The organism is Exiguobacterium acetylicum, assembly GCF_019890935.1.
GTDB lineage: Bacteria > Bacillota > Bacilli > Exiguobacteriales > Exiguobacteriaceae > Exiguobacterium_A > Exiguobacterium_A abrahamii.
The window spans coordinates 380,686-1,303,431 of the sequence record NZ_CP082333.1; the positions used below are offsets into that span (position 1 = coordinate 380,686).

At 47.5% G+C, this 922,746-nt stretch carries 892 protein-coding genes, 20 tRNA genes, 6 rRNA genes, 2 pseudogenes, 10 riboswitches and 4 other annotated features (2 of these 934 cut by a window edge); of the genes and pseudogenes, 662 read left to right on the forward strand and 258 right to left on the reverse strand.

The genetic code is table 11. From position 1 onward, the window contains the following. The 7 genes in view from K7G97_RS02065 to K7G97_RS02095 are tightly spaced (at most 51 nt apart) and all read left to right on the forward strand, a layout consistent with a single transcriptional unit that may run on beyond the window. Window positions 1-302: the 3' portion of a DsrE/DsrF/DrsH-like family protein gene (locus K7G97_RS02065; RefSeq protein WP_023466937.1), read on the forward strand. 178 nt of this gene lie to the left of the window's left edge; the window shows 302 of its 480 coding nt (coding positions 179-480); its start codon lies off the left edge, out of view; its stop codon occupies window positions 300-302. A gap of 22 nt (window positions 303-324) precedes the next feature. After that, entirely contained in the window at window positions 325-684 is a 360-nt protein-coding gene (locus tag K7G97_RS02070) for a rhodanese-like domain-containing protein (protein WP_047391640.1), read from the forward strand. 25 nt (window positions 685-709) lie between these two features. Continuing rightward, entirely contained in the window at window positions 710-1,006 is a 297-nt protein-coding gene (locus K7G97_RS02075) for a rhodanese-like domain-containing protein (protein WP_223041254.1), read from the forward strand. A gap of 28 nt (window positions 1,007-1,034) precedes the next feature. Further along, entirely contained in the window at window positions 1,035-1,610 is a 576-nt protein-coding gene (locus K7G97_RS02080) for a sulfurtransferase TusA family protein (RefSeq protein ID WP_064300579.1), read from the forward strand. Between the two features lie 35 nt (window positions 1,611-1,645). Further along, window positions 1,646-2,782 carry an MBL fold metallo-hydrolase gene (locus tag K7G97_RS02085; RefSeq protein WP_064300580.1) on the forward strand — a complete coding sequence of 379 codons (1,137 nt, stop codon included), beginning with the start codon at window positions 1,646-1,648 and terminating at the stop codon, window positions 2,780-2,782. Between the two features lie 43 nt (window positions 2,783-2,825). Next, window positions 2,826-3,053 carry a sulfurtransferase TusA family protein gene (locus tag K7G97_RS02090; RefSeq protein ID WP_029343316.1) on the forward strand — a complete coding sequence of 76 codons (228 nt, stop codon included), beginning with the start codon at window positions 2,826-2,828 and terminating at the stop codon, window positions 3,051-3,053. A 51-nt stretch (window positions 3,054-3,104) separates the two neighbouring features. After that, complete coding sequence (locus K7G97_RS02095; RefSeq protein WP_214772119.1) at window positions 3,105-3,881, forward strand: sulfite exporter TauE/SafE family protein; 777 nt, start codon at window positions 3,105-3,107, stop codon at window positions 3,879-3,881. A gap of 64 nt (window positions 3,882-3,945) precedes the next feature. On the opposite strand, the gene K7G97_RS02100 is transcribed toward K7G97_RS02095, so the two are convergent. Then, window positions 3,946-4,332: a DUF302 domain-containing protein gene (locus K7G97_RS02100; protein WP_223041255.1), complete on the reverse strand. Its 387-nt coding sequence runs from the start codon at window positions 4,330-4,332 to the stop codon at window positions 3,946-3,948. A 186-nt stretch (window positions 4,333-4,518) separates the two neighbouring features. On the opposite strand from K7G97_RS02100, the gene msrB reads away from it, so the two are divergent. The 4 genes from msrB to K7G97_RS02120 all read left to right on the forward strand — a co-directional run bounded on the left by msrB (window position 4,519) and on the right by K7G97_RS02120 (window position 13,114). Continuing rightward, window positions 4,519-5,619, forward strand: coding sequence for a peptide-methionine (R)-S-oxide reductase MsrB (msrB, locus tag K7G97_RS02105; RefSeq protein ID WP_223041256.1), 1,101 nt, complete (start codon window positions 4,519-4,521; stop codon window positions 5,617-5,619). Window positions 5,620-5,761: 142 nt separating this feature from the next. Beyond that, the gene (locus K7G97_RS02110) at window positions 5,762-8,659 is read left to right on the forward strand and encodes a S8 family peptidase (protein ID WP_223041257.1); all 2,898 of its coding nucleotides are present in this window, start codon (window positions 5,762-5,764) and stop codon (window positions 8,657-8,659) included. A gap of 150 nt (window positions 8,660-8,809) precedes the next feature. Beyond that, on the forward strand, window positions 8,810-11,380 hold the full coding sequence (locus K7G97_RS02115; protein WP_223041258.1) for a HAMP domain-containing sensor histidine kinase: 2,571 nt from the start codon (window positions 8,810-8,812) through the stop codon (window positions 11,378-11,380). A 195-nt stretch (window positions 11,381-11,575) separates the two neighbouring features. Further along, window positions 11,576-13,114, forward strand: a complete 1,539-nt coding sequence (locus tag K7G97_RS02120; protein ID WP_223041259.1) for a GGDEF domain-containing protein — start codon at window positions 11,576-11,578, stop codon at window positions 13,112-13,114. Between the two features lie 77 nt (window positions 13,115-13,191). Here the strand turns inward: K7G97_RS02120 and K7G97_RS02125 are convergent, their stop codons facing one another. Continuing rightward, window positions 13,192-13,830: a FusB/FusC family EF-G-binding protein gene (locus K7G97_RS02125; protein ID WP_223041260.1), complete on the reverse strand. Its 639-nt coding sequence runs from the start codon at window positions 13,828-13,830 to the stop codon at window positions 13,192-13,194. Between the two features lie 123 nt (window positions 13,831-13,953). Here K7G97_RS02125 and K7G97_RS02130 point away from each other — a divergent pair, with 123 nt between their 5' ends. The 3 genes from K7G97_RS02130 to K7G97_RS02140 all read left to right on the forward strand — a co-directional run bounded on the left by K7G97_RS02130 (window position 13,954) and on the right by K7G97_RS02140 (window position 15,680). Beyond that, complete coding sequence (locus tag K7G97_RS02130) at window positions 13,954-14,688, forward strand: hypothetical protein (protein ID WP_223041261.1); 735 nt, start codon at window positions 13,954-13,956, stop codon at window positions 14,686-14,688. A gap of 64 nt (window positions 14,689-14,752) precedes the next feature. Beyond that, entirely contained in the window at window positions 14,753-15,202 is a 450-nt protein-coding gene (locus K7G97_RS02135; protein ID WP_223041262.1) for a general stress protein, read from the forward strand. Between the two features lie 28 nt (window positions 15,203-15,230). Beyond that, window positions 15,231-15,680 (forward strand): universal stress protein, encoded by a 450-nt coding sequence (locus K7G97_RS02140; RefSeq protein WP_223041263.1) that lies wholly within the window; start codon window positions 15,231-15,233, stop codon window positions 15,678-15,680. A 40-nt stretch (window positions 15,681-15,720) separates the two neighbouring features. Here K7G97_RS02140 and K7G97_RS02145 read toward each other — a convergent pair whose 3' ends face one another. Continuing rightward, window positions 15,721-15,918, reverse strand: a complete 198-nt coding sequence (locus tag K7G97_RS02145) for a hypothetical protein (protein ID WP_023466956.1) — start codon at window positions 15,916-15,918, stop codon at window positions 15,721-15,723. Between the two features lie 128 nt (window positions 15,919-16,046). Here K7G97_RS02145 and K7G97_RS02150 point away from each other — a divergent pair, with 128 nt between their 5' ends. From K7G97_RS02150 to K7G97_RS02225, 17 genes are all read left to right on the forward strand, one after another. Next, the gene (locus K7G97_RS02150) at window positions 16,047-16,490 is read left to right on the forward strand and encodes a MarR family transcriptional regulator (protein ID WP_223041264.1); all 444 of its coding nucleotides are present in this window, start codon (window positions 16,047-16,049) and stop codon (window positions 16,488-16,490) included. Window positions 16,491-16,521: 31 nt separating this feature from the next. Next, on the forward strand, window positions 16,522-19,188 hold the full coding sequence (locus K7G97_RS02155) for an MMPL family transporter (protein ID WP_223041265.1): 2,667 nt from the start codon (window positions 16,522-16,524) through the stop codon (window positions 19,186-19,188). A gap of 84 nt (window positions 19,189-19,272) precedes the next feature. Then, entirely contained in the window at window positions 19,273-20,121 is an 849-nt protein-coding gene (locus K7G97_RS02160) for an MBL fold metallo-hydrolase (protein WP_223041266.1), read from the forward strand. Between the two features lie 78 nt (window positions 20,122-20,199). Beyond that, complete coding sequence (locus K7G97_RS17440) at window positions 20,200-20,328, forward strand: hypothetical protein (RefSeq protein ID WP_262415782.1); 129 nt, start codon at window positions 20,200-20,202, stop codon at window positions 20,326-20,328. Between the two features lie 108 nt (window positions 20,329-20,436). After that, window positions 20,437-21,141 carry a hypothetical protein gene (locus K7G97_RS02165; protein ID WP_023466965.1) on the forward strand — a complete coding sequence of 235 codons (705 nt, stop codon included), beginning with the start codon at window positions 20,437-20,439 and terminating at the stop codon, window positions 21,139-21,141. 110 nt (window positions 21,142-21,251) lie between these two features. Then, the gene (locus K7G97_RS02170; protein WP_223041267.1) at window positions 21,252-22,412 is read left to right on the forward strand and encodes an ROK family transcriptional regulator; all 1,161 of its coding nucleotides are present in this window, start codon (window positions 21,252-21,254) and stop codon (window positions 22,410-22,412) included. 221 nt (window positions 22,413-22,633) lie between these two features. Then, a complete protein-coding gene (locus K7G97_RS02175; protein WP_055970124.1) occupies window positions 22,634-23,116 on the forward strand; it encodes a hypothetical protein in 483 nt (160 codons plus the stop codon). Between the two features lie 29 nt (window positions 23,117-23,145). Beyond that, entirely contained in the window at window positions 23,146-24,456 is a 1,311-nt protein-coding gene (locus K7G97_RS02180) for an ABC transporter substrate-binding protein (RefSeq protein WP_050678942.1), read from the forward strand. 72 nt (window positions 24,457-24,528) lie between these two features. Beyond that, window positions 24,529-25,491 (forward strand): carbohydrate ABC transporter permease, encoded by a 963-nt coding sequence (locus K7G97_RS02185; protein WP_023466969.1) that lies wholly within the window; start codon window positions 24,529-24,531, stop codon window positions 25,489-25,491. A gap of 13 nt (window positions 25,492-25,504) precedes the next feature. Further along, window positions 25,505-26,290, forward strand: a complete 786-nt coding sequence (locus tag K7G97_RS02190; protein WP_023466970.1) for a carbohydrate ABC transporter permease — start codon at window positions 25,505-25,507, stop codon at window positions 26,288-26,290. A 25-nt stretch (window positions 26,291-26,315) separates the two neighbouring features. Continuing rightward, window positions 26,316-28,310, forward strand: coding sequence for a beta-galactosidase (locus K7G97_RS02195; RefSeq protein ID WP_223041268.1), 1,995 nt, complete (start codon window positions 26,316-26,318; stop codon window positions 28,308-28,310). Between the two features lie 14 nt (window positions 28,311-28,324). Further along, on the forward strand, window positions 28,325-30,448 hold the full coding sequence (locus K7G97_RS02200) for an alpha-galactosidase (RefSeq protein ID WP_223041269.1): 2,124 nt from the start codon (window positions 28,325-28,327) through the stop codon (window positions 30,446-30,448). After that, window positions 30,445-31,617 (forward strand): galactokinase, encoded by a 1,173-nt coding sequence (locus K7G97_RS02205; protein WP_223041270.1) that lies wholly within the window; start codon window positions 30,445-30,447, stop codon window positions 31,615-31,617. The genes K7G97_RS02200 and K7G97_RS02205 overlap by 4 nt, the downstream gene beginning before the upstream one ends. Further along, on the forward strand, window positions 31,618-32,616 hold the full coding sequence (gene galE / locus K7G97_RS02210; RefSeq protein WP_223041271.1) for a UDP-glucose 4-epimerase GalE: 999 nt from the start codon (window positions 31,618-31,620) through the stop codon (window positions 32,614-32,616). Window positions 32,617-32,645: 29 nt separating this feature from the next. Continuing rightward, window positions 32,646-34,142, forward strand: coding sequence for a UDP-glucose--hexose-1-phosphate uridylyltransferase (locus tag K7G97_RS02215; protein WP_223041272.1), 1,497 nt, complete (start codon window positions 32,646-32,648; stop codon window positions 34,140-34,142). Beyond that, entirely contained in the window at window positions 34,139-35,143 is a 1,005-nt protein-coding gene (locus K7G97_RS02220; protein ID WP_223041273.1) for an aldose epimerase family protein, read from the forward strand. Before K7G97_RS02215 ends, K7G97_RS02220 begins: the two co-directional genes overlap by 4 nt. A 119-nt stretch (window positions 35,144-35,262) precedes the next feature. Continuing rightward, on the forward strand, window positions 35,263-35,673 hold the full coding sequence (locus tag K7G97_RS02225) for a VOC family protein (RefSeq protein WP_223041274.1): 411 nt from the start codon (window positions 35,263-35,265) through the stop codon (window positions 35,671-35,673). Here the strand turns inward: K7G97_RS02225 and K7G97_RS02230 are convergent. The 7 genes from K7G97_RS02230 to K7G97_RS02260 form a co-directional block, all read right to left on the reverse strand. After that, a complete protein-coding gene (locus K7G97_RS02230; RefSeq protein WP_195865751.1) occupies window positions 35,647-36,147 on the reverse strand; it encodes a methylated-DNA--[protein]-cysteine S-methyltransferase in 501 nt (166 codons plus the stop codon). The two genes, K7G97_RS02225 and K7G97_RS02230, sit on opposite strands and share 27 nt — an antisense overlap. Window positions 36,148-36,225: 78 nt before the next feature. Next, window positions 36,226-37,623, reverse strand: a complete 1,398-nt coding sequence (locus K7G97_RS02235) for a dihydrolipoyl dehydrogenase family protein (RefSeq protein ID WP_223041275.1) — start codon at window positions 37,621-37,623, stop codon at window positions 36,226-36,228. Window position 37,624: 1 nt separating this feature from the next. Further along, entirely contained in the window at window positions 37,625-38,842 is a 1,218-nt protein-coding gene (locus K7G97_RS02240) for a dihydrolipoamide acetyltransferase family protein (protein ID WP_223041276.1), read from the reverse strand. Between the two features lie 13 nt (window positions 38,843-38,855). Beyond that, complete coding sequence (locus tag K7G97_RS02245; protein WP_058265564.1) at window positions 38,856-39,854, reverse strand: alpha-ketoacid dehydrogenase subunit beta; 999 nt, start codon at window positions 39,852-39,854, stop codon at window positions 38,856-38,858. Between the two features lies 1 nt (window position 39,855). Continuing rightward, window positions 39,856-40,905, reverse strand: a complete 1,050-nt coding sequence (gene pdhA / locus K7G97_RS02250; protein ID WP_223041277.1) for a pyruvate dehydrogenase (acetyl-transferring) E1 component subunit alpha — start codon at window positions 40,903-40,905, stop codon at window positions 39,856-39,858. Window positions 40,906-40,918: 13 nt separating this feature from the next. Then, on the reverse strand, window positions 40,919-42,061 hold the full coding sequence (locus K7G97_RS02255; RefSeq protein ID WP_133208336.1) for a Glu/Leu/Phe/Val family dehydrogenase: 1,143 nt from the start codon (window positions 42,059-42,061) through the stop codon (window positions 40,919-40,921). Window positions 42,062-42,098: 37 nt separating this feature from the next. Continuing rightward, complete coding sequence (locus tag K7G97_RS02260) at window positions 42,099-42,500, reverse strand: thioesterase family protein (protein ID WP_223041278.1); 402 nt, start codon at window positions 42,498-42,500, stop codon at window positions 42,099-42,101. Window positions 42,501-42,831: 331 nt separating this feature from the next. Between K7G97_RS02260 and K7G97_RS02265 the strand changes: the two genes are divergently transcribed. The 12 genes from K7G97_RS02265 to paaX all read left to right on the forward strand — a co-directional run bounded on the left by K7G97_RS02265 (window position 42,832) and on the right by paaX (window position 53,227). Continuing rightward, window positions 42,832-44,109: a phenylacetate--CoA ligase family protein gene (locus K7G97_RS02265; protein WP_223041279.1), complete on the forward strand. Its 1,278-nt coding sequence runs from the start codon at window positions 42,832-42,834 to the stop codon at window positions 44,107-44,109. 18 nt (window positions 44,110-44,127) lie between these two features. Next, a complete protein-coding gene (gene paaA / locus K7G97_RS02270) occupies window positions 44,128-45,099 on the forward strand; it encodes a 1,2-phenylacetyl-CoA epoxidase subunit PaaA (protein ID WP_023466990.1) in 972 nt (323 codons plus the stop codon). Window positions 45,100-45,113: 14 nt separating this feature from the next. After that, window positions 45,114-45,458, forward strand: coding sequence for a 1,2-phenylacetyl-CoA epoxidase subunit PaaB (gene paaB, locus K7G97_RS02275; protein WP_023466991.1), 345 nt, complete (start codon window positions 45,114-45,116; stop codon window positions 45,456-45,458). Further along, the gene (paaC, locus tag K7G97_RS02280; RefSeq protein WP_223041280.1) at window positions 45,455-46,240 is read left to right on the forward strand and encodes a 1,2-phenylacetyl-CoA epoxidase subunit PaaC; all 786 of its coding nucleotides are present in this window, start codon (window positions 45,455-45,457) and stop codon (window positions 46,238-46,240) included. Before paaB ends, paaC begins: the two co-directional genes overlap by 4 nt. 14 nt (window positions 46,241-46,254) lie before the next feature. After that, window positions 46,255-46,749 carry a 1,2-phenylacetyl-CoA epoxidase subunit PaaD gene (gene paaD, locus K7G97_RS02285; RefSeq protein ID WP_149426766.1) on the forward strand — a complete coding sequence of 165 codons (495 nt, stop codon included), beginning with the start codon at window positions 46,255-46,257 and terminating at the stop codon, window positions 46,747-46,749. 15 nt (window positions 46,750-46,764) lie between these two features. Then, window positions 46,765-47,088, forward strand: a complete 324-nt coding sequence (locus tag K7G97_RS02290; RefSeq protein WP_023466996.1) for an EthD family reductase — start codon at window positions 46,765-46,767, stop codon at window positions 47,086-47,088. Then, window positions 47,066-47,845, forward strand: a complete 780-nt coding sequence (locus K7G97_RS02295) for an enoyl-CoA hydratase/isomerase family protein (protein WP_223041281.1) — start codon at window positions 47,066-47,068, stop codon at window positions 47,843-47,845. The genes K7G97_RS02290 and K7G97_RS02295 overlap by 23 nt, the downstream gene beginning before the upstream one ends. Window positions 47,846-47,850: 5 nt before the next feature. After that, window positions 47,851-49,359, forward strand: a complete 1,509-nt coding sequence (locus tag K7G97_RS02300) for an aldehyde dehydrogenase family protein (RefSeq protein ID WP_214861391.1) — start codon at window positions 47,851-47,853, stop codon at window positions 49,357-49,359. Between the two features lie 74 nt (window positions 49,360-49,433). Next, window positions 49,434-50,300: a 3-hydroxyacyl-CoA dehydrogenase gene (locus K7G97_RS02305; protein ID WP_223041282.1), complete on the forward strand. Its 867-nt coding sequence runs from the start codon at window positions 49,434-49,436 to the stop codon at window positions 50,298-50,300. Further along, window positions 50,297-51,505, forward strand: a complete 1,209-nt coding sequence (locus K7G97_RS02310; RefSeq protein WP_223041283.1) for an acetyl-CoA C-acyltransferase — start codon at window positions 50,297-50,299, stop codon at window positions 51,503-51,505. Before K7G97_RS02305 ends, K7G97_RS02310 begins: the two co-directional genes overlap by 4 nt. Beyond that, entirely contained in the window at window positions 51,502-52,269 is a 768-nt protein-coding gene (locus tag K7G97_RS02315; RefSeq protein WP_223041284.1) for an enoyl-CoA hydratase-related protein, read from the forward strand. Before K7G97_RS02310 ends, K7G97_RS02315 begins: the two co-directional genes overlap by 4 nt. Before the next feature lie 73 nt (window positions 52,270-52,342). Then, window positions 52,343-53,227, forward strand: coding sequence for a phenylacetic acid degradation operon negative regulatory protein PaaX (gene paaX, locus K7G97_RS02320; protein ID WP_023467002.1), 885 nt, complete (start codon window positions 52,343-52,345; stop codon window positions 53,225-53,227). 56 nt (window positions 53,228-53,283) lie between these two features. Here the strand turns inward: paaX and K7G97_RS02325 are convergent, their stop codons facing one another. Further along, entirely contained in the window at window positions 53,284-53,823 is a 540-nt protein-coding gene (locus K7G97_RS02325; RefSeq protein WP_029343369.1) for a gamma carbonic anhydrase family protein, read from the reverse strand. A 91-nt stretch (window positions 53,824-53,914) separates the two neighbouring features. Here K7G97_RS02325 and K7G97_RS02330 point away from each other — a divergent pair, with 91 nt between their 5' ends. The 4 genes from K7G97_RS02330 (at window position 53,915) to K7G97_RS02345 (ending at window position 56,598) form a co-directional block, all read left to right on the forward strand. Beyond that, window positions 53,915-54,853, forward strand: coding sequence for an NAD(P)H-dependent flavin oxidoreductase (locus K7G97_RS02330; protein ID WP_223041285.1), 939 nt, complete (start codon window positions 53,915-53,917; stop codon window positions 54,851-54,853). A 137-nt stretch (window positions 54,854-54,990) separates the two neighbouring features. Beyond that, window positions 54,991-55,419: a DMT family transporter gene (locus tag K7G97_RS02335; RefSeq protein WP_223041286.1), complete on the forward strand. Its 429-nt coding sequence runs from the start codon at window positions 54,991-54,993 to the stop codon at window positions 55,417-55,419. A 15-nt stretch (window positions 55,420-55,434) separates the two neighbouring features. After that, the gene (locus tag K7G97_RS02340; RefSeq protein WP_223041287.1) at window positions 55,435-56,103 is read left to right on the forward strand and encodes a Crp/Fnr family transcriptional regulator; all 669 of its coding nucleotides are present in this window, start codon (window positions 55,435-55,437) and stop codon (window positions 56,101-56,103) included. A 12-nt stretch (window positions 56,104-56,115) separates the two neighbouring features. Then, window positions 56,116-56,598, forward strand: a complete 483-nt coding sequence (locus K7G97_RS02345; RefSeq protein ID WP_223041288.1) for a DMT family transporter — start codon at window positions 56,116-56,118, stop codon at window positions 56,596-56,598. A gap of 260 nt (window positions 56,599-56,858) precedes the next feature. Here K7G97_RS02345 and K7G97_RS02350 read toward each other — a convergent pair whose 3' ends face one another. The 4 genes from K7G97_RS02350 to K7G97_RS02365 form a co-directional block, all read right to left on the reverse strand. After that, window positions 56,859-58,079, reverse strand: a complete 1,221-nt coding sequence (locus tag K7G97_RS02350; protein WP_223041289.1) for an MFS transporter — start codon at window positions 58,077-58,079, stop codon at window positions 56,859-56,861. Window positions 58,080-58,093: 14 nt separating this feature from the next. Then, window positions 58,094-58,693 carry a winged helix-turn-helix domain-containing protein gene (locus tag K7G97_RS02355; RefSeq protein ID WP_223041290.1) on the reverse strand — a complete coding sequence of 200 codons (600 nt, stop codon included), beginning with the start codon at window positions 58,691-58,693 and terminating at the stop codon, window positions 58,094-58,096. Between the two features lie 227 nt (window positions 58,694-58,920). After that, a complete protein-coding gene (gene msrA / locus K7G97_RS02360) occupies window positions 58,921-59,451 on the reverse strand; it encodes a peptide-methionine (S)-S-oxide reductase MsrA (protein WP_023467010.1) in 531 nt (176 codons plus the stop codon). A gap of 94 nt (window positions 59,452-59,545) precedes the next feature. Continuing rightward, a riboswitch (SAM riboswitch) is annotated at window positions 59,546-59,649 on the reverse strand. 62 nt (window positions 59,650-59,711) lie between these two features. After that, on the reverse strand, window positions 59,712-60,890 hold the full coding sequence (locus K7G97_RS02365; RefSeq protein WP_223041291.1) for a M20 metallopeptidase family protein: 1,179 nt from the start codon (window positions 60,888-60,890) through the stop codon (window positions 59,712-59,714). 77 nt (window positions 60,891-60,967) lie between these two features. Between K7G97_RS02365 and K7G97_RS02370 the strand changes: the two genes are divergently transcribed. Then, window positions 60,968-61,261 (forward strand): putative quinol monooxygenase, encoded by a 294-nt coding sequence (locus K7G97_RS02370; RefSeq protein ID WP_055970186.1) that lies wholly within the window; start codon window positions 60,968-60,970, stop codon window positions 61,259-61,261. 57 nt (window positions 61,262-61,318) lie between these two features. Here K7G97_RS02370 and K7G97_RS02375 read toward each other — a convergent pair whose 3' ends face one another. After that, the gene (locus tag K7G97_RS02375) at window positions 61,319-63,676 is read right to left on the reverse strand and encodes an SH3 domain-containing C40 family peptidase (protein ID WP_262415783.1); all 2,358 of its coding nucleotides are present in this window, start codon (window positions 63,674-63,676) and stop codon (window positions 61,319-61,321) included. 141 nt (window positions 63,677-63,817) lie between these two features. Further along, the gene (locus K7G97_RS02380; RefSeq protein ID WP_023467014.1) at window positions 63,818-64,372 is read right to left on the reverse strand and encodes a GNAT family N-acetyltransferase; all 555 of its coding nucleotides are present in this window, start codon (window positions 64,370-64,372) and stop codon (window positions 63,818-63,820) included. Between the two features lie 269 nt (window positions 64,373-64,641). Here K7G97_RS02380 and K7G97_RS02385 point away from each other — a divergent pair, with 269 nt between their 5' ends. From K7G97_RS02385 to K7G97_RS02395, 3 genes are all read left to right on the forward strand, one after another. Further along, window positions 64,642-64,971, forward strand: coding sequence for a DMT family transporter (locus tag K7G97_RS02385; protein ID WP_035399004.1), 330 nt, complete (start codon window positions 64,642-64,644; stop codon window positions 64,969-64,971). Beyond that, window positions 64,968-65,285 (forward strand): DMT family transporter, encoded by a 318-nt coding sequence (locus tag K7G97_RS02390; protein WP_023467016.1) that lies wholly within the window; start codon window positions 64,968-64,970, stop codon window positions 65,283-65,285. The genes K7G97_RS02385 and K7G97_RS02390 overlap by 4 nt, the downstream gene beginning before the upstream one ends. Before the next feature lie 128 nt (window positions 65,286-65,413). Then, window positions 65,414-66,157: a general stress protein gene (locus K7G97_RS02395; RefSeq protein ID WP_223041292.1), complete on the forward strand. Its 744-nt coding sequence runs from the start codon at window positions 65,414-65,416 to the stop codon at window positions 66,155-66,157. Between the two features lie 111 nt (window positions 66,158-66,268). On the opposite strand, the gene K7G97_RS02400 is transcribed toward K7G97_RS02395, so the two are convergent. Then, window positions 66,269-67,084: an aldo/keto reductase gene (locus tag K7G97_RS02400; protein ID WP_214856053.1), complete on the reverse strand. Its 816-nt coding sequence runs from the start codon at window positions 67,082-67,084 to the stop codon at window positions 66,269-66,271. A 132-nt stretch (window positions 67,085-67,216) separates the two neighbouring features. Here K7G97_RS02400 and K7G97_RS02405 point away from each other — a divergent pair, with 132 nt between their 5' ends. Next, window positions 67,217-68,242: an iron-containing alcohol dehydrogenase gene (locus tag K7G97_RS02405; protein ID WP_223041293.1), complete on the forward strand. Its 1,026-nt coding sequence runs from the start codon at window positions 67,217-67,219 to the stop codon at window positions 68,240-68,242. 54 nt (window positions 68,243-68,296) lie between these two features. Here K7G97_RS02405 and K7G97_RS02410 read toward each other — a convergent pair whose 3' ends face one another. The 8 genes from K7G97_RS02410 to K7G97_RS02445 form a co-directional block, all read right to left on the reverse strand. Then, on the reverse strand, window positions 68,297-69,259 hold the full coding sequence (locus K7G97_RS02410; protein ID WP_195865730.1) for an EAL domain-containing protein: 963 nt from the start codon (window positions 69,257-69,259) through the stop codon (window positions 68,297-68,299). Window positions 69,260-69,442: 183 nt separating this feature from the next. After that, window positions 69,443-69,703: a DUF1294 domain-containing protein gene (locus tag K7G97_RS02415; RefSeq protein WP_396133866.1), complete on the reverse strand. Its 261-nt coding sequence runs from the start codon at window positions 69,701-69,703 to the stop codon at window positions 69,443-69,445. Window positions 69,704-69,721: 18 nt separating this feature from the next. Continuing rightward, window positions 69,722-70,459, reverse strand: coding sequence for a TPM domain-containing protein (locus K7G97_RS02420; protein ID WP_223041294.1), 738 nt, complete (start codon window positions 70,457-70,459; stop codon window positions 69,722-69,724). After that, a complete protein-coding gene (locus K7G97_RS02425) occupies window positions 70,456-71,049 on the reverse strand; it encodes a LemA family protein (RefSeq protein ID WP_214772187.1) in 594 nt (197 codons plus the stop codon). The genes K7G97_RS02420 and K7G97_RS02425 overlap by 4 nt, the downstream gene beginning before the upstream one ends. Window positions 71,050-71,156: 107 nt before the next feature. Continuing rightward, a complete protein-coding gene (locus K7G97_RS02430; RefSeq protein ID WP_133208356.1) occupies window positions 71,157-71,993 on the reverse strand; it encodes an undecaprenyl-diphosphate phosphatase in 837 nt (278 codons plus the stop codon). A gap of 357 nt (window positions 71,994-72,350) precedes the next feature. Next, on the reverse strand, window positions 72,351-73,163 hold the full coding sequence (locus tag K7G97_RS02435; RefSeq protein WP_023467025.1) for a ZIP family metal transporter: 813 nt from the start codon (window positions 73,161-73,163) through the stop codon (window positions 72,351-72,353). Window positions 73,164-73,214: 51 nt separating this feature from the next. Then, window positions 73,215-73,544 (reverse strand): YolD-like family protein, encoded by a 330-nt coding sequence (locus tag K7G97_RS02440; RefSeq protein ID WP_023467027.1) that lies wholly within the window; start codon window positions 73,542-73,544, stop codon window positions 73,215-73,217. Continuing rightward, window positions 73,528-74,850 (reverse strand): Y-family DNA polymerase, encoded by a 1,323-nt coding sequence (locus tag K7G97_RS02445; RefSeq protein ID WP_223041295.1) that lies wholly within the window; start codon window positions 74,848-74,850, stop codon window positions 73,528-73,530. The genes K7G97_RS02440 and K7G97_RS02445 overlap by 17 nt, the downstream gene beginning before the upstream one ends. A gap of 175 nt (window positions 74,851-75,025) precedes the next feature. Here K7G97_RS02445 and K7G97_RS02450 point away from each other — a divergent pair, with 175 nt between their 5' ends. Beyond that, the gene (locus K7G97_RS02450) at window positions 75,026-75,664 is read left to right on the forward strand and encodes a pentapeptide repeat-containing protein (protein ID WP_223041296.1); all 639 of its coding nucleotides are present in this window, start codon (window positions 75,026-75,028) and stop codon (window positions 75,662-75,664) included. A 68-nt stretch (window positions 75,665-75,732) separates the two neighbouring features. Here K7G97_RS02450 and K7G97_RS02455 read toward each other — a convergent pair whose 3' ends face one another. The 6 genes from K7G97_RS02455 to K7G97_RS02480 all read right to left on the reverse strand — a co-directional run bounded on the left by K7G97_RS02455 (window position 75,733) and on the right by K7G97_RS02480 (window position 80,178). After that, entirely contained in the window at window positions 75,733-76,488 is a 756-nt protein-coding gene (locus tag K7G97_RS02455) for an MBL fold metallo-hydrolase (protein ID WP_223041297.1), read from the reverse strand. Between the two features lie 60 nt (window positions 76,489-76,548). Beyond that, window positions 76,549-77,037: an arsinothricin resistance N-acetyltransferase ArsN1 family A gene (locus K7G97_RS02460; protein ID WP_029340721.1), complete on the reverse strand. Its 489-nt coding sequence runs from the start codon at window positions 77,035-77,037 to the stop codon at window positions 76,549-76,551. Window positions 77,038-77,161: 124 nt separating this feature from the next. After that, the gene (locus K7G97_RS02465) at window positions 77,162-77,698 is read right to left on the reverse strand and encodes a 1,2-dihydroxy-3-keto-5-methylthiopentene dioxygenase (protein WP_023467032.1); all 537 of its coding nucleotides are present in this window, start codon (window positions 77,696-77,698) and stop codon (window positions 77,162-77,164) included. Between the two features lie 16 nt (window positions 77,699-77,714). Then, on the reverse strand, window positions 77,715-78,335 hold the full coding sequence (locus K7G97_RS02470) for a methylthioribulose 1-phosphate dehydratase (RefSeq protein WP_023467033.1): 621 nt from the start codon (window positions 78,333-78,335) through the stop codon (window positions 77,715-77,717). Further along, window positions 78,332-78,991: a 2-hydroxy-3-keto-5-methylthiopentenyl-1-phosphate phosphatase gene (locus tag K7G97_RS02475; protein WP_223041298.1), complete on the reverse strand. Its 660-nt coding sequence runs from the start codon at window positions 78,989-78,991 to the stop codon at window positions 78,332-78,334. The genes K7G97_RS02470 and K7G97_RS02475 overlap by 4 nt, the downstream gene beginning before the upstream one ends. Then, a complete protein-coding gene (locus tag K7G97_RS02480) occupies window positions 78,988-80,178 on the reverse strand; it encodes a 2,3-diketo-5-methylthiopentyl-1-phosphate enolase (protein ID WP_058714038.1) in 1,191 nt (396 codons plus the stop codon). The genes K7G97_RS02475 and K7G97_RS02480 overlap by 4 nt, the downstream gene beginning before the upstream one ends. A 70-nt stretch (window positions 80,179-80,248) precedes the next feature. Next, a riboswitch (SAM riboswitch) is annotated at window positions 80,249-80,350 on the reverse strand. A 205-nt stretch (window positions 80,351-80,555) separates the two neighbouring features. Beyond that, window positions 80,556-80,659: riboswitch (SAM riboswitch) on the forward strand. A 78-nt stretch (window positions 80,660-80,737) separates the two neighbouring features. Here K7G97_RS02480 and mtnK point away from each other — a divergent pair. The 35 genes from mtnK (at window position 80,738) to ligA (ending at window position 123,986) form a co-directional block, all read left to right on the forward strand. Then, window positions 80,738-81,904 (forward strand): S-methyl-5-thioribose kinase, encoded by a 1,167-nt coding sequence (gene mtnK / locus K7G97_RS02485; RefSeq protein ID WP_223041299.1) that lies wholly within the window; start codon window positions 80,738-80,740, stop codon window positions 81,902-81,904. After that, window positions 81,901-82,950, forward strand: a complete 1,050-nt coding sequence (gene mtnA, locus K7G97_RS02490) for an S-methyl-5-thioribose-1-phosphate isomerase (RefSeq protein WP_223041300.1) — start codon at window positions 81,901-81,903, stop codon at window positions 82,948-82,950. Before mtnK ends, mtnA begins: the two co-directional genes overlap by 4 nt. A gap of 11 nt (window positions 82,951-82,961) precedes the next feature. Further along, on the forward strand, window positions 82,962-84,044 hold the full coding sequence (locus tag K7G97_RS02495; protein ID WP_223041301.1) for a sugar ABC transporter substrate-binding protein: 1,083 nt from the start codon (window positions 82,962-82,964) through the stop codon (window positions 84,042-84,044). After that, window positions 84,041-85,549 carry a sugar ABC transporter ATP-binding protein gene (locus tag K7G97_RS02500; protein ID WP_223041302.1) on the forward strand — a complete coding sequence of 503 codons (1,509 nt, stop codon included), beginning with the start codon at window positions 84,041-84,043 and terminating at the stop codon, window positions 85,547-85,549. Before K7G97_RS02495 ends, K7G97_RS02500 begins: the two co-directional genes overlap by 4 nt. Beyond that, a complete protein-coding gene (locus K7G97_RS02505) occupies window positions 85,546-86,550 on the forward strand; it encodes an ABC transporter permease (RefSeq protein ID WP_029340729.1) in 1,005 nt (334 codons plus the stop codon). The genes K7G97_RS02500 and K7G97_RS02505 overlap by 4 nt, the downstream gene beginning before the upstream one ends. A gap of 365 nt (window positions 86,551-86,915) precedes the next feature. Then, window positions 86,916-87,872 carry an AAA family ATPase gene (locus tag K7G97_RS02510; protein WP_023467045.1) on the forward strand — a complete coding sequence of 319 codons (957 nt, stop codon included), beginning with the start codon at window positions 86,916-86,918 and terminating at the stop codon, window positions 87,870-87,872. Further along, entirely contained in the window at window positions 87,869-88,951 is a 1,083-nt protein-coding gene (locus tag K7G97_RS02515) for a DUF58 domain-containing protein (RefSeq protein ID WP_055970223.1), read from the forward strand. Before K7G97_RS02510 ends, K7G97_RS02515 begins: the two co-directional genes overlap by 4 nt. Then, the gene (locus tag K7G97_RS02520; RefSeq protein ID WP_223041303.1) at window positions 88,948-91,020 is read left to right on the forward strand and encodes a transglutaminase TgpA family protein; all 2,073 of its coding nucleotides are present in this window, start codon (window positions 88,948-88,950) and stop codon (window positions 91,018-91,020) included. The genes K7G97_RS02515 and K7G97_RS02520 overlap by 4 nt, the downstream gene beginning before the upstream one ends. Before the next feature lie 40 nt (window positions 91,021-91,060). Next, a riboswitch (purine riboswitch) is annotated at window positions 91,061-91,162 on the forward strand. Window positions 91,163-91,291: 129 nt separating this feature from the next. Then, window positions 91,292-92,812 carry a glutamine-hydrolyzing GMP synthase gene (gene guaA / locus K7G97_RS02525; protein ID WP_223041971.1) on the forward strand — a complete coding sequence of 507 codons (1,521 nt, stop codon included), beginning with the start codon at window positions 91,292-91,294 and terminating at the stop codon, window positions 92,810-92,812. A 112-nt stretch (window positions 92,813-92,924) separates the two neighbouring features. Then, the gene (locus K7G97_RS02530) at window positions 92,925-93,956 is read left to right on the forward strand and encodes an acyltransferase family protein (RefSeq protein WP_223041304.1); all 1,032 of its coding nucleotides are present in this window, start codon (window positions 92,925-92,927) and stop codon (window positions 93,954-93,956) included. Between the two features lie 68 nt (window positions 93,957-94,024). Next, window positions 94,025-94,126: riboswitch (purine riboswitch) on the forward strand. Between the two features lie 135 nt (window positions 94,127-94,261). Then, window positions 94,262-95,566: an NCS2 family permease gene (locus K7G97_RS02535; protein ID WP_195865827.1), complete on the forward strand. Its 1,305-nt coding sequence runs from the start codon at window positions 94,262-94,264 to the stop codon at window positions 95,564-95,566. Window positions 95,567-95,641: 75 nt separating this feature from the next. Beyond that, window positions 95,642-96,562: a proline dehydrogenase family protein gene (locus K7G97_RS02540; RefSeq protein WP_262415784.1), complete on the forward strand. Its 921-nt coding sequence runs from the start codon at window positions 95,642-95,644 to the stop codon at window positions 96,560-96,562. A gap of 318 nt (window positions 96,563-96,880) precedes the next feature. Next, a 16S ribosomal RNA gene (locus K7G97_RS02545) occupies window positions 96,881-98,442 on the forward strand. 167 nt (window positions 98,443-98,609) lie between these two features. Next, window positions 98,610-101,523: ribosomal RNA gene (locus tag K7G97_RS02550) — 23S ribosomal RNA — on the forward strand. Window positions 101,524-101,570: 47 nt separating this feature from the next. After that, window positions 101,571-101,686: ribosomal RNA gene (gene rrf / locus K7G97_RS02555) — 5S ribosomal RNA — on the forward strand. The 16S, 23S and 5S rRNA genes sit together here, the layout of an rRNA operon. Window positions 101,687-101,785: 99 nt before the next feature. Beyond that, on the forward strand, window positions 101,786-101,983 hold the full coding sequence (locus tag K7G97_RS02560; RefSeq protein ID WP_223041305.1) for an NETI motif-containing protein: 198 nt from the start codon (window positions 101,786-101,788) through the stop codon (window positions 101,981-101,983). 208 nt (window positions 101,984-102,191) lie between these two features. Further along, window positions 102,192-102,293, forward strand: a riboswitch (purine riboswitch). Window positions 102,294-102,382: 89 nt separating this feature from the next. Then, entirely contained in the window at window positions 102,383-102,874 is a 492-nt protein-coding gene (gene purE / locus K7G97_RS02565) for a 5-(carboxyamino)imidazole ribonucleotide mutase (RefSeq protein ID WP_058704939.1), read from the forward strand. Continuing rightward, window positions 102,871-103,974, forward strand: a complete 1,104-nt coding sequence (purK, locus tag K7G97_RS02570) for a 5-(carboxyamino)imidazole ribonucleotide synthase (RefSeq protein WP_223041306.1) — start codon at window positions 102,871-102,873, stop codon at window positions 103,972-103,974. Before purE ends, purK begins: the two co-directional genes overlap by 4 nt. Beyond that, on the forward strand, window positions 103,971-105,266 hold the full coding sequence (gene purB / locus K7G97_RS02575) for an adenylosuccinate lyase (protein ID WP_029340741.1): 1,296 nt from the start codon (window positions 103,971-103,973) through the stop codon (window positions 105,264-105,266). Before purK ends, purB begins: the two co-directional genes overlap by 4 nt. A 59-nt stretch (window positions 105,267-105,325) precedes the next feature. Then, window positions 105,326-106,033 carry a phosphoribosylaminoimidazolesuccinocarboxamide synthase gene (purC, locus tag K7G97_RS02580; RefSeq protein ID WP_223041307.1) on the forward strand — a complete coding sequence of 236 codons (708 nt, stop codon included), beginning with the start codon at window positions 105,326-105,328 and terminating at the stop codon, window positions 106,031-106,033. Next, the gene (purS, locus tag K7G97_RS02585) at window positions 106,030-106,278 is read left to right on the forward strand and encodes a phosphoribosylformylglycinamidine synthase subunit PurS (RefSeq protein ID WP_023467069.1); all 249 of its coding nucleotides are present in this window, start codon (window positions 106,030-106,032) and stop codon (window positions 106,276-106,278) included. Before purC ends, purS begins: the two co-directional genes overlap by 4 nt. After that, window positions 106,275-106,958, forward strand: a complete 684-nt coding sequence (gene purQ / locus K7G97_RS02590) for a phosphoribosylformylglycinamidine synthase subunit PurQ (RefSeq protein WP_050678983.1) — start codon at window positions 106,275-106,277, stop codon at window positions 106,956-106,958. Before purS ends, purQ begins: the two co-directional genes overlap by 4 nt. Continuing rightward, a complete protein-coding gene (gene purL, locus K7G97_RS02595; protein WP_023467071.1) occupies window positions 106,939-109,158 on the forward strand; it encodes a phosphoribosylformylglycinamidine synthase subunit PurL in 2,220 nt (739 codons plus the stop codon). Before purQ ends, purL begins: the two co-directional genes overlap by 20 nt. Then, window positions 109,134-110,543 carry an amidophosphoribosyltransferase gene (purF, locus tag K7G97_RS02600; protein ID WP_035398966.1) on the forward strand — a complete coding sequence of 470 codons (1,410 nt, stop codon included), beginning with the start codon at window positions 109,134-109,136 and terminating at the stop codon, window positions 110,541-110,543. The genes purL and purF overlap by 25 nt, the downstream gene beginning before the upstream one ends. A gap of 16 nt (window positions 110,544-110,559) precedes the next feature. After that, on the forward strand, window positions 110,560-111,594 hold the full coding sequence (gene purM, locus K7G97_RS02605; protein WP_029340745.1) for a phosphoribosylformylglycinamidine cyclo-ligase: 1,035 nt from the start codon (window positions 110,560-110,562) through the stop codon (window positions 111,592-111,594). Further along, on the forward strand, window positions 111,591-112,166 hold the full coding sequence (gene purN / locus K7G97_RS02610; protein ID WP_223041308.1) for a phosphoribosylglycinamide formyltransferase: 576 nt from the start codon (window positions 111,591-111,593) through the stop codon (window positions 112,164-112,166). The genes purM and purN overlap by 4 nt, the downstream gene beginning before the upstream one ends. Next, entirely contained in the window at window positions 112,163-113,683 is a 1,521-nt protein-coding gene (gene purH / locus K7G97_RS02615; RefSeq protein ID WP_223041309.1) for a bifunctional phosphoribosylaminoimidazolecarboxamide formyltransferase/IMP cyclohydrolase, read from the forward strand. The genes purN and purH overlap by 4 nt, the downstream gene beginning before the upstream one ends. Window positions 113,684-113,698: 15 nt before the next feature. Beyond that, window positions 113,699-114,961 carry a phosphoribosylamine--glycine ligase gene (gene purD / locus K7G97_RS02620; RefSeq protein WP_223041310.1) on the forward strand — a complete coding sequence of 421 codons (1,263 nt, stop codon included), beginning with the start codon at window positions 113,699-113,701 and terminating at the stop codon, window positions 114,959-114,961. 210 nt (window positions 114,962-115,171) lie between these two features. After that, window positions 115,172-116,911, forward strand: coding sequence for an adenine deaminase C-terminal domain-containing protein (locus K7G97_RS02625; protein WP_064300875.1), 1,740 nt, complete (start codon window positions 115,172-115,174; stop codon window positions 116,909-116,911). A 68-nt stretch (window positions 116,912-116,979) separates the two neighbouring features. Then, window positions 116,980-117,294 (forward strand): YerC/YecD family TrpR-related protein, encoded by a 315-nt coding sequence (locus K7G97_RS02630; RefSeq protein WP_023467078.1) that lies wholly within the window; start codon window positions 116,980-116,982, stop codon window positions 117,292-117,294. 37 nt (window positions 117,295-117,331) lie between these two features. Then, window positions 117,332-118,711, forward strand: a complete 1,380-nt coding sequence (locus K7G97_RS02635) for a TrkH family potassium uptake protein (protein WP_223041311.1) — start codon at window positions 117,332-117,334, stop codon at window positions 118,709-118,711. A gap of 12 nt (window positions 118,712-118,723) precedes the next feature. Next, on the forward strand, window positions 118,724-118,948 hold the full coding sequence (locus K7G97_RS02640) for a hypothetical protein (protein ID WP_035398958.1): 225 nt from the start codon (window positions 118,724-118,726) through the stop codon (window positions 118,946-118,948). A gap of 62 nt (window positions 118,949-119,010) precedes the next feature. Continuing rightward, window positions 119,011-119,706: a heptaprenylglyceryl phosphate synthase gene (locus K7G97_RS02645; RefSeq protein ID WP_023467081.1), complete on the forward strand. Its 696-nt coding sequence runs from the start codon at window positions 119,011-119,013 to the stop codon at window positions 119,704-119,706. 45 nt (window positions 119,707-119,751) lie between these two features. Continuing rightward, window positions 119,752-121,977: a DNA helicase PcrA gene (gene pcrA / locus K7G97_RS02650; protein WP_035412308.1), complete on the forward strand. Its 2,226-nt coding sequence runs from the start codon at window positions 119,752-119,754 to the stop codon at window positions 121,975-121,977. A gap of 14 nt (window positions 121,978-121,991) precedes the next feature. Then, window positions 121,992-123,986: an NAD-dependent DNA ligase LigA gene (ligA, locus tag K7G97_RS02655; RefSeq protein ID WP_058704951.1), complete on the forward strand. Its 1,995-nt coding sequence runs from the start codon at window positions 121,992-121,994 to the stop codon at window positions 123,984-123,986. A 72-nt stretch (window positions 123,987-124,058) separates the two neighbouring features. Here the strand turns inward: ligA and K7G97_RS02660 are convergent, their stop codons facing one another. Further along, window positions 124,059-124,640, reverse strand: a complete 582-nt coding sequence (locus tag K7G97_RS02660) for a class D sortase (protein WP_223041312.1) — start codon at window positions 124,638-124,640, stop codon at window positions 124,059-124,061. Window positions 124,641-124,775: 135 nt separating this feature from the next. On the opposite strand from K7G97_RS02660, the gene K7G97_RS02665 reads away from it, so the two are divergent. The 3 genes from K7G97_RS02665 to K7G97_RS02675 all read left to right on the forward strand — a co-directional run bounded on the left by K7G97_RS02665 (window position 124,776) and on the right by K7G97_RS02675 (window position 128,269). Next, entirely contained in the window at window positions 124,776-125,954 is a 1,179-nt protein-coding gene (locus K7G97_RS02665) for a CamS family sex pheromone protein (RefSeq protein WP_087682081.1), read from the forward strand. A 271-nt stretch (window positions 125,955-126,225) separates the two neighbouring features. Then, complete coding sequence (locus K7G97_RS02670) at window positions 126,226-127,080, forward strand: MurR/RpiR family transcriptional regulator (protein ID WP_223041313.1); 855 nt, start codon at window positions 126,226-126,228, stop codon at window positions 127,078-127,080. A 13-nt stretch (window positions 127,081-127,093) separates the two neighbouring features. After that, the gene (locus K7G97_RS02675; protein ID WP_223041314.1) at window positions 127,094-128,269 is read left to right on the forward strand and encodes a M20 metallopeptidase family protein; all 1,176 of its coding nucleotides are present in this window, start codon (window positions 127,094-127,096) and stop codon (window positions 128,267-128,269) included. A gap of 55 nt (window positions 128,270-128,324) precedes the next feature. Here K7G97_RS02675 and K7G97_RS02680 read toward each other — a convergent pair whose 3' ends face one another. Then, window positions 128,325-128,519 carry a YwbE family protein gene (locus K7G97_RS02680; protein ID WP_023467094.1) on the reverse strand — a complete coding sequence of 65 codons (195 nt, stop codon included), beginning with the start codon at window positions 128,517-128,519 and terminating at the stop codon, window positions 128,325-128,327. Between the two features lie 195 nt (window positions 128,520-128,714). Here K7G97_RS02680 and K7G97_RS02685 point away from each other — a divergent pair, with 195 nt between their 5' ends. The 3 genes from K7G97_RS02685 (at window position 128,715) to glsA (ending at window position 133,216) form a co-directional block, all read left to right on the forward strand. Then, window positions 128,715-129,572, forward strand: coding sequence for a DnaJ C-terminal domain-containing protein (locus K7G97_RS02685; protein WP_223041315.1), 858 nt, complete (start codon window positions 128,715-128,717; stop codon window positions 129,570-129,572). A gap of 6 nt (window positions 129,573-129,578) precedes the next feature. Next, a complete protein-coding gene (gene clpB / locus K7G97_RS02690; RefSeq protein ID WP_223041316.1) occupies window positions 129,579-132,155 on the forward strand; it encodes an ATP-dependent chaperone ClpB in 2,577 nt (858 codons plus the stop codon). Between the two features lie 128 nt (window positions 132,156-132,283). After that, the gene (gene glsA, locus K7G97_RS02695; RefSeq protein ID WP_023467099.1) at window positions 132,284-133,216 is read left to right on the forward strand and encodes a glutaminase A; all 933 of its coding nucleotides are present in this window, start codon (window positions 132,284-132,286) and stop codon (window positions 133,214-133,216) included. On the opposite strand, the gene K7G97_RS02700 is transcribed toward glsA, so the two are convergent. Continuing rightward, a complete protein-coding gene (locus K7G97_RS02700; protein ID WP_023467100.1) occupies window positions 133,207-133,995 on the reverse strand; it encodes a CHAD domain-containing protein in 789 nt (262 codons plus the stop codon). The two genes, glsA and K7G97_RS02700, sit on opposite strands and share 10 nt — an antisense overlap. Window positions 133,996-134,087: 92 nt before the next feature. On the opposite strand from K7G97_RS02700, the gene K7G97_RS02705 reads away from it, so the two are divergent. The 5 genes from K7G97_RS02705 (at window position 134,088) to K7G97_RS02725 (ending at window position 141,508) form a co-directional block, all read left to right on the forward strand. After that, window positions 134,088-135,443 (forward strand): MATE family efflux transporter, encoded by a 1,356-nt coding sequence (locus tag K7G97_RS02705; protein WP_223041317.1) that lies wholly within the window; start codon window positions 134,088-134,090, stop codon window positions 135,441-135,443. Then, window positions 135,440-137,998: a bifunctional lysylphosphatidylglycerol flippase/synthetase MprF gene (gene mprF / locus K7G97_RS02710; protein WP_223041318.1), complete on the forward strand. Its 2,559-nt coding sequence runs from the start codon at window positions 135,440-135,442 to the stop codon at window positions 137,996-137,998. The genes K7G97_RS02705 and mprF overlap by 4 nt, the downstream gene beginning before the upstream one ends. A gap of 182 nt (window positions 137,999-138,180) precedes the next feature. Continuing rightward, window positions 138,181-139,338 (forward strand): N-acetylglucosamine-6-phosphate deacetylase, encoded by a 1,158-nt coding sequence (nagA, locus tag K7G97_RS02715; protein WP_223041319.1) that lies wholly within the window; start codon window positions 138,181-138,183, stop codon window positions 139,336-139,338. Continuing rightward, window positions 139,335-140,096: a glucosamine-6-phosphate deaminase gene (gene nagB / locus K7G97_RS02720; protein ID WP_223041320.1), complete on the forward strand. Its 762-nt coding sequence runs from the start codon at window positions 139,335-139,337 to the stop codon at window positions 140,094-140,096. The genes nagA and nagB overlap by 4 nt, the downstream gene beginning before the upstream one ends. 299 nt (window positions 140,097-140,395) lie before the next feature. Further along, window positions 140,396-141,508, forward strand: a complete 1,113-nt coding sequence (locus K7G97_RS02725; RefSeq protein WP_262415785.1) for an LCP family protein — start codon at window positions 140,396-140,398, stop codon at window positions 141,506-141,508. Between the two features lie 56 nt (window positions 141,509-141,564). Here the strand turns inward: K7G97_RS02725 and phnF are convergent, their stop codons facing one another. Further along, a complete protein-coding gene (phnF, locus tag K7G97_RS02730; protein WP_029340766.1) occupies window positions 141,565-142,299 on the reverse strand; it encodes a phosphonate metabolism transcriptional regulator PhnF in 735 nt (244 codons plus the stop codon). A gap of 128 nt (window positions 142,300-142,427) precedes the next feature. Here phnF and K7G97_RS02735 point away from each other — a divergent pair, with 128 nt between their 5' ends. From K7G97_RS02735 to lysA, 12 genes are all read left to right on the forward strand, one after another. Next, window positions 142,428-143,576 carry an alanyl-tRNA editing protein gene (locus tag K7G97_RS02735; RefSeq protein WP_223041321.1) on the forward strand — a complete coding sequence of 383 codons (1,149 nt, stop codon included), beginning with the start codon at window positions 142,428-142,430 and terminating at the stop codon, window positions 143,574-143,576. Then, entirely contained in the window at window positions 143,573-144,001 is a 429-nt protein-coding gene (locus K7G97_RS02740; protein WP_023467111.1) for a GNAT family N-acetyltransferase, read from the forward strand. The genes K7G97_RS02735 and K7G97_RS02740 overlap by 4 nt, the downstream gene beginning before the upstream one ends. A 118-nt stretch (window positions 144,002-144,119) precedes the next feature. Further along, a complete protein-coding gene (locus tag K7G97_RS02745) occupies window positions 144,120-145,325 on the forward strand; it encodes an argininosuccinate synthase (RefSeq protein ID WP_050678063.1) in 1,206 nt (401 codons plus the stop codon). Next, on the forward strand, window positions 145,322-146,692 hold the full coding sequence (gene argH, locus K7G97_RS02750) for an argininosuccinate lyase (protein WP_058704096.1): 1,371 nt from the start codon (window positions 145,322-145,324) through the stop codon (window positions 146,690-146,692). The genes K7G97_RS02745 and argH overlap by 4 nt, the downstream gene beginning before the upstream one ends. A gap of 70 nt (window positions 146,693-146,762) precedes the next feature. After that, window positions 146,763-146,940: riboswitch (Lysine riboswitch) on the forward strand. A 112-nt stretch (window positions 146,941-147,052) separates the two neighbouring features. Beyond that, window positions 147,053-148,252 carry an aspartate kinase gene (locus K7G97_RS02755; protein ID WP_023467116.1) on the forward strand — a complete coding sequence of 400 codons (1,200 nt, stop codon included), beginning with the start codon at window positions 147,053-147,055 and terminating at the stop codon, window positions 148,250-148,252. A gap of 13 nt (window positions 148,253-148,265) precedes the next feature. Next, a complete protein-coding gene (locus K7G97_RS02760) occupies window positions 148,266-149,258 on the forward strand; it encodes an aspartate-semialdehyde dehydrogenase (protein ID WP_149426808.1) in 993 nt (330 codons plus the stop codon). A 17-nt stretch (window positions 149,259-149,275) separates the two neighbouring features. Beyond that, complete coding sequence (dapA, locus tag K7G97_RS02765; protein WP_223041322.1) at window positions 149,276-150,157, forward strand: 4-hydroxy-tetrahydrodipicolinate synthase; 882 nt, start codon at window positions 149,276-149,278, stop codon at window positions 150,155-150,157. Beyond that, window positions 150,154-150,900 (forward strand): 4-hydroxy-tetrahydrodipicolinate reductase, encoded by a 747-nt coding sequence (gene dapB / locus K7G97_RS02770; protein WP_223041323.1) that lies wholly within the window; start codon window positions 150,154-150,156, stop codon window positions 150,898-150,900. The genes dapA and dapB overlap by 4 nt, the downstream gene beginning before the upstream one ends. After that, window positions 150,887-151,594 (forward strand): 2,3,4,5-tetrahydropyridine-2,6-dicarboxylate N-acetyltransferase, encoded by a 708-nt coding sequence (gene dapD, locus K7G97_RS02775; protein ID WP_029340774.1) that lies wholly within the window; start codon window positions 150,887-150,889, stop codon window positions 151,592-151,594. Before dapB ends, dapD begins: the two co-directional genes overlap by 14 nt. 25 nt (window positions 151,595-151,619) lie before the next feature. Then, the gene (locus K7G97_RS02780; RefSeq protein ID WP_023467124.1) at window positions 151,620-152,552 is read left to right on the forward strand and encodes a branched-chain amino acid transaminase; all 933 of its coding nucleotides are present in this window, start codon (window positions 151,620-151,622) and stop codon (window positions 152,550-152,552) included. Then, window positions 152,549-153,607 (forward strand): alanine racemase, encoded by a 1,059-nt coding sequence (gene alr, locus K7G97_RS02785; RefSeq protein ID WP_223041324.1) that lies wholly within the window; start codon window positions 152,549-152,551, stop codon window positions 153,605-153,607. The genes K7G97_RS02780 and alr overlap by 4 nt, the downstream gene beginning before the upstream one ends. A 13-nt stretch (window positions 153,608-153,620) precedes the next feature. Continuing rightward, window positions 153,621-154,937 carry a diaminopimelate decarboxylase gene (gene lysA / locus K7G97_RS02790; protein WP_223041325.1) on the forward strand — a complete coding sequence of 439 codons (1,317 nt, stop codon included), beginning with the start codon at window positions 153,621-153,623 and terminating at the stop codon, window positions 154,935-154,937. Between the two features lie 124 nt (window positions 154,938-155,061). Here lysA and K7G97_RS02795 read toward each other — a convergent pair whose 3' ends face one another. Continuing rightward, window positions 155,062-156,057, reverse strand: coding sequence for a LysM peptidoglycan-binding domain-containing protein (locus K7G97_RS02795; RefSeq protein ID WP_223041326.1), 996 nt, complete (start codon window positions 156,055-156,057; stop codon window positions 155,062-155,064). Window positions 156,058-156,250: 193 nt separating this feature from the next. Between K7G97_RS02795 and K7G97_RS02800 the strand changes: the two genes are divergently transcribed. After that, entirely contained in the window at window positions 156,251-157,378 is a 1,128-nt protein-coding gene (locus tag K7G97_RS02800) for an ABC transporter ATP-binding protein (protein ID WP_195865861.1), read from the forward strand. Beyond that, the gene (locus K7G97_RS02805) at window positions 157,375-158,958 is read left to right on the forward strand and encodes an ABC transporter permease/substrate-binding protein (protein WP_029340779.1); all 1,584 of its coding nucleotides are present in this window, start codon (window positions 157,375-157,377) and stop codon (window positions 158,956-158,958) included. Before K7G97_RS02800 ends, K7G97_RS02805 begins: the two co-directional genes overlap by 4 nt. Window positions 158,959-159,103: 145 nt before the next feature. Here K7G97_RS02805 and K7G97_RS02810 read toward each other — a convergent pair whose 3' ends face one another. Together K7G97_RS02810 and K7G97_RS02815 are read right to left on the reverse strand one after the other, a co-directional pair. After that, window positions 159,104-159,289: a hypothetical protein gene (locus K7G97_RS02810; protein ID WP_050678068.1), complete on the reverse strand. Its 186-nt coding sequence runs from the start codon at window positions 159,287-159,289 to the stop codon at window positions 159,104-159,106. A gap of 111 nt (window positions 159,290-159,400) precedes the next feature. Beyond that, window positions 159,401-159,940, reverse strand: a complete 540-nt coding sequence (locus K7G97_RS02815) for a gamma carbonic anhydrase family protein (protein ID WP_195865863.1) — start codon at window positions 159,938-159,940, stop codon at window positions 159,401-159,403. 124 nt (window positions 159,941-160,064) lie between these two features. On the opposite strand from K7G97_RS02815, the gene ade reads away from it, so the two are divergent. Together ade and K7G97_RS02825 are read left to right on the forward strand one after the other, a co-directional pair. After that, window positions 160,065-161,798 carry an adenine deaminase gene (ade, locus tag K7G97_RS02820; protein WP_223041327.1) on the forward strand — a complete coding sequence of 578 codons (1,734 nt, stop codon included), beginning with the start codon at window positions 160,065-160,067 and terminating at the stop codon, window positions 161,796-161,798. Between the two features lie 262 nt (window positions 161,799-162,060). Continuing rightward, the gene (locus tag K7G97_RS02825; protein WP_023467133.1) at window positions 162,061-162,318 is read left to right on the forward strand and encodes a hypothetical protein; all 258 of its coding nucleotides are present in this window, start codon (window positions 162,061-162,063) and stop codon (window positions 162,316-162,318) included. 117 nt (window positions 162,319-162,435) lie between these two features. Here the strand turns inward: K7G97_RS02825 and K7G97_RS02830 are convergent, their stop codons facing one another. Together K7G97_RS02830 and K7G97_RS02835 are read right to left on the reverse strand one after the other, a co-directional pair. Then, entirely contained in the window at window positions 162,436-164,070 is a 1,635-nt protein-coding gene (locus K7G97_RS02830) for a peptide ABC transporter substrate-binding protein (RefSeq protein WP_223041328.1), read from the reverse strand. Window positions 164,071-164,179: 109 nt separating this feature from the next. Beyond that, window positions 164,180-164,863: an MgtC/SapB family protein gene (locus tag K7G97_RS02835; RefSeq protein ID WP_223041329.1), complete on the reverse strand. Its 684-nt coding sequence runs from the start codon at window positions 164,861-164,863 to the stop codon at window positions 164,180-164,182. 110 nt (window positions 164,864-164,973) lie between these two features. Here K7G97_RS02835 and K7G97_RS02840 point away from each other — a divergent pair, with 110 nt between their 5' ends. Beyond that, window positions 164,974-166,371, forward strand: a complete 1,398-nt coding sequence (locus K7G97_RS02840; protein ID WP_223041973.1) for a basic amino acid/polyamine antiporter — start codon at window positions 164,974-164,976, stop codon at window positions 166,369-166,371. 58 nt (window positions 166,372-166,429) lie between these two features. On the opposite strand, the gene K7G97_RS02845 is transcribed toward K7G97_RS02840, so the two are convergent. Further along, window positions 166,430-168,457 carry a putative bifunctional diguanylate cyclase/phosphodiesterase gene (locus K7G97_RS02845; protein ID WP_223041330.1) on the reverse strand — a complete coding sequence of 676 codons (2,028 nt, stop codon included), beginning with the start codon at window positions 168,455-168,457 and terminating at the stop codon, window positions 166,430-166,432. Window positions 168,458-168,643: 186 nt separating this feature from the next. Between K7G97_RS02845 and K7G97_RS02850 the strand changes: the two genes are divergently transcribed. The 3 genes from K7G97_RS02850 (at window position 168,644) to nagE (ending at window position 171,920) form a co-directional block, all read left to right on the forward strand. Then, window positions 168,644-169,846 carry an ornithine--oxo-acid transaminase gene (locus K7G97_RS02850; RefSeq protein WP_223041331.1) on the forward strand — a complete coding sequence of 401 codons (1,203 nt, stop codon included), beginning with the start codon at window positions 168,644-168,646 and terminating at the stop codon, window positions 169,844-169,846. 154 nt (window positions 169,847-170,000) lie between these two features. Then, entirely contained in the window at window positions 170,001-170,198 is a 198-nt protein-coding gene (locus K7G97_RS02855) for a CsbD family protein (RefSeq protein WP_023467139.1), read from the forward strand. Window positions 170,199-170,411: 213 nt separating this feature from the next. Continuing rightward, complete coding sequence (gene nagE, locus K7G97_RS02860) at window positions 170,412-171,920, forward strand: N-acetylglucosamine-specific PTS transporter subunit IIBC (RefSeq protein ID WP_195865870.1); 1,509 nt, start codon at window positions 170,412-170,414, stop codon at window positions 171,918-171,920. Between the two features lie 21 nt (window positions 171,921-171,941). Here the strand turns inward: nagE and K7G97_RS02865 are convergent, their stop codons facing one another. The 4 genes from K7G97_RS02865 to yhfH form a co-directional block, all read right to left on the reverse strand. Then, on the reverse strand, window positions 171,942-172,844 hold the full coding sequence (locus K7G97_RS02865; RefSeq protein ID WP_223041332.1) for an EamA family transporter: 903 nt from the start codon (window positions 172,842-172,844) through the stop codon (window positions 171,942-171,944). Window positions 172,845-172,944: 100 nt separating this feature from the next. Then, a complete protein-coding gene (locus tag K7G97_RS02870; protein WP_223041333.1) occupies window positions 172,945-173,586 on the reverse strand; it encodes a YkyA family protein in 642 nt (213 codons plus the stop codon). A 15-nt stretch (window positions 173,587-173,601) separates the two neighbouring features. Further along, the gene (locus K7G97_RS02875) at window positions 173,602-174,228 is read right to left on the reverse strand and encodes a polysaccharide deacetylase family protein (protein WP_235515858.1); all 627 of its coding nucleotides are present in this window, start codon (window positions 174,226-174,228) and stop codon (window positions 173,602-173,604) included. A gap of 411 nt (window positions 174,229-174,639) precedes the next feature. Then, complete coding sequence (gene yhfH, locus K7G97_RS02880; RefSeq protein ID WP_064505459.1) at window positions 174,640-174,786, reverse strand: protein YhfH; 147 nt, start codon at window positions 174,784-174,786, stop codon at window positions 174,640-174,642. Between the two features lie 185 nt (window positions 174,787-174,971). On the opposite strand from yhfH, the gene K7G97_RS02885 reads away from it, so the two are divergent. Both K7G97_RS02885 and K7G97_RS02890 read left to right on the forward strand, forming a co-directional pair. Further along, window positions 174,972-175,598 (forward strand): nitroreductase family protein, encoded by a 627-nt coding sequence (locus K7G97_RS02885; protein ID WP_035398905.1) that lies wholly within the window; start codon window positions 174,972-174,974, stop codon window positions 175,596-175,598. 141 nt (window positions 175,599-175,739) lie between these two features. Next, window positions 175,740-175,812 (forward strand) — tRNA-Val (locus K7G97_RS02890). Between the two features lie 46 nt (window positions 175,813-175,858). Here K7G97_RS02890 and K7G97_RS02895 read toward each other — a convergent pair. Next, a complete protein-coding gene (locus K7G97_RS02895) occupies window positions 175,859-176,413 on the reverse strand; it encodes a YdhK family protein (protein WP_223041335.1) in 555 nt (184 codons plus the stop codon). 146 nt (window positions 176,414-176,559) lie between these two features. Between K7G97_RS02895 and K7G97_RS02900 the strand changes: the two genes are divergently transcribed. The 3 genes from K7G97_RS02900 to K7G97_RS02910 are packed head-to-tail and all read left to right on the forward strand — an operon-like array spanning window position 176,560 to window position 179,144. Beyond that, window positions 176,560-177,909, forward strand: coding sequence for a HAMP domain-containing sensor histidine kinase (locus K7G97_RS02900; RefSeq protein WP_223041336.1), 1,350 nt, complete (start codon window positions 176,560-176,562; stop codon window positions 177,907-177,909). 1 nt (window position 177,910) lies between these two features. Continuing rightward, window positions 177,911-178,561 carry a response regulator transcription factor gene (locus tag K7G97_RS02905; RefSeq protein ID WP_195865876.1) on the forward strand — a complete coding sequence of 217 codons (651 nt, stop codon included), beginning with the start codon at window positions 177,911-177,913 and terminating at the stop codon, window positions 178,559-178,561. Window positions 178,562-178,577: 16 nt separating this feature from the next. Continuing rightward, window positions 178,578-179,144, forward strand: coding sequence for a histidine phosphatase family protein (locus K7G97_RS02910; protein ID WP_223041337.1), 567 nt, complete (start codon window positions 178,578-178,580; stop codon window positions 179,142-179,144). Window positions 179,145-179,202: 58 nt separating this feature from the next. Here the strand turns inward: K7G97_RS02910 and K7G97_RS02915 are convergent, their stop codons facing one another. Both K7G97_RS02915 and K7G97_RS02920 read right to left on the reverse strand, forming a co-directional pair. Next, window positions 179,203-180,690, reverse strand: coding sequence for a phytoene desaturase family protein (locus tag K7G97_RS02915; RefSeq protein ID WP_023467150.1), 1,488 nt, complete (start codon window positions 180,688-180,690; stop codon window positions 179,203-179,205). 16 nt (window positions 180,691-180,706) lie between these two features. Further along, window positions 180,707-181,252 carry a methyltransferase family protein gene (locus K7G97_RS02920; RefSeq protein WP_058703732.1) on the reverse strand — a complete coding sequence of 182 codons (546 nt, stop codon included), beginning with the start codon at window positions 181,250-181,252 and terminating at the stop codon, window positions 180,707-180,709. A gap of 216 nt (window positions 181,253-181,468) precedes the next feature. On the opposite strand from K7G97_RS02920, the gene K7G97_RS02925 reads away from it, so the two are divergent. Both K7G97_RS02925 and K7G97_RS02930 read left to right on the forward strand, forming a co-directional pair. After that, window positions 181,469-182,296 (forward strand): M15 family metallopeptidase, encoded by an 828-nt coding sequence (locus K7G97_RS02925; RefSeq protein WP_223041338.1) that lies wholly within the window; start codon window positions 181,469-181,471, stop codon window positions 182,294-182,296. Window positions 182,297-182,361: 65 nt separating this feature from the next. After that, a complete protein-coding gene (locus K7G97_RS02930; protein WP_023467153.1) occupies window positions 182,362-182,838 on the forward strand; it encodes a hypothetical protein in 477 nt (158 codons plus the stop codon). Between the two features lie 60 nt (window positions 182,839-182,898). Here the strand turns inward: K7G97_RS02930 and K7G97_RS02935 are convergent, their stop codons facing one another. Further along, a complete protein-coding gene (locus K7G97_RS02935; RefSeq protein ID WP_223041339.1) occupies window positions 182,899-186,039 on the reverse strand; it encodes an efflux RND transporter permease subunit in 3,141 nt (1,046 codons plus the stop codon). 186 nt (window positions 186,040-186,225) lie between these two features. Between K7G97_RS02935 and K7G97_RS02940 the strand changes: the two genes are divergently transcribed. Then, window positions 186,226-186,298: transfer RNA gene (locus K7G97_RS02940), tRNA-Val, on the forward strand. 96 nt (window positions 186,299-186,394) lie between these two features. Here the strand turns inward: K7G97_RS02940 and K7G97_RS02945 are convergent. Beyond that, complete coding sequence (locus K7G97_RS02945) at window positions 186,395-187,417, reverse strand: PTS sugar transporter subunit IIC (RefSeq protein WP_029340800.1); 1,023 nt, start codon at window positions 187,415-187,417, stop codon at window positions 186,395-186,397. A 362-nt stretch (window positions 187,418-187,779) separates the two neighbouring features. On the opposite strand from K7G97_RS02945, the gene K7G97_RS02950 reads away from it, so the two are divergent. Further along, window positions 187,780-188,514, forward strand: a complete 735-nt coding sequence (locus tag K7G97_RS02950; protein WP_223041340.1) for a metallophosphoesterase family protein — start codon at window positions 187,780-187,782, stop codon at window positions 188,512-188,514. Between the two features lie 35 nt (window positions 188,515-188,549). On the opposite strand, the gene K7G97_RS02955 is transcribed toward K7G97_RS02950, so the two are convergent. Continuing rightward, window positions 188,550-188,828, reverse strand: coding sequence for a hypothetical protein (locus tag K7G97_RS02955; protein ID WP_023467158.1), 279 nt, complete (start codon window positions 188,826-188,828; stop codon window positions 188,550-188,552). Window positions 188,829-188,953: 125 nt separating this feature from the next. Here K7G97_RS02955 and K7G97_RS02960 point away from each other — a divergent pair, with 125 nt between their 5' ends. Further along, the gene (locus K7G97_RS02960) at window positions 188,954-189,589 is read left to right on the forward strand and encodes a sterol desaturase family protein (RefSeq protein ID WP_223041341.1); all 636 of its coding nucleotides are present in this window, start codon (window positions 188,954-188,956) and stop codon (window positions 189,587-189,589) included. A gap of 16 nt (window positions 189,590-189,605) precedes the next feature. Here the strand turns inward: K7G97_RS02960 and K7G97_RS02965 are convergent, their stop codons facing one another. From K7G97_RS02965 to K7G97_RS02975, 3 genes are all read right to left on the reverse strand, one after another. Then, window positions 189,606-190,160, reverse strand: a complete 555-nt coding sequence (locus K7G97_RS02965) for a TetR/AcrR family transcriptional regulator (protein WP_029340803.1) — start codon at window positions 190,158-190,160, stop codon at window positions 189,606-189,608. Then, a complete protein-coding gene (locus K7G97_RS02970) occupies window positions 190,147-192,465 on the reverse strand; it encodes a YhgE/Pip domain-containing protein (protein ID WP_223041342.1) in 2,319 nt (772 codons plus the stop codon). The genes K7G97_RS02965 and K7G97_RS02970 overlap by 14 nt, the downstream gene beginning before the upstream one ends. 152 nt (window positions 192,466-192,617) lie before the next feature. Further along, window positions 192,618-193,583 carry a quinone oxidoreductase family protein gene (locus K7G97_RS02975; RefSeq protein WP_214806238.1) on the reverse strand — a complete coding sequence of 322 codons (966 nt, stop codon included), beginning with the start codon at window positions 193,581-193,583 and terminating at the stop codon, window positions 192,618-192,620. Window positions 193,584-193,687: 104 nt separating this feature from the next. Here K7G97_RS02975 and yidD point away from each other — a divergent pair, with 104 nt between their 5' ends. Beyond that, window positions 193,688-193,972: a membrane protein insertion efficiency factor YidD gene (gene yidD / locus K7G97_RS02980; protein WP_023467166.1), complete on the forward strand. Its 285-nt coding sequence runs from the start codon at window positions 193,688-193,690 to the stop codon at window positions 193,970-193,972. A 108-nt stretch (window positions 193,973-194,080) separates the two neighbouring features. Here yidD and K7G97_RS02985 read toward each other — a convergent pair whose 3' ends face one another. Both K7G97_RS02985 and K7G97_RS02990 read right to left on the reverse strand, forming a co-directional pair. Then, window positions 194,081-194,470, reverse strand: a complete 390-nt coding sequence (locus tag K7G97_RS02985) for a tautomerase family protein (RefSeq protein WP_223041343.1) — start codon at window positions 194,468-194,470, stop codon at window positions 194,081-194,083. Window positions 194,471-194,525: 55 nt separating this feature from the next. After that, window positions 194,526-196,010 (reverse strand): aldehyde dehydrogenase family protein, encoded by a 1,485-nt coding sequence (locus K7G97_RS02990; RefSeq protein WP_223041344.1) that lies wholly within the window; start codon window positions 196,008-196,010, stop codon window positions 194,526-194,528. Window positions 196,011-196,191: 181 nt separating this feature from the next. Between K7G97_RS02990 and K7G97_RS02995 the strand changes: the two genes are divergently transcribed. From K7G97_RS02995 to K7G97_RS03020, 6 genes are all read left to right on the forward strand, one after another. Then, the gene (locus K7G97_RS02995) at window positions 196,192-197,421 is read left to right on the forward strand and encodes a DUF2254 domain-containing protein (RefSeq protein ID WP_223041345.1); all 1,230 of its coding nucleotides are present in this window, start codon (window positions 196,192-196,194) and stop codon (window positions 197,419-197,421) included. Between the two features lie 37 nt (window positions 197,422-197,458). Further along, on the forward strand, window positions 197,459-197,941 hold the full coding sequence (locus K7G97_RS03000) for a DUF456 domain-containing protein (RefSeq protein ID WP_023467174.1): 483 nt from the start codon (window positions 197,459-197,461) through the stop codon (window positions 197,939-197,941). Window positions 197,942-198,133: 192 nt separating this feature from the next. Beyond that, complete coding sequence (locus K7G97_RS03005) at window positions 198,134-199,471, forward strand: hemolysin family protein (protein WP_223041346.1); 1,338 nt, start codon at window positions 198,134-198,136, stop codon at window positions 199,469-199,471. Window positions 199,472-199,646: 175 nt separating this feature from the next. Continuing rightward, the gene (locus K7G97_RS03010; RefSeq protein WP_023467178.1) at window positions 199,647-200,081 is read left to right on the forward strand and encodes an organic hydroperoxide resistance protein; all 435 of its coding nucleotides are present in this window, start codon (window positions 199,647-199,649) and stop codon (window positions 200,079-200,081) included. A 32-nt stretch (window positions 200,082-200,113) separates the two neighbouring features. Further along, entirely contained in the window at window positions 200,114-200,287 is a 174-nt protein-coding gene (locus K7G97_RS03015) for a hypothetical protein (protein ID WP_023467179.1), read from the forward strand. A gap of 26 nt (window positions 200,288-200,313) precedes the next feature. After that, window positions 200,314-200,826, forward strand: coding sequence for a type 1 glutamine amidotransferase domain-containing protein (locus K7G97_RS03020; protein WP_029340809.1), 513 nt, complete (start codon window positions 200,314-200,316; stop codon window positions 200,824-200,826). 48 nt (window positions 200,827-200,874) lie between these two features. Here the strand turns inward: K7G97_RS03020 and K7G97_RS03025 are convergent, their stop codons facing one another. Beyond that, the gene (locus K7G97_RS03025; protein WP_223041347.1) at window positions 200,875-201,285 is read right to left on the reverse strand and encodes a VOC family protein; all 411 of its coding nucleotides are present in this window, start codon (window positions 201,283-201,285) and stop codon (window positions 200,875-200,877) included. 263 nt (window positions 201,286-201,548) lie between these two features. Between K7G97_RS03025 and K7G97_RS03030 the strand changes: the two genes are divergently transcribed. The 7 genes from K7G97_RS03030 to K7G97_RS03060 all read left to right on the forward strand — a co-directional run bounded on the left by K7G97_RS03030 (window position 201,549) and on the right by K7G97_RS03060 (window position 207,812). Next, window positions 201,549-202,985 (forward strand): murein hydrolase activator EnvC family protein, encoded by a 1,437-nt coding sequence (locus K7G97_RS03030; protein ID WP_223041348.1) that lies wholly within the window; start codon window positions 201,549-201,551, stop codon window positions 202,983-202,985. Between the two features lie 201 nt (window positions 202,986-203,186). Beyond that, window positions 203,187-204,464 (forward strand): murein hydrolase activator EnvC family protein, encoded by a 1,278-nt coding sequence (locus tag K7G97_RS03035; protein ID WP_195865892.1) that lies wholly within the window; start codon window positions 203,187-203,189, stop codon window positions 204,462-204,464. A 63-nt stretch (window positions 204,465-204,527) separates the two neighbouring features. Continuing rightward, window positions 204,528-204,638, forward strand: a riboswitch (TPP riboswitch). Window positions 204,639-204,753: 115 nt separating this feature from the next. Continuing rightward, window positions 204,754-205,557 carry a bifunctional hydroxymethylpyrimidine kinase/phosphomethylpyrimidine kinase gene (gene thiD / locus K7G97_RS03040; RefSeq protein WP_223041349.1) on the forward strand — a complete coding sequence of 268 codons (804 nt, stop codon included), beginning with the start codon at window positions 204,754-204,756 and terminating at the stop codon, window positions 205,555-205,557. After that, on the forward strand, window positions 205,538-206,305 hold the full coding sequence (gene thiM / locus K7G97_RS03045) for a hydroxyethylthiazole kinase (protein ID WP_223041350.1): 768 nt from the start codon (window positions 205,538-205,540) through the stop codon (window positions 206,303-206,305). The genes thiD and thiM overlap by 20 nt, the downstream gene beginning before the upstream one ends. Then, window positions 206,295-206,933: a thiamine phosphate synthase gene (thiE, locus tag K7G97_RS03050; RefSeq protein WP_223041351.1), complete on the forward strand. Its 639-nt coding sequence runs from the start codon at window positions 206,295-206,297 to the stop codon at window positions 206,931-206,933. Before thiM ends, thiE begins: the two co-directional genes overlap by 11 nt. A gap of 11 nt (window positions 206,934-206,944) precedes the next feature. Next, a complete protein-coding gene (locus K7G97_RS03055) occupies window positions 206,945-207,388 on the forward strand; it encodes a hypothetical protein (RefSeq protein WP_262415786.1) in 444 nt (147 codons plus the stop codon). A 55-nt stretch (window positions 207,389-207,443) separates the two neighbouring features. Then, the gene (locus K7G97_RS03060) at window positions 207,444-207,812 is read left to right on the forward strand and encodes an ArsR/SmtB family transcription factor (protein ID WP_050678101.1); all 369 of its coding nucleotides are present in this window, start codon (window positions 207,444-207,446) and stop codon (window positions 207,810-207,812) included. A 45-nt stretch (window positions 207,813-207,857) separates the two neighbouring features. Here K7G97_RS03060 and K7G97_RS03065 read toward each other — a convergent pair whose 3' ends face one another. Both K7G97_RS03065 and K7G97_RS03070 read right to left on the reverse strand, forming a co-directional pair. Continuing rightward, window positions 207,858-208,496, reverse strand: a complete 639-nt coding sequence (locus K7G97_RS03065; RefSeq protein WP_223041352.1) for a CHASE3 domain-containing protein — start codon at window positions 208,494-208,496, stop codon at window positions 207,858-207,860. A 193-nt stretch (window positions 208,497-208,689) separates the two neighbouring features. Continuing rightward, window positions 208,690-209,556, reverse strand: a complete 867-nt coding sequence (locus tag K7G97_RS03070) for a YitT family protein (protein ID WP_029340819.1) — start codon at window positions 209,554-209,556, stop codon at window positions 208,690-208,692. A 136-nt stretch (window positions 209,557-209,692) separates the two neighbouring features. Here K7G97_RS03070 and K7G97_RS03075 point away from each other — a divergent pair, with 136 nt between their 5' ends. Together K7G97_RS03075 and K7G97_RS03080 are read left to right on the forward strand one after the other, a co-directional pair. Next, window positions 209,693-210,295, forward strand: coding sequence for a hypothetical protein (locus K7G97_RS03075; protein WP_223041353.1), 603 nt, complete (start codon window positions 209,693-209,695; stop codon window positions 210,293-210,295). Window positions 210,296-210,478: 183 nt separating this feature from the next. After that, window positions 210,479-211,315, forward strand: a complete 837-nt coding sequence (locus tag K7G97_RS03080; RefSeq protein WP_023467197.1) for a formate/nitrite transporter family protein — start codon at window positions 210,479-210,481, stop codon at window positions 211,313-211,315. Window positions 211,316-211,351: 36 nt separating this feature from the next. On the opposite strand, the gene K7G97_RS03085 is transcribed toward K7G97_RS03080, so the two are convergent. Further along, window positions 211,352-211,771 carry a YkvA family protein gene (locus K7G97_RS03085; protein WP_023467198.1) on the reverse strand — a complete coding sequence of 140 codons (420 nt, stop codon included), beginning with the start codon at window positions 211,769-211,771 and terminating at the stop codon, window positions 211,352-211,354. Between the two features lie 98 nt (window positions 211,772-211,869). Between K7G97_RS03085 and K7G97_RS03090 the strand changes: the two genes are divergently transcribed. Beyond that, window positions 211,870-213,093 carry an aminopeptidase gene (locus K7G97_RS03090; RefSeq protein ID WP_035398837.1) on the forward strand — a complete coding sequence of 408 codons (1,224 nt, stop codon included), beginning with the start codon at window positions 211,870-211,872 and terminating at the stop codon, window positions 213,091-213,093. A gap of 55 nt (window positions 213,094-213,148) precedes the next feature. Here the strand turns inward: K7G97_RS03090 and murB are convergent, their stop codons facing one another. Then, window positions 213,149-214,060, reverse strand: coding sequence for a UDP-N-acetylmuramate dehydrogenase (murB, locus tag K7G97_RS03095; RefSeq protein WP_035398835.1), 912 nt, complete (start codon window positions 214,058-214,060; stop codon window positions 213,149-213,151). A gap of 248 nt (window positions 214,061-214,308) precedes the next feature. Here murB and K7G97_RS03100 point away from each other — a divergent pair, with 248 nt between their 5' ends. The 4 genes from K7G97_RS03100 (at window position 214,309) to K7G97_RS03115 (ending at window position 216,761) form a co-directional block, all read left to right on the forward strand. Next, window positions 214,309-214,824 (forward strand): GNAT family N-acetyltransferase, encoded by a 516-nt coding sequence (locus K7G97_RS03100; protein WP_058703640.1) that lies wholly within the window; start codon window positions 214,309-214,311, stop codon window positions 214,822-214,824. A 47-nt stretch (window positions 214,825-214,871) separates the two neighbouring features. Then, window positions 214,872-215,324: a GNAT family N-acetyltransferase gene (locus K7G97_RS03105; protein WP_262415787.1), complete on the forward strand. Its 453-nt coding sequence runs from the start codon at window positions 214,872-214,874 to the stop codon at window positions 215,322-215,324. 29 nt (window positions 215,325-215,353) lie between these two features. After that, window positions 215,354-215,713 carry a hypothetical protein gene (locus tag K7G97_RS03110; protein WP_223041355.1) on the forward strand — a complete coding sequence of 120 codons (360 nt, stop codon included), beginning with the start codon at window positions 215,354-215,356 and terminating at the stop codon, window positions 215,711-215,713. 112 nt (window positions 215,714-215,825) lie between these two features. Continuing rightward, window positions 215,826-216,761, forward strand: coding sequence for a hypothetical protein (locus K7G97_RS03115; protein ID WP_223041356.1), 936 nt, complete (start codon window positions 215,826-215,828; stop codon window positions 216,759-216,761). Here the strand turns inward: K7G97_RS03115 and K7G97_RS03120 are convergent. After that, window positions 216,750-217,580, reverse strand: coding sequence for a GNAT family N-acetyltransferase (locus tag K7G97_RS03120; RefSeq protein WP_396133874.1), 831 nt, complete (start codon window positions 217,578-217,580; stop codon window positions 216,750-216,752). The two genes, K7G97_RS03115 and K7G97_RS03120, sit on opposite strands and share 12 nt — an antisense overlap. A 149-nt stretch (window positions 217,581-217,729) precedes the next feature. Between K7G97_RS03120 and K7G97_RS03125 the strand changes: the two genes are divergently transcribed. After that, window positions 217,730-217,993, forward strand: coding sequence for a hypothetical protein (locus K7G97_RS03125; RefSeq protein ID WP_223041358.1), 264 nt, complete (start codon window positions 217,730-217,732; stop codon window positions 217,991-217,993). An 88-nt stretch (window positions 217,994-218,081) separates the two neighbouring features. Here K7G97_RS03125 and K7G97_RS03130 read toward each other — a convergent pair whose 3' ends face one another. Then, complete coding sequence (locus K7G97_RS03130; protein ID WP_029340830.1) at window positions 218,082-218,993, reverse strand: hypothetical protein; 912 nt, start codon at window positions 218,991-218,993, stop codon at window positions 218,082-218,084. A 144-nt stretch (window positions 218,994-219,137) separates the two neighbouring features. Here K7G97_RS03130 and nfsA point away from each other — a divergent pair, with 144 nt between their 5' ends. From nfsA to K7G97_RS03155, 5 genes are all read left to right on the forward strand, one after another. Next, entirely contained in the window at window positions 219,138-219,884 is a 747-nt protein-coding gene (nfsA, locus tag K7G97_RS03135; RefSeq protein WP_223041359.1) for an oxygen-insensitive NADPH nitroreductase, read from the forward strand. A gap of 15 nt (window positions 219,885-219,899) precedes the next feature. Further along, the gene (locus tag K7G97_RS03140) at window positions 219,900-221,141 is read left to right on the forward strand and encodes an LCP family protein (protein ID WP_262415788.1); all 1,242 of its coding nucleotides are present in this window, start codon (window positions 219,900-219,902) and stop codon (window positions 221,139-221,141) included. 156 nt (window positions 221,142-221,297) lie between these two features. Continuing rightward, window positions 221,298-222,008, forward strand: coding sequence for an NAD(P)H-binding protein (locus tag K7G97_RS03145; protein ID WP_058703648.1), 711 nt, complete (start codon window positions 221,298-221,300; stop codon window positions 222,006-222,008). Between the two features lie 148 nt (window positions 222,009-222,156). Further along, the gene (locus K7G97_RS03150; protein WP_064300827.1) at window positions 222,157-222,702 is read left to right on the forward strand and encodes a TlpA family protein disulfide reductase; all 546 of its coding nucleotides are present in this window, start codon (window positions 222,157-222,159) and stop codon (window positions 222,700-222,702) included. A 2-nt stretch (window positions 222,703-222,704) separates the two neighbouring features. Beyond that, on the forward strand, window positions 222,705-223,157 hold the full coding sequence (locus K7G97_RS03155; protein WP_223041360.1) for a hypothetical protein: 453 nt from the start codon (window positions 222,705-222,707) through the stop codon (window positions 223,155-223,157). 91 nt (window positions 223,158-223,248) lie between these two features. On the opposite strand, the gene K7G97_RS03160 is transcribed toward K7G97_RS03155, so the two are convergent. Together K7G97_RS03160 and nhaC are read right to left on the reverse strand one after the other, a co-directional pair. Beyond that, window positions 223,249-223,458, reverse strand: a complete 210-nt coding sequence (locus tag K7G97_RS03160) for a DUF3006 domain-containing protein (protein WP_023467214.1) — start codon at window positions 223,456-223,458, stop codon at window positions 223,249-223,251. Window positions 223,459-223,716: 258 nt separating this feature from the next. Next, window positions 223,717-225,093: a Na+/H+ antiporter NhaC gene (gene nhaC / locus K7G97_RS03165; protein WP_223041361.1), complete on the reverse strand. Its 1,377-nt coding sequence runs from the start codon at window positions 225,091-225,093 to the stop codon at window positions 223,717-223,719. 506 nt (window positions 225,094-225,599) lie between these two features. Between nhaC and argC the strand changes: the two genes are divergently transcribed. From argC to argF, 7 genes are read left to right on the forward strand one after another with little or no spacing between them, the layout of a single operon-like run. Beyond that, the gene (gene argC / locus K7G97_RS03170; RefSeq protein ID WP_223041362.1) at window positions 225,600-226,631 is read left to right on the forward strand and encodes an N-acetyl-gamma-glutamyl-phosphate reductase; all 1,032 of its coding nucleotides are present in this window, start codon (window positions 225,600-225,602) and stop codon (window positions 226,629-226,631) included. A gap of 30 nt (window positions 226,632-226,661) precedes the next feature. Further along, complete coding sequence (argJ, locus tag K7G97_RS03175) at window positions 226,662-227,879, forward strand: bifunctional glutamate N-acetyltransferase/amino-acid acetyltransferase ArgJ (protein ID WP_223041363.1); 1,218 nt, start codon at window positions 226,662-226,664, stop codon at window positions 227,877-227,879. Next, entirely contained in the window at window positions 227,876-228,649 is a 774-nt protein-coding gene (argB, locus tag K7G97_RS03180; RefSeq protein ID WP_223041364.1) for an acetylglutamate kinase, read from the forward strand. The genes argJ and argB overlap by 4 nt, the downstream gene beginning before the upstream one ends. Then, the gene (locus K7G97_RS03185) at window positions 228,615-229,760 is read left to right on the forward strand and encodes an acetylornithine transaminase (RefSeq protein ID WP_223041365.1); all 1,146 of its coding nucleotides are present in this window, start codon (window positions 228,615-228,617) and stop codon (window positions 229,758-229,760) included. Before argB ends, K7G97_RS03185 begins: the two co-directional genes overlap by 35 nt. Next, on the forward strand, window positions 229,757-230,815 hold the full coding sequence (locus K7G97_RS03190; protein ID WP_223041366.1) for a carbamoyl phosphate synthase small subunit: 1,059 nt from the start codon (window positions 229,757-229,759) through the stop codon (window positions 230,813-230,815). The genes K7G97_RS03185 and K7G97_RS03190 overlap by 4 nt, the downstream gene beginning before the upstream one ends. After that, window positions 230,805-233,837, forward strand: a complete 3,033-nt coding sequence (carB, locus tag K7G97_RS03195) for a carbamoyl-phosphate synthase (glutamine-hydrolyzing) large subunit (RefSeq protein WP_223041367.1) — start codon at window positions 230,805-230,807, stop codon at window positions 233,835-233,837. The genes K7G97_RS03190 and carB overlap by 11 nt, the downstream gene beginning before the upstream one ends. Next, entirely contained in the window at window positions 233,834-234,763 is a 930-nt protein-coding gene (gene argF, locus K7G97_RS03200) for an ornithine carbamoyltransferase (RefSeq protein ID WP_223041368.1), read from the forward strand. Before carB ends, argF begins: the two co-directional genes overlap by 4 nt. 53 nt (window positions 234,764-234,816) lie before the next feature. On the opposite strand, the gene K7G97_RS03205 is transcribed toward argF, so the two are convergent. After that, window positions 234,817-235,626 (reverse strand): MBL fold metallo-hydrolase, encoded by an 810-nt coding sequence (locus K7G97_RS03205; RefSeq protein ID WP_223041369.1) that lies wholly within the window; start codon window positions 235,624-235,626, stop codon window positions 234,817-234,819. 153 nt (window positions 235,627-235,779) lie between these two features. Then, window positions 235,780-235,853, reverse strand: a tRNA-Gly gene (locus K7G97_RS03210). 169 nt (window positions 235,854-236,022) lie between these two features. Between K7G97_RS03210 and K7G97_RS03215 the strand changes: the two genes are divergently transcribed. Next, on the forward strand, window positions 236,023-236,568 hold the full coding sequence (locus K7G97_RS03215; RefSeq protein ID WP_244290094.1) for an imm11 family protein: 546 nt from the start codon (window positions 236,023-236,025) through the stop codon (window positions 236,566-236,568). Continuing rightward, entirely contained in the window at window positions 236,565-236,984 is a 420-nt protein-coding gene (locus K7G97_RS03220; RefSeq protein ID WP_023467229.1) for a hypothetical protein, read from the forward strand. The genes K7G97_RS03215 and K7G97_RS03220 overlap by 4 nt, the downstream gene beginning before the upstream one ends. A gap of 74 nt (window positions 236,985-237,058) precedes the next feature. On the opposite strand, the gene K7G97_RS03225 is transcribed toward K7G97_RS03220, so the two are convergent. Both K7G97_RS03225 and K7G97_RS03230 read right to left on the reverse strand, forming a co-directional pair. After that, window positions 237,059-238,015: an alpha/beta fold hydrolase gene (locus tag K7G97_RS03225; RefSeq protein WP_082202576.1), complete on the reverse strand. Its 957-nt coding sequence runs from the start codon at window positions 238,013-238,015 to the stop codon at window positions 237,059-237,061. Window positions 238,016-238,031: 16 nt separating this feature from the next. After that, window positions 238,032-239,711: a formate--tetrahydrofolate ligase gene (locus tag K7G97_RS03230; protein WP_223041370.1), complete on the reverse strand. Its 1,680-nt coding sequence runs from the start codon at window positions 239,709-239,711 to the stop codon at window positions 238,032-238,034. Window positions 239,712-239,877: 166 nt separating this feature from the next. Between K7G97_RS03230 and K7G97_RS03235 the strand changes: the two genes are divergently transcribed. From K7G97_RS03235 to K7G97_RS03255, 5 genes are all read left to right on the forward strand, one after another. Further along, window positions 239,878-240,765: a carbohydrate ABC transporter permease gene (locus K7G97_RS03235; RefSeq protein WP_023467232.1), complete on the forward strand. Its 888-nt coding sequence runs from the start codon at window positions 239,878-239,880 to the stop codon at window positions 240,763-240,765. Beyond that, on the forward strand, window positions 240,762-241,649 hold the full coding sequence (locus tag K7G97_RS03240) for a carbohydrate ABC transporter permease (protein ID WP_087682156.1): 888 nt from the start codon (window positions 240,762-240,764) through the stop codon (window positions 241,647-241,649). The genes K7G97_RS03235 and K7G97_RS03240 overlap by 4 nt, the downstream gene beginning before the upstream one ends. 144 nt (window positions 241,650-241,793) lie before the next feature. Further along, window positions 241,794-242,041: a binding site (T-box leader), on the forward strand. Between the two features lie 66 nt (window positions 242,042-242,107). Next, a complete protein-coding gene (gene asnA, locus K7G97_RS03245) occupies window positions 242,108-243,082 on the forward strand; it encodes an aspartate--ammonia ligase (RefSeq protein ID WP_035398809.1) in 975 nt (324 codons plus the stop codon). Between the two features lie 167 nt (window positions 243,083-243,249). Then, complete coding sequence (locus K7G97_RS03250; RefSeq protein WP_053452239.1) at window positions 243,250-243,471, forward strand: hypothetical protein; 222 nt, start codon at window positions 243,250-243,252, stop codon at window positions 243,469-243,471. A gap of 16 nt (window positions 243,472-243,487) precedes the next feature. Next, window positions 243,488-244,123 (forward strand): DedA family protein, encoded by a 636-nt coding sequence (locus K7G97_RS03255; RefSeq protein ID WP_223041371.1) that lies wholly within the window; start codon window positions 243,488-243,490, stop codon window positions 244,121-244,123. 59 nt (window positions 244,124-244,182) lie between these two features. On the opposite strand, the gene K7G97_RS03260 is transcribed toward K7G97_RS03255, so the two are convergent. After that, window positions 244,183-245,643: a potassium/proton antiporter gene (locus K7G97_RS03260; protein ID WP_023467237.1), complete on the reverse strand. Its 1,461-nt coding sequence runs from the start codon at window positions 245,641-245,643 to the stop codon at window positions 244,183-244,185. A gap of 188 nt (window positions 245,644-245,831) precedes the next feature. Here K7G97_RS03260 and K7G97_RS03265 point away from each other — a divergent pair, with 188 nt between their 5' ends. After that, window positions 245,832-247,112: an ABC transporter substrate-binding protein gene (locus tag K7G97_RS03265; RefSeq protein ID WP_223041372.1), complete on the forward strand. Its 1,281-nt coding sequence runs from the start codon at window positions 245,832-245,834 to the stop codon at window positions 247,110-247,112. 60 nt (window positions 247,113-247,172) lie between these two features. Here the strand turns inward: K7G97_RS03265 and K7G97_RS03270 are convergent, their stop codons facing one another. Further along, window positions 247,173-248,462, reverse strand: coding sequence for an NCS2 family permease (locus tag K7G97_RS03270; RefSeq protein WP_029340854.1), 1,290 nt, complete (start codon window positions 248,460-248,462; stop codon window positions 247,173-247,175). A 197-nt stretch (window positions 248,463-248,659) separates the two neighbouring features. Between K7G97_RS03270 and K7G97_RS03275 the strand changes: the two genes are divergently transcribed. From K7G97_RS03275 to K7G97_RS03325, 11 genes are all read left to right on the forward strand, one after another. Further along, on the forward strand, window positions 248,660-250,423 hold the full coding sequence (locus K7G97_RS03275; protein WP_215085329.1) for a sensor histidine kinase: 1,764 nt from the start codon (window positions 248,660-248,662) through the stop codon (window positions 250,421-250,423). Then, a complete protein-coding gene (locus K7G97_RS03280; protein ID WP_023467243.1) occupies window positions 250,420-251,124 on the forward strand; it encodes a response regulator transcription factor in 705 nt (234 codons plus the stop codon). The genes K7G97_RS03275 and K7G97_RS03280 overlap by 4 nt, the downstream gene beginning before the upstream one ends. A 24-nt stretch (window positions 251,125-251,148) precedes the next feature. After that, the gene (gene deoD / locus K7G97_RS03285; RefSeq protein ID WP_023467244.1) at window positions 251,149-251,856 is read left to right on the forward strand and encodes a purine-nucleoside phosphorylase; all 708 of its coding nucleotides are present in this window, start codon (window positions 251,149-251,151) and stop codon (window positions 251,854-251,856) included. A 100-nt stretch (window positions 251,857-251,956) separates the two neighbouring features. After that, window positions 251,957-253,339, forward strand: coding sequence for an aldehyde dehydrogenase (locus K7G97_RS03290; RefSeq protein WP_214728510.1), 1,383 nt, complete (start codon window positions 251,957-251,959; stop codon window positions 253,337-253,339). Between the two features lie 62 nt (window positions 253,340-253,401). Beyond that, complete coding sequence (locus K7G97_RS03295) at window positions 253,402-254,571, forward strand: CDP-glycerol glycerophosphotransferase family protein (RefSeq protein ID WP_223041976.1); 1,170 nt, start codon at window positions 253,402-253,404, stop codon at window positions 254,569-254,571. A 16-nt stretch (window positions 254,572-254,587) separates the two neighbouring features. Beyond that, the gene (gene tagD, locus K7G97_RS03300; protein WP_050678243.1) at window positions 254,588-254,977 is read left to right on the forward strand and encodes a glycerol-3-phosphate cytidylyltransferase; all 390 of its coding nucleotides are present in this window, start codon (window positions 254,588-254,590) and stop codon (window positions 254,975-254,977) included. Window positions 254,978-255,030: 53 nt separating this feature from the next. Beyond that, complete coding sequence (locus K7G97_RS03305) at window positions 255,031-256,185, forward strand: CDP-glycerol glycerophosphotransferase family protein (protein ID WP_223041373.1); 1,155 nt, start codon at window positions 255,031-255,033, stop codon at window positions 256,183-256,185. 160 nt (window positions 256,186-256,345) lie between these two features. Next, window positions 256,346-257,059 carry a Crp/Fnr family transcriptional regulator gene (locus tag K7G97_RS03310; protein ID WP_231884726.1) on the forward strand — a complete coding sequence of 238 codons (714 nt, stop codon included), beginning with the start codon at window positions 256,346-256,348 and terminating at the stop codon, window positions 257,057-257,059. Between the two features lie 221 nt (window positions 257,060-257,280). Further along, complete coding sequence (locus tag K7G97_RS03315) at window positions 257,281-257,394, forward strand: hypothetical protein (protein ID WP_023467253.1); 114 nt, start codon at window positions 257,281-257,283, stop codon at window positions 257,392-257,394. Between the two features lie 12 nt (window positions 257,395-257,406). Beyond that, window positions 257,407-257,877: a cytochrome c oxidase subunit II gene (locus K7G97_RS03320; protein WP_223041374.1), complete on the forward strand. Its 471-nt coding sequence runs from the start codon at window positions 257,407-257,409 to the stop codon at window positions 257,875-257,877. Between the two features lies 1 nt (window position 257,878). Then, a complete protein-coding gene (locus K7G97_RS03325; RefSeq protein WP_223041375.1) occupies window positions 257,879-259,570 on the forward strand; it encodes a b(o/a)3-type cytochrome-c oxidase subunit 1 in 1,692 nt (563 codons plus the stop codon). 290 nt (window positions 259,571-259,860) lie between these two features. On the opposite strand, the gene K7G97_RS03330 is transcribed toward K7G97_RS03325, so the two are convergent. From K7G97_RS03330 to K7G97_RS03350, 5 genes are read right to left on the reverse strand one after another with little or no spacing between them, the layout of a single operon-like run. After that, window positions 259,861-260,490, reverse strand: coding sequence for a response regulator (locus K7G97_RS03330; protein WP_023467256.1), 630 nt, complete (start codon window positions 260,488-260,490; stop codon window positions 259,861-259,863). After that, complete coding sequence (locus K7G97_RS03335) at window positions 260,487-261,512, reverse strand: sensor histidine kinase (protein WP_034785901.1); 1,026 nt, start codon at window positions 261,510-261,512, stop codon at window positions 260,487-260,489. The genes K7G97_RS03330 and K7G97_RS03335 overlap by 4 nt, the downstream gene beginning before the upstream one ends. After that, the gene (gene liaF / locus K7G97_RS03340; protein WP_029340864.1) at window positions 261,509-262,228 is read right to left on the reverse strand and encodes a cell wall-active antibiotics response protein LiaF; all 720 of its coding nucleotides are present in this window, start codon (window positions 262,226-262,228) and stop codon (window positions 261,509-261,511) included. The genes K7G97_RS03335 and liaF overlap by 4 nt, the downstream gene beginning before the upstream one ends. A 59-nt stretch (window positions 262,229-262,287) precedes the next feature. Then, window positions 262,288-262,905 (reverse strand): PspA/IM30 family protein, encoded by a 618-nt coding sequence (locus tag K7G97_RS03345; RefSeq protein WP_029340865.1) that lies wholly within the window; start codon window positions 262,903-262,905, stop codon window positions 262,288-262,290. A gap of 51 nt (window positions 262,906-262,956) precedes the next feature. Then, a complete protein-coding gene (locus tag K7G97_RS03350; RefSeq protein WP_223041376.1) occupies window positions 262,957-263,334 on the reverse strand; it encodes a lmo0954 family membrane protein in 378 nt (125 codons plus the stop codon). A gap of 274 nt (window positions 263,335-263,608) precedes the next feature. Here K7G97_RS03350 and rsgA point away from each other — a divergent pair, with 274 nt between their 5' ends. Continuing rightward, window positions 263,609-264,658, forward strand: coding sequence for a ribosome small subunit-dependent GTPase A (rsgA, locus tag K7G97_RS03355; protein WP_262415789.1), 1,050 nt, complete (start codon window positions 263,609-263,611; stop codon window positions 264,656-264,658). A gap of 72 nt (window positions 264,659-264,730) precedes the next feature. Here the strand turns inward: rsgA and abc-f (K7G97_RS03360) are convergent, their stop codons facing one another. From abc-f (K7G97_RS03360) to pflB, 4 genes are all read right to left on the reverse strand, one after another. Then, a complete protein-coding gene (abc-f, locus tag K7G97_RS03360) occupies window positions 264,731-266,431 on the reverse strand; it encodes a ribosomal protection-like ABC-F family protein (RefSeq protein ID WP_223041377.1) in 1,701 nt (566 codons plus the stop codon). Window positions 266,432-266,451: 20 nt separating this feature from the next. Then, entirely contained in the window at window positions 266,452-266,619 is a 168-nt protein-coding gene (locus K7G97_RS03365; protein ID WP_158408684.1) for a hypothetical protein, read from the reverse strand. Window positions 266,620-266,705: 86 nt separating this feature from the next. Next, window positions 266,706-267,425, reverse strand: coding sequence for a pyruvate formate-lyase-activating protein (gene pflA, locus K7G97_RS03370; protein WP_223041378.1), 720 nt, complete (start codon window positions 267,423-267,425; stop codon window positions 266,706-266,708). A 34-nt stretch (window positions 267,426-267,459) separates the two neighbouring features. Continuing rightward, a complete protein-coding gene (gene pflB, locus K7G97_RS03375) occupies window positions 267,460-269,709 on the reverse strand; it encodes a formate C-acetyltransferase (protein WP_223041379.1) in 2,250 nt (749 codons plus the stop codon). Between the two features lie 339 nt (window positions 269,710-270,048). Between pflB and K7G97_RS03380 the strand changes: the two genes are divergently transcribed. The 3 genes from K7G97_RS03380 to K7G97_RS03390 are packed head-to-tail and all read left to right on the forward strand — an operon-like array spanning window position 270,049 to window position 272,319. Beyond that, window positions 270,049-270,477 (forward strand): hypothetical protein, encoded by a 429-nt coding sequence (locus K7G97_RS03380; RefSeq protein ID WP_058704982.1) that lies wholly within the window; start codon window positions 270,049-270,051, stop codon window positions 270,475-270,477. A 28-nt stretch (window positions 270,478-270,505) separates the two neighbouring features. After that, window positions 270,506-271,678, forward strand: coding sequence for a DEAD/DEAH box helicase (locus tag K7G97_RS03385; protein WP_023467266.1), 1,173 nt, complete (start codon window positions 270,506-270,508; stop codon window positions 271,676-271,678). Continuing rightward, window positions 271,675-272,319 (forward strand): hypothetical protein, encoded by a 645-nt coding sequence (locus K7G97_RS03390; RefSeq protein WP_023467267.1) that lies wholly within the window; start codon window positions 271,675-271,677, stop codon window positions 272,317-272,319. The genes K7G97_RS03385 and K7G97_RS03390 overlap by 4 nt, the downstream gene beginning before the upstream one ends. 56 nt (window positions 272,320-272,375) lie before the next feature. Here the strand turns inward: K7G97_RS03390 and K7G97_RS03395 are convergent, their stop codons facing one another. From K7G97_RS03395 to K7G97_RS03425, 7 genes are all read right to left on the reverse strand, one after another. After that, complete coding sequence (locus tag K7G97_RS03395; RefSeq protein WP_223041380.1) at window positions 272,376-274,163, reverse strand: GGDEF domain-containing protein; 1,788 nt, start codon at window positions 274,161-274,163, stop codon at window positions 272,376-272,378. Window positions 274,164-274,173: 10 nt separating this feature from the next. Beyond that, entirely contained in the window at window positions 274,174-276,015 is a 1,842-nt protein-coding gene (locus K7G97_RS03400; RefSeq protein WP_223041381.1) for a GGDEF domain-containing protein, read from the reverse strand. Window positions 276,016-276,184: 169 nt separating this feature from the next. Continuing rightward, the gene (locus K7G97_RS03405) at window positions 276,185-278,086 is read right to left on the reverse strand and encodes an ABC-F family ATP-binding cassette domain-containing protein (protein ID WP_223041382.1); all 1,902 of its coding nucleotides are present in this window, start codon (window positions 278,084-278,086) and stop codon (window positions 276,185-276,187) included. Between the two features lies 1 nt (window position 278,087). After that, window positions 278,088-278,786, reverse strand: a complete 699-nt coding sequence (locus K7G97_RS03410; RefSeq protein ID WP_058713981.1) for a lysophospholipid acyltransferase family protein — start codon at window positions 278,784-278,786, stop codon at window positions 278,088-278,090. Window positions 278,787-278,864: 78 nt separating this feature from the next. Continuing rightward, window positions 278,865-279,122, reverse strand: coding sequence for a hypothetical protein (locus K7G97_RS03415; protein ID WP_023467272.1), 258 nt, complete (start codon window positions 279,120-279,122; stop codon window positions 278,865-278,867). 38 nt (window positions 279,123-279,160) lie between these two features. Beyond that, the gene (locus K7G97_RS03420; RefSeq protein WP_050678231.1) at window positions 279,161-279,466 is read right to left on the reverse strand and encodes a hypothetical protein; all 306 of its coding nucleotides are present in this window, start codon (window positions 279,464-279,466) and stop codon (window positions 279,161-279,163) included. A gap of 126 nt (window positions 279,467-279,592) precedes the next feature. Further along, window positions 279,593-279,760 (reverse strand): hypothetical protein, encoded by a 168-nt coding sequence (locus K7G97_RS03425; RefSeq protein ID WP_023467274.1) that lies wholly within the window; start codon window positions 279,758-279,760, stop codon window positions 279,593-279,595. Window positions 279,761-279,993: 233 nt separating this feature from the next. Between K7G97_RS03425 and K7G97_RS03430 the strand changes: the two genes are divergently transcribed. The 5 genes from K7G97_RS03430 (at window position 279,994) to map (ending at window position 285,151) form a co-directional block, all read left to right on the forward strand. Next, complete coding sequence (locus K7G97_RS03430; protein WP_023467275.1) at window positions 279,994-280,848, forward strand: CvfB family protein; 855 nt, start codon at window positions 279,994-279,996, stop codon at window positions 280,846-280,848. Window positions 280,849-281,180: 332 nt separating this feature from the next. Continuing rightward, entirely contained in the window at window positions 281,181-282,740 is a 1,560-nt protein-coding gene (locus K7G97_RS03435) for a degradosome RNA helicase CshA (protein WP_035398788.1), read from the forward strand. 106 nt (window positions 282,741-282,846) lie between these two features. After that, window positions 282,847-283,113 carry a hypothetical protein gene (locus K7G97_RS03440; protein ID WP_023467277.1) on the forward strand — a complete coding sequence of 89 codons (267 nt, stop codon included), beginning with the start codon at window positions 282,847-282,849 and terminating at the stop codon, window positions 283,111-283,113. A gap of 72 nt (window positions 283,114-283,185) precedes the next feature. Beyond that, a complete protein-coding gene (locus K7G97_RS03445) occupies window positions 283,186-284,376 on the forward strand; it encodes an EAL-associated domain-containing protein (RefSeq protein WP_023467278.1) in 1,191 nt (396 codons plus the stop codon). Window positions 284,377-284,389: 13 nt separating this feature from the next. Then, complete coding sequence (map, locus tag K7G97_RS03450; protein ID WP_023467279.1) at window positions 284,390-285,151, forward strand: type I methionyl aminopeptidase; 762 nt, start codon at window positions 284,390-284,392, stop codon at window positions 285,149-285,151. A 293-nt stretch (window positions 285,152-285,444) separates the two neighbouring features. On the opposite strand, the gene menC is transcribed toward map, so the two are convergent. The 6 genes from menC to K7G97_RS03480 all read right to left on the reverse strand — a co-directional run bounded on the left by menC (window position 285,445) and on the right by K7G97_RS03480 (window position 292,598). Next, the gene (gene menC / locus K7G97_RS03455; protein ID WP_223041383.1) at window positions 285,445-286,515 is read right to left on the reverse strand and encodes an o-succinylbenzoate synthase; all 1,071 of its coding nucleotides are present in this window, start codon (window positions 286,513-286,515) and stop codon (window positions 285,445-285,447) included. Beyond that, window positions 286,512-287,885: an o-succinylbenzoate--CoA ligase gene (menE, locus tag K7G97_RS03460; protein ID WP_223041384.1), complete on the reverse strand. Its 1,374-nt coding sequence runs from the start codon at window positions 287,883-287,885 to the stop codon at window positions 286,512-286,514. The genes menC and menE overlap by 4 nt, the downstream gene beginning before the upstream one ends. A 72-nt stretch (window positions 287,886-287,957) precedes the next feature. Beyond that, window positions 287,958-288,782, reverse strand: coding sequence for a 1,4-dihydroxy-2-naphthoyl-CoA synthase (gene menB, locus K7G97_RS03465; RefSeq protein WP_023469886.1), 825 nt, complete (start codon window positions 288,780-288,782; stop codon window positions 287,958-287,960). 18 nt (window positions 288,783-288,800) lie between these two features. Continuing rightward, complete coding sequence (menH, locus tag K7G97_RS03470; RefSeq protein WP_223041385.1) at window positions 288,801-289,577, reverse strand: 2-succinyl-6-hydroxy-2,4-cyclohexadiene-1-carboxylate synthase; 777 nt, start codon at window positions 289,575-289,577, stop codon at window positions 288,801-288,803. After that, entirely contained in the window at window positions 289,574-291,217 is a 1,644-nt protein-coding gene (gene menD / locus K7G97_RS03475; protein ID WP_223041386.1) for a 2-succinyl-5-enolpyruvyl-6-hydroxy-3-cyclohexene-1-carboxylic-acid synthase, read from the reverse strand. The genes menH and menD overlap by 4 nt, the downstream gene beginning before the upstream one ends. Continuing rightward, window positions 291,207-292,598, reverse strand: coding sequence for an isochorismate synthase (locus K7G97_RS03480; protein ID WP_223041387.1), 1,392 nt, complete (start codon window positions 292,596-292,598; stop codon window positions 291,207-291,209). Before K7G97_RS03480 ends, menD begins: the two co-directional genes overlap by 11 nt. Before the next feature lie 159 nt (window positions 292,599-292,757). Here K7G97_RS03480 and K7G97_RS03485 point away from each other — a divergent pair, with 159 nt between their 5' ends. The 4 genes from K7G97_RS03485 to K7G97_RS03500 all read left to right on the forward strand — a co-directional run bounded on the left by K7G97_RS03485 (window position 292,758) and on the right by K7G97_RS03500 (window position 296,194). Continuing rightward, the gene (locus K7G97_RS03485; protein ID WP_029340886.1) at window positions 292,758-293,651 is read left to right on the forward strand and encodes a 1,4-dihydroxy-2-naphthoate polyprenyltransferase; all 894 of its coding nucleotides are present in this window, start codon (window positions 292,758-292,760) and stop codon (window positions 293,649-293,651) included. A gap of 178 nt (window positions 293,652-293,829) precedes the next feature. After that, complete coding sequence (locus K7G97_RS03490; RefSeq protein ID WP_223041388.1) at window positions 293,830-294,741, forward strand: guanosine-inosine kinase; 912 nt, start codon at window positions 293,830-293,832, stop codon at window positions 294,739-294,741. A gap of 29 nt (window positions 294,742-294,770) precedes the next feature. Further along, a complete protein-coding gene (locus K7G97_RS03495) occupies window positions 294,771-295,199 on the forward strand; it encodes an NUDIX hydrolase (protein WP_223041389.1) in 429 nt (142 codons plus the stop codon). An 86-nt stretch (window positions 295,200-295,285) separates the two neighbouring features. After that, complete coding sequence (locus K7G97_RS03500; protein WP_023467287.1) at window positions 295,286-296,194, forward strand: YihY/virulence factor BrkB family protein; 909 nt, start codon at window positions 295,286-295,288, stop codon at window positions 296,192-296,194. 51 nt (window positions 296,195-296,245) lie between these two features. Here the strand turns inward: K7G97_RS03500 and K7G97_RS03505 are convergent, their stop codons facing one another. Next, window positions 296,246-298,195 carry a heavy metal translocating P-type ATPase gene (locus K7G97_RS03505; protein WP_223041390.1) on the reverse strand — a complete coding sequence of 650 codons (1,950 nt, stop codon included), beginning with the start codon at window positions 298,193-298,195 and terminating at the stop codon, window positions 296,246-296,248. A gap of 185 nt (window positions 298,196-298,380) precedes the next feature. Between K7G97_RS03505 and K7G97_RS03510 the strand changes: the two genes are divergently transcribed. Continuing rightward, window positions 298,381-299,310: a DMT family transporter gene (locus K7G97_RS03510; protein ID WP_023467289.1), complete on the forward strand. Its 930-nt coding sequence runs from the start codon at window positions 298,381-298,383 to the stop codon at window positions 299,308-299,310. 163 nt (window positions 299,311-299,473) lie between these two features. After that, the gene (locus K7G97_RS03515; protein ID WP_023467290.1) at window positions 299,474-299,761 is read left to right on the forward strand and encodes a hypothetical protein; all 288 of its coding nucleotides are present in this window, start codon (window positions 299,474-299,476) and stop codon (window positions 299,759-299,761) included. Window positions 299,762-300,011: 250 nt separating this feature from the next. Here the strand turns inward: K7G97_RS03515 and K7G97_RS03520 are convergent. From K7G97_RS03520 to yfkAB, 3 genes and pseudogenes are all read right to left on the reverse strand, one after another. Continuing rightward, window positions 300,012-301,163: pseudogene (locus K7G97_RS03520) on the reverse strand (MFS transporter); the annotation flags it as partial. Between the two features lie 71 nt (window positions 301,164-301,234). Next, the gene (locus K7G97_RS03525) at window positions 301,235-301,417 is read right to left on the reverse strand and encodes a hypothetical protein (RefSeq protein WP_023467292.1); all 183 of its coding nucleotides are present in this window, start codon (window positions 301,415-301,417) and stop codon (window positions 301,235-301,237) included. Window positions 301,418-301,504: 87 nt separating this feature from the next. Further along, window positions 301,505-302,617 carry a radical SAM/CxCxxxxC motif protein YfkAB gene (gene yfkAB / locus K7G97_RS03530; RefSeq protein WP_035398770.1) on the reverse strand — a complete coding sequence of 371 codons (1,113 nt, stop codon included), beginning with the start codon at window positions 302,615-302,617 and terminating at the stop codon, window positions 301,505-301,507. Between the two features lie 84 nt (window positions 302,618-302,701). On the opposite strand from yfkAB, the gene K7G97_RS03535 reads away from it, so the two are divergent. Both K7G97_RS03535 and rlmD read left to right on the forward strand, forming a co-directional pair. Further along, window positions 302,702-302,914: an SE1561 family protein gene (locus K7G97_RS03535; protein ID WP_023467294.1), complete on the forward strand. Its 213-nt coding sequence runs from the start codon at window positions 302,702-302,704 to the stop codon at window positions 302,912-302,914. 40 nt (window positions 302,915-302,954) lie between these two features. Then, on the forward strand, window positions 302,955-304,340 hold the full coding sequence (rlmD, locus tag K7G97_RS03540; RefSeq protein WP_058265782.1) for a 23S rRNA (uracil(1939)-C(5))-methyltransferase RlmD: 1,386 nt from the start codon (window positions 302,955-302,957) through the stop codon (window positions 304,338-304,340). A gap of 51 nt (window positions 304,341-304,391) precedes the next feature. Here the strand turns inward: rlmD and K7G97_RS03545 are convergent, their stop codons facing one another. The 7 genes from K7G97_RS03545 to K7G97_RS03575 all read right to left on the reverse strand — a co-directional run bounded on the left by K7G97_RS03545 (window position 304,392) and on the right by K7G97_RS03575 (window position 310,924). Next, on the reverse strand, window positions 304,392-305,270 hold the full coding sequence (locus K7G97_RS03545; RefSeq protein ID WP_195865942.1) for an aldo/keto reductase: 879 nt from the start codon (window positions 305,268-305,270) through the stop codon (window positions 304,392-304,394). Between the two features lie 31 nt (window positions 305,271-305,301). Then, window positions 305,302-305,868, reverse strand: a complete 567-nt coding sequence (locus tag K7G97_RS03550; RefSeq protein WP_223041391.1) for a TVP38/TMEM64 family protein — start codon at window positions 305,866-305,868, stop codon at window positions 305,302-305,304. Beyond that, window positions 305,865-307,259 carry a sensor histidine kinase gene (locus K7G97_RS03555; protein WP_023467298.1) on the reverse strand — a complete coding sequence of 465 codons (1,395 nt, stop codon included), beginning with the start codon at window positions 307,257-307,259 and terminating at the stop codon, window positions 305,865-305,867. The genes K7G97_RS03550 and K7G97_RS03555 overlap by 4 nt, the downstream gene beginning before the upstream one ends. Continuing rightward, window positions 307,256-307,939 carry a response regulator transcription factor gene (locus tag K7G97_RS03560; RefSeq protein WP_223041392.1) on the reverse strand — a complete coding sequence of 228 codons (684 nt, stop codon included), beginning with the start codon at window positions 307,937-307,939 and terminating at the stop codon, window positions 307,256-307,258. Before K7G97_RS03560 ends, K7G97_RS03555 begins: the two co-directional genes overlap by 4 nt. A 127-nt stretch (window positions 307,940-308,066) precedes the next feature. Beyond that, the gene (locus K7G97_RS03565) at window positions 308,067-308,627 is read right to left on the reverse strand and encodes a GNAT family N-acetyltransferase (RefSeq protein WP_023467300.1); all 561 of its coding nucleotides are present in this window, start codon (window positions 308,625-308,627) and stop codon (window positions 308,067-308,069) included. Window positions 308,628-308,857: 230 nt separating this feature from the next. Next, on the reverse strand, window positions 308,858-309,997 hold the full coding sequence (locus K7G97_RS03570; RefSeq protein WP_195865944.1) for an amidohydrolase: 1,140 nt from the start codon (window positions 309,995-309,997) through the stop codon (window positions 308,858-308,860). An 18-nt stretch (window positions 309,998-310,015) separates the two neighbouring features. After that, window positions 310,016-310,924 (reverse strand): TIGR01777 family oxidoreductase, encoded by a 909-nt coding sequence (locus K7G97_RS03575; protein WP_214861216.1) that lies wholly within the window; start codon window positions 310,922-310,924, stop codon window positions 310,016-310,018. 133 nt (window positions 310,925-311,057) lie between these two features. Here K7G97_RS03575 and K7G97_RS03580 point away from each other — a divergent pair, with 133 nt between their 5' ends. From K7G97_RS03580 to K7G97_RS03600, 5 genes are all read left to right on the forward strand, one after another. Then, on the forward strand, window positions 311,058-311,873 hold the full coding sequence (locus tag K7G97_RS03580) for a RecX family transcriptional regulator (protein WP_058265788.1): 816 nt from the start codon (window positions 311,058-311,060) through the stop codon (window positions 311,871-311,873). Between the two features lie 321 nt (window positions 311,874-312,194). Continuing rightward, the gene (locus K7G97_RS03585) at window positions 312,195-313,922 is read left to right on the forward strand and encodes an ABC transporter ATP-binding protein (protein ID WP_223041393.1); all 1,728 of its coding nucleotides are present in this window, start codon (window positions 312,195-312,197) and stop codon (window positions 313,920-313,922) included. Between the two features lie 14 nt (window positions 313,923-313,936). Then, a complete protein-coding gene (locus K7G97_RS03590) occupies window positions 313,937-315,997 on the forward strand; it encodes an ABC transporter ATP-binding protein (protein WP_223041394.1) in 2,061 nt (686 codons plus the stop codon). Window positions 315,998-316,057: 60 nt separating this feature from the next. Then, complete coding sequence (locus tag K7G97_RS03595; RefSeq protein WP_023467306.1) at window positions 316,058-316,378, forward strand: DUF1811 family protein; 321 nt, start codon at window positions 316,058-316,060, stop codon at window positions 316,376-316,378. Continuing rightward, window positions 316,375-316,647: a YfhJ family protein gene (locus K7G97_RS03600; RefSeq protein ID WP_223041395.1), complete on the forward strand. Its 273-nt coding sequence runs from the start codon at window positions 316,375-316,377 to the stop codon at window positions 316,645-316,647. Before K7G97_RS03595 ends, K7G97_RS03600 begins: the two co-directional genes overlap by 4 nt. 45 nt (window positions 316,648-316,692) lie before the next feature. Here K7G97_RS03600 and K7G97_RS03605 read toward each other — a convergent pair whose 3' ends face one another. Beyond that, on the reverse strand, window positions 316,693-317,676 hold the full coding sequence (locus K7G97_RS03605; protein ID WP_223041396.1) for a metal-dependent hydrolase: 984 nt from the start codon (window positions 317,674-317,676) through the stop codon (window positions 316,693-316,695). A gap of 103 nt (window positions 317,677-317,779) precedes the next feature. Between K7G97_RS03605 and mutY the strand changes: the two genes are divergently transcribed. The 4 genes from mutY (at window position 317,780) to K7G97_RS03625 (ending at window position 321,704) form a co-directional block, all read left to right on the forward strand. After that, window positions 317,780-318,796: an A/G-specific adenine glycosylase gene (mutY, locus tag K7G97_RS03610; protein WP_195865949.1), complete on the forward strand. Its 1,017-nt coding sequence runs from the start codon at window positions 317,780-317,782 to the stop codon at window positions 318,794-318,796. Next, on the forward strand, window positions 318,796-319,221 hold the full coding sequence (locus K7G97_RS03615; RefSeq protein ID WP_023467310.1) for an SRPBCC family protein: 426 nt from the start codon (window positions 318,796-318,798) through the stop codon (window positions 319,219-319,221). The genes mutY and K7G97_RS03615 overlap by 1 nt, the downstream gene beginning before the upstream one ends. Window positions 319,222-319,337: 116 nt before the next feature. Further along, window positions 319,338-319,880 (forward strand): nucleoside tri-diphosphate phosphatase, encoded by a 543-nt coding sequence (gene ntdP / locus K7G97_RS03620; RefSeq protein ID WP_223041397.1) that lies wholly within the window; start codon window positions 319,338-319,340, stop codon window positions 319,878-319,880. Between the two features lie 90 nt (window positions 319,881-319,970). Beyond that, on the forward strand, window positions 319,971-321,704 hold the full coding sequence (locus K7G97_RS03625) for an ABC transporter ATP-binding protein (RefSeq protein WP_223041978.1): 1,734 nt from the start codon (window positions 319,971-319,973) through the stop codon (window positions 321,702-321,704). Between the two features lie 50 nt (window positions 321,705-321,754). Here K7G97_RS03625 and K7G97_RS03630 read toward each other — a convergent pair whose 3' ends face one another. After that, entirely contained in the window at window positions 321,755-323,053 is a 1,299-nt protein-coding gene (locus tag K7G97_RS03630) for a glutamate-1-semialdehyde 2,1-aminomutase (protein ID WP_023467313.1), read from the reverse strand. Window positions 323,054-323,228: 175 nt separating this feature from the next. On the opposite strand from K7G97_RS03630, the gene perR reads away from it, so the two are divergent. Continuing rightward, the gene (gene perR / locus K7G97_RS03635; protein WP_369792039.1) at window positions 323,229-323,651 is read left to right on the forward strand and encodes a peroxide-responsive transcriptional repressor PerR; all 423 of its coding nucleotides are present in this window, start codon (window positions 323,229-323,231) and stop codon (window positions 323,649-323,651) included. Window positions 323,652-323,665: 14 nt separating this feature from the next. On the opposite strand, the gene K7G97_RS03640 is transcribed toward perR, so the two are convergent. Then, window positions 323,666-324,028, reverse strand: a complete 363-nt coding sequence (locus K7G97_RS03640) for a DUF2614 family zinc ribbon-containing protein (protein ID WP_029340912.1) — start codon at window positions 324,026-324,028, stop codon at window positions 323,666-323,668. Window positions 324,029-324,142: 114 nt separating this feature from the next. Between K7G97_RS03640 and K7G97_RS03645 the strand changes: the two genes are divergently transcribed. From K7G97_RS03645 to K7G97_RS03755, 23 genes are all read left to right on the forward strand, one after another. Then, window positions 324,143-325,012 carry a nucleotidyltransferase-like protein gene (locus K7G97_RS03645; protein ID WP_035398755.1) on the forward strand — a complete coding sequence of 290 codons (870 nt, stop codon included), beginning with the start codon at window positions 324,143-324,145 and terminating at the stop codon, window positions 325,010-325,012. Between the two features lie 347 nt (window positions 325,013-325,359). Continuing rightward, window positions 325,360-326,921, forward strand: a 16S ribosomal RNA gene (locus K7G97_RS03650). Between the two features lie 167 nt (window positions 326,922-327,088). Continuing rightward, a 23S ribosomal RNA gene (locus K7G97_RS03655) occupies window positions 327,089-330,002 on the forward strand. 101 nt (window positions 330,003-330,103) lie between these two features. Continuing rightward, a 5S ribosomal RNA gene (gene rrf / locus K7G97_RS03660) occupies window positions 330,104-330,219 on the forward strand. A gap of 6 nt (window positions 330,220-330,225) precedes the next feature. Then, a tRNA-Asn gene (locus K7G97_RS03665) sits at window positions 330,226-330,300 on the forward strand. A gap of 26 nt (window positions 330,301-330,326) precedes the next feature. Continuing rightward, window positions 330,327-330,417 (forward strand) — tRNA-Ser (locus K7G97_RS03670). Between the two features lie 21 nt (window positions 330,418-330,438). Next, a tRNA-Glu gene (locus K7G97_RS03675) sits at window positions 330,439-330,513 on the forward strand. Between the two features lie 10 nt (window positions 330,514-330,523). Beyond that, window positions 330,524-330,597, forward strand: a tRNA-Met gene (locus K7G97_RS03680). Window positions 330,598-330,605: 8 nt separating this feature from the next. Then, window positions 330,606-330,681, forward strand: a tRNA-Asp gene (locus K7G97_RS03685). 7 nt (window positions 330,682-330,688) lie between these two features. Continuing rightward, window positions 330,689-330,764: transfer RNA gene (locus K7G97_RS03690), tRNA-Phe, on the forward strand. A 31-nt stretch (window positions 330,765-330,795) separates the two neighbouring features. Next, window positions 330,796-330,879 (forward strand) — tRNA-Tyr (locus K7G97_RS03695). Window positions 330,880-330,883: 4 nt separating this feature from the next. Continuing rightward, a tRNA-Trp gene (locus K7G97_RS03700) sits at window positions 330,884-330,954 on the forward strand. A gap of 9 nt (window positions 330,955-330,963) precedes the next feature. Then, window positions 330,964-331,036 (forward strand) — tRNA-His (locus tag K7G97_RS03705). A gap of 10 nt (window positions 331,037-331,046) precedes the next feature. Continuing rightward, window positions 331,047-331,118, forward strand: a tRNA-Gln gene (locus K7G97_RS03710). 8 nt (window positions 331,119-331,126) lie between these two features. Continuing rightward, window positions 331,127-331,201, forward strand: a tRNA-Gly gene (locus tag K7G97_RS03715). 6 nt (window positions 331,202-331,207) lie between these two features. After that, a tRNA-Cys gene (locus K7G97_RS03720) sits at window positions 331,208-331,281 on the forward strand. A gap of 36 nt (window positions 331,282-331,317) precedes the next feature. Further along, window positions 331,318-331,398 (forward strand) — tRNA-Leu (locus tag K7G97_RS03725). Between the two features lie 4 nt (window positions 331,399-331,402). Next, a tRNA-Gly gene (locus K7G97_RS03730) sits at window positions 331,403-331,473 on the forward strand. A gap of 38 nt (window positions 331,474-331,511) precedes the next feature. Further along, window positions 331,512-331,582 (forward strand) — tRNA-Gly (locus K7G97_RS03735). Between the two features lie 89 nt (window positions 331,583-331,671). Next, on the forward strand, window positions 331,672-332,832 hold the full coding sequence (gene queG, locus K7G97_RS03740) for a tRNA epoxyqueuosine(34) reductase QueG (RefSeq protein ID WP_223041398.1): 1,161 nt from the start codon (window positions 331,672-331,674) through the stop codon (window positions 332,830-332,832). Next, window positions 332,807-333,286 carry a methylated-DNA--[protein]-cysteine S-methyltransferase gene (locus K7G97_RS17570; RefSeq protein WP_223041399.1) on the forward strand — a complete coding sequence of 160 codons (480 nt, stop codon included), beginning with the start codon at window positions 332,807-332,809 and terminating at the stop codon, window positions 333,284-333,286. Before queG ends, K7G97_RS17570 begins: the two co-directional genes overlap by 26 nt. Before the next feature lie 3 nt (window positions 333,287-333,289). Beyond that, a complete protein-coding gene (gene trmL, locus K7G97_RS03750) occupies window positions 333,290-333,763 on the forward strand; it encodes a tRNA (uridine(34)/cytosine(34)/5-carboxymethylaminomethyluridine(34)-2'-O)-methyltransferase TrmL (protein ID WP_023467320.1) in 474 nt (157 codons plus the stop codon). Between the two features lie 238 nt (window positions 333,764-334,001). Then, a complete protein-coding gene (locus K7G97_RS03755) occupies window positions 334,002-334,568 on the forward strand; it encodes a DUF5366 family protein (protein WP_029340917.1) in 567 nt (188 codons plus the stop codon). A 1-nt stretch (window position 334,569) separates the two neighbouring features. Here the strand turns inward: K7G97_RS03755 and K7G97_RS03760 are convergent, their stop codons facing one another. Further along, complete coding sequence (locus tag K7G97_RS03760; protein ID WP_223041400.1) at window positions 334,570-336,345, reverse strand: transglycosylase domain-containing protein; 1,776 nt, start codon at window positions 336,343-336,345, stop codon at window positions 334,570-334,572. 206 nt (window positions 336,346-336,551) lie between these two features. On the opposite strand from K7G97_RS03760, the gene K7G97_RS03765 reads away from it, so the two are divergent. From K7G97_RS03765 to K7G97_RS03780, 4 genes are read left to right on the forward strand one after another with little or no spacing between them, the layout of a single operon-like run. Beyond that, window positions 336,552-337,712 (forward strand): glucose-1-phosphate adenylyltransferase, encoded by a 1,161-nt coding sequence (locus K7G97_RS03765; RefSeq protein WP_223041401.1) that lies wholly within the window; start codon window positions 336,552-336,554, stop codon window positions 337,710-337,712. Between the two features lie 13 nt (window positions 337,713-337,725). Further along, the gene (gene glgD, locus K7G97_RS03770; protein WP_035409446.1) at window positions 337,726-338,826 is read left to right on the forward strand and encodes a glucose-1-phosphate adenylyltransferase subunit GlgD; all 1,101 of its coding nucleotides are present in this window, start codon (window positions 337,726-337,728) and stop codon (window positions 338,824-338,826) included. A 14-nt stretch (window positions 338,827-338,840) separates the two neighbouring features. Beyond that, a complete protein-coding gene (glgA, locus tag K7G97_RS03775; RefSeq protein WP_223041402.1) occupies window positions 338,841-340,292 on the forward strand; it encodes a glycogen synthase GlgA in 1,452 nt (483 codons plus the stop codon). 28 nt (window positions 340,293-340,320) lie between these two features. Further along, complete coding sequence (locus tag K7G97_RS03780) at window positions 340,321-342,744, forward strand: glycogen/starch/alpha-glucan phosphorylase (RefSeq protein ID WP_223041403.1); 2,424 nt, start codon at window positions 340,321-340,323, stop codon at window positions 342,742-342,744. Between the two features lie 41 nt (window positions 342,745-342,785). On the opposite strand, the gene K7G97_RS03785 is transcribed toward K7G97_RS03780, so the two are convergent. After that, window positions 342,786-343,604: a sulfurtransferase gene (locus K7G97_RS03785; protein ID WP_223041404.1), complete on the reverse strand. Its 819-nt coding sequence runs from the start codon at window positions 343,602-343,604 to the stop codon at window positions 342,786-342,788. A gap of 92 nt (window positions 343,605-343,696) precedes the next feature. Between K7G97_RS03785 and K7G97_RS03790 the strand changes: the two genes are divergently transcribed. After that, window positions 343,697-345,433 (forward strand): phospho-sugar mutase, encoded by a 1,737-nt coding sequence (locus tag K7G97_RS03790; protein WP_223041405.1) that lies wholly within the window; start codon window positions 343,697-343,699, stop codon window positions 345,431-345,433. A 138-nt stretch (window positions 345,434-345,571) separates the two neighbouring features. After that, window positions 345,572-346,468, forward strand: coding sequence for an aldo/keto reductase (locus K7G97_RS03795; protein ID WP_058265034.1), 897 nt, complete (start codon window positions 345,572-345,574; stop codon window positions 346,466-346,468). Between the two features lie 188 nt (window positions 346,469-346,656). On the opposite strand, the gene K7G97_RS03800 is transcribed toward K7G97_RS03795, so the two are convergent. From K7G97_RS03800 to K7G97_RS03820, 5 genes are all read right to left on the reverse strand, one after another. Further along, window positions 346,657-346,845 (reverse strand): hypothetical protein, encoded by a 189-nt coding sequence (locus K7G97_RS03800; RefSeq protein ID WP_023467331.1) that lies wholly within the window; start codon window positions 346,843-346,845, stop codon window positions 346,657-346,659. Window positions 346,846-346,986: 141 nt separating this feature from the next. Beyond that, a complete protein-coding gene (locus K7G97_RS03805) occupies window positions 346,987-347,637 on the reverse strand; it encodes an amino acid ABC transporter permease (protein ID WP_023467332.1) in 651 nt (216 codons plus the stop codon). Beyond that, on the reverse strand, window positions 347,634-348,401 hold the full coding sequence (locus K7G97_RS03810) for a transporter substrate-binding domain-containing protein (protein ID WP_047396216.1): 768 nt from the start codon (window positions 348,399-348,401) through the stop codon (window positions 347,634-347,636). Before K7G97_RS03810 ends, K7G97_RS03805 begins: the two co-directional genes overlap by 4 nt. A gap of 163 nt (window positions 348,402-348,564) precedes the next feature. Next, window positions 348,565-349,671, reverse strand: coding sequence for an ABC transporter ATP-binding protein (locus K7G97_RS03815; protein ID WP_035409428.1), 1,107 nt, complete (start codon window positions 349,669-349,671; stop codon window positions 348,565-348,567). A 118-nt stretch (window positions 349,672-349,789) separates the two neighbouring features. Further along, window positions 349,790-350,623, reverse strand: coding sequence for a PucR family transcriptional regulator (locus K7G97_RS03820; RefSeq protein ID WP_058265035.1), 834 nt, complete (start codon window positions 350,621-350,623; stop codon window positions 349,790-349,792). 74 nt (window positions 350,624-350,697) lie between these two features. Between K7G97_RS03820 and K7G97_RS03825 the strand changes: the two genes are divergently transcribed. Together K7G97_RS03825 and K7G97_RS03830 are read left to right on the forward strand one after the other, a co-directional pair. Continuing rightward, the gene (locus K7G97_RS03825) at window positions 350,698-351,834 is read left to right on the forward strand and encodes a DUF445 family protein (RefSeq protein WP_223041406.1); all 1,137 of its coding nucleotides are present in this window, start codon (window positions 350,698-350,700) and stop codon (window positions 351,832-351,834) included. A 20-nt stretch (window positions 351,835-351,854) separates the two neighbouring features. Continuing rightward, complete coding sequence (locus K7G97_RS03830; protein WP_223041407.1) at window positions 351,855-352,229, forward strand: YlbF/YmcA family competence regulator; 375 nt, start codon at window positions 351,855-351,857, stop codon at window positions 352,227-352,229. A 54-nt stretch (window positions 352,230-352,283) separates the two neighbouring features. Here the strand turns inward: K7G97_RS03830 and K7G97_RS03835 are convergent, their stop codons facing one another. The 3 genes from K7G97_RS03835 to K7G97_RS03845 all read right to left on the reverse strand — a co-directional run bounded on the left by K7G97_RS03835 (window position 352,284) and on the right by K7G97_RS03845 (window position 354,603). Beyond that, complete coding sequence (locus K7G97_RS03835; protein WP_056059948.1) at window positions 352,284-352,496, reverse strand: YhzD family protein; 213 nt, start codon at window positions 352,494-352,496, stop codon at window positions 352,284-352,286. Between the two features lie 58 nt (window positions 352,497-352,554). Then, window positions 352,555-353,634, reverse strand: a complete 1,080-nt coding sequence (gene dinB / locus K7G97_RS03840) for a DNA polymerase IV (protein ID WP_029340930.1) — start codon at window positions 353,632-353,634, stop codon at window positions 352,555-352,557. 63 nt (window positions 353,635-353,697) lie between these two features. Continuing rightward, entirely contained in the window at window positions 353,698-354,603 is a 906-nt protein-coding gene (locus K7G97_RS03845; protein WP_023467340.1) for a magnesium transporter CorA family protein, read from the reverse strand. Window positions 354,604-354,707: 104 nt separating this feature from the next. Between K7G97_RS03845 and K7G97_RS03850 the strand changes: the two genes are divergently transcribed. Together K7G97_RS03850 and namA are read left to right on the forward strand one after the other, a co-directional pair. Next, the gene (locus tag K7G97_RS03850; RefSeq protein WP_029340932.1) at window positions 354,708-355,628 is read left to right on the forward strand and encodes an HD domain-containing protein; all 921 of its coding nucleotides are present in this window, start codon (window positions 354,708-354,710) and stop codon (window positions 355,626-355,628) included. Between the two features lie 12 nt (window positions 355,629-355,640). Then, window positions 355,641-356,672, forward strand: a complete 1,032-nt coding sequence (namA, locus tag K7G97_RS03855) for an NADPH dehydrogenase NamA (protein WP_223041408.1) — start codon at window positions 355,641-355,643, stop codon at window positions 356,670-356,672. 62 nt (window positions 356,673-356,734) lie between these two features. Here namA and K7G97_RS03860 read toward each other — a convergent pair whose 3' ends face one another. The 4 genes from K7G97_RS03860 to K7G97_RS03875 all read right to left on the reverse strand — a co-directional run bounded on the left by K7G97_RS03860 (window position 356,735) and on the right by K7G97_RS03875 (window position 359,446). Next, window positions 356,735-357,652 carry a peptidylprolyl isomerase gene (locus K7G97_RS03860; RefSeq protein WP_133207902.1) on the reverse strand — a complete coding sequence of 306 codons (918 nt, stop codon included), beginning with the start codon at window positions 357,650-357,652 and terminating at the stop codon, window positions 356,735-356,737. Between the two features lie 259 nt (window positions 357,653-357,911). After that, entirely contained in the window at window positions 357,912-358,481 is a 570-nt protein-coding gene (locus tag K7G97_RS03865) for an HTH-type transcriptional regulator Hpr (protein WP_023467344.1), read from the reverse strand. A gap of 83 nt (window positions 358,482-358,564) precedes the next feature. Continuing rightward, window positions 358,565-358,906 (reverse strand): hypothetical protein, encoded by a 342-nt coding sequence (locus K7G97_RS03870; protein WP_023467345.1) that lies wholly within the window; start codon window positions 358,904-358,906, stop codon window positions 358,565-358,567. Window positions 358,907-359,020: 114 nt separating this feature from the next. Further along, complete coding sequence (locus tag K7G97_RS03875; RefSeq protein ID WP_023467346.1) at window positions 359,021-359,446, reverse strand: HIT family protein; 426 nt, start codon at window positions 359,444-359,446, stop codon at window positions 359,021-359,023. 128 nt (window positions 359,447-359,574) lie between these two features. Here K7G97_RS03875 and K7G97_RS03880 point away from each other — a divergent pair, with 128 nt between their 5' ends. Further along, window positions 359,575-360,627, forward strand: coding sequence for a TcaA second domain-containing protein (locus K7G97_RS03880; RefSeq protein ID WP_223041409.1), 1,053 nt, complete (start codon window positions 359,575-359,577; stop codon window positions 360,625-360,627). 35 nt (window positions 360,628-360,662) lie between these two features. Here the strand turns inward: K7G97_RS03880 and K7G97_RS03885 are convergent, their stop codons facing one another. After that, the gene (locus tag K7G97_RS03885; protein ID WP_195865567.1) at window positions 360,663-360,914 is read right to left on the reverse strand and encodes a GlsB/YeaQ/YmgE family stress response membrane protein; all 252 of its coding nucleotides are present in this window, start codon (window positions 360,912-360,914) and stop codon (window positions 360,663-360,665) included. 33 nt (window positions 360,915-360,947) lie between these two features. Next, window positions 360,948-361,196 (reverse strand): GlsB/YeaQ/YmgE family stress response membrane protein, encoded by a 249-nt coding sequence (locus K7G97_RS03890; protein WP_023467349.1) that lies wholly within the window; start codon window positions 361,194-361,196, stop codon window positions 360,948-360,950. Between the two features lie 316 nt (window positions 361,197-361,512). Here K7G97_RS03890 and K7G97_RS03895 point away from each other — a divergent pair, with 316 nt between their 5' ends. Together K7G97_RS03895 and K7G97_RS03900 are read left to right on the forward strand one after the other, a co-directional pair. Beyond that, entirely contained in the window at window positions 361,513-362,247 is a 735-nt protein-coding gene (locus tag K7G97_RS03895; protein WP_223041410.1) for an ABC transporter ATP-binding protein, read from the forward strand. Continuing rightward, entirely contained in the window at window positions 362,244-363,380 is a 1,137-nt protein-coding gene (locus K7G97_RS03900; protein ID WP_223041411.1) for an ABC transporter permease, read from the forward strand. The genes K7G97_RS03895 and K7G97_RS03900 overlap by 4 nt, the downstream gene beginning before the upstream one ends. Window positions 363,381-363,440: 60 nt before the next feature. Here K7G97_RS03900 and K7G97_RS03905 read toward each other — a convergent pair whose 3' ends face one another. Then, entirely contained in the window at window positions 363,441-364,739 is a 1,299-nt protein-coding gene (locus K7G97_RS03905; protein ID WP_023467352.1) for an ammonium transporter, read from the reverse strand. 117 nt (window positions 364,740-364,856) lie between these two features. Between K7G97_RS03905 and K7G97_RS03910 the strand changes: the two genes are divergently transcribed. The 7 genes from K7G97_RS03910 to mscL all read left to right on the forward strand — a co-directional run bounded on the left by K7G97_RS03910 (window position 364,857) and on the right by mscL (window position 371,627). After that, window positions 364,857-365,159 carry a MerR family transcriptional regulator gene (locus K7G97_RS03910; RefSeq protein WP_023467353.1) on the forward strand — a complete coding sequence of 101 codons (303 nt, stop codon included), beginning with the start codon at window positions 364,857-364,859 and terminating at the stop codon, window positions 365,157-365,159. A gap of 143 nt (window positions 365,160-365,302) precedes the next feature. Continuing rightward, on the forward strand, window positions 365,303-366,349 hold the full coding sequence (gene hemE / locus K7G97_RS03915) for a uroporphyrinogen decarboxylase (protein ID WP_023467354.1): 1,047 nt from the start codon (window positions 365,303-365,305) through the stop codon (window positions 366,347-366,349). After that, window positions 366,346-367,278 (forward strand): ferrochelatase, encoded by a 933-nt coding sequence (gene hemH / locus K7G97_RS03920; protein WP_050677707.1) that lies wholly within the window; start codon window positions 366,346-366,348, stop codon window positions 367,276-367,278. The genes hemE and hemH overlap by 4 nt, the downstream gene beginning before the upstream one ends. After that, complete coding sequence (hemG, locus tag K7G97_RS03925) at window positions 367,268-368,677, forward strand: protoporphyrinogen oxidase (RefSeq protein WP_223041412.1); 1,410 nt, start codon at window positions 367,268-367,270, stop codon at window positions 368,675-368,677. Before hemH ends, hemG begins: the two co-directional genes overlap by 11 nt. 136 nt (window positions 368,678-368,813) lie before the next feature. Then, window positions 368,814-370,265, forward strand: coding sequence for a cardiolipin synthase (cls, locus tag K7G97_RS03930; protein WP_223041413.1), 1,452 nt, complete (start codon window positions 368,814-368,816; stop codon window positions 370,263-370,265). A 75-nt stretch (window positions 370,266-370,340) separates the two neighbouring features. Further along, a complete protein-coding gene (locus K7G97_RS03935; RefSeq protein WP_087679759.1) occupies window positions 370,341-371,222 on the forward strand; it encodes a Cof-type HAD-IIB family hydrolase in 882 nt (293 codons plus the stop codon). A gap of 12 nt (window positions 371,223-371,234) precedes the next feature. Further along, complete coding sequence (gene mscL / locus K7G97_RS03940) at window positions 371,235-371,627, forward strand: large-conductance mechanosensitive channel protein MscL (protein ID WP_023467359.1); 393 nt, start codon at window positions 371,235-371,237, stop codon at window positions 371,625-371,627. Between the two features lie 255 nt (window positions 371,628-371,882). Here mscL and K7G97_RS03945 read toward each other — a convergent pair whose 3' ends face one another. Further along, window positions 371,883-374,045 (reverse strand): ATP-dependent helicase, encoded by a 2,163-nt coding sequence (locus tag K7G97_RS03945; protein ID WP_223041414.1) that lies wholly within the window; start codon window positions 374,043-374,045, stop codon window positions 371,883-371,885. 267 nt (window positions 374,046-374,312) lie between these two features. Between K7G97_RS03945 and K7G97_RS03950 the strand changes: the two genes are divergently transcribed. Beyond that, on the forward strand, window positions 374,313-374,789 hold the full coding sequence (locus K7G97_RS03950) for a GNAT family N-acetyltransferase (protein WP_230088800.1): 477 nt from the start codon (window positions 374,313-374,315) through the stop codon (window positions 374,787-374,789). Between the two features lie 47 nt (window positions 374,790-374,836). On the opposite strand, the gene K7G97_RS03955 is transcribed toward K7G97_RS03950, so the two are convergent. The 3 genes from K7G97_RS03955 to K7G97_RS03965 all read right to left on the reverse strand — a co-directional run bounded on the left by K7G97_RS03955 (window position 374,837) and on the right by K7G97_RS03965 (window position 378,469). Then, window positions 374,837-376,303, reverse strand: a complete 1,467-nt coding sequence (locus K7G97_RS03955; RefSeq protein WP_223041415.1) for a glycoside hydrolase family 32 protein — start codon at window positions 376,301-376,303, stop codon at window positions 374,837-374,839. An 86-nt stretch (window positions 376,304-376,389) separates the two neighbouring features. Beyond that, window positions 376,390-377,907, reverse strand: coding sequence for a sensor domain-containing diguanylate cyclase (locus K7G97_RS03960; protein WP_262415790.1), 1,518 nt, complete (start codon window positions 377,905-377,907; stop codon window positions 376,390-376,392). A gap of 91 nt (window positions 377,908-377,998) precedes the next feature. Then, a complete protein-coding gene (locus tag K7G97_RS03965) occupies window positions 377,999-378,469 on the reverse strand; it encodes a GNAT family N-acetyltransferase (RefSeq protein WP_223041417.1) in 471 nt (156 codons plus the stop codon). Between the two features lie 152 nt (window positions 378,470-378,621). Between K7G97_RS03965 and K7G97_RS03970 the strand changes: the two genes are divergently transcribed. Continuing rightward, on the forward strand, window positions 378,622-379,539 hold the full coding sequence (locus tag K7G97_RS03970; RefSeq protein WP_029340951.1) for an ABC transporter ATP-binding protein: 918 nt from the start codon (window positions 378,622-378,624) through the stop codon (window positions 379,537-379,539). Next, a complete protein-coding gene (locus K7G97_RS03975; RefSeq protein WP_215084767.1) occupies window positions 379,517-380,260 on the forward strand; it encodes an ABC transporter permease in 744 nt (247 codons plus the stop codon). The genes K7G97_RS03970 and K7G97_RS03975 overlap by 23 nt, the downstream gene beginning before the upstream one ends. A gap of 52 nt (window positions 380,261-380,312) precedes the next feature. Here K7G97_RS03975 and K7G97_RS03980 read toward each other — a convergent pair whose 3' ends face one another. Continuing rightward, the gene (locus K7G97_RS03980; RefSeq protein WP_064300371.1) at window positions 380,313-380,954 is read right to left on the reverse strand and encodes a YczE/YyaS/YitT family protein; all 642 of its coding nucleotides are present in this window, start codon (window positions 380,952-380,954) and stop codon (window positions 380,313-380,315) included. A 170-nt stretch (window positions 380,955-381,124) separates the two neighbouring features. Between K7G97_RS03980 and K7G97_RS03985 the strand changes: the two genes are divergently transcribed. The 14 genes from K7G97_RS03985 (at window position 381,125) to K7G97_RS04050 (ending at window position 394,502) form a co-directional block, all read left to right on the forward strand. Then, window positions 381,125-381,688, forward strand: coding sequence for a glycerol-3-phosphate responsive antiterminator (locus tag K7G97_RS03985; RefSeq protein ID WP_023467370.1), 564 nt, complete (start codon window positions 381,125-381,127; stop codon window positions 381,686-381,688). 195 nt (window positions 381,689-381,883) lie between these two features. Beyond that, window positions 381,884-382,708, forward strand: coding sequence for an MIP/aquaporin family protein (locus K7G97_RS03990; RefSeq protein ID WP_087679766.1), 825 nt, complete (start codon window positions 381,884-381,886; stop codon window positions 382,706-382,708). A 30-nt stretch (window positions 382,709-382,738) separates the two neighbouring features. Then, the gene (glpK, locus tag K7G97_RS03995) at window positions 382,739-384,229 is read left to right on the forward strand and encodes a glycerol kinase GlpK (protein ID WP_195865581.1); all 1,491 of its coding nucleotides are present in this window, start codon (window positions 382,739-382,741) and stop codon (window positions 384,227-384,229) included. A gap of 134 nt (window positions 384,230-384,363) precedes the next feature. Next, window positions 384,364-386,019, forward strand: a complete 1,656-nt coding sequence (locus tag K7G97_RS04000; RefSeq protein ID WP_087679768.1) for a glycerol-3-phosphate dehydrogenase/oxidase — start codon at window positions 384,364-384,366, stop codon at window positions 386,017-386,019. A 145-nt stretch (window positions 386,020-386,164) separates the two neighbouring features. Then, on the forward strand, window positions 386,165-386,845 hold the full coding sequence (locus K7G97_RS04005; protein ID WP_223041418.1) for a DsbA family oxidoreductase: 681 nt from the start codon (window positions 386,165-386,167) through the stop codon (window positions 386,843-386,845). A gap of 39 nt (window positions 386,846-386,884) precedes the next feature. Next, the gene (locus K7G97_RS04010; protein WP_023467375.1) at window positions 386,885-387,874 is read left to right on the forward strand and encodes a lipoate--protein ligase; all 990 of its coding nucleotides are present in this window, start codon (window positions 386,885-386,887) and stop codon (window positions 387,872-387,874) included. Between the two features lie 50 nt (window positions 387,875-387,924). Then, window positions 387,925-388,812: an SDR family oxidoreductase gene (locus K7G97_RS04015; protein ID WP_023467377.1), complete on the forward strand. Its 888-nt coding sequence runs from the start codon at window positions 387,925-387,927 to the stop codon at window positions 388,810-388,812. A 124-nt stretch (window positions 388,813-388,936) separates the two neighbouring features. After that, a complete protein-coding gene (locus K7G97_RS04020) occupies window positions 388,937-390,484 on the forward strand; it encodes a fatty acid--CoA ligase family protein (protein WP_223041419.1) in 1,548 nt (515 codons plus the stop codon). Between the two features lie 66 nt (window positions 390,485-390,550). Then, window positions 390,551-390,985: a methylglyoxal synthase gene (mgsA, locus tag K7G97_RS04025; RefSeq protein WP_023467379.1), complete on the forward strand. Its 435-nt coding sequence runs from the start codon at window positions 390,551-390,553 to the stop codon at window positions 390,983-390,985. Between the two features lie 96 nt (window positions 390,986-391,081). Next, the gene (locus K7G97_RS04030; RefSeq protein WP_023467380.1) at window positions 391,082-391,237 is read left to right on the forward strand and encodes a hypothetical protein; all 156 of its coding nucleotides are present in this window, start codon (window positions 391,082-391,084) and stop codon (window positions 391,235-391,237) included. 134 nt (window positions 391,238-391,371) lie between these two features. Further along, on the forward strand, window positions 391,372-392,034 hold the full coding sequence (locus K7G97_RS04035; RefSeq protein WP_023467381.1) for a response regulator transcription factor: 663 nt from the start codon (window positions 391,372-391,374) through the stop codon (window positions 392,032-392,034). Continuing rightward, window positions 392,031-393,413, forward strand: a complete 1,383-nt coding sequence (locus tag K7G97_RS04040; RefSeq protein ID WP_223041420.1) for a sensor histidine kinase — start codon at window positions 392,031-392,033, stop codon at window positions 393,411-393,413. The genes K7G97_RS04035 and K7G97_RS04040 overlap by 4 nt, the downstream gene beginning before the upstream one ends. 110 nt (window positions 393,414-393,523) lie before the next feature. After that, entirely contained in the window at window positions 393,524-393,997 is a 474-nt protein-coding gene (locus K7G97_RS04045) for a competence protein ComK (RefSeq protein WP_029340962.1), read from the forward strand. 97 nt (window positions 393,998-394,094) lie between these two features. Further along, complete coding sequence (locus K7G97_RS04050) at window positions 394,095-394,502, forward strand: hypothetical protein (protein ID WP_023467385.1); 408 nt, start codon at window positions 394,095-394,097, stop codon at window positions 394,500-394,502. Between the two features lie 43 nt (window positions 394,503-394,545). On the opposite strand, the gene K7G97_RS04055 is transcribed toward K7G97_RS04050, so the two are convergent. Both K7G97_RS04055 and K7G97_RS04060 read right to left on the reverse strand, forming a co-directional pair. Next, window positions 394,546-394,887 carry a hypothetical protein gene (locus K7G97_RS04055; protein ID WP_023467386.1) on the reverse strand — a complete coding sequence of 114 codons (342 nt, stop codon included), beginning with the start codon at window positions 394,885-394,887 and terminating at the stop codon, window positions 394,546-394,548. Window positions 394,888-394,947: 60 nt separating this feature from the next. Next, on the reverse strand, window positions 394,948-395,331 hold the full coding sequence (locus tag K7G97_RS04060) for a truncated hemoglobin (protein ID WP_223041421.1): 384 nt from the start codon (window positions 395,329-395,331) through the stop codon (window positions 394,948-394,950). A gap of 130 nt (window positions 395,332-395,461) precedes the next feature. Between K7G97_RS04060 and addB the strand changes: the two genes are divergently transcribed. The 9 genes from addB (at window position 395,462) to K7G97_RS04105 (ending at window position 411,021) form a co-directional block, all read left to right on the forward strand. Further along, window positions 395,462-398,893 carry a helicase-exonuclease AddAB subunit AddB gene (gene addB / locus K7G97_RS04065; RefSeq protein ID WP_223041422.1) on the forward strand — a complete coding sequence of 1,144 codons (3,432 nt, stop codon included), beginning with the start codon at window positions 395,462-395,464 and terminating at the stop codon, window positions 398,891-398,893. Then, the gene (addA, locus tag K7G97_RS04070) at window positions 398,890-402,441 is read left to right on the forward strand and encodes a helicase-exonuclease AddAB subunit AddA (RefSeq protein ID WP_223041423.1); all 3,552 of its coding nucleotides are present in this window, start codon (window positions 398,890-398,892) and stop codon (window positions 402,439-402,441) included. The genes addB and addA overlap by 4 nt, the downstream gene beginning before the upstream one ends. Before the next feature lie 206 nt (window positions 402,442-402,647). Beyond that, complete coding sequence (locus K7G97_RS04075) at window positions 402,648-403,025, forward strand: response regulator (protein WP_023467390.1); 378 nt, start codon at window positions 402,648-402,650, stop codon at window positions 403,023-403,025. Further along, window positions 403,006-405,549 carry a HAMP domain-containing sensor histidine kinase gene (locus tag K7G97_RS04080; protein WP_223041424.1) on the forward strand — a complete coding sequence of 848 codons (2,544 nt, stop codon included), beginning with the start codon at window positions 403,006-403,008 and terminating at the stop codon, window positions 405,547-405,549. The genes K7G97_RS04075 and K7G97_RS04080 overlap by 20 nt, the downstream gene beginning before the upstream one ends. 84 nt (window positions 405,550-405,633) lie before the next feature. Continuing rightward, window positions 405,634-406,014, forward strand: a complete 381-nt coding sequence (locus K7G97_RS04085) for a DUF1516 family protein (protein ID WP_035409357.1) — start codon at window positions 405,634-405,636, stop codon at window positions 406,012-406,014. Window positions 406,015-406,202: 188 nt separating this feature from the next. Continuing rightward, the gene (locus tag K7G97_RS04090) at window positions 406,203-407,153 is read left to right on the forward strand and encodes a class I SAM-dependent methyltransferase (protein ID WP_241492324.1); all 951 of its coding nucleotides are present in this window, start codon (window positions 406,203-406,205) and stop codon (window positions 407,151-407,153) included. A gap of 106 nt (window positions 407,154-407,259) precedes the next feature. After that, a complete protein-coding gene (locus K7G97_RS04095; protein WP_087679781.1) occupies window positions 407,260-408,750 on the forward strand; it encodes a phytoene desaturase family protein in 1,491 nt (496 codons plus the stop codon). Then, a complete protein-coding gene (locus tag K7G97_RS04100; protein ID WP_223041425.1) occupies window positions 408,747-410,228 on the forward strand; it encodes a phytoene desaturase family protein in 1,482 nt (493 codons plus the stop codon). Before K7G97_RS04095 ends, K7G97_RS04100 begins: the two co-directional genes overlap by 4 nt. Then, on the forward strand, window positions 410,188-411,021 hold the full coding sequence (locus K7G97_RS04105) for a phytoene/squalene synthase family protein (RefSeq protein ID WP_223041426.1): 834 nt from the start codon (window positions 410,188-410,190) through the stop codon (window positions 411,019-411,021). Before K7G97_RS04100 ends, K7G97_RS04105 begins: the two co-directional genes overlap by 41 nt. Window positions 411,022-411,442: 421 nt before the next feature. Here K7G97_RS04105 and K7G97_RS04110 read toward each other — a convergent pair whose 3' ends face one another. From K7G97_RS04110 to K7G97_RS04140, 7 genes are all read right to left on the reverse strand, one after another. Then, a complete protein-coding gene (locus K7G97_RS04110) occupies window positions 411,443-412,915 on the reverse strand; it encodes a phytoene desaturase family protein (RefSeq protein ID WP_223041427.1) in 1,473 nt (490 codons plus the stop codon). 15 nt (window positions 412,916-412,930) lie between these two features. Further along, complete coding sequence (locus K7G97_RS04115) at window positions 412,931-414,007, reverse strand: glycosyltransferase family 2 protein (RefSeq protein ID WP_223041428.1); 1,077 nt, start codon at window positions 414,005-414,007, stop codon at window positions 412,931-412,933. After that, the gene (locus K7G97_RS04120) at window positions 414,004-414,705 is read right to left on the reverse strand and encodes a lysophospholipid acyltransferase family protein (RefSeq protein ID WP_262415791.1); all 702 of its coding nucleotides are present in this window, start codon (window positions 414,703-414,705) and stop codon (window positions 414,004-414,006) included. Before K7G97_RS04120 ends, K7G97_RS04115 begins: the two co-directional genes overlap by 4 nt. Beyond that, complete coding sequence (locus K7G97_RS04125) at window positions 414,674-415,429, reverse strand: carotenoid biosynthesis protein (RefSeq protein ID WP_223041429.1); 756 nt, start codon at window positions 415,427-415,429, stop codon at window positions 414,674-414,676. The genes K7G97_RS04120 and K7G97_RS04125 overlap by 32 nt, the downstream gene beginning before the upstream one ends. Before the next feature lie 136 nt (window positions 415,430-415,565). Continuing rightward, a complete protein-coding gene (gene pssA, locus K7G97_RS04130) occupies window positions 415,566-416,312 on the reverse strand; it encodes a CDP-diacylglycerol--serine O-phosphatidyltransferase (protein ID WP_174316042.1) in 747 nt (248 codons plus the stop codon). A gap of 21 nt (window positions 416,313-416,333) precedes the next feature. Beyond that, window positions 416,334-416,801 carry an aminoacyl-tRNA deacylase gene (locus K7G97_RS04135; RefSeq protein WP_223041430.1) on the reverse strand — a complete coding sequence of 156 codons (468 nt, stop codon included), beginning with the start codon at window positions 416,799-416,801 and terminating at the stop codon, window positions 416,334-416,336. Then, a complete protein-coding gene (locus K7G97_RS04140) occupies window positions 416,761-418,143 on the reverse strand; it encodes an MATE family efflux transporter (protein WP_035398439.1) in 1,383 nt (460 codons plus the stop codon). The genes K7G97_RS04135 and K7G97_RS04140 overlap by 41 nt, the downstream gene beginning before the upstream one ends. A gap of 193 nt (window positions 418,144-418,336) precedes the next feature. Between K7G97_RS04140 and K7G97_RS04145 the strand changes: the two genes are divergently transcribed. Continuing rightward, entirely contained in the window at window positions 418,337-419,110 is a 774-nt protein-coding gene (locus K7G97_RS04145; protein WP_064300354.1) for an enoyl-CoA hydratase/isomerase family protein, read from the forward strand. 57 nt (window positions 419,111-419,167) lie between these two features. On the opposite strand, the gene K7G97_RS04150 is transcribed toward K7G97_RS04145, so the two are convergent. Continuing rightward, entirely contained in the window at window positions 419,168-420,319 is a 1,152-nt protein-coding gene (locus K7G97_RS04150) for a cation:proton antiporter (protein WP_223041431.1), read from the reverse strand. Between the two features lie 140 nt (window positions 420,320-420,459). After that, window positions 420,460-422,247, reverse strand: a complete 1,788-nt coding sequence (locus K7G97_RS04155; protein WP_223041432.1) for a glycoside hydrolase family 13 protein — start codon at window positions 422,245-422,247, stop codon at window positions 420,460-420,462. Window positions 422,248-422,702: 455 nt separating this feature from the next. Here K7G97_RS04155 and K7G97_RS04160 point away from each other — a divergent pair, with 455 nt between their 5' ends. The 7 genes from K7G97_RS04160 to K7G97_RS04190 all read left to right on the forward strand — a co-directional run bounded on the left by K7G97_RS04160 (window position 422,703) and on the right by K7G97_RS04190 (window position 432,454). Next, complete coding sequence (locus K7G97_RS04160; protein WP_174316741.1) at window positions 422,703-423,959, forward strand: extracellular solute-binding protein; 1,257 nt, start codon at window positions 422,703-422,705, stop codon at window positions 423,957-423,959. A gap of 126 nt (window positions 423,960-424,085) precedes the next feature. Beyond that, window positions 424,086-425,441 carry a carbohydrate ABC transporter permease gene (locus K7G97_RS04165; RefSeq protein WP_195865600.1) on the forward strand — a complete coding sequence of 452 codons (1,356 nt, stop codon included), beginning with the start codon at window positions 424,086-424,088 and terminating at the stop codon, window positions 425,439-425,441. A gap of 1 nt (window position 425,442) precedes the next feature. After that, on the forward strand, window positions 425,443-426,276 hold the full coding sequence (locus K7G97_RS04170) for a sugar ABC transporter permease (protein WP_023467409.1): 834 nt from the start codon (window positions 425,443-425,445) through the stop codon (window positions 426,274-426,276). 22 nt (window positions 426,277-426,298) lie between these two features. Continuing rightward, window positions 426,299-427,822, forward strand: a complete 1,524-nt coding sequence (locus K7G97_RS04175) for an alpha-amylase family glycosyl hydrolase (protein WP_195865601.1) — start codon at window positions 426,299-426,301, stop codon at window positions 427,820-427,822. 34 nt (window positions 427,823-427,856) lie between these two features. Continuing rightward, window positions 427,857-428,888: a LacI family DNA-binding transcriptional regulator gene (locus K7G97_RS04180; RefSeq protein WP_035398727.1), complete on the forward strand. Its 1,032-nt coding sequence runs from the start codon at window positions 427,857-427,859 to the stop codon at window positions 428,886-428,888. A gap of 227 nt (window positions 428,889-429,115) precedes the next feature. Continuing rightward, the gene (locus K7G97_RS04185) at window positions 429,116-431,416 is read left to right on the forward strand and encodes a glycoside hydrolase family 65 protein (RefSeq protein ID WP_223041433.1); all 2,301 of its coding nucleotides are present in this window, start codon (window positions 429,116-429,118) and stop codon (window positions 431,414-431,416) included. Between the two features lie 186 nt (window positions 431,417-431,602). Then, the gene (locus K7G97_RS04190; RefSeq protein WP_023467413.1) at window positions 431,603-432,454 is read left to right on the forward strand and encodes a YitT family protein; all 852 of its coding nucleotides are present in this window, start codon (window positions 431,603-431,605) and stop codon (window positions 432,452-432,454) included. 46 nt (window positions 432,455-432,500) lie between these two features. Here the strand turns inward: K7G97_RS04190 and K7G97_RS04195 are convergent, their stop codons facing one another. Then, window positions 432,501-433,310, reverse strand: a complete 810-nt coding sequence (locus K7G97_RS04195) for a Cof-type HAD-IIB family hydrolase (RefSeq protein WP_223041434.1) — start codon at window positions 433,308-433,310, stop codon at window positions 432,501-432,503. Between the two features lie 198 nt (window positions 433,311-433,508). Here K7G97_RS04195 and K7G97_RS04200 point away from each other — a divergent pair, with 198 nt between their 5' ends. The 15 genes from K7G97_RS04200 (at window position 433,509) to K7G97_RS04270 (ending at window position 445,833) form a co-directional block, all read left to right on the forward strand. After that, window positions 433,509-433,703 carry a YjzD family protein gene (locus tag K7G97_RS04200; protein ID WP_023467415.1) on the forward strand — a complete coding sequence of 65 codons (195 nt, stop codon included), beginning with the start codon at window positions 433,509-433,511 and terminating at the stop codon, window positions 433,701-433,703. Window positions 433,704-433,766: 63 nt separating this feature from the next. Continuing rightward, on the forward strand, window positions 433,767-434,900 hold the full coding sequence (iadA, locus tag K7G97_RS04205) for a beta-aspartyl-peptidase (protein ID WP_223041435.1): 1,134 nt from the start codon (window positions 433,767-433,769) through the stop codon (window positions 434,898-434,900). A 13-nt stretch (window positions 434,901-434,913) separates the two neighbouring features. Continuing rightward, the gene (locus tag K7G97_RS04210; RefSeq protein WP_050677692.1) at window positions 434,914-435,402 is read left to right on the forward strand and encodes a thioredoxin family protein; all 489 of its coding nucleotides are present in this window, start codon (window positions 434,914-434,916) and stop codon (window positions 435,400-435,402) included. Then, window positions 435,395-436,174, forward strand: coding sequence for a phosphatidylserine decarboxylase (locus K7G97_RS04215; protein WP_223041436.1), 780 nt, complete (start codon window positions 435,395-435,397; stop codon window positions 436,172-436,174). The genes K7G97_RS04210 and K7G97_RS04215 overlap by 8 nt, the downstream gene beginning before the upstream one ends. Before the next feature lie 50 nt (window positions 436,175-436,224). Further along, window positions 436,225-437,574, forward strand: coding sequence for an ArsB/NhaD family transporter (locus K7G97_RS04220; RefSeq protein WP_223041437.1), 1,350 nt, complete (start codon window positions 436,225-436,227; stop codon window positions 437,572-437,574). A 136-nt stretch (window positions 437,575-437,710) separates the two neighbouring features. Beyond that, on the forward strand, window positions 437,711-438,295 hold the full coding sequence (locus K7G97_RS04225; RefSeq protein ID WP_023467420.1) for a YqeG family HAD IIIA-type phosphatase: 585 nt from the start codon (window positions 437,711-437,713) through the stop codon (window positions 438,293-438,295). A gap of 143 nt (window positions 438,296-438,438) precedes the next feature. Continuing rightward, entirely contained in the window at window positions 438,439-439,548 is a 1,110-nt protein-coding gene (yqeH, locus tag K7G97_RS04230) for a ribosome biogenesis GTPase YqeH (RefSeq protein WP_023467421.1), read from the forward strand. After that, a complete protein-coding gene (aroE, locus tag K7G97_RS04235) occupies window positions 439,548-440,336 on the forward strand; it encodes a shikimate dehydrogenase (RefSeq protein WP_058265063.1) in 789 nt (262 codons plus the stop codon). The genes yqeH and aroE overlap by 1 nt, the downstream gene beginning before the upstream one ends. 2 nt (window positions 440,337-440,338) lie before the next feature. Next, on the forward strand, window positions 440,339-440,632 hold the full coding sequence (yhbY, locus tag K7G97_RS04240) for a ribosome assembly RNA-binding protein YhbY (protein WP_023467424.1): 294 nt from the start codon (window positions 440,339-440,341) through the stop codon (window positions 440,630-440,632). Beyond that, window positions 440,629-441,198 (forward strand): nicotinate-nucleotide adenylyltransferase, encoded by a 570-nt coding sequence (gene nadD, locus K7G97_RS04245; protein ID WP_223041438.1) that lies wholly within the window; start codon window positions 440,629-440,631, stop codon window positions 441,196-441,198. Before yhbY ends, nadD begins: the two co-directional genes overlap by 4 nt. Beyond that, the gene (gene yqeK, locus K7G97_RS04250; protein WP_223041439.1) at window positions 441,188-441,763 is read left to right on the forward strand and encodes a bis(5'-nucleosyl)-tetraphosphatase (symmetrical) YqeK; all 576 of its coding nucleotides are present in this window, start codon (window positions 441,188-441,190) and stop codon (window positions 441,761-441,763) included. The genes nadD and yqeK overlap by 11 nt, the downstream gene beginning before the upstream one ends. Next, window positions 441,760-442,107, forward strand: coding sequence for a ribosome silencing factor (rsfS, locus tag K7G97_RS04255; RefSeq protein WP_023467427.1), 348 nt, complete (start codon window positions 441,760-441,762; stop codon window positions 442,105-442,107). The genes yqeK and rsfS overlap by 4 nt, the downstream gene beginning before the upstream one ends. Continuing rightward, window positions 442,107-442,835 carry a class I SAM-dependent DNA methyltransferase gene (locus K7G97_RS04260; RefSeq protein WP_058704798.1) on the forward strand — a complete coding sequence of 243 codons (729 nt, stop codon included), beginning with the start codon at window positions 442,107-442,109 and terminating at the stop codon, window positions 442,833-442,835. Before rsfS ends, K7G97_RS04260 begins: the two co-directional genes overlap by 1 nt. A 227-nt stretch (window positions 442,836-443,062) precedes the next feature. Continuing rightward, window positions 443,063-443,671 carry a helix-hairpin-helix domain-containing protein gene (locus K7G97_RS04265; RefSeq protein ID WP_223041440.1) on the forward strand — a complete coding sequence of 203 codons (609 nt, stop codon included), beginning with the start codon at window positions 443,063-443,065 and terminating at the stop codon, window positions 443,669-443,671. Further along, window positions 443,671-445,833 (forward strand): DNA internalization-related competence protein ComEC/Rec2, encoded by a 2,163-nt coding sequence (locus K7G97_RS04270; protein WP_223041441.1) that lies wholly within the window; start codon window positions 443,671-443,673, stop codon window positions 445,831-445,833. The genes K7G97_RS04265 and K7G97_RS04270 overlap by 1 nt, the downstream gene beginning before the upstream one ends. A 36-nt stretch (window positions 445,834-445,869) precedes the next feature. Here K7G97_RS04270 and K7G97_RS04275 read toward each other — a convergent pair whose 3' ends face one another. Beyond that, window positions 445,870-446,031, reverse strand: coding sequence for a YqzM family protein (locus tag K7G97_RS04275; protein WP_023467431.1), 162 nt, complete (start codon window positions 446,029-446,031; stop codon window positions 445,870-445,872). A gap of 97 nt (window positions 446,032-446,128) precedes the next feature. On the opposite strand from K7G97_RS04275, the gene holA reads away from it, so the two are divergent. Next, window positions 446,129-447,133 (forward strand): DNA polymerase III subunit delta, encoded by a 1,005-nt coding sequence (gene holA / locus K7G97_RS04280; RefSeq protein ID WP_231681748.1) that lies wholly within the window; start codon window positions 446,129-446,131, stop codon window positions 447,131-447,133. A gap of 13 nt (window positions 447,134-447,146) precedes the next feature. After that, a complete protein-coding gene (locus K7G97_RS04285; protein ID WP_262415792.1) occupies window positions 447,147-447,590 on the forward strand; it encodes a GNAT family N-acetyltransferase in 444 nt (147 codons plus the stop codon). 126 nt (window positions 447,591-447,716) lie between these two features. On the opposite strand, the gene rpsT is transcribed toward K7G97_RS04285, so the two are convergent. After that, window positions 447,717-447,977 carry a 30S ribosomal protein S20 gene (rpsT, locus tag K7G97_RS04290; protein ID WP_023467434.1) on the reverse strand — a complete coding sequence of 87 codons (261 nt, stop codon included), beginning with the start codon at window positions 447,975-447,977 and terminating at the stop codon, window positions 447,717-447,719. 232 nt (window positions 447,978-448,209) lie between these two features. Here rpsT and lepA point away from each other — a divergent pair, with 232 nt between their 5' ends. The 15 genes from lepA (at window position 448,210) to K7G97_RS04365 (ending at window position 465,479) form a co-directional block, all read left to right on the forward strand. Continuing rightward, the gene (gene lepA, locus K7G97_RS04295) at window positions 448,210-450,033 is read left to right on the forward strand and encodes a translation elongation factor 4 (protein ID WP_023467435.1); all 1,824 of its coding nucleotides are present in this window, start codon (window positions 448,210-448,212) and stop codon (window positions 450,031-450,033) included. 58 nt (window positions 450,034-450,091) lie between these two features. Next, window positions 450,092-451,237: a radical SAM family heme chaperone HemW gene (hemW, locus tag K7G97_RS04300; protein WP_223041442.1), complete on the forward strand. Its 1,146-nt coding sequence runs from the start codon at window positions 450,092-450,094 to the stop codon at window positions 451,235-451,237. 304 nt (window positions 451,238-451,541) lie between these two features. Beyond that, window positions 451,542-452,588, forward strand: a complete 1,047-nt coding sequence (hrcA, locus tag K7G97_RS04305; RefSeq protein ID WP_262415793.1) for a heat-inducible transcriptional repressor HrcA — start codon at window positions 451,542-451,544, stop codon at window positions 452,586-452,588. A gap of 24 nt (window positions 452,589-452,612) precedes the next feature. Further along, a complete protein-coding gene (gene grpE / locus K7G97_RS04310; protein WP_223041443.1) occupies window positions 452,613-453,170 on the forward strand; it encodes a nucleotide exchange factor GrpE in 558 nt (185 codons plus the stop codon). A gap of 48 nt (window positions 453,171-453,218) precedes the next feature. Next, complete coding sequence (gene dnaK, locus K7G97_RS04315; RefSeq protein ID WP_035398411.1) at window positions 453,219-455,045, forward strand: molecular chaperone DnaK; 1,827 nt, start codon at window positions 453,219-453,221, stop codon at window positions 455,043-455,045. A gap of 132 nt (window positions 455,046-455,177) precedes the next feature. Then, the gene (gene dnaJ, locus K7G97_RS04320) at window positions 455,178-456,284 is read left to right on the forward strand and encodes a molecular chaperone DnaJ (RefSeq protein ID WP_223041444.1); all 1,107 of its coding nucleotides are present in this window, start codon (window positions 455,178-455,180) and stop codon (window positions 456,282-456,284) included. A 25-nt stretch (window positions 456,285-456,309) separates the two neighbouring features. Further along, window positions 456,310-457,257, forward strand: a complete 948-nt coding sequence (prmA, locus tag K7G97_RS04325) for a 50S ribosomal protein L11 methyltransferase (RefSeq protein ID WP_029341002.1) — start codon at window positions 456,310-456,312, stop codon at window positions 457,255-457,257. Between the two features lie 4 nt (window positions 457,258-457,261). Next, the gene (locus K7G97_RS04330; protein WP_223041445.1) at window positions 457,262-458,008 is read left to right on the forward strand and encodes a 16S rRNA (uracil(1498)-N(3))-methyltransferase; all 747 of its coding nucleotides are present in this window, start codon (window positions 457,262-457,264) and stop codon (window positions 458,006-458,008) included. Between the two features lie 5 nt (window positions 458,009-458,013). Then, window positions 458,014-459,348 (forward strand): tRNA (N(6)-L-threonylcarbamoyladenosine(37)-C(2))-methylthiotransferase MtaB, encoded by a 1,335-nt coding sequence (gene mtaB, locus K7G97_RS04335; RefSeq protein ID WP_023467445.1) that lies wholly within the window; start codon window positions 458,014-458,016, stop codon window positions 459,346-459,348. A 107-nt stretch (window positions 459,349-459,455) separates the two neighbouring features. Then, the gene (rluF, locus tag K7G97_RS04340) at window positions 459,456-460,151 is read left to right on the forward strand and encodes a 23S rRNA pseudouridine(2604) synthase RluF (RefSeq protein ID WP_223041446.1); all 696 of its coding nucleotides are present in this window, start codon (window positions 459,456-459,458) and stop codon (window positions 460,149-460,151) included. Window positions 460,152-460,198: 47 nt separating this feature from the next. Next, window positions 460,199-461,080, forward strand: coding sequence for an EamA family transporter RarD (gene rarD, locus K7G97_RS04345; RefSeq protein WP_238239084.1), 882 nt, complete (start codon window positions 460,199-460,201; stop codon window positions 461,078-461,080). Between the two features lie 16 nt (window positions 461,081-461,096). Then, window positions 461,097-461,981 carry an EamA family transporter RarD gene (gene rarD, locus K7G97_RS04350; protein WP_223041447.1) on the forward strand — a complete coding sequence of 295 codons (885 nt, stop codon included), beginning with the start codon at window positions 461,097-461,099 and terminating at the stop codon, window positions 461,979-461,981. Between the two features lie 76 nt (window positions 461,982-462,057). Further along, window positions 462,058-462,723: a deoxyribose-phosphate aldolase gene (deoC, locus tag K7G97_RS04355; protein ID WP_023467449.1), complete on the forward strand. Its 666-nt coding sequence runs from the start codon at window positions 462,058-462,060 to the stop codon at window positions 462,721-462,723. A 135-nt stretch (window positions 462,724-462,858) separates the two neighbouring features. Further along, window positions 462,859-463,833, forward strand: a complete 975-nt coding sequence (locus K7G97_RS04360; protein WP_029341009.1) for a BMP family lipoprotein — start codon at window positions 462,859-462,861, stop codon at window positions 463,831-463,833. Further along, window positions 463,830-465,479: a methyl-accepting chemotaxis protein gene (locus K7G97_RS04365; protein WP_223041448.1), complete on the forward strand. Its 1,650-nt coding sequence runs from the start codon at window positions 463,830-463,832 to the stop codon at window positions 465,477-465,479. Before K7G97_RS04360 ends, K7G97_RS04365 begins: the two co-directional genes overlap by 4 nt. A 64-nt stretch (window positions 465,480-465,543) precedes the next feature. Here K7G97_RS04365 and K7G97_RS04370 read toward each other — a convergent pair whose 3' ends face one another. Then, window positions 465,544-466,791 (reverse strand): murein hydrolase activator EnvC family protein, encoded by a 1,248-nt coding sequence (locus K7G97_RS04370; RefSeq protein WP_223041449.1) that lies wholly within the window; start codon window positions 466,789-466,791, stop codon window positions 465,544-465,546. A gap of 334 nt (window positions 466,792-467,125) precedes the next feature. After that, on the reverse strand, window positions 467,126-467,875 hold the full coding sequence (locus tag K7G97_RS04375; RefSeq protein WP_035409264.1) for an SDR family NAD(P)-dependent oxidoreductase: 750 nt from the start codon (window positions 467,873-467,875) through the stop codon (window positions 467,126-467,128). A 136-nt stretch (window positions 467,876-468,011) separates the two neighbouring features. On the opposite strand from K7G97_RS04375, the gene K7G97_RS04380 reads away from it, so the two are divergent. The 3 genes from K7G97_RS04380 (at window position 468,012) to K7G97_RS04390 (ending at window position 469,787) form a co-directional block, all read left to right on the forward strand. Next, the gene (locus K7G97_RS04380) at window positions 468,012-468,446 is read left to right on the forward strand and encodes a YkvA family protein (RefSeq protein WP_029341012.1); all 435 of its coding nucleotides are present in this window, start codon (window positions 468,012-468,014) and stop codon (window positions 468,444-468,446) included. Window positions 468,447-468,580: 134 nt separating this feature from the next. Further along, on the forward strand, window positions 468,581-469,144 hold the full coding sequence (locus K7G97_RS04385; RefSeq protein WP_035398399.1) for a DedA family protein: 564 nt from the start codon (window positions 468,581-468,583) through the stop codon (window positions 469,142-469,144). A 13-nt stretch (window positions 469,145-469,157) separates the two neighbouring features. Then, window positions 469,158-469,787 (forward strand): HAD family hydrolase, encoded by a 630-nt coding sequence (locus tag K7G97_RS04390; protein ID WP_223041450.1) that lies wholly within the window; start codon window positions 469,158-469,160, stop codon window positions 469,785-469,787. Window positions 469,788-469,873: 86 nt separating this feature from the next. On the opposite strand, the gene K7G97_RS04395 is transcribed toward K7G97_RS04390, so the two are convergent. Beyond that, window positions 469,874-470,932 carry a PTS sugar transporter subunit IIC gene (locus tag K7G97_RS04395; protein WP_223041451.1) on the reverse strand — a complete coding sequence of 353 codons (1,059 nt, stop codon included), beginning with the start codon at window positions 470,930-470,932 and terminating at the stop codon, window positions 469,874-469,876. 188 nt (window positions 470,933-471,120) lie between these two features. On the opposite strand from K7G97_RS04395, the gene K7G97_RS04400 reads away from it, so the two are divergent. Next, window positions 471,121-472,116, forward strand: coding sequence for an NADP-dependent oxidoreductase (locus tag K7G97_RS04400; protein ID WP_223041452.1), 996 nt, complete (start codon window positions 471,121-471,123; stop codon window positions 472,114-472,116). Window positions 472,117-472,174: 58 nt separating this feature from the next. Here K7G97_RS04400 and K7G97_RS04405 read toward each other — a convergent pair whose 3' ends face one another. Continuing rightward, window positions 472,175-472,339, reverse strand: coding sequence for a hypothetical protein (locus K7G97_RS04405; protein WP_023467459.1), 165 nt, complete (start codon window positions 472,337-472,339; stop codon window positions 472,175-472,177). Between the two features lie 287 nt (window positions 472,340-472,626). Between K7G97_RS04405 and K7G97_RS04410 the strand changes: the two genes are divergently transcribed. The 13 genes and pseudogenes from K7G97_RS04410 (at window position 472,627) to pulA (ending at window position 490,175) form a co-directional block, all read left to right on the forward strand. Further along, on the forward strand, window positions 472,627-475,251 hold the full coding sequence (locus tag K7G97_RS04410; RefSeq protein WP_223041453.1) for a glycosyltransferase: 2,625 nt from the start codon (window positions 472,627-472,629) through the stop codon (window positions 475,249-475,251). Beyond that, a complete protein-coding gene (locus K7G97_RS04415; RefSeq protein ID WP_262415794.1) occupies window positions 475,248-476,252 on the forward strand; it encodes a class I SAM-dependent methyltransferase in 1,005 nt (334 codons plus the stop codon). The genes K7G97_RS04410 and K7G97_RS04415 overlap by 4 nt, the downstream gene beginning before the upstream one ends. Next, window positions 476,147-477,463, forward strand: coding sequence for a glycosyltransferase family 4 protein (locus K7G97_RS04420; RefSeq protein WP_262415795.1), 1,317 nt, complete (start codon window positions 476,147-476,149; stop codon window positions 477,461-477,463). The genes K7G97_RS04415 and K7G97_RS04420 overlap by 106 nt, the downstream gene beginning before the upstream one ends. Continuing rightward, a complete protein-coding gene (locus tag K7G97_RS04425; RefSeq protein WP_223041454.1) occupies window positions 477,460-478,713 on the forward strand; it encodes a glycosyltransferase in 1,254 nt (417 codons plus the stop codon). The genes K7G97_RS04420 and K7G97_RS04425 overlap by 4 nt, the downstream gene beginning before the upstream one ends. Before the next feature lie 278 nt (window positions 478,714-478,991). Then, window positions 478,992-480,284 carry a nucleotide sugar dehydrogenase gene (locus K7G97_RS04430; RefSeq protein ID WP_223041455.1) on the forward strand — a complete coding sequence of 431 codons (1,293 nt, stop codon included), beginning with the start codon at window positions 478,992-478,994 and terminating at the stop codon, window positions 480,282-480,284. Further along, window positions 480,281-481,081 carry an ABC transporter permease gene (locus K7G97_RS04435; protein ID WP_023467468.1) on the forward strand — a complete coding sequence of 267 codons (801 nt, stop codon included), beginning with the start codon at window positions 480,281-480,283 and terminating at the stop codon, window positions 481,079-481,081. Before K7G97_RS04430 ends, K7G97_RS04435 begins: the two co-directional genes overlap by 4 nt. Before the next feature lie 11 nt (window positions 481,082-481,092). Next, window positions 481,093-481,833: pseudogene (gene tagH / locus K7G97_RS04440) on the forward strand (teichoic acids export ABC transporter ATP-binding subunit TagH); the annotation flags it as partial. A 112-nt stretch (window positions 481,834-481,945) separates the two neighbouring features. Continuing rightward, a complete protein-coding gene (gene wecB, locus K7G97_RS04445) occupies window positions 481,946-483,046 on the forward strand; it encodes a non-hydrolyzing UDP-N-acetylglucosamine 2-epimerase (RefSeq protein ID WP_223041457.1) in 1,101 nt (366 codons plus the stop codon). Continuing rightward, a complete protein-coding gene (locus tag K7G97_RS04450; protein ID WP_064300327.1) occupies window positions 483,043-483,528 on the forward strand; it encodes a hypothetical protein in 486 nt (161 codons plus the stop codon). Before wecB ends, K7G97_RS04450 begins: the two co-directional genes overlap by 4 nt. Further along, window positions 483,518-484,906, forward strand: coding sequence for an MBOAT family O-acyltransferase (locus K7G97_RS04455; protein WP_223041458.1), 1,389 nt, complete (start codon window positions 483,518-483,520; stop codon window positions 484,904-484,906). Before K7G97_RS04450 ends, K7G97_RS04455 begins: the two co-directional genes overlap by 11 nt. Window positions 484,907-484,921: 15 nt before the next feature. Next, window positions 484,922-486,097, forward strand: coding sequence for a DHHW family protein (locus K7G97_RS04460; RefSeq protein WP_223041459.1), 1,176 nt, complete (start codon window positions 484,922-484,924; stop codon window positions 486,095-486,097). Window positions 486,098-486,122: 25 nt separating this feature from the next. Continuing rightward, on the forward strand, window positions 486,123-487,037 hold the full coding sequence (locus K7G97_RS04465) for an LCP family protein (RefSeq protein ID WP_262415796.1): 915 nt from the start codon (window positions 486,123-486,125) through the stop codon (window positions 487,035-487,037). Window positions 487,038-487,262: 225 nt separating this feature from the next. Beyond that, window positions 487,263-490,175: a type I pullulanase gene (pulA, locus tag K7G97_RS04470; RefSeq protein WP_223041460.1), complete on the forward strand. Its 2,913-nt coding sequence runs from the start codon at window positions 487,263-487,265 to the stop codon at window positions 490,173-490,175. 68 nt (window positions 490,176-490,243) lie between these two features. On the opposite strand, the gene K7G97_RS04475 is transcribed toward pulA, so the two are convergent. Next, window positions 490,244-491,503 (reverse strand): dicarboxylate/amino acid:cation symporter, encoded by a 1,260-nt coding sequence (locus K7G97_RS04475; protein ID WP_223041461.1) that lies wholly within the window; start codon window positions 491,501-491,503, stop codon window positions 490,244-490,246. 313 nt (window positions 491,504-491,816) lie between these two features. Here K7G97_RS04475 and rpsU point away from each other — a divergent pair, with 313 nt between their 5' ends. From rpsU to K7G97_RS04580, 21 genes are all read left to right on the forward strand, one after another. Beyond that, window positions 491,817-491,990: a 30S ribosomal protein S21 gene (rpsU, locus tag K7G97_RS04480; protein WP_012369719.1), complete on the forward strand. Its 174-nt coding sequence runs from the start codon at window positions 491,817-491,819 to the stop codon at window positions 491,988-491,990. A gap of 21 nt (window positions 491,991-492,011) precedes the next feature. Then, a complete protein-coding gene (locus K7G97_RS04485) occupies window positions 492,012-492,458 on the forward strand; it encodes a GatB/YqeY domain-containing protein (protein WP_023467485.1) in 447 nt (148 codons plus the stop codon). A 181-nt stretch (window positions 492,459-492,639) separates the two neighbouring features. Then, window positions 492,640-493,149 carry an NfeD family protein gene (locus tag K7G97_RS04490; RefSeq protein WP_047396392.1) on the forward strand — a complete coding sequence of 170 codons (510 nt, stop codon included), beginning with the start codon at window positions 492,640-492,642 and terminating at the stop codon, window positions 493,147-493,149. Next, on the forward strand, window positions 493,146-494,129 hold the full coding sequence (gene floA / locus K7G97_RS04495; RefSeq protein ID WP_023467489.1) for a flotillin-like protein FloA: 984 nt from the start codon (window positions 493,146-493,148) through the stop codon (window positions 494,127-494,129). The genes K7G97_RS04490 and floA overlap by 4 nt, the downstream gene beginning before the upstream one ends. A gap of 13 nt (window positions 494,130-494,142) precedes the next feature. Beyond that, window positions 494,143-494,613, forward strand: coding sequence for an MSCRAMM family adhesin SdrC (locus K7G97_RS04500; protein WP_223041462.1), 471 nt, complete (start codon window positions 494,143-494,145; stop codon window positions 494,611-494,613). Window positions 494,614-494,784: 171 nt separating this feature from the next. After that, entirely contained in the window at window positions 494,785-495,747 is a 963-nt protein-coding gene (locus K7G97_RS04505; RefSeq protein ID WP_023467492.1) for a PhoH family protein, read from the forward strand. Between the two features lie 36 nt (window positions 495,748-495,783). Next, window positions 495,784-497,841: an HD family phosphohydrolase gene (locus tag K7G97_RS04510; RefSeq protein WP_223041463.1), complete on the forward strand. Its 2,058-nt coding sequence runs from the start codon at window positions 495,784-495,786 to the stop codon at window positions 497,839-497,841. After that, on the forward strand, window positions 497,838-498,314 hold the full coding sequence (gene ybeY, locus K7G97_RS04515; RefSeq protein WP_029341033.1) for an rRNA maturation RNase YbeY: 477 nt from the start codon (window positions 497,838-497,840) through the stop codon (window positions 498,312-498,314). The genes K7G97_RS04510 and ybeY overlap by 4 nt, the downstream gene beginning before the upstream one ends. Before the next feature lie 29 nt (window positions 498,315-498,343). After that, a complete protein-coding gene (locus tag K7G97_RS04520) occupies window positions 498,344-498,661 on the forward strand; it encodes a diacylglycerol kinase (protein ID WP_241492327.1) in 318 nt (105 codons plus the stop codon). 48 nt (window positions 498,662-498,709) lie between these two features. Continuing rightward, window positions 498,710-499,108, forward strand: a complete 399-nt coding sequence (locus K7G97_RS04525) for a cytidine deaminase (protein ID WP_023467498.1) — start codon at window positions 498,710-498,712, stop codon at window positions 499,106-499,108. Next, the gene (era, locus tag K7G97_RS04530; protein WP_023467500.1) at window positions 499,101-500,009 is read left to right on the forward strand and encodes a GTPase Era; all 909 of its coding nucleotides are present in this window, start codon (window positions 499,101-499,103) and stop codon (window positions 500,007-500,009) included. The genes K7G97_RS04525 and era overlap by 8 nt, the downstream gene beginning before the upstream one ends. Window positions 500,010-500,012: 3 nt before the next feature. Continuing rightward, entirely contained in the window at window positions 500,013-500,762 is a 750-nt protein-coding gene (gene recO / locus K7G97_RS04535; RefSeq protein WP_023467502.1) for a DNA repair protein RecO, read from the forward strand. Between the two features lie 288 nt (window positions 500,763-501,050). Further along, entirely contained in the window at window positions 501,051-501,941 is an 891-nt protein-coding gene (glyQ, locus tag K7G97_RS04540) for a glycine--tRNA ligase subunit alpha (protein WP_029341034.1), read from the forward strand. Then, window positions 501,934-503,994 carry a glycine--tRNA ligase subunit beta gene (gene glyS, locus K7G97_RS04545; RefSeq protein ID WP_223041464.1) on the forward strand — a complete coding sequence of 687 codons (2,061 nt, stop codon included), beginning with the start codon at window positions 501,934-501,936 and terminating at the stop codon, window positions 503,992-503,994. The genes glyQ and glyS overlap by 8 nt, the downstream gene beginning before the upstream one ends. A gap of 21 nt (window positions 503,995-504,015) precedes the next feature. Next, a complete protein-coding gene (locus tag K7G97_RS04550; RefSeq protein ID WP_035398363.1) occupies window positions 504,016-504,645 on the forward strand; it encodes a transcriptional regulator CcpN in 630 nt (209 codons plus the stop codon). A 12-nt stretch (window positions 504,646-504,657) separates the two neighbouring features. Further along, complete coding sequence (locus K7G97_RS04555) at window positions 504,658-505,467, forward strand: pyruvate, water dikinase regulatory protein (protein ID WP_047396410.1); 810 nt, start codon at window positions 504,658-504,660, stop codon at window positions 505,465-505,467. Window positions 505,468-505,613: 146 nt separating this feature from the next. Further along, window positions 505,614-507,410 (forward strand): DNA primase, encoded by a 1,797-nt coding sequence (dnaG, locus tag K7G97_RS04560; RefSeq protein WP_023467510.1) that lies wholly within the window; start codon window positions 505,614-505,616, stop codon window positions 507,408-507,410. A gap of 34 nt (window positions 507,411-507,444) precedes the next feature. Beyond that, window positions 507,445-508,530 (forward strand): RNA polymerase sigma factor RpoD, encoded by a 1,086-nt coding sequence (rpoD, locus tag K7G97_RS04565; RefSeq protein WP_023467512.1) that lies wholly within the window; start codon window positions 507,445-507,447, stop codon window positions 508,528-508,530. Between the two features lie 153 nt (window positions 508,531-508,683). Beyond that, on the forward strand, window positions 508,684-509,025 hold the full coding sequence (gene cccA / locus K7G97_RS04570) for a cytochrome c550 (protein WP_035398358.1): 342 nt from the start codon (window positions 508,684-508,686) through the stop codon (window positions 509,023-509,025). 117 nt (window positions 509,026-509,142) lie between these two features. Continuing rightward, window positions 509,143-509,862, forward strand: a complete 720-nt coding sequence (locus tag K7G97_RS04575; protein ID WP_316499681.1) for a tRNA (adenine(22)-N(1))-methyltransferase — start codon at window positions 509,143-509,145, stop codon at window positions 509,860-509,862. Next, complete coding sequence (locus tag K7G97_RS04580; protein WP_223041465.1) at window positions 509,862-510,974, forward strand: Nif3-like dinuclear metal center hexameric protein; 1,113 nt, start codon at window positions 509,862-509,864, stop codon at window positions 510,972-510,974. The genes K7G97_RS04575 and K7G97_RS04580 overlap by 1 nt, the downstream gene beginning before the upstream one ends. Before the next feature lie 103 nt (window positions 510,975-511,077). Here the strand turns inward: K7G97_RS04580 and K7G97_RS04585 are convergent, their stop codons facing one another. Continuing rightward, complete coding sequence (locus tag K7G97_RS04585; protein WP_029341043.1) at window positions 511,078-512,025, reverse strand: 4-hydroxy-3-methylbut-2-enyl diphosphate reductase; 948 nt, start codon at window positions 512,023-512,025, stop codon at window positions 511,078-511,080. A 145-nt stretch (window positions 512,026-512,170) separates the two neighbouring features. On the opposite strand from K7G97_RS04585, the gene K7G97_RS04590 reads away from it, so the two are divergent. The 8 genes from K7G97_RS04590 (at window position 512,171) to K7G97_RS04625 (ending at window position 520,501) form a co-directional block, all read left to right on the forward strand. Further along, on the forward strand, window positions 512,171-513,934 hold the full coding sequence (locus K7G97_RS04590; protein ID WP_223041466.1) for a two-component system sensor histidine kinase NtrB: 1,764 nt from the start codon (window positions 512,171-512,173) through the stop codon (window positions 513,932-513,934). Further along, window positions 513,931-514,884, forward strand: coding sequence for a sugar ABC transporter substrate-binding protein (locus K7G97_RS04595; protein ID WP_223041467.1), 954 nt, complete (start codon window positions 513,931-513,933; stop codon window positions 514,882-514,884). The genes K7G97_RS04590 and K7G97_RS04595 overlap by 4 nt, the downstream gene beginning before the upstream one ends. A gap of 47 nt (window positions 514,885-514,931) precedes the next feature. Beyond that, on the forward strand, window positions 514,932-516,284 hold the full coding sequence (locus K7G97_RS04600) for a DEAD/DEAH box helicase (RefSeq protein ID WP_064300313.1): 1,353 nt from the start codon (window positions 514,932-514,934) through the stop codon (window positions 516,282-516,284). Between the two features lie 98 nt (window positions 516,285-516,382). Then, window positions 516,383-517,285, forward strand: coding sequence for a deoxyribonuclease IV (locus K7G97_RS04605; protein ID WP_050678376.1), 903 nt, complete (start codon window positions 516,383-516,385; stop codon window positions 517,283-517,285). Between the two features lie 20 nt (window positions 517,286-517,305). Beyond that, window positions 517,306-517,923 carry a hypothetical protein gene (locus K7G97_RS04610; protein WP_223041468.1) on the forward strand — a complete coding sequence of 206 codons (618 nt, stop codon included), beginning with the start codon at window positions 517,306-517,308 and terminating at the stop codon, window positions 517,921-517,923. Window positions 517,924-518,093: 170 nt separating this feature from the next. After that, window positions 518,094-518,330 carry a FeoA family protein gene (locus K7G97_RS04615; protein ID WP_223041469.1) on the forward strand — a complete coding sequence of 79 codons (237 nt, stop codon included), beginning with the start codon at window positions 518,094-518,096 and terminating at the stop codon, window positions 518,328-518,330. Then, window positions 518,327-520,306 carry a ferrous iron transport protein B gene (feoB, locus tag K7G97_RS04620; protein ID WP_223041470.1) on the forward strand — a complete coding sequence of 660 codons (1,980 nt, stop codon included), beginning with the start codon at window positions 518,327-518,329 and terminating at the stop codon, window positions 520,304-520,306. Before K7G97_RS04615 ends, feoB begins: the two co-directional genes overlap by 4 nt. Before the next feature lie 12 nt (window positions 520,307-520,318). After that, complete coding sequence (locus K7G97_RS04625; RefSeq protein WP_087679837.1) at window positions 520,319-520,501, forward strand: FeoB-associated Cys-rich membrane protein; 183 nt, start codon at window positions 520,319-520,321, stop codon at window positions 520,499-520,501. A 55-nt stretch (window positions 520,502-520,556) separates the two neighbouring features. Here K7G97_RS04625 and K7G97_RS04630 read toward each other — a convergent pair whose 3' ends face one another. The 3 genes from K7G97_RS04630 to K7G97_RS04640 all read right to left on the reverse strand — a co-directional run bounded on the left by K7G97_RS04630 (window position 520,557) and on the right by K7G97_RS04640 (window position 524,481). Continuing rightward, window positions 520,557-520,727, reverse strand: a complete 171-nt coding sequence (locus K7G97_RS04630; RefSeq protein WP_087679838.1) for a XapX domain-containing protein — start codon at window positions 520,725-520,727, stop codon at window positions 520,557-520,559. Between the two features lie 65 nt (window positions 520,728-520,792). Further along, window positions 520,793-522,946, reverse strand: a complete 2,154-nt coding sequence (locus K7G97_RS04635) for an RNA degradosome polyphosphate kinase (protein ID WP_223041471.1) — start codon at window positions 522,944-522,946, stop codon at window positions 520,793-520,795. Continuing rightward, a complete protein-coding gene (locus K7G97_RS04640; RefSeq protein WP_223041472.1) occupies window positions 522,943-524,481 on the reverse strand; it encodes a Ppx/GppA family phosphatase in 1,539 nt (512 codons plus the stop codon). The genes K7G97_RS04635 and K7G97_RS04640 overlap by 4 nt, the downstream gene beginning before the upstream one ends. A 215-nt stretch (window positions 524,482-524,696) precedes the next feature. Here K7G97_RS04640 and K7G97_RS04645 point away from each other — a divergent pair, with 215 nt between their 5' ends. The 5 genes from K7G97_RS04645 (at window position 524,697) to K7G97_RS04665 (ending at window position 530,238) form a co-directional block, all read left to right on the forward strand. Beyond that, a complete protein-coding gene (locus K7G97_RS04645) occupies window positions 524,697-525,464 on the forward strand; it encodes a metal ABC transporter ATP-binding protein (RefSeq protein ID WP_023467526.1) in 768 nt (255 codons plus the stop codon). Continuing rightward, window positions 525,461-526,330 carry a metal ABC transporter permease gene (locus K7G97_RS04650; RefSeq protein WP_064300309.1) on the forward strand — a complete coding sequence of 290 codons (870 nt, stop codon included), beginning with the start codon at window positions 525,461-525,463 and terminating at the stop codon, window positions 526,328-526,330. The genes K7G97_RS04645 and K7G97_RS04650 overlap by 4 nt, the downstream gene beginning before the upstream one ends. Further along, the gene (locus K7G97_RS04655) at window positions 526,302-526,733 is read left to right on the forward strand and encodes a Fur family transcriptional regulator (RefSeq protein WP_023467528.1); all 432 of its coding nucleotides are present in this window, start codon (window positions 526,302-526,304) and stop codon (window positions 526,731-526,733) included. The genes K7G97_RS04650 and K7G97_RS04655 overlap by 29 nt, the downstream gene beginning before the upstream one ends. A gap of 92 nt (window positions 526,734-526,825) precedes the next feature. Further along, window positions 526,826-528,256, forward strand: coding sequence for an NAD(P)H-hydrate dehydratase (locus tag K7G97_RS04660; RefSeq protein WP_223041473.1), 1,431 nt, complete (start codon window positions 526,826-526,828; stop codon window positions 528,254-528,256). Window positions 528,257-528,408: 152 nt separating this feature from the next. Continuing rightward, the gene (locus tag K7G97_RS04665; RefSeq protein ID WP_223041474.1) at window positions 528,409-530,238 is read left to right on the forward strand and encodes a GGDEF domain-containing phosphodiesterase; all 1,830 of its coding nucleotides are present in this window, start codon (window positions 528,409-528,411) and stop codon (window positions 530,236-530,238) included. A 55-nt stretch (window positions 530,239-530,293) separates the two neighbouring features. On the opposite strand, the gene K7G97_RS04670 is transcribed toward K7G97_RS04665, so the two are convergent. The 4 genes from K7G97_RS04670 to K7G97_RS04685 form a co-directional block, all read right to left on the reverse strand. Further along, a complete protein-coding gene (locus tag K7G97_RS04670) occupies window positions 530,294-531,376 on the reverse strand; it encodes a GGDEF domain-containing protein (RefSeq protein WP_223041475.1) in 1,083 nt (360 codons plus the stop codon). Between the two features lie 97 nt (window positions 531,377-531,473). Next, entirely contained in the window at window positions 531,474-532,043 is a 570-nt protein-coding gene (locus tag K7G97_RS04675; RefSeq protein WP_023467532.1) for a 5' nucleotidase, NT5C type, read from the reverse strand. Window positions 532,044-532,142: 99 nt separating this feature from the next. After that, the gene (ispG, locus tag K7G97_RS04680; protein ID WP_023467533.1) at window positions 532,143-533,252 is read right to left on the reverse strand and encodes a flavodoxin-dependent (E)-4-hydroxy-3-methylbut-2-enyl-diphosphate synthase; all 1,110 of its coding nucleotides are present in this window, start codon (window positions 533,250-533,252) and stop codon (window positions 532,143-532,145) included. A 167-nt stretch (window positions 533,253-533,419) separates the two neighbouring features. After that, window positions 533,420-533,905, reverse strand: a complete 486-nt coding sequence (locus K7G97_RS04685; protein WP_223041476.1) for a hypothetical protein — start codon at window positions 533,903-533,905, stop codon at window positions 533,420-533,422. Window positions 533,906-534,112: 207 nt separating this feature from the next. Here K7G97_RS04685 and K7G97_RS04690 point away from each other — a divergent pair, with 207 nt between their 5' ends. From K7G97_RS04690 to K7G97_RS04795, 22 genes are all read left to right on the forward strand, one after another. Continuing rightward, window positions 534,113-535,756 carry a Na/Pi cotransporter family protein gene (locus K7G97_RS04690; protein ID WP_223041477.1) on the forward strand — a complete coding sequence of 548 codons (1,644 nt, stop codon included), beginning with the start codon at window positions 534,113-534,115 and terminating at the stop codon, window positions 535,754-535,756. A gap of 127 nt (window positions 535,757-535,883) precedes the next feature. Continuing rightward, window positions 535,884-535,957 (forward strand) — tRNA-Met (locus K7G97_RS04695). Between the two features lie 11 nt (window positions 535,958-535,968). Then, window positions 535,969-536,042, forward strand: a tRNA-Ile gene (locus K7G97_RS04700). Between the two features lie 116 nt (window positions 536,043-536,158). Beyond that, window positions 536,159-537,619 carry an alpha-amylase gene (locus K7G97_RS04705; RefSeq protein WP_023467536.1) on the forward strand — a complete coding sequence of 487 codons (1,461 nt, stop codon included), beginning with the start codon at window positions 536,159-536,161 and terminating at the stop codon, window positions 537,617-537,619. 93 nt (window positions 537,620-537,712) lie between these two features. Next, window positions 537,713-538,321 (forward strand): superoxide dismutase, encoded by a 609-nt coding sequence (locus tag K7G97_RS04710; RefSeq protein ID WP_064300301.1) that lies wholly within the window; start codon window positions 537,713-537,715, stop codon window positions 538,319-538,321. A 135-nt stretch (window positions 538,322-538,456) separates the two neighbouring features. Further along, on the forward strand, window positions 538,457-540,529 hold the full coding sequence (locus K7G97_RS04715; protein ID WP_223041478.1) for a peptidoglycan D,D-transpeptidase FtsI family protein: 2,073 nt from the start codon (window positions 538,457-538,459) through the stop codon (window positions 540,527-540,529). A gap of 225 nt (window positions 540,530-540,754) precedes the next feature. Then, a complete protein-coding gene (locus tag K7G97_RS04720) occupies window positions 540,755-541,699 on the forward strand; it encodes a PstS family phosphate ABC transporter substrate-binding protein (RefSeq protein ID WP_023467538.1) in 945 nt (314 codons plus the stop codon). Between the two features lie 90 nt (window positions 541,700-541,789). After that, window positions 541,790-542,731, forward strand: coding sequence for a phosphate ABC transporter permease subunit PstC (gene pstC, locus K7G97_RS04725; protein ID WP_047396437.1), 942 nt, complete (start codon window positions 541,790-541,792; stop codon window positions 542,729-542,731). A gap of 1 nt (window position 542,732) precedes the next feature. Continuing rightward, entirely contained in the window at window positions 542,733-543,641 is a 909-nt protein-coding gene (gene pstA / locus K7G97_RS04730) for a phosphate ABC transporter permease PstA (RefSeq protein ID WP_029341063.1), read from the forward strand. Window positions 543,642-543,740: 99 nt separating this feature from the next. Next, window positions 543,741-544,517, forward strand: a complete 777-nt coding sequence (pstB, locus tag K7G97_RS04735) for a phosphate ABC transporter ATP-binding protein PstB (RefSeq protein ID WP_053454494.1) — start codon at window positions 543,741-543,743, stop codon at window positions 544,515-544,517. A gap of 18 nt (window positions 544,518-544,535) precedes the next feature. Further along, window positions 544,536-545,198 carry a phosphate signaling complex protein PhoU gene (gene phoU, locus K7G97_RS04740; RefSeq protein ID WP_050678392.1) on the forward strand — a complete coding sequence of 221 codons (663 nt, stop codon included), beginning with the start codon at window positions 544,536-544,538 and terminating at the stop codon, window positions 545,196-545,198. A 107-nt stretch (window positions 545,199-545,305) separates the two neighbouring features. Then, window positions 545,306-546,031, forward strand: coding sequence for a DUF4912 domain-containing protein (locus tag K7G97_RS04745; protein ID WP_050678393.1), 726 nt, complete (start codon window positions 545,306-545,308; stop codon window positions 546,029-546,031). Window positions 546,032-546,063: 32 nt separating this feature from the next. Continuing rightward, a complete protein-coding gene (locus K7G97_RS04750; protein ID WP_223041479.1) occupies window positions 546,064-548,247 on the forward strand; it encodes a 1,4-alpha-glucan branching protein domain-containing protein in 2,184 nt (727 codons plus the stop codon). Window positions 548,248-548,351: 104 nt separating this feature from the next. Beyond that, complete coding sequence (gene rpmG / locus K7G97_RS04755; RefSeq protein ID WP_012369771.1) at window positions 548,352-548,501, forward strand: 50S ribosomal protein L33; 150 nt, start codon at window positions 548,352-548,354, stop codon at window positions 548,499-548,501. Window positions 548,502-548,558: 57 nt separating this feature from the next. Further along, window positions 548,559-549,104: a 5-formyltetrahydrofolate cyclo-ligase gene (locus tag K7G97_RS04760; protein ID WP_223041480.1), complete on the forward strand. Its 546-nt coding sequence runs from the start codon at window positions 548,559-548,561 to the stop codon at window positions 549,102-549,104. Continuing rightward, window positions 549,098-549,877 (forward strand): DUF92 domain-containing protein, encoded by a 780-nt coding sequence (locus K7G97_RS04765; RefSeq protein ID WP_223041481.1) that lies wholly within the window; start codon window positions 549,098-549,100, stop codon window positions 549,875-549,877. The genes K7G97_RS04760 and K7G97_RS04765 overlap by 7 nt, the downstream gene beginning before the upstream one ends. Window positions 549,878-550,042: 165 nt before the next feature. Continuing rightward, complete coding sequence (locus tag K7G97_RS04770) at window positions 550,043-550,999, forward strand: L-lactate dehydrogenase (RefSeq protein ID WP_023467547.1); 957 nt, start codon at window positions 550,043-550,045, stop codon at window positions 550,997-550,999. 256 nt (window positions 551,000-551,255) lie between these two features. After that, entirely contained in the window at window positions 551,256-551,765 is a 510-nt protein-coding gene (locus K7G97_RS04775) for a GNAT family N-acetyltransferase (protein WP_023467548.1), read from the forward strand. Window positions 551,766-551,926: 161 nt separating this feature from the next. After that, window positions 551,927-552,964 carry a M42 family metallopeptidase gene (locus K7G97_RS04780; RefSeq protein WP_195865654.1) on the forward strand — a complete coding sequence of 346 codons (1,038 nt, stop codon included), beginning with the start codon at window positions 551,927-551,929 and terminating at the stop codon, window positions 552,962-552,964. Beyond that, the gene (locus K7G97_RS04785; RefSeq protein ID WP_023467550.1) at window positions 552,948-553,151 is read left to right on the forward strand and encodes a YqgQ family protein; all 204 of its coding nucleotides are present in this window, start codon (window positions 552,948-552,950) and stop codon (window positions 553,149-553,151) included. Before K7G97_RS04780 ends, K7G97_RS04785 begins: the two co-directional genes overlap by 17 nt. A gap of 83 nt (window positions 553,152-553,234) precedes the next feature. Continuing rightward, on the forward strand, window positions 553,235-554,185 hold the full coding sequence (locus K7G97_RS04790; protein ID WP_223041482.1) for an ROK family glucokinase: 951 nt from the start codon (window positions 553,235-553,237) through the stop codon (window positions 554,183-554,185). Between the two features lie 216 nt (window positions 554,186-554,401). Beyond that, complete coding sequence (locus K7G97_RS04795; protein WP_223041483.1) at window positions 554,402-556,327, forward strand: LTA synthase family protein; 1,926 nt, start codon at window positions 554,402-554,404, stop codon at window positions 556,325-556,327. Window positions 556,328-556,692: 365 nt separating this feature from the next. Here the strand turns inward: K7G97_RS04795 and K7G97_RS04800 are convergent, their stop codons facing one another. Next, a complete protein-coding gene (locus K7G97_RS04800) occupies window positions 556,693-556,872 on the reverse strand; it encodes a DUF2759 domain-containing protein (protein ID WP_023467553.1) in 180 nt (59 codons plus the stop codon). 168 nt (window positions 556,873-557,040) lie between these two features. Here K7G97_RS04800 and K7G97_RS04805 point away from each other — a divergent pair, with 168 nt between their 5' ends. Then, window positions 557,041-557,658, forward strand: coding sequence for an MBL fold metallo-hydrolase (locus K7G97_RS04805; protein WP_223041484.1), 618 nt, complete (start codon window positions 557,041-557,043; stop codon window positions 557,656-557,658). Between the two features lie 42 nt (window positions 557,659-557,700). Here the strand turns inward: K7G97_RS04805 and K7G97_RS04810 are convergent, their stop codons facing one another. Next, window positions 557,701-557,964 (reverse strand): DUF2626 family protein, encoded by a 264-nt coding sequence (locus tag K7G97_RS04810; RefSeq protein ID WP_023467555.1) that lies wholly within the window; start codon window positions 557,962-557,964, stop codon window positions 557,701-557,703. A gap of 224 nt (window positions 557,965-558,188) precedes the next feature. Here K7G97_RS04810 and K7G97_RS04815 point away from each other — a divergent pair, with 224 nt between their 5' ends. The 13 genes from K7G97_RS04815 (at window position 558,189) to gcvPB (ending at window position 566,992) form a co-directional block, all read left to right on the forward strand. After that, window positions 558,189-558,575: a Spx/MgsR family RNA polymerase-binding regulatory protein gene (locus K7G97_RS04815; RefSeq protein ID WP_023467556.1), complete on the forward strand. Its 387-nt coding sequence runs from the start codon at window positions 558,189-558,191 to the stop codon at window positions 558,573-558,575. A 62-nt stretch (window positions 558,576-558,637) separates the two neighbouring features. Further along, complete coding sequence (locus tag K7G97_RS04820) at window positions 558,638-559,480, forward strand: ATPase, T2SS/T4P/T4SS family (protein WP_223041485.1); 843 nt, start codon at window positions 558,638-558,640, stop codon at window positions 559,478-559,480. 14 nt (window positions 559,481-559,494) lie between these two features. Further along, window positions 559,495-560,436: a type II secretion system F family protein gene (locus K7G97_RS04825; RefSeq protein ID WP_058265105.1), complete on the forward strand. Its 942-nt coding sequence runs from the start codon at window positions 559,495-559,497 to the stop codon at window positions 560,434-560,436. A gap of 17 nt (window positions 560,437-560,453) precedes the next feature. Next, a complete protein-coding gene (locus tag K7G97_RS04830; protein WP_223041486.1) occupies window positions 560,454-560,765 on the forward strand; it encodes a competence type IV pilus major pilin ComGC in 312 nt (103 codons plus the stop codon). After that, window positions 560,734-561,195 carry a type II secretion system protein gene (locus K7G97_RS04835; protein WP_058704325.1) on the forward strand — a complete coding sequence of 154 codons (462 nt, stop codon included), beginning with the start codon at window positions 560,734-560,736 and terminating at the stop codon, window positions 561,193-561,195. Before K7G97_RS04830 ends, K7G97_RS04835 begins: the two co-directional genes overlap by 32 nt. 5 nt (window positions 561,196-561,200) lie before the next feature. Beyond that, window positions 561,201-561,560, forward strand: a complete 360-nt coding sequence (locus tag K7G97_RS04840; RefSeq protein WP_223041487.1) for a type II secretion system protein — start codon at window positions 561,201-561,203, stop codon at window positions 561,558-561,560. Beyond that, entirely contained in the window at window positions 561,553-561,846 is a 294-nt protein-coding gene (locus K7G97_RS04845) for a hypothetical protein (RefSeq protein WP_223041488.1), read from the forward strand. The genes K7G97_RS04840 and K7G97_RS04845 overlap by 8 nt, the downstream gene beginning before the upstream one ends. Then, the gene (locus K7G97_RS04850; RefSeq protein ID WP_223041489.1) at window positions 561,822-562,115 is read left to right on the forward strand and encodes a hypothetical protein; all 294 of its coding nucleotides are present in this window, start codon (window positions 561,822-561,824) and stop codon (window positions 562,113-562,115) included. Before K7G97_RS04845 ends, K7G97_RS04850 begins: the two co-directional genes overlap by 25 nt. Next, window positions 562,108-562,593, forward strand: coding sequence for a shikimate kinase (locus K7G97_RS04855; RefSeq protein ID WP_223041490.1), 486 nt, complete (start codon window positions 562,108-562,110; stop codon window positions 562,591-562,593). Before K7G97_RS04850 ends, K7G97_RS04855 begins: the two co-directional genes overlap by 8 nt. After that, window positions 562,590-562,904, forward strand: a complete 315-nt coding sequence (locus K7G97_RS04860) for a hypothetical protein (RefSeq protein WP_223041491.1) — start codon at window positions 562,590-562,592, stop codon at window positions 562,902-562,904. Before K7G97_RS04855 ends, K7G97_RS04860 begins: the two co-directional genes overlap by 4 nt. A gap of 183 nt (window positions 562,905-563,087) precedes the next feature. After that, a complete protein-coding gene (gene gcvT, locus K7G97_RS04865) occupies window positions 563,088-564,170 on the forward strand; it encodes a glycine cleavage system aminomethyltransferase GcvT (protein WP_214724467.1) in 1,083 nt (360 codons plus the stop codon). 13 nt (window positions 564,171-564,183) lie between these two features. After that, the gene (gene gcvPA, locus K7G97_RS04870) at window positions 564,184-565,530 is read left to right on the forward strand and encodes an aminomethyl-transferring glycine dehydrogenase subunit GcvPA (RefSeq protein ID WP_023467567.1); all 1,347 of its coding nucleotides are present in this window, start codon (window positions 564,184-564,186) and stop codon (window positions 565,528-565,530) included. After that, the gene (gene gcvPB, locus K7G97_RS04875; RefSeq protein ID WP_223041492.1) at window positions 565,523-566,992 is read left to right on the forward strand and encodes an aminomethyl-transferring glycine dehydrogenase subunit GcvPB; all 1,470 of its coding nucleotides are present in this window, start codon (window positions 565,523-565,525) and stop codon (window positions 566,990-566,992) included. Before gcvPA ends, gcvPB begins: the two co-directional genes overlap by 8 nt. A gap of 66 nt (window positions 566,993-567,058) precedes the next feature. Here gcvPB and K7G97_RS04880 read toward each other — a convergent pair whose 3' ends face one another. Then, a complete protein-coding gene (locus tag K7G97_RS04880) occupies window positions 567,059-567,439 on the reverse strand; it encodes a rhodanese-like domain-containing protein (protein WP_023467569.1) in 381 nt (126 codons plus the stop codon). A gap of 138 nt (window positions 567,440-567,577) precedes the next feature. Here K7G97_RS04880 and K7G97_RS04885 point away from each other — a divergent pair, with 138 nt between their 5' ends. From K7G97_RS04885 to hpt, 3 genes are all read left to right on the forward strand, one after another. Continuing rightward, window positions 567,578-568,408 carry a lipoate--protein ligase family protein gene (locus tag K7G97_RS04885; RefSeq protein ID WP_087679870.1) on the forward strand — a complete coding sequence of 277 codons (831 nt, stop codon included), beginning with the start codon at window positions 567,578-567,580 and terminating at the stop codon, window positions 568,406-568,408. 24 nt (window positions 568,409-568,432) lie between these two features. Continuing rightward, the gene (gene mntR / locus K7G97_RS04890) at window positions 568,433-568,855 is read left to right on the forward strand and encodes a transcriptional regulator MntR (protein ID WP_035398709.1); all 423 of its coding nucleotides are present in this window, start codon (window positions 568,433-568,435) and stop codon (window positions 568,853-568,855) included. A gap of 150 nt (window positions 568,856-569,005) precedes the next feature. Further along, complete coding sequence (gene hpt, locus K7G97_RS04895) at window positions 569,006-569,533, forward strand: hypoxanthine phosphoribosyltransferase (RefSeq protein WP_223041493.1); 528 nt, start codon at window positions 569,006-569,008, stop codon at window positions 569,531-569,533. A gap of 57 nt (window positions 569,534-569,590) precedes the next feature. Here the strand turns inward: hpt and K7G97_RS04900 are convergent, their stop codons facing one another. Both K7G97_RS04900 and K7G97_RS04905 read right to left on the reverse strand, forming a co-directional pair. Further along, window positions 569,591-569,992 carry an SA1362 family protein gene (locus tag K7G97_RS04900; RefSeq protein ID WP_223041494.1) on the reverse strand — a complete coding sequence of 134 codons (402 nt, stop codon included), beginning with the start codon at window positions 569,990-569,992 and terminating at the stop codon, window positions 569,591-569,593. A 20-nt stretch (window positions 569,993-570,012) separates the two neighbouring features. Beyond that, the gene (locus tag K7G97_RS04905) at window positions 570,013-570,945 is read right to left on the reverse strand and encodes a DUF1385 domain-containing protein (RefSeq protein ID WP_223041495.1); all 933 of its coding nucleotides are present in this window, start codon (window positions 570,943-570,945) and stop codon (window positions 570,013-570,015) included. Window positions 570,946-571,101: 156 nt separating this feature from the next. Here K7G97_RS04905 and aroQ point away from each other — a divergent pair, with 156 nt between their 5' ends. The 15 genes from aroQ (at window position 571,102) to spo0A (ending at window position 584,898) form a co-directional block, all read left to right on the forward strand. Further along, window positions 571,102-571,548 (forward strand): type II 3-dehydroquinate dehydratase, encoded by a 447-nt coding sequence (gene aroQ, locus K7G97_RS04910; protein WP_023467575.1) that lies wholly within the window; start codon window positions 571,102-571,104, stop codon window positions 571,546-571,548. Next, window positions 571,545-572,609: a M24 family metallopeptidase gene (locus tag K7G97_RS04915; RefSeq protein WP_023467576.1), complete on the forward strand. Its 1,065-nt coding sequence runs from the start codon at window positions 571,545-571,547 to the stop codon at window positions 572,607-572,609. The genes aroQ and K7G97_RS04915 overlap by 4 nt, the downstream gene beginning before the upstream one ends. A gap of 35 nt (window positions 572,610-572,644) precedes the next feature. Next, on the forward strand, window positions 572,645-573,211 hold the full coding sequence (gene efp, locus K7G97_RS04920; protein ID WP_023467577.1) for an elongation factor P: 567 nt from the start codon (window positions 572,645-572,647) through the stop codon (window positions 573,209-573,211). Between the two features lie 168 nt (window positions 573,212-573,379). Further along, a complete protein-coding gene (gene accB / locus K7G97_RS04925) occupies window positions 573,380-573,829 on the forward strand; it encodes an acetyl-CoA carboxylase biotin carboxyl carrier protein (RefSeq protein WP_223041496.1) in 450 nt (149 codons plus the stop codon). Between the two features lie 15 nt (window positions 573,830-573,844). Further along, window positions 573,845-575,197, forward strand: coding sequence for an acetyl-CoA carboxylase biotin carboxylase subunit (gene accC, locus K7G97_RS04930; RefSeq protein WP_035409099.1), 1,353 nt, complete (start codon window positions 573,845-573,847; stop codon window positions 575,195-575,197). A gap of 120 nt (window positions 575,198-575,317) precedes the next feature. Next, window positions 575,318-575,722 (forward strand): transcription antitermination factor NusB, encoded by a 405-nt coding sequence (gene nusB / locus K7G97_RS04935; protein ID WP_023467580.1) that lies wholly within the window; start codon window positions 575,318-575,320, stop codon window positions 575,720-575,722. A gap of 69 nt (window positions 575,723-575,791) precedes the next feature. Beyond that, window positions 575,792-576,625, forward strand: coding sequence for a bifunctional methylenetetrahydrofolate dehydrogenase/methenyltetrahydrofolate cyclohydrolase FolD (gene folD / locus K7G97_RS04940; protein ID WP_223041497.1), 834 nt, complete (start codon window positions 575,792-575,794; stop codon window positions 576,623-576,625). Continuing rightward, window positions 576,622-577,944 carry an exodeoxyribonuclease VII large subunit gene (xseA, locus tag K7G97_RS04945; protein WP_223041498.1) on the forward strand — a complete coding sequence of 441 codons (1,323 nt, stop codon included), beginning with the start codon at window positions 576,622-576,624 and terminating at the stop codon, window positions 577,942-577,944. The genes folD and xseA overlap by 4 nt, the downstream gene beginning before the upstream one ends. Before the next feature lie 2 nt (window positions 577,945-577,946). Next, window positions 577,947-578,168 (forward strand): exodeoxyribonuclease VII small subunit, encoded by a 222-nt coding sequence (gene xseB, locus K7G97_RS04950; RefSeq protein ID WP_023467583.1) that lies wholly within the window; start codon window positions 577,947-577,949, stop codon window positions 578,166-578,168. After that, on the forward strand, window positions 578,165-579,034 hold the full coding sequence (locus K7G97_RS04955; RefSeq protein WP_223041499.1) for a polyprenyl synthetase family protein: 870 nt from the start codon (window positions 578,165-578,167) through the stop codon (window positions 579,032-579,034). The genes xseB and K7G97_RS04955 overlap by 4 nt, the downstream gene beginning before the upstream one ends. A gap of 117 nt (window positions 579,035-579,151) precedes the next feature. Further along, window positions 579,152-581,038, forward strand: a complete 1,887-nt coding sequence (dxs, locus tag K7G97_RS04960) for a 1-deoxy-D-xylulose-5-phosphate synthase (protein ID WP_223041500.1) — start codon at window positions 579,152-579,154, stop codon at window positions 581,036-581,038. A 6-nt stretch (window positions 581,039-581,044) separates the two neighbouring features. Beyond that, a complete protein-coding gene (locus K7G97_RS04965; protein ID WP_223041501.1) occupies window positions 581,045-581,851 on the forward strand; it encodes a TlyA family RNA methyltransferase in 807 nt (268 codons plus the stop codon). A 152-nt stretch (window positions 581,852-582,003) separates the two neighbouring features. Next, a complete protein-coding gene (ahrC, locus tag K7G97_RS04970) occupies window positions 582,004-582,453 on the forward strand; it encodes a transcriptional regulator AhrC/ArgR (RefSeq protein WP_023467586.1) in 450 nt (149 codons plus the stop codon). Window positions 582,454-582,465: 12 nt separating this feature from the next. Then, a complete protein-coding gene (recN, locus tag K7G97_RS04975) occupies window positions 582,466-584,172 on the forward strand; it encodes a DNA repair protein RecN (RefSeq protein WP_023467587.1) in 1,707 nt (568 codons plus the stop codon). A 3-nt stretch (window positions 584,173-584,175) separates the two neighbouring features. Beyond that, window positions 584,176-584,898, forward strand: coding sequence for a sporulation transcription factor Spo0A (gene spo0A / locus K7G97_RS04980; protein ID WP_074668437.1), 723 nt, complete (start codon window positions 584,176-584,178; stop codon window positions 584,896-584,898). A gap of 36 nt (window positions 584,899-584,934) precedes the next feature. Here the strand turns inward: spo0A and K7G97_RS04985 are convergent, their stop codons facing one another. Both K7G97_RS04985 and K7G97_RS04990 read right to left on the reverse strand, forming a co-directional pair. Beyond that, window positions 584,935-585,513 (reverse strand): dihydrofolate reductase family protein, encoded by a 579-nt coding sequence (locus tag K7G97_RS04985; RefSeq protein WP_223041502.1) that lies wholly within the window; start codon window positions 585,511-585,513, stop codon window positions 584,935-584,937. Between the two features lie 675 nt (window positions 585,514-586,188). Then, window positions 586,189-586,443 carry a DUF2627 family protein gene (locus K7G97_RS04990; RefSeq protein ID WP_058265115.1) on the reverse strand — a complete coding sequence of 85 codons (255 nt, stop codon included), beginning with the start codon at window positions 586,441-586,443 and terminating at the stop codon, window positions 586,189-586,191. 122 nt (window positions 586,444-586,565) lie between these two features. On the opposite strand from K7G97_RS04990, the gene K7G97_RS04995 reads away from it, so the two are divergent. The 15 genes from K7G97_RS04995 (at window position 586,566) to trpA (ending at window position 603,167) form a co-directional block, all read left to right on the forward strand. Continuing rightward, window positions 586,566-588,221, forward strand: coding sequence for a sigma 54-interacting transcriptional regulator (locus tag K7G97_RS04995; RefSeq protein ID WP_223041503.1), 1,656 nt, complete (start codon window positions 586,566-586,568; stop codon window positions 588,219-588,221). A gap of 144 nt (window positions 588,222-588,365) precedes the next feature. Next, complete coding sequence (gene yqiS / locus K7G97_RS05000; RefSeq protein WP_041255026.1) at window positions 588,366-589,286, forward strand: phosphate butyryltransferase; 921 nt, start codon at window positions 588,366-588,368, stop codon at window positions 589,284-589,286. Between the two features lie 13 nt (window positions 589,287-589,299). Continuing rightward, window positions 589,300-590,424 carry a Leu/Phe/Val dehydrogenase gene (locus tag K7G97_RS05005; RefSeq protein ID WP_023467593.1) on the forward strand — a complete coding sequence of 375 codons (1,125 nt, stop codon included), beginning with the start codon at window positions 589,300-589,302 and terminating at the stop codon, window positions 590,422-590,424. Window positions 590,425-590,440: 16 nt separating this feature from the next. After that, window positions 590,441-591,544 carry a butyrate kinase gene (buk, locus tag K7G97_RS05010; protein ID WP_223041504.1) on the forward strand — a complete coding sequence of 368 codons (1,104 nt, stop codon included), beginning with the start codon at window positions 590,441-590,443 and terminating at the stop codon, window positions 591,542-591,544. Then, on the forward strand, window positions 591,514-592,935 hold the full coding sequence (gene lpdA, locus K7G97_RS05015) for a dihydrolipoyl dehydrogenase (RefSeq protein ID WP_223041505.1): 1,422 nt from the start codon (window positions 591,514-591,516) through the stop codon (window positions 592,933-592,935). The genes buk and lpdA overlap by 31 nt, the downstream gene beginning before the upstream one ends. Before the next feature lie 13 nt (window positions 592,936-592,948). Next, window positions 592,949-593,962, forward strand: coding sequence for a thiamine pyrophosphate-dependent dehydrogenase E1 component subunit alpha (locus tag K7G97_RS05020; protein ID WP_023467595.1), 1,014 nt, complete (start codon window positions 592,949-592,951; stop codon window positions 593,960-593,962). After that, window positions 593,959-594,942 (forward strand): alpha-ketoacid dehydrogenase subunit beta, encoded by a 984-nt coding sequence (locus K7G97_RS05025; RefSeq protein WP_023467596.1) that lies wholly within the window; start codon window positions 593,959-593,961, stop codon window positions 594,940-594,942. The genes K7G97_RS05020 and K7G97_RS05025 overlap by 4 nt, the downstream gene beginning before the upstream one ends. A gap of 14 nt (window positions 594,943-594,956) precedes the next feature. After that, complete coding sequence (locus K7G97_RS05030) at window positions 594,957-596,225, forward strand: dihydrolipoamide acetyltransferase family protein (RefSeq protein ID WP_223041506.1); 1,269 nt, start codon at window positions 594,957-594,959, stop codon at window positions 596,223-596,225. Window positions 596,226-596,281: 56 nt separating this feature from the next. Further along, window positions 596,282-596,533 (forward strand) — a binding site (T-box leader). Between the two features lie 48 nt (window positions 596,534-596,581). Next, window positions 596,582-596,830, forward strand: a binding site (T-box leader). 51 nt (window positions 596,831-596,881) lie between these two features. Then, the gene (trpE, locus tag K7G97_RS05035) at window positions 596,882-598,276 is read left to right on the forward strand and encodes an anthranilate synthase component I (RefSeq protein WP_223041507.1); all 1,395 of its coding nucleotides are present in this window, start codon (window positions 596,882-596,884) and stop codon (window positions 598,274-598,276) included. Beyond that, on the forward strand, window positions 598,273-598,839 hold the full coding sequence (locus K7G97_RS05040) for an anthranilate synthase component II (RefSeq protein WP_087679882.1): 567 nt from the start codon (window positions 598,273-598,275) through the stop codon (window positions 598,837-598,839). Before trpE ends, K7G97_RS05040 begins: the two co-directional genes overlap by 4 nt. Window positions 598,840-598,845: 6 nt before the next feature. Beyond that, a complete protein-coding gene (gene trpD, locus K7G97_RS05045; RefSeq protein WP_195865680.1) occupies window positions 598,846-599,862 on the forward strand; it encodes an anthranilate phosphoribosyltransferase in 1,017 nt (338 codons plus the stop codon). Next, window positions 599,859-600,626 carry an indole-3-glycerol phosphate synthase TrpC gene (trpC, locus tag K7G97_RS05050; RefSeq protein ID WP_223041508.1) on the forward strand — a complete coding sequence of 256 codons (768 nt, stop codon included), beginning with the start codon at window positions 599,859-599,861 and terminating at the stop codon, window positions 600,624-600,626. Before trpD ends, trpC begins: the two co-directional genes overlap by 4 nt. Further along, window positions 600,623-601,192 (forward strand): phosphoribosylanthranilate isomerase, encoded by a 570-nt coding sequence (locus K7G97_RS05055; protein ID WP_223041509.1) that lies wholly within the window; start codon window positions 600,623-600,625, stop codon window positions 601,190-601,192. The genes trpC and K7G97_RS05055 overlap by 4 nt, the downstream gene beginning before the upstream one ends. After that, on the forward strand, window positions 601,189-602,385 hold the full coding sequence (gene trpB, locus K7G97_RS05060; RefSeq protein ID WP_023467602.1) for a tryptophan synthase subunit beta: 1,197 nt from the start codon (window positions 601,189-601,191) through the stop codon (window positions 602,383-602,385). Before K7G97_RS05055 ends, trpB begins: the two co-directional genes overlap by 4 nt. Next, complete coding sequence (trpA, locus tag K7G97_RS05065; RefSeq protein ID WP_223041510.1) at window positions 602,385-603,167, forward strand: tryptophan synthase subunit alpha; 783 nt, start codon at window positions 602,385-602,387, stop codon at window positions 603,165-603,167. Before trpB ends, trpA begins: the two co-directional genes overlap by 1 nt. Window positions 603,168-603,430: 263 nt before the next feature. Here trpA and K7G97_RS05070 read toward each other — a convergent pair whose 3' ends face one another. The 7 genes from K7G97_RS05070 to K7G97_RS05100 form a co-directional block, all read right to left on the reverse strand. After that, window positions 603,431-603,901, reverse strand: a complete 471-nt coding sequence (locus K7G97_RS05070) for a GNAT family N-acetyltransferase (protein ID WP_223041511.1) — start codon at window positions 603,899-603,901, stop codon at window positions 603,431-603,433. 16 nt (window positions 603,902-603,917) lie between these two features. Then, the gene (locus K7G97_RS05075; RefSeq protein ID WP_223041512.1) at window positions 603,918-605,891 is read right to left on the reverse strand and encodes a penicillin-binding transpeptidase domain-containing protein; all 1,974 of its coding nucleotides are present in this window, start codon (window positions 605,889-605,891) and stop codon (window positions 603,918-603,920) included. 116 nt (window positions 605,892-606,007) lie between these two features. Beyond that, window positions 606,008-606,724 (reverse strand): M23 family metallopeptidase, encoded by a 717-nt coding sequence (locus K7G97_RS05080; RefSeq protein WP_149426982.1) that lies wholly within the window; start codon window positions 606,722-606,724, stop codon window positions 606,008-606,010. A gap of 245 nt (window positions 606,725-606,969) precedes the next feature. Next, window positions 606,970-607,863, reverse strand: a complete 894-nt coding sequence (locus K7G97_RS05085; protein ID WP_223041513.1) for a diacylglycerol/lipid kinase family protein — start codon at window positions 607,861-607,863, stop codon at window positions 606,970-606,972. A gap of 137 nt (window positions 607,864-608,000) precedes the next feature. Next, on the reverse strand, window positions 608,001-609,464 hold the full coding sequence (locus tag K7G97_RS05090) for an alanine/glycine:cation symporter family protein (protein WP_223041514.1): 1,464 nt from the start codon (window positions 609,462-609,464) through the stop codon (window positions 608,001-608,003). Between the two features lie 196 nt (window positions 609,465-609,660). Next, window positions 609,661-611,460, reverse strand: a complete 1,800-nt coding sequence (gene abc-f, locus K7G97_RS05095) for a ribosomal protection-like ABC-F family protein (RefSeq protein WP_223041515.1) — start codon at window positions 611,458-611,460, stop codon at window positions 609,661-609,663. Between the two features lie 276 nt (window positions 611,461-611,736). Beyond that, complete coding sequence (locus tag K7G97_RS05100; RefSeq protein ID WP_023467610.1) at window positions 611,737-612,618, reverse strand: DUF1002 domain-containing protein; 882 nt, start codon at window positions 612,616-612,618, stop codon at window positions 611,737-611,739. Window positions 612,619-612,811: 193 nt separating this feature from the next. After that, window positions 612,812-612,918, forward strand: a riboswitch (TPP riboswitch). A gap of 73 nt (window positions 612,919-612,991) precedes the next feature. Here K7G97_RS05100 and tenA point away from each other — a divergent pair. Together tenA and K7G97_RS05110 are read left to right on the forward strand one after the other, a co-directional pair. Then, complete coding sequence (gene tenA / locus K7G97_RS05105) at window positions 612,992-613,687, forward strand: thiaminase II (protein WP_223041516.1); 696 nt, start codon at window positions 612,992-612,994, stop codon at window positions 613,685-613,687. Window positions 613,688-613,738: 51 nt separating this feature from the next. After that, window positions 613,739-614,035: a hypothetical protein gene (locus K7G97_RS05110; RefSeq protein ID WP_223041517.1), complete on the forward strand. Its 297-nt coding sequence runs from the start codon at window positions 613,739-613,741 to the stop codon at window positions 614,033-614,035. A gap of 30 nt (window positions 614,036-614,065) precedes the next feature. Here K7G97_RS05110 and K7G97_RS05115 read toward each other — a convergent pair whose 3' ends face one another. Together K7G97_RS05115 and K7G97_RS05120 are read right to left on the reverse strand one after the other, a co-directional pair. Further along, window positions 614,066-615,982, reverse strand: coding sequence for a glycoside hydrolase family 3 protein (locus K7G97_RS05115; RefSeq protein WP_223041518.1), 1,917 nt, complete (start codon window positions 615,980-615,982; stop codon window positions 614,066-614,068). 179 nt (window positions 615,983-616,161) lie between these two features. Further along, on the reverse strand, window positions 616,162-616,935 hold the full coding sequence (locus tag K7G97_RS05120) for a sporulation protein (protein WP_058705388.1): 774 nt from the start codon (window positions 616,933-616,935) through the stop codon (window positions 616,162-616,164). A 110-nt stretch (window positions 616,936-617,045) separates the two neighbouring features. On the opposite strand from K7G97_RS05120, the gene K7G97_RS05125 reads away from it, so the two are divergent. The 7 genes from K7G97_RS05125 to K7G97_RS05155 all read left to right on the forward strand — a co-directional run bounded on the left by K7G97_RS05125 (window position 617,046) and on the right by K7G97_RS05155 (window position 622,423). After that, window positions 617,046-618,230 (forward strand): class I SAM-dependent methyltransferase, encoded by a 1,185-nt coding sequence (locus K7G97_RS05125; RefSeq protein ID WP_223041519.1) that lies wholly within the window; start codon window positions 617,046-617,048, stop codon window positions 618,228-618,230. Window positions 618,231-618,260: 30 nt separating this feature from the next. Beyond that, entirely contained in the window at window positions 618,261-618,686 is a 426-nt protein-coding gene (locus K7G97_RS05130; RefSeq protein WP_064300267.1) for a BrxA/BrxB family bacilliredoxin, read from the forward strand. A gap of 289 nt (window positions 618,687-618,975) precedes the next feature. Beyond that, on the forward strand, window positions 618,976-619,749 hold the full coding sequence (locus K7G97_RS05135; RefSeq protein ID WP_023467617.1) for a transporter substrate-binding domain-containing protein: 774 nt from the start codon (window positions 618,976-618,978) through the stop codon (window positions 619,747-619,749). A gap of 57 nt (window positions 619,750-619,806) precedes the next feature. Next, a complete protein-coding gene (locus K7G97_RS05140) occupies window positions 619,807-620,466 on the forward strand; it encodes an amino acid ABC transporter permease (RefSeq protein WP_058705392.1) in 660 nt (219 codons plus the stop codon). 13 nt (window positions 620,467-620,479) lie between these two features. Next, on the forward strand, window positions 620,480-621,202 hold the full coding sequence (locus K7G97_RS05145) for an amino acid ABC transporter ATP-binding protein (protein WP_041255311.1): 723 nt from the start codon (window positions 620,480-620,482) through the stop codon (window positions 621,200-621,202). A gap of 64 nt (window positions 621,203-621,266) precedes the next feature. Next, entirely contained in the window at window positions 621,267-621,803 is a 537-nt protein-coding gene (locus K7G97_RS05150; protein WP_195865695.1) for a GNAT family N-acetyltransferase, read from the forward strand. Continuing rightward, on the forward strand, window positions 621,785-622,423 hold the full coding sequence (locus K7G97_RS05155) for an HD domain-containing protein (protein WP_223041520.1): 639 nt from the start codon (window positions 621,785-621,787) through the stop codon (window positions 622,421-622,423). Before K7G97_RS05150 ends, K7G97_RS05155 begins: the two co-directional genes overlap by 19 nt. Before the next feature lie 65 nt (window positions 622,424-622,488). On the opposite strand, the gene K7G97_RS05160 is transcribed toward K7G97_RS05155, so the two are convergent. From K7G97_RS05160 to K7G97_RS05175, 4 genes are all read right to left on the reverse strand, one after another. Then, complete coding sequence (locus K7G97_RS05160; protein ID WP_047390876.1) at window positions 622,489-623,202, reverse strand: ZIP family metal transporter; 714 nt, start codon at window positions 623,200-623,202, stop codon at window positions 622,489-622,491. A 226-nt stretch (window positions 623,203-623,428) separates the two neighbouring features. Further along, window positions 623,429-624,193 (reverse strand): 2,4-dienoyl-CoA reductase, encoded by a 765-nt coding sequence (fadH, locus tag K7G97_RS05165; protein WP_214724501.1) that lies wholly within the window; start codon window positions 624,191-624,193, stop codon window positions 623,429-623,431. A gap of 85 nt (window positions 624,194-624,278) precedes the next feature. Then, window positions 624,279-625,214: a manganese-dependent inorganic pyrophosphatase gene (locus K7G97_RS05170; RefSeq protein ID WP_023467624.1), complete on the reverse strand. Its 936-nt coding sequence runs from the start codon at window positions 625,212-625,214 to the stop codon at window positions 624,279-624,281. A gap of 57 nt (window positions 625,215-625,271) precedes the next feature. Then, window positions 625,272-626,348: an N-acetylglucosaminidase gene (locus K7G97_RS05175; RefSeq protein WP_223041521.1), complete on the reverse strand. Its 1,077-nt coding sequence runs from the start codon at window positions 626,346-626,348 to the stop codon at window positions 625,272-625,274. 76 nt (window positions 626,349-626,424) lie between these two features. On the opposite strand from K7G97_RS05175, the gene K7G97_RS05180 reads away from it, so the two are divergent. Together K7G97_RS05180 and K7G97_RS05185 are read left to right on the forward strand one after the other, a co-directional pair. Further along, entirely contained in the window at window positions 626,425-627,387 is a 963-nt protein-coding gene (locus K7G97_RS05180; RefSeq protein ID WP_262415798.1) for an aromatic acid exporter family protein, read from the forward strand. A gap of 229 nt (window positions 627,388-627,616) precedes the next feature. Then, window positions 627,617-628,741 carry a M20/M25/M40 family metallo-hydrolase gene (locus K7G97_RS05185; RefSeq protein ID WP_023467628.1) on the forward strand — a complete coding sequence of 375 codons (1,125 nt, stop codon included), beginning with the start codon at window positions 627,617-627,619 and terminating at the stop codon, window positions 628,739-628,741. Window positions 628,742-628,803: 62 nt separating this feature from the next. On the opposite strand, the gene K7G97_RS05190 is transcribed toward K7G97_RS05185, so the two are convergent. After that, window positions 628,804-628,983: a hypothetical protein gene (locus K7G97_RS05190; RefSeq protein ID WP_023467629.1), complete on the reverse strand. Its 180-nt coding sequence runs from the start codon at window positions 628,981-628,983 to the stop codon at window positions 628,804-628,806. A gap of 108 nt (window positions 628,984-629,091) precedes the next feature. On the opposite strand from K7G97_RS05190, the gene rnz reads away from it, so the two are divergent. From rnz to K7G97_RS05225, 7 genes are read left to right on the forward strand one after another with little or no spacing between them, the layout of a single operon-like run. Further along, window positions 629,092-629,997 carry a ribonuclease Z gene (gene rnz, locus K7G97_RS05195; protein ID WP_223041523.1) on the forward strand — a complete coding sequence of 302 codons (906 nt, stop codon included), beginning with the start codon at window positions 629,092-629,094 and terminating at the stop codon, window positions 629,995-629,997. Window positions 629,998-630,000: 3 nt separating this feature from the next. Next, window positions 630,001-630,897: a hypothetical protein gene (locus tag K7G97_RS05200; protein ID WP_223041524.1), complete on the forward strand. Its 897-nt coding sequence runs from the start codon at window positions 630,001-630,003 to the stop codon at window positions 630,895-630,897. Then, on the forward strand, window positions 630,894-631,298 hold the full coding sequence (locus tag K7G97_RS05205; RefSeq protein ID WP_223041525.1) for a DUF4430 domain-containing protein: 405 nt from the start codon (window positions 630,894-630,896) through the stop codon (window positions 631,296-631,298). Before K7G97_RS05200 ends, K7G97_RS05205 begins: the two co-directional genes overlap by 4 nt. Continuing rightward, window positions 631,276-631,995 (forward strand): hypothetical protein, encoded by a 720-nt coding sequence (locus K7G97_RS05210; RefSeq protein ID WP_223041526.1) that lies wholly within the window; start codon window positions 631,276-631,278, stop codon window positions 631,993-631,995. Before K7G97_RS05205 ends, K7G97_RS05210 begins: the two co-directional genes overlap by 23 nt. Continuing rightward, a complete protein-coding gene (locus K7G97_RS05215; protein ID WP_223041527.1) occupies window positions 631,931-632,884 on the forward strand; it encodes an ATP-binding cassette domain-containing protein in 954 nt (317 codons plus the stop codon). Before K7G97_RS05210 ends, K7G97_RS05215 begins: the two co-directional genes overlap by 65 nt. Before the next feature lie 38 nt (window positions 632,885-632,922). Beyond that, window positions 632,923-633,444: an ECF transporter S component gene (locus tag K7G97_RS05220; protein ID WP_262415799.1), complete on the forward strand. Its 522-nt coding sequence runs from the start codon at window positions 632,923-632,925 to the stop codon at window positions 633,442-633,444. A 27-nt stretch (window positions 633,445-633,471) separates the two neighbouring features. Further along, the gene (locus K7G97_RS05225) at window positions 633,472-633,843 is read left to right on the forward strand and encodes a hypothetical protein (protein ID WP_223041529.1); all 372 of its coding nucleotides are present in this window, start codon (window positions 633,472-633,474) and stop codon (window positions 633,841-633,843) included. 43 nt (window positions 633,844-633,886) lie between these two features. On the opposite strand, the gene K7G97_RS05230 is transcribed toward K7G97_RS05225, so the two are convergent. The 3 genes from K7G97_RS05230 to tnpA all read right to left on the reverse strand — a co-directional run bounded on the left by K7G97_RS05230 (window position 633,887) and on the right by tnpA (window position 636,411). Then, the gene (locus K7G97_RS05230; RefSeq protein ID WP_023467637.1) at window positions 633,887-634,702 is read right to left on the reverse strand and encodes an SDR family NAD(P)-dependent oxidoreductase; all 816 of its coding nucleotides are present in this window, start codon (window positions 634,700-634,702) and stop codon (window positions 633,887-633,889) included. Between the two features lie 226 nt (window positions 634,703-634,928). Then, window positions 634,929-636,005, reverse strand: a complete 1,077-nt coding sequence (locus K7G97_RS05235) for an RNA-guided endonuclease TnpB family protein (protein ID WP_223041530.1) — start codon at window positions 636,003-636,005, stop codon at window positions 634,929-634,931. A 4-nt stretch (window positions 636,006-636,009) separates the two neighbouring features. Further along, the gene (gene tnpA / locus K7G97_RS05240; RefSeq protein WP_087679908.1) at window positions 636,010-636,411 is read right to left on the reverse strand and encodes an IS200/IS605 family transposase; all 402 of its coding nucleotides are present in this window, start codon (window positions 636,409-636,411) and stop codon (window positions 636,010-636,012) included. A gap of 220 nt (window positions 636,412-636,631) precedes the next feature. On the opposite strand from tnpA, the gene K7G97_RS05245 reads away from it, so the two are divergent. Next, on the forward strand, window positions 636,632-638,092 hold the full coding sequence (locus K7G97_RS05245) for an MDR family MFS transporter (protein ID WP_087679909.1): 1,461 nt from the start codon (window positions 636,632-636,634) through the stop codon (window positions 638,090-638,092). A gap of 248 nt (window positions 638,093-638,340) precedes the next feature. On the opposite strand, the gene K7G97_RS05250 is transcribed toward K7G97_RS05245, so the two are convergent. Further along, window positions 638,341-639,237 carry a DMT family transporter gene (locus K7G97_RS05250; protein WP_023467639.1) on the reverse strand — a complete coding sequence of 299 codons (897 nt, stop codon included), beginning with the start codon at window positions 639,235-639,237 and terminating at the stop codon, window positions 638,341-638,343. Between the two features lie 44 nt (window positions 639,238-639,281). Here K7G97_RS05250 and K7G97_RS05255 point away from each other — a divergent pair, with 44 nt between their 5' ends. The 5 genes from K7G97_RS05255 (at window position 639,282) to K7G97_RS05275 (ending at window position 646,360) form a co-directional block, all read left to right on the forward strand. Continuing rightward, a complete protein-coding gene (locus K7G97_RS05255; RefSeq protein WP_223041531.1) occupies window positions 639,282-641,399 on the forward strand; it encodes a DNA topoisomerase III in 2,118 nt (705 codons plus the stop codon). Next, window positions 641,399-641,818 (forward strand): hypothetical protein, encoded by a 420-nt coding sequence (locus K7G97_RS05260; protein WP_023467641.1) that lies wholly within the window; start codon window positions 641,399-641,401, stop codon window positions 641,816-641,818. Before K7G97_RS05255 ends, K7G97_RS05260 begins: the two co-directional genes overlap by 1 nt. 71 nt (window positions 641,819-641,889) lie before the next feature. Next, window positions 641,890-642,342, forward strand: coding sequence for a hypothetical protein (locus K7G97_RS05265; protein ID WP_223041532.1), 453 nt, complete (start codon window positions 641,890-641,892; stop codon window positions 642,340-642,342). Window positions 642,343-642,550: 208 nt separating this feature from the next. Next, window positions 642,551-645,106 carry a sensor histidine kinase gene (locus tag K7G97_RS05270; RefSeq protein WP_223041533.1) on the forward strand — a complete coding sequence of 852 codons (2,556 nt, stop codon included), beginning with the start codon at window positions 642,551-642,553 and terminating at the stop codon, window positions 645,104-645,106. Between the two features lie 144 nt (window positions 645,107-645,250). Further along, the gene (locus K7G97_RS05275) at window positions 645,251-646,360 is read left to right on the forward strand and encodes an MFS transporter (protein WP_223041534.1); all 1,110 of its coding nucleotides are present in this window, start codon (window positions 645,251-645,253) and stop codon (window positions 646,358-646,360) included. 52 nt (window positions 646,361-646,412) lie between these two features. On the opposite strand, the gene K7G97_RS05280 is transcribed toward K7G97_RS05275, so the two are convergent. From K7G97_RS05280 to K7G97_RS05315, 9 genes are all read right to left on the reverse strand, one after another. Continuing rightward, entirely contained in the window at window positions 646,413-647,585 is a 1,173-nt protein-coding gene (locus K7G97_RS05280; protein ID WP_223041535.1) for an MFS transporter, read from the reverse strand. A gap of 114 nt (window positions 647,586-647,699) precedes the next feature. Next, window positions 647,700-648,728, reverse strand: coding sequence for an ABC transporter permease subunit (locus K7G97_RS05285; RefSeq protein ID WP_223041536.1), 1,029 nt, complete (start codon window positions 648,726-648,728; stop codon window positions 647,700-647,702). Then, window positions 648,728-649,588: an ABC transporter permease subunit gene (locus tag K7G97_RS05290; RefSeq protein ID WP_023467647.1), complete on the reverse strand. Its 861-nt coding sequence runs from the start codon at window positions 649,586-649,588 to the stop codon at window positions 648,728-648,730. The genes K7G97_RS05285 and K7G97_RS05290 overlap by 1 nt, the downstream gene beginning before the upstream one ends. Window positions 649,589-649,616: 28 nt before the next feature. After that, entirely contained in the window at window positions 649,617-649,751 is a 135-nt protein-coding gene (locus K7G97_RS17450) for a hypothetical protein (protein ID WP_262415800.1), read from the reverse strand. Window positions 649,752-649,852: 101 nt separating this feature from the next. After that, complete coding sequence (locus tag K7G97_RS05295) at window positions 649,853-650,881, reverse strand: ABC transporter permease (protein ID WP_223041537.1); 1,029 nt, start codon at window positions 650,879-650,881, stop codon at window positions 649,853-649,855. After that, on the reverse strand, window positions 650,881-651,741 hold the full coding sequence (locus K7G97_RS05300) for an ABC transporter permease subunit (RefSeq protein WP_223041538.1): 861 nt from the start codon (window positions 651,739-651,741) through the stop codon (window positions 650,881-650,883). The genes K7G97_RS05295 and K7G97_RS05300 overlap by 1 nt, the downstream gene beginning before the upstream one ends. Before the next feature lie 23 nt (window positions 651,742-651,764). After that, entirely contained in the window at window positions 651,765-652,832 is a 1,068-nt protein-coding gene (locus tag K7G97_RS05305; RefSeq protein ID WP_223041539.1) for a DUF58 domain-containing protein, read from the reverse strand. Window positions 652,833-652,838: 6 nt separating this feature from the next. Beyond that, window positions 652,839-653,762: an AAA family ATPase gene (locus K7G97_RS05310; RefSeq protein WP_029341157.1), complete on the reverse strand. Its 924-nt coding sequence runs from the start codon at window positions 653,760-653,762 to the stop codon at window positions 652,839-652,841. A gap of 17 nt (window positions 653,763-653,779) precedes the next feature. After that, window positions 653,780-654,469: a hypothetical protein gene (locus K7G97_RS05315; RefSeq protein WP_223041540.1), complete on the reverse strand. Its 690-nt coding sequence runs from the start codon at window positions 654,467-654,469 to the stop codon at window positions 653,780-653,782. A 181-nt stretch (window positions 654,470-654,650) separates the two neighbouring features. On the opposite strand from K7G97_RS05315, the gene K7G97_RS05320 reads away from it, so the two are divergent. After that, on the forward strand, window positions 654,651-655,265 hold the full coding sequence (locus K7G97_RS05320) for an NAD(P)-dependent oxidoreductase (protein ID WP_223041541.1): 615 nt from the start codon (window positions 654,651-654,653) through the stop codon (window positions 655,263-655,265). Window positions 655,266-655,525: 260 nt separating this feature from the next. Here the strand turns inward: K7G97_RS05320 and amyS are convergent, their stop codons facing one another. Further along, complete coding sequence (gene amyS / locus K7G97_RS05325; RefSeq protein WP_396133875.1) at window positions 655,526-657,049, reverse strand: alpha-amylase; 1,524 nt, start codon at window positions 657,047-657,049, stop codon at window positions 655,526-655,528. A 355-nt stretch (window positions 657,050-657,404) separates the two neighbouring features. Here amyS and K7G97_RS05330 point away from each other — a divergent pair, with 355 nt between their 5' ends. Together K7G97_RS05330 and K7G97_RS05335 are read left to right on the forward strand one after the other, a co-directional pair. Then, window positions 657,405-658,229, forward strand: coding sequence for an endonuclease I family protein (locus K7G97_RS05330; RefSeq protein ID WP_223041542.1), 825 nt, complete (start codon window positions 657,405-657,407; stop codon window positions 658,227-658,229). A gap of 360 nt (window positions 658,230-658,589) precedes the next feature. Then, window positions 658,590-659,174: a YdcF family protein gene (locus K7G97_RS05335; RefSeq protein WP_223041543.1), complete on the forward strand. Its 585-nt coding sequence runs from the start codon at window positions 658,590-658,592 to the stop codon at window positions 659,172-659,174. 49 nt (window positions 659,175-659,223) lie between these two features. Here the strand turns inward: K7G97_RS05335 and K7G97_RS05340 are convergent, their stop codons facing one another. Further along, window positions 659,224-659,775, reverse strand: coding sequence for a hypothetical protein (locus tag K7G97_RS05340; RefSeq protein ID WP_075642048.1), 552 nt, complete (start codon window positions 659,773-659,775; stop codon window positions 659,224-659,226). 134 nt (window positions 659,776-659,909) lie between these two features. Continuing rightward, window positions 659,910-660,083: a YtzI protein gene (gene ytzI / locus K7G97_RS05345; RefSeq protein WP_023467656.1), complete on the reverse strand. Its 174-nt coding sequence runs from the start codon at window positions 660,081-660,083 to the stop codon at window positions 659,910-659,912. A gap of 126 nt (window positions 660,084-660,209) precedes the next feature. Between ytzI and K7G97_RS05350 the strand changes: the two genes are divergently transcribed. Beyond that, window positions 660,210-661,313 (forward strand): PP2C family protein-serine/threonine phosphatase, encoded by a 1,104-nt coding sequence (locus tag K7G97_RS05350; protein WP_223041544.1) that lies wholly within the window; start codon window positions 660,210-660,212, stop codon window positions 661,311-661,313. 80 nt (window positions 661,314-661,393) lie between these two features. On the opposite strand, the gene K7G97_RS05355 is transcribed toward K7G97_RS05350, so the two are convergent. Continuing rightward, window positions 661,394-662,329, reverse strand: a complete 936-nt coding sequence (locus K7G97_RS05355) for a magnesium transporter CorA family protein (RefSeq protein ID WP_023467658.1) — start codon at window positions 662,327-662,329, stop codon at window positions 661,394-661,396. A gap of 122 nt (window positions 662,330-662,451) precedes the next feature. Here K7G97_RS05355 and K7G97_RS05360 point away from each other — a divergent pair, with 122 nt between their 5' ends. Beyond that, complete coding sequence (locus tag K7G97_RS05360) at window positions 662,452-662,820, forward strand: Hpt domain-containing protein (protein WP_223041545.1); 369 nt, start codon at window positions 662,452-662,454, stop codon at window positions 662,818-662,820. Between the two features lie 45 nt (window positions 662,821-662,865). On the opposite strand, the gene K7G97_RS05365 is transcribed toward K7G97_RS05360, so the two are convergent. Beyond that, complete coding sequence (locus tag K7G97_RS05365; RefSeq protein WP_023467660.1) at window positions 662,866-663,744, reverse strand: chemotaxis protein CheV; 879 nt, start codon at window positions 663,742-663,744, stop codon at window positions 662,866-662,868. 218 nt (window positions 663,745-663,962) lie between these two features. On the opposite strand from K7G97_RS05365, the gene K7G97_RS05370 reads away from it, so the two are divergent. The 11 genes from K7G97_RS05370 (at window position 663,963) to K7G97_RS05420 (ending at window position 673,432) form a co-directional block, all read left to right on the forward strand. Further along, window positions 663,963-665,402, forward strand: coding sequence for an NADP-dependent glyceraldehyde-3-phosphate dehydrogenase (locus K7G97_RS05370; RefSeq protein ID WP_023467661.1), 1,440 nt, complete (start codon window positions 663,963-663,965; stop codon window positions 665,400-665,402). A 174-nt stretch (window positions 665,403-665,576) separates the two neighbouring features. After that, window positions 665,577-666,548, forward strand: coding sequence for an MBL fold metallo-hydrolase (locus K7G97_RS05375; RefSeq protein ID WP_223041546.1), 972 nt, complete (start codon window positions 665,577-665,579; stop codon window positions 666,546-666,548). Beyond that, a complete protein-coding gene (locus K7G97_RS05380) occupies window positions 666,548-667,306 on the forward strand; it encodes an SDR family NAD(P)-dependent oxidoreductase (protein WP_223041547.1) in 759 nt (252 codons plus the stop codon). Before K7G97_RS05375 ends, K7G97_RS05380 begins: the two co-directional genes overlap by 1 nt. Before the next feature lie 19 nt (window positions 667,307-667,325). Then, window positions 667,326-668,522 (forward strand): ABC transporter substrate-binding protein, encoded by a 1,197-nt coding sequence (locus tag K7G97_RS05385; protein WP_223041548.1) that lies wholly within the window; start codon window positions 667,326-667,328, stop codon window positions 668,520-668,522. Next, window positions 668,509-669,267, forward strand: a complete 759-nt coding sequence (locus K7G97_RS05390; protein WP_223041549.1) for an ABC transporter permease family protein — start codon at window positions 668,509-668,511, stop codon at window positions 669,265-669,267. The genes K7G97_RS05385 and K7G97_RS05390 overlap by 14 nt, the downstream gene beginning before the upstream one ends. Next, entirely contained in the window at window positions 669,264-670,013 is a 750-nt protein-coding gene (locus K7G97_RS05395; protein ID WP_223041550.1) for an ABC transporter permease subunit, read from the forward strand. The genes K7G97_RS05390 and K7G97_RS05395 overlap by 4 nt, the downstream gene beginning before the upstream one ends. Next, complete coding sequence (locus K7G97_RS05400; RefSeq protein ID WP_064300242.1) at window positions 669,985-670,872, forward strand: ABC transporter ATP-binding protein; 888 nt, start codon at window positions 669,985-669,987, stop codon at window positions 670,870-670,872. The genes K7G97_RS05395 and K7G97_RS05400 overlap by 29 nt, the downstream gene beginning before the upstream one ends. A gap of 1 nt (window position 670,873) precedes the next feature. Continuing rightward, complete coding sequence (locus K7G97_RS05405; RefSeq protein WP_023467668.1) at window positions 670,874-671,455, forward strand: CDP-alcohol phosphatidyltransferase family protein; 582 nt, start codon at window positions 670,874-670,876, stop codon at window positions 671,453-671,455. Next, on the forward strand, window positions 671,452-672,036 hold the full coding sequence (locus K7G97_RS05410; protein ID WP_023467669.1) for an NUDIX hydrolase: 585 nt from the start codon (window positions 671,452-671,454) through the stop codon (window positions 672,034-672,036). The genes K7G97_RS05405 and K7G97_RS05410 overlap by 4 nt, the downstream gene beginning before the upstream one ends. 162 nt (window positions 672,037-672,198) lie before the next feature. Continuing rightward, on the forward strand, window positions 672,199-672,735 hold the full coding sequence (locus K7G97_RS05415; RefSeq protein ID WP_223041551.1) for a PadR family transcriptional regulator: 537 nt from the start codon (window positions 672,199-672,201) through the stop codon (window positions 672,733-672,735). Window positions 672,736-672,814: 79 nt separating this feature from the next. Then, window positions 672,815-673,432, forward strand: a complete 618-nt coding sequence (locus K7G97_RS05420) for a hypothetical protein (RefSeq protein ID WP_223041552.1) — start codon at window positions 672,815-672,817, stop codon at window positions 673,430-673,432. 65 nt (window positions 673,433-673,497) lie between these two features. Here the strand turns inward: K7G97_RS05420 and K7G97_RS05425 are convergent, their stop codons facing one another. Continuing rightward, window positions 673,498-674,157 carry a type 1 glutamine amidotransferase domain-containing protein gene (locus tag K7G97_RS05425; RefSeq protein ID WP_023467672.1) on the reverse strand — a complete coding sequence of 220 codons (660 nt, stop codon included), beginning with the start codon at window positions 674,155-674,157 and terminating at the stop codon, window positions 673,498-673,500. 67 nt (window positions 674,158-674,224) lie between these two features. Continuing rightward, window positions 674,225-675,079, reverse strand: coding sequence for an aldo/keto reductase (locus K7G97_RS05430; RefSeq protein ID WP_223041553.1), 855 nt, complete (start codon window positions 675,077-675,079; stop codon window positions 674,225-674,227). A gap of 168 nt (window positions 675,080-675,247) precedes the next feature. Here K7G97_RS05430 and K7G97_RS05435 point away from each other — a divergent pair, with 168 nt between their 5' ends. The 11 genes from K7G97_RS05435 to K7G97_RS05485 all read left to right on the forward strand — a co-directional run bounded on the left by K7G97_RS05435 (window position 675,248) and on the right by K7G97_RS05485 (window position 684,333). Then, on the forward strand, window positions 675,248-675,778 hold the full coding sequence (locus K7G97_RS05435) for an NUDIX domain-containing protein (RefSeq protein WP_149427011.1): 531 nt from the start codon (window positions 675,248-675,250) through the stop codon (window positions 675,776-675,778). Window positions 675,779-675,879: 101 nt separating this feature from the next. Continuing rightward, window positions 675,880-676,362, forward strand: coding sequence for a ferric iron uptake transcriptional regulator (gene fur / locus K7G97_RS05440; protein WP_023467675.1), 483 nt, complete (start codon window positions 675,880-675,882; stop codon window positions 676,360-676,362). A 124-nt stretch (window positions 676,363-676,486) separates the two neighbouring features. After that, the gene (xerD, locus tag K7G97_RS05445; protein WP_029341179.1) at window positions 676,487-677,371 is read left to right on the forward strand and encodes a site-specific tyrosine recombinase XerD; all 885 of its coding nucleotides are present in this window, start codon (window positions 676,487-676,489) and stop codon (window positions 677,369-677,371) included. A 118-nt stretch (window positions 677,372-677,489) separates the two neighbouring features. After that, window positions 677,490-678,662: a phosphopentomutase gene (deoB, locus tag K7G97_RS05450; protein WP_023467677.1), complete on the forward strand. Its 1,173-nt coding sequence runs from the start codon at window positions 677,490-677,492 to the stop codon at window positions 678,660-678,662. An 18-nt stretch (window positions 678,663-678,680) separates the two neighbouring features. Beyond that, the gene (locus K7G97_RS05455) at window positions 678,681-679,493 is read left to right on the forward strand and encodes a purine-nucleoside phosphorylase (protein ID WP_029341181.1); all 813 of its coding nucleotides are present in this window, start codon (window positions 678,681-678,683) and stop codon (window positions 679,491-679,493) included. Between the two features lie 47 nt (window positions 679,494-679,540). Beyond that, entirely contained in the window at window positions 679,541-680,842 is a 1,302-nt protein-coding gene (locus K7G97_RS05460; protein WP_223041554.1) for a pyrimidine-nucleoside phosphorylase, read from the forward strand. Window positions 680,843-680,935: 93 nt separating this feature from the next. Further along, window positions 680,936-681,580: a hypothetical protein gene (locus K7G97_RS05465; protein WP_064300236.1), complete on the forward strand. Its 645-nt coding sequence runs from the start codon at window positions 680,936-680,938 to the stop codon at window positions 681,578-681,580. A gap of 82 nt (window positions 681,581-681,662) precedes the next feature. Continuing rightward, complete coding sequence (locus tag K7G97_RS05470; RefSeq protein WP_223041555.1) at window positions 681,663-682,667, forward strand: S66 family peptidase; 1,005 nt, start codon at window positions 681,663-681,665, stop codon at window positions 682,665-682,667. 103 nt (window positions 682,668-682,770) lie between these two features. Further along, entirely contained in the window at window positions 682,771-683,208 is a 438-nt protein-coding gene (locus K7G97_RS05475; RefSeq protein WP_023467682.1) for a peptidylprolyl isomerase, read from the forward strand. A gap of 97 nt (window positions 683,209-683,305) precedes the next feature. Next, window positions 683,306-683,833 (forward strand): type 1 glutamine amidotransferase domain-containing protein, encoded by a 528-nt coding sequence (locus K7G97_RS05480; RefSeq protein WP_035398198.1) that lies wholly within the window; start codon window positions 683,306-683,308, stop codon window positions 683,831-683,833. Window positions 683,834-683,985: 152 nt separating this feature from the next. Beyond that, a complete protein-coding gene (locus K7G97_RS05485; RefSeq protein ID WP_023467684.1) occupies window positions 683,986-684,333 on the forward strand; it encodes a GNAT family N-acetyltransferase in 348 nt (115 codons plus the stop codon). A 17-nt stretch (window positions 684,334-684,350) separates the two neighbouring features. On the opposite strand, the gene K7G97_RS05490 is transcribed toward K7G97_RS05485, so the two are convergent. Next, window positions 684,351-684,815, reverse strand: a complete 465-nt coding sequence (locus tag K7G97_RS05490; RefSeq protein WP_223041556.1) for a DUF309 domain-containing protein — start codon at window positions 684,813-684,815, stop codon at window positions 684,351-684,353. Between the two features lie 92 nt (window positions 684,816-684,907). On the opposite strand from K7G97_RS05490, the gene K7G97_RS05495 reads away from it, so the two are divergent. The 38 genes from K7G97_RS05495 (at window position 684,908) to K7G97_RS05680 (ending at window position 727,419) form a co-directional block, all read left to right on the forward strand. Next, window positions 684,908-685,663: a segregation/condensation protein A gene (locus K7G97_RS05495; RefSeq protein WP_023467686.1), complete on the forward strand. Its 756-nt coding sequence runs from the start codon at window positions 684,908-684,910 to the stop codon at window positions 685,661-685,663. Beyond that, a complete protein-coding gene (gene scpB, locus K7G97_RS05500; RefSeq protein ID WP_223041557.1) occupies window positions 685,653-686,225 on the forward strand; it encodes an SMC-Scp complex subunit ScpB in 573 nt (190 codons plus the stop codon). Before K7G97_RS05495 ends, scpB begins: the two co-directional genes overlap by 11 nt. Beyond that, window positions 686,225-686,986, forward strand: a complete 762-nt coding sequence (locus K7G97_RS05505) for a pseudouridine synthase (protein ID WP_223041558.1) — start codon at window positions 686,225-686,227, stop codon at window positions 686,984-686,986. Before scpB ends, K7G97_RS05505 begins: the two co-directional genes overlap by 1 nt. Before the next feature lie 126 nt (window positions 686,987-687,112). Next, window positions 687,113-687,703, forward strand: coding sequence for a thiol-disulfide oxidoreductase ResA (gene resA / locus K7G97_RS05510; protein ID WP_023467689.1), 591 nt, complete (start codon window positions 687,113-687,115; stop codon window positions 687,701-687,703). A gap of 22 nt (window positions 687,704-687,725) precedes the next feature. Beyond that, on the forward strand, window positions 687,726-689,273 hold the full coding sequence (resB, locus tag K7G97_RS05515) for a cytochrome c biogenesis protein ResB (protein WP_262415801.1): 1,548 nt from the start codon (window positions 687,726-687,728) through the stop codon (window positions 689,271-689,273). Then, a complete protein-coding gene (gene ccsB / locus K7G97_RS05520) occupies window positions 689,270-690,436 on the forward strand; it encodes a c-type cytochrome biogenesis protein CcsB (RefSeq protein ID WP_316499710.1) in 1,167 nt (388 codons plus the stop codon). Before resB ends, ccsB begins: the two co-directional genes overlap by 4 nt. A 170-nt stretch (window positions 690,437-690,606) precedes the next feature. After that, window positions 690,607-691,323: a response regulator transcription factor gene (locus K7G97_RS05525; protein ID WP_023467692.1), complete on the forward strand. Its 717-nt coding sequence runs from the start codon at window positions 690,607-690,609 to the stop codon at window positions 691,321-691,323. Between the two features lie 2 nt (window positions 691,324-691,325). Continuing rightward, window positions 691,326-693,053: an ATP-binding protein gene (locus K7G97_RS05530; protein ID WP_223041559.1), complete on the forward strand. Its 1,728-nt coding sequence runs from the start codon at window positions 691,326-691,328 to the stop codon at window positions 693,051-693,053. A 33-nt stretch (window positions 693,054-693,086) separates the two neighbouring features. Then, the gene (locus tag K7G97_RS05535) at window positions 693,087-693,638 is read left to right on the forward strand and encodes a cob(I)yrinic acid a,c-diamide adenosyltransferase (RefSeq protein ID WP_029341191.1); all 552 of its coding nucleotides are present in this window, start codon (window positions 693,087-693,089) and stop codon (window positions 693,636-693,638) included. Further along, a complete protein-coding gene (gene yfmF, locus K7G97_RS05540; RefSeq protein WP_223041560.1) occupies window positions 693,635-694,888 on the forward strand; it encodes an EF-P 5-aminopentanol modification-associated protein YfmF in 1,254 nt (417 codons plus the stop codon). Before K7G97_RS05535 ends, yfmF begins: the two co-directional genes overlap by 4 nt. Continuing rightward, window positions 694,885-696,156: an EF-P 5-aminopentanol modification-associated protein YfmH gene (gene yfmH / locus K7G97_RS05545; RefSeq protein WP_262415802.1), complete on the forward strand. Its 1,272-nt coding sequence runs from the start codon at window positions 694,885-694,887 to the stop codon at window positions 696,154-696,156. The genes yfmF and yfmH overlap by 4 nt, the downstream gene beginning before the upstream one ends. Continuing rightward, entirely contained in the window at window positions 696,156-696,860 is a 705-nt protein-coding gene (gene ymfI / locus K7G97_RS05550) for an elongation factor P 5-aminopentanone reductase (RefSeq protein WP_223041561.1), read from the forward strand. The genes yfmH and ymfI overlap by 1 nt, the downstream gene beginning before the upstream one ends. 94 nt (window positions 696,861-696,954) lie before the next feature. Further along, complete coding sequence (locus K7G97_RS05555) at window positions 696,955-697,737, forward strand: DUF3388 domain-containing protein (RefSeq protein WP_023467698.1); 783 nt, start codon at window positions 696,955-696,957, stop codon at window positions 697,735-697,737. 9 nt (window positions 697,738-697,746) lie between these two features. After that, window positions 697,747-698,664 (forward strand): helix-turn-helix domain-containing protein, encoded by a 918-nt coding sequence (locus tag K7G97_RS05560; RefSeq protein WP_244290109.1) that lies wholly within the window; start codon window positions 697,747-697,749, stop codon window positions 698,662-698,664. A gap of 63 nt (window positions 698,665-698,727) precedes the next feature. Further along, window positions 698,728-699,306, forward strand: coding sequence for a CDP-diacylglycerol--glycerol-3-phosphate 3-phosphatidyltransferase (gene pgsA / locus K7G97_RS05565; RefSeq protein WP_023467700.1), 579 nt, complete (start codon window positions 698,728-698,730; stop codon window positions 699,304-699,306). 71 nt (window positions 699,307-699,377) lie between these two features. Then, window positions 699,378-700,610 carry a competence/damage-inducible protein A gene (locus tag K7G97_RS05570; protein WP_223041562.1) on the forward strand — a complete coding sequence of 411 codons (1,233 nt, stop codon included), beginning with the start codon at window positions 699,378-699,380 and terminating at the stop codon, window positions 700,608-700,610. 111 nt (window positions 700,611-700,721) lie between these two features. Further along, entirely contained in the window at window positions 700,722-701,765 is a 1,044-nt protein-coding gene (gene recA / locus K7G97_RS05575) for a recombinase RecA (protein ID WP_195865458.1), read from the forward strand. A 193-nt stretch (window positions 701,766-701,958) separates the two neighbouring features. Continuing rightward, entirely contained in the window at window positions 701,959-703,521 is a 1,563-nt protein-coding gene (gene rny, locus K7G97_RS05580) for a ribonuclease Y (RefSeq protein ID WP_023467703.1), read from the forward strand. A gap of 49 nt (window positions 703,522-703,570) precedes the next feature. Then, on the forward strand, window positions 703,571-704,365 hold the full coding sequence (locus K7G97_RS05585; RefSeq protein WP_023467704.1) for a TIGR00282 family metallophosphoesterase: 795 nt from the start codon (window positions 703,571-703,573) through the stop codon (window positions 704,363-704,365). Window positions 704,366-704,394: 29 nt separating this feature from the next. Continuing rightward, window positions 704,395-704,655, forward strand: coding sequence for a stage V sporulation protein S (locus K7G97_RS05590; RefSeq protein ID WP_023467705.1), 261 nt, complete (start codon window positions 704,395-704,397; stop codon window positions 704,653-704,655). A gap of 189 nt (window positions 704,656-704,844) precedes the next feature. Further along, the gene (locus K7G97_RS05595; protein ID WP_035398188.1) at window positions 704,845-706,593 is read left to right on the forward strand and encodes a 2-oxoacid:acceptor oxidoreductase subunit alpha; all 1,749 of its coding nucleotides are present in this window, start codon (window positions 704,845-704,847) and stop codon (window positions 706,591-706,593) included. Beyond that, on the forward strand, window positions 706,580-707,446 hold the full coding sequence (locus K7G97_RS05600) for a 2-oxoacid:ferredoxin oxidoreductase subunit beta (protein WP_023467707.1): 867 nt from the start codon (window positions 706,580-706,582) through the stop codon (window positions 707,444-707,446). Before K7G97_RS05595 ends, K7G97_RS05600 begins: the two co-directional genes overlap by 14 nt. Window positions 707,447-707,545: 99 nt before the next feature. Then, window positions 707,546-708,634, forward strand: coding sequence for an L-threonine 3-dehydrogenase (gene tdh, locus K7G97_RS05605; RefSeq protein ID WP_195865457.1), 1,089 nt, complete (start codon window positions 707,546-707,548; stop codon window positions 708,632-708,634). Beyond that, complete coding sequence (locus tag K7G97_RS05610; RefSeq protein WP_023467709.1) at window positions 708,634-709,809, forward strand: glycine C-acetyltransferase; 1,176 nt, start codon at window positions 708,634-708,636, stop codon at window positions 709,807-709,809. The genes tdh and K7G97_RS05610 overlap by 1 nt, the downstream gene beginning before the upstream one ends. A 146-nt stretch (window positions 709,810-709,955) precedes the next feature. After that, window positions 709,956-711,572, forward strand: a complete 1,617-nt coding sequence (locus tag K7G97_RS05615; RefSeq protein WP_223041987.1) for an alpha/beta hydrolase — start codon at window positions 709,956-709,958, stop codon at window positions 711,570-711,572. Further along, the gene (locus tag K7G97_RS05620) at window positions 711,569-713,023 is read left to right on the forward strand and encodes a phytoene desaturase family protein (RefSeq protein WP_223041563.1); all 1,455 of its coding nucleotides are present in this window, start codon (window positions 711,569-711,571) and stop codon (window positions 713,021-713,023) included. Before K7G97_RS05615 ends, K7G97_RS05620 begins: the two co-directional genes overlap by 4 nt. Before the next feature lie 124 nt (window positions 713,024-713,147). Beyond that, window positions 713,148-713,435, forward strand: a complete 288-nt coding sequence (locus K7G97_RS05625; protein ID WP_029341204.1) for a hypothetical protein — start codon at window positions 713,148-713,150, stop codon at window positions 713,433-713,435. Window positions 713,436-713,540: 105 nt separating this feature from the next. After that, window positions 713,541-714,809, forward strand: a complete 1,269-nt coding sequence (locus tag K7G97_RS05630; protein ID WP_262415804.1) for a DUF445 domain-containing protein — start codon at window positions 713,541-713,543, stop codon at window positions 714,807-714,809. Beyond that, window positions 714,806-715,633 (forward strand): DNA-3-methyladenine glycosylase family protein, encoded by an 828-nt coding sequence (locus tag K7G97_RS05635; RefSeq protein WP_223041564.1) that lies wholly within the window; start codon window positions 714,806-714,808, stop codon window positions 715,631-715,633. Before K7G97_RS05630 ends, K7G97_RS05635 begins: the two co-directional genes overlap by 4 nt. Before the next feature lie 111 nt (window positions 715,634-715,744). Next, window positions 715,745-716,182: a YlbF/YmcA family competence regulator gene (locus K7G97_RS05640; RefSeq protein ID WP_223041565.1), complete on the forward strand. Its 438-nt coding sequence runs from the start codon at window positions 715,745-715,747 to the stop codon at window positions 716,180-716,182. Between the two features lie 62 nt (window positions 716,183-716,244). Further along, window positions 716,245-718,776, forward strand: a complete 2,532-nt coding sequence (gene mutS, locus K7G97_RS05645) for a DNA mismatch repair protein MutS (protein WP_223041566.1) — start codon at window positions 716,245-716,247, stop codon at window positions 718,774-718,776. A 10-nt stretch (window positions 718,777-718,786) separates the two neighbouring features. After that, window positions 718,787-720,619 (forward strand): DNA mismatch repair endonuclease MutL, encoded by a 1,833-nt coding sequence (gene mutL, locus K7G97_RS05650; RefSeq protein ID WP_223041567.1) that lies wholly within the window; start codon window positions 718,787-718,789, stop codon window positions 720,617-720,619. 438 nt (window positions 720,620-721,057) lie between these two features. Then, complete coding sequence (locus K7G97_RS05655) at window positions 721,058-721,447, forward strand: CidA/LrgA family protein (RefSeq protein ID WP_050677344.1); 390 nt, start codon at window positions 721,058-721,060, stop codon at window positions 721,445-721,447. Next, complete coding sequence (locus K7G97_RS05660; RefSeq protein ID WP_223041568.1) at window positions 721,440-722,123, forward strand: LrgB family protein; 684 nt, start codon at window positions 721,440-721,442, stop codon at window positions 722,121-722,123. The genes K7G97_RS05655 and K7G97_RS05660 overlap by 8 nt, the downstream gene beginning before the upstream one ends. Window positions 722,124-722,224: 101 nt before the next feature. Continuing rightward, window positions 722,225-722,749 carry an AAA family ATPase gene (locus K7G97_RS05665; RefSeq protein WP_223041569.1) on the forward strand — a complete coding sequence of 175 codons (525 nt, stop codon included), beginning with the start codon at window positions 722,225-722,227 and terminating at the stop codon, window positions 722,747-722,749. Window positions 722,750-722,850: 101 nt separating this feature from the next. After that, window positions 722,851-724,890, forward strand: coding sequence for an ATP-binding protein (locus tag K7G97_RS05670; RefSeq protein ID WP_215084627.1), 2,040 nt, complete (start codon window positions 722,851-722,853; stop codon window positions 724,888-724,890). Between the two features lie 206 nt (window positions 724,891-725,096). Further along, the gene (locus tag K7G97_RS05675) at window positions 725,097-726,959 is read left to right on the forward strand and encodes an anaerobic ribonucleoside triphosphate reductase (protein ID WP_223041570.1); all 1,863 of its coding nucleotides are present in this window, start codon (window positions 725,097-725,099) and stop codon (window positions 726,957-726,959) included. After that, window positions 726,931-727,419, forward strand: coding sequence for a 4Fe-4S single cluster domain-containing protein (locus K7G97_RS05680; RefSeq protein WP_223041571.1), 489 nt, complete (start codon window positions 726,931-726,933; stop codon window positions 727,417-727,419). Before K7G97_RS05675 ends, K7G97_RS05680 begins: the two co-directional genes overlap by 29 nt. Window positions 727,420-727,439: 20 nt before the next feature. On the opposite strand, the gene K7G97_RS05685 is transcribed toward K7G97_RS05680, so the two are convergent. Continuing rightward, window positions 727,440-728,912, reverse strand: a complete 1,473-nt coding sequence (locus K7G97_RS05685; RefSeq protein WP_029341214.1) for a DHA2 family efflux MFS transporter permease subunit — start codon at window positions 728,910-728,912, stop codon at window positions 727,440-727,442. Window positions 728,913-729,081: 169 nt separating this feature from the next. Here K7G97_RS05685 and K7G97_RS05690 point away from each other — a divergent pair, with 169 nt between their 5' ends. The 9 genes from K7G97_RS05690 (at window position 729,082) to K7G97_RS05730 (ending at window position 740,182) form a co-directional block, all read left to right on the forward strand. Then, entirely contained in the window at window positions 729,082-729,990 is a 909-nt protein-coding gene (locus tag K7G97_RS05690; protein ID WP_223041572.1) for a TetR/AcrR family transcriptional regulator, read from the forward strand. Window positions 729,991-730,061: 71 nt separating this feature from the next. Continuing rightward, on the forward strand, window positions 730,062-731,504 hold the full coding sequence (locus K7G97_RS05695; RefSeq protein ID WP_223041573.1) for a SulP family inorganic anion transporter: 1,443 nt from the start codon (window positions 730,062-730,064) through the stop codon (window positions 731,502-731,504). Window positions 731,505-731,635: 131 nt separating this feature from the next. Then, window positions 731,636-732,460 carry a fumarylacetoacetate hydrolase family protein gene (locus tag K7G97_RS05700; protein ID WP_223041574.1) on the forward strand — a complete coding sequence of 275 codons (825 nt, stop codon included), beginning with the start codon at window positions 731,636-731,638 and terminating at the stop codon, window positions 732,458-732,460. 287 nt (window positions 732,461-732,747) lie between these two features. Next, a complete protein-coding gene (locus K7G97_RS05705; RefSeq protein ID WP_023467728.1) occupies window positions 732,748-733,494 on the forward strand; it encodes a DeoR/GlpR family DNA-binding transcription regulator in 747 nt (248 codons plus the stop codon). Then, entirely contained in the window at window positions 733,491-734,411 is a 921-nt protein-coding gene (gene pfkB / locus K7G97_RS05710; protein WP_195865443.1) for a 1-phosphofructokinase, read from the forward strand. The genes K7G97_RS05705 and pfkB overlap by 4 nt, the downstream gene beginning before the upstream one ends. 17 nt (window positions 734,412-734,428) lie before the next feature. Further along, a complete protein-coding gene (locus K7G97_RS05715) occupies window positions 734,429-736,363 on the forward strand; it encodes a PTS fructose transporter subunit IIABC (RefSeq protein ID WP_195865442.1) in 1,935 nt (644 codons plus the stop codon). A gap of 105 nt (window positions 736,364-736,468) precedes the next feature. Beyond that, complete coding sequence (locus K7G97_RS05720; RefSeq protein WP_195865441.1) at window positions 736,469-737,614, forward strand: FUSC family protein; 1,146 nt, start codon at window positions 736,469-736,471, stop codon at window positions 737,612-737,614. A 70-nt stretch (window positions 737,615-737,684) separates the two neighbouring features. After that, window positions 737,685-737,889, forward strand: a binding site (T-box leader). 60 nt (window positions 737,890-737,949) lie between these two features. After that, entirely contained in the window at window positions 737,950-739,599 is a 1,650-nt protein-coding gene (locus K7G97_RS05725) for an aromatic amino acid hydroxylase (protein WP_223041575.1), read from the forward strand. Between the two features lie 61 nt (window positions 739,600-739,660). Further along, window positions 739,661-740,182 (forward strand): pyrophosphohydrolase domain-containing protein, encoded by a 522-nt coding sequence (locus K7G97_RS05730; RefSeq protein WP_064300216.1) that lies wholly within the window; start codon window positions 739,661-739,663, stop codon window positions 740,180-740,182. Window positions 740,183-740,245: 63 nt separating this feature from the next. Here the strand turns inward: K7G97_RS05730 and K7G97_RS05735 are convergent, their stop codons facing one another. The 3 genes from K7G97_RS05735 to K7G97_RS05745 all read right to left on the reverse strand — a co-directional run bounded on the left by K7G97_RS05735 (window position 740,246) and on the right by K7G97_RS05745 (window position 742,110). After that, window positions 740,246-740,542 (reverse strand): MGMT family protein, encoded by a 297-nt coding sequence (locus K7G97_RS05735; RefSeq protein WP_023467734.1) that lies wholly within the window; start codon window positions 740,540-740,542, stop codon window positions 740,246-740,248. Further along, complete coding sequence (locus K7G97_RS05740) at window positions 740,539-741,507, reverse strand: cation diffusion facilitator family transporter (RefSeq protein ID WP_223041576.1); 969 nt, start codon at window positions 741,505-741,507, stop codon at window positions 740,539-740,541. Before K7G97_RS05740 ends, K7G97_RS05735 begins: the two co-directional genes overlap by 4 nt. Window positions 741,508-741,624: 117 nt before the next feature. Next, the gene (locus tag K7G97_RS05745) at window positions 741,625-742,110 is read right to left on the reverse strand and encodes a pyridoxamine 5'-phosphate oxidase family protein (protein WP_223041577.1); all 486 of its coding nucleotides are present in this window, start codon (window positions 742,108-742,110) and stop codon (window positions 741,625-741,627) included. A 163-nt stretch (window positions 742,111-742,273) separates the two neighbouring features. Between K7G97_RS05745 and K7G97_RS05750 the strand changes: the two genes are divergently transcribed. Next, window positions 742,274-743,284 (forward strand): LLM class flavin-dependent oxidoreductase, encoded by a 1,011-nt coding sequence (locus K7G97_RS05750; RefSeq protein ID WP_223041578.1) that lies wholly within the window; start codon window positions 742,274-742,276, stop codon window positions 743,282-743,284. A 19-nt stretch (window positions 743,285-743,303) separates the two neighbouring features. Here K7G97_RS05750 and K7G97_RS05755 read toward each other — a convergent pair whose 3' ends face one another. After that, entirely contained in the window at window positions 743,304-744,572 is a 1,269-nt protein-coding gene (locus tag K7G97_RS05755) for an MFS transporter (protein WP_262415806.1), read from the reverse strand. A 120-nt stretch (window positions 744,573-744,692) separates the two neighbouring features. Between K7G97_RS05755 and K7G97_RS05760 the strand changes: the two genes are divergently transcribed. Continuing rightward, on the forward strand, window positions 744,693-745,883 hold the full coding sequence (locus K7G97_RS05760; RefSeq protein ID WP_223041580.1) for a helix-turn-helix domain-containing protein: 1,191 nt from the start codon (window positions 744,693-744,695) through the stop codon (window positions 745,881-745,883). Between the two features lie 246 nt (window positions 745,884-746,129). Here K7G97_RS05760 and K7G97_RS05765 read toward each other — a convergent pair whose 3' ends face one another. Beyond that, window positions 746,130-746,309 carry a hypothetical protein gene (locus tag K7G97_RS05765; RefSeq protein ID WP_223041581.1) on the reverse strand — a complete coding sequence of 60 codons (180 nt, stop codon included), beginning with the start codon at window positions 746,307-746,309 and terminating at the stop codon, window positions 746,130-746,132. A gap of 88 nt (window positions 746,310-746,397) precedes the next feature. After that, a complete protein-coding gene (locus K7G97_RS05770) occupies window positions 746,398-747,831 on the reverse strand; it encodes a C40 family peptidase (protein ID WP_064300211.1) in 1,434 nt (477 codons plus the stop codon). 193 nt (window positions 747,832-748,024) lie between these two features. On the opposite strand from K7G97_RS05770, the gene K7G97_RS05775 reads away from it, so the two are divergent. Together K7G97_RS05775 and K7G97_RS05780 are read left to right on the forward strand one after the other, a co-directional pair. Then, a complete protein-coding gene (locus tag K7G97_RS05775) occupies window positions 748,025-749,737 on the forward strand; it encodes an ABC transporter ATP-binding protein (RefSeq protein ID WP_223041582.1) in 1,713 nt (570 codons plus the stop codon). Window positions 749,738-749,861: 124 nt separating this feature from the next. Further along, the gene (locus K7G97_RS05780) at window positions 749,862-750,722 is read left to right on the forward strand and encodes a DUF4003 family protein (RefSeq protein ID WP_223041583.1); all 861 of its coding nucleotides are present in this window, start codon (window positions 749,862-749,864) and stop codon (window positions 750,720-750,722) included. Between the two features lie 57 nt (window positions 750,723-750,779). Here the strand turns inward: K7G97_RS05780 and K7G97_RS05785 are convergent, their stop codons facing one another. Then, complete coding sequence (locus K7G97_RS05785; RefSeq protein WP_223041584.1) at window positions 750,780-752,027, reverse strand: lysine N(6)-hydroxylase/L-ornithine N(5)-oxygenase family protein; 1,248 nt, start codon at window positions 752,025-752,027, stop codon at window positions 750,780-750,782. Between the two features lie 77 nt (window positions 752,028-752,104). Then, entirely contained in the window at window positions 752,105-753,235 is a 1,131-nt protein-coding gene (locus tag K7G97_RS05790; RefSeq protein ID WP_223041585.1) for a S1C family serine protease, read from the reverse strand. A gap of 207 nt (window positions 753,236-753,442) precedes the next feature. On the opposite strand from K7G97_RS05790, the gene K7G97_RS05795 reads away from it, so the two are divergent. Then, the gene (locus K7G97_RS05795; RefSeq protein WP_029341233.1) at window positions 753,443-753,793 is read left to right on the forward strand and encodes a DoxX family protein; all 351 of its coding nucleotides are present in this window, start codon (window positions 753,443-753,445) and stop codon (window positions 753,791-753,793) included. A gap of 38 nt (window positions 753,794-753,831) precedes the next feature. On the opposite strand, the gene K7G97_RS05800 is transcribed toward K7G97_RS05795, so the two are convergent. Further along, window positions 753,832-754,596, reverse strand: a complete 765-nt coding sequence (locus K7G97_RS05800; RefSeq protein WP_223041586.1) for an SGNH/GDSL hydrolase family protein — start codon at window positions 754,594-754,596, stop codon at window positions 753,832-753,834. A 126-nt stretch (window positions 754,597-754,722) separates the two neighbouring features. Between K7G97_RS05800 and K7G97_RS05805 the strand changes: the two genes are divergently transcribed. Beyond that, a complete protein-coding gene (locus K7G97_RS05805) occupies window positions 754,723-755,643 on the forward strand; it encodes an ABC transporter ATP-binding protein (RefSeq protein ID WP_023467748.1) in 921 nt (306 codons plus the stop codon). Next, complete coding sequence (locus K7G97_RS05810; protein ID WP_023467749.1) at window positions 755,636-756,634, forward strand: ABC transporter permease; 999 nt, start codon at window positions 755,636-755,638, stop codon at window positions 756,632-756,634. Before K7G97_RS05805 ends, K7G97_RS05810 begins: the two co-directional genes overlap by 8 nt. A 36-nt stretch (window positions 756,635-756,670) precedes the next feature. Here the strand turns inward: K7G97_RS05810 and K7G97_RS05815 are convergent, their stop codons facing one another. After that, on the reverse strand, window positions 756,671-757,198 hold the full coding sequence (locus tag K7G97_RS05815; RefSeq protein ID WP_223041587.1) for a P-loop NTPase family protein: 528 nt from the start codon (window positions 757,196-757,198) through the stop codon (window positions 756,671-756,673). A 506-nt stretch (window positions 757,199-757,704) separates the two neighbouring features. Between K7G97_RS05815 and miaA the strand changes: the two genes are divergently transcribed. Both miaA and hfq read left to right on the forward strand, forming a co-directional pair. Beyond that, the gene (gene miaA, locus K7G97_RS05820) at window positions 757,705-758,631 is read left to right on the forward strand and encodes a tRNA (adenosine(37)-N6)-dimethylallyltransferase MiaA (protein WP_214724560.1); all 927 of its coding nucleotides are present in this window, start codon (window positions 757,705-757,707) and stop codon (window positions 758,629-758,631) included. 48 nt (window positions 758,632-758,679) lie between these two features. Beyond that, a complete protein-coding gene (gene hfq, locus K7G97_RS05825; protein WP_023467753.1) occupies window positions 758,680-758,928 on the forward strand; it encodes an RNA chaperone Hfq in 249 nt (82 codons plus the stop codon). A gap of 42 nt (window positions 758,929-758,970) precedes the next feature. Here the strand turns inward: hfq and K7G97_RS05830 are convergent, their stop codons facing one another. Together K7G97_RS05830 and K7G97_RS05835 are read right to left on the reverse strand one after the other, a co-directional pair. Further along, the gene (locus tag K7G97_RS05830) at window positions 758,971-759,375 is read right to left on the reverse strand and encodes a DUF2283 domain-containing protein (RefSeq protein WP_223041588.1); all 405 of its coding nucleotides are present in this window, start codon (window positions 759,373-759,375) and stop codon (window positions 758,971-758,973) included. 29 nt (window positions 759,376-759,404) lie between these two features. Further along, entirely contained in the window at window positions 759,405-760,376 is a 972-nt protein-coding gene (locus K7G97_RS05835) for a tyrosine-type recombinase/integrase (protein ID WP_023467755.1), read from the reverse strand. Between the two features lie 139 nt (window positions 760,377-760,515). Here K7G97_RS05835 and hflX point away from each other — a divergent pair, with 139 nt between their 5' ends. From hflX to K7G97_RS05865, 6 genes are all read left to right on the forward strand, one after another. Beyond that, window positions 760,516-761,757: a GTPase HflX gene (gene hflX / locus K7G97_RS05840; RefSeq protein WP_223041589.1), complete on the forward strand. Its 1,242-nt coding sequence runs from the start codon at window positions 760,516-760,518 to the stop codon at window positions 761,755-761,757. A gap of 2 nt (window positions 761,758-761,759) precedes the next feature. Then, window positions 761,760-763,037 (forward strand): methionine gamma-lyase family protein, encoded by a 1,278-nt coding sequence (locus K7G97_RS05845; RefSeq protein WP_223041590.1) that lies wholly within the window; start codon window positions 761,760-761,762, stop codon window positions 763,035-763,037. A 140-nt stretch (window positions 763,038-763,177) separates the two neighbouring features. Continuing rightward, on the forward strand, window positions 763,178-763,576 hold the full coding sequence (locus K7G97_RS05850) for a MerR family transcriptional regulator (protein ID WP_023467758.1): 399 nt from the start codon (window positions 763,178-763,180) through the stop codon (window positions 763,574-763,576). Between the two features lie 45 nt (window positions 763,577-763,621). Next, window positions 763,622-764,968 (forward strand): type I glutamate--ammonia ligase, encoded by a 1,347-nt coding sequence (gene glnA / locus K7G97_RS05855; protein ID WP_023467759.1) that lies wholly within the window; start codon window positions 763,622-763,624, stop codon window positions 764,966-764,968. Between the two features lie 116 nt (window positions 764,969-765,084). After that, entirely contained in the window at window positions 765,085-765,321 is a 237-nt protein-coding gene (locus K7G97_RS05860; RefSeq protein ID WP_058713286.1) for a (4Fe-4S)-binding protein, read from the forward strand. Next, window positions 765,296-765,571, forward strand: a complete 276-nt coding sequence (locus K7G97_RS05865) for a GNAT family N-acetyltransferase (RefSeq protein WP_223041591.1) — start codon at window positions 765,296-765,298, stop codon at window positions 765,569-765,571. Before K7G97_RS05860 ends, K7G97_RS05865 begins: the two co-directional genes overlap by 26 nt. 951 nt (window positions 765,572-766,522) lie before the next feature. Here the strand turns inward: K7G97_RS05865 and K7G97_RS05870 are convergent. Together K7G97_RS05870 and K7G97_RS05875 are read right to left on the reverse strand one after the other, a co-directional pair. Continuing rightward, a complete protein-coding gene (locus K7G97_RS05870; protein WP_023467761.1) occupies window positions 766,523-766,849 on the reverse strand; it encodes an AzlD domain-containing protein in 327 nt (108 codons plus the stop codon). Further along, window positions 766,828-767,529: an AzlC family ABC transporter permease gene (locus K7G97_RS05875; protein ID WP_223041592.1), complete on the reverse strand. Its 702-nt coding sequence runs from the start codon at window positions 767,527-767,529 to the stop codon at window positions 766,828-766,830. Before K7G97_RS05875 ends, K7G97_RS05870 begins: the two co-directional genes overlap by 22 nt. Window positions 767,530-767,683: 154 nt before the next feature. Between K7G97_RS05875 and dhaK the strand changes: the two genes are divergently transcribed. Genes dhaK through dhaM form a run of 3 tightly spaced genes read left to right on the forward strand, consistent with a single transcriptional unit; the run spans window position 767,684 to window position 769,640 of the window. Then, on the forward strand, window positions 767,684-768,652 hold the full coding sequence (gene dhaK / locus K7G97_RS05880; protein ID WP_223041593.1) for a dihydroxyacetone kinase subunit DhaK: 969 nt from the start codon (window positions 767,684-767,686) through the stop codon (window positions 768,650-768,652). 24 nt (window positions 768,653-768,676) lie between these two features. Beyond that, entirely contained in the window at window positions 768,677-769,279 is a 603-nt protein-coding gene (gene dhaL, locus K7G97_RS05885) for a dihydroxyacetone kinase subunit DhaL (protein ID WP_029341247.1), read from the forward strand. Next, a complete protein-coding gene (gene dhaM / locus K7G97_RS05890) occupies window positions 769,272-769,640 on the forward strand; it encodes a dihydroxyacetone kinase phosphoryl donor subunit DhaM (RefSeq protein WP_223041594.1) in 369 nt (122 codons plus the stop codon). The genes dhaL and dhaM overlap by 8 nt, the downstream gene beginning before the upstream one ends. Before the next feature lie 88 nt (window positions 769,641-769,728). On the opposite strand, the gene K7G97_RS05895 is transcribed toward dhaM, so the two are convergent. The 5 genes from K7G97_RS05895 to lexA form a co-directional block, all read right to left on the reverse strand. Beyond that, window positions 769,729-770,049 carry a hypothetical protein gene (locus tag K7G97_RS05895; RefSeq protein ID WP_223041595.1) on the reverse strand — a complete coding sequence of 107 codons (321 nt, stop codon included), beginning with the start codon at window positions 770,047-770,049 and terminating at the stop codon, window positions 769,729-769,731. A gap of 75 nt (window positions 770,050-770,124) precedes the next feature. Then, the gene (gene glpK / locus K7G97_RS05900) at window positions 770,125-771,627 is read right to left on the reverse strand and encodes a glycerol kinase GlpK (RefSeq protein WP_223041596.1); all 1,503 of its coding nucleotides are present in this window, start codon (window positions 771,625-771,627) and stop codon (window positions 770,125-770,127) included. 43 nt (window positions 771,628-771,670) lie between these two features. Then, the gene (locus K7G97_RS05905) at window positions 771,671-772,372 is read right to left on the reverse strand and encodes an MIP/aquaporin family protein (protein ID WP_223041597.1); all 702 of its coding nucleotides are present in this window, start codon (window positions 772,370-772,372) and stop codon (window positions 771,671-771,673) included. A gap of 186 nt (window positions 772,373-772,558) precedes the next feature. Next, window positions 772,559-773,029 (reverse strand): metal-binding protein, encoded by a 471-nt coding sequence (locus tag K7G97_RS05910; protein WP_047391185.1) that lies wholly within the window; start codon window positions 773,027-773,029, stop codon window positions 772,559-772,561. A gap of 31 nt (window positions 773,030-773,060) precedes the next feature. Beyond that, window positions 773,061-773,675, reverse strand: a complete 615-nt coding sequence (gene lexA, locus K7G97_RS05915; protein WP_023467770.1) for a transcriptional repressor LexA — start codon at window positions 773,673-773,675, stop codon at window positions 773,061-773,063. 211 nt (window positions 773,676-773,886) lie between these two features. Between lexA and yneA the strand changes: the two genes are divergently transcribed. The 7 genes from yneA (at window position 773,887) to K7G97_RS05950 (ending at window position 781,454) form a co-directional block, all read left to right on the forward strand. Next, window positions 773,887-774,174: a cell division suppressor protein YneA gene (gene yneA / locus K7G97_RS05920; RefSeq protein WP_023467771.1), complete on the forward strand. Its 288-nt coding sequence runs from the start codon at window positions 773,887-773,889 to the stop codon at window positions 774,172-774,174. Between the two features lie 45 nt (window positions 774,175-774,219). Continuing rightward, window positions 774,220-774,873, forward strand: coding sequence for a YneB family resolvase-like protein (locus K7G97_RS05925; protein WP_029341251.1), 654 nt, complete (start codon window positions 774,220-774,222; stop codon window positions 774,871-774,873). Between the two features lie 113 nt (window positions 774,874-774,986). After that, window positions 774,987-775,223 (forward strand): DUF896 domain-containing protein, encoded by a 237-nt coding sequence (locus tag K7G97_RS05930; protein WP_035398122.1) that lies wholly within the window; start codon window positions 774,987-774,989, stop codon window positions 775,221-775,223. 274 nt (window positions 775,224-775,497) lie between these two features. Continuing rightward, window positions 775,498-777,468 (forward strand): transketolase, encoded by a 1,971-nt coding sequence (gene tkt / locus K7G97_RS05935; protein ID WP_262415807.1) that lies wholly within the window; start codon window positions 775,498-775,500, stop codon window positions 777,466-777,468. Between the two features lie 123 nt (window positions 777,469-777,591). Continuing rightward, complete coding sequence (locus tag K7G97_RS05940; protein WP_012370001.1) at window positions 777,592-777,822, forward strand: YneF family protein; 231 nt, start codon at window positions 777,592-777,594, stop codon at window positions 777,820-777,822. Window positions 777,823-777,942: 120 nt separating this feature from the next. Next, the gene (locus tag K7G97_RS05945) at window positions 777,943-779,694 is read left to right on the forward strand and encodes an ABC transporter transmembrane domain-containing protein (protein WP_223041599.1); all 1,752 of its coding nucleotides are present in this window, start codon (window positions 777,943-777,945) and stop codon (window positions 779,692-779,694) included. Further along, window positions 779,691-781,454: an ABC transporter ATP-binding protein gene (locus K7G97_RS05950; RefSeq protein ID WP_058705250.1), complete on the forward strand. Its 1,764-nt coding sequence runs from the start codon at window positions 779,691-779,693 to the stop codon at window positions 781,452-781,454. The genes K7G97_RS05945 and K7G97_RS05950 overlap by 4 nt, the downstream gene beginning before the upstream one ends. A gap of 56 nt (window positions 781,455-781,510) precedes the next feature. Here K7G97_RS05950 and K7G97_RS05955 read toward each other — a convergent pair whose 3' ends face one another. From K7G97_RS05955 to K7G97_RS05965, 3 genes are all read right to left on the reverse strand, one after another. After that, complete coding sequence (locus K7G97_RS05955) at window positions 781,511-782,407, reverse strand: SH3 domain-containing protein (protein ID WP_223041600.1); 897 nt, start codon at window positions 782,405-782,407, stop codon at window positions 781,511-781,513. Window positions 782,408-782,711: 304 nt separating this feature from the next. Then, the gene (locus K7G97_RS05960; protein ID WP_223041601.1) at window positions 782,712-783,008 is read right to left on the reverse strand and encodes a hypothetical protein; all 297 of its coding nucleotides are present in this window, start codon (window positions 783,006-783,008) and stop codon (window positions 782,712-782,714) included. Window positions 783,009-783,195: 187 nt separating this feature from the next. Further along, entirely contained in the window at window positions 783,196-783,438 is a 243-nt protein-coding gene (locus K7G97_RS05965; protein ID WP_316499711.1) for an aspartyl-phosphate phosphatase Spo0E family protein, read from the reverse strand. 173 nt (window positions 783,439-783,611) lie between these two features. Between K7G97_RS05965 and K7G97_RS05970 the strand changes: the two genes are divergently transcribed. Together K7G97_RS05970 and K7G97_RS05975 are read left to right on the forward strand one after the other, a co-directional pair. Next, a complete protein-coding gene (locus tag K7G97_RS05970) occupies window positions 783,612-784,310 on the forward strand; it encodes a cytochrome c biogenesis CcdA family protein (RefSeq protein ID WP_023467780.1) in 699 nt (232 codons plus the stop codon). 16 nt (window positions 784,311-784,326) lie between these two features. Further along, the gene (locus tag K7G97_RS05975; protein ID WP_035398107.1) at window positions 784,327-784,806 is read left to right on the forward strand and encodes a CcdC family protein; all 480 of its coding nucleotides are present in this window, start codon (window positions 784,327-784,329) and stop codon (window positions 784,804-784,806) included. 42 nt (window positions 784,807-784,848) lie between these two features. On the opposite strand, the gene K7G97_RS05980 is transcribed toward K7G97_RS05975, so the two are convergent. Continuing rightward, window positions 784,849-785,274: a DUF2621 family protein gene (locus K7G97_RS05980; protein WP_023467782.1), complete on the reverse strand. Its 426-nt coding sequence runs from the start codon at window positions 785,272-785,274 to the stop codon at window positions 784,849-784,851. A gap of 91 nt (window positions 785,275-785,365) precedes the next feature. Between K7G97_RS05980 and K7G97_RS05985 the strand changes: the two genes are divergently transcribed. Next, window positions 785,366-785,689 carry a hypothetical protein gene (locus tag K7G97_RS05985; RefSeq protein WP_023467783.1) on the forward strand — a complete coding sequence of 108 codons (324 nt, stop codon included), beginning with the start codon at window positions 785,366-785,368 and terminating at the stop codon, window positions 785,687-785,689. 43 nt (window positions 785,690-785,732) lie between these two features. On the opposite strand, the gene K7G97_RS05990 is transcribed toward K7G97_RS05985, so the two are convergent. The 3 genes from K7G97_RS05990 to K7G97_RS06000 form a co-directional block, all read right to left on the reverse strand. Then, the gene (locus tag K7G97_RS05990; protein ID WP_223041603.1) at window positions 785,733-787,037 is read right to left on the reverse strand and encodes a VOC family protein; all 1,305 of its coding nucleotides are present in this window, start codon (window positions 787,035-787,037) and stop codon (window positions 785,733-785,735) included. Window positions 787,038-787,063: 26 nt separating this feature from the next. After that, window positions 787,064-788,077: a hypothetical protein gene (locus K7G97_RS05995; protein WP_058265204.1), complete on the reverse strand. Its 1,014-nt coding sequence runs from the start codon at window positions 788,075-788,077 to the stop codon at window positions 787,064-787,066. A gap of 92 nt (window positions 788,078-788,169) precedes the next feature. Further along, window positions 788,170-788,610, reverse strand: coding sequence for an RrF2 family transcriptional regulator (locus K7G97_RS06000; RefSeq protein ID WP_029341264.1), 441 nt, complete (start codon window positions 788,608-788,610; stop codon window positions 788,170-788,172). A gap of 140 nt (window positions 788,611-788,750) precedes the next feature. Between K7G97_RS06000 and K7G97_RS06005 the strand changes: the two genes are divergently transcribed. Continuing rightward, the gene (locus K7G97_RS06005) at window positions 788,751-789,548 is read left to right on the forward strand and encodes a hypothetical protein (RefSeq protein ID WP_223041604.1); all 798 of its coding nucleotides are present in this window, start codon (window positions 788,751-788,753) and stop codon (window positions 789,546-789,548) included. A gap of 57 nt (window positions 789,549-789,605) precedes the next feature. Here K7G97_RS06005 and K7G97_RS06010 read toward each other — a convergent pair whose 3' ends face one another. After that, the gene (locus K7G97_RS06010; RefSeq protein ID WP_023467788.1) at window positions 789,606-790,850 is read right to left on the reverse strand and encodes an MDR family MFS transporter; all 1,245 of its coding nucleotides are present in this window, start codon (window positions 790,848-790,850) and stop codon (window positions 789,606-789,608) included. 402 nt (window positions 790,851-791,252) lie between these two features. Between K7G97_RS06010 and K7G97_RS06015 the strand changes: the two genes are divergently transcribed. The 3 genes from K7G97_RS06015 to K7G97_RS06025 all read left to right on the forward strand — a co-directional run bounded on the left by K7G97_RS06015 (window position 791,253) and on the right by K7G97_RS06025 (window position 794,635). After that, on the forward strand, window positions 791,253-792,833 hold the full coding sequence (locus K7G97_RS06015; protein ID WP_195865410.1) for a peptide chain release factor 3: 1,581 nt from the start codon (window positions 791,253-791,255) through the stop codon (window positions 792,831-792,833). Window positions 792,834-792,958: 125 nt separating this feature from the next. Beyond that, on the forward strand, window positions 792,959-793,426 hold the full coding sequence (locus K7G97_RS06020) for a YflT domain-containing protein (RefSeq protein WP_223041605.1): 468 nt from the start codon (window positions 792,959-792,961) through the stop codon (window positions 793,424-793,426). A 120-nt stretch (window positions 793,427-793,546) separates the two neighbouring features. Further along, window positions 793,547-794,635, forward strand: coding sequence for an MBL fold metallo-hydrolase (locus tag K7G97_RS06025; protein WP_223041606.1), 1,089 nt, complete (start codon window positions 793,547-793,549; stop codon window positions 794,633-794,635). Window positions 794,636-794,801: 166 nt separating this feature from the next. On the opposite strand, the gene K7G97_RS06030 is transcribed toward K7G97_RS06025, so the two are convergent. Continuing rightward, window positions 794,802-796,040, reverse strand: a complete 1,239-nt coding sequence (locus K7G97_RS06030) for a purine/pyrimidine permease (RefSeq protein WP_149427056.1) — start codon at window positions 796,038-796,040, stop codon at window positions 794,802-794,804. Window positions 796,041-796,147: 107 nt separating this feature from the next. On the opposite strand from K7G97_RS06030, the gene K7G97_RS06035 reads away from it, so the two are divergent. Genes K7G97_RS06035 through K7G97_RS06045 form a run of 3 tightly spaced genes read left to right on the forward strand, consistent with a single transcriptional unit; the run spans window position 796,148 to window position 798,787 of the window. Then, complete coding sequence (locus K7G97_RS06035) at window positions 796,148-796,969, forward strand: LysR family transcriptional regulator (RefSeq protein WP_223041607.1); 822 nt, start codon at window positions 796,148-796,150, stop codon at window positions 796,967-796,969. A 30-nt stretch (window positions 796,970-796,999) separates the two neighbouring features. Next, on the forward strand, window positions 797,000-798,184 hold the full coding sequence (locus K7G97_RS06040; RefSeq protein WP_223041608.1) for an RtcB family protein: 1,185 nt from the start codon (window positions 797,000-797,002) through the stop codon (window positions 798,182-798,184). Window positions 798,185-798,217: 33 nt separating this feature from the next. Then, a complete protein-coding gene (locus tag K7G97_RS06045) occupies window positions 798,218-798,787 on the forward strand; it encodes a hypothetical protein (RefSeq protein ID WP_223041609.1) in 570 nt (189 codons plus the stop codon). 33 nt (window positions 798,788-798,820) lie between these two features. Here the strand turns inward: K7G97_RS06045 and K7G97_RS06050 are convergent, their stop codons facing one another. Beyond that, on the reverse strand, window positions 798,821-799,315 hold the full coding sequence (locus tag K7G97_RS06050) for a hypothetical protein (RefSeq protein ID WP_133208051.1): 495 nt from the start codon (window positions 799,313-799,315) through the stop codon (window positions 798,821-798,823). Between the two features lie 257 nt (window positions 799,316-799,572). Here K7G97_RS06050 and acnA point away from each other — a divergent pair, with 257 nt between their 5' ends. From acnA to K7G97_RS06100, 10 genes are all read left to right on the forward strand, one after another. Beyond that, window positions 799,573-802,299 (forward strand): aconitate hydratase AcnA, encoded by a 2,727-nt coding sequence (gene acnA, locus K7G97_RS06055; RefSeq protein WP_023467797.1) that lies wholly within the window; start codon window positions 799,573-799,575, stop codon window positions 802,297-802,299. 57 nt (window positions 802,300-802,356) lie between these two features. Then, window positions 802,357-802,821, forward strand: a complete 465-nt coding sequence (locus tag K7G97_RS06060; RefSeq protein WP_023467798.1) for a DUF3939 domain-containing protein — start codon at window positions 802,357-802,359, stop codon at window positions 802,819-802,821. A 190-nt stretch (window positions 802,822-803,011) separates the two neighbouring features. Beyond that, window positions 803,012-803,719 (forward strand): hypothetical protein, encoded by a 708-nt coding sequence (locus tag K7G97_RS06065; RefSeq protein ID WP_023467799.1) that lies wholly within the window; start codon window positions 803,012-803,014, stop codon window positions 803,717-803,719. A gap of 76 nt (window positions 803,720-803,795) precedes the next feature. Beyond that, window positions 803,796-806,039 carry an AAA family ATPase gene (locus K7G97_RS06070; RefSeq protein WP_223041610.1) on the forward strand — a complete coding sequence of 748 codons (2,244 nt, stop codon included), beginning with the start codon at window positions 803,796-803,798 and terminating at the stop codon, window positions 806,037-806,039. A 12-nt stretch (window positions 806,040-806,051) separates the two neighbouring features. Further along, window positions 806,052-806,489, forward strand: coding sequence for an acyl-CoA thioesterase (locus K7G97_RS06075; protein ID WP_023467801.1), 438 nt, complete (start codon window positions 806,052-806,054; stop codon window positions 806,487-806,489). A gap of 229 nt (window positions 806,490-806,718) precedes the next feature. Continuing rightward, complete coding sequence (locus K7G97_RS06080) at window positions 806,719-807,750, forward strand: M15 family metallopeptidase (RefSeq protein WP_223041611.1); 1,032 nt, start codon at window positions 806,719-806,721, stop codon at window positions 807,748-807,750. Between the two features lie 17 nt (window positions 807,751-807,767). Next, window positions 807,768-808,382 (forward strand): glycerol-3-phosphate 1-O-acyltransferase PlsY, encoded by a 615-nt coding sequence (plsY, locus tag K7G97_RS06085; RefSeq protein ID WP_029341281.1) that lies wholly within the window; start codon window positions 807,768-807,770, stop codon window positions 808,380-808,382. 191 nt (window positions 808,383-808,573) lie between these two features. Continuing rightward, entirely contained in the window at window positions 808,574-809,338 is a 765-nt protein-coding gene (locus tag K7G97_RS06090) for a DeoR/GlpR family DNA-binding transcription regulator (RefSeq protein WP_023467804.1), read from the forward strand. Window positions 809,339-809,363: 25 nt separating this feature from the next. Then, window positions 809,364-810,026 (forward strand): copper homeostasis protein CutC, encoded by a 663-nt coding sequence (locus tag K7G97_RS06095; protein ID WP_223041612.1) that lies wholly within the window; start codon window positions 809,364-809,366, stop codon window positions 810,024-810,026. A gap of 186 nt (window positions 810,027-810,212) precedes the next feature. Beyond that, complete coding sequence (locus K7G97_RS06100) at window positions 810,213-810,848, forward strand: DUF975 family protein (RefSeq protein ID WP_023467806.1); 636 nt, start codon at window positions 810,213-810,215, stop codon at window positions 810,846-810,848. 51 nt (window positions 810,849-810,899) lie between these two features. Here the strand turns inward: K7G97_RS06100 and K7G97_RS06105 are convergent, their stop codons facing one another. Both K7G97_RS06105 and K7G97_RS06110 read right to left on the reverse strand, forming a co-directional pair. Beyond that, window positions 810,900-811,781 (reverse strand): NAD(P)-dependent oxidoreductase, encoded by an 882-nt coding sequence (locus K7G97_RS06105; RefSeq protein ID WP_223041613.1) that lies wholly within the window; start codon window positions 811,779-811,781, stop codon window positions 810,900-810,902. Next, a complete protein-coding gene (locus K7G97_RS06110) occupies window positions 811,778-813,523 on the reverse strand; it encodes an ABC transporter ATP-binding protein (RefSeq protein ID WP_223041614.1) in 1,746 nt (581 codons plus the stop codon). Before K7G97_RS06110 ends, K7G97_RS06105 begins: the two co-directional genes overlap by 4 nt. 124 nt (window positions 813,524-813,647) lie before the next feature. Between K7G97_RS06110 and K7G97_RS06115 the strand changes: the two genes are divergently transcribed. From K7G97_RS06115 to K7G97_RS06130, 4 genes are all read left to right on the forward strand, one after another. Beyond that, complete coding sequence (locus tag K7G97_RS06115; RefSeq protein ID WP_058265220.1) at window positions 813,648-814,079, forward strand: YaiI/YqxD family protein; 432 nt, start codon at window positions 813,648-813,650, stop codon at window positions 814,077-814,079. A gap of 83 nt (window positions 814,080-814,162) precedes the next feature. Further along, complete coding sequence (locus K7G97_RS06120; protein ID WP_262415808.1) at window positions 814,163-815,797, forward strand: ATP-binding protein; 1,635 nt, start codon at window positions 814,163-814,165, stop codon at window positions 815,795-815,797. A 32-nt stretch (window positions 815,798-815,829) separates the two neighbouring features. After that, entirely contained in the window at window positions 815,830-817,584 is a 1,755-nt protein-coding gene (locus K7G97_RS06125; RefSeq protein ID WP_262415809.1) for an EAL domain-containing protein, read from the forward strand. A gap of 61 nt (window positions 817,585-817,645) precedes the next feature. Next, window positions 817,646-817,912 (forward strand): hypothetical protein, encoded by a 267-nt coding sequence (locus tag K7G97_RS06130; protein WP_223041615.1) that lies wholly within the window; start codon window positions 817,646-817,648, stop codon window positions 817,910-817,912. A 72-nt stretch (window positions 817,913-817,984) separates the two neighbouring features. On the opposite strand, the gene K7G97_RS06135 is transcribed toward K7G97_RS06130, so the two are convergent. Beyond that, the gene (locus K7G97_RS06135; RefSeq protein ID WP_223041616.1) at window positions 817,985-818,950 is read right to left on the reverse strand and encodes a DUF4003 family protein; all 966 of its coding nucleotides are present in this window, start codon (window positions 818,948-818,950) and stop codon (window positions 817,985-817,987) included. Window positions 818,951-819,004: 54 nt separating this feature from the next. Continuing rightward, complete coding sequence (locus K7G97_RS06140; RefSeq protein ID WP_223041617.1) at window positions 819,005-819,520, reverse strand: DUF1836 domain-containing protein; 516 nt, start codon at window positions 819,518-819,520, stop codon at window positions 819,005-819,007. A 112-nt stretch (window positions 819,521-819,632) separates the two neighbouring features. Here K7G97_RS06140 and trhA point away from each other — a divergent pair, with 112 nt between their 5' ends. From trhA to K7G97_RS06160, 4 genes are all read left to right on the forward strand, one after another. Next, complete coding sequence (gene trhA / locus K7G97_RS06145; RefSeq protein WP_023467814.1) at window positions 819,633-820,280, forward strand: PAQR family membrane homeostasis protein TrhA; 648 nt, start codon at window positions 819,633-819,635, stop codon at window positions 820,278-820,280. 118 nt (window positions 820,281-820,398) lie between these two features. Continuing rightward, window positions 820,399-822,123: a M3 family oligoendopeptidase gene (locus K7G97_RS06150; protein ID WP_223041618.1), complete on the forward strand. Its 1,725-nt coding sequence runs from the start codon at window positions 820,399-820,401 to the stop codon at window positions 822,121-822,123. Window positions 822,124-822,165: 42 nt separating this feature from the next. After that, window positions 822,166-822,864: a ribose-5-phosphate isomerase RpiA gene (gene rpiA / locus K7G97_RS06155; protein WP_223041619.1), complete on the forward strand. Its 699-nt coding sequence runs from the start codon at window positions 822,166-822,168 to the stop codon at window positions 822,862-822,864. Window positions 822,865-822,884: 20 nt separating this feature from the next. Beyond that, window positions 822,885-823,145: a hypothetical protein gene (locus tag K7G97_RS06160; protein ID WP_223041620.1), complete on the forward strand. Its 261-nt coding sequence runs from the start codon at window positions 822,885-822,887 to the stop codon at window positions 823,143-823,145. 129 nt (window positions 823,146-823,274) lie between these two features. Here K7G97_RS06160 and K7G97_RS06165 read toward each other — a convergent pair whose 3' ends face one another. After that, a complete protein-coding gene (locus tag K7G97_RS06165; protein ID WP_223041621.1) occupies window positions 823,275-824,564 on the reverse strand; it encodes a glycoside hydrolase family 32 protein in 1,290 nt (429 codons plus the stop codon). Next, window positions 824,561-826,900 (reverse strand): glycoside hydrolase family 65 protein, encoded by a 2,340-nt coding sequence (locus K7G97_RS06170; protein WP_223041991.1) that lies wholly within the window; start codon window positions 826,898-826,900, stop codon window positions 824,561-824,563. Before K7G97_RS06170 ends, K7G97_RS06165 begins: the two co-directional genes overlap by 4 nt. Before the next feature lie 171 nt (window positions 826,901-827,071). On the opposite strand from K7G97_RS06170, the gene K7G97_RS06175 reads away from it, so the two are divergent. Beyond that, window positions 827,072-827,785 carry a DUF1189 domain-containing protein gene (locus K7G97_RS06175; RefSeq protein ID WP_223041622.1) on the forward strand — a complete coding sequence of 238 codons (714 nt, stop codon included), beginning with the start codon at window positions 827,072-827,074 and terminating at the stop codon, window positions 827,783-827,785. Here K7G97_RS06175 and K7G97_RS06180 read toward each other — a convergent pair whose 3' ends face one another. Further along, window positions 827,786-828,802 carry a LacI family DNA-binding transcriptional regulator gene (locus K7G97_RS06180; protein WP_223041623.1) on the reverse strand — a complete coding sequence of 339 codons (1,017 nt, stop codon included), beginning with the start codon at window positions 828,800-828,802 and terminating at the stop codon, window positions 827,786-827,788. It lies immediately after the preceding gene. Window positions 828,803-829,032: 230 nt separating this feature from the next. Here K7G97_RS06180 and K7G97_RS06185 point away from each other — a divergent pair, with 230 nt between their 5' ends. The 5 genes from K7G97_RS06185 to K7G97_RS06205 are packed head-to-tail and all read left to right on the forward strand — an operon-like array spanning window position 829,033 to window position 834,531. Further along, window positions 829,033-830,313, forward strand: a complete 1,281-nt coding sequence (locus tag K7G97_RS06185; RefSeq protein WP_223041624.1) for an ABC transporter substrate-binding protein — start codon at window positions 829,033-829,035, stop codon at window positions 830,311-830,313. A 59-nt stretch (window positions 830,314-830,372) separates the two neighbouring features. Continuing rightward, window positions 830,373-831,335, forward strand: coding sequence for a carbohydrate ABC transporter permease (locus tag K7G97_RS06190; RefSeq protein ID WP_223041625.1), 963 nt, complete (start codon window positions 830,373-830,375; stop codon window positions 831,333-831,335). A 12-nt stretch (window positions 831,336-831,347) separates the two neighbouring features. After that, window positions 831,348-832,172 carry a carbohydrate ABC transporter permease gene (locus K7G97_RS06195; protein WP_223041626.1) on the forward strand — a complete coding sequence of 275 codons (825 nt, stop codon included), beginning with the start codon at window positions 831,348-831,350 and terminating at the stop codon, window positions 832,170-832,172. 10 nt (window positions 832,173-832,182) lie between these two features. Further along, a complete protein-coding gene (gene pgmB / locus K7G97_RS06200; RefSeq protein ID WP_223041627.1) occupies window positions 832,183-832,833 on the forward strand; it encodes a beta-phosphoglucomutase in 651 nt (216 codons plus the stop codon). 57 nt (window positions 832,834-832,890) lie between these two features. Beyond that, window positions 832,891-834,531, forward strand: coding sequence for a glycoside hydrolase family 13 protein (locus K7G97_RS06205; protein WP_223041628.1), 1,641 nt, complete (start codon window positions 832,891-832,893; stop codon window positions 834,529-834,531). A gap of 13 nt (window positions 834,532-834,544) precedes the next feature. Here K7G97_RS06205 and K7G97_RS06210 read toward each other — a convergent pair whose 3' ends face one another. From K7G97_RS06210 to K7G97_RS06220, 3 genes are read right to left on the reverse strand one after another with little or no spacing between them, the layout of a single operon-like run. Next, on the reverse strand, window positions 834,545-834,949 hold the full coding sequence (locus K7G97_RS06210; protein WP_023467822.1) for a DUF350 domain-containing protein: 405 nt from the start codon (window positions 834,947-834,949) through the stop codon (window positions 834,545-834,547). 13 nt (window positions 834,950-834,962) lie between these two features. Continuing rightward, window positions 834,963-835,130 carry a hypothetical protein gene (locus tag K7G97_RS06215; RefSeq protein WP_023467823.1) on the reverse strand — a complete coding sequence of 56 codons (168 nt, stop codon included), beginning with the start codon at window positions 835,128-835,130 and terminating at the stop codon, window positions 834,963-834,965. A 55-nt stretch (window positions 835,131-835,185) separates the two neighbouring features. After that, entirely contained in the window at window positions 835,186-836,301 is a 1,116-nt protein-coding gene (locus K7G97_RS06220; protein ID WP_223041629.1) for a GGDEF domain-containing protein, read from the reverse strand. 239 nt (window positions 836,302-836,540) lie between these two features. Here K7G97_RS06220 and K7G97_RS06225 point away from each other — a divergent pair, with 239 nt between their 5' ends. Genes K7G97_RS06225 through K7G97_RS06245 form a run of 5 tightly spaced genes read left to right on the forward strand, consistent with a single transcriptional unit; the run spans window position 836,541 to window position 841,369 of the window. Next, window positions 836,541-837,980, forward strand: a complete 1,440-nt coding sequence (locus K7G97_RS06225) for a GntP family permease (protein ID WP_035398062.1) — start codon at window positions 836,541-836,543, stop codon at window positions 837,978-837,980. A 25-nt stretch (window positions 837,981-838,005) separates the two neighbouring features. Further along, on the forward strand, window positions 838,006-838,707 hold the full coding sequence (locus tag K7G97_RS06230; protein WP_056060627.1) for a CoA transferase subunit A: 702 nt from the start codon (window positions 838,006-838,008) through the stop codon (window positions 838,705-838,707). A gap of 13 nt (window positions 838,708-838,720) precedes the next feature. Beyond that, on the forward strand, window positions 838,721-839,383 hold the full coding sequence (locus tag K7G97_RS06235; RefSeq protein WP_035398057.1) for a 3-oxoacid CoA-transferase subunit B: 663 nt from the start codon (window positions 838,721-838,723) through the stop codon (window positions 839,381-839,383). A gap of 5 nt (window positions 839,384-839,388) precedes the next feature. Next, window positions 839,389-840,165 carry a 3-hydroxybutyrate dehydrogenase gene (locus tag K7G97_RS06240; RefSeq protein WP_149427071.1) on the forward strand — a complete coding sequence of 259 codons (777 nt, stop codon included), beginning with the start codon at window positions 839,389-839,391 and terminating at the stop codon, window positions 840,163-840,165. A 13-nt stretch (window positions 840,166-840,178) separates the two neighbouring features. Then, complete coding sequence (locus K7G97_RS06245) at window positions 840,179-841,369, forward strand: acetyl-CoA C-acetyltransferase (protein WP_223041992.1); 1,191 nt, start codon at window positions 840,179-840,181, stop codon at window positions 841,367-841,369. A gap of 58 nt (window positions 841,370-841,427) precedes the next feature. Here K7G97_RS06245 and K7G97_RS06250 read toward each other — a convergent pair whose 3' ends face one another. Then, the gene (locus K7G97_RS06250) at window positions 841,428-842,360 is read right to left on the reverse strand and encodes a DUF2268 domain-containing putative Zn-dependent protease (RefSeq protein ID WP_223041630.1); all 933 of its coding nucleotides are present in this window, start codon (window positions 842,358-842,360) and stop codon (window positions 841,428-841,430) included. 280 nt (window positions 842,361-842,640) lie between these two features. On the opposite strand from K7G97_RS06250, the gene brnQ reads away from it, so the two are divergent. The 3 genes from brnQ (at window position 842,641) to K7G97_RS06265 (ending at window position 846,547) form a co-directional block, all read left to right on the forward strand. Further along, window positions 842,641-843,981, forward strand: coding sequence for a branched-chain amino acid transport system II carrier protein (brnQ, locus tag K7G97_RS06255; protein ID WP_223041631.1), 1,341 nt, complete (start codon window positions 842,641-842,643; stop codon window positions 843,979-843,981). 154 nt (window positions 843,982-844,135) lie between these two features. Next, entirely contained in the window at window positions 844,136-845,248 is a 1,113-nt protein-coding gene (locus K7G97_RS06260) for a glycerol dehydrogenase (protein WP_223041632.1), read from the forward strand. A gap of 147 nt (window positions 845,249-845,395) precedes the next feature. Beyond that, the gene (locus K7G97_RS06265; RefSeq protein WP_223041633.1) at window positions 845,396-846,547 is read left to right on the forward strand and encodes an FAD/NAD(P)-binding protein; all 1,152 of its coding nucleotides are present in this window, start codon (window positions 845,396-845,398) and stop codon (window positions 846,545-846,547) included. Window positions 846,548-846,608: 61 nt separating this feature from the next. Here K7G97_RS06265 and K7G97_RS06270 read toward each other — a convergent pair whose 3' ends face one another. Together K7G97_RS06270 and K7G97_RS06275 are read right to left on the reverse strand one after the other, a co-directional pair. After that, complete coding sequence (locus K7G97_RS06270) at window positions 846,609-847,553, reverse strand: peptidoglycan DD-metalloendopeptidase family protein (protein WP_223041634.1); 945 nt, start codon at window positions 847,551-847,553, stop codon at window positions 846,609-846,611. A 258-nt stretch (window positions 847,554-847,811) separates the two neighbouring features. Then, on the reverse strand, window positions 847,812-848,549 hold the full coding sequence (locus K7G97_RS06275; RefSeq protein WP_149427083.1) for a peptidoglycan DD-metalloendopeptidase family protein: 738 nt from the start codon (window positions 848,547-848,549) through the stop codon (window positions 847,812-847,814). A 326-nt stretch (window positions 848,550-848,875) separates the two neighbouring features. Between K7G97_RS06275 and K7G97_RS06280 the strand changes: the two genes are divergently transcribed. The 8 genes from K7G97_RS06280 to K7G97_RS06315 all read left to right on the forward strand — a co-directional run bounded on the left by K7G97_RS06280 (window position 848,876) and on the right by K7G97_RS06315 (window position 853,997). After that, the gene (locus K7G97_RS06280; RefSeq protein WP_223041635.1) at window positions 848,876-849,337 is read left to right on the forward strand and encodes an NUDIX hydrolase; all 462 of its coding nucleotides are present in this window, start codon (window positions 848,876-848,878) and stop codon (window positions 849,335-849,337) included. Between the two features lie 86 nt (window positions 849,338-849,423). Continuing rightward, the gene (locus K7G97_RS06285) at window positions 849,424-850,299 is read left to right on the forward strand and encodes an SDR family oxidoreductase (RefSeq protein ID WP_223041636.1); all 876 of its coding nucleotides are present in this window, start codon (window positions 849,424-849,426) and stop codon (window positions 850,297-850,299) included. A gap of 13 nt (window positions 850,300-850,312) precedes the next feature. Beyond that, window positions 850,313-850,501 (forward strand): hypothetical protein, encoded by a 189-nt coding sequence (locus K7G97_RS06290; RefSeq protein WP_029341324.1) that lies wholly within the window; start codon window positions 850,313-850,315, stop codon window positions 850,499-850,501. Between the two features lie 152 nt (window positions 850,502-850,653). Continuing rightward, a complete protein-coding gene (locus K7G97_RS06295) occupies window positions 850,654-851,034 on the forward strand; it encodes a GntR family transcriptional regulator (protein WP_223041637.1) in 381 nt (126 codons plus the stop codon). Continuing rightward, entirely contained in the window at window positions 851,027-851,704 is a 678-nt protein-coding gene (locus K7G97_RS06300; protein WP_223041638.1) for an ATP-binding cassette domain-containing protein, read from the forward strand. Before K7G97_RS06295 ends, K7G97_RS06300 begins: the two co-directional genes overlap by 8 nt. Next, window positions 851,701-852,516, forward strand: coding sequence for a hypothetical protein (locus K7G97_RS06305; protein WP_223041639.1), 816 nt, complete (start codon window positions 851,701-851,703; stop codon window positions 852,514-852,516). Before K7G97_RS06300 ends, K7G97_RS06305 begins: the two co-directional genes overlap by 4 nt. Window positions 852,517-852,526: 10 nt before the next feature. Continuing rightward, window positions 852,527-853,621 (forward strand): hypothetical protein, encoded by a 1,095-nt coding sequence (locus K7G97_RS06310; RefSeq protein ID WP_223041640.1) that lies wholly within the window; start codon window positions 852,527-852,529, stop codon window positions 853,619-853,621. 82 nt (window positions 853,622-853,703) lie between these two features. After that, a complete protein-coding gene (locus K7G97_RS06315) occupies window positions 853,704-853,997 on the forward strand; it encodes a hypothetical protein (RefSeq protein WP_023467850.1) in 294 nt (97 codons plus the stop codon). Between the two features lie 28 nt (window positions 853,998-854,025). On the opposite strand, the gene K7G97_RS06320 is transcribed toward K7G97_RS06315, so the two are convergent. Then, window positions 854,026-854,514: a DoxX family membrane protein gene (locus K7G97_RS06320; protein WP_223041641.1), complete on the reverse strand. Its 489-nt coding sequence runs from the start codon at window positions 854,512-854,514 to the stop codon at window positions 854,026-854,028. A gap of 127 nt (window positions 854,515-854,641) precedes the next feature. Continuing rightward, window positions 854,642-855,826: an MFS transporter gene (locus K7G97_RS06325; protein WP_223041642.1), complete on the reverse strand. Its 1,185-nt coding sequence runs from the start codon at window positions 855,824-855,826 to the stop codon at window positions 854,642-854,644. Window positions 855,827-856,016: 190 nt separating this feature from the next. Between K7G97_RS06325 and K7G97_RS06330 the strand changes: the two genes are divergently transcribed. From K7G97_RS06330 to K7G97_RS06365, 8 genes are all read left to right on the forward strand, one after another. Next, the gene (locus K7G97_RS06330) at window positions 856,017-856,442 is read left to right on the forward strand and encodes an OsmC family protein (RefSeq protein ID WP_023467853.1); all 426 of its coding nucleotides are present in this window, start codon (window positions 856,017-856,019) and stop codon (window positions 856,440-856,442) included. Beyond that, window positions 856,439-857,659 carry a beta-N-acetylhexosaminidase gene (gene nagZ, locus K7G97_RS06335; RefSeq protein ID WP_223041643.1) on the forward strand — a complete coding sequence of 407 codons (1,221 nt, stop codon included), beginning with the start codon at window positions 856,439-856,441 and terminating at the stop codon, window positions 857,657-857,659. The genes K7G97_RS06330 and nagZ overlap by 4 nt, the downstream gene beginning before the upstream one ends. Window positions 857,660-857,715: 56 nt before the next feature. Beyond that, a riboswitch (TPP riboswitch) is annotated at window positions 857,716-857,818 on the forward strand. Between the two features lie 82 nt (window positions 857,819-857,900). Next, the gene (locus K7G97_RS06340; RefSeq protein ID WP_223041644.1) at window positions 857,901-858,494 is read left to right on the forward strand and encodes a thiamine phosphate synthase; all 594 of its coding nucleotides are present in this window, start codon (window positions 857,901-857,903) and stop codon (window positions 858,492-858,494) included. Beyond that, window positions 858,491-859,435 carry an FAD-dependent oxidoreductase gene (locus K7G97_RS06345; protein ID WP_223041645.1) on the forward strand — a complete coding sequence of 315 codons (945 nt, stop codon included), beginning with the start codon at window positions 858,491-858,493 and terminating at the stop codon, window positions 859,433-859,435. Before K7G97_RS06340 ends, K7G97_RS06345 begins: the two co-directional genes overlap by 4 nt. Further along, entirely contained in the window at window positions 859,432-859,632 is a 201-nt protein-coding gene (gene thiS / locus K7G97_RS06350; protein ID WP_223041646.1) for a sulfur carrier protein ThiS, read from the forward strand. Before K7G97_RS06345 ends, thiS begins: the two co-directional genes overlap by 4 nt. Window positions 859,633-859,634: 2 nt before the next feature. Then, window positions 859,635-860,399: a thiazole synthase gene (locus K7G97_RS06355; protein WP_223041647.1), complete on the forward strand. Its 765-nt coding sequence runs from the start codon at window positions 859,635-859,637 to the stop codon at window positions 860,397-860,399. Continuing rightward, the gene (locus tag K7G97_RS06360; RefSeq protein ID WP_223041648.1) at window positions 860,396-861,403 is read left to right on the forward strand and encodes a ThiF family adenylyltransferase; all 1,008 of its coding nucleotides are present in this window, start codon (window positions 860,396-860,398) and stop codon (window positions 861,401-861,403) included. Before K7G97_RS06355 ends, K7G97_RS06360 begins: the two co-directional genes overlap by 4 nt. Window positions 861,404-861,524: 121 nt before the next feature. Further along, a complete protein-coding gene (locus tag K7G97_RS06365; RefSeq protein WP_223041649.1) occupies window positions 861,525-861,881 on the forward strand; it encodes a hypothetical protein in 357 nt (118 codons plus the stop codon). Window positions 861,882-862,011: 130 nt separating this feature from the next. Here the strand turns inward: K7G97_RS06365 and K7G97_RS06370 are convergent, their stop codons facing one another. After that, window positions 862,012-862,380 carry a hypothetical protein gene (locus K7G97_RS06370; protein ID WP_223041650.1) on the reverse strand — a complete coding sequence of 123 codons (369 nt, stop codon included), beginning with the start codon at window positions 862,378-862,380 and terminating at the stop codon, window positions 862,012-862,014. A 291-nt stretch (window positions 862,381-862,671) separates the two neighbouring features. Here K7G97_RS06370 and K7G97_RS06375 point away from each other — a divergent pair, with 291 nt between their 5' ends. Genes K7G97_RS06375 through K7G97_RS06390 form a run of 4 tightly spaced genes read left to right on the forward strand, consistent with a single transcriptional unit; the run spans window position 862,672 to window position 868,380 of the window. Next, complete coding sequence (locus K7G97_RS06375) at window positions 862,672-863,793, forward strand: exonuclease SbcCD subunit D (protein ID WP_223041651.1); 1,122 nt, start codon at window positions 862,672-862,674, stop codon at window positions 863,791-863,793. Next, on the forward strand, window positions 863,775-866,780 hold the full coding sequence (locus K7G97_RS06380) for an AAA family ATPase (RefSeq protein WP_223041652.1): 3,006 nt from the start codon (window positions 863,775-863,777) through the stop codon (window positions 866,778-866,780). Before K7G97_RS06375 ends, K7G97_RS06380 begins: the two co-directional genes overlap by 19 nt. A 13-nt stretch (window positions 866,781-866,793) precedes the next feature. Beyond that, the gene (locus K7G97_RS06385; protein ID WP_223041653.1) at window positions 866,794-867,585 is read left to right on the forward strand and encodes an AAC(3) family N-acetyltransferase; all 792 of its coding nucleotides are present in this window, start codon (window positions 866,794-866,796) and stop codon (window positions 867,583-867,585) included. A 57-nt stretch (window positions 867,586-867,642) separates the two neighbouring features. Continuing rightward, entirely contained in the window at window positions 867,643-868,380 is a 738-nt protein-coding gene (locus K7G97_RS06390) for a Bax inhibitor-1/YccA family protein (protein ID WP_029341341.1), read from the forward strand. A gap of 187 nt (window positions 868,381-868,567) precedes the next feature. Here K7G97_RS06390 and K7G97_RS06395 read toward each other — a convergent pair whose 3' ends face one another. Both K7G97_RS06395 and K7G97_RS06400 read right to left on the reverse strand, forming a co-directional pair. Beyond that, window positions 868,568-868,921, reverse strand: coding sequence for a hypothetical protein (locus K7G97_RS06395; protein ID WP_223041654.1), 354 nt, complete (start codon window positions 868,919-868,921; stop codon window positions 868,568-868,570). 124 nt (window positions 868,922-869,045) lie between these two features. Beyond that, entirely contained in the window at window positions 869,046-869,924 is an 879-nt protein-coding gene (locus tag K7G97_RS06400; protein WP_223041655.1) for a LysR family transcriptional regulator, read from the reverse strand. 114 nt (window positions 869,925-870,038) lie between these two features. On the opposite strand from K7G97_RS06400, the gene K7G97_RS06405 reads away from it, so the two are divergent. Genes K7G97_RS06405 through K7G97_RS06420 form a run of 4 tightly spaced genes read left to right on the forward strand, consistent with a single transcriptional unit; the run spans window position 870,039 to window position 872,209 of the window. Continuing rightward, window positions 870,039-870,605: a DapH/DapD/GlmU-related protein gene (locus tag K7G97_RS06405; protein WP_223041656.1), complete on the forward strand. Its 567-nt coding sequence runs from the start codon at window positions 870,039-870,041 to the stop codon at window positions 870,603-870,605. A 49-nt stretch (window positions 870,606-870,654) separates the two neighbouring features. Then, window positions 870,655-871,047 carry a cyclophilin-like fold protein gene (locus K7G97_RS06410; RefSeq protein WP_223041657.1) on the forward strand — a complete coding sequence of 131 codons (393 nt, stop codon included), beginning with the start codon at window positions 870,655-870,657 and terminating at the stop codon, window positions 871,045-871,047. Between the two features lie 25 nt (window positions 871,048-871,072). Then, window positions 871,073-871,819, forward strand: coding sequence for an SDR family oxidoreductase (locus tag K7G97_RS06415; protein WP_023467869.1), 747 nt, complete (start codon window positions 871,073-871,075; stop codon window positions 871,817-871,819). A gap of 15 nt (window positions 871,820-871,834) precedes the next feature. Then, window positions 871,835-872,209 carry a cupin domain-containing protein gene (locus K7G97_RS06420; RefSeq protein WP_223041658.1) on the forward strand — a complete coding sequence of 125 codons (375 nt, stop codon included), beginning with the start codon at window positions 871,835-871,837 and terminating at the stop codon, window positions 872,207-872,209. A 43-nt stretch (window positions 872,210-872,252) separates the two neighbouring features. Here the strand turns inward: K7G97_RS06420 and K7G97_RS06425 are convergent, their stop codons facing one another. Next, window positions 872,253-872,558 (reverse strand): hypothetical protein, encoded by a 306-nt coding sequence (locus tag K7G97_RS06425; protein ID WP_035398001.1) that lies wholly within the window; start codon window positions 872,556-872,558, stop codon window positions 872,253-872,255. Between the two features lie 130 nt (window positions 872,559-872,688). Here K7G97_RS06425 and K7G97_RS06430 point away from each other — a divergent pair, with 130 nt between their 5' ends. From K7G97_RS06430 to K7G97_RS06475, 10 genes are all read left to right on the forward strand, one after another. Then, window positions 872,689-873,423, forward strand: a complete 735-nt coding sequence (locus K7G97_RS06430; protein WP_223041659.1) for a nuclease-related domain-containing protein — start codon at window positions 872,689-872,691, stop codon at window positions 873,421-873,423. Window positions 873,424-873,498: 75 nt separating this feature from the next. Continuing rightward, the gene (locus K7G97_RS06435; RefSeq protein WP_023467873.1) at window positions 873,499-873,921 is read left to right on the forward strand and encodes a MarR family winged helix-turn-helix transcriptional regulator; all 423 of its coding nucleotides are present in this window, start codon (window positions 873,499-873,501) and stop codon (window positions 873,919-873,921) included. A gap of 68 nt (window positions 873,922-873,989) precedes the next feature. Then, entirely contained in the window at window positions 873,990-875,000 is a 1,011-nt protein-coding gene (locus tag K7G97_RS06440) for an ABC-2 transporter permease (protein ID WP_223041660.1), read from the forward strand. A 182-nt stretch (window positions 875,001-875,182) separates the two neighbouring features. Further along, the gene (locus K7G97_RS06445) at window positions 875,183-875,497 is read left to right on the forward strand and encodes an ArsR/SmtB family transcription factor (protein ID WP_223041661.1); all 315 of its coding nucleotides are present in this window, start codon (window positions 875,183-875,185) and stop codon (window positions 875,495-875,497) included. Between the two features lie 129 nt (window positions 875,498-875,626). Further along, window positions 875,627-876,931 carry an arsenic transporter gene (locus K7G97_RS06450; protein WP_223041993.1) on the forward strand — a complete coding sequence of 435 codons (1,305 nt, stop codon included), beginning with the start codon at window positions 875,627-875,629 and terminating at the stop codon, window positions 876,929-876,931. 20 nt (window positions 876,932-876,951) lie between these two features. Then, complete coding sequence (locus K7G97_RS06455) at window positions 876,952-878,610, forward strand: FAD-dependent oxidoreductase (protein WP_223041662.1); 1,659 nt, start codon at window positions 876,952-876,954, stop codon at window positions 878,608-878,610. Between the two features lie 135 nt (window positions 878,611-878,745). Then, window positions 878,746-879,078, forward strand: a complete 333-nt coding sequence (locus K7G97_RS06460) for a PadR family transcriptional regulator (protein WP_223041663.1) — start codon at window positions 878,746-878,748, stop codon at window positions 879,076-879,078. Next, window positions 879,068-879,595, forward strand: coding sequence for a DUF2812 domain-containing protein (locus K7G97_RS06465; protein WP_223041664.1), 528 nt, complete (start codon window positions 879,068-879,070; stop codon window positions 879,593-879,595). The genes K7G97_RS06460 and K7G97_RS06465 overlap by 11 nt, the downstream gene beginning before the upstream one ends. A 285-nt stretch (window positions 879,596-879,880) precedes the next feature. Beyond that, window positions 879,881-881,014, forward strand: a complete 1,134-nt coding sequence (locus K7G97_RS06470; protein WP_223041665.1) for a hypothetical protein — start codon at window positions 879,881-879,883, stop codon at window positions 881,012-881,014. An 18-nt stretch (window positions 881,015-881,032) separates the two neighbouring features. Then, window positions 881,033-881,650 (forward strand): hypothetical protein, encoded by a 618-nt coding sequence (locus tag K7G97_RS06475; protein ID WP_195865352.1) that lies wholly within the window; start codon window positions 881,033-881,035, stop codon window positions 881,648-881,650. Between the two features lie 54 nt (window positions 881,651-881,704). Here K7G97_RS06475 and K7G97_RS06480 read toward each other — a convergent pair whose 3' ends face one another. Beyond that, the gene (locus K7G97_RS06480) at window positions 881,705-882,343 is read right to left on the reverse strand and encodes an SDR family oxidoreductase (protein ID WP_223041666.1); all 639 of its coding nucleotides are present in this window, start codon (window positions 882,341-882,343) and stop codon (window positions 881,705-881,707) included. A gap of 264 nt (window positions 882,344-882,607) precedes the next feature. Between K7G97_RS06480 and K7G97_RS06485 the strand changes: the two genes are divergently transcribed. From K7G97_RS06485 to K7G97_RS06555, 15 genes are all read left to right on the forward strand, one after another. After that, window positions 882,608-883,438 (forward strand): transporter substrate-binding domain-containing protein, encoded by an 831-nt coding sequence (locus K7G97_RS06485; RefSeq protein ID WP_223041667.1) that lies wholly within the window; start codon window positions 882,608-882,610, stop codon window positions 883,436-883,438. Next, entirely contained in the window at window positions 883,431-884,228 is a 798-nt protein-coding gene (locus K7G97_RS06490; RefSeq protein WP_223041668.1) for a transporter substrate-binding domain-containing protein, read from the forward strand. Before K7G97_RS06485 ends, K7G97_RS06490 begins: the two co-directional genes overlap by 8 nt. Window positions 884,229-884,342: 114 nt before the next feature. Continuing rightward, the gene (locus tag K7G97_RS06495) at window positions 884,343-884,618 is read left to right on the forward strand and encodes a hypothetical protein (protein ID WP_223041669.1); all 276 of its coding nucleotides are present in this window, start codon (window positions 884,343-884,345) and stop codon (window positions 884,616-884,618) included. A 156-nt stretch (window positions 884,619-884,774) separates the two neighbouring features. Next, entirely contained in the window at window positions 884,775-886,979 is a 2,205-nt protein-coding gene (locus K7G97_RS06500; protein WP_223041670.1) for a glycoside hydrolase family 3 N-terminal domain-containing protein, read from the forward strand. Then, window positions 886,939-890,145: a GH36-type glycosyl hydrolase domain-containing protein gene (locus K7G97_RS06505; protein WP_223041671.1), complete on the forward strand. Its 3,207-nt coding sequence runs from the start codon at window positions 886,939-886,941 to the stop codon at window positions 890,143-890,145. Before K7G97_RS06500 ends, K7G97_RS06505 begins: the two co-directional genes overlap by 41 nt. 66 nt (window positions 890,146-890,211) lie before the next feature. After that, on the forward strand, window positions 890,212-891,738 hold the full coding sequence (locus tag K7G97_RS06510; RefSeq protein WP_223041672.1) for a glycoside hydrolase family 13 protein: 1,527 nt from the start codon (window positions 890,212-890,214) through the stop codon (window positions 891,736-891,738). An 18-nt stretch (window positions 891,739-891,756) separates the two neighbouring features. Next, the gene (locus K7G97_RS06515; protein ID WP_223041673.1) at window positions 891,757-892,722 is read left to right on the forward strand and encodes a LacI family DNA-binding transcriptional regulator; all 966 of its coding nucleotides are present in this window, start codon (window positions 891,757-891,759) and stop codon (window positions 892,720-892,722) included. A gap of 149 nt (window positions 892,723-892,871) precedes the next feature. After that, window positions 892,872-894,104 carry a sugar ABC transporter substrate-binding protein gene (locus K7G97_RS06520; RefSeq protein ID WP_223041674.1) on the forward strand — a complete coding sequence of 411 codons (1,233 nt, stop codon included), beginning with the start codon at window positions 892,872-892,874 and terminating at the stop codon, window positions 894,102-894,104. 34 nt (window positions 894,105-894,138) lie between these two features. Further along, window positions 894,139-895,026: a carbohydrate ABC transporter permease gene (locus K7G97_RS06525; protein ID WP_223041675.1), complete on the forward strand. Its 888-nt coding sequence runs from the start codon at window positions 894,139-894,141 to the stop codon at window positions 895,024-895,026. Between the two features lie 18 nt (window positions 895,027-895,044). After that, window positions 895,045-895,938: a carbohydrate ABC transporter permease gene (locus K7G97_RS06530; RefSeq protein WP_223041676.1), complete on the forward strand. Its 894-nt coding sequence runs from the start codon at window positions 895,045-895,047 to the stop codon at window positions 895,936-895,938. A gap of 180 nt (window positions 895,939-896,118) precedes the next feature. Further along, on the forward strand, window positions 896,119-897,036 hold the full coding sequence (locus tag K7G97_RS06535; protein WP_223041677.1) for an ATP-binding cassette domain-containing protein: 918 nt from the start codon (window positions 896,119-896,121) through the stop codon (window positions 897,034-897,036). Window position 897,037: 1 nt separating this feature from the next. After that, on the forward strand, window positions 897,038-897,805 hold the full coding sequence (locus tag K7G97_RS06540; RefSeq protein ID WP_023467885.1) for an ABC transporter permease: 768 nt from the start codon (window positions 897,038-897,040) through the stop codon (window positions 897,803-897,805). Window positions 897,806-897,868: 63 nt separating this feature from the next. Next, window positions 897,869-898,639 (forward strand): hypothetical protein, encoded by a 771-nt coding sequence (locus K7G97_RS06545; protein WP_223041678.1) that lies wholly within the window; start codon window positions 897,869-897,871, stop codon window positions 898,637-898,639. Continuing rightward, window positions 898,636-899,862: a glycosyltransferase family 2 protein gene (locus K7G97_RS06550; RefSeq protein WP_223041679.1), complete on the forward strand. Its 1,227-nt coding sequence runs from the start codon at window positions 898,636-898,638 to the stop codon at window positions 899,860-899,862. Before K7G97_RS06545 ends, K7G97_RS06550 begins: the two co-directional genes overlap by 4 nt. A 59-nt stretch (window positions 899,863-899,921) precedes the next feature. Beyond that, window positions 899,922-900,824 carry a hypothetical protein gene (locus K7G97_RS06555; RefSeq protein ID WP_223041680.1) on the forward strand — a complete coding sequence of 301 codons (903 nt, stop codon included), beginning with the start codon at window positions 899,922-899,924 and terminating at the stop codon, window positions 900,822-900,824. A 52-nt stretch (window positions 900,825-900,876) separates the two neighbouring features. On the opposite strand, the gene K7G97_RS06560 is transcribed toward K7G97_RS06555, so the two are convergent. From K7G97_RS06560 to K7G97_RS06595, 8 genes are all read right to left on the reverse strand, one after another. Continuing rightward, entirely contained in the window at window positions 900,877-901,314 is a 438-nt protein-coding gene (locus K7G97_RS06560) for an Asp23/Gls24 family envelope stress response protein (RefSeq protein WP_195865337.1), read from the reverse strand. 51 nt (window positions 901,315-901,365) lie between these two features. Next, a complete protein-coding gene (locus K7G97_RS06565; protein ID WP_029341361.1) occupies window positions 901,366-901,572 on the reverse strand; it encodes a DUF2273 domain-containing protein in 207 nt (68 codons plus the stop codon). A 20-nt stretch (window positions 901,573-901,592) separates the two neighbouring features. Beyond that, window positions 901,593-902,135 (reverse strand): alkaline shock response membrane anchor protein AmaP, encoded by a 543-nt coding sequence (amaP, locus tag K7G97_RS06570; protein ID WP_023467891.1) that lies wholly within the window; start codon window positions 902,133-902,135, stop codon window positions 901,593-901,595. Window positions 902,136-902,470: 335 nt separating this feature from the next. Beyond that, a complete protein-coding gene (locus tag K7G97_RS06575; RefSeq protein WP_195865334.1) occupies window positions 902,471-903,841 on the reverse strand; it encodes an amino acid permease in 1,371 nt (456 codons plus the stop codon). 163 nt (window positions 903,842-904,004) lie between these two features. Then, window positions 904,005-904,886, reverse strand: a complete 882-nt coding sequence (locus K7G97_RS06580; RefSeq protein ID WP_223041681.1) for a hypothetical protein — start codon at window positions 904,884-904,886, stop codon at window positions 904,005-904,007. 58 nt (window positions 904,887-904,944) lie between these two features. After that, window positions 904,945-905,538, reverse strand: coding sequence for an undecaprenyl phosphate transporter UptA (locus K7G97_RS06585; protein WP_223041682.1), 594 nt, complete (start codon window positions 905,536-905,538; stop codon window positions 904,945-904,947). Between the two features lie 123 nt (window positions 905,539-905,661). Further along, entirely contained in the window at window positions 905,662-906,981 is a 1,320-nt protein-coding gene (locus K7G97_RS06590; protein WP_223041994.1) for a Na+/H+ antiporter family protein, read from the reverse strand. A 312-nt stretch (window positions 906,982-907,293) separates the two neighbouring features. Continuing rightward, on the reverse strand, window positions 907,294-907,845 hold the full coding sequence (locus K7G97_RS06595; RefSeq protein WP_023467896.1) for a beta-class carbonic anhydrase: 552 nt from the start codon (window positions 907,843-907,845) through the stop codon (window positions 907,294-907,296). A gap of 336 nt (window positions 907,846-908,181) precedes the next feature. On the opposite strand from K7G97_RS06595, the gene adhE reads away from it, so the two are divergent. From adhE to K7G97_RS06610, 3 genes are all read left to right on the forward strand, one after another. Beyond that, on the forward strand, window positions 908,182-910,776 hold the full coding sequence (adhE, locus tag K7G97_RS06600; RefSeq protein ID WP_223041683.1) for a bifunctional acetaldehyde-CoA/alcohol dehydrogenase: 2,595 nt from the start codon (window positions 908,182-908,184) through the stop codon (window positions 910,774-910,776). Between the two features lie 191 nt (window positions 910,777-910,967). Further along, window positions 910,968-912,368: a hypothetical protein gene (locus K7G97_RS06605; RefSeq protein WP_223041684.1), complete on the forward strand. Its 1,401-nt coding sequence runs from the start codon at window positions 910,968-910,970 to the stop codon at window positions 912,366-912,368. A gap of 452 nt (window positions 912,369-912,820) precedes the next feature. Further along, the gene (locus K7G97_RS06610; RefSeq protein WP_223041685.1) at window positions 912,821-915,535 is read left to right on the forward strand and encodes a bifunctional 2',3'-cyclic-nucleotide 2'-phosphodiesterase/3'-nucleotidase; all 2,715 of its coding nucleotides are present in this window, start codon (window positions 912,821-912,823) and stop codon (window positions 915,533-915,535) included. 38 nt (window positions 915,536-915,573) lie between these two features. Here the strand turns inward: K7G97_RS06610 and K7G97_RS06615 are convergent, their stop codons facing one another. After that, window positions 915,574-916,455, reverse strand: a complete 882-nt coding sequence (locus K7G97_RS06615; protein ID WP_223041686.1) for a LysR family transcriptional regulator — start codon at window positions 916,453-916,455, stop codon at window positions 915,574-915,576. 101 nt (window positions 916,456-916,556) lie between these two features. Here K7G97_RS06615 and K7G97_RS06620 point away from each other — a divergent pair, with 101 nt between their 5' ends. From K7G97_RS06620 to K7G97_RS06650, 7 genes are all read left to right on the forward strand, one after another. Then, window positions 916,557-917,576, forward strand: a complete 1,020-nt coding sequence (locus K7G97_RS06620; RefSeq protein ID WP_223041687.1) for a ketopantoate reductase family protein — start codon at window positions 916,557-916,559, stop codon at window positions 917,574-917,576. Window positions 917,577-917,589: 13 nt separating this feature from the next. Next, window positions 917,590-918,327, forward strand: a complete 738-nt coding sequence (locus K7G97_RS06625; RefSeq protein ID WP_223041688.1) for an acetoacetate decarboxylase — start codon at window positions 917,590-917,592, stop codon at window positions 918,325-918,327. Between the two features lie 90 nt (window positions 918,328-918,417). Then, complete coding sequence (locus K7G97_RS06630; protein WP_223041689.1) at window positions 918,418-918,936, forward strand: GrpB family protein; 519 nt, start codon at window positions 918,418-918,420, stop codon at window positions 918,934-918,936. Then, window positions 918,929-919,375, forward strand: coding sequence for a DinB family protein (locus K7G97_RS06635; protein ID WP_223041690.1), 447 nt, complete (start codon window positions 918,929-918,931; stop codon window positions 919,373-919,375). The genes K7G97_RS06630 and K7G97_RS06635 overlap by 8 nt, the downstream gene beginning before the upstream one ends. Before the next feature lie 19 nt (window positions 919,376-919,394). After that, entirely contained in the window at window positions 919,395-920,279 is an 885-nt protein-coding gene (locus tag K7G97_RS06640) for an alpha/beta fold hydrolase (protein WP_223041691.1), read from the forward strand. 475 nt (window positions 920,280-920,754) lie between these two features. Then, entirely contained in the window at window positions 920,755-921,876 is a 1,122-nt protein-coding gene (locus K7G97_RS06645) for a GTP-binding protein (protein WP_223041995.1), read from the forward strand. 112 nt (window positions 921,877-921,988) lie between these two features. Next, window positions 921,989-922,746: the 5' end (the start) of a cardiolipin synthase gene (locus tag K7G97_RS06650; protein WP_223041692.1), read on the forward strand. Its footprint extends 766 nt past the window's final position; the window shows 758 of its 1,524 coding nt (coding positions 1-758); the start codon lies at window positions 921,989-921,991; its stop codon lies off the right edge, out of view.

A 922,746-nucleotide genomic window follows, 5' to 3' on the forward strand; every position in this document is an offset into this window, starting at 1 on the left:
TCCTTGAGAAGATGTTCGGTAAGTTCATGCCACGCGGTGCTGATAAGATGCCACTCTCGAAAATGAACTTCGGTGGTGCAGGTCAAAAAATGATTAAAAACGTCATGAAGAAGCACAATGCGATGCCACTTCCAGACTTAATTGAATTAGCGAAAGAACAGGATGTCAAACTCGTCGCCTGTACGATGACGATGGATTTACTCGGTTTAAAACAGGAAGAATTACACGACGGGATTGAGTATGCAGGTGTTGCCGCCTACCTCGCCGATGCGGAGAACGGAAACGTCAATCTATTCATCTAATGATCTGAAGGAGGAATGACGCATGGATGTACTATCGATTATCTTGTTGCTCGTCGTCGGCTATCTTGCTTATAAGATGTTCGCCCCAACAAAAGGCGTCAAGCAAGTGTCGACCACGGAACTGAAGCCGTTACTAAACGACCGCAAACGATTTTATCTCGATGTTCGGACACCGGCAGAATTCAAAGGCAATCACATCAAAGGATTTAAGAACATTCCGTTACAAACGCTAAACAGTCAGCTGAATCAAATCCCGAAAGACAAAGAAGTTCTCGTCATCTGTCAAAGCGGGATGCGAAGCAAACAAGCCGTCAAAGTACTAAAAAAAGCTGGTTATTCAAATGTCACGGAAGTCCGTGGCGGAATGAATGCCTGGCGCTAAATCGAATCAAGAGGAGGAATTGAACATGAAACGCATGACAGCAACAGAAGTACAGGAAAAAATCGAACGTGGTGAACAACTGAACGTCATTGATGTCCGGGAAGTCGATGAAGTCAAAGAAGGAATGATTCCGGGAGCGATCCATATTCCACTTGGATTGATTGAATTCAAGGTGAACGAACTCGACAAGAAAAAAGAGTATGTCATGGTATGCCGTTCTGGTGCGCGCAGTGGTCGCGCAACGACATATCTCGAAGGACAAGGATATGACGTGACGAACATGGATGGCGGCATGATGTCGTACGAAGGCGAAACAAAATAATACCCCACACCGTAAAGGAGCGAATTGTATGACTAGGATTAAATCAGATATCGTATTGGACGCTAAAGGTCTCGCTTGTCCGATGCCGATCGTTCGGACGAAAAAAACGATCAAGACGTTAGAACCTGGACAAGTCATCGAAGTCCAGGCGACGGATAAAGGATCAACTGCAGATCTCCGTGCCTGGGCAAACAGCACCGGCAATCATTATTTAGGCACGATTGAAGAAGGCGAAGTGCTCCGTCATTACGTTCGGAAATCAACAGGTGATGTCACGGAACCAGCAGCATTCGCTCAAACCGTCGATAACGCAACAGTCGAAGCAGCACGTCAAGACGACTCGATCACGGTACTTGATGTTCGTGAACAAGCAGAATATGCCTTCGCCCATGTACCGGGAGCCATCAATATTCCGTTAGGCGAACTGGAGACACGCCATGCAGAACTGGATTCAAATCAGACGATTTATGTCATCTGCCGGACAGGTAGCCGAAGTGACATGGCATGCCGACAGCTCAGTGACAAGGGGTATACGGTCCACAATGTCGTACCGGGTATGCAGGAATGGGCGTCTGAGACGACGACACTCGTTTCAGCGAAATAATACAACAGCGTAAAGTAGAGGAGGAACGAGTAGATATGGCACAAGCAATGACAGCCGCACAAGTTACAAAAAAAATCATTGGACGTGAGTCTCTGTTCATCTTAGATGTCCGGAATGAGGATGCGTTTCAAGATTGGAAAATCGAAGGAGAGAACTTCAAGTACCTCAACATTCCGTATTTTGAATTGTTGGATGGTGTCGAGGAGATTCTCGATCAGCTTCCGACGGATCAGGATGTTCTCGTCGTTTGCGCAAAAGAAGGTTCATCGATTTTCGTCGCCGATATGCTAGAAGAAGCAGGACGAGACGTATCGTATCTGTCAGGCGGTATGAAAGCATGGAGTGAACATCTAGAACCGATTTCACTCGGAACGCTGAACGAAACAGGAACTGATCAAGGCGAAGTCGTTCAGTTCGTTCGAATCGGTAAAGGGTGTCTCTCGTATATGGTCATCTCAGAAGGAGAGGCCGTACTCATCGACGCGACACGAATGACAGATGTGTATTTGGATTATGCCGCATCACGCAACGTCACGATTAAGCATGTGTTTGATACACATCTTCATGCGGATCATATTTCTGGAGGACGCGACATCGCCGAAAAAACAGGCGCGACATACTGGTTGCCGCCAAAAGATGCGACGGATGTCACATTCGATTATGCACCACTTGAAGACGGTAGTACGGTTCAAGTGGGGGATACAGCGATTGAAGTACGCGCTCTTTATTCCCCGGGACATACGATTGGATCGACTTCATTCATCGTCGATCAGCGTTATTTATTGACGGGTGATATCTTGTTCATCGACTCGATTGGTCGTCCGGATTTAGCCGGTCTCGCGGAAGATTGGGTCGGCGACTTACGCGATTCACTCTACAACACGTATCGTGATCTTTCACCAGAACTCATCGTCTTACCGGCACATTTCATGATCATTGAAGAATTGAACACGGATGGTAGTGTAGCGGAAAAATTAAGCATCTTGCTTGCGAACAATCATGGTCTCAACATCGACGATGAAGCAACATTCCGGAAAATGGTCACAGAGAACCTGCCGCCACAACCGAACGCATATCAAGATATCCGTGAAACAAACATGGGGAAACAGACACCCGATCTTGAAACACAACGGGAAATGGAAGTCGGACCGAACCGCTGTGCGGTACGCTAAACCGACGTATAACGAATATCAAATCATTCAGGAGGAATACAACATGAAATCAGAACTCGTACTCGACGCAAAAGGACTTGCTTGTCCGATGCCAATCGTAAAAACAAAAAAAGCCATCGCTGGACTCGAATCAGGTCAAATCCTTGAAGTCCATGCAACGGATAAAGGGGCAAAAAACGATCTTCAGGCGTGGGCGACATCAGGTGGTCATGAACTCGTCAAACATGAAGAAGAAGCAAGCGTCCTAAAATTCTGGATTCAAAAAGGTTAATTTCGAAAAGAGAGCTGATTTACGGCTCTCTTTTTTAAGGAGTGATAAACGATGGAATTCGGTTTTATCGTGACGATTTTCTTAATCGGATTTGTCGGATCCTACATTTCAGGAATGTTAGGAATTGGCGGTTCAATCATTAAATATCCGATGTTATTGTATATCCCGCCGCTACTCGGCTTTGCAGCATTTTCTGCCCATGAGGTTGCTGGAATCAGTGCGATTCAAGTCTTTTTTGCGACGATTGGTGGCGTCTGGGCTTACCGAAAAGGCGGTTATTTGAATAAATCATTGATCGTCTACATGGGGGGATCGATTTTAATCGGTAGCTTCATCGGTGCGTATGGTTCAAATATCCTGGCTGAAGACACAATCAACATCGTCTATGGTGTTCTTGCGTTAACGGCAGCGATCATGATGTTCGTTCCGAAAAAGGGAATCGACGACATTCCACTTGATCAGGTCCAGTTCAACAAAACCATTGCGGCGGTATCGGCATTCATCGTAGGTGTCGGAGCCGGAATCGTCGGTGCGGCAGGTGCCTTTTTACTCGTTCCGATCATGCTCGTCCTCTTGAAAATCCCGACACGGATGACGATTGCTTCGTCATTAGCGATCACGTTCATTTCGTCGATCGGCGCAACGGTTGGTAAAATCACGACCGGGCAAGTCGACTGGGGTCCTGCGGCAATCATGGTCGTTGCTAGTTTAATTGCAGCACCACTTGGCGCAATCGCCGGGAAGAAGATGAACACGAAGATTCTCCAAGTCATTCTTGCTGTCCTGATTTTAGCGACAGCTGTGAAGATTTGGATCGACATCCTGTGAACGAAAGAACGCTCTACTTGTATGATGTTTCCTTTACGAAACAATGTACAGGTAGAGCGTTTTGTTATTGTGTAGCTTGATCGATTACGTGTCGTAACGTATGTTCGACTTCTTTTGCGACAGTTTGAAGTGCTGCCTCGTCTGCTAAGTCCATCAAGGCAGTTGGTTTTGGCATTCCGACTTTCGTTTGTCCTTTTTCGGTATAGACGACGATTTTACATGGAAGAAAGTAACCGGCCCGTAAGTCATGGGAAACGACGCGGTGCGCCTCTTTAGGTTGGCATACCTCTAAAATGTGATAACTTTCATTAAAAGAGAGTTCTTTTTCTTCGAATTTGTTTGCTAAATCAAACTCCCATAAGACACCGAACGATGCCTCGGAGAGAGCTTGCTTCAGTTGAGTCATGACGTGATCTAAATCGTGATGTGACGTTACAGTGTAATCAAACATAAATACCCCTCCTGGTGTTATTTGATATATAGTCTATTCCCTGATTGGACTTCTTTAATCCGGAAGATCCAATGTGCTCCGTTTGAGCACATGCTACGACAAGACGGCATGAGCGCGGTACAGTTAAATAAAAGAACATCCAATAGACGTCATGCGACGTAAGCTAAATAAAGGAGGCGAAGGGAGATGAAGAAACGAATGTGGACGATTGTATCAGTCATCGGTCTCATCGTCATCATGGTCGGGGGATACTTCGTGTTCCAGCAACAGCAGGCAAAATCAAGCGGCAGTAAGGAATTAAGTTATCAACCGGAAGAAACGGCGATTTTAGCTGGCGGATGCTTTTGGTGTATGGAGCCACCGTTCGAAAGGTTAAAAGGCGTCAAATCCGTCATTTCTGGTTACACGGGCGGCGATGTTGAAAATCCGACGTATAATCAAGTGTCAGCGGAGACGACAGGTCATCGGGAAGCTGTATTGATCACATTTGATCCGAACGTCATCTCGTACAAGCAATTGTTGGATGTCTACTGGCGCCAGATTGATCCGACGGATGCAGATGGTCAATTCGTCGACCGTGGTGAGTCTTATACGACGGCTATTTTCTATACGAATGAGAAACAAAAAGAAATCGCAGCACAATCGAAACAGGATTTAGAGAAACAACAGATCTTCGATGATAAAATCGTCACACCGTTGATTGCGGCTGGTCCTTTTTATGAAGCGGAAGCATATCATCAGGATTACTATTTGAAGAGTGAGAAAAAGTATAAGTTTTACCGGGCAGCTTCTGGACGCGACGACTTCATCAACCGTTACTGGAATGATCAACCAAAGCTTGATCTTCCAACCTATCCAAAATTATCAGACGCAGAAATCAAAAAGAAATTAACTGCCATCCAGTATAAAGTGACACAAGAGGATGGAACGGAGCCGGCGTTTGATAATCCGTATCACGATTTGAAAGCAGACGGGATCTATGTCGATCTGATTTCTGGAGAACCATTGTTTTCATCAAACGATAAATATGATTCGAAGACAGGATGGCCAAGTTTCACGAAACCACTCGAGCCAGGTAATATCATTGAGAAAAGTGACTTTTCAATCGGCATGAAACGGATGGAAGTCCGGAGTCGTCATGGAAATGCCCATCTCGGACATGTCTTCTCGGATGGTCCAGAGCCAACAGGGCTTCGGTATTGTATGAACTCAGCCGCTTTACGTTTTATTCCGAAAGAGGACTTGAAACAAGAAGGATACGGTGAATATGTAGCAGATTTTAAATAATCATTAAAAGGCATCCGGTGCTCATATGCATCGGATGCCTTTCCTTTCAAAATTGTAAGATACATCCATAAAATAAATATCCATTTTATCCATATCCTGTTTATAATCAAGAAAGTACATCCATCTTGAAGGAGGAACATGTGTGAAGAAACTGATGATTTGGGTCATGCTGAGCTGTCTGATTTTGACGCTTGGAGTAGGACCTACGACAGCAAAGGCGGAAACAGCCCTTGCTAAAGCAACGCTCTTGAAAGTAGGACAAGAAACGACGCTTGAAACAGGAACGGAAGAAAAAAATACATATTGGTACCGCGTCAACCATGAAGCGGGTGTAGAGAAGACCGCTTCACACTTCGAACTATCGATCGATACGGATCAACCTGTTCAAGTAACGGCGTATCCGAGTGAAGCGATGGCTGCGGAAGACGATACGTTTGATCGTTACCGGACAGAAGCGGAGCCAGATGAAAAAAATCTGACGAAATTAGCTGTTCCATATGCATGGGATGGACCGTATTATGTCAAAGTCGAATATTACCCGAACATCGAAGAAGGTAAGACGACGAAAGCTGCTCATGTTAAATTGACGTATAACAATGTCAAATTGCCTGTCGAGTATGAGCCGATCAATGACATCAGCTGTATGGCAGAAGAAGCACTCAAACAAACAAAAGAAGAAAAGCCGATGCTTGCACTCATGCACTCGATCCAAAAGCAAGTGTTGAGCCAATCGGATGCAGGACGTGCTTTAACATCGCTTTACTACAAAGCGTCTCCTTACGTCGTCAAAACGCTTTTATTCAATAAAGAGAAGCGTCAACAAGCATATGAAGATTTAAAAACATTGAAGCCGGCAATGGAGGCACTCGTACGTGGAACATCGTACACGTTGACGAAAGCCGATCAACAAGCTGTCGATCGTCTCTACAAATTATCACGTGACGCATCTCCTGCTGTGATTGCGGAAGAGATTGATGGATACGCCAACAAAATGGATGTCTCTACATTAAGTGGTAGTTCGTTAAGCGAGACATTCAAGTCAATGGGTATGAACATTCAATCAAAAGAAGCGACACGTTACATCGTTAAATTAAAACCAGGTAAGATGAACCGTTCGATGAAGATTGCAGGTGTTCAAGCAAATGATGTGGAACGTTTATCCCTTGGTAATGCGGGAGACTTCGTCATCGTAACGGAAGATCCAACGGTCAAAGGACAATCAGCGGCAGCATTAAAACAATCACTCAACCGTTCTTCAGCGGTCGAGTACGTTGAAAAAGTTCAGACGTACCGGGCGACGAATGATATCAACTTCGATTATCAATGGGCTGTCAATAAAAAGACCGTCTTTGAGCAATTTGATAACGTTGGAATTGGCTTTGAAGCGTTCCAACAACGTTTCGGTTCGAAGAAGTTAGCGCCTGTGAAGATTGCAGTCATCGATACAGGTGTTGATTATCGTTTGAAGGACTTACAAGGAAAAGTTGATATCGCAAATGAAAAGAACTACGTTTCCGTCAACGGTGACGGGGATGCGATTGATGACAACGGTCACGGAACACACGTGGCAGGCGTCATCGCAGCAACGATGAACAACGATTATGGTATCCAAGGGATTCATCAATCGGCACAAATCCTGCCGGTTAAAGTCTTGAATGCAAACGGCGAAGGAGAAACAGACGCGATCGCACTCGGGATTAAATATGCAGTCGATCATGGCGCCAAAGTCATCAACATGAGTCTTGGTGGCGGTGAGAGCCGGACGATGGCTTATATGATGAAATATGCAGCAGATCATGGTGTTACGGTCGTTGCGGCTTCAGGAAACGACTATGACATGATGGTCGGTTACCCAGCGAACTCGGAATATGCGATTTCTGTTGGAGCGACGAACCCACTCGGAATGGTTGCTGATTATTCGAACTATGGTATCGGACTTGACGTCGTGGCACCAGGATCAAAAGTCGCTAGTTTAATTCCAGACGGTAACACGGTGTATATGGATGGAACAAGTATGGCTTCGCCACACGTTGCAGCAGTAGCGGGAATCTTGAAGTCACTGAACCCGAAACTGGCACCAACACAAATCGAACAGATTTTGCGTAAGAGTGCAGAACCACTTGCGTTTGAAAATCCAAACGACTGGTTCGACTTCGAAGAAGATGAAGACGGGGAGAAGATGGAACCGGAATTCCCAGCTTACGTCAGCCCAGTCTCTGGATACGGAAAAGTCAGTATTCCACGTGCGATTTCTCAGTTGAACTTGAACGGGAATGTTAATGACGTCTACGATAACCAATTGTTCGTTTCTGGAACAGTCAAGACAGGAACGAAAGTTGAAGTATGGGCAGCACTCGTAACGAAAGATAAGAATGGTAAAGAAACAACAACGAACAAAAAGCTAGCTACGACAACGGCTCAAGCAGGAAAATACAGCGTTAAGATTCCGCGTCAAAATCAAAAGACGGTCTTGACGGTTCGCTATGCGAATGGATTAGACGTTACATCGGAACGGACAGAAGTCCTTCCAGGAAAAGCACCAAAAGCACCGAAGGTCAAACCAGTTCTTGCTGGTGCGACGAAAATGACAGGTACAGCTCTCGCTGGCGGTACGATTACTGTCAAAGATGCGAAACAAAAGAAAATTGCCACAGCAAAAGTTGATGCAAAAGGTCATTTTAGTGCGAAATTACCAAAACAAGTCGGTGGTTCAAGCTTGATCGTCACAGTGACGGATATTGCTAAACGCACAAGTAAACCGACGATCGTAAAAGTCCTCCCAGCCCCAGCAGCACCGAAAGTGAAATCCGTCTATGCTGGACAAACGAAAGTAACCGGGACAGCTGAAAAGAAATTGAGTGTTTATGTAAAAGATGCGAAGAAAAAAGTCATCGGAAAAGGAACGGTTTCTGCAAAAGGCAACTATTCTGTCAAAATTCCGAAGCAAAAAGCAAAAGCGAAGCTTTCCGTCTACGTTAAGAATACACGTGGACAAGTCAGTCCTGTGACATCTGTGACAGTAAAGAAAGCGAAAAAGTAAGAGGGTAGAAAGACCTTTTTTCGGGTACATTCCGAGAAAAGGTCTTTTTTTGGATATCCTAGCTGTTGCTTCGAAAGCGTTTCTATTATATTAAATCTATAGAAACAAATGAAAAAGCATCATTCAACGAATGATGAGGAGGATACATTCATGGTGAATTGGATTCGGCGACGAATCGGTCGGCAACTGCTGACTGTTTTTTATGCGGTACTGATCGTAGTATCGATTACTTCGTTCTTTGTCTATGACTACATGGAAGGACGAATCGAAACATCAAAACAGAATCTCGAGACGATCAGTGAACAAAATCGCCGAGCCAATGATTTGTGGGACAATTGGCAAAGGGTTCAGTTCGGTTTACGCGGATTCGTCATTTTTGGTAATCAGGAACGGTTTGATGAAATCCAAGCGCTCCGAACAGATATCAAAAGTGAGACAGATTGGTTCATGCGAAACGCCAAAACGGATGAAGAAGAAGAATTCGCAGCGCAAATGACGAATTTATATGAGTTATACTATGACGCCTTGTTCCCGTTGACCCAGTCTTACGTCAATGAAAAAAAGGCGAATCGGATCAATGAGGACTTTTTACAAGGAGATAGTCTGTTTTCCTTACCGATTGCGAAACGACTCGTTGAACAAGGACGGTTGAAGCCGACAGCGGACGGTTCGATTGATATTACGCCAGATATCGAAAAAGCATCTGCCGCACTTGATGAATACCGCACGAATCTCAGCCAACAACAAGAAACTGCTGTTGGGGAACTGCGGAGTGAAGTGGCGAAGTCACAATGGATTTGGATCTCGAGTATTATTGTTCTCATTGCCTTCATCCTTCTCTTCGTGCACCCGTTTCTTCGCCGGATGACACGACAATTACTACGCTTAATCGACGATAATCAAAAACTTGCACGGAAAGAACCGATTAAGATTGATAAAGCTGCCGAGCAACGACCAGACGAAATCGGATTGTTGCGCGCAGCCTTTAATCGGATGGTCGTGACGACAAATGCCCATACGGATGCGATGCAAGGAAAAAATGAAGAGTTGCAGGCGCAAAGTGAAGAGTTGCTCGCGCAACAAGAAGAATTGCAAGCGCAACAAGAAGAACTCGAAGAAGCGTATCAAACGACGAAAAAGAATGAGGAAAAGCTCCGATTACGTAGCGAACTGACAGAGGCGCTTGCTGTTCGCGAAACCGTCGAATCGTATCCGGCAATCGTTCAAAAGATGATCGATATCACCTCTTCGGAGTACGGTGCTCTATTGCTCTATGAAGAAGGACAGTTCATAGGTGCGACAACGAAGGGGATGACGATGGATTATTTGAAAGTCCTTCTAAAAGATGAGATGTCCGTCATCAATCGATCGGTTCGGCAGATGGAATTCGTCCAATCGGAAAAACGAGTCACGCGTCAAAAAGACCAACCGTATTCATTCAGCACGCATGAAGCGACGATTCCGATTGAAGATCCGGAAACGCATGAATTGATTGCAGCCATCTATCTGGTTCGTTATAAATCTGCCTATAAAGGACAGCAGTTAACGGATATTCGCGAGTTTGCACAACAGATGACGTTATCGCTCCTGCGTACGCGTTCGTATGAAGGGATGCGTCAAGAAAAAGAAAAGACAGAGCAAGTATTGGACTCCATCCGGGAAGCGATCATTTATCTTGAAGATGGAAACGGAGAGTTATATGTCAACCGACCTTTGTTTGAATTGATTCCAGAACTTCAGTCGGAATTCACGGTAGATCGGACGTTACCATCGAGTGAATATGTCATCGATGTGATGCGCCAGTTGGTGGATGATGTCGAGGCTTTTAATACGTATCTAGATTTGATTCGTTCCGGTGAGATTTCACCGGAAAAGGTTCGATTTGATATTCGAAACAACACGGCTCATCTGGAGGTCTACGCGGAACGCATTGACGTCGTCGGAGGATGGAAGGGAATCATTCTCGTTTTACGGGATATTACCCGGGAAACAGAAGCCGATCGTCTCAAAACAGAACTCGTCTCAACCGTATCGCATGAGTTGCGAACACCGCTCTCGTCGATTTATGGTTTTACAGAGTTGATGTTGAATCGAAAAATCGATGACTCAAAACAGCAGAAGTATCTGGCGACAATCCATAACGAGACGGAACGTTTATCAAACCTCGTCACGGACTTCTTAGACGTTCAACGAATGCAGTCAGGTGGACAGTTATACCAAATGGCACATCTCGATTTATTTAGCCTGACTGAACAAGTGATGTCCTTGTATGATGATTCAAGTGAACGACACGATCTCCATTTGCAATTGCTCAGCCCGGATCGTCCATTCATTTTAGGAGATGAAGACCGGATTAAACAATTAATGAGTAACCTGATCAACAATGCAATCAAGTATTCTCCAGATGGTGGGCGTGTTGACGTCTGGATCGATACGAAAGACGATCAAGCTATCATTGAAGTGAAGGATGAAGGAATTGGGATTCCACATCATGCCTTTGCCCATTTATTTGATAAATTCTATCGTGTCGATAATTCTGATACACGTCGAATCGGTGGGACTGGACTTGGGTTATCGATTTGTAAGGAAATCGTCAAAGAACATGAGGGTGTCATTCATGTGGAATCTGAAGTCGGTAAAGGAAGTCGTTTCATCATCGTGCTACCGCTCAGTTTAAGTGAATCGATCGAGTCGACAGAAGAGAATCGACGTTCTAGTTAAAGAACTAGGATACATTCCAACTAAACCGTGTTCAATCCGCTAGGTGCGAGCACGGTTTTTTCTTATGTTTAAAACGAGTAATCTTGTCAAAAAAGATTTCAATAAAATAAAAAAAGAGTGAATAAACAGCAATCCTGAACCGATATACCTATAGGACAAACGAACTATGGTTAAAAAAGGAAAGGGGGAATCGTCATGTATGAGAAATGGCTGGGAGTCGTTATAGGCTGGTTACTGTTTCATATCGGCTGGGTGACGTATGTGGGCACGGATACGGCAATCGGACAAGTCGTCAACAGTCTGTTCACGATCGGTGGTGTAACGATCTCCCTCTATTTGATTTGGCGGGCACAGCGACGCCAGATAAGACGCCCTTTTACTTATCGCTTATTTCTTCTATTATTATTTGCTAATGCGATGCTTGGTATCGGCGAATGTGGACAGCTCCTATACTTTCTCCAAGGACGTACACGAACGGAACCGTTTGATTGGATTGACTTGATTTTCAGTCTTCAAATCTTGATCTATATCATTGCTTTCGGTTATTTCCTGCGTAATCGACGACAAGAAGTCAATTTGCGGGTCTTTTTGTTCGATGAGTTCATCATCTTAGTCGTTGCTGGATCTCTTTCGTGGCACTACTTAGTGACGCCTTATTTAGAAGCAAATGCCTTGCTGACGATTGAAACACTTTTATGGCTTCGTTATCCAATCGGTGATTTATTATTGCTCGGCGGAATGATTGTCTTATTCTTTGGTTTGATGAAGCGTGGCAATGGCGGCTCGTTATTATTGATTCTACTCGCGTTTCATTTTCAGTTACTCGCTGATCTGTTGTACGTGGTACTCGAACGATTTGATTATCCATTTCCTTCGAGTTGGCTCGATCCGTTATGGTTGGCGACTGTCATGATTGTCGGGCTTGCGACTTATCGTTTTGATGCTGAGGAGTCTCTCATTACGCTTGATGTCACACGGAGATGGATCGATGTCTTACGTTTGATCACTCCTTACTTATTCTTATTGATTCTTTTCGTGACGATGGCACGGCAAACGATTAGTTGGAACGGTTTGACGATTGGGTTGATGATTGCGATACCGTTGTTGATTTCCCGTCAAATTCGGATCGTTGTTGACAATCAACGGTTGCGCGAAAATCTCGAAGCGAAGGTGGAAGAGCGAACGGAAGCATTAGCAACTGCCATGGAGGAGATGCGGCACATGGCATACCACGATGCCTTAACAGGATTACCGAATCGCTATTTGTTCGCCCGACTGTTCCAGGATGCCTTGTACCGGGCGGAAGCGAGTGGAGGACAAGTCGGCTTATTCTTTATCGATATCGATCACTTCAAAGAGATTAACGATACGTACGGACATCGTGTCGGAGATCAACTCATCATCGACGTCACGGCACGCTTACAAAAGAAACTACCGCCTAATACGGTCATTTCAAGGCAAGGTGGAGATGAATTCGTCGTCTTATTATTTGACGTTGAACAAGAAGCAGAAGTCGTGCAGTGTGGAGAACATCTCGTTTCCTTGTTTCGACAGCCGTTTCACCATGGCATCATCCCACTTCCGGTGACAGCAAGTATTGGGGGAGCGATTTATCCGGCGCATGCAGCCTCGCGATCGGACTTGATTGAGCAAGCAGACCTAGCGATGTATGAAGCAAAACGTCGCGGGAAGAATCAATTTTGTATGCATGATTCAACGGTAACAAAGATATAAATGAAGTCATGTCACTAAAATACGTTCGTATACTGATTTAAGTGGATCAGTCATACGAACGTGTTTTTTGATGCCTATCATTTCTTTTGCGTGCGTGCTAAGAACGTTTCAATGACTTCTGGATTCGTCACAGCTTGATTACATGCATCGCTGTCGATACACATATGATGACCAATCGTCTGGTGCTGTTCAGCTAAACGACGTGTCGTTGCGGTTACGAGTGTGATATCACTATACGTGTGGCAAATCGCACAGATTCCTTTTTGGATTGATGGCAGATAGGTTCCCTCGACGCCAATCCATTCACCATCCAAAGGATAGACGAAGTATTTTTTTCGATTCCCGGTATCGTTCCAACTTAAAAACGTCGTGTGAGTCCATTCAAAGGAGTGAAGTGGCGGAACATGTAACTTTTTCGTTTTTTTGAAGAGCTGACGGATCCGTGATTCAGAAATGCTCGGAAACGGTTGGACGAACGGTTCGACATGTTCTAAATACGCGAGGAGATCTTGTTCGGATTCAGCGTCACGAATGTTCGTCAACAGCTCTTCCTGTTCTGGTGTAAGTACGGGCAATAGATCAAATATCTTTTCAGCAGCACTATACCGGACAGCATCACGAACATCCGGATCATGAACGGCAGCGAATTGATGTTGTAACAGATCGACTTGATTCCGAATGAAGTTGTATTGATAGGGCAATAAAAATGCTTCCATTCGTGTTCCTCCTTTTCTTTTCATCGTACCGGAATTTGGCAACAGAACAAAGCGACATTTTTGTTTTTCTGCCTCTTGCAGCGGGAATTGAATAACAGAATGAACGAGGAGGTGAAGAGGGACATGCAGTATTTAACATTTTTACGCCTCATGAATATAGGAACATTCCTCTTTGCATTGCTAGCGCGCGTCGTTTGGTCAAATCCGGTCACCCTTCCTACGTTGCCTCTTGTTCCAGCACCTTTTTTTGATGCGATTACAGGTGTCGTGTTCACGACGTTGTTAATTTGGTGTATTCGACCGGTTCGTGCCTTTCCTGCAGATCGAGAACTGATTGAAGATATCGGAGGATGGCTCGCGTTATCACTCGTGACGCTTGGCGTCAGTAGTATGACCGGACCACCATGGGAACTTGTCTGGACAACGATTTCATTCATTAGTCTGTGCTTAGTTTATATGAAAATTCAACACCATCCGCGACGCTCGCCTTGGATGCGCTCTCCGATTTCAGTCCTGCTCGCCTGGATGAGTACGATGTTGTTGATTTTACCATTTCGGATCTTATCCGATTTTCAGTTCACTTCGCTATTTGGTCTTTCCGAACAGCAATGGAGTACGCTCGCACTCGTCGTAGCGATTATCGGAGGACTCTTGTTTGTCATCATTCATTCCGACTGGGTGTTTGGTCTCGCGCTCGTTTGGTATTTGATTGGACTGTTCTTTAACGATCGCCTCGTTCTTGTGCAACAAATCGTAACAGGAACCGGGATCGTATGTGCTTTACTCTTGTGCTATTACGTCTTCTATAGACGGCAACGTCTTTTTCGACAGCCATCGCCGAAGTCTTCTTCATCCTAGTCATGTTTTAGACGAATTTGGGGTATATCCCATATAGCTGTTATAAAAGGGGGAGACGTATGTCATGGGAAAAAAACAATGGATTGGTGTCTATCAAAATGAGACGGATTTGATTCGTAAGATTGAAGACTTACATTTTGCAGGTTATCTAGAAGAGGATCTATACGTTGTATTGCAAGATAAGACCGATATGGCGATGTTACGCGGACAATCAGCGGCGCAACTCGTCTCCGGTAAACGAACGCTGTTTGAGCGATTTACAGGCAAACCGGCTTCGGCTGAGGAAATTCAAACGGCCTTCACGGAACTCGGATTACCGGAGTCGGATATTCGTCAACATGTCTTACGTGTCCAACAAGGTGAGTATGTCCTGTTAGCAGACGAAGCAGGAGCAACACGTCCTGCGCCGGAACCAAAAAGTATTTTGGAGACAGAGCCAGAAGGAATCGAGGCAGAACGGAAACTCGATCACGAAAACCGTGCCCTCGAAAATGAAAATGACCGGATGCTGTAAGAGAGTCGTGCAGAAAGGATGATGCTTGATGGAGAGCCAGTATCATACGATTTTAGTGGCAGTCGATGGATCAAAGACGGCAGATCTTGCCTTTGAAAAGGCAGTGAAATTCGCTAAACTCGATCATGCCAAACTCGTCATCGCTCATGTCATTGATATTCAGACATTTGCTAATGTACGTGCCAATAAGCGTTTCATTGATCAAAACGTCACGGAATATGCACAAGGACTGCTCGATCGTTACGAGAAGCGGGCACGAGAAGAAGGCGTCGAGACAATTGAACTGGTCATCGAAAATGGCTCTCCCAAAACATTGATTCCGAAGGTCATCGCACCACGTGTCGGTGCTGGGTTGATCGTCTGCGGGGCGGTCGGGATGAATGCGATGGAACGCATCATGATCGGGAGTGTCTCTGAAAACATCTCCCGTTATGCGAAATGCGATATCTATATCGTCCGTCCGAAAACCTTGAAGTGATAAAAAACAGCACACATCAATCGATGTGTGCTGTTTCATGTCATGTTAAAAAATAATAGAAGATGCCTAATAAAATCAAAATGATCGGAAGAAAAATAAAATACATCCAAGACATGTTTTTGGCCGAAGTTTTATGGTCATACTTTTCTTCTGCTGGTTGCTTGGCAATCCGTAACGTAAAGACAAGACCTACAAGACAGATTACTAACGCAATCCAAAACAAAGTCAACATAAGCATGCTCCTCTCTTCCTTTATCATACAGAAACTGGTCATGTTCTGCATCGGTAAGTTGTGACAGTTTAGAGTTGACAGCCTTCTAGTTGAGGGGCTAAACTAATTTCATAAGTTTAGGGGGTAAACTAAAAATGAAAGACAATTTACGTGAAGCAGTCCTCCTGTTTGAAGAAGTAATGATCCACGGAACCGAACGTGTGTTGAAGTCGGTCGAAGCACCCGTTTGGCAAATGTATTCACCGGAGCAACTTCATGTGTTGAAGCTCGTCGGAAAATATGAACCGATTTCGTCCGGGCGTCTCGCGGCAGTGCAGGGTGTTCACAAAAGTGCCATCTCGAACCGGTTGAAAAAGTTGACGGAAAAAGGTCTCGTCATCGTCGAACGTCGAGAAGATGACCACCGGACGAAGTACATCTCGTTGACGGAATCAGGTCGGTTAGTGGCAACTGAAGCGGAGCAAGAAATTTATACGTATCTTGAGAATTTGATTGAAGGAAAGGTCGAGGAAGAAGAAATCATCCAGTTCATTGAAACCTTCAAAAAGATTAAAGAGATTTTGCAGTTGAACGACTAAAGACAGAATTAAAGGAAGAGGAGAATCGGATATGCGACAAATCGTCAAATGGCGTTGGGCAATTCTTGCGTTATTGCTCATCGTCACGGTAGGGTTACTATTTACGGCACCAAACTTGGCTAAACAAGCAGAAGAAGCAGGTGCGATTCAGCTTGCAAATGATGCCGATTCACAGCGGGCAGCTGACATTTTAGAAAAAGCGGGGGCAAGTGAAGAAACGATTTCTCTTGTCATTCCGCTCAAAGACAAAGTCAGCGATGCCGATCGCACATCGATCGGGAAAATCGTTAAGGATTTAGAAGCACTCGATCGTCCCGTCACGGATGTACTCGATCCGTTTGAAAACAAAGAGACGGAAGGACAACTCGTCTCAAAAGACAAAAAAACGGTGCTTGTACCGATCACGGTCGACGGTTCGCAAGAAGAGATCGTCAAACTGGCAAAACAAATCCGGACGGATCTTTTACCAAAGGATCAAACGATTTATCTAACGGGTGAAGCGTTAATCAACGATGACGTTAATACGAGCTCGCAAGAGGGACTGAAGCGGACGGAACTGATTACCGTCGGATTGATTTTCGGACTACTTCTGCTCGTCTTCCGTTCAGTCGTCACACCGTTCGTTCCACTCGTTGCGGTTGGGTTTACGTACCTGATCAGCCAATCACTTGTCGCCTTTTTCGTCGATTGGTTCGGCTTCCCGGTATCGAACTATACGCAAATCTTCCTCGTCGCCATCCTGTTCGGGATTGGGACGGACTATTGTATTTTGCTCCTGAGCCGGTACAAGGAAGAGTTGACGGCAGGACATGACGTTGAGACAGCAATCGTCAATACGTATAAGACAGCAGGGCGTACATTACTCATCAGTGGTCTCGCTGTTCTTGTCGGTTTCTCAGCGATCGGTTTTGCGGACTTCCCGATCTTTAAGTCATCGGTCGCCGTTGCGGTTGGGATTGCCGTACTCTTACTTGTCTTGTTCACACTTGTCCCATTCTTCATGGCCACATTAAAAGAAAAGCTATTTTGGCCATCGAAGAAGGCAGCGAGTCACCAGGATAGCAAGCTCTGGGCACATTATGGTGGCTTGTCGATTCGTCGTCCGCTGCTCGCGATGATCATCGTTGCGATCGTCACGGTCCCGACACTCTTTACGTATGATGACGACCTCTCGTTCAATACCGTCGATGAGATTGGTGCGAAGTATGAGACGGTCAAAGGACTCAATGCGATCTCGGATGGATTTGGGGCAGGTGAGTCGCTCCCGGTCAATGTCATCCTGAAGAGTGATGATGATTTGATTACTGAAAAAACAGTTCCTTATGCGGAACAACTCAGTCGTGAACTGGTGAAGATTGATGGGGTCAAATCGGTTCGTTCGATTTCTCGTCCGACAGGCGAAGTCATCAACGATTTCTACGTCGATCGTCAATTAAAACAAGTTGCTGATGGCATGAAAGAAGCAACAGCAGGTCTTGGGGACGTTCAGTCTGGTCTGACGACAGTGGAAGATAATTTGAATGGGATTACAGGACAGCTACCGGCAGGAGATGCGGCTTCAGCAGGTGCGAGTCAGTTGCAACAAGCAGCAGACGGACTTGGGCAGATCAACCAACAATTGACGCTCGTCGGTCAAGGTCTACAGTCGACACAAAACATTCCGCAAACTGTTGGAACATTAAATGCCTTGTCTGGTCAATTGAGTCAAGTTCAAGCTGGCATTAGTCAAGCAGCAAGTGGGATTGCGTCTCAAGGTGCGCAAGCGGGTCAACTCGGAAGTGGGTTGACGCAACTCGCGGATGGTGTCGGTCAGGCAAACGCAGGATTAACGAAAATCGAAAGTGGTCTTGAAGACATTTCCGACCTTCTGACCGAGATGGGACAAGCGACATCGATTCGGGGGACTGGTGTGTTCGTTCCAAAAGATACGCTGTCGGATAAAGCCTTTAAACCAGCGATTGATCGTTACGCAATCGATCAACAGACGGGATTGAAGTTCGAAGTCATTCTCGAAGATGATCCGTATTCACCGGAAGCGATTCAAACGGTCGCTGCCATCAAAGAGACGACAGCGAAGACAATCAAAGGGACACCGTTTGAAGACAGCACCGTTGCATATGGTGGGATTTCAAGCGTCAACAGTGATTTAAACGATACGTCGAAAGCCGATTTCAAACGAACAGTGACGGTCATGCTGATCAGTCTCTTCGTGATTCTAGCAATCATGTTCCGTTCGTTGATCATGCCGTTGTTCATGATCGGTTCGTTATTGCTGACGTATTATACGTCGATGTCGATCGCAGAGCTGATCTTCGTCAATGGACTTGGATATGACGGTATCAGTTGGGCCGTTCCGTTCTTCGGATTCGTCATGTTGATCGCCCTTGGTATCGACTACTCGATCTTCTTACTCGACCGATTCCGGGAAGAGACAATTAACGGACTTGATACGAAGGAAGCGATGTTCCTGTCGATGAAAAAGATGGGATCTGTCATCATCACGGCAGCAATCATTCTTGCAGGAACGTTCGGGGCGATGATGCCGTCTGGTGTCTTGAGTCTCGTTCAAATCGCGACGATCGTCATCACAGGTCTACTCTTATATGGTTTGATCGTCTTACCGCTCTTGATTCCAGCGATCACGGTATCGTTTGGTAAAGGGGTCTGGTGGCCGTTTCGACCAAACGCTAAAAAATAAGAACTAACCAAACCGGGTTCGTCTTCTAGATGAACCCGGTTTTGTCATGACGTATACTAAGGGCAGATGATAAGGAGGTAGAGCATGCAACACTTCAAACAACTGACTTCACGGATTTGGTATCAGACACCGGTCAGCGAGACGGACCGCCCGATTCTCGCCGTCGTGCGTGGAGAAAAGCATCAATTGATGATCGATGCGGGAAACTCGTCAGCTCATGCAGCACTATTCTTAGAAGAAATGAAGACACACAATCTTGGATCACCTGACTTATTGGCATTGACCCACTGGCACTGGGATCATATTTTTGGCATGAAACATCTTAGTCTGCCGTCGATCGCGACTAAGCAAACGATTACGCATATGAAGGAGATGCAACCCTACGCTTGGACGGATGAAGCATTACAAGAACGAATGGATCAAGGCATCGAGATTCCATTTTGTGCGGACGCGATCAAGCTTGAGTATGGTGCGACGCGCGATATCGAAGTCGTCTTACCGACAATCGGCTTTGAAGGACAACTGGATCTTGATTTGGGCGGCGTGCAGTGCCAATTGATTGAAGTTGACAATGATCATTCTCCAGGAAGCCTACTCGTCTACATCCCGGAAGAACGTGTTGTGTTCTTGGGTGACGCGATGTATGCTGATATCTTTTCGCCGAAATGGAATTATACGGTCGAACGGACGACGCATTTATTAGCGGCGCTCGATCCTCTAGAGGTCGACTATTATATCTGGTCGCATGGAGAAGCGATGCCGAAGTCAGAATTTGAAAAAGAGGTTCAGATATTGCGTCGAGCCATTCACGTAACGGAAGCGACCGGAGGACGACTGAAGGATATGCGGACCTTATATGCAGAAGAGACAGGACGGTCGTTGACAGAAGATGAGACCGAAACATTGATTTATTTCGCAAATGGAACGAAATGACAGATCATAACAAGGAATAGGATGGTGGATGTCGAAATAAATGTAGTACTACAAGCTTATTAAAGGGAGCGGTACTGTATGACGAAGCCAAGATTCGAACGGGATGAAACCGTCGATCGCGTCTTTTTTGGGAAGGCAGGTATCTTCTCATTTATAATCATCGTCGGAGGCATTCTCTATCTACTATATGATCTATATCTACAATGACCGGGACGGATGCGTTCCGGTTTTTTGAATTCAGGGGAGTGCACAAAAACCAGATATTGGGTAATAACTTGCGTGAGGCTGTTCGATGAAGGTGAGAGGAGATGTCGGATGAAACGAATTCAAATTGCGGATTTCGATCGACGCATGCCATCGATTGAGCTGGTCGAAAAGGACGATCACTATGAAGCGATGCTTGTTCCGAGTTATGACCATACGTATCCTTCGACACAAATCCGGACGATCCGCTTAGCGGATATCTCCGTCAATCTGATTGTGACTCCGCAAGAAACACTGCTTGTTTCTGCGCTTTTTCATAAACCGGTTCAAGTGACGGATATTGTGTCCTGGATGCAGCTGTATACGATTAGTTTTGCCCAGTCGGATGAGACTGGTTATTTCGTCGAACAAGCAGATGAAATTTTAGAAGTCGTCTTGTATCAGAAACATCCGATCGTCATCGCGACACGTGGTCAGGATCGATTGTATTACGATACGACGGGAGCGATCGAGGTCCGACGGGCGATGAATGAATCAGTCGGCGAGCGTCCGTTGCTTTATTTGAATGGGGAAGCCTGGTACGGTGTGCCACGTCTGACGTTTAATCGCATGAAGGATGAGTTACATGTCAACGGCACATTTTTATATGCGGACTATATGGATGCACACCATGGAAAAATCGGTTTCTTTCGCGAGAATGATCCGTCTCAACCGATCGTCTTGTTGGTCGGGCAAGCCATCGTCGAAATCGAACTGACCGAGAATCCGGATGGTTCACGTGTCTTGATCTTGGAACAACCATACGATGAAGCATGAAAGTGCACAAAAACCGTTCAGCAGATGAACGGTTTTTGTGTGAGACCGTGAAATCCCTTACAAAATATGCGAAGATAGTAAAGAGACAGACCAAAGGGGTTGAGGGGGACATGGCGAAAGAAACACCGCGTAATTCTAAATGGATGCGTTCCTATAATCGAGCACTCGTCTTGCGACTGATCCGGATGCATCAACCGATTTCGCGGGTCGAGTTAGCACAACGGACGAACTTGACGAAGCCGACGGTATCAAACATCGTCAGTGAATTGATTGCAGAACAACTCGTGACGGAGCGAGAGCTTGGGGTATCGAACGGGGGACGAAAACCGATCATGCTCGAACTCGTTGCAACAGAGCAATACGTCATCGGTATCGATGCAACAAGCCATCAGTTCATCGGGGTCGTTGCGGATTTAAGTGGCAATACGATTCATGAGTCCGAAGCCGTGGGACGCTTTGAGACGAATGAAGAACTGATTGAAGCCATCGGTCGCTTATGCGAGACCTTGATTGCACAGACACAAGGACGGGGAACGATTCACGGTATCGGCATCTCCGTCCACGGGATGGTGAATCCGGAGACAGGTGTCATTCTTTTTGCTCCACGTTTCCATTTGCATGACGTTGAACTGAAGGTACAACTCGAAGCACGCTTTGACTATCCTGTTTTCATCGAAAATGATGTCCGGGCACTCGCTTCGTTTGAGTTGTTGTTCGGTGAAGGTGTCGGGGTTGAACAATTCTTCTATCTCTATGCTGGGGAAGGCATCGGGGGTGCTTATGTGCTCGACGGACAGCTTGTCGACGGACAACATCATATTACGGGAGAGGTCGGGCATATGCGCCTTGATCTCGATGGTCCGATTTGCTCGTGTGGGAACCGAGGATGTCTTGAAGCGTTGGCAGGCGAAAAAGCATTGTTACGGGATTATGCTGTCGTTGATCCACAAGTCTCGACGCTTACTGATTTGCGCAAGCGATTGAACGAGAGAGACGAGCAGGCGGTTCGTGCGTATGAACGGGCAGGGGAATATATCGGAATCGGTGTCTTGAATACGATTCATCTCTTGAATCCACGCCGGATCTTACTTGGGGGACCGATGTTCGAGCTCGCACCTACGATCGTTGATCAAATCAAGGAACGGGTCGAGCACACGGCGTTGACCGCTGCTTCACGTGAAACCGATGTCAAGATGGTCCCGTGGGGTGAAAAACAGGGAGCGCTCAGTGCTGCTGCCCTTGCAACGAACAGTTTATTTCAAACGATTTAATAAGCCGATTCTATGTCTTGCGAACCAGCAGGAGATGGAATCGGTTTTGTTATTCAAAAATAATTTAATGAAACCGTTTACAAACCAAAAAGTGATATGCTATAGTCGATGTAAAGTTAGATAATAAATTTAATTTACTAAGTTCATGGTCAACTAAGTGGAGGTGGATGCAGGTTAGCAGGGGCTAATCAAGCTGAAGCAGGAAAGGGAGGCATCGCGCAATGGAACCACACGATCCATGGGTTTCGTACCGTGAAGCTTTCGGGCGTTACGGAGCAATCCGCGGTTTTTATTTTCATCGGTCGACGCAACAGATGACAGAACAGGGTCCAGGCGATGTCCCGACAGACGAGCAGGATATCGTGCTCGTCCGACCACGACGTGACGGTGTGTTTCAATTCCGGATGTCATCGGTACAAGGGGTCCTGACGATCCGTTCATCCGAGCTACACATTCGAAAAAATGAGAGCGGATACATTGAATTACGCGCACTCATGCAACACATGCGCTCTGCCGGTTGTTTGACGCTCGGTGGGGAGTTATATCTCTTCGTCCGACCGGATGTTGATACGCTGGCGTATCGTCTTCGATTGATTGCCCGCGTATTGATTCAGCTACAGGGAATGCCGATTCAGACGAAGGTGATCGAAGAATGGTGCAAACAAGCACAAATTGAAGGGGAACACGCTAGACGATACGCTTGACTACTTACACATAAAAGGGGAGCTCTTACATGAAATTCAAAAAAACGAAACTCGTTGCTGCAGCATCTGTCCTGACATTATCCGCATTCCTTGCTGCTTGTGGTGGAGAAGACGAGCAACAAACGAAAACGAAAGACGGTAAGACGATCGTCACATGGTGGGGCTGGGCGCCACAACCTGAAGCGGGGAAAGCAGTCGTTGATGCGTTCAACGAATCGCAAGACAAATACGTCGTTCAATTCAAACGCTACAGTGAAGACTATGAAAAACAATTACAAGTCGCGATGTTGTCAGGTAAGGGTCCAGACATCATCGGTCTAAAAGAACCGATGATCCAACAGTACAAGGATCGTGTCGTACCGGTTGATTCGTACATGGATAAAGCAGCCGGCAAAGGCTGGAAAGATAAGTTCGTCGAGCTTGGAATCGAACAGACGACACTCGACGGTAAACAATACGCGGTCCCAATCGGTTTCACAGGTCAAGCGTACTTGATGTACAACAAGACGATGCTCGACAAATACGGCGTGACACCACCGAAGAACTATAAAGAAACAGTCAGCGCAGTCAAGAAGATCAAAGACTCAGGCGATAAAGTCATCCCACTCATGCTCGGAGCAAAAGATGCGTGGATCGATATCGACGTCTACAACGTCCTCAGTCACCAAGTGGCGCCAGGTTACATCCAAAAAGTTCTTTCGGGTGAAGCGAAGTGGACAGACGACGAGATGGTTAAAACAGCACAAATCTGGCAAGACCTCTTCAAGGATAAAGTCTTCCAAGAAGGTGCACTTGGTCTAGCGACATACAATGACGGGATGAACCAGTTCTTCGATAAAAAAGCAGCGATGTGGGTCATCGGTTCATGGGAAGCACACTCGATGACGACGAAAGAGAAAAAAGAAAAATGGAAAATCGATGATGAGCTCGGATTCGTTCCACTCCCGAACTTAGCAGGCGGAACAGAGCAACCCGTCATCGCATCGATCGACATGGCACTTGGTGTCAACAAAGAGTCAAAACAACAAGAAGGTGCAGCGGAGTTCATCGCCTTCATGAGCCAAGGAAAAGGACAAGAAGTCTACATGGGTGAGTTCGAGATGGCACCTGGCATCAAGGACGTCAAAGTCGATTCAGATGCTGCCTTCACATCGGAAGGTGAAAAAGAGTCGTACAAGATGTTGAACGACACATTAGCAAAAGCGGTTGCTAGCCGTGGTATCCGGGATACGAAATTAAACGATATCCTCGGTAAGGAACTTCAAAACATCGCGACAGGACAAGATCCGAAAGAAGCATTACAACGCGTTCAAGACGCAGCGGATCAATCAGCGAAATAAGACTCGACAGTGAAGTGGTACGCCTGCGTGCCACTTCCTGATTTTTGGACTTGAGGAAAGTGGGGAATCCATATGCAGACAGAGCGACAGGAATTGCCGATTAAACCAAAAGCAGAACCGCTCCAGCCGGTAGCGACACGTACGCCTGCGCCAAAGAAGAAAAAGAACATGAAGCGGAACATGGTCGGATGGGCGTTCGTTGCCCCGATCGTCTTGTTCGTCGTCAGCTTCATCTATTATGGGATCTTCTATAACGCCTATAACTCGTTCTTCTCGTGGGACGGAATCTCGTTTGACAAAGCGTTCGTCGGACTCGACAACTATGCTGAGATGTTCCAAGATCCAGACTTCTATCTCTCGCTGAAGAATACGTTCATCTTCACGATTTTAACAGTCACGATCCAAGCCGGTATCGGTCTTGTCTTGGCGTACTTCCTGCATACACCGGGACCATTGCGGACGGCGATGAAGTCAGTCTTCTTCTTCCCGGTCGTCTTGAGCCCTGTCGTACTCGGTGCGGCATTCTCACAAATCTATGATTTCCAGTTTGGTTACATCAATGAGTTCCTCCGTGCGATTGGTCTCGGTAGCCTCGAACAGAACTGGCTCGGTGACCCGGATATCGCGCTTTATTCCGTCATTGCGATCAACATCTTCCAGTGGACGGGTTCTTCAATGGTCATGTACTACATGGCGATGTTGACGATTGAGAAGGAAATCTTCGAAGCAGCAAAAATCGATGGAGCCGGATTCTTCCGGACGCTATGGAGCATCGTCTTCCCGAACTTGAAAGGAACGACGTTCACACTTTCGATCCTCGGTGTCATCGGTGGTCTGAAGACATTCGATTTAGTCTGGATCACGACAGCCGGCGGACCGGGATCGTCGACGGAGTTCATTTCGACTTATCTATTCCGGAAATCGATGTTGCAACAGGAAGTCGGTTACTCGAGTGCTGTTGCCATCATCCTGTTGACGATTGCCTTGCTCATCACGTACTTCCAATTGCGCGTACAAAAGAAAATGGATAACTAAGGAGGAACGACCCATGGATGTAGAATCTAAAAAAAGCCGCTGGATGATCAACCTTGTATTGGTGCTGGCATCAATCGTCTGGTTATTCCCGATTTTCGTCATGTTCAAAGAGAGTCTCCGAATCAATGGATTCGACAACTATATCGCGACATTACAAAACCCGAACTTCCCAACTTTCGTCTTCAACAGTTTCTTCGTTGCCTTCTTCATGATCATCATCTCGATCACGATTCTGGCATTCGCGGCGTTTGCCTTCTCGAAACTTGAGTTTGCTGGAAAACGTCTGTTGTTCAATATGGTCTTAGCGGGTCTGATGTTACCCGTCGCTTCGATGATCGTGCCATTGTTCTTCACGCTCCGTTCGTTTGACGGACTGAACAATCACTGGGGACTGATTGGAGCGGAAGTTGCGTTCTTCTTACCATTCGGTCTGATGCTCATCAAAGGATACTTTGATGAACTACCGAACGAACTGATGGAAGCGGCGTATATCGATGGGGCGACGATTCTTGAAGTCTTCTTCAAAGTCATGCTACCACTCGCAAAACCAGCGCTCGCAACAGCTTTAATCTATGCGTTCCTTAACTCATGGAACGAATACTTGATGGTTCTTACGTTCATGACGGATCCTGCCTATCAGACAGTGACGATGGCACCAAGTTTCTTCAAGGATGCGCTCGGTGGGGACCCAGGAAAAATCTATGCGTCACTTGTTTTAATCAGTTTACCAACGATGATCTTCTATATCTTCTTCCAACGTTTCTTCCAAAAAGGAATGACGGCGGGTGCAGTAAAATAATTGTTTTTGCGTAAGGGGGAGCACAATGTATTTAGGAGTCGATTATTATCCAGAACAAACACCACGAGCACTATGGGAGGAAGACTTCCGACTGATGAAGGAACTTGGCGTCAACGTCGTTCGTCTCGCGGAATTCGCTTGGTCGATGATGGAGCCGGAAGAAGGCGTCTATGACTTCAGCTTTTGGGATGACGTCATTGAACGCTTGAGTGCGGAAGGATTCGATATCGTACTCGGGACACCAACTGCGACACCACCGGCTTGGTTATGTACGAAGTATCCAGAAATCTTACCGGTCGATGAGAACGGTGTGACGATCAGCTTTGGTGCCCGTCGCCATTATACGGTCCACAGCGAAACGTACCAGCGTCTATCCGTCAAGATCACGGAAGAGATGGCGAAACGATACGGTCAACATCCTCGTGTCGTCGGGTGGCAAACGGATAATGAATACGGGCATGAGAAGTCGGATCGTTCTTACGGCGATGTCGACCGCGCTGCTTTTCAGCGTTGGCTAGCGAACCGTTACGGAACGCTCGATGCCTTGAACGAAGCGTGGGGAACCGTCTTCTGGAGTCAGACGTACACGGCGTGGGAGCAAATCCCGGTACCGCGTAAAGTCTATCAGGAGCACAACCCATCCTTGCTCGTCGACTTCGATCGCTTCTGTGCCGACGGCTATACGTACTATAACAAATTACAAGTTGATGTCTTACGTCGCTACATTCCAGAGGACGTCTTCATCACGCACAATCTGGTCTACAGTGACATGGCGGTCAATCAGCAACAAATGGCGCAAGACCTCGATTACGTGGCGTTCGATAACTACCCGGTCTGGGGTGGACTACCGGAGCCGAACCGGTTCGAGAAGATGGCGAGTGATCACGATCTGTGCCGCTCTTCGAAGCAAGGAAAAGGGTTCTGGGTCATGGAACAGTTGAGTGGCGCACAAGGCTGGAGCAAAATCGGTTACTTGCCACGACCAGGACACATTCGCCTCTGGACGTACCAAGCGGTCGCGCGGGGAGCAGAAGCAATCGTCTACTTCCGCTTCCGGGCTGCTCATTTCGGAACAGAGGAGTTCTGTCACGGCATCATCGATCATGATGGCAAACCGAAACGGAAATTCGAAGAAGTCAAACAGATCATGACGGAACTGAATACGTATGGTGATGAGATCAACGCGAGCCGTTACGACGCGAAAGTCGGTGTCTATTTTGATCAAGAAAACGTCTGGGCGTGGACACACCAGCCACACAGTGATGCGTTTGATTTCCGGACGGAGTTCGTTCGCTTCTATGGTGGAGCGGTTCGTCAACAAGTCGCAACCGACATCGTCTTCCCGGGTGATGATCTCTCTCGTTATAAACTGATCATCGTTCCGCTCTATTTCTTAACGAATCCAACGTTCGATGATGCCTTGATCGCGTACATGGAACAAGGCGGTCACGTCATCTTCACGTACCGAACAGGCGTCAAGGATGCACGGAACCATGTCGTACCGACGACGTTACCAGGTAAGTTCGCGCCGTATGCGGGCATCGAGATCGACGAATACGAGTCACTCCAATCCGTTCAGCAACATCAGGTGGCAGGCATCGGCGAGATGGCAGGACAATCTTCAACAGCCCGCCTCTGGTGTGATCTCATTACACCAACGACAGCAGAGACGCTCGCTGTCTATAAAGATACGTTCTACGAGGGTGTAGCGGCTGTGACGCGCAATGCCTATAAAGGAATGATTACCTACATCGGCTCATCGATTGATGACGCGATGATTGATACGATTTACCGTCAAGCGTTCACTGAGGCCGGCATCGAGATGATCGAGGCGCCGGATCAAGTCGAAATCGTGCGTCGTCACGGCGAAAAACGTGATTTCCTCTTCTTGATGAACCATGACACGAAAGAAACGCGGGACGTCACGTTAGACGGAACATACCAAGCATTGACAAAAGATGAGACATATCGTGGAACGGTCCAGCTCGCACCACTTGAGACACTGATTCTGACGACGTAAGGAGGAAGAGAACCATGGCAATCTTTGAAGTAGCAGGACGTCGTTTCGTCATCGAAGGGAAACGGGTCGCTCACGTCGTCACGATCGGTGCGAACGGTAAGCTGATTCACACCTATTTCGGTTCCAAGTTACCATACCGGGATGATTATGAAGCTTTACCGAGTCCGATCGTCGCACACAGTTCATTTGAATCACCAGATGGCGTCGCGACGTACGATTTCGTACCATTTGGCGAGATGTTGTACACGGAGCCAACTTTGAAATCGGAACGAGAGGACGGACAGCGGATTCACCAGTTCCAGTTTGAACGCTCCGAGCAGACAGAAACGAAATTGACGCTCTGGCTGTTTGATCCCTTGCAGGAGATGCGAGTCGGAGTTCAGTACGAAGTGTTCGCCGATTACGACATCATCGGTCGTTCGATTGTCGTCGAAAACACAGGCCGATTACCTGTTCGTTTGACAGCAGCCCAGTCCTTTGCGATGGGACGATGGCATCAACCGAATTTAAAACTGCATCACTTCGCTGGGATGTGGACAGGGGAGTTCAAGAAACAGATCACACCGGTGACACCAGGGCGCCAGACGATTGAAAGTCGACGTGGAGTGACAAGTCACCAAGCGAATCCTTGGTTCGCACTCGAACAGGATGCGACAGAAGACAGCGGTGAAGTCGTCTACGGACATTTTGCTTATTCCGGCAACTGGGCGATTCACGTCGAACAAGATGCGTTCGGTTTTGTCCAACTATCAGGTGGCATGAATCCGTTTGACTTCAGTTGGAAACTATCACATCAACAACAGTTGACGACACCAACGTTCTACATCGGCTATGCGGACGGTTTCGCGGATATGAGCGCCCATGCGCACGCGTTCCAGCGTGACGTCATCATGCCACGTGCGACCGATCGTCCTGTTCTTTATAACTCATGGGAAGCGACGTATTTCGATGTCACGGAATCTGGTCAACGTGAACTCGTTGATCTGGCAGCAGGAATCGGTTGTGAGCTGTTCGTCGTCGATGACGGTTGGTTCGGTGAACGCCATTCCGATCAAGCGGGACTCGGGGACTGGCACGTTAATCGGGAAAAATTCCCGAACGGTCTAGAGCCTTTGATCTCATATGTGAAACAACAAGGGTTACAATTCGGTCTTTGGGTCGAACCGGAGATGGTCAATCCGGATTCTGATCTATACCGGTCGCATCCAGACTGGATTTACCATGCGCGCGATGCAGTCCGGACGACATCTCGGAATCAATACGTCTTAAACCTTGGATTACCAGAAGTCGAGCAATTCATTCTCGAGATGATGGATGATTTGCTGACGCGTCATGCGATCGATTACATCAAATGGGATATGAACCGTGCCTTCTCGGAACCAGGCGTTCCAAAAGACCAGACGGATCGACAGCAAGAACTATGGAAACGTCACGTCGATGCATTGTACCGGATCTTTGACGAATTACGTCGCTTGCATCCGACGGTCGACTTCGAAGCCTGTGCCGGTGGTGGCGGACGGATCGACCTTGGAATCCTCTCACGGACGGAACAAGTCTGGACGAGTGATAACACCGATCCACTCGATCGCTTACAAATTCAGCATGACTTCTCGTATGCCTATAATGCGAAAATGATGAGTTGCTGGGTGACGGACGGACCGAACTGGTTAAATGGACGCAACGTACCGCTTGCAACACGCTTCGTCTCCTCGATGCAAGGCACACTCGGCATTGGTGGTAACTTAAGCGAATGGTCAACGAATGAACTTGCGGAAGCAAAAGGTTGGATCGAGACATATCAAGCGATTCGTCCGACGATTCAACGCGGTATCCAGTATCGCTTATCTGCTTTTACACAACAGACGCCAAGCGTCATGCAGTATACATCAGAAGAAGAAACGATCCTACTTGCGATCGCGCCACTTCGACAATACGGAACACATCAGTATCACTTCAAGCTAAAAGGACTCGACCCAGCAATGCGTTATCAAGTCGAGGACCGGACGTTAAGCGGCGCTTATTTGATGCAACAAGGCTTGACATTCTCATACACGACGGACTATGAAGCCCGCTGCTTGCGGATTCAGCCAGTCCACCGTGCGCTCTCACTACTCGAATCAAAGGAGACGATCGTATGACAGACCAGACGTTAGAAGAACAATTTGAACAGCGGTTTGGCTCACCGTCGACGCATCGCTTCTTTGCACCAGGACGGATCAACTTAATCGGTGAACATACGGATTACAATGGCGGTCACGTCTTTCCATGTGCGTTGACGTTCGGTACGCATGCGATCGCACGAAAACGAGACGATCAACGCTTCCGCTTCTACTCACTGAATTTCGAGCAAGACGGCATCATCGAAGTCGCGCTCGACGAACTTGCGTATGATGCGAAGCATGGTTGGGCGAACTATGCGAAGGGTATGATTACAGTCTTACAGGAAGCAGGGTACCGCATCGACTCAGGATGTGACATCCTGATTCAAGGTGACATCCCGAATGGAGCTGGTCTTTCATCATCGGCTTCGCTTGAACTCGTCATCGGTGTCTTGCTCGATCGATTATACGGATTAGAGATTCCACGTCTTGATCTCGTCCGGTTCGGTCAACAAGTCGAAAACCGTTATATTGGCGTCAACAGTGGTATCATGGATCAGTTTGCGATCGGTATGGGAAAAGCGGGAGCGGGATTGTTGCTTGATTGTGAGACGCTCGATTATACGTATGCCCCACTCGATTTGACGGGGTATACGATCATCATCATGAATACGAACAAACGCCGTGAACTGGCGGATTCGAAATACAATGAACGCCGGGCGGAATGTGAGACAGCACTCGCTTACCTCAATCAGTTCACGCCACGGGAAGCACTCGGACAATGGACGACGTCAGAATTCGCAAAAGTCGCATGGGAAGACGAACGTTTGATGCGTCGCGCACGCCATGCGATTTCAGAGAATGAACGAACGCTTCAGGCACTAGCAGCACTCGAAGCGGGAGAACTGAAAACATTCGGTCAGTTGATGAATGCGTCACACGTCTCGTTACGGGAAGATTATGAAGTGACAGGGATTGAACTTGATACACTCGTCGAAGCGGCTTGGGAACAACCGGGCGTGCTCGGCGCAAGGATGACAGGTGCTGGTTTTGGTGGCTGTGCGATTGCGATCGTTGAAGACGAGGCAGTCGACGCCTTCAAACAAGCTGTCGGCGAACATTATGAAGCACGGATCGGATACCCGGCGACGTTCTATACGGCGACGGTCGGTGACGGAGCACGTGAAATCGAACGGGAGGTCATCTAAATGGCAACGTTAGTCGTAGGTGGAGCTGGTTATATCGGCTCCCATGCCGTCTATCAATTGATTGATGCCGGAAAGGATGTCGTCGTCATCGACCATCTGCAATCCGGACACCGTGAAGCGGTTCATCCGCAAGCGCGTCTATATGAAGGAGACATACGCGATCGTGCTTTTCTCGATCGCGTCTTTACGGAAGAGACGATTGAACAAGTCGTTCATTTCGCTGCTTTTTCACTCGTCGGCGAGTCGATGACGGAACCATTACTTTACTTTGATAACAACGTTTACGGGACACAAGTGTTGCTTGAAGCGATGATCGCGCACGACATCAAACAGATCGTCTTCTCTTCGACGGCAGCGACATACGGTGAACAGGAACAGATGCCGATTCTCGAGACAGCGGAAACGCGTCCGACGAATGCATATGGCGAGACGAAGTTGATGATGGAGAAGATGATGCGATGGTCTGAACAAGCGTATGGTTTACGTTACGTCGCGTTACGTTACTTCAATGTCGCCGGTGCACGAGCAACAGGTGAGATCGGAGAAGACCATACACCAGAAACACATTTGATTCCGCTCGTCCTTGAAGTCGCCAACCGACAACGGGCAGAAATTTCGATCTATGGCGATGATTATCCAACGCCGGATGGCACGTGCATTCGTGATTACATCCATGTTGAAGACTTGATCGATGCTCATGTACGAGCACTCAATTATTTAGCGGACGGCAACGACAGCACAGTCTTTAACCTCGGTTCAAGCCAAGGGTTTTCCGTGCGAGAAATCATCGAAGCAGCCCGCCGCGTAACGGGACATCCGATTCCGGAACGCATCATTGAACGTCGTGCAGGGGATCCGAGTATCTTGATCGCCGGATCCGCCAAAGCAAAGGAAGTTCTCGGCTGGACACCACAACGCACCGACATCGACACGATCATCCGTGATGCTTGGAATTGGCATGCGCACAATCCAGAAGGGTACCGGACGAGCGTTCGTTAAAGAGAGACAGAATGAGGAGAGTGACGGCGATGAATGAACTCATCCAACAGTTAGTAGCGCAAGCAATCCAGGAACGCTTGATTGAACCGGAAGATGCGATCTACGCCCGGAACCGGATTCTAGCGCGGGTCGGTCAAGTCGATTTTGAAGAACAGGCAGACGTACCATCTCGCCCAATTCCCGATATTTTGGATGACATGATTGAAGTGTTGATCGTAAGTGGACAGTTGCCGGCGCGTCTTGAAGACAAAGAGCAGTTCGCAGCAGATGTGATGGATATCTTCGTCGCCCGTCCGTCTGACATGACAGCGACGTTCCGTCGTCTGTACGCTGAATCACCGGTAGCGGCGACGGATTACTTTTATCAGCTCAGTCAAGCGAGTAATTACATCCAAACGAAACGGATCGCTAAGAATAAACGTTATCAAGCGGATACGGCTTACGGGACGATCGATGTCACGATCAACCTATCGAAGCCGGAAAAAGATCCACGTGAAATCGCAGCAGCTCGGACGGAGGCACCGACGACATCGAACTATCCAACCTGTCTGTTGTGCGTCGAAAACGTCGGTTACGCGGGGCGTGCGAATCATCCAGCCCGTGCGAATCACCGAATCGTTCCACTGACACTGCTGGAAGAACCGTGGGCATTACAATACTCACCGTACGTTTATTACAACGAACATAGCATCATCTTGTCAGAGGAACATCGTGACATGGTCATCAATCGAGATGCCTTTGCACGTCTACTCGCTTTCGTCGAGCAGTTCCCACATTACTTTGCTGGTTCGAATGCGGACCTGCCGATCGTCGGCGGATCGATTCTGACGCATGATCATTATCAGGGCGGTCGCTATACGTTTGCGATGGACCGGGCAAACGCTTTAACATCCTTTACGTTCCCGGATCAGCCGACAGTCACTGGCGAAACCTTACACTGGCCACTGAGTGTGTTGCGTCTGAAGAGTGAAGATGCGTCGGCACTACTCGATGCTGCGACGACCGTCTATGAGACGTGGTTGACGTATACGGATGAGAGTCAAGAGATCCGTTCACATACTGGTGAGACGCGACACAATACAGTGACGCCGATCGCCCGTCAACGTGATGGACAATTCGAGCTCGATCTCGTCTTACGGAACAACCGGACGTCAGCAGAACATCCGGACGGTATTTTCCATACGCATGCCGATATTCACCACATCAAGCGAGAAAATATCGGTTTGATCGAAGTGATGGGACTGGCAGTCTTACCGGCACGCCTGCTTCAAGAGTTGCAACAGGTCGAGCAGTTCATCACAGGTGAAGTCGACGAAGTAGCTGTCGCGCATGCTGACTGGGCGCAAGAACTAAAACAAGCGTATGACGGTCAAGATGTCACGACATACGTCGAGCAAGCGGTTGCTGCGAAATTCGTACGTGGTCTTGAGGACTGTGGTGTCTTTAAACAGACGGAAGAAGGTCAGGCGGCGTTCGGGCGATTCGTTCAACTCGTGACGCGCCAACCGGTGGAGGAACAACGATGACGCAACTACTTGAGAAAGAGTTGATCCGACATACGTTACGCCAGGAAGGCATCGAAGTGACACTCTGGAACTACGGCGGCATCATCCAAGATATCCGGACGACCGATCGGGATGGTCATTTAGAAAGTGTCGTTTTAGGTCTTGAGACGGTGAACGATTATCAACAGCACTCGCCTTACTTCGGGGCAATCGTCGGACGCGTCGCTGGTCGAATCGGACAGGCACTCTTCGAAGTAGCGGGACAGGTCTATCCGCTTGTCGCAAACGACGGTGCGAATCATCTGCATGGTGGAATTCACGGATTCGATCAAGCATGGTTCGATGTCATTGAAGCGACGGATACGTTGTTCCATTTGCGCTTGAACAGTCCGGATGGAGAAGAAGGGTATCCGGGAACGGTCACACTCGACGTGTATTATCGATTAGAGGGAACAACACTGACGCTTGAGATGACGGCCGTGACGGATCAGACGACACCACTCAATCTGACGAATCATACGTACTTCAACTTATCGGGGAATGCGAAGCGGGATGTGTTAGATCACGTTTTGACGTTACCAAGCGACTGCTACTTACCGGTCCAGCCAGACGGCTTACCGACAGGGGAACAACGGGATGTCTCCGGAACCCCGTTTGATTTCCGTAACGGTCAGTCGATTCGTGACGGGATTGCGCTGGAGCATCCCGAGACGATTGCTGTTGGAAACGGCTATGATCATCCCTTCGTATTGCGGGATGACACACTTCGACTTGAAGATCCGGTGTCCGGTCGTTTCGTCGACGTGACAACGAATCAGCCGGCGGTCGTGCTCTATACGGGAACGCAACTGCTGACCGATTATACGATTCATGGTGTTCCGGCTCGACCATCACTTGGTTTATGCCTTGAAGCACAAGTCCATCCGAATGCAGTCCATGAATCTGATTTTCCATCAATCTTGTTGTCACCCGGTGAAACCTATCACTGGAAAACAGCTTATCGCTTTGGTGTAGTTTCTTGAAAAAAGCCCCACTTTCCATGTCTGGTTGGACAGGAAAGTGGGGCTTTTTGTGTATAGAAGGAAATCGGGAAGAAAAGTGCGAAAGATGATACTAAAGCATAATGAAAGGAGGGCTTTTCATGCAGTATGCCGCTACTCCTTGTCTCGTTTTTGCGGGACAAGCCAAGCCGGCGATCGTGTACTACGAAAACGTATTTGCGATGACACGTCGTCGTATCATAATGGATGAAGCAGGAGATACCGTCTACCACGCACATTTATCCAATGGTGCGTTTGAATTGATGCTCTGGGATGAGAGTGACGCACCGAATACCTCTTCTTCGCTCCATCTATTGTTGACTTTTACGTCGCTTGAAGAGCTCGAACAAGTGTATCTGCGATTAACGACAGACGGTCAAATCGTTACACCCCTTGCGGTAGCAGACTTTGGAGGTTGGTATGCGCAAGTCCGCGATCCGTTCGGGATTCTGTTCGCTCTATCTTTCAGCGAAGAGGGACGAGAATCAGAGGCGTTGCTCGAGCGCGAGTAGTGTCCGCTTCATATTCAGACCGCCATGATACCCGAGCAGATCGCCTTTTTTGCCAATGATCCGGTGACATGGGATCGCAAGCAGTAATCGATTTTTCCCAATTGCCGTGCCAATCGCGCGAGTCGCGTTCGGCCGGAAGAGACGTTCCGCGATATCGGAGTAGGTGGCGGTTTGACCGTACGGTACCGCGCGTAAAGCATTCCAGACTTCAAGTTGAAACGGGGTACCGACTGGTGCGATTGGAAAGGATAGTGTCGTCGACTGCTGATTTAGATAAGCCAGTAGCTGCTCCGTATACGGAGCAAGCGCGGTATCAGAAGCAATCCGATCGGCTCGCGGGAAGTGTTTCCGCGACCAGTCGTCGAATAACTCCTCCGGTTCATCCCAAGCGCCGACATAACAGAGACCATCTGCTGTAGCGGCGACCGGAAACGTATGCGTATTCCAGTGCAAACGAGTGAAGTACAGTTCCATGACATGTTTTCCTTTCTACACGAAATGAAGTGATGAATCGAAAAGCGGTGCTTCTGACGCAGAGGCACCGCTTTTGGATTACGCACGCGAACCGACCTGTTGACGTGGTGGAAGATGGATCGATTGACCAAATAAGGCTTCCATCGATTCCGTCAAAGCTTCGCTTCGACTCGGATGTGCCATGACAGGGAAGAGGAGATCCTCCCGTTTTGCTGTCAGTTCCAGTGCTTGGGTGAATTGTCCGACGAGACGATGGGCATCGTCCCCAATCATGTGAATACCAAGGATCAGTGATGTTTGCTCATCAGCGATGACCTTGACGAATCCACTACCACCCTCGATCGTCGTCGCTCCGTTTGCATTCAGCGGGAACTGTCCGCTCTGAACAGCATGTCCGGCTTCGACCGCTTCTTGTTCCGTCATCCCAACCGAAGCAATCGGTGGGAAGGTCCGTAGAACCGTCGGATAATACGGTGTCGTCGGATCGACGTCTTGACCAGACAAGTGAGCTGCCGTTCGCTTCGCTTCATGAATCGCACGGATGGCGAGCTGTGGACCTGGTGTCACATCACCGATTGCGTAAATATGCGGTTGATTCGTTCGTCCAGTTGCGTCAACTGGAATCGTCCCGTCTTCTGCAAGCGTCACACCAATCCGTTCGAGACCGAGTGTCAAACTGTTCGGGATCCGGGAAAGAGACTGGAACAGATAGGCACCCTGATAGGCGACTTCTTCTCCGTTTTTCATGACGGTGACGGTCGCGTCCGATGAAGCCTCGATACGTGTCACGACATCCGACACGAGACGGATTTTTTGTTTTTTGAATGTCCGCTTCAGTTCCTTTTCAAGGCTTGGTTCGAGTGACAATTGATCCGCAAACAACGTCACCTCTGTCCCAAGTGCATGGAAACAGGCGGCCGCTTCGAGTGCTAGCGTGTCAGATCCAATGATCAATAAGCTCTCTGGTAGTTGCTCGAGTTGATAAAGTTGTTCGGCATTCAAACGGCACGATTCCTCGTGCTGGATGCTGTGACTACCGGTCGCAATGATGACGTCCTGGAACCGGTACGTATCGAACTGATGTCCCGACTCGACGCCGATTCGGTCCTCTGACAGGAAGGAGGCTGCACCAGAGATATGCTCAATCTGGTTCGCCTGACAGAGGGCGACCACCCCTTGACGTAATTGCTGCACGACACGGTTTCGGTAAGCATTCAGTTTGCTGAAGTCATGGACAGCAGAAGTGGTGAATCCAAGGTCTTCAAGATGTGGCAAGCGTAACATCTCTTCTGCCGCATGCGCATAGACCTTGGACGGGATACAGCCTCGGTTCAGACAAAGTCCACCGAGTTCAGCTTGTTCAATCAATGTAACGTTTCGACCGCCTTGTGCGGCGCGAATCGCTGCCGTGTAACCTGCGGGACCTCCACCGATGATCAGGAGATCCCGTTCTTGTGTAAGTTCGCCAACAACCATGTTAGATCAACTCCAAAAGTAGGGTAGTCGGATGTTCAATCAGTGACACGAATCGGTTCGTAAAGGCAACAGCCGTTGCCCCGTCTGCGACACGATGATCGAACGACATCGACAAATTCATCATCGAGCGAACGACGATTTGATCATTCTCATCGACACAGGCTCGTTTTTTCGTCTTATGGAAGGCAATCAGGGCTGTCTCCGGATAGTTGATGATCGGTGTTGCTCCCGTACTGCCGAGCGGACCGACATTACTCATCGTAAAAGTGCTTGGTTTTAAGTCCGCTGCGCGCAAGCCACCGTTTTGAGCACGTTGTTGCAGCGCAACCAATTGTTCATGTAGTTCCGTCAGTGAAAGCTGATCGGCATGACGGATGACCGGAACCATCAACCCGTCCGGTGTTTCCGTTGCCATGCCAAAATGGAAATCCTGCTCTAATCGAATACATGCATTTGTTTCATCGAGCTTGGCATGAAAGACAGGATACTCTTTTAAAGCAACAATCAAGGCTTTGATGAAGAAGACGTTGACGTTGATGTTTCGTCCAGCTGTTTTCCATTCGGCACGTAGTGAAAGCAAACGCGTCATATCGACTTCCTCGAAGTGAGTGACATGAGGAATCGTGTAAAGTGACTGGGTCATCTTTTTCGCGATTTGCTTGCGAATGCCGCGAAACGGAATCGTTTCCGGTAAGGTGTCTTGGTACGTGACCTCTTCAATGATCGGCGTAGCTGTCTCTTGTGGGGTAGTAGCAACCTGGACGAAGCGAAGCACGTCGTCCTCCGAGACGCGACCCGATGGATCGGAAGCCGTGACAGCTTCGATATCAATCCCGTGATCACGAGCGATTTTTCGTGTATATGGTGTCGCAAGGACCCGTTTTGCTGGAGAAACTTGAACAGGTGGGGCAGTGACAGCAACCGATGCTGGTTCAGGAGCGGACGACGCTTCAGGTGTTACCGCGACCGGCATGTCGGAAGCGTTACTTGCTTCGATATGCAATAATGTCGTACCGACTTGCACCGTCTGACCGACCGGAATGATGATTTCCTTGACGATTCCGGAGACAGGAGCCGGTAGTTCGGCGACCATCTTATCGGTCGCAACCTCGACGACCGGTTGATCCGTCGTGACATGGTCTCCGACTTGGACGAGGTAATGGGCGATTTCACCTTCTGTCATTCCTTCACCGACATCATGTAATTTAACTTCGATCATGGCATTCAGCTCCTTAAAACTCGACCGTACGCTGAATCGTCGCAAGGACACGTTCTGGCGTCGGAATGTAATGGTCTTCGAGGGCGAACAGCGGAACCGGAACATCAAAACCGGTCACGCGGGCAATCGGTGCCCGTAAATAAAGAAATGCCGTATCGTTGATCAATGTCACGAGATCATTACCGAGACCACCCATTGCTGCGGCTTCATGAACGATGACGGCACGACCCGTCTTTTGAACGGAAGCAGCAATCGTTTCCCGGTCAAGCGGATAAAGCGTCCGTAAATCGAGGACTTCGCAAGAAATCCCGCGTTCCTGAGCAGCCGTTGCTGCCTTTTGGGCTACTTGAACCATTGCTCCCCAGGCGATCAACGTCACGTCCGTCCCTTCACTGACGCAGCGCGCTTTTCCGATTTCAACGGTATACGATTCGCTCGGTACGACTTCCTTAAATGAGCGGTAACTGCGCATCGACTCAAGGAACAACACGGGATCCGGATCTTCAATCGCAGCAATCAATAACCCTTTTGCATCGTATGGCGTCGCCGGACAGACGACCTTGAGACCAGGCATCGATGTAAAGAGTGCTTCCGTGCTGTCGGAATGGATTTCCGGTGCCCGGATGCCGGCACCATAAGGCGCACGAATGACCATCGGCACACTGTACCGTCCCATCGTCCGCATCCGGATCCGGGAGACGTGCGTCATGATTTGTTCATAGGCAGGGTAGATGAAGCCAAGAAATTGAATTTCGACGATCGGTTTAAAGCCATTGATGGCAAGACCGATCGACGTACCGACGATGCCGGCTTCACTGAGCGGTGTATCGACGATCCGGTCTTCCCCGAACTCTTCCTGTAAGCCGTCCGTCGCTCGGAAGACACCACCGTTTTTTCCGACGTCTTCTCCAAGGACGAGTGTCGTCTCATCCTCCGACAATTTTGTCCGCAGGGCATCCGTGACAGCTTGAACGAGTGTCATCTCTGTTTGACGATTGATTGGTGTTGCCATCTCATTTCCCCCTTGCTAGCAGATACGCTTCTTTTTGTTGCTGGACATCAACCGGTAAGGTCGCGTACGTATGGTCGAACAAGTCATTGACGTCTGGTGCCTTGAATTGCTCCATCGCAGTTACTGCCGCTTCGACTTCTGCTTGATGCCGTTCCTGTAGCTGTTGCATCCAGGTTTCGTCAAAGTAGCCTTGATGTTTTAAAAACTGTTCAAGTCGATCGAGCGGATCGACCCGGTCACGCGAGCGGGCTTGATCACGGTATTTCGTTGGATCGTCTGCTGTCGTATGCGCACCAAATCGCCATGTGACGGCTTCAATCAATGTTGGTCCACCACCAGAACGGGCACGCGCAACGGCTGCTTGCATCGTGAAATAGACGGCAAATGCATCGTTCCCATCGATTCGGACGCTCGGCATCCCGTAGGCAATTGCTTTTTGTGCGATCGTTTCGGAATGCATCTGTTTTTCGATCGGGACAGAAATCGCGAATTGATTGTTTTGGTTGAACAGAATGACTGGTGCTTGGAAGACACTCGCGAAGTTCATCCCTTCGTGGAAGTCACCTTCAGACGTCGCCCCGTCACCAAAGTAGGCGACCGCGACGTTCGTCGTACCTTTTCGTTTTTCCGCCCACGCGGCGCCGACGGCATGCGGAATTTGCGTCGCAATCGGAACGGCAGGAGGGAAGATGTGTTTCTCAGATGGCACGCAACCTTCGACGCGCCCGTTCCAGTAGAGAAGGGTCCGCACCATGTCGGCACCGAACGTCAACGTCGCACCGTGATCCCGGTACGTCGGGAATAGCCAGTCCTGATCGGACAACGTCAGTGCACTACCGACTTGCGCTGCCTCTTGTCCTTCGAACGGTGCATAAGTGCCGAGGCGCCCTTGACGTTGTAAGTTGATCGCCTTCCGGTCGAACGTCCGGATCCGGTGCATCTGTTCATACAGGGTGAGGGCAAGCTCTTTCGTCAGATCGTGTTCTGTTGAGGCGTCGATGATACGACCTTCTTCATCGATGATGCGTTGAATCGGAAAATGTTGCTCCATGTCAGTCCCTCCTTCAGTGGTTACGGATATCCCATTTTGGTTTTGTCGTATTCGTAAAGATGTTGTTGTGTTTTGCCCGGATTTGCATCCGTTTTTCACACATCCGGTTCGCCGCTTCGACCGTCGTGATGTTTTCTGCTTGCGATTCCTTGAAGACTTCGAGCACGGCGTCATAGATGTGACGCGTCTTCAGGAGAACCCGTTCATGATTTGCTCCGTACAGTTCGTCAGCGACTTGAATCAACCCACCACCGTTGACGATATAGTCTGGTGCATACAAGATGCCGCGGTCCATCAAGACGTGAGCGAGCTGTTCATCTGCAAGCTGATTGTTCGCCGAACCGCAGATGGCTTTGCACGGTAAGAGGGCGATATTTTGAGCGTGAATGACACCGCCGTATGCACATGGAACGAAAATATCAGCGTCTGTTAGATGGATTTCGTGAGGTGAGACGACGCGAACCGTGCCAGGTGCCATTTCGGCTTGTGTCACGATTGCTGCGAGCGCGGCTTCATTGACGTCTGAAACATAAATCGTCGCACCGGCGAGTAACAGTTGTTCGGCGACTTTGAAGCCGACCTTTCCAAGTCCTTGAATCGCGTAAGTCGCGCGACTTAAGTCGTCCGAACCGAATAACGTCTCGATTGTCGCCCGAAGCCCGTAAACGACACCTTCAGCCGTCGGGATCGATGAATCACCACTCCCGCCAAAGGCTTCTGGAATGCCGACGATGCGTGATGTCTCCCGACTAGCGTGAACGAAATCATCCATCGTCGTGCCCATGTCGGTTCCCGTGTAGAAGCGACCACCGAGTGAATCGACGAAGCGACCAAAGGCGCGGAAAAGCTCTGGTGATTTATCCGTTGCCGGATTGCCGATGATGACGGCTTTACCGCCACCAAAATCAACATCAGCGGCAGCACATTTATATGTCATGCCACGCGACAGGCGGAGGACATCGTCAAGTGCTTCATCGACAGAAGCGTAAGGCGCCATGCGGCAACCACCGAGAGCGGGACCGAGCGTCGTATCGTGGATGGCGATGATCGCTTGTAACCCTGATACAGGGTCGTTGCAAAAGACGACTTGTTCGTGACCCGCGATTTTTTCCATAATCGAGAGCGTTGGATTCGTAGATGGGTTTAACATGTTCATAGTAGAGTCCTCCTCTATCAAATATAAGTAAGCGCTTTCATTTTGTTTGAGCATTCACTTGCAATTTTTCTTGAATCCGGCTTTTTTCTAAAATGAATTGTGTCACTTCTCCTGTTCCAATGATCGATTGTCCGTCTCGGACTTCGATGTCAGCGTCAACGCGACGTGCTGTGACGCGTGTTACTGTAGCGGTCACGATCAATCGTGCGCCTTCAGCTGCCATGCCAAGATGCTTCAACGAAACCGCACCCCCGACACCTTCTTCGTCTGCCTCTAAGTAAGGCAGGATGAGTTGACGTGCTGCCCATTCCATATGGTAGACCATCGAAACGGTCGAGTATGCGGGATGAACCAATTGACCTTCAAACCGTGCAAACATATCTTGCGAGACGACCGCTTGAATCTCTGCTGTATCCCCGACAGCTAAACCTGGCTTCATCGTGATCCCCCTTCACTACAACGAATCCTCATTCCATCAAGTGGTCTTACCAAAAATAGTATAACACTTGTCACACGATATTTTATCAACCCGTTACAAAATGAGCAAATCATTTCAGAAATATTTTCCAAAAAAGACTCTCGATCATGAAAAAATAGCTTTATAAGCCGATTGATTTACTGATAAGGTGCGTTGAAGTGATAAAGTGAGAATCGTTTGGGAGCATTTAACAAAACAAGATTGACAACATTGTGAACGTATCGTACGTTAAACATATAACTAAAAATAAACGACCGTTTAATTATTGTATACATGATGAGGAGGTGCAGGTATGTACGATCAACATCACGAAACGATGAATGCGCAAACGCGGGAGCAGCTGCAAATCGAACAATTACGTCAAACGATGGAACACGTCACGCGCGTCCCGTTCTATCAAGAACGCCTGCAGACATTGCAGATGACGGCAGATGATTTTCAAACGATCGAGGATCTACGGAAGTTTCCATTCACACGCAAGCAAGATTTACGCGATCATTATCCGTTCGGGCTATTTGCCGTCGAACGAGAACAGGTCACTCGAATTCACGCCTCGTCTGGTACGAGTGGTAAACCGACTGTCGTCGGGTATACGCAAGAAGATTTAGACGACTGGGCAGATGCCGTAGCACGGAGCTTAGTTTTAGCCGGTGGTTCACCAGCTGACTTGTTGCATAATGCATACGGCTACGGACTGTTCACAGGTGGGCTCGGTCTTCATGCAGGAGCAGAAAAACTAGGTATGACGATCCTGCCGATTTCCGGTGGCAACACGGATCGCCAAATCACGTTAATCGAGGATTTCCGACCAGATGGGATCTGTGGGACACCTTCTTATATCTTAAGACTGGCAGAACGCATGATCGAACGGGGGATCGATCCACGCAAGACAAGCATGCGTTACGGCATCTTCGGAGCTGAACCCTGGTCGGAAGAGATGCGGCAGACACTCGAACAGACCTTTGATCTACAGGCATTTGATATTTATGGACTCAGTGAAATCATGGGACCAGGTGTCGCGATGGAATGTCAGGAGCAGGCAGGTCTGCATATCATGGATGACTTATTCATTACAGAAGTCGTCGATCCCGTTACGGGGGAACCGGTACCAGATGGCATGGTCGGGGAACTCGTTTTTACAAGCTTGAAAAAGAAAGCGTTTCCAATCATTCGTTACCGGACAGGCGACTTAGCATCGATCACGCACGAAGCGTGTGCTTGTGGTCGGACGACGACACGGATGTCACGTGTCAAAGGGCGGACAGACGACATGCTGATTATCCGAGGGGTCAACGTCTTCCCGTCAGAAATCGAGCGGGTCTTACTCCAACAGCCGGACGTGACGCCGCATTATCAAATTCATCTCGTGCGTAAAGCAGGACTCGATGCCGTTGAGCTACATATCGAATTCGAAAACATCTCGGAGCGACAAATGCGTTCGATATGTGACGCCATCAAGTCGGAATGCCTCATTTCCATTGATCTCGTCTGTCACCCGCACCAAGGGTTACCACGATCGGAAGGAAAAGCCGTTCGGATCGTTGATCGACGCTCGACATCACTCGTCTGATTCAAAGGAGGAACTAGCATGTATGATGCAACACAACTGTTCGAACCCGTCCAACTGACGGAAGAAGAAAAATTAGCACGCTTCAAGGAACGAATCGAGCAAGGTGAAAAAATCGAAGCCGATGACTGGATGCCTGATTTTTACCGGGACACGCTAATTAAATTGATTTCGATGCACGGTATCAGTGAAATCATGGGTGCGCTTCCGGAAAAAGAATGGGTTCCAAAAGCACCATCGCTTCGCCGGAAGCTCGGCATCATGGCGAAGGTTCAGGATGAGATGGGGCATGGACAACTGTTACTTCGTGTCGTCGAGGATTTGATGAAGCCGTATGGCAAGACACGCGGGGATTTGATGGATGATTTATTCACGGGACGATTGAAGTTCCACAACGTCTTCCACATGCCGACGCGGTCATGGGCCGATGCCGGGATGATCGGTTGGCTCGTCGATGGCGCGGCGATCATCACGCAGACGAATATGCTCGGTGCTTCGTACGGTCCGTACGCACGTGCCTTGCAACGCATCTGTGCAGAGGAAGTCTTCCACGCGCAGCACGGGGAATCAATCATTATGGCACTCGCAGAAGGAACACCGGAACAGCGGGCGATGATTCAGGAATCACTGGATGAGTGGTGGGAATCCTTGTTGATGTTCTTTGGACCAGCCTCGAAAGAGACGACCGGGACATCAAAACAGGACGTGACGATCGCCTATAAGATTCGGACGAAAACGAATGAAGAGCTCCGGCAAAACTTCTTTACGAAATACGTGCCACGGATTCGTTCACTCGGACTCGTCATCCCGGATCCGACGTTACGTTTTGATGAAGAGACAGGGCAATGGGAATATGCACAGCCAGACTGGACAAAATTCAAGACGATCATCCAAGGGGGAGGACCACGTTCGAAAGAGCGACTGGACCTACGCCGGACATCTTATGAAAATAACGCCTGGGTACGGGATGCACTCGCTGAAACGAAGGCATGAGAGGGGAAAGCACGATGAATGAGACGTTTTATCACGAATTCGAAGTCTTTAGCAAACGGACGCCGAACGCGGCGTTCACCCATCAATTCAGCTTGCTCGCTCCGAACAAGGAGATGGCACTGTTGATGGCGCAAGAAAACTTCATGCGCCGGGAACCGGTCGTCGACATCTGGGTCGTCAAACGGGAGGATATCCGTGGTTTATCACCCGATGAGAAGCAGATGTTACAACGTCTTGATAATAAGGACTACCGAACGACGAAAGGGTACGGCTACTTGAAGAAAAAATGGCGTCATTACGAGCAACAGATGCTCGATGAAAAAGAGATCATGTCGTGGCAAGGAGGCGATTCCAAATGATGGAACAAGAACGGACGGCACTCGCTTCCTTACTCTATCAACTCGCGGATGATGATTTCTTTTACGCGTATCGTGGTTCGGAATGGCTCGGACTCGCACCGCATATCGAAGAGGACGTCGCTTCGTCGTCGATTGCGCAAGATTCGATGGGACACGCGGCGATGTATTACCAACTTCTCGAAGAACTTGGCGAAGGAAATGCTGATGCATTAGCTCATGTCCGACTGGCGCATGAACGAAAGAATTCGATTCTCGTCGAACGTGTCAACGGACCTGGCTACTACATGGAGAAGCCTGAATATGACTGGGCATTCGCCGTCGTACGGAACTATTGCTACACGGTCGCGAAAAAGATCCGAATTGATGCTTTGAAGTCGAGCAGTTATGAGCCACTCGCTACGGCTGCCGTCAAGATCAACATGGAGTTGTACTATCATTTGCTGCACTGGCAAACATGGTTCACCCAGCTTTATCAATCGACGAAGACGGCGCGGCAGAAGATGGATGCAGCCCTAGAAAAAGTCCTCTATGACTTCGGTGACATGTTCGATTATGGCGAACACGGTCAATTGATCGAAGAGATGCGGTTGATCGAAGGACAAGGCATTTTACTCGATCGTTGGTATCAGACGATCACACCGTTACTCGTCGAATTGAACGTGACGCTTCCGGAAATGCAGATGACGCGTAACGGGCGGGACGGCGATCACACGGAAGATTTGAATGACGCGCTTGCGACACTCGGAGAAGTCTACTTGATTGATCAGACCGCGACGTGGTGAAAGGAGAGGGAAGCATGACGACGACACTCCAGGATGCGATCCGGGAAGCCCTGAACGGGGTGAAGGATCCGGAAATTGATAGCGTCAGTATTTTAGATCTTGGCATGGTCGAGACGATGGACGCGGAAGCGACGGAGCATGGTTACCTGGTGCGCGTCACGCTTCTCCCGACGTTCCTCGGTTGCCCGGCGCTTGAAATCATTAAAAAAAACACCGAATCTGCCTTGCAGGTGATTCCAAATGTCGAACAGGTCGACGTCCAGTTCCGGTTTGATCCACCGTGGACATCGGACCGAATCACGGAACAAGGCATGCAAGGATTGAAGGCATTCGGTATCGCTCCTCCTCGGTTTGAGCAAGGGAAGTGGGAGATTGACTGTCCGTATTGTGGATCGACGTATGTGACGATGGAAAACTTATTCGGACCGACAGCATGTCGAAGTATTCTCTACTGTAAATCGTGTAAAAATCCATTCGAGGCGATGAAACCCGTCTCTACTCTCATGTGAAGGAAGGTAATCAAGATGGCAAAATTAATCGCACTGTACAAACACCCAGAAAACAAGGAAGCATTCGATCAGCACTACTTTGAGGTCCATGGTCCATTGACAGCAAAAATTCCAGGACTGCAAGAGATGAATGTCACGAAAATCGTCGGCTCACCGATGGGCGGAGACGGAAAGTACTACTTGATGTGCGAGATGGTCTATGAAAGTCAGGAAGCGATGCAAGCAGGTATGCGTTCGCTCGAAGGAAAAGCATCCGGGAAAGACTTGATGAGCTTTGCGGGGGATCTCGTCACATTGATGATTGGTGAAGATGTCCATGCCGACACAACAGTACGTTAAGACGGAAATGCTTGATCGGATCGGTCGGATTCGACTCGACCGAACGGCACGATACAATGCGCTGAACCGAACGATGGTCCGGGAAATCGTCGAGGCGATGGAGACGTTCGACCGAGACGAACGGGTGACGGTCATCGTCTTGACCGGAAACGGAAAATCGTTCTCAGCGGGCGCCGATATCGAGGAGATGCTCGAGGCGACACCGATCTCGATGGAACTCCTCGATCCGTTCGCGGACTGGGACCGGATCAGCCGAATCAAAAAGCCGATCATCGCAGGTGTCCACGGTTTTGTCCTTGGCGGCGGTTTTGAACTGGCACTCGCTTGTGATTTAATCTACGCCGATCCCGAGACACAGTTCGGATTCCCGGAAGTCGGACTCGGCGTCATGCCGGGAGCAGGGGGGACACAGCGCTTGACGAAATGCATCGGTCGAACGCGAGCGCTCGAGTGGCTCTTCACCGGCGACCGGATGAAGGCAGAGGAAGCGGAACGACTCGGTATCATCAACCGGGTGACGGCTGACGTCGAAGCGACGGTGCTGGCAATGGCAGAGCGGTTATCGAACCAACCGAGCATGGCGTTGCGGTTGATCAAGGACGCGTCAAACAAAGCCGTCGATTTATCGTTACAGGATGGGATGGAGCACGAACGCCGTAACTTCTATCTCTTGTTCGCGACAGCCGATCAAACAGAAGGCATGCAAGCATTTCTCGAAAAACGATCACCGATTTTCAATCAACAGGAACAGGAGTGAATACAATGTCGACAGTACATGAAAAAACACTTGAAATGAAACGGTCCGTCTATCACTTGCTCATCAACGGCGAACAGGTCGAGGGCGCAACAGGCGAGACGTTCAAAACATATAATCCGGCAACAGGCGAAGTGATCGCGGAAGTCGCAAAAGCGTCGAAGGAAGACGCGGATCGTGCTGTTCAAGCGGCACGTGATGCGTTTGATCACGGAAAGTGGAAGATGTGGCCGGTCGGTCGTCGGGCGCAAATCTTGAATAAGATTGCGAGCATCATGCGTTCTCGCTTCAACGAAATCGTCGAACTGGAGATTCTCGATACAGGGAAATCACTAGCAGCGGCGCAAGGACAAGTCACGCAAGCGATTGAAGACTTTGAGTTCTATGCGGGTGCGATCGTCGGTCATCGTGGTGTCGTCAATAACGTACCGGGACAATTCCACAATTACACGGAAAAAGAAGCAGTCGGTGTCTGTGCGCAAATCATTCCGTGGAACTATCCGTTGATGATGGCAGCTTGGAAGGTCGCACCAGCAATCGCAGTCGGTTGTTCGGTCGTCGTCAAACCAGCGACATTGACACCGTTGACAGCGATCATTCTCGGTGAGATTTGTTTAGAGGCCGGCGTACCAGCAGGTGTCGTCAACGTCATCCCGGGATCCGGACGCGAGATCGGCAACCATCTCGTTGAGCATCCTCACGTCGATAAAGTCGCCTTCACGGGCTCGACGCCAGTCGGTAAAGACATCATGGGACGTGCGTCCGAGACGTTAAAACGAGTCACCCTCGAACTCGGTGGAAAATCACCGAACATCGTCTTTGAAGACGCGGATGTGACAGCAGCTGTTGATGGTTCATTGTTCGGAATTTTCTATAACAGTGGTCAATCGTGTGAAGCGCGCTCGCGCCTGTACGTCCACGAAGAGATCTACGAAGCGTTCATGGAACAGTTCGTCGCGAAGACAAAACAACTCGTCCTCGGTAATCCGTTTGATAAAGGGACACACGTTGGAGCGATCATCGATCAACAACAGGTCGACGTCATCGATGGATATGTCCAGTCGGCGAAAGCGGACGGCGCAACGATCGTCACAGGAGGTCACGCGACAGCACCAGAAGGATACGAAAAAGGCTTCTGGTACGCACCGACGATCATCACAGACGTCACGCACGAGATGAAAGCGGTCAATGAAGAAATCTTCGGACCGGTCGTCGTCGTCATGCCGTTCAAAGATGAAAAAGAAGCGATTCGTTTAGCGAACGATACATCATTTGGACTCGGCTCAGCCGTTTGGACGAAAGACGGCGCGAAAGCGACACGTGTCGCGAATCAAATCAAAGCCGGCATCGTCATGGTCAACTGTCCGTTCTCTGCCTTCCCGGGCACACCGTTTGGTGGCTACAAACAATCGGGCTTCGGTCGAGAACTCTGTATCGAGACGCTTGATCTGTACACGGAAACAAAAAGTATCTTGTCGTATTACGGCAGTCGTCCACTCAATCCGTTCGGACTATAAGCAAGAGGGAAGGCTGGAGTTCCGTCGGGAAGTCCAGCCTTTTTTAACAGCACAGGGGATAAGGGGGAATTCAGATGGTAGAACAAATCGTCGTCGTCGGATCCGGCGTCATGGGACGTGGCATCGCTTATGTTGCCGCACACCGCGGATTTCAGGTGACACTCGTTGATATTAAAGAAGAATATGTCGAAAGTGCCTATCGAGAACTCGAACGCATCGCAGAGAAAGGAATCACGCGAGGGAAGATGTCCGCGAATGAGGTCGAGGGACTGTTCGATCGGCTGCATCTGTCGACCGACCTAGCTGAGGCGGCACAACAAGCGGATCTCGTCATTGAAGCAGTACCGGAACAACTTAGCATCAAACAGCAAGTCTTTGAAACGCTAGAAGCACATGCACGTCCGGACTGTTATTTCGCGACGAACACGTCGACGATGAGTCCAACGGAAATTGCGTCCTTTACGAACCGGGCGGACCGGGTCATGGCGATGCATTTCTTCAATCCGGTCCATCTGATGCCACTGATCGAGCTCGTTCGTGGTCTTGAGACATCGGATGAGACGGTTGCAACTCTTGAACAGGTAGCGCGTCAGATGCAGAAGGAAACGGTCGTCATCCGCGAGTTTCCAGGGTTCGTGACTTCGCGGATCAGTGCGCTCGTCGGAAACGAAGCGTTCTACATGTTACAAGAAGGACTCGGGACACCAGAAGAGATCGATAAAGCGATCAAACTCGGCTTAAACTATCCGATGGGACCATTCGAACTCGGGGACTTGGTCGGACTCGATACCCGCCTCCACAACTTAAAGTATCTGCATGAGAAGCTCGGCGAAAAATACCGTCCAGCACCACTGCTCGAACAGTATGTCAAAGCCGGACGACTCGGACGTAAAACCGGTCGTGGCGTCTATGACTATACGAATCGCGAGGTGACATCATGAAACGGGTCGCCATCATCGATGCCGTTCGGACACCGATCGGTCGCTATAACGGCGCCTTGCGTCAGGTTCGTCCAGATGACTTAGGAGCACGCGTCATCGAAGCGTTGCTTGAGCGTAATCCACAAGTCGATCCGAAGACGATCGAGGAAGTCATTTTTGGCAATGCGAATCAGGCGGGAGAAGACAATCGCAACGTCGCCCGGATGTCGGGATTACTAGCTGGTCTACCGGTCGAAGTCGCTGGTACGACGATCAATCGTTTATGTGGATCTGGACTGGACGCCGTCATCGCGGCAGCGCGTGGGATTGCCTTAGGTGAAGGTGATATCTATATCGCTGGTGGAACGGAAAGCATGACGCGTGCACCGTTCGTTCTCGCGAAGCCGGATCAAGCCAACCCACGTGGCAACCAGACGATGTACGATACGACGATTGGTTGGCGCTTCGTCAATGATCGTTTAGCAGATCAATACGGAACGGATTCGATGCCGGAAACAGCTGAGAACGTCGCCCGTCAGTACGGAATCTCGCGCGAAGCACAGGACGACTTTGCGTTCGAAAGCCAGCAACGCGCAAAACGAGCGATCGAGGCAGAGCACTTCACGGACGAACTGGTTGCGGTCACACAAACAGACCGGAAAGGTAACGTCAGCGTCTTCGACCGCGATGAACATCCTCGTCCTGAGACGACACGTGAGAAACTGGCGACACTTCGTCCGTTATTCCCAAATGGTACCGTGACGGCGGGGAATGCTTCAGGTGTCAACGACGGTGCGTCGGCGTTGTTATTGATGAGTGAAGAAAAAGCGAACGAACTCGGTTTGACGCCGCTCGGGTATTACCGGGCGAGTGCGACAGCAGGGGTCGAACCTGCCATCATGGGGATCGGACCGATCGACGCAACGGAAAAAGTCCTCCGACGGGCAGGGTTGACGGTCGAACAGCTCGATCAAATCGAGTTGAACGAAGCGTTTGCGGCTCAAAGTCTTGCCTGTATCGAAGCACTTGGTTTACCAAGCGAAAAAGTCAACGTCAACGGCGGTGCGATCGCCTTCGGTCATCCACTCGGTGCGAGTGGGGCCCGGATTTTGACGACATTATTGCATGAGATGCGCCGGACGAACCGGACGTATGGTCTCGCGACGATGTGTGTCGGAGTCGGACAGGGTATCGCACTTGTCGTCGATCGGGAGGGACTTGCATGATTCACTTAGAACGAGAAGGATATATCGTAATCGTCCGGATTGATCGTCCAGAACGTTTGAACTGTCTCGATTATCCGACGCTTGTCGCTTTGCAAGAACAGGTCGATGCGTTATCGGTCGACCCGGAAGCGCGGGTGGTCCTGTTTACGGGAACGGGGAAAGCATTTAGTGCGGGTGCCGATTTAAAAGAACGCGTGCAGTTAAACGAAGAAGAAGTCCGGCGCAATGTCCTTGCGATCCGGAATGTCTTCACTTCGATCGCACAATTGCCGCAACCAACAATCGCAGCCGTCAACGGTCACGCGCTCGGCGGTGGGTTCGAGTGGATCCTTGCCTGTGATTTCCGTTTTCTCGTCGAGGATGCACTCGTCGGCTTGACGGAGACCAGCTTCGGAATCATTCCGGGAGCTGGTGGAACACAGCGCTTGCCACGACTGATTGGAGAGACGCGGGCAAAGGAATTGATCTTCACGGCGAAAAAAATCGATGCGATGACAGCAGAACGGTACGGACTCGCGACAGCCGTTGTTGCCCGGGAAGCGTTGATGACGACATGCCTTGAGTTTGCTAATCAGATGTTACAGAACGGACCAATCGCCTTGCGCCAAGCGAAGCGAGCGATTGATCAAGGGCGGGATGTTTCACTCGAAGGAGGACTACAGCTCGAAACAGAAGCTTATGAAGTCGTCATTCCGACGGCTGATCGTCAGGAAGCGCTACAAGCCTTCGCTGAAAAACGACCACCGCGCTTTGAAGGAAGATGAGGATGGTCGACGTTTGAAATAACCCGTATACTAACGATACACACTATGAACGACTGAAGAGAGAGTGAATACCATGAGTGCGAACACCCAATCGATGATCTTTACGATTTACGGCGATTACATTCGCCATTACGGCAATCAAATCTGGGTCGGGAGTTTAATTCGACTCGTCAAAGAGTTCGGACATAACGAACAAGCCGTTCGGGTTGCTGTGTCCCGAATGGTTAAACAAGGCTGGCTCGTCTCCGAGAAACAAGGAAATAAAAGCTTCTATTCATTGACACCACGTGGGGTGGAACGGATGGAGGAGGCCGCACGCCGGATCTACAGATCAACACCGCACGACTGGGACGGGAAGTGGCGGACGCTGATGTACACGATTCCGGAGGATAAACGCCAGATTCGCGATGAGCTCCGCAAAGAACTGACGTGGAGTGGGTTTGGCAACTTATCGAACGGGGTTTGGATTTCACCGAACCCGCTTGAAAAAGAGGCGGAACGATTGATCGCGTCGTATGAGATCGAAGAGTATGTCGATTTCTTCGTCGGTGAATACCACGGTCCGAAGCAGGATCAATCCCTCGTCGAGCGTGCGTTTCCGCTGGAGGAATTGCAGGAGCGTTACGAGACGTTCATCACGGATTACAGCCGGCAATACATCGTCCATCAAAGTCAGCTCCAACTCGGAGAAATGACGGATGAACAGTGTTTCGTCGAACGGACGATGCTCGTACATGAATACCGGAAGTTTCTATTCACGGATCCCGGATTACCGCAAGAACTGCTACCAGATGCTTGGAGCGGACATCACGCGGCGCTCTTGTTCGAACAATATTACCGATTGCTCGCACAACCAGCGAGTCGGTTCTTCGAATCGATCTTTGAAGAGACGCACGATGTGTCGCAACGCAGTGCCTCGTACGACGCGGCGGAACATCCGCTGTTTGCGGAACGGTGAGCATTTATTCGAATGAAAAGAGCGGGACGGATCAGTTGATCCGCCCCGCATTCGTGTCATTCAGATGTGTTCTGTTCAGCAGATTCTGCGAGAATGTTTCGGAAGGCATATCCTTTATCGACATAAGAATCAATCGACTCCTGAATCATCGCAAGATCCGCTTCTGTGAGTTCACGCACGACTTTACCGGGTGAGCCGATGATCAGCGAACGGGGTGGGAAAACTTTTCCCGATGGAATTAGCGTATTCGCCCCGATGATGCATTCTTCACCGATGTCTGCATGATCAAGAACGGTCGCACCCATTCCGACGATCGAACGACGTCCGATTTTGCAACCGTGTAAAATCGCGTTATGTCCGACCGTTACTTCATCTTCAATGACGACGGGTGCCCCTTCATAGAGATGAATCGTCGCGTTGTCTTGGATACTGCATCGTTTCCCAATCGTAATCGGTCCTTCGTCACCGCGTAAGACAGCGTTGAACCAGACGGTAGACTCGGAACCGATCGTGACGTCTCCAATCAGATAAGCGCCAGGAGCGATGAATACATCGGAGGCGACGTTCGGATGAATCGATTGATACGGAATCTTCATAACAGAATGACCTCGTTTCTATAATAAGATGAACTACTATTCATTCCATGTCAGTATAGCATGTGAGTGAAGTCGAGAACGGAGGAAAGACATGTTTCCGATTTGTGAGCTCTTTAAAATTCGATATCCTTTGATCCAAGGAGGAATGGGTAACATTAGTCATGCGGCGCTGACGGCAGCGGTTTCGAATGCCGGGGGACTCGGAACGCTCGGGTGCGGGACATTGTCGGTCGATGAAGTGGCGTCGCGGATTCACGAGACACGAATGCTGACGGATCAACCATTTGCTTTGAACATCGCGATTCGGGTGTCTCCTTATACGGAAGAACTGATTGATCTCGCGATCGCAGAAAAGATTCCGTTCGTCTCCTTATCGGCAGGAAATCCAGCACCGTACATAGCGCGACTTCAAGCTGCCGGCATCAAAACGATCGCGGTTGTCGCCTCGGTCAAACAGGCGTTAAAGGCAGAACAGGCAGGGGCAGATGTACTCGTAGCGGAGGGAGTTGAAGCAGCTGGCATCAATTCACCGCTCGAGTTGACGACGCTAACCTTGATTCCGCAACTCGTCGATCGGGTCAATATTCCGGTCCTGGCAGCGGGTGGGATCGGTGACGGTCGTGGACTAGCAGCTGTTCTGTTACTTGGTGCGGCTGGTGCACAGCTCGGAACACGATTGATCGCGACGGAAGAGGCGAAGGTTCATTCGGCATACAAGGCGCACTTAATGGATGCGACCGATACCGATACACGCATCATCGGACGTTCCGTCGGATTCGTCCGACGTGTCCTTGATGGCCCTTACGTCGAACGACTCACAGCAGAGACACCTGCTGCTTTTCTCGATCAGACGAATGAGTCGTATCATATTACGGGCGCTCTTGAGGGCGATGAGGAGAAAGGGTATGTCAACGCTGGACTGGTTGCGGGATTGATTCATGACGTGCCGACGGTTGCAGAGTTGTTTACGCGTATGATGGCGGAAGCAGAGGAACAGCTGAAACAAACGACGACTCGTTTTACGACATGAGCATATAGTGAGGGACCCGTGATGCGACTTGTGGACAGCGGGTTTTTTCATGTTTTTTTGAAAATGGGACATTTGTCCTTTTCAAGTAGGGCACGAGTAAGGTCTACTCTAGTGTAGAGATTAAAGGAGGAGATGACGTGCAAGGAGTCGTGTTTGCTTTGATGAGCGGTCTGTTCATCGCCCTGCAAGGCATATTCAATGCGCGCCTTGCGACAGGCGTCGGACCGTGGTTGTCCGTATTGATCGTCCACTTTGTGGGTTTGATTGGTTGTTTAGTCATTTACAGTTTCGTACGAGACCGGAAAATCGGTGGCTTCCGTCAGTTACCGTGGATTTATGCGAGCGGCGGTTTGATTGGCGTGCTAGTCGTCGTAACGGAACTGACAGCAATCCAAAAACTCGGGATGACATGGGCGATGTGTTTATTACTCGTCGCACAGATTTTATGTGCGTTTGTGATTGATTTAAAGGGATGGTTCGGTGTCTTAAAAAAACAAGGAAATCGTGGTCAGTGGGTTGGTGTGGGTCTCATGCTTGCAGGAGTTGCGATTTTCTCACTTGCCTAAAGGGGGGGAATGAACATGGAAACCGTCATTCAACAGTATGGACTGGATACGATTTTGACGGAAGAGACGCGCGCTTGGTTGCGTCAAGAAAACTTCCAAAAAGGGGAACTCCTCTGTACGACAGGGGCAGCGATCGACCGGATGTACTTCATCGTCGCAGGCAAGGTCAAGATATCTGCTGCCTCGTCAGAAGGGAAACAACGGATTCTGCGATTCAAGACACCACTGACAGTGATCGGTGACGCTGAGTTCATCAACGAACGGGAAGTGCTGAATACAGTCGAAGCAGTGACCGATGTCGAGGTGTTGAGCGTACCATATGCGGTTTTACGCGAGCATAATACGACGAACGTCTTTCTGCAATTTTTATTACGCACGATCACAGCCAAGTGGTATGCCGACTCGAAATCAGCGTCGCATCACGTGTTGTATACCGTCGAAGAGCGATTTGCAGGGTATTTGTTATCGATCGCTTCTGAAGCCAGTGACAGTTTGTTTTATCAGGAGATGCGGACGTCGAACCTGCATGACGTCGCTGACTGGCTTGGAACGAGTTATCGCCATCTCAACCGGATCATCACGAAATTATGTGAAGAGGAGATTCTCGTTCGACGACGCGGGAAAATCATCATCGTTGATCTGGAGCGGATTCGCGAGAAGGCGAACGGCAACAGCTATGAGTAAGGAGGAACGAACATGGTAATAGGCATCGTGTGTGCCGTATTGGCAGGGATGTTGATCAGTTTACAGACAGTATTGAATGCTCGGATGAGTGACGCGTTCGGTGCTTGGGCGACGACGACGCTGGTCTTCTTCGTCGGCTTCATCGGAGCAAGTGTCACGTATGTTCTGTTTCGTGGTGGAACAATCGGGCAGATCCAAAACGTATCGCCACTCTATTGGTTTGGTGGACTTGTCGGTGTCGGCGTCGTTTTTTGTGTCATGCGTGGGATTCAGTTGCTTGGTCCGTCCGTCGCCATCTCTGTCGTTCTGATTTCGCAGTTAAGCTTTGCTCTTGCTGTTGATACGTTCGGCTGGTTCGGTTTACCACAAATTGATTTATCGTTCGGTCAGCTCGTCGGTCTCGCCGTCATGGTATGTGGGATCTTCGTTTTGAAACGGTATCAAGTCGTCGCGCCGGAAGAGAGAGCGAAAGATATACCGAAGCAAGTCTCTTAAAAAATCTGATACTAGTTCGATCGACTGACGAACGTTTCTGTCATCCTCGCTTTCCGCAGGCGGGAGGTAAGCCGCGTCATCCCGCATTCCATGCGATTTGCCGGGTCTTACCTGACCCTGACGAAAGCGCGACTCGCGCTTTCTTTCCCTGCAGGAGTCGAGGATGAACACTCACGTTCTAGATTGACTAAATAAAACATGCGCGTTTCCCGCTAATTCGATCGGGAGATTCGCATGTTTTTATGTGTTGTGACTTGATCTCAATCGAATAGATGAACCATTCGTCTTCCGAAGTAAAGCGAGAGGACAATGATGAGAAGACCACAGTACAACATGATTGTCGTGATCGAAACGTGAAACGACAGTAGAAACGAGAGGAGCGCGTAAGATAATGGAATGAGACCGTTTGACGCGGCATTGACGACACTCATGACACGTCCCATCGTCTGTTCCGCACACTGAGACTGGATGAACGTAATGAAGCGAATATTGATGATCGAAGAAAGGACACCAAGTGATAACAGGATGATCAGGTACAACGAAATCTGTTGGACTTGACTAAGCAAGAAGAGAAGCAGACCTAAGGCGCCAATTAATCGGACCGATGAGGTAAGCCCATTTGCTTTCGTCTGTGTAAAACCACTCCAGAGCGCCCCTCCGAGCATTCCCATTTGATAAGCACCTTGCATATAACTTAAATCCATCGCATCTCCTTGAAGCACATCATGAACGAGTAAGGGAATTCCGAGTAAGAGTGGCCCAAAGAAAAAGAAATTGACACAGATGACAAGAAAAAGTGTCTGCTTGAGTTGCTGAAAGTGAAAGACGTAATGTAGCCCTTCTTTTAGTTCAAAGAGAGCTGAATGCTGACGTGCTCGCTTGACCTTAGATTCACGAATACCATACGTGAAGAGAAGCGTCAGACAGAGTGTTCCGAAAATCATGAGAAAGACGTACGAGTAAGAAGAATGGCTGAGGATGACTCCACCAAGAATCGGACCTGAAAAGAGAGCGATTTGATTAGATGTCTGAATCAATGAATTGGCTTTAGTGAGCTGTTCTTTCGAAACGAGTGTAGGCAGTAAGGAAGCATTCGCTGGCGAAAAGAATGCATCCACACTACCGAATAAAAAGGCGAATACTAAAATCGTCAGCAATGTAAGCTGATCGGCATGAAGTAACACGAGGAGGCAAATTATAAAACTGATCCGTAGACCGCTTGAGATACGCATGATCGTTGAACGTTTATAGCGATCGGATAAGACGCCACCGAACAACATGAGAAAAATACGGGGTAACAAGGTGGCCATGAGGACGAATCCGAGATATGACGCCTGGTTTAGCGTATGGATGACATACCATTGTTCAACAAACAGATAGGTTGATAGGGAGAGGGCGGAGCACATACCGGACCCCCATAAAAATAAAAAAGATCGATTTTTAAACAGTGATTGTTGCGTATCCATTTCAACAGGTAGCATAAGACACCTCCGATTTAGACCTCGTCGTTCTCAAACAGTGGTTCATCAATTGCGAAGGCAGTCGTCATGATATAGAAGTGTTTTTTATCTTTTTTGTCTAGTGAAGGAGACCGTGTGAACTCGTCCAATAGAGCACGATATTTTGTAGCAAAGCGTTGAAAGTCGGCTTCAGACATCGTCAGTTCCTTTTGAAGTGATAAACTCATCCAGTCCTCGACGTTCGGAGATGAAGGAGAAAAAGTAGCTGTCGGAGCCGTAAGAACGCGTGTCTTTGCCCGGTCCAATACTTCGAGATACGACTGCCGGGTCGCTTCATTCGTCTCGACGAAGTTCAGTAGATGATCGGCAGGAATGTATCCTCGAGCAATCGCTTGATAGTATTTCAATAGATTGCCGCCCTGTTCTTCCGTCCGGACGAGACGAATCAAGTCATGCTTTTCAAGTTCCCGTACGTGATAGAGGACCTTCGCGCGAGATAACGTCAGCAAGTGGGCTAACTGATGTACCGTGTGTGGTTTTTCGACGAGAAACATAAGGATTTTTGTTCGTAACGGATCACTGATCACTTTTAACTGTTCATAGCTCTCTAATATGTGAATCGCTTTTTGTTCCATATAATCATCTCCTTTTTAACCGGTTAATTTTTATTAACCGTAAAACAAAAGACTTCGTTTGTAAACGATTACAAATTTATGTAAGGGTGTTGGCAAAGAAGACATCATTTGTTTACATAAAAAAACTGATTCCATGACATCTCGATCATCCTCCACTTTTTACTGAAAGTAGGGGAAGAACGAGATGTTTGAAATCAGTTTCAGCTACTGTATGTGGTTCGAGGTGATTAGACCGTCGTCGTATCTTTCCATTCCTGCTCGATGAAAGCATCGCGACCAGAAGCAGCACGATCTTTTTTATAGTGCTCTGGATTTTTCTTATGGAAGTCTTGATGGTACTCTTCCGCCGGATAAAATTCAGAAGCGGCATCGATCCGCGTCACGATCGGTTGTTTGAAACGATTGCTTGCAGCAAGGGCGTCACGGGAAGCGATCGCTGCTTCGTGCTGTGCATCCGTATGATAGAAGATCGCTGGTGCGTACTGCGTGCCGCGATCTTGGAATTGACCTTCTGCATCCGTCGGATCCGTTTGTGGCCAGTAGAGTTCGAGCAGACGCTCGTACGGGAACAGGCTCGGATCAAACGTGATTTGGACGACTTCGAGATGTCCCGTCGTTCCTGTTTTGACTTGCTCGTACGTTGGGTTATCGACGTGACCGCCCATGTAACCCGACACGATTCCCTCGATTCCTGGTAATTCTTCAAACGGTGTCACCATGCACCAAAAACATCCACCTGCAAATGTTGCTTTTTCCATCTGTCTCTTCCTCTCCGTGGGAAATCCCCATTGTATGTCTGACAGCGAGAAAACGAAAACGACTCCTTCGCTTGGTTGCAAAAGGAGTCGCCGCTTTTTATCAACCAAAGCTTTCGCTTTGCTGGTCGTAGCACCTTGCTATGCGCAGGTTGCTGGGACGTCATCGATCCAGATCTCTCGGTCCACTCTTGATAAGGGTATATGAAGTTGATGTCATTCGTTATCATTGTTGTGATGATACCATTCACACAGAAATAAAGTCAATCCTTAGGTTTCAAGGCACGTAAAACCGTCGCTCCGAGTGTCTTCGCACCAATCAACAACGCCTGTTCGTTGATTTCGTACTGCGGATGATGCTGTGGATAGTTGACGCGACCGTCCGTATATCCGGAACCGGTAAAGAAGTAACTTCCAGGGACGTGTGTTAGATAATGCGCGAAGTCATCCGCAGCCATCATTGGTGTAAGTGCCCGGACGGATGCTTCCGGTAAGAAAGAAGCGGCTTCCTGAACGAGTTTTGTCTCGTCCGGATGATTCCAAAGCGCCGGGTAACCTGTCGTGAAGTCAATCGAATAAGTAGCACCGATGCCGGCACATGTCGTTTTGGCGACAAGATCGACTTCTTGCCGGAGCTGATGCCGAAGGGTCTCATTGAACGTCCGGATCTCCCCGACGATGCGTGCTTCACCCGTGACGATGTTCGGCGCCGTTCCTGCGTGGAAGGATCCGATTGCAAGAACAGCGGGCTCGAACGGATCGACCCGTCGACTGACAAGGTGTTGTAGGTTGCAGACGAGCTGCGCCCCAGCGACGAGCGCATCTTTTGTTTTGTGCGGTGCTTGCGCATGCCCACCTTGACCATGGACGATGATTTCAAATTCGTCGATCGCACATAATGTATGTCCTTCCCGAAACCCAATCGTACCGACCGGTAAATCATTTTCGAGATGTGTCGCGAAAATCGCATCGACACCTTCGAGAACGCCGGCTTCGATCATTTGGATCGCGCCACCGGGAAAGACCTCTTCACCATGCTGATGGATGATTCGAATCGTTCCATGTAATTGATCGCGTAGCGGATAGAGTGTAGCAGCAAGGGCCATCACCATCGCCGTATGTCCATCGTGTCCACAGGCATGCATGACACCGGGATGAATCGACCGGAAGGCAAGCGTCGTCTCTTCTTGAAGTGGTAAAGCATCGAAATCTGCACGGACCGCAATCGTCGGACCAGGCTGTTTGCCTTCGATCGTCGCGACGACACCACGACCTCCGACGGCTGTTTGATAAGGGATGCCCTGCTCCGCATAAAAGTTTGCAATCCGTTCTGGTGTACGGACTTCCTGAAAAGAAAGTTCCGGGTGTCGATGAAAATCACGCCGTAACGCAATCATCTTTGGTTCGAATTGTTCGAGTGCTTCAAAAAGTTGTGTTTGCATCTTCAAGCTCCTTTGACGTGTGTTTTTTCGTGAAAATGGGTACAGATACAGGTAATCACGAAAGGGGATAATGAAACATGGGAGAAATCGTCGTCAACGCTGTACTTACCATCAAAGCAGGACTCGCGGATCAAGTCTTTCCGATTTTAGAAACGGTCTATCATGCCGCACAAAAAGAGGAAGGATGCTTGCGCTATTCCTTGCATCAATCGATCGAGGATGAGCATCAGTTCATGCTGTATGAAGTGTATCGTGACGAAGAGGCGCTTGAAGCGCATATCGCATCCGACCACTATAAAGCATACCGTGAACAGATCGAGTTATACTTGATGGATCGACAAGTAACGAAATACGTCGAGATGACATTCTGACGTGTTGCGATAAGAAGAGACGAACCCGTCGAATTCGACGGATTCGTCTTTTTTGTCTTACATCGATTTGAAACCGAGGAAATGCTCTTGCCAACGCGGTTCATAAATCGAGTTGATTTGAAGCTGTGAACCGCCCGCATGGATGAAGTGTTCGCTATCGAGCATGATCCCGATATGCGATGGACCATCCGTGTAGGTATTCTGGAAGAAGACGATATCCGAGCGTTTGCCGCTTGAGATACTCGTCCGACGATTCGTAAAGAACGCACCGTACCAGTAGCCACGAACATTCGTCCGACCACCGTATTTTCCAGCCTTGTTCGTCGCGTAATGAATCAAACCGGAACAGTCAAAACCACCGTTCACGGCATCTTGCGAACCCCATGTGTAAGGTGTGCCGATATGTTGAACGGCTGCTTGGATCAGCTTTTCACCGCGCGTATTATTCTTTTTAACGACCCGTTTATCGGACGTGATCGTCACAGCGGATACAGGAAGATAAACAGGTGTCCAGCCTGACTGGATGACATAGAAGTTTCCGACTCGATGACGCGGATAAACGCGTTTGCCTTGTTCAACGAGTCCGCTACCTTTTGGACTCGTCGGACTCGCAAAGAACGACGTCGTCTGTTTGACCGTATAGATTTTCGCCCGGTCGATCGCTTTTTGTGTCAGTTTCATATCGGGTTTGCTCGTGCTGATATAAGGGTTGAGGACGTAACCGGTCTGACCATTTGCCAGGCGAACTTGCCAAAAATCATCATCAATTGATTTTAGACCAATTAATTTCGTCCCTTTCTTCAAATAGGCAGCTGGGCGACTGTAAGCCACGTCAGCAGAGAAGAGTGGCGTCTGGTCCAGATGGACATAAAATGTCGTGCCTTTTTTTGCTTTTGCCGTCGGCTTGTTCAGTCCGATACGACTCGAATCGACGAAACCAAAGGTGTTTTTATATTTGACGCGTGTATAATAACCGCTTTTTCCGTAGATCGAAATCGAGGTCCCTTTTTTTAGTGTGCCGATTTTTTTACCCGACAGTTTTGCCTGCGAACGAATGACGACATCGTCTTCCGTCACGTAGCGTTGACCAGTGACGTCATACAGATCCGGCTTTTTCGTGACGAGATCCGTCGTCTTGACGTAAGCGTGAACTCCACGGAAGATGATTCGGCTATAGGCACCGCTTGTGCCATACACCGTCAGCAGCGTATTCGTTTGGTGTTGCTTTAAGACAGGACTTGAAGATTTGGCGTCCGAATAGATTGGCGTAGCGCGCTGAACATAGAGGCGTGCAGTCTTCGGATAGTATTTCAACGTACCGAGATGTGCCGTCAACACATAGGCATACTCGTCGTTTCGTTTGATTCGTGTAAATGAACCCTCGACGCCGTACGTCTGAAGCGAAGTATTCACAGGAAGCGATTGTACGACTTTTCCTTTTGTAGTCGCAGTAGCATAGACTGTCGTCTGCTGTTGGGCGTAACGTAGCCCTGTTTCCGGATGGTTCACGACCGGCGCATCTGCTAAATCAGTCGTCAATACGAAGGCGTAACCCGTCTTAGTCGCAACACGTGTAAAAGTGCCAATCGTACCGAATGTTTCGAATGCTTGATTTTGAACGACGGCTGTCTTCGCGCTCGTCGTCTTCGGCTCAACGAAGAGAGCAGTCGCTCGTTTGGCATAACGCAGACCCGTTTCCGGATAGTTTTCGACCTGCGCATCTACTAATTCGGTTGTTAGAATGAACGCATAACCGGTTTTAGTCGCTACGCGCGTAAAGCTATCCGTCGTTCCGAACGTTTCAAATGCTTGATTTTGAGTGACAGCTGTCTTCGCGCTCGTCGTCTTCGGTTCAACGAAAAGAGAAGTCGCTCGTTTGGCATAACGCGTTCCAACTAATTTTGGAAGTTGCTCGAGTTGTGTCGTAGATACATAGACGTATTGCTCGTTCCATTTCAGACGTGTGAACGTGTCGAAAGTGCCGTATGTATCGATTCGCTGATAGGCGGGAAGTGTCGTCACGACGGTAGGATCAAATGGTGAAGCAACTAATGAGAGTGGACTTTTCGACATCAGCGTAGCTTGTTTTTGAAAGACAGGTGCTGTTTGCGTTAACGCGTTGGTTGCGACATACGCAGCGCCTTCTTGCCAACTGACACGGGTAAAGTCACCGTCCGTGCCGAGTGTCTTCAATGTCGTTCCTGCTGGTAGTTGTTGAATGACCGTTGCGGAATCAGCCGTTTGTAGCAACGCAGCATCCTCTTTCAAATAAGTCGTCCCGGTCGTCTCGGTGACTGTTTGTGTTTCTGCTGTCGGTTGAACAGGTGGCGATTCAGCAAAGGCGGGTGCGGGTAAAACCGAGCTCAACATTAACGTTGCGGCAAGTCCAGCAACATGAGCAGTCCATTTTTTCATCAAGAGGTTCACTCCAATTCTTAAAATTTGTCATTATGAATAGTGTAGCATGTGCTTGTTTAAAAATTGATAAAAATCAAAAAAATAGGAGGTTGTCCATGAAAAAACGGTATGCATCGGCACACCGTTTGAAGTCATATGTTAGTTATCTTCTTCGTGATCCACTTGCCATTCCCAGTCGAGCATTCCGTAAATCAAGGAATCGCGCCAGTGGTCTTCGAGATAGACCGTCTCGCGGAGCTGTCCTTCCTTCGTCATGCCGACCTTTTGCAAGACACGTTCGGAAGCGACGTTCCGCGGGTCACACGTTGCCGTGATTCGGTGTAGTTCTAGTTTTTCGAAACCGAATTGGAGCAGGAAAGAAGCGATCGACGTCGCGTATCCGTTCCCCCATTCATCAGGCGAGAGGACGTATCCGATTTCGGCGATTTTATTCTCAACGTCTGTGATGACGAGTTCACCAGCACCGATGACGACGTCACTTGGAAACGTCACGGCAAAGACATAACGACGTCTTGGTGTCTCGAGTTCACTTTCAAGCGCATCGTGTAGGAATTGTTTCGTATCCGTTTCGGTATTCGGTCCCCATGACTGGAATTGACTGACGATGGGTTGTGAGGCATAGGCGTGAACCGCTTCTACATCTTCTGGTGTAAAACGACGAATCCGAAGTTGATCATTGATTTTATAACGCATGCAGCATCCTCCTCATTCAGATGAAGTCACTTTGATTCTATTTGACAGATGGGGAACAGATTCCTGTTTGACATGGGAAAAAGGGCGTGCTAGGGTGGTTGTATCGAATGGAATAGGGAGTATCCTCTAGGGTTCCGTACGGCTGGACCGAGGGAGGAACATGGACGTTTGTCCATGCAACGGAGGGATAAAAGCCCGGGAGTAAAGCGAATTGTCTCGCTTACTCCCGGGCTTTTTCATTTGAATTTACCTATCAGGAGGCAATTACTATGGCAAAGTATTGGATTGGCATCATCGTCGCAGCGTGTTTTGAAGTTGGCTGGGTCATCGGATTAAAACATGCGGCAACACCACTTGAGTGGGCTGCAACGATCGTCTGTATCATCGTTAGCTTTACCGTGCTCATTAAAGCGAGTAACCATTTACCAGTCGGAACGGTCTATGCTGTTTTCGTCGGTCTCGGAACAGCAGGAACGGTCGTGACGGATATCGTCTTGTTCGATCAAACCGCTTCCGTGATGAAATTAGCATTGATTGCTGTCTTACTCGTCGGCGTCATCGGTCTGAAATTAGTCAGTGGAGAGGAGAAATCAGCATGAGTTGGATTTATTTAATCATTGCCGGAATCTTTGAGATGTTTGGTGTCGTCTTGATCAATACGTTCAATCAAAATAAGAATGCGAAGAATTTACTGTTGATGGGAACAGGATTCGGACTCAGTTTCCTATTCTTAACGCTTGCGATGAATGGTTTACCGATGGGAACAGCGTATGCGGTATGGACGGGAATCGGAGCAGCGGGCGGTGCGATTCTCAGCATGGTGCTCTATAACGAATCAAAAGACTGGAAGCGACTGGTTTGTATCGGTCTCGTCTTAAGTGCGACGATTGGTCTGAAACTCGTCGGCGAATGATCGTTTACATGTCAAACAGATGACGTTTTAACGGAACGTATGTTTTTTGGCATATTTTAACGCAAAAGAGGAAATACTCCTTATAGAAGTCACGCATGACAAATCGTGTTAATAAGGGGAGAACATCCATGAAAACAAAACAATATATCGGAACGTTTTATTCAGAGGAAGAATTGATTTCAAAAATGGACGAACTGCACATTCAAGGACACCGGGAGGAAGACTTCTACGTCATCGTCAAGGAGAAGTCGAACATCGCACTCGTCCGTAGCCAAATGGACGCAGAAATCGCGACGACGAAACCGTCTTGGATTGATCGGATTCGTGGGAACAAAGGACGCGATCAAGAAGTCGATGATCTGTTCGGGTCACTTGATCTATCAGACAATGAAATCGAACAACGCAAAACGGAAGTCGAAGGTGGGGGCTTCGTTCTGTTACTTGAAGTCCAAGACATCCAGTTCGATCCACATTTAAATACAGACAATACGCATCCTGATGTAAAAGTCCGTTATGGTAGTGGCGAAGAGACACATACGTCATCAGATGCGAACTCCAATGCACAGCTCGGCTCCGGTAATCCGCTTGATGTTGATAAAGATTCGAAGGAAGAGCATGCAGAGATTGATTTGCACCGTGCCGGTACGGATAAGATGCCGCAAGACGAGCGGGCAATCGATCATTCAAAAAAACTCGACGGGAACCGGGAACCGGACATCGCGATGCGTCGGGATGACGATTTCCGCCGGCCGGAAACAGAACGCGAGGAAAAAGAACATGATGCAACGCAAGACGGCGAAGAACATCGTCAATCGAAACATCAATCGGATGACATCGCCAAGCAAGACCATGGAAATAATTTAGACCGCTAAAATAATAGATTAGAATCACGCATCAAGGTCATCATCAAAGAAGGTACCTTCCGGATCAATTCCGAAAGGTACCTTCTTTTTGTATGGAGATTAAACGAGAATCGTCTCGTCTTATTTATGATCCGGATTTGATCCTGTACGCACGTTGGCGTTCAATTGATCGATGGCTTGCATATCAGCGTCTGACAAGCTGAAGTCGAAGACATCAAGATTTTCGCGAATGCGGCTTGGCGTGACAGATTTGGGAATCGCGACGATATCGTGTTGCAAGTGCCAACGGAGGACGACTTGAGCTGGCGTTTTCTGATGACGATCGGCGATATCGACGATGACCGGATGCGTTAACGCGTCGCGTCCTTTCATCAACGGACTCCAAGCTTCAACGACAATACCGTGCTTGCGGCAAAAGTCTCGGATCGCTTCTTGGCTAAGGAACGGATGGAGTTCAATCTGATTGACGGCAGGAACGATTGATCCTTCGGCTAAAATTCGTTCCAAGTGCGGAATATGGAAGTTCGAAACACCGATGGCACGCGTCTTTCCTTCTGCATAGAGATGTTCGAGTGCCCGCCATGTCTCGACATAACGATCCTCTTTTGGCATCGGCCAATGAATCAGGTACAAATCGACGTAATCGACACCAAGCTTTTGCAGACTCGTCTCGAAAGCAGCAAGTGTCTCTTCGTAGCCGTGATCGGAATTCCAGACTTTCGTCGTCAGAAAGATCTCTTCTCGGGGAATGCCTGAATCACGCAGCGCACGACCGACACCTTCTTCGTTCTCGTAAATCATCGCCGTATCGATTGAACGATACCCGGCGCGGAGTGCTTCGCTGACCGCTTCATATACTTCTTCTTCCGGTACTTTAAAGACACCATATCCGAGTTGGGGCATGCTGATGCCGTTATTTAACGTAATCTGTTGCATCGATTCATCGACTCCTTTGTAGTGAACTGTTGTCTTTTCTAGTGTACGCTCTCCTTCTATGAAAATCGAATGATTGCCGAAGCGAGTTCTTTTGCGTATACTGAGCGATAACAAATATTAGGAGGCGATTCTGTGATTCGACAAGCTGTTTTGCAATACATACATGAGGAAAACGCGCTCGATCAACTTAAAGAAGTGATAGGTAATCGTTCAGCAGTCCTGATTCATGGACGTCAAGCCTATGAAGCAGCTGCTTTTGCTTTACCGGCATTACCACGTCTTTTATTTGAAGGGCATTGTACGGATCAACAGGTGGAAGCTTTCAAACAAGTATGTGCTCCGTACGATGTGATTCTCGCGCTCGGAGGCGGGAGTGTCATCGATACGGCAAAACAGGTCGCGTTTCAATTGAGACGCCCGATCATCATCATTCCGACGATCGTCTCGAACTGTGCTCCGTGGACTCCGCTCAGTGTCATGTATAACGAAGAGGGACAGTATATCCGATTTGATACGTTCCCCGTCGTGATTGAAGCCCTTTTACTCGATCATCGGATCATCGCAGCAAGTCCGTATGATTATTTTGTAGCCGGACTCGTCGATACGCTAGCGAAGTGGTATGAAGCACGTGCCTTAAGCGGATCGTCGGCTGAGGATCCCGTCATCGAGATGGCACTTCGGACGGCTGAACGTTGTAAGGATCTCATCTTGTCGACGAATATAACGGAAACGCGTTTTCGTGAGTATCCTGTTGAAATGCAACATCTCGTCGAAACCGTCATTCCGTTAGCCGGAAGTATCGGCGGTTTTGGTGACGCGGCGACGCGCGGTGCAATCGGACACGCGGTGCATAACGCGTTATCGCCTCATCCAGAAACGCATACGTTCTTGCACGGGAGTAAGGTCGGTTACGGACTACTCGTTCAGGAGAAGTTACTTGGACATGATGATGATTACATAGAGTTGCGTGACTATCTTCTTATACAAGAACAGCCAACGACACTCGCAGACTTCGGATTATCGCTCGATGTCGTCGAAACACTTGCTTTACGGACATCGAAAGAGGAACTGTGTCGTCTGTTGCGTCCAATCGTGTCAGCGGAACAACTCGTCGATGCTATTACACGGAACGAGACGGTTTCTGTTTCGACGACTTAACATAAAAAGACGCACATGTGCCGAATAATCATCAAACGGTCCATGTGCGTATTTTTATTGTGCTTTCGCAAAGCGAGCATAAGGAGCAGGGCGACCGAGTAGGTATCCTTGACCAAGATCGAAGCCGAGTTCGCGGCAAAGATCGAGTTCTTCTTGCCGTTCGATGCCTTCCGCTAAGATTTGAATCCCCATTTCTCGTGTCAGATGACGGGCTTTTCGTAAAAAGGCTTCGTTTTCTGAGTTCGTATCGCAGTGATCGATGAAGGAACGATCAATTTTAATATAATCCGGTTGAAGCAAGGACAACATATCGAGTGTCGAGAAACCAGCGCCGACATCGTCCAGTGCTACTTGAATGCCTTGCTTTTTATACTGTTCGAAGACGTGTTTCAAATGGTTGACGTCTTCAATTTTTTCCGTTTCGACGACTTCGAAGACGAGCCGGCTCGGATCGACTTGATAACGTTCGACGATCTCAAACGTATGGCGCAGGCAATACTCCGGATTATAGATCGTCGAAGGGAGAAAGTTGATGAACGTTTTTGTTGTGCCACCGATATGATGCGTCGCACGAATGGCTTCTTCACGCGCCCGCTGATCAAGACGGGAATGAAGTCCCATCTTCGAGGCCGTCGAAAACAAGACACCAGGCGAGATAGGCGTGTTATCATCTGCTGCTCGCAATAAGGCTTCGTTCGCGACGAGCACGTTGCGCTGGATATCATAAATCGGCTGTAAATGGCTCGTCATGATCCCATGCTGGATGAAATCAATCGCAGACCGATGCTTCAGTTGTTCTAGAAGTGCTGAAGCTAGGATGGGTGCTGTCACGTAACGCGATTGTGTGGCGCGACACGACACCGGATAATCCGCTACACGTAAGAGCGATGTCAGTAGCTGTTCGAGCTGTTCAAACGATTGATAGGAATAGATTTCTGGCGTTGGTGATTGAATATGGAGTGCTCCCGCTTCAACGAAACGGATTGATGTCGTACATTCGGCGCAAGGATGCCACATAAAGGGATGTCCACCTCTCAGTACATCAAAAAAAGATGTATTTATTAAATTGGTTAAATTCTTTACCCTAAGAGAAAAAGAAATTAAACCTGTTCTTCATAATCATTGACCTCATACAAAAAAGAGAAGGGAACGACGGACACAATTCCGTACGTTCTCTCCTCTATCGGTCACATTCTTTCATTATGAAGTGTAAACAAACCAGAAAGTGAGATGCAAGACAGCGGCCATTGGAACGAGCCATTGGAACTTCGCTTTCCGTGTCTTGTGTCGAACTGTGTACATACCGATCCAAGAACCGAGCGCACCACCGAGGAAAGCAATCGTCAATAGTGTCGCTTCGGGTGTTCGGTAAGCATGTTGCCGCGCCCGACGTTTATCCTGCCACATCGAGACAAATCCGATGAGTGTCAGGAGGAGGTAATACCCTAAGATGATCCTCATGAAAAAACGACTCCTTTTCTACCGTTCGGCACCACCACCGCCGGAACTTCCGCCACCACCGCGACTGCCACCATTTCCACCGCCACCACGCATGATCGCGGAGAAGATGTTCAAAATCGCAAAGAAGAACATACCACCGGTGAACTTCATATCGAGGAACAATAAGATCAGTAATCCAGCACCAATCAGAATCTTCGTCCAAAGCGGAAGTCCGTCGTCATGTTGTGTTTTCGGAGGATCCTGTGACTCAAGCGACTGGTCCTTTGAAATGACACTGACGACCGCTTTATATGTTTCAGACGCTGCTTTTCCATACTCACCGTTTTCCTTGTAAGGAACCGCATACTGATCGAGAATACGTCCGGCTGTGATGTCTGTCAAAATCCCTTCGAGTTTATAACCGACCTCGATCCGGAATTGGCGATCCTTTTCGTTCGGAGCGACGACGACAAGAACACCATTGTCTTTTCCTTCTTGACCGATGCCTTGGCGCCGGAACGTTTCATTGGCGTAAGAGCTTAAATCCTGTTCCTTTAAATCGGGAACCGTCTTGAGGACGACTTGTGCCGTCGTATATTGTTCGAGTTCCTGACCGAGTTGCGCGAGTTCGGCTTCTTCCGAAGGGGTGAGCAGCTGAGCATCATCCTGAATGAAGAAGGCTGCTCCCGTTCGTTCTGAAACGGCACTAGCTGTTGGAACGAAGAGGAAGAAGACGAGGAACGCGCTCAATAGAAGTCGCGTCCACTGCCGAATCATTTCGAATCACTGTTAAAGTCGACGGTCGGATTTTCCCGGTCGCTGTCTGAAATCTCGTAATACGGTTTTTTCTCGAATCCGAAGGCGGATGCGTAGAGTGTCGTTGGGAAGCTCCGACGTTTTTTGTTATAGAGGGTTACAGCATCATTGTAATCCTTGCGGGCGATCCCGAGACGATTTTCTGTTCCTTCCAGTGTGTCCATCAAGGATTGGAACCGTTCGCTTGATTTTAGTTCTGGATAAGTCGTCTGCAAGGCAATCAATCCGCGAAGCGAAGACGTAACTTGTTGGTCGGCTTCGATCCGTTGTTCGGTTGACGCAGCACGCGCAAGACCAGCTTGAGCTTCTGCGACTTTACCGTAGACTTTTTCTTCTTGACCCGCGACCCCTTTAACAGTTTCAACGAGGTTCGGAATCAAATCCGCACGACGTTTGATTTGGTTGTCGACTTGCGACCATTTATTCGATACATCTTCTTCTACATTGACGAGGCTATTGTATTGTCCGATTGCTAAAAAGGCAATCACGGCAACAATAACGACTCCGATGATTAATGGGAGTTTTGATGTACTCCGACTTCTGCGTGCCATGTGGCATTCACTCCTTTAATTATGTCTCATCCCTATATACCCTTAAGCGACTGAATTAGTTTCAAAAAAATGAAAAACCGTCAGCTAAAATAGCTAACGGTTTGAACTTACATGTAGACGATGACAGCTAAGACAGCTGCTAAGACAAGACGGTAGATGGCGAACGGAACGAGTTTGATCTTGTTGATCAGCTTCAAGAAGAAGCGAATCGATAAGAGAGCAAACACGAACGATGCAACGAAACCGACAGCATAGAATGCGAAGTGGTTCGGTTGAATGTTCTCCCAGTTCTTAACGAGCGAAAGGAAACTAGCACCGAACATGATCGGTACAGCCATGATGAACGTAAAGTCAGCTGCCGTCCGGTGATTCATCCCGAGGAAGACCCCTCCGGAAATCGTTGAACCAGAACGAGAGAAGCCAGGCCAAAGGGAAATACATTGGAACAGACCGACGAGTGCTGCTTGGCGATATGTAATCTGATCAAGCGATGTCGTTTTGGGTTCCTTTGGTCCGAATTTATCGGCTGCAATCATCAAGAGGGCACCGACAGCAAGACCGATGATGACCGTTTCAATCGAGAAGAGGTTCTCATCGATGAAATCTTCGAATAACAATCCGAGAACAGCTGCTGGTAGAAGACCGATCAAGACGTGACGTAGCTTTAACTTGTGTGTGCCTGATGCGTCATGTTCGCCTTCAATCTTATACAAACCGATCAAGCTGAAGAGGCGTTTCCAAAAGACGACGACGACCGCAAGAATCGATCCGAGCTGAATGACGATTTTAAAGGTGTTCGCCGAATATTTACCGAGAAAATCCGTCGTTTGCAACCACATGTCATCGACGATGATCATGTGACCTGTGGAAGAGACCGGTGCAAATTCCGTCATCCCTTCGACGAAACCGAGTAAGAGCGCTTTTAAAAGTTCAATGATTGTCATGATAATCTCCTTCTATATGATGTGCTAGTTAAAAACATATCATGTTTTATTCTTGTGAGATAGAACTAATTGGAATATCGGGCGCAGGTCTGAGAGACGATCGTATGTGTAAGAAGCGTTGTACGATTTAAATTCGTTTGGATAAGATAATAGATGGATTTAGGTATCATCGGATAGATCAGGAAATTCGATCATTTCCATTCATACTAAAACGGCATGAAGGAAAGGGAAATCTTTCTGTTAGGACACAAGGTCAGAAAAACTTCAAATCGATTGGTTTCACTGGAATATGTCTGGATCTACAAACAGAAAAACGAGCAGGAGACAGTATCGTCCACTACTCGTTTTGAAACGGGATCATCCTAAAGCGACGTCAAGAATCATCATGACCGTAAACCCGACCATCAGACCAAGCGTTGCTAAATCGGATCCGTTTTCTGCTTGTGATTCCGGAATCAATTCTTCGACGACGACGAAAATCATCGCTCCGGCAGCAAACGATAACGCATACGGTAGAAGCGGTTGAACGAAGAAGACCGCGGCTGCTCCGACCATCGCGGCAATCGGTTCGACGATTGCTGACAATTGACCGTAATGGAAGGCGCGCCGACGCGACATTCCTTCACCGCGTAGTGGAATCGATAGGGCAGCTCCCTCCGGCATGTTTTGTATCCCAATACCGAGTGCGAGCGTCAAGGCACCGGCGACGGTCGCCCCGTCCATGTTTAAGGCAGCGGCGCCAAAAGCGACACCAATCGCAAGACCTTCGGGAATATTGTGCAACGTGATCGCAAGAAATAGTAACGTCGTTTTCTTGAGTCCTGTCGAAGGACCTTCCGCTGTCTCGAGTGGTGCAGATAAGTGCAAATGCGGCGTAACGAAGTCGAGGAGACGGACGAAAAATCCACCAGCGAGAAAACCGATGGCGGCAGGAATCCAGGCGATTCCTCCATCCTGCTCCGTGAACTCGATCGCAGGAGCAAGCAGCGACCAAAACGACGCGGCAATCATGACGCCGGCAGCAAAACCGAGCATCATGTTCATGACGCGTTTTTCAATCGTCGTAAAGACGAAGACGAGTGCCGCACCAAGTGCGGTTAACCCCCACGTCATCATTCCGGCAAGTAATGCTTGCACGACGACGGGGAGGGAAGTAAACCAATCCAACATGACTATTCCTTCTTTCCGGGCACGATTTAAAGCATCCATCTGTATGAGAGCTTACCCGTTTTCGATCCGGACGATTCGTGTGAAGGGAATTTCAATGACTTCACGTCCGCGCAGAAAGAGAACGGAACGTTCGGGTTCTAGTCGTTCGACGAAACCGACGACCGTCACGTAGCTACTTTCCTTATAATACGTGATTTCAAGTTCGTTTCCTTCTATTAAAGCTTCTTGAAGCAGAAAGTGCCATGATTCTTGCAGCTGTTCATCAATTTCAGGCAAGTCGAGCTGATGCATCTGAACATAGTATTCCCGCAGCAATTGCAAATGTTCCGGCATGAGAAAAGGAATCCATTTTAAATTTCCCCGATCACGATACGCTGTCATGACGATCACCTCCCGGATGACCGCCGACAAAACGAAGGCGACGTTTGGCGACACTCGTATCAAGAAACGAGACAGCGAGGCGAATCGTTCCTTTTCCGTAGCGAAGGTTGACGACATCCATTGCTTTTAATAACCGTCGCCGTTTCCAGAGCCGCGCATTATCCTCGAACAAAGACAACTGTAAGGTGCCTTGATCAGCAGTCAAATGCCCCACTGCGACGGATAAAAAACGAACAGGTTCCCCGTCGAGCCAATTCGGTTCGAATAATTGTAAGACGTGACGCAAAATGATGCGTTCATCGGATGTCGGATAAGGCAACCGTACTTGACGGGAGAAACCACTTCGGACGACGTTTCGAGAATAACGGACACCGATGTGAACGGTCCAGCCGACTTGATTCGAAAAGCGACAACGTGCGGCAACATCCTGTACCAGTTCATTGAGCACATTCCGGATGCGTTCGAACTGATAATAGTCCTGCATTAAGGTCACACCGTGTCCAATCGTCCGTTGAGGGGCTTTCTCGAACAGATGACGTGGGGGAAGCAGTGTCGGTGACGCGTCGAGTCCCCAAGCGTGATGCCACAGTTCGGCACCGATGACACCGAAGCGTTCGTGTAACTCTTCAACGGGGCGCATGGCAAGATCACCGATCGTTTCAATCCCCATCATCTGCAGATGTTGTTCCATGCGATGTCCAACTCCCCACATCTTTCGAATCGGAAAATCATGAAGACGTCGTGCGACATCAGCATATCCACATCGCGCGATGCCTTCTTTTTTCCCGATTAAATCAAGCGTCAGTTTCGCGATGACGTTATTTGGACCAATCCCGATGCGGACGTGGATGCCGGTCTGTTTCAGGATTGCTTCTTTAATTTTGAGGGCAGCTTGCAGGTCGGAACCAAATAGGCGATCGGTTCCGGTCATGTCAATGAAACTTTCGTCAATCGAATAGACGCGGATGGCTTCAGGTGGGGCGAATTGGTGCAGGACATCCAGGACACGAATCGACGTCTTCATATAAGCGAGCATACGTGGTTCGACAAGTCGAATCGTACGACGAACAGCGTATGGCAATTGCTCGATTTCATATAATCGACCGGCTGTCTTGATTCCAAGTGCTTTTAAGGCAGGGGTGGCAGCGAGAATGACGGACCCGCTTCGTTTTAAATCGGAGACGACCGCCAGGCGTGTCGTCAAGGGGGGGAGATTGCGATACTGGCATTCACAGCTGGCGTAGAAGGACACACTGTCGACGCAAAAAATACGTTTATCTTGTGGTAAAACGACGGAAGGAAACATCTGAATCACTCCTTTACATAAAAGAACGTATGTTCTTATTTTGATTTTCCTTGACTATAGCATGGTCTCAAAGTGTCTCAAAATAAAAACTGTTGAAAAAGGGGAATTCGAACGATTTCTCCTCATATAAAAGGAGTTTGGTACACTAAGGGAGAGAAAAAAGGGGGAACCTTCATTGAAAGAGACCGTTATCCGTTTACCAGAATTACCGAAGACACTTCAGTCAGAGACGTTCGATCAAGTCGAAATCGATGACCCGTATCTGAAAGGAGCGCGTTATGAGAAAGAGTCGATGCCGAGTGAACTGACAGAACGCATCGATGCCTATCAAGTGTGTTTTCAAAATGTCTCGTTCGCGAATCTTACCTTTGACCGTGGTTCGTTCGAAGATATTCGTTTTGAGCAATGCGACTTAACCGGATGTCACTTCCAAGAAACTCGTTTTCACCGTGTGTCCTTCGCCGGATGCCGGATGACGGGTGTTCAGTTCGAAGATTGTACGCTGGACCATTTAACGATTCAGGAAGGGCTCGCGGATTACGTACAGTTCATTCGCAGTACGGTCCGTCATCAACATTGGAGCGAAACGACGATGAAAGAAGCACAGTTCTTCGAAGTGAAACCGACCCATTGGAAACTCGAAGCGGTCCGGCTTACAGATAGCCAATGGATTGAAACACCGTTAAAAGGTCTCGACCTCCGGCAGACGGAACTCTCTGGTATTACGATCGATCCGCGATTTTTACCAGGCGCTGTCATTACGGAAGAGCAAGCAGTCGCCTTTGCTCGCTTGTTAGGTCTTGTCATTCCATAACCAAAAGAAGTCCTACTTTCGATTGTTACTCGAAAAGCAGGACTTCTTTTTAATGAAGGTTACTGTTCTTAAAATGACATCGTTTCGCCGTCCTCCGGAATCAGGAAATGGGCAGAAAGGTGGAAGGCGGCTAAAAAGTCAGCAATCATATCACGTCGCAAGAGACAGTGGTTGACGGACTCGAGGTGCGAGACGATGATCGTCGCTTCCGCCGCCGCTTCGTGTACGGCAAGGAGATCACGCTGTGACATCGTGATCGGCTCTCCGGTCAAGAACTGGGCGGCGCCACTGTTGATGACGATGATATCGGGTGTATGTTGTTCGATTGCATGCGCGACCTCGTCGCACCAGATCGTATCACCTGCGATATAAAGTGTCGGTTCGTCCGGATGGGTGAGGACGAGCCCAGACACACGTCCCATCCGTTCGCCGATTTCACCGACACCATGCTGTCCACCTGTTCGATGGATTTGGATATCCCCGATCGTCACACCGGAATCGAAGGAAGAGACGTTCGTGAAGCCGGCTTCTCGGATGTGCTGCGCGTCTTCTTCTTGCTGCGCATAGAGTGGCAAATGCTTGGGTAGAAGTTGTTTAGCAGCATCATCGAAATGATCGGCATGCAGATGCGTGACAAAGACAGCGTCAGGATCGAGCAGTGTATTGACATCGACCGGTAAGTCGACGAGTGGATTGGCGACGGCATTCGGTGTTTGACCGAAGGGAGGCAAGCTGCCTTTTTCGCCGAGGAACGGATCAATCAGTAAGACTTGATTGGCATACGTGACTACGAGTGTTGCATTGCGAATTTGTTGAATATCCATTAGGTTCATCCTCTCTCAATGACTCGGATTAACTATTCCCCGTCTGGCATTCAATGAATCCTATCGCAAGCGTTTCTCCATCGCCATGACGTCGACATATTCACCGTTCAACTGTCCTTGCTCCTTAAACGTTCCGACGATCCTGAATCCAGAGCGGATATAGAGTTTTTGTCCGATTTTATTGAATGGGAAGGTGAAGAGGATGAGTTTATGCATCTGATGATCACGGGCGTGTTGTTCAGCCGTTTCAAGCAAACGTGTGCCAATCCCTTGTCCACGATGAGTCCGGGTGATATAAACCGAAATCTCACCGACGGATGCGTAGACAGGACGCGGATTATACGGATCGAGGGAAATGAAGCCGAGGACACCTGTGTCATCTTCAGCGACATATCCGGCATATCGATCGGTGCGTTCTGCATACCACTGGGTCATGAAGGATAAGTCCTTTTGGTCGGTCTCAAGCGTTGCGATTCGATCTTCGATGCCTTCGTTATAGATGGCGAGAATCGCTGGTAAGTCGTGTTCCGTTACGGGACGAATATGCATGACGCTCACTTCCTCATCGCTTTTCCTTCATTATATCGGTTATGTGTCAATGTAGTGATATGTTTGTGCGATAAGAAAAGCGCTGATTTCCTTCTTATAAAGGAAATCAGCGCTTATATCGTTCTTAAGAGACCGTTGACGTCTCGTTTTCATAAATCGGAACCCAGCCGTCTGTCGTGACGAAGATTCGAACAGCAACGACTTTACGATCGTCTTGAAGCGTAAAGTAGTGGCGTGTGTTAACAGGAACGGAAATCAAATCACCAGGATTGAGTTCGATGTTATAGTAGCCGACTTCTTCGTCTTTGATCGCGAAGACGCCGTGACCGCTGACGATGAAACGTACTTCATCATCCGTATGGTGATGTTCTTTCTGGAAGTTGACGAGCAACTCATCCAGGTTCGGTGTCGTATCTGAAAGTGAGATGATATCAGCTGTCTGATACCCACGACGTTCTGATACGTCTTTGATTTCGGGAGCGAACGTATCGAGAATCGTTTGTTTGTCTGCATCCGTCAGTGTGAAGTTCTCAACGAGAGGCGCTGGAAGTTTCGAAACGTCCCATTGTTCGTAAAGAACGCCGCGTGACGCAAGGAAGTCAGCGACTTCCGTTTGATCCGTATACCGTGTGTTTGTTTCTTGGAATAAGACTGTTGCCATGAGATGATTCCTCCTTTTAATGAATGGATTGACGGCATGATTGCAACGTCAACGTGTAATTGAATAAAAACTCGAAGGCTTCGAGGTGTTTCTTTGCTTCAAAGGCGGTCGGTGCCCAGACCGTGATTCCGTGATTGCGAATCAGGACGGCACCACTGTCCGCTGTGACATGAGGTGCAAAAGCAGCGGCAAGCGTCGGGATGTCCGCATGATTCGGAATGATTGGCACCGTGACCGTCGCATCCTCTTCCCAGTGTCCGAGTGCCTTGATGATTTCTTGACCGGAAAAGGTGATACTGCCTTGATCGCCATAGAGTTCCGAAATCACATTGTTCGCAATCGTATGGACATGCAGGGAACAACCGGCGTCCGTTCGATTGAACACTTCGACATGGAGTAATGTCTCAGCGGAAGGACGCCCGGATTGCTCACCGATCAATTGACCGGTCGCATCGACATGAACGAAGTCGTCAGGAGTCGTCTGCCGTTTATCTTTTCCGCTTGCCGTCACAAGGAATTCAACCGGGACACCGGATGTCCGGATGGCGAGATTGCCACTCGTACCAGGGAACCAATCGCGCGCCGCAAGCTCTTGTTTGATGGCTCGTAATTCTTCATAGCGTCGCATGAATGTCATGTTGTCACCTCCGCTCGTGTTAAATCATGAACGATATCGTGGAACGTCTCAAACGGTGTATAGGCGATATCGTTCTCTTCACACAACGTGATCAGATAATCACGGGCATAGACACGATCCGCTTGTTTTGCGAGTTCGAAGTCCGTCACCGAGTCGCCGATGACGATGATGACGTCACCACCTTTACGTAGTGTCCGGGCAACGGACGTTTTACAACAGCCGCACCCGTTCGTACAATGGGCATCGCAGGCGTTTGGCCAATCGATATGGACGAATGGACCACTGAAATCAGCGACGTTACAGTAAATCTGTTCTTGGTCGAGGAAGGGCGCTAAGATCGGTTCGACGAAAAAGTCCATTCCACCGCTGACGATCGAAAAATCGATGCCTTGACGACGACTGTACTGCAGTAACTCCGAAAATCCGTCGCGAATGACCGCACGCTCCAACAAAAAGTCAAGATAGGCTGTTTTTCCGTCAGACGGCAGAAGTGAGAACATTTGCCCGACGCCACTCTGGATCGATAACGTCCGGTCGAGTACGCCGTGTTTCAACGGTTCGAAGTCACTCGCTGGCGCAAATGCCTGCATGAGTGCGATGATGTTATCCTGTGTCGTCACCGTCCCGTCGAAGTCACAAAGAATCCGTACGGTCATGACTTGATCCCCCAAGCGTCGAGGGCAATTCGTAATTCTTCATGACGCGATGCTGCCGTCGATAGGGATTCATTTGCGAGTGCCGCATCGAGTGCCTGACGGAAAGCAATGACGCCAGCCGCAGCACCTTGCGGATGACCATGTACGCCGCCACCGGCGTTGATGACGGAATCGATCCCGAAGTCCCGTACGAGTTGAGCGACGAGTCCAGGATGAATACCGGCTGAAGGAACCGGGAAGATCGATTTCGTCTGCCCGAGACGGGTCGCTTCGACCGCGATGCCACGAGCGACATCCTTTGGCAAAGCGACATTGCCGTAAGGAGACGGGAATAGCGTCAAGTCTGCTCCAGCAGCGCGCGGTAATGTGCCGAGTAAGACAGGAGCTGCGACTCCGTGATTCGGGCTAGCGATCAACGCACCGCTATATGCCGGATGATTGAAGATCGGAACGTTGATTTCCGGATCACTTGCCAGTTCGCGTAAGACGTCGAGTCCGTATGTGAAGGTATTCAGCAAGAAAGCAGTCGCTCCAGCATCAATCAATCGCTTGGCTTGATCCTTGAGCGTAAAGACGGGACCGCTGAGTGTGATCGCATATAACGCACGTTTACCGGTCCGTTGGAAGTGAGCATCGATGACCTCACGTCCGATCCGTGCCCGGTCAATCGTCGGTGTCAATGGATTGTCGTATAGGATCTCATCGTCTTTGACGAGATCGATCCCACCAGCGAGTTGTCCTTCGAGTTGATCACGAAGGAACGATAAATCGCGTCCGATGACTCCTTTGAAGATGCTCATTAATAATGGGCGATCTTCGACACCGATCAAGGAACGGACCCCTTCGATCCCGAACTTTGCACCTGGAAAGTCCGACGTAAATGTATCGGGTAGTAGCAATTCCGTTAATTTGATTTCACCGTCGAGTGAAAGTTTCCCGAAGACGGTCGTCAGAATCGCAGAAAAGTCGCGCGATACGTTATGTTCCGGGTAACGAATCGTGATATATCCTTTGCCATCGCGCTCTTCGGTATGTACGACTTCCCCTTTGAACGAGGCGAGTTGTTGTTGTTCGAGATGATTCAGTTCCGTCCAAGAACCGACTGTCAGACCAAGCGCGAGTTGTTCAGCGCGTTGCTCGAGTCGATCACGGGCAGTCAATTGATAAGTAGCAGTGATATAAGCCATGTCTTTCCTCCTTCAACAAAAAAATGGTCTCTCGTCAGCGACAAGAGACCATGAATGATTCGAACGTGGACTCTTATCTGTCAGCTTAGTAGCTGCAAGAATTAGCACCGTGCCAAAAGGTCGGTTGCTGCGACATCGTAGGGCTTGTCCCTCCGTCTGCTCTTGATAAGAATTGGATGAAATTGTGAAATCTAATTGCAATTTTTACATGAGAATCGTGACTTGTCAAACTATTTTTAGAAAATTTATTTTTTTGAAAATACTCTTTCTATAGATGACTTAAAAATGATGTCCGTTTCTGCTTGATTTCGATTTGACAGCGAGGAAGTTGATTGCGTAAGATTCAAATCAATATCACACACGACAACTACATACGACTCTTATCGCGAGTTGGCAGAGGGAATTGGCCCGATGACGCCGCAGCAACCGACCACTAGGCACGGTGCTACATCCAACAGACGTTTCGTCTGAGAGATAAGAGGACGCAGTGACTTTTCTGCGCCTCTTTTCGATGACGAAAAGAGGCGCTTTTTCGTGTATCACATAGGGGGAAACTGAGATGACATATAAAGCATTCACGGAACAGGACGCGATTGATCGTGTTCGGACATTAGGACTGATCGGCGATGGAGCCGTCGAAGCAGAAGAGATTGGCGACGGGAACCTCAACCTCGTCTTTCGGATTCGAGAAGGCGAACATCGCTTGATTTTAAAACAAGCATTACCATATGCGAAGGTCGTCGGGGAGAGCTGGCCGTTATCGCTCGAACGAGCGTGGATCGAGCAATCCGCACTCCGTGAATTCGCACGGCATGCCGTACCGTTCGTGCCACGTGTTTTTCATGCTAGTCATGAAGAGGCGTATACGGTCATGGAAGATCTTTCACATCTGACGATCGTTCGAAGCGGTTTACTCGCAGGTGAACAGTATCCGTTGCTTGCGGAACATATCGGTTCTTATCTCGCTCGGACGTTATTCCATACATCGGACTTTGCGCTTGGTCCGGTTGAAAAGAAACGTGTCGCCCGAACGTACTACAATCCAGACTTGTGCGACATCACGGAAAAATTAATCTTCACGGATCCGTTTCATGACGCGGAGACGAACGAGATTGAAACCGGACTCGAAGAAGAGGTGGCACGTCTATGGGCAGACGATGAGTTGAAACGCGAAGTCGCAAAACTTGAAGCGCTCTTCATCACGAAAGGAGATGCATTGCTGCACGGCGATCTACATACAGGAAGCATCTTCGCCTCGGCGACGGAAACGAAAGTCATCGACCCTGAATTCGCCTTTTATGGTCCATTCGGATTCGATGTCGGGCAGTTCATTGCGCATCTATTCTTCGCGGCATATCCGGATTACCCTACACGACGTGACGCCCGAATCAAGGATATCGATACGTTCTGGCTGACGTTCGCTTCAACGTTCCGTGCATTATGGGAACGGGAAGCCGTCGAACCATTCCAGGCATCAGGACTCGTCGATGATGTACTGAGCACGATCTTGCAGGATGCCCTTGGCTTTGCCGGTTGCGAATTGATTCGGCGGACGATTGGTCTTGCACCGGTCGCTGATTTAGAATCAATCGATTCAACGACGGAACGCTTAGAGCGGAAACGTCACGCGCTCCGTCTAGGAACAGCGTTAATCAAACGCCGTACAGAATGCCGGACATTCGATGATTTACGAAACTTTGACGTAACGGAGGAACTCAGCCGATGACTACATTCGTTCAAAGTATCCGTTACGAAGATCGTGTCTTGACGATTCTCGATCAGACACGTCTACCGCAAGAAGAGCACTATGAAGTCATTGCTGATCTTGCGCAAGCGGTTGAGGCGATTAAACAACTGCGCGTTCGGGGCGCACCTGCGATCAGCTTATTCGGGGGATTCGTACTCGTTCAAGAAGCGTACCGGTTTGAAGCGGCGCTTCCGGTCTACAAGCAAGTCTTGCTTGAGACATCGGCGACGTTACTCGCGACACGACCGACGGCCGTCAACTTGCGAAATGTCCTCAATCAATTGAATCCAATCATTCAAGACGGGACGTCGGTAGAAGAGATCCGCGAACGGTTGGAAAAACGGACGGTCGCCTTATACGACCAGGATGCGCAGACGTCACGTCAAATCGGGATTCATGCACTGGAATTGTTCCAGTCAGGCGACCGGATCCTAACGATTTGTAATGCTGGGTCGATTGCGACCGCTGCTTATGGAACGGCACTTGCGCCGTTCTACATCGCAAAAGAACGCGGCATCGAATTATCCGTTTTTGCGAGTGAGACGCGACCGTTACTGCAGGGAGCACGGCTGACGACATGGGAGCTGCAACGTGCCGGGATCGATGTCACGTTAATTACGGACAACATGGTCGCTCACACGCTGAAAGAAAAACAGATCGATGCGATCATCGTCGGTGCCGACCGCATTACACGAAACGGAGATACGGCGAATAAAATCGGGACGTTCCAATTGGCATTGCTCGCGCAAGCTTTTGGTATTCCGTTTTACGTCGCAGCACCGCTCTCAACATTTGACTTCTCGCTCGTTTCCGGAGACGCGATCGAAATCGAAGAACGTGATCCGCAGGAAGTGACGACTGTCCAAGGTATTGCGACAGCACCGGAAGGCGTCGCCGTCTTCAACCCAGCGTTTGATGTCACACCACACACCTTAATCACAGGCATCATTACCGAACTTGGTGTCATCACGCAACCGAATGAAGAAACGATTGAACAATTAACAGGGCTTCAACCCCTCGGATAAGGAGATATGTCATGAAAAAACTAGCTTACGCCGTCCTAGCACCGGCACTGTTACTAGCGGCTTGTGCGAATGGAGAAGCGACGACGACGAAGGTCGTCAAGGATGTACCAAAAGGGGTTCAATCGGACGTCAAGATCGCCGTCATCCGCAACCTGGCATCGGACGACCATACGAAACAATTCCTTGATGGCGCACGAAGTGAAGGCGAAGCGCTCGGCTTTAAAGTCAGCACGTTCATCTCAGAAGGCAATGACGTCAAGTTCAAGGAACTGGTCGCACAAGCGATTCAGCAAGATTATGATGGGCTCATCATCTCGCATGGTAAGGAAGACTACGCCTATGACATGATCAAACCGGCGGTCGATAAAGGACTTAAGGTCGTGACGTTTGATACGGTCACGAAGAAAAAAGGAACGGCGTTAAAAGGTGTGACGGAAACGTTCCAAAACGATCATCAACTCGCGAAGCTATCCCTTGATGAAGTGACGAAGGTGACGGACAAAAAGCCGGTCCGTGTCATCAAACTTTGGTTCGGACCAGGTTTTGCCCCGCTCGATCGTCGTCAGGAAATCTACAAGACGTACGAAGCAGACGGTAAGATCAAAACGCTTGAGACGGTTGGACCGACAAACTTCCAAGATGTCCAAGGGGATATCGCAACGAAGATGAATGCGATTCTCGCGAAATATCCGAAAGGAAGCATTGATGCGGTTTGGGGAGCGTGGGACGAAGTCGCAAAAGGGGCTTACAAATCGCTCAAGGATAATAAACGTCAAGAAATCCCGCTGATCTCGATCGATGTCTCGAATCAGGATATCAACCTGATGCGTGAAAAAGACAGTAACTGGGTCTCGACGAGTGCGGTGGATCCATTCTTGATTGGACAAACGGATATGCGATTACTGGCTAAGAAAATCGCTGGCGAGAAGACACCGGACAGCTTTGATCTCGACGCGAAACTCGTGGAGCAGAAGGCGTTGAAGCAGGATACGACGATGTACAATCTCGATACGATCATCAAAGGATGGAGTACATCGGACAAATTCAATGAACCGTGGATGGACCGGTTGCGTGACGTCCATAAAAAACAATGACGTCTACCAATCATCACTTGAAGATGACCGGGATTTCACTGGCGTTTCCAGGAGTGCAAGCCTTAAAACAAGTCTCGTTTGAAGTGAAATCCGGTGAAATCCACGCGCTTGTCGGTGCGAATGGTGCCGGTAAGTCGACGTTGATGAAAGTCTTATCCGGAGCGGAAACGGCGGACGAAGGAACGATCCGTCTCGACGGGAAGGAGTTGTCCATCACATCACCACGTGATGCGAAACAGATTGGAATCGACCTCGTCCAACAAGAGGTCGATGTGGCGCTTGTCCCGTATTTGACGGTCGCTGAGAATATCTGTCTCGATCTGTTGACGGACGGAACGATGACTGGCTTCGTATCCCAACGCCGTTACATACAGCGTGCCAAGGAAGCGTTAGCGACATTACAGGCGGATATTTCCGTCAAGACACGTGTCGAGGAGTTGCGGCTTGCTGAAAAGCAACTCGTATTGATTGCCCGCGCCCTCGTCCAAGAACGCCGTTTTTTGATTTTAGATGAACCAACGGCACCTCTCAGTCAGGCGGAAACAAGCCATCTCTTTTCAGTCGTGCGTCGTTTAGCCGAACGAGGGCTTGGGATCATCTTCATCTCGCATCGTTTACAGGAACTATATGAGATTTGCGACTCCATCTCGGTCATGCGCGACGGTCAACTCATCTCGCGACATCTTTTGGCAGACATCACGAAGGAAGCTGTCGTTGAGCAGATGCTCGGGCGTCAGCTTACGTCTGTTGCGAAAACGTCACGGGTAAATGCAACGAACGTATTGACGGTCGAGAGTGCTACGAATGCGGACGTCCACGAGATCTCCTTGACGGTTCAAGCAGGTGAAGTCGTTGGTATCGCGGGTCTTGTCGGTGCCGGTAAAACGGAATTATGCAAAGCATTGTTCGGTGATCGTCCGTTTCAGGAAGGGGAGGTTCGGATAGGTGGAAAAGCCCATCGCCTTCGCAATCCACAAGCTGCGATTCAAGCGGGGATCGGTCTCGTTCCAGAAGAACGAAGAAAAGAAGGGATCCTCGTTGCCGATTCTGTCGCAGAAAACCTAACAGCAGCGGCAGCTCATGATTTCGTCAACCGTTGGGGGCTGATGGATCGTCGCAAAGAAGCAGATCAGGCATCGCAATGGGTCAAGGAGCTGGGCATTAAAGTGGCAGACGTGAAACAGGAAGTAGGTCAACTATCCGGTGGGAATCAACAAAAAGTCGCCATCGGAAAATGGTTACTGACCGATGTTTCTGTACTCGTCTTGGACGAACCAACAAAAGGTGTCGACGTCGGAGCCAAACAAGATATCTATCGTCTGATTGACGGACTCGCGCAACAACAAAAAGGGATCCTTTACGCGACGAGTGAATGGGATGAACTTTTGACCGTCACGGACCGAATCTACGTCATGTTCGATGGACGGATCGTCCATGAAACGAAGACGGCGGACACATCAGAAGAAACCTTGTTGTGGTATGCGACAGGAGGAGGGCAACGATGAATGAGGTAGTATCAAAACAAACGAACCGAGGGAAGGGTTTACGTCCTGTCCTCGGATTCTTGAACGACTGGGGGATCGTCCTCGCGATCCTTGCCCTCGTCCTGTTTTTTGCGACGACGGCTCCAACATTCCTACAAGGGACGAATTTGATTAATATTTTACGAAGTATCTCCATCGTGACGATTATCGCGATCGGCTTGACCGTCTCTTTGACAGTCAATGGATTTGATTTATCGGTCGGGTCGACCGCGACGCTTGCGAGTTCTTTCGTCGTCTCGTTCTTCGTCTGGTACAGTCTGCCGCTCGGTGTCTCGATTGGTTTAGCACTTCTCTTATCTCTTAGCGTTGCTCTGGTGAACATCTTACTCATCGTCTGGTTTAAGATTCCGGATTTGTTTGCGACGCTTGCGACGATGTTTATCGTCGAAGGTGTCGCGATGACGTATACCGGTGGTGGTTCAATCAGTGCCGGAATGCCGCGCCTGGACGGTACACCAACAGTCGGCACGATTCCGGAGGCATTCGCGAAAATCAGCCAGGCACCTTGGATCATCGTCATCATGCTCGTCGTCGTCGCTGTGACACACGTCTTCTTAAGCCATACGCGACACGGTCGTTTTCTCTATATCATCGGTGGGAATCCGGAAGCCGCACGACTGACAGGAATTCGTGTCAACCGCTACCGGGCACTCGCGTATCTGATTGCTGGGTTACTTGCGGCAGTCGGTGGGATTTTGCTTGCGTCACAAGTCGGATCGTCACAAATCAATGCCGGTTCCGGTTATCTGATGCCAGCGGTCGCAGCCGCATTCATCGGCTCGTCGTTCGCAGGACAAGGGAAGCCGAATGCGCTTGGCACACTCGTTGGGGCTTGTCTCGTCGGGATTCTTGAAAATGGTCTCGTCATGCTGTCTGTTCCATACTATTCGTTGAATATCATCAAAGGGCTGGTCCTTGCGGTCGCACTCGCGACGACCTATGCGCGGTATCGAAAAAAATAATTAAAATTCGACGTTTCGTTTATAACATATTCGGTAATATTCAATATATGAAAGGATGGTGATGCACATGAATGATTACCAATGTAGAGGGAACGATCGCATGTCGCTTCTGAAAGAAGAGGATCACCGGACTTGACGAACGTTGTCCATTGACACGGATGTATTCGTGTTTTACGTGCAACCGCACGGTTCAAGAACGGATCACGGCATGTGTTCGTTCCTGAAACAAATAAGGGGGAAACGCTACGGCGTTCCCCCTTTTTCATGTGCTAGAAACTGCTCGTATTTCTTTAAAAGCGTAGCGGAATATGAGATGATATAAAAAGTCAGAAAATTCAACTACTACGAGAGCAAGGGGCCTGACAATGCGAACATACACTAAGGAGATTCAAGCGATTATCGACAACGTAGAGAAAGTCATCATCGGTAAGGAAGATGTCATCACACAATCATTGGCAGCACTACTAGCGGGCGGTCACGTCCTATTAGAAGACGTACCGGGAGTCGGGAAGACGATGCTCGTCCGTGCGTTCAGCCGATCGATCGGGTTGACCTTCAAACGTGTTCAGTTCACGCCAGACCTACTTCCGTCGGATTTGACGGGTGTATCGATGTATAACCAGAAAACAAGCCAATTCGAATATAGACCGGGTCCTCTAATGGGGAACATCGTCTTAGCCGATGAGATCAACCGAACATCACCGAAAACTCAATCTGCCTTACTCGAGGGAATGGCGGAAGCGAACGTCACCGTCGATGGTGAGATTCATACGCTTCCGAATCCCTTTTTCGTCATGGCGACACAAAACCCGATTGAACACGAAGGAACGTATCCGTTACCAGAAGCACAACTCGACCGTTTCCTCGTCAAAGTCAAAATGGGTTATCCTGATTTCCACCAAGAAATGAAGCTGCTGACACGTTTCGAACGGGATGAACCAATTGAAACGCTCGAAGCGGTGATTGGTCGCGAGCAATTGCTCCAGATGAAAGAAGAAGTCAAGAACGTCCATGTCTCACAGCCTGTCAAAAAATATATCGTCCATCTCGTCCAAGCGACCCGGACGAACGGTTCACTTTATCTCGGCGCAAGTCCCCGTTCTTCGATTGCCTTGATGAAAGTCGCGCAAGCATGGGCATACATGGAAGGGCGCAGTTTCGTCTTACCGGATGATGTCAAACATCTCTTGATTCCGGTCCTGTCACACCGCTTGATTTTGACAGCGGACGCGCGTTATCACGGTCAATCGTCTGAACGGATTTTAGAACAAATCAAAAAAGAGGTTGCTGTACCCATCCAACAAGACGTGGAGTCCCTATGACGAAGTGGCAAATTGGTTGGCGTTACGCTGTACTCCTTTTGACGACGGTTGCCTTATGGACATATGCGCGCGTCGATGGCGGAAATGTCGCTTCCTTGCTGTTTTATGTCATGGCGGGTTTGACCGTCTACTGGACGCTCTTCCTCGTTTGGCCCGTCACGCAGGCACTGGCGACGCGCGAAGTCTCGAATAAGATGCTCGTTGCCGGAACGGATATCCCGGTTTCCTTACGGGTTCGCCGACGTTTTCCGTTTCTGGTCGGAGCCGTCGAGGTGACGGAGGCGATTCCAAACGAACTCAGCGAAGAAAAACTCGATATCAGCCGTCCGCTCCGTGCCCACTACCGGAAGACAGAGCAAATCGACTACACGATTCCATCGATTCGTCGAGGAGTCTACCAGATCCCTGGCTGTATCGTTGAAATTACGGATCCATTCGGTCTGTTCAAGCGGAAACGGATGTTTCCGGTCGAGACGTATCTTGCAATCGAACCGGCACGTCTTGCCGTTCAACTTCCGCATGAGGAGGATCGTGGCGATGGGGGAATCTCCCCTGTGTCGCTTGATCTTCGTCAATCGTCCTTTACTGTCGTCGGGGTCCGGGAATACGTCAGTGGTGACCGGATGAATCAGATCGACTGGAAAGCGACAGCGAAACGTCAAGGCTTAATGACGAAGACGTTCGAGCGAGAGCAAGAACGAGAGACGACGATCGTCTTTGATGAGGGGACGGAAGCGGGTGAAGCCTTCGAACGCGTCATCTCGATGCTGGCAGAAGCGACGGATCAGTTGAACAAACGACGGCTGAGCTACCGGATTCACCTCGTCGGACATGCCGTTCAATCGTTATCGTTACCGCTTGAAGGAGCGAAACTGACGCATTACCTGATGACGGCGCAGCCGAGTCGGACGCGGACGTTCATCGAGTCATGGGAGTACTCGTCTAAGGCGCTTCGATTAAGCGGGAACGTCCTTTTCATTACACCGGATCTTGAATCGAACAATGAACTATGGATTTCGAAGATTAATCAAGAAGCCACCGTTCATGTCTACACACCAGAACGGAGGGGAGTGCGATGATGCGACGTTTGATTTGGAACGCCATCGCGGCATCCGTCCTGACTTGTTTCATGCCACCACTTCTTGAACTGACGACATTCGAGCATCTCTGGTCATTTTTACCGATGCTGTTTCTGCCGTTGCTGTTGTCGCATCTATCGCGGCGTTACTTTTTACTCGGAAGTCTCGGTGGATTACTGCTGTCGTTCTATCTGATTTTGACGCCGGGAGCAGCACCATGGGGTATCTTTACGGAAATCAGTTCAGATATTCAGAGCGTCATCAATGGTGAATTACCAGGACGACCCGCTTTCGCGCTTTCGATCGGTTTGATTAGTTTTTTGATCGCCTATCTCGCGCGTCGGACGTTCCCGAATCGTGGGTTCGTCTTCGGACTTGCCTTCGGAGTCATTGGATTCATCGCGTATTGTGATACATGGACGGATTACTCGGGAGAGACGTTCATTCTCTATCCGATCATCTTGTCCTTGCTATTGCTGTATGCGACGGAGGTCAACGAACGACCACGTGCTTCTTACGTTCGTCCGTTGAGTGCCTTATTCATCATGGGTGCCGTCATCGTCGCTGCTGTCCAAAGTCCTGTCATCAATGCGACATGGCAAGACAGTTGGTACGATTTGACGTCCGGTCTTGAAGGTGAAGGAGAGCCGACAAATGCAATTCAAAAGGTTGGCTATGGTAACAATGACGAGCAACTCGGAGGACCGTTCCAGATGGATGATCGGGAAGTTTTCCAAGTTGAAAGTGAAGGGAACCGATACTGGCGAGTCGAGACGAAAGACATTTATACCGGCAAAGGCTGGGTCTTGTCAGAGTCGAATCCGGAAATCGATGCGCGTGGCTTCTTCTCGCACTTCGGGCGAGAAGTCAAGACGCGTGAAGAAACAGCGACGTTTGAGATGGCACGTGAATTACCGTTCGTTCCATATAACGGAGATAACGTCCGGGTCGCGGTCGATCAACAACGACAAAATGTCTTGGTTGATCCAGAGAATCAAAAAATATCGTATCTAGACGAGGCGGATCGTCAACGTAACTATCAAATTGACTATTCATATCCGCTCTTTACGGAAGAACAACTTCAGACAGATGAACCCATCAATTTATCGGAGAATGAAACAGCGCGGTATCTCCAATTGCCGGATGGCTTACCACAGCGTGTCCGTGATTTAGCGGAACAAATCGTTGAGGGTGAGGAGACACCGTGGGACAAGGCACGGGCGATTGAAAATTATTTCGAAGAAGAGAACTTTGAATACAATACGGAGGAAGTCGCTGTACCAGGAGAAAATCAGGATTACGTCGATCAATTCCTGTTCGAGACGAAGCTCGGATACTGTGACAACTTCTCGACGTCGGCTGCTGTTTTGCTACGGGCAGCCGGGTTACCCGCACGCTGGGTGAAAGGGTTCACAGGAGGCGAATCCGACGTCATCGGAGCTGCCGTGACGAGTTATACAGTGCGGAATAAAAATGCGCACTCGTGGGTCGAAGTGTACATCGAAGGACCAGGCTGGGTACCGCTTGAGCCAACAGTCAGTTTCGATGGAGCAGGACAATACACGATCGATCGGGAAACGGATAACGAGACGGAACAAGCAAATCCGCAACGTGAGACAGAAGATAATACGGAGACAACGACGCCAAATCGTCCGCAAGAAAATCTTCTTGATGAAGAACAGACGACTAGCGCTGGACAGACGGAGCAGAAGTCAATTCCATTTTGGCCAATCTTCCTGACGGCACTTGCTCTCTTGTTCCTCTATCTGTTCCGAAAACCAATCATTCGAACGCTCGCGATTCTCTTCTTCCGAAGACAAATCGAGCGACCGGAAGGATTCCGCCGGATGTATCGCTACCTCTTACGACGTCTTGATAAAAAAGGATTCCATTATCAAGATGGTCGGACGCTTGCGGAACTCGCTCATGAAGTCGATGGGTACTACGAAACGTATGCGATGCGACCGTTGACGGATGCTTACGAACGGATGGTCTATGGTGGAGAATCACTGTCGGCTGAGAAAAAACGTGAATATTTCGAAAATATCATTCGTCATGTAGAGGGTTGATATTTACGAAACGATACAGTTACAATGGGAACAACGTAAATCACACACATGCAATCTCCTTTGTATATACTCGCGAATATGGCGCGAGAGTCTCTACCGGGTCACCTTAAACGACCTGACTATGAAGGAGCAGACCCTTCGTATACATTTTTTTGTGAAGCGGCCTGCTCTTTTTCCATTTTATCCATGGGCGAAGAGTGGGCTTTTTTCATAGGGTACGCATGAAATCAGAAAGGCGGGAACAGATTTGGAAGCACATTTGGACCAGGAAATGATTCTCGTCCTCGATTTTGGAGGACAGTACAATCAATTGATCACACGTCGTATTCGGGACCTTGGTGTCTACAGTGAGTTGCATTCGCATAAAATCACTGCAGCAGAAGTAAAGGAAATCGCACCTGCTGGTATCATCTTCTCAGGTGGTCCACGTAGTGTCTACGCAGAGGATGCGTACCGGTGTGACCCAGAAATCTTCGACCTCGGTATTCCAATCTTCGGGATCTGTTACGGCATGCAGCTCATGTCACAACATTTCGGCGGAACAGTAGAACGTGCGGGACATCGTGAATATGGAAAAGCCACATTGACGTTACAAGACCCGTCACCGATGTATGCGAATCTACCGCTTGAACAAACGGTCTGGATGAGCCACAGCGACCTCGTCACATCTGTGCCAAACGGATTCGTCGTCGATGGAACGAACGTGTCATGTCCGATTGCTTCGATCAAGAACGAAGAATTGAAAATGTACGGTGTGCAGTATCACCCGGAAGTGAACCATACGGTCTTCGGAAAAGAATTGCTCAAGAACTTCCTCTTTGAAGTCTGTCAATGTGCAGGCGATTGGTCGATGGAGAACTTCATCGAAATCGAAGTAGCGAAGATTCAAGAACAAGTCGGCGACAAAAAAGTCCTCTGTGCACTTTCTGGTGGTGTCGACTCGTCTGTCGTTGCAGCCTTGATCCACAAAGCAATCGGTGATCAATTGACATGTATGTTCGTCGATCACGGTTTATTGCGTAAGGGTGAAGCAGAGAGCGTCATGAAGACATTCGCGGATCACTTCCACATGAATGTCATCAAGATTGATGCCCAGGACCGTTTCCTCGACAAACTCCGTGGTATCTCGGATCCAGAGCAGAAGCGTAAAATCATCGGCAACGAGTTCGTCTACGTCTTCGACGAAGAAGCTTCGAAGCTGACGGACATGGACTTCCTTGCCCAAGGTACGCTCTACACGGATATCATCGAGAGCGGTACGGATACGGCACAAACAATTAAATCACACCACAACGTCGGTGGATTGCCGGAAGACATGCAGTTTGAATTGATCGAACCGATCAACACGTTGTTCAAGGATGAAGTCCGTGAACTCGGGAAGGAACTCGGTCTTTCTGATGAAATCGTGTGGCGTCAGCCGTTCCCAGGACCAGGTCTCGGAATTCGTGTCCTCGGTGAAATCACAGATGAGAAACTCGAAATCGTCCGTGAATCTGATTTCATTCTTCGCGATGAAATCAAAAAAGCAGGACTCGAGCGCGAAATCTGGCAGTACTTCACAGTCCTTCCTCCAATCCGATCGGTTGGTGTCATGGGCGATGAGCGGACATACGACTATGCGGTCGGAATCCGTGCTGTCACGTCCATTGACGGAATGACATCAGACTGGGCACGTATCCCATGGGACGTGCTTGAGAAGATCTCGGTCCGAATCGTCAACGAAGTCCAGAACGTTAACCGCGTCCTGTACGATGTGACGTCGAAACCACCGTCAACGATTGAGTGGGAGTAATAAGTGATCAGCACCACGTTTCTGTAAAAAGAACGTGGTGCTTTTTTGTTATCTCCTGCTACACTATGAGATGGAGCTTATTATTCTAAAGGATTAGGTAAGGATATTCGTTATGAACAAACGTGATGCATATTGGGATAATGCAAAATTCGGATTGATTACGCTCGTCGTATTCGGTCATTTGATTGAACCGATGATTTCAAAAGATGTCGGTATGACGAACCTGTTTCATTTCATTTATCTGTTTCATATGCCGGCATTCGTCTTCATCTCCGGCTATTTTACAAAGGGACGGATGACGACATCTCGTCTTCTTCGACTCACACTAGACTATCTTGTACTGTTTCTACTTGTACAAACGGTATTCGTCGCAGTGACAAAGTGGATGGGACTTACACAATATGCGTTTTGGACGCTGCAACCGGCGTATATCTATTGGTATCTGTTTGCCGTATTTATATGGACGTTAATGTTGTGGGGAATCGTCTGGATCAATCACTTTCTACAAGTGTCATTATGGTACTTTGTCGCAGGAAGCATCATGGTCAGTGTTTATCTCGGCTTTTTTGAAACGATTGGTTGGACACTCAGTGCTTCACGGATTATCGTATTTTTCCCGTTCTTTTTACTGGGCTATACATTACGACGACACAAGTTAACCTTTCCGACGTCGGGTGGCGCAAAGGTTTTTGGATTAGGGATGGGCGGAATCGCAATCGTCCTACTGTTACGTTACCCAGAGATTTTGAACTTTCAATTGTTGAGTGGTACAAGCGGTTATGCTCCTATGGGTCTCGGTTTAGAAGGAGCAGGTATTCGACTTTCTTTGTATGGTTTGCAACTGCTTTTAGTCTGCGCTTTTTTTGCTTGGATACCACGACGACATGGAATTGGAACAACACTGGGTGCTCACACATTACCGATTTATGTCGGACACGGTTTTATCGTCAAAGCGATGGTAGCTGCATCGTTCTATGACAATGTAGAGAGTTGGCATCTGGTATGGGTTGGGATGACAACCATTCTAATATTAGTTTTACTTGGAAACTTCCCAATGACACTGCAACTATCGAAATGGATCAAGGTAGATTCCGAACAGAAGAACGCTTACAAAACCGAACGTTCGGATAAATTAAGTGGTTAAATTTCGCTTTTATGGTTGACCCGTGAATTTGACCGTGCTACGATGTGTCTGTTCTTATTTTTCATACCACTAAAAAACATAAATAATGCCGTATAATTCTGGGGATAGGGCCCGGAAGTCTCTACAGGAACACCGTAAAGGTTCCTACTACGGCGCACACGCAGCATCGTGCGCTTATTGAAACGGCTTTTACCGCTTAGGTAAGGGCCGTTTTTTGTTTTCAAGGAGACGGCTTATTTGGAAGGAAGGCAATCATGAGCACACAATTGAAACAGCCACACCAACCGAAAGCAAAAGAAAATGCGATTGCGCGTTTCTTTGATTTCAATGGGCTTGGTACGAACATGCGTACAGAGTTCATCGCCGGCATGACGACATTCTTTGCGATGGCGTACATCCTGTTCGTCAATCCAAACACATTAGCGGACGCGGGAATGGATGCAGGAGCGGTCTTCGGAGCGACGGCGCTCGTCGCAATGATTGGTTCCATCACGATGGGGTTACTCGCGAACTATCCAATCGCGCTTGCACCAGGTATGGGACTAAATGCTTTCTTCGCCTATAGTGTCGTCATCGGAATGGGTATTCCGTGGCAAACTGCACTCTCAGGCGTTCTCGTCTCAGGTCTTGTCTTCATGGTATTGACGGCTTCAGGTATTCGTGAGGTCATCATCAACGCAATTCCAGAACCGTTGAAAATGGCTGTTGCAGCAGGTATCGGATTGTTCATCGCGTTCATCGGTTTAAAAACAGGTGGTCTCGTCGTTGCGAATGAAGCGACACTCGTCTCACTCGGTGATTTAAGTAAAGGAACAACACTTCTCGCGGTATTTGGTCTTGTCGTATCGGCGATCTTGATGACACGTGGTGTCAAAGGCGCAATCTTCTTCGGAATGATCGTGACGGCGATTGCTGGAATGATCTTCGGTTTGATTCCAGTCCCAACAAGTCTTGGTGAGATTGTTTCAGCACCACCGAGTATCGCGCCAACATTTGGACAGGCATTCCTCCACTTTGATGAAATCTTCACGGTTCAAATGATGATTGTCATCCTGACTTTCTTCTTCGTTGATTTTTTCGATACAGCAGGTACGTTGGTTGCAGTAGCAAACCAAGCTGGTCTGATTAAAGAAAATAAAGTACCGCGTGCTGGTCGCGCATTAATCGCTGACTCAACAGCGACGGTAGCAGGTTCGATTCTTGGAACATCAACAACGGTTTCTTACGTTGAATCCAGTGCAGGGGTCGCAGCAGGTGGTCGTTCAGGTATGACGGCAATCGTCACAGCATTGTTCTTCGGTCTTGCTTTATTCTTCTCGCCATTACTTGCAATCATCACAGCGCCGGTCACGGCACCTGCATTAATCATCGTCGGTGTATTGATGGCAGCTTCATTGCTCCAGATCGATTGGAAAAAATTCGAGTATGCGGTTCCCGCGTTCTTGACCGTCATCATGATGCCGTTAACGTATTCAATCGCAACAGGGATTGCATTCGGTTTCCTCTTCTATCCGGTCACGATGATCGCGAAAGGACGAGCAAAAGAAGTGCATCCGATCATGTATGTATTATCACTCGGTTTCCTCGGTTACTTCATCTGGTTGCATTAATCCAAACTGCGTCTTTCTTCTATATAGAAGAAAGACGTTTTTTTTATTGGGAGAGGGTAAGGGAGAAGAGAGAGGATGATTCAGATGTTACAGCAGATTACTGGACCTGTATTTGAGTACTTGGCTGAGAATAGGTTACTGATTCAATTAGCGAGAAAAGTCGGATTGCCGCTTGGTGGAACATTATTCGTCGGAGGACAGGGCGCAGAAGAGACACTCGACACTGTGAAACAATTTAATCAAGATGGACGAGCTGCTACGGTGGATTGTCTAGGAGAGTTCATTGAGACGGAGCAGGACGCGGTAGACATCGCAAATGAATGTATTAAAGTCATCGGGCAAATCAAAGAACATGATCTAGATGCACAAGTATCGCTAAAGCTAACATCGATTGGATTAAGAATCGATCCGGATATCGCCTATCAACAGTTGAGTCGTATTGCAGAGGTTGCAGATCAACAAAACATGCGCGTGACAGTCAACATGGAAGAAGCGATGATGGTTGAGTCAATCGTCAGAGTCTTCGAACGCGTGCATGAACGATATCCAAACGTCGGGATTGCGTTACAGGCAAACGTCTATCGAAGTCGTTTTGATCTAGAACGTCTTCAGGCAACAGTACGTATCGTCAAAGGGGCATACGATGGAGACGATGAACTCTATATTCAACCGAAGAAGACAGTCGATGAGACATACCTTCAATTAGTAAAAGTTAATTTGTTAAATGGGAACTACACGCAAATCGCGACACATGATGAACAGATCATTCAGCAAATCATTGACTTTACTCAAATGAAACAGATTGATCCATCACGGTTTGAATTTCAAATGCTTCAAGGCATGCGACCGAAACGACAACAAGAGTTAGTTCGACAAGGTTATCGTGTCGTCATCTACGTTCCGCATGGTGTGGACTGGTATACGTATTTGATGAGACGGTTAGCAGAACGCCCAGCGAATATCGCGTTTACAGTAGGAGCCATGTTAAGAAGGTAAAGACTTTGCGAAGAGGATTTAAACTCTTTGCAAAGTTTTTTTAAAATAATGCTTGTGTTTGTCGAATTTTGTTGTTATATTAATAAATGTTCCAGCGAGACGCCTTTTATAAACGGTTCGTTGGGGCTGAAAAGTTTTTTAAAAAGCATGGTTGACATAATCAAAACAACCTGTTAATCTATTAAAGTCGCTAAGGCGGCAGACGAACTTTGAAAACTGAACGATGAGGCAAAAATCGTATTCTACGGAATACAAAAACGAATGAAGCGCAAGCTTCGTCAATCGTGACTTCGGTCACACAACGAGCAAGTCAAACACTTCATGGAGAGTTTGATCCTGGCTCAGGACGAACGCTGGCGGCGTGCCTAATACATGCAAGTCGAGCGCAGGAAACTGACGGAACTCTTCGGAGGGAAGGCAGCGGAATGAGCGGCGGACGGGTGAGTAACACGTAAGGAACCTGCCTCAAGGATTGGGATAACTCCGAGAAATCGGAGCTAATACCGGATAGTTCATCGGACCGCATGGTCCGTTGATGAAAGGCGCTCCGGCGTCACCTTGAGATGGCCTTGCGGTGCATTAGCTAGTTGGTGGGGTAACGGCCCACCAAGGCGACGATGCATAGCCGACCTGAGAGGGTGATCGGCCACACTGGGACTGAGACACGGCCCAGACTCCTACGGGAGGCAGCAGTAGGGAATCTTCCACAATGGACGAAAGTCTGATGGAGCAACGCCGCGTGAGTGATGAAGGTTTTCGGATCGTAAAACTCTGTTGTAAGGGAAGAACACGTACGAGAGGAAATGCTCGTACCTTGACGGTACCTTACGAGAAAGCCACGGCTAACTACGTGCCAGCAGCCGCGGTAATACGTAGGTGGCAAGCGTTGTCCGGAATTATTGGGCGTAAAGCGCGCGCAGGCGGCCTTTTAAGTCTGATGTGAAAGCCCCCGGCTCAACCGGGGAGGGCCATTGGAAACTGGAAGGCTTGAGTACAGAAGAGAAGAGTGGAATTCCACGTGTAGCGGTGAAATGCGTAGAGATGTGGAGGAACACCAGTGGCGAAGGCGACTCTTTGGTCTGTAACTGACGCTGAGGCGCGAAAGCGTGGGGAGCAAACAGGATTAGATACCCTGGTAGTCCACGCCGTAAACGATGAGTGCTAGGTGTTGGGGGGTTTCCGCCCCTCAGTGCTGAAGCTAACGCATTAAGCACTCCGCCTGGGGAGTACGGCCGCAAGGCTGAAACTCAAAGGAATTGACGGGGACCCGCACAAGCGGTGGAGCATGTGGTTTAATTCGAAGCAACGCGAAGAACCTTACCAACTCTTGACATCCCATTGACCGCTTGAGAGATCAAGTTTTCCCTTCGGGGACAATGGTGACAGGTGGTGCATGGTTGTCGTCAGCTCGTGTCGTGAGATGTTGGGTTAAGTCCCGCAACGAGCGCAACCCCTATCCTTAGTTGCCAGCATTCAGTTGGGCACTCTAGGGAGACTGCCGGTGACAAACCGGAGGAAGGTGGGGATGACGTCAAATCATCATGCCCCTTATGAGTTGGGCTACACACGTGCTACAATGGACGGTACAAAGGGCAGCGAGACCGCGAGGTGGAGCCAATCCCATAAAGCCGTTCCCAGTTCGGATTGCAGGCTGCAACTCGCCTGCATGAAGTCGGAATCGCTAGTAATCGCAGGTCAGCATACTGCGGTGAATACGTTCCCGGGTCTTGTACACACCGCCCGTCACACCACGAGAGTTTGCAACACCCGAAGCCGGTGAGGTAACCGCAAGGAGCCAGCCGTCGAAGGTGGGGTAGATGATTGGGGTGAAGTCGTAACAAGGTAGCCGTATCGGAAGGTGCGGCTGGATCACCTCCTTTCTAAGGAAAACGTCCCTTACGGGACATGCCCATCGTTCAGTTTTGAGAGCTCGTCTCTCAGTCTCGATAGAGACACTCGCACCTTGAAAACTGAAGACATCAACAAGACATCAAACTTTTAATTAACCATGTCATTTAAGACGTGTGTTCTTAGAATACCAACGCTAGATCAAGGTATGAAGGGCGTACGGTGGATGCCTTGGCACTAGGAGCCGATGAAGGACGCGACGAACAGCGATATGCTTCGGGGAGCAGTAAGTATGCTTTGATCCGAAGATTTCCGAATGGGGGAACCCACCATCCGTAATGGGATGGGACATGTTACGTGAATACATAGCGTAGCGTGAGGCAGACCCGGGGAACTGAAACATCTAAGTACCCGGAGGAAGAGAAAGCAAATGCGATTCCCTGAGTAGCGGCGAGCGAAACGGGAACAGCCCAAACCGGAGAGCATGCTCTTCGGGGTTGTAGGACACTCTATACGGAGTCAAAAAGGAAGACAGTAGGTGAAGGACCTGGAAAGGTCGGCCGAAGAAGGTGACAGCCCTGTAGCTGAAACTGTTTTCCCTCCAGAGTGGATCCTGAGTACGGCGGGACACGTGAAACCCCGTCGGAATCCGGGAGGACCATCTCCCAAGGCTAAATACTCCCTAGTGACCGATAGTGAACCAGTACCGTGAGGGAAAGGTGAAAAGCACCCCGGAAGGGGAGTGAAATAGATCCTGAAACCGTATGCCTACAAGTAGTCAGAGCCCGTTAACGGGTGATGGCGTGCCTTTTGTAGAATGAACCGGCGAGTTACGATAACGCGCGAGGTTAAGCCGATGAGGCGGAGCCGTAGCGAAAGCGAGTCTGAACAGGGCGTTCAGTGCGTTGTCGTAGACCCGAAACCAGGTGATCTACCCATGTCCAGGATGAAGGTCAGGTAACACTGACTGGAGGTCCGAACCCACGCACGTTGAAAAGTGCGGGGATGAGGTGTGGGTAGCGGTGAAATGCCAATCGAACCTGGAGATAGCTGGTTCTCCCCGAAATAGCTTTAGGGCTAGCCTCGAGGTTGAGAGTTCTGGAGGTAGAGCACTGATTGGACTAGGGGCCCCCACAGGGTTACCGAATTCAGTTAAACTCCGAATGCCAGCAACTTATACTCGGGAGTCAGACTGCGAGTGATAAGATCCGTAGTCAAGAGGGAAACAGCCCAGACCGCCAGCTAAGGTCCCAAAGTGTATGTTAAGTGGAAAAGGATGTGGCGCTGCCTAGACAGCTAGGATGTTGGCTTAGAAGCAGCCACCATTCAAAGAGTGCGTAATAGCTCACTAGTCGAGTGGCGCCGCGCCGAAAATGTAACGGGGCTAAACATACCACCGAAGCTGCGGATTCCGTAAGGAATGGTAGGGGAGCGTTCCAAACCGCTGTGAAGCTGTACCGGAAGGAGCAGTGGAGCGTTTGGAAGTGAGAATGCCGGTGTGAGTAGCGAAAAGAGGGGTGAGAATCCCCTCCGTCGAAAGCCCAAGGTTTCCTGAGGAAGGCTCGTCCGCTCAGGGTTAGTCTGGACCTAAGCCGAGGCCGAAAGGCGTAGGCGATGGATAACAGGTTGATATTCCTGTACCGCCGATCCACCGTTTGAACAATGGGGGGACGCAGGAGGATAGTGACGCATGCGGATGGAAGTGCATGTGCAAGTTTCAAGACCGTCTGATTGGCAAATCCGTCAGGCATCAAAGTCAAGGAACGATGCGGAGTCCCGTAGGGACGTAGGTCACGATTTCACACTGCCAAGAAAAGCCTCTAGTGAGGGGGAAGGCGCCAGTACCGTAAACCGACACAGGTAGGCGAGATGAGAATTCTAAGACGCGCGGGATAACTCTCGTTAAGGAACTCGGCAAAATGGTCCCGTAACTTCGGGAGAAGGGACGCTCTACATGAGTAGAGCCGCAGTGAATAGGCCCAAACGACTGTTTAGCAAAAACACAGGTCTCTGCTAAATCGCAAGATGACGTATAGGGGCTGACGCCTGCCCGGTGCTGGAAGGTTAAGGGGATGGGTTAGCGCAAGCGAAGCTTTGAACCGAAGCCCCAGTAAACGGCGGCCGTAACTATAACGGTCCTAAGGTAGCGAAATTCCTTGTCGGGTAAGTTCCGACCCGCACGAAAGGCGTAACGATTTGGGCACTGTCTCAACGAGAGACCCGGTGAAATCATAGTACCTGTGAAGATGCAGGTTACCCGCGACAGGACGGAAAGACCCCATGGAGCTTTACTACAGCCTGATATTGAGGCTTTGTGCATGATGTACAGGATAGGCGGGAGACGTCGAGCCCGGAGCGCCAGCTTCGGAGGAGTCACCCTTGGGATACCGCCCTTCATGCATAGAGTCTCTAACTCGCAGCCGTGATCCGGCTGGAGGACCGTGTCAGGCGGGTAGTTTGACTGGGGCGGTCGCCTCCTAAACAGTAACGGAGGCGCCCAAAGGTTCCCTCAGAATGGTTGGAAATCATTCGTAGAGCGCAAAGGCAGAAGGGAGCTTGACTGCGAGACCTACAAGTCGAGCAGGGACGAAAGTCGGGCTTAGTGATCCGGTGGTTCCGCATGGAAGGGCCATCGCTCAACGGATAAAAGCTACCCTGGGGATAACAGGCTGATCTCCCCCAAGAGTCCACATCGACGGGGAGGTTTGGCACCTCGATGTCGGCTCATCGCATCCTGGGGCTGGAGTAGGTCCCAAGGGTTGGGCTGTTCGCCCATTAAAGCGGTACGCGAGCTGGGTTCAGAACGTCGTGAGACAGTTCGGTCCCTATCCGTCGTGGGCGCAGGAAATTTGAGGAGAGCTGTCCTTAGTACGAGAGGACCGGGATGGACGCACCGCTGGTGTACCAGTTGTTCCGCCAGGAGCATCGCTGGGTAGCTACGTGCGGACGGGATAAATGCTGAAAGCATCTAAGCATGAAGCCCCCTCCAAGATGAGATTTCCCTTTGAGTAATCAAGAAAGACCCCTCAGAGACGATGAGGTAGATAGGTCACGGGTGGAAGCATGGCGACATGTGGAGCTGAGTGATACTAATCGGTCGAGGCCTTGTTCTAGCAGATGCATTGTTGATGACTTCAGTTTTGAGGGCGCGAGCCCGTCGTCTGGTGACGATAGCCAAGTGGTCACACCCGTTCCCATGCCGAACACGGAAGTTAAGCACTTGAACGCCGAAAGTAGTTGGGGGCTTCCCCCTGTGAGGATAGGACGTTGCCAGGCAAACGGTGGTTCTGGAGCATACGCTCAAGGGCCGCCGCTTTTTTGTGTCTTTTTGTAGAAAGGCATGCATCCATTTTAATGAAGGGACTGAACAGGGATATGGCGAAAAAAACGAAACTACGCGTAGCCGTCGAAGAGAACGAGACGATTGGTGCCTGTTTGGATCGTATCGATGCCATGGGATACCGCCCGACGGTCCGACGAGAAGAGCCGATCTTTAAATTAGACGCGAATGGCGAACCGTATCCAATTCGTCAGCAAATCGTCTTCGATTGCAAAGTGAAAGAGAACGAATAACTGCCTAAAGCATCCTCCGATTCATGTGGAGGGTGCTTTTTTTAGTGCTCGATTCGATGTGATCCATCCTAAAAAATAAACTCCGAATGGACACTAAACAAAATCAGAAAAACACCTTTTAAAACCGAACGATAAATTTTCAGACAATTAAATTGTTCGCCTTTGGTTGACGCCTTGGGATGGACTTGTTAAGATGAAGTCGTGACAGGATGATTGAATATAAACACCTCGTATAATAGCAGGGATATGGCTTGCAAGTTTCTACCCAACGACCCTAAATCGTTGGACTATGGGGTATATGGATGTTCGTCGATATTTCTTTGGCGTACCTTTTTATACCCTAAGCCACCCTTTTAGCCGTGGTTTGGGCTTTTTTTATGCATAAAGGAGGAAACAGCGATGGGAAATGTAGAAGTCGGCGTCATCATGGGAAGTCAATCGGATTGGGAAACGATGAAACATACATGTGATGTGTTGGAGCAACTTGAGATTCCATACGAAAAGAAAGTCGTTTCCGCACACCGGACACCGGATCTAATGTTTCGTTATGCTGAATCAGCACGTGAACGAGGACTGAAGGTCATCATTGCCGGTGCAGGCGGTGCTGCTCATCTCCCGGGCATGGTCGCTGCTAAAACGACATTACCCGTTATCGGTGTTCCTGTGAAAAGTAGAGCGCTCCAAGGAATTGATTCCTTGCTCTCGATCGTTCAAATGCCAGGTGGCGTACCGGTCGCAACGGTCGCCATCGGAGAAGCAGGCGCAAAAAACGCCGGATTGCTAGCTGCTCAAATTCTCTCGATTCAAGATGAACGACTTGCACGCAAGCTCGATCATATGCGAGTCGAACTAGAAGGAGACGTCATTGCATCTGGAGGGAACCTGCTATGAAACGAATCGGGATACTAGGCGGCGGTCAACTTGGTCGAATGATGGCTCTGTCGGCGCGTGAGATGGGCTTTGAGATTTTGACACTCGACCCAACGGACAACGCACCATGCGCGCAAGTGGCGGATCAACATATTCAAGCTGCTTTCACGGATGTCGAGGCAGCCAAACAGCTCGCAGCTGAATCAGATGTCGTCACCTACGAATTTGAGAACATCTCGACGGAGGTCGCTGAAGCGATCGGGACGAAACTGATTCATGGAACGGATCTTCTTTTTCAAACGCAACATCGGGTACGGGAAAAAGAGATGATTGAACGCATTGGACACTCTGTCGCTCCGTACTATCCGGTGACGCATCCGTCTGACTTAGAGGAAGCAAAACAACGACTCGGGTTACCGTTCGTCTTGAAGACAGCACGATTCGGCTATGACGGAAAAGGACAGACCGTCATCCGGACGGAAGAACAGTTCCAAGCGGCAATCGAGCGATTCGAACCAACAGAGTATGTTGCGGAGCAGTGGTTACCGTTTGATCAGGAAATTTCCGTCATCGTCACTCGAAGCGCAACAGAAACACGTGTCTTCCCGGTCAGTGAGAACATTCACCAAGAGAACATTTTGCATCTATCGATCGTACCGGCACGTATCTCTGAATCACTCGAACAAGAAGCGATTGCGCTCGCTGAATCGATCGCGGATGCCGTCGGGCTGATCGGTACACTGGCCATCGAGTTGTTCGTCGTTGGTTCTCGACTAATCGTCAATGAACTAGCACCCCGACCACACAATTCGGGACACTATTCAATCGATGCTTGCGAAACATCCCAATTCGAGCAGCATATCCGTGCCATCAGTGGTCTCCCACTCGGTGATACCCGTCTGACGACACCGGTCGTCATGGCGAACATCCTGGGTCAGCATGTCACAGCATTATACGAGGAACTACCGAGACTAAGCGCTCGGACGAAAGTTCACTTATATGGAAAAGCAGAAGCCAAGACAGGACGCAAAATGGGCCATTTGAACATTCTTGCGGACACCGTCGACGATGCTTTGGCAGAAGTCGAACGCCTGTCGATATGGAAGGAGACAGTTCAATGATCGAACGGTATACACGTCCTGAGATGAAAGCGATCTGGACCGAACAAAACAAATTCGAGGCTTGGTTAAAAGTCGAGATCCTTGCGTGTGAAGCATGGAGCGAACTAGGAGTCATCCCGAAAGAGGACGTCCAGTTGCTTTGGGACAATGCCTCTTTTGATGTCAACCGCATCCTTGAAATCGAGCAAGAGACACGTCATGATGTCATCGCCTTCACGCGTGCCGTCTCTGAGACACTCGGAGAAGAACGCAAGTGGGTCCATTACGGACTCACGTCAACGGACGTCGTCGATACAGCACTCTCGTATCTGTTGAAGCAAGCAAATGACATTCTCGCTGCAGATCTCGATCGATTCATCGATATCTTAAAAGTCAAAGCGAACGAACATAAATATACGGTCATGATGGGACGCACACATGGCGTACATGCAGAACCGACGACGTTCGGTCTGAAACTAGCGCTTTGGTATGAAGAGATGAAACGAAACAAAGTCCGTTTCGAAGCAGCACGTGAGACGGTCGAATACGGCAAGATGTCAGGTGCCGTCGGGACATTCGCGAACATCGACCCATTCATTGAAAAGTATGTCTGCGAAAAGTTAGGGACAAAGCCGGCTCCGGTCTCAACGCAAACGTTACAACGTGATCGTCATGCACACTATATGTCGACACTTGCTCTGATCGCGACATCGATCGAAAAGATGGCAACGGAAATCCGGGGTCTGCAAAAGACGGAAACACGTGAAGTCGAAGAATTCTTCGCTAAAGGTCAAAAAGGATCATCGGCGATGCCGCACAAGCGGAATCCAATCGGTTCAGAGAACATGACAGGTCTTGCCCGAGTCATCCGTGGACACATGGTGACGGCGTATGAGAACGTCTCACTTTGGCACGAACGGGATATCTCGCATTCTTCGGCAGAACGTATCATTCTTCCGGATGCGACAGGACTGCTCAACTATATGTTAAACCGTTTCGGAAACATCGTGAAGAACTTGACGGTCTTCCCGGACAACATGAAGCGGAACATGGACCGGACGTTCGGCGTCATCTTCTCGGGACATGTCTTACTCGCTTTAATCGAAAAAGGCTGGTCGCGTGAAGCAGCGTATGATTTCGTTCAACCGCGTGCGATGCAGGCGTGGGAAGAACAAATCATGTTCCGTGACTTATTGTGGCAAGAAGAAGAGATTCAACAGCTTTTCACAGAAGAAGAGCTCGATGCGTGTTTCGATCCGACGTACCATACGAGTCGCGTCGATGAAATTTTTGAACGGTGTGGCTTGAACTAATCAACCTGAGACGGGGCACGTGCCCCGTCTACATCTTAGGATCATGGGGGACGAAAGCGATGCAACCACTTTATGAAGGAAAAGCAAAACGATTGTACACGACGCAGGAGCAGGATGTGCTCCGGATCGTCTATAAAGACGAGGCCACGGCATTCAACGGCGAGAAAAAAGAAGTCTTTGCTGGAAAAGGCGAATTAAACAACCGATTGACGAGTCATTTCTTTGAAATCCTCGAACAAGCGGGCATTCCGACACATTTTATTGAACGTGTCTCGGAGCGCGAACAGCTCGTACGTCGTGTCACCATCATCCCACTCGAAGTCGTCGTCCGAAACGTCGTCGCGGGGAGCTTGAGTAAACGGCTCGGTATCGAAGAAGGTACGGTGCTCGAAACACCAATCGTTGAGTTCTACTATAAAGATGATACGTTAGGCGATCCACTCGTCACCTCATCACACATTAATTTACTGAAGATTGCGACTTCTGAAGAGTTAAAAGAGTTGTCGGACAAAGCGCTTCGCGTAAACGAAGTCTTGCAGCCTTACTTCCGTCAAAACGGAATCACGTTGATTGATTTTAAATTGGAGTACGGCAAGACGGCAGACGGAACGATTCTACTGGCTGATGAGATTTCACCAGATACATGCCGTTTGTGGGATCAGGCGACAGGAGAACATCTCGATAAAGATGTCTTCCGCCGCAATATCGGTTCACTGACAGAGACTTACCAAACACTATTCAATCGCCTAGGAGGAAACACACAATGAAAAAAGTCATCGTATCGATCGCATTACGGGAAAGCATTTTAGATCCACAAGGAGTTGCTGTAAAAGGCGGATTGCAACAGCTTGGTTTTACCGGTGTCGAAAGTGTCCGAATCGGAAAACAGATTGAACTGCTCGTTGAGACGGAAACGACAGAAGCGATGATTCATGAGATGTGTCAAAAATTACTCGTCAACACGGTGATGGAAGATTACCAAATTACGATCGAAGAGGTGACGCCAGCATGAAGTTCGCGGTCATCGTCTTTCCGGGATCGAACTGTGATTTAGATATGTACCATGCGGTCAAAGATGCGCTCGGAGAAGAAGCGGAATACGTCTTCCATACCGAAACATCACTTGAAGGCTACGACGGCGTCCTACTGCCGGGCGGATTCTCCTACGGAGATTACCTTCGTTGCGGCGCGATCGCGCGCTTCTCACCGATCATGGAAGAAGTCAAACGTTTTGCGGCAGAAGGGAAAACGGTCCTCGGGGTATGTAACGGATTTCAGATCCTTGTCGAAGCGGGACTCTTACCAGGTGTCTTGCACCGCAACAACGGCTTGAAGTTCATGTGCCGGACGGTTGAACTAAAGGTTGAGAATACAAAGACACGTTTTACATCGGATTACCTGCCAGGCGAGACGATCTCGATTCCGATCGCGCATGGTGAAGGAAACTACTACTGCGACGATGCGACTTACGCGATGCTGCAAACGAACGGACAAATCGCCTTCACGTATGTCGATAATCCGAACGGCTCACGCGGTGATATCGCCGGGATCACGAACAAAGCCGGCAACGTTCTCGGGATGATGCCACACCCGGAACGAGCGGTCGAGTTATTGACTGGCGGAACAGATGGACTAAAACTCTTTACTTCACTCGTCAAACAGGGGGCACACCATGCTAAAACAACAGTCTGAACCAACACCAGAATTGATTCAAGAGCAACGCGTCTATGCCACGATGGGCTTGAGTGATACGGAATACCAGATGGTCGTCGATTTACTTGGACGCCAACCGAACTATACGGAAACAGGATTGTTCTCGGTCATGTGGTCCGAGCATTGTTCATACAAGACATCTAAACCCGTCCTCCGTCAATTCCCGACGACTGGACCACGTGTTTTACAAGGACCAGGGGAAGGGGCAGGTGTCGTTGATATCGGGGATGAGCAGGCAGTCGTCTTTAAGATCGAAAGCCACAATCATCCATCCGCTGTTGAACCGTACCAAGGGGCTGCGACAGGCGTCGGCGGAATCATTCGTGACATCTTCTCGATGGGCGCACGACCAGTTGCACTTATGAACTCGCTCCGCTTCGGGCATCTCGGTACACCACGTGTCAATCAACTGTTCGAACAAGTCGTCGCCGGGATCGCCGGTTACGGCAACTGTGTCGGGATCCCAACGATCGGTGGCGAAATCGGATTTGATCGCTCATATGAAGGCAATCCGCTTGTCAACGCGATGTGTATCGGTTTGATCAACCATGCCGATATTCAAAAAGGTCAGGCAAAAGGTGTCGGCAACTCGGTCATGTACGTCGGTGCAGCTACTGGACGCGACGGGATCCATGGTGCGACGTTTGCCTCGGAGGATCTCGGAGAGGATACGGAAGCAAAACGTCCGGCTGTTCAAGTCGGTGATCCATTCATGGAGAAGCTATTGATTGAAGCGTGTCTTGAAATCGTCGGGCACCCGGCACTCGTCGGAATGCAGGACATGGGTGCTGCCGGACTGACATCGTCTTCAGCAGAGATGGCTTCAAAAGCCGGTATGGGCATCGAGATGCACCTCGATGACGTCCCGCAACGAGAGACAGGGATGACTGCTTACGAAATGATGCTCTCGGAATCACAAGAGCGGATGTTACTTGTCGTCAAGCGTGGTCGCGAAGCAGAGATCGAAGCAATCGTCAGCAAATGGGGACTCCATGCCGTTCACGTCGGAGAAGTCATTGAAGAGAAAGTCTTACGGTTGATTCATCACGGAGATATCGTGGCAGAAGTTCCGGTTGATGCGTTAGCAGAAGAAGCACCAGTCTACGAAAAACCATCCCGCGTTCCTGCGTATTATGAAGAATTCCAAGCGATGGAAGAGACACTTCCAGTCGTCGAAGATGTCGTTGAGACATGGCGGGCGTTACTCCGTCAGCCGACGATCGCTTCAAAACGCTGGGTCTACGATCAGTACGATCATATGGTCCAGACATCGACCGTCGTTGCACCAGGATCAGACGCAGCCGTCATTCGTGTCCGCGGCACGAACAAAGCGCTCGCGATGACGACCGACTGTAACAGCCGTTTCGTCTACTTGGATCCATATGTCGGTGGACAGATTGCGGTTGCAGAAGCAGCACGTAATATCGTCGCGAGTGGGGCGACACCACTCGCCATCACGGATTGTCTGAACTTCGGAAATCCGGATAAACCAGAAGGCTTCTGGCAGTTGCAGCAAGCAACAGCCGGTATGGCCGAAGCATGTCGCGTCCTTGAGACACCTGTCATCGGTGGAAACGTCTCACTCTACAACGAGTCAGCCGGTCAAGCGGTTCACCCGACACCGGTCGTCGGAATGGTTGGCTTACACGAGCAAACCGAATGGATCACGACGCAACACGTCAAACAAGCTGGTGACCAGATCTATCTATTAGGAGAAACAACAGCCGAGTTTGGTGGTAGTGAGCTTCAATATATGCAATTTGGTAAATCATTCGGTCGCGCACCACAGATTGATTTAGCCGTCGAACACGCACGCTTACAATTGTTACAGCAGGCAGTACAAGCAGGTGAAGTCAATGCGATGCATGATGTATCAGAAGGTGGTCTCGCAATCGCTCTCGCTGAGATGACGTTTGGGACGAACCTCGGGTTGACGGTTCAGTTTGACGGACCAACGTTACACCTGTTCAGCGAATCGCAATCACGCTTCATCGTCACTGTGCCACAAGCGCACGTCACAGCATTCGAACAACGGACTGGTGCTCAAGCGATCGGTGTCGTTACGAACGATGAGCTTCTCGTCATCGAAACGGCAGAGACACGGATCGAAGCAGACCGTTCGACCTTACAGGGAGACTGGGAAGGAGCAATCGCGTGTTATATGACATCAAAGGACTAAATGAGGAGTGTGGCGTCTTCGGGATCTTCGGACAACCGAATGCAGCGCAACTCGCCTATTACGGCTTGCACAGTTTGCAACACCGGGGACAGGAAGGGGCAGGCATCGTCACGAGTGACGGTGACGACCTCTTCCCGCACCGCGGGCAAGGACTCGTAACGGAAGTCTTTTCGGAAGAGACACTGACGAATCTGAAAGGACATCATGCAATCGGACATGTCCGGTATTCGACAGCAGGAGGAAACACGCTTGAGAATACTCAACCGCTTCATTTCAAATCGCGGACGGGAGATCTTGCTCTCGCGCATAACGGGAACCTCGTCAACGCCGATTCACTGAAGCATCTATTAGAAGCAGAAGGTGCCATCTTTCAGACGACGAGCGATACGGAAGTCGTCGCCCATCTCGTCAAACGCAGTAAGCTCGACACACTCGAAGACCGGATTGCCGACAGTCTCGCGCGTCTTGTCGGGGCGTTCGCTTTTCTTTTCTTAACGGAAGATACGTTATTCGTAGCGGTCGATCCACACGGACTGCGTCCACTGTCACTCGGGAAGACACCGGACGGCGGCATCGTATTTGCGTCAGAGACATGTGCCTTTGATATCGTCGGTGCGGAGTTCATTCGTGATATCGAGCCAGGGGAGCTCGTAACGATCACAGAACACGGCATGTCGTCTCGTCAATACATGGAACCACGTGAACGGGCGATGTGTTCGATGGAATACATCTACTTCTCACGTCCGGATTCAATCATTGATGGCGTCAACGTCCATACGGCTCGCAAAGCACTTGGGAAAAAGATGTATGAAGAAGCACCGGTCGAAGCAGACGTCGTTACCGGAGTGCCGGATTCAAGTATTTCGGCAGCGATCGGTTACGCGGAAGCGAGTGGAATTCCATATGAAATGGGATTGATCAAGAATCGGTATGTCGGACGAACGTTCATCCAGCCGTCACAGGAGTTACGGGAACGTGGGGTCAAAATGAAGTTGTCCGCGCTACGCGGCGTCGTACAAGGAAAGCGTGTCATCATGGTCGATGATTCAATCGTCCGGGGAACGACGAGTCGTCGCATCGTCGGTTTGTTACGTGAAGCGGGTGCGACGGAGGTGCACGTCCGCATCACGGCACCACCGATCACGAATCCATGTTATTACGGGATTGATACTTCGTCGAAGGAAGAACTGATCTCTGCTCGGTTGATGCCGGAAGAAATCCGTCAGGAAATCGGTGCGGATTCACTTGAATTCTTGACTGTACCGGGCATGGTCGATGCGATCGATCGCCCGTTCGATGGACCGTTAAAAGGACAATGTACCGCTTGCTTCACAGGAGAGTATCCGACACCGCTCGGTTCGCTCGAGTTAGAAGCTAAACTTTGATAGATGGGGGAAGAACATGAGCAAACATTACGAAGCAGCAGGTGTGAGTCTGACAGCAGGATATGAGTCAGTCACGCGAATGAAAAAACACGTCGCCCGTTCGATGCGTAAAGAAGTATTGACGGGACTCGGTAGCTTTGGTGCGATGTTCGACCTCAGCCAATTGCAGTTGAAAGAACCGGTTCTTGTCAGTGGGACAGATGGTGTCGGTACGAAACTCAAGCTCGCTTTCGCACTGGAACAACACGATACGATCGGAATCGACTGTGTCGCGATGTGTGTGAACGATATCATCGTCCAAGGCGCGGAACCACTTTATTTCCTTGATTATATCGCGCTCGGTCAGGCGATTCCTGCGAAGATCGAACGGATCGTCGCAGGTGTCGCAGAAGGTTGCGTCCAGGCGGGATGTACGTTAATCGGCGGCGAAACAGCGGAAATGCCAGGGATGTATGCGGACGGCGAATATGATATCGCCGGGTTCGCCGTCGGTGCCGTCGAGAAACAAAAATTGATCACAGGTGATAACGTCGCAGCTGGAGATGTCATTCTCGGTCTCGCTTCGTCCGGCGTCCATTCGAACGGGTTCTCACTCGTCCGTAAAATCGTCGCTGACAGCGGTCTCCGCTACGAAGATGAAGTCATGATGCTCGGTCATACGCTCGGAAATGCGCTTCTCATGCCAACACGTATCTACGTCGAAGCGGTCAAAGCAGCCCTTGAGACGGAAAAGATTCAAGCGATGGTCCATATTACGGGTGGTGGTTTCTACGAGAACGTACCACGCGTCTTACCAGAAGGTCTTGGCGCATCGTTCGACCCGAAAAAGTGGCCGACTTTACCAGTCTTCGACTGGCTCGAGCAAGCGGGTGATTTGCCACGACATGATATGTATAATGTCTTCAATATGGGCATTGGTTTCATGTTGATCGTCAAACCGGAAGATGTCGCGGAAGTGACAGCACGCCTCGCTCGTGAAAATGAGACGGCGTACGTGATTGGTCAGGTGACCGATCAAGAAGGTGTCCGGATTCAAGGAGTCGACGCATGAGGATCGCCTGTTTTGCATCAGGAAGCGGTAGTAATGTCGAAGCACTTTTTGAAGCAATCGAGGCAGGAACGTTACATGCCTCGATCGAACTGATCGTCTGCGATCAACCGGACGCAGCAGTCATTGAACGGGCGAAACGACGTGGATGCGACGTCTTCGTCTTTCGGGCGAAGGACTATCCGAATAAACCGAGTTTTGAGCGGGAGATCATTGCCCGTCTTGAAGCGAAAGGCGTCGAACGGATCATTCTCGCCGGCTACATGCGATTGATTGGGGAAGAGTTGCTCGGACGATACGCAGGGCGGATCGTCAACATCCACCCGTCACTACTTCCGGCCTTCCCGGGAAAAGATGCGATCGGACAAGCATTTCGTGGCGGAGTTAAAATCACAGGTGTTACAATTCATATAGTCGATGAAGGAATGGACACAGGACCAATCATGGCTCAAGAAGCCGTCCGGATTACAGAAGAGATGACGCGTGAAACATTGCAACAAGCGATTCAGCGTGTCGAACATAGACTGTATCCGCAAGTCATCGAAGAGTGGATGAAAGAGGAGGCAAACGTATGAGAGCGTTAATTAGTGTGTCGGATAAAACAGGAATCGTCGAATTAGGACGAGCGTTTCATGAAGCAGGGATCGAGCTCGTCTCGACAGGCGGAACACATCAAGCGTTAGAGGAAGCTGGGCTTCCGGTCATTGGTATCAGTGAAGTCACACAATTCCCAGAAATGCTCGATGGACGTGTCAAGACGCTCCATCCAATGGTTCATGGTGGATTACTCGGTCGTCGTGACCTTGAATCCCATCGTGAGCAGATGGCGGCGCAACAGATTCAACCGATCGATTTCGTCGTCGTCAATCTGTATCCGTTCAAGCAGACAGTCTTACAAGAAGACGTCGCCTATGCCGATGCGATCGAAAACATCGATATCGGTGGACCAAGCATGTTGCGTTCAGCAGCGAAAAATCACGCAGCTGTCACGGTCGTCGTCGATCCATCCGATTACGAAACGGTCGTTGCCGAGGTTCGTGAAGGTGGAACGACGTTTGAGACACGCCAACGTCTTGCGGCGAAAGCCTTCCGGCATACAGCGGCGTACGATGCGTTGATCGCGGATTATTTCTTGACGCAAACAGGCGAGAAGTTCCCGGATCAGTTGACGATCACGCTTGAGAAAGTCCAGAATCTCCGTTACGGAGAAAATCCACACCAAGAAGCAGCCTTCTATAAAACACCGATTTATCGTGGAGCTTCCCTCGCTTCAGCGAAACAGTTACACGGTAAAGAGTTGTCGTATAACAACATTCAAGATGCGAACGCCGCACTTGAAATTCTTGATGAGTTCCGCGAAGCAGCAGCCGTCGTCGTCAAACACATGAACCCATGTGGTGTTGCCGTCGGTCCAACGATCGGAGAGGCATTCCGCCGCGCTCATGCAGCCGATCCAGTGTCGATCTTCGGTGGCATCGTCGCCTTGAACCGTGAAGTTGACTTAGAGACAGCAGAACAGTTAAGCGGCATCTTCCTTGAGATCATCATCGCCCCGTCCTTCACGGAAGAAGCATTCGCCTTGTTGTCAGCGAAAAAGAACATCCGTCTGCTTGAACTCGACGTCAAACGTGTCCAAGCGATCCGTTATACGGCAGTCGCTGGCGGCATGCTCGTCCAAGACAGTGACGATGAGACGCTTGATGATGCAGCAGCACGTGTCGTGACAGACCGCAAACCGACAGCAGCGGAATGGGAGGACTTGAAACTCGCATGGCGCGCCGTCAAACACGTCAAGTCGAATGCGATCGTTCTCGCGAAGGACGAAGTGACGGTCGGTGTTGGTGCAGGACAGATGAACCGTGTTGGTTCAGCGAACATCGCGATTACGCAAGCTGGAGAAAAAGCAGTTGGCGCGTCCCTTGCTTCTGATGCTTTCTTCCCAATGGGGGACACAGTCGAAGCTGCAGCAGCAGCTGGTATTACAGCAATCATCCAACCAGGCGGCTCGATTCGCGACCAAGAGTCGATCGATGCGTGTAACAAACACGGCATCACGATGGTCTTTACGAACGTTCGACATTTCAAACACTAAGCGGAGGCGATTTGAATGAAGGTATTGGTGATTGGTAAAGGAGGGCGTGAACACGCGCTCGTCTGGAAGCTGGCACAGGATGAACGGATCGAGACAGTGTATGCTGCGCCCGGAAATGCCGGGATGACACAAGCCACATGTGTTCCGATCGCCGAAGATGCCATCGATGAACTCGTGGCGTTCGCACAAGACGAACAGATCGATTGGACGATCGTCGGACCAGAAGGACCACTTGTTCTCGGAGTCGTTAACGCTTTTCAGGCAGCGGGACTGCAAATCTTCGGACCAACACGGGAAGCGGCAGCGATCGAAGGAAGTAAGCAATTCGCGAAAGAATTGATGGAGCGTGCTGGTATTCCGACCGCTGCTCACGCCGTCTTTACTTCAGCAGCAGACGCAGAGGCGTATGTTCGCAAAGCGGGTGCACCGATCGTCATCAAAGCCGACGGACTTGCTGCCGGAAAAGGAGTCACGGTCGCAGAAACCGTGGACCAAGCACTTGTTGCAATCCACGATACGTTTGCCGGGGAATACGGTCAACAAAGCCGCGTCGTCATCGAAGAATGCCTGATCGGGGAAGAATGTTCGTTGATGGCATTCGTGCACGAAGAGACCGTCATCCCGATGGTATTGTCGCAAGATCATAAACGAGCGTTTGACGGTGACTTAGGTCCGAACACAGGAGGCATGGGCGCGTATTCTCCGCTTCCTCAGTGGGACGAAGCAGCGTTGACGACAGAAGCTGTTGATCGCATCATTCAGCCGCTCGTCGATCAGATGGCAAGCGAAGGGATTCCGTTCACCGGCTTCCTCTATGCCGGTCTGATGCTGACGAAACAAGGACCATTCGTCATCGAGTTCAATGCTCGGTTCGGTGATCCGGAAACAGAAGTCATTCTTCCGCGCTTAGAGACGCCGTTGCTGGATGTCATCATGCCGTTGATGGAAGGACAGACACCAGAAGTCGTTTGGACGGATCAAGCAGCTGTCGGTGTCGTCGTCGCAGCAGAGGGATATCCGGAAGCGCCAAAAACGGGACAAGCGATTCCACTTGATCAGATCGGGAACGGTCTTCTCGTCTTTCATGCCGGCACGGCAGAACGAGACGATCAACTTGTCTCAGCTGGTGGACGTGTCCTCGTGTGTGTCAGCCGTGCCGAGACGATCGAGCAGGCTGTCGAACAGGTCTATGCAAACTTACCAGACGTGACGGATCAGCCATTCTTTTACCGAACTGATATCGCTCAAAAAGCCTTTCGTGCCTCGCATGAATCATGATATCTGAACCAGACGTGCTCGAAGGAGTCGCGTCTGGTTTTTTGTTTCTTGGCGAAGTGCACGAAAAGATTTGTCTTCCATGGCGAATTTGTGTTATTTTGACCAAATGAATCCGGAACGGGGCAAAACTTCTTGAAACTTACTTAGCAACATTTTAGTATAAGAACTATAAGAAAGCGTTTTCAATAAAACAAAGGAGGTCGAGCTTTCGTGAAAAAAAATTGTGGAAGATCCCCTTGGACGAAATCTGAAGTACGAACACACCAAGCGGTCATCAGCGGAAAGCTTGCACCGACACTTGTCATACAGAATGCCACTTACCTGAATCATGGTGTCAAAGCATGGCGGACGGCGAACATCTGGATCAGTGGCGACCGGATCGTCTATGTCGGTCCAGAAATGCCGGAACAAGCTGATGCGTATCATGATGCGACAGGTCAATATATTGTACCCGGGTACATTGAACCCCATGCCCATCCGTTCCAACTTTACAATCCAGCGAGTCTTGCAAAATTCGCAGCAGAGCGGGGAACATCGACGCTCGTCAACGACAACATGTTGTTATTATTAGAGCCGACGGAGCAAGCGTTTGCTCAAGTTGAGGCGCTAGCAGACTTACCGACCTCAATGTACTGGTGGGCACGACTCGACGCACAAACCGAGCTTGATGCCGACAGTATCTCGATCGATAATCGCCGGATTCAAGCGTGGCTCAAGCATCCACAAGTCATCCAAGCAGGTGAGTTGACGGGATGGCCACGTCTCTCGCAAGGGGACGATGAATTGCTCCATTGGATGCAGGATGCGATCAAACTCGGAAAACCGATCGAAGGTCATTTCCCTGGTGCTTCAGCGAAGACGCTGACGAAGATGGCGCTGTATGGCGTGACGAGCGATCACGAAGCGATGACGGTCGAAGAAGCGATGACACGTCTTGAACTTGGCTACACGACGACGATTCGTTATTCATCGATTCGTCCAGATCTACCGGATATCTTTAAAGGTCTCGTCGAAGCAGGGTTGACGCAGTTCGATAAGGTGCTCGTGACGACAGATGGTTCAACGCCGTCCTTTTATAAGGCAGGCATGATGGATGAGACGATCCGATTGATGCTTGAGGCAGGCATCCCGGTCGAAGAAGCGTACCGGATCGCGTCGTACAATGCAGCGCGTCATTTTAATCTCGATCATCTACTCGGGAGTATCGCACCAGGACGAATCGCGCATCTCAATTTCCTTGAGGCAAAAGATGCACCGACACCTGTCGCCGTGCTTGCGCGCGGCACATGGGTCCGTCAAGCAGACATCCCATGTTACCCGGCAGAAGCGCTCGATGCAGTCTATGCGCTCATGCCACGTTCGGAAGTCCAGGTTTCGTTAACGGAACAGGATTTCTCGTTCAGCATGCCGGTTGGTCTTGAGATGGTCAATTCCGTCATCATGAAGCTCTATCAAGTTGAACACGATACAAGTGTGCCTGTGCTACCGGCAGGATGTGATGAATCCTTCCTGATGTTACTCGATCGGGAAGGGAAGTGGCGACTAAATACCGTTCTGAAAAACTTTGCGACACAAGTCGGAGGTCTCGTCAGTTCGTACTCGATCAGTGGTGATATCTTGATGATCGGTAAATCGAAACGAGACATGCAAGTCGCGTTTGATCGCATGAAAGCGTTCGGTGGCGGAATCGTTCTCGTCGAGGACGGAGAAGTCATCGCTGAAGTTCCGTTGACCTTGATGGGGCAGACGTCCGACTTGCCACTCGAAGATTTGATCGTTCAGGAAACCGCTCTACGGGAAGCGTTGTTCGAACGCGGTTATGCGTTTGAAGATCCTGTCTATACGTTGCTATTCCTAGCGTCCACTCACTTACCATATGTGCGGATCACACCGCAGGGAATATACGAAGTCCTTCGGAAAAAAGTCCTTTTCCCAGCGATTTTGCGATGACGCTTGAATTTTAAAACGTCGCGCTTTAAACTATTAAAGAGCAATTGAATGGGAAAGGGAGTCACAAGATGCAACTCGATAAATTGCGTGGAAAAGAATTGGATCAGTTATTTACAGCCATCATGAAGATGGATTCATTAGAAGATTGTTATACGTTGTTCGAAGACTTAGCAACCGTCAACGAAATCCAGGCGCTCGCCCAACGTCTTGAAGTCGCACGTCAATTACGTGAAGGCAATACGTATCACAAAATCGAAAAGGCGACCGGTGCTTCAACAGCAACGATCTCGCGTGTCAAACGTTGCTTGAACTACGGTTCGGGCGGTTATGATCTGGCGCTTGCCCGCCTAGGTCTTATCGAGCAAGAAGTAGCGGATAACTAATGTTATCCGCTACTTCTATGAAGGGGGGCGTGTCACATTGGATTTTGCGTTACAACAAAGAATTCAACATTTTATTCGAAAGCTGACGCCCATCCAGTCGCTCGTCATCATCTACTTCGTTGCAGTCATCATCGGGATCATTCTGCTCGGTCTACCGTGGTCGACGAAAGGAAATTACGACTGGGACTTCACGGACCTCGTCTTCATGGCGGTTAGTTGTGTCAGTGTCACGGGTTTGACGACGGTCTCAGTCTCGGAAACGTTCACGACGTTCGGCTACTTCATGATCATGATTTTAGTGCAAGTCAGCGGAATTGGTTTGATGTCGCTTCATATCGCGATGTGGGTCATTCTCGGAAAACGAATCGGCTTTCGGGAACGTCAACTTGTCGTCCGAGATCAGAACCAGACGACGATGCAAGGGGTCGTCAAATACATTCGCGAAGTCATCTTGATCATCGTTTCGATTGAATTGATCGGGGCATTGATTCTCGGGCTGTACTATACGAAGTATTTTCCGACACTCGGAGAAGCGATGCTTCAAGGACTGTTCGGATCGGTCAGTGCGACGACGAATGCCGGTTTTGATATCACGGGTGAATCGTTACTACCATTTCGGGGTGATTTATTCGTCGTGTTCATGCAAATTTTGTTGCTGACGCTTGGCGCAATCGGGTTTCCGGTACTCGTTGAAGTCCGGCGCTACATCTCGTACCGGGCGACACGCCAAGCGACACGTCAACCGTACCATTTTTCACTCTTTACGAAATTGACGGCGTCAACGTTCTTCATTCTCGTCCTATTCGGAACGGTAGCATTGCTGCTATTTGAATGGAATGAGTCTTTTAAAGGTTTACCGATCGATGAGAAGCTCGTCGACGCCTTGTTCCAATCCGTCACGACCCGAAACGGGGGATTGACGACGGTCGACATCACGTCCTTCTCGCAGGCATCGATTTTCGTCTTGTCGCTCTTGATGTTCATCGGAGCGTCACCGTCTTCCGTTGGTGGGGGGATTCGAACGACGACGTTCGCCGTCGCTGTCTTGAGTGTCATCGCCTTCATCCGAGGTGAATACGGCATCAAAATCTTCGGTCGTGAGATTGGTCAGTCAGACATCTGGAAAGCCTTCGTCGTCATCGTCGTCTCGACTGGTGTGACGATGGTCGGATTAATTGTCTTATTGCTTGTCGAAGATGCCCCGTTCCTCGTGCTGTTTTTTGAAGCCTGTTCAGCGTTCGGAACGACCGGTCTATCGCTCGGCATCACGGATCAATTATCGGATATCGGAAAATGGACGTTGTCTGTGCTGATGTTCATCGGTCGAATCGGTGTCATCTCATTCGTTCTTCTCCTGAAAGCGAACCAACCGAAACGTAACTACAACTATCCGAAGGAATCCGTCATCATCGGATAAGGAGGCTCTTTTATGAAACGTGCCTTTTGGATCAACTTCGCCTATATCTTTGCTGTTCCTGTCTTACCGTTTTTGGCGCTCGTCAATGGGCGAGCACTCTGTTCACCGGATTCACCGTTACTGGACGTTCCGGTACTCGGCTTCTTTTTGGCAGAACCGTGGGCGTTCGTGCCGGTATATGCGGTCTTTGCGTTGTTACTGGCGTCACTCTTGACGAAACGACGGACACACGTCTAACCATCTCGCCCTGCGCGAGATGGTTTTTTGTTTTATACTGAATGTGGAATGAGAAAGAGAGGATGGGACGAACCGTGTTATTACCTTTTAATGAATGGCGACATGTCTTTAAACTAGATCCAGCAAAACCAATCGATGATGCTAGCCTGCAGGCGATTGCGACGTCCGGAACGGATGCGATTCTTGTCGGTGGAACGGATGACATCACACTCGATGCGACGCTTGATCTCTTGATGCGTTTGCGCCGGTATCCAGTCGCAGTGGCACTCGAGATTTCTGAACTCGAAGCCGCAACGATGGGATTTGATACGTATTTGACACCGACGGTCCTGAATGCGGGTACATTAGAGTACGTCGTCGAAAAACAAGTCGAGGCGTTAGAACAAGTCGGTCATATGCTGGCGCACGCTGATCTTGTCGGGGAAGGGTATATCGTCCTGAATCCTGATGCGAAGGTCGCGCGTGTGACACAAGCAAAACCGCTAACATTGGATGAGACCGTCGCTTATGCGCAGTTAGCGGATAGCGTCTTCCGTCTACCGGTCGTATATCTCGAATACAGCGGCGTTTACGGAGAACCGGAACGAGTCGCAGCCGTTCGCGATGTCTTGAAACAGGCACGCCTGTTTTACGGTGGAGGAATCGACTCCGAAGAGCGAGCGCGTGAGATGTTGCAGTATGCGGATACGATCGTCGTCGGGAACGTCATTTATGAGGATTTAAAAGCAGCGCTTGCGACTGTCGCAGCGACACGATAAAATATAGGAACAAAAGTTCGGAATATAAGAAATGAGGCTATTGATATGTTTAATTTGAGTGAACAGCTCGTCAGTGGACTAAACCCTGAGCAAGCAAGAGCAGTCAAGCATACGGAAGGTCCACTGCTGATCATGGCAGGAGCCGGTTCCGGGAAGACACGCGTCCTGACACATCGGGTCGCTTATTTGATGGCGGCTAAACAAGTCGCACCGTGGAACATCCTTGCGATTACGTTCACGAACAAGGCGGCGCGGGAAATGCGAGACCGGATCGGTCGTTTGGTCGGTGGTGTCGCGAACGATATTTGGGTTTCGACCTTCCACTCGATGTGCGTCCGGATGTTACGTCGCGACATCGATCAGCTTGGATACGATCGCAACTTCACGATTCTTGATTCAAGTGATCAGCAATCAGCGATTAAGCTCGTCTTAAAGGAACAAAACTTGGACCCGAAAAAATGGGATCCACGTTCGATGCTGACGATCATCTCGTCGCAGAAAAATGAATTACGCAGTGCTGAATTTTACGCCTCGATCGTGACGAGTCCGTATGAGAAGACCGTTGCTGAAATCTATAAAGGATATGAAGCGGTCTTACGCCGGAACAACGCGCTCGACTTTGATGATTTGATCGGAAAAACGACGGAATTGTTCAAGAAGAGTCCGGATGTTCTTGCTTACTATCAGAAGAAATTCCGTTACATCCATGTCGATGAGTATCAAGATACGAACAAAGCCCAGTATGATCTCGTCAACCTGTTAGCATCGGGACATCAGAATCTCTGTGTCGTCGGGGACTCGGATCAGTCGATCTATCGCTGGCGTGGTGCCGACATCGCGAACATCCTCTCGTTCGAAGAGGACTATCCGAATGCAGCTGTCATCTTACTCGAGCAAAACTACCGTTCTTCGAAACGAATCTTGGAGGCGGCTAACCATGTCATCCAAAATAACTCGACACGCAAAGACAAGAAACTTTGGACGGATAATGATGAAGGCGAGAAGCTGATCGTCCATACGGCAGAGAATGAACGGGAAGAAGCCTTTTATATCGTCCAAGAGATTCGGAACTCGCTTCGTTACGGGATGAAACTGAGTGATATCGCGATTCTGTACCGGACGAATGCACAATCGCGTGCGATCGAGGAAACACTTCTGAAATCGAACGTTCCGTACAAAATGATTGGCGGCACGAAGTTCTACGATCGTAAAGAGATCAAGGACGTTCTCGCTTATCTCCGTTTGATTTCGAATCCGGATGAAGACCTGTCCTTCGCGCGGATCGTCAACGAACCAAAACGTGGCATCGGCGCAACGACGATTGATAAGCTGCGTGATTTCGCCGACTTACAGGGTGTGTCATTGATGGAAGCGATTCGCGATATCGAATTGTCGAGTATCGCACCGAAGACGGCAGCGAAGCTGACGGATTTCCGGACGATGATTCTTGGACTCAGTCAAATGCAAGAATTCATCAGCCTGTCGGAACTGGTCGAAGAAGTACTCGAGAAATCAGGCTACCGCCAAGTACTGAAGGAAGATAAGACGCTAGAAGCACAAAGTCGTCTCGAGAACATTAACGAGTTCATCACCGTTGCGCAAAACTTTGAGAAGGAAACGGCGAAAGCCGATCCAGAAGATCGGACGATCATCGCCTTCTTGACTGATTTGACACTCGTCGCCGATGTCGATTCACTCGACGAGACGGATCCGGAAGAACAAGTTACATTGATGACGCTCCACTCGGCAAAAGGACTCGAGTTCCCTGTCGTCTTCTTGATTGGGATGGAGGAAGGATTGTTCCCACATAGCCGCTCGCTTCAGGATGAAGACGAGATGGAGGAAGAACGTCGCCTCGCGTATGTCGGGATCACACGTGCTGAGAAACGCCTTTACTTGTCACATGCGCGGATGCGTTCTCTGTACGGACGGACAAATGCGAACCAAGAATCACGGTTCCTAGCGGAGCTGCCGGAAGTCGTCATCGAGCGGACAGGTAAAAAAGCGAAGCCACTTCCATGGGAAGACCGCCCTGTTCCGCAAGGCAAAGCCGTCATCGGTCGCTCGATCAGCAAACCGACAGCAATGAAGACGTCAGGTGCGGAAACGCTCGGTTGGTCGGTCGGAGATAAGGCAGAGCACGGGAAATGGGGACTCGGTACAGTCGTCCAGACTCGTGGTGAAGGGGATAATCTTGAAATTGATATCGCATTCCCAGCAGTCGGAATCAAACGATTACTCGCGAAATTCGCACCGATTAAAAAGGTATGACGGGAGGTCCACAGATGGACGCAAGCCAGCGTATAGATGAGATTCGTCAAACATTGAACCGATACAGCTACGAATACTACGTACTGGATCAACCAACGGTACCGGATGCGACGTACGATCAATTGCTTCGTGAACTGACGGAGTTAGAAACAGAGCATCCAGAACTGATCACACCGGATTCGCCGACGCAACGCGTCGGCGCGGCACCGCTCGAAGCGTTCGAGAAGGTGACGCATGATCTACCGATGCTGTCGCTCGGAAACGTCTTTGATGAGACAGAAATTCGCGAATGGGTCGCTCGGATTGAGCGGTCGCTCGGACGTTCGACGACGTATGTCGCCGAACTGAAATTCGATGGACTTGCGATTTCGCTGAAATACGAAGACGGCCGATTCGTTCGTGGGGCAACGCGTGGCGATGGAACCGTCGGCGAAAACATCACGCAGAACCTACGGACAATCAAAGCGTTACCGCTTCGTTTGCAGGCAGAAGAGACGGTCGAAGTCCGTGGTGAGGCTTACATGCCGAAGCAATCGTTCGAACGCTTGAATGAAGACCGGGCAAGTCGGGAAGAGACATTGTTCGCGAATCCGCGTAATGCGGCCGCAGGTAGTCTGCGTCAGCTGGATTCGTCGATTACAGCGTCGCGCAATCTGTCGTTATTCGTGTATGGTGTTGGCGTCAATACGTTGACGGCTCGTTCACATAGCGAAGCGATGGCACAACTCGCTTCACTCGGGTTACCGACCAATCAACATATGCAGACGTGTGAGACGGTGGAAGAGATTCTTGCCTACATCGCGCACTGGACAGAAGCACGCGCGAGCCTGCCATATGAGATTGACGGAATCGTCTTGAAAGTCGATCGATACGATGATCAGGAAGAGCTCGGCTTCACAGCAAAAAGTCCCCGCTTCGCGACAGCCTATAAGTTTGCGGCGGAAGAAGTCATGACGACGGTTGAAGACGTTGATTTCAGTGTCGGTCGGACCGGGAAAGTCACACCTCGCGCCCGTTTTGCACCGGTCGTCGTCGCAGGATCGACGGTGACGTATGCGACACTGCACAACGCTGACTTCATCGCTGAAAAAGATATCCGCCTTCAGGACTCGGTCATCATTAAAAAAGCGGGCGATGTCATCCCGGCAGTCGTACAAGTCGTTACAGCAGAACGGACAGGGGAAGAGACACCGATCGTCTTCCCAACGCATTGTCCGGCCTGTCAATCGGAACTTGTCCGTCTCGAAGGTGAAGTCGACATCCGCTGTGTCAGTCCGGAATGTCCAGCGCAATTGATGGAAGGTATCATTCACTTCGTTTCGCGTCAGGCGATGAACATCGATGGTCTCGGTGAAAAAGTCGTCCGTCAATTGTATGATCATGAAGCAATCCGGACGATTGCCGATTTATATCGACTCGATCGTGAGGAATTATTGACGTTTGATCGAATGGGTGAGACGTCCGTCGATAAATTACTTGCGGCAATCGAAGCTTCGAAACAGAACTCGGTTGAGCGTCTCTTGTTTGGTCTCGGAATCCGACTCGTCGGTCAAAAAGCGGCGTATCTTCTAGCGGAACGTTTTGATTCGTTAGCAGGGATAGCAGCAGCAAGCTACGAGGAGATTGTCGCAATCGATGGCATCGGTGGAAAAATCGCGGATTCGATCGTGAAGTACTTCGAACATCCGGAAGCACAGGCATTGATTCGTGATTTGGAACAACTGGGCGTCAATCAACGTTTCCTTGGGGAACGGGTTGATCAGACGAATGCACCACTCGGTGGCAAAACGATTGTCTTGACGGGAACGCTCGAGAGCTTAAAACGGTCAGAGGCTGGTAAACGACTCGAAGCACTCGGGGCCGATGTGACAGGAAGCGTCAGTAAAAAGACGGACGTACTCGTCGCAGGGGAAAAGGCAGGCTCTAAGCTGACGAAGGCAGAATCGCTTGGTATCGAAATTTGGGATGAAGCGCGTCTGTTAGAAGAACTTGCTAAACACGAAGCGTGAGCAGAATGAATGAGAACGATCAAATAAAAAGGAAGGCGGAATTCCGCCTTCCTTTTTTCGTGTTCATCCTTGTCACGAAGCAATCGTTTCGCTCCGAATCAAAGTACCTTGTTTGATGAGACGATTCGTTGCCGTTTCTGGTGGATCACAGGTGATTAATGTGATGGTTGGGGAAGCGACGGATTGATCGAGGACGGACAATGTCGTCGGTGTGACAAGACGACTGGATGTGATGCGGTACGTATACCGATGTGTTTTTGTCGTGACGACGACGGTATCGCCTTTTTTGACGTCAGGCAGACGATTGAAATGAAGCCCTTCCGTGAAACTTCGGTGTCCGGCGAGCGCATAATTGCCTTTTCCGGGTGATCCGGTTTCTGGAATATGACCGATACTACGGTCTAAGACCGCTGTCGTCGAGCCTTCTAAGATGACTTGCTCGAAATCTATGCTTGGAATCGAGAGTAGTCCAACACCTGATTTTGCGAGCGGTTGTTGCGTCTCTTTTGCATCGACGGTCTTTAGACTTTTTGTCCATTGTTCTTTTAAATTGGCTGCCTCTTGTTCACGCTGATAGTCACTGATGAAGGGCCAAGCAATAAGGGCGATGCCTGCCAATAAAAAAAGCAGACCGATGAATTTACGACGTGTCATGAGAAAAAGTCCTTTCGGATACGCTAAGGCGCATCATCTTTTTTGAAAATCAGGGAAAAACTTGTCCTTCCCCGATGGAAAACGATTCTGTTATGATAAAGAGAACGATTTAAAAAACATGGGGTGCAAATAGAGATGAACTATAAAACAGCAGTAGCGTTGACGTTATCGAGCACGTTATTTTTAGGTGCTTGTTCGTTCGACCTTTCGCCAAGTAGCGATACAAAAGAAGTCATTACTGAAAGTGAACAAGGTAAGGAAGTCCAAGCCGTCGTCAGTCCAGCCATTGATACGACGGATTCGTACTACCGGACGGTCTTACCGTTTCGTCCAAGCGTCGCACGTGGAATGACACAAAAACGTGTCAGTTCACGTCTTGAGCTTGATGAAATCGAAACGGGTTTAATGCGTCATTCGACACAGTTTTTTGATCCGGAAAAATACTATTACCAAGAAGGTCAGTTACTCGAAGCCGACCAAATCGCGAAATGGTTGTTGCGAAAAGGAAAAGCAGGCGATGGCGTCAGCGATCCTGAAGGTCTGAACCCAGCCTATACGTCTGGTAAGTCGTATAAAGAAAAAAACCAAAAGTCACCTATGATTCTATCGCATATCTTAGAGCAAGACTACATGCTTGAAGAAGATAAGAAACTCGAACTCGGTGGGACGTCGATTGCGCTTGTCTTAAATAGTGAGTATGTGTTCCAAGATGAAAACTATGGACCGACCTATACCGTTAAACTTGATGAAAAAAAAGTCGTTGCTGAAGGAAAGCGGATGGCAAACGAGTTAGTCAAGAAGATGCGTAAGACACAAGGGATGAAGACGACACCGATTCACGTCGCTCTCTACCTCCAGGAAAAAGAAGGATCACCGGTTTCCGGTCACTATCTCTCGTCTGCCTTCATCGGTCGCGGGAATCAAATCAGTGCGAACGACTGGAAAAACTACAATGAGCGCTATTACTACTACCCGTCAGCACGCGCGACGAATGATGTGCGGGATGATGCGGCGAAGTTCGATTTATTTAAAGACCGTCTAGAAGACTACTTCCCGAACTACACCGGTATGATAGGGGAAGGCTTCTATCAAGAAGACGAACTGAAAAAGCTCGAGATGAAGATTCCCGTTCAATTTTACGGAAAAGCAGAACTCGTCGCATTCGTTCAGTACGTGACGTATCTGCTTGAGAATCGTTGGGAGTATAATCGAAACATTCCAACGACGATCACTGTGACGAACTTGAACGGGGATACGGAAGCGATGCTGTTCCTCGATCCGGATACAAAGAAACCGATCGTCAAGATTCGCTGATTTCTCGATTCACTTTATGAAGTGACATTCCTCCAATGGACGGAATGTCGCTTTTTTTGTAGAACGGACGCTGGAAGAGAGAAGCATATGAATCAGAAAGGAAGGGTATGGAAGAAGAATGGTATTTTGTTTCACTTTCCCATTTTTTAGATTTACGAAAGCCAGTAGGAGAGAGCATAATGAAAGAAGAACAGTTCTACACACAGGAACGACGCGGTAAGTGATGAATCGTTAGTTCTTTTAAAAAGAAGAGGATAAAGGGGAGATTTAGATGAAAGGCGGTATCTATTCACAAATCGGTGCAGTTCGAGAGGAACTACCATCGTCCTCACGAAAAGTCGCAGACTATGTCTTGACGCATATGAACCAAATTGCGCGCATGACGATCCACCAACTTGCAGAGGAATCAGATACAAGTGCCGCTGCAGTCGTCCGCTTTTGCCGTGCGCTTGGATTAAAGGGGTACCCGGAGTTGCGGATGCGTATCTCTGCCGATACAGCACGGACGGATTTAAAAGGGTATCACGATATCGAAAAGGATGAACGTCCTGTCGACTTGATTGAAAAAACGCTTAGTAACAGCATTCAAGCGTTACAGGATACTGCGAAGCAGTTGAATGATGAACGGATTGCGGATGCGATTGATGTGATTGATCAGGCACGCGCGATTTATTTTTACGGGATTGGAGCATCGCATGTCGTAGCTGAAGACGCTGCTCAAAAATGGACGCGTGTTGGGAAACTAGCGATTCAAGAAACGGATCAGCATCTACTTGCGACGATCTTAGCAAATGCACGTAAAGAAGATGTCTTCTTTGCGATTTCCTACAGCGGAGAAACGGAAGAGGTCCTCGAGTTGATCCGTTTGGCGAAAATCCAAGGACTAAAGGTCATCAGTCTGACACGTTTCGGGGACAATCGAATCAGTCAACTCGCGGATATCGCGCTTTGGACATCACGCGCACCAGAAGCGCCGCTTCGTAGTGCAGCGCTCAGTTCGCGTCTCGCCCAACTATTTGCGATCGATGTCTTGTTCTTATCGTATGCTGCGGGACATTATGAAGACACACTCGAACGTCTCCAATACACGCGAGAAAGCGTTAAGACACTGCATCAAAAGAAATAAGGGGGATACATATATGCCAGAACGAACTGCCGGACTAGATGCGTTGTATCCAGAAATGGTCGAGCGCCGTCGCTATTTACATCAGCACCCAGAGTTGTCGTTTCACGAAGTCGAGACCCCGCGTTATATCGCGCAACAGTTAAAAACGCTCGGAATCGAAGTCAAGACGGAGGTCGGTGGACGTGGTGTCGTCGGGTATATTCGTGGAGGAAAGCCGGGGAAGACCGTCGCGTTGCGTGCCGACTTCGATGCCTTACCGATTGCTGACGCTAAAGAGGTCGCGTATCGGTCGACGGTTCCAGGTGTGATGCATGCATGCGGTCACGATGGTCATACGGCGACGTTGCTGGCCGTCGCAGAAACGCTCATGCAGCAACGGGAATCGTTACCGGGGAACGTCGTCTTGATTCATCAACATGCGGAAGAAGTCGTTCCGGGCGGTGCACGCGATATGATTGCGGACGGTTGTCTCGAAGGGGTCGATGTCATCTTCGGAACGCATCTTTGGTCAACGATCGATTTAGGACATGTCGGTGTTCGGACCGGTCCGATCATGGCAGCGGCTGATAAGTTCGAGCTGATCTTATATGGAAAAGGCGGACACGGTGCGAAACCACATGAGACGATTGATGCTGTCTTACTCGGGGCAACGATCGTTAAGGAATTACAATCAATCGTCAGTCGTCAACTCAATCCACTGGAGCCGGCAGTCGTGACCGTCGGAACATTACATGCGGGGAATACGTTTAATGTCATCGCGGATCAAGCGACGTTGACAGGAACGGTCCGGACGTTTGATGAAGCGACAGCGGACGATATCATCGAGCGGATGGAGCGAACGATCAAAGGAATCTGTGAGGCGGTCGGAGCAACGTATCACTTTACATACGAAAAAGGCTATCCGGCTGTCATCAACCATGCTGCACCCACCGCATTGATTGAATCTGTCGCACGAGAAGTTCTAGGAGACGCGCGTGTATTTGAGATCGAACCGACGATGGGTGGCGAGGACTTTGCTTATTATCTGCAACACGTACCTGGCGCGTTCTTCTTTACAGGAGCGGGAGATGCTTCGTATCCACCGCATCATCATCCGCAGTTTGATTTTAAGGAGCCGGCGATGCTCGATGCAGCGCGTATTCTAGTCGAAGCGACGTGGCGGTATTTAGAACAAGCGACTGAAGCATGAAAAAAACGCTCGTCTTGACTCCGAAAAGGAATCAGGGCGAGCGATTGTTGTCTTCTTAACCTAAAATTTCTTGAACACGACCGACTTGTCCGTCTTCTAAACGCACTTTGATCCCGTGCGGATGTTGCGGTGATTTCGTGAGAAGGTCTTTAACGATTCCTTCTGTTCGTTTACCTGTTCGTTGATCTTGCTTCAGCACGATGCTGACTTTAAGACCAGGCGTAATATTTTTACGTGTTTTACCATCCATCTGTAGATCCTCCCATCGTTCATTTCCGGTTTGGCTATCAGTATAACATGGTTCAGTCGGTGAAACTTGTTTGTCGCAAGGACGTAAAGTGAAAAGAGAACAGAATGTCAGAAAAAAGTTTGACTATATTTGACCAATTAGAAGACGACTTTTATAATTAAGGTAATGAAGTATAGGAAAAGGAAGTGAATTCGAATGGCAAAAGACTACTACCAAACACTCGGTGTCACAAAGGATGCATCGAATCAAGATATTAAGCGCGCGTACCGCAAATTGGCGAAGCAGTATCACCCAGACGTCAATAAAGAGGCGAGTGCGGACCAGCGTTTCAAGGATATCCAAGAAGCCTTCGATGTGCTTGGAGATGAGGAAAAACGAGCGCAATATGATCGATACGGCAGTAACTTCGACCAGATGGCAGGCGCTGGAGCTGGTGGCGCTGGAGATTACGAAGATCTGTTCCGACAGTTCGGAGGTGGTGGACGGACACGACCTGGACAATCGTTCGGATTTGAAGACATGTTCGGTTCGTTCTTTAGTCAGGAAGAAGTGTCGACCGATGAAGAGCTTGAATTGACGGTACCACTGAGTCATCTTAGTACGAACGAAAAAGTCACGGTGCGTCTTGCGACGGGATCGATCCAGCTGACGCTTCCGAAAGACGTCTATGATGGTAAAAAAGTCCGCTTACGTGGAAAAAGTTCGATGCGAAACCGACAAGGTGTCGCGGGAGATGTTTACGTGACGATTCACTTGAAGGATGACGATCAGTTCCGACGGGTCGACCAAGACGTCATCTCAACCGTCCGTGTTCATCCGACGACGCTTGTGCTCGGAGGCGAAGTCGTTGCGGATACGCTTGAAGGGAAACGAATCAAACTGAAAGTCAAACCGGGCACGAAACCAGGAGCGCGACTCCGGATTCCAAATCGTGGTCTGAGTCAAGCGAATGGTCATCGTGGGGCGTTACTTGTCCAACTCGAAGTCAAGTTACCTGAGATGGACCGTGCCTTTTATGAAGAGTGGGAACGTCAACTTGCAGTGAAGGAGTGATCAAGGATGGATTTTGAACGTTTAACGGATCGGGCACACGAGGGAATCGTCTCTGCCCAAGCGATCGCGAAACAACGTCGTCATAGTGAAATCACAGAATGGCATTTGTTACTTGCCTTACTTGCTCAAGAAGAAGGGATTGCACGAGTCGTCTTTGAAAAGTTGAATCAACGGATTGAGACATTGAATGGAGCGATTGACGAGGCGATTGGTAAACTTCCTGCCTTGTCCCAGGCGACGACGCCTCGGATCGGGGGCTCGTTGCTGAACGTGTTGACGGAAGCAGAGACGGAAGCGCGTCTCATGCAGGATGACTATGTCTCCGTCGAACACTTATTGTTAGCATTGATCAAACAATCAAGTCCAGCAGCACAGTACCTACGTCGTCAAGGCATCACGGAAGAGACACTTCGGGAAGCGATCGTCAGTATGCGAGGCAATCGGAAGGTGACGACGAAAAATCCTGAAGAGACGTTTGATGTGCTGAAAAAATATGGACGTGATCTCGTAGCGGATTTCCGGTCCGGGAAAACAGATCCGGTCATCGGCCGTGATGATGAGATTCGACGTGTCATCCGGATTTTGAGTCGGAAGACAAAAAACAATCCCGTCTTGATTGGAGAACCCGGTGTCGGGAAAACGGCAATCGTTGAAGGACTCGCGCAACGGATCGTCCGAGGGGATGTACCGGAGAGTCTGAAAAACAAGCAGTTGTTCAGTTTAGACATGAGTGCGCTCGTCGCTGGTGCGAAGTACCGGGGTGAGTTCGAAGAACGCCTGCAGGCAGTCTTGAATGAAGTCAAGGAAGCCGAAGGACAGATTCTCTTATTCATCGATGAGCTGCATACGATCGTTGGTGCCGGGAAGACGGACGGCGCAATGGATGCCGGAAACATGCTCAAGCCGATGCTTGCACGAGGAGAATTGCACTGTATCGGTGCGACGACGCTGGATGAGTACCGGAAGTATATCGAAAAGGACCCGGCGCTCGAACGTCGCTTCCAACAAGTCCTCGTCGCGGAACCGGATGTCGAGGATACGATTTCCATTCTGCGTGGATTAAAAGAACGGTTCGAGATTCACCACGGTGTGCGGATTCATGATAATGCGCTCGTCGCGGCGGCGATGTTATCCGATCGATATATCACGGATCGATTTATGCCGGATAAGGCGATCGATCTCGTTGATGAAGCATGTGCGATGATTCGGACCGATATGGAGTCGATGCCAGCTGAACTCGATTCACTCGTTCGTCGGGTCATGCAGCTCGAAATCGAGGAAGCGGCATTAAAGAAAGAGACGGATGAAGCATCTCGAAAACGACTTGCCGTCTTACAGCAAGAGCTCAGCTCTGTCCGGGAAGACGAGAGTGCGCTGCGGACGCGATGGGAACGGGAAAAAGAGAGTTCGCAAAGTGTCCAGCAGTTACGTGCGGATCTTGAGAAGGCGAAACTGGCGTTACAAGAAGCGGAAGGACGCTATGATTTGAACCGAGCATCGGAAATCAAGTACGGTCAAATTCCGGATCTTGAGGCACGTCTGAAAGTCGCGGAAGAGTCATCTGAACACGTCTCACACGAACTCGTTCGAGAAGCGGTGACGGAAGAAGAGATATCCGACATCGTTTCGAAATGGACTGGCATTCCGGTGACGCGGCTTGCGCAGGGCGAACGCGAAAAATTACTTTATCTTGAAGATACGCTTCATGAGCGCGTCTTCGGTCAAGACGAAGCGGTTCGTCTCGTCGCGGACGCTGTCATTCGAGCGCGCGCGGGCATCAAGGATCCGAACCGCCCGATTGGCTCGTTCTTGTTCCTCGGTCCGACAGGGGTCGGGAAGACAGAACTCGCCAAAGCCTTGGCGGCGGCGATGTTCGATAGTGAAGATCACATCGTCCGCATCGATATGTCGGAGTATATGGAAAAACACAATGTCTCCCGTCTCGTCGGTGCGCCTCCGGGATACGTTGGTTATGAAGAAGGCGGTCAATTGACGGAAGCCGTCCGACGGAGCCCGTATTCGGTGCTGTTGTTCGATGAGATCGAAAAAGCGCACGGGGACGTCTTCAATATCTTGCTTCAGTTGCTCGACGATGGTCGATTGACGGATGCGCAAGGACGCGTCGTCGACTTCAAGAACACGATCGTCATCATGACGTCAAACATCGGGGCGCCGATCCTGCTTGAAGCAGCAAAAGATGGTGTCATCGATGCAGCGGAAGAAGAAGCCGTTCGCCAAGAACTGAAGCGCCACTTCCGACCGGAGTTCTTGAACCGGATCGATGATACGATTTTATTCCATCCACTCCACCGGACGGAAATCGAACGAATCATCGACAAAGCGGTCGAGAAAATGAGTTCACGTTTATCTGGACGTGGCATTACGATTGATGTTACGGATGCTGCGAAGACGTTGATTTTCGAAGAAGCCTTCGAACCACAATACGGCGCACGTCCAATCAATCGTTATATGCAACGAACGATTGAGACGAAACTTGCCCGTGCCTTGATCAGTGGGGCGATACAAGATGGTGCCCGGATTGCGATTGACGTAGAAGACGGCGAACTAATCGTCCACGGATGAAGCAGATGCTAGAAAAAGGAGTCGACTCGGCTGAAACGAGTCGACTCCTTTTAGCGTTTACGGAAGAACCATATCCGTATCCGTCAAATGCGTGATAAGCTAGAAAAAAAAGAGAAAGAGGGAACGCCATGAATGTTACACAAGCTCAACTCGAGGAGTTGATTGAAGAATGCCGTCCGTATACGGTGCTTGGACAAGTCGCCAGTTATATCCCAGAGCTTGCGAAGGTTGATCCGACACAGCTCGGAATCGCCGTCTGTAATGCCGACGGAACGTTCGTTTCGGCAGGTGATGCGGATACGATGTTTACACTACAGAGTGTATCGAAGATCATCACGCTCGCATTCGTCCTCGAGACATTCGGAGAAGATTATGTCTTTTCAAAAGTCGGGATGGAACCGACGGGCGATGCGTTCAATTCGATCGCAAAACTCGAAGAGACGATTCCAACAAAACCGCTTAATCCAATGATCAATGCAGGAGCACTAGCCGTGACGAGCATGTTACCGGGAACGGATGCTGCCGATAAATTACTTCAATTGCGTCAATTCATCGCAAAGCTATTGGATATTGAAGTAGAAATGGTAAAATATGACGCAGATGTTGCTGAATCGGAATTCGAAACGACGGATTTAAACCGCGCATTGTTGTACTTCATGCGATATCACGGTGTCATCGAAGGCAATGTCGAAGAAATCATCGACGTCTATACGAAACAATGTGCGATTTTGACGAACTGCAAAGGACTTGCCATGATGGGGAAAATTTTGAGTACATCTGGAAAAACACCATCAGGACGCCAAGTCATTTCACGTCGGAACGCACGAATCATTCGAGCGATCATGACGACGTGTGGCATGTACGATGCATCTGGAGAATTTTCTGTCCAAGTCGGGCTTCCAGGAAAAAGTGGTGTTTCCGGTGCAGTCGTTGCTTGCGGTCGAAGTGATTTCGATATGGCTGATCTCGGAATCGGTGTCTTTGGACCATCGCTTGACGCAAAAGGAAACTCGATTGCCGGAACAAAGATGCTGGAATTACTCGTTCAACGTCATCCATGAGCGATTTCAATCTGATCAAGCGCAGAACGTAGCTCGTCCTCTAACCGCTTGATCTGACGCAAACGCTCTTCTTGATAAGCAGATGGAACCTCGAAAGAGCGCCATCTTTCTAATCGCTGATACGTATCATTGATGTGTCCGAGTCGTGTCTGGGTTGTCTTTAGGCGATCAACAGCAGACTTCGGTTGATGCGTGTAGGGACGAAGATACTCGACCGTATAACGGTATGCTTTTGTAGCAAGCCGTAATTCATGCATCCGTTCGACACGCTTCGTTCCATCCTTTCGTTGCACTTTTTCAAATTGTTCACGTTTTTTTTCATAGCGTTTCTCGGCGGCCTGAATCAGCTCTTTTTCTGACATCCGCTTGAGGCGCTTTGTCATCGGACCGGCTAAAAAGCGACGAACGGATCGATCCAGTTCATTGGAGATCAAGAGATGCATCGTCTCGATTAAAGTCGAACGTTTCCCTTGAAGTTGCAGAGCGACATGGTTCGCGAATAACTGATCGATTTCTGTTTTGTTTGAGGTTGCTTCGAGTTGTACGTCGAGGTCACGGACCTCGCCGAAAGCATGCATCAGCCGCTTCCAAATCAAATAAACGGGTTCCTCCGTCAAATCGACCAATCGGGCGAAAGTGATCAGTTTCCGTAACCGAATCCGCGCTTGATGGACATCTTCCGGATTCTCAAACGTTTGAGCCTCTTTGGCATAATGATTGAAGGTCGACCATGTCTCAAGCAGTTCAAAAGTCAGCTTTTCAGTATCTCGATGGTTCATGAGATGAATCCCTCCTCGGATTATTTTCGTAAGAGTTCAAGAGTGCTAGGTTTTAAAATTAAGGAGGACTCCTCCTGAAATGTGGTGGAAACATGTCAGAAACAGTTACGTTCTCAGGAAAGATGAAGCAATTCATGAAAATTTTCTTTCCCATCCTCGTAACGCAAGTCGCGTTTTACTTAATTAGTTTTTTCGATACGGTCATGGCCGGTCGATATGGTTCTGCTGATTTAGCAGGCGTCGGGGTCGGAGCAAGTCTCTGGGCACCCGTCTACACAGGACTGACCGGTATTCTACTTGCCGTCGCACCGCTCGTTTCCCAAGCGATGGGAGCGAAACGCGAGCGGGAAGTCAAACGGATCGTCATACAGGCGTTGTACGTTGCTGTCGTGATCATTGGTTTGACTGTCGTCATCGGACTTATTGCTGTCAATCCGATTCTCGAACGGATGGAGTTATCGGCAGAAGCACGTGAAGTCGCACGGAATTATCTCGTGATGCTAGCGCTAGGAATCGTGCCGATGTTCGTTTTCTTTGTCTTACGAACACTTGTCGATTCGTTGGGGAAATCGAATATCACGATGGTCTTACTACTAATCTCTTTACCCATTAACGTCCTTTTCAATTATCTATTCATCTTTGGAAACTTCGGTTTTCCGGAACTTGGTGGAGTGGGCGCGGGAGTTGCGACTGCCATCACGTACTGGATTCTTTGTCTAGCGATTATCGCTGTCGTCTTTAAAGGAGAGTTATTTCAACGCCTTGGGATTCTGCGGCGCTTTTACCGTCCAGATATGAAGCGAATCAAGGAATTGATTCTACTCGGTGCTCCGATTGGTCTAGCGATTTTTTCTGAAGTCAGTATTTTCTCAGCGGTCACGTTGCTGCTCGGAGCGTACGGCGATGTCATCATCGGCGCCTATCAAGCGGCCATCAACTTCGCTTCGTTCGTCTATATGATCCCATTATCTGCTGCCTCCGCTTTAACGATCACAGTCGGTTTTGAGGTCGGTGCTAAACGAATCAAGGACGCTGTCCAGTACGTCGTCATTGGATTGACGATGTGTGTTGCCGTCTCCTTGTTCTCTGGGATCTTATTGTACTTAAAGAATGAAGAACTTGCCGCTTTGTATAGTCGTGATCCTCAAGTCATCGAAGCAGCCGCACACTTCATGATTTTAGCGATTTTCTTTCAACTGTCGGATGCCGTTGCTGCACCGACGCAAGGTGCATTACGTGGATTCAAGGATGTTAACGTCACCTTCTTGTTGACGATTGCTGCCTACTGGGTCATTGGACTACCATTAGGTTTTTATCTCGAACGCTATACGACGCTCGGACCAGATGGTTACTGGTGGGGATTGATCATCGGTCTTGCGGTCGGAGCAACGCTACTACTTGTTCGTCTTATGCATTTAATCCGTAAATCAAGGAGGCTGGCAGCTTGAAATTCTCAAAACAACGTATCATGACGATTGCGAAGATCATCTTGCCGATCGTCTTGATTGGATTCATTTTTTATCAAGGACAAAACGAATTGCGGAGTTTGTCGCTACAGGAGTCGATTCAAGCGATTCGTCAAGTCCCATCTTGGCAATTCATCCTGTTGATTCTCGCAGGTCTTGCGGCGGTCTCGACGATGTTCTTTTATGACCTCTTCTTATTACGTTCATTGGAGGCGAAAGCACCGATCGGACTGATTTTCCGAGCATCCTGGATTGCGAACTCCTTTAACGGCATCATCGGATTCGGCGGTCTCGCTGGGATGGCGATCCGCTCCGCTCTTTATCGACCATTTGTTGAAGGCGGTCGTTTGTTGAAGGCGATCGGCTGGATGGCACCGACGTTGATCAGTGGATTGTCCATCTTATCTGCCTTATCTCTTCTGCACGTTTTTCCAGCGTTCGAAGTGCTCGACTTAAAAAAATGGTTGTGGCCCGTCATCATTGGTGTCGCCTTCTTCTTTCCACTTTATTTGCTGTTCTCGTTTCGACGAGGCAATAGCAGCATCCATCCGAAATCGATTGCGTTATATTCACTCGTCTCACTCGCAGAATGGTTCAGTGCTGGCGTTGTCGTCTATCTGATCCTCGCGGCGCTTGGAACGGATGTTAGTTTCTCAAAAGTCATCGGTGTTTTCATTATCGCTGCGACAGCCGGTTTGATCTCGATGGTACCGGGTGGGTTTGGTTCGTTTGACTTAGTGTTTTTGATCGGCATGCAGCGCGCGGGTGTCGAGGAAGGCATCGTCTTGACCGGATTATTGATCTATCGTCTTGTCTACTACTTGATTCCGTTCCTGATCGGTGTCATTTTCTCAGCTCGGGAGTTCAGCGGTCCGGTCGTCAAGATGATCGAAGACAAACCGATCGTTGGTCCATCGATGGAGGTCGGGGGCGTCATTTGGCGCTTACAACTGCGATTCCTCAGTAAAATTCGTCATTTCACACTCGCGTTGATCACACTCGTTGCCGGAATCACGATCTGGGGACTGGCGATTTTACCACCTGTCTCGACGCAGTATGAATATTTGGAATCGAAATTACCACATGAAGCGCTGTTACTCGCGAATAGTTTCTTCTTGATGGGCGGCTTATTGTTCGTCCTCTTATCGACAGCACTGTATCGTCGAACAAAACGGTCGTTATATATGATGTACGGGGCATCTTTTTTCGCATTGATTGGAATGGCACTTCGTGGTTTTAACTTGATTTCCTTCCTTGCCGTCATCATCGTTCTCGTCTTGCTACTGATGTCGCGAAAAGCATTTCACCGAGAACGAACACTCATTACGACGACACGCTTCATCCGGGTTGCCTTCGCTGGTCTATTGTACATTGGAGGATTCGTCTTTTTTGGCTACGCCTTCTATACACTCGGATCAGCAGACGGAACAAAAGTATATCCGGCACATGAAATTTTCATGTTTGCAGCGAGTGCCTCTATCTTTGCGCTCGTGTATGTTCTCGTCTTCATCCGCTTATTCAACACATTCAACCAACCGGTTCTCGGTGAGCGATTCGATGCTGAAAAGATCGAATCGGTATTGCGTGAGCAGGGTGGGAATTATTTGAGCCATCTCGCGTTTCTAGGTGATAAACGTTTCTTCTTCTCCGAAACAGGACGTTCATTCATCCAGTTCAGTCAGACCGGTAATCGGATCATGGTCCTTGGCGACCCTAGTGGAGATCCGAAGGAGCATTCACAAGTCATCGCGTCTTTCTTACGTCGCGTCGAAGATCTTGGATATATTCCGAACATCTATCAAATTCAAGCGCAAAATATGTCTCTCTATCATGATTTTGGCTTCAACTTCTTCAAACTCGGGGAAGAAGCGATCGTTGATATCCCATCTTTCACTGTATCAGGGAAAAAACGAGCTGGACTTCGATCGATTAAAAATCGCTTTGAACGAGAGGGCATGACGTTCGAAGTAGTCGAGCCACCTATTTCAGGAACACTATTAGCAGAACTACAAGAGGTCTCCGACGAATGGTTAGGAGGGAAGTCCGAGAAAGGTTTCTCGCTCGGTTACTTCCATGAACCTTATTTAAACCGGGCACCGATCGGCATCATGCGTGAAGCGGAAGGACGATTGATCGGGTTTATGACATTCATGCCTGCTTACCAAGAAGGGGTCCTATCGATTGACTTGATGCGTTTTCGACCAGATGGACCGAATGGAATCATGGATGCGATGTTCATCCGACTATTCGAGTATGCGAAAGATGAAGGCTACCACACGTTCAACATGGGAATGGCTCCGCTTTCGTCTGTCGGAGAAGACGAGACGTCCTTCTGGCAAGAACGTGTGGCAGCGGATGTCTTCAATAATATTCGCTACATGTATAGTTTCACCGGTCTACGACGATACAAAGAAAAGTATGATCCAAAATGGGAAGGACGATATCTGGCTTACCGAAAGCGTCAATCGTTACCGATGGCAATCTTAAAAGCAACTCGTCTTATTTCTCGAAAGAAAGACCGGATTTTATTACCATGATCGACTGACGCATGAAGTCAGCAATCGACGGGTATACAAAGGGCGACCCTATATCTACGGATATGCGGGATCGTCCTTTTATAATTTCGTTTAAATGTACAAAGGTCTATACAACTAGAATTAATCGCGTTATACTAAATACGGAAGCAAGTCATGGACGGATAGAGAAAGGAAGATGCCAGATGACAGTGATCACCAATGCCCGGATTTACACGGGAGAGCAGACGATTGAAGACGGCTTCATTCGTTTTGACCGAATAATCGAGGCGATGGGACCCATGTCGGAATTCGAGGAAATCGCAGGAGAAGAGACGATCGATGCGCAGCATCAATCACTCATTCCAGGAATGATCGATGTGCATATCCATGGGGGATATGATGTCGATGTCATGGATGGAGATGCCGAGAGGTTGCGTCATTTCAGCCAGCAGATGTTACAAGAGGGTGTGACATCGTTTTTAGCGACGACGATTACTCAGGACTGGGGAAATATCACACGCGCGCTTGAGACGGTTCGAGAAGTCGTAGCACAAGACGATACGACGATCGTCGGTGTTCATCTTGAAGGACCATTCATCAATCCGGATTATGCGGGAGCACAGCCTCACGAACATATCGTCGAACCGGATGTCGAGCAGTTCTTGAAATGGCAAAAAGCAGCAGGGAACACGATTAAGCTCGTCACATACGCTCCGGAACGCCCGGGAGCACGAGCGTTCGAAGAGGCGGTGCGCTTGACGGGTGCGATTCCGTCAGCTGGACATACAGACGCGACGTATGCCCAAAACCAATCCGGTCACGTCACGCATGGTACCCACCTCTACAATCAAATGCGGGCACTTCATCACCGGGAGCCGGGAACGGTCGGATATTGCCTTCTGACACCAGACGTCTATGCGGAGATCATTCCGGATGGGATTCACAGTGCGCCAGAAATGGTAGACTTCGCCTACCGAATGAAAGGTGCAGATCGACTGATCGTCATTACGGATGCGATGCGTGCAAAAGGATTAGCAGACGGTGAATATGAGTTAGGTGGTCAGGCTGTATTCGTTCGAGACGGTGCGGCACGTCTTGAAAACGGTAGCTTAGCTGGAAGTGTCCTGACGATGGACGCTGCCTTACGAAATATCATCGCATATACAGGCTGTTCGCTCGAAGAAGCGGTCCGCATGACATCGGTCAATGCGGCAAAAGAACTTCAATTGACTCAAAAAGGAAGCCTCTCGGTCGGCAAGGATGCGGACATCGTCCTGCTCGACGAAGCGCTTCACATTCAAGAAACGATTCATCGTGGTACGCGACACCGGATCACGAACGGAAAGGAGTCTACCTCATGAAATGGATGATCGTAGAAAAAGGAGAAGAATTAGCACAGGTGGCCTATCAATTTTTAAAACAGGAAATTGAGCGTCACCCGGAAGGTTTGACGGTAGGACTGGCAACGGGAAGTTCACCGGTCGGCGTCTATGAAGAATGGCGGAAGGATTCGCTCGATTGTCGACATGTGACGACGGTCAATCTGGACGAATATGTCGGTCTCAGTCCAGAGCATCCACAAAGTTACCATACGTTCATGCAAGAGCATCTATTCAAAGATGTCGCGTTTAAGGAATCATTCGTTCCAATCGGGGACACAGAAGATCCCTTGCGCGAAAGTGAACGATATGAAGCGCTCGTCCGCAATCGAGGAATCGACATTCAATTGCTTGGAATCGGAGCGAATGGACACATCGCCTTCAATGAACCGGGTACACCATTTGACGCTAAGACACACGTAACGGAATTGACGGAGTCGACACGAGAAGCGAACCAACGTTTCTTTGATCGATTGGAAGAAGTACCGACGAAGGCGATCACGATGGGAATCGGTACGATCATGGAAGCAAAGAAAATCCTTCTCGTTGCTTCTAGTGAACGAAAGGCAGAAGCGGTTCGCGACATGATGGAAGGTGTCGCAACAACGGATTGTCCAGCAACTGTACTCAAGCGTCATGCTGATGTCATGGTGATCTTGGACGAAGAAGCGGCATCTTTATTGTCAGATGACGCTAAACGTACAGGACGAGCAGCATATCTGAATTTCATGAAAGTATGACGATAAAAAAGCGATGAATCAAAAGGGATAGAGACAATCATTGGATTGACTCTATTCCTTTTTTTGATTCTGTTGAGCCTAGTCTCAAGCGATTTGTTATTTAGATGGAAAGGCAGCAACAGGACATATACCAAGAGCATTCAATCTCATGACACAGCGTACTAAGGATTCATGATTTTTTCAGTGCAATGATTCCATACGATTTCTTTAATCGAAACGTAAATTGACATTTCATTAAATGTCCGGATAATGGAGATTAGCGAACTTTACGGAAAATTTACATGAAAATGAGGGTTTACATGATGGAAACGCGATCCGCACGAAAGAAACAGCCAAGTGCTGGCAAGATGTTCATGAAAGTCATCGCTGCACTCGTCCTGCTTGTCACAATCATCGGTTCTGGATATGCTGGAGCTGTTTTTATTAAAACGCAAGAAACATTGGCAAAGACGCAGATTAACATTCCCGGCTCGAAGGTGAGCTCTAAATATGATGATGTTCCATCTGAATCGTTCTTGATTCTTGGAACGGATGAAACGAAAAAAAGTAAAGAACGAAATGAACCGGCGCGATCAGATGTCATGATCGTCGGGATCTTAAATAAAAAAACGGAACAATTAGTGTTGACGAGTATTCCGCGTGATTCACTCGTGAACATCGATTATTCGAAATACGATGTACCTTATGGTAAGACAGGTGTTGAGCAAGATAAAATCACCCATGCTCATTACTTCGGTTCGATGGATAAATCGAATTCCTATAATGGGATTAAATTAGCGCGTGAAACGACAGAAAACCTACTCGGTATTCAAATCGATCACGTCGTTAAAGTTAACTTCCAAGGATTCGTTCAATTGATCGATGCATTGGACGGCGTAGACATCGATGTACGATATGCGTTCAAAGAGCAAGATTCAAAACGTAAAGCCGGTACTGTCACTGTTGATAAAGGAATGCAACATTTAACAGGAGAGCAAGCACTTGCTTACGTCCGGAACCGTCATGATGATCCGCTCGGTGATATCGGACGCGGTCAAAAACAGATGCAAGTCATTCAAGCGGTCGCTAAAGAAGCGGCAAGTTTCCGTTCCCTCAGTGCATACCGTGATATTTTGGATGCTGTCGGTGATAACGTCGAAACGAACTTAGGTCCGAACGATTATACACGTTTAGCAGATTTCACAGCAGCGTTACGTAATACGACGGAGTACCAACTCGCTGGAGAAGGCTACATCGGTATTAGCGGGAAATGGGAGTATCACCTCGATCCGAATCAATTGGAGCAAGTGAAAAGTAACTTAGCAAAAGCGATGCAAGGTCAAGAAGTCGAACCGATCAAGGAAGAGACAGACCCGGCACAAAGTACGACAGAAGAACCCGTGACAGAGACGGAAGCCGTCCCTGCACAGTAAGACACACTAAAAATCCCCTTGTATCATCGTCATTGTACGACGATACAAGGGGATTTTTAGCGTTGGCGTTCCATTTCGACGGTAAAGGTATAGCGGTCGCCACGATAGGCGGAGATGACGTATTCAAATGGTTGCTCTGTTGTCAGGTACGTCAGTTGCTCGACGGATAAGACAGGTGAAGCGGTCGATAGACCAAGGTGACCCGCTTCCTCCTTCGTCGCGAGACGTGATTCAAATGTCTGACTCGCACGTCCGAGGTTCAATCCGCTCGCTTCAGCGAATGCATAGAGCGATGCGGTCGCGACGTCTTGATCAAGTCCGGGTAGGAGTTGTTCCGGGATGTAGACGGTCTCAAGAGCAAGCGCTTGCTCATCAGCGATTCGTAAACGTTTCAATTCATACACGGATGCCCCTTCGCGAATCCGGAGCTTGTTTGCGATCGTCATCGACGCGTCGATGATTTGATAGGAGAGAAGCGCACTCGTCGGTTCTAGTCCAAGATGTTCCATCTCTTCCGAGAAACTCGTCAAGCCAGACAGTTGCATGACGATTTTTTTATTCGCGACGAATGTTCCTCGTCCTTTTTGACGAATCAAGTAACCGGCGTTGACCAAATTTGAAATGGCTTGGCGGACCGTCATTCGGCTAATTTGATGCGCTTCCGCAAATTCGCGCTCGGACGGAATCAGATCGCCAGGTTGAAGAACACCGCTTTCGATTTGTTGTTTTAAGGCAGCTTCGATTTGATAGTAGATGGGGAGTGGTGAATTTTTATTGATATGCTGAATCACGGCATTTCGTCCCTTCGCGATCGGTAGTCTTTCGTCTAGTGTACTAGGAAAAAGGCAAGCCGACAAACGATTCTGGATGAAATATGGCATAATACAGAGTGAAACTGACAGAGAAAGGTGGTCGAGGCATGCGCCCCGAACAAATAGAATCCGATGTCCGAACCTTTCAGACATCCATTCGCACGACAAAACAAGTAGATGGCTATTGGGTTGCTCTAGAGAAAAGTTACTTCTATCCGGAGAGCGGTGGACAGCCGGCGGACCGTGGAACATTGAACGACCAACCGGTCCTTGACGTTCAAATCGAGGACGGTGTCGTCTGGCACCAACTGGCGACGCCACTCACGGGTGACGTCACCGGTATCGTAGATGACGCAGTCCGGATCGATCATGCGGCGCAGCATACGGCACAACATGTCATCTCTGCAATCCTACAAGATGAATCAAATATCAAGACACTTAGTTTTCGGACGGGAAGTGAGGTCTCGACGCTTGATATCGAGACACCTGAATGGACAACTCTGCAACAAGAACAGCTGGATCGACGATTACGCCAGGTGATTGAACAAGGATTACCGATCACAGCGACCGAATATGACGAGGCGGAAGCGCTACGCTTACCATTACGAAAAACACCGCAAGTCGAAGGACGGATTCGTGTCGTTCAAATCGGCACACTCGACTACAGTGCTTGTGGTGGAACGCATCTCGATTCGACGGCACAGCTCGAGTTAATTCTTTTTACTGGAGTCGAACGAATTCGTGGGAACATTCGTCTTTCTTATGTCGCAAAAGAACGGGCACATCAACTTCTACAGGCAGAACGTCATGCCTTGCGGGAAGCAGCACAAGCTTTATCAGTTAAACCAGTTCAAATTCCAGAAGCAATTCAAGCGGTACAGGACGATCAGAAGCGCTTAACGAAACAGGTCGAACATGCCCAGGAACAACTCGCGACGTTCACACTCGCTCACGCTTTGGAACAACAAGAAGGGCTTCTTGTGTTTGAACATCTGGAGGAAGAGATCAAGGTTTCCGAACAACTCGCGAAAGCGATTCAAGAAGCGGGACGTATTGGTGTCGTCTGGAATGCGACGGTGAACAAGTTACTGATGAGCAGTCCAGGTGAACCGCATCTCGGGAAGTTTGCCAAAGCGCATGTCCAAGCATTCAATGGGCGTGGCGGTGGAAGTGCGATCCAGGCACAAGCACAATTTACGAATCGGGATGATGCGATGGCATATGTCGATCGATTACGGGAGGAATATCAGTTATGACAGTCATTCAAGTACGTACAGCAGAACAACATCAAGCCGTCCGGATGATCCGGGAGCGTGTCTTCGTCGAGGAACAAGGCGTGCCGCGTCATCTTGAATACGATACACATGATGAAACAGCGATTCATCTGCTTGTCCTCGATGAGCAGAGCCGGCCGGTCGCAACGGGACGCACCCGTCCATATGACGACCAACGGATGAAGGTGGAACGTGTCGCGACGCTAGCGACAGCACGAGGAAAAGGATACGGTGGCGAGTTGATGCAAGCGATGGAACGAGTCGCACGTCGCGAAGGGAAGCAATTGCTGACGCTCGGTGCACAAGTCCAGGCAATCCCGTTCTATCAAGGACTCGGGTATACGATCGTCTCCGATGAATTCGACGATGCGGGCATCCCGCACCGAACGATGGAGAAGAAAATGTAAGTCTTTTTGAAAGAAATCCTGCAAAAAGGGTTTCTTTTTTTTGTTTTCTATGTATATATATAATTCATAATGAATTTTTATACAGACAGATGAATTTAAAACCAGGAGGGAATTATACATGTCGAAACAAAAACTGATCTTAGCTTACTCTGGGGGACTTGATACATCGGTAGCCATCAAATGGTTGAGCAAGGACTATGACGTCATTGCCTTATGCATGGATGTCGGAGAAGGAAAAGATTTATCCGTCATTAAAGAAAAAGCACTCCTCGTCGGTGCAATCGAATCGATCGTCCTCGATGTAAAAGAAGAATTCGCACAAGACTTCGTCTTGCCGGCACTTCAATATGGCGCGCATTACGAAAATGCCTATCCGTTGATTTCAGCGCTTTCGCGTCCGTTGATCGCAGAAAAGCTCGTCGAAGTCGCGCATCAACATGGTGCAACGGCGGTCGCTCACGGATGTACCGGAAAAGGGAACGACCAAGTCCGGTTCGAAGTTTCGGTCGCAGCACTTGATCCATCACTCGAAGTCATCGCACCGGTTCGGGAATGGAAATGGTCACGGGAAGAAGAAATCGCCTATGCGAAAGAAAACAACGTGCCGATCCCGATCAACCTCGACAGCCCATACTCAATCGACATGAACCTCTGGGGACGGAGTAACGAGTGTGGCGTCCTAGAAAACCCTTGGACAGAGCCACCACAAGACGCTTACGCGTTAACAGTAGCGCCAGAAGACGCACCGGATCAGGCAGAAGAAGTCATCATTGGCTTTGAAGCAGGTGTTCCGGTCTCGATCAACGGAACGACGTATCCACTGGCGAAACTGATCACGGAACTGAACATCATCGCTGGTGCACATGGGGTCGGACGGATCGACCACGTCGAGAACCGTCTCGTCGGTATCAAATCGCGGGAAGTCTATGAGTGCCCAGGCGCAACGGTGTTACTCAAAGCGCACGCTGCACTCGAGACGATTACATTGACGAAGGACGTCGCACATTTCAAACCACTTCTCAGCAAACAATACGCAGAAACGATCTATAACGGTCTCTTCCATGCACCATTGACGAAAGGCTTAAAAGCATTCTTGACGGCGACACAACAGGACGTCACAGGAGAAGTTCGCGTTAAACTGTTCAAAGGAAACGCAACCGTGACAGGTCGTCAGTCCGCTGTCTCGCTCTATGATGAGAAACTTGCGACGTACACGAAAGAAGACGCGTTCGATCATGAAGCAGCAAAAGGCTTCATCAAATTACACGGACTTGCCGTTTCGACGCATGCGAGCGTACATCGTCAGGCGGGTGTCACGAAATGACCAAACTCTGGGGTGGACGTTTTACGGAAAGTGCTTCCGCTCAAGCGGAAGCCTTCGGAGCATCGATCACGTTCGATCAAAAATTAGCGAGCGTCGATTTAAAAGGGAGTCTCGCACACGCGCAGATGCTATTTGAACAAGGAATACTCGCTCAAGACGAGTGGACACAAATCGAGCAAGGACTGAAGCAACTGGAAACGACGTTAGCAGACCATTCATACACGTTAGCGGATGAGGACATTCATATGAACCTCGAGCGTTTGTTGACAGAACAGATCGGTCCAGTCGCAGGGAAACTGCATACGGCACGGAGCCGAAACGATCAAGTCGCAACGGATTTACATCTATGGATGGAGCAGCATGTCGAAGCGTTGACGACAGCATTACGCGAGCTTCAATCGGTCATCACGGAACAAGCTGAGCAACATATCGAGACAGTCATGCCAGGTTATACGCATTTGCAACGGGCACAACCGATCTCGCTTGCGCATCACTTGCTCGCTTATTTCTGGATGTTCGAACGTGATGTCGAACGGTTGACGGATAATCAAAAGCGGATCCGGAAATCACCGCTCGGGGCAGGCGCGCTCGCGGGGACGACATTCCCAATCGATCGTTTCCGTTCTGCCGAGTTGCTCGGTTTTGAGTCAATCTATCCGAACAGTCTCGACGCTGTCTCCGACCGCGATTTCGTCATCGAATACCTCGGGATCGCCTCGACCGTCATGATGCATCTCTCGCGTTTTTGTGAAGAAATCATCATCTGGGCATCGCAAGAATTTGGCTTCATCGAGTTGTCTGATGCTTTCTCGACAGGGTCGAGCATGATGCCACAGAAGAAAAATCCTGATTTCGCTGAATTGATTCGTGGGAAAACGGGGCGCGTCTACGGCAATCTGATGGGCTTCTTGACGACGATGAAGGCATTACCACTCGCTTACAACAAAGACATGCAAGAGGATAAGGAAGGGGTCTTCGATACGGCAGATACCGTTCTCCAATCCGTTCAAATCTTCACCGGAATGATTGAATCTGCGACGTTTAAGACCGAAGCGCTCAAGAAGGCGACAATGCAAGACTTCTCGAATGCAACGGAACTCGCTGACTACCTTGTGACGAAAGGCATACCGTTCCGTGAAGCGCATGAAATCGTCGGCAAAGCCGTCCTTTACTGTGTGCAAAACGGTTGTTTCCTGAAGGATTTGAACCTCGAGACGTATCAAACGTTCCATCCTGATATCACAGAAGACGTCTATCCGCTCCTCGATCCGGTTCAAGCAGTAGCACGCCGGACTAGCTACGGCGGGACAGGGTTTGCTGCCGTGTCGGAGCAACTCGAACTCGCGAAACAGCATCTTGCGAATTGACGGATTTTGAAAAAAATCAGTCAAATGACTGGATTTAACAAAAGATGTCTGCTATAACTGTAACTAACAACCGACAGATAGAGGCGCGGATGACATGAGTAGCATCATTCTTGAAGGCAAGCATGCCGAATGATGTGAAAGGGGAAGTCCGCCGAAGTGAACGAGAAGATGCTTCTTCTCATTTGCTGGTACAACGGTTAAGATCCGTTGTACTGCCGAAACCGATGTTTCGGAGCGCTATCTTACGTAAAAGAACGAATGACTTTGTCTTCGTTTGTCCGATCGTGATAACGACGGGCCGTAGGAACGCTCCTACCGGCCCGTCGTTTTTTTCTGTATCGGGACAAAGGAGATAGGATTGTGACAACTGTACTTAAATTTGGTGGAAGCTCGGTTGCGACTGTCGAACAGATTCAGTCTATTGCGAATTATTTGAAGAGTCGCGCAGCCGAAGGTGAAAAACTTGTCGTCGTCGTTTCAGCGATGGGCAAGATGACAGATTCTTTGATTGCTCAGGCGCAAGCCATCACGGATCGCCCCGAGCGCCGAGAACTCGATCGTCTGCTTGCCATCGGAGAAGAACAGACGATTTCATTACTCAGCATTGCCCTCAACTCACTCGGCGTCAAAGCGTTATCGCAAACAGGCGCTCAAGCGGGAATCAGTACGATGGGATTGCATACGAAAAGTAAGATCAAACAGATTGATGGAAATCTATTACGACAAAAACTCGAAACGTACGATGTCGTCATCGTCGCTGGATTCCAAGGTGTCAACGAACTCGGTGATGTCACGACGCTCGGACGTGGTGGATCGGATACAACGGCTGTTGCCCTTGCGGCAGTCCTTGATAAACGGTGTGAAATCTACACGGATGTCGACGGTGTCTATACGGCTGATCCACGAATCCATGCTGCTGCTCAACCGATTCCGCACATCTCATATGATGAGATGATGGAGATGAGCGCCCTCGGGTCGAAGGTCATGGAAATGCGGAGTGTCGAACTAGGAAAAAAATACGGCGTACACATCTTCGTCGGGAAAACACTTGAATCGAAAAGGGGAACATGGATCATGGAAGCGACGGAAACAATGGAACAAAAAGCGGTCACGAGTGTCAGTGTGACGAAGAACGTCTTGACGGTATCAATCAAACACGTACCGCAAACGAACGCAGCAGTAGCCGATATCTTCGAACTGTTATCCAATCGCCACGTCAACATCGACATGATCAGTCAAACGACGTTCGACAGTGACATCTTCTTATCGTTCTCATGTCCACTCGATGAGGAAGAGTTCCTCGATGAAGCATTGAAAGACATCATGGATCGCTTCACGACAGTCAAGGTCGACCGCCACAATCAGCACGCGAAGTTATCTGTCGTCGGCATCGGGATGCGGGATGCAACAGGTGTCGCTTCGAAATTGTTCGCAATCTTCCGAGCGGAGAACATCCCGTTCTATCAAGTCACGACATCAGAAATCAGCATCTCGTACACGATTGCACAAGCAGACATTGAACGGACGGTTGCAGCGATTGCAAACGCGTTCGAGTTATAAGGAGGAAAACAGCATGTATCATGTAGCCGTCATCGGAGCAACCGGCGCCGTCGGTCAAAAAATGTTACAAGTACTCGCAGAACTGGACTTCCCGGTCAGCCGCCTGTCCGCTTACGCTTCTGCTCGTTCAGCAGGGAACACGGTACAGTTCAAGGGAGAAGATATTACGATCCAAGCGCTGACGCCAAACATCACGGAAGACGGGATCGATGTCGCGTTGTTCGCAGCAGGCGGAACGATCAGTGAGCAATATGCCCCGTTACTAGCCGAAAACGGAACACTCGTCGTTGATAATTCAAGTGCTTTCCGAATGCAGGAGACGATTCCACTCGTCGTGCCAGAAGTCAATCCACAAGCGATTCAGGCGACAGACCGCTTGATCGCAAATCCGAACTGTTCGACGATTCAATCCGTCGTCGCCTTAGCACCGCTCCAGTCACTGGGATTCGAACGGATCAACTATACAACGTATCAGGCCGTATCGGGTTCAGGTCAAAAAGGAATCGAGGATTTGGCACGCGGGGCACGCGGAGAAGAGCCCGTCAATTATCCGCATCCGATTCACGATAACATCTTGCCGCATATCGATGTGTTCCTTGAGAACGGCTATACGAAAGAAGAGCAGAAGATGATTGATGAAACACGGAAAATCTTCAATCTTCCAGCATTACCAGTCAGTGCGACATGTGTCCGGGTTCCAGTCACGAATTCTCACTCGGTTGCGATCAACGTCACGTTTACACAACCGACGACGGTTGCAGCGATCCGTGAAGCACTTGAAAACGCACCGGGCGTCGTCCTCGTCGATGATGTCGCGAATACGCGCTATCCGATGCCACTTGACGCGAGTGGGACGGACGATGTCTATGTCGGACGAATTCGACAAGATGATAGTCTCGCGAATACGTTCCATCTTTGGTGTGTAGCCGACAATATTCGAAAAGGTGCCGCGTCAAACGCCGTACAAGTCGCACGCCAAGCAATCGAACAGTCGATTCATTCATAAAAAAGGAGGAGTTCTTCATGTTCAAAGGAGCAGGTACAGCGCTCGTCACACCATTTAATGAAGCAGGCGAGTTGGATCTACACGTATTCGAACGCTTAATCGAGCAACAACTCGCAGCAGGAATTCAGGCACTTGTCGTTGGAGGAACGACAGGAGAAGGTTCGACACTGACAAACACGGAATTCGAACAACTCCTGACGACTGCCGTTCAAGTCACGGCAGGGCGAGTGCCCGTCATTGCTGGAACAGGTTCGAACAATACGGCAGCGACGATCGAGAAAACATTACTCGCAGAACGCCTCGGTGCGGACGCAGCGATGCTCGTCACACCGTATTACAATAAAACATCGCAAGCCGGTCTCGTCGCACACTTCACGGCGGTCGCTGATGCAACAGAATTACCAATCATGCTGTACAACGTTCCGTCGCGGACAGGCGTTGCGATCGCAGTCGAAACCGCAGTGACGTTAGCACGTCATCCACGCATCCAAGCGTTTAAGGAAGCGAGTGGAGACGTCAGCTTCATGGGCGAACTGATGGCAGCGATTCCGGAAGACTTCGCGGTCTTCTGTGGAAATGATGATCAAATCCTGCCGTACATGGCATGGGGGGCACAAGGCGTCATCTCAGTTCTTTCGAACCCGTACCCGGCAGAGACACAAGCACTTGCTGAGGCGTTACTAGCGCAAGATCTCGTCACGGCGCGCCGGATTCAGGCAGACTTGTTACCGGTCATCGGTGCCTTGTTCAGTGATGTCAATCCGATTCCAGTCAAAGCATCGCTTGAAGAACTTGGCTTTGCTGTCGGTGCGCCACGCTTGCCGCTCGTCCGTCAATCGGAAGCAGGACATGCCCACTTACTCGAAACGATGCGGGCTTACAAAGGAGTGGTTCGATGAAACTCGCGTTACACGGTTATGGGGCGACAGGACAATACGTCGTCGAACTCGCACCACAAAGTGTCGTGGCGATCGTTGACCGGACGAAGTCATCCGATACGATCGCTTCATATGCCGAGCTAACAGAGATGTCAGAAACGGTCGATGCGATCATCGACTTCTCGCATCCGAGTTTGCTACCGGATCTGCTCGCATACGGGCTAGCGACAAAAACACCACTCGTCATCGCGACGACTGGTTTTTCAGAGGCGGAACTGGCATCGATCGAGGACGCTGCGAAAGAAATTCCGATCTTCCAGTCGTACAATATGTCGTACGGCATCGCGATGGTGCAGCAACTGCTGAAGACACTCGTACCACTAGCAGGAGCGTATGACATCGAATTGCTTGAGAAACATCACAACCAAAAAGTCGATGCGCCAAGCGGAACGGCGGAGTTGTTATTGCAAACGATTCAGACGGCACGTGACGTCACACCGGTATATGATCGTTCACAGACGCGGCAAAAGCGCGAGACGAACGAGATCGGGATGCACGCGATGCGCGGTGGAACGATCTTCGGAGAACACGAAGTCTTATTCGCAGGTGTCGACGAATTGATTGAAATCAAACATACGGCGTTATCGAAAAAAGTATTTGCTTCTGGTGCGATCAAAGCAGCTGAAGCACTCATTCAAAAAACAGCGGGACTCTATACATTAGAGACGCTCTACACACAGGAGGATTCACATGTTACTCACTGATGCTTACGAAATTGCTAAATTCATTAAAGATGCTAAAAAACAAACACCAGTAAAACTGTACGTCAACGGCGATTTGGCGGGCTTGACGATTGAAGGCGCTACAGCGTTCGGATCAGATGAATCAAAGATTTTCTTCGCGGATGCAGGACTTGCGGCTACTTTCTTAGAAAAGTATTCAGATCGCATCACGGATGTTCACGTGGAGTATGACCGTCGCAACAGTGCGGTACCAATGCTTGATACACGTCACTTGAATGCGCGCATCGAGCCAGGTTCATGGATTCGTGATCATGTCGTCATCGGTGACAACGCAGTCGTCATGATGGGTGCGATCATCAATATCGGTGCATCAATCGGAGATGGTACAATGATTGATATGAATGCTGTCGTCGGTGCACGTGGGACGATCGGGAAAAACGTTCATGTCGGCGCAGGTGCCGTGGTCGCGGGTGTCCTCGAACCACCTTCAAAAACACCTGTCATCATTGAAGACGGTGTCTTGATTGGTGCAAATGCAGTCATTCTTGAAGGCGTCAAAGTCGGCAAAGATGCCGTCGTCGCTGCTGGTAGTGTCGTCACAGAAGACGTACCTGCTGGAAGCGTCGTTGCTGGAACACCTGCACGTGTCATCAAACAGAAAGATGCGAAAACAGAAGAGAAGACGCAATTGGTGGATGATTTACGTTCACTCTGATTGACGTCGAAGAGGAGGAAAACACATGGCAGTGGATACACAGTATGGAGAAGCAATTTGGTTAGATGGAGTCTTTCATGATCCGAAAGATGCGAACACGAGCGTCATGTCACATGCGATTCACTATGGTAGTGGATTCTTTGAAGGAATTCGTGCTTACGCGACACCGGACGGACCGGCGATTTTCCAATTGAAGGAACATATCGAACGTCTCTTCCGCAGTTGTGCGTATTACCACGTCACGATTCCGTATACGGTTGATGAACTCGTCCAGGCGACGATTGATCTAGTTGCGAAAAACGGATTCGAATCTTGTTATATCCGTCCATTCGTGTTCCTCGGTACGCCATGGCAAGCATTGATGGCGAAAGATACGACGGTGCATGTCGGTATCTCTTGCTGGGAGCTTGGGGAATACTTCGATAAAGGCGCTGGCATCCGTGCCAAAGTCGCATCATACCGCCGCGTCTCATCAACGATGATGCCGATGCAAGCGAAAGCGGCTGCGAACTATATGAACTCACAACTTCTAAAAGGTGAAGCGATCCGTGATGGATTTGATGAAGCCATCGCACTCGACATGAACGGAAACGTCAGTGAAGCGAGTGTTGCGAACCTCTTCCTTCTTAAAAACGGAACGATTCATACACCGTCACTTGATTGTTCAGTACTCGACGGTATCACACGCCAAGTCATCATCCGTTTGGCACAAGATCAAGGCTATCCTGTCGTCGAACGTCACATCGGACGCGATGAGCTGTATGTCGCAGATGAGATCTTCTTAACAGGAACAGCTGCTGAAATCACGAGTGTCGGTGAAATCGATCATATCTCGATCAACGGCGGAACACGGAACGTCGCAGATGAGTTGCTCGATCTTTACCGTCAAGCCGTCACAGGTCAATTGCCGCAATATGCGGATTGGTTGACGTATGTGACACCCGCTGTCGCAGAATGACGACGCGTACACTCGTCACGATCGATCGGAAGGCGGTGCGACAGAACGTCGCATCGGTCTTCGCTCGGTCACGTAAACGTATTTTTGCCGTGGTCAAGAACAATGCGTATAACTTAGGTATGCTCGAGATGGTCGAGACGCTGATGGCATCTGATGTGCATCACTTTGCTGTCGCTGAGTTGTATGAAGCCATTGAAATCAAAACGAATTTTCCAGACAGTTATGTACTGGTGATGAATCCGACGGAGGATTTTGAAACAGCACGACGTTTCGGAATCGCACTCGGTGTCTCATCGCTAGAATGGCTCGCCCTAAACAGTAAACAGCTGCAGGGAATCGAGTTACATTTGAAGATCAACGTCGGGATGAATCGTTTTGGTGTCAGTTCGCTTCAAGAGGCGGAAGCTGTTCTTGCGCTTGCGCAAGCAGATTCGCTCGCTTTAACAGGTTTATATACACACTTTCCGCTTGCCGATGAACCGGATGCGGATCACGATGGACAAGTCGAACGTTTCGTCGCCATTGCCGATGTGTTACGAAAGCGCCATACGTTTACGTATATGCACTCGGAAAACAGTGCGACGATCGTCAAACACGATCCGCGTCTCGCATTTTGTAACTATGTCCGCCCGGGCATCTTCTTATTCGGCTATTCACCGATTGAAAAGATGGACTGGCTCGTTCCTTCGCTACGGATGACGACGGAGGTCGTTGAAATTCGCGAAATTGGACCGGGTGAGCATGTGGGATACGGGACGAACTTTACGAGTGCAGAACCGATGCGGATTGCTATTTTACCCGTCGGCTATGGAGACGGTGTCGTCCGTGGGCGTGCCGCGTTGCCTGTTCACATCAAAGAAAAACCTTATCCGGTCATCAATAAATTATTCATGAGTCATACATTCGTCGCTGTCGATGGAACGGTTGAGGTTGGAGACGAGGTCGTGTTATACGGGGATGGCGTTGAAATTGACGATATCACCCGGACAGGAGCAGCGAACAATTCAGAGCAGATGTGCGCCCGGTCGTGGCGTTTGACGCATCAGTATCTATAAGGAGGAACTTATTATGTATGGAAGTCAATACCTGACAGAAGAAAACAACACGTTGCACATCGATGGTGTCGCAGCGACCAATCTTGCAGCACAGTACGGAACACCATTGTACGTGATGGCAGAGCGGGAGCTGACGGATCGATTAGCGACCGTCCGGGAACACTTCCTTGATAAGTATCCGAACACGTATGCTTCCTTCGCTTCTAAAGCACTGACGGTTAGTGCCGTATATGAACAAGTCGTGCGTCATGGTCTCGGAATCGATGTCGTTACGGGGGGAGAACTCTTCATCGCTCGTCAATCCGGGGTTCCGGCAGAACGGATCTATTTCCATGGTTCGAATAAATCAACGGCTGATCTTCAGTATGCCGTCGAGGAAGGTGTCGGACGGATCGTCATCGATCACTTTGCCGAAATTGCACAACTCGAAGCCATCGCAGCGCAAGCTGGTCAAACGGTCCATGTCCTGATCCGGATCGTGCCACAAGTCATCGGGGGAGCGCATGCGAAAATCCAGACAGGTGGCGTCGATACGAAATTCGGCTTCTCAACACATGCGTCAGATTACTTGGACGCGATCGAGGCAATTTTAGCATCGGAACATCTGTCGTTACTTGGCATCCATTGTCATGTCGGTTCGCAAATCCAAGATCCGTCACTGTTCGAACAGACGGCTCGGACGATGATGGGCTTCGTCGAAACGATTCGTGCGCACCATGGCTTCACAGTCAGCGAAGTCAATGTTGGCGGCGGCTTCGGTATTGCCTATACACAGGACGATCAGCCGCTTGATTTTGAAGCGACGATCGCACGCGTCATGGACGTGATCGAGACGGAAACGGAGCGACTCGGCATCGAACGTCCACGAATCGGGATCGAGCCAGGGCGCTGGGTCGTTGCGAATGCAGGAACGACACTGTATACGGTCGGGGCCATCAAAGAAATTGAAGGCGTCAGAACATATCTTTCGGTCGATGGCGGAATGACGGATAACATTCGCCCAGCACTTTACGGTGCCGTGTATGAAACCGTCATCGCAAACCGGATGAGTGGTGAAACGACTGAAGTGACGGTCGTCGGAGCAGCTTGTGAATCAGGGGATCTCGTCGCTGAAAAAGCACAGTTGGTCACACCGAATGGTGGCGATACCCTTGCTGTCTTTGGGACAGGAGCGTATAACTTCTCGATGGCAAGCAACTATAACCAGTTCTTACGTCCGGCACTCGTTTTCGTTCGGGACGGGGAATCCCGTGAAGTCGTCCGTCGACAAACGTATGCGGATTTGATTCAGTGTGATCTTGGGATCAACGGTGTCCGATCAGAGTCATAAGAGGTGCGGGGTCAAACGAAAGGACAAAAAAAACCGACGCTATCGCGCCGATTTCATGCATGCGATCTAAAGCGATTCTTCTCTTGAATAGAGAGGGATCGTTTTTTTGTTGCGATCAGCAGATTCAGTTTGGAATTTTTAAGACTTGTCCAATGAACAATAGGTTCGGATTCGTAATGCTGTTTGCCTGCATCAATGCTGTGACGGTGACACCATATCGTGTCGCAATCGAGTAAAGTGTATCACCGGCTTTGACGATATACGTCGTTGTTGGAATTTTCAAGACTTGACCGACATTCAACAGATTCCAATTCGTGATGTTATTTGCACTCGCGAGGGCAGAGACCGAGACGTTGTATTTACGGGCAATCGAATAGAGTGTATCGCCAGCTTTGACGGTATACGTCGTACCGGTTGGAGTCGGTGAGCGGAGGAGTTCTGAAATCGTGACGAACGAATAGCCTTTGGCTTTGAGTTTCGAAATCATCGTCGGCAAGGCGGTCGGTGTTCCTTTTGCACCAGCACCGGTATGCATCAGGATGATTGATCCGGGAACGACTTTTGGTAATACACGATCCAAGATGGCTGTTGAAGAGATGCCTTTCCAATCCGTCGTATCAATATTCCATTGAATCGTTTTCGTGTAACCTGCCGCCCCAACTGCACTCAACACGTTACTATTACTTGCACCGAACGGCGCCCGAAAAATTGGTTTTGTCGTTTTTCCGGTCAAGGACCGGATGAGAGATTCTGTTCGGGATAATTCACTCGTCATCTGGCTCGCTGTTAGTGTCGTAAAATTCGGATGCGAATACGAGTGATTGCCGATTTGGTGTGTCGGAGAAGCGGTTGCGATGTTTTTGATCGATTGGGGGTGGTTGGTTGCGCCACTGCCTGTCAAAAAGAAAGTCGCTTTCACTTGGTTACTTTTTAAGATACTCAAGATTTTGGCAATGTTCGTTCCATCTGAACCGTCATCAAACGTCAATGCGACGACTTTTTGTGTCGTCGTTCCTTTCGTCACGAACGTAGAGCTCGCTGCATCGACCTGTGAAGGGATTGAAAGTGGACTAAGGAGAAGTAATCCGATCATCATGATGGTAGGTTTCTTGATGTTCATCGTCTAGTACCTCCTTCATCAAAAACATGCTTTACAAGTACTCTTTATTAAGGTATTCCCTTTATTTTAAAAAAAAGAACTAAGAAATTCCCGTTTTGCAAAGAAATAAAACTAAATTACAGAAAATTTGTTTAAACCGTAATCTTTTTGGGAAACCATAATATATGGAAATAGTAAAAAGGAGTGAGAAGGAATGATCGAATTCAAAAACGTCGGTAAGCAGTTTAAGGACAATGTCGTCTTGAAAGGCTTATCGCTCGAGATTCAAAAGGGTGAACTCGTTGTCTTCATCGGACCAAGTGGCTGTGGGAAAACGACGTCACTTAAGATGATCAATCGACTGATCGAACCTTCTTCAGGCACGATTTTAGTCAACGGGAAGGACATCATGAAGACGGATACGATTGAATTAAGACGTCATATGGGATATGTCATCCAGCAAACAGGCTTGTTCCCTCACATGACGGTCCGGGAAAACATTCAATTGATTGCTGGGCTAGAGGGGAAGAACCACGATGAGATGGATCAACGGACAGAACAACTGTTGACGATGGTCGGGCTTGATCCAAAGCAATTCATCGATCGATATCCGAGCGAACTCAGTGGTGGACAACAACAGCGTGTCGGTTTCGCGCGTGCTCTGATGAATGACCCTGATGTCATCTTGATGGATGAGCCATTCAGTGCACTCGATCCCGTTACTCGTAACGATCTACAGGAAGAGCTCTTTAACTTGCAAGAAGAAGTGAAAAAGACGATCGTTTTCGTCACCCATGATATGGATGAAGCGATCAAGTTAGCGGATCGGATATGTATCATGCGTGATGGGGAAATCGTTCAGTTCGATACTCCAGAAGAAATCTTGCGTCATCCAAAAGATGAATATGTCGAATCGTTCATCGGAAAAAATAAAATCTGGAGTAGTCCGGAATACATCAAGGCAGAAGACATCATGATCGAGGACCCGGTTTCAATCAGTGGCAAACGAACGTTGTTGCAGGGAATTGAAATCATGCGTGGACGCAAAGTCGACAGCTTGTTGATTACCGATCGTGACCGCGTCTTACAAGGGCTAATTAAGTTGAAGAACATCCAGACGATAGCGGATAAGAGCCAACGGATCGAAGAAGTGATGGAGGGCGAAATCATCGCCGTTAATGAACATGATTCATTACTCGACGTTCTTGAAGTCATGAATCAGGAAGAGACTGGTTATCTACCAGTAACGGATGCAACAGGAAAACTCAGAGGGTTGATCACGCGTAGTAGCTTACTTTCCGTCTTGAGTGAGCAATTCATTCATGAGGAGGAAGTCCAATGAACGGATTCTTTGATTATGTAAAAAATAATACCGATCAGATTGGTGATTTATTGCTAGAGCACTTACAGCTGACAGTCTTTGCCGTCGTCATCGCGGTCGTTCTCGGGATTCCGATCGGGATTCTGATCACCCGTTACCAAAAGTTTGCGAAGCCTGTCCTTGCGCTGACGAGCGTCGTGCAGGCCGTTCCGAGTCTTGCTTTACTCGGTTTCTTGATTCCGTTCATTGGTATCGGATCGACACCAGCGATCATCATGGTCGTGCTTTATTCACTCTTGCCAATCGTTAAAAATACGTACACGGGTCTCTCGAGCATTCCAGGGGACACGCTCGAAGCAGCCAAAGGAATTGGTTTAACGGATCGACAAATCCTCAGTAAGGTTCAGATTCCACTTGCTTTGCCGATCATGATGGCAGGGATTCGAATTTCAGCCGTTACAGCTGTTGGTTTGATGACGATTTCAGCATTCATCGGTGCCGGTGGTCTTGGTTATCTCGTCTTCTCGGGTATTCAAACGGTTGATAATAACCAGATTCTCGCCGGAGCAATTCCAGCAGGTATTTTAGCTCTTGTCATCGACTTCGTCGTCAGTCGGATTGAATACTCCGTGGCGCCAAATGGGATTCCACTTGCAGATGGTCGAATCAAGAATAAGGCACGGAAGCGTCGCAAGGCGATGCCAGCTGGACGTAAGATCGCGATCGCAAGTATCGTCTTCTTGTTAATCGGTGGAACGGTCGCGTACTCTTTCCTCAAGGAAGATAAGATTGTCATCGGATCGAAGAACTTTACGGAACAATTGATTCTCGGAAATATGTTAGCGGATTTAATCGAAGATAAAACGGATTTGGAAGTCGAACGTCAATTGAACCTCGGGGGGACGAAAGTCGCTTACGGGGCACTTGAAAAAGGGGAAATTGACGCGTATGTCGAGTACACAGGTACTTTGTTGATTGACGTGCTCAAGCAAGACGTCGAGACGGATCCGGAAACGGTCTATGCAAAAGTCGGGAAGATGATTCCTGAGAAAAGTCAGGTCGACGTCCTTGACCCAATCGGTTTCAACAATACGTACGCCCTTGCCATGACAAAAGAAGATATCGAAAAATATGACTTGAAGACGGTATCAGACATGTCAAAAGTCAGTGATCGTTTGATTCTCGGATCAACAATCGAATTTGCGAACCGGGAAGATGGTTATCTTGGTCTGAAGAAAAAGTATCCGGACATGAAATTCCAAGATGTACAACCAGTCGATGGAGGACTCCGTTATACAGCATTGACGAATGGTCGAACGAACGTCATCGATAGCTTCTCAACAGATGGTTTGTTACAAAAATTCGATTTGACAGTGCTAGAAGACGATAAAAAATTCTTCCCACCATACTATGCGGTACCGCTTGTTCGTCAAGAAACACTTGAAGAACATCCGGAGCTGAAGAAAGTCCTCAACACGTTAAAAGATAAAATTACGGATGAGAAGATGCAAGAATTGAATTACAAAGCAGATGTCGAGAAACAGCGCCCTGAAAAAGTCGCGCGTGATTTCTTGATCGAAGAAGGATTAATTTCAAAATAAACAGATAGAGCCGAGGCGGGAATCCGCTTCGGCTCTTTTGGTATGCGCGCTGACGCGCTATATCGTTTTGGAAAATACGTAATCAAGTGATTAAATTATTTTTTGATGCGACTAGCGAGCCAAGCGCGAACAGTGCGTTGCTGAATCATACACGTTCTTCCTCTCGGTTTAATGTTCCAAGGCGGTGCTCGGCATCTTTAACGATACGTGCTTGAATCTCGACTGTCAACCAATCCGTTTCCGATTCGGGTAACGTCGGCAAACCGTAACTTGGGTTATTCGTAGATGAAAACAAATCAGACATGATGCGTTCTTCGTATACTGGAATCATGTAAAATCCCCTCTCTGTGTCTTGATTCATCTCTTACACCTTTAGTGTACGAAAGAAATGTAAAGACGGAAGAGGGGAGGTGTTAAGAACCCGTGAACTTTGTAAACGTTCTCACAAACTTGTCAAATCCTCTGTGATGGCTTCACAACTGTCAGCATACTGCTGCCCTCGTTTCACGTATTTTCGGACTGTCCGTTCCATGATGAATCGATCATGGTCACTGATATCCCGGACGATTTTTGCAGGAACCCCCATGACCATCGCGCCGGCAGGTACCTTCATTTTTGGCGGCACAAGACTTCCCGCAGCAACGAATGCTCCTTCTCCGATTTCGGCTTCATCGAGGATCGTCGCCGACATTCCGATTAACGCTCCTTTTCGAATGATTCCGCCATGAATCATCGCCATATGACCAATCGTCACTTCATCTTCAATGATGGTCGGATATCCTTCATATTGATGAATCATCGAACCATCTTGGATGTTGACGCGTTCCCCGATGTGAATCGGACCTTCGTCTCCCCGGATGACCGTATTGAACCAGACAGATGAGTCTTTTCCGATCGTGACCTCTCCGATGACTTTAGATCCGTCCGCTAAATAAACGGATGGATCGATGTTTGGAACAAGTGAACCGACACGATATTTCATGCGTTTTTCCCCCTCAGGCATTAAATCGATACTCTTTCATCTTGACGTTACAAAAAATAAATTGCAACAGCTTCCAAACTAATTGTAAGATGGTAAAAATACGCTTACAACAGGAGGAGACAGGATGGAACAAACAGTGCGTGAACGATTGATCGCGATTGCTGCAAAAAAAGAGAAGGCAGCCGTTGTCTATCAGAACATCTCAGTCATCGATGTCATGACACGTGAGACCTATACAGCGGATGTAGCGGTTGATTCCGGTTATATCGCTGCTGTCGGAGAGGGGTATGAGGGAATCGAGAATCGTCCGGGAGAAGGACTTTTCATCGCGCCGAGTTTCGTTGATGCCCATGTCCATATTGAATCATCGATGGTGCCGCCGAGTGAGTATGAGCAAGCGATTCTACCGTTAGGTGTCACGACGATCATCGCCGATCCGCATGAGATCGCGAATGTCAAAGGAGCAGAAGGATTATCCTTCATGCTAGACGATGCTGAAGGTCTCGCGCTTGATGTCCGGATGATGCTACCGAGCTGCGTACCGGCGACTTCGTTTGAACACGCGGGAGCATCACTTGATGCGGCGGCACTTGCACCGTTCGTCAATCATCCTGGTGTCCATGGTTTAGGAGAAGTCATGGATTATCCAGCGGTCGAACGAGCCGATCGCGATATGCTCCAAAAAATTAAACAGATCGAAGACGCAGGAAAACTGGTCGATGGTCATGCTGCGGGACTTGGACCACGCGAAATTAACATTTATGGTGTCGCCGGAATTCGAACGGATCATGAATCTGTCAGTAAGGAAGATGCGATCGCCCGAGCGCGGCGTGGTTTGTATGTCGAAGTGCGGGAAGGATCAGCTGCCCGAAACTTGAAGGAAGTACTCGATGCCGTGACAGAGAGCAACGCGAGCCGTTTCCTCTTCTGTACGGATGATAAGCATTTGGATGACACGTTACGAGAGGGAACGATCGACTATAATATCCGCTATGCGATTCGTCATGGAATTAAACGCGAAACAGCGTATGCGATGGCATCGTTGCATGCGACGAACGCGTATTGTTTAGACGATCGGGGAGCCATCGTACCAGGACGTCGGGCGGACTTCGTCTTGTTATCCGATGCCGATAACGTCGTGATTGATGAGGTTTATATTAAGGGTGATTGTGTCGCGCGAGCAGGAAAAACGATCCGAACAGTACGGCGCGCGCATGTTCCAGAATCGTTACGAGGTGCATTGAATACAAAACCGATTACGCCGGAAGTATTTGCGCTGCCACTTGAATCAGCACGGGCGCATGTGATCGGAGTCATTCCGAAAAGCATCGTTACGGAGCACTTGATTCTCGATGTTCCACTTCAAGACGGGCATTTCGTGCCTGTGCCGGAGCAGGATCTTTTAAAGATCGCTGTCATTGAACGTCATCATGGGACATCTTTCTCGGCAGTTGGGATCGTCAAAGGTTTCAAGATGAAACGCGGAGCGATTGCAGCGACTGTTGCCCATGATTCGCACAACCTCGTCATCGTTGGCGCGTCGGATGAGGAAATGCAACTGGCTGCGGAACGTCTCGTCCAAGCGGGTGGAGGAGTCATTGCCGTCAATGGGCAAGAGGTACTTGCTGAGTTACCGCTTGAAATCGCTGGACTGATGACGAATCGTCCCTTCCAAGAAGTTGGAGATACACTTGAAGCATTGAATGATGCCCTCGATGTGTTAGAGGCGGATCGTTCCTTTAATCCATATTTGACGATGTCATTCCTTTGCTTACCGGTCATTCCGGAGTTGAAGCTGACCGACAGTGGATTATTCGACGTAAAACACTTTCAGCATATTTCAGTACAAGCAGACTGATGTCCGTCGCGAGTCTGAGTCTCATTCCGGGACTCAGACCGTTTTTGTGTCAATCGAGGTACGGTAAAATCAAAAAAAGTCACTTTACAAAACGGCTAAAATTCCTTAATGAAACTTAATAGTTTGGATGTTGAATCATTTTGGAAAGCTTGTTATAGTAAGTTCTATATCGTTTGTGAGAAATCTCACTTTCTATGAAACTTTTATCTAAAAGAATCGTAGAAAACAGTAGGACAACAAGATTAGAAAGGAGATCATCATTATGGATAAGACCTATTTTGAAGGGCATGAAGCTTTGATTGCGGATGTCTATCGTTCATTCACGCGTCAGTTCCATGCGTTACCAACACATCGACGAACGAAACGTCAGTTGCGAAATCTTGCATTCTCCGTCATTCGTCAAGCTCGACCGACGTATGAGGAACGAACCGTTCTTTATGCTTACTTCGCTGAATTCTTCCGAGCAGTTGAGGAAGGACAGGATGAAGAGATTGCTTTTTATAAACAAATTGCACAGTAAAGACCCCCGATGGCTCCGTCAGAAGGGGTCTTTGTTGTTTTCTGAGAATTGCTTTCGGAAATAAAAAAAACAAGTAGGGAACGAGGTTCGCTACTTGTTCATCAATGTTTTAAAGGGTTATTTTACTTCCATCCATTTGAAGCTCATATCGGCACCGAATGGGTGACGGTACAATTTATCAATGTTTGTCCGTTGTAAGTAAGCTTCTCCTTTTTGGTAGATTGGTGCGATGGCGTAGTCTTCTGTCAACAGCATTTTTTCAGCTTCTTGCATGTCTGACCAACGTTTCGCTTCATCTGCTTGTTGTTTTGCTCCCTTAATGAGATCATCGAATTTCTTGTTCGAGTATTCCATCCGGTTGAAGCTTCCGCCTGTCAACCACATGTCGAGGAACGTCATTGGATCTTGGTAGTCAGGTCCCCAACCAGCCGCAGAGATATCGTAATCTCCCTTCGACTCGAGTTCGAGGAAGTTTTTGAATGGTTGTTGCTTGATTTTGATCGTCAAACCAGGCAGGTGCTTCTCAAGATCTCCTTTTAAGTACTCAGAAACCTTCTTGAAAGCATCTTCATCCCGTGAGAGCATGCTGAGTTCGATTGTCTTCACACCAAGTTCCTTCAAGCCAGCATCCCAAGCTTTTTTCGCAGCGTCTGCATCGTAGCTTTGTAGATCCGGATACTTCGCGCGGAAGTCTTCCCCATCTGGTGTAAACGTGAAGTCTTTCGCGACGATGAAGTTTGCAGGTTTTGATCCATCATTTAGGATGACATCTGTAATCCCTTGTTTTTCAAAGCCAAGCGCGAGTGCTTTTCGAATGTTTTTATTTTTCAAGGCCTTATTCTTTTGGTTAAAGCGAAGGAAGTTGATCCGAGCATCTGGACGTGTCTTGTAATCATCTGATTTTTCATACTGCGAAACGAATTCAGACGTAATTGGTGCGAAATCGACTTCTTTCGCTTCGAACAGGTTAACGCCAGTTGAGATTTCTTTGACGACCTTGACATCGATTTTATCCATCTTGACATTCGCTTTATCCCAGTAATCTGGATTTTTCTTGTATGTCCAGCCAGCATTCGCTTGCCACTTATCAAGGACGAAAGGTCCGTTGAAGACCATTGTATCAACACTTGTCGCGAATTTATCGCCTTTATCTTCGACGAATGATTGTTTTAATGGTAAGTACGTCGGGAAACTCGTCAAACCAAGGAAGTAAGGTGCTGGAGCTTCAAGTTGGACCTCAAGTGTCTGATCATCGACTTTCTTGACACCCAGTTCATCAAGTTCAGCATCTCCGGCCATGATTTTGTTGGCATTTTTTAAATCTTGTAGAATGTACGCGTATTCTGCTGCTGTCTCTGGATTGAGTGCACGTTTCCAAGCATAGATGAAATCATCTGCTGTGACGGCTGATCCATCTGACCACTTCGCATCTTTACGCAGTTTGAACGTATATGTTTTTTTATCGTCCGACACTTCAACGCTTTCTGCGATTCCAGGTGTCGGTTTGTTATCTCCATCAAGACGATACAGCCCTTCGAAGACGTTGTTCGTGACGATGATGGAAGTCGAGTCTGTCGTTTTCGTCGGATCTAACTGAGGTACATCCGTCGTCGAAACGAGTGTGACTTCCTTTTTCTTGTTTTTCGAATCTGATCCGCTTGTGTTTTCGTCATTTCCTTGCCCGCATGCAGCGACAGCAAGAAGCGCGATGCTGGAAAGTCCAGCAAAAGCGATTTTCGATGGTTTATTCATGGAACGATGACCCCCCGAGAGTTAGTGTTAAATATTTCAGAAAAATGTGAACATATTGTTAATTTAAGTGAAAGTGATTAAAAATGCAACATAAATTTTCTGACAATTCTCATTGATCAAGGTCTATATCCTCAAGTCCAAGCGATTTCAAATAGTCATAAAGTAGGAATAAGGTCAACGCATGAGGGGAATACATTCGTAACGTCAATCGAACGGGATCACCACGTAAACGCATATTCGTAATACGGACACCTTTACGCTCAAGAGCAAGAACGATGTCTGTCGGATCAAGTCCAGAAGGAAGTAAAAGATGCGCAACGAGGACATTTGCTTCGAACCGACTATTGTTGATACGACCCATCATCCGAGTTAAGCCTTCCAGTAAGAGGAAGAGAAAGAGAACGAGAAAAATCGACTCCCAGATGAAACCTGCACCGACAGCGATCCCAATCCCACTTGCACTCCAAATAATAGCGGCAGTCGTCAGTCCGCTGACGATATCATGCGGTCGACGTAAGATGACACCAGCGCCAATAAAACCGATTCCGGTTATGATTTGGGCGACGAGACGCATCGGATCCATCTGAACATTCGTCGCCATGTCATGGTAGAGTAAGACCGATTTGATGGAAACGATGGTTAACAGACAACTGATCAGGGTAATTACGAGGCTAGTGCGTATACCAACCGGTTTATTTTTGATTTCACGCTCGAATCCGATGAAAATTCCAAGTGTGGCGGCTAATAGGAGTTTTAGGAGGTCTTCGAGCTGAAATATATGGATCCAGTTCATTCGTCTCAAATCCTTTCTTTACTTTAAAAGGTGATTTGTTATAATGACTTTTGTGTCTTTCGAATGAATATACGTAAGATGTAATAGATATACGAAAAAGGAAGTGTCTCATCATGAATCAGCAAAAAATCGGGTTCTTTGCGCTCGCTGCAATGGTCATCGGTTCCATGGTCGGTGGAGGAGCTTTTAACCTTCCTGGTGCAATGGCCCAAAGTGCAAGTGCAGGACCTATCCTCATTGGATGGAGTATTACGGGGATTGGGATGATCATGCTAGCGCTAGTATTCCAGCATCTCGCAAATAGTAAACCAGAGCTCGAAGGCGGCATCTATGCCTATGCGCGTGAAGGATTCGGACGTTTCGTCGGTTTTAACAGTGCTTGGGGATACTGGGTATCGGCGTGGATTGGAACGGTTGCGAATATCACGCTCGTGTTTAATGCGATTAGTTATTTCTTCCCGATTTTCGCAGCAGAAAATCGAATATTCCTCCTCTTCATGAGTGTAGTCGTCATTTGGGGATTGTTCTGGCTCGTCTCGAGCGGTATCAAGGAAGCGACACTCGTCAATTTGATTACAACGATCGCAAAGCTCGTCCCGATCTTGATTTTCATTCTTCTAGTAGGAATTGCCTTTAATATCAAAACGTTTAATTTGGATATTTGGGGAGAAGGAACAGAACTCGGTTCGATCTTTGATCAAGTAAAAGGAACGATGCTCGTCACGCTATGGGCGTTCGTCGGTATTGAGGGTGCTGTCGTCTTATCAAGCCGTGCCAAAAACCGAAGTGATGTCGGGAAAGCGACAGTAACAGGACTTGTTGGCGTGTTAGTCATCTATATCTTGATTTCCGTTTTATCACTCGGAGTGCTTAGTCAAGAACAACTAGCTGGATTAAAAGAACCGACGATGGCGTATGTATTAGAGGCAGCGATTGGACCAATCGGTGCGACGATCATCATGATCGGTTTGATTATCTCATTATCCGGTGCACTTCTCGGATGGACGATTCTCGCATCGGAGATTTCGTATCTCGTTGCAAAAGACGGCGCATTTCCGAAAGCATTCGCAAAAACGAACCGGAAAGGTGCTCCAGTCGGTGCGCTGTTGATTACACAAATCGCGACACAGGTCGTCGCTGGAATCGCGCTTTTCTCAGCGCAAACCTATCTTGTCCTGTCGAGTATCGCTGGGATTTGTGCGTTATTACCATATCTATTATCAGCGTTGTACAGCATACGGACATCGCGAGAAGAGCGCAATCAGAAAATGTTGCTTTTCTCTGTCATCGCATCTGCGTATTCGATTTGGCTCGTCTATGCGTCGGGTATCTGGTACATCGTCATCGCGGCATTAGTCTATGCTCCAGGGATTCTCGCGTATGCGTTAGCAGAGCGAGAACAGCAACGGACGGGCATGTCACGTTATGAGTGGATTGCCAGTATGATTCTCGTTGTCTTAGCGGGAGTAGCTGTTTACGGAATGGTTGTAGGAGAAATTCAATTGTAAGAAACGATATGCAAAAGAAGTCACGGTGATTATCATCCACCGTGACTTCTTTTTTTGATTAAGGTGTTAAGAATCTTTTTTCGACATCCTGTACAGATAGAGGTTCAGAGAAAATGAACCCTTGCATATGCTGACACGATGTCGTTTTTAGATAATCTAACGCGTGTTCTGTCTCAACACCTTCAGCGACAAGATTCAACTCTAAGTTGTGACCAAGTTGAATGATGGAATCGAGCAAGGCGTGGTCATTTGTCGCCAGACCATCAATGAATACTTTATCGATTTTTAATTCGTCGATTGGAAAAGCACTGAGATACTGCAAAGAAGAATAACCGGTACCGAAATCATCGATTGATAAACGGAAGCCGAGCGACTTGATGAGGTGCATGCGTTCGACCGTTCGTTGTGTCTGTAAGATCGCAATATTCTCTGTCATCTCCAGCGTAACGGAAGATGGTGAAACGAGTCGCTCCGTTACGATATGTTGCAGCGTTCGAATAAAGGAGTCACTTTGGAACTGATGCGGTGAGATATTGATTGCCATCGTCAGTTTAGGGTCAATCGTTTGTTGCCACTTCGCGAGCTGTGCACATGCTTCAATAATGACCCAGTTGTTGATTGGTGTGATCAGTGAAGCTTCTTCAGCGAGTGGGATGAATTCATCTGGTGGAATACTCCCGAGTGCTGTGTGATTCCAGCGTAATAACGCTTCGAAGCCTTTGACGGCTTGTGTCTGAAGTTCAATGATTGGTTGATAAGCAAGATATAGGGATTGATCTTCGAGTGCCGTGAAGAGGGAACGTTCGAGTTGGATTTTCCGTGTGAATTGTGTGTCCATCTCGTGTGTTAAGTACTGAATCGTTCCGGTACCAATTGATTTTCCTGCGTATAGAGCTGTTTCAGAGCGGCGATATAAATCTTCCAGTGTTTTGGCTTCCGACGGATAGACGGTGATCCCGAAAGTACAAGAAACAATCAATGAATGACCGTTGATATAATAAGGGCGCTGCAGTGCTTGTTGTAATTTTCGAGCATATTGGAAAAGCAGATTGCTCGACGGTGCAGGTAATAGAACACCGAATAAATCACTCGTCGGATGAAAAGCAAGTACACCTGTCGTATGTTGCAAAAGACGCGTTGCCATTGCTTGAAGTAGTTGATCACCGACATGTGTCCCAAACGAATCGTTGATGACTTTAAAACGATCAATATCGAACAAGATGAGCGCAATCGGGTCATGCGACGCGGCAGAACGGAATAATGCCTCGCCTTCGCGTAAAAATCCGCGTTTATTTAATAAGTGCGTCATCTCATGATGATGCACTAAAAAATCGAGTTCTTCTTCAAGCACTGTTGTTTCCGTAATATCGTTCCCAATGAACAGGTGCTGAAAACGAACGCCGTTCGCATCATAGATCGGAATGAGCGTCGCTTGGAGATGTTTTCGTTCGCCCGTTTGCGAAGTGAGGCTAAGGCGACCAGACCATGCTTTTCGTTCACGAAGTTGTGCACGAATCTCCGAAACGACGGAACTGGATGGATCTAGGATGAGTGACCAAGGCTGGTTGAGAAGCATCTCAGAGCAATAGCCTGTCACATCGATGAGTTGATCATTCACGTACGTGATCGTTCCTCGTGCATCGAAGACGGCGACAGAAGCAATCTGATCGAAGGCATGACGCAAATCCATCAATCCTTGGAAGAGTGGTTTCATATTCGTTTGTTGCTCAGCTGAAGGGATACAGCAAGCAAAAGCGGCAATGACAGTTCCTGTATCATCAAGTAAAGGAGACAAAAGGAGAGTTGACGTTACAGAAGTGCCCGTCTTATGCAATAAGGAGGCATTCGGTAATTGGACGGATTGACGGCGCTCCAAGAAGGCATGCCAAATCTGCTGGCTGAATGCCATGTCTTCCCGTTCAAGAAGTGGAACAGTCTGACCCACGACTTCTTGTTGTGTCCAGCCCCACTGGCTTTCGGCTAGTTCATTCCAAGAACGGATGGTCAAGTCAGTATTCAGGATGAAAGCGGGTAAAGGGAATTCTTGAATGACGACTTCATAGGAATCAATGGTCGAACGGTCCATTACGTGCGCACGCTCCTTTATATTGAAAAGAGATGACGGTTCACTTGTCTTGTCTTTTCCCAATATATTCAATTCTTACGCATTAGAATCCTTTCGCTCGGATACTTTTTAGATGAAGATTCTGTGAAAGAATCTGCTATAATAACATTGAAAGCGTTTTCTAAAGAGTTATGAGGGGGAATTTCGATGAATCAAACAGAGAAAATCATTCAACAGACAGAGCAGTTCGGAGCACATAACTACCATCCACTCCCAATCGTCATCTCAGAGGCGGAGGGTGTCTTCGTTACAGATCCTGAAGGACGTCGCTATATGGATATGCTGAGTGCCTATTCAGCCGTTAACCAAGGACATCGTCATCCAAAAATCATCGACGCTCTAAAACGACAAGCAGATAAGATCACGTTGACGTCACGTGCCTTTCACAATGATCAACTGGGCTTTTTCTATGAAAAAGTAGCACAATTGACGGGGAAAGATATGGTGTTACCAATGAATACGGGTGCGGAAGCGGTCGAGACAGCAGTAAAAGCAGCACGACGCTGGGCATATGAAGTCAAACAAATTCCAGGTGATGCTGAAATCATCGTTTGTGAAGGAAACTTCCATGGTCGGACGATGACAGCCGTCTCAATGTCGACGGAAGCAGAATACCAACGGGGATTTGGACCGCTTCTTCCTGGAATCAAGACGATTCCATATGGCGATCTTGATGCATTAAAACAGGCAATCACTGAAAATACAGCGGCATTCATCTTGGAACCGATTCAAGGCGAAGCAGGCATCTTAATTCCTTACGATGGTTTCTTGAAGGACGCGCAAGAAGTCTGTCGTGCGCAGAATGTTCTGCTCGTATCGGATGAGATTCAATCTGGACTCGGTCGTTCCGGTAAATGGTTTGCTTCTGATTGGGACGAGGTAACACCAGACATGTACATTCTTGGTAAAGCACTGGGTGGTGGTGTATTCCCAATCTCATGTGTTGCTGCGAATAAAGATGTCCTTTCTGTCTTTAATCCAGGTTCACACGGCTCGACGTTTGGTGGTAATCCACTTGCGTGTGCCGTCTCGATTGCTTCACTTGAAGTATTAGAAGACGAAAAGTTACCGGAACGTTCACTCGAACTCGGTACGTATTTCATGGAGAAACTAAAACAAATCAACAACCCGATGATTAAAGAAGTACGTGGTCGTGGATTGTTCATTGGTGTTGAACTCACAGAAGCAGCGCGACCATATTGCGAAGCGTTGAAAGAAAAAGGCTTACTCTGTAAAGAAACGCACGAGACAGTCATTCGCTTTGCACCACCGCTCGTCATTACAAAAGAAGAGTTGGATTGGGCGTTCGAACGGATTGAACAAGTATTAGGCGTTTCCGTCGCCCAATAAAAAGAATAGCTTTAGATTAAACAACAGTGGACAGGACGTTCACTGTTGTTTTTGTTTAGGTAAGTGTCGGTTTTGATACAGAAAACGTTTGAAAATCAGTGACAAGGGAACAGACAACTATCGCAAAAAAAACTTTTAAATGGGGGTAATGGTTATGTCAAACAACAGTGGTCTCAATAAAAAAGTAGATGGTCTCGTCGATAAAGTAGCAGGGAAAGCGAAAGAAGCGCTCGGGAAAGCAACAGGCGATAAATCAACAGAACGTGAAGGTAAAAAAGATCAAGTAAAAGGCGAGGCGAAGAAAACAGTCGGAAACGTCCAACAAAATTTCGAAGATACGAATCGCCGCTAAAACCGTTGAAATTAAATAGAAAAACCGGACTGGAGAATGACTCTAGTCCGGTTTTTAGCGTCTGCTATAATGAATTTTTATATCCATAAAAAAAGATAATAAATAATTTGTATAAAGGTCTAGTCATTTAGATATTTATGTGGAATAATAAAAAACGTAAAAGCGTTTACATTGTTCTGTCATTATCGTTTTATTCAGGAAAGGGTGAAAGGTATGTTGCAGTTTCTACAACGAATTGGTAAAGCCTTGATGCTACCAATCGCAGTATTACCGGCTGCGGGAATCGTGCTCCGGTTAGGTTCGGCGGATATGCTTGATATTCCGTTGATGGTAGCAGCAGGAGGGGCTATTTTTGATAACCTTCCACTGATTTTTGCCATTGGTGTCGCGATTGGTCTATCGATCGATGCGAGTGGGGCAGCGGGTCTTGCCGGGGCCATCGGGTATCTCGTCTTAAAGAATGGCGTCGACTCGATGAACAAGGATTATTCCAGCGCACAAATTCAGGCAAAGTATGATGCGATAGCGGCGATCGTCAATGATTCCTCGACCAAGGTCGACGGAGCGACACTTGGTTCGATCGCGAATCAGGCGACACTCGGTTCGACCGTTAATATGGCGGTATTTGGTGGAATCATCGCGGGTATCGTCGCAGGACTTCTATACAATCGGTTCTATAACATTAAGTTACCGGATTGGTTAGCATTCTTTGGTGGTCGTCGTTTCGTTCCAATCATTACATCAGCGGTCATGCTCGTACTTGCTTTCATCTTTGGTTATGTCTGGCCGTTCATCGAGCAAGGCATCAACGGTGCTGGTGAATGGATGGTTGGTCTTGGTGCAGGAGGCGCTGCTCTATTTGGATTCTTTAACCGTCTCTTGATTCCTGTCGGCTTACACCACGTCTTAAATAATATTTTCTGGTTCGTCTTCGGTTCATATGAAAAAGCAGATGGTACGGTCGCGAACGGTGACATCGCGCGCTTCTTCGCTGGAGATCCGACAGCTGGGATTTATCAAGCGGGCTTCTTCCCAATCATGATGTTCGCCTTACCGGCTGCAGCTTTTGCGATCGTCATGGCTGCGCGTAAGGAAAATCGAAAAGCAGTTGCTGGAGCGATGATTGGTCTTGGATTGACGTCCTTCTTGACAGGTATCACGGAACCAATCGAGTTCTCGTTTATGTTCTTATCACCTGTTTTATATGTCATTCATGCGGTTTTAACAGGTCTATCGATGGCCATCGTTAACTTACTCGGTATTTTACATGGCTTCTCCTTCTCGGCTGGTTTCATTGATTATGCCTTGAACTTCGGGATTGCCACAAAACCATTACTTCTCATCCCGGTTGGTCTCGCGTTCGCGGTCGTCTACTACTTCCTGTTCTACTTCATGATCACGAAATTTGATCTGAAGACACCAGGTCGTGAAGATGAATCGCTCGTCACAGACACGGGAGTCGTTTTGACAGATTCAGACGATAAATATGAGCAACAAGCAGCTCAAATTTTTGCCGGATTGAAAGGAACAGAAAATGTCACGTCGATTGACAATTGTGCGACACGTTTACGTCTTCAAGTCAAAGATCCAAACATCATTGACGAAGCAGCGATTAAAGCGGCTGGAGCAAAAGGTGTCATGAAGATGGGGGCGACTAGTGTTCAAATCATCATCGGCACGGACGTCGAGTTCGTTGCGGATGCGATGAAACGACAGAAGTAAAGAAAACGACCTTTCCTGAGCTCAGGAAAGGTCGTTTTGCTGTACGTTCGCAACAGCTGCTGTTTTGCTTGAGCGATAGATTGGATAAAAGATTCCGATCAAGATGATGACGATCCCGATCCATTGGGAACTCATCAGATGTTCTCCTAAAATTAAGACAGAACAGATGACTGCTGTCGGTAGTTCAGCCGCTCCAAGTAAAGAAACGCTTGCTGGGGAGAGATGAGGTGCGCCAGCAGCAAATAAGAGTGGTGGTAAAATCAACGCGAACAGACCGAGCGGAATCGCGTATAACAGAAGTCCATTTTCGAAGTTCGCAGACGACAAGAATGTCGTCGGTGGATACATCGTCATGACGAAAGCAAGACCACCTGTCATCATGTAAAAACTTTTCTTAATGACGGGTAAATGATTGGCGATGCGTCCACTAGCGAGTAGGAAAATCGAAAAACTGACAGCAGCTCCAAGACCGAATAATGTTCCACGCAGGTCGAGTGGGCTCGAGTAAGCCGCACTCGCAAGAATGGCTCCGCCAATCAGTAGAATCGCGGACAGGAAATGCGCGCGAGTAGGTAAGCGTCTGAATGCGAGAGCATCAATGATGACACCAATCCAAGTGAATTGGAATAAGAGAATGATCGCAACGGATGCGGATACGGTCTGAAGACTTTGGTAATAGAGATAACCGGTTGTACCGCTTGAAATACCAATCAGCATGAGAAGACCAGCTGTTTTGAGATCGAGACGAAGGTTTTTCGTAAATAAGGCAAGTCCGAAAATCATGAGCCAGCCGAAGAAAAATTGACTACCTGAAACGGCTGCTGAGTTGAATCCAGCGGCATAAGCGAGTTTGACGATTGTTGAGAGGACACCATAACTGATAGCGCCGATGAGAACGAATAAAGTGGCTTTTGAGCGATGCATGAATAATTTCCCTCCATTTTTAGTAAAAACCACACAAAAAAGGTTGCAACGGGGCCTTGTCCAGGTTTTTTGGACAGGGTTTGGTTGCAACCTGTGTGATTTATTGAGTTGATGTGTCGAGCAAACGATACAGCCGGGTTTTCGTTTGATTATACTGAACGGTCAGCGTATTCCACTTCTTTAATGACGCGGTAGCTTTCCGTGTTAAACGATTTAAATCCGCTGTTGACTCATCAATCTTAACGAAATCCGGTTTTTTCGTCAAGCGTGAAAGCACTTTCTTTTCAGCATCCATCGCTTGTCGATACGTTTTCGAGAACGTTTGAAACGTCTGCTGGCGTTCCTTGATGATTGCGACTAAGGCAGTTCCTTCTGTTTTTGCTTTACCATCAAGTTGCTTGACAGCATCCTGCAATTCTTCAAGATCAAGTTCAGCGTACGTTTCTTTACGTAACGTTTCTTCTTGTTTCAATAAAGCAAGCCGTTCGTCATTTAAGGCTTCTAATTCCTCTCGTTCATTTTGAGAGCGTTTGATTTCTTCAGCACCTGCATCAAGAACGGCTTGATACGTATTAACTGAAATTTCGTCCTTACGAGCACGTTGATCAGCTAGCGTGAATGCTTTCTCTTCACCTTTGACTTGTTGCTCTAGCTGTTCATGAAGAGAGGTTGGTGAATCGTTGGAACAGGCAGCGAGTCCAAAGCTCGACAGGAACAGTACTGCTACGAATGTTTTTTTCATCTGGATAGTAACTCCTTATAAATTCGAGTGTTGCGCGAAGTTGTACGGAATATGGAAATCTTCATCATAAATCGCGAATTGATAGCCTTTTTTCTGAAGTCCGGCAACAATGGCTGGAAGTGCTTTGATGGCTTGTGGTTGTTCATGTAAGAGAATGATTTCAAACGGACGCTCTGCTCGCCGAATGACTGTATTCGCAACTTCTTTTGCACTATCTTTGTAATACCAGTCCATTGAATCGATCGACCAGTCCCACACACGGAAGTCTGCTGAATGAATGGCAGATGCCATTTTTTTTGTGATGCCGGGATCAGAGCCATAAGGTGGTCGTGTCAAATGTGGTGTTAGCTTCGTTAACTCATGGATTTTCTTCTGAACACTTTGCATCTCTGAGACATACTTTCCTTTTTCGTACAATGTATCGTAATCGTGTGTTTCCCCGTGTAATCCGATATAGTGTCCAGCTTTAGCAGCAGCTTTGACTTCTTGTGGAAAAGCATCTACTTGTGTTCCGAGATAAAAGAAAGTGGCACGAGTCTGAAGTTGATCCAATGTTCGAAGTAAGTCCGGTGTTAATGCGGATGGACCATCCTCGAATGTTAAATAAGCGACTTTTTTCGTCACACCATTCCATTTTTCCACGCGTGCTTTTTCCATATTGACGACAGGCACTTCAGTAATGGATTTACCTGTCGTAATGGAATGTTGTTCAGGAGTAAAAACATATCGGTAAGCGACATATCCCCCAACTCCGAGAAAGACCAGTGTGAGAAGTAAGAAAAACCGAGGGAAAAACTTTCTTTTTTTTGTACGCGGTCGTGGACCGAGTTCGCTAGCGTGGCTTGAGGTAAATGGATCCATCGTTGTCTGTCGCTCCTTTTGTCAAAAATATCATATACAGATAATGTAACATTCTGACTGTTTCTTTTGTAACAAACAGATGACAAAAAGATGACGTAAAATCGATTTTTCTAAAAAATATTGATTTATTTAGAAAGAGTTTAAAAGAAATAAAAAAACAACCACTAAGTAAGTGATTGTTTCATGTATTATTTAGTGTTCTGTTACAGCACACTCATCGCATTCCGTTTGATAGGATTCACATTGTTCATCCATCTCTTTTCCGCAATGGGCACACGTCTTGACGGGAAGCTCACGATAGAATGCAGCAGATGCTTCTTGGTAAAGGGGTTGTTCCATGTGTTTTTCCTCCTTCAAAGTAAACGCAATGATTTTTTTTCTTGATTTTATTGTATTAGTACAGAAGTTGAATGTCAACTATTGTTTTATAACAGTGGATTCGTTTGAAGTATTGATAGAGGACAATGAAAATAAGACATGCTACGATATCTAAGTAATCTGATAATGATAAGGGGGATTTACACATGACACAGGCAACACTTGATACAATGCGTGTCTTAACAGAAAGACGTTCCGTTCGTCATTACGACGAAACGTTCAAGCTTTCAAAACAGGAAGTAGAAGAACTATTAGAGTGGACGACAGCCGCGCCGAGTGCTTGGAATTTGCAACACTGGCATTTCACGGTCTTTCATTCGGAAGAAGCGAAGCAGCAGCTTGCACCGATCGCATACAATCAGCCGGCTATCACTTCGGCTTCAGCAGTCATTGCGATCTTAGGTGATGTTCAAGCTAATCGAAACTATAATCCAGTGTACGGTCCAGCAGTGGAAGCAGGTGGCATGACAGAGGATCTGTTTGATTCGATCAAGGCACAGGTAGAAGGCGCTTATCAAAGTGAGGCGTATGGACGCGACGCGGCTATGTCGAATGCGAGCCTTGCTGCGATGCAATTGATGCTTGCGGCAGAAGCGCGTGGATTATCAACACTTGCAATGGGTGGATTTGATCATCAACGTTTTGCGGAAACGTTCATCACCGAGTCACGGTATGTACCAGTCATGCTGATTGCTGTCGGAAAAGCGGTTGAAGATGCGAAAAAACGTCCGGCACTACGTTTACCGATTGATCGAGTATCAACCTTCCTGTAAGTCATTCAAAATGGGGGAAGCGGGGTGGATTCCCCCATTTTAAATTTTTTTTATTTTTTTTTCAGAAAAAGACTTGTCAGCCTTTTAGTTTCTTGATATATTAATACATGTCCTAGCAAGTACATAACGTACTGCAAACATGATTCTGTAGCTCAGCTGGGAGAGCGCTACCTTGACAGGGTAGAGGTCGCTGGTTCGAGCCCAGTCAGAATCATACCGAAAGCCCGCTTCTCCTTTAAAGGAAAAGCGGGCTTTTTTTATTATTTCTTTATCTCATCCTCTGTGACCCATTTATGATTTTTCACCATCTCTCCACCGTCCGTCGGTTCATAGTTCACCATATAAACCGTCGTTTCTTTTACTTCGTCAATCGTCGCTTTAGCTCCATCCATACCCTTCATATGATCCGCTTTGACAGTCGTTTTATCACCAACTTGCAGTGGCTTAGTTGGAACGGGATCGAGTTCTTCCTGAATGACCCATTTATGATTTTTCACTATCTTTCCACCAGTAGTCGGTTTGTAACTAATCGCATAGACGACGGTATCATAAGCTCCCGCAATCGTTGCTTTAGCTCCGTTCATTCCATCCATATGATTCGTCGTCAACGTGACGTTGCTTCCTTTCGGATAAGTCGGATCACTGGCTTCCTTTAGACCAGACGGTATCTTTCCATCACTCGAATGCATCATATCTCCATGAGACATGTCGTGTGAGTCGCTATTGCTTCCTTCGTCATTTGAAGCGGATCCGCATGCACCGAGCCAAAGCGTAGAACTAAGAGCCAGTGCGGTTAACGTCAATGATTTTTTCATAATAAAACCCTCCTGAATTCACTAGTCTTTTTTACTATACCCAGCGTATGTGCAAATCGTGTGCAGATGAGGTGACAGTTTCGTTTGCCTGCGTCGATCGTGTTTTTTTTCGCTATACTAAAGTGAAGAGAAAGGGAGGAAATGTCATGCGTCGTATTTCATACTCGGTCGGAGGAATCGTGCTTGCGGCATTTTTAATTTGTGGCAGTGTGTTGTTTGGGACGTTGTATTATCAGTTGTCTCAAACACGAACGCAGGAAGTAGTGGACGGTTTACTGAACCGAGGAAATACCCATCGTGATGTCCTTGTCGATTCCTATGACCAAACGACGATGCGCCATGTCAGCATGATGGAAGCAGATTCATCGTTTACTGTAGTGATCACTGATGCAGATGGAAAACGACTCGAAGCGTCACGACCTTTGTCGAATGAGATGAAAAGTGTGCTAGAGCATACGGATTTCGATTACCGTCAACAAGGAAAAATCGTGAGGATGCGTGACTTTTTAATGACGGACAGTCCCATCACCATCGACGGGAAACATCAGGGTCATGTTTTCATGTTCGCTTCTAAAGCAATCGTGGATCACGTACTTAATCCGTTGAAACAGCAGTTTTTCCAAGTGGGTCTGCTCGCACTTTTATTAGCAGGTGCGGCAAGCATTTGGACGACCCGACTCATCTCTCGTCCGCTGGTTCAAATGGAAAAAGCGACGGCACGTCTATTAGATGGGGAAGATGGAGCGTTGCCGATTGATCGACAAGACGAACTGGGACAATTGGCGCGTTCGATTCAGCAATTAAAACAAGATCTCGATTTTTTGAATCGGGAACGATCCGAATTTTTAGCAAGCGTATCTCATGAACTACGAACACCATTGACATATATAAAGGGATACGCGGACATTCTCGAACGTCAAACGTTGACGCCGGATGAGCAACAACGCTACGTTACGATCATTCGAGAAGAAAGTCAGCAAATGAATGAATGGATTGAGCAATTATTTTGGTTAGCACGCATTGATGCCAATGCTTTTATGATGGAACGAAAACCTGTCGATGTCGAAGACTTGATTCATCAAGTGATACGATTGATGCGCCTGGATATCGAACAAGAAAATGTTTCGTTCGAGATAGAAGGTGAGCGAATAGAAGTGATGGGTGACGCTCAGCAGCTCCGCCAGATGATCGTGAATATCGTTGAAAATGCACGGCGACATACGTCGTCGGGAAAAATCATCGTTCGTTATGGTGTCAACGCAGTAGGGGCTTTCATTCAAATCGAAGATACAGGAGAAGGGATCGCTGCAGAATCTTTACCTCATGTAACGAAACGGCTCTACCGAACGGAAGCATCTCGTTCTCGAAAACATGGAGGAACTGGAATCGGACTCTCCATCGTTGAAGCAATTGCTCAGACACATGGAGCAGAATTGAACATTAAGAGTCAACTTGGACATGGAACACAAGTGACACTGCAGTGGAAGGAGAAATAAAATGCCGCATGTATTGATCGTAGATGATGAACCAAGGATGCTTGAACTGCTCAAACTGTATATTCAGCCGTATGGGTACACGTGTCAGCTTGTGGATTCTGCGCAACAAGCTCTTGATCTCTGCCGTCAGCACGTATTCGACCTGATTTTACTAGATGTCATGATGCCGGATATGGATGGCTGGACATGTTGTCGTCTCATTCGAGAACACTCTAACATCCCGATCTTAATGGTTACGGCGCGGAATCAACGGGAAGACATCATTCGGACACGAGAAGTAGGAGCGAATGATTACATATCAAAACCGATTCAAGAAGGGGAACTGATCGGACGGATGGAAGTTTTATTACAGCAACAGTACGATGGTCTATCCTATGACCGGGAAAGCTATCGTTGTAGTTACCTCCAACAAAAGATTTCGTTAACGAAAACGGAATTTGAGTTGTTAGGTGTATTTTTAGATTCTCCACGACGTGTTTGGACGCGCGATCAACTAACGACGATGTTATGGGGAGCGGAAGCGGCTGTAGACGAGCGGACGATCGACTCGCATATCAGACATTTAAGAGAAAAACTACGGGTTTGCGGTTTTCCGATTGAACAGCATCTGGAAACAGTTCGCGGAATCGGATACCGCTGGACACACCAATAAAGGGGAAATTCAAAACATGACGACACTCTATTTCGTACGGCACGCACATTCGACATACTCACCAGATGAGCGAGCACGTCCACTTTCCGATACAGGACAGGCAGATGCGATACGTTTACTTGAAACCTTTCAAGAAATTCCAATCGACAGATTTTACAGCAGCCCGTATCGACGGGCAATCGAGACGATCGCGCCACTCGCGGAGGCACGTCAACACCCAATCATTGAGGTAGAGGAACTACGAGAGCGATTACTAGCACCGGGAGAGCTTGACGATTTTCAAGGAGCGGTCACGTATGTATGGCAACATCCGAATGAAAATCCGTATGGAGGTGAAACGAACAACGAAGCGTCGCAACGCATTCGGCTATTCATCGACGAACTAGTGGAGAAGCATCCTGACGATACAGTCGTTCTTGGAACACACGGAAATATCATGGTGTTACTCTTAGAAACATTTGATCCGACGTTTGATTACGCATTTTGGAAATCCTTACCGATGCCAGCCGTATGTCGAATGGATGTGAAATCAGGAGAAAGGGCGGACATTCACGTCGTACCACTTTTGACAAATACAAAGTAAAAAAGAGACGGAACTGATGTGTGAATCAGTTTCCGTCTCTTTTGTAATTGGAGAAATCTTAAGGCGTAGGAACAGCACCTTCATGTTTTCGGATTAAGTCCGCTGTTAATTGACCGGACAAGGTGACCATTGGTACACCGCCGCCTGGATGTGTCGAGCCACCAACGAAATAAAGTCCTTCGTACAAGTCGCTCTTCGATGGAATCTTGAATCCACCATTTTTCTTCCGATCGGCTGCGACACCATAAATCGATCCACCGTTTGGACCGTATAATTCTTTCAAATCTTCTGGGGTAAAGCGATATTCAAACTCGATCGATTCCCGAAGCCCATGAAGTCCCATCCGCTCCAGTTTATCGAGAACGACTTCGCGGTACGCATCCCAGTCGACTTCACCTTTTTGAAGTGTTAGCGGTGGAACGTGTGTCAAGACGAATAAGTTATCCTTCCCTTCAGGAGCTTGGGAAGCGTCGGATTTTGAAGAGACACCGACATAAATTGTTGGATCCTCTGGAGGAGTACCTTCTTTGAACATTTGGGCGAATTCACGCTCTGGATTTTCAGAGAAAAAGAAATTATGATGCGCTAGCCCGCGATACTCACGATTTACACCGAGCAGTAGGACAAGACCTGAAACGGAAGGGGCGAACGACGCCTGTAATTTTTTAGCCTGCTTCCGGGCTTTTTTCTCCGGTACGATCCGTTCATAAGTCGGGATGACCTCAAGGTTTGAGACGACGATGTCAGCCGCATGAAATGTTCCGTTCGATAGGACGCCAACCGCTTTTTTATTTTCAAGGACGATTTGTTCAACAGGTGAGTTGAGATGAACCGTGACACGGAGCTCATCAAGTAATCGTTTCATAGCCCGCGCGATTTGGTACATCCCACCTTTGACATAATAGATGCCGAGTCCCATTTGAACATAAATCATTTGATTGAAAACAGCAGGTGCCTGATACGGGTTAGAACCGACATACATGACCATATAGTTGAACAGCTGTTCGAGATACGGATCATTGAGATGTTTTTTTGTTCCGGTCGCAACGGTATTCATCGGGTCCATCTTTAATAAATCTGACATCGTATGGTATTTTTTTAAGTCCTTTAAATCTTCAAGGCTGTATTTATAAAAACTGTCGAGGCACAAGTCGTACATTTGTTTGGAGTACCGGAACAATTCAACGAAATCCGCTCGTGACGAGACGTGTTCGACTTCTTCGAGCATTCCAGGTAAGTCACCTTTGACATCGATTTTTGTTCCATCCTCAAAGAATGTACGCCATTGCGGTTCAATGCGCTCGATTTCTAAGTAATCATCCAAGTTACGATGAACGCTTGAGAAGAGTTGTTCGAGTACCCAAGGCATCGTTAAGATGGAAGGACCGGTATCGAAAGTAAATCCCTTCCCACTCCGTTGATTCAGTTTCCCTCCGACGTTCGCATTCTTTTCAAGCATCGTGACTGCATAACCATCTCCAGCTAAACGAATGGCGGCAGACATACCGGCAAGACCAGCTCCAATGACAATTGCGCGTTTCTTCAAATGAATCACTTCTCCTTTAGTAGATGAATGGAATCAATCGTTTTCGTTTTGCAGCCCATACCGTATAGGCGGGTCCAAAACCTTTCGTTAACATCGCTTCCTCGATTCGAATCCGGTAGAGCAAGAAAATGAACATCAGAAGTCCAGAGAGAATGAAGAGTCCGGACTGACCGGTGAACAGGGGGAAGCTCATCGTAATCAACAACAATCCACTGTATAACGGGTGACGTAAAAAACGATAGGGACCGCTACTGACGAGCTGATCACCAGACGCCACAACGACATGACGAGTGAACTGTTGCTTTAAGTGGAGAATTCCCCATAAGCGCAAGGAAACACCACACCATAACAAAATGCATGAAGAGATGCGCATGACAGAAGAAACGGTTTCATTCGCAAAGAGGAAAGCGCAGACGATCGTTCCGCTTAGGACAAGGAAAATCAAATAAAAACTCACTTGTTCTGCTGCGCCTGACTTAGACTCGGAGCGATTCCGAAAACGAATCATCTCACCAATCCAGCAGATGCTACCAATACTGAAAATCCATTCCCAAAGTGACACGTACGCTACTCCTTTCTACATCAGAACCATGTTTCGAAAACGCATACATCGTTATTTACCCATTGTAATTCGTCCTTAAGCTACATTTAGAAAACTTCAGAAATACTTCATTTTCATGACAAGCATTCCGAAAGAACCCTGTTTGAAAAAAAGAATGGTATTCTAATCTAAAATATGGATGCAGATTAGAACATGCATAAAGGAGATATACGATTCATGAAATACATCACGACACTCATCACGACGTTGACATTAACAGCGGCCTGTACATCAGTGTATATACCAACGGTCGAAGCATCGACTTCTACTTATCGGCAAGCAAAGACATCCCTTCATTTGCGTAAAGGAGCATCGATTGATCAACCGAGTCTTGCGGTTATTCCGACAGGGATCTATGTGACGGAACTTTCGAAAGTCGGTACATGGTCAAAAGTACAATATGGTACGAAGATTGGTTATGCGAGTACGAAGTATCTACTGACGGATGAACAAATCGGTGGAAAGCGGATCGGTAAGACACTCATCGCGAATAAGAACTTAGCGCTCCGCTCGACGTACGCTCCTGGTGAGAATCAACAAGCAAGAGCTGCGTTTGAGAAAATGCGTGTAGCGGCTAAAAAAGAGGGAATTACGCTCGTTGCGTTTAGTACATATCGCTCCTATGCCTATCAAAAAACGTTGTTTGATAAATATGTTGCGCGGGATGGATATGAGAAGGCGAGTACGTACAGTGCGGAACCTGGGAAAAGTGAACATCAAACAGGTCTTGCGTTTGATATCGGAGGCGCTGATTCAACAAAATACGCCACGTTTAGCTTTTCCAAAACAAAAGAGGCAAAATGGTTGTTTGCGAATGCTCACCGCTACGGCTTCCATCTCCGCTATCCTTCTGGTAAAGAATCTTGGACGGGTTATACGTATGAGAGCTGGCACTATCGGTATGTCGGAGCAACGCTTGCCGCTCGTCTAAAAGTCAGTGGACTAACAATGGAGGAGTACTTCCACCTCGCACCATGGAAACCGGTAAAGGTTTCGACTCCTTAAAAACATGGTAAATAGAGGATGTTGGCTTAGTCGGTTATTCGTCTCAGATGAAAGAGGTGGAACGAATGGCAAAAAAAGATGCGAAACATCACATCATGACGTTTACGTTCAAAGAAGAAGCGACATCCTATCAAGTGTTCAGTGAATTGAAGAAATATCATGCGCGAGGTCAAGTCGATTTCGAGCAGATTGCTGTCATCAAGCGAAATGAGAATGGTGCTTTTTCGTTTGAAGATGCTGTAGACCTAAGTGGATCGAATCGTGCCGTCAAAGGGTCGTTAATTGGAATGGCGGTGGGTATTCTAGGAGGCCCATTCGGCATCTTGCTTGGTTCGATGACGGGTATGCTGATTGGTGGATCGAAAGACATGAAGGAAAATCAAGAAATCCAAGAAACATTCAAACGAACACTCGGCGTCATTCCGCCTGGGCAAACAGGAATCATCGCGATCGGTGAAGAGTTTGAACCATCCGTCCTCGACGGATTAGTGGCGCAACATGATGGTACGTTGGAACGAACGGATGAACAGTTAGAGTCGTAAGCCTGATAGAATGAAAAGAAGCCTATCGCGATCCAAGCGATAGGCTTCTTTCATGTGCATTTACTTAGTCGTACGTTCTTTTTTTGCTTTTTTGAAGAAGAACAATTCATAGACGACAGGAACGATAATGAGTGTTAACAACGTAGAGGTCGTTAATCCACCGATGACCGTCAAGGCAAGACCTTTTGAGATCAATGTTCCTGAAGAAGTGGTTAATGCGAGAGGCACCAATGCCATGATTGTTGCAAATGCGGTCATCAGGATTGGGCGTAATCGCGTTTTACCAGCTTCAATCAATGATTCGCGAATCGGCATACCGCGTCCGACGTTTTGACCGATGCGGTCGACGAGAACGATTGCGTTCGTGGTGACGATTCCGATCAACATCAGGAAGCCGATCATGACACTGACAGACAATGGTTCATTTGCAAGGAAGAGCGTGACGAGTGAACCAATCGGAACAAAGATCAGAGAGGACAAGATGATGAATGGAATCCGAGCTTTTCCGAACGTAATCAACATTGTCAGGTAAACAAGTCCGATTGCAACGACAATCGCAATTCCGAGTGATTGGAAGATTTCGACCGTATCGTCATTTCCGCCACCACTTGTCAGTGAGACACCGTCTGGTAAATCGATTTTTTCGACGTCAGCTTTTACGGCATTCGATACGTTTTGAACGTCGTCTCCTTTGACTTGTCCAGATACGCGAGCATATACTTTTCCGTCGAGTTTCTGAATCGATGTGAAGGTCTCGACTTCATTGACGTTCGCGACATCTTTTAAAGCGACAGGACCGTTTGCTGAGAAGAGTTGGACGTCTTCGAGATCTTCTTTCGAGACGAGTCCTTCTTCATAAGATAATTGTACGTCTTGATCCTTATTATCGAGATTGAGCGTTCCGACCGTGACTGGCTTCGTTTGATCGTTGACGGTACCGAGAATCTGGAAACCAGATAGTCCGCGATCACTTGCTTTCTCAGGATCGATTTCTACGAGATACTGCTTTTGTTTTTCGCTGAAGTTGTTCGTGATATATTTCAAATCATTATTTTTCGACATGTTATCCTCGACGAGTTTTGCCGCCTCTTGAAGGGCTTCGAGATCGTTCGAGAACAAGTCGACATCGACGTTGTTATTCGATGGAGGACCACCTGTCGATAGTTCAGCCACACTGATTTTGACATCGACGTTTTCATCTTGAGCAATGTCTTCCATCTGTGTCTCAAGTGATTTGATCGTTTTCTCGACGTTTACGCCGTCTTTTAGATTCAAGAAGTAACTTGCTTTATTATCGAGACGTAAGCCTGTCGTGAAGTCACGCGCTCCGACAGAAGTCGTCACGTCAGCAATGGCTTTTTCTTTATCAAACATTTTTTCCATCTCAAACGAGACGTCACTTGTTTTTTCAAGTGATGTGGCAGCCGGAAGTTCAAGCGATGCCGTCAAGGTCTTCGATGCTTCGTTCGGAATGAACGTAAAGCCGAGACGCGGTACGATCGCTAGGGAACCACCGAGAAGGATGAACGATACGACCAAGATGATCGCCTTGTGCGAGAGTGATTTTTCAATCAGCTTGCCATACCAACGTTGGAGAGCACCTTCTTTTTCTTCTGCTGGTACCTTTTTGAAGGCAAATTTCGCGAGAATCGGTACGATCGTGATCGCAACGAGTAGTGAAGCAAGTAATGAGAAAATAATCGTCAAAGCGAACGGTAAGAAGAACTTACCAGTAATCCCACCGACAAATCCAATCGGCAGGAAGACGACGACGGTCGTCAGCGTCGATGACGTGATTGCTTTTAGAATCTCTTTTGTCGATTGTTCGATGATCTCATCCGTCATACCGGATTCGGATTTTCGGACGCGCCGGAAGATGTTCTCGATGACAACGATACTATCATCGACGACACGACCGACTGCAACAGCCATCCCACCAAGTGTCATGATGTTCAGGGAGATATCTTGCCAGTTCAAGAAGATAGCGGCGATGAGTAATGACAATGGAATCGAGACGATGGCGATGATCGTCGCGCGGATGTTCCGCAAGAATAAGAGTACAGCGAGTGATGCGAAGAGGGCACCAAGTAATCCTTCTTTGACGAGTGTCGCAACGGACTCCTCGATATCCTTCGCTGAATCAATCCCAATCGTATAGTCGACTTGGTCGTCATATTTATTGAGGATCTTCGTGACTTCATCTGCGATTTCGACCGTATTGGCATCTTGTTTTTTCGTGATCGCCATTGATAAGGAATCTTTTAAATCGTAACGTGTTTTTTCACTTTGTTGTGAGACGGCTTCGATTTTTGCGATATCCTCTAGGCGAATCGGTTCTGCAGGTTCAGAAGCCTGATCTGCAGCTGCACCACCTGTTGTACTTGGTGGTCCTTGCGTTGCACCTTGTGGTGGACCGCCAGCAGATGAACCACCTGTTTGACCGTTACTTGATGAACTAGCCGCACCTGCAGCAGGTGTCAATTGTAGATTTTTTAGTTTATCTAGATTTTCTAATTTTTCCTCAACGCGAATCGGAATTTTCGAATCGTTTTCTGATAGCTGACCAGATGGGAACGAGACATACTTTCCATTGATTTGTTCCTTGATGCTTGAGAGCGAGAGACCCGCTTCCGTCGCTTTTTCCTTATCGACGGTGATTTGAACGAGATCATCCTTATAGCCACCAACCGACACGCTGTTGATGCCTGGAATCTTATTAAGTTCAGGTTCGATATCTTCCTTTAGAATTTTTTCGATGTTTTTGCCATCTTTGCTAAAGAAAGAGATATTATAGATCGGGAACGATCCAAAGGACAGACGATTTAATTTCGTCGTTGCTTCCTCCGGTAGATTCGCATCTTGGATGGCAGCATCGATTTGTTGTTCCACCTTATCCATATCAGTATCGAATGGGAATTCGATGTTTAAGATACCGATACTTTCATAAGAAGAGCTTGTTAGCTTGGTAGCCCCTTCAATTCCCTTAAGGGAAGTTTCAAGCTTTGAGACGACTTGTTTATCGACATCGTCAGGTGATGCACCAGGGTAAACCGCTTCGATTGAAATCTGAGGAAACTCGATTTCCGGGAACTGATCGACTTTTAATTGTGAGAAGGAATACACGCCTCCTAAAATCAATAGGATTGCAATGATGAAGACAGCAACCGAGTTCTTCAAACTAAATCGGGTTAAAAAGTTCATATGAACGCTCCTTTCTTTTTATATGTGCTTATTTACATAGTAGAGGACACTCATAGAACCCGCAACTTTAAAACTGTTTTTATTTGAAAAGATCTTTTTGAAAAAAGATAATTTTTTTTATGAAAAAGGCTTTACACTTTTCGATATGCTGCTATAATAAAAACATACCCAGTAACAACACAGCATGATTCTGTAGCTCAGCTGGGAGAGCGCTACCTTGACAGGGTAGAGGTCGCTGGTTCGAGCCCAGTCAGAATCATACCGAAATCGTTCCTTTTCGAAGGGGCGATTTTTTTGCGTTAAAAAAACTATTCCCGAAATCAATCAGGAATAGTTGGAAAGGAGGTAAATTGTTTTATTGAATTTCGAGATGAAGATCGCCACGCTTCGTCCACCCTGCGACAGTCGTCAATCGATAGAAGACGAGCGTCAAGACACCAGGTAGAACGACACCAGTCAAGAAGAAGACGAGGAACGCCTGAGGACCTTGGTTGACGAAGATATTAAGTGGAGCAATCATCGAATTTAATCCAAGTCCTGCGAGTTCGTACGGTACTTTCAAAGAGAGAAGAAGCGTCGCGACAGGAGCTGAAATCATCGCTGCGAGAAACGGTGCAACGACAAGACGTGGATTTTTAACGATATTCGGGAATTGTACTTTAGGTGTTACAAAGAATGAAGCAATCAAACCACCTGGATCCGTCTGACGGTATGCCATTAACGTGAAGCCGACGAATTGAGCGGAACAGCCAATGAGTGCAGCGGCACTTGCTACAGGATCAAGTTGCAAAGCGATAGCGAGTGCAGCGGACGAAGCAGGAGACATCAATAAGACACTAAAGATGAGTGCAATGACAAGAGAAGTTGCGATTGGAGATGATTCAACGGATGCTGTGATCATGGCACTGAATTTTGTAAGGAGTGGTGTCGTGACGGCAGCAGCACCGATTCCAGTCACGCCGCCAGCAAGGACAGCGCTCATCGGGATGACCATCATGTCAAATTTCGTTTTTCCAGTCATGCGTTTTCCGACGTATACAGCGACGGCAGCTGCGAGTAACGCACTGATCGGCTGACCGGGTACAAGAACGAGTCCAGAAGCAGTTGATTGAAGCGCGGCACCACCAATCGTTGCTGCGATCATCGCGCTGAACAGGACAAGTGTGTTTCCTCCGAGCTGAAAGGCAATACCGGCACCAAGTGCAGGGGCGAGTAGTACTTTTGCGACACCACCAATCGTCAGTAGCATTTGGATATGTAGAAGATTTCCGAGTGTCTCAATCAGGAGTCCGACACCGAGTGTTACAAGAACGGCATTTGCCATTCCAGCTGATACTTTTACCATTCGATCCATCGCATATTCTTTCAACGTTGTCATCCTCTCTCTATCTATCTCTATTTTTTGCCATGAAAAAAGCCTATCCGTTTTTGGGATAGGCGCCACTCATTCTGTGCGGGCGCCTCATTCGATGCATCGAAAGAAGGGCCCAAAAATCATTTCCGTTTCATCATCGGAAAAGTTTTCAGTCCCTCATGCATAGAATAATCAGTCGTCCGGCTTGGTTAAATAACTGTTGCGTCGGAATCATTCGATCGTGCCCCTCTCTGTGAATTTTTCTAAGCCTAACACGCTCTTGACTAATAATCAATATTTTCTGACAATTTATTTTTTCCTGAAATCTGACAGGAATTCACGGTATCATCGGGAAATCCTAATGTACCAACAATGGAGGCGTTTACATGAAAGTGATGCTTTTTACAGACATTCATGGCAATGCATCAGCTTTGCGTGCAGTATTGTCCTATCTTGATCAACAACCAGAGATCGATGCCGTCTATTGTCTCGGTGATCTTGTCGGCATTGGACCAGAACATAATGAAGTCATTGAACTATTGAAGCAACGACCTGATATTCAAACGATTTCTGGGAACCATGATGAATGTGTCCTTGCTTTAATCCATGGGGAGACCTATCCCGATAGTTACCGCCATGCGAAAGAGCATCACCAATGGATCGCGGATACGTTGACACAAGAGAATCAAAAGTATTTGGAACGTTTACCGCGTGTTTTAAATGTCACGCATCAGGAACAATCGATGCACCTGACGCACTATGCTTATGCCGATCAGACGAAGAAGATTGGTGAAGAACCCTTAAAGCAAGCAATGGATGGAACAAAAGACAACTTATCCGTCTTGTTTGCTGGAAATGAGGCGCGGATCATTGGCTTCGGTCATCATCATCCAGCGCAACATGTCGAGACAGAGCAAACGCTCTTTATTAATCCAGGTGCACTTGGATGTCAGGAAACAGCTATTGCTCCAGTAGCAATCATTGATTGGGAGAAGGATCAAGTCCGTTCAGAAATCCTGAAGCTTTCATATGATGATCGACCATTTTTAGACGTCCTCAATACGACGGAGATGCCGGAACGTGAGTTGATGCGCCGACTCTTCTTCGGTAGTAGAACATGAAAAAACCTTCATGAGTAGTTCATGAAGGAATTTAATCAAGACGACAGTTTTGTCATGATTGAGATGAGACATACGACAATCAGTAACACGATACCGATGTTTCGTTTCAATGGATGGCGTGACCAGTAAAAGAATAGCGCAAGGACAGGGGCCACAAAAAAGGCAACGATGAGACTGATTAATGTTGCAAGAAACAATACAAACATCCAAAGCTTGCTCGTTATCCGGTATACCTGCCACATGTCGTAAAGCGACATGAGTGTATAGGCGAGTAACACGAAGATGATTCCGGTCGATAAACTCAAAGTGATCATCACTCCATTCCCTATTTAGTATAAGGGAAAGAGTGAGAATGATTACACGACTTGAAGTAAAAAACATGACGAATCGATGAACGTACGATTATGCGCTGTAACGAAAGAGAAAGGGGAGGGCACCTATGTCAAATATCTATCGTCGTTTTTTTCTGTTTCCGGATATTTTGATCATGCTCGTATTACTGATTGCGGTCAGTGGTTATGTCGTTGCTCAGCCGTTTCATTGGTCGATTTTACTGTTCTTTTGTCTTGGACTGATCGTCTTTAGTTTCAGTGAATACTTGACGCATCGTTTTTTGTTCCATTTACCACCGCCTAAAAATATGCTTGGACGAAAGTTGTTGAAACGACTTCATTACGATCATCATGCGCATCCGAATGAACTGCATCTGTTGTTTTTACCGGTCTGGTATTCCCTGCCGAATCTTGGTTTCTTTGTGGCTCTGACCTATCTTCTGACGCAATCTATCGTTTCGACAGCTGCAGCCGCGAGTGGATTGATCGTCATGTTACTTGTGTATGAATGGAAACATTACGTAGCACACGTTCCGCTGAAACCGAGAACACGCTTTGGAAAATGGATGAAAAAGACGCATCTATTACATCATTTCAAAAATGAACACTATTGGTTTGGTGTATCAAATCCGGTGGGAGACTGGTTGTTTGGCACTTTAAAGGATGAGAAAACAGTTACTTCTAGTCAAACGGCACGGAATTTAGAAAAAAATCGAGAATATGAAAAACCGCCGATCAGCTGATCGGCGGTTTTTTGATTCATAAAATGCGTAGCATGGCACGACGAATCGTATCTAATTCCAATGGTCGAGCAATCAATGGCCATTCGGCAATTAACGCAATGTACGTCCGGAAAATCAGAAAGGCGGTGACATCGACTGGTACGTCACGATCATCTTGTCCAAGGCGAGTCTCAAGGAGCGTTTTAAGATATTCGACGACATGCCGTTCGATCCGTGTCCGTAGTTCTTGCATTTCTTGTAATTTGAGATTACGTGTTTCTTCGATGATTTGAAGAATGAACAAATGTTGTTGCTGATGATAGACGATAGCGTCGATCATTGCTTGTTTATTTTCTTCTACCGTCGCATGTTCGACGTAAGCGCGTTCTGCTTCTTCTTTCATTTCTTGCAGCACACGTGTTACGAGCGATTCGAACAGGTTGAGTTTACTTTCAAACAGTTGATAGACAGTCGGTTTTCCGACGTGAGCGCGTCGGGCGACACGCTCGATCGTCGTACCTTTATAACCAAGTTCAGAAAAGCAAGCCATCGCTGAGTCTAGTATCAGTGTTTCTTTATCAGACTGTGTCATGTTGTTTTCGTCTCACTTTCGTTGAGAGTAAAATCCGCTTGGCTCCGAGCCCTCCAACGAAGCTGATGATCAATGCGACGACTAAGATAGTCGCAAGGACTTGACTGTTTGAGATGAGAGCGTCTGTCACACCAAGTCCAAGCGCTTCACGGAATCCGCCGACTGAATACGTCATTGGTAAGAACGTATGGATGGCTTGGAAGAAGCTTGGCGTCATCTCGACTGGGAACGTACCACCACTACCACCGATTTGTAATAGGAGTAGTAGGAAGGCAAGGAACTGTCCGACGCGACCGAGTAGCATCGCGAGCGTGAACAGAATCGTAATGAACGTCATCCCTGTTAAGGCAGCAAATCCATAAAGCGCAGGAACACTCGCGACATCAGCATCGAGGACATAGACGATGGCTGTAGCCGCTGCGACACCTTGTAAGGCTCCAATCGGTAAGATGAGTGATAATTTACCGACAAGGAAGCGCCATGTCAGACTTTCACCATGTTCCGGACGAATCTGGTAGACAGACGAGAACATCAAGGCGCCTGCGAATAAGGCGATACTAAGGATGTAAGCTGATAAACCAGAACCGTAGTTGTTGACCGTCGAATAGTCATGTTCTTTTAAGACGACAGGTTCTGCCAGCATATTATCCCGCTCTTTCGTCGGCTTGACGGTTGCGTCTTTAGCTCCTTTGCTGAGCTCGTCCTTCAATGTTTTAGCCCCATCTTCAAGTTTAGTATTGGCATCCGCGATTTTTGAAGCCCCATCGGTCGTTTTGCCGATTCCGTCTGTAATCGTAGTTGAACCAGATGCCAATTGACCTAACCCGTTATTTAACGCGCTAGCTCCTGTTTGGAGTTGGTGTGTGCCATCTGAAAGCTGATTAGCCCCATCAGCCAGTTGTGCGCCACCTGTTGCGGCTTTATGCACACCAGCAGTGTATTGACCAAGTTTTTCATTGAATGTTTGTTGACCGCTTGCTAATTGTTGTGCGCCAGATTCGACTTGTTTCGCACCGTCAACGAGTTTCAATTGACCGGCGTTCAGCTGGGATACAGCTGATTCGACTTGTTGACCACCTGCAGCGAGTTGACCAATTTTTTTCGTCGCGTCCGTTGCTTGAGCGAGACTCTGATCAATCGCACCCTCTTGGGCAGCGAGATTTTGGATGTTTTCTTCTAATGAACCGATGGAACCGAGTAACGTTTGTTTTTCTTCATCCGATAACTGTTCAGAAGCAGAAATGACTTCTTTTAGTTGTGCGACGTTTGCTTCAAGTGCTTCACGACGCGCTCGTAAATCTTGTTTCGCTTTTTCAGCATCTTGATTGAGTTGTGTTAAAAAGGCGTTGGCAGCTTGTGCTTTTTCATCCAATTGATTTAATCCATCCGTCAATTGAGGAATTTTTTCATTAAGCTGGGCCGTACCTGCAGCCAATTGCTCTGCCCCTTGACGGACTTGTGTCGAGCCACCGCTGAGTTTCGTTGCTCCGTCTTCGAGTTGTGCAGCACCGGCTTGTAACTTGCCGCCATTTTCGTCTAGCGTGTTCAATCCAGAAGATAACTCACCCGTTTTTTGAGCGAAGAGGGCAGTCTTTTCGTCGAGTGTCGTGACGCCATCACTGAGTTTTTTAGAACCTTGATTTGCTTCCCCCAGTTTTTCGGACAGTGTCAGACTGCCATCCGCAAGTTTTCCAAGGTTCGTTGCCAGTGTTTTCGCACCATCCGCTGTTTTGTGGTTGCCATCTTCTAGTTTAGAAGAACCGTCCGATGCCTTTTCCATACCGTTTGCGATTTTCTTTAACGCACCGAAGATCGCACTACTATATTGTTTCGTCACGGATTTTCGGATCTTTTCGTTTAATTGTTTTGCAGCCGTACTCGAAATTTGTGTCCCCGAGTAGTTTTTGGCTGGATTCAAGTAATACTCCAACTCAATCTTCTTCGGATGATCATCGAGTAGTGTCGTTGCATTTTTAGAGAAGTTCTTCGGGATGACGACCGTCATATAGATTTTGCCGTCACGTAGTTCTTTTTCGGCTTTGTCCTTAGATAAGAACTGCCAATCAAAATCATCATTTTTTTTGAGTTTGTCGACGAATTGATCCCCGATGTCGACTTTCTCTCCTTTAAACTTCGTCGCCTTGTCTTCGTTGACGATAGCGACCTTAATATCTTCTGTTTGACCGTATGGGTCCCAGAATGCAGATAAGAAGATGGAGTTGTAGAGAAATGGTACGAGGATGAGGGCGAGAATGACGACAATCATCATCGGACTCTTCAATTTCTTCCATTCTGAGCGAAACATAAATACAAATCCCCTTTCTAAAACTCAAAACTTATTTGAGTTTTAGGTTTTGATGAGATTTACTTTACTCTCTTCATTAAAAAAAATCAATCGATAATTCTAATTTCACATAAAAAAGACGACTCGCAGGGAGCCGTCTTGGAAAAAACGAGTTAAGGAAGCAAAAGTAGTTTTCCTGTACTGCGTCGACTTTCTAAAAAGTCATGTGCTGCTTTGCCATCAGATAATCTGAATGTTGTAGGAGAAGACAAGGTGAGATGATTGGATAGAATCCAATCAAATAATTCACCGGATCTACGGATTCGTTCTTCAGAAGATGTTAATACGTTCCAAAGGTCACCACCCGTCAATGTTTTGGATGTATCCATCAAGAAGCGAGGGTCGACAGATACGGGATCGCCGCCTGCCATACCATAGAAGACAACCGTTCCATGGACTTTTGTGACATGGAAACTATCCATTAAGGTAGAACCAATGGATTCGTAGACCACATCAACTCCTTTACCAGAAGTTTGCGCGAGCACGTGCTCGACCCAGTTCTCAGAATATAAATAGACAGATTCACAGCCCGCAGTTTTAGCGATCTGTGCTTTCTCAGGAGAAGACGTCAATCCAATCGGAGTTGCTCCAAGTAAACGAATGAGCTGTGTCAACAACTGACCAACGCCACCGGCAGCTGCATGCACTAAGACGACATCTCCCGGTTGGACATGATAGCTATCTCGTGTTAAATAATGCGCTGTTAATCCTTGCAATAAGACAGAAGCTGCTGTTTCGTATGAGATACCATCAGGAAGCGGAATTAATTTATCGACGGGTGCTGCGACGTACTCAGCATTCGCAAGCGGGACATCCGCAAAAGCAACTCGTTGACCTACGTGGAACGTTGAAACAGCTGTACCGACCGCAGTGATGATGCCTGAACCTTCGTAACCTAAAATATAGGGAGGCTGTCCTTCTAAATGATAGTTTCCTTTTCGGCGATAGATGTCTGCAAAATTCAGACCGATCGCTTTCATTTCAATCAGAACTTCCTGTTCAGTGATTGTTGGCGTTGGTACGTCTTCGAAGCGTAATACATCAGAACCTCCGAATTCGTGGAAAGTTAATGCCTTCATCTCAACACATCCTTCTTTTAAATCTGCTTTTAGTATAAGGCAGAACATCTGAAAATGATGGACAGATGCGTTACACTAGAAAAAAAGAGGAAAGAAGGGACGTTATGAAACGTGTCTTAATGGGAGGAATTCGTTTTTATCAGAAAGTCATCTCTCCCATGAAGCCAGCCACATGTCGATTCTATCCAACATGCTCCCATTACGGGATGGAGGCGATTGAACGCCATGGTGCGGTAAAAGGTAGTTATTTGACGACGCGTCGATTGTTACGGTGCCAACCGTTCCACCCAGGAGGCCTTGACTTTGTTCCAGAACCCGATCAATTTAGTTGGAAAGCACCGCTGCAACGGGAAAATCCACGGGAGAAGGCGGAAGAAACGAAGGAGTAAGTCATGTGAATGTTCTCTCTTGTTTAATGAAGTAAGAATAAAAAAAGGGAAGTATGTTACCGGACATTATCGATAACATACTTCCCTTTTTGTTCTACTTACAGACGATCAAAGTTTGCCCGTTAAAAACTGTGCTTCGCCAAGACCGAAGCTCCAGTCGGCCGCATCATTTTCGACGATTGAAACCATCAAATCAGTCGGTGCGAGTCCGCAGTTTGCTTGTAAGCGTTCGACGAGTAATTGGTAGAGACGTTGTTTTTTCTCTTCCGTCCGCGTTTTACTCGTTACACTAATAAGAACGATATCTTTACTCCGTTCAAATCCGAGTCCTGTATCTTGAATGACCATCTCATGCGCTTTATGCGTATGCACGATTTGATAACGATCGCGCTCCGGCACATCAAATGCTTCGACCATCGCATAGTGTGCGGTGTCGAGTAACGTTTTCAACTCTTCTTCTGAACGTCCTTCAATGACGTCGAATCGTAATAATGGCATGTGAAATCACTCCTTAACAAAATTATGTAGAGTAGGGGAAACCCCTACTCTTATATTACTCAAAGAATGGTTTGTATTGACGACGATCGTGCATGACAGACAACCATTGGACAGTCGAGAATTCTTCAAGTACCCACTCGCCGTTGAAGCGACCGAGCCCTGAATCTTTTTCACCACCAAATGGCATATGTGGCTCATCGTTGACCGATTGATCGTTGATATGAATCATACCTGTCTCGACTTCAAGCGCAAAGGCAGTCGCACGTTCAATAGAAGAACCATGGACAGCGCCGCTCAATCCGTACGGAAGCGAGTTTGCGATTTCAAGTGCCTCTTCATCCGTATCGAACGGGATGATGACAGCGACCGGTCCGAAGATTTCATTTTTAGCGAGTGGCATATCGTTCGTAACACCAGTGACGACAGTAGGTGCGATGACGTTATCTTTTGCTTCACCACCGACACGAACGGTTGCACCCGCAGCTTTTGTTTTCTCGAGATCTTCAAGAATCCGTTCAACTTGTGATTGGTTGATGAGTGGTCCGACTTGTGTCCGATCATGTGATGGATCACCGTATTGTAGCTCTTTTACACGAGCGACGTATTTTTCGACGAATTCATCATGAATCGAAGAAGCGACGAGAATTCGGTTCGTCGACATACAAATTTGACCTTGGTGATAGAACTTGCTGTAGACAGCAGATTCGACCGCACGATCGAGATCAGCATCATCAAGTACGACGAAGACGTTGTTTCCGCCAAGTTCAAGCGCTGTTTTCTTCAGGTGTTTACCAGCAAGTTCACCGATATGACGACCAACTTCAGTTGATCCTGTGAATGAAATCAAGCGTGGTACAGGATGTTCGACGATAGCATCACCGATTTCTGAACCGCGACCGACGATGACATTCAAGACACCTTTTGGTAATCCAGCTTTTTCAAATAGACTAGCAAAAATTAATCCACCTGAAACAGGTGTGTCCGTAGCCGGTTTAACAACAACTGCGTTCCCGATAGCAATGGCAGTAGCGATCGACCGTACAGCTAAGTGGAACGGGAAGTTCCATGGACTGATGACACCGATGACGCCAAGTGCTTTACGGTAAATCCGGTTTTCTTTGCCTGGTACAACCGATGGACGAATTTCACCGTGCATCCGAAGTGGGAATGTCGCAGCTTCCTTGACGATCAAGACAGAAGCAAGGAATTCACCTTCCGCTTTGATGCGTGTACTTCCGGACTCTTTGATCAACCATTCGATGATCGTTTCTTTCTCTTCGTACAAGACTTTCAAGAAGTTTTCGATGAGACCTTGACGTTTTAAAGCAGGAACTTTTGCCCAGTCTTTTTGAGCGACTTGAGCCGCTTCATAAGCATCATCTAAATCTTGTTGATTTGCTGCAGAAATTGTAAAGAGCTCTTCACCCGTGAAAGGATTCGTGTTCGTCATGTTGCTGTCACTTGCGCCTGTGCGCCACTGACCATCAATGTAAATCTTCGTGAAATCTGTATGCAATGTTGCTTCGCTTTGTTGAGCCATATCATTTCATCTCCTATTCGTTTTCATAACAATTAAGTTATTCACGTTATGAAAAGAAGTAAAACACATCCGTGCACTTCGACCAAACATATTGCTCAAAGTCAGTCAGTCAGACGGGTTTTAAAGCGCTTTAAATCAGGAATTCAATCAATATAGTGCTATAAAAAGGAGGAATTTTATTTTGAAGAAGCTGAAAGTCCTGTCTCGGGAAATTAATTGGTGGTGGCCATTGTTATATGGTCTCATTGGGATTGGTTTGACGGGAATCGTGACGTGGTTGGATGTGTATATATCAAACTGGTTTCCAAAAGACTGGCAAACGACGCTTGGCTTAGCGCAGACAATCCATAGTTCTGTCTTTACCGGACTGCTCGCCATGATGACGTTCACATTCTCAACCATTCTTGTCGTATTGACGACCTATTCATCACAATTCTCACCACGGACATTGCCTAACTTCATCGAGAATCGACAGGTGCAACACATCTTCGGCATATTCATTGGGGCGGTCAGTTACTCGATGACGATGCTCTTTTTTCTTCGTCCGGCTTTGAAGACGAGCGTCGTCGCTTCGACAGTAGCGGTTCTCGTCGTGTTGATATCAATCGTGGCATTCGTTGCATTCATTCATATCGTCAGCCAGTCGATTCGCGTGACGACTTTACTGGATCGATTACACGAAGAAGGGAACGAATTGTTGAAACGGCAAGTCGAACATCTAGAATCAGGAGAACAAAAGATTACTGAAAGAAAGATGACGACAAATTATCCACATCTTATTCAGGCAACTCGAACCGGATATATTCAAGCAGTCGATTATGATGCTTTTGATCAGAAAGACCGCGTGTATATTGATCGAACGGTCGGCTCATTCGTAACAGAGGGAGAGACCATCGGACGGGCAACTTGCCGGGATATCAATGAAAGTATCTTAATTGGACCGACGAAATCTTCAGAACAGGATTTTGCATTTGTTCTTGAAAAATTAAGTGAAGTTGCTTTACGTGCGATTTCTCCAGGAATCAATGATCCGAATACAGCGAGACATGCGGTTCGGATTATTGGAGACTTAATGCGACAGTATGCCGTAATACCAGATGGTGTGCTAGTTATTGGAAAGGATCAGCAACATATTGTCGTCAGGGAAACCTACCAACAATTGTTGTACACGACGTTTTATCAACTCCGGCATTACGGAGCAGAGGATATTTCAGTTCTCGCGACGATGCTCGAGTCGCTTGGAACGATGAAGCGGCAAGCCTTACCTGCTCACTATGAAACGATTCAACGATTCATTCCATACATCTGTTCGGAAGTACGTTTTGAAACAATGAACGACTGGGATCGTGATTTTTTACAAAATCAAATCCATCGGGCGTTGAATGAAACTTTTGTCTCTCCTTCGACGTAAAAAGGGCAAGAGAATCAAAAGAAGGGAGGAATAGAAAGTGACAATCTTGTTATGGAGTCTGATCGTCGTCTGTTTTCTAGTCGCTTTTGCAGGTCTCGTGTATCCGATCATCCCAAGTGCACCGATTTTAGTAGTAGGCTTTTTGATTTATGGATTCGGATTCGGGTTCTCTGAATTATCGATTAGTTTTTGGGTGATTCAAGCGATATTCATCATTCTCTTATTCACACTCGATTATCTCGTTAGCGCCTACACCGTCGATCGACGGGGAGGCTCACAAGCGGCTAAGATTGCAACGACAGTCGGATTGATTGCGGGACCATTTATTTTGCCGGGTATCGGATTATTAATTTTCCCGTTCGTCTTTGCCATCTTGACGGAAAAAATCATTAGTAAAAAGACATGGCAAACCTCGGTTTCAGTCGGGATCGGAACAGTCCTCGGTATCTTATCGAGTGCCTTGTTAAAGGGAATCGCGATGTTACTCATGATCGTAATCTTTATTCTCTATGTCGTCTGACGGTCTGAAATGATGTCTTCAAGTACACATTTTGTGAAAGTTCCGTTATAGTATGAATATGAAAAAGTAGGGAAGCTTTGAAAGTCTGAAGCTTCTTTTTGCTGTAAACCACCAGATGCCTCGGCATCTGGCTTTATATTAATGGAGGTGAATCCCCTTTCTTCGGGGAAACGATTGGACAGTACACACTCAATGGAGACATTCGACACGACGACGATCATCATTCGGTTACTCGTCATTGCACTACTCATCGTCTTAACCGCTTTTTTTGTAGCTGCCGAATTTTCGGTCGTCAAAATGCGAATGTCTCGAATCGATCAGTTGATTACAGAAGGAAGCAAGACTGCGAAAGTGGCGAAGAGGCTACTTGAGAATTTGGATTATTATTTATCGGCCTGTCAACTTGGAATTACGGTGACAGCGCTTGGTCTCGGGTGGTTAGGAGAATCAACGGTAGGTGCGATTCTCGGTATGTTGTTCGAAGAAATTGACATTCCGAACTCCGTCTCGACGATCATTTCGTTCGTTCTTGCATTCTCGATTGTAACGTTTCTTCATGTCGTGCTTGGAGAACTTGCTCCAAAATCTTTAGCGATTCAAAAAACGGAAGCGATCACGATGTTACTCGCGCCACCACTATATTGGTTCGGTAAAATCATGAAACCTTTCATCTGGACATTGAACGGTTCAGCACGAATCATTCTTCGGTTGTTTGGCGTCGAGCCAGCGGGACACGAAGAAGTCCATTCTGAAGAAGAGATTAAAATCATCATGACACAGAGTTATAAGAGTGGAGAAATCAACCAGACTGAGCTTTCCTACATGCAGAACATCTTCTCGTTCGATGAGCGGATCGCGAAAGACATCATGTTACCGCGGACGGACTTAATCACGATTTCGAACGATGCATCGATGGAGGACATCATTCGCCTCGTTGAAGAGTATCAGTTCACACGTTACCCAGTAGCGGAAGAAGGAGATAAGGATAAAATCCTTGGCTTCATCAATGCGAAACAATTATTTACGGATCATATGGCGAACAAAGGAAAAGCATTAAGCTATTACATCCACAACTTGCCGATTGTATCCGAATATTCGCCGCTTCAAGATGCCATGCTGAAAATGCAGGTGGAACGGACACCGATGGCACTCGTCATCGATGAATATGGTGGTACGGCTGGTGTCATCACGATGGAAGACATCTTGGAAGAAATCGTCGGAGAAATCCGAGATGAATTCGATAAGGATGAGAAAGCAGATATCGAACAAATTCATGAGCGATTATACCGCATCTCAGGACGTGTCTTGATTGATGACCTGAATGAACGCTTTAACTTAGGAATCGAAGAAGAAGACATCGATACGATTGGTGGCTGGGTCATGGCACAGGATACGGAAGTGTCGAGTGGTCAAGAATTCCGCTATCAGGCATACACGATCAAAGTCATGGAAGTCGATAATCATCAAGTGAAATCGATTTATCTTCAATTGCCTGATCAAGAAGAAACTGCAACAGAAGAGATTGGGTAAGAAATAGAATGTGCAAGACGATGGACTTCGAGTTCATCGTCTTTTTTGTCTACTAAAAAAATGATTAGCTAAGGTGATAGACACCTCTTGTGTTTATCTCCCTCAGTGACGGGTATTACTTTCTATGTGGCAAAAAAAGCATTTTTTAATTCAACAGGAAAAGGGGTTTTCTATCATGTCAAACGTCATTCTTACTTCACGTGCATCTGCAGTCGGTGGTCGCGATGGGAAAGTCGCTTCAGACGATAACGTCATCAATCTCGATTTAGTCATGCCAGGAACAAAAGGCAAAGAAGACATTCCGACATCAAACCCGGAACAGTTATTCGCAGCAGGATATGCCGCTTGTTTTGATGGTGCCTATAATTTAATGGCGCGCCAAGCAAAAAAACGAGTCGAGACGCGGACGAATTCAGAAGTCAGCCTCTTACAGGACGAAGCGGATAACGGTGTAAAAATTGCAGCGAAACTCGTCGTCGAGGTCGTTGGCGTATCGCAAGAAGAAGCCGAAGATTTACTAGAGAAGACACACAATTTCTGCCCGTACTCGAAAGCGACACGTGGCAACATTGATGTCGATCTTTCAGTTAAAGTCGTCGATTCACTATAAGCATAATCGACGAATCATAAGGAGGGTTTTCCATGGCACCGAAAGAAACCGATCGTCCAAATGAAGAGTTTGAAGATGAACGGGATCGTCTGTCGGACAAAGAACGAAAACTGACAGAGGAGCAACAAAAGGAAATCCTAAAAGGAAAAGACGAAATGCCAGATGATACGGTCTCTCCACGAGATCGCGGAGAAGATCCGATTTAAATCAAACAACTTGGGGGATGAATCACATGTCTAAAAAAGTAGCAGTTGTACTCGCCGATCATTTTGAAGATGTAGAATTCACAGGACCGGTTGATGCATTAAAAGAAGCAGGGCACGAGATCACGGTCATTGGTGCTAAAAAAGGTGCAGAACTCGTCGGCAAACAGGAGGAGGCAAAAGTAAATGTTGATCTCTCGATTGATGAGACTTCAGCAGCAGACTACGATGCTCTCCTGATTCCAGGCGGATTTTCACCAGATTTACTTCGAGAAGACGAGCGTTTCGTCTCATTCGTCGAAGAATTCGATATGTCGAAAAAACCGATTTTCTCGATCTGCCATGGACCACAATTGATGATTAATGCAAAAATCGTCAAAGGAAGAAAAATGACAGGTTATAAATCGATTCGAATTGATTTAGAAAATGCTGGTGTGGACTTTGCAGATGAAGAAGTCGTCGTTGACGATAATTTCGTCTCAAGTCGTCAACCAGATGATATTCCTGCATTCAATCGGGAAATCGTTGCAAAACTTGGCTAATGGTATAAAACAAAAATCAGCACTGCGTTAACGCAGTGCTGATTTTTTTTAGGGATTCTCTGGATAATCACAGAGTTCTGTAATGACGCCGTGTGAATGCCGAGGATTCATATAAATCAATCGTCGTCCGAACGGCGTCGTTCGATACGTATCTTCTAAAAATGTTAAGCCTTGTTGTTTTGCTTCTTCAATCGCTTGATCTAAATTCTCTACACGATAAGCAATGTGGTGGACACCTTTCCCGCGTTGTTTCAAAAAACGAGCGATCGGACTATCCGGACTTGTTGGCGTCAACAACTCGATGTGCGCATCATCGAACTCGATGACCGCAATATTGGAAGCGACACCAGGCGCAGGATTCGAGTACTCTTTTGTTAAGATTCCTCCAAGTACGTTTGTATAAAATGAAATGGCTTCCTGCATGTCGCGAACGGCAATTCCAGTGTGGTCTAATTTCATATGATATCCTCCTTCTGTTCGCTTCAGTTTCCCAAAAACACTCCAAAGTTGCAACGATGAGTTACCTTCCAAATGTTTCTATTACATAGAAGAGGAAAGATTTATTTAAAATGAAATATCACTGAAATATTATGGAAGAGGAATGAATGCTATAATCAAAAACGTTCTTATAAAAAAGAAAAACTATTACAGAATTTAAATTTAACTTAAATACTCTACGATAAATCATAAAACATACACTACAGAAAAAGAGGGAATACTACATGAAAAAAACGTTCGCGTCGCTCATCGTTTCCGCACTGGTTCTTTCATCAGCACCTCATTTTGCAGCAGCTGATGATTTAAGTGAACAGAAAGCCAAAAACGAACAACAGCAACAAGAAAATGCTAAAAAGCAAAAAAACTTAGAGTCTTCTGTTAATCAAGAAGGTCAAAAAATCTCTAAAACACAACAAGAAGTCAATCGACTAGACGAAGCGTTGAACGAAAAAATCTTTGCTGTCGAAACAAAGGATCGTCAAATCAAAGAAACAGAACGTGAAATCGTTGAACTTGGAAAAGAAATCGAGAAATATAAAGCGAAACTAAAACGCCAAGAAAAACTACTTGGTGATCGTCTTCGTGTCATGCAAGAGAATGATGGAAACTCAATTAAATGGGAAGAAGTCATCTTTGGCGCTAAAAACGTTGGTGATCTCGTAAGCCGTGTCATGGCAGGGAAATCCATTTCAAAACAAGATGATAAAATGATCACGGATTACCAGAATACGCAAAAGCAATTAGCGGATGCGCAGCAAGAAGTAAAAGAAAAGAAAGCGCAGTTGGTCGTTGAGAAAAAAGAATTAAAACGTCAACAAGCGGATCTTGAATCTCAATTAAAAGAGCGGAACAAACGCTTAAAAGAACTACGTAAGAAAAAAGAAAAGTTCGAAACACAATTGATGGATGCAAAAGAAGTCCAGCAAATTTTGATCGCTCAAGAAAAAGCGATTGCAGCTGAAAAAGCAGCGCGTGAACGTGAAGCGCGAATCGAAAAAGAACGTCAAGCTCAAGCTGCACGTGAAGCAAAAGCACGAGCAGAAGCTGAAGCAGCGCAAGCAGCAGCTCAAAAAGAAGCAGAAGAGCAAGCCGCTAAAGAAGCAGCAGCTCAGCAAGCAGCACAAGAGAAGGCGGCGCAGTCAGCAAAACCTTCTAGTTCGACGAAACAATCGACACCAAAACCATCTACACCAGCACCAACTGCGCCAGCTCCAGCTCCATCGACACCTAAACCATCACCATCATCAGGCGGACTCTTCATTCATCCAACTGCTGGTGCTGTGACACAAGGGTATGGTTCTGCAGGCGGAGAAAACGGTTATACGTTCCATAACGGGATTGACTTCGGTGGTCCAGTTGGCACGCCAATCGTAGCAGCTGCAACTGGTACAGTCATTACAGCATCAGGTGGCGGACCTTACGGAAATCACATCATGATTGCTCACCAATTGAACGGGAAGACATATACGACAGTCTATGCACATATGAGTTCATTGAACGCTAGTGCAGGTCAACGCGTCAGCCAAGGTCAACAAATCGGAACACGTGGTAGCACAGGAAACTCAACAGGTCCACACTTACACTTCGAAATTCACGTTGGTGGATACAGCTACAGTGCAACAGGTCCAGCTAACTCAGTTAATCCAATGTCGATGTTTTAATCATAAAGAATCGTTGCATATGCAACGGTTCTTTTTTTGTCATTTTCAAAAAATAAATCATATATTACAAAAAACCGTTTTCATTTGAAATGTAAATGAAATTTTTTTGAAACGATTACGGTGCTATAATCTATTTCAGATATGAGAGAAACTTGAATACTATAATAAAATATGAAAAAACATAAGTGAGGAAAACGATATATGCTAAAAAAACTAATTTCTACCATTGTTTTAGGAGCATTACTTATAACAGGAACACAACCGATCGCAGCAGCGACTATTAAAGAAAAAAAGGCTGAAAATGCTGCTGAACAACGTAAACTTGAAAAAGCGATCAAAAAACAAGAAGCTAAAATCTCAAAAGAGCAACGTCAAATCAATCAAATTGACGCAGCAATCAACGAAAAGATTTTCCAAGTCTCCGAAAAAAATAAACAAATTGAACAGTTGAACGTTCGAATCGATGAGTTAAAGGCAGACATCGTTCGTTACGAAGAAATGTTACAGAAACAGGAAGAACTACTCGGTGATCGTTTGCGAGTCTTCCAAGAGAACGATGGAAACTCGATTAAATGGGAAGAAGTCATTTTCGGATCGAAGGATTTAGGTGATTTATTCAGCCGTGTCATGGCGGGGAAAAAAATCGCTGAGCAAGACGATAAAATGATTTCGGACTACATCGCAACGCAACAAAAATTAGCAGAAGCAAAACAAGCGCTCGTTGAGAAAAAAGCGGAGCAAATGCAAGAAAAGAAAGTATTGATTGAACAAAAGAAAGCGTTAAAACTTCAAATGAAAGAACGTAGTGCTACACTGAAGAAATTACGAAAAGGGAAGACGAAGTTTACGACAGAACTATTAGACGCAAAAGAACTTCAAGCAACTCTCGAAGCGCAAGAACGTGCAATTGCGGCAGCGAAGGCAGCCGCTAAAGCAGCGGCTGAAAAAGCAGCAGCGGAGAAAGCGGCAGCCGAAAAAGCCGCTAAAGCGAATGCTCAAGCAGCAAAACAAGCAGGTAAGAGTTCAGAATCAACTGATTCTGTTGCCCCGCCCGTTGTTTCGAGTGGAGGGAAATTCGTTCGACCGTCGTCTGGTGGAGTGTCGCAAGGATTCGGACCAGCAAGCGGCGCGAATGGTTATACGTTCCACAACGGTGTTGATTTCAGTGGTTCGGTCGGGTCTCCAATCGTCGCTGCAGCAGCTGGAACGGTCATTACAGCATCAGGTGGTGGACCTTACGGTAATCATGTCATGATTTCTCACTTCCTCGATGGACAAGTGTACACGACTGTATACGCACATATGAGTTCATTATCGGTTCGTGCAGGACAAACGGTCTCTCAAGGTCAGCAAGTCGGAACACTTGGTAGTACAGGGAATTCAACAGGACCACACTTGCATTTCGAACTACATGTCGGAGGCTATCAATACAGTGCTTCTTCTCCTCTGAATGCAGTCAATCCATTGGCATATCTGTAATCAAAACGGGCTTCGGCTCGTTTTTTTTTCTTCTCTATGCTACAGTTAAGGCGAAACGAATACTTGAGCAACTAGGGGAGCTGGAGGAATCCGGCTGAGAGGAAAACCAATCTGTTTTCGACCCTATTACCTGAACTGGATAATACCAGCGTAGGAAAGTTGAGCCGAACGGATACCGGAATGCGTGTATAACGCTTTCGTATAGCGTCGACTGCTTTTTTACAGCGGTCGACGCTTTTTTTGTCGGTCACGACTCCCTTACATTGCTCGATGGGAAGGTGAAAAGAATATGAAACACGTACTGACGATTGCAGGATCCGACTCCGGTGGTGGAGCTGGGATTCAAGCAGATTTAAAAACATTTTCAGCTTTAGGCGTTTATGGAATGAGCGTCCTGACAGCCGTCACGGCGCAAAATACGTTGGGTGTTCAAGCGGTGGAAGAGTTATCCCCAGAAATCGTAGATGCCCAGTTAACGTCGATTTTTTCAGACATTCGTGTCGATGCGATCAAAATCGGAATGGTCTCGAATGCGCAGACGATTCGTGTCATTGCTACACATCTCCGCAAACAGACAGTTCCGATCATATTAGATCCCGTCATGGTCGCTAAAGGTGGTCATGCCCTATTGCGGACGGAGGCTGAACAAGCATTGATTTCAGAACTTCTACCACTTGCGACACTCGTCACACCGAATTTACCGGAAGCGGAGCGTTTAACAGGACGATCAGTGACCAATCTAGAGGAAATGCGATTGGCGATGCATCAATTGGCTACACAGACAGGGGCAGTATTACTAAAAGGTGGACATCTCTCAGGAGCTGCGACGGATTTGTTGTTTGATGGGGAAGTGGAACACCGCTTCACATCGGAACGGTTAGATAATCAACATACTCATGGAACTGGTTGTACCTTATCTGCGGCGATTGCGGCGCGGATGGCGCTTGGAGAAGATTTAACAGATAGCGTAAGACAGGCAAAGAGCTATGTCACGGAGGCAATTCGTCATGGATTTGCCCTCGGAAAAGGTATTGGACCGACACATCATTTTCATTCACTTTGGAGGGATACACATGTTTACGACCATTCTTGAACACAAACCACTCATTCACCATCTGACGAACACGGTGACGATCAATGACTGTGCGAACGTCACACTCGCTGTTGGAGCATCACCCGTCATGGCGGAAGATATTCGCGAAGTAGAAGAAATGGTTAGACTCGCGCAAGCCCTCGTCTTAAACATTGGTACGATCGATGCAGACATGCAAGCAGCTCAACGACTTGCAGCCCGTGAAGCGGGACGTTTGAATGTCCCGATCGTTCTTGATCCAGTTGGAGCAGGAGCAACGACATTACGTACTGCCTTTTCTAAAGAACTTATTGATCTCGGGTGTACGGTCATTAAAGGAAATGCTTCTGAAATCAAGACGTTACTTGGGGAGGATGGGCGAACTAAGGGAGTCGATGCTGCGGGAGATGCCATTATGGACCGAGAAAGCATTCGTGCATTCGCTCGCAAACACCAAGCTGTCTTCGTCGTGACAGGTCCGATCGACTATATCACGGATGGAACGCGCGAAATGGAATTACATGTAGGAACATCTCGTCTAGGGGACATCACGGGTACGGGCTGTATGACGGCTTCATTGATTGCGAGCTTCCTCGGTGCAGGATATACAACGTTTGAGGCGGCTGTTCACGGAACATTCGTCATGGGAAAAGCAGGAGAACAAGCAGCCTCCGCGCAAGGTCTTGGTAATTTTAAACGAGAGTTGTTCAATGCAATCAGCCTCATGACGGAGCAAGACCTGGTGGAGGTGACAGAACGTGTCAATTGATTACTCCATCTATGCAGTGACGGATCGTCGGTACCATCCTGGCGTCGCGATCGAGATGGTCGTTGAGGAAGCTGTTTTAGGTGGTGCGACGATCGTACAACTACGGGAAAAAACCGCACAAGGAAAGGAATTCTACGATCAGGCAGTTCGGTTGAAAGCACTCACGGATCGCTACGACATTCCTTTGATCATCAATGACCGGATCGATATCGCATTACTCGTCGGAGCTGGTTTGCATATCGGACAAGAAGACATTCCTTTAACCGCAGCACGTCGCCTTTTACCAGATGCTGTGATCGGTGTGTCAGTAGCCACTGTTGCACAAGCGATTGAAGCAGAACGAGACGGAGCATCTTATTTAGGCGTGGGTTCTCTATTTGCGACGTCATCCAAAGCGGATGCTGATTCCATGTCGCACACGATGCTTCAGGCGATTCGGGAAGCCGTACGATTACCTTTAATCGGTATTGGTGGAATCACAGCAACAAATGTCTCTTCTCTGCCCATCCCGCTAGAAGGGTATGCCGTCATCTCAGAAATTTTCGCTAAAGAAGATCGGCAACTCGCTGCGCAGCAAATGACAGATGCTGTGCGAGAATGGCATCAATCACTTCAGAACAGGGTATAATCCGTTCAGAGGTGATTGTATTGAAATGGCAGACGATCCGTTTTCGCGGCTATTGGATTCGATATCGGTTAGAACCACAAATCATTCGAGTCGATAATCAGGGAATCTACCATCTAGGAAAAGTCTTATTTCCGCGTCCTAATCGTATATCTTATGAGATGGCCCTTTTATTGAAAGAAAAGTATGAAAGACGTTACAAACGTCCGCTGTACATTAAAACGAGCTCGATTGCGACGGAAATTTGGGGACATACTCATTTAGATATCTATTACCGGGCACTTCTTCATCTACCGATTCCGACGCGACTTCGTCAACGTTATACGAACCGATTAGAAAGCACGAAAATCATTGACATCGGCGTACGCGCTGTCGATCAAAATCGAATTGTCTGGGATATTGGAGATTACGTAGGAGGATGGTTCGTGTTTTGGCTCATTCGCAGACGAATGCGCTGAACTTGCAATGTCCCGTTTCTCATGGTGCAATATAGATAGAAACGAGGTGACGGACATGGACATTCCCCGTTGTGAAACGATTGCGATTGATGAACAACGTGCGTCTGAAATCGGACATATCGTTGACACGATTCCAACGCTAGAAATCGGAAAGCTATTTAAGATTCTTTCGGATGCGACACGACTGCGAATCGTTTATGCGCTGACGATCGAAGAAGAACTATGCGTTTGTGATGTCTCGGCTTCTGTCGACTGTTCGATTGCAACAGCGTCGCATCATCTTCGATCTTTGTTGAAACAAGGACTCGTCAAGTTTCGAAAAGACGGTAAAGTCGTCTATTATTCCTTGGATGATCATCATGTGTCATCGCTTGTACATATGGCGATGGAACATGTACAAGAGGGAAAAGCAATGCCTGAATGAGTCATTAGAATAAACGAAAAGCGCAGCTTTAGCTGCGCTTTTCGTTTATTCTAATGACGATTGTTCTGATCCTTTTTGAGCGAAGCGGTGGAAGAAAAAGACCGTGGCACTAATCAGTAAAAAGGACAGAATGGAGAGACCAAGACACATCCATTTATATGTAGCGATTAAAGTATCTGATTGTTGTAATTTGGCTTGAAGCGTTTTATACAAATCATCTTTCACACGGGATAAGTCTTCGAGAATCGTTTGAGTCGTCTGAGTCGACTGTCTAGCAAGACGTTTTGCGGCTGTTGGACTTTGACGTTCATAGACAACAAACACGCGTTCAATCTCGGACTCCCAGACATTGTTGCGGCGAAGAAGATCTTTAATCGTCCCTGGAGTAGTCGACGATTGGTTCAGACTATTGCGCAAATCATGGATTTTAGACGTTGAAAAGTAATATTGTTCGATATAACGATTATCTTCATACAATAAGAGACCACGAACCGCATTAGCACGATCTCGATTGTGTTCGACCAACTGATCTACCTGATTGATTAACGGTATATCATGATCCTTCATTTGCTCGGTCATCGTTGCAATCGTCCGATAACCGGATAACGCATAGATGATTGGGATAGAGGCGAATAAGCTGACCAAGAAAATCAGCAGAATACGCTGACGCCAAAGAGAGTGCATGCAATCATTCCTTTAAATAAAAGACATGTCATAAGCTTAACTACTATCGTAAAAAAAGTGAAGCCTGTCTATTTTTTGAATAGGGATAATGACTGAAAAAGTGAATAATACTCATAAAAAAGCAGGAAAGATGATGCAATACGAGAAGCTGTTTTAAGAAGATGAAAAAAGCACAGCTAAGCTGCGCTTGGTGTTAAAACGAATACGAATGTTCCTTGTAATTGCCGAAGACAGTATGGATTTCCGAGAATGTAACGAATGCATTCGGCTCGACAGAAGAGACGATTTCTTGCAAACGGACGATTTCATTATTTTGAACGACGACATAGACCATTTTTTTCGTTCGGTTGGAATATCCTCCACGTGCATCGAGAATCGTGACACCACGACCGAGTTCTTTTGTAATGACTTCATTGATTTCATCTGCTTTCTCACAAATGATGATACATTGCTTAGAAGCAGAATAGAAACTGTAAACCGTCTGAAGGGCTTTGGCACGAACAAAGCTCATGATGAGAGCATACATAACGTGTTTAAGATCAAATACCCACCATACAAGAATGTAAATGACAAGATCTTGCATTAGAAATATACGAGGAAGTGGCCAGTTATGAAAACGAGCAAAGAAAAACTTTCCAAGAATATCAAGTCCTCCAGTTGAAGCGCCACCGAAGAAGATCAATGCCATTGCAAGACCAGAGACTAGACCAGCAAAGATGGAAGCGACGAGTGGATCATTTAGAGATTCCGGAACGATTTGAGTCGGAATCCAGTCAATTAAAAAGGAAGAAGCAATGACGATAATTCCAGATAAGAACATGAATCGTTTGCGTAGGAAACGGAAACCTAAAAGGAAGAGGGGAATGTTTAAGAGCAATTGCGTTAATCCGATTGGCGTGTGGAAGAGCTCTTGAATAATGAGCGTGATCCCCATGATACCGCCTGATCCGATATCATTTGGAGATAGTAGTAGGCTGATGTAAAGGGAATACAGCAACGTACCAATGATTAAGAAACTGATTTTTTCAACTCTCTTTTTCTGTGGGTGTGTTGTAGTCATGGCAATATGATGAGTGACCTCATGCTCCTCCTTCTGTGAGTATCTGCATGCAAGAGTACGCTCATATGCATAAAATTTCAACCCTTCTTATGAAAAAAGATGAAAAAGGGTACGTTTTTTTAGGAAGGTGATGAAAATGAAGAAAATGTTATGGATTCTTGGTTGTATTTGCTTAGGAATACTAGTTGGGATTCGTCTTTTCGAACAACCCAATGAAAAAAATCAATCATCCATTTGGCATGATGGTGATCTTGTAGCGAGACAAGTGGGTGCCTCGATGATGAATACGGTAGCGGTTCGTCAATTAGCCGAACAACTTCCGTTCTCATCAGAATTAAAACAGGTAGATGTCGAAGGAGAATCGTTACGTCTTGCCTATGAAGTGACAGGAAAAGAGCGACAAGCTTGGATTGGTACCGATACCGGGACACTACAGGTGAATCAGGATTTTTTAAAGGCTCGGTTATCTAAAATTCTGATGCATCATACGCTAGTTTTATTTTCAACGATTCCTGATTTGACCGATCTTGAAATTCACTACACGGATCCGTATTCAGATGCAGATTTTACGATGGACCGGAAAACATTCGACGACTACACTCCGACCGATATCGAACGAGCTACTTCCTCTTCTAGACGTTTTAATCGTGTCGTCATTGATGGTTATGTGCTCGATGCATCAAGACGAAACACCTTCTTTGAACGCTTCGCATCACGACTACAGATCCAAACTAATTAGTTGTATAAAGCAAGAAAAGGCATTTTTCACAATCTCGACACAATGATATCGTTTACATCTCGTTCTTTTATAAAAACGATAAAACAGGTCTATTCAATACTTGAACATCTTTTAAGATGGAAGTATGATAATAAATGAACAAACATTGTGAAGTGTTGAACAAAAGAAAGAGAGGTTTCTACGATGAACGAGGTAGAAGCATTAGAAGGATTACGGAATAAAGCAATCAAGTCGACGCGCATGCTACAAATGCGTCCTCTCGAGTACTTAGTTCGTGCCATGTTAGCGGGAATTTTCATTGGATTTGCAATCATTTTTACTTTAAAAGCAATTAACGGTCTATATATGGCGGAGTCACCTGTTGCGACACTTGTCGGTGGACTGACATTCGGAGTGGCACTCGTCCTGATCGTTTATGGTGGGGCAGAGCTGTTTACAGGGAATACGATGTATTTCACGACGGCGACGATGCGCGGCTATACGACGAAGATGGATACGATGAAGGTCTGGTTGATCTGTCTAATCGGAAATGGACTTGGCGGATTGGCGTTTGCGCTACTCTTTTCTCAAACAGGAATCATCCAAGAGCTTGGTATGAACAACTGGTTATTTTCTGTCTCAGAAACGAAGATCCACCATACGACGTGGGAAATCTTCACACGTGCTATCTTCTGTAACTGGATGGTCTGTTTAGCGATTTTCATTCCAAAGAACATGAAGAATGAGTTGGCGCAGATCATGATGATGATGGTACTCGTCGCAGTATTCTTTGCTTCTGGATTTGATCACGTCATCGCCAATATGGCACTGTTCTCCATTGCGTTAGTCGTACCACATCCGGATACGATCACATTTGCCGGAGCGATGCATAACCTGTTGCCAGCTTTAGCCGGTAACATCATTGGTGGAGCAGTCTTCATGGGAATGATCTATACGTGGCTGAATAAAGAAAAATTAGAAGTAGATGAATCACGTCAATCCACGACACCTGTTCATATTGCTTCGAAACAAAATGCATAATCAAAAAGCAGCTGTCGCGACAGCTGCTTTTTTCATTCATTCCATATGTTGAAAGCGATCGACGTCTGCAGCCAGTTCTTCATAAATCGTTTCGACGATTTGTGCATCATCGAAGAGCCCGAGGACGTTATCGTCCGGTAAGGCGTCAACAGGAGACGTGAAGTACAGAACGGCCGTCAATAACAATTGTTCCTGCTCCGCATGCATTTCGAATTTTTTCTGATAGAGAGCACGAAGCATTTCAAGCAGTTGTTTTAATTGAAAATAAAGGACGAGTTCTGCCTCGCGTTCGATGTCCGAGCTTTCTGTAGACGCGATATCTTGCGTCAAGTGCGCAAGTCCGATTTCTGCTCGAACTAACAATTCTTGCTGTGCTTTTTCATCACCAACGAGGTCGAGTGCCTGTCGGTGAAAATACGTATAAGCCGATTTAAAATCGCCGGGTGTGAATTCCATGGTGATGCCTCCTTCTCTTCTCTTTCTAGTTTCGCCTTATTTCTTGCAAAATTGCAACTATTTCGTGAAAATAAAGATACAAGAAAGGGGATTACATAATGCCGACACAAGCAGAATTACAACAATACGCGTCTTTAGCCGTGCGTACGGGAATTAATCTACAACCAGGACAACAACTCGAGGTTCGTGCAGGAATCGAAAATTTGCCGCTCGTTCGTGAAATCACGCGTGTCGCCTACGAAGTAGGAGCTACGCAAGTATATGTACAATGGTCAGATGATGAGATGACGAAAATCCGTTATTTCGATGCACCTGAGGAGTCGTTTGATACGTTCCCGGATTGGTTAAAAGCACGTTACGACCAACTGGCAGAAGAAAAGACAGCGTTCTTATCGGTCGTCAGTGAAGATCCAGATTTATTGAATGGCGTGGACTCGAGCCGAATCGCACGTGCGAATAAAGCAGCTGGTGTCGCTCTTGCTAATTGGCGGAAGTTCGTCATGAGTGATAATGTCAGCTGGTGTGTCGTAGCAGCACCTTCTGAAAGCTGGGCGAAGAAAGTATTCCCTGATTCAGAGAATGCTGTTGAAGAGCTCTGGTCAGCTATTTTAAAAGCAACACGTGCCGATCAAGCAGATCCAGTCGCTGCATGGGCGGATCACGATCATAATCTGCGTTCAAAAGCAAAATTCCTGACAGAGAAGAAGTACAAAACATTGCACTACACAGCTCCAGGAACAGAATTATCAATCGAATTACCAGAACGTCATGTTTGGTTAGGTGGCGGTGGTCCGAATGCAGATGGTGTTGATTTCATCGCGAATCTGCCGACAGAAGAAGTGTTCACGTTACCGAAAAAGACAGGTGTCAACGGTCACGTCTCGAGCACAAAACCACTTAGCTACAGTGGGAACTTGATTGATGAGTTCACACTCTGGTTCGAAAACGGAAAAATCGTTAAAGCGGAAGCAAAACAGGGTCAAGAAGCATTAGATGACTTGATTTCACTTGATGAAGGTGCACGTTATCTCGGAGAAGTTGCGCTCGTGCCGCACCGTTCGCCGATTTCTGACTCGGGTATCCTATTCTATAATACATTGTTTGATGAAAATGCTTCGTGCCACTTAGCGATTGGTCGTGCGTACTCGACGTGTCTCGAAAATGGTCCAAGCCTTTCAGCAGAAGAATTAGAAGCACAAGGCGCGAACGACTCGATGACGCATGTCGACTTCATGATTGGATCAGCGGATCTATCGATTGAAGGAGAACTTGCAGACGGAACGCGTGAATCAGTCATGCGTGACGGAAACTGGTCAATCTAAACGAACAAAAAGGTGAGTCCGAATACGGAACTCACCTTTTCTTGTAAGATTCTTGTTATGCTTCTTCACCGATGATTTTCACTTCTGTCTCAAGTAAGATACCGAATTTTTCTTGAACGGTTTCTTGTACATGACGAATGAGTGCGATATAGTCGGATGCTGACGCATTCTCGACGTTGACGATGAAACCAGCGTGTTTCTTGGACACTTCAGCGCCACCGATGCGTGTTCCCTGTAAGTTGCTATCTTGAATCAGCTTCCCTGCAAAATAGCCTTCTGGACGTTTAAAGACGCTACCACAAGAAGGGTACTCGAGTGGTTGTTTCGTTTCCCGCTTATGCGTCAAATCATCCATGACTTCCTTGATCAATGCTGGGTCACCCTCTGTTAACGCAAATCGACCTTCGAGGATGATGTATTCTTTCTTTGAGAAGCAACTTGTCCGGTATCCCAGTTCGAGTTCATCATGCGAAATGTTCAACAGTTCTCCTTGTCGTGTCAATACAGTAGCGCTATGGAGGCAATCCTTGACTTCACCACCGTATGCTCCCGCATTCATGATCAATGCGCCACCAATCGTTCCTGGAATCCCACAAGCGAATTCAAGACCGCTGAGCTGATGCGCGTAAGCTACACGAGACGCTTCGATGATTGCTGCGCCACTTTGAGCGACGAGCTCATGTCCTTCGACCGAGATATCGGTTAACTTCTCAAAGGAGAGGACAATGCCGCGAATGCCGCCATCACGTACGACAAGATTCGATCCGTTTCCAAGCAACGTCAAGGGAATACCTTGTTCGTAAGCATATCGGACGACAAAAGCTGTTTCTTCATAAGAAGTTGGGATGATGAATAAATCCGCGATTCCTCCCATTTTTGTATACGTATGATATTTTAAAGGTTCATTGATTAGTACGGACTCTTTTGAAATGCCTTCATACAGTCCCGTCATTACTTGTTCAGTCATTATGGTCTCAGTCCTTTTCGTGAATTCCTACCCAGCGCTCATGCGCTCAAAATATATTTTAACATTAATCGTGCGGTCGTTGTTCAACATACTGTTCCCAAAATACCGACTTATGCCGGGAATTGCAAGCACTAGGGAGTGAATGTCATCGATTAGTAATGAAAAATGTCACAGGAAGCGCAGGATCAGGAAGAGGAATGAAGCGAAAAGAACTCGGGAAAAGAGAAGTATAGAAGGAGGCGATGACGATGGAAAGTGAACGTTTATGGATGCGACCGTTCGAAGAAGAGGATTTTAGTTTTTATAAGTCACTTGTCCAAAATGAGCAAGTCATGCGTTATATCAATGGAGGCACTGCCTTGAGTGAAGATGAGGCACGAGAGTGGTTCGAACGGCAATTGGAGCGATATTCGGATGAGCGACAAACTGGTTTTTTACTGTTGTTCATAAAAGAAACGAATGAACCGATTGGCTTTGCCGGATTATTGATGCAGGAAGTGGATGGGAAAGAAGAGTTAGAAGTCGGTTATTGGCTCGAACCAAAGCATTGGAAAGTCGGTTATGGTCGTGAAGCTGCAAAACGATTAATGATGGAGGCGTTCAATCGAGGGCATGATCGAATCATCTCGATCATTCATCCCGATAATCGTGCTTCGCAAAATGTCGCTCGTGCCAACGGGCTGAACTGGGAAAAGGATACGGTGTTTAGAGATGTTCCTGTCACGATTTACGCTGGACAACTATCACGACTTTGTCGTAACTAAAGAGGAGAGTTTTTATGTACGAATTTAACTTCGCGTCTTTTCATTCCATGACACCTGATACCTTATATGGACTTTTGAAATTACGAACGGATATCTTCGTCGTCGAGCAGGAGTGCGCGTATCCGGAGCTAGATGATCAAGATCAACAAGCGACACACCTAATCGTACGGAGTGAGAGCGGTCAAATCGTTGGATGCCTTCGGATATATGATCATCCGACAAAAGGAGTAGCGATTGGACGGGTAGCTGTTCATCGTGATCACCGATCGGTTGGGTTAGCGAGACAAATGATGGAGAGAGCGATGGTGCATTTGCAGAAAGAGGCTGCGATCTACTTACAGGCACAAGCACACCTAGAAGGGTTTTACGGATCGTTTGGTTTTGAAACCGTATCCGACCCTTATTTAGAAGATGATATTCCACATGTGGACATGCAGTTTCACGTAAAGGATTCGAAAAAAGACTTCACGTCGACGATGGATGAACCGATGAATAAGTAGAATGAACTTTTTTCGGAGGTGGATCAGTCATGAAGAAAGTGCTGGTCATTTTCGCTCTTAGTCTAATTGGTGTCCTATCTTTAGGAGTCGGTATTTCGTATGCTCAATTGCAGGGGAACTATCGTGACTCGGAAAAAGAGTTGATGACGATCTTAGAGCGGCAACATGATTTATCAGCTTCCTCCTTTCTTGAAGTGCGTGCATCATTCTCTTTACGACATCGACAAATCATACACGTTCGACTTCGGGGCGAACCTGCCATCACATACGAGTTCATTCAACCAAAGGATGAACTCGAATACCTGGGGTCTGTCGGAACAAGTGTTGAAAAGACAGGAAAACAAGATGCTGTCTTTCGAAACGCTCATTTAAAAGTCGGTAAAAAATAAAAAATGGAGGATCTTCCTGAAACGACGGAAGATTCTCCATTTTTTGCTTTCAAGACGATAGGATATTGCGTACACTACGAAGAGATACTGGAATGAGGAGGTCGAGGGAATCATGTGGAAACCCTTTATAAAAAATCAATCAATTGCACCAGCGTTACAAGCCTTCCGGGAACTTGACATCGAAATGTTTCGGACACATGTTGCCCAACTGAACGATGCGGAACAACAGGCCTTACAATTCATTAAGCGTGCGCTAGAGCAGGATTCACCTGCTCATTTGAAAATAGCGCTTGAAATGAAACAACCACTCGTCGAGGTTGATCGTCTGTTTCAAACACTCGTCACGTGTCAAAATCGTCAACAATTACTCGAAATGCTGCTAGCATACGGTCTGGACGTCAATCAAGTCTATACACTTGAAGGGCATCGCTCGATCGTCCGCCAACCGCTTCACTTTCCGGTAGGTCTATATGCGGCACGCCATTCCGAGTTGTGGGCACTTGTTGCTGAAAAGCTGGACTTTACTTATACGATGCATCTTCAACGCAGTGATCAATTCCTGGAGACGCATGAATTGAATCTGCTTGATCTCGTCTTATTGCTCGATATCGAAGAGGAGTTGACGGTTCGGGTGCTTGATCAGCTGTGCGAATGCAAGGCGACCGTTGGACTTGCAGAACGATTACAACGTCCCGCTTCACCATTGTTGTTAAAGACGATTGAGGCGGATGCCTATTTGCCGACGTTTGTTTATGCTAAACATTATTTCCCGTTTTATGCGCTGATCGGACGACAAACCGTACTGTTCCAATCTTTATTGAACCGTGTGATGCAAGCATCCATTGCTTCTGAAATGATTGAAGATGCCTTGCTTGCTTTTCATAACCACCAACCCGGACTTGCCTTGACATGGGGAGATGCCTATATCGAACAGTTATACGAGATGGGGCTAGTGCTTCGTAAAACGGGTCATGTTGATTTTCGGGAAATGGATGCGGAGTATGTGTTGCCTGAATACGAGGGAATCGTCAATCGCCTAAATGATTAACGGAGGCTGATCCGTACTGAACGTATGCCAATGAGAGGTTAACTGGATATCGCAAAACATCGAAGGATGATACAGGCGTAATACATCTTGTTGTGTTGAGAGAAAAAAGACTTCAAACGTTTGGATGTTTGCACGTCGTAACTTTTCTTGAAATGTATGAAGGATGCGGCTACCGTATCCTTGACGTCTCAGTTCAGGTAGGCACGTGATTTCAAGAAGACGGATATTCTGTCCCTGCTTTTGAAATAATAGTGTACCGACGATCAGTTGCTTATCATAGACTAAGTAAGGAATCGCTTTTCGTTGAATCAACTTGTCTAAATCAGATACTTGATATGGAAAAAAGTGATGTGTTCCTTGAAGGGCATCGTTACGAAGTGCGAGGTAAGTATCTTGATTCTGTGCATGAACAGCTTTCAAACGTAGCGTAGCAGGCTGTCCCTCTGAGAGTCCAATTAAACGAAACTGTTCGGCATATAAACTATAACCAAGCTCTTTCCAAATCGAAGTTAAAGAAAGATCATGCGGCGGAGAGACTTGTACATGTATCTGCCGGCATCCTTGTCGAACGGCATGTAAGTGTAGCAAAATAGCCAGACGCCGAAAGGCTTTGATGTCATGAAAGGCGCTGTTCATAAAGTGAACGACGTCATGCACGACATGATATCCGAGCGTCGCTTTCACCTGACCGGATTCGAGGTAGACCCATTGGTAATCTTCAAGCGGCTGAAAAAATGAAAAATCATATGCCTTTTGATGGTACTGTAAAAGTTGATGGACGTGTCGCCTTTGAACATGAGACAATTGATTGTAATACACAATAGGCAAACTAAGTTCCTCCTTTAGCAAAGTGAAGTTAAAAATATCTTGCTTTTATATTACAGGAAATAAAAGGTATTTATATCTTCTGTTTCAAACAAAAAGTAGATGGATTCCTGAAGATAAGAAAGAATCGAGGCAAAATTATCATGAAGTATCTCTGGATCGTCATCGGTTTATCGGGCTGGTTACTCAGCGCGGATATATTGGTAGCCGAAGCACGTGATTACGATGAACCGGGTGTAAGCAGTTCGACGACATATGGGAATTATGGCGCGGAGGATCATATCATCGTTGATCGGAAGGAACCGATTTATGAAGGATTCGATTCACCGAACGACATGGCATTCCTATTCGCTTGTATTGCATTACTCGCAACAGTCGGACTTGGCATCGTCAATGCCTCCGATTGAAATGAATCTGACTAATAAAAGGCAAGTGACGAATCCATCGTCACTTGCCTTTTATTATCTATTACGTGTGAACAAGAAGCATCTACTCTTAGAAATGAATTCGTTTTTTTCGACCAACGCGTGCCATTCGTTCGTGTTCTTGTTCGAGTCCGGCTCGTTCGAGGAGATCGAGATAATAGCGAAACGGAGTCGAGCGATGCGAAAAATACGGGATATATTCAGTGAACAGCATCGTCTCCGCTCGTTCTAACGCGCGTAAGGAAATGAGAGCATGTAGCTCTGCGAAACGAATTTCTTGATAGGTGGATAAAGCGTCTGCATCAATCCGAACATGCGACTGTAATTTTTTAGCATGCGCATTCAAGCAATGGATGTATGCTTCTTGATGTTCAGGTTTCTCGCAATGGGCAAGTACGGCAAGCAAAAGATCACTGCGCTCGGTATCGACGTCCATCGGAACCTTCAATGCTGTATAGAGGGCACGTTCCATCCACTCGACGCCATGACTATCATTTTTATAATAGCCGACTAATTCTTGAAAAAAATCGACTTGCGAGACTTTCAATAATCGAAACGGATCATTACTTAAAAATAAAGGTTCTTCCCCGGCAGCCGACGAAAGAAGAAAGAAAAATTCCTCAAAGGCAATCCGGGTTCCGTTTTTACGATGAGCGTAATGGCGTAAATGCTTCAACAGGCGCTTTGCGGTGATATACCAATTCTTTTGTTCGCGAAGCGGTACGATCGGATTCGGCTCAAGGTACTGGAGATCGTATGCTAATTGAATAAACCGTTCCGTCTGAGCAATCGTCTGTTCGACGGTCGGTTGTTCCTGTTCTTTTTGCAAATCCTTATACTTCATGAACTGTGTCAACATGGCGTCAAACTCTTTCTCTTCGATGACTTGTCTCGGGAGTTGACGATAGATTTCGACGATGATATCGCGAAGGGTCGTATCGCCATATTGTTCTAGTAAGAGTCGCAGTTTCCGTATTCTCATGATCGCCCTCCTTCGCAAGAAAAGCACAGTACAACACTATTCAATTCCCGCTTTTTTCATAAACCGAACCTCTTCATTTGCGCTTTTTAGTCAGAGACGACTATCTTAAATAAGAAGACTCATTACAGAAGGGGACGATTACAAATGAATGAAACCATTCAACATTTACTCAACCACCGGTCCATCCGGAAATTCAAACAACATCAATTAGACGAAGAGACGATTGAAACACTCATAAAAGCCGCACAGGCTGCCTCGACATCCTCTTATCAGCAAGCTTATGCGATCATCGGTGTCGAAGACGAAAGAGTGAAACGACAATTAGTCGACGTTGCAAGTGGTCAACAATATGTGGCAGAAAACAGTTACTTCTTCGTCTTTTGTATGGATTACCACAAACATACGTTAGCGGCAGAACTAGCAGGAGGCGACGTGAGCCGGACGATCGAGACGACGGAAGCGCTTGTCGTAGGAGCTGTCGATGCGGGACTTGCCGCTCAAAATTTAGTCGTAGCTGCCGAGTCGCTCGGCTACGGAACGGTCTACATCGGTTCACTACGAAATGATGCTCGTCGTGTCAGCGAACTCTTACAACTTCCAGATCACGTCGTACCATTATTCGGAGTCGCGGTCGGTCTTCCGGATCAACAACCGGGTAAAAAACCCCGCCTTCCGATGGATGCGGTCTTCCACCGGAATACGTATACTGATGACGATACGATGCGTGAGTTACTGACAGGATACGAAGAGTCAACGTCATCGTATTACGGAGAACGGACCGGTGGTCAACGGACAGAAGGGTGGGTCAAACAGATGGCTGCCTCGATGCACGAACCGAAACGGACGTATCTCCGCGAGTTCTTGAAAGAGAAACAGATCGCAAAAGATTGATACGGAGGTATCTGAATGGCAGAACATCAACCACACCGCTCTCGCTTGGAGCGACGACGTATGCAGTTAGAAGAGCAAGCTAGACAAGAAGAAGAGCAGGCTAGGCAAGAAGAAGCTTTTTCGAAAGCGTACGCGCCGGACGAATCATTTTCTCAAGAATCCTTTGAGAAGCAGCAAGAACCGGCTACGTATCATCGATATGTCGAAGAGCAACCGCGAGATCGAAAAAGTACATCGCGTCGTTCCGGGAGCGGCATGCTTAAACAAGTCGCACAGATGATCGGGGGTGCCGGATCACGGTTGTTTGCTAATCGGGAACGCTCGAGACGCTCGAGGAAGGCGGAGCGATCAGAGCAATCGGTACAGCAGACTCCTGACGTCTCCTCACGCGAATCACATCCTAAAAAAATCAAGAAAAAACGTCGTTTTAAACGAAAGCTTCTTGGACTATTTTTATTGTTGCTCATCGCATTCGTTCTTTTTGCTTCACAACCATTCACGTTCTTGTTGATCGGTAGTGATGCACGACCTGGAGAATCGTTGCGTGGATCACGTTCGGATTCTCTATCGGTCATGCAATTCATTCCACTTTCTCGAACGATTCAGTTGACGTCGATTCCTCGAGATACGTATACACCGATTTCCTGTGAGAATGGAAAGAAGGATAAAATCACACATGCCTTTGCCTTCGGTGGAGAAGAATGTACGCAAGATGCTGTTTCAGGTCTACTCGATGAAGAAATCGATGGAAAGATCGTCATTTCCTTCGATAGTTTCATCGGATTAGTGGATCAAATCGGTGGAATCGACCTTGTCTCGACAGGAACGTTCTCCGAGCAGGATGCAAGCGGGAAAGCAAATCAGTATTCATTCCAAAAGGGGAAGGAATACCATATGGATGGTGCGATGGCACTTGCCTATTCGAGACACCGAAAAACGGATAATGATGGAGCGCGCGCGAATCGGCAGTCGGAAGTCATCCAAGCCGTCGCGACACACTTATTGAAGCCAACTGGATGGTCGAAAATTCCAGCAGCGCATACGTATATGAAAGAAGAGATGAACCTCGATTTAAGCGTCCGCGAGATGGCAACGGCAGGGTTATCGATTGCCTTGATGTCAGAACGAAAACATTATGAAATCGAAGCCGTCAGCCAACGACTGAACGGGATTTTCTATGACTTACCGAATGAGAAGGCACTGCAAGAACTACGTGATCAGCTCGATACGACGTTTTATGGCACATTGAAGAACTAAAGGGGAGGGGTTTCCTTCCGGTCATTGCGGGTATAAATTGATGTACGTTGCTCCTTTGGTGGATTGTTTTAGGTTATCTCTGAAATCGACGATTTTTGGACATGACATCATGACATTCCACGAAGGTGACTAACTTATCGAGGAGGGACCCCCCATATGAAAGTACTAGTCGTAGGTGCATCCGGTACGATTGGAGCGCGCGTCGTCAAATCGCTTGCCAAGGGTCATCAGGTCACGGTCATCGTTCGTCATGAACATCTGGTGGAACGATTCGAAAAACTCGGTGTCAAGGCGCATTACGTCGATATCGAAACAGAACTCGAAAAAGTCATTGAGCACGGAGTCGCAGGGCAGGATGCAGTCATTTGTGCGGCGACCGCAGGAGTAGACGGCGAAGCAACTGAAATCGAATTGCTGGATCGAACAGTCGCTTTGAAAACAATTGATGCAGCTAAAAAAGCGCGAGTACGTCATTTCGTGCTACTGAGCGCTTATGGTGCAGATCGACCTGAGCAATTCAAGAAAGATGTCTATCCGTTCTATGCTGCTAAGAATGCAGCAGAGGAACAGATTGAACATAGTGGTTTGACGTATACGATCATTTGTCCGGTTTCCATCACAACAGGTGAAGGGCGTGGCTTGATTGAAGCCGATGAAGATTTGAAGGACACGAAGGACGCGACGATTTCGGAAACGGATGTCGCATCGATCCTCGTTGCTTCTGTCGATAATCGATCGGTATTCAATCGACGTCTAGAAGTCAAGGAAGGAAAGACATCCTTGAATGAGGCCTTAGGAGGAGCGGAAGCTGTTGGTAGCGTTAAAGATAACCGTCAAGTCAAAAAACAATTACCACGTTTTAACTAACCGTTTGTCTCGTTAAAACGCGAATGCTCTAAAATAAAGCGAACTCATTTCCGCGTATAAGACGGAAGAGTTCGCTTTTTTGTTGATAAAAGTAGATAGTCGGAAAGAGGAAGTCTGCTACACTGAACAAAGAAGGAGGGGGTTAGATGTGAAAAAACCGTTGATCTATCTGATCCTAGCGATTGCTATTATCGGCATTGCCTATCAAAGTTATCAAACATATGATGCAAAACAAAAAAAAGTGGAGCAACAACAAAAACAAGCATCACAAGGTGGTCTCGAAGTCGGGATGAAAGCCCCGAATCTATCTTTGCGTCAAGAAGGAAAAACTGTCGATCTAGACGAAATCAATCATGATGTCTTTGTCATTAATTTTTGGGCAACGTGGTGTCCACCGTGTAAACAAGAGATTCCAGAACTAAATGCCTTTGCACGACATACAGATATACCCGTCTACGGCATCAATGTCACGACATCAGAACGACGTGTTTCGGATGTTGCTGATTTTCTGAAGCAGACACCTGTTGAATATCCTGTGTTATATGACCGAAAGGGAACGTCAGAAGATGCTTATCGTCTCGTAGCAATGCCAGCAACTTATGTATTAGACCGGAAAGGAACGATTCTTTCGAAACACATCGGTCCTGTAACGGAACAGATGTTAAAAGAGATGGTGAAACGAACAGGAGGATGACAATGGAACTCCTATGCCGCAACTGCTCCTTTCAACAAACATTCCAACTCGGTCAACTAGAGGGTTGGCCGACATTTCCTGCTGTCTTGACGCAAGGGGTCGAAGCGTTCATGACGGGTCTCCCGCTTTGGTTCGTTCCGTCGATGCATGAACCGATTTTACAGCGGGCGTATGTAGACGACTGGAATCGATTTCGATTAATTCAGCACTATCAGCTTCATCAGGAGGAATTAGCGGATGGTTGGGTACCGTATCAATTGGATTTATACCACTGTCCGACTTGTCACCGATTTTCGAATCGATTTTGGTGTGCCCTGTTTTTGCAACTAGATGTCGTTCAACCACTTTACGAATGCCCACATGATCAGACGGAACTTGAACGAATCGAAATATCCGATATTGATCACTTTTCTTGTCCATCGTGTGATGGTCACTCCCTATATGTGCGTAGATGAAGCGAAAAAGCCATTCATTTCATGAAAGACTGATGAGAGAAATTCCTTCTCCATAGTCAATGCATGATATAGAATGGCTTTTTATCGATCATCAACCCATTTGCCGAAACGAAAATGTTTGAAAGGAAGAGGGTGATGAATTACTGACATCTAACGTATAGGTTGTACCATCAAAAATAATCGTATCGCCTAACCTTGCTTCAGGTGGTAAATAACGTCGTGGAATGAAACTTGAACCATTTTCCCATAGCAGGACAGCGTATTTGCCATCAAGTCGCTCCAGCGTACCACGTTTGATCATATTAACTCCTCCCACAATTACATCGAAGTCATCCCTCGGTCGATCAGGAACGTACTCTCTCTCTATCATTCTCTGTAATTTTTAATCTTATGTTTGGTATATTCCCAGTTCATTTCATATTTACACATGATTCTTTAAAAAAACGTGATTCCAAGCCGTTTTCGTCTTAAATCTGACGTATTTAACAGGAAATAAAGGAGATACTGATAAGAAAAAAAGACCCGATAGGACATATCGGATCTTTAAAATGAAATAGGCTCAAGAAGCGAGAGATTGTTTTGTTTCGATTTTCGTTGGACGAAGAAATGCGAGTAAAAACGTAAACAATGGTGAAAGGAGTAAAAAGAATGCGAACGGAACGTATGCTGTTACTGGGACACCGAGTGTCGAAGCGAAGAACGCCCCAGAAACACCCCATGGAATAAGCGGATTGACGAGTGTTCCGCCATCCTCGAGTGAACGAGAGAGGAAGCGCGGATCAATCTGACGCTCTTCAAAGATTTTCTTGAATGCTTGACCCGGAAGCAAGATAGACAAGTATTGTTCCCCAGCCATCACGTTTACACCGATAGACGATAGGGCGACGGATGAAATGATGCTACCATCACGTTTTAGTTTAGAAACGGTCCGTTCAATGACCACGTCAATGACACCGATACCACGTAAGACACCACCGAACGCAAGGGCGAGCATGACGAGCGACACTGACCACATCATCGATTGCAATCCACCTTTACTAATGATGGATGTAACCGTCTTACTAGAAGATTCTAGTTTTAATCCGTTCTGAATGACTGCCATCCAGTTCGAGATATTCCAGTTTCCTTGTACAAGACCTGTTAACAACAATCCACTTAAAACACCAGCAACAAGTGTTGGGATGACGGGCATCTTACGTAATGCTAATACCATGACGAGCAACGGTGAAAGCAACGTCCAAGGTGACAACTCAAACAAACGAGTTAACTCCTGCTGTGTCGTTTGAACAACGGATGAATCGACATTTCCACTACTACGTCCGAAAATGAAGAATAAGATGAATGTGATCGTGATAGCGGGAATCGTCGTTCCCATCATGAAACGAATATGATCGAACACAGACACATTGACGATTCCGGGCGCGAAATTCGTCGTATCTGATAAAGGTGACATCTTATCTCCGAAACAAGCTCCACTGATGATGGCACCTGCTGCAAGTGCAGGATTGACGCTCAGTGCAATCGCGATTCCCATCAAGGCAACACCGACCGTACCGATCGTTGTAAACGAACTACCTGTAAAGGTCGAGACGACCATCGCAATCAGAAGAGCGCTCGGTGCGAACCAAGTCGCTGAAAGTGTCGATAACCCAAAATGAAGAAGGGTCGGCACTGCGCCACTCATCATCCAGACCGCGATCGTCATACCGACGAGCAACATGATCAAGATCGGTTTAATCGCTTCACGAATACCTTGAATCATATGGTGTTCGACGTCCTCGAACTTAAAACCGCGGTAAACGGCATATCCTGAGACGAAAATAAGACTGGACAAGATGGCAAGATGCGGTTCGGCTTTAGCACCGAATAACGCGGACAATAAGATGATGATACTGATTCCTAGGATAGCTGCGGATTCACGGAATGACATGCGCATGCTTCCACCTCCTTATATAAATATGAAGTATGATAGCACTCTGTTACTAACACGCTTTTATGCACAAAAGCATTGAACAAACGTAATACTAACGAATATTATGGAGGACGTCAACCGTAAGAGTGTCGATGAAAAATATAAAAAATCGAAATTGTGACGATTTTTTGTCGTAAACGCTTTCTTTTTTAGCTCAAATCTTGCACAATAAGAAGTATCAAATGACATTTTTGTGAACGATGAGGAGGATACATATGTTTACATTGATTTTTGTAGTAGTCGTCGCGATCATGGGTGCAGGCGTATTTGGGATTGATCATCTCGTAGCGCAACGTGCGGAAAAGCGTTAAGTAGATGCGTGTAAAAGAAGCGTTGAAGGGACTGTCTTATAGAAGACAATCGCTTCAGCGCTTCTTTTTTTGTAAAAAAACTAATAAAAATTCAATTGACAGTATAAATATACATATGTTTAAATCGGTATAACATTCTTTGAAGGGGAGCGTACAGATATGAAATGTACCATCATCGGAGCAACAGGATACACCGGAATTGAACTGATTCGCCTACTAGAAGCACATCCTTCCTTTGAGATCGTCTGTTTGATGAGTGACTCGATGGCGGGGGAATCCATGCATAATGTATTCCCATTCATGAATAAAAAAACATATTCCTCGTTATCTTCCTTTTCGGTGGAGCATTTGATGGAAACCGAGACGGATATGGTGTTCCTGGCGACACCGAGTGGGATTTCGAAGCATTACTTAGAACAACTTAAAAATTGGTCCGGTTACGTCATTGATTTAAGTGGCGATTTGAGACTTCCAGCTGAAGCATATGCAACGTGGTATGACAAGGAACCAATTGATGCCCAGTTACAACAAAGAGCAACTTATGGATTACCAGAATGGAATCGTCAATCTATTACATCGAGCAAATGGATTGCGAATCCGGGCTGTTACGCGACAGCAGTTTTGCTTGGACTAACACCATTCTTAAAAGAGAAAAAAATTGATCCATCTCAAATCATCATTCAAGCTTCTTCTGGTCTGACGGGAGCAGGGAAAACGTTGACGGCACAAACGCATCATGTCCATTCAAGCGAAAACGTTCGCTTGTATAAAGTGAATCAGCATCAGCATATCCCGGAAATTGAGCAAGCGTTTTTCGAATGGACCGGATCATCGCATCCGATTACGTTCTCGACTCAACTACTACCGATCAATCGAGGCATCATGGCGATTATGACGGTTCAGCCGTTGATCGATTTATCGGAAACGGAGTGGCGATCTTGGTTGACTGATCAGTATGCAACGGAACCATTCGTCCGAATCCAACACGCTGATCCGGAAATCAAATCCGTCGTCGGGAGTAATCACTGTGATTTGACCGTTTATAAGGATGATCGGACAGGGCGAGTGACCATCGTTTCAGTCATCGATAACATGCAAAAAGGAGCTGCCGGACAAGCTGTTCAAAATGCCAACATTCTAGCTGGTTTTGATGAGACATCCGGTTTAACGCAACAGCCGATCTACATTTAATCATTAGAAAAAGAAAGAGGAGGAACGCCTGTGTGGCAAGTACAAGTAGAGACCCCATTGACGATCACGACACCGAAAGGATTTCAAGCATCCGGGATACATGTGGGTCTGAAACGAAAGCGGAAGGATTTAGGTCTGATCTGGTGTGAAGCAGGAGCAAGCGCTGCAGCTGTCTATACGACGAATCAGGTGCAAGCAGCACCAATCACTGTGACGAAACAAGCGATTCAGGCGTCACAAGGTCGTATTCATGCCGTCCTTGTCAACAGCGGGAACGCGAATGCATGTACAGGGGAACTAGGGTTATCCCATGCGTATATGTCGCAACAAGCGATGGCGAAAAGTTTAAATGTTGCTCCAGAACAAGTCGCGATTGCTTCAACGGGGATCATCGGTCAACCGTTAGCCATTGATACGTTACTGGCAGGTATTCCACAGCTGATGCCTACAAATGACAAGGATGCCGCGGATGATTTTGCTCATGCAATCCTGACGACCGATACTGGTACGAAAACAGCTGGTCAACAATACATGCAAGGGGATATCCAAATTTCAGTCTGTGGTGTGGCAAAAGGGTCAGGGATGATTCATCCGAACATGGCGACGATGCTTGGTTTCTTGACGACCGATGCAACGATTGAATCGGATGTCTTACAGACACTGTTGCGCCGGACGATTCATCGGACGTTCAACTGCATTACCGTAGATGGAGACAGTTCGACAAATGACATGGTCATGATTTTGGCGAGCGGAGCTGCAGGAGGAGCAACGATCGTTGAAGGCACGGACGAAGCGTTAGCATTCGAACAGGCGATCGAAACGGTTTGTCAAGATTTAGCGAAACAGATTGCGCGGGACGGGGAAGGCGCGACGAAGTTGATCGAAGTGACGGTAGAGGGAACACAAACCGATGAAGTAGCACGAATGGTCGCTAAACAAGTCGTCGGATCGTCTCTCGTCAAAACAGCCATCTTTGGGGAAGATGCGAACTGGGGACGAATCATCGCTGCTGTCGGAAGTATTAAGGAGCCACTCAATGTATCAAACGTTGACATCAAAATTGGTTCGCAGTGGGTGCTGCAACAGAGCATGCCTGTCTTATTCGATGAAACGATTGCATCACAGGATCTAGCACAGCAGGATGTACAGATTCACATTGACTTGCATGACGGCACAGGACAAGGACACGCTTACGGCTGTGACCTGACGTACGATTACGTCAAAATCAATGCGAGTTACCGGACATGACGAAACGAAAAGTCATCAAACTAGGTGGTAGTGTGTGGGAGCAATTGGATGTGCGATATTTCGAGGAATGGAAAGCGTGGGTCGAAACCGGTAACGAATTATTGATCGTCCATGGAGGTGGTCCTCTTCTATCGAGTTACTGTGAACAAGAGGGAATCAAGCCCGTGTTTCGAAACGGTGTCCGTGTAACGACGGATGGTGTCTTACTCGGAGCGCGACGGATCTTAGCAGGGGAAGTCCAATCCGGGATCGTCCAGCAGTTGAATCAAGCGGGAATTCCTGCCGTCGGGATGAGCGGATTAGACGGCGCAAGCGTCCATGGTAAAAAAGTCAAAGGACTCGGAGCAGTCGGTCAAATCACGCACATTCATCCACGATTATTCACGGTGTTGAGTACGAATGGTTATGTTCCTGTCGTCACATCCCTTGTCACAGGGGAGCAAGGTGTATTGAACAGTAACGGGGACGCGTGTGCGATTGCTGTCGCGAAAGCTTGGTCTGTCGACCGATTTGAATTGTTGACGGATGTCGAGGGTGTAAAAGTAAACGGTGACTATCAATCAGAAATCACGTCTGCAGCCATCGAAGCTGCGATAGCGTCGGGAGAAATTTACGGGGGAATGATTCCGAAGGTCGAAGCGATGATGCAGGCCACTCAGCATGGTATTCCAGAGGTCGTCATTCGGTCTGGGAAAAATGCGTTAGCTGCAGGGACACGAATCAAGGAGGAATTATATGAGTGCACTACTACCCACTTATCAACGTACTGATGTGGAATTGGTCAAAGGACAAGGGTCGATCGTAGAAGATGCGACAGGCAAGACGTATCTTGATTTCATCATGGGAATCGCTGTATGCAACACAGGACACCGTCATCCTTATATTCAGCAACGGCTAGAGGAACAGTTGAATCAAATTTGGCATACGTCGAATCTGTTTCAAATCGCGGCACAAGAGCGGGTCGCCGAGCGACTGACGGAAGACAGTCATCTCAGTTATGCCTTCTTTTGTAACAGTGGTGCGGAAGCAAACGAGGCGGCGTACAAACTCGTTCGAAAATGGACAGGGAAAACGGAAGTCGTCACGTTTAAACAATCTTTCCACGGGCGGACATTTGCGATGATGGGCGCAACAGGACAGGAGAAAATCAAAGCGGGATACGGTGAGATGGTGAATGGCTTCAAACATCTGCCGTTTAACGAGATGGAGAGCCTATCAGCGATTACGGAGCAAACTGCTGCCGTATGGCTTGAAATCATTCAAGGAGAGGGCGGAGTCGTCGTCGCTGACGATGCGTGGCTAGAAGCGTTGATGAAGAAGGCACAGCAATACGATGTCAAAATCATCGTCGATGAGGTACAGACCGGCATCGGTCGGACGGGATCTCGTTTTGCATTTGAACAGACACCCCTCGTACCGGATATCATCACTCTCGCAAAAGGACTTGGGAGTGGCCTCGCGGTCGGTGCGTTACTCGCGACGGAGGAGGCAGCGGAAGTATTCACACCTGGATCGCATGGTTCGACCTTTGGTGGAAATCCACTCGCGATGACAGCTGCGGAAGCCACACTTGACCTTTTGTTAAATGACACTGTCATGGCAGACGTTCAAGGAAAAGGCAAATTTTTGAGACAACAATTAGAGCAAAAGCTACCTAAATCCATCGTTCGCTCTGTTCGCGGACGTGGCTTGATGATGGGTATCGAGTGTGTGATACCTGTTGCACCGATGATTGATGCCTTACGTGAGAATGGTCTTCTCGTCGTATCGGCTGGTCCTCATGTCATTCGCTTATTGCCATCATTGTTCGTAACGGAACAGGAACTCATGCACGCCATCGAAAAAATACAACTCGTTTGTCAACAGGAGGTCATCGTATGAAACAATCCGGAAAGCTAACGCTTGCGAACGGAACGACGTTTACCGGTTCGTGGCAAGGAACAGCTCCAGTCAAAGGAGAGGTCGTCTTTTTTACAGGAATGACAGGATATCAGGAAGTCTTGACGGATCCATCTTATCAAGGACAAATTCTTGTCTTCACATACCCGCTGATCGGTCAATACGGTATTCAAGCGGAAGCGTCAGAAAGCAATCAGATTCAAGTCGCTGGTGTCATCGTTCAAACTTTGGCTGAGGACGGGGAAGGAACATCGCTCGCAAGTTGGTTGGGTGAAGCAAATGTGCCGATTTTGTCGGGAGTCGATACGCGTTCTCTTGTGCATCTATTACGGACGGAAGGCGATCAATTCGGAGACATGATGCAAGAGGATATGGCAGTCACTGCGTCAATCGACACAGCATACATCGCTTCCGTATCGACGACTTCAAACATCGAATACGTACCAGAAGTCGAACAGGGACACATTGTTTGTATCGATTACGGCGTAAAACAATCGATGATCGACGCTTTGCTTGAACGCCATATGCGTGTAACGGTCGTGCCATATAATACGACACCGGAACGGATTCAAGCGCTGGCTCCAGATGGTCTGCTGTTTTCCAACGGACCTGGTGATCCAACACAACTGGATCCATTTCTTTCAGGAATTCGTGAACTGGCGACGAGCTATCCGACACTTGGTATTTGTATGGGACATCAGGTTCTCGCTCATGCCTTCGGTTGTACCTTATTAAAACAACATCACGGACACCGAGGAGCGAATCATCCTGTACGTCATCTAGCATCCGGACAAGTGTTCATGACGTCTCAGAATCATGGTTATGCCGTTGATGTAAAAAGTATCGAAGCGTCTGAGATGGAACTTGCGTACGAACACATCAATGATGGATCCGTTGAAGGATTGATTCATCCGGTGCTACCAATCATGACAGTCCAATTTCACCCAGAAGCGAGTCCAGGACCGACAGAGGCGATGGTCGTCTTCGATCAATTCGTAAATAGCGTATTACATCAGGAGGTAGCATATGTGGGATAAACAGAAAGTACTCGTCATCGGTTCGGGTCCGATCGTCATCGGGCAAGCAGCAGAATTTGATTATTCCGGCACACAAGCCTGTCAGGCGCTTCGAGAAGCGGGATGCGAGGTCATCTTAATGAATTCGAATCCGGCTACTATCATGACGGATCCGAGCACGGCAGATCATGTCTATATTGAGGCGATGACTCTTGAAAAAGCAACGGCCATCATCGAACAAGATCGACCGTCCCATCTCCTAGCGACGGTCGGCGGACAAACGGCACTCAATCTTGCGATGTCACTTGAAGAAGCAGGCGTACTTGAACAATACGGTGTCGAACTTCTCGGAACTTCGCTTGAGACGATCCGAGACGGAGAAGATCGTGAACGATTCAAGCAAAAGATGATCGAACTCGCGCAACCGCTTCCGGAAAGTCAAACGATCGAGTCGTTAGCAGAGCTTGAGGAATTCATGGCAGTACACGGGGTGCCGCTCGTCATCCGACCAGCCTTTACGCTCGGGGGAACGGGTGGCGGCATCGCAGTGACGAAGGACGAGGCGCGTCTGTTAGCACAGAATGGCTTACAAGCGAGTCCGATTTCACAGTGTTTGGTTGAAGTGAGTATCGCTGGCTATAAAGAAGTCGAATATGAAGTCATGCGTGACAGCGCAGATACGACGATCATCGTCTGTAACATGGAAAACATCGATCCTGTCGGTGTCCATACCGGGGACTCGGTCGTCTTTGCACCGATTCAATCGATTTCGGATCGAATGAATCAACAATTGCGGACGGAAGCGCGTAAAATCGTATCGCATCTCGGTGTCATCGGTGGATGCAACATTCAATTCGCAATCCATCCGACGGAAGAACGCTATTTCGTCATTGAAGTCAATCCGCGTGTCAGTCGTTCTTCGGCACTTGCTTCCAAGGCGACGGGATATCCGATCGCAAAATTAGCGACACGTCTTGCGCTCGGTGAGCGACTCGACGATTGCATCAATCCTGTCACGAAAGAAACGATGGCAAGTTTTGAACCAACGATGGATTATATTACGGCAAAAGTGCCGTGTTTCCCATTCGATCTATTTACCGGCAGTAACCGGACGCTTGGAACACAAATGAAGGCGACGGGTGAGAGCATGGCGATGGGGAAGACGTTAGAAGAAGCGTTACAAAAGGCGTGGCGCGGTGCAGGAGTCGAGCAATCGCCTCTTTATCCGACATGGATGAAAACAGCGGAGGCTGACGTATTGTGGAAAGAAATAAAGGCGCCGACGGACCGTCGCTTGCTTGCGATGCTCGCGCTACTCGATCGCAAGGAGACGACCATCGAAGAACTCGTTGAACAGACGAAAGTACAAGCTTTATTCGTCAAAGTACTTCAACGTCTTGTCGATCAGCAACAAAAAATCGATGTAACGGATGAGAGTTCTCTAAAGCAAATCAAAATGATGGGCTTTACGGACGAACAAATTGCGCTTCTGACGGGCGTTAGTGCTGTAGAGATTAAGCACTTACGTAAAGAAAAAGGCATCCTTCCTGTCTATCACATGGTTGATACATGCGCGGGAGAGTTCAAGAGTACGACGCCTTATTTCTACGGAAACTGGAGTGGTCAAACGGAAGTCACAGCATCGGCGAAAAAGAAAGTCGCTGTCATCGGTGCGGGACCCATTCGAATCGGTCAAGGAATCGAATTTGATTATTGTTCCGTTCACGCGGTACGTGCATTGCAAGCATCCGGTTATGAAACGATCATGATCAACAATAATCCAGAAACCGTCTCGACCGACTTCGAAGTCGCAGATCGCCTGTATGTCGAGCCGTTGACACTTGAAGATGTCATGCATGTGCTAGAAGCAGAGGATTGCCAAGACGTCTTAGTCCAGTTCGGAGGACAAACGGGGATTGCGCTTGCGTCTGGTTTGGAGAACGCCGGTTATCATCTTCTCGGAACGACGGCAGATGTCATCGATCAAATGGAAGACCGTGAGCGGTTCTATCAATTTTTAGATGATATCGGTATCGATCGTATCCCAGGACAAGAAGTGGCGACGCATGAACAAATGATAGAAGTTGCAACAACGATCGGTTATCCGGTTATGATTCGCCCTTCCTATGTCATCGGAGGTAAAGGAATGCATATCATCCACGATCAAGAGCAATTAGAGATGATCGTGTCCGAATTATCATTCCCTGTCCTCGTGGATGCCTACCTCCAAGGAAAGGAAATCGAAGTCGACTGTATTACAGATGGAACAACGACATACGTTCCGATTTTGATGGAGCAATTGGAACGCGCAGGAGTTCACTCTGGAGATTCGACGATGATTCTGCCACCTGTATCGCTCAGCGCTACCGTTCAGAGCGAAATCGAGCGAATTGCACAGATGATCGGGCAACGAATGGATTATAAAGGAGCGTACAATATCCAATTCGTCTTGCATGACGATCAAGTCTACGTGCTAGAAATCAATCCACGTGCCTCCCGCACGTTACCAATCGTCGCCAAAGTAACAGGTCAACCGATCTTGCAGTGGGCAGTCCAAGCAGCGGTCGGTCAAGCGGTTGTACTACCGACGGAACAGACGAAACTTGATTTCCATGCCGTCAAGACCCCTGTTTTTTCAACGCTGAAACTACAAGGTGTCGATCCGAAAACAGGTCCCGTCATGCGTTCGACAGGTGAAACGCTGCAATGGACGACAGACGGACTGGCGCTGGAACGTTTCATTTTCGACGAGACGACAAAACGACATTTGACGACGAGAGACATCATCGTTGCTGGAGCAGATACAGAGGCTTTCGGAACGGGTGTAGCATTAGATGAAACGATTGACTGGGCACAATGTGCGATTTTCTATTCGCACGTGACAGAAGAAAAAGCGAGTCGCGAAGCAGCGCTTGCTGCCGGGGTACAAGTTCTGACAGAACCTGAACTAGCACATTATCATCTACAAGCGACAGAAAAGTCCCCTTATGCTGTGAAGCCACTTCATACATGGACAGAGCCGATCAAGGAGGAAATAAAATGAAGACGATGCAACAACTAAAGCATTTCTTGACGATGGCGGAACTGACGCCGGAAGCACTGACGGATCTATTGGCACTCGCGAAAGACATCAAGCATCAGCCGAGTGTCTACCAAAACGCATTAAGCCATAAAAAAGTGGCCTTATTGTTTGAAAAGGCATCGACGCGAACACGTCTATCGTTTGAGGTGGGTGTCGTCGAACTCGGTGGACATCCGATCGTGCTAAGTGGAGCAGATATGCAAATCGGGCGGGGAGAGCCGCTCTCAGATACGATTCAAGTCATGAGCCGTTACGTCGATGCCCTGATGATTCGGACGTTCGGTCATGAGATCGTCGACACACTTGCGGCACATGGTACGATTCCAATCATCAATGGATTGACGGATTTACACCATCCGTGTCAAGTCCTTGCTGACTTGCTGACAATCGAAGAGACATTTGGAACACGATCCGGAAAGATTTTGACATATATCGGGGACGGAAATAACATGGCGCATTCGCTGATGATTGGTGGAGCGCTCAGTGGAATGGAAGTTCGCATCTGTGCGCCGGAGGCGTATGCTCCTGATCCACAAATCGTTCATGAGGCACAAGTCATTGCGAAGGAAACGGGTGGAAACATCATCGTCATGACGGATCCTGAGGAAGCAGCGAGTGGTGCAGACGTCGTGTATACGGATGTCTTCGCGAGTATGGGACAAGAAGAAGAAGCGACGATGCGTCTGCAAGCATTTGAAGGATATCAGGTTAATGCCAATATTATGAATCAAGCAAATGATGAAGCTATTTTCTTGCATTGCCTTCCGGCGCATCGCGGGGAGGAAGTCACGGAGGACGTCATCGATGGCAAGCAATCGGTCATCTTCGATCAAGCTGAGAATCGCCTCCACGCACAAAAAGCGTTGCTCGTCACATTACTTGGATAACCATAAAAGACTCGGTCGCCAATTTGGCGACCGAGTCTTTTGGTTGAGCGAAGTTAATCATAATGGCGTCGGGCTAATCGTTCTTCTTGTTCTTTTTTGACTTGTCGCTTATTTTTTTCATGCAGACGTTTCATAAAAGGGGTCGTTTGCCAAGACGGAGCCCAGTCGGATTCTTTTCCGGCACGGAGGGCAAGAATATAATCATAGCTCTGATGAAGTCGTTCGATCATCTCTGTTCGGACATCACAAATGTGACCGTGTCCGGGAATCAAGAGTTTGACTTCATATTCATAAATGAACGACTCGAGTAACTCGAGCGTCGTCAAATACTCAGAGGAATCGTGTTCGATCAAGGGGATTTCAACGTCTGAAGCATAATCGCCGCAGACTAACAAGTGAAGTGGCATGACGATGAAGGAAAGATGAGTCGCTTCATGACCGGGCGTCAAAAAGAAGATTAACTTCGTTTGTCCGATTGTTAAAATCGTCTCAGACTCATGGATGACATGTGTCACGTCTGGGAAAAGGACGGGGGAATCGATATAGAACTCATCATTAAAATCTTGGACGGCTTGGAGCGCTTCTTGTCGGTCGATATCGATGAACGGTTTAGAAGCGATGACGATGGCATCCGTAAAGGCATAGGCACCTAAAATATGATCGAAATGGGCATGCGTATAGACGACGTATAATGGTCGTTCGCGACGCACGATTTCGACGTCTCGACGAATCGTTGCAATCTCATCGGGAAGCCAGCCAGGGTCGACGACGATCAGACAATCAGGCGTCTCGATTAATGTCGAAGTCGTTTTCATGAGTGTACTTTGATAGATCGTCACGCCGGGCATTTTCATCTGAATCATACGAATCCTCCTTTACGAATCTCTATCTATATCGTTGTATACCCATAAATTCGTTGGAATCATCAGCAGAAAAAATAAAAAAAGACGACTCGCACGTCGCGAGTCGCCTGCCCTCTAGAGGGAAATGGTCCTAGACCTATGTTATGTCATAATTGGAGCGGGTGAAGAGAATCGAACTCTCGTCATCAGCTTGGAAGGCTGAGGTTTTACCATTAAACTACACCCGCGTATCGGCTACATGAAATATAGTAGCATAGCAAAGAGTGCATTTCCATAACTTTTATGAAAAAAAGCAATTTCTTTTAAGATTCGGTGTACAATAATACTAGTTAATCGTTTCCAATGGTAATCTTGATTTGCAATATGGGTAAAGTTGGGTAGAGGAGAGAGTGTCTGGTGAATGAAGTGCGAGTTTGGAGCGAACAGTCGATGGGAAAAGGATGGAAGGCGATCTGTCACCATCAATTCGATCGTCATCGCTTATTGATAGGAGAGTGGTTCCATAACGTAGGTGTACTTGCTTTTTCCATCAATCAAGATGCGGATTTGCTACCGGATGTCCTTCCAAACACATTCGATCTGCCGCTCGTCTCGGAACGTGTGCAACGCGTCATTGCAGCATACGCGCCTTTTTCTGTACAATGTCTCAAGGTACATCTTGAGACGAAGGACGGAGTGGTTCCGTACTATCTTCTCAATCTCTTATCTGTCAGTCGGATCGAACATCTACATACGACGGATGTATTCCGTCCGGTCCCGAGACGACGCGTCTATTTTTTGACAGAGCGACGAATCAGCGATTCGATTTGTCCGCATCATCTTATGCGAGATGAGCGCACGCATCGCATGTTCGTCTCTGCTCAACTCGCTCGACAATTCGAGCGTATGGCTGTGACGGGTATCCGCTTTGAAGAGATACAACGAATGGAGGAATTCAAATGAAACAGTACACAGTCGATCATTGGATCACGCTAGAATATCCAAAGGTATTCGAATATCAAGAAGAAGAGACATATGTCAGTTTTTATTCGACGGATGAAAATGCAATGGGTACGCTCCAATTATCCATTTATGAGTCCGATTCAGAAGAATTGACACCGTATGAGGCGGCGGAACAAGAAATCAATCTGTTGGTGGAAGAGTTCGGCATCGAACTAACAGGAGCACTTGAAGTCCGTCGTAATTCAACAAAAGAAGCGTTGCTTGCAGTAGATGGGAAAGAAGAAGATATCTTCTTACGGATCTACGCGTATTCGGACGGGGAACGGTTAGTCTTATTGACGTACTCCGCAGAACGCGAGACGCTTGAAATCGAAGAAATTGAAGCGATGATTTCTTCACTGACTTGGATTCAATGAAGGATACGATAGAAGTGCAAAAGGCAGCGGATCACAAGGATCCGCTGCCTTTTTTTTATATCGATTGATGTGGCTTAAGAAGAACGGGAAGATGACTGTTTAGCTGCAGGATTGACTTGTTTATTCAACCAGCTCGCGATATCGGCAAAAACGCGGATGCGTTCGAACTCATGGAAGAGCTCATGACGTAACCCTCGATAAATCGTCAGCTGTACAGCATCGACACGGACACGATTATACATATCAAACAAATGATGGATACCTTTTCCGTCGAACGCGACCGCGTCATCTCCACCAGCAAGCAATAAGAGGGGTAAGTGACGTGGATGCTGATAGACGGAAGCAAGTGCGTTGACGAGCTTCGTTGCATGCAAGAGTTCGTGGAAGAACCCAAGCGTGACCGTTTGACCGGACAATGGATCTGCATCATAGCGCATGACGGATTGAGGATCCGAAGAGAGCCAAGCATTTTTAGAAAGTGCTGGGAAGAAGCGTAAGTTATACCGTCCGAACACGAGTTGTCCAAACCGTTCAGCAGGGTGTGTTGCTGACAGCTGATGGATTTGACGTTCGACGAGTTTTTGGCTGACATCACCGAGTAAGCCTGTGCTAGTCGGAGGGCCGCTCGCGATGATTCCGGCTACCGTATGACCGAGTGTTTGACCGATCCGGCGAGCGATCAATGAACCAAAACTATGACCAAAAATGAACACCGGTAGCGTCGGATAACGCTCTTTGATGTCAGAGACGAGTTCTTCTGCATCCTGCATCAATTGTTTAAACCCTTGATTCGGCTCAAGGTGTCCAAGTGTTCCAAGCTGTGCTGCTCGAGTTCCGAAACAGCGTAAGTCTGCGATGATCGTGTGGTAATGATGCGCATAGAGGAATTCTGCGAATTCCTCATACCGTGCGCCATGCTCCATCATCCCGTGAAAGACGATCACGACTCCTTTAGGATCATGGGCTTCGAGGCTATGCAATGTCGTAGTATAGCCGTCAGAGGCTATCCAATGTGAATGATCAATCGTCATGTAACTCATCCTCTCATCAAGAAAGTCCGAATACCTGTCCGTCTTCCGATACGCCCATGTGGAAGGCGGCAGGAACTGCGGGTAATCCTGGCATCGTTAATACATTCCCAGTCAATGCAACGATGAACCCTGCACCAACCGATGGTCGGATTTCGCGGACCGTGATCGTGAAGTCTTCGACACGACCATAACGAGCAGGATCATCGGTTAAAGAAAATGGTGTTTTTGCCATACAAATCGGTAACTCATTCAATCCCATCTCCGTACACCGTTCGAGTTCGCGGAGCGCTTTGTCTTCAAAATGAACGTCGGCTGCACCGTAGACACGCTTTGCAATACGCTCGATCTTTTGGCGAAGCGGTAAGACGTCAGGATACAGTGGACGGAACTGGCTCGGTTCCTCAAGAGCTTGCATGACTTCCGTGACGAGTGCTTCGCCACCAGCCCCCCCTTTACTGAAGACTTCACTTTCCGCGACGCGAATATTACGATCCTGACACCATTCTAGGATCATGTTCCGTTCTGCTTCCGTGTCGGTGAAGAAACGGTTCAAGGCAACGACGGCAGGGACACCGAACAGATTCATTGTCTCGACGTGTTTTTCAAGTAACGCAAGACCATCTGTTAAGGCAGCGAGATTTTCTTCGCTGAGTTGTGTTTTGTCGACACCTCCGTGCATCTTCAAGGCACGCACCGTAGCGACGATAACGACGGCATCCGGATGGAGTCCACCAATCCGTGATTTGATGTTGAAGAACTTTTCGGCACCTAAATCGGCTCCGAATCCTGCTTCTGTGACAACGTAATCACTTAGCTTCAGTGCGGTTTGTGTTGCAATCAAAGAGTTACAGCCATGTGCGATGTTCGCGAATGGTCCACCGTGAATCAATGCTGGTGTTCCTTCGACGGTTTGAACGAGGTTCGGACGGAACGCATCTTTCAGGAGCAACGTCGCAGCTCCTGAGGCCTGAATATCTTTGACCGTAACCGGTTGTTGATCGTACGTATAGGCGACGACGATGCGACTCAAGCGTCGTTCGAGATCCGTGATAGAGTCTGCTAGACAGAGGACCGCCATGATTTCGGAAGCGACCGTGATATCGAATCCATCTTGACGCGGCACACCATGCGCAGGACCACCAAGACCAATCGTAACTTGGCGCAAGGCACGGTCATTCAAATCAAGGACGCGTTTCCAGACGATACGACGCGGATCGATGCCAAGGATGTTACCTTGATGCAGGTGATTGTCGAGCAAGGCACTGATTGTATTATGAGCAGATGTGATCGCATGCATATCGCCTGTGAAATGAAGGTTGATCTCTTCCATCGGTAGGACTTGGCTATAGCCACCACCACACGCGCCACCTTTTAAGCCCATCGTCGGACCGAGTGAGGGTTCCCGTAAACAAATCATCGTCTTGTGGTTTGCCCGATGCAACGCCTGTCCGAGTCCGACAGTGACGGTTGATTTTCCTTCACCGGCGGCTGTCGGATTGATGGCAGTGACAAGGATCAATTTACCGTCAGATTTCGTTGCCAATCGGTTCAACAGTCCGTCTGTCAACTTCGCTTTATACTTTCCGTACGTGTCAAAATCCTCTTCTTGCAAACCAATCCGGTTCGCAATTTCTCGAATCGGGCGTAAGACGGTTTGCTGTGCGATTTCTAAGTCTGAACGAATGGTCTTTTCCATGGTATCGACTCCCTCTTTGATTGGATCTCTCTTTTTTCTAATAGTAGCGTATCTAGTGCGAACGCGCCAAAAGAAAACGTTCAATATTTTCCACCCAATGGGTCAAATGGTGACGTGTTCAAGTGTTAGAGAAAGACGTACTGTAGAGTGGAGGAGGGATGAAACAATGACATCTGGGCAAAAGAAGTGGAAACGCGGTCTTGATTTTTGGCTCTTCGTCGGACCGGTCTTTCTTGTATTCGCAGTGATCGTGCTTGTACCGTTTTTCAATGGCGTCATGTATTCGTTCACGGATTGGAACGGTGTAACCGGAGAATTAAATTGGATCGGCTTTGATAACTATGTCCGTCTCTTTACGAGTGACGAGCAGTTCCAGCAGTCATTTTGGTTGACGACGAAATATACGGTCGTCGCCGTCATCTTAACGAATGTCGTCGGTTTCATCTTGGCGTTCTTATTGACACAAAATATTCGCACGCGTAATTTCTTACGAACGATTTTCTTCATGCCGAACTTGATTGGTGGGTTGATCCTCGGGTTCGTTTGGCAGTTCATCTATGTCAAAGGCTTCGCATCAATCGGTGAATTGACAGGATGGAGTATATTTGAACTTCCATGGTTAGGAGATGCCCGAACAGGATTCTGGGGTATCGTCATCGTTTCGATTTGGCAAGGTGGCGGTTACATCATGGTCATCTATATCGCGGCTCTACAAAACGTGCCGCAAGAGCTGATTGAAGCGGCAAAAATCGATGGTGCCAATCGTCTCTCGACGTTACGGAACATTACGTTGCCACTGATCATGCCGTCGGTCACGATCTGTTTGTTCTTGACGATTTCATGGTCCTTCAAGTTATTCGATACGAACTTATCCCTAACGAATGGTGGACCATTCAAATCGACCGAAATGCTTGCTTTAAACATTTATAAAGAATCGTTTACGAACAATAATCTTGGACTCGGGTCAGCGAAAGCGATCATCTTCTTCGTTGTTGTCGCCGCGATTACAGTCACTCAAGTCTATCTGACGAAAAAACGGGAGGTGGAAGCATGAGTACGGCACAACCGTTACCCACTCCACAAGAGGAGAAACCGAAGCGCTCCAAAAAGACGAGAGGTCGTTATTCACTCCGTCTTGGAACAGTCGAACTGGCAGCCTTATTGATGGGGCTTCTGTATATGATTCCGTTTTATTACGTCGTCTCGAATTCATTCAAGACGCAGGGAGATATCTTTACGAATACATCTGGCCTACCAAAGGAATGGATGACGTCCAACTATTCAGAAGCATGGGAAGCCATGAACTTCGGAAAAGTCTTTTTAAACTCCGTCATCATTACAGTCGGCGCTAACGCGGTCATCATCATCTTTTGTTCGATGGCAGCTTGGAAACTCGTCCGGACGAAAACACGCTTGTCAACGATCATCTTTTTCTTATTCGTTGCCGCGATGATCATTCCATTCCAGTCGATCATGATTCCCTTATCGAAACTGTCTGGTGATCTCGGATTGCAGAACAGTTATTGGGGATTGATTCTGATGTATCTTGGTTTTGGATCTGGATTATCAATCTTCTTATACCATGGATTCATGAAGTCGATTCCTGAAGAAATCGAAGAGGCAGCCATCATTGATGGTTGTTCACAATGGGGTGTGTTCTGGCGCATCGTGTTCCCATTACTCAAACCGATCACGGTCACGATCATCATCTTGAACACGCTTTGGATTTGGAATGATTTCCTACTGCCATCGCTGATGTTACGAGACGTCGATTTACGAACGATTCCACTCGCGACGTTCTATTTCTTCGGTCAGTATACGAAGCAGTGGGACTTAGCACTTGCCGGACTCGTCCTCGGGATCATTCCGTTATTGTTGTTCTTCTTTGCCTTACAAAAACAGATCATTCAAGGAATTACGAGTGGATCCATCAAATAATTTTTGTAAGCGCGTTCTCGCTTCTGCGAGAACGCTTTTTTCATGTTTTACACGTCAGATTAATCTGACAACTTTTATTTTTTTTGAAAAAAAGTCTTTTCAAATACTTGCGACCTGTTGTACGATGTTCTCAATTCAATTGTAACAACGACGTTGAAGGGAAGAGTAACACCTTGTACGACCGTATAGCGAGCTGGGGATGGTGAGAGCCCAGTCGGAAGCAAGATGCGAAGAACCTCCCGGAGTCGCTACCCGAACCCGAATGTCAGTAGGCGTAGCCGGAGTTGCCTGTCCGTTATCATATGGCCGAAGATGAAGTGATTCGTCTTTTGAGTGAGCAACATCGTTGCTAACATGGGTGGTACCGCGGAACCGAGTCTTTCGTCCCATATTCTTGGGAAAGAAGGGCTCTTTTTTATGGCTTCTTTTTCAAAACACAATTGAGGAGGAACACCACCATGACAACACTCGTATCGATGAAACACACACAGGAAGCTATCACACTCGTAAAGAAACGCTTTGAAGAACGCTTTTCGACGACACTCGGATTGACACGTGTCGAAGCACCATTGTTCGTAGAAAGCACACTCGGTGTCAACGATCATCTCAACGGCGTAGAACGAATCATTCGCTTCGATGCCTTGGATCACACAGCAGATCTTGAAATCGTACAATCTCTTGCGAAATGGAAGCGTCAAGCGCTTCATACGTACGGATTTGAAGCGGGAGAAGGATTATACACGTTGATGCATGCGATTCGTCGCGATGAGATGCTGGATGCGACACACTCCATTCACGTCGATCAGTGGGATTGGGAACGGATCATTACGAAAGAACAACGGACGAGTGCTTATTTACAAGAAACGGTACAAGCGATCTATGCAACGATTCGCCAAGTCGAACAAGAAGTAGAAGCGGAGTATGGTATTTCAGCGATCTTACCGGAAACGATTCATTTCATGACAACACAAGAGTTAGAGGATGCGTATCCGACACTTTCGACGAAAGAACGTGAAACAGAAGTCACGAAAGCATATGGCGCCGTTTTCCTCATGCAAATCGGTGGCGCACTGGCTTCAGGTGAGAAGCATGATGGTCGGGCGGCTGACTACGATGACTGGACACTCAACGGTGACATTTTAGTACACCATCCAGAAATCGGAGCATTCGAATTGTCTTCAATGGGTATTCGCGTTGATCGTGAAGCGTTGTTGAAACAGACAGCGATTGCTCAAGAAGAGGATAAATTGGCATTCCCGTTCCATCAAGGTGTGCTCGAAGAACGTCTACCGTTAACGATGGGTGGAGGAATCGGTCAATCTCGTATGGCGATGTTCTTATTGAAGAAGCGTCACATCGGTGAAGTCCAAGCTTCTGTCTGGTCAGAAGAGACGCGTAAAAGTCTCCAAGCGGAAGGCATCCACTTGCTCTGACATATATATAGTAAGAAAGCGTCAAAACAGAATGTTTTATAAAGCAAAGGGTATGCTTCGATTCAGAAGCGTGCTCTTTTTTTAGGTTCGTACGACCTCAGGCGGAGGAAAGACGTGTCGATTCCTGATAGAATGGGGATAACAATAAATAAGAAAGAGGTGAAAGCATGTCTTCTCTATTAATTGTTGGGATACTCATCCCTATTTTGTTCATTGCGTTTCTTTGGTTTAACATTAAGGGCTTACGGACGATGTGGCGGGATTATAAACAGACAGGCTCAATCGTTGCACTCGGTTTCTTCATTGTCGGGATTATCGGAATCTTCACAGGCGTCTGGACGACGTTAGTCGTCATCATTTATTATCTCCTCCGTCCAGCGAGAGGATGAACGGAGGGTTACTCGTATGTTGGAATGGTTGTTTTCAGCCGGAGAATCCAATCTCTGGCTGTTTTTAGGAATTATGATCGTTGGTCTTGGAACAGAATTGATTCCGGCAGAAGTGGGCTTACCGTTGCTCGGTCTATATGTGTCGAACGGAACGGTCAGTTGGACAACTGCTGTTCTGGTCGGTTTTTTAGGAAGTCTGATGGGCGCGACGGTCTTTTATCTTCTAGGTCGTTATGCAGGTCGTCCGATACTTATCCGGTACGGCAAATGGTTACTGATTAAAGAAAAAGAAATTGAGCAAGGGGAGCGCATCGTCGGGAAATATGGAACATGGTCTGCTTTGTTCGGACGCTTTTTCCCCGTCGTGCGCTCGGTCGTCTCGATTCCGTGTGGTTTGTTTGGTCTTTCGTTCAAACGCTATTTACTCGCTTCAAGTATTGGACTTTTTCCGGTTTCCTTCTTTTACATCTGGGTCGGTGAACGATTCGGAGTAGAACGTGCTGAATCCATGCTAAAAGGATTAGAACAGGAGTTATGGTGGATCTTAGGTGGAATCGTCGTGATTCTTGGTGGATACGTTCTCTACCGTCGTGCTAAAGCGAAGCGTAAAGAACAGAAGCAAGACACACAAACGAAACAACAAGATTCATGAATATGTAAAAAAACAACGCAGTGGATCTTCAGGATCCACTGCGTTGTTTCATGAACAGATTAAGCGGGAGGAAACAGGAATCGCTTCAGTGTCTTGATCCGATGTTTTGGGGTAAGCAGTAGTAACTGATCATTGCCTTCTAGGGCAGTGTCCCCACGTGGTGTAATGATTTGATCATCACGGATGATAGCTGTGATCAAAAATTCCTGAGGCAAATCAATCTCTGAAATCGTCGTTCCAATGAATGGATGGGACATCGGTAAGGTCAATTCAATGATTTCCGCATTCGGTTTACCGATTGACATGAATTCAATGACGGTATGGATAGCAGAAGTCTGTGTTTCGTTCAGTCGTAACCGCTCGGAAAGGAACGTCAACATACTCCCTTGAATTAGCGTAGATAGTAAGACTGTGAAAAACACGATATTGAAGATCATCGATGCATTCTCGATATCCGCAACGAGAGGGTATGTCGCGAGAATGATCGGTACTGCTCCTTTTAGACCAGCAAAAGAAATGAAGACCTTCTCTTGCCACGAATAACGAAACGGAAGAAGACTTACCCAGACTGACAAAGGACGAGCGATGAAAATGAGGATCAGCGCCAGCGCAATGGAAGACAGGATGACCTGAACATCGAGCAATTGTTTCGGAAAGACAAGTAGACCGAGCACGATGAACATTCCGATTTGGGCAAGATGCGCCATACTCATCGTAAAACGAACGAGTGTCTGTCGGTAGACGAGTTCATGATTACTGATGTAGATCGCTGTGACATAAACGGCTAAAAATCCACTGGCATGGAACGTATCAGCTAAACCGAAAGACAGGAAAGCAAACGACATGAGCATGATCGGATAAAAGCTAGAAGAGGACAAATCGATCCGATTGATCAAGGTCGAAGCTGCCCATCCGATGAACAAACCAATCAGAAGTCCCATTGCCATTTCCCAAACGAGTGATCCAAGACCCGATAAGAGCGATGCTTCTTCAGGGTTTGTCACGAACTCAAGGAACAAGACAGTCAAAAAGACGGCCATCGGGTCATTCGTACCGGACTCAACTTCGAGTGTTGATCCGACTTTCCGTCGAATCGGCTGACCACTCAAGACAGAAAAGATAGCAGCGGCATCCGTCGAACCAACGATTGCCCCGAGTAAAAAAGCATTCGCCCAACTAAAGCCCAGAATATAATGGGAAGCAACGGCAACGATGGATGTAGCGATGAAGACCCCGAACGTCGCAAGCGAGAGGGAAGGGGCTAATTCATGACGCACTTCCTTCCAAACTGTTTGCAGACCACCTTCGAATAAGATGATGATGAGGGCGACGGTTCCAAGAAGCTGAGCCAGTTCTGCATCGTCAAAACGAATGAACCCCGTAATGTCGCTTCCAGCAATCATACCAAGGGCGATAAAAATCAGTAGAGCAGGAATATTCAGACGACTTGATAACTTCGTCGTCCAGACAGCGGCAAACAGCAATATACCAATCAATAAAATCGTGAGTTGCAAGGACATGGCATCAAACTCCTATTCATAAAAGAATCTCTAGTTTCATGATACAACAATTCCGATGAAAAGACTCGGATAACGATTGTTCAATATTTTCCACCACACCGGACAACTTTCTCTCTCTTCATTGCAAGCGTTTTCATTTATTGTGAAGATGTAGCACGAAATGAAACGAAATCAGGGAGGGAATCCGAATGCGTAAAAGAAGATGGGCAGCATTACCTGTCGTCACGACGGCGATGGTCGTCGCTTTGGCAGCATGTGGTGGCGGTACATTGAATAGCGATGACTCGAAAGATAGTGGTTCAAAAGATGGTAAGACGCTCAACGTATTCCAATTCAAGGCTGAAATCGCAAAAGACATGGAAAAGATGGCAAAAGCGTATGAAAAGGAAACCGGGACGAAAGTCGTCGTGCAAACAGTCGGTGGTGGTTCGGACTATGGCGCGGCTCTGAAATCACAGTTCGCTTCAGGTAATGAACCGGATGTCTTTAACAACGGTGGCTTTACGGAAGCAAAGACATGGCAGGATAAGTTAGAAGACTTGTCAGATGAAAAGTGGGTCGGTGATCTAACGGATCTATCAAAAGAGCCAATGACGATTGATGGTAAATTGTATGGTATGCCAATGAACCTTGAGGGGTATGGCTTTATCTACAATAAAGATATCTTCAAAAAAGCCGGTATCACGGAACTTCCGAAAACATTAACTGAATTGACGGAAGCTTCTAAGAAGCTGAAGGCAGACGGAGTGACGCCATTCTCGATTGGGTACGGAGAGTGGTGGATTCTCGGTAATCACTTGTTGAACATTCCGGTCGCACAGCAGGATGATCCAGATCAGTTCATCGCGGATCTCAACTCTGGAAAAGCGAAGTTCGAGGACAATAAACAGTTCAAGGAATTCATGAATCTATTTGATTTAACGATTGAGTACGGGAATAAAAATCCGTTAACGACGGACTACAACACACAAGTCTCTCAATTTGCTGAAGGTAAGACAGCGATGCTTCAACAAGGGAACTGGGCACAACAATTGATTACGGACGTCAATCCGGACATCAACATGGGCTTCATCCCGATGCCGATCAATGATGATAAAGAAAAAATGGATCGTCTTCCTGTCGGCGTACCAAACAACTGGGTCGTCAATAAGAACTCGAAGAACAAAGCAGAAGCGAAAAAATTCCTCGAGTGGATGGCGACGTCTGACACAGGAAAAGACTACATGGTCAATAAATTTAAATTCATCCCTGCCTTTAAATCAATCGAAGCGAAAGATTTAGGACCGCTTGCAGATGATATTCAAGCATACTCGAAAGACGGAAAAACGATCTCATGGAACTGGTTCAAGTATCCGGATGGTGCTGTAAACGAGTTCGGAGCGATCATGCAAGCATATGTTGGTAAGCAAAAAACAGCTGACGAGATGCTGCAGGACTTCACGAAAACATGGGATAAAATGAAGAAATAAGAACTGATTCAAAAAAACATGCCTGTTCCGATCAACTGACGGAACAGGCATGTTTTTTTATTATAAGAAAAATAATTGGATGAAGAAGAGAAGCGCGAATACATAGATGAGTGGATGGACACGCTCTTTTTGGATAGCTTTCATGATTGGATAGACGATGAAACCGAATGCGATACCGGTTGCGATGCTACCGGATAATGGCATGATCAAGATGACGAGGAAAGCCGTGAAGGCTTCGCTGAAGTCATCCCATGGAATCTGTTTGATGTTTTGAATCATGAAGGCACCGACTAAAATCAATGCTGGCGCAGTAATCGCAGGGACGCTCGAAATCGATTGAACGAACGGTCCAAAGACGGCAGATAATGCGAATAAAATCCCGACCGTCACGGATGTGAGTCCAGTCCGTCCACCAGCAGCAACACCCGCTGCAGATTCTACGTAAGCCGTTGTGGGACTTGTTCCGAACAATGAACCAGCGACCATCGCAGTCGAATCAGATAATAGGGCACGTTCGCTGTTTTTCAATGATCCATCTTCTTCAATCAATCCAGCCTGTTCTCCGACAGCGACCATCGTACCTGTCGTATCAAACATCGTCACGAGAACGAAGGAGAGGACACCGCTGAACAGACCGTATTGGAATACGTCTTGAATGGCGTTGAACGGATTCGTGATGATCAATCCTTCTGGTAACGTCGGTAACGCAACGAAGGAATCGGAAAACTTCAATTCACCTGTCAGGAATGCAATCAATCCAGAAAGGATCATGGCATATAAAATAGCACCTGGTACACGTTTGATCGTCAAGATGGCGGCAACTAATAGTCCGATGAGTGTGATCAATGCTTCTGGTGACGTCAATGCGCCAATCGTGACGAGTGTATCTTCACTAGCGACGAGAATTCCTGACATCTTCAGACCGAGTGAAGCAATGAAAAGACCAATTCCACCTGTGATCGCAAGCTTTAATGTCATCGGAATGATTTCAATCAGCTTCGTACGGATCGGTGAGAGTGATAACAATAAGAAAATGACACCAGCGACGAAGACAACTGAGAGTGCTGTCTGATAGGGAATCTTCTCACCAACGACAAGTGTATAAGTGAAATACGCATTGAGTCCCATTCCGGGTGCGACTGCGATCGGTAGATTCGCATAAAGCCCCATCAGGAGCGTACCAATCAATGTCGCGATGATCGTCGCAGAAAATGCTTGGGCTTGGGGGATACCGGCATCTGCTAAAATCGTTGGATTGACGAGCAGAATATATGCCATCGTAATGAACGTCACGAATCCAGCTTGGATTTCACGTTTTACGGTTGTTTGATGTGCGGCAAGTTTAAACATGGGTAAAAGGACCACCTTCATAACAAATTGATTAAAAAACGAACATTGATGATATTATAGTAAAATTCATTCGGAATCAAGTCGTAACAAAAAAGAATTTTTTATAGGAATCATGAAAGAGAATATCAGGAAATGATGTAAGCGGATTCAAGGTTATGATACGATTGATTACAAGAAAAAGGATGGGGGCGCCTTTCATGAAAAGTATCCGGACACGTTTGATTCGTCTCGTCGTCCTGGCGATCTTGATTCCGACAGCCCTCGCGACATCGATCTCCTACTTGTATGTACGGCACCAAAACATTGAACAGGCAGAACGTTCTAGCCTGAACGTGTTGACGCGAGGAAATACACAGGTGACCCATTACATAGAGGATATCCGCCGTCTCTCGACAAGTCTGTATGCGAATCGTTCGTTGATGAACATCATGCGCGTCGGAGCAGATCAGGAACTAGACGAATCTGATGGAGTCGTTTCGCGGGCGATGTTAGGTCTGTTTTTATCACGTCAGGATATCGAGCAGTTACATTTCGTCATCTTAAATGGTTATTCGGAGTATTCGGTCTACAACATGAAAACGACGAGTCGGGGAACGTTTGATTGGATGCAAGAAACGGATTATTTTCGATTGATGAAACAAAAAAGTGGCTGGTTGATTGACGGAGCGCACACGATTGAACCATACAATGTGCACACGATGATTCTTGATGAGAAACAAGTCGTCAGTTTTCGTTATCGCATCGATCGTGTCGAAACAGATGAGCCACTCGGCTTCCTTTCAGTGGATATTCCAGTCCGTGTATTCGAACAACAATTGAAACTGTTCGAGAATGATCCGGAAGAGTCGTTATGGTTGATGACAGAACAACATATTTTGGCACAGACTGGGGCAGAGATGGAACTACCGGTCGATCAATTCACTGGGCAGAGTGGGAGTTTACGTGTCGGAAAATCGTTCATCGTCTATTCGAAGACGATGACGAATGGCGTTCCACTCATACTCGTCAAACGGATTCCGTATGCGTCAGTCATCCAAGGGGCGAATGAAACGGCATTGATTCTTGTTTTGATTGGTTTAGTCTCACTGTTCGTCATGATCATTGCCGCAAGTCTCGTTGCCATGCAGATCACGAAACCAATCAAACAGTTGACAGCAAACGTCTGGAGAGTCGAACAAGGGGATTTATCAGCACCATTCGTTGCGACGACGAATGACGAGATTGGATTACTCAACCGTCAGTTCCAACGCATGATTCAACGGATTGATCGTTTAATCAAAAGGGAGTATCGACTGGCACTTGAAAACCGGACGAATGAGCTACGGGCATTACAATCTCAGCTCAATCCGCACTTCTTATTCAATGCCTTACAATCGATCGGAACGACGACGCTACAAGGAGACCGGAAGATCGCGTACCGCTCGATCACCGGATTATCACAAATGATGCGCTACTCGATGAATAATGAGCAGACGATCGTAACCCTAAAACAAGAAGTCGATCATCTTCAAGCGTATATTCGTTTGCAACAGCAACGTTTTCCGGAACGGTTCCGTTATATCGTTGACGTCCCGTGGCATCTCAATGACATTGAAGTGCCGAAGATGATCTTGCAACCGTTCGCTGAAAATTACTTCAAACACGGCTTTCGACAGCAATTAGCAGCGACAGAAAACTATCTCGCCTACAAAGTACGGACGGATGGTGGACGTCTCATCATTCAAATCGAGAATAGTGGCGCTATTCTTGAAACAGGACGACTTGAAGAGATTGATCGAAAAATGCGCATGCATCGTAACCCAGAAGATCTCGAGACGAGCGGCATTGGTCTCCATAATATTTATGAACGGCTCTTGATTTTTTACGGGGAGCAAGCAAATATGACGCTCTCTTCTTCAGCAGTAGAGGGAGGATTCAAAATCGTGATTCGGATTCCATATGAGAAGGGGGACTTGGCATGAACGTGTTGATCGTAGATGATGAACGACATGTACGGGAAGCGGTCAAATTGCTCGGAGAATGGGACAGTTGGCAGGTCTCACATATTTACGAGGCGGAACATGGGGAAGAAGCGAAACGATTACTGGATACTGGAACGATCGATTTAATGCTGACAGATGTCGAAATGCCTGGACTCGACGGATTAACATTACTAGAATGGACAAAAAATCATCATCCAAAGGTCGTCACGATCGTGCTGACAGGGTATGATGATTATACGTATATGCGACGTGCCATTTTGCATCAATCCTTTGATTATTTATTGAAGCCGGTTGATCCAGATGTACTCAATGATGCCTTGTCCCGCGCGATGGAATGTATCCATCCGGTAGTGGAATCAGGAGAAGCGATTGATCAAATCGCCAAATACATCGAAACGCATTATGCGGAAGAATTGACACTGCAATTCATGAGCGAACGGTTTTACTTGAGCCGAGAGTATATATCACGACGCTTCAAACAGCGTTTTTCCGTTAACTTATCTGATTACATCCAAACGATTCGCTTGAATCGAGCGAAGGAATTATTGAGTGAGACGGAAGCGCGCATTTACGAAATCGCACTTGAAGTCGGATATCAGGACGATAAGTATTTTCGGAAAGTGTTCAAAAAACAATTCGGTATGACACCGAATGAGTTTCGTGAATTGTTGTCGATTTAAACGACTATCGAGGAGGAATCGTACATGAGTGTACACATTAACGCAGCTGAAGGACAAATCGCCGAAACGGTCTTACTTCCAGGAGATCCATTACGTGCTAAATACATCGCCGAGACGTTTTTAGAGGATGTCGTTCTTTATAACGAAGTTCGAGGAATGTATGGCTTCACAGGTACTTATAAAGGGAAAAAAGTCTCTGTTCAAGGAACAGGTATGGGTGTACCATCGATGTCAATCTATGCGAACGAACTCGTTCAGTCATACGGTGCGAAGAACTTGATCCGTGTCGGAACTGCCGGTGGGATCACGCCAGACGTTAAAGTTCGTGACGTCGTCATCGCGATGAGCGCTTCGCATGACATGGCACAGAACCGTGTTCGTTTTAATGGACTAGACTATGCACCAACAGCTTCTTTTGATCTGTTGCATAAAGCATATACAGCAGCCAAAGAACAAGGTATCGATGCAAAAGTTGGTCAAATCTTCACGACGGATCAGTTCTATCAAGATGATTTCCATCACTTCAAAAAATGGGCAGATTTCGGATGCCTCGCGATCGAGATGGAAGCGGCAGGTCTTTACACACTTGCAGCAAAACATAAAGTAAACGCACTGACGATCTTGACGATTTCAGATCACCTGTTGACAGGTGAAGAAACGACATCGGAAGAGCGCCAGACGACATTCAACGATATGATGAAAGTCGCGCTCGAGACAGCGATTCAATTATAAGAAGTAAGACGGAGAAGCCTCTCCGTCTTTTTTCATATCGAAAAAGAGATATGGTAAGATAAAGGCAGTGTTATAGATCAGTTAAAGGGGAGATTCTCGGATGGAGACAACGATGACAGAGACAGTGCTTTCAGAGCGCCTTGAGACACAGCGTCACTTTTTCCAAACAGGTGCAACACGTAGTCTAGCTTTTCGCTTAAGCATGCTGACGTTCTTACGCCAAGCGATTGAAACGCATGAAGCCGCGATCTATGAGGCATTAAAACAAGATCTCAATAAAGGACAGCATGATGCTTTTACGACGGAAATCGGTTTCGTTTATGGAGAGATTCAACGGATGGAGCGACAACTCCGTCGACTGGCACGTCCAAAGCGTGTTGCAACACCGCTTCTGCATATCGGCTCAAAAAGTGAAATCCAGTACGAACCCTATGGCAACGTTCTTGTCATCGCGCCATGGAACTATCCTTTCCAGCTGGCACTTGCTCCGGTCATTGGTGCGATTGCAGCGGGGAATACGGTCGTCCTTAAACCATCCGAACTGACACCGAACGTCTCTCGTGTATTACGAGAAGTTTTTGAAACGGCATTCCATGAACGATTCGGAATCGTCATAGAAGGAGATGCTGAAGTCAGTAGCGCTTTACTAAACGAGCGTTTTGATTATATCTTCTTTACGGGTTCCACACGCGTCGGAAAAATCGTGCATCAGGCTGCGGCGAAGCATTTAACACCGGTCACACTTGAACTGGGTGGGAAATCACCGACGATCGTTCACAAGGATGCGGATCTTCGTCTAGCAGCGAAGCGGATCGCATGGGGAAAATGGCTGAATGCCGGACAAACATGTATTGCCCCGGATTACGTATTGATCCATGAAGACGTCAAAGAACGTTTCTTGCAGTTGATTGAAGAAGAAGCCTTCAAACAGTACGGGAATGGCGTCGGCGTCTCATCCTACGTCAAAATCGTATCGGACGATCATCTGAATCGCCTTAGCAGTTACTTGTCGCAAGGGACGATCGAATTCGGTGGACAAGTGGATCCGGAAACGCGTAAGATGGCGCCGACTGTCATGACGAATGTAGCGGTGGATGCTCCATTGATGCAAGACGAAATCTTCGGACCGATCTTGCCGGTATTGACATACCGTGAAGTCGAAGAGGTCATCGCGTTCGTTAACGATCGTGATAAGCCGCTTGCACTTTATCTGTTCACAGAGAACAAAGCCGTCGAACATCGTATCCTTGAACGGATTTCATTCGGTGGCGGATGTGTCAATGACACATTAATGCACGTCGCACAGCATCATCTACCATTTGGTGGAGTCGGGGCGAGTGGCATGGGTGGATATCATGGCAAGTATAGTTTCGAGACGTTCAGCCATCGTAAAGGAATCGTCAAAAACACGACGGCGTTCGATTTACCTTTCCGCTACATGCGAACAAATAGCAATTCCAAATGGATGCGCTTTTTGTTATGATGAGCTGTGATTAATTGACTTAAGAAGGAGCTCTTCACTTGAAAGATCAAGTAAAACAGTGGATGAAACGAACAGGCTTGATTGAACGCAGTCTGCGAACCATCATGAAAGTCTTTACGTGGTTGCCACAAAAATCAAATCGAGTCCTTTTCGAGAGTTTTCTCGGAAAGCAATATAGTGACAGTCCGCGTGCCATCTACGAATTGATGCGTACGATGCATCCGGAATGTGAGTTGATTTTTAGTAAACAACGAGGTGTTACGTTTCCGCCAGACGTCAAGACGGTAGATCGGTTGACGTTTCGCTGGATTTATTTGCTCGCGACGTCACGGGTCTGGGTATCAAACAGTCGGTTACCGAGTTGGTTGATCAAACCGAAAAAAACGTATTATCTCCAAACATGGCACGGCACACCGCTCAAAAAGCTCGCGCTTGATATGGATGATGTCCAAATGGCGAATACGACGACGGAGCGGTACAAGCAAGGATTTAAGCAAGAGACTGCAAAATGGTCCGGCTTAATTTCCCCGAATGCCTACTCTAGTTCAATCTTTCGGCGGGCATTTGCTTTTGAAGGTGAGATGCTAGAAATTGGATACCCTCGAAATGATATATTTTATCAAGAGGCACGGCATGCTAAAATCAAAGAAACGGTTTATCGCCACTATGAGATTGATTCTTCGAAAAAAGTCTTGCTGTATGCACCTACTTGGCGAGATAATGCGTTCGAAGGTCAAGGGAAATATTCATTTGAGCTGCCCTTTTCGTTAGAAGAATTTGAAAAGCGATTCGGGGATGAATATGTCCTGCTTATTCGAATGCACTATTTAGTCGGAAGTCGTCTCGACGTCACTGCTTATCCATCCGTTCGAAATGCATCGGACTACCCGGATATCGCGGAGCTCTATATGGCGTCAGACGCTTTGATCACGGATTATTCTTCTGTCATGTTCGATTTTGCGCATTTATCGCGTCCGATTTTATTCTATACGTATGACTTAGAACATTATCGCGATCAGTTGCGCGGATTTTACTTCGATTTTGAACAGGAGGCACCGGGACCATTATTATCCACTGAGACAGCACTATTTGAAGAATTGAATCAGTTGGATGATTGGCACACACGGTATGCGTCAGCATTCCGAGCGTTCCAAGAGACGTATTGTCAATGGGATGATGGGCAGGCTTCAGAACGGGCGATGAAGACGATCATAAAGAGAATTTACGGATAAAAGGGAGAGCAAAACCATGAAGAAGGTTATTACGTACGGAACATTTGATTTACTGCACTGGGGTCATATCAACATCTTGAAACGCGCAAAAGAGATGGGCGATTACCTCATCGTCGCGATTTCGACAGACGAATTCAATCGTTTAAAACATAAACAGTCTTACCATAACTTTGAGAATCGGAAGATGATCCTTGAAGCCATCCGTTATGTGGATGAAGTTATTCCAGAAAACAGCTGGGATCAAAAAGTAGAAGATGTGAAAAAACATGATGTTGATCTCTTCGTCATGGGTGACGACTGGAAAGGCGAGTTCGACTTCTTGAAAGAGCACTGTGAAGTCGTTTACCTCAGTCGGACTGAAGGCATCTCTACAAGCCAGATTAAAACGGAATTAGCTTCGAAGTGATTGAAGAGGAGACCACACGATCGACGTGCGGTCTTTCTTCGTAGAAGGGCAGGATGAAAGTGGTTAGAGAAGGAATCGTATGGGTCTATTTATTGTTGTTTCGTATTTGTTATGGTGTCTTTCGATGGCTACCGCTTCGACCAGTCACTTTGTTTTGGATGACGTATGGTGATAACGCAAAACCTGTTAATGATCGCTTAGCGCAGGAATTGCCAAGTGAGAAACGGTATCTGGTATATGATCATCATTTCATGAAGCAGCCGGATCTGTGGAAGTCAGATCGGACTCTTCGCTTTCGTCGTTTACGATTCGTTCGGTTAGCGTATTTGCTTGCGACCTCCCGGACGGTCTTCGTCGATAATTATGTCGCAGAATTCAGTGTCGCAACAACGCGACGAGGAACACGACGTATCCAGCTATGGCATGCGGCAGGAACATTAAAGCAGTTTGGACTGACCTCCTCCAAAAGTCTGTTCGTATCGGAGCGAGTACGAAATCGTTTTCGACGTGTTTATCAGGAATATGGTGATTTCATCGTGCCAGGGATGCGCTGTGCGACACAGTTCATGGCACCACACGACTTAAAACGATCTCATTTTAAACCATTCGGCATGCCACGAACGGACTATTGGTTTGATGAGGAGCAACGAAAACAGAAAACACTGGAATTAAGAAAACAATACGCAAAGACTGATCGTCGGATCTTATTGTATGCACCGACATACCGGGAATACAAAGGGACAGAAGATCATACGATTCAACAGTTCGAACGACTTGCTCAAGCGGGATGGACGATTCTCGTTAAATTACATCCAACGATTCGGTCTCTTTCTACCTATCGTTCTAGCCACATCCATCTTTTGGACGATACGTATCAGATCAATGATTACTTGCTGATCACTGATGTGCTCGTAACTGATTATTCTTCGATTCCATTTGAAAGCTGTCTCCTTAACATTCCAGCGTTCTTGTATACACCGGACATCGACACATACCGACAACTACCAGGGCTCGTGGATCAGTATCCGCAACCGCTACCTGTCCGCCAGACAGAACGGATGGAGCAGTTGATGGAGTGGATCACGTCTGATGTGATACTTGAAGAATGTCGTCAACACATGCAGAAGTTCCAACAGAACTGGTATGATCAGACGCCGGGTCAAGCAGTCAATCGAATTGTTGATCATTACTATGATATAAATCCATGACATCACTCCTGACGATTCCTTTTGTATTCTTAAAAGTAGTCGTCAGGTCATTTTAAAAATAATAATGTGAAATGTTGAACAAAGTTTGACAATCTTTTGAAAATCCATTCTTTTCGACTGTGATGTTCTATACTAAAAGCAGAAGAAGAGGAGAGGAGAAATGGATATGCTAACTTGTGGAACGACTGAAGCCAATACGTTCGTCTTATCACCCGAAACGCGAACGTTGCTTGAGAGCTTCATGACAGAAACGACGTTCAAAAAGGATTCCATTGTCTGTTGGGAAGGGGAAATGAACGATAAGTTGTTTTATGTGAAACAAGGAGGCGTCAAGCTATCGAAGTTGACGAAAAAAGGCAGTCCATTACTCATGTTTTTATATTTCAAAGGAGATTTGTTTGGCGAATTTGATGTGGGAGAAGCTTTTCCGAGTTCTTACAGTATTGAAACGATGGAAGATAGCATCATCGGATTCTTATCGAAAAACCAATTAGAAGAGCTCATGAAAAAAGATGGTGCCTTTGCGCTTGAGATCATGCGATGGCAAGCATTAATGCGGAAGCAAACGGAAACGAAATTACGTGACTTACTACTGTTTGGAAAACCAGGGGCATTAGCTTCGACGTTACTTCGCTTGATTGCGATGGAAGGGGAACAAGTAGGAGAAACGTATCGTCTTGCGAAGCGACCATCCGACGGTGAATTTGGTCAATTGATCGGTGCACCACGTGAAACCGTTAATCGTATGTTTTCTCAGTGGAAAAAAGAAGGGGTCATTTCGATGACAGCAAAAGAAATCATCATTCACGATCCGCAATATCTACGGGATCTGTGTCATTGTGAAGGGTGTCCAGCAGGGGTTTGTCGAATTTAATAAGATGTACGAATCATCCCGACGCGAAACAGGACTTTCCTGTCTCGCGTTATTTTTGTGTATAAAAGTTTTTTCTATGCTTGTTTAGATGTGAACTTTCTGTGTGTTTTCGAAATAAAAAGTGCGGAATTTTCATATTTAAAGTGATATTTATCACAGTTTCCAGACTTGCTGAATTCTTACAATAAAGACAAGTTCAGAGTAGGAAAGGAGTAATCACGATGAGTCAAAAGACAGAATCGAACCTAAAAGGAACATTCGTTGCCGTCCTGATCGTAGCAGGTGTCATCATCGGGATGTGGAGTTCAATCTTTCTATTGTTCATATCACGTTAAGGAGGAGTCACGATGCACATTCATCGTTTAGAAAAAATCTGGCTGATCTTCGGAGTAGCGATGCTAGCGGTCTTCTTGACCATCATCGGTGTATCCGCTTTTGCATCGGGGAATCAACCACCATCCGATGCGACATTGATTGATCCGACGAAAGTCGATCAGACGAAACCGTTTGATAAGCCAGGACTAAAAAAGATTGATGATGATCGATACGAAGCGGTCATCGTTTCACAAGCTTTTCAGTTTACACCAAAAGATATGGTCATACCTAAAGGGGCGACGGTCGATTTTCTCGTGACATCGAAGGACGTCGTTCATGGATTCGAAATCGTTAAGACGAACGTCAACATGATGGTCGTTCCCGGTCATATCAATTCGATTGAGTATACGTTCAAAGAGGCTGGCGAGTATCTCGTCGTCTGTAATGAATACTGTGGAAATGCTCATCATATGATGACAACGAAAATCAAGGTGGTGGAATAAGATGAATGCTATTTCAAACAAACTAAGACAGTTCGAGATGGAGCGTGGTCTACCCGCTACCGTCATCGGAGTCAAGGAAGCAAAACTGGCCTTCGCACATGTTAGTTTTTCACTTGTCGCCTTATTGATCGGTGGTCTATGTGGATTACTACAAACGATGGTACGGACAGGTGTCATTCCAGAAATCGCTGGAATCGGATACTATGAGCTTCTGACTGCACACGGATTGATGCTTGCCATCGTCTTTACGACGTTATTCATTTTTGGATTATTGTTCTCATTTTTAGGTCAATCGTTCGGACGCTTCGAAGAGTTTCCGCGACGTCTCGGATGGGTCGGGTTCTGGTTCATGATTCTTGGTGTCGTCCTCGTCACGTGGATGGTGCTTGCAGGTGAAGCTTCCGTCCTCTATACATTCTATGCACCACTCAAGGCACATCCTGTATTTTATATCGGACTCGTCATCTTCGTCGTTGGAACGTGGATCGCGTCTGGTGCGATGTTCCGTATGTATGCTGATTACAAGCGGGAACACCCTGGCGTTCATCCACCGCTTCAAGCCTACATGAGCATCATGACTGCCTTGTTGTGGGTGGTTGCGACACTCGGCGTAGCAGCAACGATTCTCTTTCAACTCCTTCCTTTATCTCTTGGTTGGACAGATAAGGTCGGAATCGAGCTGTCCCGAACGCTATTTTGGTACTTTGGTCATCCACTCGTCTATTTCTGGTTATTACCTGCCTACATCGTCTGGTATACGGTCATTCCAAAAATTGTTGGTGGGAAGATTTTTTCAGACGCGTTAGCACGCATGTCGTTCTTGTTATTCCTACTCTTTTCGTTCCCTGTTGGATTTCACCATCAATTGTTAGAGCCGGGGATTTCTGCTTTTTGGAAGTATGTCCAAGTCGTCTTGACATTCCTCGTCATCATCCCATCATTGATGACTGCCTTCTCGATGTTTGCGACATTCGAGCTAGCGGGTCGCCGTAAGGGAGCAACTGGCATATTTGGTTGGGTGAAGAAAATGCCATATCGCGATGTCCGGTTCCTTGCACCATTCATCGGGATGTTATTCTTCATTCCAGCAGGTGCAGGTGGTGTCATTAATGCATCGCATCAGCTGAACATCATCGTTCACAACACATTGTGGGTCACGGGACACTTTCATATCACGGTCGGTGCCGCCGTCGCACTGACGTTCTTCGGAACAGCCTACTGGCTTGTCCCGCTCTTACGTGGTCGAACGTTAACAGCAGCAATGAATCGTCTTGGACTCATCCAAACGGCTGCCTGGACGATCGGAATGCTCTTCATGTCGACGGCGATGCACATCTCAGGATTACTCGGTAATCCACGACGGACGGGACCAGCCACCTACTTCAAGGATTCAATCGTCGCTGACTGGATTCCATATCATGTCGCAATGGCGATCGGCGGAACGATTTTATTCATCTCGATTCTGCTATTCCTCTATGCGATGTTCCAACTTGCATTCCGAGCGCCAAAAGGAACGGAAGAATTTCCGATTGCTGAAACGGAAGAAGAAGCGATGGCAACGCCATTCTTCTTTGAAAATTGGAAGTTATGGATTTTCGTAACGTTCGCTTTGATTGCGTTTGCATACACGGTGCCGATTTGGCATATGATTGAAAATGCCCCTCCAGGCGCTCCCGGATGGAGACTCTGGTAAGACAATAAGGGGCTTCAAAAAAAGAATGACGCGTCTGTACACGCACTTTCCTCAGGCGAGACACAAGCCAGTTTTCCTGCTTCATTTAAGCAGGAAAGCGGGTCTTGTTCGTCTCTGACAACGCATAAATGCGTTTTTCCTGTAGGAGTTGCGTGTGACGCGTCATTCTTTTTATTACGAGATAAGGGAGGCAGATCATCAATCTGCCTCCCTTATCTTTGTAGAGACTGACTTTTGAGTCAGCCTCTTATTTGCGTGAGCTTAAGGAATAAGTAATGAAGGGCTAAATCTTATTTGACGAGATTATGCTTGAAGGCATAGACGACAGCTTGTGTACGGTCTACGACATCGAGTTTCGATAAGATGTTCGAGACGTGTGTTTTAACGGTTTTTAAGGAAATGAATAATTCGTCTGCGATTTCTTGGTTCGCCATACCACGAGCCATCAATTGAAGAACTTCCTGCTCACGTTCCGTCAAATCATCATGTAAGTGTGTCGTAGGACGACGAAGACGCTCCATCATTTTACCAGTCACTTGTGCTGCCATGACGGATTGACCGTTTGCCGTCTTGCGAATCGCTTCTGCGATGTCAAAGGCACTAGCCGTTTTTAAGACATAACTCATCGCACCGGCTTCAATGACAGGATAGACTTTCTCATCATCAAGAAAACTTGTCACGACGAGAATCTTTGCTTCCGGCCAGTCTTTACGGATCAGTCGCGTTCCTTCGACACCATCGACTGGTTCCATTACTAAATCCATCAAGATGACATCCGGTCGATGTTCAAGCGCAAGCAAGGCTCCTGCTTGACCATCCGACGCTTCGGCGACGACCTCGATGTCTGGTTGTGTGGAAAGGAAAGCAGACACACCGGCCCGGACCATCTCGTGATCATCTACTAATAATACGCGTATCATACTTGCACCATCCGATCTTTTCTAAGTTTGACTTCGATTTGGGTTCCTTGTCCCGGAACGCTGACGAGACGAATCGTTCCGCCCATCTCAGCCGTCCGTTCCCGCATCGAATTAATGCCATAAGAGGCAAGTTTTTTTTCATCAACGACGAATCCAACACCATCATCATTCATGCTCAGAATGATCGTTTCGTTGAATTGTCGGAGTTCGATATCCATATGAGACGCTTTCGCGTGACGTAATGCATTCGTCAATCCTTCTTGAACGATCCGGAATAACTCGTTTTCAATTTGTCGTGGAAGTGACATTTCTTCTAACTTCCAACTCAATTGTGTGGACTGCTTTCTAGATAATTCTTCGAGCAGTTGAGAAAGTCCTTGTTGTAACGTCATTCCTTCGAGTTCGACAGGGCGAAGCTGAAGTAAGAGGGAGCGCATTTCAGACTGCGCCGTTTGCGCCATCGTCTCGACCATCTCAATCTGTTTGGCAGCAGCTTCAGGTTGAGACAGAATCGTCTGTTTAGCTGCTGTCGTCATCATGGAGATGGCATAGAGCTGTTGCGAAACGGAATCGTGTAAATCACGTGCGAGTCGTTTTCGTTCTTCCGTGACGGCTTGAACTCTTACTTGTTCAACATGTTGCGGACGTGTACTGATTTTTTGGACGGTCTCGACTTGTTCGTCGATACGTTTTCCAATCCGCGACAAGCGCGTCAACGTATGAAAGTAGGGACCCGGAACGATCGTCACATCTTTTCCTTGTTCTAGTTCAATGATGGCAGTCGTGACACGTTTGAAGTCACGTCGTAAGAAAAAGTAATGCATGCTACCGATGGCAAGCGGTAGTAATAACGAGAGTCCGATAACGAGTAGAAGGACAGGGAAATCTTGTTGACGGACGAATAGGACATGCCAATCGACTTGTCGTGTACTTAAGAATAACAACGTTGTCATGACAGCCGTCAAAAAGCCCGTCATGACTTGGAGGGCAATGACACCAAGCGGGAATTGATCACGCTTCATATCGAAGACACCTCCACGTTGCCAATACCGAGCATGACATGAATGCGAACCTTACGCGTCGCTTCACCGTATTCTGGTGCCCGGAATTGAATACGTCGATTAAAGAAAGTCGGAATCCGGCGGATGTCCGTCTTGACGCTTCCGAAGCCGATTGACGTGTCGAGTGTATAGTCATAGCCGGACGGTAAAAGAATTCGGACGTCCCCGACGACACCACTGACGACGATCAATGTCTCACCTTCCGGGACGTAAGCGTGCGTCAAATCGATTTCTAAATCCTTGACGATGAACTGTTCGCTCAAATCCTGTAAGACGTACGGTGCATCGGCTTGAGTCGAGAAGGAGTAAGCGGGTTGAATCTTGATCCCTTCCTCTTCATATTGATGCGGAGCAATCCGTGAAAATAAAAATTCGCGAACAGAATGTCGTGTCACGAGAATGATCCCAAGATAGAGCAAGATACCAGCAATGACAAAACCGATGGCAGCCGAACTAAGGACGACGCCAGCAAGAATGATCGTACCGACGATGTAGAAGAGGATTGCTAATTTTTCATGATTACGTCGTCGGAAATGAATCCCGACATAATACAGCAGGAACGGAAATAAGACACCAAACAAGACATTTCCTGCACCGGACAGTAGGTCATAGAACAGACCGAGGGCGAACAGGATCGATACGTAACCGACCAGTTGTTTCGTACTTAATCGTCGCACGATCAATCTCCTTTCTAACATGACAAAGGGAGGCATACGCCTCCTTCATCATTAATTGCTTATTGGTGAATGCGACGCTCGAGTTCAGCGATACGCGCATCGATATCATCTTCATCAACGGCTGGTTGTTTTGCTTCAGGCTCTTCTGCCGTGAACGGATGTGCTTCTTCTTTTATAGTAGCATTTGGTTCGCGATCTAGCACCTGGTTCATCTTGTTTTTTAAGTTCGAGACGTTTTCGCGCATCATCCATTCGTACCGTTTGTTCTGTAAATCTTCGAGCTTTAACTTCAACTCGAGGGCTTCACGTTCCAATTCGTTCAGCTCGCGTTTCGTCTCAGCGACGAGTTCTTCGAAGAAGCGGTATTGCTCTCCGTAATGCTTCGATTCGATGGCTGCACGCTCAGCCAGTTGTTGTTCACCGGCTTCGTTTGCGATTTCGACTTGCTTGAAGCGTTTATCGGCTAAATCTTTCGCTTCCTCTTGTTTATGCGTTAATTCTTGCAGTAATGTCCGTTGACGCTCGAGTAGTCGATCAATCTCTTTTAAATCAGCTTCTGTAGATCGAATATGACGAACGAGCTTTTTAGCAGGTACTTCACCCTGTTCGGCTGCTTTTTTGACTTCTGTCATCATTTGTGTCGCAAAATCGTTAAGTTGATCAAATACGTTTTTCATGAAAAAATTCCTCCTTGAAAGTGGCGAATGATATCGGGTCACACATTTTGATTAGAAACGTTTTTCGTCTAAGTCTTTCCAGTCTGCTTCGAAATGTGTCGTTGATGTACGGCGACGGTTAAAGAGATCTTGAACATTGACACGCTGTAGTTTTATACGCATGTAACCGACGTACAATGCGATGGCTGCTGCGATTCCGATGACTGCCCAGATGTTCGAGAGGGCAAGTCCGATTCCGATGGCTGCTAGGAATCCGAAGCCGAGTTTCGCTGGCCATTTGTTCGATTGCATGAACTTACTGATCGAATAGAACGCGAGTAACGCCCCTAAGCCAAGTCCGATCATATGCGGTAATGTTCCGATGACGACGGCAAATAACGCCAGTCCGGCGAGAATCATCACCAGTTGTTTTCCTTTCGATTGCTTCATGAGGAAGCCTCCCTTGTGTTGATACCTTTATGATACGGGAGTCCTTTTATTCCGACGACACTCTTTGGACCGTATTTGCTCTCGGGCTTAAGGCGGAGAGAAGGTCTGACTTTAAGGGAAGCGCTATCAGCACCAATGATTCATGTGATACTCTATAAGGGAATCGAATCGAGAGGAGTGATGTTGATGAGTGCAACAATCAACGTAAATCAAGTAACATGTGTCGGAAACCAGGGAGGGGTTTCCCTCCCTTAAAATCAGAGGAGGAAACCATTTGAACGAATGGGGTACACCACCTGTCTACGAAACGACAGGAACAGAACGATTAGGACGGATTACAGCTGTCTATCAAACACACTATCGCGTCATGACGGAAACAGGAGAATCGCTCAGCGAACTGTCTGGTAAGTTGCGTTTTCAATCGGGAACAAAAGCTGAATTGCCGGCGGTTGGAGACTGGATCATCCAAACAGAACGAGAACCGGGGAAGGGACGGATCGAGCGTGTCTTGCCACGATCTTCTCAATTTTCCCGAAAAGCGGCAGGAACGGAGACCGAGGAACAAATCATCTGCGCGAATGTCGACGTTGCCTTGCTCGTCATGGCTTTTGGACATGACTTCAACGTCCGTCGACTGGAACGTTATTTAACGGTTGCTTGGGATGCAGGGGTGACACCAATCATCGTCCTGACGAAAAAAAGTTTGATGCCGTCGATTGAAACGGAACTGCAGGCTGTCGAAGCGATTGCGTTCGGAACACCAATCCTTGCCGTTGATTCTTTGACCGGCGACGGATTAGAGGAGTTGCGTGAACAGTTACAAATCAAGCAGACAATCGTGTTAGTTGGATCGTCCGGCGTCGGGAAGTCGACGCTCGTCAATGCTTTAGCTGGAGAACAGCTAATGGAGACGGGTGGCGTACGAGAAGACGATGAACGCGGACGTCACACGACAACACATCGCGAACTGAAACGACTATCGAACGGTCTACTGCTCGTTGATACACCGGGGATGCGAGAATTGGCCTTATGGGATGGAAGTGACGGTTTATCGTCGACGTTTTCCGATATTGAGGAGCTTGCTGAAAACTGTCGTTTCCGAGACTGTGAACATGATAAGGAACCGGGCTGTGCCGTTCGGACAGCTTTAGAAGATGGCACACTAACTGCTGAACGCTGGAATAGCTTCGTCAAGCTAAAACGAGAAATCGCTTATGCGGAACGCAAGCAAAATTTGGCGTTGCAGGCGGCGGAGAAAGAAAAGTGGAAAAAAATCCACAAGCAGGCCCAGGCGCATACGAAAGTGAAGTATCAAAAGCGATAATACGACTGAAATAGGAAAAGCATCTGCAACGGAAAAAGGAGTCTCTTTTTCTATGCAGATGCTTTTTTCTCGTTATTCTTTTGAAAGTGATTCATTTGTTTCTGTATGGAACGGCACGTTACCCGTCAACGCATCAAGACGATGTAAGTCGGATTGAATCGCTTCAGGGTCACTTCGGCGCGCGTTTCGTACCGTGGCCGTTCCGACCGGATGATCGTTGAATCCAGTCGTTAAATCAAACGTCCGATTCGACAGCCGATCGGTAAAATAACGATCGTGAGAGACGAAGAGGAGCTCACCAGGGAAAACATCGAGGGCGGCTTCGATTTGTTCACGAGTCGCAAGGTCCAAATAGTTCGTTGGTTCATCGAGAATAAGCAAGTGAGCACCAGAAAAATACAGACGTAAGAAAGCGATCCGACATTTCTCACCCATACTAGCGTCGGAAATCGACCGGTAAACATCATCGCGACGGAATAAAAAACAGGCGAGCAACGTCCGGGCGTCCGTCTCACTCATCGTGCCGTACTCAAGTAATGCCTCTAACAACGTACCGGATGTCGGTAAGTGGGAGAGGGCTTGTGAAAAATAGCCGGTCTTCAATCGAGGATGACGGATTACGTTCCCCTGATGAGGAGCATATTCGCCCTCGATGAGACGCAGTAAGGTCGTTTTCCCGCTTCCATTCGGTCCGATGACAGCAATTCGGTCACCACGTTCTACCGTAAACGAAACGTCGTTTAGGATCGGTTTCGTCTCATGCATGAATGAGACACGTTCGAACGAAATCAGTCGTTTCGCACGAATCGCTTCATGTTCGAATGTGACGTGAACAGTCGGTGCAACCTGTGGTTTTTGTACACGATCCTCGAGTAGACGCTCGAGTTGCTGCTCTTTTGCCTTGACCTTCGTCGCATGTTTAGCAGCCTTCTTTTTCGCATACGGATCCCGTTCACTCGCTTGATTCGAGGCTTTTTGATGCCATTGTCGGTATCCTTGAATCATGCGTGTCAGCTCTTTACGGGTGCGTTCTTGTTTTTCGTACGCTCGTTGTTGCGACAGAGCTTGATGTTCCTTTTGTTCTTTATAGGACTGGTAGTTTCCGCTGTATCGCGTTGCCCCTGATTCGGATAATTCAATGACGGCATCAGCCGTTGCGTCGATGAAGAATCGTTCGTGTGAGACGTAGAGAATCGAGGTCCGTGACATGTTGACCCATTCCGTGAGCCATTCGAGTGTCTCTTGATCCAGATGATTTGTCGGTTCATCGAGAATGATGAAATCAGGTCGTGACAGAAGCAGGCAGGCAAGTTGGAGGCGCGTCTGTTCACCACCGCTTAAACTGGATGCTTTGTGTGTCCAGAGTGCTTCCTCTAATTTGACTTCTTTTAAGACGCGTGCTGCATCTGCTTCAAGCGAGAAGGCGTCCTGATCGAGTGCTTGTTGATAGATCGTCAAGTCACCATTCATGGCATTAGCGCGAAGTTGATAACGAACCGCATCCGCTCGTTCGACGACATCAAGAACGGTGTGATCGCCCGCTACGAAGTGTTGTGATAGTAGACCGAGTTTTTTGTAATGACGCTTGATCGAACCGTCAGTCGGCTGAAGTTGGTCAGCGATCAAGTGTAACAGTGTCGTTTTTCCGATACCGTTCGGACCGATCAAGGCGACATGTTCACCGGTATGAATATGAAAAGAAACGTCCGAGAAAAGACGTCGTTCGTCGTAGTCCATCGATAGGTGTTGGATCGTAAGTGTTTCAGTAGGCATAAAAGCAGCTCCTTTAGTGTTCATTTCCGATAAGATGAAATGAAAAACACACCATCCGAAGCGAGCGGATGGTGTGCCGGAGTGTAACTCAAAGAAGGTGCTGGCCAGAGGTTGGTCACACCGAAAAAGAGCAGACTCGTAGCGTCAGACATCCGCAACTGCATTGCGAAAGAGATGATTTCATTCATCAAGCGACGTGTACGAGTGATTGCTTCATTTCGGTGTTGTACCTCCTGTTCATAGTCTATGCCGTCATTGTAACAAAATGGAAACGTTAACACAAGTACGATTCAAGTAAGGTTTGCGCAGTATCCGTTTCTTCTGATGAAGGGGGAAGCACATCAGTTAACGGATATGCAAGACCGAGGTTTTCCCACTTATAGACACCGAGTTGATGATACGGGAGTACTTCGACGCGCTCGACGTTTCCGAGCGTCCGGATGAACTCGCCGGTCTGACGGAGGAAATGTTCTGACATCGTAATACCTGGAACGAGGACGTGGCGAATCCAGACGGGAATGTTTCGCTCGGCTAGGCGTTTTGCGAAGGCGAGTGTATTGGCGTTACTCCGTCCAGTCAAGACGCGACAAGCGGCATCGTCGATATGTTTGATATCGAGCAGTACTAGATCCGTCGCATCGAGAATCGCATCGATGTTTTTCGGGACGACGGATCCCGCGGTATCGATGACCGTATGCAGTCCATTTCGTTTTGCTTCTGTTAAAGCAGCCTCCAAGAATTCTGGCTGAGCGAGCGGTTCACCTCCAGAGAAGGTGATTCCGCCACCCGTGGCCTCGAAAAAGGAGCGATAGCTGATCGCTTCTTTTACGACTTCGTCTGCTGAGACACGCCGTCCGCAACCGAACTCCCATGTATCCACGTTATGACAGTATTGACATCGTAGTGGACATCCTTGCGTAAAGACGATGAATCGAATGCCAGGACCATCGACTGTTCCACATGATTCAACGGAATGGATCATACCATAGGTCATCCTGCTCACTTCCTTTCACATACTACACATCATTTTAGAGAGAACCGTGGAACGTTCGATTGATGACATCGATCTGTTGTTCACGCGTCAGTTTAATGAAGTTGACGGCATAACCGGATACTCGAATCGTTAACTGTGGATATTGTTCTGGATGCTCCATGGCATCGAGTAACGTCTCACGGTCAAAGACGTTGACATTCAAATGGTGTCCTTTTGACGTCGTACCGCCCATATATCCGTCAAGTAATCCGACTGTATTGCGAATGCGTGTGGCTTCATCCTTACCAAGTGCTTTTGGCACGATCGAGAACGTGTAGGAAATCCCGTCGAGCGCATGTTCATATGGTAATTTTCCGACAGATGTCAGTGCGGCGACAGCTCCTCTAGTGTCACGTCCATGCATCGGGTTAGCACCCGGTGCGAATGGTTCACCCGCACGGCGTCCATCTGGCGTATTTCCTGTTTTTTTACCGTAGACGACGTTTGAAGTAATCGTCAGGACAGACTGCGTCGGAAGGGCATTGCGATACGTTGGATGTTTACGGATTTTCTCCATGAACAGTGTGACGAGATCGACTGCCATCTGATCGACCCGTTCATCGTTATTCCCGAACTTCGGAAACTCGCCTTCGATCTTGAAATCAACTGCAATCCCATCTGCATCTCGGATTGGACGAACTGTTGCGTAACGGATGGCAGATAGACTGTCAGCGACGACCGATAAACCAGCGATACCGCATGCCATCGTCCGTAAGATTTCCGGATCATGTAACGCCATTTCAATCCGTTCGTAGCTGTACTTATCATGCATGTAGTGGATGACATTCAGTGTGTTGACGTACAGCTCTGCGAGCCAATCGAGTTGACGATCATAAGCCGCCATGACGGTTTCGTAATCGAGTACTTCATCAAGCATCAATGGACTTGCTGGGGCGACTTGAATTTTGAGCTTCTCGTCCATTCCGCCATTGATCGTATAAAGTAATGCTTTTGCCAGGTTTGCTCGCGCACCGAAGAACTGCATCTGTTTCCCGATCTTCATCGCGGAGACACAACAAGCGATGCCGTAATCATCTCCATAAACCGGTAACATCAAATCATCGTTTTCATATTGAATCGAGCTTGAAACGATCGACATCTTCGCACAGAATTCCTTGAATCCGCGTGGAAGCTGAGTAGACCAGAGAACGGTTAGATTCGGTTCCGGTGCCGGACCAAGTGTCGAGAGTGTGTGTAAGAAGCGGAATGAACTTTTCGTGACGTTTGATCGTCCATCTTCACTCATTCCACCGATTGATTCCGTTACCCACGTCGGATCACCTGAGAACAGATCGTTGTAGTCTGGTGTCCGTAAGAACTTAACAATCCGAAGCTTCATGACGAAATGATCGACGAGCTCTTGTGCAGTCTCTTCCGTCAAACGACCAGTCGCAAGATCACGTTCGACATAAATATCAAGGAACGTCGAGACTCGACCGAGTGACATGGCTGCCCCGTTTTGCTCTTTGATGGCAGCAAGATAGGCAAGATAGACCCACTGGAATGCTTCTTGTGCTGTTTCGGCAGGGCGGGAGAGATCGAAACCATAGCGAGCTCCAAGCTCGGTCAATTCCGTTAATGCGCGCAACTGTTCATTCATCTCTTCACGGTCGCGAATCATCGATTCAGATAAGAATCCGCCACGTGCCTTTAAATCCTTCTTACGTTCTTCGATCAAGCGTGCCGTTCCGTACAAAGCAACACGACGATAGTCACCGATGATCCGTCCGCGACCATAAGCATCAGGTAATCCGGTGATAATACCGGCTTTACGTGCAGCGCGCATCTCAGGGGTATAAGCATCAAAAACCCCTTGGTTATGTGTCTTCCGGTACTCGCTGAAAGTTTTCGTGACGGTCTCGTCTGCTTCAAAGCCATACGCAGCTAGGGCATCATTCACCATCCGAATCCCACCGTTCGGATGAATCGAACGTTTAAACGGTTCGTCTGTCTGTAAACCAACGATTTTTTCGAGTGAGCGATTCAGATACCCTGCATCATGCGAGAGGATCGTTGATGGTGTTTTAGCATCGACGGCATATACACCACCACGTTGTCGCTCTTCATTCGTCAGCTGTAGAATTTGTTGCCAGAGCTGTTCCGTCGCTTGCGTCGGACCGACTAAAAAGTGATCATCTCCTGTATATTCCGTGCGATTGAGTCGGATGAAGTCTGCGACATCGATCGTCTTTACCCATTCACCAGACGTAAAGTTCGTCCAAGCACTCGTTTTTTCTAATAACATGGATACCACTCCTTTAATATTGAGCTAATGATCAGTTCCTTATGTGAATAGTGTAACAAAAGCAAAGGGCGATTCCCTTTACGTTCATGTGAATGTTTTAACAAGTGAACAAACGTTGATATGACGGGCTTTCTTTATTTCTGTATTCATATAAACATAGTTCAGAAAAAACAGTTTAGTGTTGCTAATCCAAGGTTTTTTGGAAACTGTATGAGTTGATTTGAAAAAGATTCACTAGAACAGTTGAAACTGTGAGGAATGTCACGCTACGGTGCCTTGTATTTTTAAGACGTATCGTTGACAATGAAAAAGGGAATACAGAACGTGGAGGTGTGCCAAATGGAGTATGTATCATTAACACAACAAGGAGAGTATCAGTCAGGAGACTGGGTCTCGCTGAAAATCGGATCGGACGGTTCAACGCGAACGGGAATGATCACGGAATTCGAAAATGATGGATTCTGGATTCGGTTTGAAGATGATTTTGATTATGAAGACTTTATCGGCTATGATGAATCGTATTGGATTGCGCTTGTTCGTCGTCCGGTTGACGTAAAAGCGACGTATGCGAGTCTTGCGGAGTACCCGGCACTCGCTGCAGAATTACAGGATCGTGTCATCCAAGGATTCGAAATTTTAGAAGAAGAAGCCGGTGAAGGCGAGATTCGCTTCCACATTCGATTGCTCGACGCAGGAAATGAATATACACAGACATTACGGGGATACCGTGATGCATCAGGAGATCATGTCGAATACGTAACGGCATGATGGAATTAAGAGAGTAGGAGAAATCGTTATGAACTTTACAAAACCATTTTTACAGGAAGCATGGGAACGCGCACGCTTTACCGAGTTGATGCCTGTTCAAGAACAAGCGATTCCGTTGTTGCGCGAAGGAAAAGATGTCCTGGCTGAAGCGCCAACAGGAACAGGGAAGACGCTTGCTTATGTCATTCCAGCTTTAGAAAAGATTGAAGTAGAAGAACCACACGTACAAGTCGTGATCACGGCACCCACACGGGAACTCGTCATGCAAATTCATCAAGTCATTCAATTGTTTGCTCAAGGAAGTGGTATCAAATCCGGTGCATTCATTGGTGGTGTTGAATTAAAACGACAATATGAACGATTGAAGAAAAAACCACAAATCATTGTTGGTACACCTGGGCGTCTCGTGGAGTTGATCGATTCGAAGAAGCTGAAAATGCATAAGGTGAAATTGATCGTCTTGGACGAAGCGGATCAAATCTATGAGAGTGGTATGAGTGACTCGGCGACGCGAATCGCAAACAGTGCACTACGCGATCGACAACTGGCATTCGTCTCCGCGACATTGCCGGAACGGACAGCAGAATGGGGACGGACGCTTGCAAACAACCCTGAGACGATTCGGGTTGAGCGTGCCGTCAGCACCCAAGTGACATTCGGTTATTTGGAGACTTCACGTCGTCAGAAGCCGGAGTTGTTACGTCGCCTGGCGAACATGCAAGGATCAAAAGTACTGACATTCATCAATAACCGTTCCTTCCTCGGACCATTGAATGGCGAGTTGAGTAAATTCTCATTGAAATACCGGATTTTAGATGCTGAAAAAGGAAAACGAGAGCGGATGGAGACGTTACGTTCTTATAAAAAGGGAGAGTTTCCGTTACTCGTCACGACAGGTCTTGCTGCACGTGGTCTAGATATCGAAGCAGTCACGCATGTCGTCCATTATGATTTGCCGGAGTCGCTTGACGATTTCGTACACCGTTCAGGTCGGACGGGACGTGGAAACGCGAACGGAATGGTACTTGCTCTTGTGACAGATCAAGACTTAAAACACTTAAAAACACTTGCGAAGCAAATGGGAGTCGAGATGGAAGCGATGGAAATTTACCGTGGGGAAGTCATTCCAAAACGTGAATTCACAGCACCTCAGACGATTAAACGACCGGCTACTCCTCACCGGAAAGGGCGATCGAAATGAAGAACGATCGAAAAGTAATTCCGTTTCCGACGACGGTTTCTGAAGCGGAAATGAATGCAGCCTTGAAGAAGATGTATCAAGAAGCAGCGACAGCGCGTAGTACGGATTGGGTCGCTTTCATTGAAGAGATTGCGACGGAGGGACGTTGGTATTTAAAAGATGCTGAATTGTTCCGGGACTTATTTGTAGATTGGGCAATCTTCTATGAGACGGATGATCAAGGAAAAACGCCGCACGGTCGTTTTCTTGAGCAGGTCAAAGAAGAGTTATCGCCTAGTCTCTACCGCGCCTTGCGTGGATTAGCGGACCCGATGCCTTCGTTGTTTCAAGTCGAGGCGGATGGTGTCGTTGATTTAATGTCAAAACAGACGTATCAAACGGATTTGTCTGAGATTGAAGTCGAACCTGGTGATTTGTTGATTGGGAAACTGCTCTACATTTCTGGGAAATGGCGCTTTGCGATTGCCTATATGAAAGTAGCGCGCGCACTGGTACCAGAAGTCCTCGCTTTGTTGACGGACTTCGTGGATGAAGTAGGAGAAGACGCGTTGCTTCGTCAGTATCCAGAATTTTGTGCGGAATTGATTGACTTACTCCTCGATATCGAAGAAGGCAATATTGCACCGAGACCAGAAGAATAATCGAAAAAAACCTAGAATACATGACCTGATTATGGTCAACGTATTCTAGGTTTTTTTCATGAATCTGCTCGATATAGGGCAACATCGTTTTTATCCCGATGTTTCACGCGATACATGGCAAGGTCGGCTTGCTTTAAGCATGTTTCAAGATCAGCCTTATGGCACGCGGTCACACCGATGCTTGCAGAAACAAATAAAGATTGTCCTTTGTAGACATAAGGACGTCTTAAAAACTGTAAAAAGGTCTTACATTTCCGTCGTAAGGATAGTTCATCATCGGCGTGTAAGAGAATCGCGAATTCATCTCCACCGAGGCGATATACGGATTCTAAAGAATTCATATGTTCGCTCAAGCGCTTCGCGACCTCAATCAAGACATAATCACCTGCCTCGTGACCATACGTATCATTGACTTGTTTAAATCCATCTAAGTCGACTAAGGCGAGATAATTCATCTCGGGAAGACGGTTTGAAAAATCTCGCTCCAACGAACGACGGTTTCCGATACTTGTCAAGGCGTCATGGTAGGCGTGGTATTCGATCCTTTTTTGCCGGAGCTTTCGTTCAGTGACGTCATGTAAAATCGTGAAACGTCCCATCGAGGTGGCAGCAATCTGAATCGGAATATCAATGATCTCATACTTTCTGTGTTGTTCATCTTCATACTCATCGATATCTGTCTCAAGTGTTTCTAATAAGTGACGCATCGTACGAGGTATATGTTCAATCGTCATGTCGGGTAAATGAAACAGACGTTGGGCAGCTAAATTTGCGTATAGTGCCGTTCCAGATTGATCGAGTCGAATCATCGGGTCAGGATGACCGAGAAAGAGTGGAATGACTTGCTGTTCACTATCTTTGATTTGTTGTTTGCGGTGTTCGATGCGTGAAGCGAGTTGTTCATTCCGTTCGTGTAATTGTGCAACGATCAACCTATGCTGACGAGCAATCAAGATTTGTCGAATGATTAGTAAAACTAAAATGATGAAGATATCGAGCTTCCCGCCTTCTTGTTCCACCATATAGTGAATGAATAAAGGAACGGCCAGTAGAGGGAGCCAGGAACGGGGAATGACCTTCGTTCGAGTGGTTCCTTCTTCAATATGATCAATATGCCATAAAATAGCTGCACTTTGCGCCAAACGGATCAAGATCGGGAAAAACAATAGATAATTTGCTGAGAAGTCCGGGAAATAAACACTTGAGACTTCGTAGATACCGCGAATGAAAATGGATAAGAACAATAAGAATAATGCCATCCTTGATACCCAATGAGTTTCTTGAATGAACGTGAAATAGAAGAAGACGAATAAACCGAGTGATGTATTCGTAATGACGATGATGGCATAAGGAACAGTTTGCAGTCCCGGATTTGTCAATTCATTGAGGACATGAAACGCAACAAGTGCTATGAAAACAACGATGATCGCGGCATCAACGAAAGCGAGCACGTGTTGTCCGAGTGTCCGTTTTGTGATGATTCGGTAAAAAATCGCGTATAAGAATACGTAATGAGATATTGAAAATAAAATTAGGCTATAAATAGATGGAACTGGAAAGTCTTGATCGAAGAAATGTAACGTCTCAAGAACGGAACCGATGCAGGATAAAACCAGTGATCCTAAAGCGATCAGCCAAAACTTTCGTCTGGGTACGACCAATGTTTGTTCCTTACGATAAGCAGTAAGAATAAAGTAAGCAATCAATCCAAGAGAGGCATACTGTAGTACTTGTTCAACGATCCGATTAGAGATGGAAGGAGTCCATGTAGCAAGGATCATTAGAGCAAAAGATATGACGAGCATGGCAGGAAACCAACGGATGAAATAGTTCGATTTAAGCATGGACTCCCTCCTAACGTTTAATTTGAGTAGCGAACAAAAAATTGTTTTTTTCGGTCTTCTTAATATGGTACATGGCTTCATCTGCTCGAATCAATAATTGTTCAGAGCTTTTACCATCTTCAGGGTATAAGGAAATTCCGATTGATGGTGTGACTTGAAGCGTATGTGTCTGGATGTAGAACGGATGATTTAGAACTTCGAGAACGTGTTCGGCAAACTGGCGTGTTTCCGAAGCAGATGCCTGAATGAAGATCAAGAACTCATCTCCTCCAAGACGTGCAACGAGATCAGTTGACGTCGTCATCGATTGAAGGCGGCTCGCCGTCTCTTGTAACACGAGGTCACCAACATCATGCCCATAAGTGTCATTGATTTGTTTGAAACCGTCTAAATCAATGAATAGTAAGGAGCCGTATTCTAACGTCGGCAGAGTCAGATAAAGTTGTTCCTCGAAGTAACGCCGGTTTGGCAAATGCGTGAGCGAATCATGGTACCCCATACGTTCTAGCCATACTTCCTGTTGATAATCTTCCGTGATATCCGCCAAGATGACGAAATAGCGTTGTTGATCCGGGATATCGATGATTGTCGTATTCAAAAAGATTTCCGGATGTTCCTCCGTAGCCGGTACATGTAGCAAGTGAGAGGGATAAATCAGCTGCGCTTGTTGAAGTAATGGAATGAGTCGATCGAGTTGCAGCCGTTGGCTCGGTCCGAGCGGTAAATCGCTCCATCCAGCTTCGACAGCAGCTGGATTGACAGATCGAATCTGATACGTAGCATCGATTTCAAGAACAACTTCTGGATAAGATAGAAAAAGCGACGTTAGTTCTTTTTCGCGTAACTGTAAGAGTGCTGTCTTTTGATGGACGATGTCTTCTAGATTCGTTTGCAGTGCTGTTGTTTCCTTTAACAACCGCAGATTTTCCTGATATGAAAAAAGCTGTCGTGTTAAAAATAATAAAAACGTAATGCCGACGGAAAGTGAGAAAAAGGTTTGGGAGACAGGGAAGAATGTAATATAGAGAATCAGTACAGATAATAAGATGTACGACATCAAGGAACGCGTAAGTGTTTCGACCCGAATAAGAGTTGCTTGTTGTTCATGACTGATGGGAAGAGCGCGAGTATTCATGAAGGCAAGGATGAAGAGTCCGCTGAGTGGGTATAGCGGAAGCAATAAACCAGCTATTCGCGGTTCACCGTTTAATAACAACGTATAAAAAATAAAGTTCGTCATACCGAGCACGAACGTTCCGAGTACTAGGAAGAGGAACCCTAATCTCGATACGTTTCGCTTTAGTCCAGAAGCATAAAGTAAGAAAAAGAACAGCGTCAACAGAATCGTCAAGAAGGCATAGAAGGTCCAACTGATTTGCTCGAGTACCGTTCTAGTATAAGAGGGGACAAAGCGGAAAATAGCGATGTATCCAGCAATCATTGATACAGTGAACAATGTTAAAGAATCAAGAATCAATAATTTTTGTTTTTGAAACAAAGTCAAATCCAACTGCCGAAATAAGAAGATGACCATCATCGTTAAATGAACCGTGTAAGGCAAATCCAGTAAGACGTTCAGGTTAACAGCGTTCCATTGAAAAAGACGACCGATCATATTGAGGAAATCGCCTAGAAAATACGAGAAAAAGGCGACCGATAACCATTTATATGGAATGGAAGATTGTTTGAAAGCCTTCGATTGACTAAGTAGGAAAATGACGAAAGAACCGACTAGACTAATGATCGCTGAAAGTTGTAACGAGCGATCTTGTGGTAATAGCCAGAGCAGGGTGTACGTGACAACTAAGTAGAATGCGACGGTAGGGTAGATGTTTTGAACGATCCGTTTCACCGGAACTCCTCCTTTCGCAAGCCTTCCATGAAAATGAAATATGCTATAACATTACCCGATATTTAGTTTGAATTCACATTTATTTTCAGATTTAAAATGAAAATAAGAGGCAATTCCCATTTCATGAAAAAAGCGGAGTTCTTCTTTAAGGAAGAACTCCGCTTTGAAATCATTGATTAGATTGACGATAGTTTTCAAATGCCTCGATTTTTTCAGAAAGATATGTCCAATACTCCATCCGCTCGTCAAGCGTTGCTTTGGTCTTTTCAATGGCTTGATACAGTTCATTGACTTTACCGAGATCACTTCCTGCCGAGGCTAGTTCGGCTTCTAATTGCTCCAGTTCAGCCTCACTTTCTTCGATTTGTTTTTCAATGATTGCCCAATCTTGTTGTTCCTGATAACTTAGTTTCTTTGGCGTCTCTATCTTTGGTGCTGTAGTAACCTCAACCGTCTTTTCAACAACGATTGAGGGCGCGGGTGTTGTCATTTGCTCAAGATAATCTGTATATTGTCCGTAATAGAAAACGACATTCCCATCTTCAAATGCAATCAAGCGATCAACGACCCGGTCGAGGAAGTAGCGATCGTGGCTGACTGTGATGACGGTGCCAGGGAATGATTCTAAATAATCTTCGAGTACGGATAACGTCTCGGTATCCAAGTCGTTCGTCGGCTCATCAAGGAAGAGGACGTTCGGTTCTTCCATCAAAATCGTCAACAATTTCAGACGTCGTTTTTCGCCGCCGGAAAGTTTACCGATTTGTTTATATTGGGCTTCCGGTTTAAAGAGAAACTGTTCGAGCATCTGGCTTGCCGTGATCTCCTCACCAGCGAGTGTCGTGATGACTTTTGCGATTCGTTCGACCTCATCGATGACACGACGTTCGGGATGCGTGAATTCGGCAAATTGCCCATAAAAGCCGATCTTCACCGTTTCGCCGTGAATGATTTCACCGGCTGTTGGTTCTAAGCGTTGCGCAAGAATTGAAAGAAGTGTTGATTTTCCGCTCCCGTTTCGTCCTACGATGCCATACCGTTCTTTCCGTCCAATCAGAGCGTTAAACGATTCGAAAAGAGTCCGTTCACCAAATCGATGGGAGACATCATGCGCTTCGATGACTTTTTTACCAAGACGGGTCGAACCGACCTGTACTTCGAGTGTTGATTCTTCTTCCTCGTACGAGAGGTCTTGTAAAGCATCCACGCGCTGGATCCGCGCTTTTTGTTTCGTCGTCCGCGCTTTTGCTCCGCGACGCAACCAGGCGAGTTCGCGACGAAGGATGTTTTGACGTTTTTCTTCCATAGAAGCCGTCCGTTCACGACGTTCGGCACGTTTCTCAAGAAACGATTCATAGTTTCCGACATAGAAATAGGCCGTACCGTTCGCGATCTCCATCATATGATTCGTCACACGATTCAAGAAATAGCGATCGTGGGTGATCAGTAGAATCGCACCACGGTATTCCTTGATTTGAGTCTCAAGCCAGCTGATCGTTTCGGCATCCAGTTCGTTCGTCGGCTCATCGAGCAGGAGAAGATCGGCTTCATCGAGTAAAGCTTCAGCGAGTCCGACACGCTTGCGTTGTCCTCCGGAAAGCGAGCCGATCAACGCGTTCAAGTCGAGGATACCAAGTTTGTTTAAAATCATTTTTAAGCGCGATTCCGTGTCCCAAGCTTGCGCAGCATCGACTTCTGTCTGAGCTGTGATGAAGCGATTGAGTAACGTTTCACTCGTCGGATCTTGTTCGAGTGCTAGACGCGCCGTTTCATAGTGACGCAAGGCGTTAATCGTTGGTGTATCACCAGACAATAGTACTTCCATGACCGTTTGGTCTTCCGGATAATCAGTCGTTTGCGATAGCAATCGGATTCGATAATCATTCGGGTGATGCATCGTACCAGCGTCTGCCGTCTCTTTACCTGCCAAGATATGCAGGAGAGTCGACTTACCGGTACCATTGACACCGATGATGCCAATCCGGTCGCCAGGTGAGACGGAGAATGTCACATCTTCGAAGACGATTTTATCGGCGAATTCTTTTTTTAGATTTTCTGCTTTCATTAACATATTAGACACCTTCTACAATCTGTTTGATTTGCTGTTCGACTGTTTGGACGAGTTCTTTCTGTGTCATCGTACTTGGATCAATCGACGGTAAAATCGTAACGTCGACCGTGGCAGGGCGAATCTTACCCGTTTCCTCCATGACACGATAACTTCCCGAAATTGCGACGGGTACGACGCGAGCGCCACTTGAGGTCGCGAGTGTGAAGCTTCCCGCTTTGAATTCCGCCATTGGACCGCCTTTGGAGCGTGTTCCTTCCGGGAAGATGATCATCGATTGTCCGTCCTTGATTGTGTCGACACCAGAACGGATTGCTTTTAGTGATTGACGTCGGTCTTTTCGGTCAATCATGACACACCCCATCAGATTCATCCAGACATTGACGATTGGAATTTTATTCACTTCGATTTTTGAGATGAATGCTTTCGGTTTATCGATTTTTCCTAGTAGGATCGGAACATCGAAGTTCCCTTGGTGATTCGAGATGAAGACGACAGGTTCATTTGCCGGGATATGCTCACGTCCCGTCACGTTGACACGAACGCCAGCGAGTCGGAGAAGAGAGTTTGCCCAGACGCTCGCTACACGCTGAACGAATGCGTAGCGCGCGAGATGCGTTCGACGTTTTGCGCTTGGTAAAAACGGTAAGGTACAGGGTAAGACAAGTCCAAAATAAATGAACCAAATGACAGTACGAATCATGGTGAAGTGACAGCTCCTTTTTTCATTGCTGATGTTATTGTACAAAAAAAGACCGGGCGTCGCACCCAGTCTGCGTGATTATTCCCAGTAACGAGGCTCAGATTCCTCTTCGCTTTCTCCAAGTTCAAAGGTGAGGCGACGTGTCGTTGGATCGACGGAGAACGTAGCGTTCGTATTGTCGATCTGTTTGATTTCCATCGTTTCCTCATCCAAAATGAGAGTCAAGCGGACCTTATCTTCGTGATCTACGAGCAGTACGCCATCTTCCTTCAACCATAAATCGATGACAGGGGAGTAGCGAAGTGTCCAACCGTTTGATAAAGGGATTTCGTTCATAATGAATCTGTTCCTCCTAGATGATGAAATCGTGTTCTTTACTTATCATGCTGGTCTGTCGCGGAGAATGCAAGTGGTGTGCTGGAATCTTGTTGAGGATAAGAGACTTGATAAGAAAGTTCACGTTTTTTCATCCGTTCGTACTGTTTTTTGACACGACGGTGTTGAATGTATTCAATGTAAGTCAGATAGGACGTACGTATCAGCTGGCGGATTGATGATAGTGACAGACAAATCGCTAGCGTAAAGACGAACACACCGATCGAACTCGTATAATAACCGGTAACAAAACTTAAATATGTAGTGATGAGACCCGCAATCGTCGTGAATAAGTAGAAGAGCACGTCCGTTTCCTCCTCGAAATTAAAATAATGGTATGTCCATTACAATTCGAGGTAAGTCGTGATTTTCCTTTATCGTCCTGTAAATGTCCGGAAAAAAATAAAAAATCCACACGGAAGGTGTAGATTTTAAGGGCGGTCGATTTGCTGAAGCGCTGGTGTCTTCGGTGTCATATCCGTACTGTTCGATCCTTCTGCGAAGACGATTCCAATCGTAGCAAGGAACGCGAAAAATGCAAAAACCAATGTTTTCGTGAAGCGTCGTGCGAACGAACGCGATTGAATGTTATGAAACATTTTTATCCCCCATATTTACCTAAACTAAACCTTCTTTTTCCTGTTATTTAATCATATATCTTTTTTTCAAAAAAATCACGCAAATGTGTTCCGTTCACAAATATGTCACAACTGTCACCATTGTGTCGATATCAGAGATGAATGGAAAAAGAGTATAGTATGGTAGGGAAAGAACAGCAGAACGATTCACAAGGACTGGAATCGATTCAAATACAGAGAGGAGATGACCCGAAATGGGATTACGCGCAGGACAGGTTGTCACATTAAAAGTAGAACGCGAAGCAGAGTTCGGAGTGTTTCTGACAGATGGAAATGAAGACGTGTTGTTGCATAACAATGAACAAACACGGAAAGTAGCCCTCGATGAAGAGGTAGAAGTCTTCTTGTATCAAGATAATGAAGGGCGTCTAGCATCATCGATGACGATTCCAGAAGCTTCATTTGAAGACTATGTCAAGACGACGATTAATGGAACACGCTATAACACAGGAGTGTTCGCGAATATCGGCATTCAAAAAGACGTTCTCGTCTCACTCGACGATTTGCCGCAGCGCCGGATGTTCTGGCCGGAAGAAGGCGATCAACTCTTCATTCGTCTGAAACATGATCAGAAGCTTCGGTTACTCGGAGACCCTGCACCTTATGCATACTTCAACTTACGTGCGAAGCCAGCTCCAGAGGAGTGGAACAACATGGACGTCGAAGGTCTCGTCTTCTCACAACGTGAACCAGGCGTTAACGTCTGGGTCAACGATCAATCGATCGGATTCTTGCATGAACGTGAGATGGAACGTTGGCCGCGTCTTGGAGAAGTCTTGAAATTACGAGTGACAAATGTAAAACCAGATGGTACAGTATTACTTTCAGCACGACCACGTGCCTTTGAAGCCATTGATACAGACGCGGAGTTGATTCTGAACCATCTACTTGAACATGATGGTCAGATGCCGTATGGTGATAAGACAGCTCCTGAGACGATCGATGAAGTATTCGGTCTCAGCAAGGCAGCATTCAAACGAGCGCTCGGTCGCCTGTTGAAAGATAAAAAAATAGAAAAAAATGAAACGGGTATTCGGTTGACGAAATAATCGGACCGAGTAAGCCTGCGTTTCGAATAGATAGTAAGGAATTCATCATTTTGGTGGTTGCGGCTGGTTTGATTACCGGCGACCATTTACTGAATATACCCCATCACTAGTGGGGGCACGCGATGACGTACATCGCACGGTCCGGGCACTTCGCCTTTCCCTCGCCCTTATGGCAACGATTATGATGGTGACTTCCCTAAACATTATTATAAGAGAAACCACTCTATCTTTATGTGATAGATTCTGTTATAATAGGTAGTCGATTGTATTCGTTACGGTAGCGTCTGTTTAGTGGCAGACGCTTTTCATATGACAAAGGAGAGTATTTAGCATTGACAACATTTCGTGAATTAAATCTTAGTGAGGCACTTATCAAAGGTGTCCTAAAAATGGGCTTCGAAGAAGCAACACCAATCCAAGCAGAAACAATTCCAGTCGGACTCAGCGGCGTTGACTTAATTGGTCAAGCACAAACAGGTACTGGTAAAACTGCAGCATTCGGTATCCCAACAATCGAGCGTCTTGACGCAAAATCACGCAACATCCAAGCGTTGATTCTTGCTCCAACACGTGAGCTCGCAATCCAAGTAGCAGAAGAATTGAACCGGATCGGTGAAGTAAAACGCGTTCATGCACTTCCTGTTTACGGCGGTCAGCAAATCGATCGTCAAATCCGTGCACTTCGCAAAAATCCACAAATCGTCGTTGCGACACCAGGACGTTTGATGGACCACATGAACCGTAAGACGTTGAACCTCGATCACGTTCAAACGGTCATCCTTGACGAAGCAGATGAGATGTTGAACATGGGATTCGTCGAAGACATCGAGAAAATCCTCGGTGCACTTCCTGAAACACGTCAAACACTCTTATTCTCAGCAACGATGCCACCACAAATTCGTAAAATCGCAGATCGTTTCATGACGACTCCGACACACATCAAAGTCAAAGCAAAAGAAATGACAGTTGAAAACATCGACCAGTCATTCATCGAATTGAAAGAAAGCCAAAAATTCGACGTTCTTTGCCGTTTGATCGACACGGATTCTCCGGAACTCTCAATCATCTTCGGTCGTACGAAAAAACGTGTTGACGAAATGACTGAAGGTTTGATTCAACGTGGATACACAGCTGACGGTTTACACGGTGACTTAACACAAGCAAAACGTGACCAGGTCATCCGTCGTTTCAAAAAAGGAACGATTGATATCCTCGTCGCGACAGACGTTGCAGCACGTGGTCTTGACATCTCTGGTGTCACACACGTCTACAACTTCGACGTCCCACAAGATCCAGAGAGCTATGTTCACCGGATCGGTCGTACGGGTCGTGCTGGTAAAACAGGATCGGCTGTCACATTCGTTACACCACGTGAATTCGGTCAAATCAAAACAATCGAACGTGTCACGAACAAAAAAATGTCACGTCGTCATGCACCAACACTTGATGAAATCTTAGAAGGCAACTTGAAGCTTGCTGCACAAGAACTTATCAAACGCGTTGAAGCAAAAGACTCAAAAGAATATACGACACTTGCACAAGAACTCTTAGAAGAGTACGAAGCAGTGGAACTTCTTTCAGCAGCACTTAAAGGATTGACGAAAGAGCCGGATGCAACACCAGTCCAAATCTCTTCAATCGAACCAATCCGCGTGAAACGTTTCGGTAGCAACGGTGGTGGAAACCGTCGTCCTTACGGAAACAAAGGTGGAAGTGGAAGCGGCAACCGCAGTGGCGGATACCGTGGAAACAACCCACGCGGTGGCGAGCGTCGTGAAGGTGGTCGTTCATCTTCTTCATCAGATCGTCGTGAAGGCGGTTATGCTGGACGTAGCAACCGTAGCGAAAGCGATCGTAACCGTGGTGGACGTAAACCACGTTTTGAAAAGTAAACGATTCGAACCGATTTGTCACAGACAAGTCGGTTCTTTTTTATGATTTATCTGAGCGGTCATGATAAAATGAGCCATGAACGATAGGGAGAGGGCTGAATCATTCGTGTATACCATTTATGTAGCAGCATCCGTCTGTCTCGTTGCACTGATCGTCGCGACGAAAAAGATTTGTGAGCGGACGACAAAAGGACATTTTCGTTATATTCCGTTGGCGACCTTATTATTTGGCGGCATCATCTTTCTTGTGCTAGCCATCGGTAAGGGAGGAGCCGTCGGAATCCAATACGGTGTCCTGAGTATCATCTACTTGACGGCGACATTCGGTGTGTACTTGTATATCGCATTGCGGAAAGATACGACGTTATCGTAAAACAGGGGCTCTCTCGTTACAGAGAGGCTCTTTTTTTGTTAAGATAGAACAAGAGTACAAGGGGGGAAGAGAATGGATGCATTAGATGTCATCGTTCATCCCGAAGAGATAGAGGCATGGTTTCAACCGATCGTAGGCGCTGCCCCTTTTAAGGTGGAAGGGTATGAAATCCAGTCCCATTTTCGTGGAGAACCGTTAAAACCATTTTTTCAGGAAGACGATGTTCCAATCGAGTATCAACTCGAAGTCATGGGGCATGTCGTCCGTCAAGCATTCCAAAAAGTACCCTCCGATGCACAAGCGTTTATTCTGATCCGTTGTCGTCCAGCTTGGCTGTTTGAAAACGGTGGGGAGGACTTCTTGCATGTCTTACGGACGGTCGACTCGTCGTTTCCAAAAGAGCGGATGTACGTTACTTTGACGGATGTCCAAGTCGATGATTTTGACCGTCTGGGTCGGATCGTTGCGTATTACCAGAACTCTGGACTGAAGGTAGCGCTGGACCGTGCGGAAGCAACGAGTCTTGAACGTGTCTTTTCGATGTCGCCGGATATGTTGATCGTCGATTTATCCTCCATGATTGAAAAAAAGACCGTCTCCGCGTCGTATCCACATCTCTTACAGACGATGGAGCATCTTTGCGACCAGCTTGGAGCGCCACTTTTGTATAAGAATATCAGTCATCTCGGTCAACTTCGGTATGCGTGGCAACACGGAGGACGTTACTACATGGGGAATCTACTTGGAGAAGCATCACCTGAATGGGTCATGACCTGTCCTGGTATGGAAGTGTTGATCCATGAAGTCCCGATGTTTTATAAATATGATCGCGAGCAGATGAATCGCTTGTTTCAGCTAGAGCAAGACTGGACGGTTCGATTTAATGAAGATTGTCAGTCCTTGAAGCCGGAGCAAGATCTCGATCAATGGTTGCTGACGCTCGCCCGGAAGATGGAACCGGAATTCATCCGGTTTTATATCACGGATGCGAATGGATTCCAACAATCTTCAAACGTCAGTAAAAAGAGTGGGGAGTGGAAACTGTATTCCTTCTACAAAGGGTACAACTGGAGTTTCCGTCCTTACTTCATCCGGACGACGGTAGCGATGGAGCGACGACATAGTGGATATTTGTCGGAACGGTACGTCGACTTCAGCTCGAGTGAACAAACGCGGACATTTAGTATGCCGCTCAGTAATGGGATGTTCTTATTTGCGGATATCTCTGCAGATTATCTATATCAAGAACGATTGAGTGAATGAGGAGGAAATGAAAGTGTTAGATTATGATTACGAGGCATTACGAGAAATTGGACGAATCGTCGCCATGGCACGCGATGAGATGGCGGATGCCGTCAAACCGGGAATCACGACAAAGGAACTCGATGACATCGGAGCACGCATCCTGAAGGAACAGGGAGCAGAGTCTGCCCCGATCGTCATGTACGATTTCCCAGGAGCGACATGTATCAGTGTCAACGATATCGCAGCACACGGTATCCCAGGGAAGTACGTCATTCAAGAAGGTGATATCGTCAATGTCGATGTCTCGGCTGTGAAGAACGGTTACTACTCGGACACAGGGAAGACGGTCATCGCAGGAGAAGCAAAACGTCCGGAAGATGTCCGACTCGTTGAAGTATCATTGACAGCGCTTGAGAAAGGACTCGAGAAAGTCAAAGCCGGAACGAAGGTCAACCAGATCGGAAAAGCAATCTATGCCGAAACACGTAAGAGTGGTTTCACGGTCATCCGTAACTTAGCGGGACATGGTCTCGGTAAGACACTTCATGGTGAGCCAGAATCCATCTCGAACTACTTCAATCGTGAAGAAAACGATTTGTTGAAGGAAGGGCAAGTCATCGCTGTCGAGACGTTCATTTCAACAGGAGATGAGTTCTGTATCGAAGATGAGCGGGACGGTTGGACATTATACACACCGAATCGGAGCCTCGTCTCACAATTCGAGCACACGGTCGTCGTCTTAAAAGACGGGTATGAGATTTTGACGAAAGTCGAAGGCAAAGAATCGTTCTAAGAAAAGCTCATATAGTAAAACACGAGAAGGGGGCTGACTCAAAAGTCAGTTTCCACAAAGATAAGGGTGGCAGAATGATAATCTGCCACCCTTATCTCATAACAACAAGAATGACGCGTTTCACGCAACTCCTACAGGAAAAAGCGCATCTTTGCGCTGTCAGAGACAAACAAGACCCGCTTTCCTGCTTGAATAAGGCAGGAAAGCTGGCTTCTGTCTCGCCTGAGGAAAGGGCGTGAAAAGACGCGTCATTCTTTTTTGAGTCAGCCTTCTTTTTCGTCGTAGTGCTCCTGTTATAAGGATATCCGGGACGTTGCCAATTTGTTTAACTGTGACTCGGATACGGCTGGAGCGGAATAACGAATGTGTCCGTGTTCGACATGATACGGGGTCTCAAGCAAATCTTCTTCGAAATAATCGGCAGTACTTGCCATATCGATCGGATAAGCGAGTCCAGGCAGTGTTGCAAAAGCAAGCGTCTGACGACGCCCGATACCGCTCTCGAACATCCCACCGAGCCAGTAGGGTGCTTTTGTTCGAAGGGACAAAGCGTTCGTCAGTCCACCGACGCGTGCCGGCTTGATGTTTAGAATCTGACCAGCGTGGAGCGTCTGCATCAACTCGGCATCCACTGGAGCGACGATGGATTCATCCAGACAAATCGGTGTCTGTAAGAGTCTAGCGAGACGTTGATGTCCGGACCAATCCGACGCTGCGAGCGGCTGTTCCATCATAACGAGACCGAATGAATCCCACTGTTGTAATAGAGGGAAGTCTGCTTCAGTGAAGCTGCCATTAGCGTCAAACATCAAGGGCGCATCAGGGAAAGCGGCACGTACTTGCTCAAGAACGACGGTATCCGTCGAAGCGAGCTTCAGCTTGATCCGTCCATATCCGGAGGCGATCGCTTGTCCGACGGCTTCGACGGTCTGTGCTGCAGAAGCCCGTCCGAGTGCTTTCCCGCAAGGTACGAGAGATGATTCATCACCTCCGAGATACGAGGCGAGCGATTGACCGGCAGCTGCTGCGAATAATTCATAGATCGCGCCTTCGAACATCGCCTTTGCCATCGGATTACCTTGCACGATGCGCAAGCGATCCGTAACGTCTGCTGGATGATGGAGCGGTTGTTCAAGTAATCGATACAGTAGCGGAGCGATTCCTTGAAGGGAGTGCTGCGTTTCCGATGTATACCACGGTGTATCAAACGCGACACCTTCCCCGTAACCCACTCGTCCTTCCGAATCAGTCAGACGCAAAATCGTCGTCCGACGTACTGTCAGCGTCGAGAGGGCGGTTTGCATCGGACGACGAAAGACGAGCGGAACATCGAACAGTTCGGCAGACCGGAGAGTGATACTCATAATGACTCCTTCAGTTGCTTCCGCAATAGTTTACCGTTCGCATTGCGTGGCAGCGCGCTACGATAGATATAATCAACCGGACATTTATATTTAGCGAGCAATTGACTGATTTCCGTTCGGACGATGACTTCATCGAGTGTACTGACGATGAAGGCGACCGGAACCTGTCCCCATTTAGCATCAAATCGTCCGACGACACCTGCTTCTTGAATTCCATCAATCGAGAGAAGTGCTGATTCGACTTCAGCTGGATAAATGTTTTCCCCACCTGAGATGATGAGGTCGCTTCGACGATCGAGGACGTAGAGGTATCCGTCGGCGTCCAAGCGTCCTAAGTCACCAGTCTTGAAAAAACCGTCTGCCGTAAAGGCGTCTGACGTTTTCTCTTCCTCATGAAAATAGCCTTTCATGATCGTCGGTCCTTTGACTTCGATTTCTTGATGACGCGTAATGCGGATTTGCGTCGGATGAATCGCTTGTCCGGCCGATCCAATCTTTCGTAAGGCATCCTCTGGCAAAAGAGTCGCGATTTGAGAAGCGGTTTCCGTCATCCCGTATGTCTGCATGACGGGAATATTACGATCAAGGGCACGCGTCAGAATCGGTAATGGCACAGGACCGCCTCCTGTCAGTACGACGCGAAGCGCGTGGCGACGTAGCCCGGCTTCGAGCAGTCGATCAAGCATGACCGAGACGAGTGAGACATGGGTGATCTTTTCCGTCGTAATCCAGTGCAAGGCGCGTTCTGGTGAAAAATGTGGCTCAAGAATGATCGGTACTCCATAGATGACTGCCCGATAGACGACAGCTAATCCACTCATATGGAACAGCGGCGTGACGATCAAAAAACGATCCTCTGGCAGTGATCCGATATGACGAGCGGCGTTCGTCGCACTCGAGAAATGATTCAACATCGTTTGTTCGACGGCTTTCGGATGTCCGGTCGTACCACTCGTAAAGAGCATCGATTGGACGTATTGCTTGGGCATATGGCGTATTAACAGGTCAGGTGCTTCTTTTTCATAAGAGAAAGCCACGCACGGGATCTTTGTATCAAGTGTCCGGTCCGTCACGATGAGCCGTACATCTGCCTGTTTGAATTGACGTAATACTTCCGTTTGCGTCAAACGTGTGTTGATCGGGACGACGGTCAATTCAAGCAATTGAGCTGCGTGAAGTGCGACGATGTAGCGCGCACTCGATGGACCGTACAGGGCGATCCGGTCTCCGCGTGTCACGATCGTTGCCCAAGTACTCGCTAAGCGATGCGCGCGTGCATATAGTTCGGACCACGACCAACGCTCTGTTTCCGTAATGAGTGCGATGTCATCCGGCTGTTCTTTTGCCCGTGTATAGATCCAAGGATACAAAATAGTCACTTCCTTTTGAGATGAATATACGAAAAAGGTTCAATGTCGTAAGACGATTGAACCTTTTTTTCATTATGGGAAACGCGGGAACTGTCCGAAGTCCGGGTTGCGTTTTTCTTTGAACGCATCGCGTCCTTCTTTTGCTTCGTCCGTTGTGTAGTACAACAACGTTGCATCTCCTGCGAGTTGCTGAATCCCTGCAAGACCATCTGAATCAGCATTGAATGCCGCTTTGAGGAAACGAAGAGCCGTTGGTGAATGTTGAAGGATTTCAGCACACCATTGAATCGTTTCTTGCTCGAGATCTGCGAGTGGAACGACCGTGTTGACGAGTCCCATATCCAGTGCTTGCTGTGCGTCATATTGACGGCAGAGGTACCAGATTTCACGCGCTTTCTTGTGTCCAACAACGCGTGCGAGGTAACCAGAGCCATATCCAGCATCGAATGAACCAACTTTTGGACCAGTTTGTCCGAAGCGGGCGTTGTCTGCAGCGATCGTCAAGTCACACACGAGGTGAAGGACGTGTCCGCCGCCAATCGCATAACCTGCGACCATAGCGATGACTGGTTTTGGGATGACACGAATCAAACGTTGAAGATCAAGAACGTTCAAGCGTGGAATTTCATCGTCACCGACATATCCACCATGTCCACGTACCTTTTGATCTCCGCCAGAACAGAATGCGAGATCGCCTTCACCTGTTAAGATGATGACGCCGACATTTTGATCGTCACGTGCACGTGAAAATGCGTCGATGAGTTCGTGGACCGTGTGTGGTCGGAACGCATTGCGAACTTCAGGACGGTTGATCGTGATTTTCGCGATCCCGTTCCATTGTTCATATTTGATGTCTTCATAGCTGCGGGCTGATACCCATTCCGGAGCATATTTCATGTGAATTCCCCCAATATGTTAGTGATGAATAAGTAGATTCTCTACCATTGTAACAAACTTTTGCGGTTGGTCGATATGTGGGGCGTGCGAAGCGTGCAAAATCACGTGAATTTTTTCAGGTGATGCCGCTCGTGAAGCGATGGCACGGAATTTTTCATCCTCTGCCCCGACGATCCAATCAATCTCTTTCGGAAGACATGACCATAGGGATGGCATGCTTCCTGTACCTTGTGCACGTAACGAAGCACTTAAACCTTCCACCGTTTGGGAAAGACGCTCCTGGCGCAGTCGCGTACGTTGTGATTCCGGCAGAAGGGCTTGGGGCTTAAATAGTCCAAGTGTCTCCCAATGATCAATGAAAGCTTCGAGTCCGCCTTTTTCAAGGCGCTCCGCAAGCACTCGATCGGATGTACGACGTATTTTTCGCTCGATTGCCGTCTTAAGACCCGGTGTCGTACTAACAGCGATCGTCCGAGCGATTTGTTCAGAGACGACGCTCAGCATTAAAGCGATTCGTCCACCCATCGAATATCCGAGGACGATCCATGGCTCGGATCGCATAGCGAGCAGTGCCTCGAGATCCTTGACCTGTTGCGTCAAACGCATTCGTTGCTCAGACGCCGGTGTCGTTTTTCCATGCCCCATCAAATCAAGGCGATAGACGGTGAAGTGAGTCGATAAATGCTCACTTAGCATGTCCCACGTCGAGAGCGAGCCTGTAAAACCATGAAGCAATAGGAGCGGTGGACCCGATCCCTCGATTTTCACATGATACGTATGCCCACGCAAAATCATTGGAACACCTCGGCTAACGCATGATTCGTCACGTCCCAGATCGAACGGTGCATCTGTACGTTCTCTGTTCGTGTCGTCTTGACTTCAAGAATCCGAGTGACGTTCGTCTCTTCCGCAAGTGCTTGACGTAACGCGGCGATGGAATCGATTGCCTGATAGGTTACGCCATATCCGGAAGCGAGAGAAGCGAAGTCGAGATGCTGCGGTGTACCGAAAAGTGGTTCGAACACCTCTTGCTCGAGTTGCTGTTGCGGTAAAAAGCTAAATATTCCGCCACCCGCATTGTTGACGAGAATGATCGTTAACGGAAGCGTCCGTGCTGTCATCAGACCGTTGATATCATGAATGAACGCTAAGTCGCCGACGAGTAAATAGCGGTGTGTGGCGTCAAACGTTGCTCCTAGAGCGCTTGAGAGAATGCCGTCAATTCCGTTCGCACCTCGGTTCGCGAGTAGACGAAGCGGTGTTCCTGTCGGTAGGAACGTATCGACATCCCGTATCGGCATGCTGTTTGAAACGAAGAGACTTCCGTCCTGTAACGTCGTCAACGCACGGACGACGTTATACTCCGTCATCTCCTCTTGATCGATTGTCGCAAAAGCAGCGGCGACGCGTCGCTCCGCCTGTTGCAACAGTGTCAGATACGCAGGATCGTGCGGAACAGATTCATGATGCGCGAGTTGTCGCGCGTGACCAATTACGAAATCCGAATGAAGCTGTGGATCGCGCCAGTTTCCTGGATGACCGACGACCGTCGTCGGAATATCCCGAGACCAAAGCAGATAAGGTTTTGACGTCGGCATGGCACCGAAACGAATGATTCGGTCTGGTCGGACGTGCTGAGCGGTAGCGGGGTGTTTGAGCCATGTATCGTAATAGGCAAAAACGTGAGCATCATGCGATTGTCGTCCTTGACTGAGTGGATCCGCCAACACCGGAATCCCTGCTTGTTTCGCATACGAGATGACAACCTGACTGTCCGCCGCAGTAAGTTGTGGTCCAAGTACAAAAAGAAGACGCTCTTCTTGAAGTGCGGTCGCTAAAGCGTTGTTTACGCCCGGTATCGATTCAGGTAATACACCGACCGGACGTCCTGTCCGTAAGAGATCGAGTTCCGGCACGAGCGGTTCACGTAACGGAACATTGATTTGAACCGGGCCAGCTGGTTCCGTCAGAGAGAGTAGGGTTGCACGTTGTGCAACATGAGCGACGTAAGGAAGGCTCGCTTCTTCTGCTAACGGAAGATCAAACGCATGCCGAACCTGCTTCCCGTACAGATCGACCTGATCAATAGCTTGTGGCGCACCGACATTCCGTAATTCGTGTGGTCGATCGGCGGTCAAGACGATCAGCGGAAGTTCAAAGATGTTCGCTTCGGTCACTGCTGAATAATAGTTCGTCGCAGCGGTACCGCTTGTACAAATCAACGCAACGGGACGAACGCGTTCTTCCGTCCGTGTTAGACCTAAAGCAAAAAAACTAGCCGACCGTTCGTCAACAAGGACGTGGGTACGGCTAGAAGGATGCAGAAAAGCAGCAATGGCAAGTGGTGTCGAACGGGAACCGGGACTGATGACGAAGTCCCGGACACCAGAAGCGACGAGCGTATCGATTAACGTGTGCATCCACTTAGTCAACATAAATATCATCCTTTTCAATCGAACCGATGTGTCCAAGTGCTTGTACCATCGGTGATAGTTTAGTTTCCGTCTCTGCCAGTTCACTATCGAGATGAGAGCCTTCGACGAGACCGCAACCGGCGTAAAGAATGACCGCCCGTTCTGTAAACAATCCAGATCGAATGGCAACGATGAATTCCCCGTCATCCTGTCCGTTCATCCAACCAACAGGTGAACCGTACCATCCTCGTTCGAACGTTTCGATTTCTTGGATGGCATCGACTGCTAACTGCTTGGGCTCGCCCCCAAGTGCAGGTGTCGGATGCAGTTTTTCGATTAATTGAAATAACGTCACATCTTCTTTTAAATGAGCTGTGATCGGTGTATAAAGATGTTGGATATGGCGATTCTTCAAGAGAATCGGCGTATCCGGACAATCCAGTTCCTCTGAAAATACAGATAATGTCCGTTCGATTGAATCCGCGACGATTCCGTGCTCTACCCGGTTCTTTTGATCTTGTAATAACGATTGACCGAGTGCTTCGTCCATCTCATCCGTTGCGTGGCGTGGTGCAGAACCAGCGACGGCTGCGGTTTCAAGACGACGTCCACGTTTTAAGACGAGTCGTTCCGGCGTAGCGCCGATGAAGGCTTCTTCCGGATTCGGTTGGAAACAGAAGACATAGCTGCCGGGCTGCGTATCTTCGAGTTCAGCGACGACAGCGGCTACGTCAAGCGGACGATCCAGCTCATAGACGACTTCGCGCGCCAGGACGATTTTTTCAAGTGTCGTCTCCAAGTAGTGCATGGCTTGATGGAACGAAGCTTCAAAGGCTTCATTTCCATCCCGCGATAGTCGTAAGCGCGTGACGCCTGTCGAAGTCGATGGTTGCGGTTGCGGTTGATTGACTTTGGCGAAATCGAGTGCGAGTTCATTTAAAATAGAATCGACTTGATCCATGGGCTCGACGCGAGCAAAAATCGTCACACGTGTCTTGCCATCTTGTTCTAGAAATAAAAACTTCGGAATCGTCATCGAAGCGTCTCCGAAGGAAGACCAACGATAATCCGGTTGTTTGAGTTCGGTAAACGAAAATCCGCTGAACGCAAATAAATCATGACCGACATGATCGCGATTCAAGTTTGCCCATTGCGATTGAATTCGTAAAAAGCGATCCGTTCCTGAAGCCTGAAGTTGTTGTACGATGCCAAACCCGATGGCCCGCATCGAGCGATCAGGTGTCGCGAAATAAAATCGTTCCTCGATACCCTGTTCGAGGGAACGCATGTCAGTTGCTTCGATTTCCCATGAATACGAAGCGAGTATAGGTCGTTGTGAGGCGTTCGCCTGACTGACGGCCTGTTCGATACACTGTTTTAGCTCTTGTTGAGCGTAAGCCATACCGCTCATTGCCCCCTAGTCTATAGATACTGTGATATGTTTCACTTAATCTAAGTGTAAACTTTTTGCGAACAAAAAAGAAGGAATAAGCTATCTCGGATTGAACATTGACAGCAAAAAACGAAACCCGATACACTTAGACAGGAAAGGGGTTATTATATGAATAAATCAATCGCTGTCTATTGGCGAATGACACGACCACATACTTTAACAGCAAGTTTTGTTCCGGTCGTCGTCGGTACGGCAGTTGTCGCACCACGCGTGGAATCGATACGCTTGGATTTGTTCGTGGCGATGTTGATCGCATCGATGTTGATTCAAATCGCAACGAATCTGTTCAATGAATACTACGATTACAAACGTGGTTTAGATACAGAGGAATCAGTCGGAATCGGTGGATCGATCGTTCGTGACGGATTCAAGCCGGGGACGATCCTAGCGTTCGCACTTACATTGTACGGGATCTCGGCCTTACTCGGTGTGTATCTGTGCATCGAGACATCGTGGTGGTTGCTTGTCGTAGGACTCATTTCGATGTTCGTCGGATATATCTATACAGGAGGACCGCTTCCGATTGCCTATACACCGTTCGGAGAAGTCGTTGCAGGCTTTTTCATGGGGTATATCATCATCGCGATTTCGGCGTACTTGCAAATTGGTTATGTTCCGACAGAAGCCGTTGCGATTTCGGTACCAGTCGCCATCTTGATTGGTTCAATCCTACTTGCGAATAACATTCGGGACTTGGATAATGATAAGGTCAACGGACGAAAAACGATTGCCTGTCTTGTCGGACATCGCCGTGCCGTGTACGTCTTGATCGGATTTTTTGCGGCAGCTGTCCTGTCTCTCATTATTGCTGTACTCGCATTCGAAGTCTCATGGTTTGCGTTACTCGCGTTATTGAGTATTCCGCTCATGATCAAAGCGGTCCGTCTCTTCTGGGAAGACTTACCACCGGAAAAGCTGATGCCTGGCATGGCACAGACCGGTAAAGTGAACACGATTTTCGGACTCTTACTTGCCATCAGTCTCGTGATCGCGAATATCTAATCTTTAATCAAAGCAGCAGGCGATCCGCTTGCTGCTTTTTTAACGTGAAGATAGCGAACAGTTAGAAAAAAACTACTTCGGTTGTCACTGATTTAAAATTTTACTATAATTGAAGCAATGTGCCTGAAAGATCAAACAAGGTCGGAAATCAGGAAATATGGTTAGAGGTGGAACTGAAATGAATAAAATCGCGGTAATCGGAAAAGTATTCGTCGACATAAAAGGAACTTCGTTCGCTCCTTTGCATAAGGATGCGAAAAACGTAGGAGACATCACGTTTTCAAATGGAGGAACAGGACGCAACGTAGCACAAAATCTAGCCGTCCTCGGGAATGAAGTTCGCTTTATCTCGACGGTTACGAATGATCAGATTGGCGTGGGAGTGCTCGATGAGCTGAAATCTTACGGTGCAAATGTGGATCACGTCGAAATGTTAGAAGATCATGGAATGGGCATGTGGCTAGCTGTCATGGATAATGAAGGCGATTTGCAAACATCGATCTCAAAACAACCGGATGCCAAGTTGCTCGAAGAGGCGATTTTACGTCAATCAATCTATGCACTCGATGGAGTCGATGCCGTTGCAATCGATCTTGATTTGTCCGTTACGGTCTTAGAACGTTTGATTCATTTATGTCGCAAAATGGAGTTGCCATTGTTTGGTGTGTGTGGTCACTTGAGCGTCATCGAACGAAATCGTCATCTGCTACAAGGGTTCACTGGATTCATTTGTAGCCGAGAAGAGGCGGAAATTCTGTCTGATCTATCGATCGTAACGGTTGAAGATGCGATTCATGTAGCGAATGAGCTAGCGAAAAAGGGTGCTCCGTTCACGGTCGTGACGATGAGTGAACTCGGGGCGGTCTACGTTGATCGTCGTACAGCGACATCAGGTCATGTCGGAACGAAAAAAGTAAAAGTCGTCGACTCAACGGGAGCAGGCGACTCCTTCTTCTCCGCTGTCTTGTCTGAATTGACACAAGAAAAGTCAGCAGAAGAGGCATTGAAGCTTGGCATGAAGGTTGCAGCAGAAGTCATCGCTTCGACAGAGAATGGACTCATTCCTGAAATGCTGGATGCTCTTCAATAAGTCGAAATAATAAAAGGGGAGGTGGCGTCATGCCGATTCAACGAAGTGCAATCATTTTACGAAACGAACAGGATGAAATTGCGTTGATTCGTCGGGATAAACCGAACGAAACGTATTATGTCTTTCCAGGCGGTGGGAAAGATGATGGAGAATCGTTAGAAGAAACAGCGGTTCGTGAAGCACATGAAGAACTTGGAATCGACGTGGAGTTGACCGGTATTGCCGCCATCGTCCGTTTTAATGGATTCGACAATCCTTATTTTTGGGCGAAAACAATTGGGGGTCGCTTTGGAACGGGGACGGGTGAAGAGTTCGAAGAGGAAGGATCGGGTTATACACCGGTCTGGATCAAGCGTTCGGAGCTACCTTCGTTACCGGTTCGTCCACCGTCACTTGCGAAACAGCTGGCAGAAATGACAGAACCATTCTATGAATTGATCCTTTCTGAAAACGAATGAGGTTTTAGTTGAAATAAAATGGGAAAAGTATATTAAAACAATGAGGTGGTCGTTGACTGCCTCTTTTTCATGAAGGAGAGATGACGATGGCGCATTCACGCGATCCAAAAGGGCTTGCCCTGAACTTAAAGCAACGAATGTCCGATCATAATATCACGGATTATGCAGGGACACTCGCTTATTACTGGTTTTTATCCATTTTCCCAGGTATCATTTTCGTCATTTCCGTCTTATCTTTCTTTGACATCGATCGTCAGACACTCGAATCACAAATTCGCGACTTAGCACCAGGTGGGGCCGTCAACACATTCACCGATACGATTTTCCAAGCCATCAAGGAACCACAAGGTGGTCTGTTATCGATTGGTGCGATTCTTGCTGTCTGGTCTGCTTCCAAAGGGGTCGATCGTTTGATCACGACGGCGAACCACGCCTATGGTGACTTCTCGCCCCGTGGTTTTGTCGCAGCACGTGGGATTGCCTTATTGCTCACGATCGTACTCGGAATCGGGATGTTGTTGCTGATCGTCTTGAATGTGCTCGGTGGTCCGATCATTACGTATCTTGCCAATTTCGTGTTGCCGATCGATATGGGGCAAAAAATCCTACTGACGGTCTTACGATATGTCGTGTCGACGATTCTATTGATTGGTATCTTATCGATCTTTTACCGCGTCGCACCAAAGCGCCCGATTACATTCAAAGAAGCAATTCCAGGAGCCGTTTTTGGTGTCATCGTCTGGCAATTATTATCGGTTGGATTCGGATTTTACGTCTCGAACTTCTCGAATTACAATCAAACGTACGGTTCGCTCGGTAGTGTCGTCATCTTGTTACTATGGCTCTACTTCACAGGGCTGATCATCTTACTCGGTTCTGAATTGAACGCGTCATGGGAACGGTTCATGAAAAAAGCGGATCCGAAGAAAATGGAAGAAAAGCGCTTGAAGGAACAAGCTGAACTTGATGCGATTCCGACGAATACGTTCGGATGAAGATACGAAAAAACGTCTGACTGCCTTCCGGCAATCAGACGTTTTTTCGTGTTAAGCAGCTAATCGTTTTTCAGATGAACGCTGTGGAAGACTTGGTAAAGCATCCTGTTGAAGAAGGCGTAAACCGTTCAGGATGACGAGAATCGTTGATCCTTCGTGTCCGACGACGGCGAACGGCATGATGAGGAACTGGGACAAATTCGATGCGATCAATAGGAGGATGACACCGATCGCAAGCGTGATGTTTTGTTTGACGATCCGGTTCATCTTCCGGGCTTTGTGCACAGCATAGGCAAGACGACCTAAATCATTTTTCATCAAGACGACGTCAGCGGTCTCAAGCGCAGCGTCCGTTCCTTCACCCATCGCAATCCCGACATGTGCTAATGCAAGGGCTGGGGCATCGTTAATGCCGTCACCGACCATCGCGACGGTCCGACCTTCTGTTTGGTATTGTTTGATGTAGCGTACTTTATCTTCCGGTAGGCACTCAGCGACGAAGTCCGTCAATCCCGCCTCACGTGAGATGGCAGCTGCCGTGACCGGATTGTCACCAGTTAACATGATCGTTGCGATGCCGAGATCATTTAAGGCAGCAATCGCTGTTTTGGCTTCCGGACGAATCGTATCACGTAACGCATAAAGCGCTACGATCTGTGTTCCATTGCTGACATAAACGATCGTATGCCCTTGTTCTTTCAATGACTGTTCGATTGCGACGAATGGATCGTCTAAACCATCGTGGAATGCCCGTTTACCGATACGATACGTGACACCATCGACGGTCGCTTCAATCCCGTATCCTGTCACATCTTTAAACGTTGACGGTTCGCGGACATCGGTTTTTAAGTGATCGACGATCGCTTGTGCGAGCGGGTGGTTCGACTGTGCTTCGATGGAAGCAACCGCTTGTTCGACGGCTCGGACATCGATTCCTTCCGCATACCGACTTTCAGTGACGACCGGTTTACCCGTTGTCAGCGTCCCCGTTTTATCGAAGACGATCGTATCGACTTGTCCGAGCGTCTCGATGTGGGCGCCTCCTTTAAAAAGAACGCCATTTTTCGCAGATGCGGCAATTGCAGACAAAGCAGCAGGTGTAATCGACGCGACAAGGGCACAAGGTGAGGCGACGACGAGAAGAATCATCGCGCGATAAATACTTGTCTCAAATGTCCAACCAACGACGTAATGAGGGAGGACCATCATCAGTGCGACGACAAGCAATACGATTTTGACATAACGGCTTTCGAAACGTTCGATGAACTGAGCAGATGGAGACTGTTCACTTTGGGCGTTTTGGACCATATGAATGATCTTTTGGAACAACGACTCGTCAGCAGCTTTCGTCATCTCAATCGTCAAGACACCGTTCATGTTGACGGTCGAGTTATAGACGGTATCGCCCGTTTGTTTTTCAACCGGAATCGATTCTCCTGTAATCGATGCTTCTTCGATCGCCGCTTGACCACGGACGATGACACCATCAACCGGAATCCGCTCACCAGGACGAACATAGACGAGGTTACCGATCGCTAATTGTTCGATTCCGACGACTTCGAGTTGACCGTTTGCATTCAAACGTGTTGCTTCCTCCGGTTGTAAGGACATCAAGCTTTGCAAGGCACGTTCGTTTTTATTCATCGTGTATGTCTCAAGGGCACCGGATAACGCGAAGATGAAGATGAGGATCGCACCTTCCATCCAGTAGCCGATGGCAGCCGCACCGATGGCAGCTAAAATCATCAACAATTCGACGTTCAACGTTTTTTCTTGATACGTCTCCGTCAATCCTTCCTTCGCTTTCGCATATCCTCCGATTACATAAGCCGATAAGTACAATGTGACATAAACGGCAGACGCCGTATTGAATTTTTCGAGTCCGTAAGCAACTAAAATCAATATTCCGCTAAACAATGCTAGAATCAATTCGTGATGCTCATCCCAAGCATGACGGAATACGGAACGCTGTTGAACATCGGTAGTAGTGGAAGTCGTCATATTAAAACTCCTTTCAAAATGTAAATGAGAAATGAAATCATTATAGAAAGAGAATGAGAATGTGATATATCAATGAGTTTAACTGATTGATAATGAGTTTCATTGTCTCTAGATTATAATTATTATTATCTGTAGAATTACTATACCATGCTTCAGTGAAAAGGAACAGGAAAGGAACTAGAAAGATGCAAAAAATTTTAACCCATCGGATTGGACTCGTCGTCTTTGCGTTACTGACGACTTTTTTGTGGGGAAGTGCGTTTCCCTTCATTAAAAAAAGTTATGACTTATTACAGATCACATCTTCCGAATACGGAGAGCAATTGCTGTTTGCGAGCTATCGTTTCTTTTTAGCAGGTGTGTTATTACTTGTCGTCAGTGTCTTCGTCTTCAAACAGACGATCACACTGAAGGAGCGGACCTACGCCTACAGTCGTCTTGGCTTCTTTTTGACGTTCTTGCAGTACGTCTTCTTTTATATCGGTCTATCTTTATCAACCGGCGTACAAGGATCGATCATTGCCGGATCGACTTCGTTCTTCCAGATGTTGCTGGCACATTTTCGATATGAAGACGATCGACTGAATCGATTTAAAGGACTCGCCTTATTCCTTGGATTCACAGGTGTTATCTTGGCTAACTGGCCGCAAGGTGGGCAAGGTGTCTCATTTGGAGTAGGGGAAGGATTGTTGATCGCAGCAATGGTTTCCGGGGCGTTCGGTAACTTGATTGCCAAAGAATACTCGGCACGTTATCCGGTGGCACCGATGACTGGATGGGCGATGGTCATTGGATCAATCGGTCTCTTTATCGCAGGAGTCATTCTCGATGGTCACGTCGCACCATTCACCTTTTCAACGACAAGTGCTTGGATGCTCGTGTATCTTGCCTTCTTATCAGCGACTGGATTTACGCTTTGGAACTTACTAATGAAATATAATCCAGTCAGTAAAGTGTCGTTGTTCATGTTCTTCGTACCGATCTATGGTGTCAGTTTATCGGCATTGATTCTCGGCGAGACGATTCCACCGCAAGCGTTGCTTGGATTACTCTTCGTCGTCAGTGGTATCTTAGTCTCGACGTACCTTCCTGTATGGTTTCAAAAGCGAGGTTGACGAAGATTCAGAATCGTGCAAAAATAGTTTCAATCAAAGTAACTCCCAATCGTTCGTTGCTCAAGCCGACCCGTTCGGCTTTTTTCTGTACGGTCAAGTGAAGACCGATTCGGCCTTGTCTGAAAGGCTAGTGCGACTATAAAACGGAAGGAGATGAAAACGAATGGAACGGAATGAGATCGTTCGAAAGATCATTGCCACTCGTCGTCCACGTGATGAGTTTGCCCGGTTCGTCGTAACGTGCGTCAGTCAACAATTGAAGGAAACCCATGGAGATGTGGATGTGGAAATCATCGAGGCGGAGAGAGGTTACGATTCAGTGTGGTCAATCAACGGTCGAGAGGTCGTCGTGCTGCTCGAGACAGAAGAGCTAAAGCGTGCAAAAGAACAGCCGTATGCGATCGACGATAAGCTCTGGCGGAGTTTTCGGCAAGAAGGAATCGTGAAATAAAACAAAGGGAATGACTTAAAAGTCAGTTTCCACAAAGGTAGGGGTGGCAGATTATCATTCTGCCACCCTTATCTCATAACAAAAAGAATGACGCGTTTCACGCCACTCCTACAGGAAAAAGCGCATTTGCGCTGTCAGAGACAAACAAGCCAGTTTTCCTGCTGAAATGAAGCAGGAAAACTGGCTTGTGTCTCGCCTGAGGAACGGGTGTGAAAAGACGCGTCATTCTTTTTAGGGTCAGCCTCTTTTTTTAGATCCGGGATGATTCGTGACGTTTTGCGTATCGTAAGAGAAACGCAAGTGTCGCTAGGACCAGAACGAATAGGCTGAAATAAAGCATAGCTGGAAGCAGAACGAACAAGCTGCCGGCAATCGGTCCGAGGATCGAACCAAGACTAAAGGCAATCCCCGCAAGCAAGTTGCCCGTCGGAAGAAGGTGTCGCGGTAACTGTTCCGTCATATAGGCGACGCCGAGCGAGTACGTCGAGCCAAGTGCCATCCCGCTGACAGCGAAAATCGCAAACAACCAACCGTATCGTTCGAAGACGAAGCAAGCAACCAGGAAAGCGACAGAGCCAATCGAAAGAACAGTTACTAACGTCCGACGTTTTCCGAAGTGATCCGCAAGTCGTCCAAGTGGAAGTTGCATGATCAACGAGCTGACGACGAATGTCGTGATCAAGGTACTCGTCTCAGATAGACCGTACCCGTTACGCGTCGCAAAAACAGGAAAACTGGCATTCAGTGTGGCTTCGAGAAAACCATATGTAAAGCCAGGAAGTAACGTGAACCAAGCGGTTGACAAGACAAGTCGATACCGTGAGGCAGCACTTTGTAGCTCCTCCGGCATGACGGAGGATGGTTTTTCGTTCGGCATACGCGATAACAAGATCAGGACGATGACCGTCAATGTACCCGTCAACACGAACGGTAGCCAGTTGATGACATCAACGAGAGGTGCCGCAAGAGGACCGAGAGCAAAACCGAGACCGAATGCCATCCCGTATAGTGACATCGTTCGCCCTAACCGTTCATTTGGGGTAATGGACGTCACCCAAACCTGTGATCCATAGTGTAACGTCTGATCACCGAATCCGACGAGGAACCGTAAAATCATCCAAGCAATGACGCTTGGAAGGAGTGGGAATAAGAAGACCGCCACTGCAACAAGAGCGAGTCCGAACGAAATGACGGGAATATAACCACGTCGTCGCAGTGGACCTTCCATGAGCGGGGCAGCGACGATGACACCAATGTATAGAACGGCAGCGCTGAGACCGTTGATGAAGGCGGGTGTCCCTTGGCGTTCAAGTAAAATGGATAGCAATGGAATCAGCAGACCTTGCGTGAAACCGGAAATGAAGACGATTGATAAAATGAGAGCAAAACGGCGTGACACAAGTAACGACGACCTTTCTTTTTTCTTTTAGCATAACACGCCCCAGTCTCTGAAACGGGAGACTGGGGCGTGCTTCATTTATTTTCTTGTTCAAAACGTGTCGGACGCGGCATGTGCAGCAGATGTTCATCCCAATCTGTCTGATCGAACACTTCATCATGTTCGATACTGTGTGAAGCACGAATACCAACCATCATGACGAACAAGACCATACTGAACGTACCGATGATTGCGACAATACCTACGAGCCATTCCATCCCGGTCACCCCTTTTTAGAAAACAGAATGTGTCTACTTTGTGACATTTTTCCCGGGACGCCATTGTTCAAAACCTATTTTTGATTCTTAAAGCCGACTCGATTGTTTTGTGAAATCAATCTCAGGGTAATATGCGTTTTTCACAAGCGCGTTCGGTCCAAGGCACTGCACCGCAGGACAGTGACATGACAAGCTTTTATTCAGTTCTGTCTCTTGCCACTGGGCATACGCATCATTGAAAGACGTCTCGTGAATCGTACCGAGCGAAGCGAGTTCGTCGCCGAAATCGGTCACGATGATTTCACCATCAAAGATGTTGACGTTAAGACGAGAACGACCATCTGGGTCATTGCGAACCGATACGTTTTTTTCTTGACGTAAGCGACGGTGCAATTCTAAATCTGCCTCTTCCATCGAACATGCGTAGAAAGGAAGTGTTCCGAACAACATCCAAACGTTCGGATCGCGGACGTCAAGCAAACGATGAATTCCGTCACGGATTTCAGATAAACTAGCTGCTTCGATCATAGACGCGAAGTCAGCGGGGTACATCGGGTGCACTTCATGACGGACACATCCCATATCGACGATTTCCTTATGGATTGCTTCAAGGTGTGGCAACGTCCGCTTGTTGATCATCGTCTCAGCAGATACGATGACACCTCGTGCATTCAGGACACGAGCATTCTCTTTCATCGTCTCGAAAAGTTTCGTCCGTGCTTCACGTGACGGTTTTCGTTCCATCATCGCAAAGCCACCATCGATGAAATCATCGGCTGTTCCCCAGTTATGTGAGATGTGCAAGACATCTAGATAAGGAATGATTAATTCATAACGAGATAACGGAAGTGTTAAATTTGAGTTGATTTGGGTTTTAGCGCCACGTTCGTGGGCATACTTAAGTAAAGGGACGACATATTCCTTGACGGATTTCATCGAAAGCATCGGTTCTCCACCTGTGATGGAAAAGGCACGCAGGTGTTCGATTTCATCCAGACGTTGAATGAGTAGTTCGACTGGGATTTCAGGTGACTCGCTACTAGATAACATGTAACCGACGGCGCAATGTTCACAGCGCATGTTACACAGTTTTGTCGTCGTGACTTCGATGTTCGTCAAACGGACGGTGCCGTATTGTTCAATGTCACGATAAGCTTCCCACGGATCGTTTGCGATCGTGATGGGTGATGATTGTGGCATGGGTACTCCTCCTTTTTAGTGCTCCACTTCGTATCGTATGCTAAAATAACGTCGGAATCCAGCGGAAGAAAGGAAGTCTGAATAATGGGAAAAGCAAGAACTGATAAACTTGGTCAAATGAATGTGCTAAAATCAAGAATGCAGCTTCTCTGTCATACAATCGATTCACTCGATGAATCATCAGATATCGAAGATTTGGAACGACTGATCGTATCACTGGATCAACTCAAGGCGAAGGTCGTTCGATATGCGAAGGATATGAAAGAACAAGAAGAAACGAAAAAAGCGGTAGATTGAGACCGCTTTTTCATTTGCACAAACGGAAAGGATGAAATCAATGGCAACAAAAATCAAATTAAAGACAGGTGAGGTCCGTTCGGTCACGTGTCTCCGGATGGGAATCAACGGTGAAGGGATCGCGACGCTCGAACGACAAATCGTCTTCATCCCAGGACTACTCGTCGGGGAAACGGCACAAATCGAGATCACGGAAATTCATGCGAACTATGCGAATGCGAAAATCTTAAAGCGCGACGATCGTTCACCAGACCGTGTTACTCCACTTTGCCCGGTCTATAGTGTCTGTGGCGGCTGCCAATTACAACACATGAGTTACGACGGACAGTTGCGTTATAAGGAAGAAATGCTTCGCAACGCTTTCTTGAAATCAACGAAGTTGAATGTCGAGAAAGCAGATATCCGTCCGACGATCGGTTCGAAGGAATGGGAATACCGCAACAAGTCGCAATTCGTCGTCGGTAAACAGGGGAATGAGATTGTCAGCGGTCTCTATTCCGCTAATTCGAATCGTCTGGTCGCGATCGATGATTGTGTCGTCCAAAACAAGGACACGCTTCGCGTCAACCAAGCTGTCACGAAATTACTCAATGACTATAAAGTACCCGTTTATCATGCAGCAAAACAAGATGGTGTCATGCGCCATATCGTCGTCCGGACAGGAATCAAAACGGGTGAAATTCAAGTCGTACTGGTTGCTTTTAAAGACGGCTTCCGTGATTTAGAAGGGTTGTCGCGCGATATCATGGATATCCCAGGTGTCGTCTCGGTCGCACTGAACATCAATGATAAGTTGACGTCACGTGTCTTCGGAGAAGAGACAGAAGTCTTGCGCGGCGTTGAACGGATCGAAGAAGAGATGGGGGAATTCACGTATCAATTGTCCCCGCGTGCCTTCTTCCAGTTGAACCCGGAACAAGCAGAACGGATGTATGAAGAGATCGCACGTGCCGCTGCTTTGACAGGCGAAGAACGTGTCGTTGATGCATACGCAGGTGTTGGTTCAATCGGACTCTGGATCGCCAAAGGAGCAAAAGAAGTTCGCGGCATGGAAATCATTGAAGAAGCTGTCGAAGATGCCAATGCGCACATGAAGCAATACGGATTCGACCATGCCCACTACGTCGTCGGTAAGGCCGAAGCGTGGATTCCACGTTGGGTCAAGGAAGGCTGGATTCCGGATGTCTTTATCGTCGACCCACCACGTTCAGGTTGCGATACACAATTGTTGAACGCGATGATTTCTTCTAAAGCTAAAAAAATCATCTATGTCTCGTGTAATCCGCAGACGCTTGCGCGTGATTGTGATCACTTGATGAAAGCAGGATACAAAGTATCGTACATCCAACCGTACGATATGTTCCCACAAACAGCGCACGTTGAAGCAATCGTCGTGCTCGAAAAGAAGAAAAAGAAAAAGTTCTAAGTAAAAAAGCCCGTATGCACTCCTTGAACGAGTGGACATACGGGCTTTTTATCATGTTTGCGAAGGATAACCGAACGTTGCGTCACACTCAGCGAAGCGTTCCTTCAACTGAGCAACACGGTCAGCGGGTAGTGGACCGCGCTCGATCAGTTGCTGATTCAACGCGAGATGTTCGGGTCGAGACGTGCCGATGATGGCCGTCGTGATTCCTGGTTCAAAGACCGTGAAACGAAGCGCAGTTTCAAGCCAACTCGATTCCTCGAGTGGATAAGCGAGTTGTTGCGCACGTTCCCAATATGGTTCGACATACTGTCCGACCGGACGCTCCGTGAAGCGCCACGGGGCGTTGCCGATCGGACGCTTGGCGATGACTCCGTGATCTAGAAGAGTAGGCAGGATATCATCGACACGTTGGTCAAACAGATTGAACGATGTTTGAAAACTGTCGAAGCGATTCGTTTCGATAGCATATATCAAGTCTTCCCGATCACCGGAATAAGCAATGACGCGAACTTTTCCAGCTTGTTTTGCTTGTTCAAGCGCTTCGATGACATCTCCTTGGGCGAGGATTTCTTGACTGCAAGAATGTAAGTGTACGATGTCGAGATAATCCGTTTGCATCGTCTGTAAGGCTTGATCGATGCCACCATGGACCGCTTCAAAGGTCCAGTCCTGCGCACCGGGAACATCATAGCCGACTTTCGTCGACAGAATGACGTCGTGCCGGCGATTCTTTAGAAATTGTCCGACGCGTTGCTCCGATAAGCCGTAGCCGCGTGCCGTATCGATCAGGTTGATGCCAAGATCACGTGCTTGTTCGAGTAAATAAACTGCTTCCCGGTCCGTCATCTGTTCTGCACCGATGTGACCGGCTCCGAACCCAAGCGGGGACACGAATAAATCAGATGTTCCAAAACGTCTTAACTCCACGAACAATACTTCCTTTCAGATACCTGTAGTTTTAAATCGATGGTGTTCGTTTTTGATGAATACGGTATAGCAGATAACCAACGAGTGCCACGCCTGCAATCGACCATTGAACGATGGACGAGGATTGCATGAACTGATGGACGGCGAGCACTTCGACTAACATGGCTGGAATTTTTCCAATCGTACTCGCAGTCAGGAAAAGTAGGATGGAAATACCACTCGCCGCACTGATGATGTTGACGATGCCAGACGGGACGAACGGTAATAGCCGCAGCAAGATGATCGTCCAAAATGCTTCATGTCCTCGTTGTGCTTGCAGTTTTTGTTGCAAACGAGCGAATCGATCGGGAAGTGGGCGACGAAGGGCATACCGCAGTCCTTTTCGGTAAAGTAGGAACGCACAAACCGCACCTAAGACTTCACCGATGAAAGAGAGCAATGTACCGATCCATAATCCGAAATAGACGAGATTCGCAGCGGTGACGAACGTACTCGGTAGGACACCAAGCACACTGACGACGACGCTGACCAAGACACTAACGAACGGAGCGAACGGTCCGAAGAGTTCAAAGGTTTGGATGACATGTTGTTCCATCATTCGAATCCATCTTCTTCATCTGGAAGAAGCGGTAACTCGATGTGGACGGTCGTTCCTTCTCCAAGAACGGAGTCGAACCGGATCGTCCCATCATGACGATCGATGATGTGTTTTGTGATCGCAAGACCAAGACCAGTTCCGCCATCTTTCCGCGTCCGTGATTTATCAACACGGTAAAATCGTTTTGTCAGTCGATCAAGATGCTCTTCCGGAATGCCTTCTCCTTCGTCCCGGATAAGACAATGCGTCCGGTCGCCGATCGTTTCAGTCGATAAGAAAATCTGTTTACCAGGCGGTGTGTACCGTAAGGCGTTATCGAGTAAATTGCCGAAGACTTGCTCAAGACGGTCTGTATCGCCTAAGACAATTTGATCCGGATCGAGATTCATCACGAACGTGACTCCTTTTGACTGGGCGATGGGTTCCATCCGGTAAATGACATCTTCAAGTACTTGGCTGAAGACAAGTGGTTGTTTCGACATCGGATAGGAATCGCGTTCAAGTTGAGCGAGATCGAGCAAATCATTGACGAGACGTTGCAGACGCTCTGTTTCCCGCTCGATGATTTGGTAATACTGCGCACGCTTTTCTTCCTCGAGCGAATCATCCTGCATCATCTCCGTATAGCCACGGATGTAGGAGAGCGGTGTCCGCAATTCATGACTGACGTTCGCGAGGAACTCCTTCCGCTGCTCGTCGACTTCTCCGAGCGATTCCGCCATCTTGTTTAACGTTTCTGCGAGTTCTCCGATCTCATCGTCCGATTGAATCGGAATCCGATAATCAAAGTCACCTTGTGCATAAACAGTCGAGGCGCGCTTCATGTCGATCAACGGACGGATGATCGTATCGATGATTTGTCGTCCGAAGATGACGAGATTCAAGACGATCAGTCCGATCATGAAGAAGATCATCAGGCGGAGTGGGCGGAATGGTTCACTGATTTGACCGAGTTCCAGATACAAGATCAGCGTACCAACCAGTCGATTGTTTTCGATGATCGGAAATCCGGTCATCAAAATGTCCGTTCCTTCAATCGGATGGGTCCGACTGGAGACGACGGTTTCACCGTTTCGAAGTTCTTCGATATCCGCATTCGTCAAAAAGCGCAGTCCAGCTGGATTTTTCTTCAGGAAATCGATAAAGAAGACTTTCGATTCCGTCAACTCATTCGTATAAGTCATTCCATCGTAAAAAGCACCAGACAGTCCTTCGGATTCATAGATGTTGATCAGCTTTTCGCCTCGGTTCAATAAGATATCTTCCTGCGTCTGAAGATAGAACCGGTCGTAGAGATAGAACGTCAGCAGGACGAATAAAATGGCGGAAAAAACGCTCGTGAACCAAATCGTGATCCAAATCCGGCGCCGGATCGTATAGCGCTTAATCATACTTCCTCGAATTTATAACCGATGCCCCAGACCGTTTGAATCGAGCCACCGGCTTCCCCGAGCTTTAGGCGAAGTGTTTTGATGTGTGTATCGACCGTCCGTAAGTTCCCGATATAGTCCGCACCCCAGATTTGATCGAGTAACTGTTCGCGAGAAAAGACCTTATCATTGTTTTGAGCGAACAGGTGCAACAAATCAAATTCCTTACGCGTCAGACTGACCGGCTTGCCATTGACGTGGACACTCCGACTTTCCGTATCGAGTTCAAGCATGCCGAGCGTCAGGGTAGCCGATTGATCAACTGTAAAGCGGTGAGAACGACGAAGCGTCGCTTCGATGCGAGCAAGCAATTCTCGAGGGCTGAATGGTTTTGTGATATAGTCATCAGCTCCGATTTTCAGACCGTGAATCCGATCGAGCTCGTCCGAACGTGCCGTCAGCATGATGATCGGAACGTTTGAGAATTCACGGATACGCATGCATGCTGTCAAGCCGTCCATTTCCGGCATCATGACATCGAGTAGAACGAGATGGAATATATTTTGTTGAATGAGATGGATCGCTTCTTGTCCGTTAGAAGCTGTCATCGTCGTGTAGTGTTCTTTTTCAAGATTCGAGACGAGAAGGTCACGCATTTGTGCTTCATCATCTACTACGAGAATGTTAAACGATTCTGGCATTAGTATTCGCTCCATTTCCTGTAGAAGAAAGTGTTTCTTCCATAAAGATGAGTTTTCTTATTTATCATACCATTTCAAACTTTAGAAGCGCATGTGTGGACACAAAAAAGCATGAGAGACAAGACTCTCATGCTTCGAGTTGTTGATGATCGTATAGTGTTTCGAGTTCCCGACCATGAATGTACATGTGGAAACTAGATTTTGAGACTTCATATAGCGTGAACTGTGTCTCGCCAGCATTCAATTGCTCAAGAAGCGCAGGGCGCAACTCATCCGCACAGAACGCATACGGCAATTTTTCAGCAGCTTTTTGTGACCGAATATTGCTTTTGCGAATTTTCATGAAGACACTCTCATATCCAAGCTCGAAGAACAGCTCAGAGAAGAAGGCTTCTTTCGCTAAATGATTGTATCCTTTACCATGATACGGTTTACCTAACCATGTACCGAGAAACCCATATTGTCCTTCGATATCGAGTAAACTAATCGTACCAATCGGTTGATCGAATTCATCTAGGATGGTACGTGATACGATTTCACCACGTTCTTCCTCTTCGATTGCCTGCTTTGTAGTAAACAGAAATTCATCAAAGTACCGTGTTTTTTGGCGGACGTACGGATATACGTCTTGATGCTGCATCAGTTCGAACAAATCAGCGCAGTCGCTCAGCTCCCGTTGCTTGAGCATACTTCCATTCCTCCTTTTAGGACCGCAAGAATGATTGTCGAAAGCTACCTGTCTGACTCGTTTGAACCGCGCATGGTATGCCTTCTTCAGTTGTCGGATAAGATAATATTACCTTCTTTTTTTAAAATTGCAAGAAAATAATTTTTGTGAAAAAAGATACAAAAACAAGATGTTTTCCGTAAGCGTCTAAAACCCCCGAAAGGTGCAAAAAACACCTGGCGGGGGTGGGATTAAGTCAAGTTCAGTTGAGCGTGTTCAAAAATGATTTTTCCATCAATCATCGTCATGAGCGGCTTCGCTAAATAGTCGAGTGGGAAGTGACTCCACAAGACGAGATCCGCGTCTTTTCCGACCTCGATCGATCCGACACGATCGTCCACACCGAGCGAACGGGCTGGATGAATCGTGATCGCGCGTAAGGCGACATCGACCGGTAGACCTTCTCGTGCGGCAAGACCGGCGCAAAGGTTCAAGTACTGGACAGGGGTATACGGATGATCGGTCGTAATCGAGATTTCAAGACCATGCTCATGAAGAATCCGATACGTTTCCCATGTCTTATTCTTCAGTTCGATTTTAGACTTTCGCGTGAAGGTGGGTCCGACCGTTACTTTTTCAATCGGTAGCAGCTCCATCTCTTTTGCGACGAGATGACCTTCCGTACAATGTTCGATACGTAAATCAAGATCGAATTCTTCCGCAAAACGGATGGCAGAAAGGATATCATCTGCTCGGTGCGCATGTACACGAAGCGGCATCTTATGATCAAGGACTCGTTTGATCATCTGGTGGGCAAAGGTTTCAGAAACCGATTGTGTCCGAACTTCAAGAAAGGCTTCGCGCAACATCCCCATGATGCCCATCCGTGTCAGTTCACCGGCACGACCAGCACTATGGACACGCTTCGGGTTTTCACCGAGCGCCACCTTCAGACCTGCGTACTTTCGAAGAATCATATCATCGATGAATCGTCCGTGCGTCTTGATGACACTCGTGACGCCACCGATGATGTTCATGCTACCCGGCATGACTTGAACGGTCGTGATCCCGTGTTCGACAGCTTCCTTAAAGCCTTCATCCAGCGGATAGACGCCATCAATGGCACGCAGATGAGGAGTCATCGCGAAAATCGTCTCATTCGCATCATTTCCGACGGTTCCGGTACCTTCGTCATATAATCCGAGATGTGTATGGGCATCGATGAAACCGGGCAATAAAAAGTGACCTTCTGCTTCAATGACTTGATCGTCTTCTAAATGATCCAGTAATTCACCGATTTCAATGATTTTCCCATCACGAATGCGGATGTCCCCGTAAAAACTGTCCGAAGTAATCGGATAGATATGTGCATTTCGAATTAAGATATCCAAGTATCGTCCACCCCTGTACTAGTTTGAATGCTCGATTGCTCGTAATGCATCCTTTAGTTCAGCATACCGAAACTTGTATCCGTTTTCGAGCGCTTTTTTCGGGACGACACGAGCTCCTTCTAGTACAATCGTACTCTTTTCACCGAGTGCGAGTTCTAATGCGAAGCGTGGTGCCGGGAGCCAGTGTGGGCGATGTAAGACTTTTCCGATCGTCTGTCCGAAACGGCGCATCGTCTCCGGGTGAGGCGCAGTGATGTTCAGCGGTCCTTCGACTGTCGGGGTCTCAAGTGCGAATAGGAATAAATCGACTAAATCATCAATGTGGACCCAGGAGACCCACTGTTTTCCGTCGCCCATCGTCCCACCACCAAACAAGACATAAGGCAGGCGCATTAACGGATAAGCGCCACCGGCTTTCGTTAAGACGACACCGATTCGTGGATGGACGAGTCGAATGCCAGCGTCAGCAATCGGACGAGCAAGATCTTCCCACGCAACACAGACATGACTTAAGAAGTCAGCGGTCGGTGGAAGGGGTTGATCTTCAGAGAAGGTTTGATGCCGATCTTGTCCGTAAATGCCAACCGCAGAAGCAGACAACACGACATTTGGTTTTTGATCGAGTGCTTCAACGATTCGCACGAGCTCCTTCGTCGTACTGACGCGGCTGTCGAGAATGACGCGTTTACGTTCATCCGTCCAACGTCCGTCGTTGATCGACGCACCAGCCAGATGAATGAATGCATCGACGCCCTCTAAGTGCTGTTCCGGTTTTGCGTCTTCTGTCATCCACTTGATATATGTGACATGCGCATCGTTCGCTTTCGGATGACGCGTCAAGATAAAGATATGATGTCCTTGCTCGAGTAAACGCTTCGTCAAGGCTTGACCAATCATACCGGTTCCACCGGTAATCGCAATGTTCATGTAATCCATCCTCCCTGAAATAAGTAAAAGTAGCTTCTTTCCATTTGTTCCCGTTCCATGGTTTCACTCAAACATAGACCTGCCTGTTCATGATATCGTAGAACTACCGAATCAGGTTAGGGGAGGGAACGACATGAAGATCAAACGGATCTCGACGCAGAAAAAGAACAGCGAACGATTCAATATCTATGTCGAACGTGATGGCAAAGAGGAATATGCTTTTGCCGTAGACGTCGATATCTTAATTAAATATAATCTACAACGCGATAAGGAACTCGATGACGACTTCGTCAAGGAAGTGTTGACGGCTGAAGAACAGCAAAAAGCGTATCGTCTCTCATTGAATCATCTATCGTACCGCATGCGGGCGACGAGTGAAGTCGTCGCGTATTTAACAGAGAAAGAGACACCGGAGCATGCGATCAAACATGCAATCGAGCGATTGACAGAGCAACGCTATCTGGATGATCAACAGTTCGCACTTGCTTATACAGCAACGAAAAAAGCGACGACACCTCAAGGTCCGGGACGGATTCGCCGCGACCTTGAGGCATTGAAGATACCGAAGACAGCTATTGATGAAGCGATCGTGACGTTTACGGATGAAGAGGAATACGAAAAAGTCCTGAAGTTTTTGCGGCAAAAGCAAAAAGAGCTGCAACGGCGTTCCGTGCGGGAACTGACGCAAAAGCTACAGATGACACTCATGCAACGAGGTTTCTCGTCCGACTTGATCAAGGCGGGTATCGAAGAGGTGTTCCGAGCTGAAGAAGGGGACGAAGAAGAACAAGCGGCCCTTTATCAAGCACGCAAGTATTATCCAAAATACCGGCAACTTGAACCGTTCGAACGCGAACAAAAAGTGAAGCAAGCGCTCGTTCGAAAAGGATTTCCATACGGTCTAGCGGCTCAAGTCCTCGAACAAGTCAAAGAAGAAGAGGCGGAATAATAAAAGCAAGACGAAAAATTGACAATTATCCGACAATTGTGCTATTCTACGCACAGACTAAGAAAAGGAGGAACCGTCCTATGAAAAAGCCAATTGGTTTCACTCATATCCAACAGCTGAATACGACGGAGACTCTTGAGCACGTATAAGTAATTCATTTCATGTGCGAGCAAGGGGATTCGTCTCCCGAGCGCGCAGACGAACAAGAATGCATCATGCCCATTTCAAGGCATACTGATTCTCGGACTGCATCCGGAAATCCGTATGCCTTTTTGCGTGCTCGGAAAAAGTAATTCATTTAACAGTAAAGGGGGGACCCTCATGCGTTTATTTCGGCAATTGAGTTGGTTTCTAAAAGAACACAAATCATCGTATCTCGTAGCAGTCGTATTATTGATCATCACCGGCTTTATCGATTTAACGCCGCCATGGCTGATCGGTAAGGTCATCGACGGATTACGGTCGGGATCGATGGATCGAACGACACTCTTACAGTATGTCGGCGGATTAACGGTTATCTCCATTGTGTCCTTCATCTTGACGTATCAATGGTTAGCGAAATTATTCGGAACGGCATTTTTATTAGAACGGACACTTCGGAGTCGCTTCTTTACGCACTTATTGAAACTGACGCCGACGTTCTACCAAAAGAATCGGACGGGAGACTTGATGGCACTCGCGACGAACGACTTGAAGGCGGTCGAGCGGACCGCCGGATTTGGTGTCTTGACGCTCGTCGACTCGTTGAACATGACGGCAATCACGCTCGTCGTCATGGGGGTGGCAATCGATTGGAAATTGACGCTTGCTGCCTTGTTACCGATGCCACTTCTCGCTTACGCGATGAATAAGCTCGGAAGTCAAATTCACGGACGTTTCATCACTGCCCAGGATTCATTCGGAACGATGAATGACCAGGTCGTCGAGTCGATTTCCGGACTGCGTGTCATCCGCTCGTTCGTACAAGAACCAGTCGATGTTAAACGCTTCGACGATGTCACGACGGATGTCTTTGAGAAAAACATGCACGTCGCAAAAATTGATGTCTTATTTGAACCGATCATCAAGCTGCTCGTCGGCTTCAGTTACTTGATCGGCTTATCGTTCGGGACATATCTCGTCTTTACGAACGACATCACGCTCGGACAATTGGTCGCCTTTAACATCTATCTCGGGATGCTGATTTGGCCGATGTACGCCTTTGGTGAATTGATCAATGTCATCCAGCGCGGAACAGCAAGTCTTGACCGCTTGGAAGCAACGATGCGAGTCAAACCGTTGATTGCTTCGACACCGCGGGAACATATTAATCGCCCTGAACGGATCGAGATGAACGATTTGACGTTTACGTATCCAGAGACAGCCCATCCGGTCTTACGAGATTTGAATATGACGATCGAACAAGGATCAACGATCGGTATCGTCGGACCAACGGGATCCGGGAAAACGACGTTCTTGCGTCAATTCTTACGTGAGTATCCAATCGGACGGGACATGTTGACAGTCAACGGCGTACCGTATGAAGATGTTGCACTAGAGACGGTTCGCGGTTGGACGGGTTACGTCTCACAAGAACATTTACTGTTCTCAAAATCTGTCCGGGACAATATTCTATTCGGTGCAGGTGAAGCGACAGAAGAAGAATTGCAGGAAGCGATTCGTCTCGCATCGTTCGAAAAAGATATCGAGACGCTGGAGCAAGGACTTGAGACGATGGTCGGTGAACGTGGCGTCACGTTGTCGGGAGGACAAAAGCAACGTCTCTCAATCGCGCGGGCGATGTTAAAAAAACCAGAGTTGCTGTTGCTGGATGATTCATTATCAGCGGTAGACGCGAAAACGGAATCACATATCATTGATTCGATTCGATCGAATCGCCACCAATCCACGACATTGATTGTTGCCCATCGCTTATCGGCAGTGGCACATGCGGACGAAATCATCGTCTTACAAGACGGAATGATTTCTGAACGAGGAACACATGACAGCCTGATGGCACAAAATGGCTGGTACGCTCAACAATTCGAGCGACAAAGTGAAGAGATGTAAGGAGGTGCCTCTGCATGAATGAATTGGAATTATATCAACTCGATCCGGCACGTCGGAAGACGACAATCCGTTCGTTGATCCGCTATGCGATGCATGAGAAACAAGCGATCTTTTTAGGATTGTTTCTACTCGTACTGGCAGTCGGAGCGGAATTGACAGGTCCGTATATCGCGAAAGTCATCATTGATGAACATATCGTGGCAATTGAGAAGGACTGGGTCGAAGTTAAAGCGGACGGAGCGGTCACGTATGACGGTCGTCAGTTCGCCAAAGCACAGGATGTCTCGAAAAGTCAGATCGTTCAATCCGTCTCGATCGTCCAAACGACCAGCGGCTACTTTTTCGTACCAAAACAAGTCGTCAGTGGAGGAGAGCGGAAAATCAGTGGAAGTACGATGACGGTCACGCGTGGAGACGACGTCTACACGTATGATAATATTCAAAAACTGACACAAGGGCAGGTCTATGATTTTTATTCAAAGGACTTAAAAGCGATCGGCTGGTTATCGTTGATTTACGTCATCTTACTGCTGGCAGCAGCTGGTTTGAACTGGATTCAGCAAATCTTGCTCCAACGATCTGCTCATAAAATCATTAAACGGATGCGGCTTGATGTTTTTACGCATCTGCAACGATTACCGGTCCGTTATTTCGACCAGACACCGATTGGAAAAATCGTCAGTCGCGTCACGAATGATACGGAAACGATTCGCGATTTATATCTCGGTGTACTCGCCCGAGTCTTCTCAGGGATCATCACGATGGCAGGGATTCTCGTCGCGATGTTCTTCCTCGATTATCGTTTAGGATTGGTCTCACTAATCATCATTCCGATCGTTTATTTCTGGATTCAGCTGTTCCAGAAACTCGCGACGAAGAATAACTTCAAGGTTCGCTCCCTCGTTGCCGACATGAATGGTCAACTGAATGAGAACATCCAGACTATGCCGATCATTCAGGCTTATGCACGTGAGAAGGAAGTCCTTGCTGAATTCGAACAAAAGAACGAAGAGAACTATCAGACACGGGCAAAGTTGTTACGACTTGATGCCCTAATGTCACACAACTTATCCTACTTTTTGAAAAACTTGACGCTCGCCTTGTTGATTTGGGTCGTCGGTGGGAAAAGTCTGACGAACGGCTCGTTTTTATCGCTCGGGATCTTATATGCGTATATCGATTACGTGTCCCGGTTATTCGAACCCGTCACCCAAATCATGAATCAACTGTCACCGCTACAACAAGCACTCGTGTCAGCGGACCGAATGTTCCAGTTGCTCGACGAAAAGGGAGAGCCGGTCGAACAAGGTCGCGTTGCTCGGTTTAAAGGAGCGGTGTCCTTCAAAGACGTCGAATTCAGTTACGAAGCGGGAAATCCCGTATTACGTGAAATTCAAATCGATGCTCGTCCTGGCGCGACGATTGCCCTCGTCGGTCACACGGGCAGCGGGAAAAGTTCAATCATGAATTTATTGATGCGTTTTTATGATCCGTCAAAGGGACAGTTGTTGATTGACGGACAAGACGTGACGACTTTACCGAAACAAGCGGTTCGTGAGCATATGGGGATCGTTTTACAGGATCCGTTCCTCTTCACAGGAACGATTCGCTCGAACATCACACTCGGCAATCCTGATATTTCCGAAGAACGTGTTCGCCAAGCGATCGAAGCCGTCGGCGCGGATCGGTTCATTGATCGTTTACCGAACGGGCTCGATGAACCAGTCATCGAAAAAGGTGCCACGTTATCAGCGGGTGAACGACAGTTGATCAGTTTTGCCCGTGCGTTAGCGTTTGATCCTGCAATCCTAGTTCTTGACGAAGCGACAGCGAGTGTTGACTCGGAAACGGAAGCGGTCATACAAGATGCCTTGCTGACGTTAACGAAAGGACGAACGACGTTCATCATCGCCCACCGCTTATCGACGATCAAGGATGCGGATGAGATTCTTGTTCTCGATCATGGTCGGATCGTCGAGCGAGGATCCCATGATGTGCTCCTTGCAACGTCCGGGATTTATGCGAAAATGTATGCGTTACAAAGTAAACGGAATCTTGAATTGAAATCAAGCTAATCCATCCAGTTTCTCCTCCTTTTCGTTTATACTGAAAAACGAAGAGGGGGAGTTTTTGTAATGGAGACACGGATGAGTCAATTATCGAAATACGAGCTTGAGATGTTGATCACGAAATTAAGTGAACAAAAACGAAAAGCGGAGCAGCACGGGAACGTCAGTGAAGTGGAAGTCGTGACGCGAAAAATCGCCATTGCGAAAAGTTATTTGATCGATCCGGCACGATTCGAACGGGGAGCCTTTTACCGAATCGAAGGAGAAGAGGCACGATTTGAGTTACACTTCGTCAATGGCGTCATGGGCTGGGGGCATTTTGAAGGAACCGCTCAGGAAGTCGCGATTCCGCTCGCGTTATTCACAGGAGAGGGAGAACAGACATGACGAATCGAGAACAAGCCATTCAGCAACTGGCTGAAGAATTATTGCAAGTGAATGAAGTATTAACCCCGGAAGAAGCACTGACGTGGGTCGAAGTGCTGTGGGAAGATTTCGAAGCGACACTCGCGCGCGCAGGTGAGAAATATCAAGGTGAAGCCGTTGCGGTTCATTTCGTCGAGCAGCAAATCAAACAGCACGGGGCAATGTTACACCGGTTTAATACGACGAGCGAAAAATTCAAGCATTTGATGACAGGTCGAAACGTCGAATGAAAAAAGCTCCGCACATCGGGATTTCCGTTGCGCGGAGCTTTGTCTTTATAATGCAGGGATGAACAGTTTTTTCTGCAAGGTCCGTTCGCTAAACACCCAGCCGGTATAGGAGCTGACGATCTCTTGTGTGGCAGCGTCGATTCTGACGACGGCAACGAATGGATAGACTTCCTTCGTGAAGTAACGCAGGTTAGTGAAGCGGTATTCGACAATGCCATCCTTTCGTGAGACCGTATACGTATGAATCTTCGAAAACTCAAGAAACGCTTGCAAGTCCGGGTTTTGTTTGACGATTTCGTACAAGACGTCACCGTGTGGTTCGTCCTTGATCCGGAAGTTTCCGCATTCGACGACGGTTCCACTGTTAATCTTAACGACGGAATACTCATCGCGTAAACGTGCCGCGACATGCCACTCATCCCATTTCATGCCAGGGGAGATGAACAGTTTATGCGCACCGCGATAATAGCGGGCTGCGGTCGCGAGGGCATCGTTTCGTAACTTGAATTGAACAGCGTAGTAGATGATGACGATGGCGATTAAAATCGGGAAGATGACGATCGTCGCTCTCGTTAGTAGCCAAATCCCGAACGCGGCATAATACATCGTGAACAGATATGGATCAAATGTATTGATGACACCCCAACCGATCCAGGATTTTTTGAACGGGTGTAAGGCTTGTGTACCGTAAGCGTTAAACAGATCGACAAAGACATGAAGAGCGACAGCGATCTGCGCCATCAGCCATAATGAAGTCGGAGGTACACCGAATAACGTGCCGATGACGATTGAAAGTAATAACGGCCAGGCGAGCAAAGCGATCAACCCGTGCGATTTTCCGCGGTGTTGACGCAAGTAGGCGCTGTTTCCTTTAAACTTAAAGACAGTATCGAAGTCCGGTGCGTGTGAGCCGACGAGCGCCGTCGTCGTCACGGCAGCAAACATCGTCGTGCTCGCTGCGACGTCAGGGTGTAGCGTCGAGATGGCGGCGAGACAAAGTCCCATGCCGATATGCGTACCAGTATCCAATGCGAATTCGCTCCTTCTATAAAATCGTGATGGTGAATCCATCGAGGTTCTGCCGAGTAATTTTTAATAAATATATCGTATCCAAGAGAAAAGAGGTAACCTTTTGACTGTCGTTCAAGAATATTTCACAAACTTTAATAAAACACAATTTACCACAGAACTGATTGCCTGGTTCCTTCGTGAACAGCGGGATCTCCCATGGCGAAGAACCAAAAACCCATATCATATCTGGATTAGTGAAATCATGCTTCAACAAACGCGCGTCGATACAGTCATTCCGTATTATGAGCGCTTCACGAAACGTTTTCCGACACCGCATGATTTAGCAGAAGCGGATCAAAGTGAAGTCCTGAAGCACTGGGAGGGTTTAGGGTACTATTCCCGTGTCAAGAATCTTCAAATCGCGGTTCAGGAAGTTGTTGAAAAATATGATGGGATCGTTCCGGACGAAAAGGAATTGTTCAGTCAACTGAAGGGTGTCGGTCCGTACACGACAGGAGCGGTTCTATCGATTGCTTATGGGCAAGCAGAACCAGCAGTAGACGGAAACGTGATGCGCGTCCTCTCACGTGTACTTGGGATTTATGAAGACATTGCTGCACCGAAGACACGGAAATTGTTTGAGGCGGCGGTACATCAATTGATTGATCCGGCTGATCCGTCCAGTTTCAATCAAGGCTTGATGGAACTCGGCGCGATGGTCTGTACACCGAAGTCTCCGATGTGTGGACTCTGTCCTGTTCAAGACGTTTGTTTTGCATATGATCGAAATGCACAGGAAGAACTACCTGTGAAGACGAAGAAAGGGAAGACGCAAATTATTCCGTATGATGCTCTCGTCTATGAAACGAACGGAAAAATCGCAATTGAACAACGAGCAGAAACGGGCTTGCTCGCAGGTATGTGGCAATACCCACTTCGAGAAGCAGAAGAAGATCGTAATGGAACGCTTGTCGGACACGTTCGACATGTCTTCTCACACCGGATTTGGGAAATTGCTGTCTATCGCGTGACGGAACAGCCGGACCAGACGGTACTGGTTGATCAGGAAACGTATGCGACGCATCCGGTATCTGTCGCGCAAATGAAGATTGACCGACTATTAAAGGGGGAAATCTAATGCATACTTTTCGTTTTGAGACACGTGTCGATACATCAAAGGAGCAAGCGTGGGATTTTTTAAGTGACGCCAAGGCCTTAAGTCGATTGACGGTATTTCCACAAGTGAAGACGTCGGGCGATACGCGGACACGAGCGGGAAATACGATTCGTCTACGCGTTGGTGTTCCTCCACTATTTGTCTCGTGGACGTCTTGGATTCCTTTCGTAGAAGAATATGTCTTCGTCGATGTCGGTACAAAAGTGCCGTATCCATTCCGGGCATGGTGCCACGTGCACCGAGTCGAAGAACGTGAATCTGGCGTCTATTTCGTGGATGAAGTGACGTATGCATCCTTCTTGCCCGCCTTCGTCATTGAAGCATTCATCTTGAAACCGATGTTCAAACAACGAAAAAATGCGATTTTGAATCACTTTCAAGCCTGAATTCCGTCATTTTTCTGAAAAAATACCCTTTCGTTTTTCATGCGTTCTGAAAATGGGTATAATAAGCACGAGAGTATAACAGAATGGAAGAAAAACGCTTTAGAAAGGAGTAGCACATGAGTCGATTCCCAAAAGAAAGTAGCAAGATTGAGATTCAAAGTTTCAAACATAACGGGAGCTTACACAGAGTTTGGGAAGAAACGCTCGTGCTGAAATCGACGGAAGAAGAATTGATTGGGTTCAATGACCGCATCATGGTCAGTGAATCGGATGGTCGTCAGTGGCGAACACGAGAGCCTGCAATCTGTTACTTTTCAACAGAACTCTGGTTCAATGTCATTTGTATGATTCGGGAGGATGGCATTTATTATTACTGCAATCTTGGATCACCTTCTACGTTCGATGAGAAAGATCGAGCAGTCAAGTACATTGATTACGATTTAGATATCAAAGTGTATCCGGACATGTCCTACATGATCCTCGATGAGGACGAATATGAGAAACATCGCCGCGAGATGAATTATCCGAAGGCGATTGATCGTATTTTGAAAGACAATGTCCAAGTCCTGATTCAGTGGATTCGCAGTCGGAAGGGTCCATTCAACCCGGCTTTCGTGGATATGTGGTATCGTGAATATGAAACAAGATATCGGAGATGATGGTTCGCCATCGTCTTTTTTTAATTGAAGGAAGTGAAACACGTGGCAACACAAGCAAAACGTAAGAAACAAGGTTCGATCCGCCGCTATATGGCGTTCGTCAAGCCGTATCAAAAACAGATCCTCCTGACGGTCTTCGTCGGGATCATCAAGTTCTCGATCCCACTCGGACTTCCGTTGTTGTATAAGTACATCATCGACAATATCCTAACTGGAAACACGATGCCGATAGCGGAAAAAAGTAAACAATTGGCGTATTTGATTGGAGCGGGTGTCTTCATCTTCTTGATCGTCAAGCCGCCGCTCGAATACGTTCGCCAGTACCTCGCGCAATGGTCCGCGTCGAAGATTTTATTTGACGTACGGAATCGATTGTTTGATCATGTTCAGAAATTATCGCTTCGTTTTTATTCGAATACGAAAACGGGAGAAGTCATCTCGCGAATCATCAATGATGTCGAGCAGACGAAAGATTTTGTCGTCACAGGACTAATGAACCTGTGGCTCGATATGATCACGATTTTCATCGCGATCGCCATCATGTGGACGATTGATCCGAAGTTGACACTCGTCGCGATCATTCCATTACCATTCTATGCTCTCGCCGTTAAGTTCTTTTACGGGCGTTTACGCGGATTGACACGGGAACGTTCGGCAGCCCTTGCGGAACTACAAGGTCATTTGACGGAACGGGTCAATGGGATGGCAGTCATTCGTAGTTTTGCACTCGAACCACACGAGAACAAAGCGTTCAAACATCAAAATGATGGATTTTTAAAAGCCGCGTTGCGTCAAACGAACTGGAATGCGCGGACGTACGTCGTCGTCTCGACGATTACGGACTTCGCACCAATCCTGATTTTCGGAACGGCGGCGTTCTTCGTCTTGAACAATCAAGTGACACTCGGGACGATGGTCGCGTTCATTGGTTATATCGACCGTCTGTATGCACCGCTCGGTCGTCTCGTCAACTCTTCAACGACGTTGACACAGTCAATCGCTTCGATGGACCGGATGTTCGAGTTTTTAGATGAGCCGTATGACATCACGGAAAAATCGAATGCACGTGAACCGAAAGATGTCCGCGGAAACGTTCAATTCGAAAACATCAGTTTCGCCTATGAAGAAGGCGGTGAGCTGGCGATTGATCGCTTGACGCTTGACGTTCAGGCAGGCGAACGGATTGCTTTCGTCGGGATGTCAGGTGGCGGGAAATCAACGCTCGTCAGTTTGATTCCGCGTTTTTATGATGTGTCTGCCGGTCGGATCACGCTTGACGGCGTTGACATTCGTGACTTGAAATTACGTGGTCTTCGCGATCAGATCGGGATGGTCATGCAGGAATCGATTCTCTTCAGTGAATCGGTCCAAATGAACATCAAGATGGGGAATCCGGACGCGACGGACGAGGAAGTCATCGCGGCGGCAAAAGCAGCGAATGCCCATGAATTCATCGAACGATTACCGAACGGTTATCATACGCCAGTCGGTGAACGAGGCGTTAAGTTATCGGGTGGTCAAAAGCAACGTCTTGCGATTGCGCGGGTCTTCTTGAAAAATCCACCGATTCTGATTTTGGATGAAGCGACGAGTGCGCTCGATTTAGAGAGTGAGGCGATGATTCAAGATTCGCTAGCACGTCTCGCGAAAGGGCGGACGACGTTTACTGTCGCGCACCGTTTATCAACGATCACTGATGCCGATAAGATCGTCGTCATCGAAAATGGTCAAATTACGGAAATCGGAACACACGAAGTCCTCATGCAAAAACGGGGTGCGTATTTCGAACTGTATGCCATTCAAAATCTGGAACTCGTCGAATAACACAAAAGCAGCGATCCTCGTGAGGATCGCTGCTTTTTTAGATGGAAGACTTAGAGTCGAGCAAAGGCACGATCGACTGCTGCGATCGTCTCTGTGATGTCGGCTTCCGTATGTTCCGTCGTCAAGAACCACGCTTCGTATTTCGAAGGGGCAAGGTTAACGCCTTCTTCTAGCATCAATTTGAAGAAACGTCCGAACATCTCGCTGTCTGCACGTTCTGCACCATCGTAATCGATGACTGTTTCATCCGTGAAGTAGACCGTCATGGCACCTTTTAGACGGTTGATCGTAATCGTGACGTCATGACGTTTTGCTGCTTCTAGCACACCTTGTTCGAGTAATGCGCCAAGGTGATCGAGTTGTTCATAGACACCAGGCTGCTCAAGTAATTCAAGACAAGCGATACCGGCAGCCATCGATGCCGGGTTACCTGCCATCGTTCCCGCTTGGTAAGCTGGACCGAGTGGCGCGACGTGTTCCATGATTTCTTTACGACCACCATAAGCGCCGATCGGTAAACCACCACCGATGATTTTGCCGAGTGCCGTCATATCGGGACGGATATCGAGTAACTCTTGTGCACTGCCGTACGTGAAGCGGAAGGCTGTGATGACTTCATCATAGATGACAAGTGCGCCGTGTGCATGCGTGATTTCGTTGACCGCAGCAAGGAATCCAGGTTGCGGTTCGACGATACCAAAGTTTCCGACGATCGGTTCAACGAGTACACAAGCGACTTGATCGCCCCATTGTTCCATGATTTGACGGTACGATTCGATATCATTGAACGGTGTCGTGATGACTTCTTTTGCCGTCGCTTTCGTGACACCAGCTGAATCGGGAGAACCAAGTGTCGCCGGTCCGCTACCTGCTGCAATCAGCATCAAATCCGAGTGACCGTGGTAACACCCGCTGAACTTCACGACGAGCTCACGACCTGTATACGCACGTGCGACACGAATCGTCGTCATGACAGCTTCGGTTCCCGAGTTCGTAAAGCGTACTTTTTCAAGCGATGGGATCGCTTTTTGTAGTTTATGTGCAAAGTCGATTTCTAGACGGTGTGGTGTGCCGTAAAGAAGACCGTTTTGGGCAGCATGGGTGATCGCTTCCGTAATGTGAGGGTGACCGTGTCCCGTGATGATCGGACCATAGGCTGCTAAGTAATCGATATAACGATTGCCATCGACATCATAAAAGTAAGCACCTTCTCCGCGTTCCATATAGACAGGTGCGCCGCCACCGACGGCTTTGAATGAACGGGATGGGCTGTTGACGCCACCAACGATACACTCTTGTGCGATTTCATATAACGCCTCTGAAGTAGGACGTGTAGTGTGGGTAGACATGAGGATTCCTCCAATCGATGATTCGTGAAAAATATCACGATATGATTGTATCATGGACGTCAAATCCGGTGCAGAGCCGTTGACGGAATGCCTATTTGTAGGTAGACTAATTATAAAGATTACAATCTGATAATCAATGAAAGATAGAAATGAGGGGATGGACGTGGCTAACGAAATGCTGGATGACGCCGTGAAGTCGCTTCGGGAATCAGGCGTTCGAATGACACCACAACGTCACGCGATTTTGGAATATTTAACGACGGGACACACGCATCCGACAGCGGATGAGATTTATCGTGCGCTCGAACATCGTTTTCCAAACATGAGTGTGGCGACTGTATATAATAACTTACGCGTGTTTCGAGAAAAGGGAATCGTTGAGGAAATGAATTACGGAGACGCTTCAAGTCGCTTCGACTTCGTTACGACACGCCATTACCACATGATCTGTGAAAATTGTGGAAAGATCGTTGACTTCAACTATCCTGTGCTCGATGATGTCGAAACGGTTGCGGCGCACTTAACAGGCTTTAAAGTCGATCGCCACCGATTAGAAGTGTACGGAACTTGCCCGGACTGTCAATCGAATGTCCAATAAAAAAACGAGCTGCCTTAGCGGGGAGCTCGTTTATTGTGTTTATTATATTTTTCATCGAATTCTTTTCCTTCAAGAGATGGATCCATCGTCAATGGTTCATCGCAATGCATACATAAGTCGACGCGACCAAGGACCTTTGTTTCTTTTCCACAGTTCGGACAAGTGACGACAGCTGCCTTCGTTGATGTCAGACCAATCAAGAAATAGAGTGCCGTACTGGCGAGAACCATGACGAAACCGAGAAGCATGAGTAAGACCATGATGATTTCAAATTGTTTGAGCAATAGACCGCCATACATGACGAGCATCCCACCGAAGACGAGAAACATAGCTAAGTTTCGCGCGCGGTTTATTTTATTTTTACGTTGTTTTTTCAAGTGAATTCCCCCTGTTGTCAGTCTAGCATAAGAAGTGGGATTGCCTGAAGAAGGAAAGCTTGTTTTTTTGTCGAAAATGGTAACGACGAGTTCGTATAGAAGGGTGAGAAGTACATGGAACAAGCAACACGAACGATTTATTCGGAGTACGCGGCTTATCGCGAAACACAAGGGATCATTGCTGTTGAGAAACGGCAACCACGGGATTCCCTGACGGATCAATTTGATACACTTCTTGTCGTCATCACGAGAGACCCAGAAGTCGAGTGGACGATTAAACATTATCGACTGAATACACTAAAGGTGTCGTTACACCTCGTACATGAAGATGTTTTATCACGCTGGATTTTGTTAAATGCCAATCGACGCGCGATTCACTGGATTGCAGAAGGAACGATCGTGTTCGAACGGAACGATTATTTAGTTGACTTAAAACGGCAGCTATTAAACTTTCCTGATGAGGAAAGATGTTTACAGATGACGATTTCGTTCGCTAAACTTTTGCGTCGTTTCCAAGACGGAAGGAACTTGTTCAGTCGCGGACATCATTATGATGCCTATACACACGTCCATCATGCATTACATCATCTCGCGCGATTATCTGTTCTGGAAAAAGGAAAACATCCCGAGACGGTCGTCTGGGAACAAGCGCGACTCGATGATCCGGATGTCTATAAACTGTATGAACAATTATTGATGAGTGAAGAGACATTAGATCAACGTATTCACCTCGCCTTGATTGGACTTGAGCATCTTCTGCAGTCGAAGGTCTTATCGGGAGGACGCTATTTATTTGAAATCATGCGTGAGCGGACAAGTCCATGGACGATGTATGAATTGATGGAAGAAGAGCGACTACAAGAAGTCAAAGTGGATTTAAGTAGTCTGATTGATTTCTTCATGCGAAAAGGTCTGATCAGGATTTCGTATCAAACAACTAAGGGAGCAGGGGTCGAACTCGTAACGTATGAGCCGGTCGTATGACGATCGGCTTTATTTTTTTCTATGTGTTGTTTTCGCTATATATAGAAGGAAAAAGATTTTAAAAGTTTTTTTAGAAAAACTATTGACGGTATTATACCGAGATAGTATATTAATACATGTCGACAGGGCAACACGCACTGGACGGTGACGAGAAAGAAAAAAGATTTCAAAAAGGGATTGACGCTTAAGTTATTCCGTGATATCTTATTAAAGTCGCTGAAAACGACACGACGAACTTTGAAAACTGAACGATGAGGCAAAAATCGTATTCTACGGAATACAAAAACGAATGAAGCGCAAGCTTCGTCAATCGTGACTTCGGTCACAACAACGAGCAAGTCAAACACTTCATGGAGAGTTTGATCCTGGCTCAGGACGAACGCTGGCGGCGTGCCTAATACATGCAAGTCGAGCGCAGGAAACTGACGGAACTCTTCGGAGGGAAGGCAGTGGAATGAGCGGCGGACGGGTGAGTAACACGTAAGGAACCTGCCTCAAGGATTGGGATAACTCCGAGAAATCGGAGCTAATACCGGATAGTTCATCGGACCGCATGGTCCGTTGATGAAAGGCGCTCCGGCGTCACCTTGAGATGGCCTTGCGGTGCATTAGCTAGTTGGTGGGGTAACGGCCCACCAAGGCGACGATGCATAGCCGACCTGAGAGGGTGATCGGCCACACTGGGACTGAGACACGGCCCAGACTCCTACGGGAGGCAGCAGTAGGGAATCTTCCACAATGGACGAAAGTCTGATGGAGCAACGCCGCGTGAGTGATGAAGGTTTTCGGATCGTAAAACTCTGTTGTAAGGGAAGAACACGTACGAGAGGAAATGCTCGTACCTTGACGGTACCTTACGAGAAAGCCACGGCTAACTACGTGCCAGCAGCCGCGGTAATACGTAGGTGGCAAGCGTTGTCCGGAATTATTGGGCGTAAAGCGCGCGCAGGCGGCCTTTTAAGTCTGATGTGAAAGCCCCCGGCTCAACCGGGGAGGGCCATTGGAAACTGGAAGGCTTGAGTACAGAAGAGAAGAGTGGAATTCCACGTGTAGCGGTGAAATGCGTAGAGATGTGGAGGAACACCAGTGGCGAAGGCGACTCTTTGGTCTGTAACTGACGCTGAGGCGCGAAAGCGTGGGGAGCAAACAGGATTAGATACCCTGGTAGTCCACGCCGTAAACGATGAGTGCTAGGTGTTGGGGGGTTTCCGCCCCTCAGTGCTGAAGCTAACGCATTAAGCACTCCGCCTGGGGAGTACGGCCGCAAGGCTGAAACTCAAAGGAATTGACGGGGACCCGCACAAGCGGTGGAGCATGTGGTTTAATTCGAAGCAACGCGAAGAACCTTACCAACTCTTGACATCCCATTGACCGCTTGAGAGATCAAGTTTTCCCTTCGGGGACAATGGTGACAGGTGGTGCATGGTTGTCGTCAGCTCGTGTCGTGAGATGTTGGGTTAAGTCCCGCAACGAGCGCAACCCCTATCCTTAGTTGCCAGCATTCAGTTGGGCACTCTAGGGAGACTGCCGGTGACAAACCGGAGGAAGGTGGGGATGACGTCAAATCATCATGCCCCTTATGAGTTGGGCTACACACGTGCTACAATGGACGGTACAAAGGGCAGCGAGACCGCGAGGTGGAGCCAATCCCATAAAGCCGTTCCCAGTTCGGATTGCAGGCTGCAACTCGCCTGCATGAAGTCGGAATCGCTAGTAATCGCAGGTCAGCATACTGCGGTGAATACGTTCCCGGGTCTTGTACACACCGCCCGTCACACCACGAGAGTTTGCAACACCCGAAGCCGGTGAGGTAACCGCAAGGAGCCAGCCGTCGAAGGTGGGGTAGATGATTGGGGTGAAGTCGTAACAAGGTAGCCGTATCGGAAGGTGCGGCTGGATCACCTCCTTTCTAAGGAAAACGTCCCTTACGGGACATGCCCATCGTTCAGTTTTGAGAGCTCGTCTCTCAGTCTCGATAGAGACACTCGCACCTTGAAAACTGAAGACATCAACAAGACATCAAACTTTTAATTAACCATGTCATTTAAGACGTGTGTTCTTAGAATACCAACGCTAGATCAAGGTATGAAGGGCGTACGGTGGATGCCTTGGCACTAGGAGCCGATGAAGGACGCGACGAACAGCGATATGCTTCGGGGAGCAGTAAGTATGCTTTGATCCGAAGATTTCCGAATGGGGGAACCCACCATCCGTAATGGGATGGGACATGTTACGTGAATACATAGCGTAGCGTGAGGCAGACCCGGGGAACTGAAACATCTAAGTACCCGGAGGAAGAGAAAGCAAATGCGATTCCCTGAGTAGCGGCGAGCGAAACGGGAACAGCCCAAACCGGAGAGCATGCTCTTCGGGGTTGTAGGACACTCTATACGGAGTCAAAAAGGAAGACAGTAGGTGAAGGACCTGGAAAGGTCGGCCGAAGAAGGTGACAGCCCTGTAGCTGAAACTGTTTTCCCTCCAGAGTGGATCCTGAGTACGGCGGGACACGTGAAACCCCGTCGGAATCCGGGAGGACCATCTCCCAAGGCTAAATACTCCCTAGTGACCGATAGTGAACCAGTACCGTGAGGGAAAGGTGAAAAGCACCCCGGAAGGGGAGTGAAATAGATCCTGAAACCGTATGCCTACAAGTAGTCAGAGCCCGTTAACGGGTGATGGCGTGCCTTTTGTAGAATGAACCGGCGAGTTACGATAACGCGCGAGGTTAAGCCGATGAGGCGGAGCCGTAGCGAAAGCGAGTCTGAACAGGGCGTTCAGTGCGTTGTCGTAGACCCGAAACCAGGTGATCTACCCATGTCCAGGATGAAGGTCAGGTAACACTGACTGGAGGTCCGAACCCACGCACGTTGAAAAGTGCGGGGATGAGGTGTGGGTAGCGGTGAAATGCCAATCGAACCTGGAGATAGCTGGTTCTCCCCGAAATAGCTTTAGGGCTAGCCTCGAGGTTGAGAGTTCTGGAGGTAGAGCACTGATTGGACTAGGGGCCCCCACAGGGTTACCGAATTCAGTTAAACTCCGAATGCCAGCAACTTATACTCGGGAGTCAGACTGCGAGTGATAAGATCCGTAGTCAAGAGGGAAACAGCCCAGACCGCCAGCTAAGGTCCCAAAGTGTATGTTAAGTGGAAAAGGATGTGGCGCTGCCTAGACAGCTAGGATGTTGGCTTAGAAGCAGCCACCATTCAAAGAGTGCGTAATAGCTCACTAGTCGAGTGGCGCCGCGCCGAAAATGTAACGGGGCTAAACATACCACCGAAGCTGCGGATTCCGTAAGGAATGGTAGGGGAGCGTTCCAAACCGCTGTGAAGCTGTACCGGAAGGAGCAGTGGAGCGTTTGGAAGTGAGAATGCCGGTGTGAGTAGCGAAAAGAGGGGTGAGAATCCCCTCCGTCGAAAGCCCAAGGTTTCCTGAGGAAGGCTCGTCCGCTCAGGGTTAGTCTGGACCTAAGCCGAGGCCGAAAGGCGTAGGCGATGGATAACAGGTTGATATTCCTGTACCGCCGATCCACCGTTTGAACAATGGGGGGACGCAGGAGGATAGTGACGCATGCGGATGGAAGTGCATGTGCAAGTTTCAAGACCGTCTGATTGGCAAATCCGTCAGGCATCAAAGTCAAGGAACGATGCGGAGTCCCGTAGGGACGTAGGTCACGATTTCACACTGCCAAGAAAAGCCTCTAGTGAGGGGGAAGGCGCCAGTACCGTAAACCGACACAGGTAGGCGAGATGAGAATTCTAAGACGCGCGGGATAACTCTCGTTAAGGAACTCGGCAAAATGGTCCCGTAACTTCGGGAGAAGGGACGCTCTACATGAGTAGAGCCGCAGTGAATAGGCCCAAACGACTGTTTAGCAAAAACACAGGTCTCTGCTAAATCGCAAGATGACGTATAGGGGCTGACGCCTGCCCGGTGCTGGAAGGTTAAGGGGATGGGTTAGCGCAAGCGAAGCTTTGAACCGAAGCCCCAGTAAACGGCGGCCGTAACTATAACGGTCCTAAGGTAGCGAAATTCCTTGTCGGGTAAGTTCCGACCCGCACGAAAGGCGTAACGATTTGGGCACTGTCTCAACGAGAGACCCGGTGAAATCATAGTACCTGTGAAGATGCAGGTTACCCGCGACAGGACGGAAAGACCCCATGGAGCTTTACTACAGCCTGATATTGAGGCTTTGTGCATGATGTACAGGATAGGCGGGAGACGTCGAGCCCGGAGCGCCAGCTTCGGAGGAGTCACCCTTGGGATACCGCCCTTCATGCATAGAGTCTCTAACTCGCAGCCGTGATCCGGCTGGAGGACCGTGTCAGGCGGGTAGTTTGACTGGGGCGGTCGCCTCCTAAACAGTAACGGAGGCGCCCAAAGGTTCCCTCAGAATGGTTGGAAATCATTCGTAGAGCGCAAAGGCAGAAGGGAGCTTGACTGCGAGACCTACAAGTCGAGCAGGGACGAAAGTCGGGCTTAGTGATCCGGTGGTTCCGCATGGAAGGGCCATCGCTCAACGGATAAAAGCTACCCTGGGGATAACAGGCTGATCTCCCCCAAGAGTCCACATCGACGGGGAGGTTTGGCACCTCGATGTCGGCTCATCGCATCCTGGGGCTGGAGTAGGTCCCAAGGGTTGGGCTGTTCGCCCATTAAAGCGGTACGCGAGCTGGGTTCAGAACGTCGTGAGACAGTTCGGTCCCTATCCGTCGTGGGCGCAGGAAATTTGAGGAGAGCTGTCCTTAGTACGAGAGGACCGGGATGGACGCACCGCTGGTGTACCAGTTGTTCCGCCAGGAGCATCGCTGGGTAGCTACGTGCGGACGGGATAAATGCTGAAAGCATCTAAGCATGAAGCCCCCTCCAAGATGAGATTTCCCTTTGAGTAATCAAGAAAGACCCCTCAGAGACGATGAGGTAGATAGGTCACGGGTGGAAGCATGGTGACATGTGGAGCTGAGTGATACTAATCGGTCGAGGCCTTGTTCTAGCAGATGCTTGTTGATGACTTCAGTTTTGAGGGCGCGAGCCTTTCAAAAAAACGAAAAAAAGTCTTGACGTTATGCGAACATAATGTTAAGATAATAAATGTCTGGTGGCGATAGCCAAGTGGTCACACCCGTTCCCATGCCGAACACGGAAGTTAAGCACTTGAACGCCGAAAGTAGTTGGGGGCTTCCCCCTGTGAGGATAGGACGCTGCCAGGCGATCGTTCCGCAATAGCTCAGCGGTAGAGCAACCGGCTGTTAACCGGTAGGTCGTAGGTTCAAATCCTACTTGCGGAGCCATTTATTACTTCTTCACCACGTACAATGGAGAGCTGTCCGAGTGGCCGAAGGAGCACGATTGGAAATCGTGTAGGCGTCAAAAGCGTCTCAAGGGTTCGAATCCCTTGCTCTCCGCCATCATCACTTTCAATTTATAATGGCCCGTTGGTCAAGCGGTTAAGACACCGCCCTTTCACGGCGGTAACACGGGTTCGAATCCCGTACGGGTCACCATTTATAGCGTCGCGGGGTGGAGCAGTCTGGTAGCTCGTTGGGCTCATAACCCAAAGGTCGTCGGTTCAAATCCGGCCCCCGCAATTACATACGGTCCTGTGGTGTAGCGGTTAACATGCCTGCCTGTCACGCAGGAGATCGCGGGTTCGAATCCCGTCAGGACCGCCATTGTTAAGGCTTTGTAGCTCAGTTGGTAGAGCAAAGGACTGAAAATCCTTGTGTCGGCGGTTCGATTCCGTCCAAAGCCACCATCTTTATTAACAACATGATTTTCCCATTTGTGGGGGGGTAGCGAAGTGGCTAAACGCGGCGGACTGTAAATCCGCTCCCTCGGGTTCGGCGGTTCGAATCCGCCCCCCCCCACCACCATAGGGGCATAGTTTAGCGGTAGAACTACGGTCTCCAAAACCGTCAGCGCGGGTTCGATTCCTGCTGCCCCTGTTTACCATGGCGATTGTGGCGAAGTGGTTAACGCACCGGATTGTGATTCCGGCATTCGTGGGTTCAATTCCCATCAGTCGCCCTCTTATTATTGGGCTGTAGCCAAGTGGTAAGGCACTGGATTTTGATTCCAGCACGCGAAGGTTCGATCCCTTCCAGCCCAGCTTTTCAAGCGGAAGTAGTTCAGTGGTAGAATACGACCTTGCCAAGGTCGGGGTCGCGGGTTCGAATCCCGTCTTCCGCTCCAATGAGTGGCGCCATAGCCAAGTGGTAAGGCAGAGGACTGCAACTCCTTTATCGTCAGTTCGATTCTGACTGGCGCCTCCAACTATTTCTCAATTAAATAGTTTTGCAAGAGATTGTGCCGGTGTGGCGGAACTGGTAGACGCGCACGACTCAAAATCGTGTTCCTTTGGAGTGTCGGTTCGATTCCGACCACCGGTATCTTGCGGGTGTAGTTTAATGGTAAAACCTCAGCCTTCCAAGCTGATGACGAGGGTTCGATTCCCTTCACCCGCTTTATACTTTTTACACAATCTGATGTTTCACCTGATCATGCGGGTGTAGTTTAATGGTAAAACCTCAGCCTTCCAAGCTGATGACGAGGGTTCGATTCCCTTCACCCGCTTACCAAAAAAGAGCAATGTGTCGTTTTCGCTGACACCTTGCTCTTTTTGTTTAGGAATGGGATTTTAACGAGGAAAGGAGTAGATCGTGATGGATGGTGTACAATTGAAATTAGCTTTACAAGAGTACGCAGCAGAGATTGGGATCGATGAATTGAAGGTGACGACGGCTGATCCATTTCTTGTCTTAAAACGTCGCTTGAAAGCGCAACAAGAAAAAGGATTCGCTTCTGGTTTTGAAGAGCCCGATCTCGATCTTCGAACGACACCGTCTCTACTCGTTGAAGATGCCGCTTCGATTATTGCCATTGCGGTCGCGTATCCAAGTACTCTCAAAAATGCACCTCGTGGCAAGGAAGGGGAGCGACGGGGAATCTTTTGTCGATCGTCCTGGGGACTGGATTATCACCAAGCGTTGCGCCAACGCTTGACGTTACTTGAAGAAAAAATTCAAGAATTGAGTCCAGGTGCAAGGACGCGCTCGATGGTCGATACAGGAGAACTCGTCGATCGTGCAGTAGCAGAACGAGCAGGTATCGGATTCAGTGGGAAAAACTGCTCGATCATCAGTGAGGAGCACGGATCCTATCTCTATCTTGGTGAACTGATTACAGATATCGTCCTACCGCCGGATCAGCCAGTCGAAGAATTATGCGGGACATGCAATAAGTGTATCGACGCTTGTCCAACGGATGCGCTTGTTGAACCTGGCGTCATCGACGCTAAACGGTGCATCTCGTTTTTGACGCAGACGAAAACACTACTACCAGAACCATTCCGAATGGCGCTTGGGAACCGTCTGTACGGTTGTGATACGTGTCAGCAAGTATGTCCGTATAACCGGAAGAAAAATGCGACACATCACGCTGAACTGCAGCCGGATCCAGAGCAAGTCAAACCGCTCTTAGTTCCACTCTTATCCATGAGTAACCGTGAGTTCAAGAGCCGGTTCGGTACGTTGTCTGGCGCATGGCGTGGAAAGAAGCCGATTCAACGTAATGCGATTTGTGCGCTCGTCCATTATCGAGACAAGAGCGCGATTGAGGCGTTACGGTTAATGACGGAAAACGATGCCCGTGAAGACATGCGGGCACTGGCACTCTGGGCAGTCGGTCGGATTGGCGGAATTGATGAGAAGTCGTACATCGAATCACGTCTTTTAGCCGATATTGCAGTGGATGTGCAAACCGAAGGACAACGGTTACTTGAGGAGTGGGGGGAAGCAGATGCCATTTCAACAGCTCACTTATGAATTTGGTACATTGCTCGTCGCATGGGAAAAAGAGCACATCGTGTATCTCGATTTTGGATTGAATGAAGAGCGTGCTCGAACCTATTTGCAAGAAGAAACCGACGACGGTGAATTACCAAAAGCTTGGCGCATGGCGTTTGATCGTTACGCAGTCGGCGATCGACAAGCGCTTGATGCACTTCCTTGTCAGTTGCGTGTCACACCATTTGCAGAGCAAGTATTGCACGCTTTACGAACCGTTCCGTTTGGTCAGACGATCAGTTACGGTGAACTGGCTCGAATGATTGGGAAACCAAAGGCAGCACGAGCCGTTGGTGGTGCCTTGAACCGGAATCCGATCGCGTTAATTTATCCGTGTCACCGTGTCATCGGGGCGACTGGTAAACTGACGGGCTTTGCAAGTGGGATTGCCCATAAAGAAGCGCTTTTAGCGCATGAGATAGGAGAGAATTAAACCATGGCTATTCATGTCGTTATGTATCAACCGGAGATTCCTCAAAATACAGGAAATATTTCACGCACATGTGCAGCGACGCATTCCGTCCTTCACTTGATCCGACCGCTCGGCTTCTCGACGGACGATAAGCAACTTAAACGTGCGGGTCTCGATTACTGGGAATTCGTCGATGTCCGTTATCATGATTCGTTAGAAGAATTGTGGGAGAAGCATCCGGAAGGTATTTTCTACTATATTACGAAATATGGAGAACAGTACCCGAGCCAGATCGACTTATCGGATGTCGAACAGGATTATTTCTTCGTCTTTGGTCGGGAAACAAAAGGATTGCCGCTTGAAGTCATCGATGCGAACGCAGAGCGTTGTATCCGTCTACCCCAATCGAATCTCGTTCGTTCACTGAACGTCTCGAACACGGCAGCGATCATCGTCTATGAAGCATTGCGTCAGCAAGGATACGCAGGTCTTCTATAAAGCAAAAGCTCCATCCTGAATCAGGATGGAGCTTTTATGAATTATTCGTTACCTTCAGGTTTTTTGTTGTAGCCTGCAGTGAAGATTGCTGTCAAAAACGCAAGACTTACGCCGACCATTAAGATAAATGCCATTTTTGTTTCCCCCTTCAGTCTCTTGAACCGATATAATCTATTATAGTATACCTGTAAGTGAAATTGTGTGCTACATATGAATTTTCTATGAATGGAGACTCCACATGCGTACGAATGTTTACCTATTAAGTTATGCTCCGCTGATCAGCATCTTGTTATTTAGTACGTCCCTTGCGATTGCAACGACGGAACTTGCACTACATTGGCTCGATCAAGTCGGAGTGTACGATGAATTGTTACAACTCTTGACGGCACGCGATACGAAGCTCGTTGTTTGGCTCGGCTTCCTGATCGTTTACTTCATGATCTTCAGTTCACTTAAACTATTGTCAGATACGATCAATCAGCTTGGTTTCGCCTTTTTCATCAAGGAACAAGAGGGAACGACACTCGGCATGTTACGTCCGGGAAGTATTCTGCTACTTATCGGAGGTTGTGTTAGCTTCGCCTTCATGACGTCCTTCTTGCATGTCGGAATCGTCTTGCTTGTGTCTTTTTTCATCTACTTCATCTTTTACACGGTACAAATCAGTAAAATGACGAGTGCAGCAGGAGCCGTTGGTTTGATTATCTTTTCTTTCTTAGCCTGGGGTGTTCTGCTTGCTGGTCTATCCTGGGTCGGTCTGACTTTATTCAATTCGTTCGGGGAAGCGATTTTATTTCCGAGTTGATTTAAGGACGTAAAATCGTTGCCCACGTCTGGACCTGTAGCGTTGCATTTGCCTCAACAGGGAAGGGACGTGGGCGATCTGCCCCTAGCCAAATCCCTCCGATATGTTGATTTTTGATGCCAACGAACCACATGTCCTTATTGTCGTTCGTTGTTCCTGTTTTTCCTCCAATATAGCGCGCAGAGGAATCATATCCTTTGCGTCCCGTTCCATACGTCATGACATTTTTCAAACCAGCCCGTAATTCTCGGTTCGTCTGACTGGACCAAATCCGTTGTTCTTTTTCTTGTGGTCGTTCGACCGTTCCATTCTTAAGCGTAATACTTTTAATCATCGACGCCGGTCGATAGAGCCCATCATTAACGAATACGGTATAGGCGTTTGTCAGTTCATACGGACTGATCCCGTATTGCAACCCACCTAGAGCACTTGTAAAAGCATCATCCTCGCGCGTCCATTGGCTGAACTGGAACGGACGGATCGACTTCAATCCTTCCCGGAAAGAGACAGCAAATGCGCGAATAGCTGGTGTGTTATAGGAGTAAGCAATCGCATCGGCAATCGTTACTTGTCCGAGAATTCGATTTCCGCTATTTGACGGACAGTATCCATCGATACAGACGGGACTACCGTCTAATGTGCTCGATAAGCGGGCTTTCGTCTTCTCAAGGTAAGGACCATAGACAAGTAACGGTTTGATGGCTGAACCAGGTTGTCGGTACGACTGCACTGCTCGGTTGAACTGACCTGTCAAATTCGATTTGTAGCCGACAAGAGCGGTGACCCCGTGTGTTTGTCCGTCGATGCCAACATAAGCACCCTCAATCGGGTTGGGTAGATTGCGAAGAGCTTCCTTAGCCCGTCGTTGTTCTGCTGAGTCGAGATATGTCGAGATGACCGCCCCTTGTTGATGCAGATATTCTGCAGCACGCTTCTCACTCCAACCTTTTTTTTGAGCGGTCATTCGAACCGCAGCTTGAACGGTGGCATCGATATAATCTGGATAAGGGACACTCGGTTTATAGGATCGAGGCGACACACGAGAAATAGCAAAATCTTTCGTCAGTACACGATCGCGTATTAACGCTTGAACGATTCGTTGCTGACGTTTTTTTGTGTTTTCAGGAAAGCGTAGCGGGTCATAAAGAGAAGGATTATTCGGAATTGCTGTCAGAAAACTGATTTCAGACCAACTCAACTCGCGTGCCGGCTTATTGAAATATGATTTTGCGGCAAGTTCAATACCATAAATATTATTCGCGAAATAGGCTTGATTGACATACGCCGTCATCAGTTCTTTTTTTGAATATTTTTGCTCCAAAGACACAGCAATTAACAACTCTTTTATTTTCCTAGTATATGTTTTTTCGTTTGATAGATACGTCATTCTTGCTAGTTGTTGTGTGATCGTACTGCCACCTTGAGATTTAGAATCCGACTGATTTTTTGTAAACGCGCGTAAGATTCCTGTGATGTCATATCCGTCATGTTGATAGAAACGCTGATCTTCGATGGCAACAAACGCTTGCTCGACTTTTTTCGGCAATGTTCGAGGAGTTAGATCATCCCGTCGCAATCCGTCATAGAGCTCGACCCGTTTGTTTTCATAGGTTACGGTGATTGGTTGATAGGAGGTCAGTGGATGTCGCGTCGTCTGTTCATCGGCCCAGAAAAAAAGTGTACGTGCTGTTTTCAACTCATCTTTTATTGAAAATAAGGAAAATAGAAGCATCGTCGCAAGACCAAGTAAGACAAGATATCCTGTAGTAATTCGCATGAGAACTCCTTTCAAAAAGCCATTTCATTCCTATTATCGGTCTTTTATGGAGAAATCAGTAGATTTTTTTTCGATTTTTGTATTTTAATAAACCTATTTTGCAGGAATGTTATATTAAAAAGAGAAAAGATTGGGTATATAGAAGTATCTGTGGATTTTACAACGCGAATTGTCTGAAAAAAAAGAGCATAAATGGAGGGGACGAAATGGCTAAAAAGAATGTCGTTGCGATGTTACTTGCAGGCGGAGAAGGGAAACGTCTGGGAGCTTTAACGAAACATACTGCAAAACCAGCTGTTGCATTTGGAGGAAAGTACCGGATCATTGATTTCCCGCTATCGAACTGTACGAACTCAGGAATCGATACAGTTGGTGTATTGACGCAATATGAACCACTTGAATTAAACCGCTATCTCGGAATCGGGAGTGCATGGGATTTAGATCGACGTAACGGTGGTTTGACGATTCTACCTCCTTACCAGGCGCAAAACGGAAAGAACTGGTATGAAGGAACGGCAAATGCCATTTATCGAAACATGAGTTACATCAACCAATTTGACCCTGACTATGTTCTTGTCTTATCAGGCGATCATATTTATAAAATGGATTATGAACAGATGATTGAAGAGCATCGTCTTGGCGGAGCGGACGTAACAATCTCTGTTCGTGAAGTGCCATGGGAAGAAGCACCACGGTTCGGAATTCTCAACACGGATGATGCTCTCCGGATTAATGAATTCGAAGAAAAACCACAGAATCCAAAATCGAATCTTGCATCGATGGGAATCTACGTCTTTAACTGGGATGTATTAAAACGCCATTTGATTCAAGATGCTGGTGATGCGGAATCAAGCTTTGACTTCGGTAAGAACATCATTCCGAACATGCTCTTTGAAAACCTCAATATTCGTGCTTATAAATTTAAAGGATACTGGAAAGATGTCGGAACGATTCAATCGCTCTGGGAAGCGAATATGGACTTGTTGACGGCAGAACCAGAGTTTGATTTATATGATCCTTCTTGGAAAGTCTATTCGGTCAACCCGAATCAGCAACCACAATATATCGGGAATGCTGCGACAGTCGAGACATCGATCATCAATGAAGGATGCCATATCGAAGGTGAAATCAATCATTCGGTTCTCTTCCATGGTGTCGACGTAGCAGAAGGATCACTCGTCAAAGACTCGGTCATCTTCCCGAACGTCAAAATCGGACGAGACGTCACGATTCATCGGGCGATCTTAGCAGACGGTGTGATCGTAGAAGATGGTGCAACAATCGGCTCTCCAGACGGAGAAGTTTTCGTCATTGAAGCAGACAGCATCGTCAAGAAGAACGAAGTCATCAAAGAAGCGATTCAATAAGGGGGATATTCGGATGAAGGTCGATTTATTAGGTGTCATCAATTTAAGCGGAGAAGAAGGCTTTTTCAAGGAATTGACGGAACATCGTAACTTAGCGGCAGTTCCATTTGCAGGACGTTATCGGTTGATCGATTTTACATTAACGAACATGGTACAAAACGATATCGCAAACATCGGGATTTTTACACTCGAGAAATATCGTGGAATGATGGACCATCTTGGATCGGGTAAAGAGTGGGATCTTGACCGTTCAAACGGTGGACTCTACATCTTCCCGCCTGCATTGTCACAAGATGCGAACGAGTTCCGTGGAGATTTATCGAACTTCCACCTCCACCGTGACTTCTTCCTTCGCAGTAAGGAAAACTATGTCGTCGTTTCTGGTTCAAACATCTTATCTGCGGTAGATTATCGCGATGTGTTACGCGAACATAAAGAATCGAATGCGGACATCACGGTCGTCTATACGAAGCGTGAGCTGCCTTGTAAATACTGCCGTCCGATCCGTTTTGGCGAACAGAATCGCGTGACGGCAATCGGATCACGAGGGTTCCAACCGACGGATGAGACGTTCTACATGGAAACGGTCGTCCTATCGAAGAATCTCTTTGTTCGTTTAATCGATGAAGCAATCGCACGTGGTGAGTACGATTTACTTCAAAGCATCATTCGTTCGCAACTCAATCGCTTGCACGTTCACGGGTATGAGTACCGTGGTACATCACAAGTCATTCATTCGCTTCGTTCGTACTATCGTGAGAGCATGCTGTTACTTGAACAGTGGGGAGCAATCAACGACTTCCAACACGTTTATACGAAAATCAAGCATGAACCACCGACACGTTACTTACCGGGTTCAGCCATCAAGAACTCACTCGTCGCAAACGGTTGTAAGTTAGAAGGCACGACGACGGATAGTATCTTGTTCCGTGGTGTCAAAGTCGGAAAACACGCTCGTGTCAAAAACTCGATCATCATGCAAAAATCAGTCATTGAAGAAGGCGCGGTCGTCGAGTACGCGATTCTCGATAAAGAAGTCACTGTCAAACGCGGTCAAGTCATCCGCGGAACGGCAGAAGAACCAATCGTCATCAAAAAACAAACAATCGTTTAAAGGAGATGTCATTCATGAAGGTATGGTTTGCTGCCACGGAAGCGACACCCTTCATCAAGACAGGGGGGCTAGCTGACGTCGTCGGCTCGCTCCCCTTAGCGCTTGCTGAGGAAGGGGCAGACGTTTCAGTCGTCTTACCCAATTATGGTCAAATCAAGGAACAATACAAATCAGAGATGGAGTTCTTGTTCGACTTCATCGTGCCAGTCGGTTGGCGCCAGCAATTTGGTGCTGTCCTCCGTTTGAAACAAGATGGTGTGACGTTCTATTTCATCGATAATGAGTACTACTTCAAACGGGATGGCGTCATTTATGGACATTACGATGATGCGGAACGGTTTGCGTATTTCTCACGTGCTGTCCTTGAGATGATTCAACATTTGGATCGAAAGGAAGTACCGGACGTCATCCATTGTCACGATTGGCAAACAGGTGTGATTCCAGCGTTCTTACGCATCCATTATCAACATCTTGAGCGCTATCAAGACATTAAAACGGTCTTTACGATTCACAATCTACAATACCAAGGTGTCTTCCCGGAAGAAGTGCTCGGTGACTTACTTGGTTTGAGTCATGAACACTTCACAGCGGATGGGATCGCTCATAATGGACTCGTCAATTACATGAAGGCAGGACTCGTCCACTCCAATCAAATCACGACAGTCAGTCCATCGTACCGTGATGAAATCATGGATCCGTATTACGGTGAGACACTTGAGCCGGTCTTGCAACATCGCGCTGTCGACGTGCGTGGCATCTTGAACGGGATCGACTATCGTCAATTTGATCCTGCGCATGATACGCATCTCGTTGAGACGTATTCCGTTGATACCGTCACGGAAGGAAAAGCAAAAAACAAGGCGGCTTTACAAGAGGAACTAGGTCTCCCGATTAATCCGGACGTACCATTGTTCGGTTTCGTGTCTCGTCTCGTTGACCAAAAGGGAATCGATTTACTCGCGCATATCTTGCCAGACTTGTTCGAACTCGATGCGCAGTTCATCATTCTCGGATCGGGTGAAGCGGAATATGAAGGATTGTTCCATCATGCGACATCGATTCGTCCAGACAAAATCGCTTCTTATATCGGATTCGACGTTGGTCTCGCACAACGGATCTACGCGGGCAGTGATGCCTTCTTGATGCCATCGCGTTTTGAACCGTGTGGTCTCAGTCAGTTGATTTCGATGAAGTATGGCTGTTTACCGGTTGTTCGGGAAACAGGTGGGCTCCGTGATACGGTCAAACCGTTCAATCAATTCACATTAGAAGGAAATGGATTCTCGTTCGCGAATTATAATGCACATGAGTTTTTAGAAGCGATTAAACGTACGATTGAGGTGTATCATGATCGACCGGTCTTTGATCATTTGATTGAGACAGCGATGAATGAGGACTTCAGTTGGTTGCGTTCAGCCGACGAATACTTGGCGTTATATCGTTTGATTGCACCGTCCGCCACTTGATCGTATCACTGGGAAAAGGGGTTACGTCATGTTCAAAGATAAAGAGAAGTTCAAGGAGAGGTTTACGGAACGATTCGTTTCGATGCATGGTAAAGCCATAACGGAAGCAACAGAAAACGATATTTATCAGACACTTGCCTATCTGGTACGCGAGACGGTCACGACCGATTGGTTACGGACGAAGGAAACATATATCCATAAAAAAAGTAAGCAAGTCTATTACTTCTCACTCGAGTTTTTACTCGGACGTTTCCTGCATAACAATCTATTGAGTCTTGATGTCTTAAAGGATGTCGAGCGGGGACTTGAAGAACTCGGATATCAGCTCAGTGATTTGACGGAAGAAGAGCCGGAACCTGGACTTGGGAACGGGGGTCTTGGACGTCTCGCGGCATGTTTCCTTGATTCCCTGGCTGCGCTCGGTCTGCCTGGACACGGGAATGGGATCCGGTATCAGTATGGTCTCTTCAAGCAAAAAATCATCGATGGTTATCAAGTCGAGTTACCGGATAACTGGCTGAAGAACGGGAACATGTGGGAAATCAGACGTTCTGATAAAGCGGTCGATGTGCCATTCGGTGGGCATGTCTGGCTTGAAGAGGTCGGTGATGGGTATCGCGTCCATCATGAGCCGGCTGAAATCGTTCGTGCTGTTCCGTACGACATGCCGATCGTCGGCTATCAAAACAAGGTCGTCAATAACCTGCGACTCTGGAGTGCTGAGTCTCCACTTGATGATGATGAATTACTTAGCCAATACCGTGGGAACTATAAAGATTTACTGGCACATAAACAATCGATTCAGACGATTTCAGAGTTTCTGTATCCGGATGATACAACGTATGAAGGAAAAGAGTTGCGGCTGAAGCAACAATATTTCTTCGTTTCTGCTGGATTACGAAGTATCTTAACGTCCTTTAAAAAGCGAAATCATTCATTGAAGCAACTCGGCAACCATATCGCTATCCATATCAACGATACACATCCGGTCGTCGCGATTCCGGAGTTGATGCGGATTCTTGTCGATGAAGAAGGATTTGGCTGGGAAGAAGCATGGCGCATCACGAAGAGTGTCATGTCGTTTACGAACCACACGTTACTGTCAGAAGCACTCGAGCGCTGGCCGATCGATTTGTTCCGTCGCTTATTACCGCGCATCTACCTCATCATCGAGGAAATCAACCGACGCTTCTGTAAGGATGTGCTTGCGAACTATCCACACATGGAAGCGCATATGCGAGATATCGCCATCATCGCGGATGACCGGATCAACATGGCGAACCTGGCTGTCGTCGGCACGCATTCGACGAATGGAGTCGCACAGATTCATACTGAGATTCTGAAGCAGCGCGAGATGCGCTTATTTTATGAGATGTTTCCGCTTCGCTTTAACAATAAGACGAACGGAATTACACATCGTCGCTGGTTCCTCTCATCAAACCCAGCACTGGCAAATCGTGTGACAGAAGCAATCGGGGATGGTTGGATTCAGCATCCGTCTGATTTGCAAAAGTTGACGAAATGGGCAGAGGATGCAGCGTTACAGAAGGACATCGCTGAGATCAAACTTCAGCGTAAAGAAGAATTAGCATTGCTCATTGAAAAAGAAACCGGTATCGTCGTGGATCCGACCTCGATTTTTGATGTTCAAGTCAAACGATTGCATGCGTACAAACGCCAACTCTTAAATGCATTACACATTCATTCGCTTTACTATCGTCTGAAGGAAGACCGTTCCTTCACGATGACACCGCGGACATTCATCTTTGGTGCAAAGGCTGCGCCAGGCTATCATTATGCAAAAGAAGTCATTCGTTATATCAATGCGTTAGCTCGCTTGATCAATCAGGATCCAGACGTCAGTCCATACTTGAAAGTCGTCTTCCTAGAAAACTATCGTGTATCGCTTGCTGAGAAGATTTTCCCGGCAAGTGATGTCAGTGAACAGATTTCGACTGCAAGTTATGAAGCCTCTGGAACCGGCAACATGAAATTCATGATGAATGGCGCCTTGACGATCGGAACGCTTGACGGAGCGAACATCGAAATTCGAGACGAGGTCGGGGATGCGAACATCTTCATCTTCGGCTTAACACCACAGGAAGTCATGAATTATAAGCAGTACGGTGGTTACAGTGCATACGATCAGTACAGTGCCCAACCCGAGCTACGACGGATCATCGATAGTCTCGTCGATGGAACATTATTTGCTCCAGGTGAATTCCAAGCGATTTACGATTCATTATTGACGTATAATGATGAGTATCTGATCCTGAAAGACTTCATGTCGTATCAACAAGCGCAAGAACGAATCGATCGGATGTATCAGCAACCAGAAGAATGGTATAAACGCGTCATTCTTAATATTGCACGGTCAGGTGTGTTCTCAAGTGACCGAACGATTAAAGAGTATGCGAATGCGATTTGGAACATCAAACCGATTCAACTCTGAACAAAAAGACACTGACAGATGTTTCTGTCAGTGTCTGATGTTTACGAACGGGAGACATCTTCACCACGGCTGACCCAATCACTATAAGAGCCGGCGTAAAGCCGGACGTCGGTTTTCCCGAGTGAATGGAGAGCGATGACATTGACACACGCTGTCACACCACTTCCACAATAAAGAATGGGTGCCGTGACCGGTAGGATGTCGGCGTACAGTTCTTTCAAATCTTCCGCGTCCCGTAAGCGACCATCTGGTGAAAGTGCTTGTTCAAAGAAACAATTCACGGCACCTGGAATGTGACCGGCGACGTGATCGAGTGGTTCGATTTCTCCACGGTATCGATCAGGTGCACGGGAATCGATGATCATCGTTTCTGTCAGCTGATCTTTCAGCTCTTCGAACGAGACGAGCATCTCATCTTGAAAACGAGGCGCGTACTGAGACGGTTCATAAGTAGGAACATCGTCCGTGACCGGAAGATCGAACGCTAGGTAAGAGGAGAATCCGCCCTCAAGGACGACGACACGCTCATGTCCGATCCATTTAAATAACCACCACGCACGAGCTGCATACGGAAAACCATCGTCATACAAGACGACGAAGTCTTCCGGTGTCACACCATGCTGTTCCAGTGTGTGTTGCCACGCTTCTTTTGAAGGAAGCGGATGCCGACCGCCGACCTCATCGACGGGACCGGAAAGGTCAGTCGTTAAATCCAGGTGCTGTGCACCTTCGACGTGTTGTTCCAAGAAAGCATTTCGTCCATATTCAGGTTGTTGCAAGTCATATCGGCAGTCAAACCAGCGAATCTGATCCGTTCGGACGAGCTGTTGAAGATCTGCCATTTGAATCGTAGGAAACATGCCTCATCACCTTACCCTTTCTAGTGTTAATCATATGAAAGGTATCGCTTCATCGCAAGTCTTACCCTCATTCAAAAAGGAGTCGATTTACCATGTCATGGAAAGAAACCTATCAAAAATGGGATCAGTTCGCTGATTTAGACAGTACATTAAAAGAAGAGTTAGTCACGTTAGCAACGGATGAAAAAGCAGCTGAAGAAGCATTTTATAAAGAACTCGAGTTCGGAACAGGTGGTATGCGTGGGGAAATCGGTGTCGGGACGAACCGGATGAACGTATATACGGTCCGAAAAGCATCACAAGGGTTCGCGGCATTCATTAAGGCGTCGGGGGAAGAAGCGGCAGCAAAAGGAATCGTCATCGCACACGATTCACGCCATTTCTCACCAGAATTTGCGCTAGAGGCGGCACGTACGCTCGCAAGCAACGGCATCAAAGCGTATCTGTTCGACGGTCTACGTCCGACACCGGAACTTTCGTTTGCGGTTCGGTCTTTACAAGCGGCGGGCGGGATCGTCATCACGGCGAGTCACAACCCACCAGAGTACAATGGCTACAAAGTATACGGGGATGACGGTGGACAACTTCCGCCAAAAGAAGCAGATGAACTCGTTTCTTATGTCAGCCAAATCGAAGATGAGCTATCGATTGAACTGGAACAAGAAGAAGTCCTTCGCGCGAACGGTTTGATCGTCCGTGTCGGAGAAGAGCTCGACGAAGCGTATCAAGACAAATTACAAACGATTCGTGTTTTACCTTCGATTCAATCGGAATTAGCGGATCCACTTAAAATTGTCTTCACACCACTTCACGGAACAGGTCTTGTGCCGGTAACAGAAGGCTTGAAACGGTATGGATTCGAACATGTGACAGTCGTTAAGGAGCAAGCGGAACCAGACGGTGCGTTCCCGACCGTGACGTCGCCGAACCCGGAAGAACATGCTGCCTTTAAACTGGCGATCGAATATGGTGACCGGACAGATGCCGACATCTTGATTGCGACGGATCCAGATGCTGACCGTGTCGGAGTCGCAACACGTGATGCCGACGGAGAATGGACAGTCCTGACAGGGAATCAGACGGGCGCGTTATTGCTCGACTACATCCTTTCACAAAAAGCGGCGCAAGGAACACTGCCAGCGAACGGATTCGTCGCGAAGACGATCGTTACGTCAGAACTGGGTGCATTGATTGCGCGTCATTATGATCTCCATGTCGAGAACACATTGACAGGCTTTAAGTTCATCGGGGAAAAAATCAAACAATACAATGCATCGGGTCAATATGAGTATCTCTTCGGATACGAGGAGAGCTATGGTTACCTCATCGGTGACTTCTGCCGAGACAAGGATGCCGTCCAAGCGTGCTTGTTAGCTGCTGAGATGGCTGCGTACCATAAGAAAGAAGGACGGACGCTCTATGAGGCATTACAGGCGATTTACGAGCAGTTCGGGTACTTCGAAGAGTCACTCCGCTCTCTAACGCTCAAAGGGAAGGATGGCGTGGCACAGATCGGGCGTATCATGGATACGTTCCGTGAGAATCCGCCAAAACAAGTGGCTGGAGAACAGGTCGTCTTATTCGAGGACTATGATGCGAGCATCGCCCACGATTTGAAGACGCATCAACCTTCACCAATTAACTTGCCAAAATCCAACGTACTGAAGTTTACGCTCAGCGATGGATCGTGGTTCTGCCTTCGTCCATCGGGTACGGAACCAAAAATCAAATTCTACTTCAGCGTCACGTCACCAGATGCTGCTGAGACGACACGGAAACGTCAGCAGATCGAAGATGAAGTCATGCAAGAAGTCGAACAAATTCAATAAGTCCCATGCAGGATCACGTCATCGACGGGGTCCTGTTTTTTTGTCTGAGAGCATCAAAAAGTGAAATCCGTGCAACCGGTACCATTTTGGGGTACAGTAAATGAGATAGAGTTTATACGATAGAGGAGTGGAAGATAGATGGAACGGATTCAACTAACAGAAGATTTATCATTCTCACGCATCATTCATGGTTTATGGCGATTGAATGAATGGGAGATGACGAAAGAAGAGCGGCTTGAATTGATTGAAGCATGCCTTGCTTTAGGGATTACGACATTTGATCACGCGGATATCTATGGTGACTACACGAATGAACGCTTATTCGGAGAAGCACTTGCTTTAAAACCGGAGTTACGTGACCGAATGGAGATCGTTACGAAGACGGGCATCAAGATGAAAGGGAATCATTTCTCGGATCAGTCGCTGTCATTCTACGATACGACGAAAGAGCATATCATCAAACAGGTGAACCGTTCTCTTCAAGAACTTGGTGTCGAGTACGTGGATACGTTGTTGATTCACCGTCCAGATCCATTGATGGACCCGAACGAGATTGCTGAAGCATTCGTAGAGTTGAAGGACGCAGGAAAGGTACGGACATTTGGTCTCTCGAACCATACACCTGCGCAACAAAGTCTGATTCAGTCGCGCTTACCATTCATGCTCGTGACGAACCAACTCGAGTTGTCGGTTTCTGAACTGAAACATTTCGAGGACGGATCCGTTGATCTCTGTCATGAAAATGAGATGCCGTTAATGGCATGGAGTCCACTTGCGGGCGGTCGTCTCTTCAAAGACGAGCAATATGCACCGTTACGCGAAAAATTAGCTGAGATTGCAGAGACAATCGGGGCAGAGGAAATCGACGAAGTCGCATATGCATGGTTGCTTAAACATCCAGCACGTATCATGCCAATCGTTGGTTCGGGTAAGATTGAACGCATCGAATCTGCGGTTCGTTCGACGAAATTATCGTTGACACGCGAGCAGTGGTTTGAGATTTTGAAGGCATCACGTGGTCGTGACGTCGATTAAGTGGTTTTGAGACAGAAACGAATCGATTCGTACGTGTGCCATTAATAAAATAAAGTGAGAGGTTCGTTTCTGATATATCATCCGGAAGCGATCCTTTCTTTCGTTTATGAATAGAGTGTTCTTCTCATTTAAAAATAAACAAAAAAAGCCCCATCTCAAGGGGGAGGAGAGATGGGGGATCTATGAGGTTAAGCTTCTAAGCGAAGCATCTCCTGACGGTATTTATCTAAACGATCTTTACTTGCTGACATGGCAGCTTGGTCATTGGCTTGAATCGCATCGAAGAGCGTACTGAGCTCATAATCGATTTCGAGACGTAGCACTGGAATTCGCTGCTCTGCATCTTGTCTACGGAAAGCTTCAATTACTTGTTTCATCTCGGCCACGCTCCTTTGTAAGTTGTCAGATAATTCTGATTTTTATTAGTATACTTGATTATTCCCGGATTGCCTAGTGCTAAACCTAAAAAAATCTAAAAAAACACACTTGAAATCCTGACGGTTCCAAGTGTGGAAAATTCATTCTGGAATGCTGAATCGTGCCTCTAAGCGATGTTGCACACTTTGAATGAGTGTTGACATGATCCAGTAAATCGCAGCTGAGAATAGCAGCAACGGCATGACGAGATACGTCGTCGCTGAAATCTGGTCAGAGACATATGTCAATTCTTCAACAGCAACAATCGTACCGAGTGATGTCGACTTGATGATATCGATGACAGAGTTCGAAAGCGGTGGAATCGCTCGAGATAATGCTTGCGGCAAGATGACATCCTTGAATGTCTTACGACGCGGAATACCGAGCGAATCAGCGGCTTCCCATTGTCCGCGATCGACAGAGGAGATGGCAGCGCGGAACGATTCTGAGATATACGCAGAAAAGTGAAGCGATAAGCCGAAGGCGAGAGCTTGGAATCCAGTCAATTGAAGGACAACAAGACCATTGTATAAAATCAGGATTTGTAACAGCAATGGTGTTCCTCGGAAGAAGGAGACGTATAAACGTGCAAAACCGCTAAAGACGGCAAGGCGGCTATCACGCATGACGGCAAGAATCAACCCGAGAATAAGCGCAAAGACGATGGCGAGACCACTTGCTAGAAGGGTCGTACCAATCGCCTTTGCGTAGACGTCCGAGTTATCCCGGACGATCGTCAGTAATTCACTCACTTACTGATATCCTCGTTGAAGTACTTCTCACCGATTTTTGCAAGAGTGCCGTCTTCTTGCATCTCAGCGAGTGCTTTATTGAAGTCTTCTGTATACTTGCTGTTTTTTGCCATCATGAAGCCTGATTCGTTCTTGTCGAACGTCTCACCGACCGCTTTGACTTTATAGCCTGCTTTCTTCAGCTCCGTTAAAACGAAGAGACGATCGTTCATAGCAGCATCAACACGACCTGCTTCAAGATCTTTTAAGACTTGGTTCGCACCTTTGTAGTATTTCACTTTCGCGCCAGCTTCTTCAGCCGTCTTCGCGTAAAGTGAACCTTGTGTCGAACCGACTGTCTTTCCTTTTAAGTCGTCGAGTGTTTTGATGTCGTTCGTTTTATTGTTGACGATGATCGTTGAACCAGAGACCGTATACGCATCAGAGAAAGCGTATTTTTCTTGGCGCTCAGGCGTGATTCCCATTTGGTTCGCGATGACATCGATTCGTTTTGAATCGAGTGCTGGGATGAGTCCTTTGAAGTCCATCGCTTTGTAATCGACTTTATAGCCGGCACGTTTTGCGACTTCGTTCATGACGTCTACGTCATAACCTGTCAATTTTCCTTTTTCTTTATACGTGAAAGGTGGGTACGTTGCTTCTGTACCGACTGTAATGACTTTTGACTCTTTATCAGAACCTGCGTTGTCGTTCGAAGCGCCGCATGCTGCAAGCACCCCCGCTGTCGATAATGCTGCTACAGCTAATTTCAAACCGTGTTTCATAGCGCTCTCTCCTTTATAAATAAATGATTTCAATTCCTAGTTTTCGAATAGGATTAATTTTAAGCTACAAGCAGTATCATACAAAGTTACAGGAACGTCTGTCAATAAAAAAGACTGCCCTTAAAAGGACAGTCTGAAACATCGGAACTGATTAATGATGCGATTAACGGATTGTTGCTTCTGTTGAAGCATCGAAGAAGTGTGCTTTCGTCATATCAAAGAAAAGATCAAGCTGCGATCCCATCTCGACGTGTGAACGAGAATCAACACGTGCCGTGAACGCTTGTTGCCCGACTTTTGAGTAGAGGTAAGACTCTGCACCCATCAATTCGGAGACTTCGATATGTGCTGGGAAGCGGTGTGCAGTTTTCGTATCTTGGTAGATCAATTCCGCATGAATGTCTTCTGGACGAATTCCGAGGACGAGATCCTTGTTCGTGTAACCACGGTCGCGGAGAACTTTCATTTTTCCTTCTGGTACTTCGAACTTCTCTTCTGTTCCTGAAACATGGAAGAGACCGTCTTCTGCTAATTTACCTGTCAAGAAGTTCATCGATGGTGAACCGATGAATCCAGCGACGAACATGTTATCCGGGTGATCATAGACTTCTTTCGGCGTACCGACTTGTTGAATGATACCCGCTTTCATGATGACGATTCGTGTCGCAAGCGTCATCGCTTCCGTCTGATCGTGTGTAACGTAAATCGTCGTCGTCTCAAGACGTTTGTGTAACTGAATGATTTCCTTACGCATTTGTACACGTAATTTAGCATCTAAGTTCGAGAGTGGCTCATCCATCAAGAAGACTTTAGCATCACGAACGATGGCGCGACCAATCGCTACCCGTTGACGCTGACCACCAGAAAGTGCTTTTGGCTTCCGCTCGAGGTATTCTTCAAGACCAAGGATACGAGCTGCGTTATCGACGCGTTGCTTGATTTCATCTTTTGGGAACTTCCGAAGCTTTAATCCGAACGCCATGTTATCGAAGACGTTCATGTGTGGATACAGCGCGTAGTTTTGGAAGACCATCGCGATATCGCGATCTTTTGGCGCTACATCGTTCATGCGTTTACCGTCGATGATGAAATCCCCACCTGAGATTTCTTCGAGCCCAGCGATCATCCGGAGCGTCGTTGATTTACCGCAACCTGATGGTCCGACGAAAACGATGAATTCTTTATCTTTAATGTGGAGGTTGAAGTCATCAACCGCTTTTGCATCACCTGAGTAGATTTTATCGATATGTTCAAGACGAATTTCAGCCATGTGTAGTTCCCCCTAATGTAAATGATGAAATAATAACGCTTACAAGATTCAGTATAAAAGAAGTCAGGGAGTCTGCCTATGGACAACCTGACTAAATGCAAACGTTTTCAATTAGGCATCATGCTACAAGAAGTAAGGTATAGAGGAAAGTAGCGCCTTCAAATGAGCGAACATCGATTCCAGTCTGCTCCGTCAACCGGTCGAGTCGATACTGGAGGCTATTTCGATGTAAGAATAGATGTTTTGCTGTCAGGGAGACGTTCAAATTAGCTCGACAAAAAGCAAGGATCGTCTCACGAGACTCTGGCTCGAGTAAACGGATGAACTGATCGACGAGTGTCGCGCGGTGCCGGTCATCTAGACTTGCAAGACGGATCATGGCAGGCAAGAAACGTTCGATTTGCATCGAAGGAACGAAAGCAAGCGCTGCTTGTTCAAGTTGGAACTGAACGGCGATATCACCTGCAGCACGTTGTTGACCAAGCAATACCTTACCGTCGAGTACAAAATCAGATTGTAATGCTAAAAATAAATCGGATAGTTCGGACTCAATGACAAACTCTTCGCGTTCAACGACCGTGAAGCGGTGTGTGCTAAAAGGAATAAGGATGCTCGTCTGCGAAAAGAAAGAGGAGAGCAATTGTTGAATTTCTTCACTTGTCCGTTCATCGGTTGGATTGAACAAAAAATGGACAAGTCGGAACGACTGATCTTCGAGGGCATGAGCAGATTGGATACGCTCTCGCCATAGATCGATATCAGACCGCGACGTCGTAATGATGCGTTCAGCGAATACATCAAGCAGTTGTTGTTCACGGTCAGAGATGGCAGTCGCCTTGATTCCAAAACAGAGTCCATCTTCAAGGCGATATACGCTATACTGTTCCTGGCAATAAACATTCGGATCGGTCGTAAGCTGGTCATTGAATACAGTCATCAGTTGTCGTAACAAACGGCATCACTCCTAAATCGTACATAACTATCTCGACTTTACCATAAGTCGAAAATCGGAAGGAATGATAACTTATGTCAGATACGTTTTTACTCGTATTGAAACTTGTTGGAATCATCGTCATTGGGGCCCTGATTGGCGCAGTCACGAATCATCTAGCGATTCGGATGTTATTTCGACCACTTGAACCGAAATACATCGGAAAATTTCGCGTACCCTTTACGCCGGGTCTGATTCCTAAACGGCGGGATGAACTGGCAGCGAATCTCGGACGGACGGTCGTCAAGCATCTATTGACGCCAGAAGGGATCGGGAAACGTCTCGCATCACCAGCTGTTCGTGGAGCCGTCACGCGGCTTGTCGAACAAGAAGTCATGAAATGGACACGCTCGGAAGAGACGACGGAAGCGTGGATTAGTCGCTTCATCGACGAACCCAAACAACGGATCCAAGGGAAAATCAGTTATCACTTGGAGCAGGAGTTTTCGCTCCTCATGGGTAAATGGCGTGAAAAATCCTTACGCGAGTTGATTGGGGAAGCCGGAGAACAAAAAATCGAGGAGGTCATGCCAAGACTCGTCACATCCGTATTGCACCAAGCAGAGGAATATTTTGATGGACCAGAAGGACGTCTACAACTCGAGGAAACGGTTGCTCGTTTCATTCAACAGCGTCTCGGGGGTGGGATGTTCGGGATGTTGCTCGCGAACGTCAACGTCGTTGATATGATTCAGCCGGAGCTGAAACGGGTACTTCAATCAGAGTCGACGTCTCAGTTCATCCTTGCCTTATTACGTCAGGAATGGCAAAAGGGACTGGATCGTCCACTGTCGTCTTATATGACAGAAGAGACGGAGTCACGGATTCGACAGACCGTCAAAGAACAAGTCTTGGCGCGTTTACCGATTGAATCGATGCTTGCTACACCATTACGCGTCTGGTTGAATCCACTCGAAGCACAATTACTCGAGCAACATGTCCCTGTCGTCATCGATCATCTATTCGAACGGACGACGAATCAAATCGGGCAAATCTTGCAGACACTCGATCTCGAAACGATTGTTCGAGAAGAGGTCGGTTTGCTGGATACTGCATATCTCGAGGAAATCGTCTTATCGATTTCTAAGCGAGAATTCCGGGCTATCACTTGGCTTGGAGGGTTGTTAGGTGGTTTAATTGGATTGATACAGGCGGGGCTTTATCTCGTCTAAACAAATTGGAGGTTTTACTCATGGCAGAAACAAACTTATACGATCACGCGTACACACTGGAGCGTGCATTACGTGAAACTTCGGAGTACACGGCATTAAAAGACTTGTACACGCAAGTTAACGCGGATCCGGAATCAAACGAATTGTTCGCATCGTTCCGTAACATCCAACTCGAATTACAACAAAAACAGATGCAAGGTGAAGAAATCACACCAGACGATATGGCGTCTGCTCAAACAAAGATGCTCGAAGTACAAAACAACCCATTAATCAGTCAGCTGATGCAAGAAGAGCAACGGATGCACACGATGTTGACAGAAGTCACACAAATCATCATGAAGCCGTTAGAAGAACTCTACGCGCCAATGATGGAGCAACAAGACGACGTTCAATAAGTCATCAAAAAAGGAAGACGGCCATAGTGGCGCGTCTTCCTTTTTTTGTATGGCTCAAGATGAAGCAGGAACGATCCGTGGCAAGTAAGCGCGCTCGAAATGAATCAAACGACCTGAACGTGTGACACGAGCGGCATGATGGGCGTACCCACTCTCATTGAGACGCCGAATCCCTTCTTCTCGTGCCTGTCCATCTGTTTCTGCTTCAAAAACGTCATCGAGTAACGTTTCACCACGATCTGAAAAGACTGTAATCGTATACTGCATACTTGTTCCTCCCTTGTCTGATCGGTCTTGTATTTAGTATAGTGAATATCCATTCATTTTACAAGCGCAAGTCTAAGTCTTGCCACGTCAACTGTCGCGCAGCGGGAGGAGTAGTCAGGTGACTGACCGTCATACCAATCAAGCGGATCGGTCCGTCGAAGGTGATGCCATTGAACAGTTTCGTTGTTTCCTCAAGTAATCGTTCTTCGTCCGCCGTCTCTTCTGAAAATGTATGCCGTTTCGAACGTGACTGGAATGTATCGGTCTTCCACTTGATCGTGATCGTCCGGCAGACGAGTTCTTTTTTTTGAAGACTCGCAATGACGGATTTTGATTCTCGAATCAACGTCTCGAATATCGTATCGATATCCTCCGTATCTTCTTCGAAGGTCGTCTCAGAACCAATCGATTTTCGCTCGCGTTCCGGACGAACGGGACGTTCATCGATGCCATGCGCCATTGCATGCAGTTCCGTTCCGCGATCGCGTCCGAGCAATGCTCGTAATTGTTCGACGGGCATTGCTTGGACATCTGCGACGGTTTCAATTCCTTGTTTTCGTAACGCTTGTTCCGTGACTTTTCCGACGCCATGTAAATCTCCAATTTTTAATGGAGACAAGAAACTGAGGACGTCCTCTGGAGGAACGACCGTCAACCCGTTCGGTTTCTCGTATCCGGAAGCGACCTTCGCGACGAGCTTAGAGTTCGAAACACCAGCAGAGGCCGTCAGACCTGTCCGTTCTTTAATTTGCTGTAGAACATATTGCGCGATATAGGTTGCACTTTTTTGATCAAAATAATTTTCCGTGACGTCGAGGTATGCCTCATCAAGCGAGAGAGGCTCGACGAGTGGTGTCACTTCTCGAAAAAGCGCCATGATTTGCGCACTGACAGCTCGGTAGACGTCAAAGCGGGGACGAATGAAGACCGCACGAGGGCAGAGCTGAAAGGCGCGTCGTGACGGCATCGCGCTATGGATGCCATATTTCCGTGCTTCATAGGAACAGGTTGCTACGACACCACGGGCATGAGGCGGTCCACCGACGACGACAGGAACACCTTTTAATCGAGGACGATCGCGTTGCTCGACGGAAGCGTAAAAGGCGTCCATATCAATATGAATGATTTTTCGTTCCATCGGACAAGCGTCTCCTTTCAGTAGATATGATACAATTAGTATAACGAACTTATGTTCTGATATCTATTTTTTTGGTCGACTATTCTTTGGCATCCGAACAAGAGCGCCTAACCATCCGCGCCAGCGCATCCAGTAGAAGATACCACCGGTCGAGAGAAAGATCAGACCGAGGGATAGAGCGTAACCATATTTCCATTCTAATTCCGGCATGATTTTAAAGTTCATCCCCCAAATCGCACCGAGGGCCATCGTTGGTGTCGCGACGGCAGTAAAGATCGTTAATGCCTTCATGATTTCGTTTCCACGGAAGTTCGAGACAGTCGTTGATAAGTCGAGCAGGACCTCAATGTCTTTTTGATAATGTTCGATGAGCATCAACAGACGGCGGACACGTTTTGTAGCTAGTTTCAACGAAAGATCCTCAAGATACGCGTCCTCGTCGAGAAATGATTCTTCGCCAGCCATGACGAGCTCTTGAAACGGAACGATCAAATCGGACCAGTTCTCGATCGTGTCGCGTAACGCGAAGATGCTATCGAGTGAATCTTCATTGATGCTACCGCGCAGTTCATCTTGTCTTGAGAACAGTTCCGTCTCAAACTGATCGATACCGGCAAAATACGTGTTCAGCTGTAAAGCAAGAATCGTATAAAAAGCCGCAAAGGGATGCGCAGGAGAATAGGGAGCGACCAGGGACACGATCGAATCCGACAATCCAATCGTGATGAGTTTTTCTTTCGTTACGTAAAAGCAAATCGAGCGGCGATCACTTTTGTCGACAGGATTTTGCCAGGTGACGACAGCGCCATAGAGAACCCCTTTTTCCGAGCGGGTGAAGTTCATGTCTTTCGATCGCAGCTGTGTGACCCAGTCCATTTCGGATTGGTCGACGGCAGCCGTCGGAAAGGTTTGTTCATAGTCAGCTAAATCGAGATAGCGGGACCAATTAAATTGAGGTTCCAGTTCCATGTTCATGACTCCCATATAGTAGAATGAAATAGTATATGCCTTAAGTGTAGTCAATGGAATATAAAAAAGACACCTATTTTACAGATAAAGGACGTGTTTCAAGTATGAAAGGAATCGGTAAATTAGCAGTTGGAGAAACGCTCGATCAACGAGCGATGATCAAGCAAGCGGTCAAAGGAATTGCAGCAAATGGGAAACCATACTTGACGCTCATCTTGACGGATAAGACAGGCGAAATCGAGACGAAGATGTGGGATACGAGTGATCTTGAAAAATATGCACCGAAATCAATAGTCCATGCTGCTGGAGAAGTTATGGACTATCGGGGACGGACACAACTCAAGCTCAAACAAATCACGGTCCTAGAGGAGACGAATGTCGAGGACTACGTCCAATCCGCACCGATTCCGCGAGAGCAGATCGAGACGGAAGTCCTCGCGTTCGTAGAATCGATTCAGAACAGTGATATGAAAAAGCTCGTTAAACATTTGATTACTTCACGATTTGACGCCTATTTCACGCATCCGGCAGCGGTCAAGAACCATCATGCTTTTTACTCGGGGCTGTCATACCACGTCCTTTCGATGTTGCGTCTAGCGGATCAAATCGCTCAACTCTATCCGACCTTAAACCGTGACGTGCTAATCAGTGGCATCATTCTGCACGATTATGCGAAAATCAAGGAGTTATCCGATCCGGTTGCACCGGAATATACGTTGCCTGGTAAACTCGTCGGTCATATTACGATGATGGTAGCGGAACTTGAGAAAGTCGGAGCAGAATTACAAATTGACGCAGAAGTACTGACGGTCTTGCAACATCTCGTCTTAAGTCATCACGGACGACCGGAATGGGGTTCTGCCGTCGCACCACAGATGCGCGAGGCAGAAGTTTTGTTCTTGATCGATAACCTTGATGCACGGATGACGATGATGGATCGTCTCCTTGAATATGTCGAGCCAGGACAGTTCTCGGAACGATCATTCGCACTAGATAATCGTGCTTTTTACCGTCCGAAGCTATAAGGGGGAAAAAAGATGAAGACGAAGTTGTTTGATACGGTTCAACTCGGAACGTTGACATTCCGAAATCGGGTCATCATGGCGCCGATGTGTATGTACAGTGCAAAAGAAGATGGACTCGTTACGGATTGGCATGTCACGCACTATGCAACCCGTGCGATGGGTGGTGTTGGTGGCGTCATCTTAGAAGCGAGTGCCGTCACGCCAGACGGTCGCATTTCAGCCGGTGATCTTGGAATTTGGTCAGATGCGCATATCGAAGGCTTACAACGGATCGCAGAGCAAGTCAAAGCAGCGGGTGCCAAAGCGGGGATTCAACTAGCTCATGCCGGGCGCAAAAGCACGACGGCAGAACCACCCGTTGCACCGAGCGCTTTACCGTTTGATGATACGTATACACATCCACGAGCATTAACGCTTGAGGAAATCTCAACGATCAAACAACAGTTCATCGATGCAGCACTGCGTGCGGAACGAGCAGGGTACGATTTCATTGAAATTCATGGGGCTCATGGTTACTTATTGAACACGTTCCTCTCTCCGTTATCAAACGTTCGTGAGGACCAATACGGTGGATCGGTTGAAAATCGGATGCGCTTGTTGCTAGAGATCATTGATGGCATTCAAGCCGTTTCAAAGCTGTCGATTTGGGTCCGGATTTCAGCAGCCGATCACGCAACAGGGGGAATGACTGCGACGGATTATATTCCACTCGCGAAAGAACTAGCTGCACGTCACATCGATTTACTCGACTGTAGTTCAGGTGCTGTCGTCGCTAATGCCGTACCGGAAGTGTATCCAGGCTATCAAGTGAGCTATGCAGAAGAGTTGAAACGAGAGACGGGTATTGCAACAGGCGCGGTTGGATTGATTACGACAGCTGCCCATGCAGAAGAAATCGTCCGTAACGGTCGAGCAGATATCGTCCTGCTCGCACGTGAACTACTTCGCCAACCGTACTGGGTCTATCATGCGGCAGCCGAACTAGGAGACACGGTCGCTTTGCCGAAACAATACGAACGGGCACCGATTCGGACGGTTCGTTAACTATCGCTCATATGAATGAAAAACGACACGAAAAAGGAAGCCTTCGCGGCTTCCTTTTTTGATTACTGCTGTTGTTGTTGCATCATCTGTTGTTGCATTTGTTGTTGTTCTTGTTTATCTAAATCAAAAGCATCCTTGAAGTCTTTGTTTTCGATTTTAACATCGTATTCTTTCATGAGTGAACGGTAGATATCGTTCGGGTTGACTTGTGCTGCTTTTTCTTCAGCAAGCGCTTTTTTGATGCGAGCTTTTTCTTTATCAAGTGTAAAGTCTTTCTTTTCTTTACGATCGACTACTTTAATGATGTGGTAACCGAATTGTGTTTTGATTGGATCGGAGATTTTACCTTCAACGCCATCCTTGAACGCATAATCTTCGAATTCCTTGACCATTTTACCTTTTGTGAAGTATCCAAGATCTCCACCTTTTGTACCGCTACCTGTATCTGTTGATTTCTCTTTTGCGAGTTTCGCGAAGTCCGCGCCGTCATCCAATTGCTTTTTGATGTCTTTTGCTTCTGACTCTTTCGCAACGAGGATATGGCTTGCTTTGACTTCGACTTTTTCTTGGTCAAAACGCTCTTGGATTTCTTTATCTGTTACTTTTGATTTCGCAGATTTTGCTTCCGTTAAGAGCATTTGTGTGCGAAGAACTTTCTCGAATTCTTTTTCGTTCTTGATTCCAGCAGATTTCAATGTTGTACTGAACTGCTCTTTATCCGGGAACTGGTCTTTGGTCTTCTTGACTTCTGCTTCGACTTCTTTATCCGTGACTTCTTTGCCGTATTTCTTCTCAAGCAATTTGTTCATCGTTTGCTGGAAGGCGATTTGAGCACCAGCTTTTTCGTATGCTTCTTCTTGGACGTCAGCCTTGTTGACTTCGCCACCTTTGTAATTGATGACGGCTTCGTCATTTGATCCACATGCTGCTAACGTAAATACACTTGCGACTGCTGCTGCGCCTAACAATTTCTTTTTCATACATACACCCCTAATTTACCATTTATTTCAACCGTTTTATCATATCATATTCTCGTCTGGTTGACAGCTGTATCTTGTCATGCCAAGAGATACTTGCTCTTTTCCATGCTATCACATCCAAGTAGTCGGTTGAGGATAATTTTTATGGGAAATTGTGAGGGAAATAACGCTCTTGAGACATAGTAGTAATGTCCTTGTCATGAGGAAAAAAGACCTAAAAAAAGCATTCTAGCTAGAGGCTAAAACGCTTTTGGTAAGGTTATGCTTTTTTGATTGAGTCCATGACTGGATCTTGAGGGCGACGATCTGCTTCTTCTGTGATCATCTTTGATGTCTCAGCAAATATGTCCATGAAGCTGTCGCCATACAAGCGACGTACGATCGCAGAAATGTCCGTTAATTCCGGGAACTTCCCGTACAGTTCCTGAAGAGGAAGTGATGCACGGAAGACACCGTTTTCTTCAGGGCGGAACGCTTGAATCGTCTCAAGTAAGAGTGATTCGCCCTCTGGTGTCAACTGGACGTAGGTATTTCGTTTATCTGTTTCCTTTTTTGAGAACGTCAACAGTCCACGGTCTTCTAACTTCTTCGAGAAGTTGAATGCCGTCGAGACGTGCATGACACCATACTTCGCGATCTCTGAAATTGAGGCACCGCCTAGCGCGTGCGAAATCCACAAGATATGATGTTCATTGATGTTCAGATCAAAAGGCTTGATCCAATTTTGCCAATCTTTTTCTACCGTTTTCCATAGTGCTTTGCTTAACTGGACAATCTTGTGGCTATACAACAAAGCCTCTTGTCCAGGATATAACTTTTCGTGTTCCATATCTGACTCATCCTTTCGAAAGGTGACAATGGCTCAAACGCGCAAAATGCAAACTATACAAAAACAAATCGAAGCAACGGATCTTACTTTTGTGGAGAAAGCTGGTCTGCTTCCTGTTTCGCTTCATCAGCGAGAGACTGGATCTTCGTGAGCGATGCTTGGACTTCCGTTTGGTATTCCGAGACGCTCTGCATGACTTCTTCTTTGAAGTGCATACCAGACGCTTTTGCTGTCTCTACTAAGTTCTTGCCCTCCTGGGTCAAATCCTGCACATTCGTTACGATTGTAGAATAAGAATTTCGACGTTGATGACCGTTCGAAGAGTCGCTTTTCGTACCTTGGCGAAGCGCCTTCAGACCGTAAAAAGTCACAAGTGTTAGCGTAGCACCAAAAGCGACCCAGTTACGGGCGGGACGCTTCGACATATTGAACCTCCTTTTTAATATTAAAATATTTGTTTCATATTATTTTACCGAAAATCGAATGAAAGAAACCTATTTCGGCAATATTTTTCTAAGAATAGAAGAAAAAGAACAAACTTAGATGCGAGAAGCGATCGAGTTAGCGAGTTCAGCCAATTCCTCTGCCGTGTAATCGTCATTATGAACTTCCCATTTCGCGCCGAAACCGTCTTGTTTATCGTGACGCGGAATGAGGTGCAGGTGGAAGTGGGAGACCGATTGACCCGCTACCTTTCCTGTATTCGATAAGAGATTCATGCCAGCTGCTTCTGTCTCTTGTTGAAGCGCACGACTGATTTGCGGGATCGTCGCAAATACGTCTTGTGCTTGTTCAGGAGAAAGATCATACAAATTATCAGCATGTTGTTTTGGGATGACGAGCGTATGTCCTTTCGTCACTTGTGACAGGTCAAGGAAAGCGAGAACTTGTTCGTTCTCGAATACGATATGACCAGGGACTTCTTTGCGAGCAATTTTACAGAAGATACATGATTCTTTTTGCATGGAACGTTCACTCCCTTGGGTAAGATAATATTAGTATACGGAAAGTTTCCGACTTCCGCACGATTGACAGTCAAATTGAACCCGATACACTTAGAAACATACAGCTACTGAAGAAAGGAGCGAATTGCATGGCATCACGAGTAGCCTCGACGGCACAAAAAAAACGAAAACGGCGTCTACTCGTCGGTAGCGTCATCGTCGTCGGTCTTTTCTTATTATTTGCCTTTTGGTTTGGGCGTAACATGCAAGAAGCCTCGAGAATGGAAAAAACAGATGAGCGTCTTGCTACCTTATTAAAGGAAAAGGATCAGCGTGGATTTCAACAACTCGTCACGATGAACGGTAAGTCACTACCGATGAGTGAGGCGACGCGACTCGTTAATTGGTTGACAGCTGACTCAGAGCGGACGGACCGGGTCATCGCACAAGTCAAACAGGATCAAGACGCAGGGAAGCAAGTGAAGACACATCTGTTTTCGTTACAAGAAGAGGATGGATGGCTTTGGTATGACCGGTACTCTCTCGATGTGAACCCTCAACGGTTAACCGTTTCGAGTGATCTACCGGGAACAAAGGTTTCACTAGATGGAGAAGAAGTCGGGACAATCGATCAGAAATCCCTTGAAGTCAAGCGATCTCCTGGAGAGTACGATGTTCAAGTAAGTGCGGAACAATCAGGACAGACCGTCCAGGAATCAAAGACGGTACAATTCGGAGATGAACCGAACGCGACAGTCGACTTTAAATTGGCTGATCGGTTCAATACGACCGTTTCGAACGAATATGCAGTCGATATCAAAACGTTACTTGAGACGGAAGTGAAAGCCCGAACTGGAAAAAGTATCGATACGATGACGGGCTATCTTGGACGTTCGCGTGATTCGTTCGAGAATACGTTCGGCACGCCTGATTCGACTGTTGCTAACCGAGCACGATACGATGGATATGAAGTGACCTATCAGTCGGGTCAGGTGCAAGAATTGTTGATCCGATTGAATAAGACTCCGGATGAACTGGAAGCCATCGCTGGAAAACCAGAACGAAAGAAGCGCGAGCAAGTCGGTACCGTTTGGGAATATCCGTCTAGTTTTCTCGAAGGTGTGTTCGAATGGTTGAACTTACGAGCAGAAAAACGAGTCGTCGAGCGAGAAGACAGCATGTGGTTACAATTAAAAGACTAAAAAAATCCTCGGACAGAACGTCCGAGGATTTTTGGTTATCGTTTATTCACCGCACGGAGAATGAACGATACGATAAGGATAAGAATGATAGCTCCGAGTAAAGCAGGAACGATTGCGAATCCGGCAACGATTGGACCCCAATCTCCAAATAATGCTTGACCGATGATTGCACCTACGAAACCAGCGATGATGTTACCGATGATACCGCCTGGAACATCTTTACCTAAAATCAAGCTTGCTAACCAACCAATAATACCGCCGACGATTAACGCCCATAAGAATCCCATTTAAAACACTCCTTTTCAATTTAAAATTTATGATTACTTGCGTACTGCCCGGAGAATAAGTGAAACGATGAAGATCAAGATGACTGCTCCGAGAATAGCCGGAATGACTGCGAAACCAGCGATTTTTGGTCCCATTGAACCAAAGATGGCTTGACCGATCATCGAACCGATGAAACCAGCGATAATGTTACCGATGATGCCACCCGGTACGTCTTTCCCGATAATTAAACTTGCGATCCAACCGATGAGACCACCAATGATGAGTGCCCATAAGAAACCCATTTTTAAACATCTCCTCTACATATTAGTTTTACCTGTTTTCAGGCAGTTATAAACACGTGCGAAAATGAAAAAATCTGAAATCGTTCATTCTTTAAATGACTAGACGATTAGACCACTTGATAGAGAATAAATGGACGATTCATTGATTTCACTTTCAATTTACATGTAAATCGTTTTCATATATTGATGTAACGATTACACTTAGAGTAATTGCCGAAAAAACAAGTATTAAAACATTATATTTTAAAAAACTAGGCGTTAAGCTAGAAAAACGAAGCAAATCTACTTTACGATGAGCCTAAAGGGAGTGGCGAACATGTTATTGGATATCAAAAGTTTATCAGGAGGATATGGATCGAAAACCGTTCTGCATGACATTAATATTGAAGTCGATCAAGGTGAACTCGTTGGTTTAATTGGGTTAAACGGTGCGGGGAAATCGACGACGATCAAGCATATCCTTGGTCTTTTACCGGTCAAGACGGGATCAGTTCGAATCAATGGATTGGATTTAACGACGAACGAAACCGAGTATCGTCGTCAAGTCGCATATATTCCGGAACAGCCGATGTTATATGAACAACTGACGTTGCGGGAGCATCTTCGTTTGATGGCGCAAGGATATGACGTCGAAGAAACAATCGCGACAGAACGCGCGCAACATTACGCTGAACGACTTCGAATGACGAAGCAACTCGAATGGTTTCCAAGTGTCTTCTCAAAAGGGATGAAGCAAAAAGCGATGATTTTATGTGCACTCGTCACAGGGAGTGAATTGTTGATCGTCGATGAACCGTTCGTTGGACTTGACCCTTTAGCGATTCGCGAGTTACTTCAGATTTTTAGTGAACTGAAACAGGATGGAAAAGGGATCTTAATGTCAACACATATCCTTGAGACAGCCGAGCGTCACTGTAATCGATTCGTGCTCTTACATGAGGGGCACATTGCAGCAGAAGGAACGACAGCTGCTTTACGAGCGCGATATGGACTTCAAGATGGAACGCTGGATGATCTGTACGTTGCCGCAATCGAGGAGGCGGAACGATGAACAGCCAGTCCTTATGGAAGGAACGATACCAGGCGGCGATGACGGAAACAGTGAAATATACACGATATATGGCGAATGGTGGACTGTTATTCACCGTTTACTTCGTTATTTTGTACGGTTTAGTCGTCTACGGTCGTTTCCTCGACCAACTCGATCCATCGTTTCCTGGTCGATTCGTCATGGCAGCCTTATTTCTGATTTTACCGCTCTACCGAACAAGTCGGACGTTTCTCGTCGAAGCGGATCAAGTGTTTCTGTTACCGGTATTAGCGAAGTTATCAGGGTTTATGCAACAAGTCCGAGCGTATAATGCGATCTTTGGTATCATTCGTGCGGTGCTTCCGTTTCTAGCAGTCGTTGTCCTCTATGTTCGAACGGAGCAGACGACACCACTTGAACTTGTTTTACTTGGAGCAGCACTTGCTTTGTTCGGAGCGGCTGCGAATTTATCAAAGCTTGAAGGGATCGCACATCGGACGGTGTTACTGTATGCGTTCGGAGCGGCGCTACTCGTCATCATCGATATGGCGTGGATGGCAATCGTCGTCGCACTTCTCTTAATGGTCGTACTCCATTTGAAGCGTCAGGACCATCTTCCTCTACGCGAATGGATTGCACTTGAGCAGGAATCGCGCGATCGTTTTTACCGACTAGCAAATTGGTTCGTCGATGTACCTCATTTGACAGCAACGTATAAACGCCGTCGTCTCTTAAGTAACATGGTCGAGCGGATTCCACATCGAGCGCAAACGACATTCGATTACCTGTATGTCAAACAGTTCATCCGGAGTGGGGACGGCATCGGATTGATTGTTCGTTTGACATTGATTGGGGTCGTATTCATGTGGTTGGCAAACGGTAACGAGTTGTTCGTTGCGCTTGCAATCCCTGCGTTTGCAGGATTGACAAGCTTTCAACTAGCACCGTTTACGAAGGCAGTAGACCAACACCTATTGACTCGTCTATTACCGTTTGGAAATGCTGTACAGGCGAAACGGAAAATCATCCGCTTCGCAGCAATCAGTCAATGCATCGTTTTGACGCTACTTGGATTCTTTTTAAGCGGATCCATCTATGTCGTTGGTGGGGCAGCCTTGGCGCTTGTGATTGGTGAATACTACGCTCGAAAATAATAAACAAGAAAGAGCCTACGCGATGAATCCATCGTGTAGGCTCTTGTTCTTTACTAATTGTTAATTGACGCGTTCGTTTGAGAGGTCTTCTTCTTCGACCATACGTAATTCTTTGCTGACAGGAGCAGGGAGATCGTAAGAAGATTGACCATGTTCCGCAACGTCCAGTCCACGGAGTTCATCTTCGCGTGTGATCCGAAGACCAATCGTAAGATCGAGAACTTTTAAGAATGCGTAACTCAAGACGCTGACGATGACGACGGCAAAGACGACGCCAAGTGCTTGAACACCGAGTTGCGTAAAACCGCCACCATAGAAGAGACCAGCTTGTCCGATCCCTGTGATTTCAACGAGTCGTGGTGAAGCGAAGAATCCAGTTGCGAGTGTGCCCCAGATACCAGCGACGCCATGAACGGAGAAGGCACATAATGGATCATCGACACGGCTTGCGAGAAGAATGCTCGTTCCATATGTGATCACACCAGCGAGGAAGCCAATGACGACGGCTGCCCACGGTTCAACGAAGGCACAGGCTGCTGTGATGGCGACAAGTGCAGCTAATACGCCGTTGATGATCGAAGGGATATCTGCGACACGACGGTGCCAGAATGAGATGGCAAGAGCACCGAGGGCACCTGCTGCAGTCGCAAGTAACGTCGTCAAGGCAACGTAACTAAAGAACCCATCGGCAATCGTTAGTGTCGAACCAGCGTTGAAGCCGAACCAACATAACCAGAGGATGAAGGCACCAACGACAGAATAGATGACGTTATGTCCGAGTAACGGTGTTTTTTCAGCACCGATTCGTTTCTTAAGCAGTAAAGCAGCAACGAGTGCAGCGATCCCACCTTGTAAGTGAACGACCGTTGATCCAGCGAAGTCTTGCATCCCGAGCGAACCAAGGAATCCACCTGCCCAAACGGAACGTGCGATGATCGGATAGATGATGGCAACGAAAAACGTTCCGAACAACAGGTAGACGGATAATTTAGCACGTTCTGCGAATCCGCCCCAAGCGATCGCGAGGGAGACAGCGACGAATGAGAGTTGGAAGAGGAACTTCACATCAATCGTGATGTTCGACCAATCAAGACTGCTGAACCCTCCTTGTAAGAAGAATCCTTCCGTTCCGATGATGGAGTTGCCATCACCGAACGTCAATCCGAATCCGATGGCCCAAAAGGCGAGAGCGGCAACCGAGAAGCTGATGATTTGTTTGACAGCGACGTGCCCCGCGTTCTTCGCTCGTAACATCCCTGTTTCTAGAAGTAAGAATCCGATTTGCATCGTAAAGACGAGCAGTGCTGCGAATAAGACATAAAACGTATCGACTGAGATAGCGAGTTGTTCCAGTTTCATTGTCGTTCCTCCTTTATCCATTTAAAGTATGTGTTTACTTTAGACGGAAATACTTTCAAAGAAACGTGTTGTGTCAGAAAATCTGACATGGTATTTTTGTGGAAAGGAGTGACGAAGATGAACTACCGTGAAAAAAAGGTGATGTCGATCGGAATCGTCTGTGAATTGACCGGATTGTCAGAACGTCAGATTCGTTACTATGAAGAACGGAAGTTGATCTTTCCAGAACGGACAAATGGAAAGACACGAAAATATTCGTTTACGGATGTCGAGCGACTCGTCGAAGTCGCGGAAAAAATCGAGGATGGCTGGCGCACGCACGAAATTCGAGAAAAAGAACGCAAGGTAACGGAACAGCAACGTTCTGACTTGATTCGTGGTCAGTTGAATGCTGCATTCGGTCTTTACAAGAAACAGTGAACATTTCATGAACTGGTAACAGAACTGTCATTTTGTAAACGATTTATTGGCACAGACTTCTTAATTTCAGATATAATGTTTCTGTGTTCACAAACTTATCGTACGTTTTTTTGGGGCGTTAGAACGAGTATAAAGGGGTAGTTATGATGAAGAAATTCAATGATACGTTTTTGCGGGCGATCCGTGGCGAGCAGATTGATCACGTTCCCGTCTGGTACATGCGACAAGCAGGTCGTTATCAAGCGGAATATCGTGAAATCAAGAAGACGCGGACGCTTTTCGAGATCACACATGACTCGGAACTAGGCGCATATGTGACAGAACTACCTGTAAAACAATTAGGGGTCGATGCAGCGATTCTGTATAAAGACATCATGACGCCACTTCCATCAATGGGCGTTGACGTCGAAATCAAGAGTGGTATCGGTCCAGTCATCGCGAACCCGATTCGCACGATGGCAGATGTCGAAGCATTACAACCATTCAACCGTGAAGATATTCCATATATCTATGAAACGATTCGTTTGTTACGGGAACGACTCGAAGTACCGTTGATTGGTTTTTCCGGGGCACCATTCACGCTTGCGAGCTACATGATTGAAGGTGGTCCTTCGAAGGGATACCATAAAACGAAAGCATTGATGTATGGACAACCTGAGGTATGGCATGCCTTAATGGAGAAACTAGGTGACATGGTCATCGATTACATCAAATCACAAGTGGATGCAGGAATCCAAGCGTTCCAAATCTTTGATTCATGGGTCGGAACGACAAGCCGGAAAGATTATGTCCGTTACATCAAGCCAACGATGGAACGCATTTTCACGGAATTAAAAGATACAGGCGTGCCGATGATCATGTTCGGTGTAGGAGCGAGTCACTTGGCAGAAGAATGGCACAGTTTACCGTTAGACGTCGTCGGACTTGATTGGCGTTTGTCGATTGACGAAGCGCGTGAGCGTGGACTGACGAAACCTGTCCAAGGAAACCTCGACCCGTCTTATCTGTTAGCGCCGTGGGATATCCTTGAAGCAAAAACGAAGGAAATTCTCGACATGGGAATGAAGCAACCAGGCTTCATCTTTAACCTCGGTCACGGCATCTTCCCGGAAGTCGATCCAGAAGTATTGAAACGTTTGACTGCATTTATCCATGATTATTCGAAAGAAAAAATGGAGGTAGGAAAATGAAGACGTTAGGACTACTTGTTATGGCGTATGGTACGCCATATAAACCAGAAGATATCGAGCGTTATTATACGCACATCCGTCGCGGGCGCAAACCGTCTCCAGAAGCATTGGCAGAGTTGACGGAACGTTACGAAGCCATCGGTGGTGTCTCACCACTCGCACAAGTCACGATTGATCAGGCTGAAGAGCTACACCGTCAACTGTCTGAGAAATATGCTGGTGAAATCGAGTTCAAACTCTATCTTGGTCTGAAACACATCGAGCCATTCGTTGAGGATGCTGTCGAGCAAATGGCAAAAGACGGCATTACGGAAGCGGTCACGGTCGTTTTAGCACCACACTATTCGACGTTCAGTATTCGTTCATATAACGGTCGTGCGAAGGAAGTCGCGGATAAGCATGGTATTCGTCTCGCATCCGTCGAATCGTGGTACAAAGAAGAAGCGTTTCTCGATTGGTGGGGGAAAGAAATCCGCAAGACGTTCGACGCTTTACCAGTACCTGAAGAGAAAGCCGTTCTCGTCGTTTCAGCACACAGTCTACCTGAGAAAATCATTGCAAACGGTGATCCATACCCAGAGCAATTGAAGGAAACAGCCGAATTGATAGCGCAACGTGCTGGTGTACCGCATATGATCACAGGCTGGCAATCGGCTGGACAAACGCCAGAACCATGGCTTGGACCAGATGTTCAGGATTTGACACGTGACGTCTACGAAGAAAAAGGATACGAAGCATTCGTCTACGTACCCGTTGGTTTCGTTGCCGATCACCTAGAAGTATTGTTCGATAATGATTACGAGTGTAAAGTCGTCTGCGACGAACTCGGAATTCATTATGCGCGACCTGTCATGCCAAACGCGGATCCAGCTTTCATGAAAGCTGTCACGGAAGCCGTCGCGAAACAGGTGGGTAGTTATGTCCAGTAAACGTCTCGTCATCGTGGGCGGTGGTATATCAGGACTTGCAGCCGCCTATTATGCAGAGAAGCAGTTTCCGGAGATGAACATCACGTTACTCGAGGCAGAAGGTCGTCTCGGTGGCAAGGTGGCGACATATCGGGACGAAGGATTGACGATCGAGCGGGGACCAGATTCATACGTCGCACGGAAACACGTGTTGACGGATCTCATTGAAGAGATCGGATTAGGGGATCAACTCGTTCGCAATAACACGTCGCAAGCGTATATCTTGGATGCGCGCGGTCTCCACCCGATTCCAAAAGGTGCCGTCATGGGCATCCCGACCGATTTAGAGTTATTCGCAGAGACGTCTCTACTGACGGAAGAAGAAAAAGCAGAGGTGACAGAACGTTTGCTTCACCCTGCTCCTGATTTGACGATTCCGGAAACAGACATCCCATTAGGGGAATACCTGCGTCCGCGTCTTGGAGATGCGCTCGTCGAGAAGTTGATCGAACCGCTTCTTTCAGGCATCTATGCGGGTGATATCGACCGGATGAGTACGTTCGCGACCTATCCGCAATTCGTTGCGAATGAGCAAAAGGCGGGAAGCTTGTTCGAAGGAATGCGCCTCATGCGTCCGCTTGATCAACAACAAGGTCCGACGCTCAAAGCGACAGGTCAATTCCTATCACTTGCTACTGGACTCGAGTCTCTCGTCGAGCGTTTAGAAGAAGTGCTCGAACGGACAGAGATTCGTCTAGAGACCCCACTTCGCTCGATTGAACGGGAAGACGACGGGCGGTATCGTCTCGAAACGGATCATGGTCCAGAATATGCCGATGATATTTTGTTGACGATTCCGCATCGCCAAGTCGTGTCCCTGTTACCAGATGCGACGCTTCCAGGGCTTGCGAACCTTTCGACACACTCGACAGCGACAGTTACGTTGATTTTCGATAAGGAAACGGCGTTACCGATTGATGGAACGGGATTCATCGTCAACCGTCGAGCACCGTATTCAATTACAGCATGCACGGCGATTGATCAAAAGTGGAATCATGCAGCACCGAATCATACTGTTCTGCGTGCCTTCATCGGACGCCCCGGAAAAGATGCACTCGTTCGTGAATCAGACGAAATGATTGAACGCGTCGTCTTAGAAGATCTTGAAAACATCTGTGGTCGTCCATTGCAACCGGAACGTGTCGTCATCAGTCGTCTATTAGACGGCTTACCGGCCTACACGGTAGGTCATGCACAGCGGATTCAAGAAGTGCGAGAAATCGTCGCTTCGCATTATCCACACATTCATTTAGCTGGACTTGCCTATGACGGTGTTGGTTTGCCAGACTGTGTAGCAGGTGTCAAAGCGACGCTTGAACAAATGGCGTTACAACAACCGGAACCATGTAAAGAATCATGACACACCTAAACCTTTTTGAAGCTAGCAGTGCTTCAAAAAGGTTTTTTTGTCTTCAGAAGAATGACACGGAAGGAAACGGGAATAAGAGACAGAGGAATCAAAATTGAAGAATACCGTTGAAGCGGGAGGGAATCGTATGGTGGAAGTATGGAGTACGTTCACGATCATCATCGTCTACGGATTACTTATCATGAATATCTTGGCTGTCCTGACGGTTATTTTTCTCGAACGGCGCGATATTGGTGCGACGTGGGCATGGGTATTCATCTTGTATTTCGTTCCGCTCGTTGGGTTTCTCGTCTATCTGTTTTTCGGAAGACTATTGAAAAAAACGAATTTTTATCGTGTCACGGATGAAGAACAACTGGAACAGGATAGACGGATTGCCTTACAGAAAAAAGAACTTGTAACGATGGGACGGCACCCGATGATTCAAAAGCACCGGGATATGATTCGGATGAACTTAATGTCGAACGGTTCCCTGCTCAGTCTCTCGAATCAACTGCAGATTCTTTCGGATGGCGAGCAAAAATTCAATCGGATGATTCAAGATATCCGTCAGGCTGAGCATGAGGTGAATATCCAATATTACATCATTCAGAAAGATCGTCTCGGGTTAGCGTTGATCGATACATTGACCGATTGTGCCCGTCGTGGGATCAAAGTTCGTCTCTTGTATGATGCTGTCGGATCACGGAGTCTCAAACGGACGGACTTCAAGGAGTTACTCGCACACGGGGGAGAAGTGTTTGCCTTTTTCCCGTCGACGATTGGTTTCGTTAATTTTCGATTGAACAACCGCAATCACCGTAAATCCTGCATCATCGACGGTCGAATCGGCTATATTGGTGGGTTCAACGTTGGTACGGAATATCTCGGTATCGATGAAAAGTTCGGCTACTGGCGGGATACACATTTTCGCTTGGAAGGTGACGTCGTTCATGATCAACTCGACCGATTTATTCTCGACTGGAACCAAGCAAGCGACGTCTATACGGAAAAATCTTTATTTTACTATGGAACGCATAGAATTCAGGATATATTACCGATGCAAATCGTCACATCGGGTCCGGATTCTCGTTCAGAGTATTTGAAGCTTGCCTTGATCAAGATGATCAACGAAGCAAAACGGACGATTTATATCCAATCGCCTTATTTCATTCCAGACACGAGTTATTTAGATGCATGTAAGGCAGCCCTTCTGTCCGGAGTGGAAGTCCGTATCATGATTCCGAACAAGCCGGACCATCCATTCGTTTACTGGGCAACGACTGCGGCTGTAGGGGAGTTGTTATCGTACGGAGCTAAAGTCTACACGTATGAACCTGGATTTTTACATGCGAAGACAATCGTCGTTGATGGTGAGATTGCTTCAGTCGGGACGACGAATATCGATGCGCGAAGTTTTCGGTTGAACTTTGAAATGAATACGATCGTCTATGATCAGGCAGTAGCGATTGAACTAGAGCGTCTTTTCCTCGCTGATTGTGAGGTATCAAAGCTCATGACGGTCGAGTCGTATGCCGCGCGATCAAGAACGATTAAATTCAAGGAAAGTATTTCGCGTTTGTTGTCACCGATCTTGTAAACCGCGTTTACGACCAGTCAAAATGTGAAAAATGGTATAGTGGTATGGAAATAGAAAAAGAGGAGAGTGAAGACGATGGCAAATCCAATCAAACTACTCGTATCAGACATGGACGGAACCGTTCTTTCGGGCAAGCAACGAATTGAACCGGAGACGATTCAGGCAATTGAAGCGGCACGCGAACAAGGTGTCGAATTTGCAATCGCAACAGGACGTAACTACTTAAATGCAAAAGAATTAACAGATGCAGCAGGAATCCACTGTCCGATCATTGCTTCAAACGGGGCACGTGTGATGACCGTCGATGGAGAAGAGTTGAGTGCGACGACGTTGACGACGGAACAAGCACAGCAAATTTACGGCATCATCAGTCAATATGAAGTTTTCTTTGAGATGTTCTGTGATCAAGGGCTCGTAACAGCACAAGGAGCGACGATCGACGCAGCCTATGATTCGCTGAAAGAGTTGAGTGAAGAAAGTGATCGGGCGAAACAAGTGCTTGATTTCTTCCACGATCGTTATTATGTCCACGAAGACGTCAAGATGATTGATGGATTCCGATCATACATCCGTAACCAAGCGGGAAAAGTATTTAAATTCATCTCATTCTCGTTTGATCAAGAATTAATGAAAAAAATCTGGCAGGAAATCGAGCAGAAGGTCGACGGTGTCTATGTCACGTCGTCAGGACACGATAACATCGAAGTCATGGCAGTTGGTGCCGATAAAGGAACGGCGGTTAAAATCCTCGCAGACCACCTCGGTGTGCCAATCGAACAGGTCGCTGTCATCGGTGATAATCTAAACGATCTTCCAATGTTCAAAGTTGCCGGAAAGGCGATCGCGATGGGAAATGGTCATGATGAGGCGAAAGCGATTGCCCATCACGTGACGAAATCAAATGATGAGCACGGCGTCGGATATGCGATTCAGCAGTTGGCGTCCCGCGCTTGGTAAGGGGGACGTTTCATGTTTAAGGCATTCAAGGAATTCGCATTTCGAGGAAATGTGATCGACTTAGCGGTCGGAGTTATTCTTGGTGCTGCGTTTAGTGGGATCATCAAATCACTCGTCGACAGCGTCTTCATGCCACTGATCGGTATCATTATCGGGGGCATTGATGTCAAAGGATTGTCGGTCATGGTTGGAAATGCAGAGTTGCAGTACGGTCAATTTCTTCAAGCGAGCATCGAATTCTTGTTGATCGCTTTTGCACTGTTTATCTTCGTCAAAGGAATCACTTCATTCCGGAAGAAGGAAGAAGTCGTCGAAGAAGAAGCGGTACCAACGACAGAAGAAAAATTATTGACAGAAATCAGAGATGCCTTGATTCATCAAAATGAGTCATCGACGAAAAACTGACGTATATAATTGGGATTAACTTAAAAAAGAAGGACTCGTCTTTTCACGCCCTTTCCTCAGGCGAGACACAAGCCAATTTTCCTGCTTCATTCAAGCAGGAAAGCGGGTCTTGCTTGTCTCTGACAGCGCGATGCGCTTTTTCCTGTAGGAGTGTCGTGAAACGAGGCCTTCTTTTTTTACGTGATAAGGGTGGCAGATCATCATTCTGCCACCCTTATCTTTATGGAGACCGACTTATGAATCAGTCCATTTAAATCATAAAATTTCGAGTAATGCATTTTCAGAGCAGACTTGTAACGAAAGCTGTTTTTTCATTCCTTGATCAAATGAAATTTCTAGCACGTCGTCAACCAGGTGCAAGACGGTTCCGGGACCAAATGCTGTATGCGAGACACGCATGTTCTCAGTGATCGGTAGAGGAGGAACGCTAGCTCGCGCTGTAACAGCAGTTCGCTTGCGCTCTACTTTTCGTTTTGCAGCATCAGGCGTGACGAGGCGATGGACGTCTTCGACGAATGGCGAGACATCAAATGATTTCGATTTAAAACGATAGGACAGAAGATGTAGTTCGTGTCGCGCCCGTGTCATGCCGACGTAAAACAAACGTGCAGCTTCTTCCATATCATCGAGTTGTCCATTCTTGTATGCCTTGATCGTATCAGCCGATGGAAGGATACCAGCAACGAGATCAATCATGAAGACGCGATCGAATTCAAGTCCCTTTGCACTATGAAAGGTCGAAAGGGTGACCGCATTTTGATTTTTATTTTGTTTCGCATCACGCATCAATTGTTCGAGATGCGCGATCCGTTCACGAAAGGCAAGTAGTGTCGGTACATCACTTGCGATGTTATCGATCGTGTTTAACGTCTCAAGCAGGTGATCGAGACTAAAACCGAGGCTCTCACTCATTTTTCGCAAATTCTTTTCGTAGCCCAGTTCATGACGAATCAAAGAGAGGGCAGCAGAGGGTCGAACGGTTTGGATGGAAGCGAACGTGCGCTTCATTTGTTGAAGTTGTTTCTTTTGATAAAACTTCATCTCGATTTTGTTTATGAGTAGATCAAATACAGATTCACCCGTACCGAACTGTTGCAATTGAGAAAGTTGCGCTTTTGAGATATACCCGGCGAATTTCGTATGAATAGTTGCTAACACATCGATATCTGTCGGATCTTGTGCGAATGTCATGAAGTTTAAGATATCCTTCAAAATCCAATGACTGAAGAATTTATGATCGACATCCTTAATATAAAACGGAATATTTGCTTGATCCAAAGCATTCATGACGTTGATCGAAGAAGCATTGTTGCGATATAAGATGGCCACTTCGCGGTAATTCGTCTCTGTCCGTAGTTGATTCAACAGATAGCTGGTCTGATCCTCGTAAGTTGGTAACGTCTCTAAGATGATCGGACGAACAGCAGCGTTCTCCGTGAACATCTGTTTCGGATAGCGTGCTTTATTGCGCTGAATGAATTGGTTCGCGACGGATACGATGTCTTGAGACGAACGATAATTTTGTTCCATGTAAAGAATCGTCGCATTCGGATACGTATCTTTGAAGTGCAAAATTTTAGAAGCGTCCGCGCCACGCCAGCTGTATAGCGTCTGATCATCGTCTGCAACGACACAAAGTCGGTTATGCGGTAAGGCTAACTTTTCGACCAATTGATGTTGAACGAGTGACGTATCCTGGCTCTCATCCGTTAGGATATAATCAAAGCGACGCTGATAATGTTGCAACAGACGACGGTCTTGCTCCAAAATCGTATTCGCATACGTCAACATATCATCAAAGTCGAGTAACGGATGTAAGGGATCACGCGACTTGAATTGTTCATACGCCACATAAATATCAGGGAAATGTTTGATCGTCGTCGGTACTGCCTTGATTTCCTTTAAAGAAAGAAGACGGTTCTTGACAAAGGAAATCATTCGTAATAACTCATCCATCTGGTCGTCGGTAATGACACTCCGATTAATTTCCTGGAAAATACGCCGGAGTAACATGCGTTTATGTGGCGCATTCGGATGTTGTTGATCCATTGGTCCCTCAATGATCGTATAGGAAAGACGCTGCTGGGATGTATGATCCCGAACGACTTGAAAAGCAAAGCTATGAATCGTCGAGAATGCCGCTGTCGTTCCAATTAATTCGTGAAATAGATGATAAAAACGATCCGCCATCTCGCGAGCTGCTGCCTTACTGAAGGTCAGCCCTAAAATACGATGTGGTTCGATCTTTTTTTGTAAAATCAAATAGGCAATCTTAAAATTAAGCGTCGTTGTTTTTCCAGAGCCGGGTGAGGCGAGTAACAGCAACGGACCATGGTCATGTTCGATTGCCTGTTGTTGGACAGGATTCAGTTGAATACCGGTCAATCGCTCCATCTGTTCGAAAAAATCTTCATGCATGATACAGTTCACCTCGAGCGTATTTATTTCTCGTCCAATAATCGAACTTTCCCTAGTGTATCATTTTTAGTGTCAGGATTGGATTACGGAAAGAAGAACCGTGGAATAAAGAGACAAGAGCTTATTGGATGTTATGTAAGACGAGTACCCTAAAAGACTAGGCAAATGGACACAAAAACATTAAAATGGGAATAGATGTAAGAGAGTACTCTCTTGTCCTGTACAAAGAGGGAAGGCGGAATGAGAATGTCTGTAGTGAAATTACACATGTATACGAATGAACATTATGAACAATGTGATGCGTTCATTCTTCCAGAAGAACAAGTCCAGTTTACTTCTTTTCCGACGGATGTCGTCACAGATGCAGTTGCCCATCCAGATAAATTCCCGGTTGTCATCAAAAAAGACGAGCTCGTCGTCGGATTTTTTATTCTTCATCTTAACCCCCCTAAAACACATCGAACACATGAACAAAGTGTCCTGTTACGTGCCTTTTCCATTGATGCACGCCATCAGCACCAAGGATATGCGAAAGAGGCAATGATGCAGTTGCCAGAGTTCGTGCATCATCATTTTCCAGAAGTCACAGCAATCACACTAGCGGTCAACAAAAAGAATATTGCTGCAAAGTCACTGTACTTCAAGACGGGATACGTCGATACGTTACAGTCCGTCATGGGTCCGATTGGGGAGCAGCACATCCTTGCCTTTGATCTAGAAAAAGAATCACGATTGAAGCATTGAAGCAAAAAAGCATTTTCCTGAATAGAATCAGGAAAATGCTTTTTTGCTTAAGATAAATCGTAGAGCGATAGGTGCGCACCTGCTTCACCAGAGAAGACGATCCCTCGACTGGATGTTTTCGGGAAAATTCGTCCAGATGCAACGGCTTCTCCGTCATTCAGGAAAAGTTCAAACGAAGAACGATCCACGAACAAACGTAATGTATGCAAGTCCTTCGCAAGAATCGTCGATCGCGAAGTACCGAATGATTCGGCAGGTACTTCCGCACCTGAACGGCTTCGATCGATTGTAAATTGACGTGATACAGCATCGTAATGGAATACGGTTTCTTCAGTGGCGTCTTGACGAATCGAGAAGCGGAACGAGTCCGACGACAGTTTTAAGTCTGTCATCACGAGCTCGAAAATCTCGGCTTCCGCAATTGTCACGTCTTGTTCGAAAAGAATCGTTTCGTCAAACAGCGTCTCTTTTCGTAGCTGTGTCAGTTCATTGACAGGTCGTTGACGAAGTTGCCCCTGTTCAATCGTTAATTCACGTGGCAATGTCAAAGCATGTGCCCAGTTATAGATGTCAGAAGGATAACTGATATCCGGTAACCCCATCCAACCAACAAGAATCCGTCGACCATCTGCCGCCTCAGTTGTTTGTGGCGCGTAGAAGTCAAATCCGAAATCGAGTTCTTGGAACGATTCGTGTGTGAATGTTAAGTCGGGTAAAGCTAACGGTTCACCGATGAAATAACCGGACTGGAAAATATTTTGATAGTTCGGACCATCTGGTTCAATCCCTTGAGGACTAAAGAGGAGGATTCCTTTTCCATCCAGCTCGAAATAATCAGGACATTCCCACATATAACCGAATGTCGGGTAGTTCGTCTGTAACTCACCGAGGAATGTCCAGTGCTCTGCATCTTGCGACTGATAGATGACAGTACAGCCCGTCAAGTCACTGCGCTGTGCACCAATGATGCAGTACCAGATACCCGATGCATCTTGGAAGACTTTCGGATCACGGAAATGTTCCGTATATCCTTCAGGAACGTTTGGAATAGCAGGTGGTAAATGTTTTTCGATTCGTCCATCCGAGCGGAGATGACCGACGATTTGGCTCGTATGGCGATTCCAATCCGCATCCCGTTTATTACCGGTATACATGATGTGCACTTGATCATCTTTAATGAAGCCACTACCGGAATAAGCACCGTGCGAATCAGGATCGTCATTTGGGATCAAGGCGGCTCCTTCATCGAACCAATGTACAAGATCTTTTGATGTCATGTGATACCAGTACTTCAGCCCGTGTACGGGTCCGAGTGGAAACCATTGATAAAACAAATGATAGAGACCATCATGATAGACGAAGCCGTTCGGATCATTCAAAAGTCCGGTCGGAGGTTGAATATGGTAAGAAAATCGCCAAGGAGATGTTCGAACTTCTTCCTTCATCGCTTGGTAAACGCTCGGATCGACATCCGAGAGGGGACGGTATCGTGCTTCACGTGTCCATTGATTCATGTTGACAGCTCCTCGTTGAAAAATTATACGCTTCTCGTTCACCTTACGGAGGAGAACTGCGCTTGTCAATCCTCCGTCCTGAATGGTCAATGAACGGACATACATCCTCTGCCGTTTTGCTTCGAACGATAGAGCGCTAAATCAGCGCGATGCATGACTTGTTCAAGTGATTCTCCTGTCACCTGTTCGGCGACTCCGATACTCATCCCGATGTGGACGGTTTGTTCTTCTAAGTGATACGGCATCGAGACGTGAGCGATCCATTGTTCACCTAAGTATCGTGCTTCTGTTAAGGATTGAGTGGTCAAGACGATGATGAACTCATCGCCGCCCAGACGAGCCACGAATCCACCAGGTGGAAGCAACTGTTCGAGACGTTGACTGACCTCGATCAGCAGGAGATCACCTAGCGCGTGACCATACGTATCATTGACTGCTTTAAAGCCGTCTAAATCAAGGCAAAGATAGATAGAATGCGTTTCTGCAGGCAATTGTTCGATGTATTGAGCGAGACCGTTGCGGTTCGCGAGACCCGTCAGGCTGTCGCGTTGTGACAAGCGTTCAAACGTCAATTTCTCTTGTTCGGTATGTAGCAAGCGATGAATCAGTCGTTGTAAGGCATCCGTCAGTGTCTCGATTTCTCGGATTCCACGATGATTCGGGAGTGATTTTGAGGGATCATCCTGCATCTGTTGGGCGGCATGTGTGATTTTTAATAATGGTCGTGTCAATAATTTCGCTAACATCCATCCGAGTACGGCTGTAATGAGAGAGGCAATCAATCCGGCGATAAAAATCGTTTGACGTAAAGCGTCGGCATCAGCGAAGGCAATCGAAGTCGGTTGACGCACGAGAACCGTCCAACCTAATCCATCGTAATCCTTGTAACCTCGGCTTGTACTTTGACCAGAGACGAATTCTTTCCCTTGCCAAGAGGCGGTCGCAGAAGCATTCGAAGTCAGCGTTACGCTATCAGGTAATGTTTTACCGCTCCATCCGTTCGGTCCAAGCAAAATCGTCTTTCGATCTTGACTAATGATGAAGACATCGACTTGTTGGAGAGAGGACGTGGCGCTCTGAAAACTTTGTTCGATCGCTTTTGCCCATTCGAAGCTGAGATGTGTCGCAAGGACACCAGAAAATCGCCCCTTATCGTACAAAGGTGTACTAATATCGACGAATTGTAACGGTTCACCGCTTGGGTTTGGCAATAATTTTGCGAGTAGAACAGCTTCATGGACATCGCCGATGAATGGTTGTGACAAGGCTTGTTGGAAGACAGGGCGTTCCTTGATCGATGTTCCTTCAAGAATCTGATTCGTTGACGCAACGACTTTACCTTTCGCATCTAAGCGACCAATCCAAGAAAAGTCAGGAATCTGTCGTTGTAACTCTTCGAGTGTCTGCCGTGTTTCTGCTTTTTGTTCTGTTTGTTGAATCGTTGATAAGGAACCCAGCAATTTTACTTCGGCATAACGTGACCACATGTAATGATCAAGCTTATCAGACAGTTGGTGAGCGGTCGTTGACAGATTCATCCCGACTTCTGATTGGAGTCGGTTTGTTGCATGTTGACTAATGAAAAAAGTTAATCCGAGCGTCATGCTAAAAAATAGCAGGGAAATCAATCCCGCTAACAAAACATCAAAGCGAAGTGAGGGTCTGGACATTGTGTGATACTCCATTCATGCGTTTTCATTTGTTTTTACTTACATCATACACGTAGACGTCTACGTGTTGTTCGCGATTCGAGATACTCGTTCGCGCGTATCGGAATCCGTGTTTTTCCCAAAAACGACGGGCTCTTAAATTATCGGGTAAGACCGCGAGATGAATGTGAGGTTCCTGACTTAGGAACTGATCACAAAAAGCGGATAATAACCGACTGCTAGTTCCCGTACCGTGCTGAGAAGAATCCAGTAAGAATAGACCGATCCAAGGTGTACCGTCTTTTGGATGCTTCGGTAGGTAGTCAATCAGTAGGACGGGTTCTCCGTCTACATACCCAATCAGCGATACGGTATCGGGATTTAAAAACTCTTCCTGTAAGGTCGAATCAGAGAGCGGAAGCACTCGTTCTTCTAAGAGCGCATATTCAGGAACGCTCGCGTATAACGATTGGATGATCGGAAAGTGATCATGTGTTACTTGTTCAAAGAGAATCATCTAGCGACTCCATTCTTTATTTTTAGTATAAATTTCCGCTGTTACGCCTTTTTAATTGGAATCAGATTACATATTTGTAAGAAATGAAACTTATCCTTTAAAATCACGTACACTACTAGCATAGACAAAATATGAATGAGGAGGAAGAGCAGATGTTAAAGATTGAAAATATCTCAAAGCGTCTCGGAAAAGAGCAAATTTTAAAAGACGTCAGTTTTGAGGTATCCCCAGGAGAAGTGTTCGGCTTCCTCGGACCGAACGGAGCAGGGAAGACGACGACGATTCGCATCATCACGGGACTACTCGAGCAGGATGCAGGGAAAGTCACGGTCAATGGATTTGATGTCGTAGAAGAGCGTTCGAAAGCGTTGACGCAAATCGGAGCAATCGTTGAGAATCCAGCGTTTTATCCTTATCTGACAGGAAAACAAAACTTGGTTCATGCAAAAAATCTCATTCCGGGACTCGGTCAAGTGGATTATGATGCACTAGCACGACTCGTTGGTCTTGAAGGAAAGCTTTCAAAAAAAGTCGGAGAGTACTCACTCGGAATGAAGCAACGACTCGGAATTGCTCGTGCCTTGCTACATAACCCGCGCGTCTTGATTTTAGATGAACCAACGAATGGTCTGGATCCATCCGGAATTGCGGAGCTTCGTGAATATTTACGCCAAATGGCGCGTGAGCAAGATATCGCGATTTTAATTTCAAGCCATATGTTGAGTGAGATGGAACAAATCAGTGATCGTTACGCAATCATCGATCAGGGTGTCATCAAGTCGGTCGAGTCCGTTCGTAATGAAACCGGAGCGAAAATCGCTCTTCGTGTCAATGCGGAAGCGATGACAGATGTACTTGATGCCCTTCGCGTCGCAAACTACCCATCAGAAGTACTCGAGAATAAAATCATTATCACCGCACCGGAAAGTGAATGTCCAGCTATCGCTCGACTCGTCGTGCCGATTGCCGATTTACATGAACTGACCGTTAAACGTTTGACGCTTGAGGAACAATTCCTGCAAGTAACGAAAAAAGAGGGGGATTCACATGCTTTCGCTCATACAAAATGAATGGATGAAATGGTGGACGACTAAAAAAGCGAAGATCGTCTTAGTATTATATGTATTAATTGCTGTAGGTCTGATCATTATTGCGAAAACGAATGATATTTCATTTGATCGGAGCGGCTATTACTCGGATACGCTTTCGATCTTAACAGGACTGCTCGGGATCATTACGATTGTCTTCACGGCAGAAGTGATCGGGAATGAGATTCGCTACGATACGATGAAACATTTGTTGATGAGTCCGTATTCCCGAATGACGATTTATTTCTCGAAACTGATCTTTTCGATCTTGATCATGTTGTTCCAATTCGCGTTCATCGTCGTCGTCCTTTACGCCGGTTCTTTTGCGTTTTCAGAGGCAGGCGATCCACTCTTGTTCCGTGATACGATCGTTGAGCTTGTGAATCCGATCTTTACGATTTTCATGACACTATTCTTCTCTTTACTGTTCCGCTCAGTTGGAATGATCATCGGTTTTACCGTGTTGGCTCAATTCTTCACAGCGATTGTTGGTGGCATTTTACTTACTTTAAAACCGGAAATCGCTAAGTGGATCGTATTCATGCATCTCGACTGGTCGATGTACTTTAAAGGGACGGCAGGTTATGGGATGGGCGAAGTCATGGGAACAAGTTTGACGTTCTCCGTTTTATTCGTTCTTGCGCATATTATCGTCTTGTTCGGTGGTTCTATCTTGATTTTCCAAAAAAAATCATACACTTAAGAAAAAAATGTACACTTCCAGATAATCCATCTAGAAGTGTACATTTTTTAGCTTAACTGCTTGTCCGTTTAGGTGGACGTGCCGTAATCGGGAACAATCGCTGAAACCATTCGATCAGTGGACCGTTCAATAAGAGGAAAATAAAAGTTCCGACTCCGATGCCGATCAGTTCGCGTTCAATCAGTGAAAAGAGGCAAGCGATCAAAAAAGGAATGCCGAGGCTGATCGTTGCTCCAAGCGATGTACTTTTAAAGCGGCTGATCAGTGACTTCATCAAGTAATCCGGTGGCATCAATACGAATCCGATTTGGAGATAGAGAGCGAGTCCAAGTGAAATCAATGGCATGCCGATCAACATGTACACGGCACGCATCCAAAGTCCCTGTGGTGTATAAATCAATTGATGGATGGATAAGAAGAAATCAATCGCAGCGCCGAACAGGACAACGAGTGCGAAACTGAGGACGATCGTCCACCAACTAAATCGACTCCCAAGAGAGAGTGCCGCAATCAAAGCAAGCACATGTAAGACGATGATCGCTAGTCCGACAGTTAAAGGAGAGATGGCCGCGACGGCTTCACTCGCTGATGTCCAAGGTGCACTCCCGATCGAGGCGGTGACCATGAAGCTGTTTCCTAAGGCGTTAATTAAAATAGAGAATAAATAGATGACAATCCGTTTTTGCTGACTCATTGACGTGCACAGACGGTAGGACTGCGCGTTCACCTCCTGAAAAGAAATCGTTTCGTTAAGCTATACCCTAATCGTAGCGCTCTTTTCACTTATTTTCATGAAAAGAGCATTGCCTATTCCTTATGTTTCACGACATACTTAGGACACATTACGAATCAGGGGGAGAACATATGACATATTTCGGACAGAAGATCCTGCCTTCCGTTAGAAAATTAGAAGACTTTGAAAAGATGCTGAAGAGTCCATATGAATATGGGGTCTTACTCGAAATGCATGTCTCGCGTTTAAAAGCAGTATATGAGATGGCACATCGTTACGACAAAAAAATGTTTTTGCATATGGATCTTGTTCAAGGGTTAAAAAATGATGAATATGCCACAGAATACGTCTGCCAAGAATTGAAGCCGTATGGTGTCATTTCGACGAAAGCGAGCGTCATCTTGAAAGCACGTCAAAAAAAGGTCAAGACGATGCAACGCATGTTCTTACTCGATTCCAGTTCACTCGAAAAAAGTTATCAACTCATGGAACGGACGCAACCTGATTACATCGAAGTGTTACCAGGGTTGATGCCAAAGTACATTCAAGAAGTGAAAGAAAAGACAGGGCGTCTCGTATTCGCCGGTGGACTCATCGATACGGTCGAGGAAGTGGAACAAGCGATTGAAGCAGGTGCCTCTAGTATCACAACATCGAATAAGGACTTGTGGCGTCATTTTGAACCACGCTCTTAACTTGATTGTGATGAAAATCATTCGGATTATTTGACAGCGTTTTCACTGATTGTTATAGTGATATCAAGTTGATACAAAGTGACGGAGAAAAGGGAGATTCACGTGTGAGTCCTGCTTGAAGAACATTCAAGCATGAACTGACGTGGATCTCCTTTTTATGTTGCTTTTTTCACATAACCAAAAGGAGGAACATATATGTCACCCTTACTAGCGGAATTTTTAGGTACAGCCTTGCTTGTCGCGCTTGGGAATGGTGTTGGTGCAGGCGTTAGTTTGACGAAATCGTTTGCGAAGGATGCAGGCTGGATCGTCATCACGTTTGCGTGGGGTTTTGCCGTGGCGATTGCAGCGTATGCTGTCGGTCAATTCAGTGGAGCACACCTTAACCCAGCAGTAACGCTTGGTTTAGCCTTTGACGGTTCATTTGCATGGGCAGACGTACCAGGCTATATCGTCGCTCAAATTGCCGGCGGGATACTTGGTGCAAGTCTTGTTTTCGTCCATTACTTACCACACTGGGCGGAGACGAAAGACCCAGCAACGAAACTCGGCGTCTTTGCGACGTCACCAGCGATTCCACATACATTTGCCAATCTAATGAGTGAAATGATTGCGACATTCTTACTTGTCATCGGGTTGTTGTCGATCGGAGCGAATAAGTTCTCCGATGGTCTAAATCCATTGATCGTCGGTTTCTTGATCGTCAGCCTCGGTATGTCGTTCGGAGGCACGACAGGATATGCGATGAATCCGGCGCGGGACCTTGGTCCACGTATCGCTCACTTCATCCTACCGATCCATGGAAAAGGATCATCGAACTGGGGATACTCATGGATTCCGGTTCTCGGACCAGTTCTCGGTGGAAGTCTTGGCGGATTGTTTTATCGTTCGGTCTTCACAGGAAAAGATACACCGGCTTTTTGGATTGTAGGACTTGTGACAATCGTCATATTAGGCTTATGCTATAGATTCGGTGTTCGTCCGAACAAAACAACGTCAGTGGAGTCAAAGTCAGCTTAACTTATTTAGATACAAAAGGATGGGGAAGAGATGGAGAACTACATTTTGTCATTGGATCAGGGAACGACGAGTACACGTGCGATCCTGTTTAATCGTGCCGGCGAGATCGTCCATTCAGCACAACAGGAATTCACGCAGTATTTTCCGAAACCAGGTTGGGTCGAACACAACGCAAACGAGATTTGGGGAAGTGTCCTTGCTGTCGTGGCGACTTGTCTGACGGAGGCGAACGTAAAGCCGTCGCAGATTGCTGGTATTGGGATCACGAATCAACGTGAAACAGCTGTCGTTTGGGAAAAAGAAACAGGGAAACCGATTCACAATGCAGTCGTGTGGCAATCGAGACAAACGGCTGAAATCTGTGAAGCGCTTCGAGCAGCCGGTCATGCCGAGCTCTTCCGTGAGAAGACAGGTCTATTGATTGACGCTTATTTCTCTGGTACGAAAGTCAAATGGATTTTAGATCATGTCGAAGGAGCACGGGAACGTGCTGAACGTGGTGAACTACTGTTCGGTACGATCGATACGTGGCTCATCTGGAAATTATCCGGCGGAAAAGCACATGTGACCGACTATTCGAATGCAAGTCGTACGTTGATGTATAACATTCATGAATTAAAATGGGATGACGAGTTACTCGACATCTTAGATGTCCCAAAAGCGATGCTTCCGGAAGTACGACCATCTTCTGAAGTGTACGCAGAGACAGCAGGGTATCACTTCTTCGGAGAAGCGGTTCCGATTGCTGGAGCAGCGGGCGATCAGCAAGCAGCATTGTTTGGTCAAGCGTGTTTTGATACTGGAATGGCGAAGAACACGTACGGTACAGGCTGCTTCATGTTGATGAACACAGGGGAAGAGGCTGTGAAATCAGAGCACGGATTGCTGACGACGATCGCATGGGGCGTCGATGGAAAAGTGGAGTATGCTCTAGAAGGAAGTATCTTCGTCGCAGGATCTGCGATTCAGTGGTTACGTGACGGATTACGTCTCATTGATGATGCCAAAGAATCAGAAGGATACGCAACACGCGTCACGTCTTCAGACGGTGTCTACGTCGTACCAGCGTTCGTTGGTCTCGGTACACCTTACTGGGATTCAGACGTTCGTGGTGCAGTCTTTGGTTTGACACGTGGTACGGAAAAAGAACACTTCATCCGCGCGACACTTGAATCACTCGCTTATCAGACACGCGATGTTTTATCGGCGATGGAGCAAGATTCAGGCATCGAGATGAAAACGCTCCGTGTCGATGGTGGAGCAGTCAAAAACGACTTCTTGATGCAGTTCCAAGGTGATATCATCCAAGCACCAGTTGAGCGTCCGGAAATCAATGAAACGACGGCGTTAGGTGCAGCGTACCTCGCAGGTCTCGCTGTTGGATTCTTTGAGAACCGTGAACAAATTGCGACGCAATGGAAAAAAGAACGTCGTTTCGAGCCGAGCATGGCAAAAGAAGAGACGGATGCGCTCTACGGTGGATGGCAAAAAGCTGTTCAAGCTACGATGTTGTTCAAATGATGTGAGGTATGTTATAGTAAGGTCAAGTTAATAAATCGGTCGGAGAATATGGAGAGACCACAGCAGCAGTTGACATAGTCAGCGTGTTTGTTGTGGTCTCTTTTTTTTTCGAACCTAAACAGGAGGAACTATTCATGGCTAACCAACCATTTTCAAGCAAAAACCGTGCAGATGTCTATAATCGATTAACACGTGAAGAACTCGATCTACTCGTCGTAGGTGGCGGTATCACAGGTGCGGGGATCGCCCTCGATGCAGCGTCACGCGGTATGAAGATTGGCCTCGTCGAAATGCAGGATTTCGCGTCCGGTACGTCTAGTCGTTCAACGAAATTAGTCCATGGTGGTCTACGTTATTTAAAACAATTTGAAGTTCAAATGGTCGCGGAAGTCGGTAAAGAACGTGCGATCGTTTACGAAAACGGACCACACGTCACGACACCAGAGTGGATGTTGCTTCCGATGCATAAAGGCGGTACGTTCGGACCGTTCAGTACGTCAATCGGTCTTCGTGTTTATGACTTCTTAGCAGGTGTTAAACGTTCGGAATGGCGGACGATGTTATCTGCGAAAGAAACATTGGCAAAAGAACCACTCGTCAAACAACAAGGTCTCAAAGGTGGCGGTTACTACGTTGAGTACCGCACAGATGACGCCCGTCTAACGATTGAAGTCATGAAAGAAGCGGTTGAACACGGTGCGCGCGTCGTCAACTATACAAAAGCGGAAGAAATCATCTACGATGCTGGAAAAGTCGTCGGCATGCGTGTGACGGACCTCTTGACAGGTGACGTACATGAAATCCGTGCGAAAAAAGTCGTCAACGCGACAGGTCCATGGGTTGATGAATTACGTGAAAAAGATGGCTCTAAAGTCGGGAAACAACTTCGTTTGACAAAAGGTGTCCACGTCGTCATCGATCAATCGAAATTCCCGCTTAAACAAGCGGTCTACTTCGATACACCAGACGGTCGGATGATCTTCGCGATTCCACGTGATGGAAAAGCGTACGTTGGTACGACAGATACGTTCTTCGATAAAGATACTGCACATCCGAAGTTCACAGTCGAAGACCAAGACTACGTCTTAGACGCGATTCACTACATGTTCCCGGATGTTAAAGTGACAGCAGAAGACGTTGAATCAAGCTGGGCTGGTGTACGTCCATTGATTTATGAAGAAGGAAAAGATCCTTCTGAAATCTCTCGTAAAGATGAAGTATGGCAGTCTGAGTCAGGTCTCATCACGATTGCGGGTGGGAAATTGACTGGATACCGTAAAATGGGTGAGCACGTCGTTGATCTCGTCGCTAAACTCTTGAAAAAAGAAGAAAACGTCGCGTACGCACGTTGCTCAACGAAAAACATGCCAATGTCTGGTGGACACGTCGGCGGAGCAAAAGGATTTGCTGAATTCCTAAAAGCTCAAACAGCAACGAACGGTCTAACGACAGAAGAAGTTCAATTCCTAGCAAAACGCTACGGTTCGAACTTACCGAAAGTACTTGAATATGCAGCAGCATTCGATGCAGCAACGACAGCTCTTCCACGTTCTGTCTATGCACAACTCCACTACAGCATCGAACATGAAATGGTCGCTCGTCCGATCGACTTCTTCATCCGCCGTACAGGTGCTGTCTTCTTCGACATCGCTTGGGCTCGTGCTCACAAAGATGCCGTCATTGAAGAGATGAAATCTGTCTTGAACTGGACAGCAGAACAAACAGATGCTTATACGAAAGAACTCGATATCGAAATCGAAGATGCAGCACATGCACTCGTGACAGAATAAGCTCTCTAACTCATCAAGGAATCAAGATCAATATGATCTTGATTCCTTTTTTGTATATTCGTATTGGCGCGGGCGGAAAGATTGCAACTCTGTCTAGAGGCGACTATGCTTAATGTATGAAATTGCACAAAAGGAGAGAACACAGATGAAAGTAGAAGTATGGTCAGATTACGCATGTCCGTTTTGTTATATTGGGAAGCGTCGCTTAGAACAAGCGATTGCGAACGAAAAGTTAGATGTCGAGGTCGAATTCAAGAGCTTTGAACTCGATCCAGATGCACCAGCAGTACCGACGCAAGGCTTATACGAAATTCTTGCTTCAAAATATGGAACGACTCTCGAGCAGGCACGGAATATGTCGCAAGGTGTCGTTGATACGGCACGTCAGGAAGGCTTGCACTACGAGATGGATCGTGTCATCCCAGCCAATACATTTGAGGCTCACCGTCTGACTCAATTCGCTAAAAAACATGGTAAGATGAATGCAGTATCAGAAGCCTTGTTCACAGCGTATTTCATGAATGGAGAAGATCTGAATGACCCAGCCATTCTGACACGGATCGCAGTAGATGCTGGACTTGCTGAAGCAGACGTCACAGCGTTTCTTGCGTCAGAAGAACTGGCGACAGATGTTCGAGAAGAAGAAGCGATGGCACAACAACTGGGTGTTCGTGGTGTACCGTTCTTCGTCTTCGACCGGAAATATGCGATTTCAGGCGCACAACCAGTGGAAGCATTCGAACAAGTCTTCGCGAAGATGCGCCAAGAACAAACACTTGAAGTCATCGCTGAAGGTGACGCGTGTGGTGTTGACGGCTGTAACTGATCACATTATGATTCCATCACAAAGGAGCACGAAACCCTTATGAAATTCATCTTCCACCCTGAGATTCGCGATGCGCGAATCAATCTCGCTGTCGAAGAATTCATCTTGAACAACCTAAACGTCAATGAAGAAGACTATTTCTTGTTTTATATCAACGGTCCGTCGATCATCGTCGGAAAAAACCAGAACACGAACGAAGAAGTCAATTTGAAGTATGTCGAGGAAAACGGGATCCACGTCGTCCGTCGTCTTTCAGGTGGTGGCGCTGTGTATCACGACGAAGGAAACTTGAACTTCAGTTTCTTGACAAAAGATGACGGTGATTCGTTCAACAACTATAAAAAGTTCACGGAGCCAGTCGTACAAGCGCTGCATAAACTCGGTGTCGAAGCGGAGCTATCCGGACGAAACGATATTCATGTCGGAAGTCGGAAAATCAGTGGGAATGCCCAGTTCACGACGAAAGGACGGATGTTTAGTCACGGTACATTGATGCTCGATTCGAACATCGAAGAAGTCGTCAATGCGCTTGTCGTCAGTGAAGAGAAGATGCGCTCTAAAGGCATCAAATCAGTCCGAAGTCGTGTCGCGAATATCTCGGAATTCCTGTCAGAACCGTTGACGATGGAACAATTCGTCGATCATCTCCTTGCTTCGATCTATGAAGGAAAAGAGATTGAACGGTATATCTTAACCGAAGAGGACTGGGATAAAGTACGTGCCATCTCAGCAGAACGTTATGGCAACTGGGAGTGGAATTTCGGAAAATCGCCGAAATTCGACGTCATCCATAAAAAACGTTTCCCGATCGGTACGATTGACTTCCGATTGAACGTCAAAAAAGGCATCATTGAAGAAGCGAAGATTTACGGTGACTTCTTTGGTGTCGAGGATGCAGAAGAAATCGCACGGGCGCTCGAAGGTTCACGCTATGATCGCGCGTCACTTCGCGAAGTGCTCGGTCGGTACGAATTGAAAAAATATTTCGGTGCCGTCGAACTAGATGAGGTGCTAGACGTTTTAGCGTAAGTCTTTATGGGAAAACTCCTTCTATCAACTGCATAGGGGGAGTTTTTTTCATGGGCTATAATAAAGATAATTTTTTAGAAGGTTCGTTGACGGACTTTATTGATTTTGAACGGATTTCAGAAGGATTACCAAAAACGGAGGATGAACAGCCGTTACCATATTATGAGCGTGATGATTATAAGGCAGCAGGAAAATTAGAAGGAAAAGTCGCGATTGTCACAGGCGGCAACTCTGGAATCGGTCGTGCTGTCTCAATTGCTTATGTCCGAGAAGGAGCAAAAGTCGTCATCGCCTTCTACGGTGATCAAGAAGGGGCAGAAGAAACGAAGGCTCGCCTTGAGGAATTAGGCGGCGAAGTCCTACTTTCTAAAGGGGATATCGGAGATGCAGATTACTGTGAAACACTCGTCCAAAAAACGATCGATCGTTTCGGTCGCTTAGATATCATCGTCAATAATGCGAGTATGCAAAAACCAGAAGATAGTCTGAAGGACATCACAGACGAGTCAATGGAAAAGACGTTCAAGACGAATATCTTCGGAATGATGCGTCTTGCCCGTGCTGCCTTACCGCACCTTTCACTCGGTTCTGCCATCATCAATACGACATCGTCGACGGCATACGAAGGGAACGCGCTTTTGATTGACTATTCTGCGACGAAGGGCGCAATCGTCAGCTTCACGCGGAGTCTTTCGATGAACTTAGCGAAAGAAGGCATTCGTGTCAATGCTGTCGCACCGGGTCCGATCTGGACGCCGCTCATCACGGAAACGTTCCCACATGAATCAGTCAAGACATTCGGGAAAAATACACCGATGGATCGCCCAGGGCAGCCGGCTGAGATGGCATCGGCATATGTTTTCCTCGCGTGTAACGATTCAAGTTATATGACAGGACAAGTCCTTCACTTAAACGGTGGCGTCATCGTCAACGGTTAAAAAGAAACTCTGTGAAAACGTTTCCAAAAAGTGTTACACTATCCATACGGTCGCTTTTGACTACGTATGGATTTTTTTTACGTAAAAAATGAATAGTCATTCATTCGAAAGGGGAATTTTGCTCATGCTTGGATTGATTCAATCCGTCGAAGAAACTGCTCGAACACATCCGGATTCAACGGCGTATGTGTTTGAGGACACGCAAGTCAGCTATCGTGAGTTTGTCGAGAAGTTTCACCGGGCAGCCGGTGCGCTCGAAGCGAACGGGATCCGAAAAGGCGATCATGTCGCGCTGATCTTAGGGAATAGCCCAGCATTCCTAGTGGCATATTACGCCATCATGAAACAAGGGGCAATCGCGATTCCAATCAACCCTACATATACACCGGATGAAATCGGGTATATCCTGATGAACGGTGATGTGAAGGGGATTTTAGGGATTGCACCGCTCGTCGAAGCTGCAAAAGATCGTCTCGTGCATTTACCGAATCTCAAGATTGTCGTCTCTGTTCCTTACGCGGATCAAGAAGGACCGAACGAAACACATCAACAAGTGACGTTCATCACGCTCGATCGCTGGCTCGAAATCGAACATCCATTGACAGAAGTGACGAATGAACTGGACGACATCGCTGTCATTCTCTATACGAGTGGAACGACAGGAAAACCAAAGGGTGCGATGTTATCCCACCGTAATCTGACGTCGAATGCGCGCTCGATTGGGGATTATCTACATGTATCCAGTAGCGACCGGACACTTGCCGTATTACCAATGTTCCATGTCTTTTGCTTGACGGTCGTCGTCAATGCTTCACTCGCACATGGAGCGTCAATCATCATTGCTTCACGTTTTTCACCACAAGAGACGTTTGAGTTAGCAAAAAAAGAACAGGTGACGATTTTTGCGGGTGTACCGACGATGTATAATTTCTTACTTCAAACCGTGAAGGCTCATCCGGAATATGCGACCTATTTTGAATCAACACGTTTGTTCGTCTCAGGGGGAGCGAGTCTTCCAGTGCCGCTTCTTGAAGCATTTGATCGAACATTCCAATGTCATATCCTCGAAGGATATGGTTTATCGGAAGCATCACCCGTCACTTGTTTCAATCCGGTCAATGGTGTTCAAAAACCAGGCTCGATTGGAACATCGATCGTCGACGTCGAAAACAAAGTCGTCGATGAACTCGGACAAGAATTACCAGATGGTCAAGTCGGAGAATTGATCGTTCGGGGACCAAACGTCATGACGGGTTATTACAAGATGCCGGAAGAGTCGCAAGCGACGTTACGCGATGGCTGGTTATATACAGGTGATTTGGCTCGTCGAGATGAAGACGGGTATTTCTATATCGTCGATCGCAAAAAAGATATGATCATCGTCGGTGGTTACAATGTCTACCCGCGTGAAGTCGAAGAAGTCCTCTACCAACATCCGAACGTCATTGAAGCCGCCGTCATCGGCATACCGGATGAGGAGATGGGCGAAGCCGTCAAAGCATTCGTTGTTGCTCGTGAGACGATGACGGAAGAGGAAACGCAGGCATTCTGTGCTACATCACTCGCGAAATATAAATGTCCGACACAGATTGAGTTCATTGATCAATTACCTCGTAATACGACCGGGAAGATTTTACGGACCGTGTTGAAGAAACAACCGACGAATTCATGACTGTCTCAAGAACTTCAGGTTTCTGAAGTTCTTTTTCTGTGCATAGACAAGAAGGAGGGGATACGAATGAATATCGCATTGATTGCACATGATGAGAAAAAGGATGAGATGATGGGCTTTACACGGGCTTACGCCGCATTCTTTAAGAAAAATACATTATACGCGACAGGAACGACCGGACAACGGATCATGGAAGCAACCGATCTGCACGTCCATCGCTGTAAGTCAGGTCCACTCGGCGGGGATCAGGAAATCGGAGCGCTTGTAGCACAAGGAAAAATCGATATCGTGATTTTTTTACGGGATCCACTGACGGCCCAACCTCATGAGCCGGACGTCTCCGCACTCATTCGATTATGTGATGTGTACGATTTACCGCTTGCGACGAATGTCGGAACTGCTGAAATTTTAATCAATGGCCTCGAACAAGGACAATTTGATTGGAAGGAAATCATTCGAAAACGCCATGAACTGGAACAACAAAAGTTTTTAGACGATTAATTTCATGAGAACGCTTCTCATTTTCGTTTGAGCATGCTATAGTCAGTTTGAGGATGATACTGATTATCAATTGCGATGGAAAAGGTGGCGAAGAAAATGGAGATTCTATTAATGACGGGTGTAACGGTATTGCTAGGAGGCGGCGTTGGATTTTTGACGCACGTCGTAAAAATGGAACGTCGTCAACAGGCAACACCTGTGACTTCAAAGAACGAGCAAGTAGCGTATCCAGCGCTCCGTCTCGTCAAATAATAGAAAATTTATGACTTCGCCTTTCTTTTCTTTTGAAAAGAAAGGTTTTTTTGAATTATTATCCACTCTCCCATAATTTTGCGGAATTCCTTTGATACACTGAAACAAAGCACATTAGTCGAGGAGTGAGAGCCATGCATACAATCTATTTAGTTGATGATGAAGTGAACTTGAATCGTGTACTCGTGAAATATTTGGAGCAAGAAGGATGGCAGGTGAAATCCTTTACGTCTGGTGAAGCAGCAGCCTCTGCCATCGTTGAAAAGCCTGACTTATGGATTTTAGACATCATGCTACCGGATATGGATGGTTTTCAATTGATTAAGCGGATCAAGGCACATGATGAGACGACACCTGTCATCTTCATCTCGGCTCGTGATGAGGACATCGATAAAATCATTGGTCTTGAGATGGGATCAGACGATTACATCGCAAAACCGTTCCTTCCGCGAGAACTCGTCATCCGCGTCAAAAAGATTTTGGCACGAACGTATGCGACACCAAAGAGTGGTGTCATCCAATACGGTGATTATATGATTTATCCAGAGAAACGAATCATCGAAGAGAATGGTCAAGAAATCGATTTGACGTCGAAAGAGTACGATTTGTTGATTTTATTCGCCACACAAATCGGGACGCCGATGTCACGCGAGCAGATTCTCGTCAGCGTCTGGGGTGACGATTATTTCGGTTCGGACCGAGTCGTCGATGATCTCGTTCGTCGCGTCCGTAAAAAATTATCGAAACTCGAGCTCGAAACGATTTACGGGATCGGTTATCGCTTGGTGTCTGCATGAAAAACCGCAGTCTCGGATTCCAGATTTGGGCGATGTTTCTGCTCGTCATCGTCACGCTTTCTGCGGTCATTCTCCTGGTCATTCGGTCATCGATTGGAAATTTCATCGATGAACAGGTCTATGCGACACTTGAGAATAGCGAAGTCTTCTTCTCGAAGGACGCCTCCGTCATCGAGATGCTTCAGGATAATCCGATTGAATTCGACCGCCGAAAACAGGAGTCCCGTTCTGTTAACATCTTACTCCTTTCTAAAAACGGAAAGCTCTATTACGGTGGAGCGCCACAACAGCTGATCAATCAGATGTACCGTGATGCGATTGATCAAAAAACGGTTACGGCAAAGTATACGACGCGTCTTGATAAAGAAGATGTATACTACAGTATTCGAAAAATCGAGGTTAGTGGTGAAACGTACTATCGTGTCTCCTATGTTTGGGATGCGTATCGGCAAGAACTGATTACACAGTTGTTCTCGAAAATCGGATTCGTCGTCATCATTGGGAGTATCTTTACGTTATTCATTGCCTTTTGGTTAGCGCGACGTCTGACACATCCACTTGTCGAAATCGAGGGAGCGGTTGGGAAAATTGCGGCTCAAAAGTGGGATACACCACTTCCGCTTGACCGTGGGGATGAGATTGGACGACTCGCACGATCCGTCGATGCGATGCGAATGGATCTTGAAAAACAAGATAAGGCACAAAAATCATTACTTCAAAACATCTCCCATGATTTGAAGACGCCGATCATGGTCATCCGAAGTTATGCCCAGTCTATCTCAGACGGGATTTATCCAGATGGTGATTTGACCGGATCCGTATCCGTCATTGATGAAGAAGCGGAACGGTTAGAGAAAAAAGTCGCGGCTTTACTCTACGTCACGAAGCTCGACTATTTCGAGCTCGATCGTTCGACGTGGGACAATGTTGACATCGACCGGATGGTGCATCTGTTGAAAAATCGTTTTTCTGGGACGAAATCACTTGAATGGCATGTCAGTGGAGAAGCGGGAATTGTTCTTGGTGAAGGAGAGCAGTTACGTGTTGCGCTCGAAAATGTCATGGACAATGCGATTCGTTATGCCGAAACACGAATCGATATCCGATTGTCTGGAACAGCGGATCATGTTCATATTGAAATCGAAAATGATGGACCACCGCTTGACGCCTCCTCGCCACTGTTTCATCAATTTTCACGTGGTAAGGAAGGAAAGTTTGGGCTTGGTCTCTATATCGTCAAACGGATTGTCGAGCGTCATGACGGGACGGTCGCAATCGAGAATCGCTCTGCGGGAAATGGAGTCGGAAAAGTTTGTGTGATTTTTAATTTCCCGCGTCATTTCATTGAGCAAGAGGAAAAAAAACCAAAAGAATTTTAAAAACGGGATCTTTGGATCTCGTTTTTTTCGTTAGGAAATAATCGTTCCGTTCATGCAAGGCAAAAGGAAGTTTGATATAACCAATATAATCCAGGAAGGGAGCGAAGGAGATGTCATACCCAATCACGGAAGAAACGTTAGCCTTGATCCCGCGATACGGTCAATACGGTGAACCGCAGACACTCGTCATCAAGGAGCATTCTGAAAGTATTTTAGATGGTCATCCGATTAAGTTGATTGAAGAATCTTGTTTGTATTTTGGTTCGTCCATGCGTGGAAGAATCGAAGCAGCGCGGCATATCCTTGGTCCGAACCGAAAGACACCTGTTTTAGTGGATTGGCAAGCACAGACGATTTTCTTTCCGACGACCGCAAAAGAAAAGGCGGAATGTATTTGGATTAATTTTAAACAGATGAAGACTGTTCAGAAAAAATCCGGCAAAGTACAAGTCGAATTTCAGACCGGTCAATGTATCGATACGGATGCCTCTGCATACAGCATCGAACGACAACGGATTAAAACGCTAGAACTGGCGTACGAAATGCAACGTCGTTTTCAGTTGCCGGAGTTTAAGAATCGGTGAAAAGTGGAAACACATAACAGGAATCTTACTTACGTAAGGAGAAACAGTAGAGAGAGAAATCATAGGGAGGTGAAGCGGTAACTTTTACCGCGACACGATGAATGAATCATACGAATGGTTAAATCGCCGAAAATTACAGCCTGGATTTGGTGCGACTGGAGGCAGACGCTTTATCAGTTCCCGCATTGTGCGTCCGGAAAATACACCGGGTAAACGAATCAAAGGAATTAAACGGGCACGACAATTGGTCGTTGATGATGCTGGAAATCGCCGTTGGGTCACGAAACGCATCGTCGTGACGGATGCTGCGAAACACGTCACGATGAACCGTCGGACATCCATCGCCTTGAAAGAGACGAATGAGTCCCGCCTTGAGCAAGTCAAACAAAAACTAGCATCCAACAAAAAGGTCTTATTACCGATCTTGGCGGCAACAGGGATCGCTGTCGCAGGTGGCGTTCTTGCTTACGTCCTTCGTCGGAAGAAAAAACAATCTGATCAATAAAAAATAAGCCGTTCTCCAATCGGAGGACGGCTTATTTCATGCATTACAAGAATCGTTTTCGTAAAGAAGTCGAGAGTGCTTTTTCTGCGATTTCTTCTAGTTCCGTCAAGTTTGTCGGATCAAAGCTATCATTGTAGAAACGACCTACGAAGTCGACACGGTCGTAATCGAGTTCCTTGAAAATCAAGTGTTTATGGTCGTCATAAAAAACGACACGATAGTAATCAGATCCGCGTTCAAGGGTTACGAGACCTTTGATGTGATCCAATTTTTTTTGTTCTTCGGTTTGCTCTTCCTCGAGCGTGTCATCCTCGTTCGTCGATGCTTCGGCTTGCTCGATCGCATTCTTTACGAGTTCAGGTCGTTGTTCTTGTTCTTCCGTCATGTTTTATCGCCTCCATTTATTATTTTACATGGAAATGGACAGATGAGAAAGAAAAATCCCTCAGTCCATCTGGTGTGCTTCACAAACGCGTAGTACATTCATCGCGCCAATTCGTAATCGCTCGAGTAGTTGAAGTCGTGCTTCTTCATTTGGAATTGTATCAAGAGCAGCTACTTCCATCAGTTCCAACCAACGGATGGCATGTTCTTTTTGAATCGGTAATAACCGGTGAATCATCGCTAAACTCGCCGGCGGTTGATCCGGGTCGCGCGGTCCCCCTGTCAATTGGGTCAAGAAGACGAGTTGTGCCTGTTCGACACGTTGCCGATCTTCAGGGAATAACGGTCGCAACAGTGAATCATGGTAGACTTGATGATAGAACGAGCGAACCAAGGATGTGAGTATATGCTCGCCTCCGACGGTTTCGTAAAGTGACAAGAACATCACCTGCCTTACATAGGATGTGTCCTGATTATAGCAAATTTATACGTAGAAGACATGCGCCAAAAACAGTACATTTGTTCTTGTTTGTGAGATACTAAGAGTAAAGAAAAACGAGAAGGAGGTTTTCTTGATGAACCATATGCATATTGGTCGTGCCGGTAGTGGGAAAACGACACAATTGATCGAGCGCGTCGTACAAGAACTCGAGCAACGACCACTAGGGGAGAAGATGTATTTCATCGTTCCAGATCAGATGTCATTTGAAATGGAGCGGCGGATTGCGACAGATGAACGGATAGCAGGTCTTGTTCGTCTTGAGGTCATGAGTCTACGGCGCTTTGCGTTTCATATTTTACGCGATTACGGGAATCAAGCGATTCCATTTCTTGATGAGACGGGAACACAGCTATTACTGCGACAGGTCGTCGAGGAATCAGAAGACGAACTGAAGATTTTTAAACGAACTAAAAACATGCCAGGATTTTTCCAAGGACTTGATGAGCTCATCGCGTCGTTTAAACGCTCGTTGATTGAGCCAGACATGTTGCGTCAAGTGAGTGATCGCTCTCTCGAACGGTCACCGAAATTAAACGACCTTGCGTTGATTTATGAGCGCTTTACGGAACGAATCGTCGATAAAGCACTCCATGCAGACGATTACTATACGACGTTACTCGAATTACTTCCTAAAGCGCGACTGGATCAAGCGACAATCATCGTCGACGGATTTTATGAATTTTCGCTCCAGGAACAACAAGTTTTACTCGCCTTGATGCAACAAGTGGCTGAAATGCATATTAGCTTTACGATGGACGCAACGGATCCTTATGCGAAACAAACCTCTTTTGGTGTGTCTCAGCGATGCTACATGCAGTTGATCGGTCAGATGCAGGAGCTGTCGATTCCATACGAGGAAATCTTGTACGATCAACCAATCAAGTTTCAATCAGAAGGGTTACGACATTTGGAGCAGGCCTTGTTGAAGCCGGGATATCCTCCTGTCGATCATGACGTGGACGGCTTTCAGATGACAGCTGCAGTCAACCGGCAAGTCGAAGCAGAATCAGCTGTACGAAAAGCGATTCAACTCGTTCGACAAAAAGGGTATCGGTTTCATGAGATGGCATTCGTCGTGCGGCATCTTGAGCCGTATGCGGATCACTTGGAACGAGCCTTCCACATGTATGATGTCCCGTATTTCTTGGATCAACGTGAGTCGATGGTTCATCATCCGCTCGTTGACTTGATTCAATCTGCTTTAGACATCGTAACGTCGGGTTATCGGGAAGAAACGGTCTTTCGTTTACTGAAGACGGAGCTCTTACCGATTCCCGCAGAAGATGCGCGTCTAGCGCTCGATCGTTTCGAGACGTTCGTGCTCGAACGCGGCATCAAAGGATCGATGTGGCAACAACCGTGGCAATTAAAGCGACGCCTAGCAGAGGAAGTTCGTTTAACGGAAGAGGAGCTTGCGCAAGAAGAAGAACTGAACCATTTACGAACATTCGTCGTCGACTTGGTTGAACCGTTGCACCGTCGGTTGAAGCAGGCGAAGACGATGAGCGCGTATACGAAAGGTCTTTATCAATTCCTTGAAGAACAAAAAATTGCAGATCGTTTAATGGAGTGGCGTAAGCAGGCACTAGAGCAGGATCAATTACTTGTTGCGCGCGAGCATGATCAAGTGTACGAAGCGATACTGCATCTGTTCGAACAGCTAGAAGCTGCTGCGCCTGAGCATACCTTATCAACGGACTTGTTCGTCCAGATGGTCGAGACAGGACTTGAGAGCCTTCGTTTTGCACTTGTTCCGCCATCGCTCGATCAAGTCATCGCAACGGATTATGTCCGTGGACGATTACAACGAGTAAAAGTCGTCTTTTTACTGGGGGCGAATGATGGTCTGATTCCGTTCGTTCAAGATCAATCAAAGTTACTGTCCGAAAATGATCATGACTTTTTACATGAACACGGTATTCCGGTTGGAAAAGCATCTCTTGATGTGTTTGATGATGAGCTGTTTTACCTGTATCAAGGGATGATGGCTCCAAGTGAAGCCTTGTATGTTAGTTACGCACTTGTCGATGAAGAAGGAAAGGCGCTTCAGCCGGCAGCAATCACAAAACAATTAAAACGACAACTGTTGCTCGATCGTCCGATTAAGACACACTTTGCGGAAGCTGGGGAACACGCACCGCAAGAACAACTTGATTTCGTGACGAGTCCAGAGCGTGCGGCAGCAGCGACAGCGATTGAACTCCGGCGTCTTCAACGACGTTATCCGATTCAACCGATTTGGTTCGAGGTGTACAATACGCTTCTCGAAAACGGACAGGGACGTGAACGGATGGGGTTATTCTCGAGTGCCTTGTTCTATCAAAATCAAGCGGAAGCGTTGCCGGAAGGATTGGCGCATCGTCTATATGGTGATTCACTGCAAGCGAGCGTTTCGCGTTTTGAGACCTATAACGCCTGCTCGTATAAGCATTTTGCTCGATATGGACTTCGTTTACGCGAGCGAAAGCTGTATAAATTTGAGGCACCGGACATCGGGAATCTGTTCCACGGCGCATTAAATGATCTGTCGCTCAGTATTAAAGCTTCTGGACGACACTGGCGAGAGATCGACGGCGAGACGTGCGGAACACTGGCGAAGGAAGCTGTCGAAAAGGTGACACCGGAAATTCAGAATGCGATTTTGATGAGTTCGAGTCGCTTTGGGTATATCAAGAAAAAATTGACGGATGTCGTGGAGCAAACAGCTAAAATGCTTGTGGAACAAGCAAAACGAACAGATTTTGAACCCGACTTATTTGAAATCAGTTTTGGTAACGCGACGTTCCCACCATTACGCTTTACGTTACCAGACGGAACGGAAATTGAATTCACAGGTCGCATCGACCGGATTGATCAGGCGACGATCGGTGATCAGTTATACGTTCGAATCATTGATTACAAATCAAGTGCTCGAGGACTTGATTTTGCGGAAATCTATTATGGGCTTGCCATTCAGATGTTGTTGTATCTGAAGACGGTCGTGGAACAGTCGGAGTTGCTCTATCAACAGCAGGCAAAACCAGCTGGTGCGTTATATTTCCACGTCAAAAACCCGATGTTACGGGGCGATTTATCGGCTGACGAAGAAAAGCGTAATCAACTGTTACTCGAGTCCTATCAAATGCAAGGCGTCATCCTCGAGAATGACGAGGTACTACGAGCGATGGATCATATTGCGTACGATGAACGAAAAAAATCACCGCTCGTTAAAGTGACATTCACGAAAAACGGACTGCATAAGACGCAGACGAAAGGTGTCGTACAAGAGGAAGACTTATCAGCACTGATGGATCATGCATGGGAGGCATTAAAAGACAGCAGTCAAGATATCTATGATGGGGATATCGCCATCAATCCATTCGATTATCAGGAACGGACACCATGTAGTTTTTGTGAGTATCGTTCAGTCTGTCAGTTCGATGAATCGCTTGGGAATCAGTATCGCCCATTAAAACCGATGTCTGAAAAAGAGGTACTGGAACGGTTGAAGGAGGAAGAAGAATGAGCGTGCGTTGGACGGAAGAACAACAACAAGCCATTTCAGCTAGAGGTGGACATATCCTAGTCTCAGCGGCAGCGGGATCAGGGAAGACAGCGGTCCTCGTTGAACGGCTGACGCAACGATTGATTGATCCCGAAGATGAGTTATCGGCTGATCGGATTCTCGTTGCTACCTTTACGAATGCGGCAGCACGTGAGATGAAGACGCGGGTCATCGAGGTCATGGACCAGCGCATCAAAGAAGCACCTGATGATTTGTATTTGAAAAAACAGCGTCAATTGATGAACCGGGCACAAATTACGACGATTCATTCGTTCTGTTTGTCGATTCTGCGCGAGAATTATTACCGGATTGGTCTGGATCCTGCGTTTCGAATTGCCGATGAATCTGAATTACTGTTATTGCAAGACGATGTCTTAGAAGCGGTCTTTGAGTCTTTTTATGCTTCCGAGGACCCGGGATTCTATGATTTGATTGATAGTTATACGTCAGATCGGGATGATCAAGCGATGCTGACACTGATTTCGAATCTCTATCGCTTTTCCCGTTCCTTACCGGATCCGGAAGCATTTTATGCACATTTAATCAGTCAGTACGATCAGCCGATTGACCCGGATGATTCTCCACTTATGCAACGACTAGTCGAATTAGAGTGGGAAAGTCTCTCGAATTTATTAGGACGTTACCGAGAACTTGCTTTTGAGCTGGAGCAGTCTGGTTATACGGAAATGGGACAGATGATGCGTCAGGACATTGCTCCTTTTACCTCGCTTGAGACGTCGGCACGCCACTGGTCGATGGTTGCGCTTGCTTTTCAAGCAGTAGAATTCGGACGCTGGAAGAGTCCACGCGGGGATGAAGGAATTAAAACGTTTCAAGCAGAGCGGACGCGACTCGTAGCGGAGTTCAAGAAAATGAAAGAGCTGTTCGTCCAAAAGACCGGTGTCGATTACTTGGAGGACTTGCGGTCGCAGTTGCGACACGTCGAGACGATCGTGACACTCGTACGTCAATTCGCAAGCGATTATCTCGAAGCGAAACAACAACGTGGTATCGTCGATTTTTCGGATCTTGAACATTTTGCATTAGAGATTTTGACGGACGAAGGACAACCGTCAGACGTGGCAAAACTTTTGAAGGAACGTTTCGTCGAAGTACTCGTCGACGAATATCAAGATACGAACGAGGTTCAGGAACGCATCATTCAATTGGTCTCGAAGACGGATGAGGCGACAGGAAATCTATTCATGGTTGGTGACGTCAAACAATCCATCTATAAATTTCGTCATGCAGAGCCAGGACTGTTCCTTGAGAAATTCAAACGATTCCAACAGACCGATGTCGGTACCCGGATCGATTTAACAAAAAACTTCCGAAGTCGTCTTGAAGTGCTGGATGGAACGAATCAAATCTTCCGCCAAGTGATGGATGAGACGGTCGGGGAGATTGATTACGATGAAGCCGCACACCTTCGACTCGGGAATCTGAGTTATCTCGAATCGGAGCAAGTGGCACCTGAATTACTTTTGATTGATCCACTTGATAGTGAAAAGGAAGAGGTTGAAGCACGAGCGATTGCAACGCGAATTTTAGAACTCGTTGATTCGAAGCATCCACATCTGATCTATGATGCGAAAGCAAACCGATTCCGGACCTGTGAATACCGCGACATCGTCGTCTTAGCACGATCGCGTGGTAAGCGTGTCCAAGCGCTTGTCGAAGTGCTCGAACAGTATGAGATTCCAGTCTATGCGGATACGACGGGCGGGTACTTCCAAGCGACGGAAATTCAAATCATGATGGCGTTGCTCAAGACGATTGACAATCCCCTTCAAGACATTCCATTCGCGAGTTTGTTACGATCGCCGATTTTTGGGGTAGCGGATCGAGATTTAGGACGGATTCGAGCAAAACAAAAAGAAGGAAGCTTTTATGAGGCAGCGCTCGCGATGGCGGCAGAGGAATCATCACTCGGAATTCGAATGGATGAAATCATCCGTCAGATTCAATCATGGCGAACTGAAGCGCGTGGGAGTGCCTTACCTGCTTTCATTCGATCGCTCTTTGATCAGACCGGCTATTTTGAGTACGTCGGCTGTCTCGCCGGAGGAAAAAGTCGTCAAGCCAACTTGAACGCTTTATATGAGCGAGCGAAGCAATATGAGACGTCCGGTTATCGTGGACTATATCGCTTCCTTCGTCTAATCAATCGATTAATTGAACGAGGAGAAGACTTCGCAGAAGCCCGTTCGCTTGGAGAAGACGAGGACGTCGTTCGCATCATGACGATCCACCAATCAAAGGGACTCGAGTTCCCCGTGACGATCGTCAGCCAATTGACGAAGCAATTCAACAAACAGGATCAAATGCAGGCGATTCAGTTGCATAAGACGTATGGCATTGCCCTAGATGCGATTGATCCGATTCGTCGTTTACGATCTGGGACACTCTTGAAAGAAGTCATTCGTCGGGAAATGGATCGAGAAATGAAAGCAGAAGAGATGCGCGTCTTGTATGTTGCGATGACTCGAGCGAAGGAAAAGCTGATTCTCGTCGGAACCGTCAAGGATTTAGAAGATCAAATGGCGACCTGGCAGATGACGCCACCAGATGAAGTCTTACTACCTGAAAATGATCGACGCCAAGCGAAGAGTTATGCGGAATGGGTCGTTCCGGCAGTCTTACGCAGTAGTTTACTACGTCCGGATGAAACGGATTGGTCGATTCGTGTGATGTCGTTAGAGGAGTTAGCACCGTATCAAGAAATCTCAACACTCGTGGAGCAACTCGAACACGTCCAGCAGCTTGAAAAAATCGATGTACCGGTTAATTCGCAAGTCAAAGAAATCCTCGAAGCGGCATTTTCGTATCAATATCCGCATGCACTCGCGACAGAGACGGCAGCAAAACAGACCGTCACGGAACTGAAGCGCGCAGAACAGTTGGAACGTGCAGCATTCGAAACGACATATCGCCAGACGACGTATTACCGAACGCCGCAATTCCTCGGACCTGTTTTAAGTGGAGCGGAACGAGGAACGGTCTTACACTTAGCGATGCAATTATATGAACCGGACGAATCGATTTCGCAACAAATTGATCAGTGGGAAGCAACGGAACGCATTACGCCGATTGAAGCGACGACGATGCGGGAAGCGACAACACAGTTACAAGGATTCCTCGACTCCGAAATCGGACAATTGTTCAGCGAACGATTACGGACGAACCACGTCTATCGAGAGTTGCCGTTCACCTATAAGATCGGGGCATCTCGTTTCCGGAAAGACTGGACAGGTCCAGTGGATGACGCAGTCATGCAAGGAATCGTCGATTGTTTGATTCAAGATGAGGAGTCCTATATCTTGCTCGATTATAAATCGGATCAAATCGTTACGACGGAAGTCGGACAGACACCTGCTGATGTGTTACGGGATCGGTACGCAACTCAGTTGAATCTGTATCAAGAAGCGTTAGAAGCGATTCTTCATATTCGAATTTCACGCAAGGTCATCTATGCGTTTGCTTTAGAAGAAACGATTGATTTAGTTTAATTTAATGTTGATACGATCGAGACCTTCCTCGTCCTCCTACTTAAGGTAGAGATGAGGGAGGTTTTAGTATGGGTCGAAAGAGGGATGAAGAAGAAGGAGGTAAAATCAGTTTCTAAAGTAATTTCCGTTTCTTATTGTGAAGGAACTGTGTAAAATAAAGAAGATATGTCACTTTGATGATGGATAATTTTGGGAGGTTTTAATAGATGGCGCGCATTTTATTAGCAGAAGACGAAGATGTCTTACGCATGTTAGTACTCGATACACTAGAAGATGAAGGATATACGATTGACGAAGCGACGGACGGTGACGAAGCGTATCAAAAAATCATGAACGCTGAATATGATCTCGTCTTACTCGATTACATGATGCCTGGAATGACAGGGATTGAAGTCATCGAAAAAGTCCGACAACATCCAGATAAGCAACACTTAAAAATCATGATGCTGACGGCTAAAAGTCAACAATCGGACCGCGAACGAGCGGAAGAAATCGGAGCGAATTACTTCTTCTCGAAGCCCTTTAGTCCGTTAGAACTGATTGATGTCGTGGGAGGAATATTGAGTGATCACCAAGTGGATTAATCGAAAAATCGGGCGCCAACTCATGGCTTCCTTTTATGTCGTATTAGCTACATTGATGATTTCATCATTGATCGTGTACAACTATACCGATACGAAACTACAGGCGACTCGAGCGAAATTAGAAGATATCCGTGACCGGAGTGCACGTGCGGGTGCTTTATGGGAAGAGTGGCAGGATGTTCAGTTCAATATGCGCGGTTATGCATTGATGGGAAATGGGGAGTTGTACAATCAAGTCATGGCTCAACAAGATAAGATTGATCAGCAGACAGAATGGTTCGAAAAAAATGCGATTTATGATCAAGGAAAGGCATTCGCCCAGTCCTCGAGAGAATTGTATGGTTATTATTTCGATGCCATCTTGCCGCTTATTCAATCGTATGTCAAAGCGAAAGAGTCCGGGGATGTCACGGAATCCTTCTTAAAAGGGACAACACTTGCTGAATTGCCACTCGGTCAGAAGTTATTAGCTGAAGGTAAGATTCAATTAGATGCTCAAGGAAACATCGATGTACTATCGGAAATCAATAAGAGCGAGCTAGCACTCGGCGGTTATCGCGAATTTTTAGAGGATTGGGCACAACGGACGAGCGATCAGTTGGAACGGGAAATCCGGACGACACAGCTGATTTGGTTAGCGAATATTGTCGTCTTACTTGCCGTCTTGATTTTCTTTATTTATCCGTTTATCCGCCGCATCACGATGGAATTATTATCTCTCGTCAAGAACAGTCAACGGCTTGCGAACGGTGAAGATGTTTCGAGCGTCAAAGTACCGAATCGTAAAGATGAAATCGGAATTCTGGCGTTATCCTTCAATCAGATGGCAAGTTCGATTTCAGAGAACAAGCAGCATTTATTAGCGAAAAATGAAGAATTACAAGCGCAACAGGAAGAATTGCAAGCACAGCAGGAAGAATTGCAAGCACAGCAAGAAGAACTTGAAGAAGCATTAGAGCTGACGATGCGGAATGAGCAACATCTGCAGTATCGGAATGATTTGACAGAAACGCTCGCGGCGCGTGAGTCGTTGACTGCTTATCCGGAAATCATCGAGAAGCTCGTCACGATCACGGATTCTGAGATTGGTGCATTAGTATTTGTTGATGAAGAAGACAGTTATTCTGTCGTTACGTATGGAATGACGGATGAATTGGCAGAACAGCTGCTTCAAAATGATGCGTCTCTCTTAAAACGAGCCGAGTCACTGAAGTCACCTGTTCATTCTTCTAAACAAGTCGCAAGCAATCATCCATTGCCATATCCGTACTATATGTACGAAACAGCTGTACCGATTCTCGACCCCACTGCAGATGATATCATTGCGTACATCTACCTTGTCCGTTACCGCGATCAGTTTACGAACGAACAGATGCGTGATGTCATGTCCTTCTCCCGCCAATTATCGCTATCGCTTTTACGGATGCGATTGTTTGACGAAATGACGAAAGAGAAAACGAAGACGGAGCGGATTCTTGATTCGATTCGAGAGGCCGTCATTTATCTTGAACCGGGGAAAGAAGAGGTCTTCGTCAATCGACCATTATATGATTTATTCCCGGAATTACGTTATGGTGTCCAGACTGAACGGGAGACATTGCAAACGTGCTTAGAAGTCATTCGATCCGTCGTCGACGAACCAGAAGTCTTTAGCCGTTATGTTGATTCAGTTCTGCGTGGAGAATTACCGACCGATAGTTTACAGTTCTCGATTCGAAACGAAACGGTATTCATTCAATTTTATGTCGAGGTGATCCATATCCATCACGTACATAAAGGAACGATGCTCGTCATGCGTGATGTGACGAAAGAGACTGAAATGGATCGTTTGAAATCAGAACTCGTTTCAACCGTTTCTCATGAACTTCGGACGCCACTCTCTTCGATTTACGGATTTACAGAACTCATGCTTAACCGAGACATCGAAGAGTCGCGCCAAGATCGATATTTGCGGACAATCCATTCTGAAACGGAACGTCTTGCGAATCTCGTCAATGATTTCTTAGATGTCCAGCGCATGGAATCGGGCACACAATCGTATAAAAAAGCATCCGTGAACATCTATACGATTGCTGAAGAAACGACTCAGTTTTATGCGGCTTCGACACAGGCTCATCGGATTACGTTCCGTCACGAGGGAAATCAGTTGCCTGTCATTGAAGCAGACGAAGAAAAAATCAGACAGTTGCTCAATAATTTATTGAATAATGCGGTGAAATATTCACCATCTGGTGGTGCGATCGATGTCGTACTCACGACATCACTTGATCAAGTCATTCTTCAAGTTCGAGATGAGGGAATCGGGATTCCAGAACAATCGCTGAGTCGTTTATTCGAAAAGTTCTATCGCGTCGATAACTCGGATAGTCGAAAAATTGGTGGGACTGGTCTAGGGCTAGCTATCTGTAAGGAAATCGTCACGGGTCATGGTGGAGAAATTCATGTCGAGTCAGTCGTGAAGGAAGGTAGTCTTTTTACCGTCAAATTTCCACTTGTCCAGTCTACACATGTGACAATCTCCTGAAAAAACCATATATCAACAAAATAACACTAGGTGTTCGTCCTGAAATCAGATACGATGAAGTAGGAAAAGAAAGGAGGAAATGAAATGCCAATCACAGCATTCGTTCACACACACGTCTTACTTTGGGTACTTTTATTGGTTACGTTCTTCGTCGCTTTTTCGATGTACAAGAACAACAAAAAAGCTGCAAAAGGGATTCATATGGCGTTCCGTCTGTTGCTCTTATTGACGTTCGCGACAGGTCTTTATCTGTACATCAAAATCATGGGGATGTCTGAAAATCCAGACCCACTCTATCATGCGAAGATCACAGCAGGTCTTTTGACGCTCATCTTCGGAGAATTGACACTCGTTCGTGTCAAAAAGGGCAAAGCCTATTCCGGTTTCGTCATCGGATTCATCGTGCTTGTCCTTGTAACAGTGTTCCTAGGTTATTCACTCCCATACGGCATGAAATTCTTCTAAGTTCATGCGGGATCAAAGAGTCCTTTTCGACCTCATAGGTTGAAAAGGACTCTTTTTGTCGTGTTCGTTAGTAATTTTTGTTTACAAGTGGTTGTTATTTGGGAAAAGGGATGTATTACACAGTAGAGAGGGGAACGCTTGTGGCACAGTTGAAGGAATGGACGAAAGTTTTTCGGGCACGAAAATGGATGAAACGCGCAGAACCGGTGTTACCACTTTGGCATGGGTATATCGGTTATAAATATGGGTTATTCGATGCTCTTCAAACAGGGGCAACACAAGCAGAGGCACAGCTACGAATGCAGCGTCCGCTGACACAGGAAGCGTTATCCCGCTGGTTCGAAGTCGGTGTCGCAGTCGGTCACTTGAAGAAAAAAGATTTACGCTATACAGCGACTCGCCATGTTCTTCCAGAACTCTCTCAATCAGACGATCGCAGTATCGGATTCATGTTATCGGAAATGATGGAGCTGCATTTGCCAGCACTATTCTCCTATCCTCAATTTTTAGAAGAGGGTCAACAAAAGACATTTAATGGAGAGGAACATGGAGACATCGTGGCTGAAACTTCAGCTCTCGTTGAGACGGTTGCTTTCCCGGCAGTACGCCATATCATTCGCAGTCGTAATCTGACCTCACTCCTTGATATTGGTTGTGCTTATGGTGGATATCTCCGTAAAATTCACGAGGCATTGCCGGACTTACGACTCGCTGGAATCGATATTGAAGAATCCGTCATTGCCGAAGCAAAACGACGAGATACGAGCGGAGAGATTGATTTTGTCGTCGGAGACATTAAAACGTTTGATGTCAAAGAGACCTATGACGGTGTCATGATGAATAATATTTTATATTACTTCCCGCAACCGGAACGCCTTGCGCTATTAGAAGGAGTTCGTCGTTTCGTCAAGGATGATGGAACAGTCATTCTCGTCACACCATTACGTGACAGTTCACATGGTGCACCTTTCTCAGCAGCATTCAATGCCTTCATGACGTTGCATGAGAATCTGTATCCATTACCAAGTAAGGAAGAATTGAAAGAAGATCTATCGAAAGCTGGGTTTGAAAACATTTCGATTACACCATTCTTAAAAGAAGGTGCCTGGTATATCGTCACTGCAAACGCCACTTCCTAAGCGAAGTCTGGCGTTTTTACAGTTGGAAGACAGTTCAAATTTGTTGCTTTCACTATGTGCTTAGTATAATAGTTGAAACGATGAGAGATAAAAAGGAGAGATTTGGGTGAAGCGACGCGTAGCAGTGATAGGAGCAGGACCTGGGGGACTTGCATGTGCCTTGTTATTAGCAGGAAAAGGAGTAGACGTCACCGTTTACGAAAAACAAACGCAAGTCGGTGGACGAACTTCTGCCGTCAAGCTAGGTGACTATACGTTCGATCGAGGACCAACATTCCTTAATATGCCGCATATTTTAGAAAATGTTTTTCACGAAGCCGGTTTACGATTAGAAGATTATTTAGATTTAAAGGCACTTGATCCGATGTATACACTCTATTTCAAAGGCGGAACAGAGCAGTTTACGATGACGACGGATCGGGACCGGATGAAAGAGGCAATCGAGCGACAATTTCCTGGAAACGGAGAAGGATACGATCGATTCATGGCAGAGCAAGCACTTAAGCTAGGAAAACTCATGCCAATCTTACAGACACGTCACGATCGGCTGACGGATTACTTATCACCGCGTGTCTTAACGGCACTTCCACGCCTATCGCTCGGACGATCGCTTTATGATGTTTTATCCGATTACTTCACGAGCGAAGAATTGAAGTATTCTTTTACATTCCAAGCGAAATACTTAGGCATGTCAGCTTGGGAATGTCCGGGTGGTTTTTCGATCTTGTCTTACATGGAACATGCTTACGGTGTCCACCATCCGATTGGTGGGATGCATCAAGTACCACTTGCAATGCAACGTGCGATTGAGGAGTTAGGCGGAACCGTACAGTTGGGTGCGGGCGTCGAACAATTGATTTTAAACGGAAAAGCTGTCGAAGGAGTCATCCTCGAATCAGGTCAACATGAGTTATTCGATGAAGTCATCATCGGTGCCGATTTCGCACATGCGATGAATCATCTGGTGCCGGAAGGGGTTTTGAAAAAATGGTCCCGACCAAAAATTGACCGCAAAAAATTCTCGTGTTCGACGTTCATGTTATACCTTGGTGTCAACCGGACGTTCGATGCACCACACCATACGATTTACTTTGCAGAGGATTATGAGAAAAACGTTCGCGAGATGACGCAGACGTTAGAATTGTCGGATGACTTTTCATTCTATGTTCAAAATCCATCCGTCCTTGATCCAACGCTAGCACCTGAAGGCAAGTCTGCTATGTATGTCCTAGTGCCGGTGCCGAACAATTACTCTGAACTCGATTGGTCGATCGAAGGACCGAAACTACGTCGTCGTGTTCTGGACGCTCTTGAAACGCGTTCACCGTATCAAGGGATTGAGGCGGCAATCGAAGTCGAAGAGATGTTCACGCCAGACGACTGGGAAGCGATGGGGATCCATCAAGGCGCGACGTTCAATCTCGGTCATCAGTTGACACAGATGATGTACTTCCGACCGCATAATCAATTTGAAGAGCTCGATCATCTGTATCTCGTCGGAGGTGGCACACATCCGGGTAGCGGATTACCGACGATTTTCGAATCCGCGCGTATCACGGCAGAACTCGTGCTCAAAAAAGAAGGGGTGCGGACATGAAAATAGGATTCGTAGGAGCCGGTGTCGGTACACTGCATGCAGCGCTTTTGCTGACAGCAAGACATCTCGGAGTCGAGATTACGATTTTTGAAAAAGAAGCGCATGTCGGTGGTCGATTACGATCCGTCGATTTTGAATCGGGTGGCCGTATCGATGAAGGTCCGACGATCGTCCTGATGCCAGGCAAGTTAAAAGAGCAGTTGGCAGAAGCCGGCGTGACGGGAGTAGAACTTGAACGGGTCGATCCATTGTATGACCTTCACTTCGACGATGGTACGGTCGTTACGAAAGTAGCCGATGTCGTGGATCAAGCGATCGCGATCGAACGTCAATTCGGTGAAGGGCGTGGATTTTATGAATTCATGCATCAAAAAGAAAAGGATTATGAGACGAGTGTATCGAAATTTTTAGAACGTGGTTATCGTCGGAAGACGGAATTGTTGCACCCAGACATGATGCGTCCATTACTACAGATGCATGCTCTAGAGACTGCACATGACCATTTGAAGCGATACTTCAAGAGTAAATATTTGCGCATGGCATACAGTTTCCCAACATTTTATATCGGCGGAAACCCTTATACGACACCATCGATTTACGGTTTGATTCCGTACCGGGAACAAGCAGAAGGTGTCTGGTATGTAAAAGGTGGCTATTTCTCGCTTGCTGAACGCATGTACGACACATTAGTCGAACGTGGTGTCCGATTCGTCTTCGAGGCACCCGTTGAACGAGTCGTCGTCGACCAAGGACAGGCAAAGGAAATCGTCTTACAAGATGGCACCCAGGAAGCATTCGATCAAATCGTATTAAACGGAGAGTTTCCATTGATGGAACGCCTTGTAGAAGGTAAACAACCTAAGACCTATACACCTTCAGGCGGTACGCTATTGCTATATTTCAAGATGAAAGGAAAAGTCGATTTACCGGTGCATCGCTTTTTGATGCCAAACGACTTGGAACCGCTCATGACGAATATCTTTAAAAAAGGACGATTACCTGAACATCCGGCAGTCTATCTGTTCCATCCGAGTCGGATTGACCGTAGTTTAACAGGAACGGACGATAGCGTCGTCTATTCATTAATTCCTTCTCCGCGTGGCTATGGTGTAGAAGATTATGAAAAAGTAGACTTCATTGAGACCGTACTTGAAAAAATCGAGCATCATCATCCGGGATTCCGGGAAAAGATACAAGAAATGAAGATTCGTACACCGAATGATGCACAGGCCTTTGGATTATATCAGGGAGGTAGTTTTGGGATTGCGCCGACGATTCGTCAATCGGCTGCCTTAAAGACACAGGCAAAACCGTATCCGGATATCGATCGATTATATGCCGTCGGTGCATCGGTGCATCCGTGTGGAGGAGTACCAGTCGTCATGATGGGCGCAACGATACTCGTAAACCGAATGGAACAAGAGATGGGGTGGAAACATGAATTCAGTGACGATCCAGAACGCGTATATCAAATGTGAGGAAGTCATTCAGTCCGGATCTAAGACGTTCTATAAAGCCTTTTCACTCTTACCAAAAGCAGATCGACAAGCTGTTTATGCCATCTATACATTTTGCCGGTTCCTCGATGATACCGTCGATGAGTCGGATACGCCGAAAGATAGCTTGATGGCTTTCTTAGATGAATTCAAACGATTCCGTGATGGCGAAGTATTAGATAAACCGTTATGGATTGCGTTGGCAGACGTATTTGAACGTTATGAAATGGATGAGACACCATTCCTTGAGCTCGCGGAAGGGATGCGTTGGGATATCGAGAAAAATCGTTATCAGACGCTTGAAGAGACAGAGCAATACAGCTACTACGTAGCGAGTACTGTCGGTTTGATGCTGTTGCCCATCCTTGCACCGCAACAGCCTGATCTCCGTAAGTCTGCTATTGATCTTGGAATCGCGATGCAATTAACGAATATTTTACGAGATGTTGGTGAAGATGCAAAACGCGGCCGTATCTACTTGCCTCATTCATGGATGGAGACATACGGTGTCACAGCCGAGTCGTTACTCGCTGGTCGTCCTTCAGGAGACTTCATCGGTCTCTGGGAAGAGGTTGCACTTCGAGCAGAGCATCTGTATGACGCGGCGATTCCATCGTTTGAACGGTATCCACGAGAGAGTCGGCGTGCTCTAAAAGCTGCTGCCTTCCTGTACCGTGGTATACTCGATGCAGCGCGGGATAATCACTACGACGTCTTTACAAAACGGGCGTACGTCAGCCGTTGGCAAAAAATGAAGTTACTTGCAACGATTTAATACATGACCATAGAAAAAAGACCTTGGCGGGGACCAAGGTCTTTTTTCTATGGTCTGAGACCGGGGAGTCTCAGATTACTTCTAAACCAGAGCGAACATCTGGACTACGAGATAGGTCTGTTTCGACCACGGGGATGGTCTTTTCTTTATCGAGCTATCTGTGGACCATTCGGATGAGACGATCTAAGGGGGAACGTCGTAAGTCATGCGAATGGACACACGATGAGTCACGTGATGAAATGGGTGGGTCCCATTTGATTTCGCTGGTTAGAAAAAGTAAGTTCTTCAACGCTCTTGACTCGGGGAAGTCACCTTGCGCTTGATTGAGGATGTGGGGTCAATCACTACCTCTTGAACTCGAAGTAATCGTATCAAATCTTAGTTGTCCGTACAAGTGATTGATATGCAATTCACATAACGTTCACAGGGTAGCGGCGACAGCGGAGACGATTCGTTCACTTGCTAGTTTTCCTGAAAGCGTCACCATTGGACTACCACCACCAGGATGCGTTGATCCACCGGCAAAAAACAAATTGTGAACATTCTTTGAACGGTTGCTCGGACGGAGGAAAGACGACCGGATGCCATTGGAGGACAAGCCATACAATGAACCGTGATAAGCAAAGAAGGTTTGTTCAATATCCTGTGGCGTGACTCGTTGTTCGAAGACGACATCGGACGAAATATCAATTCCAAAGGACTGCAATCGTTGATTGATCAGTTGATCATACGTATCAAAATCAATCGCATGTCCAGTATCCGTTGCCGGTGCATTGACGAGCACGAATAAGTTGTCACCCGCTTGTCCCATTTCTGGTGCTGTGACGGAAGAATTCGAGATATAGATCGTCGGCTCCTCAGCGTACCGTTTTTCATCAAAGAGTGCCTTGAACTCAGCTTCGTAATCCGAAGAGAAGAAGACGTTATGATGAGCCAGCCCTTCGATTCGACGTGAGAGACCGATGCATCGGACGTAGGCCGAAATCGACGGTTCGACTTGAGCAGGTGTTGGATTTTTAAAATCAGGTCGTGCCGTTTCTGAAATCAGGCGTGGATATTGTGTCAACAAATCACCGTTCATGACGACGAAGTCAACCGGTAGATATTCCAAGTGATTCAATTCAATTTCCGTTGCTTGTCCATCGACGACTTCGATCTGTGTCACTTCATCGCCAAGACGGAAGACGACACCTAGTTCTTTTGCACGTCGGGCGAATCCTTCTGCGATTGCTGTATTACCGCCATTTGTGAAGTAGACACCGTCATTCAGTTCTAAATGAGCGATTAAACTGAAAGTAGCGGGTGTTTGATACGGACTACTCCCGATATACGTCGCATAACGATCGAGTGCCTGAATCAACCCTTTATCCTTAAAGTAGTGCTTATGCAACCCATGAAGGTTTTGGAAAGGATGCACTTTCAACATGTCTCGCCAGAGTGAGGGGCGGATGAATGAATCAATGTTCGTAAAGAATTGTTGTTTTGCGATCGTATGCAACTTCGCCACTTCTTCTTGGTAACCTGTAATATCGTTCTTCGACAACTGACCGTTCGTGAAACGATCTACTTCTGTCCGCATCGCTTCGCGTCCAGACGAAAATGTTAATGTTCTTCCGTCGGAAAAATGATTGACCGTATGACGTTCAAGTTTCGTGAATGTAAAGTACTCATCGGGATCCGCACCGGATTCAAGAATGACAGACTGAAAAACTTCCGGCATCGTGATTGTGTTCGGACCAAAATCGAAGCGATGTCCTTCTGTGACGATCGGCATCATTTTGCCACCGATATGTGTATTACGCTCGATGACCGTGACGCGAAATCCTTTTGCTGCTAATGAGATGGCAGCGCTTAGTCCACCAAGACCGGCTCCGATGACAGCTATATGTTTCATGATACTGATTCCTCCTTATGAATAGGTCCTACCCTTCCATGTGATTTCCCGTTTCCTAAAGCTTCGAATCATTGCACTTGCTAGCAAGATGACATAAAGGAATACCGCCAGTGGATGGAGCCACCAAACATGTCGGATTCGTGCCGCACGATCGATCCGGAATCGTGCTAAGTAAAGAAGAATCAGTGCGCCACCCATCTGCCAGGATGGGTGAAGGATGAGATAAGGTAGGACACTTGCTTGAACCAAGTAAAAGAGTAGAAAGTATAATCCGACGACATAAGAATCGTTCATCCCACGAAAGACATTCTTTAGAAAACCTTGCCAGACTTCGTCGTTCGTGGCGTACATATCACAAGAGACTGCTGGGGCGACTTCGACGAGCGTCGTCGTCAACCCGTATCGTTTAAATGTACGACAAAGTTCTAAATCGTCAACGAGAGCCGATTGGATGCTTTCATGTCCACCGACTTGGTCATACGCGTGTCGTTCGACGAGCACGACCATGCCGTTGGCTGCAGCAAACGCTGGATGTTTCACCTTGCGAAACGGAATCGGAAGATGCTGCGCGATAAGAACATGTTGCATCGGAATCAAACACTTCCCGAGAAACGTCGGTACAGGAAAGGATGGGAAACCGGAAAGGAAAACGGCTTGTTCTGTTCGTAACGTTCCGTATAAGCGACAAATCGCATCCGGTGTCAGTGTCACATCAGCATCGAGAAATAACAGATAGTCCTCTGTCGTTCGTTTCGCGAGTTGATGACACGCATGAACCTTTCCTGCCCAGCCTGTTGGTAAGGGAAGACCATCAATCACTGTAAAACGGTCGTCTTGACCGATCCGATTAAGCAATAACTCGCGTGTCCGATCGGTCGAGCGGTCTTCATATAAGTAAACGTGCATCCCTGGTGTCAGAGCGGGTTCTAATGCGTCTAATAATTTTCGTACATTACGCTCCTCATTCCGTAACGGGATGCAAATTGCTAGACTATCTGGTTGAACGGGATCCGTTAATCGTGGTAAGAAAGCTAAATTGATCCATGTGTAGAGACAGACAGCTAGAGCGAAGAAGAGAAAGAACCAACTCATGACCGAAGTGCCCGTAACCAGCGCTCCGTTCGTGCAGGAAGTGGTTCCCTTCGGGTAGAGATACAGCGATACAAATCAACACGTTCCGCAATGGCATCTGCTCGAATGTCGTCGTATAAAGCAGTTAGTTCTGTTGTCAGTCGTTTTGCCTGAGCACTTGATCGTTCGTCAGGTAATGGATGAAAGCGACGCGTCCGGATGTAGACGTCCGGTTGCTGTTCATGGCCATATGAATAATAAAAGGCGACGAGAGACACGTAATCCGTATGACGCGTCAAATGTGTGGCACCACTTGCTAAGCGAAGCGGACGGTCCTCTTGATGACGTTCCTCGCCTTGAGGAAACATCCAGACGCTGCTGCCATTTTGAAGTCGTTCTTTTGCATAATGAAGGCTTGTCTTGATATCAGCGAATGATGTCCGGTCAACAGAGAAAGCTCCGAGACGGGAGAAGAACGGGAAACGAGCAAGACCTGCTTGGTCAATCATGACGTAGGGGTCGTGATGAAAACAGGTCTGATCCAAATGAAAAAGAATCATACCATCCCACCAAGAACTGTGCGTAGCAAGCATGAGACCAGGGACAGGTAGATCGTCTGCTCGATATAAGACACGGTGGAAATGACGTCGGATCAAAGCATGATCGACATACGTATGAAATACGAATTCAGCTAATTTGCTTTTGTTTGCTTCTTTCAACGATAACCCCTCGTTTCACAATGAAATAGGCGATGAATGCACTTAAGCTGACCAAAGTGACACCATAGAGACCAGCAACTCCTGCTGTTACACCGAATAAAGTATGCAACATCAAAAAGAGATACTGATTGTTTTGTTCGAGTGCAGCATCCGTCGCCTTGACTTGATAGCGATTGATGAAAAAGGAAAAGACGAGCGCTGTTCCATACCACCCGAAGAAATTCTGTGTCGGAATATCGTAATACCAGCCACCATCTTGCCAAAGCCAATACGACTTCACGTTAGCAGCAACAGGATCGATCGCTAAATCGAGCCAGACGGCGAACAATGGAACGAGAATCAGTGTACTATAGCGAAACGAAAACAAACGGGAGAAAGCGAGACTCGCCCCCATGACCGACAGCCATGCAGCCCCGATCGTAATCGGTACACCTAATAATTGGACACCGAAATCCGACTCGTAACGATATGTTCCAAACGGCCAACCGGTATGGACCCCAATCGACTCAATGATGATCGAACCAAAGAAGATGAAGGGGATGACAAGACGTCCCTTCGGTAAGACATGCCAAAAATAGAGTGCTGCGTATAAGCCGGAAGCGAATAAAAAGACGGCATTGGCCCACTCGAGCCAAGTGGGAAGTAACGAAAAACCAACTAAGATCAAGCCGATGGTGAACCAAATCGAAAAGAAAATCCAAAGACGTTTATGAAACTGCTCCATGCGTGACATTCCTCCATTTCCAAAATAGCTTCTGTCATAAGTATACCCATATATCTTGAAAACGAGCGAGGGAGAAGCGGTCTTGTAAAAAAAGTGGTCCGGCTTCTCGTAAGAGAAACCGAACCACTTCCTATCATCATCCGTTTGAATGTTGTTTTTGCTTCTTCTTTTTGATGAACGAGAAAAGGAGAAACGCGATATACAACGGAACAGCAACGAACCAAAACGTCGACCACTCATTGCTACGGGCAATCATGACATACGTCACGTACAGTAACGTAAAGGTGATGACGAACGTATGGCGCGGAACGGGAATGTCTTTAAAACTTGGAATCTTGACACGACTGACCATCAAGAAGGCAAGACCTGTAAAGACGAGTGGGACCATCAAGTCGTTCATTCGTCCGCTAAATAACGTGACGACGGCCAAAATACCACCTGCCGCTGTAATCGGTACACCTGAAAAATAAGCAGATGCCACATTCGTTGCCGATAAATTAAACCGGGCAAGACGGAATGCGCCGAACAACGGGAACAGAGCAGAGATGAGTAAACCAACTTCTCCGAATTCATAGAAATACGTATAGTAGGCCATCATTGCAGGTGCGACACCGAATGTCACGATATCTGCTAATGAATCCAGTTCTTTTCCGAAGTCGCCTGCTACACCAAGCATCCGAGCAAGACGTCCGTCCAGACTATCAAGCATCATCGCGATGACGATTAGTAAGGTGGCATTTTGAAAATCACCTTTTGCTGCCATGACGATGGCTAAAAAACCACAATACAGATTTCCGAACGTAAATAGGTTGGGTATTGAATTACGAACACGATCTTTCCACAAAATGATTCCTCCTGCCACTTCATCGATACTACTCATCATACCATAATTAGGAGATGGAATTCAGCCGTTCGTAAAGAGAATCCCCTGAGTGAAAGATAAAAAATCATGAGGATTCAATCGAACTTGATGTCCACGTTTTCCAGCGGATATGATGATGAATGGTTCATGAATAGCACGATCCGATAAAAGAACCGGAAAATTCTTCTTAGCACCGATGGCAGAGACACCACCTCGAATATAGCCAGTCAGGCCTTCTAACTCCCTCATCGGAACAAGCGCGACTTTTTTCGAATGCAATGCTTTAGCCGCTGCCTTTAGAGAGAGTTCTTCTTCCCCCGAAATGACGACGAAGACATATTTATTTTCGACCATTTTCAAAACAAGGGTTTTAAAAATGGTCGAAAGGGGGTAATTAATCTTTCTAGCGACGGCTTCAGCAGATAAATCATCAAGATCAACAGGATAAGTGAGGGATTCGAAGTCAATCTTAGACTGCTTCAGAAGCCTCTCGACGTTCGTTTTGCTCATGTGTTTCTCCTTTGACGAGTGAGTATTGGACCCATTTCCGTCCATGCCAACGTTTCATGGCGAAAATGCCACGGAACCATTCGTCAGCAGAGAAGGCAATCCAGATTCCAAGTAAACCGAGACCGAAACCAAGACCAAGTGTATAACTGAGGACGACCGCGATTCCCCACATTGATAGAATACCGATGGCGACAGGGAAACGAACATCTCCTGCCGATTTAAGAGTTCCCATAAGCACGATGTTCATCGCGCGACCTGGTTCAAGAATGACGCTTGCCCAGAGTAGTGGGATACCGATTGCAATGATTTCAGGGCTCGATGTGAACGCTGATAGAATCGATGAACCGAATGAAGCAAGTGCTACAGCTGAGATGAAGCTTGCGAAAACAGCGATCTTCAATGTTTTCACAGCCCGTCCATATGCTTGTTCAAATTGTTGAGCACCAACTTGGCGTGCGACGAGTAATTGCGTTCCTTGCGCGATCGCAAGTGTAAATAGGAAACAAAGCATCGTGATGTTTGATACATAAACACGAGCAGACAACGCTGCTTCACCAATTGTTGCGATGAATCCTGTGATGATGAGTTGTGAGAATTGATACGAGATCCCTTCACCAGCAGATGGGATTCCGATGTTCATGATTCGTTTCACATCCTCACGATTGAAATGAATCAAGTCTTTTACTGTAAAACGTAAAGAAAGTTTGCGGTAAACGACAAAGAACAAGACAAGGACAGCGATTGTCCGGGCGATGACGATCGACCAAGCGACACCAGCAACACCGAGAACGGGAATGCCGAAGAGTCCAAGAACAGCGATGACGTTACCAAAAGCACTAACGAAATTCATGAGTAGCGTGACATACATAGCATTTTTAGTGAATCCATGACTCCGGAGAATCGCACCCAGTGTCAATGAGATAGCTTCTAAGAAAAGGAATAGACCAACGATCTTAATGAACGTTTCGCCATAGACGAGCGTCTCTCCTTCTAACGAGAAAAATCCAAGGAGTTGTCTTCCGAACAACACGACGGTCAGAGAAACGATGAGACCGGTATACAAGTTAATCGCAAAAGCAGAACGAGCCGTTTGACGAGCGTTTTGCGTCTTTCTTGCACCGAGGTACTGACCAATGATGATCGTTGCACCGACCGAGGTGATGTTAAAGAGAATAATGAAGATATTCAAAATTTGATTGGATACACCGACTGCCGCAGCAGCGCTATCCGAGTAATAACTTAAAATCAACGTTGCAATGATCCCGAGGCTCATATGCAATGCGATCTCGATGAATAATGGCCACGTAATGTGGAATAAGCTTGGTTGCTTGACTGTTTTCATAAATAAATCCCCTTTGTTTCATAAAACGAATAGTGTTTCTTTATCTTTTTGAAACTATACGCCTTCGATTTTCATAATGAAAGAGGGTTTTTTGTCTTTCATCGAAAAAAAAGAGATTTAAAAGGATTTTCATAAAATATCACGAATACATCATAATGAACAATCATTCATTTTTAAAAGGTAGGGGAATCCGATGAAACGAGAAATGCATTATGTCGTCAAGGATCAAATCGCAACGCTAACGCTGGCTCGACCCAAACAACTGAATGCATTAACGTCGAATTTATTAGAAGAGTTGGCAGACGCTCTAGAAGAAGCGAATCAGGATGAGGAAGTTCGTGTCATCGTCTTGACTGGTGAAGGACGTGGTTTTTGTGCAGGACAAGATTTGAAAACCGTCTCGCCTGAGCTCGATCATGGTGAATATCTACAGCAGTATTACCATCCTGTCGTGCGGGCACTCGCTAAATCGAAGAAACCGACGATCGCTGCCATCAATGGTGTAGCGGCAGGTGCGGGGTTATCACTAACGCTCGCCTGCGATTTCCGGCTCGTCCACGCTGAAGCGAAATTGTCGCTCGGATTCATCAATATCGGTCTTGTCCCGGATGCAGGAGCGCCGTATTTCTTACCTCGGCTAATCGGTGCGGCAAAAGCAACGGAGCTTGCGTTACTCGGTGACACGATTTCAGCAGACGAAGCCGTTTCGCTCAATCTTGCGACACGAAGTATCGAATCAGAGAAATTTGTAGAAGAGGTCACAGCGTTTGCTCGTCAGCTGGCAGATCGTCCGACAAAAGTGATCGGGTACATCAAGCAGCTGCAAGCAGCGAGTTATGAAAATAACTTGGAGGAAATGCTTGCTCAAGAAATCATCTATCAGTCACGTGCTGGAAAAACGGAAGACCATCGTCATGCTGTTGAATCCTTCATCGAAAAAAAACGTCCCGTTTTTGTCGGACGATGAATCGAAGAACATATATAGAAGAAAGACGTCGGAAACGCACGATGCGCCGACGTCTTTTTAATTTAATTTCTTTTTGATTTTTCGTGCGGTCGCATGTGTGCGATTCGTCAATCCTGTAGAGATACGGAATAGTAAAATTCCAAGAAAAGCAGAAACAAAAATGTATATCCCGGTCAACGTCACGAATGCGCCACTAGCGAGCGTGATGAAGAGAATCGAAAATTCACCACGTGGACCAAGACAGAATCCTGATTCGATCGCATGATAATTTGATAGACCGAACGATTTTCCGCCGAGGTAACCGACTAAGAATTTAGAGGCGACTCCCCAAATGACAAGAGCGAAGAAAAATAGATCAATCGGTAATCCGTCAGTCAACTCGAATGACATTCCGAACGTGATAAAGAACAATGGTAATAATAAGTCTTGGAACGGCGTGACTAGTCGTCTAAGATAACGCGTCTCATCCAGTTCGGTTAACAGAATACCGATGATAAAGGCGCCAAGTACTTCTGACAAGCCGAATAAAATACCGACACCGGAAAATAACAAGATTAACCCGATGATTCCGATGCCGGCATCAGGATGACGGTAGAGTGAATCGACGAGACGTTTCCGTCTTCTGATGAACAACGTCATGATGATTAAAGCAATGAAGAAGAAGCCAAATCCGAGAAAGATGATACTAATTTTTGCTACCGAGAACGTCTCAGTTCCTAAAACGAATGGTGCCGTCGTCAGTAGGATCGGTGCCATCAAATCTTCGAAGACGAGTAGGGACAGCACGAAGCGATTCACATCCTGATGTTTATCCGGTTCCCGATCGAGCAGTCGAGCTGAAATCGAAGAACTCGTCGCGTACAAGACACAGCCGATCAAAAACGATTCGGCGATGGAAAAACCGAACGATAAAGTCAACAGGATTGTTCCACCAAACGAAAGTAGAATATCGATGACTCCTGCTTTCCAAATGGAACGGAGCTGAATCAGCAAGTCCGCCACTGAAAATTTTAGACCGAGTAAAAAGAACAGGACGATGATGCCCGCTTCTCCCCCGAGTTTCAGCTCTTCGGGAGGGTCGTAATAGAATCCAAGGACGATTCCGATCAAGATGAAGGCTAGAATACTCGGGACATGGAATCGTTCACTCAAGTAACTGATCGTAAACAAGCCGATGAGGATGAGACCGGCGTAAAAGAAAATTTCCATGGAGGATGTCCTCCTTTCTGTACCCTATACCCTAATTCGATGGCATTCATTAACTTGTTTCTATCCTGGAGAACGGATACAGAAAAAACCTGTACACAAAACTTCTTTTTTAGAAGGTGAGTGTACAGGCTTTTAGATAATTATAAGACTTGAACGATCGTTCCAGAATACGCAGGGAGAGAGACATCAAGTGTCTGCTGGTGCGTGTTCGTCAATAAATCAAGCCCCCGACCAGCTTGTGGAGCGGTCAACGAAACGGGAGCATCTGAATTGTTGAAGTAGATATAATATAATCCTTCCGGGCTCATGCGACGCATGATGATCGTATTCGTCTCATCATTCGCATGAACGAAAGAGATATGTCCTTTGTTCGCAAGCGTCTTATGCTGCTTTCGAAGCTGTAACAAGTGTCGCGTATAGGCGAATAACTCCTGATCCTGCTCTTCAGGATCCCACGGCATACATTTTCGGCAGCCTGGATCTTGATCGCCATCGAGACCGATCTCATCACCATAATAGATGACGGGACTACCTGAGAACGTCAACATCGATAACAAGAGAAGACGAAGCTTCTGTTTGTTATTCCCAGCACGCGTCAACGCACGCGGTGTATCGTGTGATCCGATCAAATTAAAGGTCACTTCATTGACATTCATCGTGTTTGAGAACAACACATGCGACATATCGTTCGCATACGAGCTTGCTTTAGTCTTATCTAAGGCAAAGAAGTTCAAAGCGGCATTCGTAAATGGATAGTTCATGACGGCATCAAACTGGTCACCGAGCAACCATTCCTGTGAGTCATGCCAAATTTCACCAAGGATATACGTGTCAGGGTTGACTTCCTTGACGACTTGACGGAAATCACGCCAAAATGCGTGATCGACCTCGTTGGCGACGTCGAGTCGCCAGCCATCGATTCCGAATTCTTCGACCCAGTAGCGGGCGACATGGAGTAAGTATGACTTTACTTCATCGTTCTCGGTGTTGAATTTCGGCATTTCAGGTACGAAAGCAAACGTATCGTAGTTCGGCAATGGTTCTGTCACGAGCGGGAAATCACGCAGATGGAACCATTCTTTATAGGTTGAATGACTACCATGTTCACGGATGTCAGCGAATGCTTTATGGTGGAAGCCGGCATGATTGAAAACGGCATCTAACATGATGCGAATCCCGTGTGCGTGTAACAGATCGACCATTTCCTTGAATTTCTCTTTCGTACCGAATTGTGGATCAATTTCTAAGTAATCGATTGTGTCATATTTATGATTCGATTTCGCCAAGAAGATCGGGCAGAAGTAAATACCAGTGATACCAAGTTCAACGAGATAATCGATGTGGTCGATGACTCCTTGGAAATCTCCACCGAAAAGATTCGTCGTCGTCGGTGCTGTACTATTCCATGGAAGTGTACCAGCTGGATCATTCGTCGCATCGCCATTTGCAAAGCGATCTGGGAAGATTTGATACCAAACTGTATCCTGGACCCAATCCGGTGCAGTGAATACGTCGACTGCATTAAGGAAAGGAACACAGAAATAGTAGCCTGTATCATCGAGCGGTTTTTCATCGAACCATCCACGCTCTGTAAAGACTTGGCTTGTTGCACCGTCATGGAGACGGAAACCATATCGTAGGCGACGGAAGGGAGGAACAACATCGATGAACCAATAATCATATAGTTCATCTGATCCACTTCGCTTCATCGGCGTTTCGAATGTATTCCAGTAGTTGGATTTTGAGGGATCGAAGTTCCAATCGGCAGCATCTGGGTTTTCAGTATGCCAATCATACGGATCGCCCCAAATCAAATCGACGCGATCAACGTCATTTTTTTTTGTTTGTAAACGGATGTGGATTGTTCGCTCATCGTATTTATAGACGAACGGAGACATCGCACGGTGAAACACAGCTTCTTTGAACATGGCAGTCACTCCTTAACGCAATCGCTTGCATCATATTGATTATGTCTTCGACCTAAGAATAGTAAAGCGCTTTCTTAAAGTCAATTCCAATCCCGTGAAATCAAGGATTCCTGATAAAAGTCGAGAGTATGATGCAATCGTTTGCATCATGTTGTGCAAACAATAAAAATGAAAACGTTTTCTTTTTACGCACTTATTCTCTATAGCATTTGATTCAAATAATGAAATCAAAAATAAAAAGTTTTTGAAATGTAAGAAAATAATTGAATAAAAGGACTTGTCAAAAGGATTTTAGATTGTATAATAAAAATGTAAAGGTGATGCAAACGTTTTCATAAAACGCTTACAACCACTCGGTTGTTATCATGAGAAAATGGTTGTGCCTTTATGCAAACGTTGTGCATTAAAACTTATCATTCATAAGTTAACTTGGGGAGGAAATTTCAATCATGGAAATGAAAAAATTCGTAGCAGGTCTCTCTGTATCTGTCATGGCAATCGGTGCACTTGCAGCATGTGGCGGTGGATCGGATTCTGAATCATCATCTTCAGATTCAGGCAGTAAAAAACCAAGCAAGATCGTCATCTGGGAAGACACTGAAAAAGCTGAAACGACTAAAGCGGCAGCTAAAGCGTTCGAAGAAAAAGAAGGCGTCAAAGTTGAAGTTAAAGAAGTTAAGATGACAGATCAGCAGAAGAAAGTAGCACTTGACGGACCAGCAGGTAAAGGGCCGGATATCATGCTTCTTCCACACGACCAAATCGGTACAGTCGTTGACCAAGGCTTGATCGCAGAACTCAAAGATGGCGAAAAAGCACTTGAGCCATTCATCGATACAGCGAAATCAGCAGTAACGTTTGACGGTAAAGTCTACGGATATCCGAAAGCAGTTGAAACACCAATCCTCCTTTTCAATAAAGATGAATTAAAAGAAGCACCAGCTTCAATGGATGATCTGTACAAGATCTCAACAGAGCAAAAGAAAGACGGTAAATACGGATTCCTCGCGCTTTGGGATAACTTCTACTTCGCACACGGTCCAATCGGTGGCTACGGTGGGTATGTCTTCAAAGACAACGGTGGCAAATTGGATCCAGCAGATATTGGCTTGAACAACAAAGGTGCTGTCGAAGGTATGGATTACATCGGCAAGTGGTACAAAGAAGGTCTCTTCCCGAAAGGTCTTATCGGTGGTGGCGGTGGTCAAGCACTTGACCAACTCTTCGGCGATAAAAAAGCTGTTGCTGTCATGAACGGTCCATGGGCAGTTGCGAGCTATAAAGAAAAAGGCATCAACCTCGGAGCTTCAGCACTTCCGAAACTTCCAAACGGTGAGCCGATTAAAACATTCGTTGGTGTAAAAACATACGCGATTTCAGCATACTCGGAAAATGCAGAGTGGGCTGAGAAGTTCTTGGCATCACTCACTGGTGAAGAGAACGCGAAAGCTATGTTCGAAAAATACAATGAGATCCCACCAGTCACTGCGCTTCAAGAAGATGCAGCAATCAAGGATAACGAAGTCGCAGCAGCAGTCTTTGCACAATCACAAAACGGTGTGCCAATGCCGAACATCGCTGAGATGGGTCAAGTTTGGGAACCAATGGCAGCAGCACTCCAGCTTGTTGCAACAAACAAACAAGACGCACAAAAATCAGCTGATGATGCTGTCAAACAAATTAAGCAACAAATCGAAGCTAACAATCAATAAGCGTAAATGGAACGCGTGAATCCATGAAAAAGAGATAAAGAGAGGGGGATCTTGGATTCCCCCTCATCTTTATGGTTGGAAGAGAAGCCTGAGGTCAGACATGACCTTTGGAAAGGAGAACGGACGATGGCTGCGATTGCAACACCACACCCGACGAATCCAACGCCTGAAAAAAAGACGAACCACCGCACGATTGCGGCGCTGATGTCGATCATTCCAGGAGTAGGACAACTATACAATAAACAATTCCTTAAAGGCGCGACATTTTTTGTCGTCGTACTATCATATTTTCTCGTCAACTTTGAACTGTTCTTCAAAGGAGCCGGAAATGGTCCTGGCGATCGCGGAGCGATCTGGGGCTTGATTACACTCGGTGAGGTACCAGGCGTAAGGGGGGATCACTCGATCTTTCTAATGGTCGAGGGCATCATTGCCTTGATTTTACTTGTCTTTGGTATCGCCATTTACGTCTGGAACTTTATCGATGCGTATCGAATCGGTAAGTTGCGCGACATGAACCTCGAAGTACCTTCCTTGAAGATGCAACTACGGAATTTCCGTGATAATGGATTCCCGTATGCGATGTTGATTCCTTCATTAGTACTTTTAGTGTTCACAGTCGTCTTACCGTTGATTTTTACTTTCTTGATTGCTTTTACAAACTATAAGTTCAACAACTCTCCTCCAGCGAAATTGGTCGACTGGATCGGGATTCAAAACTTCTTGAATATCTTCACGGTTGATATTTTCCGCGACACATTCGTCAGCGTTCTTGGTTGGACGCTTGTCTGGACCGTCGCTTCGACGACAGGTGTCATCGCGATTGGTATCGGACTGGCAGTCTTACTGAACCAAAAGGGACTCAAAGGAAAACGGTTCTTCCGTTCCATCTTGATCCTGTCATGGGCAGTACCAGCGTTCATCACGATTTTGATCTTCCGCTCGATGTTCAATGAGACATTCGGTGTCTTCAATACGACGTTACTACCAGCGATTGGTCTCGATAATGGTCTCGACTGGATGACGGATCCGACGTATACGAAGCTTGCATTGATCGGGATTCAGTGGTGGTTAGGTTTCCCATACATCATGACGCTGACGACGGGGATCTTGCAGTCGATACCAGAGGATCTCTATGAAGCAGCAACAATTGATGGAGCGACAGCAGGAGAGAAATTCCGCTTAATCACGTTGCCGATGATTCTTTTCGCAACAGCACCGATCTTGATCACGCAGTATACGTTCAACTTCAATAACTTCAATATCATCTATCTCTTCAACAACGGTGGACCGGCAGTACCGGGTCAATCGGCTGGTGGAACGGATATCTTGATTTCGTGGATTTACAAATTGTCGCTTGGTGCGAACCCGCAGTATGGATTTGCAGCAGCGATCACGCTTGTGTTGTCGTTCTTCATCATGACGATTGCCGTCATTCAGTTCAAGCGTTCAAAATCATTCAAAGATGAGGATATGATCTAATATGAGAAAACAAAACCGAATCAACATGGCGTTGTCATATCTCATTTTGACGGTCGCCTCCATCATTATCGTCTATCCACTCCTTTGGGTCGTTGGGACTTCACTTAACCCAGGGAAAAGTATTACATCGGATATCTTCCCAAGTAATCCGACTTTGATTCACTACTTCGATTTGTTTGATCCGTCAAAAACGGATTATGGCATGTGGTATTTAAACACAATCAAGATTGCCGTCATCACGATGGTCGTCTCCGTCGCGCTAATCACGTTAACAGGATACATTTTTTCACGCTATCGCTTCGTCGGTCGGAAAAATTCACTCATCTTGTTCCTCGTGTTGCAGATGGTACCGCAATTCGTTGCCATTATTGCGATTTATGTCTTGCTTAATATGTTAGAATTGTTTGATACGCATCTGGCGCTCATCCTACTCTACTCGGGTGGCGCGATTCCAATGAATACGTATCTTGCAAAAGGATATTTCGATACGATTCCAAAAGAACTCGATGAGGCGGCACGGATGGATGGTGCCGGTCACTTACGAATCTTCTGGCAAATCATCTTACCGCTCGCAAAACCGATGGTTGCCGTCATCGCGTTGTTCAACTTCATGGCACCATTCAACGACTTCATTTTAGCATCGCTCGTCCTGCGTTCTCCTGAGAAACAGACACTTGCGGTCGGGTTGTACAACATGGTGTCGGAGCAGTTTGACAATAACTTCACGTTATTTGCGGCAGGTGCCGTATTATCAGCAGTTCCAATCGTTCTTCTCTTCTTCGCATTCCAGCGCTTCTTCGTGTCTGGATTGACAGCAGGTGGAACAAAAGGATAATCATAAGGGGGAAATCAGCGGCATGAGACGAGGCATAATGCTTCTCCTCTTGCCGCTTCTCTTGTCTATCGGGCTTCAACCGATGACGGGTGAAGCAGCAGGTTGGGAAAAAGAACGAATGTATTTCATCATGGTGGATCGGTTCGAGAATGGCGATCCGAGTAATGATCGAGAGGCGGATCCTGAAAATCCAAAAGCGTTTCAAGGTGGCGATTTAGCAGGCGTGACGAAACGTCTCGATTACATCAAGGAAAAAGGATTCACTTCGATTTGGTTAACGCCGATCTTTAAGAACCGTCCGAATGGTTATCATGGATACTGGACGGATGATTATTACGAGATTGATCCGCACTTCGGAACAAAGGAAGAGTTTAAACGTCTCGTCAAGGAAGCACATGAACGGGATATCAAGGTCGTCCTTGACCTTGTCGTCAATCATTTAGGACCAAATCATCCAATGGTGAAAGAAAAACCGGAGTGGTTCCATAAAAATCAACCAATCATGAACTGGAATAACCCGTCGGAAGTCGAGAATAACTGGCTGTTCGATTTACCGGACTTCAATACGGAAAATCCGGAAGTCGTCGATTATTTAGTTGATGTCGCGAACTACTGGGTCGATGAAACGGGTATAGACGGATATCGGCTCGATACGGTTCGCCATGTGCCAGCGTCATTTTGGGAAACGTTTATCCCAGCAGTCAAAGAAAAGCATCCAGACTTATTCTTGTTGGCTGAAGTATTCGATGGAGATCCACGAAAAATCGCGTCCTATTCAAAATTAGGTTTTGATTCCGTGACGAACTTCCCGTTTTATTATGGAGTCAAGGATCAGTTTGCCCGCAAAAATGGTTCAGCGGAAGAGCTCGATTCAGTTTATAATCGAGATACTACGTTTAATCCGAATGCCAAGGGACTTGCAACCTTCATTGATAATCATGATGTCAAGCGCTTCATCACGGAAGCAAAGATTGGTGGAGCAGATGAAGAGGAGCGGCAACTTCGATTAGCGCTGTTCGCACTCTATGCTGCACCAGGGATGCCGATCGTCTACCAAGGAACAGAGGTGGCGATGCCAGGTGGTGAGGATCCTGGAAACCGGATGATGATGACATTTGATCAAAATAAGAAGATGCAACAGTACGTAAAAACGTTGAACGAGATGCGTCAGGACTACCCAGCGTTTGCAACAGGGAAGCAACGCTTGATCGCAAAAACCGATCATATGGCAGTCTACTCACGGGAGACGAAACAACAACAAGTCGTTTACGCCATCAATCTTGGAGAAAAAAAGACGAGCTTACGCGTGTCTGCGAAAGAAATCGGTGATGACCAGCGTTTAAGAGGACTTTTATTCTCAGACTTGGTGCGTCAAGATGGTGACGCCTATGAGATCACGCTTGATGCAAATAGTGCGAACAGCTATGTCATCGAAAAGTCACAAGTCAACTGGTGGTCGATCATCGCAATTGGTGCGATTGCTCCGATTTTAGCGCTCATACTTCTTCTCGTTCACCGTAAACGCATGCAACGTCAAACAAAATAAAATACTTAACTAGGGGAAATGTGAGGTGAAGGGGATGCAGGTAACAATCAAGGATGTAGCACGGGAAGCGAATGTCGCACCCTCGACGGTATCACGCGTCATTGCGAATAGTTCGCGCATCAGTCAAAAGACGAAGGAACGGGTGCGGCAGGCGATGGATGAGCTCGGATATTATCCGAACGTTCATGCACGCAGTCTAGCGAATCGAACGACACAAGCGATTGGTCTCGTCATGCCAAGTGCTGCAACAAAAACGCTACAAAACCCGTTCTTTTCGGAGGTCATTCGAGGAATCAGTACAAAAGCGCATCAAAATGGATATTCGTTATATATGACGACAGGTGTCTCGGAAGAAGAAGTATATGAAGGTGTCGTGTCGATGGTTCAGGGCCGTCGTGTCGATGGTGTCGTCGTACTGTATTCCCGTACGGATGACAAAGTTGTTCAATTTCTGCAAGATTCGAAGTTTCCGTTCGTCGTCGTCGGAAAACCATTCAGTGATTCATCACATGTCACGTATGTCGATACGGATAATTATCTAGCCGGTCGCGAAGTGACGAAGTACTTGCATCAACTTGGGCATGAGTGTATCGCATTCGTCGGAGGTGCACAGGACCTAGCTGTGACGCAAGAACGTGTCGGGGGTTACAAGACGGCTCTCATGGAAGAGGGGATTCCGATTCAGGAATCCTACATCGTCAGTGCACCATTCATGACGACAGGAGGCGCTGAGGCAGTCAAACGACTGATGTCGCTTGAACATCCGCCGACGGCCGTCGTCGTCAGTGACGATATGATGGCACTTGGTGTCATGAGTACACTGAATGAGATGGGGATCGGTGTGCCGGATCAAATGGCCGTCGTCAGTTTCAATAACTTGTTCATCGCAGAATTCTCAAGCCCGCCGTTGACTTCTGTTGAAATCAATATCTTTGGACTTGGTTTTGAAGCGACGAATTGTTTGATTGAACAAATCAATGAAGATGCGACCCCTTATGGGAAGCGCGTCATCGTCCCGCATTATCTCGTCGTCCGTCAGTCTTGTGGCGGAAAATCTGAAGCATGAAACGACAGTCTATTTTTGAGCCGATTGGTTTAAAAATAGACTTTTTTTGATTCAAATGGCTATCGATTTCTAGTAAAAGGAAGCGGTTGCAGAAAAAGAAATTTATTTTCGTGCAAACGATTGCATTGATGCTTTTTATGTGTACAATAAAGAATGTATAGTATAGATGAAACGCTTACATGATCAGGGTGACCGACATGCGTAGCATAAAAAGGAGCGACTTGACGATGAAACGACTTTTTGAGGTCAATGAGTGGAAAATTACAGAGCTTGGTTTTCATCCAGAAGATAATCGATTGGCAGAATCGATGACATCGATCGGAAACGGTCATATGGGAATGCGCGGGACGTTTGAAGAAGAATACACAGGGGACACGCATCAAGGCATGTATGTCGCAGGTGTTTACTATCCGGATAAGACACGTGTCGGCTGGTGGAAAAACGGTTATCCGGAGTACTTCGCGAAAGTACTCAATGCTGTCAATATCATGGGATTGAAAGTATCCGTCAACGGAAAAGCTGTTGACTTGAACACGTGGGAAGTCATCGACTTCAAACGCGAACTTGATATGCAACACGGTGTGTTGACACGGACGATGCTATTGAAGAATGGGGTAGAGGAAACGAAAGTCGAATCCAAGCGTTTCTTCTCGATCGTCGATAAAGAAATCGCTGCCTTGCAATATACGGTGACACCTGTCAATTTTGAAGCAGAAATCGTCATTGAATCGTATCTCGATGCAGATGTTGAAAATGAAGACTCGAACTATGACGAGAAGTTCTGGCTTCCTGTCGAACACGGAATTGAAGAACGGTTTGGTTATGTCACATCAAAAACGAAAAAGCTCGATTGGCATGTGACAGCAGCGATGATCACGGATGTCGAAGGCGCACAGTGCGAAGTCGTCGATGGCAATACGCAGTACGTCGCGAATCGTTTCACGAAACAAGCCGCAGTCGGAGAAGGCGTCACAGTCGAAAAATTCGTCGCACTCGTAACGAATCGCGATCATGACATCGATGCGTTACTGGAGCAAGCGATGAAACGGGTTCACGTCGCATTCGAATCAGGATTTGAATCGTTGCTTGCGACACATGAAGCAGCGTGGTTGCACCACTGGGAAGAAGCGGATGTGAAGATTGAAGGGGATGTCGAGGCACAGCAAGGGATTCGTTTCAACATCTTCCATATGTTCCAGACCTACACAGGTGAAGACTCACGCCTAAACATCGGACCAAAAGGCTTCACGGGCGAGAAGTATGGTGGTGCGACGTATTGGGATACAGAAGCGTACTGCTTGAACTTCTACCTTGCGACGTCGAAACCGGAAGTGGCTTGGAATTTACTCAAGTATCGCCACAATCAATTACCGCAAGCAAAAGAAAATGCGGATAAGAATGTCGGCATGAAGGGTGCACTTTATCCGATGGTAACGATGAACGGAGAAGAGTGTCACAACGAGTGGGAAATCACACATGAAGAAATTCACCGGAACGGTGCAATCGCGCATGCGATTTATAATTACACGAATTACACGGGAGACACATCGTACCTCGGACAATACGGATTTGAAGTATTAGTCGAGATTTCCCGTTACTGGGCAAGCCGTGTCAATTACGTGGCGCATAAGGACGTCTATATGATTCTTGGCGTGACGGGACCGAACGAATATGAGAACAACGTCAACAACAACTGGTATACGAACCTAATTGCGGCTTGGTGTCTCGAATATACGCAGACTGTTCACCGTCATTTAGCACAAGAAGAGCCAGAACGTTTGCAAGAACTCATGCATCAATTAGCGTTGACGGATGAGGAACTGGCAAAGTGGGCAGATATCGATGCGAAGATGTATTATCCAAAAGATGAGGCAGCACCAGGAATCTTCATGCAACAAGATGGCTTCATGGATAAGGAACAAATCTTGGTCGCTGACCTCGATCCAAAACATCTCCCGCTAAACCAGAATTGGTCATGGGACCGGATCCTTCGCTCTGTCTTCATCAAACAGGCAGATGTCTTACAAGGTCTTTACTTCTTGACGGATCGCTTCAGTGTAGAAGAGAAAAAAGCGAACTTCGATTTCTATGAACCACGCACGGTTCACGAATCGTCATTATCACCATGTATCTACTCGATCATTGCGGCGGAAGTCGGCTATGAGGAAAAAGCGGTCGAACTGTACCAACGTTCAGCACGACTTGATCTTGATAACTACAACAATGATACGGAAGACGGATTACACATCACGTCGATGGTTGGATCATGGATGTCGATCGTCCACGGATTCGCCGGATTACGGGTGGCGAACGATACGTTATCCTTTAAGCCGATGTTGCCAAAAGGCTGGACGAGCTATACATTCCGGATGCAATGGCGCGGTCATCATATCCATGTCCATGTACAGCCAAATGCCGTCGAAATCGCCCAAACAGAAGGCGAAGCATTCAGCTTAAACGTTCATGGAACAACTGTAGAAGTTCCGGCAGGAGGACAGATTACAGTTCCTGCTTCGATGACAGTATAAGAGAGAAAAAGAACCGATGTTTGAGTCGGTTCTTTTTTTGTGTGTAACAAGAAGCAGGACACCTTTGTCACAAATGAAAACGCCATCATGAAAAAGAACATCAATCTTTGGAAATCTTGACTATCCGGCGACATTTGAATGTGCTAAAGTGTTTCAAGATAGTTATGAATGAGAGGAGAACGGCGTGTGACAGCAGTAGTAAAGGAAAGTATGTTAAAAGTGATCGTGGCATCGATTGGGGGATTCGTCATTGCCGTTGCCATGAACTGGTTTTTGATTCCGAGTGGGGTCTATTCGACAGGATTTACAGGACTTGCCCAAATCCTGACGCAAGTCCTTCAAAATACAGCATTTGCGTTTGGGGAAAACGTCTGGTTCTTGGCGTTGAACATCCCTTTAATCGTGCTCGCATGGATCATGTTAGGTCGAAGTTTTACAATCATTACGTTGGTTTCGGTCTTGGCAACGACGATTTTCATTGGTCTTATTCCTCAATACGCTGTCATACCAGGTGATCAAACACTGAATGCAGTGTTTGGAGGGGTTTTGCTTGCGATTGGTACCGGTATCACGATTAAGTTCGGTGCTTCGACGGGTGGTTTCGATATCGTTGCCCTCATCTTTGCCCGTTTCTCCGATCGCAGTGTCGGCTTGTATCTGTTCGTCTTGAATTTCTTAATCGCCTTATTAGCAGGCGCATTGTTCGGTTGGTCGACTGCTTTGTATACGATCGTCTTCATCTACGTGACGTCTAAGGTCGTCGATGAGATTCATACGAGCAATCAGCGCCTGACGATCTTCATCGTCACGAATCATGCGGATGACATCACGACGGCTTTGCATCAGCATATCATCCGAGGAATCACGCAAATTCCTTCGATCGGTACGTATTCTCGAGCTGAAAAAGCGACGTTGATGATGGTCATCGAGCGTCACGAATTGCGGGACATTGAACGGATTTGCCGGGAAGCGGACGAGACGGTCTTCATCAACGTCGTCGCAACGGACTCGGTCGTCGGATACTTCCGAAAAGGATAATGAAAAAGGCACTTCTGCAACATGCAGAAGTGCCTTTTATCTGTTTTCATGCGAGTCCAAGGACGTGTCTCAAGTAATACGCGATTCCGTCATCCTCATTTCGCTTCGTCGTGCCGTTTGCCAGATACTTCAGCGCGGGGATGGCATTACCCATCGCGACACCATGTCCAGCATACTCGATCATCTCTAAATCGTTTTCCTCATCACCAAACGCAACGATCTGTCGCGAATCAATTCCAAGGTGTTGGGCGATATGAGCAAGACCGACCGCTTTGCTTGTACCTTTACGCATCACTTCGACCATGAATTCAGGCTTCACCCATTGACGATTGAGTACCGTCTCAGCATGAATGCCAGATAGTTCGGAGCGGATCTCATCGACATGTTCTCCTTTGGCATGAATTAAAAGAGATGTTGGTTCATGCATAAGCACCTTTCGTAAATCTCCGGTCGTGACGGATAAGGCATGGTCGGTATAAAATTCGTAAATGCCGACCGGGTCATATTGAAAATAGACATGATCCGTGACTTCGCAGACGATATTTTGTGTTTTCGTCTCAGCGACAGATTCTAAAATATGTTGAACAGTTTTTAATGGAATCGGATGATGCTGGACTTCAAAGTGATTATCTTGCGGGTGATGAACGAGACCACCGTTAAAATTAACGATCGGTGTCGTCAAACCGAGTTGTTCGTAATATTTCCTGGCGTGACGAAATGGTCGTCCGGTTGCAATGACGACTTCGTGACCGTTAGCACGTGCACGCTGGAGTGCAGCGATGTTCGCAGCGCTGATTGTCTTATCATCTTTTAAAAGGGTGCCGTCGAGATCGACAGCGATTAAGTGACGGGTCATGATGAAATCCTCCGCTTTCTTTTCGTTAATTCTACTGTAGCATATGAAGCGATTGTCCTTCGTATGAAACGATTAAGTTTTTCAAGGAAAAGAAAGCGCTTGAAAAAATTAGAGAAAAGCTGTTGCTTGGATTAAAAAATGGTATACTACAAATCGTAGGATAACTCTATAGTACGTTATGGAAACGGAGGGGAAATCATGCGTTTTCTCGTTACATTCTTTTGGTCATTCTTACTCGTGAACACGGCTGTGTTCATCGTATCGGCAGTTGATGCAGTAACGTATAGCTTCGGATTCGCGACAGCTATGTCTGTCGTCACTTCACTTGTCGTCTTCGCACTCGATGCTGTCAATGAAGATTTAGGTCTTGGTCAAGGGACTAAGGCAGAATAAGGAAAAGCGAGATGTCGTCACATGGGCGATAGGCTCGCTTTTTGTCTTAAGGAGGAATGATCGATGATCGTCATCGAACAGGTTCTGTGGCAAGAGATGCCGCAAAATGTCTACATCGCAGGGAATCAGATCATCGGAATCGGTTCCTACACCATAGATGAAGCACTCATTACGCACCGGATTGATGGTCGCAACAAACGGCTAGTCCCCGGATTCATCGACGGACACTTACATCCGATCGGTGGAGGAGGAGAAGGCGGATTTGCCACGCGAACGGCTCCGTTGACTGTTCGCGACATATTCGAAGGCGGTGTCACGACGGTCGTCGGATTACTCGGAACGGACGGCTGGACGCGAACAGGAATTGACCTACTGGCACACATACGGGGATATGCTGCATCTGGTATCCGTCCCTTTCTATTAAGCGGAAGTTATATGGTTCCGCCGGTCTTCCTGACGCAATCGACAGGACATGATATCGTCCTCATCAATGAAGTGATCGGTATCGGAGAGATTGCCATCAACGATCACCGATCGACACAACCGACGGCTCATGAACTCGCGCGATTAGCGTCAGAAGCCCGAATTGCCGGCATGGTCAAAGGTGTGTCGGGAACGATGAACGTCCATATCGGAGACGGGAAACAAGGGCTCGATCTATTACATGAAGTGATCGACACGACCGATCTACCGATTCAACAATTCCTTCCGACACATATCAATCGGAGTGAACGGATTTTTGAGGCAGGACTCGCCTGGGCGAAACGGGGAGGACGGATCGATTTTACGACGTGTACGACGGAAAGCTTCATTGCGGAAGGCGAGATTCCAGCAGGACAGGCTGTTGTTCGTGCTTTAGCAGTGGGAATTCCACCCGAACAGATCACGATGTCGAGCGACGCTGGCGCAAGTCTTCCGGCATTTGATGAGGCAGGTCGATTAGTGCGAATTGATACAGGAAAACCCTCTTCCTTGATGCAAGCCGTACGCGATGCAGTGGAGCAGGGTGTTGCTTTTGATCAGGCAATCGCGACGATCACGCGACATGTCGCGGATGCATATGGTATACCGGGCGGACGAATCGCGGTTGGAGAACGAGCGGATCTGTTACTGATTGATGACGCTTTGCAAATCGATACGATTCTTGCGAATGGTCATGCTATAATGGTTCAGAAAAAATGGCTAATACCAGAATGACGGAGGGATAGACGTGTCAAAGAAGTCGAAACGTAAAAACACGAAAAAACCGCAATCCAAGGCGAATTGGATTACAGCGGGAGTCATCGCCTTGATCGTATTGGTGGGAGGATTACTTCTTGTCTTCACGGATCGAGAAGATTCTGCATCGAAGAATGGCAATCTAACGGCTACACAAGTCGCAGATAAAGTAAAATCCGGTGATGAATTCTATACGTATTTCTATCAAACGGGTTGTTCCCACTGTGAAAAAGTAAAACCATATCTTGTTCCGCTTGGTGAAAAACAAGACATTCCGTTCGAACAGATCGATCTTGCTGTCGAGCAGTCGGCTTGGGATACGTTTGGCATCGAGGGTACACCAACTGTCGTTCACTTTAAAGACGGTAAAGAAGTCGGACGCGTAGCAGGTGAACAAACAGAAGACAGCTATAAAGAGTTCTTCGCTGGAAAAGACGTAAAGGACTCAAAAGAAGAATCATCTGGTGATCTCAATGATTAAAAGATGGTTTTACTCTCGCGTGTTCGAATTAAATGGACACCCGCTTGTTGCCAAACAACTGAAACGTTTTGCGATGAGCCGTATCAGTCGTCCGTTCATCCGTCCGTTCGTTCAGGCATACGATTTAAATATGACAGAAGCGACTCAGAATTTAGAAGCGTATTCGAGTTTACATGACGTTTTCATTCGTCATGTCAAACCGGAAATGCGACCGATCGATCAAGCAGAAGGTGCATTCGTCAGTCCGTGTGACGGTGTATTGTCTGTCGTTGACGATTTGACGGCTGATAGTCGCTTTACTGTCAAAGGACAGTCGTATACGGTATCCGAGTTACTTGGTTCCCATCACGAGGCACAGCAATATGTTGGTGGACGTGTGATGATCTTTTACTTAAGTCCGCAAAACTATCATCGTGTTCATGTGCCGATGGATGGAACAGTCCGGACGAGTTATACGCTCGGTCGCGATTCAGCACCGGTAAATGAGATTGGTCTCACACATGCGCTTCGTCCATTGACGCGGAACTACCGTCGCGTGACGCGCATCGTCCAAGGGAAACATGCACTTGAACATGTCATGGTCGGTGCACTCAACGTCAACTCGATCGTTCGGACGAACGAGTCAAAGGAGCTTCGTCGCGGGGATGAGTTCGGATACTTCTCATTCGGTTCAACGGTCGTCTTAATCTGTCCGAAAGATGCATTGACGTTAGACAGTCAAGCGATCGGACCAGTTTTAATGGGGCAGCGTCTCGGACAATGGCATTCATGAAAGCGAGGCGCCCGTTCGGGGCGTCTCCTTACGTTTAGGAGGTATGAATCATGCCGGCACTGGCATTAGCAGAAATCGGAAGTACACAGGTCCAGACGTATATCGCACTCATCATTTTTTTAGTGACCTATGGCTTCATCATCAGTGAAAAAGTAAGTCGGGCGATCGTCGCCTTGCTTGGAGCGCTCGCGATGGTCATCATCGGTATCGTGGACCTTGAGACCGCATTGTTTGAATACATTGAATGGGGAACGATCGTCTTATTGATCGGCATGATGATTCTCGTCACGATTGCCAACCAATCTGGCTTGTTCGAATACATCGCAATCCGCGCTGCGAAGACGACGAAAGGTGATCCGATCAAGGTACTGATTTTACTGTCCGCATTGACGGCACTTGGATCGGCATTCCTTGATAACGTCACGACGGTCTTATTGATCGTTCCGATCACGTTCTCGATTACGAAGATACTGAAAATCGCGCCGTTTCCGTTCTTGCTCGCAGAAGTCCTATTTGCGAATATCGGTGGGACGGCGACGTTGATCGGGGATCCACCGAACATCATGATTGGTGCTGCGAATCCACACTTGACGTTTAATGCCTTTTTAATGAATCTCGCACCGATCATCCTGATCATTACGATCGTCACGATCGGCATCCTGTATTTCATCTTCCGGAAGCAATTGCATGTCGAAGCAGAAGATCGACAAAAATTGATGGAAATCGATGAGAAGAGTTATATCGTTAGTCGAAAATTGGTCACGCGAAGTAGTATCGTGCTCGTCAGTACGATTGCGTTGTTCGTATTGCATCCGCTGCTTGATCGCATCGGGCTCCATCTCGAAGCACCAGCGATCGCGATTCTTGGAGCGACGATCCTGATGTTGCTGACGATTGAAAACGATCATCAGCTAGAAGGAATCTTTGCTCGTGTTGAATGGACGACGATCTTCTTCTTCGCCGGACTATTCGTGCTCGTCGGCGGGATTCAAGAAGCAGGTATCATTCGCTACCTTGCTGAAAAGACGATTGATCTGACAGGCGGTGACATTCAGACGACAGCGACTGCTGTTCTTTGGTTGTCTGGTATCGCCAGTGCGACGATCGATAATATCCCGTTCGTTGCGACGATGATTCCACTCATCAATGATGTAGCTGCTGGAATTGGATTATCACCAGCAGATGCGAAAGTGGACGTATTATGGTGGTCCCTCGCACTCGGTGCCTGTCTCGGTGGTAACGGAACATTGATCGGTGCATCGGCGAACGTCATTGTCGCGGGTCTCGCGACACGACAAGGTGAAAAATTCACCTATATGCGCTTTTTGATTTACGGAGCACCGATCACGATTGTGACGTTGATTCTATCCCAACTCTATTTGTGGATTCGGTATTACTAAGAAAACGGAAGGTCCGCCTTCCGTTTTCTTTTGTTCGTCGCTCTTACTACCTGATTGTGCTATAATCGAACGATAAGAGCATAACTGTTTCTTAAACTTAACTATAGAGCTAGACCATTATCTGGAGGTTTTATTCTTGTTCAAACGACTTTATCCGAAACATTTCGTGGCTTCGATCTACGATATCGACCTTGAAATGCTCAAACGAAACGGTGTCAAAGCGATTTTGACCGATCTTGATAATACGCTCGTCGCATGGAATATCGCAGATGCTCCAGACGAATTGGTTGCTTGGCTGGATATGGTGAATAATCAATATGGTTTCGACGTCATCATCGTATCGAACAATAACGGAGACCGCGTCAAGAAGTTTGCGGATCCACTCGGATTGCATTATATTGCGCCTGCTCGAAAACCGCTTCCTATCGGGTTTAAACGGGCATTGACGGAATTCGGTTATCACGCGAAGGAAGTTGTCTTCTTAGGAGACCAACTCTTCACGGATGTACTCGGTGCAAACTCCGTTGGAATCGAAGTCATCCACGTTCAACCTGTCGTTAAGACGGACGGTGTCGTCACGAAATTCAATCGCCTGATGGAACGTGTCATTTTCCGCCGGATGAAACGCAAAGGAATCTATAAATTGACACAACGCGTCAAGGAAGATCCTTCTGCACTGGAGCATCCGATCGAAACACTTCGTCAGGATAAGCAACAATAACCCTGTCAGATCGGTAGATGAAAGGGAAGGCAGCAGTCGCAACATGTACGGCGAGAGGTCGGAAGTTACGCTCTTGGAGTAGCGAGCAGGGCGCTACGGTGAAAAGAGAAGGGATATCGTTCCCGCATGCGGCTCAACATAATATGATCGAAGAAATCCACTGCGCTGGCTGTGGTGTCGCCATTCAAACGGAAGACACAAAAGCACCAGGATACGCACCTAAATCTGCACTTGATCGTGAAATGGTCATTTGCCAACGTTGCTTTAAATTAAAGCACTACAATCAAATTCAAGATGTATCGTTATCGGACGATGATTTCGTTAAAATCTTAGACGGAATCGGTCAAAAAGATGCACTTGTCGTTAAAATCGTTGATATCTTCGATTTTAATGGAAGTTGGTTACCGGGATTACATCGGTTTGTCGGTAAAAACGATGTCTTACTCGTCGGGAACAAAGCCGATTTATTACCGAAGTCACTCAACCCGAACCGCCTCATGAACTGGATGCGTCAAGCATCGAAAGAGCTTGGATTACGTCCAGTTGACGTTCATCTGATCAGTGCGAAAAAGGGGCACGGAGTTGATGAACTCGCTGAAAAAATCGATTATTATCGAAAAGGTCGCGACGTCTATGTCGTTGGTTGTACGAACGTCGGTAAATCGACACTGATCAACCAAGTCATCAAACGCTTCGGTGAAGAAGATGAAGCCGTCATCACGGTCAGTCACTTCCCAGGAACGACACTCGACTTGATCGACATTCCACTCGACGATAACTGTAACTTGTATGATACACCAGGGATCATCAATCATCATCAGATGGCTCACTATGTTGATGCAAAGGACTTGAAGCTGATCACACCGAAAAAAGAGATCAAGCCACAAGTCTTCCAAATCCATCCGCAACAGACACTCTTCTTCGGAGGTCTTGCACGATTGGACTATATGGAAGGGAACAAGCGTTCATTCGTCATCTATATGTCGAACGAATTGAAAGTTCACCGGACGAAGCTTGAAAAGGCAGACGATTTATATGCGAACCACAACGGTGAGCTATTGTCTCCGCCAAACGAAAAGACGCGTGAGATGCTACCGCCGCTTGTCCGTCATGAATTCAGCCTCCGTGACAACATGAAGACGGATATCGTCTTCAGTGGACTCGGGTGGGTTGCGGTTCACGGAAAAGGTGGACGTGTCGCTGCTTACGCCCCGAAAGGTGTCGCTGTATCCTTACGTGAGGCGCTCGTCTGATGCGCTTTGCCGTCATCGGTCATCCGATTGCCCATTCACTTTCACCTGAGCTGCATACAGCTTGGCTGGAAGCGGCTGGGCTTTTCGGCTGTTATGACCTCATCGATGTAACGGAGCAGCAATTGCCGCAAATCATTACGAAATTACGTACACATCAGCTAGACGGAATCAATGTGACGATTCCGCATAAAACAGCAATCATTCCGTATCTGGATCGTCTAGAGCCGGCAGCTCAAAAAGCAGGCGCCGTGAATACGGTATATCGGCAGGATGGGCAGTTGATTGGTGCGAATACAGATGGAATCGGATTCGTCCGCGCGTTGACAGAACGTCGTCCGTCATTTCAAAAGACGCTCGTTCTTGGTGCGGGCGGTGCGGCGCGAGGCATCATTGCTGCGTTGCCCGGAGATGTGACGATCACGAATCGTACAGAAGAACGCTCTAAGGCAGTTGCCGATGAATTCGGAGCAACCGTTCTACCATGGCAAGAAACATTTGATTTAACGAGTTACGACGTCATCATCAATACGACTTCTGTCGGGATGGCGCCACATATCGAGGCACGTCCGATCGAATTGACGGAGACGCACGCCTTGATTTGTGATATTATTTATCGACCGACGCCGACCCGTCTATTACGTGAAGCGACCGAAAAAGGTCTCGACACTCTTGACGGCGTCCCGATGTTCGTCTTACAAGCGGCTGAAGCATTTGAACGCTTCACCGGACAAGCACCTGACCTTGCACTTGGCGAGCAGGTGATACGAAAGCAATTGGAGGAATTTTAATCATGTTAACAGGTAAACAAAAACGTTTTTTACGCGCGACAGCTCACGATTTAAACCCGATTTTCCAAGTCGGTAAAAATGGAGTCGGCGAAGCGATGTGCGCTGATTTGATGGATGCGCTCGAAAAACGGGAACTCTTGAAAGTACAAGTATTGCAAAATTGTGCGGACGCGCCGAAGGATGTCGCACAAGAACTCGTCGCAGGAACGAATGCTGAACTCGTTCAAGTCATCGGAAAAGTCATCGTTCTCTATAAAGAATCAAAAGAGAACAAGACGCTCGAATTGCCACGATGAAAATCGGACTGATGGGCGGAACGTTCGATCCTCCGCATATCGGTCATCTCCTGATTGCCGAACAAGCGCAGGAACAACTCGAACTCGATGCGGTCTGGTTCGTACCAGCGAATGTGCCACCGCATAAACAACGTACAGTCACAGACGCAACCAAGCGTTTACGCCTTGTAGAAGAAGCAATTGCATTGAATCCGACCTTTTCCGTCTCAGCAATCGAGTTTGAGCGCGAAGAGCCTTCCTATACGTATGATACGATTCGTGCACTCAAGCACCGGTACCCGGAGCATGAATTTCTGTTTCTCATTGGAGCAGATTCACTCGTGAGTCTCGATACGTGGTATCAAGCCGAACGGTTATACGAGGAAGTCGTCTTTGGTGCCGTCGCTCGACCGGGCAGTCGGTATCTGATTCCACGTGGTGCCCGTGTGAAAGCGGTCGATATGCCATTGCTAGAAATTTCTTCGACGGATATCCGGCAACGGGTCGCGCGCGGACGGAGCATTCGCTACCTTGTACCGGAAGCCGTTCGACAACGGATTGAGGAGTGGAATCTATATGCGCCTTGAAGAAGCACGACAAATCATTGAGCGTACGTTGCCTGAGCGACGCTATGTGCACACATTAGGTGTCGTCGAGACAGCACGACACTTGGCTCTTAAATATGGTGTTGACGAAGAAGAAGCAACGCTTGCTGCTATGCTTCATGATTATGCGAAATACCGCGATACGAATGAGATGCGTTCGATTGCCGTTGAATTGAATCAACGTGTTTTACTCGATTATGATGACGAACTGCTTCATGCGCCAGTGGGTGCGGAGCTTGTCCGTCGAGAACTTGGTCTTGATTCAGAAGTGATTTATCAGGCCATCGCAAATCACACGACGGGGGCACCCGGTATGCCGTTGCTCGATCAAATCATCTTCGTCGCGGATGCGATTGAACCAAATCGCAGTTATCCAGGTGTCGAAGCGCTTCGTGAAGTAGCGGAGCAGGATTTAACGGACGCCGTCATCGCGACACTCAGTCAGACGATTCATTTTTTATGTAAAAAACAAGCCATCATCTTTCCGCGTACGATTGAGACGTATAATGCCTTCGTCGCGGCCAAACGAAAGGGGACCGTCCTATGACAGTCGAACAAGAATTACAATTAATCGTAAATGCCATCGACGATAAACGCGCTGAAGATATCGTCGTCCTGAATATGTCGAGCATCTCACCAGTTGCCGACTACTTCGTCATCTGTGAAGGGAATTCAGAAAAACAAGTACAGGCAATCGCACGTGAACTCAAAGAAGTCGCGCACGAACATAACCTGCCGATCAAACGTCTCGAAGGATTCGATGCGGCACGTTGGGTGTTAGCGGATCTTGAAAACGTCGTCGTTCACGTCTTCCACCGTGACGATCGTGATTACTATAATCTCGAAAAACTCTGGGCAGATGCTCCAAAGGTTGAAGTCGAGGTCAACTAATGGCATACGAACAGTTCGCCTACATCTATGATGAATTGATGCAAGACGTCCCGTACGATCAATGGGTCGACTGGGTCAAAGCATACGTTCCGACTGGAAGTACGATTGCTGATATCGGATGTGGAACAGGTACGGCGACGCTTGCATTAGCGGCACACTATGAGATGCTCGGAATCGATTTATCGGAAGAGATGCTCGAAGTCGCGCAGGAAAAAGCGATGGAAGAGGGATTACGCATTCAATTCTGGGCGCAAGACATGCGCGAAATCGAATTGCCGACACCTGTCGATGCCGTGACGATCCTATGCGACTCCTTGAACTATCTCCGGACGGAAGAGGATGTCAAACAGACGTTTACACATGTAGCAGCAATCCTCAAAGAGGGTGGACGTCTCTTATTTGATACACACTCTCCTTACAAGATGGAAACGTTGTTCAATGGAAAGACGTACGCGACACATGCGGAGCAAAGTTCGTATATCTGGTTCGCGGATCCTGGTGAAGCACCGCTTTCTGTCGTCCATGAACTGACTTTCTTCATCGAGGAAGAGGACGGTCGCTATGAACGTGTCGATGAAACGCATCATCAGCGGACGTATCCTCCGGCACAGTACGTGACGTGGTTACGCGACGCCGGATTCCGGGTTCTCGCGGTCACAGGCGATTTTGGACCGGATGCTCCTTCTGAGACAGCCGAGCGGATTTTCTTCGTTGCTGAAAAAATGTAAAAGTGATCTCATCCGTTTTCTTTAAGCGATACACGTTCGTGTTGCTTGAAGGAGACGGATTTTTTGTTCGTCAAACAGATGCTAATTCAAGTAATGGTATGGATGATATGACCTTCATCCGACATAACATACCGTATCGTGTTGTAAAAGAGTGGTTAGTGCGTATTCCTTCGTTTCCTGAAGTCCGTAGCGACCTGTTAGAGTCGTGGGAAAAGGAGGGATTCGTCTTGACCGTTCCACGTTTGCAACAGATTGCAGGTCTCGTCGTCGTCCTGCTACTCATCATTTTATTGTTCGTACCATTACCCTCTTGTTCGAATGAAGCGATGGTCGATCAACCGTCCTTAACGGATAGACAACAAGAGGCAAAAGCAGAGCCAGCAGAAAAGGAGACCTCGATTCGTGACAAACTCATCATGGTCGATGTGAAAGGAGCGGTAGAAGCACCTGGACCCTATCAATTCCACCTCGGTGATCGAGTGAAGGATGCCATCGAAAAAGCAAAGACGACTGAGAAAGCTGACATTCGACAAATGAATCTCGCGGCACGCCTCATTGATGGACAGGAGGTCATCGTGCCGGTAAAAAAGACGAAAAATCAGCCGAAACCAACGAAACGCTCAAAAGCAGAGATACCGAAAGGATTGATTGACCTCAATGCGGCAACGGCGGAACAATTGATGGAGGTTCCGGGAATCGGTCCTGCAAAAGCAGAAGCAATCTTGGCCTATCGTGAGGAGAAGGGAGGATTTGCGACGTATGAATCACTCGGAGATGTGAAGGGATTTGGGGAAAAGACGTTAGAATTGCTAAAATCCTACCTGATCGTCTACTGATGCCACTTCATGCGCTGTTCGTCCTTTTATTCATTGTCGCCATTAAAGAATCGATTTGGTGGTTAGTGTTCCTGATGCTCTTTGCGATCATGAAGTCATGGTCTTTTTCAATCGGTCGTCTCTTCTTCTTGTTCATTCTGAGTTGTCTATTCATCGGAATGGGTCATCTGTCACCTGAACCGCACGACGTCTCGTCTGTTGACATCTTATCAGGGAAGCGTAATGGGGATCGAATTCGCTATGAGGCGGAGAGCAACGGTCAATCGGTTCTATTGACAGCAACAATTGCAGAAGAAGAGACAGGATACGAACGAATCGGATACTCCTGTCGCGTCACTACGGAACCGCTTGATGTCCGCCAGCAATCGAATGCGGGAGGTTTTGACGAACTGCAATTCATGCATACACATCGTTACGCTGGAAAGTGGGAAGTTCGTTCGTTTGATTCCTGTCATCCGACACCTGGGTATGCGGCAGAAGGAAGACGGGTACGTCAAGCATGGTTGAAACGGATTGAAGACTTGTTACCACAAAAGCAAGCATTCTACGTCGAAGCACTTGTATTTGGTGAGGATCGATTAATGGATCAAGTGACCCTCGAACGGTTTAAGAAATTCGGCTTATTACATGCGATCGTCATTTCAGGATCACATATCGCTTTTTTAGTGTTTAGTCTGCTGTATGTCTTACGAAAAATCAGAATGACAAAAGAAAAACGACTTGATATCGTTCTGATCTTACTACCGATTTACGGATGGTTGACGGAGTGGAGTCCACCGGTCACGCGGGCTGTGCTCGTCGCGATCATTCTGTTGCTCGGTCGTCGTTTCCACAAACCGTTAGATCCTTTGGAGGTCATTGCGGGGGTCGCGGCTTTTCAATTGGCGATTCAACCAACTGTCATTTACGATATCGGATTTCAATTGACGGTCGGACTGACGCTTTTTCTTGTGCTGTCGAGACGACTCATGGGTTCGGTTCGTCGTCCTTGGAACTGGCTGCTTATCAGTGCTTGGGCACAGTTTGGAACACTCCTCTTTTTACAGGTTATTGAACAGACGACGGTTTCAATTTGGTCGCCATTCTTGAACTTATTGATTGGTGGCTGGATTGAGTGGGTGATTCTGCCGGGATCTTTCCTCCTTGCGACGCTTCCGTTTTTACCGCTCAGTTCGACGTTTCAGATCGCGCATCAGTACGCGATTCAATGGATGGACCAAGCGTTACGACTGGCGGAGGATCTACCGTTAGCAATGGTTGCCGTTCCAGCATTTTCTCCGATCGTCTTGACAATCGTCGTTGTCGGAACAGGAATCGCTTGGTATATTGCTGAACGGAGATGGTGGGGGCATGCACTCCCGCTGATTCTTTTGCTTACGGCATGGGGTTACACGGAGTGGCGCGCATCTGAACAAATCACGTTTTTAGATGTCGGGCAAGGGGATAGTATCGTACTTGAGAAAGCAGGAGAGACGTTCGTCATAGACACAGGTGGTGTTTATCAGCAAACGACGCATCCACTGCTCCGTCCGTTTGATCCGGGTAGTCATATCGTCGCGCCCTTTTTATTCACACGAGGAGAAGCAGAAATCGACGGTCTCATCGTGACGCATGCTGATCATGATCACGTCGGTGGACTTCTAGGATTACTGCGTCAAGTTCGCGTGAAAACCATTTATTTAGGTGCGTATGACAACACGGATGAGAAGCGAAACGATTTGATTCGTTCGATCGAAGCAACTGGAACGCGTGTCGAGTTCGTTCAAAAGGGGCAAACGATTCGTCCTTGGTTGCATGTACTTGCACCGACTGAACGAAAAGAAGAAGAGAACGATCGATCTATCATATTACTTGCACAGATCGCCAAACAACGTGTTTTACTGACGGGTGACGCTGGACTAGCAATCGAGGACGAGTTAACGATTGGTCCGATCGATATTCTAAAAGCAGGTCATCATGGTTCGAACACGTCGACCGGTGAAGAACTCTTGCAGAAGACGAACCCGAAGATTGTCATCTTGTCAGTCGGGCGAAAAAATCGATACGGGCATCCGCATCCGGACGTGCTTGAGCGAATCGGGACAGATCGGATCGTCTTTCGAACGGATGAGGACGGGAGTGTAACTTGTTCTTCAGCGGGCTGTGAACCTATGATAAAATAAAAAAACAGCAACCCCCCAAGGTTGCTGTTTTACTGATTATAGACTTAAGAACTTAATTGCGACACCGATGATGAACAAGACTGCGAAGAAGCCGAATGATGCACCAAAACCAACGGCAGAGTCGAGCGCATCGTTGCGTTTTGATTGAATATCGTTCTCGAACGCGTTTTCACTTGGTGGGCGTACTGAATGTGCCATGCTGCATTCCCCCTTAATAGATTCCGCTTCTAGTATAGCGGAATAAAAGAGGATTATCTATGATGAAGTTAAGAACAAACTGTGAAATGTGGTGGGAATGATGAAAACTCCTTGGCTCGTCAACGGAAAATTAGCGAATTTATACTTATTATATGGAACAGAACGACACTTGTTAGAAGAATGGGAACGTGAAATCGTAAAAGCGGCTCTTCCAGACGGAGAACGTTTTGATTATATGAAAATCGATTTGAACGACCAACCGCTTGATGCGGTACTCGATGAAGCGGAGACAGTACCCTTTTTAAGCGACTACCGCGTCGTCGTTGCAAAACCTGCAACGTTTCTGACAGGAGCGAAAGATAAAAAACAACATAACCTCGAACGATTAGCAGATTATATCCTACAACCGGCAGACTACGCGGTCGTTGTCTTGATCGTCGAAGCAGAAAAGCTAGATGAACGAAAAACCGTCGTCAAACGATTGAAGGAGCGCGCGACGGTACTAGAGGCAAAAAAACCGACGACCGAAGAGTTGTTCCGCTTCGTTCTGGATGCTGTCAACGACAAAGGATACCGGATGGAACGTCCGGCAATCGAGCGACTCATTTTTTTGACTGCTGAGATGTGGGGGACATTAGCCCATGAACTTGAAAAGTTGATGTTGTTTGCAGGGGACCGACCAACGATCGAAATCGAAGATGTCGATTTGCTTGTTCCGCGGACACTAGAGGACAACGTCTTTCAATTAACGGACTACTTGATGAAGCGTCAACTCGAACCAGCGATCCGCTTGATTCGCGACCTTGAAAAACAAGGACAGGAAGTGTTGGCTCTCCTTGGGCTGATGGCACGCCAATACCGGATGATGCTGCTGTCGAAACGATTAGCAGAACAAGGATACGGAGAACGACAAATCGCATCAAAAGTCGGAGCTCATCCGTATGCGATTAAATTGGCACTCCAGTCTGCCAAGCGGTTTACGTTTGCGCAGCTCGAGCAAGCACTCATCGCCATCACGACGACAGATGAAGGTATGAAGACAGGACGCGGTGATAAGAAGATTCTATTCGATGCGTTGATTGTTCGCTTAGCGACGCTATAAGAGGAGGCAAACGATGATGGAAGTCCAGATCATTACAGCAGAAGAGGTCATCCCATTACGGCATGATGTGTTACGTCCGCATCAACCACGTGAAGCATGTGTTTATCCAGACGATGCCTTGCCATCGACGTTTCATCTCGGCGGGATAAAAGCACAGCAAATCGTCGCAATTGGTAGTTTCTCGGAACAATCGCATGCACAAGCGCCAGGAGCGACGTATCAGCTTCGTGGTATGGCGTCGAGTGAAGATGTGCGTGGTGAAGGGTATGGTCGGGCGCTGATCGAAGAAGCCCGTCGCCTATTGAAAGAACGACAAGTGACAGCATGGTGGTGTAACGCCCGCGTCACGGCACTTCCTTTTTATGAGCGCCTCGGACTGGAACGTGTTGGAGAACCGTTCCTCATTGAAGGAATCGGTCTTCACTATGTCATGATCGATCGTCTAGACGACAAGTAAGACAAGAAATGGCGGACGAAGGAATCGTTTTACACGAGTCCTTCGTCCGCCATTTTAGATCATATAAAAAATCGCCACTGGAGAACCCTCCTAGTGGCGACCCATCACCGTATTCTTCGGAAAGAATTAAAGTGCGTTTACGAGTTTAGCGAGACGTGATTTGTCACGACCAGCTTTGTTGCTGTGGATGAGACCTTTAGCAGCAGCTTTGTCGATTTTTTTAGAAGCTGTAGCGAAAGCAAGGACCGCTTGGTCTTTGTTACCTTCAGCTGCGAAAGTTTCGACTGCTTTAATCGCTGAACGCATTGCCGATTTACGTTGTACGTTAGCGACGCGGCGTTTTTCAGCTGTTTTAACGCGTTTGATTGCTGATTTAATGTTAGCCATGGATGATTCACCTCCAATAAAACTCATTCGAGATTTATATTCGCATATCTGCAGTTATCGTTCAACAGAACAAACACAATTGTAGCAAACGTTTTTCTTAAAAGCAATACGACGTCTAGGGAATCTTCACATTTTGTTTTTCGGGTAAAACAAAACGAGATAGTACAGTGAAGCGCTTTTTGGTATAATGAACCGTATGTACGTTTGAAAATAAGGTAAGGTGACTCTAAACATGACGAATGAAGACCGTTTAAAGCGGCAGAAGAGTATTCGTAACTTCTCGATCATTGCCCATATCGATCACGGGAAGTCGACACTCGCTGACCGAATTTTAGAAAAAACTGGCGCGTTGACATCGCGCGAAATGAAAGATCAGACGCTTGATGCCATGGATCTCGAACGTGAGCGTGGCATCACGATTAAACTCAACGCTGTTCAATTGAAGTATACAGCAAAAGATGGGGAAGACTACATTCTTCACCTCATTGATACACCTGGACACGTCGACTTCACATATGAAGTCTCGCGTTCACTTGCAGCTTGTGAAGGGGCTGTCCTCGTCGTCGATGCGGCGCAAGGAATCGAAGCGCAGACGCTTGCGAACGTTTACTTAGCACTCGACAACGATCTCGAAATCCTTCCGATCATCAACAAAATCGATTTACCTTCTGCGGATGTCGAACGCGTCCGTCAAGAAATCGAAGATGTCATCGGACTTGATGCATCTGAAGCCGTTCCGACTTCTGCGAAGGCAGGGATCGGTATTGAAGAAATTCTCGAACAAATCGTCGAGAAAGTACCAGCGCCGACGGGTGATCCGTCTGCACCACTCGAAGCATTGATCTTTGACTCCTATTATGATGCTTACCGTGGTGTCGTAGCATCGATTCGAATCGTCAACGGAACAGTTAAAGTCGGCGACAAGATTCGGATGATGTCGACAGGTAAGGACTTTGAGGTTCTGGAGCTTGCCGTTGCGACACCAAAACCATTACGTCAGCAAGAATTGACGGTGGGTGATGTTGGAACGTTGTCTGCGTCGATCAAAACGGTCGGCGATGTACGTGTCGGGGATACGATCACGCTTGCGAAACAGCCGGCTACTGAAGCACTGCCAGGATACCGGAAGATGAATCCGATGGTGTACTGTGGACTCTATCCAATCGATGCTGCGAAATACAACGATTTACGAGAAGCGCTTGAAAAACTACAACTCAGTGACGCGGCGCTTGAGTTCGAACCAGAGACATCACAAGCACTCGGATTCGGATTCCGTTGTGGATTCCTTGGGATGCTCCACATGGAAATCATCCAGGAGCGGATCGAACGTGAGTTCAACATCGATATGATCACGACGGCACCATCGGTTATCTATCACGTGACGACGACAGCGGGTGAAGTCTTGCACGTCGATAACCCATCGAAGATGCCGGATCAGCAAAAAGTCGAATTCATCGAAGAGCCGTTCGTTAAGGCTGCTGTCATGACACCAAATGATTACGTCGGTGCGATCATGGAATTGTGTCAGAAGAAGCGTGGGACATTCGTTGACATGCAATATATCGATACGACACGTGTCAAAATCACGTATGAGTTACCGTTATCTGAGATCGTCTACGACTTCTTCGATCAGTTGAAATCGAGTACGAAAGGGTATGCGTCACTTGATTATGAATTGATCGGCTACCAACAGTCGCGTCTCGTCAAGATGGACATCCTGCTCAACAACGAGAACGTCGATGCGCTCAGCTTCATCGTTCACCGTGACTTTGCGTACGAACGCGGGAAAGTCATCGTTGATAAGTTGAAAGAATTGATTCCGCGGATGCAGTTTGAAGTGCCGATCCAAGCAGCAGTCGGAACGAAGATCGTCGCTCGTTCGACGATTAAGGCATTACGGAAGAACGTTCTCGCGAAATGTTACGGGGGAGATATCTCTCGTAAACGGAAGCTGCTCGAGAAGCAAAAAGAAGGTAAGAAACGCATGAAGATGGTAGGCTCAGTAGAGGTACCGCAAGAAGCCTTCATGTCCGTTCTATCCATGGACGAAGATTAAACAGGTGGGGGGCGCTTGCGTCCCCTTTTTGGTTTTTATAGAGAAAGGATGAGGCGAAATGGGAATACGCGCCGCATATGTCCACATCCCTTTTTGTGAACATATTTGTTATTACTGTGATTTCAATAAAGTCTTTTTAAAGAATCAGCCCGTCGATGAATACCTCGATGCGCTCGAACGCGAAATCGAACTGACGTTGAAACAATACCCGACGGATCATCTCGAGACGATCTTCATCGGTGGCGGCACACCAACCGCTTTGAATGAACCACAGATGCAACGGTTGATGGAAATCATCCAGAAGCACTTGTTGCCACTGACAGGCGATGATTTAGAGTACACGGTCGAGTCGAACCCGGACGGTGTATCGGAAGAGAAACTCGATATCATGAAAGCGGGCGGTGTCAACCGCGTCAGTTTTGGTGTCCAATCATTTGATGACGGGTTGCTCGAACGCATCGGTCGGACGCACCGGGAAGCGAAAGTCGCGCAGACGCTCGACGCAGCAGCAAAACGGTTTGATAACATCTCCGTCGACTTGATGTTCGGCTTACCGAATCAGACGCTCGATCAGGTCCGCTACGACGTCTCGCGGGCGCTTCAATTACCGATCACGCATATCTCTTCTTATTCATTAATCTTAGAACCGCATACGGTCTTTGCAATTCAAGAGCGAAAAGGAAAGTTACCGCTACCGACGCAAGATCTCGAGGCAGAGATGTATCAAGTGATGATTGATACGATCGAAGCAGGTGGATATGCGCAGTATGAGATCTCGAACTTCGCGCAAACAGGAAAAGAGAGTCGTCATAATCGCGTCTACTGGGAAAACGATGAGTACTACGGATTCGGTGCAGGATCACACAGCTATATCAATCAGACGCGTCGTGCGAACATCGCACCAATTCCGCACTATATCAAGGCGGAAGGGTTACCGGTTCGAAAAGAGACGCCGTTAACGAACGTAGAGCGGATGGAAGAAGAGATGTTCCTCGGACTTCGAATGAAGGATGGCGTATCACTCGAACGTTTCCGGACGAAATATGGAGTAGCGTTTAAAGATGTGTTTGGTGAAGTCATGAAACGTTTATTGCCAAACGGTCTCGTCGAACAGACGGAGACACATATCCGTTTGACGCCTGCTGGAGTTCCATTAGCGAACGAAGTCTTTGCGGAGTTCATCGGTGAAGCGCAGGTTCAATGAATCTTGAATAAATGAAAGGAAGCGGTGTTCCCTTAAAAAAGAGGAATACCGCTTCTTTTCATTTTTTGGATTTCCTTAAAAAATAGGCAGTCGTTCCGATGACCGCGATGAACAGCCAGACAAAGACTCCTGCCATTGCCAATAATTCAATCATCCGATTCATCCTTTCCGTTCTTTGTTTCACTGTATCGCAGAATGGGAAACTGTTCAAAGGGTCACGCAATTCGGTTGACATCGGACGGACAATTCCTTATAGTAAAAGATGTAATTAGCACTCGTTAAAAGTGAGTGCTAACAAAATAAGGTGGTGAAGAAGGTGCTGACGGATCGTCAATTGTTGATTTTACGTGCAATCGTCGATGATTACATTAAGACTGCTCAACCCGTCGGCTCACGGACGCTCTCCAAGCGAGACGACGTGACGTTCAGTTCCGCGACCATTCGTAACGAGATGGCGGACCTCGAAGAGATGGGTCTGATTGAAAAGCCACACACTTCCGCAGGACGGATTCCTTCCGAACTCGGATATCGTTTTTATGTCGACCATCTGATTCGTCCGGAAAGCATCACACCAAAAGAAGCGCAGGCATTGAAATCACTCTTTGCCCATTCCGTGAATGAGAATGATCGGTTGATTCGGCACACAGCAGACCTGTTGAGCGATTTAACCCATTACACGACGCTTGTACTTGGACCAAAAGAAGAAGGACAACGCTTGCATCATCTGGAATTGATTCCTCTTGCCGAAGGTCGTGTCGTCATCGTTCTCGTCACCGAGACGGGACATGTCGAACACAAGACCCTGCAATTGAATCAAGCGTTGTCCCAAGAAGCAGCGAGCCGGCTGATGGAACGTCTGAATCAGACGTTGCGCGGTACGCCGCTCTCAGCCTTGCGCAGTCGTCTGCTCGAGGAAATCCGTCGCTTTCGTTCAGAGCATTCTGAACAGACGGTGTTGCTCTCGAAGGCACTTGATCTCGTCTTGACGGATCAAGAGGAGCGACCGTTCATCTATTTGGGCGGGAAAGCCAACATGTTCGATCAGCCTGAATTTCAGGACGTCGCCAAACTACGACCTGTTCTCGAGTTGATCGAACAGCAAGAAGCCGTTCTCGATTTCCTCCGACCGAATCTCGATAATCAAATCCTGATTACGATCGGGAGTGAGAACAATGTGGATGCATTAAAAGATTGTAGCGTCATCCGGGCCCATTATTCGGTCGACGGTGTCTCGATCGGGACACTCGCCTTGATCGGACCGAAACGGATGGATTACAACCGGGGAATCAACTCGATCATCCATCTACTTCAAGCATTCCAAACCGAATTGCATAAGAACAATTTGGATTGAATATAGAAAGGGGCTCGATTCAGAGTGGAAGAAAAAGAACAGAATCAAAACCTCCAACAAGAAGAAAACGTGACAGAGCCGACTGAAACCGTCGAAGTCACAGAAGAAGAAGTCATCCAAGCGGATCTCGTCGAAGATGAGAAACCAGACTTCGAAGCACAACTCGAAGAAGCGAAAGCTTCAGAATTACGCCTCCGTGCGGATTTTGAGAACTTCAAACGTCGCAACCGTGTCGAAGCAGAGAATCGCGCGAAGTATTCTTCACAAGCCATCGTCGAAAAGCTATTGCCACTCGTCGATAACTTGGACCGTGCGCTCCAAATCGAGACGGAAAACGAAGAAACGAAATCCGTCTTGACGGGTGTCGAAATGGTGAAACGTCAACTCGTCGAAACGCTTCAAAATGAAGGCGTCGTCGAGATTCCAGCTGTCGGTGAAGCGTTCGATCCGAACTTACACCAAGCGGTCGTTCAAGAAGCGAGTGAAGAACACGAATCAGGCGTCGTCATCGCTGAATTCCAAAAAGGGTACAAATTGCACGATCGTGTGATTCGTCCGAGTATGGTTAAAGTAGCTGAGTAATCGGCTTACACTTTATTATTCCAATCATTGAAAGCGAGGAAATAGATCATGGCAAAAATCATTGGTATTGACTTAGGTACAACGAACTCATGTGTCGCAGTAATGGAAGGTGGCGAACCAGTCGTCATCGCTAACGCAGAAGGAAACCGTACGACACCATCTGTCGTCGCATTCAAAAACGGCGAGCGTCAAGTAGGGGAAGTCGCAAAACGTCAAGCGATCACGAACCCGAACACGATCATGTCGATCAAGCGTCATATGGGTACGGACTATAAAGTAGAAGTTGAAGGCAAAGACTACACACCACAAGAAGTCTCTGCAATCATCCTTCAAAAACTAAAAGCGCAAGCAGAAGACTACCTCGGTGAAAAAGTCACAGAAGCTGTCATCACAGTACCTGCTTACTTCAACGATGCAGAACGCCAAGCGACAAAAGACGCTGGTACGATTGCTGGTCTTGATGTAAAACGGATCATCAACGAGCCTACAGCGGCAGCACTCGCATACGGTCTCGAAAAAGGCGAAGATCACACGATCCTCATCTATGACCTTGGTGGCGGTACGTTCGACGTGTCGATCCTTGAACTCGGTGATGGTGTCTTTGAAGTTGTTTCAACTGCTGGTGACAGCCGTCTTGGTGGAGATGATTTCGACCAAAAAATCATCGACCATCTCGTAGCAGAATTCAAAAAAGAAAACGGCATCGATCTTGCTCAAGATAAGATGGCGCTTCAACGTTTGAAAGATGCTGCTGAAAAAGCGAAAAAAGACCTTTCAGGTGTTTCTTCAACACAAATCAGCCTTCCGTTCATCACAGCTGGCGCATCAGGTCCACTTCACTTGGAAATGACACTTTCACGTGCGAAATTCGATGATCTCACAGCAGATCTCGTTGAACGTACGATGGAACCAACACGCCGTGCTATGAACGATGCAGGTCTGACACCAGACAAAATCGACAAAATCATCCTCGTTGGTGGTTCGACTCGTATTCCTGCAGTTCAAAAAGCAATCCAAGACTTCACTGGTAAAGAATCGTTCAAAGGGGTTAACCCGGATGAAGTCGTTGCCCTCGGTGCAGCGGTTCAAGGTGGCGTATTGACAGGAGACGTCAAAGACGTCGTTCTTCTCGACGTAACTCCACTCTCACTCGGTATCGAGACAATGGGTGGCGTGATGACGAAATTGATCGATCGTAACACAACGATCCCAACTTCGAAATCACAAGTCTTCTCGACTGCAGCAGACAGCCAACCAGCTGTTGACATCCACGTCCTCCAAGGGGAACGTCCAATGGCAGCAGATAACAAAACACTTGGTCGCTTCCAATTGACGGACATTCCGCCAGCACCACGTGGTGTGCCACAAATCGAAGTTAAATTCGACATCGATGCGAACGGTATCGTTAACGTTTCTGCGAAAGATCTTGGAACGAACAAAGAACAGTCGATCACGATCCAATCATCAAGCGGTTTGACTGAAGCGGACATCGAGCAAATGGTCAAAGATGCAGAAGCAAACGCGGACGCAGACAACAAGCGTAAAGAAGAAGTCGAATTACGCAACGAAGCAGACCAACTCGTCTTCGCAACAGATAAAGCAATCAAAGACCTCGGTGAGCAAGTCGCTGACGCTGATAAAGAAAAAGCAGAAGCTGCAAAAGAAAAAGTAACAAAAGCTCTCGAAGGAACAGACATCGAAGCAATCCGTTCTGCAAAAGACGAATTGTCGACAGTCGTCCAAGAGTTGACACAAAAAGTCTACGAGAACATGGCACAGCAACAAGCTGGCGCTGAAGGCGCACAAGCTGGTGGTCAAGACGACAACGTCATGGACGCTGAGTTCGAAGAAGTCGACGAGAAAGACAACAAGTAATTCATCCGACCGATTTTTCGGGCGCTAGAGAGAGCCAAAGCGTATCCGCGCTTTGGTTCTTTCCATGTCGCACGAAGTTCGGTAAAATCAAACAGTATGAAATGAATCGGAATAGAGAGAGGAAGACTGCACGTGGAAAAACGCGATTATTATGAAGTACTAGGCGTCGCGCGCGATGCCTCATCAGCGGAAATCAAACGCGCGTACCGTAAGCTTGCCCGGACGTACCACCCGGACGTCAACAAGGAAGCAGATGCGGATGCGAAATTCAAGGAATTATCGGAAGCGTATGAAGTGTTATCCGATGACAATAAACGAGCACGTTACGACCAATTCGGTCACCAAGATCCATCACAAGGTGGCGGTGGATTCGGTGGAGCTGAAGGATTTGGCGACATCTTCGACATGTTCTTCGGTGGCGGACGTCGTCAAGATCCAAACGCACCACGTAAAGGACAGGATTTACAATACGTCGAGGAAATCGACTTCATGGAATCGGTCACAGGCGTCGAGAAGACGATCACGATCCCAGTCGAAGAAGATTGCGGTACATGTCATGGTTCGGGTGCCAAACCAGGAACACATCCGGAAACATGTAAACGATGCGGTGGTTCGGGTCACATCAACGTCGAACAAAACACGATGTTCGGTCGTGTCGTCAACCAAACGACATGTTCGACATGTCATGGCCGTGGACAAATCGTCAAGGAGCCATGTGAAACATGTCGTGGAGCTGGTCGCGTTCGTAAAAACAAAGATGTCCGTGTCAAAATTCCAGCAGGGATCGATAATGGGCAACAAATCCGCTTAGCAGGAAAAGGGGAAGCTGGTGTCAACGGTGGACCAGCGGGTGATTTGTATGTCGTCGTTCGTGTCGCAGCACATGAACTGTTCGAACGTGTCGACGATCATATCGTCATGGATATGCCACTTACATTCGCACAAGCAACACTTGGCGATGAGATCGAAGTGCCGACTGTTCATGGTAAGGTCAGTCTGAAGATTCCAGCGGGCACACAGACAGGATCGCGATTCCGTCTCCGTGGAAAAGGGATGCCGAACGTTCGGTCCGGTCACCATGGCGACCAGTACGTCAATGTCGTCGTCATTACACCGAAGAATCTGACAGAACGTCAAAAAGAACTCTTACGGGAATTCAATGAAATCAGCGATGAAAAAGGTGTCGAAGAGCAACACGAAGGTGTCTTCAGCCGGATCAAGACATTCTTTACAGGGTGATCACTACAGAGGAGCGTGACAAGAAATGAAATGGTCAGAGATCTGTGTCCATACGACACAAGAAGCCATCGAAGCAGTTTCAAACATCTTACATGAAGCGGGAGCAAGCGGAGTCGTCATCGAGGACGTTGAAGATTTCGAGATGATGTCCCACCGCGAAGATAACTTCGGTGAAATTTGGGATGAGACGAAACGGGACGAGTACCCGACTCAAGGTGTACTCGTGAAGGCGTATCTTGCAGAAAGCAGCGATTTGACGGACACGATCAAAGGCATCGAACATGACATCCAACAATTGACGAACTTCGGTCTGTCGATTGGCACGGGTGCTGTCACGCTGACTCAAGTAGATGAAGAAGATTGGGCTCATTCATGGAAGCAATTCTATAAGCCAGTCAAGATCAGTCGCCATCTGACGGTCGTCCCGATGTGGGAAGACTATACACCACAACCGGATGAAAAAATCATCGAGCTCGATCCAGGTATGGCATTCGGAACGGGAACACACCCGACGACGGTCCTCTGTATTCAAGCGATTGAGAACTACTTGCAAGAGCAAGACCGTGTCGTCGATGTCGGAACGGGATCCGGTGTCTTAGCGATCGCAGCAGCGAAGCTTGGGGCAAAAGATGTCTTTGCACTCGATTTAGACGAAGTCGCTGTCAAATCAGCGACGGAAAACGTCGCTTTGAACGAAGTCAGTGAGCAGATCACGGTTCGCCAAGGCGACTTGATGAAGGAATTGAGTGAGCCGGTCGAGTTGATCGTCGCGAACATCTTAGCGGAAGTCATCCTCCTTTTCGTCAAGGATGCCTATACGTTGACGTTACCAGGTGGTCATTTCATCGCTTCCGGTATCATTAGTCAGAAGAAGGATATGGTCGTCCAAGCGATGCAAGAAGCAGGATTTACGATCGTCGAGACAACGAAGCTTGAGGACTGGGTCGCGATCATCGCGAAACGGGAGGCGTAAACACATGCAACGGTATTTCGTCGAGCCCTCGATGCGTCAGGGAGATGTGTTTCATCTCCCGAAAGACGACGCACACCATATGAAAAACGTCATGCGGATGGAAGTCGGCGGAGAGATTCTCGTACTCGACGGGACAGGTCTTTACCGGTGCCGTCTGGAAGCACTCGATAAACAAGCGGCTTCTGCCCGGATCGAAGAGACTCTACCGATCGAGACGGAGTTACCGATTCGTGTGACGATCGCTCATGGATTGCCAAAAGGCGATAAGATCGAACTCGTTGCCCAAAAAGCAACGGAACTCGGGATCCATCATCTACGAATTTTCGAAGCCGACCGTTCCGTCTCGAAATGGGACAAGAAGAAAGTCCCGAAAAAGCTTGAACGACTCGAAAAAATCGTCAAGGAAGCAGCGGAACAATCGTACCGTGCCCACTTGCCGACAGTCGACTTCGTGGCGTATGATGAAGTCTTACAGGATGCATCGAACTATACGGCTTGTCTGGTTGCCTATGAAGAATCAGCAAAACAAGGGGAGGCCTCCGTCCTCGCTACGACGCTTGCTGGGCTGCAAGAGGGTGATTCCCTTCTTGTCGTCATCGGACCTGAAGGTGGGTTCGCTGAAGCAGAAATCGCACGTTTGACGGATGCCGGTTTTAAAAAAGCCGCTCTAGGGCGCCGCATCTTACGGACGGAAACGGCACCATTTTATGTCCTTTCCGCCGTCTCGTATCATTTTGAATTGAAAGGGTGAACGAAATGGCAACTGTTGCCTTTCAAACGCTTGGCTGTAAAGTCAACCATTACGAAACAGAAGCTGTCTGGCAACTGTTCAAGGACGCTGGCTACGCACGCGTTGATTTTGCTGATCATGCGGACGTGTATGTCGTCAATACATGTACGGTCACGAATACCGGAGATAAGAAAAGTCGCCAAGTCATCCGACGGGCGATTCGCCAAAATCCGGATAGTGTCATCTGCGTAACGGGTTGTTATGCTCAAACGTCTCCTGCTGAGATCATGGCGATTCCTGGCGTCGATGTCGTCGTCGGAACGCAAGATCGGCATAAAATGATTGGATACATCGAACAATTCCGTGAAGAACGCATGCCAATCAATGCGGTCGGAAACATCATGAAAGCCAAAGTCTATGAAGAACTGGATGTACCGGCTTTTACGGACCGGACACGGGCTTCGTTGAAAATTCAAGAAGGTTGTAACAACTTCTGTACGTTCTGTATCATCCCATGGGCACGTGGTCTCATGCGGTCTCGTCAACCAGAAGATGTCTTGAAGCAAGCACAACAGCTCGTTGATGCGGGTTACAAAGAAATCGTCTTGACGGGAATCCACACAGGTGGATACGGAGAAGACTTAAAAGACTACAACTTAGCGAAACTACTTAAAGCACTCGAATCCGTCAACGGACTCGAACGCTTACGGATTTCGTCGATCGAAGCGAGTCAAATCACGGACGAGGTACTCGATGTCCTGAAGGACTCACCGATCGTCGTTCGTCACTTGCACGTTCCGATCCAGTCGGCATCCGATACGGTCCTTCGCCGGATGCGTCGTAAATATACGATGGCGGAATTCGGAGAACGGATCACGCGTCTGAAGGAAGTCCTGCCTGACTGTGCAATCACGTCAGATGTCATCGTTGGTTTCCCAGGCGAGACGGAAGAAGAGTTCATGGAAACGTTCAACTTCATCAATGATCATAAGTTCAGTGAATTGCATGTCTTCCCGTACTCGAAACGGACAGGAACACCGGCTGCGATGATGGACGATCAAGTCGAGGAATCAATCAAAGAAGAACGCGTCGCGCGTTTGATCGCCTTATCGGATCAACTCGCGAAGGAATATGCTTCGAAATATGAGGGAGAACTGCTTGAAATCATTCCGGAAGAATTCTCGGAAGAAGCAGGCGGTCGTCTCGTCGGTTATACGGATAACTATCTACGTGTCGCAATCGAAGGCGATGAGTCGATGATCGGACAACTCGTTCGTGTCAAAATCACGAAAGCGGGTTATCCGATGAACGATGGTCAATTCGTTCGCATCATGCAGACACTTAAAGACGCTGCAGTCTAATCGAAAGGGCAAAGGAAACCTCTGGTTTTCTTTGCCACTTTTTTTGTTTTCATTTCAGGAATGCGCTACACTGAATACAGTTCAATTAAGGAAAGAGGATATCATTCATGCGAATCAACAAATTCATTAGCGAAACGGGCTTTTGCTCAAGGCGTGCTGCCGATAAATTAGTCGAAGCAGGTCGTGTAACGATCAACGGTCTGACAGCAGAACTCGGCTCGCAAGCTGAAGAGACGGACGTCGTCGAAATCGACGGTCAACCGCTCCAAACGAAGCCAAAACCTGTCTACATCGTCTTAAATAAACCAGTCGGCATCACGTGTACGACAGAGCTTGACATCGAAGGAAACATCATCGATTTCGTCAACCATCCGAAGCGGATTTTCCCGATTGGTCGTCTCGATAAAGATTCAGACGGCTTGATTCTGTTGACGAATGACGGTGATATCGTTAACCGGATCTTACGAGCAGAAAACAATCACGACAAAGAATATATCGTAACCGTCGATGCACCAATTACGGATACGTTCATTCAAGGGATGGCGAGTGGTGTTGACATTCTCGGTACGACAACGAAGGAATGCATCGTTGAACCACTTGAGACACGGACATTCCGGATCATTTTGACGCAAGGGTTAAATCGTCAGATTCGCCGTATGTGTAAAGAGTTCGGCTACCGGGTCAAACGTCTCCAACGCGTCCGGATCATGAACATCGAGCTTGGCGATTTACCAATTGGTTCTTGGCGTGATTTGACAGAAGAGGAATTACGCGAGTTGTTTACGACGCTTGACGGGCAATAAGGTTCAAAGAAAGTCGCCACTGGCGGCTTTCTTCATACATAAGGGGGATGACCGTGGATAAACGGGGTATGAGTGCGACATTCGTCGCCTACGTGATTGGTGGACTGTTGCCGATCTACAAAGTATTTGCTGCTGGTATTCCAGCATGGACGGTCGTTTCGATTCGGATTTTGAGTGCGTTCATTTTCGTGACACTGTTGTTACGCCTGACGAAGAAATTCCAATTCGTTCGTCAATTATGGCAAAACAAACGTCAGCGCTATACCGTGCTTGCGGCAGGGCTTGTATTAGGTGGGAACTGGTCGCTCTATCTGTACGCCATCGGGGAAGGGTATATCGTTGAGTCGTCACTCGGGTATTACATCAATCCGCTCGTCAGCGTCTTGTTCGGTTTGATCTTTTTTAAGGAACGATTGACGCGTCCGCAAGTGATTGCGATTTTATCAGCAATCATCGGTGTGATGATTTTAACGCTCGGTTATGGTCAATTTCCGATTATCGCCTTTTCACTTGCCGTCTCGTTCGCATTTTACGGTGTGCTGAAGAAAAAGGCAGCAGCCGAACCATTATCCGGATTATTTTTAGAGACACTGGTCACCCTTCCGTTCGCTCTCTTGACGCTTGGTGTGACAGATAGTCAACCGCTTGCGATGCCGACGAGTGCATTGATTGCGATCATCATGCTCGGGATCGCAACAGCAGTCCAATTGATGTTATTCGGATACGGAATGCCGAAAATTCCGTTTGTCTACGTCGGGATTCTGCAATACATTGCCCCGACGCTGACGCTGCTCCTTGGAATTTATCTATTTAATGACGTCTTTACGACGATTCACTTCATCGCTTTCCTGTTCATTTGGATTGCCGTTGCTTTATTTACGATCAGCGGTTTATCGGCAGGGAAAATGCGAATGAAGAAGGTATCATAATGAAAGAAGGGATTACGTGAATCTACCAGGATTCTTTGCGACACTTGTCGCGTATATCATTTGGGGACTCTTACCGCTCTACTGGAAGATGCTCGCCAATGTACCGAGTGAAGAGATACTGGCACACCGGATCATCTGGTCGTTCTTATTTCTACTCATCTTATTGTCGTTTCAAAAAGCACTTGGAAAATGGAAGGCGGCGTTACGCGATCCGTTCACGCGCCGACTCTTTTTCTTAAACGGACTGATCATCAGTCTGAACTGGTTCATCTATATCTGGGCCGTCAATCATCAATTCATTGTCGAAGCGTCGCTTGGTTATTACATCAATCCGCTTGTCAGCATCGTCTTCGGTGTCGTATTCTTTCGTGAAAAGCTCTCACGGATCGAATGGATCTCGATTGTTCTTGCGACAATCGGTGTCCTGATTTTGACGATTGGCTACGGCGAGTTTCCATGGATTTCGATCGCGCTTGCCTTAAGCTTCGGCTTTTACGGCGTCGTCAAAAAGCGACGACCGCTCGAATCAACGGTCAGTCTGACGCTCGAGACGATGGCGCCGCTTCCGCTTGCTTTGATTTTCCTCGGCTATTGGCAAGTACAAGGGACGTCTTCGATGACCGAATCTGTCGGTACAACGACCGGACTCATCTTGACCGGGATTGTCACCGCTGTTCCACTTTTGTTATTCGGATTCGGGGCACAACGGATTCCGTTCACATGGGTCGGATTCCTCCAATTCGTCGCACCAACCTTGTCGCTTGGACTCGGTGTATTGCTGTATCACGAACCATTTACTAAAACGCACATGGTGGCGTTTACATGTATTTGGGCAGCAGCGATCGTCTTTACGCTCAATGGTGTCTGGATTCGAAAAAAACAGCTCCGAAAAGTCGCTTAAAAAGATAGAAGTCTGACCTCTTGCGTGATAGAATAAAAACAGAGTCTAAGGGATACCCTTAAGGAGGACAACAAACATGAATTTAGCAGGAATGATCGACCATACGGCACTGAAGCCAGAAACATCACGTGCTCAGATCGAAACACTCTGTAAAGAAGCATTAGAATACAAATTTGCAAGCGTCTGTGTTAACCCAACATACGTCGCGTTAGCAGCAGAACTCTTAAAATCAGATGATGACGTCAAAGTATGTACAGTCATCGGCTTCCCACTTGGAGCAAACACACCAGAAGTGAAAGCTTTCGAAACAAAAGATGCGATCCAAAACGGTGCAACAGAAATCGATATGGTTCTCAATATCGGTGCATTAAAAGATGGCGACCTTGAGTTAGTAGAACGTGACATTCGTGCGGTTGTCGAAGCGGCAAACGGTACACTCGTTAAAGTCATCTTCGAAAACTGCCTTCTTACAAAAGAAGAAATCAAAACAGCTGCTGAACTTTCAGTTAAAGCAGGTGCTAACTTCGTGAAAACATCGACTGGTTTCTCAACAGGTGGTGCAACTGTCGAAGACATCCGTCTCATGCGTGAGACAGTTGGTCCTGACATCGGTGTTAAAGCATCTGGTGGCGTTCGTGACTTCGAAGGTGCAAAAGCAATGATCGATGCAGGTGCATCACGCATTGGTGCATCAGCAGGAATCGCAATCGTTACAGGTGGTACATCTGATAGCGATTACTAAGAATATCTGACATGTCCCTCTTTTTTAGAGGGGCATTTTTTTGTTATGGGACTATTCTGAATTTAAATTTTGTATTAAGAAGTCAGACATCGCTTCCGATAATCAGATGTAGAATGTCGGAAGGATGTGGAATGAATGAAACGGTGGAGCGGAATCATACTGGCATCGACACTTAGCCTTGCAGGGTGCGGCAGTGTCATCGATGATCCAGAACGGGCAGTCAAGGAACGAAAGGAAATGGCGGTCGTCTTGTCGGATGTTGGTCTTGGCGATCAATCGTTCAGTGATGCGGCGATGAGCGGCATGGCGTTGTTACGGGAGAAGGAAGGTTGGTCAATCGATTACCGAGAGTTGAACGAAACGAAGACCTATAAAGCAGCATTCGAAGCGTTAGCGAAAAAGAAGCCGACTGTTATCGTCGGACTCGGATTCATGGGGCAGACGGATCTTGAAACGGTTGCAAAAAAATATCCGAAACAACAATTCGCCTTGATTGATGCTGTATCGACGTTACCGAACGTACTCTCGGTTACGTTCAAAGAGGACGAAGGAAGCTATTTAGCGGGTGCGGCTGCAGGGATTCAAACGAAGACGAATACGATTGGTTTCATCGGTGGGATGAAGTCGCCTCTGATCGAGAAGTTTGAAAAGGGATACATAGCTGGCGCTAAAGCGGTCAATCCAAAAACGAAAGTACTCGTCGAATATGCAGAGGACTTTGCAGCGCCCGAAAAGGGACGGACGCTCGCAAACGAAATGATGCAGAAAAAGGCAGACGTATTATACGCAGCTGCTGGATTGACGGGAAGCGGTGTCCTGGAGGCAGCGCAAACGAAAGGAAAAAAAGCGATCGGTGTCGATAGCGACCAAACCCCGATTGCACCTGACGCTGTCATGACGTCAATGCTAAAACAAGTTGATCTTGCGATTACGAAAATCGGACAAGATGTGGCTGCGAAGGGTCTACAGTCCGGACAAGTCGTCCTGGGTGTCAAAGAAGGAGCAATCCAGTTGGCTCCAATCCGAAACACGAACTTTACGGACGGGGAACGAAAAAAATTAGAGCAGTTACAACAAGACGTGCTCGAAGGTAAGGTGACGATCCAATGACGTTACGGAAACGATTTTTACTCTCCACGTTAGTGACGATTTTGAGTGTCGTCATCTTGATGGGATGGACCTTGTTCCAACTCCGTCAAATTCAGTCCTATAACGAAGATTACGGGAAACAGCTCGTTGAAATCTCAGAGCTTGAAACGAAGCTCTTATATGAACAGGCAGCATGGAACCGACTGGCAAGCCAACCGTCTGAAAGTCAGGCGGAGCAAGTCCAGGCACTTAGCAAAAAGAACGAACAGGCATTAAACGAGTTACAAAAGACGTATTTGATTCCAGCATTTCAAGAAGAGTTGAACCGGGCGGATATGAAATATAAGACGCTTGCTGTGAAACGGACGGAACTGACGGACGCGATGAATCCGATTGAGATTCGCTCCCATGCCGCACGAATCGAAGGTGTCCTCAGTGATCTCTACACGTTACATACGAAAAATGGAGAGTTTTATGATGTCTTACAACGTGAAGCGAAAGACGAGACATTGAATTTGACACGGACCGTATTGATTGCGACATTCGTTCTCCTGATTGGTCTTGCATTATACAACTGGTACTTCGCACGTAGTATCACGCGACCGATCAGCCGTGTCGTTCGGACAGCAGAACAGATTTCGGACGGAGACTTATCGCAGGAATTAGTCGTATCCGGTCGAAAAGATGAGATTGGTCGACTCGAGACAGCGGTTGCGCAGATGCAAGGAACATTGCATGAGGTCATCGGAACGATCAGTCGTTCGTCGAACACGATTCGTCAGATGAGTACGGAAGCGACGACAGAGAACGCGAACATCGTTGAAGTTTCTGGCAACATGACCCATGCGATTAATGAAATGGCGAGTGGTACTCAAACGGTATCGGACGATATTCAGACGACGGTCAGTACGATGTCAGATATGCAACAGCTCTTTGAAGAGAGTGAACAACGTGCACAAACCGCTTATGCAGAAGGACAGGCGGCCGATCACGTGATGGTTCAAAGTAGTTCCGTCATGGAACAGCAAGCACGGTCACTTCGCGCGTCAACAGAACAAAATCGCGAACTCGGTCAGAAACTGGAAGGTTTCTTAGAACAGACGCAACAAATCGAACAAATGGCGCAACTCGTCGCTGGAGTTTCCGCGCAGACGAACTTGTTGTCACTCAATGCGGCCATCGAGGCGGCGCGGGCTGGGGAAGCCGGTCGCGGATTTGCTGTCGTGGCTAGTGAAGTTAAAAAGTTAGCGGATGAGACAAATGAGGCGACGCGCTCAATCTTCTCACTCGTCCGTTCGATTCGCCAAGACGGGGCTGTCTTACAAGAAGCACTCGTCCAAGCGGAGCGGGAGCAGACGAATCAGGTCGAGAACTTTACGCACGTCCAGCAAGCTTTCAGTGAGACACGTCAAAAGGTAGCAAACGTGACGGAAACACTCGATTATGTGACGAAACAACTCGTACATTCGAAACAACAAGCCCGCCATGTCGTTGGTCAAGTCAGTACAGTCAGTGGTGTCATGGAAGAACTTGCAGCTGGAAATGAAGAGATCGCTGCTTCAATGCGTGATCAACAGGCCTCGTTCGAACAGATTCATCAATTGATGCAAGAACTCGAATCGACGACGACGTCGCTTGACAGTCAGACACATCAATTCAAAATTTAATGAACACAGCAAAAAGTGCACGCCTTCTTGGGAAGAGAAGGCGTGCACTTTTTCTTGAATCGACTTAGAAGAAGCTTTCTGGATCGAGCTCATTCGTCCGTCCATTCGCATCATACTGGTATCCACCATCGTGGATTTCAAAATGCAAGTGTGGACCAGTCGAGTTACCGGTGCTTCCGAGAACACCGATTTGCTGTCCTTGTTTGACTTGTTGTCCCTGTTTAACGTTTAAGGCATTCATATGGGCATACACGGTCGTATATGTTTTCCCGTCGATATTATGAGAGATATAGACGTGGTTGCCGTAAGGACCGCCTGAACTTGCTAAGATGACTGTCCCGCTTGCAGATGCAACGATTGGCGAGTTGAGTGGACCAGCGAAGTCGGTTCCATTGTGGTACGCATAACCATTACTTCCGCTTGCTGCACCCATTCCTTGCGAAACAGAACCTTGAGCAGGTTTGATGAATTTACCTTTTGCTTTTGAGATGACTTTCGTACTAGCTTTGCTAACAGATGCTGGTGCTGCCGATTGTTTCGCAGCTTTTGCGGCAGCTGCCTTTGCTGCTCGTGCTGCTGCTTTTTCAGCTGCTTCCTGTGCCTTCAGTTGGGCCGATGCCTCTTTCAGGCTGAGGATGTTGGATTCGATTTTTTTCTTTTGTGACGTCAAGCGTTTCAACAGTGCTGTGCGCTTTTGTTTTTCTTGTTTTAGTTCACGTTGTTTCTTTTTTAAAACATTACGATCTTCAATCAAGTCTTGGCGTGTCTGCTTCAGCTCTTCTTTCGCAGTTGCCAGTTCTTTTTTGTTTGATTCGTAATCTTTTAATAAAGAAGCATCGCTTTCCGCAATCGTATTGAAGGCATTGAAACGGCTAATCATATCACCGACATCTTTTGCACCGAAGACGGCTTCAAGTAGCGGGGCATTATCGGCTTTAGACTGACGAACCGCCAGACGATCACCGAGCATTTTTTCTTGCTTCTTGATTTTCTTTTGCAACTTCTCAATCTTATCTTCTAATCGAGCAATCTGTTTCGTGTTTTCGTCGATTTTCTTTTGATTCTCGACGACTTGTAATGTCAGCCCGTTAATCTGTTGATCCAGGGCGTAGACTTGTTGCTGTGCTTTAGATAATTGATTATTTTTTTGAGACAACACCTCGCGTTGCTTCGATTGTTGTTGCTGGTTTTGTTGTTGCTTTTCTTTATATGAACTTGCCGCGTCGACGGGAGTTGTCGTCATGAGCGGACTTGCGAGTAAAGTGAGTGTCATGAGCGATAGCCCGAGTGACTTTCCGAAAGGTCGTTTCATAAACTAAGCGTCATTCCTTTCCCTTATGAAGTGTTACCTTTCCCACTCTAACAAGAAAATCGGAAAATCCACTTTACAATTCTTTTAAAAAAATACAAGAGAAGCTAGCAGAAAGTATGAAGAATTTATGAAAATAATGATGCGTGAACAGAAGGATAAATAGAAAATGTTGATATGAAGGGAAAAATCATTGTGTAATTGATTGATTTCCGAATGATGTCAGAAGATATATTTTTGTAACATCGTATGAATAGAAGGTTTATTAATGTTTGAAAAAGGTATAAATATAGTTTTTGTAAAATGAAAAAGTGCCCCGAAAGGCACTCCATCCGCATCATTCTTCATAAATCATCTTTCGTGTCATCCCACCGTCTAGGACCAATGTTTCGCCCGTCAAGAAGTCGTTATCTGGATGCGTTAGATAAAGAGCTGCACGTGCGACATCACTTGGTTTTCCGACGCGACCAGCTGGATGCTGACTGTGGTCTTCAGGTGATAATTCTTGATAGTCACCGGTTTCGATCCAACCCGGAGCAATCGCGTTGACGAGAATTCCGTCTTCCCCGAGTGAGACAGCAAGTGCATGGGTCAGTGCAAAAATGCCACCTTTCGTCGATGCATAAGATTCTGTATGCGGTTCCGACATGAAGGCGCGTGTCGAAGCCAGGTTGACGATCCGACCACCACTTTTACTTTGTTTCAAATAAGGTGTAGCGGCCTTAGTCGTTAAAAAGATACTACGCAGGTTCGTATGATGAACCCGATCCCATTCCTCAAGTGACAATTCGAGTAAGGGTTTTCGAATCATGATACCGGCGTTATTGATGACGATGTCGATGCGACCAGTATGTTCAATCGCTTTCTCAATCAACAGTTGAACGTCTTTTTCGTGTTGGATATCGAGGTGATAGAAGTAAGCCGTCCCTCCATCTTCTTCGATTTGTTGGACCAGTTCGTCTCCTGTCATCTGATCGATGTCAGCAAGAACGACATTTGCGCCATGCGCAGCGTAGGTGCGGGCGAGTTCTGCACCAATTCCATTCGCGGCTCCCGTAATGATGACGGTTTGATTAACATGATTCATAAAAATCATCCTTTCTGTAACGCTTCTCTCCCTTTTTTACCGTTCCATCATATCCTGAAACCTGACAGGATTATCATCCGTAGGAACAGGGAAATAGAAAAGCGTTGAAGTTACTTTAGAATGGGGGAAAACAGGAATGAAATTCTCGAATCAACAATTAGAAAAACAACAAAATCAATATGCCGAAGATGCAAAAGATTATATCGATCGCCCGAAAAAGACGAACTCGCTGTTACAACGAGCAACTGCAAAGGTAAACGGTAACTCTCGTTTGTCCGTCGTCTTCTCACCGTTGACGTTGTTCGTCGATATGATTCGCGCGTATCAGTCAGGTGAATATCGCAACATTCGTCGTACGACGATCTTAAAAGTAATCGGAGCGTTGATTTACCTCGTGTCACCGATTGACCTCGTACCTGATTTCGTACTCGGATTTGGTTTCGCAGACGATATCGCGGTCATCCTTTTCGTCACGAAAACAGTCTTTGAAGAATTGACACGTTTCAGTGACTGGCAAGATGAACAACAAAAGCGCCGTACGCAACCAGTACAAAGTGAGGATGCGTATTAATCATATAGATAATGATCCGAGCGACTTCACTATGAGAAGTCGCTCTTTCTGATGTAAAAAGAGCCGTTTCCTGTACGCCCTCTTGAAAGTTCGATACACTAGAAATAGTTGGTAAAGAGAGGGGGAGGGCGAAGATGGGACACCACTGGATGGAATCATACGGTTATATCGGGATCATGATGACGCTCATGTTTCCATTCATACCGAGCGAAGTACCGCTCGCGTATGCCGGATATCTCGTGCACACCGCACAGGCGAATCTTTTATTCATGTTGTTCCTCGCTGTAGTGAGCTTCGTCATTAGTCAGAACCTCTTCTTTACGATTGGTCAGTTCGGGAGTGAACGGTTATTGAATCGTTTGTTCAAATGGTTTCGGATTTCGGAAACAAAAATGCTTCAGTTTCAGACACAAATGGAGACGAAGGGACGCTATATCCTTCTTCTGTCTCCAATGTGGCGCATCGGATTTGCAATTGGTGCCGGTCTGACTGGTGTTTCACGCTGGACGTTTACCGTCGTGACGACGATTTCCTTTTTCCTTTGGTCAGCGATCTTCATTTGGGGCGGGAAAGCCGTCGGGCATGAATGGCGAAAATTGCACCATCTCAATCATCCAATAGTTTGGATTGGTTTAGGTGTGTTGATTACGGTTGGCTACTTGATTCAAAAAAAGAGAAAAGCAAAAAAAGAGATCTAAAAGGAGTGGGAACATGGCAATTATCTTATTCGATATTGACGGTACATTGATCGATTCAACGGAACAGATGACAGAAGCAATCCATCGGGCGATGGAGGACATGCCGCATCTTCCAAAACCTTCTCAAGCAAGTGTACAAGCAAGCTATGGTTTAGCAGGAAGTGCCTTTTGGCGTAAGGCGATTCCGGAAGCCTCAGAAGAGGATATTCGGTTGATTCGTAAAAAAAGACATGGTCATCTAGAAGCGACGATGGCAGAACAGAACGTCTTGTTCGACGGAATTCGATCTTTATTAGAAGCGCTAGTGTCTGCGGGACATACCATTTCAACTGCGAGTAATTGTGGCAACCACTATCTAAACCTTGTGCTGGATAGCCAAGACATTCGTTCGTTCTTCACGAGTCCGAAATGCTTAGAATCCGTCAACGGGAAAGAAAAGGCGGATATCTTGCGAGCGCACCGTGAGGAGTTTGGGGAAGAGTCCTACTGGATGATCGGGGATCGGTCTTCCGATGTTGAAGCGGCCCGTAAGGAAAAGATGCCGGTCGTCTTATGCCAGTACGGTTTTGGGACACAATCCGAGTGGGATTCGGCGGATCATGTCATCGAAACACCGCTTGACTTACTATCAGTAATCAAATAAATGTACAAAAAGCCAAGCTCAATCCGTCGATTTTTTAGACGGTCGGCTTGGCTTTTTTTTGTGCTGAAAGAGTGATTACGATGAACTTACTCGAAATCCAGTCGGTATGGCTCTGCACTCATCCATGGACGGAATCTTCGGAAGAGCATATGGAACAATAGACAAAGGATGACCGGCAAGACGATGAATAATCCCAGAACGAATGTCATGTTGAACAATGTCCAGCCTCCTGACATCAGATGTAACGCATTGATCGGACCGATTAATCCAGACATTCCGAAACCGGCACTGAACGGTGTACCTTGGACGCCGAGCATTCCTGCTAGTGCGCCAAGGATAGCAGCACTACACATGACAGGAAGAATCATCAAGGGATTACGAATGAAGTTCGCCATCTGGATTTTAGGAGAACCAAGAAAATGAGCAATCGACGTTCCGCGCGAATTGGCTTGCCATCCGGCAATTGCAAGACCGAATCCAGCGGCACAGACGCCTAGATTTGCAGCTCCGGCGGCAACACCCGATAGACTGATGGCGGTCGCAATACCGACCGTTGAAAGCGGAGAGACGATCAGTACGGAAAAAGTAATCGCAATCAGAATACCCATTAAGACGGGTTGAAGTGCCGTAAAGTCTGAGATGACATGTCCGATCGCTGTCGTGATCCGTGTCACGAACGGATACGTCAATACACCAATCCCACCGGCACCGACAATCAAAATCGTTGGCATGACAAGCACCGTATACGTCTTGAAACGTTCACCGATCAATAAGACGATTGCCGTCGCAACAGCTGCCGTCAGTCCGGCATTGATGACGTCACCCGTACCGACGAAGACGAACGTCGCATCTGCACGAGTCGCAACACCTGAGCCAACGACCGTCGCGAGTCCAATCGACGTGGTGGCAATCGGTGTCACTTTAAATTGCATGGCTACGGCAACACCAATCACCATCGGCAAAAGGCGCATCGCGAGTGTGGTGGCATCTAAAACATGTTGGGCTCCGGACACATATGGCAACAATGCCTTAGCGAGTTCACCGAGTAGTGCTCCTGGAATAAGGGCAACGAGAATTCCGATACTGAGTCCGTTTAAAACATGAACAGCAAATTGACGCGGCTGACGCAAAATAGATGAATCCATACAAGTCCTCTCCTTATGTAACGCTTTTGTGCATAACAGTATAAAAGTTATGAATTGTGTTTTATCTTACGGTAAGAACAGAAGGACGTCAAGGAAAAGTTAGAAAATTCCAAACGAGCAAAGGATTCGTCTTTCAGAAACGGAATTGTTACAGTGAAGAAGTACATTGAATGAGGAGGTCATGAATCATGTCAGAACAACGTATCGTATTAGCAGCACGACCAGACGGAAAACCAACAGGGGAAACATTCCGCTATGAATCATTTGAGTTAGCAGAGCTGAAGGAAGGACAAGTCGCATTAGAGTCACTCTATATCTCGGTCGATCCATATATGCGGGGTCGTATGAACGATGCACGTTCTTATTCGCAACCATTTGAGATTGATGAACCGATTCACGGAGGTGTCGTAGCACGTGTCATCGAGTCTAAAAGTGAAGGTCTCAAGTCAGGTGATGTCGTTGTCGGGATGCTCGATTGGGCAACAAAAGCAGTCGTCGATGCGAAAACCGTTCGTAAAATCGATGAGCAGATCGCACCGATTTCAACGGCACTCGGTGTTCTCGGAATGACAGGGATGACAGCGTATTTCGGATTACTTGATATCGGGAATCCACAACCAGGGGAAACGGTCGTCGTATCGGCAGCAGCGGGGGCTGTTGGATCGATCGTTGGTCAAATCGCTAAAATCAAAGGCGCACGTGTCGTCGGAATCGCAGGAAGTGACGAAAAGCTACAACACTTAAAAGCAGATCTTGGTTTTGATGAAGTCATCAATTATAAAACGGAAGACATCCGGGAAGCGTTAGACCGGACATGTCCAGACGGCATCGATGTCTACTTTGAAAACGTCGGTGGGGAAATCGGTGATGCAGTCCTTGATCGACTCAATCCATTCGCACGGGTACCAGTCTGCGGTGCCATTTCTGGATATAACGCACAACAGGACATTGGTCCACGTGTTCAATCGAAATTAATCATCGCGCGTGCGCGCATGCAAGGTTTCTTAGTGGGCGATTATGGCAAACGATTCAAGGAAGCGGCTGAGCAGCTCGGTCAATGGGTTAGTGAAGGGAAGTTACAATACGAAGAGACGATCTTTGAAGGATTCGATCGTGTACCAGATGCTTTCCTCGGATTGTTTGATGGATCGAACACGGGGAAACTATTAGTAAAAGTGAAGTAAACATGCCAAAAGAGGTTGCGGAATCATTTCCGCAACCTCTTTTTCTATGGCGTGAGATTCATGAATCTTTTCGATCGCGCTCGAGCTCTTCAGGATCAGGATCCGGATGCTGTGTTTCCGCAGGCTTGATGCCGGGATCTGATGTCTCAGCTGGATCAGGATCCGGGTGAAGACCAACGTCTGCCTTTTCATCTGGTAAATCATGATTTTTTTCGTTTAACATGTCCAGTCATCTCCTTTTATCAGTACGTAGTAATGTTTCCCCGTTTTTTAAATCCAAAACAATGAGGGTGCATAGGATTCGTTTTTGAAAACATGTGAATGACTTCCACGGACAAGAAAGTGAAAGTGGTCGATTTCCTAGGAAATACAGGTTGACTGAACTGGAATGTAAGGAAAATCCAAAAAAGCTTCATGAAGTCTTTACAAAAACCTTGCAAGTCCTTCAAGTAGCCTTTGAACTGCTTCCGTAGACTAAGAAAGAGTTGAAAAGAGGAAGGGTGTTTACGTGTGAGTGATCAAAAATGGAAACGACAAATCATGCAACAACTGAACTGGGTCCGCGAAGAGAAAAAACGGCTGACGAGCGCGACGACAGCAAGTAAAGATGCACTCGAAAAACTCCGTCAGCTAGACGTCTTGCGACTGCCGACGGTTCGAACTTCTAATAACACGACGACACGTTACCGACAAAATAGCCAAGCTTCACTACTAGATCAATTGGATATCTCGGAGATTCCGGTCCGGACGACGACGCGTTACTATGAAAAGCGACCAATCGAGATGGCGATCGTCTGCTCGGAATTCATGTACGCCTATTATGAAGATGCCGTTCATCTCCACTACGTCAATGCGCATACATTCGAAGAAGTTTTCGAGCGCGAGATTGATCTCTTTTTAGTCGTCTCTTCATGGAAGGGGTTACGAGGAGACGATTGGAAAGGTGTCGCCACACCGAATTCAAAGAAACGCCAACGACTGCTTTCTATGATGCAGGAAGTCAAAGCCAAAGGAATTCCAGTCGTTTTTCAATCAACGGAAGATCCGAGCAATCATGAACGGTTTCAAGACGTGGCGCAAGCTGCTGATTATGTCCTGACTTCAGATGAGGCGATGATTCCTGAATATCGCGTCTTATGTGGTCATGATCGGATCATGGCGATGCCGTTCGGTATCAATCCATTGATTCACAATCCAATCGGAGCGACACGTAGCCGTAAAAAAGGCGTTTTATTTGCCGGTAGCTGGATGGCGAAATATCCGGAGCGCGTGAAAGATACGGAGATGTTGTTTGATGGGGTGATGCAATCCTCGCACGAACTCGATATCGTGGATCGGAATTATCATCTTGACTTACCAGCCTATCAGTTTCCGGAGCGCTATCAATCACGGGTCGCACCAGCGATTCCTTATGATGCTTTACAACAAGTTAGTAAATGTTACGACTGGGTCTTGAACCTGAATAGCATCAAGTACAGTAAAACGATGTGTGCTCGTCGCGTCTATGAGTCGCAAGCACTCGGGAATTTAATCCTGTCGAATTACAGTATCGCCGTCAACAACGAGTTTCCGAACATCTTCACCGTGCATGACGCACAGGAGGCGACGGCGATCGTAGAACGTACGTCGCAAGAAGAAATCGAACGATTGCGAGCAGAAGGACTTCGTGCCGTCATGACGGAACATACAGTCTTCGAACGGATGGATCAGATTCTAGCGTTCATTGGACGAGTACCTGAGACACGGGAACATCGCTTATTAGTCGTTGTCGCTCAAAACGGGGAAGCCATCCGTGACGCAATCGATCGCCAAAGTCTCACACCAGATGAAATCGTCTCAGCGGATACGTTGACGGAGCAAACCTATAATCAAGCCGATCTCGTTGCTTGGATGGATGGAGAGGAATCATACGGCGAATATTATTTAGAGGACCTCGTGAATGGCTTTAAATATAGCGATGCCAGCATCGTTCGAAAGGGAAGCGAGCATCCGTATCATGTACAAGAGATGAGCGGTAATCGAAACGGTGCGATTGTTTGGCGATCAGCTATCGGATATGACATGTTCCAAGCAGGTGAACTGAACGGAAAAACACTATTGCTCGATCAATTGGAGTGGAACGAGCAGGCGGTAGTTCCGACGAATCGGATTCCGCAACTGTCGGTCGTCGTTCCGATCTATAACAATGGAAAACACCTCACGTATAAATGTTTCGCCAGTCTAACGCGGATGGATCGATTCATGGAGTCAGAGATTTTACTCGTAGATGATGGATCAACGGACATAGCGACACGTCAAGCCGTAGAGCGTCTCGCGCGACGCTATGGAAATGTCAGAACTTATTTCTTCGAGACAGGCGGAAGCGGTAGTGCTTCACGTCCGCGTAACAAAGGAGTCGAGATGGCACGAGCTGACTATGTGACGTTCCTTGATCCGGATAACGAGGTACTCAGTGATCGATATGCCTTTTTGCTTCAAGAACTAGAAAAAGATCCATCACTTGATTTTGTGGCGGGGCATATGAAAAAGCTTGCCGAGAAGACGAGTATCATTGCCTTACCGACGATTCGTAAACAAGGACGAACGGTTTGCGAGGATCCGAAAGCTTTTCTATTGAAACATCGGTTTGCGGTACAAAGCATTCAAGCACTCGTCGTCCGTCGTACCTTCTTGCTTGAACATCAATTGGAACAGGTCGTCGGTGCGGTCGGTCAGGACTCCTTGTTCTTCCAAGAATTGATGCTTCGCGCGAACCGTGTCTTACTCGTCAATCGAGTTATCCACTATTACTATGCAGCCGTTGCAGGATCAACCGTGAATGCATTGACGGTGAAGTTCTTCGAACGAAGTGTCGTCCGAGAGCGGGCACGCGCTGAGAAATTCGCTCGTTATGGAGTGCTAGAGGAATACAAGGAAACTCGATTCGAGCATTTCTTTGAGCATTGGTATCTTGTCAAGTTACGCTACTGCAGTGATAAGGATTTCGCACCGAGTGTCGCATTGTTGCGCACGATCATCAGTTTCTATGAACCGATCACGTTGACGAACCCGTTGATTCGTCGATTCATGGAGCTTGCAGATCGCCAGGAGACGGATCGACTTCAACACTTATTACTCGAGGAGGTGCAGAAATGACGGCATCGATGAAAACAGCACGACCAAAAGATCAAATCCGAGCTGCTTACTACGATCAGTTAGGCGGTGGATTCGGTAAAAAAGTCCGCGCACGTGTGCACTGGATCATTCGACAAGCAAAAGGGGAGCACATTTTAGATATCGGTTGTTCGGGTGGAGTCGTTCCGATTTTACTTGGACGGGAAGGGAAACACGTCGTTGGAATCGATGTATTACCGGAAGCAATCATCGAGGCCAAACAAGCGTTACTGGAGGAACCAACATCCGTTAAAGAAAAGGTGGAATTACATGAAGCAAATGTCATGACGTACACACCTGACATTCAATTCGATACAGTCTTGATGACGGAAGTACTGGAGCATATCGGTGAGCCGGAACGCTTCATCGCCCGTGCCGTCTCCTTCATCGCACCAGAAGGACGACTTGTCATCACAGTTCCATTTGGAGTGAACGATTATGCGGATCACAAACGGACGTATTATTTAAACCGACTGCTTGAACAGTTGACACCCTTCGGTAAAATCGAGACGGTCGAGCGGATTGATAAGTGGCTAGGGATCACGATGCAAGTCTATCCGGAACCTCGAGAGGGTCGAGCCATTTTACCAGCGGAAGTCGAATGGCTCGAAGACGCCTTTGAAGAGGTGGAACGATTGCATCTCGCGACGATCATTGATTTAAAACGCAAGCAACAGAATCTAGAACGAAAAGTACAGCGGTTAGGAGAACAAACGGACCAATTGGAACACGCTCAAGTCGAAGTGCTACGTCATGAACAGCAACTACAGGAACAGCGTGAACAATACAAGATGCTCGAAGAACAATATGCCGTACTGCTTGATCGGTTCGAAGGATCATTGATGACAAATCTGGAATTGTTGGAGGCGAATGCATCATGGAAATCAAAATACCGCTCACTCGCGCGATCAAAGCTCGGAAAAATCGTCGTCCGCTACTGGAAGTTCCGACGTCAACTCAAGCAGCGCCGGAGTCGTCAATGAACGTCTTGATGATTTGTCAAAATTTCTATCCGGAAATCGGGAGTGCGGCAAACCGAATGAAGAATATCTTCAAACGGATGGAACAAGCCGGAAGTGACGTCCATGTGTTGACGTCAGAACCGCTCTATCCGACGGCAGAACTTTATACGGATTCGATGTTCTGGGATGAACCGAGCCTTGATACGGCACATGTAACCCGTATCCAACCGCGTGACATCCGGGCGACGAATAATTTATGGCGGCGTCTTCGTTTATTCGTCGAACAATTCGTGCTCGCGGTAAAAGAGGTGCGACATGACCCGAAATCCTATGCCTACATCTATGCGACGACGCCATCCATCTTCATGGGACTCGTCGGGGTCGTCGCGAAACACGTCAAAAAGGCTCCTTTGATTCTCGATGTACGTGATTTATGGCCGGAATCATTGATTGGCGTCGGCATCACGAAATCGCGTCTCTTATTGACGCCGCTCTACTGGCTTGAAAAGTGGATGTATCGTCAGGCAGATCAATTGGTCATCAACAGTGAGGGGTTTCGATCATATATTGAAGGGCGGGGCATTGCACCCGAAAAAATCCATTATATCCCGAACTCGATCGAGGAAAATGAGTGGTTGATCAAACGCCGAAAAGTATCGGAACAAGTCCGCGTCGTGTATACAGGAAATATCGGTCTCGCACAAGATGTGTTCTTGTTGCTTGACGTCGCACAGGAACTTCAACAAGAGGAAGATATCTGTTTTCAAGTCGTCGGTTACGGCTATCACAAGCAAACGTTCGAACGACTCGTCAAGGAACGTGGGTTGACCAACATCGAATTTCTTGACGCGATGCCACGCTGGGATGCGTTGAAACAACTTGCGAAGAGTGACATTGCCTTTGCAACACTCGTCGAAAGTACAGCGTTCGATACGGTGACACCTGGAAAAATCATCGACTACATGGCGATGGGGTGTGCCATCGTCGGAGCGGTATCCGGACACGCGGCGCATGTCATCGAAGAGGCAGGAGCGGGTTACGTGTCTGTCCAGCGAAAAAAAGAGGAGATCGTCGATCATATTCTCGAGTTATCAAGAAATCCAGAGAAACGTGCAGCGATGGGGCGTGCAGGTGTGGCATACGTCCAACATCATTTTGATTGGGAACAAAATCAACAGCGTTTGTTTGAAGCCATCGAACAAACGCAGTCACGAAAGGCGGTCGCAGAATGAAGCGAATTGGAATGTTTGTTTGGAATCCGTTTACGAATGACGCTCGTGTCTTGCGTGAATGTACAGCACTCGTCGAAGCAGGACACCGCGTGGACCTATACTGTCTAAATGACGGCACACTTCCAGAAGTCGAATACCCGATGTCAGGGTTTCGCGTCATTCGAATCGACCGGACGCCACCTTTTGCGAGGTGGCTCCCGTTCTTTCGCAAACGGAAAAAACGGACACTTGTCATCGGCGTGATGGGTGCGCTTCTTGCGCCATGGCTTATTCCCGTGATGCTCGTGCTCTTTTTACTGATGCGAAGTCGATTCATCCGTTACGCCCTCTATAACAGTTTCGGCATTCTTCGTATGACACGTGCTGCCCGGAAGCATGATTATGACGTCATGCATGCGAACGATGTCAATACGTTACCACAAGCGATTGGGGCAGCGCGTGGTGCACAAATCGTCTATGACTCGCATGAAGTCCAGACCGATCGGACAGGATACGGGAGCATGCAAGGGAAATTAGAGCGCTGGTTGCTTCACTTCGTCGATCAGACGATCGTTGAAAATGACACGCGTGCAGATTACCATCAGAAGTTATATGGAACACGACCGTCTGTCTTGCACAATTATCCGTTTTACGAACCGATTATTCCGCAACCGCGGCCGTTACGCGAAGAGTTAGCACTCGCGCCAGATGAGCCGATTTTGTTGTATCAGGGTGGAATTCAAGAAGGACGTGGACTGGAGCGACTCATTGAAGCGATGCCGTTCATCGATCGAGGAACACTGATTTTCGTTGGAGATGGAAAGTTAAAAGGGAAACTGATGCAATTGGCTGCACAATCATCGGAAAAGTCTCGTATCCGCTTCATTGAGAAGGTTCCGCTTGCTGAACTACCCAGTTACACGGCAGCGGCAACAGTCGGCTTTCAGGTTCTCCAGAACGTTTGCTTCAATCATTATTCCGCTTCTTCAAATAAACTATTCGAATACATGGCGGCGTTGATTCCTGTCATCGCGGCCGACTTACCAGAAATTCGTCGTGTCGTCGAGACAGAAGGAGTTGGATTAATCGTCGATGTCGAATCCCCGCAGAGTATTGCTGCAGCGGTCAATCGTCTAGTGAAGGATGAGAGCTTGCGACGGGCGATGCAGGAGCGGGCAAGCGTAGCAAGGAGACAATACAACTGGGAGCAAGAAAAAGGTCGACTTCTTGCTGTCTATGACTCGATTTTCATGGAATCGGGCGCAAAATAAGAAAAATAGTCAACGACTCGAAGGGAAATCCACGTGCAATGAAGGCGGATTCCTGACGAGTCGTTTTGTTTCATTCGAATAGACACGAAGGATTCGCGAAAGCTTCATAAGATTTACAAAAACGATAGAAAACACTGGAAATGTAAGGTCTGTGAAGAATGGTTTAAGAGATGGTTAGAAGCATTGGAAAGCAAAGGAAATGTCGTTATGGTCTAGTTACAGCCAAGCCACAGACCGTTTGTTGGCTAGTATGACTAACTCGATGGAGGAATGACAAAATGAAACTTTGCACAATCGGACTAGGATATATTGGATTACCTTCTTCTGCGATGTTCGCGGATCACGGCACGGAAGTCGTAGGTGTCGACATCGATCCACAAATCGTCAATCTTCTGAACACGGGAACGATTCATATTGAGGAACCAGGACTCGAGGATGTCATCAAACGGGTCGTCGCGAACGGAAAATTCCGAGCGACACTTACGCCAGAACGAGCCGATGTCTTTTTAATCGCCGTTCCAACGCCGAACTTAAACGATGCGTATAAATCATGTGATTTGAAATATGTCATTTCAGCGGTCAACAACATGCTGCCATTCCTGGAAAAAGGAAATGTCGTCATCGTCGAATCGACGATCGCGCCACGTACGATGGATGATCATGTCCGTCCCTTAATCGAAGCAGCTGGATTTACGATTGGAGAGGACATTTATGTCGTCCATTGTCCCGAGCGCGTCTTGCCAGGACAAATCTTGCATGAACTTATCCATAATAACCGCATCGTCGGCGGCTTGACGCCAGCGTGTGCGGAGGCAGGGGCTGCCGTCTACGAAACATTCGTTCAAGGTGAAATCGTCCGGACCGATGCCAAAACAGCCGAAATGTCGAAGTTGATGGAGAATACGTTCCGCGATGTCAACATTGCGCTCGCAAATGAATTGACGCAAGTATGTCATCAACTAGAGATCAACGTTTTAGATGTGATCGAGATGGCGAACATGCACCCACGGGTGAACTTGCATCATCCGGGACCGGGAGTGGGTGGTCACTGTCTCGCAGTCGATCCGTACTTCATCGTCGCAAAAGCCCCATCGCTTGCACGCATCATTCATACGGCGCGACAAACGAACGTTCAGATGCCACAATTCGTTGCCGATCAAGCAGCTCGTCTCGTCGGTTCGCGTGTCCGTCCAAAAATCGCTGTCTTTGGTGTCACGTATAAAGGAAACGTCGATGATATGCGCGAGAGTCCAGCTGTCGAAGTCATTGAACAATTGCTCGACCGTGGACTTGACGTCGCTGTCTGTGATCCGCACGTCGAACGTTCGATCTCGACACGATTCGAACTCGTCGATGAGCTGGAAGCGATTCAAGGCGCTGATCTAGCACTCGTTTTGGTCGATCACGATGAATTCAAACAATTCGATTCACGTCGTCTTGCAAACTACATGCGGACACCGTTACTCTTTGATACGAAAGGGATCGTCAAAGCGCTCGACGCTGTCAAAGTCCTGAACTTCGGTAATTTGCATACGCACCGCGTGACGGAAGTGGATGCGAAAGCGATATGAACGCGTTACGAACGATTGGGGGAGAGTTGAAGGATCATCTATATCTGATCTTTCGACTCTCGCTTTATGAAACAAAGAGTCAATATAGCATGCAATACCTGGGTTGGTTTTGGGAAATCATGACGCCACTTCTCCAAATCGGTGTCTATTGGGTCGTATTCGGCTTCGGGATTCGTGGTGGGCATCCAGTCGATGGAATTCCGTTCGTCTTTTGGCTCGTCAGCGGATTGATTGCTTGGTTCTTCATCGGCAGTACGATTCCAAGTGGTTCCCGGTCGATTTATGGTCGGGTCGCCCTCGTCTCGAAGATGCATTTTCCATTGAGTACGATTCCAGCGTATGTCATTTTGGCACAATTCTACCGTCATCTCGCGATGATTGCTTTGACGATCATTTTAGGATGTGCCTTCGGTTACTTCCCGGGATGGCATACGTTTGAACTCCTATATATCGTACCGGCTGGCGTCGTATTCCTCTATGCGGTTTCCTTATTGTTATCCGCACTTGCGACGATGATTCGAGATGTGCAAAATATGGTGACATCTGCGATCCGCATGCTGATGTATTTAACGCCAATCATGTGGATTCCGCCAGATCACTCGTTATTTAAGATGTTGTTGATGCTAAATCCACTCGTTTATTTGATTGAGGGGTATCGCTCAGCACTCATCGGAACGGGTTATCTGCTCGATCATATGTGGTACGGCGTGTACTTCTGGTGTATGACGCTCGCAATCTTACTTGTTGGAGCATCGATTCACATTCGATTCCGACGCTATTTCATCGATTACGTATAGGAGGGAGAACGATGGGTCATGTCGTGTTTGAGAATGTATCGAAACGGTACATGCTCTATGCCCGACCGATCGACAAGCTAAAAGAAGTGTTGTTCGGTAAGGTGAATGGAAAATCGTTCTATGCTCTGAAGAACGTCTCCTTTTCTGTGGAAGAGGGAGAAATCGTCGGTGTCGTTGGCATCAACGGAAGTGGGAAATCGACACTATCGCATCTGCTTGCTAACGTGACACCACCGACGTACGGTCGGGTCACATTGGGTGGAAAGTCAGCCTTGATTGCCATCTCTAGTGGATTGAATAGTCAACTGACAGGGCGAGATAACATTGAATTAAAAGGGCTGATGATGGGCTTGACGAAACGACAAATCGAGACGATTACTCCAGAAATTTTAGAGTTCGCTGACATCGGGGAGTTCATCGATCAGCCAGTCAAGACTTACTCGAGCGGCATGCGCGCTCGGATTGGTTTTGCGATCTCGATTCATATTAATCCAGATATCTTGATCATCGACGAAGCACTCTCAGTCGGAGACCAAACGTTTACTGAAAAGTGCCTCGATAAGATGCGTGAATTCCGCGATCAAGGGAAAACGATTTTTTTCGTCAGTCATTCGCTCAGCCAGGTAAAGAGTTTCTGTACAAAAATCCTTTGGTTGGAATACGGGGAAGTACGTCTATTTGGTCCGACGAATGAAACGTTGGCTGAATACAATAAATATCTATATTGGTACAAACAGTTATCAAAAAAGCAAGCCTCCCATTACGTAGCTAAGAAACGAACGGAACGGATTGGTTCCGTGAATCAGCAGATGATGGGCGAGACGATTGAACGATCGTCATGAAATGAGATAGGGGATGAAGTAAATGAAACGTGTCATGCTTGTATTCGGAACACGACCAGAGGCGATCAAAATGGCGCCGGTCGTCAAAGCACTTGAAAATCGTCAGGACGTCGAACCAATCGTCGTCGTTACAGCACAACACCGAGAGATGCTCGATCAGGTCCTTGAACTGTTCGAAATCACTCCGGACCATGACTTGGATTTGATGCGTCCGCGTCAGACGTTAGAGGAAATGACGGCGCGTATTTTAAACGCGATGCGTCGCGTCCTCGAAAAGGAACAGCCGGATCTCGTCCTTGTCCATGGGGATACGACGACGACGTTCGCTGCTTCTTTAGCGGCGTTCTATCAACAGATTCCAGTCGGTCATGTGGAAGCAGGACTACGGACATATGAAAAGTATGCGCCGTTCCCAGAAGAGATGAATCGTCAATTGACAGGTGTGTTGGCGGATTATCATTTTGCACCGACCGAACAGGCTGCAATGAACTTACGTGCTGAGAACAAGCAGACACCGATCATCGTAACCGGTAATACGGTCATCGATGCGTTGAAGACGACTGTATCACCGACATATACGCATCCTGTCCTATCACGTCTCGAAAAGTCGGGACGAAAACTTGTCTTGCTGACCGTCCATCGCCGTGAGAATCATTTACAACTAGAAACGATTTTTGATGCGATCGAACGGTTAGCGAATGATCATCCAGAAATTGAAATCGTCTATCCGGTTCATCCGAATCCGGTCGTACTAGAAGCGGCAGCTCGCTTGGAACATCATCCGCGGATTCAATTGATCGAACCGCTTGATGTCTTTGACTTCCATAATCTTGCGGCACGGGCATCCTTCATTCTGACCGACTCAGGTGGAATTCAAGAGGAAGCACCTTCGCTCGGCGTGCCTGTCCTTGTCTTACGGGAAACGACAGAGCGTCCAGAGGGAGTCGAAGCCGGAACGTTGAAGCTCGTCGGGACGAATCCAGAGATGATTTATACGATGAGTCATCAATTGTTGACGGATCAGGTGTTCTACCAATCGATGGCACAAGCGGCGAATCCTTATGGCGATGGACAAGCGGCGGAGCGAATCGTCGATGCCATCATGAGTGAGGTACCTGTATGAGTCAACGTATTCCTCCAGCGATTTATCAATTCTTTCCATTCGGAACGCAGGAAAAAATCTTGCTTGAGGATGCTACAGATGGTGTCTATTTTGATTTTCAAGAAGCAACGGCAGACGACAAATTGTACATTCAGTTGTTTGATCAAGGATTTCAACATCCGCCTTCAAAGTTATATCGGTCAGACGCCACGATTACAGGAGACATCATCGAGGTGACCTGTCATTTCGAAGTCGATGCACCATGTGTCGTTCAGTTATTCAAGATGCAATATGGACAGAAAAAACGGATGGGATCGGAAACGGAAACCGTCACATTGACGAATGAGACAGTCGTTCATGTACAGATGAAACGAGTACCAGGAGCGAAGTATTTCAAGGTGGCATGGAAGTTCTTGCAAGAGGGGAGCTTCCGGGTCCATCTCCGGGACATTCAGATTGTGCAACATGTCACGGCAGGGGAGGAAGCGACGTATGCTATTTAGTTCGACGATATTCTTATTTTTGTTCTTACCGACTGTGTTGATCGTCTATTACCTACTCCCACGCAGCTTCCGAAATGGTTGGTTATTAGTGACGAGTCTATTCTTTTATGCATTCGGAGAACCGCGTTTTGCATTGCTGATGCTACTGAGCGTCACGATCAACTACTTCTTCGCCTTGTTCGTCGATCTGTATCGACACCGAATTGGCGTCAAATGGATCATGTTCAGTATGATCGCAGTCAATCTGGGGTTACTCGGCTGGTTCAAGTACAGCGGATTTTTTGTTCGTTCAGTCAACGAGACATTCGGATTAGGATGGTTCGTCCCAGAAGTCGTCTTGCCACTCGGGATCTCGTTCTATACGTTCCATGCGATGAGTTATGTCATCGACATCTACAAAGGGAAGGAAGCGGTGCAAAAGAATCCGCTTGACCTCGCCCTTTATATCGCGTTCTTTCCCCAACTCGTCGCGGGTCCGATCGTTCGCTATAACACGATTGCGAGCCAAATCGAGTCACGAGAAGAGACAGTTTCCGATTTTGCCCGAGGGGTTCGTCGGTTTACGATCGGCTTAGCTAAAAAACTGATTCTTGCCAATGGATGTGGTCAGGTCGCGGATGCCATCTTCAACATGAAAGATCTCTCGATGGGGCTTGCTTGGATCGGGATCATCGCCTACGCCTTACAAATCTATTTCGATTTTTCAGGATACAGTGATATGGCGATTGGACTAGCTTTGATGTTCGGATTTCATTTTCTTGAGAATTTTAACTATCCCTACATTTCAAAGTCTGTTTCTGAATTTTGGCGTCGATGGCATATTTCGCTTGGATCGTGGTTCCGGGATTATGTCTACATCCCGCTTGGTGGAAATCGTGTCTCACCGTGGTTACAGTATCGCAACTTAGCAATTGTCTGGATGCTGACAGGTCTTTGGCATGGTGCAAGTTGGACGTTTGTCGCGTGGGGAGCGTATTACGGAATCTGGATCATGCTCGAGAAAGCATTTCTCGGGAAATGGTTGGAGAAAATGCCAGTATTCTCGACCGTTTGGACGCTCGTACTCGTGTTGGTCGGTTGGGTATTCTTCCGTTCCGAGACGTTCCCAGAAGCCGTTACGTACATTCAAGCGATGTTCGTACCAGATGTGATTTGGGATGAACGCGCGAGCTACCAGCTTGTCCAAAATGGTGTTCTATTGCTTGTCGCGTGTATCGCAGCGACACCGATTCCGAAAATCATCGGAGAGCGATTAGTCGTGTCACTCGGAAGAATTGGTACGACGATGCAGTATGGGTATGCGATGTTGCTACTATTTTTGGCGACATCAGCACTTGTTGCAAGTACGTTTAACCCATTCATCTATTTCCGCTTCTAAAAAGGAGGTCTACTGATGGCACAGCCACTTGAAACAGAAAATAAGCAGGGACAAAAACGGACGACTTCTTTTGAACGGATCATGATGTGGGTGACGACGATTAGTTTTTTACTCATCTTGTTAACGATTGGTATCGGAACGATCGTCCGAGAGGATCATGTACGTTCCCAGCTCGAAAACCGTACACTCGCACAATCGGTCGATCCGACGATCGAAGGAATCGCGACTGGAAAAGACATGCTGAAGATGGAGACGTATTTCACGGATCAACTGCTGTTGCGGGGAACGTTCGTTGAGATGCAGGCACTACTATCGAAGGATGTCTTTAGGCAACCTTTTCGTAATGGGATCTATACAGCTAAAAATGGCTATATGATCGAACCGAGTGCCTCGACTCAAGTTCAGATTCCGAACGCGTTTCAAAAATTCGTTCAAGAAGTCGACCGTCCGGTTTATATGGCACTAGCTCCATCGAAGACGGTCATTGCTGAACGCGATCAGTTGATTCCATCGTATGTTGCTTCGAACGCACGGACACGGTACGCAGGAATGATTCGTGACTTCAAGGCTGCCGGGATGACGAATTTGTCACTTGATCAATTAAAGTTAACGGATTACTTCAAGACGGACCATCACTGGAATATCGACGGGGCAGCGTCGGCGTATCAGACGATTACGAAAGGGATGGACTTACGACCAGTCACACCATCAAAAGCTAATCGTAAAGAGGATGAACATGACTACTATGGTTCATTGGCACGAAAGACGACACTTGCGTACGCAACGTCTGGTGATCAACTAGCGTATTATGGACCAGCATTCTTCAAAGGGATCGATGTCTGTTACGACGGGGCATGCGGTCGCCCGGTGATCGATGAATCCTTCGTTCAGCAGGAGGGAGATTACGTCGATCGGTATGAAGTATTCTTGCGCGGCAATCACGGCGTCATGTCGATGAAGGAGAAGGCGAAGAATGATCGACCAACGATTCTCGTCTTAAAGGATTCATTCGCGAATCCCGTCTTACCGTTCCTTGCTAAAAGTGCCAATCTGGAAGTCGTCGACGTTCGTTATGTGCCAAAATCATTCGACGTCTCGCAGTTCGCTAAACAAAAACAAGTCGACTCCGTGTTGTTCCTGCATAACTCGAATATTGCTGGATTGATGAAGACGTATGAAAACACACTATGAAGGAGTTCATGATATGAGATCCCGAATGGCGAAAAGAAAACCGCGTCTTGTTTGGCGCGTATTGAGTGCGCTCCTACTAGGGTTCGTTCTGATTGCTAGTACATCAGCTGGTTTAGCTTTTTTAAAAGTGAAACAAACGGCAGATGCGTTCTTGACACCGTTAGATGGAGAGCAGCCGAAGCCACTCGAATCGATGAAGCCGGTCAATGTCTTGTTACTTGGCGTGGATGAACGAAAAAATGATAAGGGACGTGCCGATGCCATCATGCTTCTTTCATTCAATCCAAAAACAAGACAAGCGACTTCCCTGTCTATTCCAAGAGATATGCAGGTAACCGTGCCGTCTGGCGAAAAGACTAAGATCAATCATACCTATGCCTATGGGGGTGTGAAAGAGACAGTCGAAACGGTGGAGCAGACGTTTGAAACTGATATTCCTTATTATGCGAAGATCAACATGGATGGATTGATTGAGTTGGTCGATGCTGTTGGGGGTGTCACGGTCGACAATCCATCTGCCTTCAGTTGGAACGACCGTCGTCTTCAAAAGGAGTATGAGAAAGGGAAAATTCATCTGACGGGTCTTGAAGCGAGTGGTTACGCTCGGATGCGAAAGCAAGATCCACTCGGCGATATGGGACGACAAATTCGTCAGCGTCAAGTGCTAGAAGCCGTCGGAATGAAGCTTGCTGGACCACAGTTGTTGACGCAACTCGAAAAAATCACGGATGTCATGAAAAACAACTTTACGACGAATATCGGACTTGATGTCGCAGCGCAACTAGCGCAAGAGAATCAGCGTGGATTCGAACAATTGAAGCCGCTGAAAATCGACGGAGAAGGATATATCGCAAGTGACGGTGTTTGGTATTTCTTTGCATCGGACGAATCAATGGAACAAACGAAGCAAACGATCGCTACACTTCTCGCACGATCGTAAGCCATAACTAGTATTACCATCAAACAAACCAGGATGAGCGTCTCTAGCACATGATTGTGGAGACGCTTTTTCCTGTTTTTCTCTAAAGTAACATCGTTCTTTTTGAAAAAAAGTGCTTGGTTCAAAAGTCTTATTTTCGATCAAACCGATGAAATAGGCTTTGACAGGACTTGTAAACGGATGCAAAATGAAAACGATTACATACCAAAAGGAGATGGCTACCGTATGAAACGCATGAGATTCGTTTGTATCGTTGCGCTAACGTTTGCACTGATATTTAGTGGACTCTCTTTATCCGGTCAAGCACTGGAAAAAGGAAAGTCGACATTGGTCATCATTCACTACAAGGCAGACCCGAATGCCACAAAGGATTGGAATCTGTGGTTATGGGCAAATGGACCGGATTATTTTCCGAATAAAGCTCACGCTTTTAACGGCGAGGATGCTTACGGAAAAATCGCAGCTTATGAATTCCCAGTTGATCAGCCGGAAAAAATCGGCTTCATCGTTCGAGATGATAACTGGAACAAGGATGGGGGATCTGAGAATGATCGCTTCATTACGAAAGACATGATTAAAAATGGTGTTGCTGAAATCTGGATCGAGTCGGGAAGTAAGAACATCTCGACAGTCAATCCAAGCAATGGAGCAGATGTCGAAAAAATTGATACGAACATCCATTATTACCGGTATGACAATGATTATGACAAGTATGGTGTCTGGTCTTGGCCGGAAGAGCAAGATGGAAAGCGATTCGAGTTCGACAAGCAAGATGAGTTTGGTGCCGTTGCCAAGGTAACACTCGATAATCCGACGAAAGCACGTCTTGCAGGCGTCATTCCTCATCTTGAAGGATGGTCGGAAAAAGACGGAGCTGATCGTTTCTTTTATGCAGGGGCGAAAGACATCTGGTTGATTGAAGGGGATCAGACGGTATACTACAGCAAACCGGAAATCGATCGCACACCGAAAATCACAAGCTTTTTAGCAGATGACTTCCGAACGATGACATTAAAAACGAATGCACCATTGACGGAAGAAGACTTGAAAGCATTTACGTTTGAAGGCGTGACGAATCCAGTCGTGTCAGCAATCGATGCCAAAACGGTAAAAGTCGAAGTCACTTCAGATATCGATTTAGCAAAAGTCGTCCGAGCATCTCATCCTGTTTTTGGAGAAGCAGTCCTCGAAGCAGGTAAAGTGCTCCGTTCGAAAGCATTCGACCAAAAGTATGCCTACGATGGAAAACTCGGTGTCGACTATCAAAAATCAAAGACGACGTTTAAAGTTTGGGCACCGACAGCACAAGCGGTCGAGCTCGAATTGTATCGCCTACCAAAACAAGAAGCTGCTACGACAAAAGATATCACGCGCGAAATCAAGATGGAACGAACGGATCGTGGTGTGTATCAAGTGACGGTCAAGGGCGACCTTGACGGTGTCGGATACACATACGAAGTCAAACATGCCAAAGAATCGACGCGTGCGGTTGATCCGTATGCGACAGCAGTCGCGGTCAATGGCGACCAAGGTGTCGTTGTCGACTTACGCGAGACGGATCCAAAACGCTGGACGAATGGAAAAATGCCACTTCGCCATGCGACGGACGCGATCATCTATGAATCACACGTCCGTGATTTATCGATGTTTGATGTGACGAACTCGGGTTACGATTCAGGCATCAAACAAAAAGGGAAGTATCTCGGCGTCATCGAGCCAGGTACACGTTTGACGAAGGATGGTAAAAAAACGAAGACGAAGACGGGACTTGATCATCTGAAGGAACTTGGCATCACGCACGTTCAGTTCATTCCAGTCTATGATTTCAACACAGCATCCGTCGATGAGACGAACCCGCTTAAATCGTACAACTGGGGTTATGATCCGAAGAACTATAACGCACCAGAAGGATCGTATGCGACAAATCCATATAATCCAAAAGTCCGAATCACAGAAATGAAACAGATGATTCAAGGGCTACATGACAATGGACTTCGTGCTGTCATGGATGTCGTTTACAACCACATGTTTGACGCAAAAGCATCAAACCTTGATAAAATCGTTCCTGGTTATTACTACCGTTATACAGAAGGCGGCGATTTAGCAAACGGAACGGGTGTCGGAAACGACACAGCGTCTGAGCGTCAAATGATGCACAAATTGATCGTTGACTCTGTCTCTTACTGGGCGAAAGAATACCACTGGGACGGATTCCGCTTTGACTTAATGGGTATTCACGACGTCAAGACGATGAATGCTGTCAAACAGGCGACAAAACGAATTGATCCGTCGATTCTCGTATTCGGAGAAGGATGGAGCCTTGGAACACCGCTTCCAGATTCAGAGAAGGCCAACCAAACGAATACAAAACAAATGCCTGGAATCGGACATTTCAATGACAATCTACGCGATGCGCTCAAAGGTAGCGTCTTCATCGATTCAGATGCTGGTTTCATTAACGGAGCAACTGGTCTTGAAACGCGCATCAAACGTGGAATTGTCGGAGAGATTGCTTATGACAAAGAGATTCAAGGATTTACGCAAGAACCAGATCAAGCGATCACTTACGTTGAAGCACATGATAATCATACGCTTTGGGATAAGTTGAACCTGACGAATCCACAAGACAATGACGCAACGAAGACAAAGATGCATCGTTTGGCTTCAAGTATCTTGTTGACGTCACAAGGAACAACGTTCATCCATGCAGGACAGGACTTCATGCGGACGAAGGGCGGAGACCATAACTCGTATAAATCACCGGATTCTGTCAATCAGCTCGATTGGAAACGGAAAATGGACCGTCAACAAGACGTTGATTATATGACAGGATTGATCGAGTTACGCAAAAAGAATCCAGTACTTCATTTAGCAACAGCAAAAGACATTCGTCGTTACCTGACGTTTGAAACAGCACCGGCACAAGTCATCGCTTATCGACTAGATGATGCTGCGCCACAACAAAAGGATGATCTCTACGTCATTCATAATGCGAATCGAACAGCAGTCGATATGAAGCTACCGACAGGAAAATGGAAGTTGCTTGTAGACGGTAAACAAGCAGGAACCAAAGCAATCCGTAAAGTATCAGGTACGGTTCGTGTCGAAGGACTTAGCTCATTCGTCTTATCAAAATAAGTGAACAGATAAAAAAGGACGTTCCGCAGTTGGCGGAACGTCCTTTTCGTCAGTCGAGAAACGTGCAATCAAGCGTAACGCTCATCCGTTTCTTCGTTCTCTTCTTCTTTCAGATTACCTTCTTCCGATTTCGAGACGATGACGGCACATGCTGCGTCACCAGTAATGTTGACGGCTGTCCGCATCATATCAAGAAGACGATCGACACCGATGATCAAAGCAATTCCTTCGACCGGTAGATTGACCGATTGAAGAACCATCGTCAGCATGACGAGACCGACACCCGGTACACCGGCTGTACCGACTGATGCAAGAACAGCTGTCAGGACGACCGTCGCAAGTTGACCTGGCGTTAAATCAACCGCGTAGACTTGCGCGATGAAGACAGTCGCGACACCTTGCATGATCGCTGTTCCATCCATATTGATCGTCGCACCAAGAGGTTGGACGAAACTTGAGACGGAACGCGGAACCTTCAACTCTTTTTGAGCCGTTTGCATCGCAACAGGAAGTGTTGCGTTCGACGAAGACGTCGAGAAAGCAAACAGCATGACAGGTGCGAACTTCTTAAAGAAGAAGAATGGGTTCATCTTCCCAAGAAGTGAAACGGTCGAACCATACGTCAATACGGAATGGACAAATAGTGACAAGATGACGACACCCATATAAAGTCCCATCGCCTTTAGGGAGTTAAGTCCTTGAGAACCGACGGCTGATGCGATCAGAGCGAATGCTCCAAGCGGAGCCATCTTCATGACAAGTGTGATCAAGTACGTCATTAAATCATTACCCTGCTCGATGAATGTCCGTAACGTCGAGACTTTTTGACCGAGGAACGTGATCCCAAAACCGATAAAGACACTGAAGACGATGATTTGCAACATGTTGCCTTCTGCCATCGACGTGATCGGGTTCGTCGGGAACATACCGACGATTGTGTTGATTATGCTTGTATCTGGTAGATTTCCGTTATCATATTCAAGACCTTGCGTCTCGAAGTTACCGAACGTACCCGGCTTGATTAGTAATGACAAACCGAGAGCAATGACAATCGCGACAGCCGTCGTCGTCATGAAATAAGTGATGGCTTTACCACCGACACGACCGAGTTCTTTTGGATTTCCGAGTCCCATGACTCCGAGGGCGATTGAGAAGAAGACGATCGGTACGACGAGCATCTTAATTAAGTTCAGGAAGATCGTTCCGATGGGTTGTAAAGCATATTTATTCAATCCCTCATAAATCGACTTGTCCGGTAAGCTAGCAAGAATGATTCCGAGGATCACCCCGAGAATCAATCCCCAGATGATGCGCTTTGCTTCTTTCATAAGTGATGTCACACTCCTTTATTTGATAATTGTTTATATTTTGACACATTATCACCCATTTTGACAAAACATTTTAAAAAATACATGATAACGCTTACAAAAAAGTTTCTGGATTTTGATGCAGGAATGACTAGATTTTGTTGTCAAACGGATGCAACCATGAGAGGATAGAAAAGAACAAAAAGGAACAGCGTAGGGTATAGAAAAGTCGCTAGAATCAACTGTTGACCAAATTGTATATTCCTACTATAATGTTGTATGACGTGTCTGACACGTTTCCTTTAGTCGGTAATATCGGAGGGAGGGAAAACTAGTGGAAACTCGTGTACGTAAAAATGAATCACTTGAAGACGCACTTCGTCGCTTCAAACGTGGTGTTTCAAAAGATGGTACGCTTGCAGAAGTTCGTAAACGTAAACACTACGAAAAGCCAAGTGTAAAACGTAAGCTTAAATCGGAGGCTGCGCGTAAGCGTAAGAAGTTCTAACGTTAGAGAGGGTGTATCCTCATGAGTCTTCAGGAGCGTTTGACAGCGGATATGAAAGAAGCCATGCGTCTACGTGAAAAAGATCGTCTTACGACGATTCGGATGGTGAAATCATCGCTGCAAAATGAAACGATCAAACTCGGTAAGCAAGAATTGACGGACGAGGAAGAATTAACGATTCTTTCACGTGAAATGAAGCAGCGCAACGACTCCCTCCGAGAATTCGAAAGCGCTGGTCGTCACGATCTCGTCGAGAAAATTCAAGCAGAGATTGTCGTGCTCGAAGCTTATATGCCAAAACAGCTTTCCGAGGAAGAAGTACAGGAAATCGTCGACGCAGCTATTGCGCAGACGGGTGCCTCTGCTCCTTCAGATATGGGGAAAGTAATGGGTATCGTCATGCCACAGCTTAAAGGCAAGGCAGACGGTGCGTTAATTAATCGACTCGTCAAACAACGGCTCGCTTAATACATGGAAAAGGTGTCCTTCGGGGCACCTTTTTTGTCGTTCCTGTCACAATTAAAAGTTTATTGATGAATTCAGAATAGTCATGAAACCTTTTTGTTTTGAAAGCGTATATAATTATAGTAACGAATCAAAGTGCAAAAGAAGCAGCTTCTGACACGAATGAAAAGGGGTGAACGTACGCATGACGTTTAGCTTAGGGATGATTTTGGCGGTCTTCATGATCGGGGTCCTCATGTTACTAGTCGAAATATTCGTCACAGGGTTCGGAATCTTTGGAGTCCTCGGAATTGGCGCTGTCCTTGCTAGTCTGATCATGGCAGGTGCTACAGTTGGTCAAGTAGGCATAGCGGTTGGACTTGCTGTATTTCTATCACTTGCGGCCGGATACTGGGCATATCGCAGAATTAAATCGAATCAATCCTTATTATGGAGAGGTTTGATTTTGACAGATTCCACATCGTCTGAAAAAGGCTATCTTTCTCATCAAGACAAAGTGCAACTGTTAGGACAAGAAGGAGTCAGTCTGACACCTCTTCGTCCGTCAGGAACAATTGAAATCGACGGAAATCGAATCGATGCCGTTACGGAAGGGACCTTCATTCAAGCGGGGGAAACGATCGTCGTAAAAGAAGTGACGCATGGACGCGTCATTGTTAGAGTCCAACATACGAAGGAGGAGTCCCACACATGACACCTGAATTATTGACTGTATTACTCATATCCGGAGGAATTTTAATTTTCCTCGCCATCTTCTTCACGCTCGTTCCGATTCCACTTTGGATCAGCTCGCTCGCAGCGGGAGTGCGCGTATCGATCTTTACATTAGTCGGGATGCGTCTTCGTCGAGTCACACCGTCTAAGATCGTCAATCCGTTGATCAAGGCGGTAAAAGCAGGATTGAATTTGAATACGAATCAACTGGAAAGTCACTTCCTTGCCGGTGGTAACGTTGACCGCGTCGTCAATGCCTTGATTGCAGCACACCGTGCGAATATCGAGTTGAGCTTCGAACGCGCAGCGGCAATTGATCTTGCTGGTCGTAACGTTTTGGAAGCTGTTCAAATGTCGGTTAACCCGAAAGTCATCGAAACACCATTCATCGCCGGTGTGGCAATGAACGGGATTGAAGTGAAAGCGAAAGCCCGGATCACGGTACGTGCGAACATCGATCGTCTCGTCGGTGGTGCTGGGGAAGAAACGGTCATCGCACGTGTTGGTGAGGGTGTCATCTCAACCATTGGTTCGTGTAATGACCAAAAAGAAGTACTTGAGAATCCAGAGATGATCTCACGGACGGTTCTTGCGAAAGGACTCGATTCGGGTACGGCGTTCGAGATTCTCTCGATTGATATCGCGGACATTGATATCGGTAAGAATATCGGTGCGGTTCTGCAGACGGATCAAGCAGAAGCAGATAAGAACATTGCGCAAGCGAAAGCGGAAGAACGTCGCGCAATGGCGATCGCAAGTGAACAAGAGATGAAATCACGTGTTGAAGAGATGCGTGCGAAGGTTGTCGCTGCTGAAGCGGAAGTGCCGCTTGCGATCGCTGAAGCGATGCGTGACGGTAACTTTGGCGTCATGGATTATGCGAACTACTTGAACGTGACGGCAGATACGAAAATGCGCCAAGCAATCGGTGGGCAATCATCACCAAATGACTCACAATAAAGGGTGAGACGGTATGGATATCATATGGGTCGGATTGATGATCGCATTCGGTGTCATCTCCGTCATCTCAAAAGCAGCAGATAAAAAACCGAAGCAGACGAACCGGACACCTTCAAAGGAGTTCGGCGACTATGTGAAACAAATAACCGAACAGGTCGATACGGCGCGACAAGAGACGGTACCTCCACCTGTCGTTCGTAAAAAAGCACCCGTGAAGAAACAACCGGGGGTAACGCAAACAAAAGCGCGACCCGTTCATGAACGAACGGAATTGCAACAACGTTTGGACCAACGTCAAAAGCAACATTCGAAAAAAGGGATGTCCTCGTCGACGATCGGCGAAATCAAAGATAGCGTAGCAGACGGTGCCATTGGATCGTCGAGTCGTTCAGCATCAGCAACGACGATTTCACAAGATGAAATGCGACGTGCCATCGTTTGGAGTGAAGTTCTTGGTGCGCCTGTTTCCAAGCGCAAACGCTAATATTTGTATAGTGAGTCGATCCTACGAAACGTGTAGGATTGACTCTTTTTATTTCCTAAAAGGTGGGAACGGGTTTTTCTTTCCATCTTTTCGGCGGAAGTGCTAAAGTGGAAGAGATTAGATATGAAGCGATGACAACTTGTTATCCATGACTAGGAGGCCATTCACAACGTGATATTCAACGAAAGAATCCCATTTGCATTTTCGAATTCAGAACAGATTCAAGCATTCGTCGGTCCGAATGATGCAGTCTTACGTACGATGGAAGCAGAACTTGACGTTCAGCTGACGCATCGAGGAGATGAACTGTTGGCACAATCCGAACAGGAGCAGTCTGTGATCTTAGCAGGACAGGTCGTAGGCGTCTTGAAACAACTTGTGAATCGTGGTGCTGTTTTAACAGAGCGTGACGCGACGAGCGCCATTCAACTCGCACGTCAAGATCGTGTGGATGAACTGCTAGAACTTTACGATACGGTCATTCATACGAATCATAAAGGAAAACCACTTCGTGCAAAGACACTCGGTCAAGCACGTTACGTTCGGGGAATCGACCGCTGTGATTTGACATTTGGTATTGGGCCAGCGGGAACCGGAAAAACGTATCTTGCTGTCGTGATGGCGGCAAAAGCGTTAAAAGAAGGTCACGTCAAACGACTCGTCCTGACGCGTCCGGCAGTAGAAGCAGGAGAAAATCTAGGATTCCTTCCAGGGGATCTGAAAGAAAAAGTCGATCCCTATCTACGTCCTTTGTACGATGCGCTACATGACGTGCTTGGTGTCGAACATACGGCTCGTCTGCTTGAACGTGGTGTCATCGAAATCGCACCGCTTGCTTACATGCGAGGACGGACGCTTGAACATGCTTTTGTCATTCTCGATGAAGCGCAAAATACGACACGGGAACAAATGAAGATGTTCCTGACGCGTCTCGGATTCCATTCGAAGATGATTGTTACGGGCGATTTAACACAAGTCGATCTTCCGCGTGGAAAAACATCTGGTCTACAAGAAGCGTTACATTTGCTCGGTAATGTCAAAGGGATTCATTTTGAGCACTTTGGCTCAGCTGATGTCGTACGTCACCCACTTGTCCGGAAAATCGTTGATGCTTATAGTCAGGATTTGACCTAAGCCGTTACGGAAATAGAGGGAAAAGGGGGAGATGATATGCGCAAGGTTGGGGTCTGGGTCGGTCTTTTGACAGTAGTATTCTATCTCATCGTATCGACGATGATGTATGTCAGCGTTCGACCAGAAGCCTTGTCCGCAGAACCATTCTCAATTGCAGAAGAAGATATCCGGTCACCCTTGACGATGGAGGACCGGGTCGCAACAAATCAAATCAAGGAAAATTCGGTTGCTGCAATCGAGAGTCAGTATACGATCAAACAAGAGTATGCAGCACAGCAAATTGATAAAGTAGAACAACTTTTTGCTAGTTTGTCCGGTATTAAAAAAGCAAATGAGATTGGTAAAATCAAGCAGCGTCTGCGTGGAACAGAGGCGGCGACACTGTTGAAGGATGATGAGTTACGCTTGCTTGTGACTTCGACGACAGCACTGCGGAATACGACACGTGACGTCGTCATTACAGCGATTGAAGAAGCGATGCGTCAACGCATCTCGTCCGATGGTGGTGAAGTAGCGGAAGCACGTGAGAATGCGCGGACGGACATCGACCGTTCGCCGCTCTCCTTCTCATTAAAAGCAGTCGCTAAAGCGTTGACCGATCAAATGATCGTGACGAATTACGTCTATGATCCGGAAAAGACGGAACAGCTCCGTAAGCAGACGAGTGATAAAGTCGAACCGGTTATCATTTCAGAAGGTGAAGTGATCGTCAAACGAGGCGAAGTGATTTCACAAGATGCCTATCGTCAGCTACAACTCGTCGGATTGATTTCTGATCGACAGTCGTTGAAACCTTTACTCGGTGCGATGCTTGTCAGTGCGTTGATGACTGCCTTTTTATTTGGCTTCATTCACCGTTCGAAACTGCGATACGCTCAAATGGGGCGGATTCGTTTATTCGGGCTTGTCTATCTCGTCGTCAGTCTACAATTACTCGTCATGTATGGTATGGCGTTCTTAGCAGACGACATCAATCCAGCATTTTACTTACTCACGCCGACCGCTTTTGCTGCGCTCGTCCTGCGCAATTTATTGAACGAACGGATTGCCTTATCGAGCTCTCTGTTCACGGCGCTTGCCGGAACGTTCTTCTATAGTGTCAATCAAAACTTCAGCTTCAATATTGCGATCTATTTGTTGGTTGGTGGGTTAGTCGCAACATTTTTCCTACAATCTAGTTTGTCGCGTCGTCGTATTTTCATGAGCAGTATTTCGATTGCCGGAGCAAACATCGCGATTTTCTTAGCATTCGTCCTGTTACGAAGTGGTACGTTCGAACTGCGCGAAACGCTGATTTTAATCGGTTTTGCGATTGCGAGTGGTATCTTGAGTGCCGTCCTAGCAATTGGACTATTGCCGTTTCTTGAAATGACGTTCGGTATTTTAGCACCGACCCGCCTACTCGAACTGTTGAACCCAACACATCCGTTACTCAAAAAACTATTAGTTGAAGCACCGGGAACGTACCATCATAGTATGATGGTCGCGAACCTAGCAGAAACAGCCTGTGAAGCAATCGGAGCAGATGGGTTGCTTGCACGAGTCGGAGCCTACTATCATGATTTAGGGAAAACACGACGGCCACTTTATTTCATTGAAAACCAGCATGGACGTAATCCCCATGATCGATTGACACCGGAAGAGTCGGCACGTGTCATCTTGGCACATACCGAGGATGGCGTTGAATTACTCGAAGACGCAAAACTTCCTGCAGCGATCATCGATATTTGCCGTCAGCATCATGGAACCTCTCTGCTTCGATATTTTTATGTCAAGGCAGCAGAACAAGGTGAGGTCGACGAAAAGACGTTCCGTTACACGGGTCCGAAACCACAAACTCGTGAAGCGGCGGTCATCATGATCGTTGACTCGATTGAAGCGGCCGTTCGTTCGATGAAAGCTCCTTCAGAAGAAGGAATTCGGGACTTAGTCGCGAAAATCATTCGTGAAAAGATGATGGATGATCAATTTGCGGAATGTGACATTACGACACGCGAGATTTATCGCGTCGGTGAAAGTGCGTGTCATACCTTATCCGGTTTGTTCCATGAACGAATCGAGTATCCAGAATTAAAGAAAGAGGCAACGACATGAATATTTATATGACAGACGAAAATAATCGTCTAACGGAAGAACAACGACAGCTTGTCGAATCGATTTTGATTTACACGGCGGAACAAGAAGAAGTCGATTCAAATAGTGAGTTGTCCGTGACTTTCGTCTCAAACGATGAGATTCAAGAGATTAATCGTGAATGGCGTGGAAAGGATCAGGCGACAGACGTCATTTCCTTTGCGATGGAAGAACTCGGAGAAGATGAAATCGATTTTGGATTGCTCGAAGATGAACCAATCGTCCTTGGCGATTTGATCATTTCCGTTGAACGATGCCGTGAACAAGCGGCAGAGTATGGCAATCATTTTGAGCGAGAGCTCGGTTTCCTCGCTGTCCATGGTTTTCTCCATTTACTCGGATACGATCACATTGAAAAAGCAGATGAGGAAGTCATGACGAAGCGACAGGAGGAAATCCTGCATCACTTCGAGTTATATCGGGGCACATTGTGAAAAGCTGGTGGCAACCCTTTCGGCATGCCATGAACGGATTGCGCCAATCGATTCGAGAGGAACGGCACATGAAAGTTCACGTTACAGTTGGTGCCATCGTGTTACTTGTCGCCTTTCTATTACCATTGACATCTGTCGAGCGAGCGATCCTCTTCTTGACGGTCGGGATCGTCATCAGTGCCGAGATGTTCAATACAGCGTTTGAGCGCGTCGTTGATCTCGTGACACAGGAATGGCATCCGCTGGCAAAAGCAGTCAAGGATATTGCAAGTGGAGCTGTTCTTGTGTTGGCGCTTACATCTATTGCAATTGCACTATGCATCTTCATCCCATATTTGGTACAATAAGAATCCGGCCTTTTTGGCCAATACCGTTCCTAAGAAGGGGATATTCACATGAAAACAGAACAATTACTCGAACAAGCTAAACGTGCACGCGAAAAAGCGTATGTTCCATATTCGAAATTCCAAGTCGGTGCTGCTCTACTAACAAAAGACGGACAAGTCTTCCATGGCTGCAATATTGAAAACGCTGCATATGGTCTTTGTAACTGTGCAGAACGGACGGCAATCTTCTCTGCGTGGGCACAGGATGCGCGCGAGTATGCAGCGATGGCTGTCGTTGCGGACACGGAAGGACCGGTCGCACCATGCGGACAATGCCGCCAAGTGTTATCAGAGATGTGTGATGCGGATATGCCAATCTATTTGACGAACCTTAAAGGGGATGTCACAGAAACAACAGTGGGTGCCCTCTTACCAGGAGCATTCACGAAAGGGGATTTACATGTTTAAAGAAGGATTCAAATCGGGCTTTGTCTCGATCATCGGACGCCCGAACGTCGGAAAATCGACATTCCTCAACCGTGTCATCGGACAAAAGATTGCCATCATGTCTGATAAGCCACAAACGACGCGAAACAAGATCCAAGGTGTCTATACGACAGAAGACGTTCAGACGATCTTCATCGATACACCAGGGATTCACAAACCAAAACATAAACTCGGCGACTTCATGATGAAGGTCGCGACGAACGCATTGCGTGAAGTTGATGCGATTTTGTTCATGGTCAACGTGACGGAACCAAAAGGAAAAGGTGACGATTTCATCATTGAAAAATTGAAGGAACTCGATACACCCATCATTCTCGTCATGAATAAGGTCGACTTGATTCATCCGAATGATATTCCGCCCATCATCGAGTCATATAAAAATGAGCTCGAATTTGCGGCAGTCGTTCCGATCTCTGCGTTACAAGGTAACAACGTCGGACCGTTACTTGAAGAAATCGCGAAGATCTTACCGGAAGGACCAATGTATTACCCGGCGGATCAAGTCACTGACCACCCGGAGCGTTTCATCATCTCAGAGATGATCCGTGAGAAAGTTTTGCAAAAGACACGCGATGAAGTACCACACTCGATCGCAGTCGCGATTGATCAAATCAAGACGCGTGAGAATGGCAACATGGTCGATGTCCATGCGACAATCTTGATCGAGCGCGATTCCCAAAAAGGCATCATCATCGGTAAACGCGGAGCACTTCTAAAAGAAATCGGCTCTGAAGCACGAACGGACATCGAGATGTTACTCGGAACGAAAGTTTACCTGAACTTGTGGGTCAAAGTCCAAAAGGATTGGCGCAATAAGGCCGGTCAATTGCGTGAACTTGGCTTCCGCGATGACGAGTATTAAGCGATGATCGATAAGGCGGAAGGGCTTGTACTACGAACGGTCGTATACGGTGAATCGAATAAGATCGTCACGCTACTGACACGTGAATACGGCAAGCTCGCCGTCATGGCGCGAGGAGCGAAGAAGCCGGGTAGTCGTTTCAATGCGGCAAGCCAGCCTTTCGTTCGAGCCGTCTATATCTATCCACGGTCACGTGGTCTCGGTCAGTTGAAATCGGCAGACGTCATCACGAGTCATGCGCATATCCGGCAAGATGTCGTCTTGATGGCGTATGCGATGTATCTACTGGAGCTTGCAGATAAAGCGCTTGATGAACGTGTGCCGCAACCGGCGCTGTACGATTTATTCGTCGAAGGACTGGAGGCGATGGATGAAGGACTAGATCCCGACGTCGTCTCTTTCATCATCGAGTTGCGCCTGTTGCGTCATCTAGGGATTGCGCCACACTTGAACGGCTGTACGATTTGTGGGAGTGCTGAAGCACCGTTTGCTTTTTCGTTACACCACGGCGGTCTACTCTGTCGCCGGCACCGTCATGAGGATGAACATGCCGTCTTCATGTCAGAAGCAGTCGCGAAGATGCTCTACGTGTTTTCTGTCTACGATTTTTCGCGGATCGGTACCGTGACGGTGAAGCCGGAAACGAAGCGTCTACTACGTCAAATCATGGATGCTTATATGGAACGCTACAGCGGGTTACGTCTGCGTTCAAAACGTGTTCTCGACCAGTTGATTGATTTCGGCAACGATTGACAGCAACAAGCGGGTTCGGTAGAATAAATGCGGTAGAAGTAACTAAATGAACACGATGACGAAAAGGAGTACCGTCTTTTTCTCAATCAAGCGATTCCAGGGTGGTGTGAGCTGGGAATGAGAGGGGCGCGAATGGCGTTTCGGAGTGTTCTTTGTCAAAAAGAGTGGCATGCGATGCATGCAAGTAGGGTGGAACCGCGGGCTCGTCTCGTCCCTATGTGCAACGATTGTTGTACATAGGGGCGTTTTTTGCGTTCCTTAATCATTTCGGAGGTGAAAGTCGTGAAGATGACAGTACAAGACATGATCTTGACATTACAAAAATTTTGGGCAGAACAAGGCTGCTTGACGATGCAAGCATACGACGTAGAAAAAGGAGCCGGTACGATGAATCCGATGACATTCTTACGGAGTCTCGGACCAGAACCATGGAACGTTTGTTATACAGAACCATCACGCCGTCCAGCTGACGGTCGTTACGGGGAAAACCCGAACCGTCTGTATCAACACCATCAATTCCAAGTCATCATGAAACCATCACCTGACAACATTCAGGAATTGTACTTACAAAGTCTCGAGTTGCTCGGTATCAACCCACTCGAACATGATATCCGTTTCGTAGAGGATAACTGGGAAAACCCGACATTCGGTGCTGCAGGTCTCGGCTGGGAAGTATGGCTGAACGGAATGGAAATCACACAATTCACGTATTTCCAACAAGTCGGTGGAATCGAGTGTAATCCAATCGCAGTAGAGATCACTTATGGAATCGAGCGTCTTGCGTCGTACATTCAAGACGTTGAGAGTGTCTTTGATCTCGTTTGGACGGATGGCTTCAAATACGGTGATATCTTCTATCAACCGGAGTTCGAACATTCGAAGTATACGTTTGAAACATCAGATGTCGCCTTACTCTTCACGTTGTTCGATCAATATGAAAAAGAAGCGAATCGTGCCTTGGACGAGAACCTCGTCTTCCCAGCGTATGATTACATCTTGAAATGTTCACATACCTTTAACCTTCTCGACGCGAAGGGTGCGATTTCCGTCACGGAACGTACAGGATTCATCCATCGTGTTCGGAACATGTCGCGCCGTTGTGCGCAAAGTTTCATCGAAGAACGGGAACGTCTTGGCTTCCCATTGATCAAGTCGAAAGCAGGTGAGTCACATGCATGAATTATTACTTGAAATCGGTTTAGAAGAGATGCCGGCTCGATTCGTCCTTCAATCCGAAACACAACTCAAGGAACGCGTGACGCGTTTCCTTGAAGAAGCTCGGATTGAGTTCACAAGTGTCGAATCCTTCTCGACACCACGCCGTCTTGCAGTGTATGTCAAAGGTCTCGCAGCACGTCAAAGTGACCTCGAAGAGACGCTAAAAGGACCAGCAAAACGCATCGCGATGGACGAGGCAGGGAACTGGACGAAAGCAGCCGAAGGATTCGCGCGTGGTAAAGGGTTAACGACGGACGATCTCTTCCTTGGAGAAGAAAAAGGAGTCGAATATCTCTATGCGACACGTAAGGAAGTCGGACAAGCGACAGCCGATCTACTTCCTGGACTAAAACAAGTCGTCGAAGCGATGACATTCCCGAAAAACATGCGTTGGAGCACACAATCATTGCGTTACATGCGCCCGATTCGCTGGTTGATTGCGCTTCTTGACGATCAAGTCATCCCGTTTGAAGTCGCATCCGTCGAAACAGGTCGGACATCACGTGGACATCGTTTCCTCGGACAGGACATCACGATCCTGCGTCCGAACGCTTATGTCGAAGCGCTCGCAGGAGAAAACGTCATCGTCAGTTATGAAGCACGTCGTCAATTGATCGAAGAACAAATCGCAGCGCTTGCGGCACGCGAACAATTCGAAGTGCCGATCGATGCGTCTTTACTTGAAGAAGTCACGAACCTCGTCGAGTATCCGACAGCCTTGTTCGGTGCATTCGATGAAGCGTATCTTGAGTTACCAGAAGAAGTCTTGATTACGACGATGAAAGAACACCAACGTTACTTCCCGGTCAAACGTGACGGGGCATTGCTCCACTATTTCGTCACGGTACGAAACGGAAACGCAACACATCTTGAAAACGTCGCACGCGGAAACGAAAAAGTCATCCGTGCCCGTTTAGCCGATGCGCAGTTCTTCTATGAAGAAGATAAAAAAGCAGATATCGATGAACAGGCGAAGCGTCTTGATAAAATCGTCTTCCATGAAAAATTAGGAACGACAGGCGAAAAAGTCCGTCGCGTCCGTCAGATGGCACTCGCACTTGCAGATCGTGTCGGTGCGGACAAAACACGTGTTGAACGTGCAGGACAAATCTATAAATTCGATCTCGTCAGTCAAATGGTCTATGAGTTCACAGAATTACAAGGTCTGATGGGTGAGCGGTATGCAAACATGAAGAATGAGGATCCGGAAGTCGCGGCTGCGATTCGTGAACATTACATGCCACGCTTCGCGGGGGATGCAAGTCCGGAGACACCGACAGGAACACTCTATGCGATTCTTGATAAGATGGACAGCGTCGCTGGATTCTTTGGTGTCGGTATGATTCCGAGTGGATCAGCAGATCCGTATGCATTGCGTCGTCAAGCACAAGGGATTGTTCAGATTTTATCCGATCGTAAGTTGAATCTGACATTGACTGAATTGATTGCTTTCGTCGTTTCAGAACAGGTGGCAGCAGGTCTTTATGCGAAGGATGCCGAAGAAGTTCAAGCTGCATTACAAGACTTCTTTGCACAACGCTTGAAATACCGTCTATCGGAAATGAACTTCCGCCATGATGTCGTCGAAGCCGCTCTGGATCATACGTTGACAGTCGAAGCGAATGAGCAACGTGCTGCAATGCTAGAAAGTGCGACGAAAAAAGAATCGTTCAAGAAAACGGTCGAACAACTCAGCCGTGTCTTAAATATCTCGAAAAAAGCAGAAGACGTCACAACTGTTAATCCAGCGCTCTTTGAAAATGATGCAGAACGCGCGTTGCATGAGGCGATTGAGAAGACCTTGCCAGAGGTTGATCAAGCCATCGCGTCACTTGATTATGAACGAGCGCTTGAGGCACTTGAGGCAACCGTTCCGTCGATCACAGCCTACTTTGACGGTACGATGATCATGACGGACGACGAAACAGTCCGTACGAACCGCCTTAGCGAAATGAAACGATTTGCGCAAGCCATCGAACCAGTCGCCCGGTTCAATGCACTTACTTTAGCGTAAAGAAAAAGGACGGATGAGCCGATGAAGTTAAATGAACGGCAAAAAAAGATACTCCAAATCGTCAAAGAGAACGGTCCGATCACGGGAGAGCAGATTGCTTCTGCACTCTCCCTGACACGGGCGACGTTACGACCCGATTTGTCGATTTTAACGATGACCGGCATGCTAGAAGCGCGTCCACGTGTCGGCTATATGTACGTTGGAAAGAAAAATGCGTCCATGCTTCATGAGAAACTCGACACCTTGACCGTCGGTGAATTCATGTCGTCGGCAAAGGTCATTCATGAAGGGATGACCGTATACGATGCGATCGTTCACTTATTCCTGGAAGATGTCGGTTCGCTGTTCGTCGTCAGTAAGGACCATGCGTTAGTCGGTGTGTTGTCACGTAAGGATTTTCTACGTGCGGCAATCGGTAATCAAGAATTAGACTCGTTACCGGTCAACATCATCATGACACGGATGCCGAATTTGACGGTCTGTGAAAAATCGGAGACGTTGATTGGTGCCGGCATGAAACTGATCGAAAAGCAGATTGATTCAATGCCAGTCGTCGAAGAAGAGAACGGCGTCTTGAAAGTCGTCGGTCGAATGACGAAGACGAACATGACGAAAGTGTTGGTCGCTTTAGCACGTGATGAAGAAATTTAAGGAGGGTTCCTGATGCGTCAACGGATTTATGTCGTGAGTGACTCTGTCGGAGAGACGTGTGAACTCGTCGTCCGCGCAGCTGCAATCCAATTCCCGGAACAAGCCATCGAAACGGTCCGCATTCCGTTCGTCGATGATGATCAAGTCATTTATGACTTGGTTCTTCATGCGAAAGAAGAACAAGCGACGATTGCTTTTACGATCGTTCATGCGACCCATCGTCGTTTGCTTGCAGACACAGCTCGCGCCCACGGTGTAAAAGCGATTGATCTACTTGGTCCATTGCTTGACACGATGGAAGATCGCTTGCAGATGCAACCAAAGGAAGAGCCAGGATTAATCTATCGCTTAGATGAGGAGTATTTCCGAAAAATCGAAGCGGTTGAATTTGCTGTCAAGTATGACGATGGACGTGATCCAAAAGGTATCAAACGTGCGGATATCGTCTTGATCGGGGTGTCGCGTACATCAAAGACACCACTTTCGCAGTATCTAGCCTTGAAGCGATATAAAGTAGCGAACGTACCACTCGTACCTGAATCGATCCCGCCAGCGGAGCTATTCGATATTCCAAAAGAAAAATGTTTTGGACTACTCATCTCACCGGAAAAGTTGATCGACATCCGAATGGAACGCCTGCGTTCATTAGGACTCAAGCCAGAAGCAGCATACGCGCAGATGGACCGAATCAACCGGGAACTCGAATACGCACGGAATTTATACGAACGAATCGGTTGCCAAGTCATCGACGTGACGAATAAAGCAGTCGAGGAAACGGCGAACCTGATTTTGACCGGAATTTCTGGGAAAGCGCATGACTAGTCAAGCAGTCAGGAACATAGTATACTTGTTTAGCTGATAAATGAGATAATGCCCTTTTTCTAATGAAACGGAACGAGTCATCGTTCCGTTTCATTGCGGGTATGGTCATGTAAGGATAAGTTCTCAAGGAAAGGGGAGAGGACGGAATGAAGCGAATTCCTGATGAAATCGTCGATCAGGTCCGCCAAGCAACGGACATCGTCGAATTGATTTCAGAACGTGTAGAATTAAAAAAACAAGGGAATCGATATTCAGGGCTTTGCCCGTTTCATTCTGAGAAATCACCTTCCTTTTCTGTTTCTCCTGATAAAGGGATGTACTACTGTTTTGGATGTGGTGCAGGTGGAAACGCGATCACTTTCGTCATGGAAACAGAAGGAATGAGTTTCAAGGAAGCCGTCTCTAAATTAGCGGATCGCAGTGATGTCACACTTCCGGAACTGGAGCCGGACCGATTCGAACAATCGGAATCGACACCTGAACAGGAAAAGAAGTTCCGGATGCGCGAAGCACATCGAATCGTCACCGAGTTGTATCATGAGGTGTTGATTCAAACGGAAGCAGGCGACGCGGGGCGGATCTATTTAGAGAATCGCGGTATCCGTGAAGGTGCAATGCGTGAGTTCCGACTCGGGTATGCACCGGATCAAGATCGTTTTACAGTGGATTCCTTGGCACGACGTGGGTTTGATTTAGATGAGATGGTCGAAGCGGGATTGATTTCAATCGGACGCGATGGCGATTATCGAGATCGATTCAACGGTCGAGTCGTATTCCCTATCTCCGATCGTGATGGCACGATCGTCGGATTTAGTGGACGTTCGATTGATGGTCGTGATCCGAAGTATGTCAATACAGCGGAAACACCTTTGTTCAATAAAAGTGAACTGTTATTCGGATTTGCTCAAGCACGAGGAGCGATGCGCAAAATTAAACAAGTCGTTCTCGTTGAGGGGAATCTTGATGTTGTGCGTGTCGCTCAAGCGGGTATACCTTATACGGTAGCCTCTTTAGGAACAGCCTTAACACCGGTTCATGCCCAAAACCTAGCACGTATCGTCGATGAAGTCATTATTTGTTATGACGGAGACAAGGCAGGACGCGCTGCGACGTTAAAAGCCCTACAGTTGCTTGAAGCCGTTGCCGTCGACTGTTCCGTCATCCGTTTACCGGATGGCGAAGACCCGGATTCCTTCATTGGGAATCAGGGCGAAGAGACCTTTTTACACTGGATCGAACAAGAACGGGTTTCAAGTCTTGAATTCAAATCTTTTTATTTTCGACAAGGAAAAAACTTGCGATTAGAAGGAGAACGCGTTCGATATATTGAAACTATGCTTGAAGAGATTGGTCGAACATCCAATCCGTTGTTACGGGACATTTATTTAGGAAAACTTTCTGAGGAGTTCAAACTCTCGAAAGACTCCTTGATCGCACAAGTGCGTCCAACCGTCCAACAACCGAAGAGAGAACAAATCGTTTCCGATCGCCCAGCTGCTCTACCGACAGCACCTCCTGACCGAACGTTCGCGAACTGGAAGAAGGCAGAACGCTTCTTACTTGCCTACATGATCCGTTCAGAAGAAGTATGTCTTGAAGTGCGAGAGCAACTAGGTGTCCAATTCAATGATCCGGCACACCAATTGATTGCCGGCAAGCTATATGAATTTTACGGAGCAGGTACGCAAGGAAGTCCTGATCGTTTTTTGACGATGTTGCACGACGCCTCTTTGCAACGAATCGTAGCGGATTTAGAGTTCATGCTGATGCCTGAATATGATCCTGATTTGCTCAGTCACTACATTCGTGCCGTCCAAAATGAACAGCAACGTCGGTTGTTAGAAGAAGAAAAGTCACGATTGAATCAACAAACAGATATCCGTGCTCAAGCGGAGCTGATGCAGGCGATCATAGAACGGAAGCGTCGTTTAAAAGATCGATGACCTGCTGCATGATGTGGAAGGAGTGTATGGTTCGATGGCAGAAAAAGCAAGATCAGAAGCTGAATTACTCCGTCTCGCGAAAGAGGAACTCATCGCGCTCGGACATAAAAATGGTGAATTGTCACACCAAAAGATCGAAGACAAACTAAGTTCGTTCGAATCAATGGATGCTCAGCAGTTCGAGGAATTCCTTCAATTGCTTGAAACAGAAGGTATCAAGGTCAACAATGACGGCACAGGCGATGAGAAAGAAGAGGCGGATCTAAACGATTTGTCTGTTCCTCCTGGTGTCAAGATCAATGACCCTGTCCGGATGTATCTAAAAGAAATCGGTCGCGTTGATCTGTTGAATGCAGAAGACGAAGTCGAACTCGCGAAACGAATCGAACAAAACGATGAAGAAGCAAAAAAACGATTGGCGGAAGCAAACTTACGTCTCGTTGTTTCGATTGCGAAGCGTTATGTCGGACGCGGTATGTTGTTCCTTGATTTGATCCAAGAAGGAAACATGGGTCTGATCAAGGCGGTCGAGAAATTCGACTATACGAAGGGATATAAATTCTCGACGTATGCAACATGGTGGATTCGTCAGGCAATCACACGTGCGATCGCTGACCAAGCGCGGACGATCCGAATTCCGGTTCACATGGTTGAGACGATCAACAAATTGATTCGTGTCCAGCGTCAACTCTTGCAAGATCTTGGACGTGAACCATCACCGGAAGAGATTTCGAAAGAGATGGAAATCACGCCGGAAAAAGTCCGAGAAATCCTGAAAATTGCGCAAGAGCCGGTTTCTCTTGAAACGCCAATCGGGGAAGAGGACGATTCACATCTCGGCGATTTCATCGAGGACCAAGATGCGACGGCACCACAAGATGCTGCGGCATACGAACTCTTGAAAGAGCAACTCGAAGATGTGTTAGATACCCTGACGGATCGTGAAGAAAACGTCCTTCGTCTTCGTTTTGGTCTTGACGATGGTCGGACACGGACACTTGAAGAAGTCGGGAAAGTATTTGGCGTTACACGTGAGCGGATTCGTCAAATCGAAGCAAAAGCACTTCGGAAGTTACGTCATCCGAGTCGTTCAAAACGTTTGAAAGATTTCCTCGATTAATTCAAAGTGTGAAGAATATATGAAATTTTAGTGGGAAGGAAGAAAAAAGTTTCGTTTTTTTCTTCCTTCCCTGTTTTTTTTACAGTAGAATAGTAACGGGGAATACCATTCAGTCACCAACTTGGTTGGGTATAGAATATGGGGGGAATCCAAATGCGTAATCCATTAGTACCGTTCGCGGCGATCGCAGTCATCGCCATCATCGCTATGATTTCATTGTCTTACTTTGGGGTCGATCAGGTGAAGGAAGCTCGTAAAGGGCCGTCAACTGCAGAAATGAAGCCGGAAGACTTGTTTGCATCTAAAGGATGTACAGGATGTCACGGTGGAAACTTAGAAGGCGGAGCAGGTCCGAACTTAACAAAGATCGGCGCGAAGCTGAAAGAAGACGAAATTAAGAACATCGCAATGAACGGTAAAGGGCAAATGCCTGGCGGTCTTGCGAATGACGAAGAAGCAGCTGTTCTAGCCAAATGGTTAGCTGCTAAGAAATAAGAACAAGGGCATCTATCTCGTTACGAGATGGATGTTTTTTTGTGGTGTATGGTATCTTTTTTAGCGTAAATCCGCTATTTTTAAAAGAGAGTTTTTCGGAAAATAGGAAGGATGAAGATGATGCAAATGAACGTCGTATTGGATCAACGACTCCAAAAAGTCGTGTCGTATATTCCACAAGGAGCGATCCTCGCAGATATTGGATCAGATCATGCATTCGTACCTTGTTTTTGTGTACAACAAAAGAAAATCGAGCGTGCGATTGCAGGAGAGGTGAATGAAGGACCGATGGAAGCGGCAAAAGGACAAGTGGCGCTTGTCGGTCTTGAATCACAGATTGATGTCCGTTTAGGAAGTGGCTTATCGGTTTTGAAGCCGGGCGAAGCAACAGCGATTACGATTGCGGGAATGGGCGGAACGCTGATTGCCTCTATCCTTGAAGAAGGAAAAGATCGGTTGTCAGGTGAGGAACGCTTGATTCTTCAACCGAATGTCGATGCAGTCGATGTTCGGAAGTGGTTGCTGACGAATTCATATGCATTATTGTCTGAAGCCATCGTCGAGGAGAACGGGAAGATCTATGAAATTCTCGTTGCAGAACGTGGAGATGAAACACTTTACTCAGAGGACGAAACAACACGTCAGTGGGAATTGTTCTTTGGACCACAGTTAATGCGGGAACGTGCACCAGAATTCATCGAAAAATGGCAGATCGAAAAACAAAAGCGAGAGTATATCCTAGCTCAGATGAAACAAGGACAAGCAACGGAGATTTTATCTGAAAAAATCGAAGCCATCGAACAATTGATTCAAAAGATGGAAGAGGTGACGAACTAATGGCGAATGGGAACCATGTCATTGAGCAGTTTGAAGCATTTGCTCCGAAAAAATTCGCACTCGAAGGTGATCCGATTGGTCTACAAATCGGAACATTGAACAAGGACGTCAAACGTGTGCTCGTGACACTTGATGTCTTGGAGTCTGTCGTCGATGAAGCGATTGAAAAGAAGATCGATCTCATCATTGCGCATCATCCCCCGATTTTTAGTAAGTTAGCAAATGTGACGGATCGTTCTGCCGCAGGACGGATTGTCACAAAATGTATCAAACACGATATTGCGGTGTATGCTGCGCATACAAACCTTGACGTAACACCAGGCGGGGTCAATGACTGGATGGCAGATGCACTTGGTCTTGAGTCTTGTGAAGTACTAGCACCGACGTTTGAAAACACGCAATATAAACTAAGTGTCTTCGTACCGACTGAGGCTGTAGAGCGCGTTTCAACAGCCCTTGCACAAGCGGGGGCAGGAAAGGAAGGCGACTACAGTGATTGTCAATTCCACGTCGAGGGAACGGGTCAATTCCGACCGTTGACGGAAGCTACCCCGTATATCGGTGAAGCAGGACGACTCGAACGCGTTTCAGAAGTTCGAATCGAGACGATCGTCACGGAACTGAATCAGAAACAAGTCATTCGAGCGATGAAACAGGCTCATCCATATGAGAAAGTCGCCTATGATCTCATTCGTCAAGAACGCCCGGCAACATCACTTGGTCTTGGACGGATTGGTCGGTTACCGGAAGCAATGACATTACGGGAATTTGCAGAGCATGTTCGCGATGCGTTTGGTGTACAAAACTTGCGCTTCGTCGGAGACGAATCACGCCACATCCAAAAAGTAGCAGTCCTCGGTGGTGACGGCAATAAGTACGTCTCGACTGCAGCATTTGCGGGAGCAGATGTCCTTGTGACAGGAGATCTCTATTTCCATGTGGCGCATGATGCGATGGCACTTGGACTAGCAGTCGTCGATCCAGGACATCATGTGGAGTCGGTCATGAAGGAAGGTGTCGTCAACGAATTGAAGCGTCGATTCGAACAGAAAAAAATCGACGTCGAACTGCTGATTTCAACAGCGAATACGAATCCGTTTCAGTTTTTATGATGAATCGAATGGAATACGTCGATGTTACCGTCGTATTCCATAACAAAAAAACCGAGTCGCGAATGACGATCGCGACTCGGTTTTGCTGTATCGATTGTAATGATTAAAGTACTTTGACTTTAGGCAAGATACGTCGTAATTCAAGGAACGGTGTCTTGTCATGCGTACTGATATCAGCAGGATCATATTGTTGGAGGAAATCAATGACCTTTTTCGTGATTGGTGTTGGCGTTGATGCACCTGATGTGACACCAACTTGAGTCACACCCTCAAGCCAAGTCAAATCAAGCTCCGTCAAGTCACCAATCCGATGCGCTGGAGTTCCTGCGATATCGAAGGATACCTGTGCGAGGCGGTTCGAGTTGTTCGAACGCGGATCACCGACGACGATGACGAGATCGCAATCTCCTGCTTGATCAGCCACCGCTTCTTGTCGGACTTGTGTTGCGTTACAGATTTCATTGTGTACTTCTACATGCGGATACTTTTTACGAACGTGTTCCATCAAAGCTTGGACATCCCATTGGCTCATCGTCGTCTGATTCGTGACGATGATTTTTTTGTGAGCAAGCTGAGGCGGGAGTTCATCGATATCTTCGACTTTTTCGATGAGGTGCACGTGCTCTGGTGCTACACCGACTGCACCTTCAGGTTCCGGGTGTCCATGTTTGCCGACGTAGATGACTTCATAATCATCCGCGACGACTTGTCGAATCAAATCGTGCGTACGCGTCACGTCAGGACATGTTGCATCGACGACATGTAAGTTCTTCTCAGCAGCACGTGCATAAACTGCAGGTGAGATGCCGTGTGCGGTAAAGATGACAGTACCTTCTTGAATCGTCTCTAACGCTTCGAGGCGATCGGGACCGTCGACAGTGATGACACCCATATTTTCGAACTCACGTGTCACGTGAGCATTATGGACGATCATCCCTAAAATATGGATCGGACGTGGCAAGTCTTTATTCAATGCCGCTTGTTGTGCAAGTTTCATTGCATCGACGACACCGTAACAATAGCCGCGGGGGCTGATTTTTTTTACTAGCATAGTTATGGATTCTCCCTTTGTGAAAAAGAATGATTAGTTAGAGTGTACCATTGATTGAAGCTGAATGAAAATAGAGGAGTCTGTTTCATCCACAGAACATGCTATACTAATGAAGTTGTCAATTATTCAAAAGGGAGGCGAAGGGATGGAGTCTAAGAAAATGATGCGGTCGTATTTTTTTCAAATCACCGCCGTCTTATTCATCCTGATTTGTCTTGTCATTTCAGCGCTTGCCTTCACTGCGGACCGGGTCACGATTTCTCGGGTCGAGCAACAAACAGAGAAACAGAGCGAGAAGAGTGTCGAGGTCTCAGGAAATGCGATTCGCGACAATATCGGGAATCTGCATGAAGAGATCATGAGCTTGCAGTTGAATGTCAAAAACCCCGACAAGCTGAAACAAAAAATTGAAGAATCAAATCTACTAGACATCGATACAGGGTTTAAGAGTTTCTTCTACTTTGATCGACAGACGAAGCAAGTCACTTGGTTCTCAAGTGAGGATCGACGTATAGAAAACAGTACGATCCTAAAAGACGATGAATTTTTGCAAACGTTGACGAGTACGGACTTTCATATGAGTAAGCTGTATACGATGGAATCAGATGCTGTCACCTATATGTTCGTTCCGGTTCGAGACGGCAATGAACGCGTCGGTGTCTTTGGTGGTGGGTTAAGTGTGATGAACTCGATCGTTTTTCGGAATTCGCTTGAATCATTTGACGATCAGACGATTGCCTACCTATTCAATAGTAAAAAAGAATTACTAGCCACATCCAGTAATCTGGTACCGGATGAAGAACGCTTATTATCAAAAAGTGTCATTGAACGTGCGTTTCAGTCGATAGAACCTTCTGAGATTTTTAGTACGAACCAAGATATGTATTACTTCGCGAAAGATTTGAAGGTGACGGATTGGAAGATTCTCGTTCGAACGCCACGAAGCGTCTTTTATGAACCGGTCTACACGACACGGCAACAGTATTTGATCATCGCTGCCTTGACGCTTGTCCTCAGTCTGATCGTCGGTTATTTGATGTCAAAACAATTGACGGCACCGATGCTTGAACTTGTGAATAAGATCGAGAAAAGCACCTCACCCAAACCGATTGTTCTCGAGCGTGCCGGATCAAACGAAGTCAAGACACTCGTTGCTGCCTATAACGAGTATGCTCAACGGATGGAAAATGCGCGCCTTGAGCAGTTGAGTCAACAACAAACGATGTTACATCAAGAAAAATTAGCATCACTCGGTCAACTAGCAGCAGGAATTGCCCACGAAATCCGTAATCCACTAACGCCAGTCAAGATGACGTTACAGTTGTTAGCAGCAGAAAAGGATCGTGATCCAGAAATGTTGATTCTCGCTTTATCGGAACTGGATCGAGCAAATGGCATGATTCAAACGATGCTTGATTTATCGAAAGGCGAAAACAATGCACTTCAAAAAACGACGATTGATATGAATGATTTAATGAAGAAGCTGACATATATCTTAGAAGCGGAAGCTCATCATTACGAAGCGGACTGCAAGATTTATACACCGTCCTTCATGCCAAAGATTTATGCATCAGAAGAGGGGATTTTGCAGATTTTAGCAAACTGTGTTCGAAATGCCCTTCAAGCTGTCGCGTTTAAAGGACCGGATGGAATCTGTCATCTGCATGTCCACGTTTATCCAGAAGAAGTCGTCTTCATTGTTCAGGATAATGGGGTGGGGATGGATGGAAATCAGATTGATCATGTCGGTCAAGCGTTCAAGACATCAAAAGTCGATGGCAATGGACTTGGACTTTTCATGTCGAAACAAATCGTTCGTGATCATAAAGGCAAGATGATCTTTGACAGCAAGCCGGGTGTCGGTACGACGATTCAAGTCCACTTACCTCGAAAGGAGCAAACGGAATGAAATTCAATAAGGCCTGGTTATTCGTCCTGATTGTTTGGATTTCATCCGTTTTGTTCATTTCCAATTTATTCGTCAATCCGGATCCGAGTCCACGTCGTCATCTCATCGGCTTCACGATCGTCAATGATAAACATGAATTTGCGCAACGGCTCGTCGACGCGTTCAAGACACAAGCCAAACTGAATAAATACGAAGCAGTCGTTGCGACGTCGCATAATTCACGCATCAATGAGCGTGAGCAAATTCAAGAGTTCATTCGAATGAAGGTGGATGCCATCTTCGTGACGACGCTTGATGATGTCTATATCGCTAGTACGTTAGAAGAGGCAGCTCGTGCTGGGATTCCGGTTTTCGCGATCGATCGATTGATTCGCTCCGATGCAGTCGTCAGTTCGATTACCTCGAATAACCAATTGATCGGGGAACAGCTTGCCTCATTCATCAAACACGAACGCATCAAGCAGACGGGACGAGCTACGGCCGACATCATTGAAGTCGCGGGTACGGCAAACGTCAATACGACGAATGAACGACACCGGGGATTTTTGACTGGTCTTGAGCGTGAGCCGGAACTTGAAATCGTCGAATCCGTGAATGGGGATTACGACCCCGTCACTTCAGAAAAGGTCATGACACAGGTCATTGAGTCAGGAATTCCGTTTGATGCTGTCTATTGTCACAATGACGATATTGCGCTAGGTGTCCTCGAAGCATTGAAAAAAGCAGGGATCAAAGGAAAAATAATTGTCGGCATAGACGGGAATCGTGCTATATTAGAAGCTGTTGACATGAAATCGATGGATGCGACGGTCGTCCAGAGTGCTGATGAGATGATGAAAGTCGCCTTCAGTGCATTGAAGCTTCATACGAAAAACAAAAAGATTCCAACTCGTTTTTATACGTACTCCTATCTGTATGACGGTAGTAGACCCATAACCATGTTGAACTAATCGAGAGGCAGAAGCCTCAGCAAATAAGGAAAGGACGGTGTCAATTCATGAATGGATTCAGCCATTATCAATTACACCCGTTCGTCATCGAAGCACTCGATGACGCCCGCATCACAAAACCGACCGACATTCAGTCGCGGATCATCCCAGCTGCAGTAAAGGGACGCGATATCATCGGTCAATCACAAACAGGAACAGGAAAAACGTTATCGTTCCTTCTTCCAATCGTTCAAAACGTCGATCCAAAGCTTCAAGAATTACAAGCAATCATCGTTGCTCCAACGCGCGAACTTGCTTGGCAAATTCATGAAGAACTGAAATCGTTACTCGTGAAGGAACCAGACTTCATCAAGACGAGTCTTATTACAGGTGGAATGGATCGCGAACGTCAAATCGGTCGTGTGAAAGTCTCACCCCAAATCGTCATCGGAACACCGGGACGTATTTTAGACCTATTCAAAGAACAGGCTTTAAAACCGCATTTCGTGAAGCATTATGTCATCGATGAAGCGGATCAAATGCTCGACATGGGCTTCTTGCCAGAAGTTGACCGGATTGCGCAAGCTCTTCCAGAACAGCTTCAGATGATGGTCTTCTCAGCAACGATTCCTGAGAAATTGCAACCGTTCTTGAAAAAATACATGAACAACCCGCGTTATGCGCATGTGGATCCAAAACAACAGACAGCGAAGAAAATCGTTCACCATACGATTCCGGTCAAGCATCGTGAGCGCTCACAATTGACGTTGAAAGTCGCGAAAGCGCTGAATCCGTATATCTGTCTAATCTTTACGAATACAAAAGCAGAAGCAATCGAAGTCGAAGCTTTGTTCCTAGAAGCAGGACTGAACGTTGGTTCCCTTCACGGAGATCTTCCGGCACGTCGTCGTAAACAAGCCATCAAAGAAATCAACGATGCGAAGTATCAATACGTCATCGTGACGGATCTTGCAGCACGCGGAATTGATATTTCAGGTGTCTCACACGTCATCAACCACGGTATTCCAAAAGATTTAGACTTCTACGTCCACCGTGTCGGTCGGACAGGTCGCGTCGATCAAGATGGATTGGCATATACACTGTTTGAAGATCACGAGAACGGCATGATCAATCGCTTAGAGGACCGTGGCATTCAATTCACGAACGTTGATGTCAAAGGCAGTCAAATCGTCGAAGTCAAAGAACGTCGCCGTGCGAAGCCGCACATGAAGACTGCCGTCTCGAAGACAGCGCACAGCCGTCTGTCGGGTGAAGCAGCAAAAGCGAAAAAACGTGTTAAACCAGGTTATAAGAAGAAGCATCAATATAAGCTGAAAGAAACAGCAAAACGTGAACGCATCAAAGAACAACGTGGTGTCGGTCGCGCGCAACGTAAAGAAAACGCACGCAAATCAAAATAATTCCATTGATGACACCCGTGAAATGAAAAAACATTTTTCGGGTGTCTTGTCGTTTTCAAGATTTGGTACACTGTAAAAAGAGAAAGGTGGAAAAGAACATGAAAATAGGTTCACACGTCTCCGTTTCGGGGAAAAAAATGCTGTTAGGTGCAAGTGAGGAAGCGGCATCTTACGGTGCAACGACGATGATGGTCTATACAGGAGCACCTCAAAATACACGCCGTAAGCCGATGGAAGAATTACGGATTCAAGAAGCATTGCAACATATGAGTGCTAATGGAATAGAGGAAATCGTCGTACATGCGCCGTATATCATCAACTTAGGGAATACGACGAAACCCGAGACATTCGAACTCGCCGTTTCGTTTTTAGCAGCAGAAATCAAACGAGCAGAAGCGCTTGAAAAGGCGCAACACATCGTATTACATCCTGGTGCGCATGTCGGTGCTGGGGAAGAAGTCGGAATCAAACGGATCGTCGAGGGACTCAATGAAGTACTGACGGGTGACGAACAGGTCAAGATTGCGCTTGAGACGATGGCTGGAAAAGGATCGGAAATCGGAAAAACTTTTGAGGAACTTGCTCAGATCATCGAAGGCGTCACACATCATGATCGTCTGTCGGTCTGTCTCGATACATGTCACGTGCATGACGCAGGATACGATATCGTGCACGACTTAGATGGTGTCCTTGAACAATTCGACCGGATCGTCGGACTGGATCGTCTTGGCGTCATTCATGTGAATGATTCAAAGAATATCCGCGGTGCTCGAAAGGACCGTCACGAAAATATTGGTTTCGGTGAGATTGGATTTGATGCCTTACATCGTGTCGTGCATCATCCTGCCCTGGCACATTTACCGAAAATCTTAGAGACGCCATACATCGGGCTCGATCCAAAGAAAAAAGTGGCACCATATAAACAAGAAATCGATATGTTACGTTCAGGTGCGTTTGATGCAGACTGGCGTCTACCGATTCTAGGAGCACCGGTCGAATAATTCATAAAGGGGTGTCTGTGATGTGTCATATACTCGTCGTTGATGAGACTAGTTTTGCGATACGACAAGCTGTTGTCCACTACTATGAAACAAAGGAACCATTTTATTTGCCGGCAGAACTGGCAGAGGGAGAAGAGGTGTTTCTTGCGACGACTGACGGTATCATGGCGTATGCTGAAGCCTTGTTCACCGAGTATACGACACGTCCAGAAGATCCATTTTGGCTGACGAACGCTGACGACTCAGAAGGGTCGTATGTGTGCCTGGACCTCATCAGTGTGGATTTACGTCATCCGTTACTTGGACGACCACTCGATCAACTTGGTCTTAAAACCGGATCAGTAGAAGGCGTGGTTCGCACACGTCTGCTCGATTCATGGCAGTATGGGTATTTCGAAACGGATGTACTGACACTCGAACAGTCTAAACAACGTCGAATCGAGCGCTTCAAGGAGCGAAATCATCTGGAACAAGTCGCGCGTCAATGTGTTCATTGTGAGGAGTCTAGGCAGTCGTTACTTGAATGGCATTTGACACCAGAAGGATATCAGACGGTTTGCCCGACCTGTCACCGATGGTTACATCAACAGATGCTGCATGCGGTGGATACGGCAGCAGCAACGGAAGAAAGTGAATAAAAGCTCTGCTTTTTCCTGATCTCGGTCAGGAAAGCAGAGCTTTTATTATTGAGGCAAACATATCCAGTTGATTCATTTATTGAATTCCTATGTAACTAAGGAATCGATGGTGTTATAATCAGGAATGATAATTGTTATCAATGAATGAAAAGATAAATGGGGGAGCAGCTATGATGGATTTAGCTACGGTTTCAATGAACCAGCCTGTCGTGATGACGAACATGAACCACATCGATGATCGATTACGTCGCCGATTACTCGCGCTTGGTTTTTATGAAGGATGTCCGGTCATCGTGCGACGAAAAGCGATATTTCAAGGTCCTATGACAATCGAACAGCAGGATCATCACCAAATGGTTGCTATCCGCCGCAGAGATGCAAAACGAATCGAGGTGTATGTCCCATGACGACGCAACGCATTGCCTTGCTCGGAAATCCGAACACTGGAAAAACGTCTTTGTTTAATCGGTTGACGAATTCCTATGCCCATGTCGGGAACTGGTCGGGAGTTACGGTAGATAAAAAAATCGGACAGTTGCGTGGGGATCGTGGGCAATTGATTGATTTACCTGGCGTATATGACTTAGATCCATTGTCTGCGGATGAAGCAGTCGTCGCCCGATTTTTAATGGAGGAGTCGTTTGACTCGATGATCAACATCATCGATGCGTCACAGCTCGAGCGAAATCTACAATTGACCGCTCAGTTGCTTGAAATCGGGAAGCCGCTTCAAATTGGGCTGAATATGATGGATGTAGCCGATCATCGCGGAATGAAAGTCGATCCAGTGCGTTTAGCAAACGTCTTACACGTTGACGTTTTTCCGATCGTTGCCCGCACGGGTGACGGGTGTGATGTATTATTATCTTCCTTACAACAAAAACCACAGCCCATCCTTCGAATCGATTATGGTTCAGAGACCGAACAGGCGATTGAGGATATCCTCGAAATCGTCGACATGCCGGAGATGGAACGGTGGATGGCTGTTCAATATTTAGCGGGGAATCGTGTTTTTGTTGATGTGCTAGAGCAACGGACACCACAGATCGCAACGATTCGTAAACAGCTAGAACAACAGCTAGGACGATTCGTTCATGCGCATATCACGGAGTGTCGCCGGCACTGGGCAGTGGCGACGAGAGCTGCTGTCGTCACGGAAGAACAGACGACAAGAACGAACTGGACAGAACGGATTGATGCCATCGTCACACATCCGATTTTAGGATTACCAATCTTCTTTGCGATTCTTTATCTTTTGTTCCATGTGACGTTCAACTGGATTGGATCGCCGATGTCAGATTTGCTGGATGGATTCATCGCTGGACCACTCTCAAAAGGGCTCATTAGTCTATTGAGTACGCTTGGTGCCTCACAGTTCATTCAAGATTTACTTGTCGAAGGTGTCGTGGCTGGAGTTGGGGGTGTCCTGGTATTCGTCCCGCAAATCTTCGTCCTCTTCTTCTTCATCTCATTTTTGGAGGACTCGGGTTACATGGCACGTGTTGCAATCGTCATGGATCGATTCATGCAAATGGTCGGCTTAAACGGAAAAAGCTTCATTCCAATGATCATCGGCTTCGGTTGTAACGTGCCAGGAATCATGGCTGCTCGTTCTGTAGAAGAAGAACGAGAGCGTTTAGTGACGATCTTTATCTCACCATTCATGTCCTGTTCTGCTCGTTTACCGATTTACGCTGTATTTGCGGGAAGCTTCTTTGCAACGAATCAGGCACTCGTCGTCTTATCGCTCTATATCCTTGGGATTGTACTAGCCCTCATTGCGGCAAAAGTTTTTTCAAAAGTGTTAGCTGCAGAAGATGCGACGAGCTTGTTCTTAGTCGAACAACCACCATACCGGATTCCGCAAGGGTTAACGCTATGGCGGAGTACATGGCAAAAAGGAAAAGGATTTGTTCGAAAGGCGGGAACGTTCATCTTCGGTGGATCAGTCGTCATTTGGTTGCTCGCCTATACAGGACCTGGTGGACTGGACGTCAATATGAATGATAGTTTTCTTGCGATGATTGGCGGCGTCATTGCCACGGTGCTCGTACCGCTTGGATTCGGAACATGGCAGGCGGGTGCCGCCCTTATTACTGGATTTCTTGCGAAGGAAGTGGTTGTCTCAACGATGGCAATCATTTATGCTGTCAATGAATCGGAACTGGGACGTCATATCGCGCAACAGTTCACACCGCTCAGCGCGTATAGTTTCATGGTCTTCGTCTTGCTTTACGTCCCGTGCTTAGCAACAGTCGCTGTCATTCGCCGAGAAGTCGGAAGTGCGAAGTGGACGTGGATTGCTAGTTTATATGGCTTATTCGTTGCTTACGGGGTGGCGTTCATCATTTATCAAACAGGACATTGGTTGGGATTCGCTTAAGGGGGAGAACAGATGCATTTCATCGATATACTCATCGGACTCATCGTCTTTGGTTATGCTGGTTTTTCACTTGTTCGCTTTACGAAAAAAGCGAAAAAAGGGAAATGTGCGACATGTGAAGTAGAGCCGACATGTGAGACGGCATGTGATGAGGTCAACTGGGATCGTGTGATCGCTGAAGCCTTAAAAAAATAATCAAAAACCCGTTCTCTTTCTGCGCGAGGCAGTCAGAGAACGGGTTTTGTTTGGATTAGAAAAAGCGTTCTACTATAAATAAATAGATTTTCATCCCAAGGAAGACACCAAAGATTCCGACGACAGCTGGAAAGACGGGTGGAGCAGGAATCGGCAATTTCAGTGCGGTAAACACGACGCCGCAGATGACGCCGGCGAGAAGGGATAATAAGATTTGCTGAAGCATACACTTCGTCCTTTCTGCTTTAAATCAGCATTTGAAGTAGAGTACGTGGTAAAACATGACCAGAATCATGTAGCATTTTGATCAAGAATGACTTTGTCCTCTTTCTTTTCGATCGTAATCCACTTGTGTGTTAATGGAGTTGTAAAACTAGGTTTTTGTTTGAGTTTGCCGCTCGTATAGTCTTGAATCAGCAACTGGGATTCACAGCTCTGTTTTCCATCCTTCACGTAATGATAGGATCCATCGGCTGCCTGCTCACGCGACTTTACATTATCAGCAAGGGCGAGGGCAAGACAATCCTTTAAATACTCCTTATGTTCTTCATCCATGATCGGGAACAAGATTTCAATCCGTTTTCTCATGTTGCGTGTCATCCAGTCTGCGCTTGATCCATACATCAAATCCTGACCGTTGTGATGGAAGTAGAAGATGCGTGAATGCTCCAAGTAACGATCGACGATCGAGATGACGCGAATGTTCTCTGAAACATCTGGAATTCCAGGACGTAGACAACAGACGCCCCGAACGATGAGTTCGACTTGGACACCGGCGCGCGATGCCTTGTAAAGCCGTAAAATGATGTCTTTTTCCGTCAGACTATTCATCTTAGCGACGATTCGACCATTTCCGTGCTTTTTATGATGATGAATCTCTTCATCAATCAAGGACAGGAACTTCTCAAGCATCGCGTTCGGTGAAGTTTGAATGACGTTCCATTCCGGCTGTTCCCCGTATCCAGATAACCAATTGAAGAAGTTCGTCGCATCCTCGGCGATCTCTTCACGAGCGGTCAATAATCCAACGTCCGTGTATAGTTTCGCCGTCGAATCATTATAGTTGCCGGTACCAAGATGGACGAAACGTTGAATCTTGCCTTCGTGGAGTCGGACGACGAGCGTGATCTTTGAGTGTGTCTTTAAATCGCTATATCCGTAAATGACATGAGCGCCGGCCTTCTCCAGTTGCTTCGCCCACTCAATGTTCTTTGCCTCGTCGAATCGAGCCTTCAGTTCAACGAGAACGGTGACCTGTTTCCCGTTCTCCGCTGCCGTTTTTAAGGCCTTGATGATCGGAGAATCACCAGATACACGATAAAGTGTTTGTTTGATGGCAAGGACGTTCGGGTCATTCGCTGCTTGGACGATGAACCGGACGATCGGATCAAACGTATGATATGGATGATGCAAGAGATAGTCGCGTTCGAGTAATTGATTGAACAGATTTTTTGAACTATCGAGTGCTGGTGGGTCGACCGGCATGATTGTCTGATAGATCAAATGATCATATTCAATACCGATTTGACTGTAGAAGGCAAAGGAGAACGTTAAATCAATCGGACCATCCACGGCAAAGATGTCGCGTTCCTGCAGATCCAGTACATCGCGCAACATGTTGAGCAGTTCGGTATTGATGGCAGCTTTTTGAACTTCGAGTCGAATCGCGACTCCCCAACGCCGTTTTTTTAATTCTTTCTCAATCAGCTTTAATAAATCATGCGTACCTTCCTCATGAAACGGAAGGTCGGCATTCCGCGTAATCCGAAACGGCATGGCAGACAACACACGATAGCCTTTGAATAGACTATCGATGAAGGCGATGATGACGTCTTCGAGTAAGATTACAGCCGTCGTCTCATCATCTTCTACCGGTAAATCGACGAATCTCGGTAAGACAGCAGGTACTTGTACGAGCGCTAAATTCCGTTTCGTCCCGTCTTCTGCTTCAAGAACCGTCGCGATGTTAAGTGATTTTGACGAGAGCATCGGGAACGGACGATAGGCATCGACGGCAACGGGGGTGAGTACCGGAAAGACTTGTTCGCGGAAAAAGGATTTTACATAGGTCGTCTGTTCTGAAGTCAGAGCGTCGTATTTCAAGAATGTAATGCCTTCATCGGATAACGTCTGATTGATTGCTTGAAATGCTTCGTATTGCCGATCGACTAACTCTTTTGTTTTCGCTGCGATCGCACGTAACTGTTGTTTGGGTGTCATCTGTTGTTTATTTTCTGGTTTATTGAATCCGGCGAGTACTTCATCCTTTAAACCACCGACCCGTACCATATAGAATTCGTCTAGATTGGAACTAAAGATACCGAGAAACTTAAAACGTTCCATTAACGGATTGCGTGTGTCAAACGCTTCATCCAGTACACGTTTATTGAACTGGAGCCAGCTGAGTTCACGATTATTGAAATGTTCCGGTATGTCGAGCTTCATGAAGGAAGATCTCCTTTCGTTTCGAAGGTAATCGTACAATCAATGATTCGTTCCAGGTGTTTCTTTTGTTTTTCCGCCTTTTCGACTTCGAATCCATAATCATGATCGCCTGTATCGAGGACAAACTGGAGTTGATCCTTTTGAAGGAATAGCTCCAAGTGATCGACGGCTTTTCGCTCCGTCACGTCGAGCGCATGACTTAATTTGAGGAGAGATCCAAGTAGGTCGAAGCGATCCAGCGATTTTTCCGTAAACCAGTCCTTAAAAGGTTTTGCAAGCTGGTTCATCCGCTTGGCAGAAGAATAGGAACTGACGAGCGAGAGAGCAACGCGATCCTTGTGCGTCATGCCATTCAGTTCGGTATTCGTCAACAGGTAGAACGTCTGGTCCGATCGTGTATCTGGATTAATGTATTGTCCACAATAAAATAAGCGGCTTGCTGAATCGAGCAGTCGTAGATCAGACGCGCGTTCTGAAATCAAGTCGAGCGTGACGAGCTGCCGGTACATCGATTTGGCGAGTGTTCCAATATATAACGCACGATCTCGATTGACCTTATAGTCGCTTTCGAGCTGATAAAGACTTTGCTCACGTACGTTTTCAATCCGACGGTATGCTTCGTCCTGCACATCGAACTCGTAAACAAGACCTTCGCGAAGACCGAGATTACTCATGACGAATTCTTCCGCTTCGATGTGATGGGCTAACTCTTGAATCGCAATCAATGCCGGCAGAAAGATATCAATTCGATCTTTTGATAGTCCTTCGATTTTCGATAGTTGTTTCGCCGACTTTCCTTCGAGATCGTCGACCATCTTCGTGAGTTCCTTCGCTTTGATTTGATATTGGTGAACACTTCGTAAGGGATAGTCCTGATTCGACTGATGGATCCGAACGAAATTTCGGGCAGAACCACCGACACCGATTAAAGGAAGCTTTTTGTCACTCAGCCATGGAATCGATTCGAATTGTTCCCGTAGGAATTTCACCAATTTCTTCTTATCACTGGCACTTAGTGTCTCGTCGGAAACGAATTGCCGTGTCAAGGTGACGGCACCAAATGGAAAGCTGTGATACGCCACCATTTCACGATTCTCAATCAAGGTGACCTCCATGGAACCACCACCGATATCAACGGAAAATCCATCTTCAAGGAAGGTCGAATTGATGATGGCAAAATAACCATAGTATGCTTCTTGTTCATCTGTCAGAACCTGAATGGAAAAAGGCGTGTTTTCTGTAACGGATTCAACGATGGCATCTCGGTTCGTCGCATTACGGATCGCTGCTGTCGCGACACAGATCGTTTCTTCGACCTCATGGGTGACGCCAACTTCATAAAAACGATGTAATGTTTCTTCAAGTAAGGCAATGCCTTCACCATCGAGTGCTCCATCCTCATTGATGTGAGCAGATAACCGGGCGACGACTTTAATATTAATCTTCTCGATATAGCGACCAGAAGCGATCGGATGGAAGATGACATAACGAATCGAGTTGGAACCGATATCGATGACTGCAAGTTCTTGTTTCAAATGACTCCGACTCCTCTCTGCGATGCGTGCACTAAAAGAATTCCCTCTCTGAACAAGCCGGAAACAGCTAGCTTCTGTCTTTATTGTACCTTGAATGTTTTCCAAGGAGGATAGGAAGTTGCTAGAGTTGCACCAATAATTGGCGGGCGCTATAATAAGACAGGTGATTAAGGCGTAATTATTCCGTTTTACGAAAACGGAAGGAGTGAAAATAAATGGAAACACCAATCATCGAGATTGATCAAGTCAGCTATGATTACCCGGATCGTCGGGTATTGAATCAAGTCTCGTTTCAGGTCGAGCAAGGACAATTTTTAGCCATCGTCGGAGAAAATGGATCCGGAAAATCGACGCTGATCAAATGTATATTAGGGTTATTGCAACCGAAAGGAACGATTCGTTTATTTGGACAATCCCAATCACAATTCAATGAATGGTGGCGAATCAGCTATGTTTCGCAGAAAGCGGCAGCGTTCAACTCCGGTTTTCCGGTGACTGTCGCAGAAGTCGTTGAGATGGGGCTGTACGCCAAAAAAGGACTCTTTCGTCGCTTATCTCGCGACGATCGAGACAAAGTACGAACGGCCCTTGAAACGGTCGGAATGTGGGAGCGACGCGATTCAAAAGTCGGCGACCTATCCGGTGGTCAACAACAACGTGTTTTCATCGCACGTGCGCTCGTCAACGATCCTGATTTAATGATCTTGGATGAACCAACCGTTGGTGTCGATCAGCGATACGTGAAAGAATTTTATGAAATATTAGAAGAACTTCGTCGAGATAAGCGCCGGACATTCGTTCTTGTCACGCATGATATCCACTTCGTCAGTAAACTTGTCACGGATGTGATCCATCTGGTCGATGGACGTTTAGGGTGTAACTGTGGCATCAAAGAATACTGGGAACTAGATGAACAGACGATCCGCTCCCTCTATCCGGTTCCGGGACGTGTCCTCGTTCATGAAGGGAAGAGTGTCCAATGATTGAAGCGTTCATGACGTTAAAGTTTTTACAGTACGCTTTGGTGGCTGCCATTCTGATCGGATTCACGGCACCATTGATTGGTTCGTTCGTTGTTGTCCGGCGGATGAGTCTGATCGCAGATGCACTATCACACGTCACGCTGGCCGGAATTGCGCTCAGTCTATTGATTTCTGGAATGGTCGCACAATTAGCGGACTTAAATCCACTGTATTTAGGAATCGTGACATCGGTCATCGCGGCACTGACGATTGATTGGTTGCGTGCAAAGTACAAGCATTTCCAAGAACTCGCAATCCCGATCATCATGGCGACAGGGATGGGACTTGGGGCAACATTCATCAGTCTCGCGAACGGCTTTTCAATGGATCTCGTCTCTTTCTTGTTTGGAACGGTCTCGGCTGTCGCCTTGACGGATGTATATACGATTCTTATCGTGACGGTCGTTGTCGTCATCTTCGTCTTTGCTTTTTATAAGGAATTGTTGTTCCTTTCCTTTGACGAGGAGCAGGCGCGCGTTTCCGGGATTCGCCTTCGCTTAGTGCATATTCTCTTTATGATCGTCGTTGCACTTGTCATTGCGATCAGTATGCGAATCGTTGGGATTTTGCTTGTCTCAAGCTTAATCACGTTACCGGTTGCGGCAGCACTTCGAATTGCGAAGAGTTTTAAGGCGACGATCTTTTTAGCTATCATATTTGGTGAGGTTGCGACAGTACTCGGACTCATCCTGGCCTATCAGTTCGATTTGGCACCAGGTGGAATGATCGTCTTGCTTGCGGTACTTGAGCTGATCATCGTGATGCTGTTGGAACGGTTTTGGATAGGAGGGAAAACACATGAAGACGAACATCGAACAAGCGCGTGAACGCATGAAGGCTTCCGGGTTTAAAATGACACCGAAGCGTCTCGATTTGCTATCGTATCTATTTGAAGTCAATCGTTATGTCAGTGCGCGGGAAGTAGCAGAAGCTCTTCGAACGTCTCATCCTTCGTTAAGTTATGATACAATCTATCGAAACTTGAATGACTTTTCGGAAATCGACTTATTAGAAGTGACGGAATTAGACGGTGAGATGAAATACCGAGCAGCTTGTGCTTCAGGACACCATCATCATCATTTAATATGCCGAATCTGCGGCAAGACGGAAACATTGAATGTTTGTCCGATGGAATGGGTTTCTCCGGTCCAAGAGACTGGCTTTGAAGTCGAGGATCATAAGTTCGAAATTTATGGACGCTGTGCGAATTGTCAACGCATGACATCTTAAATGAAAGAGGATGCCCGGTCGGGCGTCCTTTTTTCGTTTTAGAAGACTAGTCCTGTTCAAAACGGGAATAGTCGAACAGAGGTGATGAGAAGATGATTTATGATACACAAGAAGCGCGACAAATCGATGAGTGGGCACGGACATCCGGACTGCCACTTGAAGTGCTGATGGAACGAGCCGGAAGTCACATCGCAACACGTATCAAAGAGCGTCATAGGAAGACGGAGCGAATCTTGATTTTATGTGGGACAGGCAATAACGGTGGGGATGGGTATGTCATTGGACGCGAATTGATACGCGACGGATTTGATGTCACACTACATGCACCATTTGGAGAGAATCGTTCGGATACATCCATCGTCCATGTTCATTATGCAGAAGCATTTGGACTCGTGACCGAACAACCGTGTGGTCAATATGATGTCATTCTAGATGCCTTATATGGAACGGGATTTGATCCAAAGCGGGTGAATCAAGTGTTCGAAGCGCAATGTGAATTCGTATCGGAACAAAAGCGACAAGGGGCACGTATCTATGCAGTGGATGTGCCGAGCGGAGTACCGACGGATCACGCAACGGAATTTAAGGAGACAGCGGTTCGCGCAGACGTGACATTTCAACTGCATGCAATGAAACGATCTGCCTTTTTAATACGGACAGCACCGTTTTATGGCGAATCAGAAACGATTGATATCGGATTACCGACATTTGGTGAATGGCGCGTATCACCTAATGGTGTGACCGCCTTGTTCAAGCGGGAACCATACGGTCATAAAGGAACGTACGGGACGGCTCTATTGATTGGTGGAAGTGAGACGATGCCGGGTTCCATTCAACTCGCGACACGGGCAGCCTTACGAACAGGAGTCGGTAAACTACAAGTGGCAACGACGGCACTTGCGAAACATGGAATCATCGTCCAAGCGCCGGAAGCGATGGTCATTGATCAGACATTACCAGCAATTCAGGAGATGCTCCCCTCCATCTCAGCAGTTGGAATCGGTCCCGGATTATCGCAAGAGGCAGTCGAAACATGGGTGGACTATCTGCTTGAGAGTGATTTGCCGGTTGTACTAGATGCTGCAGCTCTAGTAAAAGAAAGTTATCCCGAGCGAACCGCGCCGATCATCGTCACACCGCATATCGGTGAATTCGCCCGGATGACGAATCAGAGTGTCGCAAGTATTCAAGATGATCTTTTCGGTCAAGCAACCGACTATGCCATCTTGCATCAAGTAACTGTCGTCTTGAAGTCTCATGTCATCTTAATCGCGAAACCGGATGGAGGCGGATTCGTCGTCTCGGGTGCATCAAGTGGTCTCGCCAAAGGAGGAAGTGGGGATACGCTGTTTGGTATATTAACCAGCCTTCTTGCACAACATCCAACAGGAGACATTGAAAGAACATTAGCGTTAGGAGCAGAGTGGTATGCACGTGCTTCTCGGCAAGTTGAACGACGTTTACATCCGAGCAGCTTGCTAGCAACGGATGTCATCGAGGAGTTAGGAAGAGTCGAGCTATAAAAACATCAATTTGAAAGAACAGTCTTCCACGATACGTATGAGGGAAGACTTTTCTTTTTAGGAAAGAATTGACACATTCCATTTGACAGGAGTATCATCAAGCGATGTCGAAACCTTTATACGGAAAATCAGACGGAAAGGAGGGAGAAAGCATGGAGGATATCGTTCGGAAACAACAATGGTGGATTGGAAATTTTGCCTTATTCATGATGTTCGTTGGTGCTTTGATCATTTATACGACGACAGAAGAGACAATTAAGAATGCGTATTTGAGTCGTTCTGTCATCATTTCATTTTTAATCGTCATGGGTCTATTTATTTTTTATATTAGTCGTCGCAAAATGGAAACCGTTTTGCAAACGCACTTATTGTCTTTGATGTTGCTCGTCGTTCCGATTACATCGATTAGCTTTTTACCTTATGCGGCAGTTACCGTTTGGGCAAGTAGCTTTTTGTTTTTGATGATCGCTTTAATCTCGTATCAACGAATCATGATGTGGTACGCCATCGCGATTGCCATCGCAACTAGTTTTTATGTCATGTGGAATGCCGATACCGTGACGGTAGAAATTGATCCGACAGACCATTATGGACGGATTGGCATGATTGTGATTGGCGTATCGATTGCGCTTGTCATCAATCACTTGCATATTCGCAATTTAAATCGGTTAAATGACCTTGCGATACAATTACACGATACGGCGCGACGTGATGAAGAAACAGGTGTCTTGAATCGCCAAGGATTAAACGAAATTGATTTTCCAAGACCCGAACAACAGCTCATTTTTGTCGGGATTCATTTAGAAAACTACTATGAGCTGGCACGTTATTTTGGAGAAGATATTCAGTTACAAGTACTACGCGCCTGTATCGAGCGACTCAAGAGACAACTACCTCCTTATCAAGCTTTTGCTCGGATTGAAGCAGGTACGTTATTGATCGTCATGGAAAAGCCGGACGAGGTGGCGTGTAAGGAAGCGATGGAAGAATTGAGTCAAGAAATCTCCATACCATACGAAATCGAGGGGCACCATGTCTATGTCAACATATCCATCGTCATTGATAACGGCGAAGGGGCGACCAACAATCGAAAGCGTCGGGTGCAACAATTATTGACTGCCTTACAAGAAGCAGCGCAACAAAACGAACGTGTGATGTGTATTGACAAAGAATGGCGTAAGGATCAAGAATTACGAGTCAAAGCAGCACAATCCCTAGCCCAAGCTAATATCGAAACGGATTTTCATCTAGTTTATCAATTACAATACGATGTTCAATCAGAGCGATTTATTGGTCTTGAGGCCTTAGTTCGCTGGAAGACCCCGTTACAAGGAGCTGATCGACCATCCGTATTCATTCCGATTGCTGAAAAAAGTGATTTAATCATTCGTCTAGGAGAATGGATTTTTGAGGAAAGCTGTAAGACGCGCAAAGCATTGGTCGATCTTGTTCCAGACGAGTTTACGTTATCTGTCAACGTATCACCACGCCAGTTGACGAGTGAGTCGTTCATGCCTTTCATCGAACGAACGCTACTGAAGTATGCCTTAAAACCGCAACAGATTAAAATTGAAATCACCGAGAGTCAGTCACTTGATTTTGAGAGCCAATCGATTCATCGAGCGCTCAAACGAATCAAAACGCTCGATTTCCCGTTGTCACTTGATGATTTCGGAACCGGTCATGCGTCCTATCATGTTCTCGAGCGTTTGTTACCGTTACGTCAATTAAAGATTCCAAAGCAATTCATCGAACAAATCGGTGAATCGGAGAAACGACAATCCATTCTCGAGTCGATTTTTCAACTGAGCCAGTCGATGCATGTCGAATGTATCGTCGAAGGAGTTGAGACAGGAGAAGAAGTACGCATTGCCAAGGAAATCGGTATTCATCTATTCCAAGGTTATTTCTTCGCTAAACCGGTACCACTTGAAGAAATCATCTGTCTACTGCAAAAGACGAATGAAGGAACGGTCCGTTGACCAACAAAAGCCACTTCAGTCCGAATCGCTCGGAGGAGAAGTGGCTTTTTAGTATTCATTTCGATCGATACAGGCGATACTGATTTCTTCCTTGCGCTTTTGCTTCGTACAAAGCACTATCCGCTTGCTTAAATACTGTTTCAGCTGGTTGTTGATGAGCGTAAGCAATTCCTGCGGATACCGTAATGGATACGGCATGATCTTGCATGACGAACGGTGTTTGCTGAACGGCTGTTACGATTGTTTCAGCTAGGACGACAGGAGGATGCAGTTCAATGTCTGGAACGATGACGATGAATTCTTCACCACCATATCGACCGACCGTAACGGGTGCCGGACAATGTTCGTTCAATAAGATTGAAAAGTGGCGCAAGACAGCGTCTCCGATTGCGTGACCATGTGTATCATTTACATTCTTAAAGTGATCCAAATCAAACAAGATGACTCCCCAAGAATCTTTACTCCTTTCGAGCGTCGTGACTTTTTCTAAAATGACATGGCGATTCGCGAGCCGCGTCAATTGATCGGTCGAAGCAAGGTAGGATTGATAAGAATAAAGAACGAAATGCTGCTGAAGGAGTGAAGACAAACGATAAAACAAAAGAGCTCCACCAATCGTTAAAATGAAATAAGGAATATAAATCGTTCCCCAGGCATCTGCTGGGGAGTTACTCATAATCAATCGCGAGAGTACGAGTAGGGAACCGACCGTGACGATTGCAGAAAAGAAGTACCCTTGCCTTTTGATGAATCGACGACAAATAAAAGAAAGTACTAGAAATCCAAGTAGTGTGATGACGGAACTAAATAGAGCACTTAGTGAATCTCCGCTATCAATCACGAATCGGTAGATCAAGAGCATCAGCCCTGTCACGGCAATACTGATATTACCACCGAACAAAGCGGACAAAGCGAGAGGTAATAACCGTAAATCAATCAATGCTCCATTTAAGTCGATTGCATTATGCATAAGTAGAATGCCAGTCATACCATTGGAAAGTCCGAAATAGAGACGAGTAGATATTTTTGAGTCAGGTTGAATTGGTAAACGATCACGAAGTAGGTAAAAGGTGAACGTAGAAACGAGAAAAATAATACAGATATTAATAAAAAAGATATTCACTGTCGCAAGCATCATGAAGCCCTTCCTATATCAAAGTTTCAATCTATCGTCATTGTACGATATCGAGTCATGCAATGACATGAAAATGGAAAAAACAGCCTAATCGGCTGTTTTAACGAATCGGTGCAAATTTTTGAATCTCTTGAACGGCTTCATTCCATGAAGCGACACGAATGACATTATTCGGTACAGCTTTACGGTTATAAGGTGCGTCGAACAAGATTACAGGAATAGATGTGTCTTCTGCGATTTGCACAGCATTCTCTAATCGATCTTCCATGAATAAATCGAGTGATAAATCACGGACGACTTGTACTTTGTCGTGTGATCCCGTCATGATCAAAGAATCAAGAGGAAGTTCGTGTTGTTTGATCCACTCTTCTGTTACAGGACGAACAAGCTCCGATCGTGCTGTTACGTAATGGAGATCATATTGTTTCCGCAAATTCCATAAGTGATGACGAACATGTTCTTGAGGGATGGATTCACGATAAATGCCGGTCTCGTGACCGGAGTTCACCATGTAGTCCCAAAATTCGATTTGATTCATATCGGTATACGTATGCAATTCATACTCGGACGCCTGATTGAAGTCAATCGACGTTCCAAGATGCTTATTCATGTAAGTGAAGCAAGAGGATGGATGTGTGATCGTTCCATCAATGTCGATTCCAATTTTCATTTACAGTCACCAACGTTCTAAAAATTTTTCTTCACTTAGTATAACATAGTCGAAATCGAGATAGGAAAAAAGACTCCTCGCGAGGGAGGAGTCTTCCACTTATGCATGGTTTGCTTTTTCGGCTTCTTTTTCAGCCTGTTTTTCGAGAACGATCGCATCGATTTCTTTCTTCAATTCTTCGACCATCGTTGCTTCCGGTACTTTACGGATGATTTCTCCGTGACGGAATAACAATCCTTCGTTGCGTGCACCAGCGATACCGATATCAGCTTCACGTGCTTCACCAGGACCGTTGACCGCACATCCGAGAACCGCAACTTTGATGTTCGCTTGGATGTTTTCGATATAGTCTTCGATTTCTGCAGCGATCGACATTAAATCGATTTCGATCCGACCACATGTTGGACATGAGATCAATGTCGCTGCGTTCGCTGCGAGACCAAATGATTTCAAGACTTCTTTTGCGACTTTTACTTCTTCGACAGGGTCCGCTGAAAGAGATACACGAACTGTATTTCCGATTCCGCGTGACAAGATCGCGCCAAGTCCCGCTGCTGATTTTAATGAACCAGAGCGAAGTGGACCAGATTCCGTAATCCCGACGTGAAGTGGATAGTCGAATGATTCAGAAGCGAGCTGATACGCTTCAAGCGCCAACTGTACGTCTGATGCCTTAAGCGAGACGATGATATCATGGAAGTCGAGATCTTCGAGAATCTTAATGTGGTGCAACGCACTCTCGACCATACCACGAGCAGTTGGGTAGCCATACTTTTCAAGAATATGCTTTTCAAGTGAACCGGCATTTACCCCAATCCGGATTGGGATATTTTTTGCTTTTGCTGCTGTAACGACGGCTTCGACCTTTTCGCGGCGACCGATGTTACCCGGGTTGATCCGGATTTTATCAACGCCAGCTTCGATTGCCATAAGCGCAAGTTTATAGTTGAAGTGGATGTCTACGACAAGCGGAATGTTAATTCGGCTTTTGATTTCTGCAAGTGCGAGCGCATCACGTTCTTCTGGACAAGCGACGCGGACGATTTGGCAACCAGCTTCTTCAAGGCGTAGGATTTCAGCGACTGTCGCTTCGACGTCGTGTGTTTTAGTTGTCGTCATACTTTGGATGATGACTTCATTATTTCCACCAATGACAAGGTCCCCTACACGAACGGGACGAGTCTTAGAGCGATGGACCATTTTCGGCATATCGAAAATCTCCTTTTGTGGCATACCGCCATATTGTTTATGTTTACCTTTTCTATCATATCGAACTATTCCCTAAAAATCGAGAAACAAGAACGAAAATTGAACATTTACAATTGTTTAATGAAAGAAGGGCGTCCGTCAATCCGTCGGACGCCTGATTTTAATACTCATTGAGGTTTACGTGAAGAACGTGGCTTCGAGGAACGGGCAATCCATAATGGCACTAATGTGTAGACGAAGTGTCCGATTACGAGTATCCCGATTCCGAAGCGAGGATAATCAAGTTGGTATAGAAGCATACCGATTGGGAAAGACCAGAGGTTCGTTGCGACTGTATAAGGAAACGTTTGGCGATATGCCCACGGACGGGGAAGTAACAATCGGACAAACCCTTTTGTTAGATACGCCATAAACAATACGTAAAGTAATACAGCGATTGCGATAAAGATGAAATGAAGGATGAACCAGACGACGATCGGAATGTTTTTTTGTAAAAAGAAGGAATCAATGACCGTCGTCCAAAATGAAATCCAAGCTAATCCACAAAAATAAAGGGAAACATCTGCTAAACGAAGACGCAAAAACGGACGATTTGGAATTAAGGAAGTTTGTAAGTAATTAATCAGTTGACGTAAAAATGACAAGTGAATCACTCTTTCTAATGTTTTATAACAGATTTAAATTATTTGATTTGTGTTTGTAATAAAGGTTTTTTGTGTAATGGTACAGATTAATAAAAGCTTAACAAACGGATATTGAAAAAACTATTTACAAGTTCACTAGACCTTTACATAATGGGGGAGTTGAGAAAATAAACTTTACAAACACATCAATCCACATGAAATAAAGGAGCTGGCAAGATGAACTATGATTTGCAGGAAATGATTTTCACCTTCATCGGTGGACTCGGGATTTTCCTATTCGGTATTAAGTATATGGGAGATGGGCTCCAAAAAACAGCCGGAGACCGATTACGTTACATCCTCGATAAATATACGACGAATCCACTATTAGGTATTTTAGCAGGTATCGTCGTCACGATTTTAATTCAGTCGTCGTCAGGAACGACCGTCATCGTCGTCGGTCTCGTTAGTGCGGGTCTGATGAATTTAAGACAGGCAATCGGAGTCGTCATGGGGGCAAATATCGGAACAACGATTACGGCATTCATCATCGGCTTTAACGTCAAGGAAGCTGCGCTTCCAGCGATCGCAATTGGTGCTTTCTTAATCTTCTTCTTCAATAAAGAACGGGTTCAATACATTGGACAGATTTTCTTTGGCTTCGGTGCATTGTTCTATGGTCTCACATTGATGGGCGACGGAATGGCTCCACTCGAGTCAAGTGTCTGGTTCCGTGAGTTGACTGTATCGATGTCGGATAACCCATTGCTTGGTGTATTCGTCGGAACGATCTTTACTGTTCTCGTCCAATCGTCTTCTGCGACGATCGGTATCTTACAAGAGTTGTATGCTGGTGGCATGATCGATATCAAAGCAGCACTTCCGGTCTTGTTCGGTGATAACATCGGAACGACGATCACAGCAGTACTTGCAGCACTTGGTGCGTCGATTGCAGCTAAACGGACAGCGGCAGCACACGTCATCTTCAATATTATCGGAACGATTTTATTCTTGATTGCTTTACCGATCTTCTCGAATTTCATCGCATGGATCACGGGTACGCTTGATTTAGGTCCAAAGATGCAAATCGCCTTTGCACACGGAACATTCAACGTCGTCAATACGTTGATTCAATGTTGGTTCATTGCACAAATCGCATGGTTGGTACAAAAAATCGTACCGGGAACGGATACGACGATTGATTCAAAACCGCGTCATCTGGATCAAAATATCTTGAACCAATCTTCGGCACTCGCATTAAACCAAGCAAAGCTCGAAGTATTGCGAATGGGAGAATTCTCGAAAGACGCACTTTCAAAAGCACACCGTTACACGCAATCGCATGATAAGAAAGATGTATCGGAATCACAACAGATTGAATATGCAATCAACCATTTAAATACAGAAGTCACGAGTTATCTCGTTAAAGTAGCAGCACATGATTTATCAGAACGTGAATCAAATGAGCACTCGTTACTGATGCACGCTGTAAATGATTTTGAACGAATCGGTGACCATGTCGAAAACATCGTCGAATTGGTCGACTTCCAAATCGTCAACCGAATCCAGTTCACATCAGCTGCGAAGAAAGAGCTTGATGACATGTATGCCTTAACGCAAGAAATCGTCGATTGTGCTGTTCGCGCTGTCGAAGAGGATGATGTTACACGAGCTCGTAAGGTTCTGGAACTCGAAGGAAAACTCGATGCGCTCGAACGGTCATTCCGGAAGCATCACGTCCTTCGTGTTAACGCTGGCGAATGTACGGGACAAGCAGGGATGATCTTCGTCGATCTCTTGTCGAACCTCGAACGAATTGGCGATCACGCTGTTAACATTACGGATCTCGTCCTAGAACAGCGGACGGCTTTAACGAACTAAGTGAAATACGATTTTCTTATAACAGCTGATTTCAAAAAATGAAATCAGCTGTTTATTTTTTTGAAATAGCATATTGACAAGTTTCGCCACATCTCGTAATCTAGTAAGAGTAAGAAACATACATCATGGCGGTGTAGCTCAGCTGGCTAGAGCGTACGGTTCATACCCGTGAGGTCGTGGGTTCGACTCCCTCCGCCGCTACTATTACTTAAGGACCCTTAGCTCAGCTGGTTAGAGCTGACGGCTCATAACCGTCCGGTCGCAGGTTCGAGCCCTGCAGGGTCCATTCAGTAGAACGCTTCTCGTTGAAAAACGGGAAGCGTTTATTTTTGTTCCCCCGGGGAATAGTAAAGATATTGTAATAATATTCATACTATAGTAACTAAGGGAGAGCGAAGAGAGATGGAACGTAACCATACGATGATGCAGTTTTTTGAGTGGCATGTAGAGAATGATGGGAAGCACTGGCAACGCTTGAAAGAGCGGGCGCCTGAATTACGTGCTGCCGGCATCACGTCCGTGTGGATTCCACCGGCGTCAAAAGGTCAATCGGATGAAGATACAGGATATGGCATCTATGACGTCTATGATTTAGGCGAATTTGATCAAAAAGGAACGGTCCGTACGAAATACGGTACGAAAGATGAACTCGTCGAAGCGATCCAGGTTGCTCGTGAGAACGATATCGCTGTTTACGCGGATGTCGTCATGAACCATAAAGCAGCAGCCGATGAACTCGAGACGATCAATGTCGTCGAGGTCCATCCAGAAGATCGTTCGAAAGAAATTTCAGAAGAGTTTGAAATCGAAGCTTGGACGAAGTTTACGTTCCCAGGACGTAACGGAAAATATTCAGATTTCATCTGGACACATGAATTTTTCAATGGAACGGATTTTGATGCCCGTGAAGAAAAGACGGGTGTCTTTAAAATTTCCGGTAAAAATAAAGATTGGAATGATCAAGTCGATGATGAATTCGGAAACTATGACTATTTGATGTTCGCGAACATCGATTATAATCACCCGGAAGTCCGAGAAGAAATGATCCGCTGGGGACATTGGTTCCAAGAAACAATTGATTGCCAAGGTTTCCGACTCGATGCCATCAAACATATCAACTATGAATTCGTTCATGAATTCGCAAAATCAATGATTGAAAAAAGTGAAGGTGATTTCTATATGGTCGGCGAGTTCTGGAAATCAGATCTCGATGATTGTCGTCATTTCCTCGATAGCGTCGACTATACGATCGATTTGTTCGATGTTCCGCTTCATTACAAGTTCCATGAAGCTTCGAAGCAGGGACAAGACTTTGATATGACGACGTTGTTTGCGGACACCCTTGTCGAATCACACCCGACGAATGCCGTCACGTTCGTCGACAATCACGATTCTCAACCGGGGGAATCACTTGAGTCGTGGGTGGATGACTGGTTCAAACAACACGCTTACGCGGCGATTTTACTTCGTAAAGACGGTTACCCATGTGTCTTCTACGGTGACTATTATGGAGTGCAAGGACCACATCCGGTAGAAGGAAAAAAAGAAATGATCGATGCTTTACTCTATGCACGGTATCACAAAGCATATGGTGAGCAAGAAGATTATCTCGATGATCCTCATTGTGTCGGTTGGGTTCGCCGTGGAGTTGAGGAAATCGAGAACTCTGGCTGTGCGGTCTTATTGTCGAATGCCGATATGTGTGAAAAACGGATGTTCGTCGGTGAAGAACGTGCAGGTCAAGAATGGTTCGACTATACGAACCATCAAGATCACCCTGTCGTGATCGACGATGAAGGATTTGGTGTCTTCCCGGTTCCAGGTGGTGGTGTCTCAGTTTTTGCTCCGCGAGAAGTCGAGTAAATCCGAGGGTCTTGACTTGCGTCAACACAGGTTCTTTTGCTAGTCTTAAAGGGTATTGAAGTTTTCGAAAATAGCACAAAGGGGGACATGAACATGTCAAAATTTGAATTACCAGAACTCGGCTACGCTTATGATGCGCTTGAGCCACATATCGATGCTCGTACGATGGAGATTCACCACACGAAACACCACAACACGTATGTCACGAACGTGAATGCGGCGCTTGAGGGTACAGAACATGAAGGAAAGTCACTTGAAGAACTTCTTCAAAACTTGGATGCTCTCCCAGCAAACATTCAAACTGCAGTCCGTAACAACGGTGGCGGTCATTGGAACCACTCATTCTTCTGGAAACTGTTGAAGAAGAACGACGGTGCTGCTCCAACAGGCGAACTCGCGACAGCAATCGACGAAGCATTCGGATCATTCGATGCATTCAAAGATGCGTTCGCAAAAGCAGCAACAACTCGTTTTGGTTCAGGTTGGGCTTGGTTAATCGTTGACGGTGGAAAATTGGCGGTCGTTTCGACACCAAACCAAGATACACCAGTCATGGAAGGCAAAACACCAATCCTCGGTCTTGATGTTTGGGAACATGCATACTATCTTAACTATCAAAACCGTCGTCCTGATTACATCAATGCGTTCTTCAACGTCGTTGATTGGGATCACGTAGCGAAGCTTTACGCTGACGCGAAGTAATGTGAAAACGAGCGTGTCGTTCAATTGTGAACGATACGCTTTTTTTAATGCGGAAAATGATGGGATAGGTTGTTATGGAAAGTTTCCTTCTATATAATGAAACAAGATGACTTTTGAACGATAGGGGAGTACGCCATGGCTAAACGAATCACCGTACGAGGAAGACGGCGTAATCATCTGCCGCTTCGTCTGAATTTAATGTTCTTCGTCGTTTTTTTATTGTTTGCGATTTTGATTTTCCGTTTAGGAGTCGTGCAAATCGTCAATGGTGAGAAAATTTCGCGGGAAGTTCAAAAAACAGAAATGATCGCATCAAAATATGAAGTGCCACGCGGAAAGATTTATGACCGGGATGGTCGTCTTTTGGTTGATACGATTTCTAAATACTCCATCGTCTACCGTCGAGCACAAACGACGAAAGTCGATGAACGCATTGAGATTGCACAACGCCTTGCGGCAATCATTGATTTGCCTAAAAAAGATTGGAAAGTCACAGAACGTGATATTAAGGACTTCTGGATCGCGACAAACACGAAAGAGTCTGATCGTCGTTATCAAGAAGCCGTCAAACAGAAATATCCTTCAGCAGAAGCACAAAGTAAACTATCAATCGCAGAACAGGATCAAATCCGATTAGATGCGATTACGAAAGACGATATCGATTATGACGATCAAACGATGGAAGTCATTGCGATCAAACACAACATGGAAGTCGGATATGCGCTTGATCCACAACTCGTCAAACTCGGTGCTTCCGCAAAAGAGATGGCGATCATCGATGAAAATCTAGAAGATTTAAAAGGTATATCGGTGGAACCGTTCTATGAGCGTTCTTATCCATATGAAGGAACACTTCGAAACATCTTCGGGAAGTATTCGAAGATTCCAGCAGAACAACAAGCGGAGTTCAAAGCAAAAGGTTACAGCTTGAATGACCGTGTCGGAACATCATTCCTTGAACAACAGTATGAGGATCTTCTGCGCGGGAAACCCGCGTACGATGTGTATGAGACGTTCAATGGAGAGCCGGTCGGTGATCCAAAACGCGAAGAAGGCGAGTCCGGTAAAGATCTCGTTCTGACCGTGGATGCAGAGTACAACAAACAAGTCGACCAAATCATGCAACAAGCGATTAAAATGGGGCGTGGCATGGGTAGTCGTTATCTAAAAGAAGGTTACGCCGTCGTCATGAACCCACAGACTGGTGAGATTCTTGCGATGTCTGGTCAAAAGCTGGATCCAGCAACCGGTAAGTTTTCGGATGTCGCAATCAATAACGTGTTGACGTCCCTTCAGATCGGTTCGACGATCAAAGGTGCAACGGTTGCGATGGGACTCGAGGAGGGCGTCATCCGTCAAAACGAAGTCATCAATGATGCGCCGATCACAATCGGGGGAACGAAAAAAGCATCGTACGTCAATATGGGAGCAATCACGGACTTGACGGCACTTGAGCGTTCATCAAACGTTTATATGTTCAACATTGCGATGCGGATGGCGAAGTACCCAAGTAACGGTATTGCCGGAGCGAGTGTAGACGGAGCAGCTGCCATCATGCAGAATTACTATAGCCAATTCGGTCTTGGGGTGACGACAGGTGTTGATTTGCCATACGAAGCAAAAGGTGTTCAAGGGACACCTGACCGTGTCACGCTACTCATGGACCGAGTCATCGGACAGTATGATGCTTTTACACCGCTACAAGTCGCACAGTATATTTCAACACTTGCCAACGGTGGCTATCGTGTTCAGCCGCACTTCTTAAAAGAAGTTCTCGCGTCGAATTCGATTGAAAAAGGAACGAAACAAGTTGATTATAGCTTTAAGACGAATTACCTGAATCGGATTGAAGTCAGTCAAGATAACATTGATCATGTCCGAGAAGGATTGCATCGTGTCGTCAAGGGAGAACGTGGTACAGCAAAAATCATCGCACAAACCGGTATTGATGCAGCTGCGAAAACAGGTACAGCGCAGGTCAGTGTCTATGGTGATGATGGGATCGCCTTACGTGACGGAAGTGGTCAACCGGTTCGTTCATTGAACTCGAACCTTGTTGGCTGGGCACCGTACGATAATCCAGAGATGGCATGGGCCGTGTTCCTTCCTTATATGGAACAAGAAACCGTCAACTCAAAAATCGGTCACGATCTTGTCAAAGCGTACTTTAATGTCAAAGATATCCCGTGGCAAACTAAGCCAAATTAACTAGATGAAAAACGAGAGTGAGCAATCACTCTCGTTTTTTTGTTTGCATTGACCTTTTTTTCTAATGGATTTCGAATTGTAAACACTAAAAAACACGCCTTTACAATTCTTTTACGTTGGATTCATTTCGTTTTAATAGTTCATCCGTAGTATAAGTCTTGTAAGGAAAACGGATAAAAAGTCGTAGCATCGTCAGCGACATACTTTCGAGGAGGAAAATTAATCATGTCTTGGATGAAAAAAACAGCACTCATCACAACGGTAGCATCAATCGCAGTAGTGGGGGCAGCATGTGGTAACGATAAAGGCGGTTCTGCTAGTTCATCTGATTTAAAAGGAAAAATCGCAATCGACGGTTCTTCTACTGTCTTCCCGATCATGGAAGCTGTCGGTGAAGAATATTCAATGGAACAACCTGACGTAGATGTCACAGTCGGTGTCTCTGGTACAGGTGGCGGATTCAAACGCTTCGTCGTTGGTGAAACAGATCTTTCGAATGCGTCGCGTGAAATTAAAGAAGAAGAAGCAGCTGAAGCGAAAAAGAACAATATTGAATTCACAAAAATGGCACTCGCATATGACGGTTTGACTGTCGCAGTCAGCAAAGAAAATACATGGGTAAAAGAGCTCACAATGGAGCAACTCGAGAAAATCTGGCTCGACCCGAACATCAAGACTTGGAAAGATGTCGATTCTTCTTATCCGGCTGAACCACTTAAATTCTTCAGCCCAGGGAAAGATTCAGGAACATTCGACTTCTTCTCTGAGGAAGTACTTGAGAAAAAAGATATGCGTAAAGATGTTCAATTATCAGAAGACGATAACGTTCTCGTCAAAGGTGTTGAAGGAACGAAAGGCGCAATCGGATACTTCGGTTATGCGTACTACGCTGAGAATAAAGATAAGTTGAAGGAAGTACCACTTTCTGCTGAAGGAAAAGACGCAGTCGATCCAACACCAGAAACGATCAAAGATCTTTCTTATCCACTATCACGTGAAATCTACACGTACATCAATAACAAATCGATGAAAGACAAAAAACAAGTCGCTGACTTCGTTCAGTTCACGAACGAAAACGCTGGTGATCTTGCTGAAGAAGTCGGATATATCAAAATGCCGCAAGATCGTTACGATGAAAACGCAAAAGCAATTGAAGACGCAATGAAATAAATCATCGAGTCATGAGGATGGCCCAACCGGGGAAGTCTGTACCGGTTGGGTCCCGTTCTCATGTCAAGAAGGAGTAGGGAGTGAAGAAGGATGAGTTCAACACAAAATAAATCGGTTCGCGAGCTGATTCAACAGAACCGACAGCAAAAATATAGTATGAAAAACGTCATGGAACGCGTCATGCCAATCGTGTTATTCCTTTGTGCGTTCGTCTCGGTCGTTACGACCATCGGCATCATTCTCACGTTAGTCATTGAAACAGAGCACTTCTTCGAAGTCGTTCCGTTCAAGGAATTCTTCGGCAGTACGAGCTGGTATCCACTCAACTCACAACCAGAGTATGGAATTTGGCCACTTGTCGTCGGGACGCTTGAGATTACCGTGATTGCGATGCTAGTTGCCGTGCCGATCGGTCTCACATCAGCGATTTATTTAAGTGAGTACGCGTCAGACCGCGCACGCCGTATCTTAAAACCAATTCTTGAAGTGTTAGCAGGTGTTCCAACAATCGTCTTCGGATTCTTCGCGTTGACGTTCGTTACACCATTACTCGTAAAATTGATTCCAGGAATTCAAATTTACAATGCGCTTAGCCCAGGGATTGTCGTCGGAATCATGATCATTCCGATGATCGCTTCGATTTCTGAGGATGCGATGAGCTCTGTCCCGAAAAAGATTCGTGATGGTGCGCTTGCACTCGGTTCGACACGTCTTGAAGTTGCATTGAAAGTCGTCGTTCCAGCTGCTTTATCAGGTATCATTGCATCGATCGTACTCGGTATGTCACGGGCAATCGGTGAGACGATGATCGTAACAATCGCTGGTGGTTCGAATCCGACAGCTGCGATCGATCCACTCGAGCCAGTCCAAACGATGACAGCGTATATCGTTCAGGTCGCCTTAGGTGATGCTGGATTTGGAACTGTCGAATATTACAGTATCTATGCGGTTGGTACACTCTTGTTCGTCTTCACATTAGTGATGAACTTACTTGCGAACTGGATCACACGCCGCTTCAGAGAGGAGTACTAAGATGGCCTTACCAGAAAAGCAACCTGTCTCAAAGAAATTCATTGATCCGGTCGCGGTGAAGAAATCCATTAGCCAGCGACTCGTCGTCAACAACGTCACAAAAGTCATTTTCCTTGCTGGACTGTTCTTCGGTCTCGTCGTCTTAGGTATTCTCTTGTTCGGCGTCATCCGTGACGGTGCATCATGGTTATCACTTGAGTTTCTACAAAATGCACCATCACGCCGTTCGGAACGTGCCGGGATTTATCCGGCGTTAATGGGCTCCATCTTCTTGATGCTCCTCATCATCCCGATGATTTTCATCATTGGTGTCGGGGCAGCGATTTACCTAGAAGAGTACGCGAAAAAGAGTCGGATGACTTCATTCATCGAAGTCAACATCTCAAACCTTGCTGGTGTTCCGTCAATCGTCTTCGGTTTACTTGGTTTGACGTTCTTCGTACGTAACATGGGCTTCGGTTCAACATTGATTGCAGGAGCATTGACACTCGCGTTGATGAGTCTTCCGGTCGTCATTGTCTCGTCCCAAGAGGCAATCCGTGCCGTTCCACAAGCGATGCGTCATGCATCACTTGCACTCGGTGCTTCGAAATGGCAAACAACGTTCAAAGTCGTTCTTCCGGCGTCACTACCGGGTGTCATCACTGGGATCATCTTGGCTGTATCTCGAGCGATTGGTGAGACAGCACCACTCATCATGGTCGGAGCTGCGATTTTCATTGCTCGTGCGCCAGAAAGTATTTTCTCAGAGTTCACAGCATTACCGATTCAAATCTACAACTGGACAAGTCGTCCACAAGCGGACTTCCAAGGACTTGCAGCAGCAGGCATCATCGTCTTAATGGTTATCCTCTTGACGATGAACTCACTTGCAATCTGGATCCGGAACCGATTCTCAAAACGCTACTAATCGAACGAGATAGATAGAAGGGATTTCTTTTAAGGAGGAAGACAGATGATGGATACGAAGCTGAATACGAAATCAGTCGTTACAGAAGGGACAGAGCGTATGAATCAACCAGTAGCAGCACGTGAGAGCGTCTATAACGTCAAAGACTTAAACTTATGGTACGGTGACGATCATGCGCTGAAAGATGTCAATCTCGACATTAAGAAAAATGAAGTCACGGCAATCATTGGACCGTCTGGCTGCGGGAAATCGACATTCATCAAAACATTGAATCGAATGGTCGAACTCGTTCCGATCGTACGGACGAATGGTGCAATCGAGTATCACGGACGTAATATCTTTGATAAAGAATACGGTGTCGAAGAATTACGGACATCGGTCGGAATGGTCTTCCAGCAACCGAACCCATTTCCAAAATCAATTTATGACAACATCGCTTATGGTCCTCGTGTCCACGGTGTTAAAAACAAAAAAATCCTCGACGAGATCGTCGAACGTAGTTTACGCCGTGCAGCGATCTGGGATGAAGTCAAAGATCGTTTGAACGAAAATGCCTATGGTCTTTCTGGTGGTCAGCAACAACGTCTTTGTATCGCGCGTTGTCTTGCAATCGAGCCAGATGTCATCTTGATGGATGAGCCGACATCGGCACTTGACCCGATTTCTACATTAAAAGTAGAAGAACTCGTCCAAGAGTTGAAATCAGACTACTCGATCATCATCGTGACACACAACATGCAACAGGCTGCACGTGTTTCAGACAAAACAGCGTTCTTCTTGAATGGTGAAGTCGTCGAGTTCGATCAAACAGACCGGATCTTTGGCAATCCGAGTGACAAACGGACGGAAGATTACATTTCAGGACGATTCGGATAAGAAGGGGAGACGAGACGAATGGCAGCGAACCGTACGATTTTTGGAGAAAATCTTGCAATACTCGATCAAAAGGTCTTTTTACTGGCTCGTAAGACGATGCAACAGATCGCAACAACGGCAGAAGCACTCGAAAAATATGATCAAGACATCGCGCGTGGTGTCATCGAAAATGATAATGAACTCGATGATCTTGAACTTGAAATCAACGATGATGCGATTTTATTAATCGCGAAGCAACAACCCGTTGCGACGGATTTACGACGAATTATCACCGCGATGAAAATTTCGTCGGATCTTGAACGGATTGCAGATTATGCGGGGAATATCTCAAAAGCGGTTCTACGTGTCGAAACATTCCCGTATGTCATCGATATTTCGTTGTTGAAGGAAGCATTCGAGACATTACTGGATATGACGGAAACTGCAATCGTTGCCTATCGTGACGGAGATGTCGAGAAAGCAAAAGCCTTGTCTGATCTCGATAACGTCATTGATGAGACGACATATAAGGCACTTCGCCAGTACATGCGTCATATGTCACTTCAGCCGATCGTCGTCGATGAAGTCATGCAATTCACGAATATTTGCCGCTACATCGAGCGGATGGGTGATCATTTGACGAACGTCGGGGAGCATCTGATCTATCTCGAAAAAGGAAAACATTATGATTTAAACGGATGAATCAAGTAGGCAGGAGGAATTTCCTCTGCCTACTTTTTTTGTAAAGGGATTCGAAACACGTTTGTAGAATAGGAAAGAAGTGAATAATGACAGAGAGGTGATTGGGAATGCTTGAGCAAATCATTAAAATGAAGGAACAAGGGCTGACAACAAAACAAATCGCAGCTCAATTGGATACGACTGAAGGAAAAATCAAATATGCTTGGACTAAATATCGTAAATCGTTAACAGAACAACCTTCTGTAGCAGCGCCGAAAGTAAAATCAAAAACGGTCAAGCAGACGAAAAAGTCGACTGCACCGGTATTAGACGTCGTACCGTCTGTGCAAGTGGTACCTTCGCTAGAACGCGATGCGTTTGGAATGGCGACACATTACGAGGATGACATCCTCCACGCCATCGTTCAGTCACCGACAGCGTTATACGTCTACTGGGAATTATCTGAACTGTCGAAACAGTTGCTAGAGACGCACTATCACACGACGTTTGATTCGTTCCGTAAAGAATTACGCATCATTGATATTACGCTTGTTGAATACGAACAAGGACAGGCAAATCGGACGTATCAGTTCGAGCTACCAGAAATGACGAATGCTTGGTTCGTTCGACCAGTCGCCCCGAATACTACATACATCATTGAATGGGGCATTCAAACGATCGACGGGGACTTTGTCCCAGTACTGCGTTCAAAACCAGTCGAAACGCCACGTGACGAGCCAGTCACGGACGGACGGTTCGCGGAAGTCGTGCATCATTGGCAATATGGAGAGGTCGAACAACCGGAATGGGTCGAAGTATTACGTCCTTATTCCTATTTCGATCGCGTCCGGTAATGGAATTAGAGAGAGGGAAAGGAAGAGAAGCTATGCGAAAAGGATATTTTTCACTCGTCTTACATGCACATTTACCATATATCCGTCATGAAGAGGCACATCGTCTAGAAGAGCGGTGGATGTATGAAGCGATTTCAGAAACCTACATCCCATTATTGTGGGAGGTCGATCGCTTATCACGTCCGCTCGGCTGGACGGTCAGCATTTCACCACCCGTCATCGAGATGCTTGCCGATCCATTGATTCAAGAGCGGTATATCGAGCATATCGAGGATACGTTACGTTTGATTCGCCAGGAACTAAAACGAGAGCTTGCTCAAAAGGAACGAGATGCGCTTCTTTTCTATCAAGACCGTTATCAAGACTTATTGAATACGTTCCTTCACTGGGAAAAAGATTTGAACCGCGCATTCCGTCATTACAAGGAGCAAGGTTATCTTGATTTGATTACGTGTACGGCGACGCACGGATTCAGTCCGCACATGTTGTCCGAACAAGCGGCACGTTCTGAAATTCAGACAGGATTGAACTGTTTTGAACGTCATTACGGATTCCGTCCAACTGGTCTTTGGATGCCAGAGTGTGCGTATACGCCAGGACTTGACCGTATTTTGTACGAAGAGGGTATTCGTTATACATTCGTTGACGAACATTCAATCTTAAACGCGGATCCGTCACCGAAACACGGAATCGGAGCACCTGTCTATTCGCCGCACGGTGTGGCACTCTTCCCCCGTGATCAAATCATTTCCGGGAAGATTTGGAGCTCTGCCATCGGATACCCGGGTCATCCGGATTACCGTGAGTTTTATCGTGACCTTGCGTACGATCGAGAGTGGGATCAAATCGCTGAGTTCATGCACCCAGAAGGACTACGTTATGATACAGGATTGAAATTGCATCGCGTAACAGGAGAAACGGATCAAAAAGACTATTATGTCCGTGATTGGGCATGGCAACGGACAAGTGAGCACGCAGCAGACTTCGCACAAGCACTCGGTGAACATTTAGATGCGCATCAAGGACAAGACTTCCCACCATTCCTTGTCACAGCACCATTTGATGCCGAATTGTTCGGTCACTGGTGGTTTGAAGGTCCCGACTTCCTCGGTAAAGCGATGGAACGTTTAGAAGATCAAGGAATTGAGTCGATTTCACCGGCAATCTTCCTCGAACGTCACTTCCAAGACATCGACACGGCACACGTCGCGATGGGAACGTGGGGACGAAAAGGCTACGCGGAAGTCTGGATCAATGAACGGAATGACTGGATGATTCGTCATCTCCATCAACTTGAGAAGAGACTAGCAGGTATCGTAGCCCGAAATCGTCATCAAGATGCATTGACTGTCAAAGCGAAGCGTCAACTCATTCGAGAATACCTCCTCGCTGTCTCGAGCGACTGGCCGTTCATCCTCGATGGACAGACGACAGCGCAATATGCTGCGAATCGTTTCCGTGAGCACATCCTACGTTTTGAAGAAACTGAGCGTCGCCTGGATGCTGAGGAGCTGACGGTGGAATGGTTGGATGATCGATATCGCGAATATCCTTTCCTTCAAGATTCAGATATTGAACCGGATGTCTTCTTGACGGCACATGATTACTACGTGGCAGTGAAGCGTGAGAAATCTTGGAATACGGATGCCATCTTGTTATTCGTCCGACAATATGATGCGTCAGACCGGCCAGCTTCGGAGCTCGCTCGACGACTTGCTGCTGCTGGTGAGAACGTCTATGTCGTCACGGAACATCCGGAAGCGTATCGATTTGAAGAAGGTGTTCACGTTTACGGAGTGCAAGTGACGGGTCTACCGCTGGTTCAGACCTATAACCAACTGGCGGCACTAAATTTAGCCTTCTTACGCCAAGCGCAAGCCTTGAGTAAGATCGTTGATTTCGCAGTCATTCACAACTTCAACATGGAAACCGCATCAGCTGCCCAAGCTATCGCGAAGATCAAAGAGTTGCCACTCGTCAGTAACGTCTACGATGTCGAAAGTGAGCGTTCTCCTGATCGTTCAGGTGGTTTGGTCGTTGCCTTAAAACGACTTGAAGGAGATGCGTTGCGCCAATCAGCGGTCGTTTATCTAGAACGAGAAGAGTCACGTCACGGGGTGGAACAAGAGTATCACGTCGAAAAGAAGCCACTGCGTTTTGAAGAGAACCTTGAAAAACCATATCAACACGTGACGAATCCGAAAAAGAACGGATGAACAGTTGCAATTCCTTTCCTTTCTTGGTACGATACTTGAGTATGCTTAACCTTATGTAAAGCAAAATCACTTGATACATCGAGAGCTAGATAGGAGGGAATCCCATGCGCGTTAAAATCACATTAGCTTGCACTGAAACTGGTGACCGTACTTATATCACTAAAAAGAACAAGCGTAACAACCCAGAGCGTCTTGAGTTGAAGAAATACAACCCACGTCTCCGTAAGCACACACTTCACCGTGAAGTGAAATAATTGAGATGGAAGCCGTCACTTCGTGTGATGGCTTTTTTTGTGGAAAGGAAGACAGTCATGAATAAACAAGAAGTACGCCGTCTGATCAAAGAACGACTCGATGTGATGGAGAACCGTGCGGAGAAGGAACGATTGATTCACGAACATGTTTTGTTGTTACCTGAGTGGCAACAAGCGACCTGTGTCGCGATCACATTAGCTTTTCGAAATGAATGTGATACAAGAATGCTGATTGAACAGGCGTGGCAAGAGGGCAAGACGGTCTTGATACCAAAAGTAGTGGGAGACGAGATGGTCTTTTATGAACATGGACCAGAAGATCAACTGCAAGCAAATCAGATGGGGATTGCTGAACCGACCGCTTCAGCACGTCGGGCTTCACTTGCTCAAGCAGAGCTTTGTCTCGTTCCGGGTCGCGCCTATCGACGGGACGGATATCGTTTAGGGTGGGGAGGAGGCTATTACGATCGTGCACTCGTGACCTATGCAGGACGTAAAGTATCGATTGCCTTTTCTGAACAACTTCTTTCCGATTTTGAAGTCGAAGCCTTTGATATCCCAGTTGACTTGATCGTCACTGACTTAGAGGTCATCCGATGTTGAGTGCTACCATTTTGTTTTGTCTATTGCTTGCTTGGACCGGACGATCTTTTCGTTTATTGACGACAAGTGGTGCGATCATGACCCTGCTCGTCGGTAGTGGTGTCTCATTCGGATTTAGTTGGCAAGGATTAGTAGTACTTTTGCTCTTCTTTGGTAGCTCGAGCTTGTTATCGAAGGTCGGACGGTCCAGAAAACAATCGGTCGATTCCATCGTTGAGAAAGACGGCGCGCGTGACGGATGGCAGGTCCTTGCGAATGGAGGGGTAGCGTTTGTTGCTGCTTTAGCGTATGCCATGACGATGGATTTTGCGTATCTCTTGTTATTTCTATTCGTCATCGCAGCATCGAATGCTGATACGTGGGCATCCGAAATCGGACCGCTCTCAAAACGTGATCCATGGTCTCTCAAAACGTTACGACGGGTACCAGCAGGAACGAGTGGAGCGATGTCGCTGATTGGGACGGTCGGTACGATCGTAGGAGCTGCGTTCATCGCGATAGCAGCGCATTGGATATTTTCTCTTTCTTTAAGGGACGTCTTACTCGTAACAAGCATCGGTGTACTCGGGAGTCTGCTGGATACACTATTTGGAGCAGTAGGGCAACGTGTTTACCGATGTACGGTTTGTGGAGAATACACGGAAAAGCGAGAGCACCATGGTCAACCGACCGCTTATGTTTCGGGCATTCGATTTTTAGGGAATGATGCTGTCAATGTCTTAACGAGCGGTTTGGCAAGTGGAATCGGGTTTATCATCGTTCGATTCTGGTAACTGGAAAGTATATGAGTATGTAATTCCTTATGTTAGGATATCAATGACACAAAATGGACAAATGTGATTAATTTCACATGATACAAAGAATGTGAAAGATGTTACAATTTACTTGTGAGATAGTTAACAAACTCTTAGGACGAATGAAAGGGTGGACATAACGATATGGAATTACATGCGAAAGTGACACGGGTAGCCCTCATTGGAGCTGGTGCAGTCGGTTCAAGCTTTGCCTATCAGATGTCAACAGCTGGACTTTGTGAAGAACTTGTCATCATTGATGTCAACAAAGCCAAAGCAGAGGGCGAGGCAATGGACTTAAACCACGGAACACCATTTAGCTCTTCACCGATGCGAATATGGGCTGGTGACTACGCGGACTGCCGCGAAGCGGAAGTCGTCGTCATCACGGCAGGCGCTCCACAAAAACCAGGTGAGACAAGACTCGATCTCGTTGCAAAGAATGCCTTGATCATGAAAGAAATGATTCGTCAAATCATGGATTCTGGTTTTGATGGGATCATCGTTGTGGCTTCCAATCCGGTTGATATCATGGCGCATCTTGCCTGGAAATATTCTGGTCTTCCGAAATCCCGCGTATTTGGATCAGGAACGGTGCTGGATACAGCACGTCTGCGTCAAATGCTTGGAGAATACTTTCACATTGATTCCCGAAATGCCCATGCCTATATTCTTGGCGAACATGGTGACACGGAATTTGCAGCCTGGAGTAACAGCCGCATTTATGGAAAAACGATTGATGAACTACTTGCTGAAGACGATCGTTATTCTCAAGCAGATCTTGATCAAATCTACATCAACGTCCGAGATGCTGCTTATCATATCATCGAGCGCAAAGGGGCAACCTACTATGCGATTGGGCTTGGACTCGTTCGGATCGTTCGTGCCATCCTCGGAAATGAGAACTGTCTATTGACGGTCGGCGCCCATGTCGATGGGCAGTACGGCATTTCTGGTATCCATATTGGAGTTCCCGCCATCATCAATCGTCAAGGTGTGCGTGAAATCATTGAAGTTTCATTGACGGAAGAAGAGTTGAAGAAATTCCATCATTCTGCTGATGTATTACGTCAGACGCTTGAACCCGTCTTGCAAGGATAAGCGTACGTATCATGATGAAGGTATTACGAAATAAAGTAGCAAAAAACTTAAGTGTCGGACTTGCTTCATATTGTCCACACTTGAGTTTTTTTGATGTAGAGAACGAATACATAAAAAATCACATCTATTCGTCCAGTAGTAAAAAGAAAAAAATCTAGGTTTTATTTTACTAGAAAAGGGTTAAGTAAGAGATAGAAGCATTTTTACGTCATTTTTTTGTACGTCATGATACCCAAAAAGGAGAGAACCGACAGTCATGTATACTTTTCGAAAACTAACTAAAGAGGATGCAGAACAATACTGGAATCTACGCCTTGAGGGATTAAAAAATCATCCAGATGCATTCGGTCATTCGTTTGATGATGAACAGCAAACCCCGCTCCGCGAAGTACAAGAAGGACTTGAGGGAGAACCCGACTCCGATGAGGTTTGGCTTGGTATGTTCGACGGTGATACATTGTTTGGGTTTGGTCAGGTCAAACCATATGAATTGTCACGTGAATCGCATAAAGCGATGATTTCTGGAGTATACGTATCACCTGAATATCGCGGTGGTACTGGTCGCGCTTTAATGGAAGCCTTAATCGAGGAAGCGAAGAAGTTACCGGACGTCGAGCAAGTCATTCTTGCCGTTTTATCAGGGAACGAGGCCGCGCAAAATCTTTATGAGTCGCTCGGTTTTGAAGTATATGCCGAAGATCCAGATTCCGTAAAATTAGAAGACGGCACATATCGTGATGATATTTGGATGAAGAAGTACGTCTAATTTCTTCAGATGATGTGGAAAGAAGCTGTAGCAAAAAAAAGTGCTACAGCTTTTTCGCATGGTATCCGTAGGATATCAGTATCGGCAAAGAATGAATATTTGTTATCATGAGAACAAAGCGGATGTCACGTCGTAGTCCGATTGAAAGGGAGCGAATGAACATGAAAGAAGTCATACGTACGATTGAAGAGCTTGTCTCGATTCCGAGTCCAACAGGTTCGACAAAAGAAGCGATTACATATGTAGAAAAGCGATTGATCGCAGAAGGGGTCACGTATCGAAAACTTGAAAAAGGAGCGATTTTAGCGACACTACCTGGTGCTTCAACGCGTACGCGGTTACTGACGGCACACGTCGACACACTAGGAGCGATGGTGAAAGAGATTCTACCAACAGGACGACTTCGTTTATCACAACTAGGGGGATATGCTTGGACAGCGATCGAAGGTGAGAACTGTCTCATTCACAAGATGGACGGTCAAACGGTTTCAGGTACGATCGTGTTCCATCATTCGAGTGTTCATACGTCGCGCGAGACGAACAAAACGGAACGATCCGCTGATAATATCGAAGTACGATTAGACATTCGTTCGACGACAGCAGAAGAGACGCGCGTTGCGGGGATTGAAGTAGGAGACATCGTAACGTTTGATCCGCGATTCCTCTATACGGAAACGGGATTCGTGAAGTCGCGCCATCTCGATGATAAAGCATCCGTTGCTTTGTTACTTGAATTGATCAAGGAATGGAAAACAATCGAGTTGCCACACACGATCCAGATTCTGATTTCAAATTACGAAGAAGTTGGATTCGGTGGGAATGCTGGATTCACGGACGAGGTCGCAGAATACATCGCGGTCGACATGGGGGCACTAGGAGACGGTCAGCATTCGGATGAATTCACGGTCTCGATCTGTGCGAAAGATGGTTCAGGTCCATATGACTTAGCTTTACGCCACCAGTTAACGCGTTTAGCACAACGTAACAGTATTCCATATAAGGTTGATATCTATCCGTTCTATAGCTCGGATGCCTCAGCGGCAGTAAGTGCGGGACACGACGTCCGGCACGGATTGTTCGGTCCGGGAATCGAATCGAGTCATTCGTACGAACGTACACATGAGACGTCGTTACAAGCGACATATGATTTGCTACATGCCTATGTAAAGGAGCCGATGGTCGATGAAGACACTGTATGACGTACAGCAATTACTCAAGACATACGGGACTTTCATCTATCTTGGGGACCGGGCGTCCGATATCGCGATGATGATGCTTGAACTCGATGAATTACAAGAAGCAGGCGTTTTGGAACAGCGACAGTATGATTCAGCAAAACTAATCTTGCGACATGAATTAAAGCGTTCACAATCCGATAACATTTAAGGTTGTGCAACCCTTTGCGCAAACGGGTTATGTCCGGTAAAATGAGGAAGCAGACATTATATGAGTATAGGGGAGACGAAGCAATGAAATGGTTACTCGGCATTGATATCGGCGGAACGACAGTCAAGATGGCAATTTTGGATTTGCAAGGGATCATCGTAGAGAAATGGGAAATCGAGACGGTCGTTTTGAATGATGGCGTACAAATTCCTGGAGATATCGCAAAATCCTTCTTTGAGAAGTGTCAAGAGAGCAACAAACGCCCAGAAGATTTCGTCGGAGCGGGCATCGGTGCGCCGGGATTCATTGATTTCAATACAGGTGTCGTCGAGAAAGCGGTCAATATCGGTTGGAATAACTTTGAACTCATCGGTGAATTCGAACGTTTGACGGGTTTACCGGCTGTTCTTGAAAATGATGCGAACGCAGCGGCAATCGGTGAGATGTGGAAAGGTGCCGGTAGTGGAGCAACCGAACTCCTTGCGGTCACACTCGGTACGGGCGTCGGTGGTGGTCTGATCACGAACGGACAAATCGTGCATGGTACAGTCGGAATGGCTGGAGAAATCGGTCATATCACGATGTTGCCTGAAGGTGGCGTCCTATGTGGATGTGGTCGCAAAGGGTGTCTTGAGACGATCGCGTCAGCAACAGGGATTGCCCGTCTTGGTCTTGAGAAGCGTAAAGGGAAGGAAACGTTACTTAACGACATCAAGGCAGTGACGGCGAAAGACGTATTCGAAGCGTATGAAAAAGGGGACCGGGTCGCAACGGAAGTCGTAGAAGAAGTGACGTTCCACCTCGGTCTTGCCATCTCCAACTTAGCGAACAGTATCAATCCGGAAATCATCGTCATCGGCGGTGGTGTCTCAAAAGCGGGCGAGACATTGCTTGCACCACTGCGTCAACAGTTCGAACGCTTTGCTTTACCACGGGTTTTCGGATCGACGACGTTCAAGATTGCCGAGCTTGGAAACGATGCCGGAGTCATCGGCTGTGCATGGCTTGCGAAGCAGATGTTTCTCAAAAAATGATAATATTCAATTTCAGTAAAAGGTTCGCTTCGGCGAATCTTTTTTTTGTTTACAAACGTACAGTAATTATGTGATTGTTAAGTATCTTCCGGATTCCAGTTGCATTTTTGTAAAACTAAGCGTAAAATTTTCACGTGATATGGGTATATGTAAATTATGATGTAAGTTGTGTGAACTGAAAGCAGAAAGCACATGTAAATTAGGAGGCAGGTTTTTATGCAGCAAGACGCAAACATCTGGTCGCGAATGCGCCTAAAGATGGGTCAAGGCGTTCGCAGCACCTATAAAGAGCACAAGCTCTTTTGGATTGCGACCATATTGATTTGGTTAAAAACGTATTTAGCGTATACACTTTTCTTTAACGTTCCCGTAACAAACTCTGCGCAAGCATTCATTCTACTAATTAACCCAATTAGTTCAGCGCTCTTCATGTTTGGGTTCAGCTTCTTCTTCCGGGGAAATGTTCAAAAATGGTTCATCTACGGCACATTGTTCGTCGCGACACTCATTTTATATGCGGACATCATTTTCTTCCGCTTCTTTAATGACTATCTGACGTTGCCGGTATTGTTCCAAACATCGAATGCAGAGACCGTTTCTGCATCGCTCGGTTCACTCTTGAACTGGTCCGATTTATTGATCGTCGGTGACTTGATCATCTTACCGTTCTTCCTACGGAAAATGGACATGTCAAAAAATGTGGCGTCACGTGGACGCGCAATTCTTGCATTCGTTGCAGCAGTCGTCGTTTTCCTTGGAAACTTGACGCTCGCTGAGACAGAACGTCCAGAATTGCTCACACGTGCCTTCGACCGAGAATTGCTCGTTAAAAACATCGGAACATTTAACTTCCATATGTATGATGCACTCATTCAGTCGAAGACATCTGCGCAAAAAGCACTCGCAGACAGTTCTGAACTGTCGGAAGTTCAAAGCTTCATTGATTCAAAACATGCCGAACCGAACCCAGCTATGTTCGGAAAGTACAAGGGAAAGAACGTCATCGTCGTTTCCTTTGAGTCGGCACAATCCTTTGCAGTTGGATTAAAAGCACCAAACGGACAAGAGATTACACCGAACCTGAATAAGTTGATCAAGGAATCGCATTCATGGGATAACTTCTATCACAACACAGGACAAGGGAAAACGGCAGATGCTGAATTCATTCTCGAAAACTCGATCTATCCACTTGGGCGCGGTGCAGCATTCTTTACGAACGGAGAAAACGAATTCCGGGCAACTCCTGAAATGTTGAAAGAAGACGGCTATTATTCAGCTGTTTTCCATGCAAACAACAAATCGTTCTGGAACCGAGACATCGTCTACAATAGCTTTGGCGTCGATCGTTTCTTCTCAGAGACGGATTATGACCTAGGTGATCCAGCAGATTTGACGGAGTGGGGCTTGCTCGATGATAAATTCTTTGAGCAGTCATTGCCGATGTTGAAAGATTTACCACGTCCGTTCTACTCGAAGTTCATCACATTGACGAACCACTATCCATTTGAGATGCCAAAACCAGAAGATGAACTCGTACCACCGCTTGAGACAAGTTCTACTACGCTCAACCATTACGTCCAGGCACTAGCGTATCAAGATATGGCACTCGGTAAATTCATCGAGGGTCTGAAAAAAGATGGTACGTGGGATGACACGATCTTCATGGTCTATGGCGACCACTATGGTATCTCGACGAACCACAATGCTGCGATGGCAGAACTCATGAACAAAGATGAGTTGACGCCGTATGATGTCGCACAATTGCAACGTGTACCATTCGTGATCCATTTACCGGGTCAAACGAAAGGTGTCAAACATGAAGACGTCGCGAGTCAAATCGACATTAAACCGACATTGCTACATCTGTTAGGACAAGACTTCAAGAATGAAGTATTGTTCGGTACCGATCTTTTCTCGAAGCAGCACAAGGATTATGCGCTGTTCCGCGATGGTTCCGTCATAACAGACAAAACGGTCTATACGCAGGAAACATGTTATGACCGCAAGACAGGTGAAGAAGTAAAAGATGGAGAGTTAGCGGAGATGTGTAAACAATCTACGAAACAATCCGAGAAGGAGTTAGGACTTTCGGATAAAGTCATCTATGGTGATTTGCTCCGTTTCCTTCAAACTTCAAAATAAGATGAGGAAAACGAATCTACTTTCGAGTGGATTCGTTTTTTTTTGTAGAAAGGCAAATAAAAAGAGAGATGCGCGAGGCATCTCTCTTCAGATTTTAGACAAAAGGGCTGACACCAAAAAATGACGCATCTTTTCACGCCCTTTCCTCAGGCGAGACACAAGCCAGTTTTCCTGCTTCATTTAAGCAGGAAAGCGGGTCTTGTTCGTCTCTGACAGCGCATAAATGCGCTTTTCCCTGTAGGAGTGGCGTGTGACGCGTCATTCTTTTTATTACGAGATAAGGTAAGGGAGGCAGATCATCAATCTGCCTCCCTTATCTTTGTAGATACTGACTTTTGAGTCAGCCTCTTTTTAGCGTATCTTGATTACGATGGAATACCGCCGTAAATCAATGTCGCAATCCCGAACCAGCCGAATAAGACGACAGTCAGACCTGCGAATACGAGTGGAAACATTTGGCGTTTCTTAAGTGAACGAACGACGGCCCAAACGCCGACGAGTGCGACGAAGAAGAAAAGCCAACCGATTGGTTGATCCAAATGCATGACGTACTCCCCCTTAAACAATCACGTTATGAATTTCACGAAGATTTCACTTAAATCTCACTTTTTAGTTTATCCGACTCGCGGGATAAAGTCGAGAGGGCGTTGCAGGAACTTTCGACAATTTCGTGTATAGTAGGAGAAGAGTCTATTGTAAAGGGGTTTTATAGAATGGAAATCGTAATGATCACTTCCGGTATGGCATCTGAGAATGGTTATTTGTTATTTAAAGATAAGGAATGTCTCGTCATTGATCCGGGTACAGAAGATATGCGGTTTTTCGATGAGATTGAAAGTCGGGGAGCAACATTAAAAGCGATTTTGTTGACGCATGCGCATTTTGACCACATTGGTGGTGTGGATATGTTACGACGCTTCACGGAAGCCCCTGTCTACGTGCATCCGGAAGAAGCAGGATGGCTTGGTAATCCAGAATGGAATGGTTCAGCAAAATTCGGAATGCCACCGATGCGGATGAAACCAGCGGATCATTTGTTGCAACCAGGACGATTGACGATCGGTAGCTTTTCGATGCATGTACTTGAGACGCCAGGACACTCACCAGGAAGTGTGACGTTTTACTTTAAAGGAGAGCGGATCGCGTTCGGTGGAGATCTCCTGTTCCAGCAAGGCGTCGGACGAACGGATCTACACGGTGGAGATCAAGACGTATTGATGCGTTCACTGGATCGACTCATCGCGGAACTACCGGCAGATACGACGGTTTATCCAGGGCATGGTTCGAGTACGACGATTCGTCAAGAAATGAAATCGAATCCATTCCTCTGACTAAAAAAACTCGCCATCCAAAAGGATGACGAGTTTTTTTCATTACATCTGGAAGTTCGACCAGTACGTAAAGACGATGAAAAATACAGTTAAGTAAGCTCCAAAGATATAGACATACGTTTTTTCAGTTAAGCGCAAGTAACCGAGCGCTGCAAAAAATACAGTTTGTGCTAAGAAGACGAAGCCCATGACTAAAAATGAATCCGTATGCTCACTTGAGCTTGCATCGCCACCCAATGCGCCGATAAATGCCATGACTGCGATGATACCAGTCCAGAAACCGAGTACGCGGTACATTCTCCCCATTCCTATAACCCCCTAAATCCGACAGATAGTCAATATACGTACTTATTTTACCAAGCAAACAATCATCCGTCCATCCTGTTCTAGTGATTGTTAAGGAATAACTGTGAACAAAAGATGAAGTTTCAAAAAAAGTTGTACAATAGTTGTACAAAAGGTGTACAAAGTCAAATTGACGTGCTATAGTAACTGTAATGAAACCCCACACTTTGAGAGGAGGAGCAAAAATGACGAATGAGTTAGTCTTTTTCACATACCCAAGCTGTACATCATGTCGTAAAACGAAATCATGGTTAAAAGAGGAACATGTTGATGTAGAGGAACGTCATCTGTTCAGAAATGCTCCAACAGTTGATGAACTCATGGAACTGTTGAAATTATCGACGGATGGGATTGAAAGTTTGCTCGCAACACGCAGTCAAGCCTTCAAGGATCTCGGCATTGATATTGAAGACATGAAACTCAGTGAGTTATTACGCCTCATGAGTGACAATCCGAAATTATTACGCCGTCCAATCATCACTGATGGAAAACAACTTGTTATCGGATACGATAAACCAGGTCTTGAGACATTGGCGAAGCGTAAACATCGGACAATCGCACACGTATCGTAAAGAAGCCGGTTTGGTCGGCTTCTTTTTTTTGTGTATTGTTTGCGGTAGGGAGGTGAAGAGAAATGAAGGAATGGACGACACAACTCATGGAACGATTCGAATCACTTGGTGCAACAGATGTTCATTTCGTACCGAATGAAGCTTGCGTCCGAATCGTTTGTCGAACGGGTGATGGTTTGTGTAAACAAGAAGAGGTGGAACTGACGCGTTACCGGACACTTGTCAGTCATGTCCGCTATGAGGCGAACTTAAAGGAACAGAATGAGCGGATTCCGCAAAGTGGTTTGTATCCGCATGGGAAAAAGGGCATGCGTGTCTCGTTGTTGCCGAGTCGACAAGGGGATGCGATGTCGTGGCGCTTCTATCGTTCAACGGTCTCTCGAGAGACGGCTTTACGAACATTACACAATCAATTGGACTTCGCTTGGTTAGCTGAACAACGACACGGGTGTATCGTCATTTCTGGATCGACAGGTGCAGGAAAGACGACGATGTTATATTCCTTGATGAGTGCAATGGAAGAAAAGCGAATCATCTCGATTGAAGATCCGGTGGAATGTACGGTACCAAACGTCTTACAACTGGAACTAAATGAAAAGGCAGGCTTCACTGCTACGCGATGTTTTGAGGAAATATTGCGAGCGGATCCGGATTGGATTGCTTTTGGTGAGGTGCGGACGAGAGAGGCAGCACGTTTGACGATGAATGCCGCACTTAGTGGTCACGTCGTGTTATTTACGTTACACGCTGGAAGTATTGATGAGGCGCGATTGCGATTGCGCAGTTTAGGGATCGAAGAGTCAGAACTAGCTGTCTGTCAACGCATCATTCATCTCGAGCGAAAAGGAGAGGATGTCCACTGTACCGTCAGAAACTTACAAGCCGCGATCAAAGTCGGTTCTTAAAACGATATCACCGTTTGTTATCAAAAGGCATTTCCGCGAAAGAGACGTTACTCATTTTAAAACGATTCGAGCGCCAGCCGTTCGCGGAAGTAGTCGGAGAAATGGAACAACGTCTTGAAAAAGGAGACTCCTTTGCAGCATCCCTTGAACCGCTTGCGTTAACGAATACCTTAAAACGACTTCTTTTTGTTGGAGAAAGGACAGAGCGACCGTTGCTCGTTCTTCGCCAAATCGTGAAACTGCTCGACCTCGAAACAGAAATGCGATCGAAGTTTTGGAAGATGATTCGGTATCCGCTTGTTCTAGCGACCAGTCTATTCCTTCTGTTCTTCTTTTATGCCCTCTACGTATTTCCGTCTCTCCTCGAGATGTCGGACCCGAAGACTCTCCCCTCATTTCTTCATCTCCTTCTTCACCCCTCTGCGAAGTATCTACTCGCAAGTATTCCCGTTATTTTGTTGACCTCCGGTTACCTCTTTTTTCGCTTCTTTCCGTTAAACCGTATTTTACGACTGAAACCGCTACAGCGATTGATTCGCCTCTACTACAGCTATTTATTCACGATCGAAGTAGGATCGTTCATCGATGCTGGCTTCTCGCTCGAAGAGACCTTTCGTCATCTGGAGCAAGGACAAGCGAATAAAAAAGGACATCTCTATGCTCGTCTACATGCTAAACAACAGGCAGGGGAACCACTTGCAGAAGCGCTTGGCGAAGATGAGATCATCGAAGCCGAGACGATTGGAATCGTCCATTTGGCGCGGGAAAGTGGTGATCTTGGGCCGTTGTTGCTTGAACAAGCGACACTCTTACATGAGTCGATGGAAGAGGAACTAGAGAAAAAGTTGTTATGGATCGAGCCGATTTTGTACGGCGGATTGACGATCATGACGGGAACGTTATTTCTCATCTTGTATTATCCAATTCAGCTAGCGATACAGCAGCTTCCATTCTAAACAGAGGAGACGATACGATGAAACAATTCTTAAAGCGACAGGATGGATTCACCTTACTTGAGATGGCAGCCGTCTTATTGATCATTTCGTTATTACTGCTCGTTTTGATTCCAACGATGACAAGTGGAAAGGACCAGGCGAAAGGTGTGAGTTGTGAGGCGAACATTCGAGTCATTCGGTCAGAGGTTAATTTGTATTACGCGAAAGAGAAAAAGTACCCAGAATCACTTCAGACGATCAATCGCGGAACAGCCGATAAACCGAATGCTCTCGTCTGTGATCAGGAGACGTATACGTATGATTCGAAGACTGGCGAACTTACGAAGTGAACGAGGGTTTACCTTATTTGAGATGACGGCGGTGCTGACGATCATTGCTTGTTTACTTGTTTTTTTATTACCGGCACTGTTTGAAAAACGACCGGACTGGATTCCGCTTGAACAAGAGGTTCGTCTGATGGAACAAGATATTCAGACACTTCGACTCATGCAGTACTCAAAGCAAGATCAAGCATTGATGCAGTTTCGATTTCGAGGAGACGGTACAGGATACCTTGTCCTTGCGGATGACCGGTTGTTATGGCAACGGACATTCCAAAATGGTCATACGTGTACCGTTCCGCCCTCGAATCGCATCATCTATTTTAAAAGCTATCACTCGATCTATGCAGCGACCTGGTCTTGCCGTTCGGCAACAGCCGAATATGAAATCAAATTCTTACTTGGGAACTATCAAATGGCAATCCGTAAAGTGAGGTGAGAAGTATGCAGAACGAACGCCAAGCGGGCTTCTCTTTGCTTGAAGTGATGCTCTCGATCGTTGCAATCGGTATCTTCATGATGTTAGCGATTGATCCTTATCTCGATTTACGGACGAAACAAATGAAATGGGAACAAGAGACGGAACAGCTTGAGCAGATGGCGACGGATCAAGTTGAAAACCGAACAGCGTCCTATGTCCTGAAACAAGGAGCGTGGTGTAATGAAACGATGTGTCTTGCGAGCGGAATCCGGAATGACCCTTCTCGAACTGTCATTCGTCCTATGGCTGAGTCCACTTCTTCTGCTAGCAATCTTGACATTGACCCCACTCGTTCGTCCGCCGGAAGTCAACCGAATGAATGAAGAATTGTTCTTTCATACCGTGGAACGACTGATGTGGCGAAGTACGATGTGCGAGCGCGTCGGAGACGAGATTCGTGGAATGGACGTCAACCCGGGAGAGACGGCTGAAAAGTGGCGTCTCGTCCGTGTGCAAGATCAACTACGTCTCAAAAAAGAACAGGGAGGTGAACTGACATACGCTCGCGATGTCAAACAATACACGGTGACAGATCATGCCGAGATCATCTCGATTCAGTTGAACGACAGCAGACGTTCCTTCCGATGCGTCAGGAAGGATTCATCTTGATTCAAACGTTACTGTTACTTCTAGGAATGGGAGTCGTGCTCTTGATTTCTTGCCAGCAGATTGACGAAGAGATGCGGCATCATCAGTTAGAGCGAGAAGCGCTCCAACTCGAGTCTCTAATCCGAGCGGCGAAAACAGATTGTACGAAGGACGAGACCCTCCGCTACCCAATCGGACAAGTCAGCTGTACAGCGACCGATAAAGGCTTTAAAATGGAAGCGAGATTAGAGAATGGTCAAAGAATCGAGGCGGTCGTCACACATGAGTAAGGTTTATTTGATTGGGTTTATGGGAACTGGTAAAACAGCCGTCGGACATCGATTGGGTACCCAATACGAGGTCGACGAACTGGATGAACGGTTCGAACAGGAACATGGACAAACGATTACTGCTTTTTTCGCTGAGCATGGCGAAGCAGGGTTTCGTACACATGAAAGCGAATTGTTGAAGAGTAGCAATGCGGAAGTAATCGTCACGGGTGGCGGTATCGTCGAACGAGAAGAAAACCGACTGTACATGCAGGAGTCCGGAACAGTCGTCTGGATCGATACACCCTTTGATTTGATTTGGGAACGGATCGCCTCTGATCCGAATCGTCCACTCGTGACAGAACGGGAACAGGTGAGACGATTGTTTGAACGTCGCTATTCCTTATATGCTGGAGTAGCTACTGTCCGACTCGAAGGAACGGCATCAATCGAAGAATTAACGCGTGCGATTGAAACTGTATTGGAGGAGAAGTCATGATTTGGATTACGTTAGGTATTATTTTACTGGCTATCATAGGACTCGTGTTGTTCGGATTCAGTCTTTACAAAAAGAAGCTGTCTCAGGATATTCGGCAGTTAAAACAACTGATGGAGCGCTTTACGATTCGTCAGCAAACCTTGCAGACGAACATTGATCATACGACGCAGCGAATCGATCAAATCAAAGGGAATATTAATCGAATCACTGAAGAAGGAAATCGTGTGAAGCAAGGAGCGAGCCAATTGGTGACGGAAGGTTGTCGACTCCAGGAGGAAATCAAACGAACTGCCGGAATCAAACAATTTTGAAATGGCTTTCATGGGAAGAATATGAAACAATAGGAGAGAAGGGACAGGGTCCTTTCTCTCTTTTCGTATGTTCCTTTTTCCGAATAATACTAGATAATTATGATCTTAATTGGTAAGATGGATTTGAAAATGGAACATTAAAGAGAAGAGAGAGTGAAAACGTTCGTAAATAGGGGGATTTGTATGAGTCAAACGACATTGAAAAGAACACCGTTATTCGAAACGGTTTCGCAAACCGGTAAGATGGTGGATTTTGCGGGATTTGAAATGCCAGTTTTGTTTTCCTCGATTAAAGAAGAACACGTTGCAGTAAGGGAGAACGTCGGCATGTTCGATGTCTCGCACATGGGAGAACTGTTCGTCAGCGGACCGGATGCTCTGACGTTTTTACAAGCTACATTATCGAACGATATTTCGAAGATTGCGGTGGGGCAAGCGCAATATAACGTCTTATGCCAAGAAGACGGTGGGACAGTGGATGATTTACTCGTCTATCGTTTGGCAGAAACGGACTATCTTCTCGTCGTCAATGCTTCGAACATTGAAAAAGACGAACAACATTTACGTCACTATCTAACAGGGGACGTCACGCTTGAGAATCAATCGGAACAATATGGTCAAATTGCGGTCCAAGGACCACGTGCGGAAGCCATCCTTTCCGGCATGACACCACTTGCTTTATCAGAGATCGGATTTTTCAAGTTCCAACGGGGGACGGTTGCAGGAGTGGAAATGATCGTCTCACGCAGTGGGTACACAGGGGAAGATGGATTCGAACTCTACATGGCAGCTGGTGACGCACCTGCTGTCTGGCAAGCACTGCTTGAGCAAGGTGTCGTACCATGCGGGCTCGGGGCACGTGACACATTACGTTTTGAGGCATGTCTTCCACTTTATGGACATGAATTATCAGCAACGATTTCACCCATCGAAGCGGGAATGGGCTTTGCGGTCAAACCACAAGTCAAACCGTTCGTCGGTTCAGAAGTCTTGTTGCAACAGAAAGAACAAGGAGCACCGCGTCGCTTGATCGGTCTTGAATTACTCGATAAAGGGATTGCGCGTCAAGATGCACCGGTTTGGCATGACGGGGAAGTCGTTGGTGTGGTGACGACAGGTACGTTGCCACCGACAGTCGGAAAAGCGATTGCTTGGGCACTCGTTCCTGCAGAAGTAGCGGAACAAGAGCAATTTGAAGTGGAAGTACGCGGAAAACGTTTAGCAGCGAAACGAACAGCGACACCGTTTTATCGTCGCACGAAATAAGGGGGATATTTCTATGGATTTTCGTTATTTACCAATGACAGCAGAAGATGAGCAGGCGATGTTACAGACGATCGGTGCAGCATCGATCGAAGATTTACTTGCTGATATCCCGGCATCCGTCCGTGATAACGGTACGTTGGAAGAAGTCGGTGTACCACTTCCGGAAACGGACTTGATTCGGACGCTATCGAAGCTTGCCGACCAAAACATGAATACGAAACAATATCCATCGTTCCTTGGCGCCGGTATCTATGATCACTATGCACCTGCTGTCGTCAACCATATGTTACTGCGCTCAGAGTTTTACACTGCCTATACACCATATCAGCCAGAGATTTCGCAAGGTGAGCTACAAGCGATTTTTGAATTTCAATCGATGATTTGTGAATTGACAGGGATGGATGTCGCAAACTCGTCGATGTATGACGGGATCACGGCGTTAGCGGAAGCGGCCATGCTTGCGTGTGCCCATACGAAGAAAAAGACGATCGTTCTTTCGGACGGTGTTCACCCGGAAGCACACGATGTCGTTCGGACGTATGCGAACGGTCCGGGACTAAACGTCGAGACATTATCGCTTGAGCAAGGTGTCACACGGATCGATCAACTCGATGCCATCGAAGACGTCGCCTGTGTCATCGTGCAGTATCCGAACTTCTACGGTCGTGTCGAAGAACTACAAGCATTGGCCGATGCGACACATGCACGTGGTGCGCTCTTCATCGTCTCTGCGAATCCACTGGCACTCGGTATCTTAGAAGCGCCAGGTAAACTTGGCGCTGACATTACGATCGGAGATTGCCAACCGTTCGGAATTCCACAAAGCTTTGGTGGACCGACATGTGGTTATTTCACGACGACAAAAGCGTTGATGCGTAAGATTCCGGGGCGTCTCGTTGGACAGACCGTCGATGAGAATGGAAAACGCGGTTTCGTTCTGACGTTACAAGCACGTGAACAACACATTCGCCGCGACAAGGCGACATCTAACATCTGTTCGAACCAAGCGTTGAATGCACTCGCTGCTTCGATCGCGATGAGTGCACTCGGAAAACGGGGGATCCGGGAACTCGCGACACGCAACTTGCAAACGGCACATGCCTTAAAACAAAAGCTGAAACAGGCTGGTTTTACGATCGTTGACGATGGACCGAGCTTCAATGAATTCGTCGTTACGCTACCAATCGACGCGACACGTGCGAGTCAACAATTGCTCGATCACGGGATCATCGGCGGTTTGCCGTTAGGATCGTATGACGCGGCGCGTCAAAATGAAATGCTTGTTTGTGCAACGGAATTACGGACGAATGAAGAGTTGGATCAATTCGTGACAGCGTTAGGGGGACTCACACATGAATGAGCAAACATTGATCTTTGAAATTTCTAAACCGGGTCGTATCGCCTATAGCTTACCGTTACCGACTGTCGATGAGGTGGCAGTAGAAGAATTGTTACCGACCTCGATGTTACGGAAGGAAGACGTGGCGCTACCGGAAGTATCTGAACTGGATCTCGTCCGTCACTACACGGCACTCTCGAATCGTAACCATGGTGTGGATTCTGGATTCTATCCACTCGGGTCATGTACGATGAAATACAACCCGAAAATCAATGAAGATATGGCACGCCTCCCTGGGTTTGCACACATTCACCCGCTTCAACCAGTCGAAAGTGTCCAAGGGGCACTCGGTTTAATGTTTGATCTGCAAGAAAAACTCGCAGTCATCACTGGAATGGATGAAGTGACGCTCCAGCCGGCAGCGGGAGCACACGGTGAATGGACAGGCTTGATGCTGATTAAGGCCTACCATCATGCACGCGGTGACTTTAAACGGACGAAAGTCCTCGTACCGGACTCGGCACACGGAACGAACCCGGCATCGGCATCAGTCGCTGGATTTGATACCGTGACGGTCTTATCGGATGAACGTGGTCTCGTTGATTTAGCAGACTTAAAGAAAAAAGTCGGTGACGATACAGCGGCACTCATGTTGACGAATCCAAACACGCTCGGTTTATTCGAGTCGGATATCGTCGAAATCGCAAAAGCGGTTCATGAGGCAGGCGGAAAACTGTACTACGATGGTGCGAACTCGAATGCGATCATGGGCATTGCTCGTCCAGGAGACATGGGCTTTGATGTCGTCCACTTGAACTTGCATAAGACGTTCACAGGACCGCACGGTGGTGGCGGACCAGGGTCGGGTCCAGTAGGGGTCAAACAAGATTTGATTCCGTATTTACCGAAACCGATTGTCCGCAAAGAGGAAGAGCGTTATGTCCTCGACTACGATCGCCCGGAAGCAATCGGTCGTGTCAAACCATTCTACGGTAACTTCGGCATCAACGTGCGTGCCTATAGCTATATTCGGACGATGGGTGGAGCAGGTCTCGCTCGCGTCTCGAAAGAAGCGGTCTTGAATGCGAACTATATGTTGGCTCGTCTCAAAGGTGCGTATGACGCGCCATACGACGTCTATTGCAAGCACGAATTCGTCTTGTCGGGTAAACGTCAAAAAGCACTAGGTGTCCGGACGCTTGACATCGCTAAACGTCTGCTTGACTTTGGATACCATCCACCAACGATCTACTTCCCGTTGAACGTCGAGGAGTGTATCATGATCGAACCGACGGAAACAGAGTCGAAAGAAACGCTCGATGCCTTCTGTGATGCGATGCTCCAGATTGCAAAAGAGGTCGAAGAGACACCGGATGTCGTCTTGAACGCACCACACACGACGGTCGTCAAACGGATGGACGAGACACTTGCTGCTCGAAAACCGGTCTTACGCTACGAACCAAAACAAGAAGTACACGCATAAGCTGTTTCATAAAAAAGAGGACCTCTCCGACGAAGGAGAGATCCTCTTTTTGCGATGAACGAAGCATTAGCTCCGTTTGATTTTTCCTGACCACTGCTTGAATCCGCCTTTTAACTGATACAGATTCGTATAGCCTGCTTTTTTCAAGACTTTTGCAGCCTGTGAAGAACGCATGCTCCCTTGACAATACAAGTAAATCGGCATGTCTTTTCGTAATTCCTTCGAGCGCATCTTCATTTGGCTGACCGGGATGTTACGGGCACCAACGATGTGTCCACCTTTGAATTCCTGTGTTTCGCGAACATCGACGATTTGTGCTTTACGGTAGTTCGCACGGAATTCTTCTTGCGACAATTTCGTGATGCCTTTGACCGGCATGAAACGCCAAGCGATGTAGGCGATCAGCGCGACCCATAATACGATCGTAATGATAGTTCCAGTTTCCATATTCGACTTCCAACCCCTTCGTTCGTTTAACCTCTGTTTCATTATAGTCAACGAAATCGATTTCGGCAATCGACTCGTGATTGCGCGACCGAGAATGGGTTTGATACACTAAGACGGAAACGTTTTGGGGGTGCTCAAGTGAACAGAGAGTGGCAAGTGTTGACGACGCCGGCGATGGAGCCGGCAATGAACATGGCAATCGATGAAGCATTGATTCAGTTCGTCGGGCGGGGGGAGATCGCACCGACGCTTCGTTTTTACTCATGGGAACCACGTGGATTAAGTGTTGGTCATTTTCAACGGGCAACCCGTGATATCGATCGAAAGCGGATTGCAGAGCTCGGGATTCCGATCGTGCGTCGGATGACAGGAGGGCGCGCTGTCTTGCATGCAGACGAGTTGACATACAGTGTCGTCATCCCGGAAGATACAGAAGGTTTACCACGCACGGTCATCGAAAGTTATCGGATGTTGACGGAAGGGATTCGCAAAGGATACCATCACCTCGGCATTCCGGTCGAATTTTCCGTTCCGTTGACGGAAGAGGAAAAAGAAGAATTACGGAAGCCGAAATCAGCCGTCTGTTTTGATGCAGCATCGTATTATGAACTCGCTGTCGGAAAACGGAAAGTCGCTGGAAGTGCACAAGTCCGCCATCAAGGCGTTGTCTTACAGCACGGTTCGGTCCCACTCTCTGTCGATGAAGGTGAATTATTTGATTGTTTCTTGTATGATGATGAGTCGATGCGCGAGCGGATGAAAGCGCGTTTCTCAGGAAAAGCTGTCGCTTTGAATGAGCTAGCAGGTCGCGCTGTCGCATTTGACGAGGTACGAGAAGCGTTCACGAAAGGCTTCGAAGAGGCGCTTGATTTGTCGTTCGTTCCGTTGACGTTCACGAGTGAGCAGTGGCAGGAGATTGAGCGTCTTGCCGAGAAATACCGTAGTGATGAGTGGAACTGGAAACGCTAATGAATGAAATGGGAAGGTGATGTCGTGCCAACTCCGAGTATGGAAGATTATTTGGAACAAATTTATAAACTGATCGAAGATAAGGGATATGCCCGCGTGTCGGATATAGCGGAGTCGTTAGGAGTTCACCCGTCCTCGGTAACGAAGATGGTTCAAAAGCTCGACCGGGAGACGTACCTCGTTTATGAAAAGTATCGGGGTCTCATGCTGACGCCTAAAGGACGCAAAATCGGAAAGCGTCTCGTGGAACGACACGCTTTACTTGAAGATTTTCTTCGTCTCGTTGGTGTAGATGAAGAACTGATCTATAAAGATGTCGAAGGAATCGAGCATCATATCAGTATCGAAGCGTTGGATAAGATTAACGGAATGATTCAGTTCTTTGCGGAACGTCCTGGTTTGAAAGAGGAACTGCATCGCTATCAACAAGCCCATCCAGAGGATTGAGGCTTGTTTTTTTATATTTCCTTACTAATAAAAAGTTCTTAAACACGAACAATTCATTATATTTTTATGATAAAGTGCGCATTTTAAGGAGGATATGCTATACTGAGCCTGAAAATGGACGAAGGGGGTGGCGGGTGTTCGCACCTTGTCATGGAAATCACGATTAAAGAAAAATTAGTGTCGGAGTCACAACTGAAAGAAAAGGTTCGTGAATTAGCACAACAGATCGAAGAAGATGCGGCTGGGCGTCAAATCGTTCTCGTCGTCGTGTTAAAAGGATCGATGGTCTTTGCTGCAGATTTGATGCGCGAAATCAAAGGAAGCGTTCAAATTGATACAGTCGCGTGCTCTTCTTACGGCACAAAGACCGTCTCTTCCGGGCGTGTTCAGTTGAAGAAAGATCTCGATCTCGATGTGCAAGGGAAATATGTCGTCGTCATCGAAGATATCATCGACACAGGGCGGACGCTCCATTTCTTATGTGATCATATGAAATTGCATCAACCTGGAGTTCTCAAAGTATGTACATTGCTTGATAAACCAGCACGTCGTGAAGTAGAACTCGACGCAGACTATGTCGGTTTCGAGATTCCGGATTACTTCGTTGTTGGATACGGAATCGATTGTGCGGAGGAATACCGCAATCTACCGTATATCGGTTGGGTCGAAACGGATTGAGCACGAAAAAAGGAGGTTCGTCGCATGACGAACCTCCTTTTTAATGTACTTCTGAAATTAGAAAGCACGTTTTTTCTTTTTGCCTTTTTTTCCTTCGATGACTGTCAGATGAGGCGCTTTTGAACGATCGCGCAACGGTCTGACTTTATTCGATGCCGGCGCTTTTGAAGACTTGACCGGTCTTTTCTTAAAGTCTGTCCGGCGAACAGAATTCGAAGAGCCATGCATTTTTTTTGATTGAGCGACGGATTTTCGGTACTGAGCATTTGCTCCCGTTCCGACGCTTCGATTACGAGTCAGGAACTTAAAGAGCAAGAAGATGATCCCGGCGGTAATCCCGAAGAACAGCAATTGTGAAAACAGACTACTTGGATTATTGACGAGTTTATATCCGAAGCCGACAAAAGCGAACAGTAACACGACGAGTGCAAATGTAGAACCAATGCGTTGTCTGATCATAATATCACCCCTGTTATCGATTAACCCAGTGCATTCTCATGTAGGTTATGTTCCTGTTTTTCCAATGCTTCAAACGCATAAATCGCAACCTCGATCTGTGCATCGTCCGGTTCTTTCGTCGTCAAGTACTGTAACCATAGACCAGGCAAGGCGATGACGCGAAGTCCTTTGATGTGCTGTGCTTTATTCGTCAGCTGTAACACTTCAAATGAAAGACCGATGACGACCGGTAATAAGGCGATCCGGCAGACGAGACGCAACCAAAGCGGATCCGTTGGCACGATCAGATAGACGAAAAATCCGACGATGACGGTGAAGATCAAGAAACTCGAGCCACATCGATAATGAAGACGACTGCTGACGCGAACGTTTTCGACCGTGAGTGGGCGTCCTGATTCGACGCAGTTGATGACCTTATGCTCTGCACCGTGATATTGAAAGAGTCGTTTAACGAGCGGAGTCAATGAAATCACGTAGAGGTAACTAAACAAAAGCGTTAATTTGATTGTTGCTTCGATGACATTTTGAATGACATGTCCCGATAAAGCAGGGAACACATCGAATAGTGACGCAAGGAAAGCCGGTAGTAACGTAAAGAGTAATTTACCGAAGAAGAATGATAGGATCCCGACGACAGCTACGCCGAGCCATTTAGTCAAAGGGCTGGCAGTCGTCTCTTCCGGCTCTTCTTCACCAGGTTTGACACCGTATCGGTCACTTGCGAAGTTCATATGACTGGCGCCATTCGCTGAGGACTCCATCAAAGCAAACAAGCCACGTAGAAGTGGGATTTTTTTGCCTTTAGCGATTCGTGGTCGAACCGGCTTTTGTTGGGCGAACGTCTCGATCGAATCATCATTTCGACGAATCGCCGAGACCGCATGGGTCGCATTTTGGAACATGACGCCTTCGACGATGGCTTGACCACCGACCGGCGGATTAGTCGTTTTCATAATAGAACGCATCCCGTCTTCATTAAAATTAGGTGTATCGTCAGTGTACTTGATTTACGACAAAAAAACTATGTTCGACTCGTCAAAACGAGGTAATCTTTAGGAGTCGGAAATCGGGTTATGATACAATGAAAAGGAATTCGAGGAGGTGTTTTTTTGCGTGTCTTGATATTAAACGGACCAAACTTGAATTTACTCGGAACACGCGAACCGGATACATATGGAACGGCGACATTAGCCGACTTAGAACACGATCTTCGCACTTATTTTCCGAACATTCAGTTTCGGTTTGAACAATCGAACCATGAAGGACGACTGATTGATGTTCTTCACGAGGAACGGGGGGCGGACGGTATCGTCTTCAATGCGGCTGCCTACACGCATACGAGTATCGCGTTACGTGACGCGATTGCCGCGATCGAAGCACCCGTCATCGAGGTCCATCTATCGAATGTCCATGCACGTGAATCCTTCCGTCATCATTCGATGATTGCACCTGTCTGTCAAGGAGTCATTGCTGGACTTGGCATGACGGGATATCGTCTGGCAACAGAAGCACTCCAAGCTTTACAACAATCGGAACAAGGGGGAAATCAATCATGAAACAACGGATCGAGGCGTTACAAGCAGCTTTAAAGGAACGGGACCTTCCAGGATTACTCGTCACGAAGGCAGAGAACATTCGATACATTTCCGGCTTCACGGGCTCAAGCGGTGCATGTCTCGTAACAGAAGAGCAAGCGTACTTCGTGACGGATTTCCGTTACACGGAGCAAGCGGCAGACCAAGTCAAAGGAATGGAGATCGTTCAAATCGAACGGTCGATTCCAGAGACGATGGGCGAATTGATGGCAGGAGCGCGTGTTCGCGCGGTTGGTGTCGAAAAGGATGCGATGACACTCGGTGCTTTTGAAGCATACGATCAAGCTTCGGCAATCGAGCTTGTTCCGACGACAGGAATCATTGAAAACCTACGCTTGATTAAGGATTCGTCAGAGATTAAGATGATTAAGGAAGCGGTGGAGCTCGCAGACGCGACCTTCCAACACATCTTGACGTACATTCAACCAGGACGAACGGAACTTGAAGTATCAAATGAACTAGAATTCTTCATGCGTAAGCATGGAGCGACGTCTTCTTCTTTCGATACGATCGTGGCATCGGGCTATCGTTCTGCTTTGCCGCACGGTGTTGCCAGCTCGAAGGTCATTGCGACGGGTGAACTCGTCACGCTTGATTTCGGAGCGCTCTTGAACGGTTATGTTTCAGATATCACACGGACTGTCGCAGTCGGTCCGATCAATGCCGAGTTGCAGAAGATCTACGATACAGTCTTGCAAGCGCAACTAGCGGGTGTCGACGGCTTAAAACCAGGCATCACTGGGATCGAAGCGGACGCATTGACGCGTGATATCATCAAAGAAGCAGGTTACGGTGAGTACTTCGGTCACTCGACGGGACACGGCATTGGTCTAGAAGTACATGAAGGACCTGGCTTGTCGTTCCGCTCTGAGACAAAACTTGAACCGGGCATGATCGTTACGGTCGAACCAGGTATCTACGTGCCGCAAGTTGGCGGATGCCGGATTGAAGATGACGTCTTGATCACGGAAACAGGTCGAGAAATTCTTTCGTCTTCACCAAAAGAACTGATCACTCTCTAATTCAGAGTGACGGAACATTTTAGGAGGAACCATTCATGGTATCAGTAAACGATTTAAAAACAGGATTAACGATTAAGACTTCAGACGGTATGATTTGGCAAGTACTTGAATTCCAACATGTTAAACCAGGTAAAGGGGCAGCGTTCGTTCGGACGAAAATGCGTAACATCCGTAACGGAAACATCCAAGAGATGACATTCCGTGGTGGTGAGCGTGTCGAACGTGCACACATCGAGCGTAACAAGATGCAATACCTTTACCCAATGGGCGAAACTTACGTCTTCATGGACACAGAATCGTATGAGCAATTGGAATTGACCACAGCACAAGTCGAAGCAGCTCTTCCATACTTGCTTGAAAACATGGAAGTTCAAATCGCGGTTTACAACGGCGAAATCCTCGGTCTTGAATTACCGAACACAGTCGTCATGACGATCGTTGAAGCAGAGCCTGGTGTTAAGGGTGATACAGCTTCGAACGTCAAGAAAAATGCAACAGTGGAGACAGGTCATATCATTCAAGTCCCACTCTTCATCGAAGCAGGCGAAAAAGTAACGGTTGATACACGTACAGGTGATTTCACAGGTCGTTACAACGGATAATATTGAAACGACAAGACGTCTCTCACCTTTTATCAGGTCGAGAGACGTCTTTTTTCATCCAGCTTGACTTGCATCCAATGGTATGACCAGTTAATATAAGTATTTGAGTAGGCATTAGCACCTGGTATAATAATTGTGAATACAGCATAGATGGGGGAAGAATGACAGATGAAAATCGATCAGTTGAAACAAGTACTCGAAATGCTCGATCAGTCGAGTGTAAATGAACTCTCACTCGAGACGGATACGTATAAATTAAAGTTGAAGAAACAAGGAGAAACAGTGACGGTCTCGCATCAAGCACCTGCTACTCCAGTGGCGGCACCTGCTCCTGTGAAGCAAGCGGCAGCACCAGTCGCGGAAGAGGCGACTACGGATGATACAGTCACGATCAATGCCTTGATGGTCGGAACGTTTTATTCGCGTCCGAATCCAGATAAACCGGCATACGTCAAAGTCGGTGATCAGATTGAAGTAGGTCAGATCGTTTGTGTCCTTGAAGCAATGAAACTCTTCAATAACTTAAACTCGGAAGTATCTGGAACGGTCGTCGAGATTCTTGTCGCCGATGGAGATCTCGTTGAATTCGGTCAACCACTCTTCCGGATCCGTCCGTAAACGGGGGTGAACAGCATGGAAAAATTATTGATTGCCAACCGTGGAGAAATCGCCGTCCGTATCATTCGAGCGGCAAAGGAGCTTGGAATACAGACCGTTGCTGTCTACTCGACGGCGGATAAGGAAGCCTTACACGTTCGTTTAGCCGATGAGGCATACTGCATCGGTGAGGCGAGTTCTGCTTCATCCTACTTAAACGTTACGAATATCCTTGCGATCGCAACGAACCGTCAAGTGACGATGATCCATCCGGGTTATGGTTTCTTAGCCGAGAACGTCGATTTTGCTGAGATGTGTGAAGCGTGTGGGATCAAGTTCGTTGGTCCGACGTCGGATGCGATCCGTCAGATGGGGATCAAGGACGTTGCGAAGAAGACGATGATCGAGTGTGGCGTGCCCGTTGTACCGGGTTCAGATGGAACGGTCACGGACGAAGAAGCGGTCGCACTGGCGCAAGAAATTGGTTATCCGGTCATCATCAAAGCAACAGCAGGTGGTGGAGGTAAAGGGATTCGGGTCGCTCGTTCGGAAGAAGAGCTGATCAACGGGCTAAGTGAGACACGCCGTGAAGCAAAACAAGCTTTCGGAAACGGGGATGTCTATTTAGAGCGCTTCATCGAAGAATTCCGCCATGTCGAGGTACAGGTCCTCGCTGACCGTCACGGGAATGTCATTCACCTTGGTGAACGGGATTGTACCGTCCAGCGTCGGATGCAGAAACTGATCGAGGAAGCGCCATCACCTGCGGTCAGTGAAGCGACACGATTGAAGATGGGCGAGGCTGCCGTAAAAGCCGCTAAAGCGATTCAGTACACGGGAGCTGGAACGATCGAATTCATCTTCGTCGAAGAGACGGAAGAATTCTTCTTCATGGAGATGAACACGCGCATTCAAGTCGAACACCCGGTAACGGAGATGATCACTGGATTCGACCTCGTTCAAGCACAATTACAAGTCGCGCTCGATCATCCGCTTGCCGTCAAACAAAAGGATATCAAGTTCCACGGGCATTCGATCGAGTGCCGAATCAATGCCGAGGATCCAGATCATGATTTCCGTCCGTCTGCTGGACGCGTCACACAATACGTGACACCAGGCGGAATGGGTGTGCGTATCGATAGCGCAGTCTATCCAGGATATATGATTCCACCATACTATGACTCGATGGTTGCGAAATTGATCGTCCATGCGGAAACTCGGGAAGAAGCATGTGCGAAGATGGAACGTGCACTAGCTGAATTTTGGATCGAAGGTGTCAAGACGACGATCCCGTTCCACGAACGTGTTCTCAGTCACCCGGTATTCCGGCGTGGGACGTTCACGACGAAATTCGCAGAGCGTGAGCTAAAAGGTACGATCGTTAACTGAATCAGGACGGGAGTTTGTGCGACGAACTCCCGTCTTTTTTTGGCGTTCTCTATGTTTTTTAAAAGAGGAATGTGCTAAACTAACTGATTGAGAACGACAAAAAAAGGAGCACGCAAAATCATGATGAAACGACACATGGCACGCGAACTCGCAGTCCAATCTTTGTTCCAAATGGAGCTTTCGGATCTGACTGCACAAGAGGCCATTGAATTCGCGGTAGAAGGTAAGGAATATGACACATTCGTCGAGCAATTGGTGAACGGTGTCGAAACGAACAAAGCAACGATTGACCAACACATCCGAGAAGCACTGGTCAACTGGTCATTCGAACGACTCGGAAACATCGAGCGGACGATTCTTCGCTTAGCCGTCTACGAATTATTATTCGAAACGAACATTCCAGTTCGAGTGACGATCAACGAAGCGATTGAATTGACGAAGGCGTTTGCTGACGAAGAAGCGACAAAAATCGTGAACGGTGTTCTCGGTAAGGTCGCACAAGGCGTCGTCAAAGAAAATTCATAAACGTGTAAAACCGAATAGAGACAAACAGACAGAAGAGTGAATCGAACTTTTTGGGGGAGTGGACAAATCATGGCAGTAGTAATCGATGGAAAACAGGTAGCCCATTCATATCGTATGAAGCTGAAAGAAGAAGTCGCACGTCTGAAAGAACAGCGGATTCAACCGCAATTGACTGTCATCCTGATTGGCGAAGATCCTGCTAGTCAGTCCTATGTACGTGGTAAAGAAAAGGCGGCGAAGGAAATCGGCATGGATTCGGAGTTGATCCGACTTCCGGCAGAAACAACGGAATCAGAGCTTCTTCACTTGATTGACCGTCTGAACGTTGATGCGAGTGTCCATGGGATTCTCGTCCAATTGCCGTTGCCTGACCACATTGATGAGAGTAAGGTCATTTTTGCGATTTCTCCTGAAAAGGACGTCGATGGTTTTCATCCTGTCTCTGTCGGGAAAATGATGATTGGTGAACCGACATTTTTACCGTGTACACCAAACGGCATTCTTCATCTCGTCAAAGAGATGAACGTACCGATTGCCGGTCAACACGTCGTTGTCGTCGGTCGTAGCCAAATCGTCGGTAAACCCGTCGGCATGTTGTTCTTGAATGAATCGGCTACCGTGTCCTATTGTCATTCCAAGACAAAAGATCTCGGTGCGATGACGCGTCAAGCGGATATTTTGATCGTCGCAGTCGGCGTACCGAAGCTGATTACGGCGGATATGGTGAAACCGGATGCTGTCGTCATTGACGTTGGTGTCAACCGTGTCGATGGCAAACTCGTCGGTGATGTCGAGTTTGATACGGTACAAGACGTTGCATCGATGATCACACCTGTTCCAGGTGGCGTTGGTCCGATGACGATCACGATGCTACTGCATAACACGATCGAGGCCGCGAAATGAGCGAACCTCTTCACGTTTCCGATTTAGTCCACTATGTCAAACGTGAACTAGAAGGCGACGCCCTTCTGCAACAAGTCCAGGTGGTGGGAGAAGTGTCGAACTTTAAACGACACTCTTCCGGTCACCTTTATTTTACGTTGAAGGACGAGCAGTCACGGATGAAAGCCGTCATGTTTGCCCGGGATGCGAGTCGAGTCAAAGCAGACGTTCGCGATGGGATGCGTGTCGTCGTCACCGCGCGCTTATCCGTATACGTCTCTTCTGGAGAGATGCAACTCTATGTCGAACGGATGACGGAAGACGGCGTAGGAGCGCTATATGAGGCGTTCTCACGCTTGAAGGTGGATCTTGAAGAGCGTGGTTGGTTTGATCCAGCGATCAAACAATCGTTGCCAGCGTTTCCCGAGCGCATCGGAATCATCACGTCGCCAAAAGGAGCAGCGCTTCATGATATCGCAACGACACTCCGGCGCCGTTACCCGCAAGCAGCCATCGTCTTTGCCCCGGTCCTTGTACAGGGAGCGGACGCGGCACCACAAATCAGTCGTGCCATTCAGCTGATGAATGAGCATGCTGCCTGTGATGTGTTGATCATTGGTCGTGGTGGTGGTTCGATTGAGGAGCTGTGGGCATTCAATGAAATGTCTGTCGTGACTGCCGTGTTTGAATCACGCATTCCGATCGTCTCTGCTGTCGGTCACGAAACGGATTTTACGATCAGTGATTTCGTCGCCGACGTTCGTGCGGCTACACCAACGGCAGCGGCAGAACTTGTCACTCCGGAAGCAGAGGCACTCACTCGACGGGTACAGGATGTGAAGCGACGTTTAGAACGAACGTATGCACAACTCCTCAAAAGTAAGCAGGAGCAAGTGACACGGCTTGCTGCGAGCTATGGTCTGAAATCACCACGCGTCCTACTCGGACTGAAGCAGGAGCAACTAGACCGAGCAGAGATGTCACTCCAAAAGGAGATCAAGCAAGTAGTAGCGCAACACCAGCAACAGGTGGAGCGTCTTGACACACGCTTACTGCGTGTGCCGATGCGGGATCGCTTCGTGCAACAACGGGCGATGATTGAACAATCACGACGTCGACTCGAAATCGTTCGTCGACTTTTGCAATCGAAGCAACAACAGGTGCGTCATGTGCTCGCGCGACTCGACTCCGTCAGTCCGACGCATGTTCTGATGCGCGGCTATACGTATGTCGAACAGGATGGACAAATCGTCCGTTCCGCGAAGGCATTGACAGCGTCTTCGTTCGATATCCGATTCCATGATGGAACGATTCGTGCTAAACGAGAGGATGGGGAGTAAGAATGGAGACGGAACAATCTTTTGAAGAAGCACTGGAAAGATTAGAAGAAATCGTCACGCTACTCGAAGAGGGCGAAGCTCCTCTTGAACAAGCGATGGCTCTATATGAAGAAGGCGTCAAACTGACGGCTCTTTGCCAAGGGAAGTTATCTGTTGCTGAGAAAAAACTCGATCAAATCCTGGAGCAAGATGGTACGCTTCGGGAAAAAGGAGGAGCGCAATGATTGCTTTGAATGAGTGGAAGACACAAGTCGAAAACAAAATGGAAGAGTTCATGGAGCGACTCGACGCACCGGATCGTTTACGCGATTCGATGCGGTATTCACTCGATGCGGGTGGGAAGCGAATTCGCCCAGCCTTGATTTATGCAGTACTCGATGCTTTTTCCATCGATCGTTCAAAAGGTGACGCGACTGCTGCGGCACTTGAGATGATTCATACATACTCACTGATTCACGATGACCTTCCCGCAATGGATGATGATGATCTTCGTCGAGGGCGTCCGACGAATCATATCGCTTTTGATGAAGCGACAGCGATTTTAGCAGGAGATGCCTTGCTCACGAACGCCTTCAGCTGTCTTCTTGAGACACCAGCTTCGTCGGAAGTAAAGCTTGCTCTTGTCGAACGCTTGGCAACAGCAGCGGGTGCTACGGGTATGGTCGGTGGTCAGCTCGACGATATGCTTGGTGAGCGTGGCGGCATCAATGACGTAGCAGAGCTTGAGTCGATTCACCGTCGGAAAACAGGAGCACTCCTCGTCTTTGCAGTCGAAGCAGGTGGTTTGCTTGCCTCGGTCAGCTCGATGGATCTTGAACACTTGAAGCAATACGGTCGCCATCTCGGAATCGCATTCCAAATTCAAGATGACATCTTGGACGTGACGGGAGATGCTGAAAAAATCGGCAAACCGGTTGGTAGCGACGAAGGAAACGAAAAAGCAACGTATCCAAAATTACTGGGTCTTGAAGGAGCGAAACGCGCACTGACAGCTCAGGTGGAAGCAGCGGAACAAGCGATTGATGCATTATCAGTCGAAGCGACGACACTTAAGGAACTGCTCGACTTCGTGGTCAAGCGCGACCATTAAGCAGGACGACGCATCTGCGTCGTCTTTTTCTATGCTGACAATGGCGCTCGATAGATTGTTCTAGTACAATGTAGGGTACAAACCCTATAAGATTGTAAGGAAAAGAGGCGGTAAGGTATGAAATTGACAGAAATACAGGATCCGTCATTTTTAAAGCGTATGTCGGTCTCCGAACTCGAAGTACTCGCAGGCGATATTCGACGCTTTTTGATTGAAGAATTAGCGACGACAGGTGGACACTTGGCACCGAACCTCGGTGTCGTCGAGTTGACGCTTGCGTTGCATCGTGAATTCGACAGTCCGAATGACAAGTTCGTCTGGGACGTCGGACACCAAGCCTACGTGCATAAGATTTTGACAGGACGCGCGAGCCAGTTTGATACGCTCCGTCAGCACAAAGGACTCTGTGGATTCCCGAAACGCAATGAAAGTGTGCATGACGTCTGGGAGACAGGGCACAGTTCGACGTCCTTGTCAGCAGCAATGGGGATCGCTGTTTCAAACGAATTGAGCGGTAAGGATGACCGTGCGGTCGCGATCATCGGTGACGGGGCATTGACAGGTGGGATGGCCCTCGAAGCATTGAATCACATCGGAGCAGAGCAACAAAACGTCATCGTCATCTTGAACGATAACGAGATGTCGATTGCACCAAACGTTGGGGCGATGCATCAAATGCTTGGACGGATTCGTTCATCGCGTAAAGTACGCTTTGCGCAAGACGAGCTTGAAACGTTGATCAAAAAGATTCCGGTCATTGGCGGACGCCTTGAAAAAGGAAGCGAGAAGTTGAAGGAAGCCGTTAAAGGCGCACTTGTTCCTGGCATGTTCTTTGAAGAGCTCGGCTTCAACTATTACGGTCCGGTCGATGGACACGACCTCAATGATTTGATTGAACAACTCAACTATGTGAAAAAAGAAGAAGGACCTGTCCTGCTTCATGTCATCACGAAAAAAGGGAAAGGCTATCGTCCGGCAGAGTTCGATGGCGTCGGCACATGGCATGGTCTTGGACCATACAAGATGGAGTCTGGCGAAGTCATCAAAGGGAAATCAAAAGCACCTAGTTATTCCTTTACGGTAGCGGATACTTTGACGAAGATGGCACGTGATGATGAAAAGTTGACGTTGATCACGCCAGCGATGAGCGTCGGTTCAAAACTCGATTGTTTTGAAAAAGAATTCCCAGAGCGGATGTTTGACGTCGGGATTGCAGAACAACATGCTGTGACGTTCGCAGCTGGTCAAGCGACGCAAGGCATGAAACCTGTCGTATCGATCTACTCGACCTTCTTCCAACGTGCATACGATCAGCTCGTTCACGACGTGGCGCGTCAAAATCTAGATGTGACGTTTACGATTGACCGATCAGGTCTCGTTGGCGCAGATGGTGAAACACACCAAGGCGTCTTCGATATTGCCTTCATGCGTCACGTACCGAACATCCGGATCGTCATGGCGAAGGATGAGAACGAACTGCAACACTTGCTCTATTCGGCCGTCAAATATGAAGGACCAATCGCCGTTCGTTTCCCACGTGGAGAAGGTATCGGTGTACCAATGGACGAGACACTGCAAGAAATTTCGCTTGATACATGGGAAGTCGAACGTGAAGGAACGGACGTCGCCATCCTTGCATTCGGACCACAAGTACAAGATGCGCTCAAAATCGCGGATCTCCTAGCAGACGAACTGTCGGTTCGTGTCATCAATGCTCGGACGATCAAACCGCTTGATGAGAAGATGCTGAACGCCCTTTACGCAGAAGGCATTCCACTCGTGACGCTCGAAGAAGCCGTCTTAAAAGGTGGATTCGGATCAGCTGTCCTTGAGCATGCGAATGAGCAGGAAGCATTCCCACGCGTCAAACGCTTTGGTATTCCGGATTGGTATATCGAGCATGGCGGTGTGAACGAATTACTGGAAGAAATCGGATTATTACCTGGACAAATCGCAGAGGAAGTACGCGCTTTCGTCAATCAAGGAAAGAAACAGAGTGTGTGACGATTCATGGAAAATGTAAAGAAAATCCGCCTCGACGTTCTTCTCGTCGAGCGCGGTTTGTTTGAAACGCGTGAAAAAGCGAAGCGATCGATCATGGCTGGACTGGTCTTTAGTGGTACGGAACGATTAGAGAAGGCCGGTGAGAAGGTCAAATCGGACATCGATCTGCACGTCAAAGGTCAATTGATGCCCTACGTCGGTCGTGGAGGCTTCAAGATGGAAAAGGCACTTCAAGTATTCGATTTCGATGTCACGGGTAAAACAGGTCTCGATATTGGATCGTCAACGGGTGGTTTTACCGACTGCTCCTTACAAAATGGAGCAGCACATATGTATGCGCTCGATGTCGGTTCCAATCAGCTGGACTGGAAGCTTCGCTCGGATGACCGTGTGACGGTGATGGAGAAAACGAACTTCCGGCATGCGACACCAGACATGTTCCCTGTTGCGCCGCAGTTTGCGACGATCGATGTCTCATTCATCTCGTTACGGTTGATGCTTCCGCCGCTGAAGACGATCCTCGTCGAAGGAGGAGATGTCATGGCGCTCGTCAAGCCGCAATTCGAAGCGGGACGTGATGATATCGGTAAAAAAGGCATCGTGCGGGATGAACGGATTCATGTCCGTGTCCTCGATGAGATGGTCGAATTCTTCATTCAACAAGGATTCTATGTGAAACAGCTCGACTACTCACCAATTACTGGTGGAGAGGGGAACATCGAGTTCTTATTGCATGCGCGCCTTGGTCAACCAGGACTTGATTCATCCGTCCATGCGACGGAGACAGTCAAGCAAGCACATGCTAGTCTTTAAACGAACAGATAAACGAGGACGGACCCGGTTCATGGGTCCGTCCTCCTTGTTGTTCAAAGCGACGAAAACCATATAATAAAATGGCAAACGTGGACTTTTAATGATTTATTGGATTACAATAGTAACATCGAAGAATACTGTGAGGTGCAGGGATGACAAAGGGGCAACGGTTGATTAAGATTCGGGAGATCATCACCCAGTCGGAAGTAGAAACCCAAGATGAATTGGTAGAGGAATTACGGAATGCAGGATATAAGGTGACACAGGCAACGGTATCACGAGATATTAAGGAACTTCATCTCGTTAAGGTCCCGTTGAATGATGGACGTTACAAATACAGCTTACCCGCCGACCAACGCTTCAACCCACTCGGGAAATTGCGGCGTCTGCTCGGGGACAGCTTCATCTCGATTGATTCTGCTCAAAATCTGATTGTCATGCATGTCCTGCCGGGAAATGCGAATGCAGTCGCTGTCTTACTGGACCATTTGAGCTGGAACGAACTGCTTGGCACGGTGTGTGGGGACGATACGATCCTATTGATCGCACGAAGTGAGGAACAAGCGAAAGAAGTGACGGAACGAATTTTAGAAATGCTGTAAGGAGTTGACAGGATGCTAGCTGAATTATCGATCAAACAATTTGCGATCATTGACGAGCTACAGATCGACTTTAAAAAAGGAATGACCGTCTTGACTGGGGAAACAGGTGCCGGTAAATCGATCGTTCTCGACGCGATCGGATTATTGATTGGTGGACGTGGATCCGCGGAATTCGTTCGATACGGGGAAGATCGGGCGGAGCTAGAAGGGTTGTTTCTGATTGAAGACGACCATCTCGTCTATGATCTCGCAGAAGAGTATGGTATCGATATCGAAGATGGATTGATCATCTTACGACGTGATCTGTTCGCGACCGGGAAAAGTGTCTGTCGCGTCAACAATAAGCTGGTCACACTGACGATCTTACGGGAGTTCGGACGTGTCCTCGTCGACATGCACGGGCAACATGAACATCAGCATTTAATGGACAGTACGTATCATCAAGCGATTCTCGATGACTTCGCGCAAGAGACGATTGCACCGCTCCTTCAAGCCTACCAGTCCGGTTATCAAGCGTATGAAGAAAAACGGACGGCGCTGCAATCGCTCGCGCAAAGTGAGCAAGAACTCGCTCAACGGATTGATTTACTATCGTTTCAGACGGAGGAGATCGAAGGCGCAAAACTTCGAGCACATGAGGAAGACGAGTTGCTCGTCGAACGAAATCGTCTCGCGAATTTCGAGAAGCTATATGCGTCACTGAAGACAGCGTACGATGCTTTGCATGATGAGATGCGCGGCATCGACTCTGTCGGAGATGCGATGCGTGAACTACAACAAGCATCAAGCATCGACGAACAGTTTTCGCAGCAGAGTGACGCGATCGCAAGCGCTTTTTATGGACTCGAAGAAGTCGGGTATGCGATTCGAGATCAACTTGAAACACTTGAGTTTGATTCCAATCGACTCGATGAGATCGAACAACGTTTATCCGTCTTTCAACAACTGAAACGAAAATACGGGGCGACGATCGAGGAAGTCATTGCGTATGGGGAAAAAATTCGAGTTGAACTTGATACGATGACGAATCGAGATGAACGGATTGAGCGCTTAAAAGCCGAAGTCGAACAGCTCGAAGGCGAATTGTTTGAGATAGGCGGGCGTCTGTCGCAACAGCGTCGAAAAGCGGCCGTTCAATTAAGCGAAGCGATTCATCTGGAGTTACGTGAGCTCTACATGGAAAAAGCGCGGTTTGAAATTCGTTTTCTTCAAGACGGGAAGACACCGATGCTACGCAAGAACGGAATCGACCAAGTGGAGTTCTTCATCATGACGAATGCGGGAGAGCCATTCAAGTCGCTCGGAAAAGTTGCATCGGGCGGGGAGTTATCTCGTATCATGCTCGGATTGAAGTCAATCTTCTCGCGCTCGGTCGGAGTTGCTTCGATCATTTTCGATGAAGTCGATACAGGAGTATCGGGTCGTGTCGCACAAGCGATGGCTGAAAAAATCTACCGATTATCGGTAGACGGACAAGTGCTTTGTATTACGCACTTACCGCAAGTCGCTTCGATGGCCGATCAACATCTCTATATTCGGAAAATCGAGGAGACGGATCGTACGACGACACAGGTCAACGTCTTGTCTCAGTCAGATCGAGGAAACGAACTAGGACGGATGATTTCCGGTGCACATATGACGGATTTGACGTTACGCCATGCCGAGGAATTGATGGATCAGGCGAAGACGATGAAAGAATCGCTTAAAAATGGGGTGTAAGGATTGATTAAAGTCGGGATAGCAGATGATAATCGCGAAATGGTCGAACTGATTCGCCAGCATATCTCTGCGCAAGAAGACATGGAAGTCGTTTGCGTCGCCTACAATGGCGAGAGTTGTCTCGAACGTATGAAAGAACATGAAGTGGACGTATTGCTTCTCGACATCATCATGCCTCATTTAGATGGGCTTGGTGTTCTCGAAGAATTGATGAAGAAAAAGAAGAACCCTGCTGTCATCATGTTGAGTGCTTTCGGTAAGGATGAGGTCTCACAACAGGCGGTCACTCTCGGAGCATCGTACTTCTTACTTAAACCGTTCAGCATGGATCAGCTCGTTCAAAAAATTCGTCTCGTGACGCATCAAGGACAAGCACCGATCGTCGAAACAATTGACTTAAGAGTCGGTACGACACTGCGAGAAGTGGGGATTGCTCCGCATATCAAAGGCTTCACGTATTTAAAGGACGCTGTCTTAATGGTGCTTGAACGGGAAGATTTACTTGGATTGATCACAAAGGAACTCTATCCGACGATCGCGAAAAAACATCAAACGACAGCATCTCGCGTCGAACGGGCGATGCGTCACGCCATCAAGTCCGCTTGGAACGAAGGGATGCAACAGCACGAGCTCTTCAATGGTCGGATCGAACAAGAGAAAAGTCCGAAGAACTCGGAATTCATCTCGTATGTTTCGAGTCATATGAATCAAGAACAATCTGGTTAAAGGAAACACACCGTCTGATGGTTAGACGGTGTGTTTTTAGTTCCGATCCCGTTCATAGTAAGCGATCAACACACCGTTATCAAACGTGTGTCGTTTCGTGACGTTCCAAGTGAGAGGCGTCATTCCATTGTCGGGAAATAGACGTTTACCAGAACCAACGATGACCGGATAGTGGATCAATCGAAGTTCATCGATCAGATCAGCTTGATAAAGCGTATGAACAAGTTGACTACTACCCCAGACGTGAAGCGGTGGTCCGTCTTGTTGTTTCAAGCGTGTTAGTTCTGAAGTCGGTTGATTCAAATATGTCGTCGGCTGCCAACGAATAGGTGGTGTATGTCGCGTAGCAACATACTTCATGGCACGATCGGCAACTGGCCAGATATGGGCATGGAGTGGCCAGTAACTCGACCATTGCTCGTAAGTCGCGCGACCGAGTAACAGGGCGCAATCCTCTTGCATCCATCCTCGGATGACCTGACCGATCTCAGGATGTTGAAATGGAGCAGTCCATCCCCCCTGTTCGAAGTCATTGCTCATGTCCTCATTCTTTCCGCTCGGTGCTTGAACGACACCGTCTAACGATAGATGTTCGAAAACGATGATTTTTCGCATGAAAGATCTCCTTTCGATTACGTTCTGCTTATAGCATACCGTAAAGCTAAAAATATATAAAAGCGCTTGCAAATAAATATTGCATAAACTGAAATGTTTGTTATAATAAAGGTACCAAATGATTTGGCAAGACGTCAGATGAACGTCGAGTCGACAAGGACTCCGGAAATCCTGTTGATGAACATCATCTCAGAACGCCGACTGTAAATGGCTCAAGAATGCCGGACGACATTCTCTTGGTAGAAGTCGTACCAAGGTATCTTGTTCATTCTAGATGGGAAATCTCGAATGAATGGGAGCTTCCATGATTTCGAAGCTAGGGAAAAGTGGAAGGTAACGGATCGTCTAAAATGAAAAGTACAGTTCGTGAAAAGGAGTGTTGTCTAGCAGTGATTGTTAGCAACCGAATGTTTGACTGCTTCAAGCGGATGACATTACGCTCCACCTAGGTCCCGAGTACAGTCAGATGATGGAACTGAAACACCATTCTATCGTTAGCCCGATAGCCAGATCTGATTTCTTTCTACCTCTTCATTAAGAGGAACACCTAAGGTTTTGGAGTACACGAATAGTTCTAACTATGAGAGGAGTTCATCCGTAAGTGAAACCAATTTTATACGAGTAAAAGGTCCCGCGCTTGAAATGAGTTCAAGAGATGGGGACCTTTTTCTGTGTTCATTTTTTTTGATAGCGGTCGGAGACTTTTCCACGTTTTCGATCGCGATAAAAGACATATCCTGCGACAAATCCAATGCCACCCATCGCAAGAACCAAACCAACGAGACCTTGCAATACATATACGTAAGCCGCATCGCCTAAGTATTTAAACGGCACTTGCGCAATTAGAAAAACACTATCACGCATGAGCTTAATACCAATCGCGCCGATGATGCCGGGGATTAATAATGAGAGCAAACCAATGATACGCATAGGACGCCACTCCTTTCCAAGCGTATTGTATCAAAAAATCGATCGTTCTGCGAATCGGGTTTGCTTCCCTATTTTATTCCGAGTACGATAGAAATGTAAGCAGTTTCAAAGGGGGAATTCATATGCATCATCTACTCGTCGTCGGGGCTGGTCAAGGGGGAACAGAAGTCCTGCATGCGTTTCAACGTTCACCATTATTAACAGTCATCGGTCTTGTCGATCCAAACATGGAGGCGCCTGGGGTGGCGCTTGCACGGCGTGCGGACATTCGGATTGAAACGAACTGGTCAGCTTTTGAAGGAGCTGATGTCGATTTCATCATTGACGCTACAGGAGAAACTGGCGTACTTGAGCAATTGATTCATGATTTTCCGGGAGCGGCGGTCTTACCGGGTGAATTCATTAGAGTATTGCTTGAGCGATTGACTGAAAAAGAGAAAATGCTCGAAGCAATCATTCATTGTACGAGCGAGGCGATTTCTGTCGCCGATCAAGACGGACAGACGATGCTGATCAATCCGGCATATACGCGTATGACTGGATTCACGGAGCGAGACGTCGTCGGAAAACCGGCAAGTGCCGATATCGGAATGCAGGAATCCGTTCATTTGAAAGTCTTGAATACGGGCGAGAACGTTCGAGATGTTCGCATGAAGATCGGGCAAGATCAACGCGATATCATCGTCAACGCGGCACCCGTCATCGTCGATGGACAAGTTCGCGGTTCCGTTGGGGTCATTCGGGATATTTCGGAAATGAAGGCACTCGCCAAAGAATTGAAGGCAGCGCGACAAAAAATCCGGACGCTCGAAGCCAAATATACATTCGATGATATCATCGCCGAGAGTGAAGCAATGCGCTTCGTCGTCGATCAAGCAAAGCTTGCGGCAACGATGCCCGTCAACGTCTTGATTCGCGGTGAATCGGGAACCGGCAAGGAACTGTTTGCACATGCGATTCATGCAGCGAGCGAACGTAAATATGAACAATTCGTCCGCGTCAACTGTGCGGCAATCGCACCGACGTTACTCGAAAGTGAACTATTCGGGTACGAGGAAGGCGCCTTCTCAGGAGCGCGACGTGGTGGGAAGCGGGGATATTTCGAAGAAGCACATGGAGGTTCGCTATTCTTAGATGAGATTGGCGAACTACCACTCGACGTCCAGGCCAAACTATTACGGGTGTTACAGGAAAATGAAGTCGTTCGCGTCGGTGGGACGAAGGCGATTCCAGTCGATGTCCGGATTATCGCGGCGACGAATGCGAATCTAGAACAAAAGATCATCATGAATGAGTTCCGAGAAGATCTCTACTACCGGATCAATCGGTTACCGATTCACATACCGGCACTACGTGAGCGACCGGATGATATCGCACCATTGACCTTACACTTACTCCGTAAATTGAATCAAAGTTATGGACGATCGGTCGGACGGATCTCAGATGATGTACTCGAAGCAATGAAGAAGCAACCGTGGAAAGGAAATGTCCGCGAGCTTGAAAATGTCATCGGTCGCGCGTTGATTTTTACGGATAAAACAGAAACCGTCTTACGAAAAGGTCATCTGCAGCTTGTCGTGCCACAAACAACGAAAGTTGCGACGAGACAGAAAAAGGAAATCAAACATTTATCGGACGAGATGTCACACGTCGAAGAACGGTTGATTCGGGAAGCGCTTACTGCCTTTAATGGCAACAAAACAGAAGCGGCGAAACAACTCGGGATTTCTCTTCGGGCACTTTATTACAAAGTGGAACGATTTAACATCTATTCATGAAGCGCAAATTTTTGCGTGCAATATATTGCAAAAAATGCAAAAGCGTGCAAAATTAAAGACGTTCTTGCTTAACCTACCGTCTCTTTTGAATTGGCACGAAAATTGCTATTACTATTTATGTATGACAGGTGAGGGGGGAATACGGTGAGATTCAGTGAAATGGTCGAGCAGGCAGCTCGACTCGAAGATTCCGTCGTTGCGATTGCAGCTGCGGATGACGAAGAAGTGATGGATGCTGTCGCATTAGCAATTGAGAACGATTTAGCGCGTTTTCATTTGTTCGGGGATGCGACACGGATTCAGCAGATGATTCAAAAACGAGCATTACGAGAGTCACAGTTCGTGATCACGCATACTTCTACATCGCAAGAAGCGGCAGAACGTGCTGCTCATGCCGTTCGCAAAGGGGATGCGAGCGTCTTGATGAAAGGTCTTGTTCCGACAGCTACGTTCATGAAAGCTGTCTTGAACAAAGAAACGGGTTTGCGTTCAGGGAATGTCTTGTCGCATGTCGCCTTGTTCGAAGTACCGGGGCGTGAATCAGCGATCGGATTAACCGATGCAGCGATTCACATCCAACCGACACTCGAAGACAAAGTGAAGATCATCGAAAACGGTGTCTCCGCCTTACGTGCTCTCGGATACGGCTTACCGAAAGTCGCAGTCTTAGCAGCTGTCGAAGTCGTCAATCCGACGATGCAGGCGACGATTGATGCCGCACTTTTGACACAGATGAACCGACGTGGTCAAATCAAGGATTGCCTTGTAGACGGACCACTCGCACTCGACAATGCCGTAAATCTCGTCGCTGCCCAGCAAAAAGGATTGACGGGAGATGTAGCAGGTCAGGCGGATTTACTCGTCGTTCCGCAAATCGAAGTCGGAAACGTCATCTACAAATCACTTATGTATTTCGCACATGCCTCGGTTGCGGCGATTCTCGTCGGAGCGCGGGCGCCAGTCGTTTTGACTAGCCGTGCCGATACAGCAGAAGCAAAAATGTACTCACTAGCCTTTGCGCTATTAAATGCCCAACAGACGAAAAAAGTAAAACAAACAATTTGAGGAGGAACTTAAAATGGTCGAAACAAACGTAGAATCACGCTTCAGCATCTTTGAAACAATGGAGATGGAAGATTACGAACAAGTCGTTTTTTGCCACGATAAAGTATCAGGACTAAAAGCAATCATCGCGATTCATGACACGACACTCGGACCGGCACTCGGTGGACTTCGCATGTGGAACTATGCATCAGACGAAGAGGCATTGATTGATGCGCTTCGTTTATCAAAAGGGATGACATATAAGAACGCAGCCGCTGGATTAAACCTTGGTGGTGGTAAAGCGGTCATCATCGGCGATGCGAAGACACAAAAGTCAGAAGCACTCTTCCGGGCATTCGGACGTTACGTCCAGTCACTGAACGGTCGTTACATCACAGCAGAAGATGTCAATACGACAGTTGCAGACATGGATTACATCCACATGGAGACAGATTTCGTTACTGGTGTCAGCCCAGCATTCGGATCAAGTGGTAACCCATCACCGGTTACGGCATACGGTGTCTATCGTGGGATGAAAGCAGCGGCAAAAGAAGTGTACGGAACAGATTCACTTGGTGGAAAAACGATTGCGATCCAAGGTGTCGGTAACGTTGCCTTCAATCTATGCCGTCATTTACATGAAGAAGGGGCGAAACTGATCGTCACGGACATCAACCAAGAAGCACTTCAACGTGCAGAAGAAGCGTTTGGTGCCTTGATCGTCGCACCAGAAGACATCTACAGTGTCGAAGCGGATATCTTTGCGCCATGTGCCCTCGGTGCGACATTAAACGACGAGACAATTCCCCAATTGAAAGTCAAGATCATCGCTGGTGCAGCAAATAACCAACTCAAAGAAGACCGTCACGGTGACATGCTTGAAGAACGCGATATCTTATACGTACCAGACTTCGTCATCAATGCCGGTGGTGTCATCAACGTTGCCGATGAACTCGACGGATACAACCGTGATCGTGCTATGAAAAAAGTTGAACTCGTCTATGATGCGGTCACGAAAGTGTTCGAAATCGCAAAACGCGATCATTTACCGACATACCGTGCGGCTGAGAAAATGGCAGAAGAGCGCATCGCGACGATGCGTAGTGCCCGCAGTCAGTTCCTGCGTCGTGATAAAAACATTCTAGGATCACGCGGCTGATCAGAGGAGGATATCCATGAGCGAACGTATTTTAACGATCAATCCCGGTTCGACGTCGACGAAGATCGGTATCTTCGAAGGAGCGAACCAGGTGTTCACGAAGACGTTACGCCATCCAGCGGAGGCGGTCGGAGGACCGCTTCCAGCACAGCTGGAGATGCGTCGTCATGTGTTACTCGAAGTGTTAGCTGAAGAACAGATTAATTTGAAAGCGCTTACCGCTGTCGTGGGACGCGGAGGACTACTCCGACCACTCGTCAGCGGTACGTACGCCGTCAATCGGGAAATGCGAGAAGACTTACTCAGCGGTATTTTTGGCGTCCATGCCTCGAATCTCGGTGGACTCCTTGCGGATGAGATTGCTCGGACACTCGACATCCCATCGTTCATCGTTGATCCAGTCGTCGTTGACGAACTCGAGCCGATTGCGCGGATTACAGGCTTACCTGAACTTGAACGAAAGAGTATTTTCCATGCTTTAAATCAAAAAGCTGTCGCGAAGCGGTACGCGAAGGAAATCGGACGTCCCTATGAGGAACTGCGCCTGATCATCGCACACATGGGCGGTGGGATTACGGTCGGTGCGCACCAAGAGGGGCGTGTCATCGATGTCAATAACGGACTCGATGGAGAAGGACCGTTTTCGCCAGAACGAAGCGGATCGCTACCTGTTGGTCAACTAGTAGAACTATGTTATAGTACCAAGTATAAACTTGAAGAGATGAAGCGTCTGGTCGTTGGGTCAGGCGGACTTGTCGCGCACTTGGGAACGTTTGACGCGATCGAGATCGAGCGCCGGATTGAAGAAGGCGACGAAAAATCGGCATTGTTATATGACGCGATGGCGTACCGGATCGCAAAAGAGATCGCTGGTCAAAGTGCTGTCTTGTTCGGTCAGATCGACGCGATCATTCTAACAGGCGGACTTGCCTATAGTGATCGGTTGACGCGTGCGATCGAAGAACGCATCGCCCACCTCGGTCAAGTCGTACGTAGTCCTGGTGAAGATGAGTTGCAGGCGCTCGCAGAAGGAGTGTTGCGTGTCTTACGTGGGGAAGAAGAAGTTAAGGAATATGGAGGCGAACCAACATGGCTAGAGAATTCGACGTCGTTGTCCTAGGTGGTGGACCCGGTGGATATGTCGCCGCGATCCGTGCGGCACAAGCCGGGAAGTCGGTAGCAATCGTGGAACAAGGAAAATTAGGCGGGACATGCTTACATCGTGGCTGTATCCCATCTAAAGCCTTTTTGAAATCAGCAGCAGTCTATCAGACGGTCAAACACGCTGCTACATATGGCGTGGACGTACCGGAATCGTTTTTACGATTCGAACAGGTCAAACAACGTAAACAAGAGATCGTAGATGGATTAGAGGCAGGCATTCAGCATCTGATGAAAAAAGGAAAGATTGAAGTCTTTCATGGTCGGGGTTCGATTCTTGGACCAAGTATCTTTTCACCAATGCCGGGAACAATCAGCGTCGAGCCGGAAGAAGGCGAAGGCGAGTTGATCCTTCCGCGTCAATTGATCGTCGCGACAGGGTCGCGTCCACGTCCATTGAACGGACTCGCTTTTGATTCAGAGTATGTCCTCAGCTCGGATGATGCACTCGATATGGCAGATTTGCCAAAGTCGATCGTCATCATCGGTGGCGGTGTCATCGGTGTCGAATGGGCATCGATGTTGACGGATTTTGACGTCGCAGTAACGGTCGTTGAATTCAGTGACCGGATTTTACCGACGGAAGATGCGGCAGTCAGTCGTGAAGTCGCTCGTCAATTGAAAAAGCGGGGCGTCAAGATTCATACCGGCGCAGCTGCACAAAGTAACACGTTCCGGATGTCAGAAGACGGTGTCTCGATCGCGATCGACCGTAACGGAGAACAAACGACGCTTGAAGCGGATAAATTGCTTGTCGCAATCGGTCGAATGGCGAACGTCGAAGGCATTGGGATTGAAAACACGAATATCGTCGTCGAAAATGGCTTCATCCAAGTAGATGACCATTTCCGGACGAAGGATCAACATATCTATGCGATTGGGGATGTCATCGGTCGCTTACAACTGGCGCACGTTGCGTCAGCAGAAGGTGTCAAAGCGGTCGAGGCGATCGTAAACGGAACGACGACACCACTTGAGTATGCGTTCGTACCACGTTGTATCTACAGCGTACCGGAAGCGGCATCGGTCGGTTTGACGGAAGACGAAGCGAAACGTGCCGGAATGGACGTTAAGGTCGGAAGCTTCTCATTCAACGGATTAGGGAAAGCGCGGATCGAAGGAGAAGCGGCAGGCTTCATCAAGCTCGTCTCCGATGCGAAGACAGATGATCTCGTCGGCGTCCACATCGTCGGACCAAAAGCAACGGAACTGATCAGTGAAGGTGGATTAGCGCTCGTACTCAATGCAACGGCATGGGAAGTCGGACAGCTCGTGCATCCGCACCCGGCCTTGTCAGAAGCATTCGGAGAAGCAGCACTTGCCGTCGACGGACTTGCGGTTCACGCCTAAGGAGGAATTACGGATGGAAAAAATAGAATTCAAAGAATTAGTAGAACTCGGATTAACGGAACAGGACGCGATTCAGATGTTCGAAACGATGGTCCGTGCGCGGAAGATCGACGAACGGATGTGGAAATTGAACCGAGCGGGTAAAATTCCTTTCCTCGTCTCATGTCAAGGACAAGAAGCGGCTCAAGTCGGTGCAGCGTTCGCTCTTGAAAAAGGAACGGACTACATTTTGCCGTATTACCGTGATTTAGGTGTCGTCTTGCACTTCGGTCAAACGTCACGCGATATCATGCTGTCGGCATTCGCAAAGGCAGAAGATCCGAACTCAGGTGGTCGTCAAATGCCAGGACACTACGGTTCACGTGCCTTGAATATCGTCACGGGTTCAAGTCCGGTTACGACACAAGTCCCACATGCTGTCGGGATCGCACTTGCTGCGAAGATGCGTAAGGAACCACTCGTTGCTTACGTCTCGTTCGGAGAGGGCTCTTCAAACCAAGGAGACTTCCATGAAGGGGCGAACTTCGCCGGAATTCATAAGCTCCCGGTCATCTTGTTCTGTGAAAACAATAAATACGCGATCTCGACACCTCTCTCAAAACAGCTGTCGGCGAAACACGTCGCTGATCGTGCGATCGGCTACGGAATGCCTGGTTATACGGTGGACGGCATCGATCCACTCGCTGTCTATAAGGTCGTCAAGGAAGCACGTGAGCGCGGATTACGGGGAGAAGGTCCGACCTTGATTGAAGTTGAAGTCGAACGCCTCGTGCCACACTCATCGGATGATGACGATAAATCATACCGTTCTGCTGAAGAACTCGATGCCTTAAAAGCACGTGACGGCATCAAACTCTTCCGGGCACGTCTGATCGAAATGGGCGTCCTGACGGAAGAGTCAGCGACTGAAATCGAACAAGCGATGGAAAAAGAAGTCGATGAAGCAACGGCTTATGCGGAAGCAGCGGCTTACGATGCGCCAGAAAATGCATTACGTTACGTGTACGACGAGGAGGAAACGAAATGACGACGTTAAGTTTAATCGAAGCGATCAATAGTGCAATCAAAGAAGAGATGGAACGCGACGAGTCCGTCTTCATCCTCGGCGAAGACGTTGGTGTCCGTGGTGGTGTCTTCCGGGCGACGCAAGGATTGCTCGAACAATTCGGAGAAGAACGTGTCATCGATGCGCCACTCGCTGAAAGTGCGATCGCCGGTGTCGGAATCGGAGCTGCGATGTACGGCATGCGTCCGATTGCTGAAATGCAATTCGCTGATTTCATCATGCCAGCGGTCAACCAAATCGTCAGTGAGGCAGCGAAGATTCGGTACCGTTCGAACAATGACTGGACGTGTCCGATCGTCATCCGCGCACCGTTTGGCGGCGGTATTCACGGGGCACTTTATCATTCTCAGTCGGTCGAAGCGATGTTCAACTCGACGCCAGGTCTGAAAATCGTCATCCCATCGAATCCATATGACGCAAAAGGATTGCTAAAGGCAGCGATTCGTTCGAATGATCCGGTCTTGTTCTTTGAGCACAAACGAGGCTATCGTCTGTTAAAAGGAGATGTTCCTGAAGGCGACTATACGGTCGAAATCGGTAAAGCAGACGTCAAGCGTGAGGGCGAAGACGTGACGATCATCACTTACGGGCTATGTGTCCATATGGCACTTGAGGCAGCAACACGCCTTGAAAAAGACGGAATCGATGTCCACATCCTTGACTTGCGGACCGTCTATCCAATCGACCGCGAAGCAGTCGTCGAAGCAGCGAAAAAGACGGGGAAAGTCTTGCTCGTCACGGAAGACAATAAAGAAGGTAGCGTCATGAGTGAAGTGTCGGCGATCATTGCAGAAGAAGCATTGTTCGATCTCGATGCACCAATCGAACGACTCTGTGGTCCAGACGTCCCAGCGATGCCATACGCTCCGACGATGGAGAAGTTCTTCAACATCTCAAGCGAGAAAATTGAAGATAAAATCCGGACGTTACACGCATACTAAGGGGGAACTGACCGATGAAGACTGAAACACTTACGATGCCACAACTCGGGGAAAGTGTTACTGAAGGAACGATTTCGATGTGGCTCGTCAAACCAGGCGATACTGTCAAAAAATATGATCCGATTGCAGAAGTCATTACCGATAAGGTAACGGCAGAAGTCCCATCTTCATTTGATGGTGTGATTGAAAAATTGCTTGCAGAAGAAGGCGATACGTTGCAAGTCGGTGACGCGATCGTCACGATGCAAGTCAGCGGCGGATCGACAGAAGTCGCGGCGACCGAACAAGAAGTGCCGGCTGTCGAAGAGACGACGTCGGCTGATACATCGATGAAAAAACGCTATTCACCAGCGGTCTTGAAACTCTCGGGTGAGCATGGCATTGATCTCGAACAAGTGACGGGTACAGGAGCGGGCGGCCGGATTACCCGGAAAGATCTCTTGAAACTGATCGAGTCTGGATCGATCCCGACACCACAAGCAACGGAACCAAAACCGGAAACGCAAGCGGCTCCGGTAGAGCCTCCGGCAGAAGCACCACCCGCACCAAAACGTCCGGTCAGTGCACCACAACCGACGGAAACGGGCGACATCGAGATTCCGACTGCCGGTGTGCGTCAAGCGATCGCTTCGAACATGGTTCGCGCGAAACACGAAGCGCCACATGCTTGGTTGATGATCGAAGTCGATGTCACGAACTTGGTCGAAGCACGTAATCGTCATAAAGATGCGTTCTTCAAACAAGAAGGGGTCAAATTGACGTTCTTACCATTCTTCATGAAGGCGACAGTCGAAGGATTGAAGAAACATCCAATCATGAACTCGACATGGGCGGGAGATAAGATCATTCAAAAGAAAGCGATCAATCTATCACTTGCTGTCGCAACACAGGACGCTCTGTTCGTACCGGTTGTTAAGAATGCGGATGAATTAAGCATCAAGGGGATCGCACGCGCGATCGATGACTTCGGGAAACGGGCACAAGCAGGCACGTTGTCATCTGCAGAGATGCAGGGCGGGACGTTTACGGTCAACAATACGGGCTCATTCGGTTCGATCCAATCAGCACCGATTCTCAACTTCCCGCAAGCGGCAATTCTGTCTGTTGAATCAATCGTCAAACGTCCAGTTTGGGTGAACGGCATGTTCGCAGCACGCGACATGGTCAACCTCTGTATGTCGATCGACCACCGGGTGCTCGACGGACTCGTTGCCGGACAGTTCCTACAGACTGTCAAACAAGCGCTCGAATCGATTGATCCGAACCAACTTTCCCTATATTGAGTTTTTCCAGTTGACAGGGAAGAAGAAGCATCGTAATATAGGAATCAATTCAACACACGATAGCAAAGACGAAGAGAAGTAACTTGTGAAACGATTCAAGAGAGCTGATGGGTGGTGCGAATCAGTATCGGGCAACAAGCGAATGGCCTTCTGAGCTTCAGACCGAATCCCTTCAATGGGTAGTAGGCTCTGACGGGTTCCTCCCGTTATCGGGGTCGACGAATCAGGACAACGGTCCGGTTCGTTTCAAAGGGGACGGTGTCAGCATCGTCAACGAAGGTGGTACCGCGGGTCTTCCCGTCCTTCATGTTCTACATGAATGGGCGAGAAGACCCTTTTCGTATACAATCGAATCGAACAAATTGTAGAGTGAGTTAAGTAGCGAGACAACATCGGCGTTTCAGAGAGCGGAAGAATGGTGCGACTTCCGTACGACGAGGTTTCGTGAATGGTCTCATGAGAGCGTGGCTGAACGAAGAAGTAGGTCGCGACGGATGCCCCCGTTATCGTAGGCTATGATGTCTCTTATTAGACGCATCAGACAGAGTGGGAACGGTCGAACCGTTCCAATCGAGAGGTGGCACCGCGAGATAATCGTCCTCCATGCAGCATACGCTGTGTGGGGGACTTTTTTATATTCCAGGAGGCGAACAGGGATGGTTCAGACAGACACACTTATCATCGAACAACTTGAACTAAACGGCGACGAGATGACGCCGATCATGATTTTTCAACAACTGAGCGGAACACAGAAATGTTTGCTTGAAAGTTCCGCGCATACGGATCAAGGACGGTATTCGATCATCGGTGTCGATCCGGTGGAGATGATTCGGGCAGAGGGACGAACCGTGACACGGGAACAATTGACGACAGGTCAATTGACGCAGGAAACGGGTGATCCGGTACGGCTGATGCAACAGATGATCCTCCGAGGTGGCATCGAAGAAGACCTTCCGTTTTTAGCGGGTGGGATCGGATATGTCGGTTACGACATGATGCGCGCCTATGAAACACTCGGAGCTGTTCCTGAGCGAACGCGCCAACTACCGGACGCGCTACTCGCTGTATACGACCAAATCATCCTGTTCGATCATCTCGAACATCGTGTTCATTTGATTCAGACGTCGCTCGGCGGCATCACCGATCGTGATGAATTACGTCAACGTCTAGCAGAACGGAAAGCACAACTCGAGCAACCACGGGAGCGAACGGACATCGAGCGACCACTTCGGGATGTCGTCTACGAACCGTTGATGGATCAAGAGACGTTTGAAGGGCTCGTCGAGCAAGCGAAGAGACATATTCGGCAAGGAGACGTCTTCCAACTGGTTCTCTCGCAACGCCTCGATGCGACGTTCTCAGGTGACCCGTTCCAGTTTTACCGGAAGCTCCGCAAGGATAATCCGAGTCCCTATCTCTTTTATATCGACTTAGGTGAAGCAATCGTACTCGGGGCCTCCCCGGAAAGTTTGGTTCAAGTCAAAGGGAATCGCGTGACGACGAATCCGATTGCCGGCACACGCCGCCGGGGGAAGACGAAAGCGGAGGACGAACGGCTGGCAGAGGAGTTGTTGCACGATGAGAAGGAACGGGCCGAGCACCGGATGCTCGTTGATCTTGGACGAAACGACTTAGGACGGATTTGTCAGATCGGTACCGTCGAGGTGACGCGATTCATGCAAATCGAGCGCTTCAAGAACGTCATGCACCTCGTTTCTGTCGTTGAAGGGACGTTAGCAGACGGAAAGACCGGCGCAGATGCACTCGTCTCTTGTCTACCGGCTGGGACGGTCACGGGAGCTCCGAAAATTCGAGCGATGCAGTTGATTGACCAGTACGAACAGGTGAAACGAGAAGTATATGCCGGGGCGGTCGGCTATTTCGATGTTCGGGGAAATATGGATTTCGCCCTCGCGATCCGGACGATGGTGATCAAGGATGGTGTCGCTTCTGTTCAAGCAGGGGCTGGTATCGTCTACGATTCGATTCCACGCCTCGAGTACCAGGAGACGTTACACAAAGCGAAATCACTACTGGAGGTTTGGAAATGATCGTCCTAATTGATAATTATGATTCTTTTACCTATAACCTATACCAATACGCATCCGTTTATACGGACGTTCACGTCATCCGAAACGATGCGGTCAGCATCGAAGAACTACGCGAGATGAAACCAGACGGTATCATCCTCTCACCCGGTCCCGGTCGTCCGGCTGACGCAGGCATCTGTATCGATCTCATTCGACAATTATCGGGTCAAGTACCGATTCTCGGTGTCTGTCTCGGACATCAGGCAATCGGCGAAGCATTCGGAGGACACGTCGTCGAAGCACCGGTCATCATGCACGGGAAGACATCGATGATTCGACAATCGGGACAACTCTTCGACGAAATGACGGAAACGTTAGAGGTCATGCGTTATCATTCGCTGATCGTCGCTCGAAACGACTTACCGACGGAGCTCGTCATCACAGCAGAAACGGATGACCGGACGATTATGGCACTCGAGCACCGGACGCATCCGACCTTCGGAATCCAGTTCCATCCTGAATCCGTCGGAACACCACAAGGACAGCAGATGATTAAACGATTCATTGAATTGACAAAGGAGTGATGAACGATGAAAGAGACGTTATTGAAATTAGCAGAAGCAAAACATTTACGATATGAAGAGATGCAACAGGCAGCACGCGAACTGTTTGCAGAAGACGTGACCGATAGCGAAATTGCCGCTTTTCTCGTCGCATTGAAAGCAAAAGGTGAGACTGCAGAAGAACTAGCCGGTCTCGCTTCAATCATGCGCGAGGTCGCCCTCGACATTCCGGTCACCGGCGATTTCATGGATAACTGCGGCACGGGAGGCGACGGCTCACAATCGTTCAACATCAGTACGACAGCCGCCTTCGTCCTAGCCGGTGCCGGCATGAAAGTCGCAAAGCACGGAAATCGGAGTGTCTCGAGTAAAACAGGCAGCGCTGATGTGCTCGAAGCACTCGGGGTTTCACTTGATGCGACACCAGAACGTTTAGCAGAACAGCTCGAGTCGAACGGAATCGCCTTCTTGTTTGCGCAACGGATGCACCCACGCGTTAAGCAAATCATGAAGGTCCGACGCGATCTGCGGATTCCGACGATCTTTAACTTGATCGGACCGTTGACGAATCCGGTTCCACTCAAGACACAACTTTTAGGAATTTACCGGGAGGATATGCTCGAGACGATGGCGTTGACTTTACATCGCCTCGGTCGGAAGCGGGCAATCGTCTTGCATGGTGCGAATGGAATGGATGAGGCTTCTCTTGCCGGAACGAACCAACTCGTCTTACTCGACGAAGGGGAGCTGATCCGCTTCAGTCTTCATCCGGAGGAAGTCGGACTGAAGACCGCACCGCTTGAAGCGATTCGCGGAGGTAGTGCACAAGAGAATGCGGCGATTTTACTGCAAGTCCTTGGTGGTGAGCATGGTGCTTATCGCGACACGGTCCTACTCAATGCCGGAATTGCCCTCTTTGCAGCAAATCGGGCGAAGACGATCGAAGAAGGGATCGCCTTAGCAGCGGATAGCATCGACTCAGGACGGGCGATGGAACGATTGAACCAATTACGACAAATGACACGGGAGGAAGCAATCGGATGAATATCTTAGATCGCATCATCGAAACAAAACGAACAGAAGTCCTGCAATTAAAATTAAACGGGGTCGAACGGATCAGTCGGGAGACATTGAAGCCGTCGATTAAGCAACGACTAGCGGGAGCGGATTTATCCGTCATCGCGGAAATCAAACGAGCGTCGCCATCAAAAGGTGCCATCGCACTCGACGTCGACGTCGTCGCTCAGGCAAAACAATATGAAGCGAGTGGGGCGACTGTCATCTCCGTCTTGACGGACGAGACGTACTTCAAAGGATCGATGGACGATTTAGCGGCAGTCGCTGCAGCAGTCGACATCCCGGTACTTTGTAAGGATTTCATCATCGACCGGGTTCAGATCGACCGGGCAAAAGCACATGGGGCACGGTTGATTCTCTTGATCGTCGCCGCTCTCGAGCAGGAGACGCTTGCTGACTTGTATGCGTATGCTTACGCGGAAGGACTTGAGGTCTTAGTCGAAGTCCATGACGAAGAGGAATTACGCCGGGCAGAGGCGATCTGTGCGCAAATCATCGGCATCAACAACCGCAACTTGAAGAAGTTCGAAGTCGATTTACAGACATCGGTCGGATTACTCGAACAGAAACAACCGGACGTTCGGTATATCAGTGAGAGTGGCATCAAGACGGTCGAGGAAGCACGATTGTTACATGCTGCCGGTGCAGACGGGATCCTCGTCGGTGAGACATTGATGCGGGCAGACGATCCACAAGTCTTCATCCGAGAAGTGAGTGGCGTTCGCGTATGACACGGATTAAGTTCTGTGGTCTCCGGGAAAGAGAACATGTCGAAGCGGCAGTTCGCTTAGCGGACTACATCGGCTTCGTCTTTGCTAAAAGCAAACGACAGGTAACTCTAGAAGAGGCGGCGCGTCTTAGACGCGACATTCCGAGTACGGTCCAGGTTGTCGGTGTCTTCGTCTCCCCGACTTACCAGCAGGTGACCGACGCCGTCGAACAAGTCACGCTAGATCTCGTCCAAATTCATGGGACGATCCCGGACGGCAATCTACCGGTTCCGATCATTCAAGCGATTCCCGTGACGGACATCGCAGAAGTAGAGCAACAGACGGAGTATTTGCTCGTCGACGCACCGGTTGCTGGAAGTGGCGAGACATTCGACTGGTCACGAGACATTCAAGCCGATCGTCCACTATTCATTGCCGGTGGCTTGACAGCAGGAAACGTAAGAGAAGCAATCAAACGATATCACCCGTTCGCCGTTGATGTCTCAAGTGGCATCGAGACGGATGGACGGAAAGATCCCATCAAAATGCAGGCATTCGCAGATGCCGTAAAGGAGAGAGAAGCATGAGCTACGCACAACCGGATACACTCGGACAATACGGTAAATACGGAGGGCGCTACATCCCGGAAACATTGATGCATGCAGTGATCGAACTTGAAGAAGCTTACGCAACCGTAAAAGAAGATCCAGCATTTCAAGCGCGAATGGACGAATTGCTGAAAGAATATGTCGGACGTGAAACACCACTTTATTTTGCCGAACATTTGACGCAAACGATTGGTGGCGCAAAGATCTACTTGAAACGAGAAGACTTGAACCATACCGGTGCCCATAAAATCAACAATACGATTGGTCAAGCGTTACTGGCTGAACGGATGGGGAAACGAAAAATCGTTGCTGAGACAGGGGCAGGACAACACGGTGTCGCGACAGCGACGGTCTGTGCCTTACTCGATCTCGAATGTGTCATCTTCATGGGCGAAGAGGACGTCCGTCGTCAAGAATTGAACGTCTTCCGGATGGAGTTACTTGGAGCAACCGTCATCCCGGTCACACAAGGCAGTCGGACACTCAAAGATGCCGTCAATGAAGCACTCCGCTACTGGGTCAAACATGTCGAAGACACGCATTACTTGATGGGTTCTGTTCTCGGACCACACCCATTCCCGCAACTCGTCCGTGATTTCCAAGCGGTCATCGGAAAAGAGACACGACGCCAAATCATCGAAAAAGAGGGGCGTCTACCAGAGGCGATCGTCGCTTGTGTCGGCGGCGGTAGTAATGCGATCGGGATGTTCCACCCGTTCATCGATGATACAGATGTAAAATTGTATGGCATTGAAGCGGCGGGCAGCGGAATCGACACAGAAAAACACGCAGCGACGATGACAAAAGGAGAGGTCGGTGTCTTGCACGGCTCGATGATGTATCTCTTACAGGATGCCCATGGTCAAGTACAAGAAGCGCACTCGATCTCAGCTGGACTCGATTACCCGGGTGTCGGACCGGAGCATAGCTTGCTAAAAGATATCGGTCGCGTCCAATATGAAGCGGTGACCGATGAACAAGCACTCGAAGCACTTCAGCTGTTAAGCCGCAAGGAGGGAATCATCCCGGCACTTGAGTCGGCACACGCCATTGCCTATGCGACTCAACTCGCTGCAGAGATGGACAAGGAAGAGATTCTCGTCATCTGCTTATCAGGACGGGGCGACAAAGACGTCGTCACTGTCAGAAACGCACTAAAGGGGGAAGCGTGATGCGATTAGAAACAGCCATTCGTACCGTTACGAGCAAAGGGGAGAAAGCCTTCATTCCGTACGTCATGGGGGGAGATGGAGGAATCGATCAACTCCCGGAGATCCTGTCGTTTCTCGCTGAATCCGGAGCGACAGCGATTGAAGTCGGTGTTCCGTTTTCGGATCCGGTTGCTGACGGTCCGGTCATTCAAGAAGCGGGACTCCGGGCGCTAGAAGCGAACGTCGGACTGAAGGATGTCCTCGAGGCAGTTCGCGTTGCTCGTCAGACCGTCGATGTTCCGGTCGTCTTGATGACGTACTTGAACCCGATTTTCCGCTACGGATTAACGGCGTTTCTAGCGACATGTCGCGAAGTCGGGGTCGACGGACTGATCATTCCCGATCTCCCACTTGAGCAGAGCGAACAGTTCTTCGAACAAGAAGATAAGTCGGAAATCGCACTCGTCCAGCTCGTCTCCTTGACGAGTCCGATGGAGCGGATCCAAAAGATTGCCGATAAAAGTGAAGGATTCCTCTATGCGGTCACGGTCAACGGAACGACAGGCGGACAGACGACGTTTGATACGGCGCTTGAAGACCACTTAGCGAACGTCGCAGCAAATAGTCCAGTACCAGTCCTTGCTGGGTTCGGGATCAGTACACCGGAACATGTCAAACAATTAAGTCGCCCAGTCTCGGGTGTCATCGTCGGTAGTAAAATCGTCGACTTACTCCATCAGAACGATCGAGAAACGATTCAACAGTTGATGGCAGCACGTCTTGCGGCGACGCCGTCACATTAATAAAAAGAGACTGACTCAACAGTCAGTCTATACAAAGATAAGGGTGGCAGAATGATGATCTGCCACCCTTATCTCGTAACAAAAAGAATGATACGTCACACAACACTCTTACAGGAACAGGCGCATTTATGCGCTATTAGAGACGAACAAGACCCGCTTTCCTGCTTAAATAAGGCAGGAAAGCGGGCTTGTGTCTCGCCTGAGGAAAGGGCGTGAAAAGACGCGTCATTCTTTTTTGAGTCAGCTTCTTTTTCGTATAGATGTCACTGTTGAACGAGCGACTTTTGCAAGTTGGTATACAGCGGCTCGAATCCAAGTTCCTCGTAAAACGTGGCAGCACGATCGTTGACCGCCCAGACGTTCAATCGAACCGCAGCCACACCTCGTTCGAGCGCGAGCTCTTCTGCCGCCTGCATCAACTGACGACCAATTCCGGATGAACGATGGGAAGCATTGACACCGATATCGGTAATGTTCAAGATTCGGACAGGTGTGAATCGATTGGCTGCTGGAGCCGTCCATTTACCGAACAAGTAACCGGTGATGTCGTCTCCGTTGAATGCCGTCAGACAAAGGTGTTGTTCTGAATCGAGCATTTGTCCTAAGGAATCGAGCGTGTATGGCGTCAAAACATCCGGATTAAAATGAGACGATAACCGCTTATGATGCTCGAACGTCTCTGCCGTCAAGGAAAGCAGAACAGGGAGGTCTGGAGTACGGCTCGTACGGATCATCAAGAAATCACTCCGATCATCGATTTTGTTTGAGTACTTCGGCGACGAGTCCCGATACATAGGGACTGCCACGATCTTCTTTTTCGACCGATTCGATCATGATGGCAACGAGAAGATCTTTTTTGTCGTTATCGTAACCGACAAAGAAGCCATTCTCTTTTCCATCGGTTTCGCCTGCTTTTTTCAATTCTGCCGTACCGGTCTTACCGGCAACATCGACTTCCTTGATGTCAGCTGGGAGCGTATAACCGTTATGGACGACGTCATAAAGATCATCGCGAATCATCTTCGCGTCTTTCGCATCCAGCAGATTCTTTTTGAAGACTTGCTTCGTTTTTTCCTCTTGTAAAAGGGTCGGACGATAAATCGTTCCGTCAGTCAGGAAAATTTCATACATCGACGCTAGATGGAGAATGTTCGTCAGCATCTGTCCTTGTCCGTAGGACGTATCCATCAGCTGTCCATCTGAAGCAATCGTCCCGTCGTTTGAGATTTGAGAAGCGCGTAATGGATACGCAAACGGTAGTTTCTCTCCGTAGCCAAGTGCTTCAAGTCCAGACGTGAACGCCTTCGTTCCGACCTGTTCGAGTGTGGAGCGGGCGAAATAGATGTTATCTGAATACACGAGCGCATTGTGCAGATTAACGGGTGCTGGCGTCTCGTGAATCCGCGTGACGTTAAAACCATCGATCTTATTTTTCAGTCCATTGATCGTATAGGCTTTTTCCGGGTCGAGTGTTCCACTCTTTAAGCCAACCGCGGCCGTCAGGGGTTTTTGGGTCGAACCGGGCGCGAAGGCACTCGTGAATCGGTTCAACAATGGTTGATCCGGATCCTGCGTCAGTTCATCGAGTCGCGCTTGCGAGATCCCTGACATGAATTCAGAAGGATCAAAGCCAGGGGAGCTGAGTAAGACACGTGTCTCACCAGTCCGCGGATCGATTGCCGATGCCGTTCCTGGATCCTCTTTCATCGTGTCATACGTCTTTTTCTGAAGCGTAGCATCAATCGTCAACGGGATATCCTCACCATCCGTCGGTTTCGTTTCAGCGACGGTGACGCTTGATCCGTCTTTCTTTTGTAGAATGATCGAAGCTCCGGCTTTACCGCGTAACCGATCATCAAGGACTTGTTCGAGACCCCGTTTCCCGACCTGTTCGCCAGCTTGGATTTTATTTTTTGATTCTTTAATCTCGTCTGCTGTCGCTGAACCGATATAACCGATCAAGTGTGAAGCGGCCTTCCCGAGCGGATATGTTCGGACTTCCGTCTCCTTAACGCTGATACCTGGAATGTCACGCAATTTCGCAACCATTGCTTCGTCGGTCAGTGTTTTGAGCGGAACGAATTGTCCGTCCTTGACCCAACTTGCTTTTAAGGAATCTTCGACCGATGAGGTCGGGCGATCGAGCAACTCGGCAACTTGTGCGACATCTTTAAGTTGTCCTGCAGTTGCGCCGACAGCATATCCTTTACCAGAGGTCGCGAGCGGTTTATCGTTCGCATCAAGCAAATCACCGCGTTTCCCTTCAACGGTTTGTAACTGAACCTTGTCTTCTTTCTTAAAGTCTTTTAGAACAAACGAAGAGTCCCAGTCGATGAACCAGTTTTCTGTTTCTCCTTGTTTCTCGAATGTTAACGGGACTTGTTTATCATAAGCAACGGCTCCTGCCACCGTATCAAAAGAGATCCGCACAGGAAGGGACGCTTTTTCGTCATCCGTTGCTTCCTTTGCTTTCTTCCGTTCGACGGATAGCTTTTTGATATCAAGCGTTTTCGACAACTGTTTCGTCCGTTCGATGAATTCTTTTTTGCCGTATTCTTTTTTAGTAGCCGTACTCGCGTACGTATACATATTATCGTAATCTTGTTTCTCCCAAAGTTTGATGTAGGCATCAAGCCGTTCTTCAGGTGTCGGCTGATCTTGACAACCGGCAAGCAGTGTCACGCCGAAAGATGCTGATAGAATCAGGGGAATGGTTCGTTTCATGTGATTGTCCTCCTATATGGATGAGAGCCTTGAATATACCGTACCACTCCTGTCAGGAGATTTCATCTGAAACAAAAAAACGGACTTCTCATGGGGAGAAGTCCGGTGAATCAAACTTAGTTGAAGTAATTGAGTGGATTAACACTGTTTGCAGCAGACGTTCCGCTGTAGACGTAAGGACCGCGATGCATTTCGAAGTGGAGGTGCGCACCAAACGCGTTACCTGTTGCACCAATCGTACCGATTTTCGATCCTTTAGCAATCGTTTGTCCGACTGAAACAGAGCGACTGTTTAAGTGTGCATATACCGTCGTATATTGGATGCCATTGACGGTATGTGTCATCATGACATGATTTCCGTATGCGCCGTAATAACGGGATGTGATGACTTTACCGGCAGCCGATGCATAGACAGGTGTGCCTGTTGGAGCACCGATATCGATGCCGTTATGGAACGTATAACCGTAAACGCCGCTTGCAGCACCATATCCTTGCGTGATTGGACCGCTTGCTGGACGCGAGAATCCAGTTGTTGCTTTTGTTGATGTCGTCGTACTGTACTTTTTAACATATGTAGAAGAAACGTAGCGTGATGCGCCGCCATAAGAAATTTTCGTCCATGAACCGGAAACACCAAGATAATTGAATGTCTGTCCTGTATTGACGCTACCGACGATTTTATAAGCTGTTGATGGACCTGTACGAACACGAAGCCCGTCTGCTGTGACCTTTACTTTATATGTCGTTGCAGCTTCAACTTTCGAAGCACTCGTTGTTGCAAAACCTGAAACTACCAAAGCTGTCATTGTCATTGTTGTAAGTAAACGTTTCATTGAGTGTATTTCCTCCTTAAAAATCTGAAGCGACAGAACGGATCATTACAAAATTGTAAGATTTTATGTATAATTATTTATTTTAAAGAATGATTTTTCGCCTGAGATGATTATAGCATCGTCAATAACACGAAAATATTTCAAATATGTTTCAAAATTACGCTTTGTTAACATATATTGTAATGGATTAATAAGTAAAAAAGAACTGACAAAGAGTCAGTTCTTTTTTCTATGAACCTATACTGTTATTCAGCAGAAGAGGGTGAAAACACGGTTAAATGTTGCGGGAGCACTTCGACAGTCACAGGAACATGACCTGCTGTATCCCCATCGGCATTAATCGGCAATTCTTCTTTCGAGCGAATTTCGACACGTGTCGTCGTGAAGTGTTCGATTTGATCGGCTTTTGATAAGCCTCCCGTGATGAGTTTTGGTAATGCTTGGAGCGCATCAAAGAATCCAAGCTTCGTAATGATGAACCCATGCAGCAGTCCATCATCGACTTTTGCGTCTTCTGCAAAGGATTCGAATCCGCCGACGGAATTCGTCAAGGCGATGATCAACAAGTGGGCTTCTCCATCAAATTGTTTTTCAGCAGAGTTGATTTCGATTGGATACGGGCTATGATCCTTAAAAGCTTTCAAACCCTCAATGAAATAAGCGACCGATCCAAGTGACGTTTTTTGTTCGACGCTCACTTCTTCAACGGCTTCTGCAATCAGACCAACAGCGATGACGTTCATGAAGTAATGGTCATCATATTTACCGATATCGAGCGGCCGGGCAGGGGCGTCAGCTAGAATCTGAATCGCCTCTTCGGGATCCGTCGGAATGTGTAAAGCGCGTGATAAGTCATTGACCGTTCCGAGCGGCACGATCCCGAGTGTTGGGCGATGCGGTTGTTCGGCAATTCCGGTGATGACTTCATTGACCGTTCCGTCGCCTCCCATGGCGATGACAGCATCGTAATTAGACTGGGCAGCATGACGCGCAAATTCCGTCGCATCGTGTTCTTTTTCGGTGAACCGAACGTCGACGGTTTCAAAACGAGTAGCAAGCGTCTCTTCAGCGAGCGTCGCGTGTTTTTTTCCGAGTTCTTTTCCAGAAGACGGATTGATGATCAACATGGCTTGAGACAAGATGAATTCCTCCTTCAGGACAATCTGTTGACTTTTTCCCTGTCCGATGAAAACATAATCCAAATTCTTTTTTACAAATAAAAACACCGAGTAGGCACAAGGCTTACTCGGTGCTGAAGTTCGAACTCAGAAGTGATTTATTGTGATGGCGGCACTTCGCCAGCCGCAGGACGTGCTTCTTCTTCAACGTCCCAACACTCCGTATTTTCGATCCCGAGTGCTTTTGCTGAGAAGACAGGGTCGAGTCCCTGTTTCCGTTGTTCCTGATAATCTTTGATGACTTTGAGGGCGATGCCGCTCAAGAGGAGAATCGCCGTCATATTGATCAATGTCATGCCTGCCATGAAGAGATCGGCAAAACTCCATACCATACCCAGGCTAAGAACCGATCCGATGAAGACGAAGCCCATTGTCGCAATTCGAAAACCGAAGACGGCTGCTGGACTTTGTTTGATGAACTCGATGTTCGTCTCGCCGTAGTAGTAACTTCCAACGATCGAACTAAAAGCAAACAAGAAGACGCTGAGTGCGATGAATGGTGGAGCAATTGCACCAAATTCTTCGGAGAGCGCGTTTTGTAACATGCCGATTCCTTCGCCATTTCCAGCAGCATAACTATCACTGAGGAGAATGATCGTTGCTGTCGCTGTACAGACGATTAATGTATCAAGGAACACACCAAGTGTTTGCAAGAAACCTTGTTTTGCTGGGTGTGAGACTTCAGCCGCAGCAGCAGCGTTCGGAGCAGACCCCATTCCGGCTTCGTTTGAGAACAATCCACGTTTGACACCGAGTGAAATCGCAGCACCGACCGATCCACCGAATGCTTGCTCGATTCCGAAAGCACTTTTAAAGATCATTGCGAACACACCAGGAAGTTCCGTCAGGTTCGTGACGACGACATAAAGAGCAGCGAGCAAGTAAAGACCTGCCATGATAGGAACGATGATTGCAGAGAACTTCGCGACACGGTGGACACCACCAAAGATGACGAGACCCGTCAAGACGACGAGTGCAGCACCGACGACAGCTGTGTTGATACCGAACGCATTGTCAAAGGCAGCGGCAATCGTGTTCGATTGAACGGAGTTGAAAATAAGCCCGAATGTAACGGCAATCAAGATTGCAAAGACGATTCCGAGAGCCCGGTTCTTCAAGCCCTTTTCGATATAGTAGGCAGGACCACCACGGTACGCGTTCGATTTCGTATCGCGCACTTTATAAACTTGAGCCAGTGTACTTTCGATGAGAGCCGTCGCACCACCGAGAAGAGCGACCATCCACATCCAGAAGACGGCACCCGGTCCGCCGAGTGTGACGGCAATTGTGACACCGGCAAGGTTACCCGTACCGATTCGTGTCGCAGCACCGATGAAGAATGACTGGAGGGAAGTGATGCTTTCCCCATTATCGTCTGTTGTTTGTTCACTTTTATCGAGCGTGACGCGGAACATCTCTTTTAAGTACGTGAATTGGATGAAGCCAGTTCGGATCGTGAAGTAGATCCCGCCGCCGATCAATACGGCGATTAATACATACGACCATAAAATATTGTTGGCGTAATCGACACTTCCTTGAATGACTTGCTGAATGGCGTTCATGATGGTGTATTCCTCCCAAAGAATAATAAAAGCTATACGCTAAATTATACGAATTTTCTGAAAATAATCAACAAGGAATAAAATAAAATTTTAAAACTTAATAATGTTAGCTAAAAAAATCATACGATGAAATCTTGGGAATGAACGAAAAAACTGTCACTCTCGGTATCGAGAGTGACAGTCAAGGAAAGCTGAATCATCCATATTGTAGCAGCTGTTCGTATAGTTCATCGAGTTGCTGTTGGATACTTTTAGAAACGGTATCAGTCGATTTTTCACGTTTTGCTAATTTCTGTTCAAGCCGCTCGATCTGCACTTCCAACTCGTGTTGTGACAAGCGTTTTGGTTTTTGAGGGGTTACGTGAAGTGAAGAAGATATAGCGAACTCAGTACGCTTCTGTTGAGCATACGTATACGTACCATGATAACGCGTCAAACCATTTTCGAGCCACAAGATCTGCGGAAAAAGCCGATTCAAGAAATAGCGGTCGTGTGAGACGGCAATCAATGTACCAGAAAAGTTCTCGAGTGCTTCTTCGAGTGTCTCTCTTGATTCAATATCGAGATGGTTCGTCGGCTCGTCGAGAATTAAGACATTAATCGACGAATGAACGAGGACGGCGAGTTGCAATCGCACACGTTCGCCTCCGCTAAGTGACAAAATGGACCGAAAGACAGTTGGTCCAAAGAACAGGAACCGGGCTAGGATATGGCGGGCTTCTGCTTCTGGAACGGCAATCCGGTCTCTAAACCAGTCGATTAACCGTGCGTCCTCTTCGAAATGGGCATGCTGGGACAGGAAACCGATCCGATTCGATGGTCCACGCGTGAGTGTGCCTGCGTCTGGTGATAATTCGTCAAGCAGCAGTGAGAGCAACGTCGATTTCCCGCTTCCATTCGTTCCGACGATCGCGATCCGATCCTGTGCCATGATCTCGAACGAAACGTCATCAAAAATGTGGCGGGTTCCGTAAGCAAACGAGAGTTCTTCAGCACGAAAGACGACTTGGCTCGTGTGATCAGTGGAAGAAAAAGAGACGTCAGCGGTTTTGGCTTCGAGTTGTGGTCGTTTAATCCGTTCGATCCGCTCGAGTGCCCGTTCCATCGATTTTGCTTTACGGAATAATTTCTCACTCGGTGGAGATGCTTCGTTTGCCCATTGCCGGAGTCGACGAATCGCTTCCTTCATTTTCTTTATTTTTTTCTGTTGCTCTTGGTAGGCGTGGAACTGTTCCATCAAGCGACGTTCTCGTTCGACGACGAACGCGCTGTAGTTCCCTATATAGGCTGTCAGTTCACCGTCTTCGAGTTCAACGATCGAGGTGACGACGGCGTCTAAGAAGACCCGGTCGTGAGAGACGAGCAGGATGGTCCCTGTGTAGTCCCGTAAGAACTGCTCCAGCCATTCCACGGCAGCTAAATCGAGATGGTTCGTCGGTTCGTCAAGAATGAGCAGATTTGGCTCCATGAGTAACATGCGACCGAGACAAATCTTCGTCTGTTCACCACCGCTCAACTGGTGGAAAGGACGAGTGAGTAACGGACGAAGGTGTAACCCGTTCACCATGCGCTCGATCTTCGAGTCGAGTAGATAGCCATCCTTTTGTTCGAACGCATTCGTCGCTTCCGCATATCGCGCGAGTAACGCATCAAGATTCTCTGGTGCTGTCGCCATCATTTGCTCCAACTGTTGCATCCGAGAACGGATCACGAGAGTCTCTGCAAACGCTGTCCAAAGGACGTCGAGTCCGGTCATCGTCTCACTATATACAGGAAGTTGTTCCAAATAGCCGATCGTCAAACCGCTCTTTTGATAGATGACACCACCGTCCGGTTGCTCAAGGCGAGCAAGCAAGCGGAGTAATGTCGTCTTGCCACTCCCGTTTCGTCCAATCAGACCGACACGGTCGTGTTCGTTTAAGAAGAGGGAAACATCCGTTAAGATCGTTTCGCCTCCGAATTGTTTGGTTAGGTGTTGAATGTCGCAAATCATCATAATCAATTGATCCTTTCGCGCGCATCAAAAAAAGGAGAGCGCAAATAGCACTCTCCATCACGTGTGAAAGATGCGCTTTGCTGTATTTTTCAATCATGAAGTTCTAAAAAAGGGCAGACGGGTGCCTTAGAACGCCATTCCATGAAAAATCGCGCGCAACAGATACAATTGTTCCATCAACCAGTGTTTGCACGCGGCAAAGTCCATCTTTTCACACCACCTTTCGTTTCAGATATCTCTAGTTTACTATTTTTTTGTCAGTTACGGAAGTCTGAATTATTTGAACACACCCGCGATTGAACTGAAGAAGTCACTGAGTCCATCGAATAATTTAGCGAAGAAACCTTTCGTTTCTTCTGATGTTGCGAAGGCATGGATGTCTTGTCCCGCATTTTTGAGTCCACTTTCGATTTGTCCCCAGTTGATGTTCGCTTGCTCCATTTGATTGAATAGATTCGTCAACCGGTCCATTTGTGCGTCAGACAACTGGATATTGTTGTTTTGAATGACTTGGACGATCAGGTTTTCGATCTCGACTTTGGTTTCCGGTTTTTGATTGGCGATCTCAGCCTTGATCTCATTCATTAAGTCAGCGACTTTATCCGTGCCGACCGTTTTTCCGACGTCTGATGTGACCGATAATTCTTGCTGTGCTAAATCCTTACGTTCGTCACTTAACTTAATTCCAGTCTCAGCGGAAGTTTGATCGTACGCTTTCATGATTCCTGTCAGTGCCGATGTCCCGGTCACCTTGTAGGGAGAAGTGATCGTGATATCGGCATCTTTGACACCCGCTGTGACGAGAGCGTTGAGATACATATCCTTTGTCACCCATGTGATGTTCTCCGTCGAGACGGAAAGTCCATCACCTTTTTCCGTCAGTTCAATCTTAGCCGACGAATACATATTGCCACCTTTTTGCGATTGTGGAATATTTTTCCCGAGATATTTTTCTTCGTCAGCAGAGGTTGCGATGATTGGCGTGATGCCTTCCGGTGCATTGAGACGAGAAAGCACCCAAGCCTTATCCTTTGCGCCGAGCGACTCACCGAGTGTGACGATCGTCTTATCGACGACTTGTTCGGCAGATGCGGCTGTCGGAAGTAATAGAGCAGAAGCGATAACGGCTGACGCCATGATTTTTGTTGGTGTATGCATAATGAAATCCTCCAATTGTAAGTAACAGAATGAATTATAGTATCAGGTACTAAATTTAGTGTACGAGAACGAAAGAAGTTCGGAATCGGTCTGTAGATGGAGACGGCATCCGTCTTCTGACACTCCATAGTATAGCGAAAAGAGGACAACTTGACTTCCATTTTCAGCATGCTATAGTGAATTTGAATCGAATAATGACCACTAGGGGAGTCGGTAGACCGACTGAGACGAACGAAGACGTTCGGACCCTTTGAACCTGATTAAGTTCGTACTTACGGAGGGAAGTGGCGTCAAGTCTTGTTCTTCTTGCGCCATGCCCGTGTGTTTCGGGGTGGTGTTTTTTCGTTTCATACTAAACGAGGAGGATGAGATCATGACATTCACACAAGAAATCAAACAAGCGGCACAAGCGTATTGGGATAGTAGTTTTACGCACCCATTCGTACAAGGAATCGGGGAGGGGACGTTACCACTCTCGAAATTTCGGCATTATGTCATGCAGGATGCCTATTACTTAAAACACTTTGCGAAGATTCAAGCGAAGGCAGCGTCAAAAGCAGACGACTTCGCGACGATCGCGACACTTGCCGAACATGCGACTTCGACTTACGAGGCAGAGCTGAGCTTACATCAATCATTTTTTGAGCCGCTCGGTATTACGGAAGCAGATCTTGAAGTATTTGAACCGGCACCGACAGCATATGCGTACGTCTCGCACATGCATCATGCGAGTGAAGGAACGCTTGGAGAGACGATTGCTGCCATCTTGCCATGTTACTGGTTGTATTATGAAGTCGGGCAACAATTACTGACGTGTACACCGGAAGAGAAAATCTATCAGCAATGGATCGACACGTACAGCTCGGAATGGTTTGAAAAGGTCGTCTTTGAACAAATTGCACGGCTCGATGCGCTGGCGGAGCAAGCGAGCCCGACGGAACGCGAGCGGATGAAACGTCATTTCGTGACAAGTTGTTACTATGAGTTACTCTTCTGGCACATGGGGTGGACGGAAGAGACGTTTGCGTCAGTTTACGAAACGATTCCAGCACGAGCGGTATCTTCTTGAATCGCTAGATGGTAGAATTAGGAATACCATCTAGTGAAAGTAGGGATTGGAATGGAAATTATCGTGATTGCACTTGTAATCAGTGCAGCATATGCTGTACAACGAATGCTTGGTAAAGTCAAAGTAAGATTTCTTGGATACATCATTCCGATATTAATCGTGTTATCCGGTATATCTGCTTCGACGCGTAACTTTAAGGTAGCGTATAGCATGGGGAGCTACATTTCTGCTGTTCTTGTCATCATCGTCTATGCACTACTGACTTATTGGTTATACCGCGTCTACCATCGTGCGAAAGAAGAAGCTGAATATCCGTATCAATCACTAAAAGACCGAGGCATCCTTTAAGGAGCTTCGGTCTTTTGGTGTATCACGTCATCATTTTTTCCAGTTTTTAAAGCCGTCACCAAATTCGAGATGCAGTTTGTCGGTAAAGACACCGTTCTGAAAGACCGGCACATCAACCGGTAAAGTGCCTTGCGGTTTGAACGTTCCGAAGATTGCGCGGATACCTGCAGGCAGGTTCGGTCCCGCTGATTTCAGATTGCCTGCTTCGGAGTCTGGACCGTTCGGGTCGCCTTTGAAGCCATAGATGAGGACATGTGCCGGTGCGTCTGGTTGAACAGCGACATCGTATGGGTTACGGAGACTGAGCAGGACGGATGGTGTATCCGTTTGTTTCGCATAGCGGAAGATCGAAGCCGGAATGGCTTGTTCTGGTGCAGTAGGGAGTAGTTTAGCACTCGTGTTGACGTTGGAGCCGACGATGATGTAATCTGCTGCATCGAGTTGCGCCCGTAATGTCGGGTTTTGGTCGAGCGGTAGCGTAGTAGCCGAGTAATTCGCTGTCGTCACGTGCCAGTTCCGGTTCTTCGGTAAGGAAGCGATCGTCTTTTTCATGCTGTCCGTCTGATCCGCCGCCGGAGCGATCACAAGAACGTTGGCATTCTTTTTCGGTTTGAATGGTAACGTCCGCTGATCATTTTTCACGAGTGTGACCGCGGCTTCCGTCATCGCGCGTTCTTTTGCTTTATGCTCGGGACTGCCGACGATTTGGTTCGCTTGCGCGATTTTTTCAGCTAGGGATGTCGAATCAGTCGTACCGTTCCATATTCCACGTTCTGCCTTCAGCGTCAGAATCCGCTCGACCGATTGATCAATTCGTTTCTCTGAAAGGCGACCATCTTTGACCGCTGCGATCACGTCTTTAAAAATCTGGTCGAGCTTTTCGACATCTTGCTTGGAACGAAGAATCGTCGGCATAAGCGCGATGTCGACTCCAGCGTCAAACGTCTTTAAGACTGCTTCTGATTCCGTGAAGTTGTCGACGATCGCCTGCATGTTCAATGCGTCCGTGATGACGATGCCATCGTAGCCGAGCTTTTCGCGCAGTACGCCCGTGATGACGTCATCCGATAACGTCGCAGGTAACGGGAAGGTACCGTTTTTCGACGTGACGACTTCGGGTTCGATTTGCGGCATTCCGATATGTCCCGTCATGACCATATCGATGTCTTCAGCGATGGCTCGCTTGAACGGGACGAGCTCGACTTGTTCCAGTTCCTGCAGGGACCGATCGACGACCGGCAAGCCATAGTGGGAATCGGTCGCTGTATCGCCGTGACCCGGGAAGTGTTTGGCGGTCGCTGCGACGCCTTCATCCTGAATCCCCTTCATCAAAGCAGAACCGAGCGTGCCGACGAGCGCCGGATCACTCGAGAACGAGCGGACACCGATGACGGGATTTCCAGGGTTGCTGTTGACATCAAGATCCGGACCGAAGTTGACATTGATGCCGAGTGCATGCAGCTCGGAACCGATGATATGACCGGCATCATTCGCATATGCACTACTACGGGTCGCACCTAACGCCATATTGCCAGGTAAGTTCGTTCCTGTCCCGAGCCGAGTGACGATTCCGCCTTCTTGGTCGATCGTGACGAACAGCGGAATATCGTTGCTGTCGTCTTGTTTGACGACTTCTTGCATATCATGAACGAGTTTCGTCGTCTGTTCGGTTTCGCTGACGTTCTCAGCAAACAAGATGACGCCACCTAAATCATAGCGGTCGATGATGTTCGCGACTTCTGGGGCAAGCGACGTATGATTGCTACCATTCCACTGCCGGAAGTCCGGCATGATCATTTGCCCGATTTTTTGTTCGAGTGTCATCGTGTCGATTTTTTGACTGATCCGATCGGCTGAAGCCCCTGCCTCTGCCATGACAGGCAAACTACTTGAGACAAGTACTGCTGCGAGTCCGGCAGTTAACGTGAACTGTCCGATTTTTTTCATGATGTATGTCCTCCTTTAGTCAAACCGTGACTGGAATTCTTTTCAATACGGACAGTATAGCAAGAAGGTTATTTTAAAACAATATTTTATTTGTAAACGATTTCAAATTGAAATAAAATTCAATAAAAAAGTGACTCCCCCTGAAGAGGAATCACTTTCAAGTAAATTCAATCGATTAATCAGCTATAGCGTTCCACGATGCTTGTCAGCTGACGTTCGACGAACGATTGATCTTGCAGTTCACTATTAGACAGACGCAATTTGATCATCGACTCATCCGCACCAGCCATTTCACTGAATAATGATCCGAGACTGTGCGCACGACGGTCGACTTGGACGATTAAATCAATCCCAGATCCGTCTTGAAGCATGATAATTTCGATCTCATCCAGTTTATGAGCGTAGTGTGTATTGCGAGCTGAATACTCAAGCTCCTGAGCAATCGGTAAATCTTTCCGGAATCGTCCAGGTAATTTTTCCGTGTCGGCTTTTTTCAATCGGAAGCCAAGTGACTCCATGGCATCTAAGACTGTTGCTTGGTAACGGTTTGCTTCGACGATGACGGCGTCACGGTCCGATGGATCGACGGCTTGAGCGATGTCGAGACCCGTCTCGATCCACGATTTCGATTGACTGACCGAGAGTGGCGTATTCAGCGGTACGCGTAATGTAAAGGGAATTTCCCGCTCGACACCCGCTTCAATCGTGAACTTCGCTTCATTTAAAGCAAACCGGTCGAGAGTGAAGGTCGTAAACGTCGTGCTATCATTGACTTCTTGTTTGTACTGCGTGTTGAATTCAAGATAAATCCGGTCAATTTCTTGATCGACGTTTCCGCCCTTGATATGGACAACACCGTGGATCTGACCGCCTGGTTCACAGCGATCATCCGTCAACCGTGTGTCGACCGTAGCGGCACCGATTCCGATTTGTGAGAGAATTTTTTTGAACATGATGAATTCCTCCTTTTGATTATGTGCGAATGATGAAGCGTGTAAACTTGTCGAACAGGTACGAATTTGCTACAGTTTCGAAAGAACATCAGAAAAGGACGGGACGACTAGTGGAACTACATGAATTAAAAGCGAGTCTTGCCTCGCAAATCACGCAAGGAACACTGATCCATGCAACGATAAGTAATCCGCGTCAAAAATCAAATGATCTCCGACGAATCAAGGTAAAACCGATTCTATTAAGAGATACGGTGATGATGCAGGTAGAGTTTCAATTTGAACGCGTTATGAAGCATGAAAATATTTTAGTGGACGATTTCGTCGGGCGACTCGATGACTGGTTCACGGAATTCCGCCAATTCTTATTCCGTTTTGAAGAAGAGGAATGGCAGTTCCAGCTCTCGAAAAAGCTGAAAGTCGCGCTCAAGACATCCAAAAAAGAGCCGATGAAAGCTCTCTTGTCGCATGACCGCAAAAAAACCTATCTATTAGAAGACGGTGTACCGGTTCCGTTTCTGATTCGCTTAGGCGTCATGACGGAAGCGGGTCAAGTCAAAAAACAGAAGTACGATAAGTTTAAACAAATCAATCGCTTTCTTGAATTCGTCGAGGATAGCATCGCTGCCTTGCCAAAAGGAAAAAAACTCCGGATCTTGGACTTCGGCTGCGGGAAGTCGTATTTGACGTTTGCTCTCTATCATTATCTAAAAGTCGTCAAAGGATTCGACCTCGAAGTGACAGGTCTTGATTTAAAGAAAGAAGTCATCGAAGAATGTACACAAATTGCGCGTGATCTGGATTATACCGATCTGACATTCCGTGTCGGAGACGTTCATGATTACACAGGGGAGACGGAAGTCGACCTGATGGTGACACTTCACGCTTGTGATGTCGCAACCGACGTCGCACTCGCACGAGCTGTTGACTGGAATGCATCGGTCATCCTGAGCGTACCGTGCTGTCAAAAGGAATTGAACCGTCAACTGGACTGTTCGCCTCTCGATGTCATGCTCCAGCACGGACTGATTAAAGAAAAATTCGCGTCACTGGCGACAGACTCGATTCGTGCCGAGTTGCTGACGCTCGTTGGATATGAAGCGCAATTGCTCGAATTCATCGATCTTGAGCACACACCGAAGAACATCTTGATTCGCGCATACAAACAAAACAAGCGACCAACGGAAGAGAAAATCGATCGCTACATCGCGTTCCGTGATTTGTTGCATGCCCGACCATTTTTAGAAACTGAATTAAGCGGCAGACTTGGACAGATTTCACCGAAACTCGTACAATAAGAAGGAGAACGAATCAAAGGAGGCAATACGATGGATTTCCAAATGTATTTTGAAGATGTCGTCCAAACAGCCCGCAAAGAAGCGCAAGCTGCTGGATTTGAAGAATTAACGACGCCAGAGAGCGTGGATGAAGCAATGAAACGCGAAGGGTTAACACTTGTCCTTGTCAATTCAGTATGTGGATGTGCTGGCGGGATCGCCCGTCCTGCTGCAGCATACGTTAATCGGAAAGAGGGCATCAAGCCCGATCATTTCGTCACGGTATTCGCTGGACAAGATCGCGAAGCGACAGACCGTGCGCGTGAATACTTCGAAGGTTATCCACCTTCATCTCCATCATTTGCATTAATGCAAGATGGAAACATCCTCTCGATGGTCGAGCGGTTCGACATCGAATCGTTCACGGCAGAAGAGGTCGTCGACAAACTTGAATCATTGATTGAAATCTACGCATAAGCAAAGAAGGCTCCTGATAAAGGAGTCTTTTTTTTTGCGCATTCATGAGATTAAAATAATAAATTCCAAAATTGAAAGCGTTTGCAAAATTGTATAAAAAGTCATTTATGCATGATTTATGAATAGAAACTCAAAAAAATTTATATATTTATGCTTTACAGTGAATAAATATTCGTATATCCTAAAAGCAATAGAACAGGTCAGGCTTTTCGGTATTGAATTGGACATACACATAAGTCATACTATTGTTAAAGTTCTGACAATTGAGCGTTGGAAGGGGAAAACTCGAATGAAAAAATTATTAGCAACGGCAATGGCAGGCATTCTGGCAGTCACGATGGCAGCATGTGGCGCTTCGGAAGAATCAACAGGTGGATCAAGCAAAAGCGATAAAGTATTGACGATGGGAACGTCAGCGGATTACTTCCCATTTGAATACATCGATACGAAAAAAGGAGAGGACATCGTCGGGTTCGACGTTGCGATCGCCAAGGAAGTCACGAAAAATCTCGGGTATGACTTAAAAATCGAAGACATGGAATTTGGTAGCTTACTTGGTGCCCTCAGCTCAGGTCGTGTCGATTTTGTCATGGCGGGCATGACACCAACAGAAGAGCGTAAGAAAAACGCTGACTTCACGGATATCTACTTCGAATCAAAAAACTTAGTCATGACGAAAGATAAAGCGATCAGTTCGGAAGACGAACTCAAAGGCAAAAAAATCGGTGTCCAACTTGGTTCGATCCAAGAGGGACTCGCAAAAGATCGCTTTAAAGATAGCGAAGCGGTTCCTTTAAATAAAATTCCAGAAATCATTCAAGAATTGAATACAGGTCGGATTGATGCCCTCATCATCGAGGATGCAGTTGCCGTCAAATACATGGATCAAGACGCATCCCTGAAAACGTACCAGATTAAAGAAGATGGTCCGGCTGGATCAGCGATCGCCTTTAAAAAAGGCGATAAGATGCGTGACGATTTCAACAAAGAGTTGAAGAAGATGATCGACAGTGGTGAAATCGATAAATTGGCAGAAGAATGGTTCCAAAAAGAAGCAAAATAAGTCAAGTGCATGGGGGTGGGGGTAACCTCATCCCTTTTGTGCGACGTTAGGAGATTGATTATGATAGACTTTACAAAGATTCAAGATTCAATTCCATATATTCTTGAGGGGATTCCGGTCCTGTTCCAAGTCGTCATCGTGGCAGCCATTGCCGGGATGCTGATCGGAATCGTCGTCGCGGCACTGAAAATCACGAAAAGCCGTTTCCTCCGTTTCATTGGTCATACGTATACGGCGATTTTCCGGGGAACCCCACTGATCTTGCAACTGGCGATCGTCCACTTTGGATTACCACAGTTGACAGGGTATGTCACGACAGGATACCAATCGGCAATCATCGCCTTCTCCTTGAACTCCGGAGCGTATATTTCGGAAATCATTCGGGCAGGGATTCAGGCTGTCGATCGTGGGCAGTGGGAAGCGGCAGATGCGCTCGGTATTTCGTATTTCAAACAACTTCGTTCGATCATTTTGCCACAAGCCTTTAAAAACATCCTTCCAGCGATCATGAACGAATTGATCACGTTGACGAAGGAATCGGCACTCGTCTCGACGGTCGGTGTGCTCGACGTCATGCGTCGTGCGCAAATCGTTGGAGGAGAAAAGGCGATTTATTTCGAACCATTGTTGTTTGCCGGATTCGTATATTTTGTTCTCGTCATGGGATTGAGCTTGATAGGCCAACAAGTCGAAAAAGCTATGAGAAAGAGTGGGTAATCAGATGGAACCTATGATCCAAGTCACCGATTTGCATAAGCAGTTCGGAAAATTAGAAGTATTAAAAGGTATCTCGACGACAGTTACACGCGGTGAAGTCGTCGCTGTCATCGGACCGTCGGGATCCGGTAAATCAACATTTTTGCGGTGTATCAACTTACTGGAGCAACCGACAAGTGGAACAATCATCGTTGATGGTTTTGAACTAACGAAACCAAAAGCAAATATCTCAAAAGCACGTCAGAACATCGGTATGGTGTTCCAACAATTTAACTTGTTCCCACATAAGTCTGTTCTTGATAACTTGACGTACGCTCCAATCAACGTCCTCGGTATCTCAAAAGACGAAGCAGTCAAGCGGGCAGAGACATTACTTGAACGTGTCGGTCTAGCTGAAAAACGCGATAATTATCCGAACCAGTTGTCAGGTGGACAAAAACAACGGGTCGCGATCGCACGTGCCCTTGCGATGGAACCGAACGTCATGTTGTTTGATGAACCGACGTCTGCGCTTGACCCGGAGATGGTTAATGAAGTGCTGGACGTCATGAAACAACTGGCGGAAAGTGGAATGACGATGGTCATCGTCACCCACGAGATGGGCTTTGCTAAAGAAGTCGCTGATCGTGTCCTGTTCCTCGATGAAGGCATTTTAATGGAAGAAGGTTCACCAGTCGAACTCTTCGACAATCCGAAGACGGACCGGGCGAAAAAATTCCTCGAAAAAGTTTTATGAGCACAGTACGCTAACTCTGAAAAAGGGTTAGCGTTTTTCGGTTTTTAGTAGAGGGGGGATAAGAATGAAAAAACTGCTTGAAGGTCATCATACTCGGCTGACGCGTTTTCAATCGGAAGATACCGAGGTGATGCAACGTCTACTCGACGATGTAACGTTTGCCCGCCATTTCAGTGCGACGCCATACCGTCACTTATCAATGGACAAGATTGAACAGATGATGGCGACGGATGCACCGGAGACGTTCCGGTTTGCCATTCGCAATTTTGAAGATGAACGGATGATCGGTGTCGTCGCGTTAGAAGATATTCTATTTACACACGGAACGGCATGGCTGATGATCGGCATCGATCCGGATTGTGAAGGGCAAGGATATGCGACGGATGCGCTACAGACGATACTAGAGTACGCCTTCTTAGAGCTGAATTTGTACCGGATTCAATTGACGGTCTTTGAGTATAATACACGTGCGGTTAAGCTGTACGAACGCCTTGGATTCGTTCAGGAAGGTAGATACCGTGCCTTTTTACGACGAGACGGAGAGCGGCATGATATGTTACTGTACGGATTACTTGAACCAGAATGGAGGGATCGCCAATGATTCAAGAAACAGAAATCTTCGTCCGGTCGTTTCATGCGACGGACTTTTCAGGTCATGATTATGCCCACATTGAACGGGTTCGTCGTTTAGCGTTACATATTGCTAAACAAGAAGGTGGGAACGTCAAGATCATCGAACTGGCGGCCTTACTTCATGATGTAGCAGATAGTAAACTCGGGGGAACGGCAGAGACGGTCGCGACCTTCTTACAAGGAAAAGTGACGGAAGAAGAACAGGAACAGATTCTAGACATCATCACGAGCCTGTCCTATAAAGACGGTACACGCCCACCGATGCAAACAATCGAAGGGCAAGTCGTTCAAGATGCTGATCGTCTCGATGCTATCGGTGCAATCGGGATTGCGCGCACATTTCAGTTCGCTGGGCGGTTCGGGGAGCCGATGCATGTACCTGGACTAGCACCACGAGAACCGGGTGACCGAACGGGAGAGACGAGTGCCCTGAATCATTTTGAAGAAAAGTTATTTCGACTAAAAGATTTAATGAATACGAAAACAGCACTTCATTTAGCAGAGGAGCGACATCGCTACATGGAAGAGTTCGTTAATCGTTTTAAGCAGGAATGGGAGGGTGCAACGGGAGAAATAGGTGATATGTAAATCGTTTTAAACACATAAGGCGCGTTGTCCGGTTCATTTTCCAGACAACGCGCCTTATGTTGGATTTAACTAAGGATGATGGCAGTAATTAACCCAAGTGCTGCGAACAGACCAACGATCGCACCACCTTCCTCGTGAGCTTCCGGCATCATCGTCGAAGCAAGCATCGCAATGATCCCACCGCTTGCGAAGCCACCGATCATGGCGAATTGCATGTCCGGGAGTTCTGCGAGAATCGTGTAGCCGGCGAGAGAAGCAAGGGCGGAGATCAACCAGACGACTCCCCACATCAGTAATACTTTGTTCTTCGAAAAGCCATCTTTTCGCAAACCGGTCGTACTCGATAAGCCTTCCGGGATGTTGCTGACGAAAATCGCCGCGACGAGTGCCGCGCTGACATTTCCCGATAACAGACTGGCACCGATCATGATTGATTCCGGGATCGCATCAAGAATCGTCCCGAAGAAAATCGCTGTTCCCGTGCCTTCGTTCCCACCAGACGAGCGTTTCCGTTTACTCGCGCCGCGTGACGAAACGAATAGGTCGAAGCCCGTAAAGACGAGTGCTCCGACAATGAAAGAGATCGCGACGACGAGTGTCGTTGACTTCTTTAATGCTTCATCGAGTAACTCGAACGTCGCTGCTCCAATCAAGATCCCGGTCCCAAACGACATGATGTAACCGATCAGGCGTTGTTTTAATGGTAAGTACAATCCGAACAGGGCACCGATGACAACGGCACCACCTGCTAGCGCTCCCCAACCGAACGCTTCCCACATACGATCGCCTCCTTCTTGTCCTTTCTACCTGTTCTAGATAATTCATAAACATAGCGAAAAGAAAGAAAAAAGTTCGCGACGCATGCAAGGGACTGACTTAAAAAAGAATGACGCGTCTTTTCACGTCCTTTCCTCAGCCAAGATACAAAATCCTGTAGGAGTGGCGTGAAACGCATCATTCTTATCTTTGTAGAGACCGACTTCTTGAGTCATTACATCTCAAACATTAGAACGGTTGTTTATTTAACCAATGTCCACCGTCAAGAGCGATACATTCTCCGTTCAAGTAGCGGGCTTGATCTGACACCATCCACGTTGCAAGTGTTGCGATCTCTTCCGGTGTCCCGAATCGACCGAGCGGGACGTTGCGACGAATTCGTTCCGCGTGTTCTGGTGATAATGCGAGTTTATCAGCACCACCTGTCCGTTCGATCGGTCCCGGACTGATCGCGTTGACACGGGCTTGATATTTATAGCCCCATTCGACAGCAAGCGTCCGCGTCAAGTTCAGGACGCCGGCTTTCGCAGCGGCACTCGGAGCGACACCAGCGCCGGCCTGCCACGCATAAGACGCAACGATGTTGACGATTTGTCCGCCAACGACTTGATCTTCCTGCCATCCTTTGACCAGAGCGTGACAGCAGTTGAATGTCCCGTTGAGGACGATATCGATGACCGTCTTCCATCCATTTGGTGATAACTCGTCGGTCGGGCAGATGAAGTTCCCGGCAGCATTGTTGATCAATGCCTCGAGACGACCGAACCGTTCGCGTGCTTGATTGACTGCAGCCAGACAAGCGTCCGCATCACGGACATCCATCTGAATCGTCAGATGTTCGCCTTGAATCTGACCCAATGCTTCATCCATTAGTCGCAAGCGTTCCGCGTCGCGTCCTGTAACGACGACATTCCAGCCGGCTTCTTTTAAGGCGAGCGCCATCGCTTTCCCCATTCCGTTCGTTCCACCCGTCACCATGATCGTTTGTGTCATATTGATTCCTCCTTTATGTAATGAATGAACAGCCATTCATATTCTGTATTCAAAAAAGAAGGAGCGAACTCCTTCTTTTTCTGACTTATTGTGTTGCAAGAGCTGTATCTGTTAAGACAGGAACGACTTGTTTCTTACGTGATACGACACCTTCGAGGTAAACAAGGTTGTTTGTCGCTTCAAGACCGTAAGCACGCTCGACGAGATTTGCTTCTTTCCCGAGGACGAGTCCGACTGAGTTGTTCGTCAAGATATCCGTGACGATGAAGACGAATAGATCAAGACCTTTTGCAAGGATGACTTCGTTGATCGCTGTTTCGAGTTCTTCTTGGCGAAGTAAGACTTCAGCTGTATCGACCGTGTTGACTTGAGCGATTTCGACTTTGAGTGTTCCCATCGTGAATTCTTTTGCATCAAGTGAGATCAATTCAGGAACGGATTTTTTCGAGAGATCAGCTCCAGCTTTGAGCATCTCAAGACCGTAGACGTTCGCATCGACACCAGCGATTTCTGCGAGTTCACGTGCTGCGATGATATCTTGCTCCGTGCAAGTCGGCGATTTGAACAGGAGCGAGTCAGAAATGATCGCTGATAACATCAACCCAGCGATTTCTGGTTTGATGGCAACACCATGCTCTTTGTAGAGTTTGTTCAGGATCGTTGCTGTACAGCCGACCGGTTCTGCCCGGTAGTAAACAGGGTCTGATGTCTCGAAGTTTGCGATCCGGTGATGGTCGATGACTTCTGTTACGGTAACAGCGTCGATATCGTTCGCACTTTGTTGACGTTCGTTGTGGTCGACTAAAATGACGTGTGACGCTTCCGTCGCGACTTCTGTCACGAGACGTGGTGCTGAAACTTTGAACGTATCGAGTGCGAATAACGTTTCATCATTCATTTCACCGAGGCGGATGGCTTCGGCATTGACACCGAGTGCTTTCTTTAATTCTGCATAAGCGATTGCCGATGTGATCGTATCGGTATCAGGATTCTTGTGACCAAATACTAAAACTTTTTCCATGACGTGTTCACTCCTCAATGATTGTTGTCTCGCCCTATAGTGTATCATATCTCGGATTTAGAAAGCGTTCATTTTCACCATGATACCAGCGATTTTTTCACTCCAGAAAGGGTCTGACGCGTAAAAGACGTTCATGCCTTTTTGTTTGTTCCCAAGGTACGCCCCGCGGAAATAACGTCCATCCCGATCAAGATAATCCTTTGCGATGAATCGACCGGTCTGCTCGATCGAGTCCGTCAAGGATTTATAGACGGTCGCATCTTCTCCCGGTGCGGAATCGGTCGCATTGACGCCGAACAAGTTATTTTTCTCGCGGGCAATCTCAGACCGTCCATAATCGGATTCGTGAATCGCATGTGCAAGCAGATAGGCCGCGTTGACACGGTATTTCTTTTCAACGGACTTAAAGACGTTTCCTTTACCGATCAAGGGACTGTCCGGTGCTTGCTCCTTGATGAACGCATCGAGTTGTTTGGCACTAAGACGCGTCGGTTTCGTCAAATCACGTGTTAATGTCTTCGATTCAACATATTTGCTCGTCCGAGGCGTCGTTTTCGTTGCTTCGCCTGCAACGATCAGTCCACCAAGTCCGCTGTCCGCGACGATGTAGTGAAGGAGACGATCACCTTTCGTCTGATAATACGATGCATTCGAGACACGTTCTGCGGGGAAAGGGCGTAAGCGGTCCGTCGGGACATGACCTGTCACGCCGGCGATGCTGACACGACTTGTCTGTTCCCCGAATTCAAGCAACTGGACACGTGTGCCGGAAGCGACGTACGTGAGCCGTTTCTTTAACTCAGGGTCACGATGAATCGATAGGATACCACGATCGTCGACGATCCCAGTACCTGGTCCACCGAGGTAGACGTAGCGGTCGTCCGATGAACGTTTCACCGCACCACGCTGACCCGCATATTCCTTCGCCTCGGCGAACGTCTGGAACTCTTGCTCGTTGATTTTACCTTTTTCATAGCGCTCAGCCGAATAAGGCGCTGGTGGGGTTAAGACGGTCTTCGGTTCCTCGCGGAGCCAAAAGAACAAGAGAACTCCGATGAGGAAGAAAAAAAGTAATCCTTTTATCGAACCGGTCCGGCGCACGGGGCGACCGGGGCGGATAGTGCGTGTCGTCAAAGTAAATCACGTCCTTTAAAAAGCAATGGACATTCCTGTCCAACGTAGGTAGTCTAACAAAGAAAAACAAAAGGGGGTGAACCTGTTGCAAATCGGTTATCGCACGCTGAAGACAGCGGTCGCTGCTGCGCTCGCGATGTGGATCGCAGAACAACTCAAGCTCGACTATTACGTCTTCGCTGCCATCATCGCCATCTTGAGCATCCAGTCGACACGAAAGAAGACGTTCCGGTCTTCTTACGAACGCATCATGGCATCATTACTTGCTATCGTGCTCGGATTCATTCTATTCGAGGTCATCGGCTATCGTCCGGTAACGTTATTGATCTATTTCATTTTATTCCTTCCATCCGTTCAACGCCTCCGACTTCAGGACGGTTTCATCACGAGTGTCGTCATTCTGACACATTTGTATACGGAGCGTCAGCTCAACCTGCACATCCTGTTAAATGAAGCCTTATTGCTTGGCATTGGTGTTGGTGTCGGATTGCTTGTCAACATGTACATGCCAAGTCTCGATTTATTGATTGACGACCGACGAGAAAAGATTGATCAACGGATCGCTGCCTTATTCTTCGAAGTCGCCGCTGCGATTGAAACAGGGCGGGTCAATCATCATGCGTTGACGCTTGACGAGACAGAACGTCTGTTACGTGAAGGGAAGGATGCCGCCTTAAAACGGATGGGAAACGCGATCGGTCGTCGGAACGATGACGAAGATTATGCCTACTTCCGGATGCGCGAACAACAATTCGAGTTACTGCGCGGTATCGTCCATCATGCCGAGGAACTGGTCCTCGTCGTCGAAGAAGGAAAAAAAGTCGCCGACTTCTTTCGGACGATTGGTGACAATGTCCGACCTGAAGCCGACGCAATGGTGTACATTTCAAAACTCGAGGCATTATTGACACGTTTTCGTGCCTCTGCCTTACCCGTCACGCGGGAAGAGTTCGAGGTTCGCTCTGCCTTACTGCATATGTTACAAGAAGCGGAGCAGTATTTACGTTTAAAACAACGTTACGTCAATCAAAAGAAATAAAACATCGTCGAAGCGAACGTGCCGATCAGGAAGATTGCTAAAATCCCGATCGTCGTCCATTTGATGATGCGTTGTTGTTTCGATGGTTTTGCCATATCCACTACTCCTCTCTTACATCAACTGATTAATGCCATTGTACAAACAACCTTTCAGAAGTGCAAATGACGATGGGGATGGTATACTAAAAAAGCGCTAGTGGATTGAAACATATTAAGAGGAGGGTTTTGTCATGGTCAATGAACAACGTGTATTAGATACGTTTTTAGAACTTGTCCAGATCGATTCGGAATCAAAAGAGGAGGCACGCATTTGTGCTCACTTGAAAAAAACGTTCGAGGATCTCGGATGTGAGGTGTTCGAGGATGACGCTTCGTCCAAGACGGAACATAAAGGAAACAATTTAATCGTCACGCTTCCAGCAACAAAAGAAGGCGTCGATAAAATTTATTTCACTTCCCATATGGATACGGTATTCCCGGGGCAAGGCATTAAACCAATCATCGAGGACGGTTACGTCAAGACGGACGGCACAACGATTCTTGGGGCAGATGATAAAACAGGTCTCGCATCTCTGATTGAACTCGTGCATGTATTGAATGAAACGAAACAACCGCACGGAAAAATTCAGTTCGTCATCACAGTCGGTGAAGAATCTGGGCTCGTCGGTGCGATGGTTCTTGATCCATCCAAAATCGATGCCGATTATGGTTTTGCACTTGATTCAGATGGAAAAGTCGGAGACATCATTACGGCTGCTCCAACGCAAGCAAAAGTCAATGCGAAGATTTTCGGGAAAACAGCTCACGCTGGTGTAGCACCGGAAAAAGGTGTCTCGGCGATTACGATTGCTTCGAAAGCGATCGCGAAAATGCCGCTCGGTCGGATCGATGAAGAGACGACAGCGAACATCGGACGGTTCAGCGGTGGTGGTCCATCAACGAACATCGTTTGTGATTATGTCGAAATCTTCGCGGAAGCACGGTCACTCGTCGCTCCGAAGATGGAGGCACAGACAGAGAAGATGAAAGCGGCGTTTGAAGAAGCAGCAGCAGAGCTTGGTGGTCGTGCTGAAGTTGAAGTCAAAGTCATGTACCCAGGCTTCAAGTTCGAGGATGGAGATCAAGTCGTCGAAGTCGCGAAAGCAGCGATCACACAACTCGGACGCACGCCACGCCTCTTACATTCTGGTGGCGGATCAGATGCCAACGTCATTGCTGGTTTTGGTATCCCAACGGTCAACTTGGCTGTCGGATATGAAGATATCCACACGACGAATGAGAAGATGCCGATCGAAGAACTCGTCAAAACAGCGGAACTTTGCGTGACGCTAGTCGATTACATCACGAACAAATAAGCTGATGAAACACAAAAAAGAGTGTACCGCAACATTGCGGTACACTCTTTATCATTGTACGATTAAACTACTTGAGGACGATCAACATATTCCATAGACTCTAGAACGAGTTCTTCTGTACATAATAAGGTCGAAGCGATTTCATCGATTTGAATCGACTTTCCGTATTTTTGCCGATAACTCTCGTTCAGTTTGCGGGCTTCCCGGACGATGCGGGCATAGGTCCGTTCAATCTTAGTCATGGAAAAAACCACCTTCCAAATCTGAATAGGTACAGTTTACCATGCTTCAACAGAAGAAAGGTGTATTTTGTGTATAAAAAATGCTAATTTTACGAAAAGGGGAAAAAGATGGAATTTTATTTTTTAGGGACAGGAGCCGGTATGCCGTCGAAACAACGAAACGTCACATCGATTGCCTTGTTACACCCCAAAATGACCTGGTTGTTCGATTGTGGAGAGGCGACGCAACATCAAATCTTACACAGTCCAATCAAACCACGGAAAGTCAACGCGATCTTCATCACCCATTTACACGGGGATCATATCTTTGGGTTACCAGGATTCATTAGTACAAGAGCAGCGCTGGAAGGCACGACACCGCTAACAATCTATGGACCAACCGGGATCAAAGAATGGATGGACGCGACATTACGCATCACAGGAACATATCTACGTTATCCACTCCGGATCGTTGAAGTCGAAGACGGTCAAACCTATGAACAGGACGGATTCCGCGTGACGGCGAGGTCGCTTGAGCATCGTTTCCCGGCGTTTGGCTACCGACTCGAAGGACCAGAAGAGCGGGGCGCCTTGCGTGTAGATGCACTGAAGGCACTAGGAGTGCCATCCGGTCCGATTTATCGCCGAATCACACTGGAAGAAACTTTCGAATTCGAAGGAACGGTCTATCCATCGTCCGACTTTTTAGAGTCACCAAAACCAGGTGTCAAGCTAGCCGTTCTTGGCGATACGATGCCGTGCGCAGCCTCAATCGAACTGGCGCGAGACGTTGATGTATTAGTCCATGAAGCAACGTTTGCCGATCGAGAAGTCGAACATGCGGGACGCTTCGGTCACTCGACCGCTCGACAGGCAGCTGTCATTGCAGAAACGGCACAAGCGAAAAAGCTTCTATTGACGCACGTTTCCGCTCGTTATGTCGATCAAGAGGAAGTACTGGAACAAGAGGCGCGAGAAGTATTCGCGAACAGCCATCTCATGTTTGATCACCGGGTCGTCCCGGTCAAAGGATAGACGATGGACTTTCTCATTCTATGGGCACTCTTTTTACTGGCTGCTAGCGGATTAGGTTTTTTACTCGAACGTCGGACGGAAAAAGAAAAATACTTGTACATGAAGTTCGTTTTTTATGCGTGTCTCGGTGCCGTGTCGTTTCCAGTCTATGATATTCAGTTACCGCTCGGCATCATCATTTTCCTGATCGTCCTGCACCCGAAAAAGAACTCGCGTTATAAACGGTACATGGCACTCTTTGGGTTCTTATTCTTCCTGTTCCAACTCTTTCTCGGTCCGTTTGATGCTGGGATGTTGCGGGAAGAAACACAACAGATTGGTCGCGTGACGATCACGGATGACTCATTCGACAATTTCCTTTCTCAAATCGAACGACGTGTCGGTGAAGAGGGACTGCGGATGGAACAAAGTCAGTTGATGTTCGATCGGGGCGGGAATCTCCGGAACGCCTCGTTTGAGATGCTCGTCGAAACACCGAAACGCTTCATTCGTTACGATGTCAGTTACCAGGAGCTGACAGGAACGATTTCCTATCGACCACGTGAAGAGTTGACGACAAAATCGTTGACGTCGTATTACCAGAAACTGATTGATGCGAATCAATCGTTTGAGATGTTGCGAAAGCTTTCGATTCATGAAATCTTACATGATTCTAAAACACCTTATGTCGAGATGGATCTCGATGGGCTCTATGAAACGTTTAGTCTGCAGGATGCAACGGTCTTCTTGATTGATGACGAAGGGAAACTGATTCCGTACGTCAATACAGGGGACGATGTCTTAGCGAATGCGGTCCGTCTGACGTATTACCGTTCTGACGGTCAATCCTTACGCGATAAAACCATTCTGCTATACAATTACAGCTTTGAGACATCAAGGCGAAAAGGAGTCGTACGATGAAAAAATGGCTATTTGCTGCAAGTATCGTGTTACTTGCCGGTTGTGCGGAAGCAAAAGAGGAACAACAAACAGCGTCTTGTGAGGCGGAAGTCAAGGTATCGGTCATGGATCACGTCAAGGATAAGACGTTGTTTAATAAAGACGTATGCTTGAACGAAAAAGATACAGCACTGGATGCACTGGAAGATACGACGCTCGATGTCGTCAAAACAGGTAAAGGTGAGATGGCATATGTCACGGCAGTCGATGGGATTCGAGAGAAATCAGCTGGAGCAGGTAGTGGCTGGGTCTTCGGAGTCAATGGCAAACCAGGCGAAGTCGGTGCTGGAAGTTATGAACTGAAAAAAGGAGATCGTCTCGAATGGCGATTTGAAAAAGATGCAATGGCTTATTTTGAGTAAACCAGAACGGGAGCGACTTCACCCAGTGAACGTCGCTCTCTTTTTCATCGGGATGATTACAATCCCGTTCGTCCTCACACATAATCAATCCGTGATCGTCGTCTATCATCTGCTCTTGTTTTTATTCGTTCAAGAACGGACTGTGTTTCGCTATTTAGTTCTCCCGGCTCTTTATGCGGTCATGATGTGTGTCCCGCTTCTTTATGGTGCAAGTATCGACACGGTGGCAATCTATGAAACGACGGTCCAAGTGACGTTATTCATCACGTCGAGTCAATGGATTTTTACATTGGTTCGACTCGATCAGATGGGACCGTTGTTTCGTTTCTTACCTCGACTGACACGATTGACGGGGATGGTGCTGGCGCTGATTCCGTCTTTCTTACGGACTTGGCCGGAAGTCAAGATGAGTCATCCGAAAGCGTCGCTTGCTGTTCGACTGGAGCGGATGGCCGCCTATCATATCGTACCGATCGAAGCGGTGCCGTCTCGCTTAAGACCGATCACGCGACGTGATGTTCAGACAGGCTTATTGCTTGCGGCAGGACTGGCTCTTTGTCTGACACCATGGGCGATCATTCCGGCGCTGATTTTGCCTATAGTGCTATTATTTACAAAAGGAGGAATCCGGGATGCCTATCATGTATATCGACACAAATCGCGAAGAGCGGCTACGTCAACAGGCGAGCGAACATGAACAACCGGTATTGACACCGGAGCGGTTGCTTCATGGACGTGTTCGAGATCTTCTGGCGACAGATTCCTTGTTCCGAGCAGGAGAACTCGCGACCTTGCTTGGACTAGAAGCTTTTTTCGAAGCAGAGTCGAGTGAACTCTCATCTGGAGAACAACAGCTCGTCGGACTCGGTCATGCGTTGTCTTCGTCACCAAAGGCCTTGTTCTTGTCGGAACCGTTTCTCTTTCTTGATCATGTCAGGCGAAAGCGATTGATGGGATTGCTTGAAGAAATCGAACGACGGTTTGATTGTCAGATCCATTGCTCGATGACGATACAATCCGACTTGGCGATTACGAGTCGCGCTACTGAACTGACAGGTCGTGTCCTGAATCGGATCGAAAACGTCCGACACCGTTATCCGTTACAGACACGCTATGCACTCGTGACAGAAAAATTGTCGTTTCATCAAGGTGAACGCATTGCGATCATCGGTGCGAATGGTAGTGGGAAATCGACGTTACTACGACTCGCGCTCGGTGTCGAGCGACCGCTATACGGAAAAGTCCGGCGGTCGGGGGAGACACATTATGTACCAGCGCATCCGATGCTTGCGCCATTAGACGATCGAAGCGGTAGTTTTACGACGCAAAAAAAACGTCTCTTGGACGGTATCGGTTGGAGTAAAGACAGCTATTACTTTGATGAACCGACGGCTGGTCTTGATGACAGCGCACGAATGGCTTTTGTCGCATCGTGGAAGAAGAATCCGACGAATCTGATCGTCATGGCGACGCATGATCCAGTCCTCATTCGGGCAGCACAGCGGATCATCTATCTCGTACACGGAGAAGTTGCTTTTGATGGACCAACGAAGGATTTTTTACAAGAAAGTCGGTTGTTCGTATGATCGTCGCAACGGTTCTAATCGTCTGTCTGTTTTTAGTCATGTTTGAGAGACTCCAGATGACGGATCAACGATTACGGTTCATCGCTATCATTACGGCGGCGGCAATCGTCGGACGATTGTTGTTCTCCAGTTTACCGAACGTCCAGCCGGCGACGGCACTCGTCTTGTTAGTAGCCGTCTTCATCCATCCGATCGTCGGTGCCATTTCTGGGATGCTTGTCGTCGTGTTAACGAGCTTGTTTCTCGGAAGCGGTCCGTTCGTACTCTTTCAAGCGCTGGCGTATGCAACAATTGCCAGTCTAGGATTCGTTCCGTTTCTTCGTTACCGGATCGTATTGACTGGGTATGGATTTCTCGCTGGTTTCTTATATGGATGGGTGAGCAATCTCGGGTTCTTGGTATTGACGGGATTCTCGTGGCAAGCTTTTTTGACACTGCTTGTAGCCGGAGGAACGTTTGATATGCTTCACGGATTCAGTAACGCGATCTTCATTTGGATATTGTTTCCGATTTTTTTACGAATTATGCATTCATTCGATGAAAAGAGGGGTACAGAATAGTAACATACCGAACAGGAGGGAAGGCATATGCTCGGATCGTCGATTTCGCTTGCTTATGTCGTCATGTTGCTCATCGTCTCAAGTGTCGGCTTAGTGTTTGGGAGTATTCTGTTGATGAAAGGTACGATTAGAGGACGTTATGCTGCTTGTTACTTACTTGCTGCCGCCATCTTCCCAAGCGCCATGCTCATTACCTCATCAGAAGGATTACTTTGGCAACATTTACGGTTCGAGAGTTCATGGTTTCTCGCGATTGTCTCCTGGTTACTCGTCTTATCGACGGGCTATATCGTCTCGATCACGGGTGCGCTCGTCATTCGTTATCTGTATCGCTATACGACGACCTTTGATCGCTTCAAACGTTATGCGACACGGCGTTTTCGTCATCATGAGGCATAAATAAAAAAACGGAAGAACCAGCTATCTGGTCCTTCCGTTTTTTTCATGAATTCGCGTACAGGAGTTCTTCTTCTGTCGACGATTCTTGCTGGCGAGCAGGATCTTGAATTCGACCTGTCACTTCTGTCAGGAGACGGCGTGGCAAGAGACGGGACAAGGAAACCATGGCGCGGTTGCTTGCGCCTGGAACAACGACGCGGCGTCCTTTGAGCATACCGCGGTATCCAGCGAAGGCGACGAGGTGTGACGGCATACTCTTGAACGGTAGCGTGATGTTCGCTCGATCAAAGAAGTTCGTATCGGTCGGTCCCGGGCAGAGACAAGTCACACTGACACCCGAGCCGTCGACTTCTGTCGCAAGTGCTTCCGAGAACGACAGGACGTAGGCTTTCGTTGCGTAGTAGACACTCATGTATGGTCCTGGCATGAAGGCAGCGACCGACGCGACATTCAAGATGCGTCCAAAGCCACGTTCGACCATTCCCGGTAAGAGACGTTTCGTCAAATCCGTCAAGGCGACGACGTTGACCTGAATCGAGTTAATGTCTTCTGTTGGATCGATTTCCGCAAAGCGTCCCGACGTGGCGAAGCCTGCATTATTGAACAATAGATCGACCGTCAATTCTTGTTCCTCTAAGTACTGCACGAGACGATCAACGCTGTCGCTCAGTGATAGGTCAGCAGCGAATACATAGACCTTGATCTGATAGCGTTTTTCAAGGACCTGTTGAAGCTCCTTCAATTTCTTCTCATTGCGGGCAACGAGTACACAATCGAAGCCATCTCGCGCCGCGAGGACAGCGAGATCTAGTCCGATTCCACCCGATGCACCGGTAATCAGTGCCGTTTTTCGTAACATAGGACATTCCTCCATTCGAAATCGTGAATCTGAGTCTAGTGTATACCATTCCATACCGTTCCCGCGAATCCTGTTTCTTGACACTCCCACGGCTAAAGCCGCAAGCTCATTCTTCGGGATGAGTGGGATTCCAAAGTGCTTGTGCGAGCGCAGTCCATTTCTGTTTTGCTCAAGCCTTCAGATGAGGGTGTGCCATCACCCCTCCTAAGACAGACCATATAGGTTCTCAGGCTGATTGACTATTACCATCAACCACAGGTGCGTATCGAATGTTCATCGCACCGACGATGTCTCTGTGTTTCTTGAATCCACATGAACAAGAATATGTTCGATCTTTCGCTTTGTTTCTTTTGCCGCAGGAAGGGCATGTCTGAGATGTATATGCCGGATTGACATATTTAACTTTAATCCCTTCTAATTTTGCTTTGTACTCAATAAATGTTGCTAAGCGATAGAATGACCACGTGTGTAGATTCTTATTGTTTTTACGGCTTGTTCTTGCCGTCTGTCGGATGTTCGCCAGTCTTTCGAGGCGGATGACAGAAATGTTGTTTTCTTTTGCAAACTCAACGATTTCACGACTGACTTTGTGATCCTTATCTTGCATCCAACGTTGCTCTTTATTATCTAACTTCTTGATAGCCTTTAACTTTTTCTTTTGACCGAGATCTTTTCGTTTTGCACGAAACTTTCGTTTCGTATACTTATTTTCTCGACCGTTACCAAAGAACCTAACTCGATCACAATCTGTAGTAGCGACTGCTGGAATCTTTAATCCCAGATCAACTCCTATTGTTTTTATTCCTGTTTTCTCTGTTGTCAAAATCGTGACAGCAATTTGTGCCATCCATTTGTTCGATTTTTTGATAATCCGGAGTGTTCCGAGTTTGTTGTTCAATAGTGAAAAGATACGATTATCTTGATCGACCATCTCGGCGCGGATTGCCGTTTTCTTCGCTTTACCGTTTATCATGATGGGTAGAGAAATCGACTCGAAATCGAACGAATAGTTCTGGTTGTTCCATGTGCAGTACGGTTTCTTGAGAATGGGGATGATTCCAAACTGTGATTTTTTCGCTTTCTTGAAAACACTTTGGGCGTCCTTGATAGCTTGGTTCTTGACGGCGCTAGGCAAACGAACGTGAACATTCTTGCTTGTCATTTTTATCATTGTTTCTGCCTCTACCATGTCTGAAACAAGCTGGTTGACCGCGTGAATATAAGCCCCCATCATACTTTCCAAAATAGGCTGCTGTTCTCTAGTAGGAAGAAGCTTGATATTTATCGTCAATGTCTGAGACACGGTTTCACCCCCTTGTTTTTTGTTGTTCGACATAACGTCTGATTGTCTCACTCGATACATTTCCAGCAGTAGAGACGAAGTAGGAACGCGTCCAAAGACTTGGCAAATGTTGAAGATGAGGAAATTCTTCTCTCAGCTTTTTAGAGGTCACTCCTTTAATTTTTGCCATGATGTCAGCAGGACTAAGTGTTGGTAGAGTATTGAGAAGCATATGCGAATGATCTTTATCGCATTCCAAAGCAATCACCGTGATCTCCAACTCTTCACATACCTCCCGTACCAATTGTTTGAAACGTGCTTCGACATCCTTACGAAGAAATATCTTTCTTCTGTATCGAGGGCAGAATACAAAATGATATTTAATCAAAGAAACGGTCGTGTGAGTTCTCCTGTAGTTGTTTTTCATAACATGATTGTATCAGTTTATCAGATTAATTGAAACGAAAAAACTTTCGGATACGTAAAGTGTCAAAACCGGTGGATTGTTACTGACACTCCATATCCGACATCGCTTTCATCCCACCCCTAAAGGAGTGGGATTTCTCGCTATGAAGTTCTGTAAGCATTTACTTTTCTTATCACTGGTTCAACCAGTATGATAGAACAGTAGAGGGGAAGTGGAACGAATGAGGAAAAAAGTAACCGTCGCCTTGTTGCTCGCGACGTTTTTAGCCGCGATCGAGGGGACGATCGTCGCAACTGCAACACCTGTCATGGCGAGTGAATTGAACGGGGCGAAATTAGTCAGTTGGATTTTTGCTGGGTTCTTGTTGTTCATGGCGGTATCGACACCGATTTACGGAAAGATGGCAGATTTATATGGTCGAAAACGGGTTCTGTTATTCGGGATCGGCGTCTTCACCGTCGCTTCGTTAGCCTGTGGACTCGCTCAATCGATGGAGATGTTGATCGTTTTCCGCGCCGTCCAAGGAATCGGGGCAGGAGCTGTATTGCCGATCGCGATGACGATCATTGGGGATTTGTATACATATGAGGAGCGGGGGAAAATCCAAGGAGTGCTCAGCGCTGTCTGGGGAATCTCGGGTGTCGCCGGACCACTTGTCGGTGGATTCCTCGTCGAATCGCTTTCGTGGCGGTATATTTTCTTACTAAACGTACCGTTTGCGTTATTGTCGTTCTTCATGATCGTCGTTTACTACAAAGAGACGGTTCGTGAAACAGAGCGGAAAATCGATTACCGGGGTGCGTTATTGTTTGCGCTCGGGATGAGTGCGTTTCTTTACGGCTTATTATCGGGCAGTGAGTCGGAGACGTTCTTGCGTCCGATCATTCTAGCCAGCTTTTTCATTAGTTTCGTGTTATTGTTCACGTTCTATCGGGTCGAGAAAAAGGCGAGCGATCCACTCTTACCACCAGCAGTCATTCGCCATCCGGTCATTCTCGTGATCAACTTAGCGGTCTTCTTTTCCGCCTGGGTACTCGTCTCGATGTCAGCGTATATTCCGATTTTTGCCCAAGGGGTACTCGGCAAGAGTCCGACCGAAGCTGGTTTCATGTTGATGCCACTGTCGCTTTTTTGGACGCTGACCGCCATCATCGGTGGACGGACGATTGGTGTCGCCTCACCCCGGTACCGGACGATGACAGGAATGGGGCTGCTGATCGTCGGTACAGTGATTTTATCGTTGATCACGCGCGAATCAAGTGATGTTTTCATCTATCTTGCCGTTTCGCTGATCGGAATTGGTTTTGGTCTCTCACAACCCGTCTTTATGGTCGTCTTGCAGACTTCCGTCGATTGGTCACTTCGTGGCTCAGCGACGGCCGTCAACTCGTTCTTGAGTACGACGGGACAGACGCTCGGTGTTGCGATCTTCGGTACGATCTTCAACCTATCCATCCTTCGTTCGTTTTCAGCGTCGGACACGCTCTCGGGGTACGCGATTGATCCATTTTTCCAATCGAGTACGGCAAAAACGTTCGGACAGGATGTGCAGTATGCGGCAGAAATCGCGTTATCACATGGATTACGTTACGTCTTCATCGGTGGAGTCGTTTGTGCCATTCTCGCGTTTGCGATGACATGGCGTTTACCGAAAGTTCGACCTGACGATCCACGATCGTAATGAAGGGGCTGACTCAAAAGTCAATCTTTACAAAGAAAAGGGTGGCAGACTGATGATCTGCCACCCTTATTTCGTAATAAAAGACTCGCCACACGCTACTCCTACAGGAAAAAGCGCACTTTTGCGCTGTCAGAGACAAACAAGACCCGCTTTTCTGCTCAAATGAAGCAGAAAACTGGCTTGTGTCTCGCCTGAGGAAAGGGCGTGAAGAGACGAGTCGTTCTTTTTTTTAGTCATCCTCTTCTTAATTAGGAGGATTGACTAGTGGCACTCTCACGCTGGGCAAGTTGTTCACGAATATCCCGTTCATTGCGTCGAAGGAACAATCCGATTCCGATCAACAGTAAAGCGGCACCGGTGATTTGAATCCATGTCAACTTCTCATCAAACAGATAGTATCCGAAAATCATCCCCCAAACCGCTTCACCAAGAATCGTGATGCTGACTATGCTGGCGCTGACACGAGCGAGCGCCCAGTTGAATAAATTGTGACCGAGTAACGTCGGGAAGACGGCGAGAAGAATATACAGCCACCAATCCTGTTGGAACGCAGCGACAAGATTCGTCGATTGAATCAACGATAACAAAAGCAAGACGAGCGACGCGACGGCGTAGACACCGAACGAATAGAGGTTCGTCGAGACGCTCGTGCGAACATGTTGACCGAGCAACCAGTAACCAGCGACGAGAATCGTTGCGAGCAAGGCAAGACCGTCCCCGATTAAGGCGCGCATGCCGACGGCGATATCTCCATAAGCGACGAGACCGCCACCAAATAAGGCGACAGCGACGAATAGGAGTGCTTTGCGTGACGGGTGTTGTTTGAAGAATAACGCGTTACCGGCCAGGACAAAAATCGGACTCGCGGTCACGAAGAGCGTCGAGCTCGCAACTGTCGTATAATCAAGAGAGAGGAACCACAGCCAAAAATGCCCGGCGAGCAAAATGCCACTTAATAGCATATGCCGGATCGTCGACGAACTGAGTTGCAACAGTTCCTTCAATCGAATGAGTGGGAGCAACAACAAGGTCGAAAACAACATGCGGTAAAAGGCGACAGCCTCGATCGGTGTCTCCGCCCACTTGACGAAGATTGCCGATGTTGAAATAAAGAATAAAGCCATGAATAACGTAAAATAGGGCATGGGTACCTCCACATGTCTGAAGTAAGGAAATGAGGGTGAAGCGTGTGCAATTGATCATTGCTGAAAAACCAAAACAAGCGGAAAAACTGGCAGCTCCGTATCCGTCGGTGAAGCGGGACGGCTACATTGAAATCAAACCATGTGACCGGTTTCCGCAAGGAGCAAAACTCGCTTATGCGGTCGGACACTTATGTGAACTGCAGGAGCCGGCGCATTATGACGCCAAATGGAAACGATGGAACTACGATCATCTGCCGATCATCCCGGAACGATTTGATTACCGACTGGCAAAAGGCAAGAGTAAACCATACCAGGTCATCAAGAAATTATTGAATGAGCGGACGACGACTTCCATCATTATAGCATCGGATGCCGAGCGAGAGGGAGAGGCAATCGTCCGATTGATCTTACGTCTCGCGAACAACGCGAAACCACTGCAACGACTCTGGATTTCGAGTCTGACGCCTCAAGCGGTTGATCATGGGTTTGCGAACCTGCTCGATGGCAAGGAAACGGAGAACATTTTTCATGAGGCGATGAGTCGCGCTTGCGCCGATTGGTTGATTGGGATGAATGCGTCACGTGCGTATACGACGTTACTGAAGAAGAAGGGCATCGCCGACGTCTTCTCCCTCGGACGGGTCCAGACACCGACGCTTGCACTGATCGTCGAACGGGAAAAACAAATCGAGAATTTCCGACCGGAGACGTACTACGAAGTCGAGGCGGATTTTACGCGATACAAAGGAAAATATATCAATGCGAAGAAACAGACGAAGCTGAATGACCGGGACCAGGCACAAGCGATCGTGGATCGGACAAAAGGAACCGGAATCGTCGCATCAATCGAGAAAAAGCGGCAGACGGAACGACCGCCGTTTTGGTTCAGTTTGTCGCTCTTACAAACAGAAGCGAGCCGACGGTTTGGTCTCGGTGCAAAAGAGACGCTCGATATTGCGCAAAAACTCTATATCCGTGGTTGGATCAGTTATCCACGAACGGACTCTTCCTTCGTAACGAAAGAGGAGGCGGGACAGTTCCCGGTCATTCTTGATCGGTTACTGAAGCAAGCGGAATATAGCCCAATCAAGGATGTCCTGACGAACAATCCGGCTAACGATAAACGTTACGTGAATCCGGCGAAGGTCAGCGACCACTATGCGATCATTCCAACAGAAGAAGCGGGTGCCGTCGCGAAGCTCTCCGGACGAGATGCGCAAGTCTACGATTTGATCGTTCGCCGTTTTCTTGCTGCCTTTGCACCGGACGCTGTCTCGGAGAAGACAGAAATCGTGACGACACGCGAGATGGACCGTTTTTTGACACGCGGCAGTCGGACGATTGATCCGGGTTTTAAACAGGTCTTACAAATCGAGTCAAAAGAAGTCGAATTGCCAGCCGTCGAACAAGGACAAGAGATGCCGATCAAAGGCTGTCGTCTGCTTGAGAAACAAACGGAGCCGCCGAAACGCTATACGGAAGGGACACTCATCCTCGGCATGAAAACAGCTGGCAAATTACTCGAAGATGAGCTACAAGCGATTATGAAGGAAGTCGAGGGACTCGGGACGGAAGCAACCCGTGCCGGGATCATCGACGGACTAAAACGGCGGGAGTACATCAAAATCGTCAAAAAGGAGATCCATCCGACGCCGAAAGGTCGAATCTTGATCGATGCCGTGACAGGAAGTATTCTTGCTTCGCCAGAGATGACAGCGAAGTGGGAGAGCCGTCTTGAGCAAATCGGGAAAGGGGAGGCATCTGCTGCCCAGTTCATTGAACAGGCGAAAAAATTGTCGGAGCATCTCGTCGTCGATGCCAAACAACGAATTGAACAACTCGCCGTTGATCCGACACAAGTCAAAAGCAAGTCCCCGCGGGGTGCGACGAATCGTCCAGTCGGTCCATGCCCACTGTGTCAATCAGCGGTGCTTGATCGAGGGAAATTCTATGGCTGCAGCGGCTATCAGAAGAATAACTGTGGCTTTACGTTACCGAAAACGATCCTTGGTGCCAAATTGACACAAACGGAAGTCAAAAAAGTACTCGCAGGTCAAAAGACAAAGCCACTCGAGATGAAAAAAAATGCGCGTCAGTTCAAGGCGATGCTCTATCTCGAACGCGATCAATTAAAATTCGAATTCACGAAAGGGGAAGACTGATGCAATACGAACTGATTCAAAATCAAACGTTTCGTCCTGTCTTTGAACGACTATTACAGGAAGGTCGCCGCTTGACGGTCTGGTTTCCGGATCATATCGAGGTGCAGTCGGCAGAGGGACTGGTCGAAGAAGCAGAAGAACTGTTTGGTGTGACAGCGGAAGTGATCGATGATCCACAATCATTCGGCAAGCATATCCTGCTTCCGTACTTGACGGAAGTCGAGCACCGGGAAGATGGATTCATCCGCTACGAAGCTGAGCTGACGGAAGAATTACGCCAACTCGTGCGCGAATTGACGTTACCGATGCTAACGGAGGGCGACTTCGAAGTGTTGTATTCATATCAAATCGAGACGGAGACGGAACGCTTCTTCGTTGAAGACTGGTTCCAAGCTGATTTGCAAAAACTACCTAACTAGGTGAAACTTTCTTGAACAGGATGACGTAATATAACTTAACGTCATCATACTGTTCAATTGGAGGGTTCATCATGTTCACACTAGCATTCATGGAAAGCGAACTGGGAGGCGACGGCTTCTTCTCGGGCATGCCAATTTTCATGGTCGGATTTTTCATTCTCATCATCGGTTTCATTCTGTTTGGAGTCATCTCTGCAGCCTCAAAGGGAATCTCAACGAATTCATTGACGCAACAACTGCGCGAGCATGCGGCGCGTCTCGTCAGTCCGGATGAATCGGATGCACTGAATTACGTCGCTTACTTAGAAACGTTGACAAGTTTTCCGGTCGAAAAGACGAATCTCGAACCGTTTCGGATTGCGACTGGCATCTTAAGGCTCGTCCAAGGAACAGATCAGATTTCCGAAACGACGAAAAAACAAGTCGTCGCCCAGTACCTACGGCTCGGCATTTTGGATGCGGATCATTTAGCGGACGAACAGCCGGTCCGGAGTCATAGTCATAGCCATCACCATCATCATTGAAAAAGGGTCCTGAGGGGCTCTTTTTTTGTTGAAAACGGTTGAATCGTGACATCTAATTGTCATATACAACGATTTAGATTAAAGTTGTATGAAATTGAAATCTTTTTGAGCAGAATGCTGTGTATCGATTGAAAAAAGTTTACAATGAATGGACGGGAATACCTTTATTGCTGGAGAAGGATAAAGGGAAAGGAGTTGAATTCCTTTAATGAAAACATGGCTGAATCGAACAATCGGACGGCAAATCATGTCTGCGTTTTATGTGATTTTTCTGACACTGCTGCTAACGACAGGTGGTGTCTACCTATATACGAAACAACAGGTGGATGAATCACGCCAAGAGTTAAAGATGTTAAACGAACATCGGACACGGGCGACGGATTTGTACGAATCATGGCAAAGCATGCAGTACGAGATGCGTGGCTTCGTCTTGCTTGGTGACGAAGAGATGTTAAAAGAAGTCGAAGCAAAGAAAAATGGCATCAATCGACAAACGACGTGGTTCGAGCGCAATGCACGTTTTAAAGAAGAACGACAGTATGCAACGGATGCACGGGAACTCTACACGGCGTATACCCAACGCGTCATGCCGAGCCTAGTCAATTATGTCGCGGCGAAAAAAGACGGAAAAGTGACGGAGCCATTCTTGAAGATGCCGACGCTCGGAAAAGTGACGAAATCAAAACCACTTGATCCACAGCGGAAGTTCAATATCAAGACGAAGAGTGCGGCTGATATGAGTTCAAGTATCGTTGATATGGAGACGGTCTTCACGAAATATCGTAATTCCTTAAACGATCAAGAGATGGCAGCGCAAGAGCGGCTTGGTAAACAAGTCAACTCGTCGCAAATTCTCGGAGCCGTCAATATTGCAATCCTCTTATTGATTACTCTCGTTTTCGTCCGACCATTCGTCCGCCGCTTGACGCGTCAGTTGCGTCAGTTGAACCGGGAAAGTGGACGACTCGCTAAAGGTGAGGATGCGACACCGATCGTCATCACGAATCGTCAAGATGAGATTGGTGAGTTGACGACGACGTTCAACCAGATGGCAGCCGCCATTTCCGGGCAAAAACATCAACTCGTCGCAAGTAACGACGAACTACAAAGTCAACAGGAAGAATTAATTGCCCAGCAAGAAGAACTTCAATCGCAACAGGAAGAACTCGAAGAAGCACTCGACATCACGTTACGTAACGAGACCCATTTGCGTTATCGCAATGAGTTGACCGAGACACTTGCGTCTCGCGAAACGTTGACGGCGTATCCGGCGATCATCGAAAAATTGATCACGATCACTGATGCGGAGCTCGGAGCGATCGTCTTCTTAGAGCAGGACCGCTATACGAATCTCGTCTCGTACGGGATGACGGCAGCTCAGGAGCACCAGTTATTACATGCTTCGACGTCATTACTCGAACGCACACGTCTAAACAAACGTGCTGTTCGCTCGACGAAACAAGTCGCGAGTCATCATCCGCTCCCATATCCGTACACGATGTACGAAATCGTCGTACCGGTGATGGATCCAGCGACGAACACGATGATTGCAAGCATTTACCTCGTTCGTTACCGGGATGCCTTTACGGAAGACCAGACGAACGAAATCTGGTCGTTCTCCCGTCAATTGGCACTCTCCTTGCTCCGGATGCGTGTCTTTGAAGAAGTCGAACGAGAACGGGAAAAGACGTCCAAACTTCTCCATTCGATTCGGGAAGCGGTCATCTATATCGAAGGAGAGACGATTTTTGCCAATAAACCATTGCTCGCTTTATTCCATCATCCGGCGCACGATCAAGTGGCGGAAGAAGGATTGATGACGCTCGACGTCAAAATCGAAGAGTTGGCAGTGCAAGTCGATCAACATGAGGCGTTCTTAACCTACATGGATCATGTCTGCAGTCAGGAAATTCCGACGGAGAGCTTGGCGTTGTCCTTAAACAAGGAAGAGCGATTCGTCACGCTGTATGCAGAGGAAATTCATTACGGTGGTTGTTTCCGCGGTACGATGCTCGTCTTACGTGACGTGACGGCAGAGACAGCAATCGACCGGATGAAATCGGAATTCGTCTCGACCGTCTCGCATGAGTTGCGGACACCGCTTGCCTCGATTTACGGCTACACGGAATTGATGCTCGCGCGCGACGTCCAGGAATCAAAACGTCAACGGTATCTCGAGACGATTCATGCAGAAACCGAACGGTTGACGAATCTCGTCAACGACTTCCTAGATGTCCAACGCATGGAATCGAGTCAGCAACAATATGACTTCAAACCGCTTGATTTGACGAAAGTCATTCAGGAAACGGTCGAGTTCCATACGGCTTCGGCAAAAGATCACGAACTCGTCCTTGATTTTGAAGAAACGACGACGGGACGGATTCATGCGGACGAACAAAAAATGCGTCAGCTGTTCACGAACCTGATCAACAATGCGATCAAGTATTCACCGGATGGTGGTCAAATCACGATTACGATGCGTCAAGTCGAAGATCGTGTCCAGCTGAAGATCGAAGATGAGGGAATCGGCATTCCGCGTCACGCGTTACCACAACTGTTTAGTAAGTTTTACCGAGTCGATAATTCGGATAGTCGAAAAATCGGCGGTACCGGTCTTGGTCTTGCGATTTGTCAGGAAATCGTTCGTTCGCACGAAGGAATGATTCATGTCGAATCAACGGAAGGTGTCGGGTCCGCGTTCATCGTCGAACTACCGATCGTCCAGTCCGTCGTACCGGTCACGGAATCGGCAGATGACTGTTAATGTCAAAAGCGTTCTTTGATTTTTTAATCAAAGGACGTTTTTTTGTTGGTTTCATCTGCAAAACGGGAATTAACTACTATCAAATAGAAAGGAAGTGAGGAGATGCGGCGAAGCAGATGGCCTTGTTAAGTCCGACGATCACTCATGCTTTGGATCCTGATCGAAGCCAGTAGTTCGTTCATTCCAGCTTATGTGATTGAGCGCTTTTACTGGGAAGACCGAGGAATGAGCATTGCTGACGTCGTCATCGCAGAAATCATCTTTGCTTGGGTCATGTTGATTGGTGAGGTCCCGTTCGGTTTGTTATCCGATCGGTGGGGCAGAAAGCCGTTCATTCTGGCTGGTTTCGTATGTGAGTGGTTATCGTTTACGGTGTTGCTTGAAGCCTACTCATTACCTGCCTTCCTCTTGGCGATGGTCCTTGCCGGCGTCGGTGGCGCAGCACTTAGTGGAGCGCTTGAAGCCCACGTCTATGAAACATTGCGAATGCATAGGATGGAAGAGCGATTCGAGACGGTCTGGCGAGTGATTTCAATCGGTGGTTTATTGACATCAGGACTTGCGGCACTTGTCGGGAGTTACGCCGTGCGATCGGTAGACTTGATTTGGCACTATCACGTGTCTTGGTGGGTTTTGCTCGGAACAGTACTGCTGACGTTTTTCTTAAAGGAAGCAGCGCGAGAACAAGACGGAGAGACGAGTTCGTTGAAGACATTGCTAAACGGTTTTTCGTTTCGACGCGTCTACGTCCGAATTCTTTGTCTTGTCTTGTTATACGGGGTGACGATTGATTTCGTTGATGAGTTTTGGCAACTCTATCTACGGGATCAAACGATACCGATGGTCCATTTCGGATTCGTTTTCGTGTTATTTCAAATCATGCAGGCGATTGGTGCGTCCTTATCTCGGTTCCGATCGCCCGTCGGATGGGCGATGATCTATATCGTGTGTCTTGCCGGATTGTCGGTTGCCTCTCCGCTCGTCAGTATCGGTTTACTCGGTATGCTGTACTTGTGCTATGGCTGGGCTGAGCCGTATGTGACCACTGTTATCCAAGATGTTGCGCCGCCAAATGGACGCGCAACGTTTACGTCGCTGATCTCAGTCATTGAACGTTTAGCTGTGCTTGGAACCGGTACGCTATTCGTCTTCGTCGAACGTGTCTTCTCGCTTCAGATGACCTATGCCGCGCTCGGTCTCGTCTCACTTATGTTGCTTCTGTTGTATAGTGTGACGCGCACGCGTCAGAACTGAATCAAAAAAAGGACAAAGGTGCATTGACCTTTGTCCTTTTGACTGTCATTTATTACGACACGTGTCGTTGCTCCTGAGAGGAATGTGCCAATAGCTGGCGAGCCGGTTGCCACATCAACAAAGAGAGGGCTCCTGCGAGCGCATAGACAAGCTCGATCGCAAACACATCGGCAAGCCATCCGAACAATAGACTGCCGAGGCAGAAACAGAGTGCATACACGGTTTGTTGCACGCTATAGACATACGGTAACCGTTCGAGTGGTGTCGTCGTCTGCAACAACGTATTCAGCTCAATCGCCCGGACTTGACTCGCAAACCCTTGGATCAGACAAGCGATCACGGCAAGTGTGACGATTGGAGCGAAAGCAAACAAGAAGGTCGCAACAATCGAAAAGCCGATGCTGCGATAAAGCAACGAACGCGTTCCACGACGACGTAACATCATGTAACTACCGGCAATCATGCTCAGCAGATAGAAGGCATTTAGAATGCCCCACCAGCGTTCCGATAGCTGGAAATGTGTATCGATATAGACGAGGAACAGAGCAGAAATCCAAGCCGTACTGACGAACGCATCGATTCCGACGAGATACGTGTTGGCTTTCGCGAAAGAATGCGCTCGCGTGTAGCGAATACTCGACCGGAAGGAAACGTCTTCCCCTTCCATCGAAGGGTCGGGTAGAGAGCGGACGCTTCGATGGAACAGATAGCTGATGAGACTCGCACCTAAAAACAGACCGGCCGAGACGGACAAGACGGAAAGCGGCGATAACCAGCTGACCAGAATGGCGCCGAGCGGCCACATGATGAGCTGAATCACTTGATTCGAGCCTTGTACGAGACTGTTAGCCTTTTGGACATCCTGACACAGTCGAGGGATGAAGGCACTTTCGATCGGACGAGCAAATCCGTCGAAGAAAGCGATACATCCAACGAGTGCGAGGATAAGTGGCAGTGGTAAATCAAGTCCCCAGATGATGCCTAAGAGAATCGTTTTGAGGAGTTGACTGCCGAACAACAACGAGGCATGGGGAACACGTTGAGCGACTTGGGCGAATAAGAAGCCGCTTCCTGTCATGCCTGCTGTGACGAGAACAGGAAACAGGGCAGCGAGACTCGCTTGCCCTGTCGTTTGATAGATCATCGCGATCAGGGAGACGATATAGAGCGCATCTCCCGCATTCGCAATCCATTGACTGACCAATAAAAGCGTAAACCGGTTCATTCTGAATGACCTCCATATCGTACGTATTTAGTTAGGAGTGAGAATTCAGAATGACTTACATTGGACGCCCTCATTTCATGTTTTTTTCTAGTGTAAGAGGAAAAAAATGGATTGTCAATCAGAATCGTGACGGGAGTTCCGGGCAACGAGTGTAAAGGGATCGACCATCGACGTCGCAGCGGCTTCGTCTTGAGCACGAGATGCCGATAGCTTGATTGGTTTTAGTTGCTGGCGGAAGCGGAAAGCCCGTTCGAGTCGACTCATGAATAGATTACTGAAAAAGACGACTAATGCTAGCCCAATCAGTGGAACAAGGAACATATGACTGAGCCAAGACGTCGCTGAAAACTGGTTATAGTAATAACCGAACATCGAGGACCACTCAAAAATCGTTGGGGCAGTTCCTACATGTAAATTAACCGTTCCAGCGAAGAAAATTTTGAAAAGTGATAAGTGAACGAGTAACATCAACGTTTGGATGAACTGTTGCATAAAAACGATTGTCAACGTTGGAACAAGATGTGGCCAAATGTGGCGTCTGAACCGATGCCACGGACTGCCACCAAGCGTCTGGGCGACAATCATGAACTCTTGACTAAGTAACTGACGGGTCTCAGCAATCAGATAAAGCGATAAAGAGGGGAGACCAAGCAAAATCAAGACGATCAACTCGAACGATACACGGTCGAACAACGGTGGGATAGCAGTCGAATCAAAGAACGTAAGTGATGGAAGCAAAAGGAGCAATGCGACAAGAGAGAGCGGTAAAACTAAAAATCCATCAAGAATAAGTTTTAAGTATCGATTGACGCGAGCACTTCTAAAAGCTAGCGGAATCGCAATCACTAGCGAAAGAAACATTCGACCGAGCGCAACAATCATACAAATACCGGCTGTCCATTTAAATCCTTCAATCATCAATTGAAAGAGGTCATAGCCAGAGCGGTCTGTACCGAGCCATTGATCACTTGACGGTTTTAGTGGTGACGTCGCAAGGAACGTACCGTCTTCAGCATACCGGTTCGAGATTTGATCGACTTGACCATCACGGAAGATCGTATTTCCAAAACTAAGGAGCAGTAAACCAGTGAGTAAAAATAAACATAGCCAGAAGACAGGATCTCGCATCAAAGTACGACGCATCAAATCCCCCCTTTCCAGGCGTTAGGAATAAGCCATTCTGCCAACAAATCAATGATGAAAATCGGCAGATAGATTAAGAACAAGATGACCATCAAAATCGGCATTTGTCCATTATAAAAGACGAACCGGAACATACCTTGCACTTCGAACGTGTATTCAATGATCACGAGACTCGATAAGACCGTAATGATGTTCGCTCGGAAAAACAGATAAAACCGATAGATCATTGTCGGAATCAAATGTTTCCAGAAAAGAGCGGCAGGACGAATGCCTTTAGCCCGTGCGAGTTCAAGGAAAGGAGCAGCTTCCTGTTCGAGTACTTGCGTCGTTAACCATTTGATGAAGAAGAATAGTGTTGTCAACGTTAGCGTAAGAATCGGTAAAAAACGAATGTACTCAGCATAGGATCCCGCAATTTCGATTTTGTCATACCCGGTCGTTTTAAACAGATAGAGGACAAGGAATTGCGAAAGAATGATCCAGAACAGATCCGGAACCATCTCAAGCGTCCGAGTCGTTTGTTTCAGCATCATGCGTGTTTTGCGGCCACTTCGATAAAACAAATAAGCATAAAAAATCGCACACACAGCGGAGACCAGCATAGCTGTCGTAAAGATGATCAACGTCTCTTTAATGAATGGACTGATGGTAGGAAGCAACAAGAATTCCTTTTGAGCGGTTACGTTGAAATAGGTAATCTCATCAAGTTTCGTTAATTGAGCAAATTGTTGCTTCAGACCTTCCCAGTAGCTTGCTGGGTTGAATTTCATTTGCGCGACGAGCGCCGGAAGAGCGCTGATCGCAATCAAGACAAAAAAAGCCACGATGAGCTGAATCGATTTTCGGGCGATAAAAACCATGAAGTGAGAAACTCCTTTCTTTGGATCCTCAGCCGATGGCGAGGATCCGGTCATTACCAATCTGGATCAACTGACTGTTCATATGTTTTCGGCGAAGCACATAACGTTCGAACTGTTCCGTCGCGATGAATGAATCACGCGTCGAGACCGTCGAGAGCGTCATCAGGACATGTTTTAATTGAGTAGGAGTGAGAATTCAGAATGACTTACATTGGACGCCCTCATTTCATGTTTTTTCTGGTTTAAGAGGAAAAAAATGGATTATCAACGTGTTTCTTGCTTGATGTGATGGCGAACGGGAGCGAATGGATCATCGAGTGATGTGACCGCTGCCTCGTGTTGAACAATCGATGTCTCTTCGATGACAGGTTGATCGTGACGGCGAATACGATACGCGCGTTCGAGTCGACTCGTTAATAGATTACATAAGAAAATCAACAAGGCAATACCAATCGTTGGAACAAGGAACATATGATTGATCCAAGAAACAGCAGAAAACTGATTAAAATAGTATCCAAACATCGACGCCCATTCGAAAATCAGTGGAGTGATGCCTTCATATAAGATGACCGTACCTGAGAAGAAGATTCCGAATAGCGATAATTGCACCAGGAGCATCAAAGTTTGAATGAATTGTTGCATGAAGATGATCGATAACGTCGGAACAAGATGTGGCCAAAGGTGGCGACGGAAACGATGCCATGTCCCACCCCCGAACGTTGATGCCACGACCATGAACTCTTGCGTTAAAATTTGCCGTGTCTCGCCAATGATATAGAGGACGAGTGAAGGTAAACCCAGTGCGATCAAAATCGTGAATTCAAAAGTCAGACGATCTGAAAGGTAAGGAACAGCCAACATCTCAGGAAATATAAGAGAGGATAACATAAGCATCAAGGCAAGTAGCGAGACAGGTAGCACTAAAAACCCATCCATGACAACTTTTAGTACACCGTGCAGTCGTTTTCCACGAAAGGCTAATGGAATACCTATCATCAGCCCGAGTATGAGGCGTCCTAAAGCAACAAACGCGCAGACACCAAAAGTCCATTTGAACCCTTCGATCATCATTTGGAACAAGTCGTTTCCTGAACGGTCGGTTCCAAGCCATTGGTCCAATGAAGGTTTTAGCGGAGAGGTGGCAATGAAGGTGCCATCATCAGCATAACGATTTGAAATACGATCCACTTGTCCATCTCGGAAAATCGTGTTTCCAAAACTCATCAAAAGCAGACTAGTCAGTATGATGATACATATCCAAAAAATCGGATCACGCACAAGAGTCCGTCGCATTAGAGTTCTCCTTTCCATGCATTTGGAATGAGCCATTCTGCTAGGAGATCCAATACGAAAATCGGAAGATAGACTAAAAATAAAATAACAAGCAGAATCGGCATTTGTGAATTATAGAGGACGAAGCGGAATAATCCTTGTACTTCGAAAGTATATTCAATGATTAATAAACTCGATAACACCGTGATGATATTTGATCTAAAGAACAAGTAAAAACGATAGAACATCGTCGGTAACAAATGCCTCCAAAAAAGTGTGCTGTTCCTAAGACCTTTCGCACGCGCAAGTTCGAGGAACAAGGACTCCTCTTGATCTAAGATTTGTGTCGTCAGCCATTTGATAAAGAAAAAGACCGTCGTCAAAGTTAGACATAGAATCGGTAGAAAACGAATAGAGTCAGCATACGTTCCGGCGACCTCGATTCGGTCAAAGCCAGTCGTTTTAAAGAGATAAATGACAAGAGATTGAGAAAGGATGACCCAAAATAAATCAGGAACCATTTCGAGCGTGCGGCTCATTTGTCTCAAGAACGTTCGCATCCATTTACCACTTCGATAAAAAAGAGAGACGTATAAAATCGCAACCACAAATGAGACGGCAAGCGAAGTCAAAAATAGAATCAGAGTTTCCTGAATCATTGGTTGTAAAGCAGGGAGTAGCAGATCTTCTCGTTCTGCAGTGACGTTATAGTATGTAATTTCATTCAGCTTGGTGAGTTGATGGAACTGTTCTTGTAAGCCAGTCCAGTAACTCTCGGGAACGAAATGCATACGGACGACAAGTGATGGAAGCGCACTGATTGCGATCAAAACGAAAAAAGCGATGATGAGCTGTAGTGATTTTCGAGCAAGAAAAGTCATGAACGAGACTCCTTTCATTAAAGTCATCCGATGGCGAGGATCCGATCATTGCCAATCTGGATCAACTGACTGTTCATGTGTTTACGGCGCAGTACGTAGCGTTCGAACTGTTGTGTTGCGATGAACGAATCACGCGTCGAGACCGTCGAGAGCGTCATCAGGACATGTTTTAATTGTGGTTGTCCTTCTTGTAGTGAAAGATGTGTCATTCGGTTCGATCCGTCGAGTCGATTGAGGAACAGTTCAATCTTACAGCCTTCCTTGATCAATTCACTGATCAGGAATGCCGCTTGTTCAATGAACGTCTCAAATTGTTGATGGAGACCGTAACCGCTCGGAGCTGATAAATTTAAGGCAATCGTAAACGTATCCTGATTGCTCGTTTCGAACACTTTCGCCTGCAGACGACCGGTCTTCGCCGTCGCATACCAATCGATTTCTTTTGACGGTTCCGCCGTATAGGGTTTTGCACCAAGCTGAACGAGTTTGTTCTTGAGCGGTGAGTAGCGGTCCGGTCGATCACCGATCCGTAAACGTTGTAAAAGAAGCGGCGTCGCTTGCGCCGTCAAGGACGGCAAGACTGTAAACGATGGATACGTATCGAACGTAAAGAGATAAACGCCCATCTTCCAAGGCAGGCGAATCGTCAAGATGATCTCATCGAATTCGGCGGGTCCACGACGAACCGTCTGAATCGGGATCGTCACTGCGTCTTCAGAGTCAATCACTGCATGAAACGTCGCCGGGTGTAGTGGATCCATCTCCGGGAAGATGACTCCGCCATCCGTGTGCAAACGAAGTGTCGCTTCGAGCCCAAGTTGACTCAAGGATTCGACGCCGAAGACTTGCAAATGGAGCGATGTCTTCTCCTGGTTGAACATCAATGATTCATAATGTTTCCATTCGATTGCGACATCCCGTCGTAACTGCTTTTCTGTTCGCCCGACGACGAAATGAATCGTCGCCAAAGCTGCGAACAGAAATCCGAGGACGGAAAGACGCGGAATGAAGAGGAAGATGAACGTCATCGTGACGTACAGTGGAAAAAGTCGGCGTTCAAGCCAAAACGGGACGGAACGTTCAATCTGCATGATTCGTCACCCCATCTCGACCGGAACCGGCACGTCGTCCAGAATATGCGTCAAGACAGCCGCTTTCGTCGTTTTGATTCCACCTTCGAGTGTCAGTGTCAGGCGATGGGATAAGACGTGTTTTGCAAGATATTTGATATCTTCCGGGATGATGAAGTCGCGTTGATTCAAGAACGCGTAACTTTGCGAGGCGCGAAGTAATGCAATCGCTCCACGCGGACTGACGCCGACTTCAATGAGTTCATGATTTCGTGTCGCTTGAACGATGTGTAATAGATAATCGAGCACGTCTTGCGATGCATGGACGCGGCGTGCCTCTTCCTGCCAGGAAATCAAGTCGCCACCTGACGCGATGCCGACGGCTGACCGACGGACGTTCGTCAGAATCTCAGACAATAAGCGACGTTCATTCTCGAAATCCGGATAACCGACTTCAATTGCGACCATGAATCGATCGAGTTGGGCGTCCGGTAGTGGGAATGTTCCTGCCGATTCAATCGGGTTTTGTGTTGCGATGACAAAGAATGGGGCTGGCATCTGATAGGTTGTTCCACCAATCGAGACCTGACGCTCTTCCATCGCTTCAAGTAATGCCGATTGTGTCCGCGGAACGGCGCGGTTGATCTCATCGATCAAGACGACGTTCGCAAACAATGGACCGCGTTTATTCTCGAACTCCTGCGTCTTTAAGTTGAAGAAGTCCGAACCGATGACGTCTGACGGAAGCAAATCCGCCGTGAACTGGATCCGCGAGAAGGCACTCTCGAAGCTTTGAGCGAGCGCCTTCGCGAGCATCGTTTTCCCCGTTCCCGGTACATCTTCTAATAGAATATGTCCTTCTGCGATGAGTGCCGTCAGACAGAGATCAATGACGTCCGGTTTACCGAGATAGATGGAATTGAGTTGGTCTTTTAATTGTTGTAGTTTCATAGGAAATCCCTCCAATGTTAAATGATTGAGTAGCATGCTAGTTGTTGTTCGAAGCGTAGAATCTCATCGTTCGTGACGATCGTTTCCGACATATCACCGTAGCGGATATTCCGATATAACTGAAAATCGACAGGGACTTCAATCCGACGTAACCAGTCTTCGAGCGTTTCGTTCGGACGACGTTGCTGACTGCGCGGTAAATGTTGCTCAAAGCGGATGACGAGGTCACGGACACGTGAAGACGAATACGATGCATACAGATAAGGCGATTTTCTTAAAGAAGCAGGACGAAAGATTGATTGAGCAAATGGAACGTCATCCGTTACTTCTCCTGTAGACCTGCGCCGTTTTTTCACGAGACGTGACTGAACGAGTTTCCAGACCATGAAACTAAACAAGCTGATTAAAATGATGTATTGCAGATAAGAAAAGGGGGAGTCAGAAGCATCCGCTTTAAGAGATTTCCAGAGCTCTTTTGGACTAGGTCGTGGATCGATCGGTTCAAAAGGCATTTTGCCTTTTGTTTTAGTAGGTGAGTGACCGTTTTTAAAACTAATTTCGCCGTTCGCTTCAGTTTCTGCAATCGAAGGCTTTTTAAAAGGATCCGGCATGATGTAATGCGTATAGACGTACGTCGTGACGGTTTGAAACAAGAACAGACCAATCAGAATGACACCAAGCGACATGATAAAGCGTTGCCGTAACACAAGCGATCCTCCTTCCTGTTTTTAAGGAAAAAATATCCATATGTACTTAGGAAGATTTTAGCATACACGCTTAACAAATAAAAACAATTTTCTGAAAATAAAGACAAAGTGAGACGATTCATTTTCAAGTGGTAAGGGTATGATGGAATCAGTGGTTCTTGAAAGAGAAAGGATGTTTTGTATGAAATTGATTATTTTTGGAGCGACGGGTCAAACGGGGCAAGAACTGGTCAAGCAAGCGATTGATCACGGTCATGAGGTCACAGCATTCGTCCGTAGTCCGGAAAAACTGACACTACGTGACGAACGGTTACACGTCGTTAAAGGCGACGTGCTCGATCAAGAAGCGGTGACGGCTGCTGTTGCCGGGCAAGAGGCTGTCCTGACAGCACTCGGTACGGAAAGTCTTGCTTACAATGGCTTTTTAGAACGAAGTCTCGTTCGGATCGTGACAGCGATGAAAAAACAGGGGGTAGACCGGATCGGTTATGTTGCGTCTGCCGGTGTTGATGATGAATTACCGGGTGTACAAGGGATGCTCGCTCAGCGGATTCTGAAAAATCCACTGAAGGATCACCGCCAAGCGATCGCGCTTTTGCAACAAGCAGATTTGAACTATACGGTAGCCCGACCACTCCGTTTACTGAACGGTCCGTTGACGGGACTTTATCGTCAAGCAGATACAGGTGTACCGGAAGATGCGAAACAGATCAATCGCGCAGATGTGGCGCATTTCCTCTTACAAGCGATTGAAACAGAAGATCATATCAAATCGAGTGTCGGTCTCGCTGAATGATGAAGAAGGGGCTGACTCAAAAGTCAGTCTCTACAAAGATAAGGGTGACAGAATGATAATCTGCCATCCTTATCTCGTAACAAAAAGAATGACGCGTCACACGCCACTCCTACAGGAACAAGCGCATTTATGCGCTGTCAGAGACGAACAAGACCCGCTTTCCTGCTTCAACGAAGCAGGAAAACTGGCTTGTGTCTCGCCTGAGGAAAGGGCGTGAAAAGACGCGTCATTCTTTTTTTGAGTCAGCCTCTTTTGATTTCTTATTGTTGACGATAGACGGAGACCGAACCACCATTGACGAAGAATTGACCGTAGCCATCTTGGTTGATCGTGACCGATGCTGTGTTGTTTCCAGTGATGTCTGTCCAAACTTCTCCTTTGTTCTGAAGCCCGACGTACATCCATTTACTCCCGCCAGGACCATCTGAAAGGATTGTCGCAAGACCTGATTTTGCCCGGTCCGAGACACCTTCACGTGTCCAACCGATGATGTCTTGGTTATCGAGGTAATCGTTTTGTTTCCCAAACGCGAAGTCCTTCCGTGCTTTAAGTAACGGATCAATCTTCGAAGCGAGTGCTGGAATTTCGCGATTCGATGTACCCTTTGTACCATAGTAGTCACCATAGAAGACCGACGGATAGCCTTGTTCACGTGTCAGAATCATCGCGTAAGCAAGCGGTTTGAACCATGACTGAACCGTTGATTCAAGCGATTGTCCAGGCTGCGAATCATGGTTCTCTACGAGTGTGACGGCTTGGACTGGATTGCTCTTGACGAGAGTACCGTCAAAGATCGTCCGCATGTCATAGTACCCGCCGCCTTTACTTGCCTGTTCGAACTTATAATGAAGCGGTGCATCAAAGACGGATTGTTGATAATTCGTCCGGCTTAAGTAGTTTTGCAACGTGCCAAGATCGTTCTGCCAATACTCTGCGACTGTGAACAATGGTTTGCCCGTCGTCTGACGAACGTTCGCGAGCCAGTCCGCTAAGTAACCATGTTTGATATGCTTGACGGCATCGAGACGGAATCCATCAAGACCAAGTTCGTTGACGTACCATTTACCCCAGTTCTTCATTTCTTGCTGAACTTCTGGATGATCGAAGTCGAGATCCGCATACATCAAGTAATCGTAGTTGCCATTTTCAGTTGAGACATCCGTATCCCACGCTTTACCGGTACCGCGGAACTTGTAGATGGCGCTTTTTGAACGCGATTGATCCCAATCCGTGCCGTCGAAGTGATACCATTTCCATTTGAAGTTCGAGTAGAGGTTATTTCGTGCTGCAAAATTGAAGCCCGTCCATGCCTGGATTTGATAATCGCCCGAGACTTCCTGATTGCGGTTACCCGGATTAACTTCGACTGCCGTGACGGCTTCCGTGAAATCGGCACCACCTTTATGGTTCATGACGACATCACCATAGACATCGATTCCGGCGGTATGCAATTGTCCGATTGCCGTTTTTAATTGCGCCTTTGTGCCGTATTTCGTACGGACTGTTCCTTTTTGGTTGAACTCACCTAAATCGTACAAATCGTAGGCGCCGTACCCGACATCATTTTGCGAGGTCCCTTTGTAGGCAGGGGGAATCCAGACTGATGTGATTCCGAGCTGATCGAGCTTTGTTGCGTCACTCCCGAGACGGTTCCAGTGGTTACCGTCATTTGGTACATACCATTCGAAATACTGCATCATCGTTCCATTGTCTGCCGTGGCACCGACTGCAATCGGTTGCGCAAGTGGCACTAAAAAAGCAGCGGATGCGACGGTTGCTAAAATCCATCTTTTTTGTTTCACGTAAAGACCTCCTCATGATTTGTGAAAGCGCTTGCATTATTTATTATAGAGAAGCTTCAGACAGGAGGAATATCGTCCCGGATTCTTATTTGTAAGTCTCTTTTGTTCGTGACTTTTGACCCTAGAATATTTATTCTGAAGAACTATTTTGATCGGATTGACGTCATGAATGAAAAAAATCAGGACCATCTAACCGTTGCCTTTCGATGAATATTCTGAACGACGACTCATCTTCAAAAAAGCAGGTCTATCGTCCATCTTCCACCAGGAATGGATTCGGTGTGAAAATGAGCGTGTAACATCCGCTTTCATACATACCATTTAAGGGGGAACACACATGAACTGGAAGTCAAAGGTCACAGGTGCGCTTGCCGCAACACTTGCGCTCGGGTCAATCGTCTTTACACCGGTCACAGCAAAAACAGTTGATCCAAAACAAGTTTCAGCAGGTCCGCAGATGGTCACGTCACAATCGACGATCGATGCGTACTATCTACCAGCAGCGGGCAAGACAGGGGCAGCGTTGAAGGCATCGCTGCACGATATCATCGACAACCATACTCAAGTGTCATACGACACGGTATGGACAGCACTGAAAGAAACGGATCAAGATCCAAACAATGCGAATAACGTTATCGAGTTATACACGGGGAAATCGATTTCAAAGAGCAGTAACGGTGGGAATGTCGGTCAGTGGAATCGTGAACATGTCTGGGCAAAGTCACACGGTGACTTTGGTACGTCAAACGGTCCAGGAACAGACTTGCATCACTTGCGTCCAGAAGATGTTGTCGTCAACAGCGCACGTGGGAATCTAGATTTCGATAATGGCGGTACAAAATACAGTGGTTGCGATTGCTACCGCGATGGCGATTCGTGGGAACCACCGAACCGTGTCAAAGGTGACATCGCGCGGATGATTTTCTACATGGCGGTTCGTTATGAAGGTGGCGGAGAAATCGATCTCGAAGCTTCTGAAAACGTCAATAATGGTACGAACCCGTTACACGGCAAATTGTCGACGCTGAAAGCCTGGAACAAACTCGACCCAGTCGATAGTTTCGAGAAACGTCGCAACGATGTCATCTTCGAGAAGTGGCAAAAAAACCGGAATCCGTTCATCGATCATCCGGAATACGTAACATCAATTTGGGGAAATTGATGACGAGTCAGTAAATAGGAAAGGGGCTGACTCAACAGTCAGTCTCTACAAAGATAGGGGTGGCAGAATGATGATCTGCCACCCTTATCTTGTAACAAAAAGAATGACGCGTTTCACGCCACTCCTACAGGGAAAGTGCATCTTTGCGCTGTCAGAGACAAATAAGACCCGCTTTCCTGCTTGAATAAAGCAGGAAGATTGGCTAGTGTCTCGCCTGAGGAAAGGGCGTGAAAAGACGCGTCATTCTTTTTTTGAGTCAGCCTTTTTTCATGGAGTCCGAACCTGTTATGCTGAAACTTTTTTGGAGAACCATTCGTATTGCCTACCGTAAGCCATTTTTTAGTAGAAAGGTCGTACGGTATGATCAAACGCACGTTTAACAAACGAAACATCAAATGGATGGTCGGTGGGGGACTCGTTGCTTGTGTCGCTTTCTGGTACAGTGTCGGTATTTTCGTCAATAAAGGGGAGCGACCACTCGCTGATGGAACGTCACCGTATGTCATCGTCCTCGGCGCTGGTGTCAAAGGCGAAAAACCGTCGCAAATCCTACATAACCGGATTCAGGCAGCTGCGGCATATGGGAAACAACATTCAGAAGTCCGCTTCATCTTGAGTGGTGGACAAGGTCCGGATGAAGATATTTCAGAAGCAGAGGCGATACGTCGTGGGATGGTGGCATCTGGGATTGCTGAAGAGCGGTTGATCCTTGAAGCTAACTCGACATCAACGACGGAAAATCTACAATTTTCAAAAGCGTTGTTGCCAAAGGACGTTCGTCGCGTCTCGATCGTCACGTCAGACTTTCATCTGTACCGTGCGCGACAAGAGGCGAAACAACTGGGTTTACAGACGGATGCGATTCCGGCTGAGACGCCACTTTCAGGAGTCCTTCGATTTGGAATGCGCGAACGCGTTGCGATCGTTGTTCAATTCCTACGCTAAAAACCCCGACATGCTGAACATGTCGGGGAGAAAGAAGTGCATTGAATAATTAGATGCCTTCACCTTTATGTTTTTCCTCAGAAGATTGAGAATCATTTGCTTGTTTGTCGGAAGCATCATGCTCAGCAGGTGGTTCTTCTTTGCCGAGTGCGACATCCTTCGCTTCGACGACTTTATTGCTGATCGCATTCAAGTCACCTTTCGTCTCATTTACTGTCTCTTTCACCGTCGAGGCATCTGATTTCACCGTTTCAAGCTCTGTGTTCACTTTGTCATAGACATTTTGAACGTCAGATGCGACTTCTTGAATGATGCTTGAAGCACTCTTCACTTGATTGATGACTTGTGATGCTTTACCTGACGGATCTTCCTTAATAGAAGAAGCGAGGGTAGAGACGGAATCTTTCGCTCCCCGTAAACTCTGTTTCGTATTTTGGCGAGACGAAGAACTAAGTAGCGTCAATAGACCGCCGACAAGGGCACCGAGCAACATCCCTGTGACGAGATTGATTTGACGACCTGATGATTCTTCCTGATCGAACTGGCGATTCGGATGTTCTGCGTGTGTTGCGTGTGGATCATGTTGAAGCTTCGGTTCCATGATGAACACTCCCTTGAGATAATATTTAACCATGATATGGATATACCCTTGTGAGTGAATAAAAAACATTTAAAAATAACATGTATTTGAAATGAATATAAAAAAGACCATCGTGATATGATGGTCTAAGAGGTTCATTTGTTGGATGAATCATCATCATTTTCGTGACGAAGTTTTCGGTTGATTTCATCATAATCGATTTCGATATCATCTTTGTTGCCTTTGTAGCCATATCCTTTCGAAATGACGATGATCGAGGCGACCAAGACGAATACGATGATGAGAATGGAGACGACATATAACCACATAGTCCACTCCTCCTTTCGTTCACTTTCTAGTATGACGGAAAACGCAGCTTCCGTCTAAACGAAATTGTAGGTTGTGTGCTAAACTGATGTCAGATAAACATGTTAAACGGAACGAGGTGACGGCGGATGAGTATTTTGGTCGTAGATGATGAGTTAACGAATTTAATGCTCCTAGAGCGATTGTTAGAAAATGAAGGCTATGACGTCGTCAAGGCGATGAGTGGGGAAGAAGCAATTGAATTAATGGAGGATCCGTTATTCATCGAACAGTTGGACGTCGTTCTCCTCGACGTCGAAATGCCGGGGATCAGTGGAATCGAGGCAACACGTTTGATTCGAAAACGGTTTGGTCTTGATGAATTACCGATTCTGATCGTTTCCGGGCGATCAAACGAAGAAGATATCGTTGATGGACTGAATGCAGGGGCATCCGATTATACGACGAAACCGATCCGAAAAACGGAATTGCTCGCGCGAGTTCGTAACGCGATTGGTCTGAAGCAAGCAATCGATGCGCGAAAACGCTATGAAAAAGTATTACAGGAAGACTTTGATTTAGCGCAAAAACTGCAACAGAGTGTGCTGAGTGCGAATATCGAAGACGATGAGATCCGCATCATGGCGACGTATATCCCGTCTAAGAAATTAGCAGGAGATATGTACGCCTGGTACCGCATCTCTCAGAATAAATACGGCATCATCTTGTTTGACGTCATGGGACACGGTGTCTCTTCTGCGCTGATCACGATGGGGATGAGTTCGATTTTGTTCGAACTCGTGCACCGGATTGGTGATCCGGCACAAGTACTTGAAGAATTGAATCAGCAGATGAGTCGATTGTTCCCGGGAGACGAGACGGAAATCTATTTCACTGCCGTTTACCTCTACATCGACCTAGATGAGATGAAGCTCAGCTATGCGAACGCAGGGCACCCACCTGGTTTGTTACGCATGAATGATCAAATCATTCCGCTTGAGAATACGGGACTTCCTGTCGGTATGTTCGAAGACTCGACGTATTCGAGTAAGACGATCGACATCGTTTCACCCGGATGTGTTTACTTGTATACGGATGGTTTCATGGAACTCTACAGTAAAGGCATTGATGAAGGAATCTTCGCCATCCAGAATCTGATCGAGCAACAAGGACCGAACATCCATCAGTTGATTCAACCGGATCAGAGCGATGAAGCAGATGATCTATGTCTCGTGACAGTCGAAATCAATTAACCTGTAAATGAAAAGACTCAGCGACGGAAGCACCGTCGCTGAGTCTTTTTTGAGTCATACGAGCTCTGAATCTACTTGAACTAAAAGAACCTTCTCCGCCATAAGATGAAGGCGGCAAGACCAGAGAAGAAGATCATCATACCGAAAACAATCCAGAATCCGATGACTTCTCCTTCCCATGGAACGTGGACGTTCATCCCGAACATCCCGGAAATCATCGTCGGAATCGAGATGACAATCGTAATCGAGGCAAGGAACTTCATGACGAAGTTGACGTTGTTCGAGATGACAGAACCAAACGTATCCATCGTCGAACTGATGATGTCCTTATAGATTTGAGCCATCTCCATCGCTTGTCGGTGTTCGACGAAGACATCTTCCAGTAAATCTTCATCATCTTCATGTTTCTCAAGACTCGGTGTCTTAATGATTCGGTCGAGCACACCATCGTTCGATTTCAAGGACGTCATGAAATAGACCAATGATTTTTGAAGGTTCATCAATTGAAAGATTTCTTGATTTCGCATCGAACGTTGAAGTTCTTCCTCAAGTTCGTCCATACGACGATCGATTTGACGCAAGAAACGTAAATACGAGGAACTGACTTTATAGAGAATCTGGAATACGAAGCGCGATCGGTAATTCGTCCGGAATCCTCGCAACTTACCACTCGAGAATAACGTCAGGACATCGAGCTGTTGCGAACAAACGGTGATGAAATGACGGGATGTCACGATGATACCGAGTGGAATCGTATTATAACGGCGTCCTGATGATTCTTCTTCGATGTAGGGAACGTCGACGATCATCAGTAGACCTTCTTCATCTTTTTCAAAACGTGGTTTTTCTTCCACATCCAAAGGGTCATAAATGAAATCCTCTGGAATATTCGTAGCAGCGATGACTTGGTCGGCTTCGTCCTTTGTCGGATTGACAAGATGGATCCAGGAACCTTTCGTGAACTCCTGTATCTCGTTGACTGCCCCGGTGACATCGCTTCGATAAATCGTCAACATATTGTCTATCCCTCCTGCTCTTCACTGTCTCATTATAGAAATAGATGTGACAGCGTGTAAATGATTCTCCGATTTTTTTTTACGAAGATTAGTGATAAGATGAAAACAGAGGAGGGGAAGACATGCCTTTTTTTAATGCTAAGAAGCTCGAAGAACTTCAATCGATCGCAGGTGGAGACCACGCGTTCCTTCAAAAAATCGGAGAAACGTATATCGCGCAGTTCGATCGAAAGTTTCCTGAACTAAAAGATGCCGTCGTCAAGCAAGATGCTGAGCAAACTGAAAAGCTCGCTCACTTGCTAAAAGGTGCTTCCTATTCCGTTGCCGCTGATGATTTAGCTGATGATTTCGAACTGCTTGAAAAAGAAGCAGAATCTGGTTCAATGACCGGAACACAAGAAATCGTCGATCGGATTGAGCAATGCATGGTAGAATTCCGTGTCGTCTGGCTCGATGTGTTTACTGGAAAAAATATTGACGCCCTGCGTTGAGCAATCGAATAGATCAAAAAAGCCGACATACTGTCGGCTTTTTTCTTATAAGACGTAGGAATCGACCGTTTCGATCAAACGACCGATTTCCGGTTTCGTGATTTGTGCATTGACACCAACGGATTCACCTTTATGGCGTAAATCGTCGGAAATCAAGGAAGAGAAGACGATGATTGGCAATTCCGCATAACGATCATCTTCACGGAGTCGTTTCGTCAAGTGTAGTCCATCCATCTTCGGCATCTCGATATCGGTGATCAAAAGGTCACAGTTGCTTCCATTCTCAAACGCATCAAAAGCTTCCTTACCGTTGATGAACCATTTCAGACCATGGTAACCGGCTTCCTCGAGTGTTTCGATGATCAATGTCCGGAGCATTTCCGAGTCTTCGGCGATCCAGATGACTTTGTCGGATCGATCACGGGACTGGACGCGACGTCCTTCTTCGCGGGCGAAGATATCCTTGCGTGAGAGCTCGAGTGCGATTTTTTCATAGTCGAGCAAGATGATCATCTTGTCGCCCGTTTTGACGACACCGTTCGTCAGTCCTTCGATGCCACGAGCGAGTTCGTTTGGTGTATCGATCTGTTCCCATGAGATACGACGGATTTCCGTCACGGAGTCAACACGCAGGACGCTCTTTTCTCCATTGAATTCACAGATGATCAATCGATCCTCTGTTGCTTCATCGTGGGGAACACCGATGACGGTTGGCAAATCGATGACCGTCATGACTTCGCCGCGGAGTTCAATCAATCCTTTGACAGCATCCGGTGTACCTGGGAGTGGTGTCATCGGGAGGGGAACGATGATTTCCCGGACCTTCATGACATTGATTCCGAACGTGTATGGTCCGCAATGGAAGATGACGATCTCGAGTTCGTTCGTGCCGGCTTCTAATAAAATATCGTGCTGATTATACATATGGTTGTGCCCCTTTCCATTACCTTCACTTCACTTCTGACTAGTTATCGGCATGCTACGCTAAAAATTCTAGTTCTGAATTGACAAAAAAAGTGTTGTAATCGCTTTCATAATATGTTAAGCAAAAAGTTTGGCATTTGTCAGACCAATTGATTACAATAAGCTATGCAGCCACACACTGAAATGAGAGAGATAAAAATAAATGGAGGTAGAGTGGAATGACTACAGCAACAACCTACACATTTTTACTAGATGGACAATGGCATGAAAGTGAATCAAAAGAGACGATTGAAATCTCTTCACCATATAAAGAGGATCTTGTCGGTCGCGTCCAAGCGATGACGAAACCGGAAGTCGATCGTGCCATCGCTTCAGCGAAAGCGGCACAAGCAGAGTGGGCAAAACAACCAGCGAACAAACGGGCTGAATTGCTTCACGCTTGGGCAACGGAACTCGAAAAACGTGCGGACGAAATCGGTGAAGTCATCATGCGCGAAGTCGGTAAAGGGCGTGCAGATGGCGTCAAAGAGGTCAAACGGACAGCTGAAATCATTCGCTACACAGCGGAAGAAGGTCTCCGTTTCGACGGTCAGATGATGCAAGGGGATTCGTTCCCTGGTGGTAGCGCGAAAAAAATCGCGGTCATTAAAAAAGCACCACTCGGCGTCGTGCTTGCGATTTCACCGTTCAACTACCCAGTCAACTTGGCAGCGGCGAAACTCGCACCTGCCCTCATGACAGGAAATGCCGTCGTCTTCAAACCGGCAACACAAGGTTCGATCAGCGGTATCTTGATGGTCGAAGCACTCGTCGCAGCAGGTCTTCCAGCTGGACTCGTCAACATCGTCACAGGTCGTGGATCGGTCATCGGTGATTACTTGACGGCTCACCCGGGCATCAACATGATCACATTCACAGGTGGTACAGGCACAGGACAACATTTGTCGCGTCAATCGGCAATGATTCCACTTGTCCTTGAACTTGGTGGAAAAGATCCAGCACTCGTTCTTGAAGATGCGAATCTGTCACTTGCGGCAGATCATATCATCAGTGGGGCGTTCTCTTACTCAGGTCAACGTTGTACAGCAATCAAACGCGTCTTCGTTCTTGATCACCAAGCGGATGCACTCATCGAAGAACTCAAGACACGAATCGCGAAATTGACAGTCGGTTCACCTGAACAAGACAGTGTCGTCGTGCCGCTCATCGATACGAAATCAGCGGACTTCGTTGAAGGCTTGATCACGGACGCAACAGACAAAGGCGCAACACTCGTCACAGGTGGTGGACGTACGGCGAACTTGATCGAACCAACACTTCTTGACAACGTGACACGCGACATGCGCGTTGCTTGGGAAGAGCCGTTCGGACCAGTTCTTCCAATCATTCGTGTCAACTCGGTCGACGAAATGATTGCATACTCAAACGAATCAGAATACGGTCTTCAAGCAAGTGTCTTCACAGAGAACATCGATGCTGCGTTTGCAGTAGCGGATGCGCTTGAAACAGGTTCTGTTCAAATCAATGGTCGGACGGAACGTGGTCCTGACCACTTCCCATTCATCGGTGTGAAATCATCGGGTCTCGGCGTCCAAGGCGTCGGACGAAGCCTCGCTTCAATGACACGCGACAAATTAACAGTCCTCAACTTAAAATAAGTTTTTTGACCGACCTTTCAATCTGCGGAAAGGTCGGTTTTTTGTGCATCCATTTCTTACGCTTTAACGTAAGCTAGAAAACAAATATCACCCTGTGACGCACAAAGTTTGGCGCTATAGCTTCATTCTCTCTATAATGAAAGAAAATGGACGAGAGAAAAGAGGCGTGTAGGTATGACTGTATCAGACGAAATCATCCCGATTCCGATTCCGACACCATTTCCGGTTGGAGACGTGAACTGCTATGTACTACGAACGGAAGGGGAAAACATCCTCATTGATTGTGGACCGGATACGCTGGAAGCATGGCAAACGATGCAACGGACGCTTGCGCGACATGAACTTCAGGTCGAGGATTTAGATCGTGTCATCGTGACACATCATCATGCGGATCATGCTGGGATGGCACATCGCTTTTCAGAGAAAGGCATTCCCGTCTATGGACATGCGCGATTACGCCCATACTTGGAACAGGACGAGACCTTCTTGAACAACGGGGACGCATTCTTGCGTCGATTAGCGACATCGTTTGGCGTTCCGCAAGCGATTCAAGAGATGTTACCAAGCTATCAATCTGCCTTGAAATGGCTTGGTAAAGGTCAGCTTGATTTCACATTAAAAGAAGGCGACGCGATTACGCCGTCTGGGCGATACCGTGTCATCGAGCTACCGGGGCATGCAAGTGACCAAATCGGAATTTTAAGTGACGATGGTGTGTTGTTCGCGGCCGATCACCTGCTCGACCGGGTCGAGCCGAATCCATTGCTCGAACAACCGCAACCAGGTGATGATGTGCTCGTAAAACGACCCGTTCTTGCGTATCTTGACTCCTTAGAAAAATTACAAAGTGAGCAGATTCGAATCGCCTACACCGGACATGGTGCTCCGATTCGAGATGTTGCGGTACTTGTCGAAGAACGATTAATGCAACGCAAGGCGCGTGGTGATCAGCTCTTGAAGTATTTTACGGGAGAACATACGTTATTCGAATTAGCACAAGTGACGTATGGAAACCGCTTAAAAAAATCATTCCCTCTTGTCATGAGTGAGATGAAAGCACGCCTCGATACACTCGTCGCCCGCGGTGCGATCACGGTCGAGAAACGATCAGATATCCTCTACTATTCAAAAGCGGAGGAAGTCTAATGCAACTCATCAACCGGACGATCGTCATCACGGGTGCTTCAAGTGGACTCGGGGAAGCACTGGCGCGCACTCTGCATAAAGAAGGGGCAAACTTGATTTTAATTGCCCGACGCGAGGATCGATTACAAACATTAGCATCTGAACTCCAGGCAGACTACCTGGTCTACGATTTGGAAGAGGCGCCTGAAATTCTTGCGGAGACACTCGCAAATCGTTATGGGCGGATTGATATTTTGATTAATAACGCAGGTTTCGGGGAATTCAGCTTCTTAGACGATACCTCGATTGAAACGATTGAGTCGATGCACCGGATCAACGTCTTAAGTCCCGTTCGCTTAACAAAGGCATGTCTGCCATTACTCAAAGAGGGTGGTATGATCGTCAACGTGGCAAGTCAGGCGGGGAAGTTGCCGACACCAAAATCAACGATCTATTGCATGACGAAAGCAGCGATGTTGCAATTTTCGAACGCGTTACGTCTGGAGTTACGTCCAAAAGGCATCCACGTCATGACGGTCAATCCAGGACCGATCGCGACAGAATTTTTTGTCCGTGCGGATGTCGACAGGAAGTATGAGCAAAATGTCGCTTCCATCGTCCTATCGAAAGAACGACTAGCTTCGACTGTCGTCCGAGCAATAGAGCGGCGTAAACGTGAAGTCAATGCACCATGGTGGATGGAGTTATCGGCAAAAGGGTACGGCGTGATGCCACGGTTGATCGAGTGGTTAGGAAAACCGGGCTTCGATAAAAAGTGATGACGGAGGAGAACGACAAATGAAAAAAAAGGTAATCAGCTTTCTTGCCCTAGGTACGCTGCTCGCAGGCTGTGGAACACCGGATGCGACACCGGAACCGAAGAATGTCTTAGGGACTTCTTATCAGACGATCGAAAAAGAAGCGGAAAAGTCAACGGTTCGGATGTATATGTGGGGCGGCGATGATGGCATCAATGCTTACATCGATGAATACGTAGCACCGCGTCTGAAGAAGGAACACAACATCACGTTAGAACGGGTCCCGATCGAGACGGCGGATATCATTCAAAAACTGCGTGCTGAGAAACAGGCAGGTAAGGAAAAAGGTGTCATCGATGTCGTCTGGATCAATGGCGATAACTTTTTAAATGCTAAAAAAGACGATTTACTCTATGGAGAAATCACAAAAGTCCTCCCGAACATGAAATATGTTGATGCTGCCGCACAGAGTTCAGATAGTGGTACGAAAACAGACGGACTTGAAGCCGCATGGGGGAAAGTTCAATATACGTTGCACTATGACGCAGCTGACGTGAAGTCGCCACCGACCGATTTGAAAGCACTGAAGTCATGGGTCAAGGAAAATCCAGGACGTTTCACTTATCCGGAAGTGACGGACTTTACGGGGAATGCCTTCGTCCGCCACGTCATGTATGGTGTCGAATCGAATGAAACCTTAAAAGACCCGAAAGCAGACTTCAAGAAGACATGGGCTTATTTGAACGAAATCAAACCGTATCTCTGGAAAAAAGGGAAGACCTATCCAAAGACACTTGCCCAACTCGATCAGTTATACGCGAAGGGAGACGTCGATTTCACGATGGGTTTCAACGAACGACGGGCTGAACAAGAAGTAACGTCAGGAACGTTTCCGAAACAAACACGTCCGATCGTCTTGAAGGATGGATCAATCGCGTCGACGCATTTCCTTTCCGTACCGTTCAACGCACCGAATCCGAAGGGCGCACTCGTTGCGATCAATACGTTGTTATCACCAGAAGCACAGTTGAAAAAATACGATGCGACGTATTGGGGTGACGGAACGAGTCTTGATTTATCGACACTGAATTCGTCAGAACAAAAGCAATTCGCTGATGTACCGGCTGCGCCGTCGACACCAAAGCCAAGCGTCTTCAAAGGAAAGGTCCGGACGGAACTCGACCCATCCATTTTCGAGATGATCCGTAAGGAATGGCCGTCTCGTGTGGCGCGGTAACGCGTATCCTGCTGCACTCTTGATGGCAGGAATGGTCTTATATGGGTTATGGGTCAGTATCTCGATGACGTCACTTTCCGACTACCGCGAGCTACTGACGGATGAGGTCTTTTTAGAGAGTCTAGCCGTCAGTAGTTATGTTGCCATCGTCAGTACGGTGCTCGCGCTGATCATCGGCGTGGTGCTCGCACGACTCTTGAGTAGAACACGACTAGCCGCGTTACTTGCGATTCCTTTATTCATCCCTCATCTAGGAGCGGCTTACCTCGCGATCCTCTATTTGAGTGATGTGCCTGTCATCGGACCGCATGAAGGGAATTATTTTAGTGTCATCCTGACGTATCTGTATAAAGAAATTCCGTTCGTCTTTTTTTATCTCTTACCGGTGGTCCGGCGCCTTGATTCGCGTTATCAAGAACTCGGTATGATGCTCGGTTTATCACCAGTGCGCCGATTTTGGCATGCGCGGGGCGTTTTCCTACTCGTTCCGATGCTTGAGGCAGCATTTATCTTGCTTGCCTTCATCCTGTTCGCATATGAGATCCCAGCACTGCTCGGCGTGACCTATCCAAAATTACTTGGCGTCTATGCGTTCGATTTGTATACACAAGGCGATTTATCGGAGCAACCACTCGCTTTTGCAATGAGTGTCGTTTTGACGGGAGGACTCTTCTTCCTATTGTTGCTCATGACTGGTTTGACACGCCCACTGGCAGCGAAGATCAGTAGGGGGCGAAGTGAATGATAAAAAAAATCAGTGTGACTGTATTCGTTGTACTCCTGTTCATCGTTCCTTTAATTGGTTTGATTCCGGGAGAGTGGAATTGGAATCCTCGTCTTGAAGCGACGCTCGGCACGACCGTCGCGATGATTTGTGCCGTCGTATTGTTAAATCATCTCTTCGGGTACATGGCAGGAAAAGCGATTGCCTTTCAAACGGGGAAACGGATTCGTACAGCAGAGTTCTTAATTAGTTTGCCGCTGTTCGTTCCCGTGTTATTGCTATCATTCGGTCTCTATTTGACATGGATCCGTCTTGGTTTGGCAGATCGATTTTTCGGTGTCCTGCTCGTGTTGCTTCTGCCGACTTTGCCGTATACAGTTCGTTTGTATACGAACGGATTTCAAGCGCTCGGGGAACGGATGCTTGAACAGATGGTCTTGATTGAGGGGAACCGCTTCAAGCGTTGGTTCTATTTGACGGGACCGATGCTTCGATCGACGTTACAATCCGTGACGCTGCTCGTCACGGTGATCACGATCAGTCAGTATGCACTCGTTGCGTTGATTGGTGGTGGGATCGTCCGCATGATATCACTCGAAGTATTCCCGGCGTATTCCGGTAATTCTCAAGGGGCGGCGCGTCTAGCGACACTGTGGTTGATCGGGTTGCCCGTTCTCTTTTATGCTGGACAAACTGTTATTTTTTCTAGTTGGATACGAATCGTACGGAGGCGTTTAAATGGAAGTCACAATACAACAAGTCAATAAACGATTTGGAACGAAGCATGTGTTGTCTGATATCGATTTAAATATCGCATCTGGACAATGTGTGGCTTTAGTTGGACCGAGTGGTAGTGGGAAAACGACGCTTCTCCGCTTGATTGCGGGCCTCGAACGTGTGACGAGTGGAGTGATTCAGTTCGGTGACCGAGATGTGACTGTTCTTTCACCGAATCAGCGAGGTGTGACGATGATGTTTCAACGGTCGCTGTTGTTCCCACATTTGAACGTCGAACAGAACATCCGTCTCGGTGCCAAACAATTAACACCGATCGAGCTCGAATCCTGGTTACATCGCGTCGGACTCGAGGGAAGAGGAAAAAGTGCTGTTCACGAATTGTCAGGGGGCGAACAGCAGCGGGCGAGTTTGGCTCGTGCACTGGCGAGTCAACCGGACTTCTTGTTGCTCGATGAACCGTTCTCGAGTCTAGATGTACCGAGACGACGGGAACTACGGACATTGATTCGGAAGTTGACCGAGGAACAAGGTGTCACGACACTCCTTGTCACACACGATCGGGAAGAGGCAATGGCGATGGCGGATATCGTCTATGTCTTAGAACAGGGGCGAATCGTCGATCATGGTACACCGATTACGCTGAGCCAGACCAGCCCGTTTTTTGGCGAAGGCATTCAAATTGAAGAAACATGGCATCCGTTGACGGCAGTCAACTTGGTCTCAAGACCGACGAAGGAGACGGATGAACGTGTTACGATTACGAAAGAACTCATTCAATACGGTGTTCGATTCTACGAAGTCGAACGAGCATCCGGAGAACGACTCGTGCTCTCTTCAGACGAGACGATTCATGAGAAAGAAGGCTATATCGTTAGAAAGGAGGGGTGACATGTTAGATACGCGTGCGCGTAAAATCGTTCAACCCCTATTTGATCAAGGGGCGACCTTATTTAAGAAAATTGGATTATCGGCGACACAGGTGACGATCATCTCCGGCATCATCGGTGGTGCGACGGGCTTTTTCGTCTATAACGACATGATGGGAACGGCGATTGTCTTGTTGTGGATCTCGGGCATGCTCGATGTCATCGATGGAACGATGGCACGAAAAGAAAAGACGACTCCAATCGGCACGATTCTTGACCTTGTTCTCGACCGGATCGTCGAGCTGTCAGTATTGATTGGTCTTGCGCTTCGGTTTCCGGAAACGCAGGTCGTTATTCTGTTGCTCGTCGCATCATTCGTCATTGGGATGACGATGTTCCTTGCAATCGGAGCGGTTAGTGAGAATTACGGCTACAAGTCGTTTCAATATCAACCGGGACTCGTCGAACGGACGGAAGGGTTCTTATTCCTAACAGCGATGATCCTGTTCCCAAGCGCCATCATTTGGATCGCAATTGTCTTCTTGATTGCTGAACTCTATACGGTCGGAGAGCGATTCCATCAAGCTTCGAAGGTGTTGCGATGAGTGAACAAGAGATGATCATGACCGTGGATCGAGCGGGCAACCTGCTCGGACCTCGTCCACGATCGGAAGTCCACGCAAACGGCTTGTGGCATGAAACGTTTCATTGTTTCGTCTATGATCCAAAGCGGGACGTCGTGTTGCTCCAGCAACGGTCTGAACAAAAGAAGGACTTTCCAGGAATGCTTGATATCACGGCAGCGGGTCACTTGCTTGCGAATGAGACAGTCGAGGATGGTGTCCGGGAACTCGAGGAAGAAATTGGTTTGACATGTACCTTTGATCAATTGATACCGCTTGGCATCCAGGAAGAGGAGTTTCGGGATGCGTCGCTCTGGGACTGTGAGCGATGCCATGTCTTTCTTGCTCGAAGTGATCAAGCGATAGACGCATACGTCCTCCAGGAAACAGAAGTGAAGCGATTGATTGCTTTTTCAATCGAGCAGTTTGAACGAATCGCGGACATGTCCATCGAGCGCATTCAGGACACGACAGGCGAATGGTTCGATCGTCGTCAATTCGTTCCACATCCTTCTTCTTACTGGAGACATGTCCGACAAGGAATCGAGCAATTACGTAAATAGAACGAATGGAAAAGCAATAACGCATGAAGACCTACGATCGAATGTGATTTCGCTCGTAGGTCTTTTTTTAATCGTACATTCGTTCGACGCAAGAGTAGCGAAATTAAGATATATTTGAGATAATTAAGTATATATACAAAAGAAGGAAAGAAGGTGCAGCCAGTGGCATTACGATTTGCACTACTCGGGCTGCTGACCCAAGGGGAAGCGACCGGTTACGATTTAAGCGCGACTTTTAAAAAACAAATGATCCACTTCTGGACCGCACATCATACTCAAATATACCGAGAGTTGTTGAAAATGGAAGAGGCAGAGCTCGTGACAAGTGTCCATATCGTCCAAGAAGACTTGCCGGACAAGAAAGTCTATTCCATCACCGATAAAGGACGGACAGAGCTCGTTGAATGGTTACGGACACCGAATGAATTCAAACCGAAGATGAAGGATGAGAACTTGATGCGTGTCTCGCTCTTGCACCTTCTCCCACCAGAGGAAGCAGTCGCTTATCTAGAAGAATCGAAGCGACACCATCAATTTGCCGTCGAGATGATGCAAAGTTGGCGTCACGATCATCTCGAGAACGGTGCGACACTAGGGGAGACCTTGACGAGTGAGTACGGCTTGCGTATGATGTTGAATTACTTGGATTGGTGTGATTGGGCAATCGCGGAAATCAAAAAGAACGAAGCAAACGTCTAACCAAATTGGCTCGACTGTCATGTAGATGGCGGATTCGAGCCAGTTTTATTTTTGTAATAGGATAGTAAGGAGAGAATCGATGTACTTTAATGACTATGAAGACTGGATTGAGGAAGAGGCAGAAGCATTATTTCACTTACATGAAGAACGATTGATACGAGAAGCAATCTCGTATTCACAATTCACGGCGTATGTAGAAGAGGCACTCCTTGAACCATTATTACTGAAACTACGTTGGCTCGGAGAAGCAGAAGAAGAGGAGATTCTAGAACGGGCGGATTCAATCGTTTGGGAGAATGCCTCGGGTCATTCGGAAGCTTCTCTTCGGCGAGATGTGTTACGACGGGTCATCGAACGAGACTTTACTGCGCATATCCTCGCGTACCTCACGCCAATTCTTGAAGCGAGACAAGCTACTTATGAGGCGGAATTGAAGCAGCTTCAATTGGCGCATGCTGAACAAATAGATGAGGTCAAACAACACGAGCAACAGATTGAACTTGGACCGCCACCTCAAAAGGTCAAAAAATGGTGGTATCTCAAAGAAAAAGAAGTAGCGCGTTCCTATACGGAGGAAGAACGATCTGCATTGCAAGCCCAACAACAGCAACTCGAGGACGAGTTAAAGCGACTCGAACAAAAAACACGTGAGACAGAAGCAAATCTCGAACGATTGGATTCACTTCACCGTCTATAATGTACGACAAAAAATGGAGCATGCGACATGATGTCGCGTGCTCCATTTTGTATGAATACTATCTATTACGCTTGTGTCGCCAGTTTCGCGAGGACTAGTTTTGCGACTGCTTCACTTGATGCTGGGTTTTGTCCTGTGACGACGTTGCCGTCGATGACGGCGAATTCTTTACCGGCATCCGATGTGAGGAAAGTAGCGCCTTCCCCACGGAGTGTCGTCTCAAGCAAGAATGGTACTTTATCTTCGAGACCTGTCGATTTTTCTTCTTCGTCCGTAAAGCCGTTGATTTGACGACCTGACACGAAAGGTTTGCCATCGATCATGACGTGTGCGAACGCTGCCGGACCGTGACAGACCGATGCGACGACGCCGTCTTTTTTGATGACCGCTTCAATGGCACCTGCCACTTGTGGGTTATTCGGGAAGTCGACGACTGCACCGTGACCACCTGGGAAGTAAACAGCATCAAATGATGCTGGATCGACTTCCGAGAGTGCTTTCGTGTCGTGCAACGCACGGCGTGCATCTTGGAATTTCGGCAAGATTTCTTTGACGATCGATGCTTTATCGATCGGGACGTCGCCACCTTTGATCGATGTGACCGTCACGTCATGTCCTGCATCCTTAAACAGGTTGTATGGTGCTGCGAACTCTTCGAACCATAATCCTGTTTTGTGACCATTCATGTCATCTGCACTTGTTGATACGATTAAAATACGAGCCATAATAAAACTCCTCCTCTGTATGAACGTTACAAAGAAGGAGTTTCCCGGAGAAATGAAGAGTTAAACCTCATCGGTGTTCCGTATAGTGATGAACCGGTAGTGTAGCAAGTGCCTGGTCGATTTGAGCTTGTGAGATCGACTCTTTCATCGCTTGGACGTTTGCCTGAAGCTGTGACACGCTCGATGCGCCAGGAAGGACGATGTCGACCTGTTGATCGATGGCTTGCAACGCAAGCGCCGGAAGCGGGAAATCTTGAAGTTTTTGTAGACTCGCTTCAAGGGTTTCCTTATCGAATTGTTCGAACCGATCAACCGACTGCAGGCGTGAAGTACTCTCATGTGTCAAGAGTCCTTTGGCCAGTGGACCACGAGCGACGACTTGGATGTTTTTCTCTTTTAAGCGTGGCAACAACTCTTCGATGCGGCGATCGAGCAACGAATAAGGCGTCATCAAGTAAGAGAAATTACTATGCTCGAGCCAATATTCGATGACATTCGGGCGCAGTGATGACAGACCATACTCCTTGATCTTCCCCTCTGCTTTTAAATCCTCCATTGCGCGGATCGACGCATCGAGATCGTCGTCGATCGTGCCGCCGTGGACGTAATACAAATCGAGATAAGGTGTTTCAAGACGATTCAAACTTTCAAGACAAGCTTGCTTCAAATAATCATAGCTCGGATCCCATGTCCAACCGGTTCCGGTCGCGTTCATCCGATTCCCACCTTTTGAGGCGAGAAACAATCGACTGCGATCCTCTTGTGAGAAGGTTTGACCGATGATGGATTCGACCGCTCCGTTCGCATAGACGTCCGCTGTATCGAAGTGCGTGATTCCAGCATCAAGTGCCGTCCGCAGGATTGCTGTTGCTTCCTCCTGACCGCGCTTTAAGATCGTCATCGTACCTAATCCTAATGACATGTTCAATTCCCTCTTTTCTTAGATGAACTATAAGTTTGGAACTTCTGCATTCTAGTGTATCATATCTGATGAAAAAGACGATTTCGAAGTCTTGCGGCAATACGTCGGAAACGGCATACTAATCATGACAGAGAACGTAAACTAAGATAGAAGAGGGGAACACATCCGATGGAAGAAAAAACGATTGAACGTGAAGTGATCTATGAAGGAAAAGTCTTTGACGTCGAGAAACATGTCGTCACGTTACCGAACGGTAATACCTCGGTTCGTGAATTGGTCTATCATAATGGTGCCGTCGCGATCATTGCTTTTGATGAACAAGGTGATTTGATCGTCGTGGAACAGTACCGGAAGGCGTTCGAGAGTCTATCGATCGAGATTCCAGCAGGAAAACTCGAGAAAGGCGAAGATCCACTCGATTGTGCCGGACGCGAATTAAAGGAAGAAACAGGATACGTCGCGAAAGAATTACGACATGTCTTTGATTTTTACGGTGCGCCTGGTTTCTGTAGTGAGCGTGTACATATTTATGAAGCAGTTGGTCTCACTGCCGGTGATCGTCAACTCGATGAGGATGAGTTCCTTGAGAATAAGACATTGAAGCTCGAAGAAGCACTCGAACTCGTTGCAAACGGAACAATCGTCGACGCGAAGACAATCATGGCAATCCAGCATTGGCAAATTCGTACTTTAAAATGATTCTCATTTAAATGATTTTCAGTTGATAATCATTTTAATTTGAAAAAAGACTGATTATCAGCTATGATAATAGCATCAGTTCGAACAAAGGGGGCGTTATGATGGAAAGTCGTGTAGAACGCATCAAAAAACAGCTAAGCGGTAAAGGATATAAGCTGACTCCCCAACGTGAAGCGACTGTGCGTGTCCTGCTCGAACACGAGTCGGATCACCTCAGTGCCGAAAATGTCTTTCTCCTTGTAAAAGAAAAGAACTCCGACATCGGACTTGCGACGGTTTACCGGACGCTCGAATTATTGACGGAGCTTGAAGTCGTCGATAAAGTCAACTTCGGAGATGGCGTATCCCGGTTTGATTTACGACAAGAAGGTGCGAGCCATTCGCATCACCATCTTGTCTGTATCGAATGCGGATCCGTCGAAGAGATTTTAGACGACATGCTAGAAGAAGTAGAGAAAGAAATCGTGTCCCGATTCCACTTTAAAATTAAGGATCACCGCCTGACATTCCATGGCGTCTGCCGTGTCTGCCAAGAGCGCCATGCTCGGGAAGCGTTGGAACAATCGCAAACACAAACAGTCTGACCGTCCGACGAAATTTCGGATGGTTTTTCTTTTTCAATTTTATAGGTCAGACCTCTTCACAACGGTTTACACCTTTGATATGATGGGAAAGTAAGCGATTTCGTAAACGAAGAGGATGAGTTCAGTGCGTGAACAACTGGAAGCATTTATCAATTATTTAGTGATTGAACGGCAAATGTCCGCGAATACGGCAGCTGCGTATCGAAATGATTTAAATCAATACTTACAGACGCTTGAAACAGCGGAAGTTTCCTCGTTCGAACAGGTTCACCGACATCATATCGTCGACCATATTGAACGGTTGCTTGAAGCACGAAAGTCACGATCGACGGTTCGCCGGGCGACGAGCTCGATCCGTTCGTTCCATCAATATTTGGTCGAAGAAAGACTTGCAACACATGATCCGTCTCGTCATCTTGATTTACCGAAACCGGAGAAAAAGTTGCCCGTCGTCTGGAGTCAAACCGACGTCGAACGCTTGCTTGATTCGGTCGTCGGTGTCGATCCGCTTACACGACGAGATGCAGCAATGCTTGAGCTTCTCTATGGAACAGGCATGCGCGTCAGCGAACTGCTCCAACTGAAGTTGAACGATTTGCAACTCGAACTCGGGTATCTGTCGTGTCTTGGGAAAGGGAATAAATCCCGGATCATCCCGATGAGTACGACATCGATTGAGAGCGTCAGAACATATCTTGATCTCGCGCGCAACAGTCTCGGTGGTCAACAGACGGACGATGTCTTCTTGAACAGTCGTGGTGATCGTTTATCACGGCAAGGATTTTGGAAGATGATCAAGCGACGGGCAAAGGAAGCGGGTATTGAAAAAGAGATCACACCACACGTCCTGCGCCATTCGTTCGCGACCCATCTACTTGAAAATGGTGCCGATTTACGCGTCGTACAAGAAATGCTAGGACACGCTGATTTGTCGACGACACAAATGTATACACACGTCAACAAAGCACGACTCCACGACGTGTATAAGAAACATCATCCACGGGCGTGATGGTTCTATCTTTTAAAGGTCTGACTTCAGACAAATGATGCGTTTTGTCTAGTCCCTTTCCGGGAAAAATCGTAACGGGAATCGCACAACTACAGCTCGTATATAGGAGGAACAGCAAATGGCTCAATCATTTAAACGTGTATTTTTGATCGTCATGGACTCCGTAGGAATCGGAGAAGCACCGGACGCTGAACAGTTCGGAGATCTTGGTTCGCATACGCTCGGTCACATCGCGCGTGAACGCAACGGACTCAACATGCCGAACATGGCAAAACTCGGTCTCTCGCATATCGAACCGATCGAAGGTGTCTCAGCTGAAGAAGCACCGCTTGCGGCATACGGAAAAATGCAAGAAGTATCTGCAGGGAAAGATACGATGACAGGACACTGGGAGATCATGGGACTCCGGATTGATACACCATTCCGTGTCTTTGAAAAATTCCCGGATGATTTGATTCATCGCTTAGAAGAGTTCTCAGGACGGAAAATCATCGGGAACAAACCGGCTTCTGGCACGGAAATTCTCGACGAACTCGGACAAGAACATGTTGAGACGGGCGCCTTGATCGTCTATACGTCGGCAGACTCTGTTCTTCAAATCGCAGCACACGAAGAAGTCGTGCCATTAGAAGAATTGTACCGGATTTGTGAATACGCACGTGATATCACACGGGATGACCCGTACATGCTCGGGCGTATCATCGCACGTCCATTCCTTGGCGAAGCAGGAGCGTGGGTCCGGACAGCGAACCGTCACGACTACGCCCTTAAGCCATTCGACCGGACGGTCATGAACGAACTTGAGACGGCAGGACTCGATGTCATCTCACTCGGTAAGATTGCTGATATTTACGATGGAGAAGGTGTCACGGATGCAATCCGTACGAAGTCGAACATGGACGGCATGGATCAGCTCGTGAAACAACTCGATCGTGATTTCAACGGACTTTGCTTCTTAAACCTTGTCGATTTCGATGCGTTGTTCGGACACCGTCGTGATCCGCAAGGCTACGGACAAGCACTCGAAGAGTTCGACGCGCGTCTTCCGGAAGTGTTTGCTCGCTTAAACGAAGACGATCTCTTGATCATCACGGCTGACCACGGAAACGATCCGGTTCATGCTGGGACTGACCATACACGGGAATACGTACCATTGCTTGCCTACCATAAAAATGGTGTTGCAAAACCGCTCGGTATCCGTGAAACGTTCGCTGATCTTGGAGCGACGGTCGCAGAAAACTTCGCCGTCAAGATGCCGGCACATGGAACAAGCTTTTTAACAGAACTATAATTCGAGGGAGCGATTCAGATGACAGTCAACTGGAATGAAACACGTTCGTTTTTAGAAAGCAAGATGCAGGCAAAACCGGAGATCGGATTGATTCTCGGTTCAGGACTGGGTGTCCTCGCGGATGAGATTGAAAACCCGATCGCGATTCCATATCATGAAATCCCGAACTTCCCAGTATCAACGGTCGAAGGACACGCGGGACAACTCGTCTTCGGTACTCTTGAAGGGAAACAAGTCGTTGCGATGCAAGGGCGATTCCACTTCTACGAAGGATATTCGATGGACATGGTCACGTTCCCAGTCCGTGTCATGAAAGCGATCGGTGTCGAGACATTGATCGTCACGAACGCAGCGGGTGCTTGTAACGAAGCGTTCGAACCAGGTGATTTGATGTTGATCACGGATCACATCAACTTCTTCGGTACGAACCCATTGATCGGGAAGAACGTCGATGAGATGGGACCACGTTTCCCGGATATGTCGAAGCCGTATGATGCGGAATTACTTCGTCTCGCACAGGAAACAGCGGACGAGCTCGGAATCCGTGTCCGTCAAGGTGTCTACTTCGGAAACACTGGTCCAACGTATGAGACACCAGCAGAAGTCAAGATGGCACGGATGCTTGGTGGCGACGTCGTCGGTATGTCGACGGTCCCAGAAGTCATCGTTGCCCGTCATTCAGATATGCGAGTCCTTGGGATTTCGTGTGTCTCGAACATGGCAGCAGGTATTCTCGACCAACCGTTACACCACGATGAAGTCATCGAAACGACAGAACGTGTCCGGGCACACTTCCTATCACTCGTTCGCGGTTCGATCAAAAAAATGTAACGACTGTTTATAAAACTCACAAAACACTCCTGAGGAGGAACTAGATTATGCGTATGGTAGATTTGATTGCAACAAAACGAGACGGTGGCGAACTCGCAACAGCTGATATTCAAGCAATGGTAGAAGGATTCACGAACGGTGAGATTCCAGATTACCAAATGTCAGCGATGTCGATGGCGATTTTCTATCAAGGAATGTCAGATCGTGAAATCGCTGATTTGACGATGGCGATGGTCAACTCGGGCGACGTGATCGACCTTTCACGTATCCACGGGAAAAAAGTCGATAAACACTCGACAGGCGGTGTTGGTGACAAGATCAGTCTGATCGTCGCACCACTCGTTGCGTCAATCGGTATTCCGGTTGCGAAGATGAGCGGTCGTGGACTCGGTCATACAGGTGGAACCATCGACAAACTCGAAGCGTTCCCTGGTTTTGACGTCGAGCTTTCTGAAGAAGCGTTCGTCTCACAAGTCAACGACATTAAGATGGCAATCATCGGTCAAACGGGTAACCTAACGCCTGCAGACAAAAAACTCTACGCCCTTCGTGACGTCACGGCGACGGTCAACTCGATCCCATTGATCGCAAGTTCGATCATGTCGAAAAAGATCGCAGCAGGAGCAGACAGCATCGTACTCGACGTCAAGACAGGTTCTGGTGCCTTCATGAAATCGTTTGAAGATGCAAAAGCACTCGCGACAGAGATGGTTTCAATCGGTAAGAGTGTCAACCGTAAAACGGTTGCTGTCATTACAGACATGGATCAGCCGCTCGGCTTTGAAATCGGAAACGCAAACGAAGTCAAGGAAGCGATTGAAGTCCTTCAAGGGAAAGATGTCCGTGACTTGAAAGTCATCGCCTTGACGATTGCATCACACATGGCAGTCCTCGGTGATTTCTACCCGACATTCGACGAAGCATATGCGGATCTCGAAACACGTCTCGGTAACGGAGCAGCACTTGACGTCTTCAAGAAGTTCATCGCAGCTCAAGGTGGCGACGCGTCACTCGTTGACGACATGACAAAAGCACTTGAAACGAAATACGAAAAAACATTCGTCGCTTCAAAAGCAGGTTATGTCTCTGAAATCATCGCTGACGAAGTCGGTGTTGCAGCAATGATCCTCGGTGCAGGACGCGCGACGAAAGCAGATGAGATCGATCACGCAGCAAGCGTTACGTTGCACAAGAAAGTCGGCGACCGTGTCGAAGTCGGCGATGTCATCGCAACACTTCGTTCAAACAAAGAAACACTCGATCAAGCAATCGAAAAAATGGACCATGCGTACCACATCAGTGAAACGAGACCGGCAGAACGTCCGCTCGTTCACGCTGTTATCCAGTAAGCAATCCAATCAACAATACTTGAGTAGTGGACGTCGTCCGCTACTCTTTTTTTATGATAAAATTGTAAGTGTAAAAATATGGGAGGGGACTATATGAAACGTTGGATAATCGGGATTGCCAGTCTAATTGGAGTCATCGGAGGTAGTGCCTTATTGATGACGTTCGCTTTTACACAGGACATGAACTCGGATGGAACGAAAGAGACTGAAGTACAGCGGAAAGCAAAAACTTACTTAGAACAGCATCTTCCGGAAGCGAAGGTGACCGGTAGTCTTTACGACAACATGGGCAATTTTCCATTTGAATATGCCGCACGCGCGATAGACGAAAAAACGAATACTGAGTTTTTCGTCTATCAACAAGAGGAGTCGGGGAGGTTCGTTGACTCGTATCACGCGTCACTTTGGGAAGATCGGTTAGAGCGACGGATCCCGTCGCCGACTCTCGAACAACTGAACAATCAATTGAGCGTGACCGTACTTTATGACAACGATAAAATACAGCAGCTAGGTGACGCGCGTTTTGATTCAAAGGCTTATTTACGGAAGGAAGTCGCTCCGACGCTCTTAGTGGACGTTCCACGCAAGCGACACGAACAGGATAAAGCGCAGGTCACAGCGTGGGCAAAGTCGTTGCGCGAACAAAAGATTCTTCAACACATGACAGTCAAGGTCGATTATGTTTCGGAAAAAGGAGAATTGCTTGAGAACGGAGATTCGCTCTTCGTAAAGCTGTGAGATGGATGGAAAAATGAGAGTACGCGGTTCCTCTTCGATTTGTTATACTGGAAATACTTGTAATGAAAAAGGGGGAACTCTCATGAAACCACCACGCTTACAAAAAGGGGATAAGATTGCCATCGTCTCGCCGGCGTCTGCTGTCGCAGCATACGTACCGCGTCGTCTCGCCCGCGGTATCGCAACACTTGAAAAAATGGGCTTCGAGGTCGTCTTAATGCCGAACGCAACGGCTGTTCATAGTCATACGGCAGGAACGATCGGGGAACGGCTGCAAGATTTACATATGGCGTTCGCAGATCCGTCAATCAAGGCAATCATCTCGACGATCGGTGGGTTTAATTCACACCAGCTACTCGACGAACTCGATTATGAATTGATCCGGAACAATCCGAAGATTTTCGTAGGTTACAGCGATATCACGGCACTGTTTGCGGGCATCTATCAGCAGACAGGACTGACGACGTTCGTTGGACCCGCGCTGCTGACGCAGTTCGGTCAATTCGATGGTCTTGATCCGTATACGGAAGAATCGTTCAAACGTACATTCATGCAGACGGAGCCAATCGGTCGGATCGAAGCGTCTGAGGAGTGGACAGATGAGGTTTTACGCTGGGATGTCGCGGACGACCGAAGACGAGAACATCAAGTGAACGCAGGATACACGATCATTAAGACGGGCGTCGCAGAAGGTCCGATTCTAACGGGGAACACGGGAACACTTTTACTGCTTGCTGGAACTCCATACTTGCCATCGTTTGACGGTGTCGTTTTGATGCTTGAGGATGACGAAAGTGAGACACCAGAAACGATTGACCGGTATTTCACGCAATTGCGACACATGGGTGCGTATGACAAGATTGCGGCACTCGTCGTCGGACGCTTCCCGCGAAAAGTCGATTTTGACCCGGACTTCCCGCTCAAGGACATCATTCTGCGCGCGACGCGGGGCTATGATTTCCCGATCATTCTCGATGCGGACTTCGGGCATACGGATCCCGTCACGACACTCGCGAATGGAGTGCGGATTCGTGTCGAAGCAACGGATTCGGTGACACTCGATGTGTTAGAGGCAGCCGTCGAGTAAAAAGGTCTGCACGACGCCCTGAAATTTGGTACACTGTACCATGGAATCACGATCTTGAATCGTGACGAATCTCCTGCTGAAAAGCACGAAAGGTTGGTCAAACATGCAAAAAACTGGTCATATCTTATTAGAAGATGGAAATAAAATCGAATTCGAACTGTTCAACGATGAAGCACCGATCACGACTGAAAACTTCGAAAACCTTGCAAACTCGAACTTCTACGATGGATTGAACTTCCACCGTGTCATCCCAGGCTTCGTCTCACAAGGCGGATGCCCAATCGGTAACGGTACAGGCGGTTCAGGAAAAACGATTCCTTGTGAAACGTCAACATCATACCCACACAAACACAAAGCGGGTTCACTCTCGATGGCACACGCTGGTCGTAACACAGGATCAAGCCAATTCTTCATCGTACACGAGCCACAACCGCACCTCGATGGCGTACACACGGTCTTCGGACAAGTGACTTCAGGTCTCGAACATGCACAAAAAATGAAGCAAGGCGCTGGCATCAAAGAAATCCGCGTCGAAGCGTAAGTTCTTGCTCCTCTTCGAACGTTCGAAGAGGAGTTTTTCTTTTTTTAGAACCGGGTACAATCAGTAATGGAACTCAACTCGAAAAGGAGTGTTTGTCATGCGTTTAGAAGGAAAACGAATCATCCAAGTCGTCAGCAATGACTTCGAGGATTTAGAATTATGGTATCCAGTCCATCGCTTACGTGAAGAAGGCGCAATCGTCGACATCGTCGGTGAGAAAGCAGATGAAACATATATCGGGAAGTACGGTGTCCCAATCAAATCGAATAAGACGTTCGATGAGATCAATCCAGCAGAATACGATGCGATTCTTGTTCCAGGTGGTTGGTCGCCCGATCTGTTACGCCGCTTTGACTCTGTTTTAAACATGGTGCGTCATTTTGACCAGAACAAACAACCGATCGGCCAAATCTGCCACGCTGGTTGGGTGCTGATCTCTGCCGGCATCTTAAAAGGTGTCAACGTCACGAGTACGCCAGGGATCAAGGATGACATGACGAATGCGGGTGCGATTTGGCATGATGAAGCTGTCGTCGTCGACGGACATATCGTCTCGAGTCGTCGTCCACCCGATCTACCAGACTACATGCGTGCCTTCATCCAAGTGATGGAAGAACAAGCGTGATTCAGATGCAGGGGACGTCACGTGACAGTCTCCTGCATTTTTAGTGGATTATGAAAAAAATGCAGTAATTCTGTGTGAGAAGGTGTAGAATGAATGAGTCTCAGTCGTTCATGCTCCTGAGAGTTGTTGAAATTAGGAAGGTGTAGAATCACATGCTAGTAAAATATAAGAAGTTGAATGAACGGACCGCGATGGGGCTGATCGCCTTTTCGTGCGAAGTGAAGGATCCGAAGTATTTGCTTGAAACGGTTCAAGCCTATGAACAGGAAGAAGACCAACGCTTGTATTTGTACAAACAAGATGAGGATTTCGTCGGTGTCATCGGGTTTCAATTAATGGATGGCCATGCTGAATTGAAACATATCGCCTTATCACCGTCTTTCCGTGGAGAACGGATGTCGTATCTCCTACTCGATGAAGCAGCCAAGCTTCTGCGAACGGATATTACGGGTGCGACCGAAGAGACGCAACGCCTCGTCGACAAATGGAAAAATCAATAAAAAGACCGGTCCATGGCTCAGATGGACCGGTCTCTTCGGTTTTGTAGCGCTTCTTGTCGTGCCGTGACGACATCCGTACGATCGCGTAAACGGTGTTTATGTGTCACATAGTCAAGATCAGGTGCTGTCGCTTCAAGTGCGACGGCTCGGATGACGTCCGAGAAGACAGGTAACGGGATGTGTCGATAAACCTTATCCGTAAAATGGTCGCAATGATCGAGCAAATATGAGACGTCGATCCCGGACGCAATCAGTGATGCCCGGTGACGTTCGATTTTATCGAATGCTTTTGCATATGTCCGCTGTGCCCCAGTCGTATTTCCGCGGCGGTGATGATAGCGGGCGACGGCCAGTTGGATCAGACCGACAAGCGCCTCGTCCTGGCGTTGTCCTTCTTGCCAGACTTCCTCTAAGATTTCATGGCACTCGAAGTAATCGTGCCGAATGTTGAATTCAAATACGAATCGCTCGATTGGATTCATGGAATCACCTCTTCCTTTGAATATAACATAGTCGAACCCATCCGTTGTATGGTATACTAAGGCGCAAAAAACGTTGATGGGCAGGGAGAATCATGGAATCATACAGTGTAAAGATGGATGCGTTTGAAGGCCCGCTGGACTTGCTGTTACACTTGGTTGGTAAATTAGAAATCGATATTTATGATATATCCGTTTCCATGGTGACGGATCAATATGTGTCCTATATCCGTGCGATGCAGCATCTTGAACTAGATGTTGCTAGTGAATATCTTGTCATGGCAGCGACGCTGTTGCAACTGAAAAGCAAACAACTCTTGCCGATCGAACAGACGGAATACGATGAGATTCCTGATTTCGAGGAAGAACCGACGCGAGAAGGTCTGATTCAACAGTTGATCGAGTATAAAGCGTACAAGGAAGCAGCACTCGTCCTGAAAGAAAAGGAAGAGGCACGCCTTGAGCTGTTCTCGAAACAACCAGAGGATTTGATGCGTTATCTCGATACGGATGCACAAGAGTATAACGGTACGTTATCACTGAGTGATTTACTACGTGCCTATGAAAAAATGCGCCAACGGGAAGCCTGGAAGGTGCGTCGTTCGAAGACGGTCAAACGGGAAGAACGTTCACTCGAGCAACAGATGGAGTCCGTTGCCCGGTACGTCGCGACCCGTGAGCGGACGACATTCTTCGGCTTTTTTGCGGAGCAACCGACGGTCGAAGAACTAGTCGTCAGCTTCCTCGCTGTTCTAGAACTCGTGAAGCAACGGGTCATTGATTGTGAACAGATGACCGATGATATCCTATTGCGGAGCATGGTGAAGGAGGAGAGTCAGATTGGCGTATGAACAAATCATTGAGAGCCTGTTATTCGTCGTCGGAGACGATGGGATCGATCCACGTGGTCTCAGTCAAGCACTAGAAATCAGTGAAGCGGCAGCACGTGAACAGTTGCTGGCTCTTCAAACGACATTCGAAACAGAGCAGCGTGTGTTGCAAATCGTGGAGTCGGGTGGTGTCTTTAAGATGGTGACACGAAAAGAAATGTCGCCATATATTCAGGCATATGCCGGTTCGCTCGCAGAAGATTCCTTGTCTCGAGCAGCGATGGAGACACTCGTCATCATCGCATACAAACAACCCGTCACACGTGCTGACATCGAAGTCGTTCGTGGTGTGAAGACGGAGCGTGTCATCCATACGTTAAGTGCAAAAGGTTTGATTGAAGAGGCGGGACGCGCCAAAGGCGTTGGTCGCGCGAAATTGTATAAAACGACGGATCATTTCTTGGACCATTTTGGTCTGAACAGTATTGAAGAGTTGCCGCCACTCGAATTCGAAGAAACGTTCGAATCGGATGGAGATCTCTTCTTCCGAAATGATCCTTCATTAGAGGAGAGAGTGAATTAATGGAACGGTTACAAAAAATCATCGCACAAGCAGGTGTCGCTTCGCGGCGTAAAGCAGAGGAATTGATCACAGCAGGTCGCGTCAAGGTCAACGGAAAAGTCATTAAGGAGCTTGGAACGAAAGTCGGAGCACGTGCGGAAGTCGAAGTAGACGGTGTGAAGCTCGAACGTGAAGAACACGTCTACTACATGCTCTATAAACCAACAGGTGTCGTTTCGACGGTTGAAGACGATAAAGGACGTAAGACGGTCGTTGATCTCGTACCACCCGGACACCGTGTCTTCCCAGTCGGTCGACTCGACTACAATACGAGCGGTCTTCTTTTAATGACGAATGACGGTGAATTCTCGAACCTCTTGCTTCACCCGAAATATAAGGTACCGAAGCGCTACATCGTCAAAATCAAAGGTGTACCAGAATACTTCCACGTCAAAGGTCTTGAAAAAGGTGTCGTCTTACCGGATGGTTTCAAGACAGGTAAAGCCCGTGTCGAAATGCGCGATATCGATAAGAAGAAAAACACAGCGATTCTTGAAATGGTCATCTACGAGGGACATAACCGCCAAGTTCGTCAAATGGTCGAGACACTCGGTTCAGAAGTCTTGAAGTTGAAACGTGAACAGTTCGGTTTCTTGACACTGGCAGGTCTTACTTCTGGCGAGTGGCGTGAACTTTCAAAAAAAGAAGTCAATCAATTGCGTGAGCTAGCGGATCCAGCCGCTCCACCTACGAAAAGACGTAAGAACACAAAAAAACGTTAATTTGTAAAGCGAGAAGCTCATCCTCCGGGTTGAGTTTTCTTTTTTTGTGACAAAACGATTAACGAATTTCACATTTTGTCAACGGTAAAGCGATTTCAAGTACAATATGGGTGGAGGCGGTAAAATATGAAAAAAACGAAACAAAATCCGGAAGAACGCTTAGCAGCGGCCCAGCAAAAAAAGAAGAAACGCTCCTTCTGGCGTCTAATGATCATGACGATCGTCTTGTTCGCCGGAGCAGTCGTCATCATGCAATTCGTCGATCAAGCGACACGTGATAAAAACGGTCGTGTCATGGCAGGCGATGATGCCCCTGGTTTCGCACTCGTCGATCTATATGGTGAGAAACAGCACTCGATGGACGAGTACAAAGGAAAAGGACTTTTACTCAATTTCTGGGGAACATTCTGTGAACCATGTAAGAAAGAGATGCCATTGATCAATGACAACTATCAGATGATGCAAGACCAAGGCGTCAATTTCGTAGCGGTCAATGTCGGTGAAACACCAGTTCGTGTCTCAAGCTTCATCAAGGATATTGGCGGAACGGACTATCCGATTCTCATGGATACGAACAGTTCGGTCGAGAAGGCTTACGGGATCTACAACTTACCTGTGACGTTCATCATCAATAAAAAAGGTGAAGTCGTCGAGAAGTATGAAGGTGAGATTGATCAAGCGAAGCTCGAAGAGATGGTGAAGAAGGCGAACGAGTAACGCATCGAAGGGGGATTTAAGGATGCAGGAGCAAGAAGATTTCAAACAACTGGACATGCGTTACGAGGAAGCGGAGCTTCGATCGAAACGTAAAAATCCATCTTGGATCGACCGGGCATGGACGTTCTTCTCGTCTGTCAAGGTCGGGTTGTGGCTGATCGGGTTGATCATCATCGCGAGTGGGGTCGGTACGATCTTCCCGCAAGAGATGTATATTCCACAGGCAACACCACCAGAAGAGTTTTACCAAAAGGAATACGGCACAGCAGGTGACATCTACTATACGTTAGGATTCCATAATCTATTTGAATCATGGTGGTATATCGGATTAATCACGCTTTTATTACTCTCGATCATCATCGTGTCGATTGACCGATTCTTCCCGCTCTACCGAGCACTGAAGAAACAACCGGTCATCCAGTCGGACCGTTTCATGAACGGTCAGCGATTTGGCGCGGAAGCGACTGGCGATATCAAAAAAATCGATGCGATCGCACCATTGCTTGAGAAAAAAGGTTATAAAGTCCGTCGACAAGACGGAGCACTCTTAGCGGAAAAGCAACGGTTCGGACGATGGGGTCCATACATCAATCATATCGGACTCGTCTTATTCTTCGGTGGTGCGATGCTTCGAGTCGTACCAGGGATGCACGAAGATGAATTGCTTTGGCTCCGCGAAGGAGAGACGTTGCCGATCGAAGCGACGGACAACCAGTACTACTTGAAAAATGAAGCGTTCAACATCGAGTTCTATGATCCTGAGAAGGTCGATGAGAAGTTCAAGAAATCACTTGAAGCAGCAGGCGGAAACGTACCAAAGAACTATGATACGAAGATGACGCTGTACAAGAAAGTCGGTGAAACATCCGATTTCAAACCGAAGCTTGAAGAAATCAAGTCAGGTGAGACGGCAGTCAACCGCCCATTCGAATTCGATGATTATCAAGTCTTCCAGGAACAGTACGCGGCAGATCCGGAATTCAAGACGATGTCGTTTAATATCGTCAACCAGAAAACGGACAAAGTCGTCGATACGATCAAGGTCGACTTGCGTGATCCGAAAGAAACATATGCTTTAAAAGATGGATATGAAGTCGAACTGAAGGACTTCCTTCCGGACTTCGTCGTCAAAGATGGTCAGCCAACGACGAACTCGGGACGTCCAGTCAATCCTGCCTTCGTCTTCAGTATCAAGTCACCTGAACACCCGAAAGGTGAGCGGAGTTTGATTGGGATCAAACTGAACGTTGGTGGAGATGAGAACCAGTACAAAATGGCATTCGCCGGTACGGAACTCTCAAACATCTCGGGTGTCCGGATTAAAAAAGATCTGACGCTCCCGTTCCTGTTTGCAGGTGGTATCATCTTCATGGCAGGCCTATTGATCGGAATGTACTGGCCGCACCGTCGTCTCTGGTTACGTGAGAAGAACGGTCGCATCCAGATTGCTGGATTTACGAACAAAAATGCATTGGGGCTTCAAAAAGAAGCTAATCTCGCGTTGACGGAAGTCGGTCTACCAGAACTTGAGGATCGACAAAAGTTGCGGGAAGAGGGGGAAGCTAAATGAATTTGCTTCAGTTGAGCAGTAACCTGCTCCTTACATCATTCATCGTCTACCTCGTCAGTACAGGATTCTTCGCTGTAGCGACGAGTGGTAAAAAAGGACCGACGCGTTCTGGTAAGATCGCCTATACGCTCGCGATCATCGGTTTCCTCGCGCAGCTCGGATATTTCTTCACGCGCTGGGCTGGAGCTGGGCATGTTCCAGTCTCGAACTTATATGAATACACGACATTCTTCGGCATGATGATGGTGCTTGGTTTCTTGATTGTTTATGCCATCTACAAAAACAATGTTCTTGGCTTGATTGCGATGCCAGTTGCATTGCTCGTCATCGCCTATGCGTCGATGTTCCCGGATGAAGTCCAACCGTTGATCCCAGCACTACAAAGTGTTTGGCTCAAAATCCACGTCACGACGGCAGCGCTCGGCGAAGGGATTCTTGCCGTCAGCTTCGCGACGGGTTTACTGTATCTGATTCACGCGACAGATTTCAGCAAGGAATCGAAAACTCGGACGTGGCTTGAAGTCGTCATGTTCTCGCTCGCATGTGTTGTCGGTTACATCTTAGTTGGGCTGTTGTTCAAAGCGACAGGTTCTGCGTCGACGATCGAATACGTTGCGAAAAACGGTGCAACGATGACGCATGACTATGTCATGCCAGTCTTGACAGGTCCTGAAGGCGGAAAAGTCTTATCGGGTTCAGGTGCCGTCATCGAATTACCAAACTTCTTGAACGCGAACAAAGTCAATACGGTCTTATGGTCGATCATTGGCGGTGTCGTCTTATACGTCTTGCTTCGCTTCGTCATTCTTCGCAAGCGTCTTGCTGAAAGCTTGAAGCCGATTGCGCGTAAGATTGATCTTGAGACAGCAGATGAGATCAGCTATCGTTCTGTTGCGATTGGTCTTCCAATCTTCATCCTGGGCGGTCTGATCTTCGCGATGATCTGGGCGCAAATGGCATGGAGCCGTTACTGGGGCTGGGATCCGAAAGAGGTATGGGCACTCATTACGATGCTCTTCTACGTCTTTTATCTCCATATGCGCATCCAGCGTGGTTGGATTGGTAAAAAATCAGCTTGGTTATGTGTCGGCGGATTTGCCGTCATCATGTTCAACCTTGTCTTCGTTAACCTTGTCGTAGCGGGATTACACTCGTACGCATAAGAAAAAGCAAGCAGCGGACCCGGAAACGGTCCGCTGCTTTTTCGTGTGCGTCTGACCGAAGTGTGCCTTTTCGGAGAAATCAGCCAGAGCAAGCCATTCTTTTCGTTTCATAGTATACTAAAAGAGTAGTAGGATAGAGGAGTAGAGTTTAGTTTATAGGAGGAGACAGCATGTCAGAAGAAGCACGTATTTTAGTCGTCGACGATGAAGAACGGATTCGTCGCCTGTTGAAGATGTATCTGGAGCGGGAAAATTTCACGATCGAGGAAGCAGACAATGGAGAGACGGCGCTTGAAATGGCGCTTGAGACAGAATACGATGTCATTCTCCTCGACTTGATGATGCCGAAGATGGACGGGATGCAAGTCTGTGAAGAACTGCGGAAAACGAAAGCGACACCAATCGTCATGTTGACGGCAAAAGGCGAAGAGACGAACCGCGTCCATGGGTTTGAGATGGGGGCAGATGATTATATCGTCAAACCATTCAGTCCACGCGAAGTCGTCTTGCGTGTCAAAGCGATCCTTCGCCGGGCAAGTGCGACGAAATTCCTCCACACGGATGCGAAAACAAAAGATGTCATCGTCTTCCCACACTTGACGATCGACAATGATGCGCACCGCGTGACGGTCGAATCGCAAGAAGTCAATTTAACACCAAAAGAATACGAACTCCTGTATTTCTTAGCAAAACAAACGGACAAGGTATTCTCGCGGGAACAATTACTCAAGGAAGTCTGGAACTATGAATTTTTCGGAGATCTACGGACAGTCGATACACACGTCAAACGTCTGCGTGAAAAGCTGAATCGTTTGTCTCCGAACGCCGCTCAAATGATCACGACGGTCTGGGGTGTCGGATACAAGTTCGAGAATAGTCCGACCTGACGATGAAATGGTTGCAAAGCGTTGTCATCAAACTATGGGGAACGATTCTGTTACTCGTTTCGGTCGTCTTGATCGCCTTGACGATCTTGTTACTTGAATTTTTCAACTCGTTCCATATCGAACAGGAACGGGGGCACCTGGCAAAGCTCGGTCAACAAGTCGAGACCGTCTTTCAGGCGCACTCCGGCATCGAGGAAGGATCGAGTACTGCGGTTGAAATCACGGATATCTACGGGGCGACACTGATCGCAAAGACGCAGGACGATTCCGTCGAAGCGAACATCTCACAAGCGAAGGCGAACCGGATCATCAAGGAACTTGAACGTCAGAACTGGAAAGCGATTGATGGTGAAGAAGGCGAAACAGCGATCGGCAACTATGAGACGTTCGATGGAAAGGCGGCACTCGCATATCGGGCACCGCTCATTACGGACAGTGGCAATGGAACGATCTACTTGATCGAGCAATTGACGAACATCGAGCAGGCGAATGAAGGCGCACGTCAAATCATTCAACTCTGTGTCCTGTTAGCGATCATCGGGACGACCGTCTTTGCCTTCTTCCTCTCGACACGGATCACGGCACCACTGCGAACGATTCGTCAAGCTGTCGTTGAGGCCGGTGAAGGAAAGTTCGATCAGAGCCTGACGCAACGTTCACGGGATGAGATCGGTGACTTAGCGCTTGCGTTCAACGAAATGAGTAGTCAACTCAATCAATACGTCACGGATCTCGACAAGGAGCGGCATTTACTCTCCTCGATTCTGCGCTGTATGGCAGACGGCGTGCTGACGTTCTCGAAATCAGGTGAGCTCCTCGCGACGAATCCACCAGCTGAAGCCTTTTTGGCAGGTTCTCCCGTACCGGATGAACTGATTGAACTGTTCCAGACGGTCATGCGTGAAGAGACGGAGATGACGGTCTCCTTCGAACGAGAGGGACGCTTCTACATCATCATCGTCAGTCCGTTACTCGAACAAGAAGAACAGATCGGAGCGGTCGCCGTTCTGCGTGATATGACGGAAGCACAGCAACTCGAGAAGATGCGCGCTGATTTCGTCGCGAACGTCAGTCATGAACTGCGGACTCCACTCGTCATGTTGCAAGGGTACTCTGAAGCGATTGTCGATGGGATGACCGAAAGTGACGAGGCGACGAAGGAATTCGCTTCGATCATCTACGACGAGTCCCAGCGACTGTCGAGACTCGTTAACGATCTTCTTGATCTTGCGCGCATGGAAGCGGGATATCAGGAGTTACGGATTGAATCCGTCGAAGCCATACCTTTTGCGAAGCGGGTGATCAAGAAGTTCAAACAGATGGGACGCGATAAACAGGTTACCTTCTCGGTTTCTGGTCCGAACATCGCGTTTGAAGCAGACGCTGATCAGATGGAGCAAGTCTTGACGAACCTCCTCGGTAACGCCCTGCGTTATACGGAGAACGGTGAAATCAAGATTAAGATTGATGAAGATAGGGAAAACATTACATTATCCGTCATTGATTCGGGTGACGGAATTCCAGAAGAAGATCTACCGTTCGTCTTTGACCGTTTTTATAAAGCGGATAAAGCGCGGACACGTGGCAAGACGGGTACAGGAATCGGTCTTGCGATCGTGGCGAATGTCGTCCGAGCTCATGGTGGTGAAGTCGAAGTCGACAGCCGCTTGGGAGAGGGTGCGACATTCCGGATCCGATTACCGAAAAAACAAGGGAAGCGAACATTATGAGTCGCTTCCTTTCGCTATAGGAGTGAATGAAAAATGAAAATTTACACGAAGTCTGGTGACGAAGGAGAAACATCTCTCGTTGGTGGGAGAGTCAAAAAAAATGATCGGTTGATCAGCTTGATGGGAGAACTCGACGAATTAAATAGTTTCGTCGGACTTGCCCGGACGAAAGCATCATCAATCGAGGTGCGTGAGCAACTGACAGTGATCCAGCACGCGTTATTCGATTGTGGCAGTGACTTGATGTATGTCGAGCCGCGCCCGTCACGTTTGAGTCAAGAAGCGACGGTTGATTTAGAAAGTTGGATTGACACGTTAACGGAGTTATCACCGCCGCTCGATAAGTTCATCTTGCCTGGTGGAACGGAAGCAGCTGCAACGTTACACGTGGCACGGACGGTCTGTCGTCGCGTTGAACGTTCGATGATCGATGTTCCTCAAGCGGCTCATTTGTTACCGTTCATCAACCGACTCAGTGACTTCTTCTTTACAGCAGCCCGTTACGAGAATGCCGTCAAACAAAAAGCAGATATTGAATATGTCCGTAGTGCGCATGTATTCAAACGAAAGGATGGAGAGCAATGAGTCAGTCATTTAGCACATGGAAAAAGGAAGGAACGAGCTATCATCTCGTTCCGACCGATAAATTCAAGACGACGACGATTCTCGTCACATTTTCAGCACCGTTAGAAGCGAAGACGCTGACAAGCCGTGCAATCCTACCGTACATCATGGAAAAATCGACAGCCGCTTATCCGTCGATGAAAGCGTTACGTGAGCCGCTTGAAACACTATATGATGCGGGACTTTATGCGGACGCGTCGAAGTTCGGAGAAGAGCATGTCATCTCATTCCAACTCGATGTCGTCCGGGGAGAACTCGTCCATCATCCGTCGTTGTTAAAAGAAGCACTCGAATTGCTTGAGCAGATGGTGCTGTATCCAGATTTGACGGAAGGTGGCTTCCGTGAACAGTTCGTCAAACAAGAAAAACGATTGCATGCCTTACGGATCAGTTCATTATATGATGATAAAATGCGCTATGCACAGCAACGTCTTCTTGAATTAATGGCACCAGGTGAAGCCGTCGCGTTGCCATCGCTTGGAACACTCGAAGAACTCGAACAGATCACCCCGTCATCCTTGCGTGATACATATCGTTCGATGATCGAAGACGACCGGATTGATGTCTTCGTCGTCGGACATGTGACGAAGGAGAAGATGGAAGACGCGTTGTCCTTCTTGCCATCGCATTCTGAAAAGATCAGTCATTACATTCCGGCTCAAAAAACAGTCAATGGTGTGAAACGGTCGAGCGAAACACAACCGATCAAACAAGGTAAATTGCATCTTGGTTACCGGGTAGCGGTCGATCCGACATCCGCTGACTCGATTCGGATGCAAATCGTCAATGGTCTGTTCGGTGGCTTCCCGCATTCAAAACTGTTCATGAATGTCCGTGAAAAAGAGAGTCTCGCGTATTATGCGGCTTCACGATACGCGGCATTGAACAGTGCACTCTATGTTTATGCAGGAGTCGACACGAAAGAAGCGGAACGTGCCGAGAAGATCATCTTGGAACAACTCGTTGATTTGAAAGCAGGACAGTTCACGGATGAAGAATTGACACAGACGAAGGCGATGTTGATTAATGCACGCCGTCAAATCCTTGATCAGCCAGGTCAGTTGATTGGTTGGTTGAATGGTTCGAAGATGCGTGGACTGACACTGGAAGATGAGATTCATATCATTGAAACGGCGACACGTGAAGACGTCGTTCGATTAGCAGCGGCAATCGATCTTGATGCCGTATATCTATTGCGAGGTGAAGCATGATGGAACAACTGACCTATCACGATACAGACGAAACGGTATACCACGAGCAGCTCGATAACGGCTTATCCGTCTATTTGTTGCAAAAAAAAGGATACGAAAAGACGTATGCGACGTTTACGACGCGTTATGGTTCGATTGATCAACGATTCAAAAAAGGCGAGGAATGGATCACGGTACCGGACGGCATCGCCCATTTCCTCGAGCATAAGATGTTCGAATCTGAAAAAGGGGACGTCTTCCAAGAGTTCGGTCGTCTCGGTGCCTCTGCGAACGCCTTTACCTCGTTCTCGCGGACAGCGTATTTGTTCTCAGCGACGTCGCTGATCGAACAAAACCTCGAGACGTTGATCGATTTCGTACAAGATCCCTACTTCACGCCGGAAAGCGTTGAAAAAGAGAAGGGGATCATCACGCAAGAAATCCAGATGTATCAAGATAATCCGGGATGGCGCCTGTTCTTCGGTCTGATCGAATCAATGTATGCATCGCATCCGGTCCGGATCGATATCGCGGGAACTCCGGAATCAATCAATCAAATCACAGCCGATGACTTGTACACGTGCTACCGTACGTTCTATCATCCATCGAACATGGTATTGTTCGTCGTCGGAAATATCGATCCGGAAGAGACACTAGCATTGATCAAGGCGAATCAGGCGAAGAAAGACTATACGGATCGCCCGGCAATCGAACGAGATTACGGTCAAGAGCCGCATGGCGTACATCGTCCACGTTTTGAACTCGAGCTCGACGTTAAGACACCAAAGGTATTGATCGGTTACAAGGACGAATCGCTTCGCGGCGAGGCACAAGTCCGCCGTGAGTTAACGAGTGAACTACTGTTACATCTCTTGTTCGATCAGACATCATCGACGTATTTGGAACTGTACGAAGACGGTCTGATTGACGATACGTTCAGCTTTGATTACTCGAGTGAGGAAGAGTTCGCCTTTGCGACGTTTGGAATGGAAACGGAAGATCCAGATAAATTCATCCAAGCGTATGAGACACTCCTGCAAACACGACCGAATTTTACGGAAGACGAAGTCACACGCAAGCGGAACATGATGCAAGGAAAGTTCCTCCGTGCCTTGAATTCACCGGAATTCATCGCGAATCAGTTCTCGCGTCACGCACTTGCCGGTACGAACCTGTTCACGCTTCCAACGTTGATTGCTTCGATTACGAAAGAAGAGATTGAAGCTCGTTTTGACGAGTTATTCGCCATTGAAAACCGAGCGATCTCAATCGTCAAACCGTACGCGTGATGCGAATCCTCATCACCGGTGCGAGTGGTTCCATTGGTCTTGCGGCAGCAAAACAACTCGCTGCCGCCGGACATGAATTGGTGCTTCAGACGTATCGACAGCAAGCTGTTTTAGAACGGATGATAGAGGAGTGGCAAGGCGAGCACCACATCCTGACTGCGAACTTAGCAGACGAGGAGGACTTGCAGGCATTTTGTGCGTCATTACCTGTCGTCGATGCCTTCGTCCATTGTGCCGGAACGAGTTATAGCGGTCTGTTGCTCGATCAATCGGCAACATCCATGCACGAACTTTGGAAAATCCATGTCGAGGCATTGATGCGCATCAGCCAAACCGTAACACGGACGAAACCGTTCACGTCGAAGCTTGCGATCGTCGTCATCAGTAGTGTACTAGGGGAACAAGGTGTCGCGGGTGAGGTCGTCTATTCGACGTGCAAGGCGGCACAGCTCGGATTCGTCAAGGCATACAGCAAGGAACTTGGACCAATGCACGGACGTATCAACGCGATTACGCCGGGGTGGATCGATACGCCGATGAACGCGATTTTCTCGGAAGATGAAAAGGAACAAGCGATCGCTGAAATCCCTGTCGGTCGATTCGGAAAAGCAGAGGAAGTGGCTTCTGCCATCCGTTACTTAGTGCAACCCGAATCAAGTTATGTGTCGGGAGCCATCCTTAAAATAGATGGCGCGTGGATGTAGGTGATGGAATTTCAGTTCAGGAATGCTTTTCATTTTTCAAAAAATCATTTAACATGAGGAATGGATAATCGTATTGATAGAGGAGGATGGGCGCGTGAGTGAGTTCGAGCAATGGTATCTCGAATATGAATTAAAGGTCAACCGTCCCGGTATACTCGGGGACATTGCTTCGTTGATGGGAATGTTACATATTTCGATCGTAACGATCAATGGTGTCGATCATCAACGACGCGGTATGTTGCTCCAAACGAAACAACCGGATCAAATTCCACGACTCGCCGCTATTCTCAAGACGATGTCAACCATAGAGGTCATCAAACTACGAAAACCAAAACTACGCGACCGAATCGCGATTCGTCACGGGCGCTATATCGATCAAAGCAGTGATGAACGAAAGACGTTCCGCTTCGTTCGGGAAGACTTAGGGATTCTCGTCGATTTCATGGCAGAGCTATGTAAACAGGATGGGCACTTGTTGATTGGTGTCCGCGGCATGCCACGCGTCGGTAAGACGGAATCGATCGTCGCAGCGAGTGTCAGTGCGAATAAGAAATGGCTGTTCCTATCGTCGACGTTGATTAAACAGACGGTTCGAACATCGTTGTTCGATGATGAGCGGACGGGTGATTACGTCTACATCATCGATGCGTTAGTGTCACAACGTAATTTCGATGAGCGACACTGGCAAATCCTGCGTGAAGTCATGCGTCTACCGGCGACGAAGATTGTCGAACATCCGGATGCGTTCGTCAAATCCAGTGAGTATACGTGGGATGATTTTGATTACATCATTGAATTACGCAACACGACTGAAGAAATCATTGTGACTGAACTGCCTCGTTCCCATGGTGGAAATGATTGGTTCAACTTTGAATAAGTATGAAAAATGGAAGGTGTGTTACCGATGACCGAGCTCGGAACCTACTTAAAAGAACAACGGGAGGCACTTGGTGTCTCTCTCGAACAAATTCAAACGACGACGAAGATTCAAAAGCGTTACATCGTCGCGATCGAAGAAGGAAATTATGATCAATTGCCGGGTGCTTTTTACGCCCGGGCCTTCATCAAGACATATGCGGAAGCACTCGGTCTTGACGTCGATGAAGTCTTTACGACCTATAAACGTGATCTTCCGGAACCGGAAGCACAACCGGTCGTCGAACTGTCACGACGCGCGACGTATTCGAAATCAAGTGCTCCGAAGAAGAGCGTTGCGAAGCGTTGGATTCCGAACATCATCATCATCGTGCTAATCTTTGCAATCGGTGCTGCCTTGTATTATGGTCTGCAGACGTTCCTCGACGGTAACGAAGAGGCGAAGACGTCCGCACCGAAGCAAAATGATGTCACGATCGATCAAGGGGACGCGCCAAGTAAAGAGACGGATGCGCCTGCGAAGACGGAAGAAGAGCCGAAGGAAGAACCGGCGAAGCAGGAAGAAACAAAAGAAGAACCTAAAAAAGAGGCACTTGCTGCGAAGTCGACATCTGGTCAAGATGTCACGTATGAAGTCGCAACGAAAGATACGATGAGTGTCTCGATTCAAATCAAGAAAGATGCCTCTCCGTCGCCATTCGTTGGTGTACGTGATACATCACTTGAAGGAGAAGCACTCGCGCCAGACCACATCAACGCATCGGATCCGAATCCGATCGTCGTGAAGGACGCGAAGACGGACTTGATCCGCATCCGGATCGGTTCGATTAAAGGGATTGATAAAATCGTCGTCAATGACCAAGAACTGAAACTGAACCGTTCGCTTCTCGTCCAAAACATCTATCTAAAGAAAGTAGCCACGCCGTAAAACGGCGTGCCTTCTTTTAGATGGCATGTCATTTACATATGAAATGAAGGAGGAGGGCGTTACATGAACTTACCGAATCAATTGACAGTATTACGCGTTTTATTAATTCCCGTGTTCGTCATCGTACTTGCGATTGATCCGAACTGGGGACAGTGGGATGTGTTGGGAGCTGAGCTTCCCGTCTCACACTTCGTTGCAGCTATCATCTTCCTTGTTGCTTCACTGACGGACTGGCTCGATGGTTATATCGCTCGCAAACAAAAATTAGTAACGAACTTTGGAAAATTCATGGATCCACTTGCCGACAAGATGTTAGTCGCTGCTGCTCTTGTCTACTTGGTGGAACTTGGATTCGTCGCAGCATGGATCGTCGTCATCATTCTCTGTCGAGAGTTCGCAGTCACGGGTCTTCGTCTCGTCGCATCTGACGAAGGGATCGTCCTTGCTGCCGGAAACTCTGGCAAAGCCAAGACATGGGTTCAGCTGACATCGATCACGGCATATTTGTTGCACGATATCATCTTTGCGATGTGGAACATTCCGTTCGCAGATATTACGATGTGGCTTGCTTTGATCTTGACGATCTATTCGGGCGTCGAATATTTCTCGAAAAACATTAAGTTAATTACGAAATCCATGTAAGATGGATCAATTTAGACTGTTCGTCATACCGAACAGTCTTTTCTTATACTTCAAGAAGGTGAGGAATCAACATGAAAGCAGAAATCATCGCAGTCGGAAGCGAACTTCTCCTTGGGGAAATCGCGAACACGAATGCACAGTACCTTTCCGAATGGTTAGCAAGTGCCGGAATTGACGTTCATTATCATACAGTCGTTGGTGACAATCGCGAACGGATGCAAGAAACATTCCGTCAGGCACAACAGCGGGCGGATCTCCTTGTCATCACAGGAGGTCTTGGACCAACGGAAGACGATTTGACGAAAGAGGTGCTCGCTGATCTCCTCGGACGTGATCTCGTCCTTGATCAAGCGGCGTACGAGCGAATCGAAGGGTTTTTAAAGACACGTCAACGGGAGATGACGATCAACGAACGAAAACAAGCTCTCGTCATCGATGGTGCGACGGTTTTACGTAACGATGCCGGGCTTGCACCGGGTATGTCGGTCCAGACGGAGCATCACCAATATATCGTCTTACCCGGTGTGCCGCGCGAGATGAAGCAAATCCTCAAAGATCACTTTAGCCATCTATTCGGTCAAGAAACGATTCGTTCTCGGACGTTACGATTTTTTGGAATCGGGGAATCGGCTTTAAACGACCGTCTAGAAACGTTGATTAAAGAAGCGACAAATCCATCGGTTGCACCGTATGCGGAGCTTGCTGAAGTCCGGTTGCGCCTGACGGCTAAAGCACTCGATCAACAGGAAGCTGATCGTATGCTCGATGAACTCGAACAACACGTCCTTGCTGAAGTCGGCATGTACTTTTATGGATATGGGGAGACGAGTCTGCCGGAAGTCGTCCTAAAACGGTATCAAGAAGCAGGATTGACACTTTCGCTCGCCGAATCACTGACGGGAGGAGCTGTCGCGAGTGGTCTCGTTGATGTCAGCGGTGCGAGTCAAGTGTTGCGCGGGAGCGCAGTCGTCTATGATGATGCAGCGAAGCAAGCCGTGTTATCGGTACCAGAGGATTTATTACGAGAGCATACTGCTGTCAGTAAAGAGGTCGCGATTGCGATGGCTGAAGGGGCACGAGAACTGTATCAATCCGATATCGCTGTCGCCTTGACGGGGGAAGCAGGTCCGACGAGCAACAGTGGAAAAGTGGTCGGAACGGTCTATTGTGCTGTTGCGGACGCACATGGAACACGAATCGTCGAATGGCAATATCCATCGTTCGACAGAGGTATGATTCGACTGCGCGCCGTCAAGGATACCTATTTCCTTCTACTGAAACATCTCGAAAAAGCACCAGAGTGAGAAAAATGATCAAAGTGTAAGTATGCGAATAAATGTTCGTAAAATGCTTGTCATTCGGTCTCAAAAGAAGTACAATAATCTCAGTAAGATAATTAAAAGGAGGCCTGCTACGTGAGTGATCGTAAAGCAGCACTTGAGATGGCGTTACGCCAGATAGAGAAACAGTTCGGTAAAGGTTCTATCATGAAACTCGGAGAAAATGCGGATCAGAAGGTATCAGTAATCTCTTCTGGATCGATTACATTAGATATTGCCCTAGGTGCAGGTGGATACCCACGTGGACGGGTCATCGAAGTATACGGACCTGAATCGTCAGGTAAAACAACGGTTGCGCTTCATGCAATCGCAGAAGTTCAAAAACAAGGCGGACAAGCAGCATTCATCGATGCGGAGCACGCGCTTGATCCAGCATATGCAAACAAACTTGGTGTCAACATCGATGAACTCCTCTTGTCACAACCGGATACTGGGGAACAGGCACTTGAAATCGCGGAAGCACTCGTTCGTTCTGGTGCGGTCGATATTCTTGTCGTCGACTCTGTTGCGGCACTCGTACCAAAAGCAGAGATCGAGGGTGAGATGGGTGACTCACACGTTGGTCTTCAAGCACGTTTGATGAGCCAAGCGCTTCGTAAGTTGTCTGGTGCAACGAATAAATCGAAGACGATCGTCATTTTCATCAACCAAATCCGTGAAAAAATCGGTGTCATGTTCGGTAACCCGGAAACAACTCCAGGTGGTCGCGCACTCAAATTCTACTCGTCTGTACGTTTAGAAGTGCGTCGTGCAGAAGCGTTGAAAAACGGTACGGACGTCGTCGGTAACAAAACGAAGATTAAAGTCGTCAAAAACAAGATCGCACCTCCGTTCAAACAAGCGGAAGTTGATATCATGTACGGTCAAGGGATTTCGAAGGTCGGTGAGTTGATCGACATCGGAACAGACCTCGATATCGTTCAAAAGAGTGGTGCATGGTACTCGTACAACTCAGAGCGTCTCGGTCAAGGACGTGAGAACGCGAAGCAATACATGGTCGAGCATCCGGAAGTTGCAGCAGAGGTCGAACGTTTGATTCGTGAACACCACGGTCTCGTCGATCGCGAAGAGCCGGTTGATTTCGAAGCAGAACAACCAGAAGATCTATTTGCTGAATAAACCGTTTTAGAGAGGATTCGCATGCGAATCCTCTCTTTTTTAGTGTAAAAGAGGAAAACAGTGGAATTCTTTCCCGTCCGTTCGTTGACAATGAACGAGTGCTATCCTTACAATATAGATGTACGTTTTTTAGACAGCTTCGATGAAATACCGAAATGAACTAAGAAACACCTTGCAAAGGGGAGGTGAACCCATGAGTACACTGACTTGGATTGTCATACTTCTCCTCACTTTGCTGATCGCATTCATCGTAGGCTACTTCTTGCGGAAATCGATTGCAGAAGCGAAAATTCAAGGCGCAGAAACGGAAGCGAACAAAATCGTCGAACGTGCGCGTGAATCGGCTGAGGCAACGAAAAAAGAAGCAGTACTCGAAGCGAAAGATGAAGCATTCAAACTTCGTAACGAAGTGGAAAAAGAATTGCGTGAACGTCGCCAAGAGCTAGCGAAACAAGAAGCCCGGTTGCTCCAGAAAGAAGAGACACTCGATCGCCGTGTTGACGCTATCGACCGTAAGGAAGATCAAATCAATACACGTGATGCAGAGATCGCGAAACGGAAGCATCAAGCTGAAGAACTAGAGCGCAAAGTAGAGGACCTGTATGAACAGGGACGTCAAGAGCTTGTCCGCGTCGCGAATTTATCGCAAGACGAGGCAAGAACGATCATCATGGATGAGACGAAACAGGCTGCTTTACATGACGCAGCCATTCTTCAAAAAGAAATCGAACAAAAAGCAAAAGAAGAAGCCGACAAGAAAGCACGTAACATCTTGTCACTTGCGATTCAACGGTTCGCCGCTGAACATATCGCAGAGACGACTGTATCGGTCGTCAACTTACCGAACGATGAGATGAAAGGTCGGATCATCGGACGGGAAGGCCGCAACATCCGTACGCTCGAGACCTTGACTGGGATCGACTTGATCATCGATGATACGCCGGAAGCCGTCATTTTGTCTGGTTTTGACCCAATTCGTCGCGAAGTCGCTAAAATGGCGCTCGAGAAATTGGTTCAGGATGGTCGGATTCACCCGGCCCGTATTGAAGAGATGGTCGACAAATCCCGTCGTGAAGTCGACGAGCGGATTCGAGAAATCGGGGAAGAAGCGACGTATGATGTCGGAATCCACGGCATTCATCCGGACCTTGTCAAAATTCTCGGTCGCTTGAAGTACCGTACGAGTTACGGACAGAACGTCCTGTATCACTCACTTGAGGTTGCCCACCTTGCAGGTATGATGGCAGCTGAACTTGGAGAAGATGTCACGCTTGCGAAGCGTGCGGGTCTTCTGCATGATATCGGGAAAGCGATCGACCACGAAGTCGAAGGCAGTCACGTTGAGATCGGAGTCGAGCTGGGTACGAAGTACAAAGAGCATCCAACCGTCATCAATGCGATCGCGTCCCACCACGGGGATACGGAAGCGACATCTGTCATTTCCGTCTTGGTTGCAGCTGCGGATGCATTATCTGCTGCTCGTCCAGGTGCACGTCAAGAGACACTCGAAAGTTATATCCGCCGTCTCGAACGCCTCGAGGAAATCTCGGAATCGTTCGACGGTGTCGAAAAATCATTTGCGATCCAAGCGGGTCGTGAAGTCCGTATCATCGTTCGACCTGATGTCGTCGATGATGTACTGGCTCACAAGATGGCGAGTGACATCCGGAAAAAAATCGAAGAAGAACTCGATTATCCGGGACACATCAAGGTCACGGTCATTCGGGAAACACGAGCAGTCGAATACGCGAAATAAGTGGAGTGGCGGGCGACCGCCACTTTTTTTAATGAACGGAGGAACAGCAATGAAGATTTTATTCATCGGAGACGTCGTCGGTGCACCCGGTCGACATATCCTACAACAATTCACAGCACGCTTGAAAGCGAAGTACAACCCGAACGTCATGCTCGTCAACGGCGAAAACGCAGCACACGGACGCGGCATCACGAAGTCGATCTATCATCAATTCCTTGAACTCGGATTCCATGGGATCACGATGGGGAACCACACGTTTGATAACCGCGACATCTTTGACTGGATCGACGACGCGGATCGAATCGTCCGTCCGGCGAACTATCCGGAAGGTACGCCAGGTCGTGGGATGATGATCGTCAAAGCAGGTAATAAAAAGATTGCCGTCATCAACGTCCAAGGAACGGTCTTCTTACCACCACTCGGTGACCCGTTCCGTACCGTCGATGCACTGATTGCGGAAGTCGAAGGGAAAGTCGATGCCATCTTCGTTGATGTCCATGCGGAAGCAACGAGTGAGAAAATTGCGATGGGCTATCACCTCGACGGTCGAGTACAAGCTGTCGTCGGCACACATACGCACGTCCAGACAGCAGATGAGCGTGTCCTTGACGGAGGAACGGCTTACATCACGGATGTCGGGATGACAGGTCCGCTGAACGGCGTGCTCGGAATGCGCCAGGAAGATGTCCTGCGAAAATTCAAGACACAGCTCCCAACACGGTTTGAAGTTGCCGAAGGACGGGAACAACTTAATGGAGTCTTGATTCATATCGATGACACAACCAAAAAAGCAACGAAGATTGAACGGATTCATCTGACGGATCAGTCAGTATTCTTCGACTGATTGCCATTTCTGGATGGGGAGGTACACGCATGGACGTCCTGAAAGTATCAGCTAAGTCGAATCCAAACGCGGTAGCAGGTGCACTCGCGGGTGTCATTCGAGAGAGAGGTTCCGTCGAGATTCAGGCCATTGGTGCGGGAGCGCTCAATCAGTCTGTCAAAGCCGTCGCCATCGCACGCGGATTCGTGGCGCCTTCTGGCATCGACTTGATTTGTATTCCAGCCTTCACAGACATTTTGATTGATGGGGAAGAGAGAACCGCCATCAAACTCATCATCGAACCACGATGACGAATTGGACATAGGTCCTATTTGCAAGTAGACCATTTACTCGACTGGAGTAGATGGTCTTTTTGCTGCGTCCGTGAAATTTTCTCACCTTTCCACCGAGGGAGCATTGTACTACTTCCGGTAAATCGGTATCATGAGGGAGGATAGAGAGAACTATCATTTCAGGGGACAGAGAAGGAGCGAACGTCGATGTATAATCAGTTATCATGGAAAGTTGGCGGTCAGCAGGGAGAAGGGATCGAATCAACAGGCGAAATCTTTGCGATTGCCTTGAATCGACTCGGCTATTACCTGTATGGTTACCGTCACTTTTCGTCACGTATCAAGGGAGGACATACGAACAATAAGATTCGTGTCGCGACACAGGAAGTCCGGACGATTTCCGATGATCTCGATATTTTAGTCGCATTCGATCAAGAGACGATCGATGTTAACTTCCATGAATTGCGTCAAGGTGCCATCATCATCGCGGATGCGAAATTCAATCCGACGAATCCAGACGAAGCACGCGCTTCCTTGTATGCGATTCCATTTACGGAGATCGCAGCTGATCTCGGTACGGCTTTGATGAAGAACATGGTCGCGATCGGCGCATCGAGCGCGATTCTCGGCATTGCACCGGAGCGTTTCCAAGCCGTCGTCGAACAGATTTTCGGTCGAAAAGGTCCAGACATGGTCGAGAAAAACTTAGCAGCGATTCGTGAAGGTGCAGCAGCGTTCGAAGCACTCGCAGGAGAGGGCGAACGGTTCGTCTTGGAACCGGCGGACGGAAAACAACGGATGTTCATGATCGGAAACGATGCGATCGCGCTTGGTGCGATTGCCGGTGGGGCGCGTCTGATGGCAGCTTACCCGATCACACCATCATCTGAGATCATGGAATACTTAATCAAGAAACTGCCGCAGTTCGGCGGAACGGTCGTCCAGACGGAAGACGAGCTGGCAGCAGTCACGATGGCAATCGGGGCGAACTATGCAGGTGTCCGTGCTTTGACAGCATCTGCTGGGCCAGGATTGTCATTGATGGCGGAAGCGATCGGGTTATCCGGGATGACGGAAACACCGCTCGTGATCGTCGATACACAACGGGGTGGTCCGTCAACCGGTCTACCGACGAAACAGGAACAGTCTGACTTGATGGCGATGATCTACAGCACGCATGGTGAGATTCCGAAAGTCGTACTTGCACCGTCAACGGTCGAAGAAGCGTTCTACGATGCAGCAGAGGCATTCAATATCGCAGAGGAATACCAATGTCCTGTCATTCTCTTGACGGATTTGATGCTGTCGCTCGGAAAACAATCGGTTGAGCCACCGGATATGTCACGCGTTGAGATCCGTCGCGGGAAGTTGATCCAGGAAGACTTACCGGAACTTGAAGGAAAAGCGTACTTCAAACGCTACGAAGTGACGGAAGATGGGATCAGCCCACGTGTCATTCCAGGCGTCAAGCACGGGATTCATCATGTAACGGGTGTTGAACACAATGAGGAAGGGCGTCCGTCGGAAGCGACGAAGAACCGAGTCGATCAGATGACGAAGCGACTTCGGAAGCTGAACACGTTCCGCTTACAGGATGCCGTTCTCGTAACGGAGCATCATGCAGAACCGGATATCTTATTCGTCGGTTTCAACTCGACACGTGGAACGATCGAAGAGATCATGCCACGACTCGAAGCACAAGGAATTAAGGTTGATCACTTGCATATCCGTCAAGTCCATCCGTTCCCAAGTGAGCTCGTCACGCCGCACTTAGAGCGGGCAAAACGAGTCATCGTCGTTGAATACAACGCAACGGGACAACTGGCGAAGTTGATCCAGATGAACTGTGGACATGCATCGAAGATCGAGCATATCCTGAAATTCAATGGCGACCCGTTCTATCCAGCAGAGGTCGTCGAGCAGGTCGTAGGAGGGGTATATCATGGCAACCTTTAAAGATTTTAGAAATGATGTCAAACCAAACTGGTGTCCAGGGTGTGGAGACTTCTCGATTCAAGCAGCAATTCAGCGTGCTGTCGCGAACGTCGGGCTCGAACCAGAAGAGTTGGCATTGATTTCCGGAATCGGCTGTTCTGGTCGGATTTCCGGTTATATCAATACGTATGGCTTCCACGGCGTTCATGGACGGTCTCTTCCGATTGCCCAAGGTGTTAAGATGGCGAACCGCGAATTGACGGTCATCGCGTCTGGTGGCGACGGGGATGGATTTGCAATCGGCATGGGACATACGATTCATGCATTCAAGCGCAATGTCGACATGACGTATATCGTCATGGACAATCAGATTTACGGCTTGACGAAAGGACAGACGTCACCTACTTCTGCACCTGGATTCAAGACGAAATCGACGCCAAAAGGGTCGATCGAAAAGAGTGTTTCACCGGTTGAACTCGCCTTGACGGCAGGAGCGACGTTCGTTGCCCAAAGCTTCTCGAACGATTTGAAAGGCTTGACACAATTGATCGAGCAAGCGACGGCACATAAAGGGTTTGCCTTCATCAACGTCTTCAGTCCGTGTGTTACGTTCAACAAGGTCAATACGTACGATTGGTTCAAACAGAACTTGACGAAGCTGTCCGATATCGAAGGGTATGATCCGTCGAACTTGGATCTTGCGAAACAAACTGTTCATGCGCACGACGGACTCGTCATGGGATTGATCTATCAGGATGAAACACGTCCTGATTACCAGTCGCAAATCGATGGGTATCAAGAATCGGGTCTTGCGTATGCGGATCTTGAGCTGAACGAAGAAACATTCGGTAAACTGGCAGCAGAATTCATGTAAGATAGAGGAAAGATGTGTTTGGTTTTTTGGGGATGCTAAACATTTGGAAGTTCACCACATATAAAAAAACGTGAGCTTCCGCGAAGGAGTCGGGGAAAGATGACGAAATTAGTAACGACGGTAGAAGAGACGACAACGACGAAAACGATGCGCGCACTCGTCAAAGAAGAGCGCGGGTTTGGTGCAACACTGAAAGAAGTACCGGTACCCGTACCGAGTCGTGGGGAAGTCTTGATTCGAGTCGAGGCAACATCGATCTGTGGGACAGACGTGCATATCTATGAGTGGGACGCTTGGGCAGCCTCGCGTGTCAATCCACCTTATGTCTTCGGTCACGAGTTCTCAGGCGAAGTCGTCGAACTCGGAGAAGGCACGAAACGCTTGAAGCTCGGTGATCGTGTCTCGGCGGAGACGCATATCGTTTGTCATCAATGTAAACAATGTCTTCGTGGACAATATCATATCTGTAAGAACACGAAGATCATCGGTGTCGATACACAAGGGTGTTTTGCGGAATACGTCGTCATGCCGGAAGAAAACCTTTGGGTCAACCCGGAAGATATGCCAGCAGGGATCGCTTCGATCCAAGAGCCGATGGGCAATGCCGTCCATACGGTACTCGCGAGCGATGTCAGTGCAAAAACGGTCGCAATCGTCGGTTGTGGTCCGATTGGTCTGATGGCGGTCTCCGTCGCTAAAGCAGCTGGTGCGGCGGAAGTCGTTGCGATCGACGTCAATCCATATCGTCTTGAACTCGCGCGGACGATGGGGGCGGATGTCGTCATCGATTCACGTCATGACGATGTCTTGGAGCGGATCGAGCGCATGACGGACGGAGATGGAATTGATGTCGTCTGTGAGATGAGTGGTCATCCGGTTGCGATTCGTCAAGCCTTCGAGATGGTGACAGCAGGTGGAGACGTCAACATCCTCAGTCTGCCGGTCAAACCGGTTGAAATCGATTTGACGAACCACGTCGTCTTCAAAGGTGTCCGGGTCCAAGGGATCACCGGTCGGAAGATGTATGAGACATGGAGCCAGGTTTCTGCTTTCTTATCGAGCGGAAAAGTCGATGTCCGACCGTTAATCACACACACGTTGCCGCTCGAGCGGTTCGAAGAAGGATTTGAATTGATGCGTCAAGGGAAATGCGGGAAAGTCGTATTACAACCAAGGGGGACGAATTAATGGGATTTGAACACTTACGGACAGAACTAGAAGAGATGAAACAGGCGGGCACGTTCCGCAACCTCGTAGCACTTGAGAGCGCGCAACATAACCGCGTGACGATCGATGGTAAGGAACTCATTCAACTGTCGTCGAACAACTACCTTGGACTCGCTGCACATCCGCGTCTCGCTGAACAAGCAGCGGAAGCAGCGCGCACGTTCGGTGCTGGAACAGGATCCGTTCGGACGATTGCCGGAACACTCGAGATGCACCAAGCATTCGAACGGGAACTTGCGACATTCAAACATACGGAAGCAGCACTTGTCTTCCAGTCTGGATTCGCAACGAATTTAGGTGTCTTATCGGCACTGCTCGGTCCGGAAGACGTCGTCATCTCGGATGAGTTGAACCACGCTTCGATCATCGATGGGATTCGTCTGACGAAAGCGAAACGCCGGATCTATAAACACGTCGACTTGGCGGATCTTGAAGCAGCCTTACAAGAAACACAAGACGCGCGGACGCGCCTTATCGTCACGGACGGTGTCTTCTCGATGGACGGAAACATCGCACCACTTCCAGAAATCGTTGAATTAGCCGAGCGTTATGACGCACTCGTCATGGTCGATGATGCCCATGCGTCAGGTGTGCTTGGGAAAGCGGGACGCGGTACGGTCAATCACTTCGGTCTTGACGGACGTGTTGCTCTTCAAGTTGGTACGCTCTCAAAAGCCATCGGTGTCCTCGGTGGATACGTCGCGTGTGAACAACACGTCAAAGATTATCTGATCCATAAAGGACGTCCGTTCTTGTTCTCGACATCACATCCACCAGCAGTCGTCGAAGCGAACCGGGAAGCGCTCCGTGTCATGGAGGAAGAGACGGAACTCTTCGATCGTCTGTGGGAAAACACGGAATTCTTTAAACAAGGACTCCGTGATCTTGGATTCGACATCGGAACATCGACGACGCCGATCACACCGGTCATCGTCGGGGATGAAGCACGTTGCCATGAGTTGTCGGACCGCTTACGTCAAGAAGGTGTCTTCGCTCAAGGCATCGCCTTCCCGACGGTCGCAAAAGGAAAAGCACGTGTCCGGACGATCGTGACGGCGGAACATACGCGTGAAGATTTAACGACGGCACTTGCAGCTTTCGAAAAAGTCGGTCGTGAATTAAACTTGATCGGTTGATATCGATCACGGACGAAATGCGTCCGCATACTTTCAGGCAGCGGATCAGCGATCCGCTGCCTGAAGTGCGTCACGGGCGAAAGAATCAACGTCGACCGTTTTTACTTTTGCGAGATAGGGAATAACAGATGAGGAAAGGATGTGACCTGATGAGTAAGAAAAAGAAAGGGATTTTGCTCTCATTTTTGATGCTGACGCTGCTCCTTGGGGGTTGTATTCGCATCCAATATGATGCGACGATCCATACCGATCAGAGTGTCACCTTAAAAACGACATATGCCGCAAAGGAACACCCAGTAGCGCGTTTACTGAACCTAAATCCGAATTGGAATAGTTATGTCAAACAGGCAGAAAAGAACGGCTATGCGGCGAAAACGTTCAAGACGAAGGATGACTATGAAGGGATCCGGATGCAGAAGACATTCGCGAACTTCAAGGACATGACGTCGATCAAGGACGAATGGAAGACAGGTATCGGAGGGATTCTCATTCCACCTGATACGAAGTTCGACATGAAAAAATCGGACGGTTTTTGGTTTGATACGTATCGACTGGATACGAACATCGATCTCAGTATCGATCGTTTGAATATCAAAGGCTATCAACCGACAGGACAGGTCAAGAAACTCGCCGATCGGTATATCCGCCAAGCCGATATTGAGATCAAGCTCCACGGTCCGAAAGTGATTGGTCTCCAAAATGGAGAAAAGATCGACTGGTCGAATTACCATGATGTGTCATGGAAATTATACGGAACGAAAGCCAACCAGCTACAGTTGATTGCGTATGTACCGAATCCGACAGGTTGGATCATTACCGGTATCGTGTTATTAATCGGTGTCGGATTATTCCTCTACTGGGTCTTTCACCGGGTCCGCCGTTTGCGCCGGCAACAGTTGAAGACGATCAGTATCTCGCTCCTCGTCTGTTTGATCGTTGGGGGAGGCGCGTGGTGGGTGTTCGCGGAAGATACGTCAAGTGCCCCGCCACCAACGCGTCAGATCGTCACACAAGGAAAGAGTGAAATCGTACCGACGTTCCTCGTCCACGGGCTATTCGGGACGGAAAGGACGTTCGTGCCGATGATTCAAAACTTCACGAATAAAAAAGTCGCCGATGATGGTGGTCGATGTGACGTGACTCGTTCCGGAAAAGCAACCTGTAGCGTCAAACCCTCGCCGACCGGCTACCCGCTTGTCCGAATCGTCTTCGCCGATGATGAGGCAAGTCTTGCCGATCAGCAAAAGTGGTTGAATGCGGCGATTGCCGCTTACGATGCGAAACAAAAAGCGACATTTGCCGATATTCAGCTTGTTGGGCACAGCATGGGTGGTGTCGATGTCGTCGCCTACACAGTCCAAGAGGAGATGCCGTACCACGTCCGGAAAGTCGTGACGCTCGACTCACCGATTGCCGGCTCCGATTACGCGAAACTCGGCTTGACGCTCGCACCGCTCGGCACGAATACAAATAGTCCTGCGATACGCGATCTCGCGAAGGGTTCTCCAGCGATGAACAATCTGACCCAGCGGCTCGAGACGTGGCCACGTGACGTGCTCGTCTATTCGTTTGGTGCCAAAGGAGGCGACTTCAATCTGATTTCGTTAAATAGTTCGTTTGCACTCGAGAACTACACGGATAACATCCAGACGAAGTCCTATAAGTATGATCACTTCACGATTCATCGCCGGGAGCCGGTCTTCCGCGAAATCCGCAATTTCCTGTTTAAAGAAAATCGAGTCACGGAGGAGGAACCATCATGAAACAGGTCGTCATCGTCGGCGGAGGAATTGCCGGTCTAACGGCTGCGGCATTGATCGCACAAGAAGGACATGCTGTCACGGTACTTGAAGGAAGCCGTGAATGGGGAGGATCAGCCGGGAAGTTCACGCGCCGGGACTTGACGTATCCCGTTGGAGCGACCCTTGGGATGGGATTTGAACCAGGTGGCATTCATGCCCGTGTGCTCGATCATCTCGGAGTGACGCACCAAGTCGAGCCACTCGACGTCGTCATGACGATTCGCATCGAAGGACGATTGATTCATTATTATCAACATCGTGATGCGTTTCTAACCGAATTGACCTCACATTTTCCGGAGCAGGCATCGTCGATTCGGGCATTCTTTGCTGAAATCGAGCAGATACACGAGGCAATTCGTCCACTGATGGCAGAACTGCCGGCATTGCCACTTCAAGATTTAGCCGACGTCCGGAGGTTAGTTCGTCACACGAAAAGTGTCGTCCTCTTACCATATTTTCCGCTGACGATTGGTCATCTGTTACGCAAACATCGACTAGCGGATACGTTGTTCGCACAAGTGATCGACGGGATCCTACTCGACAGCATGCAGACAGGGCAGGAAGCATCAGCTTTGCTAGGGGCAGTCGCCTTATCGATATATCATGAAGGTGCCTATTATGTTCCAGGTGGATTATACCGGCTGGCTGAGCAATTGAAAGAGACAGCCGAGGCGAGCGGGGCGACCTGTCTCCTTGGGCGAAAAGTCACGTCGATTCGTAAGACACCGGATGGATTTTTGATCGAAGACCGACGCGGGCGCTTGACGCTTGCTGATGCTGTCATCTGTGCGGTTCCGCTTGAAGGCATCCGGGAAGTCGTCAGCGCGGATATGCGACGAACGCTACGACGGACGTACCAGCGACAGGAAAAGCTACAGCAATGGGCGACCTTTACGTATTATGCGGCGATACCGGAGTCGATCATTTTGTCTGACGAAGCATTCCGGCAAGTCCATGACCCGTCCCTACCTTCAGGTCATGCCTTCATCTCTCTCTCTCGTCCGGATGACCGGTTACGTGCACCAGCCGGTCAGCGGACGCTGACGATGTCATGTCATGTTCCAATTGGTACGTTTGATAAGACGGACCGGAAACGCTACGACGAACAAGTCGAGACGATGTCGGCAATCTTCGAAGCCATTCTTGAACAACAGTTTCCGGGTTTCAGTCAACAGGCAATCGAACGCCATCCGGGTGGACCCGGTGCGTGGGTTCGCTATACGTTCCGTCCGGACGGTGGAGTCGGGGGATATCCGCAACGTCCGAGTACGAGTCTCTTGTTCGCAGCACCGTTTCGAACAGGCATCGATCACTTCTTTGCGATCGGCGACACGATCTTTCCGGGTGCCGGGACGATCGGGGCGACGACGTCTGCGATTCATGCCGCCCGACAGTTTGATGTCAGATTATGAGAAATCATCGTAAAATGATGAAAGAAGCGACGCATCTGTCGCTTTTTTCACATTTGAGGATTATGATGAGGAAGAGTCGGGAACATGATATCCATGAACAGAAAGAGAGAAGGAGTGAAGAACCATGGAGACATTCGAGCAAAAATGTCAGTCGTTCATTCAGGAACGACGACCTGAAGTCGGTCCGATTCAATTCGAGTCGGCGCGTACGTTTCTCAATGCACGCGGTTTAAGCGTTTACGAACGGATTTATCAAGGGAAAGAGGAAGTCCGATTAGCGTTCGTCGAGCAGACGAATGGTCAACAACTCGTGTCATTAATGGAAAATACATTCGGCAATGGACTGGTCTATTTTGTCTCAACGGCAACCGCGACATGGGATGGCGACCGTTTTGGTGAATACACGTTTTAAGTACATAGGGAGTCCCAGTCGATGACTGGGGCTCTTTCGTGTCGAAACCTAATCCTTGTCCCTTTCGTAAGGTAGATAAGTGACTCAGTTGAAGGAGGAAACGATGTGTCATCACTTGAACAACCTAAAACATCGACACGGCGGCTTGCGACCGTCTCGTTGATTTTCATGGCGGTCGGATTCGTCGTCTCATTACCATTTAAAGAAAATGCGTGGGTCTTTTGGCTTCAGAGTGGTTTTGAAGCCGGACTCGTCGGTGGGATTGCCGACTGGTTCGCAATCACGGCGTTGTTCCGCCATCCGCTTGGCTTAAAGATTCCCCATACGAACCTGTTGCCGAAAAATCGGGAACGGGTCATCGAATCAATCGTTCATATGCTTGAGACGGACTTGCTTAATAAAGAGAGTATCGTCGCGAAACTCCAACACATGACGCTCGCAGATCGTGTCATCAAAATCTTACGTTCGATTCTCGTTCTGCCTGCATTTCGAGCGACCGTCACCGAGCTGTTGATTGGTTTAATACGGAAACTACCAAAAGAAGCGATTCTTGAGTTTGCCAATACACGGGTGACAGAGACGATCAAAGCGTATCCGTCTAAACGTCTGGCTGTCCGAGCGATGCAATTGAACGAGGAACGTCGCCTCGACGAGTGGCTGATGGACCAGTTACTCGATTATGGGCAACGTCTGCTCGAAGACCCCGTCATTCGCGATCAGATTGGGCGCCTTGCCTATACGGCGATGATCGATCAAGAAAAGAATACGTTCTTGCGGGTGACGGCGCGAACCGTCCAAAAAGTCTATTCAGAAGAGAAACTCAGTCTGGTCATTCAAGGTGTCTTGCTGACGGTCATTCAAGATATGCGACAAGTCCATCACCCGAATCGTTTAGCGATTCTTGATCATCTGCGTCGAAATCTGGCACAGTTGTCGATTGATGAAGAGCGTCTAGCGAAAATCGATGCTTGGAAGGCAAGCGAAGTCGACCGGTTTGACTTCGTTCCGGTCATTGAACGCGCGTATGATGCTGGTCTGATCGAACTCGAACGCTACTTGACGTCAGATGCCTTTTGGACGGAACGGGCGATGCCGATGCTTTCGCGCGCTTTGGACGACTGGGAACAGCATCCGACGTTCAAGGATAGCAGTGATCAATGGATGAAGGAGCAACTCGTTCGTTTCGTCGAACAAAATCACCAAAAAATCGGTGGACTCGTCCGCGAGAACTTAAACCGGTTCGATACGGAGACACTGATTCATATGATTGAGGATAAGGTCGGCAGTGACTTACAATGGATTCGGGTCAACGGAGCATTGTGTGGATTCATCATCGGTTTGATTCTCGGTGCGATCAAGGTGTTCGTCGGATGAGCCGGTGGACATATGATGTGACGTTGTCGGAAGCATTGGATTTTAAAGGGATCGTGTCTCGTTTGACGGAAGACCCGTTACAAATCGAACAGGATGGGCGACTCGTCGTTCCAGTCTTCGTCAACGATCAGGCGTACATCACGACGATGGAAGCCATCGACGGTTACACGTTACGGATTGACGGTTCAGGACCGCAAACAGCAGTGTTGACGCAACTCAATCGGCGCTTTCGACTCAATGAGCCGAATCCTGCGCAGCGTCTCAAGGCGACGTCGTTACATGCGATCGTCGAACGATTCGGTGACGAACGACTCGTGCTTGATCATTCACCGTTCACGGCCTTGATTCGCTCGATCATTCATCAACAAATCAATCTGTCGTTTGCGCATACGTTGACGGAACGTGTCTTTCGAACATTCGGAACGGTCAAGGACGGAATCATTCTTCCGCCGACACCGCGTCAATTAGCGGCAGCGCGTCGCGAGGACTTGCTTGCTCTGCAACTTTCAGGACGTAAAGTCGATTATCTGCTTGGCGTAGCGACAGCAACGATTGATTATGATGCATTGATGTCAGCCGACGATGCAGAAATCGCTGAGACGTTGATTGCACTGAAAGGCGTCGGACCATGGACGGTCCAAAATGTCCTGATGTTCGGATACGGTCGTCCAGATTTGTTTCCGGCATCAGACATTGGGATATTACGGGCTTTCGAACGGTTGCTCGGTTACCGACCGACGGTGGAAGAAGCGACGCGACTGGCAGAGGAATTTGCCCCTGTCCGCAGTCACGCCGCCTATCTATTATGGCGTTCGATTGAATAAGGAACTATTCTTGTCACTCTATCGCGAGAACGGTATAATGAATGCGACAGAACGAGGAATCGTTCAGAATGCTAAGGGAAGCGACGTGTTCGCTAACGATAGAGGGGACGAATGTGGATGTATACAGATGAACAAATCATCGAAAAAGCCAATGAAATCGCCAAAATGATTTCAGAAACACCGGAAGTAGAACGATTTAAAGCGGCAGAAGCCAACATTAATGGAAATGAAAAAGTCCAAAAGATGATGAAACAAATCAAGTTCCTTCAAAAAGAGGCAGTCAACTGCCAACATTACGGCAAAACAGAAGCACTCGCACGTGTCGAAGCGAAGCTCGATAAATTGTTCACTGAGCTCGATGAGATGCCTGTCGTCCAACAGTTCCAAGAAACACAAGAAGAAGTCAACGGACTTCTCCAATACATCACGGTGACGATCTCGAACGGGATTACGGATCAAATCATCGAAGCGACGGACGGAGATGTTCTCGCTGGTAAGACAGGTAGCGGCATGGAAGCAGAAAACAAAAGCGGCGGTTGCGGCTACTAATCACGAAATGAACGAAAAGCCGACGGACATCCGTCGGCTTTTTCTACGAATGAGGTGGAAGAATGGAAGCAGTACACAACACTCCGATGATGAAACAATACTTCTCGATCAAGGCGGACTATCCGGATGCCTTCTTGTTTTATCGGCTCGGAGATTTTTACGAATTATTCTTTGAGGATGCCAAAAAGGTCGCCCATGAGCTGGAGTTGACGCTGACGGCGAAAAACGGCAAGAACGCGGAACATCCGATTCCGATGTGCGGCGTGCCCCATCACGCAGCGAACGGCTACATCGAACAGTTGATCGAGCGTGGTTATAAAGTGGCACTTTGCGATCAAGTCGAGGATCCGAAGTTGACGAAAGGACTCGTCAAACGCGAAGTCATCCAAGTCATCACGCCGGGAACGTTGATGTCTGCCTTGACGGAAAAAGAGAATCGGTACTTAGTCGCGGTCGTCGAACAGGACGGTCGCTTTGGGATTGCTCGCGGAGATGTCTCGACCGGTGAGAGTGCCTTGACTAGCGTTGCGACACTCGACGGTGTGGTCAAGGAACTGAGCATCATCCTGCCACGGGAAATCATCGTCACGACAGAAGAACATGAGACAGCACTCGCACACTTACGGATTCCACTGACGCGTAGTTCACGGCGCGAGACGCATCCGCACGGCGACCGTGCGATTGATACAGCCCAAGCGGAAGCCTTTGCGGTCCTCTATGCCTACATGCACGATACACAAAAACGAGCGTTGACACATCTACAACCGGCTGTCGTCTATGAAGCGAGCGACTTCATGCAACTCGAGCCGAATACTGTCAAGAACCTCGAGCTCGTTCGCTCGGCACGGACAGGAGATAAAAAAGGTTCGTTGCTTGGTCTGCTTGACGTGACAGGTACAGCGATGGGCGGACGGATGCTGAAACGCTGGTTAGAAAAACCGTTGTTATCGGAACGTGTCATCACGGAACGGCTCGACGCCGTCGAGGAATTGTTGCAACACTATTTCGAGCGTCAACAACTAAAAGATACGTTACGCGAAGTCTATGATCTCGAGCGACTCGTCGCGAAAGTCGGGTATGGAACAGCGTCTGCGCGCGACCTCGTTCAATTGAAGTCGACGTTGCGATTGATTCCCCGCATTCAATCAGCGCTTGAAGAGATGATGAGTGAACGTCTCGGTCAACTCAGTCTTGGACTTGATCCGCACGATGAGTTGAGCGATCTACTCGATCGTGCGTTCGTTGAAGCCCCACCGATCTCAACGAAAGAGGGCGGAATGATTAAGGCTGGTTATTCAGCAGACCTCGACGAGTTACTCGTCGCTTCAAAAGACGGCAAGACATGGCTTGCGACACTTGAAGCCAGTGAACGGGCAGCAACCGGTATCAAGACGTTGAAGATCGGCTACAACCGCGTCTTCGGTTATTACATCGAGGTCTCACGTGCGAATGCCAAGCTGTTGCCGGAAGGACGGTATGAACGGAAGCAGACACTTGCCAATGCCGAACGTTATATCACACCGGAACTGAAGGAAAAAGAAGCGTTGATCCTTGGTGCGGAAGAGAAGAGTGTCACACTCGAGTACGATCTCTTCTGCGGGGTGCGCGATGAAGTCAAAGGACACATCGAAAGCTTACAACGGGTCAGTCGCCGGATCGCGGAACTCGACGTCCTCGTCGCACTGGCTGAGATTGCTGAGACGCATGACTACGTCCGACCAATCACGACGACAGGACGAACGGTTGATATTCAGCAAGGACGTCATCCGGTCATCGAGACAGTCTTACCGCGCGGTGAATATGTCGCGAACGGGATCACCTTAAACGAAGGACGCGAGATGCTCTTGATCACTGGACCGAACATGTCCGGTAAATCGACCTATATGCGACAATTCGCTTTGATTGCTCTATTGCACCAAATCGGCTCGTTCGTACCAGCTGCTCAAGCGGAACTGCCGATTTTCGATCAAATCTTCACCCGGATCGGGGCGGCAGACGACCTCGTCAGTGGACAGTCGACATTCATGGTCGAGATGGTCGAGACACAAGAAGCGTTGACGCGTGCAACGGACCGGTCGTTGATCCTGCTAGATGAAATCGGTCGCGGGACCTCGACGTACGACGGGATGGCACTCGCACAAGCGATCGTTGAACACATTGCCCGGCATGTCGGAGCGAAGACGCTATTTTCGACCCATTATCATGAATTGACGGTGCTCGAAGAATCGATTGATCGATTAGCGAATGTTCATGTCCGTGCCGTTGAACAAGATGGGCGTGTCGTCTTCTTGCATGAAGTACGCGACGGAAAAGCCGATCAATCGTACGGAATCCATGTCGCGCGGTTAGCTGATTTACCGGACAGCTTGATTGAGCGGGCGCAAGTCCTCTTGTCTGAGTTCGAGCAGGCTGAGCCTGTTCCGGTCGCAGCACCTGTCAAAGCTCCTGTTCAGGAGGAGCCGGTTGATCAACTCAGTCTGTTCTCAGAAGCGGATCCGCTACGCGAGACGATGGCGAGTCTTGATTTGATCAACATGACGCCACTCGAGGCATTGAATACGCTGTACCGTCTACAAGCCGAAGCAAGAAAGTGAGGAGAATGCAGTGGGAATCATTCGTGAATTATCCGATAGTTTAGCGAACCGGATCGCGGCGGGAGAAGTCGTCGAACGACCAGCATCGGTCGTCAAGGAACTGGTCGAGAACGCACTTGATGCCGGTGCGACCCAAATCGATGTCGAACTCGAAGAAGCCGGGATGAAACGGATGACGATCCGCGACAACGGACACGGGTTTTACCCGGATGACGCTGAACTGGCTTTCGTCCGTCACGCGACGAGTAAGATTAAGGATGAGCATGACTTGTTCCGAATCAAGACACTTGGTTTTCGCGGAGAGGCACTTGCCTCGATCGCGTCCGTCAGTAAAGTGACATTGAAGACGAAACGTGAGGACGCGGAAGGAATTCAAGTGACGCTTGAGTACGGGACGGTCGTTGAACGGACACCAGCAGCAATGAACCGGGGAACGGAATTGACGGTCGAGCATCTCTTCTTCAATACACCGGCACGGCTGAAGTATTTGAAGACGACGCATACAGAACTTGCGGCGATCACAGACGTGCTGAACCGAATGGCGTTCGCTCATCCAGACGTCAAGCTTCGGGCTACCCATGAAGGGAAGACATTGATCCAGACGAACGGATCAGGAGACGTCCGGCAAGCACTGGCAAGTGTCTACGGTCATCAAACGATCCAAGGAACGTTGGTCGCCAAGGGCGCGAATGCCGATTATCAATTGACGTGTCATCTCGTCAAACCGGAAGTGACCCGTGCCTCGAAGAATTACATCACGTTGATTCTCAATGGACGTTCGGTCAAAAACTTCGCTCTGACGCAAGCGGTCTTGAACGGTTACCATACGCTCTTACCGATCGGGCGGTATCCGATTGCGGTCATCGAGGTGACGATGGATCCACTCCTGATCGACGTCAACGTCCATCCGGCGAAACGGGAAGTCCGTCTTTCAAAAGAGATGGAGCTGTGCCAGTTGATCCAGGAGACGATCAAGATGACGCTCAGCCGAGAGACGCTGATTCCGAAAGTGACGCCACCGAAACCAAAAAAAGATCCGAGTAGCCAGGAAAAACTCGATTTTTCTTATGTCGCTGAACCGGTCGAAGAAACGTCATCGCGAGCGGTCTGGAATTATCCGATTCCGAAAAAGCCGCAAGAAGACGATCGACCACCTGTCGAGAAATCATTACCTTTTAGCAACGAGGATGATCTATTCGAGCCCATCGAGCCGGTCAAGCAGGAGTTTACTGAACCGATTGAGGAACCAGTCGCGCGTCCGCGCTTTCCGCATCTCGACGTCATCGGTCAACTCCATTCGTCTTATATCGTCTGTGCCGGGGAAGACGGGATGTATATGATTGATCAACATGCAGCACAGGAACGAATCAAATACGAGACGTATAAGGTCATGTTCGGTCGACCACCGGAACAACGACAGCAATTGCTCTTACCGTATACGTTTGAAATCTCGTCGGATGACATGAAACGGATGGAGGAAGTCCTTCCGTTGTTAAAAGACGTCGGTATCGAGTTCGAAGCATTTGGTCCACAAAGCTTCATCGTCCGAGAAGTTCCGACGTGGTTCCCGTCCCATCGACAGGAAGAGACGATTCAGGAATTACTCGATGAAGCCTTGATGAAGCGAAAAATCGATCTCGAGACGTATCGGGAAGATGCCGCCATCATGATGGCATGTAAAAAATCCATCAAGGCAAATCATCCGTTGAACGATGAGATGATGCGCCGGTTGATTGACGATCTAGCGAAAACGGAAATGCCGTTCACGTGTCCACACGGACGTCCGGTCATCATCGAATGGACGACGTATGAACTTGAGAAGTTATTCAAACGGGTCATGTGATGAAGAAGAGGAGACGATTCCACTAAGGAGTCATCTTTCAGATTAAAAAGGGAGCTGACTCAAAACTTAAAAGTCAGTTTCTGCAAAGAATGACGTGTCACACGCAACTCCTACAGGAAAAAGCGCATTTATGCGCTGTCAGAGACAAACAAGACCCGCTTTCCTGCTTGAATGAAGCAGGAAAACTGGCTTGTGTCTCGCCTGAGGAAAGGGCGTGAACAGACGCGTCATTCTTTTTTGGAGTCAGCCCCTTTTTGTTCGTCTCGAATCATTTATTGTACTGATACACGACTGACTGGTTTTTGTTTGTGCTAATACAAAAAAAGGTGAGGATATTCATGAGAACGGTTACTTCAGTTGATTAACTAGATTTCATTGATTGTTGAAGGAAAGAGGCGGATAATAAGACCCGAAACTGTTAACAAGGGGACCTTTATCATGCTTTCACGCGTTATGCGTATCATTCAAATTATTGCTCAAATTGCACTTATTTTTTGTTTTTCACTCAGTGGGGACTGGGTGAGCGAAACTTTCCAGTTACCGTTACCCGGTAATATCATCGGCTTGATTCTGCTGTACGTGACGTTAAAAAGTCGACTGCTTCCTCTCGTCGCTGTTGAACGGGGCGGAACCTTTCTACTGTTCGTCATGCCGTTATTCTTCGTTCCAGCACTGTCCGGAATCATGGATTATACGGCATTCCTTCGAACATCTGGTCTTCAAGTCGTGTTGATCGTCGTCGTCAGCAGCCTGCTGACGTTAGTCGGATCAGCGTATATCGTCGATCGCTTGGCACACCGGAAAGAGGCGGTGACCCCACATGAGTGAGACACTGTTCTGGATCATCCTGACCGTTCTATTATTCAGTGGTGCAATGTTTCTTTACCAACGTCATCCCCGTGTCTGGACGTTACCGATCCTGACGGTGACCGCTGTCCTGATCGTAATTCTCGTCTATAGCGGCGTCTCACATGCAGAATACATGCAAGGGGGACAATACTTGTCGAAGATGCTCGGTCCAGCGATCACGGCGTTTGCGATTCCACTTTACCGCGTCCGGCATCACGTCCGCCGTTTCTTACCGGAAATCGGACTTGGTGTGTTGCTTGGAACCTGTATTGCAATGAGTTCAGATCTGTTACTCGGTCTGTTGCTTCATCTCGAGCGGACGACGAACCTTGCCTTGTTACCGAAATCGGTCACGTTACCCGTTGCCTTAGCGATCTCACAAAAAGCGGGCGGGACGACGACGCTGACGGCAGCCTTCGTTTTATTGACCGGATTGACAGGATCCATCGTCGGACCAAAATTAATGACGGGCTTGAAGATTCGGCATTTCGTCAGCCGTGGAGTAGGCTTAGCATCGATTGCCCACGTCATGGGTGCGACAAAATCGATGAGTCTTGACCAACGCGAAGGGGCGGTCGGTCTGTTGACGATGGTCTTGACGGCCGTCTGTGCCAGCGTCATCGCACCGTTTTTAATCACATGGTTATATGGCTAAACACTCTGTTTTTTCAACGGAGTGTTTTTTTGTAACCGATTGAAACTTGTCGACTACTTTTGCAGTATAGTACAACAGAAAACAGGGTGGAGGAGAAGAAGATGATCATTTGGATTAACGGTACGTTTGGCGTCGGAAAGACGACAGCAGCAAAAGGATTACAAAAGCGTTGGAGCAGATCATACATTTTTGACCCGGAAGAGACAGGCTATTTCTTACGGGCACAACTGCCGGAAAACAAGGACGATTTTCAGGATGAGCCGTTGTGGCGCACGTTTAATCGACAGCTCCTCGAACAGCTCGATACGGAAGATGCGCGAATCATCGTGCCGATGACCTTGACGAATCCAGCGTACTTTCAGGAAATCATCGGGATGTTACGAGCGAACGGTCATGACGTCCGTCATATCGCCCTGATGGCGAAGGAGACGACTGTCAAACGCCGCCTGATCAGCCGCTTTGAGCGTCCAAACTCGTGGGGAGGTCAACAAGCGGAACAACGACTACGGCAATTATCCGATCCGCTGTTCAGTCAACAGATCGAGACGGATGATCTGACGAAAAGGCAAGTCATTGATGCGATTGCTCTCGTGACCGGGATTGGACTCTCGCCTGCCCGATCGTAAAGGATTCAAGAGGGATGTTTCCGGGAATCATTAGATGATAATAGATGAGGAGGAAACGATCTTGAACGAAGGGCAACTTATTGCTAGGAGGATTTATGAACATGAAACACTGGATGACTGAGAAATTGGGCAGACAGTTGATGGCGATTTTTTATAGTGTCTTTGCACTAAGTGTCATCACATCGGTTGCCAGTTATTTATACGTGGATAATGCAGACGGTCGGACGAAGGAGCAAGTACTTGACCAGTTACAAAAGACACAATGGTTCTGGTTCTTGAACTTGATGATTTTTTTATTTTGTCTATTGTTCATCGTCCGTCCCTTAATTCATCGGGTGACGTCACAACTCCGCGAATTGAACGTCAAGAGTCGTCGCCTTGCAGAAGGCAAGTCGATTTCGCTCGAACATGATGTCGACAGCCATAATGAAGTCGGTCAATTGACGGCATCGTTTTACCAGATGGCACGGTCGATCTCATCACAACATGCGGAATTGTCAACAAAGAATCAAGAAATGGAACACAATCAGGAAGTATTGAAGCAAAAACAGAATGAGCTTGAGCGTGCTCTTGAAGTGACGCGGACGAATGAACTCCATTTGCAGGATCGGAATGAACTGATCGAAACGCTTGCTTCAAAGGAGAGTTTATTCGATTACTCGTCTGTCATCAGTACGATCGTTCGGTTGACGAAGACAGAGTTCGGGGCATTGTTATTGATCAAGAATAATGAAATCGCGCAAGTCGTTCCAAAAGAAATGACAGAAGAACAACAAGAGAGTTTAAAGACGGAGTCGTTACTACTAAAGCGAGTCATGATTTCAAAGGAAACCGCACATTCCTCAAAAAAGGTTGCGAACGACGATCTGATCAAGTATCCGTATCACGTCTATGAAGGTGTTATTCCGATCATGGATCCGGCAAAAGAAGAATTGATTGCCTGTCTTTATCTAGCACGGTTTGACGCACCATTCAACCAACAGGATTTAGCGGAACTGGAATCGTTCTCAAAACAGATTGCGATCTCATTGATGCGAATGTCACTCTACGAACAGATGGAATACGAACGAAAAGAGACGGCACAACTGCTGAATTCCGTTCGGGAAGCGATTCTCTACATCAAACACGAAGAGAAGACGATCTTAGGAAATCAGGCGTTATTCGATATCTTCCAGTCGTTACAAGTCGAAGAAGACAACGATTCGATGACCTTCCTCGAAGTCCGACCGGAAACGATGTTCGAGCAGATGGATCAGAAGGAAGCGTTTGAAGCATACTTTGAAGAAGTCTTATCGGGTGAGATTCCGGAGGGCATGTTCTCCTTGTCGATCGACCAAGGGGAATATTTCATTCAAGTCTATGCCGAAGCCATTGCGCACGGAGGACATTCAAAAGGAACGATTCTCGTCTTCCGTGACGTCACGGCTGAGACAGAAGTCGACCGCGTGAAGTCGGAACTCGTCTCAACGGTCTCGCATGAACTTCGAACACCGCTCTCTTCGATTTATGGCTTTACGGAGCTCATGTTGAAACGGGATTTGGATCCCGAGCGAAATAAGCGATACTTGCAGACGATCCACGATGAATCGAAGCGTCTGACCGATCTCGTCAGCGACTTCTTGAACGTTCAGCGGATGGAGTCAGGAAAACAAGAGTATGACAAACAAATCTTTGACCTGAAAGAAATCGTCAAGGAACAAATTCAGTTTTATCAAGCAGCGACGGAGCAACACAGTCTGCAGCTTGATTTGAATGATGAACAGGACTTCATGGTCGAGGCAGATGCGAACAGCATGAAACAGTTACTCGGTAATCTCTTGAATAACGCGGTGAAGTACTCACCGGACGGCGGGGATGTCGTCGTGACGATGACCCACCAGCATAATCAAATCGAACTCAGCGTTCGCGATTTCGGGATCGGGATTCCGAGTCACTCGATGCCGCATCTATTCAGTAAGTTTTACCGGGTCGACAACTCAGACAGCCGAAAGATTGGCGGGACGGGTCTGGGATTATCGATCTGTAAGGAAATCGTTCGCGCACATGATGGCAATATCGAAGTCGAATCGATCCTTGGAGAAGGAACGGTCTTCCGGGTCAAGTTGCCGAGTGCGACAGACGCGTTACTCGAAGCAGAATGAAGAGACGAAGAAGAGGTGATATCATGCGCCTCTTCTTTTTTGTCGTGCCTCGTGTGAGATTCGTCCAAATTCCTGCGATTGGCTAAAACGAGTAAGATGCAGACATTTGAACGATAAATCGAACAGATTGATGACAGAACGAATGAAACAGTTGAAAAAATCGTAAATTGTGCAGGGATTGCGAACGTTTCTGAACTCTCGCTATAGTGATTACAAAAAACGTGGGAGGAAAAAGAATCATGGAGAGCTTAGAAGCGTTACTCACACCACCGCAAGATATCGAACAAGAGAATGCAAACATTGATGGCAAAACACCGCTAGCGAAATTACAGCGGATTGCTGGGGAAGCAGCGCGGCAGATGATGCGACAACATCTCGAAGCGGATGTCTTGCAGGCGCTTGACGACAACATCTTATATATCCACGACGCCGATTATTACGTGACGGGTACGACGACTTGTGCCCAGATTCCGCTCGGTCAGCTACTCTCAAATGGATTTCAGACGACACACGGTTCAATCCGACCAGCACAAGACATCCGTTCGGCCCTTGCTCTTGCAGCAATCATCGTCCAAGCGAATCAAAACATGCAGCATGGCGGACAAGCCTTTGCGACCTTTGACGATGATCTAGCACCATTCGTCGAAAAGACCTACCAACGCGAATGGACCAAACTACATGACCTTGTACCGCATTGGAAGCGACGCAAGCGGGAACGGCGCGCATGGCAGGAGACGTATGAAAAGACGTTTCAGGCATGTGAAGCGTTCATCCATAATACGAATTCAATGCATTCACGCGGAGGGGGACAAGTGCCGTTTTTATCCGTCAATTATGGAACGAATACGACGCAGGCAGGGCGACTTTTCCAGCGCGCCTTACTGACAGCGACGGAACGTGGGTTAGGAAGAGGGGAGACGCCGATCTTTCCAATTCAAATCTTTAAAGTCAAACAAGGCGTCAACCTGTCACCGACAGACCCGAACTACGATTTGTTTCAACTTGCTACCCGCGTGACAGGAAAACGACTGTTTCCGAACTTTGCGTTTCTTGATGCACCATTCAACCGTCAGGAGCAACCAGGGGGAGCCGAAGTCGCGTACATGGGATGCCGGACCCGTGTGTTTGAAGATCGTGGAGACATCCCGTCCGTTACAGGGCGAGGGAACTTATCGTTTACGAGCATCAATCTCGTCCGTTTGGCGCTTCAATGTCAAACCGTCGATCAAATGTTCGAAGCCGTCCAAGAGACGACAAGACTTGCATGCCGGCAACTCATCATGCGTTATGAGTTCCAGGCAAGCCAAACAGCTGACGCGTTTCCATTTTTATATCAGCATGTCTGGAAAGACGGTGAGAGGTTAAAAAGTACGGATCCTGTGGGTTCGGTCCTCAAGCACGGGACGTTAGCGGTCGGCTTCATCGGTCTCGCGGAATGTTTGACCGTCCTGACGGGGAATCATCATGGTTATTCCGAACTGGCGCACCGGATTGGTCTTGCGTTGATTCAAGCGATGCGAACGGTCGTCGACAACTATGGTGAGATGACGGGATTGAATTTTAGTTTGCTGGCAACTCCAGCTGAAGGGTTGTCGGGTAAGTTCACACGTCGTGATGCCAGTGACTTCGGTGAAATCAAAGGAGTGACCGATCAACCGTATTACACGAATTCCTTTCATATCCCCGTCGACGCACCAGTGACGATCCGTGAGAAGATTCAACTCGAAGCTCCGTTTCACGCATTATGTAATGGTGGACATATCACTTATGTTGAGACAGATGGGGCCCTGGCTGGAAATCCGCAAGCGATCGAAGACATCGTTCGTTTGATGGCAGAGGCTGGAATCGGCTATGGATCAATCAATCATCCTGTCGATCGTTGTCTTGATTGCCGAACGGAGCAGACGATTGAGGATCAGTGTCCGGTTTGCGGGAGTAAGTCGATCGAACGGATTCGACGGATTACAGGATATCTCGTCGGTACGCTGGACCGCTGGAATGAAGCCAAACGGGCTGAAGAGCAGAATCGGGTGAAGCACGATGCTACGCGTTCTTTCCCTTCTTCCTGATTCTGTCGTCGACGGTCCCGGTCTGCGAACGGTTCTGTTTCTTGCCGGTTGTCCACACCACTGTATCGGCTGTCATAATCCATCCTCCTGGGATCCGGCAGGTGGAGTGGAGTGGACGATTGAAGAAACAGTAGAACGGATTCAGGAAATCGGAAATCGTCGTTTGACATTGTCCGGTGGGGAGCCGATGCTTCAAGCAACAGCACTGGCGCAATTGCTTGAACGACTTGGACCAGACTATGACGTCATTTTATATACTGGCTATGTACTAGAGGAAATCTTAAGACGTCAACGATGGTATCCACTAATACTGCGACTAGATGGACTCATCGATGGTCCGTTCATCCTGTCGAAACTCGACCGAACGACACGTTTTCGGGGCAGCACGAATCAACGAATTTATGATCGACAGCAGTTGCAAAAAAGAGTGTTACACAAAAACAAAAACTCCCCCGTCTGAATAGACAGGGGAGAAGCAAATCATGCATATTTTTGTTCTTGATCGACGGATTCGACGACTGCAAGTGTCGTCGTCCGTCGTTTTTTGATGAAGAACGATAAAATCAGTGCCGCGAGTGCAAGTAACGTTGCGATGAAGAACGTATCGTTGATTCCTTCGATCATCGCCTGCATTTGCAACCATTCCGGATTAGCGGCTTCAGGTTGTGAAGCGAGTTCCGGAACGTGATGTTTCGTCCGCGACGTCATGATCGTCACGAGCAGACCTGAACCGATCGCACCCGATACTTGTGACAACGTATTGTTCAATGCCGTACCGTGTGGCGTCAAGTGTTGCGGAATATGGTTCAACCCGTTCGTCATGACGGGCATCATGACCATCGAGATTCCAAGGAAACGTAGCGTATACATGATGACGAGGAACGCGTATGACGTATCCGCAGCTAGCTGACTAAACGAGAACGTCGTTAAGACCGTCAGTGATAAGCCGATGATCGCAAGGATCCGAGCACCGAATCGGTCGAACAGACGACCTGTGATCGGTGACATGATCGCCATGACGATCGCACCTGGTAACATCAAGAGACCAGAATGAAACGGTGAGATACCGCGAATCGTTTGGATGTAAATCGGCATCAAGATCATTGCGGAGAACATCGACATGTTCAAGACCATCGAAATTCCTTGCGATAAGGCGAACATCGGATAACGGAAAATCCCGAACTCAAGCATCGGTTCTTCGAGCATGAATTGGCGTATAATGAAGGAAGTCAGACTGATCACACCGATGATCAATGATCCGATGACCGTCCAAGATCCCCATCCGGCAGAACCAGCGGAACTAAATCCATACAACAAACCACCGAAACCAAAGCTTGAGAGAACGAGTGAAAATAAATCGAGTTTGAGTGTGCTACGAACCGTCTCTTTCTTCAATAAGAAGGCACCCGTGAACAGTACGAGTAATGCGATCGGTGTAACGAGATGGAACAACATCCGCCATTCATAATGTTCAAGAATCCAGCCGGACAATGTAGGTCCGATGGCTGGGGCGAACGTGATGACAAGTCCGAAGATCCCCATTGCTTGTCCGCGTTTCTCGATTGGGAAACCGGTCAAAAGAACATTCATTAATAGTGGCATCATGATTGCAGAACCTGATGCCTGCATCATCCGCGCACCGAGTAGAAGCGGGAAGACGTGTGCTTGTCCAGCGATGATCGTACCGAGTGAGAACAGCGTCATCGCCGTCAAGAACAGTTGACGTGTCGAGAATTTCTGGACAAGGAAGGCCGACGTCGGAATCATGATTCCGTTGACGAGCATATAGCCCGTCGTCAACCACTGGGCGGTGCTTGCCTGAATACCGAAGGACCCCATGATCGACGGTAAGGCGATATTAAGTAACGTTGAGTTCAGGACCGCAACGAACGCACCTGCCATGAGGACAGTTAAAATTAAATAAAGTCGTGATGATTGCTTGCTTGATTGCATTTCGTTATGCTCCTTTTGTACTACGAGTCTAAAATGTTAGACTTGAATTCTATGACTAACTTGGCTATCTTACCAGGCTAAGTCGAATGAATTCAAATTATTTGCTTCATACACTAAAATAAGTGATTGTTAAACCATTGCAATCATTTGAACAGAAAAGGACAAGACCATGAATCCAAAAAAGAAACAACTTCTAGATGCCGCCTATCAGCTATTCGTCGAAAAAGGTTATCAATCGACGTCCATCCAGGACATTCTTGAGCACAGTAACGTTTCCAAAGGAACGTTCTATAACTACTTCTCCTCTAAAAATGAATTATTCATCGATGTATTCAATACCGTCTTTGAAAAGATGCGAACAGCGCGCAAGGAAATTCTCGTCGGACGAGATGTCTCGGATTATGAGACGTTCATTCAACAAGGGAACTGTTACTTGGAACTGATGCAAAAATATAAATTGTATACGTTGTTCGAAGAGGCGATTGCTTCAAATGAAAAAGAACTGAAGACGTTCATGGAGAATAATCGTCTTCTCGAGATCGAATGGACGTTTGAACGATTACGTGATTTATTCGGTCAGACGAAAGAACCATATCTTCTAGATTTAGCGGTCATTTATACAGGGATGTTGCAATATGCGATGTACTTCTTCCGTCAATCCGAACCGAACACACAGCCGGAACGAGTTGTCCGTTATGTATTCAATCGATTGACGCATCTCGTCGAAGACGTCAGTCGGACAGAAGAACAATTGATTCCGCCGCGTTTCCTATCCGTTTGGCTCGATCGTCCACAAGATGAAGTCGTCATTCGGAAGGATTTGTTCGAGAAGACGAGTGCGCACATGAAACGCTTGATTACCCTGTCTTCGATTTCCGAAGAATCAAAGGAAGCCCATGAAGAGGTTCTTGATTTCATCTATGAAGAACTACTCGAACGGAAGAAACCAAAAATTCATCTTCTGCGTCGTGCACTCGAGACGATGGACGAAGATCCGGTCTTTGCGGGTCAGGAAATCATGGCGACTTATAAAGCGATGGTCGATGAGATTGCCCGCATTCGGACCAAAACTTCCTAAAAAGGTTGCTTTTTGAAACTAACCGGATTACACTGAGACCATTCATGTTAGAAAAGGGGTCTCATCATCATATGTTTACTCAATGGAAAAAAGAGTGGTTCTTGCAACCAAAAGCGGATTTGCTGTCCGGAATCGTTGTTGCCTTGGCACTCGTTCCGGAAGCAATCGCGTTTTCGCTGATCGCCGGCGTTAACCCGATGGTCGGGTTATACGCTTCCGTCATCATTGCGATCGTCATCTCGATTGCCGGCGGTCGTCCCGGAATGATTTCAGCTGCGACCGGTGCGATGGCACTCGTCGTCGTCCAGCTCGTCAAGGACCATGGTGTTGATTATTTACTAGCTGCCGGTATCCTTGCCGGAATTCTACAAATCGCGTTCGGATTTTTAGGAATTGCTAAGTTATTACGGTTCATTCCTCGATCCGTCATGGTCGGATTCGTCAATGCGTTAGCGATTTTGATTTTCTCGGCACAACTGCCGCAATTCGAAGGACAGAACTGGATCATGTACGCAATGGTCGCCGCATCACTCGCCATCATCTTGTTATTCCCACGCGTGACGAAAGCGATCCCGGCACCACTCGTTGCGATCACGATCATGACAGTGTTGACGGTCGTCTTCTCACTCGATACACGAGTCATCGGGGACATGGGACAAATCGAAGCGGCGTTACCAAGCTTCTTCTTGCCGGATGTTCCGTTCTCGCTTGAGACGCTCCAAATCATCTTCCCGTATGCTTTGTCACTTGCGTTCGTCGGTTTGATCGAATCGTTGCTGACGGCACGAATCGTTGATGAGATGACGGATACGACGTCGAACAAAGCGATGGAATCACGCGGACAAGGAATTGCGAATATCATCGCAGGTATGTTCGGTGGCATGCCGGGCTGTGCAATGATCGGTCAATCGGTCATCAATGTCACATCGGGTGGACGCGGTCGATTGTCGACGTTGACAGCAGGTGTGTTTTTAATGCTGTTGATGTTCACGATGAACGATCTATTGATGACGATTCCGATGGGAGCACTCGTCGGTGTCATGTTCTTCGTCTCGTATGCGACGTTTGACTGGGGCTCATTCAAGATGCTCAAGACGTCACCGAAGAGTGATTCTGCTGTCATGCTCGCAACCGTTCTCGTCACCGTATTGACGAACGATTTATCAATGGGTGTTCTTGTCGGGATCTTGCTTGCTGCGTTATTATTCGCGTCAAAAATTTCTCGTATTCAAGTCGAGCGCAAGGAGCAAACAGATCGAGTCCATTATACGATTCGTGGACCGTTGTTCTTCGCATCGACGACGGCATTTGCAGAACAGTTCCAGCTCGAGGCTGATCCATCGTCTGTCATCACGCTTGATTTCTCAGCGTGTCACTTGTTTGATGATTCTGCTATCGAAGCGATTGAAAACGTCGTCTTGAAATACGAACGACTTGGCAAAAAAGTCGAACTCGTTGGATTGAATGAAGAGTCGCAAGCGCTCGTCGATCGATTAGCGCAGCGAATCGCATAAGGGAACAGGAAGAAGCTATGAGGAAGTGGTCGACACTATGTCGACCACTTTTTTGTTTCCTTCTGATTGACGATGAGAAGTGCGTCCATTGATTGGTTTCGCTATACTAAAAACAAAAGGGGGCAGTTAAGATGAAATGGTTTCGATTTGAGCAAGAAGGAAAAGTAGGGATCGGGGTTGAACGGGATGGCTCTACATATGATGTGACGGCACAAGTCTATACGGATTCATTGTTTGAAGTGATTTCACGTGAGTTCGATGTTGATCTTGATTTAGATATCGCGCCACTACTTAAAAGAGATGTTCGAAAACTGGCACCGTATGTTCCGGCACGAAACGTCATCTGTGTCGGCAAGAACTACGCCGATCACATCAAGGAGATGGATACGGCGGGAGCGGGGAAATTCGTCTTGTTCACGAAAGCACCGACATCGATCGTTGGTCCGTTCGAATCGATTGAGCGGCATGAGGATTTGACGCAGCAACTCGATTATGAAGGAGAACTCGCCATCATCATCGGTACGACGGGGCGTGATCTGACACCTGAGAATGCACTTGATCATGTATTTGGCTACAGTATCGTCAACGACGTGACAGCGCGGGATCTACAAAAAGAACACGTCCAGTTCTTCCGTGGTAAATCACTCGATGGGTTCTGTCCGTTCGGACCGGTCATCGTCTCAGCGGACAGCTTTGATCCGCGTGACGTCCTCGTCGAGACGCGTGTGAACGGGGAACTCCGTCAATCGGGATCAACCGCCTTGATGTTGCGCGATGTCGTAACGATTTTAGTCGAAGTGTCACGCGGGATGACGCTTGAAGCAGGTGACATCATTGCGACAGGCACTCCGGCTGGTGTGGGGCACGGTATGAAACCACCGGTCTACCTTCAGACAGGGGATGTCGTTGAAGTATCGATTGAAGGAATCGGTCGCTTGCAAAATGAAGTCCAGTGAACGAAGTTGACTGAAATACTTGAATTTCATTCACCACTTTCCAAATTGCTTCGGAAAGTGGTTTTTTATTTTGTGAAAATCGTCAAAAATTTAAAAAATGATTGATTCTAAACAATAAAACAGTCATAAAATGACCGTTTTTGATGTATAATGAAACTATAAGAACGGTTTCATGTCGAAAAAAGTCGTATTTTGAACGTTTTATAAAGAATTTATATAATTTTTGAACGTTTTTGATTGATTTTTAGATGTAAACGCTTTATATTAAAGATGCGGAGGGAAACCTTATGTTAACCAAAAAACGCCATCAACTCATCCTCGAGCTTTTAGCCCGAGAAGAAGTCGTCAAAATGCAAAAGATCGTCGAACAAACCGGTGCGAGTGAATCCACGATTCGTCGGGATTTATCACAACTTGAGACAGCAGGTCATCTGCGTCGGGTGCACGGGGGAGCAACAGCGAACCATTTGCAAATTGAAGAACCGAGTTATTTCGAGAAGAGTGATCAACACGTCGAAGAGAAGGAACGGATCGCGCGAGCGGCTGCCGACCTGATTGAAGACGGGATGTATGTCTATCTCGATGCTGGAACGACGACGCTTGCCATCGTTCCGTATCTCGAAGAGAAGGCGATTACGGTCGTAACGAACAGTCTTCCTCTAGCGAACACGTTACTCTATCACCGTATCCCGACGTTCGTCGTCGGAGGGCAACTCAAGCATTCAACGCAGGCACTCGTCGGTTACAACGCACGTGAAGGAATGTTGATTTACCATTTTGATGTCGCGTTCCTTGGGATGAACGGAGTTCATCCGGCACAAGGATTCACGACACCAGATCCGGAAGAGGCACTCGTAAAGAAGACAGCGATCGAATTAGCAAAACAATCGTATGTACTCGTCGATGAGACGAAGCTGGATGCAATCAGTTTCAGTCGGGTGGCGTCCTTGCAAGCGGCGACGATCATCACGACGACATCCAGTGAGCAAGAAGCGAAATACAGTCAATACACAGAGGTGGTGAACGCGAAATGATTTATACACTGACACTCAACCCATCAATCGACTATTATGTCACGTTACCGGTATTTGAGGCAGGACAAGTCAATCGTGTCGAACAGGCGGAAAAAGTGGCCGGAGGGAAAGGGATCAACGTCTCTCTCGTCCTAAAAAACTATGAGGTGGAAACACAAGCACTCGGATTCCTTGGAGGAAGTACCGGACAATTCATTCGGACTGAACTCGAGAAACGAGGCGTGTTGACGGACTTCACACCGATTCAAGATGAGACGCGGATCAACGTAAAGATTCGTGCTGATCAAGAATCCGAGCTGAATGCAGCGGGACCGAAGATTCAACCGGAAGAGCTGGAGCATTTATTATCCCGATTCAAGACGATGCAAGCCGGTGACATCGTCGTCTTCGCAGGTAGTATCCCAAGCAGTCTGCCGCATGATCTCTATCGTCATATCGCGACGATCCTGAATGAACGGAACGTTCGCTTCGCTGTCGATACGACGAAGGAAGCGATGCTTGAAGTCTTACCGCTCGGTCCATTTTTAATCAAGCCGAATCACCATGAACTCGGTGAAATCTTTGACGTCGAGATTACGTCGAAGGAGATGGCCGTTCCATACGCCCAGCAGCTCGTCGAGCGTGGTGCCGAGAACGTTGTCATCTCATTTGCAGGAGACGGAGCACTGCTCGTCAATCGTCAAGGTGCCTATACGGCAAACACACCGGCAGGGAAGCTCGTCAATTCCGTCGGTGCCGGAGACTCACTCGTCGCTGGATTCGTCGCCAGCCACGCGCTCGGTAAATCACCAGAAGAAGCGTTCCGCTATGCGGTGACGACTGGTAGCGCGTCTGCTTATTCCTTTGGCCTTTGTACGAAGGAAGATATCGATCGTCTCATCAAAGACGTCAACGTCGTTGAACTCATTCAATCCTAAAAGGAGTGTGACTACTCATGAAAATTACTGATCTCTTGACACGTGATACGATTCAGCTCGATTTACAAGCGTCATCTAAAGCCGCTGTCATCGACGAACTCGTCAACGTCCTCGATCGGGCAGGAAAACTGAACGATCGCTCGGCATATAAAGAAGCGATTCTCGCACGGGAAGCGCAAAGCACGACAGGTTTAGGGGAAGGCATTGCCATCCCGCACGCAAAAACAGCAGCAGTCAAAACACCAGCGATCGCTTTTGGTCGTTCGGCAGGTGTTGACTACGAAGCACTCGACGGTCAACCAAGTCGGTTGTTCTTCATGATCGCTGCGGGTGAGAACGCAGATAATGCGCACCTTGAAACACTTTCGAAACTATCCGTTTATCTGATGGATATGAACTTCCGCGATACGATTCTTGCGGCTAAAACGAAAGACGAAGTCATCGCAGCAATCGAAGCGAAGGAACGCGAAGAAGAAGGTCCAGTTGACGTCTCAAGCGACAACGTCGACCAAGACGCACCGTATATCCTTGCTGTCACAGCTTGTCCGACAGGGATTGCACACACGTATATGGCAGCTGATGCCCTTCGTCAAAAAGCAGAAGAGATGGGTGTCCGCATCAAAGTCGAGACGAACGGATCGACAGGCGTCAAGAATGGTTTGACACAACAAGACATCAACGATGCGACAGCGATCATCGTCGCAGCGGATAAAGCGGTTGAGATGGATCGTTTCAACGGCAAACACGTCGTCGAAGTACCGGTCGCACAAGGAATTCGTAAACCACAAGAATTAATCAACCGTGCCGTCAAACAGGACGCACCTGTTTACAAAGCAAGCGGTTCAAGCGAAAGTTCAAAACCAGCTCGTGGTGGATTCTACAAACACTTGATGAGTGGGGTATCTGCGATGTTACCACTCGTCGTCGCTGGTGGTCTCTTGATCGCAATCAGCTTCTTCTGGGGGATCAACTCTGCGAACCCGGATGATCCATCTTACAATGAATTCGCTGCACAATTGATGACGATCGGGAAAGCCGCATTCGGTCTCTTGATTCCGATCCTCGCTGGATTCATCGCGATGTCGATCGCTGATAAACCAGGTCTTGCTCCTGGTCTGATCGCTGGTTTCCTTGCAAGCAACGGTAGCGCTGGTTTCCTCGGCGGATTGATTGCCGGTTTCCTTGCTGGTTACGTCGTTCTTCTGCTCGTCAAAGTCTTCAAAGGTCTTCCGGCAGCACTTGAAGGAATCAAACCAGTCTTGCTTTATCCATTGTTTGGTTCATTCATCACAGGGATGATCATGTTACTCGTCATCAATGAGCCGATTGCACAATTCATGAAATGGCTCACGGATTCATTGAACGGGCTCAGCGGTGGGAACGCAATCCTCCTCGGTATGCTCGTCGCAGGTATGATGGCAATCGACATGGGTGGTCCAATCAACAAAACAGCATATGTTTTCGGTACAGCTGCTCTTACAGCAGGTAACACGGAAGTCATGGCAGCCGTCATGGCAGGTGGGATGGTTCCACCACTCATCGTGGCTTTCTCATCAACATTGTTCGCACGTAAGAAATTCACACCGCAAGAACGTGAAGCAGGTATCGCTGCTTACGCAATGGGTGCATCGTTCGTCACAGAAGGTGCGATTCCGTTCGCAGCAGCCGATCCACTCCGCGTCATTCCGTCAAGTGTCATTGGTTCAGCGATCGCTGGTGCGTTGACGATCGTCTTCGGCGTCTTGCTCCCGGCACCACACGGCGGTATCTTCGTCTTCCCGTTACTTGATGGTCCATCAGGTACGGTCATGGCGATCGTCGGTTACGCGGGTGCGATCCTCATCGGTTCACTCGTCGGTGCGGCAATCCTATCCTTCCTCAAAAAACCGCTCGTTGACCAATCGGTCGCGAAAGCAGAAATGACAGAAGGAACAGGTACGAAAGCATCATAATTCATCTAAATCCTCTCCGTTTTCAAGCGGAGGGGATTTTTTGTTGAATTTTGACGGCTAACGGTGAAGAATAGAGGGCATACTGAATAAGAAGGAGGGATGGACATGGGTGGACAATCCTTACAAATCGGACCACGGACCATCAAGACAGGTCTTGCGGTCATCTTGGCGCTGTTGATCAGTAATCTGTTCAACCTCAGCCCGATCCTGCCTGCAATCTCGGCAGCGACGACACTCCTGCCTTCGGTCTATCAGACATGGAAACAATTTCTCGAGGAAGCAGAGGCCAACTTGATTGGTGCCTTTTTGACGTTACTTGCACTTTGGATTTTAGGGGATAATCCAGCTAATCCGCTCGCGATCGGAATCGTCATCATGGCAGCAATCTCGATTTTGCTAGCCTTTGGTTTCGGGCGGACGATTCCACACGTCGTCTTGATGATCATCGTCATTCTCGAAAGTGTGGCGACAGCAACGGAACCACTTTGGCAAGTCGTCTTGATCCGTTACTTGCTCGTCATGCTCGGGATCGGCTGTGCGCTCGGCATCAATGCGTTGATCTTCCCGCCGCGCTACGGCAATGTCTATTACCAGAAAGCGACGAAACTCTTCGAGAAGTTGCTCGTCGTCACGCGAGCGATTGCCTTTGAAGGCAAGGTCGCCCCGTATCGGGCGGCAATCGATAAAATGTCAAATTCGATCCTTGAGACACAAAATCTGTTCAACCTACACAAGGAAGAGATTCGAGGAACGCGTCAGAAGCACGCCTCGCTCTTACGGAACCTGTTGATTCTCAAACATATGCAATCGTGCCTCGAACGTGGTGTTGCGACAGCAGAGCGCTTCAGAGAGCGAGAGAAGGCCCTTGATTCGATCGCGGACGATCTTAGAAGTGAATTGTTTTATCACTTGATGCATATCGCCCAGCGACAAGAGAAGGTCTTACTGACATATGATCTCTTGTTGACGGAAGAACCACTTGCGATGGAGGATCTCGTCAAAGAGAACATCGCCTTCGTTAAGCACTCTTTCCTTGACCGCGACGAACTCGAGGAAGAAGTCATCATGGAAATCTTACCGATCGTCGTTTCGATGAACGAGTGGATCCAAGAGCTTGAAGCATTCGAAAAACGGCTCAATGGTGCGCTTCGTCGTCACATCACCTCACTGACGATCGAACAAAAATCAGTCCGTGATAAAACATTTAATCGATTTAAACGTAAAAAAGCCATTGACGAAAGTAAAAAGTAAGCGTATAGTCCTCCTTAACGATACTTTACTTGCTAAAAGCATAACAGTATAACAGCATAACAGAACGAAAGATTAAGCGATGATGAAACCGAAGTAAAGACCATTTCCCTGTTTCAGAGAGCACGTGGCGCTGCGAACGTGTACACAGATGGTGTTGAATTACAGTTTCTGAGCTTCTTGCGTAAGCGAGCGGAGCACACCGTTATCCCAATCATAAGTGACTCAGTCGATGACTGGGTAATCAGGGTGGTACCGCGGCTTTCGTCGCCCCTGTCGAACAATATGTTCGGCAGGGGCTTTTTTGTTATCTCACATTCATTCAAGGGGGAACTCATATGTCTACACCAATCATTCCAAGTCATTTACGTCCACACGTCGCACCACAGCACTACGAAGACTACACACCAACGGATCATGCCGTTTGGAGATACGTCATGCGACTGAATTTAAATACGTTACAAGATACAGCACATCCGGCATACCTCGAAGGGCTTGCTGCATCGGGTATCAGCCCGGAACGGATTCCGGACGTGCGTGAGATGACAGCGAACCTAAGCCGTGGAGGCTGGGGAACAGTCGCTGTTGATGGTCTCATTCCTGGCGTCGCCTTCTTCGATTTCCAAGGGCACGGTCTCTTGCCGATCGCGACTGACATCCGGAAGGTCGATAACATTCTTTACACACCAGCGCCAGATATCTTGCATGAAGCAGCGGGGCACGCGCCAATCTTGATGAATCCGGTCTACGCGGAATTCGTTCGACGCTTCGGTGAGATCGGGGCACATGCCTTTAACCATAAAGCCGAGCATGATGTATTCAAGGCACTAAAGAAATTGACGATCGTCAAAGAGAGCCCGTTCTCGACGCCAGCCGACATCGAGCAAGCTGAAGTTGAACTCGCGGAGACACGGACACACGTCAAAGGGATTTCGGAAGCGAACGAAATCTCACGTCTGTTCTGGTGGACGGTTGAATTCGGTCTGATTGGTGATATCGACAACCCACAAATCTACGGGGCAGGTCTTCTATCATCCGTCGGTGAAAGTCGCCACTGTTTGACGGACGCGGTCGTTAAACATCCATTCTCACTCGAGAAGGCACTTGCGACGAAACATGACGTGACGAGCATGCAAAAAGAACTCTTCGTTTGTGAATCGTTCGAACAGCTCCGCGATGCTCTCGAAGAATTCGCACAGTCGATGTCGTACATCCGCGGTGGTATCCACGGTCTGACGAAAGCGGTCGAATCAGGTAACCTATCGACGCTCGTTTTCGACAGTGGTCTCTCGCTCGTCGGTGTTCCTGAAACGCAAGAGATTCACGATTCGCTGCATCTCGTCAAACTAACAGGTCCAACAGCGCTTGCTGCGAACGGTGAAGTGTTGACAGGTCAAGGACTGGCAGATCATCCAGAAGGCTTTACACTCCTTCACGGTAAGGAATTGAACGAAGTATTGATGCAAGTCAAAGTCGGTGAACGTCTCGACTGGGCGGAAGGAAATGTTCACGTCACAGGGGAGATCACAGCGATTCAAAACGTCAATGGAAACCGGGCACTCGTCGTCTTAGAAGCAGCGACGCTTGCAAACGACGGGAAAACGATGACGATGGAGCGGATGGAATTGATCGTCGGTGACATCACGTCAGCATTCCCGGGAACGGAAGTTGAAGCACTGAAGCCGATTCCGGAAACGGTCGAGTTCGAACGAATCGAACGTCCGTTGACAGCGGCTGATCCGATCTTCGAAGTCGTCCGCGAGATTCGTGAAGGACGTGCCGGTCGGGAACGGTTACCGCAACTGATCGACCAGACACTCGTCCAGTTACCGGACGCTTGGTTACTCCGTCTTGAATTACTCGAGTTAGCGGATGAAGTCGATCAACCACGTCTGATTGCAGATCTCGAGCGCTTAAAAGCGACGTCTGAGCAGCGAAATGAATTGATCACGCGTGGGATGGCCTTACTCGACGTCGTTCATCAATGAGTCGAACTCCGGTTCTGAACCTGTTAGAATGGAGACATTCGGTAAAAGGGGATGATCGGTTATGACAAATTATTATCAAGACGTAAAGGAATTCCACCGTGTGTTTTCACACCCTGGTGCAACGACGCCAACACCTATGACGGTCGATCGTGGAATCAAACGCTCGACCTGGACGGCGGAAGAAGCGGTCGTTGAGTTTCTGCATCAATCAGCGACGAGTGAAGCGGAATTTCTCGAAGCAATCGAACGTTTCAAGTCAGGACTTGATACAGCGGTCGAAAAATCGCTCCAGATGAAACAACCCGAAACAGATGTCGAACGGCTCGTCGGACAAGGGGATGCCTTGACGGACGCTCTCTACTTCATCATGGGAAGCTTCGTTGAGATTGGGCTTGATCCGGCTCCATTGTTTGAGATCGTCCAGCGTGCGAACATGGCGAAGCTTGGACCGGACGGAAAACCAATCTTCCGGGAATCGGACCAAAAGGTCATGAAACCGGAAGGCTGGCAACCACCAGAACCACAACTGGAAGCAGAAGTACGTCGACAAATCGCTGTAGCTTCGAGTACGTCGAAGGCTTGATTCATGACGATAAAAAGAGAGGGATGACTGGTCTGCGAACCGGTCATCCCTCTCTTGTTGTATCTATTCACTTTTGACTTGATAACGCGATAAATCGAGTTGACGGGCGGTGAGGAACTCGACCCCTTCTGCTTCAAGCGCCAGTCGCTGTTCATCGCCTTCAAGCGATAGTTTTCCACCAGCAGCAAGCACGCGGTGCCATGGTAGACGTTCCGTCTTACTCATACTGTGAAGAATCCGCGCTACTTGTCGGGCGCTACGCGGATGACCGGCGAGTCGAGCGACCTGCCCGTACGTCATGACCCGACCAGCAGGAATCGAACGGATGATGGTCAGGACATCTTGCGTGAACGGTGTCATGACTCGTCAGAAGCGACGACATACTGTTGAATCTTATCGTCTTCATCAAAGCCGATCGTCACATCGATGATGCCTTGCTGCAGGCGAATCTGGAGTTCGAGACGGTCCTTGATGTCGTCCGCTTGTGCGATCGTCAACGCCGGATCGACTTCAATCTCGACTTCGACGTGGAAATGATCGCCTTCCTTAATGACTTCGAGCTTACTGATGTCCTTGACGTCAGGGTCCTTCATGATCAGTCCGCCGAGACGTGCTGCCATCGTCTCATCGGCTTCACCCAGTGCACCAGCTGCGTTTTGCAGGAAGACATTTCCGACGACGTAAAACATCATCAGTCCGATTAGGATCGAAGCAATTCCTTCTGCTTGATGGAACGGTGTCACATGCGAGATGATGACGGCGATCATCGCGACGACGCCACCAGCCGTTGCGACCAAATCTTCCAGAAACACAAGGCGAGTTGCGGGTTTTGCTTGCTTGAGTGAGCGGAAGCTGTCAAGAATCAAGCGTGGTCCTTTCGAGTCTAACTTCGCATCGTGTGCGATCTCTTGCATCGCTTTCACGAAAACGCCACTCTCCAAAACGACACCTGCGAATAAAACGGATAAGGTGATCCAAAAGCCAGTTGATTCCGTCGGTTCGATGATGTGGGCGATCCCTTCATGAATCGTCTCGTACGCCATGATGCCGACGAAGAGGATGGCGCCCAGCAAGACGAGATTGACGAGACGACCGAAGCCGTTCGGGAATCGTTTCGTCGGTGCCTTTTTACTGAGGGCAGAACCGATGAAGACGAAAAATTGGTTGGCAGCGTCCCCGAGCGTATGCATCATCTCCGCGAACATCGCGACATTTCCCGTCAGGACGTAGGCAATTGCCTTGATGATGGCGATGACGGAGTTAACGATGCCTGCCGTCAGCGCCGACCGGTTTCCCCGGCGTAATAATGTAAAAAATTCTCCCATGATTGTACTCCTTTTAGTTAAGTTACGTATTAGTTCATTTTATTATGTTACATCATTTTGAGAAAAACGACTATCTTCACATGAAAAAACCCACGCAAGTAGCGCGGGTTTAACTCGTCAAGACAAGTCGACTGTTTTATTGATTTCGTTCTCATCGTCTTTGCCGACGACTTTCTTCAATACTTGTTTGACGGACTTCGTCGTGTTTCCCGTTTCCCAGTATTCAGCAGCTTCCGTGTTGACCTTGATTAAGACAACTTTCGGATCTTCGTATGTCGTTCCAAGATATGCTTCATAGCGTGGACTCCAAAGCTCTTTCTTTCGTTCGATGTCTTCGACGAGTTCTGCTGTCCCACGAATCGAGACGTATGATTTGTCGACGTACGCGACGTTGACACTCGGATTCTTAAGTAGTTCTTGGTACTTGTCTGTTTCTTTTGAAGTGAGGAACCAGAGGTCGCCATCAAATTCGATATCCTGTGTCTGCATTGGACGCGATACGAGTCCTTCTGCTGAAACCGTTGTCAGCATCGCTGTTTCGATTTTATCAATCAGTTTCTTGACCGTTTCGACTGCTTCTTGATTCGTAGTATGGGTTGACATGTGACTCCACCTCATTCGTTAGATTTTTATGCTCACTTAGGCATTGTTCCCTGAATTTCAAAATGAAAACGTCCCCATGACGGAAAGAAGCAGTTTCGTTGCACCGTACAACGAGGAGGCGTACAGTGTAGGTACGCATTCGAAAGAAAAAGGAGAGACATACATGAAACTTAGTATTTTAGACCAATCCCCGGTCTCTAAAGGACAATCCCCATCTGATGCCTTACACGAAACAGTCGAGCTCGCAAAAATCGCGGACGAACTCGGCTACCATCGCCTGTGGGTATCCGAGCACCACTTCGCGAAAACACTGGCTGGTTCAAGCCCGGAAGTCTTGATTGCTTACATGGCGGCTGTGACGAAACAGATTCGTCTCGGTTCAGGCGGTGTCATGTTGCCGCATTACAGTGCCTATAAAGTCGCAGAGAACTTCCGTGTCCTTGAAGGTCTTGCACCGAACCGGATTGACCTTGGACTCGGTCGGGCACCGGGCGGTATGCCGCTTGCGACACGTGCGTTGCAAGAAGGATCGTCGCCACGTTTTGGTGGAGCCGATTACGGCGAACAACTCGATGATCTCGTCGATTACTTGAAAGACGGGGCACCTGCCGGACACCGGTTCGCGGGGCTCGTCGCAACACCAGAAGTCGATACGACACCAGAAGGCTGGTTGCTTGGATCAAGTGGTGGTAGTGCCTTGAACGCCGCGCAACGCGGATTCGGCTTTGCCTTTGCTCACTTCATCAATGGACAAGGTGGACAAGAAGTGATGGACTACTATCGTCATAACTTCATGGCGACGTCATTCAATGAGACACCACAAACGCTCGTCTCGATTTTCGTGACGTGTGCTGAAACGACGGAAGAAGCAGAACGGTTAGCTTCAAGCCTGGATCTGTCACTACTCTTACTGGAAAAAGGGGTCTCGTCGACAGGAACGCCAACTCCAGAAGAGGCAGCAGCGTATAAGTATACGTTCCAAGACCAATTCCGGATCGCTGAAAACCGGAAGCGGATGATCGTTGGTAACCCGGAATCCGTTGCCAAACAATTGCAAGAGCTCGCTGATTCCTACGGCACAGACGAAGTAATGATCGCTTCGATGATCGCTGACAAGGAAGCAAAACAACAATCATTAAAATTAATCATGGATGCCGTCAAAGCGACGGTCTGACCGATACGCACGTCCTTTCTCACGAAGTGAGGGAGGACGTGTTTTTTGCGTCTGCTACAGGAATGCTCTCGGATAAGATGTCTTTACGAAGGCGAAGGAATCCGAATGATGCAGCACCGAATAAGCCGACTGTACCGACTCCAAGTAGTACGATGATAGATACATGATCACTGAGTAAACCAAACAATAAGGTACCAATCGGCATCATCGCCATCGCGATCGATTCCAGCACACCGATGACACGTCCGAGGTAAGCCGGATCGGTCTGTTTTTGAACGATGAGCTGTAGTGGAATGTTCATCCGTAAGACGAGCATGCCGTCGATGAACAATAGAATCATGAAAAAAGGTAGTAGTAGAGCAGATGGAACGTAGCCGAGTAGGGCAAGTGCAGGAAGTGCGTAACAAGAGGCGATTAAAAAGAGCGACTCGAATATCGTGCGTAACGGACGTTTCACCGTAAAGCGAGGTAAGGCAAGAAGCAACGAAGCGACAAGAAGACCGGCACCTAGTGCGGACTCGACCAGTCCAAACCGAAATGGTGTGAATTGCAGTCGATCGAGCAAAATGATTGGTAACAAGATTTCGAAAGCGACAAAAAAGAAGTTCAGGACGATCGCCATCAGGACGAGTGTCGTCAAGACCGGTTGACGGAACAGATAGCGGTAGCCTTCTTTAAACTCCGAGACGAAAGACGGCGTATCGGTAGTAGCCAGAGGAGAAGTATCCACTGCAAGAAAGCGGAGGCGGCTATTCCACCAGGCAGCAGAAGCAAACAAGAGAAACGGTAAAACCAAGAATTGCGTGATGGAGACAGCGGCGATAAGCAATCCCGCAACGAGTGGCGCAGTGATCGTTGAGGTCGATTGAATCGTTGAGAAGAGCGCGTTCCCGCGTTGTAACTCCTCTTCTGCTACAAGTCGCGGTAACGAGCTTGATAAGGTGACGGACAGGAACGTCGACAGGCTCGTCAAGAGGACACTCGCGACGATGTAATGAACGGTATGTAGAGGGGCTTGTAGCGAATAGAGCAAAAGTCCAAACAAGACGAGTGCACTTAAGCTTTCGGTCATGACGATGATTCGTTTCCGGTTCCAACGATCGGCGAGGACACCAGCGACCGGTGAGAGCAAAATCCGTGGCACTGATCCTGCAAGCAGGACGAGCGCAAACTGAAAACCAGACGATGTTTCCCGTAAGACGGTCAGTCCGGCGACGAACGTAAAGAGACTAGCTGCGAACAACGAACAAAACTTTCCGAATAAAACACGCTTTAAATTAAATGACATCATGTTCACTCCTTTAGAGTTAAATTTTATTGAACTTTAGTGTAGAATAAAGGAGTGGAAGAAAAATGTAAAGATAAAGTTCAATATAATTTAACTTTTATGATAAAAGGAGTGACCAGTGTGCTAGGGGAACGTATCAAACAGATCCGAAAACAGAAAAAAATGACGCAAACGGATGTTGCGACCGGTATCATCACGAAGTCGATGCTCAGTATGGTCGAGAACGGGAAAGCGACACCGTCAGTGCCCGCACTACAGGCGATTGCTAGGCGATTACAGGTGACAGTCGAAGAATTAATGCTCGATCCGCGGGATGTTCAGATGCGGGAACTCATCGAAACAATCCGTTCACGGCGTACCCCATATTTTTCAGACGAAAAAATTCAGGAACTTCTAGAACCTTACTTGGTTCCGGAAACGACTTCCTATTGGCAGGGGCAGGTCTACCATAAATACGGCGATGCCCTCCGAGCGTCTAACCCGGAGCTTGGTTTGATTTATTACGAGAAAGCAGAGCGAATTTTTCAACAGCTCGGTCGCCAAGATGAGCAGTTGCTCGTTCAGATCTCGACAGTCTATTTTTTGTTCAATCTTAAACGGACGAAGGAAGCGTACGAGCTGATCGAAGCAATGGATGTACCACGTGAGATTCCACTTGCGCCAAAAACCTATTTAAATTTCCAAATCTTGCGTGCACTTCGAGCAAGTTTGTTCGATGATCACTATACAGAAGCAATCGCCTTATTGCGTGAAGGAGTTCAGTATATGCGGGAGCAAGATGTCTATTATCATGTCATTTCGTTTCAACGTTTCCTCGGATTGTTTTTATATCTAGAAGGGGAAATCGAACAATCACGGCAAGAGTTTGATCGATTGGAGCAGTTTTTTGCATTTAGTGAAACGACTGCCGTCGGACGAATCGAAGTCGATTTGACGAAAGGACTCATCGCGATTTTTGAAAACGATACGGACGGCATGCAGATGGCATGGGAAAAACTCGTCACTGTGGCGATCGACGACGCGAAACATTACATCGGACAACTCGAAGTCCACCTCCTTGTGAACGGCATCGAATTACCGAATCAGACGCTTCAGCAGAGCGTCGATAAGATATGGGAGATGCAAGATGCGTGGCTTGCCGCGAGTGGATTTGACCAAGCGATGATGTTACAGACGCTCGTACTAGCGATGCAACGAGGGATTGGTCAGGAACGGCTGGAGGATGTCATTCGATTGAAGGATGATCTTCAAAGCGAACGCCTCAAAGGCGATCTTGAGCGAGAGATACAAGCATTGGTTAAGGTTCAATGACAAAAAAACGAGGCTGACTCAAAAGTCAGTCTCTACAAAGATAAGGGGAACAGATCATCAATCCGTCCCCCTTACCTCGTAATAAAAAGAATGACGCGTCACACGCTACTCCTACAGGAAAAACGCATTTATGCGTTGTCAGAGACGAACAAGACCCGCTTTCCTGCTTCATCAATAAAGCAGGAAAACTGGCTTGTGTCTCGCCTGAGGAAAGGGCGTGAAAAGACGCGTCATTCTTTTTTTGAGTCAGCCCTGTTCGTGTGAGGATGTCGTTCTTCTGAAAATCAATAAGACGCATGCAAGGATGGAAACGATCAAGTGACCGATATAGACGTCTCCCGTCTGGATATAATGCAAGAGCATCGAGCCACCAAAAATCAATAAGGCAAGAAAGAGTAAACGGACATACAGTGTTTTATAAGACATGCAGACACATCCTTTCCATATCCAGTATATCCCAAAGAAGGGTGGTCAGACAAAAAAATATCCACCCCGAGGGGTGGATAAGAAAAGTTTAAAGTGATTTAAAGCCTAATAGTTTTTGCGTCCAGTAGCGTTCCGATACACGGCTGATGCCGAGTGCCGGTGTGTTGGCATGGATGAACTGATCGTTGTTCAGCATGATCCCGATATGCGTTGGACCAGCGGCATATGTGTTTTCAAAGAAGATGATATCGCCACGCTTCGGTTGACGTAATTTTGATAACTTCGCTCCGAGATACCGATCATCGTTCCAGTAGCCGTTGACGTTCGTTCGTCCGACTGCATAGCCAGCGGCATTCAACGTGTAGTTAACGAATCCAGAGCAGTCGAATCCACCATTAACGGGGCTGCTTGATCCCCAGACGTATGGTGTACCGAGATATTGTTGACCAATCGAGATCGCACGTTCCATCAATGTTGAACCAGGAACGGTCGTCACAGGAGGTGTCGTTGGAGTGACCGGAGGCGTCGTCGTGACGGATCCCGTCGTGATGTAACTCTTCGCAACATAGTAGAGACCTGTTCCAATCTTGATCTGGTACCAGCCGCTATCTTTTCCTGTCGTTTCACCCGTGACATTGACTGTCGAACCGTGTCCGACTTGTGTGAAGACTTTAGACGACGTCGAAGGCAACGTACGGACGTTCAGTCCGGTTGGGGCATTGACGCGATACGTCTTCGAGGCATCAACCGGCGTCAAAGAGACTCCGGGAGTCGTTGGTGTTGTTGGTGGTGATGCTTTTGTTGAAGCTTTGACATAGGTCGAAGCGACATATGCTTCTTTTCCGTCAAGCTTGACTTGGTACCACGAATCAACGGCACCTGTGACATCGAGAACCGTCTGATGCGGTAATGTCTTGTAGATTTTTGCGTTCGTCGCTGCAGCAGTCCGTGCGTTCAAGCCTTCCTTCGCATTGACCGTGTAGACTTTCGAGCGATCAACCGCTTTAACGACTTTTTTGACGGGAGTCGTCGCGGGTGGTTTTGAATCCGTCGTGACGTTCGACGTCTTTTTGCTGACTAACGTCGCATGGACATAGGCTGTTTGCTTTTTATACGTGATTTGGTACCAATCTCCTGTTTTTTTCTTAACAGATAAGATTGTATTCTTTGCTAGTTTTCCGAGTGATTTCGAACTTGTCGTTGCTTTTTGGCGAATATTGACGGCATCGGTATTCGTTATGTAAGTCGTAGTTGTTGGAGCCTTTTCCGTCGTCGCTTTGACATATGCTGAAGTGATGAAGGCTGGTTTCGACTGATAGCGGATTTCATACCAGCTGTTGACTTTCTTGACAGCTGTCAGCTTCGTACCTTTTTTTAGCGTCGTGATGACCTTCGCGGAAGTCGAGGCAGCCGTGCGAATGTTGACGTTATCCGTCAAAGTCAGTGTCGTTGACGCGGCTGAAACCGGAACCGTGGTACCGATCAAAGCGAGCGTCGTGAGGGCGAGAACAGTCTTTTTCACGTGACATAGCTCCTTCCAATAGATAGGTAAAATCGTTGTTACCATTTTGTCATAAAAAGCGCTGATTTCCCTAATTTAAAAATATAATTTTTGTCTGGAAAACTGTAATACCGTTTTTCAAAAAACGAATAGGTAGAATGAGTATTTTCAAAAAAGTTCAAGTACACTAGAAGTACTCGGAAGGAGGCTACACATGTTACGCCGTTTTTATCAGTATTATATCCCGCACAAACGATTATTCTGGCTCGATTTCATATCTGCCTTATTCGTCGGGGTTTTAGAACTTGCTTTTCCACTCGCTGTCCAGTGGTTCATCGACTCCTTGTTGCCAAACGGTGAGATGAACTGGATCATCCTCGTCAGCGTCGGACTATTAGCACTCTACATCATCAGTACGTTGATGCAGTTCGTCGTCAATTATTTCGGACATAAGCTTGGGATTAATATCGAGACCGATATGCGTCGCCAATTGTTTAGTCATGTGCAGAAACAGTCGTTCCGTTTCTTCGACAATACGAAGACGGGGCATATCATGAGTCGGATCACGAACGATTTGTTTGATATCGGGGAACTTGCCCATCACGGTCCGGAAGATGCCTTTATTGCCGTCATGACGTTGCTTGGTGCGTTCTCGATCATGTTGACAATCAATGTGCCACTTGCACTCGTGACAATCATCGCCGTACCATTCCTGATCTGGCTGATCAGCTATGCGAACGTTCGGATGAATAAATCGTGGGACCAGATGTATGGTAACATCGCGGAAGTCAATTCACGTGTCGAGGACAGTGTCTCTGGTGTCCGTGTCGTTCAGTCATTCACGAACGAAGCTTACGAAATCGAGCGTTTTGAAAAAGACAACGCGACGTTCCGGCAGTCGAAAATCAATGCCTACAAGGTCATGAGTAAGAGTCTATCCGGCATTTACTTGACGACCCGTTTGATGACGCTTGCCGTCTTAGTCGTCGGTGCCTACTTGACGTATCGTGGCACTTTAACGGCCGGAGAGCTCGTTGGATTCATTCTTTATATGAACATCTTGCTGAAGCCGATCGACAAAATCACCGCATTACTTGAGATGTATCCAAAAGGGATGGCTGGCTTCAAACGTTTCCTCTCGATGATTGATGAGGATGCATCGATTCCAGATGCGTCAGACGCACTCGTCGTTGATCGGTTGAACGGTGGCATCACATTCAAGGATGTCGCGTTCGGTTATGAAGCCGATCGTCTCATTCTAGAGAATATCAATCTGACAGTCGTACCGGGTCAGACCGTCGCGTTCGTCGGAACATCGGGAGCAGGGAAGACGACGATCTGTTCGTTGATTCCACGTTTTTACGATGTTCTGGATGGCGCAATCACGATTGACGGAATCGATATCCGGCAGATGACGAAGGAGTCTCTGAGACAACAAATCGGGATCGTTCAGCAGGATGTCTTTTTGTTCTCAGGAACGATCGCTGAAAACATCGCCTACGGTGATCTGAATGCGACGCACGAAGACATCGTGCAAGCGGCAGAACGTGCCCATCTCGGCCCGATGATCGCGGATCTACCTGATGGGTATGCGACACAAATCGGCGAACGGGGACTCAAATTGTCGGGTGGACAAAAGCAACGACTCGCGATTGCGCGGATGTTCCTTAAGAACCCGCCGATTCTGATTCTTGATGAAGCGACGTCTGCGCTTGATACGGAAACGGAAGCACTGATTCAAGAATCGCTTGCCGAACTGTCTGAGAACCGGACGACGCTCGTTATCGCCCACCGTTTAGCAACGATTCGAAATGCCGATAAGATTTTTGTCGTCACGAAGGACGGCATCGTCGAAGAAGGCTCGCATGATGAACTAATGGATCAAGGTGGTTACTTCTCCCGTCTGTTAGAGAGACAACGAGTTTGAATCGAATTGAAAGAATGAGAGGCGACGGACATGTTCTGTCGCCTTTTTTTGTTCGTCTAAAAATAAGGTTGTACAAGCCAATTTTAGGGAAAACGATTTATAGAAAAGAAGGCGAGGTGGAAGGATGTACGGTCAATTCTGTGAGAATTATGATGAGAGTTATCCCGTCTTGCGGGAGGAATCGTCACATGATTTCCATCGTTTTTTTGCACTGTCCTACACGATTCATGATACCGTTTTTGAACAAACTGTCTACGAACGGCTGATGCGGACGATCAAACATAAGACGTCGCGTTTTTCAGCACTTCGGAGTCGTTATACACCGTTGCTTGTTGCCCATGTTCAATTGAATAGCACAGATCCCGATGTTCTCATCGAAGAAATCATCGTTGCGGAAAAGAAGATTAAACATCGCTTGATTCGTGATAAAGGAGTTCGCCCATTTTTTGCACTCAACGAAGTGCTGAACCGTCGACAAGGAATTGATGCGTTCCCTTATATGGAACGATTACATGCGACACGACCTCATTTGAATGCCGCGAAACAGTACGTCGTGACATCGACCTTGCTTGAACAGCAGCCATTACCAGAGGAATTTTTAGAGTGTGTCGATACATCGGAAGAATGGCTCGCGCAATATATGGAACGGACGAGTGAACGTGTCATTACGGCGCAAATCTTAGCGGCGCATCCAGATCCTTCAGCGCAACAGGAACGAATCATTGCGTGGCGGGAACTGTTAGAGCGAAGAGAAATCATCATCTGGGATCGTTTAATGCCGATTCTTGCGTTGTTACCTTCGGTGGAACGTGTCGACTGGATTTACGTGACCCGGATCGTCGACCGGGAGCGGGCACGGAATCGATTTTCAGACGAGGTCAACTGGTTGATTGCCTTTCATTTGTTGCTCGCTAAAACAGGTGTGACACGCGTTCAAGCCACGTTGTTATTGCTGGCTGCATTAGAGTTGACGAAAAAACCGTAAAACGAAAAACGAACGAGGAGTGGCGCGCGCCATTCCTCGTTCGTTTGGTTTAGTGACTTAATCGAACGTCGTAAACGTCGCATGTCGCTCGACCGGATACAGTTCCGTACCAGCGACCGCATTTAAGATCAACTGGTTCCGCGAGACGGACATACCAAGATTATCCGCAGCCGGACCGTGTGATAATTCTAAATTAGCGGTTGCATACAGATGATGGGCTGTCTCGACCGAACGCACGATTTGGTAGTCGGCATCGACTTTCCAGGCATTCGGTGCTTCGAACACGATATCAAGTCGGTCGATGAAGCTCGGAAGGGATGGCGAAAAACCAGTTGCCGCAATGACGGCATCTGTTTCAGACGAGCGCTCGTCCTCAAGTTCTTGATGTTGCATCGCAATCGTGAACCGCTCATCATACGTAATCTCTTTTACTTCGAGATTTGCGCGGATCGCGACCTGTCGTTGTTCCTCTTCCGTCAAATCATAGAGATGGGCGTAGATTGATTGAAGCGTCTCCGGACTGATACCGTTCTGAGAGCGAGCAAACTTCTTGACCGACTCTTGTCGTACTTCGAGTGGAAGTTGGTTGAAGTACGTGACGTAGCTCGGTGAAAAAATTTCTTCTCCGAGTTTGCCGGTCTCAAGTGTCTCAAACAGTGTCGAACGCGCGATCCACTCGAGTTCAGGACGCTCTGGAGCAGGCGTCGTCAAGAGATCAAGGAAAATCTCGGCGGCACTTTGACCGGAGCCGACGATGCTGATTTTGTTGCGCTGAAGTAAATCTGCCTTGTTCATGACATATTGCGTATTGTGGATGACGCGTTCGTCAAACGTATCCGGGATGGCGGGTTTTGACCCAGTGCCGATGACGACGTTTCGTGCTTCGAACGTTTCGCGTTTACCGGTCGAGACATCTTCGACGAGGACTTCAAAACTATCACCGGTGTCTTGCACGTCGATGACGCGCGTCGAAAAGCGGAGATCTTCAAGTTGTGTCGCGACCCAGCGTAAGTAATCGTTGTAACCTTGTCTTGAGATCAGAAGTTTTTCATAGAAGTAAAACGTGTGGAGACGGTGAATCGATCGTAAGTAATTGAGGTAGGAAAACGAACTTGTCGGATCGGCGAGTGTGACGAGATCGGAGATGAAGCTCGTCTGCATCATCGAGTCCTGAATCATCATGCCGGGATGCCAGGAAAATTGTTCGCTTTCGTCAAAAAATAACGTCTTTAAATCTGTCGGATGCGCAAGTGCACTCAATCCTAAATTCATCGGACCAATGCCAATGCCGATTAAATCATACATAGAAAAAGCCTCCCAATTCGATATTGTTCTAAAACAATACCCGAAAAGGAAGGCGGACGAAACGTCAGGCTGAAGCTTTACAGCTGGTCGGTCGTCGTTGTTTTGGTTTCGACCGTCATCGTTTTCCCATCACGGATGATCGTCAAAGAAAGCGGTCCATCTGATTTGATCAGTGCCGTTTTGATGTCAACGAATGCTTTGATTTCGGAGTCATTGATTTTCGTGATGACATCACCTGTTTTCAGTTTAGCCGCAGCAGCTGGACTGTTCGGTTCGACCGACATGACGACGACACCTGTTTTTTGACTGTCTGGTAGTTTGACTTGGTCTTTTAGATAGCCAGCAGGGAACGCCGCGACGTCTTGTAAGGATACACCGAGCGTCGGATGCTCGACTTTACCGTTTGTTTCAAGCTGTTTGAGGATTGGTAATGCATCATCGATCGGGATACTGAAGCCGACGCCTTCAACACCAGACTCAGCGATTTTCATCGAGTTGATTCCGACGAGTTGTCCTTGTTCATTGATCAAAGCACCCCCTGAGTTACCAGGGTTGATGGCAGCATCCGTTTGAATGACTGTCGTATTGAAGTCGTCTTGTCCGTCACTGTTCGTATCGACCGGTACGGTCCGGTCTTTCGAACTGACGATTCCGCGTGTGACGGAGTTTTGGAACTCACCGAGCGGGTTACCGATTGCGAGGACGGTTTGTCCGGCTTTTAAGTCCGCTGATTTTCCGAGTGTGATGACACCCGGAACATCGCTTGCGTCCACTTCAAGCACAGCTAAGTCATAGGTTTCGTCGCTACCAAGCAGTTTAGCCGAGAGCGTCTTGCCGTCATTCAACGTTACATCGAGTTTTGATGCCCCGTCGACGACGTGATGGTTCGTAATGATGTATGCTTTGCCGTCCTCTTTCTTATAGATGACACCGGACCCTGAACCAGCTGCTGCTTCTTGTTGCGACATCGAGTTGCCCGCTTGATAGTTCGTTACGGTCACGACAGATTTTTGAGCCGTGGCGACTGCGTTCGTCACCGGATCATTCGTCGTCGTTGAGACTTGTTTTGGCATACCATTTGAAAGTGGGGTATCAGCGACCTGTTGTTCTTGATCGAGTAGGATCGGAAAGGCAACCGTAGCCGTCAAGACCGCGCCGATGATGCCTCCAGTCAATCCAGGTAAAAGTACTTTCGTTTTTCCAGCCATAAGTCATCATTCCTCTCTGTATGATTTCTGATTTCATCATAGCAAATGAAACAACCTCTTCACTGATTACGGGAGACATTCCGAAATGACTCATCATTCCCCATAATTCGACGACAATTTCTAAAAGTTGAGATAATCAGGTCAGTTCGATACACTGAAGCTGTCTCGAACATATATTTCATTAACAGAAAGAGAGTGTGAAACATAATGCTATTGCGTCTAGTCTATGGAGCAGGATTACTGTTTGCGGGAGTTGGTCATTTCCGCAATGAAAAGGGATTCGTCAGCATCATGCCGTCGTTCATTCCGTTCAAGCGCTTTTTCGTTCAAGTGACAGGTGTCATCGAAATCGCTTACGGTGTCATGTTGTTGACAGGAAAAGGGGTGCACCTCGTCCGTAAGACGCTTCCTGCCTTCTTATATGCAGTCTTACCCGCAAACGTCAACATGGCAGTCAATCCGAAGCCGATTAATGGAAAACGTCTTCCGTCTTGGTTGCTTTGGACACGGTTGCCGCTCCAATGGGGACTCGTCTCTCTTGCGAAACGCCTGAAATGAATCGGAACAAAAAGCCGCCTAAATGGCGGCTTTTATTGTTAGAAACGTTTGTTGACAGCAAGTAAGGAAGCTTTTGCGATCTCTTCGTAGGTAGAATCATTCGGGTGGAATTGATCACTCGATAAATCACGTTTGACGTCACGCACGAGATTGAATGTGTCGATGATCTCGACATCGTACTCGATACCGAGCGTCCGCGATTTTGCATTCCAATCTTGAACGATGGCATCGAATGCTTCACCGTTTTCCGTCGCGCGGAAAGGATTATAGAGCCCGACGTAGAAAATGACAGCATCCGGATTTTGTTCTCGTAGGATACTGAACGTCTTTTTCAAGTTCGTTTGGGCCGTCGTGACGGTTTCGGCTGTCTTCTTCGCATTGAAGTTTGCGACGCCTTCACCACGGTTGAATAAGTCATTTCCGCCAATCGTCACCGAGATGACTTTTGCTTGTTCGATTGAGCGTAGGACTTCTTTTTGTTTGAGTTGTTTCAGTAAATCTTCCGTCCGGGCACCACTGACGGCAAGATTCTGGAAGCGCTCGACTGTGTTATCTTTGACAAGATCGCGACCGACGATTGCTGCGTAACTATTGCCGTTTGATGCTCCGACACCACGTGTCAAGGAATCACCAAGCGCGACGTACGTCCCGCCTTTTTTGACAGGTTCTTCCTTCGTAGGTGTCAGGACGGCACGTTTTGGTGGGTTGACGACGTCACTATAGGCACTGACGAAGCCGTATCCAAAGATTGCCGTCAAAACGAGTGAGACGGTTAAAAACAGGGGCCAGCGTAATCGCTTCATGAACGTTCCTCCTTCTAGGTTCTAACATGATTGTAGCAAAAGTTGAAAGAATGTGCGGAAATGAAGTGTTCTGACAAGTCAAATGATTCATTATTCCGCTAGAATAGACAATAAGAGGTGAGAGACGTGAAACCAACAGTGAAATTAGAAGGTGTAACAAAGGTGATCGGAAAAAAGACGATCATCGATAATATCTCGTTTGAGATTCAACCAGGTGAAGTCTTTGGCTTCCTTGGACCGAACGGGGCTGGGAAAACGACGACAATCCGGATGCTCGTCGGCTTGATTAAACCGACGTCCGGTAAAATCACGGTCTGTGACTTCGACGTTCGCAAACAGTTCGTCCAAGCGATGGAGCGAATCGGCTCAATTGTCGAAAATCCGGAGTTGTATAAGTATTTGACAGGGCGCGAAAATCTACAAGTCTTTGCCCGGATGTTACCGAATGTCGATGAGGCACGGATTCAGGAAGTCATTGATCTCGTCGATTTGACGGCGCGTGTTGACGATCAAGTCCGGACATACTCGCTCGGGATGCGGCAGCGTCTCGGAATCGCACAAGCGTTACTCGGACGACCAAGCGTCTTGATTCTCGACGAACCGACGAATGGTCTCGATCCAATGGGAATTCGGGATTTACGTCAATTCATCCGCCGGCTCGTCGAGGAAACGGGACTGTCGGTCCTCGTCTCGAGTCATATCTTGGCTGAGATCGAAATGCTTGCCGATCGAGTTGCGATTATGAGTTATGGCAAAATCGTTCAAGTCGGAACGGTCAAGGAACTAGTCGAGTCGCTCGCACCAGGAGTTGATTGGCGTGTTGACGATGCCTTTAAGGCGAATGAGATTTTATCGGCATCTGACTTAGTCCAAGTGTCCGAAGTCGTCGATGCGAATACAGTTCATACTTTGATGGATGCAAGCAAGACACCAGCGCTCAACAAGCAGCTGCTCGAAGCAGGTGTCGAAGTCTGGACGATTGAACGAAAAGTCCAAACGCTCGAAGATCTGTTTATCACGTTAACGGGAGGCGATCACATTGCGTAATCCGAACATGATCGGTCTCGTACGAAATGAAGTGACGAAAATTGCTTCAAAACGTCGTTTTGCTGTCGTTGCGATCATTCTCGTCGTCCTCGTCTCGATGTTTACGTACGCACAGTACCGAGACATCCAAGAACAGATCAAAAAGCAGGGAACACTTGATTGGCGGGTTGAGTTACAACAAGACATCGTCGACACGCAGAACCGTCTTGCTTCCAGCAGTATTCAAGATGAGTTCCGTCAGTTCCTTGAGTTCGATCTGAAACAAAATCAGTATTATCTCGATAACGACATCAACCCGAACTATCCGGGAGCCCCGACGTTCATCCGGATATTCTTCTCGCAAGGATTGACGCTGATCTTACCGCTGTTCATCATCGTCATTATGGCGGATATCGTCAGTGGGGAGCAAAATGATGGAACGATCAAGACGCTCCTGTCGCGACCAGTCCGGCGCTGGAAGATCCTGATGGCGAAATGGTTGACGGTGTTACTCTATACGTCGATGCTGATGGCATTGACCGTTGCCGTCTGTTACGCGATATCCGGGATCGTCCTCGGCTATGACGGCTGGACCGCACCGATCTTGACCGGTTTCCAAGCCTCACCGAGCGGTACGTTCTCGACCGAGTTCGTGCATACATTACCGATGTGGGAGTACCTCTTGATGGCAGTCGGTCTAGCGTGGATCGTCACAGCTGTCGTCGGAACGATCGCCTTGATGGTCTCTGTTCTCGTCAAAAACACAGCGACAGGGATCGGAATCATGATGGCAGTCTTGATTTCCGGTACGTTACTGACGACACTCGGTTCAAGTTGGACGAGCTCGAAATATCTCGTCAACGTCAATTTCGGACTGATCAACTATCTCGATGGACAAGCGCCACCAATCGAAGGGATGACGCTTCCGTTCTCCCTTGCCGTCCTCGGTTGTTGGACGGTCGCGGCGCTAATCGTTGCGTTCTGGAACTTCACACAAAAAGATATGTATTAAAACGAACGGGTCCACCTATAGAGGGGGACCCATTTTTCATGGCTGAAGCGACAAACGATCGTATGTCTCGATTATTTTTTGATACTGAAGTTGTGTCGATAACGAAGCATCTACTATCAGAATCGGGGAAATCGACTGGTCCATCTGATACTGGTGTTCTGCGAACGTACCGATCATCGATGGATCCGTCGCCGTGTGATACGTCCGGCACCAGTCAAGGAATTCATTGGAGCCTGTAAAATCTGGGTATCGTGCTTTTTCGCGCGCGATGAGACGTTCCATCCGAACCGATTCGTCGAGCGACAGGAAGACAAGCAAGTCTCGATCGATGAAACCATCCGGATGCCAAGCGAAGACAGAGCCGGAGACGATGTAATCGTTGTAAGACAAAATATCTGCTTCATACATAGAAAATCGCTCGGAGACGTCTCGCTTTTCAGTGAACGTCGTATCTGTCCAAAGGTAATGGTCGGTATCAATCCAGGGAATCTGTTCAGCTTGTCCGATGAAGGCGCCCAGTGTACTTTTTCCGGTACCTGATCCACCAATGATTTGAATACGCAAGACAATCGGCTCCTTTCGAAATAATGTACCGGCACGCAGAACAGGCCCGGGCATGATGCCGGACCTGTCGCTTGGAAGAACGAATTCTCCCTATGTCGCCTCGTGCAAGCACAAGACATGGAATCGAGAGGCAGTGCCTCTAATAGGAAGCCGATGCAGGTCAGCCTCCGCGCTACGTACCAATCGTACTTTTATCATACTGATTCCAAGAATTGGTGTCAAACCTGCTCGAAAGGGTTTACATTCTGTGTAAACCGTCAAAAGAGAGAATAACGATGATTAGAGGAGGAACGACCATGGCAGATTGGGGCATCATGCTGACAGGTGTCGTCATTTGTGGGTGGTGCATCTTTAGTGCCATTTATGACGATTTCATCCGTCGCGTATAAGAGGAGCAAACGTGGACCGTCCAGAATGGGCGGTTTTTTTGTTGATTTTTTTAATCCGAGTAATTGGCTGTGGTACACTCGAATCAGAATGAAAAGATAGAGAATGGGTGAAGAAAAATGAAGAAACAACCAGTCATCGTCATTGTCGGACCGACGGCAGTCGGAAAAACGAAGACGGGCATTGAACTAGCCAAACGATTAAACGGCGAAGTCTTATCGGGAGACTCCGTCCAAGTCTATCAAGGGATGGACATCGGATCAGCAAAAGTGACGACCGAAGAGATGGAGGGGGTGCCGCACCATCTGCTGGATCTCGTGACACCGGATGATGAGATGAGTGTAGCGCGTTTTCAGACGGTTGCCCGAGCGACGATTGATGAGATTGCAAGTCGGGGTAAGTTACCGATCATCGTTGGTGGAACAGGGCTATATATCCGTTCGATTTTATATGATTACCAGTTCACCGAGCAGGCGGAAGATCCAGCCTTACGGGCTGAACTCGAAGCGTACGCGGCGACGCACGGAGCGAATGCATTGCATGACCAGTTGAAGGAACTCGATCCGGTTCGTGCGGAAGCGATTCATCCGAATAATATCCAGCGGGTCGTACGAGCGATCGAGGTCGCGCGGACCGGTCAGACACAAACGACCGGTAGTAAGCCGGCACTTTATGAGAGTCTACTGTTCGTCCTACACATGGAAGACCGGGATCGCTTATATGACCGAATCGATCAACGAGTAGATATGATGGTCGAAAGTGGGCTTCTTGAAGAAGTGGCGCGTCTTGACGCTGCCGGGTATCGACACACGAAGGCGCTACAAGCGATTGGTTATAAAGAGATGCTACCAGTCCTCGACGGGGCACCACTCGATCCTGCCGTTGATATGTTGAAACGAAACACACGACGCTTCGCTAAACGTCAATTGACGTGGTTCCGTCATCAATTTGATGGCGTTTGGGTAGATATGGGAAAGTTTTCATTTGAAGAAACGTTCAAAATTATCTATGATAGAACTGTAGAGTTTCTGAAAGCGGTTAAATAAGAGTTGCCCGAAGACAGAAACAGATAAAAAGAGGGGGCACGGGGAATCATGAAAGCGACATACAATATTCAGGACGTCTTTTTAAATCAATTACGGAAAGATGCAGTCCCGACAACGGTTTTCTTAATCAGTGGGTATCAATTACGGGGGCTAATCAAGTCATTCGATAACTTCACAGTCATTTTGGAGTCGGAAGGCAAACAGCAATTGATCTACAAACATGCGATCTCGACGTTCGCACCAGCGCGCAACGTGACGTTATATGAACAAGAAGAGACGCAAGAAGTCTCTCGCTAATGAAAAAGACGACCGGGGGGTCGTCTTTTTTTGTTCACTACATTATTTATAAGCTGGCTGAGCAAGCGTACGAAGAATATCGACAGGATATCGTTCTAAGTCGAGGATATCAAATCCGATGAATCCGGTATGATTGGTTTCGGCAAAGTAGAACGTAACACCGTGGAGGTGACACGAGCTTTTCGGAACCGTGTTTTGCAATCGGAGTGAGAAACGATCTGCTTGTTCCTCGTAAAGGAATGCATTGGCAAGACCGTCACGGATCACGTTTGCCTCTTCATCAAAAAATTCGATTCCGACGATGCGTCCCTCTTGATCAACGTCTACACTAAGGAATGCATTTTCTTCTAGCTCGTCCGTGTCTTCAATTACGGGAGTAAATGTCTCTGGGAAGAGATATAGATATCCCATTTCTGCTTCTTGATCATAAGTCATTCGAATTGTCATTCATGTCACTTCCAAGTCTAATGGATTTTTTACAATAACGGCGTTAGCTCCTCAACCGCCTCTTCATAACGTCGGAGCGAGACATCCTTATAGAGGCATGTCTTCTGTAGGCGTTCTTCCTTCGTCATCTCGTCCTGATATGTTTTCAGGATAAAACTGTTGCGTAACATCGACGGCGTCAAGACCCGTTTATTATCCGACCGTTCATTCAGCTGACGCATCATCTTCGTGATCATGACGATCGACAGTTGCTTCGGTGCATTTTTGCTGTAGACCCAGCGGAACGTCATCCGAGCAAAGTCGAAGGCGACGAAAAAGGGGTCGGTGCTGTGATAACGGGGACGGACCGGTTCCGGAATCGTCTTCAAGTAACGCAACATGATGTCTTGATCTTCCCGCTCGAGGTGAAGCAGGTAACGATTGCCAAGCCGATCATGGACGGTCATCTCTTGCTGGGCGAAATTGAGGTCATGCATCTTCAAACCAATGATGTGATGGACACGTAGACCGTAGCGATAAAACAATCGAAGGATCAGTTCGTTTCGATCGATTAAAAACGGACGTGCCTTCAATTGATGTTCCGTCAAGCCACGATCAGATTGATTCGTCCGCACCAATTGCTCGTATTCCTTGAAGGAAGCGACGTGTTTTGCCGTTAATTCGTGCGTCGGTTGTGCGTATTCGATCAGCTTCGCTTTCGTTTGTCGAATCTGGTAATTGACTTGATTGATGACGGTGACGATTCGAGCGACCGTCGCTTGCTGGTAGAGTTTCTCTTCGATCAAGTACTCATTGATGAACGTCTTCCACGTCTCGATTGAAATCGCCTTAAAATCGTCGATCGTCTCGAGTGGTTGGTCGACATCCGTCATATAACGATGGACTTCGATGAGATCATAGCGATAGCGTCGGACGGTCGAAAGTTGCCGTCCACTTGTCGTTAGATAAAACAGGTAGCGTTCAATGAACTCTGGAAGCGTATACGACTGTTCGCGTGCCATCGTTTTCCTCCCTTTCCTCATGGTGTTTCTTCCATCATAAACCGAACGAATGTTTCCTGTCCAAAAAAGTTCAGACGAACCGGTGCCTGTGGTATGATAAAGGGCGCAGTACGTCTTTACTCGTGAAAGGAATGATATTATGTCAGAACGCGTCATCGTCGTTGGTTGCCAGCTCCCCGATGTCCCGGACCATGTCTATGAAGAATCGGTCGCGGAGCTCGAAGCACTCGTCACGACTGCGCATGGTGTCGTCGTCGGTCGTTTGGATCAAAAACGACAAGCGATTGACCGCCGTACGTTCATCGGAAAAGGAAAGGTTGAAGAACTCGTTGCTTTAGCGGACGAACTTGAACCTGATTTAATCATATTCAATGCTGAAGTCACGCCCGGTCAGATGAAAAATATTCGGATCGCCTTATCGGATCCGGAAGCGATCAAATTGATCGACCGGACGCAGTTGATCCTCGATATCTTTGCTGGTCGTGCCCAGTCGCGCGAAGGGAAGTTACAGGTCGAACTGGCACAGATGAGTTATCTGTTACCACGCCTAGCCGGGCAGGGTACACAACTGTCACGTCTTGGTGGCGGAATCGGGACACGTGGACCAGGTGAGTCGAAACTTGAGACGGATCGTCGTCATATTCGGCGTCGCGTTGATGAGATCTCGAAACAACTCGAGACATCCGTCGCGCACCGTGCTCGTTACCGGGAACGTCGTAAAGAGAATCAGACGTTCCAAATCGCGCTCGTCGGTTATACGAATGCCGGCAAATCAACGATCTTCAACCGGTTGACTCAAGCCGACACATACGAGAAGGATGAGTTGTTCGCGACGCTTGATCCGTTGACACGTCAAGTTGATTTGCCGGAAGGCGGACAAGTCTTGCTGACGGATACGGTTGGTTTCATCCAAGATCTTCCGACGAAGTTGATTGCAGCATTCCGCTCGACCCTTGAGGAAGTGCTGGAAGCCGACTTGATCCTCCACGTCGTTGATGCGTCGAGTGAGCATTACTTGAATCAGATGCAGACGACGAACGATGTTCTCGATGAACTCGGTGCCGGTGATATACCACAGCTCGAAGTCTACAACAAAAAGGATCAACTGAACCGCTTGTTCACAGGTGGGAAGCTGTTGATTTCTGCGCTAGATCCGCAGGACATCGAGCGCTTGATTGAAGAAATCGAACGTTCGATCAGTGAAATCCTCGAGTATCTCGAGATCCGCATTCCGGTTAATGCCTTTGCTCACTATAATCCAGCGAAGGAAGTCATGATGAACTTGAAGGAATCATTCGAAGAAGATGGTTCCGTCATTCTTAAAGGTTACTTGCGGAAAGATACGCGTCTATACGCGACATTGAAACAATACGAGGTGTAAACATGTTTTCAGAATTAACCCATTACGAAACGCTCCGTCCGCTCATTGATCGGGCGGAGGAACAGATTGCCCCGTACGTTAAGAAAGCGCAAGAGGTCGCGGAATATAATCAATTCCGTGTCCTTGATGCGTTCCGACGTCACAAGGTCAGTGATTTTCACTTCATGCCGTCAACAGGTTACGGCTATAACGATGAAGGACGCGATACGCTCGAACGGATCTATGCCGATGTCTTCGGTGCGGAAGCCGGTCTTTGTCGTCCGCAAATCATCAGCGGAACCCACGCGATCGGTATCGCGTTGTTCGGTTTACTGTTGCCTGGCGATGAATTGCTTTATATCACAGGAAAACCGTACGATACGCTTGAAGAGATCGTCGGAATTCGTGGTGACGGACGCGGTTCATTAAAGGAACTGGGCGTCCAGTATGATGTCGTCGAGATGAAAAATGCCGAGACGATCGACGTACCGGCCGTTCTCGAACGGATCACACCACAGACGAAGGTCGTCGGGATTCAGCGTTCAAAAGGCTATGCGACACGACGCAGTCTGCCGGTCAACGAGATCGGAGAAGCGATTGCTGCCATCAAAGCCGTTCATCCGCACGTACTGATCTTCGTCGATAACTGCTACGGTGAATTCGTCGAGATGATCGAGCCGACTCACGTCGGGGCAGACTTGATGGCAGGATCGTTGATTAAGAACCCGGGTGGTGGTCTTGCGAAGACTGGTGGTTATCTCGTCGGTCGAACGGACTTGATTGAACGGGCATCGTTCCGGATGACGACACCAGGGATTGGCGCCGAAGCCGGCCCGTCGTTATCCGCACTTCCGGATATGTACCAAGGCTTCTACATGGCACCACATACGGTGAGCCAAGCGTTGATGGGCGCGATGTTCACGTCGAGTATGCTTGGTCAGTTCGGTTTTGACACGGCACCTCATCATACGGCAGAACGGACGGATTTGATTCAATCGGTCTCGTTTCATGAGCCGGAGCCGATGATTGCCTTCTGTCAGGCGATTCAAGCAGCTTCACCCGTCAATGCACATGCGTTACCGATTCCGGATTATATGCCGGGCTATGCGGACGATGTCATCATGGCAGCAGGAACGTTCGTGCAAGGCTCATCGATCGAGTTGTCAGCGGATGGTCCGATCCGTGCGCCCTATACCGCATACGTCCAAGGTGGTTTGACGTATAGCCACGTCAAGATTGCCATCATCTCAGCCGTCAATCACTTGATGGAAAAACAATTAATTCCAGAAAAAAACGTTTAATACTAGAATATCTCGTGAAAAGACCTCTGAACGACTTCATGTAAAGCGATTAAAAAAGTTGTGTTAACTTTTCTTACATCGCTTGACAAGTTGCCTGACAGAGGTTTATTCTCATGGAGTAAGGAAAAAGGAGGAACCACATGGCAGACTCATCACGCCAGTCCAAGCCACTATTTCCCATCGGAGTCGTTCAAGAGTTGACCGCGTTATCTGCCCGCCAGATCCGATACTACGAAGAACAAGGACTGATCAAACCGGAGCGGACAGAGACGAAGCGTCGCCTCTATTCGTTCAACGATGTCGATCGTCTGTTGTCGATCAAGGAATACCTGGATCAGGGACTGAATATCGCAGGGATCAAATTGATTTTTGAAAACGATCTCGTCAAACGCGAACGCGTTGCGGAGAGCGTCGTCGAGACGCGCCCGGAACTATCTGACGGCGAATTGTATAAACTCCTGAAAAATGAATTGAAGGAAGCAGGACGACATGGAAAGACGTCGCTCATCCAAGGTGAGCTCGGGCGTTTCTTCAAGTAAGGACCTGTAACCATATAAAAACGAATCGGAGAGGGGATTTGTCACATGACACGTCGCAACATTACACGAGAAGACATTTTGAAAATCGCTAAAGCTGAGGATGTACGCTTCATTCGCTTACAGTTCACAGATATCCTCGGAACGATCAAGAACGTTGAGATTCCAGTAAGCCAATTGGAAAAAGCACTTGATAACAAAATGATGTTCGATGGTTCATCGATCGAAGGATTCGTCCGGATCGAAGAATCAGATATGTATCTCTTCCCAGACTTGAATACATGGGTCGTCTTCCCATGGACAGAAGATGGAACAGGGAAAGTTGCACGTTTAATCTGTGACATCCACAATCCGGATGGCACGCCGTTCGCAGGAGACCCACGTGGTCAGCTCAAACGGGTACTTAAAGAGATGGAAGAGCTCGGTTTCTCATCATTCAACGTTGGACCAGAGCCAGAATTCTTCCTCTTCAAGAAAGATGAAAAAGGTCGTCCGACACTTGAATTGAACGACCAAGGTGGATACTTCGACCTCGCACCAGTCGACCTCGGAGAAAACTGCCGTAAAGAAATCGTCATCGAGCTCGAGAACATGGGCTTTGAAATCGAAGCATCACACCACGAAGTTGCTCCAGGTCAGCACGAAATCGACTTCAAATATGCGGATGCGATCACGACAGCGGATAACATCCAAACGTTCAAACTCGTCGTCAAGACGATTGCTGCGAAGCACAACTTGCACGCGACATTCATGCCAAAACCACTCTTCGGTGTCAACGGATCAGGAATGCACGCGAACATGTCGCTCTTCAAAGGCAACGAGAACGTCTTCTTCGATGAAGGCAACGAAGACATGCAATTGTCGGATGATGCACGTGCCTTCACGGCAGGTATCCTCAAACACGCTCGTGCGTTCACAGCGGTTTGTAACCCGACAGTCAACTCATACAAACGTCTTGTTCCTGGCTACGAAGCACCTTGCTACGTCGCATGGTCAGCACGTAACCGTTCACCACTCGTCCGTGTTCCTGCAGCACGTGGACTCTCGACTCGTATCGAAGTTCGTTCAGTCGACCCAGCAGCGAACCCGTACCTTGCGCTTGCAACATTGCTCGCTTCAGGTCTTGACGGAATCAAGAACAACTTGAAAGCACCGGCTCCAATCGACCGTAACATCTACGTCATGGACAAACCGGAACGTGTTGCAAATGGCATTGATGATCTTCCATCAACACTCAGCCACGCACTCGAAGTCTTGAAAGCGGATGACGTTGTCATGCACGCTCTCGGCGATCACATCGCAGAGCACTTCGTTGAATTGAAAGAAATCGAATGGGATATGTTCCGGACGCAAGTCACGGAATGGGAACGCGATCAATACATGGTCTTGTTCTAATCCAACTCAAGCACTTCTGGACTTCTGTCCGGAAGTGCTTTTTTCATAGCGCCGACAGGGATTGAGTCAAGGATGTGGAAAGATACAAGAGTACAAAGAAAGGGAGACGATACATCATGAAAAAAGGATATGAAGGCAAAGAGATTACGGTCTATTTTGATTCGGAAGTCTGCATTCACTCTGGTCATTGTGTACAAAGTCTACCAACTGTCTTTGATGTCAAGCGGCGTCCATGGATTGAAGCGGACGGGGCGCCGGTCGAAGACGTCATGCGTGTCGTCGACGGTTGTCCGAGCGGCGCCTTATCTTACGAACGGAGGGAAGCAAATGGAGCTGAAACGAGCGGAACGTAAAATCGAAGCCCATCAGGAAGGTGAAGTGATTGGAGAAATCACTTACAGCGATACGAACAACGGCATGTGGATCATTGATCACACATACGTCGATCCCGCGCACCGCAATCAACAGATTGGGGAACAACTCGTTGCCGAGATCGTCAACTGGGCACGAGAAGCAAACGTCAAGCTGTTACCGTTATGTCCGTTTGCGAAAAAAGAGTTTGAGCGTACTCCGGAATATGCTGAAATATCTGCAAATATGTAATTAGTTTCCACGGATGAATCTAAGTTGAGTGTCGAACTATTTACGTCTCTTTCGTTAGACTAAGCGGTATGCGAAAGAGACGTCTTTTGATGACTAAAAAGACTAAGCGATCTAAACGTTGTTACACTAATCATTAAATCAATTGTGCTATTTCGAAATAATCGTGAGATTGATGTCAATGAAGAGACGATAAAACTTCGAAAGAAGATGTTGGTTGTTTATATGAAATACCTTTGATATTTCAATGTTCGACGCAATAAACTTTATCCAATCGTAACGATGATTAATGAAACGACATCACGTGTGTATATGGATGAAGATGAAAAAGTAAAAAGACGCTCGTAAGCGCCTTTATATCGTATCATTCTTCGATTAATTGAAAACTTAAGATAACTAGTGAATCTGAAATAGGTTCTTGAGGTGAGGCGAGGTTACTTCTCAACAAGGTGAGAGTATCGTGGTCTACAACTTTACGTGGTGTTTTTACTACGGTAGATCCAAAGTTAACTCTATCTGTAGCACTTCTAAATGTAAAAGATACAAAATAGTTATACACTATAGTCCCTCCAATATTGTTATGTATTAGCATGATAAGAATAACTGATTACATTATATCTCAAAAATGTAAAAATAAAAACTTTTTGTGATTGTTTCATTCTCAGAATAAATATATGGATTTGCATATTTGTGATATCAGACTTTCTTTTTCTGAGAAACAACCATCACGCCAAAATAGATTACAACGTACAATATGACCAGTCCTTGTTTTAACATGTAGGATACGTCTATTTGATTCACAAGTAGAAAACTAGCGCACAATAAAATCAGAAAGGATAACGGCCACTTTTTAGGCATATTAGAACCTCCTTTACTATTCATTTATTTCCATTTCAAAAATAGCACAAGATGGATATCAAATCGTACTACATAAAAAAAGGAATAGTAGATTAGTTACAGATACAATCGTAGAAACGCCATCGTAACAACACCAGTCACGACCGTCCAGGATAAACTTTTACTGAAAATCGCGACCGCCATGGTCGGGAGGGCGGCGAAGACATGAAGCGTCGAAACCGTCGGAAATGCCTCATCTTGAGCGATGAGGAGATTCTGAAAAAAGAGGGCACCAAGCAGGCAGACCGGAATGAACGAGAGCCATTCTGTTACGAGGCGCGGTAACGTCAGTCCATGAAGGACGAGAAACGGTAAGACGCGTGGAATCCATGTGACGAGTCCACAAGCTAAAAAAAGAGCAATTAATTCCGGGCGGATTTCCATCGTGTGATCACGACTCCTATACTTGCACCACCGAGCGTCGCGCAAAGAACGGCGACTTCTGGAGAAAAGTAGCGCATGGTTATGTAAAGCAATAGTAAGACAATCAGTAGGAGGCAACTATTCACGGCAATACGGGAACGTTCCCCTTCAAACTGTAAGTACAATAAACCGATGAACATCGCTGTCAGGGCAAAATCGAGACCGAAGCGCTCGGGATCAGGGAACCAGCTACCGACAAGGGCGCCGAGAACGGTTGCGACGATCCAGCTGAAGTAAGCAGTCAGATTCAAGCCATGCATGAAAGACGGAGAGAGCTTCCCTTTTTGGGCAGTGTTCATCGCGACAGCGAACGACTCATCCGTCAGTAGCGTTCCGGTACCGAGACGGTCGCGGAGATGCCGTGTCTCAACATGTGGCGCAAGCGTCAGACTCATTAACAAGTGCCTGAGATTGACGATGAACGTCGTCAGAATGATGGCAGAAGCAGGACTATTTAATAGTAAGAGACTCGTGATGATGAACTGAGCGGCACCGGCATAGATGAAGACGGACATGAATCCGACTTCAAGAGGGGATAAGCCGGAGGCACGACCGACGATCCCAGCTGAAAAACCGATGCCGATATATCCGAGGACAGTGGGTAGACAGGCACGGACACCTGCTTGAAAGGCTGATGACATTCGATTCCTCCTCTTTTTTAAGAGCATAGCACTCATGCGGAATATCGTCACCAACTGGTCAATATTTTCATCATTTTTTTCGACATATTCGACTTGATTTGGTGGTAAAGACTAAGTGGTACGGCAAAATCAGTTAGGTAAAGGAGCGTTTTTCATGCACAAATTAATGAAAGATTCAAACCGGTTCGTTTCAGACATGGTCGACGGACTCGTACTAGCTCACCCTGATTTGTATAAAAAGGTCGAAGGTGTTAATGTCGTCGCACGGAAAGTGCCGCTTGATGGAAAAGTCGGACTCGTTTCTGGTGGGGGAAGTGGGCATGAACCCGCGCACGCTGGATTCGTTGGGGACGGTATGCTTGCTGCGGCTGTTTGTGGGGAAGTCTTCACGTCACCGACACCGGATATGGTGCTTGAAGGTATCAAGGCAGCCCATGGTGGAAAAGGTGTCTTACTCGTCGTCAAGAATTACTCGGGTGATGTCATGAACTTCGATATGGCGAAGGAACTCGCTGAACTCGAGGACATCGAAGTCGACACGGTTGTTGTCAATGATGACATCGCGATCAAAAAGGAAGAGGATCGTCGTGGTGTCGCGGGAACGGTCTTCGTCCATAAGATTGCCGGAGCTGCAGCTGCAGAAGGGAAATCATTGAGTGAAGTCAAGGCAGTTGCTGAAAAAGTAATCAAGGGCGTTCGTTCGATCGGAATGGCACTCTCGCCATGTTATATGCCGGAGAGTGGCAAACCAGGCTTTGAGTTGCATGATGACGAGATGGAAATTGGAATCGGGATTCATGGCGAAAAAGGACTCGAACGAAAAGCAGTCGCTTCCGTTGATGCAATCGTTAAAGAGTTGCTCGATCGCCTGACGAAAGAAGTGCCAGATAAAAAAGTCGCCGTCATGGTGAATGGGATGGGTGGAACACCAGAATCCGAACTGTATATCACGTATAAATACGTCGCGGAAGAACTTCAGGCGCATGGGTATGAGATTGCCCGCTCGTTCGTCGGAAACTATATGACGTCGCTCGAGATGCACGGATTCTCAATCACGCTCTTACCAGTGGATGATGAACTGCTTGGTTATCTCGATGCAGAAACGAAAGCGATTGGATTCTAATTCAGATAAACGGGGTGTACAAAGATGAAGTTGACGACGGAACAGTTGCGAAGCGCGCTTATCAAAGCCGCGGAACAGATTGAACAGCACAAGGATGAATTGACGGACCTCGACCGGGAAATCGGCGACGGAGACCACGGAATCAATATGTCACGCGGCTTCCAAGCAGTCCAAAAGACGTTAGAAGAACACGGCGAGTATGAGGATTTAGGAGCTTTATCGAAAGAGGTCGGGATGACGCTGATCAAGACGGTCGGTGGGGCATCCGGTCCTTTGTACGGTACGGCATTCGTTAAGTTCGCTGGTGCGTTCAAAGGGAAAACAGAAGTCGAAGGTGCAGAACTCGCAGATGCTTTCCATGAAGCGACGGAAGGCATCAAATCGCGTGGGAAATCGGAATTCGGTCAAAAGACGATGGTCGATATCTGGACACCGTTCCAAGAGGCGCTCTCGCAAGAAGGGGATTTGAAAGCGGCAATCGATCAAGCGCTTGCTGATACGAAAGCGCGCATCGCAACGAAAGGGCGTGCGTCTTACTTCGGTGAAGCGACAGAAGGCGTCCAGGACCCAGGTAGTCTATCGAGTGCGTTGTTGCTCGGCGAAATCGCGGAGGTGCTTCATGGTTAATCTTGTACTCGTTTCCCATAGTGAAAAGCTCGCGACTGGACTAAAGGAACTGTTAGCAGAGATGGCACCGGATACGCCAGTCTTAATAGCGGCAGGTCTTGAGGATGGTAGCATTGGAACGGACGCGACGCGAATCGAAGAAACATTAAATACACTGGACGACGATGGAATCGTCTTAACGGATATCGGTTCTGCGACGATGAACACGGAATTGGCACTTGAACTATACAGTGGCGAACGGACGGTTCGGTTTATCGATGCACCCCTCGTCGAAGGGGCGTTTTTGGCGGCAGTCCTAAGCGGTCAGTCTAAATCCGTTGATGAGATTGAAGATGGATTGAAAAAAGAGTTTGGCAAATAAGTAATAAATCCTCCTTTGCGAGCAGGCGAAGGGGGATTTATTTCAATTTCTTTTATTCGTATTAAAACTTAGATGAGTGTTTCATGAATCAAAACGACTGGAGCCATTTTTCTAACCACTCTCTAGGCAAATGAATTGTAGCTAAATCAATGGTCTGTAATTCATTTAGAGTATAACTGTTAGCAAGATACATATCCCATTGTGCATCGATATCGTTTGCTACCTCAGTCGCTTGCTCACTTAACGGATAGCTCTCACGTCCGTCGGTTGCGATATGGTAATAATCGTTATGGTACACGTCTGTCATGTAGCAATAACACCAATCTGCTAGTTCTTCATGTGTGATGTTGCCATCTAGTGCGGCCTGAATGTGCTCTTTTAGCTGTTGATCCGAATAAGTAGGATTCATGATACACCTCTCGCTATATTTTCTATAAGATATCAAAAACCCGGTCCCTCTGCAAAAGGGACCGGGTCAATTGTTTTATTTTGATGGTTTGAAGACCATAGTCGCTTCCACCGCTTTTTGCCATCCAGCATAGCGTTGTTCGCGATCGTCTTCTTTCATCTCTGGTTTGAACTGGTGATCCAGCTTCCATTGTTGTTTGATTTCCGCTTTATCTTTCCAGTAACCAACAGCTAATCCAGCAAGGTAGGCTGCACCGAGTGCTGTCGTTTCGTTAATTTGCGGACGGTCAACAGGAACGCCGAGGATGTCCGATTGGAACTGCATCAAGAAGTTGTTGGCTACAGCACCACCGTCGACACGGAGTGTCTTCAGTTCGATACCAGAGTCTTGTTCCATCGCTGTCAATACGTCGCGTGTTTGATAAGCGAGTGATTCAAGCGTTGCCCGAACGAAGTGCTCCTTATCAGTTCCACGTGTTAATCCGAAGATTGCTCCACGAACATCTGAATCCCAGTACGGCGCACCAAGACCAACGAAAGCAGGAACGACATAAACACCGTCTGTTGAGTCGACTTTCGTTGCGTAACTTTCCGAATCTTTCGCGTGTTTCAACATCCGGAGTCCATCACGGAGCCACTGGATCGCAGAACCGGCGACGAAGATCGAACCTTCCAGCGCATATTCCACTTTTCCATCGACGCCCCAAGCGATCGTCGTCAAGAGTCCATGGTCAGAAGAAACAGCTTTCTCACCTGTGTTCATGAGCATGAAGCAACCTGTTCCGTATGTGTTTTTTCCTTCACCCGCTTCGAAGCACGTTTGACCGAAGAGTGCTGCTTGTTGGTCACCCGCAATACCAGCGATTGGCACTTCGTAACCGAAGAAGTGATACGGTACCGTTTTGTCGTAGACTTCACTCGACTGACGAACCTCTGGCAACATCGAAGCAGGAACACCTAGGATATCGAGTAACTCTTCATCCCATTTTTGTTCGTAGATGTTATACATCAATGTTCGTGAAGCGTTCGTGTAGTCCGTGATATGCGTTTTTCCACCAGAAAGTTTCCAAACGAGCCACGTATCGATCGTACCGAAGAGCAATTCACCGTTCTCTGCTTGCTCACGCGCACCTTCGACATTATCGAGGATCCATTTGACTTTCGTTCCAGAGAAGTAGGCATCAATCAGAAGTCCTGTTTTATCGCGGAACTTCTGGTTCAAACCTTGTTCTTTTAAGTCGTCACAGATACCAGACGTTTGACGCGATTGCCAAACGAGTGCGTGATAGACAGGTTTGCCTGTTTCTTTGTTCCAGACGACCGTCGTTTCACGTTGGTTCGTAATGCCGATTCCGGCGATTTGCTCAGGTTTGATATCTGCCGTTCCGAGTGCTTCGGCCATGACGGCAAGAATCGAACCCCAGATTTCGTTTGCATCATGCTCGACCCAGCCTGGTTGTGGGAAGTATTGCTTGAATTCCCGTTGTGCCGAGTTGACGATTTTCCCATCGTGATCGAAGATGATCGCACGTGAGCTTGTCGTCCCTTGGTCGAGTGCTAGGATATACTTGTTTTCCATTTCGAAATCCCCCTTGAGCGGTATGTGTTAGTGAGACGTGATCTTAGTAAATCAATTGATAGATGAACACAGCAATTGCCCCACCGATGATTGGACCAACGACAGGAATCCATGAATAGCCCCAGTCAGATGAACCTTTATTCGGAATCGGTAGGATAGCGTGCGCGATACGCGGTCCAAGGTCACGAGCCGGGTTGATGGCATACCCTGTTGTACCACCGAGCGAGAGACCGATGACGACGACGAGTAAACCGACGATGAGTGGTTTTAAGCCATCTCCGAACGTCGATAAACCGAGTGCTAAGATACCGAAGACGAGAACGAATGTCCCGATGATCTCAGAAATCAAGTTCGACGGCGTATGACGAATCGCTGGACCTGTTGCGAACACACCGAGTTTTGCAGCTTGATCATCAGTCGCTTCAAAATGTTTCATGTAATGAAGCCAAACGAGAATGGCGCCGATGAAAGCTCCGACAAGTTGTCCGGCAATGTAGATCGGAACGTCTGCCCACGGTAGGTCAGAGTTCAAAGCAAGTGCAATCGTCAATGCGGGGTTCAAGTGTGCTCCACTTTCAGCAGCGACGAATGCTGCTGTCATGACGGCAAGACCCCAAGCGAACGTGATGACGATCCATCCGCTGTTTTCCGATTTCGTCTTTTTCAAGACGACACCGGCGACGACTCCATCCCCGAGCAGGATAAGAATCATCGTACCGATCATTTCTAGTACAAAGTTATTCATGCAAAAACCCTCCCTTTGGATTAAAGCAGATAATGGCCTTTCTACTTTAAATTACTCCGATTTGAGAACGTTTTCAATACATATAATTGAAATATAGGAATGGAAATTTTTTATTTTGATGTTTAAAGATACGAAAAAGTGGATAAGAAAACACCTCTTCCTGCCTGCGAGCAAGCAAAAGAGATGTTACCGACGACGTTTTTTTCTTTTTTTAGGTCGAAACCAACTGCTGGAATAATCTAGTAGGATATGAATCGTACTCGCCACCATGATCCCGACGACGAATGCAGGCAGGGAAGCGAACCACGAATCAATCGTAGCAGAATCAAGAACCTGAAAATAGAGACTTAAAAATAGTAGCGGAATCAGAATCGCAGCACTATAAAGAAGCCGGATGATGTCTCCGATGATCAATCCGTGTGACCAGATTGAGCGGTGGGGCATGATCTTGACATAAGGCATCCAAAGGACTCGGAACGGTCCAAAGCGATAATACGGTTCTGATTTTAAATCGAGGTCGGGTGACAACCAAAGGGTACCGACAGCGATACCGATGGCGGTTGGTAACCAATCGGTTTGTTGCGTTGCGACCGAATACGCAACGTAACCCGTCAGTGCGACGGTATTGACGGTATCATGTACATTTCCTGATGGCATGAAAAAAGACCAGTCGTAACTGGTCCCTCCGTCAATGAATCGTCCGATACACGCCGATTACCTTACCAAGAATGGAGACATTATCGAAATACATCGGATCCATCGAGTCATTTTCTGGTTGTAGACGTACCTGTTGATCTTCTAAGAAGAACCGTTTCACCGTCGCTTCGCTATCTTCGGTCATAGCTACGACGATTTCTCCGTTTTCTGCTGTGTTTTGTTGGCGCACGATGACACGATCGCCGTCAAGAATACCTGCGTTAATCATCGATTCACCATCGATCGTCAACATGAAGACCGTTTCATTTCCTACATAATGTGCAGGGAGTGGGAACTGTTCCTCGATGTTTTCAATCGCTGTAATCGGAAGACCCGCTGTGACTTTCCCGATGACGGGAACATGGACGATGGCTTCCGTGATTTCTTCAGGCTTATCAAGCAATATCTCAATCGCACGTGGTTTCGTCGGGTCACGGCGAATCATTCCCCGTTTCTCGAGTCGATCCAAATGACCGTGTACCGTCGAGCTAGACGCGAGTCCGACTGCTTCTCCGATTTCACGAACTGATGGTGGATACCCCTTCAGTTTCACTTCAGAGACGATGTAGTCGAGAATCTCTTGTTGGCGCTTAGACATTTTCCGCATACGAATTGCCACCTCTTTCTGGATTGAAGTTTGAAATGTAAGAATATATGTTTCTAGATTCACTATAACATAGAACAAATGAGCGTACAAACAATTGTTCGACATTTTGTGTTGACCGAACACGGGTTCTGTGTTTATTATGAGTTATGCGAACAATTGTTCCGCGAACATTTATTCTAACTCATTCATTTCATATTTGGAGGGATTCATGATGATTCATACGATTCGTACTCATGCTTTTTCAATTCTCTTCTATGCCTTAAGTATTGCCTTCGTGATCTTTTTACTCACACCGCGCCCGGATGAAAAAGTGGCGCAACTGATGACTGCTTCCGTTACGGTCGATGAGAACGCCACAGTCGAACAAATTGCTGAAGTCTACAATGATGGTTCGATGTCAGATGAAGAATACGTCAACTGGTTGATTAAAAATAATGATGTCGAGACAAAACACGTCATCTCAAAAAGCAAAATCGTTGTACCAATCGCACAACAATGACAAAATGGAAAAGTTGTGAAAGAACGAACAGGGATGTGAGGTACGATGAAGGTCGTGATTTATTGTCGGGTGTCGACCGAAAAAGAAGCACAAGATAGTTCGATTGAACGCCAACGGATGGAACTTTCGAAGGTTGCGTCTCAAAAGGGTTTTGATGTCGTGGATGTCGTCTCTGAAAAAGAGAGTGGATATGACGTCGATCGGGAAGGGATGCTGACGGTTCTTGATCATGTGACACGTGACGCGGTAGATGCGGTCCTCGTGACGGATGATACACGGATTGGTCGTGGGAATGCGAAAATCGCTATTTTGCACACGTTTAAGAAGCACGGTGTTCGATTGATGACGCTTGATTCCGATGGAGAATACCAGCTTGCTGATGCAGAAGCAATGGTCCTTGAGATCGTCTCACTGGTGGAAGAATATCAACGGAAACTGCATAACGCAAAAATCGCGCGCGGCATGCGGCGAGCGGTCGAACAAGGCTTTCGCCCGGAACGAAATCTCAATCGCCAAGGAGAGAACGCCGGGCGTAGTCGAAAAGACGTACCAATCGAAGAAATCGTACGTCTTCGAGAACTCGGATTGACGTTTTCAGATATCGCCATTACGCTTCGCGGGATGGGACATGATATCTCAAAGGCAACAGTCAATCGTCGATATCTTGAATATCGCGAATTGACGCCTAGCCCGGAATGAGAAGCAAGTAACCCGTCGACTGACGCGGTTAACTTGCTTTTTTTAGTAAGCTCTTTTACAGTAAGAATACAATTGAACTACTCAAGTTTGAGTCATAGAGAAAGAGGGATTTCATGTTATCACAAGAACAATTAGATCGAATCAATGCATTAGCGAATAAATCAAAAGTCGAGCCGTTATCGGAAGCAGAAACAGCAGAACAAAAAGAGCTACGTGCAGCGTATCTCGCAGCATTCCGTGGATCGTTCAAAAACCAACTCATGGGCATGAAAATCGTCGATGAAGAGGGCACAGACGTAACACCTGAGAAATTAAAACAAGCACAAGAAGAAGAACGGAATAAACAATAATCGTTTGTTCCTTCTATAGAAGAAAGAGGTTTCGCGTTAAGCGGACCTCTTTTTTGTTTAGCGCTGTTAGATGAGGAAACATTGCACGATAGCAATACATCTTAATAACGATCTTTCATCAATTCATGCATCCTGTATGAGTCGATAGAACGGCTATAGATAGCGCATTCATTTTAATGTGACATACTATTTAGAAAAGTTGTATCACATTTAAGAGTGTGCTAAAATGAGTAGGAATTTGTGAAAAAGAGAGAGGATGATTGTTTTGACGAACATGACGACAGTAGAACAATTAGCAATTAATACGATTCGTACCTTATCGATTGATGCCGTACAAAAGGCGAATTCGGGTCACCCAGGTATGCCAATGGGAGCAGCGCCGATGGCATTCTCGCTTTGGGCGGATCATATGAACCACAACCCTAAAAATCCAGAATGGTTCAACCGCGACCGTTTTGTACTTTCAGCCGGACACGGTTCGATGCTTCTCTACTCACTCCTCCACCTATCGGGATATGATCTATCAATGGATGATCTTAAATCATTCCGTCAATGGGGATCAAAAACACCAGGTCACCCGGAATACCGTCACACGGCTGGTGTAGATGCGACAACAGGTCCACTTGGTCAAGGGATTGCAATGGCAGTTGGTATGGCGATGGCAGAACGTCATCTTGAAGCAAAATACAACCGTGACGATCTCAACGTCGTCGATCACTTCACATACGGAATTTGTGGAGATGGAGACTTAATGGAAGGTGTCTCAGCTGAGGCGGCTTCACTCGCAGGTCACCTTGGTCTTGGTAAATTGGTCGTATTGTACGATTCAAACGATATCTCACTTGACGGCGATCTCGATAAATCATTCTCTGAAAACGTCCAGAAGCGCTTCGAAGCGTACAACTGGCAAGTCATTCGCGTAGAAGACGGAACGGATATCGATTCGATTTCGAAAGCGATCGCGGCGGCACAAGCAGAGACGACAAAACCAACGTTGATCGAAGTCAAGACAGTCATCGGCTTCGGTTCACCGAACAAGTCAGGGAAATCGGCTTCTCACGGTGCACCACTCGGTGAAGCGGAAATCAAATTAACGAAAGCAAGCTACGTTTGGGATCACGAAGAGTTCTACGTGCCTGAAGAAGTTAAGTCATTGTTTGACGAGCGGATCGTCCAACGTGGTGCTTCTGCAGAAGACGCATGGAACGAGACGATGAAACAATACGAAGCAGCGCATCCAGAATTGCATGCTGAACTCGTTCGCGCAATCGCAAACGAATTGCCAAGCAACTGGGAAGCAGATCTTCCGACGTACGACTTGTCATCGAAAAAAGCGACACGCCAAACGAGTGGTGAAGTCTTGAACGGTCTTGCGAAGAACGTTCCGACATTGTTCGGTGGTTCAGCTGACCTTGCAGGATCGAACAACACGATGCTCAAAGGCGAAGCAGACTTCGATATCGACCCAAGCGGTCGTAACATCTGGTTCGGAGTACGTGAATTCGCAATGGCTGCGGCTGTCAACGGTATGGCGCTTCACGGTGGCGTCATTCCTTACGGCGCGACATTCTTCGTCTTCTCGGATTACCTCCGTCCAGCGGTTCGTTTAGCAGCATTAATGGGACTTCCATCAATCTTCGTCTTGACGCACGACTCGATCGCTGTCGGAGAAGATGGTCCAACACACGAGCCAGTCGAGCACTTGATGAGCTTCCGTGCAATGCCGAACGTCACGATCTACCGTCCAGCAGACGGAAAAGAGACGATCGCAGCATGGAAAACAGCGGTTCAAGCAAAAGACAAACCGACACTTCTCGTCTTGACGCGTCAAGGTCTTCCTGAACTTGAAGGTACGACGACAGAGGGCGCTGAAAAAGGTGGTTATGTCATCGCTGGTGACGTCACGAAAGCTGATACGCTCTTGATCGGTACGGGTTCAGAAGTTCACCTTCTTGTCGAAGCACAAAAAGAACTTGGTGAATCAGCAGCTGTCGTTTCGCTTCCATCATGGGAAGTATTCGAAGCACAGTCAGCAGAGTACAAAGAATCAGTTCTTCCGAAACACATCACGAAACGTGTCGCGATCGAAGCAGGCGCTTCGCTTGGTTGGTACAAATATGTAGGAACAGAAGGACAAGTCATCGGAATCGATCGTTTCGGCGCATCTGCTCCTGGAGACTTCCTCTTGAAAGAATACGGCATGTCTGTTGAGAACGTTTTAGCGACAGTCAAACAACTCGGATAATCTTTTCCGGAAAAACGGGTCCGATCTTACGTCGGGCTCGTTTTTCATCTATTATCATCTATGCAAACAATTGGAATTATAGTATAGTAAAAAGCGACGTTTTAAGTTAGAGGAGGAAGCAACTTGGCTACATGGATTTGGATTTTAATTGCCCTTCTTTGCTTGGTAGCAGGTGTCGCCCTTGGTTTCTATATCGCTCGTCGATACATGATGAACTACTTGGAGCAAAACCCACCAATCAACGAAGATATGATTAAGACATTGATGATGCAAATGGGTCAAAAGCCATCACAAAAGAAAGTCAACCAAGTGATGCGTTCAATGAGTGGTTCAATGAAATCACCTAAAAAATAAGCTGTACGAAAGGGGACCAAATGGTCTCCTTTTTGTTTGCTATTTTTTAGAAAGAGCACTAATCTAAAATGTGAGACTATTTCAAATAATCATAGGATTTAAAAAAGGGGGGAGACTTGAATGGGAGTCTTCAGGAAACTCGGTTGGTTTTTCCGACGAGAATGGAAAGCGTATAGTCTTGGGGTCGTCTGCTTGATTTTTGTAGCAGCGTTAGAACTCATTCCACCGAAGATCATCGGGACGACAGTCAATGGTCTAAGCGAGGGGAGCTTGACGAAGAATGATTTGATTCGTCTCGCAGGTACATTGTTGCTCATCGGGGTCGCGACATATATCATTCGTTATTTTTGGCGCTTTTATATCTTTGGGGCATCGATTCGTCTCGGTCGATTATTGCGCAGCCAACTGTATGGACATTTTTCAGATTTGGATCAATCGTTCTATAAGAAATATCGGAGCGGGGATTTGATGGCGCATGCGACGAACGACGTACAGGCGGTATCGATGACAGCAGGTGCCGGTATTCTAACGCTCGTCGACTCGGTGACGATGGGGAGCTTCGTCATCATCACGATGGTCACGACGATCAGTTGGAAATTGACGCTCGTATCACTTCTACCGATGCCGCTGATGGTCTACTTGACGTCACGTTACGGGAAAATGTTACATTCGCGTTTTCATGACGCACAGGAAGCCTTCTCCGATTTAAATGACAAGGTCGCGGAAAGCATTAGTGGTGTCCGTGTCTTAAAAGCAACAGGAGAAGTGGAGTCTGATGTACAGACGTTTACGGATCTATCGGATGACGTCGTCCAAAAGAACCGTCGTGTCGCAAAAATCGACGCGCTGTTTGACCCGACGATTTTTGGATTAGTCGGTCTATCGTACATCATCGCTGTCGGATATGGTGCGTATCTGTTACAACAAGGTGAAATCCGAATCGGTGACATCGTCTCATTCACTACATATCTTGGTTTATTGACATGGCCGATGCTCGCCTTCGGTTGGTTGTTCAACATCGTCGAACGTGGTCGTGCTTCTTACGATCGGATCGAGCGGATGCTTGCGATTGAACCGGAAATTAAAGACGCAAAAGAAGCAGCAACGAGTGTTTCCTCACCAGAACTCCACGTTGGGATTGAGCGTTTCATCTATGATACACAACCGGTCTTACAAGACATCGATGTGACGTTGAAGCCCGGTAAATCACTCGGAATCGTCGGGAAGACGGGTGCCGGTAAATCGACGTTCGTTCGCTTATTGTCTCGCGAATACGACGTCAAACAAGGCGCCATCACGATTGGTGGACGAGACATCAAACAATTGACGCGTGACACTGTCCGTCGTCAAGTAGCGATCGTTCCACAGGATCATTTCTTATTCTCCGCGTCGATTGCTGACAATATTGCCTTTGCACAACCGGATGCATCAATGGAAGACATCATGGAAGCAGCGCGGATCGCAGCAGTCCATGATGATATTCTCGGGTTTAAGGAAGGGTACGCGACGATGGTCGGGGAGCGTGGGGTGACGTTATCCGGCGGTCAAAAACAACGGATCTCGATTGCCCGGGCATTACTAGCAGACTGTCCGATTTTAGTGCTCGATGATGCCTTGTCTGCAGTCGATGCTAAAACCGAGGAAGCGATCATCCATCACTTCCGCACGGCGGATCACGATCAGGCACAAATCATCGTTGCCCATCGCCTGTCGGCTGTGTCGCATACCGATGAGATCATCGTCCTTGAAGACGGTCGAATCATCGAACGGGGCACGCATGAGCAGTTACTCGCTCATGACGGTTGGTATAAAGAGACGTACGATCGCCAGCAACTAGAATCACTTGTTGAACAAGGAGGGCGTTCCGAATGAATCATGATATCAATGAAAAAGCCGTCCTGAAACGATTGCTTGATTTCGTCAAACCGTTCAAAAAGCAGGTCAGCATCGCCTTCATCCTGCTGTTCATTACGACAGCGGCAAAACTCGGGGGACCGTATCTCGTCAAGATTTTCATTGATGAATACGTCGCACCGGGTACGTATCCGGTACAGGAAGTCGCACTTTTGTTTACAGCGTACTTATTACTGCATACGACAGGGATCATCGTCGATTACTTGCAGGCGTTCGAATTCCAAAAGATTGCCTTGCAAGTCATTCAACGCTTACGCATTGATGTATTCCGGCACGTCATGCACTTACGGCTTGCCTATTTTGACCGGACGCCTGCTGGAGTGCTCGTATCCCGGATCACGAACGATACGGAAGCGATCAAGGAGCTCTACATCGGTGTCCTGTCGACATTCGTGCAAAGCGGCGTTCAGTTGATTGGAACATATATCTTCCTTTATCTACTAGAGCCGCGACTCGCGACGATTGCGTTACTATTGTTACCGCTGTTTTATTTCATCATTTGGATTTACCGGAAGTATTCGACGAAGTATTACGCGGAAGTCCGCGATTTATTGTCGAAAATCAATGCCCAACTGAACGAATCCATCAACGGGATGGCAATCATTCAACAATTCCGCCAAGAAAAACGCTTGATGGCAGAGTTCGAGGAGACGAACGTCGCCCACCAGAATGGACGTTATAAGAACTTGAAGCTCGATAGTTGGTTGCTGCGACCAATCATTGAATTGTTACTCGCCATTTCAATTGCGACACTCGTAACGTATTTCGGTGTCCTATCGTTCTCGCAAACGGTCCAAGTCGGTGTCGTCTATGCCTTCATCAGCTACATGGAGCGGATTTTCCAACCGGTACAGCAAATCATGCAACGGTTGTCCGAGTTCCAACAAGCCGTCGTCTCAGCAGACCGTGTATTCAAGGTCCTCGATACAGATGAGCCGGAACCAACGAAACAACTCGAAGGGGATGCGCGAGTATCGGAAGGACATATCGTCTTTGAAGACGTGCGCTTTAGTTATGACGGAGAGAAGGATGTCTTGAAAGGGATTTCGTTCGAGGCGAAAAAAGGACAGACGATTGCGCTCGTTGGTCATACGGGAAGTGGAAAAAGTTCAATCATCAATATCTTGATGCGTTTTTACGCGTACCAATCGGGTCGGATCTTGATCGATGGTCAACCGCTTGAGCAGTTATCAGAAGAAGAACTACGACAGCATGTCGGACTCGTGTTGCAGGATTCATTCTTGTTCACGGGAACGGTCGCGGATAACATTCGATTATTCGATAGTTCGATTTCCTTTGATCGTGTCGAAGCGGCTGCTAAATTCGTACAAGCGGACGGATTCATCAATCAACTCGACCAACAATATGACAGTCCCGTTGCGGAACGGGGGGCGACGTTCTCGGCAGGGGAACGTCAGTTGATCTCCTTCGCACGCACGATGGCGCGGGATCCGAAAATCCTGATCCTCGATGAAGCGACGAGTTCGATTGATACGGAGACAGAGGAGAAAGTGCAAGTCGCACTTGAACGGATGCGTCAAGGGCGGACGACGATTGCCATTGCCCACCGTCTATCGACGATTCAAGATGCAGATTTGATTCTTGTACTGCATCAAGGGGAAGTGATCGAGCAAGGAAATCACCAAGAATTGATCGCACAAGATGGTCTGTATAAGAAGATGTATCAGTTGCAATCCGGTCATGTCACGGTTTCTTAAAAAATAGACAAAAAAAGCCTGCCAGGCGGTCTCGCCCGGCAGGTTGTTTGTTTTGATTAGTAGACTGTAACTGTAACGTTTTGGCGTCCCCAGTTGAGTGCTTCTTGTTGTGAACCAACGAGAAGGTCAAGTTTGTTACCTTGGATTGCGCCACCACGGTCGAGTACGATTGCTTCACCAATGCCTTCGATGTGCATACGTGTACCGATTGGGTATTGTGAAGAAGCTGCTACGATACGCATACCATTGTACGTGATCGTATTCGTAACGTCATAACCGCTTGCTGTCAACGCACGACCGTTGTAAAGTTGGCTACCGTTGTTAGATGGGTCGTTCGTGTAAGCAGTGACGTTCATTGTCACTTTCGTACCTGATTTTGCAGGTGTTGATTGTTTTGTTGCAGTTGCTGGTTTAGCAGCTGCTTTTGGTGCTGGCTTCGCAGCTGGTTTAGCAGCAGGTTGTGCTTGTGCTGCTGGTGCTTTTGATACGCCAGCAAGTGAAGTATAGTCGCTGTGTACGTAGCGCGTTTTACCATTGATTGTTGTTTTGATCCATGCACCAACTTTAGCTTCTACGTTGACTTTTTCGCCTTTGTAGAGGTTACCGACATCTTTCGAGCTTGTCGTTGGTTGTGTGCGGACGTTTAGTACTGCCGTAGTAACTGTCGCTTTTTTAAAGTCGAATGAGCCTGCTGCAGACGTATACGCACCATGGACATAACGTTTTTGACCGTTAACTGTTGTTTTGATCCATGCGCCAGAACGTCCTTCGACATTTAATGTTTGACCTTTATATACATTTCCTACGTCTGCTGATGCAGTTGTAGGTGCTGTGCGTACGTTGAGTACTGGTGTATTTACTGTTACCGTTTCTGAGGCAGCCTCTGTCTCTTGGGCAAATCCTACTGATAGAGCTGTTGCTGCAAGACCGGCAGCGAAAACTGCTTTTTTCATTATTGATGTCCTCCTGACATATGCTGTGTTTACTGTTCCTACTTTACACGGCAAATCTGACCTGTGCGTTTACAGGTCAATGTCATTCGAGTTACAAACCGAGCTTTTGTGACAACAAGATTGCAAAAGAGCGGTTTTTGTCATCGATAGGACATACTGATTATGAAAAACGGACGTTTATAGGTCTTTTGGCTTACTGAATATAAAAAAATCGCACAATTCAACAGAAAAAAGCCTTAAAAATAGAAAGTGTTAAATCCTTCGATCGTCTGATGATGAAAAAGTGGAACGGATGATACGTAGATCAATACTTGACGATCGTCGTCACGCCGAACGCTGTCAGGTAAGAACGATGATACAATTCCTGCATCCAATCGTTAGCGGAAAGTTGAAACGTGCCGTGAATCGTTTGATACGTTCGCTGGCGAATATTGATTTCGATTGGCTCTAGTAGCGGAGTGGACGGTAGATGGTCATGCATGCTGTCATTTTGATTTTCGATATAGAGCAGCTCGTGGACATCTCCTTCTTCCATATAACGCTGTAGATAAATCATGAACTCCCATTGATCAGCACCTTCGATCGTATACAAGTAAGGCATCGTGAATCTTCCTCGCTTCAATGAGACATATTCAAGCGGTTCGACCTCATGTACGTATAGTTGAGGGAGATCGTCAGGTATATAGAGGGGACGAGAACTAGCAATGAATGTAAGAGCGGACATGAAGCACCTCCATCAGAAATAAAAAAAGTCAGCATTCACACTCGAATGCTGACCAAATCGTGCATTAAGATAAGAGCGGTTCGCTCGAACCGTGAATGGTGTAGTTTTGGACTGTCCGTGAATATTCTAAAAGTAGGACGTCAAGTTCATGGCTAAGTTGTAAAACACGCGGGGAGGTAAAGCTGGACTGGTCAGCTTGATGATATAGTTCGCTACGTTTGGCTTCGATGGCTAACGTCAATAGTTGTTGTGTCGTCATAGCAGTCTCCCTTACATTGGTGTCGTATCCATATTCTAGCAAGTCCATTTACGAGGCGCAACGAGATTTCAGTAAAATCGACGAAATGTAATTTTTTTGTAATTTTGGCGGACACGAATCTTTTGCAACTTTCTGTGAGATAATAGGTGCTAAATGCAGAGGAGTTTGGCAAAATAGAGGAGGAACTTCTTCTATAGTAGTAAAGGAAAGGGGATGCTCATATGGAGCTCTCGTTATGGTTAGCGTTTGGAGCAGGATTATTATCTTTTGTCTCTCCATGTACGCTACCACTGTATCCTGTGTTTCTCTCATACATCACAGGCGTGTCGGTAACGGATTTAAAAGAACGGGGCGTACGAGAAAAGCGATCCTTGTTTCATACGTTAGCGTTCCTCGTTGGTTTTGCGATGGTATTCGTTGTACTCGGTTTATCGACATCGTTGTTCGCAGATGTCTTTATCACATATCGGGATACGTTACGGATGGTTGGGGCACTCGTCATCTTCGTATTTGGGATTGTTCTCGTCGGATTATGGCAACCAACATTCTTGATGCGTGAAAAGAAACTGAATCTCGGGGAACGAAAAGGAGGATACGTCGGGACGGTACTCGTCGGAATCGGTTTTGCAGCCGGTTGGACACCATGTACAGGTCCGATTCTCGCAGGAGTCATCGGATTAGCTGCGACCAATCCGAGTCAAGGTATGTTCTACATGCTGGCGTATGTCCTTGGCTTCTCGATTCCGTTCTTATTGATGGCGTTCTTCGTCGGTCGTTCGCGCTTGTTCGTGCAGTATAGTCTGAAATTAACGAAATTCGGGGGAGCCTTGATGATGGTGTTCGGAGTCATGCTGTATTTTGATGGCTTGAGTAAATTCGCAGCATGGATGAGTGACATCGTCGGATTCACTGGATTTTAATCAAGGAAGTGATCGGATGATTTGGATATCAACTGGGGTAGCGCTCGTCATGGGATTGCTGATCAGCTTCATTCGTGTGAAGGCATCAGCAAAACCGACGAATGCTAAAAAAATCTTGATCCCGCCTTTTGCGATGTCGACGGGGATGCTGCAGTTTTTATACCCAGCATCCCGTCTGACATGGACGGAAGTGGCAGAAGCATTGCTCGTTGGAGCCATCTTCAGTATCTTTTTGATCAAGACATCCAATTTTTATGAAGCGGAAGGGCAAATCTATTTGCAACGTTCGAAAGCATTTTTCATCGTCTTATTCGGCATCTTACTCGTTCGGACGGTTGCGAAATTTTTCATCGGCGGACAGATCGATATCTTCGAAACGGGTGGGATTTTTTATCTCGTTGCCTTTGGAATGATTGCACCGTGGCGCTTCGCGATGTATATGAAATACAAACGAGTCAAGTCGGGCACTGTGCCGGTTGCGCACTTACCTCACTAAAAAAACCGCTGAAGGCGACTTCGGCGGTTTTTCGTGCATCCTTCAATTTTGGAAGTATAATGCGTAGTCTCGCCAGTCGATGGCGTGCTCCGTTAGTGCTTTTTTCAAGAATTTATGATCGCGTTTCGGTGTCGCAGAAATATATCCTTTGACGACCAGTTCGGATGTCATCTCTGTCGCCCGTTCTTCAAGTGCGAACTGTCCGATCCGCCCGGCAATCTTGCGGCGTGCGACATCACGAAATGCCGATGGAACCGGCATGACGAGAGCGTTCAACAATTCCATCGTCTCATCCGTCCAAAGATGTCGTGTTTGGTCGATGTACTCATCTTCCCAGTCCATCATCGATTTACCGTCTTCTTTCGGTAACTTCTTGAGGAACTTCCGGAACATGAAAAACCCGCCAATTGCCATGAGTGTGATCATGATAAAGCCCCAGAGCAGAATCCCGTTCATGAACCATTCCATGCGCGACTCATCCCCCTTTCACATCAAATATAGATTAGCATAAATCAGGTGGACGTGCTATGATGAATGACGGAGAAAGTGAGGCGAAACAATGCTGCAACCATACGTACAATTGGACGAGACCGGACAGCCCCGTAAAGGTGTTTTACCTGAAACAGCGGACGGTCGGATCGTTGAATTCTATTATGATACGAAGGGCGAAGAGATCACGGTGATCTTCGTCACCGTTCCGGCAGAAGATGCGAGCCGGAAGCGTGCGTTTACGGTCGGGAAAACGTTCAAGACGGTCTCGACACTCGAAGACTTCACGTTACTTCACTATGAATGGGCAAATGACCAGATTTTCGCAACACTTGAGATGTTCGCGGATGGGTCGAAACGTCAAATCGACGCTTCGAGATTGCTCGACTATTAAAAAAGAAGGAGATGCGGATTGCCGCGTCTCCTTCTTTTGATATTCAAGAAATATGAAGTCGGATGACCTCGTCATGCAGTTCCACCTGACCACCAATCGGGAACGTGAACAAAGGACTCGTATGTCCGAAGTCGACATTCGCAAGAACCGGTACGTGCTCTAGGAATGGATAGAGTGAGATCAGATATCGCAGATGCTCTTCCGTCATCTTCGTTGTGAGTTGGAAACGTCCAAAGACGATCCCACGAATCGTTTCCGCGCCTGGTTGTGCCATCAAAGAGGCGAAATCACGGGCGAACGTCGCTGGATGGACTTCGTAATCATCTTCAAGGAATAAAATCGTATCCCGTAAATCAGGGAAGTGCGGTGTGCCTTGCAGGAGATTTAACGTACAAAGATTCCCACCGAGCAGACGACCACTCGCTTGCCCAGCGGATAAAAGAATCGGTCCTTTGTTTGGTAACGTGATGACGTGTCCGCGATCGGTATCGCGCCAATGCACCGAAGGCTTGATCGTAACGGGATCCGTTCCAAACAACACTTGCTTGAAGTAATCAATCGTATAGGCGTCGCGATCACGGAAAGCCCGTAACATTGGTCCAGAGTAAGTGATTAATCCAGTATTCGTTAGAATAGCGTGACTGAGTGCTGTGATATCGGAGAAGCCACACAGGATTTTCGGATGTGTCCGAATCAATTCGTAGTCGAGTAAGTCGACGAGTTCATTCGTACTGAATCCACCGCGAACGCACAGAATCGCATCAACGTTCGGATCAGCGAACGCAGCATGGAGGTCTGCAACCCGTAATTCAGGATCACTGGAACCGAACGGATTGACGGCACGCGCATGTTGGCTGATCGAGACACGTAATCCGAGTGATTCGAGGGTTTGGATCGCACCATCGATGATCTTCATCTCGACCGTCGAGAGGCTGGAGGCTGGTGCGACTAAACGGACATGAGAACCATCCGTCAATTTCTTCGGTGTTAGCGTAGGCAGATGAGCAGCGATGATTTCTAACCGGTTACCGAAGGGATCAGCTGTGAAGAAACGACGACGGGGCGCAAGGCGTGTGTCATGCTCAACCGGATAACCGGCAGCTTGAAGAGCATCGCTCAACGCTTCGAACGCAGCGACGGTTAATCCAGGATGCGCTTTTTTAGCAGGGGAGAATGGCTCCTCGATACCGAGATGAAGTGCTGCACCATGGTCTTCGAACCAGACACCACCACTAGCTTGAACGCCAGTCGGCTTTTCGACTTCCTTCATATGTAAAAGCCCGGCATAAAATGCACGGGCGCGATCTTCTTCGTTTTTCGGCATAGCGAGCTGGATATGATCTAACATGAAGACACTTCCTTTACGAATGAGATTCAGGCAACGAACTGGGTGATTCGTTTTAGTTCACGTTCGACGAGGTTCAAGTAGAAGACACCTTCGATCCGGCGATCAAGAGATTGTGCAATCTCATAGAGATTCGTCCGAAGCGCTGCGAGATACGACGCTTCCTCACCAAGCGATTGACGATGAGCAAAGGCATAGTGAGCGAGTAGGAACTGAAGATATCCACGATCAGTCAAGAACGGGATCAATTGTTTTTTCTCTTCCATCGACCAAGTATAGTTCGTATCATAATACATCTTCGCATACAGGTGATACGGTTCGTCACCGCCTGTAAAGAGGGTTTCACCCCGTTTGACTTCTTCGATCAAGCGTTCGCTCCAATCGAAGCGTTCCTTTTTGCGACTGAGGAACAACGGTAGGATGTATGGATGAGCCTGATCTGGCATCCGCGAGCAACCGCGTTCATGCCGCAGAGCTGCATAAAGTAGCAAGGCGCGATCTTCGAAGCCACGATCAATCGCATACGTCATCCGGCTGAATGCTTCACAGGACGGGCAATCACTGAGTTCGTCACTTGGCGCGTCAACCCATTCCGATAGATAATGATCGGCCTGTTCCTCGTCACCGAGTTTGCTGTAGACCATGAAGCTGATATAGTCACGTGTCCGAATAAAGCCATGCGCGTCACAGAAATCGATGAAGCGATCGAGGTCTTCTTCGAGAAGCGAGACCGTCACGTCTTCTTGTTCTGCCATATAGATCAAGTAGGACTTGTAGTTCCAGTACAAATCAAGTTCTTGTTTGGGAGTCAGTGTCATCTCATCTTTTCGGATCCATTCCATCAAGAGCGTGAAGGACACGAGAAACGATCGGAAGTGTCCTAAATCAAATTGATTTTGTGAAAATGCCCATAAGGAGAGGAAGCGGAGTGAATCATCAGCTGTTTCCTCAAAGATGGCCCATAAGGCCTCACCGCGTGCAACGGAGGGTTCTTCTTCCTTTAAGCGAAGATATAAGAGATGGAGTTCTTCTTGAGGGTTCATCTGTACCCCTCCTTTCTTATATAAGTATACCACGAGCGTTTTGAGAAATCGCAATTGAGCGAGGATGGAATAAAAAAAGATTCCGAACCGGCTCAATCGCGGTTCGGAATCATTTCAAGTATTTGTGGATGAGTATCAGCTGTCGGATGTAGCAAATCATGTACCGTGTAACTATTGAGTACTTGATGGAACGCCGCAATGGCATCATCGAAGGCATCACGTGCCGGATTGAGCGAAGGGACCTCGTGAATGCCTTCTTGCGGATCGAGAAAATGAACGGTTGGTTCAAACAGTTGTACGACGTCACCGATATGAATTGCATCTGGAGGACCTGCTAAGCGGAACCCACCTCCACGACCACGGACAGAATCAATCAGACCACTCTGTCCTAAACGATAGACTACTTTCATTAAATGATTCTTAGAAATGTCGTAACAATCCGCTACTTCCTGGATTCGGACTAAACGATCGGGATGGGCTGCTGCGAACAGCAGGGACCGAATCGCGTAATCCGTATAACGTGTCATGCGCATTTTCATCACCTACTTAACACACATACTAGGGGGGTACGCAAGCATTATCAACTCTCAATGTGCAAAAATTAAGATGCATTTTAGAGATTGTTTTTGAGGGTGGATTCACGCATAATGGACGGTGAAAGGTAGGTTAAATTATGCATTTCGATCAGGCATTACACCTTTTGCAACAGCTCGGTCCATCGATGGAGCAAAAGGGATTGCGGATCGCGACGCGCTTCTATGACTCGCTTGAGGCGACGTACGAAGAAGAATTGCGCGCGCTTCGAGAAGCGGGGGCTCAGGACGGAACTCGCGCCTTGCGGATTTTACGCTTGAGTCAACTACTGAATCAGATTACCAATCAGCATGAATCGAGTGAACTGTTTAAATTGATTTTATTGAACGAAATCAATCAAACGAAATCGTTTCTGCTGACATACCCGGGCATCATCAGTCATGAAATTCTAAAAGCCATTCAGATCGAGTATGCATTAGAAGATGATGCACCGCTATTGCAAGCTTGGAGTATCGTCCATCATCAACTTGTTGATACGTGCCGACATTTTTGTAAATACCGCCGTGCTGAGAACTGGCGTCAACAAGATATTTTGTTGATTGCAGAAGAACATCATCTCGGAGCCGTCATTGACGAAGCCCGGCATGCGCTTCTGAGTGGTCGCAAAACGACCTTGTTACATGTCTCAGCTGAGGAACTGGCAGAACGAATGTTAGCGAATGTCCTATCCTTGACGACGAAAGGGATGATCGTTCATCACATTCGTCAAGAAGGATGGGAACAACAGATGCACGAATTCTTGACGATGATCACGGCAAATGATCCGATCGTCTTCGTCAGTGGATCGACGAATTTCATTGAAGAAATCCAGCAACGACTTGATCCGTTACCGGTCCTGTTTGGTCCGTTCGTAGCGGCAAATCAATTACCCTCTTAACGAGAAAAGCGATGTGTAACGCTCTGACAAAAGTCGGAGCATGACACATCGCTTTTTTTAAGCTGATTTCGTTAAGCGTTTTGCGCGTTGAATCGACCGGTCGAGTGCGAGATAGACCCCACCTGAGACACAACAGAGCAGTCCGACGAATCCGAGCGCAAAGTCACCTTTTCCGGTATCAAGGAATAACGATCCGAGAAGAGGTGCGGTGACGCCGCCAATCAACCACTGGAGACTCGCAGCACCGTTGTACGTTCCGCGGAGGTGTTCCGGGGCGATCAAAGCGATGAACGTCATCTGGACAGGAGACATGATCATCTCACCGAGCGTATAGAACGCATAAATCGCAAGTAATACCGTCACGAGCACGACATAACTCGTTCCGAGTGAGAACAGGTAGGACGGCACGAACGCGAGGAAAATCATGCCGATGCCGAAAATCGATGCCCCGAGCAACATGACTTTTCCGAATGCTTTGCCGGACAAGCGAGCAGCGATCGGGAACTGGAACAAGACGACCATGATCCCGTTCAGAGCCATCAGATAAGGGAACGGATTTTGTTTCGTTGGTAAGCCCGGTAGTGCTTCCTTCAAGAAGACCGGTAACATACTCTCGACGAGGGCAAATCCCATCGAGATGAAGACACCCGCCCCGATGAAGATTAAAAAGACATGATCCTTCCGCAATACAGTGAGCGGTGATACTTTGACTTCGTCCGTCTTTTCGATATACTCCGGTTTCGTTTCTTCGATGAAGAAGTAGAGAACGAGTCCGTACAGGAAAAAGACGAAAGCGGCAGAGTAGAAGATGAGTGAACGGTCGACGAACAGGACGGCACTTCCGAGCAGTGGACCAAATGCGGCCCCGACGTTATGTCCCATCCGCAGCAGACCGAACGATTCGTTCAGGCGTTCTGGTGGCGTGACGTCCGCGACCATCGCGCTTGCCGCGGGATGGAACAGTGAACTCGATAAACCGAGCAACGCGTTCAACGCGAGAAGTGGTCCGAATGAATCAGCGAACGAAAAACCGATTAAAGCAATGACGTCACCGATGATTGAGAGGACCATCAGTGGTTTTCGACCGAATTTATCGGCGAAGTGACCACCGAGAACGGCGCCGACGAGCGACATGATCGGTCCGGTCGCCATGATGACACCGACCAAGAAGTAGGAATCGAGTCGATCCGCATAATAAAGAACTAAAAATGGTGCGATCATGAACATCATGATCCCCGTGATCGTTTCCCCGACGAACCGGATCCAGATGTTGCGATCAAGCTGTTTGAGTGCGTTAAACATAGTGAAAACCCCTTATATTCCGTTTTTAGACAATAGAAAAGACGGATACGCACAAATATGGGCATACCCGTCCTAATATAAGAGGGCAGCATGTACGTATACGCATACGCACACCCTGCTTAATTAAAAATTAAACGATTGGGTGACGTACAGTTGTAGCCGATACAAAGACAGTGTGGACAGATGTCCGGGCTTGATGGAATACCATTGTACGTCTCCTCCTTCTGTAATAGTGAACTTCCTAGTCATCGTAAAGAAGATCGTGATGAATTGTCAACTTTAAATCTGAAAATTGAGTCAATGAAGTGAAATGGACGAGACCTTGAAAATTCGGTATGATAGACTAGTTGCGAAAAAGATTGATCGGACTTTTGAATATATCGGTGAAAGGAACTACCATACATGACAAACATTCTACAAACGGAAGTCGAAAAGCGTCGGATTTTCGGCATCATTTCCCACCCGGATGCGGGTAAGACGACATTAACTGAAAAATTCCTCCTGCACGGAGGGGCAATCCGTGAGGCAGGTTCTGTCAAAGCACGGAAAAACTCGAAATTTGCGAAATCGGACTGGATGGAAATCGAAAAACAACGCGGAATCTCTGTTACGTCTTCGGTCATGCAATTCGAATACAACAAAAAGATTGTCTCGATCATGGATACACCGGGTCACTCGGACTTCGGTGAAGATACGTACCGGATCCTGACAGCGGTTGACTCAGCGATCATGGTCATCGATGCGGCGAAAGGGATCGAGTCGCAAACGAAGAAACTGTTCCAAGTCTGTCGGATGCGCGGAATTCCAATCTTTACGTTCATCAACAAGATGGACCGTCAAGCACGTGACCCACTCGAATTGATGGAAGAACTCGAAGAAGTCCTCGGTATCCCGTCGGTTGCTGTGACGTGGCCAGCAGGTTCAGGGCAACAGTTCGAAGGGGTCTATGACCGCGTCAAAGGACAATTCCATTGTTTCAAGAACGATCGTAAGTCGATCGAACTCGGTGAGGAAGGTCTCGCGAACGAAGAACTCGCGACGACAATCAACTCGGAAATGTATGAGACGTTGATGGATGAAGTCGACTTACTCGACGGCGCAGGTAACGAATACGATGAAGAATTGATCGCAAAAGGTGAACTGACGCCGGTCTTCTTCGGATCAGCACTCGTCGATTTCGGTGTCACACCACTTCTTGAACATTACTTGAACTTGTCTCCTTCACCGACACCACGCGAGTCGAACAAAGGGAAAGTCGAGCCGGCACAAGACTTCTTCAGCGGTTTCGTCTTCAAGATTCAAGCGAACATGAACCCGAACCACCGTGACCGGATTGCGTTCGTCCGGATTTGTACGGGTAAATTTGATCGTGGAATGGACGTCGTCCTGACACGGACAGGCAAGAAGATGAAGTTATCTCAATCGACACAATTCATGGCGGATGAGCGGGAAACGGTCAATGAAGCGTTCGCAGGAGACGTCATCGGATTGTACGATTCAGGCAACTATCAAATCGGTGATACGATCACGAACGGTGATCCATCATTGCAATATGAAGCACTCCCAACGTTCGCACCAGAACTCTTCTTGAAGGTCTACACGAAAAACGCCTTGAAGTCGAAACAGTTCCAAAAAGGTGTCGAACAGCTCGCGCAAGAAGGTGCGATCCAGGTCTACAAGACGGAATACAACGAAATCATCCTCGGAGCGATCGGACAACTCCAATTCGAAGTCTTCGAGCACCGGCTCAAAGGCGAGTATGGCGTTGACATCTTGAAGGATGCTGCGAACTTCCAAGTCGCGAAATGGATCAAGCCAGCTGAAGTCGCTGCCGTCAAACAATTGACGGATTCTCGGACGGTTCTCGTCTACGACCGTTGGGATAATGCCGTGTTGTTATTCGCGAATGATTTCGTCTACGAGCGATTCGTTCAGAAAAACGAAGGAACGATCACATTGGTCGATTCACCGCAACAACTCTAAGTTTTTGACGGATTACTTTTCGAAGTAGTCCGTTTTTTCGTTCCTGAAATCTCGTTTGATGGCAAGCGAACAAGGGTAAAAACAGAGCGAGTTTGAATTCATATGAAAAAGGAAGGTGTCATGTGATGGCGAAACGGTTTGTTGGAATCTATCAGGATCAATCGAGTTTGGAACGAAAAATCGAGGAATTGAAACAACAGGGGCATCATGATTCGGATTTTTCTGTCGTCGGTCGAGATGACGCGGCAGACGAAGCATCGGGTGCAAGTTGGATTGATCAGGTCAAATCAAAATTTTCTAAAGAACCACCGCTTCGCGAGACGTTAAAGCGTGTCGGACATTCAGACGATGAGGCAGAACGGCATTACGCAGAAGTCGAGCGTGGCGGTCTTGCATTGTTCGTCAAGGATCGAGATCACAACCACGACCACGACCATGAACACCATCATCACCATGACCACGATCATGATCATGACCATCGGCACGATGACAATAAAGTCGAAAATCCGGGGAACAATGCCTATGAATCCGATCACCGTGGGGACGGTGAGAAGAGCGACCGGGCGAAGTGGAAAGCGGACGATCTCGACTAATACCTAGAAGTGAAGGCGCCATATCGGTGATCTTCACTTTTTTCTCGCGTCCGGAGTCGCAAAGCGAGATGTGTGAGGAATCGAGGTGCTATACTGAGAGCATCGAAGAGGTGATAAGACATGAAAAAAATAGTGACAGCTTTAGCAGGAATTGGTCTTGCCAGTGCTTGGTTCATCAACCGATATCCAGTGTTCGGGAAACGACCAAGCCGTGCAGAGCAGCGGAGTTTCGAACGATCAGACCGTTTTGTCGACGGGAAGTTCAAAAATGAGATGGATTTCCAGTTGAAGATGGAATGGGACTCGATGAAAAGCATCTTAAAGGATTACGGACGAAACATTCCGAATCTGCGTCCTGTCAAAGCGTTACCGACGCTTCCGTATCAGCGACGTCAAGACGATAGTGAAACACCACGTGTCACATGGTTCGGACATTCGGCATTTTTACTCGAACTCGATGGACAAACGATTTTCTTTGACCCGATGCTCGGGCGCGCACCATCACCGTTCCCGAAACTGGGGGGAGGACGTTTTCAAACGACGCAGACCGTCGATCTCGAACGCTTGCCGTTGATCGATGTCGTCGTCTATTCGCACGACCATTATGATCACCTGGATTATCCATCCGTCCTCGCTTTGAAAAATCGAGTCGGTCGCTTCATCGTGCCACTCGGGGTCGGGAGTCGTCTCCGTGGATGGGGTGTCTCGGCGGAGCGAATCACGGAACTCGACTGGCATGAATCGACGCAAGTCGGTGGCATTAAGCTGACAGCGGCTCCGTCGCGCCATTATTCAGGGCGAAATGGTCTTGATCAATTTTCAACGCTGTGGGCGTCATGGGTCATTGAAGGCTCGCAAAAAGTTTTCTTTAGTGGTGATAGTGGGTATGGTCCACATTTTAAAGCGATTGGCGAACAGTATGGTCCGTTTGATTTAACGATGATGGAATGTGGGCAGTATGATGTCCGGTGGTCCAATTCGCACATGTTACCGGAACAAACAGTTCAAGCACATCGTGATGTCAAAGGTCGCGTCTTGATGCCGATTCACTGGTCTGCCTTCATCCTCGCGTTTCATGCCTGGTTCGAACCGGTCGAACGGTTGCTCAAGGAAGCAAAACGCGATGAGATTCCAGTTTTGACACCAATGATCGGGGAGAGTGTGACACCCGAGAGCACGACACGAAAATGGTGGCGTGAAGTGCGTTGAGTAAGATAGATTTTTGATTTTAATTGAATGAAATGAGAAAAAAGTAGCCTTTTCGAATCACATCGAAAAGGCTACTTTTTTAGGTGAATAAACAGACGCGATGTCATCATCCTCGACCCTTACAGGAAAGCAAGGATGATGACATCGTCCGGTAGTACAATCTCATTTAGCTCGCCAATCGATCCGCTTGTTTCGCGCGACGAGAACGTACTTTTTCGATGATCTCGAAACCGAGCACAAGCATCGTTCCGACGAGTAATCCGTTACTGAGGAACGGACGAAGCGTCAAAGGCAGGACTTCTGCGATGACGGTTGATTGTAACAAGATACTGATGCCGATGACGGCACTGATCGCAAACGCATGGCGGCGGCGACTGTTCTCCATGTTACTTTCAGCAGACTGCCAGGCAATCAGAAACATGTGCGGCAATGTCGCAAGCAACGCGGCACTCGCAACGCTACGCGGTAATGTCGCGATGATCCCGATCAAGCTTGGGAAGAAACCAATCAGTGCGATGACGAGCGAGGCAATCAAGAACGGACGACGTTTCCGGCTTCCTGTTTGCGCGATGAACCCGCTCGTGATCGGTAACGGCACCGGTACAAGCGTCGAGAAAGTAGCGGCGAGTAAATGAATGACGCCTTCGATGGATAACCCTTGGTGCAGACGTCCTTGTTTTTGAAGCGTCGCTTCGACGGCGCTTAAAGCAGCAATTAAATTGACGACGAGCAAGATCGCGAACGGAATCGCGACAAGAAACGCGCTGCCGTCAAACTGCGGCCATCCGAACGGTAACGCTTGCGGTGGTGCGAACAAACTAGACGACGCAGGAAGCGACGGACGGCTGACGAGCCAACCAACGATGATTCCGATCATCAAGGCAAACGGACGTAAGCGACTCGGTCCGAATTGGCTGAGTCCGAGCACGAGCAAGAACGTGATGATACCGGCAAGACGTGTTGCTTCGACGGCAAGAACGGCACCGAGCATGACGCCTGTCAATTGAATACATAATAAGAGCAAAAACGTTCCGCTGACGAGCGGTGTGAAGACGGGTAATAAGTATTTCGTCCATCCTGTCAAACCGAGGATGATGAGGACGACGCCGGCAATGACGACGGCTGCCATAGCAATCGTAAAGGCCGTTTTTGAATCGACTGGTAGTGCAGCGATGACGACGAAGATGCTGACCCATGATCCGGCAGGTCCCGATACGATCGGAAGCCGGTGGCCGAAGGCTCCATGTAGGAAACAGGCAATCCCGCCTACAAAGAACGACCGTTGGACAAGGGCAGCTGTCTCGACTGAAGAGAGGTCGAACAGACTGGCGACGACGATTGGTAAGGCGATCGTGTTCGCGAGTAAAAAGACGATCCACTGGAAGGTAGAAGTCGTTTGTTTCATGAAAAAGCTCCTTTCTTAAACTTCAGATATTCCTGCATCATAGCATATGATTGATGTTATGATTCATATATATTTATACATGAAAACATATGAAAGAGATGATGAATATGGATTTACGTCAGTACCGCTATTTTTGTGCGGTCGTCGAGGAACAATCCGTCACGCGGGCAGCGGAGCGCTTGCGGATGGCGCAACCTGCCTTGACGCAGCAAATTCGGCGAATGGAAGAAGAGCTAGGTGTTCGTCTGATTGAGCGGGCAGGGCGCGGGATTCGGATTACCTCGAGCGGCAACCGCTTATATGAACGAGCAGTTTCTTTGCTGCAGTTCGAGCAGGAGACACGGATGGAAGTGAGCGATATCGAAGCCGGGCGAACAGGGATTTTGCGAATTGGTGTCAACACCTTATCAGCCAGTCGGCTCGTCGAATGGATTGAACAGATGAAACGACGACATCCTGGCATTATCTTACAAGTCCACCAAGGAGAATCGAGTGCGCTCATCGAACGGTTGAAAGAGCGGTCGCTTGATGCAGCATTCGTCCGTCTGCCAATTGATGCGCAAGGGATCTCGATTGAATGGATGGAAGAAGAACCGTTTCATCAAGTCTGGCATCCGGATCACCCAACTGCGAACCTCATCATTCCGAGTCAAGAAGGACTCGGTGTCTTTCAGACGTTAAGTCAACGGCTCGGCGTCGTATCGCAAGAGACGTGTTCCGATGTCTTGACGCTGATCGGTCTTGTCCGCAGTGGACAGGCGGTGACTGTATTGCCGGAGAGTACGTTGCGGGAACTGGATATGACAGGACTGCACCAGACATACTTATCCGGTGCTGCAAGTACAACAGCCTTCGTCTGGTTGACGGAGACGGGACCGACGACACTGACAAAACAATTCATTGAAATCATGAAAGAAACAGCAGATTGATCAACAGACAGGAAAGAAAGGATAGATTGTATGAAAACGATTCAAGGCACGTATGGGGAAGCGAAGATTTTCACAGATAACGTCGACGACCTGACGATTAAGCAGGTCGCAGCTATGTTAGAGGAACAATTTGCGACAGACAGTCGTGTCCGGATCATGCCGGATTGCCATGCTGGAAAAGGGTCTGTCATCGGAACGACGATGCATGTGACGGACGAGGTCGTACCGAATCTCGTCGGGGTCGATATCGGTTGCGGCATGTTATGTACACGACTTGCTGAACAAGAACCAATCGATTATGCGAAACTTGACGCGACGATTCAGCGTCTCGTCCCAAGTGGCATGTCGGTACGCCAGCAAGCCCATCCATTATCAGAACAGATACCGTTTGATCAAGTGCTTGCACCGTTCAATGAGACACGGGCACGATTATCGATTGGTACGCTTGGTGGAGGGAATCATTTCATCGAACTGAACCAAGATGCAGCAGGACAGCGCTATCTCGTCATTCATTCTGGTAGTCGCAATCTTGGAAAAACGATTGCCGAACATTATCAAGCAGAGGCGGAAACGGCACGCTTCCAATTTGACGCTGACCAAGTCATCGCCGAATTAAAACAAAAAGGGCGCGCGTCGGAGATTCAAGCCACCTTACAGCAATTGAAGGAAAAACGGTCTACGTTTAACAAAGATTTAGCATCTGTTTCCGGCGAAGCGATGGAACGTTACCTCTATGATCTTAAAATCGCCCAACGATACGCGGCATTGAACCGTCAGGCGATGACCGAAGTTATTTTTGAAGCGATGGGGTGGACGATTGCGGATCAATTCGATACGATCCACAACTACATCGATCTTGACGCGATGATTCTACGAAAAGGTGCCATCTCTGCAAAAGCAGGCGAGCGGGCAATCATTCCGATGAACATGCGTGATGGTTCCTTGATCGTCGTCGGAAAAGGAAATCCCGATTGGAACTATTCGGCGCCACACGGAGCAGGACGCATCATGTCGCGGTCAAAAGCATTCAAAACGGTTGAACTGGATGCGTTCGAAAAGACGATGACTGATGTCTGGTCAAGTTCAGTCGTCGCATCGACGCGTGACGAGTCGCCGTTCGTCTACAAACCGATGGACGAAATCATCCGTAACACGAAAGAAACTGTCGATGTCGTCGAGATCATTAAACCGCTGTACAATTTTAAGGCGAAGTGATAGAAGGATATCAACAATGGGGGAGGATGTTCTATGAATTATAAGGGGACTATGTTGATTCTGTTTTCAAGTGTGTTTTTAATCGCTGGATGCACGGATGAGGCGGCTATGACGGAACAGAAAAAAGTAGAAGTCAAAACTACTACGCATACGAATCAAACGAAACACCCCATCTTAAATCCAGTTCAGTATGAAAAGCTGTTCAAGCATATGAATGAACACTTGAAGATGAATCAGTTTCAGTTGAAGGGAAGTACGATCGGTGCAGACTTCACGGCTGTCGACCAATCCTTGAGTTTTGGGAAAAGACGATGGTTAACGGTTGACGGAACGATTGACACGCCATCGACCCAGGAGACACTTTATTTTGAAAACCAAAAACAAGATACGCGGTTAGCGATTCATTTTGCGTATACGGATCGATACATAGGCAATGATTTGGTTCAGTATCAATCAAACGGTGATTACGGCGAGCTCCTTATCATCAGCTACAAAAATATCCTCATAACCGTGCAACACAATTCTATACAGAAAGTCGATCCTGAAACGACGCAGGAAGCAGCAAAACAGGTGATCCAGGAATTAAAAAACGTTCCCGTCTAAAACGAGAACGTAAAGAAGACAACTTTGATTTGATTAGACTGCACCATCCGGTAATGTCTCACCTGTCCGGCGAATCGTCGCTCCGAGTTCAGCGGCGATCGCATTGACAGCTTCTGAATCTTCGTTGACTTCACTGATCAAGATGACACCGTAATGGTCGGGATCAATCTGATTCAGCGTCCGGTTGAAAAGATCAAACGATTCCCGTTCATTCTTTTCATCCCGGTTCGCACCGATCAAATAACCAGCAACGGAACCGACGAGCATACCGAACGGACCTCCGACGACACCGATCGCCATGCCGATCAATGAGCCTTTGAAGGATTGGTCCTGTTGCGTGAAGTCGATGGCATCAATGAAAGAGAAGCCCTCTGCTTCGTCACGTTTTGCGAGAACCATCTGATCCATCTCGATTTCCTTGATTGCCTCGAGATCCTTAATCATCGCAAAGCCTGTTTTTGCTTTTTCTAAATCACTAAAAATGATTGTCGTAATAACGTGCGTTGCATCGCTTTTATATTTCGCCATAATAAACGCCTCCACAAGAATCGGATATCGTACTACACTTTTTAAGTACCCTGAACATTCTAAATGGAAACGCGAGACTGGAAATATGAGAAAAACAGGACAACAGAATAATTTTCTAATATCAGCAATAAGTAAAACTTATCGAAAGTCTTTTGTTCTTTCAAATTGTAACGGAATCCATATTATACTATGATAGAACTGTACAAGTAAGCGGTATCAGGGGCTTGATGTCGTGAACACTTAAAGGGGGAATCACCATGAAGCAAACAGATGTGTCGCAAGATGTCTTTGGCGCACGCCGTTCGTTTGAAGCAAACGGTAAGAATTATCAGTACTATAGTCTTGAAAAATTGGAAGAACTCGGATTGACGGAAGTCAAACGTCTTCCATACTCGATTCGTGTCCTACTCGAGTCAGTACTTCGTCAACAAGATGGTCGTTCGATCACACGTGAACACGTCGAGAACTTGGCGAAATGGGGAACAGCTCAAGTTTCGAACGATGTCGATGTTCCGTTCAAACCGTCACGCGTTATCCTTCAGGATTTCACAGGTGTTCCAACGGTCGTTGACCTCGCGTCACTTCGTAAAGCCATGCAAGATCTCGGTGGAGACCCATCGGTCATCAACCCAGAAGTACCAGTCGACCTCGTCGTTGACCACTCGGTTCAAGTCGATGCTTACGGTTTTGCTGGAGCACTTGCAGAAAACATGGATCTCGAATTCGAACGTAACGAAGAGCGTTACAAACTGCTTCGCTGGGCGACTTCGGCATTCGATAACTACCGTGCCGTACCACCCGCAACAGGGATCGTCCACCAAGTTAACCTCGAGTACTTGGCATCTGTCGTCCTTGAAAAGGAAACAGCAGACGGTACAGTTGATGTGTACCCGGATACACTCGTCGGAACAGACTCACACACGACGATGATCAACGGTCTCGGCGTCCTCGGTTGGGGAGTCGGTGGGATCGAAGCGGAAGCGGGCATGCTCGGACAGCCGTCATTCTTCCCAGTACCTGAAGTCATCGGTGTACGCATCACAGGTGAGATGCACCCAGGAACGACAGCAACAGACGTTGCCCTTCGTGTAACGGAAATGCTCCGTCAAGAGAACGTCGTCGGTAAGTTCGTCGAGTTCTTCGGTCCATCACTCCACTTGATGTCTCTTTCTGACCGGGCAACAATCGCGAACATGGCGCCAGAATACGGTGCAACATGTGGATTCTTCCCAGTCGACACAGAAACATTGACGTACCTTCGTCTGACAGGTCGCGATGAAGAATTGATCGAAAAAGTCGAGAACTACTCGAAAGCAAACGGTTTGTTCTACACGCCACAAAACGAAGATCCAACATTCACGAAAACAGTCGAACTTGATCTTTCAACGATCGTTCCTGCCCTTGCTGGACCAAAACGTCCACAAGACCGGATCGATTTAACGGATGTTCATACATCATTCAAAAAAGCGTTGACGGCTCCACAAGGAAACGCTGGATTCGGCTTAGCGGAAGAAGAAGCGAACAAAGTCGCTGTCGTTCAGTTCGAAGACGAAGCTGTTGAAATGCGTACGGGTGACGTTGCAATCGCTGCGATCACGAGCTGTACGAACACATCAAACCCATACGTCATGATCGGTGCGGGACTCGTCGCGAAAAAAGCGATCGAACTCGGTCTTTCGGTTCCAAAATACGTCAAGACATCACTTGCGCCAGGATCGAAGGTCGTTACGGATTACCTCGAGAAATCAGGACTCCAAACGTACCTTGACGAACTCGGCTTCAACACGGTCGGTTACGGCTGTACGACATGTATCGGGAACTCTGGTCCACTCGATCGCGCTGTCGAAGACGCGATCCTCGGTTCAGACTTACTCGTTTCGTCTGTCCTCTCCGGTAACCGTAACTTCGAAGGTCGTGTCCACCCGCTCGTCAAAGCGAACTACTTGGCTTCACCGCCACTCGTCGTCGCGTATGCACTTGCAGGAACAGTCGACGTCGATATCATGAACGCGTCACTCGGAACAGGCAAAGACGGACAAGAAGTCTTCTTCGCTGACATCTGGCCTTCACGTGATGAGATCCAAACGATCATCAACACGGTCGTCACACCAGAAAGCTTCCGTGCAGAATACGATTCAGTCTTCACAGGAAACGAACGTTGGAACAACCTTGATGTGCCAACAGGGGATCAGTACGACTTCGACGGTGAGTCGACGTACATCCAAAACCCACCGTTCTTCGAGAACTTGGCGAAGGAAGCTGGTCAAGTCGAAGCGCTCAACGGACTCCGTGTCTTCGGTAAGTTTGCTGATTCGGTTACGACGGACCACATCTCACCAGCGGGTTCATTCTCGAAAACGACACCAGCCGGTCAATACCTCGTCAACAAAGGGGTTGCACCAAAAGACTTCAACTCATACGGTTCACGTCGTGGTAACCACGAAATCATGATGCGCGGAACGTTCGCGAACATCCGCATCCGTAACCAAGTCGCACCAGGTACAGAAGGTGGCTTCACGACGTACTGGCCAACAGGCGAAACGATGGCGATGTACGATGCTGCGATGAAGTATAAAGAAGATGGCACAGGTCTCGTCATCCTCGCTGGTAAAGATTACGGAATGGGTTCTTCACGTGACTGGGCAGCAAAAGGAACGAACTTGCTCGGCGTCAAAGCCGTCATCGCGGAAAGCTTCGAGCGGATTCACCGTTCAAACCTCGTCATGATGGGTGTTCTTCCACTGCAATACGTGGCAGGCACGACAGCTGAAACACTTGGTTTAACAGGTGAAGAAGCGATCAGCATCGCAATCGATGAGTCTGTTCGTCCACGTGACATCGTTAAAGTCACAGCGACAGCGGCAGACGGAAAAGTCACTGAATTCGAAGCGATCGCTCGTTTCGACTCAGAAGTCGACATCGATTACTACCGTCACGGCGGGATCCTTCCAATGGTCCTTCGTGAGCGTCTCCAACAAGCATAAGTTGTCTAATCAAAGGTGGGGGAAACCCCACCTTTTTTTGACGAGAGGAGGAAAAAGGTGAACCGATTCAAGAAGTGGTTTCAACCGAAGGAAGACCAGCCGTTGCCGATGCGTGACGTGACGCTTGATGAAGTCAAACAAGCGACACATGCCTTTGAATCCGAACTACCGAAAGGGACGAATCGGACAGTGCTTCTAGATAATGAGCAACGCATTGACTTAAAGCAGCTGGAGCCGTATTTGAAAGCACGTTCGACACAAGTGTTTTACATGTCGCGTGAGACATTCACCATCATGGAGGCAAAAGACCGGGAACTCGTCTATGAGATGGATCATGTCCAGGTTGCCGTCGATCGCTATTTTGACCGGGTGAAGAAACTCCCGTTGAAACCGTATAGTAAGACGTTCCAAGTCGACTGCGCGATGTTGTTTCAGGATGGCTATTTACGTGAAATGCCGCATCATAGCTATTACTTGGTCGATGAGTCGATGATCGTCTCGCTGACGCCGAAGGAAGCATAAACGTAAGCAAGGGTGGACCGAATTGATTCGGTTCGCCTTTTTTTGTCGTCCTGACCGTTTTCTGATTTGTTCAAAAGTCTGACGAATTTAGTCAGAAATCGTGAAATCTCGGACAAACCCTTTGTATTCTCCTTATAAAACCGATACGATGATAAGGAATAGAGACTTGAGCTAGGAAGGTGTACATGGCATGACGAAACGAACGAGCACGTGGATTGCAGTAGCAATCGTGGCAATGGCGATCCTCCTTGCCTACAATTTTTATCTCTTGAACAAGACGCAGACCGCAAGCGATGAAAAAGCCGCGACGGTCAAACCGTTTTATACGATGACACGCATTCAATATGTTGAGAAGAAGCTCGCGACGAAAAAAGATGAACTTGAATCACGCACGTATGAAGTCGTCTTTAATGACAAAGGTCATTTCCGGACAGAAGTCGTAGACGGTCCGTCAAAAGGATCGCTTGCGATCTGGAACGGGACGATGTTCCGTGAGTATGATGCGACAGGGAAGTTAGTCAATGAGACGAAAGCGGGCAAAAGTGTCAGCGCGCCGCGCCCATTCCTCTCACGTGGCTTCAACGAACAGATCCTCGCCTTCATCAATAAAGGTGACTTCGGACAAGTCGAGGGAGAAGCGGACATCGCCGGAATGGCAGCAGACGTGTACGTGAAAAAAGAACCATCAAGCACGGTACCAGAAGACTGGATCAAACAATATCCATCAATCTTCGATAAAGAAAACAACCAGGAACAAGCAACGTATTATGTCGCTTCCGACCGTTCGAAAGTACTCGGTGCGGAGTCACGCAATAACGGTAAACTGTTCTACTCTGTCAAGATGAAGAGTTTTGAAACGATCGATACGTTCGATCCGGATTGGTTAAAAGCAAAATAAACAAGAAACGACCGGCGATGACGCTACGAAACGGTAGCGGACAAAGTCGGTTTTTTCGAGACGCAGGAGGTTCAACATGGAAGCATTCTCGAAAGAGGAGATGTTCAATCAAATCAAAGCGTGGGAAGAGGGCGCGAAGGTCGAGGAGGTGCTCGCCTTACGGTATGCTCAAAGTAGCCGGTTGCTTGGAGAGACGGAAGCACTCGTCCGGATATTGGCGTTACTCGTCGAACATCGCTATATCATGACGGGACGACTGGATGCCTTAGCTGAGAGTTGGATGCAAGAAATCCGTCAGCATGGTCGTTTGCCAGCCCGTCTTGAGCAGTTGTTGACGGAACAACAATTACAAAGTACGTATCAGCGCCTTGTTGCGCATACGTTTCCGACGATTCGCGAGACGGACAATGCGAACGCCAAACGATCAGCGACGAAAGAACTGATTCTCCAAGCAAGTCAAATCGTCGAGGAGACGGAACAAATCGTCGAACTGACGGAACGACTGCGTCGGTTGGATGCCGGACGCTGGACGGAACTGTTCGAGGCTGGAACGGCATTACTGCGTTCGAGTGCCACGCTTGAACAGACAGCACAGACATTCGTCGACAGCCTACAAGAGCGCTTCTATTCCCGGGAAGCATTCCGCGAGATGACGGAACTGAAAGCGACGACGATCCAGGATCTCAAACGTGTCGTCGCTTTGCTCCCTGTCGAAAGCAAACAAGTCGAACGCTCAGCACTCGAGGAACTCGACGCGATGATTGGTCTCGAAGACATCAAACAACGGGTCCATCATATGTATCGCTTCTTGAAGTATCAACAAAAACGATCGGAAGATGGTTACCGTTCGAGCGATCAACCATCGCTACACATGATTTTCATGGGAAACCCCGGAACCGGGAAAACGACCCTTGCCCGTCTGATGGCAAAAATCTATCACGAGCTCGGACTTCTCGAACGACCGGAAGTCGTCGAGACGGATCGTTCATCGCTTGTCGGTGCGTTCGTCGGTCAGACGGAAGAACAGGTCATGAGTAAAGTCCGCGAAGCCGTCGGAGGGGTGCTCTTCATCGATGAAGCCTATGCCTTAAAACGTGCCGGACAAAGTGGGAACGATTATGGTCAGGCAGCGATTGATACGCTCGTCGCAGCAATGACGAGTGGGGAATATGCAGGGCGATTTGCGGTCGTGCTTGCTGGATACCCAGAAGAGATGCGTGATTTCCTGAAGGCGAATCCTGGACTCCGGAGTCGTTTCCCGGAATCAAATCATTATCTACTCGCCGACTATACGGATCAGGAGCTGCTCGCCATCGGACGGTCGATCGCGACCGCGAACGATTACGTCTTGACGGAACAAGCAGAGCGGGCGTTGCTAGGTCGTCTGGAACGAGAACGGGTTGACGCCAGTTTCGGAAATGGACGCGCCGTCCGTAATATCGTTCTTGATGCGATCTTCAAAAAGGGATCAAGCCTTGGAGAGAGTGCCAGTCACGAAGACTTTGCCTTACTCGAACAAGAAGATTTCGAGATGGTACAAGAACCGGACGCAACCGTTGAGGAGCGGATTGCTTCGCTCGTCGGATTGTCTGATCTCAAAGATGAACTCAAACAGATTGAAGCTCTGTTGTCGATGCAAAAACGTCGCCGGGAAGCCGGTTATAAAGTCTTACCGGTCGAATTACATGCGGTCTTTAGCGGCAATAGCGGAACCGGAAAGACAACCGTCGCGCAGCTCTATGCCGATGTCTTACGACAATGCGGTTATTTAAAACGCGGACACTTGAAAGTCGTCAGCCGGGCGGATCTCGTCTCCGGTTACGTCGGACAAACGGCGCAAAAGACGCGAGACGCAATTCGCGACGCGCTGGGTGGTGTCTTATTCATCGATGAAGCGTATGCGTTAAACGGTGGAGCGAACGACTTTGGAAAGGAAGCGATTGATACGCTTGTGGATGAGATGACGAAACATCAAGACAATCTCGTCGTCGTCCTTGCGGGTTACGAGCAACAGATGAACGCTTTGCTTGCGAGTAACCCAGGATTGAAATCACGCTTCAAACGGTCATTCCACTTCCCAAATTATTCGCCAGACGAGTTGATTCAAATCATTGAAGGATACGCAGCGCGGTTCGGATACGAGCTGACGGAGGACGCACGATCGACGCTTACCGAGAAGATTGATGTCGTTCCGAACGGAAACGCACGAGCGGCGATCACAATCGTCGAACAGGCGATCGCGAAGCAGTCGATGCGATTAATTGACAAAGTTAGCTTATCCGGTTCAGAATGGTCCTATCTTGAAAAAGAGGATTTTTAAGGGGGAAGCTACATGCACACGATTGAAATACCTGTCCGGTACGCCGAGACGGACATGATGGGCATCGTCTATCATTCGAACTATCTCGTCTACCTGGAACTCGCACGGACAGAATTAATCCAGTCCTTAGGTCTTGATTACAAGGAGATGGAAGATGCGGGATATGTCTCCCCGGTCACGAATGTCAATCTCGATTACAAACGCTCGTTGACGTATGGTGATACAGCGGTCGTCACGGTCTGGATTGATCATTACGATGGATTACGGACAATTTATGGCTATACAGTCAAACATCCGGACGGGAAGCTTGCAGTATCTGCGAAGACGACACATGTCGTCGTCAAGAAGGAAAACTTCCGACCGATTCGCTTGCCGAAGGTATTCCCGAACTGGCACGAAATTTATGAGAAGATGAGTGAGACGGACGCAGCACTCTTAACGGAAGCGTGAAGAAATACATCACAGCGGGATCGATTTTTGAATCGGTTCCGCTTTTTTTCAGTCTGAACAGTAAAATTTAGCACTTGGTACTAACGACCGATGACAAAGTCAGGATCATTTGCGAAAATAAAGAAGCTGAAGTAAGGTAGGGACTTACTCTATCTGTCGGAAGTAGACTCGACGGATGGAACGATTAGCGGTAACATAGAGAAGCATAAAAAGAAGAGGGGTCTTACTCATGAAAAAAATCGTAACCGTCAGTACGTTAGCGCTTCTCCTTGCAGGATGTAATCCTGGGGATCAACAAGCGGATGATACAACGAAAACGGAACAGAAATCAGATGAGACAAAACAATCAAACGACGAAACGAAAAAAGAAGACACAGCAAAAGACACGAACAAAGAAGAAACAAACAAAACAGACGAAACAGCAAAAGACGATACGTCAGAAGAAGCAAAACAAGAAGACAATTCGTCTGATACGGCAACGCAAGAAGATCAAGAATCTTCAGATGAGACGAAAAAAGAAGAAGAACAAAAAGACGATACACCAGCTTCAGAGAACAAAACAGAAGACAAAAAAGACGAATCGACGGATAAACCGGATAGTTCATCTCAGGATCCAGAACAAGAGAAACCGTCGAAGCCAGAAGATGAGACACCAGATGTCGATAAATCAGCAGATGCCAAAGCAGATCTATCACTTGGTAATCTCGTCGTCGTCAATAAGAAATACGGCTTACCAATCGACTACAAACCATCGGATCTCGTCGTTCCAGACGTCAGCTTCTCATATTCGGGCGTGCTCGAGCAAAGCTACATGCGGGCGCCAGCTGCGAAACAGATGGAGAAGATGTTCGCCGCTGCTAAAAAAGAAGGCGTGACATTGAACGCTGTCAGCGGATTCCGTTCAGGCGAACGTCAAAAAGTATTGTATAATAATTATGTCGCACGTGATGGCAAGGCAGCTGCTGATCAATATTCAGCGCGCCCTGGTAACAGTGAGCACCAAACAGGTCTTGCTTTTGATATTTCGGCACCAAGTGTTGGTAACGGATTGACGGCTGCCCTTGGTGATACGAAAGAAGGAAAATGGATTGCGAATAACGCAGCAAAATATGGTTTCATCGTGCGCTACGATCGTGGCTTCCAATCACGGACAGGCTATACGTATGAGCCATGGCACATTCGTTATGTCGGTGTCGATGCCGCGACACAAATTAAAAATAACGGACAGACTCTTGAGGAATATATGAAAGTCGGTCACTAAGAGGTTGGAGGTTGACTATGATTGAAATCATAGGGATTTTAGTTCTTGGCTATCTGCTTGGTTCGATACCGTTTGCACTTCTTGTCGGGAAGTGGGGACATGGGATGGATATTCGCCAACATGGTAGCGGGAATCTCGGAACGACGAATACGTTCCGTGTCTTGGGAAAAAAGGCGGGAATCATCGTCTTGATCGGTGATTTCGGAAAAGGAGCCGTCGCAAGCCTCGTTCCCATCTTGATGGGAGCAGATATACATCCGTTGTTTGCTGGACTAGCAGCTGTCATCGGTCACATCTATCCGATCTTCGCGAAGTTTAAAGGCGGAAAGGCAGTTGCAACGTCCGGAGGGATGTTGCTCGTGACGAGCCCTGTTCTGTTCATCTTCCTGCTTGTCTCCTTTTTGACGACACTCCGTCTGAGCCGGATGGTGTCGCTCAGTTCAATCGTGGCGGCAAGTGTTGGAATCGTTGTTTCCATCACGATTGGCGTCTTGACGAACGACTGGATCGTTCCGACGTTCTTTACGGTTCTTGCCTTGTTCGTCATCTTCAAGCACCGTGAGAACATCCAACGGATTCGCCAAGGAACAGAGTCTAAGATTCCACTCTTTGCAAAGAAACCGTCTGAATGAGTCGTTAAGACGCATCTACATCTCGTTCATTGAGATGCGGATGCGTCTTTTGTTTGTGGAAAAAGTCGGATAACGGACGAATTCAACGACATTTCATAGGAACTACACGTTTATTTACATCGGATTTACAAGACCTTTACAGACGTTCGATACACTAGAACTAGAACTTGTCTGTGAAGGGGGAAGCGCACGTGTCGTTGTTAGGAGAAGAGCGGAAATCACGCATCATGGAATGGCTGGAAGAGGAAGGGAAAGTCATGACGAAGGATTTGATCGAACGTCTCGATGTCTCGGGAGAAACGGTACGACGCTACTTAGAGGAGCTAGAACGGGAACGTCAGCTAAAACGCGTGTATGGGGGAGCGATTTATCAAGGAGGAAAACGAGAGACACCGATCTCACGTCGGACGGATCAATTGTCTCGCCGTTTAGCGCGTTATGCGAAAGGATGGCTCAGCGATTATTCCTGTATCTTTCTTGGTCGAGGTGAGCCGGTCGAGCATCTGTTGCCGTATTTAACGGGGAACGCGACGATCGTCACGAACTCACTGATGGTCGCCAGTCACTTGGAGCAGTGCCGTAAGACGGGACCGTTCAAAGGTGAAATTCGATTACTCGGTGGGACAGTCGATGCTTACGGGCAGACGGTCGGAGTCGAAGTCTTGCAGGCGCTCGATGCTTACGCTTTTGATGCTTGTTTTCTATCGTTTGACGGTGCCGAAATCGAGCGTGGCTTCGTCAGCGATGATATTGAATCCTCACTGATTCAAAAAGCCGTCATCAGCTGTACGAAGGACGTCTATGCCTTTTTGGCAAATGATGAATTCCAAGGCAATCGTAAATATAAGGTGGCAGAGTTCCGCCGTGCGAAGATCGTTCTCAGTCCAGCCTCCTATCCACCATCGTGGGAGATGAAACTGTTCAACGAACGCGTGAACTGGATGGTCGTCTCATGATACACTGATGCGGGAGGGATGCATCATGTTAGAAATCATCGCATCGACCGTAGAAGAAGCGGTCGCAGCAGAACAAGCCGGAGCGGACCGGATCGAGCTCGTTTCCGCATTATCCGAAGGTGGGTTGACGCCGAGCTATGGACTGATTCGTCAAGTCGTCTCGACGGTCGAGATTCCAGTTCACGTCCTCGTGCGACCGCATAGTAAGTCGTTCGTCTATTCGAAATCAGACGAAGAGACGATCATCACGGATATCGACTTAATCCGTGAACTCGGTGCTGCCGGGATCGTCGTCGGCTCATTGACCGCAGACGGTCGTGTCGACGAAGGCTTCCTTGGTCGAATCATCAAACATAAAGGGGAACTGTCATTGACGTTCCACCGGGCGATCGACAGTAGTCGCGATATTCTCGAAGCGGCAGAAGTGCTCGCTGATTTTCCAGAAGTCGACCGGATCTTGACGTCGGGTGGTCAAGCGACGGCACTAGAAGGTAAAGAGACAATCGCGCGCTTGATCGAGGACCATCCGGACTTGATCATCTTACCAGGTTCCGGGATTACGCTTGAGAATGCGGAAACGCTTCTTGAAGCGACGAAGGCATCGGAACTACATGTGGGATCCGCGGTCTTACAAGACGGTATCATTCAAAAAGAACGTGTTGAAGCATTGACGCGACTTCTCGGCTAATCCTATACCGCACGAATCCATTTTTCGAATCCGATGAGATGAGAGAAATGGATTTTTTTGTATGTCTTCGTGACGGATTTTCGACGATTCCGTGACGCGCTTGAAAAGCAGAGCGGGATAACTAGGTTTTTCAACGGGACTACGCTAGAATCAAAGATGGAAATAGTGGAAATGAAGGAGTACGACATGATACCAAAACAATTAAAACAAGACGCCCTGGGTACACTAAAAGGACGCTGGCTGGTCGGGCTAAGCATCTCGATCATCTACTTCCTTATCTTTGCGCTTGCAGCGAGCCGGATGTCCTTTGACCAAGATGACATCGACAGCATGGTCCGTTTCATCGGACTGAACATGGTCGTAACGATCGTCCTTGCTCCGGTGACGGTCGGACGAACGATTGCTTACTTACGCTTCACACGCGGGGAGTCTGCCGGCATCGGAACGTTATTTGAAGGTTTCTCTTCGTTTCGACGTGCTTTCCGGACGATTGCCGCTTACGCGATCGTGACGGTATTGGTCTATGTCGGATCATTTTTGATTTTACCGGCATTGTACTTTTATCTAGCGTATCGCCTCGTTCCGTACATTTTGGTCGACCGACCGGAATTGTCGTTTTGGCAAGTACTCGGTGAGAGTCGTCGGATGATGAAAGGGCATAAGCGTGAACTGATCATGCTTTACCTGAGTTTCATCGGCTGGGGTATCCTCGCACTACTTAGTACTGTGGGGGTCATCTTCTTGACGCCGTATTTCGATACGACGATGGCACACTTCTATGAACGCTTGAAACCAACACGTCAATCATCCGTCGAGGGATGAACGAAAAAAGCCTGTACATTACGTCAGTAGACGTAGCGTGCAGGCTTTTGCTCATTCTACCGAAGCGCGTGAACGTTCGGCGAGCAACAGATAAAGCGCTTGTGTACCGGAATCAGCATGACCCAGCTCAGCAAGTTGTTCATATAAATCCTTCGTCAGTGCAAGACCAGGTGTCGCGATGCCCATCTCAGCGCCGCGTTCGAGAGCAAGACGCATATCCTTGATGAAGTGCTTGACGAAGAAACCAGGTGAGTAGTTTTCAGCGATGACGCGTGGAATCAAGTTCTCAAGACTCCAGCTACCGGCAGAACCAGATTTGATCGTCTCGATGAACTGCGTCGGATCAATCCCGGACCGCGTGACGAACAACAGCATCTCCGCTGTTCCGATCATCGAGCCGGCAATCGCGATTTGGTTCGCGAGTTTCGCTGATTGTCCTTTACCAGGACCACCGAAGAGTGAAATCGATTTTCCCATCGCCTCGAATAATGGCTTCGCTTGTACGAAAGCCGCTTCTTCACCACCGACGAGAATAGCGAGTGTCCCGTTCTTCGCGCCGAGGTCACCACCTGTGACAGGTGCATCCAGTGCCTGAAGACCGCGTGCTGCCGCTTCCTGCGCGATGCGTTCTGCAAGAGCCGGACTGGATGTCGTCATATCGACCAGGATCGTTCCGGGTGACGCATGATCGAGAATTCCGTCTTCAAAGTAGATTTGCTCGACGTCTTGCGGATAACCGACGATTGAGATGACGACGTCGACATCCGTGACGACGTCTTGAATCGTATCGACGATTTCGACACCATCCGCTTCAAGGACAAGTCCTTTTTCTTTCGTACGATTGTATCCTTTGACTGTAAAACCTGCCTTGCGCAGATTGCGGACCATGCCTTGTCCCATGACACCTAATCCGATGAAACCGACTGTCTTCATACGTGATTCCCCCTTGCACGTTCCGTGCCGATGAATTGTTGCGTTACGAGCTTATTATACAATGGATTGTCGACGACAAGACGATCATGTGTCCCAATGCCGGAAATCCGACCATCTTCAAGGACGATGATTTGATCGGCATGACGAACTGTCGCGAGACGATGGGCGATGACGAACGTCGTCCGTCCGACCATCAATCGTTCGAGTGCTTCCTGAACGACCCGCTCAGACTCAGAGTCGAGGCTTGACGTGGCTTCATCCAGCAATAGAATTTCCGGGTCTCGGAGGAGTGCACGTGCGATCGCAATCCGTTGGCGTTGACCACCAGACAACTTGACGCCCCGTTCTCCGATTTCAGTTGCATACCCTTCCGGAAAACGTTCAATGAACGTATCGGCATTCGCCATCCGTGCAGCCTCACGGATTTTGTCTTCACTGACGTCTTCTGCAAGACCATAAACGAGATTGTCACGGATCGTTCCTGATAAAACAGGGGAGTCTTGGGCGACATAACCAATCGCTTGGCGCCAAGACGATAGCGTCAAATTAGCGATGGATTGATCTCCGAGTCGAATCTGCCCGGACGTCGGTTGATAGAATCGCTCCAGTATCGCGAATAATGTCGTCTTCCCGGATCCACTCGGACCGACGATTGCTGTCGTCTTGCCGCGTGGTAACGTAAAGCTGACATCCTGGAGGATCGGTGTTTCATTGTATCCGAATGATAGGTGATCGACCGTGACGTCCGTAAACGGACGCGGCGCAACAAGCGCTCCGGGTGCTTCCGGTGTCTCATCGAGAAGCTCGATGATTCGCTCTGTCGCCCCGCGAGCCTTCTGTAACTTCGTGATGAATTCAGTCATCGTCACGAGCGGCGTCATGATTTGGAACAAATAGAGTGAGAAGGCGACGAGTTCCCCCGCCGTGATCTGGTTCGTCGCGACGCGATAGGCACCAAAGCCGATGATCAAGATCAACATCGTCGTCAAGGTGACGTTAAAGATCGGCAACAAGAGGGCTTGGATTCGTCCTTCCTTGACGCCATAGCCATAAAGATTCTCGATGCGAGTTTTCCCACGGTCAAGCTCATAGGGTTCTGTTGCCTGTGATTTGACGAGTCGGACTTCGCCGAGCATCTCGGCGAAAAAACCAGATAATCCTGCGAGTTCCTTCTGAGTCTCACGGGATATCTTATGCAGCTTCCGCACGAGCGGGATGATGATTAGTAACGTCACGGGTACAGCGATGACCATGACGAGTGTCATCTGCCAGTCGAGGAAGAACAGAATCGTGATCGCTCCGATGATCGAGACGAGTGATGTCAGCAGGCGGACGAGTTGCTCCGACAGCAATTGCTGGAGTGTCGTAGCGTCACTATTGAGTCGCGAGACGAGCTCACCTGATTTCGTCTCATCATAGAACGGAATCGATAAGGTCAACAGGTGTTTCCATAGGAGTGTCCGTAAATTAGCGACGATCCGTTGACCGACGATCTGTAACCAATAGATCGATAAGGCATTCGCGACGACTTGGACGACGAAGACGATCACGAACAAACTGATCAGCTGCGGAGTCAGTCGATCGACTGTAAAACCGTCAATCAACGTCTTTAAGAACCAAGGAATGGCGAGGGCAGCCAGCGCTTGGATGACGGAGACGGAAACGGCAGCGGATAATAATCCGACCGGGGGTTTCGTTTTTTTCAATAACAGGTAAAAAGATTGGAACGTCGCAGCGTTCATTTCAACACATCCTCTCTTTTCCATTGTCCGAAAGAACGAAGAAACGGTCAAATGGGAAACGCGACTTGACAAGAAATCTTTTGGTTTGTGACACTGATAGTGGAACCAACAAGGGAGGATGCAGATGTCTATTTTCGTAGATGCGGACGGATGTCCCGTTGTCGACCTCGTCATTCGACACCGACAGGGACGTGACGTCTTTTTAGTTTGTGATACAGCACACCAGATGATGCGGGAGGGGGCGACGACAATCACGGTCGGACAAGGACCAGATGCCGTCGATTACGCGATCGTCAATCGGATGAAACGCGGCGATCTCGTCGTGACGCAAGACTACGGTCTAGCAGCACTCGTCTTAGCACGAGGAGGACTCGCGATCGACCAAAACGGTCGTCAGTTCACGAACGAGAATATCGATCTATTGCTTCATACACGCCATGTCGGACAACAAATCCGACGAGCGGGTGGACGGACGAAAGGACCGAAAAAACGGACGCGCGATGCGGACCGGGCATTTGAAGAGGCATTTCGTGCATTAGTGCAAACCAGCATATAAGGAAGACAGTACTCGAACTGTCGATCAAATAGGGACCATGCTATAATTTGTAACAGGAATGCATTCAGAAAGGAGGATACACGTTGAAACGAATCTTACGCGACCACTCGAAGGACCGTCCTTACCGATTGCGCCAAGGAACGGTTCCGGCATCAGCTGATGCACGACTCACATCACTCGATCAACGTGAAATCAATCGATTACAACAGAATTTACGAGAAGTCGAACTGAAATTGAAGCAACGCAATGAAATCATGGAAGCGTTAGCGACACAAAATGTCGAAGCGGCCTGTGAGACCGTCCTGACGATCTTGTTGCAACTGCTCGATGTAAAAGAAGGTGCTATCCTCTTGTACCGTCGCGAACAGTTGAATCATTTCGTCGCGCAAGGCATCGACGAGATGGAGTTGATTGAAAAAGATCTCGATCAATATTCAGTCTTACGTCGGGCGTTCGTCATGCGTAAATCAGTTCAATTACCGATTGGCGATCAGTTCGAATCGGCGATCCCCGTCCAATCTCCAAGTAATGGACAAGTCGTCGGGTTACTTTATATTCGTCATGCTTTTCCTCAGTTCAATCTAGAGCAAGTCGGGGACTTACTTGATCTATCACGAAAACTCGGAATGACGCTTGAGCGCCATCTCCTGTTTCATCAGATGGAGCATGAAAAAATCAAGACGTATCAGCTACTCGACTCGATTCGGGAAGCTGTCCTATACATCGAGAGTAGTGGGGAACAAATCTATGCGAACCAAGCCTTGTTGAACATGTTTCCACCGAAGCTCGTCAATCAGGCGCAAGGATTCCGCCACGCCTACGAACGGGCGACGTCGCTGTTTGAACATGTCGATCAGCCAGACGCACTCCATGACTACATCGGTCAACTGATGAATGGAGATATTCCGGGAGAAACGATCGAACTATCAGCGTTTCGGGGGAACTTGCTCCTCAGTGCTTACGCCGAGCGGATTGCGATCGCAAACGTCGAGTGGGGTATGATGCTCGTCTTACGTGACGTGACGAAAGATAAGGAACTTGATCTCAAGCAGGCAGAATTCGTCTCGATCGTGTCGCACGAGTTGCGGACACCGCTCTCTTCCATCATGGGCTTCACGGAATTATTGATGAAACGAGAAGTCGATCCGAAGCGGCAAAAGCGGTATTTGCAGACGATTCATTCCGAAACCGTTCGTTTGGCGGAATTGATCAATGACATCCTGGAAATTCAAAAAGGGGAAGATTCGACGCACGGCACGCAAAAAGAACCGCTTGATGTGAAACAATTGATATTCGAGATGAAACCGATGTTTGAACTCGCGAGTCGCGCGCATCGCATCAGCGTCCAGTTCGATCCAGGCTCCTATACGATTTCAGCAAGCAGTGAAAAGATGAAACAGCTGTTCACGAACTTAATCATGAACGCGATTAAATATTCGCCTGAAGGTGGGGCAATCCGGATCAAAGGGTCAAACCAGTCGGATCAATTACGAATTGAGATATCGGACGAAGGGCTGGGGATTCCAGAAAAAGCGCTCCCTTACATCTTTGATAAGTTTTACCGAGCAGATAACTCAGATACACGTAAAATCGGTGGAACCGGCTTAGGGCTCGCGATTTGTCGGATGATCGTGCTCGATCATGGGGGAGCGATTTCCGTCCAATCGACGGAAGGAGAGGGCAGTACTTTCATCATTCAACTCCCGCTCGACACATGACCGACAATCGACTGAGAAAGGAGGAAGACACGGTGAATAACTCACACATTCGTTATGAAGCATTGCATCCGCTTGTCGAAGAGATTCTTGAAAAACTGAGTGAACGAATCGGCGTCAATACGTTATTTTTTGCATTGAACGACTCCTACAGCAATTTCGTCGTCAAGGCGATCAATCAAGAACGACAATTGATTGAAGAAGGCTCGACCCATGTCTTCCAACATGTCCTCTGTAAGTTGGTCGTCGATGAGACGGACGGGAAGGTCTCGATCAATGAATTGCTCAATGACCCGTTGACGGTCAATCATCCGGTCACGAAAGCCCTTGGAAACGGTAGCTTTTTAGGGGTGGCGATCAAAAACGCGGAGAACGAAAAAATCGGAACGTTATGTGCCTTCGATGATCAACCATTTGACTTCAAGGAACAGGACATCGCGCTTGTCGAACGATATGCAGATATCATTAGTAAATCAATCAATGTTGAAACGTATGTCATCAAAGACGCTTTGACAGATGTCTATAACGAACGCTATATGAATCGACTGATTTCGAGTGTGACGATTCATCCAGCTTTCTTGATGGTACTAAACCTCGATCGTTTCCATGCGATCAATGCGACGCATGGGTACCGATCCGGGAACGAAGTATTGCGCGAAATTGCAAACCGGCTGAAATATGTCCCATTACCGAATCATGTTGTCGGACGAATGGATGGTAATGAATTCGTCGTCTTATCGGCACTGGAGCAGGAACAGGAATTCGAACAGCATGCAGAAGAGTATGCTCGCATCGTCACGGAAGCGATTGAACAACCGATCGTTGGTGTCGCGGACGAACCGATTCACGTGACGGCATCGTCTGGGGTCAGTCTCCTGACCGGTGACATGGCGAGTCGTCAGACGCAGATTTATGCAGCGGAAGCCTTGATGCAACAAGTGAAACACGACGGGAAACGTCGAACCTCGTTCGTCAATCCGAACCGACATGCGGAGCAACACCCGTTTGCGTCAGTCCTTGAATCAGAGCTGTCGCATGCACTGGAACGGGGGCAGTTCGAACTTTATTATCAATGGATTGTCGATGCGAAACAAGAACATTATGTCGCGGTAGAAGCACTTCTACGCTGGAATCATCCAGTGCTTGGCTTTGTCAGTCCGACGGATTTCATTCCGATTGCTGAGAAGATGGAGATTTTTCCGGACATCGGTCGATTTACGATTTGTCAGGCCATCTTGGACCAACGCCGGCTAGAAGAAACGTTTGGTCGCAAGATTTCCGTTGCCGTCAATCTATCGGCAAGTCAGTTCGAGTCGGATCAACTCTTTTCAGAATTACTCCGACTGACGGAAGAATCGTACTTTCCGGGTGAACGACTTATTCTTGAAATCCGGGAGGAAGTCTTGCAGACGCGTCGTCGTTTTGCGATCAAACGCTTGGAACAGTTACGCCAAGCAGGCTATCGTCTGACCGTCGATCATTTCGGTAGTCATTATGCGTCACTCAATTCGTTGTTACGCTTGCCTGTTCAAGCGGTCAAACTCGATCCAATCTTTACGCGTCGACTCGTTCAAAATCAGCTGGAGCGCTCGATGATTCGCTCTGTCCATTCCTTGACGTCGACGTTGAACATCGCGCTCGTGATTCAGGAAGTCGAAACACCGTCACAGTTGCAGCACATTCAAACGTTAGATGAGTTGTTGTATGTGCAAGGATACGAGGTCCATCATCCTCAACCGATCGATCAACTGCTCGTCGAAGACATCATACGAGGACGTGCTGAGGTTTAACCGTTCTTCAGTCGGGAATACCTTAAAAGGTAGAACAAGTACATTTTAAGGGGGATGCCAAATGGCTGATCAACACGATAAAGAAACGGATCCGATTACTTCAGGTAACCGAATGACGAAGGATGAAATTGCGGGGCGTGACCCGCAAGACCATGCGGAGGTTCCGAAAAAATCGAAGGATGAAAAAGAATCGAAGCATCCAGATCAAGAAGCAGATACATCAAGTGAAGAAGCTTCAAGTGAAGAGGCTCCCGATTTGTCCCATGCTTCAGATGAAGATGGCGATGTCCAGCCGTCTGATGATGACAACCAACAAGAAAAGGAATAACTAAAATGAAAGGCAATCGATGTCCAGCAGAAATGCCGGATACCGATTGCCTTTTTTTGATGGAGTAAACGGTTACTCGCCACCCCCACCGCCGTCACCACCACCATCAAATCCTCCGTCGATCCCGCCGTCTGTCGCATGAGACGTGTCGGTCAAATCAACAGGGAAGAGTAAGAACGGAATCGCGTCGGCACCATCCGGCGGGAGAATCGAAGATGGGAAGAGCTGTTGCAGGATCGTTTGTTGACTTAAATACAATCGGATTGCTGTCAAATAGACTAAGTCCTTCCGGTATTTAAAATGTAAATCAGAGCGTAACGCCTCTGCCATTTGTTCGAGTGACGAAGCGTGAACGCTTGGATCACCGAGTAACGCAAGCATGCCGTGGAATGACAGCGGAACATGGTGTTTACGATGTATCTTACGGGATGCCTCCACTTGTGCGATATAGCGATCCCAATCGTCTTCAGGCAATAAAGCGAATATCAAGGCGACGACATACGTCTGTTGAGCGCGTCCGAATCGTCGTTTGAGTCGTTGATAAACCATCTCGATACGCGAGGCGAGTTCGTCTAACTCACCGCGTGTCGTAGCGTGAAAGTAGACGAAAGAGATCAATAGCGGTGACACGATGAACCGATGTTGTTTTTTGAGGCGTGTAAATAATTGTACCGTTCGGTCAAGTACCGCGTCCTGTGGAGTTAGACGGCTGATGAACAGGGCAGTAGAGTAGGCATTCAAGGGATGCGACAAGCGATGCGATTTAAAATAGCCATGAATCGACATCATCTCAGCAATCCGACTCGGTGTGTGGGCGTCAAAGGCATGAATCTTCGAAGCAAGCAATAATGCCTGGGTGGTTTGTGTACGCAAGCGTATTTTCAAATCGTCTGCTGTCTCAAGCAACACACTTGCGGAAACCTGCTCCGTTCCGATCGTCCGGTCGAATGCCAGTTCGATGAGAATGCCATCCTGATAGGTTCTGAATTCTGGTCCGATGTGATCCAGCTGTCGCAAGAAAGTCGTCGCGATCTCCATGACTGTTCCTCCTCTGCCTTTTCGTATAGTGTATCACGCAGCGAAAGCGTTATCTTATTTTTTCAGTTGGGTGTCTATCAAGTGTTCTGCTGCGCGTCGGTACAAGTTACTCATATGAGCCATCGCTAAGATCTGTTCCAGTGGGTCGGTCGTCGAGGCGGTCAAAGCCTCTTGTTCCGTTACGAAGCGGGCTGTATTTTGCTCTGCTAACATGAGATAGTCACGGTAAAATCCTTCAAGGTCGAGTTGATCCTGTTCGATCCCTTCGTTCAAGGGCGCGAGAATTGTTTTAATATCATTGATCGAAAACGAACTTTTCAATTGATATATCAAGCTGATCAGAATCAAGTGCTCCTTCGTGTACTTTTTATTCGTGACCGGAAAGAATAATTTCTTTTTGGCATAATTGTTGATCATCGTCTTCGTCAAAATCGTCTCGTCTGCACTTCGCGTCGTTTCCTCGAATGTCCGCTCGAACAGTTGGATGACTTGATCCATATAGAGATCGATATTCGGGATATCTTCGAGCTGTAATTGACGATCGTGTCTCGTGTCGTCAGCATGTGTCATAAAAAAACCTCCAAAATCGCTAAAATAGGACTTTCTACTTCTCCATCATATGATAGAATACGTATATAACGCCATGTAGTATTCAAAACTACATATCAGGGGAGGAACGAAAGTGAAAGCTTATATGAGAGAACCGATTAATGGATTAACGCACCTTGGAGGGGCTGTCTTTGCTTTTGTCGGGTTACTGGCACTTGTCATCAAGGCATCGTTAGAACGGGGGGCATCACTTGCGATTGTTGCAGCGATTATTTTTGGGGTCAGTATGATGGCGCTCTATGCCGTCTCAGCGACCTACCATATGGTGCTTGCGAGTGACCGGGCGATCGCGATCTGGCGTCGGTTGGATCATTCGATGATTTATTTGTTGATTGCCGGGTCTTACGCACCGTTTTGTCTCGTCAGTCTGAACGGTCCGACCGGTTGGGTCTTGTTCAGCATCGTCATGTTGATTGCAGTCTCTGGAATCACCTTTAAATTGGTTTGGTTCAACAGTCCACGTTGGTTATCAACGACGCTATACATCGGAATGGGTTGGATCATGGTATTTGCGATCACACCACTCGCGCAAGTCTTATCACCGCTTGGTATCGGATTATTGTTCCTTGGTGGTATCTTCTATACGATCGGTGGCATCATCTATGGGCTGAAGCCACGTATCTTATCGTTCAAACATCTTGGATTCCATGAAATCTTCCATATTTTCGTACTACTTGGTAGCCTAGCGCATTTCCTATGTGTCTACTTCTTCGTCTTATGAGGATGTCCTCCTTCAGTCAATAGCTGAAGGAGTTTTTTTGTGTCTGATGGAAAATACAGGAGAAGTCGAGTGTCCTCACGAATGAAAGAACGAATAGATCACGCATAGGAGGAAAAGCATGAAACATACACGATGGCAATTAGAAAAACTCTACACGATGGATGACGTCAAAGCAGGAATTACTACGATACAAGCGGCGTTGACGAAACGTCCGGCAAATGTGGCAGAACAGGTCGAGCGTTATCAGCAAGTCGCGCGCGACGTCGAGGAATGGAGCGACTTCATTTATTGTCTGTACGCTGAAGATGTCACGCGCTCAGAAGTCCATTCATTGCTCGAAGAGATTGAAATCGTACAAGCGATGGTGCGCAGTGAGGCAGCAGCACTCGATACGAAGATCGCTGCACTGTCACAAGAAGAGTGGGAGGAGCTCGTCACGGGTTCACCATACGCCTTTTTCTTGAACGAACGCCGTGACATCCAGTCGCGTCGTGCACCACTGGTTCAGGAACAATTGTTGCAGGATCTCGGTGTGGATGGGTTCCAAGGCTGGGGGCAGCTTTACAAACAGCGTTTCATGGCATTACGCGTCGACTTGGATAATAAGCAGGTCACGATCGGTCAAGGGCTACACGAAGCGATGTTCGCACCTGACCGTTCGGCTCGTTTAGCGGCAGCGACAGCAGTTGACACCGCGTGTGCACAAGAAGCTGACCTGTTTGCGACGATTCTGAACCGGATTGCCGGCTTCAGATTGCAATCCTACAAGATGCGGAACTGGAATCAACCATTGACCGAGTTGCTTGAGCAGAACCGAATCTCGGAAGCGAGCCTAACAGCGATGATGGAAGCACTTGATCAACACCGCGATCTCTTTCACGCCTATTACGCTCGCAAGATTGCCCAGGCAGAGCGGGTGACGGGAGAATGGCATGATTTTGAGACGAACACCTATCGGTCCGCGCGTCACGTTCCGTTTGAGATGGCAGAGACCATCGTCACGACACAATTCAAACGATTGAATCCGCAGCTCGGCGCCTTCGCGGAAAACGTGTTTAGTGAGGGATGGGTCGATGCAGAGAATCGTCCTGGAAAAGCAGAGGGCGGATTCTGCGCTGCCTTTCCGATTGCCAAGGAGAGCCGGATCTTCATGACGTACCGCGACAGTTATCCGGACGTCGCGACGCTCGCTCATGAATTTGGTCATGCCTATCATAATTATTTACTGCAAGACGAACCGTATTTAAATCAAGTCAAAGGAACGAGCATCGCGGAGACGGCTTCGACGTTCATGGAGAATCTCGTCCTCGATGCTGCCATCAAAGAGACGACGGAACGGGAGGAAGTGCTCGCTCTCCTAGAGGTCAAAATCCGAGAAGGGTTAAAATATGCCAGCATCGTTCCCGGCATGTTCCGGTTCGAGCAACGTTTTTATGCGGAACGTCAGCAAGGGACGGTCAGTGCCGAACGGTTAAGTGAACTCCTGCAAGAGGAAGAACGGTTAGCCTATGGTCCAGTATTGCCTGAACCGGCGCGCTATAAATGGATGTACATCAGTCATCTGTTCAATCCGAATCTTGCGTTCTACAACATTCCCTACACGATCGGTTATCTGCTCAGCAATAGTCTGTATCAGACGGTTCAAGCGGATCCGAGTCAATTTTCGGCAGTCTTTGAAGCCGTCATGCATGATTCCGGTCAAGCGACGATTGATGAGATCGTTACACGTCATCTCGATGCTGATCCGACATCTGTCGCGTTTTGGATGGAAGCTCAGCAACCGCTCGTCCAGGCAATTGAGCAGTACCTGACGTTAACGGAATCCTCTCTCTCCGTCGATTGAAGACGAATCGAAACGGGAACAGAAATGTAGGGAGGGATGCGGATGTATGAACAGGAGAAACGATTAGTCGCTGAGGCAGCACTAACTTACGTGAAAGATGGGATGATAGTGGGTCTTGGGACGGGTTCGACGACGGAACGGTTCATCGAGGCGCTTGGTCCACTTGTGCAGGCGGGACTACAGATTCAAGGCGTGGCGACGTCACTTGCGACGGTCCGACTCGCGGAACAGTTACACATTCCGTTGATCGACTTGGAAGAGGGAATGGAAATCGATGTGACGATCGATGGGATCGATCAGATTGACGGACGATTTCAAACGATCAAAGGTGGTGGCGGTGCACTATTTCGCGAGAAAATTGTCGCACTGATGAGTCGAGAATTGCTCTATCTGACCGATTCCTCGAAGTTCGTCCATCATTTAAGCGGACCGTTACCGGTTGAACTGGATCCGTTTGCCTTACCGTATGTACGACAACGGTTGCGTGATAAGCATGTCACCGCAACGTTGCGGCTGAAAGACGATCGTCCCTTCGTTACAGATGGAGGTCACGTGATTCTTGACGTGGACTTATCAGCCATCTCGGACGTCCGAGTATTCGCAAAAGAAGTGAAGAGTTGGTCGGGTGTACTCGAGACCGGTTACTTCGAGCGGCAGCCCGATCATGTCCTGACGGTCGAAGAGGGAAAGGTCAAACGCATCGCGCATCCACGACTGCGTGACGGTGGTGGATTGGTTTAAGAAAGAAAGAAGGAAACCGTATGGGCTTGAAAAAACGGTATTTATTCGGAGCAGGTGTCATTGCCGGTACGAGTCTACTGTTGTTCAGGAAGCGGGAACAGGGCACACAGACCGATGCGCTACGTGATTATTTAGCGCATCTCGATCAGGATCCGAGTCCCGATGCTGCGAAAGACCCGGATGAAGTCGGATTGACGAAACTGGATTCGATCTATCGGTCGGAGTGGCAAGCGAATGGTTTTCCACGTTCGCGGACGGAGCTAGAGGAGCTTGAAAAATAGTAAAAATCAGCTATGAGATACTTGAACGGCTTGATTTAATGGACTTTAGCATTGAAAATTAAATATAGACAGCAGGATGCGTTTAGACACCAATATTAAAAAACTTCGTCGGCATGCCGACGAAGTTTTTTAATATTGGTGTAGTATTGGATTGATGATGTTACCTGATAGTCGATGTTTAAAAGACTGTTGACCGTACACTCTGCTTGAGAATACAAACTCGCCTTCATTGATGAATACTTCAATAGAGGAGCGATCTACAAAGATTCGGAAGGATATCCCCTCAGCCTCTAAACGTCGGATATCTAGAGGTGAGTGAGAGCGATACAACTTCAATATCTGTCCTGTTTTAGAGAAAATAGCGTTCTCTCCGAAACATTCAAACTGAAAATCACCATCTGTCTCAAATGAAAGTTCAAATGCATCACCGAAAAAATCTCGATTGTCTAATATTCGACTTGTTTTCCGTAGTTTATTTACTTCTTCAATTGGTGTCATGTAAAGATGTCCTTCCCGTAGTGTCAGCTCACGAGGAAGCGTCATCTGGTTCGCCCATCCTTCGGTTTGCTCTGGGCATGCGCTCTCCCACATCGCGTTCCATCCAATCAAAATCCGTCGTCCGCGCTCATCACAAAATGTCTGCGCAGCATAGAAATCATGTCCATAGTCGAGCTCAGTGAATGCGCCATGATTGAAACGAGGTGCATCGAGATCAAGCGTCCCTACGAAATATCCACATTGATGAAGGTTATGATATCGGTCATCGTCAGGCTCCATGCCTTGCGGTGAGAGCAACAAGATATCTTGACCGTCGAGCGAGAATATGTCAGGACACTCCCACATCCAACCGTGACGTCCAGTTTCACCGGCGATGACGCCGCGTTCGATCCAGTGTAGGGCATCATCGGACTCATACAGGATGACCTTTCCGTCAGCTTCATCCCGTGTGCCGAGTATCATATAGAAGCGTTCATCCTTCTCCCATACCTTCGGATCCCGGACATGCGCACTTCCACGTCGTGGGATTTCGGAGATGAGAGGATTCCTGTCATCTTTTTTGAACACCTTTCCATCCATGGATGTCGCGAGGCACTGCACTTGATGTAGCGCCTCTTTCTTCTCATCAAGCCAAGTGTTGCCCGTATAGAAGAGATGTAGGACACCGTCTTTCACCAACGCACTCCCGGAGAAGACACCGTCGCGGTCATAGTCCTGATCCGGACGCAAAGCGATCGGTTTGTTCTCCCAATGGATGAGATCGGTCGATGTAGCATGTCCCCAGTGCATGTCATCCCATTCGACACCGAACGGATGATACTGATAGAACAAATGATAGACGCCGTCCAATTGACATAGCCCATTCGGATCGTTCATCCAACCGAATGGCGGGGCGAAATGATAGTGCGGACGGTAGCTCATACGGACAATACTTCACTCGTGAACGTCTCTTCGATTTCACGGGATTCTCCGTAGACCTCGATGACGAGTGGCTCGAGCGTAGGTGTCCGTCGCGTGATGATGACTTGATTTCGGGATGCATGGACGTCGAGCGTCTCATTTTTCCAGTTTATCGAAAAGTTGAGACTACTCCATGCCTTCGGTAACATCGGTGAGATACGCAACTTGCCACCTGTCATTCGGACACCACCGAAACCATTGACGACTGCTTGCCAGATGCCACCAAGCGATGCCGCGTGGATCCCGGCGTCCGACGTCTTCATGTTCGGTCCGAGGTCGATCTCCGATGCGCGGCGGAACAAGTCGTACGCAAGTTCTTGATCACCGAGATCCGATGCAAGTACGCTGTGCGTCGAAAGGGAGAGTGACGAATCGTGTAAGGTCTTTGGCTCATAATACTCCCAGTTGGCACGCTTGACGTCAGCCGTGAACAGGTCCTCGAGTAAATACATCAAAATCATGACGTCAGCTTGTTTCGAGACTTGGATCTCGTTCACTTGTTCCAGGTTGTAGTCATAGAACATCGAACCGACATTCTGCTGATTCTTATACTTCGTCAGGTCGATGATCTCTTTCTCCAGATACGTATCGTCCTGTGGCAAGACGCCATCCTCACGGACTTGTGGCAAGTAGATTAAATCGAGCACGTGGCGGAAACGCTCCTCAGCCTTCCCTAGATCAAGCTTTTCGTCCAACTGCTCATACAGTTCAGGCTTCTCGCTTCGGAGTAATTCTACATAATGGATCGCCGTCTGGATGTTCCAATGCGCCGTGTAGTTCGTGAACGCATTGTTATCGACGTGTTCCTTGTACTCATCCGGACCGACGACCTGATTGATTTCGTACCGTCCGTTTTCTTCATTCCATTCGAGTCGACTCGCCCAGAACTTTGCTGTATCGATGAGCAATTCGTATCCGAAGCGATCCATGAAATCTTGGTCGCCCGTGACGTGATAATATTGCCACGCTGCGAATGCGATATCAGACGTGATGTGCTGTTCGATGAATCCTGACCAAATCTTGGTCGCTTCACCCGTCACGATGTCAGCAGCTCCCCAGACAGGTGTCACTTCGCCGTCATCGAGCCATGCCGATTCCCACGGGAACATGGCTCCCTCGTATCCGTTCTCCTTCGCCTTATGGTGTGCTCCTGGCAAGGACAGGTAACGATATTCGAGTAGGCTACGTGCGATTTTCGGATTCGTATACGTGTAATAAGGCAGGATGAAAATTTCTGTATCCCAGAACGTATGACCCTTGTAGCCTTCACCCGACAAACCTTTTGCCGCGACGTTCATTCGGTTATCGTGTTTCGGCGTCATGACGGCTAGATGATATTGTGCGAAGCGGACGGCCAACTGATCGAACATGGATTCGGACTCGACCGTGATCGGCGCATGCGACCAGACCAGTTCGTCCCATGCCTTGACATGATCGTCAAACAAAGACTCGTATCCTCTAGCTTCGATCTCACGTGTCGCGTTCAGTGCGAGGTTAGCCAGTTCTTTTCTCGTCTCGATCATTACATCGTTATCACGAGAAGTGAAGACGGTCGAATATTTCTCGATCGTCAGGGTCTTCTCGGTCGGGATACGGATGTCCGAATAATCGAAGAAGATTTGACGACGATCCATCTTGATGATGGATTTCGGTTCGAACTGGCCATCTTGACTGAAACGATGGACGCTATGGAACGCAAAATCGATACCAGATTCCGTCGTCGTCTGTAACTGTTGCATGAGTCGTCCGTCATAGAGACGCTTATCACCTTCCAAGAAGTGTTGGACGCCACTGTTCGTCACCTGTCCGTTGATACCGGATGTCATCGCCAAAGTGCTGTCTTGTCTAGGGGTGATGCTGACACGTTGAACGATGACATGTAAGTTTGCCATTGATACGAAGCGACGGAAAACCAGATCATAGACTTTCCCGTCAGGGCTTTGCCATGTTACTTCCCGTACGAGTTCAGCATGTTTCAAATTCAGTGTGCGGTTGTACGCGAGGATTGTCCCTTGTGTCAGGTCGAATCGAACATCGTCCAACGTGAACTCCATCCACAATACATCCGCCGCATTCGGAAGTTCTGTCACTTCATTCTGGGCGAATTTATTGAACGTACCTGCAATAAAAAGATTTCGCTGCTCATTGGCATAGTGTTCCTCCGTCACTGATCGAAGTCCCATATAGCCGTTTCCGAGTGAGAAAACTGTCTCCCCTTTACCAAGCCAACTCGTGCGGAACCCCTCTTCTGCGACGAGCCATTCCTGTAGCTCTCCAGTACCAGTCGTATAGTTCATCAATGTATTCGTCACCTTGTACCCTCCTGTGTGATAAAGCGCTTTCTTTATTCGACCCCATTCTATCCGAAACGTTTCGGTTATTCAACACCATTTTTCTCAAAATTTCTTTCCAGACCTTAAAAAACGTGATTAAATGGTATCAGAAACGTTTTAGGAAAGAGGTCTAATATGGAGCAAATGATGGCTAGTCTAGGGTTTCAATTCGAAAAAGTCCAAGCGTGGAGACGACAATCGATTTGGAAATCCATTTTCTATGTGCTTATCGCGGTATTAGTGGCAAACGCACTCGTATTCGGCCTGAAATGGGTCAACCAATCGAGCGTATCCGTAACAGATTTACCTACATTCACAGTAACAAAACAAGGGATTCGTTACGAAAAGCCGTTCAGCTTTGACTTGGAGACATTGGACCTGACGGTGATGGTAGGGGAGGAACGGAAGACAAACGCTTCGCAAACCCTCTTGCTTGCTGATGCGGGATGGGAGTTGAAGAGGAGTGGGGTTTCGACGGATTCGAAGGAATATAGTAGCTTGCTTCGTTTTCTTGGGAAATCGGAATTGACGAATCGAGATGTAGCGACGATCCTTGAAGATTTGAAGTGGTTCTATCCGCTTTATATATACGGTGCAATCATGATCGATCTCGTGATCCACCTTGTCGTCATCTCACTTCTAGCACTCGCCGGCCTTAGCTTCCGTCGATTCGTTCCAATTCGATACAAAGAAGCATGGACGATAACGGCATATGGCATCACGGCACCATTGGTCGTGAGAACTGCCATCACGTTGCTACCGATCACCGTACCCATGCTATCCGTCTTATACTGGGCGACTGTTGGAATATTTGCCTTCATGACGATACGAAAAATCGGCGATGAGTGATCATCGCCGATTTTTTGCGACTGACTCCCGTAGGATCAGCTGATTGTTTACGAATGCTTCATGCGGTGCTTCCTGTCCTTCGACGATCTGGACGATCATCGACGCAGCTTTACGTCCCATCTCGTAGGGTTGTTGTCCGACCGTCGTGAGTGGGGGGGAGACGTATTGAGACAACAAGATGTTATCGAAACCGATGATCGATAAGTCTTCGGGGACGTTGAGCCCTAGTTCCCGCGTGGCTTGTATTACACCTAACGCCATGACATCGGAAGCGCAAAAAATCGCAGTCACTTCAGGATGGTTCAACAAGAAGGGAAGCGCGACCTCCTTTGATGCGAGTTCTTCGAAGTCTCCATTTAGCACGTAGTCCTCTCGGAAATCAATCTCGCTCTCTTGTAAGACTTGACGATAGGCATCATGCCGCACCATGGAGACGTAAGCGTGAGTGGCTCCATTCATGAAAGCGATATGACGATGCCCAAGCCGAATCAAGTAACGGACGGCTTGTTTCGCGCTATCTAATTGGTTCGAGGTCACATAACCCGTGTTCACGCCCTCGACCGGAATGTCGACGAGGACGCAAGGAACCGTGCTTTCGATCGCCTCGAGTAAGTACGGGTCGTCCCGTTTCAAACCTTGAATCACGACACCATCGAGTTGACGTTCGGCGCACATCTGTCCGTAGGTCTTGTTCTTTTGTTTTGAAGTCGTCGTCGACAGGAGGACAAATTCATAATCGAGGTCGGATAGTTCGTCCGATACGCCACAAAGCGTCTCGAACATGAAATTATCTTTGACACTCTCTCGTTTCAAGTCGGTGACGAGAAATCCGATGGTTTTGGACTGTTTTTTGACTAGGCTACGGGCGAGGATGTTCGGGCTGTATCCGAGCTCCTTTGCCACACTCATGATCTTGTCTCGCGTCTCCTTATTCACGTCGTCATATCCGTTCAGCGCACGGGATACGGTCGTAACAGAGAAGCCAGATGCCTTGGAGACGTCTTTTAATGTTGCCATGATGATACACTCCTTTTTATGAAAACGTTACGGAAAAAACATCTTCACATATGTAAGTATGTATATTCTATTCTGTAACTGAATCACTTGTAAACAACGAAATAGTAGTGTTTTCAGTCATATTCAAAAAAGTTCTTGATTTCCGAAACGTTTCGGGTATAAAATCGAATTGCGAGTTGAAAGCGGTTACTTCGTTTCAGGTTTTATCATCCATAGGGAGGAAATTATCGATGAATAAGAAATTATCTAAACCATTATCTGTTCTTATGCTATCCGGACTTGTTCTTACAGCCGCATGCGGTGGCGGAGAAGAGGAAGCTCAGGTCGCTTCTGATCCATCTAAGCTCAAGGGTAAGGAAATCACCGTCGGAACGTGGAAAGGGACAGACGCAGAAGTTAAAGCGTTCGATGAATTGTTGAAGAACTTCTCAGACGAGACGGGCGTCAAAGTCAAAAAGAAGGTCTACAACGACTATCAGACACAACTTCAGACCGACCTTGTAGGTGGTACCGCACCTGACGTGTTCTATGTCGATGCGTTCCTCGCTCCCGAACTTTCGAAGCAAGGAGTGCTCGAGCCACTTGATCCATACATCAAAGAGGCCAAGAAAAACTTGGGCGATTTTTATGACCCGGCAATCAACGCCTTCAAGTCCGACGATAAATTGTTCGGACTACCGAAGGACTATTCGACACTCGGTCTCTATTATAACAAGAAGCTAATTGAGGATGCCGGATTCACGGCGGATGACATCCCGACCGAGATGGAAAAGCTGCCTGAATTCTTACAAGAGTTGAAGGGAGAACTGCCATCTGGTGTGACACCAGCCATCACGACCTCTGAACTTGCACGACACATGTTCGTCCTCCAGTCAGGCGGTACGGACATCGTCGATAAAGAAGGGAATGCCGTTTTAGCAAAACCGGACCAAATCGCCGCCCTTCAACCACTCGTAGATGCTTACCAAGATAAACTCGTCCAACGTCCAGCAGACCTTGGTCAAGGCTGGGCAGGGGACTCATTCGGAGCTGAGAAGGCTGCCATCATGATCGAGGGGAACTGGGCAATCTCACATATCAAGCAGAACTTCCCTAAGGTCGAGATGGGGACGAAAGAAGTCCCGACGATCGGAGGGAAAAATAAGTCGATGATGTTCACGGTGTCTTATTCGTTAAACAGCGAATCGAAAGAGAAGTCCGCTGGTTGGGCATTCATCGATTATGCGACTTCGAAGGATGGTATGAAGACCTGGTCAGAGGGAGCAGGAGTCTTACCGTCGCTCAAGTCAATCGCAACGGAGCTGAAGCTACAGGACGACGAATTGAAAGCACCATTCGTCGCAGCGGGAGCATATGCGACACCGTGGCAAAAAGGAGACTCACTCTCGATCGTTGCTCGAGAGTATAACAACCTATTACCAGCTGCCTTAAAAGGCGATATGACGCTTGAAGAAGCCATGAAAAAAGCGGAAAAAACTGCTAACAAGGACATCAAAACGCAATTGAAATAAAAAGGCGATGGGGCTCGCGCAAACCGTGAGCCTCGTTGTGTTCTGAAAGGAAGGATCATATGGGCACACAACTTGAAATCAATCAGCGTACTGATGCAGCGTCGCAAGCACCGCCACCCAAGAAGAAAGAGAGTAGTCGCAGCAGACGCGAGTCGATGCAAGGCATCACATTCATGTTACCGACGCTGATCATCTTGGTGACGTTCACGTTGCTCCCAATTGCGTATTCTCTCTTCTTGTCATTCACACGAGTTAATTTATTCGGGGGAATCGACTTTCAATGGGTCGGTGTCGAGAATTACGTGAATGCTTGGAATGACGACCGGGTCTGGACTGCACTGAAAAATACAGCCCGTTATGCACTATTTGTCGTACCACTTCAGACAGCGATTGCTCTCTTGATGGCTGCGGTCCTCAATTCAGGCATCCGGTTCCAAAATACGTTCCGGACGATTTATTTCTTACCGACACTCACATCGAGTTCGGCACTTACAATGATATTCATGTTTTTATTCAGCTTGAATGGACCAATTAACAATGTGTTAGTATCTCTCGGGTTTCTTGATGCACCAATCAACTTCATCAACGAGACGGACTTCGCACTCACGACCATCATGGTCATGAACATCTGGTCGACGGTCCCTTTCTTCATGACGATCTATCTTGCCGGGTTGCAAGACATCCCGGCATCCCTCTACGAAGCAGCATCGCTCGACGGAGCGAACGCTTGGCAGAAGTTGACGAAGATCACGGTCCCTAACCTGACACCGGTCACGAACTACGTCCTGCTGATGGGGATCATCGGCTGTTTCCAATTGTTCGACCAGGCATACATCATTTCCGGCGGGACCGGTGGACCGAACAATGCGACGCTGACGTTCTCACTCATCATCTATCAGTACGCGTTCAAAACGATCGGAACGATGGGCTACGCATCGGCACTCGCCATCATCCTGACGATCATCATCTTCACGGTGTCGATGCTCGCACGGAAGTTGAACAAAGAAGAGTCCAACTATTAAGGAGGAATGGATATGAAAAAGAAAAAATGGCCGCGTATCGTGTTGTATGTCATCCTCATCTCCTATGCGCTCGTCACACTGTATCCATTCCTATGGGCAGTGCTCGCATCGTTCAAACCCTATAGCGAGATCGTGGCTGGTGGACTATCACTATGGCCAGAGAACCCTACACTCGCGAACTTCGAACATATCTTCACGAAGGATCCACTGTTCCCACGATGGATCATGAACTCGTTCTTGATCGCGACGCTCGGGACGATCGTGAACGTCATCTTCAATACGATGGCTGGCTATTCACTCGCTCGTCTCCGCTTTCCAGGAAGAAACTACCTGTTCCTGTTGATTCTCGCGGTCATGATGGTGCCGGGACAGATTCTGCTCATCCCGAACTATCTAATCATGCGTTCGCTCGGAATCCTTGATACGTATTCCGCCTTGATCATCCCTGGGGCGATCAACTTCTCGTACATCTTCTTGATGCGACAGTTCTTCATCAACTTCCCGCGCGAGGTCGAGGAGGCTGCACAAGTCGATGGACTCAACCGGTTCCAGACGTTTTGGCGAATCGTCTTCCCGATGGCACGCGCCTCGGTCGCAACGCAAGCAGTTTTCGTCTTCCTTGGGTTCTGGAACGAGTTCTTGAAACCATTGCTCTACATCACGTCACCTGAGAAATATACATTGACGCTTGGACTACAGTCGTTCCAAAGTCAGAACGCAACACAATGGAACTACATCATGGCGGCCTCGGTCGTCAGCATCATACCTATCATCATTCTGTACATCATGCTGAACAAGTACTTCATGCAGGGATTACGGATTGGTGGGGACAAATAAGGAGATTATTATGAAAGCTTTCATTTTTGATTTGGATGGTGTCATCACGGATAGCGCAGAATATCATTACTTGGCGTGGAAAGCGCTCGGGGAAGATCTCGGCATACCGATTGATCGCGAATTCAACGAGACGCTCAAGGGCGTCAGTCGGACTGAGTCGCTTGAACGCATCCTCCGCCTCGGACATCGTGAGAATGATTTCTCTTTAGAAGAGAAAGAAAAACTCGCTACGAAAAAGAATTCACATTATGTATCACTCATCGCAAAGATCACGAGTGCAGACATATTACCTGGCATCGAGACATTTTTGTCAGAGCTAAGAGAGGCAGGTTATAAGATTGGGATGGCATCCGCCTCAAAGAATGCTCAAATGGTGACACGCCAACTCGGTCTTCTCCACGCGTTTGATCATATCGTCGATGCAGCGACAGTCATGGATTCAAAGCCACATCCAGAAGTATTCTTGAAGGCGGCCGAAGCGTTGGCTGTCGATCCGAAGGACTGTATCGGCGTCGAGGATGCGGTCGCCGGGATTGAAGCCATCCGTGCAGCAGGAATGTTTGCGGTAGGGATCGGGGAACGGAATGTATTGATTGAAGCGGATATCGTGTTCACAGATACAAGAGACCTTACGCTCGAAAATGTCTTAACACGGATTTAAGAATAGACGCCTCGAGTGATAAAGCTCGAGGCTTTATTTCATGAGGAGGAAAATTGAATGAAGCGCACATGGTGGAAAGAAGCCGTCGTGTATCAAGTGTACTGGCGAAGCTTCTTGGATACGAATGGCGATGGGTATGGTGATTTAGAAGGTGTCCGTCGGAAGTTGCCTTATATTAAAGAGCTCGGAGCTGATGTGATATGGCTCAATCCGTTTTATGTATCACCAGACAAGGATAATGGATATGACATCGCTGACTATTACAGCATCATGGATAAGGCAGGGACGATGGAAGATTTTGAACGGTTGCTAGAAGAAGCCCATGCAATCGGACTTAAAATAATTCTGGACCTCGTCGTGAACCATACGTCGGACCAACACGCTTGGTTTTTAGAAGCAAAAACCTCGATCGATTCACCAAAACGGGATTATTACATTTGGCACGACCCGATTAATAATAAGGAACCTAACAATTGGCGTTCCTACTTCGCTCCTTCCTGTTGGGAGTACGAGGAAGAGAGTGGACAGTATTACTATCATTCGTTCGCCGTCGAACAACCCGATCTCAACTGGGAGAACGAGGACTTACGGAACGAAATCTATGCGATGATGCGATTCTGGCTTGATATGGGCATCGATGGTTTCCGGATGGATGTCATCAACCTGCTAGCGAAACGAAAAGACTTATCGAACGTCGAGAATCCATACGAACTCAGTTACCTGGCGAACAATCCTGGCATCCATGATTATCTTCAAGAGATGCACGAGCAGGTACTCCGTCACTATGACTGCATGACGGTCGGTGAGATCCCGTTCGTGACGCCAGCCGAGGGAGCACTCTATGTCGACGAGGCACGTCACGAACTCGACACCTTGTTCCATTTTCAGATCGCTGACGAGATGCCGACGTGGGACATGCTTCGTTTCAAGGAAATTCAACGAGAATGGTATGAAGGATTGAAAGGACGCGGATGGAACTCGCAGTTCCTGAACAATCACGATCATACGCGTCAGGTGACGCGTTACGGCAATGATAAGGAACATCGGATAGCATCCGCGAAGATGCTCGCGACACTCACCCATACGCTTCCCGGGATGCCGTACATCTATCAAGGGGAGGAAATCGGCATGACAGGTGTCAGCTTTGAATCCATTGATGATTATCAAGATATCGCCATGAGGAACCGTTATTACGAGGAAGTCGAGAAAGGACGAGCGGCCGATGAGGTGTTGACGAGCTTACAACTTCTTAGCCGTGACAATTCTAGGACGCCGATGCAATGGAACAATCAAGCTGAGTCTGGCTTCACGGATGGGGTTCCATGGATGACCGTCAATTCGAATTATGTTGAGCTGAACGTCGAGAAGGACTTACGTCGAGGGGACTCTGTGTTCCGCTATTATCAAAAGCTGATTCAACTTAGGAAATCTAATGATGCACTGGTATATGGAGACTTTAAAGATTTATTGCCAGAACATCCTGTCGTCCATGCGTATGAGCGTCGCCTCGACGAAGATAAGTTCGTGATCGTCTTGAATCATTCGGACGAGGATGTGGTACTCCCGTTATCACTAGACATTCGAAGCAGCGTCTTACAAAATGTATTAAATGAAACAGATACTTTAAGACCCTATGAAACTAGAATTTATAAAATGAATGAAACAACCCACAATCTAAACAGCCCTAGATCCTTATGATCTAGGGCTCTTCTTAATATGTAAGCGATCCCGCAATGATCAAACCGATCGAAATCGATAAGAAGAGGAGCAGCAAGCCGACTGCTTCATTGTTCGCATCAATCTCTTTCGTCATGCTCAAACGTGGGATTAGTAAATCCGCGAGATAGAATAAGACGATTTGTAAGACGATCGCGAGTGCGCCCCATAACACCATATCGAGAATGCTGACGGAGTTCGAGATACTCGAATAGAGGACGATGGCGAGACCAAGAATACGTCCACCGAAGGCGTAGACGGCCGCTTTCTTCCCGTTACGGATAAGTTCGAGTTCCTTCGATTTCGTCGTCACCTCGAACAGAACGACACCGATTGCAAGGAGTACGGTCGCGACACCGATATACGAGAGCGTTGAAAGGAATAGATCACTGAATGTCATGCTGGTACCTCCATCATGATTTTTTATTTTTTTTGCGTTGTTCGTATGCAACATACAATTCAAGCAGTGCTCCGACGAGAATACCTGCTGATACATACAAATAGAAGTTGTCACCAATGAATCCGAACAAGAGACCTAAAATGAGGCCGATCAGGATATAGGGACCTTTTGCTAACTTCATGCCAATCACCTACCTCTTCTTTAAAGGTAGCGGATTTCAGAGGTGGCGTCCATCGTTATTCTTGAAAGCTGACGGCAGATTCTGCATTAGGAGAAAACAGGACGACTTGATTCCGTCCTTGTTGCTTTGCCTGATAGAGAGCAGCATCCGCATCCAGTAGAAGATCGTCGATTTGCAGTGTCGTCTCATCGTATGCGGCTAAACCAAACGATGCTGTGAGCGGTAGCTCTGTCGTCGCTAGTCGGAACGGACTAGAAGCGATCCGTTCACGTAATTGCTCTGCTAAAGGTAGGACTTCAGCAAGCGGAACACTCTCAAACAGGACTGAAAACTCCTCACCGCCGTTACGGGATAAATACCCGCTTTCTGCCACTCCATCGCGCAGTCGATTGGCGAACTGCCGTAGCACCTCGTCGCCCGCCTCATGTCCATACGTATCGTTGACCTGTTTAAAATGATCAATGTCGATCGTCAACAACACGACCGACTGTTTGGTTAGAATCAATCGCTGTTTGACATCCGTGAAGTATTCATTGAAGGCGCGTGAATTGTTCAATCCTGTCAAAAAGTCGAGTTGCGCTTTTTGCCGAAGCATCCGTAATGATTGTTTGGTCAACCGAATATCGCGGATGATCAGTAGGGCGAGCCAGCTACTGACGAACGATGCAGGAATGACGACTGCCATCACTTCAAGTAGAAGAATCTGTTTCGGTAAGACAATCCATAAGACAAGAGCGTGTAAAGCCGTCGCGTAGAGCGTCACGAGTGTGAATGTTCGTTTTGCATAAGGTGGCATTTCGCGAACGATTAAGCTCGTTCCTAAAGCAATGGCGACAATGAAGCCGAATGCGGTGAAGGCTGCTAGATTCGTTCCTAAACTGAAACGATAGATGATGATTGCAATCGTCACGATCGTTGTCGGGATGGCGCCACCAAAGTAGGCAGCGACGACGACCGGAATATGACGCAAATCAACCATGACGCCAGGTGCCGCTTCAATCGTCATCTGCATGAGTAGTAACGAGATGACACTTAGAGCAAGACCGTACAATACGCGTGTCAGCCATGGGGATTCACGGGTGATCGGGAGCGGTGATAATTTTCCGAGCAGATAGAAACCAGCCATTAATAGCGTCACGTTATGCAAGACGTCAAAAAGGATGCTTTTCATGAACTGTCCATCCCTTCAAATAAAGTACGTTACTTAAAAGACATACGCCATAAAAGGACTAACTCCTGTTCCTTGAAAAAATAATCTATTTGATGTAATTGTGTCTATAATGTGAACTTATGATTTCTATAAGCTGTACTTATAGTTTAACGGAATTTAATTGACCTCTTCGATACTGCGTTGTTAAATGATGAAGAAGCGATATGAAAGCGCTTACTAAAATCGAAGGAGATCTACTTATGGAACTTGTCATCATTCTTCTTGCCTTATCCTTATTGATGTTCGTTGCCTATCGTGGTTTTTCTGTCATCCTATTCGCGCCAATCTGTGCCTTGTTCGCCGTCTTACTGACGAACCCGGATTGGGTGTTACCTTTCTTCTCGAATATCTTCATGGAAAAGATGGTCGGCTTCATCAAGGCGTACTTCCCGGTCTTCCTCCTCGGGGCGATTTTCGGAAAAGTCGTTGAGATGTCCGGTATCGCGGAGTCAATCGCGAAGACGATCATCCGTATGATCGGTGCGAAGCGTGCCATTCTTGCTATCGTCTTACTCGGCGCCATTCTTACATATAGCGGCGTCAGCCTGTTCGTTGTCGTCTTCGCTGTTTATCCGTTCGCAGCGAACTTATTCCGTGAAGCAAACATCCCGAAACGCCTCATCCCGGGAACGATCGCCCTTGGTGCGTTCACGTTCACGATGGATGCCTTACCAGGAACACCTCAGATTCAAAACGTCATCCCAACGACGTTCTTCAAAACGGATATCTATGCTGCACCGATCATGGGAACGGTCGGTGGATTGTTCATCCTAGTCGTCGGCATGTGGTATCTCGAGTCACGTAAGAAAAAAGCCCATCAAGCAGGGGAAGGCTACGCTGGATTTGAAGCAACGGCGGCAAGTGCCGCACCGCAGATGGAGTTGAAGAACGAACCGGAAATGACACTTGAGACGGATCGTCAACCGGTCTATCGGCAAGTTCTTGCCTTCGTCCCACTCGTCCTCGTTGCCGTCATGAACAAAGTCTTCACACTCTCGATTCCGAAATGGTATCCGGAAGGATTCGATTTTTCAGCAATTGGTTTAGAGGCATTTGGAAAGATCGAGACGCCGGCGGTTCTTGCGATCTGGTCCGTCCAAATGGCGTTATTGATCGGAATTCTCGCAGCGATGCTGTATGACTTCCCGAAGATCAAGACGAATTTCCAAGCTGGTTTGAACGTCAGTATCGGTGGCGCGCTTCTAGCGGTCATGAATACAGGTGCTGAGTATGGTTTCGGAGGCGTCATCGCCGCACTTCCTGGATTCAAGTCCGTCTCAAGCGGGATCTCAGAGACCTTTACGAATCCGCTCGTCAACGGAGCCGTCACGACGACAACACTAGCCGGCGTCACCGGTTCCGCATCGGGTGGAATGGGGATTGCGTTAAGTGCGATGTCGGATAAATATACGCAAGCCATCACATCAGGCGGCGTTCCACCGGAAGTCATGCACCGCGTCATCTCGATGGCGTCCGGCGGGATGGATACATTACCGCATAACGGTGCCGTCATCACGTTACTTGCCGTTACGGGGCTGACGCATCGTCAGTCGTATAAGGACATCTTCATGATTACGATTCTCAAGACAGTGACGGTCTTCTTGATGATCGGATTGTATAGCTTGACTGGTTTGTACTAAGGATTTTTAAAGGGGGCATCATCAGATGAAACAGGGGAAAGTATACGAATCATTCGCGGAAGCAACAGCAGACATCTTTGACGGGGCGACGCTAGTCGTAGGGGGCTTCGGACTCTGCGGAATCCCGGAAAAATCAATTACCGCGTTGCAAGAGAAGGGCGTCAAGGATTTGACGGTCGTCAGTAATAACTGTGGCGTCGATGACTTCGGACTCGGTCTCCTCTTGCAGACGCGACAAATCAAGAAGATGATTTCGTCGTATGTCGGGGAAAACAAGACGTTCGAGCAACAATACCTCAGTGGCGAGATTGAAGTCGATCTCGTCCCCCAAGGTACGCTTGCGGAACGTATCCGTGCCGGTGGAGCTGGCATTCCCGGTTTCTATACACCAACAGGCGTCGGGACACCGATTGCTGAAGGAAAGGAACAAAAAGAGTTCGACGGGAAGACGTATCTGCTCGAAGAAGGAATCGTCGGCGATTTTGCGATCGTCAAGGCATGGAAAGCAGATCGACTCGGGAATCTCGTTTTCCGAAAGACGTCACGCAACTTTAACCCGATCGTCGCGACAGCCGGAAAAGTAACGATCGTCGAAGTCGAAGAACTGGTCGAAGTCGGTGAACTCGATCCGAATGAGATCCATACACCTGCTGTCTACGTCCAGCGCATCGTCGTCGGAACGGATTATGAAAAACGCATCGAACGCCGGACTGTCCGGGAAGCTTGAGGAGGAGACGGATATGAAAACGACACGAGAGATCATCATTGAACGCGCACTTCAGGAAGTTGAAGACGGGATGTATGTCAACCTCGGGATCGGGATTCCGACATTGATCGCCAATGCGATTCCGGACGATATGCATGTCATGCTGCAATCCGAAAATGGACTGCTTGGCATCGGACCGTATCCGCTTGATCATGAAGTCGATGCCGACGAAATCAATGCCGGTAAAGAAACGGTCACGGCACAATCCGGAGCTTCTTATTTCGACAGTGCCGAATCGTTCGCGATGATTCGCGGTGGGCACATTGACCTCGCGATTCTTGGTGGGATGGAGGTCGATCAAAACGGTGACCTCGCGAACTGGATGATTCCGGGCAAGATGGTCAAAGGCATGGGCGGAGCGATGGATCTTGTCAACGGAGCGAAACGCGTCGTCATCATCATGGAACATGTCAACAAACACGGCGAATCGAAAGTCAAACAAGCATGTACCTTGCCGTTAACAGGACGCGCCGTCGTCAACCGTCTGATTACGGATCGGGCCGTCTTTGATTTCACACCGGACGGAATGGTCTTGATCGAGACGCTGAATGGTCATACGGTCGAAGACGTCAAACAAGTCACGGAAGCACGATTCACGGTCAGTCCGGAACTCGAGCGCGTGACGGTAGGGGAGTGAAGCAGATGGTTCAAGGAGATATCGTACTCGTCACAGGTGCAGGAAGCGGCATCGGTCTTGAAATCTCAAAGGCGTTTGCTGCGGCAGGAGCGAAGGTCGTCGTAACGGACGTTCGCGCGGAAGCAGCAGAAGAGGCGGCGGCAGCGATTCGCGCAGACGGTCATGAAGCGGTCGGCATGACGCTCAACGTCACTGATGAAGCACAGGTCGAAGCTGTCTTGAAGCAGACGGTCGAACAGTTTGGTCGACTCGACGTCTTGATTAATAACGCGGGTCTTCAACACGTCTCACCAATTGAAGAGTTTCCGACTGAGAAATTCGAATTGATGATCAAGATCATGTTGACGGCGCCGTTCATCGCTATCAAACATGCCTTTCCGATCATGAAGGAACAAGGCTACGGACGGATTCTTAACATGGCATCAATCAATGGTTTAATCGGTTTTGCCGGGAAGGCGGCGTATAACTCGGCGAAGCATGGATTGCTCGGTCTGACGAAGGTCGCAGCCCTTGAAGGAGCAGAACACGGGATCACCGTTAACGCGATTTGCCCGGGGTATGTCGATACCCCACTTGTCCGCAATCAGATGGAAGACTTGGCGAAGACGCGTCACGTCGAGCTTGAGAAGGTACTTGAGGAAGTCATCTATCCGCTCGTTCCACAAAAACGGTTGCTCGCCGTCGAGGAAATCGCGGATTATGCATTGTTCCTTGCGAGCCGCAAAGCAAAAGGGATCACGGGACAAGCGAACGTACTCGATGGAGGATATACGATTCAATAAGGAGATGGAGCAGATGAGTGAAGCAGTCGTCATCGTCAGTGCGACGCGCACGGCGATCGGGAATTTCAATGGGAGTTTGAAGGACGTCAAAGCAACGGAACTCGGTGCGACAGTCATCCGTGCGGCACTTGAAAAAGCAGGTGTCGCTGGGAATCACGTCGACGAAGTCTTTTTCGGTAACGTCCTCTCAGCAGGACTTGGTCAAAATCCAGCACGGCAAGCGGCACTCGCTGCCGGATTACCGGAGACATGTCCAGCGATGACCGTTAACAAGGTCTGCGGATCCGGTCTCTCGGCCGTCCATCTCGCGTATCAGGCGATCAAGTCGGGCGAAGCTGATGTCATCGTTGCTGGTGGGATGGAGAACATGAGCCAAGCGCCATATGTCCTATCGGGCGCACGGTCTGGACTGAAGATGGGTGACCAACCGCTCGTCGATACGATCATCCAGGATGGACTTGAATGTGCGTTTAATGACTATCACATGGGAATCACGGCAGAGAATTTAGCCGACGCCTATGAACTTTCCCGCGAAGCCCAGGATCAGTTCGCGGCGACGAGTCAGCAAAAAGCGCAGACGGCATTAGCGGAAGAACGGTTCGTTTCGGAAATCACGCCAGTGTTGATTCCACAACGAAAAGGCGACCCGATCCGTTTTGATCAAGATGAGTTTCCGCGTGCCGGAACATCTGTCGAAACACTCAGTCGTTTGCGCCCGGCATTCAAAAAGGACGGAACGGTCACGGCAGGAAATGCATCTGGCATCAATGACGGGGCTGCCGCACTCGTCATCATGTCCGCGACAAAGGCACAAGAACTCGGCGTGACACCACTCGTTGAGATCGTCGCGAACGGAACGTCCGGTGTCGACCCGAGCATCATGGGAATCGGTCCCGTCCAAGCGGTCCAAAAGGCACTCGATAAAGCGGGATTGACGCTTGAGGAGATCGATGTCATCGAAGCGAACGAAGCATTCGCGGCACAATCTCTCGCGGTCGATGCGGAGCTACAGTTCCCGCATGAGAAGCTCAACCGAAACGGCGGTGCAATCGCGCTCGGTCATCCGATCGGTGCGAGTGGGGCGCGGATTCTCGTAACGTTGATCCATGAACTCGAGCGGACGGGTGAGACGCATGGTCTTGCGACGTTATGCGTCGGGGGCGGTCAAGGGGTAGCGACGATCGTCAAAAAATACGAAGACTAACGAATAAAGCACGAGACGAAGGAGATGTTTGCTCCCGTTGTCTCGTGCTTTATTGATTTTAGCGAATCGTTAATTTCTTCTGGTAACTGCTTTTTTCGAGAATTTGCACGGAGGTCATCCGTGACCATTCCTTTAAGGAAATCTCGGGATGTTGCTTCACGAAGTCGGAGACGATCATATAGCCGAGTCTGTATTTTACGAACGATGGAATTTGTTTTTCGTAATTTCCAAAGAATAGATCATCCGTCGTCAATCGTTCCGCATTCAGCTCCGAAATCACATTCTCTAAAGTATGGTCAAGTAAAGGGGCAATCGCTTCCGATGATTCCACTGGATAAAGCTTATGGGCAAAGAATTCCGCTTTTCCTTCGAGAATGATGTAATCGAGCATCGTTGCACGATTCGGTTCATCGAGGGCAACGGTGTGATGGTACTCATGCGCCGTCGTATTGCGTAATGATGTTTCCGAAAAATTCTTCAAGAAGAATAGACTCATCGAATTGTTTCCTTGAGCGACACCGCTGACACCACCATAACGTTTGGCATCATCATGCTCGATTGGTGTCGTCGGGGAGACGAAGACGACGAGCTTCTCATCCCGTGGAAGTTGTTTCATCGAAGTCAGGAGACTGGACTTGATCTGTTTCATGATGCGCTGATGGTGTTTTTTCAAATATGTATTCATCTGCTTTAAGTCCTTGATGTTTTCCGATGGCTGTTCATAGAGGCTAGGAACGGGCATCGCTTGGAGCTGTTCTTTTTTGATGACGCTATTTTTAGCGCCCAATACATATTTTTTAAATAGTGCCTCATTGTCCTCTGGATGTTTCGAAGCCGCTTGAATGTAATCGTCATACGCCTTGTACAAAGAAACGATTTGAATTTCTTGTTTCTCATGCGTAAACGAGATGTCATACGTCTTTGGTTTTTCGGCAGCGGGGGAACAACTGGCAAGTAAAAGGGTGGCGCTAAGAAGATAGATCGATTTCATAGAAAAACCTCCTGTTTCATTATCCATATATTTACTTTCTTCGCGAAACCTTTTAATCCTACTACGTCATATGAACTTATGAATCCGATTTCATGCTTCGACGCACAGACGTAACAAATTCTACAGACCGTAGCTCTACCAAACTTTCTGCACAATTTTCAGAATATTCTCCAGATAAACTCCTAGCACGAGCTCTTAAACGTATGGTATCCTTTCGAACGAAGTACTTCATCTGCTTAGGGAGCGAGATGAAGTCGATCATCATCAGTGGGGGTTTATTATGTCTAAAACTGTTCCAACATCATTTATCATCGTCATCGGCATGATGCTCTTCGCCTTATTCTTCGGGGCAGGAAATCTCATCTTTCCGCCGATGCTCGGACAGCTCGCAGGGGAGCATGTCTGGGTCGCCAATGCCGGATTCCTCGTCACCGGTGTCGGTCTACCATTGCTTGCGATTCTTGCATTCGCGTTTTCAGGGGAACGCGATTTACAAGCGATGGCGTCACGCGTTCATCCTGCGTTTGGAATCGGGTTCTCGGTCATTCTGTATCTTGCGATCGGTCCCTTCTTCGCGATTCCTCGTGCCGGAACGGTCTCGTATGAGATCGGCATCAAGCCGTTCTTCAGTGAATCGACGAGCCACTGGCCGTTGCTCATCTTCACGGTCTTGTTCTACACGGTTGCGTGTCTCTTATCATTGAATCCGACGAAAATCGTCGATGTCGTCGGGAAAGTCCTGACACCGATTAAGATCACGTTCATCGGTCTGTTGATCGTCGTTGCTGTCCTGCATCCGATCGGAAGTTTTCAGAATCCTTTGAAGACATATCAGTCGAATGCCTTCTTTAACGGTTTCCAGGAAGGATATATGACACTCGATGCACTCGGTGCCTTCGTCTTCGGGATCATTATCATCGCAGCGATCAAGGAAAAAGGTGTCACATCGAAGCGACAGTTGCTGTTGATTTGTACGAAAGCGTCATTGATCGCAGCGGCCTTGCTAGCAATTACGTATTCGGCACTTGCCTTCATGGGTGCTTCAAGTGTCTCGGAAATCGGACAACTGGCGAACGGCGCAGAAATCTTGTCAGCTGTGTCGGATCATTACTTCGGTGAATACGGTGCAATCTTACTCGGTCTGATGATCACAGTCGCCTGTATGACGACAAGCGTCGGCTTGATCACGGCCTGTGCGTCGTTCTTCTCGGCACTCGTGCCAAAAATCTCGTACGTTAAATGGACGATTGGTCTATCGGTATTCAGTGCACTCGTTGCGAACATCGGTCTGAATCAATTGCTCGCTGTCTCAAAACCAGTCTTGATGACACTTTATCCACTGGCAATCTGTCTCATCTTCCTGACATTCTTGCATCCACTCTTTAAAGGTAAACCAGCCGTTTATCAAGGGGCGCTGTGGATGACATTCGTTGTCAGCTTGTTTGATGGATTGAAGACAGCAGGGATTAACGTCTCAGCTGTCACGAAAGTGTTCGACGCGGTATTACCGTTTGCTTCCGTTAGTCTCGGATGGGTCGTTCCAGCTATCATTGGTGGAGTGATCGGAGCAATCGTCGGTAAGAAAACAGCGGAGACACAATCGTCGTCGCGTGTAGCTTAAATTGTCATATATAAAAGGAAGCGGATTTTTGATCGCATGATCAAAGTCCGCTTTTTTTGTTCACGCGATTGTGGGTTTAAGCATAAGCGGAAACGGCAATTCCTCTACTGTATGTCATTGACTATCGTGCCCCTTACAGAAAGGATGTTGAAACATGTCAGAACGTGTCTTCATTAGTCCCTCGAAGTATGTCCAAGGAAAGGATGTCATTGACCGGCTCGGTACATATGTGAGCCCGTTCGGTGAAAAAGCGCTCGTCATCGCGGATGATGTCGTCTGGAAAATCGTCAAGGAACGTGTTGAGCATTCGTTGTCCGGCGAAAATGTCGGCATCGAGAAGGCGGATTTCAGTGGCGAAGCCTCGCGGCATGAAGTGAAACGAATCGCTGAGCAAGCACAAGCGGCAGATGTCCGGTTCGTCATGGGTGTGGGAGGCGGAAAGACGCTAGATACGGCAAAAGCCGTCTCGGATGAGCTGAACGTGTCCGTCGTCATCGTTCCGACGCTTGCTTCGACCGATGCCCCGACGAGTGCCCTGTCCGTCATCTATTCCGACGAAGGGATTTTCGAAAGTTACCGCTTCTATAAGAAGAATCCCGATCTCGTTCTCGTCGATACGAAGTTAATCGCCCAAGCACCAGCTCGTTTCTTCGCGTCCGGAATCGCGGATGCGCTCGCGACATGGGTCGAGGTCCGGAGTGTCGTCGCTTTTGGTGGACAAACGATGGCAGGGGGACGACCAACGATTGCGGCACAAGCGATCGCTAAACGGTGTGAGGAAGTCTTGTTCGAGCATGGACGCTTGGCGTATGAATCCGTTCAGGCGCAAGTCGTCACGCCGGCACTCGAAGCCGTCGTCGAGGCAAATACGCTCTTAAGTGGACTCGGCTTCGAGAGTGGTGGATTAGCTGCAGCGCATGCCATCCACAACGGGTTCACGGCGCTTGACGGTGAGATTCACCACTTGACGCACGGGGAGAAGGTCGCCTTTGGTACACTCGTCCAGTTGGCGCTCGAAGAACATCCACAAGAAGAGATTGAACGCTACATCGCGCTCTACACGGATCTTGGTTTACCGGTGACGCTAGAAGACGTCAAGCTAAAGGATGCGTCGCGTGAAGACATCGTCAAGGTCGGCGAGGCAGCGACCGCTGAAGGCGAAACGATCCACAGCGGTTTCAACGTCACGGCGGACGAAGTCGCGGATGCGATCATCGCAGCCGATCGTTATTCGAAAGCGTATCTAGCGAAACATGCTTCTTTCTGATTGATGCGTTTAAATCCGCTTCCTCTACCAAGGGGAAGCGGATTTTTTATGAGTTTTCGTCGAATGACGCTTGAATTCTTCTTAAAAACACGCTATCTTTATAAAACGTAATGATTACGATTTAATTCAGGTAAAGGAGTTTTTGTGATGACGGATCGATATGAATGGGTGATTGTAGGTGGAGGAATTCATGGGATGACGGTATTCAATGCCTTACGTGAAAAAGGAATCGATCGGGAGATGATACGGATCATCGACCGTCATGAGCAACCATTGATGAACTGGCGGAAACAAACCGAACGGATCGGCATGCCTTACCTACGTTCAACTCGGGTCCACCACACTTCGACGAATCCGACGAGTCTCAGGCATCATGCGGAAGAACAGGATTATACACATCAAGCCTTCAAGGATACATACGGACGGCCATCCTTGGAATTATTCAACGACCATGCCCTTCAATTGGCGCAGCAAAATGAAGTGGAGGCGAGTTGGATCCAAGGGGAAGTCGCACGGCTAAGACGAGAAAGCGGAACGTGGATCATCTCGACAGATGAAAGCGAGTTACGAGCAAACCGTGTCGTTCTCGCTCTCGGACAATCGGAGCATCATGTCATGCCAGAGTGGGCGAAATCGGCGCGTCACGTTTTCTTATCGAAGCACGATACACCACCGGTCGTCATCATCGGAGGTGGGATTAGTGCTCTGCATCATACGATTCAATGTGCTGAGCGCTATCCCGGGCAGGTGACTCTCCTTTCACGACGTCCGCTCGAAAAAAGTGCGTTCGATGCCGATCGGAAGTTCATGGGACCAAAAGGATTGACACCATTCAAGTCCTTGTCGGCTAGTGAAAAACGAGCGTTGATCGTACAGGAGCGTCGCCCGGGAACGGCAACACAGGACTTGATTCAACGTGTGCGTCATCTGATTCGAGAAGGAATCATCAGTCATGTGATTGGTGAAGTCGAGCAGGAAATCGGAAGCGGAGTGAAGCTGACAGATGATCGCATCATCACCGCTGAATCGATTATTTGCGCAACGGGTATCCGTCCGATGGTCGTCGAAGGATCTTGGCTTGAAGCGGTACAGCAAGAGTTGAATCTGCCATTGTCTCCTTGCCGGACACCGTTACTAGATGAAGAAACCTTTGAATGGGGAGAGAACTTATTCGCGACAGGCAGTCTTGCAGACTTAACGGTCGGACCGTTCGCTCGCTCGATTTACGGGGGACAAGCCGCAGCACGTGCGATCGCCTCGACGATTGAAGAGAAGCAGACTTCGCTTGTTTCCGTCTAAAAGAAAGGAAAAGGCCCGACCACGTGACGTCATTAATGAGTCATGTGGTCGGGCCATTTTTTTAGAGGTAATCGAGTGGATTAACGCTACTACCAGCTGATGTTGCGCTGTAGACGTACGATCCCTTATGGAGTTCAAAATGTAAGTGTGTTCCGAAAGCGTTACCTGTCTCGCCGACTGTACCGACTTTTTGACCTTGGGCGACGGTTTGACCGACCGAGACGGAGCGACTATTCATATGTGCATACAGACTGATGAACGGCGATCCGTTGACAGTGTGTGAGACCATGACGTAGTTGCCGTAGGCACCTTTGAACTGAGACGTAATGACCTTACCGCTTGCTGTCGCATAGACTGGAGTACCTTTGGCTGCGCCATAATCGATACCGTTATGGAACGTATATCCGTAAGCACCGCTTGCCTTACCATATCCTTGCGTGATTGGACCACTCGTTGGTGTCGCGAAACTTTTTGACGTCGACGTCGAGGCTTTTGATGCGCCACTGCTGTTCGTCAGTGTCAAGACAGCATATTTCGAGACATAGTCAGCGTGAACGAATCGTTTGTCGCCACCGTATAGGAACTTGATCCAGTTACCTGTCCGACCGAGATAGCGGAATGTTTCGCCTTTATCGACACTTCCGACGACTGTACTGCTCGTCGAGTTGCTGCTACGAACGCGAAGATTGTCAACGTTGACTTTAATCTTATAGATACGTGTTACAGAATATTTCTTAACATATGTAGAAGAGACGTAGACTTTTTTTGAACCATAGAGGATTTTCGTCCAGTTCCCTGTCCGTCCGAGATACTTGTATGTGTCACCTTTTTCAAAGCTCGTGACCGTACCGTATGATGTCGAAGGACCCGTCCGAGCGCGTAAGCCGTCCTCCATGACCTTCACCTTATAGAACGTCGTTGCTGCATCCGCACGCGGGATGGCAAATGATGCAAAACTTGCAACAGCGATGGCTGTCGCCGAGACACCTTTCCAAAAACCATGCATGATTCATTCCTCCTGAATATGTAATCTGTATGACTAAACCGTTATGTAAATTTCATAGATGAGTATAACATTTACGAATTTGTTTAAATGTTACATTCACATTTCGATATTATTTCAATAAATTATATTAAACGTACTTAATTTTATTCTTTTTCCAATAATCCATAAAATTCTTTGACAAGATTGGATGGAATTGGATAAGATGAAATGCCCACTGAAAATCAAAAAAGGTACCTCAGATGAGGCACCTTGAAATGCTTATAAGAAAGCGAGTGGGTTGACACTGCTTGCTGCTGAAGAACCGCTGTAGACATAGTTTCCACGGTGGATTTCGAAGTGTAAGTGTGATCCAGAAGAGTTACCAGTGCTCCCGACAGCTCCAATGTTCGCGCCTTTCGGGATCGATTGACCGACGAAGACAGAACGTTTGCTTAAGTGAGCATAAACCGTTGTGTACGAAATACCGTTCACTTTATGTTCGACCATGACATGGTTACCATAAGCTCCCTGATATGACGACTTGATGACTTTTCCGGCAGCGGCTGCTTTAACTGGTGTTCCAGTAGGTGCACCGAAGTCGATTCCGTTATGGAACGTGTAGCCGTATTTTCCGCTCGCGTTTCCGTAGCCTTGCGTAATTGATCCGCTTGTTGGACGCATGAATCCAGTTGACGAAGAGAATGATGCTTTTTTCGCTGATTTACTAGAAGCGCTATATTTTTTGACGTAACCAGAATAGACGAAGCGTTTTTCGCCTTTATGCATGATCTTCGTCCAGTTTCCTGTCCGACCGAGGTATTTGAATGTTTGACCCGCATTGACGCCGTCGACGATGCGGTGTTTTAACGATGGGCCAGTCCGGACGCGAAGTCCATCTGCCTTGATTTTAACTTTATACGATGAGCCAGAAGCGGCTTCAACCTTACCTGTACCCGTAGCTGCAAAACCTGAAACAACGAGGGCGCTCATTGCTAACGTCGTGATTGTTCGTTTCATGAATGTTCCTCCTAAGTTGAATATCTAGTGTTGTCGTCGGAATGACATCTATAGAAGTGGATGCGTTTAGTGTGTGTTGAAGTGAGTGATGCGGTCATTTGACTAACGAGAGTATAGCATTCAAACATTAGACGGTTGTGTTTCAATTTGATTGCTTAAATATATTCTAATAACAATTGTTGTAATATTGAATACATATTCAATCTCAAAATCCCTTAAAATCAAGATGAATTCGTGTTACAACGAGATGAATTTGATGACAAAATGCAATCGTGGGAAATGATGAGAAAGTATGGGAGTCTAATAAGAAGAGAGTAGGTAATGGAATGGATTTGACGTTTACAGTAAATCAAAAAAAGCTTAACATTCGCGCAGTGGCGCTGTTGATTCAAGATGGACATCTGTTGATTCATCGTCAAGGAGAAGATGATTTTTGGTCATTACCGGGAGGACGTGTCCAGTTCGGTGAAAGTGGTGCCAAAGCGATTGAACGTGAAATATTAGAAGAACTCGGTCAGTCGATCGAGCCACCGGTCTTCCGTTTCCTCCATGAAAATTTCTTTGAGTACGCTGATCACCAGTTTCATGAACTAGGAATGTTTTATGAAGTCGTTTGCCGAGAGCCACTGTCACTTTCGACGGAAGACTTTTACGGTCCAGAAGGCGATGGATTGACGTATCGCTTCGTTCCGTTCGACAAACTGGATCAGTATACGTTGTATCCAGGTGAATTATCAAAAATGCTTCAAACAAATATGTTTCCGACACTATTGACGAATGACATCTGACTTTTCCGGAAAAACGTTTATAGATGTATCGCAAGGGAATCGTTGAATATGTAGTTCATTACGTTAGCTAAGGGAGCTGACCGTTCATGAGAGAAGAGCAGTTCGAAGCGATGCATCAAGAAGCACGAGGGCAGACGCAGGAGCGACAGCCGGGAATCGAGTACGTCATGAAACCGGAGCCGATCTACGATGATCCAGATTATGTCGGTTCAGGTAAGTTAAAAGGGAAAGTCGCTTTGATTACCGGTGGGGATAGTGGAATCGGGCGTGCTGTTGCCGTCGCTTTCGCAAAAGAAGGAGCGAATGTCGCGATCGTATACTTAAATGAGGGGAAAGACGCTGAAAAAACGGTGGCAACCATCGAATCATACGGCGTCAAAGCATTAAAGATCGCGAAAGATATTAGTCGACCGGAACACGCACAACCAATCATCGATACTGTCATCGCAGAGTTTGGACAATTGAACATTCTCGTTAACAATGCAGGGAAACAATTCCCGCAAGATGACTTTCTAGCCATCACACCAGATCAACTCCGAGAAACGTTCGAGACGAATGTATTCTCGATTGTCTATCTGACGCAAGCAGCGTTACCTCATTTGAAAAAAGAAGACACGATTATCAATACCTCGTCCGTGACAGCATATGCCGGTGCACCAACGTTGATCGATTATTCGGCGACAAAGGGAGCGATTGCGACACTGACGCGTTCGCTTGCATCAAGCTTGATCAAACAAGGGATTCGGGTCAATGCCGTCGCACCAGGTCCGATTTGGACGCCGCTCATTCCAGCGACGTTCACGAAGGAAAAAGTGGAGGCACACGGGGAAAACACGTTAATGAAACGCCGGGGACAACCGTCAGAAAATGCAGCGGCTTATGTCTATCTCGCCTCCCGCGATTCAAGTTACGTCACGGGTCAGACGATTCATATCAACGGCGGCGATTACATCACGTCTTAAGGGGGAGATCAAGATGAAGAAGAATCCGAATGAAGTGCCTGAACGCGAACCGGATCATCAACCGGACGAGATACCGCAGACACCACCGAGCGAGGTGCCAGATACGCCACAGGAAGACCCGGTCCGTCAGCCGGAACCGGATACGTTCCCAGAACCAACCGAGATTCCGGATACACCGCAGGAAGATCCGAATCCCTATTAACGAGTGAAAAAACCACCATCCAAAATTGGATGGTGGTTTTTTCGTGATAAAGAAGACAAACTATCTTGACAGTCAAACTGTATGGTGAGTATGATACAGAAGAGAAGTGTATTATTGTTTTAATACATTAAACAGGAAAGGGAGGTCTACCGATGCAGTTCGACCAAAGAAGCCCGGTGTACCTGCAGGTCGTCCGTTGGTTCAAACAACGAATCGCGACCGAGGAATTGCAAAGCGGGCAAGATATCCCGTCCCGCCGCGAAATCGCCGCACAGCTCGGAATTAATCCGAATACCGCACAAAAAGCATATAAAGAGATGGAGGAGCAGCAATTGATTACGACAGAACGGAATGTCCCGAGTAAGATTACACGCGATCCACAAGTTGTCCAAAAAGTACGTGCCGAGATGCTTGAAGAAGCCGTCTCTGAATTCATCGATGCCGTCAAAGCGATTCAAATCCCACTCGATGAGGTCGTCTCAAAAATCGAGACGGTGTATCAGGAAACGGAACGGAGGAAGATCGATGCTTGAAGTCCATGGCTTACAAAAGAAATACGGAAAAAAACCGGTTCTTCAAGGTGTTTCGTTCTCGGTCCCGATGGATCAACTGACGTGCCTGATCGGTTTGAACGGTGAGGGGAAATCGACGATCCTGAAGGCAATCGCAGGTCTCGTCCCAGTCAACGCGGGAACGGTTCTCGTCGATGGCGAGGTCAATCGAAACAAGATCGCCTTCGTTCCGGATATCCAGACGATGCCCGGCTACATGACGGTCGGTGATGCGCTGACGTATATGGCGGATTATTACTCCGACTGGAACCAAGCGACAGCGGATGAACTGATGCGGATCTTCCAGCTGTTATCGACAGATAAGATTACGGACTTATCAAAAGGAAACCAGGCGAAGGTCAGTTTGATTCTTGGTTTTGCGCTCGATCGTCCGTACTTACTACTCGACGAACCATTCGCTGGGATCGATCTGTTTACGAAGGAACAGATTGCAGGATTATTCTCGAGTCAATTCATGGAAGGACGCGGTATCCTGATGACAACACACGAAATTCAGGAAATCGAGCATTTGATTGACCGAGTCGTCTTCTTACAGGATGGTCGAATCATCGATGAACATGAGACGGAAGAGATGCGAGAACTGTACGGGAAATCGGTTCAGGACCGGATGCGGGAGGTCTATCAGCGATGAAACAATACATACAATTGACGAACGAAGAGATTAAGCGGAGTTTTAAGATATATGTAATTTTTGTACTTGTGATGGCGGCGATTGAGCTAGTGTCGGTCTTCGTGAACGTCAAGCTTCATGAACGCAGAGTCGAAGACTACTTGAAGTCAAATACTGCTACACTGTATGAAGCATTCAATGATATTGGGAAAATAACATTTGTGGATGCTGCTTCATTATTTAGTTATATTACAATGATTGGCATGGTATTAGTCCTAATTTATACTCTCCAGATTTGGTACCGGGATTGGATTGGTGAAACAAAGTATATCTATCGTTTATTAATGCTTCCGGGAAACCGTGCAAGTATTTTCTTCTCGAAATTGACAACGGTTTTTTTAATCATCATGAGTTTTCTAGGTATCCAGTGGTGTTTGATTCAATTCGGAAATCAATTATTTAATTGGTTGGTTCGAGAAGATTACAAGGACATAAGTAACTTACGTTCTATAGGGAGTACGTTAGGTGAACTATTTTCGCTGAATTTGACGAATTTATTTGTAATTCTTGCGGTATCGATGTTTATCGTAAGTTTTATGTTCTTGCTTGTTTTAATTGAACGCTCTTATCGTAAATGGAGTGGATTCATTCGAGTGGGAGTCGAGATTTTCATCATAGTCATTTGTTCAGTATCGAGTATATATTTTCTAGAGCAGACTAAGCTGTTATTGAACTCAGAAAAGGCGTATGTATTGACAGGCTTGTTTGTTTTCTATTTTGCTTATGTCATTTGGAGAAGCCTTCGTTTATTAAAATGGAAAATTGCTGTTTAAGGAGGACACTATGCGTTCAATAAAATATGTATTACTTTTAGGCGTCATCTGTATCGTGTCTTTAGGGTTCTATGTTGGACATGTACTCTCATTCGATAAAATAAAATTCGTTGTCGACACAAAAAAAGGCGATCCAAATGAAGAAGTTGTTCAGAAAATGGAGGTTCGTCTCAGTGAATGGGGACAAAACCCGAATGAATACGGTATTTCGATGAATGGAAACGTTAGGCAATACAGCAAATCAAAACTTTCATTCATTTTCAGTGATGAATCTAGTTGGAGTGATGCCCCACGTTCGTTCCAACAATTTATTTGGAAAAACAATACATATTTTTTTACTAAAGATTCGGTTACATATGGTCTTAATAAGTTGAACAATGAGGAGCTAGAATTGAAGTATTGGAATGCTTTGGATAACAAATTGACAAGTATGACAATTAAATTGCCGGCAACTCAAATGAAGGAAAAATTACGTTTTTCTCCGTTTCAACGAACATCAGACATGTTATTGATTGATTCTACTACTCTTAGTAAACAAATTGAAAGAGAACATATCTATCAAATCGATTTAAAAAAGAAATCGATGACAAAAATCAAATTACCTGACCGTCTAGGAAAAGGGGATGCGATTCGTTCATTTTATGATGGAAAAATGATTGTTGATCAAGAAAGAGAATTAGAATCTCCTGATCATTTTTTGACCGAGACTGTCGTAAAAGATGGTAAGCAGACGAAAACACTAAAAGAATTCGATAAAGTCTACGCATCATATGTCATAAACGATGGAAAATACATCATAGGTCTTGAAGATTCTATTGAAGAACCATCGGATGAGAAAAAACTAGAATGGAAAGTCTACGATCTCGAATCGAACCAGTTATCCGCCAAATCGATTCAGTTTGATTCGATAGCATCAGATGAGGACTTTGGGTATACAAACATCAGTGTAGGTCATGATCACATCTATTTCGCTTATAAGACGAAAAAGGATGAAGTAAAATCAGTCGTAATTGATCCGCTGACATCTGAGATTATTTACGAAGCTAATATTCAGAAACAAGGTTCGAAAAATAGCATTTATCTAAACGAAGTCGTAACAAATTAATAAAATTAACCAATTTCCACTCTTAATTTGAAACCTCCCGTTTTCTTCCAACGTATAAAGACTATACGAAGGGGGAACTCACATGCAATTCTTGATTTTTGTCGTCTTCGCAGGTGCTATGTATTGGTTCTACTATAATTTCTTACTCGGATACCGCAAGAAAAACATCACAATGACGTTCGACGATCGGTTTTATTCACTCGACGAACATGTCGCAGCGATCGAACAAAAGCTCGCAACGGATGGGCATTCGGCACGTTATCTCGGTGACCGTCGCTTTGAAGTTGATGGTAAACCTTATCTGTTCCTCGAGCGGACGGTCTCAGTCGGTGGGACACCGACACAGCAGACGATTCTCGAGCAACAAAAAAAATAACTCTCCCACGTGCGGGAGAGTTTTTTCGTTAGACCGGAATCCGGTCCAGGGGATGCGGTTGTTGCGACGAACGATACCAGCGGATGATCCAGTGATCGATGCCGATTTGATACGCAAAGCGTCCTGCAGCCAGTAAGGCAATTGACGCTGCTAAGAACACGGGGTTCAAGGCAATCGTCCCAGCGAGTAAGTAATTGAGATTCATGATGCTTCCGACGACCAGTGCAGGAACCGTCAACAGACTAATAATCAACAGGATCCCGACGACGAGTTCCGCGAACGGAATCAAGGCGTTGATCAGCCCGACGTTCGGTAAGGCGAGTTGCTCAATCCACGTCGCGTACCAGGAACTGACAAGTGCGTCTTCGCCCGTTGACTTCGCGAGCGCTCCTTCGAGAAACGGTTTTGCATCAAAGCCATTAATGTACTTACCGATTCCAGCGATGAACCACTGGATTCCGAGCCAGAGTCGGATGATCGTCAACAGACCGAGTCCGGTGATGTGTAATGCTTTCACTTTCAGACACTCCTCTACTACAACATAGTCCCCATCATACTGAAAAATCATCAGTGAGATGGGGACTATCATCATAACGTCATCGAACCGTCATCGACCTGTTACAAAAAAGGGTAAGGTAACGGTTTCATGACCGTTGATCGAGGCGATGACTGATTGCAGTTAATAAAGCAGCAACGAGCGCGACTAGTCCACCGACGAGTGCCGTATTCATCATCGGACCGTTCGCATAGACGATGCCACCGAGTGCCGAACCAAAAGCAATCCCGACGTTACTCGCAACCGGCATCAATGAAGCAGCGAGTCCTTTTGCTTCCGGATTGAACTTTTCAGCGAGGTCAATCAAGTAAATTTGTGTCGAAGTCGTCAGTAAAATCGACATCAACGACATCAAGGCGATGTTGAACAGACCAAGCGGAAGGGATGCTGTCGTGAAGTATAACACAGCAAGGACGATTGCTTGTACGACGAAGACGAACCGTAAGCGTCCCATCGGATTTTTACTGGCGATTTTACCGGCAAGGATGTTACTAAAGATCGAGACGACGCCGTAAGCGAGCAAGATCGGACTGATCCACGTCTTCGCAATCCCGAGTTCCGTTTGCAGGATCGGTACAAGGTACGTGTAGACGACGTAGGTTGCCCCGAATCCAAATGACGGAATAAAGAAGGCGATCAGGATCCGTGGGTTGGCGAGCAATCCAAGCTGTTCCTTAATTGAACCAGAACCCGTCGATTGCTGGACCGGAACGATCTTCCATACTGCGAGGAACGCAATCATTCCCATGACTGTCGTTAGCCAGAACGTAGCTTCGAAGCCAGCGTGTTGACCGATGAATGTTCCGATCGGGACACCGAGGACGTTCGCAAGTGTAAAACCACCGAAAATGAACGAGACGGCGACACCGCGCTTCGCGACAGGTACACCGTCACTGGCGACGACCATTGCTAGCGAGATCAAGACACCGGTCAGGATCGCTGTCAGAATGCGGGTAGCGAGCAATACTTCGTAACTTGGAGCAAAACTACTGGCAAGATTCAATAAGACCCAGGCGAGTAAGAGACGTAGGATCAGACGACGCCGTTCCAGGTGACCGGTCAGCGACATGACGATCGGTGTACCGATTGCAAAGGAGATGGCAAAGGCTGAAACGAGCGTACCAGCTGTTGCGATCGTGATATCAAGGGCTGAGGAGATTTCAGCGAGGATCCCGACGATGACGAATTCGCTTGTTCCGAGTACGAACGTCAGGAGCGACAACGTGGCGATCAAGAGCCAATCGCGTCGACTTAAACGAGTAGTAGGTGACATGGATGATTCCTCAATTCTAGCGCTTGCGCGCGAAACTATGAGTAACAGGATAGCATGAAACGATTTCATCGGGTATCGCAAAGCGAGATTTCGGGAAAAGAACCATTATTCAAAATAGCGTGTGAATTTCCAGGAGTACTGTTTTTTGCGTATACTACAGAAGAAGACTACTTATAAAGGAGTGGAAACGATGCAAGCGACAGTGACATGGAACAAACAGATGGGATTTAGTGGACAGACGGAATCAGGGCATCATCTGGCGATGGATGCAGCACCAGAGAACGGTGGCGAAAATCAAGCGCCGCGACCGACTGAACTACTGCTACATGCCGTTGCCGGCTGTACCGGAATTGATATCGTTTCAATCTTAGAGAAGATGCGCTTGACGATCACCCATTTCGAAATGGATATCGAAGGAGAACGGGCAGAGGACCACCCGCGGCGTTTTACGTCGATCTCGATTCATTACCGGCTCGAAGGTGATCTCCCGGAAGATAAGGTCCGTCGCGCCATCTCGTTATCAAAGGATAAATATTGTTCGGTTTCGCAATCACTGAACGCTGAGATTTCCGTCTATTATTCGATCAATGGTGTGCGGAGCGAGGATCCTTTGTGAAGAAAGTCGTACTGATCGGTTGCCTGTTGCTTGCAGGGTGTGCGCAGGAGACGACGGAACCAACGAAACCATCGCAACCGGAAGCGAAGCAACCGACAGAAGAAAAGAAACCGAAGCCTGAACCGACGAAAGAAGAACGACAACAAGCAAAACTAAAGCAACAATTGGCAGCAATGTCGACGTCCGAAAAGGTCGATCAACTGCTCTACATCGGAGTCGCCGGCACGGAACTTTCAGCAGCTGACCGAAAATTATTACAGTCGCATGCGATTGGCGGGGTCTTATTGCTCGGTGGAAACATTACTTCGGAAGAGCAACTCTTGACGTTCACGCGTGCGATTCAAGAGACGAACCAAAAACCGTATGCCTTCGTCGGGATTGATGAAGAAGGCGGACGCGTCAGCCGGGTACCGGATCAACGATTACGTCTACCGACGAGTCAACGGATGGCGCAAGGAGCAGATACTGCGAAAATGGAAGACGTCGGACGTACGCTCGGTCATTTGTCACGTTTTTATGGCTTCAACATGGACTTCGCGCCGGTCCTTGACGTCAACAGTAATCCGAACAATCCGATCATCGGCGACCGTTCGTTCAGTGCTGATCCGAAGACCGTCGCGACGCTTGGTACGGCTCTGATGCACGGGATGCAGGAGACGGGAACGATTCCGGTCGTCAAACATTTTCCCGGTCACGGCAATACGAGTGTCGATTCCCATGTCGGGCTACCGAAAGTGACGGCATCAAAGGAAGAATTGAAGCGGACGGAGCTGTTACCGTTTAAAGAAGCGATTCAAGAGGGCGCCGAGATGGTGATGGTCGCCCATATTCTCTATCCAGCGTATGACGATACGAATCCGTCCTCGCTCTCAAAGCCGATCTTGACTGACCTCTTGCGTCAACAACTCGGATTCAACGGTGTCATCATCACAGATGATCTCGTCATGGGGGCGATCACGAAACAATATGGTCTCGCGGAAGCGGCACGTCAGTCACTCGTCAATGGAGCTGATATGGCGATGTTTTCAGAGGCAGGTGCTTACGCAAAAGTTCATGCTGAAGTGATGCAAGCCGTCAAAGACAAAACGCTGACGCCGGAGATGCTCGATGCTAAAGTAATGCGCATCCTGAAGCTAAAGCAGATGTATGCCGACAGCCAAGAGCAACAGCGACCGACGAAATCGGAGCTGATTCAGCAAGTGGAAGCGCTCAACTAGGACTAGCGAAGCAAAGCGACTCATGCTAGACTAATGGGGCAAGCCAATTAAACACGAAAAGACACTAGGGGAGTCTCCCAGCAGACTGAGACGGAAGTATCCGGACCCTTTGAACCTGATCTAGTTCGTACTAGCGGAGGGAAGTGGCTCGAAATCCTAGATATCCTTAGCGCTTCAGCGCATTTTCGGACCACTCCCTTCAACATCGGGAGTGGTCCTTTTTCGTATGGAAAGGAAGAACATGATGCGTTTACATCTGATTTCGACGGGATCCATCCATCCGCTTGACGGAATAAAGACCTTTCACTCCCTTCAACCTTATACGGATCAGCTGCATATACGAGAACCGAACTTGTCGGCAGCAGAATTACTGGATCTAATCGACGCGCTCCTTGCGCATGGTTATTCGCCTGAGCAGTTAACGGTTCATGACCGGGTCGATGTTGCCCATGTCGCAGGCATCAGTGTGCAGCTGACGCGCCGGTCCTTGCGTGTCCGTGATGTGCGACGTCATTTTCCGAATCTCGTCATCGGGAAATCGGTCCATTCACTAGCAGAGGCACTGGCAGCAGAAGCGGAAGGAGCCGACCGCCTGCTGTACGGTCATATTTATCCGACAGCGTCGAAGCCGAATGTGCCGCCACGGGGAATCGACGCCTTGAAGCAAGTCGTCACCTTCACGACAAAACCGGTCATTGCGATCGGCGGGATCACACCAGAACGCATGCCTGAAATCGCAGCGACCGGGGCAACCGGAATCGCTGTCTTATCGGGTATTCTCGGTCAATCGGATCCACTCGCCGCCATTCTAAGTTACCAGGGGGTTCGCGTATGACGGATCACATCATCATCGGCGGCGGAGTCATCGGGTTGACGCTTGCTTACGGTCTCGCCTGTCAGAATGAATCCGTCGTCGTCTTAGAACGCGGAACATGCGGACAAGGAACGAGCCGCGCAGCTGCCGGGATGCTCGCGACAGACATCGAGCTGAGAGCGGAATTGCATCTACTTGCCGCACGTAGTCGTCGTCTGTATCCGCTGCTTGCACGTCGTCTCGAGCGAGAGACGGGCATCGATTGTGGGTACCGGGAACAACCGTTTTTGTTAAAACGTAAAGGACGCGAGCATCTGTTTCCAGCGGTCGGTCAAATCGATCCACGACGACTGACGACTGCATTGATATATGCCTTACGAAAGCGTGGGGTACCAATCGAAGAACAAGTAGATGTTACATGCATCGAAGAGAGCGATGACTTCATCAGGGTCGAGTCGAATGCGGGAACGTGGACCGGACGAACGGTGACGGTCGCTGCTGGACGCGGGTCGCAAGCCTTGCTCGATACAGCCGGCATTTCGATCGCCACATATGGGGTCAAAGGGGAATGTCTTGCCGTCCGTCTCTCGGGTCAGTCGTTACGCTCGATCCTGTTTGATGACGCTGTCTATCTTGTGCCAAAAGCAGACGGACGAATTTTGATCGGTGCGACCGAACTGCCGCACGACGAGACGGTCGGTGTCAGTGTCGTTGGGGTCACGTCATTGCTTCAAGCAGCAGAACGACTGTATCCACCGATTCGTGACGCGGTCATCGAAGAAGTCTGGTCCGGTGTACGACCGCAAACGGCGTCCGGCTTGCCATATATCGGAGTCGCCGATTCATCCCGTCAGATCTTCATGGCGACAGGGCATCATCGGCATGGCGTATTACTCGCACCGGCGACAGCGGAAGTCTTGGTAAATACATTACGGTTGATTCAGAAGGAGGAAGTCCGATGAACATTACGATTAACGGCAATGACCACACGATCGAACAGATTAAAACGATTGAGGACATGCTTACGCAACTCGGCTTAGGGGAAAAGCTCGTCATCGTCGAACAGAATCGACACATCATCGATCGCATGGCGTACGGTCAGACGGTCGTTCGGAACAACGACACATTTGAAATCGTTCATTTCGTAGGAGGAGGATAAACATGCTGAAAATTGGAGAAAAGACATTTGACTCACGGTTATTACTCGGAACGGGGAAATATACGGATGCTACGGTACAGCAAGAAGCAATCGATGCGTCCGCCTCACAAATCTTGACGTTCGCCGTCCGTCGGCTCGACATCTTTGACAAACAACAAGCGAATTTTTTGGAGTCGCTTGATTTAACAAAGTACGATTTATTACCGAACACGGCCGGTGCGAAGACGGCAGAAGAAGCCGTACGGTTGGCGAAGCTTGCGCGGGCATCCGGTATGTGCGACATGGTCAAGGTCGAAGTGATCGGTTGCGACAAGACGTTATTACCTGACCCGATTGAGACGCTACGGGCTTCTGAAGAATTACTCAAAGAAGGCTTTATCGTCTTACCGTATACGTCGGACGACGTCGTCCTTGCACGGCGACTCGAGGAACTCGGTTGTCACGCCATCATGCCGGCGGCGTCACCGATCGGCTCCGGACAAGGTATTCTCAATCCGCTCCATCTACGATTCATCATCGAGCAGACGACGGTTCCGGTCATTGTCGACGCCGGGATTGGCTCGCCAACCGACGTCGCCTATGCGATGGAACTAGGAGCGGATGGTGTCTTATTGAACTCCGCTGTCGCCCATGCTCAAGATCCGGTCAAGATGGCGCACGCCATGCGACTAGCTGTCGAAGCAGGACGTTTCGGATACGAAGCGGGACGTATTGAGAAGAAACAGTATGCGGTCGCGAGTAGTCCAACGAGTGGATTGATTCGATGAACCGTTACTCACGGCAAACTCGATTTCAACCGATCGGGGAAGCGGGACAAGTACGCTTGGCATCAGCAAGGGTACTGATCATCGGCATGGGAGCACTCGGAACGGCGTCGGCAGAACAACTCGTCCGCGCCGGTGTCGGTGTCGTCCGAATCGTCGACCGCGACTATGTCGAGTGGAGTAATCTACAACGACAACAGCTGTATACCGAGGAAGATGCGCGTCACATCGTACCAAAAGCGATTGCCGCAAAAGCACGGCTTGAAGCGATCAATTCGACAGTCGCGATCGAAGCACATGTAGTAGACGTCGACCGGGCAGCACTGACGTGGCTTCTCGATGATATCGATCTGATCATCGATGCGACGGATAACTTCGATATTCGCTTGCTGATGAACGATATGGCGTTGATGCGTTCGATTCCGTGGATTTACGGTGGCTGTGTCGGCAGTTACGGGATCACGTTTACCGTCCGTCCCGGGGAGACGCCGTGTCTGCATTGTCTACTCGATCAATTACCACGGGATCAGGAGACGTGTGATACGGCGGGGATCATCGGACCAGCTGTACAGATGGTCGCTTCCTTGCAGGTGACAGAAGCATTGAAGTGGTTGAGCGGACAGACGGGCGCCATGCGGACGCGCTTGCTTGCGTTTGATGTCTGGTCGAATACGTTTCAACAAATCAACGTCCAGTCACTGAAGAAAACGGAGTGCCCGTCGTGCGGCATCGAGCCGTCCTATCCTTACTTATCGGATCAAACGGTACGTTTCACGGCACTGTGCGGTCGCGATGCCGTTCAAATCCGCGGAGACGGACAGCGGGATCTGGAACAGTTGAAACAACGTCTCCTGCCGGTCGCTGCGATTTCTGCTCATAATCCATATTTGCTGGCGTTTACGACGGACGAACATCGGATGGTCGCTTTTCGGGATGGACGTGTTCTGATTCATGGCGAGGCGGATCTCGTCAAAGCGAAGCGGCTCTATCATGCCTATTTCGGATAAACGTTCACAAAACAGTAAACAAATTTTTCAGATGCATGTTTTAAATGTTTGAAAAACAGGTAAATAAGACTTCAGACGTAAATCGGTCTATAGGTTTTGAACGTGAAGAGGAGTGATTCAGATGAAACAAGAATTCGATCCAATCAAGGATCAAGCACAGACGGAAGACGCCCAAGCAGTTGTTCAGCAAGCCAACTGGAATCCGGATCGATACCGGACGAACTTGAACCCATTCTATCTGTCACCTTGTAGTGTCGAACGTAGAGAAGACGTGCATCAGGATGCATCGAAAATTCTCGAAGTCGAGACGTCGTCGCCCCTCCAACAACTCTTTGAACACAATCAAGCAACGCATACATCCGAAAAACAGGGGACGAAATTCAAAACGGGCATCGTCGTCGGTGTCGGTGCGATCATTGGTGGATCCGTATCAGTGATTCGTTCCGTCCAACGCTTTAGAAAACAACGGACGAAGTAATACGCTCGTTGTGAAAGCGCCAAAAGCAGGAGGCATTCGCCTCCTGCTTTTTTGTAACCCTTTTCGTTTCACAAAAGAAATGAAGGGGTTTTAGTATGTATGCTGTTTCTATTTGTTATATCTAGATTTATCAGTTGGTTACATTATCGAAAGCAGTAGATTTACCGTTTACGTAGACATCGATGATTTCATGTTCAGGATCTAATGTTAACTTGTAGACATGCTGCTTCGTTTTCTTATAAGTTTTAGATTCATTCAATTTAATCTTTAGCGTATCTCCTTGTTCCTCAAGATCAGTGGCAACTGTTTTCTTTGACTGATAAACAACATAAGCGACTTTGTCTTTCGTATTGATCAATTGTAAGGTATTGGCGGGATTGATCTTCGATTGGATAGCGTTAGGTACTATTTTTAGTTCACTAAAACTGAGTTTAGAATCGTTTACGTTACAGGCTGATAAAGTAGTACATAATACAGTCAACATTAATAATTTCTTCATATTTTAGCTCCTTCAATTCGGATGGAAATGTATACCTTATATCTTAGCAGTTTTTTGAAGTTCAAAATTATTAAAAATGATAAGGTAAACAGAAATTGATTTGATATTGAAGATAAAGTAATTTTCTCTTGATCAAGAAGAATCCTAATTTCATTTCGTCTAAATTTGTCATAGCATCGCTGGGTGTCAGAATAACTCTTGCTTTTTGTGTTCCAAACGGATGTTCGTCGCAGAACGAACGCTCGCATGCTACACTTAAGCTACTATATTTAAAAAGTGAGTGTGATGAAGATGAAATGGATACATACTGCCGATTGGCATCTCGGCAAAATCGTTCATGGCGAGTCGATGCTCGAGAATCAGCGGGCGGTCTTAGCCGATTTTTTGGGACTCGTCGATCGCGAACAACCGGATGCGATCGTCATTGCAGGTGACTTGTACGACCGCGCTGTGCCACCAACGGAAGCCGTCGAACTGCTTGACGAGACGCTCGCTGCCTTGATTCTTGACCGGGATATCCCGGTCGTTGCGATCAGTGGAAATCACGATTCGGCTGAACGGTTAAGTTTCGGAACAACGTTACTCCAACGGGCCGGTCTGCATCTCGTCGGAAAACTAACGCCGGTCATTACTCCGGTCACGATTAAAGGAGTGTCGTTCTATCCAGTGCCATTTGCCGATCCTGCAACGGTTCGGTACGTGTACAAGGACGAAACGATCAAGACACATGATGACGCGATGCGGACGATCCTTGCCGGGTGTAGTCCGGACGGACCGAGTGTCCTCGTCGGTCATGCCTTTGTGATCGGTGGACTCGAGACGGATTCGGAGCGGCAATTGTCCGTCGGAACAGCAGGACAGGTCAGTGCGAGCCAATTTGCACCGTTTACGTATACGGCACTCGGTCATCTGCACAATCCGCTTGCGATTCAATCCGAGACGGTTCGTTACAGTGGATCGCTCTTGAAATATTCATTCTCGGAAGCCCATCATGTCAAAGGGGTCGATGTGTTGACGTTGAACGATGCGGGTACGTTCGATCGTCGGTTCGAACCACTTGCACCGAAACGTGATTTGCGGGAATTGACTGGAAGTCTCACTGAGCTGACAGACCCGGCGTTTGTCGCGACACAAAACACGGACGATTACTTAAAAATCAATCTAACGGATGGTGAAGCCTTGATGGATCCGATGGGCAAGCTGAAGAAAATCTATCCGAACATCCTGCACCTCGAGCGAATCGGATTCGTCCGCGAGAGTACACGGGCGGTCAAGGCGTCGCGGGAGCAAGTCAAGGATGCATCCGTTGCGGATCTGTTCAGTGAGTTCTACGAAGCGGTCCGTGAGAAGAAACCGACGGAAGCGATGCAAGCCGTCCTGAAGGAGGAAGCGACATGCGCCCAGAACGACTGACATTACGCGCCTTTGGACCATTTGCTGGTGAAGAGACGATTGATTTCACGGCACTTGCCGGACGGACGATGTTCGTCATCTCCGGGAATACCGGAGCAGGAAAAACGACAATCTTTGACGCATTGACGTTCGCCCTGTATGGCGAGACGTCTGGTGGTGAGCGGGAAATGAGCGAACTGCGAAGTCATTTTGCCGTGCCCGAGCAAAAGACGGAAGTTGAACTGGAGTTTACGCTGAAAGGAGAACGGTACCGGATCATCCGCCAACCGAGTCAACCGCATCCGGTCAATAAAACCGGTTACTCGCATGAAGCCGAGCTCGCTCGGTTCGACGGGACGACGTGGAAACCGCTTGCGATCAAGATTCCGGAAATCAAGCAACGGGTTCAAGAGCTGATTCAGCTCGACCATAAACAGTTTTCGCAAATCTTATTGTTGCCGCAAAATAAGTTCCGCGAACTGTTGATGGCAGAGTCAAAAGACAAACTCCAGATTCTCAAGCAACTGTTCAAGACGGAACATTACGGTGAGTTCCAGCAACGTTTGCACCGACAAGCGCTCGATCTTGCGGCACGCATCAAGGAAACAAAGACGAAACAATGGGCCAAACTTGAGGAATTACCATTGCAAGCGAACTGGAGTGAGTTGACGGAAGGCGACATCCGGTTACGGATGGAGGCGTTGACGACGGAACGGGACGAATGGTTAACGGCTGCGCGTCAAGCTGAAGTAGAGACTCGTGCGATCGTTGAGAAGAAAACGACGCAATTGCAGCAAGGCGAGCAACTCGAAGCGGTTTTCCAAGAGCAGGAGCGACTTCAACAAACGGAACAATTGCTACTGGATCGCTTACCGGAAATCAAGCGGATGCAAGAAGAAGCAACGGTGGCTGAACGCGCTCAAATCGTCGCACCGATCTATGACCAGTGGCAGCAGGATCAAGAACAATTGACGCAACTCACACGTCGAAAACAGGAAACCGAACAGCACATCGCTCGCTTGAAAGAGCAACAAGAGGTCGTTCAAGCAAAAGTCGATCGATTGCTAGCGGAGGAACCACAGATTGAGCAACTCAGTCGTCGTCTCGAAAAGATTAAAGAAGAGCGCGCGCGGTTGGAAGCAGAAACGGCTTTACGGCAACAACAGCAACAACTAGTAGAACGTTTGAAGCTTCTGGACCCAGAGTCATTACGGAAGCAACTCGAACAAGCACGGACAGAACGTAAGACTATTCAAGAACAACTGCATCCATTGCAAAACGTTGGAGCAGAACGCTTACAGGTGCAAGAACGGCGCTTCATCCTGCAACAGCTAGCGACAAAGATAGCGGAACATGACAAATTGGAAGCAGAACGGCAACAGCTGATCGTCCGCGGCACGAGCGTCCGGGATCAAAAAGAGGCAGCGGCGCGCCAGTATGAAGAAGCGCGCAGATACGAACGGGAACAACTGGCTGCTGAACTTGCTAAAGGATTGACAGACGGGACGGCTTGTCCGGTCTGCGGCAGCACGTCGCATCCAAATCATGCTGTCGCCGTCGCAAAGGAATTATCCGTCGATGTAGCACAGCAGCGGTTCCTTGAAGCCCAACAAGCGCATCAAGAATTACAAGCCTCGTACCGGACGGTTGCGGAGCGTCTGCAGCAACTGACGACCGAGATGCAAAAGACGAGTGAAAACGAGTCATCTCATGCGGATGTTTCAGTACAGCTTCAGGAAGTCAAACAGACGGAAGCCCGATTAGCGGCAGCGCAGACGGAAAAAGCGCGTCTTGAGACTCGTCTGCAACAACTCGAGCAATCCATGGACCAGCTACAACTGAAAATCGATGCAATGATCAAAGACCGGAATGTCATCGAATCGGAATTGGCACACTTGACGGGTCGTCTGAGTCAATCAGGAGAGTCCGCGAAATCGCTACCAGCACTTCGTGAGGAACAACAACAGGCAGAAACACGTATCGAGCAGTTCAAACAAGACAAACAGCAACAGTTACGCGAGAAGGAACAGCTCGATCGTGACTTCGCGGAACACCAAGGTCGATTCCGTCAATTGACCGAGGCATCTGCTGAACAAAACGACCGATTAACGAACCGCGAAAACGCATTACACGCAGTCCTGGCAGAAGAAACGTTTCCGACGATTGAAGCCTTCCGTGAAGCGAGACGGTCTCGTGACGCGCTTCGTCAACTCCAAGAACGTTTGGAACAAGATCGCCTCGAACGGCAGGAACTGAAGCTGAAACAGGAACAAGCCCGCTTGAAGACGGAAGGTCAAGTGCGTCCGGATCTTGAACAATTGCGGATGGATGTGAAGACGTCGTCGGTCGAACTGACGGAGCGGACCGATCGACGTGTCGGGCTCGAGAAGGAACGCGCACACATCGATCAATTGATCGCGGCTTGGGAGAACTTGCAACGCCAGATTGAGGACGAGGATGCGAGATACGGGGTCATCGGTGAACTCGCTCGCGTCGGTGTCGGGGAGAATGCGCAACGGATGACGTTCGAAACGTATGTCCAGACGGCATACTTTGATGAAATATTGTTCGCCGCAAACCGGCATCTGCACGAGATGACATCTGGTCGTTTCCAGCTTGAACGGAAAACGGAGGCAGGAAAAGGACAGAAGAAATACGGGCTCGATTTAAATGTCTTTGACGCATACACGTCGCAAACGCGTCACGTCAAGACGTTATCCGGTGGCGAAAGCTTCAAAGCATCCCTTGCGCTTGCGCTCGGACTGTCGGAAGTCGTGCAAGAAGCAAGCGGTGGGGTATCGCTTGAGACGATGTTCATCGATGAAGGATTCGGAACACTTGATCCGGAATCACTCGAACAAGCGATCGAGACGTTGCTCTCAATTCAAGCGAGCGGTCGGATGGTCGGGATTATCAGTCACGTCCAGGAACTGAAGTCACGAGTTGACGCAAAAATCGAGGTCAAACAAGGAAAAACGGGGTCGACGATTGCACTAGTCGTCGAGTAAGGAGATAAGATCGATGGAAACACGAAACATGGTCACGAAATCACAAATCAAAGAGGCGTTACGCGAATTAGGTGTGACGCCCGGTATGAAACTGTTCGTCCATACGTCACTTAAACAAATCGGCTGGATTCCCGGCGGCGTACAAGCGTTGATCGAAGCCTTGCAGGAGGTCGTCACGACGGAAGGGTTAATCATGATGCCGGCACAAAGTACCGATAATTCGGATCCGAAGAACTGGAGCCAACCGGCTGTGCCTGAAGAATGGTGGGAAACGATCCGCCGGGAGATGCCGGCATATGACCCGGCAAAAACGGTCACGCGCGGCATCGGTCGCGTACCGGAGGTCTTTCGAACGTATCCCGGCGTCGTTCGAAGCGATCATCCGATGTGGTCCGTGACGGCTTGGGGGAAAGATGCGGCGACATTCGTTGCCAATCATACACTAGAAAATGGCTTCGGTCCGGGTTCACCGATTGAACGCTTCATCGAGGCCGACGGTCAAATCCTGCATATCGGTTCGCCTTGGGATACAACGACTGTCTGGCATTATGCGGAATACGGGTTAAATCGTCCGGACGTCGAGGATGGTTGTAAAGTCAAAGAAGGATCGACGGAACGATTCATTCATTACCGACATCGCCAAATCGATAGTGATGCGTTCGGTCCGATCGGTGAAGGGTTAGAAAGTGCCGATTTCGTCACGTCCGGTCTGATCGGACAAGCGAAATCTTACCGTATCGATGCGAAAGCCTCGATCCCGGTCGTCATGTTGCAATTAAAAGCGCTTGATCAATGGTTATTTTGAAACTTTTTCGGGAAACCTTCGTAGTAGAAAACAGAATCACAAAAAGGAGTGAAAGCAATGGCTTCACGTTTTAAAGTAAACCCGGCATTGCGTCGCGGATTCGATACGGCACGTGTCGGAGAACGACCAATGACAAAAAGCGGGACGATGAGCAAGATTTTCTTGATGCTCGCTCTCGTCACAGCAGCAGCAGGGGGTAGTTGGTTCTTCCTCGCAGAAAACCAAGCGTTCCTATTCCCGGCATTAATCGGTGGATTCGTCATCGGTCTGATCCTTGCCTTGATCATCACATTCAAACCAGCAACAGCTCCAGTCCTTTCTCCGGTTTATGCGATCGTTGAAGGTGTGGCAGTCGGAGCGTTATCGTTGATGTTCGAAAGTATGTACCCAGGAATCGTCGGAAAAGCAGTCGTTGCGACATTCGTCGTTGCGTTTGCGATGTGGTTCGTCTACTCGACGGGGATGATTAAAGTGACGCAACGTTTCCGTTCTGCGGTCACAGCAGCGATTCTCTCGATCTTCGTCTTGTATGCGGTCAACTTGATTCTCGCGTTATTTAGTGTCGACCTCCCATTCATGACAGGTAGTTCACCGGTTGCGATCGGCGTTCAGTTCGTCATCGTCATCGTGGCGTCCTTGTCACTCGTAATGGACTTCGATTTTATCTCCCAACAAGTGCGCGCCGGTGCTCCAAAGTCGATGGAGTGGGTTGCAGCATTCGGATTGATCGTGACGATCATCTGGCTCTATATTGAATTACTCGATCTCTTGTATCGCCTCGCAGCGCGGGATTAACAGCAATAGACAAACCCTCATTTCAAAGACGAAATGAGGGTTTGTTGTATGTTATATATAGGAATGGGATAAATCTTCAGAGGTATTCAAGAGCTAATTCGTAAGCTTTTGGAGGTTTGAATTGTTTCTTGACCCTTCGGATAAAAGGATAGCATCTTGCCATATCCGGTTATTACGAGCAAAAATTTTAAAATCCAGTAATATCAAAATTTGATAAATCTAATTTCAAACCATTCAGCTGCTTTATTAAAATATCAAATTTTAAATTATCATTATTTCTTTTATTCTCAGGAATAGCCTCTGGACTGAAAATTCTCATTCCTTCTTCAATCCATTTTTTTCGATATAACTGAAATGCAACTTCTAAAAATTCTTCGGGTATTGTTATAAAACCATGGATTACCTCATGATCTTCGCTAAACCCGTATTCAAATCCACAACAAGAACATATTTCATATGTTTTTGAATACTCCCCACCTACAAAGATTGGTTCTTCTAATCCTTCAAATCCACAAACTAAGCATACATGTAATGTATTCATTTCATAAATCATGCTCCTTCGAGAAAATTTGTATCGGAAATATTTTAAACCAGTTAGAGCTTGTCTATTTATTTAGAGGTTTAAGTTTAATAAAAATAACTATTGTATCTTCATTACCACTTTCTTATAAACGAAACGCTTCCTTAATCGTTCGCAGTAATACACGCGCACTAGGCGATAAAGTCGCCTCCTTTTTCCAAATCAAATGAACGTCCGAAACGACGGGAGGATCAAGTGGGAGAAAGGTTAGATCGGAAGCGGTCGTATCAATGATGCCATCAATTGCTAGAGCGTGACCCACCCTTTGATGTACAAGTAAGGACGCATTGAACAACAAATTATATGTTCCGATGATCTGACAATCCTCAAGCGTTAACCCACTCTGTTCACGGAAATACGTGTCGAGTTGTGTCTGCTCGGATACGAGTAACGGGAGGGTGACAAGTTGTTCTCGTGAAATCGTCTTAGACTGTGCAATCGAGGCATCACGACGTGTTAAGACCCCCCAACGGTCCTGACCGGGCAACCGTAAGGAATGAAACGCGGATAGATCGAACGGAGCAATGACAAGTCCGAAATCGAGCAATCCCTTTTCGAGCCGGTCAAGTACATCATTCCCATTGCCGCTATACATACGAATCGTTACATCAGGATGAATGGTGTGTAAGTCTCTAAACGCTTGCAATACCGTCGTCAATTGTTGTGTTTCGCCACCACCGATATGAATTTCACCCGTCAATACTTCTTTTGTATTCAAATCGACCAATACCTTATCTGCTAGTGTAACCATCTCGCGTGCGCGCTCTTCAAAGAATCGTCCCTTTTCTGTTAAACGCAACCCCTGTTTCGAGCGTTCGAACAATTCGACCCCAATCGTTTCTTCTAGCTGTTGCAGTTGACGCGATAATGCCGGTTGCGACAACCGAAGGATCCGCGCCGCTTTCGTAATGTTTTTTTCTTCAACTAAAGCTAAAAAATAACGTAGTTGCTGTAATTCCATCATTTCACCTCTATCCATGCGAAAAGCGTATGGTTTATTACTTAAGATTAGCATTAGACATGAATGGTTGTCAGCCGTAAGATGAGATCAAGCAATCAAAAGAAAGGAGGATGTACGATGACTGAACTACAAACCTATGTAAGAAAACATACGATTCTTCCAGCGGATCCGGTTTTTGAGCACATTCATGCCATTCAAGATGAAATTGAACCGGAAATACAGCGATTGAATCAAGCGGTCTCACAAGAAGAGAGAAGACAGGCACTTGCCGTGATCACAGGGCAAGACATCGATTCGTCTGTTAGAGTCTTAACGCCTCTATTTACGGATTTCGGACGGCATCTATCCATCGGCAAGCACGTTTTTCTCAATCGAGGTGTCATGTTCACGGATCTTGGGTCGATTCGGTTAGACGATCATGTCTTGATTGGTCCATTCGCACGGTTGCTGACTGTCAACCATCCGGAAGCACCGACGAAAAGAGGCGGCGTTGAGACAGCACCGATTCATGTCGGTCGTAATGCTTGGATTGGCGCTGGGGCGACGATTTTGCCTGGCGTGACGATTGGTGAGGATGCAATCGTCGCAGCGAACGCCACGGTTACACGTGATGTCCCGCCCCGTACGATCGTCGCAGGTACTCCGGCGAGAATCATTCGAATGGTTGAGATGTCGGATGAGTAGATGGTACGGTTGTCTACTTGCATTTTTTCTTTTGAGTGGATGCACCGACATGAAAGAATCGTCACGATCGAGTGATTTAGAACAAAAGGAGCTGAAATCCGTCTTGCTTCAAATCGATGGAACAACCGTGCCAATTCGTTTTGCGGACAATGAGACAGCGATGGCCTTGCAAAAAAGACTGCCGCTGGCGATGCAGATGAAAGAGTTGAATGGGAATGAAAAGTATCATTACGTGCAATTCTCGTTACCGACGAATCCAAAGAATGTCGGAACGGTGCAAGCGGGAGATCTCATGCTGTATGGATCAGATTGTCTCGTCCTGTTTTATGAGTCGTTTCAAACGGATATAAAATACACGCGAATTGGTTGGGTCGAACCGAATCGATTATCCGAACTATTATCGGCTGATACAGTACGTGTTCAAATGAGTACGAAACAATAAGAAAACAAGAGAGGAAGTCATCATCATGGCCATTCAAGGAAAAGTCATTATCATCACAGGAGCAAGTTCAGGTATTGGAGAAGCAACAGCACGCTTACTGGCAAGACAGGGGGCAAGGCTAGTCTTAGGATCACGGCGCAATGATCGACTGGCGAAACTCACGGAATCGATTCAAGCAGAAGGCGGGGAAGCAATATACCAAGAGACAGACGTCGTGAAACTAGAGGATAATCAACGACTCATCGAAGCAGCATTGACGGCGTATGGTCGAATTGATGCGATATTCCTTAACGCGGGGCTGATGCCGAGTTCTCCACTATCTGCTTTACAAGTAGACGAGTGGAATCAAATGATCGACGTGAACCTGAAAGGTGTCTTGAACGGGATTGCGGCTGTCATGCCGACATTTACCTCCCAACGTGCGGGGCATATTCTGACGACCTCATCCGTAGCAGGTCTTAAGGCGTATCCGGGTGGAGCCGTATATGGCGCAACGAAATGGGCAGTACGTAACTTAATGGAAGTCTTACGGATGGAGTCGGCGCAAGAAGGAACGAATATCCGCACAGCGACGATTTATCCGGCAGCGATTCATACCGAATTGCTCGAGACGATCTCACACGGAGAGTCCCTGGAAGGAATGACGGCACTATATGACCAATACGGTATCTCACCAGAGAGTATCGCGCGGATCGTCGCCTTTGCGATCGATCAACCAGAGGATACGAACGTGAGCGAATTTACGGTCGGTCCAACGACTCAACCGTGGTAAAAAGGAGGAGTATTAATGTTTCCACGAGGCGAACAGAACGAAGCGTATCAAGAGGTATTCACAGGTATCAGTTATTTAGCACCACTTGTCGACGAATCGTTACCCGTTTCCGTATCACATGTGACGTTCGAGCCGAAGACGCGGAATCATTGGCACATCCATGATGGGGGATATCAAATTCTCCTCGTCACGGAAGGGGAAGGATGGTATCAAGAAGAAGGACGACCCGCTCGACATTTGCAAGCAGGAGATGTCGTCGTCACGCATGATGGTGTGAAGCATTGGCACGGGGCAACACGGTCTTCCTGGTTTTCGCACATTGCGATCACTGCTGGGACACCAATCTGGCTCGAGGCAGTTTCATACGAACAATATGAAGTAACGGAATGAATAGAAAGACCATCTGAACTTCGCTGTCAGATGGTCTTTTTGATCATAGTCCGTGCTCACTTTTTAGTTGATCGACGTATTGTTTTGCTTCGAGCAAGGACGATCCGAGCGTCTCTCGAACGCGTTTGACAGCTTCAACCGTCTTTCCTTCATGAAGCAACTGAACCAGTTCGACTTGTAACGCTGCTTCTTCTAGTGACACCTCATTCAGACCGAGGTGCTCTTCGATCCGTTGTAGCTTCTTCAGAATCGTTTGTTGGCGGCGTTTCGCTTCGTCTGCTTTTTGGGATAAGGACATCCAGATGAAGAATAAGACGATCAGTGGTGCGAACGTGACGACAGAATCCATGGTGAACACCTTCCTTTGTTTCACCGTACCATAGGATAGTCACCATAACAAATAGTGGAAAATGATGCAGAAATTGATTATGCTGATATAGTGGAAAATAAAGGGTTAATATGGAAAGGAGATAAATCTAGTGGATAATGTGTTAGTGACATTTTTACCGCTCTTGATTCAAATCGGACTGATCATGGTACTGTTCTTCTTCGGAACGTTTGGTCTGTTTTTCTTCGTAAAACGCAGTTCGTATCACAGTAGTCGTTATTATCGTTTAACGCGCGAACCGTTTTTACGGATCGTTCGTGATAAAGGGAAATGGGGCGAATACTTGACGACACGTCAACTCGATCAAGTTTCCGGATACGGCACTTATGTCTTTAATACATACTTACCACGTGCGCGTGGAGAAGGAACGACGGAGATCGATGTGACGTTCATTCATGAAAGTGGCATCTATGTACTCGAATCGAAAAACTACAGCGGGTGGATTTTCGGACGCGAGCAGGACCGTCAGTGGACGCAGCAGTTCCAGAATCGCTTCAAGCAACGGTTCTATAATCCGATCAAACAAAATGAAGGGCATCTCAAAAGCATGCAACGCTTCTTAGAAGGAACGGATCCCGCGCTCTTTCACTCCTTGATCGTCTTCAGCGAACGCTGTGAACTGAAAAAGATCACCGTCGATTCAGCTCATGTCCGTGTCTTGAAACGAAACGTCTTACGTAAGACGATCGAGCAACTCGCGACAGAAAAGGCGTTGACACCGAGTCAAGTCGATACGATCGCGGGAAAACTCGGAGTTCATTCACAGGTCGATCGTGCCACGCAACAAGCGCATATCGATGGGATTCGTCAACGCCAGGCAAAATGAGACCGTTGACGGACTTGTTCTTCTTCAGGTATAGTGAATAAATAATAAGTAGTGCAACTATATGGAGATGATGGGATGAAAGAATCGGAATGGTCGCTTGGCATGCAATTATCCCGTAGTTATTATGCGTTCAAACGTGCTGCTGCTAAACGGATGGAAGCGTTCGGACTGACACCAGAGCAGTTTTCTGTCCTGAGCGAACTCGCTAAACAAGATGGTGTTTCGCAAAAGCAACTGGCACTCGTGACAGAACGTGATCAAACGACGATTGGTAAGATTCTCGATAAGCTCGGTAAAAAAGAATTGATCGTTCGAACGCCGGATCCCCGGGACCGACGAGCGGTTCTGCTCTTGATGACACGAGAAGGACGCGATATCGTCGATCGTCTCGGACCAGAGCTCGATCAGCTACAACTCGAAGCGTTCCGTGGACTCTCGCGAGAGCAAATCGAGCAATTAAAGGAAACACTTGAGACCATTCACCGGAATGTGACGTGAATGGTTTTCCTTCGGACATATAGTTGCATGTGATATTATAAGTAATGCATATAAAAGGAGATCGTAATATGAAAGCATGGAAAGATGTCTGGTCAATGACACAAACGAAAGTGGGACTCGTCTTCGCGATTGTCGTCCCGCTCTTGTTCCTCGTCGTCTGGATGACTGGTTACGAAGGAACGACGGAACGACTCGATCAATTGAACGTCGGTGTCGTTGGCGAAGTGAACGACCCGTTCGTCACATCACTAAAGGAAGCACCGTTCACAGTCCAAGCAGTTCCGACCGAAGCGAAAGGGTTGGAAGCACTCGATGCCAATGAAGTCGATCTCGTCCTACAAAAGGATGATACAACGCGTCAACTGACGGCACACGTCAGCCAGACGAATGCTGAATTTGCGAATGCGATTCTCGAGCGGGCAACGGAAACGATCGGCAAACAGTTGAATGGTGAGCCGACGTTCACGACATCGATCGTCACGGAGCATGCTGTCTCGGATTTTGCCTTGTCGATGCTGCCACTCGTCCTCGGGTTCGTCATCTATATCGCGACGATGACGATGGGAATTCAATTCAATCTCGTCAGCACGATCTTAAGTAAGCGTCATTCGATCTGGTCCCTATTTTGGAGTCGCCAACTATTACACGGAATCGTCCTTCTGGTCGTTCCATTGCTGCTCGTTTCCGTGGCACATGTATTAACGGATATTACGACACCGTTCATAAAACTATGGGCGTTCGAACTCCTTGTCGTCGCGACCTGTATCGCTGTCACGCAGATGAACTTTGCGATATTTGGACCGATTGCGCCACTTGTCAATGTCGCATTGATTCCGTTCCAGTTAATGACTGCCGGAAACATCGTGCCGGCGAAGATGTTGGCACCGTTCTATCAATCGCTTGGGACATTTCTACCCGTTCCGAATGCAGTCTCCGGCTTCAGTCGATTGCTGTTCATGGATGGTTCAGTAGGGACACAGGTGCTTCATTTATCACTGATTGGTCTCGGTAGTTTCATTGTGACATGTTTAGTGATGAGTTGGAGAGAGCAACGACAAGCACGACATGTTGTTGCATGAAGAATGTAAGAAAAATCGTCATCGAATGAGATGGCGATTTTTTTGTTTAAAATCGATTTACGAAAAAATCATTGCATAACAAAATCGTTATATAATAATATGGTTATGTGAAAAGCGAAAAAGATAGATTCGTGTCTGGATCATGCATGGACTATACGTATAACAGAGAGGAGGATACTCTAGTGATCGAGACAGCAAAACGGGTAGAAGAGATGAGTCAGTTCTTGAAGCTACTGAGCGATGGAACACGACTTGAAATTTTGCGAAGGCTACATGTTCGGGAACATTGTGTCTGTGATTTCGTCGAGATGTTTGATATTTCGCAACCGGCAGTCAGTCGTCATCTAAAATTATTGCGTCAATCCCAGCTCATCTTGGAACGACGGGAACGACAATGGATTTATTTTCGAATCAATCCAGATCACCCGCAACACAGATTGTTATTGACGATTTTAGCAGAAATGGACACGCCGGACATCCCGGACAGAAGCTGCTAAGACACATTGTGGATGAAATGGATTAGCCCGAGTAAGGCAGGGGAATTAAAACGATATTCCATTCTGAATGACACGTTCAAGGATGACGAATCATTAATAGAACCACTCGAAATTTTATACAGAAATGAAGTGAACGCATTGACCGGTACACATTTACTAGCGATCGGAATTTTTCTGATCACCTTATTCTTAATCATCAAACAACCGAAAGGACTCGGCATCGGTTACTCCGCGATGGGGATGGCGCTCGTTGCGCTATTGACGGGAGTCGTCAATCTCGATGATGTTTCAACTGTCTGGGGCATCATCTGGAATGCCACCTTTACATTCATCGCTCTGATCATCATCTCATTGATTCTTGATGAGATTGGATTCTTCGAATGGGCGGCACTCCACATGGCACGCATCGCACGAGGTGGTGGTGTCAAACTATTCGTATATATGACATTGCTCGGTGCTGTCGTTGCTGCTTTATTCGCGAACGATGGGGCAGCCTTGATTCTGACACCAATCGTCCTCGCGATGGTTCGTCACTTGAAACTTCCGGATTATGTCGTGTTAGCCTACGTATTCGCTTCCGGATTCATTGCCGATACAGCCAGTTTGCCGTTCGTCGTCTCGAACCTCGTCAACATCGTCTCAGCAGACTTCTTTAACATCGGGTTTACGGAGTATGCGTCACGGATGGTGTTCGTCAATCTCTTTTCTGTCATCGGCAGTCTGATCGTCTTGTATCTCTATTTCCGAAAGAGTATTCCAAAGAATTACGATGTCGCGCAACTCGTCGCACCCGCGACAGCGATCAAGGATCAACGGATGTTTAAGCTTTCATGGTTCGTCCTCATTTTGCTTGTCGTTGGATACTTTACGAGTGACGTCATCGGCATTCCCGTCAGTCTTGTCGCTGGAATCATCGCTTTGTTCTTCTTATTGATGGCACGCCGCTCACCGAGCGTACCGACGAAAAAGGTCATCGGTGGTGCACCGTGGGCGATCGTCTTCTTCTCACTTGGCATGTACATCGTCGTCTACGGACTGCAAAATGCCGGATTGACACAAGTACTCGCTGACATCATTGATGGCTTTGCAACGAATTTAGCAGCCGCAACATTTGGTATGGGCTTCTTGGCTGCCATCTTGTCGTCGATCATGAATAATATGCCGACCGTCATGATCGATGCCCTTGCGATCGACTTGAGCCAGGCAACTGGAACGATTCGAGAGGCGCTCATCTATGCGAATGTCATCGGATCTGATCTTGGACCGAAGATCACGCCGATCGGAAGTCTAGCAACATTACTTTGGTTACACGTGCTTCGGACGAAAGGCGTGAAGATTGGTTGGGGGCAATACTTTAAGATCGGAACGATTCTGACGATCCCGACACTTGCGATCACATTACTTGGCTTGTATATCAGCTTGGTACTTTATTGAGTTTTAAGGAGGAACGAAAGATGAAATTGATGATTATTGGTTCAGTTGCTGCGGGAACATCAGTCGGAGCAAAAGCACGTCGTAACAGTGAAGAGTTGCAAATCACGATTTATGATCGGGATCAGGACATCTCGTATTCAGGTTGTGGGATTCCTTATTTCGTTGGTGGCGAAATCGCTGACATTGATGAGTTGACACCACGCGATGCCGCTTTCTTTAAAAAACGGTATAACATCGATATTCATACACAACACGAAGTTGAATCGATTGATCATGCGACAAAAACAGCTACCATTGTCAATCTCCTGACAGGGGATCGATTCACGGACACGTATGATACGTTAGTACTGGCAACCGGTGCTTCTAGTATCGTTCCACCGCTTCCAGGTGTTGAGCATGAGAATGTCTTTACGGTTCGAAATGTCCGCAATGCCGACGCGATCCGGTCCTACATCGACGCTCATGATCCGAAAACGGCAACGATCGTCGGCGGAGGATTCATCGGACTCGAGATGGCAGAACAATTGACGTATCGCGGCATTCAAGTCACGCTCGTCGAACGTTTGCCGCAAGTCATGCCGCCACTTGATCGCGATATGGCAGAACGCGTAGCGGATCATTTGAAAGATAAAGGGGTATCCCTTTTGCTTGGCGAATCCGTGACAGCGTTCAACGGAGAAGAACGTATTTCTGAGGTCGCGCTTGAGAGTGGTAAAACGATCGAGACGGATCTTGTCATTTTATCGGTTGGCGTCAAGCCGAACACGGGTCTTGCGAAACAGATCGGTGTAGAGCTCGGTAAAACAGGGGCGATCGCAGTCAACCGTCACATGCAGACGAATGTAGCCGATGTCTACGCAGTCGGCGACGTCGCAGAGAGTTTCTCCGTCATCACGGGTGAAGCACTTTATCGTCCGCTTGGGTCAACCGCGAACAAGATGGGACGGATTGCCGGCATGGTCATTACTGGAGAAGAAGCGGAGCACCGTGGGATCTTAGGGACGGGTATCTTCAAGGCATTCGATTTGACGGTCGCTCAAACAGGTTTGACGGAAAAAGAAGCGCGTGAGTCAGGCTATGACATCGAAGTCTTGCATAACATCAAACCAGATCGTCCGGAATACATGGGCGGGAAAGAGATGACGATCAAAGCGATCGCTGATCGGGCGACAGGGCGAGTTCTCGGAGCCCAGATCGTAGGTCCGCAAGGTGTCGATAAACGGATTGATGTCCTAGCGACGGCGATCACCTTTAAGGCGAAGGCAGAGGATTTATTCCATCTCGACTTAGCCTACGCACCACCGTTTGCGACGACGAAGGATCCCGTTCTCTATACGGGAATGGCGCTCGATAATGCCATCAAAAAAACAGCGCGTTTGATGACGCCGAATGAATTGATTGACCAAGTCGCGAGCGGGAAGTCGTTCCAAATCATCGATACACGCTCGAAAGCACAATTCGAAAAAAATCATGTTGATGGAGCGATCCATATCCCGCTTGGTGAACTGCGGACACGCGCGAAGGAACTGGATCCGACGTTACCGACGATCGTCTACTGCAACAAAGGGGTAACCGGAAATGCTGCGCAAAACGTCTTGAAAAACCTTGGATTTACGGATGTATGCAACTTATCAGGCGGTAACAAGAACTATCAACATATCAAAAAATGTTTGTCATAATATTGATCCATGTAGCGTGATGATCCTATTCATTTAGGGATCATCACGTTTTTTTGTTGCCAAATCGTTAGAAATAGGATATTTTTAGTGTATCGGGAGACGATATAACGGAAGACGTAGTAAGGAAGTGAGAAAATGGAAAAAACAGTCCAGAAGACAGCATTAACAGAAGCTGTCTATTATATTTTACTGTCACTTCAACAACCCCGTCATGGCTATGGCATCATGCAATTCGTCCAGGAGTTGAGCAACGATCGTGTCAAATTAGCTGCTGGTACGTTGTACGGCGCACTCAGCAGTCTGGTCGATAAAGGATGGATTGAAGCGATCGAGCAAGAAACAGGGCGAAAGAAAGAGTACATCATAACGAATCAGGGGCGGGAGAGATTACAGGTAGAGCTGGATCGACTAAAAGAACTCGTGCGACATGGACAAGAAACGATGGGAGTGGATCAAGGTGAGCAGTAAAACGGTCTATCGCTTTTACGCTGATTATGCAAAAGAAGAAGTGTGGTTAAACGAGATGGCAAACAACGGCTGGTACTTACAGCAGTTTCGACTCGGACGTTATGTGTTCATCAAAGGTGAACCTGGTATGTACACGTATCGAATCGAGTTATTAGAAAACATGCCAAAGCATCCGAAGTCGCAGGATTACTTTGCGTTTTTGGAAGAGATGGGCATCGAAGTCGTGGATACATCGTTCCGCTGGGTCTTCTTAAGAAAACGGACCTCGGATGAACCATTTCATTTGTACTCGGACTTTGATTCACAGATCCATCACGAACATCGGATTTTGCAACTCTATAAAGTCATTTTTTTCGTGAACATCATTGCAGTACTCATTAATTTGTTTAATCCGATTACCGACACGATGATCTGGTTCAACCTCGCGATCGTGACGGGTCTCTCATTCGTGATGCAACGCCACGAACGTAAAATTCAAACGTTACGTGGATTGCGTGCCATTGCGGAGCAGGATTAAACGCATACAACCTGATTTTAAAATTCCTCACGTCTCTAAATGAAACGTGAGGAATTTTTTTGGTGGTTAGAGTTCAGGAGGATGTTGTAAAGTTGGTCAATTCGTCTAACAGTGTTGTAAGAAAGGCGTATTACATCGATCTAACAGTGTATAACTAGATAGAAGTAATTGTTTAAATCAACAAGTTAAGGGGTCATGAATCGAATGGATAAGTCTATCCGTAAAAAGCGGATCTTTTTTAGTCTAGTGTTTTTTGTCAGTGGAAGTATTCTTTTAGCGACCTGGATGAAAGTGCAACAGGATCGTGCAAACGCAAAAATTCTACCACGTTCTTCGATTACAGCCATCGATTTTAGTCCTCAACAAGACACCGTGATGTTGGTCTATCCAGGACAGGGACAAGGGAAAACGAATGATCCTGAACTTGCTTACAGTTCGATTGTCACGATCAACATGAAAGGACAGGTATTAAACGAACGTCAGATCCATGATCCTGCAATCACGAACATGACGCTTGTGCAAAAACCGAGTACGCCGAATGTGTTGTATGCCTCTGGCGCAGGATATCCGAATCACTTCCATACGTTCGATTTTACGAAACGACGGTTTGTTCAACATAGTGTGACGTATTTCAAACACGATCCCATGATGGAATCGATCAAACACTTTGGTCCGAATACATGGTTCAAGACGTTGAATTCATATAAAACCGGTACGCAGCGCTCGTCTCAAGGAACAGGATTTTCGCACACTTTTTCTAATTTTGATACAAAAGAAAACTATGAGACGCCTGCGCGATTCGAACCAGAAAACTCGATGATGATTGAATTGAAGCAGCATTTAGCGTATGCCAGTATTGGTAGCGAAGATGAACAAGAAGAAAAAGCGGCGATGATTTTTTTGGATAAGCGGACTGAAAAACCAGTCGTATATCGTAAAAGAGATGAGCCATATGCATACTCAGCACTTTATGGAAAGGATGATACGGCATACTTCGCTAGTACGGATGGCTGGATGATTCGGATTAATGAGGCAGGGCAACAAACCGAGCGATATTATCCGTTTCTTCAGAATACGAATTTTGATAGTACCGATCCGATTCGAATGATCGATGCAACACAAGGGGTTCAAGTCGTTCAACAATTTTCTCGTGCTAATCAAAATCGGGATCACCACATTTTAGTCAAATGGACGTTCGGTCAATCGTTCTCGGTCCAGAAAATCAAACCGAAATTTTGGAAAGCAGACAAATGGTACAAGTACTTATATATTCATCCCAAGACGAAAAAATCATACTTCATCGAATTTGACCCTGAACACCCGGATAAAGGGAAACTGCTCATTACGAATAAAAAGTATGAGTTGCTTCACGAGGTGCCGGTTGAAGGACCGATTGGAATCGACTTTGTGATTGAGTGAGGCAGGGGGAAAGATGTTTTGAATCGTATCGAGCGATTTGAATTTGAATTTGAAGAAAAAGCGGGAGACCGACTTCCGTTGTTCACGTATCTAGAGCAACAGCAATCAGATTGGTCTTCTTTACAAGATGATGAAGCGCGTGAGGGAAACTTTCACGTAAGTATGTGGATCAGTGGAGAGAAGATTTCCTGGTCATATGACGTGCGAGAACGGGACGAAGTAACACAAGCATATCGGTTTAGCATTTTCATGCAACGCTGGAAAAACATCTGGGAATGGGATCAGCAGCGTCACTTGCTGAGTGGAAACGCATTTGGAATTCATCAAACACTAGCCGACTCCGTCAGGACATCTGCCAAGTCTGAAGCACATTTGGAAAGGGCATCGAACGAGCTTGCTGGCTACGATGCGGAAGGACTACTCTTTTATTTTGGTCCCGGACCGTGGGACGACTTTCAGGACGCAGATGATGAGCTGGATATGTTTCTCGAGTTCGATGAGATCAACTCAAAAGAGAAGATGCGTACGGAAGGGCTGTATTTTGATTACGATACCCAGCGCTGGATCGACATTCCGGCGTCGTTACCCGTCATTGGTGAGACGATGCTCGTGATGTATCGCCAACTATACGAATGATTCATTTGGTCAAAAAAAGCTCACGACTCGGAAATTGAGACGTGAGCTTTTGTATTAGAATAATTCGTTGATCGGTGTGTCACCTTCGAGCAGTGTGACGACTTGCTTCGACGCCTTGTCGTGACCGATTGCAGCTAGAATAACGCGTGCGACATCCTCACGCGGAATTTTTTTAGTTGCTTGCTCGGACGGATCCGTCGTGACGTTTCCTGTGCCAGCTTCATCGGATAGTCCGCCTGGGCGAAGAATCGTGTAGTTAAGTGACGATTCCTTCAGGACACGATCCGCGTAGCGTTTTGCAATGTAATACGGCTTCATGCTGTCAGACCATGTTTCCGGCGAATCGGCATTCAAGGCACTGACCATGATGAACTGTTTTGCATTGATTGCTTCCGCTGCTTCAATCGCTTTGACAGCACCGTCGAAATCGATCAGCATCGTCTTGTCCGCTCCTGTGTGACCGCCGGATCCTGCCGTAAAGATGACGACATCTGATCCTTGTAATGCATCCGTGATCGTCGCGACGTCCGCTTCCAGATCGATATGGACCGGGGTATGACCTAATTTCTCAAAATCACTGAACTGGTCCTTGGAACGTAATCCTACTTTGACATCGTGCTCCGAATCCTGCAGTAAGCGAGCAGCGTGACGACCTACTTTACCATTTGCACCAATGATGAAAATCTGACTCATGTTCCATTCCTCCATTTCACGATTTGATGATTCTGTTTCAGTATGGAAAAGACGAAGGGATTCTGTAAAGAGAGACGACTTGTAGAACTGTAACCGTCATCAAAATATCTTTTTAATGCTTTTATGCATAAAATCATCAAATTATCTTGAAATCACGTGTAAGTGTGGTAGGATAATGACTATTACCCACACCGAAAATCATTTGGGTTAAATTGTAGCAATATTCGGTGAATGGGCAACGACGAAACAGAAAGGAGAGGTACGATGAGAAAGAAACCATGGCTACTGGCAGGACTTGTTTTGACAGGCGTTGCCGCTTGGACGATTTGGAATCAACAGACGGATGCCAAAGCACATGACATCTTCGAAGACCACAAGCTGGTCGTCGGGACGACGGGGGATTATAAGCCCTTTACATACTGGAACGAGGAACGGAATCGTTATCAAGGCTTTGATATCGATGTCATCCAAGCGTTCGCCAAAGCAACAAATCTTGATGTGACGTTCGTCAAGACGACATGGCCGACATTATCGGAGGATACGAAATCAGGCAAGTTTGATATCGCTGTCGGTGGCATCACGAAGAAAGTCGAGCGCGAGGTCGTCGGAGACTTTACATCGTCGTATTTCTCCTTTCAAAAAGCACCGCTTGTAAAGAAGAAAGATGTCGAACGCTTGAATTCGCTCGCTGCAATCAATGATCCAGCAGTCAAAATCGGTGTCAATCCGGGTGGCACGAACGAAGCGTTCGTGAAGAAGCATTTTTCGAAGGCAGATGTGACCGTCTTTGAGAACAACTTGGACATCCCGAAAGCCGTAAAAAGCGGACAAGTCGATGTCATGGTGACGGACGACATCGAGGCGTTGCATTACGCGACAGAACTCGATCTTGCGGTGCCGAAACTGACAGAGGCATGGGAACCAGCCGAGATGGCATATTTGATGAAACCGGACCAAAAACAGCTTGGAGACGTTTTCCGAGTCTGGATTGAAAGTGCAGAGGGGCAAGAACAAGTTCAAAAATTGAAGAAAAAATGGAACATCGTCTCGACACTTGAGACGGTCGGAGCGAAAGGAGCGGGAGCACATGAGTAAATGGGGATGGATCGTCGTTGGAGGTGGCGTTCTGTTTGCGAGCTTACTGACGCTATGGCAAGCGGAGCAACCACGACGTGTACAAGCGAAGAATGTCTTTGCGACGAAAAAAATCGTCGTCGGAACGACTGGGGATTACAAACCATTCACGTACTTGAACCGGAAGACGAACGAGTATGAAGGGTTCGATATCGAAGTGATCCGTTCTTTCGCGAAGACGACCGGTATCGATGTCGAATTCGTTCCGACGACATGGCCCACGCTATCTGCTGATCTTGCTAGCGGGAAATTCGATATGGTCGTCGGGGGCGTAACGAAGAACATCGAGCGCGAGATCATCGGTGACTTCACGTCGAGTTATCTGTCGTTCCAAAAGACACCGCTCGTCCGTAAAGAAGATGCTAAACGTCTTGCTTCGATCGAACAAATCAATCGTCCAGATGTGACGATTGGTCTAAATCCAGGCGGAACGAATGAACAATTCGTCCGTAAGACGTTCACGAAGGCGAAGATCGTCATGTATGAACAGAATCTTGACATCCCGCACGCGGTCGCGTCAGGCGAAGTTGATGTCATGATCACCGATACGGTCGAGGCGATTCATTATGAAGCGCTCGACAAACGACTCGCAGCACCAAGAATTCAAGAAAAGTGGATTCCGGCGGAGAAGAGCTACCTCGTTCGAGAGTCGGAAGGAGACGTCGTCGATGTTTTCAATCTGTGGATGCAGTCATATGAAGGTCAGGAAGAGATGGAGCAATTAAAAGAGAAATGGCAAGTGGCGTCTTAAGTGGATCGTGTCTCCTGACAGTAGGAGGCACGATTTTTTCGTAACAGGAATCTAATGAGAAAGGGCGAACAAGTATGTAGAAGCAAATTAGGAGGAATCAATATGTTGAAAAACGTGTCAGCGAGACAATGGCTCATCATGACCGCTCTTTTTGCTGGTATCACTTACACATGGATTGTCATCGGAGAGTCATGGATTAATTCTACGTTGTTATTTGGAGGGGCGCTTATATTTACAAGTGGTGCAGTGCTCTCATTTAGTCTCGCGTTAGCCCGAACTGTTCGATTAACAGGAATCGGATTAACGATGATGCTGGTGTCGATCGTTACAACGCTCGTGGTATCCGCTAGCGTCGTTTATGGCGTGTATATTTGGGCGGAAAGCATCTAAACAAAGTAAGAACTCTTTTTTGAAAAGAGTTCTTACTTTTATGTTTTTATCGAAACGTTTCGAAAGAAAGGTTGAAGATTTTTATGAAAGCGCTTATAATTTTGATTAACAGGTGAAACGTTTCGATAAAATTTAGGGGATAAGAGGTGCTGATAGATGAACGTTGAAACTTTACTACAGCAAATGACGCTACAGGAAAAAATCGGACAGCTCGTTCAAATTCTCCCTTCTGTCTATGATCCACAGACATCCGATACTGTGACTGGACCAGTAGCTCAACTAATGGAGGAAAGTGGTCTGACAGAGGACAACCGTTATGAATTGGGATCTGTCATAGGAATTCATCAAGCAGAACAGGCATTTCGCATTCAGCAAAATTATTTAAAACATAATCGATTAGGAATTCCATTATTGTTCATGGCGGATATCGTTCATGGTCATCGAACGATTTATCCAGTTCCGTTGGCGCTTGCTTCTATGTGGGATAGTGACGAAGTGGAAATGATGGCGCGTCAATCTGCTATCGAAGCAACAGCTTCGGGACTGCATGTTACTTTTTCGCCAATGGTGGATCTTGTACGTGATGCGCGTTGGGGGCGTGTCATGGAATCGACAGGTGAGGATGTTTGGCTCAATGGAGAATATGCGGCAGCATTCGTACGTGGTTATCAATCAGAGGATTTAAAACAAGCTGATTCTTTAGCAGCTTGCGTCAAGCATTTTGCGGCTTACGGTGCCGCTGAAGGTGGTCGTGATTACAATACGGTTGATATGTCGGATCGTGAATTACGAGAGTTTTATTTACCGGCTTATCTACGGGCAATCGAAGCGGGTGCCCGACTCATCATGACAAGCTTCAACGTCGTTGATGGTGTTCCCGCAACAGCTAGTACGTATCTGTTACGTCAAATTCTTCGAAAAGAGTGGGAGTTTGACGGGGTCACGATTTCGGATTGGTCTTCTATTAAGGAATTAATCCAGCATGGTGTCGCGGGTTCGCTTGCTGAAGCTGGAGAAAAAGGAATCAAGGCGGGCGTCGATATCGATATGATGTCAGGTGCTTACTTAAATCATTTGGAACAACAGATTGATGATCAAGTCGTTTCGATGGACTTATTAGACGAAGCAGTACGCAGAATACTTATGTTAAAGCAAGATCTTGGGTTGTTTGAAAATCCTTATCGTGGCATTGATCCTGAACTTGAGAAAAGAGTCCACTTATCTGAAGGTCATCGGAATACAGCACGGCGTTTAGCTGAAAAAAGTTGTGTCTTACTGAAAAATAATCAAGTCCTGCCATTAGCAGACGATCAGCGGATCGCGTTGATTGGACCTTTTGCTGCTTCAACGGATGTACTTGGTCCATGGGCAGGCAACGGAAAACGTGAAGAAGCGGTTTCCATTCGAGAGGCGTTTGATGAAGCGAACATTGATTATGTTTTTGCAGAAGGATCAACGATTGATACGGAAATTGACTGGGATCAGGCGATGGAAGTAGCGGCGCAAGCAGATGTGATTCTTATAGCTTTAGGTGAAGCGTCTTGGATGAGTGGAGAAGCCGGAAGTCGAACGGACATCCGTTTGCCGAAAACACAACGCGATGGATTGGCAAGACTTGCGACACTTGGAAAGCCGATCGTGACCGTGCTATTCAACGGGCGACCACTCGATCTTCGAGATGTCGTTAATCATTCCGATGCAGTGCTTGAAGCATGGTATCCGGGAACAGAGTCAGGACGAGCGATTCACCGTTTATTATATGGTCACGTGATTCCTTCTGGAAAACTAACGATTTCATTTCCGTATCATGTCGGTCAGTTGCCATTACGTTACGATACCTTACCGACGGGGCGACCGATGACGATCGAAGGCGCTGATCCACGCTATACAAGCAAATACCTGGACGCTCCAAATGAAGCGCTATTTCCATTTGGTTTTGGATTAAGTTATAGCGATTTTACCTATACGCAGTTAAGACTATATGAGCAGCCGCAGGGAACTACATGGGAAGCATCCGTTATTGTTACGAACGATGGCGCATTAGATGCGGAAGAAATCGTTCAATGGTATATGCAAGATCCAGTTGCTGACGTGTCACGTCCCTTACGTCAATTAAAAGGATATGAACGCGTTCTTGTGAAAGCAGGTTCCAGTCGAGAAGTGACATTCCGTATCGATGCTTCGATGCTAATGTATCAACATCCGGATGGTTCGGTTAAAGCGGATGCTGGTGAATTCATTCTCTATGTTGGTACGGATAGTACATGTGCATTACATGAAAAATTTTGGTTGAAACAGACCGTTGAAAAGGGGCAATTTGATGAACACATTAACGACCGTTCCACATCTACGACACGATGAATTTAATGTGACACTAACTGAAGGCGGCGACATTCGTCAAATCCGTTACCAAAATATCATGATTAATCAATTGATTCATCATCCATTTGATGAATCCTTGATGAATGTATATGTTCGTCATGGTTCCAGTGTGGCCTTACCGTTACTTGGTATCCATTCGCCTAGTAAACTAGCAATATCTGAGCGTACGATCAGCTGGAAAGGTGACTACGAAACATTCGGATACGAGGTCGTCGCAAGTCTTCACACGACTGGAATGCATTTTAAAGTCTCACTCACTGGGGAAGGAGAATTTGACGTAACCTATGCACAGGATTTAGGGCTGGCTGACGAAGCCGGTGTACGTACGAATGAGGCATATATGGCACAGTACATTGACTACGTCGCGACCGAACATGGGATATTGGCTCGACAAAACCAGCGACAGTCGACGGGCTTTCCGAGCGTTGCGATTCTTTCGCATGACCGAATCGAAGAGTTTGCGACGGATGGTTTCGATGTGTATGGTGCGTCATTTCGGCAAACGAATGTAGCAGAGGGATTAAATGCACACTTACCCTCTCGAATAAATCAGTATGAGTTCGCATTACCGACGATTCGAACAGCTGTCAAAGAATCAGCTGGAGAGCTATCTTTCCAATTTGAGCTACGGTTCATTCCTTCGATGGAAGAAGCACTTGATGAACAATCGATTGATCAATTTATACCTTTATATGAGCGTGAGGAGCAACGGAAGGAACATCACCGTACGGCTTTCTTACAAACACCAAAGACGATTGTCGGGAATACAGCGACGAAACAACAACTCGACGTTTTGTATCCGGAACGGTTGCTTGAAGAATGGGAAGGAACACAGTTATTGTCCTTCTTTACACCTAATGGTCATCATGTCGTTCTAAAAGAAAAGGAACTTCTTGTTGAACGTAGTCATGCAACCATCTTATTAAATGCGGGAAGTTTAGCGCCAACAGAAAAGAAATTGGCGACAACAGTCCATATGAATGGTGTCTTCAATTCGCACATCGTATATGGGAATACGAATTACAACAAGTGGATGTCGAACGTCAGAAATCCTTTGAACATCCCTAAAACGTCTGGGCAACGCATATACATCGAGCAAAAGGAAGCCTATCAATTATTAGCGTTACCGTCGATTTTTGAAATGGGATGGAACGAAGTGATCTGGTATTACTTCTTAGATGACGAGACGATTGAAGTCCGAACATCAATTGGTGCTGAGCGACCTGTGCTTGAGACGACTGTTAAGACGCGACATCCGCGTGCGATGAAAATCAGTCAGCAAGTGACGATGCATACACAAGAATATGATGTGCCGTTTCAAATGGAACAGATCGGAACACGCCTTCATTTTACGGCAACAAAAGAATCATTGAGTAAACGGATTCTACCTGATTTGACATACACGCTTGAAATGGATCAGCCTTTTTCAACGGGCTCCACATCTGAATGGTTAACTCAGCCAATCGTAGACGATTTGGTGTGGTTATCTGTCGGAGCGACCGATCATCTTGTCATGAGAATGGGAGCAGGAATGCAGTGTGAATTCAATGCTGACGAAGAACGGAAGTCCTTCAATCAATGGAAGGCTGCTTATCGAAAAAACCTCAAATTTGAAGACGTCTGGCAGGACGCGAATGCTCTACAGTTTCAAGTAGACTGGTACATCCAAAACATGCGGATCCATTACCAATCACCGCACGGCTTAGAGCAATATGGAGGTGCTGCGTGGGGAACACGCGACGTATCGCAAGGCCCGATGGAATTTTTACTGGCGTTCGGTCATTTTGAAGAAGCTCGCGCATTACTGCTTCAAATTTTTTCACATCAATTCGAGGCAGGACATTGGCCACAATGGTTCATGTTTGATGAATATGCTGGTATCCAGCAGGAGGATAGTCATGGTGATGTGATCGTCTGGCCACTGAAGGCATGCGCGGATTATCTTCAGAAAACACACGATTGGGCGTGTCTCGATGAACTACTTCCATATCGAACAAAGACCGGTCAGGAAACACTAAAACAATCGCTCATGCATCATGTGGAACGAGCGTGTGCACGGATTGAAAAGGATTTCGTACCGAACAGTGTCTTTTCCGCATACGGCGGAGGCGATTGGGACGATACGTTACAACCAGCAGATGATGCGTTAAAGAAAAAATTAATCAGTACTTGGACGGTAGCATTGACATTCCAAACATTCCGTACGTTAGCAAACGAGTTACCACAATCGTCATTAAGCATACGATTAGCGGAACTAACTACTACCATCGAACAGTCCTTCCAGTCAGACATGATTCTGGACGGGGTCATCCCTGGATTTTTACGAGTCGAAGAAGATGGATATCATCCGATGATTCATCCCTCAGATGATGGACTACCAATGAAATATCGATTGTTACCCTTGACCCGTAGTATCATCGGAGAACTCGTTACACCAGAACAAGCTATGCAAAACTTAAAGATCATTGAAGAACATTTAAAGTTCCCGGACGGTGTGCGTTTGATGGATCGCCCAGCACAATATCGTGGTGGTGTGAGTCGTCATTTCATGCGGGCAGAACAAGCAGCTAATGTCGGACGTGAAATTGGACTGCAATACGTGCATGCCCATATTCGTTACATTGAAGCACTGGCGAAAATCGGAGCTGATGAAAAGAGCATAACGGAAGCATTTGACGTCATTAATCCTGTGGATCTAAAAGTGCCAAAAGCAGTCCGCCGTCAGAGAAATGCCTATTTCAGTAGCTCGGATGCTGCGTTTACGACGCGTTACGAAGCGCAAGAACGTTGGAACGAATTAAAAGAAGGTAAGATTCCGGTTAAAGGGGGATGGCGAATTTACTCGAGTGGACCAGGTATTTGGCTGAATCAATTAATGACGAATGTCTTAGGGATTCGAGAGCGTTCAGACGGGCTACTTCTTGATCCAGTCATAACCGGAACTATCCAGATGGACCTATTCGATATCCCTTGTCGTATTCGAATCACACGGGGGGGACAACGACGCATTTTATGGAATGGAGAACTGCTTAATCTTTCAAATCAATCCAATCGTTATCGTCAAGGTGGTTATCTATTACAACGTGAGGCGTTAAAAACGATCCTTCCAAGTGGAAACGAACTGCAAATCGAGCTTCCGCTCTAAAGTAGGACAGGATGACTTCATGGAAGTCGTCCTGTCCTTTAGCATATGAGAAATGGAGTGAACGACATGATAAAAAGTCATCGGCATCAAGTAGTCTACCATCTGTATCCGAAAAGTTTTCAAGATACGAATGGAGATGGAGTCGGAGATCTGAATGGTATTCGGAAACGATTGGATTATCTGCAGAGGCTAGGGGTGGACATGATTTGGTTATGCCCAGTGTACACGTCACCTGGTTATGATCACGGGTATGACGTAGCGGATTATACTTCAATTGATCCTCTATACGGGTCTATGGACGAGATGGAAGCCTTGATTGACGAAGCGAGTCGGCATGATATCACGATCATGATGGATATAGTCGCGAATCATACCTCATCCTGCCATGAATGGTTCATAGCATCCGAACATGATCCGGCCGGTCCATACGGCGACACATATATCTGGTGTGACGAACCGACAGAAGCGGAATCTTTTTTTGGAGGTTCTGCTTGGACGTATTCGAGTATACGTCAGCAGTACTATTTCCACTCTTTCGCGAAGGAACAACCGGATCTTAATTGGGAACAGCCGGTAGTGGCAAAAGAATTTGCACGCATTCTATCGTTTTGGATTGAAAAAGGAGTTCGTGGATTCCGGTTTGATGTCATCGATTTAATCGGAAAACAATTTCATCCGCATCGCTGGCTGAATTTTGAACGTGTACAGGAGGGATTACGAGAGATGTTGGCATCCGTTGATCGTTCAAATCTTCTTTTAGTCGGCGAAGCAGGTGGTCTATCTCCATCCGAAATTCGTCAACTTCAAGAAGAGGGATTACTTGATGTGGTGTTTAACTTTGAGACGTGCGCTCTTGACGAGGTGGCGGGTAAAAACAAATGGCACCTCCAATCGTTTGATCCAGCGGAATTAAAAAAGACGATTAAAAAATGGCAAGATGAGATGGAAGAAGACGGCTGGAACAGCTTGTTTTGGAACAATCATGATCAGCCTCGCGTTCTCTCTAGATGGTATGACGATGATATAAGAGCAGCAAAAATGCTTGTCTTGCTTCAGCTGACATTACGAGGAACCCCTTTCATTTATCAAGGAGATGAGATCGGAATGACGAACGGAAACATTCAGCAATCTGATTATCAGGATATCGAAACCCTCCGTTATTTACAGCAAGGTGGGGCGATACAGTCCGTTCAGCTGAAGGGTCGTGATCATGCACGTCTTCCGATGATGTGGACGAAAGAAGGTGGATTCTCGACAGGAACAGCTTGGTTACGGGGAATGACCGATGTTGATCGTAACGTCCACGATCAACAACTGGATGATGATAGTCTCCTGCAGGTGTATCGACGTTTACTTTCGATACGCAAGGCAGAACTCGCCTTATTGGATGGAGAAATGAAGTGGCATGAGACACCATCAACGATGATCGCATTTGATCGAATTCATGGCGAACAGTCCCTTCGTATTTTAGTTAATTTGTCGAATCACTCAATCCAACATCGAATAAAGACAGGCAAGACATTAATAGGTGTAGGGGACTACTGTGAAGAGGAACTCGGTCCTTACGCGGCGGTCCTATGCTATACTTTTTGAAGAAGGAAGTGAAGTGAAATGACAGGAATTAAGGATATTGCAAAGGCAGCAGGCGTCTCGATTTCGACCGTTTCCTACGCGTTGAATGGGAGTACGAAAGTGACGGAAAAAACACGTCAACGTATCATGAAAATCGCGGAAGAGTTGAATTACATCCCGAATGCTGCTGCTAGAACGCTGAAGACTCGCAAGACGCATATCATCGGCGCCTTTCTAGGAGATTATTCAGGATCGTTTTACGGCGAATTATTAAAAGGAATTAATCATGAGTTGTCAGAAACGGGATATGAGCTGATCGTCTGTAATGGTCCGGAATCCCATCGCCTCATGACAGAACGGATCGTCGATGGCGGGATAATTTTAGGTCATCGTTTCACCCAAGAACAAATTCTTGGATTTGCTGATCGGGGACATCCGCTGACGATTCTTGATCGAAACATGGATCATCCGAATATCAGTTGTGTACTACTTGATAATGAGATGGGTATGAGACAAGCGATGCGAACGATAACCGCTACTAAACCACACTGTATTCATCTCGTCGATGGACCGGAAGAAAACCATGATGCTTTCGAACGTCGCGCTGTCGTTCTAGAACAGGCCGACTTAGCGGGTATTGCGGTTCGTAGATGGGAAGGTGGATTTACGAAACGTTCTGGTATCCGTGCTGCAAGTGAAATCCTTGAAGAGTTAAAAGATGGGGATGCTATCGTTTGTTTGAATGATGATATGGCTCTCGGCGTATACGATGTCTTACAAAATACATCATTTCGAATTGGTCTCGATATATCACTGACGGGATTCGATAAGCTCGAGGTTACAAACTATACACAACCGAAAATCGCAAGCGTCAGTTATTCTAAGTTGGATTGGGGCAAGACCGCTGCTCGCGCGTTACTTCAATTGATTGATAAACGAGAGCGAACGAATGCGAAGATTGACTCAAAGTTCATCATCGCAGGATCCGTCCTCCAAAAGAAATAAAAAAATAGGTTGTAAGCGCATACATGTATGCTTATAATGTTTATAGAAACGTTTAACCTGTTGCTTTAAGGAAAAACCTTTGTATAAACATTATTTTTTTGGAAAACAATCGAAACGTTTCGATTAATACGAGATGGAGGAATGGAACCATGAAAAAACTCGGACTAGCACTTGCGGTCAGCGCATTATCGGTATCAACATTAGCAGCTTGTTCATCAGGATCCGGAGAAGATGACAAGACATTAACGGTATGGGCAATGGGTGAAGAAGGAAAGGCATTACCGAAGCTCGTGAAAGAATATGAAAAAGCAAACAAAGGTGTCAAAGTAAAGGTTCAGGCGATACCATGGGATACGGCACATGATAAATTGTTAACGGCGGTCGCTTCGAAGAACGGACCAGATGTAGTTCAAATGGGTACATCTTGGATGCCAGAATTCGTTGAAGCAGGTGCTCTTTCAGACATGAAAAAATATGTAGAGAAATACCCGTCTCTTGCAAAAGATAATTTTTATGAGGGTTCTTATGAAACAGTTGAATTAAAAGATGGTGTTTATGGTGCGCCTTGGTACACAGATACACGAGTCCTTTATTACCGAAAAGATGCATTGGCCGATGTAGGATATAAAAAAGCCCCAGAGACATGGGAAGAACTTGAGGATGCTTCGGCTAAGCTTGCAAAACGTCCAGGTGAGAATATGTATGGGATTACATTGGATACGAACGACCAGATGTTGAACTTCATGTTCGCACGTCAAAATGGATCTGACCTGTTGACGGAAGATAACAAACCGTTATTTAATCAGCCGGAATTCATTGAAAGTGCTGAATATTTAACGAGTTATTTCAAACAAAAGTATGCTCCGATTGATTTAGGGATGGATATCGTACAAGCATTTGGTGCAAAGGATCCGAATGTTCCAATGTTCATTAGTGGACCGTGGATGATCAATCTGATTAATGAACAGATGCCGGGTATTGAATCGAAGTGGGGGACTGCAGTCCTCCCCAAAAAAGAAAATAATATTTCATTCCTAGGTGGAGCGAACCTGAGTATCTTTGAAAGTAGTTCTAAAAAAGATCAAGCAGCGAAATTCATCGCGTATATGAGTGAACCAGAAACACAAACAGCATGGATGGAAATGACAAAGTCGCTCCCTTCAACAAAAGAAGCATGGAAAAACGATACACTTCAAAATGACGAGAAACTGAAGACGTTTGGTGAACAAATGAAAGCTGCTCAACCGATGCCTCTCATCTCATCGTGGGAGAAAGTGTCACAAACCTACTTACAGAGTTTCGAGAAAATGTACCGGGGCGATGCAGCGGTCGACAAAGAAGTGGAAGTTTTCCAAAAGAAAGCAGAAACCATCTTAAAATAAGCGGAGCGGAAGCTTCAAGGAAGGAGTCCTCTGAATGAGACGGTTGCTCAACCATCAGGCGCCTTATCTGTTCATTGCACCGACCATCATTTTACTGTTTCTATTTTCGATTACGCCGCTTTTCGTCGCCGTAGTAATGAGTTTTACGAACATGGATTTAGCGGGAATCGCGAACTATGCAAACATCGAATGGATCGGTATCTCAAATTATCTTGAAATTTTTAAAGATGAGGTTTTCTTAAAGGCATTAACGAACACGGTCTTTTATGTCATCTTGGGTGTGCCGCTTGTCATTACACTTTCACTCTCCATTGCCATTGCGATTAACTTTGGTCGAGGAAAAGTATTTGAATGGTTTCGTGTCGTCTTTTACATGCCGTCGATTACGAACGTCGTTGCAGTCGCCGTCGTTTGGGGATTCTTATTCAATCCCCAATATGGGCTCTTTAACTTTATCTTGAATGCAGTTCATTTGCCAGATGTTCCGTGGTTACAAGATCCACTTGTTGCAAAATTATCATTGATCCTATTAGCCTTATGGCGGGCTGTCGGAATCAACATGATTATCTTCCTTGCGGCATTACAGGGGATTCCAAGAACGTATTATGAAGCAGCTGCACTGGACGGTGCTAGTACGTTTCAGCAAATGTTTAAAATCACGATTCCGCTCTTGCGATATGCCATCTTCTTCGTCACGGTGACGACATTGATTGGATGGATTCAATTTTTCGAGGAACCGTTCATAATGACAGAAGGTGGACCATTGAACTCAACGACATCATTGGCACTGTTCATCTATCAAAATGGTTTCCAACTGAGCAACTTTGGATATGCTGCTGCAGGATCCGTTGTCTTATTCGTTTTAATCATTACAGTCACATTGATTCAATTCCGCGTTCAAAAAAATGATAATCCTTACTAAAGGAAGGGGGACGAGTCAATGATTCCAAAAGAAAAACCCGTGGTTGTAACAGGCAAGGAAGCTCGATTTTCGCCAATCGCGAGTCCGGAGAAAAGACGAAAAAAGTTTACTTTTCAATGGGGTCTTGCAACGGTATTGACGTTACTAGGTCTTTGTTTTCTCTTACCGTTTTTTTGGATGATTCTTTCTTCTGTTAAAACGGATGCGGAAATATTAGCACTTCCGCTAACAATTTGGCCAAAGGAATTGACTTTTGAACATTACGTTAATTTATTCGTAAATTTAAACTTTTTAACCTATTTGAAAAACACACTTTTGATCGTATTAGCATCATTTTTTGGTCTACTCTTAACAGCGATGGCTGGTTATGGATTTGCCAAATTTCGTTTTAAAGGGAGTAAGTTGCTATTCATCGGAGTACTCGCCACGATGATGATTCCGGGGCAAGTAACGATGATCCCAGTCTATTTAATGCTTAATCAAATGGGATTAACGAATACGATGACAGGAATCGTTTTACCTGGATTAGTTGGTGCGTTCGGCGTATTCCTATTTCGCCAATTCATGACGACGATTCCAGATGAGCTGCTAGAAGCATCTCGACTAGATGGAGCAAGCGAATGGCGAATTTTCTTCTCAATCGTTCTTCCGATGTCAAAACCTATTCTAGCGGTACAGGGAATTTTAACATTCATTGGAGCATGGAATAGTTTCTTATGGCCACTCATCATCGCGAATGACGAATCACTGTATACTCTATCTGTTGGCTTAGCGTTACTGCAGGGGCAGCATGGTGGGAATTACGGACTGCAAATGGCTGGAGCTACATTCATGGTCATCCCAATTATCATCATCTTCATGATTTTCCAAAAGTATATCATCGAAGGATACAATATTTCAGGTATGAAATAAGTATATGTTTTAATCTCGCGTTCTCTTTTGAGATCGCGTTTTTTTGTAAAAAATCGCTGAATAGTTCGTATGAAAAGATTGCGCGTTACGTCCTCTATATAAAAGTTTTATTGATTCGAGAACAGAAAAAACGGGAAAATCTTGGACATGACTTTGAATTCAAGGAAAGAAGGAATAAAGATGATTCATGTCGAGAACTTGACGAAGACGTACGATGGGAAGGATGTCGTCAAAGGCATCTCGTTCGATGTCGAGGCAGGAGAAATCTTTGCTTTTTTAGGACCGAACGGGGCAGGAAAGTCAACGACCGTCCAGATGCTGACAACGTTGATTCCGATTTCCGGTGGTCGAGCAACGATTCAAGAATTTGATGTCGTCAAACAGGAAAAACAAGTCCGTTTGCAAATTGGAGTTGCCTTGCAAGATACCGGCATCGATGAGGATTTGACCGGGCTTGAATTACTTGTCCTACAAGGAAAATTATTCGGATTAAGTCAGACGGAAGCAAAAATACGGGCAGAGGAATTGTTGCGACTCGTCGGACTCGATCAAGACGGCAAGCGTCGATCTGGCACTTACTCCGGTGGGATGAAACGACGACTTGATCTCGCTTTGACGCTCGTCCATCAACCGACCGTTTTGTTTCTCGACGAACCAACAACCGGACTTGACCCGGCGAGTCGTCTGCAAATCTGGAACGAGGTCCGGCGACTGAACGAAGAGTTCGGAACGACGATCTTTTTGACGACTCAGTACTTGGAAGAAGCCGATCAGCTAGCCGATCGGATCGCGATCATCAATGAAGGGCAACTGATTGCCGAAGGGACGGCAGCTGAGCTGAAGGCAGCAAACGGAGAAGAGCGGATCGAATTGACACTTGCGGAAAAAGAGGACGAACAAATCGTTTTAGAGACGTTTGCCGGTCGTCAGGAAAAAGACCGTCTCGTCATTCCTTCGCGGGGAACGGAGACACTGCGCGCGGTCGTCCGTTTTCTCGACGAACGGAAGATGGTTGCGACGTCACTGGTCGTCAAACAACCCTCACTTGATGATGTCTTCATTCGTTTGACCGGACAAGCTTATAAGGAGGAATCGTGACATGATTCGAGAAACGTGGTTTTTGATGCGGCGGAGTCTACTCGTCACGTTGCGTAATCCGTTTTCTTTCATTCCGAACTTAATCATCAGTGTCTTTTTCCTGCTCGTCTACACGAGTGGTCTCTCCGGAATTTCAAATTTACCGCAGTTCGACGGCGTCGATTATTTGAACTTCATTTTGCCGGTCTCAATCGTCTCAGGTGCTGTTGGTGGAGCCGGGGGAGCGGGTCAAGCGCTCGTCAAGGATATCGAGAGTGGTTATTTCGCTCGTCTGTTGCTGACACCCGTCTCGCGAACAGCGATCGTCCTCGGACCAATGCTTGCCGGGATGCTGCAATTATTCGTTCAAACGTTACTGATCTTCGGGATGGCCTTTTTGCTTGGTCTATCGATTCCAGTCGGTGTCAGCGGCTTTTTCTTGACGATCTTACTCGCGCTTGGCTTTGGTCTCGCCTTTGCCGGTTACTCGGTCGGTGTCGCTTTGAAGACACGGAATGCGCAAGCGGCTCAAGCTGGAACGCTTCTGTTCTTCCCTTTGATTTTCCTGTCGACGACGTTTGTACCGAAAGACTTGATTGAAGCCGAATGGCTCAAGATTGCTGCGACGATCAATCCGACGACCTATATCATGGAAGGGATGCGTAGTGTGTTGACCCGTCCAGAAATCGATTGGTCGGTTTATTGGCAAGGTTTGATCGTCGCTGCTGTTCTTAGCATTGCGATGGTGATCTTTGCTGCGCTGAACGCACGCGGAGCATTGAAAAAATAGGATATTCTTATCCAATTTAAGGGTATACAGTTGAGGATTCGACGATTAAAGAGGAGGGGTTCAATGAGGCGATATGCGCTATCACTTTTATTACTAGTAGGTCTCTTGGCTACTGTTCTTGTCTTGTATCAAATGACGTTTGACATCACAACGTCGATCCTTCATTTCTTATTGGTTCCCGTATTGATCATCATGACGCTCTTGAATGGAAGAAAAAATTTCTTGATATTGATCAGCTATGTTCTTATGATGGGTTTTCTCTATCTCATTTTATCGTGGTATAACGAAGCATCAAACGAGCAACAGTTGTCCTACATCGGACAACACCTCTTATCCTCAGTCGGTGTCTTTTTATACTGGTTGTTCTTACGGCAGTTACGGAGTGTGTTCGAAGAGAATGCATCGCTTCAAAAGCGGGTTGCTTTACTTGAAGGGTTCTCCGCGTCACCTCAATTGCTCTCTTACAGTGAATTTTTAGACCGAACGGATTTCTTGATTGCGGGAGCGAATCGTCGTCAAGAACAAAATATGTTGCTTCATCTTCAGATTCCATACGCTAGTTTAAACAAGAAAACAATCATGCAACAGTTAACTGATGCTGGACTAAAGGTATTTCGTGCTCATTATGACGTCATGTCGCAACGAAACCGTCAGGAATTCATCATCTTTCTACAAAATACCGATCATAGTGGTGCGGAGATCGCATGGCAACGTTATGAGAATGAACTCCGTCAACGCTTTACGGTACTTGATTTTCCGTTTCAGGTCGAAATTCTTCCTGTACGTTCATCTGTGGAAGAGACGTTGAAGCAACGGAAGGTGGTGGATCAATGAACCTCGTCTTGAACGTCATCATGGCGATTTTTTGGTTACTATTACTGTATTATTCTTATCTGACGATTGCCGGCATTCTCGATCGCTATGGAAAAAAACAGCCGGTCACTTTAACAGAGTATCCATCTATCGCTATTCTGATCCCCGCACATAATGAAGGCATCGTCATGCGTCAAACACTCGAGGCGATGATGGGGATCGAATATCCAGGGAAACTCGATGTATTTTTACTCGATGATCAGTCGCAGGATGAGACGCAAGAGATTGCTCTGGAATTTACGACGATGTTCAGTCGAGTCCACTATATCCATGTCCCAAAAGGTGAACCAATCGGAAAATCACGTGTCCTAAACTATGGGCTATCGATCACGGATTCCGAGTACTTCTTAATTTTTGACGCGGACAATCAACCGAAAGCAGACACTGTGACACGACTCGTCGAACAAGCAATGACTCAAAAGAATGCGTGCGGAGCGGTTGGAATCGTCAAGACGATCAATGCAACGACGAACCTGCTGACGCGGATGATTGCGATCGAATTTCAAGTGTTTCAGCTGATCATGCAAAGTGGTCGCTGGAAAGCATTCAAGACGGGATCGTTAGCAGGGACGAACATGTTGTTAAAACGGGATGTCATCGAAGAGTTAGGTGGATATGATCCGTATGCACTGGCAGAGGATGCGGAATTGACGATGCGGATCACGGCACTCGGTTACACACTTCCTGTCGTCTACGAAGCGGAGACATGGGAACAAGAGCCGGAAACGATGAAAGTATACATGAAGCAACGAACGCGTTGGATGCTTGGAAACATCTATTTATTAGAAAAATCACTTCGGACACGAGATTTTTGGAAAGGAAGCACGCTCGTCCATTCCTTGCAGCATATCATGACGTACCTCCTCTTCATCTTCTTGTTGTTAATCTCTGATATCGTTTTAATCCTTGGACTATTTGGTTATGCTTTCGATGAGGCGACGACGCCATTCATCATGTTTTGGTTCATGACGTATCTTGTCTATACGATCCAAATCTTAGCGGCGCAAGAACTCGAAGGAACTGCCACTCCGAAGAATGTCCTCGTCGGGTTGATCATGTACTTTACCTACGCCCAATTATTCGTCATTCTTTTATTCCGCGGAATGTATGCATATCTCAAAAGTAAGGTACGCAAAGAGGTCATCGTCTGGGATAAGACGAAGCGCGTCAAGATTGAGTCATGAAAAAAGGACTAGGGATTGGTCTACTCATCATTTTGTTAGCGGGGGGAGTTTGGTATTACATGCAAAAACAAGAGGATGATATCGTTCAACAAGTAGAAGCGGACTATATGCAAGACGGTATCATTCGTGCTTATGATCGTTCAGATGCCCAACGTCTGTCGGAGAGTCTGGGTCAGTATATGCAATATGTATTATTGATCGATGATGAAGAGCGATTCAAAGAACAAGTACAGATACTGAACAATCATTTTTTAGTTGAGCGCGGATCAGATGTATACATCAAATGGGAGTTGGGTGAGAAAACGGCAACGAATGCCTGGATTGACGACATTCGTATATCGGAAACGTTAATGAAAGCTGGCAAACAATTCAATGAACCGACCTATTCAAAGCTTGCGAGTCGAATCGAGACAACCTTACTCAAGCGGCAACGAATAAAAGGTAAAATCGTTGACTTTTACGATTGGGATTTACAACAGGCGACGGATGTACTCCATTTGAACTATTTAGAACCACCAGCGCTGAAACGATTGAAATTACTCGATTTCGCAAAAGAAAGAGTGGCTCAAGCGAAACGAGAAGGTCCATTCACAGCGGAACTCTATTTTGCAAATCAAAATGAATCAAAGTGGGCAGATGACAAAGTCGTGAATATGATTGATCAAGTCTTGATTGAACGATTACGCGTAGGCGTGACCGGTGAATCAGACGCGTCTTTTCGATCGTTCATCTCTAAAGAATTGAAGAACGGGAAAATATACGCGCGTTACGACCGTTTAACAGCAACACCGACGATGAAAGACGAATCAAGCTCCGTCTATGCTTTACTCGTTCCTCTTTTGAACGGCGAAGAGCGTTCTTTCGTACTTAAGCGACTGCGTGAGATTGAGACGACGAATGCTAAAGAGACGCACGTGTTTGACGTGCTGAATAAAGCAGTCATTTTAAAAGAATTTGAATAAGAAAAAAGCTGGAACGGATTTTTTCCGCTTCCAGCTTTTAGTTTGCTTGTGATTACTTGATGTCACGTTTTTCTTCCTCTTCTTTCGACGATTTACTTTTTGCGTCGAACTCAGAACGTGTCATGACATCTTCGACATGCATATTGATTTCGACGACATCGAGTCCTGTCATATCATGGACTGATTTTTTGATTTTCGTTACAGCATCTTGGAAGATCGACGGGATGTTTTTGCCGTACTCGACGATGACTTTTAAGTCGAGTGCGACTTGTCGTTCGCCGACTTCCGCGTCAATGCCTTTTGTGATATCTTCCGTGCTCCGGAAACGATCTGTCAATCCACTCATGAAGCCACCGCTCATTGAGAGGATGCCTTTGACATCATTTGATGCGATACCGGCGATTTTTTTAATGACTTGATCTTCGAATGTGAGTTTGTTTTCGCGTACTACTTCGTTTTCGTTTTGTTTAGTGTTGATTTCGTTAGCCATGAGAAATCTCTCCTTTTAGTGTGAGTTAAGTGATTTTTATTTTCTATATGCTCAATCCCGTTGAAAGAACTGAATCCATCCTTCGACATCAAGCGCATTATCCCGCCACTGACCGATCAAGTAACCGATTGTTGCGAATACGATGATCAACAACGTCGGTCCAAAACCGATCGTCAAGAACAAGATGGCGAGGATCAGTCCGACTAGCCCGCCAAGTAGACGGTAGCGATACGGACGAAGTGCTTCGCTCGTTTTCATGATCTTCCTCCTCTCGTATCTTAGACGACGCGTTCAGACGTTTTGGTCTTCGTGTCACTGATTCGGACGCGTGTTTTTGTGACAGGTAGTTCGAGCAACGATTCGACCGCGTTCTTGGCGCGTTCTTGAATGTCTTTGCCGATTGTCGGCAAACCTTCTTGACCGAAGACGGAACAGTCGACTTCAAGCGCGACAGTCTCTTTTTTCGAGTGAATGTCCGCGTTGACGCGTGGCGAACGTACGCCATTGATACCGCGAATCGATTCGAGTGCCGTTCGTTCGATCGTTTGCTTAGAGATCGTGATATTCCCGTCACCCGTTTGAATCAGGAGACGTTGTCCTTTTGAACGACTGAGTAGTCCAGTGAATAATAGAATGACAAATACGAATGCTAGGAAGCCACCAAGTGATAAAATCGTGTAGCTATACCATTGTTGATCTTGCCACTGTTCAATCAAAGGACTGAGTCGTGGAACATCATAGACGCCGAGTACAAGAAGACCGACGCTGACTAAACCGAGAATGCCGATCAGGACGAGTAGGAAACGATTGAATCCGTTCATGTTACACCTCTCCTTTCTGTCGTTAAATTGTTTTAACGTGATTGTTCTACACATGAAATATTATGTGTATGGTGAGAATATTCCCGCTCAAACGAACTCGAAACATGAAAATACACTTTGGATAAAAAGACTATTTATTCTGAAAATTTATCTATTTATTAGAAAAATAGTAGATGAAATACGGCTTTACGTACTGAAATCAAGAATATTATGATGTCAGACGGGTTCAAGCATTCGCGAAAAATACCTATCACGAATAGTATTCAATGTCAATATAGAAAATTATCTCCATCAAAAAACTCCTCTCATGCGGTCATGAGAGGAGAGACAGACGTTTATTTTTCGACTTTCGGTACTTTTACGATGTAATAGACCGTACTTAAGATCAAGAAAGCAACTCCGATTAAGATCGAGACGCGTGTCTCATCGTTGAACAACATCCCGACGAGCACTGTGATAAGCGCGACGATCGACAGATAGTTCGTCACCGGCGCACCTGGCATCTTGAACGGATGTGAAGCGGTCCGTTCACTTTCAAGTTTACGATACCGAATATGACTGATTAAAATCGCGAACCACGGCACCATCCCTGGTAGTACCGAAGCACTGTAGACATACACGAAGATGTTCGTATCCTTCCCGAGAACGAGTGGCAAGGTGATATCGAGAATGACTCCGAAGAAAATCCCGATTGAAATCGCGAAGACCGTGTAGAATGGAATGCCGCGTTTATTGACTTTCAAGAAGAAGGACGGTACTTGTCCCTTTTCAGCCAATGCATAGATCATCCGGCTTGCACTGAAGATCCCGGAGTTACAACCGGATAAAGCGGCCGTGATGACGACGAAGTTGATGATACCGGCAGCAATCGTGACACCGACCTTGGCGAATGTCGCAACGAACGGACTGCCGAGATCCGACAACTCATTCCACGGATACACCGTAACGATGATGAAGATGGATCCGACGTAGAAAATCAAGATTCGCCAGACGACACCATTGATCGCCTTCGTGATGTTCTTTTCTGGATCTTTCGTTTCTCCAGCTGTCACGCCGATCAACTCAACACCGATATAAGAGGCGAAGACGATCGAGAGCGCAAAGAAGAAGCCGGTGAAACCATTCGTGAAGAATCCACCGTTCGCCCAAAGGTTCGAGAAGCCGACCGGGTTTCCGTCATTCCCTAAACCAAAGAAGATGATGCCAAGTCCGGCGACGATCATTAGAAGAATCGTTATGACCTTGATTGAGGCGAACCAAAATTCAAGCTCACCGAACATCTTGACGGAAGCAAGGTTCGCGAGCGTCAAGAGAATGATGACGACGACGCCTGGAATCCAGGTCGGAAGTTCCGGCCACCAGAAGCGTAAATATGTCCCGACAGCGATGACTTCACTCATCCCGACGACGACCCAGTTGAAGATATTACTGCTTGCTGTCAAAAAACCAGCTGCTGGATGGATATAATCGTTTGCGAACTTTGCATACGAACCACTGTGAGGGTGGGTATAGACCATCTCACCAAGTGCCCGCATGATGAAAAAGATAAAGACTCCTGCTAGCATGTACGCGAGTAAGACAGATGGTCCCGTCCAAGCAATCGTACTCGATGCTCCAAGGAAAAGACCGACCCCGATCGTTCCTCCGAGTGCAATCATTTGTACCTGTCGTGCTGTTAAATCTCGTTTCAAATTCGAACTCATCATTTCCCCCAAAAAAATTCTGTGACGTCATAATGTTCAGACAATTTGTCCGAATAACTATAACGCTGAGTATACTATCCTCAGATAGAACTCGGCTAGTCTTTTTGAAAATTTGAAATGAGGTTTTCAAAAATCAGAAATTCATGAAACGATTGTGTAACAGCTTTCATTCGTTGGCAATCAAAGCCGGGAGGTGTCGTTCCAACTTACCGAAAAACAACTGATTCGAGGTGGATAAAACGATCAGATCTTGACGCATTGTAAGTTCACCTGACAGGATTTCACCCTGTTCAGACACGAATCGAATCGAGCGAACCGGCTGAAAGATTGTTCCATCCCGCTGTAATAATTGGACATCCTCATGATCGGCAGCGAGAAGGTATTCACCATGGCGAGCAAACTGGGAGAAAGCAATCGTTGGTGCTTCACAGACTAAATCCTCTTGACTGATACGGACGAAGCGAAAATCGGAATAATAGAAAAACCAGACTTCCTTTGACGAACAAACGTTTAGAGCGTAGCAGTCATCGATTGGATATTGACGATTCTTATACTGAACCTCACCACGATCGTTGAAGGCAACGAGACCAAACGCTCCGTTTGAACTCGTCATTGCGTCCGCATAAATGCCTTCATCGAAATAACTGACCCAGATCTGACCTTGTTCATCGATTTGAACGTTCTGAATCCCATCGTCGAGACAATAGCTATCGAGTAAGTGCCCTTGAACATCATAAATGAATGCATTCGGCATCCAGGAGCCGTCGATGTCGTCATCGCAGCGTGAGGCGACGAGCAGGAGCCGACCGTCCGGAAAACGATCAACAAACGAAAAATCGGTTTCTGACTGAGCGACGATTGTCGTCTTACGCCACTCGTCCTTTAATTGATGGATCGATAAAACCGTACGACCACGCGCTTCATCCAATGTCTCTTCGACGAGTAGGATGTGTCCGTCGACACTAATACCGGTCGCGACCGGATTACCATTCCGATAGGATGCAGTCAAACGACGGAGTGGAAAATGAGCAAGTGGGGATGTGAGCATGGCAGGACCTCCTGTTTGTTTAAAAAAGCAGTCCGTCACAAGACAGACTGCTAGTTGTTCAAACCGTTCGTTGACGGCGTTTGTAGATGACGTAGAAGATGATTAAGACAACGGCAGCGATTAGGATACCGTTCGTATACGGTGCTGCCACTTCCTTGATCGAGCGCCAGTTCGTTCCGAGCGTTTCACCAAGATACAGGAACAAGATCGACCATGGAATGATCGCAAGCACCGTATAGAGGGAGAACTTCGTTTGATCCATCTTGGCAAGACCTGCCGGAATCGAGATGGCATGACGGACGACCGGGATGAAACGGGCTCCGAAGATGACACCTTGTCCGTACTTTAAGAACCAACGCTCAGCTAAATCCAAGTGGTGCTCTGAGATCAAAACATACTTTCCGTACTTCAAGATCAATGGACGGCCACCGTAGCGAGCAAACCAATATAAGAATAATTGCGAGAATAACCCACCGATGACGGCAGCGACGACGGCAAGCGGCCAGCCAATCGTTCCTTGGGAAATCATGAATCCACCGTAAGAGAGGACGATTTCACTCGGTATGATTTCAATCATCAACCCGAGGGCGATGCCGAAATATCCGAGATCGGCAAGCGAAAGCAAAATCTGGTTGACGACTTGAGATAACACGTTAGACAACTCCTTTGTATCAGTTCATTCCTTTATTTTAGAGAACCGGCGACGAAATGAAAAGGAAAAAAACGGAGACAATTCAAAAGACGGATTCGCAATGACAGCGAATCCGTCCTGTTTTTATAATACGACCGCAGCGATCGTACCGAAGATGAGTAATGGAATGTTGTAGTGCAGGAACGTCGGAATGACCGTTTCCCGCATGTGATCGTGCTGACCATCGGCATTTAGACCACTCGTTGGTCCGAGTGTCGAGTCTGACGCAGGACTACCCGCGTCACCGAGCGCACCGGCTGTACCGATGATCGCAATCGTCGCTTCTAAGCTGAATCCATACTGGATACAAAGTGGAACGAAGATGGCAGCGATGATCGGAACGGTCGAGAAACTCGAGCCGATCCCCATCGTGACGAGAAGACCAATCAAGAGCATGACGAAGGCGGCAACGAGTTGTGAATCGCCCATCAACGCTTTTGAATTCTCGACGAGTGGCTCGATATCACCTGTCTTACGCAAGACGTTAGAGAAACCGTTCGCTGAAATCATGACGAAACCGATGAATGACATCATCCGCATACCGCGTGTAATGACGTCATCTGCTTCACTGAAGCGAACGAGACGAAGCAGCAAGAAGAGAATCAAACCAGTTGTTGCAGCGAGAATCATTGATTCTGTTTGCAGTTGGACGATCAATGTCGCGATGACGACGACACCACTTAAAGCAAGTTTCGTTTTCGTGATAACCGGGATTTCATAATCGTCCGGGGCGATATCACGAATTTCATATGTCCGCTCTTTCCGGTACGTATAAAGACCGATCAATAGACCAACGACCATTCCGAGTGCTGGAATCGCCATCGCTTCGATGACGGATGCCCCCGTTGTATCAAGACCATTTGCCTTCAGGTTCTTCAACAAAATCTGATTGAGATAGATGTCTCCGAATCCGACTGGTAAGAACATGTACGGTGTCACGAGACCGAACGTCATGATGATCGCTATCCGACGTCGATCGATCTTCAACTGAGAGAAGAGACCAAGGAGCGGCGGAATGATGATTGGAATGAACGCGATGTGGATCGGCAACGCGTTTTGTGAACTGATCGCAAGCAAGAGAATCGCGAACAAGATGAATCCTTTTAACTTTTTGACGGAAGCGGCACTTGCATTACCTCGTGAACGTTCAATCAAGGCGTGCGCGAGTGCGTCCGGTAAGCCCGTTTTCGAGAGAGCAACGGCAAACGCACCAAGCATCGCGTAGCTCAGGGCGATTTCTGCCCCGTCGCCAAGACCACCTGAAAAAGCTTTCGTCGTTTCAGTTAAATCTAGACCACCGACGAGACCGCCGGCAAACGCACTGATGACCATCGCGAGCACGATGTGGACGCGGAAGATCGCTAAAATAAATAGTAAAAAGACGGCAAACAATACGGCGTTTATCATTCAGTAAAACCACACTTTCTTTTGTTATCACTGTACTATACTAAAGTATCTTACAGCCATGTTGGAATGCTGTCAAGAGTAAAAGTCTGACCTCGTAATCAAAAGATGAATGATACGCTTTTTAGCTTTCCACAAGAAGTTACATTCTTTATACCCTGAAGCTTGAAGTGAGAAGCGTTTTGATCACTGAAAATGATTCATACGAAAAAACGTGCCATCTTTCTCCGGTACGAGAAAATAGCACGTTATCTTTAGATTAAAGCAGAATAAATCATCCAATTCTATTTGCGTTTCTTCTATAGAGAGTGATCAACAATCGACGACGTCAAGTTTACCAGTTCCTGGATCGATGACGAGTCCGTGGACGTTCGTCCCAGGTGGTAGTAATGGGTGGTTCTTCACGAGGCTGACCGAGTGAGCGACGCTTTCTTGAACTGACGTGAAACCACGCAACCATTGATTCAAATCAACACCAGATACTTCGAGCGTGTGAAGAATCTGTTGGTCGATGCCCCGATCCTTCATTTCACTGATCATGTGTTTTGGATCAATCGTGCTCATGCCGCAGTCGTGGTGACCGATGACGACGACTTCTTCAGCACCAAGAGCATACAACGCGACGAGAATCGAGCGCATGACGGAACCGAATGGGTGCGATAGGATAGCACCGGCATTTTTGATGATCTTCGCATCCCCGTTCTTAAGACCAAGTGCGTGTGGGAGGAGTTCCGTCAAGCGGGCATCCATACACGTCAGGATGACGACCTTTTTGTCTGGGAACTTATCCGAGACGAACTGCTCATACTGTTTTTCGGCGACGAATCGCTCGTTGAAGGCTAGCATTTCCTGTACAACTGACATTCAAGTGTCCTCCTTTAGTGGTAGCTCTTAATATGTACCCCATATCAGAATACAAGATGATGAAACGGCTATCAAGTCACGAAAATGCGAGGTGTGACAAATCGCACACATCCATGTACATGAAGCAAAACGATGAAAAAGAAGAATTTACAACAGTTGTAAACGCTATCAAAGGTGTGAGGGAATTCACAGGATGGTCATGCACAAAACAGGAAAAAGGGGTTATGATTGATTTGTGAAGGAAAGCACAAACTATTGAAAAACAGCTTGGCATTCCTGACATAATGGTTGGCAAATCAAACTCAGATTCGTTCCACGACAGGGAGGAAACTACTCATGGCTGTGAAAGAAAAAACAAAATCGACGGCAACGCCGGTCGAACAAGCAGTTGGACAAATCGTTGAAAAAGGGCAACGTGCATTACAAGAATTACTGACATTCGATCAAGAAAAAATCGACACGATCGTCCGGGATATGGCACTTGCTGGACTCGAACGGCACGTCGAACTCGCTCGTCTCGCAGCAGAAGAGACGGGACGTGGTGTCTTTGAAGATAAGATGATTAAAAATATGTTTGCGACAGAATACATCTACAACAGTCTACGTCATGAAAAAACGGTCGGGATTCTCGAAGAAGATGTCCAAAACGGCATCACCTATATCGCTGAACCGGTTGGTGTCGTCTGTGGTGTCACACCGGTCACGAACCCGACATCAACGACGATGTTCAAAGCATTGATTGCAATCAAGACACGCAACCCGATCGTCTTCGCGTTCCACCCATCGGCACAACGGTGTTCCGTCGAAGCAGCGAAAACACTCCGTGACGCAGCCATCAAAGCCGGGGCACCGAAAGACTGTATTCAATGGGTGGAAGAACCATCACTTGAAGCAACGAAAGTCTTGATGAACCATGAAAAAATCGCCATGGTCCTTGCGACAGGTGGAGCAGGAATGGTCAAATCAGCGTATTCAACAGGTAAACCGGCACTCGGTGTTGGACCAGGGAATGTTCCGTGTTACATCGAACAGTCTGCGAAAGTCAAACGGGCAGTCAGCGATCTGGTTCTCTCAAAAACGTTTGATAACGGGATGATTTGTGCGTCTGAGCAAGCCGTCATCGTCGACCAAGAGATTTATGCGACAGTTCGTGCGGAAATGGAAGCACTCGGTTGTTACTTCTGTACACCGGAAGAAAAACAACGCCTTGAATCACTCGTCATCAAAACCGATACGTGTGCCGTCAACGCGGACATCGTCGGGAAACCTGCGACATGGATCGCAGAAAAAGCCGGCATCGATGTTCCGGAAACGACGGTCATGCTCGTCGCAGAACTCGAGCACGTCGGAGCGGCAGAACCATTGTCTCATGAGAAACTCAGTCCCGTCCTCGGTGCGTATCGCGTCGCTTCGACCGAAGAAGCGTTCACGATTGCTGAACAAATGCTTGAAATCGGAGGTCTCGGTCATACAGCTGTCATTCATACGACGAACGATGACTTGATGACAGCGTTCGGACTCCGCATGAAAGCCTGCCGGATCCTCGTCAACAGCCCATCTGCTCATGGCGGAATTGGTGATCTGTACAACGAGTTGACACCATCTCTGACACTCGGTTGCGGATCATACGGGATAAACTCTGTTTCTGAAAACGTGACAGCGAAACACTTACTCAACGTCAAAAAGGTGGCGAGACGACGCGTGAACATGCAATGGTTCAAGGTCCCTGAAAAAATCTACTTCGAAAAGAACTCTGTTCAGTACTTGCGGTCGATGACTGACGTCTCACGCGTCATGATCGTGACGGATCCAACGATGGTACAGTTCGGATATGCTGATAAAGTAATTCAAAACTTGCCACAGTCCGTCAGTTACCGAATCTTTGACCAAGTCGAACCAGATCCATCGGTGACGACTGTTCAGACGGGTGCTCAAGCGATGCGTGACTTCAAACCTGACTTGATCATCGCTCTCGGTGGTGGTTCAGCGATGGATGCTGCAAAAGGAATGTGGCTCTTCTATGAACAACCGAACGAAACGTTCTCAAACTTACGTCAAAAATTCCTTGATATCCGCAAACGGGCGTATCAATTCCCGACACTTGGTCGTCAAGCGAAGTTCGTCGCGATTCCGACGACTTCTGGTACGGGTTCAGAAGTGACACCGTTCACCGTCATCACGGATAAAGAGAAAAACGTCAAATACCCGATTGCTGACTATGCATTGACACCAGACGTCGCAATCGTTGATCCAGAATTCGTCATGACAGTCCCAGCTTCGATCACTGCTGATACCGGAATGGATGTCTTGACGCATGCGACAGAAGCATACGTCTCGGTGCTTGCGAACGACTACACGGATGGACTTGCACTCAAAGCAATCAAGATGATCTTCGACTACTTGCCACGAGCATATGCTAACGGATCAGACGCCGAAGCACGCGAAAAAGTGCATAATGCGTCAACGATGGCAGGGATGGCATTCGCGAACGCCTTCCTTGGCATCAACCACTCGATCGCACACAAAATCGGTGGCGAATTCCACACGCCACACGGACGGACGAATGCGATCCTGATGCCACACGTCATTCGCTATAACGCGTCACGTCCAACAAAACTAGCAGCATTCCCGAAATACGAATCATTCGTCGCGGATGAACGGTATGCCGACATCGCACGCTACCTCGGTCTTCCGGCAGCAACGACAGAACAAGGGGTCGAATCCCTCATCCAAGCCGTTGCTGATCTTGGACAACGTCTAAACATTAAGATGTCATTCAAGGCGCAAGGCATTCAAAAAGCAGATTTCGAGGCAAAACTCGACAAGATGGCGGTCGATGCTTTTGAAGATCAATGTACGACTGCGAATCCGAAGATGCCGCTTGTCGCTGAGTTACGGACGATCATGGAACAAGCATACGAAGGCATCTAATAGAGAAAAAAATACCATGGCACCTGATCGTTCAACCGGCTTCTCACTGTGAGAAGTCGGTTTTTGTTTTGGGAATCAGTGGAGACAGTCAGAGAAGAAGTGGGATATAATGGCTGTTGAATGAATTTGATGTTTTTGGTTTCGCTGTAGCAGGAATATTCAAACATCAGACATAAAAAGGAGGAAATGGGATGGAGTCAAGGCAAGAAAGGAAACAACGACGGTTTTCCGTCTGGGATGTCCTGTTTGGCGTCCTTATCGGTCTCATCTTTTTCGGTGTCATCTATGGTGTGATGGCATTTTTGACTTCACAAATCACCTCATCCTCAGACTATCAGGATCTCGTGACGCAGATGCAACAGGCGGACGTCTCCTGGAAAGATGCAGATATCACGGTGTCATTGATGCTACTGTTCGTCGGTGGGCTGTCGATCACGATGCCGAGTGCGGTCCGGGAAGGAATCATCAATCAGGTGCTCGATGCGAGTTCTGCCGGCGATGTCTTATCGTTGTTTGGGATTGACTTAAAGCAAGTCCTTGCACCACTTACGTTTGATGTCTCTTACGGCACGTTACTCTATTCCGTTTTTGGCATCGGTTTGATCGTCCTGTTATTTTTGGTGTTACGGATTAAGGCAAGTCGTCTCGGGTGGACGATTCGATCGATCAGTTTCTTCTTAACGGTCGGAATCATCTGGTTCGTCCTTGCCGGACGCGGAAACGACGTGCCGTTCCTCTCGTTACAAGACGGCTATGCGATGAGTGGGATTCTACCGCTTCTCGTCGTCAGTTTGCTTGGTTGGATGGCGTTCTTCCCGCAAAAGTTATCCGGTTTGACAGCTGCCGGTCGTGCCAGCTTGCTGATTTTAATGCTCGCAAGTACACTTCAACTCGTCTTTACGGTACAGGACGAAGCGGAATATGACGGCGATTCCTCACTACGGACGGCCCTCACCGTCACGAGTCTGAACGCCGGAAGTGGCGGGATGTACGACTGGATCCATGGCGGTCAGGTCGTGTATCAAGCAGACGTCCTTGGAGCGAATGCGGAAATCCCGGTCTCGATGTTGAACGGGGAGACCTCAACGGATCAGCTCAATGACTCAATCCAAAAAGTCGTTGATGGAATCGACACGGACCCGGTGACAGAACAATTGTTGACGTTACTCGGTGGAGAACGTCCGGATTTGTCAGCAACACAATTGAAGCTCGACCCTGTTGATTACGGTGTCGCGCGGCAGACGATCCAAGCGATTGATGCGGAATCGGCAGGAGCGACGCCACCGAATGTCTCCAGTGAGAGTGCGTACTGGGTGCTGTTGCTCGTAACGTTCGCGATCTACTTCGTCTGTAGTATCCGAAGCTTCAAGTCGATTATCGATCCGTTCGTCTTTGCGATCGCGATCGGTGTCATCAGCTTCATCGTCAGTCAAGCTTCATACGTTCAGTTCGCGATGAAATGGCGCAGTGACGTCTTATTCGAGTTCGCTCAACAGACGGCAGGCTGGACGGTACTATACGCCGCAGGACTTGCGTTACTTGGGGGAATTCTTGGTTATGTCGTCCGACGGAAACCAGAGAAAACGGTGTAAGGGACGTGGAGTGGCGAAAATCCTATGCCATGAATCCGGACGACGCACGTTGCTGCCATGCTCGCTTTCCACAGGCGGGAGGTAAGCCGCGGTATCCTAAACTACGACCGGGTTTTACCTGACACTGACTTAAGCGAAAAACATGCTTTTTTTCCTGTAGGAGTCGAGAAGGAACAGTTACGTTCTACATCAATCATAGACGATACGTTTTCAGGTTCTTGTCCTGAAACGTATCGTTTTTTTTGCGTGGTTCATCTCATTTGCATCATCTCCTTTTTTTACCAAGTAAACTTGGTTTGTAAAGGGAAAATCAACAATGTTAAGCCAGTATTTGGAATTAGTTAAGTAGGTTAAATAAGACGGATGTCCGACCTATTTGAAAGGACTATTAGCTATAATCGAACCATGCTAAATTAATGAAGCAGTCAAAACATCCTGGGGGGAAAATCTATATGAAAAAAGCAACGAAACTCGTCATCGCGTCGACATTGATCGCACCGATGCTCGTACCAGTCGTTCAAGTCAAGACACTTGCTGCCGACAACAGTGTCGTCAAGTTACGCTTCTTAGAAACAACGGATTTACATACGAACTCAATGAACTACGATTACTTCAAGGATGCGCAGGACGAAACGATTGGTCTCGTCAAAGCGGCTACAGTCATCAAAAAGCAACAAGCTGAAGTGGGCGTTACGAATAGCTTCTTGTTTGATAACGGAGATACACTTCAAGGAACGCCGTTTGGTGATTACGTCAAGAATCAGTATGACAAAGGAAACAAAGGCAAACATCCGATGTACGAATTGATGGAATACCTCGGTTATGATGCGGTCACGCTCGGAAACCATGAATTCAACTTCGGTCTTGATTTCCTCAAGTCAGCGATGAGTGCTTCGAGCGGTTCAATCAAGTTCGTCAACTCGAACGTATTGGATGCAGTTACGAAAAAGCCAATCGTTGCGGACTACAACAAAGATGGAAAAGACTATCAAATCATCGAACGTCAAGTTAAGGATCAGAACGGTGACATGAAAACAGTCAAAGTGGGTGTGTTCGGAGTCGTCACGCCACAAATCATGGCATGGGATGCGGGGAACCTGACGGGGAAAGTCACGGCTGAAGATATCATCCCGACTGCTAAAGCAACAGCTAAGAAGTTAAAAGATGCTGGCGCAGACGTCGTCGTGGCACTCGCGCACACAGGGATCGGGGATACGACGGATCAAAAAGATGGCGATGAGAACGTTGGCTACGCGTTGACGAAAGTCGCAGACATCGATGTCTTGATGACAGGTCATCAGCACGGGAAGTTCCCAGCAGCCGATTCAGCGTTCAACAAACTGCCGAACGTTGATGCTACGAACGGTCTAATCAATGGCAAACCGGTCGTCATGGCGAACACACAAGGGAAAAACGTCGGAGTCATCGATCTTCAGTTGAAGCAAGTCGACGGGAAATGGGTCGTTGATACGTCTGGTGCGAAACTAGCGGACGTAACGAAAGACACGACAGCAGATGCCGGTGCTGTCAAGTTGATCGAAAAAGCACATGAAGGAACGCTCGCTTACATTCGTCAAGAAGTCGGGACGATCAATGATGATATCCAAAGCTTCTTCGCTCTCGCGCAAGACGATGATTCCGTTCAGTTCGTAACGAACGCTCAGAAATGGTATGTCGAGAAACAACTCAAAGAAAATGCCGATCTTGCAAAATATAAAGATCTCCCGTTGTTGTCAGCAGGTGCACCATTCAAGACAGGTGGTCGTAACCAGGTCAACGCATCCGATTACACGTTGATCAAAAAAGGACCAATCGCACTCAAGAACGTCGCCGATCTTTATGTTTATCCGAATACACTCGAAGTCGTCAAAGTAACAGGTGCTGACGTCAAAGACTGGCTCGAAATGTCTGCGGGTCAATTCAACCAAGTCGGCGGTGAGCAGACAGAGTTGTTGAATAAAGAATTCCGTAGCTATAACTTTGATATCCTCGATGGATTGACGTATGAAATCGATATCACGAAACCAGCGAAGTTCGACTTTAACGGTGTCGTCGTCAATAAAGACGCAAATCGCGTCCAAAACATCAAGTATCAAGGCAAAGCGATCGCAGACGATCAAGAATTCCTTGTCGCGACGAACAACTACCGCGCAGGCAGTGCGACGTTCCCAGGTCTTGGTGGCGGAAAGAATATCGTTTACAAATCAGCCTACGAAACACGTAACGTCATTTCGGACTTCATCAAAGCGAAACAACCGGTTGATTATAAAGCCGATGACAACTGGTCACTCGTCGCAAGCAAACCGACGACGGTCAGCTTTGATTCAGCGGCTGCAGCTGCACCGTACGTCAAGCGTTATGAAGGCATCACGAGCACAGGTGAAACACGTCCAGGTGAGACAGGTACGTTCCTCAAATTCAATATGAACGTGCCGATGAAAGACTTCACGGTCTCAGCAAAAGCAGTTAAACCAGGTGCAAAAATCGTTACTGGTCAAGCCGTTCCGGGAGCAAAAGTCACAGTCAAACTTGGCGAAAAAGTCCTTGGAACAGCAACAGCAAACGAAGCGGGTCAATACGAAGTCGTGACACGTCCGCTCAAATTGCGTGACAAGTTGACGATCGTCTCGGAACTCAGCTTCATGAAGACAGAAACGAACGTCACAGTCGGAACAGGCGTCGTTGCGACACCAGCGATCGATAAAAAGTCAGCAGTCTACGGTTCAACGGTCCTCCGCGGTAAAGCAACGGAAGGTCTTGACGTGACGCTCTATAAAGGATCAACGAAGATCGCGAAAGCGAAAACGACGGCAAGCGGCTTCAAGATTGCGGTCAAGAACGGTCTAACGACAGGTACGTACACGGTCAAGTCGACAGACATCTCGAACAAAATCACGAAAAAGGCGTCGTTCACGATTAAGAACACGTATCCGGTCAAAAAATGGTCAGGCAAAAAGACGTTGACAGGTAAAGTCGAAAAACGACAAATCGTCCGCCTCTACCAAAAAACAGAAGCTGGTTATCAATTGATCGCTCAAGACGTGGCGGATCAGCACGGGAACTATGTCTTGAAGATGCGTAAGGCATTGACGAACGGCTCGTACAAACTCAACATCTATACAGCGAAGGATCATCTCGATCAGTCACGCTACTTCATCACGAAGTAATATCTCACACGGATGTCTGCATATGCAGGCATCCGTTTTTATTTGATTAGATACGTGCGTTGCGAAAGCAGAAACCGTTTAATGCGTTCGTAGATGATTGCTTGCTCGACCGTCAATTGATCCGTCGCGTGCGACATGTAGAGTTGTGAAGTAACGGTAAACACATCGTCTGTGATGAAAGGGAGTCCCATCTCGCGACAGACGGAGACGGGAACGAAGCTGAAATAGCGTTGTTGGCGTAAAGCGAGTTGCAGTGAGACGTCATCAATATAGTGCGAGGTATCGGCATAGATGTTTAGTTCCGCCATCTTCAATTGGATGAAGCGGTTGTAGTCCTTATTGTGGGAGGGAAACAAAAAGGCAGTCTCCGTTGCATCCGCATAGAGCGCCGTAATCGCTTCTTTCTCTGAATAAGAAGCAGGATAGGTGATGACGATCTCCTCTTCCACGATCGGTTCACTCGTAATGAGCGGATGCTTGAGTTCCATGAAGCTGATCGAGAAATGGAATTCTTGATGAAGCAGACCGCTTAAAATATCGCGGTTCGAGAGGATATCCGAATTAAACAAGGGCGCCGTCTGCGGCAGGAGAAATTCTCGTAGAATCAATTGGATGAAGCGACCATGCGAACTGGCAAGACTGAGTGTCGTTTCGGTAGAGGCATCATTTCGTATCATTCTTTCCTGGACCCGTGTCAGCTCGTGTTCGATTTTTTCGACTGATTGCAGCAGAAGTCGTCCATTGTCGGTCAAGCTGATCGTTCTGCCCTTTCGATGAAACAACGTCGTATTTAATTCACGTTCCAGTTTTTTGATCGTCGCACTGAGGGCAGGTTGGCTGATGAATAATCGTTCGGCAGCACGCGTCACGTTCAATTCCTCCGCGACGTGACGAAAATAATTCAAATGTAAAAGTTCCATGATATCCTCCTGACATAATCTATAGGTTATTAAAATATATAAATATATATATTTCTGTTTATGATGAAATCAGTATATCGTAAATACCAGAGGTGATAGAAATGAAAATCGGAATTTACGGAGCAGGATCACTAGGAACCATCATGGGAGCTTATTTAAGTCAACAGTATGCGGATGTCGATTTGATCGATACGAATCGCGCACATATCGAAGCGCTGAACACAACAGGCGCGCATGTCATTGGACCAGATTTGACGCAAGCCGTCCATGCGATGCATCCGGATGACATCACGGAGATGTACGATATCGTATTGTTGCTGACGAAGCAGGTCTACAATGAACCGGTTCTGGCGAAAGTCCGGACGATCTTGAAGGAAGACGGGATTCTCGTCTCCTTGCAGAACGGTGTACCGGAAGAATTCATTCAACAACAGATTCCACGCGAACGTATCATCGCGGGATCCGTCGAGTTCGGAGCGACATACGTCGGACCAGGTGAGTCACGTCTGACATCGGATTACGAGCACTTCAAGACGTATGCGATGCAAATCGGTGAACTGGACGGTAAGAAGACGGACCGGATCGTCCAACTGAAGGGTATCCTTGATCACATCGGTGGAACGGAGATCTCTGATAATCTGCCGGGAACGAAATGGTCAAAACTCGTCATCAATAGTACGTTCAGTGGGTTATCCGCTGCGTGTAACGGTACGTATGGCGACGTTCTCGATCATCCGATCTTGTTACGGGCAGCAATCCATACGATGCAGGAAGTCGTTGAAGTCGGTCACGCCCACGGCATCACATTCGCGCCGATGAGTACGTTTGAGCCGGCAGCCTACGCAACACTAGACGATATCGATGAAAAATTGAGCACCGTGCCACAATTGATGCACGGATCGCGTGACTTAGAGGCGAGCATGTTGCAGGACTTACAAAAAGGGCAACTGACCGAAATTCGTTTCATCAATGGGATCGTCACGATGTACGGCAACACGTACGATATCAAAACACCGTTCAACTCACTCATTCAAGAAATCGTCGAGGAAGCGCAAACAGCGAAGACAGTTCCTGATTTTGAAACAAGTGTCACACGCTTTGCCGCATTGTTAAACGCATAAAGGAGAGATTCAGATGAGACAGGAAGATGTAAAAAATATCGTCGCGACGCCGATCAATGCACCGGTCTTTCCGGCGGTCGATATCTTTTTTCGGAATCGGGAATACTTGAACATCATCTATGAGACAGACATCGAAGCGTTACAAGCAGTCGTTCCTGAACCGCTCGAGGTGCTGAGTAATCAGATCAAGTTTGAGATCATCAATATGCCGGATAGCACGGGTCTTGGGAGTTATCTCGAGTGCGGACAAGTCATTCCGGTTCGGTATCAAGGAGAGGTCGGTGAGTTTTACCTCTCGATGTATGTCAACAATCAGCCGGCGATCGCCTCTGGTCGTGAAGTAGCTGCGTTTCCGAAGAAGTATGGTTCACCCCGGCTCTATCTCGACAATGATGTACTCGTTGGAACGCTTGACTATCATTCACTTCGTGTCGCCCAAGCGACGATGGGATACAAATATGTTCCGATGGCGGTCGAAGAAGCACAATCAATCGTCGGTGCACCGCAATTCATGCTCAAACAACATCGTGGCTATCAAGGTGAGTTGATCATCTCCGAACTGACACGGAGTCAAATCACGGATCTTGAGATTAAAGAAGCATACCGTGGACCGGCGCGACTTCAGTTATTCGAACATGTCATGGCACCACTCGCTGACTTCCGTGTTTGGAAGATCGTCGATGCCCAGCATATCATCGCTGATCTTCGACTTGGTGGACCTGCGAAACTGTATGATTATTTAACGGATTAACGACGCGCTAACATTAACGACCTCCAAAATGGATGGTCGTTTTGTTTTACCCCAAAAACTGGCATACTGAATTGAGAGGGGGAAACGACTATGCGACAAGTCATTGTGTTACCGTATCAATCAGAATGGGCGAGTGAATATATGCGAGAAGCGGACCGGTTACGAGACGTGTTCGGAGCACGTCTTAAGCAGATCTATCATATGGGGAGCACATCAGTTCCAGGACTCGCAGCAAAACCGATCATCGATATCTTACCCGTCGTCGATGCGCTTGAGGGGATCGAGCAGTTCGATGCACAGATGGAAGCAATCGGTTACGAAGCGAAGGGTGAATTCGGGATGCCGGGGCGTCGGTACTACCGAAAAGGTGGAGACGAACGGACGCATCACATCCATCTCTATGCGGCGGGAAATTCAGAAATCATGCGTCATCTTGTCTTTCGGGATTACTTACGTACCCATCCAGAAGAAGCCGCTGCTTACGGAGCATTAAAGGAACAATTAGCAACGACATATCCGCTTGAGATCGAAGCCTATATCGCCGGCAAGGATGCGTTCGTCAAGGAACTCGAACAACGTGCGATTGCTTGGAGGAATGCGCATGACTGACTGGGAACATGCCCTCATCCGCCATGTCGGCGTTGGTGTGAAGACGTCGAAAGCATTGTTTGAGAAGATCGAGGCGCAGGACTGGGACGCGCGACCAATCCCCGGGAAACGGACCGTCGGTGAAGTCGCTGTCCATCTCGCTGTGTTACTTGAAGCCGATTTGATGCTGGCAGAAGGGGCGACGGCTGAAGCAATGCAGGCGTTTTATGCGGAACCGATCCCGCGCGATCAGTTAAATGAGCGAATCAATCGTGCGTTTTCTATCTATCAGAAGAAAGTCACGACCGGATTTACGACGCGTCCGACGTACTGGGGCGTTACCGACTCGATGAACGGCTGGGCAATCGAAGCAGCCGTGCATCTCTATCATCATCGATCCCAGTTATTTGATTACTTGAACATCCTTGGGTACGAGCTAGAGATCTCGTTATTTGAATGAATGGAAGTAGGGGTAGTGTATGGAATATATCGTTGAAACATCAGCCGGTCGTTTTGATACCCGGCTGACAGGAAGTGGGGACGTCACCTTCGTCCTCGATCACGGGATGATGTCGAATCGACACCAATGGGGCTGGCTACGAACTGAATTATTGAAGCGAGGGCGGGTCTTTGAATATTCACGTCTCGGGTATGGTCGGTCGAGTCGTGGTAAAAACAAACGACTCTTTACGCATCAAGCGGATGAGCTCGCTGACGTCTTACGGATGCTCCGTGTCAAAGGACCGTATGTCTTCATCGGGCACTCGCTCGGCGCCTATATCTCGCTTGCAAGTGGACGACTGTTTGCAGACGAGACACGCGGCATCGTCTTGCTCGATCCGTCGCATCCCGATGTCGATGCAGCATTACCGAACTGGTACGAACGAACACAAGAGGAGTGGAATCGATTCCTCTATTTCCTTAGTCACGTCCGACCGATCGCCTGGATGATTCCTGATCGTCTCGGCAAAAAGATGTTCAGTGTCTTACCGGAAGCCGATCAATTACCGATGTGGCGGCATTTTGCGGCACCTGGACATTGGCGGGGGACGCTCGACGAATGGCAAACGGTCGAGGAGAACAATCAGCTGATTCTTTCGTTGCTTGAAGACGTGACACAGCCGGTCCTCGTCCTGTCTGCTTCGAACTGGGCAGGTGGTATGCCGGAAAGTTGGTTGAACCCGGCATTGACCGAACAAATCAATGCGGCTCACGCAGCGTTCGCCGATAGTTTACCGAATGGGATGTATCACGTGATTGCAGACACGAATCATTACACGATTGCCGGGTTTTCACACGAGGCAGCGGAGCGGATCACGGATTTGATCGGGACAACATGGGATTTACCGATTCAAAGTCAGTAGTAAGGTTACGCTTTTTCGTTTCGCTCGAATTATTTTCCTGGGACAAGCATCGCGCCGCTTCACTTCGTTGCAGGGTCGCTCCTGCTTGTATTTCCCCAGGAAGCGATACCGAGCAGAAAATTGTTTCTTTTCTCGTACTTCGGAATGTCTGACAGAGCTGACTCTAAAGCCAGTATCTACAAAGAATGACGCGTCACACGCCACTCCTACAGGAAAAAGCGCATTATGCGCTGTCAGAGACAAACAAGTCAGTTTTCCTGCTTAAAGGAAGCAGGAAAACTGACTTGTGTCTCGCCTGAGGAAAGGGCGTGAGAAGATGCGTCATTTTTTTGGGGTCAGCCCGGTCTACTCCTTGAGTCGATGCTTATCGACTTTTTTAGGGAACAAAATAAATCGAAATCATTACGATTGACGTCAGGTAAAAAGTCGGTTACTCTATAAAACGTAACGATTACGTTTTAGGAGATGAATGATGATGCAACCGATATCGATCACCGTTTTATCTGGATATCTTGGATCCGGTAAAACGACACTATTGAACCATTTACTACATAATCGCGAAGGGCGCCGCCTCGCGATCATCGTCAACGACATGAGTGAGGTCAACATTGACGCGGCATTGATTGAGCAAGGCGGATTCTCGCGGACGGAAGAGTCGTTCGTCACACTTTCGAACGGGTGCATTTGCTGCACGTTACGTGACGATTTATTACTTGAAGTCAAACGCCTCGTCGACCAAGGCGATATTGACGGTATCGTCATCGAGTCGAGTGGTATCTCGGAACCGATTCCGGTCGCCCAGACCTTCACGTACGAAGATCCGGACAGTGCCATCGACTTATCACAAGTCACGAAAATCAATGCGATGGTCACGGTCATCGATGGTTATCGTTTTCTGAAGGACTTCGAATCCGGTGAATCGTTGATTGAGCGGAAACAGGCCGTCGATGAGACAGACGTGCGTGAAGTCGTCGATCTACTCGTCGATCAAGTCGAGTTCGCGGACATCATCGTCTTGAATAAAGTAGATCGTCTGACTCCGGAAGAACGCCATACCGTCATCGGCTATCTAAAGGCATTAAATCCAGTTGCCCGCTTGATCGAGACGACATATGGTCAAGTCGATCCGGCAGACATCTTAGACGTTGATCTATTTGATTTTGAACAAGCGGCAGCGAGTGCTGGCTGGATCCGCGAGTTGAATGCGGAAGAACATATTCCAGAAACGGAAGAGTACTGGATCAGTTCGTTCGTCTACAAGCGCGACGTGCCGTTCCATCCTGAGCGCTTGCTAGCCTTGATTGAAGACTGGCCGCAAGAAGTCGTCCGGGCAAAAGGCTTCTTGTTCCTTGCGACACGTCCTGAGATGGCATTGCTGTTCCATCAGGCAGGATATGCGTCGAACATGGAATACGCTGGTCGTTTTGCATCAGATGAGGATCGACGGACCGAACTCGTCTTAATCGGCATCGGACTGGAGCAAGAGAAGCTCGAAGCGCTATTCGATGCGTGTCTCGTCCAGGAACACGAAACGGATTGGGCGTCACTGAATGATCCAATCCCTGGTCGCGAGATGTACGAAGAAAACTTTCTATAAGAGGTAAATCTTTTGAGAAACCGTATCTGCGGTTTCTCTTTTTTTGTTATATTTTCATAGTGAATGGGGAAAGAATACTAGTGAAGGTATGTTAATTGAAGGAGGAAGGTCTGTGCGTAACCGGATTTTACAATTCGCACTCGTATTTTTAGTCGCTGGTGGCATCATTTGGGGACTATATCAACTCGGCTATTTATTTTATGTCTTAACGATTTCAGCGACGGTCGTGCCGCTTGCTGTCATCATGATTATCTTCATCGAGAACCGGACCGCAGAATCAACGATCGCTTGGTTTCTCGTTCTGATTTTCTTACCGATTCTCGGAGTCATCATCTGGTTGATGTTCGGTCGGAATCCACGGCGCCGGCGCCGGAATCGTCGTTCACATGACGAACGGAAATTGCTCAAGCAAGCGATTCGTCCAGTTCGGTCGCTTGCTGTCAGTGAGTTACCACCGAATCACTTGAAGCTTGCGAACACGATTCGTAACTTCGGTGGCGGCGGGGTGGACGTTCATACAGCAAGTGACATCCTGACGAACGGGGAAGAGACGTTCCCAGCGATTCTTGACGCGATTCGTCAAGCACAGCATCACGTCCACATCCAGTACTACATCTATCGCAACGATGAGACAGGTAAGGCGATCCGGGAAGCATTGATTGAGCGACTCGAAGCCGGTGTGACGGTCCGGTTCATGTATGACGGACTCGGAAGTTATATGCTCGGTGAGAACTTCTTGCGCCCGCTACGCGACGCGGGAGCGCATATCGCAGCCTATGACCCAATCTCAAGTCCCTTGTTCATCTTCACGGCGAACTTCCGCAATCACCGGAAAATCGTCGTCGTTGATGGAAAAGTCGGATTCACCGG

What these genes read in the sequence shown, in the direction of transcription:
- nagE (WP_195865870.1), top strand. Translation starts at nt 170,412, where the DNA reads ATGTTGCAGTTTCTACAACGAATTGGTAAAGCCTTGATGCTACCAATC.
- K7G97_RS02415 (WP_396133866.1), bottom strand. Translation starts at nt 69,703, where the DNA reads ATGAGGATCATCTTAGGGTATTACCTCCTCCTGACACTCATCGGATTT.
- K7G97_RS04705 (WP_023467536.1), top strand. Translation starts at nt 536,159, where the DNA reads ATGGAACGTAACCATACGATGATGCAGTTTTTTGAGTGGCATGTAGAG.
- K7G97_RS03825 (WP_223041406.1), top strand. Translation starts at nt 350,698, where the DNA reads ATGTCAGATACGTTTTTACTCGTATTGAAACTTGTTGGAATCATCGTC.
- holA (WP_231681748.1), top strand. Translation starts at nt 446,129, where the DNA reads ATGATGAAAACTCCTTGGCTCGTCAACGGAAAATTAGCGAATTTATAC.
- K7G97_RS03960 (WP_262415790.1), bottom strand. Translation starts at nt 377,907, where the DNA reads ATGACGCTCGGATTAACTTTTTTCATTAGTCAACATGCAACAAACCGA.
- K7G97_RS05490 (WP_223041556.1), bottom strand. Translation starts at nt 684,815, where the DNA reads ATGAATCCAATCGAGCGATTCGTATTTGAATTCAACATTCGGCACGAT.
- K7G97_RS04805 (WP_223041484.1), top strand. Translation starts at nt 557,041, where the DNA reads ATGGAAATCGTAATGATCACTTCCGGTATGGCATCTGAGAATGGTTAT.
- K7G97_RS02445 (WP_223041295.1), bottom strand. Translation starts at nt 74,850, where the DNA reads ATGTTTCCTTCCGTCGTTTTACCACAAGATAAACGTATTTTTTGCGTC.
- K7G97_RS02140 (WP_223041263.1), top strand. Translation starts at nt 15,231, where the DNA reads ATGGAGAGCCAGTATCATACGATTTTAGTGGCAGTCGATGGATCAAAG.
- K7G97_RS02155 (WP_223041265.1), top strand. Translation starts at nt 16,522, where the DNA reads ATGCGACAAATCGTCAAATGGCGTTGGGCAATTCTTGCGTTATTGCTC.
- lpdA (WP_223041505.1), top strand. Translation starts at nt 591,514, where the DNA reads ATGGCTAGAGAATTCGACGTCGTTGTCCTAGGTGGTGGACCCGGTGGA.
- K7G97_RS06015 (WP_195865410.1), top strand. Translation starts at nt 791,253, where the DNA reads ATGACAAACATTCTACAAACGGAAGTCGAAAAGCGTCGGATTTTCGGC.
- K7G97_RS05075 (WP_223041512.1), bottom strand. Translation starts at nt 605,891, where the DNA reads ATGAAACGAACCATTCCCCTGATTCTATCAGCATCTTTCGGCGTGACA.
- K7G97_RS04220 (WP_223041437.1), top strand. Translation starts at nt 436,225, where the DNA reads ATGCCGGCACTGGCATTAGCAGAAATCGGAAGTACACAGGTCCAGACG.
- pdhA (WP_223041277.1), bottom strand. Translation starts at nt 40,905, where the DNA reads ATGGAGCAACATTTTCCGATTCAACGCATCATCGATGAAGAAGGTCGT.
- K7G97_RS04835 (WP_058704325.1), top strand. Translation starts at nt 560,734, where the DNA reads ATGATTCGAAGACTGGCGAACTTACGAAGTGAACGAGGGTTTACCTTA.
- K7G97_RS02455 (WP_223041297.1), bottom strand. Translation starts at nt 76,488, where the DNA reads ATGGATATTCAACAAATTCGCAATGCAACACTCGTAGTCACGTATGCC.
- K7G97_RS02700 (WP_023467100.1), bottom strand. Translation starts at nt 133,995, where the DNA reads ATGAACCATCGAGATACTGAAAAGCTGACTTTTGAACTGCTTGAGACA.
- K7G97_RS06310 (WP_223041640.1), top strand. Translation starts at nt 852,527, where the DNA reads ATGCGTTCAATAAAATATGTATTACTTTTAGGCGTCATCTGTATCGTG.
- K7G97_RS03275 (WP_215085329.1), top strand. Translation starts at nt 248,660, where the DNA reads ATGAAAAGTATCCGGACACGTTTGATTCGTCTCGTCGTCCTGGCGATC.
- gcvPA (WP_023467567.1), top strand. Translation starts at nt 564,184, where the DNA reads ATGGATTTTCGTTATTTACCAATGACAGCAGAAGATGAGCAGGCGATG.
- K7G97_RS03480 (WP_223041387.1), bottom strand. Translation starts at nt 292,598, where the DNA reads ATGGCTTACGCTCAACAAGAGCTAAAACAGTGTATCGAACAGGCCGTC.
- K7G97_RS04055 (WP_023467386.1), bottom strand. Translation starts at nt 394,887, where the DNA reads ATGACGGAAGAACAAGAACAACGACCTGAACTCGTAAAGAATGCGATC.
- tdh (WP_195865457.1), top strand. Translation starts at nt 707,546, where the DNA reads ATGACGAAATTAGTAACGACGGTAGAAGAGACGACAACGACGAAAACG.
- K7G97_RS06635 (WP_223041690.1), top strand. Translation starts at nt 918,929, where the DNA reads ATGACTGACTGGGAACATGCCCTCATCCGCCATGTCGGCGTTGGTGTG.
- trpB (WP_023467602.1), top strand. Translation starts at nt 601,189, where the DNA reads ATGAGCTACGCACAACCGGATACACTCGGACAATACGGTAAATACGGA.
- K7G97_RS02440 (WP_023467027.1), bottom strand. Translation starts at nt 73,544, where the DNA reads ATGACAGCGTATCGTGATCGGGGAAATTTAAAATGGATTCCTTTTCTC.
- K7G97_RS04710 (WP_064300301.1), top strand. Translation starts at nt 537,713, where the DNA reads ATGTCAAAATTTGAATTACCAGAACTCGGCTACGCTTATGATGCGCTT.
- K7G97_RS02945 (WP_029340800.1), bottom strand. Translation starts at nt 187,417, where the DNA reads ATGACAACGTTGAAAGAATATGCGATGGATCGAATGGTAAAAGTATCA.
- K7G97_RS04020 (WP_223041419.1), top strand. Translation starts at nt 388,937, where the DNA reads ATGCTTGGATTGATTCAATCCGTCGAAGAAACTGCTCGAACACATCCG.
- K7G97_RS04750 (WP_223041479.1), top strand. Translation starts at nt 546,064, where the DNA reads ATGCGAAAAGGATATTTTTCACTCGTCTTACATGCACATTTACCATAT.
- K7G97_RS02475 (WP_223041298.1), bottom strand. Translation starts at nt 78,991, where the DNA reads ATGACCGTACGGATTCTTTGTGACTTCGACGGGACGGTGACGACACAG.
- K7G97_RS02095 (WP_214772119.1), top strand. Translation starts at nt 3,105, where the DNA reads ATGGAATTCGGTTTTATCGTGACGATTTTCTTAATCGGATTTGTCGGA.
- K7G97_RS05365 (WP_023467660.1), bottom strand. Translation starts at nt 663,744, where the DNA reads ATGTATAATCAGCACGATATTTTATTAGAAGCCGGCACGAACGAACTC.
- K7G97_RS03800 (WP_023467331.1), bottom strand. Translation starts at nt 346,845, where the DNA reads ATGAAACAAGTAATTGAAGCTTTCCGTAGACAAGATGCAGAGCAGCGA.
- dhaL (WP_029341247.1), top strand. Translation starts at nt 768,677, where the DNA reads ATGAAGTTGACGACGGAACAGTTGCGAAGCGCGCTTATCAAAGCCGCG.
- K7G97_RS02240 (WP_223041276.1), bottom strand. Translation starts at nt 38,842, where the DNA reads ATGATCGAAGTTAAATTACATGATGTCGGTGAAGGAATGACAGAAGGT.
- msrB (WP_223041256.1), top strand. Translation starts at nt 4,519, where the DNA reads ATGAAGAAACGAATGTGGACGATTGTATCAGTCATCGGTCTCATCGTC.
- K7G97_RS05025 (WP_023467596.1), top strand. Translation starts at nt 593,959, where the DNA reads ATGACGACGTTAAGTTTAATCGAAGCGATCAATAGTGCAATCAAAGAA.
- K7G97_RS03090 (WP_035398837.1), top strand. Translation starts at nt 211,870, where the DNA reads ATGCCGACACAAGCAGAATTACAACAATACGCGTCTTTAGCCGTGCGT.
- K7G97_RS03860 (WP_133207902.1), bottom strand. Translation starts at nt 357,652, where the DNA reads ATGAAAAAGAAATTGTTAGGCGCAGCAGCAGTCGCAAGTGTATTTACG.
- K7G97_RS03535 (WP_023467294.1), top strand. Translation starts at nt 302,702, where the DNA reads ATGGGAAAAGCAAGAACTGATAAACTTGGTCAAATGAATGTGCTAAAA.
- K7G97_RS06190 (WP_223041625.1), top strand. Translation starts at nt 830,373, where the DNA reads ATGGGCACACAACTTGAAATCAATCAGCGTACTGATGCAGCGTCGCAA.
- K7G97_RS04110 (WP_223041427.1), bottom strand. Translation starts at nt 412,915, where the DNA reads ATGAAACATATAGCTGTCATCGGAGCCGGTCTTGGTGGACTAAGCGCT.
- K7G97_RS02660 (WP_223041312.1), bottom strand. Translation starts at nt 124,640, where the DNA reads ATGACACGTCGTAAATTCATCGGTCTGCTTTTTTTATTGGCAGGCATC.
- K7G97_RS03560 (WP_223041392.1), bottom strand. Translation starts at nt 307,939, where the DNA reads ATGCCAGAATCGTTTAACATTCTCGTAGTAGATGATGAAGCACAAATG.
- K7G97_RS05525 (WP_023467692.1), top strand. Translation starts at nt 690,607, where the DNA reads ATGTCAGAAGAAGCACGTATTTTAGTCGTCGACGATGAAGAACGGATT.
- K7G97_RS04550 (WP_035398363.1), top strand. Translation starts at nt 504,016, where the DNA reads ATGAAGTTAAATGAACGGCAAAAAAAGATACTCCAAATCGTCAAAGAG.
- purQ (WP_050678983.1), top strand. Translation starts at nt 106,275, where the DNA reads ATGAAGTTCGCGGTCATCGTCTTTCCGGGATCGAACTGTGATTTAGAT.
- K7G97_RS04745 (WP_050678393.1), top strand. Translation starts at nt 545,306, where the DNA reads ATGCTTGAGCAAATCATTAAAATGAAGGAACAAGGGCTGACAACAAAA.
- K7G97_RS05990 (WP_223041603.1), bottom strand. Translation starts at nt 787,037, where the DNA reads ATGTTAGATCATATCCAGCTCGCTATGCCGAAAAACGAAGAAGATCGC.
- K7G97_RS05970 (WP_023467780.1), top strand. Translation starts at nt 783,612, where the DNA reads ATGGAGCTCTCGTTATGGTTAGCGTTTGGAGCAGGATTATTATCTTTT.
- K7G97_RS06345 (WP_223041645.1), top strand. Translation starts at nt 858,491, where the DNA reads ATGACGGATCACATCATCATCGGCGGCGGAGTCATCGGGTTGACGCTT.
- K7G97_RS05260 (WP_023467641.1), top strand. Translation starts at nt 641,399, where the DNA reads ATGCAATACGAACTGATTCAAAATCAAACGTTTCGTCCTGTCTTTGAA.
- K7G97_RS02495 (WP_223041301.1), top strand. Translation starts at nt 82,962, where the DNA reads ATGAAAAAACTAGCTTACGCCGTCCTAGCACCGGCACTGTTACTAGCG.
- K7G97_RS03225 (WP_082202576.1), bottom strand. Translation starts at nt 238,015, where the DNA reads ATGACGATTGATCATTCACATTGGATAGCCTCTGACGGCTATACTACG.
- K7G97_RS05430 (WP_223041553.1), bottom strand. Translation starts at nt 675,079, where the DNA reads ATGTCATTAGGATTAGGTACGATGACGATCTTAAAGCGCGGTCAGGAG.
- K7G97_RS02740 (WP_023467111.1), top strand. Translation starts at nt 143,573, where the DNA reads ATGACAGTCATTCAAGTACGTACAGCAGAACAACATCAAGCCGTCCGG.
- K7G97_RS04850 (WP_223041489.1), top strand. Translation starts at nt 561,822, where the DNA reads ATGCGTCAGGAAGGATTCATCTTGATTCAAACGTTACTGTTACTTCTA.
- K7G97_RS02400 (WP_214856053.1), bottom strand. Translation starts at nt 67,084, where the DNA reads ATGCAACAGATTACGTTAAATAACGGCATCAGCATGCCCCAACTCGGA.
- K7G97_RS03250 (WP_053452239.1), top strand. Translation starts at nt 243,250, where the DNA reads ATGTCTTCTCTATTAATTGTTGGGATACTCATCCCTATTTTGTTCATT.
- K7G97_RS06390 (WP_029341341.1), top strand. Translation starts at nt 867,643, where the DNA reads ATGGCTTCACGTTTTAAAGTAAACCCGGCATTGCGTCGCGGATTCGAT.
- K7G97_RS05030 (WP_223041506.1), top strand. Translation starts at nt 594,957, where the DNA reads ATGAAGACTGAAACACTTACGATGCCACAACTCGGGGAAAGTGTTACT.
- nadD (WP_223041438.1), top strand. Translation starts at nt 440,629, where the DNA reads ATGAAAATCGGACTGATGGGCGGAACGTTCGATCCTCCGCATATCGGT.
- K7G97_RS05475 (WP_023467682.1), top strand. Translation starts at nt 682,771, where the DNA reads ATGCAAAAAACTGGTCATATCTTATTAGAAGATGGAAATAAAATCGAA.
- K7G97_RS02150 (WP_223041264.1), top strand. Translation starts at nt 16,047, where the DNA reads ATGAAAGACAATTTACGTGAAGCAGTCCTCCTGTTTGAAGAAGTAATG.
- K7G97_RS02215 (WP_223041272.1), top strand. Translation starts at nt 32,646, where the DNA reads ATGAATGAACTCATCCAACAGTTAGTAGCGCAAGCAATCCAGGAACGC.
- K7G97_RS02375 (WP_262415783.1), bottom strand. Translation starts at nt 63,676, where the DNA reads ATGAAAAAATGGACTGCTCATGTTGCTGGACTTGCCGCAACGTTAATG.
- K7G97_RS04105 (WP_223041426.1), top strand. Translation starts at nt 410,188, where the DNA reads ATGAATTCAGTGACGATCCAGAACGCGTATATCAAATGTGAGGAAGTC.
- K7G97_RS05185 (WP_023467628.1), top strand. Translation starts at nt 627,617, where the DNA reads ATGGTCAATGAACAACGTGTATTAGATACGTTTTTAGAACTTGTCCAG.
- K7G97_RS02745 (WP_050678063.1), top strand. Translation starts at nt 144,120, where the DNA reads ATGTCGAAACAAAAACTGATCTTAGCTTACTCTGGGGGACTTGATACA.
- K7G97_RS05625 (WP_029341204.1), top strand. Translation starts at nt 713,148, where the DNA reads ATGGAGACATTCGAGCAAAAATGTCAGTCGTTCATTCAGGAACGACGA.
- gcvPB (WP_223041492.1), top strand. Translation starts at nt 565,523, where the DNA reads ATGAATGAGCAAACATTGATCTTTGAAATTTCTAAACCGGGTCGTATC.
- K7G97_RS02300 (WP_214861391.1), top strand. Translation starts at nt 47,851, where the DNA reads ATGTCGACAGTACATGAAAAAACACTTGAAATGAAACGGTCCGTCTAT.
- purM (WP_029340745.1), top strand. Translation starts at nt 110,560, where the DNA reads ATGAGCAAACATTACGAAGCAGCAGGTGTGAGTCTGACAGCAGGATAT.
- yfmH (WP_262415802.1), top strand. Translation starts at nt 694,885, where the DNA reads ATGATGGAACAACTGACCTATCACGATACAGACGAAACGGTATACCAC.
- K7G97_RS03115 (WP_223041356.1), top strand. Translation starts at nt 215,826, where the DNA reads ATGTGGAAACCCTTTATAAAAAATCAATCAATTGCACCAGCGTTACAA.
- K7G97_RS02505 (WP_029340729.1), top strand. Translation starts at nt 85,546, where the DNA reads ATGAATGAGGTAGTATCAAAACAAACGAACCGAGGGAAGGGTTTACGT.
- miaA (WP_214724560.1), top strand. Translation starts at nt 757,705, where the DNA reads ATGAAGAAACAACCAGTCATCGTCATTGTCGGACCGACGGCAGTCGGA.
- K7G97_RS05690 (WP_223041572.1), top strand. Translation starts at nt 729,082, where the DNA reads ATGAATCCAAAAAAGAAACAACTTCTAGATGCCGCCTATCAGCTATTC.
- nfsA (WP_223041359.1), top strand. Translation starts at nt 219,138, where the DNA reads ATGAATGAAACCATTCAACATTTACTCAACCACCGGTCCATCCGGAAA.
- paaA (WP_023466990.1), top strand. Translation starts at nt 44,128, where the DNA reads ATGTATGATGCAACACAACTGTTCGAACCCGTCCAACTGACGGAAGAA.
- K7G97_RS02855 (WP_023467139.1), top strand. Translation starts at nt 170,001, where the DNA reads ATGTCAAACAACAGTGGTCTCAATAAAAAAGTAGATGGTCTCGTCGAT.
- K7G97_RS04810 (WP_023467555.1), bottom strand. Translation starts at nt 557,964, where the DNA reads ATGGGGAGAATGTACCGCGTACTCGGTTTCTGGACTGGTATCATCGCA.
- K7G97_RS04380 (WP_029341012.1), top strand. Translation starts at nt 468,012, where the DNA reads ATGAAATTCTCGAATCAACAATTAGAAAAACAACAAAATCAATATGCC.
- rny (WP_023467703.1), top strand. Translation starts at nt 701,959, where the DNA reads ATGAGTACACTGACTTGGATTGTCATACTTCTCCTCACTTTGCTGATC.
- K7G97_RS05385 (WP_223041548.1), top strand. Translation starts at nt 667,326, where the DNA reads ATGAAAAAAAAGGTAATCAGCTTTCTTGCCCTAGGTACGCTGCTCGCA.
- deoD (WP_023467244.1), top strand. Translation starts at nt 251,149, where the DNA reads ATGAGTGTACACATTAACGCAGCTGAAGGACAAATCGCCGAAACGGTC.
- K7G97_RS03625 (WP_223041978.1), top strand. Translation starts at nt 319,971, where the DNA reads ATGGCGTTCGTCAAGCCGTATCAAAAACAGATCCTCCTGACGGTCTTC.
- K7G97_RS02195 (WP_223041268.1), top strand. Translation starts at nt 26,316, where the DNA reads ATGTATTTAGGAGTCGATTATTATCCAGAACAAACACCACGAGCACTA.
- K7G97_RS05560 (WP_244290109.1), top strand. Translation starts at nt 697,747, where the DNA reads ATGGAAGGTGTGTTACCGATGACCGAGCTCGGAACCTACTTAAAAGAA.
- thiS (WP_223041646.1), top strand. Translation starts at nt 859,432, where the DNA reads ATGAACATTACGATTAACGGCAATGACCACACGATCGAACAGATTAAA.
- K7G97_RS02510 (WP_023467045.1), top strand. Translation starts at nt 86,916, where the DNA reads ATGCGAACATACACTAAGGAGATTCAAGCGATTATCGACAACGTAGAG.
- lexA (WP_023467770.1), bottom strand. Translation starts at nt 773,675, where the DNA reads ATGCGGAAAATGTCTAAGCGCCAACAAGAGATTCTCGACTACATCGTC.
- K7G97_RS02310 (WP_223041283.1), top strand. Translation starts at nt 50,297, where the DNA reads ATGAAACGGGTCGCCATCATCGATGCCGTTCGGACACCGATCGGTCGC.
- K7G97_RS05470 (WP_223041555.1), top strand. Translation starts at nt 681,663, where the DNA reads ATGAAACCACCACGCTTACAAAAAGGGGATAAGATTGCCATCGTCTCG.
- K7G97_RS05230 (WP_023467637.1), bottom strand. Translation starts at nt 634,702, where the DNA reads ATGTTACGAAAAACGGCACTGATTACCGGTGCATCGGGTGGAATCGGA.
- K7G97_RS05570 (WP_223041562.1), top strand. Translation starts at nt 699,378, where the DNA reads ATGAAAGCAGAAATCATCGCAGTCGGAAGCGAACTTCTCCTTGGGGAA.
- K7G97_RS02865 (WP_223041332.1), bottom strand. Translation starts at nt 172,844, where the DNA reads ATGCATCGCTCAAAAGCCACTTTATTCGTTCTCATCGGCGCTATCAGT.
- K7G97_RS06435 (WP_023467873.1), top strand. Translation starts at nt 873,499, where the DNA reads ATGAAAGAATCGGAATGGTCGCTTGGCATGCAATTATCCCGTAGTTAT.
- K7G97_RS05505 (WP_223041558.1), top strand. Translation starts at nt 686,225, where the DNA reads ATGGAACGGTTACAAAAAATCATCGCACAAGCAGGTGTCGCTTCGCGG.
- purC (WP_223041307.1), top strand. Translation starts at nt 105,326, where the DNA reads ATGCAACCACTTTATGAAGGAAAAGCAAAACGATTGTACACGACGCAG.
- K7G97_RS03310 (WP_231884726.1), top strand. Translation starts at nt 256,346, where the DNA reads ATGGATATGCTAACTTGTGGAACGACTGAAGCCAATACGTTCGTCTTA.
- K7G97_RS02965 (WP_029340803.1), bottom strand. Translation starts at nt 190,160, where the DNA reads ATGACACAGTCTGATAAAGAAACACTGATACTAGACTCAGCGATGGCT.
- K7G97_RS04990 (WP_058265115.1), bottom strand. Translation starts at nt 586,443, where the DNA reads ATGCGTATCATTGGTTTGCTCTCATTATTAATCCCCGGCATCATCGGC.
- K7G97_RS03885 (WP_195865567.1), bottom strand. Translation starts at nt 360,914, where the DNA reads ATGGGATTCTTATGGGCGTTAATCGTCGGCGGTATTATTGGTTGGTTA.
- K7G97_RS04450 (WP_064300327.1), top strand. Translation starts at nt 483,043, where the DNA reads ATGAGTCAACGTATTCCTCCAGCGATTTATCAATTCTTTCCATTCGGA.
- K7G97_RS06285 (WP_223041636.1), top strand. Translation starts at nt 849,424, where the DNA reads ATGAGAGAAGAGCAGTTCGAAGCGATGCATCAAGAAGCACGAGGGCAG.
- recO (WP_023467502.1), top strand. Translation starts at nt 500,013, where the DNA reads ATGATCGATAAGGCGGAAGGGCTTGTACTACGAACGGTCGTATACGGT.
- era (WP_023467500.1), top strand. Translation starts at nt 499,101, where the DNA reads ATGTTTAAAGAAGGATTCAAATCGGGCTTTGTCTCGATCATCGGACGC.
- K7G97_RS06610 (WP_223041685.1), top strand. Translation starts at nt 912,821, where the DNA reads ATGAAAAAAGCAACGAAACTCGTCATCGCGTCGACATTGATCGCACCG.
- K7G97_RS02470 (WP_023467033.1), bottom strand. Translation starts at nt 78,335, where the DNA reads ATGACATTCATGCGACGCTATGAAGAATTACGAGCCATCAAACAAGAG.
- K7G97_RS05800 (WP_223041586.1), bottom strand. Translation starts at nt 754,596, where the DNA reads ATGAAGCGATTACGCTGGCCCCTGTTTTTAACCGTCTCACTCGTTTTG.
- K7G97_RS05465 (WP_064300236.1), top strand. Translation starts at nt 680,936, where the DNA reads ATGAAACGTTGGATAATCGGGATTGCCAGTCTAATTGGAGTCATCGGA.
- feoB (WP_223041470.1), top strand. Translation starts at nt 518,327, where the DNA reads ATGACGACGCAACGCATTGCCTTGCTCGGAAATCCGAACACTGGAAAA.
- gcvT (WP_214724467.1), top strand. Translation starts at nt 563,088, where the DNA reads ATGAGTCAAACGACATTGAAAAGAACACCGTTATTCGAAACGGTTTCG.
- yfmF (WP_223041560.1), top strand. Translation starts at nt 693,635, where the DNA reads ATGAGTCAGTCATTTAGCACATGGAAAAAGGAAGGAACGAGCTATCAT.
- K7G97_RS03125 (WP_223041358.1), top strand. Translation starts at nt 217,730, where the DNA reads ATGAAGTATCTCTGGATCGTCATCGGTTTATCGGGCTGGTTACTCAGC.
- xseB (WP_023467583.1), top strand. Translation starts at nt 577,947, where the DNA reads ATGGAGACGGAACAATCTTTTGAAGAAGCACTGGAAAGATTAGAAGAA.
- K7G97_RS02345 (WP_223041288.1), top strand. Translation starts at nt 56,116, where the DNA reads ATGGTAATAGGCATCGTGTGTGCCGTATTGGCAGGGATGTTGATCAGT.
- K7G97_RS03835 (WP_056059948.1), bottom strand. Translation starts at nt 352,496, where the DNA reads ATGCAGTATACGATTACAGTCTTTTCAGATCGTGGTGAAACGTTACTC.
- K7G97_RS05160 (WP_047390876.1), bottom strand. Translation starts at nt 623,202, where the DNA reads ATGTGGGAAGCGTTCGGTTGGGGAGCGCTAGCAGGTGGTGCCGTTGTC.
- pstB (WP_053454494.1), top strand. Translation starts at nt 543,741, where the DNA reads ATGAATCAACCAGTAGCAGCACGTGAGAGCGTCTATAACGTCAAAGAC.
- K7G97_RS03140 (WP_262415788.1), top strand. Translation starts at nt 219,900, where the DNA reads ATGGCAGAACATCAACCACACCGCTCTCGCTTGGAGCGACGACGTATG.
- K7G97_RS06005 (WP_223041604.1), top strand. Translation starts at nt 788,751, where the DNA reads ATGCATTTCGATCAGGCATTACACCTTTTGCAACAGCTCGGTCCATCG.
- K7G97_RS05280 (WP_223041535.1), bottom strand. Translation starts at nt 647,585, where the DNA reads ATGAACCGGTTTACGCTTTTATTGGTCAGTCAATGGATTGCGAATGCG.
- K7G97_RS03205 (WP_223041369.1), bottom strand. Translation starts at nt 235,626, where the DNA reads ATGATTCAGATGAAAATGCCCGGCGTGACGATCTATCAAAGTACACTC.
- K7G97_RS03955 (WP_223041415.1), bottom strand. Translation starts at nt 376,303, where the DNA reads ATGAATCAATGGACACGTGAAGCACGATACCGTCCCCTCTCGGATGTC.
- K7G97_RS06410 (WP_223041657.1), top strand. Translation starts at nt 870,655, where the DNA reads ATGAAAGAATCGTCACGATCGAGTGATTTAGAACAAAAGGAGCTGAAA.
- K7G97_RS05715 (WP_195865442.1), top strand. Translation starts at nt 734,429, where the DNA reads ATGAAAATTACTGATCTCTTGACACGTGATACGATTCAGCTCGATTTA.
- K7G97_RS04765 (WP_223041481.1), top strand. Translation starts at nt 549,098, where the DNA reads ATGTTGAGTGCTACCATTTTGTTTTGTCTATTGCTTGCTTGGACCGGA.
- K7G97_RS05910 (WP_047391185.1), bottom strand. Translation starts at nt 773,029, where the DNA reads ATGCCATCAGGAAATGTACATGATACCGTCAATACCGTCGCACTGACG.
- glyQ (WP_029341034.1), top strand. Translation starts at nt 501,051, where the DNA reads ATGACAGTACAAGACATGATCTTGACATTACAAAAATTTTGGGCAGAA.
- K7G97_RS03585 (WP_223041393.1), top strand. Translation starts at nt 312,195, where the DNA reads ATGCGTTTATTTCGGCAATTGAGTTGGTTTCTAAAAGAACACAAATCA.
- K7G97_RS04485 (WP_023467485.1), top strand. Translation starts at nt 492,012, where the DNA reads ATGAGTCTTCAGGAGCGTTTGACAGCGGATATGAAAGAAGCCATGCGT.
- K7G97_RS04605 (WP_050678376.1), top strand. Translation starts at nt 516,383, where the DNA reads ATGAAAATAGGTTCACACGTCTCCGTTTCGGGGAAAAAAATGCTGTTA.
- K7G97_RS03105 (WP_262415787.1), top strand. Translation starts at nt 214,872, where the DNA reads ATGACACCTGATACCTTATATGGACTTTTGAAATTACGAACGGATATC.
- K7G97_RS03795 (WP_058265034.1), top strand. Translation starts at nt 345,572, where the DNA reads ATGGAACGGATTCAACTAACAGAAGATTTATCATTCTCACGCATCATT.
- K7G97_RS05755 (WP_262415806.1), bottom strand. Translation starts at nt 744,572, where the DNA reads ATGTCATTTAATTTAAAGCGTGTTTTATTCGGAAAGTTTTGTTCGTTG.
- mtnK (WP_223041299.1), top strand. Translation starts at nt 80,738, where the DNA reads ATGACATATAAAGCATTCACGGAACAGGACGCGATTGATCGTGTTCGG.
- K7G97_RS05745 (WP_223041577.1), bottom strand. Translation starts at nt 742,110, where the DNA reads ATGTCAACCCATACTACGAATCAAGAAGCAGTCGAAACGGTCAAGAAA.
- K7G97_RS03325 (WP_223041375.1), top strand. Translation starts at nt 257,879, where the DNA reads ATGAATGCTATTTCAAACAAACTAAGACAGTTCGAGATGGAGCGTGGT.
- trmL (WP_023467320.1), top strand. Translation starts at nt 333,290, where the DNA reads ATGGCTATTCATGTCGTTATGTATCAACCGGAGATTCCTCAAAATACA.
- K7G97_RS02175 (WP_055970124.1), top strand. Translation starts at nt 22,634, where the DNA reads ATGGAACCACACGATCCATGGGTTTCGTACCGTGAAGCTTTCGGGCGT.
- K7G97_RS04500 (WP_223041462.1), top strand. Translation starts at nt 494,143, where the DNA reads ATGGATATCATATGGGTCGGATTGATGATCGCATTCGGTGTCATCTCC.
- K7G97_RS04820 (WP_223041485.1), top strand. Translation starts at nt 558,638, where the DNA reads ATGAAGGAATGGACGACACAACTCATGGAACGATTCGAATCACTTGGT.
- K7G97_RS02885 (WP_035398905.1), top strand. Translation starts at nt 174,972, where the DNA reads ATGACACAGGCAACACTTGATACAATGCGTGTCTTAACAGAAAGACGT.
- K7G97_RS03555 (WP_023467298.1), bottom strand. Translation starts at nt 307,259, where the DNA reads ATGATTAAGCGCTATACGATCCGGCGCCGGATTTGGATCACGATTTGG.
- K7G97_RS02220 (WP_223041273.1), top strand. Translation starts at nt 34,139, where the DNA reads ATGACGCAACTACTTGAGAAAGAGTTGATCCGACATACGTTACGCCAG.
- purN (WP_223041308.1), top strand. Translation starts at nt 111,591, where the DNA reads ATGAGGATCGCCTGTTTTGCATCAGGAAGCGGTAGTAATGTCGAAGCA.
- K7G97_RS04915 (WP_023467576.1), top strand. Translation starts at nt 571,545, where the DNA reads ATGAAACAACGGATCGAGGCGTTACAAGCAGCTTTAAAGGAACGGGAC.
- K7G97_RS04900 (WP_223041494.1), bottom strand. Translation starts at nt 569,992, where the DNA reads ATGATCAGACAACGCATTGGTTCTACATTTGCACTCGTCGTGTTACTG.
- K7G97_RS06265 (WP_223041633.1), top strand. Translation starts at nt 845,396, where the DNA reads ATGACGGATCGATATGAATGGGTGATTGTAGGTGGAGGAATTCATGGG.
- guaA (WP_223041971.1), top strand. Translation starts at nt 91,292, where the DNA reads ATGATTCTCGTCCTCGATTTTGGAGGACAGTACAATCAATTGATCACA.
- K7G97_RS05335 (WP_223041543.1), top strand. Translation starts at nt 658,590, where the DNA reads ATGATCAAACGCACGTTTAACAAACGAAACATCAAATGGATGGTCGGT.
- purB (WP_029340741.1), top strand. Translation starts at nt 103,971, where the DNA reads ATGATCGAACGGTATACACGTCCTGAGATGAAAGCGATCTGGACCGAA.
- K7G97_RS04860 (WP_223041491.1), top strand. Translation starts at nt 562,590, where the DNA reads ATGATTTGGATTACGTTAGGTATTATTTTACTGGCTATCATAGGACTC.
- K7G97_RS03515 (WP_023467290.1), top strand. Translation starts at nt 299,474, where the DNA reads ATGGAACGGAATGAGATCGTTCGAAAGATCATTGCCACTCGTCGTCCA.
- K7G97_RS02200 (WP_223041269.1), top strand. Translation starts at nt 28,325, where the DNA reads ATGGCAATCTTTGAAGTAGCAGGACGTCGTTTCGTCATCGAAGGGAAA.
- K7G97_RS02805 (WP_029340779.1), top strand. Translation starts at nt 157,375, where the DNA reads ATGAACGGATTCTTTGATTATGTAAAAAATAATACCGATCAGATTGGT.
- K7G97_RS03415 (WP_023467272.1), bottom strand. Translation starts at nt 279,122, where the DNA reads ATGAACGAAATCCCTTTATCAAACGGTTGGACACTTCGCTACTCCCCT.
- K7G97_RS04770 (WP_023467547.1), top strand. Translation starts at nt 550,043, where the DNA reads ATGGAATTACATGCGAAAGTGACACGGGTAGCCCTCATTGGAGCTGGT.
- K7G97_RS04625 (WP_087679837.1), top strand. Translation starts at nt 520,319, where the DNA reads ATGCATTTCATCGATATACTCATCGGACTCATCGTCTTTGGTTATGCT.
- K7G97_RS04005 (WP_223041418.1), top strand. Translation starts at nt 386,165, where the DNA reads ATGAAAGTAGAAGTATGGTCAGATTACGCATGTCCGTTTTGTTATATT.
- K7G97_RS05795 (WP_029341233.1), top strand. Translation starts at nt 753,443, where the DNA reads ATGCTATTGCGTCTAGTCTATGGAGCAGGATTACTGTTTGCGGGAGTT.
- K7G97_RS03990 (WP_087679766.1), top strand. Translation starts at nt 381,884, where the DNA reads ATGTCACCCTTACTAGCGGAATTTTTAGGTACAGCCTTGCTTGTCGCG.
- mscL (WP_023467359.1), top strand. Translation starts at nt 371,235, where the DNA reads ATGTTTAAGGCATTCAAGGAATTCGCATTTCGAGGAAATGTGATCGAC.
- K7G97_RS02145 (WP_023466956.1), bottom strand. Translation starts at nt 15,918, where the DNA reads ATGCTTATGTTGACTTTGTTTTGGATTGCGTTAGTAATCTGTCTTGTA.
- K7G97_RS06185 (WP_223041624.1), top strand. Translation starts at nt 829,033, where the DNA reads ATGAATAAGAAATTATCTAAACCATTATCTGTTCTTATGCTATCCGGA.
- K7G97_RS03945 (WP_223041414.1), bottom strand. Translation starts at nt 374,045, where the DNA reads ATGCATGAAGATTTTTTCGAACAGATGGAGCGATTGACCGGTATTCAA.
- K7G97_RS02950 (WP_223041340.1), top strand. Translation starts at nt 187,780, where the DNA reads ATGAAAGTGATGCTTTTTACAGACATTCATGGCAATGCATCAGCTTTG.
- K7G97_RS02390 (WP_023467016.1), top strand. Translation starts at nt 64,968, where the DNA reads ATGAGTTGGATTTATTTAATCATTGCCGGAATCTTTGAGATGTTTGGT.
- K7G97_RS06575 (WP_195865334.1), bottom strand. Translation starts at nt 903,841, where the DNA reads ATGATGAGTTCGAATTTGAAACGAGATTTAACAGCACGACAGGTACAA.
- K7G97_RS02165 (WP_023466965.1), top strand. Translation starts at nt 20,437, where the DNA reads ATGAAACGAATTCAAATTGCGGATTTCGATCGACGCATGCCATCGATT.
- K7G97_RS04145 (WP_064300354.1), top strand. Translation starts at nt 418,337, where the DNA reads ATGAAACGAGAAATGCATTATGTCGTCAAGGATCAAATCGCAACGCTA.
- K7G97_RS04830 (WP_223041486.1), top strand. Translation starts at nt 560,454, where the DNA reads ATGAAACAATTCTTAAAGCGACAGGATGGATTCACCTTACTTGAGATG.
- K7G97_RS06565 (WP_029341361.1), bottom strand. Translation starts at nt 901,572, where the DNA reads ATGAAAACGAGCGAAGCACTTCGTCCGTATCGCTACCGTCTACTTGGC.
- yhfH (WP_064505459.1), bottom strand. Translation starts at nt 174,786, where the DNA reads ATGGAACAACCCCTTTACCAAGAAGCATCTGCTGCATTCTATCGTGAG.
- K7G97_RS04155 (WP_223041432.1), bottom strand. Translation starts at nt 422,247, where the DNA reads ATGTTCAAAGAAGCTGTGTTTCACCGTGCGATGTCTCCGTTCGTCTAT.
- K7G97_RS03320 (WP_223041374.1), top strand. Translation starts at nt 257,407, where the DNA reads ATGCACATTCATCGTTTAGAAAAAATCTGGCTGATCTTCGGAGTAGCG.
- ccsB (WP_316499710.1), top strand. Translation starts at nt 689,270, where the DNA reads ATGAATTTGCTTCAGTTGAGCAGTAACCTGCTCCTTACATCATTCATC.
- K7G97_RS06505 (WP_223041671.1), top strand. Translation starts at nt 886,939, where the DNA reads ATGAACACATTAACGACCGTTCCACATCTACGACACGATGAATTTAAT.
- K7G97_RS02905 (WP_195865876.1), top strand. Translation starts at nt 177,911, where the DNA reads ATGCCGCATGTATTGATCGTAGATGATGAACCAAGGATGCTTGAACTG.
- K7G97_RS04415 (WP_262415794.1), top strand. Translation starts at nt 475,248, where the DNA reads ATGACGGCATCGATGAAAACAGCACGACCAAAAGATCAAATCCGAGCT.
- rpiA (WP_223041619.1), top strand. Translation starts at nt 822,166, where the DNA reads ATGTATGAACAGGAGAAACGATTAGTCGCTGAGGCAGCACTAACTTAC.
- K7G97_RS04040 (WP_223041420.1), top strand. Translation starts at nt 392,031, where the DNA reads ATGAAAAACCGCAGTCTCGGATTCCAGATTTGGGCGATGTTTCTGCTC.
- K7G97_RS06180 (WP_223041623.1), bottom strand. Translation starts at nt 828,802, where the DNA reads ATGGCAACATTAAAAGACGTCTCCAAGGCATCTGGCTTCTCTGTTACG.
- K7G97_RS06135 (WP_223041616.1), bottom strand. Translation starts at nt 818,950, where the DNA reads ATGGAGATCGCGACGACTTTCTTGCGACAGCTGGATCACATCGGACCA.
- K7G97_RS03230 (WP_223041370.1), bottom strand. Translation starts at nt 239,711, where the DNA reads ATGGAAAAGACCATTCGTTCAGACTTAGAAATCGCACAGCAAACCGTC.
- K7G97_RS05680 (WP_223041571.1), top strand. Translation starts at nt 726,931, where the DNA reads ATGCTACGCGTTCTTTCCCTTCTTCCTGATTCTGTCGTCGACGGTCCC.
- K7G97_RS03495 (WP_223041389.1), top strand. Translation starts at nt 294,771, where the DNA reads ATGCCGATTCAACGAAGTGCAATCATTTTACGAAACGAACAGGATGAA.
- K7G97_RS04520 (WP_241492327.1), top strand. Translation starts at nt 498,344, where the DNA reads ATGAACGGATTGCGCCAATCGATTCGAGAGGAACGGCACATGAAAGTT.
- trpC (WP_223041508.1), top strand. Translation starts at nt 599,859, where the DNA reads ATGAATATCTTAGATCGCATCATCGAAACAAAACGAACAGAAGTCCTG.
- pgmB (WP_223041627.1), top strand. Translation starts at nt 832,183, where the DNA reads ATGAAAGCTTTCATTTTTGATTTGGATGGTGTCATCACGGATAGCGCA.
- K7G97_RS03975 (WP_215084767.1), top strand. Translation starts at nt 379,517, where the DNA reads ATGCTTTCGCTCATACAAAATGAATGGATGAAATGGTGGACGACTAAA.
- K7G97_RS04790 (WP_223041482.1), top strand. Translation starts at nt 553,235, where the DNA reads ATGAAATGGTTACTCGGCATTGATATCGGCGGAACGACAGTCAAGATG.
- tenA (WP_223041516.1), top strand. Translation starts at nt 612,992, where the DNA reads ATGACATTCACACAAGAAATCAAACAAGCGGCACAAGCGTATTGGGAT.
- K7G97_RS03425 (WP_023467274.1), bottom strand. Translation starts at nt 279,760, where the DNA reads ATGTTTCATAACATTCAATCGCGTTCGTTCGCACGACGCTTCACGAAA.
- ligA (WP_058704951.1), top strand. Translation starts at nt 121,992, where the DNA reads ATGGACGCAAGCCAGCGTATAGATGAGATTCGTCAAACATTGAACCGA.
- K7G97_RS03510 (WP_023467289.1), top strand. Translation starts at nt 298,381, where the DNA reads ATGCAAAAAATTTTAACCCATCGGATTGGACTCGTCGTCTTTGCGTTA.
- K7G97_RS02225 (WP_223041274.1), top strand. Translation starts at nt 35,263, where the DNA reads ATGCAGTATGCCGCTACTCCTTGTCTCGTTTTTGCGGGACAAGCCAAG.
- K7G97_RS03075 (WP_223041353.1), top strand. Translation starts at nt 209,693, where the DNA reads ATGAAGAAAATGTTATGGATTCTTGGTTGTATTTGCTTAGGAATACTA.
- K7G97_RS04580 (WP_223041465.1), top strand. Translation starts at nt 509,862, where the DNA reads ATGGCGAATGGGAACCATGTCATTGAGCAGTTTGAAGCATTTGCTCCG.
- msrA (WP_023467010.1), bottom strand. Translation starts at nt 59,451, where the DNA reads ATGGAAAAAGCAACATTTGCAGGTGGATGTTTTTGGTGCATGGTGACA.
- K7G97_RS02795 (WP_223041326.1), bottom strand. Translation starts at nt 156,057, where the DNA reads ATGAACATCAAGAAACCTACCATCATGATGATCGGATTACTTCTCCTT.
- K7G97_RS03235 (WP_023467232.1), top strand. Translation starts at nt 239,878, where the DNA reads ATGACATCTGGGCAAAAGAAGTGGAAACGCGGTCTTGATTTTTGGCTC.
- K7G97_RS02420 (WP_223041294.1), bottom strand. Translation starts at nt 70,459, where the DNA reads ATGATTCGGCAGTGGACGCGACTTCTATTGAGCGCGTTCCTCGTCTTC.
- K7G97_RS05835 (WP_023467755.1), bottom strand. Translation starts at nt 760,376, where the DNA reads ATGGCACGCGAACAGTCGTATACGCTTCCAGAGTTCATTGAACGCTAC.
- K7G97_RS05905 (WP_223041597.1), bottom strand. Translation starts at nt 772,372, where the DNA reads ATGAATAACTTTGTACTAGAAATGATCGGTACGATGATTCTTATCCTG.
- K7G97_RS02295 (WP_223041281.1), top strand. Translation starts at nt 47,066, where the DNA reads ATGCCGACACAACAGTACGTTAAGACGGAAATGCTTGATCGGATCGGT.
- K7G97_RS03070 (WP_029340819.1), bottom strand. Translation starts at nt 209,556, where the DNA reads ATGACTACAACACACCCACAGAAAAAGAGAGTTGAAAAAATCAGTTTC.
- K7G97_RS06535 (WP_223041677.1), top strand. Translation starts at nt 896,119, where the DNA reads ATGATTCATGTCGAGAACTTGACGAAGACGTACGATGGGAAGGATGTC.
- pssA (WP_174316042.1), bottom strand. Translation starts at nt 416,312, where the DNA reads ATGATGAGTAGTATCGATGAAGTGGCAGGAGGAATCATTTTGTGGAAA.
- K7G97_RS05460 (WP_223041554.1), top strand. Translation starts at nt 679,541, where the DNA reads ATGCGTATGGTAGATTTGATTGCAACAAAACGAGACGGTGGCGAACTC.
- K7G97_RS04795 (WP_223041483.1), top strand. Translation starts at nt 554,402, where the DNA reads ATGCAGCAAGACGCAAACATCTGGTCGCGAATGCGCCTAAAGATGGGT.
- K7G97_RS05830 (WP_223041588.1), bottom strand. Translation starts at nt 759,375, where the DNA reads ATGACAATTCGAATGACTTATGATCAAGAAGCAGAAATGGGATATCTA.
- K7G97_RS03905 (WP_023467352.1), bottom strand. Translation starts at nt 364,739, where the DNA reads ATGAAACTGGAACAACTCGCTATCTCAGTCGATACGTTTTATGTCTTA.
- K7G97_RS04715 (WP_223041478.1), top strand. Translation starts at nt 538,457, where the DNA reads ATGGCTAAACGAATCACCGTACGAGGAAGACGGCGTAATCATCTGCCG.
- K7G97_RS06270 (WP_223041634.1), bottom strand. Translation starts at nt 847,553, where the DNA reads ATGCATGGTTTTTGGAAAGGTGTCTCGGCGACAGCCATCGCTGTTGCA.
- K7G97_RS03445 (WP_023467278.1), top strand. Translation starts at nt 283,186, where the DNA reads ATGGATGCATTAGATGTCATCGTTCATCCCGAAGAGATAGAGGCATGG.
- K7G97_RS03985 (WP_023467370.1), top strand. Translation starts at nt 381,125, where the DNA reads ATGACATATTTCGGACAGAAGATCCTGCCTTCCGTTAGAAAATTAGAA.
- menH (WP_223041385.1), bottom strand. Translation starts at nt 289,577, where the DNA reads ATGATTTTGCGTGGGCATACGTATCATGTGAAAATCGAGGGATCGGGT.
- K7G97_RS03035 (WP_195865892.1), top strand. Translation starts at nt 203,187, where the DNA reads ATGCTAAAAAAACTAATTTCTACCATTGTTTTAGGAGCATTACTTATA.
- paaX (WP_023467002.1), top strand. Translation starts at nt 52,343, where the DNA reads ATGAGTGCGAACACCCAATCGATGATCTTTACGATTTACGGCGATTAC.
- trpE (WP_223041507.1), top strand. Translation starts at nt 596,882, where the DNA reads ATGGTTCAGACAGACACACTTATCATCGAACAACTTGAACTAAACGGC.
- K7G97_RS06480 (WP_223041666.1), bottom strand. Translation starts at nt 882,343, where the DNA reads ATGAGTCAGATTTTCATCATTGGTGCAAATGGTAAAGTAGGTCGTCAC.
- iadA (WP_223041435.1), top strand. Translation starts at nt 433,767, where the DNA reads ATGATCGTCATCGAACAGGTTCTGTGGCAAGAGATGCCGCAAAATGTC.
- K7G97_RS05305 (WP_223041539.1), bottom strand. Translation starts at nt 652,832, where the DNA reads ATGCAGATTGAACGTTCCGTCCCGTTTTGGCTTGAACGCCGACTTTTT.
- K7G97_RS06275 (WP_149427083.1), bottom strand. Translation starts at nt 848,549, where the DNA reads ATGAAACGAACAATCACGACGTTAGCAATGAGCGCCCTCGTTGTTTCA.
- abc-f (WP_223041377.1), bottom strand. Translation starts at nt 266,431, where the DNA reads ATGCCTACTGAAACACTTACGATCCAACACCTATCGATGGACTACGAC.
- K7G97_RS02520 (WP_223041303.1), top strand. Translation starts at nt 88,948, where the DNA reads ATGATGCGACGTTTGATTTGGAACGCCATCGCGGCATCCGTCCTGACT.
- K7G97_RS05975 (WP_035398107.1), top strand. Translation starts at nt 784,327, where the DNA reads ATGATTTGGATATCAACTGGGGTAGCGCTCGTCATGGGATTGCTGATC.
- K7G97_RS05930 (WP_035398122.1), top strand. Translation starts at nt 774,987, where the DNA reads ATGTTATCACAAGAACAATTAGATCGAATCAATGCATTAGCGAATAAA.
- K7G97_RS06645 (WP_223041995.1), top strand. Translation starts at nt 920,755, where the DNA reads ATGCAACCGATATCGATCACCGTTTTATCTGGATATCTTGGATCCGGT.
- K7G97_RS03365 (WP_158408684.1), bottom strand. Translation starts at nt 266,619, where the DNA reads ATGAATGAAATCATCTCTTTCGCAATGCAGTTGCGGATGTCTGACGCT.
- carB (WP_223041367.1), top strand. Translation starts at nt 230,805, where the DNA reads ATGTGGGATAAACAGAAAGTACTCGTCATCGGTTCGGGTCCGATCGTC.
- K7G97_RS02370 (WP_055970186.1), top strand. Translation starts at nt 60,968, where the DNA reads ATGGGAGAAATCGTCGTCAACGCTGTACTTACCATCAAAGCAGGACTC.
- paaB (WP_023466991.1), top strand. Translation starts at nt 45,114, where the DNA reads ATGAATGAGACGTTTTATCACGAATTCGAAGTCTTTAGCAAACGGACG.
- K7G97_RS06095 (WP_223041612.1), top strand. Translation starts at nt 809,364, where the DNA reads ATGTTAGAAATCATCGCATCGACCGTAGAAGAAGCGGTCGCAGCAGAA.
- yqeK (WP_223041439.1), top strand. Translation starts at nt 441,188, where the DNA reads ATGCGCCTTGAAGAAGCACGACAAATCATTGAGCGTACGTTGCCTGAG.
- pstA (WP_029341063.1), top strand. Translation starts at nt 542,733, where the DNA reads ATGGCCTTACCAGAAAAGCAACCTGTCTCAAAGAAATTCATTGATCCG.
- ymfI (WP_223041561.1), top strand. Translation starts at nt 696,156, where the DNA reads ATGCGAATCCTCATCACCGGTGCGAGTGGTTCCATTGGTCTTGCGGCA.
- K7G97_RS05620 (WP_223041563.1), top strand. Translation starts at nt 711,569, where the DNA reads ATGAAACAGGTCGTCATCGTCGGCGGAGGAATTGCCGGTCTAACGGCT.
- K7G97_RS06210 (WP_023467822.1), bottom strand. Translation starts at nt 834,949, where the DNA reads ATGACATTCAGTGATCTATTCCTTTCAACGCTCTCGTATATCGGTGTC.
- K7G97_RS04360 (WP_029341009.1), top strand. Translation starts at nt 462,859, where the DNA reads ATGAAACGGTGGAGCGGAATCATACTGGCATCGACACTTAGCCTTGCA.
- K7G97_RS03790 (WP_223041405.1), top strand. Translation starts at nt 343,697, where the DNA reads ATGTCATGGAAAGAAACCTATCAAAAATGGGATCAGTTCGCTGATTTA.
- trpA (WP_223041510.1), top strand. Translation starts at nt 602,385, where the DNA reads ATGCGATTAGAAACAGCCATTCGTACCGTTACGAGCAAAGGGGAGAAA.
- K7G97_RS06380 (WP_223041652.1), top strand. Translation starts at nt 863,775, where the DNA reads ATGCGCCCAGAACGACTGACATTACGCGCCTTTGGACCATTTGCTGGT.
- K7G97_RS05080 (WP_149426982.1), bottom strand. Translation starts at nt 606,724, where the DNA reads ATGAAACGTTTACTTACAACAATGACAATGACAGCTTTGGTAGTTTCA.
- K7G97_RS03385 (WP_023467266.1), top strand. Translation starts at nt 270,506, where the DNA reads ATGAACTTTACAAAACCATTTTTACAGGAAGCATGGGAACGCGCACGC.
- K7G97_RS02460 (WP_029340721.1), bottom strand. Translation starts at nt 77,037, where the DNA reads ATGCATATTCGTCCCGTAACGGAACACGACTTACCAGCGATTCTCGCC.
- accC (WP_035409099.1), top strand. Translation starts at nt 573,845, where the DNA reads ATGGAAAAATTATTGATTGCCAACCGTGGAGAAATCGCCGTCCGTATC.
- K7G97_RS06595 (WP_023467896.1), bottom strand. Translation starts at nt 907,845, where the DNA reads ATGTCAGTTGTACAGGAAATGCTAGCCTTCAACGAGCGATTCGTCGCC.
- K7G97_RS06395 (WP_223041654.1), bottom strand. Translation starts at nt 868,921, where the DNA reads ATGAATACATTACATGTATGCTTAGTTTGTGGATTTGAAGGATTAGAA.
- K7G97_RS03980 (WP_064300371.1), bottom strand. Translation starts at nt 380,954, where the DNA reads ATGAGTCAGCAAAAACGGATTGTCATCTATTTATTCTCTATTTTAATT.
- K7G97_RS04160 (WP_174316741.1), top strand. Translation starts at nt 422,703, where the DNA reads ATGAAAAAATTCGTAGCAGGTCTCTCTGTATCTGTCATGGCAATCGGT.
- K7G97_RS05945 (WP_223041599.1), top strand. Translation starts at nt 777,943, where the DNA reads ATGGGAGTCTTCAGGAAACTCGGTTGGTTTTTCCGACGAGAATGGAAA.
- K7G97_RS06160 (WP_223041620.1), top strand. Translation starts at nt 822,885, where the DNA reads ATGGGCTTGAAAAAACGGTATTTATTCGGAGCAGGTGTCATTGCCGGT.
- K7G97_RS05020 (WP_023467595.1), top strand. Translation starts at nt 592,949, where the DNA reads ATGGAAAAAATAGAATTCAAAGAATTAGTAGAACTCGGATTAACGGAA.
- K7G97_RS17570 (WP_223041399.1), top strand. Translation starts at nt 332,807, where the DNA reads ATGCCATTTCAACAGCTCACTTATGAATTTGGTACATTGCTCGTCGCA.
- aroE (WP_058265063.1), top strand. Translation starts at nt 439,548, where the DNA reads ATGCGCTTTGCCGTCATCGGTCATCCGATTGCCCATTCACTTTCACCT.
- K7G97_RS06260 (WP_223041632.1), top strand. Translation starts at nt 844,136, where the DNA reads ATGTCAGAACGTGTCTTCATTAGTCCCTCGAAGTATGTCCAAGGAAAG.
- lepA (WP_023467435.1), top strand. Translation starts at nt 448,210, where the DNA reads ATGACGAATGAAGACCGTTTAAAGCGGCAGAAGAGTATTCGTAACTTC.
- K7G97_RS04955 (WP_223041499.1), top strand. Translation starts at nt 578,165, where the DNA reads ATGATTGCTTTGAATGAGTGGAAGACACAAGTCGAAAACAAAATGGAA.
- K7G97_RS02560 (WP_223041305.1), top strand. Translation starts at nt 101,786, where the DNA reads ATGGCGAAAAAAACGAAACTACGCGTAGCCGTCGAAGAGAACGAGACG.
- K7G97_RS02825 (WP_023467133.1), top strand. Translation starts at nt 162,061, where the DNA reads ATGGATAAGACCTATTTTGAAGGGCATGAAGCTTTGATTGCGGATGTC.
- K7G97_RS06170 (WP_223041991.1), bottom strand. Translation starts at nt 826,900, where the DNA reads ATGAACTATACGACTGGTACTGGAGAGCTACAGGAATGGCTCGTCGCA.
- K7G97_RS06030 (WP_149427056.1), bottom strand. Translation starts at nt 796,040, where the DNA reads ATGAAACAAACGACTTCTACCTTCCAGTGGATCGTCTTTTTACTCGCG.
- K7G97_RS03270 (WP_029340854.1), bottom strand. Translation starts at nt 248,462, where the DNA reads ATGTTTAAACTTGCCGCACATCAAACAACCGTAAAACGTGAAATCCAA.
- K7G97_RS05005 (WP_023467593.1), top strand. Translation starts at nt 589,300, where the DNA reads ATGGTCGAAACAAACGTAGAATCACGCTTCAGCATCTTTGAAACAATG.
- mtnA (WP_223041300.1), top strand. Translation starts at nt 81,901, where the DNA reads ATGACTACATTCGTTCAAAGTATCCGTTACGAAGATCGTGTCTTGACG.
- K7G97_RS03785 (WP_223041404.1), bottom strand. Translation starts at nt 343,604, where the DNA reads ATGTTTCCTACGATTCAAATGGCAGATCTTCAACAGCTCGTCCGAACG.
- K7G97_RS04845 (WP_223041488.1), top strand. Translation starts at nt 561,553, where the DNA reads ATGAATGAAGAATTGTTCTTTCATACCGTGGAACGACTGATGTGGCGA.
- K7G97_RS03760 (WP_223041400.1), bottom strand. Translation starts at nt 336,345, where the DNA reads ATGCGAATTACTACAGGATATCTTGTCTTACTTGGTCTTGCGACGATG.
- K7G97_RS04800 (WP_023467553.1), bottom strand. Translation starts at nt 556,872, where the DNA reads ATGCATTTGGATCAACCAATCGGTTGGCTTTTCTTCTTCGTCGCACTC.
- pulA (WP_223041460.1), top strand. Translation starts at nt 487,263, where the DNA reads ATGAAACGCATGAGATTCGTTTGTATCGTTGCGCTAACGTTTGCACTG.
- mtaB (WP_023467445.1), top strand. Translation starts at nt 458,014, where the DNA reads ATGGCAACTGTTGCCTTTCAAACGCTTGGCTGTAAAGTCAACCATTAC.
- K7G97_RS03600 (WP_223041395.1), top strand. Translation starts at nt 316,375, where the DNA reads ATGACGAATCGAGAACAAGCCATTCAGCAACTGGCTGAAGAATTATTG.
- K7G97_RS04400 (WP_223041452.1), top strand. Translation starts at nt 471,121, where the DNA reads ATGTCAGAACAACGTATCGTATTAGCAGCACGACCAGACGGAAAACCA.
- K7G97_RS03290 (WP_214728510.1), top strand. Translation starts at nt 251,957, where the DNA reads ATGGAGACAACGATGACAGAGACAGTGCTTTCAGAGCGCCTTGAGACA.
- purD (WP_223041310.1), top strand. Translation starts at nt 113,699, where the DNA reads ATGAAGGTATTGGTGATTGGTAAAGGAGGGCGTGAACACGCGCTCGTC.
- K7G97_RS03910 (WP_023467353.1), top strand. Translation starts at nt 364,857, where the DNA reads ATGAACTACCGTGAAAAAAAGGTGATGTCGATCGGAATCGTCTGTGAA.
- K7G97_RS02235 (WP_223041275.1), bottom strand. Translation starts at nt 37,623, where the DNA reads ATGGTTGTTGGCGAACTTACACAAGAACGGGATCTCCTGATCATCGGT.
- K7G97_RS04045 (WP_029340962.1), top strand. Translation starts at nt 393,524, where the DNA reads ATGTCATACCCAATCACGGAAGAAACGTTAGCCTTGATCCCGCGATAC.
- K7G97_RS04985 (WP_223041502.1), bottom strand. Translation starts at nt 585,513, where the DNA reads ATGCGAAAAATCATCGTTTTCGAACATCTATCGTTAGACGGTGTCGTT.
- K7G97_RS02255 (WP_133208336.1), bottom strand. Translation starts at nt 42,061, where the DNA reads ATGAACATGTTAAACCCATCTACGAATCCAACGCTCTCGATTATGGAA.
- K7G97_RS02665 (WP_087682081.1), top strand. Translation starts at nt 124,776, where the DNA reads ATGAACTATAAAACAGCAGTAGCGTTGACGTTATCGAGCACGTTATTT.
- K7G97_RS03505 (WP_223041390.1), bottom strand. Translation starts at nt 298,195, where the DNA reads ATGACGACTTCCACTACTACCGATGTTCAACAGCGTTCCGTATTCCGT.
- K7G97_RS04905 (WP_223041495.1), bottom strand. Translation starts at nt 570,945, where the DNA reads ATGAAAACGACTAATCCGCCGGTCGGTGGTCAAGCCATCGTCGAAGGC.
- K7G97_RS05980 (WP_023467782.1), bottom strand. Translation starts at nt 785,274, where the DNA reads ATGGAATGGTTCATGAACGGGATTCTGCTCTGGGGCTTTATCATGATC.
- K7G97_RS03490 (WP_223041388.1), top strand. Translation starts at nt 293,830, where the DNA reads ATGAATAAAATCGCGGTAATCGGAAAAGTATTCGTCGACATAAAAGGA.
- K7G97_RS05380 (WP_223041547.1), top strand. Translation starts at nt 666,548, where the DNA reads ATGCAACTCATCAACCGGACGATCGTCATCACGGGTGCTTCAAGTGGA.
- K7G97_RS05320 (WP_223041541.1), top strand. Translation starts at nt 654,651, where the DNA reads ATGAAATTGATTATTTTTGGAGCGACGGGTCAAACGGGGCAAGAACTG.
- paaC (WP_223041280.1), top strand. Translation starts at nt 45,455, where the DNA reads ATGATGGAACAAGAACGGACGGCACTCGCTTCCTTACTCTATCAACTC.
- thiD (WP_223041349.1), top strand. Translation starts at nt 204,754, where the DNA reads ATGAAACACGTACTGACGATTGCAGGATCCGACTCCGGTGGTGGAGCT.
- K7G97_RS03145 (WP_058703648.1), top strand. Translation starts at nt 221,298, where the DNA reads ATGAAAGTACTAGTCGTAGGTGCATCCGGTACGATTGGAGCGCGCGTC.
- K7G97_RS06360 (WP_223041648.1), top strand. Translation starts at nt 860,396, where the DNA reads ATGAACCGTTACTCACGGCAAACTCGATTTCAACCGATCGGGGAAGCG.
- K7G97_RS02135 (WP_223041262.1), top strand. Translation starts at nt 14,753, where the DNA reads ATGGGAAAAAAACAATGGATTGGTGTCTATCAAAATGAGACGGATTTG.
- K7G97_RS02985 (WP_223041343.1), bottom strand. Translation starts at nt 194,470, where the DNA reads ATGCCATTATTACGATTCGACGTCATTGAAGGACGTTCAGAAGAAGAG.
- K7G97_RS02835 (WP_223041329.1), bottom strand. Translation starts at nt 164,863, where the DNA reads ATGAACTGGATCCATATATTTCAGCTCGAAGACCTCCTAAAACTCCTA.
- K7G97_RS06020 (WP_223041605.1), top strand. Translation starts at nt 792,959, where the DNA reads ATGGCGAAACGGTTTGTTGGAATCTATCAGGATCAATCGAGTTTGGAA.
- mutS (WP_223041566.1), top strand. Translation starts at nt 716,245, where the DNA reads ATGGAAGCAGTACACAACACTCCGATGATGAAACAATACTTCTCGATC.
- K7G97_RS02845 (WP_223041330.1), bottom strand. Translation starts at nt 168,457, where the DNA reads ATGGACCGTTCGACCATTGATTCCTATGAAGTCGTCATTCAAGAATTC.
- K7G97_RS04840 (WP_223041487.1), top strand. Translation starts at nt 561,201, where the DNA reads ATGCAGAACGAACGCCAAGCGGGCTTCTCTTTGCTTGAAGTGATGCTC.
- K7G97_RS06245 (WP_223041992.1), top strand. Translation starts at nt 840,179, where the DNA reads ATGAGTGAAGCAGTCGTCATCGTCAGTGCGACGCGCACGGCGATCGGG.
- K7G97_RS04100 (WP_223041425.1), top strand. Translation starts at nt 408,747, where the DNA reads ATGAAAATAGGATTCGTAGGAGCCGGTGTCGGTACACTGCATGCAGCG.
- K7G97_RS05400 (WP_064300242.1), top strand. Translation starts at nt 669,985, where the DNA reads ATGGAAGTCACAATACAACAAGTCAATAAACGATTTGGAACGAAGCAT.
- K7G97_RS03380 (WP_058704982.1), top strand. Translation starts at nt 270,049, where the DNA reads ATGGAGTATGTATCATTAACACAACAAGGAGAGTATCAGTCAGGAGAC.
- K7G97_RS03395 (WP_223041380.1), bottom strand. Translation starts at nt 274,163, where the DNA reads ATGCTTAAATCGAACTATTTCATCCGTTGGTTTCCTGCCATGCTCGTC.
- K7G97_RS02340 (WP_223041287.1), top strand. Translation starts at nt 55,435, where the DNA reads ATGGAAACCGTCATTCAACAGTATGGACTGGATACGATTTTGACGGAA.
- K7G97_RS03085 (WP_023467198.1), bottom strand. Translation starts at nt 211,771, where the DNA reads ATGGAATTCACACCCGGCGATTTTAAATCGGCTTATACGTATTTTCAC.
- K7G97_RS06115 (WP_058265220.1), top strand. Translation starts at nt 813,648, where the DNA reads ATGTCTATTTTCGTAGATGCGGACGGATGTCCCGTTGTCGACCTCGTC.
- K7G97_RS05285 (WP_223041536.1), bottom strand. Translation starts at nt 648,728, where the DNA reads ATGCGTCGTACTTTGATGCGAGATCCTGTCTTCTGGCTATGTTTATTT.
- hemG (WP_223041412.1), top strand. Translation starts at nt 367,268, where the DNA reads ATGTCCAGTAAACGTCTCGTCATCGTGGGCGGTGGTATATCAGGACTT.
- K7G97_RS05110 (WP_223041517.1), top strand. Translation starts at nt 613,739, where the DNA reads ATGGAAATTATCGTGATTGCACTTGTAATCAGTGCAGCATATGCTGTA.
- hflX (WP_223041589.1), top strand. Translation starts at nt 760,516, where the DNA reads ATGTCAGAACGCGTCATCGTCGTTGGTTGCCAGCTCCCCGATGTCCCG.
- K7G97_RS04490 (WP_047396392.1), top strand. Translation starts at nt 492,640, where the DNA reads ATGACGTTTAGCTTAGGGATGATTTTGGCGGTCTTCATGATCGGGGTC.
- K7G97_RS05925 (WP_029341251.1), top strand. Translation starts at nt 774,220, where the DNA reads ATGAAGGTCGTGATTTATTGTCGGGTGTCGACCGAAAAAGAAGCACAA.
- K7G97_RS05955 (WP_223041600.1), bottom strand. Translation starts at nt 782,407, where the DNA reads ATGAAAAAAGCAGTTTTCGCTGCCGGTCTTGCAGCAACAGCTCTATCA.
- rnz (WP_223041523.1), top strand. Translation starts at nt 629,092, where the DNA reads ATGGAATTTTATTTTTTAGGGACAGGAGCCGGTATGCCGTCGAAACAA.
- K7G97_RS04650 (WP_064300309.1), top strand. Translation starts at nt 525,461, where the DNA reads ATGATTGAAGCGTTCATGACGTTAAAGTTTTTACAGTACGCTTTGGTG.
- K7G97_RS05215 (WP_223041527.1), top strand. Translation starts at nt 631,931, where the DNA reads ATGCCTATCATGTATATCGACACAAATCGCGAAGAGCGGCTACGTCAA.
- K7G97_RS02465 (WP_023467032.1), bottom strand. Translation starts at nt 77,698, where the DNA reads ATGGCAACAGTCTTATTCCAAGAAACAAACACACGGTATACGGATCAA.
- K7G97_RS04330 (WP_223041445.1), top strand. Translation starts at nt 457,262, where the DNA reads ATGCAACGGTATTTCGTCGAGCCCTCGATGCGTCAGGGAGATGTGTTT.
- K7G97_RS05090 (WP_223041514.1), bottom strand. Translation starts at nt 609,464, where the DNA reads ATGAACGCCATTCAGCAAGTCATTCAAGGAAGTGTCGATTACGCCAAC.
- K7G97_RS06225 (WP_035398062.1), top strand. Translation starts at nt 836,541, where the DNA reads ATGGAACTTGTCATCATTCTTCTTGCCTTATCCTTATTGATGTTCGTT.
- K7G97_RS03160 (WP_023467214.1), bottom strand. Translation starts at nt 223,458, where the DNA reads ATGATCAAACGTGGTACGCTGGAGCGACTTGATGGCAAATACGCTGTC.
- fur (WP_023467675.1), top strand. Translation starts at nt 675,880, where the DNA reads ATGGAAAGTCGTGTAGAACGCATCAAAAAACAGCTAAGCGGTAAAGGA.
- dhaM (WP_223041594.1), top strand. Translation starts at nt 769,272, where the DNA reads ATGGTTAATCTTGTACTCGTTTCCCATAGTGAAAAGCTCGCGACTGGA.
- K7G97_RS02115 (WP_223041258.1), top strand. Translation starts at nt 8,810, where the DNA reads ATGGTGAATTGGATTCGGCGACGAATCGGTCGGCAACTGCTGACTGTT.
- K7G97_RS06195 (WP_223041626.1), top strand. Translation starts at nt 831,348, where the DNA reads ATGAAAAAGAAAAAATGGCCGCGTATCGTGTTGTATGTCATCCTCATC.
- K7G97_RS05155 (WP_223041520.1), top strand. Translation starts at nt 621,785, where the DNA reads ATGGAGGGATCGCCAATGATTCAAGAAACAGAAATCTTCGTCCGGTCG.
- K7G97_RS03880 (WP_223041409.1), top strand. Translation starts at nt 359,575, where the DNA reads ATGGCATCACGAGTAGCCTCGACGGCACAAAAAAAACGAAAACGGCGT.
- K7G97_RS06620 (WP_223041687.1), top strand. Translation starts at nt 916,557, where the DNA reads ATGAAAATCGGAATTTACGGAGCAGGATCACTAGGAACCATCATGGGA.
- K7G97_RS02725 (WP_262415785.1), top strand. Translation starts at nt 140,396, where the DNA reads ATGATGGAAACGCGATCCGCACGAAAGAAACAGCCAAGTGCTGGCAAG.
- cccA (WP_035398358.1), top strand. Translation starts at nt 508,684, where the DNA reads ATGCGTAATCCATTAGTACCGTTCGCGGCGATCGCAGTCATCGCCATC.
- K7G97_RS02930 (WP_023467153.1), top strand. Translation starts at nt 182,362, where the DNA reads ATGGCAAAAAAAGATGCGAAACATCACATCATGACGTTTACGTTCAAA.
- K7G97_RS05775 (WP_223041582.1), top strand. Translation starts at nt 748,025, where the DNA reads ATGTTACGCCGTTTTTATCAGTATTATATCCCGCACAAACGATTATTC.
- K7G97_RS04590 (WP_223041466.1), top strand. Translation starts at nt 512,171, where the DNA reads ATGGAGTCTAAGAAAATGATGCGGTCGTATTTTTTTCAAATCACCGCC.
- K7G97_RS06205 (WP_223041628.1), top strand. Translation starts at nt 832,891, where the DNA reads ATGAAGCGCACATGGTGGAAAGAAGCCGTCGTGTATCAAGTGTACTGG.
- paaD (WP_149426766.1), top strand. Translation starts at nt 46,255, where the DNA reads ATGACGACGACACTCCAGGATGCGATCCGGGAAGCCCTGAACGGGGTG.
- K7G97_RS06075 (WP_023467801.1), top strand. Translation starts at nt 806,052, where the DNA reads ATGCACACGATTGAAATACCTGTCCGGTACGCCGAGACGGACATGATG.
- K7G97_RS03815 (WP_035409428.1), bottom strand. Translation starts at nt 349,671, where the DNA reads ATGGCTGAAATTCGTCTTGAACATATCGATAAAATCTACTCAGGTGAT.
- K7G97_RS03295 (WP_223041976.1), top strand. Translation starts at nt 253,402, where the DNA reads ATGAAACGAACAGGCTTGATTGAACGCAGTCTGCGAACCATCATGAAA.
- K7G97_RS02070 (WP_047391640.1), top strand. Translation starts at nt 325, where the DNA reads ATGGATGTACTATCGATTATCTTGTTGCTCGTCGTCGGCTATCTTGCT.
- K7G97_RS05100 (WP_023467610.1), bottom strand. Translation starts at nt 612,618, where the DNA reads ATGCATACACCAACAAAAATCATGGCGTCAGCCGTTATCGCTTCTGCT.
- K7G97_RS05360 (WP_223041545.1), top strand. Translation starts at nt 662,452, where the DNA reads ATGCCTTTTTTTAATGCTAAGAAGCTCGAAGAACTTCAATCGATCGCA.
- K7G97_RS06485 (WP_223041667.1), top strand. Translation starts at nt 882,608, where the DNA reads ATGAGAAAGAAACCATGGCTACTGGCAGGACTTGTTTTGACAGGCGTT.
- K7G97_RS04525 (WP_023467498.1), top strand. Translation starts at nt 498,710, where the DNA reads ATGAAAACAGAACAATTACTCGAACAAGCTAAACGTGCACGCGAAAAA.
- K7G97_RS02120 (WP_223041259.1), top strand. Translation starts at nt 11,576, where the DNA reads ATGTATGAGAAATGGCTGGGAGTCGTTATAGGCTGGTTACTGTTTCAT.
- pcrA (WP_035412308.1), top strand. Translation starts at nt 119,752, where the DNA reads ATGTTTAATTTGAGTGAACAGCTCGTCAGTGGACTAAACCCTGAGCAA.
- K7G97_RS03575 (WP_214861216.1), bottom strand. Translation starts at nt 310,924, where the DNA reads ATGAACATTGCGATTACCGGTGGAACCGGTATGATTGGTCAAGCCTTG.
- galE (WP_223041271.1), top strand. Translation starts at nt 31,618, where the DNA reads ATGGCAACGTTAGTCGTAGGTGGAGCTGGTTATATCGGCTCCCATGCC.
- K7G97_RS02080 (WP_064300579.1), top strand. Translation starts at nt 1,035, where the DNA reads ATGACTAGGATTAAATCAGATATCGTATTGGACGCTAAAGGTCTCGCT.
- K7G97_RS03220 (WP_023467229.1), top strand. Translation starts at nt 236,565, where the DNA reads ATGAAACAGTACACAGTCGATCATTGGATCACGCTAGAATATCCAAAG.
- K7G97_RS06150 (WP_223041618.1), top strand. Translation starts at nt 820,399, where the DNA reads ATGAAACATACACGATGGCAATTAGAAAAACTCTACACGATGGATGAC.
- K7G97_RS02900 (WP_223041336.1), top strand. Translation starts at nt 176,560, where the DNA reads ATGCGTCGTATTTCATACTCGGTCGGAGGAATCGTGCTTGCGGCATTT.
- purE (WP_058704939.1), top strand. Translation starts at nt 102,383, where the DNA reads ATGGGAAATGTAGAAGTCGGCGTCATCATGGGAAGTCAATCGGATTGG.
- rpoD (WP_023467512.1), top strand. Translation starts at nt 507,445, where the DNA reads ATGGCAGAAAAAGCAAGATCAGAAGCTGAATTACTCCGTCTCGCGAAA.
- K7G97_RS04615 (WP_223041469.1), top strand. Translation starts at nt 518,094, where the DNA reads ATGATGGATTTAGCTACGGTTTCAATGAACCAGCCTGTCGTGATGACG.
- K7G97_RS03565 (WP_023467300.1), bottom strand. Translation starts at nt 308,627, where the DNA reads ATGCTCAAGCAACGGGAGCTGAGCGACTGCGCTGATTTGTTCGAACTG.
- hpt (WP_223041493.1), top strand. Translation starts at nt 569,006, where the DNA reads ATGGAAATCACGATTAAAGAAAAATTAGTGTCGGAGTCACAACTGAAA.
- K7G97_RS05205 (WP_223041525.1), top strand. Translation starts at nt 630,894, where the DNA reads ATGAAAAAATGGCTATTTGCTGCAAGTATCGTGTTACTTGCCGGTTGT.
- K7G97_RS06140 (WP_223041617.1), bottom strand. Translation starts at nt 819,520, where the DNA reads ATGACACATGCTGACGACACGAGACACGATCGTCAATTACAGCTCGAA.
- K7G97_RS06515 (WP_223041673.1), top strand. Translation starts at nt 891,757, where the DNA reads ATGACAGGAATTAAGGATATTGCAAAGGCAGCAGGCGTCTCGATTTCG.
- K7G97_RS03950 (WP_230088800.1), top strand. Translation starts at nt 374,313, where the DNA reads ATGTATACGAATGAACATTATGAACAATGTGATGCGTTCATTCTTCCA.
- K7G97_RS02315 (WP_223041284.1), top strand. Translation starts at nt 51,502, where the DNA reads ATGATTCACTTAGAACGAGAAGGATATATCGTAATCGTCCGGATTGAT.
- ybeY (WP_029341033.1), top strand. Translation starts at nt 497,838, where the DNA reads ATGAATATTTATATGACAGACGAAAATAATCGTCTAACGGAAGAACAA.
- K7G97_RS05595 (WP_035398188.1), top strand. Translation starts at nt 704,845, where the DNA reads ATGTATAATCAGTTATCATGGAAAGTTGGCGGTCAGCAGGGAGAAGGG.
- K7G97_RS02975 (WP_214806238.1), bottom strand. Translation starts at nt 193,583, where the DNA reads ATGAAGGCATTAACTTTCCACGAATTCGGAGGTTCTGATGTATTACGC.
- K7G97_RS04090 (WP_241492324.1), top strand. Translation starts at nt 406,203, where the DNA reads ATGAAACGCGCAGAACCGGTGTTACCACTTTGGCATGGGTATATCGGT.
- K7G97_RS04460 (WP_223041459.1), top strand. Translation starts at nt 484,922, where the DNA reads ATGGCACAGCCACTTGAAACAGAAAATAAGCAGGGACAAAAACGGACG.
- K7G97_RS05265 (WP_223041532.1), top strand. Translation starts at nt 641,890, where the DNA reads ATGTTCACACTAGCATTCATGGAAAGCGAACTGGGAGGCGACGGCTTC.
- K7G97_RS05845 (WP_223041590.1), top strand. Translation starts at nt 761,760, where the DNA reads ATGTTTTCAGAATTAACCCATTACGAAACGCTCCGTCCGCTCATTGAT.
- K7G97_RS02925 (WP_223041338.1), top strand. Translation starts at nt 181,469, where the DNA reads ATGAAATACATCACGACACTCATCACGACGTTGACATTAACAGCGGCC.
- K7G97_RS06490 (WP_223041668.1), top strand. Translation starts at nt 883,431, where the DNA reads ATGAGTAAATGGGGATGGATCGTCGTTGGAGGTGGCGTTCTGTTTGCG.
- K7G97_RS02185 (WP_023466969.1), top strand. Translation starts at nt 24,529, where the DNA reads ATGCAGACAGAGCGACAGGAATTGCCGATTAAACCAAAAGCAGAACCG.
- argC (WP_223041362.1), top strand. Translation starts at nt 225,600, where the DNA reads ATGAAATGTACCATCATCGGAGCAACAGGATACACCGGAATTGAACTG.
- K7G97_RS05040 (WP_087679882.1), top strand. Translation starts at nt 598,273, where the DNA reads ATGATCGTCCTAATTGATAATTATGATTCTTTTACCTATAACCTATAC.
- ade (WP_223041327.1), top strand. Translation starts at nt 160,065, where the DNA reads ATGGAACAAACAGTGCGTGAACGATTGATCGCGATTGCTGCAAAAAAA.
- K7G97_RS03630 (WP_023467313.1), bottom strand. Translation starts at nt 323,053, where the DNA reads ATGTCTACCCACACTACACGTCCTACTTCAGAGGCGTTATATGAAATC.
- K7G97_RS03615 (WP_023467310.1), top strand. Translation starts at nt 318,796, where the DNA reads ATGCATACTTTTCGTTTTGAGACACGTGTCGATACATCAAAGGAGCAA.
- K7G97_RS05720 (WP_195865441.1), top strand. Translation starts at nt 736,469, where the DNA reads ATGGGTGGACAATCCTTACAAATCGGACCACGGACCATCAAGACAGGT.
- dnaK (WP_035398411.1), top strand. Translation starts at nt 453,219, where the DNA reads ATGGCAAAAATCATTGGTATTGACTTAGGTACAACGAACTCATGTGTC.
- nusB (WP_023467580.1), top strand. Translation starts at nt 575,318, where the DNA reads ATGATGAAACGACACATGGCACGCGAACTCGCAGTCCAATCTTTGTTC.
- K7G97_RS05210 (WP_223041526.1), top strand. Translation starts at nt 631,276, where the DNA reads ATGCAATGGCTTATTTTGAGTAAACCAGAACGGGAGCGACTTCACCCA.
- K7G97_RS04375 (WP_035409264.1), bottom strand. Translation starts at nt 467,875, where the DNA reads ATGAATCATGTTAATCAAACCGTCATCATTACGGGAGCCGCGAATGGA.
- K7G97_RS06545 (WP_223041678.1), top strand. Translation starts at nt 897,869, where the DNA reads ATGAGGCGATATGCGCTATCACTTTTATTACTAGTAGGTCTCTTGGCT.
- pgsA (WP_023467700.1), top strand. Translation starts at nt 698,728, where the DNA reads ATGAACTTACCGAATCAATTGACAGTATTACGCGTTTTATTAATTCCC.
- K7G97_RS04260 (WP_058704798.1), top strand. Translation starts at nt 442,107, where the DNA reads ATGGCATACGAACAGTTCGCCTACATCTATGATGAATTGATGCAAGAC.
- K7G97_RS02935 (WP_223041339.1), bottom strand. Translation starts at nt 186,039, where the DNA reads ATGAACTTTTTAACCCGATTTAGTTTGAAGAACTCGGTTGCTGTCTTC.
- K7G97_RS17440 (WP_262415782.1), top strand. Translation starts at nt 20,200, where the DNA reads ATGACGAAGCCAAGATTCGAACGGGATGAAACCGTCGATCGCGTCTTT.
- K7G97_RS05310 (WP_029341157.1), bottom strand. Translation starts at nt 653,762, where the DNA reads ATGAAACTACAACAATTAAAAGACCAACTCAATTCCATCTATCTCGGT.
- deoC (WP_023467449.1), top strand. Translation starts at nt 462,058, where the DNA reads ATGAATTTAGCAGGAATGATCGACCATACGGCACTGAAGCCAGAAACA.
- K7G97_RS05130 (WP_064300267.1), top strand. Translation starts at nt 618,261, where the DNA reads ATGGATTTCCAAATGTATTTTGAAGATGTCGTCCAAACAGCCCGCAAA.
- K7G97_RS03350 (WP_223041376.1), bottom strand. Translation starts at nt 263,334, where the DNA reads ATGAAGCAATCGAAAGGAAAACAACTGGTGATGATTCTCGCCGGACTG.
- K7G97_RS03870 (WP_023467345.1), bottom strand. Translation starts at nt 358,906, where the DNA reads ATGTCGAAGCGTCCCGCCCGTAACTGGGTCGCTTTTGGTGCTACGCTA.
- K7G97_RS03390 (WP_023467267.1), top strand. Translation starts at nt 271,675, where the DNA reads ATGAAGAACGATCGAAAAGTAATTCCGTTTCCGACGACGGTTTCTGAA.
- xseA (WP_223041498.1), top strand. Translation starts at nt 576,622, where the DNA reads ATGAGCGAACCTCTTCACGTTTCCGATTTAGTCCACTATGTCAAACGT.
- K7G97_RS02385 (WP_035399004.1), top strand. Translation starts at nt 64,642, where the DNA reads ATGGCAAAGTATTGGATTGGCATCATCGTCGCAGCGTGTTTTGAAGTT.
- resB (WP_262415801.1), top strand. Translation starts at nt 687,726, where the DNA reads ATGCAGGAGCAAGAAGATTTCAAACAACTGGACATGCGTTACGAGGAA.
- K7G97_RS06555 (WP_223041680.1), top strand. Translation starts at nt 899,922, where the DNA reads ATGCAAAAACAAGAGGATGATATCGTTCAACAAGTAGAAGCGGACTAT.
- K7G97_RS04690 (WP_223041477.1), top strand. Translation starts at nt 534,113, where the DNA reads ATGAACTATGATTTGCAGGAAATGATTTTCACCTTCATCGGTGGACTC.
- K7G97_RS05635 (WP_223041564.1), top strand. Translation starts at nt 714,806, where the DNA reads ATGAGCCGGTGGACATATGATGTGACGTTGTCGGAAGCATTGGATTTT.
- K7G97_RS02355 (WP_223041290.1), bottom strand. Translation starts at nt 58,693, where the DNA reads ATGGAACAAAAAGCGATTCACATATTAGAGAGCTATGAACAGTTAAAA.
- K7G97_RS05150 (WP_195865695.1), top strand. Translation starts at nt 621,267, where the DNA reads ATGAAAAAACTGCTTGAAGGTCATCATACTCGGCTGACGCGTTTTCAA.
- K7G97_RS05455 (WP_029341181.1), top strand. Translation starts at nt 678,681, where the DNA reads ATGACAGTCAACTGGAATGAAACACGTTCGTTTTTAGAAAGCAAGATG.
- K7G97_RS05860 (WP_058713286.1), top strand. Translation starts at nt 765,085, where the DNA reads ATGAAAAAAGGATATGAAGGCAAAGAGATTACGGTCTATTTTGATTCG.
- K7G97_RS06560 (WP_195865337.1), bottom strand. Translation starts at nt 901,314, where the DNA reads ATGGCTAACGAAATCAACACTAAACAAAACGAAAACGAAGTAGTACGC.
- K7G97_RS02800 (WP_195865861.1), top strand. Translation starts at nt 156,251, where the DNA reads ATGATCGAATTCAAAAACGTCGGTAAGCAGTTTAAGGACAATGTCGTC.
- K7G97_RS04855 (WP_223041490.1), top strand. Translation starts at nt 562,108, where the DNA reads ATGAGTAAGGTTTATTTGATTGGGTTTATGGGAACTGGTAAAACAGCC.
- K7G97_RS05950 (WP_058705250.1), top strand. Translation starts at nt 779,691, where the DNA reads ATGAATCATGATATCAATGAAAAAGCCGTCCTGAAACGATTGCTTGAT.
- K7G97_RS05985 (WP_023467783.1), top strand. Translation starts at nt 785,366, where the DNA reads ATGCTGCAACCATACGTACAATTGGACGAGACCGGACAGCCCCGTAAA.
- K7G97_RS02230 (WP_195865751.1), bottom strand. Translation starts at nt 36,147, where the DNA reads ATGGAACTGTACTTCACTCGTTTGCACTGGAATACGCATACGTTTCCG.
- K7G97_RS03430 (WP_023467275.1), top strand. Translation starts at nt 279,994, where the DNA reads ATGGGATTACGCGCAGGACAGGTTGTCACATTAAAAGTAGAACGCGAA.
- K7G97_RS05530 (WP_223041559.1), top strand. Translation starts at nt 691,326, where the DNA reads ATGAAATGGTTGCAAAGCGTTGTCATCAAACTATGGGGAACGATTCTG.
- K7G97_RS05735 (WP_023467734.1), bottom strand. Translation starts at nt 740,542, where the DNA reads ATGACACCGTTCACGCAAGATGTCCTGACCATCATCCGTTCGATTCCT.
- rlmD (WP_058265782.1), top strand. Translation starts at nt 302,955, where the DNA reads ATGGCAACAAAAATCAAATTAAAGACAGGTGAGGTCCGTTCGGTCACG.
- K7G97_RS02395 (WP_223041292.1), top strand. Translation starts at nt 65,414, where the DNA reads ATGAAAACAAAACAATATATCGGAACGTTTTATTCAGAGGAAGAATTG.
- K7G97_RS04085 (WP_035409357.1), top strand. Translation starts at nt 405,634, where the DNA reads ATGCCAATCACAGCATTCGTTCACACACACGTCTTACTTTGGGTACTT.
- K7G97_RS06440 (WP_223041660.1), top strand. Translation starts at nt 873,990, where the DNA reads ATGAAAGCATGGAAAGATGTCTGGTCAATGACACAAACGAAAGTGGGA.
- K7G97_RS05405 (WP_023467668.1), top strand. Translation starts at nt 670,874, where the DNA reads ATGTTAGATACGCGTGCGCGTAAAATCGTTCAACCCCTATTTGATCAA.
- thiM (WP_223041350.1), top strand. Translation starts at nt 205,538, where the DNA reads ATGTTTACGACCATTCTTGAACACAAACCACTCATTCACCATCTGACG.
- recN (WP_023467587.1), top strand. Translation starts at nt 582,466, where the DNA reads ATGCTAGCTGAATTATCGATCAAACAATTTGCGATCATTGACGAGCTA.
- glyS (WP_223041464.1), top strand. Translation starts at nt 501,934, where the DNA reads ATGCATGAATTATTACTTGAAATCGGTTTAGAAGAGATGCCGGCTCGA.
- K7G97_RS03875 (WP_023467346.1), bottom strand. Translation starts at nt 359,446, where the DNA reads ATGCAAAAAGAATCATGTATCTTCTGTAAAATTGCTCGCAAAGAAGTC.
- K7G97_RS06280 (WP_223041635.1), top strand. Translation starts at nt 848,876, where the DNA reads ATGGATTTGACGTTTACAGTAAATCAAAAAAAGCTTAACATTCGCGCA.
- glsA (WP_023467099.1), top strand. Translation starts at nt 132,284, where the DNA reads ATGAATGTTACACAAGCTCAACTCGAGGAGTTGATTGAAGAATGCCGT.
- K7G97_RS02960 (WP_223041341.1), top strand. Translation starts at nt 188,954, where the DNA reads ATGTCAAATATCTATCGTCGTTTTTTTCTGTTTCCGGATATTTTGATC.
- K7G97_RS06400 (WP_223041655.1), bottom strand. Translation starts at nt 869,924, where the DNA reads ATGATGGAATTACAGCAACTACGTTATTTTTTAGCTTTAGTTGAAGAA.
- K7G97_RS04720 (WP_023467538.1), top strand. Translation starts at nt 540,755, where the DNA reads ATGTCTTGGATGAAAAAAACAGCACTCATCACAACGGTAGCATCAATC.
- K7G97_RS05780 (WP_223041583.1), top strand. Translation starts at nt 749,862, where the DNA reads ATGTACGGTCAATTCTGTGAGAATTATGATGAGAGTTATCCCGTCTTG.
- K7G97_RS06470 (WP_223041665.1), top strand. Translation starts at nt 879,881, where the DNA reads ATGAAAGTGCAACAGGATCGTGCAAACGCAAAAATTCTACCACGTTCT.
- glpK (WP_195865581.1), top strand. Translation starts at nt 382,739, where the DNA reads ATGGAGAACTACATTTTGTCATTGGATCAGGGAACGACGAGTACACGT.
- tkt (WP_262415807.1), top strand. Translation starts at nt 775,498, where the DNA reads ATGACGACAGTAGAACAATTAGCAATTAATACGATTCGTACCTTATCG.
- K7G97_RS03155 (WP_223041360.1), top strand. Translation starts at nt 222,705, where the DNA reads ATGGAACTCCTATGCCGCAACTGCTCCTTTCAACAAACATTCCAACTC.
- dapB (WP_223041323.1), top strand. Translation starts at nt 150,154, where the DNA reads ATGAAACTCGCGTTACACGGTTATGGGGCGACAGGACAATACGTCGTC.
- K7G97_RS02090 (WP_029343316.1), top strand. Translation starts at nt 2,826, where the DNA reads ATGAAATCAGAACTCGTACTCGACGCAAAAGGACTTGCTTGTCCGATG.
- K7G97_RS02365 (WP_223041291.1), bottom strand. Translation starts at nt 60,890, where the DNA reads ATGCAAACACAACTTTTTGAAGCACTCGAACAATTCGAACCAAAGATG.
- K7G97_RS05685 (WP_029341214.1), bottom strand. Translation starts at nt 728,912, where the DNA reads ATGCAATCAAGCAAGCAATCATCACGACTTTATTTAATTTTAACTGTC.
- K7G97_RS03015 (WP_023467179.1), top strand. Translation starts at nt 200,114, where the DNA reads ATGGCACCGAAAGAAACCGATCGTCCAAATGAAGAGTTTGAAGATGAA.
- purS (WP_023467069.1), top strand. Translation starts at nt 106,030, where the DNA reads ATGAAAAAAGTCATCGTATCGATCGCATTACGGGAAAGCATTTTAGAT.
- K7G97_RS04510 (WP_223041463.1), top strand. Translation starts at nt 495,784, where the DNA reads ATGCGCAAGGTTGGGGTCTGGGTCGGTCTTTTGACAGTAGTATTCTAT.
- K7G97_RS04390 (WP_223041450.1), top strand. Translation starts at nt 469,158, where the DNA reads ATGGCAATTATCTTATTCGATATTGACGGTACATTGATCGATTCAACG.
- K7G97_RS06110 (WP_223041614.1), bottom strand. Translation starts at nt 813,523, where the DNA reads ATGAACGCTGCGACGTTCCAATCTTTTTACCTGTTATTGAAAAAAACG.
- K7G97_RS03935 (WP_087679759.1), top strand. Translation starts at nt 370,341, where the DNA reads ATGGCAAATCCAATCAAACTACTCGTATCAGACATGGACGGAACCGTT.
- K7G97_RS03010 (WP_023467178.1), top strand. Translation starts at nt 199,647, where the DNA reads ATGTCAAACGTCATTCTTACTTCACGTGCATCTGCAGTCGGTGGTCGC.
- K7G97_RS05145 (WP_041255311.1), top strand. Translation starts at nt 620,480, where the DNA reads ATGATCCAAGTCACCGATTTGCATAAGCAGTTCGGAAAATTAGAAGTA.
- K7G97_RS05295 (WP_223041537.1), bottom strand. Translation starts at nt 650,881, where the DNA reads ATGCGACGGACTCTTGTGCGTGATCCGATTTTTTGGATATGTATCATC.
- K7G97_RS02675 (WP_223041314.1), top strand. Translation starts at nt 127,094, where the DNA reads ATGCCAGAACGAACTGCCGGACTAGATGCGTTGTATCCAGAAATGGTC.
- K7G97_RS05670 (WP_215084627.1), top strand. Translation starts at nt 722,851, where the DNA reads ATGAAACACTGGATGACTGAGAAATTGGGCAGACAGTTGATGGCGATT.
- K7G97_RS05995 (WP_058265204.1), bottom strand. Translation starts at nt 788,077, where the DNA reads ATGAACCCTCAAGAAGAACTCCATCTCTTATATCTTCGCTTAAAGGAA.
- K7G97_RS05435 (WP_149427011.1), top strand. Translation starts at nt 675,248, where the DNA reads ATGGAAGAAAAAACGATTGAACGTGAAGTGATCTATGAAGGAAAAGTC.
- K7G97_RS05420 (WP_223041552.1), top strand. Translation starts at nt 672,815, where the DNA reads ATGTACTTTAATGACTATGAAGACTGGATTGAGGAAGAGGCAGAAGCA.
- K7G97_RS04125 (WP_223041429.1), bottom strand. Translation starts at nt 415,429, where the DNA reads ATGGAGCAGTTTCATAAACGTCTTTGGATTTTCTTTTCGATTTGGTTC.
- K7G97_RS04140 (WP_035398439.1), bottom strand. Translation starts at nt 418,143, where the DNA reads ATGAAAACAGTCAAGCAACCAAGCTTATTCCACATTACGTGGCCATTA.
- K7G97_RS03580 (WP_058265788.1), top strand. Translation starts at nt 311,058, where the DNA reads ATGAAGATCAAACGGATCTCGACGCAGAAAAAGAACAGCGAACGATTC.
- K7G97_RS05350 (WP_223041544.1), top strand. Translation starts at nt 660,210, where the DNA reads ATGAGTATTTTGGTCGTAGATGATGAGTTAACGAATTTAATGCTCCTA.
- argF (WP_223041368.1), top strand. Translation starts at nt 233,834, where the DNA reads ATGAAGACGATGCAACAACTAAAGCATTTCTTGACGATGGCGGAACTG.
- K7G97_RS06630 (WP_223041689.1), top strand. Translation starts at nt 918,418, where the DNA reads ATGCGACAAGTCATTGTGTTACCGTATCAATCAGAATGGGCGAGTGAA.
- K7G97_RS02895 (WP_223041335.1), bottom strand. Translation starts at nt 176,413, where the DNA reads ATGAAAAAATCATTGACGTTAACCGCACTGGCTCTTAGTTCTACGCTT.
- clpB (WP_223041316.1), top strand. Translation starts at nt 129,579, where the DNA reads ATGGATTTTGAACGTTTAACGGATCGGGCACACGAGGGAATCGTCTCT.
- folD (WP_223041497.1), top strand. Translation starts at nt 575,792, where the DNA reads ATGGCAGTAGTAATCGATGGAAAACAGGTAGCCCATTCATATCGTATG.
- K7G97_RS04670 (WP_223041475.1), bottom strand. Translation starts at nt 531,376, where the DNA reads ATGATGCTTGCGACAGTGAATATCTTTTTTATTAATATCTGTATTATT.
- K7G97_RS02125 (WP_223041260.1), bottom strand. Translation starts at nt 13,830, where the DNA reads ATGGAAGCATTTTTATTGCCCTATCAATACAACTTCATTCGGAATCAA.
- K7G97_RS02955 (WP_023467158.1), bottom strand. Translation starts at nt 188,828, where the DNA reads ATGATCACTTTGAGTTTATCGACCGGAATCATCTTCGTGTTACTCGCC.
- K7G97_RS06045 (WP_223041609.1), top strand. Translation starts at nt 798,218, where the DNA reads ATGAATTATAAGGGGACTATGTTGATTCTGTTTTCAAGTGTGTTTTTA.
- K7G97_RS02810 (WP_050678068.1), bottom strand. Translation starts at nt 159,289, where the DNA reads ATGATTCCAGTATACGAAGAACGCATCATGTCTGATTTGTTTTCATCT.
- K7G97_RS02850 (WP_223041331.1), top strand. Translation starts at nt 168,644, where the DNA reads ATGAATCAAACAGAGAAAATCATTCAACAGACAGAGCAGTTCGGAGCA.
- hemW (WP_223041442.1), top strand. Translation starts at nt 450,092, where the DNA reads ATGGGAATACGCGCCGCATATGTCCACATCCCTTTTTGTGAACATATT.
- murB (WP_035398835.1), bottom strand. Translation starts at nt 214,060, where the DNA reads ATGACTGAACAAGTAATGACGGGACTGTATGAAGGCATTTCAAAAGAG.
- K7G97_RS05610 (WP_023467709.1), top strand. Translation starts at nt 708,634, where the DNA reads ATGGGATTTGAACACTTACGGACAGAACTAGAAGAGATGAAACAGGCG.
- amaP (WP_023467891.1), bottom strand. Translation starts at nt 902,135, where the DNA reads ATGAACGGATTCAATCGTTTCCTACTCGTCCTGATCGGCATTCTCGGT.
- K7G97_RS06220 (WP_223041629.1), bottom strand. Translation starts at nt 836,301, where the DNA reads ATGAAAAGCATCCTTTTTGACGTCTTGCATAACGTGACGCTATTAATG.
- K7G97_RS06315 (WP_023467850.1), top strand. Translation starts at nt 853,704, where the DNA reads ATGCAATTCTTGATTTTTGTCGTCTTCGCAGGTGCTATGTATTGGTTC.
- purK (WP_223041306.1), top strand. Translation starts at nt 102,871, where the DNA reads ATGAAACGAATCGGGATACTAGGCGGCGGTCAACTTGGTCGAATGATG.
- argH (WP_058704096.1), top strand. Translation starts at nt 145,322, where the DNA reads ATGACCAAACTCTGGGGTGGACGTTTTACGGAAAGTGCTTCCGCTCAA.
- K7G97_RS03330 (WP_023467256.1), bottom strand. Translation starts at nt 260,490, where the DNA reads ATGATACGCGTATTATTAGTAGATGATCACGAGATGGTCCGGGCCGGT.
- menC (WP_223041383.1), bottom strand. Translation starts at nt 286,515, where the DNA reads ATGAGTATCACTCTCCGGTCTGCCGAACTGTTCGATGTTCCGCTCGTC.
- K7G97_RS05585 (WP_023467704.1), top strand. Translation starts at nt 703,571, where the DNA reads ATGAAGATTTTATTCATCGGAGACGTCGTCGGTGCACCCGGTCGACAT.
- K7G97_RS04780 (WP_195865654.1), top strand. Translation starts at nt 551,927, where the DNA reads ATGAAAGAAGTCATACGTACGATTGAAGAGCTTGTCTCGATTCCGAGT.
- glgA (WP_223041402.1), top strand. Translation starts at nt 338,841, where the DNA reads ATGAAGGTATGGTTTGCTGCCACGGAAGCGACACCCTTCATCAAGACA.
- K7G97_RS02380 (WP_023467014.1), bottom strand. Translation starts at nt 64,372, where the DNA reads ATGCGTTATAAAATCAATGATCAACTTCGGATTCGTCGTTTTACACCA.
- pflA (WP_223041378.1), bottom strand. Translation starts at nt 267,425, where the DNA reads ATGACCTATGGTATGATCCATTCCGTTGAATCATGTGGAACAGTCGAT.
- rarD (WP_238239084.1), top strand. Translation starts at nt 460,199, where the DNA reads ATGACCGTGGATAAACGGGGTATGAGTGCGACATTCGTCGCCTACGTG.
- K7G97_RS02735 (WP_223041321.1), top strand. Translation starts at nt 142,428, where the DNA reads ATGCGCCCCGAACAAATAGAATCCGATGTCCGAACCTTTCAGACATCC.
- K7G97_RS05395 (WP_223041550.1), top strand. Translation starts at nt 669,264, where the DNA reads ATGATAAAAAAAATCAGTGTGACTGTATTCGTTGTACTCCTGTTCATC.
- K7G97_RS05750 (WP_223041578.1), top strand. Translation starts at nt 742,274, where the DNA reads ATGAAACTTAGTATTTTAGACCAATCCCCGGTCTCTAAAGGACAATCC.
- K7G97_RS04185 (WP_223041433.1), top strand. Translation starts at nt 429,116, where the DNA reads ATGAAACGACTTTTTGAGGTCAATGAGTGGAAAATTACAGAGCTTGGT.
- lysA (WP_223041325.1), top strand. Translation starts at nt 153,621, where the DNA reads ATGTATGGAAGTCAATACCTGACAGAAGAAAACAACACGTTGCACATC.
- K7G97_RS06340 (WP_223041644.1), top strand. Translation starts at nt 857,901, where the DNA reads ATGATGCGTTTACATCTGATTTCGACGGGATCCATCCATCCGCTTGAC.
- K7G97_RS06050 (WP_133208051.1), bottom strand. Translation starts at nt 799,315, where the DNA reads ATGGCGAAATATAAAAGCGATGCAACGCACGTTATTACGACAATCATT.
- K7G97_RS06510 (WP_223041672.1), top strand. Translation starts at nt 890,212, where the DNA reads ATGATAAAAAGTCATCGGCATCAAGTAGTCTACCATCTGTATCCGAAA.
- K7G97_RS04435 (WP_023467468.1), top strand. Translation starts at nt 480,281, where the DNA reads ATGAACGCGTTACGAACGATTGGGGGAGAGTTGAAGGATCATCTATAT.
- K7G97_RS04420 (WP_262415795.1), top strand. Translation starts at nt 476,147, where the DNA reads ATGGAAATCAAAATACCGCTCACTCGCGCGATCAAAGCTCGGAAAAAT.
- K7G97_RS03065 (WP_223041352.1), bottom strand. Translation starts at nt 208,496, where the DNA reads ATGCACTCTCTTTGGCGTCAGCGTATTCTGCTGATTTTCTTGGTCAGC.
- yqeH (WP_023467421.1), top strand. Translation starts at nt 438,439, where the DNA reads ATGATCGAAGAAATCCACTGCGCTGGCTGTGGTGTCGCCATTCAAACG.
- K7G97_RS03030 (WP_223041348.1), top strand. Translation starts at nt 201,549, where the DNA reads ATGAAAAAAACGTTCGCGTCGCTCATCGTTTCCGCACTGGTTCTTTCA.
- dhaK (WP_223041593.1), top strand. Translation starts at nt 767,684, where the DNA reads ATGCACAAATTAATGAAAGATTCAAACCGGTTCGTTTCAGACATGGTC.
- purH (WP_223041309.1), top strand. Translation starts at nt 112,163, where the DNA reads ATGAGAGCGTTAATTAGTGTGTCGGATAAAACAGGAATCGTCGAATTA.
- K7G97_RS03965 (WP_223041417.1), bottom strand. Translation starts at nt 378,469, where the DNA reads ATGATTCTCTTTGAACAAGTAACACATGATCACTTTCCGATCATCCAA.
- K7G97_RS05535 (WP_029341191.1), top strand. Translation starts at nt 693,087, where the DNA reads ATGAAAATTTACACGAAGTCTGGTGACGAAGGAGAAACATCTCTCGTT.
- adhE (WP_223041683.1), top strand. Translation starts at nt 908,182, where the DNA reads ATGGCTGTGAAAGAAAAAACAAAATCGACGGCAACGCCGGTCGAACAA.
- K7G97_RS02670 (WP_223041313.1), top strand. Translation starts at nt 126,226, where the DNA reads ATGAAAGGCGGTATCTATTCACAAATCGGTGCAGTTCGAGAGGAACTA.
- K7G97_RS04425 (WP_223041454.1), top strand. Translation starts at nt 477,460, where the DNA reads ATGAAGCGAATTGGAATGTTTGTTTGGAATCCGTTTACGAATGACGCT.
- ntdP (WP_223041397.1), top strand. Translation starts at nt 319,338, where the DNA reads ATGAGTCGATTCCCAAAAGAAAGTAGCAAGATTGAGATTCAAAGTTTC.
- K7G97_RS05355 (WP_023467658.1), bottom strand. Translation starts at nt 662,329, where the DNA reads ATGTTGACGATTTATCGAAGCGATGTCACCGGGGCAGTCAACGAGATA.
- K7G97_RS02630 (WP_023467078.1), top strand. Translation starts at nt 116,980, where the DNA reads ATGCAACTCGATAAATTGCGTGGAAAAGAATTGGATCAGTTATTTACA.
- K7G97_RS04655 (WP_023467528.1), top strand. Translation starts at nt 526,302, where the DNA reads ATGAAGACGAACATCGAACAAGCGCGTGAACGCATGAAGGCTTCCGGG.
- K7G97_RS03900 (WP_223041411.1), top strand. Translation starts at nt 362,244, where the DNA reads ATGAACAGCCAGTCCTTATGGAAGGAACGATACCAGGCGGCGATGACG.
- K7G97_RS04270 (WP_223041441.1), top strand. Translation starts at nt 443,671, where the DNA reads ATGCCACTTCATGCGCTGTTCGTCCTTTTATTCATTGTCGCCATTAAA.
- K7G97_RS04385 (WP_035398399.1), top strand. Translation starts at nt 468,581, where the DNA reads ATGGGACACCACTGGATGGAATCATACGGTTATATCGGGATCATGATG.
- K7G97_RS04660 (WP_223041473.1), top strand. Translation starts at nt 526,826, where the DNA reads ATGATTTATGATACACAAGAAGCGCGACAAATCGATGAGTGGGCACGG.
- K7G97_RS04370 (WP_223041449.1), bottom strand. Translation starts at nt 466,791, where the DNA reads ATGAAACGACCTTTCGGAAAGTCACTCGGGCTATCGCTCATGACACTC.
- glpK (WP_223041596.1), bottom strand. Translation starts at nt 771,627, where the DNA reads ATGGAAAACAAGTATATCCTAGCACTCGACCAAGGGACGACAAGCTCA.
- K7G97_RS06540 (WP_023467885.1), top strand. Translation starts at nt 897,038, where the DNA reads ATGATTCGAGAAACGTGGTTTTTGATGCGGCGGAGTCTACTCGTCACG.
- K7G97_RS02680 (WP_023467094.1), bottom strand. Translation starts at nt 128,519, where the DNA reads ATGGATGGTAAAACACGTAAAAATATTACGCCTGGTCTTAAAGTCAGC.
- K7G97_RS04430 (WP_223041455.1), top strand. Translation starts at nt 478,992, where the DNA reads ATGAAACTTTGCACAATCGGACTAGGATATATTGGATTACCTTCTTCT.
- K7G97_RS05270 (WP_223041533.1), top strand. Translation starts at nt 642,551, where the DNA reads ATGAAAACATGGCTGAATCGAACAATCGGACGGCAAATCATGTCTGCG.
- pstC (WP_047396437.1), top strand. Translation starts at nt 541,790, where the DNA reads ATGAGTTCAACACAAAATAAATCGGTTCGCGAGCTGATTCAACAGAAC.
- K7G97_RS03185 (WP_223041365.1), top strand. Translation starts at nt 228,615, where the DNA reads ATGAGTGCACTACTACCCACTTATCAACGTACTGATGTGGAATTGGTC.
- K7G97_RS04075 (WP_023467390.1), top strand. Translation starts at nt 402,648, where the DNA reads ATGGCGCGCATTTTATTAGCAGAAGACGAAGATGTCTTACGCATGTTA.
- K7G97_RS03410 (WP_058713981.1), bottom strand. Translation starts at nt 278,786, where the DNA reads ATGATTCGTACTGTCATTTGGTTCATTTATTTTGGACTTGTCTTACCC.
- K7G97_RS04555 (WP_047396410.1), top strand. Translation starts at nt 504,658, where the DNA reads ATGCGTCAACGGATTTATGTCGTGAGTGACTCTGTCGGAGAGACGTGT.
- K7G97_RS04995 (WP_223041503.1), top strand. Translation starts at nt 586,566, where the DNA reads ATGCATCATCTACTCGTCGTCGGGGCTGGTCAAGGGGGAACAGAAGTC.
- hemH (WP_050677707.1), top strand. Translation starts at nt 366,346, where the DNA reads ATGAAGACGTTAGGACTACTTGTTATGGCGTATGGTACGCCATATAAA.
- K7G97_RS02190 (WP_023466970.1), top strand. Translation starts at nt 25,505, where the DNA reads ATGGATGTAGAATCTAAAAAAAGCCGCTGGATGATCAACCTTGTATTG.
- floA (WP_023467489.1), top strand. Translation starts at nt 493,146, where the DNA reads ATGACACCTGAATTATTGACTGTATTACTCATATCCGGAGGAATTTTA.
- yneA (WP_023467771.1), top strand. Translation starts at nt 773,887, where the DNA reads ATGATTCATACGATTCGTACTCATGCTTTTTCAATTCTCTTCTATGCC.
- yidD (WP_023467166.1), top strand. Translation starts at nt 193,688, where the DNA reads ATGAAACGTGTCTTAATGGGAGGAATTCGTTTTTATCAGAAAGTCATC.
- K7G97_RS03190 (WP_223041366.1), top strand. Translation starts at nt 229,757, where the DNA reads ATGAAACAATCCGGAAAGCTAACGCTTGCGAACGGAACGACGTTTACC.
- K7G97_RS03315 (WP_023467253.1), top strand. Translation starts at nt 257,281, where the DNA reads ATGAGTCAAAAGACAGAATCGAACCTAAAAGGAACATTCGTTGCCGTC.
- brnQ (WP_223041631.1), top strand. Translation starts at nt 842,641, where the DNA reads ATGTCTAAAACTGTTCCAACATCATTTATCATCGTCATCGGCATGATG.
- K7G97_RS02540 (WP_262415784.1), top strand. Translation starts at nt 95,642, where the DNA reads ATGATTCAGATGTTACAGCAGATTACTGGACCTGTATTTGAGTACTTG.
- plsY (WP_029341281.1), top strand. Translation starts at nt 807,768, where the DNA reads ATGATTGAAATCATAGGGATTTTAGTTCTTGGCTATCTGCTTGGTTCG.
- K7G97_RS03255 (WP_223041371.1), top strand. Translation starts at nt 243,488, where the DNA reads ATGTTGGAATGGTTGTTTTCAGCCGGAGAATCCAATCTCTGGCTGTTT.
- K7G97_RS03345 (WP_029340865.1), bottom strand. Translation starts at nt 262,905, where the DNA reads ATGAAAAACGTATTTGATCAACTTAACGATTTTGCGACACAAATGATG.
- K7G97_RS06365 (WP_223041649.1), top strand. Translation starts at nt 861,525, where the DNA reads ATGAAACAAGAATTCGATCCAATCAAGGATCAAGCACAGACGGAAGAC.
- K7G97_RS04645 (WP_023467526.1), top strand. Translation starts at nt 524,697, where the DNA reads ATGGAAACACCAATCATCGAGATTGATCAAGTCAGCTATGATTACCCG.
- nagA (WP_223041319.1), top strand. Translation starts at nt 138,181, where the DNA reads ATGACAGTGATCACCAATGCCCGGATTTACACGGGAGAGCAGACGATT.
- dxs (WP_223041500.1), top strand. Translation starts at nt 579,152, where the DNA reads ATGAAATTGACAGAAATACAGGATCCGTCATTTTTAAAGCGTATGTCG.
- K7G97_RS05785 (WP_223041584.1), bottom strand. Translation starts at nt 752,027, where the DNA reads ATGTATGATTTAATCGGCATTGGCATTGGTCCGATGAATTTAGGATTG.
- ispG (WP_023467533.1), bottom strand. Translation starts at nt 533,252, where the DNA reads ATGCCGAAAATGGTCCATCGCTCTAAGACTCGTCCCGTTCGTGTAGGG.
- K7G97_RS06425 (WP_035398001.1), bottom strand. Translation starts at nt 872,558, where the DNA reads ATGGATTCTGTCGTCACGTTCGCACCACTGATCGTCTTATTCTTCATC.
- K7G97_RS02260 (WP_223041278.1), bottom strand. Translation starts at nt 42,500, where the DNA reads ATGAAGCCAGGTTTAGCTGTCGGGGATACAGCAGAGATTCAAGCGGTC.
- K7G97_RS02160 (WP_223041266.1), top strand. Translation starts at nt 19,273, where the DNA reads ATGCAACACTTCAAACAACTGACTTCACGGATTTGGTATCAGACACCG.
- K7G97_RS02970 (WP_223041342.1), bottom strand. Translation starts at nt 192,465, where the DNA reads ATGTTTCGCTCAGAATGGAAGAAATTGAAGAGTCCGATGATGATTGTC.
- K7G97_RS02265 (WP_223041279.1), top strand. Translation starts at nt 42,832, where the DNA reads ATGTACGATCAACATCACGAAACGATGAATGCGCAAACGCGGGAGCAG.
- K7G97_RS05600 (WP_023467707.1), top strand. Translation starts at nt 706,580, where the DNA reads ATGGCAACCTTTAAAGATTTTAGAAATGATGTCAAACCAAACTGGTGT.
- K7G97_RS04135 (WP_223041430.1), bottom strand. Translation starts at nt 416,801, where the DNA reads ATGAGCAAAACGAACGTCGAGAGGCTTCTGAAGCAGTCTAAGATTGAC.
- K7G97_RS06640 (WP_223041691.1), top strand. Translation starts at nt 919,395, where the DNA reads ATGGAATATATCGTTGAAACATCAGCCGGTCGTTTTGATACCCGGCTG.
- K7G97_RS06010 (WP_023467788.1), bottom strand. Translation starts at nt 790,850, where the DNA reads ATGTTTAACGCACTCAAACAGCTTGATCGCAACATCTGGATCCGGTTC.
- K7G97_RS05275 (WP_223041534.1), top strand. Translation starts at nt 645,251, where the DNA reads ATGCTTTGGATCCTGATCGAAGCCAGTAGTTCGTTCATTCCAGCTTAT.
- K7G97_RS03025 (WP_223041347.1), bottom strand. Translation starts at nt 201,285, where the DNA reads ATGAAATTAGACCACACTGGAATTGCCGTTCGCGACATGCAGGAAGCC.
- ytzI (WP_023467656.1), bottom strand. Translation starts at nt 660,083, where the DNA reads ATGTGGTTATATGTCGTCTCCATTCTCATCATCGTATTCGTCTTGGTC.
- yhbY (WP_023467424.1), top strand. Translation starts at nt 440,339, where the DNA reads ATGTTAACAGGTAAACAAAAACGTTTTTTACGCGCGACAGCTCACGAT.
- K7G97_RS05870 (WP_023467761.1), bottom strand. Translation starts at nt 766,849, where the DNA reads ATGGAAATCCGCCCGGAATTAATTGCTCTTTTTTTAGCTTGTGGACTC.
- acnA (WP_023467797.1), top strand. Translation starts at nt 799,573, where the DNA reads ATGAAGCAAACAGATGTGTCGCAAGATGTCTTTGGCGCACGCCGTTCG.
- K7G97_RS05375 (WP_223041546.1), top strand. Translation starts at nt 665,577, where the DNA reads ATGACTGTATCAGACGAAATCATCCCGATTCCGATTCCGACACCATTT.
- K7G97_RS05250 (WP_023467639.1), bottom strand. Translation starts at nt 639,237, where the DNA reads ATGCCCTATTTTACGTTATTCATGGCTTTATTCTTTATTTCAACATCG.
- K7G97_RS06250 (WP_223041630.1), bottom strand. Translation starts at nt 842,360, where the DNA reads ATGAAATCGATCTATCTTCTTAGCGCCACCCTTTTACTTGCCAGTTGT.
- cls (WP_223041413.1), top strand. Translation starts at nt 368,814, where the DNA reads ATGGTGGAAGTATGGAGTACGTTCACGATCATCATCGTCTACGGATTA.
- K7G97_RS02830 (WP_223041328.1), bottom strand. Translation starts at nt 164,070, where the DNA reads ATGAATAAACCATCGAAAATCGCTTTTGCTGGACTTTCCAGCATCGCG.
- K7G97_RS05590 (WP_023467705.1), top strand. Translation starts at nt 704,395, where the DNA reads ATGGACGTCCTGAAAGTATCAGCTAAGTCGAATCCAAACGCGGTAGCA.
- dnaG (WP_023467510.1), top strand. Translation starts at nt 505,614, where the DNA reads ATGAAGCGAATTCCTGATGAAATCGTCGATCAGGTCCGCCAAGCAACG.
- K7G97_RS04815 (WP_023467556.1), top strand. Translation starts at nt 558,189, where the DNA reads ATGACGAATGAGTTAGTCTTTTTCACATACCCAAGCTGTACATCATGT.
- K7G97_RS06035 (WP_223041607.1), top strand. Translation starts at nt 796,148, where the DNA reads ATGGATTTACGTCAGTACCGCTATTTTTGTGCGGTCGTCGAGGAACAA.
- K7G97_RS03865 (WP_023467344.1), bottom strand. Translation starts at nt 358,481, where the DNA reads ATGGAACACGAAAAGTTATATCCTGGACAAGAGGCTTTGTTGTATAGC.
- K7G97_RS03780 (WP_223041403.1), top strand. Translation starts at nt 340,321, where the DNA reads ATGTTCAAAGATAAAGAGAAGTTCAAGGAGAGGTTTACGGAACGATTC.
- K7G97_RS05245 (WP_087679909.1), top strand. Translation starts at nt 636,632, where the DNA reads ATGAGGAAAAAAGTAACCGTCGCCTTGTTGCTCGCGACGTTTTTAGCC.
- K7G97_RS05765 (WP_223041581.1), bottom strand. Translation starts at nt 746,309, where the DNA reads ATGTCTTATAAAACACTGTATGTCCGTTTACTCTTTCTTGCCTTATTG.
- phoU (WP_050678392.1), top strand. Translation starts at nt 544,536, where the DNA reads ATGGCAGCGAACCGTACGATTTTTGGAGAAAATCTTGCAATACTCGAT.
- K7G97_RS06460 (WP_223041663.1), top strand. Translation starts at nt 878,746, where the DNA reads ATGGAAAAAACAGTCCAGAAGACAGCATTAACAGAAGCTGTCTATTAT.
- glnA (WP_023467759.1), top strand. Translation starts at nt 763,622, where the DNA reads ATGACACGTCGCAACATTACACGAGAAGACATTTTGAAAATCGCTAAA.
- K7G97_RS04275 (WP_023467431.1), bottom strand. Translation starts at nt 446,031, where the DNA reads ATGGCACATTCAGTACGCCCACCAAGTGAAAACGCGTTCGAGAACGAT.
- K7G97_RS06175 (WP_223041622.1), top strand. Translation starts at nt 827,072, where the DNA reads ATGGAGCAAATGATGGCTAGTCTAGGGTTTCAATTCGAAAAAGTCCAA.
- ahrC (WP_023467586.1), top strand. Translation starts at nt 582,004, where the DNA reads ATGACAAAGGGGCAACGGTTGATTAAGATTCGGGAGATCATCACCCAG.
- K7G97_RS02290 (WP_023466996.1), top strand. Translation starts at nt 46,765, where the DNA reads ATGGCAAAATTAATCGCACTGTACAAACACCCAGAAAACAAGGAAGCA.
- K7G97_RS04195 (WP_223041434.1), bottom strand. Translation starts at nt 433,310, where the DNA reads ATGACCCGTCACTTAATCGCTGTCGATCTCGACGGCACCCTTTTAAAA.
- K7G97_RS06040 (WP_223041608.1), top strand. Translation starts at nt 797,000, where the DNA reads ATGAAAACGATTCAAGGCACGTATGGGGAAGCGAAGATTTTCACAGAT.
- K7G97_RS06290 (WP_029341324.1), top strand. Translation starts at nt 850,313, where the DNA reads ATGAAGAAGAATCCGAATGAAGTGCCTGAACGCGAACCGGATCATCAA.
- K7G97_RS02870 (WP_223041333.1), bottom strand. Translation starts at nt 173,586, where the DNA reads ATGAAAAAAACATTCGTAGCAGTACTGTTCCTGTCGAGCTTTGGACTC.
- K7G97_RS04635 (WP_223041471.1), bottom strand. Translation starts at nt 522,946, where the DNA reads ATGAAGCTCGACATACCGGAACATTTCAATAATCGTGAACTCAGCTGG.
- addA (WP_223041423.1), top strand. Translation starts at nt 398,890, where the DNA reads ATGAGCGTGCGTTGGACGGAAGAACAACAACAAGCCATTTCAGCTAGA.
- rpsT (WP_023467434.1), bottom strand. Translation starts at nt 447,977, where the DNA reads ATGGCTAACATTAAATCAGCAATCAAACGCGTTAAAACAGCTGAAAAA.
- K7G97_RS03020 (WP_029340809.1), top strand. Translation starts at nt 200,314, where the DNA reads ATGTCTAAAAAAGTAGCAGTTGTACTCGCCGATCATTTTGAAGATGTA.
- K7G97_RS06070 (WP_223041610.1), top strand. Translation starts at nt 803,796, where the DNA reads ATGGAAGCATTCTCGAAAGAGGAGATGTTCAATCAAATCAAAGCGTGG.
- K7G97_RS02410 (WP_195865730.1), bottom strand. Translation starts at nt 69,259, where the DNA reads ATGTGGCATCCTTGCGCCGAATGTACGACATCAATCCGTTTCGTTGAA.
- resA (WP_023467689.1), top strand. Translation starts at nt 687,113, where the DNA reads ATGAAAAAAACGAAACAAAATCCGGAAGAACGCTTAGCAGCGGCCCAG.
- K7G97_RS02180 (WP_050678942.1), top strand. Translation starts at nt 23,146, where the DNA reads ATGAAATTCAAAAAAACGAAACTCGTTGCTGCAGCATCTGTCCTGACA.
- abc-f (WP_223041515.1), bottom strand. Translation starts at nt 611,460, where the DNA reads ATGATGATTTGCGACATTCAACACCTAACCAAACAATTCGGAGGCGAA.
- trpD (WP_195865680.1), top strand. Translation starts at nt 598,846, where the DNA reads ATGAAAGAGACGTTATTGAAATTAGCAGAAGCAAAACATTTACGATAT.
- K7G97_RS05730 (WP_064300216.1), top strand. Translation starts at nt 739,661, where the DNA reads ATGACAAATTATTATCAAGACGTAAAGGAATTCCACCGTGTGTTTTCA.
- K7G97_RS03850 (WP_029340932.1), top strand. Translation starts at nt 354,708, where the DNA reads ATGAAAGGAATCGGTAAATTAGCAGTTGGAGAAACGCTCGATCAACGA.
- rluF (WP_223041446.1), top strand. Translation starts at nt 459,456, where the DNA reads ATGCGAATCAACAAATTCATTAGCGAAACGGGCTTTTGCTCAAGGCGT.
- K7G97_RS05875 (WP_223041592.1), bottom strand. Translation starts at nt 767,529, where the DNA reads ATGTCATCAGCCTTTCAAGCAGGTGTCCGTGCCTGTCTACCCACTGTC.
- K7G97_RS03830 (WP_223041407.1), top strand. Translation starts at nt 351,855, where the DNA reads ATGGCAGAAACAAACTTATACGATCACGCGTACACACTGGAGCGTGCA.
- K7G97_RS06530 (WP_223041676.1), top strand. Translation starts at nt 895,045, where the DNA reads ATGATTCCAAAAGAAAAACCCGTGGTTGTAACAGGCAAGGAAGCTCGA.
- K7G97_RS04395 (WP_223041451.1), bottom strand. Translation starts at nt 470,932, where the DNA reads ATGGATTCATCTATTTTGCGTCAGCCGCGTCAATTTGCTGTTCATGTT.
- K7G97_RS02100 (WP_223041255.1), bottom strand. Translation starts at nt 4,332, where the DNA reads ATGTTTGATTACACTGTAACGTCACATCACGATTTAGATCACGTCATG.
- K7G97_RS06625 (WP_223041688.1), top strand. Translation starts at nt 917,590, where the DNA reads ATGAGACAGGAAGATGTAAAAAATATCGTCGCGACGCCGATCAATGCA.
- K7G97_RS02425 (WP_214772187.1), bottom strand. Translation starts at nt 71,049, where the DNA reads ATGGCACGCAGAAGTCGGAGTACATCAAAACTCCCATTAATCATCGGA.
- K7G97_RS05895 (WP_223041595.1), bottom strand. Translation starts at nt 770,049, where the DNA reads ATGAATCCTACTTATTCGGATCAACAGCTAAAAGAGCACATTCAGGCC.
- deoB (WP_023467677.1), top strand. Translation starts at nt 677,490, where the DNA reads ATGGCTCAATCATTTAAACGTGTATTTTTGATCGTCATGGACTCCGTA.
- K7G97_RS05170 (WP_023467624.1), bottom strand. Translation starts at nt 625,214, where the DNA reads ATGGAAAAAGTTTTAGTATTTGGTCACAAGAATCCTGATACCGATACG.
- wecB (WP_223041457.1), top strand. Translation starts at nt 481,946, where the DNA reads ATGAAACGTGTCATGCTTGTATTCGGAACACGACCAGAGGCGATCAAA.
- K7G97_RS04010 (WP_023467375.1), top strand. Translation starts at nt 386,885, where the DNA reads ATGAAATTCATCTTCCACCCTGAGATTCGCGATGCGCGAATCAATCTC.
- buk (WP_223041504.1), top strand. Translation starts at nt 590,441, where the DNA reads ATGAGCGAACGTATTTTAACGATCAATCCCGGTTCGACGTCGACGAAG.
- K7G97_RS05695 (WP_223041573.1), top strand. Translation starts at nt 730,062, where the DNA reads ATGTTTACTCAATGGAAAAAAGAGTGGTTCTTGCAACCAAAAGCGGAT.
- queG (WP_223041398.1), top strand. Translation starts at nt 331,672, where the DNA reads ATGGATGGTGTACAATTGAAATTAGCTTTACAAGAGTACGCAGCAGAG.
- K7G97_RS04000 (WP_087679768.1), top strand. Translation starts at nt 384,364, where the DNA reads ATGGCTAACCAACCATTTTCAAGCAAAAACCGTGCAGATGTCTATAAT.
- glgD (WP_035409446.1), top strand. Translation starts at nt 337,726, where the DNA reads ATGAAGGTCGATTTATTAGGTGTCATCAATTTAAGCGGAGAAGAAGGC.
- K7G97_RS03485 (WP_029340886.1), top strand. Translation starts at nt 292,758, where the DNA reads ATGAATAAATCAATCGCTGTCTATTGGCGAATGACACGACCACATACT.
- K7G97_RS02530 (WP_223041304.1), top strand. Translation starts at nt 92,925, where the DNA reads ATGAACAAACGTGATGCATATTGGGATAATGCAAAATTCGGATTGATT.
- K7G97_RS02705 (WP_223041317.1), top strand. Translation starts at nt 134,088, where the DNA reads ATGTCAGAAACAGTTACGTTCTCAGGAAAGATGAAGCAATTCATGAAA.
- K7G97_RS06235 (WP_035398057.1), top strand. Translation starts at nt 838,721, where the DNA reads ATGAAAACGACACGAGAGATCATCATTGAACGCGCACTTCAGGAAGTT.
- K7G97_RS05480 (WP_035398198.1), top strand. Translation starts at nt 683,306, where the DNA reads ATGCGTTTAGAAGGAAAACGAATCATCCAAGTCGTCAGCAATGACTTC.
- asnA (WP_035398809.1), top strand. Translation starts at nt 242,108, where the DNA reads ATGACAACACTCGTATCGATGAAACACACACAGGAAGCTATCACACTC.
- K7G97_RS02760 (WP_149426808.1), top strand. Translation starts at nt 148,266, where the DNA reads ATGTATCATGTAGCCGTCATCGGAGCAACCGGCGCCGTCGGTCAAAAA.
- K7G97_RS02325 (WP_029343369.1), bottom strand. Translation starts at nt 53,823, where the DNA reads ATGAAGATTCCGTATCAATCGATTCATCCGAACGTCGCCTCCGATGTA.
- K7G97_RS04285 (WP_262415792.1), top strand. Translation starts at nt 447,147, where the DNA reads ATGATGGAAGTCCAGATCATTACAGCAGAAGAGGTCATCCCATTACGG.
- K7G97_RS03305 (WP_223041373.1), top strand. Translation starts at nt 255,031, where the DNA reads ATGAAAGTGGTTAGAGAAGGAATCGTATGGGTCTATTTATTGTTGTTT.
- K7G97_RS05370 (WP_023467661.1), top strand. Translation starts at nt 663,963, where the DNA reads ATGACTACAGCAACAACCTACACATTTTTACTAGATGGACAATGGCAT.
- K7G97_RS06385 (WP_223041653.1), top strand. Translation starts at nt 866,794, where the DNA reads ATGGAAACACGAAACATGGTCACGAAATCACAAATCAAAGAGGCGTTA.
- purL (WP_023467071.1), top strand. Translation starts at nt 106,939, where the DNA reads ATGCTAAAACAACAGTCTGAACCAACACCAGAATTGATTCAAGAGCAA.
- K7G97_RS02480 (WP_058714038.1), bottom strand. Translation starts at nt 80,178, where the DNA reads ATGGCTTATATCACTGCTACTTATCAATTGACTGCCCGTGATCGACTC.
- K7G97_RS03895 (WP_223041410.1), top strand. Translation starts at nt 361,513, where the DNA reads ATGTTATTGGATATCAAAAGTTTATCAGGAGGATATGGATCGAAAACC.
- K7G97_RS05120 (WP_058705388.1), bottom strand. Translation starts at nt 616,935, where the DNA reads ATGTTCAAAAAAATTCTCTCACAAATCGGAATCGGTGCCGCTACGGTC.
- K7G97_RS06080 (WP_223041611.1), top strand. Translation starts at nt 806,719, where the DNA reads ATGAAAAAAATCGTAACCGTCAGTACGTTAGCGCTTCTCCTTGCAGGA.
- K7G97_RS06165 (WP_223041621.1), bottom strand. Translation starts at nt 824,564, where the DNA reads ATGAGCTACCGTCCGCACTATCATTTCGCCCCGCCATTCGGTTGGATG.
- K7G97_RS05495 (WP_023467686.1), top strand. Translation starts at nt 684,908, where the DNA reads ATGGAATCATACAGTGTAAAGATGGATGCGTTTGAAGGCCCGCTGGAC.
- K7G97_RS02350 (WP_223041289.1), bottom strand. Translation starts at nt 58,079, where the DNA reads ATGCTACCTGTTGAAATGGATACGCAACAATCACTGTTTAAAAATCGA.
- K7G97_RS04785 (WP_023467550.1), top strand. Translation starts at nt 552,948, where the DNA reads ATGAAGACACTGTATGACGTACAGCAATTACTCAAGACATACGGGACT.
- dapD (WP_029340774.1), top strand. Translation starts at nt 150,887, where the DNA reads ATGTTACTCACTGATGCTTACGAAATTGCTAAATTCATTAAAGATGCT.
- K7G97_RS04665 (WP_223041474.1), top strand. Translation starts at nt 528,409, where the DNA reads ATGGAGGATATCGTTCGGAAACAACAATGGTGGATTGGAAATTTTGCC.
- K7G97_RS06215 (WP_023467823.1), bottom strand. Translation starts at nt 835,130, where the DNA reads ATGAAGTTAGCAAAAGGTCCCTATATCCTGATCGGCCTCATTTTAGGT.
- K7G97_RS06065 (WP_023467799.1), top strand. Translation starts at nt 803,012, where the DNA reads ATGACGAAACGAACGAGCACGTGGATTGCAGTAGCAATCGTGGCAATG.
- K7G97_RS02430 (WP_133208356.1), bottom strand. Translation starts at nt 71,993, where the DNA reads ATGACAATCATTGAACTTTTAAAAGCGCTCTTACTCGGTTTCGTCGAA.
- dapA (WP_223041322.1), top strand. Translation starts at nt 149,276, where the DNA reads ATGTTCAAAGGAGCAGGTACAGCGCTCGTCACACCATTTAATGAAGCA.
- K7G97_RS04035 (WP_023467381.1), top strand. Translation starts at nt 391,372, where the DNA reads ATGCATACAATCTATTTAGTTGATGATGAAGTGAACTTGAATCGTGTA.
- K7G97_RS05190 (WP_023467629.1), bottom strand. Translation starts at nt 628,983, where the DNA reads ATGACTAAGATTGAACGGACCTATGCCCGCATCGTCCGGGAAGCCCGC.
- K7G97_RS04475 (WP_223041461.1), bottom strand. Translation starts at nt 491,503, where the DNA reads ATGAAAGAAGCAAAGCGCATCATCTGGGGATTGATTCTCGGGGTGATC.
- K7G97_RS04880 (WP_023467569.1), bottom strand. Translation starts at nt 567,439, where the DNA reads ATGGAAACTGGAACTATCATTACGATCGTATTATGGGTCGCGCTGATC.
- pfkB (WP_195865443.1), top strand. Translation starts at nt 733,491, where the DNA reads ATGATTTATACACTGACACTCAACCCATCAATCGACTATTATGTCACG.
- K7G97_RS04115 (WP_223041428.1), bottom strand. Translation starts at nt 414,007, where the DNA reads ATGAGTTGGTTCTTTCTCTTCTTCGCTCTAGCTGTCTGTCTCTACACA.
- K7G97_RS04180 (WP_035398727.1), top strand. Translation starts at nt 427,857, where the DNA reads ATGCAGGTAACAATCAAGGATGTAGCACGGGAAGCGAATGTCGCACCC.
- K7G97_RS05485 (WP_023467684.1), top strand. Translation starts at nt 683,986, where the DNA reads ATGCTAGTAAAATATAAGAAGTTGAATGAACGGACCGCGATGGGGCTG.
- pflB (WP_223041379.1), bottom strand. Translation starts at nt 269,709, where the DNA reads ATGTTATTAGAAAAAACGAGTGCTTGGACGAACTTTACGTCTGGTGAA.
- K7G97_RS05660 (WP_223041568.1), top strand. Translation starts at nt 721,440, where the DNA reads ATGAGTGAGACACTGTTCTGGATCATCCTGACCGTTCTATTATTCAGT.
- argB (WP_223041364.1), top strand. Translation starts at nt 227,876, where the DNA reads ATGACGAAACGAAAAGTCATCAAACTAGGTGGTAGTGTGTGGGAGCAA.
- K7G97_RS03240 (WP_087682156.1), top strand. Translation starts at nt 240,762, where the DNA reads ATGAGTACGGCACAACCGTTACCCACTCCACAAGAGGAGAAACCGAAG.
- nhaC (WP_223041361.1), bottom strand. Translation starts at nt 225,093, where the DNA reads ATGCGCATGTCATTCCGTGAATCCGCAGCTATCCTAGGAATCAGTATC.
- K7G97_RS03970 (WP_029340951.1), top strand. Translation starts at nt 378,622, where the DNA reads ATGTTAAAGATTGAAAATATCTCAAAGCGTCTCGGAAAAGAGCAAATT.
- K7G97_RS04775 (WP_023467548.1), top strand. Translation starts at nt 551,256, where the DNA reads ATGTATACTTTTCGAAAACTAACTAAAGAGGATGCAGAACAATACTGG.
- K7G97_RS05425 (WP_023467672.1), bottom strand. Translation starts at nt 674,157, where the DNA reads ATGGCTCGTATTTTAATCGTATCAACAAGTGCAGATGACATGAATGGT.
- menD (WP_223041386.1), bottom strand. Translation starts at nt 291,217, where the DNA reads ATGTTGACTAAGTGGATGCACACGTTAATCGATACGCTCGTCGCTTCT.
- efp (WP_023467577.1), top strand. Translation starts at nt 572,645, where the DNA reads ATGGTATCAGTAAACGATTTAAAAACAGGATTAACGATTAAGACTTCA.
- K7G97_RS03590 (WP_223041394.1), top strand. Translation starts at nt 313,937, where the DNA reads ATGAATGAATTGGAATTATATCAACTCGATCCGGCACGTCGGAAGACG.
- K7G97_RS04365 (WP_223041448.1), top strand. Translation starts at nt 463,830, where the DNA reads ATGACGTTACGGAAACGATTTTTACTCTCCACGTTAGTGACGATTTTG.
- K7G97_RS05070 (WP_223041511.1), bottom strand. Translation starts at nt 603,901, where the DNA reads ATGATCCGTACGAGCCGTACTCCAGACCTCCCTGTTCTGCTTTCCTTG.
- K7G97_RS03645 (WP_035398755.1), top strand. Translation starts at nt 324,143, where the DNA reads ATGGAACAAGCAACACGAACGATTTATTCGGAGTACGCGGCTTATCGC.
- K7G97_RS03335 (WP_034785901.1), bottom strand. Translation starts at nt 261,512, where the DNA reads ATGAAGCGTGATCAATTCCCGCTTGGTGTCATTGCCCTCCAAGTCATG.
- K7G97_RS06370 (WP_223041650.1), bottom strand. Translation starts at nt 862,380, where the DNA reads ATGAAGAAATTATTAATGTTGACTGTATTATGTACTACTTTATCAGCC.
- K7G97_RS05865 (WP_223041591.1), top strand. Translation starts at nt 765,296, where the DNA reads ATGGAGCTGAAACGAGCGGAACGTAAAATCGAAGCCCATCAGGAAGGT.
- K7G97_RS04965 (WP_223041501.1), top strand. Translation starts at nt 581,045, where the DNA reads ATGGAAAATGTAAAGAAAATCCGCCTCGACGTTCTTCTCGTCGAGCGC.
- K7G97_RS17450 (WP_262415800.1), bottom strand. Translation starts at nt 649,751, where the DNA reads ATGACGCTCTCGACGGTCTCGACGCGTGATTCATTCATCGCGACGGAA.
- K7G97_RS02130 (WP_223041261.1), top strand. Translation starts at nt 13,954, where the DNA reads ATGCAGTATTTAACATTTTTACGCCTCATGAATATAGGAACATTCCTC.
- K7G97_RS03060 (WP_050678101.1), top strand. Translation starts at nt 207,444, where the DNA reads ATGGACATTCCCCGTTGTGAAACGATTGCGATTGATGAACAACGTGCG.
- K7G97_RS04595 (WP_223041467.1), top strand. Translation starts at nt 513,931, where the DNA reads ATGAAATTCAATAAGGCCTGGTTATTCGTCCTGATTGTTTGGATTTCA.
- K7G97_RS06420 (WP_223041658.1), top strand. Translation starts at nt 871,835, where the DNA reads ATGTTTCCACGAGGCGAACAGAACGAAGCGTATCAAGAGGTATTCACA.
- K7G97_RS03405 (WP_223041382.1), bottom strand. Translation starts at nt 278,086, where the DNA reads ATGTTAATGAAAGCAGAAAATCTAAAAAAAGAATTCGCCGATAAAATC.
- K7G97_RS05790 (WP_223041585.1), bottom strand. Translation starts at nt 753,235, where the DNA reads ATGGCTGGAAAAACGAAAGTACTTTTACCTGGATTGACTGGAGGCATC.
- K7G97_RS06295 (WP_223041637.1), top strand. Translation starts at nt 850,654, where the DNA reads ATGCAGTTCGACCAAAGAAGCCCGGTGTACCTGCAGGTCGTCCGTTGG.
- K7G97_RS05200 (WP_223041524.1), top strand. Translation starts at nt 630,001, where the DNA reads ATGGACTTTCTCATTCTATGGGCACTCTTTTTACTGGCTGCTAGCGGA.
- fadH (WP_214724501.1), bottom strand. Translation starts at nt 624,193, where the DNA reads ATGACACAAACGATCATGGTGACGGGTGGAACGAACGGAATGGGGAAA.
- K7G97_RS03525 (WP_023467292.1), bottom strand. Translation starts at nt 301,417, where the DNA reads ATGGAATGGCTCGTAGGTATTGTCGCAATCATCGGTACGTTCAGTATG.
- dinB (WP_029340930.1), bottom strand. Translation starts at nt 353,634, where the DNA reads ATGGAACGAAAAATCATTCATATTGATATGGACGCCTTTTACGCTTCC.
- K7G97_RS05115 (WP_223041518.1), bottom strand. Translation starts at nt 615,982, where the DNA reads ATGAAAAAAATCGGACAGTTCACGTTAACTGCCGGACTCGCAGCAGTA.
- K7G97_RS06330 (WP_023467853.1), top strand. Translation starts at nt 856,017, where the DNA reads ATGCAAGCGACAGTGACATGGAACAAACAGATGGGATTTAGTGGACAG.
- K7G97_RS02500 (WP_223041302.1), top strand. Translation starts at nt 84,041, where the DNA reads ATGACGTCTACCAATCATCACTTGAAGATGACCGGGATTTCACTGGCG.
- K7G97_RS03260 (WP_023467237.1), bottom strand. Translation starts at nt 245,643, where the DNA reads ATGTCCTTGCAACTCACGATTTTATTGATTGGTATATTGCTGTTTGCC.
- K7G97_RS06105 (WP_223041613.1), bottom strand. Translation starts at nt 811,781, where the DNA reads ATGAAGACAGTCGGTTTCATCGGATTAGGTGTCATGGGACAAGGCATG.
- K7G97_RS04585 (WP_029341043.1), bottom strand. Translation starts at nt 512,025, where the DNA reads ATGCTAGTAAAAAAAATCAGCCCCCGCGGCTATTGTTACGGTGTCGTC.
- K7G97_RS03110 (WP_223041355.1), top strand. Translation starts at nt 215,354, where the DNA reads ATGAAGAAAGTGCTGGTCATTTTCGCTCTTAGTCTAATTGGTGTCCTA.
- K7G97_RS04610 (WP_223041468.1), top strand. Translation starts at nt 517,306, where the DNA reads ATGTGTCATATACTCGTCGTTGATGAGACTAGTTTTGCGATACGACAA.
- K7G97_RS05225 (WP_223041529.1), top strand. Translation starts at nt 633,472, where the DNA reads ATGCTCGGATCGTCGATTTCGCTTGCTTATGTCGTCATGTTGCTCATC.
- K7G97_RS03890 (WP_023467349.1), bottom strand. Translation starts at nt 361,196, where the DNA reads ATGGGTTTCTTATGGGCACTCATCATTGGTGGTCTCATCGGTTGGATC.
- K7G97_RS05700 (WP_223041574.1), top strand. Translation starts at nt 731,636, where the DNA reads ATGAAATGGTTTCGATTTGAGCAAGAAGGAAAAGTAGGGATCGGGGTT.
- K7G97_RS03595 (WP_023467306.1), top strand. Translation starts at nt 316,058, where the DNA reads ATGGAGACACGGATGAGTCAATTATCGAAATACGAGCTTGAGATGTTG.
- prmA (WP_029341002.1), top strand. Translation starts at nt 456,310, where the DNA reads ATGAAATGGTCAGAGATCTGTGTCCATACGACACAAGAAGCCATCGAA.
- K7G97_RS04405 (WP_023467459.1), bottom strand. Translation starts at nt 472,339, where the DNA reads ATGTTAAACGAAAAAAATCATGATTTACCAGATGAAAAGGCAGACGTT.
- K7G97_RS02685 (WP_223041315.1), top strand. Translation starts at nt 128,715, where the DNA reads ATGGCAAAAGACTACTACCAAACACTCGGTGTCACAAAGGATGCATCG.
- K7G97_RS06130 (WP_223041615.1), top strand. Translation starts at nt 817,646, where the DNA reads ATGGCTGATCAACACGATAAAGAAACGGATCCGATTACTTCAGGTAAC.
- K7G97_RS03080 (WP_023467197.1), top strand. Translation starts at nt 210,479, where the DNA reads ATGAACGAGGTAGAAGCATTAGAAGGATTACGGAATAAAGCAATCAAG.
- K7G97_RS02435 (WP_023467025.1), bottom strand. Translation starts at nt 73,163, where the DNA reads ATGTTGGATTGGTTTACTTCCCTCCCCGTCGTCGTGCAAGCATTACTT.
- nagB (WP_223041320.1), top strand. Translation starts at nt 139,335, where the DNA reads ATGAAATGGATGATCGTAGAAAAAGGAGAAGAATTAGCACAGGTGGCC.
- K7G97_RS05960 (WP_223041601.1), bottom strand. Translation starts at nt 783,008, where the DNA reads ATGCCTTACTTGTATACGATCGAAGGTGCTGATCAATGGGAGTTCATG.
- K7G97_RS05665 (WP_223041569.1), top strand. Translation starts at nt 722,225, where the DNA reads ATGATCATTTGGATTAACGGTACGTTTGGCGTCGGAAAGACGACAGCA.
- K7G97_RS04575 (WP_316499681.1), top strand. Translation starts at nt 509,143, where the DNA reads ATGATGCAAATGAACGTCGTATTGGATCAACGACTCCAAAAAGTCGTG.
- K7G97_RS02075 (WP_223041254.1), top strand. Translation starts at nt 710, where the DNA reads ATGAAACGCATGACAGCAACAGAAGTACAGGAAAAAATCGAACGTGGT.
- K7G97_RS03765 (WP_223041401.1), top strand. Translation starts at nt 336,552, where the DNA reads ATGGCTAAAAAGAATGTCGTTGCGATGTTACTTGCAGGCGGAGAAGGG.
- K7G97_RS06550 (WP_223041679.1), top strand. Translation starts at nt 898,636, where the DNA reads ATGAACCTCGTCTTGAACGTCATCATGGCGATTTTTTGGTTACTATTA.
- K7G97_RS04165 (WP_195865600.1), top strand. Translation starts at nt 424,086, where the DNA reads ATGGCTGCGATTGCAACACCACACCCGACGAATCCAACGCCTGAAAAA.
- K7G97_RS06355 (WP_223041647.1), top strand. Translation starts at nt 859,635, where the DNA reads ATGCTGAAAATTGGAGAAAAGACATTTGACTCACGGTTATTACTCGGA.
- perR (WP_369792039.1), top strand. Translation starts at nt 323,229, where the DNA reads ATGCTGGATGACGCCGTGAAGTCGCTTCGGGAATCAGGCGTTCGAATG.
- K7G97_RS05220 (WP_262415799.1), top strand. Translation starts at nt 632,923, where the DNA reads ATGTTTGAGAGACTCCAGATGACGGATCAACGATTACGGTTCATCGCT.
- K7G97_RS02640 (WP_035398958.1), top strand. Translation starts at nt 118,724, where the DNA reads ATGAAACGTGCCTTTTGGATCAACTTCGCCTATATCTTTGCTGTTCCT.
- K7G97_RS04760 (WP_223041480.1), top strand. Translation starts at nt 548,559, where the DNA reads ATGAATAAACAAGAAGTACGCCGTCTGATCAAAGAACGACTCGATGTG.
- tagD (WP_050678243.1), top strand. Translation starts at nt 254,588, where the DNA reads ATGAAGAAGGTTATTACGTACGGAACATTTGATTTACTGCACTGGGGT.
- K7G97_RS05290 (WP_023467647.1), bottom strand. Translation starts at nt 649,588, where the DNA reads ATGGTTTTTATCGCCCGAAAATCGATTCAGCTCATCGTGGCTTTTTTT.
- K7G97_RS05705 (WP_023467728.1), top strand. Translation starts at nt 732,748, where the DNA reads ATGTTAACCAAAAAACGCCATCAACTCATCCTCGAGCTTTTAGCCCGA.
- K7G97_RS06615 (WP_223041686.1), bottom strand. Translation starts at nt 916,455, where the DNA reads ATGGAACTTTTACATTTGAATTATTTTCGTCACGTCGCGGAGGAATTG.
- K7G97_RS03005 (WP_223041346.1), top strand. Translation starts at nt 198,134, where the DNA reads ATGGAGACATTCGACACGACGACGATCATCATTCGGTTACTCGTCATT.
- K7G97_RS04150 (WP_223041431.1), bottom strand. Translation starts at nt 420,319, where the DNA reads ATGGAAATTTTCTTTTACGCCGGTCTCATCCTCATCGGCTTGTTTACG.
- K7G97_RS04050 (WP_023467385.1), top strand. Translation starts at nt 394,095, where the DNA reads ATGAATGAATCATACGAATGGTTAAATCGCCGAAAATTACAGCCTGGA.
- addB (WP_223041422.1), top strand. Translation starts at nt 395,462, where the DNA reads ATGAACCATATGCATATTGGTCGTGCCGGTAGTGGGAAAACGACACAA.
- K7G97_RS02085 (WP_064300580.1), top strand. Translation starts at nt 1,646, where the DNA reads ATGGCACAAGCAATGACAGCCGCACAAGTTACAAAAAAAATCATTGGA.
- K7G97_RS05965 (WP_316499711.1), bottom strand. Translation starts at nt 783,438, where the DNA reads ATGGACTTGCTAGAATATGGATACGACACCAATGTAAGGGAGACTGCT.
- K7G97_RS06500 (WP_223041670.1), top strand. Translation starts at nt 884,775, where the DNA reads ATGAACGTTGAAACTTTACTACAGCAAATGACGCTACAGGAAAAAATC.
- K7G97_RS03130 (WP_029340830.1), bottom strand. Translation starts at nt 218,993, where the DNA reads ATGAGAATACGGAAACTGCGACTCTTACTAGAACAATATGGCGATACG.
- K7G97_RS05300 (WP_223041538.1), bottom strand. Translation starts at nt 651,741, where the DNA reads ATGACTTTTCTTGCTCGAAAATCACTACAGCTCATCATCGCTTTTTTC.
- K7G97_RS04200 (WP_023467415.1), top strand. Translation starts at nt 433,509, where the DNA reads ATGCGTTTTCTCGTTACATTCTTTTGGTCATTCTTACTCGTGAACACG.
- accB (WP_223041496.1), top strand. Translation starts at nt 573,380, where the DNA reads ATGAAAATCGATCAGTTGAAACAAGTACTCGAAATGCTCGATCAGTCG.
- yfkAB (WP_035398770.1), bottom strand. Translation starts at nt 302,617, where the DNA reads ATGCCACAATCATCACCCATCACGATCGCAAACGATCCGTGGGAAGCT.
- K7G97_RS04175 (WP_195865601.1), top strand. Translation starts at nt 426,299, where the DNA reads ATGAGACGAGGCATAATGCTTCTCCTCTTGCCGCTTCTCTTGTCTATC.
- K7G97_RS05850 (WP_023467758.1), top strand. Translation starts at nt 763,178, where the DNA reads ATGGCAGACTCATCACGCCAGTCCAAGCCACTATTTCCCATCGGAGTC.
- K7G97_RS02205 (WP_223041270.1), top strand. Translation starts at nt 30,445, where the DNA reads ATGACAGACCAGACGTTAGAAGAACAATTTGAACAGCGGTTTGGCTCA.
- K7G97_RS06415 (WP_023467869.1), top strand. Translation starts at nt 871,073, where the DNA reads ATGGCCATTCAAGGAAAAGTCATTATCATCACAGGAGCAAGTTCAGGT.
- K7G97_RS06525 (WP_223041675.1), top strand. Translation starts at nt 894,139, where the DNA reads ATGAGACGGTTGCTCAACCATCAGGCGCCTTATCTGTTCATTGCACCG.
- K7G97_RS06305 (WP_223041639.1), top strand. Translation starts at nt 851,701, where the DNA reads ATGAAACAATACATACAATTGACGAACGAAGAGATTAAGCGGAGTTTT.
- K7G97_RS02645 (WP_023467081.1), top strand. Translation starts at nt 119,011, where the DNA reads ATGGGACGAACCGTGTTATTACCTTTTAATGAATGGCGACATGTCTTT.
- K7G97_RS02990 (WP_223041344.1), bottom strand. Translation starts at nt 196,010, where the DNA reads ATGGCTCAACAAAGCGAAGCAACATTGCATACAGATTTCACGAAGATT.
- rsfS (WP_023467427.1), top strand. Translation starts at nt 441,760, where the DNA reads ATGACAGTCGAACAAGAATTACAATTAATCGTAAATGCCATCGACGAT.
- K7G97_RS05135 (WP_023467617.1), top strand. Translation starts at nt 618,976, where the DNA reads ATGAAAAAATTATTAGCAACGGCAATGGCAGGCATTCTGGCAGTCACG.
- K7G97_RS06580 (WP_223041681.1), bottom strand. Translation starts at nt 904,886, where the DNA reads ATGCTCACATCCCCACTTGCTCATTTTCCACTCCGTCGTTTGACTGCA.
- K7G97_RS06000 (WP_029341264.1), bottom strand. Translation starts at nt 788,610, where the DNA reads ATGCGCATGACACGTTATACGGATTACGCGATTCGGTCCCTGCTGTTC.
- K7G97_RS05340 (WP_075642048.1), bottom strand. Translation starts at nt 659,775, where the DNA reads ATGGAACCGAAGCTTCAACATGATCCACACGCAACACACGCAGAACAT.
- K7G97_RS06300 (WP_223041638.1), top strand. Translation starts at nt 851,027, where the DNA reads ATGCTTGAAGTCCATGGCTTACAAAAGAAATACGGAAAAAAACCGGTT.
- K7G97_RS05725 (WP_223041575.1), top strand. Translation starts at nt 737,950, where the DNA reads ATGTCTACACCAATCATTCCAAGTCATTTACGTCCACACGTCGCACCA.
- K7G97_RS05410 (WP_023467669.1), top strand. Translation starts at nt 671,452, where the DNA reads ATGAGTGAACAAGAGATGATCATGACCGTGGATCGAGCGGGCAACCTG.
- K7G97_RS04170 (WP_023467409.1), top strand. Translation starts at nt 425,443, where the DNA reads ATGAGAAAACAAAACCGAATCAACATGGCGTTGTCATATCTCATTTTG.
- K7G97_RS02245 (WP_058265564.1), bottom strand. Translation starts at nt 39,854, where the DNA reads ATGGCAACACCAATCAATCGTCAAACAGAGATGACACTCGTTCAAGCT.
- K7G97_RS05640 (WP_223041565.1), top strand. Translation starts at nt 715,745, where the DNA reads ATGTGGATGTATACAGATGAACAAATCATCGAAAAAGCCAATGAAATC.
- K7G97_RS06325 (WP_223041642.1), bottom strand. Translation starts at nt 855,826, where the DNA reads ATGTCACCTACTACTCGTTTAAGTCGACGCGATTGGCTCTTGATCGCC.
- K7G97_RS06025 (WP_223041606.1), top strand. Translation starts at nt 793,547, where the DNA reads ATGAAAAAAATAGTGACAGCTTTAGCAGGAATTGGTCTTGCCAGTGCT.
- K7G97_RS03100 (WP_058703640.1), top strand. Translation starts at nt 214,309, where the DNA reads ATGGAAAGTGAACGTTTATGGATGCGACCGTTCGAAGAAGAGGATTTT.
- K7G97_RS06230 (WP_056060627.1), top strand. Translation starts at nt 838,006, where the DNA reads ATGAAACAGGGGAAAGTATACGAATCATTCGCGGAAGCAACAGCAGAC.
- K7G97_RS02780 (WP_023467124.1), top strand. Translation starts at nt 151,620, where the DNA reads ATGGCAGTGGATACACAGTATGGAGAAGCAATTTGGTTAGATGGAGTC.
- tnpA (WP_087679908.1), bottom strand. Translation starts at nt 636,411, where the DNA reads ATGAAAAACAACTACAGGAGAACTCACACGACCGTTTCTTTGATTAAA.
- K7G97_RS05055 (WP_223041509.1), top strand. Translation starts at nt 600,623, where the DNA reads ATGACACGGATTAAGTTCTGTGGTCTCCGGGAAAGAGAACATGTCGAA.
- rpmG (WP_012369771.1), top strand. Translation starts at nt 548,352, where the DNA reads ATGCGCGTTAAAATCACATTAGCTTGCACTGAAACTGGTGACCGTACT.
- K7G97_RS05330 (WP_223041542.1), top strand. Translation starts at nt 657,405, where the DNA reads ATGAACTGGAAGTCAAAGGTCACAGGTGCGCTTGCCGCAACACTTGCG.
- K7G97_RS04630 (WP_087679838.1), bottom strand. Translation starts at nt 520,727, where the DNA reads ATGCTTCAGCAAATCTTATTATCCCTTCTCGCCGGCGTCATCTGCGGC.
- K7G97_RS04215 (WP_223041436.1), top strand. Translation starts at nt 435,395, where the DNA reads ATGATTAAAAGATGGTTTTACTCTCGCGTGTTCGAATTAAATGGACAC.
- K7G97_RS02170 (WP_223041267.1), top strand. Translation starts at nt 21,252, where the DNA reads ATGGCGAAAGAAACACCGCGTAATTCTAAATGGATGCGTTCCTATAAT.
- K7G97_RS04030 (WP_023467380.1), top strand. Translation starts at nt 391,082, where the DNA reads ATGGAGATTCTATTAATGACGGGTGTAACGGTATTGCTAGGAGGCGGC.
- K7G97_RS03265 (WP_223041372.1), top strand. Translation starts at nt 245,832, where the DNA reads ATGCGTAAAAGAAGATGGGCAGCATTACCTGTCGTCACGACGGCGATG.
- K7G97_RS04675 (WP_023467532.1), bottom strand. Translation starts at nt 532,043, where the DNA reads ATGAAAATTGGAATCGACATTGATGGAACGATCACACATCCATCCTCT.
- menB (WP_023469886.1), bottom strand. Translation starts at nt 288,782, where the DNA reads ATGAAATATGCTCCGGAATGGGTATCAGCCCGCAGCTATGAAGACATC.
- namA (WP_223041408.1), top strand. Translation starts at nt 355,641, where the DNA reads ATGAAGACGAAGTTGTTTGATACGGTTCAACTCGGAACGTTGACATTC.
- K7G97_RS04600 (WP_064300313.1), top strand. Translation starts at nt 514,932, where the DNA reads ATGAATGGATTCAGCCATTATCAATTACACCCGTTCGTCATCGAAGCA.
- K7G97_RS03810 (WP_047396216.1), bottom strand. Translation starts at nt 348,401, where the DNA reads ATGAAACACGGTTTGAAATTAGCTGTAGCAGCATTATCGACAGCGGGG.
- K7G97_RS06100 (WP_023467806.1), top strand. Translation starts at nt 810,213, where the DNA reads ATGATACCAAAACAATTAAAACAAGACGCCCTGGGTACACTAAAAGGA.
- K7G97_RS03550 (WP_223041391.1), bottom strand. Translation starts at nt 305,868, where the DNA reads ATGATGGAACAACATGTCATCCAAACCTTTGAACTCTTCGGACCGTTC.
- K7G97_RS02815 (WP_195865863.1), bottom strand. Translation starts at nt 159,940, where the DNA reads ATGAAATATCGTGTCGGTTCACTTGTTCCAAACATCGATCCATCCGTT.
- K7G97_RS05740 (WP_223041576.1), bottom strand. Translation starts at nt 741,507, where the DNA reads ATGGGAGAATTTTTTACATTATTACGCCGGGGAAACCGGTCGGCGCTG.
- K7G97_RS04455 (WP_223041458.1), top strand. Translation starts at nt 483,518, where the DNA reads ATGCTATTTAGTTCGACGATATTCTTATTTTTGTTCTTACCGACTGTG.
- K7G97_RS06405 (WP_223041656.1), top strand. Translation starts at nt 870,039, where the DNA reads ATGACTGAACTACAAACCTATGTAAGAAAACATACGATTCTTCCAGCG.
- K7G97_RS04015 (WP_023467377.1), top strand. Translation starts at nt 387,925, where the DNA reads ATGGGCTATAATAAAGATAATTTTTTAGAAGGTTCGTTGACGGACTTT.
- K7G97_RS06455 (WP_223041662.1), top strand. Translation starts at nt 876,952, where the DNA reads ATGAAATTGATGATTATTGGTTCAGTTGCTGCGGGAACATCAGTCGGA.
- hemE (WP_023467354.1), top strand. Translation starts at nt 365,303, where the DNA reads ATGATGAAGAAATTCAATGATACGTTTTTGCGGGCGATCCGTGGCGAG.
- K7G97_RS06240 (WP_149427071.1), top strand. Translation starts at nt 839,389, where the DNA reads ATGGTTCAAGGAGATATCGTACTCGTCACAGGTGCAGGAAGCGGCATC.
- K7G97_RS06605 (WP_223041684.1), top strand. Translation starts at nt 910,968, where the DNA reads ATGGAGTCAAGGCAAGAAAGGAAACAACGACGGTTTTCCGTCTGGGAT.
- K7G97_RS06375 (WP_223041651.1), top strand. Translation starts at nt 862,672, where the DNA reads ATGAAATGGATACATACTGCCGATTGGCATCTCGGCAAAATCGTTCAT.
- K7G97_RS04060 (WP_223041421.1), bottom strand. Translation starts at nt 395,331, where the DNA reads ATGTTCTTGTCACTTTACGAAACCGTCGGAGGCGAGCATATACTCACA.
- alr (WP_223041324.1), top strand. Translation starts at nt 152,549, where the DNA reads ATGACGACGCGTACACTCGTCACGATCGATCGGAAGGCGGTGCGACAG.
- mgsA (WP_023467379.1), top strand. Translation starts at nt 390,551, where the DNA reads ATGAATATCGCATTGATTGCACATGATGAGAAAAAGGATGAGATGATG.
- K7G97_RS02305 (WP_223041282.1), top strand. Translation starts at nt 49,434, where the DNA reads ATGGTAGAACAAATCGTCGTCGTCGGATCCGGCGTCATGGGACGTGGC.
- K7G97_RS06520 (WP_223041674.1), top strand. Translation starts at nt 892,872, where the DNA reads ATGAAAAAACTCGGACTAGCACTTGCGGTCAGCGCATTATCGGTATCA.
- K7G97_RS02515 (WP_055970223.1), top strand. Translation starts at nt 87,869, where the DNA reads ATGACGAAGTGGCAAATTGGTTGGCGTTACGCTGTACTCCTTTTGACG.
- K7G97_RS02910 (WP_223041337.1), top strand. Translation starts at nt 178,578, where the DNA reads ATGACGACACTCTATTTCGTACGGCACGCACATTCGACATACTCACCA.
- K7G97_RS05655 (WP_050677344.1), top strand. Translation starts at nt 721,058, where the DNA reads ATGCTTTCACGCGTTATGCGTATCATTCAAATTATTGCTCAAATTGCA.
- K7G97_RS03755 (WP_029340917.1), top strand. Translation starts at nt 334,002, where the DNA reads ATGCGTACGAATGTTTACCTATTAAGTTATGCTCCGCTGATCAGCATC.
- K7G97_RS03845 (WP_023467340.1), bottom strand. Translation starts at nt 354,603, where the DNA reads ATGGAACTGGAACCTCAATTTAATTGGTCCCGCTATCTCGATTTAGCT.
- K7G97_RS02330 (WP_223041285.1), top strand. Translation starts at nt 53,915, where the DNA reads ATGTTTCCGATTTGTGAGCTCTTTAAAATTCGATATCCTTTGATCCAA.
- hfq (WP_023467753.1), top strand. Translation starts at nt 758,680, where the DNA reads ATGAAAGCGACATACAATATTCAGGACGTCTTTTTAAATCAATTACGG.
- K7G97_RS04465 (WP_262415796.1), top strand. Translation starts at nt 486,123, where the DNA reads ATGGCGAAAAGAAAACCGCGTCTTGTTTGGCGCGTATTGAGTGCGCTC.
- K7G97_RS03500 (WP_023467287.1), top strand. Translation starts at nt 295,286, where the DNA reads ATGGCGCATTCACGCGATCCAAAAGGGCTTGCCCTGAACTTAAAGCAA.
- K7G97_RS03280 (WP_023467243.1), top strand. Translation starts at nt 250,420, where the DNA reads ATGAACGTGTTGATCGTAGATGATGAACGACATGTACGGGAAGCGGTC.